Raw genomic sequence first — 922,746 nt, forward strand, 5'->3', positions numbered from 1 at the left:
GCGTGGTCTTCGGGCTGGCGTCCCTGCGAGCTGGGATCTTCCCGCGGTGGGCCTCGATCCTGCTGGCCCTGGGAGCCATCGTGCCGGTGCTGACCGCCTTCCTCCCACATGCGGTGAACCGGTTCGCCGCCCTTCCGGTGGGGATCGCGCTCATTGGACTGGGACTGTTCCTGTGGGCGCAGCGTGCGCCGGCGCCGGCCGAGTCCGAGCCGCGGCTAGGCTGATCGGACCGTCAGGAGGAGAGGTGCCATTGGCCACGCAGGAACGCACGCCGGTCAGCCGTAGCCGGGCGCTGCGCGCGGCCGTCGAACTCGCTGACGCCGAGGGAATCGACGCGGTCAGCATGCGCAACCTCGCCGGCCGGCTGGGTGTGGTGCCGATGGCTCTCTACAAGCACGTGGCCAATAAGGAGGATCTGCTCGACGGGATGGTCGATACGCTCGTCGCCGACCTGCCCCGCCCCGAACCGGGCCCCGGGTGGAAGCCTGCGGTGCGGGCCACGATCCTCGCCGCGCGGGAGATGATCGTGGCCCATCCGTGGCTGCGCCGGGTGATCGAGTCCCGCACCCGACGCACCCCGACGGTGCTGACCCACATGGACTCCCTCGCAGGGGCCTTCATCGCCGGCGGGCTCAGCGCCGACCTCACCCACCATGTGATGCACACGCTCGGCCACCGTATCTGGGGGTTCAGCCCCGAGGCGTTCGATGCACCCGAGGAGCCTGACGACGCCACACCGCCCACCGATCCGCAGGAGGTCGCGGCGATGGTCGAGCGCATGTCCGCCACCTACCCCGCCATCACGGCAGTCACCCTCGCCGCGATCGACGGCGATCTTGCCCGGCTCGGCGAGACGTGCGACGAACAGAGGGAGTTCGAATTCGCCCTCGACCTCCTCCTGGACGCCTTCGAACGCCTGCACACAGGGTCGCGTGGGTCACGGAATACCTGACCGCGACTGGTGTTGGCACTGGTAGGACATACCCGATCAAGGAGAAGTAGTGCCCACCATCGACATCACCACCGAGACCTTCGAGCAGACGGTCAGCGACAACGACATCGTGCTCGTGGACTTCTGGGCCGAGTGGTGCGGACCCTGTAAGCAGTTCGCCCCCATCTATGAGCAGGTCTCGGCCAAGCACCCCGACGTGACCTTCGCGAAGGTCGACACCGAGGCCGAGCAGGAGATCGCCAGCCAGGCGGGGATCCAGGCGATCCCTACGCTGATGGCCTTCCGGGACGGGATCCTGCTGTTCAACCAGGCTGGCGCCCTGCCTGCCAAGCAGCTCGAGCAGCTGATCACCCAGGTCAAGGACCTCGACATGGACGAGGTCAAGGCCAAGGTCGCCGAGCAGCAGGCCGCCGCTCAGGCCGAGTAACTCGGCTGGTGGGCGTACCGGGTCGGCACCCACTCGCCCGTGTAGACCGTCGTTTCGGGCTGCACGTGCGACTCCCGCGCCGGTGCTGACTCGATCACCGGGGCCGGCTCCCCTGCCGCTTCCATGCGGGCGATGAGCCGGTCCCGGAGTCCCTCAGCCACCTCAGCGAACGCCGGAACACCGGCGACGTTACGTAGCTCGTGCGGATCGTTGGCCAGATCGTACAGCTCGGCCTCCACGTAGCGGTCGGCGCTATGCTCGATCCACGGATCAGCGTCCGGGGCCACCACGTGGTACTTCCACCGGTCGGTGCGCAGCGTCCGGCCCAGTTCGGACTCGCTGACCTGCACAAACGCCTCCTGTGGGAAGTCGGCGCCCGGGTCACGGACGAGGGGCAGGATCGAATGCCCCTGCATCTGTTCCGGCACGTCGATCCCGGCGGCGTTCAACAGTGTCGGCGGAAGGTCGATCGTGCTGACCGGGCGGTCCACGCGGCCACCGCCCTCGAAGCCTGGGCCCCTCATCGCGAAGGGCACGCGGATCGAGCTGTCGTGGCAGGAACGTTTGTACTCGGAGTTTCGGGTGCGGAAGTGGTTGCCGTGGTCTGAGGTGAACGCGATGATCGTGTTCTCGAGCTGACCGGTGCTGCGCAGCGCGTCGATCAACCGGCCCAGCCCTTCATCGATCCGGCGGATCTGACCGAGGTAGCCGCCCATGTGCTCGGCCGCCGTGGAGCCGGTCGAGTCCGTCGCGGCCAGGTCCGGCGGCATCCACTGGCCCGTGTACCGCTCGGCGTATCCCACCGGTGCCGGGTAGGTATCCACCTCGTTCTGGTGGTGCGGCTCGATGAGGGAACAGAACAGGTAGAACGGCCGCTCCTGCTCGGCGGGCGCGGGCCCTACTGGTGGCGTGCTGTGGTCGGCCACGAACCTGATCGCAGCGTCAAAGATCGCGTCCGACCGGTAGCCGGGGAGCATGACCGGCTCGCCGTCGCCGTCGAACATCACAGTCCGGTACGCATCGGAGGTGAACTCCAGCAGGTTCGCCCCAAGCCAGGACTCATAGCCCCCACGCTGCTCGGGCGGCACCGGCTCGGTGTCGGCCAGGTGCCACTTGCCGATGTATCCGGTGGCATAGCCGGCGTCGGCGAAGTAGTGGGCGAGCGTGCGTGTCTGCCCGTGCGTGGTGCCGTTGCGGAAGCACCCCGACGACGTCCCGTACTGTCCCGTCTGGATGGCCGCCCGGGCGGGCGCACAGACCGGGTTCGCGGTAAACGCCTGCGCCATGTACGTCCCGGAGGCCGCGATGGCGTCGAACTCCGGGGTCAGGCCGAGCGGGTTGCCACCGGCTCCCGTGGTGTCCCAGCGCTGCTGGTCGGTGAAGACGACGATGACGTTCGGGCGGGTGGGCACAGGGGCTTCCTTCCGGGTGAGGGTCGACGAACTACTGCTTGACGGCACCGGCCACACCTTCGACGAAGTACCGCTGCAGGAACAGGAACGCAATGATGATCGGCATCAGACTGATCGTCGAGGCGGCGGCCATACCTACCCAGTCGGTGAAGTACTCCCCCTGGAAGTGGTAGATGCCCACCGCCAGGGTGCGCAGCTCAGGCTGATTCAACGTCAGCACGAGAGGCAACAGGAAGTCGTTCCAGGAATGCATGAACTGCAGCACGACCGCCGTGGCGGTCACCGGCTTGGCCAACGGTAGGTACACCTTCCAGAAGACCCGTAGGAACCCGGCTCCGTCGATCACTGCCGCCTCCTCGAGTTCTTTGGGCAACTGACTGAAGAACCCGGCGAACAACAGAATCGCGATCACATGGGCTCCGCCGGCCTCGGCGAGGGTGATACCCCACAGGGAGTCAGCGAGGCCGAGAGCGTGAATGAGATCGAAGATCGGGATGATCGTGTAGCCCTCGGGAAGGAAGACGGCGAACGCGAGCAGTGCCACGACGACGTACCGGCCAGGAAACCGGTACCGGCCCAGAACGTAGCCGATCATCGCCGTGGAGACCACGCTGATCACGATCGACCCCGCCGTGATGAGCACGGTGTTCACGAAGTAGCGCGCGATGTTGGCCTCACTCCACACCCTGATGTAGTTGCCCAGCTGAAGAGTCTCCGGTACCAGTCCGAGACCGGAGAATGCCTCCGCATTCGTCTTCAGGGAGGTCGAGATCATCCAGATGAACGGATAGATCCAGACGATGCAGATGGGAAGGAGGATGAGCGAGATGATCGTCGCTCGAAGCACGGCCTTCGACCGCCGCTGAGGCGGTGACGTCGGCTCACCGGGGCCCTGGGAACGTGCATCCTGCGCAGCGAACGAGCCGGCCGTCGACGTAGACGTGGTGATCTTGGTCATCGCTCGCTCCCCATCGCCGCGCGCATCGACTGTGCCTTCTTGGCCACCCAGATCTGCAGTAGGGCGACCACCATGACCGCTAGTCCGAAGAAGACACCGGCCGCCGAGGCATATCCGAGTTCGGGTAGGCCACCGTCACCGACGAAGGCCTCCCGGTAGATGTAGACCTCCATCACCTCGCTCGCGCGGGCCGGGCCACCTTGCGTCATGGCCTGGACGATCGCGAAGACGTGCAGGGTCTGGTTGGCGGTGAGCAGCGTGATGATCGCCGCGAACGGCGCCAGGATCGGGACTGTGATGTGCCGCAGTAAGTGCCACCGGCCCGCACCGTCGATCCGCGCAGCCTCGTAGTACGTGGCGGGGACGGTCTGCAGGGCCGCGAGCCAGTAGACCATCGTGATCCCCATGTTCTTCCATATCTCGACGCCCATCACGGTCCACAGAGCAGTGTCCTTGTCGCCCCTGAAGTCGATCGCCTGGTCAACGAGTCCGGTACCGGTGAGGACCTCGTTCACCGGTCCGTTGAAGGGGTCGAGGACGAACGTCATGATGATGCCGACGATCGCCGCCGTCGTGACCACAGGGAGGAAGAACATCGTGCGGAACACCGGGGAGAGTTTCATTGACTCGTTGTTCAGCAGGATGGCCAGCAGCAGGGACAGTGCCAACTTGATCGGCACAGCCACCAGCACGAAGAGGAACGAACGACCGAAAGCACCCCAGAAGGCTGCGTCGTGGATGAGGCGAGCGTAGTTGTCCAACCCCACCCACGTCCGCTCGCTCGTGTAGCCGCTCCACTCCAGGAATGAGAAGTACCAGGACATGAAGATCGGGTAGAAGGTGAACAGTGCCGACAGCACCAGGGTGGGCACCATGAAGACGTAGCACCATCGATGCTTCAGCACCTGGGCCCAGAGGCCGCGGTTATGACGAGTGCCAGGCGTACTCACTGCAGTCATGAGTTCGTGTATTGGCCCGCGGTGAAGTCGTCAGCGGGGTTCCAGTCAGGGAACACCCAATCTGCGCGCGAGACGTTCGCCCCGGCGTCCCGGGCGGCAATGATCGCGTCGTCGAGTGCCCGATTGCACTCATCTTCGAGTTGCTGCAGTGACTGCCGCAGTTCACCCTGCCCGCTGAAGATCGCTTGGCCCAGATCTGCGAACGTGGTGCTCGGTGGCCGGTGCCGCAGGATCACCTCGGAGTTGTCGGCGTTGCGCAGGCGCGGGTCCGGAGCCAGTCGCATGAGGTCTCCGGCTACGTTGACGGCGGCCACCGCGCGCGCGTCGAGGTCCGTGCTCTGGGCCGAGAGCTCATTGGCCGCCGGCATGACCGAGGACAGGTTGCCCTGCGAGGCCACGATGATGTTCGCCTGCCCGTTCACTGATCCGAGATAGTGGAACATGTCACCGACCACCTCCGGATAGCGCGCCCCGGCGAAGAGGTAGAGGTCGTTGGCTCCCTCCTCCCAGAACGGGTATGAGGCTGACGCTCCGCCGTCGGCACTCGGGGGTGCCCCGACGGCGAAGTCGAAGTCCGGGAAGTCCCGCTGATACGCCGGGATCGCCCACGGCCCGTCGAACAGGACTCCCGCCACGCCCTGGGGGAACCGAGACCGTGCTGTGGCGTCGTCGAGGCTGATGTAACCGGGGAAGATGCTGCCGTCGTCATCGATCGCTAGCAGCATCTCGAACGCTTCGACGACCTCCGGCGCGGTGAGGTCGTACTCACCGGTACGCAGGTCCAGTCCTCGATATGTGCCTGAGTTGATGACCGAGTGCCCGATCATCTGAGCGAACATGAGCGCTACCTGCGCGATCCTGGTGCCGTCGATCATCAATCCATACGCATCACCCGCGCCGTTGTCGGTGATCACCCGGCACGCCTCGCGCAGTTGTTCGAGGCTCAGGCGCGCGGTCGGATCGAATCCGGCGTCGGTCATCAGCGTGCTGTTCGTCAGCTGGAGGTACTCGAACCGCTTGCTGGAGTTCATCGGCCAGGTGTACGTGAGGCCATCGAAGACGTGCACACCGGGGATGAACGCGCCCTCGGGGAAACCCGCCCGCCACTCCTCGAAGTCCGGGATGACATCATCGAGCGGACTGATCCATCCCTCACTGATCGCCGACTGCGTCGGCATGCTCGCCGGTCGGGCGAAGACGTCAGGGGCGCTCTCATTCCGTACTGCGACCGGGATGGCCTCGTTGATCGTGTCCCATGAGCTCGGCTGATAGTCGACCGTGATGTGCTCGTGCTTGTCCATGTAGGAGGCGAAGAACGGCTCCAGGAACATCGCCTTCAGGTCGCCCGAGTCCATCCAGCCGATCGTGACGTCTTCGGTCGGCAACTCGGCTCCCGAGTCCGGGATCTCCTCGAAGCCGAATTCCGGGTCCTCGGTACCGGTTCCCGAGCCGGTGTCGGTGCTCACGTCGCACGCCGCCAGCGCGCCGAGGCCGAGCGCGCCAAGTCCCAGGGCGCTCCGTCGGGTGAATGGTGTGGTGCTGAGTTGTCGTTTCATGGCAATCACTCCTCGTTGATGTGATGGCATTCGTGTTCGTAGTGGCGCGTAATGCGCCCGGCTCAGGTCGAACCGCGTGCGGTGAAGGTCCACGGCCGACTGATTTCTCGCCAGTCACCGTGGCGCGGGTGCAGGATCCGGTCGAAGAGCATCTCGGCCGCATCGGAGAAGTCGGCACCGTCATCCGGACCCATCGTGCTGAGGGTGGGGCGGGTGACCTGAGCCTCAGGAATGGTGCCGGCACCCACGACTGCGACATCGCTGGGCACGGTCAGTCCCAGATCTCTCGCCGCCCAGATGGCGCTGACCGCAGCGCGCGAGGACGCCGAGATGATCGCGTCTGGAGGCTCAGGGAGGCCCAGCACGGCTGCGGCTGCACGGTAGCCCTCCGCTCGGCCATCGGCGCCGGGAACCACCAGATCGGGGCGGACAGGAAGCCCGTGCGATTCCAGCGCGTCGACGAAACCTGCGAACCGATCGCTGTCCACGGGACGACCCGCATGGAACTCTGCGACTTCTCGCTCGTGGCCGAGGTACGCGATGGAACGACGACCGGTTCTCACGAGGTGGTCGACGGCGTCCCGGACAGCGTCCGTCTCAGGCTCGCGGTAGACGTCGAAACCGTCGGCCGGTGCCGAGTTGCTCAGCACCATCATCGGAATGTCGGCGCTGACCAGATCGTCGAGGCCGGCAGCGCCCACGTGATGGAGTCCACCCGCGAGGACCACACCATCCGCCACTCGTTCGCGCAGCCGATCGATGCCCCGACGGGCCGAGGAAGGTGAGTTGACCACCATCGTGATCAGGCCGAACCCGTGCCGGTCCCCCACCTCGTGCAGGCTGGCGGCCATCTGATCCAGCACCGGCACACCGAAGCCGCCGATCACCAGGCACACCTGCTCGGTAGACCGGCGTCGCAACATCCTCGCCGATCGGTCCGGAACGTAGCCAAGCTTGTGCGCAGCCTCAAGGACCCGGTCGCGGGTGATGTCGGGGATTCGGCGGTCCGTCCGGCCGTTCATCACGTAGGAGACCGTCGCCACAGAGACGTCCGCTGCCGCGGCAACGTCACGAGAGGTCGGTCGCGTGGTTCGCACCGGAGCTTGCCTCCTCATCCAACTGATCTGCTTATTCGTTTAACCGGATGTCAGGCTTATACGATTAACTACCGGAGGTGCGGTTGTCAAGCGACAGTGCGCATCGCACGACGCCAAGGCAGGCCTACTCAGGGAACGCGCCCGATCCAGGCCGGATCAGAGAACTTGCCCACTGCGAGTTCCCCAGCCCGGGCGATCTCCTCTGAGTGCAGCTCGCCCTCGCTGGTGCGGTATCGGGCCCGGAAGTGGTCCTTCATGGAATCGATGATCGCCTCGCGTGCCATTCCGGTCTGACGACGCATGGGGTCCACGCGCTTGTTCGCGCTGGCAGTCCCCTTGTCGGAGAGCTTCTCCCGCCCGATGCGCAGTACCTGCAGCATCTTGTCCGCGTCGATGTCGTAGGACATCGTCACGTGGTGCAGCACCGTGCCGTTCGCGAGCCGCTTCTGGGCCGCTCCCCCGATCTTTCCCTCCGGGGAGGAGATGTCGTTGAGTGGCACGTAGGAGGCATCGATCCCCAGCTCGCGCAGCGCGCCGATCACCCAGTCATCGAGGAAGGCGTAGGACTGCTCGAAGCTCAGGCCCTCCACCAGAGATCCAGGGACGTACAGCGAGTAGGTGATCGCGTTCCCCGGCTCGACGAACATCGCCCCGCCGCCGGAGATTCGGCGGACCACCTGGACGCCCAGTTCCTCGGCGGCAACGCTGTCGATCTCGTTGCGCAAGGACTGGAACGAACCGAGGATCACGCAGCGCCCGGACCACTCCCAGATCCGCAACGTCGGGCCGCGCCGGCCGGCTCCGACCTCCTCCAGCAGCACCTGGTCCAGCGCCAGGTTCATCGTCGGCTCCGAGGGACCGGGGTGGACGATCTCGAAGGTGTGATCGTGCCAGCCGGTGGCCCGTCCGAGGGCACGCCGGACGGCGATCGCCACCGCTTGCGGGGTGAAACCGACCAGATGAGCATCCGCCGTCGCCCGCTTGACCAGTGTGGCCATCCGTTCGACGGTGACGTCCTTGGGCAGATCTGTCAGCGCCGCGTCGATCTTCTCCAGAGCGTCGTCCGGCTCGAGGAAGAAGTCACCACTGATGTGCACGCTCGCCAGGCGCTCGTCCACGACCTCCACCTCGGCCGCGACCAGCTTTCCCCCGGGAACCTTGTATTCGCCTCTGCTCACGCCCTCACCCTAGTGGCGCCACGTCGGCATGAAGGAGGCCGTAGACCAAGCCGTCCACGAGCGCCTCCCACGAGGCCTCGAGCAGGTTCGCCCCGACGCCCACGGTGCTCCAGGAGTGCTGGCCGTCGGTGAGTTCGATCAGCACCCGGGTGATCGCATCGGTGCCGTGTGCGGAGTCGAGCAGGCGAACCTTGTAGTCGATCAGCTCGATGTCCTCGATCTGCGGGTATGCCCTCGCGAGCGCCTGGCGCAGGGCGTGGTCGAGGGCGTTCACCGGACCGTTCCCCTCGCCGGTGGAGACCACCCGCTGGTTCCCGGCGTGGAGCTTCACCGTCGCTTCGGCCACGTCCCGCATCACCCCGTCGGGTCCGGCGGAGTGATCCACGATGGCTCGCCAGGATTCGGTGCGGAAGTACGCCGGGCGCTCACCGGTGATCTCTTCGCGCAGCAGCAGCTCGAAGGAGGCATCGGCGGCGTCGTAGGTGTACCCATTCGCCTCGGCGTCCTTGACGCGGGTGGTGACCCGCCCGAGCAGGTCCGACTGCCCCGTGAGGTCGAACCCGAGCTCGCGGCCCTTGAGCTCGATGCTGGCACGACCGGCCATGTCCGAGACCAGCATCCGCATGTCGTTGCCGACCTTGCGGGGGTCGATGTGCTGGTAGAGGTCGGGGTCGATGCGGATGGCGCTGGCGTGCAGTCCGGCCTTGTGGGCGAAGGCACTGGCGCCGATATAGGGCTGGCGGGCGAAGGGGGCGATGTTGGTGACCTCGCTGATCGCGTGCGCGATCCGGGTCACCTCCTCCAGTCCGCCCTCGGCGAGGGTACGCAGGCCGAGCTTGAGGTCGAGGTTGGCGACGACGGCCAGCAGGTCCGCGTTGCCGGTGCGCTCCCCGTAGCCGTTCACCGTGCCCTGCACGTGCCGGGCACCGGCGCTGACGGCGGCCATCGAGTTGGCCACGGCGCAGCCGGAGTCGTTGTGGGCGTGCATCCCCAGGATGTGGCGCGAAGGGTCGGTCCCAGCGCGCACCTCGGTGACGATCTCGTGCACCCATTCGGGCAGCATGCCGCCATTGGTGTCGCACAGCGCCACCACCTCGGCCCCGGCCTCGAACGCCGCGGTGACGGCCCGCATCGCATAACCGGGGTCGAAGCGGTAGCCGTCGAAGAAGTGCTCGGCGTCGAGTACCACCCGGCGGCCCTCGCCCACCAGGTAGGAGACGGTGTCTGCGATCATGGCGAGGTTCTCCTCGGCGGTCGTGCGCAGCGCACGCTCGACGTGCCGGATGTCGCTCTTGGCAACGAGCGTGATCGTGGGGGCCTCGGAGTCGAGCAGCGCACGCACCTGAGTGTCGCGGTGCGCCGTCGTGCCCGGCTTGCGCGTCGATCCGAACGCGGCGAGCTCGGCATTCGTCAGATCCAGGTCCTTGGTGGCGCGTGCGAAGAACTCGGTGTCCTTCGGGATCGCTCCCGGCCAGCCGCCCTCGATGAACGTCACCCCGAGTTCGTCCAGCATCGGTGCGATGGCGAGCTTGTCAGCGACAGTGAGGTTCATGCCCTCCTGCTGTGCGCCGTCGCGCAGCGTGGTGTCGTAGACGTGCACGACGTCGTGCTCGACAGTGGGCGTGGTTGGGGTGCTCATGGTCATGACTTCCTGCGGGTGGGTCCAGCAACAAAAAGACCCCCCGGGTGCGGGAGGTCTGCGCGTTCACCGGGTGTGGCGAACGCGCTAGGCGATAATCAGGGCGCTGGTGGGCGTCATGTGCTCATCATCGCACATCGCACCGGTGTCACCCCCTCACCGTAGGCTCGCACCCGTGGAGATCCTGGTGCACCCCGCGGGCGATGGCGCCACCGTGCACCTGGTCGAGCTGGGCACCGAGGCCCGCACGACGGCGCAGCGCACCTGTGCACGCGAAGAGCTGGCACAGGTGGTTGGTCACCGAGAGCGACAGGATGCACCCCGGTGGGTCTGGGCCGATACCGCGACGCTTGCACCGGACCTGATCGGTGCCGGCGTCCGCGTGAGCCGGTGCCTGGATCTACGGCTGTGCCGGGTGATCCTGCAGCACGCTCTCCCGGACCGGGACTGGCCGGAGCTGGGCTGGCGATCGACGCACCCGGCGGCTCCGGGCGAAGCCTCCCCACCCACCCTCTGGGACGAGGCGCTCACCGTGGCCCTGGGCCTGGACGACGTGCTCGCCGAACGCGCTCGTCAGCACGACGCGATCACGGCCTGCCCGCAGCCGGAGCGGATGCGACTGCTCCTGGCCGCCGAATCCGCCGGCGCGCTCATCGCAGCCGAGATCGCGGCCGACGGGCTCCCCTGGGACCGGACTGCCCATGAGCAGATCCTCAGCCGGATGCTCGGTCCCCGGCCCGCGACCGGGGCCCGCCCGGCACGGTTGGAGGCACTCGCCGCCCAGATACGGGCACACCTCGCCGCCCCAGCGCTGAACCCCGACTCCCAGCCTGACCTGCTGCGTGCGCTGCGACGTGCCGGACTCGATGTGTCCACGACCTCCAAGTGGGAGGTCGGCCGGCTCGATCACCCGGTCGTCGAGCCGCTGCTGGAGTACAAGAAGCTTGCCCGGCTGCTCAGCGCGAACGGCTGGGTGTGGCTCGACCAATGGATCCGCCCGGGCCCGAGCGAGCATCAGCAGCACCGCTTCCGGCCGGACTACGTCCCCGGCGGTGTGGTCACCGGACGGTGGGCGACCAGCGGCGGCGGCGCGCTGCAACTTCCCAAGTCGCTCCGGCGGGCTGTCCGGGCTGATGCTGGCTGGCGGTTAGTGGTCGCCGACGCTGCACAGATCGAGCCCCGCGTCTTGGCTGCAATAGCCGGCGATGACGCGCTCGCCCAGGCAGGCCGCGCGGGCGATCTGTATCAAGGACTGGTCGACCGGGGCATCATGGCCACCCGCGCCGACGCCAAGATCGCCATGCTCGGCGCCCTGTACGGGGCCACCACCGGCGAGGCAGGGCTGCTGATGCCGCGGCTGATGCGCGCCTACCCGCGCGCCACCGGCGTGGTGGAGCAGGCCGCCCGCACCGGCGAGGCGGGCGGAACCGTGCGCACCTGGCTCGGCCGCACTTCTCCCCCGCCCCCGGCGGCCTGGCACGAACGCCAGGCCGCCGCCAGCCAGCCCGACGCAACGGACGCCGTCGAGAGACGTGCGCGCCAGAGCGCGCGGGACTGGGGACGATTCACCCGCAACTTCGTCGTGCAAGGCACGGCTGCGGAGTGGGCGTTGTGCTGGATGGCCGAGATCCGCCGTCGACTGGCTGCCCTGGCACCCCTGCCCGGCCGTGCGCACCTGGTGTTCTTCCTGCACGACGAGGTGATCGTGCACGCACCAGCCGAGGCGGCCGAGGAAGTCGCCGATCAGATTCGCGCCAGCGCCACCGAGGCAGGGCGGCTGCTGTTCGGGCGCACCGCCGTGGCCTTCCCGCTCGACGTGGCGATCGTGGAGAACTACGGCGACGCCGAGTAGCTCAGGCCAGGCGGCGCATCCATCCGTACGGGTCCTCGACGCGCCCGTACTGCAGATCGGTCAGATGCTGGTACAGCCATTGCGTCACGGCACCTGCCACACCGTCGCCAACGGTCAGGTCGAAGCCGGTGCTCTTCAATGCCCCGACAGGGGTGACCACGGCAGCCGTGCCGCAGGCGAAGACCTCGGTGATGCGGCCCGAGGCGATCTGCTCGGTGATCTCCGCCAGACTGATCTGACGTTCGTTCACCCGGCGGCCGTCATCGGCCAGCAGCTGCAGGATCGAACGACGCGTGACACCCTCCAGGATCGTCCCGGTCAGAGCCGGCGTGTGCACCTCACCGTCATCGGTGACGATGAAGACGTTCATCCCCCCGAGCTCTTCGAGATAGGTGTTGGTGGCGGCGTCGAGGAAGCACACCTGAGCGCACCCGTTCTCGATCGCCTGCTGCTGCGGGAGCAAACTGGCGGCGTAGTTGCCGCCGCACTTGGCCGCACCCGTCCCGCCTGGCCCCGCCCGGTGGTAGTCCTCAGCCACCCAGATCGAGACCGGCTGGAAGCCGGAGGTGAAGTACGGACCCGACGGTGAGGCGATCAGCAGGTAGTCGACCTGCTTGGAGGGGCGCACCCCGAGGAACGGCTCGGATGCGAACATGAACGGTCGCAGATACAGACTCGACCCCGCCGAGCCAGGCACCCACTCCAGATCGGTGGCCACGAGCGCCTCGATGGACCCGAGGAACTGCGCTGCCGGCAACTCCGGGAGGGCCAGCCGGTGGGCACTGGCCGCGAACCGGGCCGCATTCGCCTCGGGCCGGAACGCCCACACCGAGCCGTCGGCGTGGCGGTAGGCCTTGAGACCCTCGAAGATCTCCTGCGCGTAGTGCAGCACCGCAGCGGCCGGGTCCAGGCTGATCGGCGCGTAGGCCTCCACCCGCTGGTCGTGCCAGCCGGCATCCGGGGTCCAGACGGCGTGGGCCATGTGGTCGGAGAACACGGTGCCGAACGCGAGGTGCTCCAACGCAGCCGTGCGCTCGGCCAAGGTGCGCGGGTGCGAGGACGGGTGCACCTCGAACATCGACATCGCCGAGTCGCTGGTGGTTTCGCTGCTCATGGTGTGGGTTCCTTCGCGTGCCTCACCCTGCTCGGCAGGGTCTGTGTCGTGTAGACGGTACCGCTCACTCGCTGGTGGCGCTGCGTGCTGGTGCAACCTCACGCCAGCCGGTGCAGCCACCGGTAGGTATCGTCGCACCTGCCGTACTGAATGCCGGTGAGCCGCTCGTGCAGCTCGGTGGTGACCGGACCCGGCGCGCCGTCGGCGACGGTCACGTCGAAGCCCTCGCCGGCGAGCCGGCCGATGGGTGTGATCACAGCCGCCGTCCCGCAGGCGAGCACCTCGGTCACCGTGCCGCGGCGCAGTCCGTCGAGCACCTCGGCCAGGGTGATCGTGCGCTCGACCACCTCACGCCCATCCTGGGCGAGCAGGTCCAGAACGGAGCGCCGTGTGACCCCGGCGAGGATCGTGCCCGTCAGTGCGGGCGTGTGGACACTGCCATCACCCATCACCAGCAGCACGTTCATACTGCCGATCTCCTCCAGGGCGGTGCTGGTGGCGGCATCCAGGAAGCACACTTGGTCGCATCCGTGCTCGCGGGCCTGCTGCTGCGGAAGCAGACTCGCGGCATAGTTGCCGCCGGTCTTGGCTGCACCGGTGCCGCCCGGGCCGGCCCGGTGCTGGTCGCGGGCCACCCAGATCGAGACCGGCGCGAACCCGGCGGTGAAGTAGCCACCGGCCGGGGAGGCGATGACCAGATAGTCCACACCGGCAGCCGGTCTCACCCCGAGGAAGGCTTCGGAGGCGAACATGAACGGCCGCAGGTACAGGCTCGCACCCGCGCCTGCGGGCACCCAGGCCCGATCCGTGCGCACGAGCGCCTCGAGCGAAGCGAGGAAGTCGGCTTCCGGCAGTTCCGGCAGCGCCAGCCTGCGAGCGCTGGCCGCGAACCGGGCGGCGTTGAGCTCGGGGCGGAAGGCCCAGACCGAGCCGTCGGCGTGGCGGTAGGCCTTGAGACCCTCGAAGATCTCCTGGCCGTAGTGGAGTACCGCGGCAGCGGGGTCCATCGCCAGCGGGGCGTAGGGCACGACGCGATGATCGGTCCACCCGGTCTGCGGCGACCAGTGGGCGCGAGCCATGTGGTCGGTGAAGCAGGTGCCGAAACGCGGTGCGAGGACTGCCTGCCGGCGTTCCTCGGCCGGGAACGGGGAGAGGTTCGGCTGCACCGGGAAGTGAGGTGCGCCGTCGGGAATCGTACTCATGTGGCCCTTCCACCTGGTCTGGATGTCGGCGGCCCCGGTCGGGGCAGGTGGGAGCGGGCGCTAGGGCTGGCGGAACTCGCTGGCCGGGCGCCCGCTCAGCCCGCTACTCGTGCGGCGAGTGCGTCGCCGATCTCGCTGGTCGAGCGCGCGCCGCTGCGCTCGGCAATATCAGCGCTGACGGCGTCCTCGATACGCCGGGCCTGCTCGGTGAGGCCGAGGTGGTCCAGCAGGAGCGCGACCGAGAGGATCGCCGCAGTCGGGTCGGCCTTCTGCTGGCCGGCGATGTCGGGAGCAGAGCCATGCACCGGCTCGAACATCGAGGGGAAGGCCTTGTCGGGGTTGACGTTGCCGGAGGCGGCCAGGCCGATCCCGCCGGTGATCGCGGCGGCGAGGTCAGTGATGATGTCACCGAAGAGGTTGTCGGTGACGATCACGTCGAACCGGGACGGGTCTGTGGTCATGAAGATGGTGGCCGCGTCCACGTGCAGGTAGTCCACTGTGACATCGCTGAACTCCGGTGCCACGGCCTCGACGGTCCGGCGCCACAGGTGACCGGCGTGAACGAGCACGTTGTGCTTGTGCACGAGCGTGAGCTTCTTGCGCGGGCGGGCCTGAGCGCGGGCGAAGGCGTCACGCACCACGCGTTCCACGCCGTGGGCGGTGTTGACGCTGACCTCGGTGGCGATCTCGTGCGGGGTTCCCACCCGCAGCGCTCCGCCGTTGCCCACGTAGGGGCCCTCGGTGCCCTCACGCACGACGACGAAGTCCACCTCGCCAGGATTCGCCAGCGGGGAGGGGACGCCCGGGAAGAGCTTGGAGGGGCGCAGATTGACGTAGTGGTCCAGGGCGAAGCGCAGCTTCAGCAGCAGGCCGCGCTCGAGCACACCGGAGGGCACGGTCGGGTCGCCGACGGCACCCAGCAGGATCGCGTCGTGGGTGCTGATCGCGGCGAGGTCCTCCTCGGTGAGGGTCTCACCGGTCGCGTGCCAGCGGGCGGCGCCGAGTTCGAAGTCGGTACGTTCGATGCTCACGTCGGTGCCGACGAGGACGGCGTCGAGCACCTTGAGGCCCTCGGCGGTCACCTCCGGACCGATTCCGTCGCCACCGACAACTGCGAGCTTGATCGTGCGTGCCATGCTCCGCATGCTAGACCGACGTATCAAGGACCGGACAATCCGTCTCAGATAGTGGCCGCCACGGGGGCGCTCTCCTGAGCGGGAAAGACCAGGACGATCCGCTCCAGCACCACGTCGTCGGCGTCCGTGGCGCCCATCAACTGGCGCTGGTGCTCACGCCAGGATGCGGCGTCCTGCACGCACTCACCACGCGCATGCCGGTCGTCCACCTCGCCGAAGGCCACCACGCGCACCTCGACCGTGCGGATCAGCGCCACCGGCTGCTCGTGCCCGTCCAGGACGATGGCGAGGTCCCCCACCTCAGGCACGGGGACGTCGTCGGGGATGTCCGATCGGAGCGTACTGACGGCGGTGCGTTCACCCGCGAGCACCTCCTCGGCCATCCGCTGGGCCAGGTACGGCTCCGGTGCGAACGCGAACGCCGGGGGCGGCAGCGTCCCAAGCCGGTGCTGACCCACGAACGGCTCCAGCCACGCCACCCGACCACGTAGCCGGGCACGCTTCCAGAATTGCTCGATCTCGTCGGAGTCCACACCAACATCCTCACACGGCCGCGATCAGAAGCCGCCGGTGAGCCGCAGCCCCAGCAGGATCAGGACAAGACCCCAGGAGACGATCGCCGTCCAGAACAAGGCCGTCGCGCGCAGCACCGTGGTGCCGATCATCGGCGGAACGAACCAGCGCGCACGGCTGAGATCCTCGATCCGGCCCGTCAGATAGTCCGGGATCGTCACCACCTGCCACAACGATCGCAGCCGGCGGAAGAAGCGGATACCGCCCTTCTCTGCGAGAGCCTTGAGCCGGTTCAGCATCTCGTCCCGCATCTCCAGCAGGTCCACCAGCTGCACGAACTCGCCCGTCAGGGCGTCCGGGTCATCCACGGCGGTGACGTAGCGGTGGATCCGGATCCACCACAGCACCATCACCGCAGCGCCCGCAGCGGCCAGCAGCACGAGCACAATCCGTTCCCACCAGCCGTCGCCAGTGACGGCGAGTGCGAAGATCCCCAGCACCGGCAGCACCGGGACCAAGCCGACGGCGTAGGCCGGGAACCGGAGGATCCGCACCGCCCGCCGCACGATCGGGGCCAGCGTGCCCACAGAGGCGCGCGTGCCGCGGGAAATGACCGTCTCGCGAGCCTCGCCGGACTCGGGGACGAGCTCGGCGGGCTGCTCCGTGGGATCGGTCATGACGCCGATCGTAGCCGCCGGTGGTCTGACACGACGTCGGCAGTCTGACCTCCCTGTGGAGGGAGGTCAGACTGCCGTGTGTGTCAGTCGAGGGTCAGCGTCCGGCGCTTCCCTCAGGACTCATTGTTCGGGAAGCACCTGCCGCTTCCTCCGGCACCCGCTCCTACGTCGCGAGTACCTCCGTCAGCGTCCGGCGCTTCCCTCGACATAGTCAGCGTCGGTCTCCTTCATCCAGGAGAACATCTTCCGCAGCTCGCGGCCGGTCGCCTCGATCGGGTGCTGCTCGCCCTTGGCGCGAAGCGCCTTGAACTCCGGCGCCCCGGCGTCCTGGTCGGCGATGAACCGCTCCGCGAATGCCCCGGACTGAATGTCGGCCAGCACCGCCTTCATGTTCTCCTTCACGTTCGGGTCGATCACCCGCGGACCGGAGACGTAGTCGCCATACTCGGCGGTGTCGGAGATGGACCAGCGCTGCTTGGCCAGGCCGCCCTCGACCATCAGGTCGACGATCAGCTTGAGCTCGTGCAGGACCTCGAAGTACGCGACCTCGGGCTGGTAGCCGGCCTCGGTCAGCGTCTCGAAGCCGTACTGCACCAGCTGCGACGCGCCACCGCAGAGCACGCTCTGCTCACCGAACAGGTCGGTCTCGGTCTCCTCGGTGAAGGTGGTCTTGATTCCGCCGGCGCGCAGGCCACCGATGCCCTTGGCGTAGGAGAGCGCCAGATCCCAGGCGGTGCCCGAGGGGTCCTGCTCGACGGCGACGATCACCGGGACGCCACGGCCGTCGGCGTACTCGCGGCGCACCAGGTGCCCGGGGCCCTTCGGGGCGACCATGATGACGTCCACGGTGTCCTTGGGCTGGATGTAGCCGAAGCGGATGTTGAAGCCGTGACCGAACACCAGCGTGGCGCCGTCGGCGAGGTTCGGGGCGATGTCGTCGGTGTAGATGTGGCGCTGGACCTGGTCCGGCGCGAGGATCACGACGACGTCCGCCTCCCGCACGGCGTCGGCGACGGGCAGCACGCGCAGCCCCTCATCCTCTGCCTTCTTCTGCGAGGCCGATCCCTCACGCAGACCGACGCGGACGTCGACACCGGAGTCGCGCAGGTTCAGGGCGTGCGCGTGACCCTGGCTGCCGTAGCCGATGACGGCGACCTTCTTGGCTGCGATCAGGGACAGGTCGGCGTCGTCGTCGTAGAACAGCTCAGCCACAGTTTTCTCCTTCTTGGTTTCTTGGCGAAGTTTCGTTCCCGCTCACGCGGGGCGGTTGATGCGCTCGAGGGCCCGGTCGGTCATGGACTTGGCGCCCCGTCCGATCGCGACGGCGCCGGACTGGACGATCTCACGGATACCGTACGGCTCCAGCGAGGCCAGCAGCGCCTGCAGCTTCTCCTCGCCGCCCGTGGCCTCGATGGTCACGGCTTCCGGGGTCACGTCCACGACGTGCGCCCGGAACAGCTCGACGACCTGCAGTACGGCCGTGCGGGAGGCGTCGTCGGCCTTGACCTTGACCAGGAGCAGCTCGCGCTGCACGGAGGCGTGCGGGGCCAGTTCGACGATCTTGAGCACGTTGACCAGCTTGTTGAGCTGCTTGGTGACCTGTTCCAGCGGGTTGGACTCCACGTCGACCACCACGGTGATCCGGGAGATCTCCGGGTGCTCGGTGGGCCCCACAGCCAGGGAGTGGATGTTGAACGCGCGCCGGGCGAAGAGCGCCGAGACGCGGGTGAGCACGCCGGGCTTGTTCTCGACCAGCACCGAGAGTGTGTGTCGGCTCATCATCTCTTCCTCACTCGTCCCGCTCGAAGTCCGGGCTGATACCGCGCGCGTACTGGATGTCATCGTTGCTGACGCCGGCGGCGACCATCGGCCACACCATGGCGTCGCGGCTGACGACGAAGTCCACGACCACGGGACGGTCGTTGATCTCTTCAGCCTGCTTGATCGTCGCGTCGACGTCGGCGACCTTGTCGCAACGCAGCCCCACGCAGCCGTAGGCCTCAGCCAGCTTGACGAAGTCCGGGATGCGCACCGTCTCGTGACCGGTGTTGAGATCGGTGTTGGAGTAACGCTCCTCATAGAACAGGGTCTGCCACTGGCGGACCATGCCCAGCGAGGAGTTGTTGATGATGGCAACCTTGATCGGGATGCCTTCGAGCGCGCAGGTGGCGAGCTCCTGGTTGGTCATCTGGAAGCAGCCGTCACCGTCGATCGCCCACACGGTGGCCTCGGGGCGGGCGACCTTCGCGCCCATCGCCGCCGGCACCGAGTAGCCCATGGTGCCCAGTCCACCGGAGTTCAGCCAGGTGCGCGGGTTCTGGTAGCGGATGAACTGCGCTGCCCACATCTGGTGCTGGCCGACGCCCGCGGCGAAGATCGTGTCCGGTCCGGAGATCTCGCCGAGCCGGGAGATGACGTGCTGCGGAGCGAGCAGCCCGTCCTCGGTGGGGGTCCACCCCAGCGGGTAGGTGTCGCGCAGGTTGTCGAGCATGTTCCACCACGCCACCAGGTTCGGCTGGCCGTGCTGGGTCTGCTCGCGCTCCAGTTCCGCCACCAGGTCGCCCAGCACCTCCTTCAGGTCACCGACGATCGGCACGTCGGCGAACCGGTTCTTGGAGATCTCGGCAGGGTCGATATCGGCGTGCACCACCGTGGCACCCGGGGCAAAACTGTCCAGCCTGCCGGTCACGCGGTCGTCGAAGCGTGCTCCGAGGGCGACCACCAGGTCCGCCTTCTGCAAACCGGCCACCGCAGCCACGGTCCCGTGCATGCCGGGCATACCCAGGTGCTGCGGGTGGGAGTCCGGCAGGGCCCCTCGTGCCATCAACGTGGTGACCACTGGCGCACCGGACAGGTTCGTCAGCTCCAGCAGTTGCTGAGAGGCGTCCGCACGGATGGCGCCGCCGCCGACGTACAGCACCGGGCGACGGGCCGTGGCCAGCAGTCGGGCTGCTTCCTTGATCTGCTTGATGTGCGGCTTGGTGATGGGCCGGTAGCCGGGGATGTCCAGATGCGCCGGCGGCCAGCTGAAGGTGGTCTCGGCCTGCATCGCGCTCTTGGCGATGTCCACCAGCACGGGGCCAGGGCGGCCGGTGCTGGCGATGTGGAAAGCCTCGGCGATCCGGGCGGGAATGTCCGCCGGATCGGTGATGAGGAAGGAGTGCTTGGTGATCGGCATCGTGATGCCGACGATGTCCGCTTCCTGGAAGCCGTCCGTGCCGATGAGCGCCTCGGCCACCTGGCCGGTGATGGCAACCATCGGCACCGAGTCCATGTGCGCATCCGCGAGTGCGGTGACCAGGTTCGTCGCACCCGGACCTGAGGTGGCCATGCACACACCGACCTTGCCGGTCGCGGCGGCGTACCCGGCGGCTGCGTGCCCCGCCCCCTGCTCGTGGCGCACGAGGATGTGCCGCATACTCGAGTCGAAGAGCGGGTCGTAGACAGGCAGGATCGCCCCGCCCGGGATGCCGAAGACGGTGTCTACGCCGACGGACTCGAGCGACCGGACGACCGACTTGGCACCGGTCATGGCCTCACCCGCGACCGCCCCGGCGTCGGCCGGCGCGAGGGCCGGCTTCGGGGGCTGCGGTCGCGGCGGCGTGGGATGTGGCACGTTGGCCATCTGATCCTCCTGCGTTCTGCGGGTCCGTCAGGGACTGATGTGGACAAAACAAAACCCCTCGCCCGAGGTGGGATCGAGGGGTGCGCGCTCAGCGGGTGTCGTCGTCGCTCAGACGGCCGCGCGAGCGCGCCCGGTAAGTACGACGACGAGGGAGTCCGTGAACATGTCTCGATCGTAGCCTGCTCTGCGGCGTCTCGTCACATCCCACGCCGACCGTCTCACATCTTGGTATCTGGGTTCACATCGTGACACTCAGGCGGGGCGCTCTCGTCCGAAGGAGGTGCACACGCACGCCTCGTTCCCCTCGGGATCGGCAAGCACCCAGAATGCTGGTGCGCGGGAGTCCGAGAGCAGCACACCACCCGCCTCGAGAGCGGCCTGGATCCGTGCTTCGGCGACGTCCTGAGGGACGCAGACGTCGATGTGAATGCGGTTGCGTTGCGGGCGCGGCGCATCCATCTGCTGGAACCACACCTCCGGATGGCGCCCGCCGGGATCGCCGAGCCGATCGGTGGCGTTCGGGTCGTTGCCGTAGCCGAGAACCGCCCGCCAGAACGGCAGCACGGCGTCGCGATCGAGTACGTCGATCGCGATCTCCAGCGCACTGCATACGCTCGGGTCCGCACTGACGCCTTCGCTACGGGCGAGTTCGCTGATGCGCCGGGCGAGGGTGATGTCCCGCTCGGTCAGCCCACCGACGTCGTGGGAGGTGGTGGTGACGAGCACGCTCGGATAGCGCACGGTGACGTCCGGGTGGTGGTTCAGCTCGTCTGCGATCTGAGAGATCCGTCCGACCAAACGTGCCCCGGCGGCGAACGATCCCGTCGCGTAGCTCGTCTGCAGGGTGGTCTTGACCACCCGCCAATCCTCGAGGCCGTCGTGAGCGGCCACTTGCTCTGCACTCAAGGTCCTCATGTGCTCATCGTGCTCCCCGGCACCGACATCGACAAGGGGGACGGGGAGCTTCATGCACTACCCGGGCTCACGACCGCCTGGTGGACTCTTCCTCGCTGATCGCACGAGCGGCGCGATTCCCGCGGATGCCACCTGTGACGACCGCGCCGAGCGCCAGGAGCATTCCGCGATGAGCACCGCCGTCAGCCACGCGGCCTCAGCACCCAGCCGAGCCCCGGTCATCGTGACCGCTCCGGTCGCCACGAAGATCCACCCACCGAGTGCGGTGAGCGACTCCCCCTCCCGATGCGCAGCCAGCCACGCCTCGTCCGAAGCCATCGTGGCCGCGGTACGGATCCCGGCGATCGGGTTGCGCCGGATCCGCCCCTGAGCGGCACGCCGCGCGACTACAACAAGGAGCAGGCCCGCCGCGACCACCAGCACCCCGGTCGCGGTCAGTGCCACCACGTCCGCCTCGGTCACCCCAGCACCGCACCCACCGACGCCGACTGCACGAGCTTGGAGTACTTGGCCAGCACACCTCGGGTGTAGCCGTGCGGAACCGGCGTCACCCCGTCATCCCGGCGCCGGGCGAGCTCGGAGTCCTCGACCAGCAGATCCAGGGTCTTGCCCGCGACATCCAGGCGGATCGGGTCACCGTCGCGGACGAAGGCGATCGGACCGCCGTCGACGGCCTCTGGTGCGAGGTGCCCGACGCACAAACCGGTGGTTCCCCCGGAGAACCGGCCGTCGGTCAACAGGAGCACCGACTTGCCGAGCCCAGCGCCCTTGATGGCGCCGGTGATGGCGAGCATCTCCCGCATCCCGGGCCCGCCCTTCGGACCTTCATAGCGGATCACGACGACGTCGCCGTCGGTGATGGTGCCGTCCTCCAGGGCCGCCAGGGCGGCCTGCTCCCGTTCGAATACCCGCGCGGTCCCCTCGAAAACGGACTCGTCGAACCCGGCGGACTTGACCACCGCCCCCTCGGGAGCGAGGGATCCGTGCAGGATGGTGATGCCCCCGGTGGGGTGGATCGGATTGTCCAGCGCCCGCAGGATCTTCCCGTCCGGGTCGGGCGGGGCGATGTCGGCGAGGTTCTCGGCCACGGTGCGACCGGTCACAGTCAAGCAGTCCCCGTGCAGCAGGCCGGCATCCAGCAGCGCCTTCATGATCACCGGCACGCCACCGATGCGGTCGACGTCGTTCATCACGTACCGGCCGAACGGCTTCAGATCACCCAGGTGCGGCACCGTGGAGGCGACGCGGTCGAAGTCCTCAAGGGTCAACTCCACCTCCGCCTCGTTCGCGATCGCAAGCAGGTGCAGGACGGCGTTGGTCGAGCCGCCGAAGGCCATCACCACGGCGATGGCGTTCTCGAACGCCTCCTTGGTCATGATGTCGCGCGCAGTGATCCCCCGCCGCAGCATTTCCACCACCGCCTCGCCGGAGCGGTGGGCGAAGTTGTCCCGTCGGCGGTCCGCCGAGGGCGGTGCCGCCGAGCCAGGCAGCGACATTCCCATCGCCTCGGCCACCGAGGCCATGGTGTTCGCGGTGTACATCCCGCCGCAGGCACCCTCACCCGGGCAGATGGCACGCTCGATCCGGTCGACATCCTCGACGGACATCCGCCCCCGCTGGCACGCCCCGACCGCCTCGAAGGCATCGATCAGGGTCACATCCTTCTCGGTGCCGTCGGAGAGCTTGACCCACCCGGGCATGATCGAACCGGCGTAGAGGAAGACGCTCGCCAGATCGAGCCGGGCGGCGGCCATCAGCATGCCGGGCAGGGACTTGTCACAGCCAGCGAGCAGCACCGACCCGTCGAGCCGCTCGGCCATCATCACCGTCTCCACACTGTCGGCGATCACCTCGCGGGAAACCAGCGAGAAGTGCATCCCCTCGTGCCCCATCGAGATGCCGTCGGAGACGGAGATGGTGCCGAACTCCAGCGGATACCCGCCGCCGGCATGCACGCCCTCCTTCGCGCCCTGCGCGAGCCGGTCCAGGGAGAGATTGCACGGGGTGATCTCGTTCCAGGAGCTGGCGATCCCGATCTGCGGCTTGACCCAATCCTCGTCGCCCATCCCCACGGCGCGCAGCATCCCGCGGGAGGCGGTGGCCGCCAACCCATCGGTGACTGCACGGGAGCGGGGCTTGATGTCCGGGCCGGGGGCTGTGGTGGGGTCGCTCATCCCCTCACTCTAGAACGCTGTGCCGACGTCAGACGCGACGGATCAGCGACAGGTCCCGCACGGCACCCCGGTCGGCCGAGGTGGCCATCGCAGCGTAGGCGCGCAGCGCCGGGGAGACGTACCGGTCCCGGTCTACGGGCTGCCACGGGTGCTCGGAGGCCTCCATCTTGGCGCGACGGTCGGCGAGCACCTGGTCGGGCACGTTCAGCCGGATCGAGCGGGAGTCGACGTCGATCTCGATCTCGTCACCGTCTTCGACCAACCCGATCAGCCCACCGGCTGCGGCCTCCGGGGAGATGTGCCCCACCGAGATCCCGCTGGACCCGCCACTGAACCGGCCGTCAGTGATCAGCGCGCACACCTTGCCCAGGCCCCGGCCCTTGATGAATGAGGTGGGGTAGAGCATCTCCTGCATTCCCGGTCCGCCGGCCGGCCCTTCGTAGCGCACCACCACGACGTGACCGGGCTGAACCTGCTTGGTGAGGATCTTCTCCACCGCATCATCCTGGGACTCGCACACGAGCGCCGTCCCGACGAAGTGGAAGACATCCGGATCCACGCCGGCCGTCTTGAACACGGCTCCGTCCTCGGCGAGGTTGCCGCGCAGCACCGCGAGACCGCCCTCCACCGTGTAGGCGTGCGCCAGGTCGCGGATGCACCCCTGCGCGGCGTCGGTGTCCAGCGACTCCCACCGGTTCGAGGTGGAGAACGCCTGGGTGGTGCGCACCCCGCCCGGGGCGGCATGAAAGAGCTCGATCGCCTCGTCGGTGGCAGAGCCGCCTCGGACGTCCCAGTCGGCGAGCCACTGCGTCAACGTGGGCGTATGCACGCTGGTCACGTCACGATCGAGCAGTCCTGCGCGGTTCAGTTCACCCAGCAGCGCGGGGATGCCGCCGGCCCGGTGGACGTCCTCCATGTGATAGTTCGGGTGGTTCGGCGCCACCTTCGACAGGCACGGCACGTTCCTGCTGATCTCTTCGATGTCGCTCAGGCCGAAGTCCACCTCGCCCTCCTGGGCGGCAGCGAGGATGTGCAGCACGGTGTTGGTGGACCCGCCCATCGCCACGTCGAGCGCCATCGCATTGCCGAACGCGGCCTTGGTGGCGATGTTGCGGGGGGCGGCCGAGTCGTCCTCGTCGTCGTAGTACCGCTTCGCCAGCTCGACGACGGTCCGCCCCGCCTCGAGGAACAGCTCCTTGCGCGCGGCGTGGGTGGCCAGGACCGAGCCGTTGCCCGGCAGGGAGAGCCCGAGTGCCTCGGTGAGGCAGTTCATCGAGTTCGCGGTGAACATCCCCGAGCAGGAGCCGCACGTGGGGCAGGCGTTCTCCTCCACCTGGGCCAGTGCCTCGTCGGAGACATTGTCGTCGGCGGAGTAGTTGATCGCATTGATCAGGTTCAGGTTGGTCTTGGCCACGCCGTCGGCCACGATCGCCTTGCCTGCCTCCATCGGGCCACCGGAGACGAACACCACCGGGATGTTCAGCCGCAGCGCGGCGTTGAGCATCCCTGGGGTGATCTTGTCGCAGTTGGAGATGCACACGAGCGCGTCGGCGCAGTGCGCGTTGACCATGTACTCGACCGAGTCGGCGATCAGGTCGCGGCTGGGCAGGGAGTAGAGCATGCCGCCGTGGCCCATGGCGATGCCGTCATCGACGGCGATGGTGTTGAACTCCTTGGCCACTCCCCCAGCCTCCTGCACGGCGGAAGCGACCAGGTCGCCCATGTCCTTGAGGTGGACGTGCCCGGGTACGAACTGGGTATAGGAGTTCGCGATGGCGATGATCGGTTTACCGAAGTCCTCGGCACCCATCCCAGTGGCGCGCCACAGTGCCCGGGCGCCGGCCATGTTGCGGCCATGGGTGGAGGTGCGCGAACGCAGCGGACGACTCATCGCAGGTCACTCCTTACACGAGCTGGCGGCGCAGAACTACGCCCGCGGTCACGATACGACGGCGTGGGACACCGATGGAGTCGTTGTCCGGAGGATGGTCGGGACCTTGTACCCATGCACCACCACCTCTGATGCGGAACGATAGAAGACGTCAGGGACAAAGGTCGAGTGTCGGGAGGACGCCATGACCACCACCACAGCCCGCAGCGCCGGCTTCATCAAGGTCGTCGGGATCGCGACATTCATCCTTGGGCTGGTGTTCGCCGTCGGCGGCATCGCCACGTGGATCACCGTCTCCAGCCAGCTGGCAGACGAGGAGATCACCGTCTCCGACGATGCGCGGTGGTTCGCAGGTGACCCCGTCCGCGGCCCGCTGACCGCCTATGCCGAGGCGGATGTGATCAACACCCACGCGATGGCCGCGACCGAGGGTCGCACGTACGCCGAGCTAGGTGCGGAAATGAGCCAGGTCGAGCCCGAGTCGGAGGAGCACGCTGAGCTGGCCGCCCAGCGCGAGACCGTGATGACCGCCTCGTTCCTGCGAGCCTCGCTCTTCACCTCGGTGGTGGCCTTCGGGGTGGCCGCACTGGTGACCGGTCTGGGCATCGTGCTCGCCCTTACCGGCATCGCGATCCGTCGCCTGGTGCACCTGACCAACCAGGACGCCAGCTCAACCGCATAGCCGATCGCCGGTGGCTACCCTGATCGGGTGAGCCAGCCGAACGACACAGTCGACATCGAGACGGCCCACGGGACCGCCCGGGTGCATCATCATCCGGCGCCGGACCCGTGGGCCGGTCTCGTGCTCGGGCACGGCGCAGGTGGCGGTGTCAGCGCACCGGATCTGCGGGCGGCAACCACAGCCGCGCTGGCCGCCGGAGTCAGCGTGGTACTCAGCGAGCAGCCCTACCGCGTGGCTGGTCGTCGCGCTCCGGCCCCGGCATCACAGCTGGACACGGCGTTCACGCAGATCGTCGGCGAGGTCCGCCACCGCTGGTGGCCGCAGCTGCCGGTGCTCACCGGTGGCCGCTCCTCCGGTGCCCGGGTTGCCTGCCGGACCGCCGACGACGTAGCAGCGGCCGGGGTGGTCTGCCTCGCCTTCCCGCTGCATCCCCCGGGCAAGGGCGATGACCCGTCGAAATCCCGGCTACCGGAGCTTGCCGCCGTCGGCGTCCCAGTGCTGGTGGTCCAGGGCGAGAGCGATCCGTTCGGGATGCCACCGCAGGCACCGGGCCGACGCCTGGTTCGCCTGCGCGGGAACCACACGCTGAAGAGTGACATGCCAGGCCTACGGGACGCCGTCGGGGAATGGTTGGCCGGGATCGCGACGAGTCTCAGGCGCGACGTACGGTGACGTTGCCGCTCACCGAGCGGAGCCGGAGCACGACGCCGTCGGCGTTGTCGGCCGGTGCGGAGCCCGGCTCGAGCTCGCTGCGCACCTTTCCGGAGACGGTGGAGCAATCCAGCAGCGCGGCCGACCCGTGCGCGACTCCGACCGAGATGTCACCCGAGGCTGATGTGGCGGACACCTCGCCACGGACGACGCGACGCACGACATGGTCACCGGAGCCGCTCTTCAACCTAGCGAACTCCCCGAGGTCACGCACGATGACGTCACCGGATCCGGAGGATGCCTCGATGGTGCGAACGGCTTCGGCGGTCATCGTGCCCGACCCGGTGCGCAGGCGCGCCTCGTCGGCCTCGGTGACCGCGATCCTGCCGGAGCCAGTGGTCGCTCGCACACTGCCGGCAGACTCCACGGCGACGTCGCCAGAGCCACAGGTGGCCTCCACCGACGTGCCGCGTGCCACCCGAATCGCGCCCGACCCGGTCTTGGTCTGGACGGCGGCGAGGTCACCCGAGGTGCGGATACCTCCCGAGCCGGTCTCCAGCTCGGCATCGGATCCTGCCGGGACCACCACCGAGACGCCCATCTTCGAGCCGCCGAACGAGGTGAAGAATCCGGTGCGAGCCAGGGGTGCCTCGACTTCCAGCCGGTCGCCGACGAGCTCCACCCGGACGCGGGCAGCCAGGTCGGGGTCACCGCTGAAGGTCACCGACGCGGTGTCGGTCTCGGTGGCCGTGACCATGATGTCGCTAGATCGCATCCGCACGAGCAGGCGGATCGGGCCATCGACGGGAAAGGTGCGGTCGTGGGAGGTCATCTCAGAGTCCTTCCGGGCGCGGGCGGCCGGCTGGGTTGTACGCGGTGGGCTCGTCTGCGCCGCGACGCCGGCCAGAGATGTGCCGGTGCGGGCGATCGAGCGGGCCACCGATACGGCGGGCGGCGATGGCGTCGTAAACGTCGTCGTGGAACATGGGGGCTCCGTTCAGCGGACCCAGCCGGTCATGCGCCGGCCGGAGGTGGTGGGGCGGGGTTCGGTGGCCGGGCCGGTGAGAGCATGCTGCGCGGCACGCACCAACCAGGAGTTGACGCTGACACCGTCGCGGGAGGCAGCATCGTCAACACGGGACTTGAGGGACTCGGGCAGCCGGAGCGTGATCCGGGTCTGGGACCCGTCGCCCTCGGGAACAGGAGCTTCAGGCGGTTCGGGCGGGGTCGGGGGCGCGAAGGCTTCGGTAGCGTCGGCGAGTTGGGTGGGCTGCTGCTCCACCACGAGTTCGGGGTTCCCGCCCCGGAGCCTGACATCAACGATGGCACCATCGAGACGCAGAGTGACATCAGCAGCGATGTCGGATGCGAGTTCCATGAGCGTCAGACGCAATGCCGGTTCGAGCGTCTGAGCCAGACGCTCCGACGCTTCCTGCACCTCAGGAGTGGATGTCCGCGCAGCGTTCGCGAGCGCCTGCTGCAGCGTGGAGAGGTAGCCGTTCAGATCCATGACACCATGGTGACATCATCATGACGCCATAGTCAAGGAGTACGACACCACATCCTCTCACGCGCCCACCGCACGACCCGCCCCCCGAACGCTAGGACGGAGGGACGGTGTCAGCGGGGCCGTCGGGGTCAGGCGAGGGCGTGGGCTGCTGCGAGCTCCACCAACTCCCCCGCCCGTGCGATACATCGGTCCACATCGGGTTCGAGGTCCAGCAACGCGTGGACGGCGTCGATCCCGTGCTCGCGCGCCGTCGCCTCATCCACTGCGCACCGGCCCACGACGGCCACCACGGGGACGCCAGCCGCGCGCGCGGCGGCAGCCACTCCGACCGGGGCCTTCCCGGCCAGAGACTGGGAGTCCATGCTCCCCTCCCCCGTGATCACCAGATCGGCACCTCGCACCTGCTCGGCGAAGCCGACCATCTCCAGCACCGCCTCGATGCCGGAGCGACGCGTGGCACCGAGCAGTGCCATCGCCCCGTACCCCAGGCCGCCCGCAGCTCCCGCTCCGGATGCGCCGGCGATCTCACGTGCCTGCGGGATGCCCGCCTCAGCAAGCGCCGCCACCCAGCGCGTCAGCCCGGCCTCCAGCTCGGCAACCAGGGCCGCATCGGCGCCCTTCTGCGGCCCGAACACCGCCGCCGCACCCTTCGCACCGAGCAGCGGCGAGGTCACATCGGCGGCCAGCACGACACGCAGCCCGCTCACACCCGGGTCCAGCCCGCTCAGGTCCACCCGTGCCAGGTCAGCCAGGGCTGCTCCCCCGGACGGGAGAGGGTGGCCGTCGCTGTCCCACAGCCCCACCCCCAGCGCTCTCGCCAGACCGGCTCCGCCGTCGGTCGTGGCACTGCCACCCAGACCGAGGAGAACCTCCGAGGCCCCGTGATCCAGAGCGTGCCGGATGATCTCGCCCACGCCTTCGGTTCCAGCCCGGCGGGCACTGTCGGCATCCGGTGGCACCTGGTCCAGGCCCGCCGCCGCGGCCATCTCCACGACGGCGCACCCTCCCTGGCGCGCATAGGTCGCCGTCACCGGGCTTCCCAGGGCGCCGGTGACCGTCACTTCGACGGGCGAGTACCCCGCAGCGATCGCCGCCGCGACGGTTCCCTCACCGCCGTCGGCAATCGGCACCTGCACCACCTCGGCGCCCGGATCCCCGCGACGGACACCGCGAGCGAGGTGCTCGGCTACAGCTGCCGCGCTCAGCGACCCTTTGAACGAGTCCGGTGCGAGGACGACCCTCACGCCCAGCTCGCCTTGGCAGCCGGGTACTCGTCTTCCAGCATCCCCATGACCAGCGAATCGGCGAACCGCTCCCCGTCCCCGAGCACCTCGCGACGCCGACCCTCGGGCACGAACCCCAGGCTCTGGTAGAGCGCGGCGGCACGGGGGTTGATGCTCAGCACCTCCAGGCCGACGCGATGCAGACCCAGGCCGGGATCGGTGCCGAATGCGAAGTCCAGCACCAGCATGATCGCCTCACGCCCATAACCGCGGCCCCGGTGTCCGGGAAGCGTGAGGGAGCGCAGGTTCGCGCTACGCGCCACCGGATCGACCCGTTCCAGGCTGATCCGCCCCAGGATCGCCTCACCGTCGACCGTGGTGGCCCAGTCGAACCGGCCTTCCCGCTCGGCCGCCGTGGCAGCCCACTGCGCCACCTGCTCCCGGGTGAACTCCTGCGTGAGGCCGGCCATCCGCCGTCCCTCGGGATCTCCCAGTCCATCCCACAGGGCGTCGGAGTCCTCAGCCCGAATCGGACGCAGTGTGATCATCTCGCCGGTCAGTACCGGCGGCACCCAGTTCACGTCCATCGCCTGCTCCTGCCCCGCACCGGAATCAGGAGAGCCGTTCCTGCACGAGTTCCCGCACCCGTCCGGCATCGGCCTGCCCGCGCGTGGCCTTCATCACGGCACCGATGATCACACCCATCGGGCCCAGGTTGCCGGAGCGGATCTTCTCCGCGATGTCGGGCTGCTCGGCCAGGGTGGCGTCGATGACCTCCAGCAACGGCCCGTCGTCGGAGACGACCTCCAGGCCGCGTGCGGTGACGACGTCCTCGGGTGCACCTTCACCCGCGAGCACACCTTCGAGGACCTGCCGAGCCAGCTTGTCGTTCACGCGCCCGGAGTCCACCAGCCCCTGGAGTTCGGCCACGTGCTGCGGGGTGACATCAAGGTCCGCCAGCTCGACACCGCTGGTCTTGGCAGTGCGGGAGAGCTCACCCATCCACCACTTCCGCGCGGCAGCGGGGGCCGCACCGGCAGCCACCGTGGCCTCGATGAGGTCGAGTGCGCCAGCGTTGACGACGTCACGCATCTCTTCTTCCGAGTACCCCCACTCGGTGACCAGCCGCCGACGGCGCAGGGCCGGCAGTTCCGGCAGGCTCGCCCGGATCTCCTCGACCCATTCGCGCGGGGGTGCCAGAGGCACCAGGTCCGGCTCGGGGAAGTACCGGTAGTCGTCCGCGTCCGACTTCACGCGGCCCGAGGAGGTGGAGCCGGTGTCCTCATGGAAATGGCGTGTCTCCTGCACCACGCTCTGACCGGCGTCGAGGACGGCGGCCTGCCGGGACACCTCGTACCGCACCGCCCGCTCGATGGAGCGGAAGGAGTTGACGTTCTTGGTCTCGGTGCGGGTCCCCAGGGGTGCGTCCGGGGTGGCGCGCAGAGAGAGGTTCACGTCGGCACGGACGTTGCCGCGCTCCATCCTCGCCTCCGACACCCCCAGCGTGCGGAAGATGTCCCGCAGCGCCGAGACATAGGCCCGGGCCACCTCGGGGGCGCGAGCGCCCACGCCGGTGATCGGCTTGGTGACGATCTCCACCAGCGGGATTCCGGCACGGTTGTAGTCCACGAGGGAGTACTCGGCTCCGTGAATGCGCCCAGAGCCACCCACATGGGTGTTCTTCCCGGCGTCCTCCTCCATGTGGGCGCGCTCGATCTCCACCCGGAAGACCTCGCCGTCCTCGAGCTCGACGTCCAGATAGCCCTCGAAGGCGATCGGCTCGTCGTACTGGGACGTCTGGAAGTTCTTCGGCACGTCCGGGTAGAAGTAGTTCTTCCTGGCGAACCGGCAGGTCTCGGCGATCTGGCAGTTCAGCGCCAGGCCGATGCGGATCGCATACTCCACCGCGGTGCCGTTGACCACGGGCAGTGCGCCGGGAAGACCCAACGAGACGGGTGTCACGGCGCTGTTCGGCTGGGCACCGAAATGCGCTGGCGCGTCGTCGAACATCTTCGTGGCGGTACCAAGTTCGACGTGCACCTCGATACCGAGGACGGGGTCGAAGCGGGCGATCGCGTCGTCATAGTCGACCAGCGTGGTCATCGGGCGGCCTCCGTCGTATCCGTCAAGGTCTCCAGCTCCGGTGCACCGGCGAGCACGCCGGCACCGCCGGCCGCGGCGAGCAGTCGCGTCTCGAGCGCAGCACCCACCCGGTACAGCCGCTCGTCGGCCCGGGCCGGTGCGAGCACCTGGAAGCCGACCGGCAGCCCATCATCGGACAGTCCGCTGGGCAGCGAAAGGCCGGGAATCCCAGCCAGGTTTGCCGGGATGGTGGCGACGTCGTTGAGGTACATCGCCATCGGATCGTCCACCTTCTCCCCGAACCGGAACGCCGTGGTGGGCGCCGTGGGCGAGACGAGCACGTCAGCGGCCTCGAAGGCGGCAGCGAAGTCGCGCTGGATGAGGGTACGCACCTTCTGCGCACTGCCGTAGTAGGCGTCGTAGTAACCGGCCGAGAGTGCGTAGGTACCGAGGATGATGCGGCGCTTGACCTCTGGTCCGAAGCCGGCCCCACGCGTGGCGGCCATGACGCGCTCGGCGGTCACCGGGCCCTCAGCCGGCTCCACCCGCAGGCCGAACCGCATCCCGTCGAACTTCGCCAGGTTGCTCGAAGCCTCCGACGGCAGGATCAGGTAGTAGGCAGCCAGTGCGGCCGAGAAGCTCGGGCAGGAGACCTCCACCACCTCGGCGCCGGCGGCGCGGAGGTGGTCCAGGCTCGCCTCGAAACTCGCGCGCACCCCGGGCTGGTAGCCCTCACCGCCGAGCTCACGCACCACGCCCACGCGCACCCCGGTCAGGTCGCCGGTGGCACCGGCACGGGCCGCGTCGGCGTAGCTGGGTGCAGGCTCGGGCAGCGAGGTGGAGTCACGCGGGTCATGCCCACCGATCACATCGTGCAGCAAGGCCGAGTCGAGCACCGTCCGCGAGCACGGACCGGCCTGGTCGAGACTGGAGGCGAGTGCGATCAGCCCGTAGCGCGAGACCGAGCCATAGGTGGGCTTGACGCCCACGGTGCCGGTGACGGCAGCGGGCTGGCGGATCGAGCCGCCGGTGTCGGTCCCGATCGCCAGGGGCGCCTCATAGGCGGCCACGGCGGCTGCGGAACCGCCGCCCGATCCACCAGGGATCCGATCGAGATCCCACGGGTTACGGGTGGGGCCGTACGCCGAGTGCTCCGTACTCGAGCCCATGGCGAACTCGTCCATGTTCGTCTTGCCCAGGATCGGCATCCCGGCCGCGCGCAGCTTCTCCACGAGGGTGGCGTCGTACGGAGGAATCCACCCGTCGAGGATCTTCGAACCGGCGGTGGTCACCTGGTCCTTGGTGACCACGACGTCCTTGACGGCGATCGGCACACCAGCGAGCTCGTGCAGGTCCTCGCCGGCCGCGCGGCGGGCATCCACATCAGCCGCGGTAGCGAGTGCCTCCTCAGAGTTGACGTGCAGGAACGCATGCACGGGGCCGTCGACGGCGGCGATGCGGTCCAGGTGCGCCTGGGTGACCTCGACGCTGGTCACCTCACCGGAGCGAAGGCGCCCGGCGAGATCGGCGGCGGTGAGGCGGGTGAGGTCTGTCACTGCTCCTCCCCCAGGATCTGCGGCACCGCGAACTGGCCGTCCTCGGCCTGCGGCGCCTGAGCGAGGATGTCCTCCAGCGGCAGGGTCTGGCCCACCACGTCGTCACGGAGCACGTTCGTCAGGGGGATCGGGTGGCTGGTGGCGGGCACGTCGTCTCCGGCGACCTCCGAGACGGTCGCCACGGACTGGACGATCACGTCCAGATCGCCGGCCAGTCGGTCGGTCTCCTCGGGCGTGAGGTCGATGCGGGCCAGGGCGGCCAGGCGCGCGACCTCGTCTGCGTTGATGGTGGACATGGCGGCGAGTCTACCGACGCGCCAGTACCGTGGATTCCATGCCGGAGACCAAGGACTGGACGTGGGTCCTGCACCGCCAATGCCCCGACTGCGGGGCACACGTGGGCGCGCTCACTCTGGAGCAGATCCCTGCCGCACTGCGCGCCCAGCTCGAAGTCTGGCCCGTGGTGCTGCGACGAACCGACGTGGCCGAACGCCCCGCCCCGCAGACTTGGTCCACACTCGAGTACGCGGCGCATGTGCGGGATGTGATCGAGGTCTTCGATGCCCGGCTGACCGCGATGCAGACCGAGGATGCCCCTACGTTCGAGGATTTCGACCCCGACCAGGCGGCACGGGAGGGCAGCTACCAGGAACTCGATCCCACCGACGTCGCGGCCGCAGTGATGACCACCGGCACGGCTCTGGCCGCCCGCATCGAGAGAACCGACCCTGAGCAGGCCGGGCGCTCGGGACGGCGCGGAGACGGCGCCGAGTTCACGATCACCACGCTCATGCAGTACCTGCTGCACGATCTGGTCCACCATGCGTGGGACGTCACCGACGGGCGGCCGTCCACGGGTGAGTTCGGAACCGGCGCCGAGGAACACGAGTCCGCCGAGGTGGCTGAGCCCCCGTTGCAGGCGTTCGCCCACCGGCACCGCCGCGTGCTGGGACTCATCGTCGCGGTCGTGGCGCTCGCACTCGCGGTCGCCTACGTGGTCATCGCTCCACCGCAGTCGGACGCCGGCCCGCTCCAGGCAGGAATCGTGCGCTGGAGCGTTCCGGGCTGCTGGGCGCTGATCGCCGCCGCCGGGGCCTGCTGGGCCTTCGACGTCGCGGAGAAGGTGAGGAACGCCTTCGCCTACGCGGCTCTGGCGTGCTGGATCGTCTACCTCGCCGCCCGGCTCCTGTGACCCTCAGGCTCCCTGCTGCACCGACCACACCCAGTTCTGGGCATCGGCGGGGTGCGTGCGCTGGTGTGCGATCCGCCCTTCCGTCACCGGCACACCCGCCGACTGGGCCGCCTGGGTGACCTTGGTCCGGATCTTGCGCCAGTCCCCGCCGCCGATCGGCTGGCCGTTGTGCTCGCGGAACTGGGTGACGTACAGCACCGGCTGGCTCGCCGTCGTATCGAGCCGCAGGTGAATGTCCTGTGGCTCGATGAACTCCAGCGTCCACTGGTCCTCACCGGCGGCTGTGATGCGCCGGTGCTTGCCGAACACCTGCTCCACCACGGCGCGAGCCCCGGCCGCGTCGGTCGCCAGCACCGCCGTACGGGAGTACAGATCGAGGTGCTCCGCTGCCTGCTTCTCTGCCACCGCTGCCCCGGCACGCTCCCCCGCCTCGCCGATCTTGCTGCGGAGCACTCGCCGCAGAGCCCAGAGCACCACCAGCACCACCAGAATGCCGAGCATGAGGAAGAAGTAGCTGTTGCCGGACATGGTTGTGCTCCCCTGACGTTGGTGATTGAAGACGGCACCAGATCCTACGAGGTTCAGTGCACCTGTTCCGCCCGGGAGGCCTTGCGAAAGCTCGACGGGCTCACCCCGCTCACGGCCCGGAACTGACGGGAGAAGTAGAACTCGTCGGCGTAACCGACCGACCGGGCGATCTCAGCGACGGTCTGCGACGTGGTGACCAGCATCACCCGGGCGCGGGCCATCCGGGTGCGGGTGAGGTAGTCGAGGACGCCACCACCGGTCGCCTGCCGGAACAGGGCCGCCAGGTGGGAGGTACTCAGTCCCACGTGCGCAGCGACGTCGGGCACCCGGACTGCCTCCTCGAGGTGCTCCAGGAGGTACTCGCGGGCCCGTTGGACCGGCCCGGCCTCATCTCGCGGCCCCGCGAGCTGATCAGCACCGAGCTGCGCGAACACGAACCACGCCGCACCCGCCGCCGCCATCAGAGAGGGAGCAGTCTCATCCCTTTCGAGCGCCTGGACCACCTGCTCCATCAGATGGACCACGCGCGCGGGATCGTGCAGGTCGACCACCCGTCGTGAGCTGCCCGCCATCGGAGCGAGCAGGTCTGGGAGATCTGAGCCCGTGGCATGAAGCCACCACAACGTCCAGGGATCGCCGACGTCAGCACGGTAGAGGTGCCCCGTGCCCGGCGGCAGGACCAGCGCCTGGCCCACGCGCACCGGCACCGTGCCGCCGTCCACATCGCACCAGCCGCGGCCATCGGTGCACACCAGCACCACCGCCTCCCGGGCGCCCTGTGGTCGGGAGCGGCCATGGTTGGCGGCGTGAGGGAAGTAGCCGGCGTCGGTCACCAACAGCCGGGACGTCAGACCGGACTGCGTCGCGCGGGTCACCAGTGGGCGCGGCAGCACGCGCATGCGCTGCCCGGGGAAGCCGTCCCGCGTGTACGTCACCATGGGTCCAGTCTGCACCACCGTCAGCACAGGAATCATCGAATCGTCCAGGAAGTCCGCACGATCGGACATTCCTGCTGCGCCTCACCTGCGCCTAGCGTCGAGGCATGCTCACAGAGGAGCCGACGCTCACCCTCCCGGCCCGGCCCGCCGACCAGGCCGATGCGCCCGTCGCTGTCTGGCGCGAACCGCTGCCGCTGCGTACCTACCACCCGGCGCCGCCCTCGGATCTGCCCGCCTATCTCGATGCCCGCGTCTATCAAGGCTCCTCGGGGCGGGTGTACCCGCTGCCATTCCACGACCGCATCGAACCCGAACCCACGACGCACCAGTGGGACGCGATCCACCTGGAGAACGCCTGGATCCGGTTGGTGATCCTGCCCGAGCTGGGCGGCCGGATCCACCTGGCGATCGACCGCCACTCGGGCGCCGAGATCTTCTACAACAACCCGGTGATCAAACCCGCCCTCGTCGGCCTCGCCGGGCCCTGGATCGCCGGCGGCATCGAGCTGAACTGGCCCCAGCACCACCGGCCCGCCACCTACCTGCCCACCGACACCCACATCACCCACGAAGACGACGGTTCGGTCACCGTCTGGTGCTCCGACCACGACCCCTTTGACCGGATGAAGGGGATGCACGGGATCCGCCTCCACCCGGACCGTTCCACCATCGAGCTGCGGGTGCGCCTATACAACCGCACTCCCCTGACGCAGACCTTTCTGTGGTGGGCGAACGTAGCCGCGCGCACCCACCGGGACTTCCAGTCCTTCTTCCCCGACGACGTGCGCATCGTGGCCGATCACGCCAAGCGCGCCATCACGGCGTTTCCCGCCGCGGACCGGCCCTACTACGACATCGACTATCCGAGCCGGGCACACCACTCTTTCACCGCAGCCGACGGCACCCTCGTCTCCGGTGACCGGATCGACTGGCCGGACAACATCCCGGTGCCCACCTCCTACATGGTCACCCACTCCGATCACGACTTCTTCGGCGGCTACGACCACGCCACCGGCCTGGGTTTCGTGCACGTGGCCGACCGGCGCATCGCCGTCGGGAAGAAGCAGTGGACGTGGGGCGAGTCGCGCTTCGGCCGCGCATGGAACCGCAACCTCGCCGATGACGACTCCGCCTATGTCGAACTCATGGCTGGAGTGTTCACCGACAACCAGCCCGATTTCGCCTTCCTCGCCCCCGGTGAGACGAAAGTGTTCTCCCAGGTCTGGTATCCGCTGCGGGATATCGGGCCCGTCACCGAGGCCACGGAGGAGGCGGCGCTGCGGGTCCGGCTGGCCGGCGACACGCTCGCCATCGGCGTGATCTCCACCTCGACTCGGCCGGGGGCGTTGCTGGAGGTGCTGGACCCTGACGGCACGGTGATCGCCGACCGGGTCGCCGATCTCGATCCGGCCACGCCGGTGCAGTGGGAGGTCGCCGCCGACGGCGCAGCACCGCTGATCGTACGCGTGCGCCATGGCGAGCAGGTGCTGGTGAGTCAACCGACGGCGCAGGCTCGCCAGGGCGAGCAGGGCGAGAGTGCCGAGGTGCTGGCAGCGACCGAACCTGCGCCTTCGGCGCAGGTGGACACCGTCGAAGAGCTGCTCGATATCGCCGGTCACCTGCAGCAGTACCGCCACGCCAGCCGCTCCCCCGAGCCGTACTGGGCGGAAGCGCTACGGCGGGAGCCGGGCCACGCGGGGGTGAGAACCGCCGTCGGGATCGCGCGCCTGCGGCAGGGGCGCCTCGGTGAGGCGGAGACACACCTACGCACCGCCGTCGGCAGGCTCACTGCCTACCATCCCACCCCCAGCGATGCGACGGCGCTGTATCACCTGGGCCTGGTGCTCGCCCTCGGCGAGCGCCCGCAAGAGGCGTACGGCCTGTTCGCTCGCGCCTCCTGGAACCGGCTGTGGCGGGCACCGGCCGGATACGAGATGGCGCGGCTCGACGCCGCCGCCCGGCGGGATACGACCGCGCTGCACCGGCTGGACGATGTGCTGCGCGTGGAGCCGGAACACCTGCAGGCGCGCACGCTGCGGGCACTGCTGCTGCGCACCGGGCGTACCGGGGATGCCGCGGCCGAACTGGCTGCGCTGGCTGGACTGGACCCGCTGCACTGGTGGTCGCGGGACCTCGCCGGCCAGGAGCTGCACGCCGACGCCCTCACCTGCCTGGACATCGCGAGCGAATACGCGAGCGTCGGCTGCCTCGACGAGGCGCTCCGGGTGCTGGAGACGGCCGTCGACCGTGATCGCGGACGCGCCCTGGGGCAACCCTCGGTCACCGCCCTGGCGCACCTGCACCGTGCCGATCTGCTGGAGCGGTCCGGGGACGAGGTCGCCGCCCAGCGCGCCCGTCAGGACGCTGCCGGGGCCGATCGCACCTGGTGCTTCCCGGGACGACTCGAGGACGCCGTCATGCTCACGCGGGCCGTCCAGAGTCACCAGGACGCGGTGGCCCAGGTGCTGCTCGGCCACTGGCTGTACGCCTCCGGACGTCAGCAGGAGGCCCTGACGGCGTGGGAGACCGGAGCCCGGGAGGCGGGGGACGCCGTCGTGCACCGCAACATCGGGCTCGCACTGGTGACAGTGGCGGGTGATCTGGACGGCGCCCGAGCCGCCTACGACCGAGCACTCGCCCTCGCTCCAGCTCACCCACGGATCCTGCGGGAGAGCGACCAGCTGGACCGGCGACGCGCCGTGCCGGTGGCCGCGCGGTTGCGAGCCATCAGCGACGCCCCGCAGGCGGTGGCCGAGCGCGACGATCTCGCCGCCGAACTGGCGCACCTGCTTGTCTGCTCCGGGGATGCGGTCGCGGCGCACCGGATCCTCAGCGGGCGGCAGTTCCAGCCGTGGGAAGGCGGCGAGGGTGAGGTGCTGCGGGTGTGGGAACGCACCTGCACCGCTCTCGCCCGCACCGCCGTGTCGGCAGGCAGGCTCGACGAGGCCGCGCAGTGGGTGGCCGACGCCCTCACACCGCCGGCCACCCTCGGGGAGGATCGGCACCCGCTCGCCACGACCGCTGGGCTGCAGTTGCTCACGGGCGATGTGGCGGCTGCGGCGGGCAGGACCGCCGACGCCGAACGGGCCTGGTCGATCGCTGCCGCTCAGGTGGGCGACTTCCGCACGATGAGCGCCAGCCGCCACAGCGAGGCGACCTACCACAGCGTGCTCGCCCTGCGGCGTCTGGGCCGCACCGACGAAGCCCGTGCCCTCGCCGCGGACCTCCGCGAGTTCACCGACGAGCTGGCCGCCTCCACGCCCGGTATCGACTATTTCGCCACCTCCCTGCCGGAGATGCTGCTCTTCCCGCCTGACCTGAGCGAACAGCGCGACGTGCGCGTGCAGTTCCTGCGAGCCCAGCTTGACCTGCTCGACGGCGATGTGCCGGCGGCACGAGCGCGGTTGACCGAGATCCTGACCACCGTGCCCGACCATCCCGAGGCCCACGACCTGCTCACCAGAATCGAGGACCACGAATGAGCTACTCCCCCGTACCGATCCCGGAGCACCTGCCAGACAGGTTGCCGCTGACCCTCTGGGACTTCTCCTCGTTCGCCGATCTCGACCGGGCCTTCGCCCAGGTGCCCAGGAGAACGTGATCTTCACCCGAGCCTGATCCACCTCACCACCACCCACGCGCCGGCATGGCGCACACTCCAGGAGGTTCGACGATGAACACCACCACCCGCACCAGCCCGGTCTCCCGGCGAGGATTTCTCCTCGGCGCGAGCGCTCTTGGTACCAGCGGTCTGCTGGCCGGCTGCCTCGGTTCCGAAGGAACGCCGGAGGAAACCGGCACCGAGCAGACCGGCACCGATGAGACGTCGAGCGAGCCGTCCGGCCCGGTCACGTTGCAGAATTCGCAGTCCGATCCGGCACCGCGGGAGGCGCTGGAGGCTCTGATCGGCGACTACCCCGGCGATGCCGAGATCAACACGGTCGCCATCGAGCAGTTCCGTGCTCAGCTGTCCACCTATCTCACTTCCGCCAATCCTCCGGATGTCCTCACCTGGTACGCCGGCTCGGTGGCCCGGGACTACGCGGCCGAAGGGCTGCTGCTGGACGTCTCGGATATGTGGGAGGGCGAGGGGGCGTGCGCGAACTTCTCCGACGCCCTGCGCGAGCTGTCCTCTGCCGAGGACGGCAGCCAGATCTTCGTGCCGACGAACTACTACTGGTGGTCGATCTTCTACAAGAAGTCCGCCTTCGAGGAGTGGGGCGTGAGCGCACCCGAGACCTGGGAGGACTTCCTCGCCCTGTGCGAAGACCTCAAGGGCAGGGGTGTGAGCCCGCTCGCGAACGGGATTGGCTCCACCCCGTGGATGGCCTCGGGCTGGTTCGACTACCTGAACCTGCGCATCAACGGGGCCCAGTACCACCGCGAGCTGCTCGCCGGTGAACACGCCTTCACCGACCCCGAGGTGGAGGCCGTGCTCGAGGAGTACACGAAGCTCATTCCGTACTTCGACCCGAATATGGCCTCCTACTCCTACCAGGAGGCGGTCACGCCGATGGTGCAGAACGAATCGGCCATGTACCTGATCGGAGCGTTCGTCACCCAGTTCTTCCCGGAGGACCAACGCGACGATCTGGACTTCTTCTCGGTGCCGCCGATCAACCCCGATGTCCCCAGTGCCGAGGAGGCACCCACCGACGGGTATTTCGCTGCCTCCGGCACGGACAACCCGGAGGGCACGAAGGAGTTGCTGGCCTACCTCGCCTCGGCGGAGTCGCAGCAGACGTTCATCGAGATCTCCGGCTCCTCGAACCTGCCCACGCATCCGGATGTGGACACCTCCAGCTTCTCCCCGCTGGTGCAGAAGGGCATCGAGCTGCTGAACAGCACCGAGGAGATCACCCAGTTCTTCAACCGGGACTCCTCCGATGCACTGCAGGCGACGGCGGATGACGCGTTGACCAGGTTTCTCGCCGATCCCTCCGATATCCCGGGCATCCTGGAGGGCTGGCAGGCTGCCGCTGAGCGGGTCTGGGACCAGTGACGGCACCAGCCACAGCCACGTCGACCGCGCCCAGAAGTGGTGGCGCGCGCTCGACCCGCCCGCGGTGGGTGACGGCCCTGCGGCGCGTGCCTCTGATCGTCTGGGTGTTCCTGCTCGTGCCGCTCGTCGTCGAGGCGTTCTGGGTGTTCTGGCCGGCGATGAACTCGTTCTCGCTGTCCTTCACCCGGTGGAACGGTATCGGTGCGGCCGAGCCGGTGGGACTGGGCAACTACCAGGACCTGATGTCCGACCCCACCTTCCAGACGGCTCTGCGCAACAACGTCATCTGGGTGATCGGCTTCGGCGGTCTCTCGGTGGTGATCGGTCTGGCACTGGCGGTCCTGCTGAACCGGCCCGGGCGGGGTATCGGGTTGTACCGGGCCGCGATCTACCTGCCGATGGTGTTCTCGCTCGCTGTGACGGGCCTGTTCTGGCGGGTGCTGTACTCCCCCGACGGCCTGGTGAACTTCTCGCTGGACTCACTCGGGCTCGGCGCATTGGAGCGGCAGTGGCTGGCCGACCCGGACGTAGCGCTCTACGCCGTGCTGGTGGCGGCGGTGTGGCGGCAGGTCGGCTACATCATGGTGCTCTACCTGGCCGGTCTCAAGGGTGTGGACCCATCGCTGGAGGAGGCCGCTGCGATGGACGGCGCGAACCGCTGGCAGCGGTTCACCCGCATCGTGATGCCACAGCTGCGCAGCGTGAACGGCGTGATCTTCGCGGTCACGGTGATCGACTCGCTGCGCACCTTCGACATCGTCTGGGCGATGACCCGCGGCGGTCCGTACAACTCCACCCACCTACTCAGCACGTACATGTTCGAGCAGGGCTTCACGTTGGTGAACCTCGGCTACGGGTCGGCGATCGCCGTGGTGATCTTCGCCCTGGCGATCGTGTTCATCATCAGCTACCTGGTGCGTTCGATCCGGCAGGAGGACTGATGTCTGCTCCCACACTCGCCCCCACGCGCCGGCACCGCCGTGCCATCGGCGAACGCTCACCGTGGTTCCACGTGCTGATGGTGCCGTTCACGCTGCTCTGGGTGGCCCCGATGGTGTTCGTGCTGGCCGTCTCGTTGCGTCCGTTCTCCGACATCGTCGCGCGCGGGCTCAGCGCGTTGCCGACCACGCTGAGCTGGGAGGGCTTCGAGACTGCGCTCACCACGGGCGGGATCGGCGGTGCGCTGCGCAACTCGGCGATCGTGACGGTCGTGGCCGTGGTGCTGTCGCTGTTCCTCGCCTCGCTCGCCGCGTACGCGCTGAGCCGGTTCCGGATCCCGGGCCGCACCGTGATCCTGCTGCTCATGCTGGCCGGGAACCTCCTACCACCGCAGATCTTGCTCATCCCGGTGGCGAAGATCACCGAGGCCTTGGGCATCTACGACTCGCTGTTCGCGCTCATCATCGTGCAGGTGGGCTTCGGTCTCGGGTTCTACACCTTCGTGCTGCACGGGTTCATGCGGGCCCTGCCGAACGAGGTGTTCGAGGCGGCTCGCATCGACGGTGCCGGGCCGGTTCGCATCTACGCGCTCATCGTGCTGCCGCTGGCTCGGCCTTCGCTCGCGGCACTCACGGCGTTGGCGACGACCTGGATCTTCAACGACCTGATCTGGGCGATGACCGTGTTGCGCACCGAGGACAATTTCCCGATCACCGCGGCGCTGCTGAACCTGCAGGGCGGGTTCGTGAGCCAGTGGAACGTGGTGGCCGCCGGTGCGGTGATCGCCGCGATCCCCACCGCCGTGGTGTTCTTCATCTTCCAGAAGCAGTTCGTCTCCGGGCTGCTGGTAGGAGCGAACAAATGAGCAGTCCTGATCTCCGACTGCCGACGGCGTCCGGCGCGCTGGTCTTCGACGTCACCGAGGCCGGGCTCATGCTGGCGCGGTGGGGACCGGACACGGGACCATCCGCCCACTCGCCTTGGTCCCCACCCGAGCACCTGCCGTTCCTCACCGCCGCCGACGCGACGCCGTCGGTGCTGACTGCGGCCGGGACCAGGCACGTGCATCGGGGCGAGCTGATTGTGCACCGTGGCGATGGGCACTCCGGGGTGCGCCTGGTGCCGGACGGTGCCCCCAAACTGACCGATGACGGCACGCGCACGCGACTGTCCGCCGTCTGGCAGGGAGAGGACCTGCAGGTCACGATGCACGTGGAAGCCAATACCCAGCACGACGCGGTGGCGCAATGGGCCGAGATCGACAGCACGGGTGCGGATCCGGTGTGGTTGATCCGGGCGTTCGGAGGTGCCTGGGACCTGCCGGTGGGCCCAGGCGCTCGCGTCGGGGCTCTGGTCGGAGCATGGAGCCGGGAGCTGACGCCGGTGACCGTGGACCTACCGGCGGGCACCTTCGCGATCGGCAGCCGGCAAGGTGTCACCGGGCACACCTACGCGCCGGTGGTGACCGTGCAGCCACGTGAGGGTGCCGGTGCCTACGCTGTGGCACTGGCGTGGAGCGGGTCGTGGTCGATGACCGTCGACGCTGTACCGTTCACGGACCAGGTGCGGGTGGGAGCCGGCACCGACGACGAGACCGGGGTGATCCTGCTCGAACCTGGCGCCACATTCACCACACCCCGCACCTATGCGATCTGGGCAGACGATGCGGCGGACCTGCCCATCGCGTGGCACCGATTTCAACGGACTGAACTACGCCGGGCCGGACCTGCAGGCGCGGAGCTCCCGCATCATCCGGTGGTCTACAACTCCTGGTACGCCACCGAGCTCGACGTTCGGGCAGACCACCAGCTCGCTCTCGCCGAGCGTGCTGCCGCGCTCGGTGCCGAAGTGTTCGTGATCGACGACGGGTGGTTCCGGGGGCGGACCTCGGACTCCGCAGGCCTGGGTGACTGGCACGTGGACCGGACCAAGTTCCCGGACGGGTTCACCCCGCTGATCGACGGCGTACGCAGCCACGGCCTGCGCTTTGGGATCTGGGTCGAGCCGGAGTGCGTGAATCCTGACAGCGATCTGTACCGGACACATCCGGACTGGGTGTACCGGGCCGGCGACCGGGTATTGGTGACCTCTCGGAACCAGTACGTGCTCGATCTGGGGAGGCCCGAGGTGGAGCAGTTCGTCGCGACGATGTTGCGGCGCCTGCTGAGCACCCATGCGATCAGTTACCTCAAGTGGGACATGAACCGGCCGGTCAGCGACGGGGGCCGGCCAGGTGACCCGCACGGGCGGGAGTGGTCGATCCAACACACCCGCGCCTACTACCGGCTGCTGGACCTGGTGCGCGCGGAGTTTCCGCACGTTACCTTCGAGGCCTGCGCCTCCGGTGGAGGTCGCACCGACCTGGAGGTGCTGCGCCGCAGTGATGTGGTGTGGGCCAGCGACGAGACCGGGCCGCGGGACCGGTTGGCGATCCAGCATGGCTTCCTCTCCGCCTACGCCGCGAGCTGGATGAGTGCGTGGGTGACCGATGAGCCGGACCGGCTCGATACCGCCGGTGAACCAGTCAGCCTGCCGTTCCGGTTCCTGGTGGCCATGTGCGGGGTGCTGGGCGTGGGCGGGGATCTGCTCGCGTGGCCGGAGCAGGACCGGAAGCTGGCGGCCTCGCTGGTGGTGACCTACCGGCAGATCCGGGAGGTGGTGCTCACCGGTGAGGCGCACCGGCACGGCGACCCAGCGGATCCGCAGTACGCCGTCGAGTACCGGACCTCCGAGCGGCGGGCGGTGATGGTCTTCACGCGTGGCGGACACCGGGCGCCGGTGCGCCTGACCGGCATCTCAGCTGGGGCTCAGCTGCAGACGCTCGGCCCGGACGGCGCACTTCACGACGCTGCAACGGTCACACCAGAGCAGGCGACCGATGGCCTGTGGGCGGCGCATCGAGCAGCGGGCGATGCAGACCTGCTAGTGGTTCAGGCCCCGCGCTCCAGCTGATCTCCGGTGTCTCGCTCCACCAGCCGTCCGGTGACGAACTTGTGCACCACGCTGGAGATCAACGTCTGATAGGGAATCCCTTCCTGGAGCGCACGGGTCTGGATGTCACTCAGTTCCGCAGACGACAAGCGGAGGTTCACCCGCCGGTCCTTGGTCCCCGTGGCACGCGCCACTTCCCGAAGCCGGTCCAGTTCCTCCGCCTGGGCTCAAGTAGTCCCGAGTGGCCTTCCTGCTCGGGATCACCGTCTCCAGGAAGAGATGGTCGTCATCTTCCACGTAGGGAACCAGGTACGCGTATCCGTCGCACGCCACCACCATGATGCGTTGGTTCGGATAGCGATCATCGGGCCAATGTGTGCCTTCTGTCATCACCACCCGCGATGGCGGAACCTGACCTGCTTCCCGGGGAGTACGTCGAGCAGGAACGGGTGTGCGGGCCGGATGATCGGCGTCCGCGGTCGGCATCGCATCCGTGGCCGCGCCCACGGCGAGTACGTCCAGGCCTTCGCTGGCAGTGGGCCGAGACCCGAGAGCACATCGTGACTGGCCGCTCTGAGCATGCGCGGCACATCCAGCCCGCCCCGCACGGCGAGGTAGCTACGCAGCCCCCACGGCGGTGGTGTACTTCATCTTCCAGAAGCAGCTCGCCTCCGGGCTGCTGGTCGGAGCCAGCAAGTGAGGGTCGCGACGGCACCCCGCCTGGGCAGATTCAAGGAACAACGATGTAGTACTCAAGGTCGCTCGGACATCCAGCCGGGATCGACGTGGAACCGCTCAAGCTCGCCACCTGTCCGCCCGCCAGTTCGATCTCGTCACCAATCGCATGCATCGAGCCGTCGGCGAGTAGAACACGCTCGCCGTCAGCATCCCACTCGGTCCCGTCGGGATATACAGGCACGAGTGTCTCGGAGTCTGTCTGGTAGACGACGCACCCGCCCTGCAATTGGAGGGCCCCTCGTGTGAGCGCGCCGAAGCCCTCTGAATTCGCTCCCGTATCGTAAATTGCGATCGGGGACATAGAAATATCAGTCGCGGTAGGCGAGCACCCCCCTGCGAACACAATCATCACCGCAATCCCAAGAGCTGCTCCGGCCATCCTCAGGGGCCAGCGCCGCGACTGGGACTGCCGCACTTGACCATTCATGGCGCCATCAAGAGTGACGCACCAGAAATCGCATTGAGGTAGTCGGGCGCCATCCAGAACATGTAGTTGCACCCTGAGGCCGTGGTACCACTCGAACTCTGGCCCTTATACCAGCCATACGCAGACCCTCCTGAGAAGACCGGCCCGCCGCTATCGCCTGGGTAGCACTCAAGGGAGGGACCTTGCGCTAGGACGAACATGGGGTTGCAAGACGTACCTCCGCATGCGCCGGAGTAGGTGGGGGTGTAGGACACTGTGGTGACGGTACCGCAGGAGTATCCCGTAGTCTTACCTCGATGACAGATGTAGTCACCTGCCTGGTTGACGCGCAGAGTCCGGCTCGTCACCTGCTGGGTCGAAGACGTGGACGAGCCGTGAAACGCCCAGCCGGGCGTCAGAGCTGTCGTGTGCCACTGAATGTCAGCAGTTTTTGTGAGTGCGCCGGACTGATACGTCGTGGATAGCCAGGTCGTCGAACTGAAGGTCCGATAACTCTGACTATTGCCACAGTGCGCTGATGTGGTCATTCCACGCTGTCCGTACACGACGATGTTGAAGCCTGCGGTACACGTGGACATTCTAAATCCACCACGGTACCCGTCAGCGCCCGGCGCAGCATGGTATTCGACCCGGACGCGAACCTCAACATCACCAACTTCTTCGACAACGAGCGATTGCGATACGTAGGTCGTGCGCTCACCCGACTCGTCAGGGGGCCACTGCGCTAACGAAGAACTCGTCGGCTGCGAGATCGTACCCAACCCCTTGAACCTCGCCGTGTACCGACGACTCAATGGCAGGGCGGTGTTCCATGAGCAACTCTTCGATCTGCGCCTCGGTGAGGGTTCGACTCGTGTCGATTCGAACAGGAGCAGCGTCGGCAAGGCCGGATCCTGCGATCAAATCCTCCACTGGTTGCAATTCACGATCCCCCACCAGGTAGACCGTCACGCCGAACTCGGGCTCGTGCGTAGTCAGAACTCCGAGGTAGGTCGAGGGCGCTGCTGCAGCGATCTCTTCCAAGGCAGCGTCGGAAGCGCGCTGGAACGAGAGTCGATCGTGTGCTTCCTGGAGCGAAACCCCGTAGTCCCGCGCATAGTGTTCAGCATCAGCAAGAACGGCTTCCTCAGGAGTAATCTCGGGCCCCGCATCGAACTGATCTGCGCCGGTCGTTGATACGCCACCCTCACCGTCTTCCGCCCATGAAGGGGCAATGAAAATGCTGTTGACCAGCAGTATGCCAACCCCCACCCAAGCGAGTCGCCGTACCTGATGGTCTACCCCCGCAACACTCGAGTGATTGGGCGAGCGACTTCTACCGTTTCTCGCCTCTGGACATCTCGCAGATCTCCGCATCGAACTTCCTCTCTGAAGTCGGGGCACACTCCATGTGCCCGCGCAGTTACTACTACATGTCCGGACCAACGGCACCGATTACACCTGTCTCACGATGTGATACACATGGAGGGCAGACTCGGGAGCGGATCCCTCACAGCATCCGGGTCAACAGCACGGCTGCGTCAGCCGTGACTTACACGTCTGCCCACCACGCTCACCCGGGCCGGTACACGTCAGCTCGATGCGCCACACGGATGACAAGCAACTCCGATGTCGCATCGTCGAGCGAGAAAATGACGCGGTAGTCGCCGCGACGAGCGGACCGGTACCCCTCCAGCTCACCGGCGAGCGGCTTGCTCATCCGTTCCGGGTTCGTCGGCAACGTGACCGTGATGAACTCCACGACGGCGCCGACAATCCTGGGCGGCAACCGGTCGAGCCCACGCACCGCACTGGGCGCGAACTGGACCTCCCAGGTCATCGGGGCGGCAGACCGTACCGCGTCCGGACGTCGTCGGCGCTCATCGTCGACGACTCCTCGACCGACCGCCGTGCTTCGGCGATGTCCTCCCGGATGCCGGGCTGGGAGAGCCAGAAGATCGTCTCGCGGAGCGAGTCGAGATCGTCCTGGCTGATGAGCACGGCAGAACCGCGCCCGTGCCGCGTGATGCGGACGATCTCGTGCTCCGTCTCGACCTCGTCGAGGTAGCCCGAGAGCTTGTCCTTCGCGTCGCTCAACGTCACCGTCTTCATCGACCCAGGATAACCCTATTCATAACCTTTGACTAGCCATATTTATGGCCAGTGATCGGCTAGTCGTTCACCAACCCCGGTGCCGGAACCTGACCTGCTGCCCGGGCCGCACCTGCGCGGAGGCATCGGCGGCGGCCTCGGTGAGCACCCCGATCACCGGGTAGCCGCCGGTCACCGGATGGTCGGGCCCGAAGATCAAGGGTTTCCCGTCCGGCGGCACCTGGACGCTCCCCCGCACCACACCTTCCGACGCAAGCTCACCGGACCGTGCCCGTTCCAGTACCGGGCCATCCAGGCGCACCCCCACCCGGTCACCGGTGTCGGTCACCGTGTACGGCTCGGACAGGAACGTCTCCACCGCCTCGGGTGTGAACCAGTCCCGCCGCGGCCCGGGCAGCACGTCGAGCAGGAACGGCGTGTGCGGTGCGCCGTGCGTCACGTCGGCGGTCGGCACCGGACCGGACGGTGTACCGACAGAGAGCACATCCCCTGCCTGCACCGGCGGCGGCCCGAGCCCGGAGAGCACGTCGTGACTGGCCGAGCCGAGCACGCGCGGTACATCGATTCCTCCCCGCACGGCGAGATAGCTGCGCAGCCCCCACGGCGGGGTGCGCAGCATCAGCTCGGCCCCGGCGGGGAGCATCACCACTGCCCCGGGCGGGTGCACCATGCCGTCGGCCCTCAGCGGCGCGGGCGCCCCGGCGAGAGTGACAAGCACCTCCTGCTCGGCGCGCAGATGCAGCTGGCCCAGCATCACCTCCAGGGCGGGTGCGCCGTCGGGGTTGCCGAGCCTGCGGTTGGCGGCCACGAGGGCGCCGCGGTCGGCGGCCCCTGAGGCACTCACCCCGGACGCTGCATGGCCGGCGCGGCCGAGGTCCTCGATCAACACAAGTCCGGCATCAAGCACCCGCAACATCAGCCCACCTCCCGGAACCGGACCCGGGTGCCCGCACGCAGCAGCGCGGGCGGGTCGGCCTCGGGGTCGAAGAGCACGGCGTCGGTGTGGCCCAGCAACCGCCAGCCACCCGGTGAGGATCGCGGGTAGACGGCCGCCCTATCTCCGGCGATCGCGACCGCACCGGCGGGAACCGACGTGCGCGGGGTGTCCAGGCGAGGCACGTGCAGGGCCGGGTCGAGCCCGGAGAGGTAGGCGAAACCGGGTGCGAACCCGAGGAAGTCGGCGGTATAGGTGGCACGAGTGTGCCGGGCGATCACCTCGACGGTGCTGAGACCGGTCATGCGGGCGACCTCGTCGAGGTCCTCCCCGTCATAGTGCACGTCGATCACCACCTCCTCCCCGGTGTCGGCGGCTGAGGCCCCCTCGGGGGTGAGGTCAGCGGCCAGGGAACGGACGCCGTCGAGGGCTTCCGGTGCGCAGGTGAGGAGCACCGTGCGGGCGGCAGGCACCACGTCGATCACGCCGGCGATCTGCGCGAGCGCACGGGCGAGGGCATGGACGGCCGTGGAGTCCTCCACCTCGATCAGCAGGGCGCGCTCACCACTGGGCAGGATCCTCATGTGAACGGCTCCGGGCTCAACCCGGCCGCGTCGAGAACCGCCCGCACCCGGCGGGCGATGGTCACGGCGTCGGGGGTGTCGCCGTGCACGCACAGGGTGCGCACGTCCAGCGCCACCCGGTTCCCGTCCACGCTGGGAAGCTCACCCGTGCGCACGAGTCCGGCCACGCGGTCAGCGATCAGCGCAGGGTCGTGCAGGACAGCGCCGGGCTCCCCACGGGGCACGAGAGCGCCGCCGGGGGTGTAGGCACGGTCGGCGAATCCTTCCGCCACGCAGATCAACCCGGCAGTGCGGGCGAGGTCGAGCAGCACGCTCCCCGGTGCCCCCACGACGGCGAGACCGGCGTCCGCGGCGGCCGTCACCACGGCACGGGCGTGCTCGCTGTCGCGGGTGGCCGCGTGGTACAGGGCTCCGTGTGGCTTCAGGTAGGTCACCTGACCCCCGACGGCGGAGGCCGCCTCGACCAGGTCTCGCACCTGAGCGCGCAGGTGGGTGGTGAGGGCCTGTTCGTCGATGGCGACCGGTCGCCGTCCGAAATTCTCCCGGTCGGGGTACGCGGGGTGCGCCCCGATCCGCACGCCGCGGGCGACGGCCGCGGCGCAGGTGGCGATCATGGTGTCGACGTCGCCGGCATGACCGCCGCAGGCGACGTTGGCGCTGGTCACGATCGCGAGCATGGCGGTGTCGTCGCCGACGTCTTCACCGAGGTCGGCATTGAGATCAAGGGCGTGTGTACTCATCGCTCCGGCGTCCAGCCGCAGTAGGAGACGAAGTCCGGATCCTGATCCTGGAGGTACGTCACGAAGTCCCAGCCGTCGACGGACTCGCTCATCCAGGAGCCGCCCGCCTCCTCGATCCCGGTCTCGACGATCACCGGCGGCACGTCGGGCGAGGCCGCTTCGAGCCCTGGTGCGACGTTGACCTCTCCCGGATCGTCACCGGGGCCGAGCATCGGCAGGCAGGCTCCGCCCCAGGAGTCGAATGGGTCAGTCTGCACCAGCCAGGGCTCGCCGGTCTCGTCATGGTCGATCTGCACGGTGCGGGTGACCTCGATGGTGGCGCCGTCGGCGCAGGCTGACTGCCATGCCATCTGCGCCTCGTCGACCACCACCCCCACACCGCCGGGTGCCGGGGTGATCTGGTGGACCTGGGTGGAACAGTCCCCGGCCGCGGCGAGCGGGAACGGGTACTGCGTGAGCTTCTCGCCGTCGTTGAGCCAGGCGAACCATGTGGTGCTCACCCACTCGTAGGTGCCCTCGCTCACGTCGGCTTCAAACGTCAGCGGGGCCACGACGTCCTCCAGGTCGTCCCCGTCGAGGTCGACGTACAGGGCATCCTCGAGCGCCGTGACGTAGCGACCCGGCGCTCCGCGCTCCCCGGCGGCCTCGCCGTCGACGAGTTCAAGGGTCTCGGGCTCGTACCAGAGGTCCCCAGCCTCCCATTCAGCGTTGGCGAGGTCGACGCTGCGGGGATCGAACGGCTCCGGGCTCGGGCTGGGAGACTTGGTTTCGGAAGGATCGGAGGGCTCGGGTGAGGGCGCGTCAGAGGTCGGTGCCGTCGTGGTCGGTTCCGGTGCCGGGTCCTCACCTGTGGAGCAGCCCGTCATCACGATGGCAGCAACCGCCAGCAGCGCTGCAAACCCACGTGTGCGCATTGCTCCCCTCCGGTCGTTCTGGCATGACTCAGCCTACGTCGTCGACGAACGCTGCCCGTCGTGCCGCCCGGCGTAGGGTCACCAACACCGCATGCCCCGCCACGGCGATCCCCAGCACCGTGGTGATCGCCCGGGTGAGATCCCAGGGCAACGACGTCACCACGCTGTAGGTGAGGAACCGGCCCAGATTCTCCGTCACTGTTGCCCCGGGTACGAAGGAGATCTCGGTGGCCCCGCCGAGCAGGAACGGCCAGAACGAGAGGTTCATCGCCACTCCGAACAACACCGAGGCGATCGCTCCGTAGAGCGCCAGCATCACGAGTTCGGTGATGCCGCGCAGCGGCATGCGTCCGATCCGCTGGGGCAGCAGCCCCGCGCCCAGCCCCACCCACGCCGCACCCAGCATCTGGTAGGGCAGCCACGGCCCCACCCCACCGGTGAGTAGCGCAGAGGCGAACAGGGTGGTGCCACCCAGCAGGAAACCGAACCCCGGCCCGAACACTCGGCCGCCAAGCACGAGCAGCACGAACACGGTCTCCACTCCCCCGGTTCCTGCCGCGATCGGCCGGATCAGCGCCCCCACCGCCGCCAGCAGGCCGAGCATCGCCACCGCACGGGTGTCCATGCCACCGTCGCTGACAGCAACCGCCACCACCAGCAGCGAGGCGGCCAGCACCACACCGAGCACGATCGGGGCAGCCGTCTCGTCGTCGAGTGCGGCACCGGCGTCCAGGAACAGCGGCCACGCGAAGGCGAGCACGCCCAGCACACTCACTGCGGCCAGTGCGAGCGCCAACCGTGGCGAGACCGGCACGGCCGGTGGGCGCCTCGTCATGGCGATGCCTCCATGCCGCTCGCCGCCAGTGCTGTGCGAATCTCGCCCACCGTCAGCCACGGCTGCGGGCTGAGCACCTTCGCCACCTGCGGGGCGAGCAGGGCCGAGTCGGCCAGCACGTCCCGCACCGGGCCATCGGCCACCACCAATCCATCCGCCAGCTGCACCACCCGATCGGCCACCTGCGCCACGAACTCCACATCATGGCTGGCCACCACCACCGCGTGACCCGCATCCGCGAGACCGTCCAGCACCACGACCAGGTGCTCCTTGGCGGCATAGTCGAGCCCGCGCGTGGGTTCGTCGAGCAGCAGCACCTGCGGACTGCGCGCCAGCTGGATCGCCACCGCGAGCGCCAGCCGCTGCCCCTCGGAGAGATCGCGCGGGTTGGCGTCATCGTCGATGCCGGGCACGAGTGCGTCCAGCAGCGCACGGGTGGTCCCGGGCTCGACACCCGCGTCGGCATCGGCGGTGCGGCACTCCGCGGCCACGGTGAGCAGGTAGAGCAGATCCTCAGGCGACTGCGGCACCAGCGCCGCCTGCTCGAACCCGCGCACACGCCCACTCTCGAGCCGCTTCGCCCCAGCGAGCGCCCACAGCAGCGAGGACTTCCCGGCACCGTTGCGCCCCATCACGGCGGTCACGTGCCCAGAGCAAACGTCGAGGTCGATGCCGTCCACCGCGATCATGCGGTCGTAGGCCACCCGCACCCGCTCGGCGGTCAGCACGACCTCCCCGGGTTCACGCGTGGGGAGCACAGGCGAACCGAGGTGCTCGCGCAGGGGTGCGCTGCGCCGTCGTGCATCCCGCACGGTGAGCGGCACGGGTTGCCAGCCGGCCAGGCGACCCAGCTGCACCACCGGCGGTGCCACGGGGGCGGTGGCGAACACCTCGGCAGGGTCACCGGCGTGGGCGCGGCCGCCGTCGAGGGAGATCACCATGTCCGCGAATCCGACGACACGTTCGAGCCGGTGCTCGGCGAGCAGCACTGTGACCCCGGCGTCGTGGACCAACCGGGCCAGGGCGGCAAGCACATCTTCTGCCGCTCCCGGGTCGAGCGCGGACGTCGGCTCGTCGAGCACCAGCACACGAGGCTGAGCGGTCAGGACAGCCCCGATCGCAACCCGCTGCTGCTCTCCGCCGGAGAGGGTGTGCAGCGCCCGGTCGCGCAGGTCGGCCAGTCCGAGCAGGTCCGCCACCTCCTCCACGCGGCGCCGCATCAACGCCGGTGCGATACCGAGCTGCTCCATGGTGAACGCGAGCTCGTCGGCGACGGTCTCGGTGACGAAGGTGGCCTGCGGGTCCTGCCCGACCACCCCGACCACGTCCGCCAAGTCCCGCGGCTGGTGGGTGCGGGTGTCACGCCCACCGACCCGCACGTTGCCGCCGACCTGCCCGCCGGTCAGGTGCGGCACCCGGCCGCTGACGGCGCCGAGCAGCGTGGACTTCCCTGATCCGGTGGGCCCGACCACCAGGCACAACTCGCCCTCTCCGACGGCGGCACTCACCTCGGTCAGCACGGGCTCGCCGGCGTAGGTGACGGTGAGGTTCTCGATCTCGATCATGTGGCCTCCGTCAGGGCGGGAACGGCGAGCGCCGCGGCGGCGACAATGCCGAGCAGCAGCGGATCGGTGCCGGCAGCATGCCCGGCCAGGGCGACCACAAGTGCGAGCCCGCCGACTCCGGCCACGATCCACGCCCGCACGCCCCACGGCAACGGCCGATAGCGGGTGCGCACCACCGCGCGGGAGGCGAGCACTGACGTTCCTGCTCCCACCGCAGCACCCCCGATCAGCAGCGCGAGCCCCAGGCCACGGGGGGCGCTGGCATCCAGCAGGGCGTAGGTTCCGGCGACGGCGGCGACCAGTGCGGTCATCACGAGCACCGTGACGCCGCGGCGGCCACCCCGGTGATCCGGGTGCACGCGGGCGTACCCGCGGGAGTCCATGGACGCAGCAAGGTCGAGCGCCTGGTCCAGCGCCCCGGCGAGCACGGGAACCAACCGGGCCGTGAAGGCCCGCAGCCCGCGCCTAGCCCCGCCGCGCAGCGACTGCGCCCGGCCGACGCGCGCGATCGCGGTGATCAACTGCGGGGTGACGGACACGGCGATCACCGCGGCGGTGCCGAGGTGGTGCAGCGACCCCGGCAGGCACCGCAGCGCCAAGCGCGGGTTCGCTATGGCGTTGACCGCGCCGAACGTGATCACCAGCGTGGCCAGGGACAACCCGGTCAGTGCTGCACTGGTGAGTCCGTCGGCGTGCACGGGTCCGAGGAGTGAGAGGTTGGTGAACCATCCGGGCAGGCCGATCTGCGGCCACGACCACAGCACCGGGCTGGAGTCCGGGAGCCCCACCACGAGATAGAAGCCCACCCGCACCGCCACGATGATCCCGCCGAGCATGATCGCGGCCGGGAACGCCTTCGCCCATGGCGAGTCCGCCCGGCACGCCACGCCCACCAGCAGCACGGCCAGCAGGATCAGCCCCGTCGCCGCTCCGGCAGGCAGGCGCACGACGGCGACCGTCACCCCAGCCGCCCAGGCCCACCAGGCCAGGGGGTGAGTGAGGGTCGCCGTCGTCATGGGTATGCCGGGTCGTGCTCAGTCAGTTGCGAGCGCGACGGCGCACGACGAGCACGATGGCCGCGACCAGCGCGAGCCCGAGCACAACGGCGAGGATCGGCAGCATCGGGGTGGAGGATTCCTCGGCGGGCTCGTCCGCATGGTCGGCATCCTCGGCAGACTCGTCGGTGGTCTCCTCCGGCTCGGCCACGGCAAGCACATCGACGGGTGCGATGCCCGGGCCTTCGGAGCCGTCGGAGTAGCGCCATCCCTCGATGGCGCCGGGCGCGGGGTCAGCCTCGTCGGCGCCGACCTCGTAGCTGGTCCACTCGCTGTCGGGCTCGGCGTTCCAGTAGGACCAGTAGTTGCCGTCGAACTCCTCAGGGCAGGGGTCGGGCTGGCCGTCGATCGTGCAGATGAGGCCGGGCTGGGAGTCCTCCGGAGCAAATCCCGCGGATTCGAGCGCCTCACGACCTGTGGTCGGGTCCCCATCGGCGCAGCCGACCTCGATGTCGCCGCCGACGTCAGTGAAGTCGACCACGACGGTCACGCCGGTCTCATCCGGGCAAGCGGTGCCGACCGGCGCGGGGGTCACGGCCTCAGCCCCGGCGGAGGGGGCGCCGAATGCGCCGGCGAGGGACGCCGTCGTGAGGGCCGCGGCAGCGGCGAGGGCCGGGAGGGAGCGGAGGGTCAGGTGCATCGGGTGCCTTTCTCAAGGGACCACGAGGGCGCCACGACCTGCGGCCGGGGGCACTACCCGCAGTCCACGACGGGTCGAGCTTCGACGTCCTGGCCAGGTGATCCGACTCTCACGGTTGCGGGACAGCGCCGGAATTGCACCGGCTTCCCCTGGGCCCAGGACTGAACATCTCAGTATGGCGCGTCTCTCCCGGGCCGGGCGAATGCTGAGCCATCCTGGTCGGATGAGGATCTACACACGCACCGGTGACGACGGCAGCACGGGCCGGCTCTATGGCGGACGGATCGCCAAGACGGACCCGGTGATGGAGACCGGTGGGGACGTTGACGAGGTGGTCGCGCTGCTGGGGGTGGCGCGGGCGGCGACCTCAGAACGAGCCTCGGACGATACACAGACCGCCGAGACCATCCTGCGCCTGCAGCGCGAGTTGTTCGTCCTCGGCGCCGATCTCGCCGCCAACCCGGATCACCGGGACCGGCTCGACCCTGGAGTGTCGCTGGTGACCGACGACATGGTCACCGGTCTGGAGGAGTTGATCGACGAGCTGGTCACGGCCCGGCCGCTGAAGCCGGTGTTCGTGATTCCCGGCGCCACTGCCCAGAGTGCCACGCTGGATCACGCCCGAGCTGTGGCCAGGCGCGCGGAAAGACACGCACTCGCCGCCAGGGAGGCGGGTGGTCAGGTGAGCGACGCCGTCGGGCGCTACCTGAACCGGCTCTCGGACCTGCTGTTCGTGCTCGCCCGGCACGCCGCCGGGGAGACCGAAGAGCCCACCACCCGCTGACCGACCACAAGCCCACCGACCACCCGCCCACCGACCACCAGCCCACCGGGGGTGAAGTTGACGTCGGTTATGGCCGAATAATCGACGTCAACTTCACCCCCGGTGCGGGTGGCGTCGGTGCGGGTGGCGTCGGTGCAGGTGGCGTCAGACCTCAGCGCGTGGAGAACGCCGCGTCGAAGGCGGCCTCCGACGGCTCGTACTTACTCACGTTGCGCACGAACTCCAGGGCCTCGGGGGCGCCGACGAGGCGGTCCATGCCGGCGTCCTCCCACTCCACCGAGAGCGGGCCGTCGTAGCCGATGTGGTTGAGAGCGCGGAACGCGTCCTCCCACGGCACGTCGCCGTGGCCGGTGGAGATGAAGTCCCACCCGCGGCGCGGGTCCGCCCACGGCAGGTGCGAGGACAAGCGCCCGTTGCGGCCGTTATTGATGCGCACCTTGGTGTCCTTGCAGTGCACGTGGAAGATCTTCTCGGGGAAGTCGAGCAGGAAGCCCACGGGGTCGAGCTGCTGCCAGACCATGTGGCTGGGGTCCCAGTTGATCCCGAAGGACTCCCGGTGGCCGATCGCCTCCAGCGTCTTCACGGTGGTCCAGTAGTCGTAGGCGATCTCGCTGGGGTGCACCTCGAGTGCGAACCGCACGCCCTGCTCGTCGAAGACGTCCAGGATCGGGTTCCAGCGGTCGGCGAAGTCCTGATACCCGGCCTCGACGAGCTCGTCCCGCACCGGCGGGAACATCGCGACGTACTTCCAGATCGACGAACCGGTGAACCCGGTGACGGTCTTGACCCCGAGGCGCTTCGCGGCGCGGGCGGTGTTCTTCATCTCCTCAGCGGCGCGCTGGCGCACACCTTCGGGGTCGCCGTCGCCCCAGACCGAGTCCGGCAGGATGTCGCGGTGCCGCTCGTCGATCGGGTCGTCGCAGACGGCCTGACCCTTGAGGTGGTTGGAGATCGTCCAGACCTTGAGGTTGTTCTTCTCGAGGATGGCGAGCTTCTCGGCCACGTAGTCGTCGTCGGTGGCGGCGCGGTTCGGGTCGAGGTGGTCGCCCCAGCAGGCGATCTCGAGGCCGTCATAGCCCCACTCGCCGGCCCGCCGGCACAGTTCCTCGAACGGCATATCGGCCCACTGGCCGGTGAACAGGGTGATCGGTCGTGCCATGGGTGTGCTCCTCTACTCAGGCGGGGACTTCTGTCCAGGTGCTGTTCTCGGCGGACGACCGCTCGACGGCGTCGAGCACGCGCTGCACCCGCAGCCCGTCGGCGAAGGACGGCTCGGGCTGGGTGCCCTCGGCGAGCGCGGTCACCAGGTCCACCACCTGGTGGGTGAACCCGTGCTCGTAGCCGAGGCCGTGGCCCGGAGGCCACCAGGCGGCGATGTAGGGGTGCTCGCCCTCGGTGACGAGGATGGTGCGGAACCCGTTGGTGCGGGTGCCTTCGCGGGCGTCGAAGTACTGCAGCTCGTTGAGACGCTCCAGGTCGAAGGCGACCGATCCCTGCGTACCGTTGATCTCGATGCGCAGCGCGTTCTTGCGCCCCCACGCGAACCGGGTCGCCTCGAAGGTGCTGATCGCCCCACCGGAGAGGCGTGCCAGCCAGATCGCGGCGTCGTCCACAGTGACGGGCCCGAGCTCATCTCCCCCGACGCCGGCGATCCCGACCCGCTCGGTCTCGACCGGGCGTTCCTTGACGAACGTCTCAGTCAGCCCGGCCACGCCGGTGATGTGCTCCCCGGTGATGAACTGCACGGCGTCGGCGATGTGGGCGCCAATGTCGCCCAGGGCCCCGGAGCCGGCAACATCCTTCTGGAGGCGCCATGAGAGCGGGGCCTGCGGATCGGCGAGCCAGTCCTGCAGGTATTGGGCACGGACCTGACGGATCTCGCCCAGCTCCCCCTCAGCCACGAGCTGCCTCGCGAGCTGAATGGCGGGCACACGCCGGTAGGTGAATCCGACCATCGCCTTCACACCATTCGCCGCAGCCTTCTCAGCGGCCGCCGCCATCTGCTCGGCCTCGGCCACGCTGTTCGCCAGGGGCTTCTCGCACAGCACGTGCTTGCCCGCCTCCAGCGCGGCGATCGCGATCTCGGCGTGCGTGTTCCCCGGGGTGCAGATGTCGACGAGGTCGACGTCGTCGCGTGCGATGGCCGTGCGCCAGTCGGTCTCGGTGTGGGCCCAGCCGAGGTTGGCCGCTGCGGCGGCGAGGTTCTCGGGGTTGCGCCCGCAGATGAGGTGCTGCACGGGGTTCAGGGGCAGGTCGAAGAACCGGGGGGCCACGCGCCACCCCTGGGAGTGGGCGGCGCCCATGAAGGCGTAGCCGATCATCGCCACGTTCAGCGGCGGGGACTGGGTGCTCATCGGTGAGATCTCCTCGGGCCGTGCGGTCTCGGACGGTTCGCCTCCACGGTATCGGCACTTTTGACGATAGTCGAGCAAAAGTCCGAGGTGGACGCTACGGTGAGTGCCGTGCCCACGACCACCGCCACGCCTGCACCCGACGGACGCTCCGCCGTCGGGGCCGGGCAGTTGCTGCAGGTGCTGCGCGACGGGGTACCCCGCACCCGGGCGGACCTGGTGGCCGAGACGGGGCTCGCGCGCTCCACGGTGACGCTGCGCCTGGACGCGCTGCTACGTACCGGGCTGCTGCGCTCGGAGACGGGTACCTCGACGGGTGGACGGCCTCCGATCTTCGTCCGCTTCGATCCCCGGGCCCGCACCGTGCTGGCGATCGACCTCGGGGCGGCCCACCTGGCCGTCGCGGTGACCGATCTCGACGGGAACGTGCTGGCCGAGCATCGGGAGGATCTGGACATCACCCTCGGTCCGGGCCCTGTGCTCGACATCGCTACCCGACGCGGCCAGGAGCTGCTGGCAGAGGTTGGCGGTACGAGCCCGCTCGCCGGAGTCGGCATCGGGCTCCCGGGTCCGGTGGAACAGGCCACCGGCAGGCCACGAACTCCGCCGATCATGCCCGGCTGGGACGGTGCGGACGTTGTCGGGGTGCTGGGGCAGAGCTTCAAGGCGCCGGTACTGGTGGACAACGACGTCGACCTGATGGCGCTCGGTGAGCACATCACCAGCTATCCCACGACGGCGCACCTGATGTTCGTGAAGATCGCCACCGGCGTGGGGGCCGGGATCGTGGCCGATCACCGGCTGGTGCGTGGCGCCGACGGCGCGGCCGGGGACCTGGGGCACGTCGCAGTACCGGGCGGGGCGCCGGTGCAGTGCGCCTGCGGCAACACCGGGTGCCTGGAGGCACTTACCAGCGGGACGGCGATCCTTCGCTCGGTGCGGGCGTTGGGCCACGACGCACGGCGGTTGGAGGAGGTGCAGGCACTGCTCGGCGATCCCGGGGTCGCCGAGGTCGTCCGCCTGGCCGGGCAGAACCTGGGTGCAGTGCTCGCCGGCTGCGTCAACCTCCTCAATCCATCGGTGATCGTGATCGGCGGGCCGCTCGCGCACGAGCCGAGCCCGCTCTTCGAGGGCATCGAGCAGATGGTGCGCGGGCGTTCGCTCCCGCTCGCCACGAGCAAGCTGCAGGTCGTGGCGAGCCGCACCGGGGGCCGGGCCGGGCTGCTGGGCGGGGCGCGCGTGGTGATCGACCGGGTGCTGGATCCTCGGACCGTGGACGCCATGGGATCGGCATAAGCGCCCGCGAGCACTGGGGCTCGCTACCGACCGCCATCTCCGATTGATGACGCATGACGCTCCCCCTCGGACACCACGTCCCGCGAAAGCGGCGACCCGAGCAGGTACAACCCCACGCCAACCACAAGGCTCGCCCCCAGAAAGGTAGCCATCGCAGCATCCTCCCAAGTACTCAGGGCCACGGGAGAAGCCAGCGCCAGGCCCGCAATCAGAGCCCACACCGTGTTCCGCCCTCTCCACGACACGTAGATCAGGCGTCCGATTGCCATTCCAACTATTCCCGCTCCGGCGATCTCCAGCACTGCCATCGCAGCATCTCCATCCGAGACGACGGCCCGCCATGGTGAGGCAGTGAAGCATCGGGAACCGCCGTCCTCACCTGGTACTGTCCACCACTCTGCAGACAATGACAAGCGTCTCGCGACGTGGACGGCTCGTCTCAGGCCGAGCAGGCCGCATCGCCCGCCGCGCAGCGCAACGATCCGGTGAACACGTGCCGGTTGGGTGAAGGCCCCGCCCTGGGTATCGCGGTCAGTGGGTGGCCTGGCGCACCAGCTGCAGCAGCGCGTGGGCGTAGGCGTCCTCCACGACGGCGGAGGTGAAGGTATGGCGTTCGCCGTCCGGGTCGCGGGTGGTCACCTCGTAGCCCTGCGCGCCACGCGTCAGGGCCTCGAACGTGCCACCGAGAAGGTCTCGGAGCTGATCCTCACGAGGAAGCCAAAGCGCCTCGTCGGCGGCGACGTTGTCGAGCGCCCATTCGGTGGTGCCGTTGAAGTTGAGCACCGTTCCGGTGTCGTAGGTGCGGGGCTCGATCACCATGTGGGAGAGGATGAACACCTCCTCGGACAGTGCCTCGGCCTCGATCCGGAACTGGTCGCCCGGGGCGGGGTCCCAGCGCAGGCCGGCGTCTCGGAGGTCGCGGGCGAGGGTGTCACTGATCATCGTTCCAGTATGGGTGCTCAGTCCGGACTCTCCGCCACGGCGTCCGGTCCTTCCTTGAGTAGCCGCTCGAACCCGGCCTCGTCGAGGATCGGCAACCCGAGATCCCGCGCCTTGGCCTCCTTCGATCCGGCGCCAGGGCCGACCACCACGTAGTCGGTCTTCTTCGACACGGACCCGGCGGCCTTTCCGCCGGCAGCGATGATGGCCTCCTTCGCGCCGTCCCGGGTGAAGTGCTCCATCGAGCCGGTCACCACGACGGTCAGGCCGGTCAGCGGCCCCTCCTGCCGGGCGGCACCCGGGCCTGGATGGTCGGGGACGGTGAAGCGGACCCCGGCAGCTCGCCACTGGGTCAGGATCTCCCGGTGCCACTCCACGGTGAGCCATTCGGTGACGGCCGCCGCAATCGTGGGCCCGACACCCTCGACCTGCGCAAGCTCGTCTTCACTCGCCGCCTCGATCGCGTCCAAGGATCCGAACCAGTCCGCGAGCGCCCGTGCCGCGACCGGTCCGACGTGGCGGATGTTGAGACTGACGAGCTGGCGCCACAGGTCCTTGGTCTTGGCCTTCTCCAGTTCGGCGACGAGCGTCTCGGCCTGGCTAGAAGGCACCACCTGCTCGACCTGTCGGATACCTGCCTTGCGGCGCTCGGCGGCGGTCAACCCGGCGGCCTCCGGCGGGTAGTCGCGCACCGTCTTCTGGAACGGTCGGCGGAGGGAAGGTTCGCCGTCATCGTCGGCCTTCGGCTCACCGGTCTCGGCGTCACGGACCACTACTTCGATCGGGACGAGTTCGTCGATGGTGAGGTCGAACAGTCGCGCCTCGGTCACGAGCGGAGGATTCCGGGGCACGCGAGGCTGGGTCAGCGCCGCCGCCGTCACTTCCCCGAGGGCTTCGATGTCCAGCCCGCCCCGGGAGCCGATGTGCTCGACCCGGCCGCGAACCTGCGCCGGGCAGGACTCCGCGTTCGGGCACCGCAGATCGATATCCTCCTCCTTCATCGGTCGCAACTCAGTGCCGCACTCGGGGCACTCGGCCGGCATCACGAACTCCGTCTCGCTGCCGTCCCGCAGCTCGACGACCGGGCCGAGGATCTCCGGGATCACGTCCCCGGCCTTGCGCAGCACCACGGTGTCCCCGATGAGCACGCCCTTGGCTCGCACGACGTCCTGGTTGTGCAACGTTGCCTGCCGGACCACGCTGCCGGCCACCAGCACCGGTTCCATCACGCCGTACGGTGTGGCACGACCGGTGCGCCCGACCCCGACGGCGATGTCGAGGAGCTTGGTGTGTACCTCCTCCGGTGGGTACTTGTAGGCGATCGCCCACCGGGGAGCACGACTGGTCGCCCCGAGCTCGTCATGCAGGGCGAGCTCGTCCACCTTCACCACCACGCCGTCGATCTCGTGCTCGACATCGTGCCGGTGCTCGCCGTGATACTCGACGAACGCGGCGACCTCCTCGATGGTGGTGCACACCTTCGAGTGCGGGCTCACCGGGAGTCCCCAGCCGGCCAGGAGATCGTAGATCTCACTCTGCGCGGCCACTGGTGGGCGCGGCCAGGCACCGATCCCGTGCACGTACAACCGCAGCGCCGCCACGCGCGCGTCACCGGCCTCCCGTTCCAGGCCGGTCTTCTTCTCCAGCTGCTGACGCAGCCCGCCGCTGGCCGCATTGCGCGGGTTCGCGAACGCCGGGAACCGTCGCGCTGCCGCAGCCGCCTCACGCTGCTCATCGAAAGTGCCCCGAGTCGCCTCTGAAGCGTTCTTGGCCCGCGACTCCCACCGCTCGCGAGCGGCGGCCACGGCTCGCTCCTGGAGTCGGGCCTGCAGGTCGTTCAGCTCAGCGAACGCCTGCGTCGGGATGAACACCTCCCCGCGCACCTCCACCAGATCGGGATGATCGGTGCCCGCGAGTCGCTCAGGGATACCCGCCACCCGCAGTGCGTTGATGGTCACGTCCTCCCCGGTGCGCCCATCCCCACGCGTGGCGGCACTGGTCAGGCGCCCGCGCTCATACCGCAACGAGATGGCCAGCCCATCGATCTTCAGCTCGCACAACCACGCCGGTGCCCGGCCCGCTGCGGCCGCAGTCTTCGCCGCCCACTCGGTCAGTTCCTCTACCGAGAACACGTTGTCCAGGCTCAGCATCGGCTCGGCGTGCTCGACTGGGTCGAACAACGCCGACCGGGCCGCTCCCACCACCTGCGTGGGCGAGTCCGGAGTGCGCAGCTGAGGGTGCTGCTGCTCGAGTTCCTCCAGTTCGCGGAACAGCTCGTCGAAGGCTGCGTCCGACATCAGCTGGGCATCACTGTCGTAGTAGGCCTCCCGGGCGTAGCGCACCTGGGCGGCGAGCTCGTCCCAGCGGGACCGGACGTCAGGATCGACGGTGGCGTCGTCGGTGGAGATCGATGCGTCGTTCACACGCCCATTGTCGCCCGAGCCACTGACATCGGCTCCCAGATCGTCCGATGCGCGCGCATGTGGTGAGATGAGCACAGTACGCCCACCCACGGCCTACGGAACGGAAGGTCATCTCCATGAGCGCACCTCCGCCGTCGGGGGCTAACTCCTACGGGTGGCAAACACAAGACCCGTACGGGCAGCCTCCCGGCCCACCACCGACCGGACAGCCCATCGGGCCACCGGATGGGCATAAAGCACCGCGCCTTGCCAACCCCAACGTCGGCGGGGTGGTCCTCCTGCTCGTGCTCAGCTCGATCGGGTACCTCGTCTGGCACGTGATCCAGTGGACTGAGCCGTTCGTGGAAGCGATGGACGCCTGCGCCCGCTCCGGTCAGGCCGAGCTGGTCTGCCTCACCGGGACCGATGCGCGGCGCTGGTTCTACCTGCCGCTCGCCGCCGTCGTCGCTGCCTGGTCGCTCGCCGCCGGTGCGCGAATGGAAGGCAAGCAGGGCCGCACCCGAGGCTTCCTGTACGCGATCGCCGGCTTCGCCATCCTGGGCCTGAGCGCCTGGCAGAGTGCCTCATGAGTGACCCGTTCGGAGGGCGATACCACGATCAGGGCATCGGCGGCATGGATCGACGCTACGTCTCCGGCATGCTCGTCTCGGTGGGCCACCTGCTCGGCTGGTCCGCCGTGCTGGTCCCGCTGCTGGTCTTCGGCCTGGTGGGTGCCGCCTTCATCTCTGTGGACTACGGCTGGGTCATGCCTACTGGCGCGCCGTCACTTCCCATGGCTGTGCTGGTGTGTGCGGGCATGTTCCTCGGCGGTGCGATCACGGCGGCGATCGGTCGATCCCGAGTGCGCAAGCTTCGGCCCTGGGCCGGGGTGATCTGGTACGTGGTGGCAGCGGGGATGTTGCTGGGCGGCTCCGCGTGGCTGATCGAGGCGTACGGCATCCCGGTATGAGGTAGCACTGGTGTGATGTGATGGAGGGGTGACGAGCCGAAGACCTCCCGAAGACTCCCGGTCTCGTCCCCCCGAACGTGTCGGCTTGCTGTTCACCATGGTGCTCGCCGGGCTGGCGATGATCGGCCCGTTCACGATCGACACAGTCTTCCCGGCGTTCGAGCAGATGGGCGGCGAGTTCCGCGCCGATACCGCCGCCATGCAGCAGGTGACGAGTTTGTACCTGCTGTCGTTCGCCGTCATGAGCATCTTTCATGGCCCGATCTCGGATGCGATGGGCCGCAAGCCGGTGATGATCATCGGGCTGCTCGGGTTCACGGCCGCGACGATCCTGTGTGCCCTCGCGCCGACACTGCCGGTGATGCTGGTGGGGCGGTTGCTGCAGGGAGGATTCGCCGGGGCCGCCACGATCGTCAGCCGGGTGGTGATCCGGGACCTATTCTCCGGGTCGGCGGCACAGCGGTTGATGTCGAACGTGATGATGATCTTCTCCGTCGCGCCGGCGATCGCGCCCGTGGTGGGCGGGTGGTTGCTGAGCGTGGGGCCGTGGCAGTCGATCTTCTGGGCCATCGCGTGCTACGGGGTGGTCATGGCCGTCACCGTGGGCGTGGTACTTCCCGAAACCCTCCCGACGGCGGAGCGTCGCCCCCTCAATGCAGCTTCCGTGGTGCGGGCGGTCATCCGGGTGGGCTCCCGGGGTGCCGTGGTGCGGCTGGCGCTGCTGACAGCCTTCACGTTCGGGGCCCAGTTCACCTATATCGCGGCGGCACCGATCATCGTGGTGGACCTGCTGGGCCTGGGTGAGCGCGACTTCTGGGTGCTGTTCGTGCCGCTGATCGGCGGGATCATGGCGGGTGCGTTCATCTCTGGGCGGACTGCGGACCGAGTGCCGCGCCGGCGGCTGATCGACGTGGCCATGACATTCGCGCTGGTAGCGATAGCTGTGAACGTTCTCATCGTGGCGTGGCAGCCCTCGCTGCCGTGGGTGATGCTCGCTCCCCCGCTTGCCGCGACCGCCGTGGGCACGATGTTCCCGGTGCTGAACCTGGAGATCCTCGACCAGGCCCCCGATGATCGCGGGGCCGCTGCCTCGCTCGGTGCGTTCGGGACGTTGTTCGGCAATGCCGTACTTGCCGGGGTCATCATTCCGGTGGTCTCGGGGTCGCTACTGCATCTGGCGTTGACGAGCCTGGTGTATGCCGTGCTTGCGATGGTGTTGTGGCGGTGGCATCGGTCGCGGCCATCCGACCCCGCCGCTACGCCCCTCCCGCACGAGCGAAGCTGAGACTCTGCTCGACCACGGAGAGCACCGCCTCCAACTCGGCCGTATTCCGCGGGCCGTAGACCATGAACTCGGTGTCGTAGTCGGCGTACTGGTGTGGCTCGGCCCAGCCGAGCCGTACGAGTGCGTCTCCTCGATCCGCCGGCAACACGAGATGGACGCTGGTGTCTTCGACACCGTGCAGATGTGCCGGCTCCAGGCGCCTGCCCGGCGCAAGAGAGGTTTCCGGAGAGCGCTCATCAGGCATGTCGCGGATGAAGACGGCCCGTGACGATGGCGGTGAGACCTGACTGATGCCCTCCACCACCCCGTCGAGCTGGAAGACTCTGGCGACGAGCTCGCCCCACAGGGCTGCTGGTGCACGCTGATCCAACTGGCGGTGTGGCCCCTGGTCGGAGGTCGTCGGACGCGCTCCGGGCCTCGGCTCGTTCAGCATCCCTGAACCGTAGCGACGCTCGTATCTCAGAGTCATGCCCTTTGCGGCAGGCGGCCATGGACGTACCTTGGCTGGCGCAAATGTTCGGACGACTGACCCATCGCGTCCACGCCCATCGGCTGGCTTCTAGCTGTCGAACTGGGCACCGCTGCAGACATCGATCCGTGGGTGACCACCGCGTGCGTGTCCCAGTCGGGGGTTCGGCCCGCTCACGGACTCACTCTCAGGCTCAATGTCGGTGGTGGGTGGGAGAGTGCTTTCATGACCTCGACAGCAGCTCACGACACCTTCTCGGTTTCGGCCGGGAAGGGATTGTTGGCTGCGGTGCGGGCTACTGGGGTGGCGGCTCGCGCGGTGGAGGTCGAGCGGGCTGAACTCGTCCTGGCGTGGGTGAGGGAGGGGGCGATCATCCCGGGCGAGGTCGACCCCGATGACGTGGTCGACGGCGGTGGGGTGTTCGACCCGGACGAACATGCCGGTCTTCCGGGCACGCAGGAACCGATGCGGTTGGCGGGTGCGGGTGCTCCGCGGGTGCCGGATCTGGGGTTTGTGTCGTTGGCGGCGGCGTTGGGGATGTCGAACGAGGCCGCGTTGGGGTATGTGGGTGCGGTGGTGGAGCTGGCGTACCGGTTGCCGGTGCTGTGGGGCCGGGTGCGGGCCGGGCAGGTCAGCATCACCCGGGCCCGGGCGGTGACCCGGTTGACGAAGCGACTCCCCGCCGATGGGGCAGCGTGGGTGGACTCCCAGGTGGCGTGGACGATCGGGTCGTGTTCGTTGGGCCAGATCGAGCGCACCGTCACCGCGGCGATGGAGTCCTTCGACCCCGAGCGGGCCGAGCGGGACCGGCTGGCCGAGCTGGAGCGGCGCCGGTTCGACATCCACCAGGACGAGGTGTCCACCGCCCGGGGGTGCGGTGGTGGAGGTCGAGGGCCGGCTCGAGCTCGCCGATGCGTTCAACCTGGAGGCCGCGGTGAGAGCGGGAGCCCGGGCACTGACCCCGATGATGCCCGGCACGAGCGAGGCTGTCCGCCGTTCCCTCGCCGTCGGCGACCTCGCCCGCGCCCAGACGCCCCTCCCCCTGCACGGCACCAGTGAGACCGCGCACGCGGCCTCATCGGAGGAGAACCTCCGGGGGAGCCGGACGAGCACCGCAAGGCCAGTGAATCACGGTGGTATCGCTGACCCGGAGCCCTCGTCGAGGGCGACCCGCCGATCCGTCATGCTCTATCTGCACCTGCACGCCGACGCCCTCGAGCGGCGGGGCGTCGACGCGGATCATCCGACGGCGGGGGTATCAGCGCGCCTAGAGCTGGGGCATGTCGGACGTCGCGCGGATAGGGCTGCCGTCGCGAGCGACGCAGCGAGTGCGACCAATACGAGCAATCGCGGGCTGGGAGATCCGGCGATCTCCCAGCCCGCGATTGACGATCTCGACTCAGATCCCGGCGCACTGCCCGGATGAGGATCCGCTGACGACACTCGCAGCGCCCTCGTTCTCAGGTTCTGAGGAATTCGACGAGCACGCGAGCGAGCCGCGAAGGTCGTTGCCTGCGAATACGAACGCTCCCGTTGTTGCCGTCACTGACACCGCTCCGCGGATCGAGCTGTCCCGAAGTTGCACGGTGGCCGCCTCCGACGAGGTCAGGCCACCCAGAACGGTCGACCCCTCGACGAGGAGCGACCCTCCGGGCTGTACGTTCACGCCGCCGGCGACTCGGGCGCCGTCCACGCACGCCATCTCACCCGCCGACACGACGAGGCCGTCACTCACCGGCTCCGTGACAGTTGCGGTGCACGCCAGCTCAGCCGTAGAGCCAGCCACGTTGTACCGGAACAGGTGGGCACCGGCACTGAGGTAGACGTCGCCGTTCCCATCAACGGCACCCCAACGGAGGCCGTTCGCGATCCTCGTGGTCTCTCCCGTCGACGGATCGTGCACGCTGAAGCGCCCTCCGGCGGAGACGTAGATGAGCCCGTCGGCATTCGACCTCATCACCGTTCCGTAGGCCCAGTACGTGGTGCCCGTACTGTAGCTACCTCCGACATTCCCCCGGACCTCGGACTGACCCGTCGCGGGATCGTAGGCGAACAACGACTCCTCCGCGACGCCCCAGACGAGACCGTCAGGATCGACCATGAGGCCGGTGATGCCCTCGCGCTCCGCTCCGGCCGGATCGATCCTGGCCACGACGGACCGGGTCGCAGGATCGAAGACGATCAGCTTTCCCGCGGTATTGCCGCTGGGGTCGGAGCCCAGGCCACCATCAACGGTGCTGCCGATGTAGACGAGACCGTCGGTCGGGTTGTAGGCGACAGAGACGATGTTCTCGTCGGCGCCGATCTCGGAGGTCAGCCATTCGTGCTCGCCGGTAGCACCGTCCCAGATCGCCAGTCCGCCCTGGGTCTGGCCGTAGGTCGCCACCGAACCCATGTAGATCTCGTCGCGATCGGGGTTGTAGGCCATCCCGAAGGGCCGGTCCTGACCTTCGTCCGCGCCGTTGAACAGCGTGGGCACGGTGTTCGGATCGGCCGGGTCGTAGGTCGCCGGATCGAGCACGTCGAAGCGGGCGTGTCCGTACCCCCCGAGGTACAGGTTTCCATCCCGCACGACGGCGGACTCGAACTGACCGCGCTGCATGGTCGGGCCGTGATCGGCACCGCTCGGGTCGACCTGCGACAGTCCGACCATGTACCCCGAGGCCCACACGGAACCGTCAGGGCCCTCGAGGAGCTTCTGAATCAACGTCGGCTGTGCGAAGTCGATCGCGTTCTCGGACACCATGGTCTCGCTCGCGAGGTCGGCAACGAACACCCCGGACGCGGACGTTCCGTACAGCAGCGGAGTGCCGCTCGAATCGTCGACCACGCCGTTGGAAAGATACCCACCGATCGTGATGTCCGTCTGCCGGAACGAGTTCGCGCCGATGCTGTACTCGACCAGGGCTCCACCCGATGTCGAGAAGATCGCCGTCTCGGAGTCGGCTCCCTGGATCAGGTGGTGGCCGAAGAAGTAGCGAGTCTGCTCCGGATCCCAGTGGATGACGTTCCCGTCCAGGTCCAGCACCAGCATCCGCAGACCGACCTGCGCGAAGATCCGGTCGCCCACGATGTCCATCCGGCCGACGAACTGGGTACCGTCGTTCAAACCCGGTGCCGTGGACTCATCGGCGATCAGTGTCTGCTCGCCACGACCGGCGTCCTCGACCTTCCAGATCTGCGGGACTTGCCCACCCGAGCCGACGTAGACCGTGTCGGTGGCCTCGTGATAGGCGATCGCGTGGATGTAGTCCGCATTCGGGTCGATCTCACGCAGCAGCTCGACCTCGTCGGTCTGCGCGTCCACCTGAAGCAGACGGCCATCGGGATACGCCCCGATGTACATCGAGTTATCGGGACCCGGCGACATCCCGAACGTCGAGTCCTTCTGGTCGCTCATCCGGCCCATATCCTCGCATTCGCCGGTAGCGGGGTCATAGCGCCACAACTTCGAGTCGTGGTAGGTGCCCCAGTACACGCGACCGTCGTCGGCGATGTTGAGATTCCGTGCGGCCTCGGCGCCCTCGACGACACAAGAACGGATCAGGTCACCCGTCTCCACGTCGGTCACCGCGAAGGTCGCGGGGTACCCCGACCCTGAATCTCCCTTGAACGCTTGATACGAGACGTGCCGTCCGTCCTCGATACCGTGTGCCGCCTGACTGGGAATCTGAGTCGTGACCGGAGTGCCCAGGTACTCGAGGTTGTCGTCCTGCGCGAGGATCGTCTCCACGCGGGATTCCTCGTCCGGCTCGTCCGGTTCGCCGACCGCCGGCGCGAAGTGTGCCCGGTCGATGAACGTGTCGAGCGTCGCCCCGGAGACGGCATAGAAGAGCAGGCGCGCCGAGACTGTGCCCTCGGGAGCTTCGAACCGGACCGCTGTGCGCTCCCAGGTATCTGTCGTGGAACGCACCATCTCGTACGGCTGGGTGATGACGTTTCCGTCGGCGTCGTCGAAGTAGAACGTGACGCTCAACGCTCCGCCCACGCGATACTGGTCGAAGCTGAACTCGTAGGTCTCCCCGGCATCCGCCGGCACCGGGTCCGATACGAGCCCGCCCGTGCGCATCCCGTCCTCCCGGACGATGTGCAGGCTTCGCACGCCGTCACTCGCACGCTCACTGCTGAACGAGACGAGTTCGTCCCTGCCCCACAGGACAGACCAGCCCGGAGCGCTCGTCACGTCAGCGCCCTCTTCGAAGCTCACGTTTGTCAGCAGATTCACCGATCCGAAGAACACGTTGTCGAGGTAGCTGTCGACCGTGACTCCCGAGGCGGCGTACAGGATCGGTCGAGCCGCCACAGCCTCTGCCGGCGCCTCGAAGTACGCCGTCCCGCGCTCCCAGGTGTCCGCAGTAGTGGTGACCATCTCGTACGTATTCGAGATCACCGTTCCCTCGGCGTCGAAAAAGTGCATCGTGGCACTGAGGCTGCCCCCGGCGAGGTACTGGTCGAAGCTGAACTCGTACCGTTCGCCACCTTCCACGGGCACCGGGTCGGAGATGAACCCACCGGACCGGCCGTCCTCGTCCCGGACCACGTGGAGGCTCCGCGCACCATCGCTCGCACGATCCGCGGTGAACGAGACGACCTCGGTCCGCCCCCACAGGACCGACCATCCCGGAGCGTCTGTGACGTCAGCGCCTTCCTCGAAGCTCGCATTCGCCAGGAGATTCGCCCGTCCGTCCTGCACCGCGTCCGCGTGAGCCGGCGCACTCCCTGGGGTCAGCAGTGCGCCCGCGAGCGCCACCACAGCTGCGCCCGCAAGCATTCCTCGCCATCGGTTCATCGATTCCTCTCCTCCGAGCACACCGCGCTCCTGTCATCTCGAGGCTCCGGCTTCACGTGTCAGCCCGCACTGCGTGCATCGGTTCCTCATTGAACTGCAATCGGTTGCACGCAACCTAGCGGACAATCGGACGGCGCACAAGAGGTGGTCCCGGGCGCGATCGGCCGATGCCGACGCAGTGCCTGCGACTCAGGCTCGGCTCAGCGCCGCCCCACGACCAGCCTTGACGATGTTCCCCTGTCCGAGCACCCGCGACCTCTGATAGACCACGATCGACTGTCCCGGCGCGATCCCCCGCAGCGGCGACCCAAGTTCGGTCAGCAACTCCCCATCCCGCAGCATCACCCGCGAGTCGACCGGCTCCCCATGCGCCCGCACCTGCACGCTCACCTCGGTCCACTCCTGTGCCGGCACGTCATCGGCCAACCAGACCACCTCACCGGCCGAGATCTCGGTCACCGAGAGCAACTCGCTGGGCCCCACGACCACTCGGTTCGCGGCAGGGTCCACCTCGAGCACGTACCGGGGCTTGCCATCGGCAGCCGGCCGGTTCAAGCCGAGCCCGCGCCGCTGCCCCACTGTGTACGCGTACGCCCCATCGTGCTCGCCGACCACCGCACCGTCGGCGTCCACCACCTCACCGGGAGCCGCACCCAACCGGTCACGCAGGAACCCCTGAGTGTCGCCGTCGGCCACGAAGCAGATGTCGTAGGAGTCCGGCTTCGCCGAGACACTCAGTCCCCGCTCGGCGGCTTCGGCCCGCACCTGATCCTTGCTGGCCACCTCCCCCAGCGGGAACATCGCCCGCGCCAACCGCTCCGCCCCCATCACGGCCAGCACGTACGACTGGTCCTTCTCCGGATCACCGGCACGGTGCAGCTCACGCCGCACTCCGCCGCCCTGAGGAACGTCCACGATCCGCGCATAATGCCCCGTGGCCACGGCATCGAACCCGAGCGCCAGCCCGCGATCGAGCAGCGCGTCGAACTTGATGTGCTGGTTGCACCGCACACACGGGTTCGGCGTGCGACCGGCCGCGTACTCGGAAAGGAAGTCCGCGACCACCGTGTCCTCGAACTCCTCCGAGAGATCCCACACGTAGTACGGGATACCCAGCACATCCGCGGCCCGACGGGCATCGGAGGCGTCCTCGATCGAGCAGCACCCGCGCGAGCCGTTGCGGTGCTGAGCCCGCGAGCGCGAGAGCGCCATGTGCACGCCCACTACGTCGTGCCCGGCATCGACCGCCCGGGCGGCCGCGACCGCCGAGTCCACTCCTCCGGAAAGTGCCGCCAGAACCCGCATCACACACCCACCTTCACATCACGCTTCTTCCGTGGCCGGTAGGCCGCCCGCGCCTGCTCGACCGCACGAGGCAGCACCGCCAGCAATGCCTCAACGTCCCGCTCACTCGAGGTCCACCCCAGAGTGAGGCGCAGACCGGAGCGGGCTGCGCCGTCGTCGGCCCCCATGGCAGCCAGCACGTGCGACGGCTGCTGCACCCCCGCCTGGCACGCAGACCCCGACGACGCGCACACCCCCGCCGCATCGAGTGCGAACAACAACGCGTCGGCATCAGCGCCATCCACCCGCACATGCAGGTTGCCCGGCAGTCGCCCCTCCCCTTCGGGCCCGCTCAGGTGCACGTCCGGGATCGCACGCACCCCCGCCAGCATCCGGTCGCGCAAACCGGCCAGGCGCACCGCCTCGCTCTCCCGGGCGGACACCGCCTCGCGCAGCGCGACAGCGAACGCTCTGATCGCCGGCACCGGGATCGTCCCGGACCGCACCGACCGCTCCTGCCCTCCCCCGTGCAGCACCGGCGTCAGGCCCAGCTCGCGGCGGGCGAGCAATGCTCCGATCCCGATCGGTGCACCAAGCTTGTGGCCCGAGACGGTCAACGCATCGACGCCGCTGCCCGCGAAGTCCACCGGCACCTGACCGACGGCCTGCACGGCATCGGTGTGCACCGGAACGCCCGCCGTGCGCGCCACCTCGACCACTTGCTCGATCGGCTGCAGCGTGCCCACCTCGTTATTGGCCCACATCACCGACACCACCGCGGTCTGCTCCGTCACTGCGGCCGCGAACGCGTCCAGGTCGAGCCGACCAGCCTCGTCCACGCCCACCTCGGTCAGGTCTGCCCGCTCGTGGGCGGCGAGCCACTGAACGCTCTCCTGAACCGCAGGATGCTCGACGCCGGAGGTCACCAACCCCCGTCGCGTATCCGTGGCGCGGGCACGCCAGATGCCCTGAACGGCGAGATTGTCAGCCTCCGTGCCGCCGGCGGTGAAAATCACCTCGGTGGGGTGGGCGCCCAGGTCGGCAGCGATCGACTCGCGCGACTCCTCCACGAGGCGCCGCGCGGCGCGGCCGGCGGCGTGTAGGGAGGAGGGGTTGCCCACCTGCTCCAGCGCCTCGGCGTACGCGGCCGCCGCCCCCGGTCGAGCCGGGGTCGTCGCCGCGTGGTCGAGGTAGGTCGTCACAACGATCCAGTCTACGTTCGCCCCATCAGGTGCCGACCGGCACTGGGGGTAGACCTGCTCACATCAACGAGCCTGATCGTGCGCTGCCTCGATGCGCACATCGTGACCATCACCACAGCGCGGACCGTCGAGTTCCCGGGTGGAGACGCAGATCCCGGTGGCCGAGTCCAGGCGCACTTCGAACCGTGTCGCGTATCCGCCCTCGCGGCGCGGCTCGTCCGGGCGGAGGTACTCCGCCGCAGCCACCGCGCAGTCCAGGAGCGGGCAGCAGGAGCAGCGGGGGTCGTAGTCCGCGGTCGGTCGCAGGACTGCCTCCCAGGCGGGGCGCCCGTGGTGGGTGACCTCCCGGACTGACTCGATCAGCGTGCCCGGTCGCCATGTGCCGTCCCGAGGACTATGCGAGTCCGCCAGCTCACGGGCGTCGAACATCGCCACCCAGTGATAGTTGACATACATCGGCACATCGTGGTCGTACTCGTCTCCGAACCGTTCGGCCACGAGCCCGTCGTCGGCGAACCGCGGCCTCGGAGCGCTCGGCACGGACGGCGTCATTGGCTGACGCATGTCCGGCGGCAGCGGCGACCAGCCGAACGTGGTGGTGAGCTGGGCACGCGGTCTGTCCGGCTGGCGCGTGGGAGGCTCCTCCTCCAGCAACTGCCCCTGCAGATCCTCCACCCGCATCCGCGCCGGCCGCTCGATCCACGCCCGCACCGGCTCCCCCGCATGCGGCCCACGCCACGAGGCCGTGAACGCCACGCGCTGCCACAGCCACGGGCTCGAGCGCGCGAGGCGGCGAAACCTCTCCTCGCTCACCCCACCCATCCAGGCAGTATGCCGGACGCCTGCCGGCCCGGATACGGTGACCATGTGCATGAGGAAGGCAACAGCAAGCCCCGTCGCCACCATCGTGCCCTCCTGACCGTCGGGGCCGCCGTCGCGCTGTTCCTCGTGATCGCGCTCGTCCTGGCACGGATGCTGATCACCGGAGCAAGCGACAGCGCAAGCGATGACGGGCCCGGCTCCACCACACCACCCCAGCTGGACACGGCATGGGTCATCACCCCGTCCGAGGCGGCCGGTACCGACGCCGTCGGTGAGTTCATCCTCGGCACTGACAACGCCTTCACCGGCCCGCCGTTCATCACCACCGACGAGGCCTGGGTGGCGCTCGCCGGCCCGGAAGACGCCCGGCAGGCGAGCGTCGTGCTCGGAATCGACCCGCAGACCGGCGCCACGATGTGGAAGCACGACGTGCCGTCGGGGCTCTGCGGGGCCGAAGCGGTCAACGGCGCCGTGGGGTGCGTGTACCGCTCCGACGACGGCTGGGCGGTCCTGGTGATCGATGCCGCCACCGGGGAGATCATCGCGGAAGGACCAGCGACGGCGCTCGCCTCCGTCCACACGGTCAGCTTCAGCGAGACGGGGCTACTCGTCGTCGGAGAGGGGCGGCGGATCGCGTTGACCATGGTCGCCTACGACGGGAGCCTCATCTGGCAGGAGAAGTTTGCCGACATCCCCGGCAGCGAGCGCATGTTCGACACCTTCCTGCAGGAGCAGATGAACGGCGAGGACAACGCCGAACCGGCGCTGGAGCGCCCCCGCTGGCGGACGCTCACCGGCCCGCACGTGCTGCTCTGGTCCACCCCGGGCGTGGCCGTCATCAACACCGAGACCGGCGACGTGATCGCGCACGAGTGCCGCCGGGCCACGGCCAGCGAGGACCACTACTACTGCGCGACAGACGACGGAATCGTGCGGCACGAACTGGACGGGACGCCGTCGTGGACCCTGCCCCACCTGGACCTGGTCAGCCCACCCGACACCACACCGGCCCGCCCGGTGGCCGTGGACGCGCAGAATCAGGTGGTGGCAGTCGACTGGGACTCACCGCAGGCCCAGGGACCGGTGATTGCACTCGAGCTTCGCGCCGACGACTTCCGCCTTCCACCGCTCGCAGGAGGGACACCCGAGCACTACACGGTCCAGGGTGAGAACACGCTCGTCGCGCTGGAGACCACCAGCGATGCCGTGCGGTGGCAGCTCGATATCTCCGACTACCTGGGCTCCGACGTGGTCGCCGTCGGAGACGTGCTGGTGATCGACTCCTCACCGATGCTGGGCATCGATGCCAACACCGGCGAGGTGCTGTGGGAGCGAACCACCTACATCGGCCTGTACCTGCACGTCATCGCCGACGAGACGCTCGCCACCCTGGGGTTCGACGAGCTCGCCCGGTTCGAGTTGCCCTAGGACTGGGCCCGATGCTCGCGGATCGCCTCGGCGGCATCGGTGAGCACGGAGGCCAGATCCCCCACGACGGCGAAGTCAGCCATCTCCACCAGCGGCGCCTCCGCGTCAATGTTCACCGCGACGATGGTCTGCGAGGCCGACATGCCGCCGATGTGGTGCGGCGCCCCGGAGATCCCGGCGCCGATGTACAGCCGCGGCGCCACCGTCACCCCTGTCTGCCCGACCTGCGCATCGTGCGGCAGCCACCCCTCGTCCACGCAGTCACGCGTGGTGCCCACGGCCGCCCCGAGCACGTCCGCCAGCTCGTGCACCGGATCGAAATCACCGAAGGTGCCGCGTCCTGCGGCCACCACGATGGCGGCCTCGGCCAATGCTGGGCGGGCCTCACCATCAGCGGTGTGCTCCTGCCGGCTGACCAGCTCCAGCCCTGCCGGCACCTGCGCGGTCACGGTCAGGTCCCCGGTCTCTACGTTCGCCGGGGCGTCGACTTCCTGGGAGGGGACCGCGTTCGGGCGCACCGTGGCCACACCCCGATCGGTGGTGACCGCGCAGGAGGTGTCCCACGTGCCACCGAAGGCGCGCTTGGAGCCCGCCAGGTGTCCCTCGTGCAGGCGCAGATCCCCCACGTCGACGAGCAGCCCTGCCCGCAGGTGGTGCGCGGTGTGCGCGGCGATCTCCTTGGTGCCGAATGTGGAGGTCAGCAGCACCGCCGTCGCGTCCAGCTGCGTGGCCGCATCTGCCAACGCCTGCCCGACGGCGGCCGGTGCCTCCAGTGCGACGCCACCGGTCTCCAGGTGGATCAGCCGGGTGACGCCATAGCGCCCCAAGGTCTGCACGGCCTCCTCGCCGAGGGCTTGGGCGTCCCGGGCACTGACGGCGACGACGTCGCCCACCTGCCGGGCGAGCGTCACCGCCTCGAGGGCACCCTCGCGAACCGGATCGCCGTCGAGGTAGACCACTGCCGTTGCCATCAGATCAACCCTTCGGAGATGAGGTAGTCGGCGAGCTTGCGCCCGCCCTGCCCGTCGTCGTCGGTCACGAGCTGCGGGCCAGCTCTGTCCGGCCGGCGGCTCGCCTCAAGCACCTGGGTGCGGGAGGCGACGTCGGCGGGCTCGAGTGAGAGGTCAGCGAGCGAGACGGTGGCGACCTCCTTGGAGCGGGCCGCGAGGATCTCCTTCATCTTCGGCAGCCGCGGGCTGTTCGCCACATCCGTCACCGAGATCACGGCCGGCAACGGGGCGCGCCACGTCTCGGTGGCGCCGGCCACATCGCGCTCGATCGTCACCACCCCATCAGCGGAGGAGACCTCATGGGCCACCGTGAGCTGCGGGAGGCCCAGTTCGGCGGCCAGCAGGGAGGGCACCACGGCACCGAGCCCGTCCAGCGCTGCCATCCCTGTCACGACGGCGTCCACCTCGCCGATCGAGCGCACCGCTGCTGCGAGCGCCGTGGTGGTGGCGGCGTAGTCGGCACCGGCGAGGGCATCGTCGATCACGTGCAGGCCGCGGTCTGCACCCATCTGCAGGGCGCGTCGGACCGCGTCGACGGCGCTGGCCGGCCCCACGGTCACGGCGATCACTTCAGCCTCGGAGGCTCCCTCGCCCAGGGTCAGCGCAGCCTCGACCGCGTTCTCGTCCACCTCGTTCAGCGTGCCGTCCTCGGTGGAACGTACAACGCGCCCCTCCGAGAAGGCCCGCGCGGACTCCAGCTCGGGTACATGCTTCACGCACACTACGATTCGCATACGCCCAGCCTGCCACTCCTGGCAGCCGGAGCCGCAATTTCCCCCGACCGTGGACCACATCGTGACCATCTCCCCCGCTCCTGTGCTCGAGACTGCCGCACGCGCGTCCGACACGGCCCGCCGGTGCGCCGTCGAGCCGGACCGGTTCGGAGTACATCTTCGAGCCGAGGGCGTCGAGGCGATGGTCCACGCACCCCGGGCCGTCTCCGTCGACCTGTGCCTGCTCGACCTGGGAGCTGACGGGACCTGGCAGGAGCGGCGGGTGCGGCTGCACCGGGCGCGGTGGGGGCGCTGGGCGGGTTTCATTCCCGGTGTGCGGGCGGGTCAGGTGTACGGATTGCGGGTGCACGGTCCGTGGGAACCCACTCACGGGCTCTGGCACAACCCTGACAAGCTGCTGCTGGACCCTTACGCCCGAGCTGTCACCGGAACGCTCGAGGTCGTTCCGGCCGTCTACGGGCACCAGGTCGACGCCTCGCTGAAAGGCCGTGGCACGATGCGGGACCGCCGCGACAACCTCGGCCACGTCCCGCTCGGTGTGGTGGTGGACGACACTTTCAACGGCGACCCGGCACAGCACCCTCGGATCCCATGGGAGACGACCGTGGTGTACGAGGCGCACGTGCGCGGTCTGACCCAGCGTCTGCCCGGTGTACCGGAACAGCTGCGCGGAACCTACGCGGGCCTGGCGCACCCCGAGACCGTGGCGTACCTGAAGGACCTGGGGGTCACCGCCGTCGAGCTGCTGCCGATCCACGCGAAAGTCAGCGAACCTGCCCTGACCACGCGTGGGGTCAGCAACTACTGGGGATACAACACGCTGGGCTTCTTCGCTCCCGAGCCCTCCTACGCGACGGCAGCGGCGCAGGAGGCCGGGCCGGCGGCCGTGCTGGATGAGGTCAAGGGCATGGTCTCGCTGCTGCACGAGGCCGGGCTCGAGGTGATCCTCGACGTCGTCTACAACCACACCTGTGAGGGTGGACTCGACGGGCCGTTGCTGTCCTGGCGCGGACTGGACGGCGCCGGCTACTACCTGCACGAGGGCATCACCCACACCGCTTACCTCGACGTGACCGGCTGCGGGAACTCCCTCGACTTCCGCAACCCGGTGGTAGTGCGGATGGCGCTGGATTCACTGCGGTACTGGTCGCAGGTGGTGGGCGTGGACGGCTTCCGATTCGACCTGGCCGTCACCCTGGGGCGGCGCGGAGAGCGGTTCAAGCCCGATCACCCCTTCCTTGTGGCGCTGGCCACCGACCCCGAGCTGTCACGACTGAAGCTGATCGCTGAACCGTGGGACGTCGGCCCCGACGGGTGGCGCACCGGGCAGTTCCCGGCCCCGCTGGCCGAGTGGAACGACCAGTTCAGGGACGCGATCCGTACATTCTGGATCGCCGACGCCGCCGCTGCCGTGCATGGGAACAGCGGGAACGACCTGCGCGACCTCGCCACCCGGCTGGCCGGATCGGCCGACCTGTTCGCTCACGACCCTCCGCCGGACGGTCGCGGGCCGGTCTCGGCGGTCAACTACGTCACCGCCCACGACGGGTTCACGCTCGCGGATCTGGTGGCCTACGACCACAAGCACAACGACGCCAACGGCGAGGACAACCAGGACGGCAGCGACCACAACATCTCCTGGAACCACGGGGAGGAAGGGCTGACCGAGGATCCGGAAATCCTCGCCCACCGGCGCCGCACCATGCGCAACGTGCTCGGAACCCTGCTGCTGGCCTCCGGGACGCCGATGCTCACCGCCGGGGACGAGCTGGGGCGCACCCAGCACGGCAACAACAACGCCTACTGCCTCGACGACGAGACCGTCTGGGTGGACTGGCACCTGGCGACCTGGCAGGAGGAGCTGCTCGCCACCACGCGGCACCTGCTGGCGCTGCGGCGTCAGCACCCGGCACTGCGCCCGGGCCGGTTCGAGGTTCCCGACCCGGTACGCCCGGCGCTGGCGTGGTACGACGAGCACGGGGCGTCGATGACGGTCGAACGCTGGCACGACGTGCACCGCCGGGTGCTGCAGATGTACCGGCGCCCGCAACAGCCCGCCGAGGGCTCGGACGCGCTGATGGTGATCAACGGCGCCGCCAACCCGGTGCGGGTGACCCTCACCAGCGCCGGGGCCGATCAGTTCCGGCTGGTGTGGGACTCGGCTCGGGACACCCCGCAGGGCCAGCCCGGATCGGACGCCTGCGCCGATGCCGGTACCACGGTGACGATGCCCGAGCTGAGCATGCGGGTGTATCTGAGCTGCTGAGCTAGTCCCGGGTACAGTGCGGGCATGACTGACACCGACGTCATCGTCGTCGGCGCTGGCCTCGCCGGGCTGGTCACCGCCACCGAGCTGACCAGGCGGGGCGAACGCGTGCTGCTCCTGGACGCAGAACCGGCACGCTCGATGGGAGGGCAGGCGCACTGGAGCTTCGGCGGACTGTTCCTGGTGAACTCCCCGGAGCAACGCCGCCTCGGCGTGCGCGACAGCGCCGAACTTGCCTTCGCCGACTGGTTGGGAGCCGCTGGCTTCGCACCCGGTGCCGAGCGCGGCGAGGGTCCGGATGCGACCGGCTACTCCTGGGCGCAGATGTATGTGGAGTTCGCCTCGGGCCCGATGCGATCGTGGCTGCACGAGATGGGGATGCGCTGGTTCCCGTTGGTGCAGTGGGCCGAGCGTGGTGAGAACTCCGTCCCGCGGTTCCACGTGACCTGGGGGACCGGGCCCGGTGTACTCGCGCCTTTCGTGGCGGAAGCACGTGAGGCGCGCGAGGAAGGGCTGCTGGAGGTTCGATTCCGCCACCGCGTCACCTCCCTCGTAGTCACCGACGGAACAGTGACCGGGGTGCGGGCCGACGTCCTGGCACCCTCCTCGGCAGGGAGGGGCGAGCCGAGCTCACGTGAGGTGGTCGAGACGGTCGAACTCACGGCTGGTGCCGTGGTGCTGGCCACCGGCGGCAACGGCGCCAACCACGACGCGGTCCGTACGACCTGGCCCGCCGACGCGGGCCGGCTACCCGAGGTGCTGCTCTCCGGGGTACCGGACGCGACCGACGGCAGCGGCCTGGACGTCGCCCGTACGGCCGGGGCGGCCACTGTGCACTCCCACCGGATGTGGCACTACCCCGAGGGCATCGAGATGCAAAACCCGGTATGGAGCCGGCACGGCGTCCGGATCCTGCCCGGCCCCAGCTCGTTGTGGCTGGACGCGAACGGCCGGCGGCTGCCGGCGCCCCTCTTCCCGGGGTTCGACGCCCTCGGCGCCCTGCAGCACCTGACCCGCCACGGCCACCAGCACAGCTGGTTCGTGCTCAACAAGGCCGTGATGGAGACGGAGTTCGCTCTTTCCGGTTCCGATCAGAATCCCGACCTGACGGGTAAGGACCTGCGCCTGCTGAGCCAGCGGGTGCTGCCCGGCTCAGTGGGACCGGTGGCCCATTTCGCCGAGCACTCCCCCGACTTCGTCTGGGGAGACAACGCTGGCGACCTCGCCGAGGGTATGAACGCCCTGACCGGGGACGACGCGATCAACGCGGTGGACCTGGCGCGGCTCATCGACGCCCGCGACGCCCAGATCACGACCGGCCTGGGCAAGGACCCCCAGGTGATGGCCATCCACCATGCCCGGCGCTACGTCGTCGACAAGCGGATGCGGGTGGCGACCCCGCGGCCACTGACGCACCCGAAAGACGGGCCGTTGCTCGCCGTCCGGCTGCGGGTGCTCACCCGTAAGAGCCTCGGCGGGGTGCACACCGACACCCAGACGAGAGTGCTGCGAGGTGACGGCAGCGTACTGCCGGGACTCTACGCCGTCGGGGAGGCAGCTGGCTTCGGCGGCGGAGGGGTGCACGGGCACCGGGCGCTGGAGGGAACCTTCCTCGGCGGGTGCCTGCTCACCGGGAAGGTGGCCGGCGGGGCGATCTGAGGCCTGGTGATCATAGGATGTGCGGGTGAGTTCCGACGTCTCCCCCGCCCCTGACACGCTGACCGAATCCGACGAGCTGAGCACGGAGGCGACTGCCGACAGGTCCCTGGCCACCGCCGTGGCGCGCAGCGCCGAGATCGAAGCACAGCTGACCACCGACCCCTCCGGGTTCCGGGTGCTGACCGGGGACAGGCCCACCGGCCGGCTCCACCTGGGCCACTACCTCGGCACGCTGCGCAACCGTGTGCGGCTGCAGAACCTCGGCGTGGAGACGATGCTGCTGGTCGCCGACTACCAGGTGATCACCGACCGCGACGATGCCGGCCCGATCGCCGAGCGGGTGCGGGATCTGGTGACCGACTACCTCGCGATCGGAATCGACCCGGCGCGGACGACGATCTTCGCGCACTCCGCAGTGCCGGCCCTGAACCAGCTGATGCTTCCGTTCCTCTCACTGGTCACGGACTCCGAGCTGCGCCGCAACCCAACCGTGAAGGCCGAGTTCGAGGCCAGCGGCGGGCGGCCGATGAGCGGGTTGCTGCTCACCTACCCGGTGCACCAGGCCGCCGACATCCTGTTCTGCAAGGGGAACCTGGTGCCGGTGGGTAAGGACCAGCTGCCGCACCTGGAGCTCACCCGCGTCATCGCGCGCCGTTTCAACGAGCGCTACGCAGGTGGGGAATCGATCTTCCCGTCTCCCGACGCGCTGCTGACACAGGCCACGAACGTGCTCGGCGTGGACGGGCAGAAGATGTCCAAGTCACGGCGCAACACCATTGAACTGGCCATGACCGAGGACGAGACGGCCAAGCAGCTCAAGCGCGCGGTCACCGACTCGGACCGGTTCATCACCTACGACCCGGACGGGCGCCCGGAGGTCTCGAACCTGCTGCTGATCGCAGGGGAGATGACCGGAAGGGACCCCGTGGAGATCGCCAGGGAGATCGGCGACGGCGGGGGCGGCGGGCTGAAGAAGTTGGTCACCGAGTCGGTCAACGAGCACCTGCGCCCGATCCGCGAGCGCCGACGCGAGCTGGAAGCCGACCCCAGTGCCGTGGACGAGGTGCTGCGCCAGGGCAACGAGCGGGCGAATCGGATCGCAGACGCCACACTCGACGAGGTGCGCCGGTCGATGCAGATGGTGTACTGACCGTCATCCTTCCTCACCGGGGGTGAAGTTGACGTCGATTATGCGCCGATAACCGACGTCAACTTCACCCCCGTCAGGAGGGGGCCGACCTCCTTCGGGACCAGCCCCTCCGAGACGTCTCGTGATGTGAAGCGCAGCACGGTGATCCGCGAATCCGCGACAAGATCGTTCTGCCGCTTCCGGTCGCGATAGAGGGCCTTCGGGGAGTCGTGTGCCTCCTTGCCGTCGATCTCGACCAAGATCCATTGCCCGTCGGGAAGCCTCCAGCCCAGGTCCGCGCGAGCGACCAGCTCACCCGAGGCGTTTCGGATCGTCACTTGAAGCGCTGTCGGCGGGATCCCGGCGTCATGGCACGACAACCGGGCCCACGTCTCCACTGGGGACTCCGATCGGCCGTCGACGAGCCCCCACCAGTCACGTGATCGCCTCGACCCCGGTCGTCCGGACACCAGGTCACGGACCTGCCGAAGCCCCAGTGCGGAAATCCTCCGCAGATGGATCGCCGAGTCGAGCACGGCGATGGCATGCAATCGATCCAGTTCGAGCACCGCCTGCGCGAGCGCGTTCGGCACGTCCGCGATCCGCCGTTCTTCGAGTTTCCGGGTAGGGAACGGGTCGCGCCATCGGCGCACCGTGATCCCCGGAGGACCTGGCCGGCTCGCGCCGGAGGGCAGCCACGCCGATGGTTGAATGATCTGCGGCAAGCCATGGATTCCATGAAGTGCAACCGCGCATGACGCCACGATGACGGCGTCCGGCCCCATGGCGAGTGCGCCGAGCCAGGCAGACCGTTGCCGCCGCAAATCCATCGGATGGCCCGGCGGAGTTCGTCCGGTATCGAGGACGCCTCGAACCACGTGCCGCCAGCCCCCGTGATCGACAGCGGTGCGGATGCCGCGTTCGGTCATCCCGCGCTCCAGGCACTGGTCGCGCGTGATCAGGCCGATCTGGCGCTCCGCGAGGACCAGAACTGACTGCGGTACGGTTCGACGCTTCATGGACCGAGCCAACGCCAGGTCGTGATAGCCGCGCCACCGGCAGTCGGTGACCTGTGGATAACTGAGAACCGACCCGCTACCCACCGGGGGTGAAGTTGACGTCGGTTATGGGCCGATAATCGACGTCACCTTCACCCCCGGTGATGGGGGCGCCGGTCTAGGTGTCGGTGAAGGGGTAGGGGCGTGGGCGTCTGGGTGTGGAAGGCGACGTACACCTGCCTCAGGACGCCGTTGTCACCAATCCCAGCTCGGTGTGCCCCGCCAGCCGCTCGTGCCGCGGCACGATCCGGACCGCGTACCCGAACGGGCCCGCCTGAGCGAGGGTGAAGACCCGCGAGAACTGGTACCGCCCGCCCTCGTAGGTGTCGGTCAGCGACAACTCAGCCGTTCCGAAGTCGTCGATTTCGTCGTCCTCGCCAACCCGGCCGTAGTTGACCTGCACCTCGACGTCCTCCGGGCGCAGGGCCCCGAGTGAGACGAACGCCTTGACGGTGACGTGGTCACCCACCTTGACGGCCTCGTGCAACCCCTCGGACTCCACGTGATCCACCCGCACTCCTGGCCAGGCCTCGTGCACCCGCGCCTTCCAGTCGGCGAGCTCGGCGGCCGCCTCCCGGTTCCCGGCGTTGAGCGCCCGGTAGAACTCGGCTGTGGGGGTGTACAGCTCGGTGATGTACTCGCGCACCATCCGGGTGGCCTGCACCTTCGGGCCCAGTGTCGCCAGGGTGTGGCGCACGTTCTCCAGCCAGTGCACCGGCAACCCGTCGGTGCGGTCATAGAACCGGGGAGCCACGGTGTGCTCGAGCAGGTCGTACAGGGCGGCCGCCTCCAGATCGTCCCGGTGCTCGTGGTCATCCACCCCGTCAGCGGTGGGGATCGCCCAGCCGTTCTCGCCGTCGTACATCTCGTCCCACCACCCGTCGAGGATCGACAGGTTCAATGAACCGTTCAGGGCCGCCTTCATCCCTGACGTCCCGCACGCCTCCAGGGGCCGCAGCGGGTTGTTCAGCCAGACATCGCAACCCGGATACAGCGTCTGCGCCATCTCGATGTCGTAGTTGGGCAGGAAGACGATGCGATGGCGCACGTCCTCGGCGTCGGCGAACTGCACCAGCTTCTGGATCAACCGGATGCCCTGCTCGTCGGCCGGGTGGGACTTACCCGCCACGACGATCTGCACCGGGCGATCGGGATCGGTGAGCAGCCGCTTCAACCGATCCATGTCCCGCAGCATCAACGTCAGGCGCTTGTAGGTCGGCACCCGCCGCGCGAAGCCGATGGTCAGCACGTCGGGGTCGAGCACGCTGTCCACCCAGCCGAGCTCGGCCGGGGAGGCACCGCGCTTGAGCCACGACTTGCGCACCCGTGCGCGCGCGTCCTCGACCAGCCGCGAACGCATCTGCCGGCGCAGCTGCCACAGGGTGGCGTTGTCGATGCCGCCCTCGGACCTGTACCAGCCCTCCCCCGTAGCAAGCTCGTCAGCAGTGAAGTACTCGGCCTGTGCTTGTGTGAATGCAGGATCGGTCCAGGTGTCGGCGTGCACACCGTTGGTCACCGATGTGATCGGCACCTCGCTGACGTCGAACCCCGGCCACAGCGAGGCGAACATGCCCCGGGAGACGCGCCCGTGCAGCTGCGCCACGCCATTCGCGCGTTTGGCGAGCCGCAACCCCATGACGGCCATGTTGAACACCCCGGGGTCACCGCCGGCGTAGGTCTCGCGCCCCAGGGCGAGCACGTCCTCCACCCCGATACCGGGCAGCTCGTTCCCACCACCGAAGTGTTCGCCGATCAGGTCGGCACCGAAGCGGTCGATGCCTGCCGGCACCGGTGTATGCGTGGTGAACACGGTGCCGGCCCGGACCGCCTCGGCCGCAGCCGGGAACGACATCCCAGCGCTCGCGATGAGTTCACGGATGCGTTCGATCCCGAGGAATCCGGCATGGCCCTCGTTGCAGTGGTAGACCTCCGGCTCCGGCGCCCCGGTGAGCCGGGAGTGCACCCGCAGCGCCTTCACGCCACCCATGCCGAGCAGCAGCTCCTGGTGCAGCCGGTGCTCGCTGGTGCCGCCGTACAGGCGGTCGGTCACGCGCCGGGCGAGGTCATCGTTCTCGGGCACGTTGGAGTCGAGCAGCAGCAGCGGCACGCGGCCCACATCGGCACGCCAGATCTGGGCGTACAGGGTGCGGCCGCCGGGGAGACCGAGGCTGATCTTCGACGGCGTCTCGTCCGCCTCGCGCACGAGCGAGAGCGGGAGATTGTCCGGGTCGAGCAGGGGGTAGGTCTCGTGCTGCCACCCGTCTCTGGTCAAGGATTGCCGGAAGTAACCTGCCCCGTACAACAGGCCCACGCCGACGATCGGCGCTCCCAGATCGGAGGCGCTCTTGAGGTGGTCACCGGCGAGGATGCCAAGACCGCCGGAGTACTGCGGCAGCGCTCCGGTGATCCCGAACTCTGCCGAGAAGTACGCGATGGACGCCGGAAGGGCGGCCTCGCCGGCTTCCTCGCGACGGTGCGCCTCCACCTGATACCACCGCTCCTCGTGGCGGTACTGGCGCAGGCTCTCGGCGAGCTCGGCGACCCGCGCCACGAACTCCGGATCCGCGGTGAGCTCGTCGAGACGCTCCGGGGAGAGACCGCCAAGCAGCTTCACCGGATCACCGTGAACGGCGGACCAGCGCTCGGGATCGATGCCGGCGAACAGGTGGCGGGTCGGTTCGTGCCAGGCCCAGCGGAGGTTCAGGGCGAGCTCGTCCAGAGCTGCCAGTGCGTCGGGGAGTACGGTGCGGACGGTGAATCGTCGGATCGCTCTCACGCGGGCAGCATAAGGCAGCAGGGCCGCAATGCTGCATGGTCGAGCACACATTGCACGGCGGCCCCACGACTGTCACAATCCGCGGCCGATCGACTGCTGTTCCGGGGTGTGCGGGGGCGCTGAGATCGGTAGGTTCGACCTGTGAGCACTCCAGCATCCGCACCCCTGCCGACACCCGAGTCCCCAATCGGTCGGATCCCGGTGATCGAGGTCGGTCCCACCGTGGAGAACGGTCGCTGGCCGACCAAAGCGGTCGTCGGCGAAGCGGTGCCGATTCGGGCCACGGTCTTCCGCGAGGGTCACGACGCGGTGGCCGCCACCGCCGTCCTCATCGACCCGGCCGGCCGGGATCACTCGTGGGCACCGATGCACGACATCTCCCCCGGGAACGACATCTACGAGGCGCACCTGATTCCCGACGCACCCGGGCGGTGGGCGTTCCGCGTAGAAGGCTGGTCCGACCCTTACGCGACCTGGCGCCACGACGCCACTGTGAAGGTGGATGCCGGGGTGGACACCGAGCTGATGCTGGCCGAGGGAGCACTCGTGCTCGAACGTGCCCTCGCCGAGGTGGCGCACACCCCCGACGGCGCACGCACCCTGCGCGACGCCGTCACCGCTCTCCGGGACGTCAGCCGCCCGGCGCACGCACGGTTGGCCGCAGGAGCCTCGGTGGAGGTTCAGGCCGTGCTCGCGGCCGCACCGTTGCGTGACTTCGTCTCTCCCTCGGCGACGTACCCGCTGATCGTGCACCGTGAACGGGCGCTGTTCGGATCCTGGTACGAGTTGTTTCCCCGATCCGAGGGCGCCTATCAGGATCCGGACACCGGCGCCTGGGTCTCGGGAACCCTGCGCACCGCGGCCGAGCGATTGCCCGCGATCGCCGAGATGGGCTTCGACGTGGTCTACCTGACGCCGATCCACCCGATCGGGACGACCAACCGCAAGGGACGAAACAACACCCTCGAGACGCAGCCGGGCGACCCGGGCTCGCCGTATGGCATCGGCGCTGCCGACGGCGGGCATGACGCCATCCACCCGGATCTGGGCGACTTCACCGATTTCGATGCCTTCGTCGCCCGGGCCCGCGACCTGGGGATGGAGGTGGCCCTGGATCTGGCGTTGCAGGCCTCCCCCGACCACCCGTGGGTGCGCGAGCACCCGGAGTGGTTCACCACTCGTGCCGACGGGTCCATCGCGTATGCGGAGAATCCGCCGAAGAAGTACCAGGACATCTATCCGCTGAACTTCGACAACGACCCCGAGGGCATCTACACCGCCGTCCGGGAGCTGGTGCAGGTGTGGATCGACCACGGGGTGACAGCTTTTCGGGTGGACAACCCGCACACCAAGCCGCTGCCGTTCTGGCAGTGGCTCCTGGCCGATGTCGCCCAGGACCACCCCGAGGTGCTCTTCCTCTCGGAGGCCTTCACTCGCCCGGCGATGATGCGCACCCTGGCCGCGATCGGGTTCCACCAGTCCTACACCTACTTCACCTGGCGCCACTCCAAGGAGGAGCTGACCGAGTACTTCACCGAGGTCAGCGGGGATGCGGCGGCCGTCATGCGCCCGAGCTTCTGGCCGACGACGCACGACATCCTCACCCCGTACATGCAGACCGGCGGGGCGTCGGCGTTCGCGATCCGGGCGGTCCTGGCGGCGACCGGCTCACCGACCTGGGGTATCTACTCCGGATACGAGCTGGCCGAGCATGTGGCCCTGCCGGGCGCACAGGAGCAGATCGACAACGAGAAATACGAGTACAAGCCACGCGACTGGGACGCTGCCGCCCGCCAGTTCGGGTTGACCGACCTGTTGCGCCAGCTCAATGCCACACGCCGGGCCCATCCCGCGCTGCAGCGCCTGCGCAATCTGAGTGTCCACCCGACCACGGACGAGGCGATCTTCTGCTTCTCCCGCCGCGAGCGCGCTGAGCACGCTCCCGATGGCCAGGAGGACACCGTCATCGTGGTGGTGACGCTCGACCCCTTCACCACCCGCGAGTCCCTGATCCACCTGGACATGGCTGCCCTCGGCCTGGCCGCTGACGCCGATTTCATCGTCCATGACCACCTCACCGGCGAGTCCTACTCCTGGGGCGCGACCCCCTTCGTGCGTCTCGATCCCTACGGCCGGTGCGCCCACGTTCTTCACCTGAAGTCCACATGAACGCCCATCGCCGCGGTCAGCTGACCCTGACCGACCAGACCCGGCCCGGTCTGAGCGAGGACCCCCAGTGGTACCGGACGGCCGTGTTCTACGAGGTGCTGCTGCGGGCCTTCTCCGACTCCGACGGCACTGGAACCGGTGATCTGCGTGGGCTGATCGACCGGCTCGACTACCTGCAATGGCTGGGCGTGGACTGCCTGTGGCTGCCACCTTTCTACCCCTCTCCACAGCGGGACGGGGGTTACGACGTCTCCGACTACACCGCCGTGGCCGAGCAGTACGGCACCATCGAGGACTTCGCCGAGCTGATCGAGGCAGCGCACGCCCGCGGTATGCGCGTGATCATCGACCTGGTGATGAACCACACCAGCGACCAGCACCCATGGTTCCAGTCCTCCCGGTCCAATCCCACCGGGCCGTACGGCGACTTCTACGTGTGGGGCGACGATCCGGACCGCTACGGTGAGGCGCGCATCATCTTCGTCGACACCGAGGTCTCGAACTGGACCTTCGACCCGGTGCGGCGGCAGTATTTCTGGCACCGGTTCTTCTCCCACCAGCCCGATCTGAACTTTGAGAATCCGCGGGTGCGGGAGGCGATGTTCGACATCGTCCGCTTCTGGTTGAGAACGGGCGTGGACGGATTCCGGCTCGATGCCGTGCCGTACCTGTTCGAGGAGGACGGGACCGACGGCGAGAACCTGCCCCGCACCCACGAGTTCCTGGCCGAGGTACGCGCACTGGTCGATGCCGAGTTCCCGGGCCGGCTGATGCTGGCTGAGGCCAATCAGTGGCCACACGACGTGGTGGAGTACTTCGGTTCCACTGAGGCGCCCGAGTGTCATATGTGCTTCCACTTCCCGGTAATGCCGCGCATCTTCTACGCACTGCGAGAGCAGTCGGCCCGCAGCATCATCCAGATCCTCGACGACACCCCTGCGATCCCGGCCGGGGCACAGTGGGGCACGTTCCTGCGCAATCACGACGAGCTCACCCTCGAGATGGTCTCGACCGAGGAGCGCGCCGCGATGTACGGCTGGTACGCCCCGGAGCCGCGCATGCGCGCCAACGTCGGCATCCGCCGCCGGCTGGCGCCGCTGCTGGACAACTCCCGCGCCGAGATCGAACTGGCGCACGCGCTGCTGCTCTCCCTGCCCGGAAGCCCCTGCCTGTACTACGGCGACGAGATCGGAATGGGTGACAACATCTGGCTGCCCGACCGGGATGCGGTGCGCACCCCGATGCAGTGGGATCCCGACCGCAACGCCGGGTTCTCCGCGGCCACCGATCCCGGGCGGTTGTACCTGCCGGTCGTGCAGAACCTCACCAACAGCTACCACCAGCTCAACGTCGAGTCCCAGCTCGCGATCCCCACCTCGCTGCTGCACTGGGTGCGGGGGATCCTGGAGGTACGCCGCCGCCACCCGGTCTTCGGCACGGGCGACTACGTGCCGCTGGAGACCGACAACGACGCAGTGCTGGCTTTCCTGCGCACCGGCGACAGCGAAACCATCGTGTGCGTGGCCAACCTCGCAGCCACCCCACGTTCGGCGCGCGTCCTGCTGCCCGGACTCGCCGGGTGCGCCCTGGTGGACGTCTTCGGCGGAGAGGAGTTCCCCACGGTGGGCGCCCACCCGGCGGCAGTCCCGAGCCACGGTTCGATCGAATCCGCCGACGACGTCCCTGACCTGGCGTTCGACAGTGCACCAGAACCAGCCGACGGGTCGGTCGTGCTGACGCTCGGTTCACGGGACTTCTTCTGGCTCCAGGTGGTGGACCCGTGACCGCCCAGAACTCACCACTCCTGCTCGAACTCATCTCTCCCTGGCTGCGGGAGGCTCGTTGGTTCCCCGCGAAGGACGACCCGGCAGCGACGCTGTCAGTACTCGAGGTGATCGACCTCCCCGATCCGCTCGAGGAGGCGGCGTGCACGGTGGTGCTCGTGGGTCTGGAGAGCAGTGCCACGGGTAGTACGGGTACCACGGTGTTGCAGGTCCCGCTCGTCGTGTTGCCCGCACCCGATGCCGGTCCGGGGCGCGCCCCGGTGCCGGGTGAGATCACCACACTCGGCGGCGACTCCCTGCTGGTGGACGGCCCGCACCATCCAGCGTTCCTGCGAGCCTGGCTGGCGGCGGCGCAGGGCATCAGTAAACCTGACAGTGCCGACCATGCCGACAGTGCCGATATGGCAGAGCTTGATCCCACCACAGGCCGGGTGCATACGGGCGAGCAGTCGAACACCTCCGTGCGTATCGATACCCGTGACGGCGCCCGGTCGGCAATCTTGAAGGTGTTCCGGGTGCTGGCTCCCGGCGCCAATCCGGAGATCGACATGACCAGCGCCCTCGCTGCCGCTGGGTGGCGACACGTACCAGCACCGTGGGGCTGGTTCACGTGCGCCTGGCCGGGCAGCGAGGACCAGACCACGGACCTGGGCGTCCTGACGGATTTCGTCGCCGGCGCCGAGGACGGTTTCGAGCTGGCCTGTGCCCATGCCCGCGACGATCGCGACTTCCGGGGGCCGGCCCTCGACCTCGGGCGCAGGACCGCCGAGATGCACACGGTGCTCGCGGAGGCGTTCGGCGTGACCAGTGGCGCCCATGCGGCGGCGGGCCTGCGTGAGCGCGCACAGTGGGCGTTGTCTGCGGTCGAGGAACTGACCCCGTGGCGGAAGGCCATCGAGGAGGCGACGGACGCCGTCGGGAATCTACCGGCGCCGCCGGCGCAGCGCATTCACGGCGACCTGCACCTGGGGCAGGTGCTACGTCGCGCCGAGGACTGGTTCATCCTGGACTTCGAGGGTGAGCCGCTGCGCCCCCTGGCGGAGCGTTCCACCCCGGACCAGCCGCTCCGGGATCTGGCCGGGTTGCTGCGATCGGTCGACTATGCGGCCGCGATCGGCGGGGCGCCACCGCACTGGACAGCGCAGGTCCGCGACAGCCTGGTGGAGGGATATCTCGCCGAACGCCCCGAGACCGACCTCCGCCTCGTCGGCGCGCTGGAACTGGACAAGGCGCTCTACGAGGCCGTGTACGAGAAGCAGAACCGTCCGGACTGGTTGCCCATCCCCCTGGAGGGCATCCGCCGACTCATCGAGGAGCAGGCCATGACCCAGAACACCCCGTCACCGGTTCCGGAGCAGGTGCTGCAGGCCGTCGCGGCCGGAGAGCACTACGCCCCGCACGACGTGCTGGGACCGCACCTGGCCGACGGCGTCGTCACGATCCGCACCGTACGGCACCTGGCTACGTCGGTGACGATCCGCACGGCCGACGCCGACTACCCGGCCGTGCACGAGTACGGAGGCATCTGGACAGCGACCCTGCTGGCGCAGGAGGTGCCCGACTACCGGGTCCACACCAGCTATGAGGACGCAGAAGCAGTCACCGACGACCCCTACCGCTTCCTGCCCACCGTGGGAGAGATGGACCGGCACCTGATCGCCGAGGGCCGGCACGAGCAGCTGTGGAGCGTGCTCGGCGCACGGGTGCGCCGCTACCCCTCCACCCTGGGTGAGGTCGCCGGCACCTCCTTCGCCGTGTGGGCCCCCAACGCCCGGGCGGTCCGGGTGGTGGGCGACTTCAACCGCTGGGACGGGCGTGGCGCGGCCATGCGGGTGCTCGGATCCTCGGGCGTGTGGGAACTGTTCCTCCCCGGCGTGGGCGCCGGGGACCGGTACAAGTTCGAGATCTGCCGCAGCGACGGCTCCTGGGAGATGAAGGCAGACCCGATGGCGCGAGCCACCGAGGTTCCGCCCGCGACGGCGTCGGTGGTGGAGGAGTCGACCTACAGCTGGGACGACCGGGACTGGATGCGCGCGCGGGCCGCGACCGATCCCCACACCGGGCCACTGAGCATCTACGAGGTGCACCTGGGATCCTGGCGGCAGGGACTCAGCTACCGCGACCTGGCCGAGCAGCTCGTGGAGTACGTGCAGTGGATGGGATTCACGCATGTGGAGCTGCTGCCCGTCGCCGAGCATCCGTTCGGCGGTTCCTGGGGCTATCAGGTCACGTCCTACTACGCCCCGACGTCGCGGTTCGGCAGCCCGGACGAGTTCCGGTACCTGGTCGACGCGCTCCACCAGGCTGGGATCGGCGTGATCGTGGACTGGGTTCCTGCACACTTCCCCAAGGACGCCTGGGCGCTGGCCCGGTTCGACGGGACCGCCCTGTATGAAGACCCGGATCCGCTGCGCGGTGAGCAGAAGGACTGGGGCACGTATGTGTTCAACTTCGGCCGCAACGAGGTGCGCAACTTCCTGGTGGCGAATGCGCTCTACTGGCTCACCGAGTTCCACGTGGATGGCCTCCGGGTGGATGCGGTGGCCTCGATGCTCTACCTCGACTACTCCCGCGAGGCCGGGCAGTGGCGGCCCAATGCCCGCGGCGGGCGGGAGAATCTGGAAGCCATTGCACTGCTGCAGGAGACCAATGCCACCGCCTACCGAGTGGCACCGGGGATCATGATGATCGCCGAGGAGTCCACCGCCTGGCCGGGGGTGACCACGCCGACCGAGTACGGCGGTCTCGGCTTCGGGCTGAAGTGGAACATGGGCTGGATGAACGACACCCTGCGCTATCTGGCGCAGGAGCCGATCAACCGCCGCTACCACCACGGCGAACTGACGTTCTCCCTCGTGTACGCATTCTCGGAGCAGTTCGTCCTGCCGCTCAGCCACGACGAGGTGGTGCACGGCAAGGGATCGTTGTGGGAGCGCATGCCGGGAGACCTGTGGGCCAAGCTCGCCGGCGTGCGCCTGCTGCTGGCCTACCAGTGGACCCACCCTGGTAAGAACTTGTTGTTCATGGGCGGGGAGTTCGCCCAGAACTGCGAATGGGCGGAGTCACGGTCGCTGGAGTGGGGGCTCAGCGACACCGCACCGCATGCCGGGGTGCGGGAGATGCTGCGCCGCCTGAACCACCTGTACACCGCGAGCCCGGCACTGTGGGCGGAGGACTTCTCCCATGAGGGCTTCGAGTGGATCGAGGCGAACGACGGCGATCACAATGTGCTCGCCTATCTGCGCAAGGGCCGCGGCGAGCAGCTCCTGGTGGTGGCGAACTTCGCCGGGACCACCCACGAGGATTACCGGGTCGCCGTGCCCTGCGGTGGGGAGTGGACCGAGGTGTTCACCACCGACCACAGCGACTTCGGCGGCAGCGGTGTCGTCAACGGCCAGGTCGTCGCCGAGGAGGTGCCGTGGCACGGCCGGGCGCAGTCGGTCCTGCTGCGAGTGCCGCCGATGGGCGTGACGGTGCTGCGCCCGGCTCAGTAGCGGGTGCGCTCAGTAGAGCGGTGCCGCTCAGTAGAGGGCGCGGGCAAGGTCCCGGCGGGCCTTGATCACCTCGGGCGAGTCCTCCGGGGCGAGCTGGAACAGTTCCACGAGGCGCTTCTGAACGGTCTGCCGATCCTCGCCCGCGGTCACCCTGATCACGCCGAGAAGTCGCGCGAATCCGTCGGCTAGGCGACCCGAGGCCACGTCGATGTCTGCGGCCGGCAGGTGGGCCGTGATGTCACCGGGGCCGGCCTGCTCGGCCGCGGCGAGCACGGCCTGCGGGTCCAGTCCGGTGATCCGGCGCAGCAGCTCCACCTGAGCCAGTCCGGCACTGGCCTCGGCATCACGTGGGTTCTGGTTCAGGGCGTCCTGAAACGCGGCGGCCGCGCCGTCCAGGTCGTCGCGCTCGATCGCGTCATAGGCGGCCTGGATGTGCGGCGGCAACGGCGGTTCCTCGGGTTCGCTCCCGTTCGCTGCCTCAGCGTCCTCACCAGCAGCGGCTTCGACCCGGCCGGTGACGCCGTTCTCGGCCGCGGCCTGCAGTACCTGGTCGAGGACTGCCCGGATCTGCTCCGCCGGATAGGAGCCCTGGAACAGCGGCAGGGGCTGCCCCTTGATGATGGCCACCACGGATGGGATCGATTGGACGCCGAAGACCTGCGCCACACGCGGGTTGGCGGCCACGTCGACGCGGGCGAGCAGGAACTTGCCTTGGTATTCGCCGGCGAGGGACTCCATGGTCGGGCCGAGCTCGAGACTGTTGCCCTCACCCACCTGCCACAGCATGACCACCACGGGAACAGTCATCGACTGCTGCACCACGTCGTTGAGCGTGGCCTCACTGACGTCCACGACCACACCGGCAGGGGTGTCTTCCGAGGGGGCGGGCGGCTTCGGGGCTGCGAGCGCCGACAGGTCGACGGCTCCGTGCAGATTGACCGGGGTGTCTGGCTGACTCATGCTCTCGATCCTAGTTCCGCTCGGCAGTGCCTGATCACTCGTCCTCGGTCTCGGACCGGGTGACCTCGGAGAGCACCTCTTCGGCCCCCAGCACTCGTACCTGCCCGTCCTCCCCCTCCGGAGGTACGTAGAGGGAGACCATCAGCTGGTAGTCGGCGTTGATGGACGTCCCGACGTCCGCGATCTCCCCGCCGTCGGCGTCGAGCATGCCGATCGTGCCTCCGACCGTGAGCTCAGAGCCCTCGACGGTCTTGGTGTAGGACTCGCGGGTGGTCAAAGCGCCCACCACGATGTATCCACCGTCGGCCGTGGCCAACGTGGAAATCTCCTGATCCGGGACGCTGGTGGAGTGCTCGAACTCGCCGGCTTCCTCGAACTCGGCTGCCTCCGTCGCTGCATCCTGTCGTTCGCCGACGAGTGTGCGGAAGACGTCGTCGGCGAAGTTCTCGGCGGCGTCGGCACCGGAGTTGCTCAGCACCTCCGCATAGGCGGCCATCGCACCCTCAGGCGAGTACAGATAGCCCTCGGCATCGTCGGCAACTGGCGCGCTGCCCTCTCCTGGGATCGCGGTCGCCGGCATCTCAACCGCCGGCAGCAGGCGTACCCAGCTGTGCATGACGTACTGACTACGGGGGCTCGCCTGCCGCAGCGTGAGCAGCAGCGGCCCGTTCGCTTCGTCCGGGATCTCGGTGATCACCATGACGGTCCGTGGCCAGGTATCGGTCAGGGCCACGATCTCGACGTCCGAGGCGACCGTCAGCGGCTGTGGTGTGTAGGGGTTCTCCGCGTCCGCGGTCTCAGCAGCCAGGGCGTACTCTGCGGCCCGCACGCTCAGGGCGGGGTCGTCCATCCGCGGCTCGAGTGACTCGGCGTCGCGGGCTTCGTCCGCCGCGGCGATCACGTCACCGAGATCGGTCAGCACACGCTCCAATCGAGGACCGTCCAGGACAGGAAGGGTCTCGGTCTGCTCAGGTGGGTCTGCTGGTTCAGGAACCTCGATGGCGCAGGCGCCGAGCAGGGTGCCGGCGGTGAGCAGGGCAGCGGCCCCGGTCAGCGCGCGGTTGGGTCGCCTCATGACCGCTCCTCCTCTGGGTCGGCCGGGTCTGCGTCGGCCTCGTCTGCCGGTTCCGGGGTGGTGGTCCCCAGACCCCAGGTCTGGCGCCACGACGCACCGGACGCCTGGGCATTCGTTTCGTCTGCGTGCATCTCGCCAGCAGGCTCAGCACGTTCCACCCGGTACTGCGAGCCCGCATGCTCCGAGGTGCCAGCAGCTCCGATGGTCGGCGCTCCCCAGGACGAGAGGTTGCGTAGCGAGTTCTCGCTCTCGTTCTCGTTCTCGGACTCGTTCTCGTTCTCGGTCACCTCCGGCACGTCTGAGCGTCGGCGGCGCCACCACTGACGGCGGATCGGGAGTTGACCCGTCTGCTCCTCTTCCGAGGTCGTCTCGGACAAGGCGTCGTCGGTGCCCTCAGGATGGTCGACATCATCGTCCGGAGCCTGCTCGCTCCCTCCCCCACGGACCCAGGCGTCGAGGTCTCCAGCACCATCGGCACCGGCAGCACGATCGGGTTCCTCAGATTCGGGTTCGTCGTCATGCTCAGCACCCGCGTCAGTATCGCCAGCAGCATCTCCACCACCGTGAGAACGCCGGGCTTCAGCACGCTCGGCTTCGCGCAACTGACGCCGCGTCAGCGTCGTGCCGTCCACCGCCGTCAGTGTGGTCGTGGTCGTCGACGTGGACTCCTCGTCATTGCTCTGGGCGCGTTCCCGGGCTCGCTTCTCCTCGCGTGCCATGAGCAGCAGGATCGTCAGCCACACCGCACCGATGAGGAAGAGCACCGAGCCGACGACGATGCCAGGGATCATCAGCGGGGTCGTGACCTCGCGGTCCCAGGTGAGAGACACGGCTGGAGCCGGTTCAGTACCGTCAGTGGCGACCAGCATCGTCCAGTCACCCTCAACCTGCGTCCACTCATAGGTCAGTTCACCGGTGCCGGTGAGTTCCTCGATCCACAGATCCGAGCCAGCCGGGTTGGGCACCGTGCTGGCTGCCTCCGCTTCCTCTTCTTCCTCGGTGGGCGACTCCGACTCCTCTGGGCTGGGCGACTCCGATTCCTCGGCATCCTCCGCATCATCGGTGGAGGGGCTCGTCGTCTCGTCCGTCGTCGATTCCTCGCTCGCGACATCGCCATCGGCATCGGCATCGGCATCGGCATCGGCAACACGCAACGTCTCCCAGCTCGTCAACCCCGTGATCTCCACGGCATCAGCATCATCGAGCCAGGCGTGGACCTCAGCGGTGCGGCCCATCACCAGCACCAGCGGGGTGTCCTCGTCGGGCCCGGTCACCGTGACTGTCACGTCGGGGTTGACGGTGGCCAGCACATGGGTCCGGGCGAGCACGACCGGCGCCTCGGGTTCCTGCGGAAGTGTGGCGGTCACCGTCTCGTCGGGCCGCCACACGGTACCCGAGGCGATCCCTGCTGCTGCCGTGCCCAGTCCGAGCACAATGAGCAGGATCGCGAAGATCCGTCCTAGCACGCGCGTTGTCGCCCTTCTGAAGGTGGAAGGCTGCCAGCCTCCCAGGGTACGTGACCCTTCTGTGATATTTCACGTCCTGGTGACCGGTCCCACATTCGACCGCTCTCACCAGCCGCTCGGCAGACGCAGTACGCTGGCCGGGAATCCATGCTCGAGCCTGGCAGGAGTATCCGTGGCAGACGACACCTCGTCCTTTCCCGTCGTGATGCGCGGGTACGACCGCGCTCAGGTCGACCAGCACATCCACTCCCTGGAGCGTAAGCTCAGCGATTCCGAGCGCAAGCTCACCGAGGCACGTGCCCAGGTGGAATCGCTCGACAGTTCCGTGATGCAGGTCTCGGGGGAGCTCGCCGACGCTCAGGCACAGCTGCGTGAGGCGGAGAAGCCGAGCTATGCGGGCCTGGGTGCCCGGATCGAGCAGTTACTGCGTTCTGCCGAGGAGCAGTCGAGCGATGTTGTCACGCAGGCGGACCAGCAGGCCAAGGAACTGCTCGAGCGCGCCCAGGCCAGCGCCGATCAGCTCACCGAGCAGGCCGAGAACGAGTCAGCTGAGCGACTCTCCATCGCGCGGCGCGATGCCGAGAGCGCGATCGAACGTGCGACCTCCAAGGCTGAGGGCATCCTGCTCTCCGCCCAGCGGAACGCCGAAGAGCTCGTCAGCTCCGCCGAGCGTGAGGCGGCCCGCATCGCGAGTGTGACAACCACCGAGCAGAGCGAGCGCAAGGCGAGCCTTGAACGTGAGCTGGGCACCCTGCGCGCCACGGTCGAACAGGAAGTCGCCGAGCTGAAGGTGAGTTCCGAACGGGCGGCTCGCGAGCTGCGCTCAACGAGCGAGACCGAGGCAACCGAGCTGCGCGAGAAGGCCAAGGCGGAAGCGCAGGCACTGCGCGAGGATGCCGAGCGCACTGCGTCCACGACGATCGCCTCAGCAGAAGAACAGGCGGGCGAGATCTTGCGGACGGCGAACGCCGATGCGGAGGAGATCCGCCGCTCTGTCGCCCAGATGCGCGAAGAGGCCGAACTGGAGGTCGCTGCCCGCCGCGCTGCCTCCGAGGAATCCGACGCCCAGATGCATGCCCAGGCCAAGGCGGACACCGATGCCATGGTTGCCGACGCGCAGGCACACGCCCAGGAGGCGGAGTCTCGTGTAGCCGAGGCACTCGCGAAGGCCGAGGAACTGCGTTCGGGAGCCGAGTCGCAGGCCGAGCAGATCCTCGACGACGCCCGCTCCAGCGCGGAGCGCCTCCTGCAGGGGGCGCGCGAGAACGCGGACCGGTTGCGCGCCGATACCACCGCTCAGACGGACCGCGAGCGCCGCAATGCTCAGCGCCACGTGGATGACCTGAACCGCCAGCGCGAGTCGATCACTGGGTATCTCGACGAGTTGCGAGCACTCCTCGGGTCAGGACAGGTCGCCCAGGCAGCGGAGCTGGCAGCAAGCGACGGCTCTGAGGACACCGAGGACACCGAGGACACCGAGGACACCGAGGACACCGAGGACGAAACCACCGAGCCTGCGGCGCACGATGGTGACGAGCCCGATGGTGCGCCCGAGCCCGCCGACGAAGACGAAGACGAGACGCAGGTCATCGATCCCGTACGGAACTAGGCGCGATCGCCCGAGAGGTCGCGCGATCTCAGCGCACCATCCGGATAATCGGGAGCGCACCCCAGGGTTCGACCTGCTGTTCGGCGCCGTCAGCCTCGAACCCGTGCTTGCGGTAGAAGGCGACCGCACGAGCGTTATCCCGGGCCACCCAGAGCATGCAGGGAGCATCGCCGACGGCGAGCTCGAGCAGGTGAGCACCGGTCCCTCGGCCGTACTCGCTCGCGAGAACGTAGAGCTCGCTCAGCTGCAACGAGCGCACCTGCTGCACTCCCGCAGCCTCCGCACGCGCCAACCCCACGGGCGTGCCGTCCCGGTGCGCGAGCCAGACGGTCATTCCACCCTCGTCGGTCAGGACCTGCTCCCACCGGGCCAGGCCGGTTCGCTCGCGCTCCTCGAGCACCTCCGGCGGCACCAGATCCGCATACACCTCGCGCCAGGTGGCACAGTGCAGCTGGTGCAGGGCAGCGGCATCGCCGGCGTGAGCGGCACGGATCCGAGCGGACGTCATCAGCACACTCTACGAGTCCCAGACCGCACGTTCGCGCCCATTAGGCTGGGTCGATGAGCACCGAGCAGGACTGGGCACGCCAGCGCAGGGAGGCGGCGGCCGAGCACGAGCGACGTCTGGTCGCCCGCCAGGCGTCCGAGAACGCGCGGGCCCAGCGGCTGCTCGATCAGTTCGTCCGTGCCGCGGAGCAGGCGGGCCTGCCCGCCCACCGGCTCGAGGTCCAGGGCTACGGTGGCCGCGGGAGCGCACGCACGCCGCGACGCGGCTGGTACCTGCGGGTGGACCGCACGGCCGCCGTCGGGACGGACGGTTCCTTCTACGTGCTTACCGCACCACTGAGCCTGTGGGACCGGCTGCGTGGAGTGGAGCCGGAGGCCAAGCCGCCCCCGCTGGTTCTCGGCGCCGGTGGCAAGGACGGCGACTCGATCGACCTGCGTGACGCCCTCGATCGGCTGCTACCCGGGTGGGCTAACGACCAGGACCAGCCCCACGAGAGCGCCCCTGGATCGTGAGGACCAGGCGGCTCGTCGTCCGTCCGGTCACGTAGACGCGCGGACCGGTCAGAGCATCAGTGCCCCCGAGGAAGGTGTATGCCTCCCCCGGATGGTAGGCAGGTGGACGATCCGCACCGGTTCCGTTACCCGGGCCGACCACGATCTCGTCGGCGCCGACCCGGTAGGTCGCCACACCCTCGACGAGCTCGACCACCCCACCTCCGAGATCGCGGCCCCCAGTGAGCTGCCCACCGGGGCGGAATGCCAGCTCCACGGCATAGGGCACGTCGGCACCGGTGAAGTCCACCTCGAGGCGCACACCGTCCGCCTCGGGCCGCACGCGCATCGTGGTCTGCAGACGCACCTGATCACTGGCCCGGCGGGAGAAGGCCATCGCCGCGGCGAACCGGCCCTCGAACTCGACCGGGTAGTCCCCGTCCGGGCGCCGCTCGGCTTCCGGCAGCGGCTGGTAGTACCCCGCCGAGAGGTCCTCCGTCAGTGTGATCACGCCGTCGGACTCCTGGGCCCGCTGTGCGCGGAAGGGACCGAGACCGAAGAAGTCACGGGAGAGACGCAGCGAGTCCAGCAGTACGCTCCCGTGCCGCAGCCGCAGCACGGTCGGATTGCAGGCCAGTCCGGAGGCCACCCGCCCCGCGTGGGGGACGTCGGAGCCGCCGTGGACGGTGAGCATGCGATCGGCGTTCCGCTGACGCCACAGTCCCAGGGCGAACCGCCGGTCCACCGGGGCCGTGACGCCGTCGGGAATGCCGGTGGCAAGCTCTGGCTCGAGCAGGGTCTGCGCTAGCGCATCCACCGGGTCATATCTCGCGGCGCTCTCGGCCTCACGTGCGGCCGCAGCACAGCGGGAACATCCCCCCACGGCAAACCGTCGCCACTGGGTGGCAAAGGGGCCGGTGACGAAGACCTCCCGCTGATCCTGGCGGCGCGAGTGCACGGTCTCCACCTCGCCCTCATCGGTGAGGTCGATGATCGCGTGCAGGTTGCGGTGGACGATGTCGCGCAGATCGGGCCGGTCCAGCTCGGCGGCGAGTGTCAGCAGGCTCGGGTTGGAGACGTACGCTGCATAGTTCGCCGACCGTTCCGAGTACACGCCGTCCTCGTCGACGTCCACACCCTCCGCGAGCCACTGCCTCGCCCGCTCCCGGGCACGCTCATCGCCGGTGATCCGGGCAAGTCCGGCCAGGGCGGAGGCGATCTCCCACCGGTGGTTGGGGGTGTGCACTCCCCCATCGACGACGGCGCCGGCAGCCTGGGCGGCAATCTCACCCAGGCCGTGACTCACCTCGGCCCACGCCGGCTGTGGTGCATGGTCGAGCAAGTCACGGGTGATCACCAGGTCGTTGAGTGTGAAGCTCGAGTCCGGCGGTGAGTCGACGTTGTCACCCGAGGTGAACAGCCCGCTGGCCGCCTGCAGGCCGCGTAGCTGGACCAGCCACTCGCTCGCTGCTCGGAGCGGGTCGGGGTGCCGGTGCCAACGCGAATGTGGCGCGTGCGCGCAGGCGGCGGCCGTCTTGATCCGGCGCATCACCTCCCGGTGGGCGGTCGCCGGCGGCGCATCGTCGAGGAGCGAGGCCAGTACCTCGTCGGCCGCCGAGGTGATCCGGGTCGCGTACTCCGCGGGCATCGATCAGTCCTTCAGACCGGAGTTCATGTCCGCGCTCATGATCTGGCGCTGGAAGATCAGGAACAGGATGATCATCGGCAGCAGTGAGATCACTGAGGCGGCCAGCAGCACCGACCAGTCGATGTTGTCCGCACCCACGATCGAGCGCAGCGCGATCTGCAGCGTGTACTGGTTCGGGTCGTTGAGCACCAGCAACGGCCAGATGTAGTCGTTCCACCGCCATTGGAAAGAGAAGATCGCCAACGTCACGGCCATCGGCTTGGCGAGCGGCAGCATGATGGAGAAGAAGGTCCGGATCTCCCCCACCCCGTCGATGCGCGCCGCCTCGAGCAACTCGTCCGGGACCGTCTTGAAGTACTGCCGGAACATGAACACACCGGTCGCGGTGACGATCGAGGGGATGATGATGCCCGGGAGCGAGTCATACAGGCCCAGGTCACGGATCACCACGAACGTCGAGGGCATGATGACCTCGGTCGGCAGCATCGTGGTAGCGAGGATGCACATGAAGAAGACGTTGAGCCACCACGCCTTGTACTTGGCGAGCGCATACCCGGTCATCGAGGAGACGAGAACGGTCAGTGCCGTCGTCACGACCGCCACGATGCCGGTGTTGGCGAAGTACCGGGCGAAGTTAAACCGGCTCCAGGCGCTCTCGTAGCCGGAGAGGGTCCAGGTCTCGGGCAGGATCGACAACGGCAGGCTGAACAGCTCGCTCCCCGGCTTGAAAGAGCTGAGGATGAACCACAGCAGGGGGAACGCGTACAGCGCTGCGAGCACCCACAGGATGATCGTTCCGGGCGTCGCTGAGGCCTTCTTGCCCCGCACGGGCACAGCAGTCGTCTGCGTCTGCGTCTGCGTCGAGCTCACTGGACGTCCTTCCGGTCGAAGCGCATCTGGATCAGCGCGATCACGATGAGAATCACCATGAGCACCATCGAGGCGGCACTGGCGTAGCCGATATCGCCTCGCTCGAACCCGGTGCGATAGATGTACTGCACCATCAGGACGTTCTCGGTGCCCGGGCCTCCGCCGTTGAGTGCCTGGATCATCGCGAACTCCTTCATACCGCCGATCGTGGTCAGCAGAACGACCAGGAAGGAGGTGGGCGCCAGCAGCGGCAGGGTGATCCTCCGGAACCGCTTCCAGCCCATGGCACCGTCGATCGCTGCTGCTTCCAGGTACGACTGCGGGATGTTCCGCAGCGCAGCAATGAACAACAGCATCGTGAACGCGGTGCCGCCCCAGGTGCCGGCGATCAGCACGACCACCAGTGCCAGCTCACCGTTGGTCTGCCACTGCACCGGGCCGATCCCGAAGATCGACAGGAAGTAGTTGAAGAAGCCGAAGTTCTCCCCGAACAGCCATCGCCAGATCACACCGTTGACGATCGGGGAGATCAACCAGGGGAGGAAGAACACCGCACGTGCCGCGGTCTGCCCGCGCGCGAGTTTCGTCGTCAGCAGCACCGCGAGACCGAGCGGGATGATGAAGTGCAGCGGCACCGAGAGCCCGACGAACAGGAACGTGCGCCCGAGTGCGCTGTAGAACTCGGGATCGCCGAAGAGCCGGGTGTAGTTGTCGAACCCGATGATGTCGGGGGTGCCGAACCCGCGGTAGTCCGAGAGCGAGTAGATGAAGCCGAAGACACCCGGCCAGACGAAGAACAGTGCGAACAGCACAACCGCCGCGGCGATGAAGATCAGCGGTGCGATCGTCTGACCACGGCGGATCGAGCTGCGCCGGCGTCGAGGATGCTGGGGGGCCGGTGCGGTCTGCTCGACCGGCTCGGCGGTGGACGCAGTCATGTGGCTCCTTCGAAGGATCGCAGGTGCGCCCGGCTGTCGGGCCGGGCGCACCCGGAGTATCAACGGATCGAGGTCAGCGCCTGAGTCAGCTGGTCCTTGATGTTCTGGATCGTGGCGTCGACGTCCTGCTCGTCGTTGAGGTACTTCACGACCTCATCACGCAGCGGGTCGCCCTCGAGCTGCAGGCCCTCGGCCTGGAAGATCAGCTCCTGCGCCTTCACCTCTCCGGCGATCGGGTCGCACGCGGCAATCTCGGCGTTGTACAGGTCGAAGAACTCCTGGTTGCTCTCGTAGGAGATCTCCAGTCCCTCCACAGCCGGCAGGAACCCAGAGGTCTCGCTCAGCTCGGTGTAGTTCTCCGGCTGGTACAGCCAGCTGATGAAGTCGTAGGCCGCATCGGACTGGTCGCCCTCGAAGACCACGATGTTGGCGGCGTTACCGAAGTTCGTGGCGCGTACCGGCTGCTTGGGCAGGTAGACCGAGACCCACTCGAAGTCAGCGATGTTCTCCGCGAAGTCGGCGATCTGCCACGAGCCGGAGAGGTAGGAGACCACGTCACCGCTCTTGAAAAGGGCGTTCGGGTCGCCGTCGGAGAGCCAGACCGAACGCGGCATGAAGGAGTCATCGTTCAGGCTGTAGAAGTACTCCAGCGCCGGCTTGGTGTTCTCGTTGGTCTGGTACTCATTGTTGTCGTCGGCCAGGAACGCATCGGATCCGAACTCGTACAGGAAGGCCTTGAGCCGGTGCGAGGTGCGGTCCATCACCATGCCGTAGCTGACGTCCGCCGCCTCCTGCACCCGCTTGACGGTCGCGACGTACTCGTCCCAGGTCCAGATCTCGTCCTCCGACTGCGGGTAGCTCTCACCCGCAGCGTCGAAGAGAGTCTTGTTCAAGAACAGCCCCACCGCGGTGACATCGCTTGGCAGGGAGAGCACCTTGCCCGACTCGTCGATCACGGAAAGGTCGGTCATCGCACCGGAAGCCTCGGCGATCTCGCTGAGGTCGCGGCAGGCGTCCTTCCACTGCGGGTCGAACCCGCCTGGCCGGGCGAGTGCGGGCAGGTCGTTCGCGAGGGCGGCGTTGCGCAGCCGGGTCTGCAGATCGTCGTTGGCGACATCGACGATCTCGATGCGGACGCCGGTCTCCTCTTCGTACTTGGTGGCCATGTGCTGGTAGCCACCACCCTGGTTGGCGTCACCGGAGAGGTAGAACTGCAGTGTGGTGCCTTCGGCGCTGCCATCGCTACCGCCATCGGAGCAGGCGGACAGTCCCACCGCGGCGGCACCACCGGCGAGGCCGCCGGCGATCAGCTGGCGGCGGCCGATGACTGGATTGAGTACGGGATTCATGAGTGCACCTCTCGTCCTTGAGTGCGTCTGGTGGCGTGGGGCCGGCACCGGGCGCAGGGAAGCGTTTACCAGGTCAGGTTAGGACAACACCTTTCGAATCTCAAGGGTTTGTTCGAACAAAGTGAGTCACAAATCGGACACATGTGACAATCATCTCATCGTGGCGCGGTAGCCCGGCCCGCCAGATCGGCCAGTGCACGGGCCACGGGAGCCGGAGCCTCCACCGCACTCAGGTGCCCGGCCGCGGGGAGTTCGACCACCGTGGCGCCCAGCGTGCGGGCCATCTGCTCGTGATCGTCGCCCGTGGCGACCCCATCCTCAGATCCGCGCAGGACCAGAGCCGGGACCTCCAGCCCGTCCAATACGGCGAGCCGGTCCGGACGCTCCGCCATCGCCCGTTGCGCCCAGGCGATCCCCGACGGCGGTGCTTGCGCCAGCCAGTCCTGCACCCGGGCGCGGGTCGCCTCGGGCGCCCCGGGAGCGAGCAGCACGTCGATCATCGGGGCCACCACCGTGGCACCATCGACGAGGGCTGCCTCGGCCATCTCGAGTCGCTTCCGGCGGGCGGGGTCGGGGTCGGCTGTGGCCTTGGTGTCGAGCAGGCCCAGGCCGGCGAGCAGTCGCGGGTGCCGTTCGGCCAGCGCAAGCGCCGTATAGCCACCCATCGAGAGACCGGCCACCACCGCCCGGTGGATGCCCTGGTTCGCCAGCGTCTCGGCAATGGCATCGGCATAGGCCTCCAGCCCGCCCTCGACGGGTGCCGATCCGCCGAACCCGGGCGCGTCCACAGTGAGGACTCCCACCTCGGGCATCGCCTCGAGCACGCCGGCCCACATCGCCGAGTCCAACGGGAAGGCGTGCAGCAGCACCAGTGGGAGATCGGCTGCTGGACCATGAGCGGTGACGGAGAGCATGAGAGTCCCTTCTTCGAACCTACGCTCCCCGAGGGTACTCAGCACCGAAACCGGTAGCGGAGCAGACCCAGCGGTGATGGGATGTGAAGACGCCGGACGGCGCAGACCGACCTGAGGAGCTCGCGATGGGCGAGGACATCACCACACCGTCGTTCTCACGGGAGCACCGCCAGCGCTACCGGGAGAAGGTGCGCCGGTGCCTGGACGTCTTCGAGGAGATGCTCAGCACACATCACTTCGAACATGCTCCGTCCCGCACCGGACTGGAGATCGAGCTCAACCTGGTCGACTCCGACCACCAGCCGACGATGAAGAACGCGGAAGTCCTCCGCGAGATCGCCGACCCCGCGTTCCAGACCGAGCTCGGCCGGTACAACATCGAGCTGAACGTCCCACCCGCCGAGCTGCCCGGCGATGCCGTGCTCGAACTGGAGGAGAAGCTGCGCCAGGACCTCAACCACGCTGAGGAGCGCGCCAGCAGGCACGGGGCCGCGATCGCGATGATCGGGATCTTGCCCACCCTGCGGCCCGAGCACCTCACGGGCGACTGGATGAGTCCCAACCCCCGGTACCGAGCACTCGAGGACGCCGTCTTCGCCGCGCGCCGGGAGGATCTTGACCTCGACATCTCCGGCGCCGAACCCCTGCGCATGACCACCGGAACGATCGCGCCGGAATCGGCGTGCACCTCGGTCCAGCTGCACCTGCAGGTCTCCCCCACCGACTTCGCCGCGCACTGGAATGCTGCCCAGCTGCTTGCCGGTCCGCAGCTGGCACTGGGTGCGAACTCGCCCTATCTCTTCGGTCACCAGCTATGGGCCGAGACCCGGACCGAACTGTTCCTGCAGGCCACCGACACGCGTTCCCCGGAGCTGCGCAACCAGGGAGTGCGCCCGCCGGTCTACTTCGGCGACGGCTGGATCACCTCGATCTTCGACCTCTTCGAGGAGAACGTGCAGTACTTCCCGGCACTGCTTCCTGAGTGCACCGACGAGGATCCCGAGGCCGAGCTCGCTGCCGGTCGCACCCCGCAACTGGGCGAACTGCGGCTGCACAACGGCACCGTGTACCGCTGGAACCGCCCGATCTACGACGTCGTGGACGGCGAACCACACCTGCGCGTGGAGAACCGGGTGCTCCCGGCCGGGCCGACAGTGGTGGACACACTCGCCAACGCCGCCTTCTACTACGGGGCACTGGAGATGCTCGCGCAGGACGAGCGCCCGGTCTGGACCCGGATCTCCTTCGCCGCGGCGCACAGCAACTTCACGGCCGGGGCACGCGACGGCGTCGAAGCGCAGTTCTACTGGCCCGGCTACGGGGATGTGCCATGGGACGAGCTGGTGCTGCGCCATCTGCTGCCACTGGCGGCCGAGGGCCTGGCGCGACGGGGGGTCGCTGCGTCCGTGGTGGACCGATATCTGCCGATCATCGAGGCGCGATGCAAGTGGCGCCGCAACGGCGCCTGGTGGCAGACCGAGACGGTGACGGCCTTGGAGCGCAGCGGCCTGGACCGCCCGGCTGCACTCGCCGAGATGCTCCGGTTGTACCTGACCGGCATGCACGCGAACGAACCGGTGCATACCTGGCAGATCCCCGACTGAGGGCTCACCTCATCCGTCAACGAGGACCGCGGCGCCCACGTGCCTGCCAGCATCCACGGTGCCAGTGACGGCGCTCGGCCAGCGCGGCCTCGGCACCGAACAGGTGGTCCTCACCCCAGGCGACTACATGCGCGGTACCGGGAGCGATCTCCTGCAGGCATCCCGGGCACCGGTAGATCTTCTCCGATCCCGCCACGTTACGGACGTTCCAGCGCCTTCCATCGCTGCCGGACTCCACCCGGGGCCGGCCGCGCAGCACGGCGTCGACGTCGAGCTCCGGGTGTGGCTCGGCGTAGCGACGCTTGCGGGACTGGCGGGCCATCGCTCCATCACATCACAGGAGCCGGGGTCTCGGCAGCGGGCAGCACCCCCGTGCGCACAAGCTCGGCGTACCAGCGGGCTGAGTCTTTCGGGGTGCGCTCCTGGGTGTCGTAGTCCACCCGGACGATCCCGAACCGGCGCTCGTAGCCGTAGGCCCACTCGAAGTTGTCGAACAGCGACCACACGAAGTACCCGCGCACGTCCGCACCCGCCGCCCGCGCCCGCCGGACGGCGTCGATGTGACCGTGCAGGTAGCCGATGCGGTCGGCGTCATGCACCACCCCGTCCCCGCCCACCTCGTCGTCGAAGGCGGCTCCGTTCTCGGTGACCATCAGCGGCACCCCGTACTCACGGTCCAACCGCAGCAACAGTTCCACGAGCCCATCTGGATCGATGTTCCAGCCCATCGCGGTGTGCGGCCCGGGCACCGGCGGAAGCTCCACATCGTCCGCACCGACCCACGGGCTGTGTGCGGAGTCGCCGTGCGTCGTGGAGGTCTCCCGCTCGCCGCCCGAGTCGGCAGCGTATGCCCGGGCGATACCCGTGCAGTAGTAGTTCACCCCGAGCACGTCGACCGGCTGGTGGATGAGGGCCGTGTCGCCCTCACGCACGAAGGAGAAGTCGGTGAGGTGGGCGACGTCTTCGATCAGGTCCTGCGGGTACGTCCCTCGCAGCATCGGGTCGAGGAAGATCCGATTCCCGACGGCGTCCACTCGCCTCACGGCGTCCACGTCACCCGGGTTACCGGGATCCGCCGGGCGGTTGACGTGGGTGTTGAGGGTGACCGCCACTTTCGCACCCGGACCCAGTTCGCCGCGGATGGCGCTGGTGGCCAGTCCGTGCGCCAGGTTCAGGTGGTGAGCGGCCTGTAGGGCAGCGACCGGGTCGGCGATCCCCGGGGCGTGCACCCCCGAGGCGTAGCCGAGGAAGGCGGTGCACCAGGGTTCGTTCAGCGTGGTCCACATCTCCACCCGGTCGCCCAGCTCACGGGCCATGAGGCGGGCGTACTCGGCGAAGGCGTAGGCGGTCTCGCGGTCGGTCCAGCCGCCGGTCTCCTGCAGCTCGGCCGGCAGGTCCCAGTGGTACAGCGTGACCACCGGTGTGATTCCGTACTCGCGGAGCGTGTCCACGAGATCGGAGTAGAACGCGACGCCGGTGGTGTTGAGGGGTCCGCGGCCACCGGGCTGGACGCGGGGCCAGGAGATCGAGAAGCGGTAGGCCCGCAGGCCGAGCTCGGCCATCAGGGCGACGTCCTCACGCATCCGGTGGTAGTGGTCGATCGCCACATCACCGGTGTCACCGTTGAGCGTCTTTCCCGGGGTGCGGGAGAAGACGTCCCAGATCGAGGGGCCTCGACCGCCCTCGGAAGCGGCGCCTTCCACCTGGTAGGCGGCCGTGGCCGAACCCCAGAGGAAATCGGGTCCGAAAGTGGTCATAGTTGCTCCTCCAACACAGGCATCAGTCGGTGATCGTGACGGTCACGGTGCTTCCGGAAGGCTCGTATCGGCGGCCTCGGTGAACCAGCACCCAGCCGGGCGCTTGGCCGCGCACCAACGTGGCCTCCAACCGGTCGCCGGAACGGCGCACGGACATCTCCGCAGCGCACGCGACGCCGTCGGGGGTGGGAACCTGCACGGCCACCTCGGCGCCGTCGGCCAGTTCGAAGGCATGCAACTCGACGCTCTCGGCGTAGGGATAGTCCGGGCGGTCGGTGACCGAGCCGAAAGCGATCACGCTGCCTGGCCGCGCCAGCAGGGGCACCGAATCGAAGCCGTGCCGCTCCCGCACCCATCGGCCACCGGCCACGCGCTCTCCGGTCAGCACCCGCGTCCACGTGCCCTCGGGCAGGTAGTACTCCACCTCGCTGGTGTCGAACACCGGAGCCACGAGCAGATCCCCGCCCAGCATGTACTGGGTGTCGGCGGCGGAAACGGACCGATCAGCCGGGAAATCCATCACCATCGGGCGCATCACCGGCACACCCTCGGCCGAGGCGATCTGCCCGGCGCGGGCGAGATAGGGCATCAGCCGGTGCTTGAGGTGGGTGAACATGCGGGTGACCTCCACCGACTCCTCGTCGAACGCCCACGGCACCCGATAGGAGCTCGAGCCGTGCAGGCGGCTGTGCGAGGAGAGCAGACCGAAGGCGACCCAGCGTTTGAAGACCGCCGGATCAGGGGTTCCCTCGAAGCCACCGATGTCATGACTCCAGAACCCGAATCCAGAGGCCGCCAGGGAGAGCCCGCCGCGCAGCGATTCGGCCATCGCGAGGAAGGTGGACTCGCAGTCCCCACCCCAGTGCACCGGGAACTGCTGCCCGCCTGCGGTGGCCGCGCGGGCGAAGACGACAGCCTCGCCCCGACCCCGCTCGTCCTCCAGCACCTCGAAGACGCACTGGTTGTACAGCTGGGCGTAGTAGTTGTGCATCCGTTGCGGATCCGAGCCGTCGTGCCAGCGGACGTCGGTGGGGATGCGCTCGCCGAAGTCGGTCTTGAACGCGTCGACCCCTTGACGCAGCAGTGCACGCAGATGCTCCTGGTACCACGCCCAGGCCTCGGGATTGGTGAAGTCCACCAGTGCCATCCCGGCCTGCCACATATCCCACTGCCAGGGGTCTCCCTCGGCCGTGGTCACCAGGTATCCCTTCTCGGCCCCCTCGGCGAACAGGCGCGAGCGCTGGGCGATATAGGGGTTGATCCACACGCACACCTTCAGGCCGCGCTCGTGCAGACGGCGCAGCATCCCGTCGGGGTCAGCGAAGGTGGCCGGGTCCCACACGAAGTCGGTCCAGTGGAACTGCCGCATCCAGAAGCAGTCGAAGTGGAACACCGACAGCGGCAGGTCACGCTCGGCCATCCCGTCGATGAAGGAGGTGACGGTGGCTTCGTCGTAGTCGGTGGTGAAGGAGGTGGACAGCCACAGTCCGTAGGACCACGTCGGTACCTGCGCCGGGCGGCCGGTCAGAGCGGTGTAACGGCGCAGCACGTCCTTCGGGTCCGGTCCGTCGATCACGTAGTACTGCAGGTGCTGGCCGGCCACCGAGAACTGGGTGCGGGAGGCCACCTCCGAGGCGATCTCGTAGGAGACCCGTTCGGGGTGGTCGACGAAGACGCCGTACCCGCGATCGGAGAGGTGGAAGGGCACGTTCTTGTACGCCTGCTCCGAGGACGTGCCACCGTCGGCGTTCCAGACGTCGATGCTCTGGCCGTTCTTGACCAGGGGGCCGAAGCGCTCCCCGAGCCCGTACAGATGCTCACCGATGGCCAGGTCGTGCTGCTCACGTACGAACGGCCCGTCCGGGGCATCGATGATCGCCGTTCCCTCAGCGGTCGCGGTGGTCAGGATCGATCCGTCGGCGCGGACCAGCTCCAGCCGCCAGGGGCCCTCGGTCGCCACCCGGGCCGTGAGAGCGCCCGTGGTCAGCGTGGCAGAGCCCTTCGAGCCGTTCGAGCCGTTCGAGCCGTTCGAGCCCTCGGTGGGGACGTTGGTGTGCACCGGCACGCTCTGGGCGGCGAGGGCAAACCGGGGGGTGCGTGGACGACGGCCCGCGAAGTGCTCGATCCGCACCCCGACCACGCCCTCGGCCGGGGAGTCGATCCGGATGGTGATCATCGGGCGGTTCAACGTGTCTCCACGATGACGCAACGGCGCCGTGGCCGCGTGCACGAGGAGGTGGTCGCCGCCGTCCTCGACGCTCTCGACCTCCCGGGGGCGCAGGATCTGCACTCCCTCGCGTGCCAGCCAGTAGCCGTCGGTGAACTTCATGCTCGTCTCCTCGCGGGCGATGCCCCGGACATGCTGCTCGGTGTGCGAGCAGCCAGGCTTCGGTGAAGCGGTGTCGACCAACGGCGTCATCGATTTGTCGAAGCGCTTCAACACGGTACCGTCGGCACTGTACGGGGCATCCAGGTCCCGGTGCAACGTGACGGAAGGATCTCCCCGTGGCCACGATCGACGATGTCGCTCGCCGCGCCGGCGTCGCGGCCTCGACCGTCTCCTACGTCCTCTCGGGGAAGCGATCCATCTCCCCCGCCACCCGCAGCCGGGTGGAAGCGGCGATCGCCGAGCTCGGCTATCACCCGCACGCCGGGGCGCGGGCACTGGCCTCTGCCCGCACCCAGGTGATCGCGTTGATGGTGCCACTACCGATGGCACCGGGCACCTCCACCCTGCGGCCGGACGTCGACGTCAACGTGCTGATGCAATTCGTTGCCGGTATCGCGCCGCGCGCCCGGTCCCAGGGGTACGACGTGCTGCTGGTGACCGATGACGACCCCGGCGCCGCGGAACGCGTATGGGCGGGCTCGACCGCCGACGCCATCATCGCGATGAGCGTCCAGGCCGAGGACCCCCGCACGGAGGCACTCGCCCGCGCGAAGATGCCGGCGATCCTGATCGGGCTGCCGGAGGACCCCCACGGCCTGAGCTGCGTCGACTTCGACTTCGAGAACGCCGGCCGCCTCGCGGTGCGCCATCTCGCGGGTCAGGGCCACCGGCACATCGTCATGGTCGGACCGCCGGCCACCACCTTCGAACGCCGGATGTCCTTTGCCGAGCGCATCGTGCGTGGGATGCGCGAGACAGCCGCCTCGGCCGGCGTCAAGTTCAGCGTCGTTCCCACCGCTGCCCGGCGGGACGCTGTTGCTGCGTCGCTCGCCCCGGTGCTCGACCGCGACGACCGCCCGACGGCGCTCGTCGTCCACCACGAGGCAGCACTGCCGAGCGTGCTCGACGTGCTGCGCGACCGCGACTGGCACATCCCCGGCGACATCTCGGTCGTGGCCGTCGCACCGCCAAGCATCGCCGAGCAGCAGGCGGCCCCGCTGAGCTCGATCGAGGTCCCGGCCCAGGCCATCGGCGCCACGGCCGTCGACATGGCCATGGCGGCGATACGGGGCGAGGGGACGTCGGAGACGCGGCTGGTGCGGGCGAGCCTCACCGATCGCGGGAGCACCGCCAAGCCGTCCGCCTGAGGCGCCGGTCGCCGTTCGGCGCCAACAAGCGCTTCGACAGCGTTGAGCATCATCACCGCCCGCACATCTCAGCGGCCATATGCGTGAGCTGGCCACAGATCACTCACGACGCCGATGATCACTACCCTTTGACAGACTCGCGAGGACCGGTCATCATCGAGACATTGTGTCGAAGCGCTTCAACTGGTGATGACGAGATCGCCCGCTTCGTTGACGTCGAAGGAGATGCGACAGATGCGTAGAAGATTCCTGGCCGTGGCCGCCCTCTCGGCAGCCGCCCTCACCTTGGCTGCCTGCTCTTCGGACGGGGCAGAGGGTTCCGACGGCGACCAGAGCACGCCGGACGGACCGATCACGCTCGACTACTGGGCGTGGGGCACGGCTCAGCAGCCGATGGTCGAGGCGTGGAACGAGGCGCACCCGGACATCCAGGTGGTGCACACCGACGCCGGCGGCGGCGGTGACTCCTCCGCCAAGCTCGTGACGGCGACGCGGGCCGAGAACGCTCCGGACGTGGCGATCGTGGAGTACAACACCCTCCCTGCGATGATCGTGGCCGGAGTGGCCGCCGACATCAGCGAGTACACCGGCGACCTGGAGAGCGAGTACGCACCGGGGGTGTGGAGCCAGGCCACTTTCGACGGCGCCAGCTACGGGGTTCCGCAGGATGCCGGGCCGATGGCCCTGACCTACAACCAGGCGCGATTCGACGAGCTCGGCATCGAGGTCCCCACCACGTGGGCGGAGTTCGCCGAGGCAGCCGAGGCCGTCCGCGAAGCCGACCCGGGTACGTACATCACCACCTTCGCCCCGGCCGAGTTCGGCGGGTTTGCCGGCCTGGCGCAGCAGGCGGGTGCCGAGTGGTGGACCGTCGACGGCGACACCTGGACCGTCGGCATCGACAGCGATGCTTCGCTCGAGGTCGCCGACTACTGGCAGGACCTCATCGACCGGGATCTCGTGCTCGCCGAGCCGCTGCTGACGCCGGAATGGAACGCTGCCCTGAACGACGGTGAGATCCTCTCCTGGCCCGCTGGCCTGTGGGCTGCCGGCGTGCTCAATGGCGTCGCCGGAGAGATGGCTGGGGACTGGGCGATGGCCCCGCTGCCTCAATGGGAGGAGGGCAACTCCTCGGTCGCCTTCCAAGGAGGTTCCGCCGTCGTGGTGACCACCTCGGCCGAGTATCCGGAGATCGCGGCCGAGTTCGCCGCGTGGATGGGCGCCTCCGACGAGGCGGCCGCGATCCAGATCGAACAGGGCCAGTACCCGGCCTCGCTGGCCGGTCAGGAGCTGACGCTGGAGTCCGATCCGCCGTTGCTGATGCCCCAGCAGGAGGACTACTGGGCCGTCGCCGCTGAGATCGCGGCCAACACGGTGCCCGAGATCAGCTGGGGACCGAATGTGAACGTCGCCTCCAGCGCCTTCCAGGACGCCATGTCGGCCGCTGTCCAGAACGGCACCCCGCTGCGGGAAGCCCTGGCCACGACACACGAGGCCGTGGTCGAGGACATGGAGACCGCCGGCTTCACCGTCGAGACCGACTGAGTCACCGACCGCGACGGTGCAGAGAATGAGCGCAGAGACGACAGCGGCCCCGCTGGAGCGCCGCACGCGCCGCCGGCAGCGGGCTCGATGGGTGGCCCCGTACACCTTCCTGCTGCCGGCTGGGATCCTGTTCATCGCCTTCCTGGCGATCCCGATGGTGTACGCCCTGTACCTGAGCTTCCGCGGGCTGAGGGTGACCGGCGACGGCCCGTTCGGGATCCAGGAAGAGACCTGGGTCGGGCTGTCGAACTACGTCGCGACCTTCACAGATCCGGAGTTCCTGGCCGGGTTCGGGCGGTTGGCGATCTACGGCGTCATCGCCGTGCCGGTCACCCTGGGGCTGGCACTGACCTTCGCGCTGCTGCTCGATCTTCCCCGGGTGCGCGGCGCGCGGTTCGCCCGCACCGCGATCTTCATCCCGTATGCGGTGCCTGGGGTCGTCGCCTCCCTGCTGTGGGGATTCCTCTACCTACCCTCGACGAGCCCGGCCAACTGGCTGCTGGGGCAACTCGGACTGCCCGAACTCGTCGTCCTCGAGGGCGGCATCCTGTTCGGCTCGGTGGCGAACATCGCGATCTGGAGCGGCGTCGGGTTCAACATGATCATCATCTACACCTCGCTGCGGGGCATCCCCGGCGATGTGTACGAGGCTGCGCGCATCGATGGCGCCTCGGAGTGGGACATCGCCTACCGCATCAAGATCCCGTTGGTGGGTCCGGCGCTGGTGCTGACGGGGCTCTTCGCCCTCATCGGAACGCTGCAGGTGTACGGCGAGCCGACCACCCTGCGGCCCATGACCAACGCCATCTCCCAGACCTGGGTGCCGTTGATGAAGATCTATCGCGACGCCTTCGTCCGCGATGATCTGTCCCTCGCGGCAGCCTCCTCCGTGGTGCTGGCGCTGGGCACCCTCGTGCTGTCGGTGCTGCTGCTGCGGATCACCCAGAAGCGAACCTTCGGAGAGTCCTGATGGCCACGACCACCGTCTCCCCCGCCACCCGCCCCCTCCCGACGGCGACCGGTCGCCCCGGCGCTCCCGCTCACCCACGGCGCATCGTGCCCACTCTGGTGCTGCTGATCGGCGCCCTGTACTGCCTGGTCCCGGTCGCCTGGGTGGTCATCGCCTCCACCAAGTCCAACTCCGAGCTGTTCACCACGTTCACCTTCGCCCCCGGGTCCGGGTTGTGGGACAACCTGCGGGACCTGTTCAGCTACGGCGGCGGGCAGTTCGCCCAGTGGGCGCTCAACAGCCTGATCTTCGCCGGCTTCGGCTCCGTGGCCTGCACGCTGATCTCCACGATGGCCGGGTTCGCCCTGGCCAAGTACACCTTCCCCGGGCGTCAGATCGTCTTCTACGCCATCCTCGGCGGTGTGCTGCTGCCCGGCATCACGCTGGCGATCCCGCAGTACCTGCTGATGTCCGAGATCGGCCTGGCCGGCACGTACTGGTCGGTGCTGCTGCCCTCGTTGATCTCCCCATTCGGCATCTACCTGGCGCGGGTCTATGCCGGCGCGGCCGTACCGAGCGAGACCATGGAAGCCGCCCGCATCGACGGCGCCGGTGACGCACGCGTGTTCACCGCGATCGCACTGCCGATGCTGGTTCCCGGGATGGTGACGATCTTCTTGCTGCAGTTCGTCAGCATCTGGAACAACTTCCTGCTGCCGTTCATCATGCTCTCCGACGAGCGCATGTACCCGCTGACCGTCGGGCTCTACACCCTGCTGTCGAAGGGATCCGGTACACCGTCGCTGTACAGCCTGGCGATCATCGGTGCGGCGGTGGCGATCATCCCGCTCGTGGTGATGATGCTGGTCCTGCAGCGCTACTGGCGGCTGGACCTGATCAGCGGCGGACTCAAGGGCTGACAAGACCTCAAGGAGCACCCATGACCGACATCCTCACCGGCGCCAGCGGCTTCCTGTTCGGCGGCGACTACAACCCCGAGCAGTGGCCGCGCGACGTCTGGGCGCAGGACCGTGAGCTGATGCGCCGCGCCGGGGTGAACACCGCCACGATCGGGGTGTTCTCCTGGGCGCTGCTCGAACCCCGCGAAGGAGAGTACGACACCGCCTGGCTGGACGAGGCGATCGACTCCCTCGATGTGGCCGAGGTCTCGTTCTTCCTCGCCACCCCGACGGCGTCCCCTCCCCCGTGGTTGACCCGCGCCCACCCGGACGCACTACCGGTGCGCCCCGACGGCACCCGGGTGCTGCACGGGTCTCGTGACACCTATGCCATCAGCTCCCCCGCCTACCGAGCGGCCTCCCGGCGGGTGGCGCGGATGCTCGCCGAGCGATACGGAGACCATCCCCGGCTGCGCGGCTGGCACGTGCACAACGAGTACGGCACGATCGACCACGGCCCGCACGCGGCAGCGGCCTTCCGGCGGTGGCTGCAGGCGCGGTACGGCACCCTGGAGGCCTTGAACGAGGCCTGGTACACGGCGTTCTGGTCCCAGCACTACGGCGACTGGGAGGACATCCTGCCGCCGATGCAGACCCAGTACTTGCACAACCCGGCCCAGGTAGTCGACTTCAAGCGGTTCTGCTCCGACGAGATGCTCGCCGCCTACGACGAGCAAGTGGCCGAGATCCGGGCGGCCGGATCGGCAGCTCCGGTGACGACCAACTTCATGCTGCCCACCTGGAACCACCTGGACCAGTGGGACTGGGCCACCCACCAGGATCTGGTCTCGATCGACCACTACCTCGATACCACAGGCTCCGACGGCGAGACGCACGTGGCCTACGCCGGTGACCTCACGAGGTCGTGGGCCGGCGGACCGTGGTTGCTGATGGAGCAGAATGCCGTCGGCATCCGCGTGGGCGATCGCACCTTCGTCAAGGATCCGGATCGGATGATCCGCCACTCCCTCGGCTACATCGCCCGCGGCTCGCAGGGCTCGCTGTTCTTCCAGTGGCGTGCCTCGGCCGCTGGCGCCGAGTCCTGGCACGGCGCACTGGTGCCGCATGTGGGGCCGGAGAGTCGAGGATTCGAGGCCACTGTGGCTCTCGGGGGCATGCTCGAGCGAATCTCCGAGGTGGCCGAGCCGCCTGCTCAGGGGCCACTGGTCGAAGCCGAGGTCGGCATCGTCTGGGATGCGGGCGGCTGGTGGTCGCTGGAGACCCCGCACCTGCCGAACGAGGCTCTCGACTACTCTGCCGAAGTACGCGCTACGCATCGCTCACTGTGGCGGGCCGGGATCGCCTCAGACTTCGTCCGGACGGGTGCCGACACCTCCCGCTACCGGGTGCTCGCCATCCCGAGCCTGTTCGCCATGGATGACGCGACCGTGACGTGGCTGCGCGGCTACGTCGAGGCAGGCGGTCACCTGGTGGTCGGCCCCTTCAGCGGGGTCGCCGACGAGAACCAGCGGGTCGCCCTGGGCGGCTACCCCGGGCGGATCCGTGACCTGCTCGGCGTGCGGGTGGAGGAGATCCGGCCACTCGATCCTGGCGAGACCGCCACGCTCTCGGACGGTTCCACCATCGAGCAGTGGACCGAGCGGATGGCACTGACCGGCGCCGAGGAGATCGCCTCCTACGCGAGCGGTGACCTGGCGGGCCTGCCTGCGATCGCGCGCCACGCCGTCGGGAGTGGCCGTGCCACCTACCTCTCGGCGCGGCTGCGACAGGAGGCACGGGATGACTTCTGGGCTCACCTGTGCGCGAGCGAAGGCATCGCGCCAGAGGTGCCGGACGCCGTCGGGACCGGCCTGGAGGTGGTGCGACGGCGGGGCGCGCACGCGGACTACCTGTTCTGCCTGCACCACGGCGACCGGGCACTGCGCGTGTCTGGCCCGGGTCATGACCTGCTCACCGATCGGCCCACGGACGGCGGTATCGTGCTGGAGTCGGGTGAGGTCGCCGTGGTCCGCACGCGGCCGGGCAGCACCTGGCACGTCACCGCTGCCTGATCACGAGGAGAGAGCCATGCCGTCCGCCAGCCAGGACCGACCGAACGTCCTGCTGATCCTCTCCGACGACCACGGCTACGGTGACCGCTCCGCCCTCGGGCACGACCCCGCGGTCCGGACCCCGGCGCTGGATAGGCTCGCTGCCGACGGCGTGACCTGCTCGGACGCCTACGTCGCCGCTCCGATCTGCAACCCCTCGCGCGGGGCGATCATCAGTGGCTCCTACCCGGCGCGGTGGGGCTCGACGTGGTTCTCCGACACCCGGTTCCCGTACGAGCGCACCACCCTGGCTGAGCGCTTCGGCGAGCTCGGGTACACGTGCGGCTACTTCGGGAAGGTGCATTACGGGCCCGAAGAGCCCGGCGACCGGGCTTGCCCGTCCGAGCACGGCTTCGACGAGTCCTACTACGGTCTTGCGGGCCAGCAGCAGGGGCGCCTGAACTACCTGATACACAGTGAGGAGGCGGTCGCCGAGTACGGCCCGGAGGCGCAGTGGCGGATGGCCGTCCAGCCGATGCTGCACAACGGCGAGCCGGAGGAGTTGGACGGATTCCTCACCGCCGAGATCGGACGGCGCGCCCGAGACTTCATGACGTCCGCCGAGGAGCCGTTCTTCACGATGGTCGCCTTCAACGCCGTGCACAACTTCTGCTGGCAGCTGCCGGCCGAGCAGCTCAAGCGCCGGGGGCTTCCCGCCAAGCCAGACTGGCACGACACCGACGACATCAGCTACCAGGACTGGTACGACGGCGCGATCGCGCCGAACCTCGAGCACGGGCGCGAGTACTACCTCGCCCAGTTGGAACTGATGGACGCCGAGATCGGCCTCTTCCTCGACACCCTGCACGACCGGGGACTGGACGAGAACACCATCGTGGTCTACCTGACCGACAACGGCGGTTCCACCTGCAACTACGGCGACAACACCCCGCTCAGTGGCACCAAGTACACCCTCGCCGAAGGCGGTGTGCGGGTGCCCTATCTCGTGCGCTGGCCCGGAGGCGGCTGGGACGGTGGACGCATCGAACGAGGGCTGGTCAGCTCGATGGACCTCTACCCCACGCTGCTGGCCGCCGCCGGCTACGAGGTCCTCGACAGCCTCGATGTCGATGGCACCGATCAGGGGACGTTGTGGCGCGGTGAGACGAAGGCCGGGCACGAGTCACTGCACTGGGAGACTGGCTTCCAGTCCGCTGTGCGGGTCGGCGACCTGAAACTGCGGATCACGCATGGCGACCACCAGGATGCCCGCGGCGTGCTGACGGTCGAACATGTCGAGGTCGGCGACGGGGTGCACCTGTTCGACCTGGCCGCCGACCTCGCCGAGGAGCGCGACCTGAGTGCAGAGCGACCCGAGGATGTCCATCGCCTCTGGCAGCGCCACGCCGCCTGGCTGCACACGGTGGGCCGGGCCGACCTGGCGGCCGTGCACGGCGAGCGGGTGGCCGCGGCCCTCGCCTGAGCTAGTCGGTGACGTCCTGGCCGTCGCGGATCACGCGCTGCACCTGCAGATCGGCATCGGTGACCACGACGTCGGCGCGATAGCCGGCCCGCAGCGCACCGTAGGGAGCGCCTTCCTCCTGGCCACGGGATCGCAGTACCTCAGCCGGGGTGAGCGAGGCCGAGCGGACGGCGTCCACCAGGGGCACGCCACCGGCGACGGTGGTCCGTACGACATCGATGAGGTGGGCGGTGCCCCCGGCGATCGACCCGCCGTTGACGAGCCGCGCGACGCCGTCGGAGACCTGCACATCGAGGCTGCCGAGCACATACTCACCGTCCGCCATCCCGGCCGCGGCCATGGCATCGGTGACCAGGGCGACATTCTCCGGGCCGACGGTGGCGATGATGTCACGCACGAGCTCGGGGTCGAGGTGGACGCCGTCACCAATCAGCTCCAGCACGATCTTGCCGCGGCGGGCGGCGGCGAGCACGACCGGGATGGGACCGGGCTCACGGTGATGCAGCGGGCGCATCCCGTTGAACAGATGGGTCACGGTCGCGCGCCGGCCACTGGTGGCAAGGCGCTCGACAAGACGCTCGACGGCGGCGCGGGTGTCCGGTGCCGAAGCATCGGTGTGGCCCACGGACGGCAGTGCGTCGGCGGTGAGCAGGGCGTCGATCGCCTCGTTCGCGCCCGTGACCTCGGGCGCGACGGTCATGGTCGCGAGGTGACCGCGGGCCGCCTCAGCCATCCGCTCCACGAGCGTGGGGTCGCCGTCGATGAGGTACGCGGGGTCCTGGGCGCCGCACCGGGACGCCGCGAGGAAGGGGCCCTCGGAGTGGATGCCCTCGATCTCCCCGGCGTCGGCGAGCTCGGCGAGCACCGCCACCCGGGCGAGCAGAACCTCCGGAGAGGCAGTGACCAGGGATGCGAGCATGCGGGTCGTACCGTAGCGACGGTGCTCGGTCACGGCTCGCATCGCCTCAGCCGTGTCGGTCACCGCCGGGATGCTTGCTCCACCGCCGCCATGGTTGTGGACGTCCACCAAGCCCGGCAGGACGTATCCCTGCGGACCCTCCGGAAGCTGCGCCAGCTCTTCGGCGATCTGGGTGGGCGCCTGGTCGGCTGCCCCCACCCAGCTGAGCCGGTCTCCCTCCCAGCAGACGATGCCATCAGGGATCTCCTGCTCGGGCGTGACGATACGCCCACGTACTGCCTGCACCATGGCTGGGTTTCCTCTCAGAACAGGCGGGAGTCGACATCGTCGATCCCGCGCATCGCGTCGTAGTCCAGCACCAGGCACCGGATGCCTCGGTCGGTCGCCAGCACCCGGGCCTGCGGTTTGATCTCCTGCGCCGCGAACACGCCTTCCACGGGTGCCAGCAACGGGTCCCGGTTCAACAGGTCCAGGTAGCGCGTCAGCTGCTCGACACCGTCGATGTCACCGCGGCGCTTGATCTCCACCGCGACATGGCCACCGTCCCCTCGGGCGAGGATGTCGACCGGCCCGATGGCCGTCGGGTACTCGCGGCGCACGAGGGCGTGACCGTCTCCGAGCAGACCGATCTGCTCGGCGAGCAGCTTCTGCAGGTGCGCCTCCACGCCGTCCTTCACCAACCCCGGATCGACCCCGAGCTCGAAGCTGTGGTCGGCCTGAATCTCGTGCAAGGAGATGATCAGGCGATCGTCGGACTTCGTGTTCTGGACCGTCCACACCTCACGCACGCCCTGCTCCCGCTGGTCGTCAGTGGGCTCGGACTCCGTCACAGCGCAGGGCGGCGTCATCCAGTTCAACGGCTTGTAGGACCCGCCGTCGGAGTGCACGAGCACCGAACCATCCGCCTTGCGCATCAGTACCCGCGGCGCCAGCGGCAGATGCGCCGTCAGCCTTCCCGAGTAGTCCACCGAGCATGCCGCGACCACGATCCTCACGCTTACACGATACGGGACGTACTGGGGTCCGGGGGTGCGGCCTCCAGCCAGGAGCGCAGGCCATCGAGTGCACCGTCTGCCGCGGTGAGCACGAACTCCTCACCTCGGTAGGAGCAGCGTGCCTCACTGATCGGTTCGGGGTGGTCCTGGAGGTGCCGACGCCGGCGCGCCAGAATGTCCAGCTCGCGGCGGCGCCATCGCCGCGAGGGCCGCAACGACAACGAGACCACCTCGTAGAAGTCGAGGTGGTCTCGTGTGTAGTCCGCGATCCCGGAGATCCAACGCGCACCCGCGTGCACGGAGCACTCGAAAGAGCCGACGCGACGGTTCAACGCGTGCAGGCGCCAGAAGAACAGGGCGGCGAGGACGAGGGCAGCGATCATCACCGTGACGACGGCGACGATCACCAACCTCATTCCCGCTCAGTTCTCGACGATGCCGGCAGCGTCCTCCGACGTGGTGGGGTCGACGACGATCGTCACGTCATCGGAATCCACCGAGAGGAAGCCGCCGCTGATGTCCATGGTGACCGGCTCGCCGCCGGACGGACGCACCCTCACCGTGCCGGGGCGCAGCACAGCCAGCACCGGCTGGTGCCCGGGCAGGATGCCCAGGTCACCATCAGCTGCGGGGGCGCCCACGCTCTGCGCCTCGCCCGACCACCAGGTGCGGTCGGCCGAGACCATCTCCACCTTCAGCGGCATCTCAGTCCTCGCTGCTGAGCTTGGCAGCGTTGCGCTCGAGGTCCTCGAGACCACCGATGTTGAAGAACGCCTGCTCGGGCACGTGATCGAACTCGCCACCGGCGATCTTGCTGAACGCCTCGATGGTCTCCGACAGCGGCACCGTCGACCCCTTCACACCCGTGAACTTCTCGGCCATGTAGGTGTTCTGCGACAGGAACTGCTCGATGCGACGGGCGCGGTTGACGGTGACCTTGTCCTCTTCGGACAGCTCGTCGATACCGAGGATGGCGATGATGTCCTGCAGCTCCTTGTTCTTCTGCAGGATGGCCTTGACCTGGTTCGCCACCCGGTAGTGCTCCTCGCCGACGTACTGCGGGTCAAGGATGCGCGAGGTGGAAGCCAGCGGGTCGATCGCCGGGTACAGACCACGGGAGGCGATCTCACGGGAGAGCTCCGTGGTCGCGTCCAAGTGGGCGAAGGTTGTCGCCGGCGCCGGGTCGGTGTAGTCATCGGCGGGCACGTAGATCGCCTGCAGCGACGTGATGGAGTGACCGCGGGTGGAGGTGATGCGCTCCTGCAGCAGACCCATCTCGTCAGCCAGCGTCGGCTGGTAACCCACGGCTGAGGGCATGCGGCCCAGCAGCGTGGATACTTCCTGACCCGCCTGAGTGAAGCGGAAGATGTTGTCGATGAACAGCAGCACGTCCTGCTTCTGCACGTCGCGGAAGTACTCCGCCATTGTCAGCGCGGACAGAGCGACCCGCAGACGCGTGCCCGGCGGCTCATCCATCTGGCCGAAGACGAGTGCGGTCTTGTCGAAGACTCCCGCCTCATCCATCTCGTCGATCAGGTCGCCACCCTCACGGGTGCGCTCACCGACACCGGCGAAGACGGACACACCACCGTGATCGGCGGCCACGCGGTAGATCATCTCCTGGATGAGCACCGTCTTACCGACACCTGCACCACCGAACAGACCGATCTTTCCACCCTGCACGTAGGGGGTGAGCAGGTCGATCGACTTGATGCCCGTCTCGAACATCTGAGTCTTGGACTCGAGCTGGTCGAAGGCCGGCGGCTGGCGGTGGATGGGCCAGCGCTCGGTCACCTCGAGGGTCTCGCCCTCGGCCAGGTTGAGCGCCTCACCGGTGACGTTGAAGACCTTGCCCTTGGTGACGTCACCAACCGGCACCGAGATCGGCGCACCGGTGTCCTTCACCTCACCGCCCCGGACGAGTCCGTCCGTGGGCTTGAGCGCGATGGCGCGCACCATGTTGTCACCCAGGTGCTGTGCGACCTCGAGCGTCATGTCATAGGCGTCCTGACCGGGCAGGTCTACCCGGGTGGTCAGGGCGTTGTACATCTCCGGGATGGCGTCCGGCGGGAACTCGATGTCGAGCACAGGGCCGATGACGCGGGCGATCCGGCCCACGCCCGGCTCGCCAGCGCCGCTGGCCGGTGCCTCGGATGCGGTAGCAGTCATTGCAGTGCGTTCCTTCGTGTGGGTGGGTGCTCAGCTGGCGGCCAGGGCGTCGGAACCCGAGACGATCTCGCTGATCTCCTGGGTGATCTCGGCCTGCCGCGCCTGGTTGGCAAGCCGGGTGTACTTACGGATGATGTCCTCGGCGTTCTTGGTCGCCGTGTTCATCGCGCGCTGCCGTGCAGCCAGCTCGGAGGCCGCCGCCTGCAGCAGCGCGTTGAAGAGCCGGCTGCGGATGTACCGCGGCAGCAGCGCATCCAGCACGGCTTCGGGCGAGGGTTCGAACTCGTACAGCGGCAACGGCTTCTCCCCGACCGGGGCAACGCCGTCCACGACTTCCAGCGGCAGCAGGCGAATCACCTGCGGCTCCTGGGACACCATCGACTTGAACTGCGTGAAGACCACGTGCAGCTCGGCGACGCCACCGTCCTCGGCCGGAGCCCGAAAGGCGTCAAGCAGGGTGTTGCCGATCTCCTGGGCTGTCTCCAGCGCCGGGCTGTCCGAGTTGCCGGTCCAGCTCTGCACGATCTCGCGGCGCCGGAACTGGTAGAAGCTCACGCCGCGGCGACCGGTCACGTAGAGTGCGACCTCCTTGCCCTCGTCCTCCAGCTGTAGTCGCAGCCGCTCGGCCTCACGAAGCACGGAGGCGGAGTAGGCACCGGCCTGTCCACGGTCGGCCGTCACGACGAGCACAGCGGCGCGCGTGGTGTCGGTCCGCTCCGTGGTGAGCGGGTGCTGAACGTCGGTGTGGGTGGCCACGGCCGAGACCGCTCGGGTGATGGCCCGCGCGTAGGGGCTCGCCTTGACGGCCCGGTCCCGGGCCTTGCCGATACGGGAGGCGGCAATGAGCTCCATGGCGCGGAACATCTTCTTGAGGGTCTGGGTGGACCTGATCCTCTGCTTGTAGATCCGCTGTTGGGCGCCCATGCTCAGCCCCGCTTCTGCCGGACGATCTGCTCCTGGTCGATGTCCACGTCCTCGGAGTCGTCCACCTCATCGCCCACCGGGGCGGAGGGTTCGGAACCGAGGAAGGTGTCGCGGAACTTCTCGACAGCGGAACGCAGCTCGTCGGCCGTCTCGTCCTCGAACTTGCCGGTACTGCGGATCGCGTCCAGCACGCCGGTGTGGCGCCGCACGTGGTCGAGCAGCTCGCCCTCGAACCGGCGGACGTCCTTGAGGTCGACGTCATCGAAGTAGCCGTTGGTTCCGGCCCAGATCGAGACCACCTGATCCTCGGCGTCCATCGGGGTGTACTGCGGCTGCTTGAGCAGCTCCATCAGCCGGGCACCGCGGGTGAGCTGGCGGCGTGACGCCGGGTCCAGGTCCGAGGCGAACATTGCGAACGCCTCGAGCGAGCGGTACTGCGCGAGGTCGATCTTCAGCGTTCCGGCCACCTTCTTCATGGCCTTGATCTGAGCGTCACCACCCACGCGCGAGACGGAGATACCCACGTCCACGGCCGGCCGCTGGCCGGAGTTGAACAGATCCGACTGGAGGAAGATCTGCCCGTCGGTGATGGAGATGACGTTCGTCGGGATGTATGCGGAGACGTCGTTCGCCTTCGTCTCGATGATCGGCAGACCCGTCATCGAGCCGGCACCGAGGGCGTCGGAGAGCTTCGCGCAGCGCTCCAGCAGACGGGAGTGCAGGTAGAAGACGTCGCCGGGGTAGGCCTCACGCCCCGGCGGGCGCCGCAGCAGCAGCGAGACCGCACGGTAGGCCTCAGCCTGCTTGGACAGATCGTCGAAGACGACCAGGACGTGCTTGCCCTGGTACATCCAGTGCTGACCGATGGCCGAGCCGGTGTAGGGGGCGATGTACTTGAAGCCCGCGGCGTCCGACGCCGGAGCGGCCACGATGGTGGTGTACTCCAGAGCGCCCGCATCTTCCAGGGCTCCGCGCACGGAGGCGATGGTCGAACCCTTCTGACCGACGGCGACGTAGATGCAGCGGACCTGCTTCTCCGGGTCGCCGCTCTCCCAGTTCGCCTTCTGGTTGATGATCGTGTCGAGGGCGATCGCGGTCTTACCCGTCTGACGGTCACCGATGATCAGCTGACGCTGTCCACGCCCGACCGGGATCATCGCGTCGATGCTCTTCAGACCGGTCTGGAGCGGCTCGTGCACGCTCTTGCGCTCCATCACGCCGGCGGCCTGGAGCTCGAGTGCGCGGCGCCCCTCGGTGGCAACCTCACCGAGGCCGTCGATCGGGTTGCCCAGCGGGTCAACCACACGGCCCAGGTAGCCGTCACCGACCGGGACCGAGAGCACCTCGCCGGTACGGCGCACGCTCTGGCCCTGCTCGATGCCGCTGAACTCACCCAGCACCACCACACCTATGGAGCGCACGTCGAGGTTCAGGGCCAGGCCCAGCGTGCCGTCCTCGAAGGTGAGCAGCTCGTTCGCCATCACGCCGGGCAGACCTTCGACCTCCGCGATACCGTCGGCCGCCAGGGTGACGGTGCCGACCTCCTCGGCCGCGCTCGCGGACGGCTCGTAGGAGTTCACGAAGCTGTCCAGCGCAGCCCGGATCTCCTCGGGCTTGATCGTCAGTTCAGCCATCTTGTGCGTCCTTCTCCTTAGACCGCCGGGCGGTGGCGATCGGTTCGTTCTTCAGCGATGGGGGGCGGGTCAGCCGACGAGTCGTCGGCGAGCCTCGTCGAGTCGGGTGAGCGTGGTCGCGTCCACGACCTCGTCGCCGATCTGGATCCGGACGCCGCCCACGACGTTCGGTTCCACGGCCACGTTCAGCTGGACGGCACGCCCGTAGGCGCGCTGGAGGATGCCACTCAGCTTCTCCCGCTGGGCGGCGGTGAGCGGGACGGCAGCGGTGACCGTGGCCACGAGCTGCTGTCGCCGAGCCGCGGCCGCTTCGTTGAGCCGGACCAGACCGGCCGTCAATGTCGTGGAGCGGCGGTTGCCGAGCGCCCGCGAGAGCAGCGTGGCTGTCTGCGGCTCGACCTTGTCCTGCACGAGCGTCTCCAGCAGCTGGATCCGCTCGGCGACCGTACGGCTCTTGTCCGAGAGTGCCAGCCGGAGGTCGCGGTTGCCGGCCAGCAGCCGGATCACGGAGAACAGCTGCGTCTCGACCTCGAGCAGCGCTCCGGCCGCCTCCGCACTCGCGAGGACGGCGTCGGTGCCGAGAGTCTCGACGGCGTCGGCGATGTCGACATCCGCCGACCATCGCCCACGTGCCAGACCGGCGAGCAGGTCCACGGCCTGCTCACTGACCTTGCCGCCGAAGACGGAGGTCATCACCGTGGCCTTGTCGGACCCCTCGCGCGAGGGGTCCGTGAGCGCCCGGCGGAGACCGGCTGAGGCATCCAGCACATCCACGACGGCGAACAGCTCACTGCCGTACTGGTCGGCGCCGGCACCGGCCGTACGCAGCACGGGCTCAAAACGCTCCCGTGCGGCGTCGGTCGTGGCCTGACTGTTCGCCCGCATCACGCCTCCGACTGCGACGATGCCGTCGAACTCGCCGAGGACTGGGCGCCAGCACCCACGGGGCTGTCGACCGTGCTGTCGAGCTCGGCCAGGAAACGGTCGATCACGCGTGATTGGCGAGCGTCGTCAGCGAGGGACTCACCGACGATGCGGGAGGCGAGCTCGGTGGCCAGCTCCCCCACCTCCGACCGCAGCGAGACGACCGCCGACTGACGCTCGGCCTCGATCTGACGCTGAGCACTCTCCGCGATGCGGGTCGCCTCGGCCTGGGCCTTGCGCTTGGCCTCGGCGACGATCTGCCCGCCGTCGGCCGTGGCCTCCTCACGGATGCCGGCCGCTTCCTTCCGGGCAGCGACGAGCTCACGCTCGACCTCGGCCTTGGACTCGGCCGCCTCGGCCTTGGCCTGCTCGGCCAGCTGCAGTCCACCCTCGATCTTCGCCGCACGCTCGTCCAAGATCGCGTTCAACTTCGGCAGCAGGTACCGGAAGAAGAAGAACGCGATGACGACCGTGACGACGAGCGACCAGATGATGTCGTAGCCGGCCGGCAGAAGCGGGTTCGGCGTCTCGCTTGCGGTGATCATGATGGCTCCCAACGCCAGGTGTCAGGGGTCGATCAGGAGAACATGAGCCCGGCGACGAGGCCGAGCAGACCGAGCACCTCAATGAGGGCTGCACCGATCATCATGTTGGTGAAGAGCCGTCCGGAGACTTCCGGCTGGCGGGCCGTGGCGGCCTGGGTCTGGCCGATCATGACACCGAGACCGATACCGGGGCCGATCGTGGCGAGACCGTAACCGATGGTTGCGAGGTTGCCTTCCACTGCATTTCCTTCCTGTGGCGCTCGGGTGAGCGTCGGGTGTGGGTGCTACGGGTGAGTACGTGGTCCGCGACCACGCCCACGACTGAGGATCAGTGTTCCTCTTCGAGGGCGAAGTTGACGTAGATCGCGGACAGCAGAGTGAAGATGTAGGCCTGCAGCAAGGCGATGAACACCTCGAACAGGGTGATGAACAGCCCGCCGGCGAAGGCCAGCAGACCGGTCAGCTTGATGAGCCCGCCGCCCTCGAGCAGCAGGAAGTGGGTGGCCGCGAAGCACAGCACCAGCATCAGGTGCCCGGCCATCATGTTCGCCACGAGCCGGATCGTCAGCGTGGCCGGCCGGAGCACGAACACCTGCAGTGCCTCGATCGGAGTGATGAGCACGTAGGCGGGCCACGGGACCCCCGGCGGGAAGAGCTGGGCCTTGAGGTACTTCCCGAGACCGTGCTTACGCACACCCGCCGAGAGGTAGACGATGAACACCCACAGGGCCAGCACCAGCGGCAGCCCGACCCGGGACGTGCCGGCGATGTTGAGGAAGGGCACGATCCCGGCGAGGTTCATCGCGAGCACCGTGAAGAAGATCGTGGTGAGCATCGCCAGGTAGGGGCGAGCGCGCTCCTTGCCCAGGATCTGCTCGGCGATCTGATTGCGCACGAAGCCGACGCCGAGCTCGACGATGCTCTGGCCACGGCTGGGAATCAGGGAGGCGCGTCGGGTGGCCAGCCACAACAGCAGGAGCAGGACCGCGACGACGACGAGACGGACCAGCATGATCCGGTCGAAGCCGAAGAAGGAGCCCAGCTCGGTGCTGCCGAAGATGGCGTCCGGGAAGAACTCTTCGATCCCGGGGGCGTGGAAGCCGCCATCGTCTTCGCCCTCGGCAAGAATTGGCACGGCGATCGCTGCGGTGGACAGGGTGAACTCCCCAGGAACATCGGGCTCGTATCCATGCCGAACTGCTCCGGGCAGCATCGCAGGGACCGAACTCAGGTGGGCTGGAAGTGACTGAGGTCAGCCTACCTGATCATGCACGTGGATTGTGACGCTCCTGTGAAGGCTCGTCCCTCGAATCCGGGCGCGGATCGACCGGCTCCGTTGCTGGTGCATCCGCCCGGTCATCAGCAGGACCCACATCGGCCTGCGAACCATCCTGCGAGGCCACCGCAGACTGCGGGGTGACATAGGGAACCTTCGATGACGCCACCGTGATCAACTCGACCAGCACGGCGGCGATCACGGCCACGAACAGTGTGCCGAGGAACACACCCCGGTGGTAGAAGTCCTGGTCCCGGAGCCAAAGCAGAGCCACGGCCAGCAGGGCCATCTTCACCAGCCAGCCGCCCAGGAGCACGATCTGCAGCAGCTCCGGGCCGCGTCCGGCTACCAGATAGAGGGCGAGCACCGTCGTCGCCGTGAACACGAGCGAGATCCCGGCGGCCAGGAGACCCGCCCACACTCCCGCCAGGCCGGCCACAAGCGCGCCCACCAGCACCGACACCGCAGCAATGGCTGCCGCGGCCAGCAGCAGCCGGCGCAACACGGTACGGATCAGGGCCAGCACCGCGTCGGTGCGGATGTACCGGTCGTTGAGGAAGGCAGGCTCGGGCACGGGTGCGTCCTTCAGATCAGGTCCTCAGCTCGGACGTTGGCCGGCGGTGCGCTGCTTGAGGAACGATGGTGTGGGGATGGGCACCACGGTAATCACGGTCGCCAGCACAGCACCAATCGCGGCACCCATGAGCACCTGCGGGACCGGGAAGATCACCAGCGCGGCGGCGCTGAAGGAGACCACCGTGGTCCACAGGTACATGATCGCCACGGCCCGCCGGTGAGAGTGACCGCGGTCGAGCAGCTTGTGATGCAGGTGTGTCCGGTCAGCATGAAACGGGGACTTCCCCTTCATCAACCGGCGAAGACTGGTGACGGCGACGTCCAGCAACGGCAGGAGCAGCACCGCGACCGGCAGGACGATCGGGACGAACGCGGGCAACGCCTGCCGGGACTCCAGCACCGCGGGGTCGATCTGACCGGTGACCACGATCGATGCCGCGGCGATCGTCATGCCCAGCGGCATCGCGCCGGAGTCGCCCATGAAGATCCTTGCCGGATGGAAGTTGTGCGGCAGAAAGCCCAGGCAGGCCCCCACGAGCGCTGCGATCACGACCGTGGCGAGATCGGAGTAGTCGGTCGGGTTGTTGTTGCGGGTCAGCAGGTAGGTGTAGACGAAGAACGCCGATCCGCCGATGGCGATCACCCCGGCCGCCAGTCCATCCAGTCCGTCCACCCAGTTAACGGCGTTGATCGCGATCACCACCACGAGCACCGTCGCGAACAGGATCAGCCGGTCCGAACCGATGGTCAGGCCGAAGATCGGCAGCGTGACCAACGCCACTCCTTGCCAGGCCAGCACGCCGGCTACCAGGATCTGGCCGATCAGTTTGGTCACCCAGTCCAGGTCCCAGATGTCGTCGGCCACACCGAGCAGGCAGAGTGCTGTGGCGCACACGAGGATCGCCCACGGCAGTGTGTCGTCGAAGACAGCACCCAGGAACTCCGTACGGGAGGCGAACAACAGCGCGCACCCGAGTCCGGCCACCATCGCCACTCCCCCGAGCCGCGGCGTCGGAACCGTGTGCACATCGCGCGCACGGACCGCCGTCACGGCTCCGACTCGCTGGGCCAGGCGACGCGCCAGCGGTGTGGTCAGGTAGGTGACAGCCGCCGCGACGGCTAGCACGAGCAGGTAGACCCTCACGGCTGGGTGGCACCACCGGTGGTGTCAGTCTCCTCGGTGTCAGTGTCCTCGGTGTCAGTGTCCTCGGTGTCAGTGTCCTCGGTGCCGGGCTCGTCGGTGCCGGGCTCGTCAGTGCTGGGCTGGTCAGCCTCGTGCTCGCCCGGGGTGCCTTGACCGTCACCGTCAGCCTCATCGCCAACAGCCTCGTCGCCCTCGTCGGGCCCGTCACCGACCTCGGCCGGCTGGTTCTCCGGCAGCAACTCCGGTGCTATCGAACCGAGCTCTTCGGCGGTAAGCGCACCTTCGCGCACGATGCGCATCTGCGCCCCGGTCGCGTCCACGATGGTGGACGGCACCGGACCAGGGGTCGCTCCGCCGTCGAGGTACACCTTCACGGCACGGCCCAGCTGCTCGGCGGCGTCGGCACACGTGGTAGCCGAATCCTGCCCCGTCTTGTTCGCACTGGAGACGGCCAGCGGCCCCGTGCGCCGCAGCAGCGCCAGCGCCACCTCGTCGTCGGGCATCCGCAGGGCGACCGTGCCGTGGGTCTCCCCCAGGTCCCAATGCAGGCTGGGTTGCGCGGTCAGGATGACCGTCAGCGGCCCCGGCCAGAACTCGGTCACCAGATCCCGCACCGCCTGCGGGATCTCCGTGGCGAGCCCGTCCAGCGTCCTCACGTCGCCGATCAGCACCGGCGGCGGCATCTGCCGGCCGCGTCCCTTGGCGCGAAGCAGCGCGGAGACTGCCTTCGGTGTGAAGGCGTCGGCTGCGATGCCGTAGACCGTGTCGGTCGGGAGCACGACGAGCTGCCCGCTCGCCAACGTCTTGACGGCTTCGTCCAGGTGGCCCGCTCGGGCCCCGGCGTCGGAACAGTCCCTCAGAAGTACCTCGCTCACGAGGTCTGAGTCTGTCACGTCTCGGCACCGATCGGTCCATCTGCCCGTGCTTCGGTCATCCCGACGGCGGAGCCCACCCTCGCAGGCGTGGCAGGCTGAGCCCGTGCCCGACTCCGCCACCACCCCACCGAGCGCCTCCCGCAGGCGCCCAGGGACGACTCCTTCCAGCACCTGGCTCGTCCGTCTAGCCTTCGCGGGATCGATCCTGGTCCAGCTGGTGGTGCTGTACCTGCCGGCAACGCCCGACGGTGCGCCCAGCACTCCCGGGGCCGACAAGGCGGTTCATGTGCTCGTCTTCGCCGTCGTGATGCTGACCGGGCGGCTGCTTCCTCTGCCCGGGGTACCGCTCGCAGCCGTGCTGCTCGTGCACGCCGGTGTCAGCGAACTGGTCCAGCATCTGCTGCTCCCCGGCCGCAGTGGCGACCTGGCAGACATCGTCGCCGACATCGCCGGCATCGCGCTGGGCTGGTACGTCGCCTCCATGATCACGCGGCACCGGCTGCGCCGCTGACCGCGGGGGTGCTGCGTACCTACCGCCGTCGCGCCAGCAGCATCCGGTCCCGGCCCGTGAGGTCGGCACCGGTCCTGATCGCCTGGAGCTCGCCCGTCTCGCGCGCGAGCTCACGCACGGCCGCGGCCTGGACCTCGGCATGCTCCATCACGAACGTCCCACCAGGGCGAAGCAGCGTGAGCGCGCGCCGCAACACCCCGCGTGGCACATCGAGCCCGTCGTGGCCGCCTCCGTACAGTGCCAGGTCCGGATCGTGGTCACGCACCTCCGGATCGACCGGTACGGCATCGGGCGGGATGTAGGGCGGATTCGTCACGACCACGTCGACCGCGCCGTCCAGATCCGCCAGCGTCTGCGGGGCGGTGGCGTCGGCGCGCAGCACACGCACCTCGAGGCCGAGTCGCCGGGCGTTCGCTGCGATCGCAGCGCAGGCTTCCTCACCCAGCTCCACGGCGACAACCCGCGCCGAGGGCACCTCGCGGGCCACGCTCAGTGCGATCGCACCGCTGCCGCTGCACAGGTCCACCACGACGGGAGCATCCCCTGCCGCGCGCTCGGCAGCGGCGTCGATCGCCACTCCCGCCACGATCTCGGTCTCCGGCCGGGGAACAAACACCCCCGGCCCCACCTGCAGCTCGAGATAGCGGAAGTGGGCGACTCCGGTGATGTGCTGCAACGGCACCCGTCGCCGCCGACGATCGACGACCGCGGCGTACCGCACCCCGAAGTCCGCCGGCAACTCCGGAGGGAGGGCAAGCACGAGGCGGTCCACGCCGAGGACGAACTCGGCCAGCGCCAGCGCGTCCTGCTGAGGTGAGGCAACTCCCGCCTGGGTGAGCACCGCCGTCGCCCCGCTGACCAGCTGCCGCAAGGACGGCGAGGACGTCGGCTCAGGCCTGCAGGCGTGCTCGTTCACGCGTCTGCGGCACCGGCGAGCCGCTCCGCCTCATCCATCTGGATCGCGGAACCGACCACAGGGCCCAGATCACCGGCAAGCACCTGGTCCAGGTTGTAGGCCTTGTACCCCGTGCGGTGGTCGGCGATCCGGTTCTCGGGAAAGTTGTACGTACGGATCCGCTCGGACCGGTCCACGGTCCGGATCTGAGAGCGGCGCATTTCGGCCGCCTCGGCATCGGCGGCCTCCTGGCGGGCCGCCAGCAGCCGTGCTCTCAGCACCCGCATCGCCTGCTCGCGGTTCTGCAGCTGCGACTTCTCGTTCTGCATCGAGACCACGATGCCGGTAGGCACGTGGGTGATGCGCACGGCCGAGTCGGTGGTGTTGACGCTCTGCCCTCCGGGACCGGATGAACGGAAGACGTCGATGCGCAGGTCGTTCGGGTCGATCTCCACCTCGCCCGCGTCCTCGACCTCCGGGAACACCAACACGCCGGCGGCGGAGGTATGGATCCGCCCTTGCGACTCTGTCACCGGCACCCGTTGCACCCGATGCACGCCACCTTCGTACTTCAGGAAGGCCCACACTCCCTCGGCCGGGTCGGTCGACCTCGACTTGATCGCCATCGAGACGTCCTTGTAGCCGCCGAGGTCGGAGTGGGTCTCATCGAGGATCTGTGTCGTCCACCCCTGGCGTTCGGCGAAACGCTGGTACATCCGCAGCAGGTCGGCGGCGAACAGTGCGGATTCCTCACCGCCCTCACCGGCCTTCACCTGCAGGATGACATCGCGTCCGTCGTCGGGGTCACGTGGGATCAGTACCCGCCGCAGCACCTCGGCAGCCTCGGCGGCCGCCGCCTGCAACGGCTCGACCTCCTCAGCGAAGGTGGGATCGTCGGCGGCCAGCTCGGCGGCGGCCTCGGCATCCTCACTCGCACCGCGCCAGGCACGGTAGGCCGCCACGACCCGGCCGAGCTCGGCATACCGCCGGCCGAGGGTGCGAGCGCGCGCCTGATCGGCGTGCACCTGCGGATCGGCCAGCGCGGCCTCGATCTCCGCGTACTCCGCCAGTAGCGGATCCACCGCGATGAACACCTCGCTCATCTGCACCCTTCCCTCGACGCCGGTTGCCTGTGCGCGACGTGCCCGGCTCCGCCCTCGTGGGTCAGAGCCGGGCACTCACGTGCTAATCGGAACCGTGCGCGGGGGTGGTCTTGTTCACGGTGAGGAGGAACTCCGCGTTGGAGGAGGTGCTGCGCATCTTGGACTGCACCAGCTCGATTGCCTGCTGCTGGTCCAGCGACCCCAGCAGACGCCGCAGCTTCCACACGATGGCGAGCTCCTCAGAAGAAACGAGCAGCTCTTCACGGCGGGTGCCGGAGACGTTGACGTCGACCGCCGGGAAGATCCGCTTGTCGGCCAGGTGACGGGACAAGCGCAGCTCCATGTTGCCGGTGCCCTTGAACTCCTCGAAGATCACCTCGTCCATCTTCGACCCGGTCTCGACCAGGGCTGAGGCGAGGATCGTCAACGACCCGCCGTGCTCGATGTTGCGTGCCGCACCGAAGAACTTCTTCGGCGGGTACAGCGCGGAGGCGTCCACGCCGCCGGAGAGAATCCGTCCCGAGGCCGGTGCCGCGAGGTTGTAGGCGCGCGAGAGGCGGGTGAGGGAGTCCAGCAGCACCACCACGTCCTGCCCGAGCTCGACCAGTCGCTTGGCGCGTTCGATCGCCAATTCCGCCACGATGGTGTGGTCGGAGGCCGGCCGGTCGAAGGTGGAGGCGATCACCTCACCGGAGACCGTGCGCTCCATGTCCGTGACCTCTTCCGGCCGTTCGTCCACGAGCACCACCATCAGGTGTACCTCGGGATCGTTGGCCGTGATCGCGTTGGCGATCTGCTGCATCACGATCGTCTTTCCCGCCTTGGGCGGGGCAACGATCAGGCCGCGCTGTCCCTTCCCGATCGGGGCCACGAGGTCCACGATCCGGGGCGTGAGGTCCTTGCCGCCACTCTCCAAGCGCAGCCGGTCCTGCGGGTACAGCGGGGTCAGCGTGGAGAACTCAGGGCGCGGACCAGCCTCGTCGACGGGCACGCCGTTGACCTGATCGAGGCGCACCAGCGCGTTGTACTTCTGCCGCTGGTTGTTCTCGCCCTCCCGTGGCTGACGGACAGCCCCGAGGATTGCATCGCCGCGGCGTAGACCGTACTTCTTGACCTGACCGAGCGAGACGTAGACGTCGTTCGGACCGGGCAGATAGCCACTCGTGCGCACGAAGGCGTAGTTGTCGAGGATGTCGAGGATCCCGCCGACCGGGAGGAGCACATCCTCCTCGGTGATCTCGATCTCTTCCTCGACCGGCTCCGGGCCGCGCCCACGGCGCTTGCGGTCACGGTAGCGGTCGCGTCCCCGCCGACGGCGCCCGGACCGTTCGTCCTCGGAGTCACCACGTTGCGGGCTCGAGTCACGGCCGGAGCCCTGCTTCTGCCCGCCGGATTCCTCTTCCTGCTGACCCTCCGGTCGGCGCCCTTCGGGGAGGCGGATGTCATCCAGCGACGGCTTGCGCGCAGCCTCGCTGTCTTCTTGCTTGCCGGAGCCGGGCAGGTCGAGCTGCGGCTGACGCCCGGTGGAGCGCGCACGGCGGTTGCGACGCGGCCCACCGTCCTGGTCCGGGCCGCTTCCGCCGGAGTCACGTGCACCGCGAGACTCCTCGGATGACCCTTGACGCTGCTGACCCTGATCGTGCTGGCCGCGCGCCTGCTGGTCCTTCTGGACCTGGTTCTGCTCGCCCTGGTCCTGCTGGGCTGGCTTCGTCCTGGCCCGCTGGCCACGGTCCTGGTTCCGGGTGCGCCCCTCGGCGGCAGCAGGCTCAGCCCGCCGAGCCTGTCCAGCACTGTCAGCCTGTCCAGCACTGTCAGGGGTCACACCGCCTGTGGCGGGCTTGTCGCGCTTCGCAGGCTTGTCGCGCTTCGCAGGCTTGTCGCTCTTCGCAGGCTTGTCCTGCTTCTCGGTCGCCGCCGGCGGAGCGGCCGGAGCCGAGCGCTCACCGTTGCTCGTGGCCCGGCCGGAGCCGCCACGCGCCTCACGGATCGCCGCGACGAGGTCGCTCTTGCGCATCCGGCCGGTGCCCTTGAGGCCCATCTCAGATGCGATGGCCTGAAGCTCGGCAAGGCGCAATGAGGACAGCGCCCCGCTGCGACCGGTGGCGGACGTGGAGGTGGATTCTGGCACGAGGTTCCTTCTCTCGACACGCACCCGATCAGATATGTCCGGTGCGGCAGATGTCATCGGCCACGACGGGCCGGAGTGGATGGGGCCACGCCCGCGGCATCGCCGCACGTGGACGGGCACGACCACCAGGGCCTGAGCCCCGAGATGGTATGCCCCACAAGCCTAGCACCGAGGGACGACGAGCGGGACGAGACCAGAGGACCGGCCCGGACTCCTAACGGGAGTTCTCGATGCCCGAACCTGCAGTGAGCGGCAGGACGCCGTCGGTGTCGATCCCTGGGCGTCGCACGCTCCACTCCGGCCCGAGGCCGGCCACGGTGGCACCGTCCAGCGCGGACAGCACGAGCACGGTCGGTCCCGCTCCCGAGATGACCGCGGGGTGCCCTTCCGAACGCAGCCGCCGCACCAGGGCGACACTGGCCATCATGGCATCGGCCCGCTGCGCCTGGTGCAATCGGTCCGCAGTGGCGGGCAGGAGCAAGTCCGGGCGCGAGGTCAGCGCCAGGGTGAGGAGACCGGCACGACCGGCGTTGAAAGCCGCATCGGCATGGGAGACCGTGGCCGGGAGCGCGGCACGCGCCCGGCTCGTCGGCAGTCGTTCGGTGGGAATGAGCACCGTGAGCTCGATCCGCGGATCGACCTCGAGACGAGCGGCGCGAGCCTGACGTCCGTCCATCCACGCCACGGTCGCACCACCCAGGAGGGCCGGGGCGGCATTGTCGGGATGGCCTTCGAACTCGGTCGCGAGCTGCAGCAGCACGTCGTCAGCCAGTGCCTCCGGTTCACTGATGAGCCCACGGGCCGCGACCAGCCCGGCGATCACGGCAGCAGCGCTGGAACCGAGACCGCGGCCATGCGGGATGGCGTTCTCACAGTCGAGGGAGAAGCCGGCCTGCGGGGCGCCGACGTGGTCCAGTCCCGCGCGCAGCGCACGCACGACCAGGTGATCGTCGCCGTCGGGCACCTCCCCAGCACCTTCGCCGAATACCCGCACCTCGGTACGTCCGGTCGTGGCCCGCACGCGCACGCGGTCGTGGATCGTGTGGGCCAGGCCGAAGGAATCGAAGCCCGGCCCCAAGTTGGCGCTGGTGGCGGGCACCTGCACCCGCACCTCGTCGTGAACCAGCCGCATGTCAGCCCAGGCCGAGGGCTCGCGCCGCGTCTGCGACGTCCGTCCCGATCACCTGCGGATCCACCGGACGTTCGCCGAGTGCGGTGGCTGTGTCCTTGAGCCCGTTGCCCGTCACCGTGCACACGACGGTGGCGCCCTCAGGCACGTCCCCCGCCTCGGCACGGGCGAGCAGCCCAGCCACGCTGGCCGCGGAAGCCGGCTCGACGAAGACCCCCACCTCGGAGGCGATCATCGCCTGTGCATCAAGGATCTGCGCGTCGCTGACGGCGTCGATCCGGCCGCCCGAGTCGTCCCGTGCCGCCACAGCGAGTTGCCAGGACGCCGGGTTACCGATCCGGATCGCGGTGGCGACGGTCTCCGGAAACTCCACCGGTTCCCCCTTGACCAGGGGGGCTGCGCCGTCGGCCTGGACACCCCACATCTGCGGAGTGCGGGAGGCGAGTCCATCGGCGGCGTACTCGCGGTAACCCATCCAATAGGCGGAGATGTTCCCGGCGTTCCCCACCGGCAGCACGTGAATGGCGGGCGCCTCCCCGAGAGCGTCCACCACCTCGAAGGCAGCGGTCTTCTGCCCCTGCAGCCGGTAGGGGTTCACTGAGTTCACCAGTGCCACCGGATAGGCCTCAGCCAGTTCGCGCACGATCCGCAGGCAGTCATCGAAGTTGCCGTCCACGGCCAGCAGCGTGGCACCGTGCACGATCGCCTGCGCGATCTTGCCGGCAGCGATCTTCCCGTGCGGCAGCACCACGGCGCACCCGAGCCCGGCCCGGACGGCGTAGGCCGCAGCGGAGGCAGAGGTGTTCCCGGTCGAGGCGCACACGACCACCTCGGTACCCGTCCCGGCCACCTTGCTCATCGCCATCGTCATGCCACGGTCCTTGAAGGAGCCGGTGGGGTTGGCGCCCTCCACCTTGAGATACACCTGCGCGCCGGTCGCCGCCGAGAGCGAAGGGGCCGGCACCAGCGGGGTACCGCCCTCTCCCAGCGTCACGACGGGGTCGCCGTCCTCGATCGGGAGTCGGTCGGCGTACTCGGCGATCACGCCGCGCCACGGCTTGGCCATCAGGTTCCTTCCACACGCAGGATCGAGGTGATCCGTTCGACCACCTCAAGAGTATCGAGATCGGCCACCGTGGCCGCCAGGGCCGATTCGCTGGCCGAGTGGGTCACGATGACCAGTGCCGCCCCCTCGTCGGGGTCGCGCATCCCCTGACGGACAGTCTCGATGGAGACACCGTGCGCGGCGACCACTGCGGCGATCTCGGCGAGCACGCCGGGCACGTCGAGCACGTCCAAGCGCATCTGGTACCGGGTGTGCACCGCCTGGGCGGGCATCGGCGGCAGGGCCGCGTGCGCGGACTCCGAAGGTGCCTTGCCTCCGTTCACGCGGTGCCTCGCCGCGGCGACGACGTCCCCCAGCACCGCGCTGGCGGTCGCCTCTCCCCCGGCTCCGGCACCGTAGAACATCAACGTGCCCGCCGCCTCGGCCTCAACGAAGACGGCGTTGAACGGACCCCTCACGCTCGCCAGCGGATGCTCGACCGGCACCAGGGCCGGGTGCACGCGCACGGCCAGGCCACCGACGCCGTCATAGGTGCCCTGCTCGGCGATAGCGAGCAGCTTGATCACATGCCCGGTCTGCGCGGCCGAGGCGATGTCCTCGGGACTGATCGAGGTGATGCCCTGCACGGGAACGTCATCGAGGGAGGTACGCGAGTGAAATGCGAGCGAGGCGAGGATGGCCGCCTTCGCGGCGGCGTCCAGGCCCTCGACGTCGGCCGTCGGGTCGGCCTCGGCGTAACCCAGCTCCTGTGCCTGGGCGAGCGCCTTCTCGAAGTCGAGACCACCCGAGGTCATCTCGTCGAGGATGTAGTTGGTGGTGCCGTTGACGATGCCGAGGACGCGGGTGATCTTGTCCCCCGCGAGAGACTCGCGCACACCACGGACCACGGGAACCGCGCCGGCGACCGCAGCCTCGTAGAACAGGTCGACCCGGGCAGCGTCCGCCGCCTCGTAGAGCTCCGGGCCATGCTGGGCGAGAAGGGCCTTGTTGGCCGTGATGACACTGGCACCAGCGGCCAGGGCGCCAGTCACCAACCCGCGGGCCGGTTCGATCCCGCCCATCAACTCGATCACGATATCGGCGCTGGTGGCCAACCCCCGCAGATCCTCGGTGAGCAGCTCTGTCGGCACGACGGGATCACGCGGCGTGGCCGTGGAGCGGACCCCGATCCCGACGAGTTCGAGGCGAGTACCGGTCCGTGCATGCAGCTCGGACGCGTTCGTCAGGAGGCGGCGGACCACCTCGGTCCCGACCACTCCGCATCCGAGCACTGCCACCCGGAGGGTGGCGGGGGCGCCGTCGTTCATGGTCTCCTTCGTAACGTCTTCTGGTGGAGCGCAGGTTCGTCGGACCTTCGCCCGCTCGCAGGCATCTCAACAATAGAGGTCTTGGTGCCTGTGCCTGTGCCGCGTCCCACGTCCCGGGCGTTCTGGTGCTCAGCCCAGGTCGAGCGCGAGCAGATCGTCCACCGTCTCCCGCCGCACGATCTCGCGCGGCGCGCCGTCCCCGAGTGCCACGACCGGCGGTCGCGGCACGAGGTTGTACTGGGAGGCCATCGAGCGTCCGTACGCCCCGGTGGCGGGTACGGCGAGCAGGTCACCGGCGGCGATATCCCCCGGCAGGCTGACGTCCCGGATCACGATGTCCCCGCTCTCACAGTGCTTGCCCACCACCCGAGCAGGGACCGGATCGGCGCTCGAGGTGCGCCCGGCGAGCTCGGCGTGATAGTCCGCCCCGTACAGGGCCGGGCGGATGTTGTCGCTCATTCCCCCGTCCACGGAGACGTACAAGCGGGAGCCGCCATCCTCGAGCTCGACCGGCTTGACGGTGCCGACGCGATAGAGCGTGACCATGCTCGGGCCCACGATCGCCCGCCCGGGTTCGAAGGAGTAGTCCGGCTGCGGCGTTCCGAGCCGCTCGCACTCCCGCCGGCACGCCTGCGCCAGGGATGCGGCGAGCGCTTCGATGTCGACCGCCTGCTCCTGCGGGGTGTAGGCGATGCCATAGCCACCCCCGAGGTCGAGCTCGGCGGCAAGGTGCCCCGTGCGCTCGGCGAGCGTGGCGCGCAGGCCAAGCAGGGCAGCGGCCGCGGCCGCGAACCCATCGGGGTCGAGGATCTGGGATCCGATGTGGGAGTGGAGGCCGAGCAGCTCCAGGTGCTCGTTGGCAACGATCTGCTCCAGCGCCTGCAGTGCCGCTCCGCTCGCGAGGGACAGACCGAACTTCTGGTCCTCGTGGGCGGTGGCGATGAAGTCATGCCCGCCGGCGTGAACCCCGGTGGTCACGCGAACCATGACGGGGGCGCGCTGGCCACGTGCCGCTGCACGTGCGGCCACCAGGTCGATTTCCGGGAGGGAGTCGATGACGAGGCGGCCGATCCCGTTCTCGAGCGCGAGATCGATCTCCTCGACGGATTTGTTGTTGCCGTGCAGACCGATCTCCGCACCGTCGATACCGGCCGCGAGGGCCGTGGCGAGCTCGCCCGCCGACGCCGTGTCGATCCGCAGTCCTTCATCGCGCACCCAGCGGGCGACGGCGCGGCTCAGGAAGGCCTTGCCGGCGTAGTAGACCGACACCTGTGCCGGGGCGAAAGCCTCCTCGAAGGCTCGCCGGTAGCGGGCGGCCCGGGAGCGTAGGCCAGGCACGTCGAGCAGGTAGGCGGGCGTACCGAAGCCAGCGGCGAGCTCGGTCACCGGGATCTCGTTCACGTGCAGGACACCGTCGTGGACGTCGGTGTTCTCCGGCCACAGGTGCGGGCTGGTCGGATGGGTCACAGGTGCTCCGGGGCGTCGAGGCCGACGGCGGTCAGCTCGGCGGCGAGCGCGAGCGCGACCGCGTCGTTGATGGCCAGGCGGGTGCGGTGGGTCGAGGTTATCTCCTCCAGACCGCGCGGAGATGTCCGGGTGGCCGCGAACCAGGCCTGGAAGGCGGACGAGAGCCCGCGGGCGTGCGCCTGGATCGTCCGGTCCCGTCCGCTGCGCAGGACTGCCGGTGCTCCAGCGAGGGTGGTCAGGAGCCGCCGGTCGGCGGCGGTCGCCTCGTCGAGGCTGCCCTCAGCCGTGTCGGGTCGGACGCCGTGTTCACGGGCCGAGCGCGAGACTGAACGCGCCCGGGCATGAGCGAAGCGCACCGGGTGCAGCCGCTGCACCAGTTCCGGTCCGGCGGCTCGCGGGGTCCCATCGGCGGGCGCAGGCAGACCACCGAGCAGGATCTCCGGCACCACCCGCACCAGACTCGCCACCGTCAGCCCGATGCTGACGGTGGGGCCATGCGCATCGCACTCGCGCACGTCGGGATGACGGCGCAGGGCAGCGGCGAGTTGTTCTGCGCTCGCTGCGGGGTCTCCCGGCAGTGTGCGGGCAACGTCGGTGTGCCAGTCGGCGCTGCCCCGGGTCGCCGCTCGCAGGGGAACCTTCGCGCCGCGCAGGTCCAGCGCGGCCACGATGGTCCGCGCGAGGTCCTCGGGCCAGACGATGTGAGCGGGCGTGTTCAGCTCAACACCTCAGAACGGCAGCGAACCATAGAAGTCCTCCACCGAACCCTCGGGTCCCGTGGCCTGGAAGACGATCGCAGCCTCGTCGTACCAGAAGATGTCGTAGTCCTCGGCGCCGGCGTAGTCGATCCGGGTACCGGAACCGTCCTCCCAGACCGAGCCCTCGTAGTCGGGGTCGCCGCGGTCGGCCCGAACGCCGGCCAGGTAGTCGGCCGCCGGGTCCTCGCCATCGAAGGAGAGCGCGGTCAGAGTCACGGTGCCCACCTCGGAGGTGAACGTGCCGGAGTACGCCTCCTGCGACTGATCGCTGAGCTCGGAAGCATCGACCCAGCCACCCTCGAGCAGCCAGGCGGTCCCGTCGCTGGCCACGATCACGTCCGCCTCGGCGGTCAACAACTCCAGCAGCTCGCCGCTACCGCTCGTCTCAGCAGTCGACGGGGTCGGGGTGGGTTCGGAGGCCTCAGACGAGGTCGGGGCGGTCGTGGGGATCGGGTCGTCGTCGGCGTCGATGAGCAGGATCGCTCCAACGATCAGGCCTGCGAGCACCACCACACCCCCGACGACGGCGAGGATCACCCCGAGCGCACCACGTCCCCCACGTTGGGGCGAGATTGGCGGGGGCGGCGCGTCCGACGGCTGTCGGCTGCTGGGATCGGTGGTCACGACGGATCCTCTCGATGGTGTGCTCACCATTGTTTCATCACAGGAAGCAGCACGTACCGGGTACCGGTGGGTGGGTGGTCGCGAGCGCTGCGAGACGAACCGGGCCGATTTCTTTCCTGGACCGGTGCCCTGGTAGTCTCCACTGCGGTGTCAGCCCCTGGTTTTCCAGTGGGCGTCCGCCCCTGTAGCTCAGTGGATAGAGCGTCTGCCTCCGGAGCAGAAGGTCGTGGGTTCGAATCCCGCCGGGGGCACCGAGGCGCTTGCGCCGTTGTGCTCCCGAGTGGATTCGCCGACGAGCGTAGCGACGGCTCCCGCCGGGATTCGCTGATTCCGGCCTCTCAGCCCCCTTGCTCAGGGAGTCCCGAGCAGGCCGCCCAGCAGGTCGTCGACGATGCCCACTAGATCGCCCACCAGGCCGCCGGACTCCTCCTCATCGGGCTCCGGTTCCGGCTCGGGTTCGGGCTCCGGATCCGGGCTGGGGGCAGGCGTCGTGGGTGCAGGGGTCGGGGTCGGGCTGGGAGCGGGTGTCGGACTCGGCTGCGTCGGTTCCGGCTCAGACGGCGCAGGCTGCGAAGGAGAGGGCTGCGACGGCTGACTGGGGGCCGGCTGCGAGGGCGACGGCTCACTGGGCGGCGTCGTCCCACCCGCCGACGGCGAGGACGACGGTTGGGAGCTCCCACCTGTCGTCGTGGTCCCGGATCCGGTGCTGCCCGTCGCCGACGGATCAGTCGAGCCCGGACCAGTGGTGCCAGGGTCACCCGCCGGAGCATCCTGCGACTCGGTCGGATCCTCGCTGGGTTCCTTCGTGGGCTCGGCGGTTCCACTCTCCGACTCGTTCAGCCCGCCCGCTTCGTGCGCGAGGCCACTGCCGCCCTCGCCGACCCGATCGGACGAACCGTCGCTCCCGGCACCAATCTGCTGACCGGCCTGTTGCGCGGGAGCCTCGAGCGGGCTCAAAGCCGACGGCAGTACGAGGACCAGCAGTCCGAGGAGCAGGAAGGCCACACCAACCGGGATCCGCCACGGCACCCCGCGCCGTCGCTCCTCAGGCTCGTCACCGCCATCCGCGAGGACCACCGCACCTGGAGCGAGGAACATGGTCGAGGCGAGCGGGTTGAGAAATGTGTCCGCCTGAGATGCGGCCGCGGCGATGGCGGCCGTCTGTGCCCGGCAGCCGCTGCACGTGCGGCCATGCCGTGAGGTCGGCAGCTCGTGGACGCTGACTGCCGCGGCGACCAGCCGCTTGCGATACCGATCGCACACCACGTTGTCGGCAGCGGCGATGGCGGGGGCGATGTAGGCGCGCCGGAACTGCCGGTCGGCATGGACAGCACGAGCCGCCACGGTGGTCACGTCCAGATCGAGCTCTGCCGCGACATCCTCGAGCGACTGACCCTCCTGGCACATCCGCGCGATGAGCTGATGGGACTGCCGGCCCAGCCCCGTCAGAGCGTCCTCGATGCGCTCGGCAGTCTCGCCGGACTGCGGCATGGCGCCCTCGAGCGGCGTGGTCGTGCGCATCGTTCCCCCGATGGTCAGCCGTTGATCGTCCGTCCAGTATGCCTGGTCCCAGCACCTCCGCGCGAGGGCCCATCATCCGGTCCTCGCGCCACGGGCAGAAGTGAGCGCAGTAGGGTGAGGCCGTGCAGCCCACTTCACCCACCGGACAGCAGTTTCAGATCACCAGCGGCGAGGCGGTCGCGACCGTGACCGAGGTAGGCGCTCACCTGCGCGAATTCCACGTCGGAGGACGCGACGTCGTCGTCCCGTTCTCGGCAGACGATCTGCCACCGGCCTCCCACGGAGCAGTGCTGGCGCCGTGGCCGAACAGGCTCCGGGACGGCCAGTACACGTGGGACGGTATCGACTACCAGGTACCGATCACCGAGCCCGCGCGGGGCACGGCCCTACACGGTTTGGCCAGCTGGCAGCGTTGGACCGTGGACGAGCACACCGCAGACGTCGTCCTCCTGAGGCTCGACCTCCCTCCGACGCCGGGATACCCCTTCGCGCTGACGCTCACCGTCCGCTATGCACTCGGAGCGGACGGCCTGCACATCACCACCACGGCAACGAACACCGGAACAGCCGATGCCCCCTACGGCGTGGGCTTCCATCCGTGGCTCTCTCCCGGCCCCGGATCGCTCGACGACGCCGAGCTGCAGCTCGATGCCACCCGGTGGATACCCACCGACGACCGCCTCCTCCCGACCGGAGTGGCGGACCTACCCGCCGAGCTGGACTTCCGTCAGCCACGCCGCCTGGCGCGGACCGAGCTCGACGACGCGTTCGTCGGTGCCACCTACGATGCAGACGGCCTGTCATGGCTACGTCTGCGCGGTTCAGACGGTCGCACCGCCGCGGTGTGGATGGACCGGTCGATGGGCTGCTGGCAGATGTGCACCGGGGACCACGTCGCCGCAGTCTCTGCCCAGCGCACCGGACTCGCAGCCGAACCCATGAGCTGCATCGCTGACGCGTTCCGCACCGGTAGTGACCTCGTGCGACTCGCTCCGGGTTCCAGCCACAGCGTGACGTGGGGGATGAACCTGTTGTAGGTCACGGCCCCCGCTGCCAGCACCGCACCAGCCCTGCTCGCCGGCGCTACGGGCTCAGTTCTCCGTGCACTGCAGGGTCTCGGAGGTCAGTGGCACCGCGTGCTCGGCGAGCCAGAGCTCCGGGTCGACCGTGGTGAGAGACTCATCCAGGTGCACTTCGAGGTGCAGGTGCGGTCCGGTCGAGTTGCCGTACGAACCGACCGCGCCGATCGTCTCGCCGACGGAGACCTGCTGGCCGGCCTGGACATAGACACCGTTGGGGTACATGTGCACGTACCAGGTCCAGAACTTCTCCCCGTCGACCTCATGCTCGATGATCACCAACATGCTCGACCGACCGTCGCGCCCGACCCCGGCGTAGGTGACGGTGCCATCGGCCACAGCGTGAATCGGCGTTCCGGCGGCCGCTGACATGTCCAGACCGGTGTGCTGACCGTAGGACCCCCAGATCGGGTGAACCCGGTTGCCATAGCGCGACGTGAGCTGGTAGTTGCCTTCGACCAGCGGTTGCACGATAGGTGGTGCAGTCGCTTCCACCTCGGAGGCGAGCACACCGTTGGCTTGCACGGGAGTCGTGACGCAGGAGCTGGGGATCCGCTCGGTCCCGCTCCGGCTCGCCGAGACGAGTGAGCGCAGCGAGGCCAACGGATCAGCCGCCAGCGCAGTGGATGCGCCAGAGAAGTCCGGGGTACCACCGGAGGTGAGGACGTCGTATGCGCTGTTCGCGGCCACCGGGTTGCCGGTCGCCATCTCCGTGGAGGTGGCGGGTGTGGCCGCACCGCTCAGCGGCACCACCGTGGTCAGCGCGCCGAGCGCGCCGAGGACAGCCAGGCGCGGTAGCCACCGGTAGGTCGTCCCGCCGCGCTGCGAAGCAGACCGCCGACGCGCAGCACGGCGCTGCTCGCGGTTGCTCGCGCTCTGACCGAGGACAACCTCACCGAAAGGATGGGCGGAGGTGGATGGCTTCTGCGCTGCAGCATCACCCGGCACATGCGCATCCATCGCAGCGTGCTCGCCTGCGACGTCGACGGGCACAACAGCCACCGCGTCACGATCCTGGACCTGGTCTTGGTTCTCGCCCAGCACGACCGGCCCTGTGGTGACCGCCTCCGCGCCGGACGCCATCTGCTCGTCCGAGATCGGCTGTGCACTCGTGCCCGGTGCGTCCGCGCGATCATCACGATCAGGCGCCACGTCCTCGCGCGCGCCATCGGCAGCACGCTCGGCGGCCGCAGCACGCTCCCGCGCCCGGATCTCCCGGCGGGTCAGCGGCCGCTCCCGTTGTGACCCAGCGGAGGCGGGGCCACCCTGCTCACGCTGCGCGGCGAGGCGCAGCTGTCGCCGAGTCGGGAGCGCGTCAGCGGAAGACACACGCTGAGGACTCACACGGCCTCCGGACGGGGGTCGGACGGGGATGGACAGTGGTTCGGGCGCACGTGGCACCCACGTTCATACGTCAGGGAAGGTGGCCAGTCTACGTCGAGTCCACCGGTGGTGAACAGCAAGCAAACCAGATCACGAAAGCATAACGGACAGCGCCGTCAAGAGTCCACACCCGCGCCGCGTGTGCGAGTCGTCTCACACCACACCTGTGCGAGAGTTTCACCATGACTGCCGCAGCCGCAGGGACTCTCGCGACCGTCGTGCTCGTCGTCGAGGACGAGCCGGAGATCGCGAACCAGATCGCTCGCCGCCTCGAGGCCGAGGGGTGGCGCCCGCATATCGCGGGAACCGGGCCCGACGGCGTCCGGGCCGCCGAGGAACTCGGACCCGACCTCATCGTGCTTGACGTGATGCTTCCGGGTATCGACGGCCTGGAGGTGTGCCGCCGGATCCAGGCCAGTCACGCCGGCGCCGGCACCACCGCTCCCCCGATCCTCATGCTCACCGCACGCGACGATGAGACCGACATGATCATCGGGCTGGGCGTGGGAGCCGACGACTACCTGACCAAGCCGTTCTCGATGCGCGAGCTACTCGCCCGACTGAAGGTCCTCCTCCGGCGGGTCGATCGCGCCCGTCAGGCGCCGCCGAACGGGGAGCACAGGGTGGCTGATGCCCCGCTCGCACTCGGCGACCTGGTCATCGACCGGGCCGCTCGACGAGTCATCCGCAACGGGAACGAAGCCCATCTGACCCCCACCGAGTTCGACCTGCTCGCCTGCCTCGCCCAGAGCCCGCGCACGGTGCTTTCCCGCGAACGACTGCTCGCCGAAGTCTGGGACTGGGTGGACGCCTCCGGCACGCGCACCGTGGACTCGCACGTGAAGGCGCTGCGCCGCAAGCTCGGTTCGGATCTGATCCGGACGGTGCACGGGGTCGGATACGCACTCGAACCGACCACATGAGACCGGCCCCATGAGTCGGGCGGGACGACTACGGCACGCACGGGGCGCCGTCAGTTGGCGTGACCGATTGGACGGCATCTACGGGGATCTGCGCCCGCTGGATCCGGTGCGCTCGATCAAGATGAAACTCATCGTGATCATCGGCGCCACCGTGGCCCTGTTCACGGTGGTGACCTGGATCGGGGACCGCTTCGAGTTCGGGGTGCTGCGGACGTTTCCGGTGGCCCTGGTGTGCTCGCTGGTGCTCACTCAGATCCTCGCACGCGGGATGACCCGGCCGCTGCGGGAGATGACCAGCGCGGCGGGCGCCATGGCACGCGGGGACTACAGCCAGCGGGTGCACACCGACAGCCAGGACGAGGTGGGTCAGCTCGCCGCTGCGTTCAACTCCATGGCTCAGGACCTGGACACTCTCGATACCCAGCGCCGGGAAATGGTGGCCAATGTCTCCCACGAGCTGCGCACCCCGGTGGCCGCGCTACGCGCCCAGCTGGAGAATCTTGCCGACGGCGTGGTGGCACCCGAGCCCGAGGCGCTCGAGTCCGCCCTGACTCAGGTGGAACGACTCTCCCGGCTGATCACCTACCTGCTCGACCTGTCCCGCCTGGAGGCCGGCGCCGCCGACCTCGATCTGAGCGATCTGGAGGTGTTGCCGTTCCTCGAGGACGCCGCCGCTCAGGCCCGCCCGGCAGCTGAGACCGGTCTGCACTGGCACGTCGGCGTCGAACCGGCGAGCCTTCGGCTACGCGCGGACGCCGAGCGCCTCCGGCAGGTCATCTTCAATCTGCTGCAGAACGCCTCACGGCACTCCCCGCCCGGCGGAACCATCTGGCTGTCCGCGCGCGCGGACAGGGCGAGGGCCGCCGTCGTGATCGAGGTGCTGGACGAAGGGCAAGGGATCCCGGTGGCGGACCGGCAGAAGGTGTTCGAACGGTTCGAACGCGGCAATGCACCCGGGCAGCGCGGCGGCCAGAGCACCGGCGGCACAGGGCTGGGGCTGGCCATCGCGCGCTGGGCGGTGACCTTGCACGGTGGGACGATCGCGGTCGTCGACCCGCCCCACGGGTCCGGGGCGATGATCCGGGTGACGCTGCCAGCAGCTGGGCCCTCCCGGTCGGCCGACAGTCCCGGAACTGGACATCGCCCAGCCAGCCCGTGACCGACTGTTGACGAACGGTTGGCACCACGACCCGGACGGGTGTCAGTATCCGGGACTGATCGCGCAAACGCGCCGGGAATGGGCGCCCCCACCACCGTCGTTCGCCTAGGCTGGTGGCCAACACATCCACATCGCGATTCCAGCGTGAAAGAGGGCGATCCCCGAGTGTCCCAGCAGGCACCCCACGACGACACGTCAGCATCTGCGGCCTTCGGCGGTAACGAGTGGCTCATCGAAGAGATGTATGCCCAGTACCGCGAGGACAAGTCGCAGGTGGATCCGGCCTGGTGGGACTTCTTCGAGTCCTATTCGCCCCGCGAGGTGAACCCGGCCTCCTATGGGGAGGGCGAAGGGTCCGGCCAGACCGAGGCGCACCGTAGCGCCCGGCCCGCAGACACTCCGACACCGCCGAAGGCGCCCGCCACCCCGGCGCCGAGCACCCCGGCGGTGGTCCCGGCCCACCCGGTCGAACCCGCTCCGGCCAGCACTGCGCAGGCGAACGACACCACGGCACCGACCTTGACCGTGCAGGGCGATGTCCCGCCCGAGCCGCCGCTGGCGACAGCAGAGGCGCCCACGGCGGCCTATACACGCTCGATGACCGGCGGCGGACCCCGCGATGCCGGAGGTGACGACGAGGTCTCCAGGCTGCGGGGGCCGGCAGCTCGCGTCGTCACCAACATGGAGTCCAGCCTCGCCGTCCCCACGGCCACCAGTGTGCGCACGGTGCCGGCCAAGCTCCTCGTGGACAACCGGATCGTCCTCAACAACCACCTGCGTCGTGGCCGTGGCGGGAAGGTGTCCTTCACCCACCTCATCGGCTTCGCGGTGGTCGAAGCGCTGGGCGACATGCCCGAGATGAACGCCGGCTACCGGACCGTCGATGGCAAGCCCGGGCAAGTGCGTCCCGCTCATGTCAACTTCGGTCTCGCGATCGACCTGGCCCGGCCGGACGGTACTCGCCAGCTGCTGGTCCCCTCGATCAAGGGTGCGGAGTCGATGGACTTCGCGGCGTTCTGGCGGGCCTACGAGGACGTGGTAGCCAAGGCACGCAACAACAACCTCACCGTCGAGGACTTCGCCGGAACCACCATCACCCTGACCAACCCCGGCACCATCGGCACGGTCCACTCGGTACCCCGCCTGATGGAGGGCCAGGGCACGATCGTCGGCGTCGGGGCAATGAACTACCCGGCCGAGTACCAGGGCGCGTCCCAGGAGACGATCGCCAAACTCGGCATCTCGAAGATCCTCACCATCACCTCCACCTACGATCACCGGATCATCCAGGGCGCCCAGTCCGGTGACTTCCTGCGGATCGTGCACAGCAAGCTGATCGGTGAGGACGGCTTCTACGACCGCGTGTTCGCGGCCCTGCGCGTGCCATATGAGCCCGTGCGGTGGACCACCGACGTCTCGGCTGACTCCCCCGATGACCTCGGCAAGCCCGCGCGGGTCGCCGAGCTCATCCACGCCTACCGCTCCCGCGGTCATCTGCTCGCCGACACCGATCCGCTGGCTTACCGCCAGCGCAAGCACCCCGACCTGGACGTGCAGAACCATCAGCTCACGCTGTGGGACCTTGACCGCACCTTCCCGACCGGCGGGTTCGGCGGGAAACCGCGGATGCTGTTGCGGGACATCCTCGGGCTGTTGCGCAACTCCTACTGCCGCACGATCGGCGCCGAGTACATGCACCTGCACGACGGTGCGCAGCGGCGATGGTTCCAGCAGCGACTCGAGTCCGGCTGGGCCAAGCCCGAGGTCGAGGAGCAGCGGCGCATCCTGCGCACCCTCAACGCCTCCGAGGCATTCGAGACCTTCCTGCAGACGAAGTTCGTCGGCCAGAAGCGCTTCAGCCTCGAAGGTGGGGAGTCACTGATCCCGCTGCTGGACCGGATACTGGAGCGCTCGGCCGAGGAGTCCCTGGACGAGGTCGGCATCGGGATGCCGCACCGTGGGCGGCTCAACGTCCTGGCGAACATCGCCGGGAAGTCCTACGCCCAGATCTTCGCGGAGTTCGAAGGCAACCAGGACCCGCGCACCGTGCAGGGCTCCGGAGACGTGAAGTACCACCTCGGCACCGAGGGGACGTTCACCGCCTCCTCCGGAGCGACCACGAAGGTCTACCTCGCCGCGAACCCCTCGCACCTGGAAGCCGTGAACGGCGTGCTCGAGGGCGTGGTCCGCGCCAAGCAGGACCGCATCGACCTCGGCGGCGCCGGGTTCTCGGTGCTGCCGATCCTCATCCATGGCGATGCCGCGTTCGCAGGGCAAGGCGTCGTCACCGAGACTCTGCAGCTGTCCCAGCTGCGCGGCTACCGCACCGGCGGCACGGTGCACATCCTCATCAACAACCAGGTGGGGTTCACCACCGGAGCCTCCGCCTCACGATCGACGCTCTACGCCACCGACGTCGCCAAGGGGCTGCAGATCCCCATCTTCCACGTGAACGGGGACGACCCCGAGGCAGTCGCGCACGTGGCCGAACTGGCATTCGACTACCGGCAGCAGTTCAACAAGGACGTCATCATCGACATGGTGTGCTACCGCCGCCGTGGGCACAACGAGGGCGACGACCCGTCGATGACGCAGCCGGTGATGACCTCCCTCATCGAGAAGAAGCGCAGCGTCCGCAAGCTGTACACCGAGGCGTTGGTCGGCCGCGGCGACATCACCGCCGACGAGGCCGAGGAGTTCCTCCAGCACTACAAGGGTGAGCTGGAGCGTGTCTTCACCGAGGCACGCGACGGCACTCAGCGTTCCACCAGCACCCAGGTCGCCGGCCTCGAGCCGCCGGAGTCTCAGCTCGAAGACGCCGGGGTGATGGTGGGCTGGCAGACGGCCGTTCCGGCGAAGGTGGTCGAGCACATCGGCTCCGCGCATACCCGGCCACCCGAGGGCTTCAACGTCCATCCCAAGCTGAACCAGCTGCTGGAAAAGCGTGCCACGATGTCGACACAAGGCGCCGTGGACTGGGCGTTCGGCGAGATCCTCGCCTTCGGCAGCCTCCTCATCGAGGGAACTCCGGTGCGGCTCGCCGGCCAGGACTCCCGTCGCGGCACCTTCGTGCAGCGGCATGCCGTCCTGCACGACCGTCTCAACGGCGCCGAGTGGACGCCGCTGATGTACCTGACACCCGATCAGGCGAAGTTCTGGACGTACGACTCCTCGCTGAGCGAATACGCCTGCCTCGCGTTCGAGTACGGCTACTCGGTGGAGCGCCCCGACGCGCTCGTCCTCTGGGAGGCCCAGTTCGGTGACTTCGTCAACGGCGCCCAGACCGTGATCGACGAGTTCATCTCCTCCGCTGAGCAGAAGTGGGGGCAGACGTCGTCGGTCGTGCTGCTCCTGCCGCACGGGTACGAGGGGCAAGGCCCGGACCACTCCTCGGCACGCAAGGAACGCTTCCTGCAGCTCTCCGCCGAGGACAACATGATCGTGGCGGAGCCCTCCACCCCGGCCAACCACTTCCACCTGCTGCGGCGGCAGGCATACCAGCGACCACGCCGCCCGCTGGTGGTGTTCACCCCGAAGCAGCTCCTGCGGCTCAAGGCGGCCACCTCCTCGCTGGAGGACTTCACCACCGGCACGTTCCAGCCGATTATCGGCGACACCGCCGTGGATCCGGGCAACGTCCGCCGGGTACTGCTGTGCAGTGGGCGCGTGTACTACGACCTGCTCGCCGAGCGCACCAAGCGGGAGGACGAATCCGTCGCCCTGGTACGGATCGAGCAGTTGTACCCGCTCGATGCCGGGGCCATCCAGGCCGAACTGGAGCGCTACCCGAACGCCGAGTTCGTGTGGGTGCAGGACGAGCCGCGCAACCAGGGCGCCTGGACCTACCTGATCACCCGGATGCCCGCCTACGCGCCGGTCGTGGCCGAGCGCGGCGTGCGGGTGATCTCCCGTCCGGCCTCGGCAGCACCGTCCGCGGGCACGGCGAGGAAGCACCAGGCTGAGCAGGCAACCCTGCTCGAGGAGGCGTTCGCCCAGTGAGCAGCCGCGCCCCGGAAGCGCGCGACCGGTGGCGGATCTGCGTGGTCGGCGACGAGCTCGTTGCCGGAATCGGTGATGCCCGCGGGATGGGGTGGACCGGTCGTGTCGCCGCCCGCACCCGCAGTGAGGACCCGATCGAACTCTTCTGCCTCCCCGTGCCGGACGAGTCCACGACGGCGCTCTCGGGTCGCTGGGAGAGTGAGTGCAACCGCCGCTTCGGCACCGGGGAGAACCGTCTGGTGGTGGCGCCGGGTTCGGCGGACCTTCGCCAGGGCGTGTCCTTGGCCCGTAGCCGGCTCAACCTCGCCAACGTGCTCGATGACGCCTCGAACCGGAACATCCGCGCCTTCGTCATGGGCCCACCACCGCGCAGCGACGTCGATCCCGGCCAGCTCGCTGAGCTCTCGACCGCGTTCGCTGATGTCTGCGCACGCCGCCGGGTGCCGTATGTGGAGACCTACCAGCCGCTGCACGACCACGAACAGTGGCTCGCAGACCTGGCCTCCACCGGCGGGCGGCACCCGGAGCAGGCCGGATACGGTCTGCTCGCCTGGCTCGTGCTGCACAACGGCTGGCACGAGTGGCTGGGCCTACCTCAGGACAGCTGACGACGTCACCACATGCGCGAACGCTGAGTGCTACGTCAGGTCGATGGCGGCGTGTCCGGCCTGCCGTCGTCGTCGATGTCATAGGCATCGACCTCCTCCGGATGGTGGCTCAGGTGCACGACTGCTGCCACCAGACCACCCCAGACGAGAACCAATGCGACGATCATCATGATCACGGCAGAGACGTCCATCATGCTTCCTTCCCGGGCGTTGGGGTGTTCCCCTGCCCTGCGTCATGAGCGGCCACCACGCCCTTGCGCCAGGGAATCACGGTCATGATCGCGGCGATCACCAGCAGGCCGATGGCCGAACCCCAGCCGTAGAGGGCGACGTAGCCGGAGGGCATCTCGCCATAACCGTCCTGGATCCTGCTGATCACCTGGGACACGAACATGAACCCGAGGATGAGCGGGGTGACCAGGCCCACCATCAGCTTCCAGAGCAGTCCCACCTTGAACGAGGACACCTCGTTGAGATGATCGCCCAGCATGCCGAGGCGCCGCAGCCCCCACGCCAGGGTGATCACCGAAGCGAGGCCGGCACCGACAATGCCGAAGTTATTGGCGAAAGCATCCAGCACGTCCAGCAGGTTCAGGCCCGTGGTGGTGGGGAACAACAGCAGCGAGACAATCGCCATCACTCCACCGACCCCGAAGACCGATGCGTTCCGGCTGAGACCGAACTTGTCCTCGATAGCCGTGAGCACCACCTCCACGATGCTGACCAATGAGGTGATCCCCGCCAGCACGAGGGCGGTGAAGAACAGCACGCCGAAGAAGGCGCCACCGGGCATCGTGGAGATGATCGTCGGGAAGGCGATGAACGCCAACCCGATCCCGGAATCCGCGACCTCGCTGACCCCCACACCGGCCGCCTGCGCCATGAATCCGAGCGTGGCGAACACACCGATCCCGGCAAGCAGCTCAAACCCGGAGTTGGAGAACGCGACCGTGAGTCCGGAGCCGGTGAGATTGGTCTTCTGCTTCAAGTGTGCCGCGTAGGTGATCATGATGCCGAAGCCGATGGAGAGGGAGAAGAAGATCTGGCCGTAGGCCGCCACCCACACGTCGGCATCGGTCAGGGCAGACCAGTCGGGTGTGAACAACGCGTCCAACCCGTCGATCGCACCGGGGAGAGTAAGCGCCCGGACAACCAGCACCAGGAAGATCGCCACCAGCAACGGAATGAAGATCATCGAGATCCTCGCGATCCCACCCTGGATTCCCCGCCAGTGTACGAGGAGGGCGAACACCCAGATCAACGCCAGCGGTATCGCCACCCCGGGCACCAGGGTCAGCCCCACGTCGAATCCGGCGTCTCCTTCTGCCTGCTGCAGGAACTGCCCGATCAGGAAGGCGCCAGGCTCCTCACCCCACGCTTCGGTCGCTGAGAAGCCGATGTAACGCACCGCCCACGCGATGATCACCGCGTAGTAGACCGCGATCACGAACGAGATCCCGACCTGCCACCAGCCGATCGACTCGGCACCACCACCGAGCCGGCGCCAGCTCAAGGGCGCCGATCCGCGGAACTTGTGCCCGATGGCGTAGTACATGAACAACAGCGGGATGCCCGCAGTCATCAGTGCCACCAGGTAGGGGACGATGAAGGCACCTCCCCCGCCTTCATAGGCGACGTACGGGAAGCGCCAGATATTGCCGAGCCCGACGGCGGACCCGATCGCGGCGAAGATGAAGGCTCGCCGCCCCTTGAATTGCTGTCGTTCGCTCATCTGAAGTCCTTCTTCGCACTGAGACGACGCGTTCACCCCACACACACCTGGCAACGCTTCAGGTGTGAGATCACGCACACGCTACCCCCGGCGCGCCGATCCGGCATCCGGAAGCGCCAGATCACCGCACGAGGACGACCTTTCCGAACGCCTCACCGGAGTCCAGCCGCCGGAATGCCCTGTGGATCTCGGCGTCATCGTCGAACCCGTACTGGCTGTCGATCACCGGCCGGATGCCACACGTGTCGATCATCGCCACGAGCTGCGCAAGTTCCGCTGCAGTGCCCATCGTGGAGCCGATCACCCGAAGGCTGCGGAAGAAGACCCGGTTCAGCTCGGCAGACGGTGCGGCGCCACTGGTCGCACCCGCGACTACCACCACCCCACCCGGGCGCAGCGATCGCAGCGAATGCTCCCACGTGGCCTGACCCACGGTCTCGATCACCACGTCCACCGGCGCCACCCGTGTGCTGGTGTGCACCGTCTCCTGTGCGCCGAAGGCCCTCGCCTGCTCCAGCTTCGCCTCGGACCGTGAGGTGACCACCACATGAGCGCCAGCCGCTCGAGCCAGCAGCAGGGCCGCCGTCGCCACCCCGCCCCCGGCGCCCTGGATCAGCACCCGCTGACCGGGACGCACACCCGCTGCCGTGGTGAGCATCCGGTAGGCGGTGAGATACGCCGTCGGCAGGCATGCTGCCTCGGCGAGCGTGAGCGATGCCGGCGCGGGCACCAGGTTGCGCGCCGGTACCCAGACCCGTTCGGCCAGGGTGCCCGGGAACTTCTCGGAGAGCAGGCTGCGGCGCGGGTCGAGCGTCTCGTCCCCCACCCAGTCCGGAGACGAGATCACGGCGTGCACGAGTACGGTTCGCCCGTCCGGGTCCAGGCCGACGGCGTCCGTCCCCAAGATCATCGGCAGTTGCTCGCTCCGCAACCCCACTCCGCGCAGACTCCACAGGTCGTGATGGTTGAGCGCTGCAGCCCGCACCTGGACCGGTACCCAGTCCGCAGGCACATCGGGCAGGTCTGACAAGTCCCCCGTCTCGAGCCCCGTCAGCGGGGAGCCGGGGTCCTGGCGGGCAGCGTAGACGGCTCGCATCCACCAACGTTACGCCTGCGTGCACCCACCAGGAAGGGGGGCAGCGTGCGGATGTGGGATCATGTCTCCTGGCCCTGACCCCCGAGACCCGAGGAGCTGCGATGAGCAAGCGCGGACGCAAGCGCAAGGCACGCCGTCACGGCGCCGCCAACCACGGCAAGCGCCCCAACTCCTGAATCCTTCAGGACGAGCAGAAGGCCCAGGCCCCGAGCGGGACCTGGGCCTTCTGCTGTACCGGGAGCGGGTCTGTCAGGAACGGCCCTGACGCAGCAACGTCAACTGGGTGCGCACGCGCATCCGGAGCTCGTCCGGAGCGACCTCGACGCAAGACTTGCGCAGGATCACCCGGACTTCCTGCTCCCGGCTGACGGCGTCCAGGCAGGTCTCGCACTCGGCGATGTGCGCCTTCAGCCGTTCCAGATCACCGTGGGACATCTCCCGGTCGATGTACTCATACAGGTGCTCGAGCGCTTCCTCGCAATGGCACGCACCGTTGTTCTCACTGGGCGACGTCACGATTTCTCTCCCACTTTCATGCCGAGGGACCGCGCATGGTCGGTGAGCATCTGCCGGAGCTGGGCTCGACCGCGGTGCAAACGGGACATCACCGTCCCGATCGGGGTGTCCATGATCTCGGCGATCTCCTTGTACGCGAAGCCTTCGACGTCGGCGAGATACACGGCCAGGCGGAAGTCCTCCGGCAGTGCTGCCAAGGCGTCCTTCACCTCGGAACTGCCGAGGGAGTCGAGGGCTTCGGTCTCGGCCGAGCGCAGCCCGGTCGAGGTGTGCGAAGCGGCACGGTGGATCTGCCAGTCCTCGATCTGATCGGCGTCCGACTGCTGCGGGGTGCGCTGCTTCTTGCGGTAGGTGTTGATGAAGGTGTTCGTCAGGATCCGGTACAGCCAGGCCTTGAGGTTGGTGCCCGGCTTGTACTGCGCGAAGGCGGCATAGGCCTTCGCGAATGTCTCCTGCACCAGATCCTCGGCGTCGGCCGGGTTGCGGGTCATCCGCAGGGCCGCACCGTAGAGCTGGTCGAGATAGGGCATCGCCTCAGACTCGAACCTGCGGTCTCTCTCGGCCGCAGTCTCGGTCTGGGGTGCCCGCTCGTTGTCCTCACTCATCACCCCTGAGCCTAGTCCGCGGATCGGCGTTCGGGAGACCGAGCGCTGACGCGGACGCCCCGAAACGGCTCCGCGAGCGCTCCCGGAGCGGCGGGCGCGCCGGGCGGCGTCGACGGTCACGGTTGCTGCAGTCACGTCCGGCACAACACCGGACGTGGCGTCAGCATTCCGGGCCCGCAGACCGGGCTCGCCGCAAGGTGAAGCTCGACATGCGCTCCGGACGGTTCGCACCTGGGCCGAATCTGCGGTAGCAATGACTCATGGATCCCGTGCGCGCTCTTGCCCGTCCCCTGCTCGCGTCCGTCTTCGTCGTGGACGGTATCGACGCCATCCGCCATGCTGACGAGCACGCCGCGCTGCTCGAGCCATGGGAGCCGCTGCTCGACAAGGTCTCGGAGAAGGTTCCGGCGATGCCGCAGAAGCGGACGACCCTGGTGCGGATCATGGGCGGCACCAGCGTGGCAGCCGGAGTCCTGCTTGCCTCGGGCAAGGCTCCCCGGCTCGCCGCAGGCGTGCTGGCCGTGATCGCGCTGAAGCAGACAGTCGTGCGGTACCCGTTCTGGAGCGCGAAGGGCGCTGACCGGAGGGAGAAGCTGACCGGGTTCATGCGCAATGCGGCACTCGTGGCCGGGCTGGTGTTCGCCGCCAACGACCGCCGCGGCAAGCCGTCGCTGGCGTGGCAGGTGGAGAATTGGCGCGAGCACCGCAGCGACCTGTCCGACGTCAAGTCCGACCTCGAGGATCAGTTGCGGATCGCCAAGGCCGAGATCAAGGCAGGTAAGGCTGAGCTGAAGTCGGGACTGCGCGGGGTGCAGGCAAAGATCTCCTGACGGCGGTGCGCGGCCACGGCTACCCGAACCGGCCTTCCGAGACCTCGAGATAGCAGCGCCCGCAGCGAGATTCGTAGGCCACCTGCTGACCGTCGATGGCGACCTGGGTTCCGTCGAGCACCACCTGTCCCCCGACGGTGCGTGTGGTCAGAACCGCCTTGCGCCCGCACCGGCAGATGGTCTTGAGCTCCTCCAGCGTGTGCGCAAGCTCCAGCAGCCGGGCCGAGCCCGCGAACGCACGGGTGCGGAAGTCGGTACGGATTCCGTAGGCAAGCACGGGCACATTGTCACTGACGGCGAGCCGGAACAGATCCTCCACCTGCTCACCGGTGAGGAACTGGGCTTCGTCCACCAGCAGACATGCCACCGGCGGTAGCTCCATCGCCGCGAGAGATCCCGGCTCCTGTCCCGTGGCGTGGGCTGCGAACAGGTCGCGCACGCTCTCGCCGGGGCCGATGAGGAAGTCAACGCGACGGGTCATGCCGAGCCGGGAGATGATGTCGGCATCACCCTTGGTGTCGACGGCAGGTTTGGCGAGCAGGACCCGCTGGCCGCGTTCTTCGTAGTTGAACGCCGCCTGCAGCAGTCCCGTGGACTTGCCGGAGTTCATTGCCCCGTACCGGAAGTAGAGCTTGGCCACGCACCTGTCCTTTCGCCGTCGGTACTCTACGCATCTCCCGACGACGCAGCTCACCCACCCCCTCACGCCCACCCCGTTTGGGCGCCAGTAGGCTGGAGGGGTGGTGAACACTCCTGACCTGTGGCCCGCTCCTGTCGCGACCGGACCGCTTGAGGCCGTCGTCGCTGTTCCTGGCTCGAAGTCACTGACCAACCGGGCGCTGCCGCTGGCGGCGCTGGCGAGCGCTCCGACCACGATCCGGGGTGCCCTGCACTCCCGGGATGCGGACCTGATGATCGGCGCGCTGCGCAGCCTCGGGGCGGGTGTGGAGGTCTCCGACAACGGCACGACCGTGCGCGTGGTGCCCCAGCCGTTGCGGGCAGGAGCACCCATCGACTGTGGACTGGCCGGCACCGTGATGCGGTTCGTCCCGCCGCTGGCTGCGCTGGCGGACGGCCCGGTGCTGCTCGACGGTGACCCGGGGGCACGCCTGCGGCCGATGGGACCGGTGCTGCGAGCGATCGCTGCACTCGGGGTGCCGGTGACCGGGCCCGACGATGCCGCCGACGGTTCCGGGGATGTTCCCGGATTCCTGCCGGTGGTCGTCCACGGTGCCGGGCGCGTGCGCGGCGGGGAGATCGAGGTGGACGCGTCGACCTCCTCCCAGTTCGTCTCCGGGCTGCTGCTGGCCGCACCGCGGTTCGAGGCGGGCCTGACGCTGCACCACGTGGGTGAGGTGCTGCCGAGCCAGCCGCACATCGATATGACGATCGCCGTGCTGCGCGACCGAGGTGTGGACGTCGACGACGTCGCTCCCGGCAAGTGGCGGGTGGAGCCGGGTGAGATCAGCGGTGGAGACGTGGTGATCGAGCCGGACCTGTCGAATGCGGGACCATTCCTCGCAGCGGCACTGGCGGCAGGCGGGCGGGTGAGTGTGCCGCACTGGCCCAGTTCGACCACGCAGCCGGGAGCACTGCTGCCGGAGTTCCTGACGCGGCTGGGCGGGTCGGTCACGCTGGCGGACGGCACGCTGACCGTGGCGGGATCGGGCGTGGTGCAGCCGGCAGACCTGGACCTGACCGCAGCCGGGGAATTGGCCCCGACCATTGCTGCCTTGCTGGCTCTGGCTCCCGGGGAGTCTCGGCTCACGGGGATCGCGCACCTGCGCGGGCACGAGACCGACCGGCTAGCGGCCCTGGTCACCGAGATCACCCGTCTGGGTGGTCACGCCGAGGAGCTTCCCGACGGCCTCCTGATCCGCGGGGGCGCCCTGCACGGCGCCGAGGTGGCGACCTATCACGACCATCGGATGGCGACCTTCGCCGCGATCGTGGGGCTCGCCGTCCCAGGGGTCGAGATCGAGAACGTGGGTACGACGGCGAAGACGCTCCCTGACTTCCCGTCGATGTGGCAGCGCATGCTCGGCGAGGACTGATGGCGAGGCGGCGCTCCTACACCGAGGCCGACGTACGGGTCCGCCCGAACCGGAAGGGCTCACGGCCGCGCAGCAAGCAACGTCCCGACCACGCCGATGCCGTACCCGGGCTGGTCACGGCAGTCGATCGCGGGCGCTATCAAGTGCTGACCGATGCCGGTGTGCCGGTGGTGGCGGTGAAGGCACGTGAGCTGGGCCGTGGCGCCGTGGTGGTCGGAGACCGGGTGGACCTGGTGGGCGACGTCTCCGGAGCCGAGGGCACGCTCGCACGGGTGGTGCGGGTGCAGGATCGGCGTACCCTGCTGCGCCGCAGTGCCGACGACACCGACCCCACCGAGCGTGGGATCGTCGCGAACGCCGACCAGCTGGTGATCGTGACCGCGCTGGCGGACCCGGAGCCGCGGCCGCGGATGGTGGACAGGTTCCTCGTGGCCGCCTTCGATGCCGGGATGGACGCCCTGCTGGTACTGACCAAGTCCGATCTGGTGAGCGAGGCGTTCGTGGCCGATTTCGTGAGCCGCTACGGTGCTCTCGATGTACAGGCCGTGGCCACCCGGCGCGACCACAGCAGTTCCGCCTGGGTCGATACGGTAGCCGAGCACCTGGACGGGCGCGTCTCCGTGCTCGTCGGTCACTCCGGCGTCGGGAAGTCAACGCTGGTGAACGCGCTGGTGCCGGACGCCGACCGTGCTACGGGCGACGTGAACGAGGTCACCGGCCGCGGCCGGCACACGAGCTCCTCTGCGGTGGCGCTACCGCTTCCAGCCGGCGGGTGGATCATCGATACCCCGGGCGTGCGGTCCTTCGGGCTCGCGCACGTCGATCCGGGTGACTTCGTGACCGCATTCGAGGATCTGGCCCAGGTGGCGGCCCAGTGCCCGCGTGGGTGCACGCACACCGAGGACGCACCCGACTGTGCCCTGGACCCCTGGGCCGAGTCCGGTACAGCCACCGACCGGGCCAGGCTCGACTCCTTCCGGCGCCTGCTCGCAAGCCGGCAGGGAGTCGAGGGGTAGCTGGGTCGGGCGTTGCCGGGAGCCGGGTATCACCGCGGCGGGGGATGTCCCCGCCCGTCGCCCGGCCACTCCAGGGGCCGAATAATCGACCCTTTCTCGGGTTTAACCCCAAAGATCGGGCCCCTTCCCGGCGCCGTAACTCGCGGACCCGCTTCCCGGGCCGAATAATCGACCCTTGAGCCGGTTCTACCCCGAGTTTCGGGCCCCTCAGCGCACCTGTGGATAGCCGCTGCACGCGACCGACGGTCTCGACAATTCTGGACCGCATGAGACGTACACCCCTACCGGCCGAACTCGAACAGCGCGCTTTCACGGTGAGTGAGGCGAAACAGCTGGGAGTTGGGCAGAGCAGACTCTACGACGACCACCTGAGCCGCCCCACCCACGGGGTCCGCACAACTAGTGAGCCGTCCACGGTCAGTGAGCTGGCAGAGGCAACAGCTACGGGCCTTCCCGACGACGTCGTGTTCTCCAGGCGCACTGCCGCGGAGATTCACAGGCTGAGACTTCCAGAGCGCCCCACGACCGACGACGATCTCGACGTGATGCGAGAGACGAACCGGGCCCGAATCCGCCGACGTGGATGCACACATCACAAGGGCCTCGAGCTCCGCGAGACCACCGAGGTGGACGGCATCAGAGTGACTGACCTCGTCGACACGTGGTGCGATCTCGCCGCCGAGATGAGTATCGAAGATCTCGTGGTCATGGGTGATTCGATCGCCAACCGGCTCGGATCGGTGGACCAGCTGCACGAGTCTCTGGCCCGGCGTAGAATCCGCGACGCTGACCGGCTACGACGAGCTGCCCGCTGGGTACGCCTGGGCTCGGCGTCCCACATGGAGTCACGGGTACGCCTGGCCATCGTGTGGGCAGGGCTCCCCGAACCCGAGCTCAACGTCACCCTCGACGACGAGATCGGCGGCTGGATCGGCGACGGCGACATGGTGTGGAGGAAGAAGCGGGTCGTTGTCGAGTACCAGGGCAAGGATCACTTCACGCCGGAACGCGGACCAGCCGACATCGACCGGCGCGACAACGCCGCTGCGAGCGGCTGGACCTACATCGAGATTGTCGCCGCTACGCACTACAAGAAGGCCAAGCGACACAAGTTCCTGGTCACACTCGCCGAAGCACTCGGCTGTGCCGTCGATGTCGACGCTTCCTGGCAGCAGCGATGACGCGCCACTGATGGGCCTGAAACTCGGGGTCAATCCCCTTCAGGGGTCGATTATTCGGCCCGGGAAGCGGGCCCGCGAGCGGCAGCGGCGTGCAAGGGCCCGAAACTCGGGGTGAAACCCGAGAAGGGGTCAATTATTCGGCCCGTGGAACGGGCCCGGCCCCTGAAGGGGCTGACCTCAACGACGGTGGGACAGGGCCCCGAGCACGTCGCGCTGCATCCGGGAGATCAGGTCGATCTGGATACCCTTCGGGCACGCGGCCGTGCACTCACCGATCTGGGTGCAGCCACCGAAGCCCTCTTCGTCGTGCTGGGCGAGCATGTCCAGGGCGCGGGAGTCGCGCTCGGGCTGACCCTGCGGAAGCAGACCCAGGTGGGTGATCTTCGCAGCGACGAACAGCGACGCCGACCCGTTCGGGCAGGCCGCCACGCAGGCGCCGCAGCCGATGCAGGTGGCAGCGTCGAAGGCAGCATCAGCGTCGGCCTTGGGCACCGGAGCCGCGTGGGCGTCCGGGGCGGTCCCGGTGGGAGCGCTGATGAACCCGCCGGCCTGGATGATCCGGTCGAAGGAGGACCGGTCGACCACGAGGTCCTTGATCACCGAGAACGGCTGCGCACGCCACGGCTCCACGTCGATCACGTCACCGTCGCTGAAGCTGCGCATGTGCAGCTGGCAGGTGGTGACGAGCTCGTTCGGACCGTGTGCGAGCCCGTTGATCACGAGACCGCACATCCCGCAGATCCCCTCACGGCAATCGCTGTCGAAGGCGATCGGGTCGTCCCCAGCCAGAGTGAGCTGTTCGTTGAGGACGTCCAGCATCTCCAGGAACGACATATCCGGTGACACGTCGGCCACCTGATAGGTCTGCATGGCACCGGGGGTATCGGCGTTCTGCTGACGCCAGACGCGCAGGGTGATGTTCACTTGTAGCTCCGCTGCTTCATCTCGATCTCGGTGTACACGAGGTCTTCCTTGTGCAGAATCGGCTGGCCACCATCTCCGCCGAATTCCCAGGCGGCGACGTAGGCGAAATTCTCGTCGTCGCGCAACGCCTCGCCGTCCTCGGTCTGGTGCTCGGCCCGGAAGTGGCCACCGCAGGACTCTTCGCGATGCAGGGCGTCGATGCACATGAGCTCGCCGAGCTCGATGAAGTCGGCCACCCGGCCGGCCTTCTCGAGGGTCTGGTTGAGCTCTTCATTGACGCCGGTGACCTTGACGTCGCGCCAGAACTCCTCACGCAACTCCCGGATGAGCCCGATCGCCTTCGTCAGCCCCTCCTTGGTGCGCTCCATACCGCAGTACTCCCACATGATGTGGCCGAGTTCGCGGTGGAAGGAGTCAACCGTGCGGGAACCGTTGATCGACAGCAGCGTGGCGACGCGCTCCTGCACCTGCTGTGAGACGGCGACCGCCTCGGGGTGGTTCTCGTCGGCCGCTTCGAAGGGTGCGTCAGCGAGATAGTTGCTGATCATCGGCGGGAGCACGAAGTAGCCATCGGCCAGGCCCTGCATGAGCGCCGAGGCCCCGAGCCGGTTGGCACCGTGGTCGGAGAAGTTCGCTTCTCCGACCACGAACAGCCCCGGGATGCTGGACTGCAGGTCGTAGTCGACCCAGAGGCCACCCATCGTGTAGTGCACGGCCGGGTAGATCCGCATCGGAACCTCGTACGGGTTCTCGCCGGTGATCTGGGCGTACATGTCGAACAGGTTGCCGTACTTGGCCTCTACGGCCTTGCGACCGAGCCTCTTGATCGCGTCAGCGAAGTCGAGGTAGACGCCGAATCCGCCGGGACCCACGCCACGACCCTCGTCGCACACCTGCTTCGCAGCGCGGGAGGCGACGTCACGAGGAACGAGGTTCCCGAACGCCGGGTAGCGGCGCTCCAGGTAGTAGTCGCGCTCGTCCTCGGGGATCTGACGCGGATCGCGCTTGTCGTCACCGTCCTTGGGCACCCAGATGCGGCCGTCGTTGCGCAGCGACTCACTCATCAGGGTCAGCTTGGACTGGTGGTCGCCGGAGACGGGAATGCAGGTGGGGTGGATCTGCGTGTAGCACGGGTTGCCGAAGTAGGCGCCCTTGCGGTGCGCCCGCCATGAGGCCGTGACGTTGCAGCCCATCGCGTTGGTCGAGAGGAAGAAGACGTTGCCGTACCCACCGGTTCCGAGCACGACGGCGTCGGCCATGTGGGTCTCGATCTCACCGGAGACCATGTCCCGTACGACGATGCCGCGGGCACGACCGTCGACGATGATCACGTCGAGCATCTCGTGGCGGGTGTACATCTCCACGGTACCGGCGGCAATCTGACGTTCAAGGGCCTGATAGGCGCCCAGCAGGAGCTGCTGACCGGTCTGGCCGCGGGCGTAGAAGGTACGCGAGACCTGGACGCCACCGAAAGAGCGGTTGTCGAGCAGGCCACCGTATTCACGGGCGAACGGCACACCTTGAGCGACGCACTGGTCGATGATCTCCACACTGGTCTGTGCGAGGCGGTAGACGTTGGTCTCGCGAGAGCGGTAGTCGCCGCCCTTGACCGTGTCGTAGAAGAGGCGGTGAATGCTGTCGCCGTCGTTGCGGTAGTTCTTCGCCGCGTTGATCCCGCCCTGCGCTGCGATGGAGTGCGCCCGGCGCGGGGAATCCTGGTAGCAGAAGTTCTTCACGTGGTAGCCGGCCTCGCCGAGCGTGGCGGCGGCGGCCCCACCAGCCAAGCCTGTGCCGACGATGATCACCGATCGCTTCCGCCGGTTCGCCGGGTTGACGAGCTTGGCGTCGAAGCGGCGCTGGTCCCACTTCTGGCTCAGGGGGACGTCGGGGGCCTTGGCGTCGGCGATCGGGTCGCCGTCGACGTAGAAGGACCCGGAGTTGTCTACGTGCTCGGGAGTGACGCTCACTTAGCCGACCAATCCGAAGAAGATGCCGAACGGCGGGAGCAGGAAGCCCACCATGATGACGAGGGCGACAAGGGTCGCCAAGATGTTGAGGTTGCGCCGACGACGCTGGCTGGTGTTCGCGCCGAGACTGGCCAGTGCGGCCCAGACGCCGTGCCGCAGGTGGAACCCGACAGCGAGCAGCGCAATCGTGTAACTGAGCACGACCCACCAGATCTCGAAGCCGTTCACCACGCGTTCGTAGGGGCTGTCGGAGGCACCACCGGGAGCGATCGTGTTCCACGTGAAGTGCATGAGGTGGTAGATCACGAACAGGATGATCACCACGCCGCCCCACCTCATCGTGAAGGAGGCATAGCTGCGCTGGCTACCGCGCGGCGCCTTCGAACTGGCGTAGCGCTGGCTGCCCTTGCCTCCGGTGGCCGCCCGGGAGCGTCGCCAGAGCGTGACGGCGGAGAAGATGTGCACCCCGATCGCCGCGAGCAGGACGATCCGGATCAGCCACAGTGCACCCTCGTAGGGGAGCAGGGGCTCACCGAGCTCGCGCAGATGATGTGCGTATTCGTCGAACGCCTCCTGACCTGCGAAGACCTTCAGGTTCCCGTACATGTGAGCGACCAGATAGCCCACGAGCACGAGTCCGCTGATCGCCATCGCGACCTTCAGGACGACGGTCGATCGCCACACCGGGGTTCGGGAGGACGAAGTCACCGTTCGCGTTGCCACGGCCCCTAACCTAACGCCTCTGGAGAGTACTTCGCGCACTCAGGCACCGTCACCGGCACACCGAGACAACACCGAGATATGAACGATTCTCATCACAAAAACCCCGTCACCCCGCGTCCAGAGCGCTGTCGATCACGCTCACGTGCCAGCGCCCGAGGTTGGAGGTGAACAGGTCCGCTCCCCGGAAAGCGACATTCGTCGGATGGCACAGCACGTGAGCGGTCTCGTCCGCCACCAGCGTGGTGACTGCCCCGCTCGCGGGATCCACGCGCAGCACCTGGCTGGGCTCGTAACACCCGACGTACAGCATTTGGTCGGGGCCGATCGTGACGCCGTCGGGAAGCACCCCGGGCATGACTGCCACGGTCTCGGCAGGGCCGGGGCCGCCGTCGGGATGGATCGGGATCCGCACCAGACGGGAGGCGAACGTCTCGACCACGTAGACGCAGCTCTCATCATCCGGGACGGCCAGGCCGTTGGCGATGTCGAGCGGACGGTCGTACCAGAGCCCACCGGTCCCGTCCCGATCGAACCGGTACACCCCTGGCCCTGGCTCACCCTGCACGTTCGAGTCGGTCACGTACACCGACCCTGACGGCGCCACGCGCACCATGTTGGGAGTGACGAAGGGCCGGGCTCCCCCACCCGTGAGCTGTTCCAGCCCACCGGCGAATCGGTACAGCGCCCGGTGGGCCAGATCACACAGGTACACATCACCTGTGGGGTCGATATCGACGCCCAGCACGAATCCGCCCGTACTGGCGACCTGCTCGCGCTGACCCCCATCCGGGGAGATCCGGTAGAGCTGCCCCCGCTCGCCGCCGCACCAGATGCTGCCGTCCGGGTGCACCGCCACGCCCTCCGGGTGGTCCAGCCGCGGCTCCGAGAGCGTGCCGTCGTGAAAGACCCTCGCGCTCGCCATGTCTCAGACCTGATCGACGGTGCCGCCGGGACCGACCAGCCGCACCCGGCCGTGGGGAACGAACGTGGTGGCCTCGATCCGTGTGGACCGGGCCTCTCCCCCGGCCAGCTGAACCAGGTTCGCACCCTGGGATCTCGCGTGGGCGATGCCGTGGCCGGGGATCGTCGACGCCGGCTCGATCGCCGTGACGTATACCTCGCCCCACCATGGCGCACCGCCGCTGGCCCGCAGCTCCTGCCAGTACCAGGCGTGCGGGAACAGCTCCGCATCCCACCTCAGCCCCACCCCGAGCTCGATCTCGGGGTTCACCATCGCGTACCAGCCGGCGCCAGCGAAGTCGCCCAGATAGGCGAGGGTGGCCCGCGGCGCACTGGGGATGCGGGAGAAGTCGGCCGGTTCCCGGCCCGCCGGTGGCACCGGATGCGGCCAGTCGCCTCTCGCCGAGGGCTGCAGATCGGCACCGGCGTCGGAGGCGTCGGCAGTGATTGTGGTGGCGCTGGTGTAGATCCGGGTGGACGGCCCGATCAACGGGGCGCCGAATGCTGGGTGGTGGGACCACATGATCTCGATCGGGTCGGGGCTCGTGTTCGTCACCGCCTCGTCGATACTGAGCACGGGCCCACTGACGGCGACCCTGCGCTCGATCTGCAAGGGAGCCCTGGTCAATCGGGTGCGCAGGCGGGCGTACGCTTCGCCGTCAGCAGCGCCGGAATCCACCAACTGCCAGGGGATCCGGGAGGCCTCCCCGTGCCAGCCCCAGGTCAGTCCGCCGGGAGCCTCGCTCGCGTCGCCACCGTTGGGGCACAGCAACTGCCAGCCACCGCAGTAGCGCTCCAGCCACTCGGCCTCGTCCTCGGCGTTCCAGCGTCCGGAACCGTAGGGGGGCATTGCCCACGGGGTCTTCCAGAGCACGTCCACGCCGGTGCGGCGGTCGATCAGGGCGTGCACGTCGCAGCCCTGCTGGGGCAGCAGCGTCACCTCGAGATCGTCACTCCTGAGGCGCAGCCCGGTCCATCCGTTGCCGAGGTCGGTCTCGGTCACCTGCGCGGTCATCAGGATTCCTTCCGGTCGTTGGTGTGCGCAACGGCCCGGCCGCCGACGATGTCGTAGCTCGTGCCGGCCACGTGCAGGCCGCGTAGTGCCGCGTGCGGATCGAGCTGGTCCACCCAGCCGTCGGTGGACACGCTCCCGTCCATGCCGACGTGCACGCCGAAGATCCCGCCGATCACCAGTTCTACGAACGACCCGGCCGAGGAGCATGACCAGTCGATCAGGTACGGGAACTGAGGCGGCGTCTTACGTGCTCCACCGTTGACCGGCGGCGCTGCCTCCTCCACGAAGTGCGCCTGCCCGGGCGGGCCCTGATTGGCGGTGCGAGCCAGGCCCGGCAGCCAGTCCGCCACCACCTCCGGGTGCCCGAGGGCGATCGCTGCCCGGGCTGAGTCCGGCGGCCAGGCGGGGTAGGCACCGTTCCACTGGTGGTCGGCTCGCAGCGAGTAGCCCGCGTCCGGGTCCGAGGGTGCGAGCGCCCGCATCCACGACGGTGTGCGCAGCTCCGTGTCGAAGAAGCGCACCATCTCCTCGCGCACCTGCTTGGGCAGATCTGCTGCGATGGTCGTGCCGACGGTGGCGAAGTCGTAACAGTGCTTGGTGGGCACCAGGGTGCCGTCCGGCTGCCGGGCGTGGAAGTGGCCCGCCCCGGGGATGTAGAGGTCGCGCACGAGTGCCACCAGGTCCTCGGCATCGGCCCGCAGCCGCGCGGCTTCGGCCGTCTCGCCGTCCAGATCGGCGATCTCGGCCGCCGTCCGCAGGCACCACACATTGGCGGCATTCAGGCTGGCTACCTCGTGCACGTAGGAGCTGACGCACTCAAGCAGGTTGTCGATCTCGCCGTAGTCGGCCAGGCCGCTGGCCGAGCGGAGGGTGTGCCAGTGGCGCGCCCAGGAACGCACATGGTCACGCAGGGGGCGAGTGACGCCGTCGGGGGTGGTGAGCTCTTCATCCAAGAAAGCCCGGTCGCCGGTGAAGGCGAGGTAGTCCCGCACCAGTCGGGTCATGGCGTAGTGGTTGACCGAGTACCAGTAGCCGACCGGGCCGCCGGTGAGCCACTCGGTGCCGAAGTGCTGCTCGATGTCCAAGCCCACCCAGTGCGCGATCTGACGGCGCATCACGGCCGGGTCGAGCTGGGCGTGAACGTGGGAGGAGAGGGAGTAGTCCCAGATGAACGTCGTGGTCTGCCAGTACCGGGGCATCAGGGTGTCGTAGGTGCGCCCGAGCACCGAGGCCGGGTTGTCCCGGCGGAACCAGAGCACCCCGACGGCGCCCCACCAGTAGAGCCGGCGCAGGTCCGCGTCGCTGGTGTCCAGGACCGGAAGTGCGCCGGAGAACTCAGGATTCGTCGGATCGAAGAGCGCCGCGAGCGAGGAGTTCCAGGACGTCTCGCTCTGCGCCACCGCCTGCGAGGCGCCGGCCACCATCGCATCGGCCGCGGCCCGGGCGTGTTCCTCCTGTGCCGAGATCGCATGCACGTAGTCCCAGGTAAGGCTCTGGCCGGCACCGACGTTCACCGTCGCCTCCACCACGCGCGCTCCCCCGGGGATCACCTCGGCACCCTGGGGAACCACCAGCTCCTGCACGGCCCAGGCACTGCCGTCGGTGCCGGTGACCCGGGTTCCCGTACGCTCCACCCGGTTGGGTGCGTGCGGTGGCTCGGCCCGGCTCCACGGCGCGGCCTGCGTGACGGCAGTGGCCAGCCACACGCCGAGGCGCAACTGCCGCTCCTGTGCGGCCGTGTTGGTGACCTCGAGCCGCACGTGCACTCCTGGTTGCCCGGCGGGGCACACGGTCGCGGTGCGCAGCTCCCAGCCCTCGATCGTGGTGCGCCGATCCACCCGGTCCGGGCGCCACCGGGTGTGGACCGGTTGCCCGTAGGAGCGGGCGAGCCTCCCCCCGAGGTAGAGCTGCCCGGTGATGGTGTCTCCCTGAGCCACGGGTGGCACGTTGAGGCTGCGGACGGCGAGGACGTCGTGGTCGACCTGGGCGGTGGCCCAGTGGTTGGTCAGCCCGGGCGGATTCACCATGTCGTCGAAGGCGTCGAGCACCTCTTCGGATGCGAGGTCGGCGCAGGTGGGGATGAGCGGGTTCATGGGTCTCGCAATCACGTGAGCAGGTCGGTGAGCCAGGCGGCCAGGTGCGCGTCGTCGTCGGCACCTCCCGCCTCGTGGCCGTTCCACGGCCACACCCGCAACTCGGGGGCGGTGGGCATGACGTTGATCGCCCCGAAGATCCCCGACGGCGGGCAGGTGGCATCCATCAGCCCCACCGAGACCCAGGCCGGGCAGGCGATCCGGGGCGCCAGGTGGGAGACGTCGATGTGTTCGAGTACGGCCAGCACCTGCTCAGCCGTGCCGCGGTGGACCGCCAGGTACCCGGAGAGCTCACCGTAGGGCGGCAGATCGGTGAGCGAGGCGGCACGGGCGATTCCGCACAGGAACGGCGCCCGGGCCGCAGTAGCAGCCACCAGCGGGTGCAGCGCGGCCGCGGCCAGGGCGAGCGCACCGCCTTGACTGTGCCCGACCGTCGCGATCCGGGCCGGGTCTGCTCCGGGCAGGTGCCGGACGGCGTCCACGGCACGGACCGCATCGGTGGCCAGCCGCCGGAAGTACAGGTGGTCGGGGTGGTCCACCCCGCGGGTGAGCATCCCAGGGGCAGCCGGGCCGGACCCGTGCGGGTCGGCTGTCGCACCGGCGTTCCAGGTACTGCCCTGCCCACGCGTGTCCATGACCAGCTGCGCGAACCCGTGGCTGACCCAGTGCAGCCGCTCATGCACGAGTCCGCGGCCGCCGCCGTAGCCGAGCATCTCGATCACGACCGGGCGCTGCCCCGGCACACCTCGCGGAAGCAGCCACCATGCCTTCACCGGCTCGCCCGCGAAGCCGGGGAAGGTGACGTCGTAAGCGTCAACGGTCATCAGACCCGAGGACGCAGGCAGGCACTCCACCTCTCCGCCGGCCGAGCGCGCCTCGTCAAGCGTGCGGTCCCAGAACTCCTCCAGGCCCGTTGGTGCCGGGCGCTGGTTCCGGTAGGTACGCAGCTGCTCGAGCGGCAGATCGAACAGTGTCATCAGCGCCTCGCGTACTCGGCCGCGAGCGCCTCCGGCAGGCGGTCCTCGCGGGGGTCGGCGAAGGAGGTGTTCGGAAGCAGCGGGTACCAGCCCGGGCGGCCGGGGTCGCGGTCATAGGGGTAGTCGCCGAGCTCGCGGTACAGCTCGGCGTACTCGGCCACCTTGTCCCGGTCGAGTTTCACCCCGAGCCCGGGTTCGGTGGGGACGGTCATCTTCCCGTTCACGTACGGGCGTTTGCCTCCCTGCACGACGTCGTCAAGCAGGTGGTGATAGTGGGCATCGGCCGCGTAGGTCAGGTTCGGCACGGCCGCACCCAGGTGCAGCATGGTGGCGAGCTGAATGCCCAGCTCGCCGGAGGAGTGGACGGCCACGCCGAGGGAGAACGCCTCGCAGATCGCGGCGGCCTTCAGGCAGGGCCGGATCCCGCCCCAGAAGGTGGTGTCGAGCAGGACGACGTCGACGGCCGGGTTGAGGATGGTGGTGGCCAGCTGCTCGGTGTTGACGACCACGGTGTTGGTGGCGAGCAGGATGTGGGTGTTCTCGCGTACCTGCCGCATCCCCGGCAGCGAGTAGACCGGATCCTCGAGGTAGTCGTTGGGCAGATCCTCGATCGCCTTCGCGAACCGGATCGACTCCCCCACGCTCAGGGCCCCGTTCGGGTCGTAGCGCAGCTTGTCCGCCGGTCCCATCGCCTCGGCGAGCGCCTGGTAACCCGCCAGTTCGTGGTCGGTGTCGAAGACGCCACCCTTGAGCTTGTGCACCCGGAATCCGTGATCCTCCCGCAGGCGCTGCGCCTCGGCGACGAGCTGCTCGTTCGTTCGTACCTCACCGGTGCCGTCCGGGCCCGGATAGCGGTAGAAGAGGTAGGAGGCGAACTCCACCTCCTCGCGCACCTTCCCGCCGAGCAAGGCGTGCACGGGCAGGCCCGCCTGCTGGCCCACGAGATCGAGGCAGGCGAACTCGATCGCGGCGAGCAGTTGGGTGCGGTTGTTGTACAGGCTCGCTGTCGGGTTGGCGATCATGAACCGCAAGGCCTCGGTATCGGCGGGATCGTGCCCCACCAGGTAGTCGGTCAAGCCGGTGACCGCAGCCTCAGCACTCTGTCCGCCGCCGCCGAGCTCACCGAGACCGATCAGGCCGTTGTCGGCCTCCACCTCCACGATGGTGCGCACGAAGCGGCCCCAGTGAGCACCGTTGGAGTGCCGCAACGGTGCCTCCAACGGGACCGTCACGGTTGTCGCCCGGATGGCGGCGATCTTCATGAGTCCTCCTTGCCGAGCGCGACGGCGTTGCCCGCCGTGAGCCCACCGTCCACCTTCACGTCCGCACCGGTCACGAACGACGACCTGTCGCTGAGCAGGTAGGCGACGACGTCACCGACCTCCTCGGGGCGTGCGACCCGGCCGAGGGGGTGCGCACGTCCCCAGTCGGCCACGATCGCGTCGACGGCTGAAGGATCTGCCGGACCCTCGCCCGCGACCTGCAATCCTGCCGCCCACCGCAGCATCGGTGTATCGACCGACCCTGGGCAGACGGCGTTCACACGGATCCCGTCGGCGGCATGGTCGATGGCCATCGCCCGGGTCAGGGAGAGCAGTGCACCCTTGGTGGCGGAATAGGCGGCGACCTGCTGCTGGGCGACGTAGGCCTGGACCGAGGACACCAGCACGACGGCTCCGCCGCCACCATCGCGGATCAGTGGCACGGCCAGATGCGCCGCCAGAAAGGCGCCACGGACGTTGACAGCCATCACCCGGTCGAAGGTGGCCATCGCGTCCTCGTCCGCGACCGTGCCATACGTCTGGATACCGGCCGCACAGACCAGGCCCTGGACGGGCTCGCCACGGTGAGCTGCGTCGTCGGCGATCGTGACGAATGCCTGGCGCATCGAAGTCGCCTCGGTGACGTCCGCCACCACGGGCACGACCTGCTCAGGTGTACTGGCGGAGAGCGCCGTCACACCGCCGGAGTCACGGTCGAGGGCGTAGACGCGGCGGCCATCGTCGGTGAGCCGGCCGACGACGCCTGCGCCGATCCCGGCACCTGCGCCGGTCACGATGACCGATCCGGTGTGGGTGTCTGTCACGAGAACCTCCTAGAACTGGCCGAGGGAGAGGCCGCGGGTGAACACACGCTGGGTCGCGAGGAAGAGCACCACGGTGGGCAATGAGACCAGCAGACCACCGGCCAGCACGGTCGACATCGCCGACCCGCCGTAGGTGGACTGCAGGGCCGAGAGCGCGGTGATGATGGGGCGCACCTCGGCCGATTGGGTGAGCGTGAGGCCGAGGAGCAGGTCGTTCCAGATGAACGTGGCCTGCAGGATGAACACGGCGATCAGCGCCGGTAGGGCCATCGGCAGGTAGATGGCGACGAAGATCCGCAGTGTGGAGGCACCGTCCACCACCGCGGCCTCGAAGACCTGGTGGGCGATCCCGGTGAAGAAGTTGCGCATCACGAACGCCGAGAACGGAACCGCGATCACCGTGTACACGAGGATCATCCCGACGCGGGTGTTGAACAGGCCCGTCTCGGCGTAGCCGACGAAGAGCGGCATCAGGATCATCTGCAGCGGGAAGATCGAGGATGCGAAGATCACCACGAACCAGGCGAATCCGTGCCGCAGCCGCAAAGCGACGATCGAGAATCCGGCCGCAGCGCCGACGATCACCGCGATCAGCGGGGAGACGATCGCGTAGGTGGCGGTGGAGAGCAGACCACCGGAGAGCTTGCCGCGCTCGAAAGCCTCCGCGAAATTGGCCCACAGCCCGCCGAGTGTTCCCGGTTCCCACAGCCCGTAGTCACCGAACTCGGCCGGCAGCTTGGAAGCATTGGCGAGCAGCAGGTAGACCGGTACGAGCCAGAGGATGCCGAGAATCCCGAGAATGAGTCGTCGCAATGCCATCTCATGCCCCCCGGGAGTCGGCGAGCTGACGGCGCAGGTACAGGATGGAGGCCAGCACCGTCACCACGGTCAGGAACAGGGCCACGGCGGCGCCGAGCCCGTAGGAGTTGTTCACGAACGTCTCCTTGAACATGGTCAGCGCGAGGGTCTCCGAGACCCGTCCCGGACCGCCCTTGGTCATGCCCCAGATGACGTCGAACGTCTTGAGGCTCCCGACGATCGCCAACCCCACCACGACCGTGGTCAGCGGGGCAAGCATCGGCCAGGTCATGGTGCGAAAGAGTGTGAATCCGCTGGCGCCGTCCACCCGGGCTGCCTCGATCGGCTCCTTCGGGATGGACTGCAGGCCGATTCCGAAGAGCAACGCGTTGACGCCGGCGCCCTGCCAGGTGGAGGCGCCGATCATCACGAAGGTGTTGAGCGGTCCGTCCAACAGCCATCGCAGCTCCGAACCCGGCAGGTGCAGGAACTCCAGAGCCTGGCTGAGCGCGCCGTTCGTCTGGAGCACGAAGGACCAGATCACTCCGACGGCGACCCCGGAGACGGCGTATGGGATCAGGAACGGCAGCCGGAACCAGGTGGCTTTGGGCATGCCGTGGCTGAGCGTGGCGATGAGCAGACCCAGGCCGACGGGGAGGGCGATCGTGCCGACCACCCAGAACAGCGTGTTGCGGATCGAGGTGAGGAACTCCGGATCGGCGAACATCTCCCGGTAGTTCTCGAGCCCGACCCAGGTTGGATCACCGAGACCGTTGTACTCGGTGAAGCTGATGTAGGTGGTCCAGATGAACGGCAGGTACAGGACGACGGCCACGAGCAGCACCGACGGCGCTACGAAGCCGATACTCGAGAGCCGGTAGGCGTTCTTCGGCCGGCTGGCAGCCTGCAGCTCGGCCTGCCGGGGGGTGGGCATGGTCACGGCGGGGTCTCCTCCTTGAGAGCGGCCGGGGCAGGGAGTGTCCGGATGCCGGGCCGGATGGTCCGGCCCGGCACCGCAGCGGTCACCTTGGCCGTCAGCCCTGGTCGGCCCAGTACGCGTCGGCCTCGGCCTGGATGGCTTCCAGGTGCCCCATCGGGTCGTCATTGTTGGTGACGAACGCGCCGAACTCCTCGGCCGCCACCGTGTAGATCGGCGTCGGGGTTGCTTCCAGGTAGCGGCGCAGCTGCTGATACCCGTCCCCGGTGACCTGCGCGGTGATCTCCGCGAGCGCCTCGTCGGTCACAGTCGCGTTCGGGTTGAACGAGACGTCACCGCGAGAGTCGCTCCAGGCGGACTGTGCGTCCGTTCCCATCCACCAGGCGCTGTAGTCGAGGGCAGCCTGTTCGTTCTCGCTGTCGGTGCCCACGCACAGCGGTCCAGTCTCGACGACGACGGGGGTGTCAGCCAGGCCGGGGTCGACGCTGGGCAGGACGAACATGCCGTAGTCCTCTCCGGAGACCATCCCGAGGTCGGTGAGCTGACCGGTGAAGAATGTGCCGAAGTAGGCCATCGCGGTCTCACCGGTCTGCAGCAGTGTCTGCGGGTCGGTGGTCACGCCCGGGTCGATGAAGTAGCCATCGGACTGCATCTGATGCCAGGTCTCCATGGCCTCGACCACTGTCGGGTCGGTGTAGGAGACCGACCCGTCGGACAGGCCGTCGTACGCCTCGGGGTCCATCCCGGCAAGGATCGCCTGGAACCAGACGAACTCGAAGATGATGTTCATCTGGTGCAGGGGAACCACCCCGGCGTCGACGAGCGTGTTAGCGACCGCGGTGAACTCCTCCCACGTGGTCGGCACGTCCAGTCCGTGCTCGTCGAAGACGTCCTGGTTGTAGTAGATGACCCAGTAGACGACGTTGAGGGGCACGCAGTACTGCTTGCCGTCGTAGGTGTAGTTCGCGGCCAGATCCTCGCTCACATAGCCGTCGGCGATCGCCTGGTCCCAGATGTCGGTGGTCTCAGCCACCAGGCCCTGCTCGACCAGTTCGCCGAGTCGATCCCCGGTGTGCCAGGTGAACAGATCGGGTCGCTCATCGGTGCGGAAGGACTGTTTGATGAACGCGTCGTAGGCGGTCGGGTCAGAGTAGCCGGTGAACGACAGCTGCGGGGCGAGGCCATCCGAGGCAGTGTTCATGTCCTCGAAGGAGGGTTCCCAGGCAGCCTTGTCGGTGAAGAAGTCGAGGGTGACCTCGGCGCTGCTGCCATCGTCACCGTTTCCGTCTCCGTTTCCGCCATCTCCCGGCTCGGGGACATCGCCGCCGGAGCATGCGGACAGGGCGAGGGCTGCCCCGGTGAGCAGGGCGAGGCCGGTCGTGGTTCTGCTTCTCATGTGTCTGACACCTCTTCGTGTGAGCGGACGTGGATGGGTTCGCTGGACTACCGCCGTGGCGTCCGGCCCCGGCAGTGGTGTGGATGTGGTGTGGTCGCGAGCTCAGCGACGCCGGGCTCGGATCACCTCGACGACGTGGTCGAGGTGGGAGTAGGCGGCGTCACGGGCCGCCTCGGGTTCGCCGCGCCGCACGCAGCCGGCGAGGTGGGCATGTTCGGCGTGGTCATCGTCGGCGTCGCCGTGCAGACGAAGGATCTCGCGCTGGTCCTCGGCGTGGATGAGCACGATGGAGTCCAGCACCTCCACGAGCACGCTGTTCCCGCCGGCTGCGGCCACGGCCCTGTGGAAGTCGAGGTTGGTCAGCCACAGGCGGTCGTCCCCGGAGGCGATCTGGGCCTGCGCCTGGGCGAGCGTCTCGTCCATGAGCGCAATCCCCGCGGGGTCGCGGACCTCGGCCGCGAGCATCGCCAGCGAGGGCTCGATCTGCCGGCGTGCCTCCAGCAACTCGACCAACTGATCGGCGTCGGGGCGCGACTGCAGCGGGTTGGCGAGGACCCGGCGTCCGGCGTTGGGTCCGACGTAAATACCGGACCCGTGCCGGAAGTCGACCATGCCGAGACCTTCCAGGCGGCGCAGGGCTTCTCGCATCGTCGGAACGGCGACGTCGAACCGGGCGGCGAGCGCCTTCACCGACTCCAGCGGATCGCCCGTGCGCAGTCCTTCGCTCTCCACGAGGGCGACGACCGCCTGCGCCAGGTCGCTGGAGAGCGTGCGCCGAAAGGAATGAACCGAAGTCATAAAGTCATCTAATCACTTGAGGACGAAGTTGGCAAGGTGCCACCGATCGTCACTCAGCCCGACTGTGAGCGACGATCGGTGACGCGCACTACTCGAGGTCGAGGGACAGCTCCACGAACCGCGGCCGGTAGATCGTGACGTCCTCGTACAGCTCGGAGGAATCGAAGCTGTTGACGTTGTACGTCAGCACCGTGGTGAAGGAATCGTCGTCGGCTGTCCGCAGCTCGGGGTGCTCGTGAGCGTTGTAGGCGAAGATGTTCGGGTTCCCGTAGCTGCCGCCTGCACCGACCTCCGGCATCTCGTAGACCGTGCCGATCGGCTCGAACGGGCCGGTCGGTGAGCATCCGACGTAGCCGACGATGTTCCGGCTGAAGATCTCGTGCGTGTCCTGGGTGAGGAGAAGGTACCCGTCCGCGAGGGCGGCCACGCTGAACTCGTTGGCCACGCCGTCCATCAGCCGGGTAGTGCGGGACTCATCCCAGCTCCACCGGTTACCGGCCCAGAACCGCCAGGGCTGGGTCAGGTCGGCCCCCCGCACCCGCGCCACGTGCAGGTACTTCTCCGCACCCAGGTCCTCGACGCCGTAGATGTAGGTGTACCGGCCCGCCGGCTCGATCCAGCTCGCCCACTGCACCCCGGACTCCGACGGCAGGTCGGTCAGATCCAGCAGTTCGAAGGTGTCCGGATCGAACCGGGCCAAGTGGTTGCTCTCCCAGCCGAAATCGAAGGCGCCGCCCCCGCCGTACCAGAACTGCAGAGCCGTGAGCTGGATCGTGCCGTCGTCGGCCTGCAGCCCGTCGCCGACCCAGTACCACCCGCCGTCCTCGGGCGGTTCGATCAGTGAGGCCGGGTTCTCGTCCGTGCCCCCGGTGACCGTGGTGAGACTCCCGCCATCGGACACGACGAAGCTGTTGTTCAGGAAGGGCGTCTCCAGCGGCCGCGTCCCACCCTCGTGGACCGGACCGAGGAAGGTGTCAGAGAAGACCCATACGGTGCGGCCGTCCGCGAGTGGGATGGAGTACGTGGAGTCCCCGCCGGTCCAGCCCACACCGGAATCGCCGTAGTCGGCGAAGTCAGCCTCCAGGTCAGCATGCACCGTCGCACTGGTGGCGATGTCAGCATCCACCAGATCGCAGCGGGCGGAGGGTCGATCATTGTCCGCGGACGCGGGTGCCGCGATGGCGGCAACCAGGGCGGTCGCGCCGACCGCCGCAGCACCGAGGGCTCGGGCATATCGCATGAAGATGGCTCCTTTGCCAGATGGAACACGAGAAATGACTAAGTCATCACATCACTTGATCACTCGCTTGACAAGTCCCCACCTGCGCTGACCCCCAAACCCCTTGCCCCAGGCGAACCAGGGTCGAACCGGCGCCGCGGTGGTGTCCGTGGCGGACAAGGGAGTTCGGCGGTGTCTGCACGCAGTGCCCGTGCGCCTGTCCGTCCCCCGCCTTCCCCCGCGATACGTTGCCGCCATGGCCTCCACGAATGACGCCCCCCGCTACGACGACGATCTCCGGCTGGCGCACGTGATCGCCGACCAGGTGGACGCTCAGACGATGTCCCGCTTCAAGGCGCTCGACCTGACCGTGGAGAGTAAGCCCGACACCACCCCGGTCACCGATGCGGACCGCTCCGGCGAGGAGATCGTGCGCTCACAGTTGGCACGCGCACGCCCGCGCGACGCCGTTCTGGGTGAGGAGTTCGGCAGCACCGGCCACGGACCCCGCCAGTGGGTGATCGACCCGATCGACGGCACGAAAAACTTCGTCCGCGGGGTTCCGGTCTGGGCCACGTTGATCTCGCTGATCGACGACGGCCAGCCGGTCCTGGGCGTCGTGAGCGCACCGGCTCTGAACCGCCGGTGGTGGGCTGCCCTCGGCTCCGGCGCCTGGACGGGCCGGTCACTGTCGAAGGCATCGCGTCTGCACGTCTCCGGGGTACGGGAGATCACCGATGCCTCGCTGTCCTACTCCAGCCTGGGCGGCTGGGAGCAGCTCAACCTGATGGACGAGTTCCTGATGCTGGAGGCCAGCTGCTGGCGCAGCCGCGCCTACGGCGACTTCTGGTCCTACATGCTCGTGGCCGAGGGCGCAGTGGACATCGCCTGCGAACCGGAGCTGGAGCTGTACGACATGGCTGCGCTGGTGCCGATCGTCACCGAGGCGGGCGGCCGGTTCACCTCACTCGAGGGAGTCGACGGCCCGTTCGGCGGCAACGCCCTGGCCACCAACGGGCTGCTGCACGAGGAAGCCCTCACGCAGCTCACCCGGCACTGACCTCACCGCTCGCCGAGCAGCGTCTCGCGTTCGGTCACGTCATACCAGAGCAGGTCTTCCTCCCCGACGGCGCTGATCGCCTGCGCCTCTCCGGCCACCGCGCGCTCGAGCAGGTCCCGCACGTGCGCTTCGCCGGAGTCGACGTGAAAGCTCACGACGTCGGTCCACGTGAGATCAGGCACGTGCACTCGGGCGAGCTCCTCACCCGGTGTGGCCGCGGTGTCGGGAACATCGGCTGCTGCCACGACCCGCCGCAACGGCGCCCCGTCAGCGAGCAGGCGGAGCGAGTCCTCGGCAGCGAGGACCAGGGCGGCATATTCGGCCATCTCCTCGTCGGCGTCGGTGCCGAGGGCCTGGCGGAGGGAGGTGGTCACCGCTCGGGCCGGACGTGCGATGAGCCCGTCAGAGCTGTCGAGGTCGTCGAGGGTGGCACCGAGGTAGACGCGCATGGGTTCAGTCTGCCCTACGGCGCCGCCAGAGCCGGCCACGGTTCTCCCGCCGCTCCCGACGGCGTCCCATCAGTGGCGCGGGTCGGCCCGCCTCGTCCGTGAGCCGGCGGGCGAGATCGCGCACCGCCAGCCGGGCCGGGGACATCGGCCCAGCACTGCGCCAGGTACTGGCCGTCAGCAACGCCCGGTCGGCCAGGGCCCGATCGTCCGGCACCAGCACAGGCTCGGCAACCCCGGCGAAGCGATGCAGCGCCTCGGCCACCGACAGCTCCGGATGCGGTCCGGCGGCGGACAGCCGCAACCGGTTGACCACGGTACGACGGTCAGGGAGGCCAGGGACGTCGTCGAGATCCAGTAGTGCCTGCACCAGCCGTTCCAGTCCGATCGGCTCGGCCGCACCAACCACCAGCAGGTCGTCCGCACCGGCGTACAAGGCGTGGGCCACCGCATTGCGACCGGGACCGAAGTCGAACCCCGCCTCGTCATCGGGCACGAGCACCGGCGCCTCCACCACGACCCAGTCGACGCGTGAGCGCAGCTCGGCCAGGACCACCTCCAGGCTCTCGGGCCCGATTTCGCGCCATCGTGCGGCCCGAGCCAGTCCGGTGAGCACGCGCAGCCGGTCACCGACCGGAACGAGCAGGCGCTCCAGAGCGGCCTGGTCGAGGCTGCCACGGTCGGCGGACCTGATCGCGGCAGACAAGCCAGCGGTGTCGGCGACCAATCCGAGGGTCTGGGCGATCGCCCCACCCCAGAGGTCGGCGTCGACGAGTACCACCTCGTGGCGGGCGGCGGCGAGCTCGTCGGCCAGGGCGACCGCGAGCGTGGTGCGCCCGGGAGATCCAGGGGCACCGGTCACGACCACCATCCGAGCGGGCTCACGCTCACCGTGCGGTATCGGTTCGCTGCCTTCCGCTGACGTCTCGGACTCAGGCTCCGGTTCACCGGGGCCGGGCAGATCGTCCACCATCGCGTCCGGCACCGTGCCCGGGGCGGCGGCGTCCGCGCCGGTTGCCGGGTCGGGCACCCGAGCCGGAACCCCGGCGGCGAGTGCCTCGATCGCCGGTAGCGGGTCCGCCCCGCGCACGACCGGCATCGCCCCGAGATCGGCGTAGGTGGTGCGCTCCCTCTCGTCACAGAGCACCACGGCGGAGGTGCCGGCCGATCGAAGCCGAGCCACGATCCGGCGGTCCACCGGATCGTCGGCATCGAGCACGGCCACGGCACCCAGTCCCGCCGCGGCGGCAGCCACGAGTTCGGTGAGGTCGGCGCAGCGGCGCACCACCGTCAGGTCGCTGCGCCGCTCGATGCGTCCGAGCAGATCCGCTTCAACGGTGCCGGAGAGTGCCAGCAGCACACCCGTGCTCACGCCGCGCCGCTCCCGGGCAGCGGCACCACCGCGATCGGCGCGTCGGCGCTGGTCGCGGCGAGCACGCCCGGCAGGTCCGCGACGTCGACCAGGAGGTGAGCCTGCATGGTTCCAGGTCCAGCGAACAAGGAGGTGTCCTCGGCGATGGCCGCCACCTCGACAGCCTCTACCAGCAGCTCAGGCTCTCCTTCCGCGGCAGCGCCAGCAGAGGCGTCGTCGGGCATGGTCACCCACAGATCGACCTGAGAGCCCGGTGCGATCGTCTCCGCCAGGGCCGCGGTGATCGGGACGGCCACTGTGCGTACGTCCACGCCGGCTGCCGGTCCGACCGCGGACATGGGAACCATCTCACCGGCGTGCACGGTGCGGGTGATGACGAGCTCCTCCTCGGGTAGCTGGCCGGGAAGGAGGTAGAGGTCCTGTGCGCCTGCGAGCCCAACCTGGATGACGGCCAGGTCCTCGACCTCCAGCGGCTCCCCCGGCGTCAGCACCTCGGGGGCGGCATACACCTCAACCGTCCGGTTCGCTTCGCCGACGATCCAGCTACCCAGTGCCACCGACCCGGCGACGAGCAGCACACCCAGACCCAGTCGTGGATCACGCCAGCTCGGTCGCCGCAGACCCGTGGTCGTCGTCGTGGTCATCGCTCCCCCTCACGTCGGTCAATGGCCACCCATGGTGCCAAAGAGCGACCCCTCCGTGTGGGCAACCCCCGAGTTGTCCACAGGAAGGAAGGATGGCGTCCCGCGCGACCTCGCTCAGATGGAACACTAGAGACCATGGACCAGCGGTTCCTCTCCCTCGCCGACGTCACCGAGATCCTGCAGATCACGATGTCGCAGGCGCGCGCTCTCGTGCGCAGCGGCGAGCTCCGCGCCATCCAGATCGGAGGCAAGGGAGTCTGGCGGGTCGAGAACTCCGAGTTGGAGGCCTACATCGAGCGCATGTACGCGCAGACCGCCGATCGGCTGCGCTCCGGGGACTCCGGCATCGACTGAGGCGTCAGGTCGACTCGACGCTGAGCAGCCCCGACCACGTCAAGGTCACCGTGGCATGCGCTGTCAGCATGTCCAGATGATCGGCCCCCACCCGGGTCAACCGACCGCGGTGGTCGCCGGCGAGACTGCGCACCATGACATCCGCTCCATCGGCGGCGAGCGCCCGTAGCGCGTGCCCGAGGCCGAGGCGCGCCTCGATCGGGCCCGGCTCAGGCGCTCGTGGCCCGAGCGGCCAGGCAGCCACGACGGCGTGGGCTGGGATCAGGCACCGTCGCTCACCCAGCGCGAGCCTCACCCAGGATCGGGTGGCCTCCAGCACTGTGCCGGATCTGTCAGACCCGTCGGCAAGGCGCACAGTCAACACCTCCCCGCGGCGAGCGCGGCACCGGTCGATCCACTCGATCCCTGCCACCTCGGCCTGAACCAGTTCGGCCAGCTCGGCGTCGGAGTCGGCTTGCAGTGCGGCGTCGAACTGCGCCTGCAGCTCGGCGAAAACGTCGTCCCAGCGCATCGGACCAGGGTACGGACTTGTCCACATCGCATCCGGTGAACTCGACATCCGCTCACAACCCATGTACATGTAGTTCCACGCATTGTCACGTACCGACACGAACTGACATGAAATGAGATGTACATGAAGATGGTGACCGGCACCCTGCGGCCCCTCGCCGTCGGCCTGCTGACAGCGACGCTCGCCACCGCCGCCGGGTTGGCACTCGCGCACCAGACGATGACCACGCTGCAGAAGAACGCACCCCTGGGCGTGGACGACCTCACCGCCGCGGTACTCACGTCCGCCGGGGCGCTGGTCGCGCTCTGGTACGCGATCAGTGCGGTGGCCGGGACCGTGTGTCTGCTGCTGCGCGGACTGGGCGGAGTCTGGAACGCCGGAGAGCAGGCGCTGCGGCGCCACGGCGCCCCTGGGGTCGCCCGGCTGCTGGGCGCCGGGACGGGGGCCGTGCTCACCGCAGCGCTCGTGGCAGGTCCGGCACACGCGACGGTCGATGAGGTGCCGGACGACCTCACCTGGGGAGCCTCGATCAGCGAGACCGCCGAGGAGGCGCCGCGCCCACTCCACGACGAGACCCCGCTGGCCGGCGCCGGAACCGCACCCGCGGGAGACGGGGGCGCGCCACGTGAAGCACCCGACAGGCATGCGGCTGCCGATCAGGAGGCGCCGGCTCCGGATCCGGCGCCGGCGAGCGAGACCATCTCCCCCGGTACATCACGGGAGAGCTACCAGGTCCAGCCGGGCGACTCGCTCTGGTCGATCGCCGCCGACGCGCTCGGACCCGAAGCCACGACCGCCGACATCGGAACGGCCTGGCCCGAGTGGTACACGGTCAACCGCGACCTCATCGGCCCCGATCCCGACCTCATCCACCCAGGCGACGAGCTGTACCTACCGACACAGGAGAACACCCGATGAGCATCGCCCCCGCACTCTCGCCCCTGCGCCCGGCGCGCGCACCCGACTCCACATCCACCGGGTGGGATCGCTTACGTTTCGACGCGGCCGCCGAGCCACGAAACTCAGAGCCGGACACCGTCGCGGGCACCGCTACCGATATCGGACCCGTCCCAGTCGCCCCGCCCCGTCTGGTCTGGTCACGAGGGCGCGCCCCTGAGCGCACGGATCCGCAGCAATGGGCAGGGGTCCTGGTCCGCGCGTGCGCCGAAGCTCTGATCGGCGTACGCCCGGCCGCTCAGCTCAACCGCTGGCTCGACCCGGCTGTCTGGAGCGCTCTGAGTCGGCGCAGTGCGTTGGCGATGGATCTGCGTGGCAGGCCGCGCCTCCCCCGGCCGATCACGGTACGCCGGGTGATCGGCGGCGCCGTCACCGAGGCCGTGTGGGAAGGTTCAGTGATCCTCGATGACGGCGCCCGCGTGCGTGGAGTCGCTGTACGGCTCGAGGATCATCGCGGCCGCTGGCGCGCGACCGCGCTGCGCATTGGGTGAGGATTCCTCAGCGGCGCTTCTTCGCCGCCTTCGCTGCCCGGCGGCGCTGCTCCCGGTTCCCGCTGCCGGCCGACTGCCCGCCGCCAGACGACTGCGAAGGCCGCTCGGAACCGCCCGGGCCGCGCACGACCGTACTACCGTCCTCGCTGGGAGCCGAGTACTGCAGGGCCTGCGCCCGCTCCGGCGCACCGAGACCGAGCGGGTCCTCGACAGTCGCCGTGGGCGCACTGGCAGCAGGGGCGGACTTGGGTCCGGCGCGCCGGCCGCTCGCCGCCGCAGCGCTCGAGGCACCGACGCCCGCCTGCGCGGCCGTCGCCGCGGCGCTGCTCGAGGTGACCACCTCGGCGCCGTCGGACTCGGACTCGGAGGCTGCGCCGTCACCCTCGGGCTCCTTGCGTTTGACCTCGAGGTTGAACAGGTAGCCAACCACCTCTTCCTTGATGGCCTCGTTCATGGCCTGGAAGAGCTGGTAGCCCTCGCGCTGGTACTCCACCAGCGGGTCGCGCTGGGCCATCGCGCGCAGGCCGATTCCCTCCTTGAGATAGTCCATCTCGTAGAGGTGCTCACGCCACTTGCGGTCCAGCACCGAGAGCACCACCCGTCGCTCCAGCTGGCGCATGATCTCGCTGCCGAGTTCCTCCTCGCGGGCGGCGTAGGCCACCTTGGCATCCGAGACCAGTTCAGCCACCAACTGCTCGGTGGTCAGCCGGGTGACCGTACCGGCCTCCTCGATCAGCTCCTCGGCCGTGATCGAGACCGGGTAGACGGTGCCCAGATCGGTCCACAACTGCTCGAGGTCCCACTGCTCCGGGTGCGGGTTCGTCGTGGCTTCGGTGACCACGCCGGTGATGACGTCCTCGATGAAGGAGGCCGTCTGCTCCTGCAGGTCTCCGCCCTCGAGGAGCTCGCGGCGCTTGCTGTAGACCGCCTCGCGCTGACGCGAGAGCACGTCGTCGTACTTGAGGACGTTCTTGCGGATCTCCTGGTTGCGCCGCTCCACCTGCCCCTGGGCGCTCTCGATGCCGCGGCTGACCATCTTCGACTCCAGCGGCACATCCTCCGGGAATGTCGAGCTCATGAACCGCTCGGCCAGCCCGGAGTTGAACAGCCGCATCAGGTCGTCTTCGAGGGAAAGGTAGAACCGGGACTCCCCCGGGTCACCCTGACGCCCCGACCGCCCGCGCAGCTGGTTGTCGATCCGGCGCGACTCGTGCCGCTCGGTGCCCAGCACGTACAGACCGCCCGCCTCGGAGACCTCGTCGTGCTCGGCAGCGACCGACTCCTGCGCCTCCTCCAGCGCCTGCGACCACGCCTCCTCGTACTCCTCGGGCGTGTCGTGCGGATTCAGTCCTCGCTCGGCGAGGGCATCGATCGCGATGTGCTCGGCGTTGCCGCCCAGCATGATGTCGGTACCACGACCGGCCATGTTCGTCGCGACCGTCACTGCGCCCTTGCGGCCGGCCATGGCCACGATGGACGCCTCACGCTCGTGCTGCTTGGCGTTGAGCACCTCGTGCGGCACGCGCTTCTTCTTGAGCATCTTCGACAGCAGCTCGGACTTCTCCACGCTGGTGGTGCCCACGAGCACCGGCTGCCCGGCGGCGTGACGTTCGACGATGTCCTCGACGACGGCCTCGAACTTGCCCAGCTCGGTCTTGTAGACCAGATCGGAGGCGTCGATGCGGGCCATCGGGCGGTTCGGCGGGATCGGCACGACACCGATCGAGTACGTGCCCTGGAACTCCCCCGCTTCCGTCATGGCCGTACCGGTCATCCCGGAGAGCTTGTCGTAACGGCGGAAGTAGTTCTGCAGGGTGATCGTGGCCAGGGTCTGGTTCTCGGCCTTGATCGTCACCCCTTCCTTCGCCTCCAGCGCCTGGTGCATACCCTCGTTGTAGCGGCGGCCCGGCAGGATGCGTCCGGTGTGCTGGTCAACGATGAGCAGCTCACCCTTCATCACCACGTAGTCCTTGTCGCGCGTGAACAGCTCCTTGGCCTTCACCGCGTTGTTCAGGAACCCGATCAGCGGGGTGTTGAGGGACTCGTAGAGGTTGTCGATGCCGAGATGGTCTTCGACCTTCTCGATGCCGGGCTCGAGGATGCCGACGGTGCGCTTCTTCTCGTCCACCTCGTAGTCCTCGTCGACCGTCATCGTACGGACGATCCGCGCGAACTCCGTGTACCACTTGTTCACGTCCCCGGAGGTGGGTCCGGAGATGATCAGCGGTGTGCGGGCCTCGTCGATGAGGATCGAGTCCACCTCATCGACGATGGCCATGTTGTGCCCGCGCTGGACCAGCTCGGCGGTCGACCACGCCATGTTGTCGCGCAGGAAATCGAAGCCGAACTCGTTGTTGGTGCCATAGGTGATGTCGGCGGCGTACATCTCGCGCCGCTCATCCGGCTTCTGCCCAGAGAGGATCACCCCGGTGGTCAAGCCGAGGAAACGGAACACGCGGCCCATCAACTCGCTCTGGTACTTGGCGAGGTAGTCGTTCACCGTGACGATGTGCACGCCCTTGCCCGAGAGGGCGTTCAGGTAGGCGGGCAGCGTGGCGACGAGGGTCTTGCCCTCACCGGTCTTCATCTCGGCGATGTTGCCGAGGTGCAGGGCGGCGCCACCCATGATCTGGACGTCGAAGTGCCGCTGGCCGAGGGTGCGCACCGCAGCCTCGCGCACCACCGCGAACGCCTCCGGGAGCAGAGCGTCCAGGGATTCGCCATCGGCGATGCGCTCCTTGAACGCGTCTGTCTCGGCGCGGAGCTCGTCGTCGGAGAGGTCGCTGGTCACCGCTTCGAGGGCGTTGACCTGAGCCGTCAGTCCCTGCAGCTGCTTGAGGATCTTGCCCTCACCCATGCGCAGGATCTTGTCGAGGATCGAAGGCACGCACACTCCCGGGTCGGTCCGATCGGCGCCAAGCGGCACCGACGCACCCTCCATCGTATGCGAGCCTGCTGCGGTCACCGCACCCGTGATCGCTGGCAGCGGAACGAGCCCCCGTCGGGCGAGGTGCCGTGCGGCCTGGGCACCCCCTGCCCAGGTCAGCGCTCGATGTCACCCAGAGGAACTCGTGCACCTGGCGTTGCGTACACGATCCGGTCCACGAGGTCGGCAGCGATCGCGGGCCAGTCGCCGACCTCGAGCGCATCGGGCAGCGTGAGCAGCTCAAGAATCAGCCCATTGATCGCGAGGTGGAGCAACCGCACCTCATGAGCAGTCCCCGGCAATCGTGACCGATGCAAGAACGCGACGTCGGCGCGAAAGCCCCCGCGCACGAGTTCGGTGAGCACCGGCATCAGCTCAGGTCGCCGGACGGCCTCGAGCCGAATCTCCCAGAGCGCGACGTGCAGTGCTGGCTGCGCGAGCGCGCGCTCGACCAGTTCGACCATCAGGCGCACCCACTGGTCGCGGGTGGGCTCGCGCGCAGCAGCCTCGACGAGTGCGGCGTCCTCAGGCGTGAGTCGTCGATAGAGACGTTCGGTGAGCGCCACGATCAGATCGCGGCGGGTCCGGAAGTAGTTCGATGTCGTGCCCGGCGGCACGCCGGCCCGGCGGTCGACGGCACGGTGGGTCAGGCCACGCATACCCTCCTCGGCGATCACCGCGAGCCCAGCATCAGCCAGCACCAGCCGCCGGCTCATCCGGCGCGATGACGCAGCGGCATTCACGCGAATTCCCATGGTGCTCCAGGTGACATGCCGCTACTGTATCGACATGTCACTACACCTGTAGTGGTTTGGCGCTGCACGGCTGGGGAATCCCTGCTCCGGTCAGCGCGCCCCGGGCTCACGATCAACTCACGATGGGACTTCGCACCATGGCCGACCTGGCGACCACTGCCCCCGCGTTCATCGAGATCGCTCACCGCATCGTCTGGGCGACGGCCGCGACTGTCGACCCCTCCGGCGGCCCGCGCACCCGGATCCTGCACCCGGTGTGGGAGTGGGACGGCGAGCGCCTCACCGGATGGGTCGCGACGTCTCCGCTGTCGCCGAAGGCGCGTCATCTGGAGCACGAAGCGCGCATGTCGATCACCTACTGGGATCCCAGTCATGACACCTGCACCACCGACTGCCGCGCCGTCTGGGAACTGGGTGAGGATGAGCGTGCAGCAGGATGGCAACGCTTCACCGATGCGCCGGAGCCCGTCGGCTACGACCCACGGATCATCCCGGGATGGACCGGTCCAGAGGCACCGAGTTTCGGCATTCTGCGACTGGAGCCGACTCGGATCCGCGTACAACCGGCCTCGCTGATGTTGGGGCAGGGTGGCGAGCTACACACCTGGCGGGCCGCCTGAGAAACAGCACCGGGAACAACGCCCGCCGTCAGGACAGGGCGGTGTGCCAGACTCACCGCCATGCCCCCAGCCCCCATCGCACTCCTCGGGCTGGCCACGAGCCACCCTTTCTCCGATGCCGCCACGCTGCTGGACCTGAGACCGGGTACGGTCTTCGACGTCTGGGAGCCCGAGGCCGGGCGGCGTGCGATGTTCAACGAGCGGTTTCCCGGCCACCGTCTCCACACCCGGGTCGAGGACGCGCTCGCCGGGGCAGCGGGAGCTGTTGTCACGGTCCGCCCGCACCAGGTGGCCGAGGTGGTTGCCCGGGTGATCCAGCGCGAGGTGCCGGCCTTCGTGAACAAGCCGGTCGCCGTCACCGGGGCTCAACGCGACGCACTGGAGCCGCTGTGGACTCCGGCAGCCACCCGGCTGTTCACCAGTTCGGTGCTGCGGTTCGCTGCCGAGGTGGAAACCCTCCGGGCCGAGTTCGACCACACGCGCGCGCTTTCCGCGCACGTCACGGTCCGCCACGACGTCGGCCGGTGGACGCGTGGCTCCACGCCCTGGCAGGACGATCCGGCCGTGGGCGGCGGGCTCATCGGAACGATGGGGCTACACGGTATCGAGCTGCTGGTCTCCTTGCTGGGCACGCGGGCATCCGTGGTCTCGAGCGAGGTATCCACCCGGTGGCACCACGGCCTGATCAGCGGTGATACCGGAGCAGTCACGATCCGCTGGGAGGCGGGGATCCTCGGGACGATCTCGATCGTCGGGGTCACCGAGCACGAGGGATACGAGATCGACGTGGAGACCGTCGACGGCCCCCGGCAGGTGCGCCTACCTGCCAGCGGTGACGACGCGCTCGGCTACCGGGCCACGACGCAACGATTGGTGGCGATGGTCGACGACGCCGCGCCGTCACCGGTGCCGTGGGAGCAGACCCGGGCGGTGGTGGATCTGCTGGCCGAGGCGATCGCGCTGAGCACCAGCCCCAGGATCTGAACCAGATCCCGCGGCATCAGCTGCGCTGACGAGGAGATCCTCGTCAGCGCGCCCGGCCCACTGCGTCCAGAGTTACGTTCCTGGCGAGCGGCGACCATCCCAGCAGCCGCTGAGCACTGTCGTCGTCAATGGTCCGCGGGTCGGCGGCCAGTGCGATGGCCGCATACTCTCCGTGCCGGGTCAGGGTTCGCTCGACCGCGTCGGTGAGGTCATCGGGGTGGAGCGCCGGATAGGAGGTGCCGTCCTCGAGCCGCAGCGCGCGGGCCCCCTCGGCATCAGGGTTGGACGGCGAGCGCCACCGGGGCCAGTCGCGCTCCTGTGCAGGAAAGGCCAGTCGCAGCGAGGTCACTGTGGTCGGTTCGGCGGCCAGCGCGGCGCAGGCATGTTCGGCCAGGCGCTTGGTGAGCCCGTACGGCGCCGTGGAGTCCGGCAGCGCACCGGCGCGGATCGGGTGACGGCCGAACTCGTGGAAGACCGACAACGAGCTGATGTGCACGAACGACCGCACGTGTTCCTGCACACTCATCGTCAGGGCCTGAACCACACTGCCCACGTTCAGACGCACCGCTGCATCAATCTGGCGAGCCATCTCAGCGCCGCGCGGGACGATCGCCGCGAGGTGGACGACCGCTTCGGCCTCCGGAACGTGCGCCTCAAGGTTCGCGTACTCGTTCGCGTCCGCGACGACGCTGCGCACCCCGGGAATGGAGACGGGCCGGACGTCGAGGATGGTCACCTGGTGGCGGGCCCGCATACGTGTAGCCAGGGCGGTCCCGACGACGCCGCCTCCTCCGATGAGCAGGATCCGCATCTGCCGTCCTTCCGTTACGTGATCGTCATCCGTGATGGATTGACAATAACGGTCCGGACCGTAAATATGAAACAACTGCCGACGACGCCCCAGCGGAGGAACTCCAGCGATGACGACCGAATCCGGTGCCCCCAGTGACGATGTGGCCTTGGAGCACCGACTCTCCTCCCCGTCCCCCGCGCTCGTCCAGGACGCCGCGCACATCGACGATGACCTGGTCATCCTCGGCGCGGGCGGCAAGATGGGGCCGACACTGGCGATGATGGCCCGCCGCGCCCTGGACGAGGCGGGACGCCGCGACGTAGCCGTCCACGCTGTCTCGCGGTGGAGCGACACCGAGGTGCGCGAGCGGCTCGAGTCCGCGGGAGTGTCCACCGTGGTCGCCGATCTCGCCTCGCCCGGAGTCGAGTCACAGCTTCCCGACGGCGGACACGTGGTCTTCATGGTCGGCGCCAAGTTCGGAGTCACCGGGCAGGAGTACCGGGCGTGGCTGACCAACGCCGCCCTCCCGCACACCGTGACGCAGCGCTACCCGCAGGCCCGGATCTCCGCCCTCTCGACCGGCAACGTCTACCCGTTGACCGATCTGCGCTCGCCCGCACCGGATGAGACCTCACCGACCGGGCCGGTGGGTGAGTATGCGATGAGCTGCCTGGGCCGGGAGCGCGTCTTCGAGGCCGCCGCGGCCACCCGCGGCACCCGCCTGGCCTTGGTGCGTCTCAACTACGCCGTCGAACCGCGCTATGGAGTCTTCGCCGACCTCGCGCGCACCATCCTCGACGGTCGGCCGGTGGACCTGACGACCGGCTTCGTGAACGTCGTCTGGCAGCGTTACGCCAACGAGGTGGTGCTGCGCTCGCTGCTGCACGCCAGCGCGCCGGAGCCGTTCCGGATCAACCTCACCGGCCCCGAGACGCTCTCGGTGCGCACCGCGGCCGAGACGCTCGCCGCAGCACTCGGCACCGAGGTGACATTCGAGGGCCAGGAATCCGACAGCGCCCTGCTGGCCGACGCCACCCGCTGCCACGAGCTGTTCGGCTACCCGGACGTACCCGCTCGCACGCTGATCGGCTGGCAGGCCGACTGGATCGAGAAGGGAGGCCAGCTGTGGGACAAGCCGACGAAGTTCCAGCGGCGCGACGGTCAGTTCTGACGATGGAGGCCACCACGCCGCGTCGCACCCGCGAGCAGATCACCGCGCGGCTGCGCGAAGGGCTGGTCATCCCTGCACTCCCCCTGGCACTACGGGAGGACAGCACATTCGACGAGAGGTACCAGGCCGCCGTCGTGCGCTACTACGCGGCAGCGGGTGCCGGTGGTGTGGCAGCGGCGGTGCACACGACGCAGTTCGAGATCCGCGACCCGGGCACCCGGCTGCTGGAGCCGGTGCTGGAGCTCACCGCCGAGGTGCTGGCCGAGACCGGTCTACTGAAGATCGCTGGTGTTGCCGGGGACGAGGAGACCGCGGTCGCCGAGGCCGAGCTCGCCGCCCGCCTCGGCTATGACGCCGTGTTGCTGATCCCGCCGCGCAGTGGCGCGACGGACGAGACGCAGATGCTCGCCCGGGCCCGTTCCGTGGCAGACGTGATCCCGGTGATCGGCTTCTACCTGCAGGAGGCGATCGGCGGGCCGCGGCTGTCGGCTGCGTTCTGGCGGGAGTTCGCCGAGATCGAGAACGTCGTGGCCGTGAAGATCGCTCCGTTCGACCGGTACCGGACCCTGGACGTGGTCTCGGCGGTGCTGAGCTCCTCCCGCGCGGACCAGATCGCTCTCTACACCGGCAACGACGACAACATCATCGGCGATCTGATCACGCCGTTCACCGGCGGCCGCTGGATCGACGGCGGCCTGCTGGGGCAGTGGGCAGTGGGCACCCACGCAGCTGCCGGCCTGATGACCAGGGTGCACGCGGCGCGTGCGGGCGAGGATGAGGCGGTACGAGAGCTGACCGCCCGCGCCCCAGAGCTCACGGAGCTGAACGCCGCCGTCTTCGACGCCGAGAACAATTTCCGCGGTTGCATCGCGGGAGTGAACGCCGTGCTCTGGTGGCAGGGACTGCTGCCGAGCATGCGTTGCCTGAATCCCGGCGAGGTGCTTTCGCCGGGACAGGAAGACCGGATCCGCGGAGCGCTCGCTCGTTACCCGTGGACCTCGGACAAGGACTTCATCGCGGATCGTCTCAGCGAGTGGCTGCGATGACCACCCGGATGCGAGGACGCATCATCCCACCCCCAGGAGGATTCATGAGAACCCGAACCACAGCCACGATCGCCGTCGGAGCGGCGGCAGCGCTCGCGCTGACTGCCTGCTCCTCGGGCGATAGCTCAGCCGACGGCGGATCCAGCGAGATCACGCTCTGGATGTACCCCGTGATCGCCGATGAGGACGCCAGCCGCGACTACTGGGAGTCCTTCGAGGCGGACTTCGAGACCGAGCACTCCGACATCGACCTCTCGATCGAGCTCCTCCCCTGGGCCGATCGCGAGGAGAAGATCGGCACGGCGATCGCTGCCGGTACCGGCCCCGACCTGGTGCTCCTGGTCCCTGACCTGGCGAGGAACTTCTACGACACCGGTGGCCTCAAGCCCATCGACGGCGCCATCGATGACCCGGGCGTCTACTTCGAGGGCGCCCTCGCCGGCGGCACGTTCGACGGTGAGATCTACGGCCTGCCGATCTACCAGACGGCGAACACCACCGCCTACAACACGGCACTGTTCGAGGAGGCCGGCATCACCGAGCTCCCGCAGACGTGGGACGAGATCCTGGACGCCGCGCCTGCCCTCGCCGAGAACGGCGTCTCCGTGCTCGACTACTCCGGCTCGGCCGAGACCACGCTCAACATCTCCTTCTACCCGCTGCTGTGGCAGGCGGGCGGCTCGGTGTTCACCGAGGACGGCAGCGACATCGCCTTCGACGGCCCCGAAGGCGTCGAGGCGCTGCAGTTCCTGCTCGACCTGCAGGAAGCAGGCGGGCTCCCGGCCGATGCTGCCACCAAGACGACCGCCGTGGAAGGTGGTCCGCTCGGCCTGGGAACAGCAGCGATGTCGTACGGGATGTCCGGCGCCACGATCGACCAGCTCGAGGCGGCCGTCGGCGAGGAGAACGTCACCGTCGGCGCTCCGCTCACTGGTGCGGTCCAGGCCTCCTTCGGCACACCGGGCATCATCGGCCTGACCACGATCAACGAGGATGAAGAAGCAGCTCTCGAAGTAGCCCGTGCCCTGGCGGCGCCGGAAGCGCAGTCCGCGATGTTCGAAGCGGCGGGCTGGTTCCCCTCCCGTGAGGATGCCGAGATCACGATCGAAGACGACGCCACCCAGGCGCTGTTCGACTCCCTGGCCGTCTCCAACCCGGGAGAGGCTGCACCTGGAGCGCGGCAGGTGATGTCCATCCTCGCCACGCACATCCAGTCCGCCCTGCAGGGTCAGGCGACCGCCGAAGAGGCCATCGCCGACGCCGCAGCAGAGGCGCGGGACGCCATCTCCCGCCTGTAACGGCTCCCGCTGTGGGGCGCACCACGGTGCGCCCCACAGCACTCGATCGCCTACCTCCTTCGAATCGACAGTGAGACCATGACTTCCACCACCCCCGTCTCAGCACTGGGCAGGCAGAAGCGACGCGGCTCGACCACCGCCGCACGCAGCGGCATGTGGGCGGGCATCCTGTTCGTGCTCCCCATGCTGGTGCTGTTCGTCATCTTCCGGTTCGTCCCCAGTCTCGGGGCGATCGGCATGAGCCTGACCGACTACAAGCTCAGCGGCGACTACTCCGTCGTCTGGTTCGACAACTACACGCGGATGATCGCCGACGATGTGTTCCTCGGCGCCCTGACCACGACCCTGGTCTACGCCGCGATCTACGTTCCGCTCGTCGTCGTGGTCTCCATGGTGACCGCCCTGGTGCTCAACCGGCTGGTGTGGGGCACCGGGTTCTTCCGCGGTGCACTGTTCCTTCCATACGTGACCTCGTTCGTGCTCGCGGCTGTCATCTGGCTGTGGATCTTCGCCAGCGACGGGCTGGTGAACGGGCTGCTCACCGAAGCGGGAGTCGATCCCTATCCCTTCCTGACGGGCAACCAGGCACAGGTGCTCACCTCGCTCGCCGTCGTCTCCGCATGGCGAGGGTTCGGGTACTCGATGCTGATCCTGCTCGCGGGGTTGAAGAACATCCCGGACGATCTACTCGAATCGGCCACCCTCGACGGCGCGAACGCGACTCAGCGGTTCTTCCGGATCGTGCTGCCATTGCTGCGACCGGTGGTGTTCTTCGTGCTGGTGATCGAGACGATCGCCGCGTTCCAGGTCTTCGACACCATCTACGTCATGACCGGCGGCGGGCCTTCCCGTGCGTCCTACTCGCTGGTGTACGCCCTCTATGACCAGGGATTCAAGTTCTTCGACTTCGGCTACGCCGCCGCGATCGGTGTCGCGATCTTCCTACTCGTCTTCGTCATCTCGCTGATCCAGCGTCGCTTCCTCGATCGGAGCAACACATGACCGCCACGCTCACGCGGCCCGGGACCGAGACCAATGGGACACCCGCTGCAGCGCGCCGCAGACGCCGCAACCGCATCAGGCCGGGAACGATCCTGGTGGCCTCGCTGCTCGCGTTCGGCACCATCGTGCCGTTCCTCGCGGTCTTCATCCTCGCCCTGAGTCCCGAGGGCGCCCGCACGATCCCGTTCCAGCTGCCGGACGAGTGGACGCTCGACAACCTGATCGCCGTCCTGACCGCACGCAACTTCCTGCGTTGGACGCTCAACACCACGATCTACTCGATCGTGTCGGTGGTGCTGGTGCTGATCACGGCAGCCATGGCCGGATACGCCTTCGCGAAGAAGCGCTTCCCGGGCCGGGAGATCATGTTCTGGTCGTTCCTGGCCACGTTGATGGTGCCCACCCAGGCCACCATCATCCCGCTGTTCGTGCTGGTCGCCAGACTGGAGGGCATCGACACGTTCTGGGGGCTGATCGTGCCGACCCTGGCGAACTCCCAGGCGGTGTTCCTGATGCGGCAGTTCATCATGGGTCTGCCGGACGAGCTCTTCGAAGCCGCGAAGATCGACGGCGCCCGGGAGTGGAGCATCTTCTGGCGGATCGTGCTCCCGCTGACGACGCCGATCCTGGCCACGCTCGGGATCTTCGTCTTCCTCTGGCACTGGAACGACTTCCTGTGGCCACTGATCATCGCCCAGACCGACGAGATGCGGACGCTGACCGTGGGTCTGGCCAGCTTGAACCAGGAGGCGGTCTCCCAGGCCCGGCTGATGGCGGCTGCGGCAATCACCGTGATCCCCTGCCTGGTGGTGTTCGCGGTGCTGCAGCGCTACATCGTCAACAGCGTGGCAGCGAGCGGGATCAAGGGATGACCACACGCGGTGGGAGCGTGGCGGAGCCGGACGCGACCACGGAGGGCACGGTGACGGAGGAGGGCATCGAGACGCTCTATCGCAACCCGCTCGCATGCGAGTCGGATCTCGCCGGCTTCCGCGCCGAAGGGCCGGTCACGCTCAGCTTCCCGCAACGCCGGATGCGGGTCGAGAGCACCGTGCTCAGCGACGACTCCACCCAGGGCAACTTCGTGCTGTGGTGCCCGGAGGAGTTCGGGCCGGACGTGGAGTACTCCTGGGACTTCTGGCCGATCCGGGAGCCCGGGCTGTGCATCGTGTTCTTCGCCGCACGAGGGCGAGGAGGTGTCGATTTGTTCGACGCCACGCTCACCCCGCGTGATGGCGACTATCCGCAGTACCACTCCGGAGACATCGACGCCTATCACCTCTCCTATTTCCGACGGCGGATCGATCCTCGACTGCATACGTGCAACCTGCGGAAGAGTCACGGTTTTCACCTGGTCGCCTCGGCGCCCGATCCGATCCCGCCCGTGGCCACGGCGGTGGCGCCGTACCGGATCCGGATCCGGCACGCCGGTGGGGATGTCGCGATGTTCGTCGACGATCTACCGGTGCTGACGTGGCACGACGACGGATCGACCGGTGGGCCCGCTCTGGGGCGAGGGCGGTTCGGGTTCCGGCAGATGTCCCCGATGATCGCCGAGTACGCGAATCTCGAGGTGCGGAGCCTGGCCGCGTAGTCGGCGGATAGCTCCTTCAGCGCAGGACGGCTTCGATGGTGTCCGCGGTCAGGATCCGGTCGGTCCAGGTCTCGAGCTGATCGATCGACGCCCCTTGAATGCGGGCCGTCTGCTCCGTGGTGAGCGGGCCGAATTTCTGGGTCAGCAGGCGGGCCAAGGTCGCGGCTTGCCCTTCCGCTCGGCCAAGGGCGATTCCCTGCTCCAGTGTGGTTGCCATGTATGCCTCCTGTGCATCGGGCCCGAGCTGACGAAAGAACTGCCGCAACGCCGCTGGTGGGGTCTCACTCACCCGGCCCACGTAGTCAATGATACGTCCAAAGGTCCCGTCCACGCGGTCTCGGCGCACCAGCACCTGCAGGTCAGCAGCGAACCGGGCGAGCACCCGGACGAGGTTGGTGTTTCCGGGTGCGAACGTGAGCATCGCCAACGTCACTCGGGCCTCCGGGGTCAACGGCGCGCCCCTGAGCGCCGCAGCGTCAACCTGCGTCAGATCCTGCAGCAGAAACTCATACCGCGGCAGAAACCGCTCCAACGCCTGCCCGATCTCAGCATCGACGTCATACAGGCCGTCGAGGCTCGTGGGCGCCGACCACCGTCGCGACGCGTGATGGTAGATCACCACCGGCAACACCGGAGGTAGTCGCGGCGGCCCCTCCAGCCCGGAGAGATGCTGGCGCCAGATTCGGGTGGTGTACTCCAGCATCCGCAGGGGCATCAACGCATCCGCGCTGGATTGGTGCTCGATGACGACGTACACGTATCCGTTGCGCCCGTCCACGTCGGCCGTGAATAGCAGATCACTGTGACACCACCGCAAATCGGGGTCCACGAAGCTTGCCGGCGAGGCCCGCAGACTTCCCAGGTCCAGACGATCGCTCACGCCCGCAGGAAGCACCGACGCCAGCACCGAGGCAGCATTCACCGGCACGCCCACCACTCCGCGGAAGAGCCCATCATGGGGGCTGGTCCCCTCATGTCGCTCGGTCATGTCGATACCGTAGGCGGCATCACTCATGGACGCTGCCGTTATCCGCAGGCGACGATCTGACAGTCCTCAAGCAACGCTCTTGGTACCGTTCGACAATGGTCACCAAGCGACTCCTGGAGGACGGGAAGACCCAGCTGGGAGCACTCCGCTCGGCCCTGATCAGCGGAGAGCAGAGCGGCGAGGCGGAGCCGTTCGACCTCGATGAGTTCGTGGCCGACAGGGTTAGACAGGGTGAGGAAATGACCACCGGCACCCAGCCGCCGAGTCAGACCCCGTGCCGGGCGAGGCGCTGGGCGTAGTGGGGTGAGACCAGTGGCGGGCCGTCCCCGCGCGGGATCATCCGTCCGTTCTCGGTCCAGCCGCAGTCGCGTGCTTCGAAGATCTCCACGAGCCTGCGGCGCCAATGCTCGAGTGCGTCCGTATGCGCCTGGTCTGCGGCGAGGTCCCTCTCCTCGTGCGGGTCATTGACCAGGTCGAACAGCCGCTCGGCGCCGTCCTGGGCAAACCAGATGTACTTCTGCTTGCCGTCGGTGAGGTACTGCATTTCCTGGCTGGCGTCGTAACAGGTGGAGTGCTCACCGTGGACCGCCTCCCGCCACGGGGCACCAGGATCAGCAAGCACCGGCAGCACGCTGCGGCCATCGACACTCTCGGGAACCTCGATCCCGCAGGCCTCGAGGATCGTCGGCATCACGTCCTGGAGGCAGACGGGCGCCTCGCTCCGCGTCCCGGGCTCGATACCGAACTGTTCCCGGATCGCCTGCGGCAGCACGACGAACAACGGAATGTGGGCCGACCCCTCATAGGCGTAGGTCTTGCGCCACAGATGGTGGTCGCCCTGCATGTCACCGTGGTCGGAGGTGAACACAATGATGGTGTTTTCCAGGAGTCCCTGGCGAGCGAGATTGAACCGGATTCGCCCGATCTGCTGGTCGATGTGGGTGATCGTGCCGTAGTAGCCGGCGCGGCTGCGGCGCACCTGCTCGGCGCTGCGCACTCCCCGCCACGCATCCGGTGCCCAGCTGGTCACGGCATGGGCTGCTGCCCAGTCCCCGATCCAGGGCTCGGGCAGATCAGCATCCAGGTACTGGTTCAGCAGCGGCTCCGGCGGGTCGTACGGTGAGTGCGGCCGGGCGAAAGACGTCATCAGGAAGAACGGCTTCGACGGGTCCCGCCGCCGCAGGAAATCGATCGACTCCGTCGCCGTCCAGTAGGTCGGATGCTGACGCTCGGCCAGGTGCCACGCCCGGCTGTGCAGCGAGTTCCAGCCGACGCCGTGTGAGTCCGCACTCGCATCGGGCACCTCACGCTGCAGCCAACGGTCGTAGTCCGACAGCGTGTCCGGGTGCTCGCGCCGCCCGCACTCGTCCAGCACGGTGTGATGGAAGCCGATGAGGTCGCGCTGCGGGTGCACATGCAGCTTGCCCACCGCCTGCGTGTGATAGCCGGCCCGTGCCAGCGACTCGGGCAACGTGTTCTCGAGGCACTGCGCCGGACCCTGCCCCTCCCCCATGCCGAGGATCCCCGTATGCCAGGGGTCCTGTCCGGTCATCAGGCTCGCTCGTGCCGGGATGCACGAGGGGGTCGCACTGTAGGCATGCTCGAACCAACTCCCTTCGGAGGCGAGCTGGTCGAGATTAGGAGTCTCGACGACGGTGTTACCGGCGTAGCCCATCGAGTCCCACCGCTGCTGGTCGGTCATCACGAACCAGACGTTGGGACGTTCGGTCACGGCGCTCCTTCCTTCGGCGTCGGTCATCGCAACGGGGCCAGCGCGGCCAGATCGTCAGCGATCGCTATGAGTGCGGCCGCCGGGAGCGTGCCTGAGGCAGCCAGGTCCATCAGTGTGGTGACCGGTGAGACCGTCAGCAGCTCGGTCTGTGCCAGGCCGGGCGCATGTGCGGCAAGCGTGTCGCGCGTGTGTGGCTCGGCCAGCATCTCCGCGACCGGGCGGTCCAGGTCGGCGCGAGCCGGATGCCCGTTCAGATCGGGCAGTGGTTGCGCGGTGGCGGCGGCGCGTTCGGCGTCGCGGCCGATCATGAGGTGCTCGGTTCCCACGGGCCCCTCGGCCGGCAACCCCAACCGGGCGAACTGACTCGCCGGCGCATCGTTCTCACGCATCAGCCGCACCAGCAGATCCAGCATGCGCAACTCCACCTCGTCGTCGAGGAGTGGCTCGCGCTGCTGCGGATCGCGCTCCACGTCGAAGAGCAACGTCCCGTGCGGCCACGGGTTCATCCACCGGGTCGGCGTCTCCATGCGCATCGTCCGCAGCCCCTGGGTGAACGCGAACGGCTCCGCGGGTTCCCACGCGGCCAGCTCGCTCGCGGGGAACCGTTCGTGCATGTGCGTGGGCATCAGGGTGAACTGCTCCAGCGGGGCGTTCGACGGCGTCGCAGCCGAGCGCATATACACGTACCTGCCGTCGGTGACGTTCACGTGTCCGCCGTGGATGCCGAACAGACCACCCTCGCGTTCGGCGAGGGTGCCGGCACCCGCGTCAGCGGCTCGAACGGCACCGCCATCCGCACCAGCCTCGCCCACTGCACCAGCCTCGCCCACTGCACTGGTCAGTCCCAGATCCTTGCCCTGCATGCTCTCCGGTGGCGTCAGCCCGAAGTAGCGCAGCAATGTGGGGGCGATGTCGATGGTCTGAGCCACCGCCGTCGGGGGCGGCGATCCCCCAGGTGAGCGCGGGTCCCATAGGAAGAACGGCAGGTGGACGAGCTCCTCGAACCAGGGCATCACGGTCTTGGCCCACCAGCCGTGCTCACCGAGCAGGAACCCGTGGTCGGTGTTGACGATGAGCATCGTGTCCTCCCAGAGGTCATACTCATCCATCGCATCGAGGACCCGGCCCAGCGAGCGGTCGCACATGGAGACCAAGGCGGCATACTCGCGGCGGACGTGCTCGAGCTGGTCCGCCGGCTCGGTGACCTTCCGGTACTCCGGCCAGTCGGTCCCCGCCTCCGGCGACGCCGAGCCGTCATGATCCGCTGGGTACAGGTCCTTGTACTGCTGGTGAGTGAAGAACGGTTCGTGCGGATCGAACAGTTCCAGCTGGAGCAGCCACTCGTCCGCTGCGTGATTCGCCTCGAGGAACTCCAGCCCCGCGTCGACCGTCCTCGTCTGCACATGTTCGGCCTCGGTGGGCATGTAGGTGCGGTTGATCCGGTCCTGCACCCTGGCCCGCTCATGCCCGCCAGCACCGCGCGGTCCGGACTGCACGACCGCCTTCCACGGGTCACCCTCCTGCCCGCGATGGAAGTCCCAGGTGGTGTAACGCGTGTGATAGGTCGCTCCGCCGTCCTCCCAGTAGTGGGGATGATCGGAGACGAGGTGGCTGTGCACGCCCGCGTCCCGGAGGATCTGCGGCATCGACTCGTCGAACGGCTCCAACGGCCCCCAGCTGCGATGCAGGAAGTTGTACCGGCCGGTGTGCAGCTCACGCCGAGCGGGGATACAGGGAAGCGATCCCGCGTAGAACTTCTCGAACCGGGTAGCACGCCGGGCCAGCCGCGCGAAGTTCGGCGCCTGTACCCACGTCTGCGGATCGTAGGGCGGCAGCATGTGCCGGTTCAGGCTGTCGAACATCAGCATGATGGCGCGCTTCATCGCATCTCCCTCATCGTCGATTCACCGGGCGCTTCCATGCACGCACCGGATCCATGGTCTCCGGAACTCGTGGACTACAGATGCAGCAGGTACTGCGTAAGCGGCCTCCCGCTGGACTCTCGTGCCTCGTTTCCCACCCGTTCGGCATACCCTCCGCGTTCCAGCCGCTGCAGCATCCGCCGTGCGGTCCGCAGCTGCACGTCGAGCGCCTCGGCAACCACTCGGGAGGTCAGCGGCTCGTCCGGATGGCTGTGAGCCAGCTCGCGCAGACGCGTCAAGGTCTGCAGCGCCACGCCCACCCGGGTCGCGATGGTGCCCAGTGCCGGAGCCTCCTGCTCCGCGGGCGCCTCACTGTTCTCGGAACCGGCACCAAGAGCGAGGTCCACATCGTTGCGGAACGAGACCACCGCCGTCGGACCCGGATGTGCTCGGGCGCGGTTGAGTGCCCGGCGCGCCAGCTGTTCGGCCTCCAGCGCCGTGCGTCCCACGCCGAACCCGGCGTTGGCACTGATGCCGGCCTCCGACAGCCGCCGTAGCAGCGGTGGCTGGGAGAATTGGTAGGAGGCGATCGCCAGGGCGCCACGTGTGGTGACCAGGAGCATCTCCCCCGTCTCAGCCATGGCCACCGTGCCCGCGAGTGCCGTGGCCTGTGCCCTGAGGAACGGAGCCGCCCGGGTCATGTCGTCAGCGGCCAGCAGCCCCACCGCCACTTGTGAGTCCTCGCTCACCTGGCTGTTGATCGTCAACGTCAACCGGCTGATCGCCGTCCGGATCGCGTTCTCCGACGGCACCAGCCGGATGATGGAGATCTCCTCACGGAGTGCCTCGTACACGCTGGAGACACAGGTGATGGCCGTCCAGGAGTCATCCGGGTTGGAGCGATGGAAATCGATCAACTGCGAGACCCGCTGGTCCACCCGGTGCGGGAGGGATCGCGGCCGGTCCGGGGGCAAGCCCACCGCATCCGCGATCTCCCGCAGCTCTGGAATGCCCACCGTATCGATGGAGGTACGGGCGATATCGCGCCCTTCCCGGGCCAGGCGCACCCACGATCGCAGCACCGTCTCCCGGGTGTAGTCGACGAACGCGGCCGGCCGGCTCGTCGATCCCTTGGCGAGTGTGTAGGGGACGATGCCGGTGAACAGCCAGGCATCGACCGACGAGGCGTTCTCGCGCACGATGTCGGACGTCTCGGACTCGTGGGCGTACGGGAGCGTGACGGCATCGAGTCCCGACATCTCACTGACCGACTCGGCCACGGCTGGTGCGAGATCGGCCGGGCCGACGACGCCCACGACCGGTGTCATGTGTCCCCCGTTCTGCGACTGTTGCAGGTGCCGTTCATCGTGCCATACGCGCCGCCGTCGCCCGCGGTACCCCGCCGACTGCGGGGCCGGACAGCAGCGCCCGGCAGGGCGACGAGTTCCGTCGCCCTGCCGGGCACCGCGAGCGCTGTCCTCACCAGAACGAGTGGTATCCCACCTCCGAGGAGTTCCACGCGTCGTCGATGGCCCGGTACTCCAGCTCCGCGCCGGGGACCACCACGATCGGATCCTCTCCGTCGTAGGACTGCCAGTCGCCGTTGTCGACTCGGTAGTCGATACGAGGCGCATCGTCCTGGTCGTCGGTCGCAGTGAGCCACACGGCCGCTCCACGCGCGTCGACCGTGACCTCGGGGGCTGTCACGTCCTCAGGCAGGTCGTAGCGGGCGAGGCGAGTGCCCTGGCTGATGACGTACAGATCGCCGTAGCGATCCTGAGCCAGCTCGTGTACCTGCGTGACGCCGTCGCTGCGGCCACTCTCGGCCCCATAGAGACTGGTGACCTCGCCGGTGACCTGGTCGAGAACGAACAGCCGGTCGGCCACCGATCCGAACAACCGGCCGTGATCGAAGAGCAGCCGGTCGTTGTCGCCGAAGCGGTCGATCGGGGCGTCGGAATCGATCGTGACCGTGCGCAGGAGCGACTGGGTCTGCAGATCGAACTCGAAGACGGTCCGGCTGTCCGCGACGCCCCAGAGGTGGCCGTCGGCGTCGATGGCGAAGCCAGCCAGCGTCTCAGCCCCCGGGATCGGCGTGGCGGTCCACATTGTCTCCGTGCTCACTGGGTCCCAGGCGAACACCACGGCCTCATCGGTGACCGGGTCGATGCCGTACCCGCCTTCGATAGAGGTACCGCCGATGAGGATTCCCTCGTGCTGGACGAAGCCGACCGGGGTCTGGTCGGGCACCACGTCCCGGTACACGGTGTGGGTGCCCGCGTAGGGCTGCCACAAGGTGATCGCCCCGCCGTGCTCCCCGGGCTTTGGCACGGAAGCCACGGCCACGGTGTCCGGGACGGCGGTCAGCTCGATGAGGGACTGCGGGCGACTCACTCCGTTGCCGAGCTCCAGCGGCGGAGTGTCGGGGTTGCTGCCGTAGTTCCAGGGCAGCTCCGGGTCGTACAGGTAGACCGAGCCCTGCGGGTAGCGGCCAAAGATGACGTTGCCGTCGAACGTGCCCCAGCCCTCGACCTGGCTGGTGCCGTTAAGCAGCGCGATGCCCTCGCCGTCGGGGTCGTACTTGCCCGATCCGGGCGGGCTGAGGAAGGCTCCGGCGTAGATGTTGCCCAGGGGCCCGGCGCCGAGGCTGATCAGTGGTGCACCTGCGCCTTCGACGTCGGGGACGAGGTAGAAGCCCGCCCCGGTGGCCAGGTTCCAGCCGTAGGTGCGGCCGTCACGCCAGTAAGTGAGCGTCAGGTAGGGACCGGTTCCGTCGACATCCATCCACCCCCAGGACTCAGGCGTGGCGTTCGGGAACTTGCCCGTTCCGGTGATCTCCCCGGTGGCGAGGTCGTAGCGCTTCACCTCGCGCCCCTGGCGCAGGTAGACGGCGTCCGGATCCGTCGGTGAGACCGGTGAGACCCGGGCATTGGCGTCGGTGATCTCATCGACCCACTCGCCGGTGACGAGGTTGCGCACGTACATGCTGGTGGTGCTGACGAACATCAGATCGCCCCGTACGTCGAGAGCGGTGATGTTGTTCCCGCTGTGCCCGGCAGGCATGGCGATCTCGGTGAACGTACCGGTAGTCCGGTCGAACTCGGCCAGCTTGGCGTTGGCGTTCGTGCCGACGTAGATAGTGTCACCGACCGGGGCGATCGAGTTGATGTACTGCTCACCCGCGATCGCCTGACCGTGGTTGGTGAGCACTCCCGAATCCGGATCGACGGAGTACAGGGCTCCGGTCGGGTACCCGCCGATCCACGGCACGCCGTCCTCATCGACCGCCAGCCCCCACGCCCGGACCCCGGTGGGCAGTTCGGCCAGGTGCTCGACATCATCAGCGCCCGGCACATAGCGGTAGACATGGCCGACGTCGGACGTGCCGAAGTAGACCGTGCCATCGACCGGAGACACGTCGAGAGCCCGCTGGCTGCTCGCACCATAGGGCAGGCGGGTGCGCATCACGGTTTCCTCCGTACGCAGATCGACGACGGCGAACTCCGCCGTGACGTTCTGGTTTCCGGAGACGACGTAGTAGCCGTAGGGGACGCCGTCGGGACCCATATCGGTGGCTGAGGCGAGCACCTGGGTCTTGCGGACGGCCTCCCCGAGGTGAGTGACCGGATCGCTGGCTGCGACCTCGGTGCTCACCGCAGGCGGTGGCCCGGAGTTCGCCGTTGCCGGCGCGGCGGCCCCGATCAGCATGGCGGCCGAGGCTGCCAACGCGATCGTGGTGGATGGGCGGATTCTCATACTGCACTCCTTCGTCGTCATCGACTGCGGTGCGACCGCATCACGCCGAGTCTGGGTTTAACGGTCCGGACCGAAATTAGCGGATCCTATGGAGCCGTGTCAACGACCGCTCGGTGTCAGCGCAGGGTCAGCGCAGGGTCAGACCCCGCGCACCGCACACGCGGCGACGTGCACCACCTGGTCCCGCTCGCTATCGCTGAGTTCATCCGGACGCGAAAGATCATGCGCGAACTCGGCCGGGATGCGGCCTTCGGCAGCAGCGATCCACGCCATGCGCTGGACATACCCGTCGAATGGGTCGCAGAAAGTCGCCTCGGCGAGCGCATCGAGTGCGCGGGAGGTGCCCACGAGCCCCTCCCCCGTGCGGAACGCCCGCAGTGCGCGCACGGTGACACTCGTCGCCGCAGCGCCCAGGCCGACGAGCGCGCCGGTAGCACCCCAGAGCAAGGACGGCACGAACATCCTGTCCTCACCGGTCAGCACCGGCACACCCTGTCGCTGCGCTGCGCGGATCCCGCTCTGGCAGGCGATCGCGTCGTGCATCCGCGCGGGTTTGAACGCACGCACAGCCGGGTGGGCCAGTACGGCCGCGCGCGTCGAATCGTCGTAGGGATGCAGGTAGAGGTCGAAGCCGATCAACGGCAACCCACTCGACTGCGCGATCTCGTCGAGCCGCCGCACCTCGTTCCCGGGGTCGAGCGTGTGCTCGGGCGCGATCAGGAGTGCGGTCGCCCCAGCGCGCGCAGCCTCATGGGGCCACGCCGGGTCGTCACCCGGCCACACCGCCGTGACCACCTGGCCGCTGACATCGCGAGCGCACGAGATGAGCTCCGAGCGTGCCTCGATGCCCAGGCGGTCGCCACGCCCGGTGTGCACAGCCACTGCCAGTCCATCGACCCCGTCCTCGACCACACTGGCGAAGTAATCCCGTGCCACCTCACGATCGATCGAACCGTCGGCCGCCGTCGGCGTCAGCACCGCGGCCAGACAGGCGGTCGGTGTCAGCGGAGCCGGTTCGATCACCTGCTCGAGTATTCCAGTTCGCCCGATCCTGGCAATGCGCCGACCGGGTCCCGTCCTCAAGGGCCGATCTTTCGACCCCTTCTCCGGTTTCGTCCTGATTCTCTGGCCCCTGGAGCACGGCTGACTCGTTGGGCCAGGACAGTGGGGTTTGCCGCAGCTGGCGCGCTGGATCCGGCCGCGGTGCGGGGCGGCGGCGTGATGACTGGTTGTTCACAGCCCCCGGGCACTCGATCAGCGGCCGGTCGGCCCGGGTACCTACGGTGAGCGAATGCCCGATGACCACCACCCTCACACCGAGCCACCACACGCCAACGAGCCGCATACCAACGAGCCGCGTACCGGCGGGCCGACCAGGCCAGAGAGCCCCCACGATGCGGTCTTCCGTGGTGTGGTCGGGCGACCTGAGCACGCGGCTTCGCTGCTGCGCACGGTCCTCCCCGAGGCGCTCAGTGCTCGGATCGACCTCGACCGGCTGACCCAGGTGTCGGGCAGTTTCGTCGATGCCCGGATGAAGTGGCGCCACGCCGACGTGCTGTTCACCGCCCCCGTCGACGAGCGTGAGGCTTACGTGTATGTGCTGATTGAGCACCAGTCCCGTCCAGATCCATTGATGGCGTTCCGGTTGCTGGAGTACACGGTCCGGATCTGGCGTCACCACCTCAACCGACACCGGAACGCCACCCGGCTGCCGGCCGTGCTTCCGGTCGTGGTTGCTCACAACCCGAACCATCCCGACCGGCCCTGGTCGGCACCAACCAGCTTGACTGACGTTCTCGACCTCGAACCAGGTACTGCGGAGGCGATGGCACCGCACCTGCCCCGGTTGGAGTTCCTCCTTGACGACCTCGCCACCGTCGACGTGGAGGCGTTGCGTGGGCAGCCGTTGACTCCGGAGGCGCGACTGACGTTGGTGGTCCTCAGGAACGCCAGCAGTGATCCTCATCTGAAGGATGACCTGCAGACCTTCATCGAGGACCTGGCTGCGATCGTCGGACGTTCTGGTGTGAATGATTCCGGCGAAGAAGGCCTGCTCGGACTTATCATGAGATACGTCCTCCTGGTCGGCCAAGCACCACCAGAAGACTACGAAGCGTTGTTCACCCGCATCGGACCGACCGCACGGGAGGCTTACATGACCAGCACCGCCGACCAGTACATCCAACGAGGCCTGGAAGAAGGTCGGGTCGAAGGTCGGGTCGAAGGCCGGGGCGAAACCCTTACCCGTCTGCTGACCCAGAAGTTCGGCCCCCTCCCCGAACACCATCAGGACCGGATCCAGCACGCCAGCCTCGACGAGCTCGACACCTGGACCGACCGAATCCTCACCGCCCCCACCCTCAACGACGTCTTCCGCTGAAGCCACGAGCTCGCCGGAACGTGGGCGGCATGAGCGTCGATATCCGCGCCCAGCACGGCATTCGGGCTGCAAGCGGGTCAGCGCCTGAGTGGAGGCAGCCGGTGCCGTCACCGAACCTTCACGCCGCCGCGAGCGCCCGCCCGACCGCCCCTGCAAGATCGCCCCGCAGGTCGGAATCCGGCAGCACCCGGTCCAGCCCGAGCCACCCGGCCATCTCCCGCAGTTCGGCCACGAGCTCCTCGACCGTCTCGCCCGGAGCCTCGGGCTCGGCGAACGCGGTTCGCACGAGCAGCGTGCCACGCTCGCGGTCGGCCTTTAGATCCACCCGGGACACGAGCCGGTCTCCCAGCAGGAACGGCAGCACGTAGTAGCCATGAGTGCGCTCCGCGGCCGGGGTGTAGATGCCGATGCGGTAGTGCATCCCGAACAACTCCAGCAGCCGGCGCCGTTCGAAGACGAGCGGGTCGAACGGGGCGAGCAGTGCCCGGCCGCGGGTGCGGCGCGGAACCCGGGCCTCACGGTGCAGCACAAGCGAGCGCTCCCATCCACGCACGCTCACCTCCTCCAGCACGCCGTCAGCCACGAGCTCGGCGATCGCCCGCTGCGCATCGGCCACGGGCACCCGGAAGTAGTCCGCCAGGCAGCGCGCGGTCCCGATCCCGTGCGCACGTGCCGCGATCTCCACCAGGGTGCGCACCGCCGTCGGGCGATCCGGAACAGGTGCGGCGAGCACAGCCGGCGGCAGTACCCGCTCGGGAAGGTCATAAGCCCGCTCGAACTGTGAGGTGCGGCGGGAAGCCATCACCCGGCCACGCGCGAAGTGTGCCTCCAGCGCCTCTTTCGCGATGGTCCAGTTCCAGCCCCAATGAACCTTGGGGCCGCTGCGGTGACCGAGGCGCTCGTGCACCTGCGCCGCCGTCAGCGGCCCGTCGGAACCGACGATGTCGAGCACTACCGTCATGGTCTCGGGATGTTCAGCCCACAGTCGGTCGTCCAATCGCCGCATCCGCGGGGAGTCCATCCGCCACCGCAGCGCCTGGTAGGTGTTCGGCGAGACGTAGGAGGCCTCGTGTGCCCAGTACTCCACGAGCCGCCGAGGTCGGGCGGGCGTCCCCCGCATCGCCCGGTCCAGCAGGGCGGGGTCGTAGTTGCCCAGACGCGCCTGTAGCGGCAGTAGATGGGCACGTGCCAGCACGTTCACCGAGTCGATCTGCAGCACTCCCAGCCGGTCGATGGTGCGCTGCAGGTGCGCCATCGTCGGCAGCGGCGGCCGCGGTGTGGATCGGTCGAGCAACTGCGCGGCCACGGCGATGCGGCGCGCCTGGCCGAGGGTGAGGGTGCGGGGCATGGGCGCCACAGTAGGAGATCGCACCGACACCAACCTCACCCGGGGTGAGTGCACCGTCGATGATCAGGCCAGGACCGACACCAACCTCACCCGGGGTGAGTGCACCGTCGATGATCAGGCCAGGACCGACACCAACCTCACCCGGGGTGAGTGCACCGTCGATGATCAGGCCAGGACCGACACCAACCTCACCCGGGGTGAGTGCACCGTCGATGATCAGGCCAGGACCGACACCAACCTCACCCGGGGTGAGTGCACCGTCGATGATCGGGCCAGGACCGACGTCATCCTCACCCCGGGCGAGGATGCTGCCGGTGACACGCAGCGGCGCCGGCCGACCCTCGCGGATCGACCGGCGCCGCCGGGCACGTCAGAGCCGAGCGTCAGGCTGTGGCCTCCACGTGCGCCAACTCGGTGGCCTCGTAGTTGAGCCGGATCACGCCATAGGTCCATCCACGGCGGTTGTAGACCACGCACGGCTGCATCGTCTCGGAATCGACGAACAGGTAGAACGGGTGCCCCACGAGCTCCATCTCCGCGAGCGCCTGGTCGACGGTCATCGGCGCGGTCTCGTGCACCTTCTGGCGGATCACCACAGGTGAGTCGCCCAGCTGGGCCTCGACCGCCACCCCGGGCTCCGTCGGAGCATGCGGGGTGAAGGCATCCTCGTCCTCAGGAACATGGTTGGTCGATTCCTGAGTCAGCGACTCCAGGTCCGTGAGCGCCTCCAGGTCCGGTGCAGGCATTGCTTCGGGGCGCCGTCCGTGGTGGGACTTGCGCCGGTCCCGAGCGCGTCGCAATCGCTCGAGAAGTTTCGCAGTGGCCAGATCGAGTGCGCCGTACCTATCCGACGCTGCCGCCTCCGCCCGCACCACCGGACCCTTGGCCCGGACGGTGAGCTCCACACGTTCGGCCCGCTCCGCCAGGCGCGGGTTGTTCTCGTGGGACACCTCGACGTCGACGCGCTGAGCGTAGGGAGACAGCTGCGGCACCTTGGCCAGCTTCTCCTCGACGTGGCGCCGGAAGCGTTCCGGCACCTCGGTGTGACGGCTGACCACAACGATCTCCATGACGAACCTCCACAGGTCTTTCTTGGCGTTCCCGCGGGCTGCTCACCCCGGGACGTGTGAATCGCCGCGTGCTGGTGACGCGGCGTCGTACTAGACGGCATCACCTCCCCTTCCCCGGCTCCGGCGGCGAGAAGTGCCGATCTCGGTAGCGGGGTGGAGCTCCATGACATGACGCTAGTCCACACCGGGCCGATCCGACAGTCGAAGCGCCGACGCATTCTCACCGGGCGCCGCAGTGGCCGCCAGCACCACCGCTCCGACCACGTTCGCACCCGCCCGCTGCAGGCTCACCCGGGCGGCGTCAAGGGTGGCACCGGTCGTGACGACGTCGTCCACCAGCAGGCACGCAGTGCCCGGCGGAAGCGGCCCCAGGCACCGCACGGCCGCTGCGGTCGTGCGCCGACGAGCACGTGCACCGAGCGCATGACCGGACCCGCCGCGGCGCCGCAACAGGTCAGCCACCCATACCGGCCGTGCGGACTCCTGCGCCAATGATGCTGCCACCGCCCGGGCAAGGGTCAGGGCCACCAGCCGTCGCCGCCACCGCCGCCGCCAGCCCGACGGCGCGGGCACCACCACCAACGCCGGATCACCGTGTTCGGGCACCGGATCGGCAAGCAGATCCGCAGCGAGACCGGCCGCTGCGCCGGCCATCAGTGCCGTCAGTGGCCGGTCCAGATCAGCTCGCCCGCCGGACTTCCAGGCAAGCACCACCCGCCGCACCGGTCCGGTGTAGTCGGCCAGAGTCCATACCGGAAGCCCGAGCGCCGGCAGCAGGTCATCGACTCCGAGGAACACCGTGCCCTCCTCGCACCGTCGCGGCGGCCCACTCAGCAGGCAAGTGCAGCGCTGGCACAGGGTGACGTCGGGTGCGTCACAGCCTGGGCAGTTGCGCGGCAGCACGAGCGCGAGCAGGTCGCGCACGGGGGCGAGGAGCCATGCCACGGTAGCGGTCGCCGTCATGGGGTCAGCGTGGCCCACGACGGCGCAGCTCGCCCTGGTCCACCCGCTCACTGTGGATACAGGTGCAGCAAGCAAGCCGGCGAGCGCCCCGGACGCGATCGACCGGTATGCGTCGGCCTGGGGCACCACACGCCCCGGGCCGACGTATCCCGGTCGATCCGGTCAGCCGGCGAAGGTGGGGTCGTGCGCCCCGGAGGCCACCTGCGCCCACCCGTTCCCCGACCGGCCGTAGAGCATCCCGTCCTCGGTGGTCAGGAACAGCTCGCGTTCACCGCTACCGGCGGCGATCCGGACCGTGCCCGCCACGCTGGGCAACCGAGTGAGGGGACCGCCGAGCGTCACCAGGTGCACCGTCTCGGTCTCACGGCTCGTGCCGAGCACCGCCACGGTGACCGGATCGACCCACACGACGTCGGTGATCTCCTCGATGCCGCGGGCGGGGGCCAGTGAGGCCCCGAGCCCCTCGGGGACGCCGTCGGCCGAGCGCACCACGGAGAACACCAGGAGCTGGCTTGCCCCCTCATCCTCGACCACGACGGCGAGCCGGGCGCCGTCACGACTGACGCGCAGTGCACGTACGTGCTGGTCCTCAAGCGTGGCAGCAGTCACCGTCAGGGATCCTCCCCCGGGCCGGACCACGACGAGCTCGCCCGGGTTGTCCTGCTCCCCGGTCCAGATCCATCCGCCGGGCCCGTAGGAGGGGGCGAGCAGCTCCCGTCCGGTGTAGAGCTGCTCCGCGCCCCGGTCGGCCGAGGGCACGGTGAGCAGGACCGAGCCGCTGGCCAACGCCACCACGGGCCCGTCGTCGTAGGGGACAGCCGGATCGGTCAGTGCCAGCTGCCCGAGGTCGACAGCGTCGGAAGCGGGCACCAGCTCTGAGCCGTTGAACGTGGCAAGCACGTCCTCGTCGGTGAGCACGAGGGGTGCTCGCCCGGCGGGCCGGTTCACCACGAGGTCGGTGCGCTCCTGGCCGTCCAACGGGACGCCGTCGACCGTCACAGTGGCCGACTGAACCTGCGGCAAGGCGGTGAGGGTCCGGCTGATCTGGGCCAGCAGCAGGCCGCGGTCATCGGTGCCGGCCGAACGCACCTCCGCGGTCAGCGGTACTGTCGCCACCCCGCCGGAGACGGTGACCGAATCGATGGAGAGCGCGGTACCGGCGGGAATCGCGGAGACGACGGCAGGGCTGAGCCATTCGGAGACGCCGGCGAGCAGGCTGCGCATCACATACGTGGCGGCGTTGCGCTGTGGGAACCAGCGCACGTCCGGCACCAGCGCCGTCTGGTCGGAGGAGACGAAGTAGAGCGCGGTCTGGCGGTAGAGCGTGCTGAAGTTGACCTCGGAGATGAGGATCCCGTCAGGCAGCGTGTCGATCCGCCACTCCCCGTCCTCGTCCTGTTCCAGCTCGTAGGTGAGCGTGCTGGTGGCGCCGGGGCTAGCCGGCGTGTACACCCCGACGGCGTCCACGGTGGCTGCCACTGTGGCGGTCACCTCGATCACGCCCTCCTCGGGCTCAGCGAACCTCAGCGGTGCGGAGCCGTCGTAGATGAGTACCTGCGCTGCCGGCGCCCAGGGCCCCTTCGCGGCATCGGTCAGGTACTCACGCGCCTGCACGTAGTCGTCGGAGCTGCCGGCCACGGCCGCCGAGTGGAAGCCGCGCACGATGCTGGCCGGTGGGTCGCCCGGGTTCGGGGCCTCACCGGCCACGTACCCGACCCCCTCGTCGATACCCGCCTCCACTCCTTCTTCGACAGGCCCGGAGGTGGGCACGCGTGCACATCCGGAGAGCACCAGCAGAGCCGCGATCGCCGCGGCAGCCACTGCACGAACCGGCCAGTACTCCCCCGTGCCACGCGCCTGCCTCATCGGTCCTCCTCCACTGCCTGCCCCGGCATCTCGCTGCCCTCCCACGGACCGAGCAACTCCCCTCGTGCCGGTGTCATCAGCGGTGGGAGCGCCGCTGGCCCTGCGGGATCTGTCTCTCGCACCGGTGGCTCCTCTGCGGGGTCGGGTCCCAGCGGCAGCGGCGGGGTGCCCACCTCCTGACCAGCGCGGCGTGGCACTGTGAGCCGGAACGCTGCACCGTCGCCGGGCCTGCCCCAGGCTTCCAGGGTGCCACCGTGCAGCCGTGCGTCTTCCAGGGCGATCGCCAGCCCGAGGCCGGTCCCGCCAAGGGTGCGCGTCCGAGCGGGGTCGGCCCGCCAGAAGCGGTCGAAGACGCGCTCGGCCTCGGGGACGGTCATCCCGATCCCATGGTCGCGCACGACCGCGGCGACGGCCGTGGCGTGCACACCCACGCGCACCTCGATCGGTTCGCCCTCACCATGCTCGACGGCATTGACGAGCAGGTTGCGCAGCACCCGCTCGACCCGCCGGGTGTCCATATCCGCCGTGCATGCCTCGTCGGGCATGTGCAGCACGATGTGCGACCCGCGTTCGGCGGCCAGCGGTTCGGTGATGCCGACCACCCGTTCGACCACGGTGCGCAGGTCAGCCTCCTCCACCTCCAGCACCGCAGCACCGGCGTCGAAGCGGGAGATCTCCAGCAGGTCCACCAGCAAGCTCTCGAACCGGTCCAGCTGTGTCTGTAGCAGCTCGGCGGAACGCGCCTGGATGGGCGGCAGATCAGCGCGAGCGCGATAGAGCACCTCGGCTGCCATGCGCACGGTGCTCAGCGGTGTGCGCAGCTCGTGGGAGACGTCGGAGACGAACCGCTGCTGCATGCGCGAGAGTGCCGCGAGTCGCTCGATCTGGTCCTGCAGGCTGGTCGCCATCTCGTTGAAGGAACGTCCCAGCCGCGCGAGCTCGTCGTGGCCGCGCACCTGCATACGTTCGGTGAGGTTGCCGTCGGCGAGCAGCTCCGCGGTCCGGGCGGCCTGCTGCACCGGGTCGAGAACGCGACGCGTGATGTACCACGTCATCACCACCAGCAGCAGGGCGAGGGTCACGGCACCCACGGCGAGCACACGCTGCAGCAGATCGAGCTGAGCCTGCTGGGCGGAGAGGGAGTAGACCATGAACAGCTGGTAGTTCCCTGCCACCGGGATCGTCACCGGCGATCCGACGACGATGCCGGGGACCTGCTCATCCGTGCTGCCCGGTAGCGCGATCGACTGCCACTGCTGGAAGTTCTGGTCGGCGATCTCGGCCTGCAGTTCCTCCTCGATCACGCTCCGCAGCGACTGGTCGGTGGCCGGGGGGAGGATGGCCGCCCCGGTCGTGGACCCCGGGGCGGGCAGGAGCAGCGCACCCTCGGAGTCGGCAGCCGTGGCCTGGATGGACTCCACCATGTCGTTGGCGAGCAGCTGGGCGTCCTGCGCGGTGCTCACCGTGGCACCGTCGAAGCGGCGTTGCGCCTGTTCGGCCCGGTTGGCAGCATCGACGAGCACCTGGTCCCGGCGTTGCTCGAACAGGCCGTCGCGCACCTGATCCGAGAGCACCGTGGCCAGCAGCGCGAGCGCCACGGTGCCCACCACCACGGTGAAGAAGGCCACGCGCAGGCGCAGTGACCTGCTCCAGGCCCGCCGGCCGAACCGGGTGTAGGCCATGGCCCGCGCACCGGCATGGCGCAACCGCCGTGCCACCGGGGCGCGTCCGTCACGGGCGACGGGTGGCGGACCGGTCACTGGACCGGGGTGCCCGCCCGGTACCCGACGCCTCGGACGGTCACAACCACGTGCGGGTTCTCCGGGTCGCGTTCGACCTTCGCCCGCAGCCGCTGCACGTGCACGTTCACCAGCCGGGTATCGGCCTGGTGCCGGTAGCCCCACACCTGCTCCAGCAGCACCTCCCGGGAGAAGACCTGCCAGGGTTTGCGTGCGAGGGCCACCAGCAGGTCGAACTCCAGCGGCGTCAGGCCGATGATCTCCTCACCGCGGCTGACCCGGTGGCCGGGCACGTCGACCACGAGGTCACCGATCAGCAACCGCTCGGCGCCGTCGGTCTCCCGGTTCCGCAGCCGCGCACGCACGCGAGCGACGAGCTCGGTGGGTTTGGCGGGTTTGGTGATGTAGTCATCGGCTCCCGCCTCGAGGCCCTCGACGACGTCGGTGGTCTCCCCCTTCGCCGTGAGCATGATGATCGGGACCCCGGACTCGATGCGGATCCGGCGGCAGATCTCGATGCCGTCCATCCCTGGGAGCATCAGATCGAGCAGGACAAGATCGGGTTGGACGGAGTGAAAGGCCTCCAATGCCTTGGAACCGTTCGAGCAGAACTCGGTCTCGAACCCCTCCGACTGCAGGACGATGCCGATCATCTCCGCGAGTGCGGCATCGTCGTCGACCACCAAGACGCGTGCGTTCATTCCCCTATCGTGACACTTCCTGTTCGCTGATGCCCGGACCGGCGCACGTGCGAAGATGGCAGTAGGGATCTGAAGCAGTGAGAGGAACGCGATGTCGTATCCGGGATCGCCGCCACCCCAGGGTGGCGGATGGGGCGCGCCGGACGCCGGTGCGGGCTGGGGAGCACCCAACCCGGGCGGGTATCAGCAGCAGCCGCCTCAGCATGGCCAGCAGCAGCCACCGCAGTACGGGCAGCAGCCCGGAGCGGGCCAGCCTCCCATGCCACCGGGAGGGCCGCCGTCGGGAGCCCCAGGTTCTGGGAATCCGGGTGGCTACGGGCAGTTCGGGCCCGCAGGTCAGGGAGGCTTCGATCCCCACAGCGGGTTCGCTCCGCAACCTGGGGTGATCCCGCTCCGGCCGCTCACGCTCGGTGAGCTCTACGACGGAGCCATCCGCTCCATCCGCGCCAATCCGGCCGTGATGTTCGCGCTCACGGCAGTGCTGGTCTCGATCTCCGTGGCGATCCAGGGGGTGGCCACCTGGGGGTTCTACGAGGATCTCAACTCGCTGATGCTCAACCCCGAAGACTCGGCACTGATGTCCGGCGACATGAGCAGCCTCTACTCCACCATGCAGAACGGTGTGCTCGGCTCACTCATCTCGTCGGCGGTCTCGTTCCTCGTCACCACGATCCTGACCGGACTGCTGATCCACTCGGTCAGCCAGTCGGTGATCGGCCGCAAGATGAGCCTGGGCGAGGTCTGGGCCGCCGTGCGCGGGCAGATCCTGCGACTGCTGGGCCTGAGCCTGCTGATCGGGCTGATGCTCACCGTAGTGCTCGGCGTGGCGATCGGCCTAGTGGCGTTGGCAGCGCTCACCCAGGAGGTCGCGCTGATCGTGATCGTGGGCCTGCTGTCGCTGCTGCTCGCCGTGGTCGGGGTGTTGGTGCTGCTGACATTCACCCTGCTCGCCACCCCGGCCCTGGTGCTGGAACGGGCGGGCATCCTGACGGCGCTGCGCCGATCCTTCACGCTGACGCGGCGGGCGTTCTGGCGCATCCTGGGGATCTACCTGCTCACTCAGGTGCTGGTGTTCGTGGTGGCCTCCGCAGTCAGTTATCCGATCGGGGCAGTCGGTGGCCTGTTCGGCAGCCTGACAGCGATCAACATCGCCAGTCTCATCGGAGCAGCTGTCACCCTCATCGTCACCACCCCGTTCGTGGCGGCGGTGACCGCGCTGCTGTACATCGACGTGCGGATCCGCACCGAGGCCCTGGACGTCGAGCTCGCCCGGGCCGCGCAGGGCGCCTGAGGCGATGCACCTTCCGACGGCATTGAGCACCCGTGAAATCCCGCTCACTCCCTCGGCGGACGAGGCGCGAGCGTGGGCCGAGGAGGAACTGCGCAAGGGCATCTACAACGATGACCCGACCCTGCTCGAACGGGTACTGGAATGGCTGCGGGGGCTGTGGGAGCAGATCACCGGGCTGGAAGGGACACTCGGTCCGGTGTTGGTGCCGGTGCTGGTCCTGGTGGCCGTCGGGGTGGTGGTGCTCGTGGCACTGCTGCTCGGTGGGCCGGTCCGCAGGCGGCGGTCCCGTACTTCCGGCGGTACCAGCGCAGCCGTACTGGATGGCGACGACCGCACGTCCGCCGACCTGCGTGACGCGGCCGAGGCGGCGCACGAGGCGGGCCGAGAGGCGCTCGCCGTGCTCGAGCGGTACCGCGCGATCGTGCGCTCGCTCGACGAACGCGCCATTCTCACCGACCGCGCCGGCCGTACCGCGCACGAGGCAGCCGTCGACGGCGGAGCTCGCCTGCCGTCAGTGGCCGACGACCTGATCGCGGCCTCCCACCTGTTCGACGACGTCGCCTACGGCGACGTCGAGCCCACGGGTGAGCAGTACCTGTGGCTGCGGTCGGTGGACGGGCAGGTCAGCCGCACCCGGCCGGAACGTCGAGCACGTGCCGGCGCGAAGGCGGTGGTCTCCTCGTGAGCACGATCACCGCCCGCGGCAGCCGTCTCGGCTCGAGGACCGATAGCGCCTCCGAGCGCAGATCGAACCGGCGTGGTCTGATCATCGTGGCCTGCGCAGTCGTCCTGCTGCTCGCCGGGACTATCGTGCTGAACCTGCTGGCTCCGCCGCAGAACAACGAACCGTACTCGTCCTCGAACCCGGAGCCTGACGGCGGCAGGGCCGCCGCACAGATCCTCGGCGAACACGGTGTGAGCGTGCAGGAGGTCACCACCACCCAGGCGGTGCTGGATGCCGCCGGGCCCGGCAGCACGCTGCTGGTCACCGATCCCGGGGCGCTGCGGGAAGCGCAGCAGGAGGCGCTGCGGGACGTACCGTCCGACATCGTGCTGACCAATCTCGACTTCGGATCACTTGAGGCCCTCACCGACCAGATCACCGCCACGGGCGGGGGCGCCGTGGGGACGTACACGGCCGAATGCACCGACGAGCACGCCGCAGCCGCGGGCGAGATCGTGACCTCGGGGCCTGGGGCGCTGGTGGGCGAGGACGCCGAGGGATGCTTCCCCATCGGCGACGACGACGCAGGCACCTCGTACGCCTTCGCCACGTGGACCGTCGGCAACCAGCGCTGGTATGCCATGCCCAACGCCTTCCCGCTCTCCAACGAGGGACTGCCGCAAGCTGGCAATGCTGCCCTGGTGCTGCGCATCCTCGGTCAGCACGATCGGCTCACCTGGTACGTGCCCGACCCAGCCGACCAGTTCGGTATCGACTCCGAGACAGGACCGCCCCCGGTGATTCCTCCGGCGGTGTGGTGGTTCGGAGCGCTGCTGACACTGGCCGTGGTGCTCTGGCGCGGCCGGCACCTGGGCCGGGTGGTGGTCGAGCCGTTGCCGGTCGTGGTGCGGGCGACCGAGACGATCCGGGGCCGCGGGCGGCTGTACCGGCGCGCCCGGGCGTTCGGACACGCCGGCGCCGCGCTCCGGGCCGGGACGGTGCGGAGACTCGCCCAGCGCACGGGCCTGCCTCGCACGGCTCAGCCCTACGAAGTGGTGGAGGCACTCGCCCGGGCGAGCGGCCGCCGTCCGGAGGAGATCGACTCGCTGCTGTACGGACCACCGCCCACCGACGATTCCACCCTGCTCTCGCTCACGCACGCCCTGGACACCCTGGAAGGTGAGGTTCACCGCTCATGACCGTTCCACCGGCAACACCGGACCACCCCGAGGCTCCCCGCCCGGAGTCTGCAGCTCAGCCACCACAGCATGAGCAGGCTGAACAGGAACAACTGCCACAGCAGCCGCAGCAGCTCCCGCAGCCGCAGGAGGCCTACCGCCCCGGGCAGGGCCAGCAGGGTGGCTACGGCCAGCAGGATGGGTATGGGCAGCAGAGTGCGTACGGGCAGCAGAGTGCATACGGCCAGCAGGGCGCCGGGCAGCCCGCCCCCGGGGAAGCACCGGGCTACGGGGCGCCCGTACCGGAGGGCCAGCCTGGATACGGGGCCCAGCCGGAACACGGGGCGCCGCAGGGATACGGCGGGCAGCCCTACGCGGCCTCCCCCGCCTACGGCACCCAGCCCGCTGGGTACCCCCACCAGGGCGTCGGGGAATCTCCCGCGGCGCCTGCCCCGCAACCCGAGCCCGAACCGGAGTCGGACGAACAACGTCGCATCCGCTCGGCGCTGGCCCAGGTGCGCACGGAGGTGGCGAAGGCCGTCGTGGGCCAGGATGCCGCCGTCACCGGACTGGTGATCGCGCTGCTGTGCCGCGGGCATGTTCTCCTCGAAGGCGTCCCGGGCGTCGCGAAGACGCTGCTCACACGCACGCTGGGGGCATCCCTCGACCTGGAGATGAAGCGGGTTCAGTTCACCCCGGATCTCATGCCCGGAGACGTGACCGGTTCCCTGGTCTATGACGCCCGCACCGCGGAGTTCTCCTTCCGGGAGGGTCCGGTGTTCACGAACCTGATGCTCGCCGACGAGATCAACCGCACTCCCCCGAAGACCCAGGCCTCGCTGCTGGAGGCGATGGAGGAACGGCAGGTGAGCGTCGATGGTGAGCCGCGACCGCTGCCGGCCCCGTTCATGGTGATCGCCACCCAGAACCCGGTGGAGTACGAGGGAACCTACCCCTTGCCGGAGGCGCAGCTGGACCGGTTCCTGCTCAAGCTGCTGCTGCCTCTGCCCGAGCGCACCGACGAGATCGAGGTGCTCAACCGGCACGCACACGCCTTCGACCCCCGGGACCTGGCCGGCGCCGGCGTCACCCGTGTGGCCGGAGCGGCCGATCTGGACGCGGCCCGGGCGGATGTCGCGCTTGTCGAGGTCGGCCCGCAGGTGCTCGCCTACATCGTCGACATCTGCCGCGCCACCCGCACCTCCCCGTCGCTCTCCCTCGGCGTCTCCCCGCGTGGCGCGACCGCACTGCTGGCCACGTCCCGCGCATGGGCGTGGATGTCCGGGCGCCGCTACGTGACCCCTGACGACGTGAAGGCGCTCGCGCATCCCACGCTGCGGCACCGCGTGCAACTACGTGCGGAGGCCGAGCTCGAGGGCATCACGGCCGAGTCCGTGCTGGACGGCATCCTCGGGTCGGTCCCGGTCCCCCGCTGATGGCGATCACCGGTCGGACCGTCCTGCTGGTGCTGCTCGGAGCGGTGCCGGTGCTGCTGGTGCCGCAGGTCACCACGGTCGCGGTGTGGGCGGCGGCTGTGGTCGTGCTGGTCGCCCTCGACACGCTGCTGGCTGCGGCCACGGGGGCACTGGAGGTGGAGCGCCGCACCGCCGGTGCGGTCCGCCGGGGCGAGCAGGTGGAATCGGTGCTCACCGTCACCAACCTCGGGCGGCGGACGCTACGAGGGCTGGTGCGCGATGCCTGGCAGCCAACGGCGGGCGCCACGGGCAACCGGCACCGGCTGCGGATCCGGCCTGAGGAGGCGCAGCGCGTGCGCACCCCGCTGCGGCCGACCCGCCGAGGGGACGTGCGCGCGGACCGGGTGACGGTGCGCAGCTACGGACCTCTGGGCCTCGCGGCCCGCCAGTCATCGCGAGAGGTGCCCGGGATCGTACGGGTACTGCCGGAGTTCGCCTCGCGGCGTCATCTGCCCTCCCGGCTGGCGCGGCTGCGGGAGATGGACGGGCGCACTGCGGTGAACGTGCGTGGGCAGGGCACCGAGTTCGACTCCCTGCGCGAGTACGTCGTCGGTGACGATGTGAGGGCCATCGACTGGCGGGCCACGGCTCGCCGCTCGGAGGTGGTGGTGCGTACGTGGCGCCCGGAGCGGGATCGCCGGGTGCTGATCGTGCTGGACTCCTCGCGGCTGTCCGCCGCCCGACTCGGGGACGCGCCGCGGCTGGACGCCTCGATCGAGGCGGCACTGCTGCTGACCGCCCTGGCGATCAAGGCCGGAGACCGGGTGGACCTGCTCGCCGTCGATTCCAGCGTGCAGGCACGAGTGCGCGGCACGCACGGGCCGGCGGTGATGGCCGCGATGGCCGATGCGCTCTCGCAGGTGACGCCGTCATTGGTGGAGCCGGACTGGGCGCGGATCACACAGGAAGTGCGCGACACCCTCTCCCAGCGGGCGCTGGTGGTGCTGCTGACCGGCGTGGAAGCGGGAGCGACCGAGACCGGAATGCTGCCCGCAGTGGCCACCATCGCACGGGATCACCAGGTGATCGTCGGCTCGGCGACCGACCCGGCTGCGGAGGAGCTACGCAGCGCGCGGGAGACCTCGGCGGACGTCTTCGACGCCGCAGCTGCCGAGCGGACCGACCTAGAGCGCGAGGCGCTCGCCACCCGGATGCAACGCGGTGGCAGCGAGGTGGTCGAGCGGGTACCGGAGGCGCTGCCGCCGGCGATCGCCGACACCTACCTGGCGTTGAAGGCGGCCGGGCGGCTCTGAGACCACCCAGATGCGGAGCCTGGGAGGCCTCACCCGGGTACCGTCCGTTGTCGCCTGGCACCGCAGTGACGACGAGGAGTGGCACCTGGTCCGAGCGCGGGCGAGGGGCCCAACCCACAGAGGCACGAACGTGCCGCCCACCACAGCGGTGGGCGGCACGTTCTGTGTACAGCCGGGGGGTAAATCACCCGGCTGGGAGTCACCGGCCTACTCGGCCTGGCGGCGGTAGCGCACCGCCAGCAGTGTGCCCGTGCCGAGCAGCAGCAACAGGATCGCCGCCATCGGCGCCCAGCCGAGTGACGCACCGGTGCCCGGCAACTCCGGCGGCTCCTCCGGCGGGATGCAGTCCTGCGCATCCTGCGAGTGGCCGTTGTGGTCGATACCGGCGACGTTGCGGAACCCGGCTGGCTCGCCGGATCCGGGCTCGCCGCAGCTGAACGTGGTGGCGTCGGTCTGTTCACCGATCGTGGCGGTGACCTGCACCTGGTAGGTGTGGGTCCCGTCGGCTTCCAGGACAACGTCGGTGGCGACGACGTTGGCCTCGGAACCTTCGCCTCCCTGCCCGGTCCACGACGAGGACGCGCTCACGCCCTCGGGCGTGGAGACGATGGTCGCGGAGGTGACATCGATCCCGGTACCGAAGCGCAACTGGTCGGTGAGGGTATAGGCACCCTCGACGGCCCCGTCGTTGGTTGCGGTGATCTCGTAGGTGACCGTCCACTCACCGTCCGCGTCCACGACCGGGTCGCCCGTGACCTGCTTGGCGATCTCGATCGACGGCAATGGTGCGCAGTCGGTATCGGTGGCCTCGTTACCGTTCTCATCGGTCAGGGTGGCTGCGTTGTTCAGGCCCTGCTCGAGGGGGTTCGAGCCTGCCGGTTCGGTGCAGGCCGGTGAACCGGTGCCATCGGCATCGGGTTCATCGAACTGCAACGGAACATCCGCGATCACCGTGACCGTGTACACGTGCGGTGCGTAGTCCTCGGAGTCGAGCCCCGCGAGCATCACATCGGTCGCGATCCGGGTATCGCTGGCGCCGTCGAAGCCCGCATTGAGCATCACACCCTCGGGCCCGGCCAGCTGCACACCATCGACGGTGACCTCAGCAGCGAAGAGGAACTCATCATCCAGGTCGTAGGTCGTGGCCTGACCACCGACGTTACCGACAGTGATGTCGTAGACGATCTCCCACTGCCCGCCACCGACAGGTGTAGCAGTGACCAGTTCCTTATCCACAGTCGGCTTACCGGGAAGGATGCACTCCTCGTCTTCCTCCTCGATACCGTTCCAGTCCACCGTGGCCTGGTTGTCCAACGCACCCGGAGCCGGGCCACCATCAGCCGTGGTACACATCCCATCCGTGGGAACCTCAACGTCGAACACATCAGCTGAGTACCGGACGGTGACCTGATAGGTGTGCTCGACCGGTCCTTCGACTGCGCCGGCGATGGCCTGATCGGTCACGATGACCGTGTCATCGATGCCATCGAATCCGTCGTTGATCACAGCACCCGGAGCGTCGGTGGTGACGTCCTGGACACCGATGACCTCGATACCCTCACCAGCCGCGAGCTCGTCGGTGAGGTCATAGGTGCCCTCACCTTCACCGGAGTTGGTCACCAGCAGCTCGTAGGTGACGTCATAGACACCGGCCTGATCCTCGACCGGCTCCACCGGTCCCTCGAGGGACTTGATGATGTCGATCAACGGCAACGGCGCACACACATCATCATCACGGTCCTCACCGTTGTGAGTGAGCTCGGTCGAGTTCGCCAGCCCGCCACTTTCACCCGATCCGGGCTCCGGGCACTCCAGTGCTTCCGGGGTGACGGTCTCGAGGTCGAGGGAAACCGTCACGTCCACCTGGTAGGTGTGCGCACTCTCCTCGGGCAGCGTGACGTCCGAGGAGATCACGTTCTCCGCCGCACCTTCGTCGCCGAGACCGGTCCAGCCCGGGTTGGTGTCGACGCCCTCAGGCGCGGTGGTAACACCAGCGGACTCGATGAGGATGCCCTCGCCGTACAGCAGCTGGTCGGTGAGGTCATAGTCACCTGCGGCACCACCAGTGTTCGTGGCGACCAGCTCGTAACTGATCGTCCACGTCCCGTCGCCGTTGGGCACCGGTCCCTCGCTGATCGTCTTGGCAATGTCGATCAACGGCAGCGAAGCACACACATCGTCCTCGTCCTCGATCCCGTTGTGGTCGAGCTCAGTCGAGTTCGCGAGCCCGCCACTCTCACCCGATCCGGGTTCCGGGCATTCGAGCACCGACGGGTCGATGGTGTCCTCGTCCAACTGGACGATCACCTCGATCTGGTAGGTGTGCACACCATCCATCTCGAGCATGATGGCTTCGGCTACGACGTTCTCCGCCGCGCCCTCGTCACCCAGGCCCGTCCAACCAGCGTTCGTACTCACGCCATCAGGTGCGGTGATGATCCCGGCACTGGTGATCTCGATGCCCTCGCCGTACAGCAGCCGGTCGGAGATGTCGTATTCCCCGGCTGCGCCGCCGATGTTCTCGGCCAGCAGGTCATAGGTGATCGTGAATGTCCCGTCGCCGTTCGGCACTGGACCACTCGAGATCGACTTATCGACCACGATCGCCGCTACGGACGTGCACTCCTCGTCGGCGTCAGTGAGGTCGTTGTGCTCGATCTCGGCCGTGTTGGCCAGGCCACCGCCGTCAGCACCGGGCTCGGCCGGGCACGCCCCGACGTCCGGGGGACCTTCGATGCCCTCAGCCATCCCGAGCACGACCTCCACCTGATAGGTGTGCACTCCACCGCCAGGCAGGGTGACGTCAGTGGCGATGACGTTCTCCGCAGCGCCTTCAGCACCCAGACCGGTCCAGTCCGCGTTCGGGGTCACACCCGCAGGCGTAGCCGTGATCGCCGAGGAGACGACGTCAAGGTCACCACCAGCAGTCATGCGATCAGAGATGTCATAGTCGCCCGCGGCGGCGCCGTCATTGGTGGCGACGACGTCGTAACTGACCGTCCAGGTACCGTCACCGTTGGGCACGGACCATCCGTGATGGACTTGGCGATATCGATCGAGGGCAGCTCCGCACACGCCTCGCCCACCTCGGTCTCACCCGTGGACTTCGTCAACTCGGACGTGTTCGTGAACGCCCGATCCTCAGGCACACCATCCTCAGCACCACAAGCGGTCGGATCACCAGCACCCGAACCCGCACCGTCGAGCTGGAGGGGAACATCGGCGACGACCGTCACCTCATACACGTGCGGCACATAGTCGGGGTTGTCGATGCCCTCGATGTCAGCGTGCTCGACCACTGTCAGGTTGTCCTGACCGTCCCACGCCGGATCAAACAGCACCACACCCGCGGGCGAATCGGTGATCTCAGCCGAGGTGATCGTTGCCTGGTCGGTGAAGTGCAGCTCATCAGCCAGGTCGTAGTACGCAGCTGGCGTCTGAAGACTCTCGACGGTGATCTCGTAGACGATCTCCCACTGCCCGCCACCAATCGGGTCGGCCGAGACCAGCTCCTTGATGTGCGTCGTGTCACCGACCGGAGTGAATCCGGCCGGGTCGCAATTGATCTCCGGCGGCAGCGGATCACCGTTCTCGTCGATCGAGTCCGATGGAGTGTCCGCCTCAGCGCACGCCGTGTTCACCACAGCGTCCTCACCGATCGGCTCCTCCAGCACGAACTCGTACTCGTGGGTGAACGACTCACCGGGTGCCAGGGAATCGATCGTGAACGCCCCCAGTTCCGGCTGCTGGTCATCAGAAGCCACGATGTTGGTCAGCGTGCCCTGACCGGTGTTGGTCACCACAACCCGGTAGCGGATCGTGTCGCCAATGTGGAACTCCGGATACGTCACGGGGTCGTTGGCGTCGTGCCACTCACCGTCCACGTCCTGTATGTACTTCTTCAGGCTCGCCGAGTAGTAGTTCGCGATCTGCGTCTGCGCTGAGGTGCGCATCACCAGCCGGGTGTTCTCCGCCCGGCCCTGCGCCCGGTTCACCAGGAGGTCCTCGCCCTCCATGCCGTCTGTGACGATCGGGATCGTGAAGTTGAACGCACCGCGCGGCTCCAGCTCATCAGTAATGACACGCACGGCCGTCGCATCCGCCGTGAACGTGGTGGACCAACCCACCGAGTTCCCGGCCGGGTCTCCTGCCGCGCCGTTCATCGGATCAGCCGGGTCGTCCGAGAGCGTCGCCGGAGGCGCGGTCGTGTAATACACCGTCGCGCCCATACTCACCGTGACCGGACCGGACAACTGGTAGGTACCGGTCATCGACGTGCCCCGCCCGTCACCGTTATACGGAAGGATGTCGATCGTATCGGTGAATGCCTGCGGCGACGGGTCCTCAGATACCACATCCACCGTCCACGAACCCTCACCCACACCATCGCCGTTCACATTCGGAATGAACGCCTGGTCCGCGGTCTTCACAATCGATGTTGCACCAGCGGTATTGATCGTCACCGCTGCCGACGCAGGCTCACTCAGGAGACCATCGACTTCACCGGTCACACTGTTCTCGAGGCGGTCGCCGCCGTCCACATCTTCAGCGATGTCCACCTGATAGGTCAGCGTCTGATCTTCATTCGTCGGCACACCATCAATCACCCACGTCAGGGTGTCGCCATTGATCCCCGGATCAGAACCTGTCGAGGACGAACCCGCAACATAGGTCATCCCCGCTGGCAACGTATCGACGATCTCGTAGCCATCGACCGACTCGGCAATGTCACCCGTGCCCTGAGCCGAGTATGTCACCGTGAACGTCGCTGAACCGCCCGGATCGACCACCGAGGGATCCACCGACTTCTCCACCACCGGCGACACCGTGGAGATCCGCAGCACATCACGGTGACCACCCGTGTAGGCGTAACGCGCATCATCCTGCGTCACCACACCATAATCGGGAGCATCATTGGGGTCGTTACTCCGGTGTGGATAGTCCCATTCAGCAGCAGCGAATGCGGACCGAACCCCGCTCCACATCCAGATGTCCTGCCCCGCCACAGCGTTCTCATCGACAATCTGCATGACTCGCAGCGTCGGACGGGAGTCCGTACCCACGTCAGCAACATCGAAATTGACCCGCACGGCCCGGACCGTCGACAAATCTGTCGGCTCCGACGACACCCAGTTCAGCGTCTCATTCCCGCACGGCTCCGCACCATTCGGATCAGACAGCGGGTTCGGCGTCACAAGGTACTCCACCGGGATTGGAATGTCCGACAAACCGTCGTTGCCGTCAACGAACTCATAGCCCGCATAGGTGACATAGTCCGTGTCGAGAATCTGGCACAAACCGCCCTCAGTGGCCGTCTGGTCAACGGCCGCATAGTTGATGTTCGTTCCAGCACGCACCTCAGTCCCCGGGCTCACCCGGTAGGTGTCATTCCAGAAACCAGCGCTCGATCCGGTGTGGCCGGGGTTCCAGGCACCGGAGTGGATGCCACTGACCCAGTTGTTCGACGTGGAGTTGTTCGACGGATCATCATCGATCGTCGCACCACCGGCGGACAAGTACGTCGGGGCACTCGAGGTCACACTCATCAGACCAGAGTTCGCGTCGGTCACAACCCGGAACTGCACCTCGCCAGAAGCAACGGCCACCCGCGTGGCAGGAAGCTCGTTGCCCGCCGAGTCGAAGGTCGGCACCTGAGTGTGGCTGTAGTCAATCCCGGACAACGTCAGCTGATACGTCGAGCCCGAGCCCGTGAGCGTACAGTCATCGACGAACGGCGCCGTCTGGTCCGTCGGATTGCCGCCACCAGACCACGGGTGACCAGTCGCCGATCCCGACGTGAACGTCGAGCAAGCCTCCGGGCCAATCTGCATCGGATCACCCACGGTGTTACTCAGATCCAACGTATACGTGACCGTGTCGGGCCCGTCCGCGCTGAACGCACCATGGAACAACGTCCAGTTGAACGACATGTCACGCGAGTCACCATTGTTGCTCTGCTGATTCGCGTTCTCGTCCCAGACGATGTCCATGAAGAACTCGTTCTGCACCGGGACCTCAGGCAACTCCGCCTGCTGATCAGCCACCGTGGCAGACATCGAGACGCTCTCGCCATCCTCAGCGGTGACGGTCACCGACGCGTTCAGACGCAGCGCCGTCCCCTCATCAAACGTCCCCCCGTTACACACCAGGGTCGCGCCATCATCGAGGATCTCCGACTCCGGATCAAGCGTCGGATCATCATCGTGAGTCAGACACGCAGGCGGGATCTCATCGAACTCGGCACCGACCACCGTCATCGTGATCGTGACGTTGTCGACCGGCTCATTCCCCGGAGCGGCAGCATCGTCATTGACGTTCGCCCACCACGTGGCGGCGATCGAGTCGCCAGTCTGGACCGTGTCGGGAGTGTCGTCGTCCCACTCACCCTCGAGCTCGTACACCGTCGCCGCTTGCGCCGGAGCAGCAACGACCATGCTGGCGATCAGGGTTCCCACCAGCGCCAGAGCGAGCGCGGCCACCCATCGGCCTACTCCAGTGGCGCGCAGCCACTGCCTCTCGCTCACGCGTGCCGGTCCTGCATAACGGATTGCACTCACGAGCAGCCCCTCCCTCTAGCGTGCTGCGCCATCGCCCGCTTGTCGGGCATAGCCGATCTTTGGGTTCAATATGGACTGGACACCGCACCAGCACCTCCCACCTCGTCAGCAGGATCCTGGTGCAGACCGCTCGGCGACGAGCGATAAGTCGACTGTATAACAGACCATCCCAAAATGCGATACCGGACACATTTACCGCAAGAGACGCATAAGCCAGCGACTACCCGACATCAAGCACCTGAACCGCGATAGCGAGCCGATAGGATCGCTCAAACCACCTGCTGGACACTGGGGAGACACGCGCGATGATCATCAATCGAACGCATCCTGCGCCGAGCGTCCGATCCGATCTCGTCAGGACGGGGATCCGGATATTCGGTCACGTTGGCTTCGGGATCGGACTGCGCGAGATCGCTGCCGAGGCGGGCGTGACCGCTGGCTCGGTGACCTATCACTTCGGCGGGAAGGCGGGCCTGCGCTCAGCCTGCGACCGCCAGGTCCTTGACGACACCCGCGTGCACCTGCCGATGGTGGTGTCCTCGGGCGAGCGCGAGGTGCGTCTTCGCGGCAACAGCCGGACCCACCTGCACAATCTCCGGTATCTGATGCGCAGCCTCGCCGAGTCGACCGCACTGGTGGAGCCGCTGATCGACCTCCTCCTGGAGAGCACCCGAACCGAGGTACTCGCGCACTACCAGACAGATCAGCCGGACCCGGATGAGGTTGATGCTGCGGCGACCCGGGTCATTCGCCGGGCTCTGGGCGTAGCGATGCTCGATCACGCCCTGGCTGCCCCCCACACCGCTGAGGATCTCCGGGTCCAACTCACTGCATGGCGAGACATCGCCAGGGGAATCCTCGAATCCGATCGGTCCGAGTGACGATCTCACGCGGCACGGACAACACCCCACGGCGCTCCCCCATCACGCTTAGTCGGGACTCGATGACACGTTCAGGGATCCTCGGTTCCTGCTACGGGTCGACCACCTGGAACGTCACGGAGTACCAGGCTCCCTCGGCGCCGGAGTCGAGGTCCACGTAGCGGATCTCGAGTGTGGACTGCCCGACGTACTGGGGACTGCTGATGAAGTTCGTCGGCGAGCCCGTTGCTTCGTGGACGGTGGTCGCCAACGCGCCGTTCCTGCGGAACTGGATGCCCCAGCCCGAATCGGCCACCGTGGTCACGATGATGTCGTCGATCTCGCCGTTGTTGTTGACGTCGGTGTTCTCCAGCGGCACCTCGTCGCCAGCGGAGATGCTGGTGATCTCCGGTGCCAGGAAGTCAACCGGTGCACTCGCACTGGTCGGCTCGGACTCCTGCTCGCCGTCGATCTGGCGAGCACTGAACGTCAGGCCATCACCAGCGGGCACCCCTGAAGGCAACGCCGACCAGGTCCCGTCCGGCCCCACTGTGGTGATCGCCACGACCGTCCCCAGAGCGTCGAGCACTTCGACAGTGGCCCCGGGAACGCCCGAACCTGTCAGTTCTGGGATCGTGTGATAGCTCGATGAGCTGAATGCCACCAGAGTTGGAGGTTCCAGCGGTTCCACCGTCTCCTCAGGCGCCGCCGGCTCTTCGGGACTGGGGGCCTCCTCAGGTGTCGGTGACGGCTGCGCAGGTGCGGGTGAATTCACCGGCGGCAACGCTGTCCGATCGGATGTAGGAGCACCGGTCGGCTCGTCCGCCGGCGTGGGATCCGGTTCATCCGGCTCCGCTGGGGTGGACGGTGTGGATGGATCCCCATCGGGGGTGGCGGCTGTGTCATCCGGACTCGGGGACGGGTCAGCTGTCACGACTGGCGACGGTGCCGTTCGGGCTGGCGGCGTGGAGTCGGTCACGACGGATGGCACCACGATCACAGCAGCTGCGGCGACAACGGCTGCACCTGCGATCCACCGCCCTCGCGACTTGCCGAGCGTGAGACCGCCCTTGGCAGGGTGTCCCAGATGCGGGACAGCACCGGCCATGGCCAGGAGGAGACCCACCTGATTGAGCCGAGCCGAGGCATGGGTCAGATCCAGCAGAATTCCTTGACAGTGGTGGCAGTCCGCGACGTGGTCCTCAACGTCGCGGGATCGGCGGGTACTGAGCTTTCCACGTTGCCACGCCGCGAGGTGCTTGACGACCTTGCTGCACTCCCGCGGGGCGCCCTCGCTGTTGACGTGCGCACCGAGCCACGCCGTGCGTAGGCGCTCTCGGGCGCGATAGGCAAGTGCCGCGGCACCACTCGCATTCAGACCGAAGCGTGAGCCGACGTCCTCGAGTGAGTGGCCCTCGACGTCGACCAGCCAGAGAACCTGACGCCACCGGTCAGGCAGCGTCCGGAAGGCCTTGGTCAGGAGCATCTGGTCGAGGACGGCACCCTCCCGGACCGATGCTCGATCGTCGAGCACGTCATAGGACTCCAGCGGCGCCTCGTGATCACGAGAGCCGATACGCAGGGCGGCACGGCGCACCGAGGTAGTGATGTAGGCGCGCACATGCTCATTCGGCCCACCTCCTGAGCGCACCGCCTGCAGCACCTGCATGAACCCGACCTGCACGGCGTCATCGGCAGTGGTTTCGTCCAGAACGCGGCGCGCCGCAGCTACAGCAGCCGGGCGGTGGCGCTTGTATATCTCCGCGAACGCTTCAAGATCGCCGCTTCGCACGCGGTCAAGAGCCTCGGCATCGTCGATAGACGCTACCTGCGCGACGTCGGGAGCCTCATCCACGATGCACTCCCTCTCACCCACCTAGGGGCGCATGCAGGCCGGAACTCATCCCTCGAATCTAACAGGATCGTTAGCCAACGTACGCACGGTAGTCCACCGGCGGGCGACGTGCATCGCGACCAGATCTGAACCAGCGTTCAATGGTCATGGCTCCGCGACCTCAATGTCACCGACGCCAAGAAGTGCGTTCGACAACGACTAGTGAGCAAAGGGCCGAACACCCATGCATCTGATTGCTCGCCCCAGATGCACCGCAGAGTCACCATGTACTCAAAAGCGCCCTACGTCGAAACCTCACGATCGTTCAACTAACACCACACGGCTTTTCCTCATTTCATTCATCAAATACGCATCTCGACATACACAGTCGTTCAATGGGTTTCTTCAGTAGCAGGCTCTCCGAGCAGATCCGGTTCTGCCAACACGCGTGCGATGAGCGGGACGAACTCCTCGTCCCACGCAACCCGGATGAACTCGCGCACTTCGTCGGGCCCTTGCGGCCGGCGAACGGAGAAGTCGAGCATGGTCGCGCCGAGCGCGAACCGGACGACCTGACGCGCGCGGTTCAAGGTGTCGGACCCGAGCTTCTCGGCCGGGCCGAGGAGACCAGCGACATGTGTGGCAAGACGCGAGACGACCTGCCGGGCCAGCGGGGCGCCCTCCCCGAGGCTGCGCAGAACGTAGTAGACGATCGGGCTAGGGTCGCCGTCCTCGGCTATCTGAACCATCCCGTCGGACCGGAAGTGGGCAGGAAGCGCTGCATCGACAGCCATGTAAACACGTTGGTCGCACGCCTCGCGAAGCCCCTCCTTCCCGCCGAAGTGATACTGAACAATGCCGGCGGCGGCGGTAGCGCGGGTCGTGATCGTTCGGATCCCGACGTCGAAACCCTCGCGCCCGAAGGCGTCGACGGCAACGGTGATGAGGCGTTCCTTGGTCGATGGGGAGATGCGTGGCTTGCTCACTGAGGATCGATCCGTCTCTCGTCGTCGTGCTGTGCACGGCCGGTAGGTCGTCGACGACCGAGACAGTCTCGGCGCGACTACCCATGAGAGGCGTTCGAACGGTCGCTCATGACGCGATCTTGCGAGGAAAGTTCCTCAGTCCGCCATCGCGACGGTGTCTTCGGCGTGCTCGGCACGGACATCACCGGTCTCGCCGTCCCGCACGGCGCGGCGGCCAAGCAGGATCGTGTAGAGCCAGTACGCAGCCAAGACCAAGGCTCCGATGGTGATCTTGACCCCGGTGGGCAGGCTTGACGGTGTCACAAATCCTTCAACGAGCCCGCTGACGCCGAGCACGACCACCAGTCCGATAGCCACGGTGAAGACGGACCGGCCCTCTTCCGCGAGAGCGCGTGATCGCGTGCGTGGTCCCGCGAATGCCCATGCGCCGAACAACCTCAGACCGGCGCCGGCGGCGATGAAGATCGCCGAGAGCTCCATCAGCCCGTGGGGAAGGATCAGCCCGAAGAACACATCGAGGTAGCCATGCTCAGCCATGACGGCGCCCGCCATCCCGACCCCGACCGCGTTCTGCACCAGGACGAACACCGGGAAGATCCCAGTGATACCGCCGGCAATGCACTGAGCGGCGATCCAGGCGTTGTTGGTCCACACCTGGGCGGCGAAGTCGGGAGCCGGGTAGTTGGAGTAGTAGGCCGCGAAAGCCTGTTCGGCATACTGCTCTCGCTGGCTGGGAGTTCCCATCTGCGCAAGCAATTCGGGGTCGGCTGCGGCCCGTACCCCGGCCACAACGGCGACCACGCAGAAAAACACCATGGCGGCCACCGTCAGCCATCGTGCCCGGTAGAACGCGGCCGGTAGGGAGATGACGACGAACCGGGTGATATCACTCCATGCAGGCTCGTGGGCTCCCGCGACGACGCCACGCGCACGGGCCAGCAGCCCGCTCAGGCGCGCGATGATCTCCGGATCCGGTGCGCTGGTGCGGACTTGGGAGAGGTGGGTGGCGGTGAGGCGGTAGAGCTGGATCAGTTCGTCTGCCTCAGCACCGGTGCGCCGGCGCGCGCGGGTCAGCTGGTCGAGCCGATCCCACCGCGCGGCATTGACCGCGACGAACGCATCCAGGTCCATACCGGCTAATCTGCCATAGATGAACCCTTCGGTGACGCCACCCGCACCGCCGGCGCCTGACGTGGCGGCTACGGCGGCCAACCCGTACGCCACGTCGGCCTCGCGAAGCTCGCCGCCGCGAACTTCCGCTGTCAGTTCCGGTGCTGCTGGCCCTGGCGCGCACAGGGCCGCGACTCGGGGCGGCTCTGTCCGCAGTGCTCACACTGCTGATGGCACCAACGCTCCCTCGGACCCGTTTCGTCCGGTGGGACTGCCGACGGACTTGATCGTCACCGGGGAGGCGGTGGCGCTCGAGGCACGTCCAGCGATGCTACTGAGCCGGGTCGGATCGGGGTTGATCGACCTGGCTGTGCAGGGACTCGCCGGCGTGCTGGTGCTCATCGTCGGGTTCTCGTTGGCTTCCAACGATGCCCAGTTCGCCGTCGCATGGATCCTCGCCCTCGTGACGGCCATGGTGGCCATTCCGACGGCGGTGGAGACCATCACGCGCGGACTGTCGGCCGGCAAGGTGGCCACCGGGATCAGGATCGTGCGCGACGACGGCGGTCCGGTGCGCTTCCGGCAAGCTTTCGTTCGGGCGCTGACCGGAGCGATCGAGATCTGGGTCTCGGTCGGGTCGCTGGCGATCATCACCTCGCTGGTGAACTCGCGTGGGAAGCGCCTCGGCGATCTCCTCGCCGGGACCTATGCCGTGCGCAGCCGCGCCGGCACCGGCATGCGCGCTCCGCTGCTCATGCCCCCGGATCTGGCCGCCTGGGCTGAGCGTGCTGACATCCGCCGCCTGCCACCAGGACCAGCCCTGCACGCCCGGATCTTCCTCTCCCGCACCAACGCGATGCGCCCACAGGCCCGGCAGCAGGCGGCACACGCACTGGCGGCCGCCATCGAGCCCTACGTGGCACCACCGCCCCCGTGGGGTACACACCCCGAGCGGTTCCTTGCGGCCGTCCTGGTGGCCCGACGCGACCGGGAGTACGCAACGGCCATACGCAGGCAGGCTGCCGAGCACGAGGCTGCCGAACGGATGCGGCACCTGCCGTTTGGAGTTGCTGACTAGGTCACCGACCGGAGGCGGCACGTGGAGCTGGGCTCACGACCTCATGGGGCAAGTTCGCGGTGGGTGCCATCAGATGACGGCGTGGTCGTCGGGTCCCCGCTTGTCGTGCGCAAAGTGTGGTACGAACTCCGTCTCCCATGCACTCTTCACAAACCGGACTGAGTCGTCCGAGCCCACCGGCTGACGCATGGCGAAGTCGAGCACCATCGCGCCCAGGCCGAACCGGACGACCTGGCTTGCCTGTTCACGGCGCTCGTGTCCGTCCTCAGTGCTCGCGCCCAGGAGGCCATACACGTGCGACGTCAGACGCGAGACCAACTGTCGTGCTAACGGCGTTCCCTCGGCCAGGCTACGCATGCAGTAGCACAGGACCCCCTCGAAGGCACCATCCTCGGCCGCTTGCTCGCGCACCACACCCTCAGGCAGGAAGGAGACCGGCAACGCCTTGTCGATGATCGTGAGCACGTGCCTGTCGCACGCATCTCGCAGACCGTCCTTGCCGCCGAAGTGGTACTGCACGGTGCCGGCAGCTGCCGTGGCTCGCGAGGCGATGGTCCGGATCCCGACTCCGAAGCCATCACGACCGAAGGCGTCTACGGCGACGCCAATGAGCCGCTGCTTGGTTGGCGCTGACGCACGTAGATCGTCCACTGCTCTGGTCCGTCTCTCGTCTTGGTGCCGGAACACGGTGGTCAGGTCCCGCCGGTGCGAGTGAGATGGACGGCCTGTCCTCCCCGCACCGGAAGAGTGCGGGGAGGACGGGCCGTCGGTCAGCCCTGGCTTGCCGCGGAGGCTATTCGCGGGCCCGCGCCCTGATCATCAGCGCAGCACCGATGAGCAGCAGCAACCCGGTCAGCGCCAAGGGCAACACCGGTGCAGCACCGGTGTTGGGCAGCGCGTCCCCATCGTCAGGCTCGGCCGGGACGCTCGGAGCGTCCGGCACCGTGACGTCCACACGCGCTTCGTCCTCGGCGGTGATGGCGGGCATATCGGGATCGACAGGGTGAGCGACCGTCGCGACTGCGACGTTCTCGTATCCTTCAGTCACGTTCTCCTGAGTGATGACACGAGTGTCGCTCTCACCGGCACCGAGGGCCTCGATCTCGTAGGTGAGGTCGAGAGCCTCATCGTTGACCTGTACTCCTGTGAGGTCGCTGTTGCCGGTGTTGGTGACGGTGATCTGCCAGTAGGCCGACTCTCCGGAGGGGCGGGTGACGTCCTCGGCCCAGGGACCGTCCTCGGTGGCCGACACCTGCTTGACCACGTCGAGACCGGGCTCGACGCCGTAGTACCACGAGGAGTCCGTGCTGGTCAGTTCCTCGCCGAGCGCGCTGGTCGCGGACGCCGTGACGGTGTTCTCGTACTGACCCGCCACGGCGGTACCGGTGGCGGTCAGCTCGACCGACTCACCCGGGGCGAGCACAGGGATCGTCTCGGTGAACACCTCGGCGCCCGAGCCGTCCACGTCGGAGACACTCACATCCGCCAGCTCGAACGAGTCGCTGGTGTTGGTCACCGTGTAGGTCCAGGTCACCTCGCTGCCCGGCACCACCTGGACACCGGGCGCCTGCTCGACGTCCTCGCCGTTGGTCGTCTTGACGACGGTCAGTCCGTTCTCACCGGCCAGGTACCAGGACGAATCACTGACCGGGTACCGGACGTCGTGAACGACCTGTCCCGATTCGTCGACGACCATCATCGTGGCCGTCACGCTGTTCTCGTACTGACCCGCCACTGCTGAATCAGTCGCTGTGAACATACGCGACTCACCTGGAGCCAGTGGTCCCGACTCGGTCGAGGACGGGGTCAAGGTGCCCTCGGTGCCGTCACCAGCGACGAAAGCGTCCTCGATCTCGTAGAAATCGAGATACGTGTTGCCTGTGTTCGTCACCTCGTACGTCCAGACGACGTCCGACCCAGTGGCCACGAGTGCACCCGGTGCGGCCTCGTACGCCATCCCGTTGGTCGTCTTCACCACCTCGGCGGCCGGTGCGCCACCGAAGTACCAGGAGGTATCGGTCGCGGTCAGGTTCTCACCACCGAGCGGATCGGTAGCCGTGGCCGTCACCGTGTTCTCGTACTGTCCCTCCACCGCGACACCGCTGGCCGTGAGCTCGACGGACTCGCCCGCAGCCAAGGTGGCGATCGTGTCGGAGTAGACCTCAGTACCGTCGGCGTCCACGTCGACCACGGACACGTCCGTCAGGTCGAGGGTCTCGCTGGTGTTGGTCACCGTGTACGTCCAGGTCACATCGTCGCCGGAGAGGGCGAAGACGCCCGGCGCTTCTTCGACGTCCTCACCATTCGTCGTCTTCACGACAGTGAGGCCCGTCTGGTCTGCCAGGTACCAGGAGTCGTCCGAGACCGGGTCCACTGCGGGGGCGTTCGCCAGCGGCTCGCCAGCTTCGTCCACGACGACTGGAGACACGGTGACGGTGTTCTGGTACTGACCCGCCACAGCGACATCAGCAGCCGTGAACGTGCGCGAATCGCCCGGAGCAAGCGGATCCGAATCAGCCGAGGTCGGGGTGAGCATGCCGGTGGAAGCATCACCAGCGGTGTAGGCATCGGCGATGTTCGACACATCGAGGTAGGTGTTCCCCGTGTTCGTCACCACGTATTCCCACGCCACGTCCGAGCCTGTCGCCACCAGCGCACCGGGGGCGGCGTCGTACTCGGCACCGTTGGTGGTCTTCACGACCTCCGCCGACGGGTCGGCTGAAGCGAACAAGGTGGCATCGTTCGACGTGCCCGTCACTGTGCTACCCGCGTAGCTGGCGCTGAACGTGGCGGCATTGACCCATTCGTCGAGCGCGACGGCCTCGCCGTCGAGCCGAACCGGCACCACGAGCTCCACCGAGTCACCGGAAGCGAGCTGATCGACTGACACACGCAACGCCGTCGCATCAGTGAAGTCGGTCGACCACGTGCCATCGGCAGCGCTGGTCGCGTCGGACGAGTACTCCGTGACCGACCCGGCCGGAGCCCCGGTCACGTCGCCGTCGAGCACCGCGGCGACGCCGTCGACCTCCGGGAGCAGGTCGAAGATGACCAGATCCGTCACCGTCTCCGGCAGGAAGTTCGTCATCGTCACCCGGTACGCACCCGTGCCGTCCTCGGCGAGCTCACTGCGCACACCAAAGACCTCGCCATCGGCACTGGCTTCCTTACCGGTCGCCAGTGCACCCGCCGTCACCGCAGCCGAGATGTCCTCAGCGAAGACGATCTCGTCCAGCGGGGAGAAATCGAACACATCGTCCGCGAGTCCCGCGTCCCCCATCGGGAGGTTCTCGTAGTCCGGGTGATCGACGTGACCCCAGGCCTCCACGTCCAAACCCTCACCGTAGGCGGCCAGGGTCACCTCGACAGGGATGTCGTAGCAGAAATGCTCGCGATCCGCGTCATAGATGTCCAGGGAGTCGAGCTGATCGAGGGTGATGGTGACCACCTCGCGCAGGTTCTCCCCGTCGGTCACTGTGGACGTCGTCACGGTCGCACCGTCGCCGATCGGCGTCGCCGTCGCGTTCGCCGCGCTCACGCCGGTGGCCGCGTCGTAGGTGACACCCACCGGGAGCACCACCTCCAGGGTCCCGTTGGGGTAGTCCCGCACCGAATCCAGGTTCCAGATGCACGCCTGGTAGGTCGCCGCGCCACCGATCGCCACTGAATCCGGCGCGTCCACCGAGACGTTGACCGGCACGGCCTCAAGGATCGTCTGGGTCGCGGTCGACTCGTCCGAGAGCGGCTCGCCGTCCTCGAACTCGGCACTCTGGATGGCCGTGTTCGTGAAGGTGAGCGGGCCATCACCCAGCTCACCGGTGTACGTCGGCACGCCACGCATCTGTACCCGCACGCTGCCGCTGCTGATCAGGTTCCCCGCATCCGGAGAGAGCTGCAACCGCCATCCGGTCACATACTCACCCTCGGCCACCGGGTTCGAGCTGGTGGTACTGAATTGGTAGTCGGCGGTGGCGCCCACGCTGCTGGTGTTCTGCTCGCCGGCGCCGGACTCGATCCACGTACCCGGGTCAGCGGATGTCGTGTACTCGAGTACGAATGGCACATCCTGGATCTGCATCGCGGTGTCGAAGGATACGCGGAGCCTGTAGATACGGTTGGCTTCGTACCAGGCCGCATTGTCACCCGTCGCGGACGAGTCCTCGATGGTCCAGAACTCCAACGGATCCGCCGACTCGAAGTTCGCGGACACGTTGTAGATGCCCTCGTTGTTCTCGATTTCGCCGTTGCTGACCGTCCGATCCGCGGGGCTTTTGGAGATCCCGAACGACGTGCCCGGCCCGAGGTCGGTGATCGGGTCACCGGCCGCGCTGGCGTCCGGGAAGTCGTCGTGGACCGTACCGTCGGCGTCGGCGACGGCGAGCTCGACCGTGTTGGTCGGCGGCGTCTCCGGCGGATCCTGCGCCGGGAACGCGGACTCGGGGTAGTACACGACCAGGTAGCCGGCGTTGGTGCCTCCGCGTCGGATGTTGCGGTCATCAGTCCAGGTGGCGATGATGCCGGTGGCTGAGTCGCCCGCGAACGTCCACGTTCCAACGCCCCCGTCGGAAGCGACGATCTCCGCTCCCACCGGAAGCTCATCGGTCAGCACCGGGTCCGATCCGACGAAGTTCGAGTCAGCACCCCGCACCTGGAAGCTGTACGTCACCTGACGGCCATTGGTCGCAGGCGTGGTGTCCGCATTCTTCGTGGGGTAATAGTCGAATGTTCCCGTCACCGACGTCTGCGCAGAGTCGGTCGGCGTGTCGCCAGAAGGCGTCGAACTACCCGTGACCGTCGCCTCGAGCACGGTGTCGGGGGTGTAGGTCGAGATGTCGTCCTGGGTGACCGCGACCGTGAACGACGTCACGGAATCCTCGATGTCCTTCATGACAAGCGAGACGATGCCTGTGGCGGCGTCGAAGGTGTACGACTCGACCGGCGAACCAGCACCTGTGGGAATGACGTCGACGCCGATGCCCTCGGGCAACTGGATCTCCATCGTGATCCCTGTGGCCGGCGCACCGGGGCTCGCCTCCGGCAGATTCATCGTCACGGCGTACTCGTACGGATCCGTGACCGCGACATCGGTGGGGGCGTCGATCGAGACGGTGTAGTCGCCGGGTGCCGCATACGCTGCTGGCACGCCGACGACACCCAGCACCAGAACGACAACCGATGCCACGATCGCTGCTGCCAACCTACTCAGAGACCGCCATGGCGGGCTCCACTCATCACGCCTGATTTGCATACTCACGTTTGCTTCTCCTTCGAACTGCCCTGTTGTTCGTGCTGTGTTGTGGTCTTCGGGTGCGCCTCTGCTGGCCCGGCGGCTTTGCCGGGGCGTGCGCCACACTCATCCCGTCGAGCGACGGCGAGATTACGGTTGCTCACCTTCACACCGTCGGATCGAGCGTGAAGATGTGCTCTGTCGGCCTGCTCGTGCGGAACTCACGGTTCGTCCTCGTCCTCCATCTCCCAGCGCAGTCCCAGTACGCCCGGACCGAAGTCTCGGCGCACCTGATGCACCGAGGACGAACCGGGACGCAGTTGCTTGTCGGTCAGCGACCTCCGGCCGTCGTGTTCCTCGTACTCACCGATCCATACGGGAAGAGATGCGGGGGTGAACCGGGTCCAGATCACCAGGTCCCGGACGGACCTGGTGAGGTGGTAGTCGACTGCTTGCCCGAGAGGGAAGCCACGAGGAATGTCTACGTCGAGCTCGACCATGGTGGTCTCCCCCGCGTTGAGCGGGCGCTCAAGCTCGATCACGACGCCGTAGACCATCCCGCTGGGGTGGAGGTACTGCCGCCCGAGGGATCCGCCGGCGACGATGTCGACCACCGGTGCCCGCGTCGCTGGTTCGACGGGCAGCAGAATCCCGGGCAGTCTCCGTACGGCTGGCGCGACCGCCTGGTACAGCCACCGAGATGAACGACGGACGACGCATCCATCGGCTCCGACATCGTTGACCACGTTCGCGGAGAGCTGTCGCGCATCCCCGAACCCGCCACCCAGCGTCGCCAAGGTCTCCTCGATCTGCGTACGCTCGTCCTGTTCCCACACGGGCACCCGGGCGGGCGACACAGTGCCGAGACGGGTGGGCGGCAACACCAATGATGTGAGCTGCCCCGCCCGGAGGCCGAGCAGATCCTCCATCTCTGTGACAGCCTCGACGGACCGCGGACCAGAGGGCTTGCGCGCTCCCGACCGCCACGAGCTCAGTGTCGCGAGAGCCATCGGGATCCCCCGCTCGCTCATGCTGGTGACCAGGGACGTGAGGGTGACACCGCTGTTGTCGATCGCGGCACCGAAGGCGCCGGCGAATGTACTCTCACTCCCTGTGCGATTCGTTGCCATATCCCTCCCTCCTTGGTCGTCTCTGCCCGGATGAGTTACCGTGGCCTTCTTCACCTGTTGTGAGCAGTGCTGGATGGCCCGCATCACGCAGGTAGCCGTGTGATATGTGACACACCGCCGTGGCGGGCTTCGGTTTCGCAGCACGACGCCCAAGGCTGAGGATGCGGCACCTCGCAGGGCTTGCCAGAAGGACGGAGCCCTTCACCCCGGGCATCGCAGGAGACAGGACCGGATGACCCCGATCGCCACATCTGCCTCGTCGCCCCGGCTCGCCTGGATCGATGTCGCGAAGGCGGTCGCGATCGTCCTGGTCGTGCTTTACCACGTGAGTGTGGCCGGTGCAGGTCAGCTACTCCCGGGGTCGGTCAGCCATGTCATCTCCTGGTGGAGCGATGTCAGCAGGGCCCTCATCCCGGTGCGGATGCCGCTGTTCTTCCTTGCCTCGGGACTCCTTGCGAGCAGTGCGATCGAACGCCCGTGGCGGCGGCTGTGGCGACCTCGGGTCGGGAATCTGCTGTGGCCGTTCCTGTTGTGGAGCGTGCTGTTCGCCGTCCTCTGCGCTCCGCGGTACGACCCGGAGGATCCGGGGCGCTACATGCGCTCGAGCCTGGAGGCGATCGGTTTCGGCGGTACTGCCTACTGGTTCCTCTCGGTGCTGGTCGTCTTCTTCGTCACGGCCCGGCTCCTGCGGCGGTTCCGCTACGTTCTGCTGCTGGCCGGTGTGGCTCTGGTGGCGATCGCGCCGCTGGTCTCCTCGTTCCTGGTCGACACACTGGACACCCCCCAAGCACTGGCGTCGAACATCTCGCGCGTGTGCTACTTCGCGGTCTGGTACTTCGTCGGGTGCTTCGGCCGACCGGCGGTCGAGCGGATCGCGTCCGGTGCCACCTGGCTGACCGCCGCCTCGGCGGGCGGGCTCTATGTCGGCTTCGCCTGGGCGATCTACGTCGCCGGTATCGCGGGCAGCATCACGCCGCTGCTGATCCTGGCGATGAACGTGCTCGGCCTGGTCACCGCGTGTCAGCTGGCGTTCCTCACCGCCAGATCGGGAGCCGTCCGGCGAGTGAGCCGCTACCTCGCGGGGCGCACGCTGGCGATCTACGTGCTCCACCCGATCCTGCTCAGTGGTCTGATCCTGTTGCTGCGCCGTGACGACGGTACGACCGTGCTTCCGCTGACCAGCCCGGTGGTCGATGCCCTGCTGTTCCCGGTGGTCACCGCGATGCTGGTCGTGGTCTCGACGGCCCTGTATGACCTGAGCCAGAAGGTCGGCGCTCGGTGGCTCTTCGCTCTACCCGGTGGCCGACGAGACTCGCAGCCTCTACCCGTCTCGTCCACCCCGGGGCAGTGACCCTCGCCTGACCGGTCGGCCTACCCCGCCGTGAGCGCCACCAACTGCCCGTCGATCTCGCGCACATCCACCGGCAGGTCGTAGACGGACTCCAGCACCGCCGGATCCATCACCTCGACCGCCGGCCCGTCACAGACCACGCGCCCGTCCCGCATCGCCACGATCCGGTCGCAGTACCGGGCGGCGACGTTGATGTCGTGCAGCACCACCACGATCCGCTTGCCGAGCTCGTCGGCCATGCGCCGCAACAGCCGCATGATCTCCACGGCATGTTTGAGGTCGAGGTTGTTCAGCGGCTCATCCAGCAGCACGTACTGGGTGTCCTGGGCGAGCACCATCGCCACGAAGGCACGCTGACGCTGCCCGCCGGAGAGCTGGTCCAGGTAGCGGGCACGGTAGGGCTGCAGATCCAGGTAGTCGAGCGCCCGCTCCACGTGGTCACGATCCTCGGTGGTCATCCGCCCGCGCGAGTGAGGGAACCGGCCGAACTCCACCAGGTCCGCCACCGTGAGCCGGGCGGCGATGTGGTTGTCCTGCCGCAGCACCGCCAGCCGGGTGGCCAGGGTGCGCGAGGGGGCCGAGGCGACGTCGAGGTCGTCCACGAGCACGCGCCCTTCCTCGGGTTGGATCAGCCGCCCGATCACTGAGAACAGCGTCGACTTGCCGGCACCGTTGGGGCCGATGAGCGCTGTCACACCCTCCCCACCGAAGCTCAACGAGACATGATCGAGCACGGTCGTGGAGCCATAGCGCTTGGTGGCGCCGTCGAGCACGATCATCGTGCCCCCTTTCGCAGCACGAGGTAGAGGAAGAACATGCCACCGGCGAACTCGATGATCATCGCCAGCGCACCCCCGAAGCCGAACACCCGCTCCAGCACGAGCTGCCCGCCCACGAGGCACACCATGCCCAGCCCGACGGCGGCCGGCAGCGTGTAGCGGTGCCGGAACGTGCCCACATAGGAGTAGGCGAGGTTGGAAACGATCAGCCCGAAGAAGAGGATCGGGCCGACCATGGACGTGGAGGCAGCCACCATCACCGAGACGATGGCGAACAGCCCCATCACCACGCGCCGATGGTCCACCCCCAACCCCACCGCCATCGACTCCCCCAGCGTCAGCACGTCCAGGATCCGCAGCAGCGGGATCAGCGCCACCACCCCGGCCGCCACAAGCCCGCCGGTGAGCATCAGCAGCGTCTCGTCGGGCCGGCTCAGCGAGGCGAACATCGCATCGGTGACGACTTGGAAGTCGAGCGGATCGAGCATCCGCTGCATCCACTCCGCGAGCGCCCGCAGGAACGTGCCGAGCACGATGCCCACCAGCAGCATCAGGTGCAGCGAGCGCCGTTTTCCGCCGAACAGCCACGTGAACAGCAGCACGCTGAACGCCACCATCACGACCAGTTGCACGAACCACAGCGTGAGCGTGTCGGCGTTCAGGAAGGCCGCGGAGCCCCCGAAGAACACCATCGCGGTGGCCACGAGGCCGTAGAACGCGTCGAATCCCATGATGGAGGGCGTCAGGATGCGGTTGGCCGTGATCGTGTGGAACACGACTGTCGAGATGCCCACCGCGATCGACACCACCAGCATGGCCAGTACGGTCATCCCCCGGATCTTCACGGCGAACGCGAGCGATCCGGGCACGTCAGTGAGCAGGTAGCAGGCCACGAGGATCACGACGGCGCAGCCCAGGACCGCGAGTCGGACGCCAGGGCTTTGCCACAGTCTGCGCAAGCCGCGTGCTTGTGCGGCGTCGTGGGCCTCGCCTTGCGCCGGTGACCCGGCGGCCGCAGGGGCAGGTGCAGGATCGCCGGCGACCCTGACGCCCGTACGGGCGGGGGTGTCCGTCGTCGTCGGATCAGTGAGCACGAGACCCCTTCCGCAGCAGCAGCCAGAGGAAGATGCCGGCGCCGACGATGCCCACGATCACCGAGAGGGGGATCTCGTAGGGGAATCGCACCACCCGGGCCAGGATGTCGCAGGCGAGGATGAACACAGCGCCCAGCCCAGCGACCCACGGGATCGCCCGGCGCACGTTGTCGCCGATGATCAGGCTGACGACGTTCGGCACAACCAGGCCCAGGAACGGCACGATCCCGGCAGTGGCCAGCACCGTGGCGGTGATGACCGCGATGATGACCATTCCGATCGCCATCACCCGGCGGTAGTTCAGCCCGAGGTTGGTGGCGAAGTCCTCACCGAGGCCGATCACGGAGAACCGGTCGGCGGCGATCCAGGCGAGGACCACCATGGCTCCGGCGAGCCAGAGCAGCTCGTAGCGTCCGGCCATCACCGAGGCGAAGCTGCCCTGGGACCACTGGCCCAGGGACTGCAGCAGATCCATCCGGTAGGCGGTGAAGGTGGTGAAGGCTCCGACCACTCCCCCGAGCATGATGCCCACGAGCGGCACCAGCACCAGCTGTCGTACGGGTACGGCCTTGATCACCTGGAGGAACACCCAGGTGCCGGCCAGCCCGAACACCGCGGCCACGGACGCTTTCCCCACCACCGGCAGGGCGGGGGCGAGCACGATGCAGCCGAGCATGCCGAGCGTGGCGAACTCGGTGACCCCAGTGGTACTGGGTTCGACGAACCGGTTGCGCACCATCATCTGCATGATCAGGCCGGCGATCCCGAGCGAGGCACCGACCAGCAGCACCGCCACCGTGCGCGGGATGCGGCTGACCAGGAGCAGGAATGCCGCATGGGAGTCAGCGTCCGCACGTACCAGCGAGGTGGGTGTGACATCGGAGACGCCGATGAACACGCTCGTCACCGTGAGCACCAGTAGCGCCATCCCGACGACGACGCCCACCCCGGTCCGCGAGGTGCGGGCCGGGGTGGGCGCATGGTTGGTCACGGCGGTCATCGCTGGCCCTGCCGAGACTGGTCCGGTGTCATCGGGGAACTACAGAGCGGCGGAGATGTCGTCGATCATCACCTGCGTGGTGTCCAGGCCGCCGTAGACGATGTACCAGGCCACGGGGTTGAGGTAGTGGATCTGCTCGTTCTGCGCGGCCACGGTCTCGTTGATGATGTCGTTGTCGAGCACTTCAGCGGCTGCCTGCGCGTCCTCGGTGCCGATGGCTTGGTCGCGATCGATCACGAACAGGTGGTCGGGGTTCTGCTCGAGCACGAACTCGAACGAAACCGGCTCACCGTGCGTGGCACCCTGGATGTCCTCGATCACCGGCTGCACGCCGAAGACGTCATACATGATCCCGCTGCGGTAGGTGAAGCCACCTTCGGTGCCACCACTGGCAGCGAGCGCGCTGAGACTACCCCCGGAAACCATCAGCCCCAGGCCGGTGCCGAGCTCGGCCGCCTGAGCGCGCACGTCCTCGATCTGGGAGTTGAGACTCTCGACGGCCTCAGCCGCGTCCTCTTCAGCACCGAGCACCTGGCCGAGGAACTCGGTGTTGCGCTCCAGGGTCTCGAGGTAGGTACCGGCCGGGCTCAGGTCGACAGTCGGGGCGATCTCGTTGAGGTCCTCCCACAGGGCGGAGGAGCGGCCGGAGACGAGGATGAGGTCGGGCTGCTGGGCCTCGATCTCGACGAGGTCGGCTTCGAACAGGGTGCCAGCGTTGAAGGCATCCTCGGCCAGGTAGCCGGTGAGGTAGTCGGGCACGTTGTCCAGCGGCGCGCCGGCGATCTCGCCGCCGAGAGCACCCACGGTGTCGAGGCTCGCGATGTCGAAGGCGACGATCGTCTCCGGGTTCACTGGCGCCTCGACGCTGGTCTCCTCGTACTGCGGATCCTCGTCCTCGCCGGCGGTGTTCCTATCCCAGGTGAAGGTGACGGTCTCGGCCGATTCCTCACCCTCGGATCCGGAGGCGGTATCGGGACCGCCGCACGCGGCCACGACGAGCGAGGTTGCCGCCGCGATCGAGACGAGGGCCACAGGGCGCTTCACAGACATGGTGATTCTCCTCAGCTGGGTTCGGACGCGCTCGTATCCGAGCGCTCGAGGCGTGGGCCGAGCGTCTGCCGCAGCGACGCGCCCCAAGGCCCATGAGGGCCGATCCCACCTCGTTGTTAGCCGAGCCTAACCTAGCAAAGGGAAGCCTTACCTCATTCGCGACGGAGAGTGACTGAGATCACGAACGTGCCGATCCGCCGACCGGCTTCGGCCGCGAGCCCATCCAGAAAACCCTCGTCGGTCTGGCGGGCCGCTTCATGGCGCCCACGCACCCAACGTCACGGTCGATTCGAACTCGCGCAACCCTCGCCAGCAGTGCCCCGGGGCACAACCTCTTACTCGGAGTTCTCGTCGCCGTCGGCGAAACCGTGACTCCCACGCAGCCGGTGCACCCGGCCCCGCCACGTGAGAATGGCGCAGCCCACGAGTGCCGCGAGGATCGAGGCCGAGAGCACCGCGAGCTTGGCGTGCTCGTCCCGCGGATGCCCGACGCCGAACGCCAGCTCGGCCACCAGCAGGGAGACAGTGAACCCGATCCCGGCCAGGGCACCGACGCCGAGCACGTCGGTCCACCCCAGCCCGGGGGCGAGGTTGGCGTGCCGGGTGCGCGAGATCAGCCAGGTGGCCGCGACAATCCCGACCGGTTTGCCGAGCACGAGCCCGAACGCCACCCCGGCGGCCACCGGATCGGCGATCGCTTCGCTCAGCACGCTCGGATCCACCGAGACCCCGGCAGTGAAGAGCGCGAAGACCGGTACCACCACGCCGGAGGAGATCGGGCGCCACAGGTGTTCGAAGTACTCGGCTACGGAGGCGTCGCGGGAGAGCTGACGCGGCAGCCGGTCGGCGGCCTTGCCACGCAGCGGCACGGCCGGGGCGACCATCCCGAGCGCGACGCCTGCGATCGTGGCGTGGATGCCGGAGGCGTGCATGGTCAGCCAGGCAAGGATCGCGAGCGGGATCAGCAGGTACCAGCAGGTGATTCCTCGCCGTACCAGCAGCGCGAACGCGGTCACGCAGGCTGCGGCGGCGAGCAACCAGGCGAGGGTAAGGCCGTCGCTGTAGGCGATGGCGATCACGATGATGGCCAGCAGGTCGTCCACCACGGCGAGAGTGAGCAGGAACGCTCGCAATGAGGCCGGCAACCACTTGCCCACCAGCGCCAGCACGGCCACGGCGAAGGCGATGTCGGTGGCCGTGGGAATCGCCCAGCCGTGCGGGGCGCCGTCGGCGGCCGGGAGGTTGATCGCCAGGTAGATCAGGGCGGGCACGGCCATCCCGCCCACGGCTGCTGCCACGGGGACGATCGCCGTCGAGAATCTGCGCAGCTCGCCGGTGACGATCTCCCGCTTGAGCTCCACCCCGACCACGAAGAAGAACACGGCCAGCAGGCCGTCCGCGGCCCACTCCCCCACGGTGAGATCCAGGTGGAGTGCCTCGATCGCGAGCGGGCTGTCGCGGATGGTGGTGTAGGAGTCCTGCCACGGTGAGTTGGCCCAGATCAGGGCGAGCACGGCCCCGACGACGAGGAGCACCCCTCCCATCGACTCACCCCGGAGGGTGTCGGCCATGTTCCGCAGGCCGCCAGCGGAGAGCCGGCCGAACAGCGGTTCAACCAGGGGTGAGTCGTGCTTGTCGTTCATTTCACCGTCCCCCGGGCTGCCTTCGCCGCTGTCAGTATCGGTAGTGCTCGGACTTGTAGGGGCCGGCGACGTCGACGTCGATGTACTCGGCCTGCTCCTTGGTCAGTTCGGTCAGCTCCACACCGAGGGCGTCCAGGTGGAGACGGGCGACCTTCTCATCAAGCACCTTCGGCAGGCGGTGGACGTCCAGATCGTACTCGGCGTTCGGATCGTGTAGCTCGATCTGGGCGATCACCTGGTTGGCGAAGGAGTTGCTCATCACGAAGGACGGGTGGCCGGTGGCGTTGCCGAGGTTGAGGAGCCGGCCCTCGGAGAGCACAATGATCGATTTCTCCTCCTGGCCCTCATCAGCCGGAATGACCCACTCGTGCACCTGCGGCTTGATCTCCTCACGCCGTACGCCGGGAACGCGGGAGAGCCCGGCGATGTCGATCTCGTTGTCGAAGTGACCGATGTTGCCCACCACGGCCTTGTTCTTCATCCCGACCAGGTGATCCGCGGTGATGACGTCGACGTTGCCGGTGGTGGTGATGAAGAAGTCACCGGAGTCGAGGACGGACTCCAGCCGTGCCACCTGGTAGCCGTCCATCGCGGCCTGCAGCGCGCAGATCGGGTCGACTTCGGTGACGATCACGCGGGCGCCCTGCCCGCGCAACGCCTCGGCCGCCCCCTTGCCGACGTCCCCGTACCCGCACACCACGGCGACCTTGCCGCCGATGAGGATGTCGGTGGCACGGTTGATGCCGTCGGGCAGGGAGTGGCGGATGCCGTAGCGGTTGTCGAACTTGGACTTGGTGACCGAGTCGTTGACGTTGATCGCCGGGAACAGCAGCTCCCCGGCGGCGGCGAGCTGGTAGAGCCGGTGCACGCCGGTGGTGGTCTCCTCACTGACGCCGCGGATTCCGGCGGCGATGCGGGTCCACCGCTGGGAGTCGGCGGCGAGGGAGCGGCGCAGGACGGTCCGGAAGACGAGCAGTTCGTCGGAGTATCCCTGCTCACCGGGTTCGGGGTCGGCGGGGATTGCCCCGGTCTGCTCGAACCGGCGCCCCTCGTGCACGAGCATGGTGGCGTCGCCGCCGTCGTCGAGGATGAGGTTGGGGCCCTCCTCGGGCCAGAGCAGGATCTGCTCGGTGCAGTCCCAGTACTCGGTGAGGCTCTCGCCCTTCCAGGCGAAGACGGGCACGCCCTGCGGATCCTCGGGGCTCCCGTGCGGGCCGACCGCCACGGCGGCGGCGGCCTCGTCCTGGGTGGAGAAGATGTTGCAGCTGGCCCAGCGCACCTGGGCGCCGAGAGCGGTGAGGGTTTCGATCAGGACGGCGGTCTGCACGGTCATGTGCAGCGAGCCGGCGATCCGGGCTCCCCGCAGCGGCTGGGACTCGCCGTACTCCTCCCGCAGTGCCATCAGACCGGGCATCTCGTGCTCGGCGAGACGGATCTGGTGGCGGCCGGCGGCGGCGAGGGAGAGGTCGCGCACCTTGTAGCGACCGGGGAGCTCGGAGAACGTCATGGAGCCAGGGTATCGGCCCCGGGACGGGCTCCTGCTACCCGCCCGGGCGCCCGGCGCCGGCCCATTCGGCGCCGGCCCATTCGAATCCCCCTTCGGCGTTCGAATCCCCATCCGGGGCGCCCGGATCGGGATTCCGACGCCCGAACGGGATTCGACCCCGAGCACCCGGCTTTTGATCCGTGGGAGCGCCGTCCCGCTGCTTCACGCGGGCCCGTCCATCTGCCTCATAGGCACTCGGCCACGTGCCCAGGAGGTTGCATCTATCCACCCGCGACGACGGCACATCGCCGCGCGATCGGGTCGAGCATCCGCTTCCGCAGTTCATCGACGCCCGACGTGCCAGCCCTCTCCTCAGCCGCGAACACCTCAGACATGGCGTCGGGAATTCTGGCAGCGAGATCGCGGACCCGCTCAACCACGCGCTCCTGCTCGAGCGCAGCTTCACGGGCGAATCGCTCCCACCGCCCCAGGTCGATCTGAGCAAACCTGCGGCGCCCCCCGATCGCCATGGCGGAGTCCCGCAACCCGGAGTCTTCTCCGGTGTCGTAGGGAGCGCCTGAAGCGACGTCGTACAGAGGAGCCAACCGGACCGTGTCTGCGACGAGCAGGACCGAGTAGTTCTTGGCGTGGGCATCTGGAGCCTGCAACAGCACGTTGAATGCCAAGGCCTCGACGAACGAGTCCACATTGCGCTGGCGGTCGCCACGTCTGCTGTACCGGCGCAGCAGATCGACGATCCGGACCGCGCACGGACCCCCGTCGGACTCGTACTTGTCGGTGGGGTAGGTACTCGTCGCCTGGCACAGGTCCTCTTGGTGTAGGCGCACGAGGCCGCCCTCCGCGTCACGACGGCGATCGTATCGCTCGACAACGAGAGCGGCCTCGTCATCAAAGTGCATCCACTGCGAACGAGCCGCAGAGAGGCCGACTCGCCGAGCCACTTGCAGGCTGATGTGCTCGTTCAGCGCCTGCAGGCGAATTCCGTCAACACCAGGCTTAACGATGTGGGTCGTGGGGGCAGCACCAGTCGCTGAGAACCATCGATTCCCCTCGCGTCGGATCGCGAACTTCGACTGGGCTCCGGCCAAGGACCAGTGCTCGCTCGGCGCGAGCCATGTGGCTCCAGGATCGCTGCGAAGCGCAGCGATCCGATTACTGATATCGCGGGTCGAGAGGGGTAGCAACTCGGCATGTCGACCGAGCACATCAGGAATCTTGTCTTCGGGGCAGAACTGCACCGCCCCGGCGCAGTCCAGTCCGATGTGGCTGAGCAACGCGAACGGGTTCCGTGCAGACACGCCGAACTCTCGCGCTATCGACTCGCGTACACCCTCTCGCTCCGGCAGCAGGCCTTCCAGCACGGGTTCGACCACCTGATGCTTGAACGGGCCGCCCCCGGGCGGCATAGTCAGCGACAAGGGTGTGGTCTCGGAAGTGTCGCGATAGCGCAACACATGCTGACCGCCGGCAGTCTGATCAAGATCGGCAACGTGCTGACCGTAGAGGATCACGGCCAGCCGCTGGCCCGTCATGTCCCGTCCAACAGGTCGAGGAGCCCATCGTGATTACCGCGCTGCTCGGCGACGATCGCCAGATCCAGGGAATCCAGGGTGTCGAGGACTTTCCCGAGCTCAGCACGCTGCCCGTCCCCGGCCTCCACGGCAATCAGCCACCGTCGGCTGACACCGGCACGTTCAGCAAGTTCAGCCTGGGTGATGCCGGCCCGGATCCGGGCGCCGCGTATCGCTGCCCCGACCTGAGTGGGCGTACTGAACGGAATGCCAGCCACAATGTCACCGTACCTTCACTTTGCGGCTATGTGCAAGAGCGGTAACATTGCCGCCGATGTGCAGGTATCGTGACATTTCGGATGCGCGACTCAACTCGTGCGCCGATTGTTCGGACCGAGTTTCCAGGCGTGGACTCATGCTCCCATCTCGGTCGGCGCCGGGAAATCGGGTCGACAGCGGGAAACTGTGTCCGCCGGGGGCCACGCCGCACTCGAACCCGTTAGGCCACAGCGGGCGCCTTCACCCGGCCCGCCCGCAGCGCCGCGACCAGCACCACCACGGCCGGCACCAGCAGCACCGCACCGGCGACATTCACCGCCGTGAACCCGCCCCAGGCCAGGATCGGCCCGGCGAGCGCGGCCGCGAGCGCTCCGGCACCGTTCATCCCGGCGTCAGTGGCGCCCTGCAGCGGCAGCCGCACGTGCCCTTCTGTCGCGGCGAGCAGCGCCGAGGCTCCGATCACGCACGCCGACCACCCCACCCCGAGCACTGTCAGGGCCACGGCGGTGAGCACTCCCCCGGCCGTTTCCTGCGCGGCCACGAGACCGAGCACGAGCGCCACCACCAGGCCCGCCATGCCCCCGGCGCCGGTGCGCACCCCGCCGAACCGGTCGGCGCACCATCCGAACACGGGGCTGAGCCCGAACATGCCGAGGATGTGCAGGCTGATCACCACGCCCACCACCGTCAGGGACATGCCGTGGTGAGCCAGGTGCACCGGGGTCATCACCATGACCATCACCATCACCGAGTGGGCGCAGGCGGTGAGCACGACGGCGTAGCGCGCCACGGCGTGGCGGCCTGCCCAGCGCAGGGAGGCCAGGGTGCCGACCGGTTCGCGTGAGGGTTCCGGTTCGCGTGAGGGTTCCGGCTCGCTGGTGAGGGAGGTGGGCTGCGCCGTCGGCAATCGTGGGTAGAACAGGGCGATCACGGTGCCGGCGAGCGCGAAGGTGACCAGGGAGAACAGGTACGGGCCGGCGAGGGAGGGCAGGCCGGCGGCGATCCCGGCGGCGTTGCCCGGGTCGGTGAGGTTCGGCCCGGCGACCGAGCCGATGGTGGTGGCCCAGATGACGATCGCCATGGTGCGCCCGCGGGTGGCGGCGGTGGCGTTCTCGCCGGCGGCGTAGCGGGACTGCAGGTTGACTGCCTGCGCCACCCCGAACAGGCCCAGGCCTGCCAGGAGCACGATCAACTGATTCACGACGGCGGCCGTCAGGATGGTCAGGGCCCCCGCCGTGGCGAGGGCGTACCCGAGGGCGAGGGACCGCCGCCTGCCGGCCCGGGCTGCCAGGCGCGCCAGCGGAACGGCGGCGATCGCCGCACCGAGGACGCTCGCGGCCTGGCCGAGGCCGGCCACCGACGTCCCGCCGAGGCGTTCGGCGAGCAGCCCGCCGACAGCCACCCCGGAGGCCACGCCGACGCCGCCCAGCAGATTGCTGGCGATGAGCACGCCGACGGCGCGGCGGGAGGTGGCGTGGTCGGCGGCTGTGGTCACGGGAGTGATTCTCGCACTAGCCGCGTCTCGCACCGAGGCGGCGAAACGTACCGAGTCAACTACCCGGCACGGTTCTGATGCCGCACACGCCCCTCACCCCACGGGTGCAATCACCGTCCATCTCGTCAACCGCTTGCTGCAGGGGGCCCGATCGGTTCACGCACTCGCGAAGCCAAACTGTTCGCCCAAGGACGTGACACCGTCTAGAATCGCTGCGCTACCAACAGGGGGACCGCACCTTGCCACGCCACTCGACCGGACGGTTCGCGCCACGCTCATCGCCAACTGCTACCTTCCGCCCTGAGATCGAGGGGCTACGCGCGGTCGCGGCCCTCTTGGTGGCCGTCTTCCACATCTGGGTCGGCCGCGTCTCAGGCGCGGTGGATGTCTTCTTCCTCGTGGCAGGTTTCCTGATCACCACCTCCTTGCTGCGACAGGTGGAGCAGAGCGGTCGGCTGCACGTGGGCAGCTACTTCTCACGCCTCGCCCGCAGACTTCTCCCGCTTGCGGCGGTGGTGCTCGTGTTCGTCACGCTGCTGGCGCCGATGCTCCTGCCAAGCACGCGCATGCGCGCCACACTGCGCGAGATCGCGGCCTCCGCTCTCTACGTGGAGAACTGGGCGCTGGCGGCCAAGTCGGTCGACTACCTTGCGCGAGAAGATGCGCCCAGCCCGGTCCAGCACTTCTGGGCAATGTCCGTCCAGGGCCAGTTCTATGTAGTCTGGCTCGCCGTCTTCGCTCTGGCGGCCGTTTGGGGAAGCCAACGGATCCGGCGGCGGTTGGTCGCGCTCATGAGCGCCCTGCTGGTCGGCTCGCTCGCCTGGTCAATCATGCTGACCGACGCCAACCAACCTCTCGCCTACTTCCACACTGGGACTCGTATGTGGGAGTTCGCTGCCGGGGGGCTGGTCGCACTGGCGGTGACGGCGGGCTATCGGATCATGGGCCGTGCCGGGCAGGTTGCCGGGTGGCTGGGCCTGGCCATGATCGTCACCACGGGCATCGTCCTTCCTGTCTCGACGTCGTTTCCTGGCTGGGTGGCTGCCTGGCCCGTGGGCGGCGCAGCCCTGATCCTGCTGGCTGATTCGACACCCGGGGGTGTCGCGAGCGCCCTCGGGTGTCGGCCCCTCGCGTGGCTCGGCCGCTACTCCTATGGCATCTACCTCTGGCACTGGCCTCTGCTGGCCTTCCTCCTCGCGCAGACCGGGCGGCCCACCGCCGATGCGTGGTCGGGCCTAGCGATCATCGCGCTTGCGGTGGCACTCAGTGTGGTGACGACCACGCTAGTCGAGACCCCCATCCGCACTCGCCTACACTTCGGCCCATGGCGCACAGTCGGCGCTGGGATTGTTGTGATGCTGCTCGTCGTCGCCATCACCGCTGGTGTCGGCCAGAACTACCGCGCGCCGGCGGTGGCAAGCGCTGCTAGCACGAGCGCCGAGCACCCCGGCGCCCTGGAACTCGCTGTTCCCGGCACTGCTTCCACAACGGAGGCTCCGATTCGCCCTAGCCCGCAGGACGCCACTGCGGACAAGGCATCTGTGTACACGGACGAGTGCCACCAGGGCACTGGCACAGCTGAGGCGCTCACCTGCGCCTACGGCGTTCTCGACACCGCGTTCACTGTGTACCTCGTGGGTGGAAGCCACTCGGCACACTGGTTCCCCGCGCTGGAGGAAGTGGCGACGATCAACGGCTGGCGGCTTGTGTCGATCACCAAAAGTAGTTGCCTATTCAGCACAGATCCTCCCGGGGAGGGCGACGAGGTCCAGTATTGCCGAGACTGGAACTCCAACGTTCTCCAGTTGATTGCGGCAGATTCGCCCGATCTTGTGGTGATGACCTCCACCTATGACGGCGGCTCTGGCGAGCACGTACCCGAGGGATATCTGGAACGCTGGGCGGAGCTCGATCAGCTCGGCGTCCCCGTCGTCGCGCTGCGCGACACTCCCCGGTGGGACACGAGCCGGCCGGACTGTGTCGCTCAGTACGGGGCAACCAGCAACCGTTGCGGAGAGCCTCGATCGAACTTCTTCGCCGATCACGACCCCACCGCCCAACTAGTGAACCCACCACCGAACGTTCACTTCGCCGACCTCAATGACTTTGTGTGCGGACCGATACGTTGCGAATCGGTAGTAGGCAACGTCCTTGTCTACTACGACTCTCACCACCTGACCGCGACCTACTCGCGCTCTCTCGCCCCGATGCTCCAGGATGCGCTCACTGACGCCGGATATGGGCCGTCAAGATAACACCTGCCTTGGGTTCAGCGCTTCGTACCCTGGAGGTGACATGTAGGTACTGCGAGAGGATGGGGCCCGTGAATGCCAACCTGACTCCGCCCTTGCACGAGCCGACCGCCGACCAGCTCCGCGCGGCGGGCAGCATGAAGTGGACATCCTTCCCGGGCAAGATCGGCGCCTGGGTGGCGGAGATGGACTTCGGCACCGCAGGGCCGATCACCCGGGCACTGCACGAGGCCGTGGACGCAGGCATCTTCGGGTACCTGCCGGCAGCCACCTCACTCCGGATGAGTGAGGCGTACACCGCGTGGGCGGCGCGGCACTACGGCTGGCAGGTGGATCCAGCGGACGTGCACCCGGTGGCAGACGTGCTGGCGGCGTTGGAGCTGACGATCGAATTCTTCACCGAGCCGGGATCGGCGGTGGTCCTCCCCACCCCGGCGTACATGCCGTTCCTCACCGTGCCGCTGCTGCATGGCCGGCGCATCATCCAGGTGCCGATGGCCCGCGAGGGTGAGCGCTACGTCTACGACCTGGACGCCCTGGATGCGGCGTTCGCCGATGGCGGCGGGCTGCTGGTGCTGTGCAATCCTCACAACCCAATCGGGCGGGTGCTCGAGCGCGCGGAGATGGTCGCCGTCAGCGAGGTGGTCGAGCGGCACGGCGCGCGGGTGTTCTCCGATGAGATTCACGCGCCACTGGTGTACGCGCCAGGGAGGCACGTGCCGTACGCGTCGGTGAGTGAGACGGCGGCCGGGCACACGATCACGGCGACGTCGGCGTCGAAAGCGTGGAACCTACCGGGGCTCAAGTGCGCGCAGGTGGTGGTCTCCAATGATGCCGACCGCGCCCGGTGGCGCGAGCATGGGAAGTCCTTCGAACACGGGGCCGCGAACCTCGGAGTGGTCGCGAACACGGCCGCGTACACCGAGGGCGGGCTGTGGCTGACCGAGGTGCTCACCTACCTTGACGGCAATCGCCGGCGCCTGGCCGAACTCGTGGCCGAGCACCTGCCTGGGGTGCGGTATACCCCACCGGAGGGCACCTACCTGGCCTGGCTGGACTTCCGGGAGGTCGAGCTGCCCGAGAGCGCCGCGAGCCCGACGGCGTTCCTCGCCTCCCGAGCCGACGTCGCCACCACCGATGGCGCCATGTGCGGGGACGCTGGCCAGGGATTCGTGCGCTACAACTTCGCCACGCCGCGGCCGATCATGGAGGAGACGATCGCGGCGATGGGGCGGGCGCTGCGTGGCGCCTAGCATGGCGCCGCGACGGTGCGAGGCATCGTAGGCTGCTGCTGTCAGACCTTCGGCCTCGAGGAGCCATGAAGTGAAGATCGCCGTTGTCGGAACTGGGTATGTGGGACTGTCCATCGGCGCGCTGCTGGCGCAGCATCACGAGGTGGTCGCGCTCGACATCGACCCTGCTCGGGTCGACCAGGTCAATGCAGGCGACTCCCCCATCGCAGATGCCGAACTCGAGAAGTACCTGGGCTCGGGCGACTTGAGCCTCCACGCCACACTCGACCGGGCTGAGGCCTATGAGGGTGCGGAGTTCGTGGTGGTGGCCACGCCGACGAACTACGACGAGGAGACCAACTCCTTCGACACCTCGACGGTGGAGTCGGTGATCGCGGACGTAGAGCAGGTGAACCCGGCGGCAGTTGTCGTGGTGAAGTCGACGATTCCGGTGGGCTACATCGAGCGGCTGCGCGAGGATCACCCACGTCTGCATGTGCTGTTCTCCCCCGAGTTCCTTCGTGAAGGTCGGGCACTGGCTGACAACCTGCACCCGACCCGGATCGTGGTGGGCGACCGGAGCGATGCCGGCCGGCGGTTCGCGGACCTGCTCTTGGAAGGATCGTTGGACAAGGACGTGCCCGTGCTGCTCACGGACCCGACCGAGGCAGAGGCGATCAAGCTGTTCGCCAACACCTTCCTCGCGTTGCGGGTGGCGTACTTCAACGAACTCGACACCTTCGCTTCGACTCACGGCCTGAACCCGGAACAGATCATCCATGGCGTTGGCCTCGACCCCCGGATCGGTACCCACTACAACAACCCCTCCTTCGGCTACGGCGGCTACTGCCTCCCGAAGGACACCAGGCAGCTACTGGCGAACTACCAGGACGTGCCGCAGAACCTCATCCGCGCGGTAGTCGACGCCAACACCACCCGCAAGGACTTCATCGCGGCGGACGTTCTTCGCCGCGATCCCGAGGTGGTGGGCATCTACCGGCTCGTGATGAAGTCCGGATCGGACAACTTCCGCACGTCGGCCGTCCAAGGGATCATGAAGCGGATCAAGGCCAAGGGCGTCGAGGTGATCGTGTACGAACCTAACCTTGACGAGGAGTACTTCTTCCGCTCTCCCGTGCTGCGCAACCTGGACGAGTTCAAGGCCCGGGCGGACGTGATCCTGTCCAACCGCGTGCACAAAGATCTCGACGACGTGCCGCACAAGATCTATACGAGAGATATTTTCGGCCGGGACTAGCCCTGCTTGAGTGGTGCCTACACCTCGTGGTCCAACGCTGACCTGCTAGGCGGGCTGCCGCCTTGTTCACTGCCTTCGACTTTGTCTTCCATGCCCTGCGGCGTAGGCCGTTCGAAGTTGGTCGGCCACCTGAGCTCTCCTATGCGATAGCCGCAGCCTCACACCCGGCTCGGCATTCTCCGTGGAGCCTCTACTTCTCAGCCGATCCCGCTACCGCCTCGTGCGCCAGTAACACCGGCACGCCCGCTCTGATCGGATACGCCAACGGCCGCTGTGACGCCTCATTCACGAGCACGGGTTCCCCGTGAGGCCCGACGTCCTCGCGCAGGGCCGACCCTGTCACCGGGCACCGCAGAATCGCCACCAGCTCGGCCGGAAGAACCTCACGTGACTCGTCACTCATCGTCATCCTCTTGCCCCTCCCGCACCACGGCGAGCACCCCATCAGTGATCTTCGCCAGAATGTCCTCGTCATGGGCCTCGACGTTCAACCGCAGCAACGGTTCAGTGTTGGAGGAGCGCAGGTTGAACCACCAGCGTGGCGCGGCGTCCCAGTGACTGAACGTGACGCCGTCGAACTCCTCAACGGCCACCACACCCGAGGCGATGTCGTCCGCGAAGGCGTCCCGGACACGCTGGAGCGCGGCGTCTGGATCGCTCACGCGGGAGTTGATCTCGCCCGAGGAGTAGTACGGGGTGTAGATCTCCGACAGCTCCGAGAGTGTCGCAGAGCTGGAGCCAAGCGCCTGCAGCACGTGCATCGCCGCCAGCATCCCGGTGTCGGCGAACCAGAAGTCGCGGAAGTAGTAGTGGGCGCTGTGCTCGCCCCCGAACACGGCCTGTTCCTCGGCCATCTGCGCCTTGATGAAGGAGTGCCCCACCCTGGTGCGGACGGCGCGCCCACCGGCTGCCTCGATCAGCTCCGGCACCGCTCGCGAAGTGATGAGATTGTGGATCACGGTGGCTTCGCGTCCGGCTGCCTTCTCCTTCTCGAGCTCACGCAGACCGACGAGAGCCGTCACCGCAGACGGGTTCACGGCCACGCCTCGTTCGTCGATCACGAAGCACCGGTCAGCATCACCGTCGAAGGCGAGGCCGATGTCGGCCTGTTCGGCGATCACGGCCGTCTGCAGATCGATGAGGTTGTCCGGATCGAGCGGGTTCGCCTCGTGGTTGGGGAAGGTCCCGTCGAGCTCGAAGTACATCGGCACGATCTCCAGGCCCAGATCGGGCAGCCCGGCCTCGGTGCCGAGTACTGCGCCGGCTGTCAGGCCCGCCATCCCATTGCCGGCATCGATGACCACCTTCAACGGGCGCTGCCCGTCCAACCCGACGAGAGATCGCAGATGCTGGGCGTAGTCGGCGAGAGTGTCCTCGGTGCGGATCTCACCGTGCCGCTCGGCGGCGGGGATTCCCTCGTCCAGGTACTGCTCGGCGAGATGCTGCACCTGCTCCAGGCCCGCCCCACGACCGACGGGCCGCGCACCCGGGTGACACATCTTGATGCCGTTGTACTGGGCGGGGTTGTGGCTGGCGGTGAACATCGCCCCCGCGATACCACGCGACCCGGAGACGTAGTAGAGCCCATCTGTCGAGCACAGACCGATCATCACCACGTCAACGCCGCGCCACGCAGCACCTTCGGCAAATGCCGCGGCCAACCCGGGCGAGGAGTCACGCATGTCGTGACCGACAGCGACCAAGGTGGCGCCATCGGGCGCTGCGGCCACGTCGGCGAACGCGGCACCCAGCGCTTGGGCGCACTCCTCGTCCAGCTCGTCGGGGACGACGCCACGCACGTCGTAGGCTTTGACGATCGCACTCAGGTCAGACACTCCAGGAGCCTATCGCCTGCACTGTCTGGGGCCGAATCGCGCGCCCGTCAGTCTTCCTCGCCCCGGATCACCCGCAGATGTCCTCGCCGCCCGGCATCGGGAGCCGGTCGTGACTGCGTCACTGGAGCCGGCACCACCGGCCCCCGCGCCGCCGGAACGCTGCTCGGCGGAGGTGTACGGGAGGCCTCGCGCACCGCATCGGCGAGCGCGAGCAGATCGTCCGAACTAGGCGGGGCGGGCTCGAACTCGGTGGCCAGGCGCACCACGTCCCATCCGCGGGGCACGGTGAGACGTTCGGCGTGATGGGCACACAGGTCGTAGGTGTGCGGTTCGGCGTGGGTGGCCAGCGGGCCGAGCACCGCGGTGGAGTCCGAGTACACGTAGGTGAGCGTGGCCACGGCTGGCTCCGTACACGCTGAACGGCTGCACCCTCGGGTCGGTCTCACAGGTGCCACGTTACCTTCCCGTAGGTGCCTGTCTGCAGCGGGCCACGCCGAGCGGGATCTGGCAGGCTGGGGTCGTGTCCTCCACCTTCCGCCCACTGGTTCCGCACGGGTCTGCCTACGCGAGCCCTCCCCGGCGGCGAGACCGGCACGGGCGCGGTATGCGGGGCCCGCTGATCCCGCCCGCACTGCCCGGCTGGCGCACCCGTTCGCAGCGCTTCGACGAGTCCGTGCTCATGACCCTCGAACATGTCGAACGCAATCTGGGCAACGAGCTGGACGGCCTGGAGGTTGGGGTCGAGGAGGTTCCCCCGAGTGCGCCCGCCCCCTGGGAGGTGGGGGCAGTGCCGCTCGGCCGGTACTTCCCGGCCGACTCTGCCGCGGGCCTCCCGCACCGGATCGTCGTCTACCGGCGTCCCGTGGTCGCCCGGGTGGAGGACGAGGTCGAGCTTGCCTCTCTGGTGCGGGATGTGTTGGTCGAGCAGATCGCCCACATGCTCAGCCGCAACCCGGAGGACGTCGACCCGGACTACCGGGCGTGAGGCCTCAGTTCGTGCCGACGTGGACCGTGACGCTCTGATCGGAGTGCGCATCGGGCGTCATCGGCAACACGCCCACCATGGTGCCCTGGTCTGTGGTGGCGCTCAACGTGGCCGTCGCGAGCACCTGAGTACCGGTGACCTCGACGGCGACCGCCCCGTTCACGTCCAGATCACCCAGACCCGAGGTACTGCTGGCTGGGATTCTGATCTCGACGGGGGCTGACCGTTGCCCGTCTGCGTCGACCGTGTGCACAGTGACCGTCTGATCCTCCGCGCCCGGGTTGGTCAGTGCGAGAGCCACCTCGTCGACGAGCGCGCCGTCGGCGGGGAGCGCGAGGAGCCCGTGATCTGCGGGGTCGGTGGCGGGTAGCCAGGCTCGCTCGGCCAGACTCTGATCGGGGTCCAGTTCGCTCGGACCGCCTTGCCTCACGATCAACGCACCCCCGGTGACCGGCTGGTCGCTGGTGATCCGCAGCGCGGCCGTTCCCTCGTCGATGCCGTCGAGTGCAATGTCGACCACAGTGCCGGGCTCGATCACCAGCGCGTCGGTTCCGGAGAGGGTGCTCGCCCCCTCGGTGAGTACGTCGATCGAAACCTCGGCCCGCTCCTCCCCCGGGTTCAGCAAGCGCAGCATCGCCGTCCCGGCGTCAGCGAGCACCGGGATCGGGCCCACATGCAACTCCGTACTCGGGTCCGCAGCCGCCGTGATCACGTCACTTCCCTGCGAGACCAGGCCATCGAGGACGGTCTCCTGGATCGAGGCGGTGAATCGCCCGCCCTCGCTGCTCACGTGCACTCCGAGGCGCGGTTCCAGCGTCACGGCCTCCAGCAGCACGCTGCTGACACCTCCGGGTTCGAGGGCCAGCGTCACCGGATCGACGGGACCGACACTCCCCCACGCCTGCACGGTCACGGTCGCGGCCGTCTCGCCCGGGTTGGTCAGCGTTAGCCGCGCGCTGGAACCGAGTTCGGTCTGCCCTCCCACCAGCCAGGCCGAGGACGTCGGCGCGGTGCATGGCGCCGCAGTCAGCCCGCGCAGGTCACCGGTGTCAGTCCGGGAGAGGGATGCACCAGCGGCAAAGGCGGTTTCTTGGCCAGATGGCTCGGCCTGCAGCTGTAGCGGCTCCGGGTCCTCGGTGTTCAGGAGGCGAAGCGAACCCACCACCGGGATGGCGTTGCCGTCGGTGCCGATGCTCCCGCCCGTCGCTGGTTCAGGTTCGGCGCCATCGCGGCCAAGTACCACCCCGAGGTCGGCGAGTGCGGTCTCGCCGGTGGTGTCGAACTGGTCGTCGTAGTCGAGGTCGCCGCCGTCACCGGTGGGGAGGACGGGGGCCGGCGGGCAGACGAGAGTCAGGGGTGCCGCACCCACATCGATCTGCGTGGGTTCGATGGCCCCCTGTGATGCCGGCGGCCGCCAGCTCGCAGCGAGGGCGAGGCCGGCGGCGAGCGCCAGGACGAAGACGGCGGTGATCAGCCGGCCGATACCGGAGAGGACGCGACGCAGGCGGGACACTGGTGAGCCGGTCATCCGTCCTCCCCTCGACGGCGACGGGTCGGCAGCGCGAGCAGGGCCGTGAGTCCGAAGACGGCGAGCGCCAGGATCTGCCACGGCAGATGCCAGGTGGGCTGGTAGGCGACCACCAGCTCCCCACGAGCCCCGTCCGGTATCGCGAATGCCTGCCGCCAGTCGGACTCGATGGAGCGCAACGGAGTTCCGCCGAGCCAGGCGCGCCAGGAGGGATCGGCGCGTTCGGCGAGGACCACTGCCCGGTCGGTGCCGTCGGCGCTGATCGGCCCACCGATCGACCCCCCCGTGGAGGGAACGTTCGCCACCAGAGCGCCGTCCCCGTCGAGGATCTGCGCACGGGCGATATCGGCGTCAGTGGCCTCCTGCGAGGCACGCACCCGCCAGATCACACCGGACGTGTTCTCCGTGACCCGGTCCAGCCCGGCCACGGAGTCCAGCAGGGGAATGAGCCGGCCCCGGGCAGCCGTGTCGAGTGGCGCACGGGTAACGTTGGACGTCGCCGGCACCACGATCACGGCGATCGCATGCTCGGCCAGCGTGCTGGCTGCTTCCGTGGCGGTGCCCTGCGTCAACTCAGCCACCACGGTCGCTACCTCGTGCGTGGCAGCGTCACTCTCGCCTTCGAGTGCGGCCTGCCACCGTCGCAGGTCTGTCACGGTCGAGCTCTCGGTGAGCTGGGGGCCGCTACTGCGCCAGATCTGGGCATCGACCCCGTCGGCGGTGGGTGTCAGCGCGAGGACGCGGGCCCGCTGCGCCGAGCCCTGCAGTTCCTGAGCGAGTGCTGGCACCGGTGCGGCTCCCCTGCCGTGCACGAGCATGGTCTGGTTCTCGACCTGGCCGTCCCGTTCGGCGATCACGCGTGCGCTGTGGGTCACGCCCGTGGTCACCAGAGCGAGAGTGATGGCGATGGTGCCGACGGCGGCGCTCACCTGCCGCCATCCAAAGCTGGCTCCCGAGAGGGCACCACGCAGGCCGTCCACACCGCACACCGCGGCGATCAGCAGCCCTGCCAAGGTTAGGGAGGTTCCCGGTCCGGCCCAGCCATGAACCTCGGCAATCTCACCCGAGGTGTTGCGTCCGAGCGCGACGGCGACTCGTACGGAGACCTCCGCGGTCACCAAGCCCACGCTCACCAGCAGCCATCCCAGGCGCACCGGGCGGGACCGGCCCGCACCTCGCAGCAGGGCTAGAAGGGCGACGACGGCCAGGACGCCCGTCGTCGCCATCGGCACGTAGGCAGCTACATCATTGGCCAGGAAGGGAGCCGACGCCGGCTCCTGGGGCCAGGCAAGCAGCCGGAGCCATGCTGGACCGGCGTCGCTGGCCAGGCCCGGACCGGGGTCGGCCAGCAACACGCGCCACGACTGCGCGTTCCCGAGGGCATGCACGCCGAGCGGCAGCATCAACGTCACCGCTGGGAGGAGAACCAGGACGAGCCGTCCCCGGCCCACAGGGAGCCGTCGGCGCCGCCCGAGCACCAGAGCGAGCACGATCGCCGCCAGCACGCCGGCACCGAGCAGAACGGGGGCACCGGCGACCACCACGGCGAAAGCCAGCCCGGCCGCGGCCGCGGCACCCAGAGATCCCGCCCGGGAGACGCGCGAGACGACAGTGGCGCTGGGCACCTCCTCCGAGGGCTCCGTGCGTGGGCGCGGCTCGGGCCGGCGCACGTCATCGGCGTCGGCCTCATCATCGCCGACCTCGGCCAGTGCCGCCAGACGTGCCCGCTTCGCCTCCCGGGCACTGACACCTCGGGCCGCCCGCGCACGCGGCAGCCGCTGCGCTCCCACCATGCCGGAGATGATGACGTCGCGCCGGTCGAGTCCGAGCGAGCGGACCACGGCCAGCAGCACCAGCGGGAGCATCACGTGTGCCAGCACGGCACCGACCCGGCCGGCACCGATGCCGAGCAGCAGCGCCGGTCCGAGTGCCCAGGTCAGCGCGACCCACGCCCTGATCAGCACTGAGCGGCTCGCGGCACCGGCCGCGAACCAGGCGGCGAGAGCAGCCAGCGGGATCGCGAGCGCGAGCACGATCGAGACGCCTGTGTGCAGCGGGACTCCCCAGGCACCACCGGTCAGCAGGGAGACGACCGTCAGCACCATCAGCAACGGGTCCGGTGGTCCGCTCTGCCCGTCACCGGAGGCGATCCAGGCCGAGGTGGCGGCCTGCCAGGTGCCCGCCAGATCGGCATCAGCGGGTAGCAGGGCCCCGCCGACGAGGGGTCCGGCCAAGGTCGCGGGAACGACGGTCACAGCCGCGAGGGCGCCGCTGACCAGCAGCACGAATCCCAGCGTGAGGCGCCGCCGTCGCGCAACAGCCGCCCGTTCGGCCATCTCCAGCTCGCTGGGTGTCCGGGCTGCACGGCGTGCGGCTGCACGCAGGAGCCGGCGATCTCGCCGCAGCCGCCAGACGTCCCGCCAGCTTGCTTGCAACGGACGCAGGCGTCGCCGCGGCAGTCGCCGGCTGTGCCGGGCACGGCGACGAGCCCGGGCGATCGCGGCGGGCCGAGCGAGCACGACCAGCGGCGCCGCGAGCTCGTGGACGGTGAGCGTCAGCTCCTTGGTGCTGACACGCCACAGCGCCCGCACCAGCCCCGCGAGCACGGCGACGATCGCGAGCACTGGGACGAGGATCGGCGGAGCGCTGCTCAGCCGGAGGTGCAGGGCTGCCACCCGGCGGGCACGAAAGGACCGGCGTGGGTCGGGCCGTCGATGACCATCCTCACGCAGGCCCCGATAGGACAAGCGGGCGTGCCGGACGACTGCGGCCGGGGCGACGACCACCCGATGTCCGGCGAGCCGGGCTCGCTGACAGAGATCTCGTCCGTCCTCGAACGGTCCGAGCGCCGGGTCCGGGCCGCCGAGGAGGTGCCACACCTCCGTGCGGATGAGCATGCCGGCCGTGCCGACGGCGAGCACGTCTTCCCTGCCATCGTGCTGGCCCTGGTCGATCTCGCGGTCCTCGATACCGGTGAACCTCAGCCCGCCAGGAGTGGCTCGCACGCCCACCGAGATGAGCCGGTCGGGCTGGTCCCAGTCGACCTGCTTGCAGCCGACCACCGAGATCGCGTTCGACGCCTCGATGGTGCGCAGGAGCTGTGCGGTCGCATCGGGAGCGGGGGCGGAGTCGTCGTGCAGCAGCCACAGCCAGGAAGGCAGCTCAGATTCCTCGGCCGGGCTGTCCTGTCCCCGATTCTCCTCGGCGGTCGCCTTCTCGGCGGCGCTCAGGGCACGACGCACCGCCGCTCCGAAGGTGAGGGCACCCGGGACCGGGACGACCCGGACTTTTCGCCGGTCGAGGCCTGCCTCCGAGACAAGGCCTTCCCACGTATCGGCGGCTGTGCCCGCTCCGGAGCCGAGCGCGGCGATCAGGACGTCGTCGGCGGGGCGTGTCTGGGCGGCGAGGGCCGCCAAGGTGTGCGGAAGATGACGAGAGGCCACGGATGCGACGACGACCGCGCGCAGGCGGGTCTCGCTCGTGGTCATGAAGGCATCGCTGGGCTCTGGTGTGTTCAGATGGCGCGGCGCTTCAGCTTGCGCCGCTCCCGCTCGGAGAGTCCACCCCAGATGCCGAACCGTTCGTCGTGGGCCAGGGCGTACTCCAAGCACTCGGCGCGCACCTCGCAGGACACGCACACACGCTTCGCCTCACGCGTCGATCCACCCTTCTCCGGGAAGAACGCCTCCGGGTCGGTCTGCGCGCACAAGGCACGCTCCTGCCACGAGAGCGCGCCTTCGTCATCGAAGACCTCGCCGAGTGTGAAGGGACGCTCAGGCCGTGGCGCGGGCTGCGGCACACCGGAGGTGAGCGGCCCCTCGCCTAGGATGTTCCACACAGCTGCCCCAATCGTCCGACCTACAGTGTGCGGTGCTGCTGATCCCGCACTGACTGCTTGCCCTAAATTACACGCGTGTCATCCGTGGAAAGTCAAGCCCAGAAGTGATATCGGGCAAGATCCGTCTCAGGCGCGTATCCTGCCCCGGTGCCAGGAATCGCAACGCTTCTCGACCGATGGACCAACGAACCGGGCCAGCCGCGGCTGACATGGTACGGACCGGGCGGGGAACGCGTGGAACTGACCGGGCGGGTTCTCGCGACCTGGGTGGCGAAGGCCGCCAACCTGCTCACTGAGGAGGCCGAGCTCGAGGCTGGCGCGAGCGTCACCCTCGACCTGCCCGCCCACTGGCGGACCGCCGTCTGGGCACTGGCTGCTTGGGCCTGCGGCGCCTGCGTCACGCAAGCCGGCTCGCTCAGCGCTGAGACCAATGGCACGGACGTGCTGGTGACTACGGGAACGCCGAGTGATCGTGCGGCCGACGTCACGATCGTGATCGCCCTGCCGGCGTTGGCGATGTCCGTCGAGGACGTCCCACCCGGCGCACTGGACGGCGCTGCCGAGCTGATGAGCCAGCCGGACGTGCTCATCCAGCCTGTTCCTCACACCGACGGGCCGGCTGCGGCCCTCCTGACCAGCGAGGGGACGCGAGATCTCCTGGTGCCCACCGGCGGCGGGCGCGTGATGCTCGATGTTCGCGGAGCCGACGTCGAGCAGATGCTCATCGGAGCGATGCACGCATGGAGTGGGGGCGGCTCGGTGGTCCTCGTCGGCGATCCGGACGGCGACCTCGAGCGGATCGCTCAGCAGGAAGCGACCGGCGGTACGGCACCGACCACCTGAGAGCCGGGCCCGGGGCCTACGGCACCCCGGCCTGCACGAGCCGGCCTGTGCCGGACAAGCGCACCGGCGTCTCGTCCGCACTGAGAAACAGCGCCTCTCCTTGAGCGAGCGCGTGCGCACCTGCCTGCGTCTCCACCGTGAGCGATCCCTCTAGGGCCAGCAGGATGCGGGGACCGCGGCCCCGGAGCGTGCGACCGCTCTCACGGTCAACGGCGGCGACCGAGAGCTCGAAGTCGTCGACCGGGGCGTAGAACACCCCCGTGCCGTCTCCGTCCGTCTCGGCGGCGATGCGGATGGGCGGGGCAGCCACACAGTCGACCGTCGCCAGGAGTTCGTCCACGTCCACACGCTTGGCGGTCAGACCCGCACGCAGCACGTTGTCCGAGTTCGCCATCAACTCCACACCGAAACCGTGGAGATAGGAATGCACGCAGCCGGCGGGGACGAACATCGCCTCTCCTGGCTGCAGAGTGACCGGATTGAGGAGCAGCGCCGCCACCGCGCCGGGATCGCCAGGGTGCTGCTCGTCGAGCAGCCCCACGAGGCGATCGGCGCGCGGCGACGGTGACCGGCCGGACTCCAGCCGCACCCGGCACTCGCGAGCCAGGGCGCTCACCTCATTGCCGCAGGTGTCGCTCAGCACCCGCGCGAAGACGGCGTGCACGCCCGGGGCTCCAGGCGTGGAACGCAACAGCGTGGCCAGCTCGCGCGCCAGCGACGCGTCGAGGCCGTCCAACAGCTCGGCCACCCGCCGAGGCGCACGGAACCCGCAGACGGCGTCGAACGTCGTCAGCGCGTAGACCAGCTCCGGCTTGTGGTTGGCGTCGGGGTAGTTGCGACGTTCGGCCGGAACCTCAAGGTCCTGCTCACGCTGGTAACCGGCCTGTGCCTGCTCCAGGTTGGGGTGCACCTGAAGGGAGAGCGGTCGCTGCGGGGCGATGAGCTTGAGCAGATACGGCAGGCGCGGCCCGAAGCGGGCGATGACATCGGCACCGAGGTGATGTTCGGGGTCGGAGGCCAGAAGCGTGGCCAGGTCTCCGCCGTCGGGAAGAGGGGTGGGAGCGCTCGGATGGGCACCGAACCAGAGCTCGGCGACCGGTTCGCTGGTGGGCGCGCTGCCGAGGAAGTCGGGGATCACGCGGGTCGAGCCCCACGGGTAGGCCCGGGGTGCGGGGGTGAGGGGATGCACGGTTAGCGTGACACCTCGGCCGGGGGAAGGTGCACCACCGGCGTGGCGTCGTGGCCCTCCCGCCGGTACCACTCGACCATCGCTTCGATACCTTCTGGAAGGCTCACCGACGGCACGAACCCCACCTCTCGGATGCGGTCGGCGGAGAAGGACGTCTCGGTGTCGGAGAGCTTGCGCACCCGGGCGGAGGTGATGGGCAGGTCCCTGCCCGTCACCCGGCCTACCACGTCAAACGGACGAGCAGCGAGGAGCACGGGAGCCAGCGGGAGCCGCAGCCGCGGTTCAGTGCGGTCGAGGGCCCGGTAGACCGCGGAGACGGTCTCCCGGGAGGTCATATCGGGTTTGTCGGCGTAGTTGTAGACCTCGTCGCTACCGGCCGGGAGCCGGGAGGGTGCGCTCCACAGGTAGGCGATCGCCTGCACCAGGTTGGCGACGAAGCACATGCTCTTGCGGTTGGTGCCGGGGCCGACGGGCAGGAATCGGCGGGTGTCGATCTGCCGGATGAGCTTGTAGAGGTTGGCGAAGTTGCGCGGGCCGAACACCACGGCCGGACGCACGATCAGAGCGCGGCGCTCCTGGCCTGCGGGTGCATTGGCCTCCCACTCGCGGTAGACCTCCTCCGCGGCGAGCTTGGTGCGGCCGTAGTCGTTCACCGGGGTGGGGCGGGTGGCTTCGTCGGGCGGCTGCGGGTGCTCACCGTAGACGGCGACCGAGGAGTAGAAGCACAGGTTGGTGATGCCGTGGTGCTCCATCGCCGCCCGCACCGCCCTGGCGCCGCCGACGTTGACGGACTCGAAGGTGGCGGTGGCGATGCCGAAGTCGTGATGGGCGGCTGCGAGATTGAGGACGGCGGTGCAGCCGGTCATCGCCCGGGTGAGGGCGTCCACATCGCGCACGTCCCCGCAGATGGTCTCGTACCGGCCGGCGGGATCTGGGTGCAGGTCGAATCGCACGAGCTCGGCACCGAGACCGGTGAAGGCGTCCTCCAGGTGGGAGCCGACGAAGCCAGAACTCCCGATGACCAGGATCCGTGACCCCGGCCCGATCGTGTTCCCCACCGCATCTCCTTCTGCCTGCCTGTGTTGCATGGTTCGCCGCTGGTGCCCGCCGGCGATCGTCGTCACGCTACCGTGGCACCAGGCCCGCGCCGGTGAGGGCGGGCCGAGTCCCTGTCGATCGAGGAACGAGGTCCGATGCCACTGGTCTCGGTGATCATGCCGGTCTACGACGCGATCGAAACCGTCGAGGCATCGATCCGGTCCGTACAAGACCAGTCTCACACCGACTGGGAGTTGCTGATCACCGACGATGCCTCCACCGATGGCAGCTGGGAGTTGGTGCAGCAGCTCGCGGCCGAGGACGCGCGGATCAAGCCGGCGCGGGCGGAGGTCTCCGGTGGCGCCGCACGGGCGCGGAACGCGGCGATCGACCGGGCGCAGGGCTCCTACGTGGCCTTCCTCGATGCCGACGACCAGTGGCTACCGGGCAAGCTGGACCGGCAGCTCGCCTTCGCAGCCGGCAGCGATGCGCCGCTCACGTTCACCGCCTACTACAAGGTGGCGGCGGACTTCGACGGCGCCGCCCGGGACTTCGACCCCACCGACCGGGTGGTGCACGCACCGGCGCAGGTGGACTACCGAACGATGCTGCAGCAGAACCACATCGGGTGCCTGACGGCGATGTACGACGTGCGGCAGCTCGGCCTACGGCGGATGCCGGATCTACGCAAGCGCCAGGACTACGGCCTGTGGCTGTCGATCCTGCGCGATGCTGGCCACGCCCGCGGGTTGGACGAGCCGCTCGCGCTCTACCGCGAGGCACACCCAGGCTCACTCTCTGGCGGGAACCGCCTGCGGCTGGTGCGCTACAACTGGCAGCTCTATCGCGAGGTGGAGGGCCTGTCGGTGCCTCGGTCGGTGTGGGCCCTCGGTCAGGTGACCGTGCGGTCGACGCTGAAGCGTCACGTGTGAACGCAGGAGTTGCGGAGACTGCGCCCGGACGAGGCTAGCCCCGGAAGCACTCGCCCCGCTCCACCACTCGGGGCCCGTCCTCTCCAGGCACGAGCACCGGGGTGCCGCCGATGATGACCTGCTCCACGCGCGAGTCGAGGTCGAGCGGGTCGCCTGACCAGAGCACGACGTCGCCGTCGCGGCCGGCCTCGAGCGCTCCGACTCGATCGTCGAGGCCGAGGATGGTGGCCGGGTTGCGGGTGAGCGCGGCCAGTGCGGTCTCCCGTGGGAGGCCCTCCTTCACAGCGAAGGTGGCCTGGTGCACCAGGAAGTTGATCGGGACCACGGGGTGGTCGGTGGTGATCGCCACCTGCACCCCGGCCCGGTCGAGGGCCACAAGGTTGGCGATGTCACGCTCGCGCACCTCCACCTTGACCCGGGAGGTGAACATCGGCCCGTAGATCACCGGGATCTGTTTCTCCGCGAGCACGTCGGCAATCTTGTGCCCTTCGGTTCCGTGGTTGATCACGAGCCGGTAGCCGAACTCCTCGGCGATGCGAATGGCGGTGGCGATGTCATCGTGCCGGTGACAGTGCTGGTCCCAGGCGAGCGTGCCCTCGAGCACATCGGCGAGGGTCTCCTTCGTCAGGTCCCGGGAGAACGGCTTTCCTTCCGCGGCTGCTGCGTCTCGATCGGCGGCGTAGTTGCGGGCAGCCACGAACGCCTCCCGCAGCACTGCGGCGACGCCGAGCCGGGTGGAGGGTGTGGTCTTCTTCTCTCCGTAGACCCGCTTGGGGTTCTCCCCGAGGGCTGACTTCACGGAAACGTCCGCGGCGAGCACCTGCTCGTCGACCGTGCGGCCGCCCCATGTCTTGATGGCGACCGTACGCCCGCCGATGGGATTTCCGGAGCCGGGCTTGACCACCGCAGTGGTCACTCCTCCGTGCAGGGCGTCCCGGAACCCGATCTCTTCGATGTCGATGCCGTCGATGGCGCGGAACCGCGCGCCGTTGGGGTCGGTCATCTCGTTGGTGTCGTTACCCGACCACCCCTCGCCGTCTTCGTGCACGCCAAGGTGGGCGTGTGCCTCGACGAATCCGGGCAGCACCCAGGAGCCGGTGGCGTCGATGACGCGCGCACCAGCGGGTACCGGCGTCTCGGACCCACCAACGGCGGAGATCACCCCGTCGGTGACGACGACAGTGCCGTTGTCGATGGCGGGGCCGGTCACCGGGACGACGTGGCCGCCGGTGATAGCGAGGACTGAGGGTGCGTTGCTCGTCATCAACCCAGGCTACGTCCGGCCCTGGACAGTGGAGGTCAGTTCGGTGCGCCGACTCCGACGGTGAGGTGCTGGACACCGGACCAGGTGTGACTGCTGGTGATGCGGCGTCCGTCCACGATCACCTGCAGACCAGGAAGGTCTTGCGGGCTCAGGTTGGCGTAGTCGCGGTGGTCTGCCTGCACGATCGCCGCATCAACGGACTCGCCCAGGTGGTAGGGCGTGAAACCGTACCCGGCCAACTCTTCGTCGGCGTACATCGGGTCGTGCACGAGCACCTCGGCACCCGCCTCACGCAAGGCCTCCACCGTGGGGAACACCCCGGAAAACGCGGTCTCCTTCACCCCACCCCGGTAAGACGCACCGAGCACGACGACCCGCTTCCCCTCGAGACCACCCAGGGCACCGGCGGCGAGACCGACCGTGTAGGAGGGCATCTGCATATTCGCCTGCCGTGCGGTGCGCACCACCGTGGCCTCGGGGTCGGTCCACAGGTACAAGCGCGGATAGACCGGGATGCAGTGACCGCCCACCGCGATGCCCGGCCGGTGGATATGGGAGTAGGGCTGGGAGTTCGAGGCATCGATCACCTGGTGCACATCGATCCCGTTCGCGGCGGCGAAACGGCCGAACTCGTTCGCCAAGGCGATATTGACGTCCCGGTAGGTGGTCTCGGCGAGCTTGGCCATTTCCGCGGCCTCGGCGCTTCCCAGATCCCAGACGCCGTTCGCACGGTCAAGGTCCGGCCGGTCGTCGAAAGTGAGCACGGCCTCGTAGAACTCCCGGGCCCGCTCAGCGCCCGCCTCGGAGAGACCACCGATCAGCTTGGGGTACTTGCGCAGATCCGCGAACACGCGACCAGTGAGCACGCGTTCCGGGGAGAACACCAGGTGGAAGTCATCCCCCTCTCGCAGTCCGGAGATCTCCTCGATCATCGGCTTCCAGCGGCTGCGGGTGGTCCCCACGGGCAGCGTGGTCTCGTAGGAGACCAGCGTGCCCGGGGTGAGATGCTCGGCGAGAGAGCGAGTCGCCGAATCCATCCAACCGAAGTCCGGTTCCCAGGTGGCGTCATCGACGAACAACGGAACCACCACCACCACGGCATCGCTACCGGGAACCGCATCGCCGTAATCGCTCGTGGCGCGAAGCCTGCCCGCCGGGACCAGTTCGGCCAGCCGCTCAGCGAGCTCCGCCTCACCCGGGAACGGTTCAGAGCCCGCGTTGACCGCGTCGACGATCTGCTGGTTGACGTCTACCCCGACGACGTCGTGACCCATGCTCGCGAACTGCACGGCCAGAGGGAGGCCAATCTTGCCGAGCGCCACCACTGTGATCTTCACGTAAGTCCTCATCATCCGATTGGCAGGATTGCCACTGTATAGGCTACCTGTGCTCGCCGTTCCCCAGCCGAAGGATCCCGCATGAAGGTCGTCAGTGTGGTCGGAGCCCGTCCGCAGTTCGTCAAACTCGCACCGATCGCGGAGGCCTTCGGCCAGGGCCCTGATGAGCACGTGATTGTCCACACTGGCCAGCACTATGACGCGCGCATGTCGGATGTGTTCTTCGCCGATCTTGAGATTCCCGCGCCGGACGTCCACCTGGGAGTGGGGTCGGGCAGTCACGGGCGTCAGACCGGGTCGATGCTCAGTGCGATGGACGAGGTCCTCGAGGAGCACCGTCCCGACTGGGTACTGGTGTACGGCGACACGAACTCGACCATCGCCGGAGCACTCTCGGCGGTCAAGCTTCACATTCCGGTGGCACACCTCGAAGCGGGGCTGCGGTCGTTCAACCGGGCCATGCCGGAGGAGCACAACCGCGTACTCACCGACCACGCCGCAGACCTGCTGCTCGCCCCCACAGAGGTGGCGATGGGGCATCTGCGGGACGAAGGACTGGCCACGCGAAGCGTGCTCGTCGGTGACGTCATGACCGACGTCTGCTACCGCGTCCGGGACGCAGTCAAGGACCAGTCGCCATACCTTCCGGATCCGCTTGTGCCGGGCGAGTACGTCGTCGCGACGGTTCACCGTGCGGAGAACACCGACGATCCTGCTCGTCTCGCCGCGATTGTCGAGGCACTGGCAGCAACGGCATCACCTGTGCTGCTGCTGGCCCATCCCCGATTACGTGCGCGATGCCAGGAGTACGGCATCCGCGTCGACGGACACCCAGGCCTGCATGTCACCCAACCCCTCCCCTACCCGGAGATGGTGCGGGCGATCATTCACAGCGCCGGCGTTGTCACCGACTCCGGAGGCCTGCAGAAGGAAGCGTTCCTGCTAGGCAAGCCGTGCACCACGCTGCGCACCGAGACTGAGTGGGTCGAAACCCTCACCAACGAGTGGAACGTACTGCTCCCCGGCCTGGACGGCCTCTCCAAGCTTGCCGACCGGCCCGCGCCAACCAGTGCGCAGGGAGCGCCTTACGGCAAGGGCGAGGCGGCGGCTGCGGTTCTAGAGGCGCTGGGTGCCAACCAGAGCTAGAAGCCGACAACAGCCACCTAGAGTCGCTGAGCGGACAACAGCCAGGGCCCGGTCAACGATGGGACCGGGCCCTGGCTGTCGTCGTCACTCGCCAGTCAGGCCGTGATGTCCACGGCGGAACCTGTGCGTGCGGACTCGATCGCGGCCTCGGCCACGGCCACGGTGGCATAGCCCTGCCGCATGGTCACGATGTCGCTCTCGCGTCCGAGGACCGCGTCCCGGAAGGCTTCGTGCTCGGTCTTGAGCGGTTCGGGCTTGTTAATTGCGAACCGGACCACGTCCCCCTCGGACACCCCCCGGAACTGGGCAACATCGTCCCACTGGGTCTGGATCAGGCCGTTGGCGTAGAACGTCAGATCAGCCAACAGGGTATCGGCGACGAAAGTGCCCTTCTCGCCGGTCACAACGGTGACGCGTTCCTTCATCGGTGAGAGCCAGTTCACCAGGTGATTGGTCACGGTGCCGCCCGACAACATCCCGGTAATGGCGACCAAATCCTCATGCTCACGGCCACTCTTGAATGCCGTCCGCGCAGCGACCGAAGTGTAGTGCTGCTGAGCCACCCAGGCTGTGAGATCGATGTCATGAGTACCGAGGTCCTTGACCACCCCGACATCAGCGATCCGTGCCGGGAACGGGCCCTGTCGACGCGTCGCGATCTGGTACACCTCACCCAGCTCGCCTTCCTCCAGGCGAACGCGCAGCGACTGCAACGCCGGGTTATACCGCTCGATATGCCCAACCGCGCCCACCAGACCATGACGCTCGAACGCCTCCGCCAGAGCACGAGCGCCCTCGACGTCCTTGGCCAGCGGCTTCTCGATCAGGGCATGCACACCGGCCTCCGCGAGTGCCAGCCCAACTTCGGTGTGGAACTGCGTGGGAGCAGCCACCATCACATAGTCGACGCCAGCCTCAATGAGTGCGTGGATGTCGGGAAGCACCTCAAGCCCACCTGCGGCACCGTGCGGATCGCCGCCCGGATCGGCCACCGCAACGAGGTCCACGCCCTCCAACTGGCGCAACACCCTGGCGTGGTGGCGCCCCATCATGCCAAGGCCGAGCAGGCCCGCACGCAAGTTAGCCATCAGGCACCTGCCTTCGCAACGGAGTTGACCGCAGAGACGATCCGCTCGAGGTCTGCCTGCGAGAGGCTGGGGTGCACAGGCAACGAGATCACTTCCTGAGCAGCCTTCTCCGTCGCTGGCAGGTCCAGATCCGGAGCGAAGTGCGCCAGAGACTCCAACCTGTGGTTGGGGATCGGGTAATACACACCACACCCGACGCCGTACTCCTCCCGCAAAGCGGTGGCGAACCTGTCCCGCTCGGAAGTGACGCGGATCGTGTACTGGTGGTAGACGTGGACCGCCCCGTCAACAACCGGAGGCGTCCTCACGCCTTCTAAATGTGCGTCCAGGAAGGCAGCGTTCTGCTGCCGGGTCTGAGTCCACCCCGCCAGCTTGGTCAGTTGGACACGGCCGATCGCCGCGTGAATGTCAGTCATCCGGGCGTTGAAGCCCACCAGCTCGTTCGCATACTGCCGCTCCATCCCCTGATTGCGCAGTAGCCGGAGGTTCCGCGCGATCTCCTCAGTCGCGCAAGCGACCATGCCTCCCTCACCCGAGGTCATGTTCTTCGTCGGGTAAAGCGAGAACATCGCGAAATCACCGAACGAACCCACAGGCGCACCATCCAACGTCGCGCCGTGCGCCTGCGCCGCGTCCTCGAACACGCGCAGGCCCCGCTCATCGGCGAGCGCCTGCAACTCACCCATGGGAGCCGGGTGACCATACAGGTGCACTGGCATGATCGCCTTCGTGCGTTCGGTCACCGAGGCTCGCACGCTGGCGGGATCGAGGTTGAACGTGGCGTCATCGATATCGGCGAAAACCGGGGTGGCACCCGTCAGCGCCACAGAGTTGCCCGTCGCCGCAAACGTGAACGACGGAACGATCACCTCATCGCCGGGCCCGATACCAGCAGCCAGTAGACCCAGGTGCAACCCAGCGGTGCCAGAGTTCACCGCCACGCACGTACGCCCCGCCACCAACTGATCACCGAACTCGGACTCGAAGGTCGCCACCTCCGGGCCCTGCGCGACCATGCCGCTAGCAAGAACACGATCAACAGCAGCGCGCTCATCATCACCGATGATCGGCTTCGCCGCCGGAATCATGGACTGGTTCACTTCGAATCCTCCATATCCTGACTGGTCGGCGTGAGCACGCCAGCCGACTCCTCATAGAGCTCACCCGAGACCGGGCACCGCCAGTGGTCACCATCCGTGCGCTCGAGCGGCACCCCTGCCCTGCCAACCCACTTGATTCGTCTCGCAGGCACCCCCGCCACGAGCGCGAAGTCTGGAACATCCTTCGTTACCACGGCGCCAGCAGCGACGGTAGCCCAACGACCGACCGTGACCGGAGCGACGCATACAGCACGCGCACCCACCGAGGCTCCCTCCCTCAGAGTGACGCCGACAGCCTGCCAGTCAGCACCGTTCTTGAGGGAGCCGTCCGGGTTCACCGAACGCGGGAACGTATCGTTGGTGAGCACCGCAGCGGGGCCTACGAACACCCCGTCGGCAAGCACGGCCGGCTCGTAGACCAGCGCATAGTTCTGCACCTTGCAGTTCATTCCCATCCGTACACCGGTGCCGATGTAGGCCCCCCTGCCGACGATGCAGTTCTCACCAAGAACAGCGTCTTCCCGCACCTGCGCCAGATGCCAGACAGACGAGCCGTTGCCGATCGACGCGCTGTCATCAACGTCGGCAGTATCCATGATGCGTACGGTCACGACGCAGGTCCTCCAGCAAGAGTCATCGGGCTTCAGAAGCGTAGCGTGGCACCACAAGCAGGCCGAACTTGTCACACACCGAACTTGTCACACACCGTGGGTCGCGTGCCACCGCACTCTGCAAGTGACCCTATCCTGGTCCTTGGCCAGCACTCCGACGCAATCGCGGCCACGACCGAGAGGGGTAGACCGCATGGCGAGTTCCGCCACCAGCTCGCCGAGCGATGAACTGCACGTCTACGAGCCGCACCGGGCTGGACTTCCCCCACTGCGGAGCTACATCAAAGCACTCTGGGGTCGACGCGAGTTCGCCGCAGAGTTCTCTCGAGCAGCGATACGCGCGGCAAACACCCAGACTGTGTTCGGACAGCTATGGCTCGTCCTGAACCCGACGCTGCTTGCTCTCGTGTACTTCATCTTGGTCAGTGTGCTCCGCCAGGACGGAGGCGGCCTCGAAACCTTGGCACACATTACTTGCGGATTGTTTCTCTTCTACTTCGTCTCCGGAAGCATCAGCCAAGGAGCGCAGTCAGTAACCGGCGGCGGAAAGCTCATCATGAATATGAACTTTACTCGCCTCCTGCTTCCATTTGCGGCCGTCAGGACCGCTTTCTTCCGGTTCCTGCCTACTGTTCCCGTCTACTTCATCGTCCACACCCTCGCGGGCGGCGTCTGGAGCCCACAGATGCTCCTAGCGACAGTGTTTCTATTCGTCACGGTCGTTTTTGGAATTGGTCTAGCCGCGATCTTCGCCACCACGCAAGTATACTTTCGAGACACATCCGCCTTCCTTCCATACATGGTAAGAATATGGCTCTACCTATCTCCAGTCCTCTGGTTCGCTGAAGACGCGCCAGCTCGCTTCGCCGATTTTATGGTCCTTAATCCCCTCTACTCAATGATCGGCGGATGGACCGACCTCCTGTTGCGCGGGATAATCCCGGAGCCCCGAATTTGGATAGCGGCAGGCGCGTGGGCCGTTGTCACGTTCGTTGGAGGATGCCTGTTGTTCATGTCTAGGGAGCGTGAGTTCACTGTCCGCCTCTAATCCGTCACCATCCACACCTGGTAGCGATTCAGACTCACCAGCAACGCCAGCAACCGAGTCGTCACCGCCGCCGGTAGTCAGCGTGCAGAATGTCTCGATCAACTACCGCACAACCTTCGAAGCCGCACCCACATTCAAAAGCACTATTGTGCGCCTGGGTCGAGGGGAGCGTCAGGTCAAGGTTGTCAACGCAATCCAGGACATGTCATTCGACATCAAGCCCGGAACTTCGGTCGGGATTATCGGGGCAAACGGCGCTGGAAAATCTACCCTGATGCGCGCCATGGCCGGCGTACTTCCTCCTAGCCAAGGTCGGATTGAGGTTCGCGGACGAATAAGCGCATTGCTCGCCCTCGGCGTCGGATTCAATCCCAATCTCACTGGTCGGGAGAACGTCACACTGGGCGGATTGGCTGCTGGTCTCACGCGCGCCGAAGTGAAGGAGCGCGCTGCCGAGGTTGCCGACTTCGCCGAGATTGGCGACTTTATGGATATGCCGATGCGGACCTACTCATCGGGCATGTATCAACGCCTAGCCTTCTCCGTCTCGGTACACATGAACCCCGACATCCTGCTCGTAGACGAGGCACTTTCAGCAGGTGACGCCCGGTTCAAGGTCAAGGCGACCGAGAAGATGAACGAACTCATGGAGAACGCTCGGGCGATGTTCTTGGTATCGCACTCGCTCGGCTCGATTCGCGAGCTGTGCAACGAGGTCCTTTGGATCCATAAGGGCAAGTTGATCATGCAGGGCTCGCCCCGCCGGGCGATTCGTGCGTACACCAATTTCCTCAAGGTGGGCGAGAACGCCTATACCTTCGAGGACCTCTGACGGGACCGTGCCCGCCATCGACGTGACGATCGTCACCTCCGCCCACGACGTCGCCGACGCACGGCTGCACCGTCAGGTTGCGGCGCTGCGTCGGGGCGGACTGAACGTCGAGGTACTCGGCGTCGGTCAGGCTCAGTATGGTCCCGCGAGCGCTGCGGTACGCACGTGGCGACGACGGGGCCCGTTCGGCCGCGCCCTGCTCGCGATCACCCTCCCCTGGCGAGCCCGCGGCACCGTACTGGTCGCCCTGGATCCGGATTCCGCGTTCGGCACCTGGGTACGTACGCGACTTTCTGGCCGTCGGTGCGTCATCGATGTGCACGAGGACTACCGTTCCGTCCTCGCTGACCGCTCCTGGGCAGTTGGTTGGCAGCGCTGGATGGGACGCCTCTGGGCACGGCTAGGCGTCCTAGCCGCCTCCCATGCTGACGCCGTGGTGGTGGCCGACGAGCATCTCCTCCCGGACTTGGAACGGCGGGTACTGCTCCGGAACCTGCCCGATCCCGCGATGCTCCCCGAGCCCGCCGGACCGACCAAGCCGCCGCGCGCACTCTACATCGGGGATATCCGGGCCAGCCGCGGCCTGTTCACCATGCTCGCCGCGATCTCCACCGCACCAGGGTGGCAGCTTGAACTGATCGGCGCCATCTCTGATGCCGACCGGGACCGCTTCGAGCAGCTGCTGGCCGCCGATCCGGCGCTGGCGGAGAGGGTCATCTGGTCGGACCGCCTTCCACCCGATCAGGCTTGGCGCTCGGCCGCAACAGCGAGCGTGGGCCTCGCGCTTTTGGACGACACTCCTGCCTTCCGGGACGCGATGCCCTCCAAGGTCTACGAGTACCTGGCCACAGGCCTTCCGGTGCTGACCACGAACCTGCCACGGCCGGCCGCGCTGGTCCGCAGCAGCGGCGCAGGGGCCGTCGTTGCCGACGCGGATGCAGCCAGCACGACGCTGCGCTCGTGGCTCGAACAGCCAGCCGAGCTTGACCGACTACGAGCGGCCGCTGGAGACTGGCGCACTTCTTGGCTCGGTCGCCCACCGCCCACCGAGGCATTCGTTGGCGCAGTGTCGACACTCGTCGCACGCGCGGAGTCAAGTACGCCCGAGCAGCGAGGAACGTACGAGTGAACGAACGCAAACCACGCCTCGTCGTCGTGGTACAGAGCAAGATTACTGGGGACTCGAGGGTGCAGAAGTCCGCCCTGTCGGCTGCTCGTGCCGGGTGGGAGGTCGCACTGGTCGGCTTCGATGGCGTCGGTGGCGAGCCGCGTACCTGGCTGGGACCCGTGCGGGTCATCCGGCGCGGCATCGGGCGAGAGCACCGGGACGCGCTACTGGCTCGGACAGTTCGGGTCCGCCCCCCCCGGTACCCCGGCGCATACCGACACTCCTCTGAGCGACGGCGGGCCAGCCGCCGGCTCAGCCGGCGGATCCGTCGCGAACGCGAAGCCCTATCCGGCGACCGCTCACCGATCGGGGTGCTCCGCCGGGTCCTCCTCGAGGTTCGGCTGCTAGGCGCTCGGTTGCTGCACAAGGTCCGTGCCCTGGGAGCGGGCAGCCACCGCAGCATCGTCCCACCAAAGGATCCTGCCGATGTCGCGTGGCGGGAGGACCTGCCTGCATTCCTCGACTGGCGGGACGCGTTCGCGCCAGCGCTGGTCGAACTCCAGCCCGACGTCATCCACTCCAACGACCCTGCGATGATCGGCGTCGCGTACGAGGCCGTGAGCATGTTGCGCGCGCAGGGTCGTCGGGTTGGCTGGATCCACGACATGCACGAGCATGTCTCCGCGGTGGACTGGGGCAGCCCGCTGCTCACTGCTGCGTACGTGGACCATGAGCGTGAATTCATCTCATCCCCGGACGCCCTGGTGACTGTCAGCCCTGAGATCTCCGAGATGCTCACGGAGGAGTACGGCTTGAACACCCCACCCCTCGTGGTCCGGAATGCTCCCATAGCCGGGGTGGACGCCAGCAGTGCACCCAGTCTGCGCGAGACGATCGAGCTTGAGGACGGCGTCCCCCTGATCGTCTCCAGCGGCTCAGTCGACCCTCGTCGCGGCATCCAGACGGTTATCGAAGCGCTGCCGACGTTGCCTGGCGTCCACATCGCTATCGTCACACGGGAGTCCCCACGCGTGCATGGGCCGCTGCGCGACCTATTCCGGCTGGCCCGTCGGCTCAACGTCCGAGACCGTCTGCACGTGGCCCCGTACGTCGACATGTTTCAGATCCCCGGGTACCTTGCCTCAGCCGACATCGGAGTCTTCGCCGGGATCCACTACCCCAACTACGAGGCATCGCTGCCCACCAAGCTCACCGAGTACCTGCACGCCGGACTCCCTCTGCTGGTCAGCGACCTGGCGACGCCGGCCGCCTTCGTTAACAAGCACGGTGTCGGAGAGTCCTTCGTGGCCGAAGACCCTGACGACCTGGCCCGAGCAGTCAGGACCCTGCTCGGCAGCCTCGAGCGGTACCAGCAGGCAATCACGGCACCACTGCTCGAGGAACTGTCCTGGCAGCATCAGGCCCGCCCACTGGTCGAGTTGTACACGACAGTGTCCGGGATCAGTCCTCCGGCACCGGTGCCGACCCCACCGTGGGAGGTCGTCGAACAGGATGAGGGCCCCGTCGACCCATGGCCTGCGCTGAAACCGGTACACGAGCACCGCGCCCCCACCTCAGAGCCGGTGCAGGAGCCGCAACCCAGCCTGGAGGCCCTCGACGAGTTGCGCTGAGCGGTTCCGTCTGCCGGCCCGCCAGGCGAGCGGAACGGACTCGGCATCGAGAGCAACGACCACCTGGGCATCAACGAGCAGACCGCGTACTCGCGCATCCCGCCACGCTGCTCGCGCGAATCGTGCGCTGACAGTTCGGCGTAAGAGCACGTCACGGACGTGGCCGGGTGCCTCGCGCCGACCGATCCGGCGCCGCGTCGGGACGGGCTCAGTGGACAGCTCAAGCCAGCAAACCATCCCCATCGGCTGCGCATCTCTCGTAGTGAATCGGCCGAAACATACGACCACGAACGCCGCAGCGGCGTTGCCGGCGAGTCTGTACGCCTCCTGGGCTGCTACCGCTCCCTCGACTGTCGCCGCGAGCATCACGGCCACGCTCCCGCGCGTCATGACGGACTTCTCGCGGCTAACGCCTCCCTCAAGGCACGGATCCGCGGCACGAGCTGGCGGTCACGCCGGTAGCGCATACCGAAGTCGCGAGCACGCGCGAGCTGTTTCGGTGTCGCCGACCGGGCAAATCGCCAGCCAACCCCCAGCGCCGAGGCGACGCTCGCGGCGTCGACTTCGTCCACCGGAGCCCAGAGCGGGTGCCCCGTCAGAACATCGGCGACTGCGTTCTGAGGGGCGTGCACGGACACGATCGGCCGACCGATCGCCAGGTACTCGAATACCTTACCGCTGGTCACATACGCCCCGGCGCCCAGCGCCAGCACCAGCACATCGACACCGTCATAGAACCTCGCGACGTCACGCTTGGGCACGGCACCGACGAACTCAACATCGGAGTCGGCGCCCCGAGCGATGACAGCGCGGAGGTCGGTGTCCCCGCCCGCGAAGTAGCCGAGATAGCCGGCCAAGCGCAGGCGCGCGTCCGAGGGCAGGTCACCGCGTTCCTTCGCTAGCGCCCATCCCTGGACCAGCACCTCCAGTGGCACTTTGCGTGTGATCGTGCCGAGGTAACCGAACGTCGGTGGAGCGCCAGACCTCGCCTCAGCGGCGTGCCCTGTCCCCCCCGCGACCAACCCGGGATCCCATCCATTGGCGACCACATGCATCCGCCCCGAGTGCTCGGGATACCTCGTCGCGTACCACTTGCGGATCGGTTCGTTGACGAACCAGACCTCGATGGCTCCCGCCACGGAGCGCCGCTCGACCCGGCCAATCCGGCTTCGTCGGCCGGCGACCGTACGGCCACTAAACACGTCGAGACTCCACGCATCGCGGAAGTCCAGCGCGTAGGGCACCCCACGTTCATGCAGCGCCGTGGCCGCGGCGAAGGTGACGTACGGATTGGCCGTAGCGACGACGAGGTCCACCGGGTCCCGTTCGTGGATCCGGTGCGCCGCCGCCACGAGGGGCCGTCGCCACGGCCCGTAGCCACGCTCAGGGAACGGCAACTGGTCCAGCAGCGACCGACACCTGCTCCACAACTGCGGCAGGTGCACACGCAGCCGTGAGTAGGACCGTATATCGGGCTCCTGCGCCGGCCAGACGAATGGGATCCGGACAACCTCGACCCGCGGGTCGATCTCCGCCTCCAGGGACTCGTCGGCACCGGTGTACAGCTCGAAGGTCTCCCGGTTCGCGGTCAGTACCGTAACCCGCCAGCCGGCACGGGCAAACTCGTTTGCTGTCGCCAGGGCCCGGTATACACCGCCGCCACGGCACGGAGGAAAGCCCCACGCGACGTAGAGCAGATGGCGCTGCATGAGGGTGAACGACCTCCGTGGACGGCTCATACGCTGCTGAGCGAGGACGCGGCTACAGTATCGTGTCCGGGCAGGCAGCAGACGAGACCACACGGGTCCGGCGGAAGGTGAGGTCGAGGTGACAGACGCACGCGCTCAGTCCGCCCTTCGGCGGCTCTGGCGGCGACTCCCTGCACCCGTCCGCAGGCGCGCGCGGACTCTTGCAGGCCGTCCGCCCACGCCAACGGCGCGTCCGGCTCCGGCGCCCGCACCCAAGCCGCTACCCGAACCGGTGACGCTCCCGGACGATCTCCCCGACCGGCCGCAACCACGCCCCGAGGCGTCCGTGCGTCTGTTCGTCGGACCAGCCAACCATGCCGGCCAGGGCTACCGCTGGGCGCGCGCAGTCGAGCGGGACCGGCCGCAGGTGTCGGCGGTCGCGTTCGCGCCGACCCGCCCGGGCGGGTTCTCCTTCGCAATCGATTACACCGTCCCGCTGCCGGTCTACTGGGACAACGAGCTCTGGGCTCGTGACCAACTCGCCTACCTTGAGTCCTTCACACACGTGCTGGTGGAGGCACAGCAGCCGCTGCTAGGCCTACACCTGGACGAGGACTTCACCCGCGAGGTGGCCCACCTCGCCGACCACGGGGTACGCGCGGCCGCCATGTGCCACGGTAGCGACATCCGGCTTCCCAGCAGGCACGTGCAGGACAACCCATGGTCCCCGTTCCTGGTGCCGGGCTACCGTAAGACCGTCGAGCTCGAAGCCCTTGCTACCCTCAACGCCCAGCGGCTGACGGACCTCGGGATCCCTGTGTTCGTCTCCACGCCTGACCTGCTGGACGATGTCCCGGCGGCGCGCTGGTGCCCGGTGGTGGTCGACACCGAACGCTGGCACACCGAACGCAACGTCCGGCGGCCGGTCCCCGTGGTCGCGCACGCACCGAGCCGGCCGGAGGTGAAGGGCTCCGACCTGGTCGAACCGACGTTGCACGCGCTACATGAGGCCGGTGTGATCGAGTACCGGCGTATCTCCCGCGTACCGGCCCGGCAAATGCCGGAGATCTACCGGGACTCCGACATCGTGCTGGACCAGTTCAGGATCGGCAGCTACGGGGTGGCCGCCTGCGAGGCGATGGCGGCTGGCTGCGTGGTGCTAGGGAACGTGCGTGAGCCAGTCCGCGAACGGGTCCGCGCCGCGACGGGGACCGACCTGCCGCTCGTCCAGGCAGACCCGGACACCCTCGAGGAGGTCCTGCGCGGCGTCGTCGCCGCGCCGGAGCGGGTCGCGCGGTTGGGCGAGGCGGGCGTAGCCTTCGCAAACCAGGTGCACGACGGCACCGTCTCGGCCAATGTGCTCCGGACGTTCCTGGACGGGCCCCGATGAGCCGCGTCGGCGGGTGGGCAACCCGGCTCGTCCGGGCAGCAGCTGATGCGAGACGGTACCTGCCAGAGCCCGTGCGACGGGCAGTGACCCGGGTCAAGGACCGGCTCCCCCGGGTGCTCGTGGAGCGTGCGATGGGCCGCGAGGTGCACGTCGGCACGCTGCAGGTGCACACGCTCCCCACGGTGCGCGACGCTCCCGTCCGGCTTTTCGTCGGGCCGGCGAACTTCGCCGGTCAGGGCTACCTGTGGGCGCGCGCGGTCGAGAGTGAGCTCGGCACGGTCGCAGCGGTCTCCTTCGCCCCGGAACGGCCCGGCACGTTCGACTTCCCTGTCGACCTGGCCGTCCCGGAGCTGACCTACCTCGACGACTTCGAGTGGCACGCGCGTGCCCTCGACTACGTCCGCTCACATTTCACCCACGTGCTGTTCGAAGCCGCCCGGCCCCTGTTCGGCCGCACGCACAATCTCAACTTCCTGACCGAGTCGAAGCTCCTCACTCGGGCCGGGCTCCGCGTCGCGGTGATCGCGCACGGCACCGACGTGCGGCTGCCCAGCCGGCACGCCAACGACCCCGACTCCCCCTTCCGCAATGGCATCATCCCGGAAACGCCGCTTCTCGAGGACCGCGCGGCACGCAACGTGGCACGGATCGCAGCGTTCTCGGGCCCGGTGTTCGTCTCCACCCCGGACCTCCTCCTGGACCTGCCGGACGCCACTTGGTGCCCGGTCGTGGTTGACGTCGAACGCTGGCGCACTACCCGCCCACCGATGCTGAGCGAGGTACCAGTGGTCGTGCACGCGCCGAGCAAGTCGGCCGTCAAGGGCAGCAACCTGGTGGAGGAAGCCCTGCGCGGCCTGGTCGCCGAGGGAGCCGTGGAGTACCGCAGGATCGAAGGTATGTCCGCGGCCGAGATGACCCAGATCTACACGGAGGCCGACATCGTGCTGGACCAGTTCCGGCTGGGCAGCTACGGCGTGGCCGCGTGCGAGGCGATGGCAGCGGGACGGGTTGTGGTCGGGCACGTCGACGACCAAGTCCGCGACCACGTGCGCGCAGCCGGGCACGGCGAGATCCCGATCGTGCAGGCGCGGGGCCGCCAGATCGAGGAGGTGGTACGCGCGATCATCGCCGACCCGGACGCCGCCCGCGCGAAGGCAGCCGACGGTGAACGCTTCGTCCGGGCAGTCCACGACGGCGCCGTCTCGGCCGCTACACTCCGAAGTTTTCTCCAGGAAGGGCCGCAGTGACCGACTCCGCACCCCCGCACGTCGTCTATATGCCGGGCAACGACGTCCTGGTGGACTCCCGTGTGCTCAAGTACATCGCGAGCGCCGACGCGCTCGGACTGCGGGTGACCGGCATCGGCGTGGTCCGCAAGGGCGTGCACCGCACCTACACGATGGGCGAGGCACGCATCATCGTCGAGCCGGTGCCCTACAACCTGGGCGAGGAGGCCGGGCCTGTACCGGCCCGGGTCCGCCCACTCGACCTGGTCATCCCCGACGAGCGCGCCTGGGAACGGCTGCAGGCGGCTCGCAAGGCCACCGCCCGTCGCCGTCGGGGCGCTCGGCGCGCCCTGTCCGAGCGCAAGCACGGTGCTCTGAGCCTGCCGGTCGCTCTGCTCCGCCAGGTACAGGTGCTGCTCGAACGGATCTACAACCGCGCCGTGGCCCTGCGTGTGCCACCGCCGCCGCCCGTCCCAGCAGGACCGGCCCAGGACGTAGAGTCCGCCCGAGATCGCGAGATCGCGCACTACCGCGAGTACCCCTCGCTGAGCCGCTGGCGTGAGGTACTGCCGCACGCACGGGCGGACGAGGTCGCGCTCGGGCGGCTGCTCGACGAGCTGCGACCGGACGTCATCCACGTGCACGACGTCTTCATGCTCGGCGTTGCGGCCAACGCCATCGATCGGGCTGCCGCGCAGGGGCGCACCGTGCGCCTCGTCTACGACGCCCACGAGTACATCGCCGGGGTCGCCGTCGTGCCAGCACGTACGATCGGCGCGTACTGCGACCTCGAGCGCGAGTTCGTCGGCCGCGCCGACCGCATCATCACCGTCTCACCGCCACTCGCACAGTGGCTGGCTCGCGACTACTCGCTGGAGCGGACTCCTGAGGTCGTGCTGAACGCCCCGCTGGTGGGTCACCCGCCGGAGGACTTCGACGACCTGCGCAAGGTGGTCGGGCTCGCTCCCGACGTGCCGTTGCTCGTGTACGGCGGCGGGGTGAACCGCGCGCGCGGCGTGCAAACCGCCGTGGCAGCGCTCGCGCACCTGCCGGGTGTGCACCTGGCCCTTGTGACCAACCGACCCAACGGCCCAGTCACCAAGGAGTTACTCACCCAGGCCCGGTCGCTCGGAGTGCTGGACCGGTTCCACGTCGCGCCGTTCGTGCCGGCAGAGCTGGTTACGCACTATTTCCGCAGCGCCACCATCGGGCTGAGCACTCTGCTGCACGCCCCGAATCACGACGTGGCGCTAACCAACAAGTTCTGTGAGTATCTGCTCGCTGGGCTGCCGATCATCACCAGCGACACTCCCGCGCAGGCTGAGATCGTCCGCGAGCGCAGCCTCGGGGATGTCTACGCCGCCGGGGACGTCGCCGACCTGGTGCGGGCGGTCACCGACCTGCTGCCCCGCGTGGGCGAGGTACGGGATCGAATCCTCGGCGACGCGGCGCTGCTGCACGAGTTCTCCTGGGCGGCGCAAGCCGAGACGATCCGGTCCGTCTACGACGAGCTACTCGGCGGGCTGCCCGAGCGAGCCTGGGCCGAGGGCGTGACCAATCTCGACTCCCTCCAGGTGACGGAGGTGGAGCGGCCATGACCGACGAGCACGTAGTGATGGTGGTGGCCAGCGGGATCGCGAACGATGCGCGGGTGCGCAAGTCCGCCCTGGCCGTGGCCAACCTCGGATACCGGGTGACGCTCCTGTATGGTGAAATCGACGCCTCTGGACCGGTGGAGGGCACGCTTGGGCCGGTCCGCACGGTCGGCCTGCCGGTGGCTTACGCACTGCGCGACGCACGCGTGCAACGCCGAACGGCGCAACGGGAGTGGCGGCCCTGGCCCGCCTACCGCGACGCGGAGCACGAAGAGCGCAGTCGCCGGTCCCTTGATGCCCACCGTGCCGAGCACGGCGATGGGCCGGTGACGCTTGCGCGCCGGGTGCTGCACAAGGTGCGCCGTACCTCACGCGGCTGGCAAGATGCTGTCGCGCGGACCGCCTGGGGCAAGGTGGACGGGCTGCGGGCCAGGGTTGCCGGCCGACGGTGGCGGGCCGAGTTGCCCAACATCGTCGACCTCGAACGTGCTTTCGTGCGGCGGATGGCCGCCGAACAGCCGGACATCCTGCACGTGCACGACGTGCATCTACTCAGCGCCGGCGTCGCGGTCAAGACGCGCGCGGCCCGCGCCGGCCGAACGGTGCCGCTGGTCTATGACGCCCACGAGTACATCCCGGGCACGCGGGCGCGCACGGTGATCGAGGAGCGGGCGCTACAAGGGATGGAGGCTGTCTGCATCCCGCACGCGGACGCCGTGATCACAGTGAGCGCACCCATCGCGGACGCTCTTCAGGAGCACTACGGGCTCGCCGCCACACCGGCCGTCGTTCTGAACAGCCCTTCCATGACGGCTCCCTCCCGCAGCGACAAGGATGTCCGCGGCGCGGCCGGGGTCGCCGACGGCGTGCCGCTGGTCGTGTACTCCGGGGTGCTCAACGAAAAGCGTGGGCTGCCAACCGTGGTACAGGCGCTCGCGCGGCTGCCCGAGGTGCACCTCGCCGTGGTGTGCGTGCCCGAGGCCACGCACTGGCGCGCGGCGCTGCTCGCCAAGGCCGCCCGCAAGGCGGGCGTCGAGGACAGGTTGCACCTCGTCGACCCGGTACCGCCGGACGAGATCCTCGCGTACCTGCGCACCGCCGACGTCGGTGTACATCCACTGATCGCAGGCCTGCCGAACCACGAGATGGCACTACCGAACAAGCTATTCGACTATCTGTTCGCGGGACTGCCGATCGTAGTCAGCGACTTGACAGTGATGGGCGCTTTCGTCCGCGAGAACGAGGTGGGCACAGCCTTCACTCCCGGCGACGCGAAGGACTGCGCCAGGGCCCTCCAGGAGGCACTCGACGGTGCCGAGCGATACGGTGGTTCGGCCCGGTCGGACCAGTTCACCGAGCGGTTCTCGTGGGAGACGCAGGTGCGGCACCTGGCCGCTACATACAGCAACCTCTAGCGGACCTGAAAAGGCGAGGAGATGACTGACTTGCCCCTCCCGCGACGGGTGCGTCGCGGCGTCGCGGCCCTACTCGCGGCGGCACTGCTGGTGATCGTGACTACGGTGAGCACCGCGCCGCCGGCGGCGGCCGAGGCAACGGTCACCCTGGACGGGCGCGGCTACGGGCACGGCATTGGGATGTCCCAGTGGGGTGCCCAGGGCCGCGCTGCCGCGGGCCACACGTACACCCAGATCCTCTCCGCCTACTACCCCGGGACGACCCAGGGCGTGCTTCCGGACTCCGGGGAAATCCGGGTGTGGATCCAGCGGGACCAGGACAACCTGGCAACGATCGTCGCCGAGCCGGGCACATCGGTCAGGCTCGACTCCGCCTCGTACGCTCTGCCCAGCACCTTGGGCGGCGCGACAGTGGACCGTTGGCGGGTTGGGCGCTCGGGCAGCACCCTGGTGGTGCAGGGCCGGGCAGCCGGGACCTGGCGGGACCACGGGCTGCCCGCGCTCACCGCGGCGCTGAGCGGCCGGACGAGCACCGATCTCGTCACTTCTGACGGCACCGTCCGGCTGGAAGCAAACGGCTACCAGGAGTACCAGGGCGCGATCCGTGCGGTCCTGGTCGGCTCCGCTCTGCGCACGGTCGTGGTGACCACCTATGCCGGCTACCTGCCTTCGGTGGTCACCGCGGAGATGCCGGCCGGGTGGAGCGTCCAGGCGCTGCGCGCCCAGGCCGTCGCGGCCCGCACCTACGCGCGATTCGACCAGGCGAGCGGCTCGTCCTGGTACGACACCTGCGACACCACCTCGTGCCAGGTCTTCCGCGGTATCGCCGAGTACTCCGAGGACGGCACGTTGCTGCGCTCGTTCACCCATCCGCGTACGCGGGCCGCCGTCACGGACACCAGCGGTGTTGTGGTGCTCGCCTCGGGCGCGCCGGCCTTCACTCAGTTCAGCGCCTCGAACGGCGGCTACTCCGTGCAAGGCAGCCGGCCGTACCTGCGTGCGGCGGCCGACCCCTACGATGGTCTCGGCGCGTGGCAGACCGTGCTCACTGGCAGTCAGATCACCGCCGCCTACCCGGCGATCGGCACGTTCCGGTCGATCCAGGTCACACGAGACGGACTCGGCCCCTACGGTGGCCGCGCTACGTCGGTGACGCTCACCGGGACGAGCGACAGCGTCACCGTCTCCGGCGCTCAGCTGCGCGCCAAGTTCTCCCTGCGCTCGACCCTGTTCGCGGCTACTCTCGACGGGGTGGCACTCGAGTCGCCGCAACGGGATTGGGACAGCAACGGCATGCCAGACCTGCTCGCGCGCGGCCCCGACGGCACCCTCTACTCCTACCTGGCCCGCGGACCGACCGCCTGGCACACCCGCACCACGATCGGGCACGGCTGGCAGACTATGGGCGCGATGACCCAGGTGCACGACTTCTCCGGCACCGGGCATCCAGAAGTGATCGCCATCCAGCCCTCCACCGCACAGCTACTGGTATACGCGGGAGATGGGCGCGGAGGCTGGGGCACGCCGCGGGTGATGGGACGTGGCTGGCGCAACTTCGACCAGTTCATCGGCGTGCAGGACTGGGACGGCGCGGGCAGCGTCGGCCTGATCGTGCGCCAGACGAGCACCGGCGACTTGCTCTACTACGGCGGCAACGGGCGCGGCGGCCTCTCGCCCGGCGTCCGCATCGGGCACGGCTGGCGCGGGATGGACCAGATTCTCGCCGCAGGCGACTGGGACGGGGACGGCAACCCGGACCTGTTCGCCCGGCAAGCGAGTACCGGCGCGCTGTACCTCTACCGCGGAGACGGCAACGGCGGCTTCCGCGACGGCGCACGGATCGGCAACGGCTGGCAGATCATGAATTCGATGCTCGGGGCCTCGGACTGGAACCACGACGGCACGGTCGACCTTCTCGCCCGCGAGGTAAGCGGCGGACGTCTCTGGCTCTACCCGTCGAACGGGGCCGGGACCTTCCTGCCCCGCGTGCAGGTCGGCAACGGGTGGACCGGTTTTGACCTGGTCCGCTGAGGGGGCGCGGGACGGCGGATCGCGCCGGCCGCACGTCTGCCTGATCGCGATGCATTTCCCGCCGTCCCGCGCGAGCGGGGTGTTCCGGCCCCTAGCAATGGCGAACCACCTCGTGGCCGCCGGCTGGGACGTCACCGTGATCACGGCGACCCGAGCGTTCTTCGAGGACGTGACCGGCTCTACCGACGACGCGCTGCTCGACCAGGTAGACACTCGTATCCGGGTCCGCCGCGTCCCGGTCCCTGCGGACCACCTGGTTACCGACGTCCGGCGGATGAGCTGGCAACGCGCGCACCTACCCAAGCCGGTAGGGGCCTGGCAGAGAGCCCGGCGCCGGTTCGCTTTCCCGGACCGCTACGAGCGCTGGATACCTGGGGTCGTGGCGTGCGCCGCGGAGTTCAATCGGACCCACCCGATCGACGTCGTGGTCGCGACCGGGAACCCGTGGAGCGCGTTCGAGGCAGGACGGCGGATCGCGACCTCCGGTGCCCGGCTTGTCCTGGACTACCGCGATTCCTGGACGCTGGACCAATTCCGCGAGCGGGATGCCTTCAGTCCGGGGGACCGCGCATGGGCGGCTGAGCGCCGGCTGGTCGACGCCGCCGACCTACTTGTCTTCGTGAACGAACCTATGCGTGCTTGGCACGCTCGGCGCTACCCCGATGCGAGCCGGCGGATGACAGTGGTAGAAAACGGCTACGACCCCGCGCTGCTCGGCGACATACCCTTCCGGACCCCCGAGCCCGGCCCGCTGCGGCTGGGCAGCATCGGCACCGTCACCGAGCACTGGCCGCACGAGACCTGGCTCGGCTGGGACGAGGCGCGCACCGCCCCCGAGCTGGCTGGTGCTCAGCTCCGGCTCTACGGCCACCTCGGTTTCTCCCCCGCTGCTGGGGCTACAATCGCCGCGATGCTCCCCGGTGCGGACCGCGGTGTGGTGTGGGCAGGACCGGTGCAGAAGTCCGGGGTCGGCGCGCTGTACCGGTCCTTCGACGTCCTAGTCATGATGATCCCGAGTTCGCGCTACGTCACCGCTGGCAAGACCTACGAATACATGGCCACCGGCAAGCCGATCGTCGCGATCCACGGACCCGAGTCTGCCGCGGCACTCCCGATGGCCGGGTACCCGCTGCTCTACGGGGGCACCGACCTGGACCCTCGCGCGGTGGCCGAGTCCTTCCGCGCGGCCGCCCGACGCGCGCGCACAGTCACGGCCCAGGACCACGCCAGGGCCCAGGACCACGCGCGGTCCTACCGGCGGGACCGGCTGCTAGCCCCGTTCGAGGCCAGGCTGCGGGAGTTACTCCGATGAGCACCACGCCGGAACTCGTGGTGGTGACCCCGTGGTACCCGACCCCCGAGGAGCCGCACCACGGCGTGTTCGTGCGGGACGCTGTGCGCGCGCTCGGGTTCGAGCCGGCCCAAGTCCGGGTGGTGCACCTGCGTCGCTGCGGACTAGGTACAACGGAATCGATGCACACTGCGCCGACGCCTGAGGGCGAGCTGGTCCGAATCGACGTGCCGGTCGCCGCCGGGACGAGCCGAGCCAAGGTGAGCGACCTACAGCGGAGCGCACTGCTCGAGCACCGTGTGCTGGCCGGTGCCCGTGTGGCGCACGCTCACGTCGGTCTGCCCACCGGGTGGGCGGTCGCTCACGCCGCAGAGCCGGGCACTAGGGTGGTGGTCACCGAACACGCGACGTACCTGCGCGAGGAGTTGCTGAGTCGTTCCGGCCGGGAACGCTACGGGCAGATGCTGCGCCGAACCGACGTGCTGGCCGCCGTCACCGAGGGCGAGGCGGGCGCCGTCCGGGCGCTCTACGCGGACCTGGCGCACCGGGTGATCGCCGTCGGGAACCCGGTCCGGGAGCCGGGTGCCGTCCACCCGTCGCCCGGCGCGCTGCGAGGGCCGCCGGACCGGTGGCTCTACATCGGCAACCTTGTGCCCCGCAAGCGGGTGGGCTTGCTGCTGGACTCCTTCGCGCAGTACCGCGGCGCACATCCGCAGGCTGCCCTAACCGTGGTCGGCACAGGACCGCAGGAGGAGGCGCTGCGCCGGCGGGCCGAGGCGCTCGGGCTCACCGGGTCGGTGCGCTTCGCAGGGCCGCGCGATCCCGACGACCTTCCCGGCTTTCTCGCCGCCGCGGACGTGCTCGTCCACGTGTCTGCTTACGAGACCTTCGGGCTCACCCCGGTCGAGGCCGTGCTGGCCGGGCTACCCGTGGTCGTCACCCGGTGCGGCGGGCCAGAAGAGGTCCTGCACGAAGCTGCTGCGGCCCGGCTGGCAACCTTCGTCCCGACCGACCCGACAGCCGCGCAGGTAGCTGGTGCGGTCGCTGGTCTCAGTGATTCACCGCCGGACAGCCGCGCAGGAGCGGTGCTCGACGACCTCCGGGCCACCGTGGGTCGCCGTGGTTGGGGTGCGCGGATGCGTGCCGTGCTGGCGGCTCAGCAGCCGGACGGTCCGCTCGGTCCACGCGGTGTCGTCGTACTTGCCATGTCACCCGAGGGCAACCGCCGCGTCACACTGATGGCGCCGACCGTGCTGCGGGCCGGTGTGCGAATGCTGGTGCTGACGAACAGTTCAAGGATCGCGAGCCAGCTGGACCCGCGCGTGCAGGTGATAGATGTCGAGGCAGCCACCAGGTGGTCTCCCGTGCACGTGCTCGAGACCGTGTTCACCGGCGCACCACAGATGGTGCTCGCCGGGTTCGAGCGCCTGATCGGGCTCGGCTGCTCGCTGCCCAGGTTGCCGGGCCGGGTGGCCCGAGCCGGGCAGCGTCGGGTCGGCGGGCTGCGGGACCGGATGCGTCGAGCAGCCGAGCTCCTGCACGAGAAGGTCATGCACCCGGCGTTGCACGCCGTCCTCGACCCGCTCCCGAACGCGGTGCACGTCGAGCGTCGCCGGCTCGCCGAGCTTGACTCGTTCACCCCGGACCACGTGCTCTGGGCCGACAGCGAGTCGCTGGCCACGGCATGGCGGATAGCTCGGGCACGTCCGGGCTGGCCGGTAGCCCGTCTCCCTGGGACACTGGACCTGCGCGACCTGCTCCGTGCTGGCTGAACGGTTCAGCTCACGACAGCGGAGGCGGGCACGGAGCCGACCTGGCGCCCCGGGAGGAAGCCTCCCCGGCCGTTGCCCGGGTACAGGTAGACCTCCCCTGTGTTCATCACCGCGATGACATCGGCATTCTGGTCCTCGGTCACGTCGTTGATCCCGACAATCGAGTGAAACGCGTGCCAGCGTTCCCCTGCGAGGACAGGCGGGTGGACAAGCCCAGCGCCGGTGCCGGCGTAGTAATAGAGGTCGGATCCGGGCGAGCGCCGGGCAAGGAGCCCGGGAGCGCCCGGACCGCCCCACTGCCCCACGTTCGCGAGCAGATCAATACCGCCGCTGGTGTAACCGAGCGGGACCCTGGGGAGGAACCCACCCGACCCGTCGCCGGTGTAGAGCCAGAGTTGTCCATCCTCCCCGTCGTAGCCGACGATTCCAGGGCGGCCGTCGCCGCGCCAGTCACCCGCCCCGACTATGACGTCGAAACTCGTCCAGCCCACACCGATACGGATACCAACCGGGTCGAACCGCCCCCCGTCCAGGCCACGGTGCAGTCGCAAGTCGCCATCCGCCGTGCGGACCACGAGGTCCTGCCGGCCGTCGCCGTCCCAGTCACCCACCGGAGTGACATCCAGATCGTCGCGGGACAGGTCGATGCCGGTGTCAGTGAACTCACCGTACCTGTCCGAGTTGGCACTGTAGACGGACCGGTATAGAACTCCTGAGGTGGCCAGCCGCAGAAACAGCCGACCAGACGGTACGGTGCCGACGTCCATGATCATGGTGGTGCCGGACCAGCCGGTAGCGAGCAGTTCAGGAGGCCGCACCGCTCCGGTACCAGTGCCCGGGTAAGCGAGCAACTCGCCGCGCGGAGAGATGGCCAGCAGGTCGACGGCACCATCTCCGGTCAGGTCGGACACGCCGGTCGTGGCTTCCATGCTGGACCAGCTCGAGCTGACCACGGTCGTCCCAGTGATGGTACCGACCCCGTTCGAGGAGTACGCGTACAGGTGGCCGTTCGAACCGTGCCTCCCGAGGATCGTGGGATGGCCGCCCACAAAGTCACCGGCCATCGAGATGGTCTCCATGCCGTTCCAGCCTCGGCCAACCTGGACGCCGCGGGCGAAACTCCCCTGGCCGTTCGAGGCGTACAGCCACAGCGTCCCGTCCATGCGGCGCCCAAGCATGTCGAGGTCGCCGTCTCCGTTCCAGTCGTCCCCACCAATGAGCAAATTAAAGTCGGACCAGCCCCACCCAACTCGGATGCCCGCGCTCAGCGTGCCGTCGGCACGGCCGCGGTACATCAGCAGGTCCCCCTCCGGTGTGCGGAGCATGATGTCGACGTAGCCGTCAGCATCCCAGTCGCCGGCGATGGTGGTGCGATCAGGGTCCCAGCCGTGCCCGATCCGGTCAGTCTGCCAACCCGGCGTCGGCGCGGTGGACAGCAACGAGACCTGGTCACCCTCGCGCACCACCAGGTCGGCAGCACCGTCACCGTCCAGATCCCGGTTCAGCTCACGCCCGGCGAACGAACCTTGGAAGCCGGCGATCCGGTCCTTCAACTCGTCAAGACGTGTGTACATGTACCGGCCCGGGCAGGTGGTGGCCTTCGCGTCCCGATGGCCGATTACTCGATCCCAGGTCGTCCCGTTAAACGACGTGGTGCCATGCGGAGTGGTGCCGTGGATGGTCATCTTCCAGGCGGCGACCCGGGCCACCATCTCAAACGCCACAGTCGGCACCTCGACTTGGTCGTAATTCCCGATCAGCGAGATGCCTGCCATGTTGGCGTTCAGCCCAGTGGCATGCGCACCGATGATCGCCTGGTCGATCCCTCCGTACCGGCCTTCCCAAGCCCGGCCGAACCGGTCGACGAGCACGTTGTAGCCGATGTCGCCCCAATCCCGTCCCCACTCCTGGGCGTGGTACGCGTAGATGCCGCGGATGATCGAGGGGACTTCGTCGGCCGAGTAGCCGTTCAGGCCTGCAGTGTGGTGGATATCGATACCCATCACCCGGCCGGTCTCAGGCACCCAGGTACGGAAGGACTCGTCAGCGCCCCACTGCGCACGCGAGTAGATCGTCGGACGTGCGTTGGTGGGTGCCGTCATGGTCGAGGCAGTCACCGGTGCGGTGTCTGCACTCGAGGTGCCCGGGTCGATGACTGAGAGCTGGGCCCCTTGCGGGGTGGGGGCAGCAGTTGTGAGGCGGACCTCGATTTCCTGGGCGTCGGCCACCGCGAGTGGTTCGGTACCCTGGCGGCTCGTGAGGGCCTCCTCCGCGAGTTCGTTGTCGATCTCGAGCTCTTCCCACTCGCTCCAGGAGCCGTCGGTAAGGGTGCGGAAGTCAACAGTGAGGTCCTCAGGCGTACTCACGTCCCACGAAACGCCGACCACGGCCAGTTCGGGAACAGGTGCCGATGCGACCACGCCTTGGTGATGCTCGGACTGTGGTGTCTCGCTCGGCTCACCGATCTCCGCACCGCCATGCGAAGGACCCGGTGCGGTCTGCGATTGCATCATGGACCTGGTGCCTTCATTGCCGAAGTCGACCAGTGTCACGCCTGGCTCCACCTCGTGGGCGTCATCGGACACGGGAGCGGTAACATCTTGGGCTGTCGGAGTATCGGCGCCAGAGTTCTCGTCAGTCTCCGCTGCTTCGGCTGTCGGCTGCGCATAGGCGATATCGGCCACTGCGCCCTGCACGATGAAAGCAACGGATGACAACAGGACGATCGGAGCGATCCGTCGACTCTTCGGTGAATGCATGGCTCGACCTCACAACTTGAGCGCTGGAACATTTGCGGCGACGGATGGCGTCGCATCGCCTGACTCCCCGACGCGCAAACCCTAGCCCACACTCCAATTGACGTTGCTGACGTGAGGATGGGTGCACAGCGTGTCGCAGTGGCCGACCTGGTCCGCTACAGCTAGCGCCCAATCAGCGATGCCCCCATCACCCGCACCGGCGCCTCCCGCGCCAGCACCTGCGCCAGGTCCCGGGTGAGCAACGTCCGGAGCCGACCGTGCTTGCGCCTGGCCACGGCCAGCGCCAGCATCCGGTCGGTTGCCGAGTCTGCGTCCAGGATGGCATCGAGCAGGTCCCTGTCGGCGAGTGAGAGCACCGACTCAGCTCCCGGTGCGGCCCGCAGCAACCGAGTCGCGGCCTTCGCGAGCGAGGCCCGCTCCTTCGCGGTCCAGAAGTCGGGATCCTGCCGGTTCCACACTGCTCCGAAGAGGTGGATGCGCAGGTATTTCACCACCGCGGAGCGCCGCTGCTCCAGGGTCAGCCGCTCGAACCAGCTCGCCTTGACGATCGTGCGCAGGAACCGCAGCTCGACGGCGATCGGTCGCGGCGCGTACGTCACCCGGTCCTGGGCGTCCTCGCCGATCACGTAGGCCGGTCCCGAACGGTCGTAGGCGATCGTGCCTTGGAACCACAGCCGGGTCACGAACCCCACGTCTCCCCCGACCGGGGCTCCCTCCTCGAGCCGCAACCCGAGGCGTTCGATCGCTTCCTTCGAGACGATCCCCAGTGGGGCGCTGCGGTAGCAGAGCCGGTCGGCCACGCCGTCGAGGTTCTTGCGCCGCAACGGTCTGGTGGGCGGTGTCGGCACGATCACCCGGTCGTCGCCGCGCTCCAGCCGGGTGATCACGGCATCGGCACCGGTGCATTTGGCGAGCCAGTACCAGGAGGAGACCGCCCCTGGGGAGAGGACGTCGTCGGAGCCCATGATCGAGACGAACTCACCGGTCGCGGCGGCGATACCAGCGTTGAACGGCCCGGACGCGCTGCGGTGAGCATCCTTGTGCTCGAGGAAGACCACCTGCTCCCGGTGCGCTTGGTCCAGCAGCGGGCGGATCTCGCTGGCGGCGATGTTGTGGCAGACGACCGTCAGCCGAGTCCCCTCCCCGTTGTGGTCGAGTACCGAGCGCACGGCGCGGGCGATGGGGCGCTGCGTGGAGTGGACCGCGATGACGACGTCCACGCCGGGTCTGATCGGATCCGGCGGCTCGTGTTGCGGCGGGGGTTCCTCAGCGGCGGGCACGCTGGTAGGCCTCGAGGTAGCCGTCGGTGACCTGGTCGGCGGAGAACCGATCGGCCACGGTGGCAGCCACGTCGCTGGCGTTCAGGTGCAGTGTCCGGTGCTCGACGTCGATCACGGCGTCAGCGTACGCGCCGGCGTCCTGCTCGTGCACGAGTGAGCCGACCCGCGCGTCGATGTACTCCCCCTGCCCGCCGGTGGCGCCGACCACGACGGGCCGGCCCTCGACCAGCGCCTCGGCCGCGGAGACGCAGAAGTTGTCCGCCCGGGTGGGCAGGAAGAACAGGTCGGCGTCGGCGAGGGCTGAACGGACGCCGTCGGCATCCTGGGACCCAGGCAACCGGACCAGGTGCTCGACGCCGCGCTTGCTCGCCCGGCGGGCCACCTTCTCGCGCAGCGGGCCGTCGCCGACCCAGGTCAGGCGGGCCGGGTGGCCGCGCCGCTGCAACTCGGCCACGGTGTCCACCGCGAGCAGCGGGTCCTTGCGCTCCACCAGGCCCCCGACGGCGACCAGCCGGGTGGGCGTGCGCGGCCGCATTGGCCTTGACTCAAGGTGGGCAGGCGAGGGCACGATGCAGGGCACCACCGTGGTGGACTTGGTGCCCCGGCGCGCCCGGATCGGGGTGGCGAGATAGTCGCAGACGGCCGTGACGACGTCGGGGCGCCGGATCAGCGGCCACAGCAGCGGCAGCGCAGCCCGCCACAGCAGTGGCAGCGTGCCCGGGGTGGTCAGGCCCGACCAGTGCTCGGTGTGCACCCACGGTGCCTTCGGGCGCCACCACGCCATCGGCAGCAGGGCCGGGAAGGCCATGGTGTGGACGACGTCTGCGCCCTTGACGGCCGAGCGCAGCTGCCGCCCTGCCTGCAGGACCGACAACGGCGAGCGGGGGTTCATGGGGATGCGGCGCACACGGACGCCCTCATGCTCGACGGAAGCTGCGCCGTCGTGCTGGGCCTCGGGTATGAGGTGCACCACCTCGACCCGGGTGACCTCCGGGCGGGCGGCCAGGGCAGCCACGTCCCGGGCGACGAACGTGCCCATGGTGGGGGCGCCGTCGGTGGGGAACCAGGGGGTGACGGCGAGAACCTTCATGCCTGCTCTCCCCTGCCGATCGCCACCTGTTGTCTGCGCACCTGTCGAGTATGGCGCAGCCCGTCGTTTCGGTTCGACCTGGCCGGGGTGACGGCGACCACACGGCTTCGCGTGCCAGACTCGCCATGTGCGCATCGTGAGTGTGGTCGGGGCCAGGCCCCAGTTCGTCAAGCTCGCCCCCGTGGCCGCTGCGTGCCGGGCGGCCGGCGTAGAGCACGTGATCGTGCACACGGGGCAGCACTACGACGCACTGCTCTCGGACGTGTTCTTCAGCGCGCTGCACATCCCGGAACCAGACGTGCAACTAGGCATCGGCTCCGGGAGCCACGGAGAGCAGACCGGGGCGATGCTCGCGGCGCTGGAGCCGGTGCTGCGGTCGCAGGATCCGGACTGGGTGCTGGTGTACGGGGACACGAACTCGACGCTCGCCGCGGCGCTGGCGGCGGTGAAGCTGCACCTGCCGGTGGCGCACCTAGAGGCTGGGCTGCGCTCGTTCAACCGCCGCATGCCCGAGGAGCACAACCGGGTGCTGACCGATCATGCCGCTGATCTGCTGCTGGCGCCGACGCAGGTGGCCGCCTCACATCTGGCGCGCGAGGGGTTGGCCGAGCGGACCGTGGTGGTCGGGGACGTGATGACCGATGTGGTGCATCAGGTGGCGGGAGCCGTCTCTGGTGCGGACGTGCTGGAGCGGCTCGGGGTGCAGGCGGGCGGCTTCAGCGTGGCGACGCTGCACCGGGCGGAGAACACCGACGACGCTGGGCGGTTGGCGGCCATCGTGGACGGGCTGACGGCGGTGGATCATCCGGTGCTGCTGCTGGCGCATCCGCGGTTGCGGGCGAAGGCTGATGAGCACGGGGTTGTGCTGGGATCTGGTGGTGTCCGGGTGCTTGATCCGCTCGGCTACCCGGACCTGGTGGCGCTCGTCTCGCAGGCGCGCGGGGTGATCACCGACTCCGGTGGGCTACAGAAGGAAGCCTTCGAGCTGCGGGTGCCGTGCACGACAGTGCGGACGGAGACCGAGTGGGTGGAGACCGTGGAGCTGGGGTGGAATGTGCTGGTCGGTCCCGGGGAGATCGCGGCGGCCGCGACGCGGGCGCGGCCGGAGGATACCGATGCGGCGCCGTATGGGGATGGGCATGCGGCTCAGAGGGTGGTGGAGGTGCTGGCCGAGAGGGCGGGTCGCAGGGGCTGACTGCGGTCGGTCATCAGTGCGGTGCCCGCCTCGATGTCCAGTTCCAGCGGACTACCGCGATGACCAGCCAGGCCAGCAGCAGCGCCGGGACCACCCACCATAAGCCCGGCCACATGACGTAGACAACGATGGACAGCAGCCCTGCGACGAGGAACGCCACCCATCGACGCCAACCGGCAGGTTCCTCGTCGTGCGAGTGCACGACGTCGGCATCGACTGGGCGAGGACGTGGGAGGTCTCGTTGCTCGCCGCGTACCCGTGTCCCGCTCATCCCTGATGACGCTACCGGGGGCCGTCAGTCTGTGCTAGGTAGCGAGCAAGTGGGTGGCGGCGCTAGCGGAAGATGCCCTCGAGTGTCGAGGCGGTGAGGATGCGGTCGGTCCAGGTGTCGAGCTCGTCGGTGGTGGCGTGCTGGATACGGTCCTGGTGGTGTTCGGGGAGGGGGCCGAACTTCTGGGTGAGGAGGCGGGTGAGGGTCGCGGCCTGCGATTGGCGCCGGCCTTGTTGCACCCCTTGTTGGAGGCCTTCGCCCCGGCCTCGTTGGATGTACTGCTCGGCGGTGCTGGTCATGTAGGCCTCCCGTGCGGTGGGTCCGATGCGGGTGAACAACGCTTCGTAGTTTTCTGGTGGTGCGTCCCGACCAGGAGGACGTATCTCATGATAAGTCCGAACAGGCTCTCCTCGCCGGAATCATGAGGATCGCTGCGGTTGATGACGGCGGCCAGGTCGTCCGCGAACGCATCCAGGTCCACGTCCGGGCGAAGGCTGCTGGTGACACTCTTGAGTACCACTAGCGTTAGCCGGGCCTCCGCTGTCAACGGTTGTGCCCGCAACTCGTTGATGTCAATCGCGGCGAGGTCTTCGAGGAGGAACTCCAACCGGGGCAGATACGGGGCCATCGCTGCGGCAGTGCCTGGTTCGAGGTCGAGGATGTCGGTCAAGCCGGTCGGTGCCGACCACGGCCGGTCAGGGCGGGCCGGGTTGTGATGAACCACCACCGGGAGAACTGTCGATAGCCGGGTCGCACCGGGGTGCTGGTCAAGGTGACGACGCCAAATCCGCACCGCGTACTCCAACAACCGGAACGGCATCAGCGGATCGGGGCTCGACTGGTGCGCGATCAGGGGCCCGTCGGCGCGAGGGTCTTCCGCGACTGGCTACTCAGGGTGGTCAGCGTGATCATTGGGCATCCACACGCCGGAGGAACCAGCACCCTTCAGCCGCTGAACGAGTACTGGGGGGGGTGCATCGACACAACCCGCGCGACGCGTACTTGCGCGAGAGCCGGGCCGGGCTGCTGATACGGGCATCCGCGCGGGTCTACGCGGTTGGCCACGGTCACCACTTGACCACCCGCAACCGCCTAACCCGGGCCCGGGTCGAAAGATCGGCCCCTGGAGGCGGGTTCGGTGCCCGGCGGGAGTGCGCAGGGACGGGCCGGTCCGTCCGCGCGGTCAGACTGGGCCAGTCCCCCGCTCCAGCGCCCGCACCGCCTCCACCCAGCCGCCCGACCTGCGCTCCGCGGCCACCTGCGGCGCTAGCGCGTGCGAAGCCGCCTTCCACTCGGCCACCCGCTGCGGATCGAGACCGTCCAGCGCCCGGGTGAGGGACGCCGTCGTGAAATCCTCGGTGACCTCCCCCAGCCCGTGCTCGCGCACCAGGGCAGCCATCTCCGGCGAGGGGCCCACGATGATGCCGAGCCGCGCCTGCACGAAGTCGAAGAACTTGTTCGGCAGCGTCCACCGGTAGTTGAACGTCAGCGGCGGCAGCACGAACACGCCGATGTCGTAGGCCGTCAGGGTCGGCACCAGGTCGGCATAGGGCACCGGATCCAGCACCCGTACACGCACCCCATCCGCCCTCTCCTTCAATTCCGCCAGATACGCCGGGTCGTTCGGCATCAGATACAGGTCCAGCGTCACGTCCGTGCTGGTGACGGCGACCGCGTCGATCATCAGCTCCAGCGTGCGATTGCGCCGCGCGTTGCCCGAGTGCACCAGCCGGATTGGCGCTCCCACCGGACCGGGCTCGGCCTCATGGAAGGCCGTGGCGTTCTCCACCACACCCACCTCGATACCGAACTCGCGCCGATACTCCGCCGCCAGCCCCTGCCCCACCGTGGTCACCGACGCCGCCCGCGCCACGAACCGGCGCACGATCCACCGGTAGTACGGCGCCACGAACAGCCGCCACCGCCACGACTCCTCGTTCTCCCGCGGGGCGTACTCATGCAGGTCCACATGCACGCCGCGCCGCGGCTGGAGCCCGAACGCCAGCGGCACGGTGTCGGCGTCATTGGCCACCACCACGTCCGCCTCCCCGACCGGCAGCGTGGCGCGCAGATGCGCGATGACGGCGTTCCTCGCCTGCACGCGGGAGTACCGGCGCAGGATGAGACTCAGGCGGTCCTTGTGCCAGGCCACCAGCTCCGCAGGGATCTCATAGTGGGCCACTGCCTCGGCCGGGGCCGGCCCGTAACCGACCGTGGTCACCTCGTGCTCGGCCGCCAGCACCCGCACCTGCTTGAGCACGCGCGCATCCTCGGTGATGGTCGAGAATGAGAGCACCCAGACCTTCACGTCCGGACTCCAGCGAGCACCCGCTCGTACTCGCCCAGCAGCACCCGTGCTTCACCCTCCCAGGTGAGCTCGCGCGCCGCCGCCTGCGCGGCCTCGCGGAACGGCTCCGGATCGGCCAGCACCCGCTCGATCGCTGCGGCCAGATCCTCGGCACCCCCGGTCACGCTGAACACCGCCCCCACCCCGTGCTCGGTCACCACCGTCTTGGTGTCGGGCAGGTCGGCGGCCACGATCGGCAGCCCCGCGTGAATCGACTCGAACAACTTGTTCGGCAGCGAGAACTCGTAGCTCAGGCAGGTGGGGCGCACGTACACCACCGACACGTCCGCATCCGCGAGCGCCGTGGCCACCTCGTGCGAGGCTACCGCTCCCACCAGGTGCACCCGGTCGCTCACGCCCGCTTCCGCTGCCCGACGGCGCACCACGGCCAGGTAGTCCTCCTCGCCATAGCCCAGCAGCACCAGGTGCACGTGGACCGGTAGGTGCGCCAGGGCGTCGATCGTCTCCTCGATGCCGCGGCTGGTGGTGATGCGCCCGCCGTAGGCGATCACCTGGTCGGTGGCGGCCAGGCCGGCACGTTCGCGCAGCACCCCGGTCGCCGGGTCGGGCACGGGGGCCGCGGGCGGGATGTTGCGGACCAACTGGGGGCGGCGCCGGAGGCGGTACGTGCGGTGCAGCCAGGTGGCGATGCTCGGGGAGACGGTGATCACCGCAGCGGCACGGCGGATGCCGAGGCGTTCGAGCAGGTGCTCCACATGCGGGGCCACCGGCCGGGGGCGCACGTTGCGCCTGCGCCACAGCTCGTGGGCGTCGTAGACGATCGCGGCGCCGGTGTGCCGGGCGATGCGCATGGCCGGGGCAAGGGTGTTGCCATCGTTGGCGTGGATGACATCCGGGTGGAAGGCGACGCCGTCCGAGATCGCGGCCCGCCAGTAGATCGCCAGGCTGACGGTGCGGTAGGTGCGCAGCCACACATCCAGCAGCGCGCCAACGGGTTTCGCGGCGACGGCCGGCGCCGGAGTCCCGGTCGGTTCCGTGGGAGGGGATGTGGGGTGCGTTGATGTCGTGGAGGTAGCCGGTTCCTCGGCCCCCGCGACCCGCCGTAGCCGGGCCAGCACCCATCGGTAGGCGTCAGCCAGCCACGGTGCCGAGCGCGCCAGCTGGAACTCCGGCAGTCGCACGATCTGCACCCCGTTCGGGAGCGTCTCACTGCCCTCGGGGTAGCCGGCCCGCTCCCTCGCGACCGCGAGGATGCGCACCTCGCACCCCGCTTCGCGCAGCGTGGCGGCGGTCTTCAGCACCCGGGTGTCGGCATGGGCGTCGTTGTAGACGAGGATCGCCACCCGCGGGATGTGCCCGTCCTTGGTCCGCAACTGTGCCTCTCGCAAGGCACCGCCGAGGGCGTCCTCGAGCTGGCCGGGGTCGGAGTCGCCGTCGGGGATCTGCTCGGGCGGGACGGTCTCGGGATCGGTCACGCTGGTCCGTTCTCGTTGCTGGACTCGTCGGCATAGGGCTGGTCAACACTGGGTTCATCGACGCCGGGCTCATCGACGCTCGGCTCGTCAACACCGGGCTCGTCGACATTGGGCTCCTCGACGAGCCCTGCCAGCGCCGCCTGCTGGGCGAAGTCCGGTTCAGCGGCCACCACCTGCTGGAAGGTCCCGTGCGCCACCAGTTCGCCATCGCGCATGAAGCACACCGTGTCGCTGTGACGGATCGTGGCCAATCGGTGCGCCACCACCACGATCGTCACCTCGCCGGCCAGATCGTTGATCGCGGTGGTCACGGCCGCCTCGGTGGAGGTGTCCAACGCGGAGGTGGCCTCATCCATCACCAGCACCAGCGGGTCGGTGTACAGCGCCCGGGCGATCCCCAGCCGCTGGCGCTGCCCACCCGAGAGCGCCAGGCCCCGCTCCCCCACCCGGGCATGAATACCGCCCTCACGGGCCTCGATCACATCCAGCAGCTGCGCCCGCTCCAGCGCGCGGCGCACCCGAGCCTCGTCCACCTGGCCGGCATCCCACGTCAGCGCCACGTTCTGCGCCACCGTGGAGTCGAACAAGGACACCTCCTGCGGCACGTAGCCCACCCGGGAGCGCCAGTCGGCGAGCACCTCGGTCATCGGTACGTCCCCCACCAGCAGGCGGCCCGACGTCGGCTGCAGCAGACCCAACAGCAGGTCCACCAGGGTCGACTTGCCCGAACCGGAGGCGCCCACCAGCGCGAGCGAACGCCCGAACGGCAGGTCGAAAGACACCTCGTGCACGGCGTCGACGTCACTGCTGGGATAGCGGAAGGAGACGTCCCGGACGGCGAGCGAGCGGGCGCCGTCGGGAATCTTCCGGCCATCGGCCGGCGGTGCGGCCTCGCGCCGGGTGGTAGCCGCCCGGATCTCGGTGAGCACCTGCTGGGCGAACGGCATCGAGGCGCCCGTCTGGGCCATGATCGACTGGAACCTCGTGAGGGAGGGCACGATCCGGAAGCCGGCGACGGCGAACAGCGCCACCGCGCTCAGGGCACCTTGCACGGCCGCGTCAGGTCCGCCGTCGGCGTTCTGCAGGTAGCCCACGCCGGCGCCCAGGGCGAGGCCACCGATGAGGCCCGCCTCGAGGACATAGCGGGGGACGACGCCGAGGAAGGACATGTTCGCGCGGGCGCGGGAGGAGATGAGGCGTTCGGCGCGCACCACCTCCGCCACCTCCGGGCCCTTGCCGCGCAGGGTGATCTCCTTCAGCGAGTGCACCATCTCACTGACCAGGCGCACCGAGCGGGTGGAGTGCTCCCGGTTGCGGCGTCCCGCGGCGACGGCCTTGCGCAACACCCACAGGTACAGCACCGCGCCGATGAGGCCGAAGTAGGCAATCGCCACCAGCGCCATCACCGGCTGGGCCACCAGCAGCACGCCGAGCACTGCGATGAACGTGACAAGCTCCCCGGAAAGCATCGCCGCCGGGATGAGCACCCCGGTCACGGTGGTGGCCACGCCGACGTCGGTGGCGCGCACGAGGTCGGTGGAGTTGCGGCCGAGGCGGTCGGTCCAGGGGGCGTCGAAGAAGGAGTCGAGCAGCTGGGCGCCGAGCTCCTGCTCGAACCGGGCGAAGCGGCGGGTGGCCAGCCACTGAAGGGTGATCGCCAGGACGCTCTTGGTCACGATCAGCACGCCAACCGCGCCGAGCAGCCACGGCAGCTGATCGTTGGCGAGGGTGAGGCCGACCACCGGGACGGTGATGTCGGTACCGGAGAGCAGCGGGGTGAGGGTGAGGGCGAGCAGACCGAGTGCCGCGACGTCCAGGATCGCCAGGGCCGAGGAGGCGATCGCGAAGGCGATGATGAAGCGGGTGCTGCCCGCGGGAAGCACAGCGAGCAGCTCGCGCACGGTGCGCCACAACACGCCCATCGGTGATCACCTCCCTCTCGCCGGACTGGACCCGAGCCTAATCGGCTGGGAGGTTCAGGGCGTGCAGGTACCGCATCCGCCGCCGGGCGAGCACCGGGCGGCGATCTCCGGTGCCCAGTGCTGGTGACGGCCCGCTCGCGGGCCGATCTTTCGACCCCTTCTCGGGTTTGACCCGGAGTTTCGGGCCCCTGGAGCACGGCTGTCTCGCGGCTCCTGGGAGCGCGGCCCGGCCAACGCTGGTGGTGCTCAAGACCATCACCAGCAGCCTTCACCCGGACGTGGACCTGGCCGCCTTCGCGGACGACCTGGCCGCCGCCATCAACCGCAGCGATCCCCATGATTCCGGCGAAGAGAGCCTGTTCGGACTTATCATGAGATACGTCCTCCTGGTCGGGGACGCACCACCAGAAGACTACGAAGCGTTGTTCACCCGCCTCGGACCCGCCGCACAGGAGGCCTACATGAGCACCACCTACGACCAGATCATCCAACGAGGCCGGGGCGAAGGCCTGCAACAAGGCCGGCGCCAATCGCAAGCCGAGACACTCGCGCGCCTCCTCACCCAGAAGTTCGGCCCCCTCCCCGAACACCACCAGGATCGTATCCAGCACGCCACCACCGACGAGCTCGACACCTGGACCGACCGCATCCTCACCGCCTCGACGCTCGAGGACGTCTTCCGCTAACCGGCGGCGAGCACATCCCGGCACGCTCCGGTTCCCCGTACGTCGCGGCGCCACGGCCTGTCTACGATGTGCTGACGGCCGGACGGAGGGTGGCATGGGACACGAGCAGGACAAGCAGCACATGCAGATCGGCGCGGTGGCTGAGCGCACCGGATTGTCCCTGCGCACCATCCGGTACTACGAAGAAGTAGGACTGGTCACGCCATCGGCCCGGACCAGCGGCGGCTTCCGGCTCTACACCGAGGCCGACGTGGCCCGGCTCCGGGTGGCGATGGGGATGAAGCCGCTCGGGTTCAGCCTCGAGGAGATGCGCGAACTGATGGAGGCCAGGGACGCCGTCGGGGATCAGGGCGTAGCCGACGGCGAGCGTGCGGCGGCCCGCGAACGACTCGCCTCCTTCCAGGCCGATGCGGAGCAGCGGTGCGCGACGATGCGACGGCGGCTGAACAATGCGGAGGCGTTCGCGCAGACGCTGCAGGCCGAGCTGGACGCAACCGGACCTGCCTGATCGCAGCGGGCCCGAGCACCGTCGGGCCCGAATCCGTCCGGAACCCGAGACGGATGTGCAACTCTCCCCCAACGTGAGGGTATGCTGCTGTGCGGCGCGATCGGATGTCCTCTGCCCGCCCATCCCCGCCCAGACCTAGTTTCGTGCGCAGCGTCGCGTGCACCGTACCTGTCCGAGGTACTGGCGCAGGCCGGTGCCACGGGGCCATGCCCCGCGACCCTCTGAAGGAATGCTGCGTGTCGAACGAAGCCCCAGCCCACATCCCTGATCCCGCGCCGAAACCGCAGCCCGTCGCGGGTCCACCGGAAGCGGACGAGTCCTACTCGGTCCTCGCCACCCTGAAATCGCCGCGGCGGTTGCGCGTCGAGGTGCTCGCCGGCCTCGTGGTGGCCCTGGCACTGATCCCCGAGGCGATCTCCTTCTCCATCCTCGCCGGAGTCGACCCGCGGCTGGGCCTGTTCGCCTCGTTCACGATGGCCGTCACGATCGCCTTCGTCGGTGGCCGCCCAGCCATGATCAGCGCCGCGACCGGCGCCGTCGCGCTCGTCATCGCGCCGGTCGTTCGTGATCATGGCATCGACTACTTCATCGCCACGGTCATCCTCGCTGGCGTCCTGCAGGTGATCTTCGGGGTGCTCGGCGTAGCCAAGCTGATGCGGTTCATCCCACGGATGGTGATGGTCGGCTTCGTCAACGCCCTCGCGATCCTGATCTTCATGGCCCAGCTGGAGCACCTCATCGGGGTGCCGTGGGCCGTGTACCCGCTGGTCGCCGTCGGGGTGGCGATCATCGTGCTACTGCCGCGCTGGACGAAGGTGGTGCCCGCGCCGCTGGTGGCGATCGTGCTGATCACCGCCGCCGTGGTGCTCGCCGCGATCAACGTGCCGACCGTGGGCGACCAGGGCGATCTGCCGGAGTCCCTGCCCGAGCTGTTCTTCCCCGACGTGCCGCTCACCCTGGAGACCCTGCAGATCATCGCTCCGTACGCCGTCGCCATGGCGCTCGTCGGCATCCTGGAGTCGCTGATGACCGCCAAGCTGGTCGACGACATCACCGACACCCACTCCAACAAGACCCGTGAGACCTGGGGTCAGGGTGTGGCGAACATCGTCACCGGCTTCTTCGGCGGCATGGGCGGTTGCGCGATGATCGGCCAGACGATGATCAACGTGAAGGCCTCCGGCGCCCGCACCCGCATCTCCACCTTCCTCGCCGGTGTGTTCCTGCTGATCCTGGTGGTGGCACTCGGCGACATCGTGGCGATCATCCCGATGGCGGCCCTGGTGGCCGTGATGATCATGGTCTCCGTGGGCACTTTCGACTGGCACTCCATCAAGCCGAACACCCTCAAGCGGCTGCCCAAGACCGAGATCACCGTGATGGTCGCCACCGTGATCGTGACGGTCTGGACCCACAACCTCGCCTACGGCGTGCTCGCCGGCGTAGTGATCGCGGTGATCCTCGTGGCTCATCGGGTGGCGCACTTCACCACCGTGACCCGCCTGGATGCCAGCGATGAGGACGATACTCGCGTCTACGCCGTGACCGGTGAACTCTTCTTCGCCTCCTCGAACGACCTGTACTACCAGTTCGACTACACCGGCGATCCGACGAACATCGTGATCGACATGTCCAATGCGCACATCTGGGACGCCTCCTCGGTGGCTGCTCTCGATGCGATCACCACGAAGTACGAGGCCCGCGGGAAGAACGTGCGGATCGTCGGGATGAACGAGGACAGCGCGCGCCGGCACGAGTTGCTCGCCGGGCACCTCGGTGGGGATCACTGAGCTGGGCTGAGTCGTTCCCGGTCACGCCGTTCCCCGCGGCGCGCTGACCCGGGCGACACAGATGCGTGGACCGCGGCAGCATCGTGCCGCGGTCCACGCATCTGTGTCGGCTCGGTCAGCCCCGCGAGGTCACGGCGCTCAACACCGCATCGGCCGCCCGCTCCCCCACTGCTGCCAGCGACCGGTGCTCCCGTACCCACGCCACGAGGCGGTCACCTTCGGACTCGGCTGCGGTCTCTGCGACCGACTCATCGGCGGCCCGCAGGGCAGCGATCATCGCCTCGGCCACCTCACCGGCGTCGTGATCGGTGACCCAGCCCAGGCACTCACTCTCCACCAGCCGCGCCGCAGGGCTCGTGACCGGTCCGGCGAAGATCACCGGAGTCCCGCACGCGAGCGCCGCGAACATCTTCGTCGGCATCGCGAAGTCGTACCCGATCCCCGGGCGCAGGCTCACCAGCGCCGCACTCGCCCGCCGCTGCCATACCGCTGACTCGGCGGCACTGACCGGGTCATGCAGCGTGATCGCCCCCTCGGGGAGCCCGGCGGCCAGCATGCTCAGCCGATCCCACGAGCTGCCCTGCCCGAGGAACACCACCTGCGCATCCGGGAACTCCTCCAGCACGCGGGGCATCGCCTCGGCGAACACCTCCGCCCCCTGCCACTCCGAGGCCGTCCCCGCGTACAGCAGGAACGGGCCATCGGGGATCTCGGATGCCCGTTGGAATCCCCTTTCGCCACGGGAATCCCGCTCCGGGTAGCCAGAGCGGGATTCGCATGACGCAACGGGATTCGAACGCGTGGGGCGGGCGGACGGGGTTGCGTCGGCGGAGGGGTTGGCACCGGTGGGCGAACTGGCATCGGTGGGGAGGGTGGCATCGGCAGGCGGACTGGCATCGGCAGGCGACGCCTCCCCCGGCGTGAACACGTCCGTATCCACCCCATTGCCCACCGTCACCACCTGCCGGGCGCCCAGCTCGCGCACCCGCTCGGTGACGCCCTCATTCACCGACAGCACCACCGCCGCCCCGCGCAGCACCCACGACTCCAGCGCCCGCACCAGACGCACCACCACTTTCGGCGCACCGGTCGAGGCGGACGCGTCGGACCACACATCCGCCGCGTAGTACACATACGAACGCCCCCGCAGCGCCGCGATCACCCGCACCACCGCCCCGGTGGTCGGCGGCGGCTCCACCACGTACACATCGGGCCGCGACCCGCGCAGCAGCCGCCACAGCAGCGGCACATCGAAGCTCAGGTACGGCAGGTATCCGCGCACATAGCCCGAGGGGTCGCGGAGAACCGGCGCCCGCCGTACCCGGGCCGGGATGGCCGGGGCGGCTCCGGTGCCACCGCGCGCATCCCACGCACCACTTTCCCCAGGCCGCGCACCACTCCCACCCGACGCACCATCCTCGGCCGGACGTACCAACCCGAGCGAGCCTGCGCCGTCGGGGGCCTCAGCGGTGACCACCTCCACCCGTGCACCCGCACCGGCCAGGGCGCGCACCAGGGCACCGAGGCGGAACGTGGCCGCAGAGGGCTCAGGGGCGAAGATCCGCGAGACCAGCATCACGCGGTGCCTGGTCGGCGCCGTCACCGCAGCGCCCTCACAGCTGCACCGTCTCCCCCGTCCGGGCGGAGGTGAGCACCGCCTCGGCCACGGCCACCGTGTTCAGCCCCTGTGCCATCGTCACCACGTCGGCGGGCTTGCCGAGCACCGCATCCCGGAACGCCTCGTGTTCGGTGCGCAACGGTTCCGGCTTGTCGATCGCATACCGGATCACATCCCCCTCGGAGACGCCCCGGAACTGCGCCACATCGTCCCAGCGGGTCTGGATGAGCCCGTTCGCGTGGAACGTGAGATCGGCGAGCAGTGTGTCCGCCACGAACGCCCCCTTCTCCCCCGTCACCACGGTCACGCGTTCCTTCATCGGGGAGAGCCAGTTCACCAAGTGGTTGGTCACCAGACCGCCGCTGAGCATGCCGGTCACGGCCACCAGATCCTCGTGCTCGCGCCCGGACTTGAACGCCGTGCGCGCGGACACGGACCGGTACTCCTGCTGCGCGACCCAGGCGGTGAGGTCGATGTCGTGCGTACCGAGGTCCTTGACCACACCGACGTCGGCGATCCGCGCGGGGAAGGGCCCCTGGCGGCGGGTGGCGATCTGGTAGACATCCCCCAGTTCGCCATTCTCCAACCGCGCGCGCAGCGACTGCAGCGCCGGGTTGTACCGCTCGATGTGCCCGACCGCGCCCACCAGCCCGGCGGACTCGAAGGCCTCCGCCAGCCGGCGCGCCCCGGCGGTGTCGGTGGCGAGCGGCTTCTCGATCAGCGCATGCACACCGGCCTCAGCCAGGGCCAGCCCGGTCTCGGTGTGGAAGCGGGTGGGCACGGCCACCATCGCGTAGTCGATACCCGCCTCGACCAGGGCGTGCACATCGGGCAGGACGGGCAGGTCACCGGCCACCCCATGCGGGTCGCCGCCCGGATCGGCCACGGCCACCAGGTCCACGCCGTCGAGCTGACGCAGCACCCGCGCGTGGTGGCGCCCCATCATGCCCAGGCCGATCAGGCCCGCTCGCAGGTTCGTCATGCCCCACCTCCGACGGCGCTGGTGACGCCGGCGATGATCCGCTCCAGATCCGCGTCGGTCAGGCTGGGATGCACCGGCAGCGAGATCACCTCGCGGGCCGCGCGTTCGGTGACCGGCAGGTCCAGATCCGGCGCGTAGGGGGCCAGCGAAGGCAGCCGGTGGTTCGGGATCGGGTAGTAGACCCCGCACCCCACACCCTGCTCCCGCAGGCGATTCACGACGGCGTCCCTCGCCTCGGCGGAGGCACCGTCCAGCCGGATCGTGTACTGGTGGTAGACGTGCGTGGCGCCGGGCTTGACGGTGGGCGTCACCACCCCGGGGATACCGGCGAGCCCCTCGGTCAGGGCGGCCGCGTTCGCCTGCCGGGTGGCGGTCCAGCCGGCGAGCTGGGCCAGCTGGACCCGACCGATGGCGGCGTGCACATCGGTCATGCGGGCGTTGAAGCCGACGAGCTCGTTCTCGTACGGGCGATCCATCCCCTGGGTGCGCAACAGCCGCAGGATGCGGGCGATCTCCTCGGTGGCCACTGAGACCATGCCGCCCTCACCGGAGGTCATGTTCTTGGTCGGGTAGAGCGAGAACATCGCGAAATCGCCGAAGGTACCCACCGGGTCCCCGTGCAGGGTGGCGCCGTGCGCCTGGGCAGCGTCCTCGAACACGCGCAGCCCGTGGGAGTCCGCGACCGCCTGCAGGCCGGCCATATCGGCCGCGTGACCGTACAGGTGCACCGGCATGATCGCCGTTGTGCGTTCGGTGACGGCGGCAGCGACCGAGGCGGGGTCGAGGCAGAAGGTGTCGAGCTCGATGTCGGCGAAGACGGGCGTGGCGCCGGCCAGGGCCACGGAGTTCCCGGTGGCGGCGAAGGTGAAGGACGGCACGATCACCTCATCGCCCGGGCCGATGCCGGCGGCGAGCAGCCCCAGGTGCAGGCCCGAGGTGCCGGAGTTCACGGCCACGCAGGTGCGGCCTCCGAGCAGGGCGTCGGAGAACTCCTGCTCGAAGGTGGCTACCTCTGGGCCCTGGGCGAGCATGCCCGACCGGAGCACCCGGTCGACGGCGGCGCGTTCAGCCTCACCGATGATCGGCTTGGCGGCGGGGATGGGCTCCGTCACTGAGAATCTCCTCGGCTGGCGGCATGGTCGTGGCTTGCTGGCGAGCGTCGTTCGCGAAGGCGAGCTGCGCCGTCGTGGGTGTACTCCTCATACTCTGCGCCGGTGCGCGGGCAGGTCCAGACGCCCGGGGCGGACTCCGTGAGCGGTACCCCGGCGCGGCCGACCCAGCGGATCCGGCGCGCCGGCACCCCGGCCACGAGGGCGAAGTCGGGGACGTCGGTGGTCACCACGGCACCGGCGGCCACGGTGGCCCAGCGGCCCACGGTCACGGGCGCGATGCACACGGCGCGAGCGCCGATCGAACAGCCCTCACGCAGGGTGACACCCACCGGCTCCCAGTCGGCCCCGGACTTGCGGGTGCCGTCGGGGTTGATCGCGCGGGGATACTCGTCATTGGTGAGCACGGCGGCGGGGCCGACGAAGACGCCGTCCTCCAGGTGCGCGGGCTCATACACGAGGGCGTAGTTCTGCACCTTGCAGTGCGCGCCGAGGCGCACACCGGTGCCGATGTAGGCGCCGCGGCCGATGATGCAGCCCGGTCCGAGTACTGCGTTCTCGCGCACCTGCGCGAGCTGCCAGATGCTCGTGCCCTCGCCGACCTCGGCGCTCGGATCCACCTCGGCGGTGTCGACGATCATGCCTCGCACACTACTTGGTGGAGGGCGCCTCGCCCACGCCCGGCGCCGTCGGATCACGTCCGGGCGCGTTGTGGTGTGGATCCGATTCACGCGGCACACCGGATCCACACCGCAACGGGGATTCAGGTGGCGGCTGCGAGCGAGGATGAACGAGCACGATGGCGGTACCTGCCAGAATGTCGCCATGCCCACCCACGACGACACCTGGCTCGTGGTGCCGCTGTACAACGAGGCCCGCGTGGTGGGTGAGGTGATCGCCGGGGCCCTGCCCACGTTCGGCCACATCGTCTGCGTCGACGACGGCTCCACCGACTCCTCCGCCGCGGTGGCCGAGGCCGCCGGTGCCACCGTGATCCGGCACGCCACGAACCTGGGGCAGGGTGCGGCCCTGCAGACGGGAATCGACTTCGTCCTCACCCAGACTGACGCGCGGTACCTGGTGACCTTCGACGCGGACGGGCAGCATCAGGTCTCCGACGCCGCCGACATGGTGCGCCGGGCGCGCGAGGAGGACCTCGCGGTGGTGTTCGGCTCCCGATTCCTCGACAACCGGACCAAGGCCGGGCTGCTGAAGCGGATCGTGCTCAAGACGGCCGTGTGGGTGACCAACCAGTCGACCGGGCTGCGGCTGACCGATGCGCACAACGGCCTGCGGGTGATCCGCCGGGACGCCGCCGCCGGCGTGCAGCTGCGCCAGGACCGGATGGCACATGCCTCCGAGATCGTGCTGCAGCTGGGCCGCACCCGGCTACCGTGGACCGAGCACCCGGTGCACGTGCTCTACACCGACTACTCCAAGGGCAAAGGCCAGTCCTTGTGGAACTCGGTGAACATCCTGGTGGAGCTGATGTTCAAGTGACGGACCAGATCTGGATCCAGCTGCTGCTGCTGATCGGCGTGGCAGTGGTGACGGTGCTGCTCACGCGCTCCACCGCCGACGCCCGACACCAGGCGATCCGCCGAGTGCTGCTCGCCGCATTCGTGGTGGTGACGGCGAGCGCGATCCTGTACCCGACGTGGTTGTCGCAGTTGGCGGCGCTCGTCGGAGTCGGCCGTGGCACAGACCTGCTGCTGTACGCACTGGTGATCGCATTCCTCTCCTTCATCGCCACCAGCTACCGGCGGATGAAGCAGCAGGACCGGCGCATCACTGAGCTCACCCGCACCATCGCGTTGACGCAGGTGCGTCAGGAGCAGGCCGGGTTGCCGACGGCGGCCTCCCCCGGCGAGGACATGTCCCACGATGACGGTCCCGTGGAGCCACCGGCCGCCGGCCTGGATGAGGGCCCGGACCGGCCCTCATGATCGTGCTGACGGTGCTGTGGTCACTGGCAGCATTCACCTTCGGCGCGCTGCTGCTGTACGTGCCCGGCACGCTGGCGTTGCGGCTGGTGGGGGTACGGGGGCTGTCGCTGTTCGCGGCCGCACCCGCCGTGACGTTCGCGATCTACGGGGTCGCGGCGATCGCGGCCGGCGCTCTCGGCCTGCGCTGGGGGTTACTCGCTGCCGCCGGAGGCACGATCGCCGCGATCGGGGCGGCGCTCGGCATGCGAGCACTGAATGCGATCCAGCCTCGCACCGATACGCCGCAACCCGGCCGGATCGGGGTGATGGTGTGGGCGGCGCTGCTCGCCGGGGTGCTGCTCACGCTGATCCCCGTGTGGGTGGGGGCCGGGGCGCCGCAGCACGTGCTGCAACGCTGGGACGCGGTCTTTCACCTGGGGGCACTGCGCCTGATCGACGAAACTGGGTCTGCCTCCTCCCTGACCCTCGGCGCCCTCTCCTACGGATCCGGCGAGGCCGCTGTCTACCCGGCCGCCTGGCACGCCTTCGCCGCGCTCATCCCCGCCTCCACCCCGACGGCGGTACTCACCCTCTGCGCCTCCCTCACCTCCGCGCTGCCGTGGGTGGTGGGCTTGGTCGCCCTGGTGCGCGAGCTCGCCCCGGGGAGCCGGCCCGCGATGGCGGGGGTCGCCGTCGCCGCTGGGCTGGTGACGGCCTCCCCCACCACGCTCTGGGTGGGGTGGGGGCATGTGCCGAACGCGGCCGCACTGGCGATGGTTCCCGGCGTGCTGGCTTTGGCCTTGCGATGGCTGGTGCGGGACCGTCCGCGCTCCACGAACGCGACCGCGGGCGCCGTGGTGGTGCTGCTCATCGCGGCCGCCGGACTGGGCCTGACCCATCCGAACGCAACGCTCGCCCTGGCGGCGCTGCTACTGCCCGCCGGGGTGTGGGCACTCGGGCGAGGCGTACGGCACTGGTGGGGTCAGGGACGACGAGGGGTCGCCGTCGGGGTTCCTGCGGGTGTAGCCGTGGTGACGGCCGGGGTGGTGGCGGGGCTGCGCCACTCCCCGCTCGCGGCGATGGTGACCGGCTATGAGGGGCTCGGGGCGGATCCGGCGGGTGTGGCGCTGGCCGAGGTGGTCACGGGGTGGTATGACCTGTGGGCGCACCCGGTCACGGCGGCGTTGATGATCGGCGCGCCCGTGGGTGCGTGGCTGCTGCGGCGGCGGCCGTGGGTGGCCGGGATGCTGCTGGTGGTGTGGGCGCTGTACCTGGACGCGGCGCTCGGCGGGCCGGTGGGGATCTCCGGGCTCTGGTACACGAGCACGGCACGGCTGAGCGTGGTGGCGGCGATGGTGACCGTGCCGCTCGGGGTGGTGGCGCTGCTCGCCGGGGCGGGGTTGGTGCGTCGGCTGGTCGACCGGCCCGGGCACCTTGCGCTGCGGCTCGCGGCCGCGGCGGTGGCTGTCGGGCTGGTGGGGACGATGGTGGTGACCTCCTCGGTGCACACGGCCGGGCGCACCGCCGATGTGTATGGGCTCGCGCCGGGTACCCACCCGCGGTTCGTGACCGCCGAGGAGGTGACGATGCAAGAGGAGGCGGGAGCCCGGCTCGGGGGCGGCGCGGTGCTGGGGAACCCGTTCTCGGGGGCGCCGCTGCTGTACTCGATGTACGGGGTGGACGTGGTGTTCCCGGTGGCAGGGCAGGTACTCACCGACGAGCAGGAGGCCGTGCTGGCCGGCTTCGCCGAGATCGCCGAGGGCGGGGCGTGGGACCCTACCGCAGACTCAGGCCTGTGCGACGCGCTGGACGGGCTCGGGGTGGCGTACCTGTACCAAGACAGCGAGCCGTACCAGGTCGATCACCGCTACGGGGTGCTCGACCAGGTGGAGGTGCCGGGTTCACAGGTGATCGCCGAAGGAGGGACGGCGCGGATCGTGGAGTTGCCGGAGTGCTGATCTGCGCGGGCTGCTAACCCGTCGCGGGCCGCCCGCGGGCCCACGCCGCCCCTCCCAGGGGCCGAATAATCGACCCTTGAACGGTTCAGGGGTCGATTATTCGGCCCGAGGAGCGGTGTGGTCGGTTCACACGTCTGCACACAACCTCCCCAGTTCGCTCGCTCTCCGTTCGCCCTTCTCGGACCGGGAGTGTTTACGATCGAGGGGATGTCGACTACTGAGACCCGAGCCGCCCGGGGGCCGCGGCACAGCAGACGGGCACCCGGCACGCACCGGGCACTGCGCGTCGTGCTGGTGGCGGCTCTGTTCATGGTGACGTTCACCGGCACCGGTGCCGCACTCGCCTACCAGTCGCTGCAGGGCGGGATCGAGCAGCACGACATCGACGACATCCTCGGCACCGACCGCCCGACAGTGGAGTCCACCGAACCGTCGAATCCCGACGATGCACTCGGCGGGCAGGCCATCAACATCCTCGTGATGGGCACGGACTCCCGCGTCGGGGAGGAGAACGCCGACCTCGGCGGCGGCGCGAACAGTGTCGAGGGCATGCGCTCCGACACCACGCTCCTGATGCACATCTCCGCCGACCGTTCCCGCGTAGACGTCGTCTCCATCCCCCGCGACCTGCTCGTGACGATCCCGAGCTGCCCACTGCCGGACGGCACCTCCACCTACGAGCAGTACGACGCGATGTTCAACGCCGCCTTCGCTCTCGGAGGCAGCACCGGTGACGTCGGATACGCGGCCGCCTGCACCATCCGCACGGTCGAGACGATGACCCAGATCCGCATCGACGATTTCGTGGTGGTCGACATGGCCGGGTTCAAGGACATGGTCGACGCCATCGGCGGGGTGGACATGTGCTTCGAGGAGGATATGTACTCCGAAGAGGCCAAGCTCGACATCACCGCCGGCTGCCACACCCTCGACGGCGAGACCGCCCTGGCCGTTGCACGAGCCCGCAAGGGTGTGGGACTCGGCGACGGCTCCGACATCGGCCGCATCGACCGGCAGCAGGAACTGCTGACGAACATGGTCGAGCAGGTGCTCGAGCGCAACATCATGACCGACTCCGGGGAGCTGTTCCAGTTCCTGCGAGCCGCCACATCCTCGCTGACCACGAGCGACCAGATCGGCGACCTCACCACCATGGCGGGCCTGGCGTACTCGCTGCGCGGGATCAAGATGGACGAGGTCAACTTCGCCACCATGCCCTTCGACTGGGCCGGCAACCGGGTGCGCCCCAACTACCTCTCCGAGGAGCTGTGGGCCTCCATCCGGGCCGACGAGCCCATGGCCCTGCCGCCCGACCCGGACGCCACCGGCGAGCCCGAGGGTGAGACCGGGACGGATCCCGGAACCGAAGACGCGACCGCCGACACCACAGGTGACACGGCCGGCGACGCAGCGACGGCCGGCACTGCCGGATAGAGCCCGAAGCCCTGATGCCCGCTGCCGCGCCGCGCTCTGAAGCACCACGCCACAGCCGACACGCTCCACGCCAGCACCGAGCCCTCCGCATCACCCTCGTGACGGCGCTGTTCCTCGTTGCGTTCACGGGCACCGGTGCCGGCTTCGTCTACCGGTCATTGCAGGGCGGGATCGAGCAGCACGAGCTCGACCCGATCCTGGGCACCGACCGCCCCACCGTCGAGGCCACGGACTCTCAAGGCCCCAATGATTCCCTCGACGGGCGCGCCGTCAACCTGCTCATCATGGGCACCGACTCCCGTGATGGGGAGGAGAACGCCGAGCTCGGCGGTGGCGATGCCCCTGGTATGCGCGCCGACACCACGCTGCTTGTGCACGTCGCCGCGAATCGCTCCCGCGTGGACGTCGTCTCTATCCCCCGCGACCTCGTCGTCGATATCCCGAGTTGCCGGCTCCCTGACGGACGCGAAACCCGTGCTCGCCTGACCGGCCAAGGCTGGCCGGAGCACCAGCGCATGTGGAACGTCCCGTTCTCCCTCGGCGGCTCGACCGGGCACATCGGATACGCAGCCGCCTGCACCTTGAAGACCTTCGAGTCGATGACCCAGATCCCGGTTGACGACTTCGTCGTGGTTGACATGGCAGGTTTTCGCGGCATGGTCGACGCCATCGGCGGGGTGGATATGTGCTTCGAACAAGACATGTCCTCCGTGCAGGCCAACCTCGACGTCACCGCCGGCTGCCACACCCTCGACGGCGAAGCCGCCCTGGCCGTCGCGCGGGCCAGGAAGGGCCCCGGCCTCGGGGATGGTTCGGACATCGGCCGCATCGACCGTCAGCAGCAGTTGCTGACGAATATGGTCGATCAGGTGCTCGAGCGAAACGTCATGACCGACTTCGGTGAACTGTTCCAGTTCCTGCGAGCCGCCACATCCTCGTTGATCACCGGCGACAAGATCGGCGATCTCACCACGATGGCCGGCCTCGCGTACTCGCTGCGCGAGATCGACCAGGGCGACGTGACCTTCGTGACCATGCCCTACGACTGGGCCGGCGCCCGCGTCCACCCCAACGACCTCTCAGAGGACCTCTGGGACTCGATCCGCGCCGACGAACCGATGGCCCTGCCACCCGAGCCCGAGCAGACCGAGAGTCCGCCCGAAACCACACCCGGCGCAGGCACGTGAGGGGCCAGGGCGATCAACGCCCGGGCACACCGCACCCAGCCCCACGGACGGGTGACTCTCCCACACAGCGAGGGGGCGCCGTCGTGGGCAGGATAGGAACCACCCGCGCGCCCTGGGCGCCATACCCAGACCAGCCCGCTACCCTCGTGCTGCCGCGGGACGGGAACGATCGAGGAGCTGAGCGAGCATGACGGACGACCCGTTCGCCGACGAACCACGGCGCGCGCCCGGGCGTCGCCCCCGCAGCGGCGGGAAGAGCCGGGCCCGGGAAGGCGGGTCGGCACGCCCAATCTCCGGGGATCCGGGCACATCATCCGAACCACCCCGCCAGGTCCCGCCACGCAAGCCCGCGGCCCCCGCCGGAGCCCCAGCGGCGGGGCAGGTGCGCCGCACCTCCGCACGTCCGCCGAGCTTCTCGCCCGGTGGCAAGCCCGCCGACGGCGCAGCCCGGCCGCCCGTCGACCGCACCCGGGCCATGCCCGTCAGTGAGGCACCGCCTGCCCGTCCGGTGCGTCATGCCCCGGCCGTCACGCCGGAACGGCACGCACCCCCACCCGGGGGGCCCCGTGGCCCTGGTGGCTCAAGTGGTCCCGGTGGGCCAAGCGGACCGTCCCGACGGCGTCGGGTGCGTCGCCGTCGCATCCTCACCGTCGTAGCGTTGCTGCTGGTGCTGGTGCTCGCATGGCCAATCGGGCTGCTGGTGTGGGCGAACTCCCAGATCAATCACGTGGCAGCCACGAACGACGACCTCAGCACCGACGGGACGACCTACCTGCTCGCCGGCTCGGACTCACGGGAGGATTCCGGCCTGACCGGTGACACCACCGGGGGCGAGCGCACCGACACGATCATCCTGCTCACCGCGCCACCGAGCGGCACAGCGTCGCTGATCTCCATCCCCCGCGACACCTTCGTGGACATCCCCGGATACGGCCCGAACAAGATCAACGCCGCCTACGCCTACGGCGGCCCCGGCCTGCTCGTGGACTCGGTGCAGACGCTGACCGGTATCGAGGTGGACCACTACGTCGAGATCGGCATGGGCGGGGTGGCCGACGTGGTCGACGCGGTCGGTGGTGTCGAGCTCTGCCTGGACTACGACGTCGACGACCCCGACTCCGACCTGGTCTGGGAGGCCGGCTGTCACATGGCCGACGGTGACACCGCGCTGGCGTTCGCGCGGATGCGCAAGGCCGACCCACTCGGCGACATCGGCCGCACCCAGCGCCAGCAGCAGGTGATCAGCGCCGTCTCCGACGCCGTGGTCGATCCCTCCCTGGCGTTCCGGCCCGGCGAGCAGGTGCGGCTCATCAGCGCCGGTCTCGGGGCGCTGCAGGTCTCGGAGGGCACCGGCATCATCGACCTGGGGCAGATGGCCCTCGCGTTCCGCAATGCCACCGGCCCCGACGGCGTTCGCGGCACTCCCCCGGTGGCGAACCTCGACTACCGGCCCGGTGGGGTGGGGTCCACGGTGCTGCTCGATCCGGACCTCGCGCCGGTGTTCTTCGAGGCGGTCGCCGATGGCACGGTCACTGAGGACGATCTGCAGGAATACTGAGTACCTGGGTCCGCGGCGGGAATCATCGGAGCCACCGCAGGTGTTCCCTGAGGCATGAGCACCCACACCAATGACCCGGCCACGATCGAACGGCTCCTACGTACGCCCGGCCGGTGGGCCGTCGTCGGGCTATCCGCCAACCGCAGGCGCACGGCATACGGCATCGCCTCCTACGTGCTGGGGCTGGGGCACGAGATCGTCCCCGTGCACCCGAAGGCGGAGACCGTGCACGACGCCACCGGCTACGCCACGCTGGCCGAGGTCCCGGGCGAGATCGACGTCGTCGACATCTTCGTCAACTCCGACCTGGCCGGCAGTGTGGTGGACGAGGCGATTGCCCGCGGCGCGAAGGCCGTCTGGCTGCAACTCGGCGTCATCGACGAGGAGGCAGCCGCCCGGGCGCGCGAGGCCGGGCTGGACGTCGTGATGGACACCTGCCCCGCGATCGAGGGCCCGCGTCTCGGCCTCACCTGACCCCCACCGGAATCGCTCGTCGATCTGGCTCCCCCAGCAGGAATCGCTCGTCGATCTGGCTCCCCCAGCAGGAATCGCTCGTCGATCTGGCTCCCCTCCCTGAAATCGCTCGTCGATCTGGTCGACCAGATCGACTGTGAGTGTGGTGTTCGCAGCCTGGTGGTGATGGGCTGTGGGTGGTGGCTTGGAGTGTGACTCGCTGATCGACTGGCCGTGTGTGCCTTTCGCACGACTTGTCCGCTCCGGGTCGCCGCCTCCGGCCCGGTCGGAGCGACTGGCCTGATCAGGAGCTTGACCGGCGGGCGTAGTAGCGCCCGTCGTGTCCCATCTACAGTCCTGCCGATTCTCCTACCGGACCGGAAAGCAACAACGTCCCGTCCCGTTCCGAAGTGGAGGAAACGTCATGACTAGTCTGAGTGATCTCGTCGAGGTTGTCATCGGGGTCGACACCCATGTCGATACCCATACCGCGGCGATCATCGATGCTGGCACCGGTGGGGTGCTCGGCCAGGTACAGGTCGCGGCCACCCCGGCGGGGTATGCCGAGCTGGTCGAGTTCGTCGATACCCACCCTACGCGGTGAGGATGAGGCTGATATCGAGACCGATCCGTGCGCCGCCACTGGTGGACGGGCGTGGGCGATCGAGGGCACCCGCTCCCACGGGGCGGGTCTGACCCGACATCTACAGGCTCGTGGTGAGCTGGTCATCGAGATCGACCGCCCGCAACGGGCCAAGCGCCGCCGTGGAGCCAAGTCCGACCCGATCGACGCAGTCCGCGCCGCACGGGAAGCGTTAACCCGCGAGCACCTAGCCACCCCACGCTCAGGCGGGAACCGGCACGCCCTCGCGATCCTGCTGAGCACCCGAGACTCCCTCGTGACCGAAGCAGGCCGCGCCGCACGGCAAGTGTTCCACCTCATCATCACCGCCCCCGAACCCCTGCGAGCGAAGTTCGCCGGCAAGAAACTGCCCGCGATGATCACCACCGCCGCCCGGCTACGCACCCGGCCCGGTCAAGACATCGAGACCACCACCACGATCACCATCCTGCGCGACCTGGCCCGCCGCGCCCAAGACCTGACCACACAAGCGGCCCAGTACAAGAAACAGATCCACCACATCGTGACCAGCATGCGCGCCGACCTGCTCGATCAGCCCGGCATCGGCCCCATCGTGGCCGCACGAATCCTGTGCGCCTGGTCCCACCCCGGACGCATCCACTCCGAAGCCGCATTCGCCATGCTCGCCGGCGTCGCCCCCATCCCAGCCACCAGCGGCAGAACCACCAACCGACACCGCCTCAACCGCCACGGCGACCGCCAACTCAACCGAGCACTCCACGTCATCGTCCTGACCCGACTACGCCACGACCCACACACCCGCGCCTACGCCCAACGCCGCACCACCCAAGGCCGCACCCACCGCGAAATCACCCGCTGCCTCAAACGCTACATAGCCCGCGACATCTACCGACAACTCGAACACCACAACCCCACAAACACCCCTTGACAGAACATAGGAGCGTCGAGCGATTTCGGGTGGGAGGTGTAAGGGACGACGGTCAGAAGCGGTTGTCCCCGCCCAGCAGGTTGCCGAAGCCGCCGAGCACGGAGCCCTCACCGCGGTCCCGGCCACCGGTCTGCGGTGCGGCGGCGAGCATCCGGCCCGCCATGCGGGAGAACGGCAGCGACTGCAGCCACACCTTGCCCGGACCGGTCAGCGTCGCCAGGAACACGCCCTCGCCGCCGAAGAACATCGACTTCACGCCACCGACCGGGCGCACGTCCATGTCCACAGTGTCGTGGTAGGCCATGACGCACCCGGTGTCGACGTCGATGCGCTCGCCCGCACCCAGCTCCCGCTCGACCATCGTGCCGCCACCGTGGACGAACACCCAGCCGTCACCCTCGAGCTTCTGCATGATGAAACCCTCGCCACCGAACAGGCCGGTCATCACCTTGCGCTGGAAATGGATGCCCACGGATACTCCGCGCGCACCGGCGAGGAAGCTGTCCTTCTGGCAGATGAGCCGGCCGCCGTGATCGGAGAGCTTGATCGGCAGCACCGTGCCTGGGAACGGGGCCGCGAACGAGACGTGGGCCTTCCCCTGACCCTCGTGCGTGAACATGGTGGTGAACAGCGACTCCCCGGTGACAACGCGCTTTCCGGCCGAGAGCACTTTGTCCATGAAGCCGCCGCCGGCGCCCTCGGCCGCGGACCCGTCGCCGAAGACGGTGTCCATCCGCACCGAGGCATCCTTCATCATGAGTGCACCGGCCTCGGCGATCGCCGTCTCGCCCGGGTCGAGCTCGATCTCGACGAACTGCATGTCCTCGCCGACGATGCGGAAGTCGATCTCGTCAGAGCGACGCAACCCGGGGGCAGAACTCGAGTTCGGGGCCGGCGGCGGTGGAGGCGTCGCGGCGGCACCCAGCTCCGGTACCGAGTGGATCGGCAACCACTCCGCGAACCCGTCACGCCACACATGGCCGTTCGAGTTGGAGGCCGCCTGCGCACGCGCCTGCTCATCCTCGAACGGCCCGGTGCGCTCCCCCTGGTAGCTGAAGTACCACTGACTCATCGATACCCTCCTGATCGGTCTGCGGCGCCCTGTCGAACGCTCCGCGCGCAGCCTATCGATACCGGCAACCACGTCACCCGGGGTGACCTTGCCGTCGACGCCTGGCCGATCATCGACGGCAAGGTCACCCCGGGTGATGCCGCCGCCGGTCTGAACGTGGCAGGGCCCGGCCAGGCGGCCCCAACCACTGCAACCTGAGCGGCCCCACCTTCACGCCCGCCGCGCCGGCCTCTCCCCCAGCAGCCGCAGCACCCCGCGCTTCATCCGCGGCCCCACCGGCCGCTCCACGAACCGGTGAACCAGCCATGCGAGCAGCAACGACAACGCCGTGGCTGCCACCACGCTGACCACCGGGCCCACCGTCTCCCGCAGACCCGCGATGGCCCACCACCCCCAGTACTGGTGCAGCAGGTACACCGGATAGGTCAGCACTCCGACCGTGGTCAGCCAGCGCCAGTCCACCCGTGCTGCCGCCGTCAGTGAGATCAGCCCGACCGCCAGGAAGCACCCCACCACCAGTGATCCCAGCACCCATGGATCCAGGGCGTAGGGCGTGTTCTGCTCCACCTGATCGCTGAGCCCCGGCACTGTGTGCCAGACCGCAAGCGCCACATTCCCCAGCAGCACCAGCCATCGCCACAGTGTGTGACCACGCGAGTAGAGCAGGTACAGCACCATCCCGCCGGCGAAGAACGGCGCATGCCGGTAGATCAGCCAGTCCCACAACCACGGCATCCCCGACTCGGCGAGCCCCCACGCGACGAGCGGCCACAGCGCCGCCAACCACATCACCCGCCGGGTCGTGACTCCCAGGGCCACAAGCAGCCCCATGATCAGGTAGAACTTCAACTCCACCCACAGTGTCCAATAGACCCCGTCCACGTGCGGCACCTCGAACGCGGCCTGCCACATGGTCAGGTTCACAGCCACCTGCCCCGGACTCGGCGCACGACCCGGGTTCCACATCAGGATCAGCAGCGCACTCGTGGCGAGCACCGCCGTCCAGTACGCCGGGTACAGGCGAGAGATGCGGGAGGCGACGAAGTAGCGCCAACCCCGGCCCTCCGCCGTCATGAGGATCACGAACCCACTGATCACGAAGAACAGGTACGGGGCGAGCGCCCCGTAGCCGAACCACACACCCACGCGAGCGGTGGCGGCCTCCACCGGCTCACCCCAAACAGGCCCCTCCACCTGGTCGAACGCGGCGTAGTGGTAGCCCAGCACAGCCACCGCCGCGAAGAAGCGCAGGCCATCGAGCAGGCGCAATCGTCCGCGCGGAACCGCCGCCATCCCCTGGTGCTCGCTCACGCGCGGCACCCTAGCCGGACCACCTGGGAACGCGACGTATCCTGAGCAGATGACGGCACGCATCCGACTCTTCCTCGTGGCTCTCGTTGCGCTGGCGCTCCCGATCTCGGGCTGCCAGTTCATTGAGGAGCAAGCCGGTGACGTTGTCGAGCATGCGATCGAAGAGGCCGTCGAGGGGCTCGATCTCACCGACGGCCTGCCGGAGACCTTCCCCGCGAGCGTGCCTGTGGTCGAGGGCCAGACCCGCGGAGCCACGCGCACCACCGCCAACGGGAGTGAGTGGGTGGCACTGGTAGCGGCCGAGGATCAGGGCAGCGCGGCGCAGGACGCGATCACGGAGGCAGGGTTCGAGGAGCAGCACGCCGTCTCCACTCAGTCCGGGGTGCTCGCCGAGTACTCCGACGACGACCATCACGTCACGCTGATCGCCTCCACCACGCAGGTGGTGTACGTGGTGCGGGAGGCCTGAGCACGTTCGGCAGGCCCGATTACCGGGCCGATCCAGCGCGCGGACCGCGCTGTCGCGTCGAGCCGGGGCGCACTGTCGCGTCGAGCCGGTCCAGAACTGACGGCGCTCAGCGGTGCCGTGCCAGTAATGGCACGGTTCTCTCCCCAGCCGTCAGTTGTGTCCTGCGACGGGCGACCTCAGCTGCCGAAACCGGTGCGGTGCGCGCGGGAAGCACGCAGTTTGGCGCCCTTCGCCTGCGCTGTCTCTCGCAACCCCTGCTGGAACTGCCCCATCTTCTCGCGGAGCTGGGCTGCGCCGTCATCGGCTCCGGCGCCGAGGATGCGGGCGGCCAGGAGGCCGGCATTGCGGGCCCCGCCCACCGAGACCGTGGCCACCGGCACTCCTGAGGGCATCTGCACGATCGAGAGCAGCGAGTCCATCCCATCCAGGTGCCGCAACGGCACCGGAACGCCGATCACCGGCAGTGGCGTGACCGCGGCCAGCATGCCCGGCAGATGCGCGGCGCCCCCGGCGCCGGCGATGATCACCCGCAGCCCGCGCCCGGCGGCCTGCTCACCGTAGGCGATCATCTCCTGCGGCATCCGATGCGCGGAGACGACATCCACCTCCACCTCGACGTCGAACTCGGCGAGCGCCTCCACGGCGTCAGACATCACCGGCCAGTCCGAGTCCGAGCCCATCACCACACCGACGATCGCGCTCATGTCAACGTCCTCCCAGCAGCGCTGCTGCCTCTCGAGCCCGACGGCGCACCGTGGGCAGGTCCGTCCCGGTCACCGTGACGTGGCCGAGTTTGCGTCCGGGGCGCACCGACTTGCCGTACAGGTGCACCTTGGCCTCGGGGTACTCGGCCATCAGGCGGGGGTAGGCGCTCGAGGGGTCCTCGAGATCGGAGCCGAGCAGGTTCACCATGACGGCTACTTCGGCAGTCATGGCGGTCTCCCCCAAAGGCAGGTCGAGCACCGCACGCAGATGCTGCTCGAACTGGCTCGTCACCGCGGCGTCGATGGTGAAGTGACCGCTGTTGTGGGGGCGCATCGCCAGCTCGTTGACGAGGATCACGCCATCGGAGGCTTCGAACATCTCCACCGCCAGCACGCCGGTGACGCCAAGCCCCTCGGCGATCTTCTCGGCGACGTCGATGGCGTCCTGGGCGACGTGGTCAGGGATGTCGGGCGCGGGAGCGACAACCTCCGCGCACACGCCACCGGTCTGGATCGTCTCGACCACCGGCCAAGAACGCATCTCACCGGTGGGGCGGCGGGCGACGAGCACGGCGAGCTCGCGGCGGAACTCCACGCGTTCCTCGAGCAGCACCTCACCGCGCGGGTGATCGAACCACGTGGCGACCCGTTCGGCATCGTCAGGTGAGTCGAGCACCTGCACACCCTTGCCGTCGTAGCCACCGACGGGGGTCTTGGCCACCAGGGGCCATCGCACGACGTCCTGCTCGCGCAGCTCGGCCGCCGAGGAGACGGCGGTCCATCGCGGGCACGGCACGCCCAGCTCGGTCATCCGGCGACGCATGATGATCTTGTCCTGGGCGTGGCGCAGAGCCTCGGGGCCGGGCTGGACGTTCACCCCACGGGAGATGAGGTCGGCCAGTACCGGCTGCGGGACGTGTTCGTGCTCGAACGTGAGCACATCGGCACCCTCGACGATCTGGGCCACTGCAGCAGCGTCGTCGGCGCGCCCGACCTGGGAGTACGGGACGACCTGCGCGGTGGCGCCATCATCAGCCTCGACCAGCGCCTGAAGCCGGATCTGCAGCGCCCCGGCGGGCTCGGCCATCATTCGGGCGAGCTGTCCGCCCCCTACCACGGCTACGACTGGTCCCATGGGGGCTCAGCCTACCGACTCGGGCGACTCACCCAGCGACGCAGAGCTGACGTGCGGCTCCCCACTGCACCAGCCCCTTGGCTGCAGAGGCGTTCAGGGTGGGCGCGGGCGCGGGCACCCTCGACCGGAGCGACATGGATGCGTCGATTGCGGCAGCATCGCACCGCAGAGTGCCGTAGCCGTGTCGTTCCGGTCATCGGTTCGGGGTGGACCGGGCAGTTATCCTGGCTGGATGGGCGCCATGAACTCACCCGATGGCGTCTCCGCTCGCGCCCGGACGGCCCAGAAGGCCCCCACGGCCGGGACCTGGCGCCGGCTGCGCACCTGGATCGGGGAACTGTTCCGATTCGGGACCGTCGGGCTCATCGCCTTCGTGGTCGACACCGGGCTGATGAACCTGCTGCGGTTCGGACCGGGCGAGCTCCTCGGCCACAAGCCGCTCACTGCCAAGGTGATCTCGGTCAGCGTGGCCGTGCTGGTCGCGTGGTTGGGCAACCGGTACTGGGCCTTTGCCGCCAAGCGCAGTGAGGAGACCCCGGCGGCACGCAGCAAGGAGCTCGTGCAGTTCGCGGTGGTCAACGTGATCGGGATGGCGATCGCCGTCGGCTGCCTGGCGGTCTCGCACTACCTGCTGGGCTTCACCTCGCCCCTCGCGGACAACATCTCGGCCAACGGGGTTGGCCTGGTGCTGGGCACCGCGTTCCGCTATGTCGCCTACCGGTACTGGGTGTTCACCGGGCCTGCCGAGGCAGGTCGGAGCTCGGAGCCGATCACGCCGGAGCCCGCCGGAAGCGAAGCCGTCGTAACGGAGTTCACCGCCGGCGAGACCGCGGCCCGTTCGAGTCCACATCCGTAACTCGACGCACCGGGAATTCAGCGATCACCGACGCCGCCGGCGGCGCCCCACGACCACCAGCGACCCCGGCGGCAGCACCTTGTCCGGGTCCAGTCGCTTCGGCACGGCGTTGAGGAAGATCGCGAACACCGGTGGGCGGCGCTGGGCCAGTTCGAGCCGGCCACCGTCGGCAGTGACCAGATCGCGCGCGAGCCCGAGCCCGAGCCCGGTGCCTTTGCCGGAGGTGACGTGCCGTTCGAAGATCCGCGGTGCGAGGTCGTCGGCCACGCCGGGCCCCTCGTCGGCAACCTCGATCACCACTCCGGTGTCGACACCTGACTTCGAGGGCCGCACCCGCACCGAGGTGGTGCCTTCGCCGTACTTGAGTGAGTTCTCCAGCAACGTCGCCAGCACCTGCGCCAGCGCACCCGGGGTCGCCAGCACCGAGGTGTCGCGGGCGTCTCCGAACTCGAGCGTGCGACCGACCCGGGTGTAGCTGGGCACCCATTCGTCACGCTGCTGGTCGAAGACCTCGTCCAGATGCAGCGCCTCGGTGGTGCCGCCGTCAGCCTTGCGGGAGGCTTTCAGCAGGTCGTCGACCACATGGACGAGCCGCTCCACTTGCTCCAGGGAGATGCGCGCTTCCTCCCTGACCTCCTCGTCCTCGCTGAGCAGCTGGATCTCCTCCAGTCGCATCGACAGCGCCGTCAACGGGGTGCGCAGCTGGTGGGAGACGTTCGCGGCGAACTGCCGTTCCGCGGCGATCCGGCCGGCGAGACGGTCGGAGGTCCGCGCCAGCTCGGCGGCAACGAGGTCGATCTCCTCCACTCCGGAGGGTTCCAGGCGCGGCCGGACCTGCCCGGATCCGATCTGCTCGGCACTGGCGGCCAGGTAGATCAGCGGTGCCGCCAGCCGCCGGGCCAGGCGCAACGCCACCATGGCTGCCCCCGCGAAGGCCAGCACACTCAGTCCGGTGACGAGGAACACGACCTGCGCTCCCCGCCAGAACAGCAACGACCCGCTGACCTCCAAGACCACCAGCGCGCCAGAGGGTGAGGTGCTGGAGGCGGCGAATGTCTCGTCCGATGGGCCCACGTCCGGCCCGGCGATCACCACTTCACCGTTGGGCATCTCGATCGTGATCCGGGCCGGTGTGCCCGAGTCCTCGTCCACCCACCGGTCCAGGTAGTCCTGGTCGACCGGCGCGTTCAGCCCGATGCGCCCCTCGACCGATCGCGTCACCGACTCGGTCCGCACCTGCAGGTTCTGACGGATGCTCTCCTGCTCCTTGAGCGCCCCGAAGATCCCCATCGGAAGTCCGAGGAAGATCACGGCGACGGTCACAGCCGCCATCGCGACCGTCAGGACGCGTCGGCGCAGGTCAGCTCACCCCGTCCTCGAACCGGAATCCCATGCCACGGATGGTGGAGATGTAGCGGGGCGCGTTCGCGTCATCGCCAAGCTTGCGGCGCAGCCACGAGACGTGCATGTCGAGGGTCTTGGTCGATCCGTTGGGATCGGACGCCCATACCTCCCGCATCAGCGTGTCCCGCGAGACGACCGAGCCGGCCTCACGCACCAGCACCCGCAGCAGCTCGAACTCCTTGGCCGTCAGCTGCAGCTCGCGCTCACCCTGGAACGCGCGGTGCGCGGCGGCATCCACCCGGACGTCCTGGGCGCCGATCTCCTCCGATTCCACCCCGTCCGCTCCTGCGCGCCGCAGCAACGCCCGCACCCGTGCGAGCAGCTCAGCCAGCCGGAACGGCTTGGTCACGTAGTCGTCGGCGCCGGCGTCGAGCCCGACCACCAGGTCGACCTCGTCCGCGCGCGCGGTCAGGACCAGGATCGGGGTGGTCATTCCCTGGTTCCGGATCCACCGGGCCACGTCGAGGCCGTCCATGTCGGGCAGGCCCAGATCGAGCACGAACAGGTCCGCGTGGCTGGCTTCATCGATCGCCCCACGGCCCGTGCCGTGCACCGACACGTCATACCCCTCACGCGTCAGCGCCCGGGCCAACGGCTCGGCAATGGCCGGGTCATCTTCTGCTAATAGAACTCGGGTCACACTGCCATGCTAATGCCATGGCCCACCTGTCGTGCCAGATCGACCCGGCCGACTTCTCCGTTCCGCCAGGTCAGAGCCCTCCCCGGGGAGGGCGGAGGGGGCTCACCCCTCGTTCATTTCCCGACGGCGTACGAGGACCGGGTGCACCTCTCCAAGTCCCGGAACGGCGCGGCCGGCCAAGGGTTCCAGCACCACGCCCTGGGCGGTGGAGTCGCCTTCGAGCAATGCCGCGGAGACGTCGTCCATCAGGACGCTGCCCGGATCGGCGATATCGGTCAGCCGGGAGGCGAGGTTCACCACCGGACCGAAGATGTCACCGGAGCGTGACAGGACGCGCCCCCACACCACCGACCCGCGCACCGGCAGGTCCCGTTCGGCCATCGCCCCCACCAGCCCCGTCGCGGTGCGCACACCGGTGAGCAGGTCATCAGCCACGAACAGCACTGCGTCACCGATGGTCTTGACCACCCGCCCACCGTGCTGGGCGACGACGTCACGCGCTACGGTCTCGAAATCCTGAACCAGTGTGGTCAACGCGGCCCGGTCCATATCGGCCGCACGCGTGGTGTAGGAGACGATGTCGATGAAACCGACGGCTCGTTCCAGCGGAAGCTGCCCCGGATCGGGCGCCTCGTTGCCGAGCAGGGCGACGTCCTTGTCGATCCGGCCGAGCAGCGCCACGAGCTGGCGCCGCCAGGCGTAGTCGAGCTGCTCACGCAGCATCGGACTCAGTTCGACCAGCCGATCCAGCACCACCAGCCGAGCACTGACGTCGTCCAGGGAGTAGCGCACGGTCGCGTCCTGCACGAGCGCCTCGACCTGCCACAGGACGAGCCGGTCCATGGAGTGCCCGAGCGCGCGCACCAGGTCCTGCGCTGTGGTCAGGCTCATCCCGCCCTCGGTGACGACGTCCACAAGGTCGCGCAATGCCGTCACATCGGCGTCGGTGAACGGGCGCGAGTCAGCAGGCACATCAGCGAACCCGAGGGCACGCCAGTAGTTACGCACGAGATGCTGCGGTACCTCGGCGGCTGCGGCGAACTCCTCCACAGTCATCGTTCCGGGCCCACCGAGCAAACGTTCCTCGTGACGGCGGAGGGTCGACGGCGCGGCCTCAGGGCTCGGGTCGGTCTCCTCGTTCACACCGCCGAGGGTAACCGGTCGGGCCGGGTTGCGGCTGGGACCTGAGTCCCGCAGCGCTCAGGAGCTGGCCAGCTTCTCCTGCAGGCGCTGCACGGCGTCGTCCAGGTGATGGCTGATGACGGCGTCCATCGCCTCGGGCGTTCCGGTGCGGATGGTCTCGCGCCAGTCCTCGTGCTCGCGGACCTGTTCGGCCAGATCCGGATAGGTGGTCTGCAGCTCGCCGAGGCAGATCCGGGTCTCGACCAGCAGGGTGCGCATCGCCCGGGCCAGCCTCGGGCTGTCCGCGGCGTCGACGAACACCTCGTGGAAGATCTGGTCGGCGTTGGACACGGCGGTGGCGTCCGCGCGATCAGCGGCACGGGTCATCGCCTGCAGTGGGCGACCCAGAGCCCGCCATGCCGCGTCCCGGTCACCGGCGAGGATCAACCGGCCGGCTCCGCGTTCGATCGCGGCCCTGGTGCGGTACACGTCCACCATGTCGGTCAGGGTCAGCTCGGGTACGAAGATCCCGCGATGGCGGACGCTGTGCGCGATCCCCTCGGAGACCAGTCGCTGCAACGCCTCTCGCACGGGTCCGCGGGAGACCTCGAAGCGGGTCGCGATCTCGGCCTCGCCCAGTTGCTCACCCGGGGCGAGGGTGCCGGTGAGAATCGCCGATCGCAGTTGTTCGGCGATCAACTCGGCAGTGGACATCCGGTGCGCAGGTGAGGGTTCAGGCAGCACGGTCGCCTCCGAACAGCACCCCGAGCGCCGGATGCTGAGCCCGCAGGCCCACCAGTCGCAATCCTTCCCACACCGTCACCTGGTTGGCGGTGAGCACCGGTTTGCCCAGCCGCTCCTCCAGCATCGGCATCTCACGCAGGGTGTGCATCGCGGTGTCCGGGATCAGCAACGCTTCGGCGTCGGGGTGATCGTTCGCCTCGGCGAGTGTGAGCACCTGCTCACCACTCAGGCGCCCCACCTCGGCGGCCGTGTCGATCCCAGCGCTGCTGGTGCTGACCACCTCAACCCCGGCGGAGGCGAGGAAATCCACGAACAGGGACGCGACGTCGTCGGGGTAGCTGGCTGCCACGGCCACCTTCCTCACGTCCAGGGCGCGGCAGGCGTGGGTGAAAGCGAAACTGGTGCTCGAGGCGGGCACGCCGGCTGCCTCGGCGAGCTGACGGACCTGGTGAGCTGCGCCGTCGGGGCGGTAGACGAAGCTGCCGGAGGTGCAGGCCCACACCACGGCCTGCGGGTGTTCGGCCGCGAGCTGGTGGGCGCCGGCGGTCAGCCGCTGCGGGCTGCCGAGGTCGAGCAGTTCAGGGACGGCGTGCAGGTCGGTGCCGTAGATGTGGGTCACGGCCAGGTGTACCCCGAGCAGCCCGGCGGCGTAGGGGTAGTCGTCCTCGGCGGCATGGTCGGGGTAGATGAACCCGATGGTGGTGGTCATGGGCGGGGTTCCTGTACGGGTGGTGCCAGGTGGTCGGGGCGAGGGACGTCCTCGGGTGAGAGGCCGTCGTCGGGGGCCGTGCCTTCTGGTGACGGCGCGAAGACGGAGCTGAGCCATTGCCCTGGCCCCATCATCGGCAGTCCCATCCGGGCCAGGCAGGCCCAGATCGTCAGCTGGTTCGCGGTGAGCACGGGCTTGCCGAGGCGCTGTTCCAGCGGGTCGATCACATCGTAGGTGGGCAGGTTCGTGCAGGAGACGAACACTGCCTGCGACTCGGGCGCATCGGCGGCCATGATCCGCTCGGCCACGGTGCGGTAGTTGACCTTCCAGATCCCACCGCCCAGACCCAGGTGGTTGGAGCGGACGACGTCCACGCCGAGCTCGGCGAGGTAAGCGTGCAGTCGCAGAGTGAGGGGCTCGTCGTAGGGGGTGATGACGCTGATGCTGCTCAGGTCCAGCGCCCGGATCGCCTCTGCGAGCGCACCGGAGGTGGTGAGCGCGGAAGGAGCACCCGCCTCCAGGATCGCCTCGACCAGGCCGCGCTCGTAGGCGAGGCCGTGGATGAAACTGCCGGAATTGCACAGGTAGGCCACGACTTCGGGCTCGGTGCCCAGCACGTCTTGGGTGGCGCGCCGTAGATGGGTGCGATCGGAGACCCGCTCGGCCATCTCCAGGCTCACCGGGACCGGCTCGAACGGGGTGCGCGCCAGATGCAGGCTCACCTCGAGCGGGCACCACCGCCACAGTTCCCGTTCCAGCGCCAGGTCGAACGGCGCGATGATTCCGATGCCACGTTGAGCCAGCGGTCCTTCGAACTCCGCGCCGTCCAGTTCCAATACCGGCCTCCCGAGAACACGAACCCACGCCGGATTCGGATTGTTGACAATAGTACGACCCGCTCATACGTTGTCAATGTGTCCAAGCCAGCCCGCGTCCTCGTCCTGCACGAGGGCCCCCAGCCCCGCTCCCCCGGCCTGGATACGGTCTCCGAGCTGGCCGACGTCACCTTCACCGATGAGGCCCATCTCGCCGGTGCCCTACCCGGGGCGGAGGTGCTGTACCTGCACCACTTCCTCAGTCACGCACTGCGCGAGGCCTGGCCGGCGGCCGATGCGCTGCGCTGGGTGCACGTGGCAGCCGCGGGTGTGGACCCGGTGCTCTTCGAGGACCTGATCGCCAGCGACGTGATGGTGACCAACTCACGCGGTGTGTTCGACGACGCAATCGCCGAGTACGTGCTCGGTCAGATCATCTCCGGCGCCAAGGGGTTCCGGGATTCGTGGGACGCCCAGCGTGAGCACCGGTGGCAGCATCGCGAGTCCGACCGGGTGGCCGGGCAGCGGGTGCTGGTGGTGGGCACCGGTGCGATCGGCCGCTCGATCGCGCGACTGTTGCGCGCGGTGGGGATCGAGGTGCGCGGGGCCGGGCGGCGCGTGATCACCGACGATCCGGACTTCGGACACGTCACTGACGATCTGCTCGGCACCCTGCCGGAGTTCGACTGGGTGGTGGCCGTGGCACCGCTGACCGAGAGCACCCGCGGGATGTTCGATGCGCAGGCGTTCGCCGCGATGGGCGAGCATGCGCGGCTGATCAACGTCGGCCGCGGGGAGCTGGTCCGCACCGGCGCCCTGGTGCGGGCGCTGGAGGATGGCGCCATCGCCGGGGCGGTCCTCGATGTGACCGATCCGGAGCCGCTGCCCGCCGACCATCCCCTGTGGACCCTGCCGGGCGTGAGCATCAGCGCCCACCAGTCCGGAGACGTGCGAGGCTGGCGGGACGAGCTCGACACGCTGTTCGCCGACAACCTCGGCAGATGGCAGCGGGGGGAAGAGCTGCGCAACGTCGTCGATACCGAGCTCGGTTACGTGCCCACCACGAGGAGCCAGACGTGAACCCGAACGAGATGACCGCCGTCGAGCTGGTCACTGCCTACGGCAGCGGTACCCTCAGCCCGGTGGAGGCCACCGAGGCCTGCCTCCAGGCGATCGACGCGCGCGATGACGAGCTCAACGCGTACTGCCTGGTCGATGCTGAGAGCGCCCTGGCGCAGGCACGTGAGTCTGAGCAGCGGTGGCACTCCGGGCACGTGCAGGGGCTGCTCGACGGCGTCCCGATCTCTATCAAGGACATCTTCCTCACGCGGGGGTGGCCCACGTTGCGCGGGTCGGCGGCCGTCTCACCGGACCAGCCGTGGGAGGTCGACTCCCCGGTGGCCGCGCGGTTGCGGGAGGACGGCATGGTCTTCCTCGGCAAGACCACCACGCCCGAGCTGGCGTGGAAGGCCACCACCGACTCCCCCGCATTCGGCATCACGCGCAACCCAGTGGATCCGGCTCTGACCGCGGGGGGCTCCTCGGGCGGCTCAGCCGCGGCCGTGGCGGCGGGCATGGGGCCGGTCTCCGTGGGTACTGACGGCGGAGGTTCCGTCCGCATCCCAGCATCGTTCTGCGGGATCGTCGCTCTCAAACCCACGCATGGGCGGATTCCGCTGTACCCGGCGAGTCCGTTCGGGCCGCTGGCGCACGCGGGACCGATGACCCGCACCGTGGACGACGCTGCACTCTTGATGGACATCCTGGTGCTTCCTGATCACCGCGACCCGACCGCACTCGCCCCGCCGCGGTCGACGTATCGCGGAGAAGTGAACCGGGACGTGGCTGGGCTCGGGGTGGCGTACTCGAAGGACCTCGGATTCGCGCAGGTGGATCCCGAGGTGGCGGCCGTGGTGGACCGGGCGGTGCACGCACTCGCCGGCGCAGGGTTGGTGGTGACTGAGGCCGACCCGGAGATCGAGGATCCGATCGAGGCCTTCGAGTTGCTGTGGGCGGCAGGCGCGGCGACGCTGCTGAACACCATGCCCGGAGCACGGAAGGGTATCGACCCGGGACTGGGGAAGGTCTGGGACACAGGGCTCGATGCCACGGCGGTGCAATTCCTGCAGGCGCGGGCAGTGGCCGCTGAGCTGGGGATCCGGATGGGCGCCTTCCACCGCACCCACAACGTGCTGATCACCCCCACGATGCCCATCGCCGCATTCGAAGCCGGGCACAACGTTCCCCCCGGCAGCGACCTGACGAGCTGGCCGCAATGGACGCCCTTCACGTACCCGTTCAACATGACCCAGCAACCGGCGATCTCCATCCCGTGCGGGACGACGTCGGCCGGGCTGCCGGTAGGACTACAGATCGTCGGGCCACGCCACTCCGATGATCTGGTTCTCGCAGTGGCGAGGTTCGCGGAGCGGGTGCTGGCGGGCTGAGACCAGAGCTACTGCGGCCAGCGCGCGTCGGTGGCATCGAAGTCACGCCAGCCGACGTGCCGTAGTTCGAGGATCCGCTTCCACTCCTGCCGGTCGACCCCCTCGACTTCGGACCAGTATCCCAATGGCAACTCATTGAGCCTGACCTGATCATCGTCGTCGATGTCCACCAGGCGACGCTGACGAAGGATCTGCAGCACCACGTCCCGGCCCCGACGCCAGCGGTCACGTATCCGCGAGCTGCGCGGGCCACGCCGGGGTGGCCGCCGCCTCCTCGGCCGACCCTCCGGGGTGGATACCAGACCGGCGATGAACACCAGAACGCCCGACACGATCGCAGTCAGGATGAACCCGAGCAGCAGCAACCCGGGCGGTGGACCGTCCGAGGCCAGCACCACGACAAGGGCCGCTCCCGAGCCGGCCGCGATCAGTGCGCTGGTGACCAGCTGAAGAGCGGCGCGGCGCCGGGATCTCCACCAATCCACGAAGAACCCCACACCCAGGGCCGCTGCGAGAAAGAAGAAGAAGCGCGCACCCGTGAACCACCCCTCGGCTTCGGCGGCCCCTTCCGCGGCGCTTCCGACGGCTACAAGCACCAGCCCGAGGACTGCCGAACCGAAGCTCGGAATCGCGAGAAGGGCGATACCGACCCACCCCACGATCCCGATTGCGGTCACCCAGGCCTTCTCCTCCGGCAGCCGTGGCAGGTCATGTTCGAGGATCGCCGCCTCGATCTCGCCCCATCGCAGCGGCTGCGAGAACTGCTCCGTCCTGGCCCACTCGCGCAGCTCCGGAGCCCACTGCTGCGCTTCCTGGCGTCGATCCATGCGCCTATCGTCCCGCCGGCGTCAACGCGTCGCATCGATCGCGCGGTCACCGCCGGTGAGGTTGTCGTCGATCACCGGCTCAGGATCGCCGACAACCTCACCGAAACTGCGGGTAGAGGAACTCACTCCCGGGCGAAGCTGAGCGTCTCCCCCTCGACCCCGCGCAGCCACAGGTCGTTGCAGGCGGCGGCAATCTCGTCCAGGCCGTCAGTGATGGTGGCGAAGACGTTGCCTGGCACCCACCCCATGTCGCCGTTGATGAGCAGGTTGTTGCGACCGTAGAAGATGGCCAGGTCGGTGGCCCCCTGCTCGGCGTGTGCGGCGGACCCGGTCTCGTACCCGTAGGCGGGGTTGCCGATCTCCCAGGGTTCGAAGTCGAACAGGCAGACGTCGCCAGGAATCGGGGTGACGGTCGGGTTCTCCCGGTGCGGGGCCGCCGTCAGACGAGGCACGAGCGTGTACACCTCGTTCCGGGCGTACTTGGCGTGCAGCGCGGCACCGGATTGCGGCAGTGCCTCCCACACGGCAGCGCACGAGCCGGGCGCTTCGTCCTCGAGGAGCCGCGCGCGGCAGGTGACCCCGCGGGAGTCGAGGGTGATGGTGATGTAGCGAGCCATGGTGATTCCTTCGCAGTCAGCCGGATCGGACGCTGGATGAAATCGACGGTCATACTGCCACGGCTTGGCCATCGGGCCCTCGTTGGCAGTGTGACCGTCGATTTCATCCGCGTGGAGCTACACAGCGGCGAGCACCTCTCGCCAGATCGCCAGCGCGTCCTCCACCTGCTCGGCGGTGACCACCAGCGGCGGGATCATCCGCACCACGTTCATGTGCGCCCCGCAGGTGAGCAGCAGCAGCCCCTTCTCGGCCGCGAGCTTCTGCGCCGCCGACGCTCGCGCGGTATCGGGCTTGCCGTCGGTGGTGAACTCCGAGCCCACCAGCAGGCCCAACCCACGCACATCCCCGACGGCGGAGGTCGCCGCAGCGCGTGCACCCTGCAGCAACTGGGTGCCCCGCTCGGCCGCATTGCCCACGAGGTTCTCGTTCTCGATCACTTCCAACGTGGCCACCGCGGCGGCACAGGCCACGGCATTACCACCGTAGGTGCCGCCCTGCGAGCCCGGCCACGCCTTGGCCATCAGTTCCCGCGACGCCGCGATCCCCGAGATCGGGAAGCCACTCGCCAGCCCCTTCGCCATCGTGATCACGTCCGGGACCACGTCGAAATGCTGGTGGCCGAAGTACTTGCCGGTACGTCCGAATCCGGTCTGGATCTCGTCCATCACCAGCAGGATGCCGTGCTCGTCTGCTCGCTCACGCAGCCCCGCGAAGAACCGGGTGTTGCCCGGGATGTAGCCGCCCTCGCCGAGTACCGGCTCCACGATGAACGCTGCCGTCTCGGCAGGGGAGGTGAGGGTGGCGAAGATGTAGTCGAGCTCGGCCAGGGCGAAGTCGGTGGCTTCCTCCTCGCTCCAGCCGTACCGGTAGGCGGTCGGGAAGGGAGCCACGTGCACACCACCCATGAGCGGGGAGAATCCGGCAGAGAACCGCGTGCCGGAGGTGGTCATCGTGGCTGCTGCGACGGTGCGGCCGTGGAACCCACCGTGGAAGACGATGACGTTCGGGCGGCCGGTGGCCTGACGTGCCAGCCGGAGCGAGGCTTCGATCGCCTCACTGCCGGAGTTGGAGTAGAAGATCGAGTCCAGACCCTCCGGCAGCACGCTGCCCAGCTTCTCAGTGAGGGCGAGCATCGGCTTGTGCATGACGGTCGTGTACTGCCCGTGGATGAGCGAGCCCACCTGCGCCTGAGCAGCGGCGACCACGTGTGGGTGGCAGTGACCGGTACTCGTGACGCCGATCCCGGCGGTGAAGTCGAGGAAGCGGCGACCGTCGGTGTCGTACAGATAGGAGCCCTCGCCGTGGTCGACGAGCACCGGGGTGGCCTGCTTGAGCAGGGGGGAAAGCTGGGTCAGGTGAGTCACAGGTCCTCCTCGGGGCGTTCGAGCACCCGATCGGCATTGTCGGATTGTCTACAATTGATAGCATCTGTGAGTCAGGATTCCTACCCCTCGGACCGAACGAGTCCGACGACGCCGATCGAGAGCCGCAGCGATGACACCCACCGAAGCGATCGCCTCCGTCCCCACTGACCTGTTCATCGCCGGCTCCTGGCGTACCGCCGGGCGCACCATGGCGGTGGAGAACCCCGCCACCGGGGAGGTGCTCACCCAGGTGGCCGACGCCGATCCAGACGAGGCGATGGCGGCGCTCGACGCCGCGGCCGCGGCCCAGGCGGACTGGGCCCGCACCCCAGCCCGTACCCGCAGCGAGATCCTCTACCGGGCATTCGAGCTGCTGCATGCCGAGGTCGACCGGCTCGCCCTGATCATGACGCTCGAGATGGGCAAGCCGCTGGCCGAGTCCAAGGGCGAGATCGCCTACGCTGCTGAGTTCTTCCGCTGGTTCGCCGAGGAGGCGGTGCGTATCGACGGCGGACACATGCGCGCCCCTGCTGGTGGCGCCCGCTTCCTCATCAGCAAGCAGCCGGTGGGGCCGTGTGTGCTGATCACTCCGTGGAACTTCCCGATGGCGATGGGCACGCGCAAGATCGGTCCGGCGATCGCGGCCGGCTGCACGAGCGTGATCAAACCGGCCGAGGCCACTCCCCTGAGCACGCTCGCGCTCGCCGAGATCCTGCAGCGCGCCGGCCTGCCCGACGGCGTGGTGAACGTGGTCACCACGTCCCGGGCCGACGATGCGATGAGCCCGCTGATCCTCGACCCGCGCTCGCGCAAGCTCTCCTTCACGGGATCCACCGGCGTGGGCAAGCATCTGCTGCAGCTGGCAGCGCAGACGGTGATGCGCACCTCCATGGAACTCGGCGGAAACGCTCCGCTGATCGTCTTCGACGACGCCGACATGGACACGGCCGTGGCGGGCACGATCGCGGCGAAGCTACGCAACATCGGTCAGGCGTGCACGGCCGCCAACCGGATCTTCGTACACGCCTCGGTGGCGGAGGAGTTCACCCGGCGCATCACCGAGGAGATGGCCTCGCGCCGGATGGGCTCCGGGCTGGAGGAAGGGGTCACGATCGGGCCCCTCATCGACGATAAGGCCGTCGAGAAGGTCAACGGTCTCGTACGATCAGCCGCCGACGGCGGAGCTCGGGTCCTGCTCGGGGGTGTCCCCGAGCCGGGGCCGGGTCACTTCTTCCCCGCGACCGTCGTCACGGACGTTCCGGAGGGGGCCGAGCTGGGCAGTACCGAGATCTTCGGACCGGTCGCCGCGATCAGCACCTTCACCGACGAGGATGACGTCATCGCGCGTGCGAACAACACCCCGCACGGGCTGGTCTCCTATGTGTTCACCGAATCGCTGCGGCGTGGGCTGCGAGTGAGCGATGCACTCGAGACCGGCATGGTCGGCCTCAACCAGGGCGTCGTCTCCAACCCGGCCGCACCGTTCGGCGGGATGAAGGAGTCCGGACTGGGCCGCGAGGGCGGACTCACCGGGATCGAGGAGTTCCTGGACACCAAATACATCGGGATCGCCGACTGACCTGTCGACTACCTCACCCGGGCGCCTGGCCAGCGGGCGCCCGGGGTACGGGTGTGTTTACGGTAGGGGTGCACCACTTCCGATGTGAAGAAGGAGCACCATGATGGCCGACGTGACCGGCAAGACCGTAGCCTTCCTGCTCACCGACGGATATGAGGACAGCGAGTTGACCAGCCCGTGGCAGGCGGTCACCCGCGCAGGGGCGAGTGCCGTCCTTGTCTCGCCCCGAGCTGGACGGGTCGGCGGGAAGAAGGGCCACTCGCAGACGGTGGACGTCCCCGTGGCCGAGGCGGACGCCTCCTCTTACGACGCACTCGTGTTGCCCGGCGGCACCGCCAACGCCGACGCTCTACGCATGAACGGTGACGCCGTGGCCTTCACACGGAGCTTCTTCACCGAGCACAAGCCGGTGGGCGTCATCTGCCACGGCGCCTGGATCCTGGCCGATGCCGACGTGCTCTCAGGCCGCACCCTCACCTCCTTCCCGAGCCTGCGCACCGACCTGAGCAACGCCGGCGCCACCTGGGTGGACGAGGAGGTCGTCGTCGACGAGGGCCTGGTCTCAAGCAGGACACCTGCAGACCTGCCAGCATTCAACGACAAGTTCGTTGAGGAGGTCATGGAGGGCAAGCACGGGGGTCAGACGGGCTGACGCTGCTGCCCAGATCCGGCACACTCCCCATCCCGTCTCACGTGCGGGAGCTCCGTGCCACTGGAGCGAGCCCCGGCTCACGTGCGGGAGCCGGCGACGAGACGAAGCGTCATGTCGCTCGCGCTCATGCGTCGCTCACGCTGGGCCTGGACATCGCTCACGCTGGGCGTACGTGAGCCACATCCCCGGCGTGCACTACACGCTCTTCACTCCCAGCACGCACGCGCAACGCACCGTCGGTGGCCAGATCGACAGCTTCACCCTCGATCACCTCATCCCCGGGCAGGGTGACCCGCACGTGGGTGCCGAGGGTGAGGCAGGCCGGCGCCACGATCGACGTCGGGTCCTCGCCTGCCTCCCACGCGGCGATCGGATCCGAGAGACGGCTGTGGATCGCCCGCGCCAGGCCCTCTGGTGTGGTCCGCACGCCGAGTTCGGCGACCGAACCTGCCCATGGCACGGGCAACTCGTCACCGTCCAGGTTGATCCCGATCCCGACCACCACCCCCGACCGATCCGGCAGGATCTCGGCGAGCAGACCGCCGACCTTGCGCAGGCACCCCCATTCGGGAAGCACCTCGGTACCGCCGAGGTGAACGACGTCGTTGGGCCACTTCAGACCGCAGGCCACCTCGTGCGGGGGAGCTGCGCCGTCGGGCTGGAACTCGTGCAAGGCCTGGACCACGGCGACCCCCGCCAGCAGCGGCAGCCAGCTCCAGCGGTCGGTCGGCACGGCCGGGCGAAGGAGGATGGAGAAGGTCAGCGCATGGTGGGCATCGGTCGTCCATGCGCGCCCTGCACGCCCGCGGCCGGACACCTGCCGGCGGGCGAGCAGAACCGACCGGTCGGGCCAAGCGTCCGGATCGGCAGCCGCGCGGACCAAGAGCTCGGTACTGGTCGAGCCGACTTCGTCGAGGATCTCCCATCGGGGCTGGACGTGCATGCACCCAGACTGCCACCAGCCCTGCTCAGCCGCTCGCCGGTCTCACGGCTGCACCAGGCCCCCAGGGGCCGATTATTCGACCCTCGGAGCGTTCAAGGGTCGAATAATCGGCCCCTCAGAGGGGTGCGCGGCAGATGGGCGGGGCACGACTCGCGAGCTCAGGCCGCGACGGACACGACCTTGCGCACCGCCGTCTGGTCCACCAGCAGATCGCAGAGCGCGACGGCAAGGTCGCTGCGCCGGATCGAGTAGCGCCACCGCACGTTGCCGTCGCGCCGCTGGTGATAGGACCCGCGCGCCGTACCGTCGCGCAACATCGGTGGCCGCACGATGGTCCAGTCGAGGCCGGCTCCCCGCACGAGCCGCTCGGTCTCAGCAAACGCCGCGTTCTCCTCCCGCAGTACCCGAGCGAGGATCGGCTTGGCGAGGTACCGGCCGAGCGGGTCGTCGCCGTCCACGAGCCATCCACTCGCTGACACCACCACACACCGGTCAACACCAGCGCCGGCGGCTGCGTGGAGCACCACCTCGGTGATCGCCGACTGCACCTGGACGTCCTCGCCCTTGACCGGGCCCACACAAGAGATGACAGCCTCCACATCGGCGAATGCGGCCGCGAGCGCCTCTGCGTCGCGCCCGTCCGCGACGGCCACCTGATCCGGTCGCAGATCACCGAGACGTTCGCGGTCACGCACGACGGCGGTCACATGATGCCCTCGTTCCTGCGCCTCACGCACCACTTCCGCTCCCGTGCGTCCACTCGCTCCGACCACGGCGACTTTCATTGTGCCCTCCCTGGGGTTAGTAAGTGTTCACTCACCCCTAGACTGGGGCAGCACGCAGCGAAAGTCAAGAGCGAGGAGCGGCACACATGAGCGCACGAGATCGGATCCTCGATGCAGCCGCGTCCGTGCTGCGCGAACAGGGCATCGCTCACGCCACCACCAAGGAAATCGCCCGCGCCGCGGGGTGCTCCGAGGCCCTGCTCTACAAGCACTTCGCCGGCAAGCACGAACTGTTCCTCGGGGTCCTGTCAGAGCGCTCGCCGCGACTGGCTCGGCCCGACGAGCTCGTCGGCACACGCACAGTGCCGGAGAACCTGGCGACGCTTGTGGCCAGGCTCATGGAGTTCTATGTCCGGTCCTTCCCGATGTCGGCATCGATCCTCGGCGCACCCGAGCTGCTCGCAGCACATCGCCAAGGCCTGCGTCGTCTCGGCGCAGGCCCCGCCGCCCCGGCCCATCAGGTGCAGACCTACCTCGACGCCGAGGCAGCACTGGGGCGCGTGGGTCCCGATGCCGACACCACCGCCATAGCGCGCACTCTCACCGGCGCTGCACTCTTCGAGGCCTTTCTCGCGGTGTACGAGGGCCGGGACGACGTGCAGGACACCACCGAGCGCGCCCGGGCGGCGGTGGCGTCCATCAGGCTCTGATGGATGCGGATTGTGCATCTCCTACAAATCTGACACGCCCTTGCGAGACCCTGGCGTCACCCACTTAGCGACGAGGCACAACTAGAGTGCTGGGGTGAGCACATCCGAGACTTCCGTCGACACGTCCACCACGGCCGGCAAACTCGCCGACCTGGACCGCCGCCGGGCCGAGGGCCCGCAGCGCCTGGCCGAGATCGCCGTCGAAAAGCAGGGCGCCCGCGGGAAGAAGTCCGCGCGCGACCGCATCGACGCCCTGCTGGACGAGGACAGCTTCACCGAGCTGGACGCATTCGCCACCCACCGCTCCACCAACTTCGGCCTCGAGGCGAAGAAGATCTCCGGTGATGGCGTGGTGGTCGGCTACGGCACGATCGACGGGCGACAGGTGTGCATCTACGCCCAGGACTTCACTGTCTTCGGTGGATCGCTCGGCGAGGTGCACGGGGAGAAGATCACCAAGGTGATGGACCTGGCGATGCGCACCGGCGTCCCCTTGATCGGCATCAGCGACGGTGGCGGGGCCCGCATCCAGGAAGGCGTGGCAGCACTAACGCAGTTCGCCGAGATCTTCCGCCGCAACGTGGCCGCCTCCGGGGTGATCCCGCAGATCTCCCTGATCCTCGGGCCCAGCGCCGGTGGCGCGGTGTACTCCCCCGCGCTCACCGACTTCATCATCATGGCCGACCAAACCTCCAACATGTTCATCACCGGCCCGGACGTGATCCGTGCCGTCACCGGCGAAGATGTCGGGTTCGAGGAACTCGGCGGCGGGCGCACCCACAACGAACGTTCCGGGGTGGCGCACTACCTGGCAGCAGACGAGGACGACGCCTTCGACTACGTCAAAGCACTCCTGCACTACCTGCCCACGAACAACCTCACCGACCCGGAAACCTTCGACGCACCGGCCGACCTCGAACCGACCGAGGAAGACGAGGCGCTCGACACGCTCGTCCCGGACTCGGACAACCAGCCCTATGACATGCACACTGTCATCGAGACCGTGCTCGACGACGGCGAGTTCCTCGAGGTCCAGGCGCTGTTCGCGAAGAACGTGGTGGTCGGTTTCGGGCACGTCGAAGGCCACCCGGTAGGCGTGGTGGCCAACCAGCCGCTCGCGATGGCAGGAACCCTGGACATCGCCGCCGCCGAGAAGGCGGCCCGGTTCGTGCGCACCTGCGACGCCTTCAACATCCCGGTGCTGACGTTCGTCGACGTGCCCGGATTCCTGCCCGGCACGGATCAGGAGTGGAATGGCATCATCCGCCGCGGCGCCAAGCTCATCTACGCCTACGCCGAGGCCACCGTGCCGCTCATCACCGTGATCACCCGCAAGGCCTACGGCGGTGCCTATATCGTGATGGCCTCCAAGCAGCTCGGCGCCGACCTGAACCTGGCATGGCCCACGGCACAGATCGCCGTCATGGGGGCCAGCGGCGCCGTGAACATCCTGCAGCGGCGCACGCTCAAGGAGGTCGCCGAGAACGGTGGCGACGTCGAGGCCGAACGCACCCGCCTGATCGACGAGTACACCGACGCCATCGTCAACCCGTGGGACGCCGCCCAGCGAGGGTACGTCGATGGCGTCATCCGCCCCTCGGAAACGCGTGCGCAGATCGTCAAGGGGCTGCGGGCGCTGCGCACGAAGCGGGCATCGCTGCCGGTGAAGAAGCACGGGAACATCCCGCTGTGACCGGGCAGAACGGTCGGAGCAACAGCAACGGCCACTACGCCGGTCTCGGGGAGATTCCCTCGGACCTGGTGCGGGTCGTCAAGGGCGATCCGGACGAGGCCGAGCTCGCGGCACTGGTCGCCGGGATCGTGGCAGCCCGGGCGGCTGCCGCCGCGCACGAGGAGATCGACGACGGCGCCCACACGTCGCTGTGGAGCGACCGGGCCCATCAGCTCGGCCGCCCTGCCCGCCCCGGGCGTGGCTCGTGGCGCTGGAGCGCCCTGCCTCGCTGAGAGCTGCGGCTCACCGAACCGACGACGCACATGCCGCACGTCCAGCTCACGCCGTCCGCCGAGTCTGCACGTTGCCACCACCTCACGCCATCCCCGCCCGACGCACCACGCGTTGCCGCAAACTGTCGTCTCCACCACCGCGCTGGCGACAGTTCGGGGCAACGCACAGGAGTGGAGGCCATCAGCGCCAGGACGCCCCTCAGAACATCTCGGCGAACCCGAGCTCGACGAGCCGCTCGCGGGACATGGTCAGCGATTCGAATGGGTCCCGGCCGTAGGTGGCGTCCTGCTCGATGAGCAGATGCGCCGCACCGGCATCGATGCCCGCCCGCACGATCGCCGCCCAGTCGAGCGTCCCCTGCCCGACCTCGGCGAACTGCACCGGCTGGGCGAAGTGTTCCTGGACAGCGGAACGGTCACCGTCTGCGAGCACCTCGAACGCCTCGGCTGGGGGAAGGCTCACCCGGAAGTCCTTCAGGTGTACCAAGTCAACCGACCCCGCGAACCGCTCCAGGGTGCGAACGGGGTCGTGCCCGCCGCGCTGCACCCAGTAGACGTCGACCTCGAGCCACAGGTTCGGTGCCTCGGTGCGGATGGTCTCCAGCACCTCCCGGTCACCGAGCCGAGCGAACTCGATGTGGTGGTTGTGGTAGGACAGCCGGATCCCGTCATCGGCGAGCCGGCGGGCCATCTCGTCGGCGTCACGGCAGAAGCTGAGGAGCGCCTGCTCATCACGGAGCGCAGAAAACGGCAGCATCCCGATCCGGATCCGTTCGCACCCGAGGCGCCGGGCAGCGGTCACGAGGTGGTCGTAGTCGCTCGGCAGTGACGGGTTGGCACCGCCGCCGGCCTCCATGGTGCCCGACAGCGCCGCATAGCTCAGGCCGAGCTTGTCACGACCGTGGGCGAAGCTGTCCAGGTTCTCGCTGGTGAGCGGCACCTGGGAGACCTCGATGTTCGGCAACCCGATCTCGCTGAGCCGCCGCAGCACCGCAGGCAAGCCGATCTCGTCCACCTCCCGCCGCACGGTCATGAGCTGAACGCCGATCCGGGCAGAGGTGTGTGCAGTCATACGCCTATCTCTACCGGTGGCGACCCGCCGGGGTGAAGCGGTTGCCCTCTGTTGCCGACCACCGGAATCCGTCGTCGTTCTGGTCGTTGAGCCCACCTGACTCAACGACCAGAACGACGTGCAATTTCCGAGGGTGCGCCAAATCCATCGTCGAAATGGCGGTGGCGACAACCGGGCCAGCAACCAGAACGACGAGCAATTTCGGTGGGAGGGTGGCTCGCTGGGGCGGTAACGTGCCGCCATGACCGGCACCCCCGCCCCCGAGTCCCACCCAGGCACCGCGGCCCGCCCGCGCACCGCGACCGACGATGTCGCCGACGCCTACGTCCGCACGCTCGCCGACCTCAGCCCGATGTTCGCCACCGAGGCCGGCCTCCCCGGCCGAGAGGACGCTCTCGACGACCACTCCCCCGAGGGTCTGGCCGCGTTCACCCAGGCTGCACGCGCGGCGCTCACTGCCCTGGACTCGGTCACCCCCACTGACGAGGTGGACCGGGTGACCCAGCACGCGATGCGGGAGCGGCTGGGGCTGGAGATCGAGCTGGCCGAAGCGGGTGAGGACCTCGCGGACCTGAACGTGATCGCCTCTCCGGTGCAGACGATCCGCGAGGTCTTCGACCTCATGCCCACCGACTCCGCTGAGGCGTGGGCAACGATCGCGGGCCGGATGCAGGCGGTGCCGGGTGCGATCGAGGGCTATGTGGAGTCCCTTCGCCGCGGCGCCTCCCAGGGCCGGGTGGCTGCGATCCGCCAGGTGGAGGCATGTATCACTGAGGCCGACGGGCTCGCCGGGGCGGAGGGGTTCTGGCAGCAGCTGGCCGACGGCGCACGCATCGATGGCCAGGCACCGCCCGACGGGGTCGTGGCCGCCCTGGCTCAAGGAGCCACGGCAGCTCGCGCAGGCTACGCCGCCCTGGCGGATGCCCTACGGGAGCTGGCGCCGGTAGCCCCGGTGAGGGACGCCGTCGGGAGGGAGCGGTACGAGCGGTTCTCCCGGACGTTCGTGGGCGCCGAGGTGGACCTCGATGAGACCTACGAATGGGGCCTGGCCGAGCTGAAGTCGATCGTCGCCGAGCAGCAGGTGCTCGCGGAGAAGATCAGCGGGCCGGGAGCGAGTATCGAACAGGCCATGGCCGAGCTGGACGCCGATCCCACGCGGCTCCTGCACGGCACCGACGCCCTGCAGGAGTGGATGCAGACCACCGCCGACGAGGCAGTGACCGCACTGGCCGGAACCCAGTTCGACATCCCGGACCCGGTGCGCACCATCGAATGCTGCATCGCGCCCACCGAGAGCGGCGGCATCTACTACACGCCGCCGAGCGGAGACTTCTCCCGCCCGGGGCGCATGTGGTGGGCGGTGCCGTCAGGAGTGACGGAGTTCGCCACCTGGCGGGAGAAGACGACGGTGTATCACGAGGGGGTACCCGGCCATCACCTGCAGGTCGGGCAGACCATCTATCGCGCGGAGACCCTCAACGACTGGCGGCGGATGGCCTGCTGGGTGAGCGGCCACGGCGAAGGATGGGCGCTCTACGCGGAACGGCTCATGCAGGACCTCGGCTTCCTGGACGATCCGGCCGATGCGATCGGGATGCTGGACGGTCAGCGGCTGCGCGCCGCCCGCGTGGTGATCGACATCGGCGTGCACCTGGGCAAGCCGTGCCCGCCGCAGTGGGGCGGCGGCACCTGGGACGCAGAGAAGGCGTGGCCGTTCCTGGACGCGAACGTGAACATGCCCGAGGGGTTCAAGCGGTTCGAGCTGAACCGTTACCTCGGTTGGCCCGGGCAAGCACCCTCGTACAAGGTGGGGCAGCGGCTGTGGGAGCAGCTGCGGGAGGAGACCCGAGCCCGGGAGGGAGCAGAGTTCGACCTGGCGCGCTTCCACCGGCGGGCCCTGGACGTGGGGTCCGTGGGCCTGGACACCTTGCGGATGGCGCTGCTCGACTGAGGGGCGGCAAGCAGCGTAGACGATGAGCCGGGGGCTGGTAGGGCCACACCATTCGTCATGAAGGCTCGGGCCGACCTCATGGTTGAGTTATTTCTCATAACTCGATCGGGCGTTCCATGTTATACGATTACTCCTTGACACAGGAATCACCCTCCCGTAAACATGGACGAAATCGCCGCGATCCTTGGCTTCAGATGTGAGGTTTTAACCTCTAATTCGACGATGGCGGCGACGAAATCCGCGACCTCATCCAGCCAATGAGAGTTACAGGAAGGACCTCCAGTCATGACGAAGCACCGAGGGTTTCATACGGCCTGCGCGAGCATTGCCGTCCTTACGGCCGGGTTAGTTGCAGCAACCCCAAGCGATGCTCACGCCGGTACGACAGCTATCCCACCTGGCACGACACTTGTTGTGCAGGACGAGACGACGACCTCCAGTGCCTCACTCGTGACGCTTGCCACGCATGTCGTCACCACCTCGTACACCGACGAGGTCAGGCGGATAGCAACATCTCTTCCCGTCAGTCATTCACGATCGGGTTCTATCAATACCCCCGATCGGTTCTACTTCTACACGCGCGTCGGATGCACGTCTCCAGTCACAGGATCATCCGCCATTCAGATCACCAACATCCTCGCAGATGAGTCGGCGACCCTCGCGCCGAACCTCCTGGTGACGTTTCCTGATCCAGGTACATACTCGTGCGCCCTGACGTACAAGATCGTGACCGGAGGAACGTACGACAATGGGACAGATGACATGGTCGTGGGCACTGGCGGCGCGGTCATCGCGGACACACCGGTGACATCCACGTGGGCCACCCAATGCAATTGGGCTGCGCCGTACTCAACCGATCCCACTGCGTGTACTTACACCTCGGCGAACGAGGAGGAAGCGATCGCGATCGAGTTCAGTCAGACGTCGCCCGCTCGAACGCCTGTGGAAACAACGATCCCTGCCGGGACCACAGCCTCTGTGCGTGCGGCCGCCTCATTGACTGGCTGCGGCGGATCGGGTGGCGGAAGCGACATGCTGCTGTGCGGCGACACACACGAGTCATGGCGGCCCTCTGGGGCTCGCAGCAACATTGAAGTGATCCCGGTTGACTCAACAGACCCGACGTGCGCACCGACATACTCGACCAACTCCCCCGAAGATGGGGTCGCCTACGCCAGTATTCCTCTCAAGGTCCACCACTCGCCGATCAACAATGCTCTGACTTTCACCACGAGTTCAACCGCAGGTTGCCCTACCGAGTACCGAATCGCACAGCACATCACGACAACGAGCGGTGAGACGATTGTGATGCACCAAAACGGGAGCCTACTCTACGTCTACTGAGCAAGCGTTGGCACGATCCGGATCCCGGAGTGGCACTGACCGCAAGCCAAGACTTCATACAGGCTGGCGCCACGGGGATCGTGACAACGGGGAAGTGCTACTCGCGTCGGCACCAGGCGCACCTTCGCAGTGCGACGCACCTACGGAGCCGCCCCATCTGAGTTCCAAATAGGGCAGCTCCGTCGCCGATCAGTTGGTGCAGGTGGCGTAGTCCGGGCTCACGGTGACGTCGACGCGACCACCGCCCGGTTCAAAGGCGATGCAGCGCGTTTCCTCCGCCGTTCCGTCAGGGCTAGTGCCGCGGTACTCCAACAACTGACGATCGGACCGCTTCAGGCTGAACGGCTCCGTGTACGAGAACCAGTCACCATCATCAAACCGGTACTCGAGCCCACCGATACCAGAACCACCATCCTCGGCAGACAAGGCCACCGTGACCCAGTTGTTCCCCACATAATGAGCAGTGGTCACCGGCGCCGCCTCCGGCTCCTCACCCCCGGCGCAGTCGGCACTGGCCTGACACGTCACCTCAACCTCGAAGAGCCGCACCCGCCCATCACTGCTCGCGATTCCATCAAGTCGCAGGGCTGTGGCAGAAACCGCACTGAACTCATGCACCGTCCTCGCCGCCACATTCCCCCGGATCTCGGCAACCGTGACCCAATCGCCATCAACCTGCGCAGAAATGTCATAGTCAGCCAGCTCATAATTCAGGTACTGGTACAGACTCACCGTGTCAACAACTGCCTCCTCCGCGAACACGATCTCCAACCACGGATCGACATCATCCGCAGCAGAAATCCACCTACTCGTCACACTCGTCGTGTCACCATCAATCACCTGACCCGGACCGTAAGCATTAAGCACGCTCGAGGCTTCCGCGGACGCCCCGTTCGCCTCCAACGCGTAGTTGAAATAATCTCCCGGTTCCGGTTGGTTCTCCTCGGTGGAGAACTCGTGGGACCACTCGGTCGTGGCGCCACCCGCGAGCGCGAAGCAGTCCTGGGCCACCGCGGTGACCGTCACAGTGCCCGTGCCCGGATGAATCCCTGGCGTCAGGACTGCATCATCCACGAGATAGTCAACACCCGTGACGTCGGGAACTGTGTAAGTGTCAGCGGCGGCACCATCCTGGTCGTCGAACGTGACAGCCGCGGGAGTCACGACCCCGGGCTCGCTCCCTCGTGACAGAGTTGCCTGGAGGACCTCCGACCCTCGGGCGAAATAGAGCCTGCCATCGGTGTGCGGCAGCACGTAGTTGCCGTGGGTGAGCACCTCGTACTCGCCACTCACAGGGTCCAGGGAGAAGATGACCCCGCCCCCAGTCGATCCGTACAACAGCCCGTCCGGGCCGAGGGAGAGCTTCGGGTAGCCGTGATTGCCACTACCTGCTCCCACGATCTCGACGCTCTGTTCCACCTCACGAGTCTCCGGGTCGAACCGGAATACCGTGCCGTCTCCAGTCAGTGCCCACAACTGCCCGTCGTCGCGCGCCACGAGGGACGAGATCGTCGACATCCCGGGAATCGGGGCGGCCTGCCACTCGATGGTGTCGGTGGTCAGATCCCAGGCGACGATGAGCGCCTCGTCTACGATCGGGTCGGCCCCAGGGGTGTTGTTCGAGGTGCCGATGTACAGCGTGTCGCCGACGACGGCCATTGAGATGAGTTGGTGGCCGTGGAGGATCTCACCGAAATCCTGTACCTCGCCGGTCGATGGCGTGTGGAACACCAGTCGGCCGCTGGGGTGGCCGCGCTTGCCGAGGCTCCCTGCGGCGATCCGCTCACCCGCCTCCGCCAGCGCGAAGAGCCGGTCCTGGTTGTGCTCGTTCAGGCTGAAGACGACGCGCGGGTTGCCGTTGTTGATCGGCAGGGCCGGGTCGTGCCTGCGCAGCACCGCTCCGGTGTAGGTGCCCATGTAGATCGCATCGTCCGTGGTCAGGTACTGGTGGACCTGTGCGGCGAGCGCTGCCGACTGAACCCTCATCTCATCAGCGTCAGGGTCATAGGTGACCAGATTGCCGCTGTTAAAACTCAGCCCGACGTACACCTCACCATCGAGCCCACTTCCGAAGGCCCGCACGGTGATCGGCGTCATGGGCAACTCCGCGGTGGAGTCCACGTTGCCCCGACCAGTTTCGGGGTTGAATCGCCATATCTCCCCCCGCCTCCCCATGCCGACGATCGACTCACCCGGGTAGCTCTCGTCGTCAAGATCGATCAGGCCCATGCCACCACCACCCAGGTAGTAGTTCACGGCCTGGTCCCAGCCGGCATCGGCGATCTCCCGGGTGGTGACGTCGAAGGAGTACAGCCGGTTCTCGACGTTGTTGGCGAAGTAGACCAACCCGTCCTCCGAGACCTCGGTCGGCATGCTGGGCGCACTCTTGGGTAGGTGGGCGACCCACTCCCCGACAGACGGATCGTAGACGTGCCACTCGAGCGAGCCGCCGAAGTAGGCGAAGATCAGACCGTCGCGCCAAGCCATCAGGCTGATGCGGTAGTCACCGGGCGCCATGGTGGGGGGCTGGGGGATCTCGGTCCTCGCGCCAGTCTCCAGATCGAGCTTGATGACCCGGGCGGTGCCTTCGGTACCGACGTAGAGGCTGCCTGCTTCGTCGTACGCGACGGCGCGGGCGTAGTACTCGTTCGGGTCGACTTGGCCGTAGTCGGTGAATTGCTCTGTCGTCGGGTCGTAACTGAAGGCGTGCCCGTTCGGGAACGTGCCCCCGTAGAGAGTGCCGTCCTCTGCCTCGATGATGCGGGTGATGTGCGACTCGCCCGCGACGGCGTGACCGAGGTTCGTCATCGTGTCGGTCGCAGGGTCGTAACGGAAGAGCAGAGCCTCGGGCCCCCAGCCAGGGATGTAGACAGTGCCGTCCTGCGCCGTGATCATCGACAGGGAGTCGTTGAGCTCCTCGATTGCGTGGTGGCGCAGCTGTTCACCGGTCATCGGGTCAATCGCGGCAAACTGCACCGAGTTGCCCGGGCTCCCGCCCTGGACATAGAGGACGGGGCTGCCGTCCGGCAGATATCCGGTCGCTGAGACGTTCATCTGCAGCTCGGTGACGGGCACACCCAGGCTCCTGACCGCCACCCCGGTAGTTGGCGGCTCGTCCTGGCATTGCGCGCTGTACGGCGCGGGTTCTGCCCGGTCCTCGGTCTGGGCCGCCGCGGGAACCACCGCGCCCATCACGGCGACCGTGGCAGCCAGAGCCGTCACGAGCCATCGTCGTCGTTGCCTCACAATTTCTGCCCTCCGTTTACCTCATTGCTGGACCGAATTCCGTACTGCCGGTCTGAGATTCGTCTGTCCACGATTCAGGCGCCGATCAGTTGGTGCAGGTGGCGTAGTCCGGGCTCACCGTGACGTCGACGCGACCACCGCCCGGTTCAAAGGCGATGCAGCGCGTTTCCTCCGCCGTTCCGTCAGGGCTAGTGCCGCGGTACTCCAACAACTGACGATCGGACCGCTTCAGGCTGAACGGCTCCGTGTACGAGAACCAGTCACCATCATCAAACCGGTACTCGAGCCCACCGATACCAGAACCACCATCCTCGGCAGACAAGGCCACCGTGACCCAGTTGTTCCCCACATAATGAGCAGTGGTCACCGGCGCCGCCTCCGGCTCCTCACCCCCGGCGCAGTCGGCACTGGCCTGACACGTCACCTCAACCTCGAAGAGCCGCACCCGCCCATCACTGCTCGCGATTCCATCAAGTCGCAGGGCTGTGGCAGAAACCGCACTGAACTCATGCACCGTCCTCGCCGCCACATTCCCCCGGATCTCGGCAACCGTGACCCAATCGCCATCAACCTGCGCAGAAATGTCATAGTCAGCCAGCTCATAATTCAGGTACTGGTACAGACTCACCGTGTCAACAACTGCCTCCTCCGCGAACACGATCTCCAACCACGGATCGACATCATCCGCAGCAGAAATCCACCTACTCGTCACACTCGTCGTGTCACCATCAATCACCTGACCCGGACCGTAAGCGCCATATGTGCTGGACGCCGCGGCAGATGCTCCGTTGTCCGCCAGGGCGTAGTTAGTGGTCGGGTCCGTCGGTTCGGGTTCCGGATCCGGGTCCGGTGCAATCCAGCCCTCGGGGGTCCCCCGGAACACAACCGTGTCGCGGACGAAGAAGAACCGGCCGTCACCGGTCGCGGTCGCCTCGTTCCCCTCGGTGACGATCTCGACTTCCTGCGTGGCGACATCGATCGTGTAGACGCTACCGGCGGCGTTCCCGAGGACCGTGTCCGGATCGAGCATGCTCAGACGGGATCCGGCCCACTGACCAGCTGAACGGGGCTCGCCGAAAATTGACGCGACCTCAGTCGTCCGGATCGAGTAGGAACCCGCACCATCTCGCTCGATGTCCAGTTCCAGGATGGTGGCGTCGTTGGCGAACGCCCAGATCCGTTCATCGGGCAATTCCAGGATCTGGCTGATGCTCGTCACGCCCGACCGAGGCATGGTGACGAAGTCCGTCGTGAGGGTCTCGAGGTCGAAGATGAAAAACCGGGCTTCCGGATCCGGGTGTTCCACACCCAACTGGTTGCTGGTCGTGCCACCCACAATGACCTCGCGACCGTCGATCTCCTCGTAATGCAGGGATGCGACGGCGTGGCCCGGCACGGGCTCAGCGCTGTACCGAATGCTCCCGGTCACGGGGTCGAGGATCGTCAAGTGCCCGCCCATGCTCCCCTTGGGCCCCAGGGTGGTGACGGCCAGATGCTCGCCAACACCGACCATCGCCAGCACCCGCTCCTGGTCATAGGAGTCCAGCCGGGCGAGGCGGATCGGGTTGTACGGGTAGCTCCATTCGGCCGTGTGGTCGTAGCGCCACACACCGGCGTCCGAGTACCCGCCGATGAACATGGCCGGCGCCCCGCCCTCGACGTCGACCGTACCGATGAACTGGGACTGCGACGGGCCCGCCAGAGCTTCGGACTCCAATGTCTCAACATCAATCCGCGCCATGACTCCAGGGGTCAAGTAGCCGGCAGCGTACAAGTTGTCGTCGGACCCCATGCCCAAGGCAGCGATCTTCAAGGCGCCAGCCGATGCCTGGGTCTGCACCCAGCGGAACTCCGCCGTGTCGATGTTGTAGTGCCACATGCGACCGGTCAGTCCCATCCCCGCAATGGTCGACCCCGGCCACTCGGGATCTTGGAGACGGAGCACTCCGAAGCCGCGAGCACTATTCAGGGAAATCTGGTTGAGGTCGGTGACCTGAGCCGTCTCACCGGAGGTGAGGTCATAGCTGAACACATCATTCGGGGTGCGGTTCACGTAGTAGACCGTGCCGTCCACGACGTCCGTGATGGGGCTGGCCTGAACATCGGTGAGCGAATCGCGCCACTCCCCCGCGACGGTGTCGTAAACGACGTACGCATACGCGGGACTGAGGAAGGCGAACAGCAGTCCGTCGCGGTAGTACATCTCATTGACGTAGGTCTGCTGGCCGGCATACTCGGCGGGCAGTGCGATCTCGGTTCTCGCGCCGGTAGTCACGTTGAGCTCAAACAGTCGAGCATTGGTACCGGTCCCGACGTAGAGAGTCCCCTCGCCGTCGAACGCGGTCGAACGTGCATACTGCTCACCCTCGGCGATGGGGCCGAAGTCTTGGAATCCGCGATCCGGGTGGTAGCTGAAGACATGCCCGCTCGGATACGTCCCGGAGTAGAGCGTCCCGTCGTCAGCGAATGAGGTGAGTCGAGAGATGTTGGACTCGCCCGAAACCGGGGCGCCAAGGTCGGTGACGTCGTCAGTCGCGGGGTCGTACCTGAACAGATTGGCCCCTGGAGTCTGCCCAGCAGCGTATGCAGAACCGTCCGGCGAAAGTCCGGTGTAGTTGGACGTCGTCTTGTCGCCGAGGTCGTGGACGGAGATCAGCTCGCCCGTCTCACCCTGGACCACGCTGAGACGCGCCGGTTCTCCATACGTCGGGGCATAGACCACGGGCGTGCCGTCGGGCATTGCCCCCATAGCCGCGGTTCGGATGTTCACCGCACTGATCGGTGCCCCAACTTCATCGATCGAGTAGGAGCCCTCCTCGCTGGCACCCACGGCAGGGACACCACCGGCTAGCAGCGCCAAACCCGCCATCAGTACCACCGGCGCAACTGTCCTGCTTCTCCTTGTACTCATGCTGACCCCTTCCTCTGTTCAAGAGACTGGTGACCGATGGGGGCGCAGGCAGATCTGTCGGTCCGATTCGTTCGTACGAACGAATCGGACCGAACACCCCTCGCTCGGGCGGCGTTGGGTGCGGTGCACCCGGTGTTCGCCACCCGCGCACGTGCTCGATCTATCCGATGTGGCCGCAATCTCAACCGGCCAGGTTGCCCGCCGGGCGCGCATCGTCGCATCTGTCTCAACTCCTATGTCGAGGGGGTTCGATACGGCGACCGTAGAGCGTTATACGACATAACGACAGAGTGGTTATGCGGATAATCATCTCGGTCGCCCCCGAACCGCTCGTTACCAAACCGTAACCTTACTGTTCGAGGGCGATCTGGCCTGCAGTGTTGCTCATAACTAGGGCAGAGATGAGCCCTCCTCGATCGATTCGGTCTTGACCGAAATCATCCGAGTGGCCACAGTGTCCACCATCAGGTCCGGTCAGAGTCCGCTAGTGCGCATAACCAACGGAGGTGGAAGAGTGATACAGCGAGCGACTCAGGCAGACGTCGCCCGCCTGGCCGGGGTCAGCCAGGCCACCGTCTCCCTCGTGGTCAACAGCACTCCGGAGACGAAGTTGCGCGTGGGTGACGAGACGAAGCAACGCGTCCTCTCAGCCATCCAGCGCACTGGATATACGGCAAACCCCTTCGCCCAGGGACTGGCCCGCGGGCGCAACCGCATCGTCGGCGTATTCACCTACGAATCGGTCTTTCCCAAAGCCAGCGCAGACTTCTTCTACCCCTTCCTCCAGGGCATCGAGGCGGGCGCAGAGCAACTCCGCCTCGACATCATGCTGTTCACGAGCGCTCCCGGCCGGAGTGCGGGACGGCGAACCCTGTCCGAGACCGGTTGGAACCGCGTCGCCATCACTGACGGCTGCATTCTGCTGGGGCGCCAGGACGACAAGTACGACACCGAGGCGATGCTGACCCAGCGATTCCCCTTCGTCTTCGTCGGACGACGGGAGTCGGGCAACGAACCTGTCCCCTTCGTCGGTGCGGACTACCGAGCCGCGACCCGCGAGGCGGTCGATCACCTGCTGAAGCTAGGGCACCGCCGAATCGCCTTCCTCGGCGATCTTGGCCAGTCCGAGTCAGCGATCGACCGAGTCGCCGGCTACCGGGACGCGATGACAGCGGCGGGTCTGCGCCCCATGCTCTTCAGCAGCGAAGCGTTCTCGGCAGACGAAGCGGTGAGCCTCATCATCGACAACGCAGCCACCGCCGCTGTGCTCGGAGCTGACTACCGGGCCGAGGAGATCCGCACGGTGGCAGCAGCTCGCGGCGTGGATGTCCCGAACGACCTGTCGCTCGCCATCCTCGGTCAACCGACCACTGCACTAACCGACGAGCACGTCTGGACCGGCTTTCGCATTCCCCGAGAGGAGATGGGCCTGAAGGCTCTCCTCCTGCTTGCGGGCCAGATTGAAGAGAAAGCGGACTTGGAGCTCCAACAACTCCTGCCGTGCAAATTTGTCGAAGGAGAGACGGTGGCTGCACTGTGAGTAAGGCTCTGATCACGGACATCCTGGTCGTCGGCGGCGGACTGGGTGGGGTCGCGGCGGCGCTCGCCGCGCTCGAGGCAGGTCGGGACGTCATCCTCGTCGAGCAGTACGACTGGCTGGGCGGACAGCTCACGTCTCAGGCTGTACCACTGGACGAGCATCCGTGGATCGAAGAGATGGGGGCGACGCGGCGCTACCGGCGCCTCCGCGACGGGATCCGCGACTACTACCGCGCGCACTTCCCGCTGACAGCAGCAGCACGTGAGCATCCGCATCTGAACCCGGGAGCGGGCACGGTATCGAAGCTCTGCTCGGAGCCGCGTGTGAGCGTCGAGGTCATCGATTCGATGCTGGCTCCATGGCTGTCGGCCGGTCACCTGCGACTCATCCAGCCGGCAGTCGCGATCGGGGCAGATGTCGACGGCGATCGCGTCCGAGCCATCCAGGTGCGGCGGTTGACCAACGACGAAGAGATCACGATCTCCGCACGCTACGTGCTCGACGCCACCGAAACGGGCGAACTCCTCCCGCTGACTGGCACGGAGTACGCCACCGGTTTCGAGTCGCGGCACGAGACGGGTGAGCCCAGCGCTCCCGAGGAGGCCCAACCGGACAACTGGCAGGCGCTCAGCGTGTGCTTCGCGGTGGACTACGTGGACGGCGACCACACCATCGACCGGCCTGAACAGTACGACAAATGGCGCGCCGTCGAACCGGACTTCTGGTGGGGACCACTGCTCGGTCTGGTGTCACCGCACCCGCGGACCCTCGAGGCGGCGCCACGCGCCTTCGTACCAAACACCGATGAGGACCCGCTGACGATCGAAGCGGACCAGAGCAAGGACCCGGGGGACCTCAACTTGTGGATCTACCGCCGGATCGCGGCCCGCAAGCTCTTCACCCCCGGCTTCTACGACAGTGACATCACACTGGTGAACTGGCCATCGATCGACTACTTCGAGGCCCCCGTATCGGACGTCCCCGCCGACGTCGCGGCCTCCCGCTTGCACGACGCGCGGCAGCTGAGCCTCTCGATGCTCTACTGGCTGCAAACCGAGGCCCCGCGACCTGACGGTGGCAAGGGCCTGCGGGGACTGCGACTCCGGCCTGACGTCATGGGAACCTCCGACGGACTGGCCCAGGCTCCATACATCCGCGAATCCCGCCGCATCAAGGCGCTCACCACGGTCACTGAGAACGACGTGTCGATGACAATCCGGGGAGACGCCGGCGCACGGCAATTCCTCGACTCGGTCGGCATCGGCATGTACCGGATCGACCTTCACCCGTCCACGGGCGGGGACAACTACATCGACGTTCCCTCCTGCCCTTTCCAGATCCCGCTCGGAGCACTGATCCCGCAACGGATGCGCAACCTGCTACCGGCAAACAAGAACATCGGTACCACCCACATCACGAATGGGTGCTACCGACTCCACCCCGTCGAATGGAACATCGGCGAGGCCGCTGGAGCCCTAGCGGCAATCTGCATCGAGGACGGCGTTGAGCCGGCGCAGGTCCACGAAGACCGCTCACGCCTCGAACAGTTCCAGAACGCGTTGGTTGACCAAGGAATCGAGCTCAGCTGGCCGGAGGGGGTCGTCGGCTACTGATCAGCGCACCACTCATTCCCTTCAAGGACGAAAGAGGAGACCCATGAGGAACAGGACAGTGATAGCCGCCAGCTTCGCGAGCGTGCTCGCGCTCGCAGCGTGCGGATCAGGTGACGACGGCGGCGGCGAGCCGTCGGGTTCAGGCAGTGACAACGGTGCCATCACCGGCGAGGTCACCATGTGGTACCCGCCCATCGCCGGCGAGGGCGAGCGGGAGTTCTGGGACACCAAGATCGCCGAGTTCAACGCGGAGTATCCGGAGGTCGACGTCACCGTCGAGATCGTGCCCTGGGACGGGCGTGCAGAACGGTTGCAGACCGGGATCGCCGGCAACACCACACCGGACGTCACGTACGTCCTGCCGGCAGACGTCTACTCTTACGGCAACGAGGGCATCTTCGCGGACGTCTCCGAGATCATCGCCGCGGAGCAGGACGACTTCCTCCCGAGCGCATTGGAGACGATGAGCCTCGACGGCACGCTCTACGCGGTACCCACACTCGTCGGGATGTCGACGACCATCTACGTCCGGGACGTGTGGGACGCCATCGGCGTAGCCGAGGAGGACTATCCCACCACCTTCGAAGAGGTCCGCGAGTACGCCCCGATCCTCAAGGAGGAGGGCTACTACATCACCCAGTATGACGCAGCCCCGACGATGACCCTGAACGGCAGTTTCTACCCGATGCTGTGGGCATCCGGGGGCCGGGTGATCGACGAGAACGGAGAGGTCACCGTCAATGGACCCGAGGGCGTCGAGGCCCTCGAGTTCCTCACATGGCTGGTCGAGAACGACTACACGCCGCAGGATGCACTCACCACGGATCTCCCGGTCGAGACGAGCCCCATCGCGCGCGGCGAGGTGGGCATGCTCTTCGCACGCTCGGTCGCCTCGCTGACCCAGTACGGCGTCACCGAGGATCAGCTGGTCGTCGGTCCACCCATCGCAAACACGGAGTCGACGAGCTACGGGAACGTCGGCGGCTACGCTCTCTTCGCGGACTCCGCCGACAACGCGGCCGCGCACGAGTGGATGCGGTACATCACCAGCCCGGAGTTCCTCGAGGAGTTCCTCCCCGAGCGCGATCAGCTGTCCCCGCGCGTGTCGGTGACCGACCTATACCCGGAGGGCTCGCCCAACGCCGAGCTGGAGCAGTATCTCGATCGCGGGATCGTCGACCCGAAAGCGCCCGGTGGCACCGAGATCATGAACACCCTCAAGCCCGCCATCCAGTCGGTGCTGCTGGGCCAGGCTGAACCTCAAGCCGCCCTGGATTCCGCGGCAGAAGAGATCGAAGGCATTCTCGCCCGCTCCGGCGGCTGATGACGGTGCGGCCGCCCACTGGCGGCCGCACCCTGACCCCGGACCTCGAGGAAGGAAGCCCATGGCAGTACAGGAAGTGCGCGGGGTGGGGCACCCGGCATCCATGACGGCGGCTGGTACCGACGTGCCGCGCCGCACCCCCCGACGAAGAGCCAGGCGCAAAGCCTCGGCCATCGCCATGATGTTCGTGCTGCCCTACCTTCTCATCTTCCTCGCTTTCCGGATCGTCCCCGCGTTCGGTGGCATGGGGCTGAGCGTTTCCGACTACTCCCTCAGCGGGGACCTCTCCTACGTCGGGGCCGAGAACTTCGCCCGGCTCTTCACTGACGACTTGTTCTGGAACGCACTGCGGGTCACCATCGTCTACTCGCTGATCGCCGTCCCGTTGGTCGTCATCGTGTCACTCTTCATGGCGCACCTGGCGTCCCGGTCGATCCGCGGCATCAAGGTGTACCGAGCCGCGTTCTTCCTTCCAGTCATTACCAGCCTGGTGACGACTGCGGTCATCTGGCAGTGGATCTACTCGTCTGAAGGGCCGCTCAACTGGTTCCTCGGCGTGTTCGGCATCGGCCCGGTGCCGTGGCTGGCCAGCAGTTTCGCGGTCTTGCCGTCACTGGCTGTGGTCGCCGTCTGGTCCCGTTTCGGTTACGACATGCTCATCCTCATGGCGGGCATGCTCGACATCCCGCAGGACTACTACGAGGCGGCCGGCCTCGACGGAGCCAACGCCTGGCAACGGTTCAGGTACATCACCCTGCCAGGGTTACGACGACCACTGTTCTTCGTCGTCATCTTGGAAATCGTGACCTCGTTCCAGGTCTTCGACCTCATCTACGTAATGACCGGCGGTGGTCCGGTCACCGCGAGTTATTCGTTGGTCTTCATGATCTACGACCAGGGTTTCGGGTACTTCAACTTCGGATACGCGAGCGCCGCTGGCGTGGTCCTGCTCGCGATCACGCTGGTCGTCTCTGCTGTCCAACGCCTCTACCTCAAGGACGAAGACTGATGACAACCGGCACCGTGACCTCTGCACAGAATCCGGCGAAGCGCCGTCCTCGACCGTGGCTGCGACGCAGTTCCGCACATCTGCCGCTCATCATCACCGCGGTGGTGACACTATTCCCATTCTTCGTCATGCTCGTGATCTCCGTCCAACCCGGCAGGGCCATCGACCTGCCTGGTTCGTTGTGGCCCGAGAGTTGGGACTTCAGCGAGTTCACCAGGCTGCTCTCCCGTGGTGAGATGACGACCTGGATCGTCAACACGGCGATCTATTCCGTGGTGTCGGTCGTCCTCGTGCTGGCACTGGCTTCCATGGCCGCCTACGCCTTCGCCAAGCTGAGCTTCCCCGGCCGGAGAGCGGTCTTCCTGTTGATGGTCGCGATGCTCATGGTCCCCTACCACCTCACGCTGATCCCGAAGTTCATCATGGTCTCCGAGATGGGTGGCCTCAACAGCCACTGGGGCCTGATCCTGCCTACGCTCGCCAATGTCCAGGCGCTGTTCCTCATGCGCCAGTTCATTGCCGGCATCCCCAATGAGCTGATGGAGGCCGCGCGGATCGACGGCGCAGGAGAATTCCGAATATTCTGGCAGATCATTCTGCCGCAGACCAAGCCGATTCTCGCGACGCTGGGGGTCTTCGTATTTCTATGGCACTGGAACGACTTCCTGTGGCCGTTGGTGGCGAACACCGAGTCAGCGATGTACACGCTCACGGTCGGCCTTTCGTCTCTCAACGAGGAGCAGACGTCGCTCGCAGTGACCATGGCCGGCGCCGTGATCACCTTTGTCCCGATCTTCGTCATCTTCCTGCTCCTGCAGCGGTACTTCGTCCGTGGCGTAGCAATGAGCGGGATCAAGTGACCCGGATCGATCTCTCCGCGACACCCGGGCTGCTCGAACTGCTCTTCACCGAGGGGCAACTCGAGGAGCTCCGGTCGCTCGGAGAGCTCCACCTGCATCTCGATCCCGCGCACCTCGCCACCGAGCTGGCGGGCAGCACGCTCGATGTGGTCGTCACCACGTGGGCGACGCCGCCCGTCCGAGAATGGACCGGCGGCAGGGCACCGAAGCTTCTCGCCCACACCGGCGGAACGGTGCGTCCGCTGTTCGGCGACGACGGCGTCCCAGCGGGTTGCTTCGTCGTGCAGGCATCGGCTGCCATGGCCGATGGCGTCGCTGAGCTCGCGCTGGCAATGTGCCTCGTTCTGCTGCGACGGCTGCACACTTTCGACCGTGCATTGCACGGCGCGGAAGGCTGGTCTGCAGTCGCCGACGTGCACGGCCGCGAGCTAGCCCACCAGCGGATCGGCATAGTCGGCGCGTCCCGCACCGGACGAGCGTTCATCCGGATGCTGGCGGGCGTAGGCGCCCTGAAAATTCGGGTGTACGACCCCTACCTCACCATGGCCGAGGCTGCTCGGCTCGGAGTGGGCAAGTCCGACCTAATCGAACTGCTTGAGTGGACCGACGTGCTCGTGCTCCACGCTCCCGTCACGCCGGAGACAACCGGGATGATCGGCCCTGATGAGTTCGCGCTACTGCGAGACGGTGCCGTCGTCGTGAACACGGCACGTGCGGCCCTTATGGACGAGGCCGCACTGGTGGCCGAGGCCAGATCCGGGCGACTGCACTTCGGGCTGGACGTATTCCACCACGAACCCCTTCCAGTGAACTCCCCGCTGCTGGCTCTGAACAATGTCTACATCGCACCACACCGTGGGGCAGCCACCGTCGAGGCACGGCACCAGCAGGGCCAGATCGTCCTCGACGAGATCGCCCGGTTCCAGAAGGGGCACCCGCTCCACCACCCCGTCACGCCGGAGCTGTACCACCAACTGTCCTGAGCAGATCCACGCAATCCCCGAGAGGAGCCCATCCATATGGCACGCCACGTCACAGTCAGCTCGGTCTCTGCCTACCCGTTCGTGGCCGACCCATCGACCAGCCACAAGGCGCTCCTCGACGCGCTGATCAGCTTCTGGCGCGACCGCATCGCCACCGTGTTGCCGGATCGCCCGGACCTGATCGTGCTTCCCGAGCACGGCGACCGGCCGTTGGCGCACTGGTACCCGCTCCAGCACTTCCCCATCGAGCAGATCGCTGATTTCACTGCTTACAAGGGCAACCTGCTCCGGGACGCACTCAGCGAGGTCGCCGCCGAGCACCGCACGCGCATCGCGTACTCGGGCTACCGCATCGACGATGGCGACCGGCTGCGGAACTCGACCCAACTGATCGGCACTGACGGCAGCGTCGTCGGCGCCTACAACAAGAACTACCTCACTATCCCTGAACACAGAGACCGCGGAGTGACGTACGGCGAGCAGATGCAGGTCATCGAGACGGACATCGGTCGGATTGCACCGGTGATCTGCTTCGACCTCAACTTTGAGCAAGGTCTGGCCGAGCTGGCACCTCTACGTCCGGAGATCATCCTCTTCTCCTCCGCCTACCACGGCGGCTTCATGCAGCAGTATTGGGCCTACACCTGCCGGTCCTACTTCGTCGGCTCGGTTCAGCCACCCAACCCCTCAGCGATCATTTCGCCGGTCGGGGATATCGTCGCATCGTCAACCAACTACTACCCGGATGTCACGACCCGGATCAACCTCGACTATGCCGTGATCCACATCGACGAGAACCACAGGCGTTTCGCCGACATCAAGCGCGCGTACGGCCCGAAAGTACGCATTCACGACCCGGGTCAGGTCGGGTTCGTGCTGCTCACCTCCGAGAGCGAGAACCTGTCCGTCGCAGAGGTCATGGCCGAGTTCGGGCTCGTGGACATCGACGACTACTTCGGGAGAAGCGAAGGTGCCCGTCGCCGCAGCCTCACCGCCGGGCCGGTGGTGAAGTCAGGATGATCTAGGTACCCCACCCGCCACTTTACGAAGGCGACCCCAGAGAATTGGCACGGCCACGGCGGCGACCCGGCACCGACGGCGTAAGGTCACCCATGTGAGCGCTCCCACCCTCATCCTCGCCTCTGCCTCCCCAGCACGGGCAGCCCTGCTGCGGACGGCCGGTATCGAGCCGGACATCCAGCCGGCGGACGTCGACGAGGAGGCACTCCTCGCTGACGCTGCCCACGAGTCGGGAGGACGCGCAGTGCCCGTCCGAGAGGCCGTTGCCCTGCTCGCCCGCGCAAAGGCGGAAGCGGTGGCCGGTCTGCTGGCAACCACCGGCCCCACGCCCGCTCCTGGCCCGGCACACCACACAGGCCCCGCCGGCGCGTCCGAGGAGGGTGACGCCGTCGTGATCGGTTGTGACTCGCTGCTCGAACTGGACGGTGAGGCCCTGGGCAAGCCGTACGAACCCGAGCGTGCACGCGCGCGCTGGCGCCAGATGCGTGGACGTTCGGGAACCCTGCACACCGGGCACCACCTGATCCGCGGTGGCGAGCGCGCCCACGCGGTTTCCAGCACCGTGGTGCACTTCGCCGAGCTGAGCGACGCCGAGATCGACGCCTACGTGGCCACCGGAGAACCACTCTCGGTGGCCGGGGCGTTCACACTCGACGGCTTCGGCGGCGCGTTCGTGACCGGCGTCGAGGGCGACCCGCACGGCGTGGTCGGGCTGAGCCTGCCGCTGGTGCGGGTGCTGCTGGCCGACCTGGGGTTGGCATGGACGGACTTCTGGAGAATCACCTGACCGGCACGGGCCCGCGCGGTTACGTTGAGATATGGCCTATCTGCGCGACCCCCATCTCCACGGCGATCTGCTCACCTTCGTCAGTGCCGACGACGTCTGGCTCGCCCCGCTCACCGGTGGACGAGCCTGGCGCCTGACTGCCGATGCCGCACCGGTGCGGCGCCCGCGCTTCTCTCCGGACGGCCGTCATATCGCGTTCGTCTCCACCCGAGACGGGCACCCGGAAGTGATGGTGGCCGACGTCGAATCAGGACAGGCACGACGACTGACATGGTGGGCCGGACCTGTCACGATCATGCTCGGGTGGCGCGATGCCGAGACGATCCTGGTGGCATCCAATGCGGGTGAAGCGATCATCCGACACACCGTGATCAAGGAAGTGCGCATCGACGGCTCGAGCGAGCGGCTCCAGATCGGCGCAGCATCTGGGCTAGCAATCCATCCGGACGGGTCGATGGCGCTGAGCACGTTCAATGCACGCGGGCCGGCGCACTGGAAACGCTACCGGGGTGGAACAGCCTCCCGCCTGTGGCTCAGGCGCGAGGGGACGTGGACGCGCCTCCTCCCGGACGAGCACGCCGCACTCGTGGATCCGCTCTGGCTCGGTGACTCACTGGTGTTCACCTCCGACCGGGCCATCTCCGAGCCTTCTGCGGAACAGGCCAACCTGTGGTTGTGGGACACGCCCGGCCACGGAGAGCCGAGGCGCCTCACGCGGCAGGGTCCAGATCAGGGATATGTGCGCGACGCTAGCACCGACGGCGCCCGGATCAGCTGGCACTCCCGTGGCCAGCTGTACGTGCTCGAGAACCCCGACGGCGACCCTCGCCCTGTGGAAGTCACGCTCCCAGGGAGCCGGCCGGCCACCGTCATGACACCGACCACGCGACTCGACGCCGTGGCTGCGGACCATACCGGTGATCACAGCGTGGTGATCTGGCGTGGCCGGGCAGCGTGGCTGGCGCATCGGGACGGACCCGCGCACGTGCTGGCGGCCGACTCCGGGATCCGCACCCGGGAACCGGTGGTGCTGGGACGTACCGGACGGGTGGCGTTGGTGACCGACGCCGACGGCGAGGATGCCCTGGAGATCCACGCAGTGGACGGCTCTGCGGCGCCGGAACGCACCCTGAGCGGGCGTCTGGGCCGGGTCCTGCATCTGGCGTCCGACCCGGCCGGGACCCGGTTGGCCTCGATCTCCCACGACGGCTGGTTACGACTGGTCACGCTCCGGACCGACCACGCGGACGTCCAGGTACGGGACGTCATCCGGTCCGCCTACGGCGAGTCGCTGACGCCGTCGTTCTCCCCGGACGGCCGGTATCTGCTGTGGTCCGAGCCGACCGAGCTGGAGTCGCAGCAGCACCGGGTGATGCTGCTGGACACCGCAGGGCAGCATGAACCGGTGGCTCTGACCACGGGGCAGTTCCACGACCGCGATCCGCAGGTCACCATGGACGGCCGGCACGTCGTGTTCCTCTCCGACCGGACGTTCGATCCCCAGTACGACACGCATGCCTTCGCGCTCTCGTTCGCTGGCTCGACCCGGCCGTGGCTCATCCCCCTCTCCGCCCGGGAGCCAGCACCGTTCGGACCGACGGTGACGGGCCGGCCGTTGAACACGAAGTCGGACAAGGACGACGGCGATGCACCCGGACATCCTCCTGCCTCCCCCGAGCTGGACCTGGCAGGTGTGGAGGAACGGATCACCCCGTTCCCGGTGCGCTCGGCCCGGTACCGGGATCTGCGGGTGGTCGACGATGGTGTGGTGTGGGTGATGCACAAAGACGAGACCGGCGAACTCGGTTCCCGCAGAGCTGGTGTGGACGGTGACGCGGATACCGATGAGATCCAGCGATGGTCCTTCACCGAGCGCACACTCACCACGATCGTGGACAAGGCCACCTCCTACTGCGTCTCCGGCGATGGCAAGCAGCTGGTCGTGGTGCATGACGGCGCCGTGACGGTGGCTCCGGCGACCCGCAAGCCCAACGACGAGGACCACAGCGTCGTCCAGGTGGACCTGTCGCGGCTGCGCGTGCCGCTGGAGCCGGCCGACGAATGGCGGCAGATGTTCGACGAATGCACGCGCCTCATGCGCCAGCAGTACTGGCGCGAGGACATGAACGGGATCGACTGGAGCGCCGTGACCGAACGGTGGCGACCGGTCGTGAACCAGGTGAGCAGCCACGACGAACTCGTCGACGTCCTCTGGGAGACCGTTGCGGAGCTGAACACCTCCCACGCCTACGTCATCCCAGCGGAGGGGGCCGAGGGCGAGACTCCTGGCCGCCGACTGGGCCTGCTGGGCGCCGATCTGAAGCCGGCAGCGGATGGCTGGCAGATCGTGCGCATCCTGCCCGGAGAGAGCAGTGAGCCGGCAGCTCGCTCGCCACTGCTGTCGGCTGGTGTGGACGCGCGGGTCGGCGACCTGCTGGTGGCCGTGGATGGTGTACCGATCGGGAGTGCGGGGCCGGGACCGTTACTCGTGGGAGCGGCCGAGAAGCCCGTGCAGCTGACGCTGCGCAGAGACGGCCGCGACCGGCAGGCGGTCGTGGTGCCACTGGCTGATGAGGAGGTGCTGCGCTATCAGGACTGGGTCCGGTCACGCCGAGAGTATGTCCATGACCGCAGCGACGGCCGGCTGGGCTACCTGCACGTACCGGACATGATGAGCAATGGCTGGGCACAACTGCACCGCGATCTGCGGCTCGCCGCCCGCGCCGAGGGGATCATCGCCGACGTCCGCTACAACCGCGGCGGGCACACCAGCCAGCTGGTGATCTCGAAGCTGGCGGCCCGCGTGGTTGCGTGGGCGACGGCCCGGCACGAGGATCATGCCGCGACCTACCCGGATGCAGCCCCGCGCGGTCCGGTGGTGCTGGTGGCGAACGAGTTCTCCGGTTCGGACGGTGACATCGTCAACGCTGCCGCCCAGGCTCTTGGCGTCGGCCCCGTCGTCGGTGTCCGCACCTGGGGTGGGGTGATCGGGATCGACGGCAGGTACGACCTCGTCGACGGCACCACGGTGACGCAGCCGAAGTACGCCTTCTGGGTCGACGGGAAGGAGTGGGGGGTGGAGAACCATGGCGTGGATCCCGACATCACAGTCGAGCACACGCCGGACCAGTTGTTCGCCGACGACGACCCGCAGCTGGACGGAGCGATCGCCGAGGCCCTGGGCCGGCTCGGGCGACGACCGGCGGCAACGCCACCACCACTGCCCCACCCCCGTCACAACTGAGCCGACGTGACCAACACATGACCGGCGACACACGTCGCCTTTGTGTCACCCGGACTACAGTTCCTCCCGGACACCCGGCGAAGCGCCGACACATTTGTCGGTAACCTACAAATTCGCGAGGACCCACTTGAGCGCGCGAACAGACTTCCGCCGCCCGGGCGCCGTGGTTGGGTAGGACGAACCTTCGAGTACTAGCGTGGGCTGACGCCCATCGCGTCGCTGGATCGTCGGTGCCCGCAACGCCCCGCCCAGCTGCCTGACCGATGAACACGAGGAGAATGCATGTCGACGAGCGCAGCGCCGGAAGCATCGAAGGCCCGATGCGGCAAAGTGCTCATCGCCAACCGCGGCGAGATCGCCGTCCGGGTTGCGCGCGCCTGCCGCGACGCGGGCCTCGCCTCCGTCGGTGTCTACGCCGACTCCGACCGCGACGCCCAGCATGTGCAGCTGGTCGACGAGGCGTTCGCGCTCCACGGTTCCCGGGCCGCCGAGACGTACCTGGACATCAGCAAGATCCTCGATGTCGCCCGGCGATCCGGCGCGGACTCCGTGCATCCCGGGTACGGATTCCTCTCCGAGAACGCCGATTTCGCCCGCGCGGTGATCAACGCCGGTCTCATCTGGATCGGACCGCCGCCGGCCGCCATCGACGCCCTCGGCGACAAGGTCAGCGCGCGGCACATCGCCCAACGCGCCGGCGCCCCGCTGGTCGCCGGAACCGCGGACCCGGTGTCCGATGCCGGCGAGGTGCACGCCTTCGCGGCCGAACACGGCCTGCCGATCGCGATCAAGGCAGCCTTCGGTGGTGGCGGCCGCGGCCTGAAGGTCGCGCGCACCGCCGAGGACATCGACGGCATGTTCGACTCCGCCGTCCGGGAGGCCACCGCCGCGTTCGGCCGGGGTGAGTGCTTCGTCGAGCGCTTCCTCGACCGTCCCCGCCACGTGGAGACCCAGTGCCTGGCGGACGCCTACGGCACCGTCGTCGTGGTCTCCACCCGCGACTGCACCCTCCAGCGCCGCCACCAGAAGCTGGTGGAGGAGGCGCCCGCACCGTTCCTCACTCCGGAGCAGGACGCCCAGTTGCGCGAGGCGTCGATCGCGATCCTGAAGGAGGCCGGTTACCGCGGCGCCGGCACCTGCGAGTTCCTCATCGGCACCGACGGCACGATCTCCTTCCTCGAGGTCAACACCCGCCTGCAGGTGGAGCACTGCGTCAGCGAGGAGATCGCGGGGATCGACCTCGTGCGTGAGCAGTTCCGCATCGCCGACGGCGAAGAGCTCGGCTACACCGAGGTCACCACCCGCGGGCACTCGCTGGAGTTCCGCATCAACGGTGAGGACCCGTTCGGCAACTTCCTCCCCTCCCCTGGCACGATCAGCTCCCTGCGCTGGCCGTCGGGCCCGGGTGTGCGCGTGGATTCGGGCATCGTCGCCGGTGACACCATCTCTGGTGCGTTCGACTCGATGCTGGCCAAGGTCATCGTCACCGGCGCCACCCGCACCGAGGCCCTGCAGCGGGCCCGTCGCGCCATCAGCGAGACTGAGGTCACCGGCATCCCCACCGTGCTGCCCTTCTTCCGTGCGGTGCTCGCCGACCTGGAGTTCGCGGCCGACCGGCTCGAGGACTTCTCCGTCTACACCACCTGGATCGAGAACGAGTTCGCTGCGCGGCTCGCCGCCCAGGCCGAGGGCGCCACACCCGTCCCCGCCGCGGCGCCGGCCGAAGCAGACAGTGACGTCGAGCGGGTTGTCGTGGAGGTCGGCGGCAAGCGCCTCGAGGTGGTCCTGCCCGCAGGCTTGAGCATCGGCGGCGCCGGTAAGGGACGTCAGGCCCGCCGCCCCGCGCGCCGCTCCAACGGCAAGTCCGCTGCCGCGGTCGCCGGGGGCAATGCTCTCGCCTCCCCCATGCAGGGCACCATCGTGAAGGTGGCTGTGGCCGACGGTGAGCTCGTTGCTGAGGGCGACCTGGTGGTCGTGCTGGAGGCGATGAAGATGGAGCAACCGCTGGTCGCACACCGGGCCGGGCGGGTGCACGGCCTCAGTGCCGCGGTCGGGCAGACCGTCAGCTCCGGCTCGGTGATCTGCCAGATCGACGAGATGCCCGAGTCCGGCGACTGACGTCACGCCCGGGACGAGCCGGGAGACGCAAGTACGCTGAAGACGTGCCCGACCAGCGCCCCCATCCCAGCCGCCCAACCGACTGGCGCCCCGAGGGTCCCTGGGAGGGCTGGGTGGAGTGCGGCTGCGGTGCGCGCCATTGGGGGCACAGCGGCGCCGCCGGCCTGCTGATCCTGGACGCAGGTGACGGGCGAGGGAACTGGACGGACGCCGTCGGACGGGTTCTCCTGCAGCACCGCGCCAGCTGGACACACTTCGGCGACACCTGGGGCATCCCGGGTGGCGCCCTGCGCCCGGGCGAGACGCCGTGGGCGGGCGCGGTGCGGGAGGCGGCCGAGGAGGCCGGAGTGGACCCCACCTCGCTGACACTGCTCGCCACCCGCACCCTCACCCACCCTGACTGGAGCTACACCACTGCCCTGGCGCTGGCTACGGGCCCGTTGACGGCGCACCCCACCGACGCCGAGAGCGCCGACATCCAGTGGGTCACCCAGGCGGAGGTGACCGGCAAGCCGCTGCTGCCCGCCTTCGCCGACGCCTGGCCGACGCTGCGCGAGATGCTCATGCGCCGGCCAGCGCTGGTGGTCGATGCGGCCAACGTGGTCGGCTCCCGGCCGGACGGCTGGTGGAAGGACCGCGCCGGCGCCACCGAGCGCCTGCTGGCGCGGTTGGAAACCCTGGCCCACGACGGCGTCCCTTCAGCCGTGCTGGATCTGCCCGGTGATCTGTGGTGGCCCGAGCTCGTCCTCGTCACCGAGGGGGCGGCGCGAGCGGCCGGGCCTGGGGATCGGGTGCGGGTGGTGGCGGCGCCCGGGGAGGGGGACGACGAGATCGTCGCTCAGGTGCAGGCGTTGCGCGAGGCCGGTGCCGATCCGGTGGTGGTGGCCACGGCGGACCGGGGGCTGATCGCCCGGGTGAGCGCACTCGGCGCCGGGCACACGGGCCCGCGCAGCGTGTAGACGCGCGCTGGCAGCGGTCGGCTGGGCAGACTGCGCTCGGTAGTCTGGACCCATGACACGCACCGCCTGGGGAATCGGACTCGCCACCATCACCACCGACGACCAGACGCTGGACGTCTGGTACCCGAACCCTGGGCTGGGGGACGAACCCGCGCAGAGCAGCGGGCCCTACGGTGTGCCCGCCGATCTGGCCTCGCTCGCGACGATCGACCGGGCGCGCGGCACCCGCCAGGTGGTCGAGCACCGCAGCATCGATCTGGACGCCGCACCGGCCGACACCGCGGACGCCTACCTGCGCCTGCACCTGCTCTCCCACCGGCTCGTGCAGCCGAACTCAATCAACCTGGACGGGCTGTTCGGGGTGCTGCCGAATGTGGTGTGGACCTCCGCCGGGCCGTGCGCGGTGGCCGACTTCGAGAAGACCCGGCTGGCGCTGCGCGTGGCGCGCAAGGGCGCGCCGATCACCGTCTACGGCGTGGACAAGTTCCCCCGGATGGTCGACTACGTCATGCCGACCGGGGTGCGGATCGCCGACGCGGACCGGGTCCGGCTGGGTGCCCACCTCGCCGAGGGCACCACCGTGATGCACGAAGGGTTCGTGAACTTCAACGCCGGCACACTCGGCGCCTCCATGGTCGAGGGTCGCATCTCCCAGGGGGTGGTGGTCGGCGACGGGTCGGACATCGGCGGCGGCGCCTCGATCATGGGCACACTCTCGGGTGGCGGCACCCACAAGATCGCCATCGGCCAGCGCTGCCTGCTCGGCGCGAACGCAGGGCTCGGGATCTCCCTCGGCGACGACTGCGTGGTGGAAGCGGGCCTGTACCTGACCGCCGGGTCGAAGGTGACGCTGACCGGCACGGGGGATGTCGTCGCAGCGCGGGACCTCTCCGGCACTCCCAACCTGCTGTTCCGCCGCAACTCCACCACCGGTGCGGTGGAGGCGATCGAACGCAGCGGGGCGGGGATCGAGCTGAACTCCGCGCTGCATGCCCAGTAGGCGCTCGCGTACCCGGCGGGTGGTGCGGCGCGCGGTCGTGCTGCTCGCCGCGCTGGGACTCGTGGTCGCTGGTGGTGTGATCGTACTGAACCACGTGAACGACGCCCCGCCGATCGTGCAGCGGTGCATCGCCTCCGACGACGACCGGTCCGCGGCGCTCGACCCGGAGCAGTCCGGCAATGCCGCGCTGATCGCGGCGATCACCCTCGAACGGGAGCTGCCCGCCCGAGCGCTGACGATCGCGTTGGCGACCGTGATGCAGGAGTCGCGGGCGCGCAACCTCGACTACGGCGACCGCGACTCACTGGGCATGTTCCAGCAGCGCCCCTCCCAGGGCTGGGGCAGCGAGGAGCAGGTGCAGGATCCGCACTACGCCACGCACGCCTTCTACGACGCGCTGGTGCGGGTGGACGGCTACCAGGACATGGAGATCACTGTCGCCGCGCAGGAGGTGCAGCGCTCGGGCTTCCCGGACGCCTACGCCCAGCACGAGACGCTGGCGCGGCTGTTCGCCTCGTCGTTGACCGGGTATACCTCGGGTGGGGTCATCTGCCGGCTGGCGCCGGCGAGCCCGGTGGAGCAGGCGGAACTCGTCGAGGCACTGCCGGCCCGGCTCGCGCTGGACCTGCCCTCGCTCACGGCCTCACAGGAGGACCACGACGGCGGCCCTCACCTCCTCATCGACGTCACCGCCCTCGCGGGCGAGCCGGAGCGGCTGGGCTGGGCGGTGGCGTCGTGGGCGGTGATGACGGCGCAGGTCACGGGTGCCTCGGAGGTGTCCGTGGCGGGGCAACGCTGGGTCCGCGACGACGGGGCGGATGCGGCGTGGGAGCCGGTGCCGGAGGGGCACCCGGCGGTGCGCGACCCGGTGGGGATCGTGCGCATCAGCTAGCGGGCGACCGCGTCCGAAGAGCATGTCCTTACCTCGCGCGGCAGTGCTGCACTACCGTTTGCGGCAGTTCTCCGCTACATCATGCGGCAGCACGCGCAGACGACGCTCTCCGATTCACCCAGGGGCCCGAAACTCAGGGTCGAGCCGCTTCATGGGTCGAAAGTTCGGCCCCTGGGAGTGCAATGCCTCTCCCCCGCCGCAACCGCGATGGCGGCCGCCTCGGGCCCCTATCGTTCCCCTGTTCCCGCACGTATCGCGCAGTGGTCAGTGGATACGCCGTCGGACCTCGCCGCCAACGTCGAGGAAGCGGCAGCCGCACTCAGCAGATTCGACCGCTACTCGGCGCAGGTCCTCGGACCGTCGGTCCCCGCGCTCGGCCCGATAGCGGCCATCCTCCTGCGTACCGAATCTGCGTCTTCCTCCCAGATCGAGAACCTCACGGTCGGCGCACGACAACTGGCGCTTGCTGAACTCGACCAGTCGCGGTCCACCAACGCCCGTGCCGTGGTTGCCAACGTCCGGACCATGGAGGCCGCGCTCCGACTCGCCGATCGATTCGACACTAACGCGATCCTCCAGATGCACCGGACATTGCTGATCGGTCAGGCAGGGGCCGAGATCCACGCCGGACAGTGGAGGGATCAGCTCGTATGGATCGGTACCTCCAGCGTCAGCCCACGTGGAGCAAGCCATGTGGCACCTCAGGCTCCGCTCGTGCCGGCCGCGATAGACGACCTGGTGCAGTTCACCCGTCGGAACGATCTCCCCATCCTCGTCCAGGTGGCGATCGCCCACGCACAGTTCGAGAACATCCATCCCTTCGTCGACGGCAATGGGCGGACTGGACGGGCCATGATCCATGCCCTACTCCGCGCCAAGGGGCTCGTCACGAGTACGACGGCGCCCGTGTCGGCCGGGCTCCCGCTGCGCACCGAACAGTACTTCGACGCCCTGGATGCCTGCCGCGCCGGCGACGCACGCCCGATCGTCGAACGGTTCGCCGACGCGGCCCGGTTCGCTGCGTCATCGGGCAGTCGTCTCGTCGACGACCTCGCGGCACAGATCGAGGCCCCAAGCGAGCAACTGTCCGGGCTGCGCCGTCATGCTCTCGCGTGGCGGGTCCTTCCCCATCTCATTGCTCATCCAGTGATCAATGCCCGCTTCCTCACCGAGACCCTCGGCATGGCAGATCAGAGTGCGCAGAACGCCCTGCGACAACTCGCCGACGCCGGTGTCCTCGCGGAGTGCACAGGTCTCCGCCGGAACCGCGTGTGGCAGCACATCGGCATCCTCACGATCCTCGACCAGTACGCACAGAGGTTGATCCGCCGCTGAAGCCGGCTCGGTGAGTGAGTGACGCTCAGCGCCGAGATTCTCAGCGTCCCGAACTACTGAGCGCCTCACTCTCCTCATCGGTCAGCAGCCGCGACCGGATCAGGAACCGTAGCCCCTCGGGTGCCTCGACGCTGAACCCCGCGCCTCTGCCCGGCACCACGTCGATCGTCAGATGGGTGTGCCGCCAGTACTCGAACTGCGTCCGGCTCATCCAGACCGGCACAGTGAACAGCGAGTCTGTGAACGTCGACTCAGACACTGCACCCGACCGACCCCCAGACTCCGCACCCGCCCCGGCCTGCACCACCAGATCACCCAGGTGCACATCCGCCTCGGAGGTGAGGAAGTCGCCCTGCGGGTAGCACATGGGCGACGACCCGTCACAGCACCCACCGGACTGGTGGAACATCAGCTCCCCATGCCACTCCCGCAACCGCACCAGCAGGTCGGCAGCGGCCTGGGTGAGATCCACCCGCTGGGCCTCGACCTGCGGGAGGTGACCTGCGCCGTCGTGATTCATCGCATGCCTCTCGTGGAAGCCGGTGCGCAGGCGAGGTTCATGCCCGGCCGCCTGCGCACCCGGCAGATCAGAAGAAGCCCAGCTTCTGCGGGGCGTAGGAGACCAGCAGGTTCTTCGTCTGCTGGTAGTGGTCGAGCATCATCTTGTGGTTCTCCCGGCCCACACCCGAACCCTTGTACCCACCGAACGCGGCGGCCGCGGGGTAGGCGTGGTAACAGTTCGTCCACACCCGCCCGGCCTGGATGGTGCGCCCCGCCCGGTAGGCCGTGCCCGCCTCGCGCGACCACACGCCGGCACCGAGACCATAGAGGGTGTCGTTAGCGATCTTCATGGCGTCGTCGAACTCGTCGAAGGAGGTGACCGAGACGACCGGGCCGAAGATCTCCTCCTGGAAGATCCGCATCGCGTTGTTGCCCTCGAAAATGGTCGGGGTCACGTAGTAACCGCCGGCGAGCTCACCGCCGAGGTCGGCACGCTCGCCGCCGGTGAGTACCCGCGCCCCCTCCTGCTTGCCGATGTCGATATAGGAGAGGATCTTCTCGAGCTGGTCGTTGGAGGCCTGGGCGCCGATCATGGTCTCGGTATCCAGCGGGTTGCCCTGCTTCACGGCCTTGGTCCGCTCCACGGCGTCACCGAGGAACTGGTCATAGATGTCGGCCTGGATCAGTGCCCGGGAGGGGCAGGTGCATACCTCGCCCTGGTTGAGGGCGAACATGGTGAAGCCCTCGAGCGCCTTGTCGTAGAAGTCGTCCTGTGCGGACGCCACGTCGGAGAAGAAGATGTTCGGGCTCTTCCCACCGAGCTCGAGGGTGACCGGGATGATGTTCTGGCTGGCGTACTGCATGATCAGCCGGCCCGTGGTGGTCTCCCCCGTGAACGCGATCTTCGCGATCCGCGGCGAGCTCGCGAGCGGCTTGCCCGCCTCCACCCCGAACCCGTTCACGACGTTCACCACCCCGGGTGGCAGCAGGTCACCGATGAGGTCCATCAGCAGCAGGATCGAGGCCGGTGTCTGCTCGGCCGGTTTGAGCACCACCGCGTTCCCGGCCGCGAGCGCCGGAGCGAGCTTCCACGTGGCCATCAGGATCGGGAAGTTCCACGGGATGATCTGCCCGACCACGCCGAGTGGCTCGTGGAAGTGGTAGGCGATGGTGTCACCGTCGATCTCGGAGATCGAGCCCTCCTGGGCGCGGATGGCGCCGGCGAAGTAGCGGAAGTGATCGATCGCCAGCGGGATGTCGGCAGCGAGGGTCTCGCGCACCGGCTTGCCGTTCTCCCACGCCTCGGCCACCGCGATCTTCTCGAGGTTCGCCTCCATCCGGTCGGCGATCTTGTTCAAGATGTTCGCCCGCTCGGTCACGCTGGTTCGGGCCCACGCAGGTGCGGCACCGTGGGCGGCATCGAGTGCAGCCTCGATGTCCTCGGCGGTGCCGCGGGCCACCTCGGTGAAGGTCTGACCTGTGACGGGGCTGGGGTTCTCGAAGTACTCGCCCTTTGCCGGCGGCAGGTACTCGCCGCCGATCCAGTGGTCATACCGAGAGCGGTACTCGACCACGGAGCCCTCCGTTCCCGGGGGTGCGTAGACAGTCATGGGGATGTGCCTCCTCGCAGTCCTCACGAGCGCGTCCTCGCGCCCGCGTGTGAGCACGGTAGGGCGGCGGGGGTTGCATCCACGTTGCAGTGACGCGACCGACACAGATGCGTGGAGCCGCACACACTGTTGCCGCGCCGGTACGCCGCCGTGTCGGTCCGGTCAGCGAAGGGTGGCGGCACGCCAGCGGCAGCACCGGCGAGGGCCCCCGAAGGGGCCTGCGCGATCAGGCGAGATCGGTCTCGAGAACGCTCAGATGAGCGAGAGCCCGGACGGCCTGCGGGCTTCCCGGGGCGGCCGCCGTCAGCAGAGCCCGCCAGGCCGGCAGGTCATCGCGCCCGTCGATCGCCTGCGTCCAGCGATCCAGTGCCTCCACCGATCCCGAGGTCACGACGGCGGAACGCACCTCTGCGGACAACTCTGCCCGGATCCGCTCCACCCCGGGCGCCACGGAGCGGGGCAGCACTGGCGCCCGATAGGCGCTCGCGGCCGCAGCCACGTCCCCTGCAGCGAGGTGGCTGCGCACTCGCTGAATGTCAGTGCACAGTGATCGGGTCAGCCGGTAAGGGCGAGATCCGGCCAGCAATCCCTCCGGCAACTGGCGGCCCACACGCCGCAGGCGCGAGATCTCCGCCCGGACTGTCACCTCCGACAGCTCCCGGCTGTCCAGCTGAACCGCCAGCTCCTCACCGGTGAGCCCGTCCGGATGCTCGGAAAGAAGAGTCAGGATCTCGGCGTGCCGAAGGGAGAGGTGAGGGTCGCCGTCGGGGGTGTGCAGGAGCGGATCGCCGAGCAGGCGCACCTCGGTGCGGTCGGGCTCGAAGACATGGGGAGAAGTGGCGGCGAGTTCGCGTTCGATCGTTCCCGCGGCAGCCCGGACGAGGGAGAGCATCATGCGTGAGCCGGCCGGTTCACCGCCAGTGATATCGAGTACCCCGAGCACGCGGCCGGTGGGATCGTGAATCGGAGCGGCCACGCAGTTGAGGGAGCGCACCGGACGCGCGAAGTGCTCGGCCCCGAGAACCTGCACGGCCCGGCGGGTGGCGAGCGCGGTGCCCGGGGCGTTGGTGCCCACCTGCTCCTCCCGCCAGAGCGCGCCCTCGACGAAGCCGACCCGGTCGACCGTGCTGCGGGTGCCATGGCTTCCCTCGACCCACAACAGCCGACCGACGTCGTCGGAGACGGCGACCACGAGACCGTCGCTGGCGGCAGCCCCGACCAGCAGCTCCCGCACCACGGGCATCACCCCCGCGAGCGGGTGCTGGCTGCGATAGGCATCGAGGTCATCGCCGGGCAGGCCGAGGATGGCAGTGGCCGACTCCGGGTCCAGGCCACTGCCACGTGAGCGCCGCCACGAGTCAGCCACCACGGGGTCCACGAAGGGCGGAAGCTCGCCGGAGCCGAGGAACGCGTCCATTGCGGCCTGGACCGACCTGGCGTCGTGGCGCACAGGCAGTATGTCCTGCACGCGGCTCCCGCGCGTGGGAACGGGCCTCGCCCTCGACGCCATGTCTCTGAGGGTAGATGACGGGTCCGGCACCTGCCAGCACTCAGCCCGGCGCAGGCTTCCGGAGGCTCCCCACGGCCCAGGGAACGGTCCGTGCCGACTCTGCACATGTCGAACGCTGACCTGTTCGGCATTCGTTTCGCCGGACGCCGAACAATCCAGCGTTCGACGACGGGTGGTACCTGTCAGGGGGTGGGCAGGAACGGGTGCCACCCGTTCAGCCAGGGGAACGGCACCGTGGCCAGTACCGAGGCGACCACACCTGCGATGAGGAAGGCCCACCCACCGGTGAGTCGCCGATCCTGGTCCTCGGGGTTCGGGACCGGCTCGCGCTCGGCCGAGGCGAGACGCGCGCTGTGCCACAGCGGGCGTGGTTCGAACAGCAGGAACGCCAACCAGAGCACCGGGATGGCGGCGCCGAGCCAGAACCAGGCCCATCGGGTGGCAAACCAGGGTTGGGGCCCGGTGGCAAGCACGATCAGGATGCCGGCACCGGCGAATAGGGCTGGGAGCGTGGACCAGCCGCCCATCAGATTGGCGAGCCAGCCGTCGTTGTCGATGAATCCGGCTGAGGGAGAGATGATCGTCACGGCGACGCCGTCGGCGTGTGCCCGCTCCACGAGCCCGGCTGCTTCGTCGACGTCCTCACGCCAGCTGTATTCATAGCGAGCGTAGGAGTCGAACGGGCCGGCATCCCACCGGACGGCGAACGTCCCCTCGGCCTGGTCGGCAGGACGTTCGATGGTCATCGCCGACACGTCACCCGTAGCGAGGTCGGCCTGCAATTCGTCGAGCGAGCTGGCATGCGGACGAGTGACTTCGTTGCTACCGGCCACGACGAGCAGCACCAGCAACAGGATCCGCACCACCACGCGCGTCATCGGCGAGGCGCCGGCCGGTGCCGTACGCGTCTCGTCAGACACTCTCCCGTTCGCCCTTACCCCTTGCGACTCCTGGACCTGGCCCCCATACATCCATCCACGGTACCGCCGCTGATCCGAGCCGGCGAGCGAACCGCGATGAACGCGCTCGTGGACCAGCGCACCACGGCCGAGTCGTAGCGCGCCCGGGCCACTCCTCGTTCATCGGGCACCCTCGCACACCCTGGCCGCCCCTCGTCCACCGGGCCCGAAGTTCAGGGACAACCCCGAGAAGGGGCCGAAAGTTCGGCCCGCGGAGGGGCTGAGCGTCCGACTGGCAGCAACCATCCGACCCGTCAGCGCTCCAAGGGCCCGAAGTTCGGGGTCAAACCCGAGAAAGGGTCAATAGTTCGGCACGTGGACGGGCCGCTGGGGCCGCTGAACAGGTGGGAGCGCCGGACGGCGGGATGGCCCCGATCAGCGCTCGGCGACGGGCACGTAGTCCCGGGCCGCGTAGCCCGTGTACACCTGGCGCGGGCGGCCGATCTTCGTGGTCGGGTCGTTCATCATCTCGCGCCACTGGGCGATCCAGCCCGGCGCCCGGCCGACGGCGAACAGCGGGGTGAACATGTTCGTGGGGAAGCCCATGGCCTTGTAGATCAGGCCGGTGTAGAAGTCCACGTTCGGGTAGAGCTTGCGCTGGATGAAGTAGTCGTCGGAGAGGGCGATCTCTTCCAGGCGCATGGCGATCTCGAGCTGTTCGTCGCTCTTGCCGAGCTTCTTAAGCACGGTGTCGGCCACGCTCTTGACGATCGCGGCGCGCGGGTCGTAGTTCTTGTACACCCGGTGGCCGAAGCCCATCAGGCGTACGCCCTTCTCCTTGTTCTTGACGCGGGTCATGAACGTGTCAACGTCGTCGTCGCTGGACTGGATGTCATTCAGCATCGCCAGCACGGCCTCGTTGGCCCCGCCGTGCAGCGGGCCGGAGAGTGCGCCGATACCCGCCGAGACGCTCGCGTACAGGTTCGCGTGCGCAGATCCGACGATCCGCACGGTGGAGGTGGAGCAGTTCTGCTCGTGATCGGCGTGCAGGATCAGCAGCAGGTTGAGGGCCTTCACGAGCTCCGGGTCGGTCTCGTACCCGCCACCATTGGCGAAGCTCATCCGCAGGAAGTCCTGGACGTAACCGAGGGAAGTGTCGGGGCCGATCATCTCCTCACCACGGGAGCGGCGGAAGGCGTAGGCGGCGATCGTGGGCAGCTTCGCCAGCAGCAGCACCGTGGCCAGCTCGACCGCCTCGGGGTCGAACGGGTCGACGCTCTCCGGGTAGTAGCCGGGCAGCGCGGACACGGCCGAGGAGAGCACCGCCATCGGGTGCGCGTCCTGCGGGAAGGCGCCGATCAGGGCCTTGAAGTTGTCGTGCAGGTGCGTGTGGCGCTCGATCCGCTCGGTGAACGCCGAGAGCTCGGACTCGGTGGGCAGTTCGCCCTTGATCAGCAGGTAGGCGACCTCGAGGAAGGAGGACTGCTCGGCCAGCTGCTCGATCGGGTATCCGCGGTAGCGGAGGATGCCGGCGTCACCGTCGATGTAGGTGATCTTCGACTCGCAGCTCGCGGTGTTCATGAACCCGGAGTCGAGGGTGACCAGGCCGGTCTCCTTGAGCAGGTTCGAGATATGGACGCCGTCGTTGCCCTCCACTGCCGGGACGCGCGCGAACTCCAGTTCGTGGTCGTCCACACGGAACGTGGCGGGGGTGAGAGTGGCGTCGGACATGGGCGTCCCTTCCTAGCGTCAAGAAGATCGTCTCTTCGGGCTCCCAGTCGAGTCCGATAGCAAAGATTCCCTACACAACGTACCTGCGGATCATGGCGATCGGGAAATCTTCGTAGGTATCCCTCATCACAGGCGTCATCACCGGGCCAAGCGGTCCACAGCCTGGTCGATCTGCGCGTCCGGCGCGGTCAGCGCCATCCGTACATGGTCATCGCTGACAGCCCCGTAGAACTCGCCCGGACCCACGAGGATCCCACGCTCGGCGAAGTCGCTGAGCATCGACCAGCAGTCCCCGCCGCCGTCAGCAGGTCGTACCCACAGGTACAGGCCGGCTTCGGAGTGGTCCACGGCGTAGCCCGCTCCGGTCAGGGCCTCCAGCAGAGCCTCCCGACGGCGCAGGTACCGCCCGCGCTGCTGCTGCACATGCATGTGGTCACCCAGGGCGGCGATCGTGGCGGCCTGCACCGGTGCCGGCACCATCATCCCCATGTGCCGGCGCAGCTGCAGAATGCCGTGCACCAGGGCCGCGTCACCGGCGGCGAAGGCAGCCCGGTAGCCGGCGAGGTTGGACTGCTTCGACAGCGAATACACCACCAGCAGACCGGTGTGGTCTGCCCCGCTGACATCCGGCTGCAGCAGGCACGGCACACCACTGGACGGTTCGGTCCAGGGCTGGACCCACGGCAGCTCGGCGTAGCACTCGTCCGAGGCGACCACTGCACCCAGCTCACGTGCCGCCGTCACCACCCCCCGCAGGTGCTCGGCGCCGAGCACTGCGCCGGTGGGGTTGGAGGGCGAGTTCACCCAAACCAGACGCACGGCCGGGTTACCCGCCCAGGCTGCGACGTCATCGGCCACCAGCACCTGCGCCCCGGCCAGGCGTGCCCCGACGGCGTAGGTCGGGTAGGCCACGGACGGCACCACGACGATGTCGTCGGGCCCCAGGCCGAGAAGCGAGGGAAGCGTGGCGACCAGTTCCTTCGACCCCACCGTCGGTAGCACACCCTCAGGATCGAGGTCTGGCACACCGCGCCGCTCACGGAACCACGAGGCCACGGCCTCGCGCAGGGCAGGGGTGCCGTGCGCCGTCGGATATCCGGGGGCATCGGCGGCGGCCGTCAGAGCATCCCGCACCACCTGCGGGGTCGGGTCCACCGGCGTCCCGATCGACAGGTCCACCAGACCGCCCGGATGCCGGCGGGCACGGTCCCGGAAGGGAACGACCGCATCCCAGGGGTAGGCGTCGGTGAGCTGGACGAAGCCCACGAGGACTACTCGCCCTGCGGCGGCAGCGCGCTGATGATCGGGTGGTCCTTGGGGATCAGGCCGAGCTTGGCGGCGCCGCCAGGTGAGCCGATGTCGTCGAAGAAGTCGACATTCGCCTTGTAGTACTCGGCCCACTGCTCGGGCACGTCGTCCTCGTAGTAGATCGCCTCGACGGGGCAGACCGGCTCGCAGGCACCACAATCCACGCACTCGTCGGGGTGGATGTACAGGGACCGTTCACCCTCATAGATGCAGTCGACCGGGCACTCGTCGATACAGGCCTTGTCCTTGACATCCACGCAGGGCTGCGCGATCACGTACGTCACGGGCGATTCCTTCCATCACGGGGGCACTGACCCGGTCAGAGCCAGGCCAGATGCGGTGAGCACCGCAGTGCACCGGCATGCTCTGTCTAGTATCCAGCATGAAGGCCCTGCCTTGCGATCTGAGCACCGATCCACTCCGAGGAATGAGACACATCGATGGTTGACCGCTCTGCCGAACCACCCCATTGGCGAACCTGGCGGGCCGGCGAACGCGTCGTGGTGCGGTTCCGGATACCCGAAGGCGGCCTGACCGATGCGCTCGGCGAGCTGCTGCGGGTTGACGATTCCGGTGTCGAGGTGGAGACCCGGCGGGGCGCGGTCACCGTACCCGCGGAGGCAATCGTGCTCGCGAAGCGGGTACCGCCGCCTCCACCGCGGCGCCGGTGACCGCGCTCAGGGCGAGGCGCTAGTCCTCGCTGGAATCCTCGCTGGGTTCCTCGGTCGGCTCTTCCCCGCAGATCACGCGGTTCCAGGGCGAGTAGGTGTGGCTGTAGGAGTCGTCCTCGACCACCTCACCATCGCGGGTGACCGTGCGGCTGACGGTCACGCTGAATCCCTGCTGGCCGCCGGGCTCGGCGTGACACTGCGGGTCGGGGTTGTAGAGCGTCTGCGGCTGGGTGAAGTTGTACCGGCCGCTGACGTCGATGTTCACGTCGAAGACGTCGGTGCCCCACATCGTGACCACCACGTGGGAGTCGGTGACATAGGCCTGGATCAGCACCCCGTAGCCGGTGTTGTTCTCGAACACCATGTCGATGCTGGGGTCGAAGACTGTCGCCTCGCGGCCCTCCGGGTAACGGGAGAACCAGCGCGAGTGCGGCTGGTGGGTGATGTCGGTCAGCCCGGACTCATACGCCGCGTTGAACGTGGTGGTGGACACCTGCGAGAGGCCGCCACCGATGGCGTCACTGTGGAAGCCGTTCACTACCACCCCCGAGACGGTGTAGCCGTTGGCGGTGCTGATCGGCCGCAGCGCCTCCAGCAGCGAGAACTGCTCGTCGGGTTTCAGCAGGGTGCCGTTGATGTGGGAGGTGCCGGCGATCAGGTTCTCGGTGCGAACGGGGTCGGAGGGGTAGGGCGTGCGGTAGGTACCGATCACCTCGGTCACCCCGAGCGCCTCCGCGTCCTCGGTGGAGAACTCCGGTTCCGTCTGCGCCAGCTCGACGGCGGCCGTGCGCTCCTCGGCATCGCTCGCCACCGCAGCGCTCGCCACCGCGTCAGCCAGCTCGGCCGGGTCCAGGCCGGTCCCGGTGACGGCCGGGATGATCGTGGGCTCACCGCCCTCGAGCACGATCTGAGCGTCCTGCGGGCTCTCGCCCACGGACGGCACGCGTTCGGTGATGAGGTTGGCGAGCGGTTCACCATCGAGCACCAGCGTCAGAGTGGATCCGTCTGCCTGCATGGCGGCGGCAGCTGCCACCTCGGCCGCGCTGAGTTCCGTCGTCTCGCCGTTGACCTCGACGGTCACCGGTCCGGAGAGCATCGGTTCGACCTGGGTCGTCATCGCGTCCTCGATGACGGCATCGTCGATGGTCGGCGTCAGAACGGTGGCGGGGAGTTCGACGGTGCCGTCGGCGGTGAGCCATTCCTCGGCCAGGACCTCGGCGGCGCCGTCGACGTCGAGGCCGGTCCCGTCGACGGGCTCCGTGATCACCGGCTCGCCGTCGGTGAAGTCGATCGCCCCCTCGACCGGGGGTTCGTCGAGGTTCTCAGCCAGTCCGCGCAGCGCGCCGGTGAGAGCCTCATCGTCGACGTCGAGAACCGGCGGCTGCTCACCCATCCCGAACAGGTGCCCGAAGACCCTCCGCGGGTCGAGGGTGAAGCCGGTGACGGAGTCGACGGTAGCGGCGGTGTCCAGCGCAAGGCCCGCACTGGTGGGATCGACCTCGGCGGTGATCTGACCGAAGGAGACGTCCACGGGTGCGGTGGTCTCCTCGGCGAGCCCTTCGGTGAGGACCCGTTCGGCCTCGTCGATCGGCAGGCCGGAGATGTTGACGCCGGCCACCGTCGTGTCGCCTGGTACCCGGTCGCCGAGGTACCAGGCGCCGGCCACGTACCCACCGCCGAGCAGCACGAGTGCACCGGCGGCGATGAGAACAGCGCGGCGCCCGCGGCGCCGCTTCTTCTTGGTGGGTGTCACGTCGGTCTCGTCCGGGGTGGGGTCGGGCTGAGCCGGGAGCACGATGGTCTCGGGTTCGTCGGCAGAGATGTCAGCGTCGCGGTCCGGCTGAGGTTCGGGTTCGGGGTCGGGCTCAGAATCCGGCGCGGGGGCGGGCTCGGGTTCAGGTTCCGAGGCAGGGTCGGTCTCTGGTTCCGAACCGATGTCAGAATCGAACTCTGGCTCCGGCTCACCCTCACCCTCCGGCTCCCCCTCAGGATCGAGCTCCGGTTCAGGCGCAGCCTCGACCTCAGGGTCCGGTTCGGTCCCGTCGGATTCGGGCTCGGGCTCGGGCTCGGATTCGGATTCGGGCTCGAACTCACCCTCCGGTTCAGACTGGTCGTCGGGCAGCGCCTCCGCAGGCTGGTCGGACGCGCCATCGCCCGGCTCCGCACCGGTCTGCGCCTGTTCCGGATCCGTCCCCTCGTCCGGCTCCGGCGTCTCCTCGTCCCGCACACTCACGCCCTTCTGTTCGCCCCCGTCGTCTACGGCCGCCCGGCGCAGTCTATCGACGCAATCACGCTACTAGCTGTGACCATGCCCACCCCAACGGTCACAGCATGGTCACAACGTCTCGCGGTGGCAGTCAGTCGATGGTCATCATCCGGCTCATCCGGTGCACCAGCGCCCCGGTACGGTCAGACTGCGTCCCTGACGCCAGAACCCTGCCCACAACCACGTCGTGCGAGCCGGCCTCCTGGATCCACTCCGTCTCGGCCTCCACCCAGGCGGCCGCGCTGTCGAGGATCGCCGCGCCGCTGTGCTCCCCACGGTGAAAGGCCACCTGGTCGAGCTGCCCGCGCGTAGGCCGGCCCGGGCTGGCCAGCCACTCCGCCTCCGACCGGCCGGATCTGCTCACCACGCTCACTGCCCAGCGGGTCACCGACTCCAGCGCCTCCCGCAACCTCGAATCCTGGTGCACGCAGAACAACACGGTCGGAGGTTCCAGCGAGACCGAGACGACGGAGGTCGCCGTGATCGCGATGTCGTGCCGGTCTTTGGCGGCCACCACGCAGACGCCGGAGGTCAGGCGGGCCATCGCCGTCCGGAACTTCTCAACGTCCGTCACGGAACCACCTCGCAGGAAGCAGTCCCGGAACTGCGGTCATCAGCACAGCCCCCAGCAACCAGATCGTGCCGATCGCCTCGTCCGTGACGACCACATCACCGCCGGGACGCACATACGCCAGGGCGATCACCGTGGCAGCTACCGCGACGGCGTGCACGATCACCCCGAGCCGGTCGGCAAAACTCCGGCTCAAGGTACCCGAGGCGACGATCGCCAGAAGAGCCAGCACCAGGCCAAACGGGGACTCCCATCGGTGGAACGCCGTCGTGGCAGCTGCCATCACCACCCCGAGGACGGCAGTGAAGGCGCGCATCAGCACCGCATACCAGGCCGGCACCTCCTCGTCGTGCTCGCCAGGGGCCATCACGGGCGAGGCCTCACCGTTCCCCTCCAGCGGCTCAGCCGCCGCGAGCGCACCGCGCAACGCGGTTGTACTGCCCCAACCCGGAGCCACGGTCAGGCCCACGTGGGCCGAGAACGGCTGCAGTACCTCGTTGCTCAGGGCGAACCACCCGAGCGCGCCACCCCGCTCGGAGTGCCCGTCGGCGGATTCGCCCTCGATCTCCGCGAGCAACTGGGCGTCCTGGACCTGACTGCGGTGTGCGCGCATCGCTGCCGCGACACGATCGGCTACACCAGCGGTGTCCACCACCAGGTCCACCTGCGCATCCGGGCGCACGATGGTCGCCATCTCAGCGTCCGGATCAGCGACCGTCAGCGCCCGGCCGAGGCTTGTCAGGCGAGGCCGGGACGGCGTCGTGGCCAGCCATGCGGCAGCAGCCCGCGCGGACGACTCCGGCCGCACCACCCAGGCAGCCACGGGCACACGCCACGGGTCAAGACCAACGCACGGGTCGTCGTCGGCGATCGGTTGGAGTTGTTCCTCGGCGGCCAGTTCGAGACTGTGCCGCATCAGCTCGTGCATCCGGATGTGATCGGGATGGCCGTAGCCCCCGCCCGGTTCGTCGGAGAGGACCAGGTGGGGTCGCAGCCGGCGGATGTGCGCAGCCAGCAGGCGAGCGGCCACCTCGGAATCCTGCGTGGTGAGAGCGTCGCGCCCGGCGGCGGGGTCGGGGATTGCGCGTATGCGGGAGTCGCCGTCCCACTGCATCCCGGAGTCGGTGTAACGCTCCCGACGGCGTCCGGCCACCCCCGGAAGAGCGTCCAGGAAGGTGTGGCCCGCCACACCCAACGCATCGAGCGCCCCGGCGAGCTCGGCCACGCGCACCTCGGCCAAGGCAGGGCCGTCACCCTCCAGGTGGGCGATGTCGCCAGGGATCACCTCACCGCGCTCACCCCGGTTGGCGGTGACCACATGCACCTCGGCCCCGCGAGCGAGCCAGGCGAGGATCCCGCCGCCGGTGAGGGTCTCATCATCGGGATGGGCGAAGCCGGCGAGCACGCGCAGCCGCTCCGGCTCCGGCGAGAAGGAAGTCACCACCCCATCTTCCCTCAGGACGGGCCGTGCTCCATCGCATGCACCTGACCGCAGCCCGTCCTGCGCTGACTGCACCGACCGGAGCGACACAGATGCGTCGAACCGCGCAGTGTGGTGCTGCACGAGGTCGCCGTTGTGTCGATGCTTTCACGAGCCGGCCTCAGGACTGCCGGCAGCGGGCGATCCCAGCTCTCCCCGCCTCCGCGGGCCTAATAATCGACCCCTGAGCGGTTCAGGGGTCGAATATTAGGCCCCTGAAGGGGGCTCGGCGCCCGCGGCTGCCGGTCAGCCCTTGCGCCGAGCGGCCTTGGTGCGCTCGTGCTGGTCGAGGATGACCTTGCGGATGCGCACCGACTCGGGCGTGACCTCCACGCACTCGTCGTCCCGGGCGAACTCGAGAGACTCCTCCAGGGTGAGCGTGCGCGGCGGGGTGAGGTTCTCGAACGACTCTGCCGTGGCGGAGCGGATGTTGTTGAGCTTCTTCTCCTTGGTGATGTTGACGTCCATGTCATCACCACGGGAGTTCTCACCGACGATCTGCCCCTCGTACACCTCGGAGGTGGGCTGGACGAAGAACGAGCCACGCTCCTGCAGGTTGAGCATCGCGAACGGCGTCGCCGCACCGGCGCGGTCAGCCACCAGCGACCCGGAGGTGCGGAACTCAATCGAACCAGCCCACGGCTCGTACCCCTCGGAGATCGAGTGCGCGATGCCGGTGCCGCGGGTGTCGGTGAGGAAGCGGGTCCGGAACCCGATCAGCCCACGCGCGGGCACCACGAACTCCATTCGGATCCAGCCGGTGCCGTGGTTGGTCATCGTCTCCATGCGGCCCTTGCGGGCAGCCAGCAGCTGGGTGACCGCGCCGAGGTACTCCTCCGGCACATCGATGGTCATCCGCTCCATCGGCTCGCAGAGCTTGCCGTCGATCTCGCGCGTGACCACCTGCGGCTTGCCGACGGTCAGCTCGAAACCCTCGCGGCGCATCTGCTCGACCAGGATCGCCAGGGCCAGCTCACCACGGCCCTGCACCTCCCAGGCGTCGGGACGCTCGGTCGGCAGCACCTTCAGCGAGACGTTACCGATGAGCTCGCGATCGAGCCGGTCCTTGACCTGTCGCGCGGTGACCTTCGCACCCTTGACCCGGCCGGCCAGCGGGGAGGTGTTGATCCCGATGGTCATCGAGATCGCCGGGTCGTCGACGGTGATCAGTGGCAGCGGGCGCGGGTCGTCCGGGTCCGTGAGGGTCTCACCGATGGTGATCTCCTCGATCCCGGCCACCGCGACGATGTCCCCGGCAGCGGCAGACTCGGCCGGTACCCGGTCGAGCGCCTGGGTGCGCAGCAGCTCGCTGATGCGCACGTTCTTCATGGTGCCGTCCTTGCGCGCCCAGGCGACGGTCTGGCCCTTCTTGATCGTCCCGCCGCGGATACGCAGCAATGCCAGCCGGCCCAGGAACGGGGACGCGTCCAGGTTGGTCACGTGCGCCTGCAGGGGCGCGTCGGCATCGTAGGTGGGCGCCGGGATCTTCTCCAGCACGGTCTGGAAGAGCGGCTCCAAATCCGGTGAGTCCGGCAGTTCGCCGTCACCCGGCTGGGTCAGGCTCGCCCGGCCGGCCTTCGCCGAGGCGTAGACGACCGGAACGTCCAGGACGGCGTCCAAGTCCAGGTCGGGGACGTCGTCGGACATATCGGAGGCGAGGGAGAGCAGCAGATCCTGGGTCTCCGAGACAACCTCCGAGATCCGTGCGTCCGGCCGGTCCACCTTGTTGACCACGAGGATCACCGGCAGGTGCGCCGCCAGCGCCTTACGCAGCACGAACCGCGTCTGCGGCAGCGGACCCTCGGAGGAATCCACGAGCAGCACCACACCGTCGACCATCGACAGTCCGCGCTCGACCTCGCCACCGAAGTCGGCGTGGCCGGGGGTGTCGATCACGTTGATGATGACCTGCGGATGGCCGGTGGAGGCGGCCGACGGCCCGGAGTAGGCGATCGCGGTGTTCTTGGCGAGGATCGTGATCCCCTTCTCCCGCTCCAGGTCGCCGGAGTCCATCGCTCGTTCGTCGACGTGGTCGTGATCGCCGAAGGCACCGGACTGCCAGAGCATGGCATCGACCAGGGTGGTCTTGCCGTGGTCGACGTGGGCCACGATGGCCACGTTGCGCAGGTCGGTGCGGGAAGCGAGGGTGGGCACACTCATTCAGGCGGTCGCTCTCAGGTGGGAAATGCGCCAAGATCACGGACCGGGCGCAGACGCGCGCCCGGCCGGGCGCTGGACCTCAGTGTACTGGTATGGGGCCGATCGCCCAGGCCCAGCGTGGGTAACCGCCATCACCACCCCACCGGCCCGGGCCGCTACAACTCCGTGCGCGGTCCCTTGCGGTGCTTCAGCTCGTACTGTTCCTCCGCCGCCAGCTCGGCGGCGGCTTCGGCGAGCAGCTGGTCACGGCGCTCGCGCCGCACCTTCTGCTCCGCGGGGTCGGGCACCGGTACGGCGGCAATGAGGCGCTGAGTGTAAGGATCCTGCGGGTGGTGCACGACCTGCGCGGTGGGCCCGATCTCAGCCAGCTTGCCATGGTGCATCACCGCGATCCGGTTGGAGAGCATCTCCACCACGGCCAGGTCGTGGCTGATGAACAGGCAGGCGAACCCGTGCTCGCGCTGCAGTTCGGAGAACAACTCCAGCACATTCGCCTGCACCGACACATCGAGTGCCGAGGTCGGCTCGTCAGCCACCAGGATCGTCGGCTCCAGGCTCAGGGCACGCGCGATGCCCACGCGCTGGCGCTGCCCTCCGGAGAGCTCGTGCGGGTAGCGGTTACGCATCGAGCGCGGCAGCTCCACCTGGTCGAGCAGCACATCGATCTTCTTGGTGAGTTCGGCGCCCTTGATCCCGGTGTGCAGGTACAGCGGCTCCCCGATCGACTCCCCGATCGGCAGCCGCGGGTTCAGCGAGGAACCCGGATCCTGGAAGACGATCCCGACCCGCTTGCGCAGGGCGCGCAGGTCCTTCGGCGAGATCCCGACCATGTCCCGGTCGTCGATCCGCAGGCTGCCACCCGTGACCGGCAGCAACCCGACGACGGCCCGCCCGATGGTGGTCTTACCCGATCCGGACTCCCCCACCAGTCCGACGACCTCCCCGGCACCGATGGTGAGGCTGACGCCGTCCACCGCCCGGAACGCCGGAGTACGTCCGCGCTTCGGGTACTCGATGATCATGTCCTCGGCGATCATCACCGGCTCACCGGTGACCGCTGCCGGCTGCTCGGGACGAGCCCCCGGAGCTCCTTCGCGCACCTCGGCAGCACTCACCCCGCCCAGGTGGGGCACGGCGCCCAGCAGCTCCTTGGTGTACTCGTGCTGCGGGCGGGAGAAAATCTCCTCGGCCGTGCCGCTCTCGACCACCTCACCGCGGCGCATCACGATGATCTTGTCCGCCATATCGGCCACGACACCCATATCGTGCGTGATCAGCACGATGCCGGAGTCGATGCGGTTGCGCAGGTCGCGCATCAGCTTGAGGATCTCGGCCTGCACGGTCACATCGAGCGCCGTGGTGGGCTCGTCGGCGATCAGTAGTTTCGGGTCGCATGCCAGCGACTGAGCGATCATCGCGCGCTGGCGCTGCCCACCGGAGAGCTGGTGCGGGTAGGAGTTGAACCGGGTGGCCGGGTCGGGCATCTCGACCAGGGTGAGGAGCTCGATCGCTCGTTCCTTCGCGGCGACCGGCCCCATGTCGAAGTGGGTGCGCAGCGTCTCCACGATCTGGAAGCCCACCGGGTAGACGGGGTTGAGCGCCGTCATCGGCTCCTGGAAAATGACGGCCATCTCGTTGCCGCGGATCCGCCGCATCGGTGCCCCGGTCAGGCCGATCAGCTCGGTCTCGCCGAGCTTCGCGCTGCCGGTGGCGCGTCCGTTCGCCGGGAGTAGGCCCAGCAGTGACATCGACGACTGCGATTTGCCGGATCCGGACTCACCGACGATCGCGAGCACCTCACCGGGGCGCACGTCGTAGGAGACACCGGTGGCCGCCGGGAACCACTCCCCCTCGACGAAGAAGTCGACGCTGAGGTCACGCACCGTCAGGATCGGAGCCGAGGTGGCGGTGGGCTGTTCCGGGGCGGTCTGCGTGCTCACGCGAGCAGCTCCTTCCTACGACGCCGGAGTCGGCCGGCGTGGCTAGCGGGTGAGACCATGTGGCGATGGGAGCCACTCTCACGTTCCGGTCCCCCGTCGGTCGCGCGCTCACCGTGGCGATCGGCGCGGCAGGGGTGCTGCTGGTCGGGTATGCGATGGTCCTGGACGGACCTCTCGCTCTGTGGCAGACGGGCCCGACGGCGTTGCTCGCCCTCGCCCTGGTGTGGGCCCTGTTCTGGGAACCCCAGGTGGAGGTCTCCGACGGCGGCATCACGGTGGTCAACATCCTGCGCACCGCGCATGTGCCGTGGCCGGAGTTCACAGCCGCGGAGACCCGTTGGTCGCTGGAGATCCGCGCCGGCGATCTGACGGTCACCGCCTGGGCGGTACCGGCCAGCAGTGGGACGGGAGCGCGCCTGGCCGCCCGTCGACGTGGACGTTCCGGCGACAGCGCCTCCGGATCGGGTGCCGAGGCTGCCGCGCTGGCCATCGCGGAGCGCCGTGCTGCACTGGCCGAGGCGGGGCATCTGCGTGGCGCCCGTCGTGGCGCTGTTCCCCCGCAGGTCACCTGGAATCTGGTGCCGGTCGTGATCCTGACCACGACGGCGGCCCTCGCCCTCGCGTCCTGGCTCACCACGGGCCTGCTCTGAGCAGGCGACACGCGGCTGCGCAGCCTGGGTGATCAGCCCGGGCTCAGGTCCTCTCACCGGCGCCGTCATGACGTCGCCACCGAGCTGCTCTGGTGCTCACGCCGGGCAGCCTTGGCCATGGCGCGGGCTGAGGGGAGGCGCTTCTGCCGTGGGTCGAAGGCATCCCGGAGGCCGTCACCGACGAAGTTGATGCACAGGGCGATGGTGATGATGAACAGACCAGGCCACCAGAACAGCCAGGGACGGGTGCTGAAGGAGCTCTGGTAGTCGCTGATCATCCGGCCCAGCGAGATCGACGGCTCCTGGATGCCGAACTCGAGGTAGCTCAGTGCCGTTTCGAGCAGGATGGCCGCACTCATGAGCAGCGTGACCGTCACGATGATCACACCCATCGCGTTGGGCAGAATGTGCTTGAAGATGATGCGCGAGTTGCTGGCTCCTGCCACGCGTGCAGCGTCGACGAACTCCCGCTCGCGGAGCGTCAGGAACTCCCCACGGACGAGGCGCGCCAGGGTCGTCCAGGTGATCAGTCCGAGCACCAGGGCGAGCGGAACGGCACTGGCGGAGCCCACCAGCTTGCCGAGCACGGCGCCGATCACCAGCAACGGCATGGTGATGAACAGGTCCGTGATCCGCATCAGGAGCGTGTCGGTGAACCCTCGGAAGAAACCGGAGAGGGCGCCGACGAGCACCCCGATCGCGGTGGCCACGGCGCCGACGACGACCATGATCACCAGGGAGGTCTGGATGCCCTTCATGGTGCGGGCGAAGATGTCCCGGCCGATGGTGTCCTGCCCGAACGGGTGGTTGCCGATCGCGAAACCCGCCTCGCTCCACGGCATCGTCATCGTCGGCGTACCACCGGCATTCTCGAGCGCCATCGTCTCGGCCGGGTTGTACTGCCACCAGCCACCGACGTACCACCCGAAGACGGGGAAGCCGATCGAGGTCAGCGCGAGCAGTGCAATCAGCACGAGTACCACGAGCGCGACGATCGCACCGCGGTGGTGGAAGAAGCGTTCGCGGACGATCTGGCCCTGCGACTTGCCCTCGACCGCCTTCAGCTCGATGGCGTTCTCGGCCTGCTCCGTGGGTTCAGGTTGGGAGGTCATGCGTTCACCCGGATCCGTGGGTCGAGGACGGCGTAGATCAGGTCGGCGACGATATTCGCCACGATGGCGAGGAACGCCACGATGATCAGATACGCCATCACCGGTTCGATGTCGTTGGTATTGAGGTGGCGGATGAACATCTGCCCCATGCCCGGTCGGTTGAAGATGTTCTCGGTGATGATCGCCCCGCCGATGAGCGTGATGATGTCGATCGGCACGATCGTGGCCATCGGGATGAGCGAGTTGCGGAACCCGTGCCGCATCACGACTGTGCGCTCGGTGAGTCCCTTCGCGCGGGCGGTACGGATGTAGTCCTGGTTCATCACCTCCAGCATGCTGCCGCGTGCGTACCGGGTGTATCCGGCGAAGGAGAGCAGCATCAGGGAGATGGTCGGCAGCAGCAGGTGGGTGTACTGATCGAGTGTCGTCACCCAGAAGTCACCCTCGAGGTTCGGTGTACGGTCACCGATGGTCGCGATCGGGCGGCCCCGGATGATGTTGGAGGCCATGTAGTCATCCCAGACCTGCATCACCCGGTCGATGAAGATGAGTGCCGCGACCGGTACAGCGGTCAGCGCACCGGTGCGGGCCGAGATGCGCCAGTCCGGCCCCCGGAACAGCAGACCGATACCGGCGCCGACGAGAGCCGCGAGCACGCCGAGCCCGAGCGCCGTCCCCCAGTTCATCAGGCCCCAGGCGCCCAGGTAGTAGAACCCGAACTGCATCGGGAAGTACAGCGCGACCCCCAGGACGGCGACCGTGAGTGAGGTGTAGAGCGCGCGGCGGTTGCGCAGCCCGCTGGAGAGGGTGGTCACCCCGAGCGCGAGGGCGAGCGCGCTGATCGTCAGCAGCAGCGGGCCGATGTTCGGCTGGCTCCACCAGTCGGTGAGCTGGATGTAGAGCAGGACGGCGAGCGTCACACCCGCAGCGCTACCGCCCACGGTCAGCCGTCTCTTGACGTCACCGCCGAAGGCCAGTGACCACAGCAGCCCCATGACCGCTGCGATCGCGGCCATCACCGGTATCGCGATGACCGGATCACGCAGGAAGTCGTTGTACCCGATGGCTCCCCACTGCTTGAGCAGCACCGCGATCCAGAAAGAGGGCAGCGAGTACAGCAGGAAGGAGAGGAAGGTGATCAGGTAGTCGAAGGTCGTGTATTGGCGCAGCGCCGAGACGATCCCGACGGCGATCCCAAGAAAGATCGCCAGGAATGTGGCAGCGGTGACCAGCTGGATGGTGGAGACGATCGCAGAGGCCAGGATGTCGGCGACGTCCCGACCGGTGGTCCACGCGGTACCGAGGTCGCCGGTGACGAAGGCACCCAGCCACCAGAGGTAGCGCAGCAGTACCGGGTCATTCAGGTTGAGCAGTTCGATGCGCTGCTCGATCTGCAGGTCTTTGCTCGGATCGGTGCTCAGCCTCAGATCTTCCAGCGGGTCGATCGTGAGATCGACCAGCAAGTACATGATCAGCGAGGACACGAACAGGATGCCGACGCCGATCAGCACGCGGCGCACGATGAAAGTCAGCATGGATGAAGGAACCTCGTCAGGCGGCTCGGTCGGCCGTAAGCCGGGGAGTCTACGCTGACTCTCTCCAGCGCGGGCGGCAATGGCCGAGCGGTTGCGGGCGGTGCGGGCAGCCCTGGGGGTGCCGGCCGCAGCCGGCACCCCCAGGTGTCACGTCAGGGACGCGATCAGGACTTAAGCGTCCTCACCATCCTCGTCGCCGGTCAGATCCGTCTCCCACTCCCAGAAGTTCCAGAAGATGGTCGGGGAGATGGAGATCGGGTCGATACCCTGCAGCCGGGCGTTGAAGCCGTGCACACCCGGGTGCTGGTAGAGGGTGACACCAAAGCCCTGCTCGACGAGGATCGTCTCGACCTCGGCGAGGATCTCGGCCTGGCGTGCCGCGTCGGTCGTGACGGCGAGCTCGTCGTACAGCTCGTCCACGCGCGGGTCGGCGAAGTCACCGAAGTTGTTCCCGCCGCCGTCCTCGAAGTTCGCCCGCGATTCGTTCACCGCGGTCGAGGTGGACTGCCAGCCGAACATCGAGGCGTCGTAGCCGCTCGCGTCGGCGAGCAGGGAGCCCCAGTCGCCGCTGGACTGGTCGATGATCTCGAACAGGCCGTCCTGCTGAACGGACTCGGTGATCAGTGCCAGCTGCTCCTGGCGCCGGACATTCTCCGCCGCGGTGAGCACGCGCACCTGCACCGGGGTCTCCACGCCGGCGTCTTCGAGGAGCTGGGCAGCACCCTCACGGTCGAGCTCGAGCGGGTAGAGCTCGTCCATCCCGTTCGCTTCGACGATCTGGTCGTAGTTCGGCGAACCGGGAATCGCTGTGTAGGACGACCGGACGTTGGCCTCCGGGTTGAGCGGGGTGACGATCCGGTCCACGATGTCCTGCCGCGGGATCAGCTTCAGGAACGCCTGACGCACGGCCAGGGCAGCGTCCTCGTCACCGTCGTAGGTGGCCGGGTCGAACGGGCCGCCGTTGGTGAACATCAGGTCGACGTGCTCGTAGACCGCGGCGTCATCGGTGATGACGTCGAAGTTCTCACCGAGGGCTTCCAGGGCCTGCAGCGTGTCGGCGCTGGCCTGCGGGGAGATGAGGTCCAGCTCGCCGTTCTCGAGGGCCTGGACCTGCGCCATCGGGTCTTCGCTGTAGCGGACCGTGATGGTCTCGATCTGCGGCTGGTGATCGCCGGTGTAGTTCTCGTTGGCCTCGAGCGTGACGTACTGGTCGCGCACGAAGTCGGTCATGATGTACGGACCGCTGGACAGGTACAGCGACTCGTCCTCTGGCAGGGTGTCGCCGAACGCGAAGCCGTTGTTCCAGAAGTCCGAGATCGGTGCGAGCGCCTCGGCGTCGTTGTTGACGACGGCGTCGACGAAGGCGTCCTTGGCCTCCTGCGGGTCCTCGATGTCGAGGGCGTGCATGGCGACCACGTGCGCCGGCACACCGACGTCCAGGTTGGACTCCCAGTCAGCGAACGGCTCGGAGTAGACGAAGGTGATCGTCTTGCCGTCCTCGGAGATCGTGGGGGTCTCCTCGATCAGGCTGATCGTGCCGGAGGTGAAGTTGAAGAAGACGTTGTTCTCGATCTCCTCCTGCGGCACCTCGTCACCGGCGTTCTCGGAGTCCTCCGGGTACAGCCAGACGACATTGCCCTCCTCGTCGAAGGACTGCACGAACGCGGCAGTGTTCAGGTGACCGCTGAGGGCCGCCCAGCTGAGCAGCATGTCAGAGGCGTCCACGGGGGTACCGTCCGACCAGGCGGCGTCATCGGCGAAGGTGTACTCGACCGTCAGCGGGTCCTCGCTGGTGACCTGGTACGAGGCGAAGGACTCGTTCGGGACGAGGTTGAGGTCGCCGTCGTAGTAGTTCACGTAGTCGTTCATCAAGTACCGGATGTTCGCGTTCGCGGTCGCGTTGCCGGTCGCGCTGTCCTCGTTGTACTCGTAGAACCCCTGGTTCCAGCCGACTGTCACGGCGGTGCCGGTGTCGAGTCCGGTACCTTCTCCGGACGTGTCGGGGGTATCGCACGCGCTCAGCACGAGCGCGCTGGCTGCCAACGTGGCAGCGACGGCGGTGATGCGCCTGATCTTCACAGTTCCTCCTTTGGATGGCGGGGGCTGCTCGCCCGGACTTGAGCCCGGATCGACCTGGTGGGTCGAACGAGCGGAGCGTTCGCCATGGACAACGGGAACTGTACACACGCCCCAGTGCGCGACGACCCACCCATGACAATCTTGTATCCGCATCGTTACCTAACGGACACCTGCCTGTCTATAGCCACCTATTGACCCCGCCATTGCACACGCAATCCCGCCCGCACGTTGCACGCTATTTCGTCACCCACATCCAACCCCGTCTCAACCCCTGGAATCCGCGGATGAGCGTCAGCCCTGGTCAGCCGCACAACAGCGTCGGTATCTCAAATATTGGATGTCGATTCTGAAAGGTGAGACAGCGGCCGGAATGCAGGCACCTTTTCGCGCCACGGTCAATTCTTGCCGGACGTCCGCTCACGACCGCCTCATCCGCAGATCCGGTGAACAGCGCACACCATTCCTCCTCCCCCGGAGAAAGCCAGCGGTCGCAGTTTGACCGACGCCGTCACGAACACTCGAGGCGCACAGGATCGAACCTTGCTGATCAGGTCGATGAGGCGTGGGCGGGCCCGGTGGGTCGCCGGGATCGGTCCCTCCCAGGAACCTGACGCGGCACCCTCTGCACCGATGACGAGCAGCAGGAGCCGTAGAGACGATATCTTGATGTCGAGCAATCAGCGCCACACCACGACGGGACTCACTGACGCATGTCGACCATCATCTACACCCACACCGACGAGGCACCGCTGCTGGCGACCTACTCGTTCAAGCCGATCATCGAGGCCTACGCCGCCACCGCCGGCGTGGAGGTGGAGACCCGGGACATCTCGCTCTCCGGCCGCATCATCGCCGCCTTCAACGACATCCTGCCCGCCGAGCAGCAGCAGGGCGACGCGCTCGCAGAACTCGGGGCACTCGCCAAGACGCCCGAAGCGAACATCATCAAGCTGCCCAATATCAGCGCCTCGGTCCCCCAGCTCAAGGCCGCGGTGGCCGAACTCCAGCAGCAGGGTTTCGACCTGCCCGACTATCCGGACGAGCCCAAGACCGAGCAGGAGAAGGACACCCGCGCGCGCTACGACAAGGTCAAGGGCAGTGCGGTCAACCCGGTCCTGCGTGAAGGAAACTCCGACCGTCGCGCCCCGATGGCCGTCAAGGAGTACGCGCGCAAGAACCCGCACCGTATGGGCGCCTGGAGCGCGGACTCGAAGACGAACGTCGCCACCATGGGCGCGGACGACTTCCGCGCGAACGAGCAGTCCGTCGTCATCGCCGCCGATGACACCCTCACCATCCGCCACACCGCAGCCGATGGCAGCGAGAGCATCCTGAAGCAGTCCGTCCCGGTGCTCGCCGGTGAGGTCGTCGACAGCACGGTGATGCGCGCCGAGGCGCTGGACGCCTTCCTCGCAGCACAGATCCAGCGCGCGAAGGATGAGGGCGTCCTGTTCTCCCTCCACCTGAAGGCCACCATGATGAAGGTCTCCGACCCGATCATCTTTGGTCACGCCGTCCGGGCCTTCCTGCCGGCGCTCTTCGCCGCCCACGGCGAGCAGCTCGAGGCCGCGGGCCTGAGCCCGAACGACGGCCTCGGCGCCATCCTTTCCGGGCTCGATGCGCTCGAGGCGAACGTCGCCGAGCAGGTGAGGGACGCCGTCGCGAAGGGCCTGGCCGAGGGGCCGTCCCTGGCGATGGTGAACTCCCACAAGGGCATCACGAACCTGCACGTGCCCAGCGATGTGATCGTGGACGCCTCCATGCCGGCCATGATCCGCACCTCCGGCCACATGTGGAACGCCGATGACGCCGAGCAGGACACCCTCGCGGTCATCCCCGACTCCTCCTACGCCGGCGTATACCAGGCCGTGATCGAGGACTGCCGCGCGAACGGCGCCTTCGACCCGACCACGATGGGCTCGGTGCCCAACGTCGGCCTGATGGCGCAGAAGGCCGAGGAGTACGGCAGCCACGACAAGACGTTCGAGATCGACACCGCCGGTCGCGTCGAGGTCGTGAACGCCGCCGGTGAGGTGCTGCTCAGCCACGAGGTCTCCCCCGGTGACATCTGGCGCGCCTGCCAGACCAAGGACGTGCCGATCCGCGACTGGGTCAAGCTCGCCGTCACCCGCGCCCGCGCGACCGGCGACCCGGCCGTGTTCTGGCTGGACGAGACCCGCGCGCACGACCGCAACCTCATCGCGAAGGTCAAGGAGTACCTCGGCGATCATGAAACCGACGGTCTCCGGATCGAGATCATGTCCCCCGTCGACGCCACCCAGTTCTCGCTGGAGCGGATCCGCCGCGGTGAGAACACCATCTCGGTGACCGGCAACGTGCTGCGTGACTACCTCACCGACCTGTTCCCGATCCTGGAGCTGGGAACCAGCGCCAAGATGCTCTCGGTGGTGCCGCTGATCAACGGTGGTGGCCTGTTCGAGACCGGCGCGGGCGGCTCAGCGCCGAAGCATGTGCAGCAGCTCGTGGAGGAGAACCACCTGCGCTGGGACAGCCTCGGTGAGTTCCTCGCGCTGGCGGAGAGCTTCGACCACCTCGGCACCACCACGAGCAACGCCCGCGCGAAGGCGCTGGCCGACACGCTCTCGCGCGCGACGGCCACATTCCTGGACGAGAACAAGTCCCCCAGCCGCAAGGCCGGTGAGATCGACAACCGTGGCAGCCACTTCTACCTCGCCCTGTACTGGGCGCAGGAGCTGGCCGGGCAGACCGAGGACGCCGAGTTGGCCGCCGGGTTCGCGGAGGTCGCCGCGGCACTGAAGGAGAACGAAGAGGCGATCACGGCCGAGCTGCTCGCCGTGCAGGGAGAGCCCGCGGACATCGGCGGCTACTACCGCCCCGACGACGCCAAGGCCTCCGCCGTCATGCGTCCGTCGGAGACGTTCAACCGGGTGATCGCCACGCTGACGGCGTGACCGACCTCGCTCCGCAGGCTCACGTAGCTGTGAGGCTGCGCCGAGCCCGCGCCGGCTGAGGCGACACACAACAGAAATCCCTCGTCGATCTGGTGACCAGATCGACGAGGGATTTCTTCGTGTGGGCGCCGGCACAGGGGCTCAGGTATTGGCGCCTACCCGATCAGCGACTCGCGAACATCACCCGGTGCTCGCCACCGCGGCGCACGCCGGCATCGACCGCGAGTACCAGCGGAGCCGTGGAGACCACCGTCACCGACTCATCCGCCTCAATGACGGCGTCGGGCACCTCGATCGGCAACTCGACCGTGAGCGTGCCGCCGGCCCTCGTGGGCTGCGCCACGACGACCTCGACCTGACGCTTGGCGCGTCGGCTGGCGTTGCTGTGCGGCGGCGGGGTCTGCCGGTGCCCGACCGCGCACGGCCCGCTGACGGTGTACCCGCCGTGCGTCCCTGCCTCGAAGAAGTGGCCCATGCGGGTCCCGTCGCCGGCCTCGATGAGGTGCGCGGCCGGCTCGGCGAGCACGACGGCGACCCCTGGCCGCTCCGCCTCGTCCGCCGTGGTCCGGGCGTCCGCGAGCGGGAGGATCTGATAGGCGTACCAGTCTGCGTCGCCTGTGTGTTCGCGTTCGATCCGCACGTAGTCGCGGCTGACCTCCTCGTCGGTCCCGCCGGTGTCGGAGCCGTCGTTGATGGTCTTCCAGGTACCGGTGCGACGTTCGGACCGCACCTGCCAGGTGGGCGCGGCACCGGCAGCGTTCTCAGAGTCCTCAGTGTCCTCAGGGGCGAGCGCGACGATGCCGGCGTGGCCGGCCACGTGCACGGCAGTGGTCGCCACCGGAGCGTCCGTGAGCGCCACCGTCTCGCCGTCGACCTGCACCTCCGGGATCTGCCCGGCAGGGAAGGACCGGTTCTCGGCGATCGTGCGGGAGCCGGTGCCGGAGGTGTCGGTGATGGCCGATCCCACGCAGACGACGCGATCGTCGAGGTAGAACCACGACTTGTTCGCAGTCAGCTTCCCGGAGAAGTTCCGCAGGTTCATCGCGGTGGTGCCCATCTCCCCAGCGACGGTGAGGCCACCGGCGTAGGAGTTCTGAGCGCGCGGGATACCGGTGCCGTCACCGAGGCCGGAGGTCCGCTCCTCCCCGGTCACGGTGATCCCCGGCAGGGCGTATGGGTCGACGGTGGGCCAGAAGTCAGCGGAGTACTGGGCCGAGTCCTCACGGTGGTACAGGAACATCATGCCGTCGCCCTGGTACCAGCCCAGGTTGTTCTCGCGGTTACCCCACTCGTAACGCCCGATCCGGGCCGAGGACGTGTTCACGACGGCGGCCCACTCGCCGCGGTGGTGGACGATGCGCTCCTGCTCGTAGGTGTTGGTGGTGCCCACACGAGGCTCCGCCGCCGTGATCGCCTCGTCCTCGACGACGGCGAGACTACGGGCCGTGGCCGCCAGGGTCTGGTTGTTGGTCGCCAGGGGCTGGTCCTCGGTCCGGTCCAGCCATCCCTTCACCATCGCCCGGTAACGCGCCGCGTCGGCTGCCGGAGCGGAGTCGGCGAGCACGAGGATCGCCGAGGCGATGGCGAAGCCGGAGTGGAAGTCCTGCCCCTGCTGGCGCGAGACCGCCCGACCGCGGGTGGTGTCCATGGTGCGCACGTCCCACTGGAAGGGCGCGAAGGTGAGGTCGATGGACTCGAAGAGGTTGTTCACCTGCGGGTCGCTCACCGCCCACTGGCTTCCGGCGAGGAGTGCAAGCACCTCGGCCACGCCGGTGATCGCGACTCCACCGTAGGTGCCGGAGTAGGGCAGGTACCCGTGCTGGATGAAGGAACCGTCGTCGTAGAAGCCGTCCCCGGAGGTGACACGTCCGAATACGCTGTTGCGACCGCCACCGGCGACGTCGGAGAGCGCATCGCGACCAAGGATGACGTCGGCTTCGTTCTCATCGATCAGGCCGCGCATGATGCACGAGAGTGCCTTGTCCACCCGGTTCGCACCGGTCTCCTTCAGCCAGGAGTAGTCGCGCCGGACGTTCGGATCGGGGGCGTGGAACCGGACCGCGGCGAGCAGCAGGTCGACCACCTCGTCCGGGGCGTTCTCGCCGAGCAGGATCAGAGTGTCGGCCACCCGGCGCGGGAGGCCGATCTCCCAGAACCACCAGTTACCGGGGCGGCTGCGGCCGGCACGGTACTGGCCCGAGAGGAACCAGAGAGCTCCTTGGAGGTCGGACAGGAGGTCAGGGTCCTGGTAATACTCGCTGCCACCGGAAGCCCAGGCGGTGGCGAGGGTGGTGATCCGGTTGGCCGTGACTCCCATGTTCCCGACCTCGGTGGTGTTCGAGGCCCCGTTGATCGGCAGGTCCGGCCACAGGTACCGCCGGCCCGAGGCGCGGTTGAAGGTCGCGATCAGGTCGCTGGCCTCCGCGTCGATCGTCTGCCGCTTCTGCGCGAGCTCGGGGTGGATCGCGGCGACATCGCCACCGGTCAGGAACTCGCGACGCCGATCGACCAGCCCATCGAACGGTTCGGCCGCACGGGCCGAGGTGCTGGTGCCGATCGTGCCAGCAGTGGCGAGTGCTGCCGCGGCCCCGACCAGGAAGGTCCGACGCGATGCTGTGAGATTCATTTTCATGGCTCCGTTACCTAGGTGAAAATTGCTCACCCGCACGGTAGTAGAAGGTCCGCCATCAAGCAAGCGCCTTCCAGGAGTCACTCCACGCGCTGAGCGAGGACGACGTACTCCCTGCCGGGACGGTCCGGGGCGTCGCGCACCTCGCGGACCAGGAAGCCGCAACGGGCGAGTGACGCCGTCACCTGCTCACGGCTACGGAATCGCAGCGTGGACTCGGCCGGGATCGTGACGCCGTCGGCGAATCGTGTGTGGCTGCGGAAGGTGACCGTCTCGGCGCGTACGTCGAGCAGTTCGTGCCAGGACTCGACCCGGCCGATCCCGGGCACGTCGGCGGAGGTGAAGGAGTCGCGGACATTCCATGACTCCCAGGCCCGGCGTTCGGGGATGCGCGTCTCGAACACCAGATATCCGCCGGGCCGTACGAGTGTCGCGATCGCATGGAGATTCTCCTCCCAGGCGTCATCGGTGACGAACACCTGAGCCACATTGGCGGTCATCGTGGCCAGATCGGCCTGCAGTCCGGCGAACTCGCGAGCCGCGGCGGCGGCGTCGCCGTGAAGCCACCTCACCCGGTCCGCGTGAGGCTTGCGGCGTGCCACGTCCAGCGAGGCGCCCGCGGGGTCCACCCCAACGACGTCGCAGCCCCGGCCGGCGAGCATGGTGGCAAGCGTGCCGGTGCCGCAGCCCACGTCGAGCACTGATCGCGCACCCAGCTCCTCTGCGATATCCACGTAGAGGTCCAGATCAGACCGGTCCGGGTCCAACGCGTCGTACACGGCAGCGAGTCGGGCGTCGTCGAACACACCATCTGAGGGCGGCGGCGCCTGAGGCAATACCGCCACGGCCTCGACCTCGACAACCTGGCCGGGGTAGCCGAGCACAGTCACCCCCATGAGTGTCGATGGCACGTCGTGGTCGCCGAACGCGGTCCGGACGACGTCCCACACCCGGACCAGGTCAGCCTGATTCGAGGAGGCCACCAGCACGCGGTGGGAGACGATATCCGTCAGGTCCGCGCCCAAATCCGCCAGAGCCTGGCGCAGGTTCACCACGACGGCGTGGGCCTGGGCTTCATAGTCCCCGGGCGCGATCGTGGTGCCTTCCGGGTCGAGCGGGCACGCGCCGGCCAGATGGACCAGGCGGGCCGTGGCGGGCACGGATGCGGCGTAGGCGTAGTCGGTGGCGGCGAGGGACGGCGAGCGATGCAGGCGTACGGTCATGGTGGCGACAGTAGGACCGTCAGGCACCACGCCACGAGGCAATATGCCGATATGACGTGCACACGATGTCGCGATTGGAGCGATCCGCGACCAGGCGGCGCTGTGATGCCGGGCCAGGTGAGTCGGACCAGGTGAGTCAGACCAGGTGACCGGGACCAGCGACGCCGGTTCGGTCAGGTCACCGGAGATGGGGCGAAGGACAACCCGCGTTCGGCCAGCGCGTCACCGAGGATCCGCACCGCCTTCGGCCCGACTCCGTGCATGGCGAGCAGCTCTGCCTCGGAGCGCGTGGCCACCTGGTCCAGCGTGGTGATCCCGGCGGCCGCGAGCGCCCGGGTGGCGGGCTTGCCGATGGCGGGCAGATCGACCGGGGCCGTCCCCGCGATGGCGGCGTCGTAGCGCTCGCCCAGGCCCGCCGGCGCACAGTGCCGCCAGGCGCGGGCAACCAGGGCATTCAGCTCCTGCCCGTTCACGGCGGCGAGCGGAACACGCACCCCGGTCACGAACGGGCCGCGCGTGATCGGGGTACTACCGGGCCGGATCCTGGCCACCTCCCGGACGACGTCGGCCGGGAGCCGGAGCTCGGCTTCGTCGCCGTGCGCACTCGCGAAGATCGTCCCGCGGACGCTGAACGCGGGCATCCCACCGCGTGCCTCCTCCTCGGCTCCGGGAAGATCCAGAGCCGCTCGGCGCAGCTGAGCCGTCGTCGTCATGCTCCGATCGTAGGCAGGCGCGCATCACGACGGAACGGGCACACCTCGATCACCGAGCCAGTGCAGGAAGGTCTCGGCATCGAGGACGGCCTTGCCGTACTCGCGTGCCTTCCGCGCTTTCCCGGACTGCGTGCCGGGTTCCGCAGTCACCAGCACATCCGTGCGCGTCTTGGTCACCGAGGGCACCGGCCGCAACCCTGCGGCCAGGGCCAGCGCCTCCATCTCACCCCGTGCGAGCGGGCGTCCTGACGGCGTCAGCACCTCTCCCGTGAAGCACACCCTGGCCTCGGGGTGCAGCACGTCAGCCACCTCGACGGCGTCCGGTGCGTTCGCCGAGACCGTTTCCGCGAGCCCGGGGCCGAGCAGGGGCTCGAGCCTGCGCAACCGGTCGAGCACGGCAGCGGTGGCCTCCACCCGGCCCGCGGCAGCCAGCACCTGGGCCCGGGCGACTGCCACGGTGGGGCCGGTGATCGCCACCCCTGGTCCGGCGGTAGCCGCCTCCCCAGGTCCGCCGGCAGCGAGCTCCTGATGCGACGCCACGCCCTCACCACCTCGCGTGTTGCCCCGTTCTGTCGCTCGATCCGACACCGGGGCGACAGTTTGCGGCAACGCGTGAGGGACACTGGTGCTCCAGGCAGGGTCTGGAGGAGCCGATTCCGGCAGCTGGCCACCGATCAGCGCTCGCGAGACCGGTCCGCTGACGGCGAGCAGGTCGGCCAGCCCGGGCAGGTGAGCCGGGCGCGGAGCCGGCACGTCCGGATCGCGGGTGAGCAGGTAGCCCACCCCAGCGGACTCCAGGTCGGAGCCGGTGGGATCGGTGAACGCATCGACGGCGTCCGCGGGAGCGGTGAGTGCGGCGAGCGCAGCACGCGCCCGGTCGAGGGCCGACGCTTTCCCTGGGGGAGCGCTCGCGCGTGGCTCATCGGTCGAGTGTGCGGATGTGCGCGCCGCCCCGGGAGCGCCTGCCGCACCAGACCCGCCCGTGGCCCCGGGCGCTTCCCCGTCCGCGGAGGCCGCAACACCCAGCGGTAGCGGCACCACCACCCCCAGACGCTTGAGCTCGAAGTCCAGCAGCGCCATCGTCTCGTCGATCCCGGGACCGACCGGCGTGCAGCCGTCGAGTACCGGCGCCAGGAGCGCCCAGGCTTCGGCGAGAGTTGGCGCGAGGGCGACGTCCGCCGTCGTGATCGCGAATCGGAGTCGCGCATCGGCCAGGTCGCGCTGCGGGTTGACCAGGGTACTCAGGGCGGTCCCGTCGGAGAAGGCGACGGCGATTTCCACGGGCCGGGGCCGTGACATCCTGCCTTCCTCCCCCACGGTGAGCATGCCGATCCCGCAGAACTGAGCCTGCGCCGTCGTGGGCCTGGCGGACCGGAGGAAACGGGTGATCCGGCGGTCGGTCTTGAGGTCCTTGGCGAACACGGGCCGGCGCAGGACCAGCCCGGCCATCGACGTGCAGCGGCTGAGTGCCACATACACCTGACCGTCGGAGAAGGTGCCACCGGTGAGGTCGACCACCACCCGGTCGAGCGTCTGGCCCTGGCTCTTGTGGATGGTGATCGCCCAGGCGAGGCGGAACGGCAGCTGAGTGAAGGTGCCGACCACCTCGTGCCGAAGGGTGCCGGATTCGACCACCGGGCGGGTGGCCTCCCAGGTGAACGGGCGAACCTCGGCGGCGGACCCGTCGGTGAAGACGACCGCCACGCTCAGATCACCGGGATCATCCGATTCGCCGCTCTCGACGTGTTCGATCCGGCCGATCGTGCCGTTCACCCACCGGTCGCCGGGGTCGTTGGTGAGCATCATCACCTGGGCCCCCTCCTTGAACCGGAGAGTGGCGTCGGCCGGCGGGTCGAGCGTGCTGAGGTCGCCGGTCTGGGTGGCGGTACTGATGCGCTCAGGGGTGTCGAGGTGGGCGAGGCGGGCGTTGTTGCGGGAGGTGGCGAGCCGGTTGGTGGGGGTGAGCGTGAGCCAGAACTCGTGCTCGGGCGGTTCGAACTCGCGATCGGTGCGGGCGTTGAGCTCATCCATCGCGTGCCCGAGCAGCACACCCTCGCGGATCGCATTCAGGATGGCGGTGAGCCGATCGTCGCCGAGCTGGCGGAAGACGGTGGTCAGTTCGACGGTTGGGAACTGGTCGTAGGAGTCGGCAGAGAAGAAGTACGGCGTGGCATACCGGGTGGCGAAGAAGTCCGCCTCACCCTCGGTGACCACGGGCGGGAGCTGGTGCAGGTCGCCTACGAGCACCAGTTGCACGCCTCCCAGGGGGGTGCCGGGCCGGGGTCCGAAGCGTTCCAGCGCAGCGGTGAGCATGTCGAACAAGTCCGCTCGCACCATCGATGCCTCGTCGATGATGAGCGTGTCGAGCGAGGCGAGCGCCTTGGCGAACCGGCCCGGGCGGTAGCGACCGGTGCGGACCTCGTCCACGGTGGTGGTGGCGGTCAGGCTGAGGAGCCGGTGGATCGTGTAGCCGCCCACGTTGAGTGCGGCGATCCCGGTGGGTGCGGCCACCACTACCCGACGCCTGGTGGTCGCCAGGAAATGCCGGATGAGGGTGGACTTGCCGGTTCCTGCCTTACCGGTCAGGAAGATGTTCTCGCCGCGTTCGAGCAGGTCGAGGGCGCGCTGGAATTCCGGAGTGAGGACGAGGTCGGGCCCACTCATCGGTCGTACCGCAGCGCGAGCCAGACAGCCACCACGTCCCCCTCACCGACGCCCTCGGCGCGCTGGACGGCCACCTTCACCGGGAGCAGATATCGCCCGCCCTTCGGGAACAGTGCGGTAGTGAAGCGGGTGCGCCCGATCGTGGCCTCCACGGCGACCTGCCCCCAGTACTCCAGGCCCTTGGCGGCGGACTTGATGTCATCGGACAGGCCGGGGTCGATGTCGACGAACAGGAACGGTGCCGGTCCACGCCACTCGATGATCTCGCCGTCGAAGTCCCACTCCACGGGTCCGAGTGTAGGTGGCGCAAACCCCTGAGACCGTCAGTGTGCTGGGACCGAGACACACACAAGCGTCGTCGCCTCCATCGCGTCGACCACACCTGGCGAGTCCCGCGGGACATAGACGTAGTCACCGGCGCCTGCTACCACCTCGAGGCCGTCGGAGCGGATCCGGAGCTGCCCGCTCACGACAACCCACACTTCCTCATACGACGCCGGGAGCTGGGCCGTCTCGCCGGCACCGAAGTGAGCAGAGTATGCGCTGAAAGGCAAGCCCTCCTCCACGCGCACGCCCGGGCTGATCTCAATCCGGCTTTCACCCATACCCACGCCATCGCGCCGATCGGAATGGAATATGCGGACCGTCGTTGCCATGCTGGTGTCCCCTTCCTAGCGGCCCGTGCCCGGAGCGCCGCACTCGAGGCGCTCCGGCTCACTGTCAGACTCGGGCTCATCGCTCGCATCCGGTTCCGGTTCGGTCACCCGCGCGTTCCGCAGGCCCCAGAACGCCACCCCGGCCAGTGCCGCGAACCCGACCATGGCGACCACGTAGGTGTCCCGGGTCGCAGCCGTCATCGCCGTCGTCGCCGCGTCGATGAGTTCCTGGGCCAGTCCGGGCGCCAGATCGCGGACACCGGCCAGGGCACCGCCGACGCTCTCGACGCTCTGCTGCGCCACGGTCGGGTCGAGCTCTGCGGGGAGCTGCTGGATGACCGACCGGCTGTAGCCGAGGTAGGCGACCATTCCACCGAGTGCGAGGCCGGCGGTGTTACCGAGACTCCCAGCCACGTCCTGCAGGCTCTGAGCGGAACCAGTCTGGTTCGCGGGAGAGTTTGTCAGCACGATGGTGGTTCCGATGGCGAACACCGGGGCGACCCCGACGGCGATCACACCGGCAGCGGCGACCAATGCGATCAGGGAGGCGTCGGATCCGGTCTGGAGGGTCGCGAGCATCGCAGCGGCCCCGCCGACGGCGAGCAGGGCACCAGCGCCGATCGCGAAGCCGGGTCGCATCCACCGCAGCAGTGTCGGAGCGGCCGCCGTGGCCAGCATCGACAGCAGCGCCGGAACCACCAGCAGCGCCCCGGCGGCCAGTGGACTACGGCCCATCACCATCTGCAGGTGCTGGGCGAACTGCAGGTCGGCGCCGGCGCTGGCGGTGATCACCAGCCAGATGCTGACCAGCGCGAAGGTGAACGGCACCGAGCGGAACAACGACAGGTCAAGCAGCGGCGTGGTGAGCACGCGTTGACGCAGGACGAAGACCGCGATCAGCAGCAGTCCAGCGAGCAGCACGGCCGCATGCCAGGGATTCCAGCCGTGCGCCGCAAGCTCTTGCCCCCCGAAGACCACGCCCGCGATCCCAGCCGCCGAGAGGGCGATGCTCCCCGCATCGACGTGCCCGATTCCGGAGCCCTCGACCTTCGGCAGCAGCCACCAGATGGCGGCCACACCGAGCGCGATAGGCACGTTGAACAGGAAGATCGCGCCCCACCAGAAGTGCTCCAGCAGGAGGCCACCGAGTGGCGGGCCCAGTGCCATACCACCGGAGAAGGCCGCCATGAACAGGGCGATCGCGAGTGAGAACTGCCGATTCAGCGGGAACAGGGCACGAATGAGCGCCGCACCCGCGGGCGCGACCGCGACCCCGGAGGCACCCAGCAGCATCCTAGCTCCGATCAGCACCTCGATCGTCGGGGCCAGTGCCGCGAGGGTGGAAGCGATGCCGTAGCCGAGCAGGCCGAGCACGAGCAGCCGCCGGGGCCCGAACCGGTCGACGAGCCGGCCCGCCGTGAGGACCATGCTCGCCCCCGCGATGTCGCCGATGTGGAGCACCCACAGCTGCTGGGTACCCGAGGGAAGCAGATCAGCGGCGATCGTAGGCATCGCCAGGAAGAGCACGGACATGTCCACGGCGGTCATAAAGATCGGCACCGAGAGCATGACCAGGCCGATCCACGCCCGTGGCCCTGCCCGTCTCCTCTCGTCCTGATGTGCGCTGCGGTGCTCGCTCACAATCTCTCCTCATTTGCGGTACGATACGTCCCGTATTTATTTTACTGGAGAGGATGGGCACGTGACCAGAGACCCCCTGGGGCGAGGACGCCCGCGCGACGAGCACATCGATACCGCCGTACTGCAGGCCACAGCGCACACCCTGGAGAAGTCCGGCTACCGGGCCGTGGCCATCGAGGACATCGCCCGGCGTGCCGGCGTGAGCAAGTCGGCGGTCTACCGACGGTGGCCGAACCGCCGCAGGCTGGTGCTCGCGGTACTAGCCGAGCGCCTAGGCCGCCTGGAGGCGCCCGATACCGGGTGCACCCTGTGCGACCTGCACGAGTGCCTCGTACTGGCCTCCGAGGCCCTCAGCCGGGTCGGGGCCGAAACGCTTGCGCAGCTGACGGCGGAGGGGGCCGGCGAGCCCGATCTGCACGAAGAACTGCTGGCAGTGGTGGTCGAGCCACCGCGGCGGGCGGTTCATCGCACCCTCTTCACGGCGCGCCAACGGGGAGATCTGGCAGACGGGGTCGATCTCCCGCTCGCCGTGGACCAGCTCTGCGCCCTGACGTTCTACCGCCAGCTGTTCGGGCAGGCACCCCTCGGGCCAGATGAGATCGAAGCCATGGTGACTGCCATGCTCCGCGGGATCGCCGCCGACTACTCGGCGCTGCTACGCGAGTACGCGGTGCATGAGTCGCACGACCCGGCCGCGCCAGCTTGACCTCGCGCGCTCCCAACAGGTTCAGCGATTCCGCTCAAACTGTGCGGCGCAGCACCAGGACCGAGTCGTCGATCTCGAACGTCGCCCCCTCGCGCACCACTGTGCGCGGCCGCTGCTCGGCCGCCACCACCTCGAATCCTTCCGGCACCCCGGGAAGCAGGTCGGCAGCGACGAACATCGCCCGTGCGTGCGCGTCCGTCTTCGGGGCATGCACCCCCGACGGCGCGTGCCCCACCACGAGCAGGTGGCCACCAGTTGCCACGGCCTCGGCGAGCAGCCCCACGACGGCGACCATTCCGCCGTCCGGTGGGTGCAGGTAGTGGGTGGTCACTAGATCGAATTGGCGACCGTTCGCGGCGAACGTGCGAGCATCCGTCTGCCAGAAGCCCACCCGCTCCGCCACACCTGCGTCTTCGGCGTGCCGGGCAGCGCGAGCCAGGCCATTGGCCGAGAAATCGGCGCCGGTGACCTGCCAGCCCTGCTGGGCCAGCCAGATCACGTCGCCACCCTCGCCGCAGCCGACATCCAGCGCGGTGCCGGGCGCGAGCAAGGAGGCCAAGGCGACCAGCTGCGGGTTGGCATTGCCGCTCCAGTGGGAGCCGTGGCCGGCGTAGCGCTCCTCCCAGGCGGGAGGCTCGAAGTAGGTAGCCATGTCGGACGCCTCCGGCGCGGCGTGGCCGTGGTGCGCGTGCGAAGCAGTTGTCATGCCATCATCCTGCAGCCCCTGGCGCCATGCAGCAACGATGCTTGCCAATTTGGCAAATATCGCCTCATGGAGTTGCCAGCCCAGCGCGAGCTCCTCAGCGCCCGTGCGAGGCCAATCTCCGCACCCCCGGGAGCCATCGAGGCACCCGGGCACAGTAGGCGACGTAGGCAGGACCGAAACGCTCGGCGAGAGCACTCTCCTCGGCAGGGACCTGCAGCCGGTCGATCACGGCCACGAACCCGGCGACGGGGAGGACCGCGAGCCAGGACCCACGGCGCCACGCATGCGCGGTCAGCAACCCTGCCATTCCCAAGTACATGGGGTTCCGGGTGAACGCATTCGGACCATCCGTGACCAAGGCACTGGCGGCAGATGGGTCGAGCGGACTGACCGTGGTGCGACGCGAGTGGAAGGTGAGGGCCGCCGTCGTGGGAAGGGCGAGGGAGACCAGAGCGAGCGCGGCCGAGGCGACCCGGCGCCAGCGCGGCGGAGGGCCGGCTCGGCGGGCGAGGAGTTGCTGCAGCACGGCAGCCGCCACGAGAAAGACAGGCGGCGGGATATGGCGGGAGCGGGTCGAACTCGGACGCACGGGAGAGGACATGTGCCGACTGTAGACACGATCGCGCGGCGAAGAGAGTGGACCACCCGCATCCCCCGAACGGCCGCTGCGGGAGACTGTCACGATGGACGTGCTGCGCGTAGCTCCGGGACCGGGCGCTCCGCACGGGCTGAGCGTGCCCGAAGCGGAACTGACCGAACAGTTCTCGCGCGCGTCGGGGCCTGGCGGCCAGGGGGTCAACACCACGGATTCACGCGTCCAGCTCAGCCTCGACATCGCGGCGACGACTGCCCTCGATGACGTGCAGCGCGAGCGGGTGCTCCACCGGCTCTCCGACCGCCTGACCGGGACGGTGCTGACCATCGACGCGTCCGAGTATCGTTCGCAGCGCCGCAACCGGGCGGCCGCCCGGGACCGACTCGCGACGCTCCTGCGCGAGGCGGTCATGCCCACGGTGGCCCGACGGCCAACGAAGCCCACGCGCGGATCGCAGCGGCGCCGGCTCGAACGGAAGCGTCAACGCGCCCAGACGAAACAGAACCGGCGACGCCCCGGGAACGAGTAGAGCGACATCGCACTCGACGCGAACGTCACGTACACTCCTATTCCATGGAAACATGGAATAGGAGTCGAGCGGACAAGCTGTCCATGTTCGAGGCCTTCGCCGAAGCGGTCAAAGCGATCGCGAACGGACGCAGACTGCAGCTCATGGAACTCATGGCTCAAGGCGAGCACTCCGTCGAGGAGCTCGCTCGCCTGTCAGACATGGCGATGACGACCGCCTCGGCCCACCTGCAGACGCTGAACCGCGCGGGCCTGGTGAGCAAGCGTCGCGAGCGGACCACCATCTACTACCGCCTCAGCGGTGACGATGTGGCCGAGCTGTACACGGCAGCCAAGCGTGTGGCGCTCCACCGGTACCCCCGGCTAGGAGAAGCTGTGGACGCGTACATGGGCCAGCCGCGCGCTCAGGGGCCCGTCATCGGTCCCTCCGCCCTCACGTCTGAGATGGTCATCATCGACGTCCGGCCCGCCGAGGAGTACGAGGCGGGTCACCTTCCTGGTGCCTTGTCCCTGCCCTTGGCCGACCTGGAAGACCGCCTCGACGAGATCCCCGCCGATGCACAGATCGTCGTGTACTGCCGAGGCGAGTTGTGCCGGATGGCGCGCGAGGCGGCAGTGCTGCTACGCGAGCGAGGCATGGATGCAAAGGCGATGGACGAAGGCGTCGTGGAGTGGCGCGCGAGCAAGGAGATCGATCTCAGTGTTGCCTGAGACCAGCACGGCAGAGACTCAGATCGTCAGCGAGCCGGAGCGGGCGCGGGTCCACAAGCGGACCCTGACGGTGGTCATCATGAGCCAGATCCTGGGCGGCGCCGGACTGGCTGCAGGCATCTCGGTGGGCGCGCTGCTGGCCCAGGACATGCTCAGCTCCGATGCGCTCTCAGGGCTACCGACCGGCCTGTTCACCCTCGGATCCGCCCTCGCGGCCTACCTGGTGGGCCGATCGACCCAGCGATTCGGCCGCCGCCTGGGCCTGGCCCACGGCTTCATCGCCGGTGGCGTCGGAGCGCTCGGTGTCGTCATTGCCGCCGTCGCCGGCAGCGTACCGTTGCTGTTCATCTCGCTGTTCGTCTATGGGTCGGGCACTGCCACCAATCTGCAGGCACGGTACGCAGGGACCGACCTCGCCCCGGCGAACAAACGCGGCTTCGGCACCAGCATGGCCATGGTTGCCACCACCATCGGAGCTGTCGCCGGACCGAACCTGATCGATCCGCTCGGCGCCTTCGCCGACGCCCTGGGCGTGCCCACACTTGCGGGGCCTTTCATCCTCGCCGCTGTTGCCTACGGCGCGGCAGGGCTCGTGCTGTTCATCTTCCTCCGGCCGGACCCGTACCTGTTCGCCCGTCAGATCGCCGTCGGGGCCACCCACGGATCGGACACCTCCTCGGCCAATGACACTCCCCCGGTCGGGATCGGCGCCTACGTGGGCGCGACGGTGATGGTCCTCACTCAGCTGGTGATGGTCGCCATCATGACGATGACTCCGATCCACATGCGCGCCCACGACCACGAGATGGCCGCCGTCGGCTTGGTGATCGGCCTGCATGTCGGGGCGATGTGGCTGCCCTCCCTCATCACCGGGCATTTGGTGGACAGGCTCGGCCGCACACCCATGGTCATCGCCTCCGGTGTCACCCTGCTGCTGGCCGGGGGCCTGGCCGCTACTGCCCCGGGCGATTCACTCAGCCTGCTGATCCTCGCGCTCATCCTTCTCGGCATCGGCTGGAACTTCGGCTTGGTCGCCGGCACCGCGCTGGTGGTCGATGCCACGGTCCCGCAGAACCGGCCCCGCACCCAGGGCGCGATCGATGTGCTGATCGCCCTGGCCGGAGCGACCGGCGGCACGATGTCGGCCGTGGTGATGGTGACGTCGAGCTTCCAGGCGCTATCACTCGGAGGGGGAATCCTCGCCCTCGCCCTGATCCCGGTCCTGTTGTGGGCGCGCTCGCGTCACGCCGTCAGCCCGTGAGGTCGGCGCGCGAAGGCTGACGCCGTCGGCGACCTCCGGTAGGCCGAATCGGGCGAAAAGCCTCAGATCAGGCAGTGATCACCCACCGGATCTGTGCCGGGGAAACGTCAATCACGACGGGCCCAACACCTGCACGTTCACCAGATCGGCACTGCTGGATAGTCCACGCAGGGCGTTCTCCCGAGCCAGGCCCATTCATGCACTGGTCTCGCCTGACCAGCCGCACAATGGTGCTATGCGCATCGCGGAGCTGCTCGCGGAACTAGAACAGATCAATCGCGACGACATCGAGGCGGCAGCGGAGTTCGGCCCGCTCGAACTGGGACCGCGCGGAATCGAGGTCCGCGAGTTGTTGTGTGTGGACAGACGCACGCGTTTCGCGCCGTCGCCACAGATCCGGGAGTTCTACGCCTACGCAGCGTGGTGGAGACACTGCTCGGTACAGCTGGAGTGGCGCGAGCCCTCTGCGACCGAGGTGTGGATCTCACGCGACCCTGTTCGGGACATGATCGCCGCAGACACCACCCCCGAGGCCCTGACGGCGGGCGGCCTGTCGCCGTCGTCCGTCGCATTGTTCGCTCTCGACGACCCGAACGCTCCGTTCGAGCGCGCATACTTCGTCTTCGGCGATCGCGAAGAACCGCGGGTGCTCTACGCGGGATCTGAGGTGAGCATCTTCGACGACCTCGCCGGATACCTGGAGTCGTGGATTGAGAGTCTGAGTTGATCCGAGGATTCCGCGTACGACGAACGCCTGGCTTTGCGGGCGACATTCCTACCGACGGGGGATTCCCGCGATCATGCCGCCGTCGACAACGAACTCTGCTCCCGTCGTGAACGACGACGCCTCGCTCGCGAGAAATGCGACCGTAGCCGCAACCTCCGTTGCCGTGCCACCTCGCCCCAGTGGGATGTCGAGTCGATCGGGGTCCATCCGCGACGTCATCCTCGTCGGCACGTACCCCGGGTGTACTGAATTCACCCTGATGCCATGCGGCCCGAGCTCGACGGCGAGCGACTTCGTGAGACCTCGCACGCCCCATTTCGAGGCTGTATAGGCGTGGACGCCAGGGCTCCCGCGCATTCCGTCCACCGACGAGATGTTGACGATCGACCCACTCCCCCGTTGCTTCATTCCCGGAACGACGGCGCGGCACCCGAGGAAGGCACCCGTGAGATTCACTGAAAGCACTGCGTTCCACTTGGCGATCGTGAAGTCCTCGACCGACGACATGTTCGCGACGCCAGCGTTGTTGACGAGGATGTCGACCGCGCCCAACGTGGATATGACGCCTCGAACCAGCTTCTTCCACGACGACTCGTCCGCAACGTCCAGGTGGTTGAAGACCGCGCCTGCACCGAGCTCGTCGGCGAGAGCCTGGCCCTTGCCCTCCAACACGTCGGCGATCACCACCCGCATGCCATCAGCGTGAAGAACCCGGGCGCATTCGGCTCCGATCCCTCGCGAACCACCAGTCACGACAGCGACAGGCACTTCGGACTCAACTCGCGACGGGCTCATGATGCGCTCCAAGTCTTGGGCAAACCCACGTCGATGAGAACCCATACTCTCCCAATGGGCGCAGTTCACCAATACGCCGCTCGGCACTGTCCGCCCCGGAGCACGAGAAGCGCGTCCACGCACTCGCGCGCCGTACCTGGTTGTATGGAATCACTTCAAGCCCACCTTCGTGGCTTCATCAGGCGCAGCACTGAGCAAGGAGCTCAGAAGCCCGGGAAAACGCGACTCCAGATCATCGGCTCTGAGGTGGACATAGCAGCGGGTGCCCTCATCGCGAGTGCGAGTGATGCCGGCGCTGCGGAGCGTCTTCATGTGATGACTCAGCGTCGACTTCGAGACCGGAGCATCGAGCTCACCCCATTGACGCTCCTGTCCGTCAGAGAGCAGGCAGGCGATCCCCAGACGCAGCGGGTCCGACAACGCGGCAAGCACGCGCGTGAGCGAGATGTCCTGGACGCTCGGGTGCTTGGTGTCTGCGTGATCGACGGAGGTCATGTAAGCAGACTAGCTTGTTCGTCAGTCGTCGAACATCTGCTACTTTGTTCGATGTTCGTTGAACATCAAACACACCCAGTCTTCAAGGAACCCCCCATGTCCCGCAGCCCTCTATGGCTCGCCGCCCTGTTCACAGCGACACTCTCACTTGGCACCGACGAGTTCGTCATCGCCGGCGTGCTGAACGACGTCGCCGCCGACCTCGCCGTAACGCCTGGGGCCGCAGGTCAGCTCGTGACCGGGTTCGCCTTGGCGTTCGCCCTCGGCGCTCCAGTGCTGGCAGTCTGGCTCGGTCGATACCCTCGCAGACTCGTACTGAGCGGCGGCCTCGCGATCTTCGTGCTGGCCAACATCGGATGTGCAGTCGCTTCCGACCTCACTATGCTGCTCGCGCTTCGGATCGTCGCTGGGCTGTCCGCGGCAGCGGTCTCGACCACAGCGTTCGCAGCGGCGGCCGAAGGAGCGCCCGAAGGCAGGCAAGGGGCTTACCTGTCCGTGGTGACCGCTGGGCTCACCGTCGCACTGTTTACCGGCGTCCCCGTAGGCAGCTGGATATCCGGAGTCTGGGGATGGCGCTCGACGTTCGCCCTCATCGCCGTCGTGGCTGCACTAGCAGCCATCGTCGTGCTGTGGACGCTGCCTCGCCTCGAAGGGGCCGCACCGTCCACACTCGACGAGAAACTGGCACCTCTGCGCCGCCCTGCAGTTCTGCGCATGGTGGCCGTGATCTTCCTGTGCGGGACGGGCGGGCTGATGTTCTACACCTATCTGGGCCCCATCGCGATGCACACTCTAGGCACGGACACCTCTCTACCCGTGCTGTTCCTGATCATCGGCCTCGTCGGGGTCGTCTCTGCCCTGCTGGGCGGCCGCCTGACGGACAGTCAAGGCCCCCGTCGCGCACGCCTGATCGTCCTGGCGGGCCATGCGATCGCCCTCGCGATCGTCGCGACACTGATCTTCACTGGTGCACCCGTCTGGCTCTTCGGCGCAGCAGTGGCCCTGTGGTCGGTGTTCGCCTGGGCACTCAATCCACCTATGCAGGCCAGCACGATCGCCGCTGCACCCGCGGCACCGATGACCGCAGTCTCGCTCAACATCTCTGGCCTTTACCTCGGCACCGCCGTCGCCGGAGCGGTCGGCGGATTTGCGCTCGACCATCTGGGAGCACCTGGGGTCGTCGTCATCGGCACCATCGCCCTGGCAGGGGCGTGGATGATCGCCGCACCAGCGATCGAGCTCCGTACCACCGACAGGAATGATCGACAGCCGATCACTCACTGAGAGCAACTGACCCGCAAGGCGACACCGGCTCCACGAGTCGATCAGCAACCTGACTCTTTGAGCGTTAGACCTATCGAGGTCCAGAGAGGCAGAAGGACATTCTGTCCACCTTGCATGAGCGGGAAACACCGGGTCCTCCCACCCAGGACGCAAACGACTCCGCATCAGACGCCGCCATGGGCCGTAGGTCAAGTTCCATCGAGCAGCCCTTGAGACATCTGGAGAAAGTCGTCAGATCGAGTTCGATCAGCCTGCCCCATCTCCCGATCGAATGAACGGCATGTGTGCTCGGCGTGCTGTCGAGGGACGCTGCGACACACACCGCCTTCTTCAGCCGTCGACGGACGACGGCAGAGAGAATGGAGACTTCAGAGTGCTCTCAGCAAGCGTCGAACCCGGAGATCAGATGACGGTCGTGAGCGAGCCCATACCCGCATTGGTCGATGCGATCGCCGAGGCCACGGACGAAGCGATCCGACGGCTTCGCTCCGAACATCGCGCGGACTTCTGCGTCTACGCGCTCGTCACGTCAGGCGAGGCGTATCGCCCCTACTTGACCGCGACCGTGCACGGCGAATCCCGATGGGACCTGGCCGACAGCCCGTACGCATTGGTCGCGGACGAGATCCTCGCCCGAACGGACGTGGCGTTCACCGCGAGGGGACAACTGCAGGACATGGACGCAGCCAAGGCGGAGGAGGAGTACTGGCGTCGGCTGACGTCTATGGAGGCGGCCTTGCGCAGGCTCGACGAGGCCGGAATCTTCGGCACAGGAATCGAGCGAGACCGCGTACTGCTGCTGGTGGCGACGATGCCGCCAGACGAGAACGACGCAGGATTCGCCCGAAGCCTGAACCCGGGTGGGCCGCTACTCGACGCTTGGCTGGCCGAAGCGGCCGAGGGTGCGTGACGTGGAAACGGTCAGGCACTGAACCGGAACTCCACCGAGTTCGTGACGTCAGGCCATCTCGCTCACGCGGTGGAGCCATACGGTGCCACAACCTGCGAAGCTCGATCGTGCAGCACAGTGCGCAGAATGCCGCGCGTAGCACCTCGGCGTCTGTATCGAACTAACGGCGTTCGGGCGCGCACCGCAGCTAGGCTGGGCGTCGTGAACACACGAGAGCTTGTGAGCCGATTCGGAGCCTGCACACCCCAGCCGGCTTCGGACTGGCAAGGCGACATCCCGCTTCCGGATGAGATCGCCCGCTTCTACCAAGAGGTCGGGCCACTGGGCGAGCACGGCCGCAAGGGATACCAGGGAGTCACCTTGCCGGGCGATGGCAACGACATATATCTCGTGCCGCTGGCCGGGCTCTGGAAGGAACAAGCCGGCTACCGCTGGGACGGACGGACGAGAGAGCCGATCGACGAGTGGCCGTCGCAGTGGATCGTCCTCGCCTGGGAGGGTGCAGACGCTTACATCTTCGACGCCGAGACGAAGTCGATGCTGTTCGCCCTGCCGGGCGCCTGGCCCGATGACGTCCACCCGATCGGCGGCGGACCGACCGAAGTCGTCGGGGCGTTGGCGCTCTACCGATTGCGGTGTGAAGAGGCTGGGGACGACGCGCTGACCGCCGACTTCGAACCTCGACCCGAATGGGTCGACTCGGTACGCAAGGAGTTGATCGAAGAGTTCGGTCCTGCCGGCGAAGGCGTCGTCAAGATCTTGACCGAGATCTGACCGCGAGCTGAACTACACGTTGAACCGGAACTCCACCGTATCGCCGCGGATAGAACATCTGGTTCAGGAGGAATTCGTTGCGCCAGGCGCGATCACGTTGAGCCCCGCAGACCGGGCCGCCTCACCAAGCCTGCGGTCGTACGTCAGGATGGCCGAGGCATCGAGTCGCATCGCCGCCTCGAGATGCAGGGCGTCGAAGGTGCGCAGGTACGGCATGGGCAAGAAGCCAGCGCTGCGGTAGACAGCTCTGTCAAGAGCCGCGAGTCCGACACCGTCGAGGACACGGCTCACGTCGGACTGGTCGAGACCCGCCCGGACTGCAACGCGGCGCAGCTCGGTCTCGAGCAGGTCGCTGGAGACGAGGGTGGCCGGAACCTGGTCGAACCAGTCCAGGAGCGCCTGGCTCTCGGGCTGGTCGATCAGCAGCGCACCGAGGGCAGACGTGTCGACGTAGATGACCGGATCGTCGGTCACAGGCGGTCCTCACGCAGGTCATCGAGGGTCGCGGCAAGACTTCGCGATGCGACCTTGCGTTCGATGGCCAGTGCCGCCCAACCACCCTGACGCCGCGCCGGGCGAGCAATGGGCAGCGCCGCGGCAGGTGCATCCAACGGCACAAGCCGACCCACGGGAACCCCACTGTTGGTCAGCACGAAGGAGCGACCTTCGCTCACCGCGCGGAGCACGCGGCCGGACTCATTGCGAAGCTCGCGTTGCGACAGGCTCTCGACCGGAGGTTCGCTGATGCTCATAGTCTGATCGTAGCACCCGTGCGACAAGGTCGGGAGGCGCCCTCATCCCGAGTGCCGACTCCGATCAGACATCACCGCGGTTCCGAGGCGCTCCCCCAGGTGGCCGCCCTCAACCTCGTCGGCAGTGAGACGCAGCGCCTCCGTACTCGATGCGCGCGTCCGCACGCGATCCCGGTTGACGACACCTATGGTGACGGCCTGAGGTCCGAAGCAGCGCCACGTACTCCCGGGGCAGCGAACCGCCGTACTCGCACTCTTCACGCTCGATGACGGGCACGATGCAGGAGGAAGAGAGTGAACTTCTCACTCAGCACTCTTCTCGACACCATCGTTCAACGAGTCCACACGACGAACGCATCTCGGGCGAGATAGTGCTGGAATGCGAGTAGGAGGTCGGCAGTCGTCGCTCCCGGCCTCTGCGCTCTTGCGTTGGCGACGATGCTCTGCACGTCGTCGATCCCGAGGACATACTCGTAGCCGAGCACGCTCGCCTGCGATGGAAGATCTGTGGCGCCGTCCGCGACGTCGTCCACGTCCCACACCAACACCGGCAAGGACTCGTCGTCGAACCGAGAGTCTGGGGGAGCAAACAGTGCATGAGTCCACGGCAGTTCGCCCGCAGTACACAACACCCTGCCGAGGAGCATCTCCATGGTCACAGTTTCGCTCACGCGGGGCCGACGGAGTGACCCACGAGTCAACCGCGACTCCCGATCACGCACGCGGACGCCTCGCCGCCAGCGGGTTACACGTTGACTCCAAACTCCGCCGAGCTCACACCCGCCGTGACGCCGTCGTCGATGGCGGCCTGTTTCACCCACATCCGCACGGACTCAACCCCGTATCCGAGCTGCGTCGCGACCCGCTGCACGGTCCCTTGCGTGACTCCGAGTTCGGCTCGCAGCGTTCTCACCATCCGCACCGCGGCGGCCTTCTCCTCGTCCGAGTAGCGACGCGTCGTCGGCTTCCCGTTCGCCAGTTCTTTCGGCATGACTCCATCCTCGTTTCCAAGGCCAGGAGCCTCCAACAAATCCAGGGCGCTTCAAACGAGTACGACACCGGGTTCATGGCGATCGACCTGCCGGATCAGACCGAGCGGCAGCGGAAACTGCGCGAACTGCGCACCGCACGCGCGCGACAGAAGTACGACTGCGCCTTCCTCCGTCCGGCGTTGAAAGCCGGCTGAAGGTTTACACAACGCGAGACATCAGGGCCTGAACCCGCCTAAGCTCCGGCTCCGGCTCCGGCTCCGGCTCCGGCTCCGGCTCCGGCTCCGAAATGCATCTCACCCACCGCAACGCTCAGTCAGGCAGGTGCCGAGCGTAAGAAGCTCATCGAGGGAACGGGCGCTGAGCTTCATGCTCTCTTCGTCCATGGCACCCATGTCCACCTCATAGATGCGGCGGTCACCGAGGTTCAGCAGGATCGCGTGCCCGCCGCTGTCGTCGCCGATCATGAAGTAGCCGGGCAAGTACACCTGTACCTCGTATTCGTTGTTTCGCTGCACGACCCCCTCAGCGCCGAGGATGTTCAAGTTGCCGCTGGTGTGCATCCCATTCGAAACCTGAAGCAGCTCCACGTACTCCCGAGGCAGCGGGCCGCCGTACTCGTTCTCTTCACGCTCGATGACGGCGCGCGATGCGGGAGGCCCCAGAATGAACATGTTGCTCAACGCGCTTCTCGACAGCATCTTTCAACGATCGCATATCAGGAGCGCCCTTCAGCGGCATCCGCCAACAGATCCAACGCACCGGCTTGCCTCCGCCCAGCTACTCGGCGCTCTATGCTCTGCGTCTGATCGGCGCGACTTGCGCGCACGGGCCACGTCGCGGCCCGGTCGTCATCGGCTTCGGTGCGACCAAGTGTTGAGCACCCACGGACGTCGCCATCCCTAGGATCGATACGGGCTCAGGTGAGCATGCTCTCACGCGAACACGCGACGGCCTGGGCTGGGTCAGACGTTGAACGTAAACTCCACCGAGTTCCGGCACGTAGGACCACCTGCAGTCAGCGGCTACCAAGCCCGTCCGCGCAGGTCGATGTCACCTTCCGGCCAAAGCTCGAGCGACGTGGTGATCGGCCGGATGAGGATCGGCTGACCTGGCTCGTCCACGACAGGTTCGCCATCGCGCCCGATCGACCTCTCACGGGCAACGATCCGAGTCCAACCACATGACAGGTAAACGGGACGACTTGCTCTCGACAGCCCAGGTAGCCGAACGAGACGCCGCCGTGATCGCGCATCGACCGCGCGGCCAGCTCCATGAGATCGACCCCGAGACGCTGCCCTCGTGCTTCATCGCAGACCAGGACACCGCCGACCCCCGCGATCGCGACGGTTTCTGTGCCGACAGCGATCTCGCGGCGTGTCCATCCCAGGTGGCCTACGACGCGATCATCGATCCGCGCCATGACGTGGGCATCATGCGGTGCGTAGCCGTAGAGCTGTTCCCGATCCCACTCTCCGAAATCCTCGAGATACTCGCTGTCGAAGAGCCGTCGAAGTTCACCCCAGATCGGTCTCAGTGATCTCCTTGTGGGCGATGACCTCGATCGAATGATGCTTCACGCGTCGACCTTCCACGGATCGACCAGCTCGACGCCGGTGTACACGAAGTCCTTCACGTTGCGCGTAGCGCAGGTCGCTCCGTGCGCCAGGCAGATCGCGGCGATCTGCGCGTCGGCTGTGCTGATCGGCGCGCCCGTGTTCTCTCGAGCCACGAGCACGTCTGCATAGCGGTCGGCCGCCACGTCATCGAACGGCAGCACAGCGCGACTGCCCCGGTACGGCTCGAGCGCTGCGTCGATGCGCCTGGTCAACTCACCCTTGCGCTGGCCATCCGGCAGCCGCCGCACGCCCGCTAACAGCTCCGCGAGCGTGACAGACGTGATCGCAACATCACCCGCCAACGACGCGAGCCAGTCCACGACGCGCGGCTCCGGCGACGGCCGGAAGATCTCCGAGATGACGTTCGTGTCGAGGACGATCACTCGAAGTCCGCCACCCGCGCGACGTCACCGCGCTCTGGGATCATCAACTCATCGACACCGCCGATGTCCTGCGCCGCGGCCAGCAGCGCCATCCCGATGTGTGGCCGCGTCGCGGCCTTCGTGAGGATCTCCCGGACTTCAGCCTCCATGGACCGGCCATGCTCCTTCGCCTGCGTGGCGAGCTGCTGTTTCACGGCGTCGTCGAGACCGCGAACGATGATGGATGACATCGGCGATCACCTCCTCTGCTATCAATCATGATAGCACTGCCGGATCGCACCACACCAGTGCCCGCGAGGCTCAGTCAGCACAAAGCCGCCCCGGCCATCTCGCCATGAGGCGACCGGGGCGGTGAGCGATGCTAGCTTCGTGCGCCTACTACACGTTGAAGCGGAACTCCACCACATCACCATCGGCCATCACGTAATCCTTGCCCTCGATGCGCACCCGCCCGCGCGCCTTCGCCTCGGCCATGGAGCCTGCGTCGACGAGGTCGTCGAAGGAGACGACCTCGGCCTTGATGAACCCGCGCTCGAAGTCGGTGTGGATCACGCCTGCCGCCTGCGGAGCGGTCCAGCCCTTCCCGATGGTCCAGGCGCGGGACTCCTTCGGGCCGGCCGTGAGGTACGTCTGCAGGCCGAGGGTGTCGAATCCGACCCGCGCGAGCTGGTCGAGGCCCGCCTCGTCCTGCCCGCTCTCGGCGAGCATCTCGGCGGCCTCGTCCGGTTCGAGCTCGATCAGCTCGGCCTCGAACTTGGCATCCAGGAAGATCGCCTGAGCCGGTGCGACCAGCTCACGCAGTTCGGCCTGCATCGCCTCGTCGGCCAGACCGTCGTCGTCGGTGTTGAAGACGTAGATGAACGGCTTGGCGGTCATCAGCCCGAACTGCTTGACGATGCTCGCGTCCAGACCCGCTCCCCCGGCTGAGATCGTCGTCCCGGCCTCCAGCAGCGCGATGGCTTCCTTGGCGGTGTCCAGCACGGCCTGCTCGGTCTTCTTGCCACGCACCTCCTTCTCCAGCCGCGGCAGTGCCTTCTCGAGCGTCTGCAGGTCGGCGAGGATCAGCTCGGTGTTGATGGTCTCGATGTCGTCCTTGGGCGAGATCTTGCCGTCCACGTGCACCACGTCCGGATCGGCGAAGGCGCGGGTCACCTGGCAAATCGCGTCCGCCTCGCGGATGTTGGCGAGGAACTGGTTGCCCAGCCCCTCCCCCTCGCTGGCGCCACGCACGATGCCGGCGATATCGACGAAGTTCACCGTGGCGGGCAGGATCTTCTCGCTCGAGAAGATCTCCGCGAGCGTGCCCAGTCGCTCGTCCGGAAGCGGCACCACACCGACGTTCGGCTCGATCGTCGCGAACGGGTAGTTCGCGGCGAGCACGGTCGCACGAGTGAGCGCGTTGAACAGGGTGGACTTGCCGACGTTGGGCAGGCCAGCGATACCGATAGTGAGAGCCACGGGAGACGAGTCTACGGGCGCGGACCAGCCCGGCGGCACAAGGGCCGGCCACGGGCTCGCCCGCGACCGGCCCTGCGCTCACTGCGCTCAGGCGACGCTCGCCTGCCAGCTGTGCGCCTGGCTCACCTGCACCACAGCGCCGGCATCATCCACACCGATACTCAAGCCACTGTGACGGGCGAACAACGCAATGCCGTCATCGGTGACCTCCACATCGAAGCGCTGGTTCGAGGTCCCCGTGCAGGCGTACTGCCCCACGAGCGCCCCCACATCGCCTGAGGAGTAGAAGACATCCATGCACTGGCCGCTGCCGGCGTTGCGTACCTCGTAGCTCCCGTCGCCCGGACTTCGGGTGAGGATCCACTTCTGCGATGCGGCCGCCGAGGGATCGGCGGTCAGCAGCTGCGCAGAGTCCGTACCCGGCGCCTGCAGGTTCAGCCCGGTTCCGGCGTCGGTCAGCGTGTACTGCCCATCCTCGATCGGCGCCTGAGCAAACTCGGTGGTGCCCACCGCCATCGCGAACACGTGCACGGTGCTGTTGCCCGGCAACGTCACCGCGGCAACCTCCCGGTCGGGATCGATCGGCGCGGCCACCGTGTACAAGCGATACTCCGTGGTCGGGTAGGCCGGCCCAGTCGGGGTGTTCTTGCCGAGGGTGGTCGCGGCGATCTGCGCACCGTAGGAGTCCACGTCGAGGCAGCACCAGTTCGGGAACCCGACCTCGACCTCCTCGCTCCCACCATCGGCGTAATGCACGACGGCGGTCCCACCGGCACTCCCGCTCGTTCCCGTTCCCAGGAGTGCCAGGGCATTGCCCTGACCGGAGAGCCGGATCGTCTGCTGATGCGCGGCCACATTGTCCGCAGTTCCCGGTTCGGAATCTGGCCAGGCGAAGGTGAAGTCGCCATAGGTCAACTCTGCGCCAGGCTGCACGCCCTGCTCCACCAGCCGTTCGGCCAGGAAGCTGGACCCACCGCCGTCGATGTCACCCGGTGCCGGATCCGCCTCGGCCGTCACGCCGACGTTGTTGAACGCCCCGGCCAGGTCGGCAAAGGCGAGCGTCGTGCTCGCCTTCGCCTCGAGGCGATAGGAGTTGCTGCGCACCTGGTAGGCCACCGCGGCAGTGAGCTCGTAACTGCCAGGCTCAGCTGCGCCGTCGGGAGTAAGACCTGCCTCGACCACCGCACTCTCGCCGTCAGCCAGCTCGATCGCCGAGACGTCCTCGACGTGCGCCTGCCAGCCCTCGGGGAGGTCGAGGCTCACCTCATCCAGGCGGAGGTCGGCACCGCTCTGATTGGTGATGCTCACCTGCGCGACGTCCGTCGCCTCCGGGCTGGAGATCGTCGGGACTGTCAGGCTGACGTCCACATCGCGCTCCTGCGCATGCGTCCCCCCGACGGCGCCCGCTCCGTTGATTCGGATGCTCACCTGATCGGAGGTGCTTAAGGCAGGCGTGCGGATGAGAACCACGCCGCGTGCGTCGTCATAGGTCCACCCGGGTTCGGTGAGGTTCTCAGGCCCATCGCTCTCGGACAGCCGCTGGTTCCCGAGCCGCACCGATCCGGGCTCGCGGTCGGTGTGGACCGTGAGCTGATAGGTGCGCTCATCCGGCATGCCGTCGTAGGAACCGTCCAGCGCGCCGAGGGTCACGGTGACGGGCCCGGCACCCTGCTCCGGCGCGTCCACGGTGAACTCCTGCGTCGCGGACTCGCCGTCGCGCCATGCCTGCGTCCGCCCGTCGTCCTCATAGCGGGTGAAGGCGGACTGCCCCTGTGGGTAGATGTCCAGGTCGAGCTGCCCGGAGGCAAGGCCTTCAGCCCAGTCCAACGTCCCTTCGGCGAACATCGGGATGATCGCTCCGGCGCGGACGAACATGGGCAGGCGCTCCAGCGGCGCTGGATAGCCGTCGATGGTCTGCGGCCCCTCGTAGATTCGGCCGGTCCAGTAGTCCACCCAGGTGCCTTCGGGCAGATAGATCCCGTCCCGGACGGTGGAGTCCTCGTAGACGGGAGCGACCAGCAGGTCGTCGCCGGAGAGGAACTCATACTGCACGGCCTCACCCCAGGTGGTGGGGTCGTCCGGGTAGTTGACGTAGAGCGGACGGGTGGCACCGAGACCGGTCATGCTGGCCTGGGCGGTGTGGGTGTAGAGATAGGGGAGCAGCCGTTCGTGCAGCTGCAGGTAATCGGCGTTGATCTCGGTGTGGCGCGGGCCGTACCGGTAGGGCTGCTTGTCGTCGGCAGCCCAGCCGCTCATCGAATAGGTGTTGGGCAGCAGCATCTTCCACTGCAGATCCCGGGTGTAGGTGTCGGCCGAACCGCCGAAGATGCCGTCGATGTCGCCGGTGGCCAGGTGCTGACCGGAGAGGGTGGCTCCCGCATAGGTCGGGATCTGCCAGCGGATGTACTCCCACGAGCCGGCCTGGTCGCCGCTCCACGTGGCACCGCAGCGCTGGGTTCCGGCCCAGCCTTCGACCGTCAGCACGAAGGCCCGGTCGTCGCTGTTGTCCTCGATACCGGCGCGTGAGTCCTCGCATGCGCTCAGCGCGAACCGGTAGCCGGGGCCCACCCACGCGACGTCCGTCTTGCGCACCCGGACCCCGTTGCTGACCTCGTACTCCTGATCTGTGAGGTCCGCCTCGGTCCACAGGCCCAGCTCGGCGCCACGATCCTGGAGCATCTCGGCAGTCTCGGGCAGATCCTCGTAGCCGCAGCCGTACCCGTCGTTGACGAGCATCCACCCCAGTGGCATGTCGTTCTCGACGTAGCCGTCGGCGACGGCTCGGGAATCCCGCAGCGTCTCGCGCTCACCGCGGTTGGCGTTGTGCAGATAGCAGTCCGCGTCGCCGACTTCGAGCGCGTACATCGGCACCATCAGCGGCCGGCCGGTGAGCTCGGTGTAGCCATCGACCACCTCCCGGGTATCGCCGACGAAGTACCAGGCGTCGAAGCGCTCCTCGGAGTGGGTGGTGCGCACCGGCGCGTGGAAGTCGTAGCTGCCGGGTGCAAACGTGTTGCGGAAGACGCCGTAGCCGTTGCTGGAAAGGTAGAAGGGTGCAGCGTTCGGGTTTCCGCCGTCGTTCCAGTTGAAGTCGCGGGAGATGGTGATAGCTGAATCCCGGTGGCTGAAGCGGCCGTTCTGCATCCCGCCGCCGAAGAACTGCTCCTGGTCGCCCTGTTCAAGAGTCTGTGTGGTGCCCCCGGAGTCCCAGCGCAGTGGCTCGGTCTCACGCCAGAGCACAGTGCCGCCGGCATCGGACATGGCAAGCGTGATCGGGTCCTTCGTGACCGTCAGCACCGAGGAGTCGGTGCTGATGAGGTACGCCTCGTCGGTCTCGGTCAGTTCCGAGCCGCCGCCGACATAGTCGTCCTTGACGATGATCGGCGCAGACGGTGCCTCCGGATCGTCGGGTGGATCGTTGGCCGGGTCGGTCAGCTCACCGTCGGGGGCCAGACGCACCCGCAGCAGGTCCTCGTCGGGGACCTCGATCTGCAGCACCGCCTCGCCGGAGGTAAAGGTGTAGACGTCACCGTCGACGACCACATCCTCGACGGCTCCCAACTGGCCCGTTGCAGCGTGCGCCGGATCCGCTGCCACGGGTACCAGTGCGGCGGCGACGAGGGCTGCAACAGCAATCGGGGCAGCGAGCCGGATCACAAAATGACTCTTCATGATCATTTCATCCTCATTCCAAGCAACATTGCTCAACGAGGATCACAGTAGAGTGACCCAGCACACACGTCAAGAACCTCCGGGTCGCGACGACGTGCTGCGCCCCGGAGGTTCATCGACGATCTGCGCGCGGGCACGGGTAGCGCGGGCGCGGGACTTTCGGGCCAGTCAGGCTTGCGCCATCACCTGCTGCATGATCTCGGGCGTGCGGCGGTCGAACCAGCGACCGCCGAATCGCACTCCGAGCACGCACACCGTGACCCCGCCGGCAATGCCGACCACAAGCGCGATCCACCCGAACACGGGACCCACCACCAGTGTCAGCACCGCCAGCACCAGGACGGGCAAGGAGATCGCGAACGAGGCGAGCATGCCGGCCATCTGCGCCACGAAAGTCGCCATGGCCGCACCCTGGGGCTGCTTGAGCGGGCTATCACCGGGTTTGGGTACGGGGTAGATCAACCTGGCGGAGGTCACACTGGAGACACCCAGCGTCACGCCCAGTGCCCCGTAGCTGACACCGAGCACCATCGGCGCCAAATCCCAGCGATCGGTGACGGCGCAGGTCGCGACCGCGAAGACACTCACCACCAGCGCACCAGGTACACCGATCGCCAGCGCTCGCCCGGCGCGGTCGGCGCGGCCGGACACACCGGTGGCCACGTGCAGCGCAAAGGCGCTGCTGTCATAGGCGATGTCAGCCGAGATGGCGAAGCCCAGGATCCAGGCGGTCAAGGGCGCGAGGATCAAGATGATCTCGTTGAGCCCCCCGCTACCGCCCGCCACCGCCAGAATCACCGGCAGCAGGGGCACCACCGCCAGTGACGCCGAGTACCTCGGGTCACGGATCCAGTACGTGAGTGCGCGAGCAGCCACGGCCCCCGTGGGTGTCGAGGGAAGCCGGTCGAACCACCCCAGCCCCTTGCCGCGTCCCCCGGCGCCGGCCGTCGGCGGCGTCACCAATGCCCGGGCGAGGCCACGATCCCACACGATCACCACCAGCATCAGGCTGAGGAGGCAGATCATCAGCCGGGCGCCCGCCAAGCCCCAGTCACCGGCGTCGACGGCCGGCGCGATCCCCCAGGGCGCACCGAACGGCGTCCACCCCGCCACGGCGGCGATGTCTGTCACCAGCGACCGCACCTGGTCCCCACTCGCGGCCCCGTCCGCCAGCCGCGTGGTGGACCAGCTGATCACCGGTCCGATCATGACGATCGGCACGAGTGCCGCGACGGCCAGCACCTCACGGGACCGGCGCGAGTCCAGCAACGGGGCCAGCGCCGTCGTCACGGCCCTGGACCCCATCACGCACAGCGCGACGGCGAGCACACCCCCCGCCAGGGCGACCGGAATCAGTGCCGGCGTACGCCACCAGGCAAAGGCGAGCCCGACCGAGACCAGCACCGTCGCGGCTGCGGGAATGGAGGTGAAACCCGCGGCCGTCAGGCCGGTCAGTAGCTGCCGTCGCGGGATGCCGAAGGAGACGAATCGCTGCGGATCGAGCGTGGCATCTGTGCCGAAGGCGAAGATCGGCACCACCCACCAGGCCACCATCGCCAGCGCGCCTGCCAGCAGGATGATCTGCCCGGTCAGCTGCGGGTCGACACCACCACCAGCAACCGCCCCCACCACAGCCATACCGATGACGAACAACGCGTAGAGGATGGCGAACAGGTAGCCGATCATCTGCCACACGCTCCGCCGGAACGTGTTGGCAAGGATCATCAGTCGGAGTCGGACGAAGTGCGCAACCACGCCAGTCCCTCCGTCTGATGCCGACCGCCGACGAGCTCGACGAACCTGTCCTCCAACGACCCACCAGCGCGGACGTCGTCCACAGTCCCGGTAGCGCGGATCTGCCCGTCGGCGATCACCGCCACATGGCTGCACATCCGCTGCACCAGATCCATCACGTGCGAGGAGACGATCACGGTGGCCCCTGAGCGCACGTAGTCGGCGAGCATGTCCCGGATGTTCGCCGCCGAGACCGGGTCGACCGCCTCGAACGGCTCGTCCAGTACGAGCACACGCGGAGCGTGGATGAGCGCGCAGCCCAGGGCGATCTTCTTCGTCATCCCGGCCGAGTAGTCCACGACGAAGGTGTCCTTGTCCTCGGTGAGATCCATCGCTCGCAGCAGATCGTCCGCGCGTTCGGCGACGACGTCACGATCCATCCCCCGCAGCAGCCCTGAGTAGGTGAGCAGCTGGGCGCCGGTGAGCCGGTCGAAGAGGCGCACCCCGTCGGGAAGTACGCCCATCTGCGCCTTCCCAGCGTCAGGCGCGCTCCAGAAGTCGGTGCCGTTGACCATCACGGTGCCCGCATCGGGTCGCAACAGGCCGGTCGCCATCGACAGCGTCGTGGTCTTACCCGCCCCGTTGGGGCCGACGAAACCGTAGAACGACCCGCGAGGGACGTCCAGGTCGATACCGGCCACGGCCGTCTTCTGGCCGAATCGCTTCCACAGACCGCGGATCGACAGGGCCGCAGCAGGGTCGGGTGGGCGAGCCGCGGGCGCGGCCACCGGGGTACCAGTGGTCTGCTCGGGCGCAGATGGATCACTCATGGCTCCACCGTAGATCGCCGCACCGACGGTGCGGATCCGTCCGATGTAGGAGATGGCCGACGGCGCAGCCTCACCCGCGAGGATGACTCGCCGTTCACCGTGGTCGAGGTGGCCGCCGACCGGTGCGTCTCGACCGCAGCGGCGCGCCCGTAGGGACGATGTCGGTGCCTCGTGGCACGGTGAAGGCATGGATCTCGCACAGCTCTTACTCGGACTGGCCGTGGGCCTCGTGCTCGGCGGCCTCGCCGGCGCATGGCTCATGCGTGCCGCGCGCGGCACGTCTGCCACCGGGGCGGGGGAAGCGAACGAGATCGCCCATCTCACCGATCGCCTGCACGCCGCCGAAGAGAGGGCGGCCCAGCTCCCGGTGCTGACCGAGCGGCTCGCTGCCGAGCGAGAATCTCACGAACGCGCACTCCACGCAGCAGAACGTGCAGCAGACGAGCGGGCCGACCTCGAACGGGCCGGTTTCGAGCGGACGATCGAGGCCGAGCGCGCACGGGCCGCCGAGCGCATCGCGCAGGCGCAGGAGCGCGTTGAGGAACTGCGCGCCGACAGCAAGCGGATGTCGGACGAGTTCGAGGCACTCTCAGCGAAGGTGCTCTCCCAGACGCAAGAATCGTTCCTCAAGCAGGCAGAAGAGCGCTTCGCACGTGCTCAGCAGCTCTCCGACGCCGAACTCGCCAAGCGGGAAGACGCCGTCAAGTCGCTCGTCGAACCGCTGAGCCGCACGCTCACCGAGGTGAAGTCCGGGATGGACCAGGCGGAGAAGGCGCGACTGCAGGCGCACTCGACGCTCGCCGAACAGGTCAAGCAGATGCGATCGGACTCCGAGCACCTGCGTCAGGAGACGAACCAGCTGGTGACGGCGCTGCGTGCGCCACAGGTCCGGGGCAGGTGGGGCGAGCTGCAGCTGCGCCGTGTGGTGGAAGCAGCCGGGATGATCGAGCACGTCGACTTCGTCGAGCAAGAGACCCTCAGCACCGACGACGGGGCCTTGCGTCCGGACCTGGTGGTCACCCTTCCTGGCGACAAGCGCGTCGTCGTGGACGCCAAGGTCGCGTTCAACGGCTACCTGGAGGCGATGGAGGCCCGGGAGGATTCTGTACGTACGTCTCGACTGCAGGCTCATGCCCGCCATGTGCGCGATCACGTGGACTCCCTCGGCGCGAAGGCCTACTGGGAGCATCTGGAGAACACTCCGGAGTTCGTGGTGATGTTCCTGCCTGCGGAGTCGTTCCTGCAGGCGGCACTCGAGCAGGATCCGACGATCATGGAACGCGCCTTCGAGAAGAACGTCGTGCTCGCAACCCCGGCCACACTCGTGGCACTGCTGCGCACCGTCGCCTACACCTGGCGCCAGGAGCTGCTCGCACACGAGGCGCAGCAGGTCTTCCAGGTCGGGCGGGAGCTGCACAAGCGGCTCGGCACCATGGGCAAGCACCTCACCACGCTCGGCAAGCGGCTCAACTCCTCGGTCGAGGCGTTCAACGCCTTCAACCGTTCCCTGGACTCCAACGTCATCACCCAGGCTCGCCGGTTCAGCAACCTCCAGGGTCTGGATCCGGCGCTGGAGTCGCACCCGCCGCTGGAGGTGCTCGCCACCCCCGCTCAGAAGCCCGACGTCTACGAGACAACACAGCGCACTAATGCCGGACCGGCCCAGCTGCCGGGCCGGAAGAACACAGCAGCGCTGCCGCTGGAGGGTCTCGCGCTGGAACCGGATCCAGAGATCGAGTCCCTCGTCGCAGACGCCACCCGGGACGCAGACAAGGTCAGCCACGGTTCGGCGGCACGCCGTACGAAGAAGGCCTGAGGCACGGCGCTCGCCCGGTAGAGCGGATCGACGGAACGCTATGCCTCACGGGGCTCGGCCGGGCCCCGTGAGGGACGCCGTCAGGTAGCGGAGACGTCCAGGGAGCGACGCGCACCCCGGGCGGGCCGGCCCACCGGCTGGCCTGCCTTCTTCAGATCGGCACGCAACTCCCGCGGGAGGGAGAACATCAAGTCCTCGGTGGCAGTGCGCACCTCCTCCACCTCACCGAATCCCCACTCGCCAAGCTGGGTGATCACGTCGCGCACGAGGATCTCCGGCACTGACGCGCCCGAGCTCAAGCCCACGCTGCGCGCACCCTCGAACCATGCCGGGTCGAGTCCATCGGCGGTGTCGACCCGGTAGGCGGAGCGTGCACCGGCCTCGAGCGCCACCTCCACCAAACGCACAGAGTTCGAGGAGTTGGCCGAGCCGACCACGATCATTACGTCTGCATCCGGAGCGATCTTCTTCACCGCCACCTGGCGGTTCTGCGTGGCGTAGCAGATGTCGTCACTGGGCGGATCCTGCAGCTGCGGGAACTTCTCCCGCAGCCGGCGCACCGTCTCCATCGTCTCGTCGACCGAGAGCGTCGTCTGCGACAGCCACACCACCTTCTCGGGATCGCGCACGCTCACACTGTCGACGGCGGCAGGACCGTCGACCAGTTGGATGTGGTCGGGCGCCTCGCCCGCGGTCCCCTCGACCTCCTCGTGGCCGTCGTGCCCGATGAGCAGGATGTCGTACTCGTCCTTGGCGAACCGGACGGCCTCCTTGTGCACCTTCGTCACCAGCGGGCACGTGGCATCGATCGTGTCGAGGTTGCGTTCAGCTGCCTGGGCATGCACGGCCGGCGAGACACCGTGGGCGGAGAAGATCACCCGTGCGCCCTCAGGCACCTCGTCCGTCTCGTGCACGAAAATCGCCCCGCGCTTGGAGAGGGTCTCCACCACGTACTTGTTGTGGACGATCTCCCTGCGCACGTAGATCGGCGCACCGTAGTGGTCCAGGGCCTGCTCGACGGCTTCGACAGCCCGATCGACCCCCGCACAGTAGCCGCGGGGTGCAGCGAGCAGGATGCGCTTGGTGGAAGTCGTCACGGATTCAGTCTACGTGCCAGGTCGAGGCCCATCCGGGGGGCTGACCTGTGGGATCAGCCACCCGTCCGGCTCACGACGGCGTCCCTCACCGATAGGCGAGGCGGCGCAGCAGCCCTTCGGCTGGCCCCCGCCAACCGCGGCGCTCGTAGAGGTAGGTCACCGCAGCCAGCACCGTCCACCCCGCGACCGCGATCGCAGCGACCCCTGCGCTGTTCAGGTCCGCCCCCAGTCCGATGCCCCAGGCACTCAGCAGCGGCGCGAAGATGACCGATTGGCCCAGGTAGTTCGACAGCGACCGCTTCCCCACGGCCTTGATCGCCACGACGGGCCCACTCATGGCACCTGCTCGCTGGAGCCTGTCGGCGAGGAGGGTGAAGACGGCGACGTAGCCGAGGCCGCCGAAGATCCCGGTCACCGACTGGGTCAGGGTAAAGATCCACGACTGGTGCGGGCCGAGCTCGAACACACCCACATGGGTGAGTGCATTGGGCAACCCGCCCACCACTCCGACGGCGACTCCGATTACCGCGGTGCGGCGCAACAGTCGTGCATGAGCCCGCGGATCTTCGAGAATCTGCCGGCGCGCCGCCCAGAACGCCAGCAGAATCATGGTCGGGACGACCAGTCCGATGATGCCCTGACCGATCGCGATCAGCGGCCAGGTCGCCAGCCGCAGGAGGACGGAGGCAAGGTAGTCCTCCTCACCACTGAGGGCGGCAGGGTCGACGAAGCCGCCGCCCTGCTCGAACGCTGGGTCGGCCGGGATGAAGGGCAGCGCGACCAGCCCCAGCAGGGTGATCACAGTCAGTATCCCGGTGAGCACGGCCGCCCACACGATGAGGGTCCGGTCCATACGCCGCAGGAAGATCGCCACCATGATCAGCCCGACCAGACCGTACGCACCGACGATGTCCCCGAACCACAGCAATGCAGCGTGGACCGCGCCGAACACGATCATCCACCAGTGCCGCCGCCGGAGGATCGCGCGCACCGCCTGCTCGGTTGCACCGGCCTCGATCTGGCGCCGGTACAGCTGCACGATCCCGTACCCGAACAAGAACGCGAAGAGCGGGTAGATGCGGGCGTCGACGGCCGTGATCAGCACGAACTGGACGATGCGGTCCACGACGGAACCGTCGATCGGATGGGCCGAGGTCATGCCGGAGGCCTGCCCGTACAGGTACCACGGCGTGTTCGCGAGCGCGATCAACAACAGCATGAATCCGCGCGCGAGATCGGGCGCCAGGGCCCGCTCAGTTGCGGTCGAGGGGCCTCGAACGAGAGCACTCGTGCTCGATGCGGTCAGGGCGTCTGCGGTATCTGCGATCCGGCCGGGCTCAGTCATAGCGCCACCGTGACACTGCGTGAGGCGCGACCACATCGTCCGTGCGGGGGATCTGCGCGGCCGCATCTCCCTATCGCGAGTGATCGTGCTCCGCCCCGAATCCCCATTCCGCCGGGCCCCCCAGGGGGAAGGTGGCTCGGCGGCGGAACGGGATTCGACGCGAGGCAGGTGGTGGCTGCAGGGCAGGCAGGGCGTGGGCAGGTCGCGGGTGCAGGGCAAGCACAGGATGGCGCGGGAATGTCGGCGGGATGCGGCAGGCTAGAGGTATGCAACCGCCCGAGCCAAGGCCCGGCGCCTCCACCGGTGCTGCGCCCACCGAGCTGCCCGCCCGGGCGCTGGACACCACGGCCGAGCACCCGTGGCCGGTTCGGCTCCTTTCGGCGAAGATCGCCGACTACGTCAACAAGATGGCCCCCGTCTGGGTCGAGGGTCAGCTGGTCCAGGTCAATGCTCACAATGCGTCCGCGAACGCCTACCTCACGCTGCGTGACACCGATGTGGACATGTCCCTGAACGTCACCATGCTCAAGCGCCTGCTCGCCGGTGCCGGCACCGCCGTCGAGGAGGGCGCGCACGTGGTGGTGCGCGGCAAACCGTCGTTCTGGGCCAAACGCGGGACGTTGAGCCTGCGAGCCACTGACATCCGCGCGATCGGCCTCGGCGAGTTGCTCGCCCGGATCGAGCACCTGAAACGGATCCTCGCCGCGGAGGGTCTGTTCGACGCCGACCGCAAGCGCGCGCTGCCGTTCCTGCCCACCCGGGTCGGGTTGATCTGCGGGCGGGACGCCAAGGCCAAGCACGACGTCATCGTCAACGCCTCCGCCCGGTGGCCGCAGGTGCAGTTCGAGGTGCGCGAGGTGGCCGTCCAGGGCACGAGCAGCGTCGGCGAGGTCAGCCGTGCGATCGCCGAGCTCGACGCTCATCGCGAGGTGGACGTCATCGTCGTGGCGCGCGGTGGCGGTTCGGTCGAGGACCTGCTGCCGTTCTCCAACGAGAGCATGGTCCGCGCGGCGGCTGCCTGCCGCACCCCGCTGGTGGCGGCCATCGGTCACGAGACCGACTGCCCGTTGCTGGACCTCGTGGCCGACTACCGCGCCTCCACCCCCACGGACGCCGCCAAGCGCATCGTGCCCGACATGGCCGCCGAGCTCAGTCGCATCGACCAGGCCCGGCACCGGATGGGAGCGGCACTGCATCGCAGGCTCGCGGTCGAATCCGACCGCCTGGCAGCACTGCGCTCGCGCCCGGTCCTTGCCCAGCCGCACGTGCTCGCCGACAGCAGAGCCGAGCAGATGGACCGGTGGCGCGACCAGGGCCGGGCGGCTTTCACCTCTCGCCTCGAGCGGGCGGCCGGTGAGGTGGCCAATCTCAGGACGGCGCTGCGCACCCTCTCCCCCGACGCCACCCTGCGACGGGGATACGCCGTGCTCCGCACCCCCACCGGAGCGGTCGTGCGCGACCCAGCCACCGTCAGCGTCGGGGACGATCTGCGTGCGCTGGTAGCCGGTGGCGAGCTCACCGTGTCGGTGCGTGGAACCGAACCCACCCGCAAGACCTCGACGTGATTGGATGACCTGCGTGAGCGCCAGTACCGACGTCCGTGACCTCAGCTACGAGCAGGCCCGTGATGAGCTCGTCGAGGTGGTGAACAAGCTCGAGAGCGGCGCCGCCTCGCTCGAGGAGTCTCTCGACCTGTGGGAACGCGGCGAGGCGCTCGCGGACCGCTGCCAGAGCTGGCTGGACGCGGCCCGCGCGAGGATCGACGCTACCCGCGGCGCATCCGCCGAGACGAGTACCGATCCCGACGACGAGAACAGCGGCGAGGACGAGGGCGAAGGCACGATGGCTGTCACGAACGAGCCAGTCGCGGCGAGCGACCCGGACGAGGAGAACTGAGATGACGCACGCCCTGGTGATCGGCGAGGCCCTCGTGGACGTGGTCCGCGCTGCCGACGGAACGGTGACCGAACACCCCGGGGGGTCACCGGCGAATGTGGCCCTCGGACTGGCACGGCTGGGACGCAACACCGAGCTCGCGACCTGGCTGGGTAAGGACGCTCGCGGTGAGCTGGTGAGCTCTCATCTCACTGCGAGCGGGGTTCGGCTGGTACCGGGCTCCGACCGGGCCGAGCGCACCCCGACCGCCGTGGCCACCTTGGCCGGGGACGGCAGTGCGACCTACGAGTTCGACCTCGCGTGGCGCGTGCCCGAGGTCGCCCTCGATGACACTGTCACGGTGCTGCACTCGGGCTCGATCGCCGGGACGCTCGCGCCCGGAGGAGCGGCCGTCGCCGAGATCGCTGCCGCAGCACGCGAGCACGCGACGATCAGCTACGACCCGAATGCCCGCCCGACCATCATGGGCAGTGCCGACGAGGCACGGCCGGTGATCGAGCATCTCGTCTCCCTCGCCGACGTCGTCAAGGTCTCGGACGAGGATGTCGCCTGGCTCTACCCGGGAGAAAGCGACATCGAGGTGATCCAGCGGTGGGTGCACGCCGGACCGTCAGTCGTCGTCCTCACTCGCGGTGGGACGGGCTCGGTCGGCGTTACTGTCACCGGAGGATCGGTCGAGGTCCCGGCTCCGCGCACCGAGGTGGTCGACACCGTCGGTGCAGGCGACTCCTACATGGCGGGCCTGCTGGACGGTCTCTGGAGTGCGAACCTGCTCGGCGCCAAGCGCCGCGACGCGCTCCGCCTGATCGAGGAGGACGCCCTGCGTGCGGCCATGACCCACGCCGCCCGGATCGCCGCGATCGTCGTCTCCCGGGCCGGCGCCAACCCACCGACCACTGCCGAGCTGACCCGTGAGGAGAACGCGTGAGCGAGCGACCCACCACACCCGCCGAAGCCTTCGCAGCCCTGACCGAGGGCAACCAGCGATTCGTCGCCGGCGAGATGGCCCACCCCAGTCAGGACGCTCAGCGACGAACTGAGCTCTCCTCCTCGCAGCACCCGTTCGCGGTCCTGTTCGGATGTTCGGATTCACGCCTGTCAGCCGAGATCATCTTCGACCGCGGCCTCGGTGACCTGTTCGTGGTCCGCACCGCCGGGCACGTCGTCGACACCACCGTGATCGGGTCGATCGAGTACGGCGTCGAGATGCTCGGCACACCGCTGGTCGTCGTACTGGGCCACGACAGCTGCGGTGCGATCGCCGCCGCTCACCAGGCACTGACAACCGGGGACCTGCCACGTAACTTCGTGCGCGCCGTCGTGGACAGGGTGATCCCGAGCCTGGTCACCGGGGCCGGCAGCGCCGACGGCGCCCGCGAGCAGTCCGAGGACCCACGCTCGGTCCGGCTTCCCGCCCCGGAGAACCTGCAGGCCGAGCACGTGCGCGCCACGGTGCGGATGCTGCACTCGTACTCGGCGACGCTCGCCGATGCAGTGGCCGAGGGTCGCTGCGCGATCGTCGGGATGGAGTACGCGCTCGGCGAGGGCACCGCACGGGTCGTCGAGGTGCTGGGCGAGATCTGAGGCAACCGCCACCGACTCGTGGCGACGGCGAGCGCGTCGGCGTGCCGTGCGCGGGCAGGGACCGCCTGCCCGCGCGGGCCAATCAGTCGCGGAACGTCTCGATCTGCGCACCCAGCTCGATCAGCCGCTCCTGCAACTGCTCGTAGCCGCGGGCGATGATGTCGACGTTGCGCAACACCGAGGTCCCCTTGGCTGCGAGCATCGCCAGCAGGATCACGACGGCGGGACGAAGCGCAGGCGGGCAGCTCACCTCGGCCCCGGACCAGCGAGTCGGACCGGTGACGTCCAGCCGGTGCGGGTCCAGCAACCGCACGTCCGCACCGAGACGGGTCAAGTCGGTCAGGTGAATCGCCCGGTTGTCGTAGACCCAGTCGTGGATGAGCGTGGTCCCCGAAGCCGTGGCCGCGATGACCGCGAAGAACGGCAGGTTGTCGATGTTCAACCCGGGGAAAGGCATCGGGTGGATCTTGTCGATCGGGGCTCGCAGCTGGCTGGGATGGACGGTCACATCGACCAGCCGGGTGCGCCCGTTGGCGGCCGCGTACTCCGGCGAGAGTGTGTAACTCAGGCCCATCTCGGCCAGCGTGGCGAGCTCGATCTCCATGAACTCGATCGGCACCCGGGCCACGGTGATCTCCGAGTCCGTCACGATCCCGGCGGTCAGCAGGCTCATCGCCTCGACCGGGTCCTCTCCCGGGGAGTACTCCACGTCGGTGTCGATATCGCGCACACCGTGGACCCGCAGGGTCGTGGTGCCGATGCCCTCGATCCGCACACCCAGCAGTTCGAGGTAGAAGCACAGGTCCTGCACCATGTAGTTCGGGCTGGCGTTGCGGATCGTGGTCACACCTGGGTGGCGGGCCGCGGCCATCAGGGCGTTCTCGGTGACGGTATCGCCGCGTTCGGTGAGGATGACGGTGGGACCGTCACCGCGGTCGGTGCTGATGCTACTGACGGTGGCCTCGTAGTTCCCGGCCGTGGCCACGACGTCCAGCCCGAATGGTCGCAGCGCGATCATGTGCGGTTCCACGGTGCGGGTGCCGAGGTCGCAGCCACCGGCATAGGGCAACTCGAACGACTGCTCCCTCCCCAGCAGCGGGCCGAGGAACATGATGATGCTACGGGTACGACGAGCCGCATCGGCGTCGATCGAGCTCAGGTCGAGCTCAGCCGGGGGCACGATCTCGAGATCCTTGCCGTCCGCCGACCAGGTGGCGCGGACACCGATCGAGCGCAGCACGTCGACGATCCGATCGACCTCGACGATCCGGGCCACTGATCGCAGCGTGGTGCGGCCACGGTTGAGCAGCGAGGCACACAGCAGCGCGACCGCCCCGTTCTTGGACGACTTCACCGTGATCGTGCCCGAGAGCCGTTGCCCGCCGGTCACGCGCAGATGAGAGGCACGCGGGGTGCCGATGGACAACAGATCAGCGTCAAGGGCGGCGTTGATCCGCGAGAGCAGCTCAACCGACAGGTTCTGGCTGCCCTGCTCGATGCGGGCAATGGCACTCTGGCTGGTGCCGAGACGTTCGGCGAGCTGAGTCTGGGTCAGCCCCCGATTCTGTCGCGCCCCCCGGATCAGCGTGCCGATCTCCGTGAGTGAGGTCTGGGTCTCGTCGATCACCGTCATACGGCCCACGTTATCTCGGATCTGAGATATCGTCAGGCGCTTGAGACCATAATCACGAAATCTTCACGATCACTCACCCAGCCAGAGCATAGTCCGGCCCACCTCAGCCATGAACTGAGGCGGGCCGGCGCAGGCGAGCAAGGGACGCCGTCGTGGGCTGGTCAGGCCCCTTCGAGCATCTCGGTGACGAGCGCGGCCACCGGCGAACGCTCCGACCGGGTGAGCGTGACGTGCGCGAACAGCGGGTGCCCCTTGAGCGATTCGATGACCGCCGCGACGCCATCGTGGCGCCCCACGCGCAGGTTGTCGCGCTGGGCGACGTCGTGGGTGAGGACCACCCGCGAACTCTGCCCGATCCGGGAGAGAACGGTCAGCAGCACGTTGCGCTCCAGCGACTGCGCCTCGTCCACGATCACGAAGGCGTCATGCAGCGAGCGCCCGCGAATGTGGGTCAGCGGCAGCACCTCGAGCATGCCGCGATCCATCACCTCATCCACCACGTCGGAGGAGACCACCGCGCCGAGCGTGTCGAAGACCGCCTGCGCCCACGGGTTCATCTTCTCGGACTCGTTCCCAGGCAGATAACCCAGATCCTGCCCGCCCACCGCGTAAAGCGGCCGGAAGACCATCACCTTGCGGTGCTCGCGCCGCTCCAGCACCGCCTCCAACCCGGCACTGAGGGCGAGCGCGGACTTCCCCGTTCCCGCTCGCCCACCAAGGGAGACGATGCCGATGTCGGAGTCGAGCAGCAGGTCGATAGCGATCCGCTGCTCGGCACTGCGACCGTGCATCCCGAACACATCGCGATCCCCGCGCACGAGGCGGATCTGCTTGTCCGGGGTGATCCGCCCCAGGGCGGACCCGCGTTGGGAGTGCAGCACCAGACCGGTGTGGCAGGGCAGGTCGCGCAACGGCTCCGACGCCACAACATCGGCCACCGCGAGCGTCTCCTCGGCGAAGAGGCGATTCATCTCCTCCTCCGAGAGCGACCCTTCAGCCATCCCTCGGAACCCGGAGTCGACGGCCAGCTGGGCCCGGTACTCCTCGGCACGCATCCCGACGGCAGACGCCTTGACCCGCATGGGCAGGTCCTTGGAGACCACCACCACCGAGACGCCCTCGGCACGCAGGTTCGCCGCGACGGAGAGGATGCGGGTGTCGTTGTCACCGAGCCGCATCCCGGACGGGAGGATCTCCGGGTCGGAGTGGTTGAGCTCGACCCGGATGGTCCCGCCCGCCTCACCGACCGGGACGGGCCGGTCGAGATAGCCGTGGGTCTGGCGCAGGTCGTCGAGGTGCCGCAGGGCACTGCGGGCGAAGTACCCGAGCTCGGGGTGGTGGCGCTTTCCTTCCAGTTCGGTGACCACGACGATCGGCAGGACCACGTCGTGCTCCGCGAAGCGGTAGATCGCCCGCGGATCCGACAGCAGCACGGACGTATCGAGCACATAGGTGATGCGCTCACCGTCCGGCGAGGGACCGGCAACCGGCAACGGTGCGGCCTGTCCCTCACCACCCTCCGGCACATCGGGGACCGGGGTGTCGAACGTGAGGGACTCTCGGCTCACGGCTAGCTCCTCCAGCAGGGCCTGCCCTGCCGCTCACGCGACCAGGACAGGATCGGGGTGAGAGCGGGAGGCGCCACATGAGCGCGGGCGGCCGGTGGCTCCACCTGCGGACTCGTCTGCGTCATGGGCTGGCCTTCCGGCGAACGACCGGGATGTCGTCCGGTAGCCCCAACCTACGACGGCGTTCGAGCGGTTTCGTCGATCGGCGCGCCGCGTTGGTACATCCGGGGCAAGAGTTCACGTGCCCGTTACCGCGCACTCATCCCGCCCCTCCCCACCTGCCACGACCGCTGAGTTGTTCGACGTCTGGCGCCGCGAACGCCGAGCACGTCAGCGTTCGCTGGAGTGACGAGGAGGGCTCACCGGCCCATCCGCCGCTCCCGGCCGGCATAGGCACGCAGCGCACGCAGGAAGTCGACCCGTCGGAAGTCCGGCCAGAACGCCTCGCAGAAGTAGAACTCGCTCTGCTCGCTCTGCCACAGCAGGAAGCCACCGAGGCGTTGCTCGCCGGAGGTGCGGATCACCAGATCCGGATCCGGCTGACCCTTGGTGTAGAGATGCCCCGCGATCGCCTCCGGAGTGATCACCTCGTCCAGGTCGTCCAACCCGCGACCGGAGTCCTGCAACTCGGTGATCAAGGAGCGCACGGCCCCCGCGATCTCGTCCCGCCCGCCATAGCCGACGGCGATGTTGACATGCAGCCCGGCCACATCGCTGGTCAGCGACTCGGCCGCCCGCAACCGCTGCGCGATCTCCTCGGGCAGCAGATCCAGCTCTCCGACGAGCTGCAGGCGCCACCTGCGCGCGGCCGCGAGCCCCGCCACCGTGCTCGCGATGATCTCGAGCAGATCGGTGACCTCACGAGTGTCGCGGTGCAGGTTCTTGGTGGAGAGCATCCACAGCGTGACGACCGGGATCTCGACGTCCTCGCACCACCGGAGCAGGTCGGCGATCCGGTCCGCCCCGGCCTGGTGGCCCTGCGCCGGCTCGAGTCCGGCCGAGCGTGCCCACCGGCGGTTGCCGTCGAGCATCACACCGACGTGGTGCGGCAACCGGGCGCCGTCGAGGGAGCGCGTGAGCCGCCGCTCGTACAGCCCGTACAGAAATGCGGGTGGACGCATCGTGTGGTGACCTCCTTCGCGTCACAGCATGGCGGGTCCATCCGCACCGGCCAACTCTCACGTGTGCGTCCACACCGTACCTTCACAGGATCGCTCGCATACCTACGCTTACGTAACCTACGATGGCGTAGGAAGCGCATCCGGTCCGGAGGCGACCCCTCACACCAGGAGCACCCATGGCACCTCACCGCACGGCTCCGGCCGAGGCCCCTGCCCAGGAGACAGCGGTCAGCAAACCTCGCCTGCGGGGGTGGATCCACGCGGTCATGACGCCCGTCGCCTTGATCGTCGGCCTCGTCCTGGTGATCGGCTCCGAGACCACGACGGCGGCCCTCACCACCGCCGTCTTCGCCCTGACCACGGTGGTGCTGTTCGGCACGAGCGCCGTCTACCACCGGGGCACGTGGTCGCCGGCGGTGCACGCCGTCCTGCGGCGGATGGATCACTCGAACATCTTCTTGGTGATCGCGGGCACGTATACGCCGCTGGCAGCACTGTTGCTGCCGGAGGCCACGGCGCGCATCCTGCTGATCGTGGTCTGGGCCGGTGCGCTGGCCGGGCTCCTCGCCCGCGTGTTCTGGATGAACGCCCCGCGCTGGTTCTACGTGCCCGTCTACATCGCCCTCGGCTGGGTGGCGATCTGGTTCCTGCCGCAGTTCTGGACCGGAGGCAGTCCCGCGATCGCCAGCCTGGTGATCGCAGGCGGCCTCGGCTACACCCTCGGAGCTCTCGCCTACGGTCTCAAGCGCCCCAACCCGAACCCCGAGTGGTTCGGCTTCCACGAGATCTTCCACGCCGGCACGGTGGTGGGGTACGGCTGCCACGCGGCGGCCATCGCGTTGGCCGTATTCGCGCTCTGACTCTGCCCGCATCGACACGGATGCGTGGAGCCGCGCATCATGGTGCACGCCTCCACGCATCCGTGTCAGGTGCGTCACAGGGTGGGCACCCGCGGCCCGCAGATCCGCGGGCCGCTAGGGTGGGGCCATTCGCGAACGAGAGGACCGCCATGGCTCACGACTTCGACGCACCCGTCGGTGACCTTCTCCGCGTGGATGAGGGCTTCGACCTGCGAACTTTCGACCGCCGGAGTACCCCGGGCTGGGAGCACGGGAAGAAGGCCGCCGAAGAAGCACTCGCCGAGCGCGGTGAGCGCTTGTCCGAGCTGCAGGAGCGGCTGTTCGCAGAAGGTCGAGGCGGCGGTACCCGGTCGGTGCTGCTCGTACTGCAGGGCCTGGACACGGCCGGCAAGGGCGGCATCGTCCGGCACGCGATCGGCATGGTCGACCCGCAGGGCGTGGATCTGGCCTCCTTCGGTGTGCCCACCGCGGAGGAGCAGAAGCACCACCATCTGTGGCGGGTGCGCCGCGCCCTGCCCCGCCCGGGTCAGATCGGCGTCTTCGATCGCTCGCACTACGAGCAGGTGCTCGTGGTGAAGGTGGAGGAGCTCGAACCGCTGGAGCTGCAGGACAAGCGGTACGAGGAGCTGGTGCGCTTCGACCGCAAGACGGTCGAGTCCGACACGATCGTCATCAAGGTTGCACTCATGGTCTCCCACGAGGAGCAGGGCGAACGTCTGATGGAGCGGCTCGACCGGCCGGACAAGCACTGGAAGTACAACGAAGCCGACCTGACGACGCGAGACAAGTGGTACGACTACCAGGCCGCGTACCAGGAGATGTTCGACCGCACCTCCATCGACGAGGCGCCCTGGCACATCGTCCCGGCCGACCGCAAGTGGTATGCGCGACTGGCGGTCACCGAACTACTGCTCGAGGCACTGGAATCGATGGACCTCACCTGGCCCGAGGCCGATTTCGACATCACGGCTCAGCGCGAACTGCTAGCCGAGACCATCCGCGCTGACGGCGAGGACACCGGCAAGGACAGCGAGAAGTCCGGGAAGAAGAAGGACTCGACGAAGTCCGGCAAGAAGAAGTCCGGCAAGAAGAAGTCGAAGAAGAAGTAGCCGCCGCTGGTCAGGCCGACCCGGGCATCCGGATCATGGGCGAGCGGACACCACGACCCGCCCGCACCGTTGGCTCACGCGCGAGGAACGACTGCGTACTTGCGGTGTGCGAGACTCGGTACCTGGTCGCGGACGCGGGCGAGGAGTTCGGGGTCGAGATCGGCGACGATCACGCCGTCGGGCGCGCTCTCGTCACCGGCCCGGGCGATCGGGCGGCCCACCGGGTCCACCACCTGGCTGTGGCCGCTGCGACCACGACCGTCCTGGCTCGCGAGGAGCACATAGGCCGTGTTCTCGATCGCACGGGCACGCACCAGCACCTCCAGCTGGTCCGCCTTGCCCGGGCCGTCCGCCCAGGCCGCCCCGACGGCGAACACCTGCGCTCCGGCGTCGGCGAGCAGTCGGAAGGACTCGGGGAACCGCAGGTCGTAGCAGGTGGCGATTCCGACGCTCATGCCATCGACCTCGACCACGGCAGCCTGGCCGGGAGCGCCAGGGTCGAGCACCTCGGACTCCCTCACGCCAAACGCATCGAAAAGGTGCACCTTCTCGTACCGGCCGGACACTGCGCCGTCGGGGCCGTACACGAGGGTGACGTTCACACACCGCCCCTCCTGCGACGAAGGTTCCAACGCGCCGACGATCACCGTCACGTGCCGCTCGGCCGCCACCTGCGAGATCGCCTCGTGGAACTCTCCTCCGGGGTCCTCGCCGAGATCTGCCCTCAGGCGCCGAGACCATCCGGAGGTGTACTCGGGCAGCACGATCAAGCGCGCCCCGGCCTCGGCCGCCGCCCGCACCCGCGCGAGCGCCGCCCGGGTGTTCTGGCCGCGATCGTCATCGGCGCTCAGCTGCACGACGGCAACCCTCATGGGGTTCCACCCTCCCGGGGAGGCTCATCCGGGGAGGAGGGGGCGCCGTCGATGGGCTCCTCTCCTTCTTGGGGATCTTCCTGCGCCTGCCGGTCGGCTTCGGCCTGCTCGGCGGCACGCGCCTGGATCCGCCGCATGTGCACGGTGAACGAGCGGGCGATCAGGATGATCACGAGGGCGAGGGCGAGCAGCGCCCAGAAGGCCCCGACGCCGGGGCTCACCAGGGTGGGATCGACCCCCTCGGCCAGCGGTACGCCGGTCATGGGCGCAACCCCGCGAAGAGGTCGTCCTCGGGCGTGGAGGTCGGCACCCGCGAGTGCACCAGCTCGTACTCTTCGATCGGCCACACCTCCCGCTCCAGATCACGGGGGACGGCGAAGAAGAACCCGTCCGGATCGATCTGGGTGGCGTGCGCGAGCAACGCACGGTCACGGCGATCGAAATAGTCGGCGCAGTGGATACGGGTGGTGACCTTCTCAGCACGATCGTCGCGGTCCCAGCGATCCATCCACTCGGCGAACGGCGACTCCAGGCCCTGCTCGACCATGGCCTCGTGCACCGCGTGAATCCTCGCCCGCGAGAAACCGTGGTCGTAGTACAGCTTGGAGACCTCCCACGGCTGGCCCGCCTGCGGGAACCTCTCCGGGTCGGCGGCAGCGTCGAAGGCTGCCATCGACACCCTGTGGGTCATGATGTGGTCCGGATGCGGGTAGCCGCCGTTCTCGTTGTACGTGGTCATCACGTGCGGGCGGAACTCGCGCACCACGCGCACGAGCGCCTCGGCCGCTTCGTCCACCGGCACCAGCGCGAAGGCATCCTCCGGGAGTGGGGGCAACGGATCGCCCTCCGGCAGCCCGGAGTCGACGAACCCGAGCCATAGCTGGCGGACGCCCAGCGCCTGCGCGGCTGCGGCCATCTCCCGGCGCCGGTAGCCGGTCATGTCCCGCTGCACCTCGGGGTCGTCCTGCAGGCGGGGGTTGAGGATGTCGCCCCGCTCGCCACCGGTGCAGGTGACCACGAGCACCTCGACGCCCTCGTGGGCATAGCGAGCCATCGTGGCGGCGCCCTTGCTCGACTCGTCGTCCGGATGAGCGTGGACGGCCATCAGCCGCAAGTTCTCGCCAGACACAGCTGGATCCTCCGGGGGAGAGATGATGGACAATGGTCACATCTCGCCGCGACGGCGAGACGTGATGACCTCTAGTCTAAGGACGAACGCGTGCCGCCAGCACCGCCCCGGCCCGAAGCCGATGCGCGCCCTGGTCACGACCGCGACCGATCTGCCGCGGCCGACACGGCGGACCTGATGGCCCAGCGATACGGGCAGCGTCCGGGCGATGCCGCACGCCGGCGTCGCTGGACCTGGGTGCTAGCCGCGATCTGCGCAGTCCTGGGCCTGGCCGCGTTGGCCATGGTGTCGGTCCAGTTCTTCGAACCGACTGTCACCTCACAGGACGTCGGATTCGAGGTCGTCGACGCCCAGACGGTCCGGGTGACCTTCGACGTCTCCCGCCCGGTCGGCCGCGAGGCCCAGTGCACGCTGGAGGCCCTGCACACCGGATTCGGGCAGGTGGGACTCCTCGAAGTTCCGGTACCGGCCAGCACCGAACACACGACCAGGATGAGCGCGGAGATCGCGACCACCGAGCTGGCGACCACAGGCATCGTGCGGGAGTGCCGGCTCCTCGACTGAGCCGCTTCGACGGTTCACACCCAGCAGCGACTCACCGCGCCCGGAATCGCACGTTCTGGCCCGAACGCGCTATCATTACTGTTTCCCGCCGCCCCGGTGCGGCCGCACATAGGCTAGCCAGCCCGGGGGCCGGAACTCCCGCACACCCACATCGCGGTGTGATGCGGTCGAGCACCGGCCAACGCAGATTGAAGGAGGAACCGTGTCCGAGACCACATGGCTGACCAAGGACGCATTCGAACGTCTTCAGGCGGAGTACGACCACCTCATCAGTGTCGGCCGGGCCGAGATCGCAGACCGCATCGAGGCCGCGCGCGACGAGGGGGACCTGAAGGAGAACGGGGGCTACCACGCCGCTCGCGAGGAGCAGGCCAAGCAGGAGGCGCGCATCCGTCAGCTCGACGACCTGCTGCGCAACGCCGAGGTCGGCGAGGCACCTGCCGATGATGGCGTGGTCGAACCCGGCATGGTGGTCACGGCGAAGGTTGCCGGCGACGAGATGGTCTTCCTGCTCGGTTCCCGCGAGGTAGCCGGGGACACCGATCTGGACGTGTACTCCTCCGGCTCCCCGCTCGGATCGGCGATCCTCGGCAAGAAGGTCGGGGAGAAGGCCTCCTACGAGGCACCCAACGGCAAGACCATCGCCGTGGAGATCGTGAAGGCGAAGCCCTTCTCCGGCTGACGCCCCCGACTCCCCTGGTGCCCGTCCGATCGCTGAGATCGGGCGGGCACTGTCGTTCCCGGTAGCGCCAGGACGGCGGAGCTCAGCCTCGCGGGAACTGCGCCATCGCAGCACCCACCTCAGCTATCCGGCGCGCTCTGCGTGCCGGGATCCTGGACCTCAGCGTTGCGGCGCGGCTTGCGGCGCCGCCGTGGTTCGAGCGGTGCCGGTTCGGGCCGCCCCGCGAGGAAGCTGACGACAGTGTTGCTGACCGCGATGACCGGAACGGCAAAGAGCGCACCGACCACTCCCCCGATGATGGTGCCGGTGGCCACCCCGAGCAGCACAGCAACGGGATGCAGCTTGAGGGCGCGGCTCATGAGGATCGGCTGCAGCAGGTGAGACTCTGCCTGCTGCACGAGCAGCACCACACCGAGCATCGCCAGCGCGATCCACGGCCCTTGGTCGACCATGGCCACCGCGACGGCGATCGATCCGGTCACGATCGCACCGACGATCGGGATGAATGACCCGACGAACACCAGCACCCCGAGCGGTAGCGCGAGCGGGACACCGAGGATCCACGCGCCGAGCCCGATACCGACGCCGTCGATGAAGGCGACCAGGAGCTGAGTGCGGGCGTAGACACTGAGGCTCACCCAGCCCCTCTGGCCCGCACCATCGACACGCTCCCGCGTGGAGCGCGGGAACAACAGCACCACCCAGTTCCAGACGAGGCGACCTTCCTTGAGGAAGAAGAAGAGGCAGAAGATCGCGATCAGAGCACCGGCCACGACGTGCCCGACCGAGGTGCCCACCGAGAGCGCACCGCTGAAGATCTGCTGAGCGTTCGCCTCGAGCTGGCCCTGGATCTGTGCGATGTAGCTGTCCAGTTCCTCGGTGGACAGCTGCAACGGACCGGTGTTCAGCCATCCCAAGAACTCCTGGATCCCCTCCCAGGCAGTGTCCGCGAGGTCCCGGATGCCGGAAGCGATCGAGGCACCCGCCAGAGTCAGCAGGCCACCGAGCACGAGGATCGTCGCCAGGAGGGTGCCGACCGTCGCAAGCGTGCGCGGGATCCCGCGTCGATCGAGCCAGTTGACCAGAGGCGAGAGCAGTGAGGAGACGAGGACGGCCACCAGCACCGGGACGACGACCGTCTTGATCTGCGCCAGGGCGATGACAGCCACCGCGATCGCGAGAACGATGATGACGAATCGCCAGGACCACGCCGCAGCTGCCCGGATTGGGCGAGTCACGGGGGACGTCGGGTCAGCGTCCGGATGGGCCTGGGGCTGAGGCTCGTGAGTGTGCGACATGTGCGCTGCTATCCCCTCCTCGGCGATGCCGTCAGGGTACCTCGCGCACTACGGGTCGCACGGGCAACCCGCGTGCCGATCCGGCACTCTCGCCATGGCGCTCCCCTGGCGGGGGGTCAGACGCGCCCAAGGGCGGTCGGGACGGGCCGCTCGACCACCCCCGGCCGGCCCGCCGCCGAGACAGCTCGATGAGCCATCTGCACCAGGCGGGATTGCGCCTGTTCGCGCATCCGGGCAGTCAGCTCCCGAGCCGGCCGGCCACCGTCGGCGACCAGTTCAGCCAGCCCGTCGGCGAGACGTTCGGCGGCGTCGTGGGCTTCGATCTCCACCACCCGTTCAGGCGCGCCGAGATCGCCGAACATCACGCCCTTGATCGTCTCCGTGGGCTGACGCAGGTACAACGAGGGGGTGCCAACCGCAGTCGCCAGGATCGGCGAGTGGCAGTCCATCGAGAGCACTGCGGCGGCCTGCCGGTACACGGCGGTCGCCGTCGGGAGGTCCCAGTACTCGGCCAGCACCCGCACCCGTGGCGCCACGTCACTGGGAAGGATCCGCGGGAAGTGTTCCGCGGCGAGCTGCACCGCATAGCTCATCTCGGGTCCGATGAGCACGTCCTGCCCGGTGCGGCGCACCCAGGAGGTGATCGCCGAGGCCAGTACGGCCATGTCCTGCTCGTCATGTGCAGCATTGACGGCGACCTTATAGTGATCCAGCTGCTCGGGCACGCGATTGTAGATGCGGTGGTAGGGCGCATACCGCGAGCGCGGTACCGCGACGAGGAATCCGGGGCGCACGTCGAGCTCGGCGATCAGCGCCGCCGCTGCACCATCGTCCGACAGGTCGTAGGCGAACGTCGCGTCGGGCCCCCACTCCAGGCATGGTGCGCCCGTGCCCTGACCGGCAAGGTAGTCACGACTGAGGGAATCGCGGCAGTACAGGAACGCCGCACCGGCGAACAGTTCACGGTCCCGCTCGTACATGTAGTCGCCGGGCAGCGCCTCGATCTGCGCACGCGCCTGCGCCAAGGTGCTCGGGGTGAGCAGGCCGAACGGGTCATAGGTGATGCCGAAGACTCCGTAGGGGCGCCCGGTGCGCTGCCACCGGTACATGTCCCGGCCCGCCACTAATCCGCTGCCGGAGCCGTGCACGAGCAGATCTGCCTCCTCCCACGCCCGGGCGAGCTCAGGCGTACTGGCCACGTCGTGCTCATCGAACCGTCCCTCGACGATCTCCAACCAGGGCTGACGCTCGGCGAACATCGCACGTTCACGATCGTTCAGGCGCATCGCCCACAGCGTGATCCTCGCCTCCGGGTCAGCCTCGTGCAGCACCGCCGCCGCCCCTGGCGAGTGCGCAACGTCACCGATGTTCACGGTCGCCCAGGATGAACGCAGCAGGATTCGGCGGGCAGGGGCAGCGGTGGTGGTCACGGAAGGTTCTCCAGGATTCGGGTCGTTGGGGCGGACGTCAGGACGAGGTGGGCACGTGCGTGGTCGAGACGCGCACGCCCCTGCTGCTGTGCAGCCGGGCGAGTACGACAGCTCCGGCATCTGGATCTTCGGTACGCACCCGACGGCGCACGCTCTCGCCCGGGGCGAGTAGCTGGTGCTGCGTGCCGCCAGGACCGGCGATGCGCAGATCCACGGCAGTCGGCTCGAGGTTCACGGCGTGCACGTCCACGTACCGCCCGCTCGGATCGTCGACGACGGTGCCGGTCGTGGCCACAGCAACGTCACCGGAGACGGTCGTCATGTCGACGGTGGTCAGCTCCAGCGTGATCGTGCCGGGATGATCGATCCAGCACCGGGTGACGTTGTGGGTGCCCGCGGGGAAGTACCACTTCGAGGTCGACTCCAACCGCACCGGCAACGACGTTCCCCAGGAGAACAGGAAGCGGTGCGTGCCGCGGGTCACCGCCATCCAGGTGGCGGTGGTGGAGATCGTGGCCTGACCAGCACTCCAGTGAGTGCCGTCGGAGAGCTCGACCTCATCCTCGGCCAACAGCAGCAACGGAATGCGTTCTTGAGCAGCACTGCTCGCGGTCACGCTCCGCTCGATGCCGTTCTGGTGGTGGACGACGTCGGTACTGACCATGCCGTCGGCGCTGACGGACCGTGCGGTGAAGGTGCCCGTGACGGCGGACAGGTCGCCTGCCGTCAGCGGTGCGCCGCTGGCATCAGGGCCGGCATAGTAGGTGACGGTGGAGTCCGTCAGAGCGCTGTCCAGATCCGCCCCCTGAGGCCCTGCTCCCGGGATGACGGTGGTCCACCAGGAGTCGAAGTATCCGTTCAAGGAGCAGACGATCGTTCCTGCCTCAGGATGCCAATAGAGGCCGGTGCCGGTCCGTGCACGCCCCTCGATCTCGCCTTCGACAGCAGCCGTGTAGTAGCCGGGACGGCGCACAAAGAGCAGGTCCTGGTCGAGCGTGCCTGCCCGATGCTCGGTGAAGGTGCTCTCGGCGAGTGGGCGCATGGCGGCGATCTGGGCGAGCCGGGACGTGCCGGAGACGTTCTCCGGCGCCTCGGGGACGTGCATCCACAGCCGTGGCGACGTCTTTCCCTTGGCGAGCGGGGCCACCGGATCGGGGTTGGATGCCCACTGGGTGCGCTTCTGATGCTTCTTACCCGAACTGACGTGCAGGGCCGCGAGCATGGGCACCTCCGGCACGAACACGCGCGAGAGTGCGGATCGATCATCGGCGTCCTCTGGAGTGTCGTCCCGTGAGACCCCGAAATTACGGGCAGAAGCGGCGGAGAGGGTAGCGAACGCAGTGGTACCGGGCTCTCGGAGGAGGACGTACTGGGCGAAGTCCATCCAGTCCTCGACCATCTGTACCAGCGTCGGGTTGCCGGTGATGAGGTACAGATCAGCGAGGTCAGGCAGCATCACGGTGGCGTTGTAGGCCAGGTCGAAGCCGACCGGATCATGGAAGTACCCGGCGGGCGCTCGGCCTTCGTCGGCGAGTAGCTCGATCCGGTCGTCCAGGTCAGCGGCGATAGCAGTGTCACCGAGAACCGCAGCCGTGTGCCCCACTCCTGCCAGGGCCGCCGCGATCTGGTTGGTGTACCGGATCGGCAGTTGCCAGTGGAAGGTCGTGGTGTCGAGCAGGTAGGCGCACGCGGCGCGCAGCGCAGACTCGATCTCGGGCAACCGCGCGGTCAGCACGCCTTCGCGATCGAGGTCAGCATAGGCACTGGCCAGAGCCACGGCACCGAACCCGGTGGCCGCCAGGCTGTTGGCCTGGTAGTCGACCGGGAAGGCGCCGTTCGCCCCCTGCAGACCGAGGTAGTAGCCGATCGCGGCATCCAAGCGTCCGGCCAGATTCGCATCGAGGTAGTACGGGTTCCAGGAGCGGTCGTTGGTCAGGAACCAGGCCAGGGTCGCGACATGCTCCATGATGCGGGAGTTGTTCTCGACATTCGGCGTGCGCCACCAGCCGTCTTCCATCCACCCGTACGTGGCCGGATCGTCGTCGACCACACTGTTCGCAAGCGGCGCGAGGATCATCAGATAGCCGGCGAAGACCTGCTCCTCGGGCGCAAAGAGTGAGCGGTCCGGCAGGCCCGCGGGAAGGGGCGCCACCAGTGGCAGCACCGTTCCCGCCGAGGTGGCATGAGCAGGGCCGGCCGCGATCGGTCCGGAGAGGATCGCCGTTGCGCTGAGCGCACCCACCCCGAGCATGGTCCGGCGGGTCAGGGGCGGCAGCGTGTGGTGCGGGCTCGTCTCAGTCATCGTGCAGTGCTCCTTCTGTGCGTAGGTGCGTCTTTGCTCCTGTGAGATGGAACGTTGCATCATGTGACGGCAGCCTGTCAAGCGGCAGGTGACCGGCAGGGGCGCCGCAGCGCGCATCAGAGCGCGCGCGTCAAGGTGCGAACGTCAGGGCGACGCGGCGGTCGATCCACGCACAATCACGCGGGGCGCCGGGTCATCGACCACCTCGTCCACCCGCGCGCCGCCATCGATCATCGCGGCCAGGGCGGACTGCCCGGCATAACCGAGCTCGTAGAAGGGCATCTTCAGCGTGGTCAGCGCCGGCCGGGTGAAGTCAGCCGCCTCGATATCGTGGTAGCCGATCACGGACAGCTCTTCGGGCACGCGGATGCCCGCATCGGCAGCGGCGCCGAGCACACCGGTGGCGGTCGTGGAGTTGGACACGAGCATGGCCGTCGGGCGCTGCGCACCCCCGAGGAGCGACAGCGCCGCTTCGTAGCCATCCTTCGGCGCGAAACCGACAGGACAGATCCACTCCTCGCGCACATCGTGGCCGGCGTTGGCCAGCGCCTCCCGGAACCCGACACGGCGCTCGTCGTCGGCGAAGTAGCCGGTGGTGCCGCCGACGAAGGCGATCCGTTCGTGACCCAGGCCAATCAGATAGTCCGTCGCCACACGAGCACCTCGACGGTGGTTGAGCTGCACGCCGCCGCGGTCCGCGGCAGTCGTCCCGTGGTCGAGCTGGACCACCGAGTACTGGCGCTTCGCGCTCTTCATGTCCACCTCGAACGTGTGCGGAGATCGGAGCAGCAGTCCGTCCACCCGCCCCTCCCCGACGAGCTTTCGCAGCAGGTTCGACTCAGGCAGGATCCGATTCGCCTCGGTCAGGATGAGCACATACCCAGTCGCCTCGGCGGCGTCCTGAATACCGCGGAGCATCTCGGCGTACACCGGGATCCCGAGCTGTGGAATCACACCCGCGACCAGACCGGACTTGGCCAACCGCAATGACCGTGCCGCATGATTGGGCACGTACTGCATCTCGTCCACGATCCGCAGCACCCGCTCACGGACGGCGGTGCTGGTGCGCACATGTTTGCTGCCGTTCAGCACCGCAGAGACCACCGAGACGGAGACACCGGCCCGCTCGGCCACATCGCGCAAGGTGGTCATGAGAGGGGATGCTAACACCCGGCCGGTTTCGTCATCTCCGCAGGTGAGGGCACGATGCAACCTTCAATCTCGCGACGACGCGAGCGACATTCAACCACCGGTCCAGGCGACCCGAGGGTCGGTCGGCCTTGACGAGCGCACCATTGCGGACTAACGTCCCGGAACAGCAATAGATGCATCGTTACATCAGACGGATCTTCCGCCCACGATCAGGTACGGCCCAAGGAAGGGTCGAAAGGAGCGCGGCATGGCAGTAACCACCGGAGGTCGAGGTGCACGCTCGCCCCGGCCCGAGGTGAGCGGATCGCCCGACGACGCACCGCCGTCAGGAGGCGCGACGAACACGAGCCGCTCCCCCGCACCGAACCGGAAGACGAACTGGTGGGCACGGCTCAAACGGGACAAGTTCCTGCTCCTGCTCGCCGTTCCCGGAGTCTTCCTGGTGCTGCTGTTCCAGTACGTCCCGCTGATCGGCAACATCATCGCGTTCAAGGACTACCAGCCCTACCTGAGCATCTGGGAATCGCCGTGGGTGGGCCTGGAGAACTTCGACATCATCTTCACTGGCGACCCGGCATTCATCAACGCCCTGATCAACACGCTGGTGATCTCCTTCGTGCAGATCGTGCTGGTCTTCCCCATCCCGATCGCGCTCGCACTGCTCCTCAACTCGCTGCTGAGCGAGAAGATCAAGCGGACCGTGCAATCCATCCTGTACCTGCCGCACTTCATGTCCTGGGTGATCGTGGTCGCGATCTTCCAGCACATGCTGGGCGATGCCGGGCTCTACAACACCTGGGCCCGCGAGCACAACATCTTCGAGATCAACCTCATCGGCGAACCGGAGCTCTTCATCACGCTCATCACGTCACAGGTGATCTGGAAGGACGCCGGCTGGGGAACGATCATCTTCCTCGCGGCGATCTCCCGGGTGAGTATCGAGCTCTACGAGGCTGTGGCCATCGACGGCGGCGGTCGGATGCGACAGCTGTGGCACGTCACCCTCCCGGCGATCCGCGGCGTGATCATCCTGCTGCTCATCCTCAAGCTCGGCGACGTGCTCACGGTCGGCTTCGAGCAGATCTACCTGCAACAGGCGCCTGTGGGTCGTGAAGCCTCAGAAGTGCTCGACACCTACGTCTACAACTACGGCGTCATCGGCGGGAACTGGGGCGCCTCGGCCGCCGTCGGGCTGGTCAAGGGTCTCGTGGGCGCACTGCTCGTGCTCGGCGCGAACAAGATCGCGCACCTGTTCGGTGAAAGAGGGGTGTACTCCAAGTGGTGACCGACGCAACAACGAAACGCCCCTCTCGTGGGCCGAGTGACCGTGCGGGACAGCTGCGGCTGATCAACGGCGCGAAACCACCGAACCCCCTGGTGCGCGGGTTCAAGGGCGTCATTCTGCTCGCCTGCTGCGCCCTGGTGGTCGTACCGTTCTGGTCGGTGATCGCCACCTCCCTGGCCGATCCGTCGCAGGTGCTGGCCGAAGGTGGCTACGTGATGTGGCCCAAGGAGCCGACGCTCGCCGCCTACGAGGCAATCTTCCGCGGCGGTGTGGTCACGCGAGCCACCTTGGTCTCGATCTTCGTGACCCTGGTGGGATCAGGCCTGTCCGTGACCGTCGTGGCGCTACTGGCGTACTCGCTCTCCCGGCCTGGAACCTTCGGCAGCAGCAAGATCCTGCTGCTGGTGCTGTTCACCATGCTCTTCAACGCCGGCATGATCCCGAACTACCTGCTCATCAAGGAACTCGGGCTGATCGACTCCTACTGGGCGCTGATCCTGCCCACGCTCACGAACGCGTTCCAGATCATCCTGATGCGCGGCTTCTTCCTCGAGGTACCGGGCGAGATCATCGACGCCGCTCGCATCGACGGTGCCGGTGAGCTGCGGATCCTCACCACCATCATGCTGCCGCTGTCGAAGGCTGTCGTCGCGGTGATCGCGCTGTTCAACGCGGTGACGTACTGGAACGCGTTCTTCAACGCGGTGCTCTACATCAATTCGACGGAGAAATGGCCGCTGCAGCTGGTACTGAGAACCTACGTCGTGGACGGCACTGCCGTTCAGGCCGACGTCTCCGGCGAGATGGTGCCGCCGCAGCTCTCGCTCCAGATGGCGATCCTCGTGGTCTCGCTGGTACCGATCTGCCTCGTCTACCCCTTCCTGCAGAAGCACTTCGCCCAGGGCGTGGTGATCGGTGCCGTCAAGGGCTGAGGCCCGGCGCGGGCCCTCACACCGCCCCGCCTCCCGAGGCTCCTCCCTGTCGAATCCCCTTTCCGCCGTCGAATCCCCTCTCCACCCTCCGGTGAGTGGTTCCGTGGCGGGAAGGGGATTCGGCGTGTCCGCACCGCCGTCCACAGGGCTCACCATGATGCACCCACGTCCACAACCCGAGCGCGCACGCCAGTGGGAGCAGCGCCATCAGTGCTCTGCTCAAGCGATGACACACGCCTGGAACCTCGGCAAGGACCTCATCACCTACGCTGCCGCCGCAGAGCTCGGGTTGGAGAAGCCGCTGCTGCGCGCACACCGGGACGGGCGAGTGGAGCGGGTGTCGCGAGGCGTCTACGTCCCACGCAGCGCCACGGCCCGGGGTTCGGCCGGCCAGCAGCGCGCCGCCGACTACCTCCGGCTCGTGCTGGCCGCCGCGCGACGGCTGCACTCGCCCGTGTTCACGAGCTGGTCTGCGGTCGCGCTGCTCGGGCTACCGATCGTGGGGCGCTGGCCGCAGGACATCTACGTGCTGTCACGGACCGCGCACGGCAAGCGGCGGCGTGGTCTGGTGAGCGTAGCCCGACGATCCGACGCCCCTGTGACGACGACGTGTGGCCTCGAGCTCACTGACGTAGAGTTCACGCTGATCCAGCTCGCCCGCCACGCTCCGCTCGTGAGCGCACTCGTGGCGGCGAACGCCGCATGCCTGACCCGCCAGGGCGACGACGGCCTGACCACACCGGCCCGACTATGGGCCGAGCACGAGCGGCTCCTCCCCTACCGCAGCCACCGCCGCGTGCAGGCGGTGCTCGACCGAGTCCGGGACAACGCGGAGTCCCCGCTGGAGACGCTCAGCGACCTCACCATCGACGAGCTGGGCTTCGCGGCCCCACGCCACCAGGTCCGCTTCAGCGTGTCGACCGGCTCGGCGTATCTGGACTTCTACTGGGAGGAAGCCGGTATCGGTGGCGAGGCCGACGGTGACACGAAGTACCTGATGCCGGGCTCCGATGCCGGGGCCACGGTGCTCGAGGAGAAGCACCGCGAGGACGAGCTGCGAGCGCAGCTGCATGGTCTGGTGCGGTGGAACTGGCGGGAGGCATGGCTACGGACCCCGCTGGAGGCGAAACTCGAGCGAGCGGGAGTTCCCCGCCCGCGCCTGCCTCGCCAACTCCGGTAGCGCCCGTGACAACAGCACTGAGCGCGCGGAATCCCCTTCCCGCCATCGAACCACGCTGCGGAGGGCGGCAACCTGGTTCGATGGCGGAAAGGGGATTCGGTGGCAGGGAGCGGCCGGGAAGAGGGCCGGCGAGAGGGAAAGGTGCGGGGGCGATCAGACCTGCTGGACGACCAGCTCGGGGCGCTCGACCTCTTCCTCCTCCGGCATCGACTCCTTGCTCCGCAGGCTTACGCGCAGCCCATCACCGATCGCCGGGTCCTGCCGGACGACCACCGCGAACGCACTCGTGCCGGCGGTCAGCGCATCATTGACCGCCGCGGTCACGTCCACCTCGATCCATCCGTAGGACGAGGTCACCGTCGCGGTCCCGAGCAGCGATCCGAGAGCCGGTCTACTTGCCCAGGTCACGGTCGCTTCGTCCCAGGTGGCCGGGATCTCGTGCATATCGAGGTCGATCTGGCTGCCGCCCGGGTCATCGACCTTGCCGTAGATCCGCACCGTGGCTGACGCCGCGGCGGCGGTGACGTCTGTGAGCGGGAAGCGGAGCATGGCCTCCCGCACATCATCGGCAGCGGTCGAGGCCATCACGATCATCGAGGCGATGCCACCGTAGTTCGCGGAGCTGTAAGCCCCGCCACGGACGGTCGTGTCCCCGTCGGTTTCCGCTACCACGGGTGGGTTCGGATCGAGCACGGTGACGGCGTCCCTCGCCCACACCTGCCAGCGATCTGTCGTACGCACCACCGCCGCGACGAACGCCGTTCCAGGAGCCACAGGCGTCACCTGCCCGTTGGCGTCCACGGTCAGCACTGCGGTGTCGGTGCTGTGATAAGTCACGGTGGCTCCGGAGAGGTCGGCCGCAGCGCCGTCCGTCATCCTGCCCGAGACCGACACCTGCGCCGACCCGGTCAGCTCGATCTCGGCGAGGTCCGCCGTCACTTCGACCGCCGCCAGCCGTGTGGTGATCGCAGTGGAATCCGGCCAGGCACCGCTCGACGTGAGCACTCGCGCCTCGGTCACGCTCATCCAGTCGTTGGAGCTGTTCCCGAACCCGACGATGCGCACGTAGCGCGCGGTGGTCGGCGTGAAGGTGTGGTCTTCCAGTGCCAGCGTGGTGCCCGAGCTCTGCGCGGCGAGCACGTTCGTCCAGGTCTGCGCGTCCGAAGAGACCTCCACCTCGAAGGTGAAGACCCGCTCGTCCCCGCGCGACCAGGCGATCGAGACGCCGTCCACGCTCTGGTCCGAGCCCAGGTCGAGTCGCAGCCACTGCCCGTCGCCCTTCGCAGACCAGAACGTCGCGTCCCAGCCGTCGATGGCGAACTCGGCAGGGTTGGTGCCGATGATGCTCCCGAGCACGGGAACCTGGGGCGGGTGCGCGAGCCGCACGTGATAGCGGGTGGTCGCCGAGCCGGGGCGCGAGGCTTCCACCACGGCCGTTCCGGGCAGCGCCGAGGCAGACGTGAGGCTCACCTGGGTGTGACCGGTAGCCCCGGTGGCGCTCACCTGCGGGACTGTGGTGACGCCGTCGGGAATCTCCACCTCGTAGGTGTACACCTCGGGATCGAAGCCTCCGACGCTGACGCCGTCCACGGTGAGCGTGGCCAGCGCCGCCGGCGGGTCGGGCTCGACCGCCCACTGCGAGATGGGGGTGACGACTGGAGCGGCCGGAGCACTCTCCCAGTCGCGCAACGGGGTGAGCAGCACCGCCAGAGTGCCGGAGGTGGCGGCGTCGACCTCCACGCCGAGCTTGATGGTGCCGAGGTTGCGGTCCTGGTTCCACGGATCGGGCGAGTCCCACGCGGGCCGGGCGTCCATCACCCAGAACCGGGCACCGGAGGAAGGGCTCAGGATGCGCGCCTCCACCCGCCCTTGGCCGAGGTGGCTGAGCACGGCGCTCTGCCCGTCCGGCGCCACGTCCACCCTGGCTCGCGTGTGCAGGTACCACCAGGCTTCGGTGGCACTGCTCGCGGTGTACTCATCCTGCACGAGCACCTGACGGCGGCCGCTCAGCAGCCGGATACCGCGCAGCCAGGACGTCACGCCCCGGTCCGTCGCGGCGGCGGAGAGGTCGGCCACCAGGAGTGCTTCCGTGGGCGCCGCCTCCACGCGGGTCACGCTGCCCGTGGCGGAAACCACCTGCTCCTCCGCCGGCCCGGAACCGAACACCACCGTGTTCTGGCCCTCCGTACGCTTGCGGTAGTAGTTCCAGCGGGCGCCACCGGGGCCGTCCTCCCAGTACCTGCCGACGTCATAGGCCTCCGCGCCCAGCTCGAGCGCCCACCGCCGCCCGAGCGCATCGAGCACGAAGGCGCCCATGTCCAGGTCACGGTGCCCGGCGTCCGGGGTGCCGCCCTTGACGGCGGTGAACACGGCTGCCGGATCCTGCCAGGCACTGCGCGTGGTCGCCACGAGCCCGCCGAAGTCCCGCTCGCGAGCCAGACCGAGCGTCGTCGGGGACTGCGCGGCACCGGGCTGGTACCAGAGCAGGTGGTAGGCGCTGAGGTTCTCCCGCGCCCCCTCCTCTCCCCACCAGGCGAAGACATCCTCGGAGTAGCGCTCGGCGAGCCAGTGCATGGCGTGTGGGGAGCGCGCGTCGTCCACGGCGTCGTAGAAGTTGAACCCAAGACCAGTTGGCCCGGTGAGATAGAGCGGGAAGTAGCCGGTCTCCGACAGCCCGGGTGAACTGGACAGACCTTCGTCGCTACCGACGGCGGTCACCAGACCGGCCAAGTACGGTGTCAGGCTGCGGATGGCGTACTCCCAGTACATGACACCCTCGAGGTAGCCGCCGTCGGCGTCGATGGCGGCCAGTCCGTTCGGGAGGGACGCAAGGGTCTCCTCCAGTAGCGCTTGGCACTGCGGGACCACCTCGTCGCCGATGGCCAGGCAGGCCATGCCGATGCCCGAGTTGCAGACCAAGTTCCAGTTGGAGAGGGACTCGTGCCAGGCACCCGGCGTGGCGTACTGGGTCTCGGCCTCGTCGAACCCGAGCGTGACCATCGCCGTACGCAGCATCGTACGCTGGGGGGCGGTGTAGTAGTCGTAGCCCCAGTCGTACCCGATGGCGAAGGCGTGCAGCAGCTCGGCCGTGGCTAGAAAGTTGCCGGGTTCCCAGCCGGGGAATCCCGCGGCGGCTTCGAGCTCTTCCCACATCCGCTGCGCGTAGGAGGCATCCTCGTCGATGAGGAAGAGAAGGCCGAGGGTGCGGACCCGGTCGAGTACCGTCCGGGCCACGGGCAGCAGGGAACGGCCGTCTTGCTGCTCGTGGACACTCACCGCCTCGGTGCAGATCTGGTCCGCATCGGCGCGTAGGCGGCTGCACCAGTCCTGGGCGATGGGGTCAGTCGTGACCAGACTCTGCAGCGGGGCGATATCTGCCTGGTGGAGCAGCAGACGGGGGTGGGCCGGGTGCAGATCCCCGGTCAAGGAGATGCTGCCGACGGTGCGTGGCGCCGGGCCCGGCCGCGGGCCGCCAGCAGCCTGTGCGGCGGCGGCGACTGCCTGACCGAAGGCGGCGACCGCGGAGGCTCCCGCGATGAAGCCGCGGCGGCCGATGGTAAGCGTGTCGTGTGTCATGTCAGACCTCTCTGTCTGGGAGCACGCGCATCGAATCCCCTTTCTCCGCCGAACCGCGGTGGGGAGGGGCGCGGGGGATTCGGCGGCGAAAGGGGATTCGATGGTTCGGTCGGCGCCGGGTGGGAGTGCTCCCCCACCCGGCGCCTCGGGCCTACACCAGCCGACTCAGCCGTTCGCCTCGGCGAAGGCAGCCTCGTACTCGGCGCGGATGTCGTCGCCGCCTGCCTCACGCCAGGAGGCCACCTCGGCATCCCACTCATCCAGCGAGCGACGCCCGGCGATGACGTCGATCTGGAAATCGCGCAACGCACCGTTGATGGTCTTCCCATCCGTCGCGTCCAGGTTGGAGAACAGCCCCACGGTCGGATCGGGGATGACATTCGGGATGACCGTGGACTGGTAGTCGTGCTGGGACCGGGTGGCGGCCTCGTTGCCAGGTGCGTACACGACGCCGTCGGAGTCGGCGAGGTACTTCACCGGCAGCACCGTCTCCACACTGCCCTGGTCGGTGAGGATCGGGTCGCTACCGTCCAGTTCGTGGTGCACCCCGCCCTCACCGAAGTGACGGAACAGGTACTCCGCGGTTCCGAACGGGGTGGCCAGGTAATCGGCGATCGCGAGCAGCTCCTCGATCCGACCGGCGTCGGCCTGCTTGAACGAGAGCATCCCAGTGGTGACCGAACCGGCAGTGTGACCGCCGGGACCGCCGTCGTAGCCTGGCATCGCCAGACCCATCGGCTCGTAGCCCGGCACGTCGGCACCCCAGTCGTAGAACTTGTTCCAGCCCGCGGCACCGGCGCGGTTCAGGCTGATGGTGCCGGCCGTGAACCAGTCGTTGCGCTGGTTGTTGTTGGCGCTGAGGGAGTCCGGGTGGAAGACGCCCGCCTCCCACATCTCGGTGACGTCGGCGAGGACCTGCTTGTACTCCTCGGTCTCCATCACGTGAGTGAAAGAGCCGCCGTCCTCCATCCAGGTGGCGGGCAGGTGGAGCATCTCCTTGACCGCCTGCAGACCGGCGCCGGGGTCAGCCATCGCCCACCGGTTCTCGCTGGCGTTGGACAACTCGCCGACGAGCTCGCGGAACTCGTCGTAGTCGGCCGGCTGCTCCGGCAGGCTCATGTCCTGCAGGATGTCGCGACGTGCGAAGAGCACGGTGCCCACCAGTGGCCGGGCGATCGGGATACCGAACAGCCGGCCCCCGAAGACGCACGCCTTCCAGCTGACCGTGGGCAGTGCGGCGAGGCCGCTGTACCGCTCCACGGCCGAGCCGCCGAGGTACTCGCTCAGGTCCTGGAACTGTGCGGCGAGCAAGTCAGGCAGATTCGGCTGCGGGGTGCGCACGACCGTCATGTCCGGGACGTCACCACCGGCGATAGTGGTGGCGAACTTGTTCGGGTAATCCCCACCGGGTGAGTAGGTGAGGTCGAGCTCGACTCCGAGCCTCTCGTTCAGGGTCTGCCAGTAGGCGTTCTGCCCGAGGCCCGGCGCGGCCGCGTCCCAGGTGAAGGTGAGCGCCGAGACTGTCCCACCCTTTCCGGGCGCCTCGCTGTGCACCTGGACCGGGTCGGCCGGGTAGCTCAGGAACCCCGCCTGTACGCCTGCCTCGGATCCGGGCAGGTCGGGCTCGACGAAGGAGCTCGCGACGAAATTCGGGATGACGTCGCTCGGAGCGCTCCCGGCCGACGGATCGGGCGCACCGGTTTCCTCGCCGGAGGACGAACCTCCGCATGCTGCCAGCGTTCCGGTGGTGCCGAGAAGTGCGGCACCACCGAAACCTTGAAGAATCCGACGCCTACTGATCGCGGTTCCACTCATGACCAACCTCCAGCTCTGTGGCTTCGCTGCGCTCTGGTGCACGGTCGCGGACGGGGGTTCCGCTCTCGTGCGGGTAAGGGATGGGTTGTGCTGCCGAGCGGCGGGCGATGCGACCAGCCACACAGTGCCACATCGAACCGTCACTCTGTGATGCATCGATGCATCAACGTGTAGCGTGACTCTAGCCACAGCGACAAGACATCGTCAAGGCCGACTCGAGGAGCCACCCACCCGATGAGTGACCACACCACCGGACTGATCGACGCTGAACCCGATTTCAACACCTGGGCGTTCTGGTCCACGGCGAGTGCGGAGCAGCAGCAGGCGCAACGTGCACGCCTGCACGCCCTCGCCGACGGCGGAGCTCACCTCGGCGAGAACTGCGTGGTCTCCGAGTGGGCCGCCTGCTATGCCGACTCGCTCACGCTCGGTGATCGCTCGTACCTGGCGGCCTTCAGCTACGTGACCGGAGATATCGAGATCGGGGCCAACTCGACCGTCAACGCCTACGCCGTCGTCCGCGGGACGATCCGGATCGGTGACGGCGTGCGGATCGGCGCCCACACGGCACTGCTGGGCTTCGACCACACCTTCGCCCCCGAGCGCCCCGTGCACGAGCAGCCGGTAACGAGCGCGGGCATCACCATCGGCAACGACGTCTATATCGGCTCCCACGTCAGCGTCGTCGACGGCGTCACGATCGGAGCGCACAGCGTCATCGGCGCTGGATCCGTCGTCACCAAGGACGTCCCGGAGTGGTCGATCGTCGTCGGCAACCCGGCCCGGCGCATCCGTGACCGCCGTGACAGCCGTGACAGCGACGGTTGGTCCAGCCCATCGAGAGCCCTCGCCCAGCTCGCCGAGCGGGCCCGCGAGGAAGCGTCAGCACTTCTCGCCCGCTGCTGGGACGAGACCACCAGGACCTTCTCGGACACCCCGGGGGCCGATCCCACAGTCCGGGCGCTGTGTGACGCCGTCGAACTGGCCGACCTTCTTGGCCTCGGTGTTCCCGAGCAGCTCGAGCGGGAGGAGATCGTCGAGACGCTGACACGCTCCCAGGATCCGGCCACTGGCCTGATCCCGCAGCTGCGCAGCACGATCGCGCAAGCCGCGATGGAACCGACCGCGGCAGATCTGGGCGGCGGACCGATCCGGTACCACCTGCTGTGCGCCGGATACGCGCTCGACCTGCTCGGAGCGCGGTTCACCCATCCGATCCGCGTGGTGGATGAGCTGCGCGGGGACGCGATGATCGCCGCGGTCGAGCAGCAGCCATGGTCCGAGCGCGCCTGGGGCGCAGGCGACTGGGTCGACTCGGTCGGCACCGCCCTGCTGTGGAACCGCGACTGGTTCGGCCGTACCGGACCGCTGGAGACACTGATCGGCTGGCTGCACCTGAACGTCGACCGGCACTCGGGCATGTGGGGCTCACCGCGACCCAGCGACGGGCTGCGGCAACCGGTGAACGGCTTCTACCGCCTCACCCGCGGCACATTCGCACAGTTCGGTCTGCCACTGCCACAGCCGGAGCGCGCGATCGACACCGTCCTCGCCCATGCCCGGGACGACCGCCGGTTCGCACCCGCTCGCGCCACTGCGTGCGACGTCCTCGATATCGCCCACCCGCTGTGGCTCGCCGGCCACCAGACGAACCACCGTCGCAGTGAGGTTCGCGCCTGGGCGGCCGCGCAGGTACCGCGACTGGCCGAGGCGTGGCACCCTGGCGCTGGGTTCGGCTTCGCACAACGCGCCGATGCGCGCGGCGATGCCACCCCGAGCCTGCAGGGCACCGAGATGTGGCTCGCGATCGCCTGGTACCTGGCCGATCTGCTCGGCGAGTCCGGAGCCCTGCGCTACGAGCCGCGCGGGGTGCACCGACCCTGGGCGCGCTGACCACAGTAGTCCCGGGCGCGCGAGGGCGCCCGGGCCAGGCTGGGGAAACAGGAGTCCAGCGGCACCGCTCAGGGGAGCTGCAGGGCCGGCACCGTGCCGGTGCGAGCCTGGGCGTACCACTGCGCGAACACCTCACCATCGGGTGTCAGATCCGCCCGGGCCGTAGCAGCCGGTACCGCGACCACCGACCGCTCGGTGCCTGAGGGGCTGGCCTGCACGGCGCGCAGATCCTCCACCATGGCCGCCAGCTCCCAGCCGATCGGCTTGACCGCGCCATCGGCGTCGAACAGGCCAAGGGAGTACTCCAGCTCGGGGAAGTCCGGCATCGCGCGCGTGACGTCGTGGCTGCACCACCAGGTCACCGCTTCCAGGCCAGGAGCCCCGGCGGCCAGTTCCAGTGTCCGCCGCAGGAAGTCGGGCGCATAGCGGGAGGGCACATGCGAGATCGGGGCGCCCACTTCCTGCAGCCAGACGGGTCTGCCGGGGCCCGAGTGCGCCGCAGCCAGCTCAAGCAGGTAGCGCGCGAAGTACGGCAGTGCCTGCTCCACCTCGTTCTCGTAGCGGTCCCAGTTCTTACCGAACACCCACGAGTGCACCGTGGTCATCGCCCCGTGGCGCACGGCGTGCGCGGGCCCGAAGGGGTGGGAGTCGACGAACCACAGGTCGTCGTCGAAGCTGTGCGAGTGCCGCCCGTGCGGCCATGCGACCTCCGCCGCCCCGATCAGCTCGGCCAGCCAGCCGTGCACCTGGTCCGAACGCACCACGTGCCGATCCGGGTGGCGCGGAGCGGCGAACTGGGAGAACTCATTGCCCAGCCCGATCCCACGAGCACCGGGAAGATCCTTGACGGCGCCTGCGAGCGCCGTCACCAGCGCCACCTGGCCGGAGCGCACGTCGGGATCGGTGAACAGGTTCCGGCGGTGCCAGCTCGTCACCCAGGCCGGTAGATAGTCGAAGCTGGACAGGTGCCCGTTCAGGGCGTCCACCCACACGTCCAGTCCGCGCTCGCCCGCCGCACTCACGACGGCGGCCACGTCGGCGAGCGCCTCAGCCCTGATGACAGCACGGTCCGGCTGCAGGATGGGCCAGACGGGGAAGATGCGTACGTGATCCAGGCCCAGCCCCGCGATCGCGTCCAGGTCGCGACGCACCTCGTCGAGGTCCACGGAGTACCAGGAGTGGAACCACCCGCGCCGTGGCGTGTAGTTGACGCCGACCTTCATCGGACCACCTCCAGCCGGATCGTGGCCACCTGGAACGGGCGCAGCCGCACCGCAATCGGCCCGTGGGCCCCGGCGCCGCCGGCCAGCACGCTCGGTTGCACTGTGGTCTCCTCCGTGAGCGGTCGTTCGTGCAGGTCTGTCTCCACCACACCCATCGTGGCGAACGACGGCGTCAGGTGCACCTGAGTACGCCGGCCGTACGGCTCGTAGAGGCGCACCACCACATCCCCGCTGCCGTCCTCGGCGAGCTTCACGGCCTCGACCACCGCGCCCTCGCTCACCGTGAACAGCGGCTCGAACTCCCCACCGGGCACTCTGCGCAGCGGCAGGTTGGCCGCGTAGCCTGCGGCCACAGTGGCTGGGATGTCCGCTCCCGGCAGCAGCCGGAACGCGAAGTGGTGGCTGCCGTGGTCGGTGCGCGGGTCCGGGTAGGCCGGTCCGCGCAGCAGGCTGGCGCGCACCAGGTGGTAGGTGCCGCCGCCGGGGCGGGAGTGCCTGGTGAGGTCATAGCCGTAGGTGGCCTCGTTCGCCAGACCGACGCCGTACCCGGGCTCACCCACGTGCAGCCACCGGTGCGCGTAGACCTCGAACCGGTAGAAGTCCCAACTGGTGTTGGTGTGGGTGGGTCGACTCAGGTGCCCCATCTGCACTTCGAAGCGGGCGTGGTCGGTGTGCACGTCTACCGGCCAAGCCACCTTGAGGAACTTGTCCTTGGCTGCCCAGTCCACATCCACGCCGAGGTGCAGACCCGGCTCCCCGGCGCGCAGGCTGAGCGTCTGCACGATCGGGCGGCCCTCGAAGCGGCGGTGCACCGTGACGGTCGCGGAGCCCGCGTCGGTCGAGGCCTCGATCCGTTCCACCTCGGTGAGGTCGACCACCGTGTTCCGGTAGAACGGATCCACATCCCAGGCGTCCCACATATTCGGGAAGTCCTGGTGCACCTGGAGCAGGTTGCCCCGCTCCCCCGGCGGGATCACCTCGCGGCCGCACGTGCTGTCCACGAGGGACGTGATCAGGCCGTCGGAGTCGATACGCACCCGTAGGTGCGCGTCCTCGAGAACGTAGGCTCCGCCGTCGGCATACACCCGGACATCTCCGGAGGCCGGCGGCACCACGGCAGCCCCGAGGGCCGGCACACCTCCCCGGGCGTACGGCCCGGCGTTGACCGTGACCTCACCGGACTGCTCCGCGGCGAGAGCGGCGAGGCTGCGCTCGATCACCTCGGTGAGCCGCTCGGCGGCGGCGGCGAGATCAGTGAGCACGTCCTGGTACACCCAGGAGATCGAGGTGCCGGGCAGGATGTCGTGGAACTGGCCGAGCAAGGTCGTGCGCCAGCACTCCTCGAACAGGGCGCGGGGGTAGTCGAGCAGCCCGCGGACCGCGGCCGTGGTGGCCCACAGCTCGGCTTCGCGGAGCAGATGCTCGGCCTCGCGGTTGGCCCGCTTGATCCGCGCCTGCGTCGTGTAGGTGGCGCGGTGCAGCTCCAGGTACAGCTCACCAGACCACACCGGCGGATCCGCGTATTCGGCCTCGGCCTGGGTGAAGAACTCCCGCGGACTGCCGAGGCGCACCTGCGGGGAGCCGTCCAGGTCGGCTGCACGGGTGGCCTGGGCGAGCATCTCCCGGGTGGGACCGCCCCCACCGTCGCCATATCCGAATGGCACCAGCGAGGTGCGGGCGGCACCCTTGTCGCGGAAGTTCGCCGCAGCGTGGTGCAGCTCCTTGGCGGACAGGTCCGACCCGTAGGTGTCGGCGGGCGGGAAGTGGGTGAACACCCGGCTGCCGTCGATGCCCTCCCACCAGAAGGTGTGGTGCGGGAAGTCGTCCACCTGGTTCCAGGAGATCTTCTGGGTGAGGAACCACCGTGCCCCGGCGAGCCGGGCCAGCTGCGGGAGCGCGCCCGAGTAGCCGAAGCTGTCCGGCAGCCACACCTCCTCGCACCGGTGGCCGAAGACGCGCTCGAAGAAGGCACCGCCGAGCACGAATTGACGTGCCATGGCCTCACCACCGGGCAGGTTGGCGTCGGCCTCCACCCACATGCCCCCCACCGGCACGATGCGCCCTTCGGCCACCGCACGCTGCACCCGGGTAAACAGCTCGGGTTGGTCCTCTTCGAGCCAAGCGGCGTGCTGGGCGGCAGGGAAGGCGAACACGACGTCGTGCCCGTCGGCCTGCAGGCGCAGCACGTTCGCGATGGTGCGCGCCACCTTGCGGCGGGTCTCGCGCAGCGGCCACAACCAGGCGGAGTCGATGTGCGCATGCCCGACGGCCACTAATTGGTGCGCGCTCGGCGCCGCCGGTGCGGCGAGTGCTCCGGCGATCCGGTTCCGGGCTTCCTGAGCCGTGCCGGGTATATCCGTCAGGTCGAGGGCGTCCAGGGCGCGGTCCAGGCTGACCCGCAGTTCGGCGCGGCGGCCGGAGTCAGCCGGCAGCTCCTGAGTGAGCCCTTCCAGTGCGGTCAGGTCCGCCACCAGTTCGCGCACCTGCGGGTGGACGCGGACGATCTCGGCGCGCGTGAGCCGGTAGAGGGGGGCGTGGTCCATGGTGTGCCGGTCCCCCCGCTCAGTCGGTACGAACGGTGGCACGTCGAGCAGGATCGGGTTGGCTGCCGCCTCCACGATCACCTCGAACCGGCCGTCGGGGCCGAGCTCCACCGGGATCCAGCTGTTCCGCGGATGGAGCCCCTTGATCACCGTGCCGTCTGGGCGGTACACGGTGCCTTCGGACTGAAAGCCGGGCGAGTGGTCCTGCCAGCCGAGTTCGACGACGGCTTCCAGCAGCCCGCCGCGTGCTTCCGGTGGCACCACGGCGCTGAGGTGGAACCAGGTCGTGCCCCAGGCCGGCCCCCATGCCTCACCGACGGCGACCGGCCGGTAATCGAGGTCGCCTGCGGCGGTGAATCCGATCGGCTCCCCCTGACCCGGCACGCCGGCGGCAGGTCCGTCAGCCGCGGTCACCTGCGCGGCCCGCACCTCCAGGGCGACCACCGGCTCCGTCTGCGCAGGCGCCACTCGTTCGGCGAGGTGCCTGCGCACCCGTCCCGCGTCTATGCCCTCGTGCCGGTGCATCGGCATCCTCCTGCTTCCTTGTACGTCACATCCTAGATTTCCGTGGACCACTGTACTAAAGCGGTTCAGTCACTTGCTCCGCCGCCGCGGTCACGACACACTGACGCCCGTGAAGCGCCCCACGATCCGCGACATCGCCCACGCTGCCGGTGTCTCACCGGGTGCTGTCTCGTTCGCGTTGAACGACCAGCCCGGGGTCTCTGAGGCGACCCGCGCGCGGGTGCGGAAGGTCGCCGACGAGATCGGCTGGCAGCCCAGCGCCGCCGCCCGCGCACTGTCGAACAACCGGGCCCAGGCGGTCGGCCTGGTGATCACCCGACCTACCGACACGATCTCGAACGAGGGCTTCTACCTGCGCTTCATCGCCGGGGTGGAGCACGTGCTCACCCGGCAGCACCAGTCGTTGCTGCTCCAGATGGTGCAGACCGAGGAGGAGGAGCGGCTCGCTCACGCGCGCTGGTGGTCCGGCAAACACGTGGACGGGGTGATCCTGACCGACCCGCGGGAGCAGGACGATCGCCCGGCCGCCCTGGCCCACCTCGGGCTGCCGTGCACCGTGGTAGGAGTCTCCACAGCGTGCTCCGGGCTCGCAGGCGTCGGGTCGGTGGTCACCGACGACGCGAAGGCGATGCGGCGAGTGGTGGAGCACCTGCACGAGACCGGCCGGCACCGGGTGGCGCATGTGGCAGGACTCAGCGGTCTGGTACACGTGGAGACCAGGCGCCGAGCGTTCCGGGACGTGGCTGCCGAAGAAGGACTTGACGTCGTGGCCTCGTGGACCACTGACTTCACCGAGGACGCCGGGCGCCATGCCACCGCTGAGGTGCTGCGCGACGCGGGAGAGGAGCACGTGGACGCGATCGTCTTCGACAACGAGCTGCTCGCCCTGGGCGGACTGGTCGCAGTCCACGACGCCGGCCTGCGCGTGCCCGAAGACGTCGCCCTGGTCTCATTCGAGGATTCCCCCGTGTGCCGGGTGGTCTCTCCCCCGCTGACCGCGTTGTACCGGGACCCGGCCGATCTGGGCCGGATGGCGGCCGAGGCGCTGCTGGCCACCATCGAGACCGGTGTCGCCCAGCACCTGACCGCACCGGCACCGTCCATCGTGCCGCGCGGGTCCACCTCCGGCTGACTCACCGCCGCCGCATCTCGCCGAACACCTCGACCTGCCGCACGTGGGCATCGTCGAGGGCGCGCAGCCGCAGGGCCCGCAGCCGGGGCGCCGGCAGCAGCCCGGGCACCGTCTGGTTCGACCACGCCGGGTGCAAGTCCAGCGGTGCCACCGACCGCCACCGCTCGCCGGTACGGATCTCGACGGCGAAGCGCGCCGGGGCGTCCAACGTCACCGTCAGATGGTCCGCATCGACCAGACCAGGCCAGGTGAGCGTGAGCGCCACCCCCGCTGGCCAATGGACGACGCCACTGCCGTCGTCATCGACGAGCGCCGCCATCGTGGCCGGCCGGACGGTCGCGCGCGGCGTGGCATCGACCAGCCAGCCGGCCTCGGGCACGTCCACGGCCGCACCGGCGGGACGAGATGCCGCACCCCAGGACGTCGGGGCTGTGCTCAGCTCGACCTCCACGAGGCAGTCACCCCGTAAGGTCTCGACGGCGATGCTCACCCGCTCCCACACCTGGCCGTTCACGCGGACGGAGGCGATGTAGCGCGCCTCCCGCAGAGTCGTCCCGTCCGGCCGGGTGGTGCGTACCTGAAGGACGGTGCCGTCCGCGCGCGTCCAGCGCATCTGTTCCAGCAGAGGGGCGGTCAGCACGAGCTCGCCGCTGCCCGGGTGCAGCGGGTAGAGCCCGAGAGCGGTGAACAGCCACCAGGCAGACATCTCCCCGTTGTCCTCGTCGCCCGGGTAGCCCTGCCCGATCTCAGCCCCGGTGAAGAGCCGTTCCAGCGCGTCGCGGGTGAGCTCCTGGGTGCGCCACGGGCGGCCTGCGTGCAGCTCCATGAAGGGGATGTGGTGCGCCGGCTGGTTCGACAGGGCGCACATCCCGGTGCGCAACGATCGCGCCTCGGTCATCTCGTGGATCACGCCGGGGTAGGTACCGCACCAGGCCTCAGCGGCAGTCTCCGGCTCCGCGTGCAGCCGGTCCAGGTGCGCGGCCAGCCCTCCTCCGTGCCGTTGGTACAGCGCCGCCATTCCGGGGCCGTCGTGCACGGTCGAGACGCTCATCCCCCACGCGTTCGTCTCGGCGAAGTCACCACCCCAGCGGGCCGGGTCGAAGTCCCCGACGGCGGAGCTCGGCCTGTCCTGGACGTCGCGCCCTCGGAAGAAGCAGGTGCCCGGGTCGAACAGTCCCCGGACGGCCAGGGCACGGTGGCCGAGGTAGCGGGCGTCGGCTCGCCATTGCGCGGCGCGCTCGGGGTACCCGAGGGCATCGGCGCGTCGGGCGAGGTCATCCGCCCAGCGGGACATGGCGTCGTCGCACAGGGCACTCTCCACAGACCAGCTGAACCCCTCCGGGACATCGTCGGTGACCCAGCCGCGGAAGCGGGAGCGAGCCAGGTCACGGCGCCCGACGGCGGGCTCGTCGGCCGGCACTGTGGCGTCACGCAGGGCGCTGTCGTAGGCGGTCACCTCGTCCCAGCCGGGGATGCGATAGGTGGCGGCATCGGCGAAGACCACGTCGGAGGAGGTGCCCACCATGCAGTCGGCGTAGCCGGGGGCAGCCCAGCGGGCCATCCAGCCGCCGTCACGGAACTGCGCGAGGATCCCCTCGAGCAGCCCGGCGGCATGGTCGGGAGTGAGCAAGGCGTAGGCGGGCCAGCAGGTGCGGTACGTGTCCCAGTACCCGTTGTTGACGTAGAGCGGTCCGTCGACGGCGGGAACCTGGTCGACCTGGCCGGGCACGGTGCCGTCGGTGCGGCCATAGAGGTCGGCGTGCACCCACCGGACGTGATCGATGGTGCCGGCGTTCTCATGGGCGAGGCTGGGCCACAGGTACAGCCGAGCCAGCGCCGTCCGCGCGGTGCGGGTCTGTGCGTCGGTGGCCCCCAGCAGTTCCAGGCGTTCCAGCAGGGTGTGCCACTGCTCGCCGGTGCGGCGGCTGAGCTCGGCGAACGAGTGCGGGCGGTTCTCCTGCTCCAGGGTGCGCAGCGCCTGTTCGTGGGAGAGATAGGAGAAGGCGAACCGGAGCTCGAGCACGTCCGTCGGCGCGACCATCAGCACGTCACCGGTGGCGCCCGACGCCCGCACCACCACGGCGCCAACGGTCTCGACCACCACGTGCCCGACCACGGGGCGGCGCTCAGGCTCACCCACGCGCACGGACCGCACGCGCACCCGGACGCGGCCGCCGTCCAGGTGCTCGACGCACATCTGCCCGTCCGGGGCGCGCAGGGCAAGGGCCGGAACGCCCGTGACGAGGACCGCTCCGGTGCGTTCGGTCGCGGTCAGCTGCACCGAGCCATCACCGGGGCCATCGCCGGCGCCGCCACCGGGCAACGGATGGCGGTAGCGATGCGGCCGGTCTGCCTCGGCGTCGTGGTCCAGCGGCACCGGGATGTACCCGCCGTCCACATCACACGGCAGCACCTGCAGCCAGGCCGGGCCACCCAGCCACGGGCTGGGCCGGGTGGTCACCGCGACTCCCACCAGGTTGGTGCTGTGCCAGCGGTAGTGCCAGCTGGCGTCATCGGCGTCAGTGATCGGCCCCAGGTGGATCATGCCGTGCGGGGCCGCGACCACAGGCGCCGTGTTCCCGCGGGAGTGGGCGAACCCGGAGTGCGAGCCACGGATGGTGGACACCTGGTCCAGCACGTCCTCCGGCAGCCGTTCGGCCCTGACCTGACGGGCCTGCACCCACCCGGTCACGCCGCCGCCGTGCACGCTGATGTGCCGCGCCCCCGCCGGTGCAGTGAGCAGGTTCCACTGCTCGGCCAGCAGGGCGCCAGGGCTGCTGCCGTCCACCGGGTTCCCGGCCTCGTCGGCCAGCCATGACTGGCCGTCCGGGCCGTGCGAGCGGACCTCCACGGTGACGTCGGACTCGTCCCCGACAGGATTGGTGCGGGCCGGGTAGATGGCTACCTGGAGCACCTGTCCAGAGTTGCCCACCTGCCCGGCCGCACCGGTCACGGCCAGGCGAGGGACGCCGTCGTGGGCCTGTGCAGGCGGGCCGTACCGGGCGACGGGCAGATCCGTCCACAGCCCAGCGTGCGGGCGGGAGCTGGGCGGAGCCGGCGGTCCGGAATCGGGCACGAGGGTCAGTGGCGTGGGCACACGGTCGATCATCCCTTCACGGCCCCGCTGTCCACACCCCGGAAGAAGTGCCGCTGCATGACAGCGAAGAGGATGATGATCGGCACCAGGGCAATGATCGTTCCGGCAGCGATCTCCCGCGGGTTCGCACCGAGCGCGGAGTTCAGGTACGCCATCCCGACCGTCAGTGTGTACTTGGCCGGATCGGAGAGCACGATCAACGGCCACAGGTAGTCGTCCCAGGCGCCGATGAACGCGAACACACCGACCACCGAGGCCATCCCGCGTACGTTCGGCCAGACCACATGCCGGATCCGTTGCACGGTGCTGGCGCCATCCAGGATCGCCGCGTCCAGCACGCTGGTCGGGATGGCGCGACAGGCGGTCATCATCAGCAGCACGTTGACTGCCCCGATGGCCCCAGGGATGTACACGCCAGCGAGCGAGTTCGCCAGCCCCATCCCGTTCACGAGGAGGAACTGGCTGGTGAGAGTGACCTCACCCGGCAGGAGCAGGGTGGACAGGAACAGCCCGAGGACGATCTTGCGACCGCGGAAACGCAGGCACCCGAGCACGTATCCGGCCACCGTGGCGAGCACCACGTTGGAGACCACGGTCGCGATCGCCACCATCGCCGAGTGCATCGCGTAGCTGTACACGGGCACGAGGTTGTTCACGGTCTCGTAGGCGGCGAGTGTGGGATCGTCCGGGATGAACGATGGCGGAAATGCGGAGATGTCCTCGTTCACGCTCTTCAGCGAGGTCGACAACTGCCACAGGAATGGCCCCACGGACAGCAGCACCAGCGCCAGGAGCAGGACGTACCGGCCGATGAGACCGGCCAAGGTGGGCCGGGTCATATCGAAGGCCTCCCGGCGGCGCCACGGCCTGCGCTGCGCGCGCTGGATCGCCTCCAGCGAGAGACGTTTGTCGGTCACCTCACTCATCGGGCGCCCTCCTTGTTCCGGTTGTTCATCCAGGCGATCGTCAGCAGCGGGATCAGGGTCAGGAAGAACAGCACCACACTGATCGCGGAGGCGTAGCCGGTCTGCCCGTTCAGGCCGGACCCGACCTGGCGAACCAGCATCACGATGGTGATGCTCTCCCCACCGGGCCCGCCGGTCCCGCCGGTCAGGATGTCCATCTCGGAGAAGATGCGCATCGCCGCCACCGCGATGAGCGCGCTCACCAGCATCATCGCTCCACGGACACCCGGGATCGTGACGTGCAGGAACCGCTTCCACGTACTGGCCCCATCCAGCGCGGCCGCTTCGTGGAGCTCCGGGCTAACCGAGGTCAGGGCGGCCAGATAGACCACCATGTAGTAGCCGAGCCCCTTCCACACGGTCAGCAGGATGGCGCAGAAGACCACCAGCCACCTGTCCACCAGAAAGGGCACCGAGTCCTGGATCAGGCCGACGAACTTCATCGCCTCGTTCACGATGCCCCGGGAGCTGAACATCCAGGTCCAGATCAGCGCGACCACCACCACCGAGGCAATGACCGGGAAGTACGCCACCGTGCGGAAGAAGGAGATCCCGGGCACCCTCTTCTCGACCAGCAACGCCACACCGAGCGGGATGAACGTGAGCAGCGGCACGGAGACGATCACGTACACGAACGTCGTGGCGATCGCATTCCAGAACAGCCGGTCGTCAAAGAGACGAACGTAGTTCTCCAGCCCGATGAACGCACCGCCGCTGAGCGGACGGGAGTCGGTGAAGCTCAGCACGATGGTGTTCAGGAACGGAAAGATCGAGAACACCAGCACCCAGATCACGGCGGGGCCGATCAGCAACCAGGGGGTATACCAACGCTCTGAACGCATGCAGAGCTCCTTTCGTGGACGCGGGGGTGACGCTGCAAGATCGTCAGGGCCGCTCGCCGGCCGACTCCCGGACGTGCCCGTAGGTCAGCGGGCGACGGGTCACCGGGCCGGCAGCGCCTCGGCGTGCTGCCGGCCTCACCTCTCGGCGATCGGATGCCGGCACGGGACCGGCCATTGGGCACCCTGATCAGCCCATGGTGGTGGTGGCGTTCTCCACTGCGCGGTCAAGTGCCTCCTCAGGCGTGATGTCGCCGCGAAGTGCCAGCGAGATCTGCTGCTGCGCGAAGGTGTTCATCGCGTCGGTCCACTCCACCGGCTGCAGCTGCTGCGCATCCGGCAGCGCCGTGGCGGCGATGTCCACCGCATCTGCCACGAGCGGGTCCTCGATCACCCCGGTGAAGGACTCGGGGTTCTCATTCGCTTCGAGCGTGCCGGGAAGGAAGCCCTGAGCGAGCTTGACGAATTCCACCTGGTTCTCGTTGTTGGTCACGTACTGCGCGAACGCGAGCGCCAACTCGGGGTTCTCCGAGCCGGAGGCCACGGAGATGCCCTGCACGAACAGCGGCGCGGTACCGATCCGAGGGGACGTCTCGGTGATCTCCACCAGGCTGGGCGCGTTGTTCTGAAGCTCGGTGGCAAAGCTCGCGGTTCCGGTGGTCCACGCCACCTGACCCTGCTGATAGAGCGTGGCGTTGCCGGCGTAGTCGTTCGACAACGTCTCGGCCGGCATGGCACCCGCCTGGTAGAGGTCTGCGTACTGCTGGATGATCTGGGCCGCCTCCGGGGTGTTGAAGACCCACTCGCCGTCCTGCAGGATCTGCACCCCCTCGGCCGCGAGCTCGCCGATACCGGGCGTCGTCGAGAAGAGTGGTAAGGCGCCGTTCTCGCTCATCGTCAGCGCCGCGTCGACCATCTCCTCGAAGGTTGTGGGCACCTCGTCCACACCTCCCGCGGCCATCTCCTCGGTGTTCCACCAGTTCAGGTCAGTGCCCAGGTACCACGGGTAGCCATACGCCCCCTGCGCACCGTCGAAGCGGTAGGCGTCGACGCCACCTGTGGTGTACACCCCGAGCGTCTCGGCGTCGGCCGCTTCGAGGTCCACCAGCGCACCCACCTCATTGAGCTGGTAGGCGAAGTTCGGAGGGATGTTCACCACGTCCGGAAGCTCTCCCGTCTGCACCTGCTGGAGCAGCTTCTCCTCGTACCCCTCGCCGGGCTGATCCATCCAATTGATGGTCGTGCCTGGGTGCTCGGCCTCGAAGGCAGCCACCAGGCCCTCGAAGTACGGGGTGAACTTCTCGTTGCGAAGGGACCAGGTCTGGAAGTCGATCGATCCGGAGAGCTCTCCGGAGGTATCGATCGACTCCGAGTCCGCACCACCCCCGTCCTGCGGGCTCATTCCACACGCGGCGAGCATGGCCACCAGGGCGGCCGCGCCGAAGCCGACGACGCCGTTGCGCTTCTTCATCACATCTCTCCTTCGAGCATGTGACCCGGACCTGCGGTGGCCGGGTCGGTGTGTGCCGGGAACGAAGGTGGACGAGGACCATGGGCTCCGTCGCCACTCCAGCACTCGAACTATACCGCTTTAGTTGCAGTGCGCCAACACCGGTTGCGGAATCGCGAGCAGCTGCTGACGGGCCCGATCACCCGGCCAGGCACACGAGAACCCCGGCGCCACAAGGCGCCGGGGTTCTGGCGTTCGTTCGTCTGGAGGTGGCGGCTCAGGAGGCGCCGAGAATGTCCACCACGAAGACCAGGGTGTCGTCGCCGCCGATACCCGCCTGCGGCACACCGTTCGGCCCGTATCCCTCGTGCGGCGGGATGGAGACCAGCACACGCGAGCCGATCGGCTGGCCGACCAGACTGTTGTCCCACCCGGCGATCACGGTACCGACGCCGATCGGGAACTGGATCGAGGAGCCGCGGTCGTAGGAGTTGTCGAACATCGACCCGCCCCAGACCTGGCCGTAGTAGTTGACGTCGATGGTCTGGCCGGCCTCGACGAGCGGCCCCTCCCCGGCGCTGAGGACCTCCACGGCGAGCTCGGCGGGGGCCGGATTGTCGGGGAACGTCAGCACCGGCTTGTCGCCGAAGGTACCGGTGGCGGTGGGCAGTGCAGTCATGGGTTCATCCAATCGGTGAGGGGAGTCGGACATGGCGAACGGCACGTCGTGCGGGTCCTCAACAACTCAGGAACCGCTCAACGTGCCGTTCAGCCACAGCAGGTGTGAATCAGTCACCGCCACGCAGGATGGCGATCAGGCGGAGGAACTCGATGTAGAGCCAGATCAGCGTGACGGTGATGCCGAAGGCGGCCGACCAGGCGAACTTGCGGGGGGCGCCGTTGCGGATGCCCTTGGCGATCATGTCGAAGTCCATGATGAGGCTCATCGCCGCGAGCACCACAGCAACGAGCCCGATCACGGCACCGATCGGGATGCCGAAGATCTCCATGCTCCGCACGCCGAACGCGCCGCCCACATTCGTGAAGAGCATCAGGCCGATGTTGACGAGGGAGAAGATGCCGTAGCTGATCAGCCCGATCATCAGGAAACGGGTGAACTTCGGTGTCACCCGCACCTTGCCGGACTTGTAGAGCGCCAGCGTGACAGCAAACGTGATGAACGTGGCGAGTACTGCCTGGACCACGATTCCCGGCCACATCGTCTCGAAGAACCCCGAGATGAGACCGAGGAAGACACCCTCGAGCACGCCGTAGGCAATGATCAACGCAGGGCTCGGCTCCTTCTTGAAGGAGTTGACCAGCCCCAGGATCAAGCCGCCGACCGCTCCGACGATCATGGCCGGCAGTTGGAGCGAAGCCGGGACGAGGAACCAGGACGCTGCCGCGACGGCTACGACGACCGCGAGAAGACCACCGGTCTTCATGATCACGTCGTCGTAGGTCAGCCGGCCAGTCTGCGCAGGTCCGGCATCCGGCCCGTAGTAGGACTGCTCGACTCCGGCGAACTGCTGGTCATAACTGGGGCTGGTGGCCGTGGTGGCATACCCGCTGGACTGAGCGCCCTGTGGGACGCCGCCGTACGGGTTCACCGCCCCGGGCTTGCTCTTGCCGAACAGCGAGCTGTTCGACAGGTACGGGTTGCTCATCTCGCCTCCTGGTTGTGGGCGCTGGACGTCAGGCCGCACGCGCGGCCTTGCCTCGTCTCATCCTACGCAGAATCCACGCCGTCTTGACGGCGCGATCACACGCAGGACTCACGGTGGGCTCTCGATCTGTTCAACGCAGGCCCAGCGCCCGGTGTTCCCGGCCGCAGCGACCCACCCGCCACCGTCAGGGTCCTCCCTGACCAGCAACCATCCGCGGGCTCCACCAGAAGGATGAGGTCTCCACCTGCCGGACGAACTCCCGCGCCGCGAAGATCAACCCTGGGCGGGTGCCGCGGCGGTAGTACCGCGCAATACGGTGGCATCGTTACCCACACGAGAGCGAGGCAGAGCCCATCATGATCGAGGCACGAGGCCTGACCAAGAGGTACGGCGCCAAGACCGCCGTCGATGACATCTCGTTCACTGTCGAGCCCGGCCAGGTCACCGGATTCCTCGGACCGAACGGCGCGGGAAAGTCCACCACGATGCGGATGATCGTGGGCCTGGACCGACCGACCGACGGCGAGGTCACGGTGAACGGCAAGCACTACGCCGAGCACAAGGCACCACTGCGCGAGGTCGGCGCCCTGCTCGAGGCCAAGGCGGTGCACACCGGTCGCAGCGCCACCAACCACCTGCGCGCCCTGGCCGCCACCCACGGAATCGGCCGCAAACGCGTGGACGAGGTCATCGAGATGACCGGGCTGGCCGCCGTGGCACGCAAGCGTGCCGGGGGCTTCTCCCTGGGCATGGGCCAGCGGCTCGGCATCGCCTCGGCCATGCTCGGCGACCCTCGCACCCTGATCCTGGACGAACCGGTCAACGGCCTGGACCCGGACGGTGTGCGCTGGGTGCGCACGATGGTCCGCTATCTCGCCGACGAAGGCCGCACCGTCTTCCTCTCCTCACACCTGATGAGCGAGATGGCCATCACAGCCGACCGGCTCATCGTGATCGGTCGCGGGAAGATCGTCGCCACCGGCGACGTGCAGGACGTGATCGACTCCGCCACCAAGTCGACGGTGCGGGTGCGCACCCCGCAGGCCACCGACCTCGCCGCACGGCTCCAGTCCGATGGCGTCACCGTCACCAGTGTGGAGCCGTCCCTGCTGGACGTGGACGGCCTCACCGCACCCCAGGTCGGCGAGGCTGCCCTGGCGGGCGGAATCGTGCTGCACGAGCTCACGCCGCAGCGCGCTTCGCTTGAGGACGCGTTCATGACGCTGACGGCCGGCGATGTGGAGTACCACTCCCAGGCCGTCCCTGAGCACAGCGAAGGACCAGCGGCCGGCCAGCAGCCCGACGCCAGCACCCTCGAAGGAGCGAACCGATGACCACCGTCGCCCCCGCCCAGTCCCGGCGGGCTCAGCAGACCGGGCCACTGGCCCACGCCCACGTGTCCTTCCCGCGCGTGCTGCGCTCGGAGTGGATCAAGTTCACGACCCTGCGTTCCACCCCGTGGACCATCGGGGTCACGATCGCCGTGATGGTCCTGATCAGCCTGGCGATGGCCTGGGGAATGAGCCAGACGGCGGAGATGGCCGCATCCGGCGACCTGCCCCCGGAGGCGCAGGAAGGGATGACCGACCCGACCGCCGGAGCGTTCGCCGCCAGCTTCGGATATGCCTTCGGTCAGATCGTGGTGGTCGTGCTCGGGGTGCTGCTGATCAGTGGCGAGTACGCCACCGGTCAGATCAAGTCCTCGATCGCCGCCGTCCCGTCCAGGTGGCCGGTTCTTGCCGCCAAGGGAGTCCTGGCTGCAGCCGTCGCCTTCGTGACGGGCGTGATCGGTGTCGCGGTCGCCTATGTGGTGACGCTGCCGATGCTGGACCAGCACGACATGGCCGCCGATCTCGGGAACAGCGAGCACCTACGCGTCCTGCTCGGCGCACCGCTGTATCTGATGGCGATCGCCCTGCTGTCACTGGGGATCGCTGCCATGCTCCGGCACTCGGCTGCCGCGATCTCAGCGGTGCTTGGGGTCATTCTCGTACTGCCCATCTTGACGCAGTTCATCACTCTCGACTGGCTGCAGGACATGGCACCCTACTTCCCCTCGACCGCCGGTGAGCGGATCATGGGGACCGATACCGGCCAGGAGGTGCTGACCCCCTGGGAGGGTCTCGGCGTCCTGGGCGTTTACGTCGCCGTGGTCTGGATCGCGGCGATCGTGCTCCTGCGTCGGAGGGACGCCTGAGCACTGCTGGAGGGCCGACGCCGGCGGGTCACCACCCGCCGGCGTCTGGCATGTCCGGACAACCGCATCCGGGCTCAGCCGGTGCGCCGGTGATCCTCGACGATCACATCAGGCGCGGACCCATCCGCCGCTTCTTCGTGGCCCATCCGATCGCGATGGATGTGCTGCTGGTCGTGATCTTCCTGGTGCCGCACGTGGTGCTGCGGGCCGTGATCGACCCCCGTCCAGCCCCGTACGTGACGCTGCTGGCAGCCGCAGCCGCGCTCTTCTGGCGCCGCCACCGGCCACGCACGGTCCTGCTGACGCTCTGCGCACTGATCGCCATTCATGTGCTCGTCGCCGGGGACACCGGTGGCATCGAGCTCGCTCTCGCCTTCTCGCTGTACACGGTCGTCACTACCTACGGTTCTCGCGCAGGATGGCTCGGCCTCGCCGTCGCCACCGTCGTCTCCTCCGTCGCGGTCCTGCTGTGGGGTGACCAGAGCTCGGCCGCGGAGTTCACTGTCGACGGCGAACCGGCCTTGCTGGACCGTGCCGCCTATGTGGCCGGGAATGTCGTCGGCATCCTCGCCACGTTGCTGGTCGCTCTCGCCATCGGGGTCAGCGTCCGCAGTCGCCGCGAGCAGTTGCAGCGGCTCGTCGACCATGCCAACCAGTTCCGCCTGGAACGCGATCAACGCGAGCAGATCGCCACTGCCAACGAACGCGCCCGCATCGCCAGGGAGATGCACGACGTGGTGGCACACAGCCTCTCGGTGATGGTCGCCCTGGCCGACGGTGCCCGGGCAAGCGTGGTCAAGGCTCCCGAACGCAGCGCAGACGCCCTCACCGAGCTCTCCCGGACCGGCCGGTCCGCACTCGGTGATATGCGCCGCATCCTGGGTGTGCTCCGGGAAGAGGACGCACGGGCGACGATGGAGCCCCAACCGGATGCACCGGCACTGGAGGATCTGGTGGCGCAGTTCCGCGCCGCGGGCCTCGAGGTCGCCTTCAGCCACAGCGGCCCCGCCATCCCCGACGACGCCGCCCTGCAGCTGACCGTCTACCGGATCGTGCAGGAGGGTCTGACGAACGTGCTCCGCTACGCCCCCCGTGCACGCAGGATCACCGTCATCGTGGCTCGGCGACCGCACGAGGTCACGGTCACCGTTCACAACAGCCGTTCGGACGCGCCGGCCGAACGGCGCCCGGGCAGCGGGCAAGGACTGATCGGGATGCGCGAACGTGCCGCCACCTACGGCGGTACCGTCAAGGCAGGACCGGATGACGCCGGGGGCTGGCGAACCCACGCCACCCTGGTGCTGGAAGGTGCTCTCGCAGCCGAGCCTGACATCGGGACGACTTCCGGACCGGACGAGAAGGAGAGACACGGGTGATCTCGGTACTACTGGTGGACGACCAGTCACTGCTGCGGATGGGATTCTCGATGGTGCTGGACGCCGAGGAGGACCTGACGGTGGTGGGCGAGGCGGCCGACGGTGCCGTGGGAGCACGCATGGCGCGTGAGCTCAAACCCGATGTGGTGCTGATGGACGTGCGGATGCCGGGCACCAACGGCATCGATGCCACCAAGCAGATCGTCGCTGAACGCCCGGACACCAGGGTGATCATCCTCACCACCTTCGATCTCGACGAGTACGCCTTCGCCGGCCTGCGTGCCGGTGCGAGCGGCTTCCTTCTCAAGGACACCGATCCCGACGAACTCGTGGCCGCGATCCGCACCGTCTATGCCGGCGATGCCGTCGTCTCCCCCAGGATCACGCGGCGGATGCTGGAGATGTTCGCTCCTTCGCTGCCCACCGAACAGGCTCCTCCGGCCGCCGCCGACGCGATCGCAGACCGGACCTGCGGGCTCACCGAGCGCGAGCACGAGGTGCTCCTAGCCATTGCCGAAGGGCTCTCCAACAGCGAGATCGCCACGCGGCTGTACGTCTCCGAGGCGACAGTGAAGACTCATGTGGGTAAAGTGCTTGCGAAACTCGGGTTGCGGGACCGTGTGCAGGCTGTCGTCTACGCCTATGAGAACGGTCTGATCCGCCCCGCATGAAACAGCGCGTGCAGGAAAGGGCATTGATGGGTGAGCAGGTCCGCCAGGGACCGGTCGGCGTCCGTGAGGCAGGTCCGGAGGATGCCGAGTTCCTCGTTGACATGCTTCTCGCCGCCATTAACTGGACCGGAGAGGATCGCTACACACGTAAGCAGATCCTCAAGGACAAGTCGACGTCTCTCTATGTAGCTGGGTGGCAGCGGGAGGGTGACCTCGGCGTGATCGCCGTGGACCTCGCCGGACCCAACGGGTTGCAGATTCCGATCGGGGCCGCCTGGGTGCGCCGCTTCCCGGCTCGCAACCCCGGGTTCGGCTTCATCTCCGAGGATGTGCCGGAACTGTCGATGGCGGTGATCAGCCACCACCGCGGGCGCGGGATCGGTTCCGGTCTGCTGCGTGCGCTCGCCACTCGACTTCAGGCGGCCGGGATCACCCGGATCAGCCTCAGCGTCGAGCACGGCAACCCGGCCAAGAGCCTGTATGAGCGGCTCGGGTTCACCACGCACTCCGAGCAGGAGACCGCCACGACCATGGTTGCGGATGTCGCGACGCTGGCTCAGTCGGTCCGCTCGTAGACCACCTCACGCTCGTCCACGCTGACCGCGAACCTCCCCACCACCTGGTGAGTCCCTGCCACGGCATAGACCGTGTGCGGCGCCTGTGCCTCGCCGCCGGTATCCTCAGCGGGCGGCGGTGGGATGATCTCCACGATCTCGATCCGGGCGGCGTCCTCCACCACCGAGCGCAGCACCTCCAACTCGGTGCGGTCGGTGTTCTGGGCGTCGGATAGCTCGGCGATCGCGGCCCAGTTGCCACGGTCGAGCAGTTGCAGGAACCGCCGGGCCGCACCGGTCGCAGAGTTCAGGCCCGTCCCCGAATCCACGACGGGACGACCACGCTCGTCCTGGGCGGGAACAAGCAGCGTCAGCTCCCCGCCGTCCCAAGCGGCCAGATACGCGATCGTGGTGACCCTGCTCGGTTCCCCGGCTCGGTTGACCTCCAGGTCCACCTGCAGGCGCGCCACCGGATCGCCCCGATAGGCACCCACCACCTCCGCGGTCAACACCTCGACGTTCACCTGCCGGGCCCCACCGCTCGCAGACCAGGCGTGCGCAAGTGCCGCAGCCACGGCGGTGGGTTGATCGCCCAGCTCAAGTGCGTCGGCGAGCTCGCTGGCGGCAATCGCCGGCCCCGCTCCCGCCGAGACGATGTCCGTCGCTGCTGCCTCGGTCCCGAATGCCCGCGCCACCTCGGTCAGCAACGCCTGCACGTCCGCGCTGACCGTGCCTGTACCCGGCGCGGGTTCCGGCGCAGGGTCAAGGACGTGAACCGGGGCAGGGGCGCAGGCAGCGGCGAGGCCGAGCGACGCCGTCAGGCTCATCGCGGCACCGAGGCGCCGCCAGGACGGGGTGGATCGTGGCATCGAAGTGCTCCAAGTCTCGCGGTGGTCAGCACCAACGTATCCAACGCCCGCCCTGCGTAGGATCGCTACCGCAAGAGTGCACGACCACGAGCCGGGAAGGAAGGGCCATGACCGACCTCGACGCCCCGACCATCCCGGGTTTCCAGCTGCTCCGCCCACTCGGGCACGGCGGGTTCTCCGATGTCTACCTGTACCAGCAGCAGATGCCGCGGCGGGACGTCGCGATCAAGGTGCTGCGCACCGATTCCCTGACTCGGGACGCACGCGCCAGATTCGCGGCCGAGGCCCACCTGATGGCGCGACTGTCCGGGCACACCGGGATCGCTGACGTGCTCGCCGCCGATGTGGACGCCGACGGTGAGCCCTACCTGGTGATGGAGTACTGCCCCGGTGGCAGCCTGGGTGAGGTCTACCGCACACAGTCGATGAATGTGCCGGAGGTGCTGCGGCTCGGGGTACGGCTGGCGTGCGCCCTGGAGTCGGCGCATCAGCAGGGCATCGTGCACCGGGATGTGAAGCCGGCCAATATCCTGCTCACCGAGTACGGGATGGCCGTGCTCGCCGACTTCGGCATCTCCACGATCGACGACGCCTTCCCCGAGGCCCGCACGACCCGGCTCGAGCTGGACATGCACGACCACACCAGCTCCGCCGTCGGGATGAGCTTGCCGTGGGCGGCACCGGAGGCGCTCGCCTCACCTCCGGTCTCGGATGCCCGCTCCGACCAGTACGGGCTGACGGCGACGCTGTACTCGCTCCTGGAGGGACGTTCCCCGCACGAGATCCCGGACGGCCCGAACGGGTCGGCGCATCTGACCGGCCGGATCCGCAGCGGATTTGTCGCCGCCATGGCACGTACTGATGTGCCGCCGTCGCTGGAGGACGTCCTGCGCACCGGGATGGCCCACGCCCCCTCGGACCGGTTCGACTCGTGCCTGGACCTCGCACTGGCGCTGCAAGAGGTCCAGCGCGAACTCGGCGCGGGCGTCACGGCGCTCGAGGTCCCCCGCGGCGTCGGACAGGACCTGCTCCGCCTCGCCGCGGCCGATCCGGCACCCACGCAGATTCCCGACGGCGTCCCCTCCCCCGCCGCGCCCGTCACCGAGACTGAGGGCGCCCCGGGCACACGACTGCCGGTCGCCGCACCTGGTGAGTCCACCTGGCTGCCAGGGGAGGATGCTGCCGCCGCGGGCACACCGGGCAGCGCAGCACGAGACAACCCAGCACAGGGCATCTCAGCACCGGGTGAAGGCGAGGAACTCCGGGAGGAGGCACCGCCGTCGGGGGCCCTCTCCTCCGGCCGCTGGCGGGCCGGACCGGCGACCCTGACGCCGATGGTGCCCACCGACCTGCCCACCGATGACAGCCCGGCGGCTCGTACGGCGGGCCGAGTGGCGCTCATCGCTGGGGTGGCCTTCGTGGTGCTGGCCCTGGTCGCGGGCGCCAGCATCCTCGTGGACTGGTTCTCCGTCCCGCACTTCAGCGGCCGCACGGTGGACAATCTTGAGGTGAGGCTCACCTCGGCGGGCGCCTATGACGTGACCGTGCCGGAGGGGTTGGCCCCGCCCGATGAGGTGCAGTCCCGGGTCGTGGCCGCGGTCCCTGGCCCGGCCCTGGATGAGGGTGACACGGTGCTGCTCTCCCTCGATGCCGAGGTGTGGGCCCAGGGCGGCACGGTCGTGCTCAACCCCCACGAGGGCGAGGCGACCGGGACGCTGATCGAGGTCGAGGCCGGTGCGCTGCGGGATGGGCTGGATCTGGCCGAACCGGTCACGCCAGGGCTGGTGGTGCTGGCCGCAGCCCCAGAGGCGTACTTCGTGAACGTCGCCCCGGAGCTGGGGATCGCAGCGAGCGAGTCCACGCTGGTCCTGGTCCATGTCATCGAGGAGTGAGCGCTCCATCGACAGGTTCGTGCCCCCACAGGGACTCGAACCCTGACTGGACCGATTTTAAGTCGGCTGCCTCTGCCGATTGGGCTATGGGGGCGGCCGTTCGATCTTACGGGCCGACCGTCGCGCTACTTGCGTGCCCCGGCGCTGGCCTTCTGAGCGCCTGGCTTCTTGCTCGTGGCGGCCGTGATGAACGCCTCCCTCGGGCTCTGCAGCGATCCGAGGGCCACCATCTCGCGGTTGAACAGCAGCGCGGTGGTCCAGTCGAGGAGGATGCGCGCCTTGCGGTTGAAGCTCGGCATCGCCCACATGTGGTAGGTCCGGTGCATGAACCACGCGATCGGACCGCGCAGCTTGATGCCCTGGATCTGCGCGACGCCCTTGTAGAGCCCGAGCGAGGCGACCGTGCCGACGTTCCGGTGCGAGTACTCCTCGACCGGTTCGCCGCCGAGGAAGCGCACGATGTTGTCGCCGAGGTGGCGAGCCTGGCGCACGGCGTGCTGCGCGGTCGGGGCGCAGTACACGCCCTCCTCGCTCGTGGAGATGTCCGGGACGGCGGCGCAGTCGCCGGCCACCCAGGCGCCGTCGATGATCTCCCCGTCCTCGTCGGCCACCTGCAGCGTGGGCAGGGCGCGCACGCGCCCCATCTGGTCCAGCGGCAGGTCGGTCTCGGCGAGCACCGGGTTGGCCTTCACACCGGCCGTCCACACGAGCGTGTCGGAGTAGAACTCCTCACCGTCGGAGCAGACGATCTTGCCGTCCTCCGCGGAGCTGAGGAAGGTGTTCAGCTTGATCTCGATGCCACGAGCGCGCAGCTGCTCAAGTGCGTAGCCGCCAAGCTCGTCACCGAGTTCGGGCAGGATGCGGTGGGCTCCTTCGATGAGGACGAACCGCAGGTCCTCCTGGCGGATCGAGTCGAAGTCCTTACAGGCGTGCCTGGCCATGTCCTCGACTTCGGCGATGGCCTCGATACCGGCGAATCCGCCGCCGACGAAGGTGAAGGTGAGCATCCGCCGCCGCAGCTCGAGGTCCCAGGTGGATGCCGCCACATCCATCTTGTTGAGAACCTGGTTGCGCAGGGCGATGGCCTCTTCGATCTGCTTGAAGCCGATGCCGTTCTCGGCCAGGCCCGGAATGGGCAGCACGCGTGCCACGGCCCCCAGCGCCACCACCACGTGGTCGTAGGAGACCTGGTAGGGGTCGCCCTCGATCGGGGCGATGCTGGCCTTGCGCGTGGCGTGGTCCAGACCGGTTACGCGACCGGAGATGACGGTGCAGCCACGCAGCAGACGCCGGTGCGGGGCCACCACGTGGCGCGGCTCGATCGAGCCAGCCGCTGCCTCGGGCAGGAACGGCTGGTAGGTCATGTACGAGCGCGGGTCCACCACGACGATCGCGACCTCACGGCGCCCCATGCGCTTGCGGATCTGCAGCGCGGTATAGAGACCGACGTACCCGCCACCCAGGATGAGGATGCGCGGGACCTTCCGGGCCTTGGAGACAGCGTGCGTGGTGGCGGCCAATTCGCTCATCCCTTCAGTCTAGGACCGCAGGCGCGTGCGGACGTTGTGTGCTTGCACACCACCGCCTTCGCCGGCGCACCATCGCCGGCACCCTCGATGCGCCCGATGTGCCCTCGGACAGCTACGCCGTTCCGGGGCGGCATCGCAGCAACACCTCGTCGAGCATGGCCTCGGTCAGCCGCCCGGTGAAGGTGTTCTGCTGGGACACGTGATAGCTGCCGATGACGGCGACCCCTCGCCCGCCCGGGCTCCTCACCAGTGCCTCGGCGCCGTGCCCGAAACGAGGCAGCGGCCGCGGCACGTGCCAGCCGAGCCGGCGCAGGGAGGCGAAGGATGCCTGCCACCCGATAGCACCAAGAGTGAGAATCGCCGTCAGGTGGGGTGAGAGTAGTTCCACCTCGCGGTCCAGCCACGGGGCGCATGCACGCTTCTCCTGAGGCGTGGGGGCATTGTCAGGGGGTGCGCACCGGACGGCGGCCGCGATACGCGCACCGGTGAGCCGCAGACCGTCAGCCGCATCGAGGCTCTCCGGCTGGCTGGCGAAGCCGGCACGGTGGAGAGCTGCGAAGATCCAGTCCCCCGAGCGGTCCCCGGTGAACACCCGGCCGGTGCGGTTGGCTCCATGGGCTGCGGGCGCGAGGCCGACGATCAGCAGCTGGGCACGCTCATCGCCGAACCCCGGGGCCGGCCGGCCCCAGTAGGGCTCATTCTCGAATGCCCGACGGCGCGTGGTCGCCACCTGCTCACGCCACGACACCAGCCGTGGGCAGGCACGGCAGACACTGGACCGGGCATCGAGCATAGGCAGGTCGCGCGCGGAGGCGGCCAGGCGGGCGACATCCTCAGGAGTGCGGGCGCGGGTGGTGCGTGGACGAGCAGGGTCGCCGGGCCAGCCAGTGCCGGGCGGGACCGGGGAGTCGAAGCGGTCTCCGGTGCGTGGGTGCGGCCGTGAGGTCATGGTCAGTGAGTCGTCGGCGCCGGTTCAGGGGCATGGCTCATACATCCGTCACGTCCGCGATGGTGGCCTGCAGGTGAGCGATGAGTGCCCCGCCGTCGAGCGTGACCCCGACTCCGTGGGCCCCGCCGCCGATGGAGACCCGCCCGGTGATGCGTTCGTCGGCGATGACCGGCCACGCACGGGTCGCCCCGAACGGGGTGATCGTGCCGCGTTCGTACCCGGTGACCTCCTTGGCGGTGGCCGCATCCGGCATGGACAGGCGGTTCACGCCCAGCAGTGTGCGCAACTTCGGCCAGGAGATGGAGCGGCTGCCGGGAACCAGCACGAACAGGTAATCGCCCTCACCTCGACGCACAACCATCGTCTTGATGAGCCGGTCTGGTTCCAGCCCGCGTGCGGCGGCGGCCTCCTCGAGCGAGCCGACCGGCCCGTGGCGCGTGACCTCGTGGGCGATCCCGGAGCTTGCGAGGGCCTCGAGCGCGGGAGTGGAGGGAGTGTCGACCATGACCCGATCATCTCACTCCTGACCTGCACGAACGCTGACTTGCTCGGCCTTCGCGGGTGGTGGGTGAGGGTGAGGGTGGGTGGAGCGGGGGGTGAGCGCGGGTCAGGGCTCCGGCCGGGCGAGCGCGCGATCGATCGCTGCCCGCACCGCGGCCGAGTCGGCACCGAGCTCCCGGGCACGCTGAACGAGTTCCTCGGCCAGTGTGAGCACTGCTGGCGGCACCTGTGGGGCCACGGCCCCCTCGGCTACCCGGGTCCCGCCGCCTCTCCGGGAGACCAGCCACCCCGCGTCCTCCAGCTCCCGGTAGGCGCGGGCGACCGTCCCGGCAGCGACCCCGAGATCGGCGGCGAGCTGGCGGATCGGAGGCAGCCGGGCTCCTGCGGGAAGCCCACCGGCGTGCACCAGGGCGAGCAGCTGGCGGCGGAGCTGTTCGTACGGAGGTGTGGGGTCGCCGTCATCGATGCGTACTTGCACGACTCACGCCTCCCGCGAGGTGCGGGCCGGTCGCGGGGAGAACGCAGTCACGGCCAGGGCCGTGGCACTCACCGCCGCGAGCACCAGGGAGGCGAGGGTTGTGGCCATCGCTACCCGCACGGATGCCGGTGTATCGGGCGCGAACGCCGGCGAGAGCAGGCTGAACATCACCAGTCCTGCCGCCGTGGCCCCGACTGCCAGCGCGACCACGAGAAGTGTGGCGGCCACCGCGCTGGTGCGTGTGGCGTCATCGGCCGCTTGGTCGGGCGCGTCGAGCTGCCCGCGTGGGCGGGAGACGACGAGCCGGACATTGACCGCCACCAGCACGAGCAGCACCACGAACGCCACGGCCAACGGTCCGGTGTAGAAGGCCCCAGCCCAGGGTGACCTGGTTCCGTGGCAGTTCGGCCCGCAGGTGTAGCTCAGGGAGCGACCGTCCGGATCGGCCGCGAGCGTCGTGATCACCGCCGCAGCCACCAGCAGCACGATGCCGAGACCCAGCAGCACCGCACCACGCCGGGGGAGATAACGCCGCAGACTGCGCACCTCCAACGCGGCTCCCCCGTCCCGCAAGGCCGAACGCGTCACCATCTCCGCAGCGATCCCGCCGATCACCCACACGATCGCGGCCACGAACGGGGTGAGCGCGAGACCCTGGCCGTGCGCCCCCAGGGCCGAGACGTCCATGACCACCCGCACCGCCAGGACAACGGCGACGACCCGTGCGAGCGTGATCACCTGCCGGACCCGACGGACACCGTCGTGACCCGAACGCGGTGCCGGCCCTCGGGTGAGCGCCACGAGCACCACCACGATCGCCACAGCGGCGATGAGTACGAGCGCGAGGAAGACCCAGACGATCCCGGTCATCACACCCTCCTTCTTGTATCGTCTACTTGACACAAAGATGCACCAGCCCGACAGTTTGTGTCAAATACTCGATACAAGAGGAGTCCGATGACTCGCGGCACCCTGCACCACCTGGAGATCTGGCTACCGAGTGAGGAAGCAACGCGCAGCTGGACGTGGCTGCTGACCGAGCTCGGCTACACCTGTACCTCCCGCTGGCCCGAAGGATCGTCCTGGTCGCTCGGACCCACCTACCTGGTGCTCGAGCACGGGCCGGACGTCACCGGAGATCGCGCGCTGCGCCGTCAGCCGGGAATGAACCACCTCGCCTTCGACGGCGGAACCCGGGCTCAGGTGGACGCCCTCACCGTGGCGGCGGGGCACCACGGGTGGACCCTGATGTTCGCCGACCGGCATCCGTGGGCAGGAGGAGACGATCACTACGCCGCCTACCTCGAGGACGGGCACGGATTCGAGGTCGAGATCGTCGCACCCTGACGCCACGCCGTCGGAGCACGGCGAAACGCCGGTGTGCTCACCACCAGTGTCAGCACCCTGTGGTTGGCTGAAGGTGCACGGAAGGTGAGGCGCAGATGACCACGTGGCTGGACGGACCACTGCTCGGGTTCGACACCGAGACCACCGGCGTCAACCCGTTCCGCGACCGGATCGTCAGCGCGGCCCTGATCGGCCGTGGTCCCCGCGGCAGTGCCCAGCGGGTCTGGCTGCTGAACCCTGGCGTCCCCATCCCGGAGGAAGCCGCCGCCATCCACCAGATCACGACGGCGCACGCCACCGAGCACGGAATGGCACCTCGCGAAGCGCTCGCCCAGATCTCCGCCGAGCTGCTGGCCGCCTTCCGCCGCGGCACACCGGTGGTGGCCTACAACGCCGCCTTCGACCTGACGATTCTCGAACGTGAGCTGGAGCGCCACGGGCTCCCCACACTCGGCGAAGAGCTCGGCGGCCCGCTCGCCCCGGTGCTCGACCCCCTGCTGCTCGATCGGGGGCTGGCCGCCGACCGGAATGGCCGGCGCACCCTGCTGGACCTGTGCGGATACTACGGCGTGCAGGAGAACGGGCGCCTGCACACGGCGGACGTGGATGTCGCCGCCACGTTGGACATTCTCGCCGCGCAGGTCCGCGACCATCCCGAGCTGACCCGCCAGTCTCCGGCCACCCTCCACCACTGGCAGGCACACCAGCACAGCCGGTGGGCCCGTGCCGAGGTGGAGCGCCGCCGGCGCTCCAGCCGCGCCGCGCCCGCTCCTGGCTGGCCCTTGCACACCAGTGACCCCACTGCGCCGGGCGCCCGCGGCCCGGGAGCGCGTTCCGCCTGAGACGGCACGGATGCTGGACCGGGAGGAATCTCCCGCGCCGGCGCGCGTTGCACCTGGTGGTTCCCTGCCCGCACCAGCTCGAGGAGATCCATGTCCGCGCTCGCGCGCATCCTGCGGTTCACGCGTTCCCTGACGCCTTACTACGTGGGCATCATGCTCGCGGCGATGGTGGTAACCGGCGCAGGACTGGCCATTCCCTTCATCACCGGGCGGGCCACCGACGTGATCGTCGATGCCATCGAGCAGTCCGGCGCCGGGAACGATGTTCTCGCGGCGACGATCCGCACCGTACTGCTGCTGGCCCTCGCACTGCTGCTCGCCGAACTGGTCGACACCGTGATGAGTAACGTCGGCGGCTACTGGGGTGACGTGATGAGCGCCCGGATGCGCACGATCCTGTCCACCCGCTACTTCGAGAAGCTGCTCTCGCTGCCCCAGCGCTACTTCGACAACGAGCTCACGGGAACGATCGTGGCGCGGCTGAACCGGTCGATCGCCGAGATCACCAACTTCATGAAGTCGCTGGCGAACATGTTCGTCACGCTGATCATGACGACGATCGCCGTGCTGATCATCAGCGCCTGGCACTACTGGCCGCTCGCCGCGCTGCTGCTGATCGCCTACCCGCTGTACCTGTGGCTGACGGCCCTCACCTCAACCCGCTGGCAGCACCTGGAGGGACGCAAGAACGAGCACGTCGACGTCGCCTCCGGCCGGTTCGCCGAGGTGGTCGGGCAGATCCGCGTGGTGAAGTCCTTCGGCCGCGAGCGCAGCGAGCAGGATCAGTTCGCCCAGCACTTCGACACCACCGTCGAGCTCACCGGGGAGCAGTCGCGCCACTGGCACCGGATGGACGTGATCCGCCGCGCCGCCCTGAACCTGATCTTCTTCGGGCTCTACGCGATCATCTTCGTGCGCACCGTGCAGGGCCACTTCTCTCCCGGCGAGATGGTGATGCTGGTGCAGCTGATGGCGATGGCCCGCCAGCCGGTGACGAGCCTGAGCTATGTGGTGGACACCGCCCAGCGGGCGATCGCGGGGTCACGGTCCTACTTCGAGGTGATGAGCCTGGAGCCCTCGCAGATCGAACCCACCGGCAGTCATCCGCACCAGCCGGCGACGTCGGACCCGGATGGTCCGGTCGTCCGGTTCCGCGACGTCCGTTTCGGCTACGACAACGACGCCGACGTGCTCGACGGCATCACCTTCGAGATCGCCCGGGGTGAGCGCGTGGCGCTAGTAGGCGAATCCGGTGGCGGCAAAAGCACCCTGATCAATCTGCTGATGGGCCTGTACGCCATGCGGGACGGCCAGATCGAGGTCGTCGGCGCCGGGTCCGACCTGGAGTCGCTGCGGACGAACATCGGCGTCGTCTTCCAGGACGCATCACTGTTCTCCGGCACGATCGCCGAGAACATCGCCTACGGCCGGCCGGAGGCGACGCGGGCGGAGATCGAGGCAGTGGCCCGTCGCGCCGCCGTCGAGGAGTTCGTCCGCAAGCTCCCCCGCGGGTACGACACGATGATCGGCGAGCGCGGGATGAAACTCTCCGGCGGTCAGAAGCAGCGCATCGCGGTGGCCCGGGCCATGCTCAAGGACGCCCCGATCCTGGTGCTCGACGAGGCGACCTCCGCACTGGACACCAAGTCCGAGCGTCTCGTCCAAGCCGGGCTGGAGAACCTGATGGCCGATCGGACCTCGCTGATCATCGCCCACCGGCTCTCCACGATCTCCGAGGTCGACCGGATCATCACGCTGCGGGACGGACGCATCGACGAGATCGGCCCACCCGCGCAGCTCGCCGCCTCCGGAGGCATCTACGCCGAGCTGCTGGCACTGCAGAACGCCTCGACCGCGTCCGCCCGGAAGCGGATGAAGAGCTACGACGTGGTCGGCTAGTCACACTGCCGCAGGTATGTCAGACGCGCGGGCACCGCACGGTGCGCCTGCGTGGGATCACGCTCAGCGGCCCCCGTAGTTCGGCGCCTCGGCCACCATCTGCACATCGTGCGGGTGGGACTCCTTCAGCCCGGCGGAGGTGATGCGCACGAACTTCCCACGCGCCTGCAACTCGGGCACGGTCCGGGCACCGACGTAGAACATCGACTGACCGAGCCCGCCGGTGAGCTGGTGCGCCACCTGTGCGAGGGGGCCGCGGTAGGGCACCTGCCCCTCGATTCCCTCGGTGATGATGTCGTCATCGGAGACGTCACCCTGGAAGTACCGGTCCTTGGAGTAGGAACGACGGTCCCCGCGCGACTGCATGGCCCCGAGCGAGGCCATACCCCGATAGCGCTTGTACTGCTTGCCGTTGACGTAGACCAGGTCCCCCGGAGACTCGTCGCACCCGGCGAGCAAACCGCCGAGCATCACCGAGCTGGCCCCGGCTACCAGTGCCTTGGCGATGTCACCGGAGTACTGCAGTCCCCCGTCACCGATCACGGGCACACCGGCCGGCTTGCATGCAAGCGAGGCCTGATAGATCGCCGTCACCTGCGGCACACCGACCCCGGCGACCACGCGGGTGGTGCAGATCGACCCCGGTCCGACGCCCACCTTGACGGCGTCCACGCCGGCATCCACGAGTGCCTGAGCACCCTCACGGGTGGCGACGTTCCCGCCGATCACCTGGACGTGCGACGTCGCCGGATCGCTCTTCAGGCGGCGCACCATGTCCAGCATGAGCCGGGCGTGACCGTTCGCGGTGTCCACCACGAGCACGTCCACCCCGGCCTCCACGAGTGCGGTCGCCCGCTCCCAGGCGTCACCGAAGAACCCGACGGCGGCCCCCACCCGCAACCGCCCCTCGGCGTCCTTCGTCGCGAGCGGATACTGCTCGGACTTGACGAAGTCCTTGACGGTGATCAGGCCCTGCAGCCGGCCGGCGTCATCCACCAGCGGGAGCTTCTCGATCTTGTGCTTGCCCAGCAGGGCGGCCGCGTCATCGGTCGAGATGCCCACATGGCCGGTCACCAACGGCATCGGCGTCATGATCTCGCGCACGAGGGTCGTCTCGAAGGCACCGAGAGCGACGAACCGGATGTCCCGGTTGGTGATGATGCCCAGCAACACACCAGCCTCGTCCACCACCGGCATCCCGGAGACCCGGTACTTGGCGCACAGCCGGTCCATCTCCGCCAGCGTCGCGTCGGGGCCGATCGTCAACGGATTGGTCACCATGCCGGACTCGGACCGCTTGACGAGGTCGACCTGCCCGGCCTGGTCGGCGATCGGGAGGTTGCGGTGCAGGATGCCGATCCCGCCCTGGCGGGCCATGGCGATCGCCATCCTCGCCTCGGTGACGGTGTCCATCGCGGCCGAGACCAACGGGATGGCGAGCTCGATATCGCGGGTCAGGTGGGTAGCAGTGTCAGCCTCGCTGGGGATGACGTCGGTCTCCCCCGGAAGCAGGAGGACGTCGTCGTAGGTGAGCCCCACGAAACCGAAGGGGTCGGATGGCGCGGCAGAGGAGGCGGGCGTGGTGGGCATGGCGGGCGGCTCAGTCACGTGGCGATCATAACCGCGAGGTCACCTCCATCGATCAACCGAGCGCTCCCGCCGGGCGGACCGCGGCAGGGTCGGCGAGCAGGCTCGCGATCTCGTGCACCGCACCAGCAAGGGTCCTGGCACGGGGCAGGTCCGCATACTCCGATGCGACGCCCGTGAGTGAGATCACGAACGCGATTCGATCCGAGGCCCGCATCGCGTCGACCACGGCCGCGCCGTCGTGCGGCTGACCGAGCAGGACGGCGATCTGGATATGGGGCGCTGCGGCTACCGCGGCGGAATCAGCCGCCCGCTTACGTCGGGCCGGGCGCAGCACCCGTGCACCGATCCGATGACCGGCCAGTTCCGCAGCGAGTACGTGCGCATCGAGGTGGTGGTCGAGATCGGCGTGGATCATCACGGGCGCCTCGGCACCGGGGTCGGGTGCGATTGCGCGCAGCGCCGCCAGCAGAGCAGCACCGAGCGCCGAGACCGGATCCCGGCCGGGCTGATCACCGTGGTCGCGGGCCTCCAGCAGGTCCAGGGCCGGGCGCACCAGGTTCTGCCAGGTGCTCAGCCCGTCGCTCTGGCGAACGGCGCGGTGGACCATCCGGTGCAGCCGGCGCTCATCCGCCTCGACTGCGGCGGCCGCCATCGAGAGCGGGTCGAGGATGTCGTCCGGGTGATCGGACGCATGGTCAGCGACAGTCTCGTCAGCGGCGTCCAGCCCGCGCGCAACCCGTGCCGCATCGGCCGGGGCGACGCCTTCGCGGGTCAGGCGACGCATCGTCTCCAGCCGCGTGACGTCGTCGGAGTTGTACCGGCGATGCCGACCCGCGGTGCGCGTCGAGGGGCCCAGGCCGTAGCGCCGATCCCAGGTGCGCAACGTGGATGCCGCCACACCCAGACGCCCTGCGACGGCAGCGACGGTCAGGCGCACCCGGGCGCGCTCGCCCTCGTCAGGTCCGGACCGTGCTGCGGGCACGCCCGTCTCCTCTCGTCCCACTCGTCGCCAACCGCCATCGAGCCTACGGCGCGGCCCGGTATCGAACAACTTGAGACCGTCCAACGCACCGATCTCGCATCGATCTTGAACAAGTCTCTTGAACAACTTCTGCATCACTTGTAGGTTGGCGGTACGCCGCACCGAGGCCCGAGGGGATGGGCCTCAGCGGCAGGAAGGTCCGGTGCCGCATCGTCCGATACGGCACCTCAGGGCGAAACGGAAGGGTGAGACCATGGCGGAACTCTCGAGGCTTCCGGGGCCGATCATGGACGTGTGGGAGTGGCAGTACCAAGGCGCCTGCCGCGAGACCGGGGACGAGCAGTTCTTCCACCCCGACGGCGAGCGCGGCGCCTCGCGGCGACGACGCGACGCGAACGCCAAGGCCGTGTGTGCTCGATGCCCGGTCATCGAGCAGTGCCGCGAGCACGCACTCCGCGTACGGGAGCCCTACGGAGTGTGGGGCGGACTGTCGGAGGACGAACGGGCCGCGATTCTCGCCCGGCAGACTCCGGCGGCGAGCTGAGCACAGCGCCACCACCCAGACACGACCACGTGGGTACAACGAAGGCCCCGATCCATCCGGACCGGGGCCTTCGCTACGTCGTCAGGTCGTCAGTGAATCACTTCGACACGACGGCGAGCACGTCGCGCGCCGAGAGGATCAGGTACTCCTCGCCGGCGTACTTGACCTCGGTGCCGCCGTACTTGCTGTAGATGACAACGTCGCCCACGGCCACGTCGAGCGGGACGCGGTTGCCGTTGTCGTCGACGCGACCCGGGCCGATGGCCAGGACCTCGCCCTCCTGCGGCTTCTCCTTGGCGGTGTCCGGGATAACCAACCCGGACGCAGTGGTCTGCTCGGCCTCGAGCGTCTTGACGACGATCCGGTCCTCGAGCGGCTTGATGGAGACCGACACTGCGGACCTCCCCTTCGCATGAGTGGTGAACAATGACAAGGGTCTCCCCCGGCCTCGGTGCCGTCCGCCGTCGCGGGGGTCGGGCATGCACCACAGCACGTGGGTGACGCCTCCTCCCGAGGGAAGAGGCCTCAAGGAACAATCTAGGCACCGATTAGCACTCGGTCAAGGCGAGTGCTAAACGAGTTCCCGCGAACGACCTTCTCCATCGCCGTCGTCGCGCCCCTGGTCCGCCCACCACTGACGCAGATCCGCCGGAGCGGTCAGCACCCGCGGGTCGGTCAGCACCAGCCTGAAGTAGTCGCGTAGCACCTCGGCAGCATCGACGACATCCGGTTCGTAGAGCGCCTGCAGCTGCACGCCGTCCCACAGCGCCACCAACGTCACGGCCGCGACCTGGGGATCGACCCCGGGGCGCAGCAGTCCGGCCGCCGCGAGCGCCCCGAGTTCGTCGGCGTACTGACGGCGCAACACCGCGAACCGTCCGCCGAAATAGTCCCGTGCGGGGTGCTCGGCCGTCGCCGACTCCGCCATGAGCACCCCGTACAGGCGCACCAGGTGCGGGACGTCCTCGTTGGCGATCGCCTGGCCGACCACGCGGTCCGGGAAGGAGTGCCCGGGACCACCGGCGAAACGCACCGAGTCGCGATGGGTCATCGTCGCCCACAACAGCTCGGTCTTGGAGGCGTAGAAGTGCAGCAGGCTGGACGGGCTCAGGTCCGCCTCCGCAGCGATCTGGCGGATGGTCGCCCCGCGGTAGCCACGCTCGGAGAATACGCTGACCGCTGCGTCGACGATCCGCCGGCGCCGCTCGGCGGACTTGCGGTACTCACCGCGCGGTCCCCGGGCACCGGGATGCGCCATCTCCCCCGCGGCGCCCGAGCCGACTGAGCCGGCCGGCTCGGAGACTCCGGGGACCTCGCGCGGATCGCTGCTGGTCATGGCCCGCCAGCGTACCCGAACCAATCTCGAACGACTGATCGAGTTTGTGTTACGGTGCGGATTCCGGACGTCGACGCCCGGACCGGGCCGCGGGTCCCAGACGCCCGCGGCTTCACCCGACACTCGGAGAAGCACGTGACGACCTTCCCCCTGCACACGTCCTACGACCCGGTCGCCGGCGCCCTGGCCCCGGCCCGATCCTGGCTAACCAGCGACGCGCCGCGGATCGACCTCGCCGGAGACTGGCAGTTCCGCCTGTCCCCGGCCGTCCCCGGGACTCCGGGTGGTCACGGGGTGCTGGGCGAGGAGTCCCCGACGGCGTTCGCCGGGCCCGACTACGACGCCACCGGCTGGGACACCCTCGCCGTCCCATCCCACTGGGTGCTCGCCGAGGACTTCCGCCACGGCAAGCCCATCTACACCAATGTCCAGTACCCCTTCCCTGTCGATCCGCCGTTCGTCCCGGACGAGAACCCCACCGGTGACTACCGCCGCAGCGTCGACGTGCCCGCCGCGTGGCTCGAGTCCGGCCAGGTGCTGCTGCGCTTCGACGGCGTCGAGTCCCACGCGCGCGTCTGGGTCAACGGCACCGAGGTCGCCATGTTCACCGGCAGCCGGCTCGCGCACGAGGTGGACGTCACCGAGCAGCTGCAGGCCGGCGTCAACACCCTCGCCGTGAGGGTCGTGCAGTGGTCGGCCGCCAGCTACCTGGAGGACCAGGACCAGTGGTGGCTGCCGGGCATCTTCCGAGACGTGACGCTCCTGCACCGCCCCGAGGGCGGGATCGAGGACGTGTGGCTGACTGCCGACTACGACCCGGCCACGGGAGTGGGCACGATTCTGCCGGAGGTGAGGGCCGCCGTCGAGGCGTTCCCGGTGCACCTGCGCCTGCCGGAGCTCGAGGTGGACGTGACATGGGACTCCCCGCAGGACGTGGCACCGGTGGAGGTCGGGCAGGTGTCCGCGTGGTCTCCGGAGGAGCCCACGCTGTACGAGGCGACCGTGTCCGGCACCGCCGAGACGATCACCCTGCGCACCGGGTTCCGGCGCGTGCAGATCGACGGCGACCGCTTCCTCGTCAACGGCCGGCAGGTGACGTTCTCCGGGATGAACCGCCACGAGGTCCATCCTGACCGCGGGCGCGTCTTCGACGAGGAGTTCGCGCGCGAGGACCTCGCGCTGATGAAGCGGCACAACGTCAACGCCATCCGCACCAGCCACTACCCGCCGCACCCGCGGCTGCTGGACCTGGCCGATGAGCTGGGATTCTGGGTGATCCTCGAGTGCGATCTGGAGACGCACGGGTTCGAGGCCGGCGGCTGGGTAGACAATCCCAGTGACGATCTGCGCTGGCGCGAGGCCTACCTCGACCGGATGCAGCGCACCCTCGAGCGGGACAAGAACCACCCCTCGATCGTCATGTGGTCACTGGGGAACGAGTCCGGCACGGGGACCAACCTCGCCGCCATGGCGCAGTGGACCCATGGCCGCGACGCCACCCGCCCGGTGCACTACGAGGGCGACTACGCCGGCGAGTACACCGACGTCTACTCCCGGATGTACGCCTCGGTCCCCGAGACAGAGTCGATCGCCCGGGATGATGACACGAGCGTGCTCGGGCGTGACATCACCGCCGGTGACAGCGCCCGCCAGCGCTCCAAGCCGTTCCTGCAGTGCGAGTACGCGCACGCGATGGGCAACGGTCCCGGTGCGCTGGACGCCTACCGCGAGCTCGTCGACCGCTACCCGCGCCTGCATGGCGGATTCATCTGGGAGTGGCGCGACCACGGACTGCGCACGAGGACTGCCACCGGGACCGAGTACTTCGGCTACGGCGGCGACTTCGGCGAGGTGGTGCACGACGGCAACTTCGTGATGGACGGGATGGTGCTCTCCGACTCCACCCCCTCCCCCGGGTTGCTGGAGTTCGCAGCCGTCGAGCAGCCGATCCTGCTCACTCCCATCGGCGATGGCTCCGCCGTCGTGCGCAACCGGCGGTTCATCGCCGACACCTCCGATCTGCGGGTGCGCTGGAGTATCGAGCACGACGGGCGCGTGGTGACCGAGGGCGAGACGGCGCTGGTGGATGAGTCCGGCGCCCCGATCCCAGCCGGCGGCACCGGCAGCCTGCACCTGTTCTCCGAGCTCCCGACGGCGCGGCCCGGCACCGAGGTCACGGTCACCCTGGCCGTGGAGCTGGCCGAGCAGACCCCGTGGGCTCCGGCGGGCCACGTGGTCGCCCGGGCACAGTGGCAGGTGGGCGCACCCGGCACCTTCGGCGGGGCGAACTTGCCGGTCGCGGGCCGGGCACGCACCACCGTCGTCGGCCTGGGCGACTCCCCCGCGGTGCTCGAGGGTCCGGTACTGACCACGCTGGCAGGGGCCGCCGTGCGCGGTCCGCACGTGGAGCTGTGGCGGGCGCCCACCGACAACGACCGCGGCACGAACTCCACCAACTACGACTACGCCGATCCGGCTGATCGCACCGGTGGCGTGATGACGCCCTCTCTGGCCGACCTGTGGACGCAGGCAGGCCTGGACCGGCTGGTGCGGCGGGTGGTGTCGGTGACCGCCGACCCGGCCTCCCACACCGTCATCCGGCGAGTCTCGGCCGCGCAGAGCAGAGCTGCTGTGGACGTCACCGAGCGGTGGTCGGCGCAGCGGGACGCGGACGGAACGGTCGAGGCGGTGCTCGAGGTGACGATGACCCCGAACACCCTCTGGCGCGACGTCTGGCCCCGGCTCGGCCTGCATCTGGAACTGCCCACCGATGTCGACGGCGCCGCATGGTTCGGGACTGGCCCGCACGACTCCTACCCGGACACCGCCACCTCGGTGCGGCTGGGCCGGTTCAGCGCTGGCATCGATGATCTCACCGTGCCGTACGCGCGCCCGCAGGAGTCCGGGCACCGCTCCGGCCTCCGCGAACTGGTGCTGCAGCGCGGCGGGCAGGACTGGCTGCAGGTGAGCGCCGATGCCGACCCGCAGGGCCGCCGTCCGGGATTCACGCTCAGCAGGCACAGTGCGCACGAGCTGGCCAGCGCCGCACACCCGCACGAGCTGCCCAGCCCGACGGCGCACCACCTGTACATCGATGCCGCCCAGCACGGCCTGGGCTCACGTGCGTGTGGTCCGGACGTGTGGCCGACGGCGATGCTGCGCCCGCAGGCGCGGACGTTGCGGCTGCGCTTCCGGGCTCTGTGACCTCGGCCCTCACCCCCGGCGAGCACCCTCACCGGGGGTGAACTTGACGTCGGTTATGGCCCGATCTTCGACGTCACCCTCACCGGGGGTGAACCTGACGTCGGTAACGGCCCGATCTTCGACGCCACCCTCACCGGGGGTGAACTTGGCGTCGGTGGTCGGGTGCCGGGGCTGGAGTCTGGCGCCCCTCCCCAGAAATCCCTCGTCGATCTGGTCGCCGTCAGCGACCAGATCGACGAGGGACTTCGTGTTCGGAGGCGCTCAGAAGCGCTCGCGCAACCACTCCACCTGGCGGTGCCACTGCCAGAACGCGCCGCCTTCGTGACCGTTGAAGCCGTAGACCTCGATCTCCTTGTCCGCAGCGGGCACGGCATTGAACGCCGCAAAGACCGTGGAGGGCAGGACCACCTCGTCCATGAGCGCCACCGAGAACAGCACGGGCACCTGGATCCGGCGGGCGAGGATCGCGCCGTCGAGGTAGGACAGGGTGGTCAGCACCGCATCCACCTCGTCCCGGTGGACCGAGAGATACCGGGTGATCTCGGTGAACGGCGGCTGCGGGGTCTGCGTGATCGCCCGCGGGAAGTCGCACAGGAACGGCACATCGGGCATCACCGCCCGCACCTGAGGCGAGAGTGCTCCGGCCGCGATCGCGATCCCGCCCCCTTGGCTGCCGCCCGTCACGGCGATCCGCTCCCGGTCCACGAACGGCATCTCGGCCACGTGGTCGACGAGACGCACGGCGTCGGTGTACACGCGGCGGTAGTAGTGCTCGGCTGCCGAGGTGATGCCACGGGTCATGTAACCCGGCGTGGCCGGGCCGGATCCGTGCGGGTCGGGGGTGTCGCCACCGGTGCCCCAGCCGCTGCCCTGGCCACGGGTATCCATCAGCACGTGGACATATCCAGCCGCCGCCCAGGCGAGCTTCTCCCCGGCCAGGCCACGACCACCGCCATAGCCGACGTACTCCACGACGGCGGGGCGCGGGCCCTCGCCCTTGGGCCGGGTGATCCACGCGCGGACGGGGTCGCCGGCGAACCCGGGAAAGGTGAGGTCCTCGACGATCAGCTCTTGGATCGGGCCGCTCACCTGCTCCAGCTGCGCGGACGAACCAGCGGCACGCGCCTCGGCCAGCGTACGTGACCAGAAGTCGTCGAGATCCGGCGGTTCGGGCAGATCCGGTGCGTACTGACGCAGATCGTTCAGGGGCATATCGGTGCGACTGAGAGCCATGGCTTCATCCTTCCATCGCCGCGAGGGCGTTCACGCCGCGCCGGGAACCAGGCCAACCATCCACCCGGACTATTCATCGGATGTCTGCGGCTGAATCGTCTTGACTTTTTGTTCCTGCATGACACAAAATGACGGCGCCGAGCGTAGCACTGCCCATCGCAGTCACCTCGGAGACCCGGGTGCCGACAAGGAGGCCGCCGGGAGACCGACAGAGCTGTCCGGAAGGGAACCCCATGAGTGCACATCACCGTCCAGCACGGCGAGGAATACGAACCGCGGCAACGATGCTCGCAGGCGCCGTCGCCGTCGCCGGGATCGCCGCCTGTTCACCCGAAGAAGGGGCTGGCACCAGCGGCGAACCGGTCGAGATCGAGTTCTGGGGCTGGGTTCCCGGGCTCGAGGACCTCGTCGCCCAGTGGAACGAGGAGAACCCGGACGTCCAGGTCGCCTTTCATCGGATGACTGGTGACGACGGACAGAAGGTCGAAGCTGCCGTCGACGCGGGCGCCGGCCCCGATCTGGTCCAGCTGAGCACCCACAACCTGCCTGACTATGTCATCGCCGAGCGGGTGCAGGACATCACCGACTACGTCGCCGACGACGAGAGCAACTACACACCCGCCTCCTGGGCGTCGGTTAGTTTCGACGGACGCGTCTTCGGCGTCCCGCAGGGCATCGGCCCCGCCGCGACCATGTACCGCCACGACATCTTCGCCGAGCACGGCATCGAGTTCCCCACCACCTGGACCGAGTACCTGGACGCAGCCCGCGCCCTGCAGGAGGCGGACGAGGATCTCTACATCGCCAACCTCTCCCCGAGCGAGATGGGCCAGTGGCTCCAGGAGATCCAGCAGGCCGAGGGCAGCTGGTACGGCATCGCCGACGACGCCTGGACGGTCGGGGTCGACGACGAGGGCAGCCAACTGGTCGCCGAGCGGTGGCAGACCCTGCTCGACGAGGGCCTGGTGACCACTGAACCCATGTGGACACCCGAGTACTGGTCCCTGGTCAACAACGGTTCGATCGCCTCGATCACCTACGCCGCCTGGTTCCCCAGCATCCTGGCCGAGAACGCCTCCGGGCTGGCTGGGCAGTGGTCGATCGCCCCGATGCCCACGAACGAGGGGTCCACCAACGGCGGCGACTCCGGTGGCGCGGCCGTCGTGGTCCTCGCGAACGCCGAGCAGCCGGCCGCGGCGGCCGAGTTCGCCAGCTGGCTCAACGGCTCGGACGACACCCAGGAGGCACTGATCACCGTCGGTGGACTGTTCCCGTCCACTCAGAACGGCCTGGCCTCCCCCGCGCTGCTGCAGGAGAACGAGTTCTACGGCGGGCAGGTCATCAACGAGGTCTTCATCGAAGCCGCCGAGAACACACCCGCCACCTGGGTCGAGGGCCCGAACTTCGGGTTCATCCAGACCACGATCCTGGACGAGTTCGCCCGGGTGGTCAACGGTGATCAGACCTTCGCCGAGGCGCTCGACGTCACTCAGGAAGCCGCTGTCGCAGACCTGGAGAACCGCGGGCTCGAGGTCGCCGCTCCATGAGCACCAGCACCGCCACGGGCTCACGGCGCCGTCGTCACGGCGCCGTGAGCCCCTGGGCTCCCTACCTGTTCGTGGCACCGTTCGTGGTGCTCTTCCTACTCTTCCTGGTCGCCCCCATCGTCGTCGCGTTCGTCAACAGCCTCTTCTCCCGGCAGTCCAGCGGGCTCGGTTTCGGCGGCTCCAGCATCGAGTTCGTCGGCCTCGCCAACTTCGTGCGCGCCTTCGCCGACCGGGACTTCCTCGTCGGCTTCCCCCGCGTGCTCCTCTACGGAGCCGTGCAGGTGCCGGTGATGATGACCATCGCCGCGTTCTTCGCGCTGCTCTTCGACACCGCGCTGGTGAAGGCACGCCGGTTCTTCCAGTTCACCGTCTTCCTGCCCTATGCGGTACCCAGTGTGATCGCCGCCCTGTTGTGGGGATTTCTCTACCAGCCCTCGGTCAGCCCGGTGCTGCAGTTCTTCGAGTCGATCGGCATCACCCTCAGTCCGCTCGCCTCCACCGTGGTGCTGTGGTCGATCGCGAACGTAGCCCTGTGGTCGCTGGTCGGGATCAACATGATCATCCTGTTCTCGGCGCTGCAGTCGGTGCCGCGGGAGATGTACGAGGCCGCACGGATCGACGGTGCCGGGGAGGTACGCACGGCACTGCAGATCAAGTTGCCGATGATCGCGCCCGCGGTCCTGCTGACCACCCTGTCCTCGATCATCGGCACCCTGCAGCTGTTCAACGAACCGCAGGTGCTGCAGACCATCACCTCCAACATCCCCAGCGACTACACGCCGAACATGGCGATCTACGCCACGTCCACCCTCGGCAAGGACCCGCACCTGGCGTCGGCGATGGCCGTCATCCTCGGACTGGCCACCCTCGTCGTCTCGTTGCTGGTGCTCGCCGCGAACAAGCGCACGACGAATCGAGCCGGCCATGGCCTCTGACGTTGCCCTTCCCCCCGTCCGCGACTCCGCACCGGTGCCCGACGGGCGCCGCCGCACCACCTTCGTCAGCGGCGAGCGCGTCTCCCGCACCTGGATGGTCATCGCTACCGCGGTGATGGCCCTGGCCTCGATCTACTTCCTCGTACCGGTGGTCTGGCTCGTGATCGCGGCGACCAAGTCGACCGGAGACCTCTTCTCCACGCCCGGGTTCGCCTTCGCCGATTTCAACCTGCTGGAGAACCTGCGCGCACTGAGCACCTACCAGGGCGGGATCTTCTGGCGGTGGGGTCTGAACTCGATCATCTACTCCGTCCTCGGATCCGCGCTGACCACGCTGGTCTGCGCGATCACGGGGTATGCCCTGGCCGTGTATCGCTTCCGCGGTCGCACCGCACTGATCTCGGTGGTCCTGGCCAGCCTGCTCGTGCCAGGAACCGTGATCGCACAGCCCACCTACGTGCTGCTGGTCACGCTCGGCCTGGACAACTCCTACGCCGGCCTGCTGCTGCCGGCACTCGTCTACCCCTTCGGAGTGCTGCTGTGCTTCATCTTCGCCCAGTCTTCCGTCCCGCTGGAGCTCGTGGAAGCTGCCCGGCTCGACGGCGCAGGTGAGTTGCGCATCTTCGTCGCCATCGGTCTGCGCCTGTTGGCATCCGGCCTGGTGACCGTGCTGCTGTTCGCCTTCCTCGGTAGCTGGAACAGCTACATCCTCCCGCTACTGGTGCTCACCGACGCTGAGTTGATGCCCCTGACGGTCGGGCTCACCGGCTGGAATCAGGCCTCGATCACCATTCCCGGACTGCAGATCCTGACGGTCGTGGGCTCACTCGTCTCGATCATCCCGATCGCGATCGTCTTCCTCTCCCTGCAACGGTTCTGGAAGGCCGGGCTGACCGCCGGCAGCGTGCGAGGCTGACGCCCATGACGATGTCCATGACCACGCTTCGCTATCGCACACCCGCCTCCCGCTGGCTGGAATGTCTACCGCTGGGCAACGGCACCCTCGGTGCCATGCTCGACGGCGCACCCTCCGTCACCCGGATCCGGCTGAACGACGAGACCGCATGGTCCGGATCACCGGAGAGCGAGCACGCCGGGGGTGTCCTCGACGCCGCGAGCGCCGCCACCTGCCTCCGGCAGGCGAGGGACGCCGTCGCGGCCGGGGACCCCATGGCAGCCGCTCAGGCGCTCATGCCCACCCAGGTGCGTTACTCCCAGGCCTTTCTGCCGTTCGCGACGGCGGAGCTCACCCGGGAGGTCCCGGTCACCGGATACGAACGCGAGCTCGACCTACGCACCGCCACGCACCGCACGAGCGGGGCAGGCACGGTCGTCGAGAGGACCTTTGTCTCGGCACCGCACGGGGTGCTGGTGCACCGGATCGACGGCACCGCGCTCACCGGCGTGGAACTGCACACCCCGCACCAGGTGCTGGCGAGCAGCACATCCGCGGACGAGGCCGAACTCCTGCTACGACTGCCGGCCGACGTCGCCCCCGGGCATGAACCCGATGCGACGCCGGTGACGTGGGCGCAGGGTCCGGGCCAGTCCCTGGAGGGTGCCGTCGTGGCGGGGATACGCCGCGAGGGCGGTGCCACGGTGCTGGTGCTCGCCACCGAGACCACCTACGCAGGTCTGGGAAGGGCACCGCACGGATCGGCACAGGATGCTGCAGCCGTTGCCCGGCGACGGGTCGAGGACGCGCTCCGCCTCGGCTGGGACGCCCTGGCGGAAGCGCATGCACGCGACTACGAGCCGCGGTTCACCCGGTCCCGGATCGAGCTCGGGACGCCCGAGCAGCACGCCGCCGTGGCCGACCTCAGCCCCGATGAACGCGTACGCAGGGCCCAGCATGCTGACGCTCCCCTCGCCGCCGACCCGGGCCTACTGTCGTTGCTGTTCGATTTGGGACGCTACCTGCTGCTCTCCTCCTCCCGGCCCGGCTCGCTGCCGCCGACGCTGCAGGGCATCTGGAACGAGGAGATGCAGCCACCCTGGAGCTCGAACTACACCCTGAACATCAACGCCGAGATGAACATGTGGGCGGCCCACACCACCCGACTGCCCGAGTGCGCAGAACCCCTCCACGACTTCGTCGCGGCGCTCGCCCAGGCGGGTGAGCCGACCGCCGAGCGGCTGTACGGCAGCCGTGGCTGGGTGGCCCATCACAACTCCGACGCCTGGCTGCTGACCTCCCCCGTCGGAGGCGGGCATGGGGACGTGCGCTGGTCGGCCTGGCCGATGGCCGCACCGTGGCTCGTACGGCACGTGCTGGACGCCGTCGAATTCGGCGCGATCGACGAGACGGCCCTGCGCCGGATGTGGCCGGCGGTGCGCGGTGCCGTCGCGTTCACGCTCGACCACGTCCGTCAGGAGGGCGGCCGCTGGACCAGCGCTCCGGCATCCTCCCCGGAGAATGCCTACTGGACAGCAGACGGCGAGGAAGCAGCGCTCGATGTGACGAGTGCGATGGACCTGAGCCTGGCCTACGAGGCCTGTCGTACCGCCGTCCGGGTGGCCGAGCTGCTCGACGTGGACGATGAGGTGGTGGCCGAGGCGCGCGAGCGCCTGACCACCTTGCCGGCCGAACCCGAGGTGGCCACCGACGGGACGCTGGTGGAGTGGGCGAGCGAGCGTGCCGCCACCGACCCCCACCACCGGCACGTGAGCCATCTGGTCAGTCTCTACCCCGGGCACGGATGCTGGTCGGAGCGGGCACGCGAAGCAGCGGCCCGGACGCTGGCGGAACGAGGGGATGAGTCCTCGGGCTGGTCGCTGGTATGGAAGGGCCTGCTCTGGGCACGGCTGGGCCGTGGAGAACGGGTCGAGTCGCACCTGCAGCTCCTGGTGCGTGATGCAGAGGGCCTCTCGGGCCCGTTCGCCGGCGGGCTGTACCCGAACCTGTTCGCCGCCCACCCGCCGTTCCAGATCGATGCGAACCTGGGGCTCCCGGCGCTGCTCGCCGAGGCGGTGCTGCAGAGCCACGACGGCCTGCACTTGCTGCCTGCGCTGCCGCCGTCACTGCAGGAGGGACGCGCCGAGGGTCTACTGGCCCGACCGGGCGTCATCGTCGACCTCGCCTGGTCGGGGGGAGCACTGGTCAGCGCGCGGCTCCGGTCGGGCGCCGGGGCGGTCCCCGTGCGGGTTCAGTGGGCGGGCCATCACCTGGACCGGGTCGTGACGAGCGAGCCACTCGAGCTCGTAGCCGCCGACTTCACGAGGCCCGGGCGAGCCTAGGCTGTGGCCGTGCACACTATGACACCGTCGTCGCGCTGGCCGGCGGTCCCGGACACCGAGCGCCGAGTCCTGCTGGAGCTGCTCGTCCATGGCGCACTGCCCCGGGTGCGGATTGCCGAACGCCTCAGCCTCTCGCGCACCAGCCTGTCTCGGATCGCCCGCGGACTCATCGAGGCCGGCCTGATCGCAGAAGGCGAATCGGTCCCCTTGGGCGGCCGGGGCAGACCTGCCGAGTCCTTGCACCTACGCCACGACGCAGCGCACTTCGCCGGAGTCAAGCTGACCGCCGAGACGATGTACCTGGAGGTGACGGATCTGCGTGCCCAACCTGTTGCCGAGGTCGCAGTCCCGTTGCGTTCGCGTGAGGTCCCTGACGTGGTGACCCTCATTGCCGACTCAATCCGGCAGACCGGGGTGAGTGACGTCGTCGGCATCGGGATCGCCGTGGCCGGCGACGTCCGCTCAACCGCCGAGGGCACAGTGCTCCGGCATTCCAACTTCCTGGGGTGGGATGCCGTGCCGCTCAGCGGGTTGGTGAGCGAGGCGACAGGGATGCCTGCGACAGTCGTCAACGACGTGCACGCCCTGGCCGGAGCCCACCACTGGTTCGGCACTGACGGCAGCCACCGATCGATGGTCGTCTTTGGCGTCGGCGCCGGGATCGGTTCCGGTGTGGTGATCGATGGCATGCTGCATCCCGGGGCGCACGGCCGCGCCGGGCGGGTGGGGCACACGCGCATCGGTGGCCAGGGGCGCCGCTGCGAGAACGGTCACCTCGACTGTGTGCACAGCTTCGTGACGATCCCGGCCACCGAGCACAACGCGGGCGTCGGGCGGGGGGAGTACGCCCTCGCCCTCGAACGCGCACGAGCCGGCGAGGAGACGGCGGTGCGCGCCTTCCAGGATGCCGCGCGTGCGCTCGGGGCCGTCGTGGCCGACGCCGTCAACGCCTTCGACCCGGAGGCTGTCGCGGTGATGGGCGAGGGAGTGGACATGCTCGACCTGGCTCCCGGGCACGTGCACCAGGCGATGGCGGAGTTCCTCGAGCAGGGCGATGTCGAGGACGTCCTCGTGCAGCGCCCACTCTTCACATTCGGCCTGTACGCCCGCGGTGCGGCGGTAGCGGCGATGCGGGAGCTGCTCAGCAGCTAGGACCCGCGTGCGGTGTTCCGCACTCCTGGCCTCACACCCCCAGCGCCGTCTTGAACTGGGCGCGGGTCCGTCCGATGGTCTCCAGCAACGCCATCTCGTCCTGCCGGGCACGGATCCCTGTGTGCCCGGTGTACAGATCTTGACGGGCGTAGGCCAGATCGACCGCCGCCTTCTGGAACGACTTCATCGCGGCCGCCGCCTGCGGCCCACCCCGGGCAGCCCATGCCTTGGCGTTGCGTCGCCCCTGCATCGACGTCAGCATCGCGACCTCCTGTGGCACCAGCCATCCGGAGGGCACGTAGTCGCTCAACCGCTCAGCCAGCAGCTGGGTCTCCTTCTTGCGCAACCAGACCAGGATGATCGCCCAGATCACCAGCGGCAGCCAGTTGAGGAAGACCAACATGGCCGCGAGCCCGCCCAGGCCACCGGCGAATGACGCGGCACCGTTCCAGGCACCGTGCAGCAACACCGCGCCCAGGTAGCCGATCGGCATCATCCACAGCCAGGCCAGCTTGCTCTTGTGGCGGGAGGCGAGACCGAGTGCGACTCCGATGCACGCGGTGTAGATCAGGTGCCCGAACGGGGAGGCGAGACCACGCAGGATGAAGGTGAACGCCATCTGGTCACCGGCACTGCTCAGGTACTGGATGTTCTCGACGAAAGCGAAGGCTGCGGCGATCACCGAGGCATAGACGATCCCGTCGACCGGGCCGTTGAAGTGACGGCGCCGGATGAGGAAGATCAACAGCACGCCGAGCCCCTTCCAGAACTCCTCCACGACCGGAGCCCCGAAGACCGCCGGCAACGCCTCGGGAGGCATCGACGGCGCCAGGCTGCTGCCGAGAGCGGTCCCGAAGGGTTCGTTCATGAGGCTCGACAACCACACGGCCACACCGCCTCCCCACACGAAGGCTGCTGCGAGCAAGAGACGCGGCTCGGGTTCCCACCGATCCACCCAGAGCACCGCAAACCCGACGATGGCCAGCGGGATGAGCGAGAAGAACGTGGCGACCACACTGTTGCCGACGCCGAAGAGGAGCGCCGTCACCGCGACGAAAGACAGGACACCCAGGGTGCCCAGGGCCAGCAGCAGGATCTCGAAGACCACCCGGCGGCGGGGGTGCCGACGAGCGGGCGCAGCGACCCACCCGTGCTGCGCCGACGGGGCGTACTGCTCCGATGGCGGCGCCACCGAGACAGGGGCAGGCGCCTGCGCATAGCGCAGGTGGCTGCCGTAGGCCGACCGTTGCTGCGGGTGAGCGGGCCCGCCATAGGAGGCTTGATAGGGCTGGTGCGGTGCACCCTGGGGCGCCTGCTGCACCGGGTAGCCCTGCGGCGGCTGCTGGCCGTGTCCGTCTGGCTCTCGCGCAGGAGGCGGTTGGTTCGGGTGTTGATAGCTCACAGCCGAACGCTAGTGGGTTCGACTGTGGTGGGCGAACATCCGAGTGGGTTGATCTGCCCATCCACGTGGCAGGATCGGGGAGTGGATCGCCGGACTCTCTCTCAGTTGCTCTCCCCCGAGGGGTGGGCGCTGCTTGCCCAACTCCCGCCCTACGACGAGGAGCAGGCGCTGCGGCTGTCCGAAGGGCTGCGGGCTCGGGGGCTCGATCCCGACCTCGTCGCCGGTGCTCTCACGCAGAGCCGCCTCCGCAACCGCGCACGAAGCAAATTCGGCGAGTTCGCCGGCGAGATGCTCTTCACCGAGAGCGGGCTCGAACAGGCCACGCGATTGGCAGTCGCCGCCCGGCACGCACGCCGCTATGCCGACGCCGGGGTCCAGCACGTCGCCGACCTGGGATGCGGGCTAGGCGGCGACGCGATGGCGATGGCCGCACTCGGACTTCGGGTGCTGGCCGTCGAACTCGACGAGGAGACCGCCACTCTCGCGACAGTGAACCTGCGCGCGTTCGAGCACGCGCAGGTGCGCCTCGCCGATGCGACCGAGGTGGATCTGGCCGCCGACGGTATCGACGCAGTCTTCGCCGACCCAGCCCGCCGCACCCGGTCCGGGGCTCGCGTCTTCGACCCCCGTGCGTACTCCCCCGATCTCGACACTCTGCTCGGGCTGCGTCACCAGGTGCCGAATCTCGGGCTCAAGGTCGGCCCCGGAATCCCGTACACGGCTCTCCCGTCCCAGACTCACGCCCAGTGGATCAGCGTGGACGGCAACGTCGTCGAGGCAGGGCTGTGGTTCGGGGACCTGGCGACCGAGGGTGCAGGACGGAGTGCGCTGCTACTCTCCGGCGAGAGCGCCCACGTCATCTCGGCACCCGGCGACGCCGACGCACGGCCCGTGCAGGCGCCCGCGGCCGATCTGGGCGCCTACCTGTACGAGCCCGACGGTGCCGTCATCCGGGCCGGCCTGGTGGCCCAGCTCGCAGAGCGGATCGAGGGACACCTGCTGGACGAGTCCATCGCCTACGTGAGTACCGCGAGCGCGCACGAGACGCCCTTCGCCGTCGGGTATCGGGTCCTTGACTCCTTCGACTTCGGCCTCAAACGGCTGCGGGCGTACCTGCGCACGCGGGAGGTCGGGCGAGTCACGATCAAGAAGCGAGGCACCGCCGTCGTGCCCGACCAGCTACGCCAGCAACTGGGGTTGCGGGGGCCGAACGAGGCCACGATCGTGCTCACCCGGCTGCGCGGCAAGCAGAGCGTGATCGTGGTCGAACCGCTGACGCGGGGCTGAGCGGCACATGCGACGGGCGTGGGTGGAAGGATGACCACGTGACGATTGAGTTCTCGCCCTCGGCGCGTTCCACTCTCGGGATCGAGTGGGAGCTGGCGCTCGTGGACACCGATACCGGCGATCTTCGCCAGGTGGCCCAGACGGTCCTCGATGCCGTCGCGCCTGCGGACGGTTCCCAGCACCCGACCATCCGGCAGGAACTCCTGCTGAACACGGTGGAGATCGTCTCCGGGGTGTGCCGGTCGGTGCCGGAGGCCATGGCAGATCTGGAGCGCTCCACGGCGCTCGTACGGGAGGTCACGGACCCGTTGCGGGTGGAGTTGATGTGCGCGGGCACGCACCCCTTCGGCCACTGGGGCAACCAGCGCGTGACCGACAAGGAGCGCTACGCCACCCTGATCGACCGGACCCAGTGGTGGGGGCGGCAGATGCTGATCTACGGCGTACACGTGCACGTCGGGATCGAGCGCCGGGACAAAGTGCTGCCGATCCTGGGCGCGCTGCTGACGTACTACCCGCACCTGCTCTCACTCTCGGCGTCGTCACCGTTCTGGGACGGGCGTGACACCGGCTACGCCTCCAACCGTGCGCTCCTCTTCCAGCAGCTCCCGACGGCGGGGCTTCCGTTCACGTCGATCGCCACGTGGGCGGACCTGGAACGGTATGTCGACGACATGCTGCTCACCGGGGTGATCGACGAGTTCGATGAAGTGCGGTGGGACCTGCGGCCCTCACCGAAGTTCGGAACGTTGGAGATGCGGATCTGCGACGGAATCTCCAACGGACTCGAGCTCGCGGCAGTCGCGGCCATGACGCACTGCCTGGTGGAGAAGTTCTCCCGGATGATCGACGCCGGCCAGGAGCTGCCGCGGATCTCACCGTGGTTCCTGGCGGAGAACAAGTGGCGTTCTGCTCGCTACGGGATGGAGGCGATCATCATCCTGGACGAGGCGGGCAACGAGCAGATCGTGACCGATTCGCTGGAGGCGGTGCTTGCTGATCTGGCGCCGATCGCGGCAGAGCTGGGGTGTGCAGAGGAGCTGGAGGGCGTGCGTGAGATCATCCGCACCGGTGGGTCCGCGGCACGGCAGCGCACGATCGCGGCGGCGTCGGCACCCGGGGATCTGGCACCGGTGGTGGCGCACCTGGTGGCCGAGTTCCACGCGGGGCGTCCGCTCGATCCGTGCTGAGGGTGGTGAAGCGTCAGAACCGGATTCCAACGCACGATGTGGATTCCAATAAGTGGAGCGTCGAGCTCAGTCTGGCCGATTCCACCCCGTGGCGCGGCGGATGCCCACCACCAGCACGTACGCGGTGATCGCCAGGGAGGCGATCGCACTGGCGGGGACGATCACAGCCCAGGCGTTCAGGCCCTGGTCAGGCCCGCCGGCGCTCGTCTGCACCACTACGAGGGAGGCGATCAGGATCGGGATGAGTCCGGCCGGGATCCCGATCGCGCCGAGCGCCTTCTGCCCGGGCGACCACAGCGGCGAGACGCACAGCAGCACGATTCCCGCGACGAGGATGACAACCGGCAGGATGAACGGCGCCGTCAGTGAGCCGAGGACGATCGCAGCCAGTGCGACCGGCGGCACCCAGGCGCGACTCAGGGCCGGTCGCTGCTCCGGTGCTGGAGCCGTGGGCGATGCACTCCGGTTGGTCCAGTCGGCAAGGGCCGCCTCGGCCACCTGACCAGGTGTCCCGAGACTGGTGAGGATGCGGTCGATATCGGCATCGGTCGGCTCCTCGTCCAGCTCGGCGATCATCGAGTCGAGGTGTTCCCGGACGGTATCGAGCACCTCGGCACGTTCGAGCGGATCCAGCGGGTCGAGCAGCCGGGCGAGATCGTCCAGGTAGCGGGCGGTGCGGCCGGTGTGGTCGGTGTAGTCAGTGGTCATGGTCATGACACTCCTCCTGAAGCAGGGGCTGCGTGATGGGTACGGGCGTACTGGGCGGCGCGCCGGGAGCCACGGATGACGAGAACGATGGCGATGGTCACTGAGGCTGCGGCAAAGAGATAGAAGCCAACGGTGAACAGGCTGATACCACCGACTGAGGCGCGCAGGAACAACAGCGACCCGGGGAAGATCATGAAGCTGCACAGCGGCAACCCGATGGCACCCCACACTCGCTCCGCTCCGGTCCACAGCGGAGCGATCGCGATCGCCAGGATTCCCGCACCCAGCAGAATGGCTGGGAAGCCCCAGAAGACGAACGCCCCACCGACCATCACAGCCACCAGGGCCACGGGCGGCACCCATCGGCCCACCAGCTTCGACCGAAGCAGGTCGATCGTGGTGACGACGCCAGTTGCGCCCGGCGTGTAAGGCCCCGTCGCCGGCCGCTCAGCCAGCGCCGCCTCGGCCACCTGCCCTGGCGAGCCAAGCTCGGCCAGGATCCGGTTCACGTCCGCCTCGGACGCCTCCCCCGGCACCTCGGCGAGCGCGGCCTCGATGTGCTCGCGCACGCCGTCCAGCACCTCGGCCCGCTCCGCGGGCTCCAATGCCGCGAGCAGCCGTGCCAGATCGTCCTGATAGCGGGCCAGCCGCTGAACTGTCTCCGTCATTGTTCTCCCTCCCCCAAACTGGAGTCGACTGCGGACCGGAACGGCGACCAGACGCGGATGAACACCTCAAGCGCCCGCTCTCCCTCGCCGGTGAGCGCGTAGTACCTCCGCGGCGGACCGGACGCCGACTCCTGCCAGTGCGTCTCCACCAGCCCTGACTTCCGCAGCCTCGCGAGCAGCGGGTACAGCGTTCCCTCACCGCTCATCAGCACACCATCGGTACTGAGCTGCCGGGCGATGTCCCGGCCGTAGGAGGCCCCGCCTCGCAGGGACGCGAGCACACAGTACTCGAGCGCGCCCCGGCGCAGATTGGTGAGGATCCCCTCCTCGCTAGGTACCATGCCTCACAAGGTACCTAGCAACGCACAGTCCCGCAACCTCCGGGAACCTGCTCCTCAGCGAGCCACGCCGAGAAGCAAGGACACGATCAGCGCGATGATCACCGTGTTGAACACGAATGCCAGGCCGGTCTGCACCATCACGGTTCGGCGCATGGCTGCCGTCGTCACCACCACATCGGACGTGGCGAACGTCGCCTGGATCGTCAACGCCAGGTACGCATAGTCGCTGAAGACCCGCGGATCCGATCCCGCGAACTCCAGCCCCGCCAAGCGTAGGTCAAGGCGCGCATAGTGCACCGCGTACATCACCACAACGTTGGCCCAGGAGCCGGCCACCATGGCCAGGGCGCACATCAGCAAGGGCTGCGACTCCCGCAGCGCCGGCACCGCGATGATCATCGCGACCACCACCAGCGCCAGCACCGAGACCTGCACCGACCAGGAGGGTGCGTCAGTTCGCCACCATCGGTCCCACAGCTGGTGACGCAGCCGCAGCCACCGGCTGTCCTGCCCAGCACGATCGTCCCGGACCAGGGCCACCCGCAGATCGGCTTCGGCCAGGCGCCCGTACGCGACCCTGGTCAGCACGAGATGAACGAACGTGAAGATCGTCCACGCCACGACCGCCGCAACCGCGGCCGCGTGTTCCTGCAGGCCCGGATCCCGGATCAGCCAGAGTGACCCAATGATGGCCGTCGCGAGAACCGCGACGACCGTGCTGACAACCGAGCGGCGCGCCTCGGGCAGCACCCATTGCCGCCACCGCTGCCCCGTGCGTGAACCCATCCTTCAGCAGGCCGTGGCAGCGAGCCCGCGCACGTCGATCGGCAGGCTCCCCGGTGCCGGCGCCTCCCCCGCGAGCACGGCGGCAACCGCGTCCATCGCCCCGGTCGTCCGGCCGAACGCCGCCACCCGCACCGGCGCATCCGTCCCGGTGAGTAACCACGGCGCGTCGAGGCTCACCGCCACGTCGCCCGTCCCCGACGGCGTCGCCCCCGTGATCAACCGCACGTCAGTGTCCGCGGGCTGCTCAAGCGGCACCACCTGCAATCCGGCCCGTTCGGCCGCGGCCACGAAGGCATCCCAGTCGTCTGCGGATCCGCCCCGCACGTGAATCCGTGGCCCGGCGAGCGCGCCCGAGCACTCGCCCTGCACGATCGTCACGGCCGCCTCGCTCAGCGCGGCCGAGGCCTGCGCCCCTGAGTCCGACTCGGCCAGATCCACCGGCCCGGCGTCCTGCGCTGACTGCTCTTGCCACTGCATGAGCGCGATCACGCGCCCGGCAGCCTCGTCGACGCGGTCACGTTCCAACGTCCCGTCCTCGAGTGCGCTGACGATCCCGTGATGCGCCTCGGCCACGTCCACGGGCCCGAGCAACAGATCGGCCCCGGCCGCGAGCGCCTCCACCGCGATCTCAGCTGAGGTCCGGGTCTGCGTCAGTGCGCCCATGTCGAGTCCGTCGGTGATCGCTACTCCGGTGAAGCCCAGTTCCTCCCGAAGCACCCGGTACGCCTCCGGGGAGAGCGACGCCGGCACTCCCGGGTCCCAGGCCTCGACTGAGATGTGCCCCATCATCACCGTGGGCGCACCCGCCTCGATCCCGGCTCGGAAGGGGGTGAGATCTCGTTCGGCGAGCTCGTCCGCAGATGCCGATTGCACCGGCAGGTCCTCGTGTGAGTCCACGGTGAGCGCCCCGTGACCGGGGAAGTGTTTGAGGCTGGAGAGCAGGCCACCGTCGGCGAAACCCTGCACTGCAGCCTCCACCGCCCGCGCGGCCCGGTCGGGATCACCGGAAGGCGACCGGTCCCGGATCACCGGGTCGGCCGAGCCGATCGTCACGTCCGCCACGGGTGCGAAGTCGTAGTTGATTCCCGTCGCCCGCAGTTCGATCGCCATCGCCTCGGCCGCGTCCGAGACGACCGCCGCATCGTCGGCGGCGCCTGCCGCCATGAACGGCGGGAACGACGTCCAGTCGCCAGTCGCGGCGGAGAGACGCTGCACCAGCCCGCCTTCGTTGTCCACCGCCATGATCGCCGGCCAGTCCCTACCGAGGTCGGCCTGCGCCTCCTGTACGGCGGCCGCCGTCTGCGCGACCTGCTCGGTAGAGTCCACGTTAGCTCCGAAGACGACGAGTCCGCCGAGGTGGTACTGCGTGAGCTCGGCGGCAGCAGCATCGGGATCCGTGCCCGGATAGCGAGCGAGGATTACCTGCCCGGCCGCCTCGTCCGGGCTCATCCTGGCAGCGAGTGCGGTGGCCGCCGCCACCTCACCCTCGGTAGGCCCCCAGGCCAGGGTTTCGCCGGCCGGCGAGGCGGAGGACGTGGGCTCTTCGCTCGGCTCGGGCGATGCGCTCGGTGACGTCGAGGGTGAGGGCGAGCCTGCGCCGTCGCCGGTGGGTGAGGTGCACCCTGCCAGGGCGAGCAGCCCGACGGCGGCCAGCACCGTCACCGCCCGACCTCGCCGGCGCCTTGTGGCGGCCGTCATGCCGTCGCCAGTACCTGCGTCAGCGGCATCTGGGAGTCGATGGTGATGTCGAACTCCGAGGCCGGCAACCCAGCGGCCACCACGGCCGAGCCGAGGGCGGCAATCATCGCCCCGTTGTCCGTGCAATACCGGATCGGCGGGATGCGCACCTCGATCCCCGCCTTCCCGAACCGCTCCACAGCCAGTTCGCGCAACCTGCTGTTGGCGGAGAACCCTCCCCCGATCACCACGCACCCGACGTCGTGGCGCTCGCATGCGGCCAGCGTCTTGGTGACCAGCACGTCGGCGACGGCCTCGGAGAAGGAGGCTGCGACGTCGGCAGCGGGCACCTCCTCACCTCGGTCGGTGAAGCCTTCCACCACCCGGGCGACGGCGGTCTTGAGGCCGGAGAAGGAGAAGTCGTAGGCGTGGGCGGCCATGTCCTTAGGGCGGGAGAGCCCGCGCGGGAACGCGAACGCCGCTGGGTCACCCTGCTGGGCGAGCTTGTCCACGTGCGGTCCGCCCGGATAGGGCAGCCCGAGCAGCCGGCCCACCTTGTCGAAGGCCTCGCCGGCGGCGTCGTCGAGGGTCTGGCCCAGCTCCACGACGTCGGTGGCGATGTCGCGTACATGCAGCAGACTCGAGTGCCCGCCCGAGACCACGAGACCGAGGAACTCCTCCGGGAATGGGCCGTCCACCAGGACGTCCACGGCCACGTGGCCGAGGATGTGGTTGACCCCGTACAGCGGTACGCCGAGCGCCAGGGCGAGGGACTTCGCCGCCGCCACCCCGACGGTGAGCGACCCGACCAGCCCGGGCCCGGAGGTCACCGCGACCGCGTCGATATCACCCAGGCTCACTCCGGCGCGCTCGACGGCGGCGCTGAGGGTGGGACCGAAGGCCTCCAGGTGCGCACGACTGGCCACCTCCGGGACGATCCCCCCGAAACGGGAGTGCTCATCCATCGAGGAGGCGGTCACGTCGGTGAGCAACTCCTGCCCACGGACCAGGGCGATCCCGGTCTCGTCGCAGGAAGTCTCGATCCCGAGGACGAGGGGCGGGTGATCATGCACTGCTGCCATGACCACCAAGCCTACGCCTGCCCGGTGGCCACCGGACGCGCCTCGTCGGCCGACCACTGCGACCACGACCCCGGATACAGGCGGGCCGGGACGCCGACGGCCGCGAGCGCCGCGACCTCGTGCGCCGCGGTCACTCCGGAACCGCAGTAGACCACCACGTCTTCGGCATCGCCGGCACCCACGGCGGTGAAGCGCCGCCGCAGATCCTCGCTGGGCCGGAACCGTTGCCCGGGGTCGAGGTTCTCTGCCGTCGGGGCGCTGACCGCCCCCGGAATGTGTCCGGCCCGCGGGTCCACCGGTTCGACCTCACCGGTGTAGCGCTCGGTGGCCCGGGCGTCCAGCAGCACCCCGTGGGAGGGGACGGCCGCCGTCTCTTCGGCGTCGGCCACCGGCATGTGACCGGCGGAGAGGGTGATGGTGCCGGGCACCACCTGCACGTCCCCGTCCTCCAGGATCCCCCCGCTCTCGCTCCAGGCACGCAGACCACCGTCGAGGATGCGCACATCGGCGATACCCGCCCACCGCAGCAGCCACCAGGCGCGGGCCGCGGAGGTGCCGCCGGTGTCGTCGTAGACCACCACCGGGTCCCCGTCATCGATCCCCCAGCGGCGCGCGGCAGCCTGGAGTGTCTCCAGATCGGGCAACGGGTGCCGGCCCTCCTCCCGGCTGGCGGGTGCGGCAAGATCGTGATCGAGATCCACGTACTGGGCACCGGGCACGTGACCGGCGAGGTAGAAGCGCCGGCCGTCCGGTTCGGCGAGGGACCAGCGCACATCCAGCAGCACCGGGCGCCGGGCGTGATCCGATTCCGAGACCAGTTCGGCCAGTTCCTCGGCCGTGACCAGCACGGCCCGCCGCATCGTGTCCGCGCTGCCCATCGTCTTCGCCTCCTCGACTGCCTCCGCCCCCACCGGTCCGGGGCTCGGGTCCGGCCTCAACCGTAGCCGCATCACCAGTGCGTCGGCCCCCTCCGGTTGGTAGTACCCGCGCCGGATACCGAGCGCCTCGAAACCGAACGAGGCGTACAAAGCCTGTGCTCCGCCGTCGGCGGCCCGTACCTCGAGGAAGACGCTCTCCGACCCGGCCGCACGTGCCCGTGCGATCAGCTCCGCCAGCATCCGGGCGGCATGCCCCCGGCGGCGGAAGGCCGGGTCCACTCCGATCGTCATCACCGAGGCATCGATTCCGTGGGCCAGTCCGGCGTAGCCCACCAGCCGCGAACCCTCGACGGCAGCCACATAGCAACGATCCGGTAGCGCCAGCTCGTCCTGGTAGACCGCCCGGCTCCACTGCCCAGCCCCGAACAGCACCGGCTCGAGGCGCATCACCTCCGGCAGATCCGAGGCGCGCAGGGGGCGCAGCCCGGGGGGTAGGAAAGTCACCTGCCCGTAGCCTGCCCCGGCACGTGGACGTCGGGGCGGCGCAGGTACAGCGCCTCGGTCGGTTGTGTCACCCCGGCCTGGGCCCGCACCAGGGCGAGGTGGCCCAGTCGCGACGCATCCACGACGGCGTCCGCTGCTCTCTCCTCCTCGCTCACCCCGCCCGCGAGGTCTGCGGGGTAGAGCGCAAGCCCCCGGCCGATCACCTGCCCTGCCTCGACGAGGTCGGCGTGGTCGGTCGCGACCTGGGCGGCGGTGTCGACACCCGGTCCGGCCACGGCGCGAACGACGTTCGCCTCGTCGCGGCGGTAGCGACCCCAGTAGACCTCACGACGCCGGGCATCGGTCACCACGAGCACCTCCTCGATGTCCTGCTCGGCCAGCGCATCCGCGGCGATCGCGTCGAGGGAGCTGACACCGTGGATCGGCAACCCGCGCGCCTGCGCGAAGGTGCGGGCGGTCACCAGGCCGACTCGCAATCCGGTGAACGGTGCGGGTCCGGTTCCCACGGCGATCGCGGTGAGGTCGGAGGCGGTGATGCCTGCGGTGTCCAGACAGCCCACGATCAGGGGGGCCAGGTACTCGACGTGCCGGCGCGGGTCATCGCTGCGGGCCGCGGCGAGCGTCTGACCGTTGTGCAGCACGGCCACAGCCGCCCCGTCGGAGGTGTCCAGGCACAGCAGAGTGGAGGTCGTGGTCACGCACCTACTCTACGAGCGGAACGGCTCGGAGGCCGACCGCTCGCTCTCACACCGGCAGGTCGACGCCCGCCCAGCGCTCCCCGACGCCTCGCAGGATCACACGCCGCGGCTGGTCGGCCGCGGCGGCCTCAGCCACATCGGTGCCGGGGCCCTCGCCCACCCCGCGCGGACGTTCCAGGTCGATCTCGAGCCGGTCCTGCGCCAGGCCCTCCACCAGACCGGCACCCCACTCGACCACGGTCACCGATTCGGCCATCGAGGAGTCCAGATCGAGCGCGTCCACCTCGGCGATCGAACCCAGGCGGTAGGCGTCCACGTGGATGAGCCCTGGCCCGGATCCAGTAGCGGCGTGCTCGCGGGCGATGATGAACGTCGGCGAGGCGACCCGGCCGCGCACCCCGAGGCCCTCCCCGATCCCCTGCGTCAAGGTGGTCTTGCCGGCGCCCAGGTCCCCCGTGAGGATCACCAGATCCCCGGCTCGCAGCACCTGCGCGAGGCGGCGCCCCAGCTCCTGGGTGGCGGAGGCGTCCGCCAGGGTGGACTCCACTCCACCCTGGCTCCCCGTCGTGATCCCGCTGTGCGCCGTCATACTGCTCCTTGCCCGGTGTAGACCCGCGGCACCCGCGGGCCGATCTGCGTCACGATCTCGTAGCTGATACCCCCGACGGCGTCCGCCCAGTCCTGCGCGGTCGGCTCACCCTGGGAGCCGCTGCCGAACAGGACAGCGGTGTCGCCCGCGGCCACGGGAAGCTCACGCACGTCCAGCACGAACTGGTCCATGCACACCCTCCCGGCGATGCGCACCTGCTGACCGGCCACCTGCACGGGCGCGGCGTTGCTCGCCCGCCGCGGAATGCCGTCGGCATACCCCAGCGGCACCGTCGCCAGGGTGGTCGGGTAGGAGGTGGTATAGGTGTGCCCGTAGGAGACGCCCTGCCCGGGGGCCGCGCTCTTGACCACATGCAGGTCGGCTTCCAGCCGCATCGCCGGGGTGAGTCCTACCTGCGGTGACGGGTGCGTCACCGGCATCGGGGAGAGTCCGTAGACGGCGATCCCGGGGCGTACCAGGTCATAGTGCACCTCGGGGAGGCTGATGGTGGCCGCCGAGTTCGCCAGGTGCCGCACCTCCAGTGTGGCGCCGGCGTTCTCTGCGCGGTGGACGGCCTCGGTGAAGACGGCGAGCTGCTCCCGCACGCTGGGGTGGTCGACCTCGTCGGCGCGCGCCAGGTGCGACCAGACACCCACCAGCCGCACCAGTCCCTCCGCCTGCAGGCGCATCGCCTCCCCGAGCATCTCGGTCCAGGTGTCGAGGAAGGACCCGCCGCGTCCGAGACCGGTGTCGACCTTGACGTGGAGCCGGGCCGTGCGCCCGGTGGTCCGTGCGGCGTCGGCGATCTCCGCCAGCGCCCACGGTGCGGGGGCGGAGATATCGATGTCGCTGCGCAGGACCTCGGTCAGCGGTGCACCCGGGCCGTACAACCAGGTGAGCACGGGGGCAGTGATCCCGGCCGCCCGTAGGGCGAGGGCTTCGGGCACCTGTGCAGCCCCCAGCCACGTGGCACCCCCGCGTAGCGCGGCCCGGGCCGCGGGTACCAGGCCATGGCCGTAGGCATCCCCCTTGACGACGGCCATGACCTGCGCGGTCGGGGCGCACTCGCGCAGCCAGCCGACGTTCGCGGCGATGGCGTCCAGGTCGACGACCGCGCGTCCCGGGTAGTAGGTCACGCCCTCAGTCTGCCACCGGGTGGTGACCGGTCGAGGTCAGCGACAACTCCGCGCGTTGCCCTGTTCTGTCGCCCGTGCCGCGCCGTGGACGACAGAACGGGGCAACGCTCGAGGGCAGACTGTGCTTGTCGGTGTCGGTTATCGGAGCGTGAGAACCTGCGCGAGGGTCCCCGGGAGGGCACGGACAAAGTCGGACGGCGTGACCGGGCCACCCGGATTCGCCCAGTGCGCGGCGCGACCGTGCACGAGCGCCGCCATCGCAGCCAGGAGCGGCACCGGTGCCTCGCTGGTGGCCAGCAGTGCCCCGAGAATCCCGGCGAGCACGTCTCCGGAGCCTGCCGTTGCCAGCCAGGGCGACCCGTCCGCCTGGCTGAGGAGCCCGACCTCGCCCGTTCGAATCCCCTTCCCGCCGTCGAATGCCTGCGAAGGTCCGGCGATCAACGTCACCGCCCCCTTGAGCAGCACCGTCGCCCCCGTGACCTCGACGGCGATCCGCACCCAGCGAGCCGGGTCGGCCTCCACTCGGGCCCGGTCGACCGGTGTTCCGCGAGCGCTGAGCAGCTCGGCCAGCTCACCCGCGTGCGGGGTGAGAACCGCGCGTCGTCTCCGATTGACCTGCGGGTCCTGTGGGAGCACGGACAACGCACCGGCGTCATAGACGAGCGCCGGCGGCGGCGTACCTGCCGCATCGGCCAGCTCGTCCACCTCGGCCAGGCGCTCCCGGACACGATCCTGGTCACGCTCATCCGACAGACCTGGTCCCAGGACCAGTGCTTGGACCCGGCCTGGGGTGGTCACGGTCTCGGGGTAATGGTCGAGCACTCGATCGGCCACCGCCCCGTCCTTCGAGAGGTAGCGGACCATGCCGCAGCCCGTGCGCAGGGCGGCCCCAACGGTCAGCACGGCCGCACCCGGATAGGTCCCCGAGCCGGCGACCACGCCGAGCACGCCGCGGGTGTACTTGTGGTCCCCTGGTCCCGGGACTGGCCACAGCCGCGCCACATCCGCCGCCTCCAGCCGTTCGACAAGCGCCGCCTGTGCGGCGAACTCTGGCTCGAGGCCGAGCTCGAGCACCTCAACCCGACCGGCCAGACCCGCCGCCGGCGGCAGCAGCAGGCCCGCCTTCATCGCCCCCATGGTCACGGTCCGGTCGGCGCGTAGCACCGGTCCGGACACGACGCCCCCGTCGGCGCTGAGCCCGCTCGGGGTGTCGACGGCGATGACCCGCCGAGCCGGGCGAACCTGCCCCTGTCGCAGCCGGTCCAGCACTCCCACGACGGCGGCGCTCGCCCCGCGGAGTCCACCCCGGACTCCGATTCCCGCCATCGCATCCACCCACACCTGAGCGAGACTTGCCTCGCGAACCCACGCGACGCCGTCGGGAATCGGAGAGTGAGCCTCGCCTGCAGAATCCTCCTCGCGAAGGGCAGGTGCGCCGTCGGGGGCGTGGACCAGAATGCGCACGCCGTGGCGCCGAGCGAAGGCGAGCCCATCCGCATGGACCTGCTCGCGCACGAGCAGCGCCGAGACGACCACACCGCGCTCGGCGAGGAGTCCAGCCGCGAAGAGGCCGTCACCGCCGTTGTTCCCCCCTCCCACGAGCACCAGCACACGCGCCTTGCTCCGCGGGACTCCGAGGCCATCCAGCTCCCCTCGGACGGCCGCGGCGACACCGCCGGCGGCCCAGCGCATCAACGGCCGGCCGGCGCTGAGTGCCGGTCCCTCAGCCGCCTGGACCGCCTGCCTGCCGTAGCCGCGGATCATCGGCCCTCCGCAACTGCGACCGCCGAGGCGATACCGGCGTCGTGGGAGATCGACAGGTGCCAGGAACTCACCCCGCGTGCCTCAGCGGCCGCGAGCACGGTGCCGCTGAGGTCGACCACGGGCGCGCCACCGACCACGCGGTGCACGGTGGCGTCTTGCCAGCTCATCCCGCCTGGGGCGCCGAGCGCTTTCGCGATCGCCTCCTTGGCCGCGAACCGGGCGGCAAGCGAGGAGGGCGGGAGCTCACGCTCGGCCGGGGTGAACAGCCTCTCCTTCAGCCCGGGGGCACGGTCGAGCGTGGCGAGGAAACGTTCGACGTCCACCACGTCTATCCCGACACCCACGATCATGAGATCACGCGCCTATCCGACTGTCCACTTACTCGACGGTGACCGACTTGGCGAGGTTGCGTGGCTGGTCGACATCGAGCCCCTTCGCCGTGGCCAGGGCAGCGGCGAAGATCTGCAGCGGAACCACGGTCACCAACGGCGCCAGGAGGGTCGGGGTCTGAGGGACCCGGAAGACGACGTCCGCGAACGGTTCAACGGCGTCGTCACCTTCCTCGGCGATCACCAGGGTGCGGGCGCCACGGGCACGGATCTCCTGGATGTTCGAGATCACCTTGGCGTGAAGGGCATCGCGCCCGCGCGGGGACGGGGCGATGACGAAGACCGGCTGCCCGGGCTCGACCAGTGCGATCGGACCGTGCTTGAGCTCACCGGCGGCAAACCCCTCGGCGTGAATGTAGGCGAGTTCCTTGAGCTTGAGCGCCCCTTCCAGGGCGACCGGGAATCCCACGTGCCGGCCCAGGAACAGCACGGTGCGCTCCTCGGCGAGCTCGCGAGCGACGGCCTGCACGTGGCCCTCGGTGTCGACCACCTGCTGGATGCGTTCGGGCATCAGCCGCAGTTCCTCGAGGTCCTCGGCGATCTCGTCGGGGAACTTGTTACCGCGCAGCTGAGCGAGGTAGAGGCCGAGGAGGTAGCAGGCAGTGATCTGGGCGAGGAACGCCTTCGTGGAGGCGACAGCTACCTCAGGGCCCGCATGGGTGTAGAGCACGGCGTCCGACTCGCGCGCGATGGTGGAGCCGTGGGTGTTGACGATGGCCAGCACCTTGGCCCCCTGCTCGCGTGCGTGCCGGACGGCCATGATGGTGTCCATCGTCTCCCCGGACTGGGAGATCGCGACGACGAGCGTCTTCTCGCTGACCACCGGGTCGCGGTAGCGAAACTCGTGCGCCAGCTCAACCTCCACCGGGATACGGCACCAGTGCTCGATGGCGTACTTGGCGACATGCCCGGCGTAGGCGGCAGTCCCGCAGGCGATGACCACGATCTTGTCGACCGAGCGCATCACAGTCTCGGAGATGCGCATCTCGTCCAGGATCAGCTCGCCCTTCTCTCCGACCCTTCCCAAGAGAGTGTCGGCCACGGCCTGCGGTTGGTCGTGAATCTCCTTGTTCATGAAGGTCTCGAAGCCACCCTTGACAGCGGCGTCGGCGGACCAGTCGACGGTGAACCGGCGCGGCTGAACGACGGTGCCGGCGGCGTCGGTCACCACGACGTCTGCGCCGGTGATGGTGACGACCTGGTCCTGCCCCATCTCCATGGCCTCGCGGGTGAAGGCGATGAATGCGGAGACGTCGCTGCCGAGGAAGTTCTCGCCTTCGCCCAGGCCGATCACCAGCGGCGAATTGCGCCGGGCACCCACGACGGTATCGGGCTGGTCAGCATGCACGGCGAGCAGGGTGAAGGCGCCCTCGAGGCGACGCACGACCTGGCGCATCGCCTCCGTCAGGTCACCGGTCTCGTCGTAAGCGCCCGCGAGCAGGTGGGCGACCACCTCGGTGTCGGTCTCGGAGTGGAACTGCGTCCCGTCGGCGACCAGCGCGCTCTTCAGGGCGTGGAAGTTCTCGATGATCCCGTTATGGATGACGGCGAGGCGACCGTCGCCGCTGAGGTGCGGGTGAGCGTTGACGTCCGTAGGTGCACCGTGGGTGGCCCACCGGGTATGACCGATCGCGGCCGTCCCCTCGGCGAGCGGGCGCTCGTCGAGCTCCCGGGTGAGATTGGTCAGCTTGCCCGCTTTCTTGGCCGATACCAGGCCGTCGGGCGTAGCGATCGCAATCCCAGCCGAGTCGTACCCTCGGTACTCGAGCCGGCCGAGCCCCTCCATGACCACGTCGAGCGGGCGGCTGCTGGCAGCCGCGGGGCCGACGTATCCGACGATTCCGCACATGCGCACAGCGTAACCGCGTGTACGCGCGCGAGGCGCAAGAGTGGAAGAGTAGGCGCGTGACTGCTTCCGACCTCACTCGTGCCGACACTCCGGTGAGTCCGTACGTGGAGTTCGACCGGACGGCCTGGAGCCGTCTGTCCGCCTCCACACCGCTCCCGCTGACCGCCGATGACGTTGAGCACCTGCGCGGTCTGGGCGATCCGATCGACCTGGCCGAGGTGGACACTGCCTACCGGCCACTCTCGCGGCTGCTGACACTGTACGTGGCCGCTTCGCAGCGGCTACGGGCCACGACATCGACCTTTCTTGGTGAACGCACGCACCGCACACCGTTCGTGATCGGAATAGCCGGCTCGGTCGCGGTGGGGAAATCGACTGCGGCACGGGTGCTACGCGAACTGCTGCGACGGTGGCCGGAGACACCGCGGGTGGAACTGGTCACCACGGATGGATTCCTGCACCCCAATGCCGAGCTTCAGCGCCGAGGGCTGATGGACCGCAAGGGTTTCCCCGAGTCCTACGACCGGCGGGCCCTGCTCGACTTCCTCACTCAGGTCAAGGCCGGAGCCGATCGCGTGAGCGCACCGGTGTACTCCCACCTCACCTACGACATCGTGCCGGACCGGACGGTCGAGGTGCGGGCTCCCGAGGTGCTCATCGTGGAAGGCCTGAACGTGCTGGCGCCGGCGCGCGTGACAGCGCAGGGAGAGGCGTCGCTCGCTGTCAGCGACTTCTTCGACTTCTCGATCTACATCGACGCTGCGACCGAAGATATCCGGCGCTGGTACGTCGACAGGTTCCTCGACCTGCGGCAGACGGCATTCGCCGACGAGCGCTCGTACTTCCACCGGTACGCCGCCCTCGACGATGCGCAGGCACGCGCCCGGGCGCTGCAGATCTGGGAGTCGATCAATGAACCCAACCTGGTGGAGAACGTGCTGCCGACGCGTGGCCGGGCGACGCTGGTGCTGACCAAGGATTCCGACCACCGGCTCAGTCGCTTCGGCTTGCGGAAGATCTGAGCCGTGGCTGCTGGAACGCAGGACACCGTGCTCGTGGCCACCCGGGCCGGCACCGTACGCGGGGTGGCGCGGCCCGGGTCGTTGGCCTTCCGCGGAATCCCGTACGCAGCGGCACCCGTGGGCGAGCTGCGGTTCGCTGCGCCGGCGCCGCACCCGGGCTGGGACGGCGTCCGAGACGCGATGGAGAACGGGCCGACACCGTCGCTGGGGCCGGTCGGGGACGCGTACTCGATCCCCGAACCTGTGGTCAGCGGGAGCGAGGTGCTCAATCTCAACGTGTTCACCCCGGACACGGCGGCCCGGCTGCCGGTCTACGTCTGGGTGCACGGCGGAAGCTACGTGGGTGGCTCACCCGGGGGCCCGTGGTTCGACGGCGCCACATTCAACGCCTCCGGAGTGGTCGTGGTCACGATCACCTACCGGCTCGGGTTCGAAGGTTATGGCGACGTGCCCGGCGCGCCGTCGAACCGTGCGCTGCGGGACATGATCGCTGCGCTGGAGTGGGTGCAGGAGAACATCGGGGACTTCGGCGGCGACCCCGGCCGAGTCACCCTGGGCGGACAGAGCGCCGGCGCAGGAGCCGTGCTGGCCCTGCTCGCCGCGCCACGTGCCACGGGTTTGTTCCACCGTGCCGTCTCCCACTCCGCTCCACTTCCGGATATCGACGTCGCCACGGCGCAGCGGGTCGGTCGAGACCTTGCCTCAGCGTGCGGGGTGGAACACACGCTGGACGGCTGGCGCGGCGTTCCTCGCACGGACGTCGTGGCTGCCGAGCGGGCCACCGGATCGGCCGATCTGTTCGCCGCCCTCGCGAACCTGTACCGCATGCTTTCAGGGGAGGAACCGGTCACGACGTTCGGTCCGGTACTGGACGGCGACCTGCTTCCCGAGGACTCACAGGATCTGCTGCAGGGCAATCCCGGTATCCCCTTGATGCTCGGTGCCACCAGCCACGAGTTCAATCGGGTCACGGCGCCGATCGAGCGTTATCTCGCTCGAGGAGTGGGCGCTGCGGTGCTCATGGGCCTCGGTGTGCCTCCAGCCTTGGCACGTGCCTACCCCCGTGCGTTCCCGGACTGGAACCCTGCCGAGTTGCTCGGCCAGGCGGTCACAGACCGCGTCTTCCGCATCCCGGCGGTCAAGGTGTCGACCGCGCGCGCCGCATCACCCGCGAGTCACACATGGTTGTGGGACTTCCGGTGGCGCTCCCCCGTCTCCGGTCGGGCCGTGCATTGCGTCGATCTGCCCTTCGCGTGGGGTCGGTTGAACGCCGAGCGGGTGCAGCGGATCGCGGGAGCGAGTCCACCCGAGACCTTGCAGCGCGAGGTGCATTCGGCGATCGCGCGATTCGTCAACGGAGGCCACCCAGGCTGGCAGCCATTTGGGCCCGAACAGCCGACGGCGCGGGTCTGGGACACACCAGCGTGGACAGGGCGCGATCCATTCCGATTCGAGCGGATCGCCCTCGAGGTACTCTCAGGATCGTGACTCGATGGGCCCGGTGTCGGCTGCTTCCTTGCGTACCTCCGCCTGCCTGATCTCCGCGACCGGATCGACACCACGACGTCTCAGGATCAGCCGGACCACACCATCCACCAGGAATCCCATTGCTACGCCGAGAACGACGCCCACCACCACGCCGAGCAGTGGATTGGCGTGCAGCGCAGCTCCAGCGCCCGCTCCCAGCGCAATCGAGTACACCGCCCACATCACCGCCGCTACCGCGGCGATCGGCACAAAGCGTCGATACGGGTACCCCACCGCACCAGCAGTCATATTGACCGCGACGCGCCCGATCGGGATGTAGCGGGCGGCGAGGATGAACACCGCCCCGCGCCGCGCCAACGCACTCTCTGCCCATGCGAGGGTCTTCGCACCCCGCCTGCTGCGGAAGATGCGGAAGCGGTGGATCGGCAATCGCGTGCCGATCAGATAGGCGATGTTGTCACCGATGAACGCACCGGCTGCCGCGACGATCCCGATCCACCAGAGACTCGGAGCCTCGTGGGAGATCGACAGGCTCGTGAGCGCGATCACGACTGATTCGCTCGGGATCGGTGGAAAGAAACCATCGATGATGCAGCAGGCAAGAAGGACCAGCAGTACCCACGGCGAAGCCGCCAACTCCAGGATGGGGCCCTCAACGGCGTCTAGCACCTGCGCTCCTCGCGTTCTGATCGGAAAGTCCCACCGTACGCAAGCCCATGCCTGACGTCATCGGGGTCTTCCCTGAATCATCCCTGACGGCAGGTCACTACGTCATCCCTCCCCGGGTGGGCAGGCACGCACGAGAGGTACACCTGCGGTAGCAGACCGTGGTCACGCTGGGCTCCCATGGCGCGCAGCCAGACTCGAGGACAGCCAATCCGGTCACTGCCATCACGACCGCAGGCGCCGTCGGGCTGGTGTCCCAGGGCTTGCGCAGGTCATCCGCACGACCGGGTGAACGCACTACCGGGGTTAACGCAACAAGGGCCACCCCGTGGTGGGGTGGCCCTTGTTGGAATGGGTGTCCGGCGGTGTCCTACTCTCCCACGACCTCGCGGTCGCAGTACCATCGGCGCTGAGGGGCTTAGCTTCCGGGTTCGGAATGGGACCGGGCGTTTCCCGCCTCGCTATGGCCGCCGTAACTCTATGGAGATGACTACTGCACACTCTGCCCCTGTTCCTACCCCGGGCTTGTTGAACAGACCCTGGGCGGGGTGGGTGGTGGTGGCGGTCTCTCGGGAACCGCACAGTGGACGCGTACACGCAATGATTGTGTGTTGTGGTAAGTCATCGGCATATTAGTACCGGTCAGCTTCACACCTTTCGGTGCTTCCACATCCGGCCTATCAACCCAGTGGTCTAGCTGGGAGCCTCTCACACCTCGAGGGTGTATGGAAATCTCATCTTGAAGCAGGCTTCCCACTTAGATGCTTTCAGCGGTTATCCCTTCCCAACGTAGCTAACCAGCCGTGCTCCTGGCGGAACAACTGGCACACCAGAGGTTAGTCCGTCCCGGTCCTCTCGTACTAGGGACAGCCCTTCTCAAATTTCCAACGCGCGCAGCGGATAGGGACCGAACTGTCTCACGACGTTCTGAACCCAGCTCGCGTACCGCTTTAATGGGCGAACAGCCCAACCCTTGGGACCTACTCCAGCCCCAGGATGCGACGAGCCGACATCGAGGTGCCAAACCATGCCGTCGATATGGACTCTTGGGCAGGATCAGCCTGTTATCCCCGGGGTACCTTTTATCCGTTGAGCGACGGCGCTTCCACGAGCCACCGTCGGGTCACTAGTTCCGACTTTCGTCCCTGCTCGACATGTACGTCTCACAGTCAAGCTCCCTTGTGTACTTACACTCGCCACCTGATTGCCAACCAGGCTGAGGGAACCTTTGAGCGCCTCCGTTACTTTTTAGGAGGCAACCGCCCCAGTTAAACTACCCACCAGGCACTGTCCCTGATCCGGATCACGGACCGAGGTTAGATGTCCAGAACGACCAGAGTGGTATTTCAACGTTGACTCCACACCCGCTGGCGCGGGCGCTTCACAGTCTCCCACCTATCCTACACAAGCCGTACCGAACACCAATACCAAGCTATAGTAAAGGTCCCGGGGTCTTTCCGTCCTGCTGCGCGTAACGAGCATCTTTACTCGTAGTGCAATTTCGCCGAGTTCGCGGTTGAGACAGCGGAGAAGTCGTTACGCCATTCGTGCAGGTCGGAACTTACCCGACAAGGAATTTCGCTACCTTAGGATGGTTATAGTTACCACCGCCGTTTACTGGGGCTTAAATTCTGAGCTTCGCCACCAAAGGTGACTAACCCGTCCTCTTAACCTTCCAGCACTGGGCAGGCGTCAGTCCGTATACATCGTCTTGCGACTTCGCACGGACCTGTGTTTTTGATAAACAGTCGCTTCTCCCTGGTCTCTGCGGCCTTCAACGCTCACCACCGCAATGGGCAGGTCACGCGTCCGGCCCCCCTTCTCCCGAAGTTACGGGGGCATTTTGCCGAGTTCCTTAACCACGATTCACTCGATCGCCTTAGTATTCTCTACCTGACCACCTGAGTCGGTTTAGGGTACGGGCGGCTAGAACCTCGCGCCGAGGTTTTTCTAGGCAGCATAGGATCACCCAATCATCCAGCATACGCTGTCACCATCAGCTCTCAGGCACATGAGGCACGGATTTACCTATACCTCGCCCTACAGCCTTGGACGTGCCAAGCCATAAGACACGCTGGGCTACCTTCCTGCGTCACCCCTGTTACTACGCTTACCTACTACCGGTTCGGGTCACGCGCTCGGACTGCACGTCCCCCGAAGGGGATCTAGCAGACGTTGGGCGTTTAGCATCACCGGATTCGGTATGGGCGGTTCTTCGCCGGTAGCAGAATATCAACTGCTTGTCCATCGACTACGCCTGTCGGCCTCGCCTTAGGTCCCGACTTACCCAGGGCGGATTAACCTGGCCCTGGAACCCTTGGTCATTCGGCGGACGGGTTTCTCACCCGTCTTTCGCTACTCATGCCTGCATTCTCACTCGTGTGGCGTCCACGGCTGGATCACTCCGCCGCTTCACTCCCCACACGACGCTCCCCTACCCATCCACACACCTGGACCCACCCCCGAAGAGGTAAGCCAAGTAAATGCGTGAATGCCACAGCTTCGGCGGTATGCTTGAGCCCCGCTACATTGTCGGCGCAGAATCACTTGACCAGTGAGCTATTACGCACTCTTTCAAGGGTGGCTGCTTCTAAGCCAACCTCCTGGTTGTCTGTGCAACTCCACATCCTTTCCCACTTAGCATACGCTTAGGGGCCTTAGCTGGTGGTCTGGGCTGTTTCCCTCTCGACTACGAAGCTTATCCCCCGCAGTCTCACTGCCACGCTCTCACTTACCGGCATTCGGAGTTTGGTTGACGTCAGTAACCTGGTGAGGCCCATCAGCCATCCAGTAGCTCTACCTCCGGTAAGAAACACGTGACGCTGCACCTAAATGCATTTCGGGGAGAACCAGCTATCACGAAGTTTGATTGGCCTTTCACCCCTATCCACAGCTCATCCCCCCAGTTTTCAACCTAGGTGGGTTCGGTCCTCCACGCGGTCTTACCCGCGCTTCAACCTGGCCATGGATAGATCACTTCGCTTCGGGTCTAGAGCACGCGACTACGGTCGCCCTATTCGGACTCGCTTTCGCTACGGCTTCCCCACACGGGTTAACCTCGCCACGTACCACTAACTCGCAGGCTCATTCTTCAAAAGGCACGCTGTCACCCCTGCTAAGGAGGCTCCAACGGATTGTAAGCATTCGGTTTCAGGTACTATTTCACTCCCCTCCCGGGGTACTTTTCACCTTTCCCTCACGGTACTTGTCCGCTATCGGTCACCAGGTAGTATTTAGGCTTACCAAGTGGTCTTGGCAGATTCACACGGGATTTCTCGGGCCCCGTGCTACTTGGGATACTCATCAAGAGGCCACGCAATTTCGTCTACGGGAGTAACACCCTCTATGCTGGGCCTTTCAATGCCCTTCGACTATCACGCGACTTGATCACTCTTCGCCAACCCGGCAGGATCAGCCAACGAGTCCCACAACCCCACAAGTGCAACGCCTGCCGGCTATCACACACCCATGGTTTGGCCTCATCCGATTTCGCTCGCCACTACTCTCGGAATATCTTTTCCTGTGGGTACTGAGATGTTTCACTTCCCCACGTTCCCTCCACACACCCTATGTGTTCAGGTGCAGGTAACCGGGCATGACCCCGGCTGGGTTTCCCCATTCGGAAATCCTCGGATCAAAGTTCGTTTGCCAACTCCCCGAGGCTTATCGCAAGCTACTACGTCCTTCTTCGGCTCCTGGTGCCAAGGCATCCACCGAATGCTCTTAAAAACTTGCCACAAAAATCAAAGATGCTCGCGTCCACTGTGCAGTTCTCAAGCTACCGACACTCACCCAACCCGCATACCAGCAACAGCCAGCACCAGACCAGACGGTGTACAACCAACCAACAACCCCACCAAAGCGGGCTCATTGCCTGGGACACCCAACAGTGTGTCCGCCCCAACACCCACCCCCACACAGGAAGGCAAGCACCAGAGACCGTGATTAATGTTCCACCCAATAGAAGCACCACCCCCAGAACACTCGCCCAGGGCATGGCACACCACCACCACATGACACCCACAACAGGCACCACAACAGCAGCAGCGAGCTTCACAACGTGAAACTCCTTAGAAAGGAGGTGATCCAGCCGCACCTTCCGGTACGGCTACCTTGTTACGACTTCGTCCCAATCGCCAATCCCACCTTCGACAGCTCCCCCCACAAGGGTTGGGCCACCGGCTTCGGGTGTTACCGACTTTCATGACGTGACGGGCGGTGTGTACAAGGCCCGAGAACGTATTCACCGCAGCGTTGCTGATCTGCGATTACTAGCGACTCCGACTTCATGGGGTCGAGTTGCAGACCCCAATCCGAACTGAGACCGGCTTTCTGGGATTCGCTCCACCTCGCGGTATCGCAGCCCTTTGTACCGGCCATTGTAGCATGCGTGAAGCCCAAGACATAAGGGGCATGATGATTTGACGTCATCCCCACCTTCCTCCGAGTTGACCCCGGCAGTCTCCTATGAGTCCCCACCATTACGTGCTGGCAACATAGGACGAGGGTTGCGCTCGTTGCGGGACTTAACCCAACATCTCACGACACGAGCTGACGACAACCATGCACCACCTGTACACCAGTGTCCAAAGAGACCCACATCTCTGCAGGCTTCCGGTGTATGTCAAGCCTTGGTAAGGTTCTTCGCGTTGCATCGAATTAATCCGCATGCTCCGCCGCTTGTGCGGGCCCCCGTCAATTCCTTTGAGTTTTAGCCTTGCGGCCGTACTCCCCAGGCGGGGCACTTAATGCGTTAGCTGCGGCACAGAATCCGTGGAATGGATCCCACACCTAGTGCCCAACGTTTACGGCATGGACTACCAGGGTATCTAATCCTGTTCGCTCCCCATGCTTTCGCTCCTCAGCGTCAGTAGTGGCCCAGAGACCTGCCTTCGCCATCGGTGTTCCTCCTGATATCTGCGCATTCCACCGCTACACCAGGAATTCCAGTCTCCCCTACCACACTCTAGTCTGCCCGTACCCACTGCAGGCGCGGAGTTGAGCCCCGCGTTTTCACAGCAGACGCGACAAACCGCCTACGAGCTCTTTACGCCCAATAATTCCGGACAACGCTTGCGCCCTACGTATTACCGCGGCTGCTGGCACGTAGTTAGCCGGCGCTTCTTCTGCAGGTACCGTCAGCCGAAGCCTTCTTCCCTACTGAAAGAGGTTTACAACCCGAAGGCCGTCATCCCTCACGCGGCGTCGCTGCATCAGGCTTTCGCCCATTGTGCAATATTCCCCACTGCTGCCTCCCGTAGGAGTCTGGGCCGTGTCTCAGTCCCAGTGTGGCCGGTCACCCTCTCAGGCCGGCTACCCGTCACCGCCTTGGTAGGCCATCACCCCACCAACAAGCTGATAGGCCGCGAGCCCATCCCTCACCAAAAAATCTTTCCAAACACACCCATGCGAGCATGCCTGAATATCCAGTATTAGACGCCGTTTCCAGCGCTTATCCCAGAGAAAGGGGCAGGTTACTCACGTGTTACTCACCCGTTCGCCACTAATCCACGGTGCAAGCACCGCTTCATCGTTCGACTTGCATGTGTTAAGCACGCCGCCAGCGTTCGTCCTGAGCCAGGATCAAACTCTCCGTAAAAGAATCTATCAACACCCCACACCCCAAAAGAGCACAAGGCGCCAACAAACCATACGAAACAAACAATCCCAGCAGATGCACACCCAAAAAGAGCGCACACCAACCATAAAAAACTGGCATCAATCACTACAAACACACTGTTGAGTTCTCAAACAACGAACGCGCACCTTCAGACCGTGCTCTATGCACGTCCCGATCGGGGCTTGTCGCTGACCTCGTAAACCGTACCAGGCGCTGCGACTCTCCGTCGCACCTCCTCGTCCGGCGATCTCATCGGCACATGGCTGACTCTGATCGATCCGAGGGCCGCTCCGGCGGGATCGGCCACCTTGTCGGTGTCCGTTTCTCCCTTGCTCCGGGGCAACGAGTAGATACATTACGCACCTTCCCCGGCCGGGTCAAATCCAGTGGCTACGGATCCGTTGCCGTGACCGGCGACCGGTCATGTCGCCTTGCGACACGCCGTGAACCGCAGGATTCCGCCGTTCCTTCACACTGTCGGCCCCTGTGATTGGCCTCAGGATCGGCCGCTAAGGAGCGTTACACGGGGCAGTCGGCGCAACATGTGGTTCACGACACACGCACCGCTTCCTTCTTGAGCGTGCACTCTCACGACAGTCTGCGAACTGCGGATCGTCCTCCGCATGTGCTGATGCCCGGTGCCGACGCAGGTGAGATACGTCGGCACCGGGCATCTGCGGCACCGGGTTTCCAGTACGGGTCCATCTCGGGTTATCCCAGCGGGCCCAACCCGCCGGTCCCTGCTGTCACCCCATGCTCAGTTGCGTGCGCACAACTTCGCTGAGGAGCGAGGCTTCACGCTCGGCCTGCTCATGCGTGGCCGCTTCCACCATCACCCGCACCAGCGGCTCCGTACCCGAGGATCGCAACAGCACGCGCCCACTATCGCCGAGCCTGCGCTCAGTCTCCGCGATCGCCTCGGCCAGGACCGGATCCTGACCCACCCGGTTCTTGTCCACTCCGCGTACGTTCTCAAGTACCTGCGGCAGCCGCGTCATGACCGCCGCCAGGTCCGCGAGCGTGCGCTTGGTCTGTGCCACCCGCGCTGCGAGGTGCAGAGACGTCAGAACACCGTCTCCGGTCGTGGCATGCCTGGCAAGGATGATGTGCCCAGACTGCTCACCACCCAAGTCATAGCCGCCGGCTCGCATTCTCTCGAGCACGTATCGATCCCCCACTCCGGTCTGCTCGATCCGGATCCCCGCCTCACGCATCGCCAAGGTGAGACCCAGGTTGCTCATCACAGTCACGACCAGCGTGCTGTCGGTGAGCCGGCCCGACTCGTTCATGGCGACGGCGAGGATTCCCATGATCTGATCGCCGTCGATCAGGGCGCCGTTGTGATCCACCGCCAGGCATCGGTCGGCATCACCGTCGAAGGCGACACCGAAGTCCGCCTCAGACGCCACAGTCACCGCCTGCAGCTGTTCCGGGTGAGTCGAACCACACTTCTCGTTGATGTTGCGCCCGTCAGGAGAGGCGTTGATGACCACCACGTCCGCGCCGGCCGCACGCAGCGCCGCGGGTCCCACCTCACTTGCCGCACCGTTAGCGCAGTCCACCGCGATTCGAAGCCCGGTGAGATCTGTGTCGATACTCCCGAGGAGATGCTCGACATAGGCGTCCCCCGCCGCGCCCCGGTTCATGGTCACGTGTCCCACGTCTGCGCCGGTCGGCAGGTCCCACGCCTCCGAAAGCCTCGCCTCGATCGCGTCCTCGATGTCGTCTGCGAGTTTGAGACCACCGCGCGCGAAGAACTTGATGCCGTTGTCGGGCATCGCATTGTGCGATGCCGAGATCATGACAGCCAGGTCGACCTTCTCAGCGCTGGTCAGGTGGGCCACCGCCGGTGTCGGCAGAACACCGAGATCCTCGACGTCGACGCCGGCGCTGGCAAGACCGGCGATCACAGCGGCGGAGAGGAACTGGCCCGACACCCGCGGATCGCGTCCCACGATCGCCCGCGGGCGATGCCCCTCCGTTCGTTCGGCGACCACGTGCGCGGCTGCAGTCCCCAGCTGCAACGCAAGCGACGCCGTCACCTCGCGGTTGGCAAGTCCTCGAACACCATCCGTCCCGAAAAGTCGAGCCATCCGTTCGTCCTTTCCCTGAAGTCCGGTCCGGTCGGACCGGGTGATACACGACAAGGCCCCGGACGACCAGGAACGGTCGGCCGGGGCCCCATGCCATCAGCGCGTCAGCGCTTGGAGTACTGCGGCGCCTTACGGGCCTTCTTCAGACCAGCCTTCTTGCGCTCGGTCACGCGGGCGTCCCGGGTGAGGAAGCCTGCACGCTTGAGCGCCGGACGGTTGGACTCGCCATCGATCTCGTTGAGCGCACGGGCGATCGCCAGACGCAATGCGCCCGCCTGACCGGACGGGCCACCGCCGTCGATCCGGGCGACCACGTCGAAGCGGCCCTCAAGGTCGAGCAGAGTGAACGGCGAGTTCACGAGCTGCTGGTGCAACTTGTTCGGGAAGTAGTCCTCGAGCGTACGCCCGTTGACCTTCCAGGTTCCGGTGCCCGGCACCAGGCGTGCACGGGCGACAGCCTCCTTGCGGCGACCGAGGGCTTGGCCCGGTGCGGTCAGCGAGCTTCCACCTCCGGTGGTCGGGGCGCTGCTCTCAGAGGTGTATGAGCTCGGGGCCTCGCCCTCGAGCTCCTGGGTCTCGGCGGTGGTCTGGGACACGGGGTTCTCCTCGTTCAGTGCGTCAGTCTCGCGGGCGTCGCGTTACTGCGCGACCTGGGTGATCTCAAAGGTCTCCGGCTGCTGCGCACCGTGCGGGTGCTCGGCTCCGCGGTAGACCTTGAGCTTGCGCAGCTGGGCCCGGCCCAGTCGCGTCTTGGGGATCATGCCCCGGATCGCCTTCTCCACGGCCCGCTCAGGGTTCTTCTCGAGGAGCTCGGCGTAGTTCGTCGCCTTCAGACCGCCCGGGTATCCGGAGTGGCGGTAGGCGATCTTCTTGTCCCGCTTCGCGCCGGTGAGCGCGACCTTGTCGGCGTTGACGACGATGACGAAGTCACCGCCGTCCACATGCGGCGCGAAGGTGGGCTTGTGCTTGCCACGCAACAGTGCGGCAGCGTGGCTCGCCAGTCGCCCGAGCACCACATCGGTAGCGTCAATGACGTACCAGGAGTGCTCGGTGTCGCCGGGCTTGGGGGTGTACGTACGCACGGTCGTAGCCTTCGTTTCTCTGCTGGTCTGCGGGGATCACTCACCGCGGCGCGGTGCGCTCGCAGTGGAAGCGGATCCCTCTGGTCACTTCTACGGCGGTGAGCGTCCAGAAGGTCCCGGACCGGTGAGTGGGAGGCACCGACCAGCGTGCATGGACGCACAACGACTCATAAGAGTACTGCGCGGCGCCGGGAACGGTCAAAGCGCCGACGAGGGATCTTCGTCACGTGCCGCTACGCTGGCATCTTCCCTGGTAAGGGTCCGCACGGCGCGGGCCGTGCGTGCTCGTTCTGCCAGCTCCGATGGCGGCGGGTAGCCGACCTCTTCGAGCACGAGCCCGCGCGCCGGCGCGACACCCACGGCGGGATCGCGATTCCCCGCCCGTAGCACCTCAGCGGGCCAGTCCACGGGCCGGCGTCCCTCACCGACGGCGATGCTGGCGCCCACGAGTGCGCGCACCATCGAATGACAGAAGGCATCCGCGCGCACGTGCGCCACGGCGATCCCGGCTTCGTCCCGCTCCCATCTGATCTCCTGCAGCGTGCGGATCGTGGTCGCCCCGGGTCGTGGCTTGCAGTACGCGGCAAAGTCGTGTTCGCCCACGAGCAGACGAGCGGCGAGATCCATCGCCCCCACATCCAGGGTGCGACGGTGCCACGTCACCCACGCACGCGAGAGGGGATCATGCAGACTGTCGCGGTCGGCAATGCGGTACGCGTAGCGTCGCCACACGGCCGAGAACCTGGCATCGAACCCGGGAGGTGCCACCTGAGCGGACCGGACGCGCACGTCCTCGGGCAGCACGGCCGCGAGTCGATGCACGAGGGCTTGACCCGGCGTCCGGTCGCTCCTACCAGGGGTCGCCCGCCAGGCCGGTGCCGGAATGTCGAGGTGCACGACCTGCCCACGCGCATGTACCCCGGCGTCGGTACGGCCCGCCACCGTCACCCGTACCTCATCCAGTCGCAGTACGCGCACGAGGGCCGAGGTCAGCTCGCCCTCGACCGTGCGCAGCCTCGGCTGGGCAGCCCAGCCCGAGAACGTCGTGCCGTCGTAGGCCAGATCCAGGCGCACCCTGAGCAGTTCTGTCGACTGGTCGAGCGAGATGGTGGAGGACGACACAGGATCAGTCCATCACAGATGGCGCGCCGTCGGGCACGCGCGTTCGCACCGTCTCCCCCGATCGCAGCCGACTCGCCGCACGGCGTCGGTGCCGTACAGTGCGATCCGTGCACGACTCTCCAGCCACGCTTGCCGTCGACTGCGGCGGGGGCGGCATCAAGGCGTCCGTCCTCGACGCTGCAGGCACCATGCACGCACAGCCCGTCCGGGCCTCCACTCCGTACCCACTTCCGCCGGAGCGCCTGCTCCAGGTCATCGCCGACCTGGCCGACCAGCTGCCCCCGGCCGGCCGGGTGACTGTGGGCATGCCCGGAATGGTCCGACACGGCGTCGTGGTATCGACACCGCACTACATCACCCGAGCAGGTCCGCGGACGCGTCCCGTCCCTGAACTGGTGCAGGCGTGGTCGGGTTTCGATATGCGAGCGGCCGTCTCCCGACGCCTGGACATGCCGGCGATCGTCCTCAACGATGCGGAGGTGCACGGAGCCGGCGTGATAGCCGGGGCCGGCCTGGAGCTGATGCTCACCTTCGGCACGGGCCTGGGGAACGCCCTCTTCGACGGCGGAGTCCTTGCCCCGCACCAGGAGCTGTCCCAAGGGCCAGTGCGCTGGGGGCTCACCTACGACGAGTACGTGGGCGAGCACGAACGCCTACGGCTGGGCGACGCGATGTGGTCGCGGCGGATCCGGCGGGTCGTCGATGCACTGCGGCCGGTCTACCTGTGGGACCGGCTCTACATCGGGGGTGGAAACTCACGCCGGCTCGTGCCCGGGGTGCTCGACAAACTGGATGACGACGTCGTCATCGTCCCCAACAGCGCAGGAATCATCGGCGGGGTCCGCGTCTGGTCCCTGACCACCTGAGCCCACCCGGCCACGTCCACTCGGCCAGGACGTCCTGCTCGGTCATGCCACGCTCCGCACCAGCGTCCGCACCAGCCGTGCCAACTCGTGCGGACGATCTGCCGTCAGGACGTGCCCGGCTCCGCGTATCCGGATCCGCCGTGAGCAGTACGCGGCGCGAGCGAACCGGGACTCTTCGAGCCGGAAGTGGTCCCACGCCCCGTTCACCAGCCAGACCGGAACTTCGAGCCGGGCCAGGTCGGCGATGGGGTCGACCTCACCCATGGCTTGCAGAGTCGGAACCATCGCATCGAGAGCCACGCCTCCCGCGGAGACCTCACGGGCAGCGACACCGCCCAGAATCGCATAGGTCGTGAGATCGTGCAGTCCCCTGCCGCGGTCGGGAAGTCGATGGATCAGTCCGGCGATCGCCACATAGGCAGCCAGCGGGAGACCGCGCGGACGCACCGCACACGACGCGGCCAGCACGCCTGCGACGCGCGCATCGGTCCGTGCGGCCCACCTGAGGGTGAGGTAGCCACCGAGGGACAGGCCGACCGCCACGACTGACGCCGGCGCCTGGGCTGCAGCTCGTTCGAGAGTCTCATCAGCGGCCGCGAGGGTGAACTCCTCGTCCATCCGCCTCCCATGGCCGGGGAGATCGACAGCGATGCTCGGCATACCGGCAGCATCCAGATCCGCCTGGACCCGCGTCCACATCGAACTCGACGTACGGATGCCATGCACGAGCAGCACGGTGGTGGAACTCACGAATGGCACCCTAGTCCGCGACCGGTCCACCGGGCGCAACGAAGGGCCCGCCACCCGGGAGGTCATCCCGGTGCGGGCCCTTCGCCGAGGCATCGGCCGGTCCGGCCGTCATCGCCTCGATTCCCCACGAGGAGGAAGTTCTACTTGCTGGCCTCGGCCTCGTCGGCACCCTCGTTGGCGTCGGTCTCCTCGACGGCGTCCGTGGTCTCAGCCTCGTCGCCGGCCTGAGCCTGCTCCTCCGCTACGACCTCGGCGGCCGGTTCCTCGACGGCGGCGTCCGTCGCCTCGGCTGCTGCCTCCTCCTTGACGGCGCGCTTGGCGGCAGCCTCGGCCTCCTTCACCGTGGCCTGCTTCGGGCTCACCGGCTCCATCACGAGCTCGATGACCGCCATGGGCGCGTTGTCGCCCTTGCGCGGAGCCACCTTCGTGATCCGGGTGTAGCCACCCTGCCGCTCGGCCATCGCCGGAGCGATCTCAGCGAACAACTCGTGCACGATGTCCTTGCGAGAGAGGACGGCATGCACCTGACGGCGCGCGTGCAGGTCGCCACGCTTGGCCTTGGTGATCAACCGCTCTGCCAAGGGGCGCAGCCGCTTCGCACGGGCTTCCGTGGTGCGGATGCTCTGGTGCTCGAACAGGGACTGGGCCATGTTCGCCAGGATGAGCCGCTCGTGCGCCGGTCCGCCACCGAGGCGAGGACCCTTCGTGGGCTTGGGCATGATGTTTCCTCAGTTCTTCTTGATGGGGCCGGCTGCTCAGTTGTAGGCGTCGAAGTCGTCGCCGTCGTCGTAGGCGCTGGCCACGAGCGTCGGGTCGAAGTCGGCCGGGCTGTCCTTCAGGGACAGACCGAGTCCGACCAGCTTCTCCTTCACCTCGGTGATCGACTTGGCGCCGAAGTTGCGGATGTCGAGCAGATCCGCCTCACTGCGTGCAACGAGCTCACCGACGGTGTGGATACCTTCGCGCTTGAGGCAGTTGTACGAACGGATCGTCAGGTCCAGCTGCTCAATCGGCAGCGCGAGGTCCTCGGCCAGCGCGGAGTCGGTCGGCGACGGGCCGATCTCGATTCCTTCCGCCTCGACGTTCAGCTCACGAGCGAGACCGAACAGCTCCACCAAGGTCTTTCCAGCCGAGGCGAGTGCGTCACGCGGCGCCATGGAACGCTTGGTCTCGACATCGACGATCAGTCGGTCGAAGTCCGTACGCTGCTCGACACGGGTGGCCTCGACCTTGTACGTCACCTTGAGCACCGGCGAGTAGATCGAGTCCACGGGGACTCGGCCGATCTCGGCATCGAACGGCTTGTTCTGCGCGGCCGAGACGTAACCGCGGCCACGCTCGACAGTGAGCTCGATCTCCACCTTGCCCTTGGCGTTGATGGTGGCGATGTGCAGCTCCGGATTGTGCACCTCGACTCCGGCCGGCGGGGTGATGTCGGCAGCAGTGACCGTGCCTGGGCCCTGCTTGCGTAGGTACATCACCACCGGCTCGTCGTTCTCCGACGAGACCACGATGTTCTTGATGTTGAGGATGATCTCGGTGACATCCTCCTTCACACCAGGGATCGTGGAGAACTCGTGGAGCACGCCGTCGATCCGGATGCTGGTGACCGCTGCACCAGGGATGGAGGAGAGGAGGGTCCGGCGCAAGGAGTTACCGAGCGTGTATCCGAAACCAGGCTCGAGCGGCTCGATGACGAAGCGCGAGCGATACTCGTCAACGATGTCCTCGGTCAGGGTGGGGCGCTGTGCAATGAGCACGGTGAGTGTCCTTTCGGCAGGCGTCCGCTATATGACGCCATGCGTCTCCCCTGCCCATCTGTCCAGGCGAGGGGGTCCTGCAGTGCTGGTGGTCCTGGGCGCGTAGCCCTCAGGACGAGAATCAGACGCGACGACGCTTCGGCGGGCGGCAGCCGTTGTGCGCCTGCGGCGTCACGTCCTGGATCGAACCGACCTCAAGGCCAGTCGCCTGCAGCGAGCGGATCGCTGTCTCACGGCCCGAACCCGGGCCCTTGACGAACACGTCGACCTTCTTCATCCCGTGCTCCTGAGCCTTGCGAGCAGCGGCCTCCGCAGCGAGCTGGGCCGCGAACGGGGTCGACTTGCGCGAACCCTTGAACCCGACCTGGCCGGAGGAAGCCCAGGAGATCACCGCACCGGACGGGTCGGTGATGGAGACGATCGTGTTGTTGAAGGTGGACTTGATGTAGGCGTTGCCCTGGGAGACGTTCTTCTTCTCCTTGCGGCGCGGCTTGCGCGTGGCAGTCGCCTGGCGAGTCTTGGGAGGCATCTGTGCGTTCTCTTTCTTCGGTGAGGTCGTCGGTCCGGACGGGCCGGCGGTGTCGGGCCGGCCGTCGTCGGACTACTAGCGACCGGCCTTCTTCTTGCCGGCGACGGTCCGCTTGGGACCCTTGCGGGTACGGGCGTTGGTTTTGGTGCGCTGCCCGTGCACGGGCAACCCGCGACGGTGACGCAGGCCCTGGTAGCACCCGATCTCGACCTTGCGACGGATATCCGCAGCGATCTCACGCCGCAGGTCACCCTCCAGCTGGTAGGTCGCCTCGAGGTAGTCACGCAGGGCGACGACGTCGTTGTCGCCCAGGTCCTTGACGCGCAGGTCCGGGCTCAGCCCGGTCGCCTTCAGGGTCTCAGCCGCACGGGTGCGTCCGACACCGAAGATATAGGTGAGTGCCACCTCGAGCCGCTTGTCGCGGGGGAGGTCGACACCGACGAGTCGTGCCATTCGTTCTCACTCCTGTGAGTCGCGGAGGTCTTCCGCACCATCACCCCGGGTAATCCGGGCCCCGGCCTCCGACCGGGGGTGGGCCGTCGCGGACGACGGACGATGATGCGCTGTGGTGCGTCACCAGGTGACGCGACGTGCATCGGGGCTGTCAGCCCTGACGCTGCTTGTGCCGCAGGTTCGTGCAGATCACGCGCACGGTCCCGCTACGACGGATGACCTTGCAGTTGTCGCAGATCTTCTTGACGCTCGGCTTGACCTTCATGGTGGATTCCCTTTGCCGGGCGCGACACACACCGGGCCCGCTGGGCCCCTGGCGCCGAGACCGGCGTGCTCGGAGGGTGGATTACTTGTAGCGGTAGACGATACGGCCGCGGGACAGGTCGTACGGGCTCAACTCGACCACCACCCTGTCCTCGGGGAGGATCCGGATGTAGTGCTGTCGCATCTTGCCTGAGATGTGAGCGAGAACCTTGTGACCGTTGCTGAGCTCCACGCGAAACATCGCGTTCGGCAGAGCCTCGACCACGCTGCCCTCGATCTCTATGACACCGTCCTTCTTACCCATATCCTCCGCTAACTGCAGTGCTGTTCTGACACCGACGTCTCTGTGCACCACCTGCCATCGTTCGCGCACTCCACGGCACGGCCGAGGGGCCAGCCAGGGAGTGGTCGGACGATGTGTGCAGGTGGCAGAGCACGCCCAACGGTCTATGTTACGGCATGGGTCCCCTCGTGGGAAGTTCGCAGCGGTCACAAGGGCTGCGGTCTGCCTCACATCCGTGTACGGCGGCGGTACCTCCCGATCACGACTCTGGCGGTAGCAGCCCGAGCTCACGACCTCGGCGCACCGCGTCCGCCCGCGTGTGCACGCCGAGCTTGGAGTAGATGGCACGGACCTGGGTGCGCACGGTGTTGACGGTGACGTAACTCCGGTGTGCCAGGACCGTAAGAGACCACGGGCCCTGAAGATCGCGCAGAACGGCGAACTCCCGGTCGGTGAGATGGACCGGGGCCCCCGGAGGTGGGTAGCCGGGTCCGGTGCGATCGAAGGGAATCCGGTCGAGGAATGCTCGCAGGTCTTGCTGCTCACCCGCAATGGCAAGCAGATCCTGCCGCGGCACCATTAAGAACGCACTGACGAGCCAGTGCATCTGGGCGACTGTCACGGCGAATCGCAGCGTGTCCTTCGCCTCCGTGTGGAGCCCCAGGCGATGCTGCGCACAGGCTCGTACGAGTGCGAGTCCCACCGCGCGGCGGGGATGAGCCGCTGCCCACTGATCGAAACCTCCGGTCCGCCGCAGCGCGCCCACGTTGTCTCCGGTGTAGAGGTCCACCCGGGCAGCGAGGGTCTCGGCGACTCGCAGCCCGCCGCTGGTCCGGGCCAGTAGTGATCGGCAGCGGTCGAGCTCGCCGGCCAGCAGGAACACGTCGACCTGCAGCGAGAGCGCTACCGACACGATCAACGGAGACGTCTCATCGGCGTCTACCCGATCGCTCGCGAACTCGACACGCATCAGATCATGTGAGGCCGGATCGCGCACAGCGAACGCAGCCTCAATGACCTCCGCCAGTTCGACCAACTCGGGTACTGGGCAGCCGCTGGTCTCGATGGAGGCGGGACTGCCCGGTTCTGCCCCGTCGAAGTGCAGCACCCACCGTGCCAGGCCCGCCAGGCACGCCCCGATGTCGTGGAGAGCACGGGCCTCGGTCACAGACTCGGCCAGCTCGTACCACGCGAGACCGCGGCGGCGCTGACCGAGCAGGGCCGACGCCAGCGCATGCCCCGCGGCAGCCGTCCGCCTCTGTCGTGGCTTCCCCGGCACCTCGACGCTGCGATAGAGCTCAGCGAATGTGTGCTGAGCGCGCGCCAGATCGACCGCCAGCAACCGCCTCAGTGCGAGCCGCTCGAGGAGCTCAGGTACACGCGCGAGCGCAGGCGACTGACCGAACTCGTCCGTCACGGGGCGCCTCGCTCTGAGCTCGCCACCTGACCGCAGGAGCAGCAGCTCCGCTCGCTGGGCCACCAGACGATCCGGCAGTTGTGCCAGAGCGCGTGAGGCAACATCCGGATGATCGAGGAGCGACATCCACGAGCTGGTGGCAAGTTCTTCGATCAGCCGATGGTCCTCGGCCGCAACTGCCTGTTCCAATGCCCGCACGGCGTCACCGGCACCACGCCATCGGTCCGCGAGGCGCTGGCGCACGCGCCGTGCCAGAGGCGGATCGGTCTCAGCGAGCAGCGCGGCCGCTGCCTGTCGGATCCGCTCCGGGATCTGGCCCCCGACCAGCAATCCGGACTCCGCGAGCACGCGACGTACCGATTCCGGCGTCGCGTCCTCGCCACACAGGTCCGCGAGCGTTGGTCCATCCAGATGTTCTGAAGCGGAGAGGACCATCAATGGCTGGGCAAATTCCGCTGCATCCGGTTCTCGTAGCGTTGCGGCGAGGAACCGCTCCAACCCGCCGCGAGGCGCCCGGCTCTGGCGATCCCGGAGCAGTAGGCGAACCAGCGCCGGCCAACCACCGACGTCGGCACACAGCGCCGCCGCTTCCTCGCGATCTATCGGCCGGCCAGACAGTTCCGCGTTCTGCGCCACCTCGTCCGCTCCGAGTGCGAGGTCGGGTGCGCGGACGAGCGTCGCGCCAGGTTCTGCCAACAGCAGGTGCTCGATCGGCTGTTCCCGCCGCGTCAGCACCACTGTACGGATCAGGCCTCCTCGACGAACGAGACCGACGACCCCGCGATCGATGCGCGGGTCCGTCACGTGGTGATAGCCATCGAGAACAAGCACGACATGACGGGCCCGGCGTGCCGCTTGCGCACCGAGCACCGCAGCGAACGCGGCACTGTCTGCACGAGAATCCTCAATCGCTGCGCTCACGCCAGCCGCGTGCCGCATTCGGTGCCAGAACCCCCGCTCATCGAGGCCCGGTGTGAGGCGCACCCAGACGGGCAGCACCTCCTCTGTGGACCGTGTCACCATCCATCGCACCCAGGAGGCCTTGCCCCAGCCACGGGGGGCCCGGACCACGGTCACGGCCGGCAGGGCCGTCGTGGTGGCGGCCAGTTCCGACGGCGGCACGTACGACGTGGATAGCCGGGGCAACCCAGGCGACACGTCAACCATGCCGGTTCTCACCCTTGCCGCCGTGCGGCGGCCAGGGCCTCCGCACGGTTGGACACGTCGAGCTTTCGGTAGACGGACCGCAGCTGAGTCTTCACCGTGTTGGCCGACAGACCGAGGGCTTGGGCGATCCCCACCGGGCCCGGGTGATCCGCGAGCGCTTCGAGGATCTCCAGTTCGCGGGATGTGAGCGCACTGAAGCCGCGCGACTCGGTCGCCGGTGGCTCGGCCCTGTGGGGACCGGGCCAGAGTCTCAGGACATCACCGTCGCTGGCCGCAAGGGCCACGAATGCATGCCTGCCCATCAGTACGAACGGCCGTCGCTGACCAGTCTGCTGAGCGAGCGAGACGGCTGTGTCAAAGGCCTCCGCGGCGCGACCTGCTTGCCGCGTGGCGTGAAAAGCAGCAGCAAGCAGGACCCGGCACTCCATGGAATACCGCTGCGTCAGTGCACGTGAGTCCAGCACCCTGGAGGCATGTCGCACGACCTCGTCGTAAGCGTGCTCATGCAACGCCAGCTTCGCCTGGCTGACACGGACCAGCTGGTGGGGTTCGACGCGAGCGACCACCTGGTGTGCGACGTCCGCCATTCCCGCAGCCAGCAGCGCTTCCACCAGGGTCTCGGTCAAGAGCGCCTCGGCGCGTGAACCTCGCCTGAGGTAGCGCACAGCTGCCCGCAGTTCGTTAGTGACAGCGACGATGTCATCGCGGCTTCCGGCGAGCACGGCGTGATGTGCCCGGACGAAGACCGCCAGCGCCCACAGTTCGTCCCGATGATGACGTTCTGGTAGGGCTGCAACGGTCTCGTTCGCGTCCTCGCCAGCAGCATCGACACTGGCGAGTGCACGGGCCACGGATGCGCTGGCGCCGAGGATCCCATTGTTCTGGCCTGGCTCTAGCTCGAGCTCGGCAAGCCAACGCAGGGCGGTGCGCGGTTCCCCCTGGATGGCATGCACCAGCGCGAGCCCTGTCGTTCCGAATACGGCAGTCTGCTTGCCTGCGCCGTCCAGGAGCGCGACCGCACGCGCCTGCGAGAACGCGTACAGCGCGATATCCAGCTCGCCGTGCAGTGCGCTGGCGACACCCCACTGGAGCAGGACCATCTGCACGTCCTGTCCGTCGTGGCCCGACGGCGTCGTCCTATCCCGTAGATCCGCGTGTTGGCGGAGTACTTCCGCGTAGAGGGCAGGAGAGTCCGGGCCGCGCCGACGGTGCCGTCCATCACGAGGAACCACATCGCCGTCCAGATAGTCGACTGCCACCCGCAGCCGGGCGTTCTCGGCAACCAACGGCGCTGGGAACATACGCGCAACTTCGCCCAGCAACAGCGGCTCTTCCACCAGCAACCGGTCCCAGTCGTGGTCGAGTACGTCCAGCGCGCGCTCCCACTCGCCTGCTCGCGCGGCATGCGAGAGCACCTGCGCGGGTAGCTGCCGCCGCTCCGCGTACCGCATGAGCGCATGGTGCACCTCGATCTCGAGCTCTGGGTGCCGTTCTCGGACCATGCGTACGAGGGCCGACCTGATCGCCGGGGCGTAGGAGTAGCGCGGTCCAGCAACGGTTTCGCGTTCGTAGATCAGGCCAGCCATCAGCACGTTGCGCAAGAGCCGAGCGGTGTTTCCCTCGGGAACGATCTCGCGCGCGATCTCAAGATCGAACTCCTCTGGGATCGCCGTGCGCAACAAGAAGGCCCGGACCTTCTCGAACCGCAGATCGCGCACCATTGCAGCCACGTAGTGTTCAACGACGTCGCGATCGATCGTCGCAGGAGCACCATCACCACTCGACCGGACCAGGCCGGCGCGGATGGCTGACGGCCATCCGCCAAGGTCCACTGCAACCTGCTGAGCCTCGTCCTTCGTCAGTTCCGCTCCGAGGCGACGCGCAAGGCGAAACACGCCATCCCCGGTGAGGCGGAGGTCGTCCGGATCGATGACCGCGGCGTCAACGGACAACGTCCCGGTCGTTTCGATCGGACGGAGCGTTCGCCCTGCGACCACCACGTACAGCTGGTCGTTGTGCTTGACGAGGTCGACCAGCTCGTCATCGATCGCTCCAGGATCCTCGTGCAGTCCAGCCTCGTGCATGTCGTCGATGACCAGGAGCAGCGGCATGGGATGGGTGCGCAGGAACTCAGTGACTGCGGTGCGCGCATCGTCACCACCGTCAGGCAGCCCGGCGACGGTGAGCGCCACCGCGACCTCCGACCAAAACCCGTCGCCGAAGTTGCTCTCCATGGTCAGCGCCGCGTACACGGTCTGAGGCCGGTCGGGACTGATGTCGAACCACTGCAGGAGGGCGCTGGTCTTGCCATAGCCGCGGGGACCCCTGATAACCGTCAGCGGATAGTGGGACGACAATGTAGCCAGCACCGCGTCCGGAATCTCGGCATCGCGCGGAAGGCGTGGCACACCCTGAGGACGCGGCGGCTGTGGACGCGCCATAGTGCCTCACCTCCCGGGCTGAGTGAGGCCGACGCTAGCATCCAGGGCTCGCCACAGCAGCCTCCCATCCACAGGCAACTCGTCGACGACGAGCGAGCAAGACTGCGGTTGATCCCGGTCCCTGAGACCGTGGTCCGGGTCGTGGCCAGACGGGGTCCCGTGTCAGTCGAGCGGCACCGGGGTCACACCGAACGCTGCCAGGGCTCCGGCGCCACCGTCTCGGGCCGTCAGCACCCAGATTCCGTCCTCATGCACAGCGACAGTGTGCTCAGCGTGCGCTGCCCTGGAGCCATCAGTGGTGACGACAGTCCACTCGTCCTCGAGCACTGAGGTCTCCTCTGTCCCACGCGTGATCATCGGCTCGATCGCTACGCACAGACCCGCCTTGATCTTGGGACCCCGGTGCGTGGAACGGTAGTTCAGCACGTCGGGTGGCTGATGCATCGCCGTGCCGATTCCGTGACCGACGTAGTCGCGGATGATCCCGTATCTGGTCTCCCTCGACTCGAGGGAGTCCTCGATCGCGTCACCGACCACCCCTAGCCGCCCGCCACCTGCAAGCGCTGCGATCCCGTCCCAGAGCGCTACCTCCGCCGCGTCCACCATCGCCCGGTCGCTAGGGTCACTCTCACCGACGATGGCGGTGAAGGCCGCATCACCGTGCCAACCCTCGATGATCGCGCCGGCGTCGACCGAAACCACGTCACCCTCGCGCAGGACGCGATCACCGGGAATGCCGTGCACGACCTCGTCGTTGACGGAAACGCACAGAACACCGGGGAAGCCGTGGTAGCCGAGGAAGTTCGATCGCGCTCCCGCCGAATCGAGCACGTCTGCTGCAACAGCATCCAGGTCCCTTGTGCGCACACCGTGTGTCATCGCGTCCCTGACAGCGTCATGTACATCCGCAACCACCAGGCCCGCCCTGCGCATGAGGCGAATCTCGTCGGGAGACTTCAGCTCGATCGACGACCGTCCGAACATCGTCAGGCGAGAACGGCCGTCAGCCGCTCGGTGACCTCGTCCATCTCGCCCATTCCGTCGACCTGGATGAGCAGACCGCGCTCGGAGTAGACGTCGACGAGCGGAGCCGTCTGCTCGGCATAGACCTCGAGCCGTCGCCGGATCACCGATTCGGTGTCGTCGGCGCGCCCCTGCTCCTGAGCACGCTTGAGCAGTCGCTGGACGACCTCGTCGGTGTCGGCAGTCAGCTCGATCACGTGGGTGAGCCCGCCCCTGCCAGCGAGCATCTGATCGAGTTCGTTCACCTGAGATGCGGTCCGGGGGTATCCGTCAAGCAGGAACCCATCTGCCGCATCCGGTTCGGAGAGCCGCCCGGCAACCATCTGGTTCGTCACTTCGTCGGGCACATACTCACCAGCATTCATGTACTTCTGGGCGAGCTGTCCGAGTTCGGTACCCTCGGCCACGTTGCTGCGGAATATATCGCCGGTGGAGATCGCCGGGACGCCCAGGTGATCAGCCAGGCGGGCGGCCTGCGTACCCTTTCCTGCGCCGGGCGGACCGAGCAGGACCAGTCGCGCATTCGTCATCGCAAGAACCCTTCGTAGTGCCGTTGCTGCAGTTGGGAATCGATCTGCTTGACCGTCTCCAGCCCCACGCTCACCAGGATCAACAGCGAGGTGCCGCCGAACGGGATCGTGGTGCTGATTCCCATCAGTTTGAAGGCGATCGTCGGGATCAGTGCGACAATCGCGAGATAGATCGCGCCCGCTGTGGTGATGCGGGTGATCACATACTGCAGGTACTCCGCCGTCGGGCGGCCGGCCCGGATGCCCGGGATGAAGCCTCCGTAGCGCTTCATGTTGTCAGCGACGTCGTCGGGGTTGAACGTGATCGACGTGTAGAAGAAGGCGAAGAACAGGATCAGCACCACGTAGACCGCGATGTAGATGTTCTGCCCGGGATCGGCGAGGTTGCTCGCCACCCACTGCACCCACGGTGTGGTCTGGTCATCGACGAACTGCGCGGCCAGCACAGGCAGAGCCATCAGTGAGGACGCGAAGATCACCGGGATCACGCCGGACATGTTGATCTTGATCGGGATGTACGTGCTGGACCCGCCATACATACGCCGCCCGACCATGCGCTTGGCGTACTGAACCGGGATACGACGTTGTGACTGCTCGACGAACACGATCAGACCGATCACCAGCAGCGAGATGACGACGAAGATCGCCAGCTTGATCAGTCCGTCCTCAGCCAGCTGGATCTGCCGGAATGCTGAGGGGAAGCTTGAGGCGATCGAGGTGAAGATCAGCAGCGACATCCCGTTGCCGACTCCGCGCTCGGTGATGAGCTCTCCCAGCCACATGATCAGACCCGTCCCGGCTGTCATGGTCAGGATCATCAGCAGGATCGTCATCACCGACTCGTCGACGAGGATGTCCAGGTTGCAGTCCGGGTACAGGTTGCCGGTACGCGCCACGGTGATGATCGTCGTGGCCTGGAGGATAGCCAGGCCGATCGTCAGATAGCGGGTGTACTGGGTCAGCACCGCCGTACCGGACTGCCCCTCCTTGTGGAGAGCTTCGAATCGGGGGATTACGACCCGCAGCAACTGCACGATGATGCTGGCGGTGATGTAGGGCATGACCCCGAGTGCGAACACTGACAGCTGCAGCAGCGCCCCACCACTGAACAGGTTCACCAGGCCGAGGACGCTCCCGTCCGTGCCGGGCGCGGTGCACACCCGCACGTTGGTGTAGTCGATCCCCGGTGTCGGAACGAACGACCCGAACCGGAAGATGGCCATGATCCCGAGCGTGAAGAGCAGCTTCCGCCTCAGATCCGGCGTACGGAACGCGCGGACGAATGCGCTGAGCAATGGTCCTCCTGGGAGGGATCAGTGGGTTCTCGAGGCCGACAGCACCAGCCCCGTCGAACGAATGACAGGTACCGACTGCCTACGGTACGGCATCAGCGCCGTGACCTCGTCCGGCAGACAGAACACCGCGGAGTGTCGCAACCACGGTTGGATACGAAGACGGCGACGCGGGAGCACTCCCACGCCGCCGTCCCCAGAGTTCATGCAGACCTCAGGCGAGCTCGACGCTGCCTCCAGCAGCGACGATCTTGTCCTTGGCAGAGGCCGACACGGCGCTCACGCCGGTGACCTCGAGCTTGACGCTCACCTCGCCGGTGCCGAGCACCTTGACAGGCTTCCCGCCGCGGACCGCGCCCTTGGCGACGAGGTCCTCCACCGTCACCGCACCGCCCTCCGGGAAGAGGGCACTGAGCTTGTCCAGGTTCACTACCTGGTACTCGGTACGGAATGGGTTCTTGAACCCTCGCAGCTTTGGCAGACGCATATGCAGCGGCGTCTGACCACCCTCAAACCCGGCGGGCACCTGGTAACGAGCCTTGGTGCCCTTGGTGCCCCGACCTGCGGTCTTCCCCTTCGATGCTTCACCGCGACCGACGCGAGTCTTCGCGGTGCGTGCCCCGGGCGCGGGACGCAGGTGGTGCACCTTCAGAGGTGCGGGCCCGGCGCTCTTGCCTGCAGCCCCGCTCTTCTTCTCGGCCATGTCAGTCAACCTCCTCGACGGTGACGAGATGCGCCACCGTGGTGACCATGCCGCGGACCTCGGGACGGTCTTCCTTCACGACGGAATCGCCGATTCGCTTGAGACCGAGCGAGCGCAGCGTGTCACGCTGGTTCTGCTTCCCGCCGATGGCGGACTTCTTCTGGGTGACCTTCAGCTGACTCATGACGCCACCTCGGCGCTCTCCTTGTCGACGCTGGCGTCCGCGCGCCCCGCGGCCTGAGCCCGCAGCATCGCGTGCGGTGCGACCTCGTCGAGAGGCAGGCCACGCCGGGCCGCCACAGCCTCGGGCTGCTCAAGCGCCTTCAGACCCGCCACCGTGGCATGCACGATGTTGATCGCGTTGGACGACCCGAGCGACTTGCTCAGGATGTCATGGATGCCGGCACAGTCCAGCACGGCGCGCACCGGACCACCGGCGATAACACCGGTACCCGGAGAAGCCGGGCGAAGAAGCACCACACCGGCGGCGTCCTCACCCTGCACCGTGTGCGGGATGGTCTTCTGGATCATCGGGACCTTGAAGAAGTTCTTCTTCGCCTCCTCGACGCCCTTGGCAATCGCCGCCGGCACCTCCTTGGCCTTGCCGTAGCCCACGCCGACGGTGCCTTCACCGTCGCCGACCACCACGAGAGCCGTGAAGGAGAAGCGACGACCACCCTTGACGACCTTGGCGACGCGATTGATCGTCACGACCCGCTCGACGTAGGTGTTGCGGTCGTCGCCTCGACGGTTGTCGCCGCCGCGACGATCACGACGGTCGTTGGTGCGCTCGCCGCCGGCGCCGGCGGACGAACCGGTCCTGCTGCGCTGGGGAGCAGCCATCATGCGATCCTTTGCTCGTTGGTGTGCTGAGGAACGGTCACAGGGACAGCCCTCCCTCGCGGGCGCCGTCGGCCACTGCCGCGACACGTCCGTGGTACTTGTTGCCGCCTCGGTCAAACACGGCGAGGCCGACGCCTTGGGCCTTGGCCCGCTTGGCGACCAGCTCACCGACCTGACGCGCCTTGGCAGTCTTGTCGCCGGAGTCCGCACGAAGGTCGGCTTCGAGCGAGGAGGCCGACGCGAGTGTGACGCCCGCGGTGTCGTCCACCAGCTGCGCCACGATGTGGCGCGCAGAGCGGTTGACCACGAGACGCGGACGCTCGGTGGTACCGGTGATCCGCTTGCGGACCCGCAGGTGACGACGCGCTCGTGCCGTCCGCTTGCCCTTGCCCTTGATGGACACAGCCATGGCTACTTACCAGCCTTTCCGACCTTGCGGCGGACCTGCTCGCCCGCGTACCGCACACCCTTGCCCTTGTACGGCTCGGGCTTACGGATCTTCCTGATGTTCGCCGCAACCTCACCGACGACCTGCTTGTCGATGCCGACAACCGAGAACTTGGTCGGCGACTCGACGTTGAACGTGATGCCCTCCGGTGCCGTCACTGTGACCGGGTGCGAGAAGCCCAGCGCAAACTCCAGATCGGAGCCCTTCGCCTGCACACGGAAACCCGTGCCGACGATCTCGAGGTTCTTCTCGTAGCCCTGCGTCACACCCTGCACGCAGTTGGCGATCAGAGTGCGGGTCAGTCCGTGCAACGAGCGCGACTCGCGCTCCTCGTCCGGCCGACTGACCACGATCGCGCCATCGGAATCACGAGTGACCGTGATCGGGGCGGGAACATTGTGCGACAGCGTGCCCTTGGGACCCTTGACCGTCACGGCCTGGCCGTCGATGGACACGTCCACCCCACTGGGCACGGCGACGGGGATCTTGCCGATGCGAGACATACTTGTGGCTCCTCCCTCAATCACCAGACGTAGGCGAGGACTTCCCCACCTACGCCCTTCTTGGCTGCCTGCTTGTCCGTCAGCAGACCAGAGGAGGTGGACAGAATCGCCACTCCGAGTCCGCCGAGCACCCTGGGCAGGTTGGTCGACTTCGCGTACACACGCAGCCCTGGCTTCGAAACCCGGCGCACACCGGCGAGCGAACGCTCACGGTTGGGCCCGAACTTCAGCTGCAGGCTGAGAGTCTTGCCCACCTCGGCGTCCTCGACGGTCCAGCCACTGATGTAGCCCTCCGCCTGCAGGATCTCCGCGATGTGGGACTTGAGCTTGGAGTACGGCATGGAAACCGTCTCGTGGAACGCCGAGTTCGCATTGCGCAAGCGCGTCAACATGTCGGCGATGGGGTCAGTCATTGTCATCGGGCTGATGCCCTTCCTCGTCGCGGTTTCCTAGTCGGACCTGCGACGTAGTCGTTTTACCAGCTGCTCTTGGTGACGCCGGGGAGCTGGCCGGCGAGCGCCATCTCACGCAGGCACACGCGGCACAGGCCGAACTTGCGGTAGACGGAGTGCGGACGTCCACACTTCGCGCACCGGGTGTAGGAACGCACCGCGAACTTTGGCTTACGGTTGGCCTTCTGGATCAGAGCGGTCTTCGCCACGTCAGTCCTCCTTGAACGGGAAGCCGAGGCGCCGCAGCAGCGAACGGCCCTCGTCGTCGGTGGTCGCCGTGGTCACGACCGTGATGTCCATACCGCGCACGCGGTCGATCTTGTCCTGGTCGATCTCGTGGAACATCGACTGCTCCGTCAGACCGAACGTGTAGTTGCCGTTGCCGTCGAAGTGCTTCGAGGACAGACCACGGAAGTCGCGGATCCGGGGCAGTGCCAGGGTCAACAGCCGATCCAAGAACTCCCACATCCGGTCACCACGCAGTGTGACGTGCGTGCCGATCGGCTGCCCTTCGCGCAACTTGAACTGCGCGATCGACTTGCGGGCCTTAGTGACGCTCGGCTTCTGGCCGGTGATCAAGGTGAGATCCCGCACGGCGCCCTCGATCAGCTTCGAGTCCCGCGCCGCGTCTCCCACACCCATGTTGACAACGATCTTCGTCAGACCGGCCACCTGGTGCACGTTCGCGTGGTCGAACTCCTCGCGCAACGCCGGGAGGATCTCCTCGCGGTACTTGGACTTCAGCCTGGGCAGCTGCGCAGTCACGTTGTCAGAGCTTGCGGTCACGGTGCTCATGAGATGTCCTTACCGGAGCGCTTGGCCACCCGGACCCGCTGGGTACGCGTCCGACCGTCACGCTCGACGTCCTCGGTGCGGTAGCCGACACGGCTGCCCTTCTTGGTCTCCGGGTCGACCACCATCACGTTGCTGATGTGGATCGGCGCCTCGATCGTCTCGATGCCGCCAGTCTTCGATCCGCGCTGGCTCTGCGAGACCTTGGTGTGACGCTGCACCCGCTGAACGCCCTCGACGACCACGCGGTCGTTCTCCGGCTGCACCTCGAGCACACGGCCCTGCTGTCCCTTGTCGCGGCCAGCGATGACGACCACCAGGTCGCCCTTCTTGATCTTTGCCATGGTCTACAGCACCTCCGGGGCCAGCGAGACGATGCGCATGAACCGCTTGTCACGCAGCTCGCGCCCAACCGGGCCGAAGATGCGCGTACCACGCGGCTCGCCGTCGTTCTTCAGAATCACCGCGGCGTTCTCGTCGAAGCGGATGTACGAACCGTCCGGACGACGGCGCTGCTTGCGCGTGCGCACGACGACCGCCTTGACGACGTCACCCTTCTTCACGTTGCCGCCGGGGATCGCGTCCTTGACGGTGGCGACGATGGTGTCGCCGATGCCGGCGTAGCGACGTCCAGAGCCGCCGAGCACACGGATGCACAGAATCTCCTTGGCACCCGTGTTGTCGGCGACCTTGAGTCGCGACTCCTGCTGGATCATTCGATCTACTCCTGTCGTCGTGCCGGTTCTCGCCGATAGCGAGCCTGGCCGAACGGATGATGGTCGTCATCCGGACCCGTCACTCGGACGGTTCCGGTGGTGGTCACTTGGCCTTTTCGAGGATCTCCACGACCCGCCACCGCTTGGTGGCGGACAGCGGCCGGGTCTCCATGATCTCGACGAGATCTCCGATTCCGACGACGTTCTCCTCGTCGTGTGCCTTGACCTTGTTGGTGCGCTTGAGGACCTTGCCGTACAGCGCGTGCTTGACGCGGTCCTCGACCTCGACCACAACGGTCTTGTCCATCTTGTCGCTGACCACATAGCCCCGACGGGTCTTGCGGTAGTTGCGCTGCGGCGCCTCGGTGATGTTCTCGCTGCTCATCGTCTTCGCCTCGTTCACTTCGCGTCCGCGGTCGGAGCGGTACGGATACCGAGCTCACGCTCCCGCAGGATCGTGTAGATGCGGGCGATGTCGCGCCGCACGGTCTTCAGTCGTCCATGATCCTCCAGCTGGCCGGTGGCCGAGGAGAACCGCAGGTTGAACAACTCCTGCTTGGCCTTCTTCAGCTCCGCGGACAGCCGCTCGGTGTCCATGCCGTCCAGGTCGGCCGGCGTCAGATCCTTCGACCCGATAGCCATCAGACGTCACCACCCTCGCGACGCACGAAACGCGTCTTCATCGGGAGCTTGTGCTGCGCGCGACGCAAGGCCTCGCGAGCGAGCTCTTCGTTAACTCCGGCCAGTTCGAACATGATCCGACCGGGCTTGACGTTGGCCACCCACCACTCGGGCGAGCCCTTACCGGAACCCATACGGGTCTCAGCCGGCTTCTTGGTCAGCGGACGGTCTGGGAAGATGTTGATCCAGACCTTGCCGCCACGCTTGATGTGCCGGGTCATCGCGATACGAGCGGCCTCGATCTGCCGGTTGGTGACGTAGGCCGGCTCGAGAGCCTGGATCCCGTAGTCACCGAAGGCAATCGTCGTGCCGCCCTTGGCGACGCCGGAACGCTTGGGGTGGTGCTGCTTACGGTGCTTGGTGCGCCGGGGGATGAGCATGGCTCAGGCCTCCGTCTCGGAACCGGCACCGCTGGGAGCAGGGCCGGAAGTGGTTGCGGGAGTGTCGGTCGCAGGAGCGGATGCACCCGGGGCCTGGGCAGCCTGGCCACCACGCGCATCGGGACGACGTCCGCGGCCGCCGCGCTCGCCGCGTCCACGTGCGTTGCGCGGAGCGGCGGAAGCCTGCTCACGCGCGAAGTCGCGCTCGGTCTGGTCGCCCTTGTAGATCCACACCTTCACGCCGATCCGGCCGAAGGTGGTACGCGCCTCGAAGAAGCCGTAGTCCACATACGCACGCAGAGTGTGCAGCGGAACACGACCCTCGCGGTAGAACTCGCTCCGGCTCATCTCAGCACCGCCCAGGCGGCCCGAGCACTGCACACGGATCCCCTTCGCACCCGCACGCTGCGCGGACTGCATGCCCTTGCGCATCGCGCGACGGAAGGAGACGCGCGAGGCAAGCTGCTCGGCGATTCCCTGCGCGACCAGCTGAGCGTCGATCTCGGGGTTCTTCACCTCAAGGATGTTCAGCTGAACCTGCTTGCCGGTCAGCTTCTCCAGCTCACCACGCAGCCGGTCGGCCTCGGCTCCACGGCGGCCGATGACGATGCCCGGCCGTGCGGTGTGCAGGTCGACGCGCACACGGTCGCGTGTGCGCTCGATCTCGACCTTCGCGATACCGGCGCGCTCAAGGCCGGTGGCCATCAGCTTGCGGATCTGGACGTCCTCGCGGACGTAGTCGCGGTACCGCTGCCCCTTCTTGGTGGAGTCAGCGAACCAGCGGGAACGGTGATCGGTGGTGATGCCGAGTCGGAACCCGGTGGGGTTGACCTTCTGGCCCATCAGCGAGCCCCTCCCTTGGTCTGTCGTTCCGCCACGATCACAGTGATGTGGCTGGTGCGCTTGAGGATCCGGTTGGCCCGGCCCTGTGCGCGGGGCCGGAACCGCTTGAGCGTGGGACCTTCGTCCACGTACGCCTCGGCGATCACCAGATCGCCGCTGTTGAACGCGACGGAGTCCTGGTCCGCCTTCACACGGGCGTTGGCCACCGCGCTCTCGACTACCTTGCGAACGGTCTCTGCCGCCGCCTGCGGGGCATAGGTGAGCACCGCCACGGCCTCATCAGCCTGCTTGCCGCGGATGATGTCCACGACTCGCCTGGCCTTCTGGGGCGTGACGCGCACAAATCGCGCCTGCGCCTTGGCTTCCATCGATGTCCTGCCTTCTCAGACTCAGAGTTTCTCGGTGACCCGCGTATCAGCGACGACGCGCTTTGCGGTCGTCCTTCTCGTGCCCGCGGAACGTACGGGTCGGGGCGAACTCCCCGAGCTTGTGGCCGACCATCGACTCGGTGACGAACACCGGGACGTGCTTGCGACCGTCATGCACCGCGAAGGTGTGGCCCAGGAAGTCCGGCGTGATGACGGACCGACGTGACCATGTCTTGATGACGTTCTTGGTGCCCTGCTCGTTCTGGCCATCCACCTTCTTCTGCAGGTGGCCGTCTACGAAGGGGCCCTTCTTCAGACTGCGAGGCATCTCGTCGTCTTCTCCCTATCAGCGCTTCTTGCCGGTGCGGCGGCGGCGCACGATCAGCTTGTCGCTCGGCTTGTTCGGACGGCGGGTACGACCCTCGGTCTGGCCCCACGGGCTCACCGGGTGACGGCCACCAGAGGTCTTACCCTCACCACCACCGTGCGGGTGGTCGACCGGGTTCATCGCGACACCGCGCACGTGAGGGCGCTTGCCCTTCCAGCGCATCCGGCCGGCCTTGCCCCAGTTGATGTTGGACTGTTCGGCGTTGCCGACCTCGCCGACCGACGCACGGCACCGAAGGTCCACGTTCCGGATCTCACCGGAAGGCATCCGCAGCTGGGCGTAGGGCCCATCCTTGGCAACCAGCTGCACGGAGGCGCCGGCCGAGCGTGCGATCTTCGCACCCCCACCGGGCTTGAGCTCGACAGCGTGGATCACCGTACCGACCGGGATGTTGCGCATCGGCAGATTGTTGCCGGGCTTGATGTCAGCACCCGGGCCGTTCTCGATGCGGTCGCCCTGCTTGAGCTTCACCGGGGCCAGGATGTACCGCTTCTCGCCGTCGGCGTAGTGAAGCAGCGCGATGCGCGCAGTCCGGTTCGGGTCGTACTCGATGTGAGCGACCTTCGCAGGAACGCCGTCCTTGTCGTGGCGACGGAAGTCGATCACCCGATAGGCGCGCTTGTGGCCACCACCGATGTGACGAGCAGTGATCCGGCCAGAACTGTTGCGGCCACCACTCTTCGAAAGCGGACGGACCAACGACTTCTCCGGCGTGGTGCGGGTGACCTCGACGAAGTCGGCGACGGACGAGCCACGGCGGCCCGGCGTCGTCGGCTTGTACTTACGGATTCCCATGAGTTTCGATCCTCAATCTGTGCTACGCGGGGCCGGCTCAGCCGACCTGCCCGCCGAAGATGTCGATGGTGCCCTCGCGGAGGGTGACGATGGCGCGCTTGGTGTCCTTGCGCTTGCCGAGACCGAACCGGGTCCGACGCGTCTTGCCCTTGCGATTGATCGTGTTGACCGAGTCAACCTTGACGTCGAAGATCTGCTCGATCGCGATCTTGATCTCGGTCTTGTTCGAGCGCGGATCCACCACGAACGTGTACTTGCCCTCATCGAGCAGGTTGTAGCTCTTTTCAGAGACCACCGGCGCGATCACGATGTCGCGCGGGTCCTTCGTGAGTGCGGTCACTTCTGCTCCTCCTCGGACTCGCGAGCGCCGCCCGGCGTCAGGAACGCCTCGAGCGCTGCGGACGTGAACACCACGTCGTCACTGACCAGCACGTCGTACGTGTTGAGCTGATCGGGGTGGATCAGGTGCGCCGTCGGCACGTTGCGCAGGCTCAGCCAGCTGAGCTCGTCCGCACGGTCGAGAACGACCAGGACGTGACGCGCAAGAGCCGCCTTGGCCAGCACCGAGGTTGCCGTCGCCGTCGAGGGAGTCTCGCCCGAGACGAACGACTCAACCACGTGGACGCGGCCGGCGCGAGCACGGTCAGAAAGCGCTCCCCGCAGAGCAGCCGCCTTCATCTTCTTGGGCGTGCGCTGGCTGTAGTCACGCGGGACCGGCCCGTGCACGGTGCCACCACCGGCGAACTGCGGAGCCCGGATCGAGCCCTGACGAGCCCGGCCGGTGCCCTTCTGCTTGTATGGCTTCTTGCCACCACCGCGAACCTCACCGCGAGTCTTCGCCTTGTGGGTGCCCTGACGGGCAGCAGCCAACTGAGCGACGACCACCTGGTGGATGAGCGGCACGTTCGTCTGCACACCGAAGATCTCGGCTGGCAGATCCACGGTGCCGGTCTTCTTACCGGCGGCGTCGAGCACGTCGACGGACGTGGTCTGCGCGTTGTCAACCACAGTACTCATGGGTTCAGGCCCCCTTCGCGGCGGTTCGAACCACGACCAGGCCGCCCTTGGGGCCCGGCACGGCACCGGAGACGAGCAGCAAGCCCTTCTCCGCGTCGACCGCGTGGATGGTCAGGTTCTGGGTGGTCTGTCGGTCGTGACCCATGCGGCCAGCCATACGCAGTCCCTTGAACACACGCGACGGCGTCGCTGCGCCACCGATCGAGCCGGGCTTGCGGTGGTTACGGTGCGCACCGTGAGAGGCGCTCACACCGGCAAAGCCGTGACGCTTCATGACGCCGGCGGTGCCCTTGCCCTTGGTGGTTCCGACAACGTCGACGCTGGCGCCGACCTCGAAGGTCTCCGCGGTCAGTTCCTGACCGAGCTGGTAGTCGCTGGCATCCGCGGTACGGATCTCGGCCACGTGACGTCGCGGCGTCACACCGGCCTTGGCGAAGTGGCCCTTGAGCGGCTGAGTGACCTTGCGCGGGTCGATCTGGCCGAAGCCGAGCTGGACGGCCGAATAGCCGTCCGCCTCGACGGTGCGGATCTGGGTCACGACGTTGGTGCCCACCTGGACCACGGAGACCGGCACGAGCCGGCCTTCGTCGTCCCACACCTGGGTCATGCCGAGCTTGGTCCCAAGCACGGCCTTGACGACCCGCTCGGACTGCTGGGGAAGTGAAGTCATGACGGGAGTCCTCAGAGCTTGATCTCGATGTTGACGTCCGCCGGGAGATCGAGTCGCATCAGCGAGTCGACTGCCTTCGGCGTCGGGTCCACGATGTCGATCAGCCGCTTGTGCGTCCGCATCTCGAAATGCTCACGGCTGTCCTTGTACTTGTGCGGAGAACGGATGACGCAGAACACGTTCTTCTCGGTTGGCAGCGGCACCGGGCCCACGACCGTTGCACCAGCGCGAGTCACCGTGTCGACGATCTTGCGCGCCGAGTTGTCGATGACCTCGTGGTCGTAGGACTTGAGCCGGATGCGGATCTTCTGTCCCGCCATGGCGTCGTCTGACTCTCTCTCTTCGTACCGCAACTGACCGACCCCCGCGCTCGGGCGTGTCGCAAACTCCGACACATCCCTCCCGCGAGCACCCTCATCGGGCGCCGGTCGGAAGATGACTTGTGTGGTTCTCCGCCTGGCCGCGAGGGCCAGTCGGGAGCGAACCGAACAGGATGGTTGCTCATCCGTGCGAACCTGGGGCCGCAGATGGACCGACCGAAGTCGACACACATGCGCCCACACCTCTGCACGAGGCAACCTGACTAGTCTGCCACACCCGACGCTGATTACCCAAGTTGCGGGCTGGTGGCCTAAGCCACACCGCCCAGGACACAGTCGTCCGTAGCAGAAGGAAGGCCCGCCGGCCGTGCCGACGGGCCTTCCCCGGTGCCGGGATCACTCCCGGCAGATGATCACTTGAGGATCTTCGTCACACGACCGGAGCCGACAGTCCGTCCACCCTCGCGGACAGCGAAGCCCAGACCCTCCTCCATGGCGATCGGCTGGATCAACTCAACCGTCATCTCGGTGTTGTCCCCCGGCATGACCATCTCAGTGCCCTCGGGCAGCTCGATGACGCCGGTGACGTCGGTGGTGCGGAAGTAGAACTGCGGACGGTAGTTCGAGTAGAACGGGTTGTGACGACCGCCCTCGTCCTTGGCCAGGATGTAGACCTGGGCCTCGAAGTTGGTGTGCGGGGTGATCGAACCCGGCTTCACAACGACCTGACCGCGCTCGACGTCCTCGCGCTTGGTACCGCGCAGCAGCAGACCGACGTTCTCACCCGCGTCCGCGGTGTCGAGCAGCTTGCGGAACATCTCGATACCGGTCACGGTCGTCTTCTGCGACTCACGGATTCCGACGATCTCGACCTCGTCGTTGACCTTCAGCTGACCGCGCTCGACACGACCGGTGACCACGGTACCGCGGCCAGTGATCGTGAAGACATCCTCGATCGGCATCAGGAACGGCTTCTCGATGTCACGCACCGGGTCCGGCACGCTCTCGTCGACGGCGTCCATCAGCTCCTCGATGGCCTTGACCCACTCCGGGTCGCCCTCGAGTGCCTTCAGCGCGGAGACGCGCACGACCGGCAGGTCATCGCCGGGGAACTCCTGGCTGGAGAGGAGCTCTCGCACCTCCATCTCGACGAGCTCGAGGATCTCCTCGTCGTCGACCATGTCGGACTTGTTCAGCGCCACCAGCAGGTACGGCACGCCGACCTGGCGGGCGAGCAGCACGTGCTCACGGGTCTGCGCCATCGGGCCGTCGGTGGCTGCGACCACGAGGATCGCGCCATCCATCTGTGCAGCACCGGTGATCATGTTCTTGATGTAGTCAGCGTGTCCCGGAGCGTCGACGTGCGCGTAGTGGCGCTTCTCCGTCTGGTACTCCTGGTGGGAGACGTTGATCGTGATACCGCGCTGCTTCTCTTCCGGCGCGTTGTCGATCATGTCGAACGCCGCCGCCGTGTTGAGGTCCGGGTACTTGTCTGCCAGCACCTTCGAAATGGCCGCGGTCAGCGTCGTCTTTCCGTGGTCGACGTGACCGATCGTGCCGATGTTGACGTGCGGCTTGGTCCGCTCGAACTTGGCCTTCGCCACTGGTGTTCCTCCTGGAACTCGGGTAGTTGTACGCAGCGTGGGGGTTCCCAGAGCTGGTGCGTCCTACGGGTCGGGTTGTGATGGGTGTTGCGGGTCGACCTGTGGGACTTACTCGCCCCGGGTCTTCTTGATGATCTCCTCGGAGACGTTCCGAGGAACTTCGGCGTAGTTGCTGAACTGCATCGAGTACACCGCACGACCCTGGGTCCGGGACCGCAGGTCGCCGATGTATCCGAACATCTCGGACAACGGCACCAAGGCGCGAACCACCTTAACGCCACTGGCGTCCTCCATCGACTGAATATGTCCACGTCGGGAGTTCAGATCGCCGATCACGTCGCCCATGTACTCCTCGGGCGTACGCACCTCGACGTCCATCACCGGCTCGAGCAGCACCGGGTCGGCGCGCTTGACGCCTTCCTTGAATGCCATCGAACCAGCGATCTTGAATGCCATTTCCGAAGAGTCGACGTCGTGGTAGGCACCGTCAAGCAGGATGGCCTTGACGCCCACCACCGGGTAGCCGGCGAGAATACCGGTTCCCATCGCATCCTGCACGCCGTGATCGACGCTGGGGATGTATTCGCGCGGGATGCGTCCACCGGTGACCTTGTTCTCGAACTCGTACATCTCGCCTTCGGCGGAGTCGAGCGGCTCGAACGTGATCTGCACCTTGGCGAACTGACCGGACCCACCAGTCTGCTTCTTGTGGGTGTAGTCGAACTTCTCGACGCTGCGACGGATCGTCTCGCGGTAGGCGACCTGCGGCTTCCCGACGTTCGCCTCGACCTTGAACTCACGCTTCATCCGGTCGACGAGGATGTCGAGGTGCAGCTCACCCATTCCGCCGATCTCGGTCTGGCCGGTCTCCTCGTTGAGGTTGACCGTGAAGGTCGGGTCCTCGGCGGAGAGCTTCTGGATCGCCGTGGAGAGCTTGTCCTGGTCGCCCTTGGTCTTCGGCTCGATCGCCACGAAGATCACCGGCTCCGGGAAGGACATCGACTCCAGGATCACCGGCGCGTCCTGCGCTGTGAGCGTGTCGCCGGTGGTGGTGTCCTTGAGGCCGATGACCGCGTAGATGTGCCCGGCGTGGAGCTCCTCGACCGGGTTCTCCTTGTTGGCGTGCATCTGGAAGAGCTTCCCGATGCGTTCCTTCTTCCCCTTAGTGGAGTTCAGGACCTGCGTACCGGGGGTGCATGTGCCGGAGTACACGCGGATGAAGGTGAGCTGCCCGAAGAACGGGTGTGCGGCAACCTTGAACGCCAGTGCGGAGAACGGCTCGTCCTCCGCAGGCCGGCGCACGATCTCGGTCTCCTCGTCGTTCGGCGGGTGACCGATCATGTCCGGCACATCGAGCGGGGAGGGAAGGTAGGAGATAACGGCGTCCAGCATCGGCTGCACGCCACGGTTCTTGAACGCCGAACCGCAGAAGACCGGGTATGCCTCAGAGTTGATCGTCATCTCGCGGATGCCCGCGACGAGCTCGGAGTTGGTGATCTCTTCACCCTCGAGGTACTTCTCCATGAGCGCCTCGGAGGACTCGGCCACCTGCTCGACCAGCTTGGTGCGGTACTCCTCGGCCTTCTCCTTGAGATCGTCCGGGATCTCCTGGGTCTCGTAGGCGGCGCCCATCGTCACGTCACCCTTGGCGTCACCGGGCCACACCAGTGCCTTCATCCAGATCAGGTCCACAACACCGACGAAGTCGCTTTCGGAGCCGATCGGCAGCTGCATGACCAGCGGGGTCGCTCCGAGACGGCTCACGATGGTGTCGACCGTGTAGTAGAAGTCGGCGCCGAGCTTGTCCATCTTGTTGACGAAGCAGATGCGCGGGACGTTGTACTTGTCAGCCTGACGCCACACCGTTTCCGACTGCGGCTCCACACCCTCCTTGCCGTCGAAGACGGCGACGGCACCGTCGAGGACGCGCAGCGAGCGCTCCACCTCGACCGTGAAGTCCACGTGACCCGGGGTGTCGATGATGTTGATCTGGTTGTCGTTCCAGAAGCAAGTCACCGCGGCCGATGTAATCGTGATGCCGCGTTCCTTCTCCTGGTCCATCCAGTCGGTCGTCGACGCCCCGTCGTGGGTCTCACCGATCTTGTAGTTGACCCCGGTGTAGAACAGGATCCGCTCGGTGGTGGTGGTCTTGCCGGCATCGATGTGCGCCATGATGCCGATGTTGCGGACCTTCTTCAGGTCGGTCAGCACGTCCTGTGCCACAGTTGCTCTCTTCTCGTCGGTGCGAGCGTGGTCAGTAGGTCAGTCTCAGGCGGCGTACGGCCCGTGCCGTACGCCGCGAGACTCACCAGCGGTAGTGCGCGAATGCCTTGTTGGACTCGGCCATCTTGTGCGTGTCCTCACGGCGCTTCACAGCGGCGCCGAGACCGTTGGACGCGTCCAGGATCTCGTTCATGAGGCGCTCGGTCATCGTCTTCTCGCGGCGAGCGCGCGCGTAGTCGACGAGCCAGCGAAGCGCGAGAGTGGTCTGCCGGGAGGTGCGCACCTCGACCGGAACCTGGTAGGTAGCACCACCCACGCGACGGGAGCGCACCTCGAGGGTGGGACGGATGTTGTCGAGCGCGCGCTTGAGCACCACGGTGGGCTCGGTCTGCGTCTTCTCGCGCACGCCCTCGAGCGCGCCGTAGACGATGCGTTCCGCAGTGGACTTCTTGCCGTCCAGCAGGACGCGGTTGACGAGCTGAGTCACGGTGGACGACCCGTAGACCGGGTCGACGACGAGCGGCCGCTTCGGGGCCGGGCCCTTACGAGGCATTACTTCTTCTCCTTCTTCGCGCCGTAGCGGCTCCGGGCCTGCTGGCGACCACGCACACCCTGGGTATCGAGGGCACCGCGGACGATCTTGTACCGAACGCCGGGCAGGTCCTTCACACGACCGCCGCGAACCAGCACGATGGAGTGCTCCTGCAGGTTGTGGCCCACGCCGGGGATGTAGGCGGTGACCTCGATCCCGCTGGAGAGCTTCACACGCGCCACCTTGCGCAGCGCCGAGTTCGGCTTCTTCGGGGTGGTGGTGTACACGCGGGTGCACACACCACGACGCTGCGGGCTTCCCTTGAGCGCCGGCGTGGCGTTCTTGCCAGCCTTTGCGCTGCGGCCCTTGCGGACCAGCTGCTGAATGGTGGGCACTACATCTCCGTCTCGAACGTTTGCTGACTGCTCTGGTGATCGCCGGTGCGATCCTGGCCGGCCGGGGCCGGATGAACCACCCCGGGAGGACCCCCGCGTTCGGGCGTGTCGCTCCCTTCCGGTTCACAGCACGACCCGACGCATGACGTTGAGGATCGTGCTCGCGCCCACGGAAGGTGGTCCACCGCGCTGTCGACGTCCGGCAGCACCCTCTCGGGTTCTGCGGGTCCGCCAAAGCGCGCACGCGAGGGCCCGCCAGAGCGGGCACTGCCGACCAGACTACTCCGAGCCCGGCAACAGCGTCAAAGCCTCAGGGGTGTGATGTGGTACGGAACACTACCCAGGGGGCCGCTGTTCCGCCATCGGCACCCGACGACGGCGTCGGATCTCCTCCAGGCGGCGCCCCGGAGTCACCACCAGTTCGACTGCGGTGGGCATCACCCGAAGTCGCACCGGTACGTCTGACCTCCAGGCAGGCAGGAGTCCGGTCGCCGGCCTTGACCCTGACCGCGTGCGCCGATATGTTCTTGCGCTTGTGCGCGCTCTCCCCCGGTATATGGCGCTCGGCTTCCGCCGCTGGTCGGCCTACCGGATGGCAGCAGCCGCCGGAGCGGTGACGAACTCGGTGTTCGGGCTGATCAAGGCGGCCATCGTGATGGGCGCCGTCGGGGCGGCAGGCGGCAGCCTCGCGGGCTACGGCCCGCTTGCCGGCGCAACCTATGCGTGGCTGGCTCAAGCATTTCTCGCACCTGTCAACGTCTTCACATGGACCGAACTGGCCGAGCGGATCCGCTCGGGCGATGTGGCGATCGACCTCGCCCGCCCAGTGGACCCGCAGCTCGCCTATCTCGCCACCGACCTCGGCCGGGCCGCGTTTCAGCTCCTTCCTCGAGGTGGCCCTCCGCTTCTCGTCGGCGCGCTCACGACCGGATTGGCCCTCCCGGCCGATGCCCGGCCGTACCTGCTGGGACTAGCGAGTCTCGTTCTGGCCGTTGTGGTGTCCTTCGCCTGCCGGTGGTTGCTCAATGTGACGGCGTTCTGGCTCCTCGACCTGCGCGGCACCAGCACGCTGTACCTTGTCGCATCGAACGTCCTGTGCGGATTGATCGTGCCCGTGCACTGGTTCCCCGACTGGCTCGCCACGGTGGCCTCGTGGACGCCGTTCCCGGCGATGCTCCAGCACCCCATCGACATCGTGATGGGCCGGGCGAGTGACGTCGACGCGGTCGCGCTACTCGGTCAGCAAGCGCTCTGGGCCGGTGGGCTCCTGCTTGTCGGACGCCTGGCTTTTGCGGCTGGCGCACGCCGGGTGGTGATCCAGGGTGGCTGACTTCTCCCCCTACCGGGCACTACTCGGGTCCCGGCTGCGCGCCCAACTCACCTACCGCCGCTCGTTCGCGCTGGACGTGTTGGGATCGGTCGCGATCGGGGTCCTGGAGTTCGCTGAGGTGTACGTGATCTTCTCTTCGATCACGGTTCTCGGTGAGCTCGACTTCGTCGGTGCCGCTGTGCTGTTCGCATTCGCGAATATCGCGTTCTCGCTGGCCGACATGGTGGTGGGCCATCTCGACACCCTGCCGCGCTACATCCGCACCGGCACTCTCGATGCCTTTCTGCTCCGCCCACTACCCGTGCTGGCTCAGCTGATCACGAGCGACATCCAGCTGCGGCGACTCGGCCGGACGTGTTTCGCCATCGTGATCCTTGCACTCGCCCTGGTAGCGGCACCCATCGACTGGACGTTTGCGCTGCTCGCTCTGGCCGTACTGACTCCGATCACCGGGGCCCTCATCTTCGCCGCTCTCTTCGTGTGCGCCGCCGCACTGCAGTTCTGGTTGGTGGAAGGGGGCGAGTTCGCGAACGCTTTCACCTACGGCGGTTCTTACGCCGCCTCGTATCCCACCTCGATCTTCACGCTGCCGATGCGAGTGTTGTTCACTTTCGTTGTGCCAGCGGCGTTTACTGCCTACCTTCCGACGCTCGTATTGCTCGACCTCGCCGGCCCCGCGCTGACACCTTCGGCCCTCGGGTTGTTCGCCCCGCTGGCCGCGGCCGTGATCTGGGTGGTTGCCCTGCTCGGCTGGCGTGCCGGCCTGCGTCACTACACCGGGACAGGATCATGACCGACACGATCATCACCTGCGAGGGCCTCAGCCGCGACTTCGTCCTGCGTCACGGGCGTGGACTGCGCCGACGGTCCACCCTGACCCATGCCGTGACCGATATGACCTTCGAGATCGAGCGAGGCGCCGCCGTCGGTTACATCGGTGCCAACGGAGCCGGGAAGTCGACGACGATCAAGATGCTGACAGGAATCCTCCTGCCCAGCCGGGGTCAGGTGCGCACCTGCGGCCTGGATCCGGTCGCCCGACGACGTCAGCTCGCCAGCCGTATCGGAGTCGTGTTCGGGCAGCGCTCGGCTTTGTGGTGGGATCTGCCACTGCACGAGTCGTTCACCGCTCTGGGGGCGATCCACCGGATCGCCGGCAACCAGCTGAACCGCCGCCGCACCGAACTGGTTGACCAACTCGACCTCGGCCCATTCCTCACCACTCCCGTACGTCAGCTCAGCCTCGGACAACGCATCCGCGGCGAGCTGGCCGCCGCCCTGCTGCACTCCCCCGAACTCCTGATCCTGGACGAGCCCACCATCGGGCTGGACGTGCTCAGCAAGGAGCGGCTGCGGCAGTTCCTCGTCGCCGAACGGGCCGTACGCGGAACCACGCTGCTACTGACCACCCACGATATGGACGACGTCGACCGTCTCACCGACCGGGTGCTCGTGGTGGACTCCGGCAGGCTCGTCTTCGACGGTACCCTGCCGGGCTTGGTCAGCCGGGTCGGCGCACAGCGCGAACTCCAGCTCGATCTGGTCGCTCCTACGCCTGCGCTGACGGGGATCGCGCACACCACACTGGTGCGCACTGAGGCCGACGGGCTGCGGCAACGGTTGAGCTTCTCGGCGCAGACGACCGCCGCCACAGTGCTCGCTGCGGTCTCCGAACGAGCCGAGGTCCGGGATCTGGCGATCAGCGAACCCGACATCGAGGAAGTCGTCCGTAGGCTCTACACCGGGATCTGACACTCCCTCGGACAGGCCGATGGCCCGGCACCCTGACGGGTACCGGGCCATCGGTTCAGGCAGTGGCGCTCGAGCGTCTCAGCGGAAGTCCGCCTCGAAGCCACGCCCGAGGTCGAGTTCCTCCAACGCGATCGCCTCGCCGCCGTCGGAGACGGGGCCGTAGTCGATCTCGTCGTAGCCGAAGCTCGGGTAGATCTCCGCCTTCGCCTCCTCGGTGGGCTCCACCCGGATGTTGCGGTAGCGGGGAAGGCCCGTACCGGCCGGGATGAGCTTACCGAGGATGACGTTCTCCTTCAGGCCAAGCAGGGAGTCGGAACGACCGCTCATCGCGGCCTCCGTGAGCACCTTGGTGGTCTCCTGGAACGACGCCGCGGACAGCCACGACTCGGTGGCCAAGGAGGCTTTGGTGATTCCCATGAGCTCCGGACGTCCCGAGGCCGGCTGACCGCCCTCGGAGACCACGCGACGGTTCTCGTCCTCGAACCGGCCACGCTCGGAGAGCTCACCCGGAAGCAGGTGGGAGTCACCGGAGTCCAGCACGGTCACGCGGCGCAGCATCTGCCGCACGATGACCTCGATGTGCTTGTCGTGGATGTCCACACCCTGGCTGCGGTAGGTCTCCTGCACCTCGTCCACCAGGTGCTTCTGCACAGCCCGAGGGCCGAGAATACGCAGCACCTTCTTCGGGTCCACCGCACCAGCGACGAGCTGCTGGCCCACACTCACCCGGTCGCCGTCGTGCGCCAACAGACGGGCGCGCTTGGTGACCTGGTAGGTAAAGTCCTCGCTGCCGTCGTCGGGGGTGACGACGATCTTGCGCGAACGCTCGGTGTCCTCGATGGCCACGCGGCCCGCGACCTCGGAGATCGGAGCCTCACCCTTGGGGGTGCGGGCCTCGAACAGCTCGGCCACACGAGGCAGACCCTGGGTGATGTCCTCGGCACTGGCCACACCACCGGTGTGGAAGGTCCGCATCGTCAGCTGGGTTCCCGGCTCACCGATGGACTGTGCCGCGATGATGCCGACTGCCTCTCCGATGTCCACGAGCTTGCCCGTGGCCAGGGAGCGGCCGTAGCACTTGGCGCAGGTACCCACGCGGGATTCGCAGGTGAGCACCGAGCGCACCTTGAGCTGCTCGACACCCGCGTTCAGCAGGGTCTCGATCAGGACGTCGCCGACATCCTCACCGCCTTGGCCGAGCACCGTGCCATCCGGTCCCTCGACCGGTCCGGCCAAGGTGCGTCCGTAGACACTCGTCTCCACCGTGTCCGCTCGCTGCACGTTCCCCGCCGGGTTCTTCTCGGCGATCGGGAGCGTGAGACCACGCTCTGTGCCGCAGTCCTCCTCACGGATGATGACGTCCTGGGAGACGTCGACCAGACGTCGCGTGAGGTAGCCGGAGTCGGCGGTACGCAAAGCCGTGTCCGCCAGACCCTTACGGGCACCGTGGGAGGCGATGAAGTACTCCAGTACCGACAAGCCCTCACGGTAGTTGGACTTGATCGGACGCGGGATGATCTCACCCTTGGGGTTCGCCACCAGACCACGCATACCCGCAATCTGACGCACCTGCATCCAGTTACCACGGGCACCGGAGGTCACCATGCGGTTCACCGTGTTCGAGGCAGAGAAGTTCTCCCGCATCGCTGTGGCAACCTCGTCGGTGGCCTGGTTCCAGATCTCGACGAGCTCCTGACGACGTTCGTCATCGGTGAGCAGACCACGGTCGAACTGCCCCTGAACCTTGGCAGCCTTCTCCTCGTGCCGGGCGAGGATCTCAGCCTTGGCCTCCGGAGCCTCGACGTCAGAGATCGCGATCGTCAGCCCGGACCGCGTGGCCCAGTAGTACCCGGCGTCCTTCAGGGCGTCGAGGCTCGCAGCAACGACGGACTTCGGGTAGCGCTCGGCGAGGTCGTTCACGATCGCCGAGATCGACTTCTTGTCAGCCACCTCGTTGAAGAACGGGTAGTCGACCGGCAGCGCCTCGTTGAACAGCACCCGGCCCAGCGTCGTGCTCAGGAGTGCGGTCTGACCCTGCTCCCATCCCTCCGGGGCTTCCCAGCCGGGCGGCGGGACGACATCCTCCAGGCGGATCGTGATCTCCGCGTTCAGATCGAGGTCACCCGCGTCGAAGGCCATCATCGCTTCGGCCACCGTGGTGAACGCCCTACCGGTTCCGACCGGTTCCCCCTCCTTGTCGGAGGTCAGGTGGAACAGACCGATGATCATGTCCTGGGAGGGCATGGTCACCGGACGCCCGTCAGAGGGCTTGAGGATGTTGTTCGAGGAGAGCATCAGGATGCGCGCCTCGGCCTGGGCCTCTGCCGACAGCGGCAGGTGCACGGCCATCTGGTCACCGTCGAAGTCGGCGTTGAACGCGCCACACACGAGCGGGTGCAGGTGGACGGCCTTACCTTCGACCAACTGGGGTTCGAAGGCCTGGATGCCCAGGCGGTGCAGGGTAGGCGCGCGGTTGAGCAGCACCGGGTGCTCGGTGATGACCTCTTCGAGGACGTCCCACACCACGGAACGAGCTCGCTCGACCATCCGCTTCGCCGACTTGATGTTCTGCGCGTGGTTGAGATCCACGAGGCGCTTCATCACGAACGGCTTGAACAGCTCGAGAGCCATCTGCTTCGGCAGACCGCACTGGTGCAGCTTGAGCTGCGGTCCGACGACGATGACGCTACGGCCGGAGTAGTCGACGCGCTTACCGAGCAGGTTCTGCCGGAACCGGCCCTGCTTACCCTTGAGCATGTCGGAGATCGACTTCAGCGGCCGGTTTCCCGGACCAGTCACCGGACGGCCACGGCGGCCGTTGTCGAACAGGGAGTCGACGGCCTCCTGCAGCATCCGCTTCTCGTTGCTGACGATGATCTCGGGTGCACCCAGATCGAGCAGCCGCTTGAGGCGGTTGTTACGGTTGATGACCCGTCGGTAGAGATCGTTGAGGTCACTGGTCGCGAACCGGCCACCGTCCAGCTGAACCATCGGGCGCAGGTCGGGCGGGATCACCGGGATGCAGTCGAGCACCATGCCCTGCGGGGAGTTCTTCGTGGTGAGGAAGGCGTTGACGACCTTCAACCGCTTGAGGGCACGAGTCTTGCGCTGGCCCTTCCCGGAACGGATGGTCTCACGCAGCGAATCGGCCTCAGCCTGAAGATCGAAAGACTCGAGGCGCTTCTGAATCGCGCCGGCACCCATCGAACCCTCGAAGTAGTTGCCATAGCGGTCCTGGAGCTGGCGGTAGAGCATCTCGTCACCCTCGAGGTCGGAGACCTTGAGGTTCTTGAAGCGATCCCACACCTGCTCGAGACGGTCCAGCTCAGCGTCAGCACGCTTGCGCAGCTGCGCCATCTCCCGCTCGGCGGAGTCCTTCACCTTGCGACGGGCATCCGCCTTGGCCCCTTCGGCCTCGAGCTCGGCCAGATCGGCCTCGAGGCGCTCGGCCCGCTGCGCGATGTCCAGATCGCGCTTCTTGGTGATCTCATCCTTCTCGAGATCGATCTCGTTCTGCAGACTCGGAAGGTCCTCGTGCCGACCCTCCTGGTCCACCCACGTGATCATGTGTGCGGCGAAGTAGATCACCTTCTCGAGGTCCTTCGGCGCCAGGTCGAGCAGGTAACCGAGCCGGGACGGCACACCCTTGAAGTACCAGATGTGTGTGACCGGAGCGGCCAGCTCGATGTGCCCCATCCGCTCACGACGGACCTTGGAACGGGTCACCTCCACGCCGCAGCGCTCGCAGATGATGCCCTTGAAGCGGACACGCTTGTACTTCCCGCAGTAGCACTCCCAGTCCCGGGTGGGGCCGAAGATCTTCTCGCAGAAGAGGCCGTCCTTCTCGGGCTTGAGGGTGCGGTAGTTGATGGTCTCTGGCTTCTTCACCTCGCCGTGCGACCATGCGCGGACCTCGTCCGCGGTCGCGAGACCGATTCGCAGCTCGTCGAAGACGTTGACGTCGAGCAATTTTCCTACTTCCTTCGGTGGATCACCGTGTGGAACCAATCAAGTCGAGGTCGCGTCCGGTGCGCTGGGCATGGCCCTCACACACCGGACGCGGCGCTCAGATCTCTTCGACGCTGCTCGCGTCGGGGCGACGGGAGAGGTCGATGCCGAGTTCTTCAGCAGCCCGGTAGACCTCCTCGTCGGTGTCGCGCATCTCGATGGACGTACCGTCGGAGTTGAGCACCTCCACGTTCAGGCACAAGGACTGCATCTCCTTGATGAGCACCTTGAACGACTCGGGGATGCCCGGCTCGGGGATGTTCTCGCCCTTGACGATCGCCTCGTACACCTTGACGCGGCCGGGGACGTCGTCTGACTTGATGGTGAGCAGCTCCTGGAGGGCGTACGCCGCTCCGTAGGCTTCGAGCGCCCACACCTCCATCTCGCCGAAACGCTGACCACCGAACTGTGCCTTACCACCGAGCGGCTGCTGGGTGATCATCGAGTACGGTCCGGTCGAGCGAGCGTGGATCTTGTCGTCGACGAGGTGGTGCAGCTTCAGGATGTACATGTAGCCGACGGCGATCGCCGACGGGAACGGCTCGCCGGAGCGGCCATCGAACAGGCGCGCCTTCCCGGTCGAATCGATCAGGCGGTCACCGTCACGAGTCTCACGGGTGCTCTCGAGCAGCCCCTGGAGCTCCTCTTCGTGCAGACCATCGAAGACCGGGGACGCGACCGGCGTGCCGGGCTCGCCCACCAGCGCCTCCGGGCGAAGGTGGCTCGCCCAGTCGGGCAGCTGCCCGTTCTTCGCCTGCTCGATGCCGACGTCCCAGCCCTGCTTGGCCACCCATCCGAGGTGCGTCTCGAGCACCTGGCCGACGTTCATGCGGCCCGGTACGCCGAGCGGGTTCAGAATGATGTCGACCGGGGTTCCGTCCTCGAGGAACGGCATGTCCTCGACGGGCAGGATCTTCGAGATGACACCCTTGTTGCCGTGACGTCCGGCGAGCTTGTCACCGTCGGTGATCTTGCGACGCTGGGCGATGTAGACACGGACCAGCTGGTTCACGCCAGGGGGCAGCTCGTCGCCGTCCTCACGGTTGAACTCGCGCACGGCGATCACCGTCCCGGACTCACCGTGGGGCACCTTCAGCGAGGTGTCGCGGACCTCACGCGCCTTCTCACCGAAGATCGCACGCAGGAGACGCTCCTCCGGGGTCAGCTCGGTCTCACCCTTCGGAGTGACCTTGCCGACCAGCACGTCGCCGGCGCCAACCTCAGCACCGATCCGGATGATGCCGCGCTCGTCCAGGTCGGCGAGCACGTCGTCGGAGACGTTCGGGATGTCCCGCGTGATCTCCTCCGGGCCCAGCTTGGTGTCACGGGCGTCGACCTCGTGCTCCTCGATGTGGATCGAGGAGAGGACGTCGTCCTGCACCAGACGCTGGGAGAGGATGATCGCGTCCTCGAAGTTGTGCCCTTCCCAGGACATGAACGCGACCAGCAGGTTGCGGCCGAGCGCGAGCTCGCCTTCATCGGTGGCCGGGCCGTCCGCGAGCACAGAACCCGCAGAGATCTTCGCGCCTTCTTCCACGAGAACCCGCTGGTTGTAGCAGGTGCCCTGGTTGGAGCGGCGGAACTTCGCGACGCGATAGGTCATCGTCGTGCCGTCGTCGTTGGCCACGACCACCGCGTCGGCGGAGACCTCGGTCACGACACCGGGCTTGGACGCCACGATCACGTCACCGGCGTCCACTGCGGCACGGCGCTCCATACCGGTTCCGACCAGCGGTGCCTCGGAGCGCACCAGCGGCACGGCCTGGCGCTGCATGTTCGCTCCCATGAGGGCACGGTTGGCGTCGTCGTGCTCGAGGAACGGGATCATGGCGGTCGCCACCGACACCATCTGGCGCGCCGAGACGTCCATGTAGTCGATGTCATCGACCGGCATGTCGATCGCCTCGCCACCACGAAGCCGCACCAGGGCGGTCTCCTCAGCGAAGCGCCCGCTCTCGGCGATCGGCGCGTTGGCCTGTGCGATGACGTAGCGGTCCTCGTCGTCAGCGGTGAGGTAGTCGACCTGATCGGTCACTGTGCCCTTGACAACCTTGCGGTACGGCGTCTCGACGAAACCGAACGGGTTGATGCGCGCGTACGTGGCGAGCGATCCGATGAGGCCAATGTTCGGCCCTTCCGGCGTCTCGATCGGGCACATCCGACCGTAGTGGGACGGGTGAACGTCCCGGACCTCCATGCCGGCGCGGTCACGGGAGAGACCACCCGGACCGAGCGCGGACAGACGGCGCTTGTGCGTCAGTCCCGCCAGCGGGTTGTTCTGATCCATGAACTGCGAGAGCTGGCTGGTGCCGAAGAACTCCTTGATGGAGGCCACGACGGGGCGGATGTTGATCAGGGTCTGCGGCGTGATGGCCTCGACGTCCTGAGTGGTCATCCGCTCGCGCACCACGCGCTCCATCCGGGAGAGCCCGGTGCGCACCTGGTTCTGGATCAGTTCACCCACCGCACGGATGCGCCGATTGCCGAAGTGGTCGATGTCGTCGGTCTCGACCCGGAGCTCGATCGGCTCGCCGTGGCGCACGCCTGGAAGCTCAGTCTCGCCCTTGTGCAGCGCCGCCAGGTACTTGATCGTGGCGGTCACGTCGGTAAGCGAGAGCACCGAGTTCTCCAGCGGGGCGTCCACGCCGAGCTTCTTGTCGAGCTTGTAGCGCCCCACCTTGGCGAGGTCGTACCGCTTGGAGTTGAAGTAGAAGTTGTCGAGCAGCGCGGTCCCGGCCTCGACGGTCGGCGGCTCACCCGGACGGATCTTGCGGTAGATGTCCAGCAGCGCCTCGTCCTGGGTGTGCACCGAGTCCTTCTCGAGCGTCTCCAGCACGGTCGGGTAGTCGGCGAACTCCTCGCGGATCTCGGACTCGGTCATCCCCAGAGCCTTGAGGAAGACTGTCACCGACTGCTTGCGCTTGCGATCCACGCGCACGCCGACGGCGTCACGCTTGTCGATCTCGAACTCGAGCCATGCACCACGGGACGGGATCACCTTCGCGGTGAAGATGTCCTTGTCGGAGGTCTTGTCCGGGGTCTGCTCGAAGTAGACACCTGGGGAACGCACGAGCTGGGACACGACAACGCGCTCGGTGCCGTTGATGATGAAGGTTCCGCGATCGGTCATGAGCGGGAACTCGCCCATGAATACCGTCTGCGACTTGATCTCACCCGTGGTGTAGTTCACGAACTCGGCCGTGACGAACAGCGGTGCGGAGTAGGTGAAGTCCTTCTCCTTGCACTCCTCGGCCGTGTACTTCGGCGGCTCGAAACGGTGGTCGCGGAACGAGAGCGACATCGTGGATCCGAAGTCCTCGATCGGGGAGATCTCGGTGAAGATCTCCTCAAGACCTGACGTCGTGGTGACGTCGTTGTTCCCGGAGGTGACCGCAGCCTCGACCCGTGCCTGCCACTTCTCGTTCCCTAGCAGCCAATCGAAGCTGTCGGTCTGCAGACCGAGCAGATCGGGTGCTTGGAGCGGCTCGTGAATCCTGGCGAAGGAGACACGGCGAGAGGCAGTACGTTGGGCGATGGCGTCAGCGGTCGGAGCAGAAGGGGTGCGCGAGGCAGCCAAGAGGGGTCCTTCCCTACGAATTGTGTGCACACACGCTCACGCCCGCCCGCGCACACCGCTTTCAAACCCCTCGTTCGTTGCCTCACCGGTAGTCCGGCACGGCAAAGCAGAGGTGCTGCAAGAGGTAGGCTGGGGCAGACGACAGCGCAAAGCGACAGCATACCCGCAGAACGGGTCGCTGTCCAGTATCGAGCGATGGGGCGGAGCCCCGAGCCGGATCGCGCGTGATCGCGCGATCCGTGGGCGAACTGCGACCGACGCACCTGGACCTGTTCGAGCCCAGACGACGAAGAGACCCGCACCGACGAGCGGTGCGGGCCTCCTCGCCTGTGGCTAGTCAGCCGCGTTCTCCGGCGAGCGCTCCGGCCAGAGCCGGCCGCCCGCGCGGATCACTTGAGGGTGACGGTGGCGCCGGCGCCCTCGAGGGCCTCCTTGGCCTTGTCAGCGGCCTCCTTGTCGACACCCTCGAGCACGGGCTTCGGGGCGCCGTCGACGAGGTCCTTGGCCTCCTTCAGCCCAAGGCTGGTGAGACCGCGCACCTCCTTGATGACCTGGATCTTCTTGTCGCCGACGCTCTCGAGGATGACGTCGAACTCGGTCTTCTCCTCCTCGGCGGCGGCCTCGCCACCACCGGCGGGGGCGCCACCGGCAACGGCGACGGCGGCCGGGGCCGCAGCGGTGACCTCGAAGGTCTCCTCGAACTGCTTCACGAACTCGGAGAGCTCGATGAGGGTCAGTTCCTTGAAAGCGTCAATGAGCTCGTCGGTGCTGAGCTTCGCCATGATCGGCGTTCCTTCCTGTTGTGCCTGCTTGCGCGAGACGCGAGAAGCAGCTGGGGGTGGGTGGTGAGACGAGGTGCAACCGGTCAGGCAGCGGCCTCGTTCGCCTGCTTCTCACGCAGGGCTTCGATGGTGCGAACCGCCTTGGAGGCAGGAGCGTTGAAGACGTAGGCCGCCTGGTGCAGCTTGGCCTTCATCGCACCCGCGGCCTTGGCCAGGAGCACCTCGCGGGACTCGAGGTCCGCGAGCTTGGTGACGTCCTCGGCGCTGAGTGCGCGCCCGTCGAGCACACCACCCTTGACGACGAGGTTCGGATTCGCCTTGGCGAAGTCACGCAGCCCCTTCGCCGCCTCGACCGGATCGCCCTCGACGAAGGCGATGGCCGTGGGTCCGGAGAACTGGCCGTCGAACGCGTCGACGCCGGCCTCCTTGGCAGCGATGTTGGTGAGCGTGTTCTTCACCACGGCATAGCTGGTGGTCGTGCCGAGCGTCGTGCGCAGCTCCTGGAGCTGGGCAACGGTGAGCCCGCGGTACTCGGTGAGCACTGCCGCCGAGGACTGGCGGAACTTCTCCGTCAGCTCAGCGACCGCTGCCGCCTTGTCAGGCCGTGCCATGAGCCCTCCCTTCCGTGATGGTCCGCTGTCGTCCGCCGCACATGACGAAGGCCCCGCGCAGGAGCACGGGGCCTGAGCTCACACCACGCACGAGGACGCGGATCGATCTGCAGAACACGTTCACCTGCGCTGGCTCCGCTACTGCGGAATTATCCCCGTCTGGTGACGGGCGACCGGCGGTCTGAGGCAGAGTCCAGGATAGCCCGTTCTCTGGCCAGTATCCAAATCTCCTAGGACGTGACGTCCACCACGCTCCGGCGCGGAGCACGCCTGCGTGCCGGAGCGCCGGACGTACGACGGCCCGGTCTGCCATGGCAGACCGGGCCGTTCGTGACGAGGCTGACGATGCCTCACGAGAGTCGAAGACTCAGACCGAGGCCTCGGTGAGGTTACGGGTCTTGGTGGCGTCGAGCGGGATGCCCGGGCCCATCGTGGTGCTCAGCACTGCCTTGGAGATGTAGCGCCCCTTCGAGGAGGACGGCTTGAGTCGCAGCACCTCGTCCAGCACCGCCGCATAGTTCTCGACGAGCTGGGTCTCGCTGAAGGAAGCCTTACCCACGATGAACTGCAGGTTGGCGTGCTTGTCGACCCGGAAGTCCACCTTGCCGCCCTTGATGTCGGTGACGGCCTTGGTCACATCCATCGTCACAGTGCCGGTCTTCGGGTTCGGCATCAGTCCCCGCGGACCGAGCACGCGGCCGAGGCGGCCGACCTTACCCATGAGGTCCGGGGTCGCGACCGCTGCGTCGAAGTCGGTGTACCCACCGGCCACCTTCTCGATCAGCTCGTCGCCGCCGACCTCGTCGGCGCCGGCAGCGATCGCCTGCTCGGCACGCTCACCGGTGGCGAAGACGATCACCCGGGCGGTCTTACCGGTTCCGTGCGGCAGGTTGACCGTGCCGCGGACCATCTGGTCCGCCTTGCGGGGGTCGACACCGAGGCGGAAGACCACCTCAACCGTCTCGTCGAACTTCGAACTCGCGGTCTTCTTGGCGAGCTGCACCGCCTCCAGGGGCGGGTACACCTCGGCGCGGTCGATCAGCTCGGCCGCCTTACGGTAGTTCTTGCTGCGCGTGGTCATCTGCTTCTCCTAGTTTTCGAGCAGTCGTGGTGCGGGCCCGCGCGGACCCTTCCACTGCGTTCCGAGGACGATCGTCCCCGGTGGTTGAGGCGATGGGCGAGGGTCAGTCCGAGACCGTGATGCCCATCGAACGAGCGGTACCGGCGATGATCTTCGACGCGGCGTCGATGTCGCGGGCGTTGAGGTCGGCCATCTTCGTCTCGGCGATCTCGCGGACCTGAGCCGGCGTCAGCGCACCCACCTTGGCGGTGTGCGGAGTCGAGGAACCCTTGGCGACCCCGGCAGCCTTCTTGATCAGCTCGGCGGCCGGCGGCGTCTTGGTGATAAACGTGAAGGAACGGTCCTCATAGACCGTGATCTCCACCGGGATCACGTTCCCGCGCTGGGATTCGGTGGCCGCGTTGTAGGCCTTGCAGAACTCCATGATGTTCACGCCGTGCTGACCGAGCGCGGGGCCGATCGGCGGAGCGGGGTTGGCCGCACCGGCCTGGATCTGGAGCTTGATGAGGCCGGCGACCTTCTTCTTGGGGGGCATGCGATTTCTCTTTCCGGTGATGGGCCGACGCCGCGGGCGATGACCCGGTTGCAAACCCGAAACTTGCTTCGGGTTCCGAGGGCGAAGCCCTCGGAAGTCTGTGAGCCTTGCTTCTTTCTGGGGGGGAACACGGGGGGCGAAGCCCCCTGTGCGTGGGGGCACACGGGGGGCGAAGCCCGAGTGCGCGTGTGTTCTCTTGGGGGTACACGGGGGCGAAGCCCCCGTGCGTTTCAGATCTTGGCGACCTGGTTGAACGACAGCTCGACCGGAGTCTCGCGGCCGAAGATCGAGACGAGCACCTTAAGCTTCTGGCTCTCGGCGTTGATCTCGGAGATCGTGGCGGGCAGCGTGTCGAACGGTCCGTCGGTGACCGTGACGGACTCGCCGACCGTGAAGTCCACCTGCACAGCCGGTGAGGCGGACTTCCCACCAGCCGGCTGGGCCGCTGGGGTCTTCGCCTCGATGGTGCTCGCGAGCATGGACATGACCTCGTCCAAGGTCAGCGGAACCGGGGAGTGGGTGTGACCGACGAATCCGGTGACACCGGGGGTGTGGCGGACGGCGCCCCAGGACTCGTCCGTGAGATCCATGCGGACGAGGACGTAGCTGGGGACCCGGACGCGGCGCACAACCTTGCGCACCGAGTTCTTGATCTCAACGACCTCTTCCATCGGTACCTCGACCTGGAAGATGTAGTCCTCCATGTTGAGGGACTGGATCCGGGACTCCAGGTTCGCCTTCACACGGTTCTCATAGCCGGCGTAGGAGTGGATGACATACCAGTCGCCCGGCAGCGAGCGCAGCTCGGAGCGGAACGCGGCAACCGGGTCTTCGACCGCCTCGGCGGTCTCCCCCGCGGTGTCGGTGGTCGCATCCTCGGCTCCCCCGTCACCGGTCGCGGCGTCGTCGCCGTCGGTGAGATCGACCGAGGTCTCCTCGGTCACGTCACCGGTGGGTTGAGTCTCTTCAGACACGTCCTGACCTGCTTCCATGGTTCGTTGATCGTTCACCGCTGTCTCGGGCCCGCGCCGGGCCTGGCGACCCTCAGCCGCCGAATGCCCAGAGAACCAGCCGGCCGAAGCCGAAGTCCAGCACCCCCACGTAGATCATCATCACCACGAGGAAGACGATGACGACACCGATGTAGGTGAACAACTCGTTCCGGGTCGGGGTGACGACCTTGCGCAGCTCCTGGACGACCTGGCGGACGAATCGAGCAATCCTGGCAAAGATGTTGGGCTCGACCTGCCGAGCAGCCTCGGCCTCCTTGCGGGACGCTGTCGGACGTCCCTTGGCCTGCCCCTGCGCTCGCACGGAGCGAGCGGCTGCGGCCGGTCGCGCGACGGCACTCGCGGCCTTGGACTCGCTCGTCGTGTCGGTCTCACCGTCGCCGGATTCATCGCCGGCTTCCGCGTCAGCGGCGCCCTCAGAGTCGTCGACGGCGCCTGGCTCAGTCTCGGGCGCGTCGAACTCGTCCCGAGGGTCGTCGCCACGACCGACGTCGTCGGGCTCGCCCGAATCGGCGTTGGGAGGAGTGCTCACGAGGATGTCCTTGGATCGACCGGTCGTTCAGGTGCCCGGGACGGGCGAGGAAGCAGGGCAGGAGGGACTCGAACCCACAACCGCCGGTTTTGGAGACCGGTGCGCTACCAATTGCGCCACTGCCCTTCGCAGATCGGCCCACCCTACTAGTACCCGCCGAGGCGCGAACCAGCGTGGCGGACGTCAACCACCGAAGCGAGTGTACCCGGCCGAGGGCACCGGGTCGAACCGCCCTCACCATGATCCCCGACACTCGCTGGCGCGCAGAACGCGTGACTTCCTGCCAGGTACGACCTCGCTGGATTCGGGGTGCACGGCGATGACGCAGCTATGAGCGGCAGACGGCGAGCATGGATACTAGCCGCGTGCCCCGTCGACGCCCCCGCTTCCGGATGAGTGTGCGCACACGAGTGCTCGCGGCACTCACGCTCCTCTCGGCGATGGCGTTGGCTGCGGCCGGGATCAGTGCCTACTCACTGGAGCGCGACCGAAGCGTGCTCCGCCTGGACGACTCCCTCGCCCGATCGGGCGCTGAGATCGAGACACTGGCCGAGATCGGAGTCGACCCCCAGACCGGGGAGCCGTTCGCCTCGGTCTCCTCGGTACTGCGCACCGTGCTCAGCCGGGTGGCACCCGCGACGCACGAAGCGCTCGCAGGCTTCGTCGACGGTGAGATCACGCATGTGCCGGAGGTCGCCACGTCATTCCGGATCGAGGCGGACCCGGAACTGGTGGCTGCCCTGGCACCCGCAAGCGGATGGGAAGAGCCCGACCTCCTCACGATCGAGACCTCGCAGCGCACGTACCGGGTGCTCGCCCTCCCGATCCGCACCGACCCGCCCAGCGAACAAGGCGCCATGGTTCTCGCCTTCGACCTCGACGCCGAGTACGAGAATCTCAACGAAACGTTCCGGACCTACGCGCTGGTGGCCGTCGCCTCGCTCGCCTGGATCACGCTCATCGCCTGGTTCGTCGTCGGTCAGCTCCTCGCACCGATCAAGGTGCTGCGCGCCACAGCGGACGAAGTGAGTTCCTCGGACGACCTCAGCCGCCGCATACCCGTGGCCGGCAATGATGACCTCGCACTGCTGACAGAGACGTTCAACCGGATGTTCGCCCGGCTCGAGCAGGCCTTCGCCTCCCAGCGGCAACTGCTCGACGACGCCGGGCACGAGCTCCGGACGCCGCTGACGATCGTGCGCGGCCACCTGGAGCTGATGGACCCCGCAGACACCACCGAGGTCGCGAGCACGCGGACACTGGCCCTCGATGAGCTCGACCGGATGAACATGCTGGTGGACGACCTCATGACGCTCGCCCGGTCTCGTCGTCCCGACTTCGTGACCCGCACTGACGTCGACCTCGCGCTGCTCACCGACGACGTGCTCGTGAAGGCCACGTCGCTGGGCGACCGGCGCTGGATACTGGACGAGCTCGCTGACGTGCAGATCCACGCAGATCCCCGGCGACTGACGCAGGCGCTGCTCCAGCTGGCCTCAAATGCGGTGAAGTTCTCCGGCGAGGGTTCGACCGTCGCGATCGGATCGGCTGCCGATGCCGGCGAGATCCGCCTCTGGGTCCGAGACGTTGGCGCCGGGATCGGCGAGGCAGATCAGCAGCGCATCTTCGACAGATTCGAGCGACTTGACCCGACGGTGGACGGCAGCGGGCTCGGCCTGCCCATCGTCGCCTCGATCGCCCAGGCCCACGGCGGCCGGGTGAGCGTCACCTCGACGCCGGGTCACGGTTCCACGTTCACCATCCACATCCCACACCAGGCCGCCGAGGTCGAGGAAGGCAGGTAGAGCACACGTGAGCCAGATCCTGATCGCCGAGGACGAGGAACGGATCGCCTCGTTCGTCGCCAAAGGCCTGCGCTCGGCCGGCTATGTCCCGACGACGGTCGCCACCGGTGAGCAGGCGATCGACCTGGCGAGCACGGGCGAGTTCGACCTGCTGGTGCTCGACCTCGGCCTTCCCGATCGCGACGGCTTCGATGTCCTGAGCACGGTGCGCTCCCTGGGCGTGGCTATCCCCGTCATCATCCTCACCGCCCGGTCCTCGGTCACCGACACGGTCGCCGGTCTTGAAGGAGGTGCCGATGACTACATGGCCAAGCCGTTCCGTTTCGAAGAACTGCTGGCTCGGGTCCGGCTGCGGCTACGGTCCGAGAACGGCGGCTCCGAATCGACCGTTCTCAACCACGCTGGTCTCTCGTTGGACCTACGCACCCGAAAGGCTCATACCGACGGCCGGGACGTGGAACTCTCCGCGCGGGAGTTCACCCTGGCCGAGACCTTCCTGCGCAGCCCGGGACAGGTCCTGAGCCGGGAGCAACTGCTCTCGCGGGTCTGGGGCTATGACTTCGATCCAGGGTCGAATGTCGTCGACGTCTACGTGCGATACCTGCGTAAGAAGCTCGGGGCTGAACGGTTCGAGACGGTGCGTGGGATGGGGTACCGCCTGGTCTGAGACGGCACCAGCCATCTCGGACGGCGTAGCCGACAGCGATGTGCCGAGTCCCGCCAGATCGTGCGGAACTCGGCACATCGCTGTGGTCCGGTCAGACTTCCCGGCGGTCAGTCACCGGAGTCGGCGGAGGGTGCGCTCTGAGCCGACTCTGCCGACTCAGCGCTCGCGGGCGAGGCCGGGCTCGCGGGCGAGGGCGGGGACACCGGGCTGGCCGGCGACGGAGCCGACGCCGGGCTCGGTGCAGAGGCCGGGCTCGGTGCAGAGGCCGGGCTGGCCGGGGACTGCGCACTCACCGGACTCGGTGCGGAGACCGGACTTGCGGGCGATGGCGCACTCGCAGGGCTGGCCGGGGACTGCGCACTCACCGGGCTCGCGGGCGTCTGAGCGCTCGCGGCAGTTGGTGCCGATGCCGCCGTCACGGACGTGATGGCGCTCGAGGATGTCACCACCGCCGGATCCACGGTCACGTCCTGACCCACCACGCGGGGCAGCGAGGCAGCCTGGACACCGTCGACCTCGATGGCCGAGCCCTCGTAGTCATCTCCGGGATCGGCCATCGCACTCACGGCGCCGCCGGCGACCGCCACCACACCAAGCGCTCCCGTCACGATCCAAGCATTGCGCGTCTTCATCGATGTCTCCTTCTGGTCAGGTCCCCGTCGCGGGGACTCTCGTCCTGATATGCCTGAGACTTCCGTATCCCCATGAGAGGCGTGGGAGGGGGCGATGAGAGCCTTCTCATCAGTCGTCACCGCTGTCAGCCGAGGGCGGACTGTCCGGAGAGTCAGGGCTCACAGGTGATGCGAGCGGGACGCGCTCGGGGGAGGATGAGCCCGAGGAGCCTGCGCTGACCGAGCTGGACCCGCTCGAGTTTGACGTTGCGGCCGAACTCGACGAGCCCGAACTCGACGAGCCCGAGCCCGACGCCTCAGGCGCCTGCACCGGCTCCTCGGGCGTGACCGCTGTCACCGCGGTCACCGGCGTTGTCGGCTCAGCGGTCGCCGGGTCCGGGAGCTTCTCCGGCGGAGTCGCCGAGCCCTCGCTCGGGACCGCGATGATGACCGCGCCACTCGGATGCTCGACCGGCGGGGCCGGGCTCGCTGCCGAGACCGCGGCGACCACGCCGAGGGCTCCGAGTGCTCCTGTCACCATCCAGGGACCGCTACGGCTCATCGTGTTCTCCCCATCTCCTCGTGTACGCCCATCTCCAGGTGTGCGCGCCGCAGCCACCAGCACGCCTGGACCAGACGCGCCTCCCGCTGGCCCGGCGATGCCCCGGCGATCAGAGAGACCACCACCGCGGCGGCACGAGCCGCGAGCCCTGCGGGATCAACGCGCCCGGCGAAGGAGTGGAACCACTCCTCGGTCAGCTCCGGGACGTGCCCGTACAGTGCTGGCGCGAGGGAAGGGAGCACGCTGAGATGGCCGAGCATCGTGGCCAGGTCGTCCTCCCGGGCGCCCGGGCCGAGGGAGTCGAGGTCGATGGCACCGCGCACGCGGCCGTCGGCGACGAACACATTCGCCTCGTAGAAGTCCCCGTGTGTGGGAACGACCGGCCCTGAGGGGCTCGCAGCGAGCACGTCGCCGATACCGTCCTCGAGCGTCGAGATCGCCTCCGCACTGCTCGGTAGGGCCGCGCGCGCGGCCGTGGCGTGGAAGTCGATGCGGTCGACCCACGAGGGGCGCCTCGGCAGATCGACTACCTCCGGGGGCAACGTCTCCAGCCACGCGATCACCTGCTCCGGTGCAGGCACGGCCTCTGGCCGGCGCGGGGCGTCGGCAATCACCGTTGCCAAGGGAACCCCGGACATCGCCGAGAGGGCGACGATCCCGGACTTCGTGGTGCCCAGCACACGCGGTGCCTCCACGGCAGCGCGGGTGAGCATCTCGTGCCTGGCCACGAGCCGATGAGCCCGGTGGGCGGGGAGCACCTTGAGGTAGGCGACGTCGTCACCGCATCGCACGCGCAGCACTGCTCGCCTGGTCGGCCGGTAGCCGAGCACGTTCACGTGCGCCCGCCCGCCGTCGCCGAGGTCGGCCAGGTCATGCAGCCACGCCCCCATCGCGACGGCGTCAGTCGCCGTCCGTAGGCCCGGCAAAGCCGGATCGTCGTTGCGCCGCCAGACGCGCACGTGGCGCTCGCCGTCCTGCAACGTCGCGACGCCCTCGGCATGAGGAACCTCGGCGGTGCTCGCCACCATGTGTTCGCAGACCGTGGCACCCGCGTGCCGATATCCCACGCGGTAGACCGCACTCACCCCGAAACCAGGGCGATGGTGCACCGCCTCCACCTCGACCGCCAGTTCCTCGACCCCGGCGGGCCCCAGCGCTGCGCGCACGAGGTCGTGGGAGTCCGGCCCTGACAGCAGGGCCAGGTCCTCGGGCACACAGATGGTCATGATCGACGATCCCACCGCGCCCGGATAAGGCGAACGTGAGATCACGATGAGAAAGTTCTCATAGAGTGACGGCGTGGCTCGTGATCTGCGCAGGTTGCCGAAGACGCACCTGCACCTGCACTTCACCGGGTCGATGCGCCCGGGAACGCTGGTCGAGCTGGCCGACGAGGCCGGAATGCGGATCCCGGAGACGCTTCGGGAGACTGTCGCAGCCCCCGATGCGCTGCGTCTGCCCGCCAATGAGCGCGGCTGGTTCCGCTTCCAGCGCATGTATGACGCTGCGCGCGCGGTCGTTCGGTCGGAGGCGGCGATGCGCCGGCTCATCCACGAGGCGGTCGAGGACGATGCAGCGGAAGGCTCCCGTCGCCTGGAGATCCAGGTCGACCCGACCTCCTACGCACCGCACGTGGGAGGCATCACGCCGGCGCTGGAGATCGTCATGGACGCCGCACGTGAGGCGAGCGCGGCAGCCGGGGTGGAGGTCGCCGTCATCGTGGCCGCCTCCCGGACCCGGCACCCGCTGGACGCTCGCACGCTGGCGCGCCTCGCCGTGCGCCATGCCGGGGACGGACCGGGTGAGGTGATCGGGTTCGGCCTGAGCAACGACGAGCGCCGAGGCGCCACCACCGACTTCGGTGCGGCGTTCCAGATTGCCTCCCGTGCGGGGCTGCTGCTGGCGCCGCACGGCGGCGAGCTGCTCGGACCGGACCACATCTCAGAAGTGGTCGCGCACCTGCGCCCCGACCGGCTGGGGCACGGGATCCGGGCGGCAGAGGATCCAGCGCTGCTGGAGCGGATCGTGGCCGACGGGATCGCGCTCGAGATCTGCCCCGCCTCGAACGTCTCCCTCGGCGTCTTCGCTCATGCGGGGCAGGTGCCGCTGCGCACACTGCTGGCCGCAGGAGCCGATATCGCCCTCGGCGCGGACGACCCGCTCCTCTTCGGCTCCCGGTTGCTGGACCAGTACGAGACCGCCCGGCAGGTACACGGACTCAGCGATGCCGAGATCGCCGAGCTCGCACGCGGCTCGATCCGCGCCAGCCGAGCTTCGGCGAGATCGCGTGCCACGATGCTCGCCGAGGTCGACACCTGGCTGAGGACCCCGGACCCCGAGACGCACCCGTGACCCGGGCGCGCGGTACCCGACGGCGGATGTCACGGCGGGTGATGCGCTACCAGGACGCGCGCATCCGGGTCCGCGAACTCACCGGCACCGGCGGGCCGACGTTCGTGCTCGTGCACGGTATCGGGGTCTCCTCACGCTACTTCGAGCCGCTGGCATTCGCGTTGCACCATGCGGGGGACGTCCTGCTGGTCGACCTGCCCGGCTTCGGGGGTCTGCCACATCCCCGCAGGCCGCTGAGCATCGCTGGCTTCGCCGAGACAGTGCGGGCAGCACTGGCCGCCGAGGAGATCACAGACGCTGTTCTCATCGGTCACTCGATGGGGGCGCAGGTTGTGGTCGAGATGCTCAGCCGCGAGGCCAGTTACCGGTCGGCCGTGCTCATCGGCCCACCCGTGAACCCAGCGGAACCGGCACTGTGGCAGCAGGCCGGACGGCTGCTTCAGTCGGCCTCGCACGAGTCTCGCCGGATGCGGATGGTGGCGTCCAGCTCCTACCTGCGCTGCGGTCCCGCCTGGTTCACCCAGGTGCTTCCGTCCATGATGCGCTACCCGATCGCCACGCGGCTGCCGCTCATCCGCACCAGGACGTTGCTGCTGCACGGAGAGCACGACACGGTCGTCCCACCCACGTGGGTCGAGACGATGGCCACCCTCCTCCCCCATGCCTGCCACGTCCAACTGTCCGGTGCTGCACACGGGGTCGTCTACGAGCACTCGGATCAGGTCGCGAAGCTGACCCTGCAGCACCTCGCTCGCACCTGAGTTCCTGGCGGATCCGCTTAGAGGTGGTCCCCGAACAGCACCGGCTCGGGCACCAGGTCGATGCCGAAGTCGGCTCGGACACCGTCTCGCACCTCGCGAGCGAGCGCCAGCAGGTCCGCAGCACGCGCCCCACCCCGGTTGGTCAGGGCGAGCACGTGCTTGGTGGACAGGGCCGCCGGGCCGGGCAGACCGTGGCCCTTGGCGAAGCCCGAGCGAGCGATCAACCAAGCGGCACTGGTCTTCACTCGGTCACCCTCCGGGAACCGGGGCGCACCGGCAGGAAGCCGGTCCGCCTGCTCAGCCGACAGGATCGGGTTGGTGAAGAACGATCCGGCGCTCCACGTATCGTGATCAGCCGGGTCGAGCACCATGCCCTTGCTGCGGCGCAGCTCCAGGACGGCGTCACGCACCTCGGCCGATGCCGCCCGCTCCCCCAGTGCCACACCAAGCGTCGCGGCGAGCTCCGGGTAGGCGATCGGAGCGCTGGTGTCAGCCAGCACGAACTGGAAATGCACCTCGAGCACCACGTACCGGGGGCTCGGGAGCCAAGCGCGTCCGGCACCGTCGTCGGTGAAGGTGTCCTTGAGCAGCGAGGAGCGGTACCCGAAACCGAGCTCCGAGCGCGCCAGTGTGCGGATCCGGCCGGTCGCCCGGTCCCAGGTACGCACCGAGGCGACCACCTCTGACACCTCCTGACCGTAGGCACCGACGTTCTGCACCGGTGTGGCACCCGTGGAGCCGGGGATGCCGGCGAGCGCCTCGATCCCACGCCACCCCTCGGTCACCGCCCTCAGCACGACGTCCTCCCACGGCTGCCCGGCCGGCACACGGATGGCGGCACCACCGCACGCGTCCTGGCTCTCGACCGCGATCCCCCGGCGCCCGTCACGGACGACCACACCGGGGAAACCGTCGTCGGCGGCGAGCACGTTCGAACCCCCACCGAGTACCAGGACCGGTTCGCCGGCGGCGTCGGCATCAGCGACCGTCGCCACGATCTCGTCCTCGGTGCTCGCCTCCACGAACCGGTGCACCGGCCCACCCACGCGGAACGTGGTCAGGTCCGCGAGCCGAACGGTGCTCGGAGCGGACAGGTCGGTCATGGGCGACCACTCTACGGCGCTGCCCGCTCCCAGGTCAGATGAACGGCTCATGACTGTGCCTCCTGACCGGCTCCGGAGCCCCCGACCGGCGACCCTACCTGCTCTCCGGAAGCCCTGAGCTCGCGCGCCGCGGGAATCGCGAACAGCCCCGCGACGAGCGGGACCATGATCACCAGCAACGCGTGCCGGGTGCCGACCGCCTCACCGAGCAGACCGAGAACGCCCGGACCGACCAGGAACGCCGAGTACCCGATGGTGGAGACCACCGCCAGCCGGGCGGCCGCCTTCGCTGGTTCGTCGGAGGCGGCACTCATCCCTACCGGGAAGCCCAGCGCCGCGCCCATCCCCCACAGCGCTCCCCCGGCCATCGCCACCGGCAGCACCGGCACCAACGCGAAGATCGCCAACCCGGCGATCGCCATCGCGGTGCACAGCCGGAGCACGGGCACTCGGCCGAACCGGTTCAGCAGGAAGGTGCCCAGGAACCGCATCACGGTCATGCCCACGAGGAAGATCGTCAGACCGATCGCTCCCACCTCGTTCGGGGCACCGAACCCGTCCACGACGGCGAGCGCGAGCCAGTCGTTGGCGGCCCCTTCGGTGAGGGCAGCCGCGAGCACGACGAGGCCCACGAGCAGGGTGCGGCGCTCGAACCACACGCGCAGGAAGGAGGTGCCAGGACCACGGTGAGGGACGCCGTCGTGGGACTGGGGCTCTGGTTCGGCAGGGAGGAACCCGCGCGTGCACAGCACCACCAGGGCGAAGACCACGGCGACCACCGTGAGCACGTGCAACGGAACACCGATGCCGGCGCGGATGACGAGCGCCCCAGCGCCGGCCCCCAGCACAGTCCCGATCGAGAAGCCGCCGTGGAACCACGGCATGATCGCCCGGTCCAGTGCCTGTTCGGCGACCGTCCCGGCATAGTTCATCGCGACGTCCCAGCCACCGACGCCGATCATCGCCAGGAACAATCCGGCGATCAGCAGCCACACGGCCCCGGTACCCACCCCGGCGGCGACGACGCCCAACCCCGCCGAGGCGAATGTCGCCGCGAGAACGACGGTGGTGCGGGCACCGAATCGGTGGATCATCCGCCCCGTGACGGGCATCGAGAACAGCGACCCGAGTGAGCCGATGAGGATGATCATCCCGAGCTGCCCCTCGCTCAACCGCAGCTCGTCGCGGACCGTAGGGATCCTGGAGAGCCAGTTCGCCAGCGTGAAGCCGTTGAGCGTGAAAGTCGCCATGACCAGGGCTGCGCCTCGGCGTGCACGCTCGGGAGAGACAGTAGGTGACATCGAGATCTTTCGGCAGTGGACTCCGCGGAACGGTGAGCTGGGCAGTGTCCACCGGGAGGTCGGCGGGTGCGGCGCGCCTAGGCTATGGTGCGGCCGACCGTGAGCGTCGGTCAAACCTCGAGGAGCACAGAACCAGCAGATGAGCAGACGCGCCACCCTCACCGATGTCGCCCGCACGGCGGGCGTCTCCCTCTCGACGGCGTCCCTCGCCTTCTCCGGTGCCGGCCCGATCGCGGAGGCCACCAAGCAGCGGGTGCTGCGGGCCGCCTCCGAGCTCGGCTACGCCGGGCCCAATCCGGTGGCCGCATCGCTGCGCCGCGGACGCAGCAGGGTGGTGGGGGTGCTCGTGGGACGTGACGTGCGGACCAACTTCCGCGATCCCGTCGCCGTGCAGACTCTCGGTGGCGTGGCCAGCGCTCTCGGCGATGCCGCCCGCGGCATGCTGCTGATCCCCGCCGGGGAAGACGATCCCGCCGGCCAGCACCTGATCCGGCACGGGTCGATGGACTCCGTCGTCGTCCTGCACGCCCTCGGGCGCGACGCCGGCCGGGTGCTGCGCGAGCGAGAGGTGCCGATGGTGTGGGTGGACCGTACGGGCCCCGGCGCGGTCTCGGTCCGGGTGCAGGACCGGGCCGGGATGGCAGCCCTGGGTGAGCACCTCGTCGGACTCGGCCACCGCCGGGTGGCGTTGGCGACGATGCCGTGGACGAGCGAGCGGGTGGCGGGACCTGTCGACGTCATCGGGACGCGACCGCAGGGGCGCTATATCGCGGATCGGGTAGCGGGACTGCTCGACGCCGGTATCGAGCCGGTCGCCGCGGAATCGACCCGGAGGTCGCTGGTGGAGGAGGGCATCCGTGCGGGGCACGCGCTGCTGGACCTCTCGCCCCGACCCACGGCGCTGGTGGGTTTCAGCGATCTCATCGCCGCAGGACTGCTGCTGGCTGCGACCGAGCGGGGGCTGCGAGTCCCCGAGGACGTCTCCGTGGCTGGTTTCGACGGGGTCGACCTGCCCTGGTTGGGTGAGCACCAGCTCACCTCGGTGGTCCAACCTGCGCAGGAGAAGGGTGAGAGCGCCGCACGCGCCGCCATCATGCTTGCCGACGGGCAACGTCCCGAGCCGGTGTCGCTGGCATGCCAGCTCCGGGTGGGCACGACCACCGGGCCGGTCCCTGACTGATCCGGCGCACCCGTCGAACGCTGAGGTGTTGGGCGAATCTGCCCGAAGCGCCGAACAAGTCAGCGTTCGGCAAAGGCTGGGGGCCCGGTCAGTGCAGGCGCACCTGGGCCTGGCTCTTACCCAGCACGCTCGTACCCTCGAGCGTGACTGCCAGGTCGATCCTCGCCGTACCCGCCTCCGGGTCCACAGCCCCGACGACGGCACGCACCTCGAGCGCCACCTCGCCCGGATCCGGTACCGGGACGGGCCGGGTGAAGCGGACCCCGTAGGAGAGCAGATCGGCTGGATCGTCCAGCCAGTCGGTGAGCGTGGCGCAGGCCAGGCCCATGGTGAGCATCCCGTGGGCGATCACACCCGGCAGACCGACCTCGGTGGCGAAGCGGTCGTTGTAGTGGATCGGGTTGAAATCCCCGCTGGCGCCGGCGTAGCGGACCAGCCGATCACGGGTCACGGTCCTGCTCACGCGGTAGAGCTCGGTGCCCTTCTCGACTGCGGTGCTGAGCGTCGTCATGAGTCCTCCCCACGCACGGCCAGCGTCGAGGTGACTTCGCAGACCGGCTCGCCTGCGGCGTCGGAGATCACGCTGCGTGTGGTGACCATGGCGATCCCGGCGCGCACGGTGATCGAGTCCACGTGCACGGCTGTGTGCAACTCGTCCCCCGCCACGATCGGACGGTGGTGGGTGAACACCTCGTTCGCGTGCACCACGCGGGAGAAGTCGATGGAGGCGGCCGGGTCCTGCACGTACTCAGCCTCAGCGCGCTGGGCGATCACGACGGCGAAGGTCCCGGGAGCGATCACATCGGCATATCCGAGCGCCTGTGCTGCAGCCGGATCCACGTGCACGGCCGCCTCGGCACCGACCGCTGTCGCGAACTCGGCGATCTTGGCCCGGGACGCGACGTAGGGCGGGGTTCCGGTGAACACCCGCCCTACGAAGTCAGCGTTGACTGCACTCATCGATCGTTGCGTCAGCGCGTCTCGCGGTGGTTGGTCTTGGCGTTGCAGCGCGGGCAGTACTTCGCCAGCTCGAGCCGGTCGGGGTTGTTCCGCCGGTTCTTCTTGGTGATGTAGTTGCGCTCCTTGCACGACTCGCAGGCAAGGGTGATCTTCGGGCGGACATCCGCGGACTTGGTAGCCATTGCTCTTCCTCACGATACTGCTAGCCCGGGCCCGGGCAGCTTGCGGCGCTTACTGTGTAGCGGGAGCGGGGATCGAACCCGCGACCTCACGATTATGAGTCGTGCGCTCTGACCGTCTGAGCTACCCCGCCGCGTCCTGCCGGCTCCCGCGACATAGGGTCGCGGGACCGGACACGACCAGAGCCCCGAAAGGGAATCGAACCCTTGACCTTCTCCTTACCATGGAGATGCTCTGCCGACTGAGCTATCGGGGCAGCGGGAACGAGAGTACATGCTCTGGAGCCTCCGGGGGAAATCCGGGGCCGAGATGTGGCGGGCACCACGTCAGGCACCCCCTGCCCGTCGCTCGAACCGGCCGGCTGGCCCGGGTGATCCCTGGCATCTGCTGGGCGCGCGGCGCACGCGTGATCAGCTCAGAAACCTCCCGTTCCACCCATGGTGCGGCCCCGCTGAGTCTGGGCAGGGTGCATGCGCTCGTGGTTGCGGTCCACCTGGTCGCTCACGGAGGAGTCGGACAGCCAGGCGGCGGCGTGACGTATCGCCGCCCAGACTCGGGCCAGGACTCCTCGTCGGCGGTCAGCCATGTGCGATCACCCCTCGTCTCGCCTGCCGCACCCGCGCGGTGTGGCGTCCCGCACAGTATGACAAAGGCCTCGGCTCGGCGCAGGGCAGGGCAGGGCAGGGCAGGATCGAAGCACACCAGCGGGCCTACCGACGACGAAGGGCGTCTCCGTGTTGGAGACGCCCTGTCGATGGTGGCGGGTGCAGGATTCGAACCTGCGAAGCATTCCGCGGCTGATTTACAGTCAGCTCCCTTTGGCCGCTCGGGCAACCCGCCGTATGGTCGGTGGACCGGGTGAAACAATACCAACTCCGGCAGCATCTCGTGACCATCGGCCACCCAGGGTGGCAAGTCCCACACGTAAGGAGCAACAGTGGCGAGCGACTCCTCGTTCGACGTCGTGAGCAAGGTCGACCGGCAGGAGGTGGACAACGCCCTCAATCAGGCCGCGAAGGAGATCTCTCAGCGGTACGACTTCAAGAACGTCGGTGCGTCGATCGCCTGGAGCGGTGAGGCGATCGTGATGACCGCCAACACCTCTGAGCGGGTGCTGGCGATCCTTGACGTCTTCCAGTCCAAGCTCATCCGCCGGGGCGTCTCCCTCAAGGCCATCGACACCGGTGAGGATGAGCCGCAGCCTTCGGGCAAGGAGTACCGGCTCGCGGGCACCCTCAAGGAGGGGCTGTCCAGCGAGAACGCGAAGAAGATCACCAAGTTGATCCGCGACGAGGGCCCCAAGGGTGTGAAGACGCAGATCAGCGGTGACGAGGTGCGCGTGAGTTCGAAGAAGCGGGACGACCTGCAGCAGGTCATCGCGATGCTCAAGGACGCCGACATCGACGCCGCGCTGCAGTTCGTGAACTACCGCTGAGCCTGTCTCAGCGCTCCCAGCCGCCGCGAGCCATCTCCTCCAACCGGGAGATGCGCTCCGCCATCGGCGGGTGAGTGGCGAAGAGCTTCGAGACAGCCCCGGCCTTGAACGGGTTGGCGATCATCAGGTGCGAGACGTCGGCCAGGTCACCGTCGGGGCGCAGCGGTCGCGCCGCCGTCCCCGTCTCCAGCTTCCGCAGCGCGGAGGCCAGGGCGAGCGGATCACCGGAGAGGTTCGCACCCTCGGCGTCCGCATCGAACTCCCGGGTGCGGGAGATGGCCAGCTGGATCAGCATCGCGGCGAACGGCGCCAGCAGCGCCATCGCGAGCATGCCGATCATCCCCAACGGCCCCGAGTCCCGCTCGCGGCCTCCCCCACCGAAGAACAGCAGGAACTGGGCAACCGAGGTGATCACACCGGCCATCGCCGCAGCCACGGAGGATGTGAGGATGTCCCGGTTGTAGACGTGGGAGAGCTCGTGGGCGAGGACTCCACGTAGCTCCCGCTCGTCCAGCAGCCGCAGGATGCCGATGGTGCAGCACACGGCGGCGTTTCGCGGATTACGGCCGGTCGCGAAGGCGTTCGGCGCCTCGGTCGGGGAGATGTACAGCCGCGGCATCGGCTGGCGTGCCTGCGTGGCCAGCTCGCGCACGATGGCATACATCGCCGGTGCCTCCGCCTCGCTCACCGGGCGTGCGCGCATCGCACGGATGGCGATGGTGTCCGATCGCCAGTAGGAGACGAAGGTGGACACCACGCCCACACCGGCGAATACCCAGATCCAGATCGAGTTGCCGGTCCCGTTCGTGACGAGCGCCCCGAGGCCAAGAACCACGGCCCAGAGGACACCGAACAGTGCCGCCGTCTTCAGGCCGTTCGCCCAGCTGCGCGTCACTGTCGATCCCTTCTGCTCGGATGCAGAGCAGGAGGGCGATCACGCGATCACGCGCGAGCGGTGACTCCGCGTGAGATCTCGGTCATCTCTTCGCGCGGGACCACCTTGACGCGTTCCCGTCCTTGCTCTTCACCGAGGGAACGCTCGTAGGCGTCCAGGAGTTCCCAACCCTGCCACGTGGTGTACGGCACACCTTGGTTCTCGAGACGTTCGATGATCGCGTTCGGGTCGCGTTCGGGCGCCGGGGTGAGCGTGCCGTCCTCGAACCCGCTGGTGACGTCCTCGACGAGATGACGGATCGTCTCAGCTGCGTCGGACTTCGTATGGCCGATCAGACCGACCGGCCCGCGCTTGATCCACCCGGTGGTGTACAGGCCCGGGATGTGCTCCCCATCAGCACCGAGCACGCGGCCGCCGTCGTTCGGGATGACTCCGGCTCCGTCGTCGAAGGGGACGTCCGGAAGCGGGGAGCCGAAGTAACCCACGGCCCGGTAGACGGCCTGGATCTCGAAGTCCTCGAACTGATCGGTGCCGCGGACGTTCCCGTCACCGGTGAGCTCTGTCCGTTCGGTGCGCAGCCCGACGACTTTGCCGTCGGCACCCAGCACCTCGTGCGGCTTGTGCAGGAAGTGCAAGTGGATCCGGCGCGATGCGGTGAGTTCGCTCGGGTCCCGTAGCGTCCAGTCGGTGAGCGTCTTGACGACCTGCTTGGTCTGGTTGGAGGACCGGATCGCCTCCTCCGATCCCTCGTCGAAGTCGAAGTCCTCCGGATAGACGACGATGTCGACGTCGGGGACGTGCCCGAGCTCACGCAGCTCCAGCGGAGTGAACTTCACCTGCGCCGGCCCGCGCCGACCGAACACGTGCACGTCGGTGACCGGGCTCTTCGCCAGCCCCTCGGCGACATTCGCCGGAATCTCGGTGGGCATCAGATCCTCGACATGCTTGGCCAGGATGCGGGCGACATCCAGGGCCACGTTCCCCACCCCCAGGACGGCGACGTGCTGGGCTTCCAGCGGCCAGGTGCGCGGGACGTCAGGGTGACCGTCGAACCAGGAGACGAAATCGGCCGCCCCATAGCTGCCGTCCAGGTCGATCCCGGGGATGTTCAGGTCCGCATCGCGGATAGCACCGGTGGAGAAGATGACGGCGTCGTAGTACTGACGCATGTCCTCCAACGTGAGGTCGGTGCCGAAGTCGACGTTGCCGATGAGCCGGATGTCGCCCCGCTGCAGCACCTTGTACAGGGCGGTGATGATCCCCTTGATCCGCGGATGGTCCGGGGCGACGCCGTACCGCACCAGCCCATAAGGCGCCGGCAGCCGCTCGAACAGGTCGACCTCGACTTCGAGATCGGACTTCGACAGGATGTCGGCAGCGTAGATGCCGGCGGGGCCGGCCCCAACGATGGCAACGCGGATCTGGGTGGTAGGCACGGGGTCGGATGCCTCTTTCGAATCGGTCGGAGGGCACCGGAGTGCCGCGGTCAGAAGGCGATCTGGCCCCCAGTCTAAGGGTTGCCTCACCGATACGACCTGGACGGCCATTCGTCTCACTCTGCGATCAGAGTTGTCCCGACTGGAGAACCAGCGGACCGATGGCGAGTACGACGTCGCTGGATCCGTAGGCCGCGCGGGCGGGTACGTTGAGCCAGTGCCGATACCAGAGCGACCCCTGCAGCCCCGGCTCGATCCGCGCGGGCTGGCTGCCGGGATCGGCGGGTACGCGTGGTGGGGTCTGCTCCCGCTGTACTTTCCGCTCCTGGCGCCCGCCGGCCCACTGGAGATCACCGCTCACCGCATCGTCTGGTCACTGCTGGCGTGCGTCGGCCTGCTGGCCGTCCTGGGCCGCCTGCGCCAGCTGACAGGTCTGCTGCGGGACCGGCAGGTGACGGCACGACTGGCCCTGGCAGCAACCCTGCTGTGTGCCAACTGGGTCGTGTTCGTGCTGGCCGTCGTCTCCGGCCATGTGGTCGACGGCGCCCTGGGGTACTACATCAACCCGCTGATCACGGTGGTCCTGGCTGTTGTCGTGCTGGGTGAGAGGTTGCGACGAGCGCAGTGGATCGCTGTCGCCTTCGGAGCTGCTGGTGTACTCGTGATCGCCATCGGATATGGCGCGTTCCCGTGGATCTCGTTGGTGCTCGCCCTGAGTTTCGGTGGCTACGGCCTGGTGAAGAAGCAGGTGGGCGCCCGGGTGCCGGCGCTGCCAGGACTCGCGGTGGAGACCATGGTGCTCGCACCCGCTGCCGTGATCTTCCTGGTGGTGCTCGCCGTCACCGGCCAAGGATCGTTCGGCCAGCCGGGTACTGCCGGCATGCCCGCCACCGGACTGGCACTCCTGCTGATGGCTGCTGGCGTCGTCACCTCAGTCCCGCTGGTGCTGTTTGCCTCGGCAGCCCGGCGCCTGCCGTTGGCGATGGTGGGACTGCTGCAATACCTCACCCCGACGATGCAGTTCCTCACGGGCGTGCTGATCCGCGAGCAGATGGACGCCGGCCGCTGGGCTGGCTTCGCGCTGGTCTGGATGGCCCTGGTAGCGCTGACCTGGGACGGGCTGCGCATGGGTCATCGGCGGCGCCGCGGGTGACCCTTCATCGTCGCCTGCTCCCTCCCTCGGACCCTAGACTCAACCACTGGACCTTCACCCGAGCAGGAGATGCCATGCCCAGTGTGTTGTTCGTCTGTGTGAAGAACGGCGGCAAGTCACAGATGGCTGCAGCCCTGATGCGGGCCCGCGCCGGTGAGCGCATCACCGTGCACTCCGCTGGCACGAGACCCGGGACGAGCCTCAACGGCGAGTCCGTCGCCTCACTCACCGAGGTGGGCGCCTCGGTCGAGGGTGAGCACCCCAAGCCCGTCGATCCACGGCTGCTGGACGAGGTGGACCGAGTGGTACTCCTCGGCTCGGAGGTCGAGCTGGAGCCGGGGTCTGCCCCGGTGGAGAGGTGGGAGACCGACGAACCCTCCGAACGTGGCATCACCGGGATGGAGCGGATGCGACTCGTCCGGGACGACATCGCAGCCCGGGTGGACCGCCTCGTCTCGGAGCTCGGCGCCGGCTGAGCATGGGCTGCGCGACGGCGGCCTGAGTGTCGATTCTTCGCGCAGGAACGACACTCACGCCACCCTCGTGGGGCCGACCCAACGAGACTGAGTCCTCCTCAGGCCATCCGGTCCACGAGCAGCCCGGCGAACACCTCGAGCGCTTCCCGCTCCGCCGACTCCGGCAGTGCCGCCAGCTCGGCTGTTGCCTCCCCGGACCACTGACGCGCCATCTGCCGCGCCTCCTCGAGCACGTCGTGCTCTCGCAGCCGTTGCAGCACATCGGCGAGGGTGTCATCAGCGCCCAGGTCGGAGTCCAGGTCGGCCAGGAGCTGCTGCCCCGCGGCGTCCAGCGTCCCGGCGCCGGCCCTGGCACGCAGGAGGAGCACAGGCATCGTGGCCACTCCTTCCCGTAGATCCGTCCCTGGTGTCTTACCGGTCGTGTCGGAGTCCGAGGTCAGGTCGATCACATCGTCGGCCAGCTGGAACGCCACACCGACCTTCTCCCCATAGCGGACCAGCGCGTCCTGGATCGAGGGGTCGGCACCCGAGAGCATCGTCCCGTAACAGGCCGCGGCCGCGATGAGCGAACCGGTCTTGTCCGCCAGTACCTGCAGGTAGTGCTCGATCGGATCCTCATCCTCGGATGGGCCGAGCGTTTCGTGCAGCTGCCCCATCACGAGCCGTTCGAAGGCGTCGGCCTGCACCCGCACCGCCCGCGGTCCCAGTTCCGAGACCAATTGCGAGGCACGCGCGAACAGCAGGTCTCCGGTGAGGATCGCCACCGAATTGCCCCACACCTCGTGCGCACTGGGTGCGCCACGCCGCAGCGGGGCCGAATCCATGACGTCGTCGTGATAGAGAGTCGCCAGATGAGTCAGTTCGGTAGCGACCGCGGCCTGACGGACCTGCTCGTTCACGCCGTCCCCGAACTGGCTCGTGAGCAACACCAGGACCGGCCGGATCCGCTTCCCGCCGGCAGCGAGCAGGTGCCGGGACGTTTCATCCACGATGCGCTCGGCGTGACTGGCCGCCGCGCGCAGGCGTCGCTCGATCTCGTCTAGCTCATGGCCCATGCGCGACTCCAGCTCGGAGTCGCCCATGGCGGGTACGGATGTGGTCACAGCATGAACTTAGTCGCTTCGGAGGCGAGGGACAGAATCGGCGTCGGAACCACGCCCAGCACGACCGTTGCGACGGCGCACACAGCGACCGCGATCGCCGTGGTGCCCTCGGTGCGCACCACGGTCGAACCAGCATCCTGGTCAGGATCGGTGAAGAACATCAGCACGATCATGCGCACGTAGAAGAATGCGGCGGCCCCACTGGCCAGCACCGCAACCACCACCAACGGCCATGCACCGCCCTCGACTGCCGCGGCGAACACCGTGAACTTGCCGACGAAGCCGGCCGTCAGGGGGATCCCGGCGAAGGAGAGCAGGAACAGTGTGAAGCACGCGGCGAGCACCGGGTGCCGCCGGCCGAGCCCGGCCCACTGCTCCACCCGGGTGGCCTCGCCGGTGACATTGCCCTCGGCGTCACGTTCACGCACGAGCGTCACCAGGCCGAACGCCCCGACCGTGGCCACCCCGTAGACGAGCAGGTAGAACATCACCGAGCTGATCCCGGAGGTGGTCAGAGCGATCACGCCGAGCAGGACGAAACCGGCGTGGGCGACCGAGGAGTAGGCGAGCATCCGCTTGATGTCGGTCTGGACGATCGCCAGCACTGTCCCGACGATCATCGTCAGGATCGCGATCGTCCACAGCAACGGGCTCAGGTCCCACGTCAGGCCAGGCACGACCGCGTAGAGGAAGCGCACCAGGGCCGCGAAGGCCGCGATCTTGGTACAGGCAGCCATGAAGCCGGTGATCGAGGTGGGCGATCCCTGATAGACGTCCGGGACCCACGAGTGGAACGGCACGGCCCCGACCTTGAACAGCAGCCCCACCAGCACCAGGACGACACCGGCGAGCAGCACGACGTCCATCCCCACCATCGCCGGGACGGCAACAGCGAGGTCGGCGAAACGCACCGAACCGGAGTAGCCGTACAGCAGTGCCAGGCCCATGAGGAAGAAGGCCGAGGAGAACGCCCCGAGCAGGAAGTACTTCAGCGAAGCCTCCTGGGAGAGGAGGCGCCGCCGTCGGGCAAGGCCCGCGAGCAGGTACAGCGGCAGCGAGAGCACCTCGAGGGCGATGAAGAGCGTCAGCAGGTCGGAGGCGGCCGGGAACACCAGCATGCCACCCACCGAGAACAGCACCAGCGGGTACACCTCGGTCTGGACGAGCCCCAGACGCCTGGCCTGTGCCTCATAGGCGGAACCGGGAGCGCCCGCGGCTGCGGGGGTGAACCCGTCCTCACCGCCGACACGGTCGGCGATCACCAGCATGCCCAGGAACGCGCACAGCAGCACGACGCCTTGAGCCAGCAGCGCAGGCGCATCCTCGACGATCGCCCCGCCGACCAGCTCGGCCGGCCCCTGCGCCTGCACCACGGTCCAGCGCCACGCGACGGTGACGAGAGCGGCGCCGAGCGCGACCACGGCGAGGATCACCTGCACCATCCGGCGCACGGCGTCCTTCACGAAAGCCTCGATCAGCACGCCGATCACGGCGGCGCCGAGCACGATGACGATCGGGGCCAGCGCGGCCCAGTCGATCGACGGCGGGACGAAGGTCATGAGGCGCTCCCGAGGATCGCGGCGAACTGGTCAGCGGCTGGCGTGAGCACGTCGAGCACCGGTGCGGGGAAGAACCCGAGCACCAGCATCGCGAGAACGAGCGGCACCATGGTCCACCGTTCCCGCCCTCCGAGGTCCGGGAGGTCCGACCGGTCCGGATCGACCGGACCAGTGAACACTCGCTGGTAGGCGAGGAGGATGTACAGGGCGGAGAGCACCACCCCGATGACGGCGAAGACACCCGCAGCCGGCGAGGCTTCGAAGCTCCCGAGCAGCACGAGGTACTCCGGGACGAAGCCGCTCAGCCCAGGCAGCGCGAGTGTCGCGAGGCCGGAGATCAGGAAGACCCCCGCCAGTACCGGGACCACGCGTTGCATTCCGGAGTAGGAGGACATCTGTGCCGAGCCGCCGCGCTGGGTGAGGAATCCGGCGACGAGGAACAGTGCTGCGGTCGAGACGCCGTGGGCGACCATGTAGATCATCGAGCCGACCATCGCCGTCTGCGTGCCGATGAAGATGCCGAGCACGATCAGGCCGAAGTGCGAGACCGAGGTGAACGCGATCAGCCGCATCACATCCTTCTGCCCGATGGCCAGTATCCCGCCGTAGATGATGGAGATGATCGCCAGCACCACGAGGTACGGCGCGACATTCGCGACCGCCTCCGGGAACAGCGGCAGGCAGATCGCGATCATCCCGAAGGTGCCGACCTTGTCCAGCACTCCGACGAGGAGTGCCGACGTCCCTGGCGGCGCCTCGGCGGCGGCGTCCGGGAGCCACGTGTGCACCGGGACCATCGGGGCCTTGATGGCGAATGCGATCAGGAAGCTGAGGAAGACCCACAGCTGCGCGGTGTAGTTGCCCTCGAGCGCACCTGCCAGATTGTCGAGGAGCAGCGCCTGCTCGCCACCACCGGTCTGCACGAGGAGGTAGATCACACCCGAGAGCATGACCAGTCCCCCGGCGAGGGAGTAGAGCAGGAACTTCAGTGCCGCCGGGCGCCGGTTCGGTCCGCCGAACACTCCGATCATGAAGTAGACCGGGATGAGCATCGCCTCGAAGACCACATAGAACGAGAACAGATCGCGGACGGCGAAGATGGCGACCATCATGGCCTCCAGCGCCAGCACCAGGGCCACATAGCCCGCCCGACGGCGGTCGAGGGCCTTCGCGTCCGGCTCGCCACTGCCCGTCTCACCCGGGCGTGCCCCGTCCGGTAGGCGCACCTCATGCCAGGCGGCGGCGATCACGATCGGGACCAGCGCGACGGCCAGGAGGATCATGACCAGTCCCAGGCCGTTGATCCCCACCGCCCATGAGGCTCCGATCGCCGGGATCCAGGAGTAGGTCTCGGAGAACTGATAACCGCCGCCGGCGTCGAAGCCCGGAACCATGGCGATGGCTCCCGCGAGAACCAGCAGGCTCACCGCCAGACCCAGCGGGCGCGCGACCTTCTGCACCCCCGGCACCAGCCAGATCACCGCGGCGGCCACCAACGGCACCGCCACGAGCAGAGAGAGCCAGGGCAGATCAACAAGGATGGAAGTCATGGATCCTCCGACTCAGACTCGCGTGGCGAGGACGACGACAACGGCCAGCACGACCCCGACCACCATGATCGAGGCGTAGCTGCGGACGAATCCCGTCTGCAACCTGCCCCACCATGTGCCCAGACCGACGGCACCGGACCCCAGACCGCGGGCTGCGCCGTCGACGACCGTGGTGTCGGCCTCGGTGAGCACCTCGGTGACCCGGGCGCCGGGCGTGGCGAACACGGCTTCGTTCACCGCGTCCTGGTACAGGTCCACGCGGGCGGCGCGGGTGAGCACGGAGCCCTCGGGCGGCGTGACCGGCACGGCACTCACCGCGTACTGGCGCCAGGCGATGAACGCTCCGGCCAGGACGATCGCGATCGTCGCAGCGATCAGGACCGGGATCGCGATCACCGGGTCGTGATGCTCCACGTGCCCGGTCACCGGCTCCAGCCAGTGGGTGAAGGTGTCCCCGATCGCAAGCAGGCCACCCAGAGCAACCGATCCAACGGCGAGGATGATCATCGGCACGGTCATCAGCGCCGGGCTCTCGTGCGGGTGCTTCACGGGAAGATCGCTGTCGTCGCCGTTCGCTGAGTCGCCATCGTTCCAGCGAGCCTTGCCGTGGAAGGTCATGAAGAACAGGCGTGACATGTAGAAAGCGGTGATGCCGGCGCCGAGCAGGGCGATCGGTCCGAAGACCCAGGGCTGCCAGCCCTCGCCGACGAACGCCGCTTCGATGATCTTGTCTTTGGACCAGAACCCGGAGAACGGCGGGATACCGAGGATGGCGAGCCATCCGGCTCCGAAGGTGATCCAGGTGATCTGCATTGAACGGCGCAGCGCGCCGAACCGGCGCATGTTCACCTCATCGCCCATGCCATGCATCACCGATCCCGCACCGAGGAACATCCCAGCCTTGAAGAACCCGTGCGTGACCAGGTGGAAGATGGCGAAGGCGTAACCGATCGGGCCCAGACCAGCGGCGAGCACCATGTATCCGATCTGGCTCATGGTCGACGCCGCCAGGGTCTTCTTGATGTCGTCCTTCGCACACCCGACGATCGCACCGAACAGCAGCGTGATCGCACCGATGATCGCAGCGACGAGCTGCGCCGTCGGGGCCCCCTCGAAGACCGGCGCCGAGCGGACGATCAGGTACACACCGGCGGTGACCATGGTGGCGGCGTGGATCAGGGCCGAGACCGGGGTGGGGCCCGCCATCGCGTCCCCGAGCCAGGCCTGCAGCGGGAACTGAGCCGACTTACCGCAGGCTGCGAGCACCAGCATCAGACCGGTCGCGGTGAGGATGCCCTCGTTCGTCCCCTCCGCCGCAGCGAAGACGGTCTCGAAGTCCACCGCCCCGATGGAAGCGAACATCAGCATCATCGCGATGAGCATGCCCATATCACCCACGCGGTTCATCACGAAGGCCTTCTTCGCGGCCACGGCGTACTCGGTGCGCTGGTTCCAGAACCCGATCAGCAGGTAGGAAGCCAGGCCCACGCCTTCCCAGCCGACGAACAGCAGGGCATAGGAGTCGGCCAACACGAGCACCAGCATCGCTGCCACGAACAGGTTCAGGTAGGCGAAGAACCGGCGGCGATTCTCGTCGTGCTCCATGTACGCCACGGAGTAGACGTGGATCAGGGCACCGACGAAGGTGATGAGCAGCACGAACGTCATCGAGAGCGGATCGACCAGCAGCCCGGCGTCCACGCTCAGGTCTCCGGCAGGGATCCAGGAGAAGAGATGAATGTCGTGGATGCGCTCAGTCTCGGGAAGGCCGAGCATCTCGATGAGGATCCCGATCCCCAGCAACGCAGCGGCCGCAGCAGCCACCACGCCGAGCCAGTGCCCCCAGGCATTCGTGCGCCTGCCACCGACGAGGAGCACGGCAGCACTGGCCAGCGGGATGGCGATCAGCAGCCAGGCAAGGTTCGTCAAGGGTGTGTCCTGCATGACCCCTCAGTTCTTCAGCAGGTTGGCGTCATCGAGCGACGCGGACCCGCGAGTTCGGTGAATGGAGACGATGATCGCCAGGCCGATCACGACTTCCGCCGCGGCAACCACCATCACGAAGAAGGCGATCACCTGCCCGTGCAGATCACCGTGCATCCGGGCGAAGGTGACCAGCATCAGGTTCGCAGCGTTCAGCATGAGCTCTACGCCCATGAAGGCCACCAGGGCGTTGCGCCGGACCAGCACGGTCACGGCGCCGATCGAGAACAGGATCCCGGACAGCACCAGGTAGTGCACCAGCGTCATCGCTCATCCCCCTCGTCGGTCTCCGGCAACAACGTGCCGGCCTCGTCCTGGTCTGCGTGGCCACGCTCGGCGGGTTCAGTCCCAGTGGCTCCCTCGGACTCAGTGGCCGTTCCATCGGTCTCGGGAGTCTCGGCCTCGAGCTGGGCCTCGTCGGTGGTGTCGAGCATCGGCAGACCTGATGCGATCATTGCCACCCGGCCCGTCTGCGCTGCAGCCTCCTCGTCCCGCAGCACTTGCCCGCGAACCCGCAGCACCGTGGTCACGGATGCGTCGAGCGTCTCACCTGTGGCCGCCAGCGCCGGCATGTCCGCCGAGTTCGTGCGTGCGTAGACGCCGGGCCCGGGTGCCGAGACCACCGCAGTCGCCGAGCCACTCTCGGCGAAGGTGGCGAGCTTCTTCTCCACGGTCTCGCGCTGGCCACGCTTGGGGCCGAGCCGGCGGCGGTGGCTGAGCACGAGTGCGCCTAGCGCAGCCGTGATGAGTAAAGCGGCGGTGAGCTCGAACGGGAAGACATAGTCGCCGAAGATCAGCCGGGCCACACCCACCGGGTTCGTATCCGCGTTCGCGGCCTCCAGACCAACGGGGCTGCCGAACGTCGCCCGGGTGACGATGGCGATCATCAACGCCACCAGTCCGAGGCCGCCAACGACCGCGATCCATCGCTGCCCAGCGAGTGTCTCGGTGAGGGACTCCGTGGAATCGACACCCACGAGCATGATGACGAACAGGAACAGCATCATGACCGCGCCGGTGTAGACCACGACCTGCGCCACGCCCAGGAACGGGGCCTCGAGCGCGATGTAGAGGACGGCGAGAGCGACCATGACGCCGGCGATACTGACGGCGATGTGCACGGGACGCCGCGCGAACAGCAGAGCGAGGGCACCCAGCACCATCAGCGGAGCAAGCACCCAGAACAGGACTGCCTCACCCGTGGAGAGCACGAGCTGCTCGGTCATCGCTTTCCTCCCTGCGCCCGGCCCGGATCGGCCGCGGACTCGAGGCTCGGATCCTCCGGCCGGTGCTCGCGGACCCAGTCGACCTGCTCGGGCGTGGGGCCGGTGACCGCACCGCGGTAGTAGTCGCCGTCGGTGGTCCCCTCGACCATCGGGTGGGGAGCCGAGAGCATGCCCGACCGTAGCGGCGCGAGCAGCTGATCCTTCTCGAAGATCATCTTCTCGCGGGTGGTGTCGGCCAACTCGTAGTCGTTGGTCATCGTCAGTGCGCGGGTGGGGCAGGCCTCGATGCAGAGCCCGCAGAAGATACAGCGCAGATAGTTGATCTGGTAGACCTTGCCGTACCGCTCGCCCGGGGCGTACTGGGCTTCCGGGGTGTTATTGCCCGCCTCGACGTAGATCGCGTCTGCCGGGCATGCCCAAGCGCACAGCTCGCACCCGATGCACTTCTCCAGTCCGTCCGGGTGACGGTTGAGCTGGTGCCGGCCGTGGTACCGCGGCGCCGTGGGCTTCTTCTCGAACGGGTACTGCTCGGTGACCACCGGCCGGAAAAGGGAGGCCATCGTGACGCCGAAACCGGCGACCGGAGCGAAGAACTCCTCGAGCGCGTTCTTGTCCTCGTCGCTGTCGACATCGAAGTTCTGGACGTCGTGGGTTGCTCCCATCGCCGTCTTCGTGGTGCGCGGCTCGGGACTACGCCCGCGCCCCTTGCCCGTGGAGTCAGCCATCGGTGTTCTCCTTGTCGGTGGCGGGTCCGGCGTCGGCCGGCGCGGTCACCTTCGCCCGGCGGGGCGAGGGAGGAAGGCTCTGGCCCGGTAGCGGCGGGACCGGGTAGCCGCCGGCGAATGCGTCGAACGCCTCCGCCTCCGCCGTCGCGGACTTCCGCGACCCCGGGGTTCCGGATCCGCCGGCCGTCGCAGCGGACGCACCGGCTGCTGGTTTCTTTTCCGGAATCAGCAGCAGGACGACCGCGAAGAGCACCAGAGCGCCGGCTAGTGCGAAGAGCAACGTCTGGAGGCTGATGTCGGTGAACTGACGCACGCCCTGGATCACTGCGACGCCGACCACCCAGGCGAGCGCGACGGGGATCAGCACCTTCCAGCCCAGGTTCATGAACTGGTCGTAGCGGAACCGCAGCAGGGTTGCGCGCAGCCACACGAAGAAGAACATGAAGCCCCAGAGCTTGATGAGGAACCACAGCAGTGGCCACCAGCCCTCATTGAACATGCCGTCGTTGATCGCCGAGAGCGGCCACGGAGCGCGCCACCCGCCCATGAACAGCGTGGTCGCGATCGCCGAGACATTCAGCATGTTGATGTACTCGGCCAGGAAGAACCAGGCGAACTTCATCGACGAGTACTCGGTCGTGTACCCGGCAACCAGCTCCCCCTCTGCCTCGGGCAGGTCGAACGGGAGCCGGTTCACCTCACCGGTCATCGAGATCAGATAGATGACGAAGGCCGGCGCGAGCGCGACCGACCACCACAACTGGGTCTGCGAGTTCACGATCTCGGAGGTGGACATCGACCCGGCGACGATCAGCACGCTGACCAGGGACAGGCTCATCGCCAGCTCGTAGGAGATGACCTGCGCCGTGGAGCGCACGGAACCGAGCAGCGGGTACGTGGAGCCCGAGGACCAGCCACCGAGCACGATGCCGTACACGCCGAGTCCGGCGATACCGAGGAAGTACAGCACGGACACCGGCAGGTCCGTCAGCTGCAGCGGGGTGATGATGTCGGTGAACGGGATCTGCACGGCGGGGCCGAACGGGATGATCGCGAAGATCATGAACGCGCAGAACACCGAGATCATCGGGGCGATCCGGTAGATCACCTTGTCCGCGCCCTTGACGGTGATGTCCTCCTTGAGCAGGAGCTTCAAGGCGTCCGGGATCGACTGCACGAGGCCGAACGGGCCGCGCACGTTCGGTCCGAGCCGCTGCTGGAAACGGCCGATGATACGGCGTTCGAACCACAGCGCGAACAGCACCGAGAGCAGCAGGAACACCAGGATGGCCGCGGCCTTGATGAACACCAGGCCGATGGTGTCGGCCGAGAAGTCCGCACCCGCCGAGGCGAGGACGGGAACGGTCGGCGGGGTCATCGCTGCACCTCCGAGGTGGGGACGGACAGGTCCACGACGCCTGGCGCACCCGTACCGAGCATGCGGTGCACCGAGGATCCTGGTGAGTGCTGCGGCAGCCAGACCACACGGTCGGGCATCGCCACGATCGAGGCCGGCAGGTCGATCGAGCCGGCTGGTCCGGCGACCCGCAGGAGCTGCCCCTCGGCCACACCGATCTCGGCGGCCGTCGCGGCGGACAGGTGCGCCACGGGCCGGCGTTGGGTGCCGGCCAGGTGTGGTTCGCCGTCCTGACCGCGGCCGGAGTCGAGCTGCAGACGCCACGTCGCGAGTACTGCCGTCCCCGGAGCCATGCTCCCAGGCTGATGACCCGGTCCGGGCGACACCTGGGGCGCACCGGCACGCTCACCGTCCCAGCCGCTGAACTCCGCGAGCTCGGCATAGAGGTCGTCGAGGCTCCGGGCGCCGAGATCGACGCCGGCGGCCCGGGCGACCATATCCAGCACGCGCGCATCGCTGAGGGAGTGGTCCTCGAAGACCGCGGCGAACGCCCGCGGCCGGCCCTCCCAGGTCAGGAAGGTGCCCGCCTTGTGCGTGGGTGGCGCCACCGGTAGCACCACGTCGGCATGCTCGGTGACGGCGGAGCGTCGCACCTCGAGCTGGACCACCGTGCCGACGGCGGCCAGGGCCGCCTCCGCCAGGGCCGGGTCCGGGAGGTCCTCGACGTGGACGCCACCGACGAGCAGAGCGCCGAGGTCACCATCGCGTGCAGCCTCAAGGATCGCCGTCAGATCGCGGCCAGGGGTGCTCGGCAACGATTCGACGCCCCACGCGGCTGCGACATCCACGCGTGCCTGCGCATCGGAGACAGGGCGGGCGCCTGGAAGCAGCCCGGGCAGCAGTCCGACCTCGACCGCGCCCCGGTCACCGGCGCGCCGCGGCACCCACGCCACCCGAGCGCCGGAGGCCTCGGCCAGTCGTTGCAGGGCGGTGAAGCCACCCGGCACGGTCGCGAGCCGCTCTCCGGCGAGGATGACTCCTCCTCGCAGGCGCTCGGCGAGGTCACCCAGCTCGACGCCGTCCGCCTCGGTGGCGCCTTCGGCCAAGCCCGTCAGCACGGCTGCTTCGGAGCCGGGAACGGTGTGGAACACGTCCGCCCGCAGCTTCGACGCCCCGCGTGTGGTCAGCGGTGCGATGGAGCTGACGTGCACTCCCCCGGCCAGCACGCCCTTGCGCAGTCGCAGGAAGATCGTGCCCGCTTCTTCCTCCGGCTCGAGTCCGACGAGCAACACCTCGCCCGCGCGCTCCAGGTCGCCGAAGGTGACCTCCATCGTCGAACCGGCCACGCGGTGGGCGAGGAAGTCGGCCTCTTCGGCCGAGTGCGCCCGGGCACGGAAGTCGAGGTCGTTGGTGCCCAGCACCACGCGGGCGAACTTCGACCACGCGTAGGCATCCTCGACCGTGAGCCGCCCACCAGGTAGCACGCCGACCCGCCCGTGGGCGCTCGTCAGTGCCTGTGCCGCCAGGTGCACCGCCTCGGACCAGCTCGTGGGAACCAGCTCGCCCGACTCCTCGTCCCGGACCAGTGGGCTGGTGAGACGGTCCGGCGCGCTCTGCCACGGGTGCGCGAAGCGGTCCTTGTCGGTGATCCACTCCTCGTTCACGGCCGGGTCGTCGCCGGCCAGACGGCGCAGCACCACACCGCGCCGGTGGTCGATACGGATCGCGCTTCCGCACGCATCGTGCTCGGCGATCGAGGGTGAGGAGACCAGGTCGAACGGACGGGAACGGAACCGGTAGGCCGCCGACGTCAGTGCTCCGACCGGGCAGATCTGGATCGTGTTGCCGGAGAAGTAGGAGGCGAAGGGACGCCCGGAGGCATCCAGTGCCGCTTCCCCGAGGGTCGGGGTGCTCTCACCGGTCCCGGCTGCCAGGGAGGGCTGACCACCCGGACCCACGGTGTCGCCGTCAGGGGCCTGCTCACCGCCGGCGAAGCCGAGGATCGCTTCATCGAACCGGCCGATCTGCTGGGCCGGAAGCCCGTGCTCGTCACTGCCTGGCGTGCCACCACCGCGACCCTGCAGATCGATGAACGGGTCCCCGGCGATCTCATCGGAGAATCGGGTGCACCGCTGGCACAGGATGCACCGGTCACGGTCGAGGAGGACCTGGGTGGAGATCTTGATCGGCTTCGGGAACGTGCGCTTGATCCCGGTGAACCGGGAGCTTCCGCTGCCGTTGGACAACGCCTGGTTCTGCAGCGGGCACTCACCGCCCTTGTCGCAGACGGGGCAGTCGAGCGGGTGGTTGATCAGGAGGAACTCGATCTGTCCACGCTGCGCCTTCTCTGCCACCTCCGAGGAGTGCTGGGTGCTCACCTGCATCCCCGGCATCACCTCCAGGGTGCAGGAGGCCTGGGGCTTGGGCATCGGGCGGACGTTGCCCTCCCGGTCCGGTGCGGCCACCTCCACCAGGCACTGCCGGCAGGCGCCGGCAGGCTTGAGCAGCGGGTGGTCGCAGAACCGCGGGATCTGGACCCCGATCTGCTCGGCCGCACGGATCACCAGCGTGCCCTTGGGCACAGACACCTCGACACCGTCGATGGTGAGGGTGACCTCCTCCGGCTTGGTGACCGCGGAGGTGGCAGTACTGGTCGTGGCGGTCATGAGGAGACTCCCGTGAACGCGGCGTTGGCTTCGTAGGGGAAGAGCTCCCAGGCCGGGGTATGCAACCCCTGCTCGAACTCGTCCCGGAAGTGCTTGATGGCACTCTTGACAGGCGTGGCCGCAGCATCGCCCAGCGCGCAGAACGAACGGCCTTCGATGTTGCCCGCGACGTCCAGCAGCAGGTCGATATCGGACTCGGTGCCCTCACCTGCTTCGAGCCGCTGCAGGATCTGCTTCAGCCAGAAGGTGCCCTCCCGGCAGGGGGTGCACTTGCCGCAGGACTCGTGCTGGTAGAAGTCGATCCACCGGCTCACGCAGCGCACCACCGAGGTGGTCTCGTCGAAGACCTGCAGTGCGCGGGTGGCGAGCATGGAACCGGCTGCTCCGACCGATTCATAGTCGAGAACGACGTCGAGGTGCTCGGCCGTGAGGATCGGCGTGGACGAGCCACCCGGCGTCCAGAACTTCAGCTCGTGTCCGTCCCGGATTCCCCCGGCCATGTCCAGCAGCTCACGGAAGGTGATCCCCAGCGGCGCCTCGTACTGGCCCGGCCGGGCCACGTGCCCGGAGAGGGAGAACAGCCCGTGCCCCTTGGACTTCTCGGTGCCCATCGAGGCGAACCAGTCGGCGCCGCGGCGCACGATCCCGGGGACCGAGGCGATGCTCTCGACGTTGTTCACCACCGTGGGGCGGGCGTAGAGCCCGGCGACCGCGGGGAACGGGGGCTTGAGGCGCGGTTGCCCGCGCCGGCCTTCGAGGGAGTCCAGCAGCGCCGTCTCCTCGCCACAGATGTAGGCGCCGGCGCCCGCGTGCACCGTGACCTCCAGGTCGTAGCCCGTGCCGAGGACGTCGGAGCCCAGGTAGCCGGCTTCCTTCGCCTCCCGTACGGCCGCGAGCAGGCGCCGGTAGACGTGCACGACCTCACCGCGCAGGTAGATGAAGGCGTGGTGGCACCCGATCGCCACCGAGGTGATCGCCACCCCTTCGATCAGCGCGTGCGGGTTGGCCATCATCAGCGGGATGTCCTTGCAGGTTCCCGGCTCGGACTCGTCGGCGTTGACCACCAGGTAGCGCGGTCCGCCGTCCGGCTTGGGCAGGAACGACCACTTCAGGCCGGTCGGGAAGCCGGCGCCGCCTCGTCCGCGCAGACCGGAGTCCTTGACCATCGTGATCAGCTCCGCCGGATCGGTCTCCATGGCCTTGCGCAGACCGTCATAGCCGTTCCGGGAGACGTAGGTGTCCAGCTTCCACGACTGCGGGGCGTCCCACAGGTCGCTCAGGACGGGTGCCAGGGTGCTCACGAGTCCGTACCCTCCTCGTCGGTGCTCTTCACCGGGTCAGCGTCGGCATCTCCAGGGGTGCGCGGCTCCCGCTCGGCACTGGAGCCCTCGTCACCGACCGGGTCCGTGCCGCTGGCAGCGGCCTGCGCTGCCACCTGCGGACCCGCGGCCTCCCCGGCCTCCTCCTCGCCGGGAACTCGCCAGCCGTTCTTGCGGGCCAGTTCGAGCCCGACGAGACTGGCGTGGCCGGCTCCCGGGCCCTCGTCGGCGTGACCGTCCTCGAACCCGGCCAGCACCCGGGAGACCTCCTTGAAGGTCGCGACCCGGTCGGCTCCACGTGAGGGTGCCACCGGCTCACCGGCGAGGAGCTTGTCCACAGTCTCCGCTGCCGTCGTGGGCGTCTGGTTGTCGAAGAACTCCCAGTTGATCACCATCACCGGCGCGTAGTCGCACGCCGCGTTGCACTCCACCCGCTCGAGCGTGATGGTGCCATCCTCGGTGGTCTCGTCGTGCCCGATCCCCAGCTTCGCCGCGAGGTGGTCGAAGATGGCGTCACCCCCCATGACGGCACACAGCGTGTTCGTGCACACGCCCACGGTGTAGGTGCCATTGGGGTGGCGCTTGTACTGGCTGTAGAAGGTGGCCACCGCGGAGACGGAGGCCCGGGAGAGATCCAGCACGTCGGCGCAGAACCCGATCCCGGCCGGGCTGACGTAGCCGTCCTCCGACTGGACCAGATGAAGCAGCGGCAGCAGCGCCGACCGTGGCTCCGGGTAGCGCGCGAGGATCTGCTGCGCGTCCTGCGCCAGGCGCTCGGCGACGTCGTCGGGATAGCTGGTCATGGATGTGGCCATCAGCGGTCCACCCCTCCCATCACCGGGTCGATCGAGGCGACGGCGACGACCACGTCGGCGATCGTGCCGCCCTCGCACATCATCCCGAGGGTCTGCAGGTTGTTGAACGACGGGTCACGGAAATGCGCGCGGTAGGGGCGAGTTCCGCCGTCGGAGACGAGGTGTACCCCGAGCACGCCCTTGGGGTGCTCGATCTGCTGGTAGACCTGCCCGGCCGGGACGCGGAAGCCCTCGGTCACCAGCTTGAAGTGGTGGATGAGCGCCTCCATCGAGGACCCCATGATCTGCCGGATGTGGTCCAGTGAGTTGCCCTGACCGTCACTGCCCACCGAGAGCTGGGCGGGCCAGGCGATGCGCTTGTCGGCGACCATCACCGGATGTTTGCCCTTGCGGTCCTGCGCCTCCAGCCGGCTGAGGACCTGCTGGACGATCTTCAACGACTCCCGCATCTCCTTGAAGCGGAGCACGACGCGGGCGTAGGAATCGGCGTCGGTGTGAGTGGGAACGTCGAAGTCGTAGGTCTCGTAGCCGCAGTATGGCTGCGACTTGCGCAGGTCGAAGGGCAGTCCGGCCGAGCGCAGGATCGGTCCGGCGGCGCCGAGCGCCATGGCACCGGCGAGAGGCAGGTATCCCACACCCTGAAGCCGTCCGAGGAAGATCGGGTTCTTCAGCGCGAGCTTCTCCAGCTGGCCGATTCGGTCGCGGATCTGCGGGATGTACTCGCGCACCATCTGGGTGGCACCGGGCGGCAGATCGACCGCCACGCCGCCGGGGCGGATGTAGGCGTGATTCATCCGCAGCCCGGTGATCGACTCGAAGATCTTCAGGATGTCCTCACGCGCGGTGAACGCGATCGTCATCATGGTGGTGGCGCCGAGCTCGTTCCCGCCGGTCCCGAGGGCGATCAGGTGGGAGGCCACCCGGTTGAGCTCCATCATCATCACCCGGATGAGCGTGGCTCGCTCCGGGACGTCGTCGGTGATGTCGAGCAGCTTCTCCACGGCCAGGCAGTACCCGACCTCCTGGAACAGCGGGGCCACGTAGTCCATGCGAGTGCAGTACGTCACCCCCTGGGTCCAGGTGCGGTACTCCATGTTCTTCTCGATGCCGGTGTGCAGGAAGCCGATCCCGCCGCGCGCCTCGGTGACCGTCTCGCCCTCGATCTCGAGAACGAGCCGCAGCACCCCGTGCGTGGACGGGTGCTGAGGACCCATGTTGACGACGATGCGCTCATCCGGGTTCGCCATCGCATCGGCGCTGATCTCGTCCCAGTCGCCACCGGTCGCGGTGTACTCACGTGCGCCGCCGGTATCACCGGCAGGACCGGTGGCGGTGGGCCGGGACGTGGAGGATGGAGTGGACATCAGTTGTACGACCTCCGGTTGTCCGGGGAGGGCACCGTGGCGCCCTTGTACTCGACCGGGATCCCGCCCAGCGGGTAGTCCTTACGCTGTGGGTGACCGGGCCAGTCGTCGGGCATCTGGATACGCGCCAGCGACGGGTGGCCGTCGAAAATGACGCCGAAGAAGTCCCACACCTCGCGCTCGTGCCAGTCGTTGGCTGGGTAGGTGTCGATGATCGACGGAATGTGCGGGTCCGCGTCGGGCACAGCGACCTCGAGACGGATCGCGCGGTTGTGCGTCACCGAGAACAGCGGGTACACCGCATGCAGCTCACGCCCCTCGTCCTCCGGGTAGTGCACGCCGGAGACGCCCAGGCACAGCTCGAACCGGAGGTCCTGGTCATCGCGCAGCGATCGCGCGACCAGCGGAAGATGCTCGCGGCGCACGAACAACGTGCACTCGTCCCGGAACACCACCACCTTCTCGACGGCGTCGTCGTAGTCCACGCCGGCCTCACCGAGCACCTCGGCGAGGACGTCAACCACCTCGTCGAAGTAGCTGCCATAGGGTCGCTGACTCGGTCCGGGAAGCGCCACGACCCGGCGCAAGCCGCCGAAGCCGGACGTGTCACCACTTCCACGGACGCCGAACATGCCCTCACGGACCTCGACGACGTCCAGCGGTGCCCGACCGGTCGACTCCGACACCTGCTCCAGGTGCTGCGAGCCCGCCTCCTGCGCCTCCTGCGAAGGGCTGGTGACCTGCTTGTCCTCGTCGTTCACGCGGCGTCCTCCTCGCATGAGAGCTGCGGTGCCTCGCTCCGGTGCAACCCGTTCCTCGCCGCCCCTTCGCGGGGGCTCCTCGCCCTCACGCCAACAACCCCTTCATCTGGTGCGTCGGTGTCGCCTCGAGCGCCGCGGCCTCGACCTTGGCACGTACCTCAGCGCGGTTGGGGCCCAGCGGCTCCTGCTTCACCACCTGCTCGTGCAGCTCCAGGATGGCGTTGATCAGCATCTCCGGCCGCGGCGGGCAGCCCGGCAGGTAGACGTCCACCGGGAGCACGTGGTCGACCCCCTGCACGATCGCGTAGTTGTTGAACATCCCGCCCGAGGAGGCACACACCCCCATCGAGATCACCCATTTCGGGTCCGACATCTGGTCGTAGACCGAGCGGATCACCGGTGCCATCTTGTGGCTGAGACGTCCCGAGACGATCATCAGGTCGGCCTGGCGCGGCGAGGCACGAAAGACCTCCATCCCGAACCGGGAGATGTCGAAGCGCGATGTCCCCGTCGCCATCATCTCGATAGCGCAGCACGCCAGGCCCATCGTGACAGGCCACATGGACGATGACCGGACCCACCCGACCAGGTCCTCGACCTTGCCGAGCATGAATCCTGCCGGAAGCTTGTCTTCAAGTCCCATTGCTCCTCCTTCCTCAGTCCCAGTCCAGCCCGCCACGGCGCCACTCGTACACGAATGGCACCGTGATGAGGAGGAGGAACGCGATCATCGCGATCAGCCCGAAGGTGGCCAGCTCGGTGAACGCCACCGCCCACGGGTAGAGGAACACCACCTCGATGTCGAAGATGATGAACGTCATCGCCACGATGTAGTACTTCACCGGGAACCGGCCCGAGGCGGCATGCGGTGACGGCTGGATACCGCACTCATACGCATCCACCTTGATCTTGTTGTACCGCTTGGGGCCGATGACAGCGCTCGAGAGCAGACCGGCCAGGCCCATCACGAACGCGAGCAGGCCCATGACCAGCAGCGGAACGTACGGATTCGTCATGCGTCCATCCTTCTGGTGTCCGGCGTCGTTCGACGGACGTGGTCCTTCGGGCGATCTACCTGCGGCAGGATCAGACCGAGGCTCATGCTCTGCTCGTCTGTGCATGAACGCTGCGGTGCCTCGCTCCGGTGCGCCTCGTTCCTCGCCGCCCCTACGCGGGGGCTCCTCACGCTCATGCTCTCGGCACCGCCTTCGTCAGTGCCGTGATCACACGGTCGGTCACGTCCCCACCCTTGGTGTCGTAGCAGTCCGAGAGCAACTTGAGCACGATCTTCATCAGCGTTGGCCGCGGCAGTCCGTATCGCGTGCACACCCGCATCACCTGCGGGTTCTCGATCAACTTCACGAACGCCCGGCCCAGGGTGAAGTACCCGCCGAGATCGGCGCGCATCCGGTCAGGGTAGGTCGCCAACGTGCGCTCTCGCGCTGCGTCACTGGTCCGCGCTCGCGCCTGCGCGATCACGTCTGCCGCGATCCGCCCCGCCTGCAACCCGTAGGCGATGCCCTCACCGTTGAAGGGCGAGACCATCCCGCCGGAGTCACCCACGAGCATCAGTCCCCGTGTGTAGAGCGGTTGCCGGTTGAACGCCATTGGCAGTGCGGCGCCCCGGACCGGTCCTTCCTGATTCTCCGCGGTGAACTCCCACTCCGGCGGCGCATTGCGCATCCAGGCGGCGAACAGGGACTTGTAGTCGAGCTGCGTCGCCTTGGCCGTCGAGCTGACCGAACCGAGTCCGACATTCGCGAGTCCGTTTCCGAGCGCGAAGATCCACCCGTACCCAGGCAGCAGCTGCGATTTCCCCGGCTCACCGTCCCACAGCTCGAGGTGAGACTCCATCCACTCGTCGTCGTGACGGGGAGTGCGGAAGTACGTGCGCACCGCCACACCCATGGGCCGCTCGTCCTTCTTGGCCAGCCCCAGCGCTGTGGCCATGCGAGCGGACACACCGTCGGCTCCGATCACCACCGGTGCCCGGAACGTCAGCGGCTCGGCATCGACTCGACGGCCGTTCTCGTCGACCTTGCGCGCCTTCACCCCGATGACGCGACCAGTGCGATCGTCGAGGATCGGGCCGCTGACGTTCACACCCTCCATGAGCTTGGCACCGCTGCTACGGGCATGGAATGCCAGCGTGGAGTCGAGGTCAGTGCGTGCCTTGGCCAGACCGTAGCTGGGATAGCGCTCGATCTCGGGCCACGGCAGGTGGATCGTGTGACCGCCGCCGATCACGCGCAGCCCGCGGTTGCGGATCCAGCCATCCTCGGCGCGCATGGGCACACCCATCCGGACCAGCTCGGCGACCGCGCGCGGAGTCAGACCGTCGCCACAGATCTTGTCTCGCGGGAACGTGGCCTTCTCGAGCAGGAGGACTTCGAGTCCAGCGGCCGCCAGGTAGTGCGCACTGGCGGCCCCGGCGGGTCCGGCGCCCACGACGATGACGTCGGCGTCGTCGGCTGCGCTCCTCACGGTCTCCCACCCTGTGTCGTCGTTGAATCGAAGTACCACCGAGCCTGCACGCGGCCACGGCTGAGCCCCGAACCTGCATCGGCGGGTCGGTTCTCGGTGCCTAGGCTACCCCGACCGGGACGTGTGCGAGACCACGGCAGCACCCGGTTTGGCCCGAGTTTCCGCCGATTTTTTGTTACAACCAAGTGCCGTAATTCGGGTCCTGATGGATCCGGGCGTTCTGGGCGGGAATCCCTCACCCGACCCCGGGCATCATCGCCGATGCGGGGCGTGCTCAGTCACCAGATCATGAGCGATGCCGGCGTCTCGTACTCGCGGGAGTCAGCGGCGGCTCAGACCGGACGCGTCGCCCGGTGCAGCGCGACGATACCGCCCGTCAGGTTGCGGTAGGCGACGCGGCGCCACCCGGCCCCGTGCAGCAACGCGGCTAGCGCGCGCTGGTCCGGCCAGTCCGCGATCGACTCGGAGAGATACGAATAGGCGTCGGTGTTGGAGCTCACCATGGACGCCACCCGGGGTAACACACGATCGCGATAGAAGCCGTACATCTCGCGCCACGCGGCGTTCGGCGGGGTGGAGAACTCGCAGATCACCAGCCGGCCACCCGGTCTGGTGACCCGGAACATCTCGGTGAGGGCCGCCGTCGTGTCCACGACGTTGCGCAACCCGAAGGAAATGGTGACCGCATCGAAGACCTTATCCGCGAACGGCAGCGCCGTGGCGTCCCCGACGACGAAGTCGAGGTCCGGGCGCCGCCGCTTGCCCACTGCAACCATCCCGGCGGAGAAGTCGCAGGGCACGACGTCGACTCCGGCGTCGGCGTAGGGCTCGCTGGAGGTGCCCGTCCCCGCAGCAAGGTCGAGCACCCGCTGGCCGGGCTCGGCAGCGACAGCCTCACGGGTGCGGCGCCGCCACAGCCGGTCCAACCCCATCGACAGCACGTCGTTGGTGAGGTCGTACGCGGGGGCGACGCCGTCGAACATGCCCGCGACCTCGCGCGGATCCTTGGCCAGGCTGGCTCGTGACATACCCCCATCATCGCGCACCCGACCGCGTGACCAGCATCACCAGCCCTGGCGACGCTCTCGCTGCCGGTGCGGAATAGGCTGACAAACGATGACAGACGCCGCTGTGGACCCGTGGCCACCGACCCTGCTCGCGCGCACGATCTCCGTACCCGCGCAGGCGATCGGCGACCTGTTCGACCTCCTCCCCTCCGCTGGCCCCGCCGATGCTCTCGCCTGGGTGCGCAAGGGTGAAGGGGTCGTGGGATGGGGTGAGGCGCTCCGGATCGAGACCTCCGGGCCGGACCGCTTCGCCGAAGCAGACCGCCGATGGCGAGAGCTCGCCTCACACATGGTCGTTCGCGACGAGATCCGTCAGCCCGGGACCGGCCCGATCGCTTTTGGGTCTTTCGCCTTCGCCGCTGACTCCGCCGCCGGCGGCGCACTCGTGGTTCCACGGGTGGTGGCGGGGCGGCGCGGCTGCGATGCCTGGTTGACCACGATCACCTCGGCCTCGGAGCTGCAGCCGCCACCCAATCCGACGGCGTTGCGCACCGCCCGGCAGGAGCGCCTCCCCCGGCCCGGGGTCACTTACTCCGATGGCGCACTCGGCGCCAGCCGCTGGGGCGAGGCCGTCGGGGAGGTCGTCAGCCTGATCCGCTCCGGTGATGTCTCGAAGGTCGTCATGGCGCGTGACGTGACGGCGCAGCTCGACGGACCGTTGGACGTGCGCGAGCTGCTGGCCACGCTCGCGGACGACTATCCGATGTGCTGGACGTTCGCCGTCGACTCGCTCGTGGGGGCGACCCCGGAACTGCTGGTGCGCCGTGAACGGGGACTGCTCTCCTCGCGGGTGCTGGCCGGGACGATCCAGCGCACCGGTGACGACGAGGCGGACCTCGCGCGGGCGGCATCCCTGGCACGCTCCTCGAAGGACCTGGAAGAACACGAGTTCGCCGTCGACTCGCTGACTCGCTCGCTGGAGCCGTACGCCGCGTCGACCAACGCCCCGGATGCGCCGTTCGTCCTGCACCTGCCGAACGTCATGCACCTGGCCACCGACGTCACGGCCGTGCTGGACGACGAGCACAGCGACATGTCCTCCCTCCAGGTCGCGGCGGCACTGCATCCAACGGCAGCCGTGTGCGGTACACCCACCGACACAGCGGCCGACGTGATCGGGCGGCACGAGCGAATGGACCGGGCGCGTTACGCCGGGCCCGTGGGTTGGATCGGGGCTGACGGCGACGGCGAGTGGGGGATCGCGCTGCGCTCGGCAGAGGTTGCCCCCGACGGCCGATCGCTGCGGCTGTTCGCCGGATGCGGCATCGTGGCGGCCTCTGACCCGGAAGCGGAGATCGCCGAGTCGGAGGCCAAGCTGGAACCGATGCGGACGGCTCTCGGCGACTGAGAGGCGTACCGAACTGACGGCCCTGGGCGATCCCGTGCCACATGCGGCACGGGATCCCCGTGAGCCGTCAGTCGTGCACAGGGCGCGAGTCAGGCTGCGGCGTCCTCACGCGCTGCCAAGGTCACGTCGACCGTCTCCGTCTGGCCGTCGCGAACCACGGTCAGCGTCACCGAGTCGCCCGAGCCGTAGGTGCGCACGTACCCGGTGAGGGAGCTGGCCCCGCCGACGGCGTCGTCGTCGATCTGGACGATGACGTCACCTTGCTGCAGCCCGGCCTGTGCGGCCGGCGTCCCCTCGACCACCTGTTCGATCGCGGCTCCGGTGCGGGTGACTCCGCCGGAGGAGACTGTCTCGTCCGAGAGCGTCACGCCGAGGTAGGCGTGCTCGGCTGAACCGTCGGTGACCAGCTGATCGGCGATACCGGCGGCAAGATCGACCGGGATCGCGAATCCGAGGCCGATACTCCCGCTGGAGGCACCGTCGGTGGCAATCGAGGAAGTGATGCCAATGACGTGCCCAGCCGAGTCGAACAGCGGCCCCCCGGAGTTGCCGGGATTGATAGCAGCGTCGATCTGAATCGCGTTGGTGACCACCATCTGGCGAGAGCTCTGGTCGGTGGTGCTCACCGGTCGGTCGAGCGCCGAGATGATGCCGGTGGTCACGGTGGAGTCCAGGCCGAGCGGGTTGCCGACGGCCATCACATCCTGACCGACGGCCAGCTCACCGGACGTTCCCAGCGTCGCCTCGACGAGGTCGTCCGGAGCATCCTGCAGCTGCAGCACCGCCAGATCGGTGGCAGCGTCGGTACCGACGATCTCGGCGGCGTACATCCTGCCGTCACTGAGGGTCACGGCAAGCTGCTGAGCTCCCTCGACCACATGGTTGTTCGTCAGCACGTATCCGGAACCGGCGTCGATGATCACGCCGGAACCCGCACCTTGCCCCGCCTGCGAACGTGCCGAGATGGCGACCACGCTGGGCCGGACGGTCTCGGCGACGGCCTGCCAGTCGGCACGACCGTCCGAGGCCGGGGCAACCGTCGTTCCCGACGACGTCACCTGCGTCAGGCCCGAATCGCCCTGGGTGTTCTGCAGGACGGCTGCTGTGCCACCGCTGGCCAGCACCGCAGCGAGGGTCGCCGCGGTGCCGACCATCAACCACGGGCGCTGCCGCTTGCCTCGCGGTGCCTCATTCCGTGCAGTCTCACCAGGCGGGGTTCCTCCACCCTCACCCGCACCCAGCGGTGCCGGGCGACTGGTGTCGGCAGTGTGAGTTGGGTGCTGCCAGGTGTAGGGGTTGGGGCTGGCGAAGTGGGGTTCGTGCGAGCGCCACGGATGCTGCGCAGGCTGCCCGGGAATCTGCGGCTGCTGCTGCGGCATGGCTGGATGTTGAGCGGCCGGGATCTGGGCCGCTGGCTGCGAATAGGGGTCGGGCTGCGGGGTGTGGCCAGGCTGGTCACGGTCGTACTCGTTCATGGTTCCTCCCTTGCGGTGATGACTCCATGACACGACGCGGACCTGTCGCCGCGCTGGGGGGAACCTGGGAACTTGCTGAGTACCGTGCTGGATGAGCTGCTGGATGAACTGCTGAATGAAAGTGACGGGAATACTGCCATGTCGTGCCGTCAGCGACCTACGTGGCAGTACTCCCGTCGCTTTCGTCCGCAGCGGCAGCCATCGCAGCTCGGATGCTGTCGCTCAACCGCTGGTTGCGCTCCCGGGCAGTGGCTCCGTCGAGACGCACCTCCACCACGCTGCGACCACTGAGCGGCGAGGCGAGAACTCCGGCGAGGCGCTCGGCGTCGACGACCTCGGTGTAGCGGGCGCCGAAACCGGTCGCCAATGACGCGAGGTCGAGTCCCTGCGGCGTCCGGAAGATGCGCTCGAAGGTCTCGGCACGTTCCCCGTGCTCCAGCGTGGCGAAGATGGACCCGCCGTCGTCGTTGAGGACGATCACCTGCAGGTCCACCTCGGTCTCGAGCGGACCTCGGGCGAGTCCTCCCAGATCGTGCTGGAAGGTCAGGTCACCGACCAGCACTCGCACCGGCCGGCCGGTGGCCAGCGCGAGGCCGGCACCGGTGGAGAGAGTTCCGTCAATGCCCGCCAGGCCACGGTTGGCGACGATCTGGGTGCCCCGGGCCGCATCGGCGCAGACCAGATCGGCATCACGAACGGCCATCGAAGCACCGAGCAGCACCGTGCCCCCCGCGTGCAGCATCGCAGCGGCCACAGCCGGCCCGTCCAGCTCCCGTGGCTGGTCGAGCACTCGGGCGGCGGCCGCAGATGCCCGCAGCCACCGGGTCACCCATGCCTGCTCCGCCGCACCCGCAGGCCCGGTCGGCGAGATCCCGTCGACCACCTGCTGCGCGGTCCCGGTCACATCGGCCCAGTCTGCTGATCCACTGGCCACCAGCACCTCGATATCGGTGCGCGCGAGCAGCCGGCCCACCGGGCGGCTCAGCGTCGGTTTGCCCAGCACCACCACCCGCTCGACCTGAGCCCCCAGCACCTCCACGGCGATACGGCCGGCGAGCACCGCCGTCGGGACGTGGCACAAGCCGGAGGACGGTTCGGCGATCACGGGCCACCCCCACCCGGCCACAATCCCAGGATCGGCCACCCGCGCGGCCCCGTCACCGGCGACGACCACGGTGCGCGGCCCGCGCGGCAGCTCGACCGGCGCCCCTCCCGACGAGGCGACCACCTGGAGCGGTCCGGGCACGGGACCGGGCGACCACTCGCCGTCGGGGACCAATGGATCACGGAAGGCGACGTTCAGATGCGCCGGCCCCGGAGCGCGGGTCCGGGTGCCGGTGGCGGCCAGCACCGCGCGGGTGGTGACGGCGTCGATCCCACGCCCCGGGGCATCGTCATCGGCGGGCAGCTCGGCGAAGTACCGGACGGCGCTACCGAAGAGCTTGACCTGGTCGGTGGTCTGGTTCGCACCGACCCCGCGCAGCTCGTGCGGCCGGTCGGCAGTGATCGCCAGCAGCGGCAGTCCACTGTGAGCAGCCTCGAGCACCGCCGGATACAGGTTTGCGACCGCCGTCCCGGAGGTCGTCACCACCGCCGCAGGACGATGCCGGGCGATCCCGAGCGCCACGAAGGCGGCCGAGCGTTCGTCGATGCGCACGTGCAGCTCGAGCCAGCCGGCGCGCTCGGCGGCATGCAGGGCATAGGCCAGCGGGGCGCTGCGGGAGCCGGGCGCGAGCACGACGTCACGCACACCACTGGCCACGAGGGCGGTCACGAGGGCTCGTGCCCGGGTGGCGGAGGGACTCATGACGGCGATCCTGTCACGTCCGCCAACCGCCTCTCCCACCGTTGGACCAGCTCCGCGGGAGCCGCGAGCGCGGCGAGACGATCCGGTGACGGCGCCACACGGCGCACGTCCAGCTCGCCCGCCGTGGGTAGCAGGGGGACGTCGGCGACGTCGTCATGGAACAGGTGCACTGTGGCGAGGCCGCACGCATGGGAGAGCTCGGGCAGAGCGGCGGCCAGAGCTACCCCGGCAGCGATTCCGACCGACGTCTCCAGCGCGGACGAGACCACGACCGGCAGCCCGATCTGCTCGGCAATGCGCAGCGCGGCACGCACCCCGCCGAGCGGCTGCACCTTGAGCACTACGACGTCGGCGGCCTCCCGGCGGGCTACCTCGTAGGGATCCTCGGCACGGCGGATCGACTCGTCGGCGGCGATCGGAACGTCCCCGCGGCGTCGCAAGGTTGCAAGATCGTCGACGGCAGCGCAGGGCTGCTCGGCGTATTCGAGGCCGTGTGCGGCCCGGTCCAGGAGCGGCAGACGGCGGATCGCCTCGTCCAGATCCCACCCGCCGTTGGCGTCGATCCGGATCTTCCCGTGGGGGCCGAGCGCGTCGCGGACCGCTTCAAGGCGCGCCTGCTCCGCGGCGAGATCCTGACCGGGCTCAGCCACCTTGACCTTCGCGGTCCGGCATCCGCCGCTGCCGATGACGATCGCGTGGGCGCGCTCGGGGGTGGTGGCCGGGACTGTCACGTTCACCGGGATGCTGGATCGGACCGGGTCGGGAAATGGTAGGTCTGCCGCTTCGCGTGCCGCCGCCCACCAAGCGCGCGATTCGACGGCGTCGTACTCCCAGAACGGGGAGAACTCGCCCCATCCAGCCTCACCTTCGATGAGCATCCCGTCACGCTGACACAGGCCACGGAACCGGGTCCGGAGCCCGATCGAGTACGTCGCTCGCCTCACCGGACCAGCCTATGCGGACTCCCGCGGCCGGCACACCGCCGCGAGCAGGTCACGAGCCAGCGCGGCGGGATCGCAGCCCTCACTGAGGGCGCTGACGGCCGCTCCGTCGACGATCGCCACGGCGATCGGCGGATCCAGTCCAAGCGGTTCGACGATCCGGGCGATCGCGGCGTCCACCCGGGAGCGCCCATCAGCGTAGGCAGCCGCGACCGCGGTGCTCCGGCCGGCTCCCGCGAGGTGCTCGTAGTGGCCACGGACCCGCTCGGCGGCCGGCAGCAGCGCTTCCACCGCGGCGGCGATGCGTTCCTGCCGGCCGGCGTGCTCATCCATGCTGGCTGCGACAGCCTCGGCCTGGTCCGCCCACCGGCCCACAACCTCGGTACCGGCCGCGGTTGCCAGATCGGTCAGCGAGGCGAAGTAGTAGGTGGTGGCCGAGAGTGAGCATCCTGCCCTGGTGGCGACGGCCCGATGCGTCAGAGCACCGGGCCCCTGATCCAGCAACAGGCCGGCGGCAGCCTGCACCAGCTGACCATGACGCTGGCGTCCCTTGGCGTGCATTTCATTGCCTCTCGCTCTCAGTGCCGTTCGCTCTCAGCGCTCTCGACGACAGCCTGCGCGTCCGCTGGAGCGTTCTCCTGCCCGCCCGCGTGCCCACCGCCGGCCAGGTTGAGCCCGATCACGCCGGCGACGATCAGCACGAGCGAGACGATCTTGACCACGCTCACCCCCTCCGCGAGCCAGACCATCCCGATGATCGCCGTCAGGCTGGCTCCGATCCCCACCCAGACGGCGTAGGCCGTGCCGACCGGGAGGGTCCGCAGGGCGTAGGCGAGGCCTGCCATGCTCGCGGCGAGCGTGACCGCGAAGATCACCGTTGGCCATAGGCGCGTGAACCCCTCCGACGCCTTCAGGCTCGTCGCCCACGCCGTCTCCAACATCCCCGAGACGATCAACACGACCCATGCCATGACATCCTCCGATAAATAGTACGTTCGTACCAGTTTCTCACAGGTCGAGCGCTGAGTAGTTCGGCGCATGGGAGAGCGTGGCCGAACCTCGCTACAGTCGAATCGTGAGCGAGAACCCCCCAGTACCCGCCCCGGTCTCGGACCTGTTCGATCCGCACCGCTGGCGCGACATCGACGGCTTCGACTTCACCGACATCACCTACCACCGCGGGGTGCGACGTTCCGAGGACGCAGCCACCGACCTTCCGGTGGTACGAATCGCCTTCGACCGGCCCGAGGTGCGCAACGCGTTCCGCCCGCACACCGTGGACGAGCTGTTCCGGGCACTCGATCACGCCCGGATGAGCTCCGACGTGGCCGCAGTGCTGCTCACGGGCAACGGCCCGAGCCCGAAGGACGGCGGCTGGGCGTTCTGCTCCGGTGGCGACCAGCGCATCCGCGGCCGGGACGGTTACCGCTACGAGGGTGAGACGGCCGGGGAGGTGGACCCGGCGCGGGCGGGCCGCCTGCACATCCTCGAGGTGCAGCGACTGATGCGCACCATGCCCAAGCCGGTGATCGCCGTCGTACCGGGGTGGGCCGCCGGAGGCGGGCACAGCCTGCACGTGGTGGCCGATCTCACCATCGCCTCGACCGAGCACGCGAAGTTCATGCAGACTGATGCGAACGTGGGCTCCTTCGATGCAGGCTACGGGTCCGCGCTGCTGGCCCGGCAGGTCGGGGACAAGCGAGCGCGGGAGATCTTCTTCCTGGCCCGGGAGTACTCGGCGGAGCAGGCCGAGCGGTGGGGGGCGATCAACGAGGCAGTGCCGCACGCGCAACTGGAAGAGCGGGCGCTGGAGTACGCGCGGATCATCGCCACCAAGTCACCGCAGGCGATCCGGATGCTGAAGTTCGCGTTCAACCTCGCCGATGACGGGATGGCCGGGCAGCAGGTGTTCGCCGGGGAGGCCACCCGGATGGGCTACATGACCGACGAGGCTGTGGAGGGGCGCGATGCGTTCCTGGCCAAGCGGGACCCGGACTGGTCGGGGTTCCCGTATTACTACTGATCTGGCACGCTGCCGCACGTCAAGGAACCTTGCCTCCAGATCTGGGAGAGATGAGGCACAGAACTGGCGGGCTCGCATCACTTCCCGCGCTGCCGAGGTCGACGTACTCGCCGACGTGGAAGCTGCCGTGTTTAGGGGCAACGACTTCGTCGCGCGAGTCGCGGCTTCCTGAGGGCCGGGTGACCTTGGCATCGTGACAATGAGCGAGATGGCGTTCCTTCGGCTCGCGTTCGAGTGGCCACGGCACCGGACAGGCGCCGGCCCCCTTCCCGCCGGACGTACCTGACCGCGGCCAGACAGGATCAGCCGATCACATACCCCGCCACCACCCGCACGACCATCCCCAGCCCGACGGCCGCGCCGGTGAGCAGCGCGAGAACTGCGACGAGCGAGAGTGTGGCGGGAAGCAGGGAGTCGCGGACGGGGCGTGGCTGTGGGGTATCGGTGGCGTAGGCGCCCTCAGGGCCGCTGATGGTGTCGGTGTGAACGTCGATCGTGGTCATGTCTCGATCGTCGCTGCCACTCGGGCCTCACCACATCGGCCCCGGGGATCGTGTGCGAGTCCCCTCCTCCACCTGACGGCGCACCGGACCTCATCCCGGGGGTGGACCCCCGGACGACATCCCGCTCAGCCTCGTGAGTCCCGCCAGGCGACGGCGGCCCGCACCTCGTCCAGGTCGTAGTCCGGTCCGGTGGTGCCGATGGTGAACAGACTCGCCCCGGCATTGACGAAGGCATCAGCCTGGTCCGCCCCGGGCCAGGCGGTCGACCGGGGGATCTGGGAGGCGTCGCGCCCCACATCGGCGCAGTGCCGCTCGAGTACACCGCTCTTGTGGGTGAACGTCTCCAGGTCGCCGAAGGCGTGCCACATATCGGCGTACTCGGCCACCAACCGCAGCGTCTTGCGCTCTCCCCCACCGCCGATGAGCAACGGCAGCTCTCCGACGGGGGCAGGGGTCAGCCGCTGCAGGCGACCCACGAGCCGCGGCAGGTACTCCTTGAAGAGTGCGAGCCGGGTGCCCGGCGTGCCGAACTCGTAGCCGTACTCGGCGTAGTCGCGCTCGTTCCAGCCGGCGCCGACCCCAAGGATCAGCCGGCCATCGCTGATGTGATCGACGGTCCGGGCCATGTCGGCGAGCAGGTCAGGGTTGCGGTACCCACCGCCGGTGACGAGCGCCCCGATCTGCACCCGTTCGGTCTGCTCGGCCCAGGCACCGAGCATCGTCCAGCACTCGTAGTGGTACCCGTCCGGGTCACCCGTGAGCGGGAAGAAGTGGTCCCAGTTGAAGACGATGTCCACGCCCGCGTCCTCGGCGCGGAGCACCGCATCCCGGACGAGCCGGTACTCCCCCGCGTGCTGGGGCTGGAGCTGAACACCGATGCGCACGTCAGTCATGGGTCCTCCTCAGGACACGTCCACGCTGGACCCGGACGTGGGCACCAGCTCGATCCAGGTATTGCCGGGCGCGAGGAGCACCTCGTCCCCGTCAGCGGTGGACAGCACGACCGGATCGGCCACGCCGTCCTTGGACCAGGTAGCCTCGATCGACTGGCCTCCGCTGGCCACGATCGCCTCACCACCACCGGTCATGATGGTCTCCGGAACGTTCGCCCCCGACGGGTCCACGTAGGAGGTGGTGGTCACCTGCACCCGCAGCACCACCACGTTCACCGCGCTGAGGCGCCCCGTGTCCTCCGTCGTGGCCGGCGCACCGCCCTCGCTGCGCAGCCAGGCCTCACCATCCCAGGTCCACGACGGCGTCGCTCGCGGAAACGAGATCGTCACCTGCTCCGCAGGACTTCCGTCCGTGACGGCGGTCGCGCCGGTGCCCTGGCGAGCGAAAACCAGCTGCTCCGGAGGCGGATCCGAGTGGTCGCCGTCGGCCTGGTCCAGGAACAGGGACGGCGTGCCGTAGAGGTTGTGGGGTGCGGCACGGGCACTGCTGCGGGTGAAGCCGCTGTGCCCGAGATCGTGGGTGAGGATCTGCGAGCCGGCACTGCGGGCGGCGTTGATGAAGGGCACCTGACCCCCGGAGGCGATGAGCAGCCCCTGATACGGCGCGGACATCGCAGCATCCATCGGCCGCACCGAGCGCACCGGACCCACCTGGCCGGGCAGCTCGGAGTGGTATACGGCGTTGAAACGGGTGATCCCGCCCTCGACCATCTCCTCCCAGACCACGTCTGCCGCCTGCAGCCCCGTCTGCGGTCGCGCCTGATCGGAATTCTCGATCTTGATCGACATCGCCGGATGGTCACCCGCGTCCTCCCCGAGCAGTTCCCCGGTCAGCGGCCAAGTCGCCAGCACCTCAGGCTCAGGCGGATGCTGCTTGTCCGCAATCGTGGGGGTGCGGGTGGGGTCTGCCGAGGGGGTGGGCGAGGGGGCAGGATCGCTGGGGCTCGTACAGGCTGCCACCATCAGCACCAATGCTGCCGCCGCTGCCTGCCCGATCCGTCGACGGGATGAGGGTCGGATGGTGGCGAGCGCGTGAAGCACGAACCCCACTCTAGACGCTCTCCCGTGACGGGCCTCCCTGGCCAAGGAGCACCGCTCGTGATGTGCAGCGATCGTAGGCTGGCTTCGTGTCCACCCTCGCGAGCACCCTGCTACCCCGCCTTGCCGACGCTCTGGACGGCGCAGAGCCGGTACTGCTCGGACCTGCAGCGCACTCGGTGGCCGATCAGGTGGGCACACTGCCCGGCACGGCATTGGTACTCGGCACCTCCGGGTCGACCGGGACCGCACGTGCCGTCGCCCTGAGCGCCGCCGCACTGCGCGCTAGCACTGACGCCACCCACGCCCGTCTGGCCGGGCCGGGTCAGTGGCTGCTGACCCTGCCTGCCGATCACGTGGCCGGGGTGCAGGTGCTGGTGCGCTCGATCCTCGCCAGCACCTCACCAGTGCTGATGGAACCGGGCCCGTTCCGCCCTGCCGCCCTGGCCGCAGCCGTGGCTCGGATGCGCACCGACGTGCCGCGGTACCTCTCCCTCGTGCCCACCCAGCTCCTGCGCATCCTGGAGGCTCCCGACGGCGCAGCGTGCGTCGCCGCGCTGCGCACCTGTGCCGCCGTGCTGGTAGGCGGAGCCGCCACCCCGCCGGCGCTGCTGGAACGCGCCCGGAAGGCCGGGATCGCCGTGGTCACCACCTACGGCATGACCGAGACCTGCGGTGGCTGCGTCTACGACGGCGTCCCGCTGGACGGTGTGCAGGTGCGCACGGCAGGCTCGCACGGACGGATCGAGATCGCCGGTCCGGTGCTCGCGACGGCGTACCTCGACCTGGGCGAGGAGCCGGCAGCACAGAGCGCCCTGCGTTCGGAGCTCGTGGAGCGAGACGGCGCCCGCTGGCTGCGCACCACGGACTCGGGCCAGTTCGAGGCCGGCCGCCTGCAGGTGCTGGGCCGGCTCGACGATGTCATCATCACCGGCGGGGTGAACGTCCATCCGGCGCACGTGGAGCGACGACTCGCGGCCGCCGGATTCGTGGAGTGCCTCGTCGTCGGGGTTCCGGACGAACAATGGGGGCAGCGCGTGACGGCCGTGGTCGCAGCGCCTGAAGGTGCGGCAGAAGCGGCAGGGGTGGTCACGCTCGCGCAGGTGCGTGACGCCGTCGGCGGCGGACCCCTGGCGCCCCAGGCGCTGGTGCACCTGCCGGAACTGCCGCGCCGAGGACCAGGTAAGCCGGACCGGCGGGCGGCAGCCGCTCTGGCGGCGCTCGCCGTGGCGGAGGGGCGGGCGGAGCTACACCGGCCGGGGGGCTGACCGCCCGTCCTCCGCTCTGGACCCGGTGCGGAGTTGGACCCGAGCGGCACCGGAAAGCGAGCCCGCAGCGACTATCCTGCATCGAGCCGCCTAGCCGATCGGAGCCTGCATGCCCACCCTGCGTGACTGGGTGGGCGGCGCACGTCCACGTACGCTGCCCGCCGCCCTCGCCCCCGTGCTCGCCGGCACCGGAGCCGCCGCCTACGACGACTCGGCCTCGCTGGTGCGGGCGCTGCTGGCAGCCGGGGTGGCACTGGCGCTCCAGGTCGCCGTGAACTTCGCCAACGACTATTCCGACGGCGTCCGGGGCACCGACGATGTCCGCGTCGGCCCCGTGCGGCTCACTGCCTCCGGCACTGTCCCCGCCGCAACGGTCAAGCGAGCAGCGTATGCCGCCTTCGGGGTGGCAGGGGTGCTGGGAGTCGTGCTGTGCGCGGTGGCCGGGACCTGGTGGCTGATCGGCGTCGGGGCCCTGTGCGTGCTCGCCGGCTGGTACTACACCGGCGGCAAGAACCCCTACGGCTACCAGGGGTTCGGCGAGGTCGCGGTGTTCGTCTTCTTCGGGCTCGTGGCCACGCTGGGAACGACCTACACACAGGCGGGCCGGATCAGCGTTCCGGCGGTCCTCGCAGCCTGCGCGATCGGCGCCCTGGCCTGCGCCCTGCTGATGGTCAACAACGTCCGCGACATCCCCACCGACACCATGGCCGGAAAACGCACGCTCGCGGTGCGCCTGGGCGATCGCAAGGCGCGTATCGCCTACGCCGGGTTGCTCGTGGCCGGTGTGGTCTGCGCCGTAGCCATCGGTGCCTGGGCGCCGTGGGCGCTCCTGCTGACCGGGCTGGCGCTACCCGTGCTGCACCTGTCGAGCCAGGTGGTTGGCGGTGCCGCCGGGCGGGAACTGATCACGGTCCTGGGCCGTACCGGGATGCTGGAGCTAGCGCTCGGTGTCGGTCTGGCCGTGGTGCTGACGATCTGAGTCCACTTGGGATGCCGGTCCAGGTTCTGGGGACTGCTCCTCCACCGCGTGATCCGCCCCTGGCGAGCCGCTCCCGTGCTGGTCCAGGACGTCGTCCTCGGCGTCGGCATCCTCGCGCAGCGATCGGGAGAATCTCCCCTCCCGCCCGGCCGACCGTTGCTGCAGCCACAGCGCCGAGGCCTGCCGGAATCGGTCCAGCAGCACGTAGGAGAGCGCGGCGCCGATCAGCACCGCCGCTGCCACGAGCAGCCCCCCTCGCATCCCGGCAAGGTACAAGCCCGCTCCGGCCAAGCCGATGAGGAGCAGGCGGAGGGCGCTGTAGACGATGACGGGCACAGACACAGCGTAGGCTGTCTGTGATGAGGATCGTGATCGGCCTGGGCCTGCTGGCGCTCGCTGTGTACTGCGTGATCGACTGCGTCGGCGGTGAGGAACGGCGGCGCCTGGGGGTCCCGACGTGGCTGTGGGTGTTGCTGATCATCGCGCTCCCTGGGCTGGGCCCGCTGATCTGGCTCTTGATGTCGCGCACGTATGGAAACGGTGGCGCCACGACGCCGAGACGTCCCACCCGACCTGTCGCTCCAGACGACGACCCGGCGTTCCTCGCCGACCTCGACCGGCATCCCCGTACCGAGCACCACGATGACGAGAGCACCGGCGAGGACCGCCCCGAGAACGAAGGGCATGGACCTGAGGAGCGGGGCGACGGCCGGTCCGGCTGATCAGGAACCGAACCCTCCACGATCTGCGCGGTTGCTCGCAGCAACCACACGACTACCCACAACCGCGCAGCCCGGTATCAGGCGCCCGAGGTCAGCGCCCGTGCTTCACAGGCCCGAGTAGGAGTGGCGGCCGTTGAAGAAGATATTGACGATGTAGAAGTTCGCCAGCAGTGCCATGAATCCGACCAGGGCGAAGTGCGCGAACTTGTTGGCGGCCCAGCCGGTGGTGACCCGGGCGTGCAGATACGCGGCGTAGATCACCCAGATCACGAACGTCCAGGTCTCCTTCGGGTCCCAGCCCCACGGCCGGCCCCACGCGTGCTCGGCCCAGATGGCCCCGGCCACGAGGGTGAAGGTCCAGGCGACGAAGCCGACGGCGTTGAGCCGGTAGGCGATCCGCTCCAGCCCATCCGAGGCCGGCAGGGCCTCCAGCACGCGGCTGAACCGCGTGACCGTGGTTGCCGTGGTTGCTGTGGCCACGCCGCCTCCCTCCCCCGGAACCGGGGACCCGCCGTCGGACTCCTGCGCGGCAGTGGAGGTGGCGGCGCTGCCGCCATCACCACGACCCTTGACCAGCTGCAGGATCGAGACCAGCGCGCTCACCCCGAACAGTCCGGTGGCGAGTGTGGCGACGGAGACGTGGATGACCAGCCAGTAGCTGTCCAGGGCCGGCTGCACCCCGTCGGCCGCCACGAACAGCACGGCCACTGCCAGGAAGAGGGCGAGGAAGGAGAGCAGGGCGATACCCACGCCCACGTAGCGGATGTCCCGGCGTTGCTGCACCGCGAGGAAGATCGCCGTGAGGAAGAACGTGAACATGAGGGTGAACTCGTACATGTTCGCCCACGGCACCCGGCCGGCGGCGAACGCCCGCAGCAGGATCGCCACCAGCAGCACCGCGACAGCGAGCCAGGTGGTGGCCATCCCGATCCCGGCGGCCCGGCGGCGCCGGTCCTTGCTCGCCCCGGTGCCCAGCGCCGAGACGTCCACGGCGAAGGCGACCATGGCGACGACGTAGCACGCCATCGCGCCGTAGACGAGCAGCGTGCTCACGGTGCCGAGGTCGGTGTTCACGAGTTCTCCTTCGTCATCTGGCCGAGCGGACTCAGAACCCGGTCCAGCTCACGGCGCAGGCCCGGGTCGTCCCCGCGCGCCAGGGCAGCCGCCGTCACCACTGTAGTCCCGCCCGGGCCGGGGGCGATGCGCGCCCAGACGCGCCGCCGCGGCAGGAAGAGAGAGGCCATCAGGCTCACGAACGCCAACCCCGCGAACACGCCCATCCAGGGGATCGAGGGGTCGTATCGCACGTCCAGAGCCGCGAAGCGGGGCAGCCCGTCGAACGTGATCGTGCCCAGCCCGTCCGGCAGCTCGACCGTCTCCCCCGGGCGCAGCACCAGCTGCACCGGGGTCTGGCTACCGTCTGGCCCGGTCGCTGCCACGGGTTCCATATTCGTGGTGTCCAAGGTGTACAGGTTCTGCGGCAGCCCGTCGTCCAGGCCGAGATCACCGGTGTAGAGGTTGAGCACCATGACCGGGTCGAGCGCTTCCGGGTAGACCGAGCCCACCGGGTCGCCCTCCGGGGATTCGAGCACGGTCGGCAACAGCACCCCGCTGAAGCCGTACTGCAACTCACCGCCGTTCGCATCCGGGGCCATGATCACACCGTTCGAGGTATAGAACAGGTCGCCCGAGGGCAGGAACATCGTCGAACCGGCGAACGCCACCTCTCCCTCGGCGTCGGTGATCGTCACCTCGGGGGCATACCCATTGCCGGAGAGGTACACGCGGGTCGAATCGGTCTCCAGCGGGTGGTTCAGCCGGATGTCCTGCTCACGCTCGGCGCCGTCGGGGGTCAGCAGCGTGACCGAGGCGGTGAAGTCGCGCGGCTGGGCGTCGTCGGTGAAGACCGAGGAGAAATCATCCAGGCGAAGACGGAACGGCTCGACCGACTCCCCGGCGAACCAGGCACCGGTATCGAACGAGTCGTAGTCCAGCGGAGCATTGACGAAGGTGCGCCCCTCGACCACCACGATCTGACCGCGGTAGTGCACCAGCTGGCCCCACGCCGTCACGACCAGCAGTCCCACCAGGGCAAGGTGGAAGAGGACGTTCCCCGTCTCCCGACCCCTCCCCCGTTCGGCGGAGATGGTGCGCACCTGCACCTGGCTGCCGGACGCCGTCGTGCGATCCTCGACGCCGGTACGGCGAACGTAGCGCCGCCCGAGCGCAGCCATGAGTGTCCGCTCGGTCTCGGCAGGGCTGAGCCCGGTCCGCAGCTCGGAGCGGACGTCGAAGCGGGAGAACCGCCTCGGAACCCGCGTGGGCTCGGCGCGCAGGTTGCGGGCGTGGGCGATGGTACGCGGCACGATGCAGCCGATGAGCGAGGCGAACAGCAACAGGTAGACCGCGGAGAACCACGGCGAGGAGTAGACGTCGAACAGGTGCAGGGCGTCGAGCACCTCCGCGGTCTCAGGGTGGTCGCGGTAGTACTGGATCACCCCGTTCGGGTCCACCGGGCGCTGCGGGAAGAACGCCCCCGGGAGCGCGACAGCGGCCAGCAGCAACAACAGCATGAGGGCCACCCGCATGCTGGTCAATTGCCGCCACATCCACCGCAGCCAGCCTCGCAGACCCAGCCGCGGGCCCACCGGAGCGTTCGACGGCGGCTGCTCGCCCTGGTCGGGAGCGGTCTTCAGACCCTCGGGGCGGTAGGCACTCACACCAATACCTCGAAGTCCGCGACATACCCCTGCAGCCACGACGCCAGCTGACTCCACAGTCCCGTCACCATCGCCAGCCCGAGCAGCACCAGGAGACCACCGCCGATCCGCATCATCGCGAGCCGGTGCCGGCGCAGGAAGGCCATCATCCGCTCCGAGGAGCGCAGGCCGAGCGCCACGAGCACGAACGGCAACCCGAGGCCCAGGCAGTACAGCAGCACCAGCACGAGCGCGCGAGCCGGATCGGCACCACCGATCGCCAGACTCTGCACCGCGGCAAGCGTCGGACCGATACAGGGCGCCCAGCCGATGCCGAAGACCACGCCGAGCAGCGGCGCACCCCATACCCCGGCGCGTGGGGAGAAGTGCAGTCGGCGCTCCCGCTGCAAGAACGGCAGCGTGCCGAGGAAGGCCAGCCCCATGACGATCACCACCACGCCGAGGCCGCGCAACAGCTCGTCCTGCCAGCGGATCAGCGCCACGCCGATCCCGGCAAGCGCCATCGTGGTGGCGGTGAACACCGCCGTAAAACCAGCGATGAAGCCGAGCACGCCGAGGACGAGCCGCGTGCGGGCACGGCGGGTGAATGTCGCTCCGCGGCCGCGCCCTGCCCGGCCGGTACCGACGCTCACGCTAGCGCCACCTCCGGCCGCCCCACCGGCATCGGCTCCCACCATTCCCCCGACGTAACCGAGGTACCCCGGAACCAGCGGCAGCACGCACGGCGACGCGAACGAGATGAACCCGGCCAGCAGTGCCACCGGGGCTGCCGCCAGCAGCGGCCCCGAGAAGACGGTCTCGGCGAAGGTGCGGCCGAGCTGCTCCCACCAGGTCACGGCGCCTCGGCCAGTACGTCGTCGATCAGTGCGCTCAGCGTGCTCGCCTCCACCCGGCCCACGACCCGGGCGGCCACGCGGCCGTCCTGATCGATCACCACCGTGCTAGGCATCGCCTGCAACGGCACCACCCCCTGCAACGCCGCCACCCCGGCGGCGTCGGAGTCGTACAGGCTCGGATACGGCACCTCGAAGCGCCGCTCGAACGCGAGTGCCGTCGCCGGCTCGTTGGTGTGGTTCACGCCGAGCAGATGCACGCCCTCGTCGGAGTACTCCTCGTGCACCTGGGCCAGATCGGGAGCCTCCGCCCGGCAGGGCGGGCACTCGGCGTACCAGAAGTTCAGCACGGTGATATCGCCGCGCCAGTCGGCCAGATCGACCGTCTCGTCCTCGAACGTGACCCCCGCGAGCTCGACGACGTCGCCACGCTCGCCGCGCGGCCAGGTCTGCACACTGCCATCTCCGGAGACGTAGCCGGTGTCGACGTCAGCGTCGGCGGTGGTGGTGGCGTCCGCACTGCACGCCGCCACGGTCAGCCCGGCGACTACGGCCAGCGCCCCGGTGACCACACGGCGCCGCGAGGGACCGGTCATGGAAGGACCGCCGTCGAGGAGTCCGGCAGCAGGTCGCGGCACGGTTCGGCGTAGTCGACAGTGATGAGCGTGCCGTCATCGAAGGTGAGCGAGGTGATCGAGGCGAGCGTGGTGTTGCGCTTGCGCGGGTCGTGCACCATGCTCCGGCCCTCGAGATGGCGGCGCATGGTCCAGATGGGCAACTGATGGGAGACCAGCACGGCCTCGTGGCCGACTGCCCGGGCGCGTGCATCGCGGATCGCGGCGGTCATCCGCTCGATCACCTCGACGTAGGGCTCCCCCCAGGAAGGCTTCCACGGGTTGATCAGCTTGACCATCCGCGCCGGTCGCAGCAGGTGGGTAGGGTCCTTCGCCACAGAAGTCCCCTCGAAGTGGTTACCGGCCTCGATCACCCGCTCATCGGTGCCGAGATCGAGCCCGAACCCCTCGGCGATCGGGGTGGCGGTCTGCTGAGCGCGCAGCAGTGGCGAGGCCGTCACGTCCACGATGTCGGCACCCTGCTCCTGCAGGGTGGAGGCCACTCGCTCGGCCATCTCGCGCCCACGGGCCGACAAGGGATACCCCTCGAGACGGCCGTAGAGCACCCGGTCGGGGTTATAGACCTCGCCGTGCCGGATCAGATGGACCGTCGTGTAGACCATGGCACCAGTGTCGCAAACCCCGACGACGTCCCTCACCCTCGTGCGCGGCAACCGGCGTGAAGCCGGTCACCTCACGTCTCAGCGATCGCGTCGGTCGATCTCCCGGATGATCTCGGTGAACGCCTCCCCCACGGTCGCCAGTTGCTCCGGGGTGAGGACGTCGACGAGACGACGACGCACCGACTCCACATGGGCTGGGGCCGCCGCTTTCAGTTGTTCGAACCCGACGTCGGTGAGCACGCAGTCCACGCCACGCCCGTCGTCGGCGGCACTGCGGCGCTGGACCAGTCCGGCCGCCTCCATCCGCCGCACCGTGTGCGTCAAGCGCGACCGTGAGGAGACGACATCGTGAGCCAGGCGCGACATGCGCATCGTCCGATCCTCGCACTCACTGAGCCGCACCATCACCTCGTACTCGTTCATCGACAGACCAGCCGCCTCTTCGAGGTCCCGGCCGAGCGCGTCGAACAGCGACCACGTCCCTTCGAGCAACGCACGCCAGTGCCGCTGCTGATCAGCGTCCAGCCATCGTGGTTCTGCCATGTCGTCCCTCTCACGTGATCAATCTCGACCGACCTCTTGACAGCAAGGGTAGTTGTCCCGCACAGTAATTACTACAAGATTCAACTATATCCTTCGACCCGAGGAGATCCATCGTGAGCACCATCCCCGCCGGCATCTACACCATTGACCCCGTCCACAGCGAGGTCGGCTTCGTCGTCCGTCACTCGGGCATCTCCAAGGTGCGTGGCCGGTTCACCGAGTTCGCCGGCTCCTTCACCATCGCCGACGACTTCGCCGACTCCTCCGCCCAGGTGACGATTCAGTCGGCATCGGTGCACACCGGAAACGAGCAGCGCGACGGCCACCTGACGAGCCCTGACTTCTGGGACGCCGCCTCCAATCCCGAGTGGACCTTCACCTCGACCTCCGTCGAGGGCAGCGGCGAGGAGTTCACCGTGCACGGGGACCTCACCATCAACGGCGTCACCAAGCAGGTGTCACTCGAGGTTGAGTTCGAGGGTGCACTCGCCAGCGGCGAGGGCGAGGAGAAGGTCGGCTTCTCCGCCCAGACCACCATCTCCCGCAAGGACTACGGCCTGACCTGGAACGTCGCCCTCGAGGGTGGCGGCCTCCTCGTCGGCGACAAGGTCACCATCTCCATCGAGGTCCAGGCCGCGAAGCAGGCCGTCGCCAGCCAGGCCTGACCCTCCCCCGGTTCAGCCGGTTCAGCACTGCCCGGTTCCGCGCCGTACGAAATGACGGCCCTCAGCGACTCCACGCCAAATGGGCGGTGTCAAGTGGTGAGTGCACTGGTGATGAGTTGGTCGAGTTTCTCTGCCGGTGTCATCCCGTCGAGGGTCGCGCGGGGTCGGATGTTGAGGAGGTCCTGGGCGGTGTGGATGTCGGCGTCAAAGACGGTGCGGAAGTTGATGCCTTTGGGGAAGAACTCCCGGATCAGGCCGTTCGTGTTCTCGTTGGTGCCACGCTGCCATGGTGAGTGCGGGTCGCAGAAGTAGACCGCCATGTTGGTGGCTATCGTGAAGTCGCGGTGTCGAGCGAGTTCATCGCCTTGGTCCCAGGTCAGGCTCTTACGCAGGGCTTGCGGTAGTGAGCTCATCATCGCGACGAGTTCTGCGGTGACGGTTCCGGTGAGGTGATCGGCAGGAAGACGCCGGATCAAGGTGAAGCGTGAAGCACGTTCGACCAGGGTGATGATCGCGGACTGGTTCTTGGCCCCGAGCACGAGATCACCCTCCCAATGCCCGGGAACGGCCCGGTCGGCCGCCTCAGCGGGTCGGGTCGAGATATGACAGCCCTCCACCCAACTGCGGGTGCGGCCCGTGGTGAGCCGTGATCGCGGGATCCGCGTCGTCCGGCCGGTTCGTAGGGCCTTCTCGCGCCGGATCTCCTCGCGCAGACTGCCGCGCCCCTGCACATACAGTGCTTGATAGATCGTCTCGTGTGACACTCGCATGTCCTCACGGTCGAGGTAGTGGCGCCGCAGGTGCAAAACTACCTGTCCCGGGGAGAAGTGCTTATTCAAGCACTCCACCACGACCCGGCGCAGGTGGGTGTTCTGCTCCAGCTTCGCCATCTTGGGGCGCCGCTTGAGCCGATCCGCCCCCACCTGGGCGCGGCGGGCGAAATAGTGCCCGCCAGCGGTTCGATGCTTGTTGATCTCGCGAGTGATCGTCGAGGCCGAGCAGCCCACCAGCCCAGCGATCTGGGCATGAGTCTTGCCCTGGGCCCGATACACCTCGATCAGCGTTCGATGGTAGATATCCAACCGGCGTCCATGACCTGTGTGCACCACCGGCCGAGTCTGCCAGCCATCAGCGAACTCGACCCGAGGGCGAGCCCCGCCCCCTGACGGCCCGAGCGGAACCGGTACCCATACTCGGCCACCCAATCCCTGAGAGTTTCCTTGTTGAACCCCATCCGTCGTGCCACCGACGCCAACGACTCACCATCCTCGACCCTGGACAGCGCCTCAACCCTGAACTCCCACGACAACACCCGAACCACAGCAACCCCATCCACACGACCAGCACAGTGCACTCATCGTCTGACACCGCCAATGTGGCACGAAGTCGCTGAGGGCCGTCACTTGCATACTGAGCCCATCAGCCCAGCGCAGCCTCCAGCCGCGCCGGGTCGATCCGGTAGTACCCGACCTGCTCGCCGTCGACCACGACGACCGGGACCAACTCCCCGAACCGAGCAGTGAGGTCAGCGTCGGAATCGACGTCCACCTCGGCCCACGTCGCTCCTCGACGCTCACTGATCACCCGGACCACACGCCTGGCGGCATCGCACAGGTGGCAGCCGTCCCGGGAGTAGAGAATCACGCGCGCATCCACAATCCCAGGGTACGGGTAGCGAGCCAGGAGCCGAGCGTCAGTTCTGGCCCGAGCCGAGCGTCTGAGGGCACGCGAAAGGGCCGGACCGGCTCCACTGGGGAGCAGCGGTCCGGCCCAGCGCAGGTGAGCGTCGCGTCGAGGTGCCGCTAGTAGGGCGATGCGGGCTGCGCGGCCCTTACTAGCGGAACCTCTCACTTCTTGTTGCGGCGCTGGTGACGCGTCCTGCGGAGCAGCTTGCGGTGCTTCTTCTTCGCCATCCGCTTACGACGCTTCTTGATGACCGAACCCACGGGACCTCACTACGACTCAGGCGATCACGCGAACGCTCCGGGGAATCCCCGGCGCTCGCGTCGGACAGAACATCGAGCTATCTTACCTGCCCGGGAGGGCAGCACCCGCCGGGGCGGGTCAGCGACCGGAAGCGGCTCGCGGATCGCCCCAGTCACCCAGGCCGCCCGAGAGCATCTCCTCCACTGCGGCCTGCGGTACCCGGTAGGACTTCCCCACCCGGATCGCCGGCAGCTCACCGGAGTGAACCATCCGGTACACCGTCATCCGGGAGACACGGGCCATCTCGGCCACCTCGGCAACCGTGAGGAAGCGCGGTGCACCGTCGTCGGCCATCCTCGTCTCTCCCTCTGTCGGTCGTCGCACCTGGTAGCCCGGCGAACGTGCGCCTCGTCGGACATGGACAAAGCCCCAGACGAGCATCTTAGGGGTAAAACGCCGGCGACGGGAACCGCCGGAGGCAGATCAGTCCGCCGTGAGTGGGTCAAGTCCGCGCCAAGGAAAGGCCGCGCGTCGTGTCGCGGCGATCGACTGGTCCACCGGATCTGCGGGATCGTAACCGTCGACCCAGCACCTGAAATCCGTGTCACCACCGTCAGACATGGTGGTCGGGCCGTCTCCGTCGACCAGGTCACGCACCCGCTCCAACCACCCGGCGGGCAGGTCGGTCTGTACCGCGAGTGGCACCCCGGCACTCACCGCAACCAGATGCGCCCAGGAACGTGGGACGGTCCAGATGACGTCGTACCCCCCACCACCGGTGGCCAGCCATCGCCCACCGGCGTGCTCCGACGCCCACCGGCCCACCATCTCCGCCGCAGCGCGCTGGGCGTCGATCGTGATGTCCAGCCCTGTCAGCGGGTCTCGCCGGTGCGTGTCGCATCCGTGCTGGCTGACGATGACCTGTGGTGCGAACTCACGGACCACAGGCCCGGCGACCGCTTCGATGCCCCGCAACCAGGCGACATCGCCTGTACCTTCCGGAAGTGCGAGGTTGATCGCCGATCCCCGCGCGTCCGGGCCCCCCACATCCTGGGCGAAGCCCGTTCCCGGGAACAGTGTCTGCCCGCTCTGGTGCACCGAGATCGTCACCACCCGCGGATCGTCCCAGAACGCCCGCTCCACCCCGTCGCCGTGGTGGGCGTCGATGTCCAGGTACAGCACACGCTCACAGCCGGCCGCCAGCAGCCAGGAGATCGCCACCGCGGCATCGTTGTAGATGCAGAACCCGCCGGCGCGGCCGGGCATCGCATGATGCATGCCTCCGGCGATGCTCACCGCACGGGCCGGACCCTCCTGCCACACCGCCTGCGCTCCTGCCAGCGTCGCTCCCACGATCCGGGCCGAGGCTTCATGCATCCCGGCGAAGATGGGGTCGTCGATGGTGCCGAGCCCACGGGAGCGATCCGGGACGCCCTCGGAGGCAGCCTGGACCGCCGCAATGTAGGCCCGCTCGTGCACGCGAGCGAGTTCGTCGTCAGACGCCGGCTCGGCGTCGACCACCCGCACCCCCGGAGCGGACAGCAACCCGAGCGCGGACAGCAACTCGACCGTCAGGCGCAACCGGACCGGTGCCATGGGGTGCCCGGCGCCGAAGTCGTACGCCAGAAGCTGCTCGTTCCAGGGCAGCGTGACGGGGCAGGGCATACCTCACGGTAGCGCGAACGACCCCGCCTCGATGCCTCCTGCGGCCGGATCCGCCATCAAGCTGACCGACCCGCCCGTGACCGCCTGCTCCGGCATGGATCGACGTGGCACAGTAGGCACGTCCCGACCGCAGGCTGTCAGGAGAGACGTGGCACGCGAGCAGACCCCTCGCCCCGGCGACGATGTCGGGGTGCTCACCCGCCTGCGTGAAGCCGTCGATGACGTCGCCCGGCACTCCCCAGCACGGATGACCCTGGTGGTGTTCGCCTCGGTCGTCGGGATCGTGACAGCGCTGCTCTCGTTGCCGATCGCCACCAGCACCGGTCAGCGCGCTCCCTTCGCCGACGCCCTGTTCACCGCCACCTCCGCTGTGTGCGTGACGGGACTGGTCACGGTCGATACCGCTACCTACTGGTCCCCGTTCGGCCAGGTGGTGATCCTCGTCGGGATCCAGATCGGCGGGCTCGGGGTGATGACCCTCGCCTCGATCCTGGGTCTCGCCGTCTCTCGTCGGATCGGGCTGACGCAGAAGCTGCTAGCTGCGGCCGAGACGAAGACCACCCGGCTCGGCGAGGTCGGGTCACTCCTGCGCGCCGTCCTGGCGACCATCGCCGTGATCGAGGGGGCACTGTGGATCGTCCTGTTCCCGAAGTACCTCCTCATCGGCTACCCGCTCGGAGAAGCGCTCTGGCACAGCCTGTTCCAGGCGATCTCGATCTTCAACAACGCGGGCTTCATCATCGAAGAAGGTGGTCTGGGCCAGTACGCCGGCGACTGGTGGATGGTGATGCCCATCATCATCGGGGCATTCATCGGTGCGCTGGGATTCCCCGCCATCCTCTCGATCAGCCGGAACTGGCGCCGCCCCCGGCAGTGGTCGCTGCACGCGAAGCTCACCGTGGCCACGAGCACGATCCTCTGGGTCGTCGGGACCCTCGCCATCGGCTTGCTGGAATGGGCCAACCCTCGTTCATTCGGGACCCTCCCGGCTGCCGACCGGATCCTCAACGCGATGCTCGCCGGAATGACCCCACGATCGTCCGGGTTCTCGACTGTGGACATCGCGACGATGACCGAGAGCACCTGGTTCATCCAGGACGCGTTGATGTTCGTCGGTGGCGGCAGCGCCTCCACCGGAGGCGGGATCAAGGTGACCACCTTCGCCGTCATGGTGCTCGCGATCCTTGCCGAGGCACGAGGCGACCCGGACATCGAAGCGTTCGGACGGCGGATCGCGCCCACCGTGCTCCGGCTCGCCGTGGCGGTAGCTTTCGTGGGCGCCACCCTCGTGGGCGCCGGAACGCTCGCCCTGCTCGTCCTGACCGACCTGCACCTGGACGTGGTCCTGTTCGAGGTGATCTCCGCCTTCGCCACCTGCGGACTCAGCACCGGGATCACCGCCAACCTGCCCGATTCCGCCAAGTACGTCCTGAGCGCCCTGATGTTCACCGGGCGGCTCGGCACGATGACGATGGCCGCGGCCCTCGCCCTGCGGGACCGCCGCCGTGTGATCCGACTTCCCGAAGAGAGGCCGACCATTGGATAAGAAGTTTCCGCGCGGGAGCACCCCGGATCTCGATCAAGGCGCCGATGCGAGTGTTCTGGTGATCGGACTGGGCCGATTCGGTGGAGCGCTGGCAGCGACCCTGGACGAGCTGGGGCGCGACGTCCTCGCCGTCGAGCGGGATCCTGACCTGATCCGCGACTGGACGGGCCGCATCCCGCTGGTGGAGGCCGATGCCTCCAACCCTGTCGCCCTCGAGCAACTCGGGGTCAAGGACTTCCCGATCGCCGTCGTCGGGGTGGGAACCTCACTGGAGGCAAGCGTGCTGATCACTGGGAACCTGGTGGACCTCGGCACCCCATTGATCTGGGCGAAGGCGATCTCCGCCGAGCACGGGCGCATCCTCCAGCGCATCGGCGCCCACCACGTCGTCTACCCCGAGCATGACGCCGGGGCGCGGGTGGCACACCTGGTCTCGGGCCGGATGCTCGACTTCATCGAGCTCGAGGACGGTTTCACGATCGTGAAGATGCGTCCGCCGAAGGAGACGCACGGGTTCACCGTCGGCGAGGCGGAGATCAAGAGCAAGTACGGGGTGACCGTGATCGGCGTGAAGCAGCCGGGGCAGCCGTTCGAGTACGCCACCGCCGAAACCCGGATCGACGCCGGCGACACGCTCATCCTCTCCGGTGACACGGCGCTGCTGGAGAAGTTCGCCGCCCGGCCATGAGGCGCTACTTCACGTCGTAGGCATCGACCGCCGTCGCCTTCTTGCCCGGCTTCGGGTTGATCACCACGACGGCCTGCCGGTCGCGCTTGCGGATGCTCAGCACGGGGCCCTCCGGCGTTCCCGGGACGTACCGCGCCAAGGGGAAGGGCCGGCCCGTAGACCGCGCCTTGCTCATGGTGGTCTCCCACTCGACGACCTGCGGCCCACCGGCAGCCACCTGCTGGCGCACGTACTGGAGCAGGCTCTCGTTGTCCTGCTCGGACAGGGAGGGGTGGGTGAGCAGGTCGACGCTGAGCACCTCGCCCTTCTTCCCCGTGGAGACCCGCAAACCGGTCTCGCGAGCGAGGGCCAGGTAGCCGCGCTCGAGATAGGCCTGGTGCAGGCGCCGGTAGAGCGCATTCTGGGAGATCATCGCGTAGGCGAAGAGCAGGGCCGCGAGCACCAGCAGGATCGGCGGGCCGTAGACGACGAAGTTCAGCCACACCGAGGTGACCTGGTCCTCGCCGAGCGTGGACCAGAACACCCGCCAGAAGCGGGAGGAACCGATCGCGGAGAAGTCGTTGTCGAGCGTGCGTATCGTGGAACGGAGATTCCACAGCAGCCCGACGACGGCGAACATCAGCACGAGACCTGCGAACGCCATCGCTGGTCGTTCGATGCGCAACGACTTGCCGAAACGATGTGGGTCGGTGAACTGGCTCTGCAGTTGGGTGATCGACACGAGCAGCACTGTAGCGGGACTGGCGGAACCGTCAACCGCCACTGGGGGATCTGTCACCCGCGTGATAACTCGCCCGCGGCTCGTGCAGGTCAGTCCGCGAGCTCGCGCCCCATCTCGATCGACCGCAGCCGCACCGTCTCGGCGGCGGCGATCACCGCAGCCCGCACTCCCCGCTCGTCCAGCTCCCGGATCGCCGCAACAGTCGTCCCGGCCGGGGAGCTGACGCGTTCACGCAGGACCACCGGGTGCTCACCGGTCTGCTGAGCCATCGCCCCGGCGCCGGCGACTGTCTGCACGGCCAGATCGCGAGCGAGTTCACGGCTGAGACCGCCGAGCACCCCGGCCTCGGCGAGGGCGTCGATGAGGTAGAAGACATACGCGGGACCGGATCCGGAGATGGCGGTGACGGCATCCTGATAGGACTCCTCGACCCGGTGGACGGCGCCTGTCCCGGCCAGCAACGAGGCCACCTGGTCGAGATGGTCACCGGTGGCGTGCTCCCCAGCGCTGAGCACGCTCACCCCGGCACCGATCGTGGCGGGGGTGTTGGGCATGACACGCACCACGGGGGTGCCTGCGGGCAGGCGGGAGGCGAGGTACGCCGTCGAGATCCCAGCCGCCACGCTCACCACGATGGCGCCCGGTGCGAGCGCCGGAGCGATCTCGGTGGCGACTCCACCGATGTCCTTCGGCTTGACGGCGAGGATCACCACGTCAGCACCGGTGACCGCCTCGGTGTTGCTGTCGGCTGCCTGCACACCGAGGGCCGCAGCGCGGGTGCGGGCGTGCTCCGGGCGCCCGTCCGCCACACGCACGCCTCCAGCATCCACAGTCGGCAGCATCGAAGTGAGGATGGCCTCCCCCATCACTCCGACGCCGATCAGGGAAATACGTTCTGCCATGGCGGACTCCAGTCAGTCGTGCTTGGTCATGCGGCCAGTATTCACATCACAGGGGGTAGGCACGGTAGAAGGTCGTGACGGTCTCGACGTCCGGCCCCTCGGCGAGCAGCATGACAGTGGCGTTGGTCCATGCCACCCGGGCACCGTCGTCGGTCTCCCACACCACGTAGCGTCCAGCGACCTCACCGTCGACGTCCACCTCACCGGTCTCAACCGGGTCCGTGCCCTCGGTCAGGGTCGAGAGTGTCTCGTCCGCCTCGCCGGCTTCCTTCCATTGCGCGATGCGGAGGGTGACGGCGTCGCTCGGCCCGGTGTAGGTCAGGTGCCAGCTCTCCAGGGCGTTCGGGTCGAGGGGCTCGGGGTCAGCGTCCTGGGCGGTGACAGCGTAGGGGGCCGTGGCTTCCACAGTGTCCGGCAGAGCGGCGAGCAGGGGGGTGGAGGTCTCGCGTTCGATCGGGTCCGGGGCAGCCGTCGTGGCGTGCTCGGAGGCCGTGGACGACGGGCTCGCGCCAGGCTCGGCTTCGTCTCCCAGCCGAGGGACCAGCAGGACCACCAGCACGATGAGCAGGCCCACGACGAGGGCGATCAAAGTGGGCAGCAGCCAGCGTGGGCGGCGGCCCTTCGACTCACCTCGGCCGAGTCCGTCGGAGCCAGGCCCGTGACCGGGCCCGCCTGCATCTGTCTGGCTCGTCATCTCGCCTTCTCAACTCCCGCCGTCGGCCCACATCGATGGACCTGCCTGCCCTGCCTGGGCCTGTGCTCTGCTGCCCCGCACTGTACGCGGCGCCCGGGCGAGGCGCGGCTGACGTCTGGTTTCCGAACACGCCTGCGGGCGCCGTCCACAGCTGGCGGGCCCACCCAGGGGCCAGATGTCGGCGCAGGCGGCTACCGTGGCGCCATGGCGACGACGGGGCAGGGCCGACAGGGCCGACAGGGCCGACGAGGGCAGGATCGATGAGGGCACGGGCGACGTTCGCATGCACGGGCTGTGGTGCCGAGTATGCGAAGTGGTACGGACGTTGCCAGCAGTGCGGGGCCTACGCCACGATCGAGGAGCAGGCGGCAGCGCCCGCGAATGCCGGTCTGAAGTCGACGCGCACCACCCGAGCTCCGGCCCGTCCTGCGCGCCGCGTGCGCGAGATCGAGGTCGATTCGCGGCAGGCGCGCACCTCGACCGGCCTGCGGGAACTGGACCGGGTCCTCGGCGGGGGCCTGGTGCCTGGGCAGGTCGTCCTGCTCGCCGGGGAGCCGGGGGCAGGTAAGTCCACGCTGCTGCTCTCGGCCGCCGATGCGGTCGCCGAGTCCACCGGACGGCCGGTGCTGTACGTCTCCGGTGAGGAGTCGGTCCACCAACTCGCCGCGCGCGCCCGCAGGATCGAGGCCACCAGCGAGCACCTGCTCCTCGCGGACAGCAATGAGCTCGGGGAGGCGCTCGGGCATCTCGAGGCCGTCGAGGGTGAACCGGCTCTGCTGATCGTCGACTCGGTGCAGGCGATCGCCTCGGCCGAGGTCGAGGGCCGCGCCGGCGGTGTGGCTCAGGTGATGGAGGTCGCCTCCACCCTGACCCGGCTGGCGAAGTCCCGGAACCTGCCGATGTTCCTGGTCGGTCAGGTCACGAAGGAGTCCACGCTCGCCGGTCCGCGAGCGCTGGAGCACATCGCCGACACCACGCTGGCGATGGAGGGCGAGAAGCAGACGCCACTGCGGATGCTGCGCACCATCAAGAACCGCTTCGGCCCGGCCGACGAGGTCGCCTGCTTCGAGCAGACCGACACCGGGGTCGTCGAGGTGCCAGACCCGAGCAGTCTGTTCCGCAGCCTGCGCGCCTCACCGGTCCCCGGGACGTGCCTGACCGTGACGGTCGAGGGCCGCCGGCCGATGATCGCCGAGATGCAGGCGCTCGTCTCGCCCAGCACCACCCCGAACCCGCGGCGTGGGGTCAGCGGTCTCGATACCTCCAGGGTGTCGATGCTGGTCGCGATCACGGAACGCCTGGGAGGCGTGCGCCTGCATGACAAGGACGTCTTCGCCGCGACAGTGGGCGGGATGCGCTCCAGCGATCCGGCGACGGATCTGGCGGTGTGCCTGGCGATCGCCTCCGCCTCCCAGGACCTGCTGGTCCCCCTCGATGTCGCCGCCATCGGCGAGGTCTCGCTCTCCGGGGACATCCGCCGGGTGGGCATGATGACGCAGCGGCTGGCTGAGGCCAGGCGCCTGGGGTACCGCCGGGTGATGGTCCCCCTCGGAACCGGCAGCTCGCTCGGGCACCAGTCCGACGGTGTGGAGCTGCTGGAGGTCGCGACGATCCACAATGCCTTCTTCACGCTGACGCAGTTGCAGCCCAGTGCCCGCGAGTCCACGGGGGCGCCGTCTACGATGGATCGCGAGCGAGGTCGGCTCACCTCGATCAGACCGGTCGATTCGTGACCACGACCACCGCCCTGCAGAAAGGTTCCCGGGTGCCCGCCTCCACTCTCCCACCACTCCTGCGTGAGACGTTGCGCGCCGTCGCACCCGGTACCGAACTGCGGGACGGGCTGGAACGGATCCTGCGTGGCCGCACCGGTGCGCTGATCGTGCTCGGCTACGACGAGACGGTCGCTCAGATCTGCTCGGGCGGCTTCGAACTCGACGTTCCGTTCTCCTCCACGCGGTTGCGCGAGCTGGCCAAGATGGACGGGGCAATCGTGGTCGACAACCGTGCCGGCCGGATCTTGCGGGCTGCCGTGCAGATGCTGCCGGACGCTTCGATCGAGACGACCGAATCCGGCACGCGACACCGCACCGCCGAACGGACGGCGAAGCAGACCGGGTTCCCGGTGATCTCGGTGAGCCAGTCGATGCGCATCGTGGCTCTGTACGTCGGCGGCCAGCGGTACGTGCTCGAAGACTCCGACACGATCCTCTCGCGCGCGAATCAGGCCCTCGCGACCCTGGAGCGCTACAAGTCCCGGTTGGATGAGGTCACCGGCACGCTGTCTGCCCTGGAGATCGAGGATCTCGTCACGGTGCGGGATGTGGCCGCGGTGGTGCAGCGGCTGGAGATGGTGCGACGGATCTCGGCGGAGATCTCCGACTACGTGGTCGAGCTCGGGACGAACGGCCGGCTCCTGTCACTGCAGTTCGACGAGCTCATCGGCGGCGTGGGACCGGATCTGGAACTCGTGGTCCGGGACTATCTCGACCCGCGCAGCGCCCGATCCCTGGACGATGTGCTCGACGCGCTGGGTGGCCTCGACTCGACTCAGCTGATCGACCTGACCCAGCTGGCCCGCATCCTCGGCGTAGGCGGCCGGCAGGGCGATTCGCTGGATTCGGCTCTCTCGCCGCGTGGATACCGCATGCTGACGCGGATCCCGCGGTTGCCGATGACTGTGGTGAACGATCTGGTGGAGCACTTCGGGTCGCTGCAGAAGATGCTCGCCGCCACCACCGACGATCTCGAGGTGGTCCACAGCGTCGGTGGCCAGCGTGCCCGGACGGTGCGCGAGGGGCTCTCCCGGCAGGCGGAGTCCTCACTGCTGGAGCGTTTCGCCTGAGGCTTCCTCGCGAACTCCGGAGTAGGCGGCACGCGTAGCACCGCAGCGGTGCAACGCACCGGTCAGCGCAGCGTGAGCGCCTGTTCTGTCGCGACGCGGCTCTCTCCCACTGTGAGCGCTACCTCCAGCACATACGTCCCGGCCTCGGCCATCGCCGTGTCGCCCGGACAGCCCTCGGCGCTCCGGCGCCCGCTCCAGGTGAGGGTGCGCTGCTCCTCGGCGCCGATGTCCAGCAGAATCGGAATCTCCGATGATCCCGCCGGGCACTCAACGCTCGTCCACACCTGATCCTCGCCGGAGGTGACGGTCATCTGCAGGGCGGCGTGGCCGACGTCCAGGAGGCATGGCACCTGCCCGCGGTTGGTGACCGTGACCGATGCGGGCACGTCGGAGCCTGCACTCACCTGGGTCGAGTCGAGCGCCGTGACGACGTCGATCGCCTGCGGCACGCATCCCACCGGATTGGCGAGCGCCTCCTCGTCCGGCGTGGCCTCGGGAGCCGGGGTGGTGGCCGCATCGGTGGCAGGCTCGGTCGCGGTCGGTCCCTCGCCTGGTCCGAATCGCTCCAGCAGGGCCCGCACGCCGAGGGTCCCGGCGAGCGCGACGAGGGCCACGAGCACCAACGCGAGAAGACCGACCACGAGGCGACGACGGCGGTAGGAGGCCTTGCTCGGACGGGAGGTCGCGTTCGCACGCCCCCGTGAGGCACCGGTCCCCCGGTTCACGGCCCTGTCGGTACCGCTGCGCCTTGAACGCGTGCGGTGCCCAGCATCACGAGGGGTTCGGTTCGGCACGGTACAGACGGTATCCCGCGCCCCCGGGGCACGCGCGGAGCCACGTCGAGGACGCGCGCACACCAGGTCTCGTGATGACCGTCAGGAGTGCGGGCGCGGGCGGTTGCCGGACTCGGCCCGCGCCCGACGCTCGGCCTCATTCTCCCGTCGGCGCTGATCCTGCTGCCGCGTGTCCTCCTGGACCGCGCGCTCGGCAGTCAGCCAGTCCGGCGGGTCGTCTCGCAGTTCATTGATCTCGGCGGTCGTGAGCGCTCCCTCGATACCGGCCCGGGTCAGACCGGAGATCGAGATGCCCAATCGGCCGGCCACCACCGGCCGCGGGTGCGGGCCGTTGCGACGCAGGTCGGTCAGCCAGTCCGGTGGGTGTCGTTCGAGCTCCTCCACCTCTTGCCGGCTGAGCTGGGCCGCCTGGAACTCCTGCGGCGCAGCCGGAAGGTAGATACCGAGCTTCTTCGCGGCTGTGATCGCCTTCATTCGTTGCTGGTCGGCTCCCATGGGAGCAGTATGCCCGCTCGCTAGGCTGGGCGCGTGACCACGCCACCGTTCAGACTCGGCTACGTCCCCGGCGTGACCCCCGCGAAGTGGGCAGGGATCTGGCGGGAGCGTCACCGCACCGAGCTCGAACTGGTACCTCTCGCCGTCGGGGACGCCGAACGCGCAGTGCGCGAGGGTGAGGTCGCGGCCGCGCTGCTGCGGCCCCCGGTGGACCGGGAGATGCTCAGCGCGATTGTGCTCTACGAGGAGGCGTGCGTCGTGGTGACGCCGATCGATCACGTGATCGCGGCCCTCGATCGGGATGAGCCGGTCACCTCAGAGGACTTGGCGGACGAGGTCATGCTGTACCCGGCCGACGACGTCCTGGGCAGACCTCCGGGCCAGCTGGCCGGCTATCGTCCGCCGACGACCGCCGAGGCGATCACTCTCGTCGCGGCCGGTACCGGACTGCTGATCGTCCCGCAGTCCTTGGCGCGCCTGCACCACCGGCGCGACCTGACCTACCGGTTCCTCGACGGCGGGCCGGCAGCACCTGTGGCGCTGTGCTGGCAGACCGATCGCACCACCGACGAGGTGGAGGATCTGATCGGCGTGGTGCGGGGCCGGACCGTGAACTCTTCTCGGGGGCGGCCGACTCCACCGTCGACGAAGCCGGTCCGGCCAGAGCAAGGCGCGCGCAGCTCCTCAGCAGGACGCGGCTCCGGTGGACGCAGTTCCTCGGCTGGACGCCGATCCGCCCGCCGCGGCCCGAACCAGCGGGGCAACCGCCGCGGGCGGCCCTGATCGCGGCGCAGCACAGGCGGATCCTGCGCGACCTCTACGCTGGAGCAGCGATGACCACTGCCCCCGACTGCCCGTGCACCGGCTGCGCCTCGACCCTGCACGAGGCGATCCTGACCTGGTACGACGATCATGCCCGCGACCTGCCGTGGCGTGCACCGGAGACGAACGGGTGGGCGGTGCTGGTCAGCGAGATCATGCTGCAGCAGACACCAGTGGTGCGGGTGGAACCCGCGTGGCAGGCGTGGATGCACCGCTGGCCCACCCCCGCGGATCTGGCGGCAGCGAGCCCGGCGGAGGTGTTGCGCGCGTGGGACCGGCTCGGCTACCCGCGGCGTGCGCTGCGACTGCGCGAGGCGGCTCGCACGATCGTGGCCGACCATGGCGGCGCGGTGCCCGCCGACGAAGCGGCCCTGCGTGCGCTTCCGGGGATCGGGGCCTACACGGCAGCGGCAGTTGCTGCTTTCGCCTACGGACGGCGCACGGTCGTCCTGGACACGAACGTGCGCCGGGTGCTGGGTCGCCTGGTATCGGGGATGGCGCTGCCACCGCCCTCGCAGCGTCGTGCGGAGAACGAGACGGCGGCGGCGATGCTGCCCGAGGAGCCGGAGCGATCCGCGCGCTGGAACGTGGCGATGATGGAGCTCGGCGCACTCGTGTGCACGGCCCGCTCACCGCAGTGCGGTCAATGCCCGGTGGCGACCCACTGCCGGTGGCGGGCTGCTGAGTATCCGGCGGACGAGTTCGCCACCGCTCGTCGCACCCAGGCCTGGCACGGTACCGACCGTCAGGCGCGGGGCCGGGTCCTCGCTGCGCTGCGCCGTCAGGACGAGCTGCGGCCGGACGAGGCCGGTGACCTGTGGCCGGACCCCGCCCAGCTGCAGCGGGTGCTGGCAAGCCTGTGCACCGACCGGTTGATCGTGGCCGAGACCGACTCCGACGGTGTGGTGACCGGGTACCGGTTGCCACAGCAGTGAGCATGCACTTCGGCGATTCGCCGCCGGGACGTGCATGAGGTATCGCCCGCAGCGGCGTCTCAGCCGCTGCGGGCGATACCTCCGGAGTGACCTGTCGTCACTGCCGCCTCCGCCGGACTTCGGGATCAGTGCGTGGTGAAACCACTGGCCTTGTCCTCGAGCGGGATCGGGTTGATGCTCATCGTGTACTCGGCATCTAGCGGTGCCGGATGTCCCGAACCATCACCGATGGTGAGGCCATCCTGACCCGCCACGTACGGCTCGATGAAGGCGTACCTGGCCGTCTGGGTGTTCGGCCCCGGCCGCGCCTGGAACATGAACCAGTCGGTGCCCTCGTGATCGGTGAAGGTGGGGCCCGTACCGGTCCCGACAACCTCATCGTTCTTGCTCATCACAGGGGTCGGGTTCTTCGCCCAGTTCGAGGCGTCCATCGGGTCTCCCCCCGTGTAGCGCAGGTATCCGATCGCGTAGTGGATGGTCCAGTAGCCGCTGGCGGAGTAGGCCATGTACACCTCGCCGTCGTGACCGTAGACGGCGGTCGCGCCCTCCACGACCTTCGGCCACCACATGTTGGGGTCGCTCGAGGACTGGGCGTACCCGTGCTCCTCCCACTCATACTCCGGCACGGCGATGATGCTCGGCTCCCCGGTCAGCGTCCACGGATTGACCATGTGACTGAGGTTGAGCCTCTGATGGAACTCCGAGGTACCTCGATACGCTTCGGTCACGTACGAGATGTAGGTCTCGCCACCGATCCGGAACACAGACGTTCCGGCGACGAACTCATCGGTGTTGAACTCGGGATCATCCTCGTTCGTAATGCGTTCCGGGACGTTCGCCGCACCGGTGACGGGGTTGCCCCACGTGCCCAGCAGATCATCGCCGTCGAGAGCCTTGAGCACGTACTGGCGCTGCCCCTCAGCTGCAGGATCACTCGGGTCCGTCGCGGACAGGAACAGGTACCACCCCGCGTTCTCCTCACCGACGTCCTCTGCGGTCAGGTGGTGGATCTCCGGTGACCACAGGTTCCGCATCTCGTCGGGGGCGAAGATCACCGACCCCACCGACTCGCTCATGTCCGAGGGGTTCGCGACCTTGTGCAGGGACAGTGTGGAGCCGCCGGTGGCGATGAAGTAGTACTGCCCCTCGTGGGTGAACATGTACGGATCGGCGGCACGGACCAGTGGGTTCGTGAACGTCAGGTCCCCCTCCGGCGCTGCCTGGGCGATCGCGGGGTCGACGTGGAGGGCACTGACCATGTCCCCTGCGAACCCCTCGCTCCCCAGGAGATCGGTGAGGTGCCCGAAGTCGCCGCCTTCGACGGTGAGGTCATAGGTGCCCGAGAGGACCGTGCTGCGGGACTTCGCCGGGGCGATCGTCGCCCAGAACTCACCGCCGTTGACGGTGATGTCCGCGTCATAGTCGACGGCGTAGTCACTGCCATCCTCCTCGTAGACCGCGTAGACGCCGCGCATGAACGTGCCTGCGTTGATGGTCGCGGACGCTGATCCCGAGCTCTCACCACGATGCGAGAGGACGACCGGCCCGTAGAAGGTGCCCCCATCGACCTGGACGGAGATGTCTGCGCCGGCGGTCACCGCTCCGGTGTGGTCGGAACCGCCACGCAGGCCGGCCCACTGGCCGCCCTCGACCGTCACCGAGGTGGACGGCGCGGGCACCGTGTCGTTGCTTCCGCCGATGATGGTCAGGTAGGTCTCGCCACGACGGGTGAACTCGGTGTCGACGCCGGTGCCGATGGTCAGCTGTTGCCCCATGGCGTAGATGGCGCCGTCGACGGTCGGGGACTGCAGCAGCAGGTTCTCGAACGTGGTCGGGCCGCCCAGTCGCATGGCACCCTCGATCTGCAGTGCCGCTCCGTCGGCGGCGAAGTCGAGGTCGCCGTCGTCGGAGGTGAGCACGACGCGGGAGGTGTACTCGCCGAGGTCGTAGCCCTCCTCGACCGTGTAGGGGCCGGTCACCACCACGCGTCCGTCGCCGCTGAGCTCGGCGATCGCTGTACTCAGGTCGCCGCTGGCGTGGGTCGGGCTGCTGCCGTCACCGTCGCCGCCGGGAGCCAGGTAGACGACGTCATCGTCGATGACGGTGGACACCTGGTCCGCGAGCTGGTCGACGAGGTCGTCCTCGGCTCCGGGCAGGCGCACGAGCACGCGTTCGGATCCGTCGGCAGCCTCCCAGCCCGAGATGCTGAGGTCCTTGATCTCCACGCTGCCGATCCGAAGGCGGGCGTCGGTCTCGACGCGCTCGAGCGCCGCGGTTGCGATCTCGCCGTCGATCAGCCGTGCGGTGAGCGAACCGAGCCCGGCTGCGGATGCGTGCAGGGTCTCGATCTCACCTCCGTCGATCGTCACCATCGCGTTCTCGACGTCGTAGGGCTGGTCGGTTCCGGCCCACACCTCTTCGATCTCGCCGCCGGCGATTGTGACATCCGTGCTGCCGGCGAAGGCGCTGTTCAGCCCGGAGATGCCCACGACCCGGGCGATCTCGCCACTCTCGATCGTGATCTGGCTGTCATCGGCGATCGCGACCACGCTGACCTGACGGCCCTCCTCCATTGTCACCCCTGCGCCCAGCGCGAGGTGTGCGCCATCGGCTTGGAGCTCAAGGCTGCCAGCGTTCGCGAGCCGTACCCCTTCGAAGGTGACGTCCCGTGCCAGCGGTACCTCTGCGTCGTCGGGAAAGGCGATCGAAGCATCGCCGGCACCGGTAAACGTGATCTGCCCCGCTCCCGCGGCAAGCGTGCCGGGATCGACATCCCAGGAGACGTCGCCATGGACCGTGATGGCACCGCCGTCGGCGGCCAGTAGGCCCAGCGCGGCCTCGAGACTGCTGCACGGGTTCTCAGCGCTGCACTCGGCGCCGCCACCATCGGCGCTGACGTGGACGTCCGCGGTGTTGATCAGGACGTCGAAGATCTCCTTGAGCGCGGCCACCTGATCGGCCGTGTAGTACTGCCCCGCGAAGACCACCGTCCGGACCGCCGCAAATTCGAGGATCTGCTGGTGGCGACCTTCACCGCCCCAGGCGTTCTGAGCTTGAATGGCCTCGTAGTCCACCCCGTCGAGCGTCAGGTTGACGTCTTCGACGACGTTGTTGATGTCGATCGTGTTGATGTGCCCGCCGGTGAGTTCGACGTCTGCGCTGCCCACGATGTAGCGGGTCACATCGCCAGCAGTGTGCAGGGCACCCACGCGACCGCCGGTCATCGTGATCTCAGTGCTGCCTGAGTAATGGTTCTCGAGCGATGCCCCGAAAACCTCCTGGATGACGCCGCCGTTGATGGTGATGTGCGAGGTCCCGGTGTAGGTCTGCGTCCCGACGCCCTTGCCTCGTGTGAAACCGGAGACCTTGTAGAAGGTGCCCGAGTTGATCGTGATGTAGGAGTCGGCATCACGCACGGTGTCCTCATCGGAGGGCCCGTGATAGCCGCCGACGACGAACACTTGCCGTTTGCCCGGTGTGGGCACGCTCTCCATCGTGACCCCCTCACCGAAGGTGATCGGGTTCCAGTTCGCGGCGAAGACCGACCACTGTGAATGAACAACACCGAGATCTGCAAAGGTCGTGGGTCCGGCGAGGTTGTACTCGATGAAGGGCGTGTCCCCGAAGACCAGCCGGCCCGGATAGGTGTTCTCGCCGTCGGTACTCGTGACGAGAATCGGTTCGGTGTGGTCCGGCTCGACGAGCGTGGCATCGAGCGGGTAGTCACCCATGAGGACGACCCGGCCGCCGTCACCAGCCACAAGCGTCAGCGCTGCTTCGAGCGTCTGGACGGGCTCGGCCGGGTCGGTGCCGGGAGCGGCATCGTCGCCGGCGACGGCGTCGACGTAGGCGACCATCTGGCCGTCGGCGACTGCTGGTGGTGCTGCAGACAGTCCGCACAGAACCATGACAAGTGCGGTGAGGACCGCGGTGAACGACGTGGACACGCGAGTCATGAAGGGCTCCCAAGGAGTGAGTTCTCGGCTCGGGCTACGCATCCACAACGTCGGTGGTGGGATGTTGGCGTAGCACGATATTTGTAAGAACAACTAACTGTTGTGTTTGTTCGAATGTCACCGTAGCGGGATGATGTGCCCAGGTCAACGGTTCAACTCCGACCACCCGACCACCAAGCGACTGGGCGACCCGGCGAACTGGGTCATCCTGAGATCTCACCTGCGTCGTCTCGAGCATGGGCGGCTACGCCGACCCAGGAAGTCTGGTCACTAAAATGTCCATACATTTAGTCACTCGTTCGTGCGCGACGACACGAAGTGCCATCACCCAGGGGGCCGCGTGCACAAGATCCACGGCCGACGCCCGGCATCTGGCTACTGAGCCAGCTCGACGACTCACAGCATCCATCTGTAGAAATGTAAGTAACACCGGACATTGACACAACCTGTCAGGCAGGGCTAGCCTGCGTGAAGCACCGTTTGGGAGAGCGCCACCAGTGGCTCTCACTCATAAAACAAGGAGGTTGTCACGGTGATCACTAGCAATCAGAGGCTCAGCCGACGCGGTCTGCTGGGTGGCGCACTCGGTCTTACGGCAGGGGTGGGCGCGCTCTCGGCGTGCGGTCCGGGCGATGGCGGCGGAAGCGGCGACGAGCCGCCCGAGGACATGGGCTCGGCAGAAGAAGGTCGGCTCGTCGTGTGGGGCGGTCTGCCCCCGGAGATGGGCCCGCAGGCGCTCGTGGACGCGTTCACGGCGAAGTACCCAGACATCGAGGTCGAGTACGTTCGCTTCGTCAACAACGCCGAGGGCATCCTGAAGCTCGACACAGCGCTGCAAGGCGGAGTTCCGATCGACGTCTTCTTCTCTTACGGCACGGTCGATGTCGTCCGTCGCGCGCAGGCCGGGCTCGCTCTGGACCTCACTGATCTGGCCCGAGAGGACGATCTCGCTCAGGTCTTCGTGCAGGATGAGCCGATCAGCACGCTGATCGACGGAAAGCTCTACTCGATCCCGACGACCCACTGGCCACAGTTCGTCGTGCTCAACCAGGACGCGATGGAATCGGCGGGCATCGAGATCCCGTTCGACTGGACGGTGGAGGATTACCACCGGGTGGCACGGGAGTTCAAGAGCGCCGGATTCGACGTGGGTGCCTACCACCCGCCCCGCATGGCTTCCACGTCCTTGGGTGGTGACTACATCTACAAGAACGGCGGCCAGGAGTCCAACCTCGACGATCCCTTGTTCAAGCAGGAACTGGAGCTCATCCTGGCGATGGAAGACGACGGATCGATCTTCACCCAGGAGCGGATCACCGCCGAACAGCTCGGCGGCTACGTGCAGAACTACTTTGTCGACGGCACGTTCCCGATGTACATCGACGGCACGACCGCGCTACGGTTCCTCAAGAACCTCGACGAGTACCCGCACGACTTCCGCACCACGTTCAGGCCCTACCCAGCGCCGACTGCCGGTGCGGACTACTTCAATCCGGGCGTTCGAGGCGACGATGTCCAGATCTCCTCGAAGTCTCAGTACCCGTCGGCGGCCTGGACGTTCGTGAAGTTCTGGATCGACGAGGGCGCGAACCACATGTCACCGGCAGGCAAGGTGTCGCCGTACCAGTTCGACAACCCGACCGACGAGATGATGGATGCGCTGTTCGGGCCGGAACGGGACCGGCTGTTCAATGTGGACGATTTCCACGAGACGTTCTTCGTTCCCGAGCCTCCGTTGTCGGTCCGAAGCATCACGACCGCCTACACCGAGATCGCCAGCCTCAAGTCGCAGATCGAAGACGAGATCCGGCTTCGGACGAAGTCGGTCGACGACGGTATCGCCGAGATGAAGCAAGAGGCAGACGCGGCTATCGCGGACTGGCTCGGCTGAGGAGAGTTCTGCGTGACTCCCCTGATCGAAGACACTGCGAAGCCGGGCCGCGCGGGAACCGACTCCCACGACGGCTCGGCTCCGCCATCGGCTACCACGAAACGCTCATCCCGCCTGGTGAATGGTTACAAGTGGTGGATTCCGTGGGTGTTCCTGCTACCAACCATAGTCGCGGTTCTTGCGTTCCTGATCGTCCCACTCACCGCGGGTCTGTTCATCGCCTTCACCGAGTGGAACGTCGTCTCCGGGATCGGAGGCATCAGATGGGTGGGGTTCGGCAACTTCCAGGAGCTGTTCCAGGACGACATGTTCTGGTCCTCGGCCGTGCGGACCCTGTTCTACGCAGGAGTTGGGACGCCACTCGCCGTCACTTGCGGGATGTTTCTTGGGCTCGCGCTGAATCGGCCAATGCCTGCCAGAGGCGTCATTCGGGCGATCTTCTTCCTGCCGTCGCTGGTCAACGTCATCGCGGCCGGAACGGTCTGGCTGACACTCCTCAACCCCAGATCCGGGATGGTCAATCAGTTCCTGCGCGCAGTCGGCCTCGACAATCCGCCGGGCTGGTTCACGTCGCAGCAGTGGGCCCTACCGGCGATCGTGCTGATGTCAGTCTGGGTCAGTGCCGGCTATGTGGCGATCCTCATCATCGCCGCCCTCCAGGACCTTCCTACGGAGTTGTACGAGTCCGCGAAGCTGGACGGTGCCGGCACTATCCGGCAGTTCACCACCATCACGTTCCCGGGTCTGGTTCCCGTCCTGACATTCCTGCTGATCACATCCTTCATCGGCAGATCGCAGGGCTTTGGCCTGATTCAGTTCATGACCAGCGGAGGACCCGGCGATGCGACGACGGTCCTCTCCTACTACATGTATGAGGTGGGATTCCATTGGTACCGCTTCGGGTATGCCGCATCCATCGGTGTGATGAGCATGCTGGCCGTCCTGGCGTTGTCGATCGCGCTGTTCAAGCTGCAACGGGGACGAGGGCTGTACACATGAGGAGCATGCGATGAGCACTACCACCGCACTGGCAGCTCACCACGCACCGCGCCCCGGCCTCATCCGACGTCAGCGCAAGGAGCGGATGGCCTGGATCGTTCGCGGCGTCCTGATGTCACTACTTGCCCTGCTGTTCCTGGTCCCGTTCGCGTGGATGGTTTCGTCCTCGCTGAAGCAGAACCTCGACATCTTCGAGATCCCGCTCCGATGGATCCCGAACCCCCTCGTGTGGGACAACTACGCCGACGTCTGGACCGGCGAGCGGTCGATGCTGCGCTACTTCAGCAATTCCACGGTCGTGGTTGTTGCGACGATCGTGGGCGAGTTGGCCGTGGTGTCGCTCGCTGGCTACGCGTTCGGGCAACTACGTTTCAAGGGCCAGAACGCACTGTTCCTCGCGTTTCTGGCTACCTCGATGGTTCCTGCTCAGCTCCTGCTGGTCCCACGGTTCATGTTCTTCCGCCAGATCGGGCTCTACGACACGCTGTGGGCGCTGATCCTGCCCGGCCTCGCATCGGTGTTCGCGACGTTCCTGCTGCGGCAGCATTTCGCCTCGGCACCGCGTGAGCTCGGGGAGGCAGCCCGGATCGATGGTGCCGGTGAGGGCCGGATCTTCTGGTCGATCTATCTCCCGATGGCGAGGCCAGCTCTCGCGGCCTTGGCCATCCTGATCTTCGACTCGACTTGGAACGACTACGAGAGCGCACTCATCATGATCACGGATGAGGCGAAATACACGGTGCCGCTGGGATTGACCCGGTTCATGTCCGAGGACGGCACGGTCTCGATGGGCCCGGCGATGGCCGGCTCGGTCTCCTCGCTCATCCCGGTTCTGGTGATCTTCCTGATCTTCCAGCGGCACTTCCTGCGTTCGATGGCCCGCGTGGGCCTCCGGTGAGTCGATGAGAGCCGTCGAGCACCAGGAAACCGCCGTCTCGGGCTGGCCCGCACTCGGACTGTCGAACGAGCGGGTCGAACTGACCGTCGTGCCGGGCAAGGGCGCGGACATCACGTCGATGATCGACCGCTCCACGGGGACCGAGCTGATGTGGTCCACCCGGTGGGGGCTTCGCCCACCGACGGCACTCGCGCCTCCCGGCAACCCGGAGGCGGAGGCTCTCGACCGGTCCGGCGGCGGCTGGCACACACTCTTCCCGAACGCCGGTCGGGCCTGCGTGGAGCAGGGGGTCGAGTGGGGTTTTCACGGCGAGGCCTGGCTCGCCCCGTACGAGTGCGCACCGACCGCTGCAGGGCTCCGACTGCACACCACATTGGCGCGCAGCCCGTTCGCTGTGGTCAAGGACATCACCCTCGACGGCGATCGCGTGCGAGTGACCGAGACCGTCACCCATATCGGGGCGCACCCGGTCGATGTGATGTGGTGGCAGCACCCGACCTTCGGCGCGCCACTCATCGGCCCGGACACCACCATCAGCATCACCGGCTGTTCCGTTCACCCGGACATGCCGGACGACATACCCGGCACCGCGCCGCCGCCCCGTTGGCCCGAACACCACCCACCGGGCGCCGAACCGGTGGATCTGTCGCGGTTGACCGCAGCACGCGTGGGCGGCAGCCGGCTGGCGTTCCTCGGCGAGTTCGACAGCGAGCAGGTCTGCGCGCAGGTCCGCAACCCCACCCTCGGCCTCGGTGTCGACGTGGAGTGGTTGGCCAGTGACTTCCCCTACGCGTGCTACTGGTACGAGGCGGGCGGGCGACTCGGCTACCCCTGGTACGGGGCCGCGCACGGGTTCTCCATCGAGCCGGCGACCGGCTACCCGAGCGGCCTGGCGCGAGCGCGGGCACTCACCGGCACAGAGCTGTCCATCGGCCCGGAGGAGACAGTGAGCAAGTCCGTCACCGTACGCGTGCGCTCCTCGCGCTAGTCCAGCCAAGCCGAACTCTGAGAGGTAGCAATTCCATGCACGTCCTGACCAATGCCGACGGGTCCTTCGGCCTGAGCGTGACCGCACCTGGCGGAGCGTCCGCAGCACAGACGGCGCCGCTGCGGGCCACGGTCTGGCCCGGGCAGGCGGATGCCGAGCCGGTCACCGTCTCCGGCGGTTACGAGTCGCTGCGCGGCACCGGCGGCGAGTGGCTCGGGACGGGCCGCCTTGAGGCCACGAGCGGCGCAGAGCTGGAGTTCGCCGATCGCTGGACACTCGAGGAGGAGACAATGCGCTTGCGTCGCGAGGTGCGGGTGCACGGCGATGCTTCGGGCGGTTTCACCAGCGTCGCCGCGCTGCGCGTCGTGGACGCCCGGCCGTGGCCGCAGATGGAGTGGTTCGCGCCCGGAATGATCTACGGCAACTTCGACCACATGCGCGACAACTCTTTCGGTGCCGGCAACTACTACGAGCCCGGCAACTACACCGTATGGATCCGTGAGGACCGGATGCCCGCGCCGCTGCTGGCGACCCGGCTTCCCAATGGCGCGACGCTCGCGGTCCTGAACTCGTCACCGGACTCGCGGACGACGGCAGCCGAGAGCCAGAGTTTCTCCCGAGAGCCGATGGTCGGTGCGGAGTTCCGCTTCGGCGCCATTCTCGCCGAGGAGCGGCCGGATGGCACCACGCTCGGCTATGCGGTCCCCGGCTCGGAGGGCACGCTGAGCTACGGACTGAAGGGGGGCGGCGAGACGGGCGCGACGGCGGAGCAACAGTGGCGGCACCGGTTCAACCCGCTCACGGATGGATTCACGCAACGTTACGAGGTGACGTTCCGGTTCGACCGCGCAGCCGGCACCAACGAGCTGATCACCCGCTCGTGGCGGTGGGCCTGGAGTGTGCTCGACCCGCGTCCGAACCCGCAGGACATCCACACCATGCGCACGACCATGGTCGATGTGCTTGCCGAGAACTTCATCCAGGTGAACGACCGCGCCGGTGTGCGGTTCGTGACGCCGGCCCGGCCCCTCGGCGGCCGGGAGCACCCGGACTCGAAGGTCGTCCTCGGCTTTACCGGCTACGCGCTGGGTTGCGCCGAGATGATGCTGGTCGAGGCGGCACGGGATCCGGAGTCGCAACGCAGCCAGGTGCTCGTGCGGAACGCTGAAAGGGCGATCGATTCCTTCCTGCGCAGGCCGGTCGCGCCGCCGCTCGACGAGGGGTTCATGCTGGGCTCTGGCGAGCCTGTCGCGTCTACGTGGCCGACAGGTCGCATGCTGACCAGCGAGCAGTCGATCTACCTCCGCAGCTTCACCGACGACATGAAGTCACTCCTGCGTGCGTACGAGCGCGAACAGGCAGCGGGCCGGGAGCGCACGGCCTGGCTCGACTGGGTCCGTACCTTCGCGGATTGGCTGCTCACCCAGGAGCAGCCCGGGGGCGGCTTCCCCCGCTCGTGGCATGCATTGACGGGTGAGCTGTTCTCGGCCTCGACCACCGGCACCTACAACGCCGTGCCGCTGTACGCGCAGCTGTACCGGATCACCGGCCACGAGCCCTACCGGAGCGCCGCCGTGCGTGCTGGTGAGTTCGCATGGGCATCCGACGACCACGCACACAGCCACGGCCGGTTCACCGGTGGCACAATCGACAATCCGGATGTGGTCGACAAGGAGGCCGCCACCATCGCCCTGGAGGCGTACCTCGCGCTTCACACGCTCACCGGAGACGAGGTCTGGCTGGATCGGGCACGCATTGCTGCGGACGTGGCCGAGACCTGGATGTACATCTGGAACGTGCCGATGCCCGAGGACGCCGACGCCGAGGACCTCGACTGGAAGCACGGTGCACCGACGGTCGGCATCCAGCTGATCGCCACCGGCCACTCGTTGAACGACGCGTACATGGCCTGGGACGTCGAGAGCTACGCGCGGCTGGCGGGTGCGACGGGCGACTCCCACTATCTGGACGTGGCACGCATCCTCCTGCACAACACCAAGGCCATGGTGGGCACGCCGGAGGATCATCGCGGCACGCGGGGCCCCGGATGGCAGCAGGAGCACTATTCCTTCACCCTCCCTCGTGGGTTCGGCCGTCACCGCGAGTGGCTGCCGTGGGTCACGGTCAGCCATCTGCGCGGGATCAACGACCTGATCGACTACGACGCCGAGCTGTACGACGAGCTCGCGACAGGCTGACGGCCACCCTGACTGAGAACTGTGACCAGGCGTGAGCGCACGCATCGACGCGTGCGCCTCGATCGATATGGAGTTGCGATGACGAAGAAGTCGTTCAGTCCCCGGGTGCTGGCCCTTGTGGCCGCGTTGATGTTGCTGTTCGCGGGCCTACCGAGTGCGCCCGCGACCGCGACGCATGACGTGCTCTATGTCAATGCCAGCAGCGGTAGCGACTCGGCCACCGGCCAGTCCCCCTCGTCACCCTTGAGGACGATCAAGGAGTCCGTCCGGCGGATGGCGGACGATGGCGGCACGATCGTCGTGATGACGACGCATCCGATCCCGCTCAACATGACCGAGCCTGCGCACAGCGGTCAGATCACGATCACCAACACGATCGGTTCCACGACCTATCCGGGCGCCCTGGAGTTCCAAGGTGCGTTCCGTGAGTACAACCTCTCGGGCCCCACCACGTTCACGAACATCGAGGTACGGGCATCGGAGTGGGCCATCTTCGCGGCCAACTTCCATCCGATCACCTTCAATCAAGGCGTCGTCACCGTGAATCCGGTCTCGCCGTCCGTGCGACGGGTGTTCGTCCTCGGTGGACACCACGCACCCACATCGGGTGACACGCTCCTGAGCGCGGACTCCCACATCACGATCCGATCCGGGACCTTCTACAAGGTCGTCGGCTTCACGCGTGCGATGGGCAACGGGACACGGACGTACACGGGTACGTCCCACATCGACATCTCGGGGGGCGACATCGCTCACGTCTTCGGAGCGTCAATCGAGAACCACTACTCCGGCAGTACCGATATCAGCGTCACCGGGGGCGTCGTCGGCGCCCTGCATACCGCCGGTGACGGCTCTCGGTACCTGCTCGGTTCAGCGGCGCTGTCGCTGACCGGCGGGACGGTTGGCACCATCGACGTGAACAACGTGGTCGAGGATGTCGATCTCACATTAGCGGGAACGGCCTTCACGACCATCCAGGCCAGCAACGCCAGCTCCAAGTGGACCGTCAACGAGGCGATCCGCGAAGCGGCCGGCGTCCGGACGGTGGAGTACGCGGCGCAGTACTACACGGCTGCCCAGGTCGCCGCTGTGCGTTCGATCTTCGACGAGGCCGCCAACATCGGGCGGGTCTACGTCTCCGCCGGTGGCAGCGGATCCGCATGCACGCAGGCGGCGCCGTGCGCGAGCCTGTCCGCTGCGGTAGCCCAGCTCGCCTCGGACGGCGGCACGGTAGAGGTCAGCGGTTCGGTGCCGTGGAACGTCTCTGCGGCCACGCTCGACGCCGGCCTTGGGCGTGTCGTCCTCTCCGGCGTCTCCTCGGCTCAGCTCACCTTCGCATCGAGCACGACTCTGCACACGAGCAGAGACCTGACGTTCGAGAACCTGACGCTGGCGAATGCCGGCGACCTCGTCCTGCAGGCAGATGGTTCGAGCCTGGAGATCGGCAGCGGTGTGACGACGTCGAACCCGTCGGCTACCCAGCTGATGGGCGTCAGCGACGGGGCGGAGGTCGTCGTCGGCTCAGGCCAGTTCCAGAAAGTCACCGGGATCAGCGGGCTGTCGGCCGACTTCACCGGCTCCACGTCCGTCACGGTCAGTGGTGGCACCGTGACCGAGCTGTGGGCCGGAACCGACCAGTCCGCCTACGACGTCGCCACGAGCCTGCTCACCGTGTCCGGGGGCACCGTGACCACCCTGCACGCCTCGGCGGCACGCACGACGGAGTCGCTCACCGCGCGGTTCCTGGGCGGCACCGTCACCACGCTCCATCTCGACGACGTCGATGCCGACGCGCACGTACGCCTCGGTACCACCTCCGTGGGAAGTGTCACGACCGCGGGATGGGCGCCGTCATCGAGTGCGACCCGCAGCCTGATCGAGCTCCCGGGAGCCGATGCCGGCACCATCGCCGCGATCGAGACCGCCTTCACCGAGATCACCCAGGACCGCTACCTGTACTTCGCCCGGGGCGGAACCGGAGACGGCCTCAGCCCGCAGAACCCACTCGGAACCCTCAGCGCGGCCGGCAGCGCTCTCGGCGGCCCCGGTCACGTGGTCCTGGTCGGCAACTACACCATCCGCAACGACTCGACCATGGCCGCCCACGCCTACCCGATCGAGCTGACCTCGCACGACGGCGACATCGACTTCCGCACCAACGGCGCGAACATGTCGATCGAGGCAGCCTTCCGGCTCGGCGGTGAACTCGCCATCGATCGGATCACGTTGCGTTCGCCGACGATCTCCGGTGCCGTGTACGGGATGGGTTTGCCGTTGACGATCGGCGCGGACGTCCAGACCGAACTGTCCCGGCGGGGAGACACCTATCTCAGCCTGGTCGGCGGACGGCACGACACGCTCGCCGCACCGGCGATCACGCTCTCGGTGGCATCGGGGCACTGGAACGGCCTGCGCGGCGGCTCCGATGCCACCGGCGCCGTCACGACCGCGATCCAGACCGACGTGGAGATCACCGACGGCGTGTTCGACGGCCCCGTGGCGCTGGCACACCGGGGTGAGGGATCCGGCTCGATCGTCGCGGACGTCTCGGGCGGCGTCTTCCGTGCCGGTCTGTACGCCGTACTGGAAGAGGACGGCTCAGCCTACGCGGCCGACTACGACGTGGACCTGACGATCACCGGGGGTGACTTCTGGGGCATGATCGCACCGGCCCGCTCTCGTACCACCGACCTCAGCGGCAGCTTCGATGTCGAGGTCACCGGAGGCACCTTCGGGCATCTCACCGATCTCAGCGGTAGCGACGACTACGCCGGAGACATGACAAGCTCGCTGACCGTCGGCCCGGCAGTGGACCTGAATGCCCAGCCCACCGGCAACGTCACCTTCACCAATACGCTGCGAGAAGCAGCCGACCCGTACATGTTCACCCATGACGGCCAGTACTACTTCCTCTCCACCGCGGGAAGCACGATGCGGCTGCACAAGGTCGCGAACCCGTCCGACCTGCCGTACTCGATCGGTTCGGTGATCTTCGCTCCCAGCAACCTGGAGAACCTCTGGTCTCCGGAGATCCACTTCCTCAGCGCCGCCGACGTCGGCGCGGCCAACGAGGGCTGGTACCTGTACCTATCGGCCAGCGATCCGAACGACCCGGCTGCGGCCGGCCAACGGCAGTACGTGCTGAAGGCACTCGACGGCGATGACCTGCTCGGCCGCTGGGGCAACCCCGTCACCGGACAGGTGAATGTCCCGGAGCGGATCGTCAACGCCGACAATCCGGACTTCAACGTCGATGAGTTCGTCGCCGGCATCTCCATCATGCGCGTGGCCGGCGATACCTACATCACCTACGTCGCAGAGGAGGGCCGTGGAACCTCGGCCTTCCACCAGACGATCAATCTCAGCGCCATGGACAACCCGTGGACACTCTCCGGGACCCCGAGCGTGATCACCCAGTCCGAGTACGCATGGGAGGAGGTCGGCTACGGGCAGTCCATCAACAACCCGGATCTCTGGTGGCCGAAGGTGGTCGAGGGGGCGACCGCCGTCTACGGCGACAACGGCGAGGTCTTCATGGCCTATTCCGCCAGCGGGTACTGGACGACGGCCTACGCGATCGGCTACCTGCGTTACACCGGGGGCGACCCGTTCGACCCCGCCAACTGGGTCAAGAACCCGACGCCGATCATGTCCAAGAACGAGTACGTCATCTCCACCGGCACCGGGCCCACGTTCACCGACCACGACGGCAACGACTGGTTCACGTACCAGGCCCGTCCCGGCACCAACCGCGGCGCCGCCCGGGAGGCCTTCATCGAGCCCTACGTAGCGAGCGGCACCACGTTGAGCATCGGCAACGGTACGGGGCATCCCGCCCCGCTTTCGACCGAGTACACGATGACCATCAACCCGATCGCACTGGCCGACAAGATCAGCGCCTTCGTGCCCTGACCATGAATGGAGGGCACCGTCGCGACCCTGGCCGATCTGTCGTGGCGCGTGCGTCGCGAGCAGTTGGTGCTCAGTGTCGATCTGGGTCTTCACACCGTCAACCATGCGAGGGAGATCGTAATCGAGTGCGCTAGGAGCCAAGGCGCCTGCCAATCGGGCGCCCGGGCGCCAAGCAGGACGTTGTCCGCGATCGTGTCGCCCAGGACGTGTGGCGTCTGAGGTGTCAGCGACATGAGCGGTGGAGTCATCGCGATGCCAGGAGGGAGCTCTCGCCCGCGGACCCTCACGCTGCCGGCGGAACGCGCAGGGTTCCCTGGATCGCACGGAGCAGCGTCGTCGGGCCGGCGCCGACTCCTCCGGTGATCACGATCAGTTCCCCCGCACGTGCCGTCAGGTCGATTCCGCGCACGCCGGTGTGCGCCCGGGTGGTCATGGCTCAGGCCACGGACCTCCAGAACGGGAGGATCGCCGTCGGGGCCAGCGCCGTTGGCCTTGAGGGTCTCGATCCTGGCGAAACACTCACGGAGCAGGGCAGACACATCGCCCGCGGTCTGGCGGGTGCGCTGCTGCAGGGCGCCAGGACGAGCACTCCGTCGATGAACTCCCGCACCACGAATGGGCTGGCCAGCGCCGCTGCCGTCGCTCCCAGAAGCGCGCCGCCGAGGGCCGCGAGTCGTCGCCACTCACGACGAAAGTAGTGCCACAGGGACAGCCAGCTCCCGTCGCCGCCAGGCCTCACTGGCTCGCGGCCGCTTACTCAGTACGCGTCGTCCAGCATGGCATCGATCGAACCATCGATCGACTGACCGCCGTCGACCGTGATCGTCTGACCCACGATGAACCGACTCTTGCTCTTGTCTGCCAGGAAGATCGCAAGCTCGGCGATGTCGGCAGGTTCTCCACCACCACCGAACGGGATCTTGCGGTTGAAGCCGTTGAGGTCGCGCTCGGAGTAGCGATCGAGCGCCTTGGTATGGATCAGCCCCGGAGCGATGCAGTTGACGTTGATGCCGTGCGCGATCAGCTCGACTCCGAGGGACTTGGTCAACATGTTCAGGCCCGCCTTGGCGGCCGAGTACGGCAGCGCCTTGCGGCGCACCCAGGTGACGTCACCGTGGATCGAGGAGATGTTGATGATCGCTCCCGCCACGTTCTGGGCGATCATCGCCCGCGCCGCGGCCTGGGAGCCGTAGGTGGCGGCGCTCAGGTTCAACGCGATCTGGCTGTCCCAGTAGTCGGTCGGCATGTCGACGAAGCCGCCCGGCGGCATCCGCAACGCTCCCCCCGCATTGTTGACGAGCACGTCGATCCGGCCGAAGCGTTCGACGAAGCGCTCGACCATGCCGCGGGCCTGGTCGGCGTCGGCCACATCGGCGGCGAAGACGTCCGCCTCGACACCCAGCTCACGGCAATGCTGCGCGATCCGTTCGGCGTCCTCACCTGAGGACCGGTGATTGATCCCCACGGCGTATCCCTCGCGGGCGAACGCGAGCGCGCAACCGGCGCCGATTCCGCGTGAAGCCCCTGTGATGAGCGCAGCGCTCATATCCGTCATCTCCTGTCTGCCTCCTGGAAGGCGGCGACCGTGTGCATCGGTAGGAACAACTTGGCAGGCTCCACACCACCGACGGCGGCGACCAGCGCCCGCGCCACGGTGTGGGGGTCGGTGACGCCTGCCGCCGCCATACCGGCGACGAATCCGCGGTCGTGCTCGTAGCAGCCGAGGCAGGCGGCGAGGAACTGGCGGGCTGCGACATCACCGACGGCGACCTCACCGAGCGGCAGGTACGGATGCCCGCAGATAATGTTCTGCACCGGCATGGCCAGCAGCCGCAGCAGCGATGCCCGGTACCGTGCGGGATCGAACAGGAGCGAGCACCCCTGCGAGGTCGTGCCGTTCAGCTGGAGCGAGTCGCCGGTGATCAGCGTGCCGGAGCGCACGTCGAAGAAGCAGCAGGCGTCGGTGTCGTGGCCGGGCGTGTGGATGGTCTGGAGCGGTCCGACCATGTCGCCGTCGTCGAGCAACCGGTCGGGTACGACACCGTCGAGCACCGGCGGTGGCGCCGCGCTGTGCTCGGGGAACTTCGCCCGGATCTCGCGACTGTAGGCGAGCGGATCACGCATACGCGCATCCGATTCACGGAGCACACCTACCTGGATCGACGGCGCCAGCTCACGCATCCGGGCGATGCCGCCGACATGGTCGCCGTGGATATGGGTGGCGAGCACCCAGCCGATGTCCGCGAGCGTGATGTCCAGCTCAGCCAGTGCCGGCACGATGGTCGAATCGACCGTCTCGGCGAACCCGCCGCTGTCGACCAGGATCGGCGCCCCCTCCCCCAGGACCAGCGTGACGCCGGTCCAGACCCCGGTGAAGGGGACCTTCAACAAGTAGACGTTCTCGGTGATGCGGGTGAAGGACTCCATGTCCTCAGACCTCGCAACCGATGGCCTGGTTGATACTCGCCTGGTAGCCACCGATCGAACCGTCCAGAACGGCGTCGACGGCGACGATCGTGCCGCCGGCGGCCCCGGACTCCATCATCGCGTAGCAGACGGCGATGGCGCGCATCCCCTCGTCGAAGCCGACCTCGGGTTCGCTGCGCGAGGCGATGCAGGAGCCGAACTCGGCGTACTCGACAGCCAGCAAGAGTCGGTCGACGGTCTCGAAGTCGAGCCCGTACGCGGTGGCCTGGTCACCACCGAACAGCGCGGCGGTCACCTCGTCGAGCCGGAAGTCCGGGACGAGGGGGAGGATCTCCGCTCCGGTGTAGGTGTTCTTCCGATCCAGGGTCAGGACCAGCGGCTGACCGCTGCGGTCCTTGGGGATCTCGACGGCGCCCGCGGAGCCGTGCACGCTTCGCGCCCAGGCGTCGCGTCCGTGCTCGGCCCGGTTCTCCGCGTACTGACCGATCGCCCCGGAGGCGAAGTTGACCATCGCGTACAGGGCGTCCTCGGCCGTCGCCTCGAACTGCGCGGGCATCGCTGCCTGGGACTTACCGTACACGCCGCCCGGGTTGGAGGCCGGGGCGCCGCCGGTGGCTGCCGGGTTATACCGGATCGTCTCGAACAGCCGCATCTGGGCGTAGACGCTGGTGACCGGGCCGAGGTAGTACTCCATCATGTCGGTGTAGTGCGTGCCGGCGTCGAACAGGATGCCACTCTCGTCCTTCATGTGACGCCACTTCGAGATCGCCATCAAGTTGCCGCCACCACCTGAGCTCTGGTGGAAGTACCGGGGCTCTCCGAGGATGCCACCGTCGATCAGGGTCTTCACGAGCCGGTTAGTCGGGTCGCGTCGGAAGTTCTCCGCCACGCTGAGGATCCGGTCCGAGCCAGCGATCTTCTCCCGCAGCTCTCGCGCTGCGGCAATCGTGAGCCCGACGGGCTTTTCCACCATCACATCCAGGCCGAGCCCAATTGCCTCAGCGGCGAGGCTGTGGTGGGCCTGGGGGACCGTGGTGATATCGATGGCCACCGCACCGGCCCGCTGCGCCGCTTCGAGGTCCGCGCACGGCGTTGGGCGACGACCGAGCAGCGTCTGCGCCTGAGTGGCCACATCGTCAGCTCGGGCGGAGTCCACGTCGCAGACAGCCACCAGATCGAACGGGTTCAGGCCCGCCCCCTCGAGTTCTGCCAGGCCAAACAGGTGCCGCGTGCCCATGCCACCACAGCCGACGATCGCGATGGGAATCCGGTCCATGCCGATGCACCTCTCACACGCTTGATATGACTCCAGCTGAGCGTCCGGCCTCGTACGGCCGAACGGCGTCGCACAGCCCAGCAGGGCACGACAGCGATCGCGGCGAAGCGTCACTGCTCGTCGACACACCCCGAGCCTAGATGGTCATACGTTAATATGTCAACACATATTCGCAGCAAGAGATGAGTCTGCCAGTCATGGCACGCAGGGAGTCAGTTCTCCTCGAGCACGAGGTCGATCGTGTACCCATCAGATCGGTACACATGCTCGGCATGCTCAACAGGAGCACCGGTCGGCTCGAACGCCGTCCGCGAGACCGCGATCACCGGGAGTCGACTCGAGATCTTGAGCACCCCGCGCTCCTCCACCGTGGGCAGGCGCGCAGCGACAGACTGGTGGGCCACCACCGAACCGACTCCATGATCCCGGAGCAACGAATACAGACCTCGGGCTTCGAGCTGCTCCCGCGTGATGGAGCTGTGGCGAGGCGGGAGCCAGTTCCGCATGATCGCCAGCGGCTCGCCGTCAGCAAGGCGCAGCCGCTTGACGGCGAGCAGCTGCGTATCAGCATCGAGGTCCAGCGAGCCCGCCGCCTTCGGCTCATTCTCGATTCCGTATTCCAGTACGTGCGTACTGGGCTTACGCCCCTGACTCGAGAGGTCGTCGTAAAGACTGCCCCTGCTCGCTCGACGATGAACACGGCGGCTGGCGACGAAGGTACCGAGTCCCCGCTGGCGCACGAGCAAGCCTTGATCGACGAGGTGGTGGATGGCTCGGCGCACGGTCGGGCGGGACAACCCGAGTCGCTCGCTCATGGCAACTTCATTCTCGAAAGAATCGCCCGCCTGAGCCTTGCCGTCGGTGATCGCCGCGGTGAGCTGCTCGGCAAGCTGGAAGTAGAGCGGGACAGGGGAAGCTCGATCGAGCGCCACCTGTACCACCGCTTCATCAGCCACCGCTACCACCCTTCGCGTACATACAACTTGTCATATCAATGTGACAATACCGGCGCGATGCAGGTGAGACAAGCGGAGATCACGTCAGGAACAATGGACGTCTCCCCCCTGGCCGCAGCCCTGACGGTCAGCATCCGCGACGAGCTCTGCCACCTCGGCGGCTGTGGGCATCGCCACGGAACAGCCACGACGCGAGGCCACGATCGAGCCGGCCGCGGCCGCATGGCGCAGCATGTCGGCCAGCGACCATCCGGCGATCATTCCCTTGACGATATAGCCGCCGAACGCATCACCTGCACCCAGCCCGTTGACAACCTCGGCCGGATACGCCGCTTGCTCCGTCACGCCATCAACCGTGGCGGCCAGGGCCCCTTCGGCGCCGAGCTTGACGATCGCGAGCCGAGGACCGGTGCGCAGCAAGCCGAGCGCAAGCTCGCGCGGACTCCCTGGCACACCGAGGGCAATCTCGGCCTCTTCAACGTTGCCGATCACCGTGTCGACATGCGGCAGCACCGAACGCAGTCGCTCATGCAGATCACGCTTGTCGCGCCAGAAGTCACGCCGGTAGTCGAGGTCGAGCACCAAGCGCTCCGGGACACCCAGCACCGCGTCGTGAGCTCGAGCCGACCGCGGCGTCGCGAAACCGGACGCCGTGAGCCACAGGACGCGCGCCACACTCGCGGCAGCGATGAGCCCCTCGCCCTCGAGAGCATCTTCGGGAGGTTGTGCGTGGCGGAAGAAGTCCAGACCGGGCACGGACGGCTCCTCGAGATCGCACACCGCGAGCGTTGTACGGGACCCGGAGACCGAACGCACCCATCGTGTGTCGACACCGAATCGCTCCAGCTGGTCGACGACGAAATCATGGAAGAGGTCGTCACCGGTGCGCGTCACCACGGCTGCCCTGAGGCCGGCTCGAGCCGCCGCGACGGCGACGTTGGTGGGAGATCCGCCCAGGTACTGACGGTAGGACTCCACACTCTTCGGCGCACGCGCATCCTCGCCCGGATACAGGTCGACGACCGCTCGCCCGACGGTGACGACATCAAATTCCTTGGTCATCTGTGTTGACATAGATACATACTAACAATGTGCTAACATGCGGTCATGTTCACAAGTCAGGGGAAGCCGGTAGAGGGCAACGACCCCATGCAGCCGTGGGCCGTGCTGGCGTTCGACCATCGCGAACGCGCGTTCGCAGCGGTTCGCGCCACGGGGATGACCCACGATGAGATCCGCCTGTCCAAGCAACTCATCCTCGAGGCGTACACACTCGCTGTCGACCGTGGACTCGGGCAGGTGCAGCCGGGACTGCTCGTCGACGAAGAGTTCGGCGCGCCCATCGCCCGTGAGGCTGCCGCACGCGGCCACGTCGTGTCGATGCCGGTCGAACGGGCATCGGAAGCGGTCTTCACCTTCGAATATGGCAGCGACTACCAGCAGCATCTGCTGGAGTTCCGGCCCACCTTCGCCAAGGCGCTCGTGCACTACCGCACGACGGACACTGACCAGACCAAGCAGACCCAGCTCACCAGGCTGCGCGAACTTTCAGACTTCCTGGCCGAACAGTCGATCGCCTTCATGCTCGAGCTGATCGTCGGGCAGACCAGCGGCACCAGCGGACCCGACGGAGCGGTCCCCACTGTCGACGTCGACGAGCTCTGTAGATCGATGGCAGAGATACAGCACGCAGGCGTACAGGTGGACCTGTGGAAGGTCGAGGGCGTCTCCTCGCAGGAGAACGCGGCTCGGGTTGCCGCCCAAGCGATGCTGACCGACCCGCTGGCCACGTGCGTGGTTCTGGGAGCAGGTGCGCCCAGCGACATCGTCGGCCACTGGCTCGACGTCGCCGCCGCCACCCCCGGGTTCAGCGGATTCGCCATCGGGCGGAGCATCTGGGGCGAGCCGGTCGCCGCCTGGTTGGATGGCAGACTGTCACGCGAGGATGCGATCGAACAGATCGCCTCCACCTACAGATCCTGCGCGATGCGCTACACAGGAGTACGGGTCGGCTGATGCAAGCACTGCCTCTGATGCAAGCACTGCGCAAGACCGGACCCGGCCCCGGTGACCTCGAACTGCAGGACGTCCCCCGTCCCACCGCTGGCGCAGGTCAGGTCGTGATCGATGTCGCGGCGGCAGGTCTGTGCGGGACCGATCTGCACATCCTGGACGGCAGCTACGGCTCCCGGCCACCGGTGACGCTGGGCCATGAAGTCAGCGGCACGATCACCGCCGTCGGAACGGGCGTCGACAGCGCGCGCATGGGCCAGCGAGTCGCCCTGGAGACATTTTTCTCGACCTGTGGCGAATGCCGCGACTGCCGCACCGGCTCACCGAACCGCTGCCAGTCCCGGGTCTCGATAGGTTCCGGCGCCGACGGTGGATTCGCTGAGCAGATGGTCCCGCCCGCCCGCAACGCACGCGTGTTGCCAGCGCATGTCTCGCTCGCCGCCGGGGCACTCAGTGAGCCCCTGGCATGCGTGTGCCGATCCCTGTTCCAGCCGACACCGGCTGTGTGCCCGGGTGATCGTGTGCTCGTGATCGGACCCGGAGCGATCGGGCTTCTCGCGGCGCAGGTTGCCCGGGTCTCGGGTGGGCATCCGACCGTTCTCGGTACCCCAGCGGATTCCGAGCGCCTCGAGATCGCGCGCACCCTGGGGCTGCCCGGGACCACCGACCCTGGGCAAGTGCCAGACGACGTCGACGTCGTGCTGGAGTGCTCCGGTTCGGGCCCGGGAATGGCGCTGGGGATCGAACGAGTCCGCCGCGGCGGCCGCTACGTCCAGATCGGCCAGCGCGGGGACGCAGTGCCGATCAACCTGGCACTGGCCTCCTTCCACGAACTCATCATCACCGGCGGGTTCGCCAGCACACCCGAATCATGGGACCGCGCCATGCGCCTCCTGGACAGCAGGCTCATCGATCTCGAGCCGCTGGTCAGCCGGAGATACTCCCTGCGCGACTGGCAGGAAGCGCTCGACGCCGTGCGCGGGAGCGCCGGCGTCAAGCAACTGCTGTGCCCGGACGGAGCGCTGTGAAGCTCGGGTACAACACCTGGTCGACGCCGTCGCTGCCGTTCGACGAGGCGGCCCGCACCCTCGCGCGGATCGGGTACGACAGTATCGAGGTCACTGTCTGCGACGGGTGGCCCACCGATGCGCTCACCTCGACCAACGACGATGTCGAGAGTTGGAGGGCAACCGCTGCTGAGAACGGGCTCGAGATCTCCAGCGTCACCGCGAACGCACCGTTGGTGTGCGACGAGGACATCTGGTCCCGCAGCCGGCACCGGCTGATCCGGTCATTCGAGATCGCCGCCCTGCTCGGCGCAGGCACGCCCCTGCCAGTCAGCCTCGGAGCGCACCGGCCCAAGCCCCCACTGTTGGGCGGCAGTCCGCCGCCGATCGTGGCTCAGACCACCTGGGACGCCGACCGGCACCTGATCGAGGACCGCTTCGGCGACCTGGCAGAACTCGCCACAGCCGCCGGCTGCGGGCTCGCACTGGAGCCGCACTCCGGTGCCGTCGTCTCCACGCCCGAACAAGCGCTCGCGGTTCTCGCGGCCGTCGACTCCCCCACGCTGGGGATCAACCTCGACATCTCACATTTCGCGGTGCGTGACTTCGTCCTCGAGGATGTGGTCGCCCAGCTCCTGCCCCACACACTCGTCGTCGAGGTGAAGGACCACGTCCGCACCGACACCGGCTTCGACTTCCTTGTACCCGGTGAGGGCGAGTTCGCCTACGTGCCGTTCCTGTCACAGTTGCAGCAGCTGGGCTATGACGGGACGGTCTCGGTCGAGATCAGTGTCCGGCGGCAGGCCAAGCCCGGGTTCGACGAGATCGAGGCAGCGGAGTTGTCCTACCGGACTTTGGTTCAGGCCTGCGCCGATGCAGGAGTTCACAGAATGCAGAAGATCGAGGAGGATCACGATGCCTAGGGACCTGCGAGTAGCCGTGATCGGCTGCGGCAAGATCGGTGCCACCCACGCTGAGGCCGCCTCGGCCCTGCCAGGGGTTGAGCTCGTCGCCGTGTGTGACCGCACCGTCGAACGGGCACGGGAGTTGGCCGGTCGGTTCCCGAACGTGGTGTTCTATGACGCCGTCGAGGCCATGCTCGCCGAGGCCGAACTCGATGCCGTGCTGGTGGCGACCGCGCACAAGCACCATTTCGAGCCCGCGATGCAGGCGATCCGCAGTGGCGTCGCGGTACTCGTCGAGAAGCCCCTGACCACTTCGCTCGCGGAGGCCAGCGAGTTGGTGCAGGCGGCCGAGGACGCTGGCGTGACGCTCGGGACGGTGTTTCAACGCCGGTTCTTCCCGGCCGCGCAGCGCATGCACGACGCCATCCAGAGTGGACGGCTGGGGTCGGTAGTCGCAGCCGAGTGCCTCGCGCACCTGGGCCGTGACCGCACCTACTTCGAGCGCGACGACTGGCGCGGCTCCTGGGTGGGCGAAGGGGGCGGAGCCCTGCTCACCATGGCCATCCACTACATCGACATGATGAACTGGATGCTTGGCACCCCCACCTCCGTGTACGGGCGGTGGGCAACGCTCAAGCATGCCGACTACATCGACGTCGAGGACGTCGCCGGCGCTGTCGTCACCTATGACAGTGGCGCTATCGCCACCATCCAGGCGATGACCACCTTCGAGAACGGCTTCGCCTCCGAACCCAGTCCAACGGTCCGCTACCAGGCCCCCGGCTTCCGGCTCGCCATGCACGGATCCATGGGCCACAGCGTCGGCCTGCAGGAGAGTCCGGAACTCGCCCAGGCCACGACGGACCTGTGGACCTTCGACGGCGAGGCGGAGCAGGCTGCACAGTGGCGTGAGCAGGAAGCGGGCCGGCCCAGCCTGCCGGAGTTCCATCGACTACAGATCGCCGAGTTCGTCGAGGCGGTGCGGGCCGGTCGCCCACCGGCCATCACCGGGCGGGATGGACTCCTCGCGCTCGAAGTTGTCAAGGGGGTCTACCTCTCCCAAGCCCGGAACGCTCCGGTTTCACTGCCGATGTCCGACGCCGACCGCCTCGCCGCCGACGAACTGACCGAGAGTGCCCGTGAGGCGGTCCGGTGAGCACCGATGGCCGGGTCGCACTCGTCACCGGTGGAGCCACTGGGATCGGCCGCGCAACATGTCTGGAGTTGGCCCGTCGCGGCATCGAGGAGATCCACATCGGACACTCACGATCGGCCGAGGCGGCCGAGGAACTCGTCACCGAGTTGCAGGCCCTCGGTGCCACGGCCCACCCGCTGCACATCGAGGTCTCCGACCGTGACGCCGTCAATCGGGCGACGTCCCAGCTGCTGCAGACCAGCGGTGGCCTCGACGTACTGGTCAACAGCGCCGGAACCACCCAGAAGATCGAGTTCGCCGACCTCGACGCGATCACACCCCAACTCTGGGACGACCTGCTCGGTGTGAACCTGCTCGGCGCATTCTGGGTCTGCCAGGCCTTCGCGGAATCGTTGAAGGAACGCGGCGGCACGATCGTCAACGTCACTTCGATCTCAGGCACACGCGTCGTCGGGAGCTCGTTGCCGTACGGCGTCAGCAAGGCAGCACTGGCACAGATGACGCGGGCACTCGCCCTCGCTCTCGCCCCCACGGTGCGGGTCAACGCCATCGCCCCCGGGACCGTCATCTCGGGCTGGCACGAGCGCCTCGTCGGCGCCGACGCCGCCCAGAGCAACTTCGAAGCCGAGGCAGACCTCGTTCCGCTTCAGCGCCTTGCTGGTGCCGTGGACATCGGCAGGGCCATCGTCACCGTTGCACTCGACCTCACTTTCGTCACGGGGCAGGAAATCATTGCCGACGGCGGTAAGGCCCTGCGTTACTGAGGTCACCTGCAGCAACCCTTCAGTCCCGCCACCTCAGCCCGTCACTGCGCACCCCCAAGGGAGCTATGCCATGCCCGAGCACCACGACCTGCAGCATTGGATCAACGGGAGACCGCACGCCGGCAGTTCCGGCCGCTCCCTGCCCGTCCTCGATCCCGCGAGTGGAGCCGAGGTGACCATCGCCCCACTCGCCTCGGCCCAGGAGGTCGACGAGGCCGTTGCCGCTGCCGCGAGCGCCGCCCGAACCTGGCGCGCCACGTCCCTCGCACGACGAGCGGAGGTGCTGTACGCCTTCCGGAACGTCCTGCGAGAGCGGGCCGACGAACTCGCGCGCGTCATCTCGCGCGAGAACGGCAAGACCCACGGCGATGCCCTCGGCGAGGTCGCCCGTGGTGCCGAGAACGCTGACTTCGCAACCGGCATCCCGGAGCTGCTGAAGGGCTCGTTCTCCGAGCAGGTCTCGACGGGTGTCGACGTCCACTCCATCCGGCAGCCGCTCGGAGTCGTCGCAGGTATCACCCCGTTCAACTTCCCGGCGATGGTGCCGCTGTGGATGTGCACCACGGCGATCGCGTGCGGCAACGCCTTCATCCTCAAACCCAGCGAGAAGGTGCCCACGTCCGCCATCCTGCTGGCACAGATGTGGCGCGATGCGGGCTTGCCCAACGGGGTGTTCTCCGTCCTACACGGGGACAGGGAGACCGTCGACGCACTGATCGCGCACCCCAAGATCGCGGCGATCAGCTTCGTGGGATCCACACCCGTTGCCCGCCACATCTATACCTCGGGCACCGCGGCCGGCAAGCGCGTTCAGGCGCTCGGCGGCGCGAAGAACCACATGGTGGTGCTGCCGGACGCCGACATCGACGCGGCCGCTGATGCCGCGGTCAGTGCTGCGTTCGGGTCGGCGGGCGAACGCTGCATGGCAATCTCCGTCGTCGTGCCGGTCGGTGACATCGCCGAGCCGCTTCTGGCAGCGATCAAGGACCGCATCTCCGCACTGCGGGTGGGGCCCGCCTCGGACCCGGACGCTGACATCGGGCCACTCATCTCGGCGGAGCACCGCGATCGCGTCCTCAGCTACGTCGCGGCGGGGATGGCCGAGGGCGCCGACCTCGTGGTCGACGGTCGCACCGGCGATCATCCCGGCGATGGCTACTTCATGGGGCCGTGCGTGCTGGACCGTGTGACACCCACAATGAGTGTCTACACCGACGAGATCTTCGGCCCCGTGCTGGCCGTGTCCCGAGTCAACACATATGACGAGGCTCTCGCGCTTGTGAACGAGCACGAGTTCGGCAACGGCGCCGCGATCTTCACCCGCAGCGGCGGCGCTGCCCGGCAGTTCTCGTTCGACGTCGAGGCGGGCATGGTGGGCATCAACGTGCCGGTGCCAGTTCCTGTTGCCCACTTCTCGTTCGGCGGTTGGAAGGCGTCCCTATTCGGCGACGCGCGAATCTACGGCCCCGACGGCGTCCGGTTCTACACCCGCGAGAAGGTCGTCACGAGCCGGTGGCAGACAGAGGACACGTCGAGGATGAGTTTGCACTTTCCGAGCACATGACCTCTTCCGAGATGATGCGGCGTGCGTGGCGATCACTCAGGTCGGTTGATCGCTACGGACTCATCTAGGCTCGGCCTGTGCCCTCCGGAACTCTCCCGCCCGATGTGGTGATCGCGCGCACCCTGCGCGCTCACACACGCACCTTGGTCGCGATGTGCACGATGGTGGTGGTGTTGATGCTCATCGGCGCGGGGGCCCTGAGCATGGCCGGCGGGAATGCCGGCGACCCGCGGGTGGTGGCCGGCCTGACGATGCTGGGGGCGGGACAGGTGCTGGCGCTCGCCGCGGCTGCATTCGCGGGTGCCGGATGGCTGCACATCGTGCGCGCTGTCGGAACGCCGGGGAGTACGCAGAGCGCCCGGGCGGTCGCCGACGGTATCCCGGTCGAGCAGGTTCAGGTGACTGGCCGCCGTCTGGCCCTGCTACTGCGCGTGACGCTCGGCGTCGCGGTGCTGGGCGTGACGGCCTGGGCGGTGATCGCGGTCGAGGGCGTGATCGGCGCGGCCGTCGGCGCGGTGCTGGTGGCACAGGTCGCCGTGGTGATCACGCTGGTGCGCACGCACCTGCTGCTGCATCCACGACGTCCTTGAGCTCCGGGCTGCAGAGTCGGCTTCGCGTCAGCAGGAGAGACGCTGACCTCGCGCACGGACGCCGGTAATCGAATCATCATGGCCACGTTGGCCGCCTCCGGTGCGCCGCGCAGTTGTCGCCTGGTCCAAGACAATGTCAGACACGCCCTGGGCGTCTTTTCATCCAAGCGTGGATGATGAGCGCGGCGACCGCTGGTACAGACGCACCGAGAAGCGCACCGAACGCGACGTCGTGCAGGTAGTGGACGCCTTGCAAGATGCGACCCGTCCCGACAAGGATCGCAGTGGTCAACGCCGCCCAGGTCACCCATGCATGGCGTGTGGCGAGAGCGATGACGATCACAGCGCCGAATGCCAACGTCGCGTGATTCGATGGGAGCGACCAGTCGCCCGGCGGCGGGCATTCGCCCGGTAGGGCCCATCGAGTGCACGGCCGCTCCTGCGCGAACAACAACTTTGCGGTTTCGCTGAGCCCATAGGCACACACGACCCCGGCCGACGCTGCGAAGAGAAGCGCACGGCGTTCCTTGCTACGACGCCACGCGAGGATCCCGGTTGCTGCTGTCGCGAGAGCGAGCGCGAGCAACGTCACCTCCGAGAGCAACTCGATCCCGTTCATCTCAGCCCACGTTGAAGCGAGGGAGCGAGTGACGACGACACTCAAGCTGCCCGGGAAAGGAACGACGAGAAGCGCCGCTGCCAGCACAAAGCCGGCAATGAGAGGGACACGCTGCTCGCGTGTGATCAAGGATCTCATTCCATTCAAGGTACGGGCGGTGGACAGTGGTTGCGTCCTCCCGCGGGTGGATGCGGGCGTCATGCTCCGAGAGCATGTTCAGGGCGCGCACCGTCACTTTGTCCGTAGCGATGAAGTCCTGCAGTGCACGCGATGGCCGAGCGTCTGGCGGCCAAGGGCGGCGATGAGGGCCACCGCTGCGGCCGGGTGGTCCCCAAGCGGCCGGCCGGGTTGAACCTAGCGATCACCTTGGAGGAGGCCCAAGACAGTACGGCGGCTTCAGGTGCCTGCGGCGGCACGGATCTGTGCCGCACTGAAGGCCCCCGGACCGAATCCCTCGCGCGCCGCCCGGTGCGCTAGGCCGACCAGCGCAGCGTTGACCGGGGTCTGCACCTGATGGGCCCGGCCGAGCGCGACGATCTCCCCGTTGAGATAGTCCACCTCGATCGATCCGGTACCGCGCTGGAGCGACTGCCAGCTCGAGCCGCCGCCGCGCTGGTGACCGGGAACCTCACCCAGCCGGGCACGTTCCTGCGCCTGCTCTTCCTCCAGTGAGGCGAAGGAGATTCCGGCGGCGGTGAGTGCTTCCGCTGCCTCGGCGCGCGCCTGCCGGGCGAGCTCCTGAGCCTCATCACCAGCAAGCGAGCCGACGAGCGCCTCGACCGCGTTCGCGAGGTTGCTGAGCAGCTTGGCGTACTTCCACCGCATGACGTCCTCGCGCACCGGAGCCAGGAACTCGCTGGCCTCCAGGTCCGCGGCGACCACGAGGTCAGTGTCGTCGGTTCCCTCGGGATAGCGCCCTAAATGCAGCACTCCCCGGTGCGGGACGCCTTCTGCCACCACGACGCCCGCCCGCAGATGGGTGGCCGGAAGCCACACGCACACCCCGTGCACACGCGAGAAGACCCGGGCTGCAGCCGGTTCGTTCGCGACGCCGTTCTGGGCGCACAGCAACGGCAGCCGTTGAGCTGCAGTCCCGCCGGAGGCCACCGGGACGTCCGCCCAGACCTGCAAGGCCGCGGCCGTGTCCTGCCCTTTGACGGCAAGCACGAGTACATCGTTCTCGGTCAGTCCCCCATCGTCACGGATCAACTCCTCTGGTCCGTTCACCACCCGGGGGTGCAATGTGCTCGTGCCGTCCGGCGTCAGCAACGTCAACCCGTCCGACGCCATGACCCGCCCGTGCTCGCCGCGAGCCACCAGGACGACGTCGTGCCCGTCTGCGTGCAACTGCCCGCCGATGGTGCCACCCACGGCACCGGCTCCGATCACCACATAACGCATGTACCCAGCATCCCACCGGTGCGGTCCGTGTGCGGTGTTGCCCTCAGCCGGAGAAGCGTAAGTAGAGGACCACGATGACGGCGATGACCGCCACCAGCCACCACCACGAGCCCGACGCGGTGCCCCTGCTGCTGGAGCCGTGGTAGCGGTCGGACGACCATGACCTGCGACCAGACCTGCGATGGGTCGAACGACGCGCGCTTCGACCGAAGGACGAGGAAGAACCTCGCGAACGGCGTGAGGATCCGAAGGACCGGCCGCCGGATCGGCGGCCGAATGAGCGGCCGCCCGAACGGCGGCCGATACTGCCCATGCGTTTGCCCATGCGGAGACGGTAGTGGGCGCCCGGACGCCCTGCACTGGGCAGAACTCCCCTGACCCGCGATCTGCGATCTGCGATCTGCGATCTGCGATCTGCGATCTGGTCGTGCCAGGTTGGTGCGTACCAGTCCGGTCAGCGCTCAGGGGCCTCAGACCAGTCGGCGCAGCATCCGAGTGTTTCCCAGTGTGTTCGGTTTGACCCGGGCCAGATCAAGAAACTCGGCGATCCCGTCATCGCGGGAGAGGAGCATCTCCTGGTAGACCTCAGGATCCACGACATCCCCCTCGATCTCGGAGAAGCCGTGCCGGGCGAAGAAGTCCACCTCGAAGGTCAGGCAGAACAGGCGGATCAGGCCGAAGTCGCGGGCGCGGTCCACCAATGCCTCCAGCAGCGCGTGCCCGACACCCTGGCCGAGCATGTCGCTGCGCACAGCCAGCGTGCGTACCTCAGCCAGGTCTTCCCACATCACATGCAACGCACCACAGCCGACGACGGATCCGTCTCTGGTTGCGACGAGGAACTCCTGCACGGACTCGTAGTAGCCCACCATGTCCTTGGCCAGCAGGATGCGCTCGTCCGCATACGGTTCGACCAGCCCTCGGATCGCGCCGACGTCTGCGGGCCGGGCCGGGCGGATCTCGATCGAAGCGTCAGTCATGGATCCCATCATCCCTGACTATGGCCGGACCGAACCCCGCAGCCGGTCGAGCAGCGACCGAGCGGTCGTCTCGTCGATGATGAGATCGGTCGCCACCCGCGCTCGCAACGCACCGAGCAATGCCGGCACCTTCGCCTCCCCGACCGCCACGCACACCCGCCTAGCGAGCTGGCGCAGATCACCGGGCGAAGGACCAGTCGCGCGTGCGTTGATCGCGATGTCGCGATAGCTGCCGTCCTCGCGCAGGAAGACGGTGCACACGTCACCGACCACCCGGTCTGCGGTGAGCCGGGCCATCTCCGCATCGTCCAGGTATCCGGCGTTGTAGACGTGAGAGGGCACATCAGCGGCCACCGCACCGACACCGAACAGCGCCAGATCGACGTGCCGCTGGACATCCAGCACGCGCCGGACACTGCGCTCACGCCACATCGCCGCCTTCGTCTCGGCGAAGTCGAAGAAGGCAGGAACTGGGAAGAGGTACGGGGTGGAGTCGAAGGCGCGTGCGAACGACGCGATGAGGTCGCCGGCGTAGGTGACACCACCTGCCGCGGTGCTTGCGGCCCCGTTCAGCTGCACCACCGAACTGCCGCGCACGGGGGTGGGTGTCAGGTGGCGTGCGATCGCCGTGACGGTCGTCCCCCAGGCGATGCCGAGCACCATCTGAGGCGTGGCCCACTCGGTCAGCAATCGCGCAGCCACCATCGCCACCTGCTCCAGCCTGTAGACCTCCGTGGCGTGCTCGCGCACCGGGACCACGTGCGTCTTGATACCGAAGGTCGCCGACAGCCGATGGCCGACGTCGGTGCCGCTGCCGCTGGGCTGACGCACCGAGATCCGCACGACGCCCTCCTCGCGTGCCGACTTGATCAGCCGGGAGACCGTGGACCGGGAGACGCCCAGCGTTTTGGCGATGACCTCCATCGTCTGATCCTGCAGGTAGTACATCGTCGCTGCGCGGTAGGCATCGTCCTCACGCACTCTCACTCTCCTGTCGCCGTAGTGCACATCTGTGCATGATGGTTGCGCACTCGTGCGCTGAGGGCAAGCATGGGCGGCCAGAGGGGTCCGCCACATTCGGTCGGCCACCTCGATCACACGGCTCGAAGGGGAGAGGTGACGTGCCTACGCACATCGGGCTCCGACGTCGGAGACCACAACCAGGCACCAACCACGCCCAGAGACGTGCGAGCGGCGCTTCGACCCAACGCGCCGCGTCCTACTCCTAATGAGAAAGAGAGTGTGATCGTGAACTTTTCCGCGATCTTCATCCCCGAACTGTTCGGAACCATGATGCTGACACTGCTCGGTTGCGGTGTGGTGGCCAACGTGGCACTACCTCGCACCAAGGGCAATGGCGGCGGCTTCCTGATGGTCAACTTCGGATGGGGTCTGGCCGTCTTCGCCGGTGTGTTCGTCGCGATCTCCAGCGGAGCCCACATCAACCCGGCGGTCACGATCGGGCTCATCGCCAACGGCGCGGAGAACTTCGCCGACGGCATCCCGGTCAACGCCGCCAACACGCTGATCTACATCCTGGCTCAGCTGGCGGGTGCATTCCTCGGTGCGGTGTTCTGCTGGCTCGCCTACAAGACCCACTTCGACGCCGACAGCGACGGACCCACCAAGCTCGGCGTGTTCTCTACTGGCCCGGCGATGCGCTCCTACGGTTGGAACGTCGTGACCGAGGTGATCGGCACCTTCGTGCTGGTGTTCGTCGTGATCTCCTTCGGCTGGGCCGGCGAGAACGCCAGCACCGCCGCTGGACAGCTCGGCCCGCTGGCCGTCGCCCTCCTGGTGGTCGGCATCGGCGCCAGCCTCGGTGGCCCGACCGGCTACGCCATCAACCCTGCACGTGACCTCGGTCCTCGCATTGCGCACGCACTGCTGCCGATCAAGGGCAAGGGCGGCAGCGACTGGAGCTACGCCTGGGTCCCGGTGGTCGGTCCGATCATCGGCGGCGTGCTCGGTGGCCTCGTGGCTGCCGCGGTCTTCGTCTGAGCACACCCACCACCGGTGCGGCGACGAACGCCGCACCGCTCATGAACAGTCCGCGACCTGCGGACACCCCACCACCGAAGGAGCATCATGGCGGACTACGTCCTCGCCATCGACCAGGGCACCACAAGCACCCGGGCGATCATCTTCAACCACGCCGGCGAGATCGTCGACAGCGGTCAGCTCGAGCACGAGCAGATCTTCCCGAAGGCGGGATGGGTCGAGCACGACCCGATGGAGATCTGGCGCAACACCCGCGAGGTGGTGGGCCTGGCCCTCACCCGCGCGAACATCACCTCCACCGATCTTGCCGCCGTCGGCATCACCAACCAGCGTGAGACCACCGTCGTGTGGGACAAGAACACCGGTGAGCCGGTCTACAACGCGATCGTCTGGCAGGACACCCGCACCCAGAAGATCGCCGATGAACTGGCCGGCGACGAAGGCGCTGAGAAGTACAAGGCGATTTGCGGCCTTCCGCTGGCCACCTACTTCTCCGGCCCGAAGGTGAAGTGGATCCTCGACAACGTCGAGGGTGCACGCGCCAAGGCCGAAGCTGGTGACCTGCTGTTCGGCAACACCGACTGCTGGCTGCTCTGGAACATGACCGGCGGTGTCGAAGGAGGCGTGCACGTCACCGACGTCACCAACGCCTCCCGCACCATGCTGATGAACCTCGACTCGCTCAGCTGGAATGCCGATATTGCCGCTGACATGGGCATTCCGCTGTCGATGCTGCCCGAGATCAAGTCCTCTTCCGAGGTGTACGGGGACGGCCGCCCGAAGGGGATGCTGCCCGGTGTGCCGATCGCCGGGATCCTCGGGGACCAGCAGGCCGCGACCTTCGGGCAGGCGTGCTTCGAGGTCGGGATGGCCAAGAACACCTACGGCACGGGCAACTTCATGCTCATCAACACCGGTGAGGAGATCGTCCCCTCGGAGAACGGCCTGCTCACCACGGTTGCGTACAAGATCGGTGACCGCAAGCCGATCTACGCACTCGAGGGTTCGATCGCCGTCACCGGTTCACTGATCCAGTGGCTGCGGGACAACCTGGGACTGATCTCCTCCGCGCCCGAGGTCGAGGACCTCGCCAAGACGGTCGAGGACAACGGCGGCGCCTACTTCGTACCCGCATTCTCCGGCCTGTTCGCTCCGTACTGGCGCGGTGACGCCCGCGGTGTGCTGGTAGGGCTGACCCGGTTCGTGAACAAGGGCCACATCGCCCGGGCCGCACTGGAGGCGACGGCGTTCCAGACCCGCGAGGTGCTGGACGCGATGAACGCCGACTCCGGGGTGGACCTGACCGAGCTGAAGGTCGACGGCGGCATGATCGCCAACGAGACCCTCATGCAGTTCCAGGCTGACATCCTCGGCGTGCCGGTAGTGCGCCCGAAGATCGCCGAGACCACTGCCCTCGGAGCCGCCTACGCAGCCGGGATCGCCGTCGGGTTCTGGTCGGGTGAGCAGGATGTCATCGACAACTGGGCCGAGGACAAGCGCTGGGAGCCTGCCATGGACGCCGACGAGCGCGAGCGCACCTACCGGCTCTGGAAGAAGGCCGTCACCAAGTCCTTCGACTGGGTGGATGCCGACAACGACTAGGTTCGCGCAGTCGCGGCCGACGGGCGGGTATGGGTGACTCCCCCCGTCCGTCGGCCGCCTGTTGCCGCGTTCTGTCGCCCGACCTCTCGCGCACCCGACGATTCGGGGCAACGCGCCAGCGCCGACGTGGGCACCGACCACGCAGGAACCGGTTTCTGCCTAGGATGGTCGGAGATCGACAGACCACACACCCCGGGCAGGCACAGTGAGCAGCGACGGCGTCACCACCATCGCCGAGGTGGCGCGTCAAGCCGGGGTCTCCCGGGCAACCGTCTCCCGGGTGATGAACGACCGCGCCACTGTCGACCCGCAGCTCGCCGCCCGGGTACGTGAGGTGGCCGCCCGGCTGAACTACTCACCCAGCCGCGTCGCACGCAGCCTCTCGCTCGGCCGCACCCAGACCGTGGGGCTGCTCGTGCCTGATCTCGGGAACCCCATGTTCCAGCAGGTGCTGCGCGGGGCGAACCAGGCCGCGCGCCGGTCCGGGTACCGGATCCTGGTCGCCGACAGCATCGAGGAGCCGCAGCGAGAGGCCGAGCTCGCGATCGAAGCCCGGCGCCGCTGCGACGCTCTCATCCTGTGCTCACCGCGGATGCCGGAAGCCGAGCTGGTGCAGGTACTCAACGCCACCCGGCCGGTGGTCCTTGTCAACCGCGAGCTGACCGGCTCGGACGTGCCCACCCTCACCGTCGACTACGTGCACGGAATCCGGGCCGTCGCCCAGCATCTGCTCGAGCTGGGCCACCACCGCATCGTCTATCTCGCCGGGCCCACCGAAAGCGCCTCCAACGCGGCCCGACTGGCCGGGTTACGCGAGTGGCAGGCCGAGCACCCCGAGGTGACGATCGAGCCGGTGCCCTGCGGTTCGATGATCGAGGACGGCTACCGCGCCATCGACACCGTGCTCGGCTCCGGCGCCACCGCCGTGATCGCGTTCAACGACCTGGTGGCCTTCGGGTTGCTCGGCAAGCTGGACGAGGCCGGGGTGGACGTACCAGGTGCGCTCTCCGTGGCCGGTTTCGACGACATCGACTTCGCCCGCTACGCGCGCCCCTCACTGACGACGATGTCGGTCCCCCAGGCCGAGCTCGGGCAGCAGGCCTGGGACCATCTGCGCGAGCTACTGGAAGAACCCGGGCAGGCCACACCCCGCACGCAGTACTTCCGGCCTCAGCTGATCGTCCGGGCAAGCACCGGAAGCCGCTCGTGAGCGCTGTCCTCTCCGCACTCGCCACCATGGCGGTCATCGCCTTCGCCGGCTGGGTGCTGGCCACCTTCCGGGTGCTCGGGGAGGGCGCCCAGCAGGTGCTCGCACGCCTGGTGTTCGCCCTCGCCACACCGTCTCTCCTGATCACCACCATCGGCGAAGCAGACCTGGCCCTGCTCCTCACCCGTACGGCCGCCACCACCTGGGTGAGCACACTGACCGTGGCGACGGCCGCCGTCGTGATCTTCGGCGTGCTGCTACGACGTGGCCGGGGGCAGACCACGGTGGCCAGCCTCGCCGCCAGCTACGTCAACGCCGGCAACATCGGCATCCCGGTGGCGATCTATGTGCTCGCCGACGCGCTCGCCGTGGTGCCCACGATGCTCATGCAGCTGCTCGTGCTGGCCCCGGTCGCCTACGCGGTGCTGGACACGGCCGGGGCGAGCCGGCGCGAGCTGCTGTTACGCCCGCTCCGCAGTCCGCTGACGATCGGGGCGCTCATCGGCCTGACGCTGGCGGTGGTGCCGTGGACCCCGCCCGATGCGGTGCTGCAGCCGTTGCGACTGGTGGGGACGACGGCCGCTCCGCTGGCACTGCTGACGCTCGGGATGTCCTTTGCGCCGAAACGACGCGGCGAGACACCCAGTTCCGAGCCAGCCACATCTGCCGATGCCAGGCCGCCCGGCCACTGGGTCGACGTGTCGATCGTGGCCGCGCTGCGCGCCGTGGTGCATCCCGCACTGACCTTTGCCGTGGCGCACGGTCTGGGAGTGGACGAGGAACACATGCTGGGCGTGGTGCTGATGGCCGCCCTCCCGACGGCGCAGAACGTGCTGGTCTACGCGCTGCAGTTCGACCGGGGGTTGCGGATCGCCCGCGACGCGCAGGTGATCACCACGGCACTGTCGGTGCCGCTGCTGGTGGGCGTGGTGGCGTTGTTGCACTGACGGCCGCGACGTCCAGCAGGCAACTGCTCAGGCGCCGAAGGTCATCTCCCGTGCCTGTGCGTACCGGTCGGTAAGGGAGGCGTCCCGCTCGGCGGGCACGTCGTACTCCTTCGCGCCGGCCAGGCCCCACTCTGGCGGCTGATCGGCGCCGGAGAGCGCCCATGCGGCCTGGCGAGCGGCGCCGTCGGCGACGTACTCCCCCGGCTGCGGCACCGTCACCGGCACCCCGAGCACCGCGGGGGCGATCTGTCGCACCGCCGCCGACTGCGCGGCACCACCGATGAGAAGCACCCGTTCGACCGGCACGCCCTGCGCCTGCAGCGCACCCAGCCCGTCGGCCAGGGAGCACAACACCCCCTCGACGGCGGCCCTCGCCACGTGCGCGGGGGTCGTGTTCCCGAGCCGCACCCCGTGCAGGGCGCCGCTGGCATCGGGCTTGTTCGGGGTGCGCTCACCTTCGAGGTAGGGCACGAACGTGAGTCCATCGGCGCCTGCGGGGGCAGAGAGAGCGAGTGCGGCGAACTCCTGGTGGTCCACGCTGAGGAGGCGGCCGACGGCGTCGAAGACGCGGCTGCCGTTGAGAGTGCAGGCCAGGGGCAGGTAGCGGCCGGTGGCGTCGGCGAAGCCTGCCACCAGACCTTCCGGGTCAGACACCGATGCGTCGCTGACTGCGCTCACCACGCCCGAGGTGCCGATCGAGATCGCGACGTCACCGGCCCCCATGCCGAGCCCGAGTGCGGCACCGGCGTTGTCCCCTGCCCCGGCCCCGAGTACGAAGGTGTCGGTGGTCCGTGCGACGGCGCCGGGAGCCACCACCTGGGGCACACCGATCCGGCGACCGAAGGCACGCTCGAGCAGGTCGAACCGGTACTCGCCGCTGGCCGCGTCGAAGTAGCCGGTGCCGGAGGCGTCGGAGCGGTCAGTGGTCAGACGCTCCAGTCCGTCCGCGCCGCTGCCGGGGCCGTCCCCGGCGAGCCGCCACGTGAGCCAGTCGTGAGGAAGTGCCACGGCGGCGACCTTGGCGGCGTTCTCGGGTTCGTGCTGGGCCAACCAGCGCAGCTTGGTGATGGTGAACGAGGCCACTGGCACGACGCCCACCTGCTCGGCCCAGGCACGCGCTCCCGCCTCGGCATCGCCCTCGCCGAGCTCGTCGATCAGGTCGAGGGCAGCCCCGGCGCTGCGGGTGTCGTTCCACAACAGCGCCGAGCGGACCACGTTCCCGTCGGCATCCAGGGCGACCATGCCGTGCTGCTGACCGCCCACGGCGACGGCAGCGACGTCGTCGAGACCACCGGCGGCGGAGACCGCCACCTGGAGGGCGTCCCACCACGCCCCGGGGTCCACCTCGGTGCCGTCCGGGTGCGGCGCGGAGCCGAAGCGCTTCAGCGCCCCGGTCTCCGCGTCCCGGATGACCACCTTGCAGGACTGGGTCGAGGAGTCGATCCCTGCGACGAGCTGCCCCGCGAGAGAGCGAGGGGAGGATTGCGGTGTCGACGACGTCATCGGGCTAGTTCACCCGATCAGGTGGCGGATGGCCAACTGGTTGAGCCGGACGAAGCCGGCGTTGCGCTCACCGGAGGCGTCGGCGTCGAAGTCCTCGAAGGCGGAGCGGTCGGCCAGCAGGTCGGCCAGGCTCTCCCCCTCAGCCAGCGTCGGCTGGGAGAGCTCGAAGACGCCGGAGGCCTCCAGCGCTGCCTGCACCTCGGGGTCGGCACGGTAAGCCCTGGCCTTCTCCGCCAGCAGCAGGTAGGTCTCCATGTTGGCCCGGGCTGAATCCCAGACTCCCTCGAAGCCCTCAGTGCGGGAGGGCTTGTAGTCGAAGTGGCGCGGACCGTCGTAGGTGGGGCCACCGCCGGGGAAGCCGTTCTCGATGAGGTCCACCGTGAAGAAGGCCGAGAGCAGGTCGCCGTGGCCGAAGACGAGGTCCTGGTCGTACTTGATGGAGCGCTGGCCGTTGAGGTCGATGTGGAAGAGCTTGCCGGCCCACAGCGCCTGGGCGATACCGTGCGTGTAGTTCAGCCCGGCCATCTGCTCGTGCCCGGTTTCGGGGTTGAGGCCAACGATGTCGCCGTGCTCGAGTTCGGCGATGAAGCCCAGTGCGTGGCCGACGGTCGGCAGCAGGATGTCCCCGCGGGGCTCATTCGGCTTCGGCTCGAGCGCGATCTTGAGGTCGTAGCCCTGGGACTTGATGTAGGCGGCGACGGTGTCCACACCCTCGCGGTAGCGGTCGAGGGCGGCGTTGACGTCCTTCGCGCCGTCGTACTCGCTTCCCTCACGGCCACCCCACATCACGAACGTGGTGGCGCCGAGCGAGGCGGCGAGGTCGACGTTGCGGATCACCTTGCGCAGGCCGAAGCGGCGTACAGAGCGGTCGTTCGCAGTGAAGCCGCCGTCCTTGAACACCGGGTGAGAGAACAGATTGGTCGTCACCATCTCGATGGTCAGACCGGCGGCGTCAGCGGCCTTCTTGAAGTCGGCAAAGCCCTTCTCCCGGGTGGCGTCGTCAGCGCCGAAGGGCACGACGTCGTCGTCGTGGAACGTGACTCCCCAGGCACCGGCCTCGGCGAGATGGGGCAGGTATTCAGTGGGGTCCAGTGCCGGGCGGGTGGCCTGACCGAACTGGTCCTGGGCGGCCCAGCCGACGGTCCACAGACCGAAGGAGAACTTGTCGTCAGGGGTTGGCGTGCGCGCCATGGCGGGCTCCTCGTCGCAGCAGGAAGGTGATGGCCTGTCGTTGTTTGTTGCGCTGCACAACTTATCGGCTTGTTTCGGCTAAGGTCAACAGTCATGGACGGATATCCCGACCGGCCGCGGCGCGCAGCGCGCCAGGAGAGCCTGCGAGAACACAACCTCGCGCTGGTGGCGCGGACCGTCCTGCTCGCCCCGGGACCGCCCTCGCGCGCCGATGTGGCGGCACGCACCGGGCTCAACCGCGCCACCGTCTCCCGGCTCGTGGCGGAACTGGTTGCCGGTGGCCTGCTCAGTGAGGACGATCCGGTCGCCGCCGGCGCGGGGCGACCCGCCACTCCCCTGCGCCCGGCCGCTGGAACGGTCGCCGGCCTCGGGCTGGAGATCAACATCGACTTCGTGGGTGCGCGGCTGATCGATCTCGCCGGAGGGGTGGTCGCCGAACGAATCACCCCCGGCCACTTCCGCGACACCGATCCGGACGAGATCCTGGGCCTCGCTGCTCACCTGGGCCAGCAGACCCTCGACTCCGCACCGGACGTACCGACCGCAGGCACGGCGCTGGCCCTGCCCGGACTGGTACGTGAGAACCGGTTGCTGACCGCGCCCAACCTCGACTGGCACGACCTCGACCCGGCGGATGTGCTCACCCGGGCCGCGCCGGGACTGGGGCCGGTCACGCTGGACAACGAAGCGCGGTTGGCCGCGCTCGCCGAGCTCGCGGCCGATCCGGCCGCCTCGTTCCTGTACGTCTCGGGAGAGGTGGGGATCGGTGCGGCGATCGTCCGCGATGGCGAGATCGTCACGGGGGTGCACGGTTTCGGGGCAGAGCTCGGCCACCTCATGGTCGATCCGGGCGGGCACCGATGCCGCTGCGGCGCCACCGGATGCCTGGAGACAGTGGCCGGTACGGATGCGCTTCTCGCAGCAGCCGGGCTACCGGGCGCGAGCATGGCAGAGCTCGCCGAACGGCTGGTGACCGGCGAGGCTCAGGCGAGGGCCGCCGTCGAGCGTGCCGCGATAGCCCTGGGGCAAGCTCTGGCGGCGTTCGTGAACCTCGTGGACGTGCCCACGATCGTGCTCGGAAACACTCTCGCCCAGCTCACCGAGGCCCTCCGACCCGGGATCGAGAACGAACTCAGGGCTCGGGTACTGGCGGCGCGATGGGCCCCACCGCAGCTACGGAGGGCGGCACCCTTGACTCACCCGGCCCTGACCGGTGCCGCCCGGGCGGCGCTCGCGCCGGTGGTCGAGGACCCAAGTGCGTGGCTCTCGCGGGCAAGTGGATTCCAGCACGCCGAGTCGACAGACTGACACCATGGCACGCACCGACTCACGTTCCGACCGCGCCTGGTGCGACGAGGCGATCCGCAAGGTGCAGGCGGACGCGCAGCGATCGGCCGACACCCACCTGCACCAGCTCCAACTCCCGCAGGACTGGGGCATCGACGTCTACCTCAAGGACGAGTCGGTCCATCCCACCGGCAGCCTGAAGCACCGGCTCGCCCGGTCGCTGTTCCTCTATGCGCTCGCGAACGGCTGGCTGAGCGAGCACACCACGGTGATCGAGGCGACGAGCGGGAACACGGCCGTCTCCGAGGCCTACTTCGCGCGCATGCTCGGCCTCGACTACATCGCGGTGATGCCACGCTCCACCTCCCAGACCAAGATCGAGCGGATCGAGGCCTACGGCGGCCGGTGCCACTTCGTCGACGCTGCACCCGACATCTACGCCGAGGCCGAACGACTCGCCGAAGAGAGCGGCGGGTGCTACCTGGACCAGTTCACCTACGCCGAGCGCGCCACCGACTGGCGCGGCAACAACAACATCGCCGAGTCGATCTTCGAACAGATGAGCGCCGAACGGCACCCGGTGCCCACCTGGGTGGTGGCGGCCGCGGGAACAGGTGGGACGTCGTCAACGATCGGGCGCTACCTGCGCTACCGCCGCTTTCCCACCCGGCTGGCTGTCGTGGACCCAGAGAACTCCGCCTACTACCCGGGATGGTGCGACCGAGTCTCGGACTACACCACTGGGATGCCGTCCCGGATCGAGGGCATCGGCCGGCCCCGGATTGAAGCCAGCTTCGTCCCGTCGGTGATCGACCACATGATCCCCGTGCCGGATGGTGCCAGCGTGGCCGCCATGCACCACCTGGACGAGGCGTTCCGGCGCCGCGCGGGCGCCTCCACCGGCACCTGCCTGTGGGGCGTGTGGACCCTGGTGGAGCAGATGCGCGACTCCGGAGAGACGGGCAGCATCGTCAGCCTCATCTGCGACTCCGGTGACCTGTACGGCTCCACCTACTACGACGACGCCTGGCTCGCCGGTCAAGGAATCGACCCCGCCCCCTACCGCGAGCGCCTGGAACGCTTCTTCGCCGGGGGAGCGCTGGGCTGAGGCCGCGTAGCACGTCCCTCAGGTGAGGGCAGGAGTACGTGCGGCGACGGCGCCTCACCGATGCGAGCGCGCGATGAACCGAGACGACGGCAGAGGGCACGACCGTGCCACATCTGGCACAGAGGCGCTGTGGGCCGTCGGTTGTGTACAGCCCTGACAGCGTGAGAGCGCTTACCATGTGCCCATGGCCTCCGTGACCCTCAGCGATGTGGCCCGCGAGGCGGGCGTCTCCTTGGCGACGGCGTCACGCGCCATCAACGGCAGCGCCAACCGGACCGTGCGCCCCGACCTGCAGCAACGCGTGCTCGCCGCGGCAGCCCGGCTCGGGTACTCCCCCGATGCCAACGCCCAGGCGATGGCGCGCGGTCGCACGTCCACCTTGGGCTTGATCGTCCACGACATCGCCGACCCGTACTTCTCCTCCATCGCCGCGGGGGTCACGACGGCGACGGAGGCCGCTGGGCTGATGGTCACGCTCGCCAGCACCGGGCATCGTCCGGAGAAGGAGCTGGCGTTCATCGACTTGCTGCAGAGCCAGCGGGCGCGCGCCATCGTCATCGCCGGTGGCCGCCAGGACGCCGAGGAGGCCAATGAGCGCCTACGAGCCGCCCTCGCCACCTACCGCTCTCGCGGCGGCACCGTGGCCGTGATCGGTCAGCCGATCCTGGACGTGCACACGGTCGCGATCGACAACGTCGGTGGGGCGGCCGAGCTGGCACGCGCGCTGCACGGGCGCGGCTACCGGCAGTTCGCGGTCCTCACCGGGCCCGCACCGCACCTGACTGCCCGCGAGCGCACCGAAGGATTCACGACGGCGTTGGCCGGCCTCGGCGTGGAGGTACCCGCCGATCGCGTGGTCGCCTCCGAATTCACCCGCGACGGCGGCTATGAGGCCATGACCGAGCTGATCTCTCGGCAGGCCGATCATCGGCGCCGGGACGGTCTCGGCTCTCTTGCCGTCTTCGCTGTCAACGACGTGATGGCGATGGGAGCGATGGCCGCCACCCGGGATGCCGGCATGCGGGTGGGTGAGGACGTCGGGATCGCCGGCTTCGACGACATCGTCACTCTGCGGGACGTCACGCCCGGGCTGAGCACGGTGGCGGTCCCGCTCGTGGATGCGGGCGTGCGTGCCACCCGGATGGCGCTGGACTCTGACGGTGACGCTGTCGTGGAGCAGTTGGACACCGTAGTGGTGCTGCGGGACTCGACCCCAGGGCCCTGACTGACCGCAGCACCACCACGGAAGAGACGTGCTCAGGGTCAGCCGATGAACTGGCTCAGCCAGGCCAGATCGTCCGGCTGGTCGATCCGGTAGGAGCCGCCGATACCGGTGCAGGTGGAGTTCACCCCGTAGGAAGTCACTCCGGCGACGACGTTGGAGTCCTCGATGAAGGTGGGCCCGCCGGAATCACCGGAGCAGGTGCCGCCGGTGTTGGCGTTGTTGGTGAGCGTCACGGAGTTGCCCGCGCCCTGCTCGCCGAACATCCGGTCATCCCGGATGAGGTCCACGGTGGCCTGCAGCTTGATCCATTCGGCCTCGGTGAGCTGGGCAGTTCCGTTGTCCGGGAGGCTGCGCTGAAGGCCGTAGCCGACCACGTCGAAGGAGTCACGGTCCTTCTTCTTGGTGGCGAGCTGGTCGTCCCAGTACCCCTGCTCGGGCAGTTGACCGTAGGAGTCGAAGGCGACCGGTTCGTCGAGTTCGACCACGCCGACGTCGTGCAGGTAGAACGCGGCGTCGTCGTACTCCGGGTGGGAGTAGGGGGTGCCGGTGGCGTCGGCCGCGTCGAGGTCGAAGATGTCCGGTCGTTCGTCCCCCTGGAGGTCGTCGGCGAACCAGATCGCTACGGCATCGGCGCCGAAGGTGCAGTGGCCGGCGGTGAGGTAGGTGTCGGGGTCCATCATCGTGCCGGAACAGCGCCAGGATGGCTGCAGGACTCCTGACTCATCCTCCACGTAGGCAATCATGAGACCGACGTTGGGGTGCTCACCGGCGTCGTCCTCGCCGTAGCGGATGGCGCTGGCCGGTGCCGCGGTGGCGGCGATGACTGCCAGGCCGATCGCGCCGGCGGCGAGTGTGCGGATGCGCGTCATTGCGTGATTCCTCTCGTATGGGCAAAGCGGTGTGGGAACAGTACGACACGGCGGGCCCGTCGGCTCGACGAACGGAGAAGCTCCTTCACCACAGTGACCACTTCTCGGCACCGATGAGTCGGGAGCACGCGCCGGACTCCTGCGCCTGCTGCGTGAACGCCTTGGCGAGGCAACACACCAGGAGGTCACGGTTTGATAACACCCACGACGCGGCACCCGCCACCGACCAGATGCGTGATAGGAATGAACTACCAAAGTCTCCCGTAGACAGAGGGGGGGGGCGATGACATTGGAGGGGGAATTCTTGATGAGTTCTCGAATTGCACGCGCAGCAGGTTCAGTCCCCATCGCTGGTGGCCTTATCGTCGGCATGGCTGCCGCGCCGGCTGCTGCTGGAACAGGATGCGCAAGCGGATACGTCTGCTACTTCGACGACCACTTCAACTCCACGCTTCGCGAACAAGCGGATGGCGGCGACAACTGGAGTTTCGAGGGCGAGAACTGGCGTCGCTACAACTCCGATGGCACGTGGTACGGACTCCCTGGAACGAACGTCGACAACTCGATCGAGGCCGCCAACATCCAGTGGAACATCGACGATGCCTACTTCTTTACCGCAAACGGCTACGCTGGCTCTGTCGTCGAACGCTACCTGGTTGGCGACAGAGGTTTCCGGAACTGGTATGGCAACGATCGGAACGTTGCCTCCTCCCTCGAGGCCAGGTGACCTCAGCGAAGAGTAGCGCACGATCAGGGCTGGCTCCACGGCAGCGAGCGCGCTCGTTCGCGCTCGCTGCCGGATTGATCCTCGGAGTCGTCGCATGCTCAGACCCGGTGGAACCTCTCGACGAGTCGGACCTGGACGAGTCGAGCAACTTCGCCGGCGCGTACGCCACGCCGCTTGAGCCCGTCACCAACCCGGATCCGGTTCGCTACGACGCGATGCAGCAATCCATCGTCACCGCCGTCAATGCCTGTATGGCCGAGCAGGGCTTTCCCGAGTACCGGCACGAGGCGCGGGAGGCTGCGGAGATGCGGATTTATGGGGTTACTGACCCAACGGTGGCGCAGGTATGGGGGTATCAACACGAGGGCGGGATCTCCGATGAGGCGCTCGACGATGACGAACCTCCACCCCCGCAAAATTCCGCACCTATCGAGGACGAGATTGTCGCATTGATTGGCACGGAGCAATCATCGACTGAGGAAGTGCGCTCGGACGATGGCACGGTCACCTTCCGCTACGACCCAGATTCTTGTTTGTATCCGTCTACCTTGGACGTCTTTCCTGATTTCTTCACCATGCACAATCTGCAAGAACAGGCATTCGAGATTCAAGGGCGGGCATCGATCGAGGTTCTCGAAAGTGACGAGTTCGCTGACGCATTCGCCGAATGGGACCAGTGCGTCGTGGATGCTGGCGGGACGGCTGCAGCTTCGCCTAGTGACGCCATATCGCGCGAAGGCGCAACCGCCGAGTTGTCTGAGGAACAAATCGAATCGGCCGTTCGTGACGCCACCTGTAAGCAAGAGACAGGGTTTCTGCGAGAGTGGTCCTTCCTCCAGGCCCAGGAGGAGCACGAGCGCCTCGCGGAGCACCCGGGCCTCGTGACCGAGTACCTGGAGCTGCTGGATGCGGCCGCCAGCACGTAGGAGATGGCGCATCGCCACCGTCGTCACAGCAGCACTGGGGATCACATGCGCCGGAGGATGCACATCAGAGGAGCCAGCCCATCCACCGCCAGCGTCGGAGTCCGTAGCGATCGAATCAGCCTGGAGCCTGCCGCTGGACCCGCTGCTATGGCCCGACCACGAATCTGAGACCGCGTTGTTCGATGCGGTGCAGCTGGCGATCGGCCGTTGTATGGAGGCACGCGGCGTGGACTATCAGCCCGGATCGTACGAGCCGGGATCGTATCCAGCCTTCTACGGCATCGTCTCGCGCGAGCGGGCTGCCGCCTCGGGCTACCGGCCGGCGCGCGCAGGTGGTGACCAAGAACCCGAGTCCGCGCCTGCCGAAGAACTCAATCGGGCATCAGTTGAGGCGCTGATCGGCACTGGGACGAGCACGGTGGATATTCGCGCCGACGACGGTGAGTTGCTCGGAACCTACGATCCTGACTCCTGCCTCAGTTCTGGGACTGCCGAGGTCCGGCCGGAGTGGGTAGAACTGGTCCAGCTCGAAGCACAGTTGCGATCGGTGATCAATCCGTCCATCGAGGCGTCGAACGATGATCCGGCCGTGCTCGACGCATGGTCTGAATGGTCGGAGTGCATGGCGGCTCGCGGCCACACGTTCGAGACACCGTGGGCGCCGTACTACTCCGTCTGGCCCGGCGATGAGCCGGGCGAGGAGGAGATCGCGACGGCCATCGCCGACGCGGAGTGCAAGGAAGTGACGCAGCTCATCCCGCTGTGGTCGTCGGTTCTCGCCGACATCCAGGGCGAGATGCTCGCCGAACTCATGCCGGGCGTCCTTGATCGATGGAGTGAGCTACGGGCTGCCGATGTCGAGCGGGTACAGACATGAGCGGCGACCTCGGCAAGACCGCCCCCGACGGAACGGACATCTGGTGAAGCGCCTCGCAAGGATCGTCGTCGCCCTGATCGTGGTGGCAGGCCTCGTGGTCGCAGGATGGGCCGCCCGCGGGGTGATCCAGACGCCCGCCGAGGCCTCACTTCCCGAACCCACACCGATCGCCGTCTTCACCGACGTCACGTCCGGCCCCATCTCCACCAGGCTGACCGGCTCCGGAACCATCCAGACCAGCGAGAGCACCTCGGTAGTGGCCAGCACCAGTGCCGGGCGCGCGGTGATCTCGGACACGCCGGTCGAGGTGGGTGAGGCTCTCCCCCTCTGCTCGGCGGCCATCGAGATCTCCGGGCGGCCCATCATCGCGCTTGAGGGAGTGGTGGTCTCCTATCGCGACCTAGGTCCGGGAATGACGGGCGATGACGTCGAACAACTCCAAGTCGCCCTCGAAGCCTGTGGATATCCCCTCGTGACCGACGGGGTGTTCGGAGCCCAGACTGCCTCCGCAGTGCGCGAACTGTACGAATCCGCAGGCTACGACCCCCCGACGCGACCAGCCACACCGGAGAACACAGGCCCGGGGGACGACCCAGAAGCTGCCGACAACTCCGCGGAAGAGCCCGACGCCGGAGACAGCGCGCCGCAGGCGCCCCAACGCGAGGTGTACGTCCCGTTCAACGAGATCGCCTACCTGGACTCCAGCGGAGTCGTGTCACAGGTCGCAGGCGTCAACAGCGTCGTCGGGGCCGATCCTGTCCTCACCGTTGACCATGGTGCGCTCACCTTCAGAGCCGAACTCACTGGCGCGGCGCGTGTGGCGATCACCACCGATGCCACGATGAGGATCGACATCGGCTCAGGTGTCGAGGTCGCCGTCCCAGACCTTCCCACAGCTCCCACGACAAACGGTGCGGGAGAGCCTGTCTTCCCTCTTGTGGTCCCTCTCGCCGACGACACGGACGCAACCCTGGCCGGCACGACGGCGTCCTATACGATCACCGTGAGCGATGGCGTCACGTATGAAACAGTCGTTCCCATCACCGCCCTGTACGACAGTGCCGCTGGGGAGACCTTCGTGCGGCTCAGGGATCCAGACGGCGGCTCCACTCCCGTACCGGTCACAGTCACCGCATCCGCCGGCGGCCTGGCTGCGATCGACGGAGACATCGCTTCCGGGGATTCCGTCCAGGTCGGCTGGCAGTGAAGCGCGATAGGACCGGCCCGCCACCGCTGCGGCTGCAAGGCATCGAACGTATCTTCGGAGCGCAAGCACGCATCCGAGCCCTCGACGGCGTCGATCTCGAGATCGATCCCGGAGATTACCTCGCGATCACCGGTCGCTCCGGCGCAGGCAAGTCGACGCTGCTCAACGTCCTCGGACTGCTCGAGCAGCCGACCGCTGGTAGATACACCGTCGGAGACACCGAGGTCCGGGCCCTACGCGCTCGCCAGGTCGACCGTCTGCGCGGTGAGATCTTCGGCCTGGTGTTCCAGTCCTTCCACCTGCTCGACCATCTTTCTGTCGCCCAGAACGTCGAGGTCGGCCTCACCTATGCAGGACTGCGGCGACAAGAGGCCCTCCAAAGGGTCGAGGCTGTCGTCGAGAAGGTCGGGCTCTCTCACCGACTACGTGAGCGGGCTGCCACGCTGAGCGGCGGAGAAAGACAGCGCGTCGCGATCGCACGCACGTTGGCCCGATCGCCGGCCATCCTGCTGGCCGATGAACCCACCGGAAACCTCGACGAAAGTAACGCTGAAGCAGTGCTTGGGCTGCTGGACGACGTCCACGCCCAGGGTGTGACGGTCATCGTGGTCACACACGACGAGATGACAGCAGAACACGCCCAGCGGCGCATCGTCGTCCGCGATGGACGGATCGAGCGACTATGAGGCTTCGACGCCCTCCCGGACACGCTGCCCGGGTGTTCGCTGCGACCGTGCGCCAGGCCGCCGGGTCTGTTCTCGCGAGACCCTCGCGGAGTATCCTCACGGCCATCGGAGTGGCAATCGGTGTCGCAGCGTTCGTCGCCAGTATGGGGCTGGCAGCCACGCTGGACGCCGAGGTCAACGCCACCTTCGACGATCTCCGGGCGACCCGCCTCACGGTCCAAGACACGCGATCCATCCCCGTGGATCCCCTCTTCGATGTCCGTACTCTCGACAACACCGTCGCGGAATTGCCCGGTGTCGTAGCCGGCGGCACCATGACGGATCTGGCCTCGGCACAGGTGAGCGCCAGCACCACCGGGTCACCGGTTGACGTCGGCGTCGTTGTTGCCTCACGCGGCGCACTTGACGCTGCGCTCGTGACCATCGCGGACGGCCGGCTCTACGACTCGGCCACCGACAGGGCAGGAACGCCCGTCGCACTGGTCGGCGCAGGCGCGGCCGAGCTTCTCGGCCTTGTGGACGCTGAACCCGGCCAGATGCTCACCATCGACGAGCGGTCCGTGGCGCTAGCCGGCGTGCTCGACAGCCCAGGATCGGAATCCCAGCTCAGCCACTCGATCATGTTGAGTCCAGCATCTGCGTCGATGCTCGATTACCAGCTTCCACAGGAGCTCAGCGCGCTCGTCCGGACTGAATCGGGGGCTGCCGCAAGCGTGGCGTCAGCCCTACCACTCGCGATACGCCCGGCGGAGCCGACTGCCGTCGGCGTCTCCCGCCCTCCTGAGCCTGAGAGCCTCCGGTCTGGAGTCCAAGGTTCCCTGGACATCATGGGTCTGGGTCTCGCGGCCCTGTCCCTCCTCGTGGGAGGCCTCGGGATCATGAACGCGATGGTGACCGCCGTCAGTCAACGCAGAGGCGAGATCGGGCTGCGTCGCGCCCTGGGCGCACGCCCTGGGCACATCGTCACGCTCATTGTCGCGGAGGGTTCCATCATCGGCCTGCTGGGCGCGGTCATCGGCACCGCGACAGGGTTGAGCGCCATGATCGTCGTTGGGCTCGTCAGCCCCTGGGCGCCGGTCCTAGCACAGTGGGTGTGGCTGGCTGCTCCGGGCATCGGGCTGGCCCTCGGGGCTCTCGCGGGCATCTACCCCGCCCGAACCTCTGCACGTCTCAGCCCTGCGGAGGCGCTCCGGCAATAGTGCGCTCCGCAGCATGCGTCACCGCAACTGCGCCCGCGGGACCCAGCCCTCGATCGCACCCTCAACCGATTCCTTCGAGGCCAGATCAACTCCAACGACCGGGCCGGTGTCGCCTGAGAACACCGGGAGGGACGCTGGAGGGCACTGCTGCTCCGTCTCGACCAGGACCCGGTGCAGCGACTCGTCGATGTTCATCCTGATTCGCACACAACTACGGTACCGAGCGTGCGCATCGCCTGCATCACTCCCTTCACGCCCCTTCCGCCCCTCGAGGCATCCCACAGCCTTGACCAGCCCAACCGGCGCACCGTATGCTGCGGAAAGCGCATTCCGCTCGTGGCCTGGCCCTAGCGAGACCGCAGCCACGCACCCCCGATCCTTCAGGAGCACCTATGAGCACCCGCACCCTGCGCATCGCGATGAACGGCATCACCGGCCGGATGGGCTATCGCCAGCACCTGCTCCGGTCGATCCTGCCGATCCGCGACCAGGGCGGGATCACGCTCGCCGACGGCACCAAGGTGCAGGTGGAGCCGATCCTCGTGGGCCGCCGCGAGAACGCCCTCGCCGAGATCGCCGCCGAGCACAACATCGCTGAGTACACCACCGACCTGGACGCCATCGTCACCGACGAGCGCACCGACATCGTCTTCGACGCCTCGATGACCAGCCTACGCCCGGCCACCCTGACCAAGGCGATGAAGGCCGGCAAGCACATCTTCACCGAGAAGCCCACCGCCGAGACCCTGGACGAGGCCATCGAGCTGGCCCGCCTGCGCGCCGAGACCGGAGTCACCGCCGGAGTCGTCCACGACAAGCTGTACCTGCCTGGCCTGGTCAAGCTCCGCCGTCTGGTGGACGAGGGCTTCTTCGGCCGCATTCTCTCCCTGCGTGGGGAGTTCGGCTACTGGGTGTTCGAGGGCGAGCACCAGGCCGCCCAGCGCCCGAGCTGGAACTATCGCTCCGAGGACGGCGGCGGCATGACCACCGACATGTTCTGCCACTGGAACTACGTGCTCGAGGGCATCCTCGGCTCGGTCAAGTCGGTGACCGCGAAGACCATCACCCACATCCCCACCCGCTGGGACGAGAAGGGCGCCGAGTACGCCGCCACCGCCGACGACGCCGCCTACGGCATCTTCGAGGTCGCCGGCCCGGGCGGGGAGGACATCGTCGCCCAGATCAACTCCTCCTGGGCGGTACGCGTCTACCGTGACGAGCTCGTCGAGTTCCAGGTGGACGGCACCCATGGTTCTGCGGTGGCCGGCCTGAACAAGTGCGTCGCTCAGCAGCGCGCCCACACCCCGAAGCCCGTCTGGAACCCCGACCTGCCGGTCACCGAGTCCTTCCGCGACCAGTGGATGGAGGTGCCCGCCAACGGCGACCTCGACAACGGCTTCAAGGCCCAGTGGGAGGAATTCCTGCGCGACGTGCTCGCCGGCCGCGAGCACCGCTACGACCTCCTCTCCGCCGCGCGTGGCGTGCAGCTGGCCGAGGCCGGGCTTGCCTCGTCCGCGGAGGGCAAGCGCGTCGAGCTGAAGCAGATCTCCCTGTGATGACCAGCACCGCAACGATTCCCGACGGCGCAACGTCCGTGACTGACCTGTCTCGCCTCTCCCTCAACACGGCCACCACGAAGGCCCTGACCCTCGCTGAGGCGGTCGAGGTGGCCGCCGAGGCCGGGCTGGGCGCCGTGGGGCTGTGGCGGGACCGGGTAGCCGAGGCCGGCGTCGAGAACGCGGCGAAGATCGTGGCAGACGCGGGCCTGCGGGTCTCCTCGCTGTGCCGCGGCGGGTTCCTCACCGCGGCGGATGAGTCCGGTCAGTCCGAGGCACTCGGTGACAACCGTGCGGCGATCGTCGAGGCCGCCACACTCGGTACGTCCGAGCTGATCATGGTGGTCGGCGGGCTGCCTGCGGCCAGCACTCCCGGCGGCCCGGCCCAGCTCGATGGTGACAAGGACATCGTCGCGGCCCGCACCCGGGTGGCGAACCGCATCGCCGAGCTCGCGCCGTTCGCGGCCGAGCATGGCGTGCGGCTGGTGCTGGAACCGTTGCACCCGATCTTCGCCGCCGACCGGGCCGTGCTGTCCACACTGGGGCAGTGCCTCGACCTGGCGACGGAGTTCCCACCCGAGCAGGTGGGCGTGGTGGTCGACACCTATCACGTGTGGTGGGACCCGGCCCTGCGCGACCAGATCGCGCGGGCGGGCCGGGAGAACCGGATCGCCTCCTACCAGGTGTGCGACTGGATCCTGCCGCTGGCAGCCGACCCGCTGCTCTCACGCGGGTTCATGGGCGACGGGTACATCGACTTCCCCACGATCACCCGGTGGGTGAGCGAAGCCGGGTACACCGGGGACGTGGAGGTGGAGATCTTCAACCAGGAGATCTGGAATGCACCCGGTGCACAGACTGTTGCCACCATGGCCGAGCGGTACAGCCGACTCGTTCACCCCTACCTCTGAGGCGCCGAGTTCGCCCCAATTCTGGCCTGCGCGGTCAGGTGCGCCCCATCCACGATCGTGGGTGGGGCGCCTTGTTGTCCGGACGCGCGAATCAGGAATGTGGACCGTCTGCGGCAGCCGAGTGGCGAGTGCCGCGATCCTGCTTAGGATGGGACTCAGGGGAGTTGCTAGGGGAATGTGGTCCAGCACAGTTCGCACACCGACGAGGAGGCGACGATGACGGACGCAACTGGTAGCACCGAGCCCATCGCTGAGGTTCGCGAAGGGATGACGGTCTTCGACTCCAGCGGAGAGAAGGTCGGCACAGTGAGGGACGTCCAGATGGGCGATCCGCAGGCCGTCACGGCACAGGGCCAGGGCGGCGGTGGTGAGAACGGCAATGTCGTGACCTACCTTGCTGAGGCGTTCCGCCCCGGGAGCCTCGACGACACTGTCAGGGAGCGGCTCGCTCGCCTCGGCTTCGTCCGGATCGACTCGAGCGGACTGTTCCACCGGGACCGCTACACCACCAGCGACGAGATCGCCGCCGTGGAGGATGACGCCGTGCACCTCTCGGTCCCGGGCGACCAGCTCATCCATTGATGCCATCACAGTAGCCCGCGTTCGCTGAGCACCACGGCGCACGCGTCATGATGGTGTGATGGGGAGAAGGGACGAGGACGAGTTCACGCTCGGGGGCGAGGTATCCGGGAGCCCACCACGCAACGATCCCCGACGGCGCAGGGCCCGTAGTTCGGTCGGCTCACCATGGCTGTGGGGCACCACGGCCGTCGCCTTGATCGCGGCCGGGATCGCCACCTCCCCTGGCGGGGAACGTCCCGAACCTCGACCACCGGCAACAGCGTGGACCGTTCAGATCACCGAGGGCCGCGCACCCCAGGTGTGGGCGATCGAGAATCAGGCTCTGGTCACCACCGTCACCGGCGTCACCGCCTTCGATGCCGCCACCGGTGATGAGGTGTGGTCCGTGCCGCTGGCGGACCCTGCCTGCACCGAGGCCGATGGCGAACTCACCTGCGTGCACGGCGAAGGCGAGGACGCCACCATCGCGACCATCACCGCGGCCGGTGAGGTGACAGAGCAGGCATTCCCGTTCGCTGCGGTGGCCGTGTCGGTCGGTGACGCTCTGCTCGTGGCCGGTGGGACGCCGTCGGGAGAACCGTGGGTGGAACGCTACGACGCAGGCGAGACCGAGCGCACGTGGCGGGCGGGATACGACCACCCCGTGGGTGAGGACCGGTGGGCGCGAGCAATCCTCAGTCAGGGCGTTGCCACCTTCTACACTCCGATGACCGATCCGGAGACGTTCGTTCCGATGATGGCGGTGGATGCCTCCACAGGTGAACTCAGGCCGGTGGTCATCCCGACACCGCGAGGCTACCTAGTCGGTATGAATGCCGACGTGGAGCGGAACCTTGACCAGCTTGTCCCGGCTGCGGGTCCGGGACTCGACCTCCCGGACCATCCCGACGCCGTGCTCACGACCGAGGGAGTCCTCACCAGCCCGGAAGGTGACACGGTGTATGCGAGCGGCGGAAGCACCGTGGTCGCCGTGCTCCGGACAGACCTGCTGGAGTGGGCGTTCATCCCACCCGAGGAACCGTGGGAACCGTCGACACTGCCTGAGGAGTTGCCCGGCGTGGTCCGTCGCGTGGACATCACCACCGGGGAGACCAGCTGGAGCACCCCGACCGAGTCACTCGTCGGCTGCCCGTGCACCATCAACAACACGACGGCGGTGTTGGTCAGCAGCAACTGGAGCCAAGGAGAGGGCCAGTTCGGCGTCGAATCGATCCACGGTTTCGACCTCGACACCGGCAACGCGGAGTGGTCGATCCCGTTGGCGGTGGCCCCGGAGGCGATCGCGTCAGATGACCGTCACATCTACGTACTCAGCGACGGCACCGTGACCGCGTATGCGGATTGACGTGGCAGTGGCCGGACCCGGTCTCGACGCGCCGGTGTCCCCGTCGACGAGGCAGTGTCGGCGGGGTCCGGGGCGGGGTGGTCAGAACGGCGGCGGGTCGGTGCCGCCGGTCCCGGCAATTCTGCCCGTGCTGGTGTACGCGGTGGTCTGGTGGGTCCTACTCGCGGGGGCGTGCTCTCCAGTGAATGGCCGCACCTGATGGCGGCGGTTGGGCATGCCCTGGGCGGTCGCCCGCATCGAGGCCAAGGCACGCTGCCGGGCCCGGACCACCGGCCCGCCCCGTGTGCCGGGCAGCAGGAAGGTGGTGGCCGGGGTGACCAGGTACTGGGTCCCGTGCGGGTCACACCAGTAGTAGGTACCCGGGTTGAGCATCACATAGGACCACCCGTCATGGGTTTTGCATCGGTGGTGGCGGCGACACAGACTTCCGAGATTGGCCGACCTGGTCGGCCCGCCCTGCTCGTGCGGGGTGATGTGATCCCGGTCCGCTGACCGGGCCAACCGGTTGCAGAACGGGAACGCACAGGTGCGATCGCGCAGGATCGCCTGCTCACGAAGCTTCGGGCTGGCCTCATAGGTAGTAGCCGAGTAGTCCTCGGCCAGATCGATCACCGGGCGCACGATCACACTCCCCCGCGGCCCCGCACCAGGACCGCACCTGCTCGGTCGTGACCGGCGAGCGCGTGTTCTCACACCGACCCACTCGAGGATCGAACCCGCTGTCAGCAGGGTCGGTGACGTCGGCTGGATTGGTGGGATCGGCAATTTCAGTGGGGTTGGCGGCGAGGTGAAGGTAGAGCATCACCGTGCGCCCGTTCACCCCGGGGTCTGGGACCGGGCCGGAACCGCCCGCCGCGCCGGGGGTACTGGGGGTACTGCTGACGCGGCTGCACGTGCCGATGCTGGTGCTGCCTGCGCTGATATCGCCGACGTTGGGTGCCTCCGCACTGGCCGCCTCCCCACTATCCGTCTCCGCGTCGGCGTTGCCAGCCGGCAGGGATACCTTCCCGCGGGCGAGGTCACCTAACGCCATCGAGCGGCGTACGTCCTCACTCGCGTCGGGCATGAAGGCTCTCAGTGCTGCCGCGCGGGCTGCCACGGCTGCTTCCAGGTCCAGCGCGTCTGCCAGGTCCAGTCCGCCCTCGAAGTTCACGACCGCGGTCGAACCGGGCACGTGAGGGTCACCAGCATCCCCGAGGTGGATCTCGACCCGGCGCGCTTCCAGCGCGGCCTGCGCTTCAGCACGCGCCTGCTCAGGGTCGTAGTGGTCCATCGCGGCCGCCACCGCCCGCTCGATCTGCGCCCTGCTACAGGACCCGATCGACCAGGCGACCTGCCGATCCACCCACCCCGCACCCTCGAACGGAAGCTTCTTCGTCAACCGGGCCACCGCCCGCGCCCGGTGGAAACTGACCTGCCCGGCCCGAACCCTCGACCACAGGGCCGGGAGCCGGTACGCCAACTCGACCACGGCCCCGACATAGGACAGCGCGGCCTCGTTCGACTGCCCCAACGTGGCCGCCAACCGGGCAAACCCCAAATCCGAGACCCACGGGGCACCCTGCCCCGCAAGACGCATCGGTTCTTCCGTGCCCGGAACCGTCGACCCCGGCAGATCGATGTCCACCTCAGGGTCGTACACGCCAACAGCACCCGCACCGTCCTCGCTGGGCTCGACCGCTCGCTCAGCGACCCAGGAGACCACCAACTCGGCACACTCGATCTCCACCGCGCGGGCCGCAGCCCGGTTCTCCCGCACAGCCGCCAGCACATCACGCTCAGCCGAAGCCGAGAACGCGGAACCAGTAGCTGTCGAGGTCATGACATCACCCTCCCACCCACCACCGACATCCGGCCGTTTACCCAGGTCAGAAGGCCAGACTCGGCCCATACAGCCGTGACGACAGTTCCTGCGAAGGGAGTCGTGCAGACGCACCCGCCACGACGCAGATCGCTAGGGACCGAGGGCTAGGTCATGATGGACGGATGGGGACGAGGGACGTCGAGGAGTTCGCGCTCGACTCGGGCAGCGATGACGCTACTCTCCCGCGCCCCGGCAGCAGGGGCGACCACTCAGCACCGCATCGGCTGTGGCCGGGACTGCCGTGGGTCGCAGCGGCGCTGACGCTGATCCTCGCCGGCGTCGTGGCTGCCCCTGCGCCGGGTGCGGTCGTGAGCCCCTGGGGGTACGTGCCCGGCCTGGGCGAGGAACCCGAGCTCGCATGGGAGCTGGAGACCACCGAGATCACGGGTATGTGGGCATTTCGTGGGGTGCTGGCGATCGCAGAGCTGGAGCAAGTGCGCGGGATCGACGCCGCGAGCGGAGCCGAGCGGTGGCGCGTCGAGAGCAAAGCAGCCCAATGCGGCTCGGACGGGTCCCGTCTGACCTGCACCTCGATCGACGACGAGATCATCATGATCGACCCTGTTTCTGGCAACGTGGACGACTCGGTATCCGTGCCAGGAGCCTACGCAGCCACGGCTCACGACGACGACATCATCGTGGCCACCTCGAGCGCGATTCAGCGCATCCGCGCCGATGGCACCGTCGTATGGTCCACGCCGCTGCCGGAGGGGACCCCGGTCTACGCCGGTCCGGCGGTGATTGACGGCCACGTCCTGGTCGGCACCGACGCTGCTCGAGGAGGCCAGCCTCCACCGCTGGACGTCGAGACCGGCGAACCAGGCGACCCGGCGGAGGTCGGCCAGACCGTGTACCGAATCCGGGACGGTGCCTGGGTGACGAGCCACCCAGGCTCTCTCTGGCTGTTCTTGCGCGGCGAGACCGTCCGCTCGATGCCGGCCACAGCACCGGCGATGATTGTGACGACCGACCCGAGCCTGCTGGACTCTGAACTGCCCGCGACGGACGACGAGTGGCACCCGCTCGCCATCCTCCCCGACGTCGCGATCGGAAACATCAACGACGACACCCTCGGTTCGACGCTCATGGCGATCGATACCAGCACAGGCGAGGAACTGTGGCGATCCGAGGCCCTGATGCACTGGTTCAGCACGCCGATCGTCGACCGTGACACCCTGGCCGCCCCGGTGCTCAATCCCGAACTTGGGAGAATCTCGACGGTCATCGCCCTGAACGTCGACACCGGCGAGGAACGCTGGCGGATCGATCGAGCGACCGAGCTGTACGGGATCACCGCCGGAGGCGGCTACCTGTTCCTCCAGGATGCCCTGGGCATCTCAGCCTGGGAACTGACCGGCTGATGCGTTCCACCGACGAGTTCGAACCGGCACCCACGTCGCCCACCAGCCCAGAGGCAGCCCGACGGCGACCCCAAGTCTGGTCACGCCCGTGGCCCTGGGCGGTGCTCGCCGTCCTGCTCGTGGTGGCGGCGGTCCTCACCGTCCCGCGACCTGGTCCGGTGGTCAACCCATGGGGGTACCTGCCCAACCTCGACGACGAGCCGGAGCAGGCCTGGGAGACCAACCTCACGGCAGATGCGTTCTGGCTGTTCTCGGGTGTGGTGGTCGCGCGTGGCCCCGACGGCGTCACCGGCCTCGACTCGGCGAGTGGCGAGGAGATCTGGAGCGTCCAGGCCGAGGAACCCGCCTGCACCTCCGACGGCGTCGACCTCACCTGCACCACCGGCCCCGACACGGTGGAGGTCATCGACCCACGATCGGGCCGGGCACGGCAGTATGACGTCCCCGGAGTCGCTGCTGCCGCGAGCGTGGACCGCGATATCGTCGCGGTCACCACCCACGACATTCGTCGTGTGAACGGGAGCGGCCGGGTCATCTGGCGGAGCGAAATCGTCTTCGGCCGCGCGATGAACGCGCCGCCGGAACTGATCCATAGCACGGTAGCGGTCAGATCCATCAGGTCAGGAAGCACCCTCCTCGACGCCGAGACTGGGGAGGAGGTCTCCGTACCCGACGCCAGCCGTTCTCCACACTCTGTCCGTGATGGGCTGTGGCGGTCGACTGACCTGAGCGCCACCTGGCTGTATGTACGAAACGACCCGCCGCTGGCGTTCAGCGGTTGGATCTCCTCGGGGATCGCGACGCCGGACCCCACCCTGATCCGGGCCATCGACGAGAAAGAGCTGAACCGCTGGCGCCCAGTCGCCTTCCTCCCGGAGGTGACTCTGGGGCTCCTCACCATGCGTGAACACGGTCCCGGCGTGCTCATCGCCGAGGCTCCCGACACAGGCGAGGAACTGTGGCGCACCGGGCCGGATGTGTCGATGTGGGACCCACCATTGATCGGGCCCGAGACGTTCCTCTACTCCGACTCCACCGAGTTGATCGCACTCGATATCTCCACCGGCGACACGCGCTGGACGATCGCACCACAGGACGTCATCCTCGATTTCTCCAGTGACGGCGAGCGCCTCTACATCCTGGACGAGACGGGCGTCAGCGGGTGGGATCTGTCGTGAAGGAACGCGAGGAGTTCGAGCTCGGAGACAGCCTCGACGCACCTCATACCGACAGTCCCCGACGGCGACCCCAGACCTGGTCGGGCCCGTGGCCCTGGGCGATGGTCGCCGTCGTGCTCCTCGTGACCGCAGTGGTGATCTCTCCGCAGGGCGAACGCCCGATCCCGACGGCGGAAGTCGCCTGGGTAGTGGACGTTGCGCCCGGAACGCACCCCACGGTCTGGGCCGTCGACGACCACATCGTGACAGTCGAGGCCGACGCGGTCGTGGCGCGTTCCGCCGCCGATGGAGAGCGGCAATGGCATGTTCCGCTTCAGGACCCGGTGTGCTCCTCGGACGGGGTGCGGCTCGCGTGTGTGAGCACGGCCGGTCCGGACGGCGAGGTCACGCTGATCGCAGCCGACGGCAGCACCCAGACACGGCATGTTCCGGGAGCCCAGGTGGCCACCCCGCTGGGATCGGACGTCATCCTGGTTGGCGGCGACATGGAGGCGCCGTGGGCAGCGCGCCTCGATCAGTCCGGAGCGACAGTATGGCGCTCTAACCTCGAGCTGCGTTTTGTCGACACCGACCGCACATCATTCGGCTACCTCCACGCGACGCAGCAGCGCGTCCTCTGGCGACTGAAATCTCGGGACAACTACTGGCCGGCCGTCGAGGCCATCGACCCGTCGGACGGCTCCATGCTGCGCATCACATCACCACTCAGTTCCTTCACCGAGCCCGAAGAAAACGAGGACCTAGTCGTGCTGGAGTCTGATGAACGTTCGTCAGAGACAGCCCAGTTCGCCCTCCGCAGCGACGGTGTGGCTGAGCATGCCGCTGGTCCCCTGCTGTGGCGGTGGGACGACGGCGAGACCCCGCTGGCCATCGACGCAGCCGCGCTCTACACGGCGATGCGAAACGAGAGTCTGCACCCGGCCAACGGTGAGCCACCACAGCTGGATGGCACGCTCGAGCCGGTGAACGTGCGCCTGCGCGATCTCACCTCGGGCGCGATACTGGCCGAGGCTGAATCTCCCTATCCCGACCTCACCTGCCCCTGCACTGCCGCAGCGAGCGGGGTGGTGGCTCGAGCCCTCACGACCACCGACGGCCGCACATTGTCCGAAGGAGAGGCCCACTTCGACCTGGCGTTCGTCAGTCGAGAAACCGCCACGCCCGCCTGGCGCTACCCGCTTGAGGCCGAGTTCCGCAACTCGCCCGCCCGACTCGCAAGTCACGGCGACACCGTCGTCGTATGGGTCGGTGGGGAGGTCGTGGCGCTGACTGCTCCGTGAGCGATCGACCCCGAGTTGGCATGATGGGACGATGGGGAGAAGGGACGCCGAAGAGTTTGCGCTGAGCTCGTCCAACGTAGCGGACACGGCGGAAGCGGCCGGCGGACCTCGTGGGCGAGGGCGTGTGCGGGTCGCATCCTCACCGTGGCTGTGGGTGCTACTGGCCGTGGTGCTTCTGGTGGCTGGCGCCATCACCTCCCCGCGCCTGCTGTCGCCCGAGCCTGAGGCCGCCTGGCAGGTGGAGTTGGACCCGGGGTCGGCACCGAGGGTGTGGGTACTGCCGCGGGTCGTGCTCGCGACCACAGCAACCGGGCTCGTCGCCTTCGACGCCGACGGTCAGCGGCTCTGGGGCCTCGACCTCGACGACCCGACCTGCACGACCGCCCAGGAGGAGCTGATCTGCGTTCACGGTGAGGCCGGCGAGGCGACGGTGAGCGTGGTAGCTGCTGATGGCGCATGGAGCGACCTGTCGATGCCCGGCGCCGACGTCGCGGCCAGGACCCCCACAGGCGACCTGGTCGTGGCCGGCAGCAATGCAGCGACCTCCTGGCTCGGGCGCTACTCCCCCGACGGCGAGGAACAGTGGGTGCAGGAGCAGGCCGGTGGCGTCTCGTGGGCGGACCTGACCGTCCAGCAGGACGTAGTGACCGCCATGGCTGGTCCGTCGCCTGACCTGTCCGGGCTGATCTGGACGGCGTACGTAGCCGACGGCGCCCCCGCGAGCATGTCATTCGCGCAGATCGGCAGCGTCACGACCACCGCAGTGGACGATCCCCGGTTCGAATCGGACACCCACCGGCCGCTATGGCTGGCCTCACGCGACCTGACCGAGCACCCGGATGCAGCGATCACCGTCGACCTCCAGAACTCCACCGGCATCGCCCGGTTCGAGGACCCTGGCGGCGCCGTCATCAGCTGGGCCTCAGAAGTTCCGCTCGCGGCGCTCGGCACGACCGTCTACACCTCCTCGAACGATCTCCATGACGCTGCGCTGAGCGCCGTCGAGGCCCCCGACGGGAGGCATCGATGGTCCGTGACCCTGCCCGGGTCCGTCCAACCGGTCTGCCCGTGCGCAGCAACCGAGGGCACGTTCACGGTCGCCGGCGTCGACGGAGGAGTGGCTCGCCCCGGCTCCGGCGAGGTCGAGTTGCTCTTCCTCGATCAGCGTGAAGGCCGGGTCCGTGCTCGCCTCCCGATCGGATCCGGCCCGTGGTCGCTCGCCTCGGACGGGCACGCGACCTATCTGTTCGCCGACGGCGTCCTGTCGGCATTCCTTGACCCCCGGGCATGATGGGACAGATGGCTCACGACGAGTTCACGATCGCCGGTGAGGATCCGGCGGCCGCCCACGCAACCCCACCTCCCCGACGGCGACCCCAGACCTGGTCGGGCCCGTGGCCCTGGGCGATGGTCGCCGTCGTGCTCCTCGTGGCGGGTGTGGTGACCTCTCCGCAGGGCGAACGCCCCGTGCCGACGGCGGACGTGGCCTGGTCGGTTCCGCTCAGCGGGGCAGCACATCCCGGGGTGTGGGTGATCGATGACATCGTGGCCGTGAGCGAAGGAGACGGGATCGTCGGACGCGCCGTCGCCGACGGCGACGAACGCTGGCGGGTGGGCGTGCGGGAGCCGCGCTGTGCATCCGATGGAGTGCGGCTCGCATGCGTCCCGTCCGGTCCTCCGTCGCGAGCCACCGGCGGAGTGATCACGGTGATCGATGCCGATGGTGGAACGATGGTGGCCGAGGTCGAGGGCGCGCAGCTGGCGAGCCCTCTCGGCGAGGACCTGGTGGTGGCCGGCGGAACCGGCGACGACGAGCGCTGGCTCGCCCGGATCGGCCCCGGCGACGCGCAACTGTGGCGCACCGTGGTGACCCCCGAATCGCCGAGCCGCTCGGTGCAGCTGTCCTTCGATGAGCTCACGGTGAACGGGCGCTACGTGACCTGGTGGTTCGCCGAGGACGACGTGCGCTGGCCCGAGCCTGGCATGCTCGATCCAGCCACCGGCGAGCGCCTGCCGACCCTGACCGCCGCACCGTACACCTCAAGTCTCCCGCTGGAGTTCGAACGGACGCTGACCTACCTGGAAGCCGACTCGCGCTCCTCGGACCACCCGGTGGCTGTCATGACGGGTGGCGTGGCCGAGAGCGTCGAGGGCGCATGGCTCTGGCGGTGGGACGCCGACGAGCAGCCGATCGCGGTCTCATCTGCAGAGGTCGCAACGACCGTATTGCCCGACTTCACCAGCGCGCTCGAAGGAACCGAGCCACTGGGCTACGCCACGCTCCGGACCCGTGCCCTGATCGAGGGCGATGCCGAGGGGACGGTGAGTGACTACCGCGTGTTCAGATGCCCCTGCGCGTGGGTGGGAAACACTGTGGTCGCCCAGGGCTACTGGGTTGAGGACATCGAGGCGCTCCGGCAAAGACAGCACCGGATCGATCTGGTGATGATCCAGGGGACCGAGGTGATCGAGCGGTTCGAGGTGCAACAACTGACCGCGGAGAACCCGCGCGCACAGGAGTGGGAGATCGCCACCGATGACACGACGATCTACGTGCGTCAGGGTGGGCGCTTGCTCGCTCTGGAAGGAGTCCTCGATCTCTAGGCGCGATCCCGTCTTCAAGCTCTCAAGCCGAAACCGCAAGCTCAGCCTGGGCGACCGCGTGCCGTAGCGGCAGACCGCCTACCAGCCGTTCGACCTCGTCGACGGCGCTGCGGCCCAGCCGGCGCAGCTCGTTGCCGGCCGAGCCTGCGACATGCGGTGTCAGGAGAACTGCCGGGTGCGAGAGGAGCGGATCAGAGGGCGGAAGCGGTTCCGGATCCGTCACGTCCAGGACGGCATAGAGCGGTCGCCTCTGGATCTCGTGCCGCAGGGCCTCATGATCCAGCAGGGAGCCGCGAGCGGTGTTGATGAGAACCGCGCCCTCACACATCGCCGCCAGCACTGGCGCATCGATCATGTGCCGCGTCTCGGGCAGGGCAGGCGCATGGACGGACAGCACGTCCGAACGTTCGGCCAGCTCGATCAGGGAACCGACGAGCTCGGCGCGCCCGGCGAGCTCACGCTCGCCGACCCATGGGTCGTAGACCAGCACATCCACATCCAGCGCTGCGAGCATCTCGATCACGCGTCGACCGGTCCGCGAGGCGCCCACGATCCCGACCGTCGTCCCATAGTTTCCGACCTGCTGCAGCGGATTCCACCCACCCCGGGGGTCATGACTCGCCGGCCACAACACACGCTTCCCAGCCAGGATGATCATCGCGAGGGTGTACTCGGCCACCGGCTGCGCGTTGGCCGTCGCAGCGCTGGAGACCAGGACTCCACGTTGCCACGCGACCGGATCGACCCACCACTTCACCGAGCCCGCGCTGTGCACCACGGCACGCAACCGCGGAGCACGGTCGAGCAGCTCTGCAGTGATGCGCGGCGTCCCCCAGCTGGTGATGAGGATCTCGGTCCGGGCAAGCGCGCGGGCAGCATCCTCGGAGTCCAGTGGCGATAGCAGCCTGTCGTCCAGATCCACCAGGCCCCGGAGTCGATCCATCGTCTCCGGACCGAACAGCCCGTCCCGTAACTCGATCGACTCCATCGCCATCGTCGTGCGCGGCTTGTGCACCGGTTCCACCCATCCTCGGTCATTGGATCCGGGCACATCATGGCGGAGAACTCTACGAATCTCGTCAGATATAGACAAAAGTGATCTTTGTCCGTCACGATGCCGACATCACCTGGTCACCTGCTGGAGAACTGATGCTGCCGCACGCACGCCACGAGTATCTGATCCGCCAGCTCGAGCTGCACGGCAGTATCCGCGCCAGTGAGATCGCGGAAGCGCTCGACGTCTCGCCCGTCACGATCCGCCGCGACATCGATCAGCTCGCCGACAAGGGATTGATGGAACGAGTGCACGGTGGCGCCCTCTCCCTGGCCCGGCAGACCTCCCGGCCGGATCCCGCTCGCACGCTCATCGGTGCTGTGGTCCCGTTGCGCAACTTCTACTACCCCGAGGTCGTGCACGGTATGGAACTCGTGGCCTCGCGCATGCGGGCCCGGCTGATTCTCGGCGTGGCTGGATACCAGCCTGAAACCGAGCGCAGTCGGGTGGAACGACTGCTCTCGCTCGGTGTGCAGGGGCTGATCCTGACACCGAGCCACCTCCAGAACGCTGACGACGTGGCGTCCTGGCTCACCGCGATCCCTGTGCCGGTGGTGTTGCTCGAACGACACGTGAACGCGACAAGTCAGGTCCGGCAGATCGACAGCGTGCGCACCGACCACACCTACGGAGCCGAACTCGCCGTCGAGCACCTCCGCGACCTGGGTCACGAACGGATCGGCCTGGCGGTGGACACATGGACTCCGACGGCTCCGTGGATCCAGCAAGGCTATCTCCAGGTGGCCGCGCGACTCGCGATGGAACCCGTGCCTGTCGTCGAACTGCCCTCGGACCCGAATGATATCGAGGCGATCACCAACGCGGCCAACCAGTTGATCGACGAGTATCTGCGGACCGGAGTCACGGGCCTGCTGGTGCACTCCGACCATCATGCGATTCAGATCGCCGAGGTGTGCCAGCTTCGAGGGCTCAGAGTCCCGGAGGACATGGCGATCGTCTCCTATGACGACGTCCTGGCCGCGCACGCAGCCGTACCGCTGACAGCAGTGACACCGCCGCGGGTCGAGCTCGGCCGGGAGGCACTGCGGATGGTGATGACACGAGTCGAGCGGCCGGATGAGGCCGCCGCACCGCATCACCTCCAACTGCTGCCGCGGCTGACGGTGCGTCAATCCACGGCACCAGCCCCGGCGTCGGCCTGAGAGGCCGTGGCAGCGGGTTCGACACTGCTGCTCGGCTTCCTGCACCAACCGGATGATCTGTTTTGTCGCTTTTCGTCGTTCCGAACCTCACGCTGATTAGCCTGACGACCACAACCGGGCACACCCCGCCGCAACTGGCCCAGTGCTATCAGTGACGAAGGCACCAGGCCACGTGGCATCGCCACGGCGATGCCACGGCGACGCCAAGCGCCTGAAGCCAGACCCTCGTGCTGAACATCGACCGTTCGGCCGGGACTCAGAGTCGAGGAGGACTACACATGAAGCGCTCGAGCAGGAACACGGCGACAGAGATCAGCCGGCGCCACCTGTTGCAGGTGGGCGGAGGTGCCGCTGCCCTTGCGACGTTGTCGCTCACGGCTTGCGACCCCGCCGAGGGCACCGGGGAGACAGACGGGGGGCAGGGGGCGCCGGACCCGAACCGTCCACTCGAATCCCCTGAGCTCACCGAACGGGTCGATGCCGGTGACCTTCCACCGCTCGACGAACGTCTCCCGGTCGAATCCGATCGCCTCGTCGCAGCGACGGCCGCACTCGGGGTGTACGGCGGCGTCTATCACGGTGCCGTCGCCGACCAGGGTGACTCTCCCTGGCTGGAGCGCATGCTCGCCTACGAGCCCCTACTGCGATACGACCCCAACCTGGACGAGTTCGCCCAGCCAGGCACGCTGCGCGAGATCACCGTCAACGACGACGCCACGGTGTTCACCCTCCACCTCCGGGAAGGGATGAAGTGGTCCGACGGCGAGCCGGTCACCGCCGACGACATCATGTTCGCCGTCAACGATGTCTTCTACAACACCGATATCCACGCCACACCTCCCGGACTGCTCACGACAGCTGGTGAACCGTGCGAGGCCGAGAAGGTGGATGACCACACGGTCACATTGACGTTCGCCCAGTCCAAGGGAGACTTCATCGAGGAGGCCTCCCGCGCAGCGAACGCCGTCTCGCCCAATCTGCTCTTCTACCCCAAGCACTACCTGGAGCAGTTCCTGCCCGCTCTGAACCCCGACGCCGAATCGGTCGCCGAGGAAGCGGGCTTCGGCGACTGGACCGCGTACTGGCAAGACCGGATCGAGTGGTGGAACAACCCCGACCGGCCGGTTCTCTATCCATGGGTCATCACCGACCCACTGAATGAGGGAAACGTCGTCCACGCCGAGCGCAACCCGTACTACTGGAAGGTCGACTCCGGAGGTGCGCAGCTGCCCTACATCGACCGCCTGGAGTTCGAGATCATCCAAGAGGAGGAGGTCATGCTTCTCAAGGCCGTCAACGGTGAGCTCGACTTCCACTCGAGGCACTTCAACTCCGACGCGAACAAGCCGGTCCTCGCAGAGGGCCGCGAGAGCGGCGGGTACCACTTCGTTCCTGTGCAGCCGACCTCGATGAACCGGCTCGTGATCGCGCTGAACCTGAACCACCGGGACGAAGAGCTGCGCGGCATCTTCCAGAACAAGGACTTCCGCGTCGGCCTCTCGCATGCCATCGACCGGCAGGACATCATCGACACCGCGTACCAACGCCAGGGCGAGCCCTGGCAGGCGGCACCGCACCCGGACTCGGAGTTCTTCGACGAGGAGTTCGCCAAGCAGTACACGGAGTTCGATCTCGACCTCGCCAACAGCCACCTCGATGCTGCTGGACTGACCGAGAAGGACTCCGAGGGGTTCCGGCTGCGCCCCAACGGGGAACGGCTTCGTTTCAGCATCGACATCACCAACCTCTTCCCCGAATGGGCTCCAGCAGCCGATCTGATCACCCAGACCTGGGCCGAGGTCGGTGTGGACGCCCAGGTCAACCCGATCGAGCGCAGCCTGTTCTACGAACGCAAGGAGGCCGCTGCCAACGAGCACGACGCCAACATCTGGGCGGGCGACGGTGGCCTGAAGATCGAGATGCTCGAACAGCGGTGGTGGTTCCCCAACGGCGGCGAATCGAACTACGCCACACAGTGGGCGGAGTACTACGTGAGCCGAGGCGAGGGGGAGAACGCCGTCGAGCCGCCGGAGCCGACATTGCGGCAGATGGAGCTGGCTCGGCAGATCCCGCTCGAGCCCGATGTCGAGACGCAGAAGGAGATCTTCCGCGAGATCCTGCAAATCGCGAAGGAGCAGTTCTACGTGATCGGTATCGCGCTGCCGACCGCAGGCTACGCCATCGCTAAAGACAACCTCGAGAACATCGTCGAGTCCTTCCCCGACTCCTGGCTGCACATGACCCCGGGCCACATCAACCCACCGACCTGGTTCTTCACGCCGTGACCAGCTCGGGCCCCAGCCCGCGCCCCAGGAGGAGGTGACCATTGCTCCGCTACATCACTCGCCGGCTGCTTATTCTCATCCCGACGCTCGCCGCGATCTCGGTGGTCACGTTCATCGTGATCCAGCTGCCCCCCGGGGACTATCTCACCACCCGGATCGCCCAGCTGTCGGCACAGGGCGACGGCTCGCTCAGTGCCCAGGAGCTGGAGCGACTCACGCAGCGATACGGCTTGGACCAGCCGGTGTACGTGCAGTACTGGACCTGGATCTCGAACATCCTGTTCCACGGCGACTTCGGCGACTCCTTCGTCTACGGCCGTCCGGTCGGTGCGCTGCTCGCCGAACGGCTGCCGCTGACGATCTTGCTGTCGGTGCTGACGTTGCTGTTCATCTGGGCCGTCTCGTTCCCGATCGGGGTGTACTCGGCGATGCGTCAGTACTCGGTGGGTGACTACACGTTCACCTTCTTCGGGTACCTCGGGCTGGCGGTGCCGAACTTCCTGATCGCGCTCGTGCTGATGTGGGTGAGCCTGCAGTACTTCGGCACGAGTGTCGGCGGGTTGTTCTCCCCGGAGTACCGGGACGCTCCATGGAGCATGGCCAAGTTCGGCGACCTGCTCGCGCACCTGTGGATCCCTGTGGTGATCTGGGGAACTGCCGGAACCGCTGCCAACATCCGGGTGCTCCGGGCGAATTTGCTCGATGAGCTGCGCAAACCGTACGTCACTGCAGCCCGAGCCCGTGGAATGAAGCGGGGGCTACTGACGATCAAGTACCCCGTGCGGGTAGCAATGAATCCGTTCTTCTCCACCATCGGGTGGATCCTGCCCGGGCTGATCGCCGCAGACGCGATCACCTCACAGGTGCTGAACCTCAACACCACCGGCCCCCTCCTGCTCGATGCGCTGCTCGCCCAGGACATGTACCTGGCCGGATCAGTTCTTCTGATCAGCGCGCTGCTGGTGGTCATCGGCACCCTGATCTCCGACCTCGCCCTCGCATGGCTGGACCCCCGCGTCCGGCTCCGGTACTGAGAAGGAGCGTCGCCCATGACGAACGCACCAACCCCTGACGCCGGTGGCGCTCTGGCCAAACCCGATCTCGGCCCAGGCCCGGAACCGACAGAGTCGACAGGTCAGGACCGGCTTGCTCTCGCCTCGCAGTCCCAGCTCGTCTGGTGGAGCTTCAAGAAGCATCGCCTGGCTCTGGTCTGCGGCGTGATCACGATCGCGATCTACGCGATCGCGATCCTGGCCCCCTTCCTCGCCCCCTACCCCTCGGGCCATCACAACAACGAGTACACGTACGCACCTCCACAGTCGGTCCACCTCTTCCACGAGGGAACCTTCCGTCCGCACGTCAACGGCTACTCCTTCGAGCAGGACCCGGACACGCTCGCGCTGACGTTCGAGGTCGATCCCGACATCGTGATCCCGATCGGGCTGTTCGTCGAGGGACCCGAGTACGAGATCCTGGGGTTCATCCCCTGGGACCGGCACCTGATCGGTCCCACCGACTACGACGCCGGCCCCATGTACCTGCTCGGCGCCGACGCCAATGGCCGAGACCTGCTCTCACGGATCATGCACGGGACGACGATCTCGATGTCCGTCGGCCTGGTCGGGGTGCTGCTCTCCCTCTTCCTCGGCGTGGTCCTCGGCGGGCTCTCCGGCTACCTCGGCGGGAAGGTCGACACAGCGATCCAGCGGCTCATCGAGTTCATCATCGCGATCCCGACGATCCCGCTCTGGATGGCCCTGTTCGCCGCCGTACCCGCCAGCTGGAGCCCGGTGCAGCGCTACCTCGCGCTGACCGTGGTGATCTCTCTCGTCGGCTGGGTCGGGATGGCCCGCGAGGTACGCGGGAAGTTCTTCGCCGTCCGCAACGAAGAGTACGTCTCGGCGGCCATCGCCGACGGTGCGAGCCAGAGCAGGGTGATGTTCCGTCACATGCTGCCCTCATTCACCAGCCACATCATCGCCAACCTCTCGTTGTCGATCCCCACGATCATCCTCGCTGAGACCGCGCTGTCCTTCATCGGGCTCGGCCTGCAGTCCCCGACCGTGAGTTGGGGTGTGCTGCTGCAGGAGGCGCAGAACATCCGCGCCGTTTCCACCGCACCGTGGATCCTGCTGCCCGGTGTCGCCGTCGTTATCACCGTGCTCGCGATGAACTTCTTCGGCGACGGCCTACGGGACGCGGCCGATCCGTACAAGAACTAACGCCGCCACCACACCCCGACCAGTTCCTCAGATTCCCGGGAGCCCCCATGCAGCATTCACTCACCGCCACAGACGAGCGGCCCACAGAACCGCCCGCTGCCGCCGCGCCGCTGCTTGAGATCGACTCGCTCCACACCCGCTTCGACACCGCCGACGGTGAAGTACGCGCCGTGGACGGCGTGAGCTTGACCGTCCGCGCCGGTCGCACATTGTGCGTGGTCGGCGAGTCCGGGTGCGGGAAGTCGATCATGGCCCGATCCGTTCTCCAGCTCGTCGAGCCACCGGGCAAGATCGTGAGCGGCTCGATCCGCTGGAACCACGGCGAGTCCGGTCCGGTCGACACCACGGCCCTGGAACCGGACGGTGAGCAGATACGTCAGATCCGTGGCAACGAGATCGGGATGGTCTTCCAGGAACCGATGGCCTCACTCTCCCCCATGTACACCATCGGGGCGCAGCTCACCGAGGCGATCCTCCTGCACCGTGACGTCACCCCCGACGAGGCACGTCGGATCGGGATCGATCTCCTCACCCAGGTCGGCATCCCCCAGCCGGAAGGACGCTTCGACGCCTACCCGTTCCAGCTCTCCGGCGGGATGTGCCAGCGAGTGATGATCGCGATCGCCCTCAGCTGCGATCCAGCCCTGCTCATCGCCGACGAACCCACCACGGCCCTGGACGTCACGACGCAAGCCCGCATCCTCGACCTGCTCAAGGACCTGCAGCGTCACAACGGCATGGCGATGATGTTCATCACCCACGACCTCGGAGTCGTGGCCGAGATCGCCGACGACGTCACCGTGATGTACCTGGGCCAGGCCGTCGAGCATGGCACCGTCGAACAGATCTTCACCACACCGAAACACCCGTACACCCAGGCCCTGCTGGGCTCACTGCCCACCCTCGAGGACACCACGCATCGACGGCCACTGACCGCGATCCGCGGCATGGTCCCGCACCCCCAGAACCGACCCACCGGCTGCCCGTTCTGGACCAGGTGCGATGCTGCGATCGGTGGTGTGTGCGACGTCGAGGAACCGCCCGAGTCGACCTTCGACGACGGCCACCGTGCCGCCTGTCATCGGTACAGCCACCCCGACGGCGGAGGCAGCGTGCCGCTCCCGGCGCCGGCCGTGCGCGGGCACGCCACCGACCGCAGCGGACGCGGCCAGGCCGAGGGCGCCCCGGTCCTGGAAGTGCGGAACCTGACCAAGCAGTACACCGTCTCCGGCGGAATGTTCCGCCGCAACAAGGGCACCGTGCACGCCGTCAGCGATGTGAGTCTGACGATCAGACCGGGGGAAACTCTGGGGCTCGTGGGCGAGTCCGGATGCGGAAAGACCACCCTCGGTCGCAGTATCGCCCGGCTCGTGGACGCCTCCTCCGGGGAGGTGCTGTTCCGGGATCGCGACGGCACTCAGGTCGACCTTGCAGCGTTGCGCGGGGCGGCTCTACGCCGCTACCGCACCCGGGTGCGGGTGATATTCCAGGACCCGTTCTCGTCGCTGAACCCACGGATGACTGTCGAGCAGATCGTCGGTGAACCGCTGCGGGCGAACGGCATGGCCAGAGGAAGCACCCTCACCGATCAGGTAGCCGAGATGCTGCGCAAGGTCGGGATCCAACCGGAGTACATGTCGCGGTACCCGCATGCCTTCTCGGGCGGGCAGCGGCAGCGGCTCAACATCGCCCGGGCCTTGATCACCGAACCCGAGTTGGTGATCGCTGACGAACCGGTCTCGGCGTTGGACGTCTCCGTGCGTGCGCAGATCCTGAATCTGCTCAACGACCTGCAGGACGAGTTGGGCCTGACCTACCTGTTCATCTCGCACGACCTGTCGGTCGTCGAACATGTGAGTGACCGTGTCGCCGTCATGTACATGGGCCGGATTATCGAGGAGGGGCCGGCCGACGCCCTGTTCGGGGCGCCACAGCACCCGTACACCCAGGCGCTCCTGGACGCGGTGCCGATCCCCGATCCGTTCGCCCGGCCCGAACGCTCCAGCACCGTGCCCGACGAGCTCCCGGACCCCATGAACCCACCAGCTGGGTGCTCCTTCCACACACGGTGCACCTTCGCCGATTCCAATCACGGGTGCTCAACGACGCTGCCGGCATTGACCCGCGTCGACGAGAATCACGACGCCGCATGCCACCGGTCCAGCGAACTCGCGCTGCAGGGGATCACGCGCACCCGTGAGACACCGGAGGCGTCGGAAACGGCACCATCCCAAGCGGCTGTCTCGTCCAGGTAACTCGCCCACTCATCCGGAGGCGTCCGCCGAATCTGGTCACGCAAACGCTCGAACCGACGCGATCGGTCGTCGAGATCTGCGAGCGCAGCCAGGTGCTGGCCGAACGTTGTTCCATGGTCCGCCGCCTGCGCCTTGAGTCGGTCTCTCAGGTCGGTATCGACCTTGATCGTCGTCACAGTCATACCGAGAGTATGACCGCGCTCAGTAGGAGCTGTCAGTGAATATTGCCGTCCTCCCGGTAGGCCTTCCACACGTTCTCGAAGAAGTCGTCATCGGCGGGCAGGGGGCGCACCGGCCGCCACCGGAACACGGGACGCCCGGCCCGGTCCCCCTCCTCCCGGGTGACGATCTCGGAGAACTCAGGCTCCGCCGTCGGGATCTCGGACGGGGCGCAGGCGCCGCGGGCTTCCAAAGGGGCGACCCATGCGGTCTCCTGTACCTCGTGAGCCAGGGCTCCGCCGTCGAGGGTAAAGCGGAACAGCTCCGGCAGGTCGAGCTCTGCCTCGGCGTTCTCCCCGTACCCGACCAGCGGAAGCTGGCCTTCCGGGTCCGTGTAGAGCACCGAGCCGCGGGACTTGCCGCCGTGGCCGACGTAGTCCGCCATCGCGGACAGGTAGATGTAGGCGGTGGTGAGGATGTCGCGCACGAGAAAGGTGCGGTTCATCGAACGGCGAGAGGTCTGGTCGGCGCTGATGAGCTCGTCGTAGCTGCTCAGCCACTCGTGCACCTGCAGCAGCGCTTCCTGGATCGATTCCGGCGAGCGCACCGGCCCGGCCTTGGCGCTCATCAACTCCTGCACCTGGGTCAGCAGATCGCCGGTGTTGTCCGGGGTGCCACCGGCCCGGCGGGCGGCAGCGGCTTCTGCCAGTGCGAGCGCTCCGGTGACCACAGGCCCGGCGGCCGCGGTGAAGTCCTCGACGGCGAGCGGGGCATCAGTACGGCGGGCGGCGATGAACTGCGCCGCCCGGGTGGCCCCGACCTGGCCACTGTTCAGCGCGGCGCCACCGGGGCGGTACACCCCGTGCGCACCGCCGGCCTCCCCCACCGGGAAGAAGCCCGCCACGTTCGACTGCCACCACGCGTCCACCAGCAAGCCACCATTGTTGTGCTGGGCGCACACGTCCACCTCGAGCATCTCCTGCTCGAGATCCACGTACGGGTTCTTGTCCAGGTAGAACTGGTAGGCGGGCTCGTTCATGTGCCGCAGCCGCTCGATCGGGGTGCCGAAGAGCACACCCGCCTTCTCCAGGTACTCCAGCGCCTCCGGCTCCAGCTCAGCGTGGTCGAAGGTCTCCCGCACCGGGTTGGAGCGGAAGTCCAGGAACACCCGGCGCCCGCGCAGCACCGTCTCCCGGTAGACCAGCAGGTCGATGAGGCTGGAGCCGTCGCGGGCCTTACGGATGTCGAACGGCCACTGGTAACCCTTGAGGAAGACCAGGGTGAGCATCCGGCCGTAATCGGGAATCGCCTCGGTGAGGAATTCGCGCTCGTCGTTGCCGTCGGCATCGGTGGAGACGAACCGCGGGATCACCTGCATATACGTGCCCGAGACGTTCCAGCGCGGCTTGATCGAGGCCAGGCCGAACTGCCACTCGGTGAGGTTCTTGCCGTGCACCCCGGCACGGTAGGCGGCTCCGGATGCCCCCCACTGCCCGTTCGGGAACACCCGGGTGGCGTAGATGCCGGCCGGACCGCCGGTGGCGTAGACGACGTTCGTGCAGCGCACCAGCAGGTAGGGCGAGCGTTCGCCGTCGTGCGGGACGTCAGTGCGCAGCAACAGGATGCCCGCAATCTCTCCCTCGCGGACGATGAGGTCGACCACGCGGCACTCGTCGAAGACGGGAGTACCGTTGCGGGCGACCTTCTTCTCCAGCTGCTCCACCATCGAGCGGGAGGTGTAGGGGCCCACGCTGGTGCCGCGGCGGCGCGGGTCGTGGTCGGTCTTGTACCCGACGAACTCCCCGTAGCGGCTCTGCGGGAAGGGAACGCCCAGGTCGCACAGACGCAGGAACCCACGAGCGGAGAGCGCGGCCTCGGCGAGCGCGTTGTCGCCGTCCATCGCGCCGCCGGAGAACAGCGTCTGGGCCATCTCGTTGACCGAGTCGCCCTCGGCGCCGGAGAGGCTCAGCTTGTAGTAGGTCTGCTTGTCGGAGCCGGCGTTGCGGCTGGCCCCGGCGCCCACCTTGTCGGTGACCATGACGATGTCATCCTGGCCGAACTCCCACAGACGGTCGGCCGCGCAGAATCCGGCTGAGCCGGTGCCGACCACCACTGTGTTCGCGGTGACGACGGGGATGTCGGTGCCGGCGATCGTGTGCAGCTCGGCTCCGGGTACGTCGGTGGTGGCGGTGCTCATGTGCTCGTCCTCAAAATCCGTCGTCGATCTGGTTGCTTATCGAGTGCCTCCCGCGACATCACACGTCGATGTGGTGGCTTGTGAACGACCACATCGACGTGCGATTTCGGTTAGAGGCGCGGGATGTGCATCCCGCCGTCGACATTGATGATCTCGCCGGTGGAGTACGGCATCTTCCCAGCGGAGAGCTGCACGACGGCGCCCGCGACGTCGGGCGGAGTGCCCCACCGCGGCATCGGGGCCAGGCCGTCCGCGAACTGCGCGTCGTACTTCTCCTTGACGCCGGCGGTCATGTCCGTGGCGATCACGCCGGGCCGGACCTCATAGACCACGATGCCCTCCGGGGCCAGACGCGCAGCGAACAACTGCGTGGCCATCCCGACGCCGGCCTTGGAGATGCAGTACTCGCCGCGGTTGGTGGAGACGAACGTCGCGGAGACGGAGGAGACGTTGATGATCGTGCCGACCACGCCACCGTCAGGGGTATCCCCGCGCTCGTCGCGCTGGTCCCGCACAGCAAGCATGGCGTTCGCCACCCGCTGGGTGAGGAAGTACGGACCGCGCAGGTTGATCCCGAGCACCCGGTCGAAGCTCTCGGGCTCGGCCTCGAGGATGTCGGCGCGCACCGAGGGCGCCACGCCGGCGTTGTTGACGAGGAGGTCGATCCGGCCCCAGCGCTCGAGGGCTGCGTTGACGTAGCGCTCGTGCGACTCGGTCTCGGCCACCGACCCCTGGACGTAGAGCACCTCGCCACGCTCGCGCAGCTCGGCCATCAGGTCCTCAGGCTCCGGGCGTGTGGCCAGGATGGCGACGGCGTACCCCTCGTCGAGCAGGGCATGGGTGATGCCGAGGCCGATACCTCGGTTTCCTCCGGTGACGAGAGCAACCTGGGGCACGAAGAACTCCTACGGATCGGGGGCGCTTCCCTTCATCATGCCTGACAAGCACCCCAGACGGCAAGCGCTTTCCACGCCTCGCTGGGCCACCGCTGGGCCCAGAGTCGCGGCACCTGCAAGAGTCGACGGGCTGTGGCGTATCCGTGCCATATGTGGCACGGATACGCCACAGCCCGTCAGTTCTGTTCCGGCCCCGTCGGCAGACCCGCCGCCGCCAGCTGATCCTCCAGGCTGAAGATCTCCGGCAGCAGCTCGAACCCTTCGTCCGGGTTGCCCGGATTGACGAAAAACCTCTCCATGTTCGACTGCCAGCGTTCGTTCACTGCCGTGCGACCCATCGCGGCCTGTGCGGCCTCGTAGTCGTCGGCCTCGAAGTGCCCGACCAGCAACCCGTCCGGGGCCAGATACAGCTGGTAGTTGCGCCAGCCCGAGTCGCGCAGTGCCTCCAGCATCTCCGGCCAGACGGCGGCGTGCGCCTCGGTGTACTCGTCCAGCCGGTCGGGCCGGACCCGATTGATGAAGCAGTAGCGGGGCATGGCGCTCCTAGAGCGTCGTCGCGGTCAGATCCACACCGAGTGCGAGCTCGTCGACCGTGACCGCACGCCCCTCGGCCAGTGACACGTTACCGGCGATCCCGGTACTCACCGCCCGCACCCCGTCGAGCACCCCGGATGCACGGCCGAGCGGGTCATCCTGGGTGCCGGGTTCGAAGATGTCCCGCAGCAGGATCGCGTCACCGCCGCCGTGACCACCGATGCCCTCGGGGATCGGAACCTCCCGCGCGGCCTCCCAGTGGCGCTGCACCACCAGCTTCTCCCCTTGCGGCCGCACGCGATCCTCCTCGACGCCCTCGGGCGTGGCCGAGGGATCCACCACCGAGGCCTTGGCCACGAATCCGCGCTCGATCACCTCGAGCTCGGCCCGCCCCTCGGACCCATTCACCGTGACCCGGTACCCCTCCCACGGGGCGTGCGCGTTCAAGGAGTAGGTCAGGAACGCACCAGAGGTGTAGTCCACGGTCAGGCCGAGGTTGTCCTCGATCGTGATCCCCGGGGCGAAGACGTCCTGGTCACGTACGTAGCCGTCGTGTATCTCAGCATCGAGGTACATCACCTTCAGCTTCGGGTCGGCGGCGAGGTCGATCGCCCACGGATCCCCCGCGACGGCGTCCCTCCCCTTCGCAGGCCGCGCACCTGCACCTGCCGCACCTGCGCCGTCGGGACCGTAGAACTTCAGCCCACCGGTGGCGTACACCCGCGCGGGCGCTGCACCGACCCACCAGTTGACGAGGTCGAAGTGGTGCGAGGACTTGTGCACCAGGAGGCCACCGGAGTTGGCCTTGTCGCGGTGCCAGCGGCGGAAGTAGTCGGCACCATGCACGGTGTCGAGCGCCCACTCGAAGTGCACGGAGAGTACCTGGCCGATCTCACCGTCGGCGATCACGCGGCGCAGCTCGGAGTTGCGTGGCGAGTAGCGGTAGTTGAAGGTCATCACCAGATCGCGCCCGGTCTCGCGCATCGCCTCGGTGATGGTGCGCACCCCGTCGGCGGTGGTGGTCAGCGGCTTCTCCACCACGACGTCGGCTCCGGCGCGCATGGCGCGGGCCACCACATCGGCGTGGGAATGGTCGGGGCTGGTCACGACCACGCGATCGACGCGCTGCTCGGTGATCATTCGCTCCAGGTCGGCCGGCTCGTAGCGCGGGACGTCGAGGCTGAGACCAGTGCCGTAGTAGTCGGCCCGGGCGGGGTTCGGTTCGCACAGCGCCACCACCTCACCGACGTGCGCGTAGTCCTGGGTGAGGGCGTTGAGATACATGCCGGCTCGGGAGCCAGTGCCGGCGACGGCGTAGCGACGGCGGGTGGTCATCGTGGACTTCTCCAGGGGTCGTAGGTCGCGGGCGGCGGCGCACCGCTGCGTCACAGGATAGCCGAGAGACCGGTTTCTCAGTGCAGAGGAAGTCGATGCTCAGCACGAGTGGGGACGTCGCGGTGACCGAACCGACCGGTACTGACACATGCGGGGCAGCATGTCCCCGCACCACTCCACGCATCTGTGTCAGCTCGGTCAACCGTGCCCGAACCACCCGGGCCCCAGCGCCCGGGAGTCAGAAGTCGGGGCGACCGCGCCGGGAGGCGACGCCGACGATCGCGAAGGTGAGCAACCCAGGGGCGAGGATCACCAGCAGCGTGTACATCCACACGATGGTCACGCACAGCCCGACGGCGGTCAGTAGTAGCACCGACCCGATCGGGTCGGCCGCAACCAGCCTCGCACCGTCGGAGATGGCCGTGCGCCAGCTGCCCGCCGGCTCGAACCCGCGCACCTCGATCGTGCGCAGCAGCACCAGCACCACCGCGACGAGCCCGGCGATCGAGACGACACGGATCACCTCAGCCCCGGGGAGGGCGGTGAAGCGGGCGATATCCAGATTCAGCACCAGTACTGCAGCCAGCAGCAGCGATCCCGCGGCAATCAGCCACGAACCGCGCAGATGCCCTACGAAATCCGCCAGCAGTTCGCGCACCCGATCCGAACGTCCGTCGAGGTGACGCCGCAGATGGGTGACGCCCGCCGCCAGAGCAGCAGGCGCCGTCAGTACCGGAATGCACAGCACCAGCACCACCACGGCGGTGGACATGACCTCGGCGAACAGCGGCAGGGCAGGCGGGCGCGGCGCCGGATCGTTTCCGCCGCCCCGCTCCGCACGTGCCGCTGCCAGAATGCTCATCCCTTCAGACCTTGTGTGGCCACACCGTCGATGAGGTAGCGCTGGAACACGAAGAAGAAGATCATGACCGGGATCAGCGCCAGCACGGCCATCGCCACCTGTGCACCGTAGTCGGAGGTGGTGGTCTGGTCCACAAACAACCGCAAAGCCACCGGCAGGGTGTACAGATCGGGCCGCTTGAGGTAGAGCAAGGGGCCCAGGAAGTCATTCCAGGAGGCGATGAAGGTGAAGATCGCTGCAGTGATCATCGCCGGCCGTAGCAGCGGCAGGATGATCGAGGAGAACACCCGCACATGCCCGGCACCGTCGATCCGGGCCGCCTCGTCCAGCTCACGCGGGATACCGCGCAAGAACTGGATCATCAGGAAGACGAAGAAGGCCTCCGTGGCGAGGAACTTCGGGATCAGCAAGGAACCGAAGTTGTTGATGAGCCCCAGGTTCTGGAACAGGATGTACTGCGGGATGATCGTCACGTGGAAGGGCAGCAGCATCGTGGCCACCATCAGCGCGAACCACACCTTCTTCCCGCGATACTCGATCCGGGCGAAGGCGTAGGCCGCCACCGCGGAGGAGACCACCACGCCGACCACCGAGAACACGGCGATGATCAGCGAGTTGAGGAAGAACGTCCAGAACGAGATCCCGGCGATCCCCGACAATGCGGTCGCGAAGTTGTCCAGGGATCCGTTCTCCGGGATCAAGTTCACATTTCCGATGATCTCGCTCGAGGGTTTGAGCGAGCTCATGAACATCCATGCGGCCGGGTAGAGCACGATGGCGCAGACCACGATCATCCCGAGGTGGTAGGCAGCGCTTCCCAACCGGCTACGTCGTTGTGCATCGCGCCGCAGGCGGTGACTGTCGTTGCGGGTGGGCATCGCCGCCTGCAGCGGTGCACCCTCGGCGCTGGACCCGCCGCTCACGTGGGTGATGGTCATCGTGCGTCTCCCTGGTAGTGCACCCACGACTTGGAGCTGCGGAACAGCAGGATGGTGACGAGCCCGACGGCGATCACCAGCAACCAGGCCATGGCCGAGGCGTAGCCCATCCGGAAGTCACCGAAGCCACGGATGTACAGGTACAGCGTGTAGAAGAGGGTCGAGCCTGCCGGGCCACCGGTCCCGCCGGAGATGATGAAGGCCGAGTTGAACACCTGGAATGACCCGATGGTCTCCATCAGCAGGTTGAAGAAGATGACCGGGCTGAGCATCGGCAGGGTGATGTTGCGGAACTTGCGGATCCGCCCGGCCCCGTCCACGTCCGCGGCCTCGTACAACTCGGCGGGCACCTGCTTCAGACCGGCCAGGAAGATCACCATCGGACCACCGAAGGCCCAGACGGCCAGCAGGATGAACATCGGCATGGTCATGTTCTGGTTGCCGACCCAGCCGCCGAGCTCGATCCCGAAGATCCGCAGGCTGCGGTCGACCACGCCATCGTCGATGAACATGGCCTTCCACACGATCGCGATCGAGACCGACGCGGCGACGAGCGAGGGGGCGTAGAAGGCGGAGCGATAGAAGCCCAGGCCCTTGCGCTTGGCGTTGAGCAGCATCGCCACACCGAGCGCCGCGGCCAGCTTGATCGGGGTTCCGAGCAACACATAGGTCGCGGTGACCTTCACCGACTGGAGGAACTGCGGGTCTGCGAATATCCGTGTGTAGTTCTCTGCACCGATGAACTCAGGGGCGCCGAAGAGGTCATAGTCGGTGAATGACAGGTACAGCGAGGCGATCATCGGGCCGACGGTCAGCGCGAAGAAGCCGGCCAGCCATGGCGCCATGAAGGCATAGCCGGAAAGCGACTCCCGCAGCCGCGCCCGCCGGAGCGAGGGCCGCTCCTCCACGGCATCTGCCGGGCGGTTCGTCGTAGTGGTCACGTCATTCCTCTCAAGGGATCGCGCAGATGGACGGGCCTGCGGCCGCATCAGACGGGACCGGCTCCGCACCGCCGCTGTGCCCTCCCCGCCCAGGGGACGGAGCGGGCACAGCAGGCGGGCCGGTGGATCAGGGTGAGTCAGCTCACCGTGCGCCGTCGCGGCCGGAACAGGTCAGCCCAGGGCGATCTCGGCCTCGGCGAACCACTGGGAGGCGAAGTCCTCGACGGTGATGTTGCCGTAACCGAGCTCCTCCGCCAGTCGCAGCCACTCGGCCTCGATCGAGCCGAAGCCCTCAGGTAGCACCGGCGTGGACTCGGTGATCTCGCCGGCCCACTCCTCCTCGTAGCCGATCACCTGGGCGTCCACACCCTCGGCCTCGAGCTGCGAACGAGCGGTCTCGGTCGCGGGCACACCACGGGAGGTGCCGAAGATCGCACCGACCTCGGCGTCGTTGGTGATGAAGTCGATGAACGCAGCAGCGGCTTCCGGGTTCTGGGTGTTCGCACCCGCCGAGAGCAGCATCGACGGCTTGAAGAACATCCCGCGCTCACCGCTGGATCCGACCGGCAGGGGCAGCATCTCGATGGACTCCGCACCGGAGTCAGCCAGGTAGCCGGCGAGGAAGTTGTCCCACGAGAACTCGGTGGCGACTTCGTTCGCGGTGAACCCGCCGAGCGGGTCCAGCTGGGTGGTGCGCTCGGCCGGGAACAACTGACCGTTCTCGCGCAGTGGGGCGGCCAGGTTGAGCCAGTCGATGACGTCCTGTTCGGTGAACGCGATGTCGCCCTCGTCGGTGAAGACGTCCTGGCCCTCCTGGACCAGGTGCTGGACGAACAGCCACAGCACACCGGTGAAGTCGCCGGTGCCGTACAGGGCCGGGTCTTCGCCTGCTCCCGCGTCGGCGGCTTCAGCGGCCCACTGCACGTACTCTTCCCAGGTCTGGTCCGCGCTCGGCGGCTCAAGACCGAGCTCTTCGACGATGGCCGGGTGATAGAAGAGCGCCAGCGTATTGGTGCTCTGCGGGATGCCCAACTGTTCGCCGCCGAGCTGACCGGAGGCCAGGAGGGAGTCAGACATCTCACTCATGTCGAGCTCGCCGCCGATGTAGGGGGTGAGGTCGAGCAGCTGCCCACGCGAACCGAACTCGCTGATGTAAGACAGATCCATCTGAAACACGTCCGGGAGCGACTGGCCCGCCGCCTCGGTCGCACGTGCGGTCCAGTAGTCGGGCCAGGCCTGGAAGGCCGGCTGCACGGTGATGTTCGGATACTCCTCCTCGAACAGGTCGATCGCCGCCTCGTAGCGTTCGGCCCGGTCGTCGTTGCCCCACCAGGTCACGGTGAGTGTGATCTCCTGCTCGGGGTCGACCGTCCCGCCACTGCCGGGCTCGCCGCCGGCCGTGTCGGAACCGCCGGAGCACGCGGCGAGGACGAGAGATCCGGTCGCGGCCACGGCGGCCACGCCGGACAGTCGCTTCGCGAAACGATTCCTTGGTGAGTTCATGAGGGAGCCTCTCTGCTCGGAGTCTGGGCTGCGCCGTCCGTGGCGGCCCGTCGTGAATCGTTACAAAGAATGACATGGCACCCGACCCAGCGCAACCCCTTCGGAAAGCGCAGTCCGCCTGTAATCATCACGATCTGATCACAACGACTGGGCGTCGAATCGTTGTGCAATGAAACTATTCACTCGACCAGGTCGGCCGCGCGAACATGACGACCCCGGGGATCCGTGAGACGTCAACGAGTTCGTGTATCGATCCACCAGTGGAGGCAGAGAAGAGGGTGCCGGCGGAGGTGAACTCCACCGGCACCCTCGATGCCGATCACGGCATCGGCATCTGCGCCACGATCTCGCCCGTGGGTTGATCCGAACCCCCGGCCGGCTCGACAGAGACCGCCATGGCGTCGGTGCTGAGCGCGGCCGCATCCATGATCATGGTGGCCGCACCGTCAGCGGCAGCCATCACGCCGGCACTGGTCGGCACGCCGTCCACGAGCGTCCACGCCTGGAAGTCCTGATCCTGGCCGATCGCGGGCAGGCCCCGGAAGGTCACGGCAGCCGCACCGTTCTCACGCGAGACGAACAGCGCCGCCTCCGGCCCCTCAGCACCGCCCGCCGTCACCACCTCAAGGTCACTGGCGTGAAGGATCTGCAGCAGCCGGGCATCATCGGAGCTCGTCTCGATGGGCGCCACCTGCCTCGGGAACTCCTGGTCCGGCCGTGCTCCCACTCCCCAACCCACGGCGACCACGGCCACGAGGCACGCGACAGCGGCCACAAGCCGCCAGGCACGCGCGGCACCGTTGCGATCCCTGCGACGGCGGCGAAACGCGAGCTCGTCGGTCCCCTCAGGCGAGGACTCGCTGATGCGTGGGATGTCAGGGTCGGCTTCCGGAGGCTGTGCAACCTCAGCCGCGATCGGGGGGAGGGGACGGATCCGTTCGATCCCGGCGAGGATCTGCTCACGCAACTCGGGGGGCGGATCGACGGCACTGATGTGCGCCAACCGCTCAGTCGCGCCGCGCAACGAGGCGACCTCGTCACGGCACACCGCACAGTCGGCCAGGTGCTCCTCGAAGGCAGCTCGTTCGGTCTCGTCCAGCGCATCAAGCACATAGGCGCCTGTCAATGCGTGGATGGAGGCGTCGTCCGTCATCGTTCCTCCCCTCCGAAGAAGTCTCGTAGTCGTATCAACCCGTCTCGCAGCCGCGTCTTGGCCGTCCCGAGCGGGATGTTCAGGATTCCAGCCACCTCGACGTGGGTGTAGCCGCCGAAGTACGCGAACTCGATCGCCTCACGCTGGGTCGCGGTCAGCGTGCGCAACGCCCGGCGCACCCGGTCTGCCTCGAATCTGTTGACCACCACCTCCGAGACATCATCACTGTGACGTGCCTGCCGCGCCTCGTACAGGACGTGCCGGTCTTGTGCCGCCTGGGCCGAGCGCACCCGGTCCACGGCACGTCGGTGAGCGATCGTCGTCATCCACGCCTGCACCGACCCCTTGGACGGGTCGTACCGAGCGGCTTGCTCCCAGTACTGCAGGTAGCAGTCCTGGGTCACCTCGGCGGCTTGGGATGGGTCTCGGACCACGCGCACCACCACGCCGTACACACGCGCCGACGTCGCATCATAGAGCTGGGCAAAGGCTTCCGAATCGCCGCGGGAACTGCGCTGGAGAAGGTCCGCGAGCCCAGCGCCGTCGAGTCCGGCAGTGCCGGAGGGGTTCTTCCCCTCCGGCACCCGGTCGTTAGCTCTCATCATGATCGCGCTATCCGAACGTCAGGTCGGACTCACTCCGACGGCGGGAGCAGCACGCCGTCGATGATGTAGACGGTCGCGTTGGCCGTCTGCACGTTACCGCAGACCACCGCGGCGCCCTCGGCACCGACCGTGAAGTCCTCACCGGAGCCCTCGACCGTCAGCTCTGCTCCGTTCAGGGTCTCGAACGTTCCAGCCAGGTCCTCCGGGGTGAGCGTCTGCGGCACCACGTGGTACGTCAGCACCTCGGTGAGCAACCCGCTCGGGTCATCCTGAACTGCCTGGACCGTCTCAGCCGGCAATGCCTCGAACGCCGCATTGGCAGGGGCGAACACCGTGATGTCCTCAGCACCGTTCAGGGTGTCACCAAGTTCGGCCAGACCGACGAGGTCGACCAGGGTCGACAAGGCCGGGTTGTTGCTGGCGGCGGTCGCTACCGGATCCTGAGCCATGCCGTCGAAACTGCCGGGGCCGTCGTCGGGGATATCGGCACAGACGGGGCCGAACTGAGCGCCCATCTCATCCATCGGTTCCTCGGTCATCTCCTCCGAGGTGGTGGGGTCCGAGGTCTCGGGCGCATCAGCGGTCTCGTCAGCCTCACCGCCGGAGCAGGAGGCCAGGGTGAGCGCGGCAGCCAGCGTGAGCGCCGGTGCGTAGGTGCGGATCTTCATGGTCGTACTCCTTGTATCAGGCGACTGGCCGAACCAGTCGTGAGGTGCAGTGCGGACATCTCTGATTCGATGCGGTCGGCTGGATGGATTGGTCGCACCGTCTACTCCACGACGAAGGCGATCGAGTGCCACCCACGGGCGCCGTCGGGGAAGGGGGTGGTGCGTTCCTGTGGTTGTGCCTCTCCCCTGCCGTCGGTCGCCCGGACCTGCACGTCGTGACGGCCGGAGCCGTTGCTGGTCCAGTCGAAGCGCCACTGACGCCATAGATCCGCACCGCCATCGGCCGCGAGCTCGGCCTGCTGCCAGTCGCCGTCATCGATCCGTACCTCGACCGAACGGATTCCACGGTGCTGCGCCCAGGCGATGCCGGCCATCGTCACGGTGCCGGCAGGCACTCGCTGCAACGGACCCGGCACGTCGATGCGGCTCTGAGTCAGCACCGGCGCGTCTGTCGCCCAATCGCGCTCGGTCCAGTAGGCGATGTCACGGTCGTAGGTGGACAGGTCCATACGGGTGATCCACTTCGCGGCCGAGACGAAGCCGAACAGGCCGGGAACGATCAGCCGGGCCGGGAAACCTCGTTCGACCGGGAGCTGCTCACCGTTGAGCCCCACCACGAGCATCGCGTCACGACCGTCGGTTGCGGCGTCCAGTGGGATGCTCATGGTGAGACCGTCGGCGCTCTCGGTGAAGATCTGATCGGCTCCAGGCTGGACGCCGACCTGCTCGAAGAGATCGAGCAGCGGAACCCCGAGCCACCGGCCCGTGCTCACATAGGGACCGCCGACCGGGTTGGAGACGCAGGTCAGGGTGATCCAGCGTTCCACCAGCGCCATGTCCAGGATGTCCTCGTATCGCAAGGTGATCGGCTCGTCGACGAGACCGCCGATCGGCAGCGACCAGGTGTCGACATCGATCCGGGGTGTACTCAGGGCGATGTCCACGCGGTAGAAGTCGGGCGAAGGAGTCCGGAAGGGGGTGATTCCCGGCAGTTCCAGCTGGACATCCTCGGGGAGCGGCGGGGCAGGGTCGCTCGGTTCCGGCAGCGCCTGGTCACGCCCGATCGCACCGTCATCGCGACGTCGTCCCAGCAGCGTGCCACCTGCGGCGCCCGCCACCGCGAGCGCGGCGGGGCCGCCGATGAGTACCCCGCGGCGCGTCGGCACGAACTGGCCGCTGCGCACGCGAGGACCATCCAGCGCAGACTCACGTGCCGGCGCCGCATCCCGCTCCGCTGCCGGCCTCTCGCCCGCGCGGGTTACGCCCGCGCCAGGCCCGGGCACTGTGCCCGTCGCTGTGCCTGTCGCTGTGCCCGTCGCTGTGCTGCTCTGAGTGCCGGTACTCCCTAGTACGCCGGCCCGTACCCACAGCAGGCCGGCCACGGCGATCACTCCGGTGACGAGGGCGGGCACGACGGCGGTCGGGTCGGGGGTCCTGGTCAACGCGGCGGCCCCGGCGATCGCGGCGAGCGCCACCAGCCCTGCCACGGCGATCCATCGGCGCCGGTAGGCCAGCAGGCCCAGGCCGGCCGTGATCAACACCAGCACCACCGCCATCCCCGCGAGTAGGACGGGCTTGTCGGCGTTGCCGAAGGTCTGGACGGCGAACTCCTTGACCGGGGTCGGTGCGGCGTCGATCGCGACGCTTCCCACCGCCAGCAGGGGCGAACTTGCGGGCGAGGTCACTGCCGCGACGGTGTGACCGACACCTAGTCCCGCCGCTGCCGCCACGACCCCGGAGAGCGCGTGGAGCCATCGGGGCGGACGGGCGGCGCGGTGGGAACCAGGCATGCCTGGTATTCGGAGTGGGCTTCGATCCGGATTGCCGCACCGCCGCGCCAACCCATGCCTTGTCTCACGCCGAGCGCTGTGGAAAGAGTCACTCAGCCGACGGCGGCCCACCCCTCGCGCTCGGAGGCATCCGGTTCGTAGCGGCGCAGCTCGAGCCCGCCGGCTCCGACGGCGCGCAGGGCGGTGAGGTCGCCGGCGAGCACTCCGGCAGCACGCGCCTGCACCAGCACGTTCCCGAGTGCCGTGCCCTCCTCAGGGCCGGCGATCACCGGCAGACCGGTCGCATCCGCTGTGGCCTGGCACAGCAGTTCGTTCTTCGACCCACCACCGACCACGTGGATCACCGACACACGCTGCCCGGAGAGGCGTTGAGCGTCCTCGATGGCCTTCCGGTAGGCCACCGCGAGGGAATCGACGACGCATCGCGCCACCTGTGCGGGTGTCTCGGGCACGGGCTGCCCGGTCGCAGTGGCGTGCTCGGCCAGCCGCGCAGGCATGTCACCGGGCGGCAGGAAGTCCGGGTGGTCGACGTCGATGATCGTACGGCGCGGCGCTTCCTCGGCTGCCGCCTGCAGCAGCGGCCCAATCGGGATACCTTCCCCACGCTCGTCCCAGACCCGCTGAGATTCGGACAGCACCCACAAACCCATCACGTTGCGCAGGTACCGGACCGTGCCGTCGACGCCGCGCTCGTTGGTGAAGTTGGCCTCACGGCTGGCCTCGGTGAGTACCGGCGCGTCGAGCTCGACGCCGACGAGCGACCAGGTGCCGGAGGAGATGTAGGCGAAATCGCTGCCCGTCGCCGGGACGGAGGCCACCGCTGAGGCGGTGTCATGCGATCCGACCGCGTACACCGGCACCGGTCCCAGGCCGGTGCGGCGCTGGATCTCCTCACTCAGCACCCCGATCTGCTCTCCCGGCTGGACGACCGGAGGGAACAGGCCCGCCGGGATCGCGAGCCGATCCATCAACTCACCCGACCACTGCCCGGTGCGCTGGTCCAGCAGCGCTGTGCTGGAGGCGTTCGTGTACTCGCTCACCCGCGCGCCGGTGAGCCAGTAGGCGAGGAGATCCGGGAGCAACAGCGCCTGCTCGGCACGGCCCCACCACGGACCCCGCTGCTCGGCGGCCAGCTGGTAGATCGTGTTGAAGGGCAGGTGCTGCATCCCCGAGATGACGTACAGGTCCGACGGCGGAACCCTCGCGTGGACGTCATCGATCACGGCCTCGGTGCGCGAGTCGCGGTAGGCGACCGGCTCTGCGAGGAGCTGACCGTCGGCGTCCAGCAGACCGTAGTCGACCGCCCACGTGTCGATCCCGATGCCATCGAGCGGCCCTGCCCCACCGGCCGCCCGAAGTCCCTCGAGCACCTCCTCAAAGAGGGCGGTGAGGTGCCAACGCAACGTTCCGCCGTCATCCGCCGTGGCTGCGTTGGGAAACCTCGCTACCTCACGCAACACCACGCCGTCGGAGGTCCCGGCCACCCCAGGGGCCGAACTTTCGGCCCCGGAAGCGCTTCGGGGCCGATTATTGGGCCCGGGAAGGACCTCGGCGGCGCCGGCCGCCACCTCCGCGCGGATGACCCGCCCGGAGGTGGCGCCCAGGTCGACGGCGGCGAAGGCTGCGACCTGCCCCGCCATCAGCGCAGGAACGCGGCCGCCACCCCGGAATCGACCGGGATGTGCAGACCGGTGGTCTGGCTGAGGTCGCCGCCGGTGAGGGCGAAGACCGCGGCGGCGACGTGCTCGGGGAGCACCTCACGCTTGAGCAGCGTGCGCTGGGCGTAGTACTGGCCCAGTTCCTCTTCCTTGACGCCGTAGACGGCCGCTCGCTTGGCGCCCCACCCGCCGGCGAAAATCCCGGAGCCACGGACCACGCCGTCTGGGTTGATGCCGTTCACGCGCACACCGTGCTCACCGAGCTCGGCCGCGAGCAGGCGCACCTGGTGGGCCTGGTCGGCCTTGGTGGCCGAGTAGGCGATGTTGTTCGGGCCGGCGAACAGGGAGTTCTTGGAGGCGATGTAGACGATGTCGCCACCGAGCTTCTGGGCGATCAGCGCCCGGGCTGCCTCGCGGGCCACCAGGAAGGAGCCGCGCGCCATCACATCGTGCTGGAGGTCCCAGTCCTTGACGGAGGTTTCCAGTAGCGGCTTGGAGATGGACAGACCGGCGTTGTTGACCACGAGGTCCACACCACCGAATGCCAGCGCCGCAGCGTCGATGAGCGCGCTGACCTGCCCCTCGTCGGTCACGTCGCACGCGACAGCCGCAGCGACGTCGGGGCCACCGAGCTCGTCGGCCACCTCCTGGGCCGCTTCCAGGTTGAGGTCGGCGATGACGACGCACGCACCCTCTGCAGCCAGTCGCGTGGCGATGGCCTTACCGATCCCGGAAGCCGCACCGGTCACCAGAGCGACGCGGGTGGCCAGGGCCTTCGGCTTGGGCATCCGCTGGAGCTTGGCCTCCTCGAGTGCCCAGTACTCGATCCGGAACTTCTCCGACTCCTCGATCGGGGCGTAGGTGGAGAGGGCCTCGGCGCCGCGCATCACGTTGATGGCGTTGACGTAGAACTCCCCCGCCACCCGCGCGGTCTGCTTGTTCTTGCCGAAGGAGAACATCCCGACGCCGGGGACGAGCACGATGGCCGGGTCCGCACCGCGCATGGCGGGTGAGTCCGCAGTAGCGTGGCGGTCGTAATACGAGGCGTAGTCGGCGCGGTACGCCTCGTGCAGCTCTTCGAGCCTGGCCACCACGTCCTCGACCGGGGCGTCCGCGGGCAGGTCCACCACGAGCGGCTTGACCTTGGTGCGCAGGAAGTGGTCCGGGCACGACGTGCCGAGCTCGGCCAGCGGGGCGAGCTTCTCACTGGCGAGGAAGTCCAGCACGACGCCTGCGTCAGTGAAGTGACCGATCTGCGGGGCGTCGGTGCTCGCGATACCCCGGATGGTCGGGGCGAGCGCGGCAGCCTTCGCGCGGCGCTCGGCCTCGGGGAGCGCCTCGTAGCCGGGACGGACCGCGCCGAACGGGTCAGCCTTGCCGTTCTCTGCGATGTAGGCCTCGGCGGTCCGGATGATCTCCAGCGAGTTGGCCTCGGCCTCCTCGGACGTGTCACCCCAGGCGGTGATGCCGTGGCCACCGAGGACGCAGCCGATGGCCTGAGGGTTCTCCGCCTTGATGGCGGCAATGTCGAGACCCAGCTGGAAGCCGGGGCGGCGCCACGGCACCCAGACCACCCGGTCACCGAAGATGGTCGAGGTGAGGGCCTCACCGTCGGCTGCGGTTGCGATCGCGATGCCGGAGTCGGGGTGCAGGTGATCGACGTGCGGGGCGTCCACCAGGGCGTGCATGGCGGTGTCGATACTCGGCGCTGCGCCGCCCTTGCCGTGCAGGCAGTAGTCGAAGGCAGCGACCATCTCGTCCTCGCGGTCCAGGCCGGGATAGACGTCGACGAGCGAGCGCAGCCGGTCCAGGCGGAGCACGGCCAGGCCCGACTCCTTCAGGGTGCCGAGGTCCCCGCCGGACCCCTTCACCCAGCACAGTTCGATCTGCTCGCCGGTCACGGGGTCGGTCTCGGAGCCCTTGGCGGAGGTGTTGCCGCCGGCGTAGTTGGTGTTTCTCGGGTCGGCGCCGAGTCGGTTGGATCGGGTGATGAGGTCGGTCACTGCCGGGTTCGTCATGACGATGGCTTTCCTGTCAGAGGTGTGCTGTCTGTGTGCAAGAGGGGCGGCCTGGAATTGCACGTCGATGTGGCTGCCAGAAGCAGCCAGATCGACGTGCAATTCCCGACTTGGCAGCCAGATCGACGTGCAATTCCGTCAGGCGCCCCAGCCGGCCTGCTGACCGCCCACGCGCTCGGCGGCGATCTGGTCGAGGTATCCGGAGGCGTTGAACGCGGCGTAGGGGTCCTCGGCCAGCCCCTTCTCGGCGCGGACCTCGGCGAGCAGTGGGCGCACGTCGGTGTTGTAGGCGTCCATCAGCACGGCGTTGGCACCGAGCACGTCACCGGAGATCTGCGCCTCGCGCAGGGCTTCGCGGTCGACGATCAGTGCCTTGGCCGTGGCTTCCTGCACGTTCATCACCGAGCGGATCTGGCCAGGGATCTTCGGCTCGATGTTGTGGCACTGGTCGAGCATGAAGTTCACGCCCGCCTCCTCCTTCAGCGCGTCGTTGGTCACGATCTCGTTCATGATCCGGAACAACTGGAAGGGGTCCGCGGCGCCGACGATCAGATCGTCATCGGCGTAGTTGCGGGAGTTGAAGTCGAACGCGCCGAGCTTCCCGAGCCGCACCAGCTGGGCGACGATGAACTCGATGTTCGTCCCCGGCGCGTGGTGACCGGTGTCGAGCACGACGGCGGCCTGGTCACCCAGGGCGAGACAGTGCACCAGGGAGGTGCCCCAGTCAGGGATGTCCATCGTGTAGAAGTACGGCTCGAAGAACTTGTACTCGATGAGCAGCCGGTGGTTCGGGTCGAGCGCGGCGTAGATCTCCTGCAGGGATTCGGCGAGCCGATCCTGCCGGCCCCGGATGTCGTCCTGGCCGGCGTAGTTGGTGCCGTCGGGGAGCCAGAGCTTGAGGTCGGTGGACCCGGTGGCGCGCATGACGTCGATGCACTGCTTGTGGTGGTCGATCGCCTTCTTGCGGATGGCCGGGTCCGGATGGGTCAGCGAGCCGAGCTTGTAATCGTCCTCCTGGAACAGGTTGGAGTTGATCGCCCCGATCTGCACGCCGAGATCGCTCGCGTGCGCAGCGAGCGCCTCGTAGTCGTCGACCAGATCCCACGGGATGTGGAGGGAGACCCGCGGCGCAGCGCCAGTGTAGCGATGCACCTGCGCGACGTCGGCGATCTTCTCGAACGGGTCCCGCGGTACACCGGGGGTGGAGAACACCTTGAACCGGGTGCCGGAGTTTCCGAAGGCCCATGAGGGGAGCTCGATGGTCTGGGCGGCGAGGGCTTCGCGCACCTGCGGGGCGGCGGTGGCCGAGGTGGTCATGGGAGTGCACTCCAAGTCCGGTGGTGACGACGATCGACATCAACTCTGAAACGATTCAGCCTTCAGATTAGAAGATTCGAGCCGCTGCCGTCAAGATGTCGAGCCATCGAGCAACGCGCCTCGCGACCCGGCCCCACAGCGGCGCGCGAGGTCCGGCATAGGCCAGACTGTTCCCGTGCCCGCCGCCAGCTTGCTGCCCTCGCTGCTCGCCTCCGACCGCGCCACCCCCGCCCGCACCCTCATCGACATCTTCACGGAGTCGGTGAACGCCCACCCCGAGGCCCCTGCCCTCGAGAGCGGCCTCACCCAGCTCTCCTACCGCGAGCTCGCCGAAGCCGCTGCGGAACTGGCCGATCGGCTCACCGCGCTCGGTGTGCGCCGCGGCGATCGGGTGGGGGTACGAGTCAGCTCCGGAACCACGGAGCTGTACATCGCCATCCTGGGCACCCTGATGGCCGGCGCCGCCTACGTACCGGTCGATGCGGATGACCCACCGGAGCGGGCGCGCACCGTCTTCACCGAGGCGGCCGTGATCGCCATCATCGGCAACAGTCTCGAGATCACGGCCACCGCTCCCACCGTGCAGTACACCACCCCCGACGGCGACCCTCCCCCTGCCGCGCACAGCGCACCTTCCACTGTGATCACCGGCGCAGGTGCATCCGCAGACGCCCCCGAGCGCACCCCACGCCCGACCGATGACGCGTGGATCATCTTCACCTCGGGTTCGACCGGAACACCGAAAGGCGTCGCCGTCTCCCACCGCAGTGCCGCCGCCTTCGTCGATGCCGAGTCCCGCCTCTTCCTCACCGCCGAGCCGATCGGGCCGGGAGATCGGGTGATGGCCGGGCTCTCGGTCGGTTTCGACGCCAGCTGTGAGGAGATGTGGCTCGCCTGGGCGCACGCCGCCTGCCTGGTGCCCGCACCACGCTCGCTGGTGCGCTCCGGTGTGGACGTCGGGCCATGGCTGACGGCCAACGACATCACCATCGTCTCCACCGTGCCCACCCTGGTGGCGTTGTGGCCACCAGCGTCGCTCGATCGTGTCCGGCTGGTGATCCTCGGCGGCGAGGCGGCACCGGCCGAGCTCGCTGCCCGGCTGCAGGGGCCCGGCCGCGAGGTGTGGAACACCTACGGCCCCACCGAGGCGACCGTGGTGGCCTGCGCAGCGCCCCTGGACGGGTTCGAGCCGGTCCGGATCGGACTGCCGCTGGACGGGTGGGACCTCGCCGTCGTCGATCACGACGGAGTCCCGGTAGCCGAGGGTGAGACCGGTGAGTTGATCATCGGCGGAGTGGGGCTGGCTCGCTATCTCGATCCGGACAAGGACGCCGAGAAGTACGCACCGGTACCGAGCCTGGGCTGGGCGCGCGGGTACCGCTCCGGCGATCTGGTCAGGAACGACCCGGCCGGTCTGGTCTTCGCCGGGCGGGCCGACGATCAGATCAAGCTCGGCGGCCGGCGGATCGAGCTCGGCGAGATCGACGGTCAGCTGCTGCGACTTGCCGGCGTGGCCGGCGCCGCCGCCGCCGTGCGCACAACCTCCGCCGGCAACCAGGTGCTGGTCGGCTACCTCACCGTCGAGGAGACCTTCGATCAGAGCGCCGCCCTCGCTCTGCTGCGCGAGCGCATGCCGGCGGCCCTGGTTCCGCGCCTCGCCGTGGTCGACACCCTTCCCACCCGCACCTCCGGCAAGGTGGATCGGGACGCTCTGCCGTGGCCGCTGCCCAGCGCGCCGAGCACGACCGCACAGTGGTCCCCTACCCAGGAGTGGCTGGTGGGCATCTGGCGCGATGTGCTTGCCGCGGATCCGGCCGATGCCGGAGCGGACTTCTTCGACCTCGGCGGCGGTTCGCTCACCGCGGCACAGACCGTCGGGCGGATCCGGGCACGCCATCCGGAGGTCGCCGTCGGGGACATCTACGCCTACCCGACCCTGGGCGCACTGTCGGCCTATCTGGACAGCCTCGTCCAGTCCAGCACGACCACCACACGCACGAACCGCGCGGTCTCCCCCATCCGCACGAGGACCAAGGTGGGGCAGATCCTCGCCTTCTACCCGCTGCGCGCACTGGCGACGCTGCGGTGGCTCGCCTGGCTGCTGCTCGCCGGCGCGCTGCTGCACCCGGCACTCGGCTGGTGGCCGGCGCCCCCGGTCTGGCTGGTGGCCCTCAGCACTGCACTGTTCCTCCTCCCGCAGGGCCGGATGCTCGTCGCGGCCGGGCTGATCCGGGTGGTGCTGCGTGGCATCCAGCCGGGCACTTACCCCCGCGGCGGGAAGGTCCATCTGCGGTACTGGCTGGCCGGCCGGATCCAGGATGAACTGGCTGCGACGGGTCTCGCCGGTGCCGCATCGATCACCTGGTACGCCCGCCTGCTCGGCGCCAAGATCGCCTCGAACGTGGATCTGCACTCCCTGCCACCGGTCACCGGGTTCCTCCGGATCGGCAAACGCGCCTGCGTCGAACCCGAGGTCGATCTGACCGGTGCCTGGATCGATGGTGACCGGGTGCATCTGGGCCGGATCGCGATCGCCGCCCGGGCGCGGATCGGTGCCCGGAGCACACTCGGCCCAGGCGCCACAGTGGGCCGGGGCGCCGAAGTGGCTGCGGGATCGTTCGTCGCCGGCAGGGTGAGGGCCGAGCGGCTGGTCTCCGGATCGCCCGCTGAGGTCACCGGCTCCGCCCGGGGACCCTGGTCGAAGCGAGCCCCGGCCGGTGGCCGTGCCTGGGTGGCGGGCTACGCCGTCATCGGCATGCTCCTGGCCGCCCTGCCCTGGTGCGCCGCCGCGGTCGGAGCGTTGGTGCTATGGCCGGCGCTGCGTCCCTCGACGGACCTGAGCCACGCGTGGGCGAGGGTATGGCCGTGGTTGCCGCTGGCCGCACTGGCCGGATACGCGACCCTGATGATCCTGGTTATCGCCGTCGTGCGGATCCTCGCCCCGGCCGTCCGCAGCGGCCCGGTACCCGTACGCTCCGGGCGGGGGCTGGCGGTGTGGGCCACGGTACGGCTCATGGACGAAGCCCGCGACTGGCTCTTTCCGTTGTACGCCGGAGCACTCACGCCGTGGTGGCTGCGAGCCCTCGGCGCCCGTGTGGGCCGCGGCGTCGAGGCCTCCACGGTGGTGTTGATCCCGAAGTTGACGCAGATCGGCGACCAGTCCTTCCTCGCGGACGACACCCTCGTGGGCGGCTACGAGCTCACCGGTGGGTGGCTGCGAGCCGAACGCGTGAAGATCGGCAAGCGCGCCTTCCTCGGCAACTCCGGGATGGCCGCACCCGGGCGGAAGATCCCGAAGGCCTCTCTCGTGGCCGTCCTCTCCGCGGCACCCAAGCGCGGCACTGCCCGGGCGGGGACGTCGTGGATCGGCAGTCCGCCCACCCAGCTGCGCCGCGAGGGCGGGCCGGCCGACGCGACGCGCACCTATGAACCAAGCGCCCGTCTACGAGTACTGCGTGGACTGGTCGAGACCGGCCGGGTGATCCCCCTGTTCGGCTCCGTGTGCCTCATGCTCATCGTGGGCACCACACTGCTGGCGCTCCTCGGCGGTTCGGCCGGTGACACCTGGTCCTGGACGGGCCTCGTCGCCGCAGTGCTGCTCGGCCCGCTGGTCCTGCTGCTCGCCGGTCTGATCGCCGCGGGAATCACCGTGGCCGCGAAGTGGCTCCTGGTGGGTGCGCACCAGGTCAGCGAGCACCCGCTCTGGAGCGCAGCGGTGTGGCGCGGCGAGCTGGCCGACACCTTCACCGAAGTTCTCGCCGCGCGTTGGTTCTGCTCCCTGGCGCAGGGCACCGTCGCCCTGAACGTATGGTTCCGCGCCCTCGGGGCCAAGATCGGCGACGGCGTCTGGTGCGATACGTACTGGCTTCCCGAACCGGATCTGGTGGAGTTGGGCGCAGGATCATGCATCAATGCCGGATGCGTGGTGCAGACCCATCTGTTCCACGACCGTGTGCTCGCCATGGACCGCGTGGTCATCGGCGCCGGAGCCACTCTCGGGCCGAACAGTGTGATCCTGCCTGCTGCGCATCTCGACCGCGATGCGACAGTAGGGCCGGCATCGCTGGTGATGCGCGGTGAATCCGTACCGAGCCGCACCCGGTGGCTCGGCAACCCGATCGGCCCCTGGGAGGAGGGAGCGTGACCCGAACACAGACCCCGGTGACACCCGGCACGACCGATACGTACATGCCCGGACATGGCGACTCGGGCTACGCCGTCGACCACTACCAGCTGGACCTGACCTATCAGCCCCGCAGCAACCTGCTCGACGGCGTGGCTGAGGTGCGGCTACACACCCTCACCGAGACCTCCGCACTGCGCTTCGACCTGCACGAGCTGCGCGTGACGAAGGTGTCCGTGACGGGCGCCACGCTCGGCAAGTACACCCGCAAGCCGACGCGGCTCACCGTCGCCCTCAAGAAGCCCGCACCCGCCGGATCGGAGCTCGTCGTCCGCATCGAGTACGGGGGCAACCCCAGGCCGGTGCGCTCGGCCACCTTGGGCGAGGCAGGCTGGGAGGAACTCACAGACGGGGTGATCGTGGCTTCACAGCCGCACGGGTCGCCGTCGTGGTTCCCGTGCAACGACCAGGCACGCGACAAAGCCCGCTACGACGTGAACCTCACCGTGCCCGCCGACTACACCGTGGCCTTCAGCGGTGAGACGCGGGAGGTCAGACGCCGTGGCTCACGCCGGACATGGACGTTCCAGCAGCGCCACCCGATGGCTCCGTACCTGGCCTCGGTGCAGATCGGGAAGTACCGCGAGCAGTCGCTGGACGGACCCGGCGCAGCGATCCGGATCCTCCGGCCGGAGGGACTGCCCGCGGACGCCTTCGCTGCGTCCTTCGGCCGGCAACGCGAGATGCTGACGTGCTTCGAGGACGCGTTCGGGCCCTACCCCTTCGACTCCTACACCTGCGTGATCACTGACGACCCGTTGGAGATCCCGCTCGAGTCACAGGCCCTGTCGACTTTCGGACGCAACCACTGCTCAGCGGACTGGGACGCCGTCCGGCTCATCGCACACGAACTGTCCCACCAGTGGTTCGGCAACGCCGTCACGGCGAGCTCCTGGCGCGACATCTGGCTGCACGAAGGGTTCGCCTGCTTCAGCGAATGGGTGTGGTCCGAGCACTCCGGTGGGCCAGGGATCGCCGAGCATGCGGCCCGCCAGCACGAGCGGCTCAGCACACTGCCCCAGGACCTGCGGCTCAGCGATCCGGGTGCGGCGGACATGTTCGACGACCGCGTCTACAAGCGCGGGGCACTGACGCTGGCGGCCCTGCGGGACCTGATCGGCGCCGAGGACTTCGGGCGGCTGCTGCACCGCTGGGTCGCGCAGCACCGCGGGGGGGTCGTCTGCACCGAGGACTTCATCTCACTGGCACAGGAGATCAGCGGACGGTCGCTGCGCGACTTCTTCGACACCTGGCTCCACCAGGTCACACTGCCTGCGTGGCGGTGAGTTCACGCACACTCGCGCAAGAAGGCCCGCGGGTGCAGGCAGATCGTGCACCGAGAAATCGGCCACCCGGATCGAAGGCATCGGCACGCTGAGCCCCACCCCGAGCATCTTCAGGATCGCCTCCTTCGCCACCCACACCTGCAGGACGTCCTGACCGGACTCGTCCCGGTGCAGGACGAGCGTGGGGTCGATGGGTGCCGCGTCGGCGCGTTCGATATCGACCCCGATCCGGGGAACGGGCGGGAGGCCAGCGGCGGTCACCAGGTATCCCCCGGCACGCGCGGCGGAGACGGCGATGGTGCGCTCGCCGGCACGCGCCCACGGGCGGCCGTGGTCCGAGCCTCCGCATCGCGGGCATAGGTGGCCGATCCGCAGATCCGCTCCCGGCAGAGGCGTCAGGTCGTCGGCGAGGTGGCGGCGCAGTGCCTCGTCGGTGCCGAGGGCGGCGCGATGCCAGTGCACACTGACGGGTATGCCGGTCGGCACGGGAGCGGCCATCGCCGACATTCTCGCAGATGCGCGCCCACGAATCGGTGAAACGATACACTCACGCGATCGGTGCAGACCCGGTACAGACGAGGAGCAATATGCCCAGGCGGAACGGCGGCCCGAGGCGCCCGAGCGTCACCGATGTGGCGAAGGAAGCAGGCGTCTCGGTCGGCACGGTCTCCAACGTGCTCAACCGGCCCGACTCCGTCTCTCCCGCCACCCGGGCCAGGGTGGAGGAGGCCATCGAGGAGCTCCGCTTCGTCCGGAACGCCTCCGCCCGCCAGCTTCGCAGCGGCGAGATCACCACCGTCGGTGCCGTGGTGCTCGATATCGCGAACCCGTTCTTCACCGAGATGGCGCGCGGGATCGAGGACAGACTCGCCCAGGACGACCACACGCTCATGCTGTGCAGTTCCGACGAGGATCCCGAGCGTGAGGCCAGATTCCTGCGCCTGTTCGAGGAGCGCGGGGTGCGGGGCGTCATCGCCACCCCCTCCCACGGCAGCCTGAACGGGCTCCTGGCGCTGCGTGAACGCGGCACGGACGTGGTGCTGCTCGACCATACGTCCCCGGTTCCGGACATCGGATCCGTGGCCGTCGATGACGTCGGCGGAGCGTCGCTGGCGATGAACCACCTGCTCGATCTGGGGCACACGACGTTCGTGTTCCTCAACGGCCCGCTCACCCTCCGCCAGTGTGTGGACCGGCGTGACGGCGTCATCGCCACCCTGACCTCCCGCGGGTTCGACCCGGCCGAGGCCCTGGTCGAGGTGAACCTCGACGCCCTCAACGCCGACGCCGCCGACGCCGCCGTCCACCGGTGGCTGGCCGAGACGACCGAACGCCCGACGGCCATGTTCTGCGCGAACGACTTCACCGCCCTGGGCGCCTTGCGAGCCCTCCGCGACTGCGGCGTCTCCATCCCGGGGGACATGGCCGTCGTCGGCTATGACGACGTCATCTTCGCCTCGATGCTCACCACGCCGTTGACCTCGGTCCGCCAGCCGATGCACACCCTCGGCTGGACCGCCGCCGACATGCTGCTGCGCGAGAGCGAGCCCGGGCGCTCACGGCAGGTGGAGTTCGAACCGGAGCTGGTCGTGCGCGCCTCCAGCGGCTCGGCTATCTGATCCGGCTCACGCGACCGGCGGGCCCGCCAATCGGTCGAGCAGTACCGGTCCGACCTGCAGGTCGGTCTCGAGCACAACCTGGCACCGTGCCCCCGGTACGTCCACCGGGCCGCGCCGCTGCCCACGCATATCGGCGATCGTCTGGCCCCGGCCCGGCCCGTCGCTGTGGTCAACCACCACCGGAACCCGGGGCGCGCGCGTGGGCTGTACCGTTCCCACCAGCAGCGCGGCGGCGAGCGGGTCGTGCAGGGCGCAGGCGCGGTAACCGTAGACCTGCAGGTAGCGGTCGAGGTAGGCCTCCAGCGATTCACCGACCGCACGTGAGATCGCCTCCGGCGCCTCCAGCAGCCGACGACGGCCGAGCTCGTCGAGCGTGTGCTCCATGGTGACGTCGAGCGGCACGAGCATGACGTCCCAGTCGGCACTCAGCACCGCCGCAGCCGCCTCGGGGTCGTTGGCAATGTTCGCCTCCGCCACGGCGCTCACGTTCCCCGGGGCCAGGACTGCACCGCCCATCACGACGACGTCCCGCACCAGTGCCGGCAGCTCCGGCTCACGTTCGATCGCCTGGGCGAGGTTGGTCAGCGGGCCGATGGCCAGGATCCGCAGTTCGCCGGGGTACTGGCGGGCCAGGTCGATGAGGAGGTCGACGGCGTCCCGCGGGTCCGGCCGGGCCGTCGCCGGCTCGAGGCTCACACCACCGAGACCGTTCTGGCCGTGGACGTCCGGTGATCCACCGGCAAAGGTCCCGCGCAACGGGTCGGTGGATCCGACAGCCACCGGGATCTCCTCGCGGCCCGCCAGGGCCAGCAGGGCCTGCGTGTTCTCGGCGGCCACGGCAGCCGAGACATTCCCGCTGACCGTGCCGATCCCGGCCACGTGCACTTCCGGGGAGGCGAGGAGGTAGGCGAGAGCGAGCGCGTCGTCGATTCCGGTGTCACAGTCGAGGTAGAGCGGGGTAGCACCAGTCATGAGCCCAGTCTGCCAGTCGTGTGCGCGAAGAAGTTCCGCCCGTCCTGTCGGCAGGAATCGACAGCCTCCGTACGATGTGGCGGACGACAAGGAGGAGACATGGCGCGGATCGTGGATGTGGCCCGTGAGGCCGGCGTGTCCACGGCCACCGTCTCACGGGTGCTCAACGGCAAGGACGTCAACCCGGAACTGGCGACGAAGGTGCGTTCCGCCGTCGAGGCACTCGGGTACATCCCGGACCGCACGGCTCGGTCGCTGCGACGAGGAGCGAGTGACGTGGTGGCCCTGGTGCTCCCGGACATCGAGAACCCGTTCTTCACGGCCGTGGCCCGCGGGGTGGAGGACGTGCTGCACGGCGCGGGCTACTCGGTGGTGCTGTGCAACACCGACGATGATCCCGGCAAGGAGGGCCGGTACCTCGGAGTGGCCGAGCACGAGAACATGGCAGGGGTACTCATTGCTCCGGCGAGCGGGCAACCCCAGCTGGACGCCCTCCTGGACCGTGGCCGGGCGGTGGTGGTGCTGGACCGGCAGGTCGAACGCCCGGTGGATCAGGTGGCATTCGACAACCTGGCTCTGGGTGAGGGCTGCGCCCGCGAACTACTCGCGAGCGGGTTCCGCCGGGTCGCATGCATCACCGGGCCCGTCGGCACCCGGACGGCGATCGAACGGGCCTCCGGGTGGTCACGCGCACTCGAGGCAGCCGGTCTAGACGCACCGGAGGAACTGCTGGTCCACGCCAACTTCCGTGTGGACGGCGGATATGAGGCATTGGCTCATCTGCTCGACCTGCCCGAGCCTCCCGATGCCGTGCTGGCAACGAACAACCTGGTGGGGGTCGGGGTGCTGCGCGCGCTGGCGGACGGGCATGTGGCTCTCGCCACCCACGGTCGGGGGGACTCTGCTGGCGCACCCGTTCCCGGCGGCGCGATCGGCGTGGGGATCATCGGCGACCTGCCGTTCGCCACGTCCCGCACCACAGATGTGCACCTGGTGCCGCTGAATCCACGCGCCCTGGGGACGACGGCGGCGCAACTGTTGCTGGACCGCCTCACCGATCCAGGTGCGCCGGTGCGTTCGATCGTGCAGACCATCACTCCTGCGGGCGCCCGGCACTAGGCACTGGGCACTGGGCGCACCCCTGGCTCACCCAGCCCCCGGCCTGACCAAGTCGACACGTATGCGTCGGGCTACGCATGATCGTGCAGCGTTCGACGCATGCCGGTCACTTAGGTCGCACACGACCTCGACACCTGGCGATGTAATCGATTACCTGGCACCATGGGTCCATGACCGCATCGCCCTACACCCTTCCCGCCCTCATCGAACCCGCAGCCGCACCGGAGAAGACCGCCTACCTGGTGGCCTCGGGTGACCTGCGCGAGTCGGCCAACAGCGCCGGCTGGCCCACCCAGGTCGAGCTCGAGCACATCATCACCGACGCCCTGGCCGTGCACGGGTGGCAGGTGATCCGCGCCAATGACGTGGACCCCGCCACCGGGCACGGCTTCATCTCCAGCCAGCGGATGGGCCTGGAGGTGTTCGCCACGATCCCCCCGGACGCCCCGCTCATCGTGGCCGAAGCGGTCTGGCAATACAGCCACCACATCCTCGCGGGGTTGCGCACCCACCGCGGACCGATTCTCACTGCCGCGAACTTCGCCGGTGAATGGCCGGGCCTGGTGGGGCTGCTCGGGATCAACGCCGGCATGACCAAGATGGGCAGGGCCTACTCCACCGTGTGGACCGTGGACGGTACCGACCAGTGGTTCCACGATGCGATCTCCTCCTGGGTCCAGACCGGCACGATCACCCACGACGCCTCGCACGTGCACCCGCTTCCCACGCTGCCTGACAGCGCCGAGACCGAGCTGGGCACGGCGCTCGCCGCACAGTTGCAGCGCGAGAAGGCGATCATCGGCGTCTTCGACGAAGGCTGCATGGGCATGTACAACGCCATCTTCGACGACGAACTCTTGAACGGGCTCGGCATCTACAAGGAGCGACTCTCCCAGTCCGCACTCTGGGCAGAGATGCAGCGGGTCAGCGATGACGAGGCGGACGAGGTGCAGGCCTGGCTCGAGGAGGCCGGGATGACCTTCCGGCTCGGCACCGACGACGCCACCGAGCTCACGATGGAGCAGTTGCGCTGGCAGCACAAGATGTACATCGCGGCACTGCGGATCGCCGATGACTTCGGACTGGACGCCGTGGGTATCCAGTACCAGCAGGGTCTGAAGGACCTCTCCCCCGCCTCCGACCTTCCCGAGGGCCTGCTGAACAACGTCTCCCGCCCGCCGGTGCGCTCCCGCGACGGTGAGCGCGTGCTCTGGGAGGGCAAAGCGCTACCGCACTTCAACGAGGCGGACGAGGGCGTAGCCGTCGACGCACTGGTGACGAACCGGATCTGGACCGCGATGGGCCTGGACCCGGCCACCACGTTGCACGACGTGCGCTGGGGGGAGGAGTACGACGGCCAGTTCGTCTGGGTCTTCGAGATCTCCGGGTCAGTGCCGCCGTCGCACTTCGAGAACGGCTACGCCGACGCCGAGGGCTGGCGGCAGGGGCCGGTGTTCTTCCCGGCGGGCGGCTCCACGATCAACGGGATCTCCAAGCCGGGCGAGATCGTCTGGTCGCGGGTCTACATCGCCGAGGGCAAGCTCCAGGTGGACATGGGCCGGGCCTCGGTGGTCGCGCTGCCCGAGGAGGAGACCCGACGCCGCAAGGAGGCCACCAACCCGGAGTGGCCGATCATGCACGCGGTGCTGCACGGCGTCAGCCGGGACCAGTTCATGGCGCGGCACAAGGCCAACCACCTGAACGTCGTCTACGCACCCGACGCCGAGACAGCCGACCGTGGGCTGCTCGCCAAAGCCGCGCTCTTCGACGCCCTGGGCGTGCCGGTGCACCTGTGCGGGGACACCTCACTCACCCGCTGACGGCGGACGAATCAGCGGGTGCGGGCGGGAACCCCCTGCTCCACCGGCAGCAGCCGGCGCAGCTGCGTCACGTGCGCGGGCTCCAGCTCGGCCACGGAAGAGACACCGAGGAGTTTCATCGTGCGCTCGACCTCGGAGCCGAGGATCTCGATCATCCGGTCCACACCCTCGCGGCCCCCAGCCATCAGGCCGTAGAGGTAGGCGCGGCCGACCAGGGTGAAGTCGGCACCGAGAGCGAGCGATGCGACGATATCGGCGCCGCTCATGATGCCGGTGTCGAGGATGATCTCGAGCTGGTCGCCGAGCTCGGCGGCCACCTCCGGCAGCAGGTGGAACGGGATCGGGGCGCGGTCGAGCTGGCGGCCACCGTGGTTGGAGAGCACGATGCCGTCGACGCCGAGGTCGGCCACGCGGCGCGCGTCATCGAGGGTCTGGATGCCCTTGACCACGACCTTGCCGGGCCACTGCTTGCTGATCCAGGCGAGGTCGTCGAAGTCCACCGTCGGGTCGAACATCGTGTCCAACAGCTCCGCCACGGTGCCGGACCAGCGGTCCAGGGAGGCGAAGGCCAGCGGTTCGGTGGTGAGGAAGTCGATCCACCATGCGGGCCGCGGGATCGCGTTGATCACGGTCTTCAGGCTGAGCGAGGGAGGGATCGTCATCCCGTTGCGCTTGTCGCGCAGGCGGGCGCCGGCCACCGGCACGTCGACCGTGACCAGCAGGGTGTCGAAGCCCGCTGCGGCGGCACGGTTCACCAGCGCCATCGAGCGGTCCCGGTCCTTCCACATGTACAGCTGGAACCAGTTGCGCCCCGAGGGGTTGGCGGCGGCGACGTCCTCGATGGAGGAGGTGCCCATGGTCGAGAGGGAGAAGGGGATGCCGGCTGCGGCGGCGGCACCGGCACCGGCAATCTCGCCCTCGGTCTGCATCATGCGGGTGAACCCCGTGGGCGCGATCCCGAACGGCAGCTCGCAGTGCCCACCGAGGATGTCCACGCCGGTATCCACGCGGGAGACGTCGCGCAGGATCGCGGGGTGGAACTCGATGTCCTCGAACGCCTGGCGGGCACGGGCCAGTGAGAGTTCCTGCTCGGCGGCACCCTCGGTGTAGTCGAATGCGGCCTTGGGTGTGCGCCGCTGCGCGATGTGGCGCAGATCGGCCACAGTCAGGGCCGCATCGAGGCGGCGCTTGCGCCCATCGAGCTCGGGACGCTTGAACTGCAGAAGAGGCGCGAGATCGCGCACCTTGGGTACTCGACGCTGAACCATGCCTCAATACTCCCGTACTCCGGACGTGGCGAGCGCCGCCGCCCATGAAGTGGAATGGAACGATTCAGTGGAGTCTTCCGAGGCAGCCCGAGCGTGTCAAGCCAGGTCGGATCCCCGACGACGCCGGTTGCGTTGAGATGTCCGTCACCCCCGCGCTCCAGCTCACGGTGGCGTACGGGCGATAATCGCCTGGTGCCGCCCGCAGACTCCGCTCTCTTCCCCGTTCCCGACGGCGCCCGCCGGTACCCACGCCAGGTGGTCCTGCTCACGGGGCCGTCCGGGTCGGGCAAGAGCTCGTTGAGCCGGCGCCTGGGCCTGCCGGTGGTGGCGCTCGACGACTTCTATCACGACATCGAGACCCCCGGCTTGCCGCAACGGTTCGGGAGCGTGGACTGGGACGCGCCGCAGAGCTGGAACGCCGCCGCGGCGACGGCTGCACTGGTAGCCCTCTGCCGCGACGGTGAGGCGCAGGTGCCGATCTACGACATCCCCACCTCCCGCCGGACCGGAACCACCACGGTGGTGGCCGACGACGCACCGATCGTGCTCGCCGAGGGGATCTTCGCCAGTGAGCTGGTGGCGAGCCTGCGGTCCGAAGGGGTGCTCGCCGATGCGATCTGCCTCGTCCGGCCCCGGTTGCAGACCTTCTGGTTCCGGTTGCTGCGCGATCTGGCCGAGTCCCGCAAGCCTCCGGTGACGCTGATCCGCCGCGGTCTGGCGCACTACCGGGCCGAACCGGCGAAGGTACGAGCCTGGACGGCGCAGGGGTGCCGGGCCGCGAGCGTCGCCGCCGCCGAGGCTGATCTGCGCACCCTCCTCACCCCCTCCTGAAATCCAACGACGCTCCTATGTTCTGTCAAGGGGTGTTTGTGGGGTTGTGGTGTTCGAGTTGTCGGTAGATGTCGCGGGCTATGTAGCGTTTGAGGCAGCGGGTGATTTCGCGGTGGGTGCGGCCTTGGGTGGTGCGGCGTTGGGCGTAGGCGCGGGTGTGTGGGTCGTGGCGTAGTCGGGTCAGGACGATGACGTGGAGTGCTCGGTTGAGTTGGCGGTCGCCGTGGCGGTTGAGGCGGTGTCGGTTGGTGGTTCTGCCGCTGGTGGCTGGGATGGGGGCGACGCCGGCGAGCATGGCGAATGCGGCTTCGGAGTGGATGCGTCCGGGGTGGGACCAGGCGCACAGGATTCGTGCGGCCACGATGGGGCCGATGCCGGGCTGATCGAGCAGGTCGGCGCGCATGCTGGTCACGATGTGGTGGATCTGTTTCTTGTACTGGGCCGCTTGTGTGGTCAGGTCTTGGGCGCGGCGGGCCAGGTCGCGCAGGATGGTGATCGTGGTGGTGGTCTCGATGTCTTGACCGGGCCGGGTGCGTAGCCGGGCGGCGGTGGTGATCATCGCGGGCAGTTTCTTGCCGGCGAACTTCGCTCGCAGGGGTTCGGGGGCGGTGATGATGAGGTGGAACACTTGCCGTGCGGCGCGGCCTGCTTCGGTCACGAGGGAGTCTCGGGTGCTCAGCAGGATCGCGAGGGCGTGCCGGTTCCCGCCTGAGCGTGGGGTGGCTAGGTGCTCGCGGGTTAACGCTTCCCGTGCGGCGCGGACTGCGTCGATCGGGTCGGACTTGGCTCCACGGCGGCGCTTGGCCCGTTGCGGGCGGTCGATCTCGATGACCAGCTCACCACGAGCCTGTAGATGTCGGGTCAGACCCGCCCCGTGGGAGCGGGTGCCCTCGATCGCCCACGCCCGTCCACCAGTGGCGGCGCACGGATCGGTCTCGATATCAGCCTCATCCTCACCGCGTAGGTGGGTATCGACGAACTCGACCAGCTCGGCATACCCCGCCGGGGTGGCCGCGACCTGTACCTGGCCGAGCACCCCACCGGTGCCAGCATCGATGATCGCCGCGGTATGGGTATCGACATGGGTGTCGACCCCGATGACAACCTCGACGAGATCACTCAGACTAGTCATGACGTTTCCTCCACTTCGGAACGGGACGGGACGTTGTTGCTTTCCGGTCCGGTAGGAGAATCGGCAGGACTGTAGATGGGACACGACGGGCGCTACTACGCCCGCCGGTCAAGCTCCTGATCAGGCCAGTCGCTCCGACCGGGCCGGAGGCGGCGACCCGGAGCGGACAAGTCGTGCGAAAGGCACACACGGCCAGTCGATTAGCGAGTCACACTCCAAGCCACCACCCACAGCCCATCACCACCAGGCTGCGAACACCACACTCACAGTCGATTTGGCGGCTGAGTCGGGTCGACTCAGCCGCCAAATCGACGTTGGATTTCACGAGGGTGATCCGGCAAGGACTTGCTCAGGAAGGCGCCACGGCCCGATCGGCGGCAGCATGGCGGGCAAACGCATCGGCCACGGGGTTACGACGGCGCAACAAGCCCTGCTCGGATTCGACCAGGTCCCACAGCCCCATGGTGAGCAGCGAGGCCTCCCGCGGCGTGTCCGCGTGACGGTAGGTCCACTCGTACATGTCGAACAGCGGCCACCACGTGTAGCCGACGATCGGCACGCCCTCCTCCCGCATCCGGTGCACGAGCGCGACCGAGTCGTCCAGCCACGCCACTCGCTCCCCGACGGAGGCGGTCACACAGGTCTCGGTCAGCGCTACCGGCACGCCGTAGCGATCGGCGTAGGTACGCAGCACGTCCTCCAGGCCGAGCATCCCCTCGTCGATCTGCGGGGCCGGGTCCACGAACCCGCCCGCGTGCCAGACCCCGTCCTGCACCAGGGTGGTCGAGTGGCGCGGGTAGTAGTTCACACCCATCACGTCCGGCAGCACGGGCGCGCCGGCGAGCCGGTCGAGCAGATCGGGCGAGAACCCGTGGGCGAGCAGGTGCTCGAGCATCGGATGCCCGTCGCGCACACGCCCCGTGACGAGATCCTCGACGACGTAGCTCTGCTCGCGTAGGAACCGCACCTTGTCCGCGTGCTCGCCGTCCACATCACCGGAGAACCGGGAGGTCGCGTCCACGTGCACGAAGGTTGCGCGATCACCGAGCACTTCGGCGATCCCGTGCTGAGTGCGCGCGAATCCGTCTGCGAGCGCCGCGACCATCCTGGTGAGGCCCTCCTCGCCGGAGAGATAGGGCGGCCAGTAGGCCAGCTCACCGCAGAACCGGGCGTGGATCATCGGCTCGTTCACCGGGGTGTAGTCGGTGACTGTATCCGCATACCGCTCGGCCACAGCGACCGAGTACTCGGCGACGCGCTTGGGGTAGTCCGGGTGGGCGAACTCCCCCTCGAGCCACTGCGGAGTGCCGTAGTGCAACAGGTCCACCATGGGCCTGATCCCCAGCTCGGCGAACCGCGCCATCACCGGATCCAGCCAGGACCAGTCCCACTGCCCCGGCGCCGGGTTGATCCGGTACCACGGGATCCCCCAGCGCATGAACTCCGCGCCTGCCTCGGAGGCAAGGCCGAGGTCGGCGTGCCACTGGTCGTAATGCTCGGTGAGCTCGTATTCGTCCAGGGCGCGTTCGCCCGGACGGGTCTGCGGGACGAAGGTGTCTTCGACGCCGACGCCGAAGTGCAGTCGGCCGTCCTGGTACCAGGTCATGGAGTCCTCACTAGGTCTGTGCTGGGTCGCGCACGCTGGGCGCGGTGGTGGTCGTCACCGCCAGATCGACGTGCGATTTCGTGGCGGCGGGTGAGTGGAGGGCGGCGGCGTCACCCCTTCATGCCGGTCATGGCCACGCCTTCGATGAAGCGCCGCTGCACGAGCAGGTAGAGCACCACCAGCGGCACGATGGCCACGAGCGAGCCGGCCATCATCACCCCGTAGGGGGCCACACCCGTGGCGGAGCCGGTCAGCAGGGCGAGCCCCGCCGTCAATGGCCTCACGCTCGAATCGCTGGTCATGATCAGCGGCCACAGCAGGTCGTTCCAGTTGTTGACGAAGTGGAACAGGGCCATGGTCAGCAGTGCGGGTTTGGCATTCGGCAGGATGATCGACCAGAACACCCGCAGCTCGCTGGCGCCGTCGATGCGGGCCGCCGAGTCCAGATCCCGCGGGAGGGTGATGAAGAACTGCCGCAGCAGGAAGATCCCGGCCACATCCGCGGCGCGCGGGATGACCAGCCCGGCGTAGGTGTTGACCCAGCCGATATCGGAGATCAGTTCGTACAGCGGCACCAGCAGCGCCTGGAAGGGCACCATCATGATCGCGATCAGCACGGTGAAGATCGCATACCGGCCCTTGAAGTCGATCCGTGCCAGCGCGTAGGCCGCCAGCGAGTTGAACACCAGGGACAGCCCGGTCACGGCGGCCGCGAACACGAAGGAGTTCCACGACTGCGCAAATACCGGGATGCGGGCGGTGAGCCCGTCGAAGTTCTCGAGTGTGAAGCGGGACGGGATGAAGTTCGGCGGCCAGGAGAGCACCTCCGATTCCGGGGAGAAGGCGGAGAGCACCACCACGACCACCGGGAAGGAGGTGAGGGCCGCGAACACGAGCAGGCCGGCCACCACACCCGACTGCGTGAGCAGTCGGGCGGTGCTTGCGCTGCCCCTACGGCGGGCGGGCGGACGCGCGGGGGCGAGGGACGCCGTCGTGGTCTGATTCATGGCACTCACTCCAGGTCCTTCTCACGCTTGGCCCCGATCCGGAGCTGGATCAGCCCCAGGGCGAGGGTGATCACCAGCAGTACGTAGGACAGGGCCGAGGCGAAGCCCATCCGGAAGTCGCGGAACCCGTCGGTGTAGATGCGGTAGACGATCGTCTCCGTGGCCCGGTCCGGTCCGCCCTGGGTCATGATGTAGATCTGGTCGAAAGCCTGGAACGCGCCGATGATCGCGAACACGATCACGAACGTCATCGTGGCGCGCAGCCCGGGCATGGTGACCGCCCGGAACTGACGCCAGGCGCCGGCGCCGTCGAGTATCGCGGCCTCGTACAGGTAGCGCGGGATGCCCTGCAGGCCGGCGAGGAAGATGACCATGAAGTAGCCGAAGTTCTTCCAGATCGCGACGGCGGTCACCGCCGGTAGTGCCCAGGTGGTCGACGCGAAGATGTCACCCATCTGGATGCCGACCTTGCCGAGCCAGTACGGGATCAGGCCGAGGTTCGGGTCGAGCAGGAACGCCCAGGCCAGGGACGCCACCGCCATCGAGATGACGAACGGCAGGAAGATGATCGTGCGGAAGAAGCTGCGCAGTGGCACGTCCTTGCGATTGAGCAGCAGCGCCGCCCCGAGTCCGACTGCGATCACGATCGGCCCGTACATGACGGCGTAGCCCACGGTGTTCCAGATCGCCCGCAACGTCGCCGGGTCGGTGAAGACGGTGGCGTAGTTCTCCAGGCCGATCCAGGACTCCTCGCCGAAGCCGGAGGCGTCGGTGAAGGAGAGCCGTAGCGCCGAGAGCGCCGGCAGGAACACGAACGCGAGGATCACCGCTACCGCCGGGGCGAGGAACGCCGCGGCGCGCAACGCCCGGCCGCGTTCGTGGCGCGCGATCTGACGCGATCGGTCCGGCGGCATTCTGCTGCCGCCGAGGCGCCTGGGGGCCCGGTAGGCCGGTTGCACACTGGTCATGAGGTCTCCAAGGGCTCCGGTGGTGCCGGGGAATCCCCGGCACCACCGTCGATGTGGGAGTCGATCACTCGAACCGGGAGAGGATGTCGGCGATCGAGCCGGCAGTCTCGGTGGTTACAGCAGCGAGATCGCCGCCCTGGGTGACCGTGGTGTTCAGCGTCGACAGCTCGGCGTTGACGTCGGTCAGCCCGCCCGGGATCCCGTACATCCGGATGTAGGAGTTCTCGGTGTGGTCGATCATGGTGCCCACGAACGGGGTGTCGCCGATCTGATCGGCCGTGATGTCGGTGCGGTTCGGCGGGTAGTAGGACTGCTGCGCCCACAACACCTGCGAGTCATGAGCGTTGTAGTAGCGCAGGAACGCCTCGGCGCCGGCCGCTGTCTGTTCGTCGGCCTGGGATGTCAGCCACCAGTAGTTGGCCGCGGCCTGGGTGACCACGCCCTCCGGGCCGGCCGGCATCTCGAAGACGTCGATGTCCAGGCCCACGCTCTCGGCACCGGTGATGATCCATGGTCCGATCACGGTCATCGCGGCCTTACCTGCCTTGAACAGGTCCACCGCCTCCGGCAGCGTCACATTCGTCGGGCCCCAGCCGCCCTCGTAGGCGTCCTGCCACCACTGCAGGGTCTCGACGTTCTGCGGGGTGTCCAGCGTGACTTCGCCGTCGGTGTACACGGAGCCGCCGCCGGCCTGGATGAAGCTCGGAAGGAATGTGCCGTCGGCATCGGGCAACGCGAGGCCGTAGATCTCCGGCTCACCGTCACCGTTGTCGTCCACGGTGAGCTCTTCGGCGAGGGCGACCCATTCCTCCCAGGTGGCAGGGACGTCGCTCTCGGTGATGCCCGCCTCGGCGAACATCTCGGTGTTGTACCAGACCGAGAACGGGCCGTAGGCCATCGGGACGGCGTAGTGGGTGCCGTCGAATGTGGCGTAGTCGACCACGTGCGGGTAGTAACTGTCCGTCTCGTTCTCGGGGTTCTCGTAGAAGGAGTCCATCGGAACGAAGACACCCTGGTTGACATAGCCCTCACCGGCATCGGCAGGCTGAACCACGAGATCCGGACCGTTGCCGGCGGAGACGGCGGGCAGGAGCTTGTCGGTGATGACATTCCAGGGGTTGACCTCCACGGAGATCTCGTACTCATCCTGGGAGGCGTTGAACTCGTCAGCAAGCTGGTTGACCACGTCACCATCGGCCTCGGTGAAACCGTGCCAGACGCTGACGGTGGTGGTACCGCCGTCGCCGCCACCGGAGTCACCGGTGTCGGTACCTGAGGAGCAGGCAGCAAGGGTCAGAGCAGCCGCAGTGCCCGCGGCGAGCAGCACGCCGCGTCGGCGACGTGCCGGCCGGCGCAGTAGGGGTGTTGAAGGGGACATCTTTGTTCTCCTTATCGGTAGTACATCGGTGTATGAGGGTGGCCGATGCGGGGGAAGGGGGCCATGAAGATCAGGGGTTGATATACGGGATGCCGACAGCGTCAACCGCACCGTCGCCGGTGACTTGCTCGCGGGGAATGACGCCCACGCGCCTGGACCATTGCTCGTACGCGGCAGCGAGAGCTGCGACAAGTTCCGGACGATCGGCCGCACGATCGCGAGTCTCGGTGCGATCGGCGAGCAGATCGTAGAGCTCCCACGGGCCGGGGTACTTACGCGCAAGCTTCCAACGGCCCAAGCGAACGGCGGCGTTGCCCTCGTGTTCCCAGTACAGAGGCCGCACCGAACCGCCCGAGCGGTCGCCGCCCTGCAACACCGGAAGCAGGCTCGCTCCCTCCATCGACGGCACGGCCGCGCCGTTGCGCTCGGCAGGATAGGCGGCGCCGGCGGCCTCGAGGATGGTCGGGAGCAGGTCCACGAGCTGGCCCGGGGTGCGGCACAGGTCACCCGGTTGACCAAGGCCGGCGGGCCAGTGCGCGATCAGTGGTGTGGCGATGCCGCCCTCGTGCACCCAATGCTTGTACTCGCGGAACGGGGTGTTGGAGACGTTGGCCCACTCGGGGCCATAACTGGCGTAGGTGTCCTCAGGGCCAGGGAAAATGTGCGGCTTGTTGCCGTAGCGCATCGGCTCTACAGCGCGGGTGGCGTGCGGGATCATCTGCAGGTCCCAGAATCCGTCATGACCACCGGGAGGGAGGTCCTCAGCGCAGCCGCCGTTATCGGAGAGGAAGAGGATGAGCGTGTTGTCCAGCCGGCCTGCCGCGTCGAGCGCATCCACGACGGCGCCGATCGCCCGGTCCATGGCGCTCACCTGGGCGGCGTAGACCTCCATCCGCCGGACCTGCCACTCCTTGTCCGCCACGTCATCCCAGGCCGGGACGTCGGGGTCGCGCTCGCTGAGCGACCACGACTCGTCCAGGATGCCCTCGGAGATCATTCGCTGGCGGCGCTGCTCGCGCAAGTCGTCCCAGCCGGCGTCGAAGCGGCCACGGTAGCGTGCGATCTCCTCCTCACGCGCATGGAGCGGCCAGTGGGGCGCAGTGAACGGCAGGTACAGGAACATCGGGTCCTCGGCCCGGTCACGGACGTGTTCGGCGACGAACTGAGCCCCTGCCGCACCGATCGCGTCGGTGTAGTAGAAGTCCTCAGCCTGCGCCTCGTCCACGGGAGATCCGTCCCGGTGCAGGCTCACTGGGTCGAAGAACGAGCCGGCGCCCTCGATGGTGCCGAAGGTGCGCTCGAACCCGCGAGAGTTCGGCCAGGACGGCTTCGGGTCGACCATGTCGTCCGAGAGATGCCACTTGCCGGAGAGGTAGGTGCCGTATCCCGCGTCGCGGAGAAGTTCGGCGATCGTGTGGCACTCCTCGGCCAGGTCGCCGCGGTAGCCGCGGGGGCGCTCGTCACCGGTGAGGATTCCGATGCCGACCTGGTGCGGATGCAGTCCGGTGAGCAGGCTGGCGCGGGTGGGTGAGCAACGCGGGGAGTTGTAGAACTGAGTGAAGCGCGTGCCGCGGCGCGCGAGCCCGTCGAGCACGGGCGTCTCGATCTCGCCGCCGTAGCAGCCGATATCGGAGAAGCCCATGTCATCGGCGAGGATCACGAGCACATCTGGCCGCGTCATTGCGCGTTCACCCTTCATCAGGTCCGTAGTACAACGGTGTACTACAGAAGATTACGGACGTTTTCCAAGACAGTCAACCCTGGTCAGATCACCGATCGGTCACGATCGGGATTCCTGCCGTGTGGAGTCACGCAGCACCAGGCTGGCGGGCACCTCGATCGCCCATCGCTCCGGCGCCGCACCCTCAGCATCGTGCTCGGACCGGTTCTCCGCCTCGTAGAGGCTGCGCAACCGCCGCACGATCATGTCGACCGCCAGCTCGGCGAGCTGGGCCCGATCGACGGCCACCGTGCTCAACGCCGGCACGCTGTACTGGGCATCGTCGATGTTGTCGAAACCCATCACCTGCACGTCCTCCGGAACGCGCCTGCCACTGCGGAGCACCTCGGTGAGAGCACCAAGGGCGAGTGTGTCGTTGAAGCCGAACACGGCGTCGAACGACACCCCTCGTGTCGTCAGGTCGCGGATGGCCGCGACACCGACCGCCTTGCTCCAGCCATCGGTGGTGAGGATGAGCTGGTCGTCGACCTCGATGCCGTGCCGCTCAAGCGATTCCAGGTAACCGCGGGTGCGCTCCCCCTCCGCTCCCACCTCGGCTCCGAGGTCAGCGCCGAGCGCCACGATGCGGCGGGCGCCCCTGGAGATGAGATGCTCCATCACGAGTTCCGCCCCTCGCGCGTTCGCCATGTACACCTGATCGACGTCGTCGGTGATGCGGTGGTCACCCAGCACCACCACCGGAAACCCGGGCGGTGCCGACTCCGAAACCACGTCTCCGTGTCCGACCGGAGCCACGATCGCACCATCCACCAGGTGGGTGTGGGAACCCACCAGAGTCTCCACCGCCACATGCTCGGAAGGTTCGACCTGCTCGATGATGACCTTCAGCCCAGCCTTCGCTGCCTCGCGGATCACATCGTCGGCGAGCTCGGCGAAGTACTGGTGCCGCAGTTCAGGAAGCGCCAAGCCAATCAGTCCGGTCCGGTTCGTCCGCAACTTGCGCGCCGTCACGTTCAGCCGGTACCCCAGCTCGGCCATGGCAGCCTCGACCTGCGCCCGGGTCTCGGGCCGTATGTAGGGGTAAGTGTTGTTGACGACGTTCGAGACGGTCTTGACCGAGACCCCGGCCAGCTTCGCGACGTCACGCATGGTGGCGGGCATGGTGCTCCCTTCGCGCCTGAGTCGATCGTAGATCCTCTCAGGCCGTGCGCCCGCCACGCCCACCGCCACTACGACCACCGGGGGTGAAGTTGACGTCGGTTATGGCCAGATAATCGACGTCAACTTCACCCCCGGTGAACGGGCCGCCGGTCTCAGGCCCCCGCGGTCATGCGGTAGTACATCTGGTTCCACCGCAGCTCGCGCTGGAAGGCGCGCACCGTCGTCGAGGAATCGATCAGCGCCAGCTCGGTGCGGGAGATCTCGGCGAAGTCCTCGAACACCTCGGTGCCCACCTGCGTGGTCAGCACAGTGTGGTGAGCTCCCCCGGCAGTCAGCCAGGCCCGCGCGGAGGTGGTGAAGTCCGGGCGCGGCACCCAGACCGCACGCGCCACCGGCAGGTTCGGCAGCTCGGCGTCCGGCCCGACGATGTCCACCTCGTTGGCCACCAGCCGGAACCGCTCCCGCATGTCGGACAGCGCCACAACGAGACCCTCGCCGGTGTCGGTGTCGAACACCAGCCGCACCGGGTCCTCCCGGTCGCCGATGCCGAGCGGGTGGATCTCCAGGCGCGGCTTGCTCGTGGTCAGGCTCGGGCAGATCTCCAGCATGTGCGAGCCGAGGATCTTCTCTTTGCCCGGGGTGAGCTCGTAGGTGTAGTCCTCCATCAGCGAGGCGCCGCCGGGCAGGCCGTAGCCCATCACCTTCGCCAGGCGAACCAGGATGGCAGTCTTCCAGTCACCCTCGGCGCCGAAGCCGTAGCCGTCGGCCATCAGCCGCTGCACGGCCAGGCCCGGCAGCTGCCGGAGCCCGCCGAGATCCTCGAAGTTCGTGGTGAAGGCCGTGAAGCCCCCGGACTCCAGGAAGGACCGCATCCCCGCCTCCTGGCGGGCGCCATAGCGCAGCGATTCGTGCCGATCTCCCCCAGGCTGCAGCTCGGGAACCACCTCATAGGCGTCCAGATACTCCTGGACCAGCCCATCGATGGCGGCCTCGTCCACCGCATCCACGGCCGCCACCAGATCGTTCACGCCCCAGGTGTTCACCGAGACGCCGAAGCGCAGCTCGGCCTCGGTCTTGTCACCCTCGGTCACGGCCACATTGCGCATGTTGTCGCCGAAGCGGGCGAGCTTCATCCCGCTCAGGCTGGCCCACCCGACGGCGGCCCTCGCCCAGGTGCCGACCTGCGCCTGCACATGGGGCGTGCTGGCATGCCCGACGACGATCTTGCGCGCCACCCCCAGGCGGGTGGCGATGTACCCGAACTCCCGGTCGCCGTGGGCGGCCTGGTTCAGGTTCATGAAGTCCATGTCGATGTCGGCCCACGGCAGCTCCATGCCGGCCTGCGTGTGCAGGTGCAGCATCGGGGTGCGCAGCGCGTCCAGGCCGGTGATCCACATCTTCGCCGGAGAGAAGGTGTGCATCCAGGTGATCACGCCGACGCAGGCGTCGTCGGCGTTGGCCTCCAGCGCCGCGCGGCGGATAGAGGCGGTGTCCTTGAGCACGGGCTTCCAGACGATGCGCACCGGCACCTCGGCGGATTCCTCCAGGTGGCGGGCCACCTCCTGGGACTGCTCGGCCACCTGCTGCAAGGTCTCCTCGCCGTAGAGGTCCTGGCTGCCGGTGAGGAACCAGATCTCGCGGCCTGCGAAGGGGTTGTCCATGGTTTCAGTCCTTACCGTCCTCGGCGTGCTGGCCGTAGACATTCTGATAGCGGTCGAAGAGGGAGTCGATGTGCTCGGGGGCGATCGGGACGACACCGCCGAGCTGCTGGGCGATGTGTACCGTGCGGGCCACGTCCTCGCACATCACGGCCGCCTTGACGGCGTCCTTGGCGTCGGAGCCGATGGTGAACGGCCCGTGGTTGGCCATCAGCACCGCCCGGGAGCGACTTCCCCGCAGGGTCTCCACGATGCCCTGGCCGATGGAGTCGTCGCCGATCAGCGCGAACGGGCCGATCGGGATCTCACCGCCGAACTCGTCGCCCATCATGGTGATCACGCACGGGATGGGTTCGTTCCGGGCGGCCCACGCGGTGGCGTAGGTGGAGTGGGTGTGCACCACGCCGCCCACCTCGGCCATGTGCCGGTACACGTAGGCGTGCGCGGCGGTGTCGGAGCTCGGAGTCAACCGGTCCGGGGTGCCGTCGTCGATCTTGGTGCCGTCGAGGGTGCACACCACCATCGACTCCGGGGCCAGCTCGTCATAGGAGACACCGGAGGGCTTGATCACGAACAGCTCGGGGGCGTCGGTGCCGGACTCGATCCGCACCCGCTCGGAGACATTGCCGGCGGTCCAGATCACCAGTTCGTAGCGGACGAGCTCGGCGTGCAGCCGGGCTACGCGTTCGCGGGTGGCGGCCACCTCGGCTTGAACGGCCGCGGGCATCTGGGCAAGGACGGGTCTGCTGGTGCCGCTCATGAGAGATCCTCGGGGACGGTCAGGGCGGGAGCGGCCTCGGCCTCGACGGCGTTGCTCGCCTCCCAGGCTTCGCGGCGGATGGTCTTGAGCCGCTTCATCACGTCGTTCTCCCCGCGGCCGAAGTAGTCGTGCAGCCGGGTGTACTCGGCGAACAGCCGGTCGTAGGCCGCCGTCGCTGCAGCGTTCGGCTGGTACGCGCCCACCACACGGTGCCCCATGGCTGCTGCGGCGGCGCGCACGTCCGGGTACACCCCGGCGGCCACAGCGGCATGGATCGCCGACCCGACAGCCGGGCCCTGGGTCGAGGTGATCGTGCTCAAAGGCAACCCGGTCACATCGGCGTACATCTGCATCAGGAACGCGTTCTTCAGCAGGCCACCCGCCACCACCAGCTCGGTGATCGGTACCCCGGAGGAGGTGAACGCCTCGATGATGGTGCGAGTGCCGAAGGCCGTGGATTCCAGCAGCGCCCGGTAGATGTCCTCGGGTCGCGTGGCCAAGGTCTGCCCGAGGATCACCCCGGAGAGCTCGGTGTCCACGAGCACCGATCTGTTGCCGTTGTGCCAGTCCAGTGCGACCAATCCGTGGCCGCCGATCGGCTGCCTCTCGGCGAGCTCGGTGAGATAGGCATGCGTGGAGATGCCCCGGCGCTCGGCCTCGGCGGTGTATTCGGCGGGCACCCCGGTGGAGACGAACCACCCGAAAATGTCCCCGACGCCACTCTGCCCGGCCTCGTAACCGTAGGTACCGGCGATCACGCCACCATCGACCACACCGCACATGCCAGGAACCTCGTGCAGCTGGTCACTGGTGACCACGTGGCAGGTGGAGGTGCCCATGATCAGGGTCATCTGCCCGTTCCCGACGGCGTTCGCGGCCGGCAGGGTGACGTGCGCGTCCACGTTTCCCGCGGCCACGGCAATGCCTTCCGGCAGGCCGGTCCAGGCGGCCGCCTCGGCCGTGAGATGTCCGACGGCGTCCCCCAGCTGAGCGATCGGAGCGTCCAGCTTGTCGCGGACGAACCCTCCGAAATCGGGGTTGAGGGCCGTGAGGAAGTCCTCATCCGGATGGGCGCCGTCCTGGTGGATGCCCTTGTAGCCAACGGTGCAGGCGTTGCGGGCGTAGGATCCGCCGAGCTGCCAGACGATCCAGTCGGCCGCCTCCACCCAGCGGTCCATCGCGTCGTAGATCTCGCGGTCCTCCTCAAAGAGCTGCAGCCCCTTGGCGAACTGCCACTCGGAGGAGATGAGTCCGCCGTAGCGCGGTAGCCACGCCTCGCCGCGCTCGCGGGCGATCTCGTTGATGCGGTCAGCGTGGGGCTGAGCGGCGTGGTGCTTCCACAGCTTGACGTAGGCGTGCGGACGGTCGGCGAACTGCTCCAGCTCACACAGCGGCGTCCCGTCGGTAGTCACCGGGATCATGGTGCAGGCGGTGAAGTCGGTGGCGATGCCGACCACCTGTGCCGGGTCGATACCGGCGGCCTCCACGGCGCGGGGCACGGCGGTGCGCAGTACCTCAACGTAGTCGCCCGGCACTTGCAGCGCCCACTCCGGGGGGAGCTCGGTGCGGGCGGGTGAGGCGGTGAGGTTCCGGTCCATCACAGCGTGGGCATAGGGATGCTCGGCGCTTCCGAGTTCGGCACCGTCACGGGTCCGGACGACGACCGCCCGGCCGGAGAGGGTCCCGAAGTCCACACCGATGGTGTAGGTGTCCTGGTCAGTCATGGCATTCCTTGGGTCGGCGTCATTGCGCGGGTGCGTTCTGGGCAGCGTGCTGGTCCGGGCGATGCGGATGGGACTGGCGTGGACCTCGGGTCCAGGGTCCCACGTCGCAATGTTAGCGTTCACAACACGACGGCGCCACCCTCATCGATGGGCGGGCCGCGCTCTCTCCGCGGGGGGCCCGGTGCTGGAACGCACGAGCAGCTCCGGCGGCACGGGTGCCGGACGGGCAGGCTCTCCCTGCACCGCGCTGATGAGTACCTCCATCGCCTGCCGGCCCAGCGCGCCGAAGTCCTGGCGCACGGTCGTCAGCGGCGGGATGAAGTGGTCGGATCCCTCGACGTCGTCGTATCCGACCACCGAGACGTCCTCGGGTACCCGCACTCCGGCGTCGGCAAAGGCATGGAGGACGCCGAGAGCGGTCTGGTCGTTGGCGGCGAAGACGGCGTCGGGCAGGTTCCCGAGCAATCCCTGAGCTGCCTGATATCCGGTGGCAGCGGTCCAGTCACCCGGGATGTCCGCGCGAGGCACCACGGATGCGGCCGCGAGTTCAGCGTGCCAGGCATCGCGACGGGAGATGGCATCGAACCAGTCGGCAGGGCCGGTGATGTGAACAAGATCGCGATGCCCCAGCCCGATCAGGTGACGGGCCAGCAGGCGGGCACCGCCGGCCTGATCCACCGAGAGGATCGGCGGGTCTCCCGGTGCGCTGGTCATCGCGGCCAGCAACAGCACCGGCACGTGCGCCGAGGCAGCTCGGGCGGCCGCCGCCACGCGTTCGTCCGGGGCGATCACCACGATGCCTTCCACCGACTGATCCATGAATGAGCCGAAGATGTCGGTCATGGCCTCCGGCGTCGGGTCAGTCGCCGTGGCAACACTGACGAAGTAGCCGGCCGAGCGGGCGGACTGCTCGAGCACGGCGAGGGTGGTGGCCGGACCGAAGTGCAACGAGCCGCTCGTCACGATGCCGACGATCGCCGACCGCTGGGTGACCAAGGCGCGGGCGGCGCTGTTTCGGCGGTAGCCGAGCTCGGAGATCGCATCGAGCACTTTCTCCCGGGTCTCCGGGCGCACATGGGGATGATCGTTCAGCACCCGCGACACTGTCTGGTGCGAGACCCCGGCCACCCGGGCGACATCGCTCATCCCCGGGCGCTGCGTCCGCGTACTACCCGCCACCTGTCCTCCTCGCTCGCCGTGTGGGGAGAGCCTAGTGGCGCATCGCCACCTGCCCGTCCTCCGGAGCGACGTCGCAGCACTCGAGCGCGACAGTGACGCAGTGACGCAGTGCTCGCCGCGCCCTGAGACCCAACTGTGCCCTCAGGCCGCGGACACCAGGTGACTACGGACCAGCCCAGCGTCCGGGTTGGTGTGCGCACGCCCCTCGATCACGACCGTGGGCACCGTCTCGTTGCCGTCGTTGACGCTGCGCACATAGGCCGCGGCCTCCGGGTCAGTCCAGATGTTGACCCACAGGGCATCGTCCCTGGCCGATCCAAGGCGGCGCCGCAACGCCGAGCAGTAGGTGCAACCGGGGCGCCAGTAGATGATCACCCGGCTGCGGGAGTCCGCCTCGGCGAGCTGGGTGGCCACGGCATGGGTGGTACCGCCACCACGGCCAGGAAAGCTCCACCAGCCGTACATGGCGACCAGCACGCCGACGGGGATCATCAACCACCACGAGATGTCGGCGACGATCAGAGCCGCCATCGTGGCGATCAGGATGAGCAGGCCGAGCCACAGGAGTCGTGAGCGCATCGCCCCAGCCTCCCTGCCGGCGGCACGGTTCGTCATCCCCCGCACGATGGATCCTCGGGTGCATTTGATCGCGCCAACGGCAGGGATGTGTCAGGTGGAGCACTCCGTGGCCCACCTGGCACATCCCTGTCGAGTGCGGCGCCGATGCGGTGATCAGGCCGCAGCGAGGAAGTCGTCGATCTGATTGATGGCAAGAGTGGCGCCTTCTTCCATCCCCATGTCAAGCACCTGCTGGAGCGCCTCAGCGGTGGCGTAGGTGCTGGTGTAGACCGCTCGCGTGCCGCCGTCGATGGATTCGAAGCGGTAGACGTTCTCCGAGACTGGAGCGGTGTCCACAGGGTTGAGGTCGGCGTCGGCGAAGCCGTCCCGGAAGCGGAGGGAGTGCGGCTCGTCGACCTCGGCAATCTCCCACCAGCCCCCGTGCTTCTCGCCCTCGGGGCTCGTCATGTAGTACGTGACGCGAGCTCCCGGGGCGAGTGAGTGCTCGACGAAGGTCGCCGGGTAGGTCGGCGGCCCCCAGACCTGCTCGAGCTTGCGCGGGTCGGCGTAGATCCCCCACACCTGCTCCACAGGCGCGGCAAACTCGGCGGTGATGGTAAGGGTGCGGGTGTCGATGTCCTTCTGGACTCCGGTAACAGGCATGATCAATGCTCCTTCGTGGTCTTGATCGGGCTAGGTGAAGACGAGCCGGATTCGGATGGGGAAGCGAGGAGGTCGTCCATCCTCGCGATGCGTCCGCGCCAGACCTGCTCGATCTCGGTGAGCATGGAGCCGACGGAGCGGACGGCGTCGATATCGCCGGTCGCGAGCGCCTCGCGACCGACGCGGCGTTTGGTGATCAGACCGGCTCTCTCGAGCACGGCGACGTGCTTCTGCACCGCGGCGAAGCTCATGTCGTAGTGCTGAGCCAGCGCCGAGACGGAGTGCTCCCCGGCCAGGACGCGGCGCATGATGTCACGCCGGGTCCGGTCGGCGAGCGCGTGGAACAGGGCGTCTGCCCGGTCCTCGCTCGTGCCCTCGGTCATGAGCCCAACCTACAACCATTCGGTTGTAGGTTGCAAGAGTCAGATCCAGAAAGCACAAAATCCGTCGTCGATCTGGTCGCTGTGAGCGACCAGATCGACGACGGATTTCTGGAGAAGGCTGGCGTGAGGAACGCCGGAGGGTCAGCGGGGCGTGCCGCCACTGGTGGCACGCCGGGGGGCACGACGTCGAGACGGCCGCCCTCCCCCGTCACGCCCCGCAGAGGTGTCACGAGCAGGGCGCGCCCCGCTCTCTGACACGTAGACGGCGCGACCGCCGCCTTCGGCCGTCCGCGCAAGGCGAGCTCCGCCGTCGGCAGTGGGCCTGGAACCACGGGCGCCATTCCTTGTGCGCGCACCGCCGTCGTCGCGACGCCGGGACTGCTGCCCACCATCCTGAGCCGAGGCTGACGCTCCTTGACCACTCCGCGGGCGGCGCCCCCGGCTGGAACGACCCTGACCCGACCCGGCGCGGCCAGATCCGCCCTGCCCCCGAGCGGGCTGCGCGGCAGGCTTGCGGGCCGCAGCTTCCGGCGCCTCGGTCGGTGCCACGCGCGGCGCCGTCTCCCCGACCAGGCCGGCGACGAGCGCCGCCTCCGGTGCGGTGGGCTGGGCCCCGATCTTGGCGGCCCGCAGCAGCTGGCGAACGTCCTTGCGCTGCTCGGGGAGCATGATCGTGACGACCGTTCCGCCCGAACCGGCGCGCGCGGTGCGGCCGGAGCGGTGCAGGTAGGCCTTGTGCTCGGCCGGCGGGTCGACGTGCGCGACGAGGTCGATGTCGTCGACGTGGATCCCGCGCGCCGCGATGTCCGTGGCCACGAGTACCTTCACCGCGCCCGTCGAGAACGCGTCGAGGTTCCGCTCGCGAGCATTCTGGGAGAGGTTGCCGTGCAGGTCGACGGCGGGGATTCCGCTGGCCGTGAGCTGCCGCGCCAGCTTGCGCGCCTGGTGCTTGGTCCGGGTGAAGAACAGCCGGCGGGTACGACCCGAGGCGAGCTGCTCGACCAGGTCGCGCTTCGCGCCCACGTCGGCCACCTCCAGGATGTGGTGAGTCATCGCGGCCACCGGCGAGGAGGAGGGATCCACAGAGTGAGTGAGGGGGTTCGTGAGGTATCGCTTGACGAGGATGTCCACACCGTTGTCGAGGGTGGCGGAGAACAGCATCCGCTGCCCACCGCGCGGCGTGGCGTCGAGGATGCGCTTGACGGCCGGCAGGAATCCCAGGTCCGCCATGTGGTCCGCCTCGTCGAGCACGGAGATCTCGACGGCGTCCAGGCGCAGGTGGCCCTGCCCCTTGAGGTCTTCGAGGCGTCCGGGGCAGGCAACGAGGATGTCCACGCCGCGACGCAGCGCCTCGACCTGCTTGCCCTGGCCGACGCCACCGAAGATCACGGTGTGGGTCAGTCCCGCGGCGGCAGCCAGCGGGGCGATGGTCTCGGCGATCTGCGAGGCCAGCTCGCGTGTGGGGGCCAGCACGAGTCCGCGCGGGGCGCCGGACCTGCCCGGCCGGGAGTCGGACAGGCGCGCCACCAGCGGCAGCGAGAAGGCGAGAGTCTTACCGGAACCGGTACGACCACGGCCGAGCACGTCGCGGCCGGCGAGGGTGTCGCGCAGCGTGGCCGTCTGGATCGGGAAAGGCTCGGTGATGCCACGCCCTTCGAGGGAACGCACCAGCGCAGCGGGTACGCCGAGGGCGCGGAAGGACAGGGGGGAATCAGACATGAAGAGAACAGCTCTCTGAGGTAGGGATTCACCGCAGAGACCGTCACTGGTGCTGCTCGGCGTCCAGGTGAGCGCACACGAAACCGCGATGCCGGGCGCGAGTCGACAACGCCCTGCCCTCAGTCTCCCCTATTGGGCCTCGAAACCACGACTTGCGTGGTGAGTGTCACATCGGCGGGTTGGCTCACTCACGAACACACTGCCTCCGACGGCGGAGCCTGCCGGGGAGGGTGGGCGCCGGTGTGTTCTCCGGTCACCGAGGCGCTAGGGACGTAGATGCGATGCCCGCGCCCTCCTGGCCGATCGTGCTCGCCCGGACCACCAGCGCCGGTTCACAGGTGACCATCCGGTGCTGGTGCGACTCGGTCCCCGTCTCCAGTTCCTCGAGCAGTAGCCGCACCGCCTCGAGCCCGATCTCCTCGCCGGGCTGGCGGACGGTGGACAGCGGTACAGCCGAGTCCCAGGCGGCGCGGTTATCGTCATAGCCGATGAGAGCGAGATCCTCGGGCACGCGCAGGCTCGAGGAGAGCAGGACCGACTGCAGCACCCCCAGGGCCAGCAGATCGGCCGCAGCGATCACGCCGTCGGGGCGCTCGGCGGTGCGGCGCAGCGCGACGTCGTCACCGACACGGCGCCCGTCCTCGACCTGCACATCGCGAGTCTGCTCGACCTCGAGCACCACCCCGGGGTTCTCCGCCACGGCTCGTTCAACGCCGGTGAGCCGGTCGCGCACGGGCACCAGCGCCGTCGCACCGGCGAAGAGGAGGTGACGGCGCCCGTGTTCGATGAGGTGCATCGCAGCGAGATAGCCGCCGTGGATGTTGTCGGGGACGACCGAACACACGTCGGTGTGGTCACCAGGTGCGTCGACCATGACCACCGGGACACCACGGGCGGACTTGTGCAACCGCTGGTCCGAACCGTGGTTGGCAGCGATGAGGATCCCCGCCACCCGCTCCTCCACGAACAAGTCGACGTAGGTGCGCTGCTTACTCTCGGACAGATCCGAGTTCGCCAGCAGCAGGTTCAAGCCTGTCTTCCCTGCTTCGCGTTCGGCTCCCCGGGCAATGTCGAGGAAGTACGAGTTCGACAGGTCGATGATCACGAAGCCGAGTGTGGAGCTGCGGCCCGCGGCGAGTGACCATGCCGAAGCGTTGCGCACGAATCCAAGCCGGCCGATCGCCATCTCCACCTTCGCGCGGGTGGCCTCGGTGACGCGGGCGGTGCCGTTGAGCACGTTCGAGACCGTGCCGATCGAGACGCCGGCTTCCCGTGCCACATCGGAGATGCTGGGCGATCGTCGCCGGTGGGCCATCGCTGCCTCGTACTCCTCTGCGGTCCTAGCGACAGCGTACCCGGCAGATGTGCGGTCAGTCCGCCCGCTCGGTCGCCATGTGCACCGTCGTGCGCAGCACGGTCTCACGTACCAGCACGATCGCCAGCAAGGTGACGATCGAAGCGGCGCCGGCAATCTCGAACAGCAGCCCGAAGGAGTCCCCATAGGCGTGGTGGAAGAGATCCTGCAGCGCCGCTGGCAGGCTCGCCACGTCCAGGCTGCCCTGGCTCGCCCCCACCTGGGAGGCGTCCATGCCCAGGGCCTGGACGCCGTCGGTGATGCGCGAGGTGACCTGGTTGGCCAGCACCGCCCCGAGGACGGAGACTCCGATCGTTCCCCCGACCGACCGGAAGAACGCGATGGTGGCCGAGGACGCACCGACGTCCTTGACGTCCACGGTGTTCTGCACGGCGAGCACGATGTTCTGGATCAGTCCTCCGACGCCCATCCCGGAAACGGCCATGAACACCGCGACGATCCAGTAGGGCGTGGTGTGGTCGAGCACCAGCCCCAGTCCTCCGAGCCCGACGACGAGCAGCACCGCCGCCACCAACATCACCGGCCTCCACCGGCCGGTGCGGGTGACGATCTGACCGCTGGCGATACCGGCGACCATCTGGGAGACGATCAGCGGGATGGTCATCAGCCCGGCCGTGGTGGGCGAGTGCCCGCCGGCGAGCTGGAAGTACTGCGTGGCGAACACCCCGGTGCCGAACATCGCGACTCCGACGGCGATACTCGCGACGATCATCAGCCCGGTGGTGCGGTTGCGCAGCACGCGCAGCGGGATGATCGGCTGCGAGGCACGCAGTTCCACGCGCATCAGGATCACCGCAGCGAGCAGCGCACCGCCGAGGAAGGCTGCCGTCTGCCAGGAGAGCCAGGCGAAGTCGTTGCCGGCGAAGGTGACCCACAGCATCGGCAGGGCAGCGGCGATGGCGACCAGCACCGCCCCAGCGACGTCGATACGCAGCCTGGCACGGGGCGCGGCGGGAAGGGTCAGGGTGGCCTGCAGCACTGCGATGGCGATCACGGCCAGCGGCACGCACACGAAGAAGCACCAGCGCCAGTGCAGGTGGTCGGTGATCACGCCACCCAGCAGCGGACCGGAGACCGTGGCGACGGCCATCACCGCCCCCATGTAGCCGAAGTACCGGCCGCGCTCCCGAGGCGGGATGATCGTGCCGAGCACCGCTTGCACGAGCGCGGTCAGACCACCCATCGCCAGCCCCTGCACGGCACGGAAGGCCATCATCGCGGGGATCGCCTGCGCGGCTCCTGCCCCGACGGAACCGATCACGAACAGCACGATGGCCGTCTGGACGAGGATCTTCTTGTCGAACAGATCGGCGAGCTTTCCCCAGATGGGGGTGGTGATGGCCATCGCCAGCAGGGCCGCGGTGATCACCCAGGTGTACTGCCGCTGCGTGCCGCCCAGGTCGGCCATGATCGTCGGCAGGGCCGTGGAGACGATCGTGGTGGAGATCATCGCGGTGAACAGCGCCGCCAGCAGGCCGGTCAGGACCTTGAGGATCTCCCTATGGGTGTACTCGCGGGTCTCGATTTGCTCGGCAATGGTGTCGGTCACGACCTGGCTCACCTCTCATTCGATGCCAGCAGGCACTCGGAGATGGGCAGCCATCGCCGCGACCTGCGGAGCCAGAGTAGCAACTAGTTGCGTAACACAACTATCGTGGAGGGGTGTGAGGCTCCTCACCAGCCGCCCCATCCGGGCGCAGGTCCTGGTTGAGGCGGCCCAGGAGGCGCGCCATGTCACTCAAGTCCTCCGGCGACCATTGCGCGAGCCTGGCCGAGAACACCGCCCGACGGCGCCGCCTCGCCTCCCGCAGCGATTCCGCCCCGTAGGGGGTCAGCTGCAACAACCTGGCCCGGGCGTCGCCGGGGTCGACGGTGCGCTCCAGCAAGCCCAGCCCCTCCAGATCGGCGATCACCCGGGACAGAGTGGACTTGTGCAGGTCCAGGCGCTCGGCGAGCTCCTGGGCGCGCACCCCCGCCCCGACCCCCTCACCCGGGGGCTGTAGATCGTCGATGGCGGCAAGCACGGTGTAGCCGGAGGGTTCGAGCCGGGGATGCACCTGGGTCGCGAGATTGCGCGAGGTGTAGCGAGCACGGCGCCAGAAGGCGGTGATCTGCGCTTCAGCCGCGGCGAGCTCGGCGCCGCGGGCTCCCTGGTCAGCTGTGGGTTCACGCTCGGACGAGGACATGCCAGGCACACTATCCGCCGCTCCACGCGGCATCGGTGGACGCACCGTTCATGTCCCGACTCCCATCGGTAGGCTCACCGTTCGTGACCATTCTTCTGACGGGTGACTCGATCACCGACTGCGGCCGTGACCGAACCGATCTGACCAGCCTCGGCGAGGGATACGCCTCGCTCGTGGCGGCTGATGTGCCGGAGAAGCGGGTGATCAATACCGGGATCGGCGGCCACCGCGTGGTGGACCTGCAAGCCCGGTGGGACGCGGATGTCCTCGCCCACTCCCCCGAGGTGCTCTCGATCATGATTGGCATCAACGACACCTGGCGCCGCTACGACTCCGGCGACCCCACCTCGGCCGAGGCGTACGAATCCGGTTACCGCGACCTGCTCACCCGCTCCCGAGCTGCCGGGGTGAAGCGGATCATCCTGGTCGAGCCGTTCCTGCTGCCAGTCAACGCCGACCAGTGGGCCTGGCGGGAGGATCTCGACCCGAAGATCCAGGTGGTGCGCCGCCTGGCCGCTGAGTTCGACGCCGAGTATCTGGCCACCGACGGCCCCCTCACCCAGACGGCGTCACGCACGTCACCGGAATTCCTCGCCCACGACGGCGTGCACCCCACCCCGACCGGGCACCGCTTCATCGCCGACCTCTGGCTGGACAACTACCGCCGCTGAGTAGCCGGCCCGGGCGTTCCACTGATGATCTCCTACAGTGGGCCTATGCTTCGCCACTGTCATCGCCTCGCCCCTGCGGCGATGCTCTGCTCCACCGACGCCACCGGCCGCCGGGCACCGTGATGGACGTCCTTGTCCAGCTTGAGCAGCGGCTCGATGCGCTCGCCCCGGCCGAGCGGAAGCTCGCGCGGGCGGTCCTCGCCGACCCCGAGATCGTCCTCGCCTCCACGATCACCGAGCTCGCGCAGCGCTGCGCCACCTCGCAGGCCACGGTCGTCCGTTTCTGCCGCGCAGCAGGGTTCGAGGGGTACAAGGCCTTCCGTCTGGCCGTGGCATCCGCCCGTAGCCGCGAGGCTCAGGCGCTCAGCTACCTGCGCGTCTCCGACGCCGAGATCGCAGCCGATGACGACGTCCCCTCCCTGGTCGCCAAGGTCGCCTATCAGCAGATGCGTGCGATTGAGGAGACAGCCCAGCAACTCGACGCAGCGGCGCTCGACCATGTCGCACACGCCCTGGGCGCCGCCGAACGGGTGGACATCTACGGCGGTGGATCCAGCGCCCTGGCTGCGGCGGACCTGCACCAGAAGCTCACCCGCCTCGACATCGCGTCCAGCTGCTTCATGGATCCGCACCTGGCACTGACAGCAGCGGGCCTGGCGAACAAGGCACGCGTCGCCGTGGCGTTCTCCCACAGTGGCAGAACGCAGGAGACTGTCGCGTTCCTCGCCGCGGCCCGTCAGCACGGCGGCATCACGGTGGCAGTGACCAACGCGCCTTCCTCTCCTGTCGCCCGGGCAGCACAGATCCTGCTGCCCACCCACGCCCGTGAGCCCGAGAGACGCTCTGGTGCGATCGCCAGCCGGATGGCTCAGCTCGCAATCGTCGACTACCTGGTGGTCAGGATGCTCCAGGCGGATGTCGAGCACCTGGCCGAGCCACTTCAGCGCACCCGCGAGGCGGTCCAGGCGCTTCGCCTCGATGAAGAGTTCCGCCAGTAGGCCGATGACTCCAGCGCGGCCCACCTCCGGATGATCAGAAACAAATCTTCCGTTTGTCTCGCTTGATTGGTACTTTCTGATCAGGCCGGGTGCCGGTTCCGACTCGGTCGATCTCAGACATCGCTGTCATCTGTCGAGCCCGGGAGGCCCTATGACCCGCCCAATCCGATCCGTCGCACTCACGCTGGTGGGAGCGCTCGGACTGGCCACACTCGGTGCAGGAGCCGCTTCCGCAGGTCCCCCGGCAACCCTGGTCGTGCACTACGCCGGGCCTGGTGAGCCAGCCATCGAAGGCGTAGCGCTTGAGGGGAGCGCGTCTGTCACCGGCACCGGATCCGACGAGTTCGGGCAGTGGACGCAGCTCACCTTCCCGAGCGCTGCCGACGACAGTGCACTCGGGTTCCGCGTGGCTGGGGACTCCGCTTTCGCCGAGGACGTCCGCTACGTCTGGGCCGACGGCGATCAGGCGGAGACCTGGGTCATCGACGGGGATCCGCGGGCCTACGCCGAACCGCAGCGCGTCCCCGAGGAACAGCTACGCATCGAGAACCGGCGCGGCTATGTCGACGTCGATGTCCTCTCCGACCTACTCGGCGTCGGCGTCAGCACCGGCCGCAACGGCTACCAGTTCGATGGATACGCCACCGGCAGCCTCGATATCCTCACCCTCACCCGTGGCCGTGACTACCACGAGATCGCGATGGACATCGATCGGTTCGCATCGAACGCCACCGGCCGGATGCTCAGCAACTACACGAACCTGGTGTTCCAGGACATCGACGGCATCCGCGTCGGCGAGGACTACTTCCTCTCCCTCGCCTCCGTCGAGCGGCTCCTCCAGATCGGCACCCACATCGACCACTCCGGCACCTACCTGCTGGACACCCTGCCCGTGGCGCACGACAGCCTCGGGACGGCCGATCCCGAGCAACTCGGATTCAGTGCGGACGGGCTCGCCGATCTTGAGCGTTTCGCGCAGCAGCAGGTCGATGCGGGCTGGCCGGGGCTGGCGGTCGTGGTGACCAAGGACGGCCAGACCGTCCTGGAACAGGCATGGGGTGACGCCCTGGTGTCCTCGACCGGTGTCGACTCAGACGGCACCATCACCGAGGCGGCTCCTCTCCCCGAGGCGGACCGGGTCCCGGCCACCACCGACACCGTCTGGGACCTGGCATCGAACACCAAGATGTACGCCACGAACTACGCGATCCAGCGTCTGGTCAGCGAGGGACTGCTCGACCTAGACGCCACGATCGCCTCCTTCCCCGGCTGGGAGAACTTCACCGACGCGAACTCCGAGTACACCGGCAAGTGGACCGTCGGCGGCGAGGGCGGCATCGAAGCCGTATACACCGGCAAGGAGACCATCCGCGTGCGTGATCTGCTCAACCACCGGGCCGGCCTCATCCCCGATCCCGAGTACCCGAACCTCACCTCCGCCGGGGATCTCTGGTACCAGACCGACGATCCGGACGACCGCACCGGGATCATCGACGCCGTCAGCCGCACCCCGCTGATGTACGCCCCTCGCACCACGTTCGCCTACTCGGACGTCGACTACATGATCCTCGGACTGCTCGTGGAACAGGTCAGCGGCCAGCGACTCGACGCCTACCTGGAGGAGAACTTCTACGGCCCGCTCGGCCTGACGGACACCATGTTCAACCCGCTGCAGCACGGCATCGACGCTTCCCAGGTGGCGGCGACCGAGCTCAACGGCAACACCCGCGACGGGAACGTCTCCTTCGGTGAGTTCGAGGGCGGCGACCCGGTTCCGATGCGCGAGTACACCCTCCAGGGCGAGGTCCACGACGAGAAGGCCTGGTACTCCATGGCCGGTGTGGCCGGCCACGCAGGCCTGTTCTCCACCACCTCGGATATGGCCGTTCTCACCCAGCTGATGCTGAACCAGGGCCTGTACGGCGGGCAGGAGTACTTCAGCGCCGACGTCGTCGAGGAGTTCCTCGCACCGACACCCGGCAACGGCAGCTACGGCCTGGGATGGCGGCTGCACACCAACGGCGGTCAGGGCTACTACTACTTCAACTGGGGCCCGAGTCGGTACACCTACGGTCACCAAGGCTGGACCGGCACTCTGACGGTGATCGATCCCGTGCACCAGATGACGATCACGATCCTGACGAACATGCGCCACGCACCCGTCGTCAGCCCACCCAACGGGTTCGAGGCCGGCAGCATGCCGCTGGCCAACCTCGTCCCTGTCTCGGCCTACGTCTACCGCGCATTGACAGGGATCGGCGACGACTACACCGTCGCGACCGCTCTCGAGGACGTGACCGGGATCGAGGTGCCCTTCGGCACCGCCGAGGCTGATGCGCTCGCGGGCCTTGCGCCGTCCACCACTCTCACAGACTCCGACGGCGGCACGCACGAGGTGCCCGTGACGTGGACTCTCGAGGGATACAGCCCGCAGACTCCCGGCACGGTCGCCGCCTCCGGCATCGTCGAACTGCCGGCCACCGTACTGCAGGACAGCGACGATCCGATCACGCTGGAGCTCACGAGCACCGTGACCGTACTCGCCGAGGAACCGGTCGATCCCGATCCGACTGACCCGGGCACCCCCACCAACCCGACCGAGCCGGGTGACCCGACCGGTCCGGCCACGGATGACACCGATCCGACCGATCCTGGTGAGCCCACCGGCGGACACTCCGCCGGCGGTGACCTTCCACAGACCGGCGCATCGGGCACCGGCGCGCTGATCGGTGCCGCCGCCGTGGCACTGCTCGCCGGAGCGGTTCTACTGATCCTGCGGAGGCTTCGCCACCAGCGCTGACGTGCGCGATTGGGTGAGGTTGTCGTCGATATCGCGCCCATCATCGACGACAACCTCACCCCCGGCGAGCCGAACGTCGGTGGCTCGGCAAGCGGAGCGTCGGTGCGGGGCAGGCGAGCAGGGCTCGTCGCGCCACCCTCACCCATGACGAAGGCCGGCCACCCGCTCGGGTGACCGGCCTTCGGATGGTGGATTCCGCCGTCGGGAATCAGATCCCGACGGCGGAGCCCAGCGTGACTATTCTCCGCTGGCTGCCGCCGGGAGCTCGGGTGAGGCACCCGCTCCCACGGCCAGCGGCTCCTTCTCGGTCTCCCTGTCCACCCCGGTGAAGGTGAACTCCCCGAGGAGACCTTCGCCGGTGGCGTCGACGACAACCTTCTGGCCAGCGTGCAACTCGCCGTAGAGGATCCGCTCGGAGAGCTGGTCCTCGATCTCGCGCTGGATCGCGCGGCGCAACGGCCGTGCGCCGAGCACCGGGTCGTAGCCGCGCTCGGAGAGGAGGTCCTTGGCAGCCATGGTGAGCTCGAGATCCATGTCCTTGTCGGCCAGGCGACTCGCGAGCTGGGCCACCATGAGATCGACGATCTGGTAGATCTCCTCCTGGGAGAGCTGCGGGAACACGATGGTGTCGTCCACGCGGTTGAGGAACTCGGGGCGGAAGTGCTGCTTGAGCTCCTCGTTCACCTTGGTCTTCATCCGGTCGTAGCTCGTCGAGAGGTCGCCGCCGGCCTGGAAACCGGTGATCAGCCCCTTGGCGATGTCCCGCGTACCGAGGTTGGTGGTCATGATGATGACGGTGTTCTTGAAGTCGACCACCCGGCCCTGCGAGTCGGTCAGGCGACCGTCCTCGAGGATCTGCAGCAGCGAGTTGAAGATGTCCGCGTGGGCCTTCTCCACCTCGTCGAAAAGCACCACGGAGAACGGACGGCGACGCACCTTCTCGGTGAGCTGGCCACCCTCTTCGTAGCCCACGTAGCCGGGAGGCGAACCGAACATCCGGGAGACGGTGTGCTTCTCCGAGAACTCACTCATGTCCAGCTGGATGAGCGCGTCCTCGTCACCGAACAGGAACTCCGCGAGCGCCTTGGCAAGCTCGGTCTTCCCGACGCCGGTGGGTCCGGCGAAGATGAACGACCCACCCGGGCGCTTGGGGTCCTTCAGACCGGCGCGGGTGCGGCGGATCGCCTGGGAGAGCGCCTTGACGGCCGCGTCCTGGCCGACGATCCGCTTGTGCAGCTCGTCCTCCATGCGCAGCAGCCGCGAGGACTCCTCCTCGGTGAGCTTGAACACCGGGATCCCGGTGGAGGCGGCCAGCACCTCCGCGATCAGCTCCTCATCCACCTCGGCGACGTTGTCCATGTCGCCGGCCTTCCAGGCCTTCTCCTTGTCCAGTCGCGTGCTGGAGAGGTGCTTCTCCTCGTCCCGCAGGCGCGCTGCCTTCTCGAAGTCCTGGTCATCGATCGCGGATTCCTTGGCGCGGCGGGTCTCGGCGATCTGCTCGTCGAGTTCACGCAGCTCCGGCGGCGCGGTCATGCGGCGGATGCGCAGGCGGGCACCGGCCTCATCGATCAGGTCGATCGCCTTGTCCGGCAGGAACCTGTCGTTGACGTACCGGTCGGCCAAGTTCGCAGCCGCCACCAGTGCGGCGTCGGTGATGGTCACCCGGTGGTGAGCCTCGTACCGGTCGCGCAGGCCCTTGAGGATCTCGATCGCGTGAGCCAGTGTCGGCTCGGCCACCTGAATCGGCTGGAAACGACGCTCGAGCGCCGCATCCTTCTCGATGTGCTTGCGGTACTCATCCAGCGTGGTGGCACCGATGGTCTGCAGCTCACCGCGCGCGAGCATCGGCTTGAGGATGCTCGCAGCGTCGATCGCGCCCTCGGCAGCACCCGCACCGACGAGCGTGTGGATCTCGTCGATGAACAGGATGATGTCACCGCGAGTGCGGATCTCCTTGAGCACCTTCTTCAGCCGCTCCTCGAAGTCACCGCGGTAGCGGGAACCGGCCACGAGGGCGCCGAGGTCGAGGGTGTAGAGCTGCTTGTCCTTGAGGGTCTCGGGCACGTCACCGCGCACGATGTCCTGTGCGAGGCCCTCCACCACAGCCGTCTTACCGACGCCGGGCTCACCGATCAGCACCGGGTTGTTCTTGGTACGCCGGGAGAGCACCTGCATCACGCGCTCGACCTCGAGCTTGCGCCCGATCACCGGGTCGAGCTTGGACTCGCGTGCCGCCTGGGTGAGGTTGCGCCCGAACTGGTCCAGCACGGCAGAGCCGGAGGGCGTGCCCTCGGCCGGACCGCCGGCGGACACGGTCTCCTTGCCCTGGTAACCGTTGAGGAGCTGAATCACCTGCTGGCGCACCCGGTTCAGGTCGGCGCCGAGCTTGGTGAGCACCTGGGCGGCCACACCCTCACCCTCGCGGATGAGACCGAGCAGGATGTGCTCGGTGCCGATGTAGTTGTGGCCGAGCTGGAGCGCCTCCCGCAGGGAGAGCTCGAGCACCTTCTTGGCGCGCGGCGTGAACGGGATGTGCCCGCTCGGCGCCTGCTGGCCTTCCCCGATGATCTCCTGCACCTGTTGGCGCACGGCCTCCAGGGAGATGTCCAGGGATTCGAGGGCCTTGGCAGCGACCCCCTCGCCCTCGTGAATGAGACCGAGCAGAATGTGCTCGGTGCCGATGTAGTTGTGGTTGAGCATCCGTGCCTCTTCTTGGGCAAGGACGACAACCCGACGGGCTCGGTCGGTAAATCTCTCGAACATCTCGGTGCTCCTCACTGGCCTCGGACCGCAGGTGGCAGTCGTGGCGGTGTGTCATCCAGGCTAACCGGGGCAGGTGCGCCCCTATGCCCCTGTTCGCCAGCGGCAGAGAGCACGGTTGGGTCACGAACCTCCGACGCCCCACCCGCGTCACAATGGAGCGATGTCCCCTCTCACCCTGCGCGGCGGCCCGGGCACCCACGTGGAGGCCGAGATCGAGGAGAAGCGATCGCGCTTCCTGTGCCGTCTCGTGCGGGTGACGCAGGAGGACGAGGCGAGGGCCGCCGTCGAGAGCGCTCGCAAGGAGCACCACAGTGCCCGCCACCACTGCTCGGCGTTCGTGCTGGGGGCCGGGCAGGACCAGATCCGCCGTTCCCACGACGACGGTGAGCCCTCCGGGACTGCCGGCGCTCCGATGCTCGAGGTGCTCACCGGGCACGGACTGGTCGACTGCGTCGCCGTCGTCACCCGGTACTTCGGGGGCGTTCTCCTCGGCGCGGGCGGGCTGGTGCGCGCCTATTCCGGTGCCGTCACGGCGGCCGTAGACCAGGCGAGCGGCCGGGGCGGGCTCGTGCAGCGGATCCGTCGCGAGCTGGCATCGGTGGACCTCCCCCACGCCGACGCCGGCCGGGTCGAAGCCGACCTGCGCGGCCACGGGGTTCTCGTGCTGGGCACCGAATACGGCACGCTGGCACGGCTGCAGCTGGCGTGCGCCCCCGACGGCGTAGGTCACCTACGCGACCGTCTCGCCACTGCCACGGGAGGCAGCGCCGAGCTGATCCTGCATGGGCAGGAGTGGGTGGACGCCGAACTCGGGGCCGGGTGAGCGGCGGCACGGGTGAGGCGCTGGATACGCCGTAGACTGAGATCGCCCGCGGCTCCCAATGTCGGTAGCACTCCCCTTCTCCGCTGGAGCCCCCGATGACCACCCCGTGTGCCGCTTCCCCACGTCCTCCCACCGACGGCGCACCCTCCGGGCCATCACCGGAATCCTCCCGTAGCCGGCCGGGCCGGACTGTGGCGAACTCACCTGCGCTCACCGGGCGCCGCCTCACCCTCGCACTCGGCGCGATGGCGTTGGGCGGGTTCACGATCGGGACCACCGAGTTCGCGAGTATGGGCCTGCTGCCGCAGATCGCCACCGGGCTGAGTGTCACGGTGCCGGAGGCCGGCCGGCTGATCTCCGCCTATGCGCTCGGGGTCGTCATCGGTGCACCGCTGATCGTGGTAGCCGCAGCCCGGATGGAACGCACGAGGCTGCTGGTGCTGCTGGCTGCGAGCATCGCTGTCACGAACGCGCTGTCGGCGGTGGCACCGACCTATCCGGCGATGCTCGCGGCACGGTTCCTCGCCGGAGTGCCGCACGGGGCGTACTTCGGGGTGGCGGCCTTGATCGCCGCTGCACTGGCGGGTCCGGCGCGCCGGGCCCGCGCCGTCTCCATGGTGATGCTGGGACTGACCATCGCCACGATGGTCGGAGTCCCGCTCGCCACTGCGCTGGGCCAGGCGGTGGGCTGGCGCTCGACCTACGGGCTGGTGGTCCTGACCGCGCTGGCCACGGTCGTGGCCGTCTGGCGGTTCGTGCCACCGCTCCCCCGCCCGGCAGCGCCGGCATCTGCGCGCAGCGAGTTGCGCGCGTTCCGCTACCCGCAGGTGTGGTTCGCGCTCGGTATCGGGGCGATCGGCTTCGGCGGCATGTTCGCCGTCTACAGCTATATCGGCGAGATCGTCCCGGAGGTGTTCTCGCTGACCTCGGCGGCGGTGCCGGTCGCACTGCTGGTGTTCGGGATCGGGATGGCCCTGGGGAATCTGGTGGCCGGAAGGCTGGCGGACCGCTCGGTGATGGGCACGGTGGTGGCCGGACTGGTCGGGATGGCGGTGCTGTTGGTGGGGTTCGCGCTCACGGGGCCGGTGCTGACCGCGGGCCTGCCGATCCTCGGGATGACCGGCTTGTTCCTGATCGCCACGATCTCCCAGTTCCTCGGCCCGTCCCTACAGACGCGCCTCCTGGACGCCTCCCCGGACGCACCCTCCCTGGCAGCGGCGCTGCACCACTCCGCCCTGAACATCGGGAACGCGACCGGTGCCTGGATCGGCGGTGCTGTGATCGCGGCCGGTCTGGGGTATCTGGCACCGGCGTGGGCTGGAGCGATCCTCGCGGTCGCCGGGCTCGCCGTGGCGGGAGCCTCGATCCTGGTGGAGCAGCGCGATACCGAGCGCGCCCTGATCTGAGCGGCGATCCATCCGCACCAGCAGGCAGATGGATCGCCGCGAGAACTCAGTCGGCGTCCAGTCGAGCGACGTAGGGGGTGGACCCCGTGGACGTGCCTGCCACGATCCAGAAGCCACTCCCGCGGCCAGGGGACGGTAGGGCGATCTGCACCGTGGCGTCTCCTGAGTCATCCGCCGTGACCTCGTTGAGGAAGACGATGTCCTGAGCTGAGGGTCGGCGCGCGTCCGCAGGGCTCGCGACGATGAAGAGGCCAACCTGCTCGCCGGCGGCGTCGGCGCCCGCGTGCAGGGTCACCGTCGTCACTCCGTCCTGCCCGCTGACAGCCTCGTGGTCAATGTATCGCCCGGGCCCGCCCGGGCGATCCCGGTCAGTGACGACTGGTCCCACGGACCGGGCGCTCGTGACCGGCGGTCCAGCGATCGGAGCGGTGTCGACCGGCACACCGACGACCTGGGCCGTTTCCGGCGCGGCACCGCCGAGCACCGGGCGCTGGACGCTCTCGTCCCAGGCCCAGACTGTCTCGAGGTCCCACCCCAGTGCGGTGGACCAGGTCGATGCGGATTCCACCTCTGCCGCCGTCAGGGTCTGCCCGTTCAGCGTCGTCGGCCCTTCGTCCGGGTTGCTCTGGGTCGCGGCGACCAGGGATTCCACGGCGTGGTTGCCGTCGAGCGTTGCGGACTGACCCGACGCGGAACGGGCGACGACGCGCTGTGCGTACGCTTCCGCCGTCACCGTGGGGTTCAACGCGACGCTCGAGCGTACGACGGTCTCGCTGTCCCGCGCATACCCGGTGATGCCCCCGGCTGTCGTGCCGACCGCTTCGACCGCCCCGGTCGCGAGCACCCGTTCGGTCAGACTCGGGCTGTCCGCGACGCCGATGATCCCGCCCGCGTAGTTGGTCACCGTCGCGGTCACGTCTGCCGTCGAGTACGAGTCTCGGATCGTCCCGAACGATGTTCCGACGATCCCGCCCACCCGGGACGGGCCTGCCACGGATCCGTCGGTGTGCACCCGCTCGAGCGTCCCTCGGTGGACGTTCACCAGGATGCCGGCGTCAGTGGACGCGCTCGTGACGGTCCCGGTGATGCCGATGTCGTGGATGATTCCCTCGGCGCCGATCGACCGGAACAGGCCCCCGGAGTCCGAGGTGAAGCCCGTCAGCACGTACCCCGCACCGTCTAGCTCACCGGTGAACGGTGCGATCACGCCCAACTGTGGGACGTCGATGCCGGTCACGTCGAGGTCCGCGGTCAGCCGGTAGCGCTCCGTCGGCCAGTCCGCGACTTCCTCGAGGTCCGCGGCGTCACCGAGCAGGTAGAACCCGCCGGAGTCCTGTTCCAGCGCCGGACCCTCGGGTTCGGTCGGGTCAGAGGTGACATCCTCCACTGCCGAACGCAGGATGGGCCGCTGCCCGACCGTGCTCCACTGCCACACAGCGTCGAAGTCCCAGCCGAGACCGTCGTCCCAGGTGGCCTGGCTCTGGGCATCCTCAACCGTCCGTGTCTCGCCGTTCAGCGTCGCCGGTCCGGTCGCCGGGTTGCTCTGTACCGCCGGGACCAGGGTCTCCACTGCGTAGTTGTTCACCAGCGTGGGCGTCTCGCCCGAGCGGGTGCGAGCAACCACGCGCTGCGCATAGGCAGACGCCGAGACCGACGTATTGAGGGCGAAGCTCTCCCGTACCACCGTGCCGGCGTAGGAGTAGCCGGTGATACCGCCGGCGGACTGGTCACCGACCGTGTGGACAGCCCCCATCGCATAGGTGCGCTCGATGCTGCTGCCGGCGCGCGGGACGGCCGCGATGCCGCCGGAGTATCGGCCACCGGACGCCGTGACGTCGGCGAGGGAGTAACTGTCGGCGATCAGCCCACTGTGACTGCCGACCATCCCGGCCACATAACTCGCCCCCTGCACAGAACCGGAGGTGAAGACGCGTTCGATCCGGCTCTCCGCCGTCGACTCGTTGGCGACGATGCCGACCATCCGCTCCTCGCTCACGATGGCGGCATCGACGATCGCGAGATCATGCACGGAACCGGCCAGGACACCGAAGAGTCCACCGGTGGAGGAACTCAGCCCGCTGATCGTGTGCCCGGCGCCATCAAAAGTCCCGGTGAAGGCAGCCGTCCCCGCGCTCGGGGGTGTGGAGCCGGTGAGGTCGAGATCGGCAGCGAGCACGTAGTCGTACTCCGGGAAAGGTCCGATCTGATCCAGGTCCGCCACTTCGTCGACGATGTACGCGCCGTCGGCGTCCTGCGGCAGGTCCGGGAGCGGAACGGGTGGCACATCCTCCGGGGATGCACGCAGGATCGGCCGTTGACCATCGGCGCTCCAGCCCCACACGGTGGCGAAGTCCCAACCGAGGCCCTCGAAGAACGCCTGGGTGCGAACCCGAGGAACACTCACGACGGCGCCCTTCCAGTTGTCCGCGGCAGGTGGCTCGCTCAGACTCTCCCCGCTCACCGGGACGGCTGCGCTCACGTGGTTGTCCGCCAGCAGGGCCATATGCCCGCTGCCGACCCTGCCGATCACTGCGTGCGCATAGCTCGGCGCGGACACCAGCGAGTTCAGCGAGACGACATGCTGGACTGCTGTCTCCTCGTAGCCGTAGCTCACCACCCCTCCCGCGTTTCGGGTGTCGGCAACCACGGCGCCAGTAGCCAACACGTTCGCCGTGACCGACCCGCTTCGGGCGATGCCGACGGTGCCGCCCGCATACAGGCCGGTGGCCCGGACGTCTGCCGTGGAGTAGCTGTCCACGAGGGTGCCGTGATGGTCACCGACGATCCCGCCGACGCGCGAGGAAGCGGTCAAGGTCCCCGCCGTACGGACCTGTTCGATCGTGCCGTGGTTGACATCGGCGAGGAGACCGGCATTCGTCACCTCGGCGGTCACCTCACCGTGGACGACCAGGCGGCGGATCGTGCCGTGATTGTCGGCGAACAGGCCCACGCCCTCCCCCGGTGGCGCGGTGTAGCCACTGATCGTGTGCCCCCCACCGTCGAACACCCCGGTGAACGTCACCAGGCGACCGAGCTGGGACATGGCCACGTCGGTGAGGTCGATGTCGGTGACGAGGAGGTACTCGCCGGCGGGGTCGTGGGCGATCTTCGGCAGATCGGCGGCGCTCTGGAGGAGGTACGGGTCCTCTGCCGTCCCACCGCCGTCCAAGCCTTCACGCACGGTCATCGCCGGGACCAACGGCGCTGCGGAGGCAAGACTGTCCCAGACGAACAGGCGTACCGTCTCGCTGGGTTCGACCGGGAGCGGGCTGTCGAAGGTGACGAACTGCTCGCGGCCCCGGTGGTCCAGGGCGACGTCGACCGTGCGCAGATCCACCATCTGCTCTTGATCGCGGTCATAGGTCGCAGCGGCGACAGTGAGATCGTCCGGGCTGCCGGCGTAGCTGAGGAGCCCCACCCCCTCCATCTGGCGATCGACGATGTCGGTCGAGGTGACCTGCCAGTGGTCCGTCGGCTTGGTCACGGTGAAGGTGTCCACGGTGCGGCCGTCGAGGGTGTAGGCGGTCATCTGCAGGCCCTCGTCAGTGACCTCGAGAACGCTGCCCATCTGCGTGTCCTCGTCGAACACCACGTCGTCCCACCACTGCTCCACGTTGTCGCGGAACTTGGGACCGGCCGACCCCATGGTCACCACCGTGGTCCCGAGGGCTTCCTCCTCGGGCGTCTCGGCGAGTCGGTCGTCGAAGATGGTGGACCGCTTGTAGACGTGGTCGTGCGCCCCGATGTAGAGGTCGACCCCCAGCGTCTCGAGCGCAGCGGTGATCTTGGGGCGGTCCGCTGCGAGCGCTGCGTCCTCGGCGTGGTACCCGCCGTAGTAGGAGTAGTGGCCGACGACCACGTTCCAGTCCCGCGTGGACGAACGGATGTCCTCGGTCAGCCACGCCAGCTGGGCATCGATACCGGCGGTCGAGTTGAGCACGGCGAAGTGGATGTCTCCGCGGTCGAACGAGTAGTTGCTCTCCCCGATCGCCCCACCCTCCGGTAGGTCGTACATGTTCGAGAAGATCGCCGTCCGCTCGGCGGTCTGGGAGTTGTAGTCGAGGTCGCCGTAGGTCTCATGGTTGCCGGCGACGGGCGCCACCTGGAGATCGAGCCCGTCATAGACGTGCTCGAAGACCTCGTCCCAGTACTGTCCACGACCGCCGTTGTCCACCAGGTCGCCGGTCTGCAGCACGGTGCCGCCGCCGGGCGCCTCGGTCTGCAGGCGGTCGAGCACATCACGCAGCAGTCCGAGCTCGTCGGTGTCATGAGAATTGACCTGCAGGTCGCCGACGACGTAGACGGGTTCGTTCTGACCGCCCGCGGCGACGAACTCTCCTTGAACCTCGGTCCAGGCGGACTCGTGGCTCGCCTCGGGAGCGGCGCCGTCCACTGCGACACCGAACCGGTAGACATAACGCTCGCCGTGCTCCAGCCCGGTCACGCCGAACTCGTGGCTGCGCAGCGTCTGCCCGGTGATGGAGTGCTGGTACACCGGCTCCTCGTTGCCGATCGTGTTCACCTCGTACGGGCGGTCGTTCGTCGAGGTCAGCACCTCGGCGCCGCTCCAGTCGTCCTGACCCGCGGGCCGGACCTGGGCATAGACCGTCTCGATACTCCGGTCGGTCGAGACCGCGATCCCCGTTCCACCTGGCTGGTCGGAGACTGCTGCGGTGCTCCCGAAGTACTGGAACACCCCGTCCGGATCGAGCACGTGCGTATCGATCGTGATCCGCAGCAGCTCGGCGTTGATGTTCCCGGTCGCGTCTTCCGCCTTCACCACCACGAAGTGGTCGTCGTAGCTGCGCACCTGGAACGAGCCGTCGGTCACAGGGACCTCACCGGCTGCGTCGTACACCTCGAAGCTGACCGTGGGTGTCTCACCCGAGTCGTCGGTCGCGGTGACAGCAGGCAGCGCGATCTCCTGGCCGTACACGGCATGGTCCGCGACGTCCCCGGCGATGGTGATCACTGGGGCGTAGTTGGCCCCGCGGGTTGTCTCGCCCACCCAGATCGGTGCCGAGACCACGAAGTCGCCGTCAGCCTGGTCGGCACGGACATAGTAGAAGTCACCATCGGCGAGCGCGAGGTCGACGGACAACTCGAGGGTGTTCCCGCTGACGTCGTCGAAACTATGGGCGACCTCGCCCCCGTTGGTGAGCAGCTGGACCGAGGTGAAGGCCTCACCGGTGTCGGGCTCCGTGAGCCGGACGTCGAAAGTCGTCGAAGTCGTCCCCGCCGGGAGGACGGAGCCCATGATGGCGTCTCCGGCCCCGAAAGCGAGGACGGTGTTGACGTCCTGCGTGGAGTAGACGCTGCGGTCCTGCATGGCGGCGTACAGCCCGTCCAGAGAATGTTCCCTCGCCCAGATGCCGGTGATCGACTCGCTCGAGGTCACCCAGTTGGCGGAGTGCTCGTCCCCGTTCCACACCGGTCCGAGGTGCCAGCCGACGTCCAGCGCGTTCTGGAACTCGGCGAACTGCGCCTCGTCCCGGACCTCGATGAGCTCGATGCGTTCATCGACGACAGGGTCCAGGCCGTTGAAGTCGAAAAAGTTCCCCTTGCCCGTGGACCGGGGGTGGTTGAACTGCGCGATCGCATCCGGGTCCAGCTTGAGGCGGGCGAAGAAGGTGTACATGTCGTACTTCAGGTCACCGGTACCGAAGCTGTTGGCGAAGCCGTCGCTGTTACCCTGCTGCGTCGCACGAGCCGTGGCGTGCCAGTCGGTGTTGAACACGTTGATGTGCCCGGTGCCGTCGTACCAGGTGTTCTCGATCGACGGTACGGCGACCAGGTCGTCCTGGCTGGCGTTGTACGCCTCGGCCTGCTCGTGCACCCACCGCCATTCCTCGGAGTCAGCGTCCCGCCAGTCGTCGATGAAGTCGTCGCCGTTGCGGATGTCCCACATCACGTCGTGCTCGCTCACGGCAAAGAAGTCCGCCTCGGTTTCCGCGGCGACATGGTCGAATGCATCCGGGGGCAGGTGCACACCGTCGCTCACCGACGTGTGGGAGTGGAACTCGCCGGTGAAGAGCTCGCGTTCCAGGTAGGCAGGACGGTCGGGCTCCTCCGCCGCAGCGGGTTGAGCGAGCGGCTGGAGACCAGCCATCCCGATCAGGCACCCAAGTGCAATCGCGGACGTCATTCGTCGACCCATCGGGACCTCCTGGAGGCCCGGCTTTGGGCCATGGAACTTATTTACCTTCGCCCGACCCTATTGGTTCTTTCTTTACGAGACAAGGGGTCCGGGCAAGGGCGCCCGTCCTTTCATCCAGCGTTCAACCGGCAATACCTCATCCGTTAACCCGCTGTCCACGTGTCGATCGACAACCGCCTTCGCGTCGCTGCTGAACAGGACGAACCGCACCAATTCCACCGACCCAGCCTGGAATCCGGACACGGCCTGGACGGTTATCCGGGCGACATCGCTCATCGCCTACCCGTAGACCCCGCCGCTCACCGCCGGGAACGCCACCGATGCCGCGCTGAGTTCCTCAGCCACCCGCAGACTCTCGATGAAGCAGGCTGGAGTTCGCCGCATTCACGACGGCGTCCACCGCTTGGGTGGTGATGTCACCGACGATGGCCTCGAGTCGCACGGTGCCACTGTGGCAGAGCCGTCTCGCCGTGGCCACCGGCGCGTCACTCCTATGCAGTTCCACCAGCCGAAGGAGGAATTACATGGCAAGCAATCTGATCATGCCTCCACCACCAGCGTCACCGGCCCGTCATTGACCATCTCCACGGCCATATCGGCACCGAACACCCCCGTCGCCACCGTGACGCCTCGCTCCCGCAAGGCGTCCACCACCGCCCCCACCAACGGTTCGGCCACCGGACCGGGGGCGGCCGCTGTCCACGAGGGGCGACGCCCCTTCTTCGTGGATCCGTACAGCGTGAACTGACTGACCACGAGCACCTCGGCGCCAGAATCTGCCACCGACTGCTCATCCCGCAGGATCCGCAGCTCGGCGATCTTGCGGGCCACCGTGTTCGCCTGGGCGGCAGTGTCCTCGTGCGTCACACCCACCAGCGCACAGATACCCGGGCCGATCTGCCCGACCATCTCCCCGTCCACCGTCACCGACGCGCGGGTGACGCGTTGCAGTACCGCCCTCACGCCACACCACCGAACGCCAGGGCGCCCGCACCGAACCCCGGAGAGACCCGGCCCACCGGTTCCCCGTGACCGAGCACCGGCACCCGCTCCCAGGCCCAGTCCTCCACGGGCTCGACCCCCAGCTCCCGCAGCACCGCCCCCAGCACCACCGGCCGGGGGCGGGCAGCACCGTCCGAGACCTTGAAGGCCAGCGCGCGCCCGTCCGGCAAGGCCCCGGCGTGCACCCCGTCGGCCCCACCCTTGAGGATCAGCCCCGGCACTGCGCGCATCGCCTCGGTGTCCTCCCGCCCGGTACCGGCCACCAGGAACGGGTGGGCTCGGATCGCCTCCGCCACCCGGTGCTCGGCCGTCCCCTCCTCGGCGGCAGCGATGCGCGCGAAGGCGCCGGCCAGGCCACGCACCGTCGTCGACGGTTGCGGCGCCCCGCACCCGTCCACGGCCACATGGGCCTGCTCCACCTGGGTCAGCTCGGCGATCACCGCCAGCAGATGCCGCTGCAGCGGATGCTCCGGATCCAGATACCCGGCCACCGGCCATCCCGCCGCCACGCAGGTGGCCACCATCGCCGCATGCTTGCCGGAACAGTTCTGCGTGATCGGCTCAGGTCCGCGACCTCCTCGCTGCCACGCCCACGCGGCGGCGTGGTCGAGCGGCAGGTCAGGTGTGTTCGCGAGCGCCGTCGCGTCCAGCCCCACCGACTCCAGGATGCCGAGCGCGACCTCCCGGTGCCGGTCCTCACCATTGTGGGAGGCACATGCCAGCGCCAGCTGCTCGACCGTGAGGGACACCCCGGCGCGGAGCATCCCCACCGCCTGCAGCGGCTTCAGGCACGAGCGGGGGTAGATCTGCTGCTCCGGCTCCCCCAGCCGCAGCGCATCCCGCCCCGACGCGTCCAGAGCCACCAGGTGCCCGGTATGCACCGACTCGACCATCCGCCCGCGCACCACCCACGCCAGCACCTGCCCGGGTGCGGGAAGGCTCACCACGGACTGGAACCGCCACGCGATCCGTAGTCACGGACCGCCGGGCGCACGTCGGCAAGGTACACCCCGGCCATCACACCGGCGATCAGGCTGAACAGCAGTCCGGAGAAGGCCCCGACCACCGCCAGCCACGCGAGCAGCGCCGCACCCCCGGACATCGCCAGCCAGAACACCTTCGTCCGCTTGTCCGCACTGACGAATGCCTGAGACGGCCGGATCGCGGCGTCGATGAGCGCCCACAGCGCGAGCGCCATCGCCGAGAAGCCGAGGAGCTGGAAGACGTAGAACTGGATGAGCGCGATCACGGATCTGAGCCTACGCGAGCGCAGCCAGTCGCCGCGTGAACGCATCCACGTCCTCGCGAGGGGTGTCCCAGGAGCACATCCACCGCACCTCCACCCGCTCCGGATCCTCGCCGGGCCCCCAGTCGTAGAAGGTGAACTCCTCCCGGAGTGCGGCCGCCAGCGTGCGCGGCACGGTCGCGAACACCACGTTCGCCTCCGTCGGCTGGGTCACGAGCACTCCGGCGACGGCGGAGCTCGCCTCCCGCAGCCGTCTCGCCATCGCGTTGGCGTGGGTGGCGTTACGTCGCCACAGCGGGTCGGGTCCACTCAGCAGGGCGAGCAGCTGGGCGGCCACGTAGCGCTGCTTCGAGGCCAGCTGCATACTCGCCTTGCGCACCATCTCCACCCCGGAGACCGCGTCCGGATTCAGCACGAGGACCGCCTCGGCGAGTGCGGCGCCGTTCTTGGTACCGCCGAAGGAGACCACGTCCACACCGCAGTCGGCGGTGATCTCCCGCAGGCTCAGCCCGAGCGAGGCGGCCGCGTTCGCGAGCCGGGAACCGTCCATGTGCACCGCCATCCCGACGGCGTGAGCCGCCTCGGCGACGGCACGCACCTCCTCCGGGGTGTAGACGGTCCCCAGCTCGGTGACTTGCGTGAGGGAGACGGCCAATGGCTGGGCGCGGTGCACGTCCCCCAAGTCGGCGGCGTAGCGTTCGATGGCCGCCGGTGTGAGCCGGGCATCGGCTGCGGGGACCGGGAGCACCTTGATGCCACCGACCCGTTCGGGTGCACCGTTCTCATCGGTGTGCAGGTGAGCGTGCTCGGTGGCGATCACCGCGCCCCATCGGGGGAGCATCGAGGTCAGGGCGACGACGTTCGCGCCGGTGCCGGTGAGCACCGGATACACCTGGGCACGCTCGCCGAAGGTGAGGCGGACGACGTCGGCGAGGGACGCCGTCAGCGGGTCCGCCCCGTACGCCGGGGCCGGCTCGCTACCCACGGCTGCGAGCGCCTCGAGCACCTCCGGGTGCAGGGGTGCGTAGTTGTCGGAAGCGAGCTGGATCATCCGGTCAGCCTAGGAGGCCGATCGTCCTCGACGTCCGGGCCGATCTCGGCGAGCGCGCGGCGGGCCTGCTCGGCGGACATCCCGGTCATCTCCAGCAGGTCCACCACGAGGGAGCGCATCAGCACCACCAAGGTCTGGGCGCGCCAGCCGGTGAACGTCGGCGGGTCGAGCTCGGCCGCGACGGCGAGCAGCTGGTGCCGCAGTCCGGAGGGCTCGGACCCGGAGCCGAGCGCGAACGCCAGGTCGGCGGCGGACTGGGAGAGGGTGGCGAGCAGGCGTGCGAGCCGCTCCTGCTCGGTCATCTCCTGCGCGGCGGTCCAGGCGCGGCGGGTGATGACGCGGGTGTTGCGCATGGCCCGGTCGCAGAGGGTGGCGGCGCGCTGCAGCCGCAGCAGGTCGGCATCGTGCCGCAGCCGGCTGGGGGTGAACCGGGTGGCGGCGAGGGCATCGCGCACGAGGGTGCTCCACTCGTCGATCACGCCTTGGGAGCCGCGGGCGCGGGTGAGGGCGTCGTCGACCCTCTCCTCGTCACCGGTGCGGATACCTCGGGCGACGTCGGCAAGGGTGAGGGAGACCTCGGTGAGGCCGGAAGAGGCGAGGTTGCGGGCACGGCGGCGGACGTCGATCGGCAGCAGCGAGGCGACCAGCAAGGCGAGCGCGCCACCGATGAGCGCGTCCAGCCAGCGGCCGATGCCGTCCCCGCCGAGGGTGGGCGGCAGCGCGATGACCACGACGGACTGCACCCCAGCCTGCATGGCCAGCATCGCCGCACCGTCGATGAGGCGAGCGACGGCGACCGCGGCGGCGAGGACCACGAAGATCTGCACCGGGCCGGAGCCGATGACTGCGCCGACGACCTCCCCGGCGGCCACGCCGACGGTGACGCCTAGAGCTAGCTCGGCCACCTTGCGGGGACGGCGATCGGCGCTGAAGCCGAGCGAGACCCAGGCGGCAATGGCCGCGAAGATGGGGATCTCGTGACCGACCACCCAGTGGGCGATGCCGTAGGCGGCCCCGGCCGCGAGTGCCCCGGTGACGATCGGCCAGGCGTCACCGCGCAAACGTCGCCACCCGCGCCGCAACCGGCCCGAGAGCGCTGCGCGTGCGGCCCTGAGCCGCCCACGTGACCGGACCGGTGGCCTGGGGCCGTTGTGGCTGTCGGGGCTCGACGGGCCGGCCGGCATCGGCTCAGAGGGTCCGGCGGCGCAGACCCGTGGCGGGAGCCTGTTCAGGCCTGCCGGTGCCCTGACCCTCAGGACTGACGATGACCTCCTGGGCGGCGGCGATCGGTCCTGCGGTCAGCTCGACGGTGGGGTCGACAGAGCGCTTGATCACCGCGAGCGCGACCGGCCCGAGCTCGTGGTGGCGCACCACGGAAGTCACCCTGCCCACGGCACGCTCCCCCAGGCTGACAGCGTCACCCACCTCGGGCAGGACGTGCTCGCTGCCGTCGAGGTGCAGCATCACCAGGCGCCGGGGTGGACGCCCCAGGTTGAACACACGGGCGATCGTCTCCTGCCCGCGGTAGCAGCCCTTGTTCAGGTGGACGGCGGTGCGCAGCCAGTCGAGCTCGTGCGGGATCGTGCGCTCGTCGACCTCGCGCGCTAGGCGAGGGCGCCATGCGGCCACACGCAGCGCCTCCCACGCCCAGGCTCCGGCCAGGCGGGCACCGGCGCCCTCGGCCGAGGCGACGATCTGCTCGACCTGGTCGCGGCCGACCAGGTGCAGGCGAGGGTGCCACTGGCTACCGGGGTGCTCCTCCTCGGCCGGTCCGTACCGGGTGGAGCCGGGGGACGTGGCAGGCCACGGGTCGCTCCAGGTCAGCGCAGACCCGTCGTGGGTCAGGGGCGTCTCGGCGAGGGAGCTGAGGTCGGGTCCGTCCGTGGTGGTGCCGAGTACCGCGGCATCCTCCCGGACTGCGACCTCGACCCGGAGCATGAACCGCATCGAGTCCAGGAAGTCCGCCAGAGCCTGGGCGTGCCCGGTCTCGGTGACCAGCCAGGCCGTCTGACCGTCGTCGGTGACAGCGGCTGCGTGCTGGATGCGGCCGTTCGGGTCGAGCAGCAGCAGTTCGGTCCCGGCACCGGGAGCGAGGTCGATCACCTGCGAGGAGAGCGTGTTCAGCCAGGTGAGCCGGTCCGGGCCGGTCACGGTGACCACGCCCAGGTGGGAGAGGTCGACCACCCCGATCCCGCGTTCGAGGGCGCGCTGCTCGGTCACGGGGTTGCCGTAGTGCGCGGCCACGCCGGTGTCGGGACCGGCGGCGGCGACCGCTCCAGGTCGGTTCAGCAGGCTCATGTTCTCCTCAATGCAGGTGGCGGAGTCGGCATTCCCGGACACAACTGACGGCTGTGGGGAACTCTGTGCCAGATGTGGCACGCACATGCCCTGGACCGTCAGTTCTGTCCGCCCCTCATCCCTGCCGCTGCAGGCGCCCGGAGGAGTAGGACTGCATCTCGTGGCCGAATGCGGCGAGATCGGTGGCCCACATCAGCTCGGAGTTGACCAGTCCGTACATCCGGCGTGCGGCCGTGATCTCGGCGGCGGAGGCGGTGCGGGCGATCAGGTCGGTGGCCAGCGAGACCCGCGGCCCCTGGGCCACGCCGAGGTAGACGCTGGCGTGACCGGTGGGCTCGGTGAGCAGGACCTCCAGGTCGATGCGCGGCGGGTCACCGTCGGCAGCGGAGCTCTCCTGCGGGGGAACGCGCCAGTGACCCGACTCGGTGGCCCACACCTGGCCCGCCTGCATCGCTGGGACGTCGATCTCGCCCTCCAGGGAGGCGGGCGGGTTCTCCAGCAACCAGGTGGTGGCGGTGTACGCGAGGTAAGGGCCGCCGTCGGAGGAGAAGGTGGCCTCCACCAGGATCGGCCGCTCGTCGATGCCCGGGTAGGCGAGGAAACCGGGGCCGCGCCAGGTGCCGACCAGCCAGGCGATCGGGTAGGTCTCCGGGGCGAGGCCTTCGGGGATGGCGAAACTCATGCAAGCGATGCTACTCGCGCAGGCTGACCCGCCGGCTCACCGCTCAGCCCAGCAGCACCCGCCCGAGCACGTAGACCGGAACCCCAGCCACGGCCACCGGCAGCATCGCGGCGGCGAGCGCGGCCGTCGGACGCCCCGACGCCGGGAACTGGCCGAAGAGTGCGTGCACCGCAGCGATGAGCACTCCCGACGACAGGCCGATCAGCCCGCCCGCCAGCAGGCCGAGATCGGACAGCAGGGATCCCACGAGCAGGCCCGCGGCGGCGGCGATGACGATCGTGGTGGCCGATCCGAGCCAGCCGGGGATGGGCAACGCCGTACAGGCCGAGCCCGCGGTGATCGTCACCGCGCCCACCAGCAGTAGCGCGGTGGCCACCTCTCCCGTGCCCACGGCCAGCCATCCGGCTGCCGAGGAGACCACGACGGCGCCCGTCACCACACCTGAGACAGATTCCACCAGCCGAGGGCGTCCGTCCCGGCGGGTCAGCTCGTGCAGGAACGCGCCGACGACGCCCAGCCCGGTCGCAACGGCGACGTAGAGCAAGTCCTCCCAGATGAGGAGTGCGGTGAAGGCGGCTGCCGCGGTGGCCAGCAGCACCACGGTCGCGCCGCGGGGGGCGGGGAGGCCGAGCAGCCGGGGCCATCCGATCGCGAACACGGCCACGATCCCGGCGACGGTGCCCACGAAGAGGCCGCGCTCGCCGAAGGCGGTGATGCCGATGCCTGCTGCCGCCGTGGCCGTGACGACCGCACGGAACGTCCCGCTGATCATGCCTGGATCCACCTCACGGATGTGATCGTGTCACATCCTGCCGAGCGTCGTTGCCGGCCGTGGGGAGCGCGGCACAGCTCGGGGCCGTACCTGCAATAGAGTGAGCCGGAGTGATTCGGGAGGAGGAGCAGTGGTCGACCTTCTTCTGCTGACCCAGGAAGCCGGAGGGTCCGCGCGGGTGCTGCCGGCGCTGACGCTGCTGAGCCACCGGGTGCGGGTGGTGCCGAACGAGCCAGCGGCTCTGCTGGAGGCACCCGAGTCCGAAGTGGTACTGATCGACGCCAGGCACGATCTGGCTCGGGCCCGCGCGACCTGCCAGCTGATGCGCTCGACCGGGATGGAGGTCCCGGTGGTCCTCGTGCTCGGCGAGGGCGGGTTGTCGGTGGTACGGCCAGACTGGGGGGCGCACGACATCGTGCTCGCCGCCGCTGGTCCGGCCGAGGTGGACGCCCGCCTGCGACTGGTGGTGGGGCGCAGCCAGCTCGCTGCCGGCGACGACGACCCCGAGCAGATCGAGGCCGGCGACCTGACGATCGACGCGAGTGGGTACACCGCGCGGCTGCGCGGGGATGCTCTGGACCTGACGTTCAAGGAGTTCGAGCTGCTGAAGTACCTCAGCCAGCATCCGGGCCGGGTGTTCACCCGCGCTCAGCTGCTGCAGGAGGTGTGGGGCTACGACTACTACGGCGGCACCCGCACCGTGGACGTCCACGTGCGCCGTCTGCGCGCCAAGTTGGGTCCCGAGCACGATCAGATGATCGGAACCGTGCGCAACGTGGGATACCGGTTCGATCTGCCCCGCCATGCCCCCGGTGCCGAGGTTCCATCGGCTGATGAGGCCTGACGTCCACGTCCCGTTCACGCAGGCACCCCGCGCAGGCATCGGTGTGTGCGCCCTGTCCGGAGCATGTGTGCGAAACTGGATAGCGACGCCGGGTCGCACTAGCCCCGGGCTCCAACATCTGCCGCTACGAGCGGCCTTCGCGCCGTCAGGCGCTGGGCGGCCCGGCGTCCTCGAACAACTGGAGCACCGTTCCCTCCGGTGAACCTGGTGCGCCGCCCGATCTGGCGACCGGTGCGCATGCTCTAACCTGTGTCGCGTTGTCCGTCCCGATTCACACGTGGTTCTACCCCTGGGAGCCGTGGTGCGCTTTCGCCTGACCCCACGCGACGATGCGTTCTTCGACCTGCTAGCCGTGCTGGCCGGACATCTCGCACCCGGGGCGGACCTGCTCGCCCAGCTCATCGGCGATGACGGCCCCGACCGGGAGCGTTTCGGCCGGCGTCTGCGCGAGGCCGAGCACGAGGCCGACGACGCCGCCCATGAGGTGCTACGCCGGCTGAACCAGACCTTCGTCACCCCGTTCGACCGGGACGACATCTACCAGCTCACCTCCGCGCTGGACGACTGCATGGACGCGATGGAGGCCGCCGGAGATCTGGTGGTGCTCTACCAGCTCCACGACCTACCCCCCGGGGTCTCGACCCAGGTCACGGTGCTCCACCGGGCCGCGGAGCTGACGGCCGCCGTCATGCCGAAGCTGCGCACCATGGGTGAGGATGTGCGCTCGTACTGGATCGAGATCAACCGGCTCGAGAACGAGGCCGACCGCGCCTACCGGGAGCTGCTGGCACTGCTGTTCCAGAGCCCGCGGTACCAAGAGAGCCCGGCGGCGGTGATCGAGCTCATCAAGCTCAAGGGCGTGATCGATACCCTCGAACAGGCCGCGGATGCCTTCGAGCGGGTCGCCCATCTGGTCGAGGCGCTGTACCTGAAGGAATCCTGAGTGGAGCTCGCTCTCGTCCTGCTTGTGGTGGTGATCGCCCTCACCTTCGACTACACCAACGGGTTCCACGACGCGGCCAACGCGATCGCCACCTCCGTCTCCACCCGCGCCCTGACGCCACGGGTAGCCGTGGTGCTGGCCGCCGTCATGAACTTCGTCGGGGCGCTCCTGGGCACCGGGGTCGCCGAGACGATCGGCAGCGGGATCATCGACACCCCGCTCGGCAACTACGGGCTGGTGGTGGTGCTCTCGGCCCTCGTGGGCGCGATCGCGTGGAACCTGCTGACCTGGTGGCTGGGGCTGCCCTCCTCGTCCTCGCACGCGCTGATCGGCGGCCTGACCGGGGCCGGGGTGGCCTCGGCTGCCACCGTGCACTGGAACGTCATCTGGGAGCGCGTGGTGCTGCCGATGTTTGCTTCCCCGCTGGTGGGTTTCGTACTCGCCTATTTCCTCGTGGTGGCCGTGCTGTGGGTGGTGCGCAACGCCGCACCGGGGCGCACCACGCGCCGGTTCCGGCTGCTGCAGACCATCTCGGCGGCGGCGATGGCACTCGGTCACGGGTTGCAAGACGCGCAGAAGACGATGGGGGTGATCGTGCTCGCACTCGTGGCCGGTGGACTGCAGACGGGTTCGGAGATCCCCCTCTGGGTCAAGCTCGCGGCAGCGGCAGCCATCTCGCTCGGGACCTACGCCGGTGGGTGGCGGATCATGAAGACGCTCGGCCGCCGGGTGATCGAGCTCGACCCGGCCCGCGGGTTCGTCGCTGAGTCGGTCGCGGCGAGTGTGCTCTACACCACGGCGTTCGTGCTGCACGCACCCATCTCCACCACGCACACCATCACGGCTGCCATCACCGGCGTGGGGGCGACACGACGGCTCTCGGCGGTGCGGTGGGGCGTGGCCCGGCGGATCGTGACGGCCTGGGTACTGACGATCCCCGGGGCGGCCCTGGTGGCCGCCGGGATGTACCTGGTGCTGTCGCTGTTCATCTGAGCCACGGCCCGGCGTGCATGGGGAGTTCGACCCGTCACGAGGTCAGCACGCGACCTTCCGGATCCCATAAGGTAAGTCCGAGACCACGGGGCCACCCCCGATCTGTCACGACTTGGGAGAGTCTATGAACACCCGTACCCTGACCCGCTCCGCGCTCGCCGTCGTCGGCGTGGCCGGTCTGACCGCCTCGATGAGCGCCTGCAGCCTGCTGGGTGGGTCAGTCGCCTCGGCCGAGGTGGGCGCATGCGTCGACACCACGAGCATGGGCACGGAAGAGATCACTGAGATCCCGACCGTGGACTGCTCCGAGGAGCACGACGCGCAGGTCTTCCACAAGTTCGACATGCCGGACGGTGATTACCCCGGCACGGAAGGCATCCAGACCGCGGCTCAGGAAGGCTGCATCGCCGAGTTCGACGCCTTCGTCGGCGCCGCCTACGAAGACTCTGCGCTGGACATCAACTACATCGGTCCGAGCGCGGAAAGCTGGGACCAGGCTGACGACCGCGAGATCCTGTGCTTCCTCTACGCCATGGACGGCTCCACCGCCACCGAGTCCTGGGAGGGCTCGGGCATCTGAGCCACCCACCACGAAGGGCCGCACGCGATCGCGTGCGGCCCTTCGTCATTCCCGTCCCCGGTGAACTCCTCATCCCACCGCCGAAGCCCCCTCCAGGATCCGGCGATGGGAGGAGCAGTCCACCCAGGGCACTGCGTCAGCCCGGGCAGCCCGGGCAGCTCGGCGGCTCAGCCGAACCGGCCGGAGATGTAGTCCTCGGTGGCCTTCTGCGAGGGCGAGGAGAACATCGTGGTGGTGTCATCCATCTCGATGAGGTGCCCCGGTTTGCCGGTGCCTTCGATGTTGAAGAAGCCGGTGCGGTCCGAGACTCGCGCCGCCTGCTGCATGTTGTGGGTGACGATCACGATCGTGTAGTCGTTCTTCAGCTCGTGGATGAGGTCCTCGATCGCGAGCGTGGAGATCGGGTCCAGCGCCGAGCACGGCTCGTCCATGAGCAGCACCTCCGGCTGCACGGCGATCGCGCGGGCGATGCACAGGCGCTGCTGCTGGCCACCGGAGAGGGAGGATCCGGGCTTGTCGAGCCGGTCCTTGACCTCGTTCCACAGGTTCGCTCCGGTGAGCGACCGCTCCACCAGATCGGCGGCGTCGGAGCGGGAGATACGGCGGTTGTTGAGCTTGACGCCGGCGAGCACATTGTCTGCGATTGACATCGTCGGGAACGGGTTCGGCCGTTGGAACACCATGCCGATCTGGCGCCGCACCTCCACCGGGTCCACGTGCGGGGCGTAGAGGTCCTTGCCGTCCATGACGGCCTTGCCCTTGACGTAGGCCCCGGGGATCACCTCGTGCATCCGGTTCAGGGTGCGCAGGAAGGTGGATTTGCCACAGCCGGAGGGCCCGATCAGCGCTGTGACGGAGCGGGCTTCGATGGTCATGTTGACGCCCTCGACGGCGAGGAAGTCGCCGTAGTAGACGTTCAGGTCGCTGACGTCGATTCGCTTAGACACGGGCAGTCCTTCCGGGGGTCGCCGCGGAGGTCACGCGGCGGGAGCAGCAGGGCGAGGGGGCAGGGCAGGCAACGTGGTCAGATCGGCCAGGGTTCATCGTGTTCATCGTCCACCCTTGGGGGAGAAGAACTTGCTCACCAGGCGACCGATGAGGTTGAGCAGCATGACGATCAGCAGCAGCGTGAGTGCAGCCGCCCAGGCGCGGTCGGCGGCCGGTCCACCCTGGGCATACTGACGGAATACGTACACCGGCAGGGTCTCGATGCGCCCGTCGAAGGGGTTCCAGTTCATGGCCTGGATGGTGCCGACCGTGACCAGCAGCGGCGCCGTCTCACCGATCACACGGGCGGTGGCGATCATGACACCGGAGGTGATGCCGGCGACGGCGGTGCGCAGCACCACCTTGACGATGGTCAGCCATTTCGGCACCCCGAGGGCGAAGGAAGCCTCCCGCAACTCGTTGGGCACCAGCTTCAGCATCTCCTCCACGCTGCGAATCACGTAGGGAGTCATCAGCACCGCCAGCGCGATACCACCGATGAGAGCCGACTTGTACGCCGGCCCGAAGATCACCAGGAACATCGTGTAGGCGAACAGACCTGCCACGATCGAGGGGATACCGGTCATCACGTCGACCAGCAGTGTGATGCCCCGCTTGACCGGGCCGCTGCCGTACTCCACGAGGTAGATGGCAGTGAAGATGCCCAGTGGTACAGAAATGAGACCCGCGATCCCGGTGACGTAGACGGTGCCGACGATCGCATGTGCCACACCGCCTTCGACCATGGAGCCGAAGATGCCCACCATGTCGGTCGTCAGGAATGTCGGACCGAACCGTTCGACGCCGTCACCGATCACGATCCACAACAGGGAGATGAGCGGGATGACGGCGAGCAGGAAGGCGAAGGTCACCAAGGTGGTGGCGAGCCGGTCGGTGGCCCAGCGGCGCCCCTCGACCACGGTCGAGGTCACGGTGATGGCGACGGCATAGACGATCGCGCTCACGAAGAACATCGAGGCGATCGTGAGCGCACCGAGGGAGGTGAGCACGCCGGCGGTGACCGCCAGCGATACCACCAGGACGGCGTAGGGAGCCCAGGCGGGCAGCCGCCGGTAGGTGCGGGTGGGCACGGGAGGAGCAGCGACGGACATCAGTTGGCTCCCGAGAACTCGGCGCGACGGTTGATGATCCAGCGGGCGATCATGTTCACGCCGAAGGTCACCGCGAACAGAATGAGCCCGGAAGCGATCAGGGCATCGACGGCGATACCGCTGGACTCCGGGAAATGCAGGGCGATGTTCGCCGCGATCGTGTTGTGCTGACCCGCCTGGAGCAGATTGAAGTTGATCGAGTACCCCGGCGAGAGGATGAGCAGGATCGCCATGGTCTCACCGAGCGCCCGGCCGAGGCCGAGCATGGCGGCCGAGATCATCCCGGACCGGCCGAACGGCAGGACGGCCTGGCGGATCATCTCCCAGCGGGTGGATCCGAGCGCGAGCGAGGCCTCTTCGTGCAGCCGCGGGGTCTGCAGGAAGACCTCACGGATCGTGGCGGTGATGATCGGCACGATCATGATCGCCAGCACCAGCCCACCGGTGGTGATGTTCCGGGCCGGTGGCGTGTAGTCGGCGAACAGCGGGATGAAGCCGAGGTTCGAGCTCAGCCAGGCGAAGAGCGGATCCACCAGCGGCATCAGCCAGCTGGCTCCCCAGAGGCCGACGATCACCGAGGGGATCGCGGCAAGCAGATCGATGATGTAGCCGAGCAGTTGCGCGAGCCTTCGGGGGGCATAGTGCGAGATGAAGAGCGCGATCCCGATGCTCAGCGGCATCGCCACCGCGAGGGCGATGATCGAGGCGAGCACGGTACCGAAGAGCAACGGAGCCACCCAGACCCACAGGTTGCCCTCGATGAAGTTGACGTCGGCGAACTCCTCGGCATTGGCCACCAGCGCCGGCCAGGCACGGTAGAGCAGGAAGATCGCCACGGCGGCCAGCGTCACCAGGATCATCACACCACTCGTGGTGGAGATGCCCTTGAAGATGACGTTCCCGAGCCGCCCCGGTGCGCGGTCACCTGTGCCGCGTCGGCTCTGATCCTGCGGGGGCGTGGTGGTTGCCACAGTTCCTCCGTCGTCTACGTAGGGGAGCGTGCCTCAGGCGGATCGGCGGTCACGATCTCGGACCGCCGACCCGCCTGATGCAGGGTACTGCTGGATCAGCCGGCGGAGATGGTCTCGAGCGCGGCGTTCACGCGCTCACGCATTCCGTCGGAGATCGGGGCGGAACCGGCGACGTCCGGCTGGGCGGCGCGGTTCTGACCCTCTTCGCTGGCCACGTAGGTCAGGTAGCCCTGAACGAGGGAGGCGTGCTCCTCGTTGTCGTAGCTGCCGCAGGCGAGGGAGTAGGAGATCAGCACGATCGGGTACGCGCCCGACTCCTGCGTGTCGCGGGCCAGGTCGATCGTCAGGATCGTGTCGGTCGCGTCCGCACCCGGCTCCGAGACGTCCACCACGTGGGCGGCAGCCTCCGGGGAGAACGGCACGAACTCCTCGCCCACACCGACGGCCACACTGCCCAGCTCACCGACACGGGAGGCGTCGACGTAGGCGATGGTGCCCTCGGCTGCTTCGACCACACCGAGCACACCGGAGGTCTGCGCACCGGACTGGGTACCCTCGATCGGCCAGAGGCCGGACGGCTCGTGGGTCCAGACCTCGGGCGCGGCAGCAGCGAGGTACTCGGTGAAGTTCTCGGTGGTGCCGGAGTCGTCCGAGCGGTTGACCGGCACGATCTCCAGGTCGGGCAGCTCGATGTCGGGGTTGGCCTCGACGATCGCCGGGTCGTTCCAGTTGGTGATCTCGCCTGCGAAGATGTTGGCGATGGTGTCCGGGCCGAGGTTGATGTTGGTGTCGTTGAGGTCCGGGATGTTGTACACCACGGCAATCGGGCTGATGTACAGCGGGGCCTCGATCACGGTGCCACCGCAACGCTCCTGCGCGGCGGCGAGCTCCTCACCGTCCAGGGCGGCGTCGGAACCGGCGAACTGCACGGTGCCGTTGATGAACTGCTCCCGGCCGGTACCCGAACCGGTGGGGTCGTAGGTGACCGTGGCACCCGGGTTGGCCTCCATGAAGCCGGCCAGCCAGCCCTGCACCGCGTTCTCCTGGGAGCTGGCGCCCGAGCCGGCGATGGTGCCGGACAGCTCGGCACCCATGTCCTCGCCGCCGGTCTCTTCGCTGCTGCCGGTGTCGCCGCTGTCGGTGGTGTCGTCAGCGGAAGAGTCGCTGCCGCAGGCAGCGAGCGTGAGCGCGAGTGCGCTGATCGCGGTGATGCCGGCCATCCGGCGGCCAGTTGCAAGCTTCACGTTGAATCCCGTTCTAGTCGAGGTCTGAGGGATGCGGCCGGAACACAGACCGGCGCAACCAGACCCGACGCTAGGGACACCGAGTGACGGCACGTTCGGGATCAGGTGAACATCAGGTGAACGACCGCCGACAGTGTCGTAATCCCGGCCACAGTGCGGTCGGTCAGCTGGGCGGGCGGTACGTCTCGACGGCCACGACCCGGGCGCGGCGCTGCTCCCGGCGGGCCATGTGCACCACCAGCATCTCGCCGGTGCGCAGGTACGGGTTCACCTGCGGCAGCCGCTTGCTCACCCGGTGCGGACTGCGCGCCCGGACGGCTTCCAGCACGAACGGCAGCACCGGGCGGTGGGTGCACACCACCGTGGCCTCCCGCGGGCTGCCGAGCAGGTCGCTGACGAGGGACCGCGCACCGGCGGGCCGGTCCTTGACGGCCGCCTCGGTCAGCTGCGGAGCGGACATCACGGCCGTGTCGCAGGCGTCGGAGTAGGGGGTCATGGTGGCCCGGCACCGCAGCCACGGTGAGGAGATCACCTCGTGCACCCCGTACGCGGCCAGCACCGGCACGAGCGCCCTCGCCTGCACCTGCCCCACCGGAGTCAGCGGGCGGGTCTCCTCGCCGCCCGGCCAGGCCGAGCGCTTCCGGGCGCGTCCGTGGCGCACCACGATCAGGGTCCAGGTGCGCAGCAGCCCGTCGTCCCACAGGTCGATCAGCGCACCGAGCGGCTCGACGTCGTCGGCCCGGGTGAGCATCTTGCGCGCCTTGCGGGCCTCCACCCATCGAGCCTCGTCCACCTCATGTTTGGGCGCGGGCTTGATCTTCTCGCGAGCATTGAGCGCCGGCACGTCCACGCCGTCGACATCGGCCGGGGTCGCGGCCCAGTAGTGGCACACCTTCTGCTGACCGCTCGCGAGCCGGTAGTTGACGGTCGGCAGCGGTAGACCCAGTACCACCGGGATCCCGGTCTCCTCCTGCACCTCCCGTACGGCGCACATCGGAAGGCTCTCCATCGCGGAGTCGAGCTTGCCCTTCGGCCAGGACCAGTCGTCGTAGCGGGGGCGGTGGATCAGCAGCACTTCGAGACGCCGGCCCACCACCCGCCAGACCAGCGCCCCGGCCGCGTGCACGCGGTCAGAACCCACGAGTCAGCTGTCCGCGCTGCGCCGGCGATGGACGGACATGAGGTGTTCCTGCAGGTCCGTCAGGGGGCGGCCGTCCTCACCGAGGTGGTGCCTGGTCCAGATCGGTTCACCGTCCTCGGCCGTGCTCAGGTGCCAGGAGGTCGTCGTATCGGCCACCGAGGTGTCGATCAGGCCGACCAGGTCGGCGATCTGATCGTGGTCGGTCACCCGCACGAGCACCTCCACCCGGCGGTCGAGGTTGCGGTGCATCAGGTCGGCCGATCCGAAGAACACCTCCGGCTCACCGCCGTTCGCGAAGGCGTACACGCGGGAATGCTCGAGGAACCGGCCGAGGATGGAACGAACCCGGATGTTCTCGCTCAAACCCGGCACGCCCGCCTTGATCGCGCAGATCCCACGCACCACCACATCGACCGGCACTCCGGCCTGGGAGGCCCGGTACAGGGCGTCGATGGTCTGCTCGTCGACCACCGAGTTGACCTTGAACTTCACCCAGGCGGGCTTACCCGCCCGCGCGTTCGCGATCTCCTTCTCCACCCGCTCGACCAGGCCGCGCCGGATCCCCCGCGGTGCCACCAGCAACCGGTGGAACCGGCTCTTCGGCGCATAGCCGGAGAGCTGGTTGAACAACCGCGTCAAGTCCTGGCCCACTTCCGGGTTGCAGGTGAGCAACCCGTGGTCCTCGTACAGGCGCGCGGTCTTGGGGTGGTAGTTGCCGGTACCGACGTGGCAGTAGCGACGCAGGCCATCGGCCTCCTGACGCACGACGAGGGAGAGCTTGCAGTGGGTCTTCAGCCCGACGATCCCGTAGACCACGTGGACACCCGCCTGCTCCAGCTTGCGGGCCCAGGAGATGTTCGCCTCCTCGTCGAAGCGAGCCTTGATCTCCACGATCGCGAGCACCTGCTTGCCCGCCTCCGCGGCATCGATGAGGGAGTCCACGATCGGGGAGTCGCCGGAGGTGCGGTAGAGGGTCTGCTTGATCGCCAGCACCTTCGGGTCGGCCGCAGCCTGGGCGACGAACTGCTGCACACTCGTGGAGAACGAGTCGTAGGGGTGGTGGAGCAGGATGTCCCGGCCCCGGATCGCCTGGAAGATGTCGGTGGGTGTGGCGCTCTCCACCTCGGCCAGCCCGCGTGGGGTGATGGCCACGTGCTTGGGATAGTGCAGCTCGGGTCGGTCCAGGTCGGCCACCAGGTTGAGCCCGGTGAGATCCAGCGGCATCGGCAGCTCGTACACGTCCGGCTCGGAGATATCGAGCTCGCGGATCAGCATCTCGCGCAGCCGCGGGGTGAACCCGGTCGCCAGCTCGAGCCGCACGGGCGGACCGAACCGCCGCCGCAGCAGCTCCTTCTCCAGAGCCTGCAGGAGATTCTCGGCGTCGTCCTCCTCCACCTCCAGGTCCTCGTTGCGGGTCACCCGGAACACATGGTGCTCGACCACCTCCATCCCCGGGAACAGGTAGTAGAGGAAGGAGGAGATGATGTCCTCGATCGGGACGAACGACCGGTACCCGTCGTCGTCGGGAGCATCCTCGGGGCGGTGCGGACGGCCACGAGCGTCGACGGCGATGAACCGCGGCAACAGCGGCGGCACCTTCACCCGAGCGAAGTTCTCCTTACCGGTGGTGGGATTGCGCACCACGACGGCGAGGTTGAGCGAGAGGCCGGAGATGTAGGGGAACGGGTGCGCCGGGTCCACCGCGAGCGGGGTGAGCACCGGGAAGATCATCTTCCGGAAGTACTTGTGCAGCCGGTCCCGCTCGCTCTCGTGCAGGTGGTCGAAGTGCACGAGCGTGATGCCCTCGGCCGCGAGGGCCGGTTGCACCTTCTCGGAGAACACGGCCGCGTGCCGGGCGGTGAGCTCGTGCGTCTTTGCCGAGATCAGGTCCAGCACCTGCCGGGGCAGCAGCCCGGATGCGGCCTGGACGGCCATCCCGGTGGCGATACGACGCTTGAGGCCGGCCACCCGCACCATGAAGAACTCGTCCAGATTGGAGGCGAAGATCGCCAGGAACCGCACGCGCTCGAGCAGCGGGAGGCGAGTGTCCTCGGCGAGCTCGAGCACTCGCTCGTTGAACTGCAGCCAGCTCAGCTCCCGGTCGGCGAAGCGGTCAGCCGGCAGCTCCACGGGTTCGTCCTCGCGCTGCTCGACGGGCTCGTTGACCGGTGCTTGCACCACCGTGTTTCCCTCCTGCCGCGGCGCGGTCGCGCCATCGACCGCACGCGCGATCACCGACGGCGATAGCGAGGACATCCGGTGAGCGTTCACGCCCTGGGGCGACCTGAAGAAGGACTGCCCCGCGGGCCGAGTCCCACTCGCTCCGTCCACCGATCCGGCATGCTCGCTCATGGGCCATATCGTGTCACCTGGAGCGCCTGGCTGGAAACTCCCGCCATCGGCGCACACACGGACGCAGTCACGGCCGCGCGTACTGCACGTCGGCGCGAGCGCGGGTGAATCCCGCTCGGCGATAGGTCCGGATCGCAGGCGTGTTCTCACCCTCGACGTACAGCTCGATCCGCGCGAGATCCCGCGCTGCGAAGGCAGCCATCGCGTGCGCAGTCAACAGGGTCCCGACGCCGCGGCCCTGCGCCTGGGGGTGCACGCCGAGGGCGTAGATTTCCCCGACGGCGTGCCCGGAATTTCCCTCGATCTTCACCCACAGGCTGCCGAGAAGTTCCCCAGTGTTCACGTCCTCAGCGAGGAAGAAGACTTCCGGGTCGAACCACGGTTGTCCCTCGCGCTGCTCCAGATCGGCACGGGTGAGGCGGCCCTGCTCGGGGTGGTGGGCGAACGCCAGGGCATTGAGCTCGACCCAGGCATCCTCGTCCCGGCCCACGGTGAACGTCCGCACGCGCAGCCCCTCGCTCGCCGCGGGTTCGTCCGGGTCGGTGGGCGGCTCGGCTGTCATCACCCACAGGTCACGCACCCGGCGCAGTTCGCGCGAGCGGGCCAGCGCCTGCGCGGCCGGGAGGTCACCGTGGGCCCACACCTGCCTGCCCTCGGTGAGAGCCGCGTCCAGCAGCGCCCCGCCGATGCCGCGCTGGCGCCGCTGCGGCGCGACCACCAGCTCGACCGAGCCCCCGTCCACCTGGGCGTAGGCATCCATCCCCGACGGCGACTCCACCAGCAGGTGCTTCACTCCCCTGCCGCCGGGCTGCTCGGGCAGGTCGAGGTTGAGCAGTGTCTGCTCCGAGAGCGCCTCGATCCCGTCGGCCTGCTCGGCCGCCTGGGCGAGCACGCGGACAGCCTGCTGCTGCGCGGGGGTGAGGGACGCCGTCGTGATCGGCTGGATCGGTTGATGTGGCACGGCGTCAGTCCAACTTCCCGGCGCGCCACAGCGACGCAGCCTGCTCGAGGTCTTCGGCCGTCTCCAGCAGGGAGCCAGCGCGGCGTGTCAGCTCGGTGGCGCGTGCGTCGTCGGAGAGCTCAACCCAGTCCGCATCCATCGCCGATCCGGCGGCGAGCACCCGCAGGAAGGCCCCGGCGCGGTCGAGAGCGACGGCCAGGTCACCGCGGAATACCCCGTGCAGCACTGCATCGGCGACCGACTGGATCTCCTCCGGCCCCGTGGGTCCGGCGACCCCGGCGACCACGCCGGCGACCTCTGCCTGGTGCAGTCCCAGGTGGTACCGGTCGGCGATGGTGCGCGGATCGCGCCTGGTCCACTCCCGCAGCAGGTACAGCCGCCACAACGCCCCGGGCAACGTGTCGGCCGGGCTGCGCGACCACAGCTGCACCAGCAGGTCCAGCCCCTCGGTGTCGACCAGCTCCACGAGCCGGCGCACCATGGCCGCGTCCGCTTCCGGACTCGCGGCCGGCTCGGTGGCGCGGGCCCCATGCACCAGGGCCAGGGCCGTGGTGTGCGCCAATTCGTTGCGTTCGGCCGGGTCCGGTTCACCGAGGATGGTCTCGGCCGCCTCCGGCGAGAGCATCGCGGGACGGCGGAAGGTGGGTCTGGTCAACACCTCTCCTTGGTCTGGGGTCGGCTCTCGGCGCCTCTCGTCAGCCGAAGTTCTGACCCTCACCACGATACGTCGGCACCGTCTCAATCACACGGTCGGCCCGCACCAGGTGGATGTGGTCGAACCGCTCCATCAGCTCGCCGGCCTTCGCGTGACGCATCCACACGCGGGCCCCGACCGCCGGGCCGGTGCGCCGCGGCGGGTAGCGAAGCGGGGTCTGCACCTCCCCCGCTCCTTCGGAGGCGAGCAGGCGCGAACCGTCCACCGGCCGTGGGAGCCGGTCAGTGCCGGGAGGGCCGGAGGCGATGTATCCGCCGCCGAAGACGGTGGCCAGGCGCGGGGTGGGGCGGCGCACCACATCCAGGCCGAAGAAGGCGGCCGGGCGGGAGGTGAAGGCGTCGTAGCGGTCGAACAGCGTCGGGCACAGCAGCCCTGACCCCGCGGTCAACTCGGTGATGGTGGGGTCCGTGGCAGTCTGCTGCAGCGATCCTGTGCCGCCGCCGTTGACGAGGACATCCCGCCCGAGGTGCTCTTCGAGTGCGGCCACCACGGCTGGCCGGCGGCGGGAGAGATCACGCAGCGACAGGCCCTTCATCAGCTGCACCAGTGGGCTGCGTGCCCCGCGCGGGCCCGCGTCGGGGACCCCGGCGACCTGTGCCTCGTAGAACATCACGCCCCGCACCCGCAGCCGCCCGGTGCGTTCGGTGGCACGTGCGAGCCGCACCACCTCCTCCGGGTGCCGAAGGCCAGAGCGGCGTACGCCCAGGTGCGCACTGAGCGCTCCCACGCCCAGACGCAGGGAGGCGTCGACGTCGATGCACACCTGGATCGGTGGGCCTCCCGCCACGCCGGAGCGCATGAAGGCCCGTTCGAGCAGCGCCACGTGCGAGACGTCATCGATCATCACCGTGATGGCCCGGCGCGCGTCGGGATCGGCGGCCAGGCGGGCCAGAGCGGGCCGATCCACCGTGGGGTAGCCGACCAGGACGTCTTCGACGCCGTGCTCGGCCAGCCACAGCGCCTCCGCCAGCGAGTAGGCCATGACGGAACGGAAGCCCGCCACGAGTGCGCGATCGAGGAGCGCGCGCACACGCACCGACTTCGAGGCGAGCCGCAGCGGCAGGCCACCGGCCCGTGCGAGCAGGTCGGCGGCATTGGCCTCGAACGCGTCCAGATCGACCACGGCCAGCGGTCCGGCCAGTCCCCGCACGGCGCGTCCCCACGGCGCCGACCGCCTACCGGCGCGCCCCTGCGCGACCGGTGACACCCTCTGGTACCCCGCCTCGGGCACCCCCTGCGACGTTCTCACCTGGCCATTGTCGCTCATCCTCCTCCGGGTCCACGATGCGGACGTTCCGGGGTCGCTCTCCTGAGAGCAAGCACGCCGAACTACCGTCGACACCATGTTCCGGCACCTGGCGTCCCCGCACTCCACCGTCGTGGTGAGCGGGTCACGAATGCCCGGCTGCCGGTGTCGGTGCCACTGACGCCCCGCACCTGCCGCCTATCGGCGCTGCACCGCCCCAGACCGAACCAGACCGGCCCGATTCACACCGGCCCGCCGAGGAGCACTCATGACCGGCCAGACCACCGAAGCCGCCCCGGCCGACCCCGCGACCAGCACGACCAGCACGGGTTCCGCCGCGAGCACGCGCACCGCCCGTCCAGCCCGGCCGAAGCGACCCAACGGCCAGTGGAAAGTCGACGGCACCGAGCCGCTCAACCACAACGAGGCGTTCAAGCAGGAGGACAACGGCCTCAATGTCCGCGAGCGCATTGAGCAGGTGTACGCCAAGGAGGGATTCGACTCGATCCCCGGCGATGACCTGCACGGACGGTTCCGCTGGTGGGGGCTGTATACCCAGCGCAAGCCCGGTATCGACGGCGGCCGCACCGCCACCCTCGAACCGCACGAGCTCGAGGACAAGTACTTCATGCTGCGGGTGCGCATCGACGGTGGCGCCCTCACCACCGAGCAGCTGCGCGTGATCGCCGGGATCTCCACCGAGCTGGCACGCGACTCCGCCGACATCACCGATCGGCAGAACATCCAGTTGCACTGGGTGCAGGTGGAGGACGTGCCGGAGATCTGGCGCCGTCTGGAAGCCGTGGGGCTGGGTACGACCGAGGCGTGCGGCGACGTGCCGCGCGTGGTTCTCGGCAGCCCGGTCGCAGGCATCGCGGCGGACGAGATCCTCGACCCGAGTCCCGCGATCGAGGAGATCAACCGGCGCTATCTCGGAGTGCCCGAGCTGGCCAACCTCCCCCGCAAGTTCAAGACGGCCGTCACCGGTCACCCCGGTCAGGACGTGGTGCACGAGATCAATGACGTCGCCTTCGTCGGCCTCGAGCACCCCGAGCTGGGCGCCGGCTTCGACGTCTGGGTCGGCGGCGGCTTGTCCGCCAACCCGCGCCTGGGAGAGCGGCTCGGTGCCTTCGCCACCGAGGAGCAGGTGCCGGACGTGTGGCACGGGGTGGCGCAGATCTTCCGCGACTACGGCTACCGGCGGCTGCGCAACAAAGCCCGCCTGAAGTTCCTGCTTGCCGACTGGGGCCCGGAGAAGTTCCGCCAGGTGCTGCAGGAGGAGTACCTGGGCTACGAGCTGCCCGACGGTCCGCCCGCTCCGCAACCACGTGTACCCGGCGACCACGTCGGGGTGCACGCGCAGAAGGACGGCAGGTACTACGTCGGGGCCGCTCCGTACGTGGGCCGGGTCAGCGGTCAGGTGCTGAACGCCGTCGCCGAACTCGCCGAGTCGGTGGGCTCGCAGCGGATCCGGCTGACCCCGCACCAGAAGCTCTTGGTGCTGGACGTGCCCGAGGCCGCCGTCGAGCAGGTGACCGAGGGCCTGCGGGCGCTGGGCCTGGAGGCCGACCCGAGCCCGTTCCGGCGCAGCACCATCGCCTGCACCGGCATCGAGTACTGCAAGCTCGCGATCGTCGAGACCAAGCAGACTGCCACCGACACGATCGACGAGCTGGAGCGGCGGCTCGCCGACGTCCCGGATCTGCGGCCGCTGACGCTGCACCTGAACGGATGCCCGAACTCCTGCGCCCGGATCCAGACCGCCGATATCGGCCTCAAGGGCCAGCTGGTGATGAACGACGACGGCGAACAGGTGCCGGGTTTCCAGGTGCACCTGGGCGGGGGGCTGGCCTCCGAGACCCGGGATGAGGCAGGGCTGGGACGCACGGTCCGCGGGCTGAAGGTCACCGCCGACGATCTGCCCGAGTATGTGGAACGGGTCACCCGGCGCTATCTGGACGAGACCGATGGAGCCGACAAGGCGGGCCCTGCGCGTGAGTCGTTCGCGTCCTGGGCGCACCGGGCCGATGAGGAGGCGCTGAAGTGAGTATCGGCGAAGCGAGCCCCCTGGCCACGCTGCGGCGTGCTGCCCAGGAGCGTCAGCAGGTGCGCGCCACGGCGCGTGCCGCCCATCAGGAACGACGAGCTGCCGCCCGGCCGAAGCGGTCGGCGGCCGAGTTGCAGGAGGTGGCTGCCCGTGGTCAGGCACTACTGGGTGGTAGCGGGATCGGTGCCGCCGACGAGGCGAGCCCAGCGCAGGTGGCAGCCTGGGCTGCGCAGGAGTTCGGCGTGCACCTGGCGGTGGCATGCTCGATGGCCGACGCGGCGCTGCCACATCTGATCTCCCAGCACGCCCCCTGGGTGGATGTGCTCTTCCTCGACACCGGGTACCACTTCGCCGAGACCCTCGGCACCCGGAACCGGGTGGAGCTGGAGATGGACGTGACCGTGGTGGACGTCCGGCCCGAACTGACCGTGGCCGAGCAGGACGCGGCCCACGGCAAGGACCTGTTCGCCCGCGACGCCGCCGCATGCTGCGCGATGCGCAAAGTCGAGCCGCTGCACCGCACGCTCGGCACCTACGAGGCGTGGGTGACCGGGGTGCGCCGCGAGGAGGCACCGACCCGCGCGAACACCCCGTTGGTGACCTGGGACGAGAAGAACGGCCTGGTGAAGATCAACCCGGTGGCCGCCTGGACCGACGCCGACCTCACGGGCTACGCCGAGGAGCACGGCGTGATCGTCAATCCCCTGCTGAATGACGGGTATCCCTCGATCGGGTGCGCCCCGTGCACAGCACGCGTCGCTCCCGGAGCCGACCCCCGATCCGGCCGTTGGGCCGGGCTGGACAAGACCGAATGCGGACTGCACACATGAGCATTGACGTGACGACTCCCCCGACCACCGATACGACCCCGGCTGGCCTCACCGACGCCCCGCACCAGTACCGGCTCACCCGCGCCGAGGCGCTGGAGAGCGAGAGCATCCACCTGATCCGGGAGGTCGTGGCCGAGTTCGAGCGCCCGGTGCTGCTGTTCTCCGGCGGCAAGGACTCGGTGGTGATGCTGCACCTGGCGGCCAAGGCGTTCTGGCCCGCGAAGGTGCCCTTCGGCGTGCTGCACGTGGACACCGGGCACAACTTCCCGGAGGTGCTGAACTATCGGGACCGAACCGTCGAACAACTAGGTGTGCACCTGCACGTGGCACGCGTGCAGGACTACATCGACGACGGCCGCCTCCGCGAACGCCCGGACGGCACCCGCAACCCGCTGCAGACCCTCCCGCTGCTGGATGCGATCACCGGGAACAAGTTCGACGCCGTCTTCGGGGGCGGACGCCGGGACGAGGAGAAGGCACGCGCCAAGGAGCGGGTGATCTCGCTGCGGGACGAGTTCGGGCAGTGGGATCCACGCAACCAGCGGCCCGAGCTGTGGAATCTGTACAACGGCCGGCACCGCCCGGGCGAGCACGTGCGTGCCTTCCCCCTGTCCAATTGGACCGAGTTGGACGTGTGGAGCTACATCGCGGCTGAGGGCATCGAACTGCCGCACCTGTACTACGCGCACGAGCGGGAGGTCTTCGACCGGGACGGGATGCTGCTCGCCGTCGGTGAGCACGCTCGCCCCCGCACCGACGCCGAGCTGGCGAGTGTGCGGACCGAGCAGGTGCGCTATCGCACCATCGGCGACATGAGTTGCACCGGGGCTGTGCTCTCCGATGCGAGCGATCCGGCCGCCGTCGTGGACGAAGTGGCCGCCACGCGCATCACCGAACGAGGCGCCACTCGCGCCGACGACAGGCTCTCCGAGGCCGCCATGGAGGACCGCAAGAAGGAGGGCTACTTCTGATGGGCACGCTCACTCACGCCACGGCCGATCCCACGGCGGTCGACCCGACGATCGCCGACCCCAGCGCCGTCGACCCGACGGCACCGGGCACGCTGCTGCGGCTTGCCACGGCAGGCTCCGTCGACGACGGCAAGTCCACGCTCGTGGGCCGGCTGCTGTACGACTCCAAATCGGTCCTGGCCGACCAGTGGGACGCGATCGAGCGCGTCTCCGCCGGTCGCGGGCAAGAGTCGGCGGACCTGGCGCTGCTCACCGACGGCCTGCGCGCCGAGCGGGAGCAGGGCATCACCATCGATGTGGCCTACCGCTATTTCGCCACTCAGACCCGCTCGTTCATCCTGGCCGACTGCCCCGGGCACGTGCAGTACACCCGCAACACCGTCACCGGCGCCTCCACCGCGGACGCGGTGGTGCTGCTGGTGGACGCCCGCAAGGGGCTGCTGGAACAGACCAGGCGGCACCTCGCCGTCGTGGGCCTGCTGCGGGTGCCGCATGTGGTGGTCGCGGTGAACAAGATCGACCTCGTGGACTACTCGCGCGACCGCTTCACCGAGCTCGCCGAGGAGATCCGCGCCGCGGCCGTCTCGCTCGGAGTGCCGCACGTGCACCCGATCCCGGTCTCGGCGCTGGTGGGCGACAACGTCGTCACCCGGGCCGAGCAGACGATGCCCTGGTATGAGGGGCCGAGCCTGCTGGAGCTGCTGGAGTCTCTCCCGGTGGCCGACGATCCGGCCGGCGAGGCGTTCCGGATGCCGGTGCAGTCGGTGCTGCGCCCGCAGGGTGCGGCAGTGTCAGCCGAGTACGCCGAGTACCGCGGCTACGCCGGGCAGGTCGCGGCCGGGGTGGTGCGCGTCGGGGATCCGGTGGTCATCCTCCCCAGCGGCCTGCGCACCACCGTCGAGGGCATCGACACCCCCGACGGGGAGCTGGTGGAGGCATTCGCCCCGCAGTCGGTGGTCGTGCGCCTCAGCGATGACATCGACGTGGCCCGCGGGGACTTGATCGCCGCGGCGACCGACGCCCCGGTGCCGGTGAAGGACCTCACCGGCACCGTCAGCTGGCTCAGCGACCAGCCACTGCGCCCCGGCGCCCGGGTGCTGCTCAAGCACACCACCCGCACGGTGCGGGCGATCGTGGCCGAGGTGACTGGGCGGCTCGATCTGGACAGCGGCCAGACCAGCCCGGCCGACCTGCTCGAGCTCAACGACATCGGCACGGTCCGGGTGCGCCTGGCCGAGCCGATCGTGGCCGAGGACTACGCCACCTCCCGCCGCACCGGCGCGTTCCTGCTGATCGACGCCCACGACGGCAACACCCTCGCGGCGGGGATGACCGGCACTCCCTGAACACAACTGACGGCCCTCAGCGCACCTGTGCCAGATATGGCACGGATCCGCTGAGGGCCGTCGTCTGTTCGCGGCACAATGAGCCGATGACGGCGCACACCTGGCGGAACTGGTCCGGCACGGCCACCGCCCACCCCAGCCGCATCGCCCGGCCTCGCGACGAGGGCGAGGTGGTGGACCTGGTGCGGGCCGCTGTCGCGGCTGGCAGCACGATCCGGGCGGTCGGTGCCGGGCACTCCTTCACCCCGGCCGCCGCGACCGAGGGCACGCTGGTCCACCTCGACGCGCTCGACCGCCTCGAGCACGTCGGGCCACCGGCGGCGGACGGTTCCCGCCTGGTGACGGTCGGCGCCGGAATCCGGCTGCACGCCCTCTGCCGGGTACTCGCCGACCATGGCCTCGCGCTGGAGAACATGGGCGATATCGACCGCCAGTCCCTTGCCGGCGCCATCTCCACCGGAACCCACGGCACCGGCGCGCGGCTGGGCGGGCTGGCCACCCAGGTGCACGGGATGCGGGTGGTCACCGCCGACGCCCGCGTCCATGACGTCGGACCAGATTCCCCCGACGGCGGAGCCGACCTGTTCGAGCTGGCCCGCCTCAGTTTGGGCACGGCCGGAATCCTGACCGCGATCACCCTGCGCTGCGTGCCCGCGTTCACGCTCACCGCCGCCGAGGCGCCCCTACCCCTGCCCCACGTCCTGGAATCGCTCGTCGATCTGGCTGTCGCCGACCACTTCGAGTTCTACTGGTTCCCGGGCACCGATGTGGCGCTGACGAAGACGAACACCCGCGACGGCGCCGCTCCCCCACTTCCTCCGCTGCGCCGCTTCCTGCACGACGAGGCCCTGGCCAACGGTGTCTTCGAGGTGACCAACCGGATCGCCACCGCCGTGCCCGGCCTGACCCCGCACCTGAACCGCCTCGCCGCCCGCGCGCTCGGCGCCCGCACCTACACCGCCGCCTCCCACGAAGTGTTCACCTCCCCGCGCCGGGTGCGTTTCGCCGAGATGGAGTACGCCCTGCCCGCCGAGGCGCTCGTCGACGCACTCGGCGAAGTCGACACCTGGTTGCGCCGCAGCCGGGAGAACGTCCCGTTCCCGATCGAGGTGCGCTTCGCCGCAGCCGACCGCGTGTGGCTCTCGACGGCGTACGGCCGGCCCACCGCGTACGTGGCCGTGCACCAGTACCACCGCCTGCCCTACGCCCGGTATTTCCGTGCGGTGGAGGCCATCATGCGCGGCTACGACGGGCGACCGCACTGGGGAAAGTTGCACCGCCGTCGGGCTGCTGACCTGGCACCCGCCTACCCACGATTCGCCGATGCTGCCGCGGCGCGGGGCAGGGTCGACCCGAGCGGTGTGTTCGCGAACTCCTACGTCGACCAGGTGCTGGGCGCCCACACCGAGCCGACGCCGGCCAGGTAACATCGCGGCGTCGGACGACACCACGTCGATGGGAGCCCGGATGCGACGCACCGTGTCCGCGGAGCTGCACGTCACCGCCGGGATCGGCACCACCGAGGTCGCCCTGCAGGTGGCGCTGGCGCGTGTGCCCGGGCTGCGGGTGAGCGAGTCGCTGGAGATCCGCCAGGACGGACGGCTCCTCGAGCCGGCCGAGGAACCCACCGCACACGGCGGCCGGATGCACCTGGTCACACTCGACCGGGCCGCCGAGCAGCCAGGCGAGGTGAGCGTGCGCTACGACGCGAGTGTGGAGGATGAGGCGGCCGGCGCCGTCGCGGAGGTACCGACCACCACAGCGGACCTGATGGCCTACCGGCGCCCCAGCCGCTATGCCCAGTCGGATGAGCTGTTCGTGACGGCGCGGCGTGAGCTCGGCGGGCGGCAGGGTTTGGCACTGGTGCACGCGGTCGGGGACTGGGTGGCCTCCCGGGTTCGGTACGTTCCCGGGTCGAGTCGCGTGACCGACGGGGCGGTGGCGACCCTGCTTCAGGGGCAGGGCGTGTGCCGCGACTACGCGCACCTGGTGGTGGCGCTGCTGCGGGCGCTCGACGTGCCCGCGCGACTGGCCGCGGTCTACGCGCCAGGGCTGCGTCCGATGGATTTCCACGCCGTCGCCGAGGCGTGGGTGCAGGGTCAGTGGTATGCGGTCGACGCCACCCGGATGGCGCCGCGCAGCGCCATGGCGCGGATCAGCACCGGCCGTGATGCGGCCGATACTGCGTTCCTTTCTGCCTATGGTGCCGGGATCCAGATGGGGCCGCAGACGGTGACTGCGACGGTCGACGGCAATCTCCCGGTGGAGAGTGCCGACACGGCGGTGCAGATGCCGTGACCGACCCGGCTCTCCCGGAGACGTCGCAGGAGAAGTGGGCCCGCCGCTTCACCGTGCCCGTGCTGGTCGCGGCGCTGGCCGCCGTTCCTGCGTTGTTCCTGACATTGCTTCCGGACCCGTGGCTCACGGCCGGGCTGGTGGTGAACGTGCTCTCAGGGGCTGTGCTCACCGCCGAGACGCTGGTGCTGTTCGCCGTATCGGCGGACAAACGGGCCTGGCTACGACGGCAGTGGTGGCTGGTGCTGCTCACCGTACTCATCCTGATCAGCGTGGTGCTGGCGCTGGGGCCGGTGCAGATCCTGCGGCTGGTGCGGGTGGTGGCGGCGCTGCGCGTGCTGGGGGTGCGGCGGATCCTGCGCTCGGGTCAGGTGCTGGTGAACCGGGTGGATCGGATCCGTCCGATCCTGCCGCGCGGGATCGCAGCGGGACTGGTGCTCGTGTTCTCGACCGTGGTGCTCGTCGATCCGAACTCCCCCAGCCGGCAGTTGCTGGCCGACCTGCTCCCCGCTGGCTCCGGGGCGACGATCGCGGTGATCGGCGGGCTGGGCCTCGCGGTGGCCACGTGGATCGTGCTGCGAGGGAGCCGCGGGGACGGGGAGCCGGGGGTAGACGAGACGAGCGAGGACGCACCCGGCGCCGAGGATCGCGCGGGCAGCTGACACACCTCCCGCAGTCTGACCTACGTTCTGCGGGGGCGCACGGTATGTCGGACTGCCGAACCTGTGTCAGACGGACCGGCAGGCCAGGGCGCCGGAGCGCCGCGGCGCCCCATGCTCGGCAGCGCACCATGCTGGCGTAGGCTAGACGCCGCCGCTCCTCGCGGCATGGGCCTCTAGCTCAATTGGCAGAGCTGCGGACTTTTAATCCGTAGGTTCCGGGTTCGAGCCCCGGGGGGCCCACTGCCCATCACTGGCCGGTCAGCGCGCGCCGCCTCCGGCGTGCCACCCGCAGCCCGACGATCGAGCCCAGCACCGCAACCGCTTCGGCGACCGCACTGAGCGTCTTCTCCGGGTACCAGAACGGGTCGTACATCGAGGGCACCGGGCCGATCGCCGGCACGTTCACCAGGCTGTACAGCAGCACCGCGCCGAACGCCGAGAGCGCCACCAGCCCGGCGAGCACATAGGCGAGACGGGAGCCCCTGACCAGCAGGAACAGCCCGGCGAGCACGGCCGCCGTGGCCTGTACCCGGAAAAGGGTGTCGCCGCCGATCCCACCCGGGGCTGCGATCCCCATCTGCTCCGCCAGCCGGTAGTGCACGACGGCGTCCACCGTGAGACCGGCCACGACCAGCACCCGGACCACCAGCTCCGGCGCCCGGGACATCAGGGCTCCACCGTCAGTGTGGCCGTCATGTTCGGGTGCGGGGTGCAGTGGAACGGGTACTCCCCCGCGTCGGGCATGGTGAAGGAGACCTCGTCACCCGGACCGACGGACACGTCGAAGATGCCCTCCTCGTCGGAGGTGACCGTGTGCCCGACCGAATCCTCGTTGCGGACCGTGATCGTCTCACCGGCGCTGAGGCCTTCCGGTACCTGGAAGGTGAAATCGGAGATCACCAGGGTGGTGCCGTCCGGCTCGGGCTCAGGGTCCGCAGCTGACTCGCCCGGGTCCGCACCGGAGCTGCATCCGACGAGCAGGAGCAGCACTCCCACTACGAGCGCCAGGGCACGAGGGCGATCCACGGTGATGTCCATACCTGGTGGTACGCACGAGAGGCGCGCTGGGATTGCCTCGATCCGTACGAATCTCACCCGGCCGCTCAGAAGTGGGCACTGGACCACACGTACCCGGACTCACCCACCAGCTCGACCGCCATGACGCCGTCATCGGCCACGATCCACCGATTCGGTCCGTCGGCCTGCACCGACCACTGCCCTATCTCAGCGGTGCTGCCGTCGGCATACTCGACCATGCACGTGTAGACCATCCCCGGCGGGCCCTGCGCCACCTCGATCACCAGCATCGGGCCCTCAGAGCTGTCGCTACGCGCGACCTGCCCGATCCGGTCGCCGTCGGAGGTCATCAGCGGAGCGCTCGCGGCAGCCACAGCCGGCGACGCCTCCTGGTCCAGGAGCTGCACCACGGCGCCCCCGAGCACCAGACCCAGCAACCATGCCGCTGCCACGGCCAGCAGCGCCCGACGGCGTCCCCACCCTCGAGCGATGCGGTCACCATCAGCAGTGGTCACCTCCCCTGGCTCCGGCTCGGTCACTGCCGGCTCGTCGCGCAACCGTGCCAGGACGCGCGCCTCGAAGTCCGGGGAGGCCGAGTGCCGGGGCACGGCGGGCAGGAGCTGTTCGATCACGTCCGCATGTTCGTCGTACTCGCGACGACACACGCCACAGTGCGGCAGGTGAGCGCTGACCCGGGCACGGAGGTCGGAGTCGGCGTGGTCGAGCGCCACCTCGAGCAGCTGGTCCTCGTCGGGGTGCCAGTCGCCGGGCGCGTGGCTATCGGAGGGTCCGCCGCCGGAGGATCCGCCAGCCGAAGGCCGGTTCCCGGACGGGTGGCCACCCGTGTGCCCAGGGCGCCCGGGGAGCTCACGGTCACCAGGGCCGTCCGAGGCCCCCGGGTCTGGGTGACGATCGTCCTCAGGGCGAGGGCCGCCGTCGGGGTTCATGCTCGACCTCCTTCCTGGACCTCGCGACGCAGTCGGCGCAAACCGTCGCGGATGCGCGTCTTGGCGGTGCCGAGCGGGATGTTCTCGACCTGGCTGACCTCGGCCGCCGTGCAACCGGCAAGCACGGCCAGCACGACCGCGCGCGCCTGCTCCGGAGAGAGATGGTGCAATCGGCGCACCGCACGATCGGCCTCGATCCGGTGCATCGCGGTCTCCTCCAGGTCGGGTGCGGTGCTGGTGGTCTCGTGCAGCAACTGGTGCAGGATGCCGTCGTCGGTGGGGGTGCTGCGGCGGGCGCGAACCGCATCGATGGCCGCATTGCGGGCGATCGTGAGGATCCAGGTGAGCACCGAGGCGCGTCGTGGGTCGTAGCCGCCGGCCGCGCCCCAGGCACGCAGGAAGACCTCCTGGCTCACGTCCTCCGCGAGCGCAGGATCCCTGGTGATGCTCACCGCCATGCCGTACACCGCCCGCTGGAACCGTCGCACGAACGCCGCCGAGACGCTCGGATCGTCCAGCGCCAGCCCGGCCAGGAGGGCGGCGTCGTCCGCCCGATCGGCTCGGGAGATGGCGTCCATACCTCACCATACGGCTGGCCGGGCGGGAGGGATTGGGTGCATCCCGGGCAATCTCTGTGCGCGGGGCACACGTAGTACTTGATATCCGGCACTGCCGCCGGCAGGTGACGACGAGCGGAGACGATGATGCGACGGACACGACTGGCCCTGACGGCGACCCTGATGGGCGCGGGTCTACTTCTGGCGGGGTGCGCCGATGACGGCGGAACCGATGCGGCCGAGGATGAGACCACGGCCGAGGACATGACTGACGAGGACATGACTGACGAGGACATGACCGAGGACGACATGACCGATGAGGAGACCGACGACATGTCCGATGAGGACATGGACGACGGCGACATGATGGCAGCGACCGTTGCCACCGCCGAGACTGACCTCGGCACGATCCTGGTCGACGGCGAGGGCATGACGCTCTACCTGTTCACCAACGACGAGCCGGGTGTGAGCAACTGCGAGGGCGAGTGCATCGCGAACTGGCCGGCGCTGGAAGGTGAGCCGGAGGCGGGCGACGGCGTGGACGCTGCCCTGCTCGGCAGCATCGAACGCTCCGACGGCACGGTGCAGGCCACCTACAACGACTGGCCGCTGTACTACTGGGTGCAGGACTCCGCCCCCGGCGACACCACCGGTCAGGGCGTCAATGACGTCTGGTTCGTCGTCTCCCCGGAGGGCGAGATGATCGAGGGAATGGACGACATGGGCTGAGACCGCCCGCCGCCCTGCAGTGGCGAATCCGTCGATTCCCAGGCTTCGGTGCGAGAGTAGGAGCGCCACATGAGGTGATGGGAGGTCCTGATGCGGATGCGTGTGCTGCTGCTGGTGTGGGGTGGGTTGGTGCTCGTGTGGGCGGGTGCCGCCGTCTTCGGGTGGGGGAACGTGGAGTCGGGCTCCGCTGACCCGTTGGTGCAGATCCGCAGCGTCAGTGATCTGGTTCCCCAGGACCTGCAGGCGCAGGTGAGCGCGGAGTACTACCTGGGCGAGGGGCACCTGCTCGTGCTGATCGCCGTGACCGCGTTGAGCGTGCTGCTGCCGCTGCGGGCCAAGCTGCTCCGGGTGGTGGCGGGACTCGCCTATCTCGCCGCGGGTGGATACCTCGGGTACAGCGCGTGGTCGGGCAACCCGCCTGCGGAAGTCGGCATGGTAGCCGGATACGCGGTGGCCGGCGCCCTGGTACTCGCCGGCCTGTTCTTCTTCGCCGACCGCCGCAGCGCGGTCGGCGTGGTCGCCGGCGTCGCAGCGCTGGCCGGCGCGGTGTGGAACACACACGCCGTGGTCGAGGTAGCACTGCCCGACCGCCCCGGTCTGGGCGCCATCTGCCTGACGATCGGCTACCTCGTGGTGGCCGCTGGCGCCTTCTCCACCCTGGGCGAGCGCCGGGGCGGACGAAGTCGACGGTAATACTGCCAACGAGGTCGATATAGCCAACACGTGGCAGTATTCCCGTCGATTTCATCCGGCTCAACCGGCCACTGGCAGCCGGCGGTGCGCCCCGGTAGCCAGGCGACTGGCGAGGGACGCCGTCGTTTGCTCCCACAACACCCAGATCTGCACAAAGCTCAGCCGGGTGGTGACGTACCCGAGGCGATCAGCCATCAGGTCCCTGGCCCGGTCATTCTCGTAGTCACGGCGGGATGTGTGGTGCGCGGCACTGTCGGCCTCGATGATCCACCGTTCGCCCACCAGCATGTCCACCCAGCCGACCCCGGGAATCTGCACCTGTTGCTGCACGCGGACTCCCCGCGAGCGAAACCAGCGCGCCAGTCTCGTCTCCGACCCCGACTGCGAACGCCGTGAGATCACCCCGAGGTCGCGGCGTGTCCGGCCCGGCAAGCCGCACAGGATTTCCCGCACCGCGGCCGGCGTTAGCGCTTCTTTCGCGAGTGCTGACTCGACCAGCACAGCCGTGTATTCCGAGCTCAGGCAGCGAGCCGCATGGGTGAGGGCGAGCGGCAACGTGGCCACCGGGTCGGGCTCTGGCCAGGCGTCGATGTACGGTCCATGAGGAACCATGCTGCGCAGCTCGTGCCCACGTCGCGCGTACGCATGAGTCTCGCGCACATCCGGTACCCACAACCCGCGCACACGGGCCGCCGAGACGCAGGTCAGCCGCCCACCCTTCGCCAGGGCTGCCACTGCGGCTGCGTCGGCATCGGCTGTCGCGTACCAACCGCGGGCTATCTGGCGTAGCCGCCCGGACGTGCACCGACGTCGGATCTCCTTATCGGTGAGTCCGCGTGCGATCAGATCGGCACGGGAGTAGATGCCCAGTTCAGGCTCGCGCATGCCACCAACCGTGGCCCCGGGCCCTGCCACCGGCGTCCTGCCTCGGCGGGGGTTGTGGATAAGGCGACACCGACCCACCACTCGGCCAAACCACCGCGGCTCCAGGGGCCTAGTGTTCGGCCCCTGAGCAGTTCGGGGGCCGAACACTAGGCCCCTGGGGTGGTGGGTCCCCGAGACGGGCGGTCAGGAGTTGGGGTCCCGGTACTTCGACATCGGGTCCGAGTCGCCGAGAGTGTTGATCCCGGAGCGATCGGAGTCGCTGACATCGGACTGATGGCCGGTGAGGTGGGCGCCCTGGCCGACGATTCCCGGACGAACCCGCGCCGCCCGGTTGCGTTGCTCGCGGGCCAGGCTCATCAGCCGGAACGACAGCACGACTCCACCGATCAGCACCACGGCCACCATCGCCATGACCATCTGGTCGTTCGTGATGACCTCGAACACCATGGCGAGCAGAATAGCCACGAGGATCGCGCCTTCGATCATGGCGAACCCGAGGAAGAAGCGCGTCATGGCCCGACCAGCACCCGCTTGACCCAACTGGTTACTCATACCGCCATTCTCCCACGCACGCCGGTCGCGCGCGAGGCTACGCTCGGGTCCATGGCGACCGCCCGGTTGAGTTCCGCACCCCCAGCAGTGCGCCTGCGGCACGTGCTGAACTGGATCAATGTCTCCACACCGCTCGGTCTGGCCGTGGCACGCGCCGGAGGAGCCCGACGACGCCCCGGGCCGATGCTCCTGACCCTCGCCGAGGGCTATCGGTGGCCGTTCCCCACCGGCGGCGCGTTCACCGTCGGCGACGTCGTCATCACTCGCTCCACCATTCGTCGCCTGCGACAGCGCCACCCACGCGTGCTGCGGCACGAAGAGATCCACAGCCGCCAGTGGGCCTACTGCCTCGGCCTGCCATTCCTGCCGCTGTACGGACTCGCCATGACGTGGTCGTGGGTCCGCACCGGGGACCGCGCGGCACGGTGCTTCTTCGAACGCCAGGCCGGTTTGGCCGACGGCGGGTACCGGGACGTCCCGCCCCGATCGTGGGGCAGTCAGGCACCGCGCGCCGTTCGCCCGTGAGCGGCCACGCACAAGTCCGGCGACCCTGACCGCAGGTTCGGGCCTGCCATCAGGGTCGCCGGACATTCCCCAGTCCCCCGGTCTGAGAGGTTTCACCCGGAGGTAGGCGGAACCTCGAGGAGCGCGGCACGGGCGCAACTCACCCTGTACCCAACTCGGACATCCTCACGACCTATCCCAAGGCCGCCCAGGTCGCGGGCCCGACCACGCCGTCCGCGGTCAGCCCGTTGCTGCTCTGGAAGCTGCGGACCGCCGATTGGGTACGCGGTCCGAACTGCCCGTCCGCCGTCATGTTCTGACCCCACGCGATGAGCCGCTCCTGCAGGTAGACCACATGCTCACCCTTGTCTCCGTAGCGGAGCGTGGGTCGTGATTGCGGCTGCCCGCCACCGGGCTGGGACGGCTGACCCGGCCCGCCGGGTTGAACAGGTTGCGAGGGCCCACCAGGCTGAACTGGCCCACTGGGCTGGGATGGCTGACCCTCCAGTGCCGCCCACGTCGCCGGACCGACCACACCGTCCGCGGTCAGGCCCTGGGCCTGCTGGAACTCGCGCACCGCGTTCTGGGTGCCGTAGCCGAAGATCCCGTCCACGGCGACCGCGTAGCCGAGCGCATCCAGCCGCTGCTGCAGGTAGGTCACGTCGTCGCCGCGGGACCACAGCCGCACGGTCGGCCGCGTGGACGTTCCCCCGCCTCCACCGCCAGCGCTTCCCCCACCGCCACCGCCGCCCCCACTGACGGGCGCCGTCACGGTGAACGGCTCCTGAGCCTGATAGCCGGCCGAGGCCCCGAGCAGGAAGTAGTTCGGTGTCTGGTCCGGAGGCATGAGGTCGACGATCCGGCGGTGGAACGTTGGGTAGTCCCCGCTGAAGCCACCATCGGCGTAGACCTGCAGCAGCTTCTCGGTGAACAGCCCGTTCACGTCCCCGTCGGCGGAGACCTGGTTGTCCTGACACCCGCTGATGAGGATGAGCTCGGCCGCCATGGACCGGCTCTCGCTGGGACCGGAGAGGTTCTTCACGAACTCATAGGTCCCACGCCGTGCCTCGTAGTCGCGCATCTGCACGTCTATCGGCATCCGCCGGGTCTTGGCGCGAGGCTGCCACTGCTCCACCAGCCGCAGCTGCCGGGACTGCTCGGGAGCGGCCATCATCCGCGCGACGGTGCCGGAATGGCAGGAGTCGCTGATCACGAGCACCCGCACCCCCGGGCTGAACTGGGAGTACATCTGGTGCAGTTCGTCGTCGACGATCTGCCGGTCCCACGCCACCCAGGTCTCGTCCTGGCCGTCGTCCTCGTCGCCGGTCGTGTCGGGCATCTGTGCACCATGGCCGGCGTAGGTGACCAGGCACATATCGCCCGGCTGCGCGGTGCGGGCCAGCCGCCCCAGTTCGCCGATGATCGCCTGGCTGGTGGCCTGGGAGTCGATCAACGAGGAGGTCTGGTAGCCGTGGGAGAGCGCGATCTGTTCCATCGCGGTCGCGTCGTTGATGCACCCGGCGAGCTCGCCGTCCCAGCCGCCGTAGGCGTTCGGGTCGACGTAGTTGAGGCCGATGTGCACGGAGTATCCGGACATGGTGGTTCCCTTCTCTAGTTGTGCTGTGCCGGGTCGACCGGGACGAGGGCGCCCTGAGTGCGCACCTTCCAGGTCTGCGTGGGTCCGGTCATGCGGCCCTCGTCGGTGATGCGGTGGATCTCGAAGCTGATCTCGGGGTCCGCGACGTAGCTGGTCAACGGCAGGTGCAGGCGCACCTCCGCCTGCCGGGCGGAGTCGGTGAGGGTGACCGGTGCCAGCTCACGCCCGTCGAAGCGGGAGGTGATCTCGAGGCCGGTGAGCTCCGCCGTCGAGGGTTTGGCCGTGGCCACGAAGACCAGGCCGAGCTCGAGGTCCTCGATGTAGGCACGTACCTCTTCGATCGGCTGCCCCGCGGAAGAGAGGGAGTAGACAGGGAGTAGGCCAGGGTCGGAGTCCTCGCTCGCCACGGTCAGTTCCTGGCCCGGATCCACGACGGCGTCCACTGCAGTCACGGGGGTGCCGTCCCGTTCCAGCCCGGTCACCGCGACCGGAACGGCCACGGCATTGGTGATGTGCTGGGAGCCGCGGTCCGGTCTCACGTTCACGGGCCCTGCCTCGTAGGGGCCGGCGATGGTCGCCGTCGAGACGATCACGTCCGCGCGGGCGCGCACGTTCCCGGGCAGCGGCCAGGTGGCGTTGCCGCGCAGGCCGTCGCGGTCCAGCAGTGCCTTGAGGGCCATCAGCCCGGCGATATCGGTTTCGCAGACGATGTCGAAGCCGGTGGAGGTAGCAGCCCAGTCGACGCTCACGCTGCCGGGAGCGACGAGGGTCAGGTCGGGTGCGTGGTGGGTGTCCTCGGGGCGTTCCAGCCGGGGTGCCGGGTGTAGATCTCGCAGCTCGGCGAGGATCCGGGCCCGGACGTAGCGCGGGACGTCGCCCTGGAGGCCGATCGCGACGATGCATCGCATCTGGGTGGGGTTGTCGATGTCGATCGTGGACTGCACAAGCAGCTGTGGGGTGTAGGGGCGGGGTGCGTCCGGTTCGCTCCAGCCGACGGTGTAGCGGTCCGGGACGATCAGGAACGTGCCGGGTGTGCGCAGCGAACGCAGCACCTGAGCCCACCCCTCGGCGGCGGCGACCTCGACCGGTTCGTAGGTCTTGTACTCGATCTGCCCGAGCTGCATCGCCGGCTGGCACCCGATGGCGGTGGACTCCCCGTCCACGGCCGAGCGGTACACGTCACCGTAGGTGGCGCAGGGAACGACGAGGTCGAGCCGGTCGATCGTGACCAGCTTCTCCCACACCTCGCGCACCGGCAGGATCGTCATGTCCTCGCGTAGCTGCAGCGGGGGCCGCAGGGTCGCTCCGGCGAGGGTGTGCAGAGTAGGAAGAGCAGCGGGCAGGTTTCGACTTCTCGCGCGAGCCGAGCGCTTCTTCGCCAGACTGGCGATCTTCGGCAGCCCGGCAAGAGCGGCCGCTGTCAGCGTCACCTGCGGGGTGCGACGCCAGCCTCCGAATGTGGTGGTGGCCACGATCTGCGGCGGGTCGGCCTGAAAGCCGGGGGTGCTCAGGGCGCCGTAGGCCAGGCGTGCCCACATGTCCCGCAGCCTGAACGTCAGCCGCACGCCCTCGGGGATCGCCGATGCCGAGTCCGCGGTGAACAACTCCTGTCGTGCGCGGCCCTCCTCGTCCAGGAAGGGCACCGAGAGCCGGTAGGTGGTCTCGGCCTCGGGCACCAGCGTGAGTTCGTCGGTGGTCTCGGATGCCTCCGCGGACGGTCCGCGCTCGAGCTCGACGGTGACCGTGGCGGCGATCGCGGGCCGGCCGTCGAGCCCGTGCCCGGGTTCGGAGGTGATCTCGAACCGGAACGGGCTCTGGGCCGGGTCGGCGACCACTGCCGGCATCGCGAGTCGGTGCCGGGGCGCATACCAGCGCTTGCCGAGGTCCCACCGGTCCTTCCACCAATCCCCGTGCTCGACGGACTGCCCACTGCCGACGTCGGGTCCCGGGCGGCGAGTGGGCGTCACCTCGGCCAGACCGAGCGGGGCGAGAGTCAGTTCGGGGCGCACAGCCACGGCCGAGATCGCCGACACCGACGGGCGAGCGGCGGCGGTCGGACGCAGCGCGGCGGTGATGCTCTGCGCGCTCACCTGGTCGTCGCCCTGCGAGAACGCAGCGATCTTCATCGTGGCCGCGAGCCCGGGGCCGAGGGTGCCGCGAGTGCCGCGGGTGCCGCGAGTGCGGCGTACCGGGGCCAACGGGCGCAACTGCCCGCGCTCCATCACCACGACATGCGCGACGGCGTCCGGCCCGCCGGCCTCGGCGACCAGCTCGGTCAGGGGTCGAGTGAGCACCTGGATCGCAGATGCGCTCCTGAGCGGGGTGCCTGCACGCGAGGCGGGCAACGCCTTGGTGACCGTCATCTCCGGTGGTCTGGTCGCGGCGAGCCGCCACCCGCCATCATCGGTCAGTTCGAGCACCCAGCGTGCGGCGAGCAGCAGGGTCTCGACCACCAACCAGTCCTCACCACCGCCACCGCTGATCGCCTCCGCCGCCCGAAGTGCCGGCACGGAGGCCAGCAGGTCGTCGTAGCGGAACTCCGCCAGACCCTGCCCGCTGAGGGTGTCCCACACCAGGGCGAGGTGCGCCGTCAGGGGCGGGACGGGCGGTGCCGGGTCGACAGAATTGGCTTCGACGCGTGCTCGCAGGCGCAGGGTTGGCGCGCCTGCGAGCACGGACTCCATCGCCGCCACCGCGTCAGCCCCGGTGAGGGTGACGCTGAGGGCGACCAGTCCGAATGGATCGGTGGTGCGCTGCTCGGCGAGGATCTCTTCGCCGTCGCCGAGCAGCTCAAGCCGGACGGACCTGACGGTCTGCCCCGCGTGCCCGGCCGCATCCGGGGCGGATCCCGCCTGTGCTGTCAGGGCCAGGGTGGCCGAGGTGACCAGGTTGGTCAGGCGGTCGGCCGGCGCCGGGGTACGGCTCAGGACGAAGGTCGCGGACAGATCCGGCGAACCGGGCGGGTGCTCGTGCACGGTGAGCGTGGCCATGACTGCCTCAGAGGCTGTAGTCGAGGTACCGGGCGGGCGGGCCGGTTCGGACCCCGGTCCGCGCGCCTGCCGCACCGTCGGATCCACCTGCACCGGCGGAACTCTCGGGACCAGCGCTCTCAGGACCAGCGGAACCTGCGCCGTCGGGAATCATCCCCCGCAGCCGCGCGATGCGCTCCTCCGGGACGTAACGGACGCCGCGCTCGGGATCGGGCTGGGGCACGTTCACCACGAGCGGGCCGTTGCCGCTGCTGTACTCCCAGTCGCCGGACCACGAGCGCCCGGGCTCGAACAGGGTGCCCTTGACGGTCACGTGCACGCGGTAGCGGTAGAACGGGCGGAACTCGGGGTCGGAGGTGAACACGGTCCAGAACCGATCGGTGTCCAGATCGTCCTCACCCCAGGAGAAGCGCACCGAGGGGCGGCCGAGGGGTTCACGGGTGTCGGGATCGACGGGCTCGAACTCGGCCTCCACCTTCTGGGTGTTGTCGGTGAGGACCACGCCCAACTCAACCGGCCCGACGGCGAGGCGCCCGGCCGTATCGGCCCGCACCTCGAGCGTGGTGTCGTTGAGCAGCTGCCCGTTGGGTTCGGGATCGAGATCGATGACGTTGTTATCGATCTGTACGCGGCGGTACGGGTCGGAGGCCTCGCTGGGTGGTTCGGCCAGGTGCACCTTACGCTTGACGAAGGTCTTGTCCGGGGACCAGTCCTCGGGGGCATTGGCGACGTCGGCGGCGACCTTCTGTGCCGTCTGGTACTTCCAGGATCCGTCCTCACCCTCCAGTCCGGCGAAGCTGTGCCCCTCCCACTGGATCTCACCGCTGGTGTTGGGGTAGCCGACCTGCACGCTGAGGAACTCGACGTTTCCGTCCTCCCAGGCGGCCACCGGGCGCACCACGCGGGCGAGCTTGCGGGGCCAGTCGTCGAGATAGACGGTGAGGAAGTACTTGCGCTCAGCCTCCGGGTCGTCCTTGATCTCGTCGAACATGCCGGCCATGGAGCTGGAGATGGTGTGGTCCTGCAGGTAGGCGAACTGCTGCGTCTCGTGATATTCGAGGTTCAGTCGGGTGGTGTCGCGGCGGTACTTCAGGGCGACGCCCACACCCCACGGTGTGAACGAGCCGGAATCAGCCTCGGCGGCCTCGACCTCTGGCGGTGGCGGGTCGAAGATCATGCCCTTGGCCTGCTCCATGAACTTCTCGTAGACGAGGTTGGACTTCTCGTCCAGGCGGCGGGCGATCTCCTCGGAGCCGGGCAGGGTGGTGTCGACCTTGAGGTCCACGGTGATGGTGCCGTTGGTGCGCATGTTGTTGAACTCGGTCTGGATGTCCGCCGAGGCCCAGAACGCGCGGCCGGAGGCGGCGGCCGAGAAGTGCTCGAACACCCGGTCCCAGTTGCCGACGATGTCGAGGGTGACCACCGGGGACCACACCTTGAGCTTGTAGTTCTGGATGACGATCAACGGGGAGGCAGTGCCGTGGAAGGCCTCCCAGCAGATCGCAGCCGGGTAGGCACCGATGAGGCCGCTGAAGGCGTGTGTGCCGGTGGGCACGATCGAGCCCTTGCCGTTGCCGTGCATCTGCCAGTACCAGGGGTCGAGGTTGGAGCCGCTACCTCCGGTCAGCACCGGGCTGCCGTCTTCGGCGACGGGCGGCGGGCCGGATTCGTCGCGGGTGCGGGTCAACCGGGGCCGACCGGCGGTGCCGCGATAGGCGAACCGGGACCCACCGGCACTCGGCAGGGTCGGCAGACCGCGGGAGGTGGGCGAGACGTTGGAGACCGAGGTGATGTTCTCGGTGATGATCGCCGGGCGGAAGGTGGGCTCCTTACGGCGGCCCTTCAGCCCCCAGAACACGTCCTCGCTCTCGGCGTACTTGGCGGTGATCTGCGACTCCGACTGCCGGCGCACGTGCTCGGGGATGGCGCCGGTGACCGAGAACGTCAGCACACCGCCGGCCACCTCGCCGGGCGATCCGATCACGGCCTCCCCGCCGGTACCGGCGAAGCGGACCAGGTTGAACAGGTAGTCGCCCGAATCCGGCCCGTCCTTGCGGGCCATCCGCACCAGGTTCGGGATGTAGTAGAAGACCGGCGACTCACCCTGGCGGATCAGTTCACGGTTGTTGACGTCGGGCAGATACAGCACGTCGTACCCACCGCTGACGATGGGTTCGGTGCCTCCGGCGTAGGTGGGCCCCATGGCTTGCACGGACATGACGTTCCCCAATCTCGGTGAGAGGTGCTCGTACCTCTCCATGAGGGGATGGGGGGCGGCGTGATACGCCTGATCAGGAGTCGCGCCGGATGGCCCACGCGGCGCTCGCCGGCCGGCAGCCTGGCAGGCCGAGACTCAGGACGTCACCGACGCTCGACGCGAAGCGCGACCGATCCACTGGCACGGCGCCCCAGTCGCAGCTCCAGCCGCGTGAGCGCCGTTCCCCAGACGCCGGTGAGCATCGGATCCTCCAGGCGTCGCTCGGTCAGGTTCACACCCTCGACGTCCCCGGTCCAGGCGATCCGGACCGGCGCACCACCCGCGAGCGGCACCACGTCGATGCTCCCGTCCCCCACGCGGGTGACCTCACCGGCGATCATCCACTGCAGGCAAGAGTCCGCGCGCACCGGCTCGGTGAACCCCCAGTCGTCCTCGACGATGCATGACCCGTCCGCCCGGTTTAGCGAGAGAATTCGCGCCCAGTGGTCGAGCCCGGTGACGGGGTAGGCCGCGGCGAGGTCGAGGCTCATCGTCACCGTGTCGCCGTCCAGAGCATGAGAGAAGCCACGGGCCCGGCGGGCACGCCCGGGTGTCTGCTCGTGCCCGGCAACCACGGGCACGTTGTGCCACCGGCTCTGCATGGCCCAGAACTCATACCGCTCCGGTCCGAACATCCCGGCGCTGTACGTCAGGCGACCGGGATCGACGAGGACGGGGACGCCGTCGGAGGCCACGATGACCGACCCGACATCGTTGTGGTTGTGGCTCTCGGCATTGTGCCCGCCCTTGAGCACGGCCACCAGGCCCTCGGCGCGCCCCGGGTGTTCACGTACGAGCCCGATCTGCACATCCGGAAGCCACACCTGCCCCACCAACGGCGGATCGGCCGAGCCGGCCACACCGCTACCGAGCGCCTCCAGACCGCCGACCACCCGGGCGAGGTTCATCGGCCACTCGGCCGACAACTCCGACGGCGTCCACTGACTGAGCGCATACCGCCTGGCATCGGCGTCGCCGATCCGGTGTGCCCATCGCAGCAGCACGTCCCAGGGCACATTGGCCTGCGGCTGGGCCGAGGCATCGGCGACGTTCACGTGCCACGGGCCGCCGAGATGCATCCGGTGCGGGAAGGCGATGGATGCCCGGATCGCCGGTATCTCCGCCGCGCTCAACCGACCTCCGGTCACGCGCTCGAGCACATCGAGCGCTTCCAGGGCGCGACCCACACCCTCCCACCAGTACCCGTAGCCCTCGTCGACCGAGCCGTCCTCGGGGATGGTCACCAGGTACCGGTCCAGTCCGCCGATCGCCCTGGCCACCGTGGCGGTGCGGCGCGGTCCAGGCGGGAGGAGCTGGATCGCGGCGGCGAGCACATTGCCGCAGATCCACGGGCACCAGTTGTTCACGTCACTGGTCAGCCAGTGCCAGTCCCGGTCCAGGAACGGCTCGAGCACACGCCGGCTGCTCTCCGCCTGCACCCGCTCCCGTAGCCCCGGGAACGCATCATCCAGATCGTCACCGAGTATCCTGTCCACCCAGGCGAGTTGGGCGGCGATCTCCCCGGCGCCCAGATCCAGCCACGGCTCGACCGGCGGGACCACGCTGCCACTGCGCTCAGGGCCAGGGTCGTGCGCAACCCAGCACCAGGACGTCTGCTCGCACAGCAGCAGGACGCCGTCCGCGACCTCGTCCAGCAGTGGCAACCGGTCGCCGTCGATGGCTGCGGTGGCCCGCACGACGGCGCGGGTGAGGCGAGCCTGCCGCGCCCGCACCAGGTCTTCGTGGGCGGTCCGGACGCCGTCACGGTGGAAGCGGGCGTAGTGGGAGGCCTGCGGCGAGGGCCACGGCGTGCCGCTCTCACGCGCGGCCTGGTCGGCGAGCGCAGCGAAAGCGGGACCGGTCCAGCCGGCCATGGGGCCCGGTAACGCCGGCGCGAGTATCCCTGCGAGCGCGTCAGGGTCGAGGAGCGGCCGCCAGGCGGTCACGAGCGGGCCAGATGAGGTCACGGCTCAAGGCAATCGCCTCCGGGCAGGGGCGTCAACTCGCCCCGCGCCGCTCAGCCGGCGCCGTCCACGAACGCGCGCGCATGCGCCTCGTTCCAGCCACTGATCGCCAGCTCCCCCGTGGGGATACGCTCCGCTACCACGGGCGCGGAGACGACCTCACCAGCGACGACCATCGCCAGTCTCTCCTGATCATCGGCAGCCACCAGCGCCTCGGTGAGATCTGTGAACGCGGCCGCATCTTCTGGCAGCAGGGCGATGGTCACCACGGTCTCGTCGGTTGCCTGACCCTCATCGTTGGCCCTGCTCCCGAGCTCGATGCTCTGCACGGCACTCACCTCGAAGCCCTCGGCCAGCGCGAAGCACTCGGAGTGGTTCAGATCGGGCACGTACCCCTCGTCGCAATCAGGCCCGGCCGCATCCTCCACCGGCGCGAACGTCAGCGGCTCGGCCAACGTGACCTCGGCATCGCCCGCACAGCCGCCGAGCAACAGCCCGCTTCCCACGACAGCCGCGCCGAGGCGCCACCGACCTCGATCCATCCCCATCGCCCCCGTCGTTGCCATGCGTCCACGGTATCCAGCCAGCGCAGACCCGCAACCGTCAGTCGCTGACGAAGTCCGCACTCACCTCGGCCGTGACATCCACATCGCCTGCCTTCAGGTCCGGTGCCTGCGAGGCGGGCGCTCCCGCACGGGACGCGAATGCCTGTGGCGCCGCACCGCCCGACGCATGGGGTCGCAGGCCGGGTTCGTACACGGCCTCCAGGCGGGGCTCGGCCAGTCCGAGCGCGGCAGCGAAGTCGCTCGCCCGCACGACGGCGTCCCGCACCGCGTCCTGACGCGTCGCCTTCTCCGCGGCACGGCGGGTGGCCTGCGTCAGCTCCCAGCTGATGCCCGCCACCGAGACCCCCTCGACCGCTCCGATCTCGGTGACCCAGGCCGAGAGTGCGTCAAAGTCCTGAAACCGCACCGTCACCGAAGCCACGCTGCGAAACTTGGTGATCGTCGTATCGGAGTCCTTGCGGTACTCCTTGAACGCAGACGCCTGGACGCGGTCGGCGCCCCACCAGGTGGCGGCACCGGACTCCTGATGACGCCGCGCCTGCTCTGTCACCTGACGGTGCACCTGGATCGTGCGCGACAGTACGGAGCCGCGGTCCCGGCCCTCGAACGTGACGTGGAGGCGCAGTTGCGCCCGCTCCGGAGGAAGAGACCGGGTGGCCGTCCCGTACACGCTGAACGTCGTCATGTGCGGAATCATCCCACAACCCGGGCCGGAACAGCGCTGTCGCCGCAAAAACGAGGGGTCGTCATCGACGGCATCAGCGACGTATCCGATAACGCGAGTGGATGTGATCTAAGCTCGCAAGATCAACTCAACATATCCATAATTAATACCAGCACTCTTTCAGCCAGCGATCACAAGAATCCGCTATCAACGCACACCAAATATTTGCGCGTTGAAGATTCCGATGGTCGACCCCGGGCCGACCACGTCGGCCGGGCCCAGCATCGAGCCCGGCCGACGCGCCCCAAGCATGAGCGCACCGCAGGAGGTGGTGCGCTCCGTTACTTACCTCAGAGGCCCAGGCCGCCCAGCAGGCCGAGGACGATGGAGAGGACGGGCTCGAGGAGTCCGAGAATGGTGTCAAGCATGAAGAGTCTCCTTCTCTCAATTTTCGGACGACATAAGAAGATTATGCCGTTCGCCCGTTGGCGATGGCACTACTCTGCCCGTTCCCTATACGACCGGTCAAGACCAGAATTCGTGAACATCGCGTAACGGCTGATCTACAGACCCTGCCACGCGGGCTTGGTCTCGTAGGTCTCGCGATAGTAGTCCGCCAGCTGGAGCCGTGCGGCGGCCGCTGGGTCGACGAGGACCGAGACATGCGGGTGGTGCTGCAGCACCGACGCCGGCCACATCGCCGAGACGGGCCCTTCGACCATCTGGTGGATCGCCTCAGCCTTGTGCCGCCCGGTGGCCACGAGCACCAGGTGACGCGCGGCCTGGATGGTCGCCAGCCCTTGGGTGAGACAGTGGGTGGGAACCTTGTCGATGTCATCGTCGAAGAAGCGGGCATTGTCCACCCGGGTCTGCCGCGTGAGGGTCTTGATCCGGGTGCGTGAGGCCAACGACGACCCCGGCTCGTTGAACGCGATGTGCCCGTCGGTACCGATCCCGAGAATCTGCAGGTCCACACCACCGGCTGCGGCGATCGCCTCCTCGTAGGCCGCGCAGGCCGCCGGGATGTCCTGCGCCAGACCATCTGGTCCCTGCACGGCACCATCGGCGAAGTCGACGCGCCCCACCAGCTCGGTCTCGATCACGTTCCGATACCGCTGCGGATGATCGGCCGGCAGCCCCACGTACTCGTCCAGCAGGAAGGCCCGAGCCCTGGCGAAACTCACCTCACCCTGCTCGTGACGACGGACGAGCTCGTCGTACACAGCGAGCGGTGAGGATCCGGTGGCCAGTCCTAGTACGGCGTCCGGCTTCCGCTTGAGCAACGCCACGATGGCATCGGCGACGATCCGCGCACTCTCGGCAGGTCCAGGCTGAATGATCAGTTCCATGGGCCCAGTCTCACAGAACACCGACCTTCAGACATAGCAGGGCCCCGTGGTGGACATTGCCGCCACGGGGCCCTGCTGATGAGGACAGGCTCTAGGACTTCTTCCTCCCGGCCACGCTCACGAACACTCCGAGCAAGACGATCGCCGCCACCACCGAGATGGCCAGGCGGATCCAGTCGATGCCCGACGTGTTGTCCACGCCGAGCCAGCCTGCGACGAGATACCCGATCAACGCGCCGGCGATCCCGACGAGGATCGTCCAGAGCACCCCGATCTTCTGCTCGCCCGGTTTGAAGAGTCGCGCCAGCACACCGACGATGGCGCCGAAGACGATGAGGCCGATGACTTCACCCATGTGCGTCCGTCCGTTCTTCTCAGCCGCCCAGGGGCGGCACGCGAGCGCTCGCCGCGCGCGTTCAGCGTGCCACAGCGCGCCGCATCTCGCCGGTCGAACGGGCCCGCGGGTCAGCACTGCCAAGAGCACCTCTGACGGCGCTTGACCTTCACACGGTGATAACCCCTGGGATGGGGGCAGGAGGTACACACCATGACCGCACCACAGCCCGACGCCACCACCCGGATCCACCGCGCTCTCGCCGCACCAGACCCGTCGATCCGGCAGCGCGCCGCCATGCTGGCCGGGACCTACCCGGCACCCGAGCACGTCGATCCCCTCATTGCACGGTGCGCCGTGGAGCCGGACTTCTTCGTGCGCGACATGCTCACCTGGGCCCTGACCCGGCATCCTGAGCACATGACCGTGCCGCGGCTGCTGGCGGAGCTGGCAGCACCACAACCGCAGGCGCGCAGCCAGGCGCTACACACACTGTCCAAGATCGGTGCCGCGCGCACCTGGCCGGGCGTGCGTGGTCTCCTGAAGGACCACGACGACGAGGTGGCCCGCAGCGCCTGGCGAGCGGCCGCCGTCGTGGCCCCGGCGCATGCCCGGGCCGAGACGATCGAGACTCTGGCCACTCAGCTCGGCCGTGGTGACACGGACATGCAGCTGAGCCTGAGCCGGGCGCTGATCGCGCTCGCCGGGTCTGCCGAAGACACCCTGAGTGCAGTGCTACGCACAGCCGCCAGCCACCCAGCCATGAGCGACCACGCGGCCGCCACGGAGCTCCTGTGGGCCGATCCAGACGCCGGATTCGCCATCGATCACGCGCGGAAGGTCCGCGCCCTGGCAGGATCACCGCATGCTGATCGGTGAGGTCTCCCGCCGCTCGGGGGTGAGCGCCCGGATGCTCCGGCACTACGACACCCTCGGCCTGGTGCGCCCCACGGGGCGCACCAGCGGTGGGTACCGGGAGTATTCCGCCGAGGACTTCGAGCGCATCCTGCACGTGGAGGGACTGCGATCCCTGGGCCTGTCCCTGCGCCAGATCGAACGTGCCCTGCAGGATCCCGGCGCCACGCCGTCAGCACTGGTCGGCGAGCTGATCGAGCAGGCCGAGCGACGACTGGTCCGGGAACAAGAACTGCTGGACCGGCTCCGTGCCGTACAGCAACGGGACTCACCCGCGTGGGAGGACGCGTTGCAGATCGTCGCGCTTCTGGGTGCCCTGACCTCCCGCAACCCGACCAAGCGGCAGCGGGCCGCCCTCGCCGATGGCGGCACTCCCGCCACGCTCGCGGCCGCCGTGCTCACCGAGGGCGAGCTGAACACGGCCGGTGCGTTGCGCTGGGCGCTCGCCCGCAGCGGCCCGGAGGCGGTTGCTCACCTGGCCTCCGGTCTCGACTCCCCCGATGTCGAGGTGCGTCGGCGAGCGGTCCGGGCGTTGGCGGCACTGCCCGACGATCGCGCCGCCGCGCTGCTGGTACGGGCGCTGGCCGATCCGGATGCCGACGTGCGCCAGCACGCCGCCCTGACCGTAGGCGCGCGTGGGGTCCCGGCCGCGACAGACACGCTGATCGCGATGGTGCTGGACGGTCCGAACGACGTCGAAGCCGCCGAGGCGCTCGGCGTGCTGGCGCGCGAGGGCACCGACGGGATCGCCGCTCGCCTGTCCACCGCCGTGCCGGACGCCGGTTCCAGCGGGCGCCGCCGGATCGCGCAGGCGCTGGCGGAACTACCACCGCAGCAGGCGATCCCCGTGTTGACCGAACTCAGCCACGATCGGGACCCGTCGGTTGCCCTGACGGCGACCTCGGTGATCCGGACCCTCGCTGACGGACGAAACTGACGGCCCTCAGCGATTCCATGCCGTATGTGGCACGGCATCGCTCAGGGCCGTCACTTCTGTCCCGGTCGCTTCTTCGGCGCCGAGATCCAGACGGCGGCACTCACCGCGAGTGTGCCCACCACCTCACCCCAGGTGGGGACCTGCCGCAGCACGACGACCCCGATCACCGTGGCAGAGACCGGCAGCAGCGCGTTCAGCAGGGCAAAGGTGGCCGTACCGAGCCGCTTCAGCGTCACCTGGTCGAGCGAATACGGGATCACCGTCGAGAGCAACCCCACACCGAGGAGCAGGAGTCCGATCGGCCAGGTCAGCTCGGCGAGCGTGCCGCCGGCGAGGAAGGGGGCGTAGAGGACGGAGGCGACCGTGAGGCCGAGCGCGAGGGAGGCGCTGCCGCTGCGACGGCTCACGATCCGGCCACCGATCACCATGTAGCCCGCCCAGAGCACCCCCGCCCCGAGGGCAGCGGCCAGCCCCAGGGCAAGTTCCGCCGTCGCGGGATGCCCGGCCCAGTCGAGCCCGACGAGTGAGATCGCGAGCACCCCGAGAGCTGCCAGCACCACGGCGAGCCGGTGCCGGGTGCCGCGCCCGCCCGCTGCGGCAACGACCACCGGTCCGGCGAACTCGAGCGCCACCGCAGCCCCGAGCGGCAGGTGATCGATGGCGATGTAGAACAGGATGTTCATGCCGAGCAGAACCAACCCGAACAGGGCAGTCTGCCCGACCGTGCGGCGGGTCCACGGCCACCGCCACGGGCGCACCACGAGCAGCAACACGAGTGCCCCGACGGCGCCCCTCGCCCAGGCCACGGAGGGTGCCGGGATCGTGGCGTACAACCCGACGGCGAGCGCCGCACCGAGGTACTGGCTGAAGCCGGCGGTCAGGAACAGCGCGGGGGCCGGGACGCGGTCCAGGCGCGAGGTCACCACGTCAGGGTCACCGCCAGGGCTCGGTGGTCGGAGATGCGCAGGCGCCGGGCGTTGACCTGGGCGACCTGGGCGCCGCGAACGAGGACATGGTCGAGCTGACGGCGAGGAGCGGCGGCGGGGAAGGTGAGCGCCCGGGGCAGGCGGTAGTGGCGAGCGAGTGGTGCCACGGCCCAGGGATCGAGGTTCAGGTCACCGCAGATCAGCCCCGGCCCATCGGGGACGAGCCCGTCCATCGCGCGGATCAGCCGCGAGAGCTGGGCGGCCGCCATCGGGGCGAACAGCGAGAGGTGGGTGGAGCACACCGCTACCGGCCCAGCGGGGGTGCCGAGCACGGCGGCGAGCGCAGCACGGGGCTCGTCCTCCCAGCGAGCGATCGTCCCGGAACGCCAGGAGGGCAACGGCACGGGGATACGTGGATGGCGCAGCACGGACCAGGTGAGGATCGGGTGGCGCGAGAGCAGCGCCAGGCCGTAGGCGGGGCCAGGGTGGTCGCCGGAGCGGGCCGGACTGCGCCTCGTTCGGGAGCGCACATCGCCGGTGAGGGTGGCGGCGTAGTGGCGGTACGGCAGGTTCAGAGCATCGGCAACGATCCCCGCCTGGTCCTGCCTGCCGCTACGAGGCTGCCCGCGGTCGACCTCCTGCAGTGCGACCACGTCCGCCTCGATCCCGGCCACTGCGGAGGTGAGCATGGCGGCGTCGGTGGGCTGCGCCGTCGAGGCATCCAGACCGCGCTGGAGGTTGAGGGTGAGGGCCTGAAACCTCACGCCTGGTCGGTCTCGCCCGCTGTGTCGAACGTCAGGGAGACCGAGTTCATGCAGTACCGGTCGCCGGTGGGGGTCTGCGGGGCGTCCTCGAACACGTGACCGAGGTGGGAGCCGCACCGGGCGCACCGCACCTCGGTGCGCACCATGCCGTGGCTACGGTCCTCGATCAGCTCGACGGCGTCGGAGTCCTGTGGGGCGTAGAAGCTGGGCCAGCCGCAATGGGAGTCGAACTTGGTGGTGGAGCGGAAGAGCTCATTCCCGCATGCGCGGCAGCGGTAAACGCCCTCTCGGTTCTCGTGCAGCAGTTCCCCGGTACCGGCCCGCTCGGTGCCCGCCTGGCGCAGCACCGTGAACTCCATCGGGTTCAGCTCGGCGCGCCATTCGTCCTCGGACTTGCTTACCTCGTACATGGTCTCCATCCTCCCACCGGCTGCTGGAGTCTGCCGTGCTTGCGGCCCTCCGCGGGCCCACCCGAAATCGCTCGTCGATCTGGCGGTGGGCCCATGACGGTCAACCGCCAGATCGACGAGGAATTCCCGGTGGCGGCGGGGAACGAGGTCCGTGAAGGGGGCAGAATAGTTCCGGCAGCCGGTCTACCCCTTGGAGAGTGCCTCACCCATGCGTGTGCTCATCACGAACGACGACGGAATCGACTCCCCAGGGCTGACGATCCTGGCGCACGTGGCCGCCGACGCCGGGCACGAAGTGCTCGTCGCGGCCCCGAACAAGGAGTACTCGGGCTTCTCCGCCGGACTCCAGGGGGAACAGGAGGAGTCAGGCAACCTGCGCCAGAGCCCCGGGCGCCCACCCGGGCTGCGGCAGGGGATCGAGGCGATCGGGGTCCACGGCAGCCCCGCGCTCATCTCCGTTGTGGCTGGGATGGGCGGGCTCGGCCCGCGCCCCGACCTGGTGCTCTCAGGGATCAACCTCGGTCCCAACGTGGGCCCCGCGATCTTGCACTCCGGCACGGTCGGCGCGGCACTTGCAGCGGCCGCCCAGGGCATCGCGGCCGTGGCGTTCTCGATCACCGGACGCGAGATCGCCCATTCCGAGACGGCGACCGCGGTGGTCTCCACGGCGTTCGAGTGGGTCACCAGTCACCCGCAGGACGGGCGTGTACTCAACATCAACATCCCGGACGTACCGCAGGGTGATCTGCGTGGGCTGCGCACAGCGCAGCCGGCCCGATTCACTCTGGAGGACGGCGAACGGGAACGTCAGGTGACGAGCATGCTGTTCCGCCCCTTCTCCAGCGACGACGTCACCTTCGATGCGGACTCCGACGCCGGCCTACTGGCGCAGGGCTGGGCCACCGCGACCCTGCTGCGCTCCCACGTCCACGACGAGAGCGCCGCGACGATGCCCGGATTCAACACACAGGAGGTCATGCGATGACATGGTTGGTGACCGGCGGCGCCGGCTACATCGGGGCGCACGTGGTGCGCGCGTTCACCCAGGCCGGGATCGACGTCGCGGTGGTGGACAACCTCGCCAGCGGGATCGAGTCCTTCGTGCCCGAGGGGGTCCCGTTCGAGCAGATCTCCATCCTGGACACCGAGCGGCTCACCCAGGTGCTGCGTGAGCACGACTGCCAGGGCGTCGTGCACGTGGCCGGCTTCAAGTACGCGGGCGTCAGCGTGCAGCGGCCCCTGCACACCTACAGCCAGAACGTCACGGGCACCATCAGCGTGCTCGAAGCGATGGCCGCGGCCGGGGCGGGTTCGATCGTGTTCTCCAGCTCGGCCGCCACCTACGGCACGCCGAGCGTGGACCTGGTCACGGAGGAGACCGCCACCACACCGGAGTCGCCTTACGGGGAGTCCAAGCTGATCGGCGAATGGCTGCTCGCCGACCAAGCCCGGGCCACTGGGCTGTTGCACACGTCGCTGCGGTACTTCAACGTGGTCGGCTCCGGTTCGCCGGAGTTGCGGGATGCCTCACCACACAACCTGTTCCCGCTGGTGATGGATGCGCTGGCCGAAGGCCGCACCCCGAAGATCATGGGCACCGACTACGACACCCCGGACGGCACGTGCGTGCGGGACTACATCCACGTCAGCGATCTCGCCGAGGCCCACGTGAACGCCGCCAAGGCGCTGGCTCAGGGTCAGCAGCTGCAGCCGGTGTACAACCTCGGCAGCGGCGACGGGGTGTCGGTGCGGCAGATCATGGACACGATCGCCGCGGTGACCGGGATCGACTTCGAACCTGAGCTGGCGGACCGCCGTCCTGGCGACCCGGCGCGGATCGTCGCCTCCGGTGAGGCCGCGGCACGTGACCTGGGGTGGCGGATGACGCACACGCTGGAGGAGATGGTCGCCAGCGCATGGGCGGCGAGGAAGGCCACCGGCGCCTGAGGTCCACACCGTATGACAGAGGTTCGGCAGTCTGACCTACAGCCGGCTCCTGCCGAAGGTGGGTCAGACTGCCGGTGGTGTGTCATACGTGGTGCTTAGCCCCAGCCGAGTTCGTGCAGACGCTGGTCGTCGATGCCGAAGTGGTGGGCGATCTCGTGAATCACGGTGACGGCCACCTCTTCGGCGACCTCGTCGACCGATTCGCAGAACCGCAGCGTGGGGTTGCGGTAGATGGTGATGCGGTCGGGCAGCGATCCTGCAGCCCACCACTCCCCCCGTTCAGTCAGCGGGGTGCCCTCGTACAACCCGAGCAGGCCCGGATCCTCGGCCTCAGGCGGGGGCTCGTCCTCGACCAGCACCACCACGTTGTCGATGTGCTGGGCGAGCTCCGGCGGCACGAGGTCCAGGCCCTCGCCGACTGCCTCCTCGAAGTCTTCCCGGGACATCTCGATCACATCGGCCAGTCTCTCATCAGGGGCGTCGGTGACGTGCCCTGAGTGTCGGTAGCGTCCCCCGAGTAACGTCGGGTGGGGCCCCTCGCCACCATCGCCTCGCCTGGAAAGCTCACCCCCACCCAGCGGCCTCCACTGGTCGGACGCAACACGGCAGCCACGTCCGACACAGGAGAGGTATGAGCAGACGTCTCACCACCATCACGACGCTACTGTGCACCGCGATGGCGGTGTCCGGTTGCGGCGGCATCGTCTCCGGCGACCAACCATCCGCCACCGCGCCCCACGGCGAACCAGCCGCCTCTGAACTCGTCGGGCTCTGGCAGGTCGAGGCTGACGGCCTGGAGACTGACACCTGGGTGCAGATCGGTTCCTCGTTCTCGCCGATGAGCCTGACGGTGTGGAGTCAGGACTGCACGCAGTCCGGGATGTGGCGTGCTCGTGCCGGCACGCTGCTCACGCAGGTCGACTCCTGGTCCGGGACGTGCGACGGCCCGGAGACTCCCTGGCTCGAGAATGCGACCCGATTCACGACGTCCGGCCAGAACGTCATCCTGACGGACGCTGCTGGCCAAGAGACGGCCCGGCTGACGATCGACGGAGCCCCGCCACCGAATCCGGACATCGCCGATGAGTTCCGGCAGCAGCCCGAGTTGACCGAGGAGCAGCGCGCCGAGATCGACACTCCTGTGGAGCCCCTGCCCGGCGGCGTGGAACCTGCCACGGTCGAGGACGTGCTCGGGCGGTGGGTCCCGATGGAGGAGTACTCGACCGAGCCGTATCTGGAGGTGTCCGAGGACGGCGCATGGTCCGGATCCGACGGCTGCAACCATGTCGGCGGCCGCTGGGCGTTGGCGACCGACGGCAGCCTCCTGACCGTTTCCGGTGCGCAGACGCTCATCGGCTGCGAGGGGCACGACTTCGGCGCCCCGATGGCGCAGGCGGCCTGGCTGGTCGTGGAGGGTGAGCGCCTGAGGTTCTACGGCGACGAGGGCCAGGTTCTCGACGAAGCGACCCGTGCCTGAGGTCAGGTCCGTACCCGTGCCGGGCTCCGCCGTCGCGAGGCTACGGCAGGCCTCACGAGGGCCCACGACGGCGTCCCTCACCAGCGTGCTCCACGTCACTCTGACCCGTTTTGCCCCGGCGCACTCGGGTGTCGTATGATTTCCGAGGTTCTGGGGCGTCGGACGGCGTCACGGGCAACCGGGCCCCCATCGTCTAGCGGCCTAGGACCCCGCCCTTTCACGGCGGTAGCACGGGTTCGAATCCCGTTGGGGGTACGGAACAATTTCATAGCAAGACACGCGAGGCCCCGTAGCTCAGTTGGTTAGAGCGCCGCCCTGTCACGGCGGAGGCCGCCGGTTCAAGTCCGGTCGGGGTCGCGGTTCAATCGCCCGGTCACCACCATGACCGGGCGATTGTGTCAAGGCTCTGTAGCTCAGTTGGTAGAGCGTTCGACTGAAAATCGAAAGGTCACCGGATCGACGCCGGTCGGAGCCACAGCAAAGGAGCGTCACCTCTCACGGGTGGCGCTCTTGCTGTGTCTGGCCACGGGAACGCAAACGCTCATTAACGAGCCACTTCCTCCAGCCTCGACGTTGAGCACCGGCGTGGGATTCGAACGGACACCGCTGGTCAACGTACGGTCACCGCTGCTGGGCCCGGACACCGCTCCAGGGCTGGCCGCCACATTCGCCACCCTGGAGTCATGGGCCGCCGAGCCCGGCACGGCCAGTGACATCGGCACGGAGTTCATGCAGGCCTCGCGTACCTACGTGACAACAGCCCGACCAGTTGGTGCTTGGCAGAGCTAGGTACTCAGTCGAACCCTCCGGTGTCCGCATGACATACCTTGGCCGACGTCAACCTCCTGCTCGACGCCGGCCAAGGCGGTGATCACTCCTGCGCGGGCGGACTCAGCGCTCACCAACCCGGCGCCGAACGATCAGGCCCCCGCTCACGAGCAGCGTCGCCACGAGCATAGCCAGGGCTATCGAAGCGCCGGAGTCGGCTAGCGCACCCGGAGAGGAGTCGCCCTCGCGCGTCGCTGGTAGGCCCGCTTGGGTAGGGCCAGCGCCCGGCCGGTCGGCCCCGGATGCGTCACCGTCGCGGTCCGCCGGCTCAGGGTCGATCGGCTCAGGGTCGATCGGCTCAGGGTCGATCGGCTCAGGGTCGATCGGCTCAGGGTCGATCGGCGCACCCGGGCTGCATCCGTCCTGGGGCAGGCTGCCAGTGCCCGGTTCCCCGTGGTCCTTACGCACGTTCCACGCGACACAGTGGGGGTCCCCATCGTCTCCGGAGACCTCAAACGCCTGCGCATTGCCGACGTTCGCGATGACCAAGGCTTGCGCGACGTCAGGGCCGAGCCGGACCTGAGGTGCGTCGTCGTGCAGGTAGGAAGCACTCAGATGCAGGGATCCGCCGGTCACGTCGAATGCGCCCTCGGAAGAGATCCACTGGCTGACAGTGACCTCGCCGCTGCCGTGCAGATTGCTGCCGCCCCTGGCCGCCCAGGCGAGGGTTTGGTGGAGTTGCAGGCTGCCAGTGAAGTCCTCCGACACGTCGAGGTAGCGCTTGTCCCCCGGGTCGTCCGAGAGATCGATCGCCACCAGCTCGGAGTTGACCAGCACCAGGCCGGACCCGCTACCGGTGGCGACGATGGCCCGTTCGGAGTTGTCAACGCCATGGCCGAGCACAAGTAGGTCGGAACTGGTACCGGCGAGCACGAGCCCATCGGCCATGCCGAAACTGAAGTTGTTGACCAAGGTCACTGCAGTCGCCCCGTCCATCCGTAGCCCGGTGGCCTGGCTTGGTGGTGTTTGCATCCACCAGTCCGACGGCGGCGAGTTGTACTCTCGCTCCCCGTCCTGCCAGTCTCCGACGGAGTTCAGTACGTTCGCGACGTAGCCGCCGGTGCCGGAGTGAGTGATGAAAGTATCGAGTCCCATCCCGGAGGCATAGTCCACCACGACATCGTGCCCGGTGACCTCGATGCCCTGCCGCGAGTTCGGCAGAGTCACGTCCACGACCCACGAACCATCACCCCGCGCACTGATAGTGACCGGATAGTCGATCGGGTCGGCATGATCCTGGAACGGGTAGAAGACGCTCAACCCGCGTACGCCCGCGCCGTCGGCGAGGTCGAGGAGGGCGGGACTGGATTGCCCTTCGCCGGCGTAGGCCACCAGAACGGTCCCACGTGGTGCGTTGCCGTAATGATGCGGACCCTCCCAACTTCCTCGCAGCTCGACGCCGTCAGGCACCTGGAGCGGTTGGGTGATGCGGTAGCGACCCGCCGGTGCGTAGACGGTGCCACCCCCGGCCGAGCCAGCGTCCTGTAGAGCTGCCTGGAAGGCCGCGGTGTCGTCGTGCGCTCCGTTGCCGCGGGCGCCGTGGTCGGTCACCAGCACCACGGTGTCGCTGCCCGGATCCGGATAGCGATCCGCCGGAGGCGCGGCATCGGTCAGGTCGGGGATGCTTGGCAGATCCGCCGGTGCCCAGGTGCCGGTGTCGATCTGCACATCCGCGGTGTCACCTGTCTCGTCTGTCACGGCATCCACGTCAGTTGCGAACTCGTTGCCGAGGATCGCCGCAGAGCTCACCTCGTTGGAGAGCAGGACGGCGGGACTGGCGGCAGTGAATGCGTTCCCGGTGAGCTGGACAGTACCGGCCATGGCGGTCACCGCGTGCTCATCCCACGAAACAAACTCCGACTCGGTGACAACCACGGACCCGTCACCCTCAAGCAGGACCGGCTGGCCCTGAGGAGCCTCGAACGTAGTCTGCGCCAGGGAGATCGTCTGTGGATCGCTCAGGCCGCTGCTGGCGTGCACCCCAATACCGCCGGGCGTGTGGATGGTGGCGTCTGTCACCACGACACCGATCGGACTAGCCTCGACCAAGTCGAGGCCGACCGCGCCGTTGGTGATGGTCAGGTCCCACACCTGCCCATTGGCCAGACCGTGTTCACTGCGTGCGGTACGCAGTGCGGCGGCGTAGCTGTCGAAGGAGAGCGTAGAAAAGTAGAACCAGTCGTACTTGTAGGCCGTGATGCCGACGGCGTTCGCTCGCAGGTGTGCAGCGACGTCCTCGGAGGCGGGACCTCCAGGCCACTCCGCCCAGTAGCGCGGTCCCATATGTACGTGCTGGACCTGACCGATGTCGTAGATCCCATCGAAGGCCATCCCCTCGTCCAGGAATGTGCCGTGGACGTTCCGCACGAAGTGCCGGGCAGCCACGGCAACGTTGACGCCTCGGTAGGAGTTGACGAACGTGAGGTTGGTCAGGTTCGGCCCGTAGTATCCGTTGTCGTTGCGCCCGTCAGCGTTCTGAATGGTCCATGGGTAGGCGACGACGTTCGTGGGGTCATCCTGTTCCGGGTACCAGATGCTCAAGTCGCGGATGGTCGAGCCGCTGCGGGTGGTGAGGAAGGCGGTTCCGTCGACCTGGCCACGACCAGCATAGGCTGCGAGCACGGTGCCCTCGCCAATGCCGCCCTCGTCTGGGCCGGCCCAGTCTCCGCGCAACGTCACGGCCGCAGGAACGTCCAAGGTGCCGTGGATGTCGAACTGACCGGCCGGCGCGAACACTGTGCCTCCCCCGTTCGCATGCGCGGCATTCATGGCGGACTGGAGCGCGTGCGTGTCGTCGACGCCGTCGTCGGGATGTGCACCGAAGTCACGCACGTCATACTCGGCGATGGGTACGTCATGACTACCGAGGCTCACCGGCATGAGCCGGGCCTCTGGCTCCGGTTGCTGCCGCAGACGCAGGTCGTCGATGCGCACGCTGACAGGGTCCGGGGAAAAGTTGAAGAGCCGGAAGAAGTTGATCGCGCTGAGGTCCGGTTCGCCAGCAACGCCAGCATTGGCCAGGTTGAGGCTGACCAGGTTCCACCCGTCATTGAGGTTGGGGATCAGGTCGATCATGCGCCACTCATACTGGTCAGAGTCGGGGCCACCGGAGCTGGTGAGTTCGACTCGTCCCTCACCGTCACCGAGTGCGGAGACATCCTCGACCCAGTACCAGAACTCCAACACTGCCTCATCGCGGCTGAGGCCCGTGTCCACGGGGTCCAGGTTGAGCATGAACTGCACCTCGTTGCCACCGTCAGTCAGTTCGATACTGGCCGAGCCCTCCTGATACTCGTCGGTATTCAGGCTCAGCGCGTTCCCCCATCCGGTCTCCCAATCCTCCAGGGAGTCAGCGCTGCTCAGCGTGACCCCCGGGTCGCTCACGCCAGGCACTGCGCTTGCCGGCAGGCTCATACCGTGCATGACCCCAAGCACCAGCAGCCCAGTGGCCACTATCGATACGACATGACGCCAGGGATCGCGCCATGAGGAACGAGCGCATCGGGGCAGGTGCTCCAATGCGTTCGAGGTGATGTGCTGCAGACGCATCCTTGCGCTCCCTCCGACCCATAGGGCCGTGTGTACTGATCAGAAGATCATGAACATTGCTGAACGTTCATGATGCGGTTGTACAGTGGAGTGTGATGCTGGGCAGTAGGCGGTGTCAAGGTCCGAGCCCAGGACGACGGGAGCCGACGCGGCCTCAGAACAAGCGGCCCGGCGACGACTCCTGCTGCGCACCTCGTAGCGGACGCGGAGTTTCGCGGCCCGGGCGAGCCGCGTGCCCGTCGCGTCGACCGACGGCGCACGGCACGCGCGGTAGCCTGCGTTCAAGAGTTCATGAAACGGACGGGATGAGTGGGGCCCATGGTGGAGACCGTGACGATGCGCGATGTGGCGCAACGGGCAGGGGTGTCGGCTGGCACTGTTTCGCGAGTGCTGAACGGGCACGAGAACGTCGCAGGCCCCCTGCGCGATCGCGTGCTGGCCGCAGTCCGGGAGACTGGATACGCCACCGACCGGGCGGGCCGGGTACGGAGCCAGCGAAGCGGCGAGCGCGTGCATGAGATTGGGTTCCTTCTTTCCCTCCCCTACCTGGCTCACCAGGACGGCGGACTCATGTCGCCGTTCTGGGCGCACATCTTGCAGGGCGCCCAAGCCGAAGCCCACCGTTCTGGGGCCAGCGTGACCTACGAGGCTTTGCCCGGGGACGCACGAGTACTCCCCCAGCGAGAAGAGGGCCCGCGACGCTTCGGCAGCGCTTTGCTGACCGGCTCTGCACCACCCGACCTGGTTCGCTCCATGCTCGCTTCCGGGCTACCACTCGTGCTGGTGGACAACTACCTGCCGTCACTGGAGGTGGATTCGATCCTCGCCAACTACGCCTACGGCAGCGAGCTCGCGGTGACCGTCCTGCTCGAGTACGGGCACCGGGATATCGCCTTCGTCGGAGGCCCGCTACAGCAGGAGGGTGGCATCCGGCACGCGGTCTCTACCGTGGAGTTGCGGGCAGTCGGCTACCGGAACGCTCTCGCGCAGTTCGGCGTCCCCTTTCGGCCGCAGATCACCGAGACGTGTGACCTCACCCCAGACGGTGGCTACCAGGCCATGCGACGCCTGCTGCAGGCGGACCAGCACTTCAGCGCAGTGTTCTGCGCGAATGACCCGACGGCCTCAGGTGTACTGCGCGCCCTGGCCGAGGCCGGCCTGGAGGTTCCACGCGACGTCTCGGTGGTGGGATGCGACGACGAACTCGGAGCGGTCATGGCACCTCCGTTGACCACTGTACGCCTGGACAAGCAGGCGATGGGCGCGGAAGCAGTGCGGCGACTGCAGTATCGGCGCGACAACCCGACGGCAGCGCCGGTCACCATCATGACCCCGGTCGAACTCGTCAACAGGGCTTCCGTAGCCACACCGCCAGCCTGACAGTGTCGCCGCGCGCCTGAACGGTGCGATGAGTTCGGTTGCGATCAGCGCAACCTCTGTTCATGAACAGCTCCGGAGCGTCTTGGTCTCACGCAGGCCTGACGCTGCCCGCGGAATGCTGGTCTCGCATACTCGCTGCCCGCGTATGAGGCGCGATCCCGCAAGGCCAAACCAACTCGGTTGACACCGCGATAAACGCCGACCACACTATGAACGATCGCCGTGAACAATCATGAACATGGTGAACAAGCCCGTCGCCGCTGGTGGTGACGGCATGATCACGCCGTCGATGGCGGCAGGAGATCCCCCGCGGGGTCAGAAATGCGAGGAAGAGATGTTCATCGGACGACGACGAAGCCGGACGACCACGCTCTTGGTCACCGGCATAGCGGCTGCAACACTGGCGGCCTGCGGCAGCGGGGATAGCGGCGAGAGCAGCAGTGACGCTGAACTGGTGATCCTGGTCCACAGCAACGCCCCCACCGATGCCGTGCTGGAGCAGATCAGCAGGGACTTCGAGGCAGAGAACCCCGGCGTGACCGTGCGCCTGGACACGGTACCGACGGACCAATACACGACAACTCTGAACTCGCGGATGGCGGCGGGTGCGGCCGACATCGTCGAGGGCGACACCGTCCAGCCACTGCCCGGCTACATCGAGGGGGTGCCGGAGCACTCCTTCGTGGAAGGCGTCCAGGCCGGGAACTACGTAGACCTGACGGACCAGGAATGGCTGGACCGGTTCTTCCCCGACACGATCGAGGACATGCAGATTGAGGACAGCACATGGGCTGTCCCCACCGGCTCCACCGTGGTCAACGGGATCTACTACAACATCGACCTGTTCGACGAGCACGGTATCGACGTCCCCAGGACCTGGAGCGAGTTCGTCGCCGCAGGTGAGACGTTCCAGGAAGCCGGCGTGACGCCGCTGCTGCTGGGCGGCAGCGAGCGCTGGCCGGTGGGGCTGCCCAACCTCGGGCTGATCCACAGCACCTACCCGGACCTGGCCGAGTTGGACGAGGCCCTCTGGACCAACCCTGAGGTACTCCTGGAGGACGAAGCGATCTCAGTGCTGGAGAAGCTGCGTACGCTCTACAGTCTCGCGCAGGACAACTTCGCCGGTGTCTCCTACGAGACCTTGCCCGCCGAGTTCGCAGCCGGCAACGCGGCCATGCTCCCGGACGGTTCCTGGTCTGCACCGGTCATCGAGGATGCCGGGCCCGACTTCGAGTTCGGCTACTTCCCGTTGCCAGGCAGCGAGAACCCGGCTCAGAACGTCTTCGGGTACAAGCCGGAGTTCGTCTTCTCAGTGCCCTCGAACGCCGAGAACACCGAGTTGGCCACCCAGTGGTTGGAGTTCTACAGCCGACCCGACAACTATTCTGCCTTCATCGAGGCCAGCGGCTTCCTGCCGTTGCAGCCAGACGTCGAGTCGACGGCGTTCGTGGCTGGTCTGGGTGATGAGCTGGAGCGGATGACACCTCAGTGGGAGACCTTCCACCACGGCAACGAGCTGGCCGGGGAGTACACGCCCTTCTACTTTGAGGGTCTGGCGCCCATGGGCCGGTTCGACGACCCGGATGAGCTCGCGCAACGCATCTACGACGACTGGACCGCAGGGCTAGAAGCGGCCGAGGTCAGCTGAGCAGATGTCGAACCCGTCCACTCCGGCGGGGCTGGCTCCGGGGAACATCCCGGACCAGCCCCCTCGAGCACCTACGAAGCAGCGGAAACCGTCAGTCGTAAGATCCCCACTCGGCGCGGGCCGGGCAGGCAAGGTGATGCCGTGGGTCGGCTTCGTGCCGGGTATCGGCATCTTCACGGTTTTCGTCCTAGGACCGGCGATCGCCATCGCAGTGGTCAGCCTCACCAACCTGTCGGGGACGCCGAACGTCCCCTGGGAGTGGGTCGGGCTCGACAACTACCGCCGCTTCTTCCTCGGGCAGTGGGACGACAACGCCCGGGTATTGATGCGGACGCTGCAGTTCGTGCTGGTGCTGTCCGTCGTCCAGTCCGCGATCGCTCTGGGGATCGCGGTGCTACTGAACGGCAGACTCCGCGGCCGTACGATCGTCCGGTCCCTGGTGTTCCTGCCAACGGTGCTGGGCGTCGTGGTCATCGCACTGACGTTCTCGCTGTTCTTCCAGCCCAACCGCGGGCCCGCGGCGTCGATTGTCGAGCTATTCGGCGTCAGCACCGCGTTCTTCGGCGATCCGAACATCAGTTTCGCCTTGGTCATCGGTGTGCAGATGTGGACCGGCATGGGCTACGCGATGATGATCCTGCTCGCCGGGTTGCAGACCATCCCGGGCGAGCTCTACGAGGCCGCGCGTTGTGATGGCGCCGGTGCCTGGACCCGCTTTCGACACGTGACCTGGCCCATGATCGCCCCGGCCATTACGGTCAACACGCTCATCGCCATCATCGGCTCGATGCAGACGTATCAACTGATCTATGTGCTGACTGGCGGTCGCTTCGAAACCTCGGTGCTAGCGCTTGAGGTGTTCACCGAGGCCTTCGGTGGGGACGGATCCGGAGGAGGAAGCACCCGACAGGGCTATGCGGCCGCACTGTCGATGCTGCAGTTCTTCCTGGTGCTCATCGTGTCCATGGTCGCGCTGCGTTTCCTGCGTCGACGGGAGGTGCAACTGTGACCATGATTCAACCCCGCGCTCGAGCCAATCGGCGGCGCACCGGCTCCCGCCTGGGCCGCACTGGCGCCTATCTGGTGCTGTTACTGACCGCCCTGGTCTGGCTGGTGCCGCTCCTCTATCTGGTCAACACCGCCTTCAAGTCACAGGACGAGTTCCTCGCTGACCCGACGGGGCTGGCCAGTACGGTCTCTCTCGACAGCTTCGTGCAAGCGTGGCAGACGGGTGGGTTCAGTACCTATGTCCTGAACAGCATCGGCTACGTGCTGCTCTCGGCCACCGTCATGGTCGTGCTGTCCCTGCTGATTGCGTTCCCGATCGCGCGCCGATACATCCGTTGGAGCGACGCCTGGTATCGGCTGTTCGTCATCTCGATGTTCCTGCCGAACGCTCTGGTCACCCAGTTCCAGCTCATCCTCTGGCTGGGCCTGTATGACACCCGGATCGCATACGTGCTGCTCATGACGGCCGGGTTCGGACTGGGCCCGTTCCTCATCACCGGCTATCTGCGATCTGTCCCCACAGACCTCGACGAGGCCGCCGGCATGGACGGCTGCGGGTACTTCCGGTACTTGTTCACCATCATCGCGCCGCTGGCCAAACCTGTCCTGGTCACCGTCTTCATCTTCCAGGCGATCAACGTCTGGAACGACATCATCATCGCGACCGTAGTGCTGGCTGACCCTGCGAAGTTCCCGATCAGCCGTGGCCTGTTCGCGTTCTTCGGCACGTACGGCAACCAATCTGCGCAATTGGCCGCAGCGACGCTGATGGTGGCAGCGCCGCTCGTGCTGCTGTATGCAGCGCTTCAGAAGCACATCGTGGCCGGGGCGATCGGAGGTGCGCTCAAGTGAGGCTGAGGTCGACAGACACGGAGACGGAATCATGCGAGTCGTAGTCACCGGGGCGGCGGGCAACGTCGGCCTGCACGTCACCCAAGAACTTCTGCGTCAGGGGATGCGGGTACGTGCCGTGGACCGCCAAGCGTGCCCCGAGGAACTCCACGGCCTCCCACGCCTGCAATGGCATCAAGGAAGCGCCGACGATGAGCGCCTACTGGAGCAGGTGATGGACGGAAGCGACGCCGTCGCGCACCTAGCCGCGGTGCCGCACCCGCAGGACGAGGATCCACTGAACATGGTAGCCACGAACGTGCTCTCCACCTTCGCTACCCTGCACGCGGCCGCTGAGGCAGGAATCACACGAGTAGCCGTATCGTCGAGCATGTCGATCTACGGCATGGCCTGGACACCACACAGGTTCTCGCCAGAGTACCTGCCATTGGACGAAGGGCACCCACAGCGCCCGCACGACCCCTACGCGGTCACCAAGCAGACCGATGAGTCCATGGCCGCGATGATGCATCGACGCCACGGCATGGACCTCGTGTGCCTGCGCATGCCGTTCACCAACTCGGGGGAGATCCTGCGTCAGCGCATCCAGCTCGACCAGGCCGAGCCCGGTGGCGTGGGCGCGAAGGAACTTTGGGGTTGGCTCGACGCGCGGGATGCAGCGCGCGCCTTCCACCGTGCCCTGACCGTGCCGGTGCATGGCTACCACGCGCTGAACGTCGCTGCACCGACCACCACAGTCGAGACGGACACGAACGAACTGTTGGCCCGGTTCCACCCGGACACGCAGATCAGGACGGCGGTGTCCGGACCCCAGGGGCTCATCGACACTCGAAGGGCCGAACGCGTCCTCGGGTTCGTACCCGAGCACGACTGGCGCGACATGTGGCCAGATCTCGCAGAAGCCGCATCGGCCGTGGCGCCGAGATGAGTACGTCAACCGAAGGAGAACGGAACATGTCCGAGGCAGCACCGGTCCTGGCGAAGGCCCCGTGGCCAAGTCGACGTGGCACGCACATCACCGCCGTGCGCACGTTCCTGACCGCGCCGGAGAACGGCATCCCCTACTGCGTCGTCCGGATCGAAACCAACCAGCCGGGCCTGTACGGGCTCGGATGCGTCTCGGACCCCCAGCGAACCCACGCAGTGCGCACGGTGCTGGACGACTACCTCGGTCCCCTGCTGATCGGGCGGGACCCTGCGGACATCACGGACATCCAGCAATTGCTGCAGCTCAGTGGCTACTGGCGCAACGGGTCGGTGACCAACCACGCCGTCGGTGCCGTGGATATCGCCCTGTGGGACATCAAGGGTAAGGACGCCGGCTTGCCGCTATATGAGCTCTTCGGCGGTCGCGTGCGCACGGGCGCGGCGCTCTATGGACATGCGCACGGTAGCGAGATCGACGAGGTCATCGAACAGGTGCGTGCATACCAGGCCGAGGGCTTCGAGCACGTACGGGCCCAGGTTGCCGCACCCGGGGTCGACACCTACGGCAGCAAGACCGGATCGGAGCAAGCGCGACTGCGTCAGCGCACCCGGGACCTGCCGTGGGATGAAACGGGATATCTCCAGATCGTGCCCGAGATGTTCGCGAGGCTGCGAGCGGCCGTGGGACCGGAGGTCAAGCTGCTGCACGACGCCCATGAGCGGCTCACCCCGGTACAGGCGATCCGTTTCGCGCGGGAGCTCGAGCCCTACGACCTGTTCTTCCTCGAGGACGTGCTGGCCCCCGAGGACCTGGAGTGGTTCGCGGAGCTGCGGCAGGCCACCGTGGTGCCGCTTGCCGTGGGGGAGCTCATCAACGACCCGGCCAAGTTCGTCGCGCTCGCCCAGCGCCGGCTGATCGACTTCGCTCGCATCAGAATCGGCTGCGTGGGTGGCATCACGGTCGCTCGCAAGCTCATCGGGCTGTGCGAGTTCTACGGCGTCCGCACCGCGCTGCACGGCCCCGGTGACGTCGGGCCGCTCGCCCACGCGGCCAACGTCGCGATCGATGTCACTGCACCAAACTTCGGGGTGCAGGAGTACACCCAGTTCAGCGAGGCTACCCGGGAGGTGTTCCCCGGGACGTTGGTGGCCACAGACGGCATGCTTGTGCCGTCGGACCAACCGGGCCTAGGTATCGACTTCGATGAGGCTGCGGCGGCTCGGCACCCTTCACCCAAGCCGCTCGAGCACGACCGGTGGGCGCTCCTCAGGCGACGGGACGGATCAGTCACGCGCCCCTGAGGTCGAGCCGCCCCGGCCAGATCGTGTCGACTCTCAGGCACGGACCGCGTGATGTACCCCCCTCGTACCGCGCCCGGCCCCCAGCACCCCGGTTCATCCGTAGACTGCGTGTTGCCGATGCGCGACCGGCACGGTTGGGTAGAGGTGTGAGCGCATAAGCGCGGTCGCGTGCAGGCAGCAGGCAAGCGAGAGGTGAGACACGGTGAATGAGAGCAGGACGACCTCAGGGGCGGCCGGAGAGCCGTCCATCGGTTCCCTCGTCGGGAAGCTCTCGGAGACCTTCTCCAGGCTGATCCGCGACGAGTTGCAGTTGGTACAGGCCCAGATTGCAGAGAAGGGCAAGTCCGTGGGTGCCGGGGCGGGCCTGTTCGCCGGGGCGGCCGTGTTCGGCCTGTTTGGCTTCGGATGGCTGCTCTTCACCGCCTACTTCGCTCTCGCGGGCACCGCGCTGCCTGAGTGGGCGGCGGCGCTGATCGTGGCGGGCGCTCTGCTGGTGATAGCGGCGATCCTCGCACTGGTGGGCAAGACGCTGATCGCGAAGGGCCCCACCCCACAGCCCAAGGAGAGCGTGATGAAGGACGTCGAGGCGATCAAGCAGGGAGTGGGCAAGTGAGCGGCGAGAGCGAGCAGAAGCGCAAGCGCACCGCAGCGGAGATCGAAGCGGACCTGGCTGCCACCCGCGAGGAACTGACCCACACCGTCGACCAGCTCTCGCAACGGGTCGACCCGCGTCGCCAGGCGCAAGAGGCCAAGGAGAAGGCCCAGGCCGGAGTGACGTCCTTCGTCGAGGGGCTCAAGAGCGGCGACCCCAAGGCCATCGGCATCGCCGGTGCAGCAGCGGCGGCGGCCCTTGCGATCGTTGGCCTCTCGTTGAGTCGCCGCAAGAAGTGATTCATCCCACTGCGTGAGATGAATCTCCTCGCAGTACGGCGCGGATGGGCTCTGCCAGTTGGCCGACGGGCACATCCGCGCGATACGGTTGTTACACGACACATGACCATATCCCGGAGTCACTACGTCTCTTGACGGTGTGGTTCCGGCACTTACCGGTGGAGGGGGTCACGCCATGGGGCGCGGCCGTCAGAAGGCAAAGCAGACGAAGGTCGCTCGGAAGCTGAAGTACTACAGCCCCGAGACTGACTACCAGGCGCTCGAGCGCGAGCTGTCCTCGTCGTCGACTCAGACGGACCTCGCAGATCGGTACGACGTACCGCCTGCCGAGGACGTCGACGACGAATGGCAGGCTCCCCCGCACCGCCCTTGATGGGCTGACCTGCACCGTCGCTGCACGACCTCACCGGACGAACTCACTCGTCGGGTGAGGTCGTCGCGCGTATGCAGTCAGGGCGACCTGCCGCTCCCCGGCCCGGGTCGCCGAGCGGCAGCGCGCAGAACCGCACGCCGTCGCCCTGAGCGGCTGGTAGCGCCCGTCCGCAGCCACTCAGCGTGCCATATAGCACGCGTGTAGCCGTGGCAACGCAGGGGAACCGTCCTGGGACGAGAGCGGTCGCTGGGCATCGCTTCCCGCAGCATTCAGGACGTGCGGTACTCCCCCAACAGCCGTACGCCGCCACCCTGCACACCCTTGGTGCCACTGATGACGTCGGAGCCGTCAGAGTCCTCAGCCGAGCGCACGTGCCCGAGCACCCAGGCGGGCATGCCGCGTTCGGCGCACATCCGTATCGCGGCGTCCACACCTGCCTGCGGCAGCACGGCCACCATCCCGATACCGAGGTTGAGGGTGTTCTGCAGGTCCGACCACGGCACCGACCCCAGGCCTCGCACCACGTCGAAGACTGGCGGTACGACCCAGGACGACCGGTCCACGTCCGCCACCAGACCAGCGGGCAGCACCCGGGCAAGGTTCGCCGCGAGCCCCCCGCCGGTGACGTGGGTGAAGGCGTGTACCCCGATCCGCTCGTCCCGCGCGAGAGCGAGACAGTCGGCGGCGTACACCCGGGTCGGTTCCAGCAGTTCCGCACCGAGGGACCGGCCGAACTCGGGTACCTCACGGTCGAGCTCCCAGCCGGCTACCGAGATCACCCGGCGCACCAGCGAGTAGCCGTTCGAGTGCAGTCCACTCGAGCCCATGGCGAGGAGAACATCCCCCGGCTGTACCCGCTCCGGGCCCAGGACGGCGTCGGCCTCGACCACACCCGTCGCGGCACCGGCCACGTCGTACTCGTCCGGGTCCAGCAGCCCGGGGTGCTCCGCGGTCTCCCCGCCCACAAGTGCCGTACCTGCGGCCGAGCAGGCCGAGGCGATCCCGCGCACGATGTCGGCGATCCGCTCCGGAACCACCGATCCGCACGCGATGTAGTCGGTCATGAACAGGGGCTCAGCGCCCACCACGACGATGTCGTCGACGACCATGCCGACCAGATCGAACCCGATCGTGTCGTGCACGTCCATCGCCTGGGCGAGCGCGACCTTCGTCCCGACGCCGTCGGTGGAGGTGGCCAGCAGCGGCTTCCGATAGCGGGTCAGGGCTGTTGCATCGTAGAGGCCGGCGAATCCGCCCACGCCTCCCAGCACCTGCGGGCCGTGCGTGGCGCGGACCGCATCCTTCATCAGTTCGACTGCTTTGTCTCCCGCCTCGGTGTCCACTCCGGCCGAGGCGTAGGTGATGGGCTCGCTCACGGGTGGACCAGCGCTCCCGACCCGCCGGCGGAGACGCTCAGCGAGCGCAGTCCATCTTCAGGCTGACCGAGCGGGAGCTCGTCCTGATCGCCGAGTTGCTCGGCAGCCTCTCGCCCGTCGATCATCACGGGGTACTCGCCCGTGAAGCAGGCCGCGCACAACTCACTTGCCGGTCGCTCGGTCGCCGCGATCATGCCCTCGGTGGAGATGTAGCCGAGCGAATCCGCCCCGAGCCCCTGACCGATCTCCTCCGGGCTGAGACCGTTAGCGATCAGTTCGGCGCGGGTGGCGAAATCGATGCCGTAGAAGCAGGGCCACTTCACCGGCGGCGAGGAGATCCGCACGTGCACCTCAGCAGCACCAGCCTCACGGAGCATCCGGATCAGCGCCCGCTGGGTGTTCCCGCGCACGATGGAGTCGTCCACCACCACGAGCCGCTTGCCTCGGATCACCTCACGCAACGGGTTCAGTTTGAGGCGGATGCCGAGCTGACGGATGGTCTGGCTGGGCTGGATGAACGTGCGGCCCACGTAGGCGTTCTTCGTCAGTCCCTGCGCGAACGGGATCCCCGACTCGGTTGCGTACCCGATCGCCGCCGGTGTGCCGGACTCCGGCACCGGGATCACCAGATCCGCCTCGGCCGGGTGCTCACGCGCCAGCGTACGGCCCATCTCCACCCGCGCGGCGTTGACCGACCGTCCGCTGATCGTCGTATCAGGGCGGGCGAGGTAGACGTACTCGAAGACGCACCCCTTCGGCTGAGCATCGGCGAACCGGCGGGTCCGCAACCCGTCGGCGTCGATCGTGATCAGCTCACCAGGTTCGACCTCACGCACGAACGCAGCGCCCACGATGTCCAGCGCTGCGGTCTCGGAGGCGACCACCCAGCCACGCTCGAGCCGTCCCAGGACCAGCGGGCGGATGCCCTGGGGGTCACGGGCTGCATACAGGGTGGTCTCGCTCATGAACGCCAGTGAGAAAGCCCCACGCACCCGCGGGAGCACTTCGACGGCGGTCTCTTCGAGCGTGTGGTCAGGATCCCCGGATAGCAGCGCCGTCAGCACGGTGGTGTCGGAGGCGCATTCGTCGAGGGCACGGTCACGCACGGTGCTCCCGTAGCGCTCGCGCACCAGGTCGATGAGCTCGCCGGTGTTGGTGAGGTTGCCGTTGTGGCCGAGCGCAATGGTGCCCGACGACGTGGGGCCCAGCGTGGGCTGCGCGTTCTCCCAGGTGCTCGCGCCCGTGGTGGAGTAGCGCGTGTGCCCCAGGGCGATGTGCCCGGTCAGGGAGCGCAACGCCATATCGTCGAAGACCTGGGAGACCAGGCCCATGTCCTTGTAGACGAGAATCTGCTCACCATTGCTGGTGGCGATCCCCGCCGACTCCTGACCCCGGTGCTGCAGCGCGTACAGCCCGAAGTAGGTGAGCTTCGCCACCTCCTCGCCGGGGGCCCAGACGCCGAAGACACCGCAGGCATCCTGCGGGCCCTTCTCGCCGGGGAGGAGTTCATGGGTGAGACGACCATCTCCGCGTGCCACAACACCATGGTCCCACACCGGGCACCGGCTGCCCAATCACCACGGCACCGTGATCGCCTAGCGGCGCCACCATCACCGGGGGTGAGGTTGACGTCGGTTATGAGCCCATAACCGACGTCAACTTCACCCCCGGTGATGATCGAGTCAGTGTGACGGCGATAGGGCGCCACTAGGCGAGTGCGAATCTCACCGCGCGTTCGTCGACGTCCACGTGCGCCACCCGGACCTGCACCCGCTCCCCCAAGGGTAGTCCTGGGCCGGTGATCTCCGCCCGCACGGCGGGTTCAGCCAGGACCACGGTGCCCCGCTGTTCCCCGGTCCGGGGTAGAACGTCCTGCCCGGCGGAAGGGCCGCCGTCGTGAGTGTCCACCTCCACGATGACGCCCTCGAAGCGTTGCCCGATCCGGCCCTGCAGCAGCACAGCCTCGACGGCGTCGACGCAGGCGCGCTCATAGGCGGCCGAACGCTGACCGGCCCGGCCCATGATGCCCGGCAGGTCGTCGAGCGCCTCTCGTACCCAACCGGGGACCTCGGTGCCCGCAGTCGCGGCCAGGCAGATCTCCAGCCCATACCGGTCGACCAGCCGCCGCAAGGGTGCGGTGACGTGCGCATACTCGGAGGCGATCGCCGCGTGAGGAGAGTGGGCCGGCAGCTCACCGTCGAACGTGAGATAACCAGCACCGCGGAACAGGCTCGTAGCCTCCTGCAGGAACGCAGCGTGCGCCGGATCGGCGGAGTCCAGGCCCGAGAGCACCTCACCGTAGGGCCGGCCCTGCGGCCAGTCGATCCCGAGCCCGTGCGCAGCCCGGCGCACCCGGTCCACATCGCGCGGGTCGGCCGGTGGCAGGGTCCGCAACACCCCCACCCGGGCCTGACGCATCAGATCGGCCGCCACCATCCCGGTGAGCAGAGAGATCTGGGCGTTCCAGTCCTCCACGTCGAGCTGTGCCCGCTGGACGAGGCGGTAGCCGCCGTCATCGGCCACCACCTCCTGCTCCCGAATCGCCAGCGACGCCCCACCTCGGGCTCGCTCCTGCGCGGTGCGCAGCTGCCCGACTTCGCGCAGCAGGACCAGCACCTGGTCGAGTTCACCGGCCGGTTCGTCCCCGGCGTTCTCGATCCGCCGGGCGGCGTCGGCGTAGTCGAGCTGGGCGCGGCTGCGTACCTGCGCGCGCTGGACGCCCGCCTCCAGCACCGCCCCCTCACCATCGAGCCGGATCTGCCAGACGCATGCCGGCCGGGTCTGGCCCTCGAGCAGGCTGGCAGCAGCCTCGGAGATCACCTCCGGGTGGAGGGTGATCGAGCCGTCCGGCCCGTAGAAGGTGACGCCACGCTCGGCGAGCTCGGTATCGAGAGCGCCTCCGGCTTGCACGAACGAGGCAGGGTCGGCGATGGCGTACTGCACCACGTAACCTGCGCCGTCACGGGCGATATGCATGGCCTGATCGAGATCGCGCGCACCCGGCGGGTCGATCGTCAGGAACGGCACATCGGTCAGGTCGAGGCCGCCGGTGACCTGTTCCTCAGCAGCAGTCTCGGCTTCGGCGAGGGCCTCATCGGAGAACGGCCCAGGGACTCCCTGCTCGGTGCGGATTCGTTCCAGCAACGGGTGCACGGCGTGCTCGGCTGCGGGTGAGAGCCGGACGCGCCGACGCTGGGGGGACATGGTCATCGCGACCTCCGGTCGAGCAGCAGGGCGAGCAAGCAGGCCAGCAGGATCCCGACGGGGGCCAGGGTCAGTGCCACCACCAGGAAGAGTCCACCGTGGCCGAGGAACTCGGTCTCGTCGGCGAACGGGGTCGCGATCGCGGCGATCAGTACCCCCAGCAGACCGCCGAGCACAGCGAAGTTCCGGTACCGCGGTGCGCGGCGCACCTGGCTGCGGTCGACGGCATCGGCGATGCGGCGCTCCTCGCCGGGTTCGCCGCCGGCGGCTTGCAGGGGATCGGACGATGCACGAGCACCGGGCTCACCCTCGACGGCGGCGCCTGCGTTCGCGGATCCGCCCGCCGTGGCCTGATCATCCTGCCCGACGGCGGCACCCGCCCCGGCCGCCCCGGCCGCGACCTCCGGCACGCTCACCCCGGTCTCCTCTGGCTGATCGGAGGCCTCACGGCCTGGACCAGCGACGCCGTCGCGATCGGTCGGGTCATCGGTGCTCACCGGTCCACTGTAGTAGCGGGGAGTTCGCAGTTCTGCGCGTACACCTCGGGCCGAGAGTCCGCCTCGGGCTGGGAGTCCCTGGCGGCCACAGCTGCGGCCCGGCACTGCGCGGCCGACGACAGGCTCAGCCGACCGGAGGACCCCACAGCGGCAGCAGCGAGCCGAGGTCGGCGCGCTGACCAGAGGCCGCCACCGCTCCCGAGGCGACAGCCTCGTCCCACATCAGGCGCCCGGTGGCGAGCGCGAGGAAGGTCTCGGCGTCGGTCTCGATCACGTTGGGCGGCGTGCCGCGGGTGTGCCGCGGCCCTTCGATCACCTGCGTCACGCCGGCTGGTGGTACGCGCACCTCGACCGAATGACCGGGGGCACGGTCGGTGAGAGTCTGCAGGGCGTAGCGGACGGCGGTGGCCACCGATCGCCGGTCCGCCTCCCCTGCCAGCCACGCACCCACGGCAGACTCACCTTCGCTGGGGTCGATACGTCGTCGGGCCACGGCAGGAGAGCCTACCGAGCCCACAGCCACCCGAGGCCGCGCGCGTCCGAACTGACACAGATGCGTGGACCGCGGCGCCATGACGCACGGCCCTACGCATCCGTGTCGACTCGGGCAACGACCCGGCGCTGTGCCCACGCGGAGCCGGCCGAGAGACACGTGAAATCGATGAGTCACACCCCACACCCCACAAACCGGCCGTTGTGCGGTAGGGTTGAACCTGGTTGCAGTGAATCGCACGTCGGACGCCCCAGCCTTGAAAGGCTCGGGGCGTTTTTTCTTCACCAGGAAGAGCTGACGCCGGCACCGTGGCTGATTCGGACCCGACAGTCGGGCCCGAATTCTGAATGATGGAGAAACGCATGACCGTAGGCACCGTGAAGTGGTTCAACTCTGAGAAGGGGTTCGGCTTCATCGCCCCCGAGGACGGCACCGCCGATGTGTTCGCGCACTACTCGGCCATCCAGGCTGACGGCTACCGCTCCCTCGAGGACAACCAGCGCGTCGAGTTCGAGGTGACCCAGGGCCCGAAGGGCCCGCAGGCGTCGAACATCCGCCCGCTCTGACACTGACGCAGGCTGCTCCAGCATGGAGCGAACTGGCTTGCTCGACCGGCCGCCGTTGGTACGCCCGACGGCGGCCGGTTCCTTTTCTCGACCGGTCTGCTCACGCAGCATCGGCAACACCACCGAACCAGGGTGCCCGCGCGCCCAACCTTCACGCGAGAGAGGTGCGCGATGACCGCCACCGCCGAACGCCCACGAGATGCCTACATCAGCCAGTTCAGTGCACTGACACGGCAGGTTCGTGACAGCGGGCTGCTGCAGCGCCGCTATGACTACTACTGGCCACGCCTGATCGGCGCTGCCATCGCACTCGGGGCGATCATCGCCGCGATCGTGCTCATCGGCAGCAGCTGGTGGCTGATGGCCCTCGCCGTCGTCATGGGTGCAGTGATGACGCAGATCGCCTTCCTCGGCCATGACGCCGCGCACAAGCAGATCTTCAACTCACCGAAGTGGAACGACTGGACGGCGCTGGTGCTGGCCAACCTCTTCGTCGGGCTGAGCCACGGCTGGTGGCAGAGCAAGCACTCCCGCCACCACGCCAACCCGAACAAGCGCGGCTCGGACCCGGACATCGACCTGCCCTACGTGACCTTCACACCCGAGCAGGCCGACGAACGCCGCCGCCACCCGGCGATCGACTGGTTCCTGAAGCGCCAGGGTTGGTTCTTCTTCCCGATGCTGCTGCTCGAGGGTCTCGACCTGCACGTGACGAGCACCAAACGGGTCTTCGGCCGGGCGCCCCTGAAGCGGCGCACGATCGAGATCGTCTTCCTGGCGATCCGGCTGGTCGCCTTCCCGGCGTTCCTGTTCCTCGTGCTCTCACCGGGAATCGCCGGAGCGTTCCTCGGTGTTCAGCTGGCCGTCTTCGGTGTGTACATGGGCGCCTCCTTCGCCCCGAACCACGTGGGCATGCCGATTGTTCCCAAGGACATGCGCCTGGACTTCCTCCGCCGACAAACCCTGATGAGCCGCAACATCTCCGGTGGTCGCTGGGTCGACACCGCCATGGGCGGCCTGAACTTCCAGGTGGAACACCACCTCTTCCCCAACATGCCGCGCCCGCACCTTCGCCGGGTGGCACCGTTGGTCCGCCAGTTCTGCGCCGACCACAAAGTCACCTACACGCAGACCACCCTGTGGCGCTCCTACGGGATCGTCGTGCGGCACCTCAACGTGGTCGGCCTGGGCGCCAGGGACACCTTCACCTGCCCGCTGGTGGCTCAGTACCGCTGACCCGCCGGCCGAACCCCGGCCACAACAGCCGCTGGCCTGAACGGCAGATGCCCCGGACCCCGTGCAAGGGGTCCGGGGCATCTGCTTGATGCGAGGGTCAGGACCTGCCGGATGCCTTGCGCCGGATGATCATGACCACGCCACCGGCGAGCGCCAGGCCGAGAGCGATGAACACGAGCGTCCAGACGTTGCTCGCGCCGGTCTCCGGGAGGTGGCCGCCGGAGCCGTCGCCAGCGCCGTCGCTCCCGCCATCGGAGCCAGCTGATCCGATCTGCACCTCGAGCACCAGTTCGGTGCCGTTCACCGGGTCCGTCACCACGAGGTCCACCACGCCGACGGCGGAGCCTCCGGTGGCTTGGCGCTCACCCTGGCCGCCGGTCACCCCGAAGACCTCGGGCACCGTGACGCGCACCTCGGCCCGACCGATCTGGTCGGTGCCGTCGACTGCTGTCGCGTCCAGCGCGGCCGGCTCGGTGACCACACCACCGAGAGAGGTCTCGAGCTGGTCCGGCACCGGTTCCCCGGTGGAGAAGACGAACGAGAAGACGTCCACGGCGATCTGGTCGCCCGGGGCGTAGATCGCCGTCGGGTCGGACACCCAGGTGAGGCCAACCGAACGCTGGACGTAGTCGGGTGAGACGACCTTGAGCTCGGCGATGTAGCCAGCCACAGCATCGGGCAGGAGCGCGCCGGTCGACTCGCTTGTTCCCTCCGCGAGTGCAGAGAACCCGTCGCCGCCTGCCGCGAGCGCGGCCGACGTCACGATCGAGTAGGTCTCGCCCTCGGCGATCGGCTCACCGTCCAGCGTCATGGCCACGATTCGCTCACCGATCGGGGCGGAGGGGTCGAAGAGGTAGGTGAAGCCATCCGAGACACTGAGCTGCTGGCGCTCCCCGCCGGCGCTCCACTGCTGCTCAAGGACGCTTCGCAGCTGCGCCCCGGTGATCTCGACGACCACCACCTCCTCCAAAGGGATCGCGGCAAGCACATCGTCGGCGTATACGTCGCCGTTGGCCAGGTCCGCAGTGAGCACGCTCGTGCTGACAAGGCCGATCTGCGGCTCGTGCCCGAGCAGCTGCCCGACCCAGACCTGAGCGTCGGCGACGGTGTTACCCAGCGTCGACTCCCCACCAAGGTTGGTACCCGGCACCCGCGTACTGTCCGCGGCACGGTTGAGATCGTCGGTGAGTGAACCCAACGGCTCTGGCGCGACATCCGGTACGTCGATACCGACCAGGATCGGGTCGTGGTCAGATGCGCGGTACTGGGTACCGGGCTGGAAGTGCTCGCTCGCGAAGTAGTTGTAACGGGAGTACTCGGCGAGGACGGACTCGGCGGAGTTGATGCTCCAGATGTCCACACCGGTGACCCGTTCCGCGGCGGCTCCGTTGGCGTAGACGTGGTCGAGGGACCCGACCTTGCCGTCGAAGACGTACGTGGTCTCACCATTGTTGAGGTTGCTGTATCCGGCATCCTCAATGGCCAGGGCAGGGAGCTCGGCACTGTAGGAGTTGAAGTCACCGAGCAGGAAGATGTCGTCCACCTCGGCGGCTGCGGCCACGTCCTCGGCGAAGGTGGTCAGCGACTCCGCCTGGTCCACCCGGTCGGACTCGAAGCAGCCCTGCGGGAGATCGCCACAGTCTCCGCCCTTGGACTTGAAGTGGTTGGTCACCGCGAGGAAGGAGTAGTCCGTCCCGGCTGCGGTGAACACCTGCGCGAGCGGCTCGCGAGCGTTGTCGAAGGCCGGGTCACCGGTGAGGACCACCGAATCGCCCGCCACCTCGACCGTGGCCGGCGTGTAGATGAAGGCGTTGCGGATGACGTCCTGGTCGGCCAGGGCCGGCAGCTCGGACGGTGAGGCGGCGTAGGCCCAGAGGTCGTCACCGGCGTCCGCGTTCAGTGCCTCCACCAGCGCCGCGAGGGAGGCGTCCCGGTCGTCACCGAACTTCACCGAGTTCTCGATCTCCTCCAGGGAGACCACATCGGCGCCGAGCCCATTGATCGCGGCGACGATCTTCGCTTGCTGCCGCTCGAAGTTCGTCTCGTCCCAGGCGCCTCGTGGGTCACAGCCCCGGCGGACGGTGAGCGGGTTGTCCTCACGGTCGGTGTAGGCCTCGCACCCGGGGACGTCCTCACCGAAGGTGGTGAAGTAGTTGAGTACGTTGAAGGTCGCGAGTACCAGGTCGCCACCGACCTCGGCCGGTGTGGCGTTGGCTGCCTGCGTGTTGCCGCCGGCGAAGGAGACGAGATCATCGGCGTTACCAGTGACCGGCGCGGTGGGCTGGAAGTTCCACTGGTACCGGTAGTCCACGATCACCGGCTCGTTGAACTCCACGCTGACGCCGGTGCGCAGGTCTGGCGTGCCGGTCAGGTAGGGAACCTCGGCACTGGTGGAGGTTGCAGCAGACTGGCCGTCATCCAGGGTGACCGCGCGCGCCTCGTTGTCGGCGACCGCGGCGTCGTACTCGGCGGAACCGAGCGGCGCAACGTCGGTCTCCTGCAGCAACGGGCCGTCCAGTCCGAGACCGACGGTGCCGTATGCGGCCGAGCCCCAGCCGCCCAGGGCGTAGGTGTCGGAGACGACGTAGTCGCTGACCGGTGTCACGAGCATGCCTTCCACCAGCTCACGCTCGGCGTCGGTGACGCCGAGGGTGAAGTCGGCGATCGGCTCGACCGGCTCGGCGTCGACGTCCAGGATGCTCATGTGGCCGGCGTCGACGGTGATCTCGGTGAGGCCGAAGTACTCGGTCACCTCACCGGTGACCCGCACGTAATCACCGATCGCGACATCGCCCACGGTGGCTGAGGAGTAGACGAACAGGCCGTGCGAGGCGGTCAGCTCGGCCGGGTCGATCGCACCCCCGGTGCCAGGGGTCTGGATGTAATAGCCGTTGAAGCCGCCAGTCGGGTAGGCGGCGGTGACGACGCCGGAGGTGGTGACCGTCTGCCCCTCGACCGGGCTTACGTCACCCGGGCCCTGGATCTGGGCGATGGTGTGAGTGTCCTCGGCGGGCGGGTCCGGGTCTGGGTCCGGGTCACCGCCACCATCGGCGGTGTTCACAGCACCGAAGCTGTTCTCGGCCGGCCCGGTCCACACACCGTCGATGCGTTGCAGTGAGTGGCCGATCGGGGTGCTGCCGGGCTCGGAAACCCCGATGTCGGTGCTGTCGATCCCGTCCGCCGGCCCGCCCACGCCGGTGAAGGTCCCTTCGTAGGAGAGGAACTCCACGGCCATGCCACTCGAGTCGACGAGCGCCACGCCGTCAGGGCCGCCGTTCTGGATACCAGCGTGCTCAACGACGAGTACACCAAGGTCGGCGTCCCCGGCGGCTACCGTGCCGGTCAGCGGCAACGTGGCATAGGAGCTACCGCCATTGCCGTTGTAGAGCACCAGGCTCCACCCGGTGAGGTCAGTGCCAGCAGGCGCCTGCACCTCGATCGCCTCGCCGGCGTCGGCACCGTCGTTGTCATAGTGGATCTCGCTGATGAGGATGTCGCCGGTGCTGACCAGTCGCGGAGCCGGTCCAGGCACGGCACTGACGGCCGCAGCCGGCGCGATGACACCAAGGCCGAGTACAGCCGCAGAGGTCAGCGCTGCCAGCGGGCGAGCGAGGTGACGGGATAAGGGCATGGGGGTTCCTTCGAGTCTCGGGGGTGCTGGCAACCTATCCCCGATCACCGACATTTCGAGCGCGAATGGGGCGCCCGCCCGGAAATTTCCCCTGCTCGTTACCTGTTGGTCATCCGCACCAGTTGAGTCCTGGCCATCCGCACCAGTCGAGTCCGACGAGTGATCAACTGCGCGTGACCGACGATCGGGATTCGCTGTCGGCCTCCGCCGCGGTCTGCACAGCCGAGGCGACCGCACCGTGCAGCTGCGGATGGAACACGCTCGGCACGATGTAGGTCGCGTTCAGCTCTTCGGGCGTGACCACGTCCGCGAGCGCCGTGGCAGCGGCGAGCAGCATCTCGTCGGTGATCCGCGTCGAGCGCCCGTCCAGCAGCCCGCGGAACACTCCGGGGAAGGCGAGCACGTTGTTGATCTGGTTGGCGAAGTCGCTGCGCCCGGTGGCCACCACCGCCGCATGACGAGTCGCGATCGCCGGATCGATCTCAGGCAGCGGGTTCGCCATCGCGAAGACGATGGAGTCCGGCGCCATCGCGGCCACATCGGCCTCGGTGAGCAGATTCGGAGCGGAGACGCCGATGAACACGTCGGCCCCCGCGATCGCGTCCCGCAACGTCCCCGGGTATTCATCCCCCTCGGTCGCCGCGGCCATCCACTCCAGCGACGGCGCGAGGCCCGGCCGTCCCGGCCGGATGACGCCGTCGATATCGGAGACGACCACGTGCTTCGCGCCCGCCGCCAGCATCAGGCGCAGGATCGCCGAGCCGGCCGCACCGGCCCCGGACTGCACGATCCGCACGTCCTCGATCCGCTTACCCACGACCTTGAGCGCATTGCGCAATGCCGCCACCGCCACGATCGCGGTGCCGTGCTGGTCGTCGTGGAAGACGGGGATGTCGAGTTCCTCCCGCAGCCGCGCCTCGATCTCGAAGCACCGCGGCGCCGAGATGTCCTCGAGGTTGATGCCGGCGAAGACGGGGGCGATGATCTTGACGGTTCGCACGATCTCGTCGACGTCCTGGGTGTCGAGGCAGATCGGGAACGCGTCGATGCCGGAGAACCTTTTGAACAGTGCGGCCTTGCCCTCCATGACCGGAAGGGCCGCCGTCGGGCCGATGTTGCCGAGGCCGAGAACGGCAGAACCATCGGAGACCACGGCGACCGTGTTGCGCTTAATGGTCAGTCGTACGGCGTCCTCCGGGTGGGCGGCCAGCTGCTGGCTCACGCGACCCACGCCCGGGGTGTAGATCAGCGAGAGGTCGTCACGGTGGCGGATCTGCATCTTCGGCTGGACCTCGATCTTCCCCCCGAGGTGCGCCAGGAAGGTCCGGTCGGACACCCTGCCGATGCTCACGCCCGCGATGTCACCAAGGGCATCGACGATCCGCTTCGCGTCGTCCTCCCCGCCGGTGGCGCAGGTGACGTCCACCTGCAACCGGTCCACCCCCGAGGCTGAGACGTCCACCGCTGTCACGACGCCACCGGCCCGCTCGACGGTCGTGGTGATGGTGCTCACCGCTGCGGGCTGCGCCGGCATCTCCAGCCGGACCGTGATCGAGTAGCTGACGCTGGGTGAAGTCATTGCTGCCTGGAACCTTCCGTCGATCGGTACGCGCCGTCGCGCACCAGATGTCCGCACTCCGCGGTCTCATGGCATTCTGCCGCACGAACGCGCGCCGCAGGCGCTCTCACACGCGTGATAGACCTGATGCCGTGCCGCCCGAGCCCCCCACACCGCCAGAGGACGAATCCTCCCGCCAGCGCTGGTCCGCATTCGCGGTGTGTCTCGCCGCCGGCTTCCTGACCCTGCTCGACGTCTCCATCGTGAACGTCGCACTGCCCTCGATCGACCGTGCCCTGAGCGCCGACCCTGCGCAGGTGCAGTGGATCGTTGCCGGTTACACACTCGCCTTCGGTCTGGTGCTGGTGCCGGCCGGCCGTCTCGGCGATCTGTTCGGCCGCCGTCGGATGTTCCTGATCGGGGTCACGCTGTTCGCGCTCACCTCCGCGTTCTGCGGTGCGGCCCAGAGTGCCGAGATGCTGGCTCTGGCGCGGGTGCTGCAGGGCGTCGCGGCCGGAACGTTGAACCCGCAGGTCATCGCGCTCATCCAGGAGCTGTTCCGCGGCCCGGAACGAGCCCGGGCGTTCGGGATGTTCGGAGCGACCGTCGGGATCTCCACCGCGATCGGACCACTGCTGGGGGGCGCGCTCATCGCCCTTTTCGGTGCTGAGGAGGGCTGGCGCGCCGTCTTCTGGGTGAACGTTCCGGTGGGAGCCGTGGTGCTGATCCTGGCGTGGCGGCTGTTGCCCCGGCTCCAGCCCACCGGGCGCAAGGTCGGCATCGATGTGGCCGGGCTGGTGTTGCTGGGGATCACGGTACTCGCGTTCATGCTCCCGTTCGTGGAGTCCTCCGAGGGCGGTGGTGCAGCCGGGGCGCCGTGGTGGCTGCTCGCGGTGAGCGCGATCGCTGGTACCGCGTTCCTCTGGTGGGAGCGACGCTACGAGAAGGCCGGCGGCCATCCCGTGATCACCCGCGACCTGTTGCGCACACCCTCCTACACCCGCGGTGCCACGGTGGGCATGCTCTACTTCGCCGGCTTCACCGGCATCTTCCTGCTCGCCACGCTGTACCTGCAGTCCGGGCTCGGGCTTGCGCCCTGGCAGGCCGGGCTGGTGCTGACGCCGTTCGCGCTCGCGGGAGCGGTCTCGTCCTGGTGGAGCGGCCGATGGGTGGCGCGCGCCGGGCGCCGCCTGGTGATCGCCGGGGCCGCCTTGATGATCACCGGCGTGGTCATCGCCGATGTGCTCGTCTCAGTGGTCGACGGACCGGCGGCCGCCTGGTGGCTGGCGGGTGTGCTGGTGATCTCCGGCTTCGGCAACGGGATCGTCATCTCGCCGAACCAGGCGCTCACCCTGGCCGACGTGCCGGTGCACCGAGCCGGGGTGGCCGGGGGCGCCTTGCAGACCGGGCAGCGGGTGGGGACCTCGGTCGGCGTGGCAGCGTCGGCGTCGATGTTCTTCGCCACGCTCGCGACCACTGGCGACTACGGACATGCGATGAGCGTCGGCCTGCGGGTGGTGCTGGGCGTGCTGCTGCTGGCGCTGATCGTCGCGGTGGTGGATCAGCGGGCGCGCGGCAAGGCTGCTGGAGCCTGAACGTCCGGACGCCGACACCCACCGACGACGCGCTGCGATCAGGAGACGGTGATGCCCCACACTCCGGTGAACTCCTCGCCGGCAGCGAGTTCGATCAACCCGTCGCCGGAGTTGAACGCGTCGACCGCGCAGGTCATCGGCTCGATCGCGAGCGAGGCACGCTTACCCTCGGCGTCGCTGACACCGTCGGCGGTGTAGAGCAGCACGAACGGCCACGCCTCGTCCTGCCACAGGTCGATGCGCAGCCCGTCCGGACGGGTCAGCACAGTATGAGCGATCCCGCCCGAGTCCCGGGTCAGATCGGTGTAGAGGCCGAGCTGGCTGGTTCCGATCGGCCGCCCCGTCCGGTAATCGTCCTCAGTCCCGACGGCGGAGCGTTCCGTCATGAGGCCACCCTCGCCCGTGAGGAGGGTCGCCCCGGGCACGGTGACCGCGCAGGTATCGACGGTGGCTGCACCATCGGTGGTGAGATACGGGTGAGCCCCGGCGCCGAACGGAACCGTCACGTCGGCGAGGTTGCACACACTCAACCGGGTCCGCAGGCCGGTCTCGGTCAGTTCCCAGCGCACGATCATCGCCAGCGTCCAGGGGTAGCCGGGCCGGGCGGGCAGCACCGCACCCAGATCGACCCGCGATTCGGTCCGCTCGAGCAGCTCGAACTGCATCCACCGGGCGAAGCCGTGGATCGCGTTGCGCGGGTCTGCTTCTTTGATGGGCAGCTGTTGTGGGGTGCCGGCGTAGGTGTACTTGCCGTCGCGGATGCGGTTCGGCCAGGGCACCAGCCATTGGCCACGAGCACTCGGGCAGAGTTCGTCGGCGGCGTAGCCCGCCACCACCGGCACACCAGCCACGGTGTACTCCCGCAACCCAGCCCCGGCCCGGGTGATCACCGCCTGCTGGTCACCGAGGGTGAGCGTGTGCTCGCCAAGCCCACCGAGCCGGTGCAGAGTGTCATCAGTGATCGTCATGGGCTCGTACTCCTCATCAGAATCAATCGTCGAATTGGCTGCCTCACCCAGAAATCACACGTCGAATCGGCGGTCCAGTCTGGCAACTGAACCACCAATTCGACGTGCGATTCGCCATGGGCGGTCAGGCGAAGCGTGCCGGCAGGACGCCCTCGTGCGCTTCGCGCAGCTCGGCCACGGTGAAGGTGAGGCCGCTGCCTAGGGCGAGGTCTCCGTCGGAGGTGGTGCCCAGCCGCAACACCGGGACGCCGTGACTTTCGGCCAGGGCCACCAGATCGTTCCCGCGGTCGGGGTTCGCCGCCACCAGGGCGCGCGCCCCCGACTCGGCGAACAGGGCCGTCGCGAGGTCGATGCCGTCCCGCTCGAGCAGACCCGTCAGGTCCAGGTCCGCACCGAGGCCGTGCCGGAGTACCGCATCGGTCAGGCTCTGCAGCAACCCACCGGCGGAGAGATCGTGCGCGGCATGAGCCACCCCGCTCGAGGCGGCGTCGATGAGCACCCGGGCCAGACTCCGCTCCGCGTCCAGGTCCACTCGCGGCGGGCGGCCGCCCAAGTGATCGTGGATGACGCCGGCCCACACCGATCCGGAGAGTTCGGTGCGAGTGGTCCCGAGCAGGAACACCTCACGCCCGGATTCGGACCACCCCGACGGCGTCGCGTGGGTCACGTCATCCAGCACACCCAGGACGCCCACCACCGGAGTGGGGTTGATCGAGGCGTCAATGTGCCCCTTGCCGACCTCACCGGCGAGCGTGGAGTTGTAGAGCGAGACGTTGCCGCCGGTGACCGGGACCCCGAGTTCGGCACAGGCATCGGCCAGGCCGGTGATCGCCTGGACGAGCTGCCACATCGCGTCCGGGTCCTCCGGAGAACCGAAGTTCAGGCAGTCGGTCACGGCCAACGGCCGCGCGCCGACGGTGGCGACGTTGCGGTAGGCCTCCGCGAGCGCCTGTTGGGCCCCGGTGTAGGGGTCGAGCTTGGTGAAGCGCCCGTTGGCGTCGGTGGCGATGGCCACGCCGAGCCCGCTGGTCTCGTCCACGCGGATCACCCCGGCGTCATCGGGCTGGGACATGGCCGTGTTGCCCTGCACGTACCGGTCGTACTGATCGGTGATCCAGGACTTCGAGGCCAGGTTCGGCGAGGCGAGCACGGTCATTGCCTGGGTTCGCACGTCCTCCGGCGAGGCCGGCCGTGGAAGGTGAGCTGCGTCGTCGGCGTTGAGGGCGTCCTGCCAGGCGGGCTTGGCGTACGGACGGTCGTAGACGGGACCCTCATGCGCGACTGTGGCCGGGTCGACGTCCACGATCCGCTGCCCATGGTGGTCGATCGTCAGCCGTCCGGTGCCGGTGACCTCACCGATCACCGAGGTCTCCACATCCCACCGCCGGGTGATCGCGAGGAACTCCTCGAGCTTGTCCGGCGCGACGACCGCCATCATGCGTTCCTGGGACTCGCTCATCAGGATCTCACCGGCCGTCAGGGTCGGGTCGCGCAGGAGGACGTTCTCCAGGTCCACGTGCATGCCACCGTCGCCGTTGGAGGCGAGCTCGCTGGTGGCGCAGGAGATGCCGGCGGCGCCGAGGTCCTGGATGCCTTCCACCACCCGGGCTGCGAACAGCTCCAGGCAGCACTCGATGAGCACCTTCTCCATGAACGGGTCCCCCACCTGCACACTGGGGCGCTTGGAGGGCTTGTCCTCGTCGAAGGTCTCGCTGGCGAGGATGGAGGCGCCGCCGATGCCGTCACCACCGGTGCGGGCGCCGAACAGGACCACCTTGTTGCCCGCGCCTTCAGCATTGGCGAGGTGGATGTCTTCGTGCCGCAGCACCCCCACGCACAGGGCGTTCACGAGCGGGTTGCGCTGGTACGAGGAGTCGAACTCGGTCTCCCCGCCAATGTTCGGCAGTCCGAGTGAGTTGCCGTAGCCGCCGACGCCGGAGACCACACCGTGCACCACGCGTGGGGTGTCCGGGTGGTCGATGGCGCCGAAGCGCAGCTGGTCCATCACGGCCACCGGGCGCGCGCCCATGGAGATGATGTCGCGGACGATCCCGCCCACACCGGTGGCGGCACCCTGGTAGGGCTCGACATAGCTGGGGTGATTGTGCGACTCCACCTTGAAGGTGACCGCCCACCCGTCGCCGATGTCGACGACTCCGGCGTTCTGCCCGATCCCGACCAGCAGGTGCTCGCGCATCGCCTCGGTCGTCTTGTCCCCGAACTGACCGAGGTGACGCTTGGAGGACTTGTAGGAGCAGTGCTCGGACCACATCACCGAGTACATCGCGAGTTCGGCGGCGGTGGGGCGCCGGCCGAGGATGTCCACGATCCGCGCGTACTCGTCGTCCTTGAGCCCGAGCTCGGCGTAGGGAAGCTCGGCGCCGGGGGTGGCGGCGGCGTTCTCGACCGTGTCGGGGGTACCGGCTGGAGCGGTGGTCATCTCGATCCTCACGCGATGCGGGCGGCGCCGGCGGGCAGGCTCGCGCGGCGCTCAGGAAGCGGTCCAACTCTACTGGTCTGGCTCACCCTGCCGTGCCCCCGCCCAGGACCGCTCCCGACGGCGTAACGTGCTCTTCCACAGCAGCATCCGGTTCCGGGGAGGTCACCATGAGCACCACGCACGCCCGTCCGTGGCATGGCGAACCCGCCTCCCGGCCAGTCGTCGTCGGCATCGAGCCCGGTCAAGACCTACGCGTGGTGCGGCATGCGGCAGCCACGGCGCAGGTCTACGGCACGGGGCTGGTGGTGGTCTGGGTGGATCCCACGCATGTGCTCGTGCCTGGCGATGCCGCCGGGGTGATGACCATGGTGCCGGTCGACCCGGACGACCCGGGCGACACCCCCAGCCGCACCGAGCAGGAACTGCACGAGCTGGTTGAGGGCGAGCTGACGCCGTCGGCCGTGGCGTGGCGCTTCGTCCACAGCGCCGGTGAGGTGGCGCGGGGACTGGCCGAGGTGGCAGCCGAGTACGAGGCGCCAATGATCGTGGTGGGAGCGCGCAAGCCCGGCTTCTCGGGCTGGATGAACGAGGTGATCGGTGGCTCGGTGGCCGGCCACCTCGTGCACGCCCACGAGATCCCGGTGCTGGTGGTGCCGCTGCCGGAGCGGCGGTGAGGTTCCGGCTCGGCTTGCTGGTCGCACTGGGTGGAGCCATCGGCACCCTCGCCCGGTTCGGGCTCGCCGAATCACTGCCCGCCCCCGACGGCGTCCCATGGGCCACGTTGACGGCGAACCTGCTCGGGTCCTTCCTGCTGGGGGTCCTACTGGAGGCGCTGGCGCGCGCCGGAGAGGAGAACCAGACGCGTCGGAGGCTCCGGCTCAGCCTGGGGACGGGGCTGCTGGGCGGGTTCACGACCTTCTCCAGCCTGGCGCTGGAGACCGAGCGGCTGCTGGCCGGTGGCGATGGAGCACTCGCGGGCACGTACATGCTGGTGAGCCTGGTGCTGGGGTTGCTGGCAGCACTGGCGGGGATCGCGGTGGCGAGCCGGCCGAGCGGGAGGGGTGACGGCCGGCCACGTGGGCCGCACGGGCTGGTCGGACCGCATCGGCCGCACGATGGCGGCTCTCCAGAGGAGCCCTCCCGGGGTGAAGGTCGATGACGGTGCTGCTGATCGCCGTCGGGGGCGGCCTGGGGGCGGCCCTACGGTTCTGGACGGACGGGGCCATCCGGTCCCGATGGCAGCCGGCGCTGCCGGTGGCGACGATCGCGATCAACACGGCCGGGTCACTGCTGATCGGTGTGCTCGCAGGCCTGCTCGCGGCCGGAGCCCTCGCGCCCGGACCCGAGACAGTACTGAGCGTGGGACTGTGCGGAGGGTTCACCACGTTCTCGACCGCCATGGTGGAGTCGGCCCGGCTGTGGCGAGTTGGAGATCGGCGGCGCTGCGTGCTGAACCTCGTGCTGACGATGGTGGCGACCCTGGCTGCAGCGGCGGTGGGATGGACCGTGTCGACGTCGATCGCGGCCTGACCGGAGCACGGTTTGCCACGATTCAATGCAGCCGGGTAGCGTCAACGGCGCGGCCCAGCAGGCACGACGGGTGTGCACGGCGCCGCAGTGCGAGGAGGATCGTCGTGGCCAGTGTCACGATTCAAGACGTCGCCCGGAAGGCAGGCGTCTCCGTAACGACGGTCTCGAACTACTTCAACTGGCCGGACCGGCTCTCGGACCGGATGCGCAACTACGTGCGCACGGCCGTGGACGAACTCGGCTACGTCCCGAACATGCCGGCCCGGCAGCTGCGCTTGTCTCGCAGCAGCACCATCGGGATCTCGGTGATCAACGCCTCGAACCCGTTCTTCGCCGACATCGTGGTGGCGGTAGAGAGGGCGGCCGCGGCGCGCGGCCTGAACGTGATGGTGGGGAGCACGCACGAGTCGTCGCGGCAGCAGGACTCCTACCTGCAGATGTTCGAGCAGTTCCGGTTCGACGGGATCCTGCTGAGCCCCTTCGACGGCGGACTCGAGCGTGCCCACCAGATCGCCGCCCGTGGCACCCCGGTGGTGATCGTGGACCAACAGGACACCTCCGGGCTGCTCTCCTCCGCGGCCACCGACCACGTGATGGGCGGGCAACTCGCGGCCGAGCACCTGCTGGAGGTCGGCTGCCGCCGGATCGTGTTCACCTCCGGTCCGCCCGGTGTGCGGCAAGTCGCCGACCGGTTGCACGGAGCGCGCGAGGTGATCGCGGCGCACCCGCAGGCACAGCTCACTGTGCTCGACGGCCCTGACCTGGATCTCGACCTCGGGCGGGCGGCCGGACGGCGGATCGCGGCAATGGCCCCGGCGACGCGCCCCGACGGGGTGTTCGCGGGGAACGACGTGGAGGCGATCGGTGTTGTCCAGGGCTTGATCGGCGCCGGGGTGGATGTGCCCGGCGAGGTGGCGGTGATCGGCTACGACGACATCTCGTTCGCCGAGACTGCCGCAGTGCCGCTGACGACGGTGCGTCAGCTCAGCCGGGACATCGGGTCCGCCGCCGCGAGCCTGCTGCTGAACGAACTGGACGATCCGGACCGGCCGAAGGAGCAGCTGGTGTTCCGGCCTGAACTGATCGCCAGGGCGAGTACCGCCCGAGCCTGAGAGCGGGTGCTGGGCTGCGGTGACGGTGCGGTGTGTGTCGGTGCTGAGTGCCGGTGCTCGCGTGGCTAGCGACACTTACACCACCCTTGAGGTCGTGCACAGCGTCAGTGCACCAACCAGAGACGACAGCCCGTGGGGGCATGATGGGTGGTACGCCTATCCGAGGAGGACTCCATGAGCCGCACCACCGGTGACCCGAACCTGCCGATCGAGACCCTGCGCGAGGCACTGACCGTGCGCCGCGTGTTCGGGGAGGCCTACACCGTGGGCGAGACGACCGTGATCCCGGTGGCCCGGGTGATGGGTGGTTCCGGTATGGGGTACGGGATGGGTAGTGGGCGCGACCCGCAGGCCGCGTCCGAGGGCCCGAATGCCGAGGGCTCCGGGGGCGGCGGGGGCGTGGGGCTGTGCGCCTGGCCCGCCGGCGCCTACGTGATCCGCGACGGCGAGGTGACCTGGAAGCCCGCATTCGATCTGAACCTCGCCGTCATCGGCGGGCAGGTGCTCGGCGCCGTCGTGGCCACGTCGGTCGCGTGCGCGCTGCGGGCGAAGTTCCGCCGTCGGATGTTCTGAGGGTCTTCGCTGACTCCCGCGCCGCCGGTCGCGTACGCCATCGACGGTCCACAGGAATACCGTGCCCCATGTGGCACAGCGTCGCTGTGGGCCGTCGATGACGTACGCCAGGCCCGAGGTGTTCGCGCGCTCAGGCGAGGTCGCCGAGAGCCGCGGTGAGCCGCTCCCCCATGAGCCGGTACCCTTCCGGCCCCGGGTGCAGACGATCGTGCAGCAGGTCCGCCTCGTCGAGCCCGAGGATGCTGAGCCCGTCGATCAGCGTGATCTCGGCAGCGTGCGCATTCAGCGCTGCGACCACCTCGCCGATCGCCTCACGCATCTGCACCAGCGTCAACCCGCCCGTGCTCGGGCTCTCTTCCCGGTCCGGGCTGCCGATCGGGGTCATCACCGCGAGCCGTGCCTGCGGGTGGGCCTCCCGCACCCGCTCCACGAAACCGGAAATCTGCGGCGCGAACGACCGCGCCGTGAACGAACCCTGCCCGTGGATGTTGATCCCCAGGCACAGCGAGATCACGTCCGCAGGGGTCTGGGCGATGGCGTGCTCGGCGATGGGGTCCAGGTGACACTGCCCGCCGAATCCGAGGCAGGTCAGGTCCCACCCGAGCCGGTCGGCCACGATGGCTGGCCAGGTCTCGCTCGGACCCGCCGCAGCACTGCACTGCGTGATGGAGCTGCCGTAGGTGGTCCACCGCGGCTTCATGCCCATCGGCTCGGCCGCGCTCGCCCCCTCCAGGCACACTCCCCCGACGGCGGAGCGTCCCTTCTGCGGGAGCCACACCACGACGTCGTGCTCACCGTCGGGCAGGCCCACCTCGAGCACCTGCTCGCCCAGGGCCACCTCGATGCGCTGGTGAAGGTCGCCGTCGACAGTGACATCCAGCGGCCAGGCGGAATCGCTCTCGTCGTAGGCGATCGGCAAGCGCAGTGACGATGCGTCAGTGCGCACCTGGGCACGAACCCCTGCCGCCATCTGCGCCGGGAACAGCAGCGCGTCGGCGTGGGCACGGTCGGCACGCTCGGGAGGCAGCCGCCAGGGGCGCCACCAGGCACCGTCGGGCACCCAGCCGATGGCACCGCGCCAGTACGCGGATGAGACAGATGGTTCCAGGATCCGGGCTTCGTCGCTCACGGGCGACAAGCGTATCGCCGGGGCTCCTCACCAGCGAGCCACGCGCGGGCGAGTGACGTCGACCACGAGCGCCGACGCCGGCCCACAAGGGTGGCCTGGGTGTCGCAGAACGTGCCGAGAATCGACACCTGGGCCACCCTCGTCGCTCAGCTGATGAACGAGCGGATCCGGGCGACCGCCTCCACTACGGCGTCATGCCCGGCCGCGAACGAGAGCCGCACATAGCGCCCGCCGTGGGAAGGATCGAAGTCGATCCCGGGCACCACGGCCACACCTTCCTCCTCCAGCAGCGCTTGCGCCCAGGCGGTGGCATCAGCGAAGTGACCCAAGGTGGAGGCGAGATCGGCGTAGAGGTAGAAGGCGCCGTCCGCGGGGGCGATCGGGCCCCACCCGAGCGAGGGAACGGCGCCGAGAAGGGTGGCGCGGGTGCGGGCGAAGTCCGCGACACGGGCGTCCGCGGCGGCGTAGGAGGCTCCGGTGAACGCCTCAACGGCTGCGTAGGCGGCGGGAGCCGGCGGGCACAGGGCCACGTTGCCGGCGAGGGCATCGACGGCGGAGCGCAGGTCCGCGGGGACGATCGCCCAGCCGATGCGCCAGCCGGTCATGCCCCAGTACTTGGAGAAGGAGGAGACCACCACCCCGGTGCGGGAGGTCTCCCAGGCGCTGACGCCGCGCGGGTCGGCGGCGCCCGGGGCCGGGTAGGTGATGCCGTGGTAGATCTCGTCGCTGATGAGGCGCACGTCGTGGGCATCGCACCACGTGGTCAGGGCGGCCAGTTCGGTGCGGGTGAGCATCGTGCCGGTCGGGTTGGCCGGGGAGGCGACCACGAGGCCGTGCAGCGGGCCGTCAGCGGCGGCTTCGTCCAGGAGTTCGGGAGTGGGCTGGAAGCGCTGCTCGGGCCCACACGGGATGTCGACCACCTCGCAGCCGAGCGCGGTGAGGATGTTGCGATAGGCGGGGTAGCCCGGGCTCGCGAGCGCTACCCGGTCGCCCGGGTCGAAGGCGGCGAGGAACGCGAGCACGAACGCGCCCGAGGACCCGGTGGTGACCGCGACGTCGTCGGCGACCAGATCGAGGCCGTACCAACGGCGGTAGTGGGAGGCGATGGCGTCGCGCAGCGGGCGCGGCCCGAGGGCCGAGGTGTAGCCCAGGTCGTTATCCTCGTGCAGTGCAGCCGCGCGGGCGGCGACGTCCGGCGGCGCTCCGCCGGCGGGTTCACCCGCGCACAGGGAGATGACGTCCCGACCGGCCGCGCGGAACTGGGCAACCCGGTCGAGGATGGACATCACCTCAAAGGGCGGAACTCCTGCGCGGCGGGCGACCTTCATGGTGGGCAGGGTATCGGGCGCATCAGTCGGATCGGTCTACCCACGAGACCGGCCGTGATCGAGTATCCAGGGTCGGGCGGGATCGGAACAGCGTGCCACATTTCGCTGCACGACTGGCCAACCTGCGATCTACTGGTCTCGTGACGCCGATGTCAGTACCTCCTGGTGCGATAGACGACATGACAGACCAGAGCCTCCTCGACGCCACCTCGCGCGCGTGGGCAAAGTCCGCGCCCTACGGCGGCGAGATCGAGAGGTGGATGCCGCGCGTGCGGGGATGGGCCCGGGATCGGCTCCATCGGCACGCGCCCGAGGCGGTCACTTCCCCGCGTGCGGGGATGAGCCATCGGCGGCGGCACGAATGGCGGCACACGCGTCACCGCGCCCGCAACGCGGCTCCAGATGGACAGCGACCCCGGAAGCTCACGGACTAGTCACGCTCAGCACCAGGAGCCACCGCCGCACGTCGGCCCCCGAGCACCATCAGTACCACCCCAGCAACCGCCCACGCGCTGAGCACCAGCACCGGCACGCCCACCCCGGCCTCCGGGAAGTACGACACGTCCCGCACCAGCGTCGCAGCCGCCCCCGGCGGGAACCACTGCCCCACCAGACCCCACGGCTCGGGCAGGAACTCCATCGGCATGTTCGCTGAGGAGATGGGGTTGGCGACCAGCACGAACAGCACCGCCCCCACCCCGGCACCCGCCGGCCCGAGCAAGGCCACGAGCCCGGACAAGGTCGCAGCGATCGCCGCAATCGTCAGGGCGAATACCCCGACGGCGGCCCAGTAGTCTCCCGGCACGATCCCCAACCAGGTGCCCAGCACGGCAGGTAGGGCCAGCCCGGCCCCCACGCTGTAGACCGCCAGGGCCATCATCCGGCGGCCCGTACCCGCGACCTTGAGCCCGATGACGATGCCGCCGATCATGCCGGCGATCAGCAACGGCAAGGTCATCAACGCCAGCCCGGCTCCGCGGGGATCTGTCTCGGCCAGAGGAACCAGATCTGTCACCGTGACCTCGACTCGCGGTACCTCGCCCTCAGCAGCTTGCGCCTCGACTGCCTGTTGAAGCTGTGCCTGCAGCATCGGCGCCAGGTCTGCCAGTGCCGTCGCGACCGCGCTGGCCCCGGCCGACGCGATCAGCACCTCAGGCTGCTGCCCGAGCACGATCGCGCCATAGACCTCTCGCTCCTCGATGCGCTCGACCGCAGTCTCCCGGTCCTCCAACCTCACCGGCTCGAAAGCTCCACCGCCATGCTCGGCGAGCGCGCCCTCCACCGCCGCAACAGCAGGTTCGGGCCCGACGATCCCGATGGGCACGTCCTGCGGCTGTGCCGCCCGAACCGGCCACACCAACGCCAGTACCACCACACAGGCAACGGCGACCAGCGCCAACGCGATCACCACTGGCCGCGAACTCTGACCACTCTGCGACACATGATTCGCACCCATGACGTCCTCCTTTGTCTCCCCTCACGAGAGAACTCAACACTCGTTGAAGTCAACGCGCGTAGATATTCGCTAGGATCGACTCATGACAGACCAGCGATCGGCACGAACCGGGCGGCCAGCTCGCAGCGGCCGACGCCCCGGCGCCAACGACACCCGTGAGCAGATCCTGCGATCTGCGCTCACCCTGTTCTCCGAGCACGGCTACGGGGGCACGACCATCCGGGCCGTGGCTTCCGACGCTGCGGTCGACCCCGCACTCGTCATGCACTTCTTCGGCTCAAAAGATCAGCTCTTCGCGGCCGTGCTAGCCCAGGTCGACGATCTTCCCGCGCGGATCGGCCAATCTCTGCAGTGCGAGCCCGAACACCTCGCTCACCGTCTCGCCACCTTCTATCTCACCGGCTGGGAGTCCGAGGAGATCGGTCCCGTCCTGCGGGCCGTCCTGCGGTCAGCCAGCGCGAGCGAGGAGGCGGCGCACCGTCTACGCGAGGCGATCGAGGGCCACTTCCTCCGGGATGCCACCGCCGGCATGGATCCAGCCCTCGCCGAGCGTCTGCCGTTCGCGATGGCGCACCTGTTCGGGATCGCGACGGCACGCTACGTCCTCCAGGTCGGCCCCGTGGCGAACCTCCCCCTCGAGGAGCTGATCGAGATCGTCACCCCCGGCCTGGACGCCGTCCTGCGCCCCTGACCCACGGCGGATCGGGCCTATGACCCTGACGTCCCCTCCCGGGCGAGGGTGACGTCGTCGACGATCACGAGCAGGTGCCGCACACTGGTCAGCAACGCCCCGTAGACCGGCCACAGGTCCCCCGCCGGCACCCCATCCGGCCCAGAGAACCTCCGCGCGAGGGTATCGATCCGCTCCCCGATGCCATCGCTCTCGCTCTCGCCCTCGCCGTCGCCGTCGCCGTCGCCGTCGCCGTCGCCCTGAAGCCTGCGCCCGAGGTCACGCACGATCGGCACCCATTCGTGCCGGAACTCCTCGTCCCACGGCGCCTCAGCGTAGGTGGACTCCCGCAGGATCCGAGCCAGGTGACGCAGATGCGAAACACCCTCATCGAGGCGCCCCAGGATCCCCTCGTACTCCACCTCGCCCGCCGCGCGGTCCCGGACGCGAGCCGAGCGCAGCGACGTCGGCACATACCGGCGCGGATTGACCTTCCTGCTCTCGCGTGCGAACCGCATGGTCTGCCAGCCCTGCGCGACCTCCTCATCGATCGACTCGGTCTCGGCCACCCACGCCTCGGCCCGGTCGCTGTTCCACGAACCGGCCAGCTCATCGGCCATCTCGATGAGCACCTCACCGATCCGGTGGTTGAGACTGCCCACGTAGCGCTCCGCCTGCCGATCCCGCAACGGCGGCACGAACAGCACATTGACGGCGACCCCCACCCCGACCCCGACGCTCACCTCGATCAACCGGTCAGCAAGAAGCGGCGCCTGTTCGCCGAACCCACTGCCGAGAACGAACACAGCCGTGGTCGCGATGGCGATCCCCTCGCTGCGCAGCCCGGTGATCCGTGAGCCCGCGAGCCCGACCAGCACGGCCAGCGCGAAGGTCCACACGCTCACCCCGATCAGGCCCCCGACCAGGAACGACAGCCCGACGCCGATCGTCGTGGCCACGGTCGTCTGCACCCCGCGCGTGAGTGACCGGTACACCGTCGCATGCACCGCCAGCAGCGCCGTCCACGGAGCCAGGAACGGCAGCTGGGACTCGAGCACGTTCACCGAGAGCCACCAAGCCACCGTCGCCGCGATCACGCACTTGGCGATCTGCAGCACGTCCGTGACGAACTCGGGTGTACGCACGCGCTCCAGCAGACCGGCCAGCATCACACCCCCTGACGTCGACAACCATCGCGCAGCCCTCACCAGGCACCCCAGCCACAGTAGAACTGGCTGAGCATCAACGACACTCGAGCGGGCTACGGAGCTGGCCGGTCGCCGTCGTAAGCCAGGAACCTGCGCTGCGCCAGGGCGAGCACGGTGATGGCCACCAGGCACAGCACCCCGCCGATCACAGCGGCGAGCCCTTCGCCGAACCACGACGCTTCGGCACCGACCACGAGGTCGCCGAGCCGTGGCCCACCGGCTACGACCACCACGAACACGCCCTGCAGCCGCCCACGCATCGCATCGGGGGTGGCCGCCTGCAGGATCGTCTGACGGAAGATCGAGGAGACCGAGTCCGCCGCACCGGCGACCGCGAGCAGCACGCACGCCGCCACCAGCGCCCACACGATCACCCCCTCCGGTGAGGTCCGCCCGACCAGCAGCAGCACCACACCGAACCCGATCACCGCGAGCGCGAACACAGCGATCGCGGCCACGATCGCCTTCCCTTGCGCTCGCACACCCGTCAGGCCACCGGAGAGCATGCTCGCCAGCACAGCTCCGACGGCGATCGCTGCCGTGAGCACGCCGGTGGTGGTCTCCCCTCCTCCGATGAGGACCACCCCGACGGCGGGGAACAGCACCCGAGGCATGGCCAGGATCATGGCGCTCAAGTCGAGCAGGAACGTCATCCGCAGGTTCGGGCGCGTACCCAGGTAGCGCAGGCCGTCCATCACCGACCGCCATCCGGCCACGCGCGGGCGAACACCCTCCTGGCCGTCGTGCTCGGGCGGGATGTCCGGCAGCCGCCACAGCGCGTAGAGCGACGCGGTGAACAGCAGTAGGTCGAGGGTGTAGGCCACCCCGAATCCCTGCCACGCCACGAGCACCGCGCCGAGCAGCGGCCCGAGTGTGAGCGCCACATTCCATGCCAGTGTCTGCAGCGCATTCGCGGCGGCGAGCTGGCTGATCGGTATCAGTCGCGGGATGATCGCCGACCGTGCCGGATTGTTGACGGCACTGGCGGCCGACTGCAGCGCCACCAGCACGTAGAGCAGCCAGACCGAATCCAGCGATAACCAGGCTTGCAGCGCGAGCATCGCTGTCACCACGAACAGCACGGTGGAGGCGGTCAGCGCGACTCGTCGGCGGTCGAACTGGTCCACGAGCGCCCCGCCGTACAACCCGAGCACCACCAGCGGCACCAGGGCGAAGATCCCGAGGATGCCCACCGCGAGTGTGGACGCGGTGATCGCGTACACCTGCAGGCCCACAGCCACGGTTGTCAGCTGGGTGCCGAGGTTGGATATCCCGAGCCCCCACCACAGCCGGCGGAACGCGCCGACGCGCAGCGGCGCGGTGTCGGCGAGCAGTCGGGGCACGATGCCCGAGCCTACGCCCGTCGGTCAGGGGCTACGTCGCCTGCCGGCAGATCGATTCCCCGGACCCTGTTCACTCAACCCGCCAGCACCCCTCGATGTGATCGTCGACCATCCCCGCCGACTGCATCAGCGCGTACATCGTGGTCGGACCGACGAACCGGAATCCCCGCTTACGCAGCGTCTTGCTCATGGCAGTTGACTCTGCCGTGACGGCCGGGACGTCATCGAACGTCTGCGGTCGCGCAGCTGGCGCCGGGGCGAAGGACCACATCAGTGCATCCAGTTCGCCCTCGGCCATCTCCTGCACGAGCCGCGCGTTCTCGATGGTGGCCACGATCTTCGCCCGGTTGCGGATGATGCCGGCATCGCCCATCAGGCGTTCGATGTCATCGTCGCCGAACTGCGCCACCTCCGCGGGCACGAATCCGGCGAACACCTCACGGAAGCGGGGCCGTTTGCGCAGGATGGTGATCCAGGAGAGACCAGCCTGGAAGCCCTCCAGAGCCATCTTCTCGAAGAGGGCCCGGTCGCCCCGCAGCGGGAAGCCCCACTCCTGGTCGTGGTAGCGCTCGTAGTCGGCGTCCGAGCCGACCCAGCCGCAGCGGGTGCGCCCGTCGGTTCCGGTGATGAGGGAGTCCATAGTTCTCAGCGTAGAGAGAGGCACCGACATCGGCGCACGCCCACTCAGAACAGCGACGCCTGCACCGGGCGAGGATCGACCTGTGCCGCCGCCGGTAGCTCCGGATCCCCGACGGCGTCCGGATCCGTCCGTAGTGTCCACCTCGCCCCACGCTCGGCCTCGTCTCGCACGAAACCGTGCCGACGGCGCAGCCTGCGCACCCTGTCCGCGAGCCAGTCACGGTACTCACCCGTGGTGTAGGAGCCGCGTCCGAAGAGCGCCCGGTACTTGGGCACGAGCGCCGGGTACTCACGGGCCAGCCAGGCCATGAACCACTCCCGCGCACCGGGCCGCAGGTGCAGCGGCCCGGCGGTCACCCAGGCACCGCCGGCCTCACGGATCGCGCCGAACAGCTCGTTCATATGCTGCTCGGAGTCGGTGAGCCAGGGCAGGATCGGCATCGCCATCACCGTCGGGCGCAGACCAGCATCAGCAACGGCTCGGATCAGGCCCAATCGCGCCTGCGGGGTGGGCGTGCCCGGTTCCACGCGTTGCTGCAGTTCGGGGTCGGTGAAGGCCAGGGAGATGCCCACACCGACGTCCACTCGTTCGGCCGCCCGCTGCAGCAGTGGCAGGTCACGGCGCAACAGCGGACCCTTGGTGAGGATGGAGAACGGGGTGCGTGACGCCGTCAGGGCCTCGATGATGCCCGGCATCAGCCGGTAGCGGCCCTCGGCTCGCATGTACGGGTCCGAGTTGGTGCCGAGCGCCACGTGCTCACGCTTCCAGGACGGCTTCGCGAGTTCGGCGCGCAGCACCTCGGCTACGTTGGCCTTGACCACGATCTGGGTGTCGAAGTCGGCACCGGAGTCGAGGTCGAGATACTCGTGAGTCTTGCGCGCAAAGCAGTTGTGGCTGATGACCCCGTTGGCGATGAAGTCCCCGGTCCCGGTCGTGATGTCAACCATCCGGCGCTCTGCACCGAGGTCCTCGACGCTCGCGACGCCGAGGTCTGCTGAGGTCTTCACCACCTCGCCGACAATGGCCAACTTGCGGGTGATGGCGGGTCCGCCTCGAGGGCCAAGACCGTTCCCACTGCCGGAACCGAGACCGAGCCCCATCAGCGAATCGTTAATCGTCAAGTAGGCACGCTGACCCTGGCCGGGAGCACGCGGGGCGACATGCGTCCAGCCACGGGCCGTCAGGAATCGGTGGTCACCGCTCGCTACGATCTCGGTGCCATCGCGAAGGGTTGTCCGGTAAGCGCGCTTTCGCGTCCGCCAGGTTGCGAGCACCGGCGTCTCGACGTATCGCCGGCGCTTTCCCTCCAGCTGCGTCCCCACAATGCGGTCACCGACGTCAAGCTCGCCGATCGGCTTCTGACGCCCGTCGGCCATCAGCACGAGCGTGTCCGGGCTCAGGCAGTACACGCACTGGTGAAGACATCCACGCGTGGGGTTGACCGTCCACGCGAACGGCATCCTCGACCCACCCGGTACGCGGTTCAGAGCGCTCTTGCAGAGCACCTCATGGAACGTCACTCCCGCGAACTCCGGCGTCGTCACACTGCGGATCAGTCCGCGCAGCGGCAGCAGCGCTCCGGCGTCCGTGGCTTGCTGGGCTTCCCATCGCCTACCACCAGTCGAACATACATTCGATGCCAGTGGGCGACTTCGACACACCCGGTCCCAGCCGACCAGATCACGCCAACAGTTGCATCACCGCCCGTACATCACCGGGCGCGAACGCTGACGTGCTCGGCATCTGCGGCGCGAACGCCGAGCACGTCAGCGCTCGGCTGCTCGATCGGACCGGCCACGCCGCTCAGGGGTCTGAAACTCAGGGTGAAACTCGAGAAGGGGCCGAAAGTTCGGCCCCTGGAGGGGCAGCACCCTCCTCGGGAGGCTCACGCCAACCGCGCCCTACGCCGAGCGGCGCGCCTCCTCGGCTTCCATCTGCGCCACCCACTGGCGCTTCATGGTGCGCCACTGGTCGTCGTTGGTGCCGCGCTTCCAGTATCCGGAGGCGGACAGGTCCTCCTTCGGCACATCCCACTCGAACCGCAGCAGCGAACGCAGCTGCTTGACCACGTCGGCGTCGCCGTGGACGAACGCGTGCACGCGCCCTGCCGGACGCTCCAGCTCGCGCACGGCCGCCACGAGCGCCTCGCCCGGCTCGGCCTCCACGCTCGAGGCAGACCGGTGGATCCACTGCACCTCGGCCCCGGCAACGGTGAGCAGCGGTTGCTCCTCGGCCGGATCGGCCACCTCGATGATCGCCCGCACCACCGCCTCCTCCGGCATGGCCTCCAGCGTGGCGGCGATCGCGGGCAACGCACTTTCGTCACCGGCGAGCAGGTGCCAGTCCGCCTCGGGGTTCGGCGCGTACCCGCGCCCCGGCCCGAACAGCTGCACCTGGTCACCGGGCCGGGCCGCAGCCGCCCAGGGCCCGGCGATCCCCTCGTCGCCATGCACCACGAAGTCGATGGTGGCGTGCCCGGACTCAGGGTCCCACGCACGGATGGTGTACGTGCGCATCACCGGCCAGTCCTCGGCGGGAATCCGCTCCTTGACCTCCTCGAGGTCGAACGGCTCGCTCACGCCGGTACCGGGCCGCGGGAGCAGCACCTTGACGTAGGTGTCGGTATAGCCGGCCGGGTCAACGTCCAGCGGCCCACCGCCCGGCGCGGAGAACACCAACCGAACCATGTGCGGGGTGATCCGCTCGCTGCTGACGACCTCGGCGCGCTGCGCCACTCCCTTGGGCACAAGGCCCTCCTCACCACATCGACGGGGCAGCACACAAATGCCACCATCTCTAAGGTAAGCCTAACCATCCTCGCTGGATACCCCAACCGGCGTGGCCGATGCCACACTCGTGCCGTGGACATCACCGACGGCGTCCTGGTGCTCACCTCCCGCACCATGCACACCACCACCACGGTCCTGCACGAGGGGAGCTGCGCCGTCGTAGTGGATCCGGCCTGGCAGGCCGACGAGTTGGCCGGCCTGGCGGACCTGCTCACCTCCCGCGGCCTGATACCGGTGCTCGGCTGGGCCACCCACGCCCACCACGACCATGTGCTCTGGCACCCCGGCCTCGGCACTCCACCGCGGCTGGCGAGCCCTGCCGCCGCCCAGGACGCGGCCGCGCACCTGGATCAGCTGCGTGCGGCGCTGAACCTACCGCCCGAGTTGCTCGGCCTGGCAGGTGAGATCGAGGCCCACGACGGCGACCGGTTGCCCTGGCAGGGTCCCGTCGCCCAGATCCTCACCCACCACGCCCATGCCCCGGGGCACACCGCCCTATGGTTGCCCGGCCCCCGGGTGCTGATCGCCGGCGACATGCTCTCGGACGTAGAGATCCCGCTGCTGGAGGGCAGCACGCTCGCGCAGTACCGCGCGGGGATCGAGCTGCTCGCCCCGTACGTCGAGCAGGCGAAGTTCCTCATCCCGGGGCATGGCACCGTCGCCCGAGCGGGCGTGGCCGACTCCCCCACCCGCCAACTCGCCCACGACCGCCGCTACCTGGACCGGCCTGATCTCCCCGATCCGCGTCTCCTCCAGGCCGAACCATGGCTACTGGAGGCCCACCAGGAGAACCTCAGCCGGATGCGCTGACCGGCTCAGCTCTTCTTCTGACTCTTCTCACTCACCGGCTCGTTCCCCGAGGCCCGGCGGCGCCGGTAGTAGTCGCGCGCCTCCCGCTGGCGCTGCCCCTCCACCCCGGTGCCGATCACAGCACCGACGTGCTTATCGGAGTACCCGAACGCCTCCACCAGATCCTGCGCGTGGTGGCGCAGGCGCGGCAGCAGCCGGTTGATGTAGGACGTGACCGTGCGCGCCCGCTGGGCGGAGATCCGGCCGTTGATGAGATACCAGGAGAGGTTCTTCTCGATCGTGACCAGCCCGAACAGATCCCGCAGCCACGTCATCACCTTGCGGGTGTCATCGTCACGGATACTGGCGACCGCCTCGGTGAAGGCCTCCCACTGAAGCAGCTCTCCGTGCGCACGCGCAGCTTCGATGAGGTCGTGCTGGTGGGAGTTAAACAGCGCCTGTGCCACATCCGCTGGTGCGCCCTTGGCGGCGCGGAGTGCGAGGGCGATCTCCTCCACCATGGACTCCACCCGGTCCTCGAGCAGCTCGCGCTGTGCGTCGGGATCGCGGATCTCCCCGGCCGAACGTGCCAGCGATCCGCCATCCTGGATGGACTGTGCCGCGCGCCGCAGCGGCGTGCGGTGCAAGGTCATGTCGACGGCGCGATCAGCCACCCAGCGCACCGCACCGGCCACATCCATCTTCGCCATCTCGCGCCCGTAGTCGGTGAGCAGTCGCTTGCCCACCAGCTGCAGAAGGACGTGGTTGTCACCCTCGAAGGTGGCGTAGACGTCCATGTCCTGGTGCCAGGTGACGAACTTGTTCTCAGCCAAGTACCCGGCCCCGCCGCACGCCTCCCGGCAGGTCTGGATCGTCTCCAGCGCGAGCCAGGTGCTCAACGGCTTCGATGCTGCGGCGAGGGTCTCCAGGTCCTGCCGGTCGCCGTCGGTGTCATGCTCACCGGAGAAGACCTCGTGGAAACGCTGCCCGAGCTGGTTGTGCATGAACTGGGCGGCATAGGTGCGCGCGAGCAGCGGCAGCAGCCGGCGCTGGTGCTGCTGGTAGTCCATCAGCACGGTCTCGACGTCCTCGTCGGCTCCGGTGAACTGGCGCCGTTCGTTGGCGTACCGGATCGCGGTCGCGAGCGCCATCTTGGAGACGACGACGGCGGATCCGCCGAGGGAGACCCGGCCCTGCACCAGCGTGCCGAGCATGGTGAAGAAGCGTCGCCCGGGGCTGTCGATCGGTGAACTGTAGGTGCCGTCCGGGGCGACGTCGCCGTACCGGTTGAGGAGGTTCTCCCGCGGGATGCGCACGCGGTCGAAGTGCAAGCGTCCGTTGTCGACGCCGTTCAGGCCACCCTTGGGCCCGTCATCCTCACCGCCGACCCCTGGCAGGAAGTCGCCGGCGGCCCCATCCGGCGCGGTCTCGCGGATGGGCACGTAGAAGGCGTGCACGCCGTGGTTCACCCCGGCGGTGATCAGCTGGGCGAACACGACGGCGGCGGTCCCGTGGTCGGCGGCGTTGCCGATGTAGTCCTTCCAGGCCCCTCGGAAGGGAGTGTGGATCTCGAACTCCTCGGCCGCCGGGTCATAGGTGGCCGTGGTGCCGATGGCCGCCACGTCGGAGCCGTGCCCGGTCTCGGTCATCGCGAAGCAGCCGGGAACGGTCAGGTCCATCGCGCCCGGCAGGAGCCGGTCGTGGTGGATCTCGGTGCCCAGGTGGAGGATGGCCGCGCCGAACAGGCCCCACTGCACACCACCCTTGATCTGCAATGACGGATCGGCGACGGCGAGCTCTTCGAAGCCTGCGATATTGCCGCCCGGGTCGTCATACCCGCCGAGCCGTTCCGGGAAGGCCCGGTTCACGACCTCGAGCTCGACCAGGTAGCGCGACTGCTCGAGCACGCGCGCACGATGCTCGGCGACCGTCAGGTTGTCTGCGCGGCGCAGGCGTTCGTCGAGCATGAGATCGCGCACCCGACGGCGATGCTCACCCCATCGTCCGTCGACCAGGTCGGCCACGGCGCGGGTGTTGAGGGTCAGGTCGGACGCAGCTGTGCGATCCGCAGTTGTGGTCATCGGTGCTCCCGTGAGGATGAGGTCGGGGTATGGAAGGCTCCGGCGCCACGCCAGAGCCAGTCGGTCATGAGGTCGGCCATGGTGTCGGCCGGCGGATGATCGTCGGAGGTGTCGCTGAGCCACAGGTCACCGACGCCGCGCACGAAGCCGACAACGCCGGCAGCCCAGGCGGCAGCCAGGCGCGGGTCGGATCCGGAGGCGGCAAGCCGATCCCGCAGCGGGATCTCCACCGAGGCGGAGATGGTGGCCTGGAATCGTGAGAGGGAGGCACCCTCGTCGCCATCGCCCGAGCGGGTGATGAAGCGGTAGACGTGCGGGGACTTGTCGATCATGGTCGCGTACACACCGACCATGGCACGCAGCCGGTCGCGGGGGTCGGAGTCGGCGTGTGCGGCAGCGTCGAAGGCCTCGGCCATCTCCTCCAGCACGAGATTGCCGACGGCGCTCTGCAGTCCGGCCTTGTCTGCGAAGTAGCGGTAGACGATCGACTTCGAGGTCTCCATCGCAACGGCGAGCTCGTCCATGGAGAGGTCCGGCCCGCCGTGGTGAACTGCACGGCGCGCGGCCCGGGCCAGGGCGCGACGCCGTTCGGCACGGTGGGCATCCCACCGGCGGGAACGGCCGTCCGTTCCACCTTCGGCCGGGTCGGGGCCTTCGTCTGGGTCCGACTCGGGCACCGACCTCGCTGTGACGCTGTTCACGTACTCAGAGTATCAGGTACTATCAGTTCTAGACATCCATCTCCTGCTCCGGCCGCGGAGATGAGGAAGGATCGAGGCAGGAACCTCACTGCTCGGCACCTCTTCAGGCATCCACATACGACTGCGAGGACCACCCATGGCATCGACGCCCGAGAACACCACCCCGGCGGTACCGGAACAAGCCAGCCCACGGGCCGCCGTCATCGGCTCCAACCGGATTCCCTTCGGCAAGGCGGGCGGCGCCTACCGCTCCGCCTCGAACCTGGACATGCTCACCGCCGCACTCAGCGGCCTGGTGGCCCGGTTCGGGCTCCAGGACGAACGCCTCGGCGACGTCTCCGCGGGGGCCGTCCTCAAGCACTCCCGCGACTTCAACCTCACCCGCGAGGCAGTGCTCGGCTCCGGACTGGACCCCCACACTCCCGCCTTCGACGTGCAACGCGCCTGCGGGACGAGCGTGGAGACGGTGTGGGCGATCGCCAACAAGATCACCCTCGGGCAGATCTCCTCCGGCATCGCCGGCGGTGTGGACACCACCTCCGACGCCCCGATCGTGGTCAGCGACCGGCTGCGCAAGACCCTCCTACGCCTGAGCCGCGCCAAGACGATCCAGCAGCGCCTCGCGCTTCTCACCGCCCTGCGGCCCGGCGATCTGGCCCCAGTGGCACCGAACGTCAACGAGCCACGCACCGGACTGTCGATGGGCGAGCACCAGGCGATCACCACCCGCCATTGGGGCATCACCCGCGAGGCGCAGGACGAGATCGCGCTCGCCTCCCACCGCAACCTCGCAGCGGCGTACGACGACGGCCTCTTCGACGACCTGATCACCCCCTACCGAGGGCTGCTGCGGGACGAGTCGCTACGCGCCGACACCACAGCCGAGAAGCTGGCCAAGCTCACGCCCGTGTTCGGGAAGCAGGCTCCCGACGCATCGATCACAGCAGGCAACGCCACCCCCCTCTCCGACGGTGCCGCGACCGTCCTGCTCGGCACCGACACCTGGGCCGAGGAGCGCGGACTGCCGGTGCTGGCCCACGTGGTCGACGCCGAATCGGCGGCCGTGGACTTCGCCCGCGGCGAAGAAGGGCTCCTGATGGCCGGCGCCTACGCCGTGCCGCGGTTGCTGGCACGACAGGGGCTCGGACTGGCGGACTTCGACTTCATCGAGATCCACGAGGCATTCGCCTCCACCGTGCTCACCACGATGGCCGCCTGGGCGGACGAGGAGTTCATGTCCTCGAAGGTCGGCCTGCCGGCCCTGGGCGAGGTCGACAGATCCCGCCTGAACGTCGCCGGCTCCTCGCTGGCCGCGGGCCACCCGTTTGCCGCGACCGGCGCCCGGATCGTGGGAACCCTCGCAGCACTGCTGCACCAGAAGAAGCTGAACGACGGCGCGGCACCATCGACCCCCGTGCGCGGGCTGATCTCCGTGTGCGCTGCCGGCGGACAGGCCGTCGCGATGATCCTGGAGGCGTGATGAGCGACACCTACCTCGACCTCGTCAATTCCGGTGCCACCAAACAGGTGGCGAAGACGCTCGGCCTGCCCCGGCCCGCCCGGCTGCGACGCACCCACGCCGACGCCGTGGACCAGCCGCTCCTACCCGGACCGGTCTTGCTCCTGGGCGCCGGGGCACAAGCAGACGCCGCCGCCGAGGCGCTGCTCAGCTGGGACCTGGACGTGCACCGCACGCTCCCGCAGGGCCAGGTCGGTGCGATCGTGCTGGTGCTCACCGAGCTCGAGCACCCGGAGCAGATGAGCGACTTCGCGCTCGCTCTCGGCGGCGCGCTGCGTTCACTGGCTCCCAGCGGCCGCGTGGTCACCATCTCCCGGCCCGCCGAGGGCGCCGAGCCGCAGGTCGCGGCTGCCCGCCACGGCGTTGATGGATTCCTGCGGTCGGTGGCCAAGGAGCTGCGGGCCGGTGGCACCGGCAACGGGATCGTGATCCACGACGGCGTCGCTGCCGACTCCCCGGGCGTCACCGGGGCGCTGCGCTTCCTGCTCTCGGCCCGGTCGGCCTTTGTCTCGGGTCAGTTCATCCACGTGACCACGCCCGACGGCGCAACCCCAGCGGACTGGACGCGTCCGCTGGAGGGGAGGGTCGCCGTCGTGACAGGTGCCGCCCGCGGCATTGGTGCGGCGATCGCACAGGTGCTCTCGCGGGACGGCGCGCACGTGATCGGCGTGGACATGCCCGCCTCGGGTGAGCAGCTCGCCGAGGTGATGAACACGGTGCACGGGACAGCGTTGCAGCTCGACATCACATCCGAAGACGCAGGTCAGCGGATACTCGAGCTGGCGCGTTCCAGGCACGGGCGACTGGACGCCGTCGTGCACAACGCCGGGATTCTGCGCGACAAGCTGCTCGCGAATATGACCCCCGAGAAGTGGGATGCGGTCGTGGCGGTGAATATCGCCGCGCAGCTGCGGATCAACGAGCAGCTGCTGGCGGCAGACGACCTCGGACCGGAGGGACTGCGGCTGGTCTCGCTCGCCTCGACGTCGGGCATCGCCGGCAACCGCGGGCAGACGAACTACGGGTACACGAAGGCGGCGGTGATCGGGATGACCCGGTCGCTGGCACCCCGGCTGGCCGAGCAGGGTGGGACCGCGAACGCGGTGGCGCCCGGATTCATCGAGACCGAGATGACGGCGAAGATCCCGCCGGTGCCGCGCCAGATCGCGCGGCGCGCCAACTCGCTGCAGCAGGGCGGGCTGCCCGTGGACGTGGCCGAGACGATCGCGTTCCTGCTCTCCCCCCAAGCGGGTGGCATCAACGGCGAGGTGCTGCGGGTGTGCGGGCAGAACCTGGTGGGCCAGTGATCCCCGGTCTCCGCGCAGTCGAGGACGCGAGCCGACGCGGCTCGCCCCGCTCCATGGCCTGGAGGACAGCATGAGCGCACCCGCCACCGAGAAGATGCTCGCCGCGGTCCCTGGACTCGGCGGCCTGTACGCGAGCGCCCTGGCGAAGTCCGCCAGGCTGATGGTGCGCGCGCCCGGGCGCGGTCCGACCACGACGCCGCAGGTCACCTACCGCGTAGACGGCGTGCGACCGGATGCTGAACAACTGACCGCCTACCAGCATCTGCTCGGCGAACCCGCCAGTGATGTGCTGCCCGCCGGCTTCGTGCACGTGACCGGGTTCGGGCTGGCGATGGCGGTGATGGCCCGGGATGACTTCCCGCTGCCGCTGCTGGGGATGGTGCACGTGGCGAATTCGGTGCGTCAGCGGGAGCCGGTGCGGATAGGCGACGAGCTGACCGTCCGGGCGTGGGCGGAGCGACTGCGGGCGCACCGCTCCGGCACGCAGGTGGATCTGGTGGTGGAGGTCACCCGCTCCGAGGACGTCGACCCGGCGTGGTCCGGGCGCTCGACCTATCTCGCCAAGGGGCAGACGCTGCCGGGCCTGGCGCTGCTGGAGACGGACTCGGCGACGTCGAGCGACCCGTGGCCGGAGGGCTACGGTGAGCCCGCCGTCCGGTGGCGCCTGGCGCGGGATACCGGCCGCCGCTACGCGCAGGTCTCAGGGGACCGGAACCCGATCCACCTGAGCGCGTTGACGGCGAAGGCGTTCGGCTTCCCGCGGGCGATAGCGCACGGGATGTACACGGCAGCACGGGCGCTGACCGCAGTCGATGCGGCACGTGTGAGCCCGTCGGAGGCGTTCACGTGGGACGTCAGCTTCGGCAAACCAGTGCTCCTGCCCTCGACCGTCGCCCTGTCGCTGCGGCGTGAGGGCGGGGCGATGCAGTACGCGGGGTGGAACGAGCGATCCGGAAAGCGTCACTTCCATGGTGCGGTCGCGCCGCTAACCTGAGCCGCACTCCGGACGCGGCACTGTGCGGTTACGAGCAGTCGCTACGTGACTGCCCGCAACCGCGTAGACAGTCTCCCGACGCCCCAGGACACGACGTCTGTCTCGGGGGCGCTCAGGTGGAACCTCTGAGCCGGAGCATGCGTCGCCCTCACGCAGAGCGCGCCCCGAGGTAAGGCTCGAGCGGGTCGGCCCGCTCGAGCCACGGCAGCAAACCGGCCGCCTCCTCCTCGGAGGTGAGGACGGCGCGCTCGAAGGCGGCGAGCACCTCGTCCCGGCCCGGTCCCGCACCCACGACCAACCATCGGGTGCTGCACTCCTGGTTGCCCCAGGCATCGGCGATGCCGACCGAGATCTGCCGCCCGCCGCCGTAGAGCCCGCACACGGAATCGGGCCTGTTCGGCACCCAGAACCGACCCCAGATCACCCGGGGCCCGTTCGCGACGGCGTCGATCTGCTGCAGCAGCCGGCCCGGATGCAGCGCCACCGGGGTGTGCAGGTCGAGAGTCCACACGTCCGAGGTCTCGCTCACCCATCCGTGGTCGTCCACCCGCGCGTTCCCGGCCCCGACACCAGGGCTGGCGCTGGTGGCATGCAGGTGCGCCTCGGCGTGCGCCAGATCGTGGCGCAGGCTCAGCGCGGTGGTGAGCCAGTCCGCGTGCATGTCGGTGACGATGTCGCTGCCGTGGCGGCGCAGCGCATCGGCAAGGTCGCGGCCCTGACCCTGGGCGCCGCCGTCAAGAAGGACCAGATCGGCCGGCGGCAGCTGGCCGAGCACCACCTCAGCCACCGCACGGTCGTCGTCGGGGGCGATCGCGATCTGGCGGTCCGCGACCTCCTCCTCACCGAGCAGCGCGGCAGGAAGCACGTCGGCTGCGACACAGCAGATGCCGGCGGCTACCACGCCCGGTGCATCGGCCCCAGCAAGGGAGGCCATCAATCCAGCGGTGGCGGGGAGCAGTTCCGCCCCTGGCGGTAGCGCGAGCAGAACGCCGGCGACACCGTCGGTGCGCACGAGCCGGGCAACGGTTGGTCCGGCGTCCTCGCGAACCGCGCAGGAGGGGCAGACGTGCTCCAGCTCGACCCACTCGTCCTCGATGACGTCCTGACCGCGCAGCACCCGGCGACGCAGCCGGGCCGTGTCACCGGCGATCTCGATGTCGTGGACGATCGCCGGCACGTCGGGGCGGTCAGCGAGCGCACTGAGTAGGGCGACCTCTCGGTCGACCGGGTCGATCGTGGCGAGCACGGCCACGGGGCGTACCGACACTGACATGGGACTCCTTGCTGAGAACGGGAGATGGACAAGAATGAGAATGATTCCTATTATGGTCTCATGTCTGCACACTGCCAACTCACCGGAGCGGTGCCGAGATTCGGCAACACGATCTCCCACTCCCACCGGCGCACCTCACGCCGATTCAACCCGAACATCCAGAAGCGCACCTACTGGGTGCCGAGCCTGCGCCGGAAGGTCACACTGCGCCTGAGCACCCGCGCGATCAAGACCATCGACACGATCGGTATCGAGTCCGCCATCGCCCGCATTCAGGCCCGAGGGGAACGCATCTGATGGCCAAGAAGTCCAACGATGTGCGACCCAAGGTCATCATCGAATCCACCGCCGGCACCGGCGTGCGATACATCACCGCGAAGAACCGCCGCAACGATCCCGATCGGCTCGTGCTCAAGAAGTACGACCCGAAGATCCGCCGCCACGTCGAGTTCAAGGAGACCCGCTGATGGCCAAGTCTTCAAAGGTCGCCAAGAACGATCAGCGCAAGGAGACGGTGGCAAGGTTCGCCGCCGTGCGCGCGGAGCTCAAGAAGGCCTCGGTGGATCCCCACCGCAGCGCCGACGAGCGCGAAGCCGCGATGCGTGCCCTCCACAAGCTCCCGCGCGACGCCAGCCCCACCCGCGTGCGCAACCGCGACGTGGCCGACGGCCGCCCGCGCGGGCACCTACGCAAGTTCGGCCTCTCACGCGTGCGGCTGCGCGAGATGGCACTGCGCGGCGAGCTGCCCGGGATCACCAAGTCCAGCTGGTAAACGTCATCGAAGGAGAACTCATGAAGGTTCGTGCGTCACTGCGCTCGTTGAAGAACCAGCCCGGATCGATCGTGGTCCGCCGCCGCGGCAAGACCTACGTGATCAACAAGAAGAACCCGCGGCTCAAGGCCCGGCAGGGCTGAGGCCCCTTTGACCAGCCGCCTGTGCGGTGGATCCCCGTCACCTCTCATGACCGCGATCCACCGCACAGGCGTTCCGCGCCCTGCACGCGTCTGCCGGGTTACGCCGACCGTGTCGCCTCAGCGCCCCGCGTCGTCAACCGCCTCACCAACCGCCCGGCCAGCACCGCAGCCAGCAGCGCCACGACGATCCCGTTCACCGGCGGGATGCCCCAGCCGAGCTCACCGCTCCCCCAGGCCACTACCGACCCGAGCGCGTACGCCGCCACGTTCTCCCATCGCACGGCTCCGACCCGCATGGCAGATTCGGGCACCCCGCCGCGCCACCGGCTCCACCACTCCCCGATCAGCACGCCACCGACCGGCGGGATGAGGATCCCGAGCCAGCCCAGGAACGCGGGCAATGAGTCATAGATACCGGTCACGGCGAGCAGGGTCCCGAGCACCACACCGCCGATCACGAACGGCTTCTTCGAGCGCGAGTTCGCGATCTCCGCACCCGCGACGCCGAAGTTGTAGGCGGTGTTGTCGTTGGTGGTCCACAGGTTCCCGACCAGGAACACCACACCCCAGGCCACGAGCCCCAGATCGAACAGCACCAGCACGAAGTCGGCCTGCCCGAACGCGAGGGCACCGATCGCGCCGAAGAACAGCATCAGCATGTTCCCGATCAGGAACGCCACCGCCGAAGCCCCAAATCCCTGCCGCGGCGTGCGTGCGAACCGGGTCCAGTTCGGCGCCTGGGTGCCGCCGGAGACGAAGGTTCCCACGATGATGGTGACGGCTGCGGCCACCCCCATGGACGCCGTCGGGCGCTGCGCCAGCATCCCCTCGAGCCCGTCAGTCTCGGCGAACGAACGGATCGTCACCCACACGGCCAGCACCAGCAGCAGCGGCACCGACACCACAGACAAGGCGTACATGCCGCGGTAACCGAAGTACGCCGTCGCCCCCATCGCCAGGCCACCGGCGACCATCAGCAGCCGGACCACGAGGTCCGACTCCCACCCGGCCGCCTGAGCGATCAGCTGAGCGAGGGTGGCCACCGTGACGCCATACCAGCCCACTTGTGTGCCGCCCAGCAGCAGCGACGTCAGGATCGAACCGCGGCGGCCGAACGCGTACCGGCACATCATCACCGTGGTCAGCCCGGTGGACGCGCCGATCCCCCCGATCACGGCCACGTACACACCCAGCACCACCGACCCGAGCAGCAGCACCCCCATCAGTGGCCAGAACTCGAATGCGGCGCCCACCTGCGCCCCGGCAAGCATCGTCGGGGTGAAGAACGTGAAGCCGAGGAGCACGATCGAGAGGCTGAACAGCGACTTGCGGGCGCCGGGTGGTACCGGCTCCACCGGGTAGTCGGGATCCACGACGGCGGGGCTCACCTCAGCCGGTCCGGTCGCCTCTCCCGATGCACGTGTGGGCTCGCTCATTCGCCGATGTCCTCGTTCCAGATGTCGGGGTGATCGGCGATGAACTCACGCATCATCGCGATGCACGCTGCGTCCTCGAGCACGATCACCTCGACGCCGAGCGCCTCGAGGTCGCCATGCCCGCCGGTGAAGGTGGTGGACTCGCCCACCACCACCCGGGAGATCCCGAACTGGCGGATCAGGCCGGTGCAGTACCAGCAGGGCGAGAGCGTGGTGACCATCGTGGTGCCGCGATAGGTGCGCTGCCGGCCGGCATTGCGGAAGGCATCGGTCTCACCGTGCGCGGAGGGATCACCGTCCTGCACGCGACGGTTGTGGCCGCGGCCGAGTACCTCACCGTCGGCGGAGATCAGCGCGGCGCCGATCGGCACGCCACCCTCGGCCATTCCGGTGCGGGCCTCCTCGACAGCGATCGCGAGCCACGCGCGTAGCGTGGCCTCATCCGGGGGACCGGGCTGGCGGGTCATGGGAACTCCGTGGATCGAACGGCGGGGCGGCGCACATGATCCGCTCCTCGGTCGAGCGGGACGATACCGCGTGCATGTCACGGGTTCATTTCTGCTGGTCCGCACCGACGGCACTACACAAGTCCGCAGCGACGACGACGGGGCTGGCGCCATCCTTCGATGGCCCCAGCCCCTACCCCTCGGAGGCGTCAGCGGCCGAACGTCACTCGCACACCAGGCCATTCTTGAGCGCATCGAGGTTGGCCTGCATGGTGCTCAGGTAGTCACCGTCATCCGGGGGACTCTCCAACGGGTCGAGCACGGCCGTCTCGACACCGGCCTCCTCAGCCAGTGCCACGGTGACATCGGGTGCGGTGATGGTCTCGAAGTACAGCGTCTGCACCCCATACTCCTCCACGAGCGCCGCCACCTCGCGCATGCGCGACGGCGAGGCCTCGACCTCCGGGTCGACCCCGGCGATGCCTTCCTGCCGCAGGTCGTAGCGATCGGCGAGGTACCCGAAGGCTTCGTGGGCGGTGACGAGCATCGCGCCTCCGCAGCCGTCGAGGCCGTCGGCGAAGGAGGCGTCGAGACCCTCGAGTTCGGTGGTCAGCTCCTCGGCCCGCGCGATGTACTCCTCGGCGTGGTCGGGGTCGGCTGCTCCCAGTTCCTCCGCCACAGCCTCCCCGACCGGCGCCAGCAGCGTCGGGTCGAGCCAGAAGTGGGGATCCTCGGTGAGCAGATCGGCCTCGATCCCAGCCGCCTGCCAAGCGTCGATCACCCGCTGCGGCGGCTGACTGTCGATCGCATCATCCACGGCGGCCTGCAGGCCCGAGGTGTAGAGCACCACGTCGGCTTCCCCGAGCTCGACCACCTGGGAGGGCGCCAGCTCGAGGCTGTGCGGATCGGCGCCGGGCGGAGTGAGACTGGTGACCTCAACCTGCTCGCCGCCCACTCGCTCGGCGACGAACTGCAGCGGGTAGAAGGCAGTCAGCACGCTCACCTCGTCGGACTGTTCCGGCGCCGCGCACGCCGCGAGGGCGAGAGGAAGCACCACGAGGCCGGCGACGGCGGCCCGCACCCTGCGAACCGACCGTCGCCCTCCGGAGAACTCAGGCAACGTCACTCGTTCTCGTGATCGTGATCGTGATCGTGCCCGTCGCCCTCGGCGTCGTGACCCTCGGCTTCCTCCTCGTGGTCATGGCCGTCTGCCTCGTCCTCATCACCGTGGTCGTGACCCTCGTGAGCACCTTCCTCATCGTGGGTGGTCGGTACGTCACCCGAGACGAGGGTGATCTCGTTCGGCGTGACCTCGAGCGTGGCGCTGTTCCAGACCTCGCCGGTCTCGATGTCGACCGCGTGGATCTCGTTGGTGGCCGGGTCACTCACGTAGGCGGTGCCCTCGAGCACCCGGATCGCGGGCCGGGGCTGCTGCCAGTCCAGCGGCTCCTCCCACGCGTCCATGATCTCGATGGAGCGCTCGAGCTCGCCGCTCTCGGGATCGATCACGTGCAGCGAGCCGTCGGTGCCAAGCACCAGTGCCTCGCCGTCATCGCCGCGGGCGATGGAGCGGAAGGTGTAGGACGAGGGCAGGTCGACGAGCTGCAGTTCGCCGGTCTCGGTGTTGATGAGGGAGATCCGGGTCGGGCGCTCCAGTTCAGCGTCGGGGTCGCTCTTGTAGTCACCGAGCACGATCGCGGACTCCTCGGAGCCAGCCTGGTTGCCGATGCGGCCGTAGTCGTCGGGGCTGTCGATCTTGGTCAGCTCTCCATCGGCGTAGAGCACCACACCGTCTTCGCAGCCGATCACCACGTGCTCGTCCGCCGCGGTGGCCTCGCCGTGGACGCCGGGGCAGTCGTCGGTGGCGGCGATCTCCTCACCGTCCGCGTCGAGCACGCGGACTCCGGAGCGCTCCTCCTCGGTGCCGTCGGTCACCAGCAGGGTGCCATCGGAGAGCTCGACCGCCACCCCGTGGTGCGCCGCAGGCAGGGTGAGCTCACGGGCGTGGTCCGTAACGCCGTCGGCAATCTCGGCGGAGTCGACGATCACGATCTCACCGGTGCCGTCGTCGAACAGCGCAGTGCGCCCAGCGTGGACCACCGCATGGCCAGGCTTCTCGGCCTCGTAGACGAGGTCGGTGAGCGCCGGGTCGGACGTGTAGTAGTGGCCGTGGTCGCCGTGCGGTTCGCCCCAGGTCCCGGCGTCGAGCACCTGGAACCCACCCGTGGTCGAGACCAGCACGTGGCGGTTGTCACCGGCCGGGTTGATGCGGTTGAAGCCGTCGAGCGGGATGTCGGAGACCACCTCGAGGGAGGTGGCGTCAAGGACTTGGAGACCGCCGTCGTAGGTGATGACGATGCGGGGCGTGACGGTCGCCTGCTCCGTGGGTGCCGTTTCCTCGGCAGATTCGGAGGCCGAGGTGGACGGCGTGGAGTCGGCCGGGTCGCCGCTGGAGGAACATGCGGCGAGAGCCAGTGGGAGAACACCGAGAAGCGCCAGGTATCGGACGCGGGGACGAGAGGTGAGGGTCATGCGAGATCGGGCCGCGTCAGGGATGCGGCCCACTCCTTTCCGGTCGGGCGGTGGGACGAGTCGGGCAAACGGTCGAAACCGTACCAGTAATCAGAACCATTCTCATCATAGCGCGCTGCGTCCCCGTGCCGTCCCCATGCCGAGGGTGTGCGGAGTCCCGCACGCATCCGCACCCCACGCCACCTCGCTAAGAGATCGCACGGATAGGCGAAGCCTGCTACGCGTCGCCCCAGCACGCACCTCGCTGCGTTGTCCTCGGTCGACGTGGCTCCGCCACGCCTCCCTCCTCCGCCTTGCGATGCACGCACTGGCTGCGTCGCTCGCGACGGCAGCCCTATCCGCGCGACCTCTATGGAATCCCGTCGCCCCGTTCGAATCCCGTTGGAGGCACCCGCATCGGGATTCGAACGCCGTAGCGGGATTCGAGTGTGACGGGGGCTACGCCGTGATCGCGACCTGCTGCAGCACGCCCGACCGGATCAGTTCCCGCACACTCCGCGCGGGCAGCTCGACGTGGAAGCGCAGTCCCCCACCGGGCTGCCCGAACCACGCCGGGGCGATCTCCGCCTGGACCTCCACCGGCCGGACGGCGACGAACGTCTCCACCTGCGCGCCCGGTCCACGCGCCGACGGCGGCAGCGAACGCTGCTCCCAGGAGGTACCGCCGACGAAGAAGTACAGACCGTCCACGGCGCCGATCCGGTCATAGGGCACACCCGTGGCGAGGTTGGTGACGATACCTCCCGGCCCGGCTGCCCTCACGCGGCGGTGCAGCTCGACCATGCTCGGCTGTGCGTGCTGCACCCGCGCGGCCAGCTCAGCTTGACCGATCGGCACCGGAGCCGGCATCGGTGCGGTCAGATACGCCCACGCCGCGTCGCACGCCGCGCGTTCGCTGTAGTACTCGCCCAGCAGCGCATGCTGGCCATAGTCGGCAATCTGCAGTCCGTAGTGCCGGGCACCATAACGCACCACCTCGACGGTCCCCTCGAAGGGCAGATGGGCCTCACCGGACTCATCCACACCGCGTACGTCGTCGGGCTCGCCGGGGAGGACGACGGCCGCCCGTGGGATGCCCCGTGCATCGAGCCCGCGCCGAAGCTGGCCGACTGCTTCACCAGCGATCTCGTCGGGGGTCAGCCACGCCGGCACGTGCTCGCGGTCCCGAGGGAAACGGCGCAGGTCCGCCGCCCATCTACGGTCATCAGGCACGGGTATGCCCGCCGGGGCATCCAGCATCGAAGCGGCCGTCGAGTTCCAGTACGGGCGCCGGTCGTAGTTCGCCTCCACCTCGGCCAGCCCGCCCGGGCGTGCCACGATCACCACCGACAACCAGGCACCAGACCCCGCCTCCGCGGTTGCGGCGCGCAGCTCTCGCAGCGCAGCCCCCACCTCGGCTGGGACCTCGACCCAACGTGAGCGATCGCCCGTCAGCGCATAGGCGCGGCCGGAGTGCTGGGTCCCCGCCTGCGACCACTCCAGGTGAACCGCCGTGGCACCCGCACCGGCGGCATCGAGCAGCGCCGCGGCGACCTGCGCGACGATCGGGTGCGTGGCGAGATCGTCCATCCGGGCTGATTATGCCGGGTCCGACCCGGCGTGCGTACCGAACCGACGGCTGACAGCAACGCCGCGCCACTATTGGCACGGCATCGCTGTCAGCCGTCGATTGTGTCCGCGCACGCGTCGCGCCTGCCGTGGAACACTAATCCCGTGAGCGACCACAGCACTCAGCCACCGACCCTGCCCGGCTGGACGCACGTCTATTCGGGCAAGGTGCGCGACCTGTACGAGCCCAGTGACAGCTCGGCCGGCGATCGCGTCCTCGTCGTGGCCAGCGACCGGATCAGCGCCTACGACCACGTGCTGCCTACCCCCATCCCGGACAAGGGCGCCGTTCTCACGGCACTGAGCATGTGGTGGTTCGAGAAGCTCGAGCCACTGGTGGCCAATCACGTCGTCTCCCTCGACGTGCCCGACGCCGTCCGCGGCCGGGCCATGATCTGCCGCCGCCTGCAGATGTACCCGGTGGAGTGCGTCGCCCGCGGCTACCTCACCGGTTCCGGCCTCTCCGAGTACCGAGCCGGAGGTGCCGTGTGCGGGGTCCCCTTGCCCGAGGGACTGACCGACGGATCGCGTCTGCCGGAACCGATCTTCACTCCCGCCACCAAGGCGGAGGTCGGCGAGCACGACGAGAACGTCAGTTTCGCCGAGGTCGCCGCCCGGATCGGGGCCGACGCCGCCACCCGCCTGCGCGAGGTCACCCTGGAGATCTACTCCTTCGCCGAGCGCACCGCCGCCGAGCGCGGCGTGATCCTGGCCGACACCAAGCTTGAGTTCGGTACCACGCCCGACGGCGCCCTCGTGCTCGGCGACGAGGTCCTCACCCCCGATTCCTCCCGCTACTGGCCGGCGGACCAGTGGCAGCCCGGCCGCGCCCAGCCCAGCTTCGACAAGCAGTTCGTCCGCGACTGGCTCACCTCCCCCGGCTCTGGCTGGGACCGTGCCTCGGACACTCCCCCGCCGCCGCTGCCGGACGACGTCGTCACCCGCACCCGGGACCGGTACGTGGAGGCCTACGAACGCCTCACCGGCCGGACGTTCCACGCCTGATCGACCATGCGGGCGGTGGTGCTGGTCGAGGGTCGTAGCGACCAGGCTGCCCTGCACGCGCTCGCCGAGCTCCTCGACGTCGACCTGCATGCCGCCTCGGTCCAGATCCGCCCCATCGGCGGCGCCACCAACATCCGCCGCGCCCTCGCCGACCTGGTCGGCCCGCCCCGCACGCCGGGTGAGGCACGTACGGACGGGGCGCTCCGCCGTCGGGAGGGACCGTACGTGGGGGGTATGTGCGACGTGGGTGAGGAGCGCTACTACAGCCGTGCCGTGGCAGCCTACGACGGCGCAGCGCACCTGAGCAGGCAGGAGCTGGAGGCCGCGGGGTTCTTCGTGTGCGAGCAGGACCTCGAGGACGAGCTGCTGAGCGCCCTGGGCACCACCGGGATGATGGAGGTGCTCGAGCGCACCGGGGACCTGCAGGCATTCCACACCTTCACCCGCCAGCCGGCCCAACGGGACCGGGACGTGACCGCACAGCTGCACCGATTCCTCGGCACCCAGGGCGGACGGAAGATCGCCTACGCCGCCGAGCTCGTGCGCGCCCTCGGCCCCGATCGCACGCCACGCCCGTTACGCCTCGCGCTGGCGGCGGCACTGACCCCGGGGGCGACCAGCGCATCGGCATTCGGCCGGTAGGATCGCCGTGTTCATCCCCCTGCAGAGGAGTTGCGCACTGATGGCACGCATCGTCGTGGAGGTCATGCCGAAGCCGGAGATCCTCGACCCCCAGGGCAAGGCCGTCGCCGGTGCCCTTCCCCGGCTCGGATTCACCGAGTTCGCCGCCGTCCGTCAGGGCAAGCGCTTCGAGCTCGAGGTCGAGGGCGAAGCGAACGAGGAGGTGCTGGACCAGGCGCGCAAGGCTGCCAGCGAGGTGCTCTCCAACCCTGTGATCGAGGACGTCGTCTCCGTGCACTGGGCCCGGGAGTCCTGATGGCCCGCATCGGTGTCGTGACCTTCCCCGGCAGCCTCGATGACAGGGACGCGGCGCGCGCGGTGCGTCTCGCCGGTGCCGAACCGGTCCGGCTCTGGCACGCCGATGACTCCCTCGCCGGGGTGGACGCGGTGGTGCTGCCGGGTGGCTTCTCCTACGGCGACTACCTGCGCGCCGGGGCGATCTCCCGCTTCGCCCCGATCATGGGCAGTGTGGTGGACGCCGCGAACGCGGGGGTGCCGGTGCTGGGGATCTGCAACGGCTTCCAGATCCTGTGTGAGTCGCACCTGCTCGCCGGTGCGATGGTGAAGAACACCCAACTGACCTTCGTCTGCACGGACCAGGTGCTGCGGGTCGAGAACGCGCAGACGGCGTGGTCGAACCAGTTCGCGCAGGGGCAGGAGATCCTGATCCCGCTGAAGAACCAGGACGGGCAGTTCATCGCCGACGAGCCCACCCTGGACGAGCTCGAAGGCGAGGGGCGGGTGGTGTTCCGCTATGTGGGGAACCCGAACGGCTCCCGCCGCGACATCGCCGGTATCACCAACGCCCGCGGCAACGTGGTCGGCCTGATGCCTCACCCGGAGCACGCCGTCGAGAACGGTTTCGGCCCGGGCACGGACGGGCTGGGCTTCTTCCAGTCCGCCCTGACGGCGTTGCTCGCCTCCGCCTGATGCCCTCTGAGACCGAGGCTCCCCTTCCGCACGAGCCGACCCCCCGCGATCCCTCCGACCGCCCCGTCGTCCAGATGTGGACCGACGGCGCCTGCAAGGGTAATCCCGGACCAGGCGGATGGGGAGCGTGGATGCTCTCCGGCCCGCACGAGCGCGAGCTCTACGGTGGTGAGGAGTCCACCACCAACAACCGGATGGAGCTGACCGCGGTGATCGAGGGTCTGAAGGCCCTGACCACCTCCTGCGAGGTCACCCTGCACGTGGACTCCTCGTATGTGATGAACGGGATGAAGTCCTGGTTGCCCGGCTGGAAGCGGAACGGCTGGAAGACGGCGGCGAAGAAGCCGGTCAAGAACGAGGATCTGTGGCGCGCCCTCGACGAGCAGGTCGCCCGGCATTCGGTGCAGTGGGTGTGGGTCAAGGGGCACTCCGGTGACCCGGGGAATGAACGCGCCGACGAGCTTGCCAACCGGGGAGTCCCCGGGAACAGGTAAGAATGAGGGGGTGAGCACCCTGGGTGAGCCGAGCGCAACGAGATTCCGCCCGTCATTGGCGAGCGCCGCCGTCGTGATCGGCGGCCTGACCGTGGGGGCGGTGGGCCTGTACTTCACGGCCTCGATCGTGGCGCCGGCATTCTTCGCATTCACACTGTTCGTCTCGGCGCGGCCGTTGCAGCGGCTGCTGGAGCGGGCCGGGGCGCCGAAGATCGTGGCCGCAGTGCTGGTACTGCTGGGGTTGTACGTGGTGCTGACCGCACTCGTGATCGCCACCATCGCTTCCCTCACGCAGGCTGCTCTGGAGCTGCCCCGCTACACCCGTGACCTGCAGGCGATCTATCTGGACACCCTTGCCTGGCTGGAGCAGTTCGGCGTGGACGATGCCGCCCTGGCCCAGTACGCGAGCTCGATCGACCTCAACCGTGTGGCCGATCTGCTCGGTGCCGTGGTGCAGGGCACCACCTCAGCAGGCGGCCAGGCACTGGTGATCCTGGTGGTGATGTTCTTCCTGGCGATCGACTCCACGTCGGTGCGCTCGCGCTGGCAGCTGCTCACAGCGAGCCGCCCGGAACTGGCCACCTCACTGCGGGCGTTCTTCGCGGGAGTACGCAAGTACTGGGTCGTGTGCACCGTCTTCGGTCTCATCGTGGCCGCGCTGGACGTGATCGCGTTGTGGATCATCGGCGTGCCGCTGGCTCTGGTGTGGGGGGTGCTGGCGTTCGTGACCAACTACATCCCGAACGTCGGGTTCGTGATCGGTCTGATCCCGCCGGCGCTGATCGCTCTGCTGGAGGGCGGCGTCACCGATATGGTCGCCGTGATCGTGACGTACTCGGTGCTGAACTTCACCATCCAGACCATCATCCAGCCGAAGGTCGTCGGAGATGCCGTGGGGCTGAGCCCCGCGGTCTCCTTCCTGTCGCTGACGTTCTGGACGGTGGTGGTGGGCCCGTTGGGTGCGATCCTCGCGGTGCCATTGACGTTGGCCGCGAAGGCCGGACTCGTCGACGCCCACCCGGAGGCGCGGTGGATCAATGCCTTCCTGGTGACCGATACGCAGGCGAAACGGGCGTTGAGCTCGAACGGCACCACGGCCCCGACGGCCACAAGGACCACCAAGGCGAACCCCGAGCAGCCTGCAGCCGAGGAGACAAATTCCGCTTGAGGCAAGCGGCGCCGTCGGAGATGGTGGAACCTCACGAGGAGAAGGGCACACGATGACGCTGCGATGGGGAACGCTCGACCAGGAGTCGGTGACAGCCTGGTCCGTATTGACGAACCTGCTCGCCCAGGTGGACGGTACCGAGGAGTTCTACGACGCCGAGGACCTCGCCGAGGAGCTGACCGAACACGGATTCACCCCGGAGCAGGACTCGATCGCAGTCTGGGACGGGGAAACGCTGGTTGCCTATGCCCAGCTGCGGGTGCCACACGCGCTCACGCACGCCGAAGGGTGGGCCCGGGTATCGATCGGCGGCGGCGTCCACCCGGACTACCGGGGCCGTGGCATCGCCACCGAGATGTTCGACCGGATGGAGCCGCGTGGCGTCGCCCTCGCCAGGGAGCGGCACCCGGGGGCACCGATCCAACTGCGCTCCGGTGGCGGTCTGGAGACCGACCCGGTGCGGCCGCTGCTGACCGAGCGCGGGTACAAGCCGGTGCGCTACTTCACGGCGATGAAGCGTGCCCTGCCGGGTGCCGATCTCGCAGAGGTGGACCCACGGGTGGTGCCCTTCGCGGCCGAGCTGAGCGAGCCCACCCGCTTGGCGCACAACGACGCCTTCACCAGCCACTGGGGTAGCGGTCCGACCACTGCCGAGCACTGGCAGGAATTCGTGCAGGGGCGCCCCTTCCGGCCGGCGTTCTCGCGGGTGGCGATGGCAGGCGGTGAGGTGCAGGCGTACGCGATGACCCAGCAGTGGGTGGACCGCGAGCTCTACATCGGCTTGGTGGGCACGCGGGAGGCCGCCCGTGGGCAGGGCCTGGCCCGGGCCGTTCTCAATGCCACGCTGGCCGCAGCGGTCGAGTCCGGCGAATTCGACGTGGTCGAGTTGGACGTGGACTCCGCCAACCCGCAGGGCGCCGGGGCTCTCTACGCCTCGGTCGGATTCGAGCCGGCGCGCACCACGGCCGTGTTCGCCAAGATGGCCTGAGGATCCCGGGCCAGCGGCCCGGTCAGACCTGAGCGGCGATATCCGTCCGGAACTGGCCGCCGTCGAGGCTGATCTGCTCGACACCGGCATAGGCGGCGCTGCGTGCGGCCGCGATGTCCTCTCCCAGCCCGACCACGGACAGGACGCGACCTCCGGCGGCCACCAGTGCTCCGCCGTCGCCGGTGGCCGTACCGGCGTGCAAGACGTGCACGCCCGGCAGATCCTCGGCGGCCGCCACCCCGGTGATCACGTCGCCCTGGCGCACCTGCCCGGGATACCCGGACGCGGCCAGCACCACGGTGACGGCGGCATCGGAGGTCCAGCGCAGGTCCGGCAGCTGGTCGAGGGTTCCGGTCGCGGCAGCGTGCAGGGCGGCGGCGAGGGAGGACTCCAGCCGGGCGAGCACCACCTGCGTCTCCGGGTCGCCGAAGCGCGCGTTGAACTCCACCACTCGCAGCCCGCGCGAGGTCAGTGCCAGGCCGCAGTAGAGCAGGCCAACGAAGGGAGTGCCGCGCCGCGCCAGCTCCTGCACAGTCGGCAGCGCCACCCGCTCGACCACGTCGTCGACGAGCCCCTCAGGCGCCCACGGCAGCGGCGAGTAGGCACCCATGCCGCCGGTGTTCGGTCCCGCATCGCCATCAGCGAGGCGTTTGAAGTCCTGCGCCGGCGCGAGCGGGACCACGCGTTCACCGTCGGCGAGGCAAAAGAGCGAGATCTCCGGGCCGTCCAGGTACTCCTCGATGACCACGCTCGAGCGCCGGTCACGGTTCACGCATGCGGCAGCATGATCGAGGGCTGCCTGCCGGTCCTCGGTCACCACCACGCCCTTACCGGCGGCGAGGCCATCGTCCTTGACGACGTAGGGCGGGCCGAAGGCATCCAGCGCCTCGGCCACCTCGTCCATCGTGCGGCACACGTGCGCCATCGCGGTGGGCACGTTCGCCGCGGCCATCACGTCCTTCGCGAACGCCTTCGACCCCTCGAGTGTGGCGGCGTCCCCGTTCGGCCCGAAGACGGGAATGCCCGCGGCTCGGACGGCGTCCGCCACCCCTGCCACCAGAGGCGCCTCGGGGCCGACGATCACCAGGTCGGACTGCAACTGCTGCGCCAGCGCCGCGACGGCGTCCGGGGAGTTCGCATCGACGTCAACATTCGTCGCGATCTGCGCCGTGCCGGGGTTGCCGGGGGCTACGACCAGTGACGTCGTCACCGGGTCGGCCGCGAGCGAGCGGGCGAGAGCGTGTTCACGGGCACCGGAGCCGATGAGAAGGATCTTCACGGTGCCCGAGCCTACCGTGGCGTCCCCACACGAGGACGCACCCGGGGGCGGGCTCGGTGCCCGCACCCGGGTGCGTTCGTGTGGCCTGGGTGTGAGTCAGGTCAGACCTGCAGCGAGTCCGACTGGGACGCCGCCTCCTGCTGCTGCTTCTTCTTGCGGTTGAACAGCTTCCGCTTCACGGCGGGCGGCGGGTCGAGCAACCCGTCCTCGATGAACGAGGTCGAGACGTGATCGGTCAGCTCATCCCGCGCGATGCGGCGCTGAGCCCGCAGCATCCGAGCCCGCTGGGAACGGAACTGCTTGATCAGCGCCACGCACATGAAGATCATGATGATGCTGAACGGAAGCGCGATGGAGATCGCCACACTCTGAAGTGCGCTGAGTACCGCGCTTCCACCAGCGAGCAGCAGCGCGGACGCCACAGCACCCTCGAGGATCGCCCACAGCACGCGACTCCACTTCGGGGGTTCCGGGTCGCCGCCGGAGGCCAGCATGTCAACCACGAGCGAGCCGGAGTCAGACGATGTGACGAAGAAGATGACGACCAGCAGCACCGCCAAGCCGACGAGCACCTTCCCGACCCCGCTCCCGGGTTCCCCGACGAGACCGTCGAGCATGGTGAACAACGATCCGGTGCCATCGACTGTCAGGCCCTCGGGTCCGACAGTGTCGTCAGGTCCGCCCTCGGTGACCAGCCCGCCCTCACCGAAGAGCTGGCGGTGGAGCGCGGTGCCGCCGAAGACGGTGAACCAGAGGAACGAGAAGGCCGTCGGGAGCACGAGCACACCGACCACGAACTCACGCACGGTGCGGCCGCGCGAGATGCGGGCGATGAAGACGCCGACGAAGGGCGCCCAGGAGACCCACCAGCCCCAGTAGAACGCGGTCCACCAACCCTGCCAGGTGGTGCCATCTTCACCGGCGAACGCGGTGGTGCGGAAGGCGTTGTTGAGGAACTCCTGGAAGTACAGGCCGGTGGCCTCAACGTACTCGCGCAGCAGGAACATCGTCGGGCCGGCGATCAGCACGAAGATCATCAGGCCGATGGCCAGGATCATGTTCCCGTTGGAGAGGTACTTGATGCCCTTCTTCACCCCGGTGACCACCGAGACCAGGGCGATCAGCGTGATGATCCCGATGAGGAACACCATGATGAGATTGGTGGGCTCTCCGATGATCTCCAGGAAGCTCAGCCCCGACGCAACCTGCGAGACACCGAGCCCCAGCGACGTGGCCACACCGAAGACGGTGCCGACCACGGCGATCACGTCGATGACGTTCCCGATCCAGCTGTCAGTGCGCTTGCCGAGGATTGCCTCGAGGGACCAGCGGATGGAGATCGGCCGCTTGCGCACGTGCACGGCGTAGGCGATGGCCAGACCCACGACGACGTAGATCGCCCAGGGGTGCAGACCCCAGTGCAGGAAGGTGGTCACCAAGGACTCTTCCGCCCCGGCCGCGTCCATCTCCGCGATGCCGGTGGCACGGTTCGGGATGCCGGCGAAGTGGTGCAGCGGCTCCGCCACACCCCAGAACATCAGACCGATCCCCATACCGGCAGCGAACAACATCGCCAGCCACGGCCCCATCTTGAACTCGGCCGGCTCGTCCTCGTCTCCCAGGACGATGTCGCCGTAGTGACTCACGCCCACCCAGACCGCGAAGCCGACGAAGGCCGTCACGAGCACGATGTAGTACCACCCGAAGGCGGTGACAATGCCACCGCTGACCACACCGATCGCATCCCCGAACGCTGACCCACCAGCGATGGCCGCGATCACGAAGGCGGCAATGACCACCATCGATGGCCAGAACACGCCTGGGCGGACCGAGGAGTACCACGGTCCGGATCGATCGGGATCCTCTGGCGGCGGTGGTGTCTTGTCCTTCACCTCGGCTGTCATCGTCTCCCTCTCCTCGGTTCATTTGCCATGCCGGATCGGGTAGAACCCTCCGACAAACACTCCACCGTAGCGAAGAGAGCAAATTCCGCCAGGCGGCCCGGTTCTCACGGGCGCCAGAAAACGTGCGTACTGGTGCGGGGATCAGTCCAGCAGGTCGTGACGAACGATCGTCGCGGCCCGGTCCGGCCCCACTCCGATCGAGGAGATCCGGGTACCGGACATCTCCTCCAGCGCGAGCACGTAGCGCTGGGCGTTCACGGGGAGGTCCTCGAAGGTCCGGCAGCCGGAGATATCCTCCCACCACCCATCGAGGTGCTCGTAGATCGGGGTGGCGTGGTGGAAGGCGGTCTGGTCCACCGGCATCTCGTCGTGACGGACGCCGTCGACGTCGTAGGCCACGCACACCGGGACCTTCTCCCAACCCGTGAGCACGTCCAGTTTCGTCAGCACAAGGTCGGTGAGTCCGTTCACGCGGCCGGCGTAGCGGGCCACGACAGCGTCGTACCAACCGCAGCGACGTGGCCGCCCGGTGGTGACACCGAACTCGCCACCGGCCTTGCGCAACGACTCACCGTCGTCGTCGTTGAGCTCGGTGGGGAACGGACCTTCGCCCACACGCGTGGTGTACGCCTTGATCACGCCGACCACGCGATCGATCCGCGTGGGCCCGATGCCGGACCCGGTCGCCGCACCGCCGGCCGTGGCAGAGGAAGAGGTGACGAACGGATAGGTTCCATGGTCGACATCGAGCATGGTGGCCTGGCCTGCTTCGTACACGACAGTCTTGCCGGCATCGAGAGCCTGGTTCAGCACCAGGGACGTGTCGGCGACCATCGGGCGGACCCGGTCGGCATAGGAGAGCAGCTCGTCGGTCACGGCATCGATGTCGGCCGCGCGCCGGTTATAGATCTTGACGAGGATCTGGTTCTTCTGCTCCAGCGCCCCCTCGACCTTCTCCCGCAGGATGCCCTCGTCGAACAGATCCGAGATGCGGATGCCCACGCGGCTCATCTTGTCCGCGTAGGTGGGGCCGATCCCGCGGCCGGTGGTGCCGATCTGCCGCTTGCCGAGGAAACGCTCGGTGACCTTGTCCAGCGTCCGGTTGTAGCTGGGGATGACGTGAGCACTGGAGGAGATGAGCAGCTTGGAGACGTCCACACCACGCTCGGTGAGGCCGTCCAGCTCCTCGAAGAGCACCTCGAGATCGACCACCACGCCGTTGCCGATCACGGGCGTGCATCCCTCGGACAGGATTCCGGAGGGCAGCAGGTGGAGCGCGTACTTCTCGTCCCCGACCACCACGGTGTGCCCAGCGTTGTTACCGCCGTTGAACTTCACCACATAGTCGACGCGAGAACCGAGCTGGTCGGTCGCCTTCCCCTTGCCTTCGTCGCCCCACTGGGCACCGAGGACCACCACGGCTGGCATGCGTTTCCTTCCGGTCTGCGAGACCTGTTCAGGCCCAGTGCAGCCTACCGGTGATCACAGCGAGCGTGCCGCCGGGTCCGAATCGTCGGCGAAGGACCGGCACCGCTCGGCTTCTTCCGCTTCACCGATCGCCTCGGCGGCGTCCGCAAGCGCGAGCAGGGCGATGAGGAACCCCTGGTTGGGGACGTGCTCGGCCGGGATCGGGCCAGCGCCGCGCCAGCCGGCGCGGCGCAGGGCGTCCAGGCCACGGTGATAGCCGGTGCGGGCGAAGGCGTAGGCGGCCACCGGGTCCGCGGCCGCGAGACTCTCCCGTGCCAGCATCGCCCAGGCGTAGCTCGCCGCCGGGTAACGGGCGGCGACATCGCGCAGCGACGTCCCCTCGCCGATCGCGGCGCGCGCCGCCATGTCCGGGTGGTCTTCGGGCAGCCGGGTCGGTTCCGGGCCAAGCAGGTTCGCATGCATGACCCCAGTCTCGCATCCGGGATGCTCCGCTCAGGAAGCCACCATGATGGTTGCGGTGGCGCGCGCCCGTCCCGTGACACGCGCTGAACCGCTACCTGTTCCCTGCACGAATCGTCTACCGTGTCAGTACTGAAGGGCTCGCCAGATGCGCGCTCCGGCCCGTCCCCCACAGGAGGCTCCGTGCCCGACGCACCCAGCGATGCCGTGCCACCCCGCAACCAGGGCAGCGGCGACGGCAGCACCGGGATCGTGCAAACCCTGCTCGAAGACGACTGCACCAGGCTGGTGCTCTCCGGCGAGATCGACGTAGCTATGTCCGACGAACTGACCGAAGCGGTCGCCGAAGCGGAGAAGGCTGGCCTGCCCGTCAAAGTGGACGTACGGCACGTGGAGTTCATGGACTCGGCCGGCATCGCACTGCTGGCCCGGCTCGCCAGCCATACGCCCGGACGGCCGCTGCTGATCCGCCCGCCGGACGTCGTCCGGTTCCTGCTGGAGGCGACGCACATCGGGGACCTGGTGGACGTCGTCGAGCACGACCCGGCGAACTGAGCGCCCGGGCGAGGCGTCAGGCAGGGGCGAGGGACGCCGTCCGGCGACGTGCCCGCCACCAGGCCGGGAGTCGTTCCCACGGGACGAAGGCCGACCAGCAGACCACCGTGGGCAGGAAGTGGATGCCCAGCAGCACGAAGGTGGCCAGGTGGAAGGACATGAAGGCCCCGATCGCCAGCGCCAGCCACCGACCTCGCAGCGCAAACACCACCGGTGAGGCGATCTCCAGCAGCAGTGCCCCCCACTGGGCCGCTCGCAGCAGCAGCGCGTGCTGCACCAACAGCTGGTTCACGTCGTTCGGCCTGCGGATGAAAGCCCACGCGAGCGTGCCGGAGGTGGCCCAGCGCAGCAGCGAGCCGCCGCTGAAGACGTACTTCGCCAGCACCGACCCCAGGTAGGTGAGGACAGTGAAGAGCTGGATCATCCGCAACGGCCACCCTGCCACGGAGTCCGCCGTCGGTCCCCCGCCGTAGCGCGACGTCCCCGCGGTGGGCAGCACTAGCATGCCGATCACGATCGCCATGTGGTCGTGGGAGACGTAGCCGTAGCTCATCGCCCACAGCACCCAGAGCAGATACGACACGCCCAGCACCAGTCCACCGGCGTGCTGCACGGCGGCAGGCACACGAGCGAACCCGCCGAGCACCATGGCAACGGCTCCCACGTGCACGCCGACGAACAGCATCTGCGCTACCCCGTCGGTGACCGGCGGCAGGTGCAGCCACTCGGCCACGAGCACCGGGGCGAACAACTCCGGGGTCCCGCCCCGCTCCCCGGTGGAGTTCAGGAAGTAGCGCACGTCCAGCACCGCCATGACCGCCAGGGCCGTACGCACCCACGCCACCCGCGCCCGGGGCAGCGCGGGCACGAGCCAGGCCAGCACGCGGCGCGCCAGGGCGAGGGCCGCCGTCACGGGACCTCCCAGATGAGCACGACTGTGTCGTACGGCTCGGATGCCAGGGCACCCCCGGACATCGGCGAGATGTTCTCGTACACCGTGACCGAGGTGAGCACGTGCGGGGGGTGACTGTCCTGCCAGGCCTCGACGATGTCACCCAGCAGGTCCGGGTCGGCCTGGAACTCAGGGAGCTGGACCTCGAACTCGACGCGCGAGATGCCGGCCGAGCCGGGCGTCAGGCCCACGCGCACCTCCTCGCCCGTGGTCGTGACGCCCATGACGTAGGTGTTGATCACGTCGCCGTTCGGGTCGCGCGGGTAGGCGTACTGCCCCAGGCTCCCCAGCGGGAACCAGTGGTCGGCACGCAGGAACTGGGCTGCCACCAGCACTCCGACGAGCAGCACCATCACACCGACCCGCCAGAGCGCCCCCATGCCCGCATGATGGCAGATGCGTTCCTGCATGTAGCCTTCAACACTCGCGGCAGGTGGAAAAGACCATGACCGATGTCAGTGGTCGTTCCTACAGTTGACACGCTATGACAACGACCGCCCCGCGGGCTCCGGCAGAGAGCCACACCGCAACGCCACGCCCGACCGTGCCGGAAGATCCGGCCCGCCGGGTCGACTGGCGGCGCCTGCGCCGCCCCGCGACAGTGCTCGCACTGGTGATCAGCATGGTCTCCGCGGTCTCGCAGACATTCGGAACTGTGATCGCGGGCCGGCTCGCCGAGAACCCGGTGGCAACCGGAGTCATGCTGCTGGCCCTGTGCGTGCTGGGAGCAGCTCTGCTGGACACCGCCGGCCGGGTGATCTGGTCGACCGTCGCGGACCGGGCCGAAGGGCGGCTGCGCGGCGACCTGCTGACGGCGGCCCTGCACCAGCCGCTGGCCACCCTCTCCGAGCAGGCCGTGGGCGAGATCCTCGACCGGGTCGACGACGACACCCACGACGTCGGGACCCTGGTCCGCATGCAGGGGTGGGGCATCCTGCGCACCGTTTTCCTGGTGGTGCCGATGTGGTTGGTTGCCGGGTGGACGTGGTGGCCGGCATTCGCGCTGTTCCCGGTGCTCGCGGTGATCACGGGCCTGGTGGTGCGGCCGTTGCTCGCCCCGATCGCCGAGCGCAAGGTGATCGAGGAGATGGCCTGGACGGACCATGCCGCTGTGCTCGAGGAAGGGATCGCTGGTCGCGACGACCTGCGCACCAGTCTCGGGCAGGCCTACGTGGTGCGACGCCTGGCTCACCTCTCGGCTGCTGTGCACGAGAAGTTCGCCCGCGTGATCGTGCTGGAGTCACGCCTCATCCGACGCGCGGGCATGCTGCTGCACAGCTTGCTCGCCGCCGTCGCGATCACCGGGGTGGCGCTGGCGATCGGCGGCGATCTCTCCGTGGCCCGGCTGGTGACACTGTTCCTGGTGACGGCCCAGTTTGTCGGCCTGGTTTCGCACATGGCCGAGCAGCTGCCCGATCTGCAGGCGGGCCTGGGGGCGCTGGTGCGCATCCGGCAGATGTTCGCCTCCCCGCCCGAGCCCGACGGCGGAGCTTCCGTTCGGCAGGGACGTCTCGGGGTGGAGGTGCGCAACCTGCACTTCGCCTACCCGGAAGGCTCCTTCGCCCTCAGCGGTATCTCCCTGCACGTGCCAGCCGGGGAGACGATCGCGCTGGTCGGGCGGACCGGCTCGGGCAAGTCGACCCTGGCGGCGCTGCTCTCCCGGGCGGTCGAACCCGAACCGGGTTCGGTCTTCCTGGGTGGCATGGACGTGACCGAGCTCGACCTGCAGGAGTTGCGTGCCGCCGTCGGGGTGGTGAGCCAGCGCACCGACATCCTGGCAGGGACGTTGGCACAGAACATCACGCTGTTCTCCGACGTACCGCGCGCGCGGGTGGAGGCAGCGGTCACTGAGCTGGGCCTGACCGACTGGGTGGCCGGGCTCTCCGACGGGCTCGACACCCTGCTGGGGGCGAGCGGGACGACCCTCTCCGCTGGTGAGGAGCAACTCGTCGCCTTCGCGCGACTGCTGGTGCGGGATGTGCAGGTCGTCATCCTGGACGAGGCAACGGCACGGATGGACCCATTGACCGAGCGTCGTGTGGTGGCCGCCTCGGACCGGCTGCTGCGCGGACGCACGGGAATCCTCATCGCCCACCGGCTGAGCACGACCGCCCGGGCGGAGTCGGTGGCGGTGCTCGACCACGGCCAGGTGGTCCAACATGGCCCGCGGGCTATCCTCGCCGCCGAAGCGGGCCCGTTCCGGGACTTGCTGGCCGCAGGTGACTCCGGCAGCGGTGATGAGCACAGCGAACATGACGGCAGCGACGGTGACCACAGCGATGGCCCGGCGACGACGCCACCGGAGCGGGGCGCCGGAACATCGGCGGCACAGCTCGGGCACCGGCGCCGCACGGGCCTACCGCCGGAACGCGAGGATGTGGGAACGGGACCGAGCCTGGCGCGAGGAGTGCTCAGTGCGCTCATGGCCCGCAAGGCGTGGGGTGTCGGGGGTGCGATCGGCTTCCTGGTCTCGGCGCTGCTCGGCGCCCACGGGGCGCTGACGGGGTTCTGGTGGGGACGTCTGGTGGAAGCGGTGCAGAGCGGTTCCTCGGTGGGATGGTTGCTCGGCGCACTGGTGCTCGGACTACTTGCGTTCCCGCTGGTCTTCGGTGACGCGATCTGGCGGTACCCACGCTGGTGGGTGGAGGTACTGCTGCGCACACGGATGTCCGTGCTGCGTGGCCAGACGATGCAGCGCCGCCTTCCCCGTACGCCGCCCGGGGAGGTCGTGGCACGCAGTATGGACGCCGACCGGTACGCCCGGTATGCCGACCGCTGGGTCGACTTCATCAACGGCCTGGTGATCGCAGCCGTGACGGCGGTCTTGGCCGGCACATGGCTGGCCGGCGCCGTACTCCTCGCGGTGATGGTGTTCTCTGCGCTGGCCTCGAGCATCGGTCGCCCCATCGCCGGGCGCTCAGCCGCGGCGGCATCGCAGGCGCGGGCCTGGTTCGGCCGGTCACTGGTCTCGGTGCTGGAGTCGGCCCGGACGGTCAAGCTCGCCGGCGCCACACCGGACGTGCATGCGCACTTGAGCACGGTCGACGACGAACGAGTCGGCAAGGCTGTGCGCGAGCACCGGGTACAGGCCGTCCTCGATGGCGTACCCGTGGTGCTCGTGCAAGCAGGAGTGGTCACCGCGTGGGCCGGGGTGTTGTGGAACTGGTGGGGGCTCGCGACCGCGCTGCTCGTCGCCAACGCCGTGGGCGGCTTCGACTGGTTCGGCCGGGTGGCCGGTGCCGTAGTCACGGAAGCACCGGGCACCCGCGCCTGGCAGAAGGCCACGGCCTCGTTCGCCGGGGGTGTGGACCTGATGCACCTACCCGACGGTGTGGACCTGCTTACCGGCGCTGCTCCGCCAGCAGATCCACCCACGCGGCAACGGTTGGAACGGCTGCGGCTCGAGAACGTCACGGCCGTGCACGATGACGGCACGATCGGCATCTCAGATGTCGATCTGGAGGTCCGGGCCGGGGAACTGGTACTGCTCGTCGGCCAGGTCGGCTCCGGCAAGTCCAGTCTGCTGAGTGCCCTGGCCGGTCTGGTCTCACACGAGGGGACCATCCGGTGGAACGGCGAGGAGATCGAGGACGCGGAGACCTTCCTGCGACCGGGGCAGGTGGCGCACGTGGCACAGGTTCCACGGGTGCTCTCGGGCACCTTCGCCGACAACATCCGCCTCGGTCACGAGCGCGACCTCGACCGCCCGGTGGCCGATGCCCGCCTCGGCCAGGACGTGCGGGAGGCCGGTGGGGTGGAGGCCCTGGTCGGGCACCGCGGGGTGCGACTCTCCGGCGGTCAGGTGCAGCGCCTGGCACTGGCCCGGGCGTTGGCCACGGATACGGACCTGCTGCTCGCCGACGACGTCTCCAGCGCACTGGACGCCAGCACCGAGCTGGAGCTGTGGGCAGCCCTGCGTGATCGCAGCACCACCGTGATCGGTGCGACGTCCAAGCGCGCCGCCCTGGCCCTGGCCGACCGAGTGGTCGTCCTGCGCGAGGGTGAGGTGGCCGCCGTCGGGCCGTGGCGGGAGCTGCGTCAGGACTGGGGGCACCTGGCGGGCTGACGCTCCGATACAGAATCCCTCGTCGATCTGGTGACCAGATCGACGAGGGATTCCGGGTGCGGGCTGTTCCCGCGAGGTCCTGCGTGAGGCGTTGACCAGGTCAGCCCATCTTCTGGCCCGCGGAGCGCAGCCACTGGCAGGCCTCCGCGATCCGCTGAGCCATACCGGCCTCGGCCGACTTGCCCCAGGCGCGCGGGTCGTAGGCCTTCTTGTTACCGACCTCGCCGTCGACCTTCAGCACACCGTCGTAGTTGCGGAAGATGTGGTCCACCACGGGGCGAGTGAAGGCGTACTGGGTGTCGGTGTCGATGTTCATCTTGATGACACCGTTGTCCACCGCGAGGGCGACCTCGTCGGCAGTGGAACCGGAGCCTCCGTGGAAGACCAGGTCGAACGGCTTGTCCTTGCCGACCTCGGCGCCGACGGCCTGCTGGATCTCACCGAGGATCTCCGGGCGGAGCTTGACCGCACCCGGCTTGTACACGCCGTGCACGTTGCCGAAGGTCAGAGCCGTGAGGTAGCGGCCCTTCTCGCCGGTGCCCAGCGCACGCACAGTGGCCAGGCCGTCCTCGACGGTGGTGTACAACTTGTCGTTGATCTCGTGGGAGACGCCGTCCTCTTCGCCACCGACCACGCCGACCTCGATCTCGAGAATGGTCTTGGCGGCCTGGGAGAGCTCGAGCAACTCCTCAGCGATCTGGAGGTTCTCCTCCAGCGGCACGGCCGAGCCGTCCCACATGTGCGACTGGAAGGACGGCAGCCCGCCGTTCTTCACCTGCTCGGCCTCGTGCGCCAGCAGCGGGCGAACCCAGCTGTCCAGGTTCTCCTTCGCGCAGTGGTCGGTGTGCAGGGCGATGGTCACGGGGTAGTTCTTGGCCACCTCGGCGGCGTATGCGGCCAGACCCAGCGATCCGGCGACACGGTCCTTGATGGTGGAGCCGGAGGCGTACTCGGAGCCGCCGACGGAGACCTGGATGATCCCGTCGCTCTCGGCCTCGGCGAAGCCGCGTAGTGCGGCTGTGAGGGTCTGGGAGGAGGTGACGTTGACTGCCGGGTAAGCGAATGCATGCTCCTTCGCCCGGTCGATCATCTCCTGGTAAACCTCAGGGGTAGCAATACCCATGAATCTCTCCTGTGCCTGGGATGAGTGATGTCGGGGCCCAGTGTCCCATGAGTCCCGGGTCAGTGTCCCTGACTTTCAGTTCTCGGCAGTCAGCAGCTGCTCGGTCGCCAGATCGCGATAGAGGCCGTCGGCACGCAGGAGCTCGGCGTGGGTACCGACCGCGCGCACCCGGCCCGCATCGAGTACCACGATCTGGTCGGCGCTGGTGACAGTGGAGAGACGATGCGCCACCACGATCACGTTGGTGCGCTCAGCCGCCTCCAGCATCACCTGCCGCAGCGCGGCCTCGTTCGCCGCATCGAGCTGGGACGTCGCCTCGTCGAGGAGCAACAGACGCGGCCGCCGCAGCAGCGCACGGGCGATCGCCACCCGTTGCCGCTCCCCTCCCGAGAGGGTCACACCCCGGGGCCCGACGGCGGAGTCCAGCCCGTCCGGCAACCTCGCCACCATCTCGCTCAGGCGGGCCTGCGCGACGACCGCGGCGACGTCCTCATCCGTGGCGTGCGGGGCTGCGAGGGTGAGATTGTCACGAAGGCTCCCGCTGAGCACCGGGGCATCCTGCTCCACATATCCGATCATGGAACGCAGCTCACGCAGCGACCAGTCCTGGACGGCCACCCCCTCGACGCGCACCTCACCCGCGGTGGCCGGGTAGAACCCTTCGATGAGGGAGAAGATCGTGGTCTTGCCCGCTCCGGACGGGCCCACGAGTGCGGTCAGGCCGGTGCCACTGGCGGTGAATGTGACCCCACGGTGCACAGGAGCGAGGTCATCCTCGTAGCGGAACTCGACGCGGTCGAACTCCACCTGAGCGGCAGGCAGCGGCCCTGCGGAGGTGAGGGACGCCGTCGGGGAGGCCGTGCCCACGCTGAGGTCCTCGGACTCCAGGTGGTCCACCTGCTCCACCCGTGCCACGGCAGCCAGGCCGGTCTGCAGCTGGGAGAGCGCCTGCACGAGCGAGCCGATCGGACCCATGAGGTAGAAGAGCATCAGCAGGAACCCGATGAGCGATCCGATCGTCATGGCGCCGTCAGCCACCCGGGCACCACCGAGGCCGAGCACCACCAAGAACGCGATGTTCACCGGCAGGAACGCCAGCACACCGGCGAGCGCCTCCCAGACGGCGACTGTCACACCCTTGTCACGGGCTTCGACGGCCGCCTGGTCCAGCGAGGCGATCTCCCGGTCCTCAGCACCGGAGGCCTTGACGGTGCGGAATGCGCCGAGCGCCCGCTCGAGGATGGCGCCCATGTCACCGAGGGCGGTCTGCGACTCCCGCGTGGCCGCACCGATCCGCGGCATCACCACCAGCATCACCACGGTGACCACCGCTGCCATCGCGAGCGTGACCCCGAAGAGCACGATGTCGATCCACGCCATCACAGCGAGGCCGCCGATGAGCATGAAGATCGCCGTGAATCCACCGATCACCGTGGTGGAGGCGACCGTGCGCAGCAGGTTGGTGTCGGAGGTCAGACGCGAGACGAGGTCACCGGACTTGAGCCGGTCGACCTCGGCGACCGTGAGATGGACGAGCTGGCTGACCAGGCGGCGGCGCACCGTGAGGATGATGTTCTGCCCGGTGCGCTGCATCAGGTAGGGCCCGAATGCCTCCAGGGCAGCCCCGACCAGGACGGCACCACTGAGGATCCACAACAGGTCACCGAGCGGGTCGCCGGCACCGAGCGCCTCGATAATCGACATCGCGATCAACGGCTGGACCAGGCCGACGATGCCCCCGAGGAAAGTCAGGACCCCACCGACGAGAAGGATCCGCAGATGGCTGCGGGCGTAGAACCACAGGCGACGGATGGAGGCAGGGCGCTCGGCGGGGTCGCTCGGGGCCTGCTCTGGTGGGGCAGTCGTGGACACCACGGGAACCTCTCGGGAGATGGGTGCGGTTCGGCGACATTAGCCTGCGACCGGCTGCTGGCACATCGGCCGCAGGGCGGATCAGGGCCCACTGCCGCTCCGCCGAAGGGATGGTGCGCGGCCGAGGCGGCGGGCGCCGTCGATAGGGTTCGGGGTGAGCGGGCACCAGCGAGCCCGGCCGGACCGGCCATGGCTCGGGTCCGGCCCCCCACGCAGGCGAGGAAACGATCACGCACGGCAACGATGAGGTAGGCGGATGAGGATCTCGGCGAAGGCGGAGTACGCCGTCAGGGCAGCGGCCGAGCTCGCCACGGGGGGCGAGACCCCGATGCCAGCCGAGGCGTTGGCGCGTGCGGCCGGCGTGCCGCACCGGTTCCTCGAAGGAATCCTCACAGATCTGCGGCGCGAAGGGCTGGTGCTCAGTCGTCGGGGTGCAGGTGGAGGCCACCTGCTGGCCCGGCCGGCGGAGCGGGTGACGATCGCCGACGTGATCCGCGCGGTCGAGGGACCGCTGGTGTTCGTCCGGGACGAGCGGCCGGGCGAGATCGCGTATCAGGGTGCGGCTGCGATCTTGCCGCAGGTGTGGGTGGCGTTGCGGGCGAACGTGCGTGCTGTGCTTGAGCAGGTGACGCTCGCCGATCTGGCCGCCGGTCATGTGCCCGGTGTGGTGGCCGATCTGACTTCCGATGAGGACGCCTGGCGCAACCCCTGAACTGGGTGAACGCCCGGCCCTCAGCCGGAATCAAACGTCGATATGGCTACTCGGCAACCACCACAATGACGTGCGATTCCTGCGGAGGGCTCCCAGCGAGCCGCCAGATCAACGTTCGATTCCGCGGGATACCACGATGTGGACTCCTCGCATTTCCCCCTAATCCGACTGGATCACTCGGATATCGTCGCAGGCGTCCAGCCACCCATCCGAGGAGCCTCGTGATCACGCTCGTGCTGCTCGCCCTCGTCGGGCTCGGAGCCCAGCTCGTGGACGGCAGCCTCGGGATGGGGCACGGGATCACCTCCACCACCCTGCTGCTCGCGATCGGCCTGCAGCCGGCGTCGGCCTCGGCCACGGTGCACCTGGCACAGATCGGCACCACGTTGGCCTCTGGACTGGCTCATCGACGCTTCGGGAATGTCGACTGGACGGTGGTGCGCCGGCTGGCGTTCCCGGGCGCACTCGGCGCGTTCCTCGGCGCCACCGCACTCTCTCGCCTTCCCGTGACGATCGCGGCCCCGGTGATGGCCGTCCTGCTGCTGGCGCTGGGTTGCTACGTACTTGTGCGCTTCTCGGTACGTGGGATGCGGGTCGACCGGATCGGCACCCCGCTACGACGCCGCTTCCTCACTCCACTGGGATTCTCGGCCGGGATGGTCAGCGCCATCGGTGGGGGCGGCTGGGGTCCGGTTGGCACACCGGCACTGCTGGCCAGCGGCAGACTCGAGCCGCGCCAGGTCGTCGGCTCGATCTCCGCAAGCGAGTTCTTCGTGGCGGTCGCTGCCAGCGCCGGCTTCCTGCTCGGCATCGGCACCGCCGGCATCAACCCGACCTGGGCGCTCGCCCTGCTCGCGGGCGGAGTGGTGGCCGCTCCCCTGGCTGCCTGGCTCGTGCGCCTGATCCCGGCGCGTGTGCTCGGCACCGCGGCAGGCGGGCTGATCGTGCTCACGAACGTGCACTCGCTCGCAGGTGCGATCACGATTCCCGACGGCGTCCGTTGGCTGACGTACGCCATAGCCGCCGGGGTGTGCGTGGCAGCCGGCGTCCGGACGGCTCTCGCCCACCAGCGCGAGCAGCCGACCCGCGTGCAGGTCCCGGAGCGAACGACCGCCTGACACGGCCCCGGCAGGTGCCGCGAGATGTCGGTTCCCGGGAGTTGGAGCGACACCCAGCGGCGCCTCCTGTGCATCGGGCCGGCTGTCGGTGCCGCCGCTCGTCGGGACCGCACCACCTGGGCGAGGAGGACTGGCAGCGACAGCCCTGGGCTCAGGTCACACCCGCGGCCGCGTATCCGGGATGGACGCATGCTGGACCACCCAGGCATGCATGGCGATCGCCGCCGCGGCACCGGCGTTGATGGAGCGGGTTGAGCCGAACTGGCTGATGTGCAGGATCGCCGCGCTCGCCTGCCGGGCGTCGGCGGTCAGCCCCTGGGACTCCTCACCGAACAGCATCGCGCACTCGGCCGGAAGCGCCCGACCCTCGATCGGCACCGACCCGGGCACGTTGTCCACACCGAGCAACGGCAGCCCCGCTTCGGCGCACCAGTCGGAGAAGGCGGCGACGTCGTCCCAGTGCTCGACGTGCAGGTAGCGGTCGGTGACCATGGCACCGCGACGGTTCCACCGCCGTCGGCCGATGATGTGCACCCGGGCGACGTTGAAGGCGTTGGCCGTGCGCACCACCGAACCGATGTTGAAGTCGCGGCCCCAGTTCTCGATCGCCACATGCAGCGGGTGCCGACGTACATCGAGGTCGGCCACGATCGCCTCCAGCCGCCAGTACCGGTACTGGTCGGCAACGT

At 68.2% G+C, this 922,746-nt stretch carries 809 protein-coding genes, 10 tRNA genes, 3 rRNA genes, 2 pseudogenes and 1 riboswitch (2 of these 825 only partly in view); of the genes and pseudogenes, 306 read left to right on the forward strand and 518 right to left on the reverse strand.

The features are described from left to right. The 3 genes in view from IM660_RS12820 to trxA are tightly spaced (at most 49 nt apart) and all read left to right on the forward strand, a layout consistent with a single transcriptional unit that may run on beyond the window. A protein-coding gene (locus IM660_RS12820; RefSeq protein ID WP_193496023.1) for a hypothetical protein crosses the window boundary here: on the forward strand, nucleotides 1–224 show its final stretch. Its footprint begins 436 nt before the window's first position; 224 of the gene's 660 nt are visible here — the last part of the coding sequence; its start codon lies off the left edge, out of view; the stop codon is at nucleotides 222–224. A gap of 20 nt (nucleotides 225–244) precedes the next feature. After that, the gene (locus IM660_RS12825; protein ID WP_343071990.1) at nucleotides 245–952 is read left to right on the forward strand and encodes a TetR/AcrR family transcriptional regulator; all 708 of its coding nucleotides are present in this window, start codon (nucleotides 245–247) and stop codon (nucleotides 950–952) included. Between the two features lie 49 nt (nucleotides 953–1,001). Then, nucleotides 1,002–1,379, forward strand: a complete 378-nt coding sequence (gene trxA / locus IM660_RS12830) for a thioredoxin (protein ID WP_159623605.1) — start codon at nucleotides 1,002–1,004, stop codon at nucleotides 1,377–1,379. Here trxA and IM660_RS12835 read toward each other — a convergent pair. The 7 genes from IM660_RS12835 to cimA all read right to left on the reverse strand — a co-directional run bounded on the left by IM660_RS12835 (nucleotide 1,367) and on the right by cimA (nucleotide 10,178). Continuing rightward, nucleotides 1,367–2,791 (reverse strand): sulfatase family protein, encoded by a 1,425-nt coding sequence (locus tag IM660_RS12835; RefSeq protein ID WP_193496025.1) that lies wholly within the window; start codon nucleotides 2,789–2,791, stop codon nucleotides 1,367–1,369. The two genes, trxA and IM660_RS12835, sit on opposite strands and share 13 nt — an antisense overlap. A 31-nt stretch (nucleotides 2,792–2,822) precedes the next feature. Further along, the gene (locus IM660_RS12840) at nucleotides 2,823–3,749 is read right to left on the reverse strand and encodes a carbohydrate ABC transporter permease (protein ID WP_193496026.1); all 927 of its coding nucleotides are present in this window, start codon (nucleotides 3,747–3,749) and stop codon (nucleotides 2,823–2,825) included. Continuing rightward, nucleotides 3,746–4,708, reverse strand: coding sequence for a carbohydrate ABC transporter permease (locus IM660_RS12845; RefSeq protein WP_193496028.1), 963 nt, complete (start codon nucleotides 4,706–4,708; stop codon nucleotides 3,746–3,748). Before IM660_RS12845 ends, IM660_RS12840 begins: the two co-directional genes overlap by 4 nt. After that, nucleotides 4,705–6,264 (reverse strand): ABC transporter substrate-binding protein, encoded by a 1,560-nt coding sequence (locus tag IM660_RS12850; RefSeq protein WP_193496030.1) that lies wholly within the window; start codon nucleotides 6,262–6,264, stop codon nucleotides 4,705–4,707. The genes IM660_RS12845 and IM660_RS12850 overlap by 4 nt, the downstream gene beginning before the upstream one ends. 62 nt (nucleotides 6,265–6,326) lie before the next feature. Then, the gene (locus IM660_RS12855) at nucleotides 6,327–7,361 is read right to left on the reverse strand and encodes a LacI family DNA-binding transcriptional regulator (RefSeq protein WP_210768978.1); all 1,035 of its coding nucleotides are present in this window, start codon (nucleotides 7,359–7,361) and stop codon (nucleotides 6,327–6,329) included. A gap of 128 nt (nucleotides 7,362–7,489) precedes the next feature. Further along, the gene (lplAB, locus tag IM660_RS12860; RefSeq protein WP_193496033.1) at nucleotides 7,490–8,539 is read right to left on the reverse strand and encodes a lipoate-protein ligase LplAB; all 1,050 of its coding nucleotides are present in this window, start codon (nucleotides 8,537–8,539) and stop codon (nucleotides 7,490–7,492) included. Between the two features lie 4 nt (nucleotides 8,540–8,543). Further along, nucleotides 8,544–10,178 carry a citramalate synthase gene (gene cimA, locus IM660_RS12865; RefSeq protein WP_193496035.1) on the reverse strand — a complete coding sequence of 545 codons (1,635 nt, stop codon included), beginning with the start codon at nucleotides 10,176–10,178 and terminating at the stop codon, nucleotides 8,544–8,546. Nucleotides 10,179–10,296: 118 nt separating this feature from the next. On the opposite strand from cimA, the gene IM660_RS12870 reads away from it, so the two are divergent. After that, complete coding sequence (locus IM660_RS12870) at nucleotides 10,297–12,030, forward strand: bifunctional 3'-5' exonuclease/DNA polymerase (protein WP_193496037.1); 1,734 nt, start codon at nucleotides 10,297–10,299, stop codon at nucleotides 12,028–12,030. Between the two features lies 1 nt (nucleotide 12,031). Here the strand turns inward: IM660_RS12870 and IM660_RS12875 are convergent, their stop codons facing one another. The 12 genes from IM660_RS12875 to ilvD (IM660_RS12930) form a co-directional block, all read right to left on the reverse strand. Next, on the reverse strand, nucleotides 12,032–13,144 hold the full coding sequence (locus IM660_RS12875; RefSeq protein WP_193496038.1) for a branched-chain amino acid aminotransferase: 1,113 nt from the start codon (nucleotides 13,142–13,144) through the stop codon (nucleotides 12,032–12,034). A 98-nt stretch (nucleotides 13,145–13,242) separates the two neighbouring features. Continuing rightward, a complete protein-coding gene (locus tag IM660_RS12880) occupies nucleotides 13,243–14,346 on the reverse strand; it encodes a branched-chain amino acid aminotransferase (RefSeq protein WP_193496040.1) in 1,104 nt (367 codons plus the stop codon). A 95-nt stretch (nucleotides 14,347–14,441) separates the two neighbouring features. Beyond that, complete coding sequence (locus IM660_RS12885; RefSeq protein ID WP_193496042.1) at nucleotides 14,442–15,482, reverse strand: 3-isopropylmalate dehydrogenase; 1,041 nt, start codon at nucleotides 15,480–15,482, stop codon at nucleotides 14,442–14,444. A 44-nt stretch (nucleotides 15,483–15,526) separates the two neighbouring features. Then, nucleotides 15,527–16,015 carry an ASCH domain-containing protein gene (locus IM660_RS12890; RefSeq protein ID WP_193496044.1) on the reverse strand — a complete coding sequence of 163 codons (489 nt, stop codon included), beginning with the start codon at nucleotides 16,013–16,015 and terminating at the stop codon, nucleotides 15,527–15,529. A 24-nt stretch (nucleotides 16,016–16,039) separates the two neighbouring features. After that, entirely contained in the window at nucleotides 16,040–16,672 is a 633-nt protein-coding gene (locus IM660_RS12895; protein WP_193496046.1) for a hypothetical protein, read from the reverse strand. A gap of 183 nt (nucleotides 16,673–16,855) precedes the next feature. Beyond that, on the reverse strand, nucleotides 16,856–17,884 hold the full coding sequence (ilvC, locus tag IM660_RS12900; protein WP_193496047.1) for a ketol-acid reductoisomerase: 1,029 nt from the start codon (nucleotides 17,882–17,884) through the stop codon (nucleotides 16,856–16,858). Nucleotides 17,885–17,926: 42 nt separating this feature from the next. After that, complete coding sequence (gene ilvN, locus IM660_RS12905; protein WP_193496049.1) at nucleotides 17,927–18,451, reverse strand: acetolactate synthase small subunit; 525 nt, start codon at nucleotides 18,449–18,451, stop codon at nucleotides 17,927–17,929. A 10-nt stretch (nucleotides 18,452–18,461) separates the two neighbouring features. Then, nucleotides 18,462–20,297 carry an acetolactate synthase large subunit gene (locus tag IM660_RS12910; RefSeq protein ID WP_193496051.1) on the reverse strand — a complete coding sequence of 612 codons (1,836 nt, stop codon included), beginning with the start codon at nucleotides 20,295–20,297 and terminating at the stop codon, nucleotides 18,462–18,464. A gap of 252 nt (nucleotides 20,298–20,549) precedes the next feature. After that, nucleotides 20,550–21,212, reverse strand: coding sequence for a 4a-hydroxytetrahydrobiopterin dehydratase (locus IM660_RS12915; protein WP_193496053.1), 663 nt, complete (start codon nucleotides 21,210–21,212; stop codon nucleotides 20,550–20,552). 57 nt (nucleotides 21,213–21,269) lie between these two features. Beyond that, nucleotides 21,270–21,674 (reverse strand): SdpI family protein, encoded by a 405-nt coding sequence (locus tag IM660_RS12920; protein ID WP_193496055.1) that lies wholly within the window; start codon nucleotides 21,672–21,674, stop codon nucleotides 21,270–21,272. Continuing rightward, nucleotides 21,671–23,386 (reverse strand): dihydroxy-acid dehydratase, encoded by a 1,716-nt coding sequence (ilvD, locus tag IM660_RS12925; RefSeq protein WP_193496057.1) that lies wholly within the window; start codon nucleotides 23,384–23,386, stop codon nucleotides 21,671–21,673. Before ilvD (IM660_RS12925) ends, IM660_RS12920 begins: the two co-directional genes overlap by 4 nt. 28 nt (nucleotides 23,387–23,414) lie before the next feature. Continuing rightward, a complete protein-coding gene (gene ilvD / locus IM660_RS12930; protein ID WP_193496059.1) occupies nucleotides 23,415–25,277 on the reverse strand; it encodes a dihydroxy-acid dehydratase in 1,863 nt (620 codons plus the stop codon). Between the two features lie 184 nt (nucleotides 25,278–25,461). On the opposite strand from ilvD (IM660_RS12930), the gene IM660_RS12935 reads away from it, so the two are divergent. Both IM660_RS12935 and IM660_RS12940 read left to right on the forward strand, forming a co-directional pair. Next, nucleotides 25,462–25,959, forward strand: coding sequence for an aromatic ring-opening dioxygenase LigA (locus IM660_RS12935; protein WP_193496061.1), 498 nt, complete (start codon nucleotides 25,462–25,464; stop codon nucleotides 25,957–25,959). A gap of 27 nt (nucleotides 25,960–25,986) precedes the next feature. Next, nucleotides 25,987–26,631 carry an alpha/beta hydrolase family protein gene (locus IM660_RS12940; protein WP_193496063.1) on the forward strand — a complete coding sequence of 215 codons (645 nt, stop codon included), beginning with the start codon at nucleotides 25,987–25,989 and terminating at the stop codon, nucleotides 26,629–26,631. On the opposite strand, the gene IM660_RS12945 is transcribed toward IM660_RS12940, so the two are convergent. From IM660_RS12945 to gatC, 8 genes are all read right to left on the reverse strand, one after another. Further along, nucleotides 26,612–27,442: a DUF4097 family beta strand repeat-containing protein gene (locus IM660_RS12945; protein WP_193496064.1), complete on the reverse strand. Its 831-nt coding sequence runs from the start codon at nucleotides 27,440–27,442 to the stop codon at nucleotides 26,612–26,614. The two genes, IM660_RS12940 and IM660_RS12945, sit on opposite strands and share 20 nt — an antisense overlap. Before the next feature lies 1 nt (nucleotide 27,443). Then, nucleotides 27,444–27,596 carry a hypothetical protein gene (locus IM660_RS12950; protein WP_193496066.1) on the reverse strand — a complete coding sequence of 51 codons (153 nt, stop codon included), beginning with the start codon at nucleotides 27,594–27,596 and terminating at the stop codon, nucleotides 27,444–27,446. An 11-nt stretch (nucleotides 27,597–27,607) separates the two neighbouring features. Further along, on the reverse strand, nucleotides 27,608–28,120 hold the full coding sequence (locus IM660_RS12955) for a hypothetical protein (protein WP_193496067.1): 513 nt from the start codon (nucleotides 28,118–28,120) through the stop codon (nucleotides 27,608–27,610). A gap of 128 nt (nucleotides 28,121–28,248) precedes the next feature. Further along, nucleotides 28,249–29,364, reverse strand: a complete 1,116-nt coding sequence (locus tag IM660_RS12960) for a glycerate kinase (protein ID WP_210768979.1) — start codon at nucleotides 29,362–29,364, stop codon at nucleotides 28,249–28,251. After that, nucleotides 29,361–29,930, reverse strand: a complete 570-nt coding sequence (locus IM660_RS12965; RefSeq protein ID WP_193496069.1) for a GNAT family N-acetyltransferase — start codon at nucleotides 29,928–29,930, stop codon at nucleotides 29,361–29,363. The genes IM660_RS12960 and IM660_RS12965 overlap by 4 nt, the downstream gene beginning before the upstream one ends. Nucleotides 29,931–29,955: 25 nt before the next feature. Next, on the reverse strand, nucleotides 29,956–31,446 hold the full coding sequence (gene gatB / locus IM660_RS12970) for an Asp-tRNA(Asn)/Glu-tRNA(Gln) amidotransferase subunit GatB (protein ID WP_193496071.1): 1,491 nt from the start codon (nucleotides 31,444–31,446) through the stop codon (nucleotides 29,956–29,958). Continuing rightward, nucleotides 31,443–32,981 carry an Asp-tRNA(Asn)/Glu-tRNA(Gln) amidotransferase subunit GatA gene (gatA, locus tag IM660_RS12975; protein WP_193496073.1) on the reverse strand — a complete coding sequence of 513 codons (1,539 nt, stop codon included), beginning with the start codon at nucleotides 32,979–32,981 and terminating at the stop codon, nucleotides 31,443–31,445. Before gatA ends, gatB begins: the two co-directional genes overlap by 4 nt. Continuing rightward, the gene (gene gatC / locus IM660_RS12980) at nucleotides 32,978–33,277 is read right to left on the reverse strand and encodes an Asp-tRNA(Asn)/Glu-tRNA(Gln) amidotransferase subunit GatC (RefSeq protein ID WP_159623523.1); all 300 of its coding nucleotides are present in this window, start codon (nucleotides 33,275–33,277) and stop codon (nucleotides 32,978–32,980) included. Before gatC ends, gatA begins: the two co-directional genes overlap by 4 nt. 38 nt (nucleotides 33,278–33,315) lie before the next feature. Here gatC and IM660_RS12985 point away from each other — a divergent pair, with 38 nt between their 5' ends. Next, nucleotides 33,316–34,173 (forward strand): DinB family protein, encoded by an 858-nt coding sequence (locus IM660_RS12985; protein ID WP_193496074.1) that lies wholly within the window; start codon nucleotides 33,316–33,318, stop codon nucleotides 34,171–34,173. A gap of 3 nt (nucleotides 34,174–34,176) precedes the next feature. Here the strand turns inward: IM660_RS12985 and IM660_RS12990 are convergent, their stop codons facing one another. Both IM660_RS12990 and IM660_RS12995 read right to left on the reverse strand, forming a co-directional pair. Further along, nucleotides 34,177–34,701, reverse strand: a complete 525-nt coding sequence (locus IM660_RS12990) for a hypothetical protein (RefSeq protein WP_193496076.1) — start codon at nucleotides 34,699–34,701, stop codon at nucleotides 34,177–34,179. A gap of 53 nt (nucleotides 34,702–34,754) precedes the next feature. Beyond that, nucleotides 34,755–35,639, reverse strand: a complete 885-nt coding sequence (locus IM660_RS12995) for an AraC family transcriptional regulator (RefSeq protein ID WP_193496078.1) — start codon at nucleotides 35,637–35,639, stop codon at nucleotides 34,755–34,757. A 104-nt stretch (nucleotides 35,640–35,743) separates the two neighbouring features. On the opposite strand from IM660_RS12995, the gene IM660_RS13000 reads away from it, so the two are divergent. From IM660_RS13000 to IM660_RS13020, 6 genes are all read left to right on the forward strand, one after another. Then, nucleotides 35,744–39,121: a DUF5107 domain-containing protein gene (locus IM660_RS13000; RefSeq protein ID WP_193496080.1), complete on the forward strand. Its 3,378-nt coding sequence runs from the start codon at nucleotides 35,744–35,746 to the stop codon at nucleotides 39,119–39,121. Continuing rightward, nucleotides 39,118–39,240 carry a hypothetical protein gene (locus IM660_RS19945; RefSeq protein WP_281389246.1) on the forward strand — a complete coding sequence of 41 codons (123 nt, stop codon included), beginning with the start codon at nucleotides 39,118–39,120 and terminating at the stop codon, nucleotides 39,238–39,240. Before IM660_RS13000 ends, IM660_RS19945 begins: the two co-directional genes overlap by 4 nt. Nucleotides 39,241–39,312: 72 nt before the next feature. Then, the gene (locus IM660_RS13005) at nucleotides 39,313–40,641 is read left to right on the forward strand and encodes an ABC transporter substrate-binding protein (RefSeq protein WP_193496082.1); all 1,329 of its coding nucleotides are present in this window, start codon (nucleotides 39,313–39,315) and stop codon (nucleotides 40,639–40,641) included. 86 nt (nucleotides 40,642–40,727) lie between these two features. After that, nucleotides 40,728–41,582 carry a carbohydrate ABC transporter permease gene (locus IM660_RS13010; protein WP_246464942.1) on the forward strand — a complete coding sequence of 285 codons (855 nt, stop codon included), beginning with the start codon at nucleotides 40,728–40,730 and terminating at the stop codon, nucleotides 41,580–41,582. Next, nucleotides 41,582–42,445 carry a carbohydrate ABC transporter permease gene (locus tag IM660_RS13015; protein WP_193496083.1) on the forward strand — a complete coding sequence of 288 codons (864 nt, stop codon included), beginning with the start codon at nucleotides 41,582–41,584 and terminating at the stop codon, nucleotides 42,443–42,445. The genes IM660_RS13010 and IM660_RS13015 overlap by 1 nt, the downstream gene beginning before the upstream one ends. Then, nucleotides 42,442–44,532: an alpha-galactosidase gene (locus IM660_RS13020; RefSeq protein ID WP_193496085.1), complete on the forward strand. Its 2,091-nt coding sequence runs from the start codon at nucleotides 42,442–42,444 to the stop codon at nucleotides 44,530–44,532. The genes IM660_RS13015 and IM660_RS13020 overlap by 4 nt, the downstream gene beginning before the upstream one ends. On the opposite strand, the gene IM660_RS13025 is transcribed toward IM660_RS13020, so the two are convergent. The 14 genes from IM660_RS13025 to IM660_RS13090 all read right to left on the reverse strand — a co-directional run bounded on the left by IM660_RS13025 (nucleotide 44,511) and on the right by IM660_RS13090 (nucleotide 55,034). Further along, a complete protein-coding gene (locus IM660_RS13025; RefSeq protein ID WP_210768980.1) occupies nucleotides 44,511–44,672 on the reverse strand; it encodes a hypothetical protein in 162 nt (53 codons plus the stop codon). The genes IM660_RS13020 and IM660_RS13025 overlap by 22 nt on opposite strands. A gap of 228 nt (nucleotides 44,673–44,900) precedes the next feature. Further along, a complete protein-coding gene (locus tag IM660_RS20020) occupies nucleotides 44,901–45,119 on the reverse strand; it encodes a 5-oxoprolinase subunit C family protein (protein WP_425503833.1) in 219 nt (72 codons plus the stop codon). Nucleotides 45,120–45,241: 122 nt separating this feature from the next. After that, entirely contained in the window at nucleotides 45,242–45,550 is a 309-nt protein-coding gene (locus IM660_RS13035) for a hypothetical protein (RefSeq protein WP_193496087.1), read from the reverse strand. An 834-nt stretch (nucleotides 45,551–46,384) separates the two neighbouring features. After that, complete coding sequence (locus tag IM660_RS13040; protein ID WP_193496089.1) at nucleotides 46,385–46,927, reverse strand: hypothetical protein; 543 nt, start codon at nucleotides 46,925–46,927, stop codon at nucleotides 46,385–46,387. A 301-nt stretch (nucleotides 46,928–47,228) separates the two neighbouring features. Next, entirely contained in the window at nucleotides 47,229–47,495 is a 267-nt protein-coding gene (locus IM660_RS13045; RefSeq protein WP_193496091.1) for a type II toxin-antitoxin system RelE family toxin, read from the reverse strand. After that, entirely contained in the window at nucleotides 47,492–47,767 is a 276-nt protein-coding gene (locus tag IM660_RS13050) for a type II toxin-antitoxin system Phd/YefM family antitoxin (RefSeq protein ID WP_193496093.1), read from the reverse strand. Before IM660_RS13050 ends, IM660_RS13045 begins: the two co-directional genes overlap by 4 nt. 67 nt (nucleotides 47,768–47,834) lie before the next feature. After that, complete coding sequence (locus tag IM660_RS13055; protein ID WP_193496095.1) at nucleotides 47,835–48,683, reverse strand: 5-oxoprolinase subunit C family protein; 849 nt, start codon at nucleotides 48,681–48,683, stop codon at nucleotides 47,835–47,837. Next, nucleotides 48,683–49,285 carry a 5-oxoprolinase subunit PxpB gene (pxpB, locus tag IM660_RS13060; RefSeq protein WP_193496097.1) on the reverse strand — a complete coding sequence of 201 codons (603 nt, stop codon included), beginning with the start codon at nucleotides 49,283–49,285 and terminating at the stop codon, nucleotides 48,683–48,685. Before pxpB ends, IM660_RS13055 begins: the two co-directional genes overlap by 1 nt. Continuing rightward, nucleotides 49,282–50,025: a LamB/YcsF family protein gene (locus IM660_RS13065; RefSeq protein ID WP_193496099.1), complete on the reverse strand. Its 744-nt coding sequence runs from the start codon at nucleotides 50,023–50,025 to the stop codon at nucleotides 49,282–49,284. The genes pxpB and IM660_RS13065 overlap by 4 nt, the downstream gene beginning before the upstream one ends. Continuing rightward, nucleotides 50,022–50,939 (reverse strand): hypothetical protein, encoded by a 918-nt coding sequence (locus IM660_RS13070; protein ID WP_193496101.1) that lies wholly within the window; start codon nucleotides 50,937–50,939, stop codon nucleotides 50,022–50,024. Before IM660_RS13070 ends, IM660_RS13065 begins: the two co-directional genes overlap by 4 nt. 28 nt (nucleotides 50,940–50,967) lie before the next feature. After that, nucleotides 50,968–51,774, reverse strand: coding sequence for an ECF transporter S component (locus IM660_RS13075; RefSeq protein ID WP_193496102.1), 807 nt, complete (start codon nucleotides 51,772–51,774; stop codon nucleotides 50,968–50,970). Next, complete coding sequence (locus IM660_RS13080; RefSeq protein WP_193496104.1) at nucleotides 51,771–53,339, reverse strand: ABC transporter ATP-binding protein; 1,569 nt, start codon at nucleotides 53,337–53,339, stop codon at nucleotides 51,771–51,773. Before IM660_RS13080 ends, IM660_RS13075 begins: the two co-directional genes overlap by 4 nt. Beyond that, nucleotides 53,336–54,355, reverse strand: a complete 1,020-nt coding sequence (locus IM660_RS13085) for an energy-coupling factor transporter transmembrane component T (protein ID WP_193496106.1) — start codon at nucleotides 54,353–54,355, stop codon at nucleotides 53,336–53,338. The genes IM660_RS13080 and IM660_RS13085 overlap by 4 nt, the downstream gene beginning before the upstream one ends. Nucleotides 54,356–54,377: 22 nt before the next feature. Next, on the reverse strand, nucleotides 54,378–55,034 hold the full coding sequence (locus IM660_RS13090; protein WP_193496108.1) for a hypothetical protein: 657 nt from the start codon (nucleotides 55,032–55,034) through the stop codon (nucleotides 54,378–54,380). Between the two features lie 87 nt (nucleotides 55,035–55,121). Next, a riboswitch (adenosylcobalamin-variant (AdoCbl-variant) riboswitch) is annotated at nucleotides 55,122–55,195 on the reverse strand. A gap of 62 nt (nucleotides 55,196–55,257) precedes the next feature. Here IM660_RS13090 and IM660_RS13095 point away from each other — a divergent pair. Next, entirely contained in the window at nucleotides 55,258–55,818 is a 561-nt protein-coding gene (locus IM660_RS13095; RefSeq protein ID WP_193496110.1) for a cob(I)yrinic acid a,c-diamide adenosyltransferase, read from the forward strand. A gap of 151 nt (nucleotides 55,819–55,969) precedes the next feature. On the opposite strand, the gene IM660_RS13100 is transcribed toward IM660_RS13095, so the two are convergent. Next, nucleotides 55,970–56,977: a sugar phosphate isomerase/epimerase family protein gene (locus tag IM660_RS13100; RefSeq protein ID WP_193496112.1), complete on the reverse strand. Its 1,008-nt coding sequence runs from the start codon at nucleotides 56,975–56,977 to the stop codon at nucleotides 55,970–55,972. Nucleotides 56,978–56,993: 16 nt separating this feature from the next. Next, complete coding sequence (locus IM660_RS13105; protein ID WP_193496114.1) at nucleotides 56,994–58,172, reverse strand: Gfo/Idh/MocA family protein; 1,179 nt, start codon at nucleotides 58,170–58,172, stop codon at nucleotides 56,994–56,996. 108 nt (nucleotides 58,173–58,280) lie between these two features. On the opposite strand from IM660_RS13105, the gene IM660_RS13110 reads away from it, so the two are divergent. Next, nucleotides 58,281–59,465, forward strand: a complete 1,185-nt coding sequence (locus IM660_RS13110; protein WP_246464943.1) for an ROK family transcriptional regulator — start codon at nucleotides 58,281–58,283, stop codon at nucleotides 59,463–59,465. 531 nt (nucleotides 59,466–59,996) lie between these two features. Here the strand turns inward: IM660_RS13110 and IM660_RS13115 are convergent. Then, complete coding sequence (locus IM660_RS13115; RefSeq protein ID WP_159623480.1) at nucleotides 59,997–60,407, reverse strand: hypothetical protein; 411 nt, start codon at nucleotides 60,405–60,407, stop codon at nucleotides 59,997–59,999. Nucleotides 60,408–60,424: 17 nt separating this feature from the next. Continuing rightward, the gene (gene ligA / locus IM660_RS13120) at nucleotides 60,425–62,827 is read right to left on the reverse strand and encodes an NAD-dependent DNA ligase LigA (protein ID WP_193496118.1); all 2,403 of its coding nucleotides are present in this window, start codon (nucleotides 62,825–62,827) and stop codon (nucleotides 60,425–60,427) included. 269 nt (nucleotides 62,828–63,096) lie between these two features. On the opposite strand from ligA, the gene IM660_RS13125 reads away from it, so the two are divergent. The 3 genes from IM660_RS13125 (at nucleotide 63,097) to IM660_RS13135 (ending at nucleotide 65,061) form a co-directional block, all read left to right on the forward strand. Continuing rightward, nucleotides 63,097–63,396, forward strand: coding sequence for a hypothetical protein (locus IM660_RS13125; protein WP_193496120.1), 300 nt, complete (start codon nucleotides 63,097–63,099; stop codon nucleotides 63,394–63,396). Continuing rightward, nucleotides 63,393–63,776: a hypothetical protein gene (locus tag IM660_RS13130; protein ID WP_193496122.1), complete on the forward strand. Its 384-nt coding sequence runs from the start codon at nucleotides 63,393–63,395 to the stop codon at nucleotides 63,774–63,776. Before IM660_RS13125 ends, IM660_RS13130 begins: the two co-directional genes overlap by 4 nt. An 85-nt stretch (nucleotides 63,777–63,861) precedes the next feature. Continuing rightward, nucleotides 63,862–65,061, forward strand: coding sequence for a multidrug effflux MFS transporter (locus IM660_RS13135; RefSeq protein WP_246464944.1), 1,200 nt, complete (start codon nucleotides 63,862–63,864; stop codon nucleotides 65,059–65,061). Here IM660_RS13135 and IM660_RS13140 read toward each other — a convergent pair. Next, nucleotides 65,033–65,494, reverse strand: coding sequence for a luciferase domain-containing protein (locus IM660_RS13140; RefSeq protein ID WP_246464945.1), 462 nt, complete (start codon nucleotides 65,492–65,494; stop codon nucleotides 65,033–65,035). The two genes, IM660_RS13135 and IM660_RS13140, sit on opposite strands and share 29 nt — an antisense overlap. 261 nt (nucleotides 65,495–65,755) lie before the next feature. Between IM660_RS13140 and IM660_RS13145 the strand changes: the two genes are divergently transcribed. Continuing rightward, nucleotides 65,756–66,589 carry a DUF222 domain-containing protein gene (locus IM660_RS13145; RefSeq protein ID WP_193496124.1) on the forward strand — a complete coding sequence of 278 codons (834 nt, stop codon included), beginning with the start codon at nucleotides 65,756–65,758 and terminating at the stop codon, nucleotides 66,587–66,589. A gap of 340 nt (nucleotides 66,590–66,929) precedes the next feature. Here IM660_RS13145 and IM660_RS13150 read toward each other — a convergent pair whose 3' ends face one another. From IM660_RS13150 to IM660_RS13165, 4 genes are all read right to left on the reverse strand, one after another. After that, a complete protein-coding gene (locus IM660_RS13150; RefSeq protein WP_193496125.1) occupies nucleotides 66,930–70,319 on the reverse strand; it encodes a carbohydrate binding domain-containing protein in 3,390 nt (1,129 codons plus the stop codon). Nucleotides 70,320–70,508: 189 nt separating this feature from the next. Beyond that, entirely contained in the window at nucleotides 70,509–71,624 is a 1,116-nt protein-coding gene (gene mnmA, locus IM660_RS13155; RefSeq protein WP_193499403.1) for a tRNA 2-thiouridine(34) synthase MnmA, read from the reverse strand. Continuing rightward, nucleotides 71,624–72,805: a cysteine desulfurase family protein gene (locus tag IM660_RS13160; RefSeq protein WP_210768981.1), complete on the reverse strand. Its 1,182-nt coding sequence runs from the start codon at nucleotides 72,803–72,805 to the stop codon at nucleotides 71,624–71,626. Before IM660_RS13160 ends, mnmA begins: the two co-directional genes overlap by 1 nt. Nucleotides 72,806–72,868: 63 nt before the next feature. Continuing rightward, nucleotides 72,869–73,627 (reverse strand): hypothetical protein, encoded by a 759-nt coding sequence (locus IM660_RS13165; protein WP_193496126.1) that lies wholly within the window; start codon nucleotides 73,625–73,627, stop codon nucleotides 72,869–72,871. A 9-nt stretch (nucleotides 73,628–73,636) separates the two neighbouring features. Here IM660_RS13165 and IM660_RS13170 point away from each other — a divergent pair, with 9 nt between their 5' ends. Further along, nucleotides 73,637–75,055 (forward strand): outer membrane protein assembly factor BamB family protein, encoded by a 1,419-nt coding sequence (locus IM660_RS13170; RefSeq protein ID WP_193496127.1) that lies wholly within the window; start codon nucleotides 73,637–73,639, stop codon nucleotides 75,053–75,055. Here the strand turns inward: IM660_RS13170 and IM660_RS13175 are convergent. Next, nucleotides 75,052–76,026 carry an electron transfer flavoprotein subunit alpha/FixB family protein gene (locus IM660_RS13175; protein WP_193496128.1) on the reverse strand — a complete coding sequence of 325 codons (975 nt, stop codon included), beginning with the start codon at nucleotides 76,024–76,026 and terminating at the stop codon, nucleotides 75,052–75,054. The two genes, IM660_RS13170 and IM660_RS13175, sit on opposite strands and share 4 nt — an antisense overlap. Then, the gene (locus tag IM660_RS13180) at nucleotides 76,026–76,781 is read right to left on the reverse strand and encodes an electron transfer flavoprotein subunit beta/FixA family protein (protein WP_343071996.1); all 756 of its coding nucleotides are present in this window, start codon (nucleotides 76,779–76,781) and stop codon (nucleotides 76,026–76,028) included. The genes IM660_RS13175 and IM660_RS13180 overlap by 1 nt, the downstream gene beginning before the upstream one ends. A 79-nt stretch (nucleotides 76,782–76,860) precedes the next feature. Here IM660_RS13180 and glgX point away from each other — a divergent pair, with 79 nt between their 5' ends. Genes glgX through trpS form a run of 3 tightly spaced genes read left to right on the forward strand, consistent with a single transcriptional unit; the run spans nucleotide 76,861 to nucleotide 81,874 of the window. Continuing rightward, complete coding sequence (glgX, locus tag IM660_RS13185; protein WP_281389247.1) at nucleotides 76,861–79,065, forward strand: glycogen debranching protein GlgX; 2,205 nt, start codon at nucleotides 76,861–76,863, stop codon at nucleotides 79,063–79,065. Between the two features lie 24 nt (nucleotides 79,066–79,089). After that, complete coding sequence (locus IM660_RS13190) at nucleotides 79,090–80,724, forward strand: FAD-binding dehydrogenase (protein ID WP_193496130.1); 1,635 nt, start codon at nucleotides 79,090–79,092, stop codon at nucleotides 80,722–80,724. Between the two features lie 58 nt (nucleotides 80,725–80,782). After that, entirely contained in the window at nucleotides 80,783–81,874 is a 1,092-nt protein-coding gene (trpS, locus tag IM660_RS13195; RefSeq protein WP_193499406.1) for a tryptophan--tRNA ligase, read from the forward strand. A gap of 38 nt (nucleotides 81,875–81,912) precedes the next feature. On the opposite strand, the gene IM660_RS13200 is transcribed toward trpS, so the two are convergent. Both IM660_RS13200 and glgP read right to left on the reverse strand, forming a co-directional pair. Beyond that, complete coding sequence (locus tag IM660_RS13200) at nucleotides 81,913–82,872, reverse strand: PDDEXK family nuclease (protein WP_193496131.1); 960 nt, start codon at nucleotides 82,870–82,872, stop codon at nucleotides 81,913–81,915. A gap of 220 nt (nucleotides 82,873–83,092) precedes the next feature. Then, complete coding sequence (glgP, locus tag IM660_RS13205) at nucleotides 83,093–85,687, reverse strand: alpha-glucan family phosphorylase (RefSeq protein ID WP_193496132.1); 2,595 nt, start codon at nucleotides 85,685–85,687, stop codon at nucleotides 83,093–83,095. Between the two features lie 141 nt (nucleotides 85,688–85,828). Between glgP and IM660_RS13210 the strand changes: the two genes are divergently transcribed. The 3 genes from IM660_RS13210 to glgB are packed head-to-tail and all read left to right on the forward strand — an operon-like array spanning nucleotide 85,829 to nucleotide 93,134. After that, complete coding sequence (locus tag IM660_RS13210; RefSeq protein ID WP_246464946.1) at nucleotides 85,829–87,856, forward strand: alpha-1,4-glucan--maltose-1-phosphate maltosyltransferase; 2,028 nt, start codon at nucleotides 85,829–85,831, stop codon at nucleotides 87,854–87,856. Continuing rightward, entirely contained in the window at nucleotides 87,853–89,640 is a 1,788-nt protein-coding gene (gene treS / locus IM660_RS13215; protein WP_193496133.1) for a maltose alpha-D-glucosyltransferase, read from the forward strand. The genes IM660_RS13210 and treS overlap by 4 nt, the downstream gene beginning before the upstream one ends. Continuing rightward, the gene (gene glgB, locus IM660_RS13220) at nucleotides 89,637–93,134 is read left to right on the forward strand and encodes a 1,4-alpha-glucan branching protein GlgB (protein WP_193496135.1); all 3,498 of its coding nucleotides are present in this window, start codon (nucleotides 89,637–89,639) and stop codon (nucleotides 93,132–93,134) included. Before treS ends, glgB begins: the two co-directional genes overlap by 4 nt. Nucleotides 93,135–93,161: 27 nt before the next feature. Here glgB and IM660_RS13225 read toward each other — a convergent pair whose 3' ends face one another. Genes IM660_RS13225 through IM660_RS13235 form a run of 3 tightly spaced genes read right to left on the reverse strand, consistent with a single transcriptional unit; the run spans nucleotide 93,162 to nucleotide 96,635 of the window. Continuing rightward, nucleotides 93,162–94,094, reverse strand: a complete 933-nt coding sequence (locus IM660_RS13225) for a tetratricopeptide repeat protein (protein WP_193496136.1) — start codon at nucleotides 94,092–94,094, stop codon at nucleotides 93,162–93,164. A 34-nt stretch (nucleotides 94,095–94,128) separates the two neighbouring features. Then, nucleotides 94,129–95,169, reverse strand: coding sequence for a DUF8094 domain-containing protein (locus IM660_RS13230; protein ID WP_193496138.1), 1,041 nt, complete (start codon nucleotides 95,167–95,169; stop codon nucleotides 94,129–94,131). After that, complete coding sequence (locus tag IM660_RS13235) at nucleotides 95,166–96,635, reverse strand: hypothetical protein (protein WP_193496140.1); 1,470 nt, start codon at nucleotides 96,633–96,635, stop codon at nucleotides 95,166–95,168. The genes IM660_RS13230 and IM660_RS13235 overlap by 4 nt, the downstream gene beginning before the upstream one ends. Before the next feature lie 172 nt (nucleotides 96,636–96,807). Between IM660_RS13235 and IM660_RS13240 the strand changes: the two genes are divergently transcribed. After that, nucleotides 96,808–98,244: a coiled-coil domain-containing protein gene (locus tag IM660_RS13240; RefSeq protein ID WP_193496141.1), complete on the forward strand. Its 1,437-nt coding sequence runs from the start codon at nucleotides 96,808–96,810 to the stop codon at nucleotides 98,242–98,244. A gap of 28 nt (nucleotides 98,245–98,272) precedes the next feature. Here IM660_RS13240 and IM660_RS13245 read toward each other — a convergent pair whose 3' ends face one another. Beyond that, nucleotides 98,273–98,752, reverse strand: a complete 480-nt coding sequence (locus tag IM660_RS13245) for a GNAT family N-acetyltransferase (protein ID WP_193496143.1) — start codon at nucleotides 98,750–98,752, stop codon at nucleotides 98,273–98,275. A gap of 53 nt (nucleotides 98,753–98,805) precedes the next feature. Between IM660_RS13245 and IM660_RS13250 the strand changes: the two genes are divergently transcribed. Continuing rightward, nucleotides 98,806–99,264: a hypothetical protein gene (locus IM660_RS13250; RefSeq protein ID WP_193496144.1), complete on the forward strand. Its 459-nt coding sequence runs from the start codon at nucleotides 98,806–98,808 to the stop codon at nucleotides 99,262–99,264. On the opposite strand, the gene IM660_RS13255 is transcribed toward IM660_RS13250, so the two are convergent. From IM660_RS13255 to IM660_RS13275, 5 genes are all read right to left on the reverse strand, one after another. Beyond that, nucleotides 99,221–100,891: a hypothetical protein gene (locus IM660_RS13255; RefSeq protein ID WP_193496146.1), complete on the reverse strand. Its 1,671-nt coding sequence runs from the start codon at nucleotides 100,889–100,891 to the stop codon at nucleotides 99,221–99,223. The genes IM660_RS13250 and IM660_RS13255 overlap by 44 nt on opposite strands. A 3-nt stretch (nucleotides 100,892–100,894) precedes the next feature. Further along, on the reverse strand, nucleotides 100,895–101,761 hold the full coding sequence (locus tag IM660_RS13260) for a carbohydrate ABC transporter permease (protein ID WP_193496148.1): 867 nt from the start codon (nucleotides 101,759–101,761) through the stop codon (nucleotides 100,895–100,897). Further along, entirely contained in the window at nucleotides 101,758–102,699 is a 942-nt protein-coding gene (locus IM660_RS13265; RefSeq protein ID WP_193496150.1) for a carbohydrate ABC transporter permease, read from the reverse strand. Before IM660_RS13265 ends, IM660_RS13260 begins: the two co-directional genes overlap by 4 nt. A 59-nt stretch (nucleotides 102,700–102,758) precedes the next feature. Then, entirely contained in the window at nucleotides 102,759–104,048 is a 1,290-nt protein-coding gene (locus IM660_RS13270) for an ABC transporter substrate-binding protein (RefSeq protein ID WP_193496152.1), read from the reverse strand. 155 nt (nucleotides 104,049–104,203) lie between these two features. Further along, nucleotides 104,204–104,962 carry an alpha/beta fold hydrolase gene (locus IM660_RS13275; RefSeq protein ID WP_193496154.1) on the reverse strand — a complete coding sequence of 253 codons (759 nt, stop codon included), beginning with the start codon at nucleotides 104,960–104,962 and terminating at the stop codon, nucleotides 104,204–104,206. Between the two features lie 125 nt (nucleotides 104,963–105,087). Between IM660_RS13275 and IM660_RS13280 the strand changes: the two genes are divergently transcribed. After that, the gene (locus tag IM660_RS13280) at nucleotides 105,088–106,566 is read left to right on the forward strand and encodes a glutamate-cysteine ligase family protein (RefSeq protein ID WP_193496156.1); all 1,479 of its coding nucleotides are present in this window, start codon (nucleotides 105,088–105,090) and stop codon (nucleotides 106,564–106,566) included. A gap of 16 nt (nucleotides 106,567–106,582) precedes the next feature. Here the strand turns inward: IM660_RS13280 and IM660_RS13285 are convergent, their stop codons facing one another. The 3 genes from IM660_RS13285 to yicI are packed head-to-tail and all read right to left on the reverse strand — an operon-like array spanning nucleotide 106,583 to nucleotide 110,652. Next, nucleotides 106,583–106,888 carry a hypothetical protein gene (locus IM660_RS13285; protein ID WP_193496158.1) on the reverse strand — a complete coding sequence of 102 codons (306 nt, stop codon included), beginning with the start codon at nucleotides 106,886–106,888 and terminating at the stop codon, nucleotides 106,583–106,585. 7 nt (nucleotides 106,889–106,895) lie between these two features. Then, a complete protein-coding gene (locus IM660_RS13290) occupies nucleotides 106,896–108,323 on the reverse strand; it encodes a GH1 family beta-glucosidase (protein WP_193496159.1) in 1,428 nt (475 codons plus the stop codon). Between the two features lie 22 nt (nucleotides 108,324–108,345). After that, nucleotides 108,346–110,652, reverse strand: a complete 2,307-nt coding sequence (gene yicI, locus IM660_RS13295; RefSeq protein WP_193496161.1) for an alpha-xylosidase — start codon at nucleotides 110,650–110,652, stop codon at nucleotides 108,346–108,348. A 176-nt stretch (nucleotides 110,653–110,828) separates the two neighbouring features. Between yicI and IM660_RS13300 the strand changes: the two genes are divergently transcribed. The 6 genes from IM660_RS13300 (at nucleotide 110,829) to IM660_RS13325 (ending at nucleotide 118,787) form a co-directional block, all read left to right on the forward strand. Then, on the forward strand, nucleotides 110,829–111,860 hold the full coding sequence (locus IM660_RS13300; RefSeq protein ID WP_193496163.1) for a LacI family DNA-binding transcriptional regulator: 1,032 nt from the start codon (nucleotides 110,829–110,831) through the stop codon (nucleotides 111,858–111,860). 234 nt (nucleotides 111,861–112,094) lie between these two features. Then, the gene (locus IM660_RS13305) at nucleotides 112,095–113,405 is read left to right on the forward strand and encodes an ABC transporter substrate-binding protein (RefSeq protein ID WP_246464947.1); all 1,311 of its coding nucleotides are present in this window, start codon (nucleotides 112,095–112,097) and stop codon (nucleotides 113,403–113,405) included. Nucleotides 113,406–113,430: 25 nt separating this feature from the next. Then, on the forward strand, nucleotides 113,431–114,375 hold the full coding sequence (locus tag IM660_RS13310; protein WP_193496167.1) for a carbohydrate ABC transporter permease: 945 nt from the start codon (nucleotides 113,431–113,433) through the stop codon (nucleotides 114,373–114,375). Beyond that, nucleotides 114,375–115,274 carry a carbohydrate ABC transporter permease gene (locus IM660_RS13315; RefSeq protein ID WP_193496169.1) on the forward strand — a complete coding sequence of 300 codons (900 nt, stop codon included), beginning with the start codon at nucleotides 114,375–114,377 and terminating at the stop codon, nucleotides 115,272–115,274. Before IM660_RS13310 ends, IM660_RS13315 begins: the two co-directional genes overlap by 1 nt. Nucleotides 115,275–115,294: 20 nt before the next feature. Next, complete coding sequence (locus IM660_RS13320) at nucleotides 115,295–117,325, forward strand: beta-galactosidase (protein ID WP_193496171.1); 2,031 nt, start codon at nucleotides 115,295–115,297, stop codon at nucleotides 117,323–117,325. A gap of 16 nt (nucleotides 117,326–117,341) precedes the next feature. After that, a complete protein-coding gene (locus IM660_RS13325) occupies nucleotides 117,342–118,787 on the forward strand; it encodes a sulfatase family protein (RefSeq protein WP_193496172.1) in 1,446 nt (481 codons plus the stop codon). A gap of 1 nt (nucleotide 118,788) precedes the next feature. Here the strand turns inward: IM660_RS13325 and IM660_RS13330 are convergent, their stop codons facing one another. The 14 genes from IM660_RS13330 to IM660_RS13395 form a co-directional block, all read right to left on the reverse strand. After that, entirely contained in the window at nucleotides 118,789–119,994 is a 1,206-nt protein-coding gene (locus IM660_RS13330; RefSeq protein ID WP_193496174.1) for an N-acetylglucosamine-6-phosphate deacetylase, read from the reverse strand. A 14-nt stretch (nucleotides 119,995–120,008) separates the two neighbouring features. Continuing rightward, a complete protein-coding gene (gene nucS / locus IM660_RS13335) occupies nucleotides 120,009–120,701 on the reverse strand; it encodes an endonuclease NucS (protein ID WP_193496176.1) in 693 nt (230 codons plus the stop codon). Between the two features lie 2 nt (nucleotides 120,702–120,703). Further along, on the reverse strand, nucleotides 120,704–121,117 hold the full coding sequence (locus tag IM660_RS13340) for a DUF2550 family protein (protein ID WP_193496178.1): 414 nt from the start codon (nucleotides 121,115–121,117) through the stop codon (nucleotides 120,704–120,706). Nucleotides 121,118–121,123: 6 nt separating this feature from the next. Then, entirely contained in the window at nucleotides 121,124–121,405 is a 282-nt protein-coding gene (locus IM660_RS13345) for a F0F1 ATP synthase subunit epsilon (RefSeq protein ID WP_193496180.1), read from the reverse strand. 1 nt (nucleotide 121,406) lies between these two features. Beyond that, on the reverse strand, nucleotides 121,407–122,870 hold the full coding sequence (gene atpD / locus IM660_RS13350; protein ID WP_193496182.1) for a F0F1 ATP synthase subunit beta: 1,464 nt from the start codon (nucleotides 122,868–122,870) through the stop codon (nucleotides 121,407–121,409). 30 nt (nucleotides 122,871–122,900) lie between these two features. After that, entirely contained in the window at nucleotides 122,901–123,794 is an 894-nt protein-coding gene (locus IM660_RS13355) for a F0F1 ATP synthase subunit gamma (protein ID WP_193496184.1), read from the reverse strand. Nucleotides 123,795–123,796: 2 nt separating this feature from the next. Continuing rightward, the gene (gene atpA / locus IM660_RS13360) at nucleotides 123,797–125,428 is read right to left on the reverse strand and encodes a F0F1 ATP synthase subunit alpha (RefSeq protein WP_193496186.1); all 1,632 of its coding nucleotides are present in this window, start codon (nucleotides 125,426–125,428) and stop codon (nucleotides 123,797–123,799) included. Nucleotides 125,429–125,497: 69 nt separating this feature from the next. Further along, on the reverse strand, nucleotides 125,498–126,313 hold the full coding sequence (locus IM660_RS13365; protein WP_193496187.1) for a F0F1 ATP synthase subunit delta: 816 nt from the start codon (nucleotides 126,311–126,313) through the stop codon (nucleotides 125,498–125,500). After that, a complete protein-coding gene (locus IM660_RS13370) occupies nucleotides 126,313–126,897 on the reverse strand; it encodes a F0F1 ATP synthase subunit B (protein ID WP_193496189.1) in 585 nt (194 codons plus the stop codon). Before IM660_RS13370 ends, IM660_RS13365 begins: the two co-directional genes overlap by 1 nt. 32 nt (nucleotides 126,898–126,929) lie before the next feature. Beyond that, complete coding sequence (atpE, locus tag IM660_RS13375; RefSeq protein ID WP_159619543.1) at nucleotides 126,930–127,136, reverse strand: ATP synthase F0 subunit C; 207 nt, start codon at nucleotides 127,134–127,136, stop codon at nucleotides 126,930–126,932. Nucleotides 127,137–127,225: 89 nt separating this feature from the next. After that, entirely contained in the window at nucleotides 127,226–128,110 is an 885-nt protein-coding gene (atpB, locus tag IM660_RS13380) for a F0F1 ATP synthase subunit A (RefSeq protein ID WP_193496191.1), read from the reverse strand. 52 nt (nucleotides 128,111–128,162) lie between these two features. Further along, nucleotides 128,163–128,747 carry a Cg1360 family ATP-synthase-associated protein gene (locus IM660_RS13385; RefSeq protein WP_193496193.1) on the reverse strand — a complete coding sequence of 195 codons (585 nt, stop codon included), beginning with the start codon at nucleotides 128,745–128,747 and terminating at the stop codon, nucleotides 128,163–128,165. Nucleotides 128,748–128,771: 24 nt separating this feature from the next. Then, nucleotides 128,772–129,893 carry a glycosyltransferase family 4 protein gene (locus IM660_RS13390; protein WP_193496195.1) on the reverse strand — a complete coding sequence of 374 codons (1,122 nt, stop codon included), beginning with the start codon at nucleotides 129,891–129,893 and terminating at the stop codon, nucleotides 128,772–128,774. Beyond that, complete coding sequence (locus IM660_RS13395) at nucleotides 129,890–130,768, reverse strand: L-threonylcarbamoyladenylate synthase (RefSeq protein ID WP_425503834.1); 879 nt, start codon at nucleotides 130,766–130,768, stop codon at nucleotides 129,890–129,892. Before IM660_RS13395 ends, IM660_RS13390 begins: the two co-directional genes overlap by 4 nt. Before the next feature lie 103 nt (nucleotides 130,769–130,871). Between IM660_RS13395 and IM660_RS13400 the strand changes: the two genes are divergently transcribed. After that, the gene (locus tag IM660_RS13400) at nucleotides 130,872–131,279 is read left to right on the forward strand and encodes a VanZ family protein (protein ID WP_193496197.1); all 408 of its coding nucleotides are present in this window, start codon (nucleotides 130,872–130,874) and stop codon (nucleotides 131,277–131,279) included. Between the two features lie 19 nt (nucleotides 131,280–131,298). Here IM660_RS13400 and prmC read toward each other — a convergent pair whose 3' ends face one another. From prmC to IM660_RS13445, 9 genes are all read right to left on the reverse strand, one after another. After that, nucleotides 131,299–132,195 (reverse strand): peptide chain release factor N(5)-glutamine methyltransferase, encoded by an 897-nt coding sequence (prmC, locus tag IM660_RS13405; RefSeq protein WP_246464948.1) that lies wholly within the window; start codon nucleotides 132,193–132,195, stop codon nucleotides 131,299–131,301. After that, a complete protein-coding gene (gene prfA / locus IM660_RS13410) occupies nucleotides 132,192–133,277 on the reverse strand; it encodes a peptide chain release factor 1 (RefSeq protein ID WP_193496199.1) in 1,086 nt (361 codons plus the stop codon). Before prfA ends, prmC begins: the two co-directional genes overlap by 4 nt. 82 nt (nucleotides 133,278–133,359) lie before the next feature. Continuing rightward, nucleotides 133,360–135,405: a transcription termination factor Rho gene (rho, locus tag IM660_RS13415; RefSeq protein ID WP_246464949.1), complete on the reverse strand. Its 2,046-nt coding sequence runs from the start codon at nucleotides 135,403–135,405 to the stop codon at nucleotides 133,360–133,362. A 214-nt stretch (nucleotides 135,406–135,619) separates the two neighbouring features. Further along, nucleotides 135,620–136,537 carry a homoserine kinase gene (gene thrB / locus IM660_RS13420; protein ID WP_193496203.1) on the reverse strand — a complete coding sequence of 306 codons (918 nt, stop codon included), beginning with the start codon at nucleotides 136,535–136,537 and terminating at the stop codon, nucleotides 135,620–135,622. Nucleotide 136,538: 1 nt separating this feature from the next. Then, entirely contained in the window at nucleotides 136,539–137,600 is a 1,062-nt protein-coding gene (gene thrC / locus IM660_RS13425) for a threonine synthase (protein WP_193496204.1), read from the reverse strand. Continuing rightward, complete coding sequence (locus IM660_RS13430; protein ID WP_193496206.1) at nucleotides 137,600–138,907, reverse strand: homoserine dehydrogenase; 1,308 nt, start codon at nucleotides 138,905–138,907, stop codon at nucleotides 137,600–137,602. The genes thrC and IM660_RS13430 overlap by 1 nt, the downstream gene beginning before the upstream one ends. Nucleotides 138,908–139,036: 129 nt before the next feature. Further along, nucleotides 139,037–140,374: a diaminopimelate decarboxylase gene (lysA, locus tag IM660_RS13435; RefSeq protein WP_193496208.1), complete on the reverse strand. Its 1,338-nt coding sequence runs from the start codon at nucleotides 140,372–140,374 to the stop codon at nucleotides 139,037–139,039. Next, a complete protein-coding gene (locus IM660_RS13440) occupies nucleotides 140,371–141,042 on the reverse strand; it encodes a DALR anticodon-binding domain-containing protein (RefSeq protein ID WP_193496210.1) in 672 nt (223 codons plus the stop codon). Before IM660_RS13440 ends, lysA begins: the two co-directional genes overlap by 4 nt. Before the next feature lie 60 nt (nucleotides 141,043–141,102). Further along, nucleotides 141,103–141,756 (reverse strand): hypothetical protein, encoded by a 654-nt coding sequence (locus IM660_RS13445; protein WP_193496212.1) that lies wholly within the window; start codon nucleotides 141,754–141,756, stop codon nucleotides 141,103–141,105. Between the two features lie 178 nt (nucleotides 141,757–141,934). On the opposite strand from IM660_RS13445, the gene IM660_RS13450 reads away from it, so the two are divergent. Continuing rightward, nucleotides 141,935–142,007, forward strand: a tRNA-Arg gene (locus IM660_RS13450). 100 nt (nucleotides 142,008–142,107) lie between these two features. On the opposite strand, the gene IM660_RS13455 is transcribed toward IM660_RS13450, so the two are convergent. After that, nucleotides 142,108–143,277, reverse strand: a complete 1,170-nt coding sequence (locus IM660_RS13455; protein WP_193496214.1) for a hypothetical protein — start codon at nucleotides 143,275–143,277, stop codon at nucleotides 142,108–142,110. A 122-nt stretch (nucleotides 143,278–143,399) separates the two neighbouring features. Here IM660_RS13455 and IM660_RS13460 point away from each other — a divergent pair, with 122 nt between their 5' ends. Then, nucleotides 143,400–144,314 (forward strand): aldose 1-epimerase family protein, encoded by a 915-nt coding sequence (locus IM660_RS13460; protein WP_193496216.1) that lies wholly within the window; start codon nucleotides 143,400–143,402, stop codon nucleotides 144,312–144,314. A 54-nt stretch (nucleotides 144,315–144,368) separates the two neighbouring features. Here IM660_RS13460 and IM660_RS13465 read toward each other — a convergent pair whose 3' ends face one another. Continuing rightward, on the reverse strand, nucleotides 144,369–145,685 hold the full coding sequence (locus tag IM660_RS13465; RefSeq protein WP_193496218.1) for a M23 family metallopeptidase: 1,317 nt from the start codon (nucleotides 145,683–145,685) through the stop codon (nucleotides 144,369–144,371). A gap of 236 nt (nucleotides 145,686–145,921) precedes the next feature. On the opposite strand from IM660_RS13465, the gene IM660_RS13470 reads away from it, so the two are divergent. The 4 genes from IM660_RS13470 to IM660_RS13485 all read left to right on the forward strand — a co-directional run bounded on the left by IM660_RS13470 (nucleotide 145,922) and on the right by IM660_RS13485 (nucleotide 152,428). Further along, nucleotides 145,922–146,662, forward strand: coding sequence for a response regulator transcription factor (locus IM660_RS13470; protein WP_193496220.1), 741 nt, complete (start codon nucleotides 145,922–145,924; stop codon nucleotides 146,660–146,662). Nucleotides 146,663–146,672: 10 nt separating this feature from the next. After that, nucleotides 146,673–147,821 (forward strand): sensor histidine kinase, encoded by a 1,149-nt coding sequence (locus IM660_RS13475; protein WP_193496222.1) that lies wholly within the window; start codon nucleotides 146,673–146,675, stop codon nucleotides 147,819–147,821. Between the two features lie 165 nt (nucleotides 147,822–147,986). After that, nucleotides 147,987–151,820: a multifunctional oxoglutarate decarboxylase/oxoglutarate dehydrogenase thiamine pyrophosphate-binding subunit/dihydrolipoyllysine-residue succinyltransferase subunit gene (locus tag IM660_RS13480; RefSeq protein WP_281389248.1), complete on the forward strand. Its 3,834-nt coding sequence runs from the start codon at nucleotides 147,987–147,989 to the stop codon at nucleotides 151,818–151,820. Further along, nucleotides 151,817–152,428, forward strand: a complete 612-nt coding sequence (locus IM660_RS13485; RefSeq protein ID WP_281389249.1) for a GDSL-type esterase/lipase family protein — start codon at nucleotides 151,817–151,819, stop codon at nucleotides 152,426–152,428. Before IM660_RS13480 ends, IM660_RS13485 begins: the two co-directional genes overlap by 4 nt. A gap of 35 nt (nucleotides 152,429–152,463) precedes the next feature. Here the strand turns inward: IM660_RS13485 and IM660_RS13490 are convergent, their stop codons facing one another. The 3 genes from IM660_RS13490 to IM660_RS13500 form a co-directional block, all read right to left on the reverse strand. Beyond that, nucleotides 152,464–152,619 carry a methionine/alanine import family NSS transporter small subunit gene (locus IM660_RS13490; protein WP_193496225.1) on the reverse strand — a complete coding sequence of 52 codons (156 nt, stop codon included), beginning with the start codon at nucleotides 152,617–152,619 and terminating at the stop codon, nucleotides 152,464–152,466. Next, nucleotides 152,619–154,160 (reverse strand): sodium-dependent transporter, encoded by a 1,542-nt coding sequence (locus tag IM660_RS13495; RefSeq protein ID WP_193496227.1) that lies wholly within the window; start codon nucleotides 154,158–154,160, stop codon nucleotides 152,619–152,621. The genes IM660_RS13490 and IM660_RS13495 overlap by 1 nt, the downstream gene beginning before the upstream one ends. Nucleotides 154,161–154,281: 121 nt before the next feature. Further along, nucleotides 154,282–155,256: a zinc-binding dehydrogenase gene (locus IM660_RS13500; RefSeq protein ID WP_193496229.1), complete on the reverse strand. Its 975-nt coding sequence runs from the start codon at nucleotides 155,254–155,256 to the stop codon at nucleotides 154,282–154,284. Between the two features lie 101 nt (nucleotides 155,257–155,357). Here IM660_RS13500 and IM660_RS20025 point away from each other — a divergent pair, with 101 nt between their 5' ends. Further along, nucleotides 155,358–155,432 carry a 50S ribosomal protein bL37 gene (locus tag IM660_RS20025; RefSeq protein WP_420853348.1) on the forward strand — a complete coding sequence of 25 codons (75 nt, stop codon included), beginning with the start codon at nucleotides 155,358–155,360 and terminating at the stop codon, nucleotides 155,430–155,432. 73 nt (nucleotides 155,433–155,505) lie between these two features. On the opposite strand, the gene rsrA is transcribed toward IM660_RS20025, so the two are convergent. Both rsrA and IM660_RS13510 read right to left on the reverse strand, forming a co-directional pair. Further along, nucleotides 155,506–155,772, reverse strand: a complete 267-nt coding sequence (rsrA, locus tag IM660_RS13505) for a mycothiol system anti-sigma-R factor (RefSeq protein ID WP_193496231.1) — start codon at nucleotides 155,770–155,772, stop codon at nucleotides 155,506–155,508. Further along, entirely contained in the window at nucleotides 155,769–156,521 is a 753-nt protein-coding gene (locus tag IM660_RS13510) for a sigma-70 family RNA polymerase sigma factor (RefSeq protein WP_425503835.1), read from the reverse strand. Before IM660_RS13510 ends, rsrA begins: the two co-directional genes overlap by 4 nt. Nucleotides 156,522–156,637: 116 nt before the next feature. On the opposite strand from IM660_RS13510, the gene IM660_RS13515 reads away from it, so the two are divergent. Then, a complete protein-coding gene (locus IM660_RS13515; protein ID WP_193496234.1) occupies nucleotides 156,638–157,207 on the forward strand; it encodes a DoxX family protein in 570 nt (189 codons plus the stop codon). A 19-nt stretch (nucleotides 157,208–157,226) separates the two neighbouring features. Here IM660_RS13515 and IM660_RS13520 read toward each other — a convergent pair whose 3' ends face one another. After that, nucleotides 157,227–157,847, reverse strand: coding sequence for a thymidine kinase (locus tag IM660_RS13520; protein ID WP_193496235.1), 621 nt, complete (start codon nucleotides 157,845–157,847; stop codon nucleotides 157,227–157,229). Nucleotides 157,848–157,950: 103 nt separating this feature from the next. Here IM660_RS13520 and aroA point away from each other — a divergent pair, with 103 nt between their 5' ends. The 3 genes from aroA to IM660_RS13535 all read left to right on the forward strand — a co-directional run bounded on the left by aroA (nucleotide 157,951) and on the right by IM660_RS13535 (nucleotide 161,458). Continuing rightward, a complete protein-coding gene (gene aroA / locus IM660_RS13525; protein WP_193499411.1) occupies nucleotides 157,951–159,261 on the forward strand; it encodes a 3-phosphoshikimate 1-carboxyvinyltransferase in 1,311 nt (436 codons plus the stop codon). After that, on the forward strand, nucleotides 159,261–160,277 hold the full coding sequence (gene rsgA / locus IM660_RS13530; protein WP_193496237.1) for a ribosome small subunit-dependent GTPase A: 1,017 nt from the start codon (nucleotides 159,261–159,263) through the stop codon (nucleotides 160,275–160,277). Before aroA ends, rsgA begins: the two co-directional genes overlap by 1 nt. A gap of 266 nt (nucleotides 160,278–160,543) precedes the next feature. Beyond that, nucleotides 160,544–161,458 (forward strand): hypothetical protein, encoded by a 915-nt coding sequence (locus tag IM660_RS13535; RefSeq protein ID WP_193496239.1) that lies wholly within the window; start codon nucleotides 160,544–160,546, stop codon nucleotides 161,456–161,458. Nucleotides 161,459–161,635: 177 nt separating this feature from the next. Here the strand turns inward: IM660_RS13535 and IM660_RS13540 are convergent, their stop codons facing one another. From IM660_RS13540 to IM660_RS13605, 14 genes are all read right to left on the reverse strand, one after another. Next, the gene (locus tag IM660_RS13540) at nucleotides 161,636–162,382 is read right to left on the reverse strand and encodes a succinate dehydrogenase/fumarate reductase iron-sulfur subunit (RefSeq protein ID WP_193496241.1); all 747 of its coding nucleotides are present in this window, start codon (nucleotides 162,380–162,382) and stop codon (nucleotides 161,636–161,638) included. Then, nucleotides 162,379–164,349, reverse strand: coding sequence for a fumarate reductase/succinate dehydrogenase flavoprotein subunit (locus IM660_RS13545; protein WP_193496243.1), 1,971 nt, complete (start codon nucleotides 164,347–164,349; stop codon nucleotides 162,379–162,381). The genes IM660_RS13540 and IM660_RS13545 overlap by 4 nt, the downstream gene beginning before the upstream one ends. Further along, nucleotides 164,350–165,072 (reverse strand): succinate dehydrogenase cytochrome b subunit, encoded by a 723-nt coding sequence (locus IM660_RS13550; RefSeq protein ID WP_193496245.1) that lies wholly within the window; start codon nucleotides 165,070–165,072, stop codon nucleotides 164,350–164,352. Between the two features lie 106 nt (nucleotides 165,073–165,178). Continuing rightward, nucleotides 165,179–165,994, reverse strand: coding sequence for an SMP-30/gluconolactonase/LRE family protein (locus IM660_RS13555; RefSeq protein ID WP_193496247.1), 816 nt, complete (start codon nucleotides 165,992–165,994; stop codon nucleotides 165,179–165,181). A gap of 3 nt (nucleotides 165,995–165,997) precedes the next feature. Next, the gene (locus tag IM660_RS13560; RefSeq protein ID WP_193496249.1) at nucleotides 165,998–167,047 is read right to left on the reverse strand and encodes an aldose 1-epimerase; all 1,050 of its coding nucleotides are present in this window, start codon (nucleotides 167,045–167,047) and stop codon (nucleotides 165,998–166,000) included. Further along, nucleotides 167,047–169,140 carry a glucosidase family protein gene (locus tag IM660_RS13565; protein WP_193496251.1) on the reverse strand — a complete coding sequence of 698 codons (2,094 nt, stop codon included), beginning with the start codon at nucleotides 169,138–169,140 and terminating at the stop codon, nucleotides 167,047–167,049. The genes IM660_RS13560 and IM660_RS13565 overlap by 1 nt, the downstream gene beginning before the upstream one ends. A gap of 11 nt (nucleotides 169,141–169,151) precedes the next feature. Next, entirely contained in the window at nucleotides 169,152–170,117 is a 966-nt protein-coding gene (locus tag IM660_RS13570; protein WP_193496253.1) for an acetylxylan esterase, read from the reverse strand. Continuing rightward, nucleotides 170,117–171,379: an enolase C-terminal domain-like protein gene (locus tag IM660_RS13575; RefSeq protein ID WP_159619613.1), complete on the reverse strand. Its 1,263-nt coding sequence runs from the start codon at nucleotides 171,377–171,379 to the stop codon at nucleotides 170,117–170,119. Before IM660_RS13575 ends, IM660_RS13570 begins: the two co-directional genes overlap by 1 nt. Next, on the reverse strand, nucleotides 171,376–172,203 hold the full coding sequence (locus IM660_RS13580; protein WP_193496255.1) for an SDR family oxidoreductase: 828 nt from the start codon (nucleotides 172,201–172,203) through the stop codon (nucleotides 171,376–171,378). Before IM660_RS13580 ends, IM660_RS13575 begins: the two co-directional genes overlap by 4 nt. Nucleotides 172,204–172,212: 9 nt before the next feature. After that, on the reverse strand, nucleotides 172,213–173,022 hold the full coding sequence (locus IM660_RS13585; RefSeq protein ID WP_193496257.1) for a carbohydrate ABC transporter permease: 810 nt from the start codon (nucleotides 173,020–173,022) through the stop codon (nucleotides 172,213–172,215). Between the two features lies 1 nt (nucleotide 173,023). Next, a complete protein-coding gene (locus IM660_RS13590) occupies nucleotides 173,024–173,935 on the reverse strand; it encodes a carbohydrate ABC transporter permease (protein WP_193499412.1) in 912 nt (303 codons plus the stop codon). A gap of 100 nt (nucleotides 173,936–174,035) precedes the next feature. Beyond that, on the reverse strand, nucleotides 174,036–175,334 hold the full coding sequence (locus IM660_RS13595; protein ID WP_193496258.1) for an ABC transporter substrate-binding protein: 1,299 nt from the start codon (nucleotides 175,332–175,334) through the stop codon (nucleotides 174,036–174,038). 102 nt (nucleotides 175,335–175,436) lie between these two features. Further along, entirely contained in the window at nucleotides 175,437–176,132 is a 696-nt protein-coding gene (locus IM660_RS13600; RefSeq protein WP_193496260.1) for a FadR/GntR family transcriptional regulator, read from the reverse strand. An 88-nt stretch (nucleotides 176,133–176,220) separates the two neighbouring features. Beyond that, nucleotides 176,221–177,372, reverse strand: coding sequence for a glycoside hydrolase family 183 protein (locus IM660_RS13605; protein ID WP_193496262.1), 1,152 nt, complete (start codon nucleotides 177,370–177,372; stop codon nucleotides 176,221–176,223). A gap of 235 nt (nucleotides 177,373–177,607) precedes the next feature. Here IM660_RS13605 and hisN point away from each other — a divergent pair, with 235 nt between their 5' ends. Further along, entirely contained in the window at nucleotides 177,608–178,411 is an 804-nt protein-coding gene (gene hisN / locus IM660_RS13610) for a histidinol-phosphatase (RefSeq protein WP_193496264.1), read from the forward strand. 2 nt (nucleotides 178,412–178,413) lie between these two features. Here the strand turns inward: hisN and IM660_RS13615 are convergent, their stop codons facing one another. The 3 genes from IM660_RS13615 to IM660_RS13625 are packed head-to-tail and all read right to left on the reverse strand — an operon-like array spanning nucleotide 178,414 to nucleotide 180,873. After that, nucleotides 178,414–178,860: a DUF6912 family protein gene (locus IM660_RS13615; protein WP_193496265.1), complete on the reverse strand. Its 447-nt coding sequence runs from the start codon at nucleotides 178,858–178,860 to the stop codon at nucleotides 178,414–178,416. 4 nt (nucleotides 178,861–178,864) lie between these two features. Continuing rightward, nucleotides 178,865–180,229: a CpaE/TadZ family protein gene (locus tag IM660_RS13620; RefSeq protein ID WP_193496267.1), complete on the reverse strand. Its 1,365-nt coding sequence runs from the start codon at nucleotides 180,227–180,229 to the stop codon at nucleotides 178,865–178,867. After that, the gene (locus IM660_RS13625) at nucleotides 180,226–180,873 is read right to left on the reverse strand and encodes a hypothetical protein (RefSeq protein WP_193496268.1); all 648 of its coding nucleotides are present in this window, start codon (nucleotides 180,871–180,873) and stop codon (nucleotides 180,226–180,228) included. Before IM660_RS13625 ends, IM660_RS13620 begins: the two co-directional genes overlap by 4 nt. A gap of 135 nt (nucleotides 180,874–181,008) precedes the next feature. Between IM660_RS13625 and IM660_RS13630 the strand changes: the two genes are divergently transcribed. After that, complete coding sequence (locus IM660_RS13630; protein ID WP_193496270.1) at nucleotides 181,009–181,227, forward strand: helix-turn-helix domain-containing protein; 219 nt, start codon at nucleotides 181,009–181,011, stop codon at nucleotides 181,225–181,227. Nucleotides 181,228–181,231: 4 nt separating this feature from the next. Here IM660_RS13630 and IM660_RS13635 read toward each other — a convergent pair whose 3' ends face one another. Next, nucleotides 181,232–181,738 carry a hypothetical protein gene (locus IM660_RS13635; protein WP_193496272.1) on the reverse strand — a complete coding sequence of 169 codons (507 nt, stop codon included), beginning with the start codon at nucleotides 181,736–181,738 and terminating at the stop codon, nucleotides 181,232–181,234. Between the two features lie 123 nt (nucleotides 181,739–181,861). On the opposite strand from IM660_RS13635, the gene IM660_RS13640 reads away from it, so the two are divergent. Together IM660_RS13640 and IM660_RS13645 are read left to right on the forward strand one after the other, a co-directional pair. Further along, entirely contained in the window at nucleotides 181,862–182,656 is a 795-nt protein-coding gene (locus IM660_RS13640; RefSeq protein WP_210768982.1) for a LysM peptidoglycan-binding domain-containing protein, read from the forward strand. Then, nucleotides 182,653–183,186 carry an Rv3235 family protein gene (locus tag IM660_RS13645; protein ID WP_193496275.1) on the forward strand — a complete coding sequence of 178 codons (534 nt, stop codon included), beginning with the start codon at nucleotides 182,653–182,655 and terminating at the stop codon, nucleotides 183,184–183,186. Before IM660_RS13640 ends, IM660_RS13645 begins: the two co-directional genes overlap by 4 nt. Before the next feature lie 7 nt (nucleotides 183,187–183,193). Here IM660_RS13645 and secA read toward each other — a convergent pair whose 3' ends face one another. Next, complete coding sequence (secA, locus tag IM660_RS13650) at nucleotides 183,194–186,073, reverse strand: preprotein translocase subunit SecA (protein ID WP_193496277.1); 2,880 nt, start codon at nucleotides 186,071–186,073, stop codon at nucleotides 183,194–183,196. 155 nt (nucleotides 186,074–186,228) lie between these two features. Then, nucleotides 186,229–186,867: a TetR/AcrR family transcriptional regulator gene (locus tag IM660_RS13655; RefSeq protein WP_210768983.1), complete on the reverse strand. Its 639-nt coding sequence runs from the start codon at nucleotides 186,865–186,867 to the stop codon at nucleotides 186,229–186,231. 122 nt (nucleotides 186,868–186,989) lie between these two features. On the opposite strand from IM660_RS13655, the gene IM660_RS13660 reads away from it, so the two are divergent. Next, the gene (locus IM660_RS13660) at nucleotides 186,990–187,487 is read left to right on the forward strand and encodes a pyridoxamine 5'-phosphate oxidase family protein (RefSeq protein ID WP_210768984.1); all 498 of its coding nucleotides are present in this window, start codon (nucleotides 186,990–186,992) and stop codon (nucleotides 187,485–187,487) included. Between the two features lie 60 nt (nucleotides 187,488–187,547). Next, nucleotides 187,548–188,471, forward strand: coding sequence for a Gfo/Idh/MocA family protein (locus IM660_RS13665; RefSeq protein WP_193496279.1), 924 nt, complete (start codon nucleotides 187,548–187,550; stop codon nucleotides 188,469–188,471). 43 nt (nucleotides 188,472–188,514) lie between these two features. On the opposite strand, the gene IM660_RS13670 is transcribed toward IM660_RS13665, so the two are convergent. After that, complete coding sequence (locus tag IM660_RS13670) at nucleotides 188,515–189,282, reverse strand: NAD-dependent epimerase/dehydratase family protein (RefSeq protein WP_193496281.1); 768 nt, start codon at nucleotides 189,280–189,282, stop codon at nucleotides 188,515–188,517. A 109-nt stretch (nucleotides 189,283–189,391) separates the two neighbouring features. Here IM660_RS13670 and IM660_RS13675 point away from each other — a divergent pair, with 109 nt between their 5' ends. The 6 genes from IM660_RS13675 to IM660_RS13700 all read left to right on the forward strand — a co-directional run bounded on the left by IM660_RS13675 (nucleotide 189,392) and on the right by IM660_RS13700 (nucleotide 195,375). Beyond that, nucleotides 189,392–190,435 carry an NAD-dependent epimerase/dehydratase family protein gene (locus IM660_RS13675; RefSeq protein ID WP_193496283.1) on the forward strand — a complete coding sequence of 348 codons (1,044 nt, stop codon included), beginning with the start codon at nucleotides 189,392–189,394 and terminating at the stop codon, nucleotides 190,433–190,435. 2 nt (nucleotides 190,436–190,437) lie between these two features. Continuing rightward, nucleotides 190,438–191,481: a dihydrodipicolinate synthase family protein gene (locus IM660_RS13680; RefSeq protein ID WP_193496285.1), complete on the forward strand. Its 1,044-nt coding sequence runs from the start codon at nucleotides 190,438–190,440 to the stop codon at nucleotides 191,479–191,481. Between the two features lie 44 nt (nucleotides 191,482–191,525). Then, nucleotides 191,526–192,779: an ABC transporter substrate-binding protein gene (locus tag IM660_RS13685; RefSeq protein WP_193496286.1), complete on the forward strand. Its 1,254-nt coding sequence runs from the start codon at nucleotides 191,526–191,528 to the stop codon at nucleotides 192,777–192,779. Between the two features lie 78 nt (nucleotides 192,780–192,857). Continuing rightward, a complete protein-coding gene (locus IM660_RS13690; RefSeq protein WP_193496288.1) occupies nucleotides 192,858–193,781 on the forward strand; it encodes a carbohydrate ABC transporter permease in 924 nt (307 codons plus the stop codon). Continuing rightward, the gene (locus IM660_RS13695; RefSeq protein ID WP_193496290.1) at nucleotides 193,778–194,653 is read left to right on the forward strand and encodes a carbohydrate ABC transporter permease; all 876 of its coding nucleotides are present in this window, start codon (nucleotides 193,778–193,780) and stop codon (nucleotides 194,651–194,653) included. The genes IM660_RS13690 and IM660_RS13695 overlap by 4 nt, the downstream gene beginning before the upstream one ends. Beyond that, on the forward strand, nucleotides 194,650–195,375 hold the full coding sequence (locus IM660_RS13700) for a DUF1961 family protein (protein WP_193496292.1): 726 nt from the start codon (nucleotides 194,650–194,652) through the stop codon (nucleotides 195,373–195,375). Before IM660_RS13695 ends, IM660_RS13700 begins: the two co-directional genes overlap by 4 nt. A 16-nt stretch (nucleotides 195,376–195,391) precedes the next feature. Here IM660_RS13700 and IM660_RS13705 read toward each other — a convergent pair whose 3' ends face one another. Then, nucleotides 195,392–196,363: an Rpn family recombination-promoting nuclease/putative transposase gene (locus tag IM660_RS13705; protein ID WP_193496293.1), complete on the reverse strand. Its 972-nt coding sequence runs from the start codon at nucleotides 196,361–196,363 to the stop codon at nucleotides 195,392–195,394. Between the two features lie 95 nt (nucleotides 196,364–196,458). Between IM660_RS13705 and IM660_RS13710 the strand changes: the two genes are divergently transcribed. Further along, complete coding sequence (locus IM660_RS13710; RefSeq protein WP_193496295.1) at nucleotides 196,459–196,662, forward strand: type II toxin-antitoxin system ParD family antitoxin; 204 nt, start codon at nucleotides 196,459–196,461, stop codon at nucleotides 196,660–196,662. Here the strand turns inward: IM660_RS13710 and IM660_RS13715 are convergent. The 5 genes from IM660_RS13715 to IM660_RS13735 form a co-directional block, all read right to left on the reverse strand. After that, nucleotides 196,629–198,095: an arylsulfatase gene (locus IM660_RS13715; protein ID WP_210768985.1), complete on the reverse strand. Its 1,467-nt coding sequence runs from the start codon at nucleotides 198,093–198,095 to the stop codon at nucleotides 196,629–196,631. The two genes, IM660_RS13710 and IM660_RS13715, sit on opposite strands and share 34 nt — an antisense overlap. A gap of 23 nt (nucleotides 198,096–198,118) precedes the next feature. After that, on the reverse strand, nucleotides 198,119–199,978 hold the full coding sequence (locus IM660_RS13720; RefSeq protein WP_193496299.1) for a sulfatase: 1,860 nt from the start codon (nucleotides 199,976–199,978) through the stop codon (nucleotides 198,119–198,121). Between the two features lie 74 nt (nucleotides 199,979–200,052). After that, the gene (locus tag IM660_RS13725) at nucleotides 200,053–201,285 is read right to left on the reverse strand and encodes a hypothetical protein (RefSeq protein ID WP_193496301.1); all 1,233 of its coding nucleotides are present in this window, start codon (nucleotides 201,283–201,285) and stop codon (nucleotides 200,053–200,055) included. A gap of 151 nt (nucleotides 201,286–201,436) precedes the next feature. Then, nucleotides 201,437–203,713: a PQQ-like beta-propeller repeat protein gene (locus tag IM660_RS13730; RefSeq protein WP_193496303.1), complete on the reverse strand. Its 2,277-nt coding sequence runs from the start codon at nucleotides 203,711–203,713 to the stop codon at nucleotides 201,437–201,439. A 138-nt stretch (nucleotides 203,714–203,851) separates the two neighbouring features. Then, nucleotides 203,852–204,736 (reverse strand): dihydrodipicolinate synthase family protein, encoded by an 885-nt coding sequence (locus IM660_RS13735; protein WP_193496304.1) that lies wholly within the window; start codon nucleotides 204,734–204,736, stop codon nucleotides 203,852–203,854. Between the two features lie 268 nt (nucleotides 204,737–205,004). Between IM660_RS13735 and IM660_RS13740 the strand changes: the two genes are divergently transcribed. Beyond that, the gene (locus IM660_RS13740) at nucleotides 205,005–206,093 is read left to right on the forward strand and encodes an Rpn family recombination-promoting nuclease/putative transposase (RefSeq protein WP_193496306.1); all 1,089 of its coding nucleotides are present in this window, start codon (nucleotides 205,005–205,007) and stop codon (nucleotides 206,091–206,093) included. A gap of 118 nt (nucleotides 206,094–206,211) precedes the next feature. Here IM660_RS13740 and IM660_RS13745 read toward each other — a convergent pair whose 3' ends face one another. The 6 genes from IM660_RS13745 to mtrA form a co-directional block, all read right to left on the reverse strand. Continuing rightward, nucleotides 206,212–207,441, reverse strand: a complete 1,230-nt coding sequence (locus IM660_RS13745) for a winged helix-turn-helix domain-containing protein (protein WP_193496308.1) — start codon at nucleotides 207,439–207,441, stop codon at nucleotides 206,212–206,214. Nucleotides 207,442–207,824: 383 nt separating this feature from the next. Then, a complete protein-coding gene (hpf, locus tag IM660_RS13750; protein WP_193496310.1) occupies nucleotides 207,825–208,511 on the reverse strand; it encodes a ribosome hibernation-promoting factor, HPF/YfiA family in 687 nt (228 codons plus the stop codon). Nucleotides 208,512–208,685: 174 nt separating this feature from the next. Then, nucleotides 208,686–209,474 carry a ComF family protein gene (locus IM660_RS13755; protein ID WP_193496312.1) on the reverse strand — a complete coding sequence of 263 codons (789 nt, stop codon included), beginning with the start codon at nucleotides 209,472–209,474 and terminating at the stop codon, nucleotides 208,686–208,688. Between the two features lie 162 nt (nucleotides 209,475–209,636). Next, complete coding sequence (locus IM660_RS13760) at nucleotides 209,637–211,340, reverse strand: LpqB family beta-propeller domain-containing protein (RefSeq protein WP_193496314.1); 1,704 nt, start codon at nucleotides 211,338–211,340, stop codon at nucleotides 209,637–209,639. Further along, complete coding sequence (gene mtrB, locus IM660_RS13765) at nucleotides 211,337–213,100, reverse strand: MtrAB system histidine kinase MtrB (protein ID WP_246464950.1); 1,764 nt, start codon at nucleotides 213,098–213,100, stop codon at nucleotides 211,337–211,339. The genes IM660_RS13760 and mtrB overlap by 4 nt, the downstream gene beginning before the upstream one ends. Next, nucleotides 213,097–213,780: an MtrAB system response regulator MtrA gene (mtrA, locus tag IM660_RS13770; RefSeq protein ID WP_193496316.1), complete on the reverse strand. Its 684-nt coding sequence runs from the start codon at nucleotides 213,778–213,780 to the stop codon at nucleotides 213,097–213,099. Before mtrA ends, mtrB begins: the two co-directional genes overlap by 4 nt. A gap of 91 nt (nucleotides 213,781–213,871) precedes the next feature. Here mtrA and IM660_RS13775 point away from each other — a divergent pair, with 91 nt between their 5' ends. From IM660_RS13775 to IM660_RS13795, 5 genes and pseudogenes are all read left to right on the forward strand, one after another. Further along, nucleotides 213,872–215,071 carry a DUF7847 domain-containing protein gene (locus IM660_RS13775; protein ID WP_193496318.1) on the forward strand — a complete coding sequence of 400 codons (1,200 nt, stop codon included), beginning with the start codon at nucleotides 213,872–213,874 and terminating at the stop codon, nucleotides 215,069–215,071. Nucleotides 215,072–215,075: 4 nt separating this feature from the next. After that, the gene (locus IM660_RS13780) at nucleotides 215,076–215,756 is read left to right on the forward strand and encodes a DUF4129 domain-containing protein (RefSeq protein ID WP_193496320.1); all 681 of its coding nucleotides are present in this window, start codon (nucleotides 215,076–215,078) and stop codon (nucleotides 215,754–215,756) included. Further along, the gene (locus IM660_RS13785; RefSeq protein ID WP_193496321.1) at nucleotides 215,753–216,934 is read left to right on the forward strand and encodes a DUF4350 domain-containing protein; all 1,182 of its coding nucleotides are present in this window, start codon (nucleotides 215,753–215,755) and stop codon (nucleotides 216,932–216,934) included. Before IM660_RS13780 ends, IM660_RS13785 begins: the two co-directional genes overlap by 4 nt. 473 nt (nucleotides 216,935–217,407) lie before the next feature. Beyond that, nucleotides 217,408–218,349, forward strand: a pseudogene (locus IM660_RS13790) (AAA family ATPase); the annotation flags it as partial. Then, the gene (locus tag IM660_RS13795) at nucleotides 218,349–219,641 is read left to right on the forward strand and encodes a DUF58 domain-containing protein (RefSeq protein WP_193496323.1); all 1,293 of its coding nucleotides are present in this window, start codon (nucleotides 218,349–218,351) and stop codon (nucleotides 219,639–219,641) included. The pseudogene IM660_RS13790 and the gene IM660_RS13795, both read left to right, overlap by 1 nt. A gap of 207 nt (nucleotides 219,642–219,848) precedes the next feature. Here IM660_RS13795 and IM660_RS13800 read toward each other — a convergent pair whose 3' ends face one another. Continuing rightward, the gene (locus IM660_RS13800) at nucleotides 219,849–222,665 is read right to left on the reverse strand and encodes a hypothetical protein (RefSeq protein WP_193496325.1); all 2,817 of its coding nucleotides are present in this window, start codon (nucleotides 222,663–222,665) and stop codon (nucleotides 219,849–219,851) included. Then, a complete protein-coding gene (locus IM660_RS13805; RefSeq protein WP_193496327.1) occupies nucleotides 222,569–226,165 on the reverse strand; it encodes a DUF7507 domain-containing protein in 3,597 nt (1,198 codons plus the stop codon). Before IM660_RS13805 ends, IM660_RS13800 begins: the two co-directional genes overlap by 97 nt. Nucleotides 226,166–226,503: 338 nt before the next feature. Between IM660_RS13805 and IM660_RS13810 the strand changes: the two genes are divergently transcribed. Continuing rightward, the gene (locus IM660_RS13810) at nucleotides 226,504–227,079 is read left to right on the forward strand and encodes a TetR/AcrR family transcriptional regulator (protein ID WP_193496328.1); all 576 of its coding nucleotides are present in this window, start codon (nucleotides 226,504–226,506) and stop codon (nucleotides 227,077–227,079) included. A gap of 91 nt (nucleotides 227,080–227,170) precedes the next feature. Here IM660_RS13810 and IM660_RS13815 read toward each other — a convergent pair whose 3' ends face one another. The 3 genes from IM660_RS13815 to IM660_RS13825 all read right to left on the reverse strand — a co-directional run bounded on the left by IM660_RS13815 (nucleotide 227,171) and on the right by IM660_RS13825 (nucleotide 231,102). Continuing rightward, complete coding sequence (locus tag IM660_RS13815) at nucleotides 227,171–228,913, reverse strand: sigma-70 family RNA polymerase sigma factor (RefSeq protein ID WP_193496330.1); 1,743 nt, start codon at nucleotides 228,911–228,913, stop codon at nucleotides 227,171–227,173. Between the two features lie 371 nt (nucleotides 228,914–229,284). Next, nucleotides 229,285–229,878 carry a TetR family transcriptional regulator gene (locus tag IM660_RS13820; protein ID WP_193496332.1) on the reverse strand — a complete coding sequence of 198 codons (594 nt, stop codon included), beginning with the start codon at nucleotides 229,876–229,878 and terminating at the stop codon, nucleotides 229,285–229,287. A 135-nt stretch (nucleotides 229,879–230,013) separates the two neighbouring features. Next, the gene (locus tag IM660_RS13825) at nucleotides 230,014–231,102 is read right to left on the reverse strand and encodes a stage II sporulation protein M (protein ID WP_343072001.1); all 1,089 of its coding nucleotides are present in this window, start codon (nucleotides 231,100–231,102) and stop codon (nucleotides 230,014–230,016) included. Between the two features lie 151 nt (nucleotides 231,103–231,253). Here IM660_RS13825 and IM660_RS13830 point away from each other — a divergent pair, with 151 nt between their 5' ends. After that, the gene (locus IM660_RS13830) at nucleotides 231,254–232,066 is read left to right on the forward strand and encodes an RDD family protein (RefSeq protein WP_246464952.1); all 813 of its coding nucleotides are present in this window, start codon (nucleotides 231,254–231,256) and stop codon (nucleotides 232,064–232,066) included. Between the two features lie 69 nt (nucleotides 232,067–232,135). On the opposite strand, the gene IM660_RS13835 is transcribed toward IM660_RS13830, so the two are convergent. The 3 genes from IM660_RS13835 to IM660_RS13845 all read right to left on the reverse strand — a co-directional run bounded on the left by IM660_RS13835 (nucleotide 232,136) and on the right by IM660_RS13845 (nucleotide 238,423). Further along, nucleotides 232,136–232,717 carry a TetR/AcrR family transcriptional regulator gene (locus IM660_RS13835; protein WP_246464953.1) on the reverse strand — a complete coding sequence of 194 codons (582 nt, stop codon included), beginning with the start codon at nucleotides 232,715–232,717 and terminating at the stop codon, nucleotides 232,136–232,138. Nucleotides 232,718–232,859: 142 nt separating this feature from the next. Then, nucleotides 232,860–237,248, reverse strand: a complete 4,389-nt coding sequence (locus IM660_RS13840; RefSeq protein WP_193496335.1) for a DUF7507 domain-containing protein — start codon at nucleotides 237,246–237,248, stop codon at nucleotides 232,860–232,862. A gap of 266 nt (nucleotides 237,249–237,514) precedes the next feature. Then, nucleotides 237,515–238,423: a hypothetical protein gene (locus IM660_RS13845; protein ID WP_193496337.1), complete on the reverse strand. Its 909-nt coding sequence runs from the start codon at nucleotides 238,421–238,423 to the stop codon at nucleotides 237,515–237,517. A gap of 232 nt (nucleotides 238,424–238,655) precedes the next feature. Between IM660_RS13845 and IM660_RS13850 the strand changes: the two genes are divergently transcribed. Further along, a complete protein-coding gene (locus IM660_RS13850; RefSeq protein ID WP_193496339.1) occupies nucleotides 238,656–239,774 on the forward strand; it encodes an acyltransferase family protein in 1,119 nt (372 codons plus the stop codon). A 20-nt stretch (nucleotides 239,775–239,794) separates the two neighbouring features. Here the strand turns inward: IM660_RS13850 and IM660_RS13855 are convergent, their stop codons facing one another. The 9 genes from IM660_RS13855 to IM660_RS13895 form a co-directional block, all read right to left on the reverse strand. Then, a complete protein-coding gene (locus IM660_RS13855) occupies nucleotides 239,795–240,553 on the reverse strand; it encodes an iron ABC transporter ATP-binding protein (RefSeq protein ID WP_193496340.1) in 759 nt (252 codons plus the stop codon). Beyond that, on the reverse strand, nucleotides 240,550–241,647 hold the full coding sequence (locus IM660_RS13860) for an iron chelate uptake ABC transporter family permease subunit (protein ID WP_246464954.1): 1,098 nt from the start codon (nucleotides 241,645–241,647) through the stop codon (nucleotides 240,550–240,552). The genes IM660_RS13855 and IM660_RS13860 overlap by 4 nt, the downstream gene beginning before the upstream one ends. Then, a complete protein-coding gene (locus IM660_RS13865) occupies nucleotides 241,637–242,647 on the reverse strand; it encodes an ABC transporter permease (protein ID WP_193496342.1) in 1,011 nt (336 codons plus the stop codon). The genes IM660_RS13860 and IM660_RS13865 overlap by 11 nt, the downstream gene beginning before the upstream one ends. 39 nt (nucleotides 242,648–242,686) lie before the next feature. Then, nucleotides 242,687–243,697 carry a siderophore ABC transporter substrate-binding protein gene (locus tag IM660_RS13870; protein ID WP_193496344.1) on the reverse strand — a complete coding sequence of 337 codons (1,011 nt, stop codon included), beginning with the start codon at nucleotides 243,695–243,697 and terminating at the stop codon, nucleotides 242,687–242,689. 335 nt (nucleotides 243,698–244,032) lie between these two features. Then, entirely contained in the window at nucleotides 244,033–245,340 is a 1,308-nt protein-coding gene (gene nhaA, locus IM660_RS13875) for a Na+/H+ antiporter NhaA (protein WP_193496346.1), read from the reverse strand. 31 nt (nucleotides 245,341–245,371) lie between these two features. Next, on the reverse strand, nucleotides 245,372–246,847 hold the full coding sequence (gene ahcY, locus IM660_RS13880; protein WP_193496347.1) for an adenosylhomocysteinase: 1,476 nt from the start codon (nucleotides 246,845–246,847) through the stop codon (nucleotides 245,372–245,374). A 260-nt stretch (nucleotides 246,848–247,107) separates the two neighbouring features. Continuing rightward, on the reverse strand, nucleotides 247,108–248,379 hold the full coding sequence (locus tag IM660_RS13885; protein ID WP_193496349.1) for a type II toxin-antitoxin system HipA family toxin: 1,272 nt from the start codon (nucleotides 248,377–248,379) through the stop codon (nucleotides 247,108–247,110). Further along, nucleotides 248,376–248,636 carry a helix-turn-helix domain-containing protein gene (locus tag IM660_RS13890; RefSeq protein WP_246464955.1) on the reverse strand — a complete coding sequence of 87 codons (261 nt, stop codon included), beginning with the start codon at nucleotides 248,634–248,636 and terminating at the stop codon, nucleotides 248,376–248,378. The genes IM660_RS13885 and IM660_RS13890 overlap by 4 nt, the downstream gene beginning before the upstream one ends. A 221-nt stretch (nucleotides 248,637–248,857) precedes the next feature. Further along, complete coding sequence (locus tag IM660_RS13895) at nucleotides 248,858–250,132, reverse strand: MFS transporter (protein ID WP_193496351.1); 1,275 nt, start codon at nucleotides 250,130–250,132, stop codon at nucleotides 248,858–248,860. 239 nt (nucleotides 250,133–250,371) lie between these two features. Here IM660_RS13895 and IM660_RS13900 point away from each other — a divergent pair, with 239 nt between their 5' ends. The 3 genes from IM660_RS13900 to IM660_RS13910 all read left to right on the forward strand — a co-directional run bounded on the left by IM660_RS13900 (nucleotide 250,372) and on the right by IM660_RS13910 (nucleotide 254,874). Beyond that, complete coding sequence (locus IM660_RS13900) at nucleotides 250,372–252,387, forward strand: acyltransferase family protein (RefSeq protein ID WP_193496352.1); 2,016 nt, start codon at nucleotides 250,372–250,374, stop codon at nucleotides 252,385–252,387. Nucleotides 252,388–252,455: 68 nt separating this feature from the next. Continuing rightward, a complete protein-coding gene (locus IM660_RS13905) occupies nucleotides 252,456–253,637 on the forward strand; it encodes a MalY/PatB family protein (protein ID WP_246464956.1) in 1,182 nt (393 codons plus the stop codon). Nucleotides 253,638–253,707: 70 nt separating this feature from the next. Beyond that, entirely contained in the window at nucleotides 253,708–254,874 is a 1,167-nt protein-coding gene (locus tag IM660_RS13910; RefSeq protein WP_193496356.1) for a nucleotide sugar dehydrogenase, read from the forward strand. A gap of 190 nt (nucleotides 254,875–255,064) precedes the next feature. On the opposite strand, the gene IM660_RS13915 is transcribed toward IM660_RS13910, so the two are convergent. Genes IM660_RS13915 through IM660_RS13925 form a run of 3 tightly spaced genes read right to left on the reverse strand, consistent with a single transcriptional unit; the run spans nucleotide 255,065 to nucleotide 257,155 of the window. Continuing rightward, nucleotides 255,065–255,277 (reverse strand): Trm112 family protein, encoded by a 213-nt coding sequence (locus IM660_RS13915; protein WP_193496357.1) that lies wholly within the window; start codon nucleotides 255,275–255,277, stop codon nucleotides 255,065–255,067. After that, complete coding sequence (locus tag IM660_RS13920) at nucleotides 255,270–256,709, reverse strand: phosphomannomutase/phosphoglucomutase (RefSeq protein WP_193496359.1); 1,440 nt, start codon at nucleotides 256,707–256,709, stop codon at nucleotides 255,270–255,272. Before IM660_RS13920 ends, IM660_RS13915 begins: the two co-directional genes overlap by 8 nt. 47 nt (nucleotides 256,710–256,756) lie before the next feature. Further along, the gene (locus IM660_RS13925) at nucleotides 256,757–257,155 is read right to left on the reverse strand and encodes a DUF3499 domain-containing protein (RefSeq protein WP_193496361.1); all 399 of its coding nucleotides are present in this window, start codon (nucleotides 257,153–257,155) and stop codon (nucleotides 256,757–256,759) included. A gap of 74 nt (nucleotides 257,156–257,229) precedes the next feature. On the opposite strand from IM660_RS13925, the gene IM660_RS13930 reads away from it, so the two are divergent. Then, nucleotides 257,230–257,694, forward strand: a complete 465-nt coding sequence (locus IM660_RS13930) for a metallopeptidase family protein (protein WP_343072003.1) — start codon at nucleotides 257,230–257,232, stop codon at nucleotides 257,692–257,694. Nucleotides 257,695–257,698: 4 nt separating this feature from the next. Here the strand turns inward: IM660_RS13930 and IM660_RS13935 are convergent, their stop codons facing one another. The 3 genes from IM660_RS13935 to IM660_RS13945 are packed head-to-tail and all read right to left on the reverse strand — an operon-like array spanning nucleotide 257,699 to nucleotide 263,021. Beyond that, entirely contained in the window at nucleotides 257,699–259,222 is a 1,524-nt protein-coding gene (locus IM660_RS13935) for a DUF5719 family protein (protein ID WP_193496363.1), read from the reverse strand. Beyond that, nucleotides 259,219–262,710, reverse strand: coding sequence for a glycosyltransferase (locus IM660_RS13940; RefSeq protein ID WP_193496365.1), 3,492 nt, complete (start codon nucleotides 262,708–262,710; stop codon nucleotides 259,219–259,221). Before IM660_RS13940 ends, IM660_RS13935 begins: the two co-directional genes overlap by 4 nt. 26 nt (nucleotides 262,711–262,736) lie before the next feature. Next, nucleotides 262,737–263,021 carry a WhiB family transcriptional regulator gene (locus IM660_RS13945; protein WP_193499422.1) on the reverse strand — a complete coding sequence of 95 codons (285 nt, stop codon included), beginning with the start codon at nucleotides 263,019–263,021 and terminating at the stop codon, nucleotides 262,737–262,739. 186 nt (nucleotides 263,022–263,207) lie between these two features. On the opposite strand from IM660_RS13945, the gene IM660_RS13950 reads away from it, so the two are divergent. After that, on the forward strand, nucleotides 263,208–263,903 hold the full coding sequence (locus IM660_RS13950) for a TIGR03089 family protein (protein ID WP_193496367.1): 696 nt from the start codon (nucleotides 263,208–263,210) through the stop codon (nucleotides 263,901–263,903). 16 nt (nucleotides 263,904–263,919) lie between these two features. Here the strand turns inward: IM660_RS13950 and manA are convergent, their stop codons facing one another. Then, nucleotides 263,920–265,092, reverse strand: a complete 1,173-nt coding sequence (gene manA, locus IM660_RS13955; RefSeq protein WP_193496368.1) for a mannose-6-phosphate isomerase, class I — start codon at nucleotides 265,090–265,092, stop codon at nucleotides 263,920–263,922. A 2-nt stretch (nucleotides 265,093–265,094) separates the two neighbouring features. Beyond that, the gene (locus IM660_RS13960) at nucleotides 265,095–266,150 is read right to left on the reverse strand and encodes an NAD-dependent epimerase/dehydratase family protein (protein ID WP_193496370.1); all 1,056 of its coding nucleotides are present in this window, start codon (nucleotides 266,148–266,150) and stop codon (nucleotides 265,095–265,097) included. A 135-nt stretch (nucleotides 266,151–266,285) separates the two neighbouring features. On the opposite strand from IM660_RS13960, the gene IM660_RS13965 reads away from it, so the two are divergent. Further along, nucleotides 266,286–267,062, forward strand: coding sequence for a glycosyltransferase family 2 protein (locus IM660_RS13965; protein WP_193496371.1), 777 nt, complete (start codon nucleotides 266,286–266,288; stop codon nucleotides 267,060–267,062). A gap of 34 nt (nucleotides 267,063–267,096) precedes the next feature. On the opposite strand, the gene IM660_RS13970 is transcribed toward IM660_RS13965, so the two are convergent. Together IM660_RS13970 and IM660_RS13975 are read right to left on the reverse strand one after the other, a co-directional pair. Further along, the gene (locus IM660_RS13970; RefSeq protein ID WP_193496373.1) at nucleotides 267,097–268,326 is read right to left on the reverse strand and encodes an amidohydrolase; all 1,230 of its coding nucleotides are present in this window, start codon (nucleotides 268,324–268,326) and stop codon (nucleotides 267,097–267,099) included. 35 nt (nucleotides 268,327–268,361) lie between these two features. Then, nucleotides 268,362–269,663, reverse strand: a complete 1,302-nt coding sequence (locus IM660_RS13975; RefSeq protein WP_193496375.1) for a nucleotide sugar dehydrogenase — start codon at nucleotides 269,661–269,663, stop codon at nucleotides 268,362–268,364. Nucleotides 269,664–269,744: 81 nt separating this feature from the next. Between IM660_RS13975 and wecB (IM660_RS13980) the strand changes: the two genes are divergently transcribed. After that, entirely contained in the window at nucleotides 269,745–270,809 is a 1,065-nt protein-coding gene (gene wecB, locus IM660_RS13980) for a non-hydrolyzing UDP-N-acetylglucosamine 2-epimerase (RefSeq protein WP_193496377.1), read from the forward strand. A gap of 95 nt (nucleotides 270,810–270,904) precedes the next feature. Here wecB (IM660_RS13980) and IM660_RS13985 read toward each other — a convergent pair whose 3' ends face one another. From IM660_RS13985 to IM660_RS13995, 3 genes are read right to left on the reverse strand one after another with little or no spacing between them, the layout of a single operon-like run. Continuing rightward, nucleotides 270,905–271,897 (reverse strand): Gfo/Idh/MocA family protein, encoded by a 993-nt coding sequence (locus tag IM660_RS13985; protein ID WP_193496379.1) that lies wholly within the window; start codon nucleotides 271,895–271,897, stop codon nucleotides 270,905–270,907. Next, nucleotides 271,897–272,997 (reverse strand): DegT/DnrJ/EryC1/StrS family aminotransferase, encoded by a 1,101-nt coding sequence (locus IM660_RS13990; RefSeq protein WP_193496381.1) that lies wholly within the window; start codon nucleotides 272,995–272,997, stop codon nucleotides 271,897–271,899. The genes IM660_RS13985 and IM660_RS13990 overlap by 1 nt, the downstream gene beginning before the upstream one ends. Further along, nucleotides 272,994–273,608, reverse strand: a complete 615-nt coding sequence (locus IM660_RS13995; RefSeq protein WP_193496383.1) for an acyltransferase — start codon at nucleotides 273,606–273,608, stop codon at nucleotides 272,994–272,996. The genes IM660_RS13990 and IM660_RS13995 overlap by 4 nt, the downstream gene beginning before the upstream one ends. Nucleotides 273,609–273,801: 193 nt before the next feature. On the opposite strand from IM660_RS13995, the gene IM660_RS14000 reads away from it, so the two are divergent. From IM660_RS14000 to IM660_RS14015, 4 genes are all read left to right on the forward strand, one after another. Then, entirely contained in the window at nucleotides 273,802–274,656 is an 855-nt protein-coding gene (locus tag IM660_RS14000; RefSeq protein WP_193496385.1) for an ABC transporter permease, read from the forward strand. 82 nt (nucleotides 274,657–274,738) lie between these two features. After that, nucleotides 274,739–275,488, forward strand: a complete 750-nt coding sequence (locus tag IM660_RS14005) for an ABC transporter ATP-binding protein (RefSeq protein WP_246464957.1) — start codon at nucleotides 274,739–274,741, stop codon at nucleotides 275,486–275,488. Between the two features lie 7 nt (nucleotides 275,489–275,495). Then, nucleotides 275,496–276,617, forward strand: coding sequence for a glycosyltransferase (locus tag IM660_RS14010; RefSeq protein WP_193496389.1), 1,122 nt, complete (start codon nucleotides 275,496–275,498; stop codon nucleotides 276,615–276,617). Between the two features lie 59 nt (nucleotides 276,618–276,676). After that, nucleotides 276,677–278,227 carry a glycosyltransferase family 4 protein gene (locus IM660_RS14015; RefSeq protein ID WP_193496391.1) on the forward strand — a complete coding sequence of 517 codons (1,551 nt, stop codon included), beginning with the start codon at nucleotides 276,677–276,679 and terminating at the stop codon, nucleotides 278,225–278,227. Here IM660_RS14015 and IM660_RS14020 read toward each other — a convergent pair. Both IM660_RS14020 and IM660_RS14025 read right to left on the reverse strand, forming a co-directional pair. Further along, nucleotides 278,171–278,617, reverse strand: coding sequence for a hypothetical protein (locus IM660_RS14020; protein WP_193496393.1), 447 nt, complete (start codon nucleotides 278,615–278,617; stop codon nucleotides 278,171–278,173). The two genes, IM660_RS14015 and IM660_RS14020, sit on opposite strands and share 57 nt — an antisense overlap. Beyond that, nucleotides 278,614–279,936: a glycosyltransferase gene (locus IM660_RS14025; RefSeq protein ID WP_193496395.1), complete on the reverse strand. Its 1,323-nt coding sequence runs from the start codon at nucleotides 279,934–279,936 to the stop codon at nucleotides 278,614–278,616. The genes IM660_RS14020 and IM660_RS14025 overlap by 4 nt, the downstream gene beginning before the upstream one ends. A gap of 118 nt (nucleotides 279,937–280,054) precedes the next feature. Between IM660_RS14025 and IM660_RS14030 the strand changes: the two genes are divergently transcribed. Genes IM660_RS14030 through IM660_RS14060 form a run of 7 tightly spaced genes read left to right on the forward strand, consistent with a single transcriptional unit; the run spans nucleotide 280,055 to nucleotide 290,635 of the window. Further along, nucleotides 280,055–281,305 carry a glycosyltransferase family protein gene (locus IM660_RS14030; RefSeq protein ID WP_193496396.1) on the forward strand — a complete coding sequence of 417 codons (1,251 nt, stop codon included), beginning with the start codon at nucleotides 280,055–280,057 and terminating at the stop codon, nucleotides 281,303–281,305. Continuing rightward, nucleotides 281,302–282,552 carry a glycosyltransferase gene (locus IM660_RS14035; RefSeq protein WP_193496398.1) on the forward strand — a complete coding sequence of 417 codons (1,251 nt, stop codon included), beginning with the start codon at nucleotides 281,302–281,304 and terminating at the stop codon, nucleotides 282,550–282,552. The genes IM660_RS14030 and IM660_RS14035 overlap by 4 nt, the downstream gene beginning before the upstream one ends. Then, the gene (locus IM660_RS14040; protein ID WP_193496400.1) at nucleotides 282,549–284,129 is read left to right on the forward strand and encodes a glycosyltransferase family 4 protein; all 1,581 of its coding nucleotides are present in this window, start codon (nucleotides 282,549–282,551) and stop codon (nucleotides 284,127–284,129) included. Before IM660_RS14035 ends, IM660_RS14040 begins: the two co-directional genes overlap by 4 nt. Next, nucleotides 284,126–285,541: a glycosyltransferase gene (locus tag IM660_RS14045; protein WP_193496401.1), complete on the forward strand. Its 1,416-nt coding sequence runs from the start codon at nucleotides 284,126–284,128 to the stop codon at nucleotides 285,539–285,541. The genes IM660_RS14040 and IM660_RS14045 overlap by 4 nt, the downstream gene beginning before the upstream one ends. Nucleotides 285,542–285,562: 21 nt before the next feature. Continuing rightward, nucleotides 285,563–287,572 carry a SpoIID/LytB domain-containing protein gene (locus IM660_RS14050; protein WP_193496403.1) on the forward strand — a complete coding sequence of 670 codons (2,010 nt, stop codon included), beginning with the start codon at nucleotides 285,563–285,565 and terminating at the stop codon, nucleotides 287,570–287,572. Then, a complete protein-coding gene (locus tag IM660_RS14055) occupies nucleotides 287,556–288,884 on the forward strand; it encodes a glycosyltransferase (RefSeq protein WP_193496405.1) in 1,329 nt (442 codons plus the stop codon). Before IM660_RS14050 ends, IM660_RS14055 begins: the two co-directional genes overlap by 17 nt. Further along, nucleotides 288,881–290,635 carry a glycosyltransferase gene (locus tag IM660_RS14060; RefSeq protein ID WP_193496407.1) on the forward strand — a complete coding sequence of 585 codons (1,755 nt, stop codon included), beginning with the start codon at nucleotides 288,881–288,883 and terminating at the stop codon, nucleotides 290,633–290,635. The genes IM660_RS14055 and IM660_RS14060 overlap by 4 nt, the downstream gene beginning before the upstream one ends. Before the next feature lie 5 nt (nucleotides 290,636–290,640). Here IM660_RS14060 and IM660_RS14065 read toward each other — a convergent pair whose 3' ends face one another. The 3 genes from IM660_RS14065 to IM660_RS14075 all read right to left on the reverse strand — a co-directional run bounded on the left by IM660_RS14065 (nucleotide 290,641) and on the right by IM660_RS14075 (nucleotide 295,764). Further along, nucleotides 290,641–293,394 (reverse strand): FG-GAP-like repeat-containing protein, encoded by a 2,754-nt coding sequence (locus tag IM660_RS14065; RefSeq protein WP_193496408.1) that lies wholly within the window; start codon nucleotides 293,392–293,394, stop codon nucleotides 290,641–290,643. Nucleotides 293,395–293,555: 161 nt separating this feature from the next. After that, nucleotides 293,556–294,614 (reverse strand): glycosyltransferase, encoded by a 1,059-nt coding sequence (locus IM660_RS14070; RefSeq protein ID WP_193496410.1) that lies wholly within the window; start codon nucleotides 294,612–294,614, stop codon nucleotides 293,556–293,558. A gap of 46 nt (nucleotides 294,615–294,660) precedes the next feature. Continuing rightward, entirely contained in the window at nucleotides 294,661–295,764 is a 1,104-nt protein-coding gene (locus IM660_RS14075; protein WP_193496412.1) for a glycosyltransferase, read from the reverse strand. Between the two features lie 127 nt (nucleotides 295,765–295,891). On the opposite strand from IM660_RS14075, the gene wecB (IM660_RS14080) reads away from it, so the two are divergent. After that, complete coding sequence (gene wecB, locus IM660_RS14080; protein ID WP_193496414.1) at nucleotides 295,892–296,959, forward strand: non-hydrolyzing UDP-N-acetylglucosamine 2-epimerase; 1,068 nt, start codon at nucleotides 295,892–295,894, stop codon at nucleotides 296,957–296,959. Nucleotides 296,960–297,292: 333 nt separating this feature from the next. Here wecB (IM660_RS14080) and IM660_RS14085 read toward each other — a convergent pair whose 3' ends face one another. From IM660_RS14085 to IM660_RS14105, 5 genes are all read right to left on the reverse strand, one after another. Further along, on the reverse strand, nucleotides 297,293–297,529 hold the full coding sequence (locus IM660_RS14085; RefSeq protein WP_193496416.1) for a DUF4351 domain-containing protein: 237 nt from the start codon (nucleotides 297,527–297,529) through the stop codon (nucleotides 297,293–297,295). After that, the gene (locus tag IM660_RS14090) at nucleotides 297,526–298,083 is read right to left on the reverse strand and encodes an Rpn family recombination-promoting nuclease/putative transposase (protein ID WP_343072104.1); all 558 of its coding nucleotides are present in this window, start codon (nucleotides 298,081–298,083) and stop codon (nucleotides 297,526–297,528) included. The genes IM660_RS14085 and IM660_RS14090 overlap by 4 nt, the downstream gene beginning before the upstream one ends. A 330-nt stretch (nucleotides 298,084–298,413) precedes the next feature. Then, a complete protein-coding gene (locus IM660_RS14095) occupies nucleotides 298,414–299,538 on the reverse strand; it encodes a glycosyltransferase (protein ID WP_193496420.1) in 1,125 nt (374 codons plus the stop codon). Next, nucleotides 299,535–301,013 (reverse strand): glycosyltransferase, encoded by a 1,479-nt coding sequence (locus IM660_RS14100; RefSeq protein WP_193496422.1) that lies wholly within the window; start codon nucleotides 301,011–301,013, stop codon nucleotides 299,535–299,537. The genes IM660_RS14095 and IM660_RS14100 overlap by 4 nt, the downstream gene beginning before the upstream one ends. Further along, on the reverse strand, nucleotides 301,010–302,935 hold the full coding sequence (locus IM660_RS14105; RefSeq protein ID WP_193496424.1) for an ABC transporter ATP-binding protein: 1,926 nt from the start codon (nucleotides 302,933–302,935) through the stop codon (nucleotides 301,010–301,012). Before IM660_RS14105 ends, IM660_RS14100 begins: the two co-directional genes overlap by 4 nt. A gap of 110 nt (nucleotides 302,936–303,045) precedes the next feature. Here IM660_RS14105 and IM660_RS14110 point away from each other — a divergent pair, with 110 nt between their 5' ends. The 3 genes from IM660_RS14110 to IM660_RS14120 all read left to right on the forward strand — a co-directional run bounded on the left by IM660_RS14110 (nucleotide 303,046) and on the right by IM660_RS14120 (nucleotide 305,919). After that, entirely contained in the window at nucleotides 303,046–303,621 is a 576-nt protein-coding gene (locus tag IM660_RS14110) for a DUF4351 domain-containing protein (protein ID WP_193496426.1), read from the forward strand. A 94-nt stretch (nucleotides 303,622–303,715) separates the two neighbouring features. Further along, nucleotides 303,716–304,129 carry a MerR family transcriptional regulator gene (locus IM660_RS14115; protein WP_193496427.1) on the forward strand — a complete coding sequence of 138 codons (414 nt, stop codon included), beginning with the start codon at nucleotides 303,716–303,718 and terminating at the stop codon, nucleotides 304,127–304,129. Nucleotides 304,130–304,335: 206 nt separating this feature from the next. After that, nucleotides 304,336–305,919 (forward strand): SulP family inorganic anion transporter, encoded by a 1,584-nt coding sequence (locus IM660_RS14120; protein ID WP_193496429.1) that lies wholly within the window; start codon nucleotides 304,336–304,338, stop codon nucleotides 305,917–305,919. 115 nt (nucleotides 305,920–306,034) lie between these two features. Here the strand turns inward: IM660_RS14120 and IM660_RS14125 are convergent, their stop codons facing one another. The 4 genes from IM660_RS14125 to IM660_RS14140 are packed head-to-tail and all read right to left on the reverse strand — an operon-like array spanning nucleotide 306,035 to nucleotide 310,269. Then, nucleotides 306,035–307,522, reverse strand: coding sequence for a glycosyltransferase (locus IM660_RS14125; protein WP_246464959.1), 1,488 nt, complete (start codon nucleotides 307,520–307,522; stop codon nucleotides 306,035–306,037). A 10-nt stretch (nucleotides 307,523–307,532) separates the two neighbouring features. After that, nucleotides 307,533–308,519: a Gfo/Idh/MocA family protein gene (locus IM660_RS14130; RefSeq protein ID WP_193496431.1), complete on the reverse strand. Its 987-nt coding sequence runs from the start codon at nucleotides 308,517–308,519 to the stop codon at nucleotides 307,533–307,535. Further along, nucleotides 308,516–309,631: a DegT/DnrJ/EryC1/StrS family aminotransferase gene (locus IM660_RS14135; protein WP_193496433.1), complete on the reverse strand. Its 1,116-nt coding sequence runs from the start codon at nucleotides 309,629–309,631 to the stop codon at nucleotides 308,516–308,518. The genes IM660_RS14130 and IM660_RS14135 overlap by 4 nt, the downstream gene beginning before the upstream one ends. Next, a complete protein-coding gene (locus IM660_RS14140; RefSeq protein ID WP_193496435.1) occupies nucleotides 309,628–310,269 on the reverse strand; it encodes an acyltransferase in 642 nt (213 codons plus the stop codon). Before IM660_RS14140 ends, IM660_RS14135 begins: the two co-directional genes overlap by 4 nt. 184 nt (nucleotides 310,270–310,453) lie before the next feature. Between IM660_RS14140 and IM660_RS14145 the strand changes: the two genes are divergently transcribed. The 9 genes from IM660_RS14145 (at nucleotide 310,454) to IM660_RS14180 (ending at nucleotide 319,675) form a co-directional block, all read left to right on the forward strand. Further along, the gene (locus IM660_RS14145) at nucleotides 310,454–311,128 is read left to right on the forward strand and encodes a glycosyltransferase family 2 protein (protein WP_210768986.1); all 675 of its coding nucleotides are present in this window, start codon (nucleotides 310,454–310,456) and stop codon (nucleotides 311,126–311,128) included. Beyond that, nucleotides 311,125–311,574 (forward strand): DUF2304 domain-containing protein, encoded by a 450-nt coding sequence (locus tag IM660_RS14150; protein ID WP_246464960.1) that lies wholly within the window; start codon nucleotides 311,125–311,127, stop codon nucleotides 311,572–311,574. Before IM660_RS14145 ends, IM660_RS14150 begins: the two co-directional genes overlap by 4 nt. Further along, entirely contained in the window at nucleotides 311,571–313,511 is a 1,941-nt protein-coding gene (locus tag IM660_RS14155; RefSeq protein ID WP_193496438.1) for a DUF6541 family protein, read from the forward strand. The genes IM660_RS14150 and IM660_RS14155 overlap by 4 nt, the downstream gene beginning before the upstream one ends. Nucleotides 313,512–313,718: 207 nt before the next feature. Then, nucleotides 313,719–314,945 (forward strand): LCP family protein, encoded by a 1,227-nt coding sequence (locus tag IM660_RS14160; RefSeq protein ID WP_193496440.1) that lies wholly within the window; start codon nucleotides 313,719–313,721, stop codon nucleotides 314,943–314,945. 98 nt (nucleotides 314,946–315,043) lie between these two features. Next, on the forward strand, nucleotides 315,044–316,132 hold the full coding sequence (locus IM660_RS14165) for an LCP family protein (RefSeq protein WP_193496442.1): 1,089 nt from the start codon (nucleotides 315,044–315,046) through the stop codon (nucleotides 316,130–316,132). A 187-nt stretch (nucleotides 316,133–316,319) separates the two neighbouring features. After that, entirely contained in the window at nucleotides 316,320–317,690 is a 1,371-nt protein-coding gene (locus IM660_RS14170) for an LCP family protein (RefSeq protein WP_193496444.1), read from the forward strand. A gap of 54 nt (nucleotides 317,691–317,744) precedes the next feature. Next, nucleotides 317,745–318,164 carry a CoA-binding protein gene (locus IM660_RS14175; RefSeq protein WP_193496446.1) on the forward strand — a complete coding sequence of 140 codons (420 nt, stop codon included), beginning with the start codon at nucleotides 317,745–317,747 and terminating at the stop codon, nucleotides 318,162–318,164. 403 nt (nucleotides 318,165–318,567) lie between these two features. Beyond that, nucleotides 318,568–318,747: a hypothetical protein gene (locus IM660_RS19755; RefSeq protein WP_210768987.1), complete on the forward strand. Its 180-nt coding sequence runs from the start codon at nucleotides 318,568–318,570 to the stop codon at nucleotides 318,745–318,747. Further along, nucleotides 318,704–319,675, forward strand: coding sequence for a transposase (locus IM660_RS14180; protein WP_210768988.1), 972 nt, complete (start codon nucleotides 318,704–318,706; stop codon nucleotides 319,673–319,675). Before IM660_RS19755 ends, IM660_RS14180 begins: the two co-directional genes overlap by 44 nt. Nucleotides 319,676–319,727: 52 nt before the next feature. Here IM660_RS14180 and IM660_RS14185 read toward each other — a convergent pair whose 3' ends face one another. Then, the gene (locus IM660_RS14185) at nucleotides 319,728–320,747 is read right to left on the reverse strand and encodes a TIGR00266 family protein (RefSeq protein ID WP_193496448.1); all 1,020 of its coding nucleotides are present in this window, start codon (nucleotides 320,745–320,747) and stop codon (nucleotides 319,728–319,730) included. Between the two features lie 210 nt (nucleotides 320,748–320,957). Continuing rightward, the gene (locus IM660_RS14190; RefSeq protein WP_193496450.1) at nucleotides 320,958–322,058 is read right to left on the reverse strand and encodes an acyltransferase family protein; all 1,101 of its coding nucleotides are present in this window, start codon (nucleotides 322,056–322,058) and stop codon (nucleotides 320,958–320,960) included. 49 nt (nucleotides 322,059–322,107) lie between these two features. Here IM660_RS14190 and IM660_RS14195 point away from each other — a divergent pair, with 49 nt between their 5' ends. After that, nucleotides 322,108–322,527: a hypothetical protein gene (locus IM660_RS14195; protein ID WP_193496452.1), complete on the forward strand. Its 420-nt coding sequence runs from the start codon at nucleotides 322,108–322,110 to the stop codon at nucleotides 322,525–322,527. Between the two features lie 176 nt (nucleotides 322,528–322,703). Here IM660_RS14195 and purE read toward each other — a convergent pair whose 3' ends face one another. Both purE and IM660_RS14205 read right to left on the reverse strand, forming a co-directional pair. Beyond that, the gene (gene purE, locus IM660_RS14200; RefSeq protein ID WP_193496454.1) at nucleotides 322,704–323,231 is read right to left on the reverse strand and encodes a 5-(carboxyamino)imidazole ribonucleotide mutase; all 528 of its coding nucleotides are present in this window, start codon (nucleotides 323,229–323,231) and stop codon (nucleotides 322,704–322,706) included. 1 nt (nucleotide 323,232) lies between these two features. After that, the gene (locus IM660_RS14205) at nucleotides 323,233–324,366 is read right to left on the reverse strand and encodes a 5-(carboxyamino)imidazole ribonucleotide synthase (protein ID WP_193496456.1); all 1,134 of its coding nucleotides are present in this window, start codon (nucleotides 324,364–324,366) and stop codon (nucleotides 323,233–323,235) included. Between the two features lie 232 nt (nucleotides 324,367–324,598). Here IM660_RS14205 and IM660_RS14210 point away from each other — a divergent pair, with 232 nt between their 5' ends. Next, nucleotides 324,599–325,222, forward strand: coding sequence for a GtrA family protein (locus IM660_RS14210; RefSeq protein WP_246464961.1), 624 nt, complete (start codon nucleotides 324,599–324,601; stop codon nucleotides 325,220–325,222). A gap of 24 nt (nucleotides 325,223–325,246) precedes the next feature. On the opposite strand, the gene IM660_RS14215 is transcribed toward IM660_RS14210, so the two are convergent. The 6 genes from IM660_RS14215 to IM660_RS14240 form a co-directional block, all read right to left on the reverse strand. Further along, complete coding sequence (locus IM660_RS14215; RefSeq protein WP_343072007.1) at nucleotides 325,247–326,554, reverse strand: ATP-binding protein; 1,308 nt, start codon at nucleotides 326,552–326,554, stop codon at nucleotides 325,247–325,249. 28 nt (nucleotides 326,555–326,582) lie between these two features. Beyond that, nucleotides 326,583–327,266, reverse strand: coding sequence for a response regulator transcription factor (locus tag IM660_RS14220; RefSeq protein WP_159619898.1), 684 nt, complete (start codon nucleotides 327,264–327,266; stop codon nucleotides 326,583–326,585). A 102-nt stretch (nucleotides 327,267–327,368) separates the two neighbouring features. Beyond that, nucleotides 327,369–328,409, reverse strand: a complete 1,041-nt coding sequence (locus tag IM660_RS14225; protein ID WP_193496458.1) for an adenylate/guanylate cyclase domain-containing protein — start codon at nucleotides 328,407–328,409, stop codon at nucleotides 327,369–327,371. 57 nt (nucleotides 328,410–328,466) lie between these two features. Beyond that, nucleotides 328,467–329,102: a GntR family transcriptional regulator gene (locus IM660_RS14230; RefSeq protein WP_193496460.1), complete on the reverse strand. Its 636-nt coding sequence runs from the start codon at nucleotides 329,100–329,102 to the stop codon at nucleotides 328,467–328,469. A 19-nt stretch (nucleotides 329,103–329,121) separates the two neighbouring features. Continuing rightward, the gene (locus IM660_RS14235) at nucleotides 329,122–329,841 is read right to left on the reverse strand and encodes a maleate cis-trans isomerase family protein (RefSeq protein WP_193496462.1); all 720 of its coding nucleotides are present in this window, start codon (nucleotides 329,839–329,841) and stop codon (nucleotides 329,122–329,124) included. Then, nucleotides 329,838–330,677 carry a maleate cis-trans isomerase family protein gene (locus IM660_RS14240; protein WP_193496464.1) on the reverse strand — a complete coding sequence of 280 codons (840 nt, stop codon included), beginning with the start codon at nucleotides 330,675–330,677 and terminating at the stop codon, nucleotides 329,838–329,840. Before IM660_RS14240 ends, IM660_RS14235 begins: the two co-directional genes overlap by 4 nt. Before the next feature lie 78 nt (nucleotides 330,678–330,755). Here IM660_RS14240 and IM660_RS14245 point away from each other — a divergent pair, with 78 nt between their 5' ends. After that, a complete protein-coding gene (locus tag IM660_RS14245; protein WP_210768989.1) occupies nucleotides 330,756–331,736 on the forward strand; it encodes a D-2-hydroxyacid dehydrogenase in 981 nt (326 codons plus the stop codon). Next, nucleotides 331,733–333,103 carry an amidase gene (locus IM660_RS14250; RefSeq protein ID WP_246464962.1) on the forward strand — a complete coding sequence of 457 codons (1,371 nt, stop codon included), beginning with the start codon at nucleotides 331,733–331,735 and terminating at the stop codon, nucleotides 333,101–333,103. Before IM660_RS14245 ends, IM660_RS14250 begins: the two co-directional genes overlap by 4 nt. An 8-nt stretch (nucleotides 333,104–333,111) precedes the next feature. On the opposite strand, the gene IM660_RS14255 is transcribed toward IM660_RS14250, so the two are convergent. The 3 genes from IM660_RS14255 to IM660_RS14265 all read right to left on the reverse strand — a co-directional run bounded on the left by IM660_RS14255 (nucleotide 333,112) and on the right by IM660_RS14265 (nucleotide 335,903). After that, entirely contained in the window at nucleotides 333,112–333,930 is an 819-nt protein-coding gene (locus IM660_RS14255; RefSeq protein WP_193496466.1) for a hypothetical protein, read from the reverse strand. A gap of 122 nt (nucleotides 333,931–334,052) precedes the next feature. Beyond that, on the reverse strand, nucleotides 334,053–334,547 hold the full coding sequence (locus IM660_RS14260) for a DUF3830 family protein (RefSeq protein WP_193496468.1): 495 nt from the start codon (nucleotides 334,545–334,547) through the stop codon (nucleotides 334,053–334,055). A 117-nt stretch (nucleotides 334,548–334,664) separates the two neighbouring features. After that, nucleotides 334,665–335,903 carry an aspartate aminotransferase family protein gene (locus IM660_RS14265; RefSeq protein ID WP_193499429.1) on the reverse strand — a complete coding sequence of 413 codons (1,239 nt, stop codon included), beginning with the start codon at nucleotides 335,901–335,903 and terminating at the stop codon, nucleotides 334,665–334,667. Nucleotides 335,904–336,042: 139 nt separating this feature from the next. Here IM660_RS14265 and IM660_RS14270 point away from each other — a divergent pair, with 139 nt between their 5' ends. Both IM660_RS14270 and IM660_RS14275 read left to right on the forward strand, forming a co-directional pair. Next, a complete protein-coding gene (locus IM660_RS14270) occupies nucleotides 336,043–337,491 on the forward strand; it encodes an NAD-dependent succinate-semialdehyde dehydrogenase (protein WP_193496469.1) in 1,449 nt (482 codons plus the stop codon). A 103-nt stretch (nucleotides 337,492–337,594) separates the two neighbouring features. Beyond that, nucleotides 337,595–338,143, forward strand: coding sequence for a type 1 glutamine amidotransferase domain-containing protein (locus IM660_RS14275; protein ID WP_193496471.1), 549 nt, complete (start codon nucleotides 337,595–337,597; stop codon nucleotides 338,141–338,143). 157 nt (nucleotides 338,144–338,300) lie between these two features. Here IM660_RS14275 and IM660_RS14280 read toward each other — a convergent pair whose 3' ends face one another. Both IM660_RS14280 and IM660_RS14285 read right to left on the reverse strand, forming a co-directional pair. Continuing rightward, on the reverse strand, nucleotides 338,301–339,086 hold the full coding sequence (locus IM660_RS14280; protein ID WP_193496473.1) for a biotin--[acetyl-CoA-carboxylase] ligase: 786 nt from the start codon (nucleotides 339,084–339,086) through the stop codon (nucleotides 338,301–338,303). A 158-nt stretch (nucleotides 339,087–339,244) separates the two neighbouring features. Beyond that, complete coding sequence (locus tag IM660_RS14285; protein ID WP_193496475.1) at nucleotides 339,245–339,871, reverse strand: NAD(P)-dependent oxidoreductase; 627 nt, start codon at nucleotides 339,869–339,871, stop codon at nucleotides 339,245–339,247. 86 nt (nucleotides 339,872–339,957) lie between these two features. On the opposite strand from IM660_RS14285, the gene IM660_RS14290 reads away from it, so the two are divergent. The 3 genes from IM660_RS14290 to IM660_RS14300 all read left to right on the forward strand — a co-directional run bounded on the left by IM660_RS14290 (nucleotide 339,958) and on the right by IM660_RS14300 (nucleotide 342,486). Then, entirely contained in the window at nucleotides 339,958–340,521 is a 564-nt protein-coding gene (locus IM660_RS14290) for a TetR/AcrR family transcriptional regulator (protein WP_193496477.1), read from the forward strand. 94 nt (nucleotides 340,522–340,615) lie between these two features. Next, nucleotides 340,616–342,214, forward strand: coding sequence for an acyl-CoA carboxylase subunit beta (locus IM660_RS14295; protein ID WP_193496478.1), 1,599 nt, complete (start codon nucleotides 340,616–340,618; stop codon nucleotides 342,212–342,214). Further along, nucleotides 342,211–342,486: an acyl-CoA carboxylase subunit epsilon gene (locus tag IM660_RS14300; protein ID WP_246464963.1), complete on the forward strand. Its 276-nt coding sequence runs from the start codon at nucleotides 342,211–342,213 to the stop codon at nucleotides 342,484–342,486. Before IM660_RS14295 ends, IM660_RS14300 begins: the two co-directional genes overlap by 4 nt. Before the next feature lie 199 nt (nucleotides 342,487–342,685). Here IM660_RS14300 and IM660_RS14305 read toward each other — a convergent pair whose 3' ends face one another. Then, a complete protein-coding gene (locus IM660_RS14305; protein ID WP_193496480.1) occupies nucleotides 342,686–343,558 on the reverse strand; it encodes a sugar phosphate isomerase/epimerase family protein in 873 nt (290 codons plus the stop codon). Between the two features lie 241 nt (nucleotides 343,559–343,799). Here IM660_RS14305 and IM660_RS14310 point away from each other — a divergent pair, with 241 nt between their 5' ends. Further along, nucleotides 343,800–345,509, forward strand: a complete 1,710-nt coding sequence (locus tag IM660_RS14310) for a DUF885 domain-containing protein (protein WP_193496482.1) — start codon at nucleotides 343,800–343,802, stop codon at nucleotides 345,507–345,509. Between the two features lie 285 nt (nucleotides 345,510–345,794). Next, the gene (locus IM660_RS14315) at nucleotides 345,795–346,853 is read left to right on the forward strand and encodes a hypothetical protein (protein WP_193496484.1); all 1,059 of its coding nucleotides are present in this window, start codon (nucleotides 345,795–345,797) and stop codon (nucleotides 346,851–346,853) included. A gap of 189 nt (nucleotides 346,854–347,042) precedes the next feature. Here IM660_RS14315 and IM660_RS14320 read toward each other — a convergent pair whose 3' ends face one another. Both IM660_RS14320 and IM660_RS14325 read right to left on the reverse strand, forming a co-directional pair. Then, nucleotides 347,043–350,075, reverse strand: coding sequence for a discoidin domain-containing protein (locus tag IM660_RS14320; protein ID WP_193496485.1), 3,033 nt, complete (start codon nucleotides 350,073–350,075; stop codon nucleotides 347,043–347,045). A 109-nt stretch (nucleotides 350,076–350,184) separates the two neighbouring features. Continuing rightward, on the reverse strand, nucleotides 350,185–353,010 hold the full coding sequence (locus tag IM660_RS14325; protein ID WP_193496487.1) for a discoidin domain-containing protein: 2,826 nt from the start codon (nucleotides 353,008–353,010) through the stop codon (nucleotides 350,185–350,187). A gap of 514 nt (nucleotides 353,011–353,524) precedes the next feature. Here IM660_RS14325 and IM660_RS14330 point away from each other — a divergent pair. The 14 genes from IM660_RS14330 to IM660_RS14395 all read left to right on the forward strand — a co-directional run bounded on the left by IM660_RS14330 (nucleotide 353,525) and on the right by IM660_RS14395 (nucleotide 371,694). After that, entirely contained in the window at nucleotides 353,525–354,550 is a 1,026-nt protein-coding gene (locus IM660_RS14330) for a LacI family DNA-binding transcriptional regulator (RefSeq protein ID WP_193496489.1), read from the forward strand. Then, on the forward strand, nucleotides 354,547–356,163 hold the full coding sequence (locus tag IM660_RS14335; protein ID WP_210768991.1) for an FAD-dependent oxidoreductase: 1,617 nt from the start codon (nucleotides 354,547–354,549) through the stop codon (nucleotides 356,161–356,163). The genes IM660_RS14330 and IM660_RS14335 overlap by 4 nt, the downstream gene beginning before the upstream one ends. Before the next feature lie 43 nt (nucleotides 356,164–356,206). Further along, nucleotides 356,207–357,487, forward strand: a complete 1,281-nt coding sequence (locus tag IM660_RS14340; protein ID WP_193496491.1) for an ABC transporter substrate-binding protein — start codon at nucleotides 356,207–356,209, stop codon at nucleotides 357,485–357,487. Nucleotides 357,488–357,548: 61 nt separating this feature from the next. Continuing rightward, complete coding sequence (locus tag IM660_RS14345) at nucleotides 357,549–358,496, forward strand: carbohydrate ABC transporter permease (RefSeq protein WP_246464964.1); 948 nt, start codon at nucleotides 357,549–357,551, stop codon at nucleotides 358,494–358,496. Further along, on the forward strand, nucleotides 358,496–359,356 hold the full coding sequence (locus tag IM660_RS14350; RefSeq protein ID WP_193496493.1) for a carbohydrate ABC transporter permease: 861 nt from the start codon (nucleotides 358,496–358,498) through the stop codon (nucleotides 359,354–359,356). The genes IM660_RS14345 and IM660_RS14350 overlap by 1 nt, the downstream gene beginning before the upstream one ends. Beyond that, nucleotides 359,353–360,339 carry a hydroxyacid dehydrogenase gene (locus IM660_RS14355; protein WP_193496495.1) on the forward strand — a complete coding sequence of 329 codons (987 nt, stop codon included), beginning with the start codon at nucleotides 359,353–359,355 and terminating at the stop codon, nucleotides 360,337–360,339. Before IM660_RS14350 ends, IM660_RS14355 begins: the two co-directional genes overlap by 4 nt. 36 nt (nucleotides 360,340–360,375) lie before the next feature. Continuing rightward, nucleotides 360,376–361,359, forward strand: coding sequence for a carbon-nitrogen hydrolase family protein (locus IM660_RS14360; RefSeq protein WP_193496496.1), 984 nt, complete (start codon nucleotides 360,376–360,378; stop codon nucleotides 361,357–361,359). A 94-nt stretch (nucleotides 361,360–361,453) separates the two neighbouring features. Further along, the gene (locus IM660_RS14365; RefSeq protein WP_193496498.1) at nucleotides 361,454–362,146 is read left to right on the forward strand and encodes a Maf family protein; all 693 of its coding nucleotides are present in this window, start codon (nucleotides 361,454–361,456) and stop codon (nucleotides 362,144–362,146) included. 31 nt (nucleotides 362,147–362,177) lie between these two features. Continuing rightward, nucleotides 362,178–365,390, forward strand: coding sequence for a S41 family peptidase (locus IM660_RS14370; protein ID WP_193496500.1), 3,213 nt, complete (start codon nucleotides 362,178–362,180; stop codon nucleotides 365,388–365,390). A 282-nt stretch (nucleotides 365,391–365,672) separates the two neighbouring features. Further along, on the forward strand, nucleotides 365,673–367,508 hold the full coding sequence (locus tag IM660_RS14375) for an acetyl/propionyl/methylcrotonyl-CoA carboxylase subunit alpha (protein ID WP_193496502.1): 1,836 nt from the start codon (nucleotides 365,673–365,675) through the stop codon (nucleotides 367,506–367,508). Between the two features lie 44 nt (nucleotides 367,509–367,552). Then, nucleotides 367,553–368,467, forward strand: a complete 915-nt coding sequence (locus IM660_RS14380) for an NUDIX hydrolase (RefSeq protein WP_193496504.1) — start codon at nucleotides 367,553–367,555, stop codon at nucleotides 368,465–368,467. A gap of 52 nt (nucleotides 368,468–368,519) precedes the next feature. Continuing rightward, nucleotides 368,520–369,467 carry a 2,3,4,5-tetrahydropyridine-2,6-dicarboxylate N-succinyltransferase gene (gene dapD / locus IM660_RS14385; protein ID WP_193496506.1) on the forward strand — a complete coding sequence of 316 codons (948 nt, stop codon included), beginning with the start codon at nucleotides 368,520–368,522 and terminating at the stop codon, nucleotides 369,465–369,467. Then, complete coding sequence (locus IM660_RS14390; protein ID WP_193496507.1) at nucleotides 369,457–370,359, forward strand: hypothetical protein; 903 nt, start codon at nucleotides 369,457–369,459, stop codon at nucleotides 370,357–370,359. The genes dapD and IM660_RS14390 overlap by 11 nt, the downstream gene beginning before the upstream one ends. Nucleotides 370,360–370,626: 267 nt before the next feature. Beyond that, nucleotides 370,627–371,694 (forward strand): Fic family protein, encoded by a 1,068-nt coding sequence (locus tag IM660_RS14395; RefSeq protein ID WP_246464965.1) that lies wholly within the window; start codon nucleotides 370,627–370,629, stop codon nucleotides 371,692–371,694. A 40-nt stretch (nucleotides 371,695–371,734) separates the two neighbouring features. On the opposite strand, the gene IM660_RS14400 is transcribed toward IM660_RS14395, so the two are convergent. From IM660_RS14400 to fdxA, 7 genes are all read right to left on the reverse strand, one after another. Then, the gene (locus tag IM660_RS14400; protein WP_193496511.1) at nucleotides 371,735–372,214 is read right to left on the reverse strand and encodes a DUF779 domain-containing protein; all 480 of its coding nucleotides are present in this window, start codon (nucleotides 372,212–372,214) and stop codon (nucleotides 371,735–371,737) included. A gap of 67 nt (nucleotides 372,215–372,281) precedes the next feature. Next, the gene (gene adh, locus IM660_RS14405) at nucleotides 372,282–373,805 is read right to left on the reverse strand and encodes an aldehyde dehydrogenase (RefSeq protein WP_193496513.1); all 1,524 of its coding nucleotides are present in this window, start codon (nucleotides 373,803–373,805) and stop codon (nucleotides 372,282–372,284) included. 226 nt (nucleotides 373,806–374,031) lie between these two features. Then, nucleotides 374,032–375,222, reverse strand: coding sequence for a GAF domain-containing protein (locus tag IM660_RS14410; RefSeq protein WP_246464966.1), 1,191 nt, complete (start codon nucleotides 375,220–375,222; stop codon nucleotides 374,032–374,034). A gap of 275 nt (nucleotides 375,223–375,497) precedes the next feature. Further along, nucleotides 375,498–376,235 carry a hypothetical protein gene (locus IM660_RS14415; protein WP_193496517.1) on the reverse strand — a complete coding sequence of 246 codons (738 nt, stop codon included), beginning with the start codon at nucleotides 376,233–376,235 and terminating at the stop codon, nucleotides 375,498–375,500. Between the two features lie 414 nt (nucleotides 376,236–376,649). Next, entirely contained in the window at nucleotides 376,650–377,945 is a 1,296-nt protein-coding gene (locus IM660_RS14420; protein WP_193496519.1) for a citrate synthase, read from the reverse strand. A gap of 138 nt (nucleotides 377,946–378,083) precedes the next feature. Next, entirely contained in the window at nucleotides 378,084–379,211 is a 1,128-nt protein-coding gene (gene dapC / locus IM660_RS14425; protein ID WP_193496521.1) for a succinyldiaminopimelate transaminase, read from the reverse strand. Between the two features lie 5 nt (nucleotides 379,212–379,216). Then, nucleotides 379,217–379,537 carry a ferredoxin gene (gene fdxA, locus IM660_RS14430; RefSeq protein WP_193496523.1) on the reverse strand — a complete coding sequence of 107 codons (321 nt, stop codon included), beginning with the start codon at nucleotides 379,535–379,537 and terminating at the stop codon, nucleotides 379,217–379,219. Nucleotides 379,538–379,693: 156 nt separating this feature from the next. Here fdxA and IM660_RS14435 point away from each other — a divergent pair, with 156 nt between their 5' ends. Next, a complete protein-coding gene (locus tag IM660_RS14435; RefSeq protein WP_193496525.1) occupies nucleotides 379,694–379,924 on the forward strand; it encodes a putative acetyltransferase in 231 nt (76 codons plus the stop codon). A gap of 19 nt (nucleotides 379,925–379,943) precedes the next feature. Here IM660_RS14435 and IM660_RS14440 read toward each other — a convergent pair whose 3' ends face one another. The 5 genes from IM660_RS14440 to IM660_RS14460 all read right to left on the reverse strand — a co-directional run bounded on the left by IM660_RS14440 (nucleotide 379,944) and on the right by IM660_RS14460 (nucleotide 388,341). Further along, nucleotides 379,944–382,157 carry a VanW family protein gene (locus tag IM660_RS14440; RefSeq protein WP_193496527.1) on the reverse strand — a complete coding sequence of 738 codons (2,214 nt, stop codon included), beginning with the start codon at nucleotides 382,155–382,157 and terminating at the stop codon, nucleotides 379,944–379,946. A 124-nt stretch (nucleotides 382,158–382,281) separates the two neighbouring features. Further along, nucleotides 382,282–382,764, reverse strand: a complete 483-nt coding sequence (locus tag IM660_RS14445) for a flavin reductase family protein (protein ID WP_193496529.1) — start codon at nucleotides 382,762–382,764, stop codon at nucleotides 382,282–382,284. Further along, nucleotides 382,751–384,202 (reverse strand): PIG-L family deacetylase, encoded by a 1,452-nt coding sequence (locus IM660_RS14450; RefSeq protein ID WP_193496530.1) that lies wholly within the window; start codon nucleotides 384,200–384,202, stop codon nucleotides 382,751–382,753. The genes IM660_RS14445 and IM660_RS14450 overlap by 14 nt, the downstream gene beginning before the upstream one ends. Nucleotides 384,203–384,487: 285 nt before the next feature. Further along, on the reverse strand, nucleotides 384,488–386,401 hold the full coding sequence (gene typA, locus IM660_RS14455; RefSeq protein ID WP_193496532.1) for a translational GTPase TypA: 1,914 nt from the start codon (nucleotides 386,399–386,401) through the stop codon (nucleotides 384,488–384,490). A 155-nt stretch (nucleotides 386,402–386,556) separates the two neighbouring features. Beyond that, nucleotides 386,557–388,341 (reverse strand): ABC transporter ATP-binding protein, encoded by a 1,785-nt coding sequence (locus IM660_RS14460; protein WP_193496534.1) that lies wholly within the window; start codon nucleotides 388,339–388,341, stop codon nucleotides 386,557–386,559. 65 nt (nucleotides 388,342–388,406) lie between these two features. Here IM660_RS14460 and IM660_RS14465 point away from each other — a divergent pair, with 65 nt between their 5' ends. Beyond that, the gene (locus IM660_RS14465; protein ID WP_193496536.1) at nucleotides 388,407–388,991 is read left to right on the forward strand and encodes a PH domain-containing protein; all 585 of its coding nucleotides are present in this window, start codon (nucleotides 388,407–388,409) and stop codon (nucleotides 388,989–388,991) included. Between the two features lie 65 nt (nucleotides 388,992–389,056). Here the strand turns inward: IM660_RS14465 and IM660_RS14470 are convergent, their stop codons facing one another. From IM660_RS14470 to IM660_RS14480, 3 genes are all read right to left on the reverse strand, one after another. Beyond that, on the reverse strand, nucleotides 389,057–390,103 hold the full coding sequence (locus IM660_RS14470) for an ABC transporter permease (RefSeq protein ID WP_193496537.1): 1,047 nt from the start codon (nucleotides 390,101–390,103) through the stop codon (nucleotides 389,057–389,059). After that, complete coding sequence (locus IM660_RS14475; RefSeq protein ID WP_193496539.1) at nucleotides 390,100–391,638, reverse strand: ABC transporter permease; 1,539 nt, start codon at nucleotides 391,636–391,638, stop codon at nucleotides 390,100–390,102. The genes IM660_RS14470 and IM660_RS14475 overlap by 4 nt, the downstream gene beginning before the upstream one ends. Before the next feature lie 171 nt (nucleotides 391,639–391,809). Further along, on the reverse strand, nucleotides 391,810–393,717 hold the full coding sequence (locus IM660_RS14480) for an ABC transporter family substrate-binding protein (RefSeq protein ID WP_193496541.1): 1,908 nt from the start codon (nucleotides 393,715–393,717) through the stop codon (nucleotides 391,810–391,812). Nucleotides 393,718–394,427: 710 nt separating this feature from the next. Here IM660_RS14480 and IM660_RS14485 point away from each other — a divergent pair. Beyond that, entirely contained in the window at nucleotides 394,428–396,650 is a 2,223-nt protein-coding gene (locus tag IM660_RS14485; RefSeq protein ID WP_193496543.1) for an NADP-dependent isocitrate dehydrogenase, read from the forward strand. Between the two features lie 163 nt (nucleotides 396,651–396,813). Here the strand turns inward: IM660_RS14485 and IM660_RS14490 are convergent, their stop codons facing one another. The 7 genes from IM660_RS14490 to IM660_RS14520 form a co-directional block, all read right to left on the reverse strand. Then, entirely contained in the window at nucleotides 396,814–399,276 is a 2,463-nt protein-coding gene (locus tag IM660_RS14490) for a polysaccharide lyase 8 family protein (protein ID WP_193496545.1), read from the reverse strand. 83 nt (nucleotides 399,277–399,359) lie between these two features. Next, nucleotides 399,360–400,502, reverse strand: a complete 1,143-nt coding sequence (locus IM660_RS14495) for a methyltransferase domain-containing protein (protein ID WP_343072012.1) — start codon at nucleotides 400,500–400,502, stop codon at nucleotides 399,360–399,362. Nucleotides 400,503–400,675: 173 nt separating this feature from the next. Next, on the reverse strand, nucleotides 400,676–401,215 hold the full coding sequence (locus IM660_RS14500; protein ID WP_193496547.1) for a helix-hairpin-helix domain-containing protein: 540 nt from the start codon (nucleotides 401,213–401,215) through the stop codon (nucleotides 400,676–400,678). Between the two features lie 24 nt (nucleotides 401,216–401,239). Then, nucleotides 401,240–403,879, reverse strand: a complete 2,640-nt coding sequence (locus IM660_RS14505; RefSeq protein WP_210768992.1) for an AAA family ATPase — start codon at nucleotides 403,877–403,879, stop codon at nucleotides 401,240–401,242. After that, nucleotides 403,876–404,166 (reverse strand): DUF1905 domain-containing protein, encoded by a 291-nt coding sequence (locus IM660_RS14510; RefSeq protein ID WP_193496548.1) that lies wholly within the window; start codon nucleotides 404,164–404,166, stop codon nucleotides 403,876–403,878. Before IM660_RS14510 ends, IM660_RS14505 begins: the two co-directional genes overlap by 4 nt. A gap of 36 nt (nucleotides 404,167–404,202) precedes the next feature. After that, a complete protein-coding gene (locus IM660_RS14515) occupies nucleotides 404,203–404,535 on the reverse strand; it encodes a cupin domain-containing protein (RefSeq protein WP_193496550.1) in 333 nt (110 codons plus the stop codon). Nucleotides 404,536–404,550: 15 nt separating this feature from the next. Then, nucleotides 404,551–406,176, reverse strand: coding sequence for an MFS transporter (locus IM660_RS14520; RefSeq protein ID WP_193496552.1), 1,626 nt, complete (start codon nucleotides 406,174–406,176; stop codon nucleotides 404,551–404,553). A 61-nt stretch (nucleotides 406,177–406,237) separates the two neighbouring features. On the opposite strand from IM660_RS14520, the gene IM660_RS14525 reads away from it, so the two are divergent. After that, nucleotides 406,238–406,882 carry a TetR/AcrR family transcriptional regulator gene (locus IM660_RS14525; protein WP_193496554.1) on the forward strand — a complete coding sequence of 215 codons (645 nt, stop codon included), beginning with the start codon at nucleotides 406,238–406,240 and terminating at the stop codon, nucleotides 406,880–406,882. A gap of 34 nt (nucleotides 406,883–406,916) precedes the next feature. Here IM660_RS14525 and IM660_RS14530 read toward each other — a convergent pair whose 3' ends face one another. Together IM660_RS14530 and IM660_RS14535 are read right to left on the reverse strand one after the other, a co-directional pair. Next, nucleotides 406,917–407,588 carry a class I SAM-dependent methyltransferase gene (locus IM660_RS14530; RefSeq protein WP_210768993.1) on the reverse strand — a complete coding sequence of 224 codons (672 nt, stop codon included), beginning with the start codon at nucleotides 407,586–407,588 and terminating at the stop codon, nucleotides 406,917–406,919. A 94-nt stretch (nucleotides 407,589–407,682) separates the two neighbouring features. Beyond that, nucleotides 407,683–408,189, reverse strand: coding sequence for a methyltransferase family protein (locus IM660_RS14535; protein ID WP_193496556.1), 507 nt, complete (start codon nucleotides 408,187–408,189; stop codon nucleotides 407,683–407,685). A gap of 82 nt (nucleotides 408,190–408,271) precedes the next feature. Between IM660_RS14535 and arfB the strand changes: the two genes are divergently transcribed. The 4 genes from arfB (at nucleotide 408,272) to IM660_RS14555 (ending at nucleotide 411,410) form a co-directional block, all read left to right on the forward strand. Next, nucleotides 408,272–408,712, forward strand: coding sequence for an alternative ribosome rescue aminoacyl-tRNA hydrolase ArfB (gene arfB, locus IM660_RS14540; protein WP_193496558.1), 441 nt, complete (start codon nucleotides 408,272–408,274; stop codon nucleotides 408,710–408,712). 44 nt (nucleotides 408,713–408,756) lie between these two features. After that, complete coding sequence (locus IM660_RS14545; RefSeq protein WP_210768994.1) at nucleotides 408,757–409,422, forward strand: metalloregulator ArsR/SmtB family transcription factor; 666 nt, start codon at nucleotides 408,757–408,759, stop codon at nucleotides 409,420–409,422. Next, nucleotides 409,415–410,683 (forward strand): MFS transporter, encoded by a 1,269-nt coding sequence (locus IM660_RS14550; protein ID WP_246464967.1) that lies wholly within the window; start codon nucleotides 409,415–409,417, stop codon nucleotides 410,681–410,683. The genes IM660_RS14545 and IM660_RS14550 overlap by 8 nt, the downstream gene beginning before the upstream one ends. Before the next feature lie 235 nt (nucleotides 410,684–410,918). Then, complete coding sequence (locus IM660_RS14555; RefSeq protein ID WP_193496562.1) at nucleotides 410,919–411,410, forward strand: hypothetical protein; 492 nt, start codon at nucleotides 410,919–410,921, stop codon at nucleotides 411,408–411,410. Between the two features lie 48 nt (nucleotides 411,411–411,458). On the opposite strand, the gene IM660_RS14560 is transcribed toward IM660_RS14555, so the two are convergent. Together IM660_RS14560 and IM660_RS14565 are read right to left on the reverse strand one after the other, a co-directional pair. Beyond that, nucleotides 411,459–412,250: an SDR family NAD(P)-dependent oxidoreductase gene (locus IM660_RS14560; protein ID WP_343072015.1), complete on the reverse strand. Its 792-nt coding sequence runs from the start codon at nucleotides 412,248–412,250 to the stop codon at nucleotides 411,459–411,461. 105 nt (nucleotides 412,251–412,355) lie between these two features. Next, on the reverse strand, nucleotides 412,356–412,700 hold the full coding sequence (locus IM660_RS14565; protein ID WP_193496566.1) for an ArsR/SmtB family transcription factor: 345 nt from the start codon (nucleotides 412,698–412,700) through the stop codon (nucleotides 412,356–412,358). A 96-nt stretch (nucleotides 412,701–412,796) separates the two neighbouring features. Here IM660_RS14565 and IM660_RS14570 point away from each other — a divergent pair, with 96 nt between their 5' ends. The 3 genes from IM660_RS14570 (at nucleotide 412,797) to IM660_RS14580 (ending at nucleotide 415,668) form a co-directional block, all read left to right on the forward strand. Continuing rightward, a complete protein-coding gene (locus IM660_RS14570; RefSeq protein WP_193496568.1) occupies nucleotides 412,797–413,984 on the forward strand; it encodes an MFS transporter in 1,188 nt (395 codons plus the stop codon). Between the two features lie 406 nt (nucleotides 413,985–414,390). Then, nucleotides 414,391–414,894, forward strand: a complete 504-nt coding sequence (locus IM660_RS14575; RefSeq protein WP_193496570.1) for a DUF4303 domain-containing protein — start codon at nucleotides 414,391–414,393, stop codon at nucleotides 414,892–414,894. Nucleotides 414,895–415,095: 201 nt separating this feature from the next. Beyond that, nucleotides 415,096–415,668: a hypothetical protein gene (locus IM660_RS14580; RefSeq protein ID WP_193496572.1), complete on the forward strand. Its 573-nt coding sequence runs from the start codon at nucleotides 415,096–415,098 to the stop codon at nucleotides 415,666–415,668. A gap of 63 nt (nucleotides 415,669–415,731) precedes the next feature. On the opposite strand, the gene IM660_RS14585 is transcribed toward IM660_RS14580, so the two are convergent. From IM660_RS14585 to IM660_RS14640, 12 genes and pseudogenes are all read right to left on the reverse strand, one after another. Beyond that, nucleotides 415,732–416,142, reverse strand: a complete 411-nt coding sequence (locus tag IM660_RS14585; RefSeq protein ID WP_193496574.1) for a type II toxin-antitoxin system VapC family toxin — start codon at nucleotides 416,140–416,142, stop codon at nucleotides 415,732–415,734. Then, nucleotides 416,139–416,420 carry a type II toxin-antitoxin system Phd/YefM family antitoxin gene (locus tag IM660_RS14590; RefSeq protein WP_193496576.1) on the reverse strand — a complete coding sequence of 94 codons (282 nt, stop codon included), beginning with the start codon at nucleotides 416,418–416,420 and terminating at the stop codon, nucleotides 416,139–416,141. The genes IM660_RS14585 and IM660_RS14590 overlap by 4 nt, the downstream gene beginning before the upstream one ends. Before the next feature lie 332 nt (nucleotides 416,421–416,752). Continuing rightward, nucleotides 416,753–417,073, reverse strand: coding sequence for a DUF7716 domain-containing protein (locus IM660_RS14595; RefSeq protein WP_193499546.1), 321 nt, complete (start codon nucleotides 417,071–417,073; stop codon nucleotides 416,753–416,755). Nucleotides 417,074–417,183: 110 nt separating this feature from the next. Next, a pseudogene (locus IM660_RS14600) lies at nucleotides 417,184–417,411 on the reverse strand (transposase); the annotation flags it as partial. 294 nt (nucleotides 417,412–417,705) lie between these two features. Then, entirely contained in the window at nucleotides 417,706–418,083 is a 378-nt protein-coding gene (locus IM660_RS14605; protein ID WP_246465321.1) for an SMI1/KNR4 family protein, read from the reverse strand. Between the two features lie 344 nt (nucleotides 418,084–418,427). Continuing rightward, entirely contained in the window at nucleotides 418,428–418,982 is a 555-nt protein-coding gene (locus IM660_RS14610) for a GNAT family N-acetyltransferase (protein WP_343072105.1), read from the reverse strand. A 3-nt stretch (nucleotides 418,983–418,985) separates the two neighbouring features. Continuing rightward, nucleotides 418,986–419,411 (reverse strand): type II toxin-antitoxin system VapC family toxin, encoded by a 426-nt coding sequence (locus IM660_RS14615; protein ID WP_193496580.1) that lies wholly within the window; start codon nucleotides 419,409–419,411, stop codon nucleotides 418,986–418,988. Beyond that, entirely contained in the window at nucleotides 419,408–419,641 is a 234-nt protein-coding gene (locus tag IM660_RS14620; protein ID WP_193496582.1) for a FitA-like ribbon-helix-helix domain-containing protein, read from the reverse strand. The genes IM660_RS14615 and IM660_RS14620 overlap by 4 nt, the downstream gene beginning before the upstream one ends. A 148-nt stretch (nucleotides 419,642–419,789) precedes the next feature. Then, nucleotides 419,790–420,869, reverse strand: coding sequence for a redox-regulated ATPase YchF (gene ychF, locus IM660_RS14625; protein WP_193496583.1), 1,080 nt, complete (start codon nucleotides 420,867–420,869; stop codon nucleotides 419,790–419,792). A gap of 87 nt (nucleotides 420,870–420,956) precedes the next feature. Further along, entirely contained in the window at nucleotides 420,957–424,541 is a 3,585-nt protein-coding gene (locus IM660_RS14630) for a TIM-barrel domain-containing protein (RefSeq protein ID WP_193496585.1), read from the reverse strand. Nucleotides 424,542–424,709: 168 nt separating this feature from the next. Beyond that, nucleotides 424,710–426,266, reverse strand: coding sequence for a hypothetical protein (locus IM660_RS14635; RefSeq protein WP_246464968.1), 1,557 nt, complete (start codon nucleotides 426,264–426,266; stop codon nucleotides 424,710–424,712). Then, complete coding sequence (locus IM660_RS14640) at nucleotides 426,266–427,105, reverse strand: ABC transporter ATP-binding protein (protein ID WP_193496587.1); 840 nt, start codon at nucleotides 427,103–427,105, stop codon at nucleotides 426,266–426,268. The genes IM660_RS14635 and IM660_RS14640 overlap by 1 nt, the downstream gene beginning before the upstream one ends. A 187-nt stretch (nucleotides 427,106–427,292) precedes the next feature. On the opposite strand from IM660_RS14640, the gene IM660_RS14645 reads away from it, so the two are divergent. Then, nucleotides 427,293–428,921 (forward strand): DNA recombination protein RmuC, encoded by a 1,629-nt coding sequence (locus tag IM660_RS14645; RefSeq protein ID WP_193496588.1) that lies wholly within the window; start codon nucleotides 427,293–427,295, stop codon nucleotides 428,919–428,921. Nucleotides 428,922–429,001: 80 nt separating this feature from the next. Here the strand turns inward: IM660_RS14645 and IM660_RS14650 are convergent, their stop codons facing one another. Together IM660_RS14650 and IM660_RS14655 are read right to left on the reverse strand one after the other, a co-directional pair. Then, complete coding sequence (locus IM660_RS14650) at nucleotides 429,002–430,018, reverse strand: 4-hydroxy-3-methylbut-2-enyl diphosphate reductase (protein WP_193496589.1); 1,017 nt, start codon at nucleotides 430,016–430,018, stop codon at nucleotides 429,002–429,004. An 85-nt stretch (nucleotides 430,019–430,103) separates the two neighbouring features. Continuing rightward, nucleotides 430,104–431,363: a DUF418 domain-containing protein gene (locus IM660_RS14655; RefSeq protein WP_210768996.1), complete on the reverse strand. Its 1,260-nt coding sequence runs from the start codon at nucleotides 431,361–431,363 to the stop codon at nucleotides 430,104–430,106. A gap of 266 nt (nucleotides 431,364–431,629) precedes the next feature. On the opposite strand from IM660_RS14655, the gene xseA reads away from it, so the two are divergent. From xseA to IM660_RS14675, 4 genes are read left to right on the forward strand one after another with little or no spacing between them, the layout of a single operon-like run. Beyond that, the gene (gene xseA / locus IM660_RS14660) at nucleotides 431,630–432,928 is read left to right on the forward strand and encodes an exodeoxyribonuclease VII large subunit (RefSeq protein WP_210768997.1); all 1,299 of its coding nucleotides are present in this window, start codon (nucleotides 431,630–431,632) and stop codon (nucleotides 432,926–432,928) included. A gap of 4 nt (nucleotides 432,929–432,932) precedes the next feature. Beyond that, entirely contained in the window at nucleotides 432,933–433,259 is a 327-nt protein-coding gene (locus tag IM660_RS14665) for an exodeoxyribonuclease VII small subunit (RefSeq protein WP_193496591.1), read from the forward strand. Nucleotide 433,260: 1 nt separating this feature from the next. Further along, a complete protein-coding gene (locus tag IM660_RS14670) occupies nucleotides 433,261–434,187 on the forward strand; it encodes a carbohydrate kinase family protein (protein WP_193496592.1) in 927 nt (308 codons plus the stop codon). Then, nucleotides 434,184–434,843, forward strand: coding sequence for a carbonic anhydrase (locus IM660_RS14675; RefSeq protein ID WP_246464969.1), 660 nt, complete (start codon nucleotides 434,184–434,186; stop codon nucleotides 434,841–434,843). The genes IM660_RS14670 and IM660_RS14675 overlap by 4 nt, the downstream gene beginning before the upstream one ends. Nucleotides 434,844–434,925: 82 nt before the next feature. Here the strand turns inward: IM660_RS14675 and IM660_RS14680 are convergent, their stop codons facing one another. From IM660_RS14680 to IM660_RS14690, 3 genes are all read right to left on the reverse strand, one after another. After that, on the reverse strand, nucleotides 434,926–436,476 hold the full coding sequence (locus tag IM660_RS14680) for a UDP-N-acetylglucosamine 1-carboxyvinyltransferase (RefSeq protein ID WP_193496593.1): 1,551 nt from the start codon (nucleotides 436,474–436,476) through the stop codon (nucleotides 434,926–434,928). A 161-nt stretch (nucleotides 436,477–436,637) separates the two neighbouring features. Next, on the reverse strand, nucleotides 436,638–437,969 hold the full coding sequence (gene phoH2 / locus IM660_RS14685; RefSeq protein ID WP_246465324.1) for an RNA 5'-3' helicase PhoH2: 1,332 nt from the start codon (nucleotides 437,967–437,969) through the stop codon (nucleotides 436,638–436,640). A 434-nt stretch (nucleotides 437,970–438,403) separates the two neighbouring features. Then, nucleotides 438,404–439,165: an isoprenyl transferase gene (locus IM660_RS14690; RefSeq protein WP_193496594.1), complete on the reverse strand. Its 762-nt coding sequence runs from the start codon at nucleotides 439,163–439,165 to the stop codon at nucleotides 438,404–438,406. Nucleotides 439,166–439,341: 176 nt separating this feature from the next. Here IM660_RS14690 and trhA point away from each other — a divergent pair, with 176 nt between their 5' ends. Beyond that, nucleotides 439,342–440,025, forward strand: a complete 684-nt coding sequence (trhA, locus tag IM660_RS14695; protein WP_193496595.1) for a PAQR family membrane homeostasis protein TrhA — start codon at nucleotides 439,342–439,344, stop codon at nucleotides 440,023–440,025. Between the two features lie 149 nt (nucleotides 440,026–440,174). Beyond that, nucleotides 440,175–441,134, forward strand: a complete 960-nt coding sequence (locus tag IM660_RS14700) for a PPK2 family polyphosphate kinase (RefSeq protein WP_193496596.1) — start codon at nucleotides 440,175–440,177, stop codon at nucleotides 441,132–441,134. Between the two features lie 74 nt (nucleotides 441,135–441,208). Here IM660_RS14700 and IM660_RS14705 read toward each other — a convergent pair whose 3' ends face one another. From IM660_RS14705 to mca, 3 genes are read right to left on the reverse strand one after another with little or no spacing between them, the layout of a single operon-like run. After that, nucleotides 441,209–442,006: a nitrilase-related carbon-nitrogen hydrolase gene (locus IM660_RS14705; protein WP_193496597.1), complete on the reverse strand. Its 798-nt coding sequence runs from the start codon at nucleotides 442,004–442,006 to the stop codon at nucleotides 441,209–441,211. Next, nucleotides 442,003–442,269 carry a hypothetical protein gene (locus IM660_RS14710; RefSeq protein ID WP_193496598.1) on the reverse strand — a complete coding sequence of 89 codons (267 nt, stop codon included), beginning with the start codon at nucleotides 442,267–442,269 and terminating at the stop codon, nucleotides 442,003–442,005. The genes IM660_RS14705 and IM660_RS14710 overlap by 4 nt, the downstream gene beginning before the upstream one ends. Further along, entirely contained in the window at nucleotides 442,266–443,111 is an 846-nt protein-coding gene (gene mca / locus IM660_RS14715; RefSeq protein ID WP_193499439.1) for a mycothiol conjugate amidase Mca, read from the reverse strand. Before mca ends, IM660_RS14710 begins: the two co-directional genes overlap by 4 nt. 114 nt (nucleotides 443,112–443,225) lie before the next feature. Between mca and IM660_RS14720 the strand changes: the two genes are divergently transcribed. After that, nucleotides 443,226–443,699: a DUF4307 domain-containing protein gene (locus IM660_RS14720; protein ID WP_193496599.1), complete on the forward strand. Its 474-nt coding sequence runs from the start codon at nucleotides 443,226–443,228 to the stop codon at nucleotides 443,697–443,699. A 202-nt stretch (nucleotides 443,700–443,901) separates the two neighbouring features. After that, a complete protein-coding gene (greA, locus tag IM660_RS14725; RefSeq protein WP_193496600.1) occupies nucleotides 443,902–444,381 on the forward strand; it encodes a transcription elongation factor GreA in 480 nt (159 codons plus the stop codon). Nucleotides 444,382–444,500: 119 nt separating this feature from the next. On the opposite strand, the gene IM660_RS14730 is transcribed toward greA, so the two are convergent. The 4 genes from IM660_RS14730 to IM660_RS14745 all read right to left on the reverse strand — a co-directional run bounded on the left by IM660_RS14730 (nucleotide 444,501) and on the right by IM660_RS14745 (nucleotide 450,563). Then, nucleotides 444,501–445,619, reverse strand: a complete 1,119-nt coding sequence (locus IM660_RS14730; protein ID WP_193496601.1) for an AI-2E family transporter — start codon at nucleotides 445,617–445,619, stop codon at nucleotides 444,501–444,503. A 176-nt stretch (nucleotides 445,620–445,795) separates the two neighbouring features. Continuing rightward, nucleotides 445,796–447,109, reverse strand: coding sequence for a polysaccharide pyruvyl transferase family protein (locus tag IM660_RS14735; protein WP_193496602.1), 1,314 nt, complete (start codon nucleotides 447,107–447,109; stop codon nucleotides 445,796–445,798). A gap of 37 nt (nucleotides 447,110–447,146) precedes the next feature. Beyond that, nucleotides 447,147–449,411 (reverse strand): hypothetical protein, encoded by a 2,265-nt coding sequence (locus IM660_RS14740; protein WP_193496603.1) that lies wholly within the window; start codon nucleotides 449,409–449,411, stop codon nucleotides 447,147–447,149. A gap of 144 nt (nucleotides 449,412–449,555) precedes the next feature. After that, the gene (locus IM660_RS14745; RefSeq protein WP_193496604.1) at nucleotides 449,556–450,563 is read right to left on the reverse strand and encodes a LacI family DNA-binding transcriptional regulator; all 1,008 of its coding nucleotides are present in this window, start codon (nucleotides 450,561–450,563) and stop codon (nucleotides 449,556–449,558) included. A 247-nt stretch (nucleotides 450,564–450,810) separates the two neighbouring features. On the opposite strand from IM660_RS14745, the gene IM660_RS14750 reads away from it, so the two are divergent. The 3 genes from IM660_RS14750 (at nucleotide 450,811) to IM660_RS14760 (ending at nucleotide 453,960) form a co-directional block, all read left to right on the forward strand. Further along, the gene (locus IM660_RS14750) at nucleotides 450,811–451,848 is read left to right on the forward strand and encodes an ABC transporter permease (RefSeq protein ID WP_193496605.1); all 1,038 of its coding nucleotides are present in this window, start codon (nucleotides 450,811–450,813) and stop codon (nucleotides 451,846–451,848) included. Continuing rightward, entirely contained in the window at nucleotides 451,845–452,780 is a 936-nt protein-coding gene (locus tag IM660_RS14755) for a carbohydrate ABC transporter permease (protein WP_246464970.1), read from the forward strand. The genes IM660_RS14750 and IM660_RS14755 overlap by 4 nt, the downstream gene beginning before the upstream one ends. Nucleotides 452,781–453,006: 226 nt before the next feature. Next, nucleotides 453,007–453,960 carry a type IV toxin-antitoxin system AbiEi family antitoxin domain-containing protein gene (locus IM660_RS14760; RefSeq protein WP_193496607.1) on the forward strand — a complete coding sequence of 318 codons (954 nt, stop codon included), beginning with the start codon at nucleotides 453,007–453,009 and terminating at the stop codon, nucleotides 453,958–453,960. Nucleotides 453,961–454,113: 153 nt separating this feature from the next. Here IM660_RS14760 and IM660_RS14765 read toward each other — a convergent pair whose 3' ends face one another. Both IM660_RS14765 and IM660_RS14770 read right to left on the reverse strand, forming a co-directional pair. Next, entirely contained in the window at nucleotides 454,114–457,536 is a 3,423-nt protein-coding gene (locus IM660_RS14765; protein ID WP_193496608.1) for a CBM96 family carbohydrate-binding protein, read from the reverse strand. A 165-nt stretch (nucleotides 457,537–457,701) separates the two neighbouring features. Further along, the gene (locus IM660_RS14770; RefSeq protein ID WP_193496609.1) at nucleotides 457,702–459,351 is read right to left on the reverse strand and encodes an extracellular solute-binding protein; all 1,650 of its coding nucleotides are present in this window, start codon (nucleotides 459,349–459,351) and stop codon (nucleotides 457,702–457,704) included. A gap of 234 nt (nucleotides 459,352–459,585) precedes the next feature. On the opposite strand from IM660_RS14770, the gene IM660_RS19960 reads away from it, so the two are divergent. After that, the gene (locus tag IM660_RS19960; protein ID WP_193496610.1) at nucleotides 459,586–461,244 is read left to right on the forward strand and encodes an acyltransferase; all 1,659 of its coding nucleotides are present in this window, start codon (nucleotides 459,586–459,588) and stop codon (nucleotides 461,242–461,244) included. Between the two features lie 68 nt (nucleotides 461,245–461,312). Here the strand turns inward: IM660_RS19960 and IM660_RS14780 are convergent, their stop codons facing one another. Together IM660_RS14780 and IM660_RS14785 are read right to left on the reverse strand one after the other, a co-directional pair. Next, nucleotides 461,313–462,467: a glycoside hydrolase 5 family protein gene (locus IM660_RS14780; RefSeq protein ID WP_193496611.1), complete on the reverse strand. Its 1,155-nt coding sequence runs from the start codon at nucleotides 462,465–462,467 to the stop codon at nucleotides 461,313–461,315. Further along, nucleotides 462,464–465,535: an alpha-mannosidase gene (locus IM660_RS14785; protein WP_193496612.1), complete on the reverse strand. Its 3,072-nt coding sequence runs from the start codon at nucleotides 465,533–465,535 to the stop codon at nucleotides 462,464–462,466. The genes IM660_RS14780 and IM660_RS14785 overlap by 4 nt, the downstream gene beginning before the upstream one ends. A gap of 109 nt (nucleotides 465,536–465,644) precedes the next feature. On the opposite strand from IM660_RS14785, the gene IM660_RS14790 reads away from it, so the two are divergent. Continuing rightward, nucleotides 465,645–466,667, forward strand: coding sequence for a LacI family DNA-binding transcriptional regulator (locus IM660_RS14790; protein ID WP_193496613.1), 1,023 nt, complete (start codon nucleotides 465,645–465,647; stop codon nucleotides 466,665–466,667). 1 nt (nucleotide 466,668) lies between these two features. Here IM660_RS14790 and IM660_RS14795 read toward each other — a convergent pair whose 3' ends face one another. The 6 genes from IM660_RS14795 to IM660_RS14820 form a co-directional block, all read right to left on the reverse strand. Beyond that, nucleotides 466,669–469,764 carry a glycoside hydrolase domain-containing protein gene (locus IM660_RS14795; protein WP_193496614.1) on the reverse strand — a complete coding sequence of 1,032 codons (3,096 nt, stop codon included), beginning with the start codon at nucleotides 469,762–469,764 and terminating at the stop codon, nucleotides 466,669–466,671. A gap of 8 nt (nucleotides 469,765–469,772) precedes the next feature. After that, complete coding sequence (locus tag IM660_RS14800; protein WP_193496615.1) at nucleotides 469,773–470,690, reverse strand: carbohydrate ABC transporter permease; 918 nt, start codon at nucleotides 470,688–470,690, stop codon at nucleotides 469,773–469,775. Next, entirely contained in the window at nucleotides 470,687–471,571 is an 885-nt protein-coding gene (locus tag IM660_RS14805; protein ID WP_193496616.1) for a carbohydrate ABC transporter permease, read from the reverse strand. The genes IM660_RS14800 and IM660_RS14805 overlap by 4 nt, the downstream gene beginning before the upstream one ends. A 187-nt stretch (nucleotides 471,572–471,758) precedes the next feature. Beyond that, nucleotides 471,759–473,039, reverse strand: a complete 1,281-nt coding sequence (locus IM660_RS14810) for an extracellular solute-binding protein (RefSeq protein ID WP_193496617.1) — start codon at nucleotides 473,037–473,039, stop codon at nucleotides 471,759–471,761. A gap of 256 nt (nucleotides 473,040–473,295) precedes the next feature. Continuing rightward, entirely contained in the window at nucleotides 473,296–473,697 is a 402-nt protein-coding gene (locus IM660_RS14815) for an FKBP-type peptidyl-prolyl cis-trans isomerase (protein WP_193496618.1), read from the reverse strand. Between the two features lie 109 nt (nucleotides 473,698–473,806). After that, nucleotides 473,807–474,685 carry a Bax inhibitor-1/YccA family protein gene (locus IM660_RS14820; protein ID WP_193496619.1) on the reverse strand — a complete coding sequence of 293 codons (879 nt, stop codon included), beginning with the start codon at nucleotides 474,683–474,685 and terminating at the stop codon, nucleotides 473,807–473,809. A 356-nt stretch (nucleotides 474,686–475,041) separates the two neighbouring features. Here IM660_RS14820 and IM660_RS14825 point away from each other — a divergent pair, with 356 nt between their 5' ends. From IM660_RS14825 to IM660_RS14845, 5 genes are read left to right on the forward strand one after another with little or no spacing between them, the layout of a single operon-like run. Further along, nucleotides 475,042–476,019 carry an ABC transporter ATP-binding protein gene (locus IM660_RS14825; RefSeq protein ID WP_193496620.1) on the forward strand — a complete coding sequence of 326 codons (978 nt, stop codon included), beginning with the start codon at nucleotides 475,042–475,044 and terminating at the stop codon, nucleotides 476,017–476,019. Further along, complete coding sequence (locus tag IM660_RS14830; protein WP_193496621.1) at nucleotides 476,016–476,882, forward strand: ABC transporter permease subunit; 867 nt, start codon at nucleotides 476,016–476,018, stop codon at nucleotides 476,880–476,882. The genes IM660_RS14825 and IM660_RS14830 overlap by 4 nt, the downstream gene beginning before the upstream one ends. Nucleotides 476,883–476,932: 50 nt before the next feature. Next, complete coding sequence (locus IM660_RS14835) at nucleotides 476,933–478,258, forward strand: sensor histidine kinase (RefSeq protein WP_193496622.1); 1,326 nt, start codon at nucleotides 476,933–476,935, stop codon at nucleotides 478,256–478,258. After that, nucleotides 478,255–478,929: a response regulator gene (locus tag IM660_RS14840; RefSeq protein WP_193496623.1), complete on the forward strand. Its 675-nt coding sequence runs from the start codon at nucleotides 478,255–478,257 to the stop codon at nucleotides 478,927–478,929. Before IM660_RS14835 ends, IM660_RS14840 begins: the two co-directional genes overlap by 4 nt. Then, nucleotides 478,926–479,504: a GNAT family N-acetyltransferase gene (locus tag IM660_RS14845; protein WP_246464971.1), complete on the forward strand. Its 579-nt coding sequence runs from the start codon at nucleotides 478,926–478,928 to the stop codon at nucleotides 479,502–479,504. The genes IM660_RS14840 and IM660_RS14845 overlap by 4 nt, the downstream gene beginning before the upstream one ends. On the opposite strand, the gene IM660_RS14850 is transcribed toward IM660_RS14845, so the two are convergent. Further along, nucleotides 479,486–480,352: a hypothetical protein gene (locus IM660_RS14850; protein ID WP_193496624.1), complete on the reverse strand. Its 867-nt coding sequence runs from the start codon at nucleotides 480,350–480,352 to the stop codon at nucleotides 479,486–479,488. The two genes, IM660_RS14845 and IM660_RS14850, sit on opposite strands and share 19 nt — an antisense overlap. Nucleotides 480,353–480,459: 107 nt before the next feature. Between IM660_RS14850 and IM660_RS14855 the strand changes: the two genes are divergently transcribed. Further along, the gene (locus IM660_RS14855) at nucleotides 480,460–482,244 is read left to right on the forward strand and encodes a serine/threonine-protein kinase (RefSeq protein ID WP_193496625.1); all 1,785 of its coding nucleotides are present in this window, start codon (nucleotides 480,460–480,462) and stop codon (nucleotides 482,242–482,244) included. A gap of 20 nt (nucleotides 482,245–482,264) precedes the next feature. On the opposite strand, the gene IM660_RS14860 is transcribed toward IM660_RS14855, so the two are convergent. From IM660_RS14860 to IM660_RS14885, 6 genes are all read right to left on the reverse strand, one after another. After that, nucleotides 482,265–482,338 (reverse strand) — tRNA-Leu (locus tag IM660_RS14860). Nucleotides 482,339–482,369: 31 nt separating this feature from the next. Further along, nucleotides 482,370–483,773: an NAD(P)/FAD-dependent oxidoreductase gene (locus IM660_RS14865; protein WP_193496626.1), complete on the reverse strand. Its 1,404-nt coding sequence runs from the start codon at nucleotides 483,771–483,773 to the stop codon at nucleotides 482,370–482,372. A 112-nt stretch (nucleotides 483,774–483,885) separates the two neighbouring features. Then, nucleotides 483,886–484,722, reverse strand: coding sequence for a uracil-DNA glycosylase (locus IM660_RS14870; RefSeq protein ID WP_193496627.1), 837 nt, complete (start codon nucleotides 484,720–484,722; stop codon nucleotides 483,886–483,888). Between the two features lie 37 nt (nucleotides 484,723–484,759). Next, entirely contained in the window at nucleotides 484,760–485,227 is a 468-nt protein-coding gene (locus tag IM660_RS14875) for an aminoacyl-tRNA deacylase (protein WP_193496628.1), read from the reverse strand. A gap of 102 nt (nucleotides 485,228–485,329) precedes the next feature. Beyond that, nucleotides 485,330–485,701, reverse strand: coding sequence for a GntR family transcriptional regulator (locus IM660_RS14880; RefSeq protein ID WP_193496629.1), 372 nt, complete (start codon nucleotides 485,699–485,701; stop codon nucleotides 485,330–485,332). A gap of 3 nt (nucleotides 485,702–485,704) precedes the next feature. Further along, entirely contained in the window at nucleotides 485,705–486,571 is an 867-nt protein-coding gene (locus IM660_RS14885) for a hypothetical protein (RefSeq protein ID WP_193496630.1), read from the reverse strand. Between the two features lie 87 nt (nucleotides 486,572–486,658). Here IM660_RS14885 and IM660_RS14890 point away from each other — a divergent pair, with 87 nt between their 5' ends. The 3 genes from IM660_RS14890 (at nucleotide 486,659) to IM660_RS14900 (ending at nucleotide 489,789) form a co-directional block, all read left to right on the forward strand. Then, nucleotides 486,659–487,048 carry a VOC family protein gene (locus tag IM660_RS14890; RefSeq protein WP_193496631.1) on the forward strand — a complete coding sequence of 130 codons (390 nt, stop codon included), beginning with the start codon at nucleotides 486,659–486,661 and terminating at the stop codon, nucleotides 487,046–487,048. A 95-nt stretch (nucleotides 487,049–487,143) separates the two neighbouring features. Then, nucleotides 487,144–487,890 carry an exonuclease domain-containing protein gene (locus tag IM660_RS14895; protein WP_193496632.1) on the forward strand — a complete coding sequence of 249 codons (747 nt, stop codon included), beginning with the start codon at nucleotides 487,144–487,146 and terminating at the stop codon, nucleotides 487,888–487,890. 90 nt (nucleotides 487,891–487,980) lie between these two features. Next, nucleotides 487,981–489,789 carry an ABC transporter ATP-binding protein gene (locus tag IM660_RS14900; RefSeq protein WP_193496633.1) on the forward strand — a complete coding sequence of 603 codons (1,809 nt, stop codon included), beginning with the start codon at nucleotides 487,981–487,983 and terminating at the stop codon, nucleotides 489,787–489,789. Nucleotides 489,790–489,852: 63 nt separating this feature from the next. Here the strand turns inward: IM660_RS14900 and guaB are convergent, their stop codons facing one another. Continuing rightward, a complete protein-coding gene (gene guaB, locus IM660_RS14905) occupies nucleotides 489,853–491,379 on the reverse strand; it encodes an IMP dehydrogenase (protein ID WP_193499441.1) in 1,527 nt (508 codons plus the stop codon). Nucleotides 491,380–491,431: 52 nt separating this feature from the next. Then, nucleotides 491,432–492,361 (reverse strand): MerR family transcriptional regulator, encoded by a 930-nt coding sequence (locus IM660_RS14910; protein WP_246464972.1) that lies wholly within the window; start codon nucleotides 492,359–492,361, stop codon nucleotides 491,432–491,434. Between the two features lie 253 nt (nucleotides 492,362–492,614). On the opposite strand from IM660_RS14910, the gene IM660_RS14915 reads away from it, so the two are divergent. Further along, nucleotides 492,615–492,905, forward strand: coding sequence for a WhiB family transcriptional regulator (locus IM660_RS14915; protein WP_159620134.1), 291 nt, complete (start codon nucleotides 492,615–492,617; stop codon nucleotides 492,903–492,905). Nucleotides 492,906–493,002: 97 nt separating this feature from the next. Here the strand turns inward: IM660_RS14915 and groES are convergent, their stop codons facing one another. Together groES and IM660_RS14925 are read right to left on the reverse strand one after the other, a co-directional pair. Beyond that, nucleotides 493,003–493,299, reverse strand: a complete 297-nt coding sequence (gene groES / locus IM660_RS14920) for a co-chaperone GroES (RefSeq protein WP_159620136.1) — start codon at nucleotides 493,297–493,299, stop codon at nucleotides 493,003–493,005. Nucleotides 493,300–493,476: 177 nt separating this feature from the next. Next, on the reverse strand, nucleotides 493,477–494,241 hold the full coding sequence (locus IM660_RS14925; protein WP_246464973.1) for a TetR/AcrR family transcriptional regulator: 765 nt from the start codon (nucleotides 494,239–494,241) through the stop codon (nucleotides 493,477–493,479). Nucleotides 494,242–494,376: 135 nt separating this feature from the next. Between IM660_RS14925 and IM660_RS14930 the strand changes: the two genes are divergently transcribed. Further along, the gene (locus IM660_RS14930) at nucleotides 494,377–497,445 is read left to right on the forward strand and encodes a glycoside hydrolase family 2 TIM barrel-domain containing protein (protein WP_193496635.1); all 3,069 of its coding nucleotides are present in this window, start codon (nucleotides 494,377–494,379) and stop codon (nucleotides 497,443–497,445) included. Between the two features lie 261 nt (nucleotides 497,446–497,706). Here the strand turns inward: IM660_RS14930 and IM660_RS14935 are convergent, their stop codons facing one another. Then, nucleotides 497,707–498,678, reverse strand: a complete 972-nt coding sequence (locus tag IM660_RS14935) for an acetylxylan esterase (protein ID WP_193496636.1) — start codon at nucleotides 498,676–498,678, stop codon at nucleotides 497,707–497,709. 284 nt (nucleotides 498,679–498,962) lie between these two features. Here IM660_RS14935 and IM660_RS14940 point away from each other — a divergent pair, with 284 nt between their 5' ends. Genes IM660_RS14940 through IM660_RS14960 form a run of 5 tightly spaced genes read left to right on the forward strand, consistent with a single transcriptional unit; the run spans nucleotide 498,963 to nucleotide 505,549 of the window. Beyond that, complete coding sequence (locus IM660_RS14940; RefSeq protein ID WP_193496637.1) at nucleotides 498,963–500,225, forward strand: ABC transporter substrate-binding protein; 1,263 nt, start codon at nucleotides 498,963–498,965, stop codon at nucleotides 500,223–500,225. Then, on the forward strand, nucleotides 500,222–501,160 hold the full coding sequence (locus tag IM660_RS14945; RefSeq protein ID WP_193496638.1) for a carbohydrate ABC transporter permease: 939 nt from the start codon (nucleotides 500,222–500,224) through the stop codon (nucleotides 501,158–501,160). Before IM660_RS14940 ends, IM660_RS14945 begins: the two co-directional genes overlap by 4 nt. Beyond that, nucleotides 501,150–502,076: a carbohydrate ABC transporter permease gene (locus IM660_RS14950; RefSeq protein WP_193496639.1), complete on the forward strand. Its 927-nt coding sequence runs from the start codon at nucleotides 501,150–501,152 to the stop codon at nucleotides 502,074–502,076. The genes IM660_RS14945 and IM660_RS14950 overlap by 11 nt, the downstream gene beginning before the upstream one ends. A 5-nt stretch (nucleotides 502,077–502,081) precedes the next feature. Continuing rightward, the gene (locus tag IM660_RS14955) at nucleotides 502,082–504,397 is read left to right on the forward strand and encodes a glycosyl hydrolase family 95 catalytic domain-containing protein (RefSeq protein WP_193496640.1); all 2,316 of its coding nucleotides are present in this window, start codon (nucleotides 502,082–502,084) and stop codon (nucleotides 504,395–504,397) included. Between the two features lie 18 nt (nucleotides 504,398–504,415). Continuing rightward, nucleotides 504,416–505,549 (forward strand): ROK family transcriptional regulator, encoded by a 1,134-nt coding sequence (locus IM660_RS14960; RefSeq protein ID WP_246465328.1) that lies wholly within the window; start codon nucleotides 504,416–504,418, stop codon nucleotides 505,547–505,549. A 31-nt stretch (nucleotides 505,550–505,580) separates the two neighbouring features. Here IM660_RS14960 and IM660_RS14965 read toward each other — a convergent pair whose 3' ends face one another. Then, nucleotides 505,581–506,951, reverse strand: coding sequence for a PrsW family intramembrane metalloprotease (locus IM660_RS14965; protein ID WP_193496642.1), 1,371 nt, complete (start codon nucleotides 506,949–506,951; stop codon nucleotides 505,581–505,583). A gap of 81 nt (nucleotides 506,952–507,032) precedes the next feature. Between IM660_RS14965 and IM660_RS14970 the strand changes: the two genes are divergently transcribed. Together IM660_RS14970 and IM660_RS14975 are read left to right on the forward strand one after the other, a co-directional pair. Beyond that, nucleotides 507,033–508,238, forward strand: a complete 1,206-nt coding sequence (locus tag IM660_RS14970) for a THUMP-like domain-containing protein (protein ID WP_193496643.1) — start codon at nucleotides 507,033–507,035, stop codon at nucleotides 508,236–508,238. Nucleotides 508,239–508,276: 38 nt separating this feature from the next. Continuing rightward, entirely contained in the window at nucleotides 508,277–509,428 is a 1,152-nt protein-coding gene (locus IM660_RS14975) for a glutamate--cysteine ligase (protein ID WP_193496644.1), read from the forward strand. A gap of 66 nt (nucleotides 509,429–509,494) precedes the next feature. Here the strand turns inward: IM660_RS14975 and IM660_RS14980 are convergent, their stop codons facing one another. The 13 genes from IM660_RS14980 to glmS form a co-directional block, all read right to left on the reverse strand. Continuing rightward, nucleotides 509,495–510,142 carry a DUF1700 domain-containing protein gene (locus tag IM660_RS14980; RefSeq protein WP_193496645.1) on the reverse strand — a complete coding sequence of 216 codons (648 nt, stop codon included), beginning with the start codon at nucleotides 510,140–510,142 and terminating at the stop codon, nucleotides 509,495–509,497. Continuing rightward, nucleotides 510,139–510,804 (reverse strand): HAAS signaling domain-containing protein, encoded by a 666-nt coding sequence (locus IM660_RS14985; RefSeq protein WP_193496646.1) that lies wholly within the window; start codon nucleotides 510,802–510,804, stop codon nucleotides 510,139–510,141. The genes IM660_RS14980 and IM660_RS14985 overlap by 4 nt, the downstream gene beginning before the upstream one ends. Continuing rightward, nucleotides 510,801–511,145, reverse strand: a complete 345-nt coding sequence (locus tag IM660_RS14990) for a PadR family transcriptional regulator (protein ID WP_193496647.1) — start codon at nucleotides 511,143–511,145, stop codon at nucleotides 510,801–510,803. Before IM660_RS14990 ends, IM660_RS14985 begins: the two co-directional genes overlap by 4 nt. Nucleotides 511,146–511,199: 54 nt before the next feature. Then, nucleotides 511,200–511,931: a DUF1345 domain-containing protein gene (locus IM660_RS14995; protein WP_193496648.1), complete on the reverse strand. Its 732-nt coding sequence runs from the start codon at nucleotides 511,929–511,931 to the stop codon at nucleotides 511,200–511,202. Nucleotides 511,932–511,934: 3 nt separating this feature from the next. Beyond that, nucleotides 511,935–513,593, reverse strand: a complete 1,659-nt coding sequence (locus IM660_RS15000) for a glycoside hydrolase family 3 N-terminal domain-containing protein (RefSeq protein ID WP_246464974.1) — start codon at nucleotides 513,591–513,593, stop codon at nucleotides 511,935–511,937. Between the two features lie 32 nt (nucleotides 513,594–513,625). Continuing rightward, nucleotides 513,626–514,690, reverse strand: coding sequence for a tRNA (adenosine(37)-N6)-threonylcarbamoyltransferase complex transferase subunit TsaD (gene tsaD, locus IM660_RS15005; RefSeq protein ID WP_193496649.1), 1,065 nt, complete (start codon nucleotides 514,688–514,690; stop codon nucleotides 513,626–513,628). Nucleotides 514,691–514,701: 11 nt separating this feature from the next. After that, nucleotides 514,702–516,072, reverse strand: a complete 1,371-nt coding sequence (rimI, locus tag IM660_RS19995) for a ribosomal protein S18-alanine N-acetyltransferase (protein ID WP_193496650.1) — start codon at nucleotides 516,070–516,072, stop codon at nucleotides 514,702–514,704. Beyond that, on the reverse strand, nucleotides 516,069–516,770 hold the full coding sequence (gene tsaB / locus IM660_RS15015) for a tRNA (adenosine(37)-N6)-threonylcarbamoyltransferase complex dimerization subunit type 1 TsaB (protein ID WP_246464975.1): 702 nt from the start codon (nucleotides 516,768–516,770) through the stop codon (nucleotides 516,069–516,071). Before tsaB ends, rimI begins: the two co-directional genes overlap by 4 nt. Nucleotides 516,771–516,816: 46 nt before the next feature. Next, a complete protein-coding gene (gene tsaE / locus IM660_RS15020; protein ID WP_193496651.1) occupies nucleotides 516,817–517,359 on the reverse strand; it encodes a tRNA (adenosine(37)-N6)-threonylcarbamoyltransferase complex ATPase subunit type 1 TsaE in 543 nt (180 codons plus the stop codon). Then, nucleotides 517,356–518,495, reverse strand: a complete 1,140-nt coding sequence (gene alr / locus IM660_RS15025) for an alanine racemase (protein ID WP_193496652.1) — start codon at nucleotides 518,493–518,495, stop codon at nucleotides 517,356–517,358. Before alr ends, tsaE begins: the two co-directional genes overlap by 4 nt. A gap of 138 nt (nucleotides 518,496–518,633) precedes the next feature. Further along, nucleotides 518,634–520,259 carry a bifunctional ADP-dependent NAD(P)H-hydrate dehydratase/NAD(P)H-hydrate epimerase gene (locus tag IM660_RS15030; RefSeq protein WP_193496653.1) on the reverse strand — a complete coding sequence of 542 codons (1,626 nt, stop codon included), beginning with the start codon at nucleotides 520,257–520,259 and terminating at the stop codon, nucleotides 518,634–518,636. Further along, the gene (locus IM660_RS15035) at nucleotides 520,256–520,609 is read right to left on the reverse strand and encodes a holo-ACP synthase (RefSeq protein ID WP_193496654.1); all 354 of its coding nucleotides are present in this window, start codon (nucleotides 520,607–520,609) and stop codon (nucleotides 520,256–520,258) included. The genes IM660_RS15030 and IM660_RS15035 overlap by 4 nt, the downstream gene beginning before the upstream one ends. A gap of 28 nt (nucleotides 520,610–520,637) precedes the next feature. Continuing rightward, a complete protein-coding gene (gene glmS, locus IM660_RS15040) occupies nucleotides 520,638–522,497 on the reverse strand; it encodes a glutamine--fructose-6-phosphate transaminase (isomerizing) (RefSeq protein ID WP_193496655.1) in 1,860 nt (619 codons plus the stop codon). 56 nt (nucleotides 522,498–522,553) lie between these two features. Between glmS and coaA the strand changes: the two genes are divergently transcribed. After that, complete coding sequence (coaA, locus tag IM660_RS15045; protein WP_193496656.1) at nucleotides 522,554–523,519, forward strand: type I pantothenate kinase; 966 nt, start codon at nucleotides 522,554–522,556, stop codon at nucleotides 523,517–523,519. A 3-nt stretch (nucleotides 523,520–523,522) separates the two neighbouring features. Further along, entirely contained in the window at nucleotides 523,523–525,007 is a 1,485-nt protein-coding gene (locus IM660_RS15050; protein WP_193496657.1) for a carboxylesterase/lipase family protein, read from the forward strand. Here the strand turns inward: IM660_RS15050 and IM660_RS15055 are convergent. From IM660_RS15055 to truA, 8 genes are all read right to left on the reverse strand, one after another. Then, nucleotides 524,996–525,676 (reverse strand): DedA family protein, encoded by a 681-nt coding sequence (locus IM660_RS15055; protein WP_246464976.1) that lies wholly within the window; start codon nucleotides 525,674–525,676, stop codon nucleotides 524,996–524,998. The two genes, IM660_RS15050 and IM660_RS15055, sit on opposite strands and share 12 nt — an antisense overlap. Nucleotides 525,677–526,030: 354 nt before the next feature. Further along, nucleotides 526,031–526,148: ribosomal RNA gene (rrf, locus tag IM660_RS15060) — 5S ribosomal RNA — on the reverse strand. A gap of 137 nt (nucleotides 526,149–526,285) precedes the next feature. Then, nucleotides 526,286–529,410 (reverse strand): 23S ribosomal RNA (locus tag IM660_RS15065). 337 nt (nucleotides 529,411–529,747) lie between these two features. Further along, nucleotides 529,748–531,272: ribosomal RNA gene (locus IM660_RS15070) — 16S ribosomal RNA — on the reverse strand. The 16S, 23S and 5S rRNA genes sit together here, the layout of an rRNA operon. A gap of 767 nt (nucleotides 531,273–532,039) precedes the next feature. Beyond that, nucleotides 532,040–533,386 carry a phosphoglucosamine mutase gene (glmM, locus tag IM660_RS15075; RefSeq protein ID WP_193496658.1) on the reverse strand — a complete coding sequence of 449 codons (1,347 nt, stop codon included), beginning with the start codon at nucleotides 533,384–533,386 and terminating at the stop codon, nucleotides 532,040–532,042. Between the two features lie 104 nt (nucleotides 533,387–533,490). Next, the gene (rpsI, locus tag IM660_RS15080; protein ID WP_193496659.1) at nucleotides 533,491–533,982 is read right to left on the reverse strand and encodes a 30S ribosomal protein S9; all 492 of its coding nucleotides are present in this window, start codon (nucleotides 533,980–533,982) and stop codon (nucleotides 533,491–533,493) included. A 42-nt stretch (nucleotides 533,983–534,024) separates the two neighbouring features. Beyond that, on the reverse strand, nucleotides 534,025–534,468 hold the full coding sequence (gene rplM, locus IM660_RS15085) for a 50S ribosomal protein L13 (protein WP_193496660.1): 444 nt from the start codon (nucleotides 534,466–534,468) through the stop codon (nucleotides 534,025–534,027). Between the two features lie 198 nt (nucleotides 534,469–534,666). Further along, nucleotides 534,667–535,590 carry a tRNA pseudouridine(38-40) synthase TruA gene (gene truA / locus IM660_RS15090; RefSeq protein ID WP_246464977.1) on the reverse strand — a complete coding sequence of 308 codons (924 nt, stop codon included), beginning with the start codon at nucleotides 535,588–535,590 and terminating at the stop codon, nucleotides 534,667–534,669. Between the two features lie 107 nt (nucleotides 535,591–535,697). Between truA and IM660_RS15095 the strand changes: the two genes are divergently transcribed. Next, nucleotides 535,698–536,456, forward strand: coding sequence for an ROK family protein (locus tag IM660_RS15095; RefSeq protein WP_193496661.1), 759 nt, complete (start codon nucleotides 535,698–535,700; stop codon nucleotides 536,454–536,456). Between the two features lie 42 nt (nucleotides 536,457–536,498). On the opposite strand, the gene IM660_RS15100 is transcribed toward IM660_RS15095, so the two are convergent. The 37 genes from IM660_RS15100 to rpsL all read right to left on the reverse strand — a co-directional run bounded on the left by IM660_RS15100 (nucleotide 536,499) and on the right by rpsL (nucleotide 563,038). Then, complete coding sequence (locus IM660_RS15100) at nucleotides 536,499–537,206, reverse strand: alpha/beta fold hydrolase (protein WP_193496662.1); 708 nt, start codon at nucleotides 537,204–537,206, stop codon at nucleotides 536,499–536,501. A gap of 140 nt (nucleotides 537,207–537,346) precedes the next feature. Next, nucleotides 537,347–537,925 carry a 50S ribosomal protein L17 gene (rplQ, locus tag IM660_RS15105; protein ID WP_193496663.1) on the reverse strand — a complete coding sequence of 193 codons (579 nt, stop codon included), beginning with the start codon at nucleotides 537,923–537,925 and terminating at the stop codon, nucleotides 537,347–537,349. Nucleotides 537,926–537,961: 36 nt separating this feature from the next. After that, nucleotides 537,962–538,966, reverse strand: a complete 1,005-nt coding sequence (locus IM660_RS15110) for a DNA-directed RNA polymerase subunit alpha (RefSeq protein ID WP_193496664.1) — start codon at nucleotides 538,964–538,966, stop codon at nucleotides 537,962–537,964. 121 nt (nucleotides 538,967–539,087) lie between these two features. Next, entirely contained in the window at nucleotides 539,088–539,495 is a 408-nt protein-coding gene (gene rpsK, locus IM660_RS15115; RefSeq protein ID WP_159622950.1) for a 30S ribosomal protein S11, read from the reverse strand. A 75-nt stretch (nucleotides 539,496–539,570) separates the two neighbouring features. Next, nucleotides 539,571–539,948 (reverse strand): 30S ribosomal protein S13, encoded by a 378-nt coding sequence (gene rpsM / locus IM660_RS15120; protein WP_159622947.1) that lies wholly within the window; start codon nucleotides 539,946–539,948, stop codon nucleotides 539,571–539,573. 151 nt (nucleotides 539,949–540,099) lie between these two features. Next, nucleotides 540,100–540,213 carry a 50S ribosomal protein L36 gene (gene rpmJ, locus IM660_RS15125; RefSeq protein ID WP_159622945.1) on the reverse strand — a complete coding sequence of 38 codons (114 nt, stop codon included), beginning with the start codon at nucleotides 540,211–540,213 and terminating at the stop codon, nucleotides 540,100–540,102. An 81-nt stretch (nucleotides 540,214–540,294) separates the two neighbouring features. Then, nucleotides 540,295–540,516, reverse strand: a complete 222-nt coding sequence (gene infA, locus IM660_RS15130) for a translation initiation factor IF-1 (protein WP_159622943.1) — start codon at nucleotides 540,514–540,516, stop codon at nucleotides 540,295–540,297. A 238-nt stretch (nucleotides 540,517–540,754) separates the two neighbouring features. Beyond that, on the reverse strand, nucleotides 540,755–543,079 hold the full coding sequence (locus tag IM660_RS19880) for a MalT transcriptional regulator family protein (protein WP_193496665.1): 2,325 nt from the start codon (nucleotides 543,077–543,079) through the stop codon (nucleotides 540,755–540,757). Between the two features lie 8 nt (nucleotides 543,080–543,087). Further along, the gene (locus IM660_RS15140) at nucleotides 543,088–545,520 is read right to left on the reverse strand and encodes a LuxR C-terminal-related transcriptional regulator (RefSeq protein ID WP_193496666.1); all 2,433 of its coding nucleotides are present in this window, start codon (nucleotides 545,518–545,520) and stop codon (nucleotides 543,088–543,090) included. Between the two features lie 162 nt (nucleotides 545,521–545,682). Continuing rightward, nucleotides 545,683–546,504, reverse strand: a complete 822-nt coding sequence (gene map, locus IM660_RS15145) for a type I methionyl aminopeptidase (protein ID WP_193496667.1) — start codon at nucleotides 546,502–546,504, stop codon at nucleotides 545,683–545,685. A 2-nt stretch (nucleotides 546,505–546,506) separates the two neighbouring features. Further along, entirely contained in the window at nucleotides 546,507–547,073 is a 567-nt protein-coding gene (locus IM660_RS15150; RefSeq protein WP_193496668.1) for an adenylate kinase, read from the reverse strand. Continuing rightward, the gene (gene secY, locus IM660_RS15155; protein WP_193496669.1) at nucleotides 547,070–548,368 is read right to left on the reverse strand and encodes a preprotein translocase subunit SecY; all 1,299 of its coding nucleotides are present in this window, start codon (nucleotides 548,366–548,368) and stop codon (nucleotides 547,070–547,072) included. Before secY ends, IM660_RS15150 begins: the two co-directional genes overlap by 4 nt. 211 nt (nucleotides 548,369–548,579) lie before the next feature. Next, nucleotides 548,580–549,068, reverse strand: a complete 489-nt coding sequence (gene rplO / locus IM660_RS15160) for a 50S ribosomal protein L15 (RefSeq protein ID WP_210768998.1) — start codon at nucleotides 549,066–549,068, stop codon at nucleotides 548,580–548,582. A 1-nt stretch (nucleotide 549,069) separates the two neighbouring features. Further along, the gene (rpmD, locus tag IM660_RS15165) at nucleotides 549,070–549,252 is read right to left on the reverse strand and encodes a 50S ribosomal protein L30 (protein ID WP_159622930.1); all 183 of its coding nucleotides are present in this window, start codon (nucleotides 549,250–549,252) and stop codon (nucleotides 549,070–549,072) included. Then, nucleotides 549,249–549,911: a 30S ribosomal protein S5 gene (rpsE, locus tag IM660_RS15170; protein ID WP_193496670.1), complete on the reverse strand. Its 663-nt coding sequence runs from the start codon at nucleotides 549,909–549,911 to the stop codon at nucleotides 549,249–549,251. Before rpsE ends, rpmD begins: the two co-directional genes overlap by 4 nt. 37 nt (nucleotides 549,912–549,948) lie before the next feature. Continuing rightward, complete coding sequence (rplR, locus tag IM660_RS15175) at nucleotides 549,949–550,320, reverse strand: 50S ribosomal protein L18 (RefSeq protein ID WP_193496671.1); 372 nt, start codon at nucleotides 550,318–550,320, stop codon at nucleotides 549,949–549,951. Between the two features lie 2 nt (nucleotides 550,321–550,322). Continuing rightward, a complete protein-coding gene (rplF, locus tag IM660_RS15180; protein WP_193496672.1) occupies nucleotides 550,323–550,862 on the reverse strand; it encodes a 50S ribosomal protein L6 in 540 nt (179 codons plus the stop codon). Nucleotides 550,863–550,882: 20 nt separating this feature from the next. Next, on the reverse strand, nucleotides 550,883–551,281 hold the full coding sequence (gene rpsH, locus IM660_RS15185; protein ID WP_159622926.1) for a 30S ribosomal protein S8: 399 nt from the start codon (nucleotides 551,279–551,281) through the stop codon (nucleotides 550,883–550,885). A 56-nt stretch (nucleotides 551,282–551,337) separates the two neighbouring features. Then, the gene (locus IM660_RS15190) at nucleotides 551,338–551,523 is read right to left on the reverse strand and encodes a type Z 30S ribosomal protein S14 (protein ID WP_159622925.1); all 186 of its coding nucleotides are present in this window, start codon (nucleotides 551,521–551,523) and stop codon (nucleotides 551,338–551,340) included. A gap of 1 nt (nucleotide 551,524) precedes the next feature. Then, nucleotides 551,525–552,109, reverse strand: coding sequence for a 50S ribosomal protein L5 (gene rplE, locus IM660_RS15195; protein ID WP_193496673.1), 585 nt, complete (start codon nucleotides 552,107–552,109; stop codon nucleotides 551,525–551,527). Continuing rightward, a complete protein-coding gene (gene rplX, locus IM660_RS15200; protein ID WP_193496674.1) occupies nucleotides 552,106–552,450 on the reverse strand; it encodes a 50S ribosomal protein L24 in 345 nt (114 codons plus the stop codon). The genes rplE and rplX overlap by 4 nt, the downstream gene beginning before the upstream one ends. A 3-nt stretch (nucleotides 552,451–552,453) precedes the next feature. Further along, nucleotides 552,454–552,822 carry a 50S ribosomal protein L14 gene (gene rplN, locus IM660_RS15205; protein WP_159622922.1) on the reverse strand — a complete coding sequence of 123 codons (369 nt, stop codon included), beginning with the start codon at nucleotides 552,820–552,822 and terminating at the stop codon, nucleotides 552,454–552,456. A 103-nt stretch (nucleotides 552,823–552,925) separates the two neighbouring features. Further along, nucleotides 552,926–553,207 carry a 30S ribosomal protein S17 gene (gene rpsQ / locus IM660_RS15210; RefSeq protein ID WP_193496675.1) on the reverse strand — a complete coding sequence of 94 codons (282 nt, stop codon included), beginning with the start codon at nucleotides 553,205–553,207 and terminating at the stop codon, nucleotides 552,926–552,928. A gap of 14 nt (nucleotides 553,208–553,221) precedes the next feature. Next, nucleotides 553,222–553,464 carry a 50S ribosomal protein L29 gene (gene rpmC, locus IM660_RS15215; protein ID WP_159622920.1) on the reverse strand — a complete coding sequence of 81 codons (243 nt, stop codon included), beginning with the start codon at nucleotides 553,462–553,464 and terminating at the stop codon, nucleotides 553,222–553,224. Continuing rightward, complete coding sequence (gene rplP / locus IM660_RS15220) at nucleotides 553,464–553,883, reverse strand: 50S ribosomal protein L16 (RefSeq protein WP_159622919.1); 420 nt, start codon at nucleotides 553,881–553,883, stop codon at nucleotides 553,464–553,466. The genes rpmC and rplP overlap by 1 nt, the downstream gene beginning before the upstream one ends. A gap of 3 nt (nucleotides 553,884–553,886) precedes the next feature. Further along, nucleotides 553,887–554,726, reverse strand: a complete 840-nt coding sequence (gene rpsC / locus IM660_RS15225; protein WP_193496676.1) for a 30S ribosomal protein S3 — start codon at nucleotides 554,724–554,726, stop codon at nucleotides 553,887–553,889. Further along, nucleotides 554,726–555,094, reverse strand: a complete 369-nt coding sequence (rplV, locus tag IM660_RS15230; RefSeq protein WP_159622917.1) for a 50S ribosomal protein L22 — start codon at nucleotides 555,092–555,094, stop codon at nucleotides 554,726–554,728. The genes rpsC and rplV overlap by 1 nt, the downstream gene beginning before the upstream one ends. Nucleotides 555,095–555,140: 46 nt before the next feature. Continuing rightward, nucleotides 555,141–555,422 carry a 30S ribosomal protein S19 gene (rpsS, locus tag IM660_RS15235; RefSeq protein ID WP_193496677.1) on the reverse strand — a complete coding sequence of 94 codons (282 nt, stop codon included), beginning with the start codon at nucleotides 555,420–555,422 and terminating at the stop codon, nucleotides 555,141–555,143. Nucleotides 555,423–555,440: 18 nt separating this feature from the next. After that, nucleotides 555,441–556,277 (reverse strand): 50S ribosomal protein L2, encoded by an 837-nt coding sequence (gene rplB, locus IM660_RS15240; RefSeq protein ID WP_193496678.1) that lies wholly within the window; start codon nucleotides 556,275–556,277, stop codon nucleotides 555,441–555,443. Between the two features lie 37 nt (nucleotides 556,278–556,314). Next, complete coding sequence (rplW, locus tag IM660_RS15245) at nucleotides 556,315–556,617, reverse strand: 50S ribosomal protein L23 (RefSeq protein WP_193496679.1); 303 nt, start codon at nucleotides 556,615–556,617, stop codon at nucleotides 556,315–556,317. Then, nucleotides 556,614–557,294, reverse strand: a complete 681-nt coding sequence (rplD, locus tag IM660_RS15250) for a 50S ribosomal protein L4 (RefSeq protein ID WP_193496680.1) — start codon at nucleotides 557,292–557,294, stop codon at nucleotides 556,614–556,616. The genes rplW and rplD overlap by 4 nt, the downstream gene beginning before the upstream one ends. A 4-nt stretch (nucleotides 557,295–557,298) precedes the next feature. Next, nucleotides 557,299–557,964, reverse strand: a complete 666-nt coding sequence (rplC, locus tag IM660_RS15255) for a 50S ribosomal protein L3 (protein WP_193496681.1) — start codon at nucleotides 557,962–557,964, stop codon at nucleotides 557,299–557,301. Nucleotides 557,965–557,975: 11 nt separating this feature from the next. Next, a complete protein-coding gene (gene rpsJ, locus IM660_RS15260; RefSeq protein WP_068249654.1) occupies nucleotides 557,976–558,284 on the reverse strand; it encodes a 30S ribosomal protein S10 in 309 nt (102 codons plus the stop codon). A gap of 413 nt (nucleotides 558,285–558,697) precedes the next feature. Beyond that, nucleotides 558,698–559,888 (reverse strand): elongation factor Tu, encoded by a 1,191-nt coding sequence (tuf, locus tag IM660_RS15265; RefSeq protein WP_193496682.1) that lies wholly within the window; start codon nucleotides 559,886–559,888, stop codon nucleotides 558,698–558,700. A gap of 108 nt (nucleotides 559,889–559,996) precedes the next feature. Beyond that, a complete protein-coding gene (gene fusA / locus IM660_RS15270) occupies nucleotides 559,997–562,111 on the reverse strand; it encodes an elongation factor G (RefSeq protein WP_193496683.1) in 2,115 nt (704 codons plus the stop codon). 82 nt (nucleotides 562,112–562,193) lie between these two features. Beyond that, complete coding sequence (gene rpsG, locus IM660_RS15275; protein WP_193496684.1) at nucleotides 562,194–562,664, reverse strand: 30S ribosomal protein S7; 471 nt, start codon at nucleotides 562,662–562,664, stop codon at nucleotides 562,194–562,196. Beyond that, nucleotides 562,664–563,038 carry a 30S ribosomal protein S12 gene (gene rpsL, locus IM660_RS15280; protein WP_159622908.1) on the reverse strand — a complete coding sequence of 125 codons (375 nt, stop codon included), beginning with the start codon at nucleotides 563,036–563,038 and terminating at the stop codon, nucleotides 562,664–562,666. Before rpsL ends, rpsG begins: the two co-directional genes overlap by 1 nt. A 511-nt stretch (nucleotides 563,039–563,549) precedes the next feature. On the opposite strand from rpsL, the gene IM660_RS15285 reads away from it, so the two are divergent. The 3 genes from IM660_RS15285 to IM660_RS15295 are packed head-to-tail and all read left to right on the forward strand — an operon-like array spanning nucleotide 563,550 to nucleotide 566,120. Next, on the forward strand, nucleotides 563,550–564,368 hold the full coding sequence (locus IM660_RS15285; RefSeq protein ID WP_246464978.1) for an ABC transporter permease: 819 nt from the start codon (nucleotides 563,550–563,552) through the stop codon (nucleotides 564,366–564,368). After that, complete coding sequence (locus IM660_RS15290) at nucleotides 564,361–565,161, forward strand: ABC transporter permease (protein ID WP_193496685.1); 801 nt, start codon at nucleotides 564,361–564,363, stop codon at nucleotides 565,159–565,161. Before IM660_RS15285 ends, IM660_RS15290 begins: the two co-directional genes overlap by 8 nt. After that, complete coding sequence (locus tag IM660_RS15295; RefSeq protein ID WP_193496686.1) at nucleotides 565,158–566,120, forward strand: ABC transporter ATP-binding protein; 963 nt, start codon at nucleotides 565,158–565,160, stop codon at nucleotides 566,118–566,120. The genes IM660_RS15290 and IM660_RS15295 overlap by 4 nt, the downstream gene beginning before the upstream one ends. Before the next feature lie 78 nt (nucleotides 566,121–566,198). On the opposite strand, the gene IM660_RS15300 is transcribed toward IM660_RS15295, so the two are convergent. The 9 genes from IM660_RS15300 to IM660_RS15340 form a co-directional block, all read right to left on the reverse strand. Then, complete coding sequence (locus IM660_RS15300; RefSeq protein ID WP_193496687.1) at nucleotides 566,199–570,089, reverse strand: DNA-directed RNA polymerase subunit beta'; 3,891 nt, start codon at nucleotides 570,087–570,089, stop codon at nucleotides 566,199–566,201. 97 nt (nucleotides 570,090–570,186) lie between these two features. Beyond that, the gene (rpoB, locus tag IM660_RS15305; RefSeq protein WP_193496688.1) at nucleotides 570,187–573,705 is read right to left on the reverse strand and encodes a DNA-directed RNA polymerase subunit beta; all 3,519 of its coding nucleotides are present in this window, start codon (nucleotides 573,703–573,705) and stop codon (nucleotides 570,187–570,189) included. 389 nt (nucleotides 573,706–574,094) lie between these two features. Beyond that, complete coding sequence (gene rplL, locus IM660_RS15310; RefSeq protein WP_193496689.1) at nucleotides 574,095–574,487, reverse strand: 50S ribosomal protein L7/L12; 393 nt, start codon at nucleotides 574,485–574,487, stop codon at nucleotides 574,095–574,097. Nucleotides 574,488–574,570: 83 nt separating this feature from the next. Beyond that, nucleotides 574,571–575,098, reverse strand: coding sequence for a 50S ribosomal protein L10 (gene rplJ, locus IM660_RS15315; protein WP_193496690.1), 528 nt, complete (start codon nucleotides 575,096–575,098; stop codon nucleotides 574,571–574,573). Between the two features lie 367 nt (nucleotides 575,099–575,465). Next, nucleotides 575,466–576,179 carry a 50S ribosomal protein L1 gene (gene rplA / locus IM660_RS15320; protein WP_193496691.1) on the reverse strand — a complete coding sequence of 238 codons (714 nt, stop codon included), beginning with the start codon at nucleotides 576,177–576,179 and terminating at the stop codon, nucleotides 575,466–575,468. Nucleotides 576,180–576,282: 103 nt separating this feature from the next. Further along, on the reverse strand, nucleotides 576,283–576,714 hold the full coding sequence (rplK, locus tag IM660_RS15325; RefSeq protein ID WP_193496692.1) for a 50S ribosomal protein L11: 432 nt from the start codon (nucleotides 576,712–576,714) through the stop codon (nucleotides 576,283–576,285). 230 nt (nucleotides 576,715–576,944) lie between these two features. Continuing rightward, nucleotides 576,945–577,706 (reverse strand): transcription termination/antitermination protein NusG, encoded by a 762-nt coding sequence (gene nusG / locus IM660_RS15330; RefSeq protein WP_193499449.1) that lies wholly within the window; start codon nucleotides 577,704–577,706, stop codon nucleotides 576,945–576,947. A gap of 52 nt (nucleotides 577,707–577,758) precedes the next feature. Next, nucleotides 577,759–578,256, reverse strand: coding sequence for a preprotein translocase subunit SecE (gene secE / locus IM660_RS20000; RefSeq protein ID WP_343072021.1), 498 nt, complete (start codon nucleotides 578,254–578,256; stop codon nucleotides 577,759–577,761). 53 nt (nucleotides 578,257–578,309) lie between these two features. Further along, a tRNA-Trp gene (locus tag IM660_RS15340) sits at nucleotides 578,310–578,382 on the reverse strand. A 239-nt stretch (nucleotides 578,383–578,621) separates the two neighbouring features. Between IM660_RS15340 and IM660_RS15345 the strand changes: the two genes are divergently transcribed. Continuing rightward, nucleotides 578,622–580,061 carry a sensor histidine kinase gene (locus tag IM660_RS15345; protein WP_246464980.1) on the forward strand — a complete coding sequence of 480 codons (1,440 nt, stop codon included), beginning with the start codon at nucleotides 578,622–578,624 and terminating at the stop codon, nucleotides 580,059–580,061. A gap of 7 nt (nucleotides 580,062–580,068) precedes the next feature. Then, nucleotides 580,069–580,728 carry a response regulator transcription factor gene (locus tag IM660_RS15350; RefSeq protein ID WP_193496693.1) on the forward strand — a complete coding sequence of 220 codons (660 nt, stop codon included), beginning with the start codon at nucleotides 580,069–580,071 and terminating at the stop codon, nucleotides 580,726–580,728. A gap of 107 nt (nucleotides 580,729–580,835) precedes the next feature. On the opposite strand, the gene IM660_RS15355 is transcribed toward IM660_RS15350, so the two are convergent. The 3 genes from IM660_RS15355 to IM660_RS15365 all read right to left on the reverse strand — a co-directional run bounded on the left by IM660_RS15355 (nucleotide 580,836) and on the right by IM660_RS15365 (nucleotide 583,127). After that, nucleotides 580,836–581,360 carry a hypothetical protein gene (locus IM660_RS15355; protein ID WP_193496694.1) on the reverse strand — a complete coding sequence of 175 codons (525 nt, stop codon included), beginning with the start codon at nucleotides 581,358–581,360 and terminating at the stop codon, nucleotides 580,836–580,838. A 109-nt stretch (nucleotides 581,361–581,469) separates the two neighbouring features. Next, entirely contained in the window at nucleotides 581,470–581,901 is a 432-nt protein-coding gene (locus tag IM660_RS15360; RefSeq protein WP_193496695.1) for a hypothetical protein, read from the reverse strand. Continuing rightward, on the reverse strand, nucleotides 581,898–583,127 hold the full coding sequence (locus IM660_RS15365) for a phosphotransferase (protein WP_193496696.1): 1,230 nt from the start codon (nucleotides 583,125–583,127) through the stop codon (nucleotides 581,898–581,900). Before IM660_RS15365 ends, IM660_RS15360 begins: the two co-directional genes overlap by 4 nt. A 133-nt stretch (nucleotides 583,128–583,260) precedes the next feature. Here IM660_RS15365 and IM660_RS15370 point away from each other — a divergent pair, with 133 nt between their 5' ends. Both IM660_RS15370 and IM660_RS15375 read left to right on the forward strand, forming a co-directional pair. Continuing rightward, nucleotides 583,261–584,253 (forward strand): adenosine deaminase, encoded by a 993-nt coding sequence (locus IM660_RS15370; protein WP_246465334.1) that lies wholly within the window; start codon nucleotides 583,261–583,263, stop codon nucleotides 584,251–584,253. A 26-nt stretch (nucleotides 584,254–584,279) separates the two neighbouring features. Next, nucleotides 584,280–585,014 (forward strand): alpha/beta fold hydrolase, encoded by a 735-nt coding sequence (locus IM660_RS15375; protein ID WP_193496698.1) that lies wholly within the window; start codon nucleotides 584,280–584,282, stop codon nucleotides 585,012–585,014. A 17-nt stretch (nucleotides 585,015–585,031) separates the two neighbouring features. On the opposite strand, the gene IM660_RS15380 is transcribed toward IM660_RS15375, so the two are convergent. Next, nucleotides 585,032–586,117: a UDP-N-acetylmuramate dehydrogenase gene (locus tag IM660_RS15380; RefSeq protein WP_193496699.1), complete on the reverse strand. Its 1,086-nt coding sequence runs from the start codon at nucleotides 586,115–586,117 to the stop codon at nucleotides 585,032–585,034. 47 nt (nucleotides 586,118–586,164) lie between these two features. Beyond that, complete coding sequence (locus IM660_RS15385; RefSeq protein WP_210768999.1) at nucleotides 586,165–587,367, reverse strand: MFS transporter; 1,203 nt, start codon at nucleotides 587,365–587,367, stop codon at nucleotides 586,165–586,167. Nucleotides 587,368–587,557: 190 nt separating this feature from the next. Between IM660_RS15385 and IM660_RS15390 the strand changes: the two genes are divergently transcribed. After that, nucleotides 587,558–588,598, forward strand: a complete 1,041-nt coding sequence (locus IM660_RS15390; protein WP_193496701.1) for a LacI family DNA-binding transcriptional regulator — start codon at nucleotides 587,558–587,560, stop codon at nucleotides 588,596–588,598. Nucleotides 588,599–588,686: 88 nt separating this feature from the next. Here the strand turns inward: IM660_RS15390 and IM660_RS15395 are convergent, their stop codons facing one another. The 7 genes from IM660_RS15395 to IM660_RS15425 all read right to left on the reverse strand — a co-directional run bounded on the left by IM660_RS15395 (nucleotide 588,687) and on the right by IM660_RS15425 (nucleotide 590,578). Further along, a complete protein-coding gene (locus IM660_RS15395) occupies nucleotides 588,687–589,109 on the reverse strand; it encodes a MaoC/PaaZ C-terminal domain-containing protein (RefSeq protein WP_193496702.1) in 423 nt (140 codons plus the stop codon). After that, entirely contained in the window at nucleotides 589,106–589,558 is a 453-nt protein-coding gene (locus IM660_RS15400) for an FAS1-like dehydratase domain-containing protein (protein WP_193496703.1), read from the reverse strand. Before IM660_RS15400 ends, IM660_RS15395 begins: the two co-directional genes overlap by 4 nt. A gap of 11 nt (nucleotides 589,559–589,569) precedes the next feature. Then, complete coding sequence (rpmG, locus tag IM660_RS15405) at nucleotides 589,570–589,740, reverse strand: 50S ribosomal protein L33 (RefSeq protein WP_193496704.1); 171 nt, start codon at nucleotides 589,738–589,740, stop codon at nucleotides 589,570–589,572. A gap of 57 nt (nucleotides 589,741–589,797) precedes the next feature. Next, nucleotides 589,798–589,871: transfer RNA gene (locus IM660_RS15410), tRNA-Met, on the reverse strand. Nucleotides 589,872–589,921: 50 nt separating this feature from the next. Continuing rightward, nucleotides 589,922–589,994: transfer RNA gene (locus tag IM660_RS15415), tRNA-Thr, on the reverse strand. A gap of 159 nt (nucleotides 589,995–590,153) precedes the next feature. After that, nucleotides 590,154–590,324: a hypothetical protein gene (locus IM660_RS15420; RefSeq protein WP_193496705.1), complete on the reverse strand. Its 171-nt coding sequence runs from the start codon at nucleotides 590,322–590,324 to the stop codon at nucleotides 590,154–590,156. Between the two features lie 169 nt (nucleotides 590,325–590,493). Further along, a tRNA-Tyr gene (locus tag IM660_RS15425) sits at nucleotides 590,494–590,578 on the reverse strand. Between the two features lie 97 nt (nucleotides 590,579–590,675). Here IM660_RS15425 and IM660_RS15430 point away from each other — a divergent pair. Further along, the gene (locus tag IM660_RS15430; protein ID WP_193496706.1) at nucleotides 590,676–591,173 is read left to right on the forward strand and encodes a YajQ family cyclic di-GMP-binding protein; all 498 of its coding nucleotides are present in this window, start codon (nucleotides 590,676–590,678) and stop codon (nucleotides 591,171–591,173) included. A gap of 7 nt (nucleotides 591,174–591,180) precedes the next feature. Here IM660_RS15430 and htpX read toward each other — a convergent pair whose 3' ends face one another. Then, complete coding sequence (gene htpX, locus IM660_RS15435) at nucleotides 591,181–592,068, reverse strand: zinc metalloprotease HtpX (RefSeq protein ID WP_193496707.1); 888 nt, start codon at nucleotides 592,066–592,068, stop codon at nucleotides 591,181–591,183. A 47-nt stretch (nucleotides 592,069–592,115) separates the two neighbouring features. Continuing rightward, nucleotides 592,116–593,504 carry an FAD-dependent oxidoreductase gene (locus IM660_RS15440; protein WP_193499547.1) on the reverse strand — a complete coding sequence of 463 codons (1,389 nt, stop codon included), beginning with the start codon at nucleotides 593,502–593,504 and terminating at the stop codon, nucleotides 592,116–592,118. A 217-nt stretch (nucleotides 593,505–593,721) separates the two neighbouring features. On the opposite strand from IM660_RS15440, the gene rarD reads away from it, so the two are divergent. Continuing rightward, entirely contained in the window at nucleotides 593,722–594,657 is a 936-nt protein-coding gene (gene rarD, locus IM660_RS15445; RefSeq protein WP_246464981.1) for an EamA family transporter RarD, read from the forward strand. Nucleotides 594,658–594,731: 74 nt separating this feature from the next. Beyond that, the gene (locus tag IM660_RS15450; protein ID WP_193496709.1) at nucleotides 594,732–595,133 is read left to right on the forward strand and encodes an arsenate-mycothiol transferase ArsC; all 402 of its coding nucleotides are present in this window, start codon (nucleotides 594,732–594,734) and stop codon (nucleotides 595,131–595,133) included. A 98-nt stretch (nucleotides 595,134–595,231) separates the two neighbouring features. On the opposite strand, the gene IM660_RS15455 is transcribed toward IM660_RS15450, so the two are convergent. From IM660_RS15455 to IM660_RS15535, 17 genes are all read right to left on the reverse strand, one after another. Further along, entirely contained in the window at nucleotides 595,232–596,236 is a 1,005-nt protein-coding gene (locus tag IM660_RS15455) for a polyprenyl synthetase family protein (RefSeq protein WP_425503842.1), read from the reverse strand. Next, the gene (gene nuoN / locus IM660_RS15460) at nucleotides 596,233–597,795 is read right to left on the reverse strand and encodes an NADH-quinone oxidoreductase subunit NuoN (protein ID WP_193496710.1); all 1,563 of its coding nucleotides are present in this window, start codon (nucleotides 597,793–597,795) and stop codon (nucleotides 596,233–596,235) included. Before nuoN ends, IM660_RS15455 begins: the two co-directional genes overlap by 4 nt. Beyond that, nucleotides 597,792–599,345, reverse strand: a complete 1,554-nt coding sequence (locus IM660_RS15465) for an NADH-quinone oxidoreductase subunit M (RefSeq protein ID WP_193496711.1) — start codon at nucleotides 599,343–599,345, stop codon at nucleotides 597,792–597,794. The genes nuoN and IM660_RS15465 overlap by 4 nt, the downstream gene beginning before the upstream one ends. Before the next feature lie 12 nt (nucleotides 599,346–599,357). Next, nucleotides 599,358–601,289, reverse strand: coding sequence for an NADH-quinone oxidoreductase subunit L (gene nuoL, locus IM660_RS15470; protein ID WP_193496712.1), 1,932 nt, complete (start codon nucleotides 601,287–601,289; stop codon nucleotides 599,358–599,360). A 6-nt stretch (nucleotides 601,290–601,295) separates the two neighbouring features. Continuing rightward, nucleotides 601,296–601,595 carry an NADH-quinone oxidoreductase subunit NuoK gene (gene nuoK / locus IM660_RS15475; RefSeq protein WP_159622880.1) on the reverse strand — a complete coding sequence of 100 codons (300 nt, stop codon included), beginning with the start codon at nucleotides 601,593–601,595 and terminating at the stop codon, nucleotides 601,296–601,298. After that, complete coding sequence (locus tag IM660_RS15480; protein ID WP_193496713.1) at nucleotides 601,592–602,554, reverse strand: NADH-quinone oxidoreductase subunit J; 963 nt, start codon at nucleotides 602,552–602,554, stop codon at nucleotides 601,592–601,594. Before IM660_RS15480 ends, nuoK begins: the two co-directional genes overlap by 4 nt. Then, nucleotides 602,551–603,279 carry an NADH-quinone oxidoreductase subunit NuoI gene (nuoI, locus tag IM660_RS15485; RefSeq protein WP_193496714.1) on the reverse strand — a complete coding sequence of 243 codons (729 nt, stop codon included), beginning with the start codon at nucleotides 603,277–603,279 and terminating at the stop codon, nucleotides 602,551–602,553. Before nuoI ends, IM660_RS15480 begins: the two co-directional genes overlap by 4 nt. Beyond that, entirely contained in the window at nucleotides 603,272–604,657 is a 1,386-nt protein-coding gene (nuoH, locus tag IM660_RS15490; protein WP_193496715.1) for an NADH-quinone oxidoreductase subunit NuoH, read from the reverse strand. Before nuoH ends, nuoI begins: the two co-directional genes overlap by 8 nt. Next, nucleotides 604,654–607,302 carry an NADH-quinone oxidoreductase subunit G gene (locus IM660_RS15495; RefSeq protein ID WP_193496716.1) on the reverse strand — a complete coding sequence of 883 codons (2,649 nt, stop codon included), beginning with the start codon at nucleotides 607,300–607,302 and terminating at the stop codon, nucleotides 604,654–604,656. The genes nuoH and IM660_RS15495 overlap by 4 nt, the downstream gene beginning before the upstream one ends. Further along, the gene (gene nuoF, locus IM660_RS15500) at nucleotides 607,299–608,603 is read right to left on the reverse strand and encodes an NADH-quinone oxidoreductase subunit NuoF (protein WP_193496717.1); all 1,305 of its coding nucleotides are present in this window, start codon (nucleotides 608,601–608,603) and stop codon (nucleotides 607,299–607,301) included. The genes IM660_RS15495 and nuoF overlap by 4 nt, the downstream gene beginning before the upstream one ends. Beyond that, entirely contained in the window at nucleotides 608,600–609,436 is an 837-nt protein-coding gene (nuoE, locus tag IM660_RS15505) for an NADH-quinone oxidoreductase subunit NuoE (RefSeq protein ID WP_193496718.1), read from the reverse strand. The genes nuoF and nuoE overlap by 4 nt, the downstream gene beginning before the upstream one ends. Continuing rightward, nucleotides 609,436–610,800 carry an NADH-quinone oxidoreductase subunit D gene (locus IM660_RS15510; protein ID WP_193496719.1) on the reverse strand — a complete coding sequence of 455 codons (1,365 nt, stop codon included), beginning with the start codon at nucleotides 610,798–610,800 and terminating at the stop codon, nucleotides 609,436–609,438. The genes nuoE and IM660_RS15510 overlap by 1 nt, the downstream gene beginning before the upstream one ends. After that, nucleotides 610,800–611,495: an NADH-quinone oxidoreductase subunit C gene (locus IM660_RS15515; RefSeq protein WP_246465336.1), complete on the reverse strand. Its 696-nt coding sequence runs from the start codon at nucleotides 611,493–611,495 to the stop codon at nucleotides 610,800–610,802. Before IM660_RS15515 ends, IM660_RS15510 begins: the two co-directional genes overlap by 1 nt. A 151-nt stretch (nucleotides 611,496–611,646) precedes the next feature. Continuing rightward, on the reverse strand, nucleotides 611,647–612,204 hold the full coding sequence (locus IM660_RS15520) for a NuoB/complex I 20 kDa subunit family protein (RefSeq protein WP_193496721.1): 558 nt from the start codon (nucleotides 612,202–612,204) through the stop codon (nucleotides 611,647–611,649). 13 nt (nucleotides 612,205–612,217) lie between these two features. After that, the gene (locus IM660_RS15525) at nucleotides 612,218–612,577 is read right to left on the reverse strand and encodes an NADH-quinone oxidoreductase subunit A (RefSeq protein WP_159622870.1); all 360 of its coding nucleotides are present in this window, start codon (nucleotides 612,575–612,577) and stop codon (nucleotides 612,218–612,220) included. A 172-nt stretch (nucleotides 612,578–612,749) separates the two neighbouring features. Then, nucleotides 612,750–614,045, reverse strand: a complete 1,296-nt coding sequence (locus tag IM660_RS15530) for a geranylgeranyl reductase family protein (protein ID WP_193496722.1) — start codon at nucleotides 614,043–614,045, stop codon at nucleotides 612,750–612,752. 332 nt (nucleotides 614,046–614,377) lie between these two features. Further along, a complete protein-coding gene (locus IM660_RS15535; RefSeq protein ID WP_193496723.1) occupies nucleotides 614,378–615,073 on the reverse strand; it encodes a demethylmenaquinone methyltransferase in 696 nt (231 codons plus the stop codon). A gap of 88 nt (nucleotides 615,074–615,161) precedes the next feature. Here IM660_RS15535 and IM660_RS15540 point away from each other — a divergent pair, with 88 nt between their 5' ends. Beyond that, on the forward strand, nucleotides 615,162–616,460 hold the full coding sequence (locus tag IM660_RS15540; protein WP_193496724.1) for an isochorismate synthase: 1,299 nt from the start codon (nucleotides 615,162–615,164) through the stop codon (nucleotides 616,458–616,460). Nucleotides 616,461–616,549: 89 nt separating this feature from the next. Here IM660_RS15540 and IM660_RS15545 read toward each other — a convergent pair whose 3' ends face one another. The 5 genes from IM660_RS15545 to IM660_RS15565 all read right to left on the reverse strand — a co-directional run bounded on the left by IM660_RS15545 (nucleotide 616,550) and on the right by IM660_RS15565 (nucleotide 621,654). Next, nucleotides 616,550–617,935 (reverse strand): S1C family serine protease, encoded by a 1,386-nt coding sequence (locus IM660_RS15545; RefSeq protein ID WP_193496725.1) that lies wholly within the window; start codon nucleotides 617,933–617,935, stop codon nucleotides 616,550–616,552. Between the two features lie 157 nt (nucleotides 617,936–618,092). Beyond that, on the reverse strand, nucleotides 618,093–619,742 hold the full coding sequence (gene menD, locus IM660_RS15550) for a 2-succinyl-5-enolpyruvyl-6-hydroxy-3-cyclohexene-1-carboxylic-acid synthase (RefSeq protein WP_193496726.1): 1,650 nt from the start codon (nucleotides 619,740–619,742) through the stop codon (nucleotides 618,093–618,095). Then, nucleotides 619,739–620,686: an o-succinylbenzoate synthase gene (locus IM660_RS15555; protein WP_193496727.1), complete on the reverse strand. Its 948-nt coding sequence runs from the start codon at nucleotides 620,684–620,686 to the stop codon at nucleotides 619,739–619,741. Before IM660_RS15555 ends, menD begins: the two co-directional genes overlap by 4 nt. Before the next feature lie 9 nt (nucleotides 620,687–620,695). Beyond that, nucleotides 620,696–621,244, reverse strand: coding sequence for a TetR/AcrR family transcriptional regulator (locus IM660_RS15560; RefSeq protein WP_193496728.1), 549 nt, complete (start codon nucleotides 621,242–621,244; stop codon nucleotides 620,696–620,698). 17 nt (nucleotides 621,245–621,261) lie between these two features. Further along, on the reverse strand, nucleotides 621,262–621,654 hold the full coding sequence (locus IM660_RS15565) for a DMT family transporter (protein WP_193496729.1): 393 nt from the start codon (nucleotides 621,652–621,654) through the stop codon (nucleotides 621,262–621,264). A 104-nt stretch (nucleotides 621,655–621,758) separates the two neighbouring features. On the opposite strand from IM660_RS15565, the gene IM660_RS15570 reads away from it, so the two are divergent. Next, nucleotides 621,759–622,706 carry a 1,4-dihydroxy-2-naphthoyl-CoA synthase gene (locus IM660_RS15570; protein ID WP_193496730.1) on the forward strand — a complete coding sequence of 316 codons (948 nt, stop codon included), beginning with the start codon at nucleotides 621,759–621,761 and terminating at the stop codon, nucleotides 622,704–622,706. Between the two features lie 302 nt (nucleotides 622,707–623,008). Here the strand turns inward: IM660_RS15570 and IM660_RS15575 are convergent, their stop codons facing one another. From IM660_RS15575 to IM660_RS15585, 3 genes are all read right to left on the reverse strand, one after another. After that, nucleotides 623,009–623,209, reverse strand: a complete 201-nt coding sequence (locus tag IM660_RS15575; protein ID WP_193496731.1) for a hypothetical protein — start codon at nucleotides 623,207–623,209, stop codon at nucleotides 623,009–623,011. Between the two features lie 125 nt (nucleotides 623,210–623,334). Next, nucleotides 623,335–624,102, reverse strand: a complete 768-nt coding sequence (locus tag IM660_RS15580; RefSeq protein WP_193496732.1) for an LLM class F420-dependent oxidoreductase — start codon at nucleotides 624,100–624,102, stop codon at nucleotides 623,335–623,337. Nucleotides 624,103–624,111: 9 nt separating this feature from the next. Further along, the gene (locus tag IM660_RS15585; RefSeq protein WP_246464982.1) at nucleotides 624,112–625,203 is read right to left on the reverse strand and encodes a DUF3048 domain-containing protein; all 1,092 of its coding nucleotides are present in this window, start codon (nucleotides 625,201–625,203) and stop codon (nucleotides 624,112–624,114) included. A gap of 86 nt (nucleotides 625,204–625,289) precedes the next feature. On the opposite strand from IM660_RS15585, the gene IM660_RS15590 reads away from it, so the two are divergent. Then, entirely contained in the window at nucleotides 625,290–626,468 is a 1,179-nt protein-coding gene (locus tag IM660_RS15590; RefSeq protein ID WP_193496733.1) for an AMP-binding protein, read from the forward strand. Between the two features lie 109 nt (nucleotides 626,469–626,577). After that, nucleotides 626,578–627,447: a 1,4-dihydroxy-2-naphthoate polyprenyltransferase gene (locus IM660_RS15595; protein ID WP_193496734.1), complete on the forward strand. Its 870-nt coding sequence runs from the start codon at nucleotides 626,578–626,580 to the stop codon at nucleotides 627,445–627,447. Here IM660_RS15595 and IM660_RS15600 read toward each other — a convergent pair. Further along, the gene (locus tag IM660_RS15600) at nucleotides 627,406–627,783 is read right to left on the reverse strand and encodes a DUF4229 domain-containing protein (RefSeq protein ID WP_193496735.1); all 378 of its coding nucleotides are present in this window, start codon (nucleotides 627,781–627,783) and stop codon (nucleotides 627,406–627,408) included. The genes IM660_RS15595 and IM660_RS15600 overlap by 42 nt on opposite strands. A gap of 23 nt (nucleotides 627,784–627,806) precedes the next feature. Here IM660_RS15600 and IM660_RS15605 point away from each other — a divergent pair, with 23 nt between their 5' ends. Beyond that, nucleotides 627,807–628,169: a PLD nuclease N-terminal domain-containing protein gene (locus IM660_RS15605; protein ID WP_193496736.1), complete on the forward strand. Its 363-nt coding sequence runs from the start codon at nucleotides 627,807–627,809 to the stop codon at nucleotides 628,167–628,169. Between the two features lie 105 nt (nucleotides 628,170–628,274). On the opposite strand, the gene ccsB is transcribed toward IM660_RS15605, so the two are convergent. From ccsB to IM660_RS15635, 6 genes are all read right to left on the reverse strand, one after another. After that, nucleotides 628,275–629,243: a c-type cytochrome biogenesis protein CcsB gene (gene ccsB / locus IM660_RS15610; protein ID WP_246464983.1), complete on the reverse strand. Its 969-nt coding sequence runs from the start codon at nucleotides 629,241–629,243 to the stop codon at nucleotides 628,275–628,277. Beyond that, nucleotides 629,240–630,889 carry a cytochrome c biogenesis protein ResB gene (gene resB / locus IM660_RS15615; protein ID WP_193496737.1) on the reverse strand — a complete coding sequence of 550 codons (1,650 nt, stop codon included), beginning with the start codon at nucleotides 630,887–630,889 and terminating at the stop codon, nucleotides 629,240–629,242. Before resB ends, ccsB begins: the two co-directional genes overlap by 4 nt. Further along, nucleotides 630,886–631,725 carry a cytochrome c biogenesis CcdA family protein gene (locus IM660_RS15620; RefSeq protein ID WP_193496738.1) on the reverse strand — a complete coding sequence of 280 codons (840 nt, stop codon included), beginning with the start codon at nucleotides 631,723–631,725 and terminating at the stop codon, nucleotides 630,886–630,888. Before IM660_RS15620 ends, resB begins: the two co-directional genes overlap by 4 nt. After that, nucleotides 631,722–632,318 (reverse strand): TlpA family protein disulfide reductase, encoded by a 597-nt coding sequence (locus tag IM660_RS15625; RefSeq protein WP_193496739.1) that lies wholly within the window; start codon nucleotides 632,316–632,318, stop codon nucleotides 631,722–631,724. The genes IM660_RS15620 and IM660_RS15625 overlap by 4 nt, the downstream gene beginning before the upstream one ends. Beyond that, nucleotides 632,315–632,959 (reverse strand): histidine phosphatase family protein, encoded by a 645-nt coding sequence (locus IM660_RS15630; RefSeq protein ID WP_193496740.1) that lies wholly within the window; start codon nucleotides 632,957–632,959, stop codon nucleotides 632,315–632,317. The genes IM660_RS15625 and IM660_RS15630 overlap by 4 nt, the downstream gene beginning before the upstream one ends. A gap of 78 nt (nucleotides 632,960–633,037) precedes the next feature. Continuing rightward, the gene (locus tag IM660_RS15635; protein ID WP_193496741.1) at nucleotides 633,038–633,502 is read right to left on the reverse strand and encodes a MarR family winged helix-turn-helix transcriptional regulator; all 465 of its coding nucleotides are present in this window, start codon (nucleotides 633,500–633,502) and stop codon (nucleotides 633,038–633,040) included. A 113-nt stretch (nucleotides 633,503–633,615) separates the two neighbouring features. Here IM660_RS15635 and IM660_RS15640 point away from each other — a divergent pair, with 113 nt between their 5' ends. Then, a complete protein-coding gene (locus IM660_RS15640) occupies nucleotides 633,616–634,167 on the forward strand; it encodes a YceI family protein (RefSeq protein ID WP_193496742.1) in 552 nt (183 codons plus the stop codon). Between the two features lie 89 nt (nucleotides 634,168–634,256). Here IM660_RS15640 and IM660_RS15645 read toward each other — a convergent pair whose 3' ends face one another. The 6 genes from IM660_RS15645 to IM660_RS15670 all read right to left on the reverse strand — a co-directional run bounded on the left by IM660_RS15645 (nucleotide 634,257) and on the right by IM660_RS15670 (nucleotide 637,758). Beyond that, a complete protein-coding gene (locus IM660_RS15645; protein ID WP_193496743.1) occupies nucleotides 634,257–635,249 on the reverse strand; it encodes an IS30 family transposase in 993 nt (330 codons plus the stop codon). Continuing rightward, nucleotides 635,225–635,521, reverse strand: coding sequence for a transposase (locus IM660_RS20030; RefSeq protein ID WP_425503843.1), 297 nt, complete (start codon nucleotides 635,519–635,521; stop codon nucleotides 635,225–635,227). Before IM660_RS20030 ends, IM660_RS15645 begins: the two co-directional genes overlap by 25 nt. 65 nt (nucleotides 635,522–635,586) lie before the next feature. Beyond that, the gene (locus IM660_RS15655) at nucleotides 635,587–635,823 is read right to left on the reverse strand and encodes a glutaredoxin family protein (protein WP_210769000.1); all 237 of its coding nucleotides are present in this window, start codon (nucleotides 635,821–635,823) and stop codon (nucleotides 635,587–635,589) included. Nucleotides 635,824–636,014: 191 nt separating this feature from the next. Beyond that, on the reverse strand, nucleotides 636,015–636,113 hold the full coding sequence (locus tag IM660_RS15660; protein ID WP_012085056.1) for a 30S ribosomal protein bS22: 99 nt from the start codon (nucleotides 636,111–636,113) through the stop codon (nucleotides 636,015–636,017). Nucleotides 636,114–636,231: 118 nt separating this feature from the next. Further along, complete coding sequence (locus tag IM660_RS15665; RefSeq protein ID WP_159623311.1) at nucleotides 636,232–636,447, reverse strand: helix-turn-helix domain-containing protein; 216 nt, start codon at nucleotides 636,445–636,447, stop codon at nucleotides 636,232–636,234. A 129-nt stretch (nucleotides 636,448–636,576) separates the two neighbouring features. Continuing rightward, nucleotides 636,577–637,758 carry an acetoin utilization protein AcuC gene (locus IM660_RS15670; protein WP_193496745.1) on the reverse strand — a complete coding sequence of 394 codons (1,182 nt, stop codon included), beginning with the start codon at nucleotides 637,756–637,758 and terminating at the stop codon, nucleotides 636,577–636,579. Between the two features lie 247 nt (nucleotides 637,759–638,005). On the opposite strand from IM660_RS15670, the gene IM660_RS15675 reads away from it, so the two are divergent. Together IM660_RS15675 and IM660_RS15680 are read left to right on the forward strand one after the other, a co-directional pair. Then, nucleotides 638,006–639,304 carry a TrkH family potassium uptake protein gene (locus IM660_RS15675; RefSeq protein WP_425503887.1) on the forward strand — a complete coding sequence of 433 codons (1,299 nt, stop codon included), beginning with the start codon at nucleotides 638,006–638,008 and terminating at the stop codon, nucleotides 639,302–639,304. After that, the gene (locus tag IM660_RS15680; protein ID WP_193496746.1) at nucleotides 639,297–639,992 is read left to right on the forward strand and encodes a potassium channel family protein; all 696 of its coding nucleotides are present in this window, start codon (nucleotides 639,297–639,299) and stop codon (nucleotides 639,990–639,992) included. The genes IM660_RS15675 and IM660_RS15680 overlap by 8 nt, the downstream gene beginning before the upstream one ends. Nucleotides 639,993–639,996: 4 nt before the next feature. On the opposite strand, the gene IM660_RS15685 is transcribed toward IM660_RS15680, so the two are convergent. The 3 genes from IM660_RS15685 to IM660_RS15695 form a co-directional block, all read right to left on the reverse strand. Next, entirely contained in the window at nucleotides 639,997–640,713 is a 717-nt protein-coding gene (locus tag IM660_RS15685; RefSeq protein WP_193496747.1) for a hypothetical protein, read from the reverse strand. A gap of 89 nt (nucleotides 640,714–640,802) precedes the next feature. After that, nucleotides 640,803–641,615 (reverse strand): pyrroline-5-carboxylate reductase, encoded by an 813-nt coding sequence (gene proC / locus IM660_RS15690; RefSeq protein WP_193496748.1) that lies wholly within the window; start codon nucleotides 641,613–641,615, stop codon nucleotides 640,803–640,805. A 46-nt stretch (nucleotides 641,616–641,661) separates the two neighbouring features. Next, nucleotides 641,662–642,309, reverse strand: a complete 648-nt coding sequence (locus IM660_RS15695) for a hypothetical protein (protein ID WP_193496749.1) — start codon at nucleotides 642,307–642,309, stop codon at nucleotides 641,662–641,664. A gap of 260 nt (nucleotides 642,310–642,569) precedes the next feature. On the opposite strand from IM660_RS15695, the gene radA reads away from it, so the two are divergent. Both radA and disA read left to right on the forward strand, forming a co-directional pair. Continuing rightward, nucleotides 642,570–644,042, forward strand: a complete 1,473-nt coding sequence (gene radA, locus IM660_RS15700; RefSeq protein ID WP_193496750.1) for a DNA repair protein RadA — start codon at nucleotides 642,570–642,572, stop codon at nucleotides 644,040–644,042. Further along, the gene (gene disA / locus IM660_RS15705; protein WP_246464985.1) at nucleotides 644,039–645,154 is read left to right on the forward strand and encodes a DNA integrity scanning diadenylate cyclase DisA; all 1,116 of its coding nucleotides are present in this window, start codon (nucleotides 644,039–644,041) and stop codon (nucleotides 645,152–645,154) included. The genes radA and disA overlap by 4 nt, the downstream gene beginning before the upstream one ends. A gap of 62 nt (nucleotides 645,155–645,216) precedes the next feature. Here disA and IM660_RS15710 read toward each other — a convergent pair whose 3' ends face one another. Both IM660_RS15710 and IM660_RS15715 read right to left on the reverse strand, forming a co-directional pair. Then, on the reverse strand, nucleotides 645,217–645,879 hold the full coding sequence (locus tag IM660_RS15710) for a hypothetical protein (RefSeq protein WP_193496751.1): 663 nt from the start codon (nucleotides 645,877–645,879) through the stop codon (nucleotides 645,217–645,219). Between the two features lie 150 nt (nucleotides 645,880–646,029). After that, nucleotides 646,030–646,443: a DUF5997 family protein gene (locus IM660_RS15715; RefSeq protein WP_193496752.1), complete on the reverse strand. Its 414-nt coding sequence runs from the start codon at nucleotides 646,441–646,443 to the stop codon at nucleotides 646,030–646,032. 33 nt (nucleotides 646,444–646,476) lie between these two features. On the opposite strand from IM660_RS15715, the gene IM660_RS15720 reads away from it, so the two are divergent. Together IM660_RS15720 and IM660_RS15725 are read left to right on the forward strand one after the other, a co-directional pair. After that, the gene (locus IM660_RS15720) at nucleotides 646,477–647,226 is read left to right on the forward strand and encodes a LysR substrate-binding domain-containing protein (protein WP_193496753.1); all 750 of its coding nucleotides are present in this window, start codon (nucleotides 646,477–646,479) and stop codon (nucleotides 647,224–647,226) included. 50 nt (nucleotides 647,227–647,276) lie between these two features. Then, the gene (locus tag IM660_RS15725) at nucleotides 647,277–648,200 is read left to right on the forward strand and encodes an HhH-GPD family protein (RefSeq protein WP_193496754.1); all 924 of its coding nucleotides are present in this window, start codon (nucleotides 647,277–647,279) and stop codon (nucleotides 648,198–648,200) included. Nucleotides 648,201–648,325: 125 nt separating this feature from the next. Here IM660_RS15725 and IM660_RS15730 read toward each other — a convergent pair whose 3' ends face one another. Further along, entirely contained in the window at nucleotides 648,326–652,156 is a 3,831-nt protein-coding gene (locus IM660_RS15730; RefSeq protein WP_193496755.1) for a family 43 glycosylhydrolase, read from the reverse strand. A 532-nt stretch (nucleotides 652,157–652,688) separates the two neighbouring features. Here IM660_RS15730 and IM660_RS15735 point away from each other — a divergent pair. From IM660_RS15735 to IM660_RS15760, 6 genes are all read left to right on the forward strand, one after another. Then, nucleotides 652,689–654,047 carry an ABC transporter substrate-binding protein gene (locus tag IM660_RS15735; protein ID WP_193496756.1) on the forward strand — a complete coding sequence of 453 codons (1,359 nt, stop codon included), beginning with the start codon at nucleotides 652,689–652,691 and terminating at the stop codon, nucleotides 654,045–654,047. 12 nt (nucleotides 654,048–654,059) lie between these two features. Next, a complete protein-coding gene (locus tag IM660_RS15740; protein WP_246464986.1) occupies nucleotides 654,060–655,046 on the forward strand; it encodes a carbohydrate ABC transporter permease in 987 nt (328 codons plus the stop codon). Nucleotides 655,047–655,056: 10 nt separating this feature from the next. Next, complete coding sequence (locus IM660_RS15745; RefSeq protein WP_193496757.1) at nucleotides 655,057–655,944, forward strand: carbohydrate ABC transporter permease; 888 nt, start codon at nucleotides 655,057–655,059, stop codon at nucleotides 655,942–655,944. 4 nt (nucleotides 655,945–655,948) lie between these two features. Continuing rightward, the gene (locus tag IM660_RS15750; protein WP_193496758.1) at nucleotides 655,949–656,932 is read left to right on the forward strand and encodes an aldose 1-epimerase; all 984 of its coding nucleotides are present in this window, start codon (nucleotides 655,949–655,951) and stop codon (nucleotides 656,930–656,932) included. Between the two features lie 35 nt (nucleotides 656,933–656,967). Next, nucleotides 656,968–659,130: a YyaL domain-containing protein gene (locus tag IM660_RS15755; protein WP_193496759.1), complete on the forward strand. Its 2,163-nt coding sequence runs from the start codon at nucleotides 656,968–656,970 to the stop codon at nucleotides 659,128–659,130. Between the two features lie 78 nt (nucleotides 659,131–659,208). Further along, nucleotides 659,209–663,042 carry a family 43 glycosylhydrolase gene (locus IM660_RS15760; RefSeq protein ID WP_193496760.1) on the forward strand — a complete coding sequence of 1,278 codons (3,834 nt, stop codon included), beginning with the start codon at nucleotides 659,209–659,211 and terminating at the stop codon, nucleotides 663,040–663,042. Nucleotides 663,043–663,325: 283 nt separating this feature from the next. Here the strand turns inward: IM660_RS15760 and IM660_RS15765 are convergent, their stop codons facing one another. The 6 genes from IM660_RS15765 to IM660_RS15790 form a co-directional block, all read right to left on the reverse strand. After that, on the reverse strand, nucleotides 663,326–663,475 hold the full coding sequence (locus IM660_RS15765) for an ATP-binding cassette domain-containing protein (RefSeq protein ID WP_193496761.1): 150 nt from the start codon (nucleotides 663,473–663,475) through the stop codon (nucleotides 663,326–663,328). Between the two features lie 324 nt (nucleotides 663,476–663,799). Then, on the reverse strand, nucleotides 663,800–664,588 hold the full coding sequence (locus IM660_RS15770) for an SDR family NAD(P)-dependent oxidoreductase (RefSeq protein ID WP_193496762.1): 789 nt from the start codon (nucleotides 664,586–664,588) through the stop codon (nucleotides 663,800–663,802). A 5-nt stretch (nucleotides 664,589–664,593) separates the two neighbouring features. Next, the gene (locus IM660_RS15775) at nucleotides 664,594–665,469 is read right to left on the reverse strand and encodes an MBL fold metallo-hydrolase (protein ID WP_193496763.1); all 876 of its coding nucleotides are present in this window, start codon (nucleotides 665,467–665,469) and stop codon (nucleotides 664,594–664,596) included. 4 nt (nucleotides 665,470–665,473) lie between these two features. Continuing rightward, the gene (locus IM660_RS15780; protein WP_193496764.1) at nucleotides 665,474–666,745 is read right to left on the reverse strand and encodes a Gfo/Idh/MocA family protein; all 1,272 of its coding nucleotides are present in this window, start codon (nucleotides 666,743–666,745) and stop codon (nucleotides 665,474–665,476) included. A 212-nt stretch (nucleotides 666,746–666,957) separates the two neighbouring features. Continuing rightward, entirely contained in the window at nucleotides 666,958–667,701 is a 744-nt protein-coding gene (locus IM660_RS15785; RefSeq protein ID WP_193496765.1) for a GntR family transcriptional regulator, read from the reverse strand. Between the two features lie 84 nt (nucleotides 667,702–667,785). Further along, nucleotides 667,786–668,775 (reverse strand): PfkB family carbohydrate kinase, encoded by a 990-nt coding sequence (locus IM660_RS15790; protein WP_193496766.1) that lies wholly within the window; start codon nucleotides 668,773–668,775, stop codon nucleotides 667,786–667,788. Between the two features lie 33 nt (nucleotides 668,776–668,808). Here IM660_RS15790 and IM660_RS15795 point away from each other — a divergent pair, with 33 nt between their 5' ends. From IM660_RS15795 to IM660_RS15825, 7 genes are all read left to right on the forward strand, one after another. Continuing rightward, entirely contained in the window at nucleotides 668,809–669,717 is a 909-nt protein-coding gene (locus IM660_RS15795; RefSeq protein ID WP_193496767.1) for a 2-deoxy-5-keto-D-gluconate 6-phosphate aldolase domain-containing protein, read from the forward strand. Further along, a complete protein-coding gene (locus tag IM660_RS15800) occupies nucleotides 669,717–670,742 on the forward strand; it encodes a zinc-binding dehydrogenase (protein WP_210769001.1) in 1,026 nt (341 codons plus the stop codon). Before IM660_RS15795 ends, IM660_RS15800 begins: the two co-directional genes overlap by 1 nt. Next, nucleotides 670,721–671,644 (forward strand): sugar phosphate isomerase/epimerase family protein, encoded by a 924-nt coding sequence (locus IM660_RS15805; RefSeq protein ID WP_193496768.1) that lies wholly within the window; start codon nucleotides 670,721–670,723, stop codon nucleotides 671,642–671,644. Before IM660_RS15800 ends, IM660_RS15805 begins: the two co-directional genes overlap by 22 nt. Then, nucleotides 671,637–672,782, forward strand: a complete 1,146-nt coding sequence (locus IM660_RS15810; RefSeq protein WP_193496769.1) for a Gfo/Idh/MocA family protein — start codon at nucleotides 671,637–671,639, stop codon at nucleotides 672,780–672,782. Before IM660_RS15805 ends, IM660_RS15810 begins: the two co-directional genes overlap by 8 nt. Beyond that, a complete protein-coding gene (locus IM660_RS15815; RefSeq protein WP_193496770.1) occupies nucleotides 672,779–673,546 on the forward strand; it encodes an SDR family NAD(P)-dependent oxidoreductase in 768 nt (255 codons plus the stop codon). Before IM660_RS15810 ends, IM660_RS15815 begins: the two co-directional genes overlap by 4 nt. A gap of 70 nt (nucleotides 673,547–673,616) precedes the next feature. Then, nucleotides 673,617–675,110: a CoA-acylating methylmalonate-semialdehyde dehydrogenase gene (locus IM660_RS15820; protein WP_193496771.1), complete on the forward strand. Its 1,494-nt coding sequence runs from the start codon at nucleotides 673,617–673,619 to the stop codon at nucleotides 675,108–675,110. Between the two features lie 77 nt (nucleotides 675,111–675,187). Continuing rightward, on the forward strand, nucleotides 675,188–675,700 hold the full coding sequence (locus IM660_RS15825) for a hypothetical protein (protein ID WP_193496772.1): 513 nt from the start codon (nucleotides 675,188–675,190) through the stop codon (nucleotides 675,698–675,700). Nucleotides 675,701–675,836: 136 nt separating this feature from the next. Here the strand turns inward: IM660_RS15825 and IM660_RS15830 are convergent, their stop codons facing one another. From IM660_RS15830 to IM660_RS15845, 4 genes are all read right to left on the reverse strand, one after another. Then, on the reverse strand, nucleotides 675,837–676,319 hold the full coding sequence (locus tag IM660_RS15830) for a phosphatase PAP2 family protein (protein ID WP_193496773.1): 483 nt from the start codon (nucleotides 676,317–676,319) through the stop codon (nucleotides 675,837–675,839). A 396-nt stretch (nucleotides 676,320–676,715) separates the two neighbouring features. Then, nucleotides 676,716–677,720 (reverse strand): ketopantoate reductase family protein, encoded by a 1,005-nt coding sequence (locus IM660_RS15835; protein WP_193496774.1) that lies wholly within the window; start codon nucleotides 677,718–677,720, stop codon nucleotides 676,716–676,718. A 470-nt stretch (nucleotides 677,721–678,190) separates the two neighbouring features. Beyond that, the gene (locus IM660_RS15840) at nucleotides 678,191–678,700 is read right to left on the reverse strand and encodes an amino-acid N-acetyltransferase (RefSeq protein ID WP_193496775.1); all 510 of its coding nucleotides are present in this window, start codon (nucleotides 678,698–678,700) and stop codon (nucleotides 678,191–678,193) included. Nucleotides 678,701–678,718: 18 nt separating this feature from the next. After that, nucleotides 678,719–679,681, reverse strand: a complete 963-nt coding sequence (locus IM660_RS15845) for a sugar-binding transcriptional regulator (RefSeq protein WP_343072023.1) — start codon at nucleotides 679,679–679,681, stop codon at nucleotides 678,719–678,721. A gap of 267 nt (nucleotides 679,682–679,948) precedes the next feature. On the opposite strand from IM660_RS15845, the gene IM660_RS15850 reads away from it, so the two are divergent. The 4 genes from IM660_RS15850 to IM660_RS15865 all read left to right on the forward strand — a co-directional run bounded on the left by IM660_RS15850 (nucleotide 679,949) and on the right by IM660_RS15865 (nucleotide 684,457). Then, nucleotides 679,949–680,701 (forward strand): MIP/aquaporin family protein, encoded by a 753-nt coding sequence (locus tag IM660_RS15850; RefSeq protein ID WP_193496777.1) that lies wholly within the window; start codon nucleotides 679,949–679,951, stop codon nucleotides 680,699–680,701. Nucleotides 680,702–680,788: 87 nt separating this feature from the next. Continuing rightward, nucleotides 680,789–682,303 (forward strand): glycerol kinase GlpK, encoded by a 1,515-nt coding sequence (gene glpK / locus IM660_RS15855; protein WP_193496778.1) that lies wholly within the window; start codon nucleotides 680,789–680,791, stop codon nucleotides 682,301–682,303. Nucleotides 682,304–682,508: 205 nt separating this feature from the next. Further along, nucleotides 682,509–683,513, forward strand: a complete 1,005-nt coding sequence (locus IM660_RS15860; protein WP_246464988.1) for a LacI family DNA-binding transcriptional regulator — start codon at nucleotides 682,509–682,511, stop codon at nucleotides 683,511–683,513. Next, nucleotides 683,510–684,457, forward strand: coding sequence for an AEC family transporter (locus IM660_RS15865; protein ID WP_193496779.1), 948 nt, complete (start codon nucleotides 683,510–683,512; stop codon nucleotides 684,455–684,457). The genes IM660_RS15860 and IM660_RS15865 overlap by 4 nt, the downstream gene beginning before the upstream one ends. A 27-nt stretch (nucleotides 684,458–684,484) precedes the next feature. Here IM660_RS15865 and IM660_RS15870 read toward each other — a convergent pair whose 3' ends face one another. Further along, complete coding sequence (locus IM660_RS15870; protein WP_193496780.1) at nucleotides 684,485–685,960, reverse strand: xylulokinase; 1,476 nt, start codon at nucleotides 685,958–685,960, stop codon at nucleotides 684,485–684,487. Nucleotides 685,961–685,969: 9 nt separating this feature from the next. Continuing rightward, the gene (gene xylA, locus IM660_RS15875) at nucleotides 685,970–687,151 is read right to left on the reverse strand and encodes a xylose isomerase (RefSeq protein WP_193496781.1); all 1,182 of its coding nucleotides are present in this window, start codon (nucleotides 687,149–687,151) and stop codon (nucleotides 685,970–685,972) included. 93 nt (nucleotides 687,152–687,244) lie between these two features. Between xylA and IM660_RS15880 the strand changes: the two genes are divergently transcribed. From IM660_RS15880 to IM660_RS15890, 3 genes are all read left to right on the forward strand, one after another. Further along, the gene (locus IM660_RS15880; protein WP_193496782.1) at nucleotides 687,245–688,459 is read left to right on the forward strand and encodes an ROK family transcriptional regulator; all 1,215 of its coding nucleotides are present in this window, start codon (nucleotides 687,245–687,247) and stop codon (nucleotides 688,457–688,459) included. 4 nt (nucleotides 688,460–688,463) lie between these two features. After that, entirely contained in the window at nucleotides 688,464–689,546 is a 1,083-nt protein-coding gene (locus IM660_RS15885) for a PLP-dependent cysteine synthase family protein (protein WP_193496783.1), read from the forward strand. A 184-nt stretch (nucleotides 689,547–689,730) separates the two neighbouring features. After that, nucleotides 689,731–690,771 (forward strand): LacI family DNA-binding transcriptional regulator, encoded by a 1,041-nt coding sequence (locus IM660_RS15890; protein WP_193496784.1) that lies wholly within the window; start codon nucleotides 689,731–689,733, stop codon nucleotides 690,769–690,771. 38 nt (nucleotides 690,772–690,809) lie between these two features. Here IM660_RS15890 and IM660_RS15895 read toward each other — a convergent pair whose 3' ends face one another. Continuing rightward, on the reverse strand, nucleotides 690,810–691,640 hold the full coding sequence (locus IM660_RS15895; RefSeq protein WP_193496785.1) for a trypsin-like serine protease: 831 nt from the start codon (nucleotides 691,638–691,640) through the stop codon (nucleotides 690,810–690,812). Nucleotides 691,641–692,010: 370 nt separating this feature from the next. On the opposite strand from IM660_RS15895, the gene IM660_RS15900 reads away from it, so the two are divergent. From IM660_RS15900 to IM660_RS15925, 6 genes are all read left to right on the forward strand, one after another. Then, nucleotides 692,011–692,367: a hypothetical protein gene (locus IM660_RS15900; protein ID WP_193496786.1), complete on the forward strand. Its 357-nt coding sequence runs from the start codon at nucleotides 692,011–692,013 to the stop codon at nucleotides 692,365–692,367. 107 nt (nucleotides 692,368–692,474) lie between these two features. After that, entirely contained in the window at nucleotides 692,475–693,293 is an 819-nt protein-coding gene (locus IM660_RS15905) for a hypothetical protein (protein WP_193496787.1), read from the forward strand. Nucleotides 693,294–693,468: 175 nt separating this feature from the next. Beyond that, a complete protein-coding gene (locus IM660_RS15910; protein ID WP_193496788.1) occupies nucleotides 693,469–694,170 on the forward strand; it encodes a hypothetical protein in 702 nt (233 codons plus the stop codon). A gap of 43 nt (nucleotides 694,171–694,213) precedes the next feature. Next, the gene (locus IM660_RS15915; RefSeq protein ID WP_193496789.1) at nucleotides 694,214–695,377 is read left to right on the forward strand and encodes a peptidoglycan-binding domain-containing protein; all 1,164 of its coding nucleotides are present in this window, start codon (nucleotides 694,214–694,216) and stop codon (nucleotides 695,375–695,377) included. Continuing rightward, the gene (locus tag IM660_RS15920) at nucleotides 695,374–696,063 is read left to right on the forward strand and encodes an ABC transporter ATP-binding protein (RefSeq protein WP_246464989.1); all 690 of its coding nucleotides are present in this window, start codon (nucleotides 695,374–695,376) and stop codon (nucleotides 696,061–696,063) included. The genes IM660_RS15915 and IM660_RS15920 overlap by 4 nt, the downstream gene beginning before the upstream one ends. Next, entirely contained in the window at nucleotides 696,060–697,262 is a 1,203-nt protein-coding gene (locus IM660_RS15925) for an ABC transporter permease (protein ID WP_281389253.1), read from the forward strand. The genes IM660_RS15920 and IM660_RS15925 overlap by 4 nt, the downstream gene beginning before the upstream one ends. An 18-nt stretch (nucleotides 697,263–697,280) precedes the next feature. On the opposite strand, the gene IM660_RS15930 is transcribed toward IM660_RS15925, so the two are convergent. Next, on the reverse strand, nucleotides 697,281–697,469 hold the full coding sequence (locus IM660_RS15930; protein WP_193496791.1) for a hypothetical protein: 189 nt from the start codon (nucleotides 697,467–697,469) through the stop codon (nucleotides 697,281–697,283). Between the two features lie 185 nt (nucleotides 697,470–697,654). On the opposite strand from IM660_RS15930, the gene IM660_RS15935 reads away from it, so the two are divergent. The 4 genes from IM660_RS15935 (at nucleotide 697,655) to IM660_RS15950 (ending at nucleotide 701,656) form a co-directional block, all read left to right on the forward strand. Beyond that, entirely contained in the window at nucleotides 697,655–698,818 is a 1,164-nt protein-coding gene (locus IM660_RS15935) for a Gfo/Idh/MocA family protein (protein ID WP_193496792.1), read from the forward strand. After that, nucleotides 698,818–699,729 (forward strand): sugar phosphate isomerase/epimerase family protein, encoded by a 912-nt coding sequence (locus tag IM660_RS15940; protein WP_193496793.1) that lies wholly within the window; start codon nucleotides 698,818–698,820, stop codon nucleotides 699,727–699,729. Before IM660_RS15935 ends, IM660_RS15940 begins: the two co-directional genes overlap by 1 nt. Nucleotides 699,730–699,945: 216 nt before the next feature. Further along, a complete protein-coding gene (locus IM660_RS15945; protein ID WP_159623241.1) occupies nucleotides 699,946–700,311 on the forward strand; it encodes a PRC-barrel domain-containing protein in 366 nt (121 codons plus the stop codon). A gap of 58 nt (nucleotides 700,312–700,369) precedes the next feature. Continuing rightward, nucleotides 700,370–701,656 carry a hypothetical protein gene (locus IM660_RS15950; protein WP_193496794.1) on the forward strand — a complete coding sequence of 429 codons (1,287 nt, stop codon included), beginning with the start codon at nucleotides 700,370–700,372 and terminating at the stop codon, nucleotides 701,654–701,656. A gap of 81 nt (nucleotides 701,657–701,737) precedes the next feature. Here the strand turns inward: IM660_RS15950 and IM660_RS15955 are convergent, their stop codons facing one another. Together IM660_RS15955 and IM660_RS15960 are read right to left on the reverse strand one after the other, a co-directional pair. Beyond that, nucleotides 701,738–702,277 carry an HNH endonuclease signature motif containing protein gene (locus IM660_RS15955; protein WP_193496795.1) on the reverse strand — a complete coding sequence of 180 codons (540 nt, stop codon included), beginning with the start codon at nucleotides 702,275–702,277 and terminating at the stop codon, nucleotides 701,738–701,740. Then, nucleotides 702,228–703,478 carry a hypothetical protein gene (locus IM660_RS15960; RefSeq protein ID WP_193496796.1) on the reverse strand — a complete coding sequence of 417 codons (1,251 nt, stop codon included), beginning with the start codon at nucleotides 703,476–703,478 and terminating at the stop codon, nucleotides 702,228–702,230. The genes IM660_RS15955 and IM660_RS15960 overlap by 50 nt, the downstream gene beginning before the upstream one ends. A gap of 164 nt (nucleotides 703,479–703,642) precedes the next feature. On the opposite strand from IM660_RS15960, the gene IM660_RS15965 reads away from it, so the two are divergent. The 5 genes from IM660_RS15965 to IM660_RS15985 are packed head-to-tail and all read left to right on the forward strand — an operon-like array spanning nucleotide 703,643 to nucleotide 709,943. Next, on the forward strand, nucleotides 703,643–704,881 hold the full coding sequence (locus IM660_RS15965; protein WP_193496797.1) for an outer membrane protein assembly factor BamB family protein: 1,239 nt from the start codon (nucleotides 703,643–703,645) through the stop codon (nucleotides 704,879–704,881). Continuing rightward, entirely contained in the window at nucleotides 704,881–706,059 is a 1,179-nt protein-coding gene (locus IM660_RS15970; RefSeq protein ID WP_193496798.1) for an outer membrane protein assembly factor BamB family protein, read from the forward strand. Before IM660_RS15965 ends, IM660_RS15970 begins: the two co-directional genes overlap by 1 nt. Next, nucleotides 706,056–707,339 carry a hypothetical protein gene (locus IM660_RS15975; RefSeq protein ID WP_193496799.1) on the forward strand — a complete coding sequence of 428 codons (1,284 nt, stop codon included), beginning with the start codon at nucleotides 706,056–706,058 and terminating at the stop codon, nucleotides 707,337–707,339. The genes IM660_RS15970 and IM660_RS15975 overlap by 4 nt, the downstream gene beginning before the upstream one ends. A gap of 31 nt (nucleotides 707,340–707,370) precedes the next feature. Beyond that, the gene (locus tag IM660_RS15980; RefSeq protein ID WP_193496800.1) at nucleotides 707,371–708,630 is read left to right on the forward strand and encodes a hypothetical protein; all 1,260 of its coding nucleotides are present in this window, start codon (nucleotides 707,371–707,373) and stop codon (nucleotides 708,628–708,630) included. 8 nt (nucleotides 708,631–708,638) lie between these two features. Continuing rightward, complete coding sequence (locus IM660_RS15985) at nucleotides 708,639–709,943, forward strand: hypothetical protein (protein ID WP_193496801.1); 1,305 nt, start codon at nucleotides 708,639–708,641, stop codon at nucleotides 709,941–709,943. 22 nt (nucleotides 709,944–709,965) lie between these two features. Here the strand turns inward: IM660_RS15985 and IM660_RS15990 are convergent, their stop codons facing one another. Further along, nucleotides 709,966–710,994 (reverse strand): hydroxyacid dehydrogenase, encoded by a 1,029-nt coding sequence (locus IM660_RS15990; RefSeq protein WP_246464990.1) that lies wholly within the window; start codon nucleotides 710,992–710,994, stop codon nucleotides 709,966–709,968. 98 nt (nucleotides 710,995–711,092) lie between these two features. On the opposite strand from IM660_RS15990, the gene IM660_RS15995 reads away from it, so the two are divergent. From IM660_RS15995 to IM660_RS16015, 5 genes are all read left to right on the forward strand, one after another. Further along, nucleotides 711,093–712,160, forward strand: a complete 1,068-nt coding sequence (locus IM660_RS15995) for a substrate-binding domain-containing protein (RefSeq protein WP_193496802.1) — start codon at nucleotides 711,093–711,095, stop codon at nucleotides 712,158–712,160. Nucleotides 712,161–712,438: 278 nt separating this feature from the next. Then, a complete protein-coding gene (locus tag IM660_RS16000; RefSeq protein WP_193496803.1) occupies nucleotides 712,439–714,445 on the forward strand; it encodes an ABC transporter substrate-binding protein in 2,007 nt (668 codons plus the stop codon). A 41-nt stretch (nucleotides 714,446–714,486) separates the two neighbouring features. Beyond that, a complete protein-coding gene (locus IM660_RS16005; protein ID WP_193496804.1) occupies nucleotides 714,487–715,479 on the forward strand; it encodes an ABC transporter permease in 993 nt (330 codons plus the stop codon). Between the two features lie 15 nt (nucleotides 715,480–715,494). Then, nucleotides 715,495–716,667 carry an ABC transporter permease gene (locus IM660_RS16010; RefSeq protein WP_193496805.1) on the forward strand — a complete coding sequence of 391 codons (1,173 nt, stop codon included), beginning with the start codon at nucleotides 715,495–715,497 and terminating at the stop codon, nucleotides 716,665–716,667. Between the two features lie 47 nt (nucleotides 716,668–716,714). Next, nucleotides 716,715–718,922 (forward strand): ABC transporter ATP-binding protein, encoded by a 2,208-nt coding sequence (locus IM660_RS16015; RefSeq protein ID WP_193496806.1) that lies wholly within the window; start codon nucleotides 716,715–716,717, stop codon nucleotides 718,920–718,922. Here the strand turns inward: IM660_RS16015 and IM660_RS20035 are convergent. The 16 genes from IM660_RS20035 to rhaI all read right to left on the reverse strand — a co-directional run bounded on the left by IM660_RS20035 (nucleotide 718,805) and on the right by rhaI (nucleotide 737,496). Continuing rightward, nucleotides 718,805–719,104, reverse strand: a complete 300-nt coding sequence (locus IM660_RS20035; RefSeq protein ID WP_425503844.1) for a ribbon-helix-helix protein — start codon at nucleotides 719,102–719,104, stop codon at nucleotides 718,805–718,807. The two genes, IM660_RS16015 and IM660_RS20035, sit on opposite strands and share 118 nt — an antisense overlap. 32 nt (nucleotides 719,105–719,136) lie before the next feature. Beyond that, complete coding sequence (locus tag IM660_RS16020) at nucleotides 719,137–721,278, reverse strand: FAD-dependent oxidoreductase (protein ID WP_193496807.1); 2,142 nt, start codon at nucleotides 721,276–721,278, stop codon at nucleotides 719,137–719,139. Between the two features lie 110 nt (nucleotides 721,279–721,388). Next, a complete protein-coding gene (locus tag IM660_RS16025) occupies nucleotides 721,389–722,174 on the reverse strand; it encodes a 3-ketoacyl-ACP reductase (protein WP_193496808.1) in 786 nt (261 codons plus the stop codon). A 176-nt stretch (nucleotides 722,175–722,350) separates the two neighbouring features. Further along, nucleotides 722,351–722,710 (reverse strand): L-rhamnose mutarotase, encoded by a 360-nt coding sequence (locus IM660_RS16030; RefSeq protein ID WP_193496809.1) that lies wholly within the window; start codon nucleotides 722,708–722,710, stop codon nucleotides 722,351–722,353. Between the two features lie 7 nt (nucleotides 722,711–722,717). Continuing rightward, nucleotides 722,718–724,043 (reverse strand): Gfo/Idh/MocA family protein, encoded by a 1,326-nt coding sequence (locus IM660_RS16035; protein ID WP_193496810.1) that lies wholly within the window; start codon nucleotides 724,041–724,043, stop codon nucleotides 722,718–722,720. 238 nt (nucleotides 724,044–724,281) lie between these two features. Next, nucleotides 724,282–724,905, reverse strand: a complete 624-nt coding sequence (locus IM660_RS16040) for a hypothetical protein (RefSeq protein ID WP_193496811.1) — start codon at nucleotides 724,903–724,905, stop codon at nucleotides 724,282–724,284. Continuing rightward, nucleotides 724,902–725,843, reverse strand: coding sequence for a carbohydrate ABC transporter permease (locus IM660_RS16045; protein WP_425503845.1), 942 nt, complete (start codon nucleotides 725,841–725,843; stop codon nucleotides 724,902–724,904). The genes IM660_RS16040 and IM660_RS16045 overlap by 4 nt, the downstream gene beginning before the upstream one ends. After that, nucleotides 725,840–726,688, reverse strand: coding sequence for a carbohydrate ABC transporter permease (locus tag IM660_RS16050; protein ID WP_246465338.1), 849 nt, complete (start codon nucleotides 726,686–726,688; stop codon nucleotides 725,840–725,842). Before IM660_RS16050 ends, IM660_RS16045 begins: the two co-directional genes overlap by 4 nt. Before the next feature lie 267 nt (nucleotides 726,689–726,955). Beyond that, entirely contained in the window at nucleotides 726,956–728,287 is a 1,332-nt protein-coding gene (locus IM660_RS16055; RefSeq protein ID WP_193496813.1) for an ABC transporter substrate-binding protein, read from the reverse strand. Nucleotides 728,288–728,606: 319 nt separating this feature from the next. After that, nucleotides 728,607–729,440 (reverse strand): anti-sigma factor, encoded by an 834-nt coding sequence (locus IM660_RS16060; protein WP_193499463.1) that lies wholly within the window; start codon nucleotides 729,438–729,440, stop codon nucleotides 728,607–728,609. Further along, nucleotides 729,437–730,042, reverse strand: coding sequence for an ECF RNA polymerase sigma factor SigK (sigK, locus tag IM660_RS16065; protein ID WP_193496814.1), 606 nt, complete (start codon nucleotides 730,040–730,042; stop codon nucleotides 729,437–729,439). The genes IM660_RS16060 and sigK overlap by 4 nt, the downstream gene beginning before the upstream one ends. 32 nt (nucleotides 730,043–730,074) lie before the next feature. Next, complete coding sequence (locus tag IM660_RS16070; RefSeq protein WP_193496815.1) at nucleotides 730,075–730,713, reverse strand: fasciclin domain-containing protein; 639 nt, start codon at nucleotides 730,711–730,713, stop codon at nucleotides 730,075–730,077. Between the two features lie 101 nt (nucleotides 730,714–730,814). After that, entirely contained in the window at nucleotides 730,815–732,398 is a 1,584-nt protein-coding gene (locus IM660_RS16075) for a molybdopterin-dependent oxidoreductase (protein WP_246464991.1), read from the reverse strand. A gap of 197 nt (nucleotides 732,399–732,595) precedes the next feature. Continuing rightward, on the reverse strand, nucleotides 732,596–734,143 hold the full coding sequence (locus tag IM660_RS16080; RefSeq protein ID WP_193496817.1) for a rhamnulokinase: 1,548 nt from the start codon (nucleotides 734,141–734,143) through the stop codon (nucleotides 732,596–732,598). Continuing rightward, nucleotides 734,143–736,179 carry a bifunctional aldolase/short-chain dehydrogenase gene (locus IM660_RS16085; RefSeq protein ID WP_193496818.1) on the reverse strand — a complete coding sequence of 679 codons (2,037 nt, stop codon included), beginning with the start codon at nucleotides 736,177–736,179 and terminating at the stop codon, nucleotides 734,143–734,145. Before IM660_RS16085 ends, IM660_RS16080 begins: the two co-directional genes overlap by 1 nt. A gap of 138 nt (nucleotides 736,180–736,317) precedes the next feature. Then, nucleotides 736,318–737,496 carry an L-rhamnose isomerase gene (gene rhaI / locus IM660_RS16090; RefSeq protein ID WP_193496819.1) on the reverse strand — a complete coding sequence of 393 codons (1,179 nt, stop codon included), beginning with the start codon at nucleotides 737,494–737,496 and terminating at the stop codon, nucleotides 736,318–736,320. 175 nt (nucleotides 737,497–737,671) lie between these two features. Here rhaI and IM660_RS16095 point away from each other — a divergent pair, with 175 nt between their 5' ends. Further along, a complete protein-coding gene (locus IM660_RS16095; RefSeq protein WP_193496820.1) occupies nucleotides 737,672–741,640 on the forward strand; it encodes a Pls/PosA family non-ribosomal peptide synthetase in 3,969 nt (1,322 codons plus the stop codon). Continuing rightward, nucleotides 741,637–742,965, forward strand: coding sequence for a M1 family metallopeptidase (locus IM660_RS16100; RefSeq protein ID WP_246464992.1), 1,329 nt, complete (start codon nucleotides 741,637–741,639; stop codon nucleotides 742,963–742,965). Before IM660_RS16095 ends, IM660_RS16100 begins: the two co-directional genes overlap by 4 nt. Here IM660_RS16100 and IM660_RS16105 read toward each other — a convergent pair. Continuing rightward, nucleotides 742,879–743,463: a 4'-phosphopantetheinyl transferase superfamily protein gene (locus IM660_RS16105; protein ID WP_193496821.1), complete on the reverse strand. Its 585-nt coding sequence runs from the start codon at nucleotides 743,461–743,463 to the stop codon at nucleotides 742,879–742,881. The two genes, IM660_RS16100 and IM660_RS16105, sit on opposite strands and share 87 nt — an antisense overlap. An 89-nt stretch (nucleotides 743,464–743,552) precedes the next feature. Here IM660_RS16105 and IM660_RS16110 point away from each other — a divergent pair, with 89 nt between their 5' ends. Next, on the forward strand, nucleotides 743,553–744,584 hold the full coding sequence (locus IM660_RS16110; protein WP_193496822.1) for a LacI family DNA-binding transcriptional regulator: 1,032 nt from the start codon (nucleotides 743,553–743,555) through the stop codon (nucleotides 744,582–744,584). Nucleotides 744,585–744,590: 6 nt separating this feature from the next. Here IM660_RS16110 and IM660_RS16115 read toward each other — a convergent pair whose 3' ends face one another. Continuing rightward, the gene (locus tag IM660_RS16115) at nucleotides 744,591–745,556 is read right to left on the reverse strand and encodes a nucleoside hydrolase (RefSeq protein WP_193496823.1); all 966 of its coding nucleotides are present in this window, start codon (nucleotides 745,554–745,556) and stop codon (nucleotides 744,591–744,593) included. 99 nt (nucleotides 745,557–745,655) lie between these two features. Between IM660_RS16115 and IM660_RS16120 the strand changes: the two genes are divergently transcribed. After that, nucleotides 745,656–746,675: a LacI family DNA-binding transcriptional regulator gene (locus IM660_RS16120; RefSeq protein ID WP_193496824.1), complete on the forward strand. Its 1,020-nt coding sequence runs from the start codon at nucleotides 745,656–745,658 to the stop codon at nucleotides 746,673–746,675. A 170-nt stretch (nucleotides 746,676–746,845) separates the two neighbouring features. After that, complete coding sequence (locus tag IM660_RS16125) at nucleotides 746,846–748,495, forward strand: fucose isomerase (RefSeq protein WP_193496825.1); 1,650 nt, start codon at nucleotides 746,846–746,848, stop codon at nucleotides 748,493–748,495. An 11-nt stretch (nucleotides 748,496–748,506) separates the two neighbouring features. Here IM660_RS16125 and IM660_RS16130 read toward each other — a convergent pair whose 3' ends face one another. Further along, complete coding sequence (locus tag IM660_RS16130) at nucleotides 748,507–749,763, reverse strand: alpha-hydroxy acid oxidase (RefSeq protein ID WP_193496826.1); 1,257 nt, start codon at nucleotides 749,761–749,763, stop codon at nucleotides 748,507–748,509. 192 nt (nucleotides 749,764–749,955) lie between these two features. On the opposite strand from IM660_RS16130, the gene IM660_RS16135 reads away from it, so the two are divergent. Next, a complete protein-coding gene (locus IM660_RS16135) occupies nucleotides 749,956–750,594 on the forward strand; it encodes a uridine kinase family protein (RefSeq protein WP_193496827.1) in 639 nt (212 codons plus the stop codon). 25 nt (nucleotides 750,595–750,619) lie between these two features. Here the strand turns inward: IM660_RS16135 and IM660_RS16140 are convergent, their stop codons facing one another. The 18 genes from IM660_RS16140 to IM660_RS16225 form a co-directional block, all read right to left on the reverse strand. After that, entirely contained in the window at nucleotides 750,620–751,726 is a 1,107-nt protein-coding gene (locus IM660_RS16140; protein WP_193496828.1) for an IS110 family RNA-guided transposase, read from the reverse strand. Between the two features lie 349 nt (nucleotides 751,727–752,075). Further along, entirely contained in the window at nucleotides 752,076–753,332 is a 1,257-nt protein-coding gene (locus IM660_RS16145) for a family 1 glycosylhydrolase (RefSeq protein WP_193496829.1), read from the reverse strand. A gap of 110 nt (nucleotides 753,333–753,442) precedes the next feature. Then, on the reverse strand, nucleotides 753,443–754,339 hold the full coding sequence (locus IM660_RS16150) for a carbohydrate ABC transporter permease (RefSeq protein ID WP_193499465.1): 897 nt from the start codon (nucleotides 754,337–754,339) through the stop codon (nucleotides 753,443–753,445). A 5-nt stretch (nucleotides 754,340–754,344) separates the two neighbouring features. Further along, on the reverse strand, nucleotides 754,345–755,307 hold the full coding sequence (locus tag IM660_RS16155; RefSeq protein ID WP_193496830.1) for a carbohydrate ABC transporter permease: 963 nt from the start codon (nucleotides 755,305–755,307) through the stop codon (nucleotides 754,345–754,347). 64 nt (nucleotides 755,308–755,371) lie between these two features. After that, nucleotides 755,372–756,685 carry an ABC transporter substrate-binding protein gene (locus IM660_RS16160; protein ID WP_193496831.1) on the reverse strand — a complete coding sequence of 438 codons (1,314 nt, stop codon included), beginning with the start codon at nucleotides 756,683–756,685 and terminating at the stop codon, nucleotides 755,372–755,374. A gap of 70 nt (nucleotides 756,686–756,755) precedes the next feature. Further along, nucleotides 756,756–758,366 (reverse strand): arylsulfatase, encoded by a 1,611-nt coding sequence (locus IM660_RS16165; protein WP_246464993.1) that lies wholly within the window; start codon nucleotides 758,364–758,366, stop codon nucleotides 756,756–756,758. 99 nt (nucleotides 758,367–758,465) lie between these two features. Continuing rightward, on the reverse strand, nucleotides 758,466–759,527 hold the full coding sequence (locus IM660_RS16170) for a LacI family DNA-binding transcriptional regulator (RefSeq protein WP_193496833.1): 1,062 nt from the start codon (nucleotides 759,525–759,527) through the stop codon (nucleotides 758,466–758,468). 152 nt (nucleotides 759,528–759,679) lie between these two features. Then, complete coding sequence (gene araA, locus IM660_RS16175; protein WP_193496834.1) at nucleotides 759,680–761,188, reverse strand: L-arabinose isomerase; 1,509 nt, start codon at nucleotides 761,186–761,188, stop codon at nucleotides 759,680–759,682. A gap of 4 nt (nucleotides 761,189–761,192) precedes the next feature. After that, nucleotides 761,193–761,945, reverse strand: coding sequence for an L-ribulose-5-phosphate 4-epimerase (locus IM660_RS16180; RefSeq protein WP_193496835.1), 753 nt, complete (start codon nucleotides 761,943–761,945; stop codon nucleotides 761,193–761,195). Next, a complete protein-coding gene (gene araB, locus IM660_RS16185; protein WP_193496836.1) occupies nucleotides 761,942–763,669 on the reverse strand; it encodes a ribulokinase in 1,728 nt (575 codons plus the stop codon). The genes IM660_RS16180 and araB overlap by 4 nt, the downstream gene beginning before the upstream one ends. Before the next feature lie 141 nt (nucleotides 763,670–763,810). Beyond that, nucleotides 763,811–764,848: a LacI family DNA-binding transcriptional regulator gene (locus IM660_RS16190; protein ID WP_246464994.1), complete on the reverse strand. Its 1,038-nt coding sequence runs from the start codon at nucleotides 764,846–764,848 to the stop codon at nucleotides 763,811–763,813. A gap of 141 nt (nucleotides 764,849–764,989) precedes the next feature. Next, entirely contained in the window at nucleotides 764,990–765,463 is a 474-nt protein-coding gene (locus IM660_RS20005) for a glutaredoxin domain-containing protein (protein WP_343072028.1), read from the reverse strand. A gap of 117 nt (nucleotides 765,464–765,580) precedes the next feature. Then, complete coding sequence (locus IM660_RS16200) at nucleotides 765,581–766,069, reverse strand: SRPBCC family protein (protein ID WP_193496837.1); 489 nt, start codon at nucleotides 766,067–766,069, stop codon at nucleotides 765,581–765,583. 2 nt (nucleotides 766,070–766,071) lie between these two features. Beyond that, on the reverse strand, nucleotides 766,072–766,452 hold the full coding sequence (locus tag IM660_RS16205; protein WP_193496838.1) for an ArsR/SmtB family transcription factor: 381 nt from the start codon (nucleotides 766,450–766,452) through the stop codon (nucleotides 766,072–766,074). Nucleotides 766,453–766,593: 141 nt separating this feature from the next. Beyond that, nucleotides 766,594–768,171: a DEAD/DEAH box helicase gene (locus IM660_RS16210; protein ID WP_193496839.1), complete on the reverse strand. Its 1,578-nt coding sequence runs from the start codon at nucleotides 768,169–768,171 to the stop codon at nucleotides 766,594–766,596. A gap of 253 nt (nucleotides 768,172–768,424) precedes the next feature. After that, nucleotides 768,425–769,450, reverse strand: a complete 1,026-nt coding sequence (locus IM660_RS16215; RefSeq protein ID WP_193496840.1) for a LacI family DNA-binding transcriptional regulator — start codon at nucleotides 769,448–769,450, stop codon at nucleotides 768,425–768,427. Nucleotides 769,451–769,541: 91 nt separating this feature from the next. Continuing rightward, nucleotides 769,542–771,095 carry an MFS transporter gene (locus tag IM660_RS16220; RefSeq protein WP_246464995.1) on the reverse strand — a complete coding sequence of 518 codons (1,554 nt, stop codon included), beginning with the start codon at nucleotides 771,093–771,095 and terminating at the stop codon, nucleotides 769,542–769,544. 100 nt (nucleotides 771,096–771,195) lie between these two features. Then, nucleotides 771,196–771,732 carry a MarR family winged helix-turn-helix transcriptional regulator gene (locus IM660_RS16225; RefSeq protein ID WP_193496841.1) on the reverse strand — a complete coding sequence of 179 codons (537 nt, stop codon included), beginning with the start codon at nucleotides 771,730–771,732 and terminating at the stop codon, nucleotides 771,196–771,198. A gap of 83 nt (nucleotides 771,733–771,815) precedes the next feature. Here IM660_RS16225 and IM660_RS16230 point away from each other — a divergent pair, with 83 nt between their 5' ends. The 3 genes from IM660_RS16230 (at nucleotide 771,816) to pbp4b (ending at nucleotide 776,201) form a co-directional block, all read left to right on the forward strand. Next, nucleotides 771,816–772,403: an SGNH/GDSL hydrolase family protein gene (locus IM660_RS16230; RefSeq protein WP_246464996.1), complete on the forward strand. Its 588-nt coding sequence runs from the start codon at nucleotides 771,816–771,818 to the stop codon at nucleotides 772,401–772,403. 122 nt (nucleotides 772,404–772,525) lie between these two features. Further along, nucleotides 772,526–773,401, forward strand: coding sequence for a MurR/RpiR family transcriptional regulator (locus IM660_RS16235; protein ID WP_193496843.1), 876 nt, complete (start codon nucleotides 772,526–772,528; stop codon nucleotides 773,399–773,401). Between the two features lie 151 nt (nucleotides 773,402–773,552). Beyond that, on the forward strand, nucleotides 773,553–776,201 hold the full coding sequence (gene pbp4b / locus IM660_RS16240) for a penicillin binding protein PBP4B (protein ID WP_193499469.1): 2,649 nt from the start codon (nucleotides 773,553–773,555) through the stop codon (nucleotides 776,199–776,201). 237 nt (nucleotides 776,202–776,438) lie between these two features. Here the strand turns inward: pbp4b and IM660_RS16245 are convergent, their stop codons facing one another. Further along, nucleotides 776,439–778,964, reverse strand: a complete 2,526-nt coding sequence (locus IM660_RS16245) for an ATP-dependent Clp protease ATP-binding subunit (protein ID WP_193496844.1) — start codon at nucleotides 778,962–778,964, stop codon at nucleotides 776,439–776,441. A 160-nt stretch (nucleotides 778,965–779,124) separates the two neighbouring features. On the opposite strand from IM660_RS16245, the gene IM660_RS16250 reads away from it, so the two are divergent. Beyond that, on the forward strand, nucleotides 779,125–779,787 hold the full coding sequence (locus IM660_RS16250) for an IMPACT family protein (protein ID WP_193496845.1): 663 nt from the start codon (nucleotides 779,125–779,127) through the stop codon (nucleotides 779,785–779,787). Nucleotides 779,788–779,882: 95 nt separating this feature from the next. Then, nucleotides 779,883–781,193, forward strand: a complete 1,311-nt coding sequence (locus IM660_RS16255) for an MFS transporter (RefSeq protein WP_193496846.1) — start codon at nucleotides 779,883–779,885, stop codon at nucleotides 781,191–781,193. 46 nt (nucleotides 781,194–781,239) lie between these two features. Here IM660_RS16255 and IM660_RS16260 read toward each other — a convergent pair whose 3' ends face one another. From IM660_RS16260 to IM660_RS16305, 9 genes are all read right to left on the reverse strand, one after another. Continuing rightward, nucleotides 781,240–787,338 (reverse strand): metallophosphoesterase, encoded by a 6,099-nt coding sequence (locus IM660_RS16260; RefSeq protein ID WP_193496847.1) that lies wholly within the window; start codon nucleotides 787,336–787,338, stop codon nucleotides 781,240–781,242. A gap of 552 nt (nucleotides 787,339–787,890) precedes the next feature. Beyond that, nucleotides 787,891–788,313 (reverse strand): D-aminoacyl-tRNA deacylase, encoded by a 423-nt coding sequence (gene dtd, locus IM660_RS16270; RefSeq protein ID WP_193496848.1) that lies wholly within the window; start codon nucleotides 788,311–788,313, stop codon nucleotides 787,891–787,893. Continuing rightward, on the reverse strand, nucleotides 788,310–789,296 hold the full coding sequence (locus IM660_RS16275) for an asparaginase (RefSeq protein ID WP_246464997.1): 987 nt from the start codon (nucleotides 789,294–789,296) through the stop codon (nucleotides 788,310–788,312). Before IM660_RS16275 ends, dtd begins: the two co-directional genes overlap by 4 nt. Beyond that, nucleotides 789,293–789,601, reverse strand: a complete 309-nt coding sequence (locus IM660_RS16280; RefSeq protein WP_246464998.1) for a DUF2516 family protein — start codon at nucleotides 789,599–789,601, stop codon at nucleotides 789,293–789,295. Before IM660_RS16280 ends, IM660_RS16275 begins: the two co-directional genes overlap by 4 nt. 10 nt (nucleotides 789,602–789,611) lie before the next feature. After that, nucleotides 789,612–790,649 (reverse strand): threonine aldolase family protein, encoded by a 1,038-nt coding sequence (locus tag IM660_RS16285; RefSeq protein ID WP_193496850.1) that lies wholly within the window; start codon nucleotides 790,647–790,649, stop codon nucleotides 789,612–789,614. Further along, nucleotides 790,646–791,833 (reverse strand): FUSC family protein, encoded by a 1,188-nt coding sequence (locus tag IM660_RS16290; RefSeq protein WP_193496851.1) that lies wholly within the window; start codon nucleotides 791,831–791,833, stop codon nucleotides 790,646–790,648. Before IM660_RS16290 ends, IM660_RS16285 begins: the two co-directional genes overlap by 4 nt. Before the next feature lie 4 nt (nucleotides 791,834–791,837). After that, nucleotides 791,838–792,947, reverse strand: coding sequence for a CAF17-like 4Fe-4S cluster assembly/insertion protein YgfZ (ygfZ, locus tag IM660_RS16295; RefSeq protein ID WP_193496852.1), 1,110 nt, complete (start codon nucleotides 792,945–792,947; stop codon nucleotides 791,838–791,840). Between the two features lie 115 nt (nucleotides 792,948–793,062). Further along, nucleotides 793,063–793,629: a heme-binding beta-barrel domain-containing protein gene (locus tag IM660_RS16300; RefSeq protein ID WP_193496853.1), complete on the reverse strand. Its 567-nt coding sequence runs from the start codon at nucleotides 793,627–793,629 to the stop codon at nucleotides 793,063–793,065. Between the two features lie 43 nt (nucleotides 793,630–793,672). Then, on the reverse strand, nucleotides 793,673–794,401 hold the full coding sequence (locus tag IM660_RS16305; protein WP_193496854.1) for a hypothetical protein: 729 nt from the start codon (nucleotides 794,399–794,401) through the stop codon (nucleotides 793,673–793,675). Between the two features lie 130 nt (nucleotides 794,402–794,531). Between IM660_RS16305 and IM660_RS16310 the strand changes: the two genes are divergently transcribed. The 4 genes from IM660_RS16310 to IM660_RS16325 all read left to right on the forward strand — a co-directional run bounded on the left by IM660_RS16310 (nucleotide 794,532) and on the right by IM660_RS16325 (nucleotide 797,761). Continuing rightward, on the forward strand, nucleotides 794,532–795,245 hold the full coding sequence (locus IM660_RS16310; RefSeq protein WP_193496855.1) for a winged helix-turn-helix transcriptional regulator: 714 nt from the start codon (nucleotides 794,532–794,534) through the stop codon (nucleotides 795,243–795,245). Between the two features lie 301 nt (nucleotides 795,246–795,546). Further along, a complete protein-coding gene (locus IM660_RS16315; protein WP_193499471.1) occupies nucleotides 795,547–796,188 on the forward strand; it encodes a DUF47 domain-containing protein in 642 nt (213 codons plus the stop codon). After that, nucleotides 796,189–797,181, forward strand: a complete 993-nt coding sequence (locus IM660_RS16320) for an inorganic phosphate transporter (protein WP_193496856.1) — start codon at nucleotides 796,189–796,191, stop codon at nucleotides 797,179–797,181. A gap of 124 nt (nucleotides 797,182–797,305) precedes the next feature. Further along, a complete protein-coding gene (locus IM660_RS16325) occupies nucleotides 797,306–797,761 on the forward strand; it encodes a septum formation family protein (protein ID WP_193496857.1) in 456 nt (151 codons plus the stop codon). A gap of 167 nt (nucleotides 797,762–797,928) precedes the next feature. On the opposite strand, the gene pstB is transcribed toward IM660_RS16325, so the two are convergent. The 9 genes from pstB to IM660_RS16370 form a co-directional block, all read right to left on the reverse strand. Continuing rightward, entirely contained in the window at nucleotides 797,929–798,708 is a 780-nt protein-coding gene (gene pstB, locus IM660_RS16330) for a phosphate ABC transporter ATP-binding protein PstB (RefSeq protein ID WP_193496858.1), read from the reverse strand. A gap of 102 nt (nucleotides 798,709–798,810) precedes the next feature. Continuing rightward, complete coding sequence (gene pstA, locus IM660_RS16335; protein ID WP_193496859.1) at nucleotides 798,811–799,860, reverse strand: phosphate ABC transporter permease PstA; 1,050 nt, start codon at nucleotides 799,858–799,860, stop codon at nucleotides 798,811–798,813. Continuing rightward, nucleotides 799,860–800,831, reverse strand: a complete 972-nt coding sequence (gene pstC / locus IM660_RS16340) for a phosphate ABC transporter permease subunit PstC (RefSeq protein ID WP_246464999.1) — start codon at nucleotides 800,829–800,831, stop codon at nucleotides 799,860–799,862. The genes pstA and pstC overlap by 1 nt, the downstream gene beginning before the upstream one ends. A gap of 95 nt (nucleotides 800,832–800,926) precedes the next feature. After that, complete coding sequence (pstS, locus tag IM660_RS16345; RefSeq protein ID WP_246465000.1) at nucleotides 800,927–802,075, reverse strand: phosphate ABC transporter substrate-binding protein PstS; 1,149 nt, start codon at nucleotides 802,073–802,075, stop codon at nucleotides 800,927–800,929. A gap of 163 nt (nucleotides 802,076–802,238) precedes the next feature. Then, nucleotides 802,239–803,216: an NUDIX hydrolase gene (locus IM660_RS16350; RefSeq protein ID WP_210769002.1), complete on the reverse strand. Its 978-nt coding sequence runs from the start codon at nucleotides 803,214–803,216 to the stop codon at nucleotides 802,239–802,241. Nucleotides 803,217–803,219: 3 nt separating this feature from the next. Next, entirely contained in the window at nucleotides 803,220–805,472 is a 2,253-nt protein-coding gene (locus tag IM660_RS16355) for an RNA degradosome polyphosphate kinase (protein ID WP_193499475.1), read from the reverse strand. A 163-nt stretch (nucleotides 805,473–805,635) separates the two neighbouring features. After that, complete coding sequence (mshD, locus tag IM660_RS16360; RefSeq protein ID WP_246465002.1) at nucleotides 805,636–806,529, reverse strand: mycothiol synthase; 894 nt, start codon at nucleotides 806,527–806,529, stop codon at nucleotides 805,636–805,638. Nucleotides 806,530–806,533: 4 nt separating this feature from the next. Then, on the reverse strand, nucleotides 806,534–807,187 hold the full coding sequence (locus IM660_RS16365) for a hypothetical protein (RefSeq protein WP_343072029.1): 654 nt from the start codon (nucleotides 807,185–807,187) through the stop codon (nucleotides 806,534–806,536). 37 nt (nucleotides 807,188–807,224) lie between these two features. Continuing rightward, on the reverse strand, nucleotides 807,225–808,493 hold the full coding sequence (locus tag IM660_RS16370; protein WP_343072030.1) for an alanine racemase: 1,269 nt from the start codon (nucleotides 808,491–808,493) through the stop codon (nucleotides 807,225–807,227). Nucleotides 808,494–808,758: 265 nt separating this feature from the next. Between IM660_RS16370 and IM660_RS16375 the strand changes: the two genes are divergently transcribed. The 8 genes from IM660_RS16375 (at nucleotide 808,759) to IM660_RS16410 (ending at nucleotide 816,881) form a co-directional block, all read left to right on the forward strand. After that, nucleotides 808,759–810,537 carry a nitrite/sulfite reductase gene (locus IM660_RS16375; RefSeq protein ID WP_193496861.1) on the forward strand — a complete coding sequence of 593 codons (1,779 nt, stop codon included), beginning with the start codon at nucleotides 808,759–808,761 and terminating at the stop codon, nucleotides 810,535–810,537. Nucleotides 810,538–810,596: 59 nt separating this feature from the next. Further along, on the forward strand, nucleotides 810,597–811,367 hold the full coding sequence (locus tag IM660_RS16380; RefSeq protein ID WP_159621754.1) for a phosphoadenylyl-sulfate reductase: 771 nt from the start codon (nucleotides 810,597–810,599) through the stop codon (nucleotides 811,365–811,367). After that, nucleotides 811,364–812,338 (forward strand): sulfate adenylyltransferase subunit CysD, encoded by a 975-nt coding sequence (gene cysD / locus IM660_RS16385; protein ID WP_193496862.1) that lies wholly within the window; start codon nucleotides 811,364–811,366, stop codon nucleotides 812,336–812,338. The genes IM660_RS16380 and cysD overlap by 4 nt, the downstream gene beginning before the upstream one ends. Next, nucleotides 812,338–813,684, forward strand: a complete 1,347-nt coding sequence (locus IM660_RS16390; RefSeq protein WP_193496863.1) for a sulfate adenylyltransferase subunit 1 — start codon at nucleotides 812,338–812,340, stop codon at nucleotides 813,682–813,684. The genes cysD and IM660_RS16390 overlap by 1 nt, the downstream gene beginning before the upstream one ends. A gap of 86 nt (nucleotides 813,685–813,770) precedes the next feature. After that, the gene (locus IM660_RS16395) at nucleotides 813,771–815,111 is read left to right on the forward strand and encodes a D-arabinono-1,4-lactone oxidase (protein WP_193496864.1); all 1,341 of its coding nucleotides are present in this window, start codon (nucleotides 813,771–813,773) and stop codon (nucleotides 815,109–815,111) included. 40 nt (nucleotides 815,112–815,151) lie between these two features. Then, entirely contained in the window at nucleotides 815,152–815,982 is an 831-nt protein-coding gene (locus IM660_RS16400) for a transglutaminase-like domain-containing protein (RefSeq protein ID WP_193496865.1), read from the forward strand. Next, nucleotides 815,979–816,641: a hypothetical protein gene (locus tag IM660_RS16405; RefSeq protein ID WP_193496866.1), complete on the forward strand. Its 663-nt coding sequence runs from the start codon at nucleotides 815,979–815,981 to the stop codon at nucleotides 816,639–816,641. Before IM660_RS16400 ends, IM660_RS16405 begins: the two co-directional genes overlap by 4 nt. Nucleotides 816,642–816,808: 167 nt before the next feature. Continuing rightward, nucleotides 816,809–816,881, forward strand: a tRNA-Lys gene (locus tag IM660_RS16410). A gap of 7 nt (nucleotides 816,882–816,888) precedes the next feature. Here IM660_RS16410 and IM660_RS16415 read toward each other — a convergent pair. The 4 genes from IM660_RS16415 to IM660_RS16430 all read right to left on the reverse strand — a co-directional run bounded on the left by IM660_RS16415 (nucleotide 816,889) and on the right by IM660_RS16430 (nucleotide 819,183). Next, nucleotides 816,889–817,308: a hypothetical protein gene (locus IM660_RS16415; protein ID WP_193496867.1), complete on the reverse strand. Its 420-nt coding sequence runs from the start codon at nucleotides 817,306–817,308 to the stop codon at nucleotides 816,889–816,891. Continuing rightward, nucleotides 817,308–817,667, reverse strand: coding sequence for a plastocyanin/azurin family copper-binding protein (locus IM660_RS16420; RefSeq protein ID WP_193496868.1), 360 nt, complete (start codon nucleotides 817,665–817,667; stop codon nucleotides 817,308–817,310). The genes IM660_RS16415 and IM660_RS16420 overlap by 1 nt, the downstream gene beginning before the upstream one ends. Nucleotides 817,668–817,744: 77 nt before the next feature. Then, a complete protein-coding gene (locus IM660_RS16425; protein ID WP_193496869.1) occupies nucleotides 817,745–818,605 on the reverse strand; it encodes an anti-sigma factor in 861 nt (286 codons plus the stop codon). Next, nucleotides 818,602–819,183: an RNA polymerase sigma factor gene (locus tag IM660_RS16430; protein WP_159621670.1), complete on the reverse strand. Its 582-nt coding sequence runs from the start codon at nucleotides 819,181–819,183 to the stop codon at nucleotides 818,602–818,604. Before IM660_RS16430 ends, IM660_RS16425 begins: the two co-directional genes overlap by 4 nt. A gap of 126 nt (nucleotides 819,184–819,309) precedes the next feature. Between IM660_RS16430 and IM660_RS16435 the strand changes: the two genes are divergently transcribed. Further along, entirely contained in the window at nucleotides 819,310–819,891 is a 582-nt protein-coding gene (locus tag IM660_RS16435) for a COG4315 family predicted lipoprotein (protein ID WP_193496870.1), read from the forward strand. Between the two features lie 90 nt (nucleotides 819,892–819,981). After that, entirely contained in the window at nucleotides 819,982–820,584 is a 603-nt protein-coding gene (locus IM660_RS16440) for a hypothetical protein (RefSeq protein ID WP_193496871.1), read from the forward strand. A 60-nt stretch (nucleotides 820,585–820,644) separates the two neighbouring features. On the opposite strand, the gene IM660_RS16445 is transcribed toward IM660_RS16440, so the two are convergent. Continuing rightward, the gene (locus tag IM660_RS16445; protein ID WP_193496872.1) at nucleotides 820,645–821,469 is read right to left on the reverse strand and encodes a type IV toxin-antitoxin system AbiEi family antitoxin domain-containing protein; all 825 of its coding nucleotides are present in this window, start codon (nucleotides 821,467–821,469) and stop codon (nucleotides 820,645–820,647) included. A gap of 183 nt (nucleotides 821,470–821,652) precedes the next feature. Then, entirely contained in the window at nucleotides 821,653–822,021 is a 369-nt protein-coding gene (locus IM660_RS16450) for a hypothetical protein (RefSeq protein ID WP_193496873.1), read from the reverse strand. 51 nt (nucleotides 822,022–822,072) lie between these two features. Here IM660_RS16450 and IM660_RS16455 point away from each other — a divergent pair, with 51 nt between their 5' ends. Further along, nucleotides 822,073–822,546, forward strand: coding sequence for a hypothetical protein (locus IM660_RS16455; protein ID WP_193496874.1), 474 nt, complete (start codon nucleotides 822,073–822,075; stop codon nucleotides 822,544–822,546). A 172-nt stretch (nucleotides 822,547–822,718) separates the two neighbouring features. Here the strand turns inward: IM660_RS16455 and IM660_RS19885 are convergent, their stop codons facing one another. The 8 genes from IM660_RS19885 to IM660_RS16495 all read right to left on the reverse strand — a co-directional run bounded on the left by IM660_RS19885 (nucleotide 822,719) and on the right by IM660_RS16495 (nucleotide 834,267). Further along, complete coding sequence (locus tag IM660_RS19885) at nucleotides 822,719–824,122, reverse strand: peptidoglycan-binding protein (protein ID WP_193496875.1); 1,404 nt, start codon at nucleotides 824,120–824,122, stop codon at nucleotides 822,719–822,721. Nucleotides 824,123–824,136: 14 nt separating this feature from the next. Further along, nucleotides 824,137–827,112: a hypothetical protein gene (locus IM660_RS16465; RefSeq protein WP_193496876.1), complete on the reverse strand. Its 2,976-nt coding sequence runs from the start codon at nucleotides 827,110–827,112 to the stop codon at nucleotides 824,137–824,139. A gap of 7 nt (nucleotides 827,113–827,119) precedes the next feature. Further along, a complete protein-coding gene (locus IM660_RS16470) occupies nucleotides 827,120–829,330 on the reverse strand; it encodes a hypothetical protein (protein ID WP_193496877.1) in 2,211 nt (736 codons plus the stop codon). Between the two features lie 143 nt (nucleotides 829,331–829,473). Next, entirely contained in the window at nucleotides 829,474–831,336 is a 1,863-nt protein-coding gene (locus IM660_RS16475; protein ID WP_193496878.1) for a heparinase II/III domain-containing protein, read from the reverse strand. Nucleotides 831,337–831,386: 50 nt separating this feature from the next. Further along, nucleotides 831,387–831,899 carry a SecDF P1 head subdomain-containing protein gene (locus tag IM660_RS16480; RefSeq protein WP_193496879.1) on the reverse strand — a complete coding sequence of 171 codons (513 nt, stop codon included), beginning with the start codon at nucleotides 831,897–831,899 and terminating at the stop codon, nucleotides 831,387–831,389. 37 nt (nucleotides 831,900–831,936) lie between these two features. Further along, complete coding sequence (locus IM660_RS16485; RefSeq protein ID WP_193496880.1) at nucleotides 831,937–832,584, reverse strand: SIMPL domain-containing protein; 648 nt, start codon at nucleotides 832,582–832,584, stop codon at nucleotides 831,937–831,939. Between the two features lie 542 nt (nucleotides 832,585–833,126). Further along, on the reverse strand, nucleotides 833,127–833,912 hold the full coding sequence (gene nagB, locus IM660_RS16490) for a glucosamine-6-phosphate deaminase (protein WP_193496881.1): 786 nt from the start codon (nucleotides 833,910–833,912) through the stop codon (nucleotides 833,127–833,129). A 91-nt stretch (nucleotides 833,913–834,003) separates the two neighbouring features. Then, complete coding sequence (locus IM660_RS16495) at nucleotides 834,004–834,267, reverse strand: GlsB/YeaQ/YmgE family stress response membrane protein (RefSeq protein ID WP_193496882.1); 264 nt, start codon at nucleotides 834,265–834,267, stop codon at nucleotides 834,004–834,006. Nucleotides 834,268–834,459: 192 nt separating this feature from the next. Between IM660_RS16495 and IM660_RS16500 the strand changes: the two genes are divergently transcribed. Both IM660_RS16500 and IM660_RS16505 read left to right on the forward strand, forming a co-directional pair. Continuing rightward, nucleotides 834,460–835,125, forward strand: coding sequence for a HEAT repeat domain-containing protein (locus IM660_RS16500; protein WP_193496883.1), 666 nt, complete (start codon nucleotides 834,460–834,462; stop codon nucleotides 835,123–835,125). Continuing rightward, the gene (locus IM660_RS16505; RefSeq protein ID WP_193496884.1) at nucleotides 835,112–836,098 is read left to right on the forward strand and encodes a HEAT repeat domain-containing protein; all 987 of its coding nucleotides are present in this window, start codon (nucleotides 835,112–835,114) and stop codon (nucleotides 836,096–836,098) included. Before IM660_RS16500 ends, IM660_RS16505 begins: the two co-directional genes overlap by 14 nt. A 50-nt stretch (nucleotides 836,099–836,148) precedes the next feature. Here IM660_RS16505 and IM660_RS16510 read toward each other — a convergent pair whose 3' ends face one another. From IM660_RS16510 to msrB, 3 genes are read right to left on the reverse strand one after another with little or no spacing between them, the layout of a single operon-like run. Next, nucleotides 836,149–837,021, reverse strand: coding sequence for an EamA family transporter (locus IM660_RS16510; RefSeq protein WP_246465003.1), 873 nt, complete (start codon nucleotides 837,019–837,021; stop codon nucleotides 836,149–836,151). After that, nucleotides 837,018–837,788, reverse strand: coding sequence for an endonuclease/exonuclease/phosphatase family protein (locus IM660_RS16515; RefSeq protein ID WP_193496886.1), 771 nt, complete (start codon nucleotides 837,786–837,788; stop codon nucleotides 837,018–837,020). Before IM660_RS16515 ends, IM660_RS16510 begins: the two co-directional genes overlap by 4 nt. Further along, nucleotides 837,785–838,198, reverse strand: a complete 414-nt coding sequence (msrB, locus tag IM660_RS16520; protein ID WP_193496887.1) for a peptide-methionine (R)-S-oxide reductase MsrB — start codon at nucleotides 838,196–838,198, stop codon at nucleotides 837,785–837,787. The genes IM660_RS16515 and msrB overlap by 4 nt, the downstream gene beginning before the upstream one ends. A gap of 208 nt (nucleotides 838,199–838,406) precedes the next feature. On the opposite strand from msrB, the gene surE reads away from it, so the two are divergent. Together surE and galE are read left to right on the forward strand one after the other, a co-directional pair. Further along, nucleotides 838,407–839,183, forward strand: a complete 777-nt coding sequence (surE, locus tag IM660_RS16525) for a 5'/3'-nucleotidase SurE (protein WP_193496888.1) — start codon at nucleotides 838,407–838,409, stop codon at nucleotides 839,181–839,183. Then, nucleotides 839,180–840,145, forward strand: coding sequence for a UDP-glucose 4-epimerase GalE (galE, locus tag IM660_RS16530; protein WP_193496889.1), 966 nt, complete (start codon nucleotides 839,180–839,182; stop codon nucleotides 840,143–840,145). The genes surE and galE overlap by 4 nt, the downstream gene beginning before the upstream one ends. A gap of 95 nt (nucleotides 840,146–840,240) precedes the next feature. Here galE and IM660_RS16535 read toward each other — a convergent pair whose 3' ends face one another. Next, nucleotides 840,241–840,591 (reverse strand): metallopeptidase family protein, encoded by a 351-nt coding sequence (locus IM660_RS16535; RefSeq protein WP_200837633.1) that lies wholly within the window; start codon nucleotides 840,589–840,591, stop codon nucleotides 840,241–840,243. A 185-nt stretch (nucleotides 840,592–840,776) separates the two neighbouring features. Here IM660_RS16535 and IM660_RS16540 point away from each other — a divergent pair, with 185 nt between their 5' ends. The 5 genes from IM660_RS16540 to IM660_RS16560 all read left to right on the forward strand — a co-directional run bounded on the left by IM660_RS16540 (nucleotide 840,777) and on the right by IM660_RS16560 (nucleotide 842,411). Next, nucleotides 840,777–841,622: an META domain-containing protein gene (locus IM660_RS16540; RefSeq protein WP_193496890.1), complete on the forward strand. Its 846-nt coding sequence runs from the start codon at nucleotides 840,777–840,779 to the stop codon at nucleotides 841,620–841,622. A gap of 182 nt (nucleotides 841,623–841,804) precedes the next feature. Continuing rightward, nucleotides 841,805–841,877 (forward strand) — tRNA-Glu (locus tag IM660_RS16545). A gap of 28 nt (nucleotides 841,878–841,905) precedes the next feature. Next, nucleotides 841,906–841,979, forward strand: a tRNA-Asp gene (locus IM660_RS16550). A gap of 45 nt (nucleotides 841,980–842,024) precedes the next feature. Further along, nucleotides 842,025–842,097: transfer RNA gene (locus IM660_RS16555), tRNA-Phe, on the forward strand. A 98-nt stretch (nucleotides 842,098–842,195) separates the two neighbouring features. After that, nucleotides 842,196–842,411 (forward strand): hypothetical protein, encoded by a 216-nt coding sequence (locus tag IM660_RS16560; RefSeq protein WP_193496891.1) that lies wholly within the window; start codon nucleotides 842,196–842,198, stop codon nucleotides 842,409–842,411. A 102-nt stretch (nucleotides 842,412–842,513) separates the two neighbouring features. Here the strand turns inward: IM660_RS16560 and IM660_RS16565 are convergent, their stop codons facing one another. After that, nucleotides 842,514–845,834: a glycosyl hydrolase family 28-related protein gene (locus tag IM660_RS16565; RefSeq protein ID WP_193496892.1), complete on the reverse strand. Its 3,321-nt coding sequence runs from the start codon at nucleotides 845,832–845,834 to the stop codon at nucleotides 842,514–842,516. Nucleotides 845,835–846,335: 501 nt separating this feature from the next. On the opposite strand from IM660_RS16565, the gene IM660_RS16570 reads away from it, so the two are divergent. From IM660_RS16570 to IM660_RS16610, 9 genes are all read left to right on the forward strand, one after another. After that, nucleotides 846,336–847,379, forward strand: a complete 1,044-nt coding sequence (locus tag IM660_RS16570) for a LacI family DNA-binding transcriptional regulator (protein ID WP_246465344.1) — start codon at nucleotides 846,336–846,338, stop codon at nucleotides 847,377–847,379. A gap of 238 nt (nucleotides 847,380–847,617) precedes the next feature. After that, a complete protein-coding gene (locus IM660_RS16575; protein ID WP_193496894.1) occupies nucleotides 847,618–849,027 on the forward strand; it encodes an ABC transporter substrate-binding protein in 1,410 nt (469 codons plus the stop codon). Nucleotides 849,028–849,163: 136 nt separating this feature from the next. Further along, the gene (locus IM660_RS16580; RefSeq protein WP_193496895.1) at nucleotides 849,164–850,036 is read left to right on the forward strand and encodes a carbohydrate ABC transporter permease; all 873 of its coding nucleotides are present in this window, start codon (nucleotides 849,164–849,166) and stop codon (nucleotides 850,034–850,036) included. Nucleotides 850,037–850,038: 2 nt separating this feature from the next. Further along, nucleotides 850,039–850,887 (forward strand): carbohydrate ABC transporter permease, encoded by an 849-nt coding sequence (locus tag IM660_RS16585; RefSeq protein WP_246465347.1) that lies wholly within the window; start codon nucleotides 850,039–850,041, stop codon nucleotides 850,885–850,887. Between the two features lie 31 nt (nucleotides 850,888–850,918). After that, nucleotides 850,919–851,815 carry an NAD-dependent epimerase/dehydratase family protein gene (locus tag IM660_RS16590; RefSeq protein ID WP_193496897.1) on the forward strand — a complete coding sequence of 299 codons (897 nt, stop codon included), beginning with the start codon at nucleotides 850,919–850,921 and terminating at the stop codon, nucleotides 851,813–851,815. A 26-nt stretch (nucleotides 851,816–851,841) separates the two neighbouring features. Next, nucleotides 851,842–853,116, forward strand: a complete 1,275-nt coding sequence (locus IM660_RS16595; protein WP_210769003.1) for an enolase C-terminal domain-like protein — start codon at nucleotides 851,842–851,844, stop codon at nucleotides 853,114–853,116. A 202-nt stretch (nucleotides 853,117–853,318) separates the two neighbouring features. Further along, complete coding sequence (locus IM660_RS16600) at nucleotides 853,319–853,729, forward strand: phage holin family protein (protein WP_193496899.1); 411 nt, start codon at nucleotides 853,319–853,321, stop codon at nucleotides 853,727–853,729. After that, a complete protein-coding gene (locus IM660_RS16605; RefSeq protein WP_193496900.1) occupies nucleotides 853,726–854,007 on the forward strand; it encodes a DUF3618 domain-containing protein in 282 nt (93 codons plus the stop codon). The genes IM660_RS16600 and IM660_RS16605 overlap by 4 nt, the downstream gene beginning before the upstream one ends. Before the next feature lie 175 nt (nucleotides 854,008–854,182). Then, complete coding sequence (locus tag IM660_RS16610) at nucleotides 854,183–854,380, forward strand: DUF3073 domain-containing protein (RefSeq protein ID WP_159621637.1); 198 nt, start codon at nucleotides 854,183–854,185, stop codon at nucleotides 854,378–854,380. A gap of 269 nt (nucleotides 854,381–854,649) precedes the next feature. On the opposite strand, the gene purM is transcribed toward IM660_RS16610, so the two are convergent. The 5 genes from purM to IM660_RS16635 all read right to left on the reverse strand — a co-directional run bounded on the left by purM (nucleotide 854,650) and on the right by IM660_RS16635 (nucleotide 859,950). Further along, nucleotides 854,650–855,756 (reverse strand): phosphoribosylformylglycinamidine cyclo-ligase, encoded by a 1,107-nt coding sequence (gene purM / locus IM660_RS16615; RefSeq protein ID WP_193496901.1) that lies wholly within the window; start codon nucleotides 855,754–855,756, stop codon nucleotides 854,650–854,652. Further along, nucleotides 855,753–857,294, reverse strand: a complete 1,542-nt coding sequence (gene purF, locus IM660_RS16620; RefSeq protein ID WP_193496902.1) for an amidophosphoribosyltransferase — start codon at nucleotides 857,292–857,294, stop codon at nucleotides 855,753–855,755. Before purF ends, purM begins: the two co-directional genes overlap by 4 nt. Before the next feature lie 169 nt (nucleotides 857,295–857,463). Continuing rightward, complete coding sequence (locus IM660_RS16625; protein ID WP_246465004.1) at nucleotides 857,464–858,966, reverse strand: RNB domain-containing ribonuclease; 1,503 nt, start codon at nucleotides 858,964–858,966, stop codon at nucleotides 857,464–857,466. Beyond that, nucleotides 858,963–859,457: a hypothetical protein gene (locus tag IM660_RS16630; protein ID WP_193496903.1), complete on the reverse strand. Its 495-nt coding sequence runs from the start codon at nucleotides 859,455–859,457 to the stop codon at nucleotides 858,963–858,965. The genes IM660_RS16625 and IM660_RS16630 overlap by 4 nt, the downstream gene beginning before the upstream one ends. Before the next feature lie 124 nt (nucleotides 859,458–859,581). Continuing rightward, entirely contained in the window at nucleotides 859,582–859,950 is a 369-nt protein-coding gene (locus IM660_RS16635; protein ID WP_246465005.1) for a sterol carrier family protein, read from the reverse strand. Nucleotides 859,951–860,312: 362 nt separating this feature from the next. On the opposite strand from IM660_RS16635, the gene IM660_RS16640 reads away from it, so the two are divergent. Next, nucleotides 860,313–860,516 carry a cold-shock protein gene (locus tag IM660_RS16640; RefSeq protein WP_159621632.1) on the forward strand — a complete coding sequence of 68 codons (204 nt, stop codon included), beginning with the start codon at nucleotides 860,313–860,315 and terminating at the stop codon, nucleotides 860,514–860,516. A gap of 171 nt (nucleotides 860,517–860,687) precedes the next feature. Then, nucleotides 860,688–861,752, forward strand: a complete 1,065-nt coding sequence (locus IM660_RS16645; protein ID WP_193496905.1) for a fatty acid desaturase family protein — start codon at nucleotides 860,688–860,690, stop codon at nucleotides 861,750–861,752. A gap of 97 nt (nucleotides 861,753–861,849) precedes the next feature. On the opposite strand, the gene IM660_RS16650 is transcribed toward IM660_RS16645, so the two are convergent. Together IM660_RS16650 and IM660_RS16655 are read right to left on the reverse strand one after the other, a co-directional pair. Then, on the reverse strand, nucleotides 861,850–865,383 hold the full coding sequence (locus IM660_RS16650) for an ExeM/NucH family extracellular endonuclease (RefSeq protein WP_193496906.1): 3,534 nt from the start codon (nucleotides 865,381–865,383) through the stop codon (nucleotides 861,850–861,852). A gap of 163 nt (nucleotides 865,384–865,546) precedes the next feature. Beyond that, complete coding sequence (locus IM660_RS16655) at nucleotides 865,547–866,962, reverse strand: NAD-dependent malic enzyme (protein WP_193496907.1); 1,416 nt, start codon at nucleotides 866,960–866,962, stop codon at nucleotides 865,547–865,549. A 131-nt stretch (nucleotides 866,963–867,093) separates the two neighbouring features. Here IM660_RS16655 and IM660_RS16660 point away from each other — a divergent pair, with 131 nt between their 5' ends. Continuing rightward, nucleotides 867,094–868,536: an MFS transporter gene (locus IM660_RS16660; RefSeq protein ID WP_246465006.1), complete on the forward strand. Its 1,443-nt coding sequence runs from the start codon at nucleotides 867,094–867,096 to the stop codon at nucleotides 868,534–868,536. A gap of 38 nt (nucleotides 868,537–868,574) precedes the next feature. Here the strand turns inward: IM660_RS16660 and IM660_RS16665 are convergent, their stop codons facing one another. Together IM660_RS16665 and purL are read right to left on the reverse strand one after the other, a co-directional pair. Further along, the gene (locus tag IM660_RS16665) at nucleotides 868,575–869,504 is read right to left on the reverse strand and encodes an aldose 1-epimerase family protein (protein WP_193496909.1); all 930 of its coding nucleotides are present in this window, start codon (nucleotides 869,502–869,504) and stop codon (nucleotides 868,575–868,577) included. A gap of 124 nt (nucleotides 869,505–869,628) precedes the next feature. Next, nucleotides 869,629–871,944, reverse strand: a complete 2,316-nt coding sequence (purL, locus tag IM660_RS16670; RefSeq protein WP_193496910.1) for a phosphoribosylformylglycinamidine synthase subunit PurL — start codon at nucleotides 871,942–871,944, stop codon at nucleotides 869,629–869,631. A gap of 167 nt (nucleotides 871,945–872,111) precedes the next feature. On the opposite strand from purL, the gene IM660_RS16675 reads away from it, so the two are divergent. From IM660_RS16675 to IM660_RS16695, 5 genes are all read left to right on the forward strand, one after another. Further along, nucleotides 872,112–872,618 carry a universal stress protein gene (locus IM660_RS16675; protein ID WP_193496911.1) on the forward strand — a complete coding sequence of 169 codons (507 nt, stop codon included), beginning with the start codon at nucleotides 872,112–872,114 and terminating at the stop codon, nucleotides 872,616–872,618. After that, nucleotides 872,615–873,103, forward strand: coding sequence for a fluoride efflux transporter FluC (locus tag IM660_RS16680; protein WP_193496912.1), 489 nt, complete (start codon nucleotides 872,615–872,617; stop codon nucleotides 873,101–873,103). The genes IM660_RS16675 and IM660_RS16680 overlap by 4 nt, the downstream gene beginning before the upstream one ends. Continuing rightward, nucleotides 873,100–873,474 carry a fluoride efflux transporter CrcB gene (gene crcB, locus IM660_RS16685; protein ID WP_193496913.1) on the forward strand — a complete coding sequence of 125 codons (375 nt, stop codon included), beginning with the start codon at nucleotides 873,100–873,102 and terminating at the stop codon, nucleotides 873,472–873,474. The genes IM660_RS16680 and crcB overlap by 4 nt, the downstream gene beginning before the upstream one ends. 104 nt (nucleotides 873,475–873,578) lie before the next feature. Next, nucleotides 873,579–874,586: a LacI family DNA-binding transcriptional regulator gene (locus IM660_RS16690; protein WP_193496914.1), complete on the forward strand. Its 1,008-nt coding sequence runs from the start codon at nucleotides 873,579–873,581 to the stop codon at nucleotides 874,584–874,586. A 174-nt stretch (nucleotides 874,587–874,760) separates the two neighbouring features. Further along, a complete protein-coding gene (locus IM660_RS16695) occupies nucleotides 874,761–875,159 on the forward strand; it encodes a spore germination protein GerW family protein (RefSeq protein WP_193496915.1) in 399 nt (132 codons plus the stop codon). A gap of 130 nt (nucleotides 875,160–875,289) precedes the next feature. Here the strand turns inward: IM660_RS16695 and IM660_RS16700 are convergent, their stop codons facing one another. From IM660_RS16700 to IM660_RS16710, 3 genes are all read right to left on the reverse strand, one after another. Continuing rightward, a complete protein-coding gene (locus IM660_RS16700) occupies nucleotides 875,290–876,288 on the reverse strand; it encodes a GDSL-type esterase/lipase family protein (protein ID WP_193496916.1) in 999 nt (332 codons plus the stop codon). A 146-nt stretch (nucleotides 876,289–876,434) separates the two neighbouring features. Beyond that, nucleotides 876,435–877,616, reverse strand: a complete 1,182-nt coding sequence (locus tag IM660_RS16705) for an aminotransferase class I/II-fold pyridoxal phosphate-dependent enzyme (RefSeq protein WP_193496917.1) — start codon at nucleotides 877,614–877,616, stop codon at nucleotides 876,435–876,437. Between the two features lie 430 nt (nucleotides 877,617–878,046). Beyond that, nucleotides 878,047–879,072 (reverse strand): ABC transporter permease, encoded by a 1,026-nt coding sequence (locus IM660_RS16710; RefSeq protein WP_193496918.1) that lies wholly within the window; start codon nucleotides 879,070–879,072, stop codon nucleotides 878,047–878,049. An 82-nt stretch (nucleotides 879,073–879,154) separates the two neighbouring features. Here IM660_RS16710 and IM660_RS16715 point away from each other — a divergent pair, with 82 nt between their 5' ends. Further along, nucleotides 879,155–879,763, forward strand: coding sequence for a TetR/AcrR family transcriptional regulator (locus IM660_RS16715; protein WP_193496919.1), 609 nt, complete (start codon nucleotides 879,155–879,157; stop codon nucleotides 879,761–879,763). 17 nt (nucleotides 879,764–879,780) lie between these two features. On the opposite strand, the gene IM660_RS16720 is transcribed toward IM660_RS16715, so the two are convergent. The 5 genes from IM660_RS16720 to IM660_RS16740 all read right to left on the reverse strand — a co-directional run bounded on the left by IM660_RS16720 (nucleotide 879,781) and on the right by IM660_RS16740 (nucleotide 885,680). Beyond that, nucleotides 879,781–880,950, reverse strand: coding sequence for an FUSC family protein (locus IM660_RS16720; RefSeq protein ID WP_246465007.1), 1,170 nt, complete (start codon nucleotides 880,948–880,950; stop codon nucleotides 879,781–879,783). A gap of 53 nt (nucleotides 880,951–881,003) precedes the next feature. After that, nucleotides 881,004–882,293 (reverse strand): MFS transporter, encoded by a 1,290-nt coding sequence (locus tag IM660_RS16725; RefSeq protein WP_193496920.1) that lies wholly within the window; start codon nucleotides 882,291–882,293, stop codon nucleotides 881,004–881,006. A 70-nt stretch (nucleotides 882,294–882,363) separates the two neighbouring features. Continuing rightward, complete coding sequence (locus IM660_RS16730) at nucleotides 882,364–882,933, reverse strand: DNA-3-methyladenine glycosylase I (protein WP_193496921.1); 570 nt, start codon at nucleotides 882,931–882,933, stop codon at nucleotides 882,364–882,366. A gap of 44 nt (nucleotides 882,934–882,977) precedes the next feature. Beyond that, a complete protein-coding gene (locus tag IM660_RS16735; RefSeq protein WP_246465348.1) occupies nucleotides 882,978–884,507 on the reverse strand; it encodes an Rv2578c family radical SAM protein in 1,530 nt (509 codons plus the stop codon). Nucleotides 884,508–884,834: 327 nt separating this feature from the next. Continuing rightward, complete coding sequence (locus IM660_RS16740) at nucleotides 884,835–885,680, reverse strand: siderophore-interacting protein (protein WP_246465008.1); 846 nt, start codon at nucleotides 885,678–885,680, stop codon at nucleotides 884,835–884,837. Between the two features lie 114 nt (nucleotides 885,681–885,794). On the opposite strand from IM660_RS16740, the gene IM660_RS16745 reads away from it, so the two are divergent. Continuing rightward, on the forward strand, nucleotides 885,795–886,532 hold the full coding sequence (locus IM660_RS16745; RefSeq protein ID WP_193496922.1) for an MBL fold metallo-hydrolase: 738 nt from the start codon (nucleotides 885,795–885,797) through the stop codon (nucleotides 886,530–886,532). A gap of 5 nt (nucleotides 886,533–886,537) precedes the next feature. Here the strand turns inward: IM660_RS16745 and IM660_RS16750 are convergent, their stop codons facing one another. After that, the gene (locus IM660_RS16750) at nucleotides 886,538–888,592 is read right to left on the reverse strand and encodes an acyl-CoA dehydrogenase family protein (RefSeq protein ID WP_193496923.1); all 2,055 of its coding nucleotides are present in this window, start codon (nucleotides 888,590–888,592) and stop codon (nucleotides 886,538–886,540) included. After that, complete coding sequence (locus IM660_RS16755; protein WP_246465009.1) at nucleotides 888,589–889,293, reverse strand: TetR/AcrR family transcriptional regulator; 705 nt, start codon at nucleotides 889,291–889,293, stop codon at nucleotides 888,589–888,591. The genes IM660_RS16750 and IM660_RS16755 overlap by 4 nt, the downstream gene beginning before the upstream one ends. A 136-nt stretch (nucleotides 889,294–889,429) precedes the next feature. On the opposite strand from IM660_RS16755, the gene IM660_RS16760 reads away from it, so the two are divergent. The 3 genes from IM660_RS16760 to IM660_RS16770 all read left to right on the forward strand — a co-directional run bounded on the left by IM660_RS16760 (nucleotide 889,430) and on the right by IM660_RS16770 (nucleotide 893,113). Next, on the forward strand, nucleotides 889,430–890,773 hold the full coding sequence (locus IM660_RS16760; RefSeq protein ID WP_193496924.1) for an acetyl-CoA C-acetyltransferase: 1,344 nt from the start codon (nucleotides 889,430–889,432) through the stop codon (nucleotides 890,771–890,773). Continuing rightward, nucleotides 890,773–892,119 (forward strand): 3-oxoacyl-ACP reductase, encoded by a 1,347-nt coding sequence (locus IM660_RS16765; RefSeq protein WP_193496925.1) that lies wholly within the window; start codon nucleotides 890,773–890,775, stop codon nucleotides 892,117–892,119. Before IM660_RS16760 ends, IM660_RS16765 begins: the two co-directional genes overlap by 1 nt. 70 nt (nucleotides 892,120–892,189) lie before the next feature. Further along, nucleotides 892,190–893,113, forward strand: a complete 924-nt coding sequence (locus IM660_RS16770) for a MaoC/PaaZ C-terminal domain-containing protein (protein ID WP_193496926.1) — start codon at nucleotides 892,190–892,192, stop codon at nucleotides 893,111–893,113. A 148-nt stretch (nucleotides 893,114–893,261) separates the two neighbouring features. Here the strand turns inward: IM660_RS16770 and IM660_RS16775 are convergent, their stop codons facing one another. Further along, nucleotides 893,262–894,386 (reverse strand): CobW family GTP-binding protein, encoded by a 1,125-nt coding sequence (locus IM660_RS16775; RefSeq protein ID WP_193496927.1) that lies wholly within the window; start codon nucleotides 894,384–894,386, stop codon nucleotides 893,262–893,264. A gap of 60 nt (nucleotides 894,387–894,446) precedes the next feature. Here IM660_RS16775 and rpmB point away from each other — a divergent pair, with 60 nt between their 5' ends. From rpmB to ykgO, 4 genes are read left to right on the forward strand one after another with little or no spacing between them, the layout of a single operon-like run. Further along, on the forward strand, nucleotides 894,447–894,683 hold the full coding sequence (gene rpmB / locus IM660_RS16780; RefSeq protein ID WP_193496928.1) for a 50S ribosomal protein L28: 237 nt from the start codon (nucleotides 894,447–894,449) through the stop codon (nucleotides 894,681–894,683). Further along, nucleotides 894,683–894,853 (forward strand): 50S ribosomal protein L33, encoded by a 171-nt coding sequence (rpmG, locus tag IM660_RS16785; protein WP_193496929.1) that lies wholly within the window; start codon nucleotides 894,683–894,685, stop codon nucleotides 894,851–894,853. Before rpmB ends, rpmG (IM660_RS16785) begins: the two co-directional genes overlap by 1 nt. Further along, the gene (gene rpsN / locus IM660_RS16790) at nucleotides 894,853–895,158 is read left to right on the forward strand and encodes a 30S ribosomal protein S14 (protein ID WP_193496930.1); all 306 of its coding nucleotides are present in this window, start codon (nucleotides 894,853–894,855) and stop codon (nucleotides 895,156–895,158) included. The genes rpmG (IM660_RS16785) and rpsN overlap by 1 nt, the downstream gene beginning before the upstream one ends. Nucleotides 895,159–895,178: 20 nt before the next feature. Continuing rightward, complete coding sequence (gene ykgO / locus IM660_RS16795) at nucleotides 895,179–895,301, forward strand: type B 50S ribosomal protein L36 (protein WP_089773214.1); 123 nt, start codon at nucleotides 895,179–895,181, stop codon at nucleotides 895,299–895,301. A gap of 98 nt (nucleotides 895,302–895,399) precedes the next feature. Here ykgO and codB read toward each other — a convergent pair whose 3' ends face one another. The 5 genes from codB to IM660_RS16820 all read right to left on the reverse strand — a co-directional run bounded on the left by codB (nucleotide 895,400) and on the right by IM660_RS16820 (nucleotide 901,284). Then, entirely contained in the window at nucleotides 895,400–896,737 is a 1,338-nt protein-coding gene (gene codB, locus IM660_RS16800; RefSeq protein ID WP_193496931.1) for a cytosine permease, read from the reverse strand. After that, a complete protein-coding gene (locus IM660_RS16805; protein ID WP_193496932.1) occupies nucleotides 896,734–897,204 on the reverse strand; it encodes a nucleoside deaminase in 471 nt (156 codons plus the stop codon). Before IM660_RS16805 ends, codB begins: the two co-directional genes overlap by 4 nt. A 202-nt stretch (nucleotides 897,205–897,406) precedes the next feature. Beyond that, nucleotides 897,407–898,303 (reverse strand): metal ABC transporter substrate-binding protein, encoded by an 897-nt coding sequence (locus IM660_RS16810; RefSeq protein WP_210769004.1) that lies wholly within the window; start codon nucleotides 898,301–898,303, stop codon nucleotides 897,407–897,409. 2 nt (nucleotides 898,304–898,305) lie between these two features. Beyond that, nucleotides 898,306–899,715, reverse strand: coding sequence for a zinc metallochaperone AztD (gene aztD, locus IM660_RS16815; RefSeq protein ID WP_193496933.1), 1,410 nt, complete (start codon nucleotides 899,713–899,715; stop codon nucleotides 898,306–898,308). 438 nt (nucleotides 899,716–900,153) lie between these two features. After that, the gene (locus IM660_RS16820) at nucleotides 900,154–901,284 is read right to left on the reverse strand and encodes a TNT domain-containing protein (RefSeq protein ID WP_193496934.1); all 1,131 of its coding nucleotides are present in this window, start codon (nucleotides 901,282–901,284) and stop codon (nucleotides 900,154–900,156) included. A 144-nt stretch (nucleotides 901,285–901,428) separates the two neighbouring features. On the opposite strand from IM660_RS16820, the gene IM660_RS16825 reads away from it, so the two are divergent. Genes IM660_RS16825 through IM660_RS16855 form a run of 7 tightly spaced genes read left to right on the forward strand, consistent with a single transcriptional unit; the run spans nucleotide 901,429 to nucleotide 906,589 of the window. Beyond that, nucleotides 901,429–902,328, forward strand: a complete 900-nt coding sequence (locus tag IM660_RS16825; protein WP_210769005.1) for a phosphoribosylaminoimidazolesuccinocarboxamide synthase — start codon at nucleotides 901,429–901,431, stop codon at nucleotides 902,326–902,328. Between the two features lie 15 nt (nucleotides 902,329–902,343). Further along, nucleotides 902,344–902,970: a TOPRIM nucleotidyl transferase/hydrolase domain-containing protein gene (locus IM660_RS16830; protein ID WP_210769006.1), complete on the forward strand. Its 627-nt coding sequence runs from the start codon at nucleotides 902,344–902,346 to the stop codon at nucleotides 902,968–902,970. 40 nt (nucleotides 902,971–903,010) lie between these two features. Then, nucleotides 903,011–903,265, forward strand: a complete 255-nt coding sequence (gene purS, locus IM660_RS16835) for a phosphoribosylformylglycinamidine synthase subunit PurS (RefSeq protein WP_193496936.1) — start codon at nucleotides 903,011–903,013, stop codon at nucleotides 903,263–903,265. Next, nucleotides 903,265–903,939, forward strand: a complete 675-nt coding sequence (gene purQ, locus IM660_RS16840) for a phosphoribosylformylglycinamidine synthase subunit PurQ (protein ID WP_193496937.1) — start codon at nucleotides 903,265–903,267, stop codon at nucleotides 903,937–903,939. Before purS ends, purQ begins: the two co-directional genes overlap by 1 nt. Next, nucleotides 903,939–904,433 (forward strand): ribonuclease HI, encoded by a 495-nt coding sequence (gene rnhA, locus IM660_RS16845; RefSeq protein ID WP_425503846.1) that lies wholly within the window; start codon nucleotides 903,939–903,941, stop codon nucleotides 904,431–904,433. The genes purQ and rnhA overlap by 1 nt, the downstream gene beginning before the upstream one ends. Before the next feature lie 10 nt (nucleotides 904,434–904,443). After that, on the forward strand, nucleotides 904,444–905,601 hold the full coding sequence (locus IM660_RS16850; protein WP_193496938.1) for an AI-2E family transporter: 1,158 nt from the start codon (nucleotides 904,444–904,446) through the stop codon (nucleotides 905,599–905,601). Between the two features lie 52 nt (nucleotides 905,602–905,653). Then, the gene (locus IM660_RS16855) at nucleotides 905,654–906,589 is read left to right on the forward strand and encodes a GNAT family N-acetyltransferase (protein ID WP_193496939.1); all 936 of its coding nucleotides are present in this window, start codon (nucleotides 905,654–905,656) and stop codon (nucleotides 906,587–906,589) included. A gap of 22 nt (nucleotides 906,590–906,611) precedes the next feature. Here IM660_RS16855 and purD read toward each other — a convergent pair whose 3' ends face one another. From purD to IM660_RS16875, 4 genes are all read right to left on the reverse strand, one after another. After that, nucleotides 906,612–907,868, reverse strand: coding sequence for a phosphoribosylamine--glycine ligase (gene purD / locus IM660_RS16860; RefSeq protein ID WP_193496940.1), 1,257 nt, complete (start codon nucleotides 907,866–907,868; stop codon nucleotides 906,612–906,614). Nucleotides 907,869–907,969: 101 nt separating this feature from the next. After that, on the reverse strand, nucleotides 907,970–909,772 hold the full coding sequence (locus tag IM660_RS16865; RefSeq protein WP_193496941.1) for a BCCT family transporter: 1,803 nt from the start codon (nucleotides 909,770–909,772) through the stop codon (nucleotides 907,970–907,972). A gap of 141 nt (nucleotides 909,773–909,913) precedes the next feature. Further along, complete coding sequence (locus tag IM660_RS16870) at nucleotides 909,914–911,200, reverse strand: adenylosuccinate synthase (protein WP_193496942.1); 1,287 nt, start codon at nucleotides 911,198–911,200, stop codon at nucleotides 909,914–909,916. 54 nt (nucleotides 911,201–911,254) lie between these two features. After that, nucleotides 911,255–911,662, reverse strand: coding sequence for a DUF3151 family protein (locus tag IM660_RS16875; RefSeq protein ID WP_193496943.1), 408 nt, complete (start codon nucleotides 911,660–911,662; stop codon nucleotides 911,255–911,257). Nucleotides 911,663–911,842: 180 nt separating this feature from the next. On the opposite strand from IM660_RS16875, the gene IM660_RS16880 reads away from it, so the two are divergent. Next, nucleotides 911,843–912,214, forward strand: a complete 372-nt coding sequence (locus IM660_RS16880; RefSeq protein WP_246465010.1) for an STAS domain-containing protein — start codon at nucleotides 911,843–911,845, stop codon at nucleotides 912,212–912,214. 16 nt (nucleotides 912,215–912,230) lie between these two features. Here IM660_RS16880 and IM660_RS16885 read toward each other — a convergent pair whose 3' ends face one another. Both IM660_RS16885 and IM660_RS16890 read right to left on the reverse strand, forming a co-directional pair. Continuing rightward, complete coding sequence (locus tag IM660_RS16885) at nucleotides 912,231–913,127, reverse strand: hypothetical protein (RefSeq protein ID WP_193496944.1); 897 nt, start codon at nucleotides 913,125–913,127, stop codon at nucleotides 912,231–912,233. Then, on the reverse strand, nucleotides 913,124–913,546 hold the full coding sequence (locus IM660_RS16890) for a hypothetical protein (RefSeq protein ID WP_193496945.1): 423 nt from the start codon (nucleotides 913,544–913,546) through the stop codon (nucleotides 913,124–913,126). The genes IM660_RS16885 and IM660_RS16890 overlap by 4 nt, the downstream gene beginning before the upstream one ends. A 104-nt stretch (nucleotides 913,547–913,650) precedes the next feature. Between IM660_RS16890 and IM660_RS16895 the strand changes: the two genes are divergently transcribed. Then, nucleotides 913,651–917,232 carry an ATP-binding cassette domain-containing protein gene (locus IM660_RS16895; protein WP_193496946.1) on the forward strand — a complete coding sequence of 1,194 codons (3,582 nt, stop codon included), beginning with the start codon at nucleotides 913,651–913,653 and terminating at the stop codon, nucleotides 917,230–917,232. 100 nt (nucleotides 917,233–917,332) lie between these two features. On the opposite strand, the gene fbaA is transcribed toward IM660_RS16895, so the two are convergent. Together fbaA and IM660_RS16905 are read right to left on the reverse strand one after the other, a co-directional pair. Then, nucleotides 917,333–918,355: a class II fructose-bisphosphate aldolase gene (gene fbaA / locus IM660_RS16900; protein WP_193496947.1), complete on the reverse strand. Its 1,023-nt coding sequence runs from the start codon at nucleotides 918,353–918,355 to the stop codon at nucleotides 917,333–917,335. 75 nt (nucleotides 918,356–918,430) lie between these two features. Further along, the gene (locus IM660_RS16905) at nucleotides 918,431–920,227 is read right to left on the reverse strand and encodes an ABC transporter ATP-binding protein (RefSeq protein WP_210769007.1); all 1,797 of its coding nucleotides are present in this window, start codon (nucleotides 920,225–920,227) and stop codon (nucleotides 918,431–918,433) included. Nucleotides 920,228–920,483: 256 nt separating this feature from the next. On the opposite strand from IM660_RS16905, the gene IM660_RS16910 reads away from it, so the two are divergent. Together IM660_RS16910 and IM660_RS16915 are read left to right on the forward strand one after the other, a co-directional pair. Next, complete coding sequence (locus IM660_RS16910) at nucleotides 920,484–920,939, forward strand: RrF2 family transcriptional regulator (protein WP_193496948.1); 456 nt, start codon at nucleotides 920,484–920,486, stop codon at nucleotides 920,937–920,939. A 221-nt stretch (nucleotides 920,940–921,160) separates the two neighbouring features. Then, entirely contained in the window at nucleotides 921,161–922,057 is an 897-nt protein-coding gene (locus tag IM660_RS16915) for a sulfite exporter TauE/SafE family protein (protein WP_193496949.1), read from the forward strand. 156 nt (nucleotides 922,058–922,213) lie between these two features. Here IM660_RS16915 and IM660_RS16920 read toward each other — a convergent pair whose 3' ends face one another. After that, on the reverse strand, nucleotides 922,214–922,746 hold the 3' portion of the coding sequence (locus IM660_RS16920; protein WP_193496950.1) for a TrmH family RNA methyltransferase. Its footprint extends 139 nt past the window's final position; the window shows 533 of its 672 coding nt (coding positions 140–672); its start codon lies off the right edge, out of view — the gene reads right to left on this strand; it ends in the stop codon at nucleotides 922,214–922,216.

This window comes from Ruania alkalisoli (genome assembly GCF_014960965.1).
Classification (GTDB): domain Bacteria; phylum Actinomycetota; class Actinomycetes; order Actinomycetales; family Beutenbergiaceae; genus Ruania; species Ruania alkalisoli.

Bases quoted from the DNA above. Each gene is read 5' to 3' on its own strand.
- IM660_RS12840 (WP_193496026.1), bottom strand. From the start codon at position 3,749: ATGACCAAGATCACCACGTCTACGTCGACGGCCGGCTCGTTCGCTGCG.
- IM660_RS12845 (WP_193496028.1), bottom strand. From the start codon at position 4,708: ATGACTGCAGTGAGTACGCCTGGCACTCGTCATAACCGCGGCCTCTGG.
- IM660_RS12850 (WP_193496030.1), bottom strand. From the start codon at position 6,264: ATGAAACGACAACTCAGCACCACACCATTCACCCGACGGAGCGCCCTG.
- cimA (WP_193496035.1), bottom strand. From the start codon at position 10,178: ATGAGCACCCCAACCACGCCCACTGTCGAGCACGACGTCGTGCACGTC.
- IM660_RS12870 (WP_193496037.1), top strand. From the start codon at position 10,297: ATGTGCTCATCATCGCACATCGCACCGGTGTCACCCCCTCACCGTAGG.
- IM660_RS12875 (WP_193496038.1), bottom strand. From the start codon at position 13,144: ATGAGCAGCGAAACCACCAGCGACTCGGCGATGTCGATGTTCGAGGTG.
- IM660_RS12880 (WP_193496040.1), bottom strand. From the start codon at position 14,346: ATGAGTACGATTCCCGACGGCGCACCTCACTTCCCGGTGCAGCCGAAC.
- IM660_RS12885 (WP_193496042.1), bottom strand. From the start codon at position 15,482: ATGGCACGCACGATCAAGCTCGCAGTTGTCGGTGGCGACGGAATCGGT.
- IM660_RS12895 (WP_193496046.1), bottom strand. From the start codon at position 16,672: ATGACCGATCCCACGGAGCAGCCCGCCGAGCTCGTCCCCGAGTCCGGC.
- ilvN (WP_193496049.1), bottom strand. From the start codon at position 18,451: ATGAGCCGACACACACTCTCGGTGCTGGTCGAGAACAAGCCCGGCGTG.
- IM660_RS12910 (WP_193496051.1), bottom strand. From the start codon at position 20,297: ATGGCCAACGTGCCACATCCCACGCCGCCGCGACCGCAGCCCCCGAAG.
- IM660_RS12915 (WP_193496053.1), bottom strand. From the start codon at position 21,212: ATGAGGACCTTGAGTGCAGAGCAAGTGGCCGCTCACGACGGCCTCGAG.
- ilvD (WP_193496057.1), bottom strand. From the start codon at position 23,386: ATGAGCGACCCCACCACAGCCCCCGGCCCGGACATCAAGCCCCGCTCC.
- ilvD (WP_193496059.1), bottom strand. From the start codon at position 25,277: ATGAGTCGTCCGCTGCGTTCGCGCACCTCCACCCATGGCCGCAACATG.
- IM660_RS12935 (WP_193496061.1), top strand. From the start codon at position 25,462: ATGACCACCACCACAGCCCGCAGCGCCGGCTTCATCAAGGTCGTCGGG.
- IM660_RS12945 (WP_193496064.1), bottom strand. From the start codon at position 27,442: ATGACCTCCCACGACCGCACCTTTCCCGTCGATGGCCCGATCCGCCTG.
- IM660_RS12950 (WP_193496066.1), bottom strand. From the start codon at position 27,596: ATGTTCCACGACGACGTTTACGACGCCATCGCCGCCCGCCGTATCGGT.
- IM660_RS12955 (WP_193496067.1), bottom strand. From the start codon at position 28,120: ATGGATCTGAACGGCTACCTCTCCACGCTGCAGCAGGCGCTCGCGAAC.
- IM660_RS12965 (WP_193496069.1), bottom strand. From the start codon at position 29,930: ATGGACGTGAACTGGGTGCCGCCGGTACTGACCGGCGAGATGATCACA.
- gatB (WP_193496071.1), bottom strand. From the start codon at position 31,446: ATGACCACGCTGGTCGACTATGACGACGCGATCGCCCGCTTCGACCCC.
- gatC (WP_159623523.1), bottom strand. From the start codon at position 33,277: ATGTCCACCATCAACGCAGACGAGGTCGCGCGCCTGGCCGCCCTGGCC.
- IM660_RS12985 (WP_193496074.1), top strand. From the start codon at position 33,316: ATGCCGGAGACCAAGGACTGGACGTGGGTCCTGCACCGCCAATGCCCC.
- IM660_RS12990 (WP_193496076.1), bottom strand. From the start codon at position 34,701: ATGTCCGGCAACAGCTACTTCTTCCTCATGCTCGGCATTCTGGTGGTG.
- IM660_RS12995 (WP_193496078.1), bottom strand. From the start codon at position 35,639: ATGGTGACGTACACGCGGGACGGCTTCCCCGGGCAGCGCATGCGCGTG.
- IM660_RS13000 (WP_193496080.1), top strand. From the start codon at position 35,744: ATGCTCACAGAGGAGCCGACGCTCACCCTCCCGGCCCGGCCCGCCGAC.
- IM660_RS19945 (WP_281389246.1), top strand. From the start codon at position 39,118: ATGAGCTACTCCCCCGTACCGATCCCGGAGCACCTGCCAGACAGGTTG.
- IM660_RS13005 (WP_193496082.1), top strand. From the start codon at position 39,313: ATGAACACCACCACCCGCACCAGCCCGGTCTCCCGGCGAGGATTTCTC.
- IM660_RS13015 (WP_193496083.1), top strand. From the start codon at position 41,582: ATGTCTGCTCCCACACTCGCCCCCACGCGCCGGCACCGCCGTGCCATC.
- IM660_RS13020 (WP_193496085.1), top strand. From the start codon at position 42,442: ATGAGCAGTCCTGATCTCCGACTGCCGACGGCGTCCGGCGCGCTGGTC.
- IM660_RS13035 (WP_193496087.1), bottom strand. From the start codon at position 45,550: ATGTCCCCGATCGCAATTTACGATACGGGAGCGAATTCAGAGGGCTTC.
- IM660_RS13045 (WP_193496091.1), bottom strand. From the start codon at position 47,495: ATGACCTGGGAGGTCCAGTTCGCGCCCAGTGCGGTGCGTGGGCTCGAC.
- IM660_RS13050 (WP_193496093.1), bottom strand. From the start codon at position 47,767: ATGAAGACGGTGACGTTGAGCGACGCGAAGGACAAGCTCTCGGGCTAC.
- IM660_RS13055 (WP_193496095.1), bottom strand. From the start codon at position 48,683: ATGTTGCGGGTGCTTGATGCCGGACTTGTGTTGATCGAGGACCTCGGC.
- pxpB (WP_193496097.1), bottom strand. From the start codon at position 49,285: ATGAGGATCCTGCCCAGTGGTGAGCGCGCCCTGCTGATCGAGGTGGAG.
- IM660_RS13065 (WP_193496099.1), bottom strand. From the start codon at position 50,025: ATGAGTACACACGCCCTTGATCTCAATGCCGACCTCGGTGAAGACGTC.
- IM660_RS13070 (WP_193496101.1), bottom strand. From the start codon at position 50,939: ATGCGCACACGTGGGTTTGCAGCGCTGCTGGCGGTTGCTGCCATCGTG.
- IM660_RS13075 (WP_193496102.1), bottom strand. From the start codon at position 51,774: ATGACGAGGCGCCCACCGGCCGTGCCGGTCTCGCCACGGTTGGCGCTC.
- IM660_RS13080 (WP_193496104.1), bottom strand. From the start codon at position 53,339: ATGATCGAGATCGAGAACCTCACCGTCACCTACGCCGGCGAGCCCGTG.
- IM660_RS13085 (WP_193496106.1), bottom strand. From the start codon at position 54,355: ATGACGACGGCGACCCTCACTCACCCCCTGGCCTGGTGGGCCTGGGCG.
- IM660_RS13090 (WP_193496108.1), bottom strand. From the start codon at position 55,034: ATGCACCTGACCCTCCGCTCCCTCCCGGCCCTCGCCGCTGCCGCGGCC.
- IM660_RS13095 (WP_193496110.1), top strand. From the start codon at position 55,258: ATGAGGATCTACACACGCACCGGTGACGACGGCAGCACGGGCCGGCTC.
- IM660_RS13100 (WP_193496112.1), bottom strand. From the start codon at position 56,977: ATGGCACGACCGATCACCCTGTTCACCGGCCAGTGGGCCGATATGCCG.
- IM660_RS13105 (WP_193496114.1), bottom strand. From the start codon at position 58,172: ATGAGCACCCAGTCCCCGCCGCTGAACGTGGCGATGATCGGCTACGCC.
- IM660_RS13115 (WP_159623480.1), bottom strand. From the start codon at position 60,407: ATGATCAGTGACACCCTCGCCCGCGACCTCCGAGACGCCGGCCTGCGC.
- IM660_RS13130 (WP_193496122.1), top strand. From the start codon at position 63,393: ATGAGTGACCCGTTCGGAGGGCGATACCACGATCAGGGCATCGGCGGC.
- IM660_RS13140 (WP_246464945.1), bottom strand. From the start codon at position 65,494: ATGCTGAACGAGCCGAGGCCCGGAGCGCGTCCGACGACCTCCGACCAG.
- IM660_RS13145 (WP_193496124.1), top strand. From the start codon at position 65,756: ATGACCTCGACAGCAGCTCACGACACCTTCTCGGTTTCGGCCGGGAAG.
- IM660_RS13150 (WP_193496125.1), bottom strand. From the start codon at position 70,319: ATGAACCGATGGCGAGGAATGCTTGCGGGCGCAGCTGTGGTGGCGCTC.
- mnmA (WP_193499403.1), bottom strand. From the start codon at position 71,624: ATGCGGGTTCTGGCGGCACTTTCCGGAGGAGTGGACTCGGCGGTCGCG.
- IM660_RS13165 (WP_193496126.1), bottom strand. From the start codon at position 73,627: ATGGGTGGGGTGAGCGAGGAGAGGTTTCGCCGCCTCGCGCGCTCGAGC.
- IM660_RS13170 (WP_193496127.1), top strand. From the start codon at position 73,637: ATGCCGGACGCCTGCCGGCCCGGATACGGTGACCATGTGCATGAGGAA.
- IM660_RS13175 (WP_193496128.1), bottom strand. From the start codon at position 76,026: ATGGCAACGGCAGTGGTCTACCTCGACGGCGATCCGGTTCGCGAGGGT.
- IM660_RS13190 (WP_193496130.1), top strand. From the start codon at position 79,090: ATGACTGACACCGACGTCATCGTCGTCGGCGCTGGCCTCGCCGGGCTG.
- IM660_RS13200 (WP_193496131.1), bottom strand. From the start codon at position 82,872: ATGAAGCGTCGAACCGTACCGCAGTCAGTTCTGGTCCTCGCGGAGCGC.
- treS (WP_193496133.1), top strand. From the start codon at position 87,853: ATGAACGCCCATCGCCGCGGTCAGCTGACCCTGACCGACCAGACCCGG.
- IM660_RS13225 (WP_193496136.1), bottom strand. From the start codon at position 94,094: ATGAGTCAGCCAGACACCCCGGTCAATCTGCACGGAGCCGTCGACCTG.
- IM660_RS13230 (WP_193496138.1), bottom strand. From the start codon at position 95,169: ATGAGGCGACCCAACCGCGCGCTGACCGGGGCCGCTGCCCTGCTCACC.
- IM660_RS13245 (WP_193496143.1), bottom strand. From the start codon at position 98,752: ATGACGTCCGCTCGGATCCGTGCCGCTCACGCCGGCGATGCCGCTGCC.
- IM660_RS13250 (WP_193496144.1), top strand. From the start codon at position 98,806: ATGAGCACCGAGCAGGACTGGGCACGCCAGCGCAGGGAGGCGGCGGCC.
- IM660_RS13255 (WP_193496146.1), bottom strand. From the start codon at position 100,891: ATGCCCGCGGAGTACGCGACCCGGATCACCTCGGCGGCCGACGAGGTA.
- IM660_RS13265 (WP_193496150.1), bottom strand. From the start codon at position 102,699: ATGACTGCGTCCACCGCCGAGCCGGTCGAGCAGACCGCACCGGCCCCC.
- IM660_RS13270 (WP_193496152.1), bottom strand. From the start codon at position 104,048: ATGAATCCCGTACTCAATCCAGTCATCGGCCGCCGCCAGCTGATCGCC.
- IM660_RS13275 (WP_193496154.1), bottom strand. From the start codon at position 104,962: ATGCTCTCCGTCACCGCTCATGGTCCAGCAGCCGATCTCCCACTGGTG.
- IM660_RS13280 (WP_193496156.1), top strand. From the start codon at position 105,088: ATGGGCGAGGACATCACCACACCGTCGTTCTCACGGGAGCACCGCCAG.
- IM660_RS13285 (WP_193496158.1), bottom strand. From the start codon at position 106,888: ATGGCCCGCCAGTCCCGCAAGCGTCGCTACGCCGAGCCACACCCGGAG.
- IM660_RS13290 (WP_193496159.1), bottom strand. From the start codon at position 108,323: ATGACCACTTTCGGACCCGATTTCCTCTGGGGTTCGGCCACGGCCGCC.
- yicI (WP_193496161.1), bottom strand. From the start codon at position 110,652: ATGAAGTTCACCGACGGCTACTGGCTGGCACGCGAGGGAGTGCAGATC.
- IM660_RS13305 (WP_246464947.1), top strand. From the start codon at position 112,095: ATGCGTAGAAGATTCCTGGCCGTGGCCGCCCTCTCGGCAGCCGCCCTC.
- IM660_RS13310 (WP_193496167.1), top strand. From the start codon at position 113,431: ATGAGCGCAGAGACGACAGCGGCCCCGCTGGAGCGCCGCACGCGCCGC.
- IM660_RS13315 (WP_193496169.1), top strand. From the start codon at position 114,375: ATGGCCACGACCACCGTCTCCCCCGCCACCCGCCCCCTCCCGACGGCG.
- IM660_RS13320 (WP_193496171.1), top strand. From the start codon at position 115,295: ATGACCGACATCCTCACCGGCGCCAGCGGCTTCCTGTTCGGCGGCGAC.
- IM660_RS13325 (WP_193496172.1), top strand. From the start codon at position 117,342: ATGCCGTCCGCCAGCCAGGACCGACCGAACGTCCTGCTGATCCTCTCC.
- IM660_RS13330 (WP_193496174.1), bottom strand. From the start codon at position 119,994: ATGGTGCAGGCAGTACGTGGGCGTATCGTCACGCCCGAGCAGGAGATC.
- IM660_RS13340 (WP_193496178.1), bottom strand. From the start codon at position 121,117: ATGAGGTTGGTGATCGTCGCCGTCGTCACGGTGATGATCGCTGCCCTC.
- IM660_RS13345 (WP_193496180.1), bottom strand. From the start codon at position 121,405: ATGCCGCTGAAGGTGGAGATGGTCTCGGCCGACCGCACCTGGTGGTCG.
- atpD (WP_193496182.1), bottom strand. From the start codon at position 122,870: ATGACTGCTACCGCATCCGAGGCACCGGCCAGCGGCGCTGGCGAGCCG.
- IM660_RS13355 (WP_193496184.1), bottom strand. From the start codon at position 123,794: ATGGGCGCCCAACAGCGGATCTACAAGCAGAGGATCAGGTCCACCCAG.
- atpA (WP_193496186.1), bottom strand. From the start codon at position 125,428: ATGGCTGAACTGACGATCAAGCCCGAGGAGATCCGGGCTGCGCTGGAC.
- IM660_RS13365 (WP_193496187.1), bottom strand. From the start codon at position 126,313: ATGCGGGCGAACAGTCAGGCCACGACCGACGCCGCACGGGAGCGTTTT.
- IM660_RS13370 (WP_193496189.1), bottom strand. From the start codon at position 126,897: ATGATCACCGCAAGCGAGACGCCGAACCCGCTTCTGCCGGCCGGCTAC.
- atpB (WP_193496191.1), bottom strand. From the start codon at position 128,110: ATGCTGCCCGGAGCAGTTCGGCATGGATACGAGCCCGATGTTCCTGGG.
- prfA (WP_193496199.1), bottom strand. From the start codon at position 133,277: ATGAGCGAGGTGTTCATCGCGGTGGATCCGCTACTGGCGGAGTACGCG.
- thrB (WP_193496203.1), bottom strand. From the start codon at position 136,537: ATGCGGCTGGTTCACGACGAGGTGCGGGTGCAGGTGCCCGCCACCAGC.
- thrC (WP_193496204.1), bottom strand. From the start codon at position 137,600: ATGGCCAAGCCGTGGCGCGGCGTGATCGCCGAGTACGCCGACCGACTC.
- IM660_RS13430 (WP_193496206.1), bottom strand. From the start codon at position 138,907: ATGAACGACGGCGCCCCCGCCACCCTCCGGGTGGCAGTGCTCGGATGC.
- IM660_RS13455 (WP_193496214.1), bottom strand. From the start codon at position 143,277: ATGCGCACGACCACGCCGCTCGAGGGCGCCATGCCGCAGTCCGGCGAG.
- IM660_RS13470 (WP_193496220.1), top strand. From the start codon at position 145,922: ATGACTGCCGCAGCCGCAGGGACTCTCGCGACCGTCGTGCTCGTCGTC.
- IM660_RS13475 (WP_193496222.1), top strand. From the start codon at position 146,673: ATGAGTCGGGCGGGACGACTACGGCACGCACGGGGCGCCGTCAGTTGG.
- IM660_RS13490 (WP_193496225.1), bottom strand. From the start codon at position 152,619: ATGGACGTCTCTGCCGTGATCATGATGATCGTCGCATTGGTTCTCGTC.
- IM660_RS13495 (WP_193496227.1), bottom strand. From the start codon at position 154,160: ATGAGCGAACGACAGCAATTCAAGGGGCGGCGAGCCTTCATCTTCGCC.
- IM660_RS13500 (WP_193496229.1), bottom strand. From the start codon at position 155,256: ATGCGAGCCGTCTACGCTGCCCGCCAGGACCCCGGCTCCCCGCTGACG.
- IM660_RS13515 (WP_193496234.1), top strand. From the start codon at position 156,638: ATGGATCCCGTGCGCGCTCTTGCCCGTCCCCTGCTCGCGTCCGTCTTC.
- rsgA (WP_193496237.1), top strand. From the start codon at position 159,261: ATGGCGAGGCGGCGCTCCTACACCGAGGCCGACGTACGGGTCCGCCCG.
- IM660_RS13535 (WP_193496239.1), top strand. From the start codon at position 160,544: ATGAGACGTACACCCCTACCGGCCGAACTCGAACAGCGCGCTTTCACG.
- IM660_RS13555 (WP_193496247.1), bottom strand. From the start codon at position 165,994: ATGGCGAGCGCGAGGGTCTTTCACGACGGCACGCTCTCGGAGCCGCGG.
- IM660_RS13560 (WP_193496249.1), bottom strand. From the start codon at position 167,047: ATGACCGCGCAGGTGACCGAGACCGACCTCGGCAACGGATGGACCGGG.
- IM660_RS13565 (WP_193496251.1), bottom strand. From the start codon at position 169,140: ATGAACCCGCTCATCCCCACCTGCGCCGACCTCGCATCCGAAGAGGTG.
- IM660_RS13570 (WP_193496253.1), bottom strand. From the start codon at position 170,117: ATGACACTGTTCGATCTGCCGCTCGAGCAGCTGCGTACCTACCGGAAC.
- IM660_RS13575 (WP_159619613.1), bottom strand. From the start codon at position 171,379: ATGAAGATCGCCGCCATCCGGGCGACAACCGTGACGGTCCCGTTGGAG.
- IM660_RS13585 (WP_193496257.1), bottom strand. From the start codon at position 173,022: ATGGCATTGCGACGACTCATTCTCGGGATTCTCGGCATCCTCTGGCTC.
- IM660_RS13590 (WP_193499412.1), bottom strand. From the start codon at position 173,935: ATGCCCACCCCCCGGCAGGCCGAGCTGCAGGCTGCCAGCCGGCCGAAG.
- IM660_RS13595 (WP_193496258.1), bottom strand. From the start codon at position 175,334: ATGAGAAGCAGAACCACGACCGGCCTCGCCCTGCTCACCGGGGCAGCC.
- IM660_RS13600 (WP_193496260.1), bottom strand. From the start codon at position 176,132: ATGACTTCGGTTCATTCCTTTCGGCGCACGCTCTCCAGCGACCTGGCG.
- IM660_RS13605 (WP_193496262.1), bottom strand. From the start codon at position 177,372: ATGCGATATGCCCGAGCCCTCGGTGCTGCGGCGGTCGGCGCGACCGCC.
- hisN (WP_193496264.1), top strand. From the start codon at position 177,608: ATGGCCTCCACGAATGACGCCCCCCGCTACGACGACGATCTCCGGCTG.
- IM660_RS13615 (WP_193496265.1), bottom strand. From the start codon at position 178,860: ATGCGCGTCTACCTCGGTGCCACCCTCGACGACCTCGACAGCTCTGAC.
- IM660_RS13625 (WP_193496268.1), bottom strand. From the start codon at position 180,873: ATGACCACGACGACGACCACGGGTCTGCGGCGACCGAGCTGGCGTGAT.
- IM660_RS13630 (WP_193496270.1), top strand. From the start codon at position 181,009: ATGGACCAGCGGTTCCTCTCCCTCGCCGACGTCACCGAGATCCTGCAG.
- IM660_RS13635 (WP_193496272.1), bottom strand. From the start codon at position 181,738: ATGCGCTGGGACGACGTTTTCGCCGAGCTGCAGGCGCAGTTCGACGCC.
- IM660_RS13640 (WP_210768982.1), top strand. From the start codon at position 181,862: ATGAAGATGGTGACCGGCACCCTGCGGCCCCTCGCCGTCGGCCTGCTG.
- IM660_RS13645 (WP_193496275.1), top strand. From the start codon at position 182,653: ATGAGCATCGCCCCCGCACTCTCGCCCCTGCGCCCGGCGCGCGCACCC.
- IM660_RS13655 (WP_210768983.1), bottom strand. From the start codon at position 186,867: ATGGGAATTCGCGTGAATGCCGCTGCGTCATCGCGCCGGATGAGCCGG.
- IM660_RS13660 (WP_210768984.1), top strand. From the start codon at position 186,990: ATGGGACTTCGCACCATGGCCGACCTGGCGACCACTGCCCCCGCGTTC.
- IM660_RS13665 (WP_193496279.1), top strand. From the start codon at position 187,548: ATGCCCCCAGCCCCCATCGCACTCCTCGGGCTGGCCACGAGCCACCCT.
- IM660_RS13670 (WP_193496281.1), bottom strand. From the start codon at position 189,282: ATGCGGATCCTGCTCATCGGAGGAGGCGGCGTCGTCGGGACCGCCCTG.
- IM660_RS13675 (WP_193496283.1), top strand. From the start codon at position 189,392: ATGACGACCGAATCCGGTGCCCCCAGTGACGATGTGGCCTTGGAGCAC.
- IM660_RS13680 (WP_193496285.1), top strand. From the start codon at position 190,438: ATGGAGGCCACCACGCCGCGTCGCACCCGCGAGCAGATCACCGCGCGG.
- IM660_RS13685 (WP_193496286.1), top strand. From the start codon at position 191,526: ATGAGAACCCGAACCACAGCCACGATCGCCGTCGGAGCGGCGGCAGCG.
- IM660_RS13690 (WP_193496288.1), top strand. From the start codon at position 192,858: ATGACTTCCACCACCCCCGTCTCAGCACTGGGCAGGCAGAAGCGACGC.
- IM660_RS13695 (WP_193496290.1), top strand. From the start codon at position 193,778: ATGACCGCCACGCTCACGCGGCCCGGGACCGAGACCAATGGGACACCC.
- IM660_RS13700 (WP_193496292.1), top strand. From the start codon at position 194,650: ATGACCACACGCGGTGGGAGCGTGGCGGAGCCGGACGCGACCACGGAG.
- IM660_RS13705 (WP_193496293.1), bottom strand. From the start codon at position 196,363: ATGACCGAGCGACATGAGGGGACCAGCCCCCATGATGGGCTCTTCCGC.
- IM660_RS13710 (WP_193496295.1), top strand. From the start codon at position 196,459: ATGGTCACCAAGCGACTCCTGGAGGACGGGAAGACCCAGCTGGGAGCA.
- IM660_RS13720 (WP_193496299.1), bottom strand. From the start codon at position 199,978: ATGAAGCGCGCCATCATGCTGATGTTCGACAGCCTGAACCGGCACATG.
- IM660_RS13725 (WP_193496301.1), bottom strand. From the start codon at position 201,285: ATGACACCGGTCGTGGGCGTCGTCGGCCCGGCCGATCTCGCACCAGCC.
- IM660_RS13730 (WP_193496303.1), bottom strand. From the start codon at position 203,713: ATGAGAATCCGCCCATCCACCACGATCGCGTTGGCAGCCTCGGCCGCC.
- IM660_RS13740 (WP_193496306.1), top strand. From the start codon at position 205,005: ATGCCCGATGACCACCACCCTCACACCGAGCCACCACACGCCAACGAG.
- IM660_RS13745 (WP_193496308.1), bottom strand. From the start codon at position 207,441: ATGCCCCGCACCCTCACCCTCGGCCAGGCGCGCCGCATCGCCGTGGCC.
- hpf (WP_193496310.1), bottom strand. From the start codon at position 208,511: ATGGAGATCGTTGTGGTCAGCCGTCACACCGAGGTGCCGGAACGCTTC.
- IM660_RS13755 (WP_193496312.1), bottom strand. From the start codon at position 209,474: ATGACGGCGACCGCTACCGTGGCATGGCTCCTCGCCCCCGTGCGCGAC.
- IM660_RS13760 (WP_193496314.1), bottom strand. From the start codon at position 211,340: ATGAGGCAGGCGCGTGGCACGGGGGAGTACTGGCCGGTTCGTGCAGTG.
- mtrA (WP_193496316.1), bottom strand. From the start codon at position 213,780: ATGAACGCACGCGTCTTGGTGGTCGACGACGATGCCGCACTCGCGGAG.
- IM660_RS13775 (WP_193496318.1), top strand. From the start codon at position 213,872: ATGTCGTATCCGGGATCGCCGCCACCCCAGGGTGGCGGATGGGGCGCG.
- IM660_RS13780 (WP_193496320.1), top strand. From the start codon at position 215,076: ATGCACCTTCCGACGGCATTGAGCACCCGTGAAATCCCGCTCACTCCC.
- IM660_RS13795 (WP_193496323.1), top strand. From the start codon at position 218,349: ATGGCGATCACCGGTCGGACCGTCCTGCTGGTGCTGCTCGGAGCGGTG.
- IM660_RS13810 (WP_193496328.1), top strand. From the start codon at position 226,504: ATGATCATCAATCGAACGCATCCTGCGCCGAGCGTCCGATCCGATCTC.
- IM660_RS13845 (WP_193496337.1), bottom strand. From the start codon at position 238,423: ATGGCAACGAATCGCACAGGGAGTGAGAGTACATTCGCCGGCGCCTTC.
- IM660_RS13850 (WP_193496339.1), top strand. From the start codon at position 238,656: ATGACCCCGATCGCCACATCTGCCTCGTCGCCCCGGCTCGCCTGGATC.
- IM660_RS13855 (WP_193496340.1), bottom strand. From the start codon at position 240,553: ATGATCGTGCTCGACGGCGCCACCAAGCGCTATGGCTCCACGACCGTG.
- IM660_RS13865 (WP_193496342.1), bottom strand. From the start codon at position 242,647: ATGACCGCCGTGACCAACCATGCGCCCACCCCGGCCCGCACCTCGCGG.
- IM660_RS13870 (WP_193496344.1), bottom strand. From the start codon at position 243,697: ATGTCTGTGAAGCGCCCTGTGGCCCTCGTCTCGATCGCGGCGGCAACC.
- nhaA (WP_193496346.1), bottom strand. From the start codon at position 245,340: ATGAACGACAAGCACGACTCACCCCTGGTTGAACCGCTGTTCGGCCGG.
- ahcY (WP_193496347.1), bottom strand. From the start codon at position 246,847: ATGACGTTCTCCGAGCTCCCCGGTCGCTACAAGGTGCGCGACCTCTCC.
- IM660_RS13885 (WP_193496349.1), bottom strand. From the start codon at position 248,379: ATGACGGGCCAGCGGCTGGCCGTGATCCTCTACGGTCAGCACGTTGCC.
- IM660_RS13915 (WP_193496357.1), bottom strand. From the start codon at position 255,277: ATGAGTGACGAGTCACGTGAGGTTCTTCCGGCCGAGCTGGTGGCGATT.
- IM660_RS13935 (WP_193496363.1), bottom strand. From the start codon at position 259,222: ATGACCGGCTCACCAGTGTCCCGCCTGCGTCGCGTCCTCTCCGGTATC.
- IM660_RS13940 (WP_193496365.1), bottom strand. From the start codon at position 262,710: ATGACCACGAGCGAGACCCGCCTGCGCGCGGTCGTCGTCGCATCCGTG.
- IM660_RS13965 (WP_193496371.1), top strand. From the start codon at position 266,286: ATGCCACTGGTCTCGGTGATCATGCCGGTCTACGACGCGATCGAAACC.
- IM660_RS13970 (WP_193496373.1), bottom strand. From the start codon at position 268,326: ATGACGAGCAACGCACCCTCAGTCCTCGCTATCACCGGCGGCCACGTC.
- wecB (WP_193496377.1), top strand. From the start codon at position 269,745: ATGAAGGTCGTCAGTGTGGTCGGAGCCCGTCCGCAGTTCGTCAAACTC.
- IM660_RS13985 (WP_193496379.1), bottom strand. From the start codon at position 271,897: ATGGCTAACTTGCGTGCGGGCCTGCTCGGCCTTGGCATGATGGGGCGC.
- IM660_RS14000 (WP_193496385.1), top strand. From the start codon at position 273,802: ATGGCGAGTTCCGCCACCAGCTCGCCGAGCGATGAACTGCACGTCTAC.
- IM660_RS14020 (WP_193496393.1), bottom strand. From the start codon at position 278,617: ATGACGCGCGGGAGCGTGGCCGTGATGCTCGCGGCGACAGTCGAGGGA.
- IM660_RS14025 (WP_193496395.1), bottom strand. From the start codon at position 279,936: ATGCAGCGCCATCTGCTCTACGTCGCGTGGGGCTTTCCTCCGTGCCGT.
- IM660_RS14035 (WP_193496398.1), top strand. From the start codon at position 281,302: ATGAGCCGCGTCGGCGGGTGGGCAACCCGGCTCGTCCGGGCAGCAGCT.
- IM660_RS14045 (WP_193496401.1), top strand. From the start codon at position 284,126: ATGACCGACGAGCACGTAGTGATGGTGGTGGCCAGCGGGATCGCGAAC.
- IM660_RS14050 (WP_193496403.1), top strand. From the start codon at position 285,563: ATGACTGACTTGCCCCTCCCGCGACGGGTGCGTCGCGGCGTCGCGGCC.
- IM660_RS14060 (WP_193496407.1), top strand. From the start codon at position 288,881: ATGAGCACCACGCCGGAACTCGTGGTGGTGACCCCGTGGTACCCGACC.
- IM660_RS14065 (WP_193496408.1), bottom strand. From the start codon at position 293,394: ATGCATTCACCGAAGAGTCGACGGATCGCTCCGATCGTCCTGTTGTCA.
- IM660_RS14075 (WP_193496412.1), bottom strand. From the start codon at position 295,764: ATGAAGGTTCTCGCCGTCACCCCCTGGTTCCCCACCGACGGCGCCCCC.
- IM660_RS14085 (WP_193496416.1), bottom strand. From the start codon at position 297,529: ATGACCAGCACCGCCGAGCAGTACATCCAACGAGGCCGGGGCGAAGGC.
- IM660_RS14105 (WP_193496424.1), bottom strand. From the start codon at position 302,935: ATGGGCGTGTTGTGGCGCACCGTGCGCGAGCTGCTCGCTGTGCTTCCC.
- IM660_RS14115 (WP_193496427.1), top strand. From the start codon at position 303,716: ATGGGACACGAGCAGGACAAGCAGCACATGCAGATCGGCGCGGTGGCT.
- IM660_RS14120 (WP_193496429.1), top strand. From the start codon at position 304,336: ATGCCCCGCGACCCTCTGAAGGAATGCTGCGTGTCGAACGAAGCCCCA.
- IM660_RS14130 (WP_193496431.1), bottom strand. From the start codon at position 308,519: ATGACGAACCTGCGAGCGGGCCTGATCGGCCTGGGCATGATGGGGCGC.
- IM660_RS14140 (WP_193496435.1), bottom strand. From the start codon at position 310,269: ATGATCGTCGACACCGCCGAGGTGGATCCGAGCGCCGAGGTCGGCGAG.
- IM660_RS14145 (WP_210768986.1), top strand. From the start codon at position 310,454: ATGCCCACCCACGACGACACCTGGCTCGTGGTGCCGCTGTACAACGAG.
- IM660_RS14155 (WP_193496438.1), top strand. From the start codon at position 311,571: ATGATCGTGCTGACGGTGCTGTGGTCACTGGCAGCATTCACCTTCGGC.
- IM660_RS14160 (WP_193496440.1), top strand. From the start codon at position 313,719: ATGTCGACTACTGAGACCCGAGCCGCCCGGGGGCCGCGGCACAGCAGA.
- IM660_RS14170 (WP_193496444.1), top strand. From the start codon at position 316,320: ATGACGGACGACCCGTTCGCCGACGAACCACGGCGCGCGCCCGGGCGT.
- IM660_RS14175 (WP_193496446.1), top strand. From the start codon at position 317,745: ATGAGCACCCACACCAATGACCCGGCCACGATCGAACGGCTCCTACGT.
- IM660_RS19755 (WP_210768987.1), top strand. From the start codon at position 318,568: ATGACTAGTCTGAGTGATCTCGTCGAGGTTGTCATCGGGGTCGACACC.
- IM660_RS14180 (WP_210768988.1), top strand. From the start codon at position 318,704: ATGCCGAGCTGGTCGAGTTCGTCGATACCCACCCTACGCGGTGAGGAT.
- IM660_RS14185 (WP_193496448.1), bottom strand. From the start codon at position 320,747: ATGAGTCAGTGGTACTTCAGCTACCAGGGGGAGCGCACCGGGCCGTTC.
- IM660_RS14195 (WP_193496452.1), top strand. From the start codon at position 322,108: ATGACGGCACGCATCCGACTCTTCCTCGTGGCTCTCGTTGCGCTGGCG.
- purE (WP_193496454.1), bottom strand. From the start codon at position 323,231: ATGAGCGCGATCGTCGGTGTGGTGATGGGCTCGGACTCGGACTGGCCG.
- IM660_RS14205 (WP_193496456.1), bottom strand. From the start codon at position 324,366: ATGGGACCAGTCGTAGCCGTGGTAGGGGGCGGACAGCTCGCCCGAATG.
- IM660_RS14210 (WP_246464961.1), top strand. From the start codon at position 324,599: ATGGGCGCCATGAACTCACCCGATGGCGTCTCCGCTCGCGCCCGGACG.
- IM660_RS14215 (WP_343072007.1), bottom strand. From the start codon at position 326,554: ATGGCGGCTGTGACCGTCGCCGTGATCTTCCTCGGACTTCCGATGGGG.
- IM660_RS14230 (WP_193496460.1), bottom strand. From the start codon at position 329,102: ATGTCCACTGCCGAGTTGATCGCCGAACAACTGCGATCGGCGATTCTC.
- IM660_RS14235 (WP_193496462.1), bottom strand. From the start codon at position 329,841: ATGACCACCACCATCGGGTTCATCTACCCCGACCATGCCGCCGAGGAC.
- IM660_RS14255 (WP_193496466.1), bottom strand. From the start codon at position 333,930: ATGGATCGACGCCAGGAAGCGCAGCAGTGGGCTCCGGAGCTGCGCGAG.
- IM660_RS14260 (WP_193496468.1), bottom strand. From the start codon at position 334,547: ATGGCTCGCTACATCACCATCACCCTCGACTCCCGCGGGGTCACCTGC.
- IM660_RS14270 (WP_193496469.1), top strand. From the start codon at position 336,043: ATGACACCCACCGAAGCGATCGCCTCCGTCCCCACTGACCTGTTCATC.
- IM660_RS14275 (WP_193496471.1), top strand. From the start codon at position 337,595: ATGGCCGACGTGACCGGCAAGACCGTAGCCTTCCTGCTCACCGACGGA.
- IM660_RS14280 (WP_193496473.1), bottom strand. From the start codon at position 339,086: ATGCACGTCCAGCCCCGATGGGAGATCCTCGACGAAGTCGGCTCGACC.
- IM660_RS14285 (WP_193496475.1), bottom strand. From the start codon at position 339,871: ATGAAAGTCGCCGTGGTCGGAGCGAGTGGACGCACGGGAGCGGAAGTG.
- IM660_RS14290 (WP_193496477.1), top strand. From the start codon at position 339,958: ATGAGCGCACGAGATCGGATCCTCGATGCAGCCGCGTCCGTGCTGCGC.
- IM660_RS14305 (WP_193496480.1), bottom strand. From the start codon at position 343,558: ATGACTGCACACACCTCTGCCCGGATCGGCGTTCAGCTCATGACCGTG.
- IM660_RS14310 (WP_193496482.1), top strand. From the start codon at position 343,800: ATGACCGGCACCCCCGCCCCCGAGTCCCACCCAGGCACCGCGGCCCGC.
- IM660_RS14315 (WP_193496484.1), top strand. From the start codon at position 345,795: ATGACGAAGCACCGAGGGTTTCATACGGCCTGCGCGAGCATTGCCGTC.
- IM660_RS14325 (WP_193496487.1), bottom strand. From the start codon at position 353,010: ATGAGTACAAGGAGAAGCAGGACAGTTGCGCCGGTGGTACTGATGGCG.
- IM660_RS14340 (WP_193496491.1), top strand. From the start codon at position 356,207: ATGAGGAACAGGACAGTGATAGCCGCCAGCTTCGCGAGCGTGCTCGCG.
- IM660_RS14345 (WP_246464964.1), top strand. From the start codon at position 357,549: ATGGCAGTACAGGAAGTGCGCGGGGTGGGGCACCCGGCATCCATGACG.
- IM660_RS14350 (WP_193496493.1), top strand. From the start codon at position 358,496: ATGACAACCGGCACCGTGACCTCTGCACAGAATCCGGCGAAGCGCCGT.
- IM660_RS14360 (WP_193496496.1), top strand. From the start codon at position 360,376: ATGGCACGCCACGTCACAGTCAGCTCGGTCTCTGCCTACCCGTTCGTG.
- IM660_RS14370 (WP_193496500.1), top strand. From the start codon at position 362,178: ATGGCCTATCTGCGCGACCCCCATCTCCACGGCGATCTGCTCACCTTC.
- IM660_RS14375 (WP_193496502.1), top strand. From the start codon at position 365,673: ATGTCGACGAGCGCAGCGCCGGAAGCATCGAAGGCCCGATGCGGCAAA.
- dapD (WP_193496506.1), top strand. From the start codon at position 368,520: ATGACACGCACCGCCTGGGGAATCGGACTCGCCACCATCACCACCGAC.
- IM660_RS14390 (WP_193496507.1), top strand. From the start codon at position 369,457: ATGCCCAGTAGGCGCTCGCGTACCCGGCGGGTGGTGCGGCGCGCGGTC.
- IM660_RS14400 (WP_193496511.1), bottom strand. From the start codon at position 372,214: ATGAATCACGACGGCGCAGGTCACCTCCCGCAGGTCGAGGCCCAGCGG.
- adh (WP_193496513.1), bottom strand. From the start codon at position 373,805: ATGACTGTCTACGCACCCCCGGGAACGGAGGGCTCCGTGGTCGAGTAC.
- IM660_RS14410 (WP_246464966.1), bottom strand. From the start codon at position 375,222: ATGGACGCGTTCCTCGGCTCCGGCGAGCTTCCGCCCTTCGTGGACCCC.
- IM660_RS14420 (WP_193496519.1), bottom strand. From the start codon at position 377,945: ATGTCCGACGCCACTCTCACCCCCGCCACGTTCCGTGTGGACGACCAC.
- IM660_RS14435 (WP_193496525.1), top strand. From the start codon at position 379,694: ATGGTTGACCGCTCTGCCGAACCACCCCATTGGCGAACCTGGCGGGCC.
- typA (WP_193496532.1), bottom strand. From the start codon at position 386,401: ATGAGTGTGCCCACCCTCGCTTCCCGCACCGACCTGCGCAACGTGGCC.
- IM660_RS14465 (WP_193496536.1), top strand. From the start codon at position 388,407: ATGGGAGCCACTCTCACGTTCCGGTCCCCCGTCGGTCGCGCGCTCACC.
- IM660_RS14470 (WP_193496537.1), bottom strand. From the start codon at position 390,103: ATGACCTCCCAACCTGAACCCACGGAGCAGGCCGAGAACGCCATCGAG.
- IM660_RS14475 (WP_193496539.1), bottom strand. From the start codon at position 391,638: ATGCTGACTTTCATCGTGCGCCGCGTGCTGATCGGCGTCGGCATCCTG.
- IM660_RS14485 (WP_193496543.1), top strand. From the start codon at position 394,428: ATGTCGACCATCATCTACACCCACACCGACGAGGCACCGCTGCTGGCG.
- IM660_RS14490 (WP_193496545.1), bottom strand. From the start codon at position 399,276: ATGAATCTCACAGCATCGCGTCGGACCTTCCTGGTCGGGGCCGCGGCA.
- IM660_RS14495 (WP_343072012.1), bottom strand. From the start codon at position 400,502: ATGACCGTACGCCTGCATCGCTCGCCGTCCCTCGCCGCCACCGACTAC.
- IM660_RS14500 (WP_193496547.1), bottom strand. From the start codon at position 401,215: ATGACGACGACGGCTCAGCTGCGCCGAGCGGCTCTGGATCTTCCCGGA.
- IM660_RS14505 (WP_210768992.1), bottom strand. From the start codon at position 403,879: ATGAGTGGGCCCGACCTCGTCCTCACTCCGGAATTCCAGCGCGCCCTC.
- IM660_RS14515 (WP_193496550.1), bottom strand. From the start codon at position 404,535: ATGGCAACGACGGTCCGCATATTCCATTCCGATCGGCGCGATGGCGTG.
- IM660_RS14530 (WP_210768993.1), bottom strand. From the start codon at position 407,588: ATGACAACTGCTTCGCACGCGCACCACGGCCACGCCGCGCCGGAGGCG.
- IM660_RS14535 (WP_193496556.1), bottom strand. From the start codon at position 408,189: ATGTCCTCTCCCGTGCGTCCGAGTTCGACCCGCTCCCGCCATATCCCG.
- arfB (WP_193496558.1), top strand. From the start codon at position 408,272: ATGGACGTGCTGCGCGTAGCTCCGGGACCGGGCGCTCCGCACGGGCTG.
- IM660_RS14545 (WP_210768994.1), top strand. From the start codon at position 408,757: ATGGAAACATGGAATAGGAGTCGAGCGGACAAGCTGTCCATGTTCGAG.
- IM660_RS14555 (WP_193496562.1), top strand. From the start codon at position 410,919: ATGCGCATCGCGGAGCTGCTCGCGGAACTAGAACAGATCAATCGCGAC.
- IM660_RS14560 (WP_343072015.1), bottom strand. From the start codon at position 412,250: ATGGGTTCTCATCGACGTGGGTTTGCCCAAGACTTGGAGCGCATCATG.
- IM660_RS14565 (WP_193496566.1), bottom strand. From the start codon at position 412,700: ATGACCTCCGTCGATCACGCAGACACCAAGCACCCGAGCGTCCAGGAC.
- IM660_RS14570 (WP_193496568.1), top strand. From the start codon at position 412,797: ATGTCCCGCAGCCCTCTATGGCTCGCCGCCCTGTTCACAGCGACACTC.
- IM660_RS14575 (WP_193496570.1), top strand. From the start codon at position 414,391: ATGACGGTCGTGAGCGAGCCCATACCCGCATTGGTCGATGCGATCGCC.
- IM660_RS14590 (WP_193496576.1), bottom strand. From the start codon at position 416,420: ATGAGCATCAGCGAACCTCCGGTCGAGAGCCTGTCGCAACGCGAGCTT.
- IM660_RS14595 (WP_193499546.1), bottom strand. From the start codon at position 417,073: ATGGAGATGCTCCTCGGCAGGGTGTTGTGTACTGCGGGCGAACTGCCG.
- IM660_RS14605 (WP_246465321.1), bottom strand. From the start codon at position 418,083: ATGTTCATTCTGGGGCCTCCCGCATCGCGCGCCGTCATCGAGCGTGAA.
- IM660_RS14620 (WP_193496582.1), bottom strand. From the start codon at position 419,641: ATGTCATCCATCATCGTTCGCGGTCTCGACGACGCCGTGAAACAGCAG.
- IM660_RS14630 (WP_193496585.1), bottom strand. From the start codon at position 424,541: ATGAAGAGTCATTTTGTGATCCGGCTCGCTGCCCCGATTGCTGTTGCA.
- IM660_RS14635 (WP_246464968.1), bottom strand. From the start codon at position 426,266: ATGATCCTTGCCAACACGTTCCGGCGGAGCGTGTGGCAGATGATCGGC.
- IM660_RS14640 (WP_193496587.1), bottom strand. From the start codon at position 427,105: ATGAGTGATCCATCTGCGCCCGAGCAGACCACTGGTACCCCGGTGGCC.
- IM660_RS14645 (WP_193496588.1), top strand. From the start codon at position 427,293: ATGGATCTCGCACAGCTCTTACTCGGACTGGCCGTGGGCCTCGTGCTC.
- IM660_RS14655 (WP_210768996.1), bottom strand. From the start codon at position 431,363: ATGACTGAGCCCGGCCGGATCGCAGATACCGCAGACGCCCTGACCGCA.
- xseA (WP_210768997.1), top strand. From the start codon at position 431,630: ATGCAACCGCCCGAGCCAAGGCCCGGCGCCTCCACCGGTGCTGCGCCC.
- IM660_RS14665 (WP_193496591.1), top strand. From the start codon at position 432,933: ATGACCTGCGTGAGCGCCAGTACCGACGTCCGTGACCTCAGCTACGAG.
- IM660_RS14670 (WP_193496592.1), top strand. From the start codon at position 433,261: ATGACGCACGCCCTGGTGATCGGCGAGGCCCTCGTGGACGTGGTCCGC.
- IM660_RS14680 (WP_193496593.1), bottom strand. From the start codon at position 436,476: ATGACGGTGATCGACGAGACCCAGACCTCACTCACGGAGATCGGCACG.
- IM660_RS14690 (WP_193496594.1), bottom strand. From the start codon at position 439,165: ATGCGTCCACCCGCATTTCTGTACGGGCTGTACGAGCGGCGGCTCACG.
- trhA (WP_193496595.1), top strand. From the start codon at position 439,342: ATGGCACCTCACCGCACGGCTCCGGCCGAGGCCCCTGCCCAGGAGACA.
- IM660_RS14700 (WP_193496596.1), top strand. From the start codon at position 440,175: ATGGCTCACGACTTCGACGCACCCGTCGGTGACCTTCTCCGCGTGGAT.
- IM660_RS14705 (WP_193496597.1), bottom strand. From the start codon at position 442,006: ATGAGGGTTGCCGTCGTGCAGCTGAGCGCCGATGACGATCGCGGCCAG.
- IM660_RS14710 (WP_193496598.1), bottom strand. From the start codon at position 442,269: ATGACCGGCGTACCGCTGGCCGAGGGGGTCGATCCCACCCTGGTGAGC.
- mca (WP_193499439.1), bottom strand. From the start codon at position 443,111: ATGGCCGTCCACGCTCATCCGGACGACGAGTCGAGCAAGGGCGCCGCC.
- IM660_RS14740 (WP_193496603.1), bottom strand. From the start codon at position 449,411: ATGACTGAGACGAGCCCGCACCACACGCTGCCGCCCCTGACCCGCCGG.
- IM660_RS14745 (WP_193496604.1), bottom strand. From the start codon at position 450,563: ATGACCACCTTGCGCGATGTGGCCGAGCGGGCCGGTGTCTCCGTCTCG.
- IM660_RS14750 (WP_193496605.1), top strand. From the start codon at position 450,811: ATGGCAGTAACCACCGGAGGTCGAGGTGCACGCTCGCCCCGGCCCGAG.
- IM660_RS14760 (WP_193496607.1), top strand. From the start codon at position 453,007: ATGACACACGCCTGGAACCTCGGCAAGGACCTCATCACCTACGCTGCC.
- IM660_RS14765 (WP_193496608.1), bottom strand. From the start codon at position 457,536: ATGACACACGACACGCTTACCATCGGCCGCCGCGGCTTCATCGCGGGA.
- IM660_RS14770 (WP_193496609.1), bottom strand. From the start codon at position 459,351: ATGAGTGGAACCGCGATCAGTAGGCGTCGGATTCTTCAAGGTTTCGGT.
- IM660_RS19960 (WP_193496610.1), top strand. From the start codon at position 459,586: ATGAGTGACCACACCACCGGACTGATCGACGCTGAACCCGATTTCAAC.
- IM660_RS14780 (WP_193496611.1), bottom strand. From the start codon at position 462,467: ATGAAGGTCGGCGTCAACTACACGCCACGGCGCGGGTGGTTCCACTCC.
- IM660_RS14785 (WP_193496612.1), bottom strand. From the start codon at position 465,535: ATGCACCGGCACGAGGGCATAGACGCGGGACGGGTGCGCAGGCACCTC.
- IM660_RS14800 (WP_193496615.1), bottom strand. From the start codon at position 470,690: ATGAGTGAGGTGACCGACAAACGTCTCTCGCTGGAGGCGATCCAGCGC.
- IM660_RS14805 (WP_193496616.1), bottom strand. From the start codon at position 471,571: ATGCGTTCAGAGCGTTGGTATACCCCCTGGTTGCTGATCGGCCCCGCC.
- IM660_RS14810 (WP_193496617.1), bottom strand. From the start codon at position 473,039: ATGAAGAAGCGCAACGGCGTCGTCGGCTTCGGCGCGGCCGCCCTGGTG.
- IM660_RS14815 (WP_193496618.1), bottom strand. From the start codon at position 473,697: ATGACTGCACTGCCCACCGCCACCGGTACCTTCGGCGACAAGCCGGTG.
- IM660_RS14820 (WP_193496619.1), bottom strand. From the start codon at position 474,685: ATGAGCAACCCGTACCTGTCGAACAGCTCGCTGTTCGGCAAGAGCAAG.
- IM660_RS14825 (WP_193496620.1), top strand. From the start codon at position 475,042: ATGATCGAGGCACGAGGCCTGACCAAGAGGTACGGCGCCAAGACCGCC.
- IM660_RS14830 (WP_193496621.1), top strand. From the start codon at position 476,016: ATGACCACCGTCGCCCCCGCCCAGTCCCGGCGGGCTCAGCAGACCGGG.
- IM660_RS14835 (WP_193496622.1), top strand. From the start codon at position 476,933: ATGTCCGGACAACCGCATCCGGGCTCAGCCGGTGCGCCGGTGATCCTC.
- IM660_RS14845 (WP_246464971.1), top strand. From the start codon at position 478,926: ATGAAACAGCGCGTGCAGGAAAGGGCATTGATGGGTGAGCAGGTCCGC.
- IM660_RS14850 (WP_193496624.1), bottom strand. From the start codon at position 480,352: ATGCCACGATCCACCCCGTCCTGGCGGCGCCTCGGTGCCGCGATGAGC.
- IM660_RS14855 (WP_193496625.1), top strand. From the start codon at position 480,460: ATGACCGACCTCGACGCCCCGACCATCCCGGGTTTCCAGCTGCTCCGC.
- IM660_RS14865 (WP_193496626.1), bottom strand. From the start codon at position 483,773: ATGAGCGAATTGGCCGCCACCACGCACGCTGTCTCCAAGGCCCGGAAG.
- IM660_RS14870 (WP_193496627.1), bottom strand. From the start codon at position 484,722: ATGACCTCACGGCCGCACCCACGCACCGGAGACCGCTTCGACTCCCCG.
- IM660_RS14875 (WP_193496628.1), bottom strand. From the start codon at position 485,227: ATGGTCGACACTCCCTCCACTCCCGCGCTCGAGGCCCTCGCAAGCTCC.
- IM660_RS14885 (WP_193496630.1), bottom strand. From the start codon at position 486,571: ATGACCGGGATCGTCTGGGTCTTCCTCGCGCTCGTACTCATCGCCGCT.
- IM660_RS14890 (WP_193496631.1), top strand. From the start codon at position 486,659: ATGACTCGCGGCACCCTGCACCACCTGGAGATCTGGCTACCGAGTGAG.
- IM660_RS14895 (WP_193496632.1), top strand. From the start codon at position 487,144: ATGACCACGTGGCTGGACGGACCACTGCTCGGGTTCGACACCGAGACC.
- IM660_RS14900 (WP_193496633.1), top strand. From the start codon at position 487,981: ATGTCCGCGCTCGCGCGCATCCTGCGGTTCACGCGTTCCCTGACGCCT.
- guaB (WP_193499441.1), bottom strand. From the start codon at position 491,379: ATGCCCACCACGCCCGCCTCCTCTGCCGCGCCATCCGACCCCTTCGGT.
- IM660_RS14915 (WP_159620134.1), top strand. From the start codon at position 492,615: ATGGCGGAACTCTCGAGGCTTCCGGGGCCGATCATGGACGTGTGGGAG.
- IM660_RS14925 (WP_246464973.1), bottom strand. From the start codon at position 494,241: ATGACCAGCAGCGATCCGCGCGAGGTCCCCGGAGTCTCCGAGCCGGCC.
- IM660_RS14935 (WP_193496636.1), bottom strand. From the start codon at position 498,678: ATGGCTCTCAGTCGCACCGATATGCCCCTGAACGATCTGCGTCAGTAC.
- IM660_RS14940 (WP_193496637.1), top strand. From the start codon at position 498,963: ATGCTCGCAGGCGCCGTCGCCGTCGCCGGGATCGCCGCCTGTTCACCC.
- IM660_RS14945 (WP_193496638.1), top strand. From the start codon at position 500,222: ATGAGCACCAGCACCGCCACGGGCTCACGGCGCCGTCGTCACGGCGCC.
- IM660_RS14950 (WP_193496639.1), top strand. From the start codon at position 501,150: ATGGCCTCTGACGTTGCCCTTCCCCCCGTCCGCGACTCCGCACCGGTG.
- IM660_RS14955 (WP_193496640.1), top strand. From the start codon at position 502,082: ATGACGATGTCCATGACCACGCTTCGCTATCGCACACCCGCCTCCCGC.
- IM660_RS14960 (WP_246465328.1), top strand. From the start codon at position 504,416: ATGACACCGTCGTCGCGCTGGCCGGCGGTCCCGGACACCGAGCGCCGA.
- IM660_RS14980 (WP_193496645.1), bottom strand. From the start codon at position 510,142: ATGACCATGACCACTGACTACACCGACCACACCGGCCGCACCGCCCGC.
- IM660_RS14985 (WP_193496646.1), bottom strand. From the start codon at position 510,804: ATGACGGAGACAGTTCAGCGGCTGGCCCGCTATCAGGACGATCTGGCA.
- IM660_RS14990 (WP_193496647.1), bottom strand. From the start codon at position 511,145: ATGGTACCTAGCGAGGAGGGGATCCTCACCAATCTGCGCCGGGGCGCG.
- IM660_RS14995 (WP_193496648.1), bottom strand. From the start codon at position 511,931: ATGGGTTCACGCACGGGGCAGCGGTGGCGGCAATGGGTGCTGCCCGAG.
- tsaD (WP_193496649.1), bottom strand. From the start codon at position 514,690: ATGGCAGCAGTGCATGATCACCCGCCCCTCGTCCTCGGGATCGAGACT.
- tsaE (WP_193496651.1), bottom strand. From the start codon at position 517,359: ATGACGGCGCACAGCGGGATCACGACGGGGAGCCAGGGTGGAGTGGAG.
- IM660_RS15030 (WP_193496653.1), bottom strand. From the start codon at position 520,259: ATGATCCGCGGCTACGGCAGGCAGGCGGTCCAGGCGGCTGAGGGACCG.
- IM660_RS15035 (WP_193496654.1), bottom strand. From the start codon at position 520,609: ATGATCGTGGGTGTCGGGATAGACGTGGTGGACGTCGAACGTTTCCTC.
- glmS (WP_193496655.1), bottom strand. From the start codon at position 522,497: ATGTGCGGAATCGTCGGATACGTCGGCCCCGCGGCTGCCAGCAGCCGC.
- glmM (WP_193496658.1), bottom strand. From the start codon at position 533,386: ATGGCTCGACTTTTCGGGACGGATGGTGTTCGAGGACTTGCCAACCGC.
- rplQ (WP_193496663.1), bottom strand. From the start codon at position 537,925: ATGCCCAAGCCCACGAAGGGTCCTCGCCTCGGTGGCGGACCGGCGCAC.
- rpsK (WP_159622950.1), bottom strand. From the start codon at position 539,495: ATGCCTCCCAAGACTCGCCAGGCGACTGCCACGCGCAAGCCGCGCCGC.
- rpsM (WP_159622947.1), bottom strand. From the start codon at position 539,948: ATGGCACGACTCGTCGGTGTCGACCTCCCCCGCGACAAGCGGCTCGAG.
- rpmJ (WP_159622945.1), bottom strand. From the start codon at position 540,213: ATGAAGGTCAAGCCGAGCGTCAAGAAGATCTGCGACAACTGCAAGGTC.
- infA (WP_159622943.1), bottom strand. From the start codon at position 540,516: ATGGGTAAGAAGGACGGTGTCATAGAGATCGAGGGCAGCGTGGTCGAG.
- IM660_RS19880 (WP_193496665.1), bottom strand. From the start codon at position 543,079: ATGGTTGACGTGTCGCCTGGGTTGCCCCGGCTATCCACGTCGTACGTG.
- IM660_RS15140 (WP_193496666.1), bottom strand. From the start codon at position 545,520: ATGGCGCGTCCACAGCCGCCGCGTCCTCAGGGTGTGCCACGCCTTCCG.
- map (WP_193496667.1), bottom strand. From the start codon at position 546,504: ATGTTCGGACGGTCGTCGATCGAGCTGAAGTCTCCCGACGAGATTCGC.
- IM660_RS15150 (WP_193496668.1), bottom strand. From the start codon at position 547,073: ATGACGAATGCGCGACTGGTCCTGCTCGGTCCGCCCGGCGCAGGAAAG.
- rplO (WP_210768998.1), bottom strand. From the start codon at position 549,068: ATGGCCGAGAAGAAGAGCGGGGCTGCAGGCAAGAGCGCCGGGCCCGCA.
- rpmD (WP_159622930.1), bottom strand. From the start codon at position 549,252: ATGAGTCAGCTGAAGGTCACCCAGAAGAAGTCCGCCATCGGCGGGAAG.
- rpsE (WP_193496670.1), bottom strand. From the start codon at position 549,911: ATGGCTGCTCCCCAGCGCAGCAGGACCGGTTCGTCCGCCGGCGCCGGC.
- rplR (WP_193496671.1), bottom strand. From the start codon at position 550,320: ATGGCTGTGTCCATCAAGGGCAAGGGCAAGCGGACGGCACGAGCGCGT.
- rplF (WP_193496672.1), bottom strand. From the start codon at position 550,862: ATGTCTCGCATCGGCAAGATCCCCGTCGCCGTGCCCAGTGGGGTGGAC.
- rpsH (WP_159622926.1), bottom strand. From the start codon at position 551,281: ATGACAATGACTGACCCCATCGCCGACATGTTGACGCGCTTGCGCAAT.
- rplE (WP_193496673.1), bottom strand. From the start codon at position 552,109: ATGAGCACCGTGACCGCAAGCTCTGACAACGTGACTGCGCAGCTGCCC.
- rplX (WP_193496674.1), bottom strand. From the start codon at position 552,450: ATGGCAAAGATCAAGAAGGGCGACCTGGTGGTCGTCATCGCTGGCCGC.
- rplN (WP_159622922.1), bottom strand. From the start codon at position 552,822: ATGATCCAGCAGGAGTCGCGACTCAAGGTCGCCGACAACACGGGTGCC.
- rpsQ (WP_193496675.1), bottom strand. From the start codon at position 553,207: ATGAGCAGCGAGAACATCACCGAGGCGCCGCAGCGCAACTACCGCAAG.
- rpmC (WP_159622920.1), bottom strand. From the start codon at position 553,464: ATGGCTATCGGGTCGAAGGATCTGACGCCGGCCGACCTGGACGGCATG.
- rplP (WP_159622919.1), bottom strand. From the start codon at position 553,883: ATGCTCATCCCCCGGCGCACCAAGCACCGTAAGCAGCACCACCCCAAG.
- rpsC (WP_193496676.1), bottom strand. From the start codon at position 554,726: ATGGGCCAGAAGGTCAACCCCACCGGGTTCCGACTCGGCATCACCACC.
- rplV (WP_159622917.1), bottom strand. From the start codon at position 555,094: ATGGAAGCCAAGGCGCAGGCGCGATTTGTGCGCGTCACGCCCCAGAAG.
- rpsS (WP_193496677.1), bottom strand. From the start codon at position 555,422: ATGCCTCGCAGTCTGAAGAAGGGCCCCTTCGTAGACGGCCACCTGCAG.
- rplB (WP_193496678.1), bottom strand. From the start codon at position 556,277: ATGGGAATCCGTAAGTACAAGCCGACGACGCCGGGCCGCCGTGGCTCG.
- rplD (WP_193496680.1), bottom strand. From the start codon at position 557,294: ATGAGTACTGTGGTTGACAACGCGCAGACCACGTCCGTCGACGTGCTC.
- rplC (WP_193496681.1), bottom strand. From the start codon at position 557,964: ATGACTTCACTTCCCCAGCAGTCCGAGCGGGTCGTCAAGGCCGTGCTT.
- rpsJ (WP_068249654.1), bottom strand. From the start codon at position 558,284: ATGGCGGGACAGAAGATCCGCATCCGGCTCAAGTCCTACGACCACGAG.
- rpsG (WP_193496684.1), bottom strand. From the start codon at position 562,664: ATGCCTCGTAAGGGCCCGGCCCCGAAGCGGCCGCTCGTCGTCGACCCG.
- IM660_RS15295 (WP_193496686.1), top strand. From the start codon at position 565,158: ATGACCGACACGATCATCACCTGCGAGGGCCTCAGCCGCGACTTCGTC.
- rplL (WP_193496689.1), bottom strand. From the start codon at position 574,487: ATGGCGAAGCTCAGCACCGACGAGCTCATTGACGCTTTCAAGGAACTG.
- rplJ (WP_193496690.1), bottom strand. From the start codon at position 575,098: ATGGCACGGCCTGACAAGGCGGCAGCGGTCGCTGAGCTGACGGAGAAG.
- rplA (WP_193496691.1), bottom strand. From the start codon at position 576,179: ATGACCACGCGCAGCAAGAACTACCGTAAGGCGGCCGAGCTGATCGAC.
- rplK (WP_193496692.1), bottom strand. From the start codon at position 576,714: ATGCCCCCCAAGAAGAAGGTCGCCGGCCTCATCAAGCTCCAGATCCAG.
- nusG (WP_193499449.1), bottom strand. From the start codon at position 577,706: ATGGAAGCAGGTCAGGACGTGTCTGAAGAGACTCAACCCACCGGTGAC.
- IM660_RS15355 (WP_193496694.1), bottom strand. From the start codon at position 581,360: ATGAAGACGCGCAATGCTTGGATCGTGACGGGAGCGCTTGGTGTGGTG.
- IM660_RS15360 (WP_193496695.1), bottom strand. From the start codon at position 581,901: ATGAGCCGTAGCGGTCCCTGGATGGTGACAGGAGCACTCGGAGCCCTC.
- IM660_RS15365 (WP_193496696.1), bottom strand. From the start codon at position 583,127: ATGACCATCTGTGTGCCCGAGGACCTGGCCCTGCTGTCAGGGCCGGAC.
- IM660_RS15370 (WP_246465334.1), top strand. From the start codon at position 583,261: ATGCGCCCGGGAACGCTGGTCGAGCTGGCCGACGAGGCCGGAATGCGG.
- IM660_RS15375 (WP_193496698.1), top strand. From the start codon at position 584,280: ATGTCACGGCGGGTGATGCGCTACCAGGACGCGCGCATCCGGGTCCGC.
- IM660_RS15380 (WP_193496699.1), bottom strand. From the start codon at position 586,117: ATGACCGACCTGTCCGCTCCGAGCACCGTTCGGCTCGCGGACCTGACC.
- IM660_RS15385 (WP_210768999.1), bottom strand. From the start codon at position 587,367: ATGGCGACTTTCACGCTCAACGGCTTCACGCTGGCGAACTGGCTCTCC.
- IM660_RS15390 (WP_193496701.1), top strand. From the start codon at position 587,558: ATGAGCAGACGCGCCACCCTCACCGATGTCGCCCGCACGGCGGGCGTC.
- IM660_RS15395 (WP_193496702.1), bottom strand. From the start codon at position 589,109: ATGACGACGCTCAGCACCGCAGTCGAGAAGGGCACCGAGCTCTACCGC.
- IM660_RS15400 (WP_193496703.1), bottom strand. From the start codon at position 589,558: ATGAGTGCAGTCAACGCTGACTTCGTAGGGCGGGTGTTCACCGGAACC.
- rpmG (WP_193496704.1), bottom strand. From the start codon at position 589,740: ATGGCTACCAAGTCCGCGGATGTCCGCCCGAAGATCACCCTTGCCTGC.
- IM660_RS15420 (WP_193496705.1), bottom strand. From the start codon at position 590,324: ATGGCTGACCGCCGACGAGGAGTCCTGGCCCGAGTCTGGGCGGCGATA.
- IM660_RS15450 (WP_193496709.1), top strand. From the start codon at position 594,732: ATGCCCAGTGTGTTGTTCGTCTGTGTGAAGAACGGCGGCAAGTCACAG.
- nuoN (WP_193496710.1), bottom strand. From the start codon at position 597,795: ATGACCTTCGTCCCGCCGTCGATCGACTGGGCCGCGCTGGCCCCGATC.
- IM660_RS15465 (WP_193496711.1), bottom strand. From the start codon at position 599,345: ATGACTTCCATCCTTGTTGATCTGCCCTGGCTCTCTCTGCTCGTGGCG.
- nuoL (WP_193496712.1), bottom strand. From the start codon at position 601,289: ATGCAGGACACACCCTTGACGAACCTTGCCTGGCTGCTGATCGCCATC.
- nuoK (WP_159622880.1), bottom strand. From the start codon at position 601,595: ATGACGCTGGTGCACTACCTGGTGCTGTCCGGGATCCTGTTCTCGATC.
- IM660_RS15480 (WP_193496713.1), bottom strand. From the start codon at position 602,554: ATGACCGAGCAGCTCGTGCTCTCCACGGGTGAGGCAGTCCTGTTCTGG.
- nuoI (WP_193496714.1), bottom strand. From the start codon at position 603,279: ATGGCTGACTCCACGGGCAAGGGGCGCGGGCGTAGTCCCGAGCCGCGC.
- nuoH (WP_193496715.1), bottom strand. From the start codon at position 604,657: ATGACCCCGCCGACCGTTCCCGTCCTCGCCTCGGCGGGTGCGGACTTC.
- IM660_RS15495 (WP_193496716.1), bottom strand. From the start codon at position 607,302: ATGACCGCCACGACCAGTACTGCCACCTCCGCGGTCACCAAGCCGGAG.
- nuoE (WP_193496718.1), bottom strand. From the start codon at position 609,436: ATGGCCACATCCATGACCAGCTATCCCGACGACGTCGCCGAGCGCCTG.
- IM660_RS15510 (WP_193496719.1), bottom strand. From the start codon at position 610,800: ATGTCCACTCCATCCTCCACGTCCCGGCCCACCGCCACCGGTCCTGCC.
- IM660_RS15520 (WP_193496721.1), bottom strand. From the start codon at position 612,204: ATGGGACTTGAAGACAAGCTTCCGGCAGGATTCATGCTCGGCAAGGTC.
- IM660_RS15525 (WP_159622870.1), bottom strand. From the start codon at position 612,577: ATGACGAATCCGTACGTTCCGCTGCTGGTCATGGGCCTGCTCGCGTTC.
- IM660_RS15535 (WP_193496723.1), bottom strand. From the start codon at position 615,073: ATGTCACGAGCCAGCCTGGCCAAGGATCCGCGCGAGGTCGCGGGCATG.
- IM660_RS15540 (WP_193496724.1), top strand. From the start codon at position 615,162: ATGACAGACGCCGCTGTGGACCCGTGGCCACCGACCCTGCTCGCGCGC.
- IM660_RS15545 (WP_193496725.1), bottom strand. From the start codon at position 617,935: ATGAACGAGTACGACCGTGACCAGCCTGGCCACACCCCGCAGCCCGAC.
- menD (WP_193496726.1), bottom strand. From the start codon at position 619,742: ATGAGTCCCTCCGCCACCCGGGCACGAGCCCTCGTGACCGCCCTCGTG.
- IM660_RS15560 (WP_193496728.1), bottom strand. From the start codon at position 621,244: ATGCACGCCAAGGGACGCCAGCGTCATGGTCAGCTGGTGCAGGCTGCC.
- IM660_RS15565 (WP_193496729.1), bottom strand. From the start codon at position 621,654: ATGGCATGGGTCGTGTTGATCGTCTCGGGGATGTTGGAGACGGCGTGG.
- IM660_RS15575 (WP_193496731.1), bottom strand. From the start codon at position 623,209: ATGACCACGATCGACGTTCACACCGACACCATCAGCGGCCCTGAGGGC.
- IM660_RS15580 (WP_193496732.1), bottom strand. From the start codon at position 624,102: ATGACTGACGTGCGCATCGGTGTTCAGCTCCAGCCCCAGCACGCGGGG.
- IM660_RS15595 (WP_193496734.1), top strand. From the start codon at position 626,578: ATGCCCACCCTGCGTGACTGGGTGGGCGGCGCACGTCCACGTACGCTG.
- IM660_RS15605 (WP_193496736.1), top strand. From the start codon at position 627,807: ATGAGGATCGTGATCGGCCTGGGCCTGCTGGCGCTCGCTGTGTACTGC.
- IM660_RS15625 (WP_193496739.1), bottom strand. From the start codon at position 632,318: ATGACCGGTCCCTCGCGGCGCCGTGTGGTCACCGGGGCGCTGGCCGTA.
- IM660_RS15630 (WP_193496740.1), bottom strand. From the start codon at position 632,959: ATGGTCTACACGACGGTCCATCTGATCCGGCACGGCGAGGTCTATAAC.
- IM660_RS15635 (WP_193496741.1), bottom strand. From the start codon at position 633,502: ATGGCAGAACCACGATGGCTGGACGCTGATCAGCAGCGGCACTGGCGT.
- IM660_RS15665 (WP_159623311.1), bottom strand. From the start codon at position 636,447: ATGGCCGACGACGGTGCACCGCGCTTCCTCACGGTTGCCGAGGTGGCC.
- IM660_RS15670 (WP_193496745.1), bottom strand. From the start codon at position 637,758: ATGCCCTGCCCCGTCACGCTGCCCTGGAACGAGCAGCTTCTGGCGTAC.
- IM660_RS15675 (WP_425503887.1), top strand. From the start codon at position 638,006: ATGACCCTGGTGGTGTTCGCCTCGGTCGTCGGGATCGTGACAGCGCTG.
- proC (WP_193496748.1), bottom strand. From the start codon at position 641,615: ATGGCAGAACGTATTTCCCTGATCGGCGTCGGAGTGATGGGGGAGGCC.
- IM660_RS15695 (WP_193496749.1), bottom strand. From the start codon at position 642,309: ATGACGAGCCAGACAGATGCAGGCGGGCCCGGTCACGGGCCTGGCTCC.
- radA (WP_193496750.1), top strand. From the start codon at position 642,570: ATGAGGGCACGGGCGACGTTCGCATGCACGGGCTGTGGTGCCGAGTAT.
- IM660_RS15715 (WP_193496752.1), bottom strand. From the start codon at position 646,443: ATGGGAGCCGACCAGCAACGAATGAAGGCGATCACAGCCGCGAAGAAG.
- IM660_RS15725 (WP_193496754.1), top strand. From the start codon at position 647,277: ATGACCACTGCCCCCGACTGCCCGTGCACCGGCTGCGCCTCGACCCTG.
- IM660_RS15730 (WP_193496755.1), bottom strand. From the start codon at position 652,156: ATGACTCGCGTGTCCACGTCGTTCACCGCGGTCCTCACCGCACTTGTC.
- IM660_RS15745 (WP_193496757.1), top strand. From the start codon at position 655,057: ATGAGCACTACCACCGCACTGGCAGCTCACCACGCACCGCGCCCCGGC.
- IM660_RS15750 (WP_193496758.1), top strand. From the start codon at position 655,949: ATGAGAGCCGTCGAGCACCAGGAAACCGCCGTCTCGGGCTGGCCCGCA.
- IM660_RS15755 (WP_193496759.1), top strand. From the start codon at position 656,968: ATGCACGTCCTGACCAATGCCGACGGGTCCTTCGGCCTGAGCGTGACC.
- IM660_RS15760 (WP_193496760.1), top strand. From the start codon at position 659,209: ATGACGAAGAAGTCGTTCAGTCCCCGGGTGCTGGCCCTTGTGGCCGCG.
- IM660_RS15765 (WP_193496761.1), bottom strand. From the start codon at position 663,475: ATGACCACCCGGGCGCACACCGGCGTGCGCGGAATCGACCTGACGGCA.
- IM660_RS15770 (WP_193496762.1), bottom strand. From the start codon at position 664,588: ATGAGCGCTGCGCTCATCACAGGGGCTTCACGCGGAATCGGCGCCGGT.
- IM660_RS15775 (WP_193496763.1), bottom strand. From the start codon at position 665,469: ATGGAGTCCTTCACCCGCATCACCGAGAACGTCTACTTGTTGAAGGTC.
- IM660_RS15780 (WP_193496764.1), bottom strand. From the start codon at position 666,745: ATGGACCGGATTCCCATCGCGATCGTCGGCTGTGGTGGCATGGGCACG.
- IM660_RS15790 (WP_193496766.1), bottom strand. From the start codon at position 668,775: ATGTCAACACAGATGACCAAGGAATTTGATGTCGTCACCGTCGGGCGA.
- IM660_RS15795 (WP_193496767.1), top strand. From the start codon at position 668,809: ATGTTCACAAGTCAGGGGAAGCCGGTAGAGGGCAACGACCCCATGCAG.
- IM660_RS15800 (WP_210769001.1), top strand. From the start codon at position 669,717: ATGCAAGCACTGCCTCTGATGCAAGCACTGCGCAAGACCGGACCCGGC.
- IM660_RS15810 (WP_193496769.1), top strand. From the start codon at position 671,637: ATGCCTAGGGACCTGCGAGTAGCCGTGATCGGCTGCGGCAAGATCGGT.
- IM660_RS15820 (WP_193496771.1), top strand. From the start codon at position 673,617: ATGCCCGAGCACCACGACCTGCAGCATTGGATCAACGGGAGACCGCAC.
- IM660_RS15830 (WP_193496773.1), bottom strand. From the start codon at position 676,319: ATGAACGGGATCGAGTTGCTCTCGGAGGTGACGTTGCTCGCGCTCGCT.
- IM660_RS15835 (WP_193496774.1), bottom strand. From the start codon at position 677,720: ATGCGTTATGTGGTGATCGGAGCCGGTGCCGTGGGTGGCACCATCGGC.
- IM660_RS15840 (WP_193496775.1), bottom strand. From the start codon at position 678,700: ATGACTGACGCTTCGATCGAGATCCGCCCGGCCCGGCCCGCAGACGTC.
- glpK (WP_193496778.1), top strand. From the start codon at position 680,789: ATGGCGGACTACGTCCTCGCCATCGACCAGGGCACCACAAGCACCCGG.
- IM660_RS15870 (WP_193496780.1), bottom strand. From the start codon at position 685,960: ATGACGTCGTCGACACCGCAATCCTCCCCTCGCTCTCTCGCGGGGCAG.
- xylA (WP_193496781.1), bottom strand. From the start codon at position 687,151: ATGGCGCGCACGCCAACCCCTGACGACAAGTTCTCCTTCGGTCTGTGG.
- IM660_RS15880 (WP_193496782.1), top strand. From the start codon at position 687,245: ATGGACGGATATCCCGACCGGCCGCGGCGCGCAGCGCGCCAGGAGAGC.
- IM660_RS15885 (WP_193496783.1), top strand. From the start codon at position 688,464: ATGGCACGCACCGACTCACGTTCCGACCGCGCCTGGTGCGACGAGGCG.
- IM660_RS15890 (WP_193496784.1), top strand. From the start codon at position 689,731: ATGGCCTCCGTGACCCTCAGCGATGTGGCCCGCGAGGCGGGCGTCTCC.
- IM660_RS15895 (WP_193496785.1), bottom strand. From the start codon at position 691,640: ATGACGCGCATCCGCACACTCGCCGCCGGCGCGATCGGCCTGGCAGTC.
- IM660_RS15900 (WP_193496786.1), top strand. From the start codon at position 692,011: ATGGCTGCCGCGCCGGCTGCTGCTGGAACAGGATGCGCAAGCGGATAC.
- IM660_RS15925 (WP_281389253.1), top strand. From the start codon at position 696,060: ATGAGGCTTCGACGCCCTCCCGGACACGCTGCCCGGGTGTTCGCTGCG.
- IM660_RS15935 (WP_193496792.1), top strand. From the start codon at position 697,655: ATGAGCACCCGCACCCTGCGCATCGCGATGAACGGCATCACCGGCCGG.
- IM660_RS15940 (WP_193496793.1), top strand. From the start codon at position 698,818: ATGACCAGCACCGCAACGATTCCCGACGGCGCAACGTCCGTGACTGAC.
- IM660_RS15945 (WP_159623241.1), top strand. From the start codon at position 699,946: ATGACGGACGCAACTGGTAGCACCGAGCCCATCGCTGAGGTTCGCGAA.
- IM660_RS15950 (WP_193496794.1), top strand. From the start codon at position 700,370: ATGGGGAGAAGGGACGAGGACGAGTTCACGCTCGGGGGCGAGGTATCC.
- IM660_RS15960 (WP_193496796.1), bottom strand. From the start codon at position 703,478: ATGACCTCGACAGCTACTGGTTCCGCGTTCTCGGCTTCGGCTGAGCGT.
- IM660_RS15965 (WP_193496797.1), top strand. From the start codon at position 703,643: ATGGGGACGAGGGACGTCGAGGAGTTCGCGCTCGACTCGGGCAGCGAT.
- IM660_RS15970 (WP_193496798.1), top strand. From the start codon at position 704,881: ATGCGTTCCACCGACGAGTTCGAACCGGCACCCACGTCGCCCACCAGC.
- IM660_RS15980 (WP_193496800.1), top strand. From the start codon at position 707,371: ATGGGGAGAAGGGACGCCGAAGAGTTTGCGCTGAGCTCGTCCAACGTA.
- IM660_RS15985 (WP_193496801.1), top strand. From the start codon at position 708,639: ATGGCTCACGACGAGTTCACGATCGCCGGTGAGGATCCGGCGGCCGCC.
- IM660_RS15995 (WP_193496802.1), top strand. From the start codon at position 711,093: ATGCTGCCGCACGCACGCCACGAGTATCTGATCCGCCAGCTCGAGCTG.
- IM660_RS16000 (WP_193496803.1), top strand. From the start codon at position 712,439: ATGAAGCGCTCGAGCAGGAACACGGCGACAGAGATCAGCCGGCGCCAC.
- IM660_RS16010 (WP_193496805.1), top strand. From the start codon at position 715,495: ATGACGAACGCACCAACCCCTGACGCCGGTGGCGCTCTGGCCAAACCC.
- IM660_RS16015 (WP_193496806.1), top strand. From the start codon at position 716,715: ATGCAGCATTCACTCACCGCCACAGACGAGCGGCCCACAGAACCGCCC.
- IM660_RS20035 (WP_425503844.1), bottom strand. From the start codon at position 719,104: ATGACTGTGACGACGATCAAGGTCGATACCGACCTGAGAGACCGACTC.
- IM660_RS16020 (WP_193496807.1), bottom strand. From the start codon at position 721,278: ATGAGCACCGCCACCACCGACGTACCCGGAGCCGAGCTGCACACGATC.
- IM660_RS16030 (WP_193496809.1), bottom strand. From the start codon at position 722,710: ATGCCCCGCTACTGCTTCATCAATCGGGTCCGGCCCGACCGGCTGGAC.
- IM660_RS16035 (WP_193496810.1), bottom strand. From the start codon at position 724,043: ATGACCACCCGCCGTCGCTACGCCGTCGCCGGCACTGGCTCCCGAGCC.
- IM660_RS16040 (WP_193496811.1), bottom strand. From the start codon at position 724,905: ATGAGCATTCTGGCAGCGGCACGTGCGGAGCGGGGCGGCGGAAACGAT.
- IM660_RS16045 (WP_425503845.1), bottom strand. From the start codon at position 725,843: ATGACCATCACCCACGTGAGCGGCGGGTCCAGCGCCGAGGGTGCACCG.
- IM660_RS16050 (WP_246465338.1), bottom strand. From the start codon at position 726,688: ATGGCGCCATGGCTGGCCGGCTTCTTCGCGCTGACCGTCGGCCCGATG.
- IM660_RS16055 (WP_193496813.1), bottom strand. From the start codon at position 728,287: ATGAACTCACCAAGGAATCGTTTCGCGAAGCGACTGTCCGGCGTGGCC.
- IM660_RS16060 (WP_193499463.1), bottom strand. From the start codon at position 729,440: ATGACGGACGACGCCTCCATCCACGCATTGACAGGCGCCTATGTGCTT.
- sigK (WP_193496814.1), bottom strand. From the start codon at position 730,042: ATGAGAGCTAACGACCGGGTGCCGGAGGGGAAGAACCCCTCCGGCACT.
- IM660_RS16070 (WP_193496815.1), bottom strand. From the start codon at position 730,713: ATGAAGATCCGCACCTACGCACCGGCGCTCACGCTGGCTGCCGCGCTC.
- IM660_RS16080 (WP_193496817.1), bottom strand. From the start codon at position 734,143: ATGGCGGGGCAGGTCGCAGCCTTCGCCGCCGTCGACCTGGGCGCCACC.
- IM660_RS16085 (WP_193496818.1), bottom strand. From the start codon at position 736,179: ATGACGAACCCGGCAGTGACCGACCTCATCACCCGATCCAACCGACTC.
- rhaI (WP_193496819.1), bottom strand. From the start codon at position 737,496: ATGACCACCTCGGCCACCGCCGCCCCGCAGGTGCGCGAAGCCCTCGCC.
- IM660_RS16105 (WP_193496821.1), bottom strand. From the start codon at position 743,463: ATGGCCGCTCCCGTGCCGACCGGCATACCCGTCAGTGTGCACTGGCAT.
- IM660_RS16110 (WP_193496822.1), top strand. From the start codon at position 743,553: ATGCCCAGGCGGAACGGCGGCCCGAGGCGCCCGAGCGTCACCGATGTG.
- IM660_RS16115 (WP_193496823.1), bottom strand. From the start codon at position 745,556: ATGACTGGTGCTACCCCGCTCTACCTCGACTGTGACACCGGAATCGAC.
- IM660_RS16120 (WP_193496824.1), top strand. From the start codon at position 745,656: ATGGCGCGGATCGTGGATGTGGCCCGTGAGGCCGGCGTGTCCACGGCC.
- IM660_RS16125 (WP_193496825.1), top strand. From the start codon at position 746,846: ATGACCGCATCGCCCTACACCCTTCCCGCCCTCATCGAACCCGCAGCC.
- IM660_RS16130 (WP_193496826.1), bottom strand. From the start codon at position 749,763: ATGGTTCAGCGTCGAGTACCCAAGGTGCGCGATCTCGCGCCTCTTCTG.
- IM660_RS16140 (WP_193496828.1), bottom strand. From the start codon at position 751,726: ATGACTAGTCTGAGTGATCTCGTCGAGGTTGTCATCGGGGTCGACACC.
- IM660_RS16145 (WP_193496829.1), bottom strand. From the start codon at position 753,332: ATGACCTGGTACCAGGACGGCCGACTGCACTTCGGCGTCGGCGTCGAA.
- IM660_RS16150 (WP_193499465.1), bottom strand. From the start codon at position 754,339: ATGAATCAGACCACGACGGCGTCCCTCGCCCCCGCGCGTCCGCCCGCC.
- IM660_RS16155 (WP_193496830.1), bottom strand. From the start codon at position 755,307: ATGACCAGTGTGCAACCGGCCTACCGGGCCCCCAGGCGCCTCGGCGGC.
- IM660_RS16160 (WP_193496831.1), bottom strand. From the start codon at position 756,685: ATGTCCCCTTCAACACCCCTACTGCGCCGGCCGGCACGTCGCCGACGC.
- IM660_RS16165 (WP_246464993.1), bottom strand. From the start codon at position 758,366: ATGACGCGGCCAGATGTGCTCGTGATCCTCGCCGATGACATGGGCTTC.
- IM660_RS16170 (WP_193496833.1), bottom strand. From the start codon at position 759,527: ATGCCCGCCACCATGCGTGACGTCGCGAAGCTGGCCGGGGTCTCGGTC.
- araA (WP_193496834.1), bottom strand. From the start codon at position 761,188: ATGGACAACCCCTTCGCAGGCCGCGAGATCTGGTTCCTCACCGGCAGC.
- IM660_RS16180 (WP_193496835.1), bottom strand. From the start codon at position 761,945: ATGAGCGGCACCAGCAGACCCGTCCTTGCCCAGATGCCCGCGGCCGTT.
- araB (WP_193496836.1), bottom strand. From the start codon at position 763,669: ATGACTGACCAGGACACCTACACCATCGGTGTGGACTTCGGGACCCTC.
- IM660_RS20005 (WP_343072028.1), bottom strand. From the start codon at position 765,463: ATGACGAACCGTGCCGCCGGCAGGGAGGCTGGGGCGATGCGCTCACGA.
- IM660_RS16200 (WP_193496837.1), bottom strand. From the start codon at position 766,069: ATGCCTGTTACCGGAGTCCAGAAGGACATCGACACCCGCACCCTTACC.
- IM660_RS16205 (WP_193496838.1), bottom strand. From the start codon at position 766,452: ATGACCGAGGGCACGAGCGAGGACCGGGCAGACGCCCTGTTCCACGCG.
- IM660_RS16210 (WP_193496839.1), bottom strand. From the start codon at position 768,171: ATGTCTGATTCCCCCCTGTCCTTCCGCGCCCTCGGCGTACCCGCTGCG.
- IM660_RS16225 (WP_193496841.1), bottom strand. From the start codon at position 771,732: ATGTCCTCGTCCGAGCGTGAACCCACAGCTGACCAGGGAGCCCGCGGC.
- IM660_RS16235 (WP_193496843.1), top strand. From the start codon at position 772,526: ATGGACGTCCTTGTCCAGCTTGAGCAGCGGCTCGATGCGCTCGCCCCG.
- pbp4b (WP_193499469.1), top strand. From the start codon at position 773,553: ATGACCCGCCCAATCCGATCCGTCGCACTCACGCTGGTGGGAGCGCTC.
- IM660_RS16245 (WP_193496844.1), bottom strand. From the start codon at position 778,964: ATGTTCGAGAGATTTACCGACCGAGCCCGTCGGGTTGTCGTCCTTGCC.
- IM660_RS16250 (WP_193496845.1), top strand. From the start codon at position 779,125: ATGTCCCCTCTCACCCTGCGCGGCGGCCCGGGCACCCACGTGGAGGCC.
- IM660_RS16255 (WP_193496846.1), top strand. From the start codon at position 779,883: ATGACCACCCCGTGTGCCGCTTCCCCACGTCCTCCCACCGACGGCGCA.
- IM660_RS16260 (WP_193496847.1), bottom strand. From the start codon at position 787,338: ATGACGTCCGCGATTGCACTTGGGTGCCTGATCGGGATGGCTGGTCTC.
- IM660_RS16285 (WP_193496850.1), bottom strand. From the start codon at position 790,649: ATGATCCAGCTCGCTTCCGACAACTACGCACCCCTGCACCCGGAGGTG.
- IM660_RS16290 (WP_193496851.1), bottom strand. From the start codon at position 791,833: ATGCCGGCCGGCCCGTCGAGCCCCGACAGCCACAACGGCCCCAGGCCA.
- ygfZ (WP_193496852.1), bottom strand. From the start codon at position 792,947: ATGAGCCTGCTGAACCGACCTGGAGCGGTCGCCGCCGCCGGTCCCGAC.
- IM660_RS16300 (WP_193496853.1), bottom strand. From the start codon at position 793,629: ATGAGTTTCGCCATCCCCGAAGGCCTCGCCCCGGAGACCTACCCGATC.
- IM660_RS16305 (WP_193496854.1), bottom strand. From the start codon at position 794,401: ATGATCAGCGGGACGTTCCGTGCGGTCGTCACGGCCACGGCGGCAGCA.
- IM660_RS16325 (WP_193496857.1), top strand. From the start codon at position 797,306: ATGAACACCCGTACCCTGACCCGCTCCGCGCTCGCCGTCGTCGGCGTG.
- pstA (WP_193496859.1), bottom strand. From the start codon at position 799,860: ATGTCCGTCGCTGCTCCTCCCGTGCCCACCCGCACCTACCGGCGGCTG.
- IM660_RS16355 (WP_193499475.1), bottom strand. From the start codon at position 805,472: ATGTCCTCGCTATCGCCGTCGGTGATCGCGCGTGCGGTCGATGGCGCG.
- IM660_RS16375 (WP_193496861.1), top strand. From the start codon at position 808,759: ATGACCGGCCAGACCACCGAAGCCGCCCCGGCCGACCCCGCGACCAGC.
- cysD (WP_193496862.1), top strand. From the start codon at position 811,364: ATGAGCATTGACGTGACGACTCCCCCGACCACCGATACGACCCCGGCT.
- IM660_RS16390 (WP_193496863.1), top strand. From the start codon at position 812,338: ATGGGCACGCTCACTCACGCCACGGCCGATCCCACGGCGGTCGACCCG.
- IM660_RS16395 (WP_193496864.1), top strand. From the start codon at position 813,771: ATGACGGCGCACACCTGGCGGAACTGGTCCGGCACGGCCACCGCCCAC.
- IM660_RS16400 (WP_193496865.1), top strand. From the start codon at position 815,152: ATGCGACGCACCGTGTCCGCGGAGCTGCACGTCACCGCCGGGATCGGC.
- IM660_RS16415 (WP_193496867.1), bottom strand. From the start codon at position 817,308: ATGTCCCGGGCGCCGGAGCTGGTGGTCCGGGTGCTGGTCGTGGCCGGT.
- IM660_RS16425 (WP_193496869.1), bottom strand. From the start codon at position 818,605: ATGAACCCCGACGGCGGCCCTCGCCCTGAGGACGATCGTCACCCAGAC.
- IM660_RS16430 (WP_159621670.1), bottom strand. From the start codon at position 819,183: ATGGACGCCATCTCCCGAGCCGATCGGGCGGACGACGCCGCCCTCCTG.
- IM660_RS16435 (WP_193496870.1), top strand. From the start codon at position 819,310: ATGCGACGGACACGACTGGCCCTGACGGCGACCCTGATGGGCGCGGGT.
- IM660_RS16440 (WP_193496871.1), top strand. From the start codon at position 819,982: ATGCGGATGCGTGTGCTGCTGCTGGTGTGGGGTGGGTTGGTGCTCGTG.
- IM660_RS16445 (WP_193496872.1), bottom strand. From the start codon at position 821,469: ATGCGCGAGCCTGAACTGGGCATCTACTCCCGTGCCGATCTGATCGCA.
- IM660_RS16450 (WP_193496873.1), bottom strand. From the start codon at position 822,021: ATGAGTAACCAGTTGGGTCAAGCGGGTGCTGGTCGGGCCATGACGCGC.
- IM660_RS16455 (WP_193496874.1), top strand. From the start codon at position 822,073: ATGGCGACCGCCCGGTTGAGTTCCGCACCCCCAGCAGTGCGCCTGCGG.
- IM660_RS19885 (WP_193496875.1), bottom strand. From the start codon at position 824,122: ATGTCCGGATACTCCGTGCACATCGGCCTCAACTACGTCGACCCGAAC.
- IM660_RS16465 (WP_193496876.1), bottom strand. From the start codon at position 827,112: ATGGCCACGCTCACCGTGCACGAGCACCCGCCCGGTTCGCCGGATCTG.
- IM660_RS16470 (WP_193496877.1), bottom strand. From the start codon at position 829,330: ATGTCCGTGCAAGCCATGGGGCCCACCTACGCCGGAGGCACCGAACCC.
- IM660_RS16480 (WP_193496879.1), bottom strand. From the start codon at position 831,899: ATGGCAACGACGGGGGCGATGGGGATGGATCGAGGTCGGTGGCGCCTC.
- IM660_RS16485 (WP_193496880.1), bottom strand. From the start codon at position 832,584: ATGACGACGTTCAGCGTGTACGGGACGGCCACCCGGTCTCTTCCTCCG.
- nagB (WP_193496881.1), bottom strand. From the start codon at position 833,912: ATGGAACTGATCATTCAGCCTGGACCTGCCGAGAGTGCGCGGATCGTC.
- IM660_RS16495 (WP_193496882.1), bottom strand. From the start codon at position 834,267: ATGGGTGAAGTCATCGGCCTCATCGTCTTCGGCGCCATCGTCGGTGTG.
- IM660_RS16500 (WP_193496883.1), top strand. From the start codon at position 834,460: ATGACCGCACCACAGCCCGACGCCACCACCCGGATCCACCGCGCTCTC.
- IM660_RS16505 (WP_193496884.1), top strand. From the start codon at position 835,112: ATGCTGATCGGTGAGGTCTCCCGCCGCTCGGGGGTGAGCGCCCGGATG.
- msrB (WP_193496887.1), bottom strand. From the start codon at position 838,198: ATGTACGAGGTAAGCAAGTCCGAGGACGAATGGCGCGCCGAGCTGAAC.
- surE (WP_193496888.1), top strand. From the start codon at position 838,407: ATGCGTGTGCTCATCACGAACGACGACGGAATCGACTCCCCAGGGCTG.
- galE (WP_193496889.1), top strand. From the start codon at position 839,180: ATGACATGGTTGGTGACCGGCGGCGCCGGCTACATCGGGGCGCACGTG.
- IM660_RS16535 (WP_200837633.1), bottom strand. From the start codon at position 840,591: ATGTCCCGGGAAGACTTCGAGGAGGCAGTCGGCGAGGGCCTGGACCTC.
- IM660_RS16540 (WP_193496890.1), top strand. From the start codon at position 840,777: ATGAGCAGACGTCTCACCACCATCACGACGCTACTGTGCACCGCGATG.
- IM660_RS16570 (WP_246465344.1), top strand. From the start codon at position 846,336: ATGCGCGATGTGGCGCAACGGGCAGGGGTGTCGGCTGGCACTGTTTCG.
- IM660_RS16575 (WP_193496894.1), top strand. From the start codon at position 847,618: ATGGTGAACAAGCCCGTCGCCGCTGGTGGTGACGGCATGATCACGCCG.
- IM660_RS16580 (WP_193496895.1), top strand. From the start codon at position 849,164: ATGCCGTGGGTCGGCTTCGTGCCGGGTATCGGCATCTTCACGGTTTTC.
- IM660_RS16585 (WP_246465347.1), top strand. From the start codon at position 850,039: ATGATTCAACCCCGCGCTCGAGCCAATCGGCGGCGCACCGGCTCCCGC.
- IM660_RS16590 (WP_193496897.1), top strand. From the start codon at position 850,919: ATGCGAGTCGTAGTCACCGGGGCGGCGGGCAACGTCGGCCTGCACGTC.
- IM660_RS16595 (WP_210769003.1), top strand. From the start codon at position 851,842: ATGTCCGAGGCAGCACCGGTCCTGGCGAAGGCCCCGTGGCCAAGTCGA.
- IM660_RS16610 (WP_159621637.1), top strand. From the start codon at position 854,183: ATGGGGCGCGGCCGTCAGAAGGCAAAGCAGACGAAGGTCGCTCGGAAG.
- IM660_RS16625 (WP_246465004.1), bottom strand. From the start codon at position 858,966: ATGACCATGTCCCCCCAGCGTCGGCGCGTCCGGCTCTCACCCGCAGCC.
- IM660_RS16640 (WP_159621632.1), top strand. From the start codon at position 860,313: ATGACCGTAGGCACCGTGAAGTGGTTCAACTCTGAGAAGGGGTTCGGC.
- IM660_RS16645 (WP_193496905.1), top strand. From the start codon at position 860,688: ATGACCGCCACCGCCGAACGCCCACGAGATGCCTACATCAGCCAGTTC.
- IM660_RS16650 (WP_193496906.1), bottom strand. From the start codon at position 865,383: ATGCCCTTATCCCGTCACCTCGCTCGCCCGCTGGCAGCGCTGACCTCT.
- IM660_RS16655 (WP_193496907.1), bottom strand. From the start codon at position 866,962: ATGACTTCACCCAGCGTCAGCTACTCGATCACGGTCCGGCTGGAGATG.
- IM660_RS16665 (WP_193496909.1), bottom strand. From the start codon at position 869,504: ATGACGATCACTGATGACACTCTGCACCGGCTCGGTGGGCTTGGCGAG.
- purL (WP_193496910.1), bottom strand. From the start codon at position 871,944: ATGACCACCGCTCCAGCCGGTACCCCCGACACGGTCGAGAACGCCGCC.
- IM660_RS16675 (WP_193496911.1), top strand. From the start codon at position 872,112: ATGAGCACCACGCACGCCCGTCCGTGGCATGGCGAACCCGCCTCCCGG.
- crcB (WP_193496913.1), top strand. From the start codon at position 873,100: ATGACGGTGCTGCTGATCGCCGTCGGGGGCGGCCTGGGGGCGGCCCTA.
- IM660_RS16695 (WP_193496915.1), top strand. From the start codon at position 874,761: ATGAGCCGCACCACCGGTGACCCGAACCTGCCGATCGAGACCCTGCGC.
- IM660_RS16705 (WP_193496917.1), bottom strand. From the start codon at position 877,616: ATGAAGGTCGCCCGCCGCGCAGGAGTTCCGCCCTTTGAGGTGATGTCC.
- IM660_RS16710 (WP_193496918.1), bottom strand. From the start codon at position 879,072: ATGGGTGCGAATCATGTGTCGCAGAGTGGTCAGAGTTCGCGGCCAGTG.
- IM660_RS16715 (WP_193496919.1), top strand. From the start codon at position 879,155: ATGACAGACCAGCGATCGGCACGAACCGGGCGGCCAGCTCGCAGCGGC.
- IM660_RS16730 (WP_193496921.1), bottom strand. From the start codon at position 882,933: ATGGACTCCCTCATCACCGGAACCGACGGGCGCACCCGCTGCGGCTGG.
- IM660_RS16750 (WP_193496923.1), bottom strand. From the start codon at position 888,592: ATGACCACAACTGCGGATCGCACAGCTGCGTCCGACCTGACCCTCAAC.
- IM660_RS16760 (WP_193496924.1), top strand. From the start codon at position 889,430: ATGGCATCGACGCCCGAGAACACCACCCCGGCGGTACCGGAACAAGCC.
- IM660_RS16765 (WP_193496925.1), top strand. From the start codon at position 890,773: ATGAGCGACACCTACCTCGACCTCGTCAATTCCGGTGCCACCAAACAG.
- IM660_RS16770 (WP_193496926.1), top strand. From the start codon at position 892,190: ATGAGCGCACCCGCCACCGAGAAGATGCTCGCCGCGGTCCCTGGACTC.
- IM660_RS16775 (WP_193496927.1), bottom strand. From the start codon at position 894,386: ATGTCAGTGTCGGTACGCCCCGTGGCCGTGCTCGCCACGATCGACCCG.
- rpmB (WP_193496928.1), top strand. From the start codon at position 894,447: ATGTCTGCACACTGCCAACTCACCGGAGCGGTGCCGAGATTCGGCAAC.
- rpmG (WP_193496929.1), top strand. From the start codon at position 894,683: ATGGCCAAGAAGTCCAACGATGTGCGACCCAAGGTCATCATCGAATCC.
- rpsN (WP_193496930.1), top strand. From the start codon at position 894,853: ATGGCCAAGTCTTCAAAGGTCGCCAAGAACGATCAGCGCAAGGAGACG.
- ykgO (WP_089773214.1), top strand. From the start codon at position 895,179: ATGAAGGTTCGTGCGTCACTGCGCTCGTTGAAGAACCAGCCCGGATCG.
- codB (WP_193496931.1), bottom strand. From the start codon at position 896,737: ATGAGCGAGCCCACACGTGCATCGGGAGAGGCGACCGGACCGGCTGAG.
- IM660_RS16805 (WP_193496932.1), bottom strand. From the start codon at position 897,204: ATGACCCGCCAGCCCGGTCCCCCGGATGAGGCCACGCTACGCGCGTGG.
- aztD (WP_193496933.1), bottom strand. From the start codon at position 899,715: ATGACCCTCACCTCTCGTCCCCGCGTCCGATACCTGGCGCTTCTCGGT.
- IM660_RS16820 (WP_193496934.1), bottom strand. From the start codon at position 901,284: ATGGACGATCTCGCCACGCACCCGATCGTCGCGCAGGTCGCCGCGGCG.
- purS (WP_193496936.1), top strand. From the start codon at position 903,011: ATGGCACGCATCGTCGTGGAGGTCATGCCGAAGCCGGAGATCCTCGAC.
- purQ (WP_193496937.1), top strand. From the start codon at position 903,265: ATGGCCCGCATCGGTGTCGTGACCTTCCCCGGCAGCCTCGATGACAGG.
- rnhA (WP_425503846.1), top strand. From the start codon at position 903,939: ATGCCCTCTGAGACCGAGGCTCCCCTTCCGCACGAGCCGACCCCCCGC.
- IM660_RS16855 (WP_193496939.1), top strand. From the start codon at position 905,654: ATGACGCTGCGATGGGGAACGCTCGACCAGGAGTCGGTGACAGCCTGG.
- IM660_RS16865 (WP_193496941.1), bottom strand. From the start codon at position 909,772: ATGACAGCCGAGGTGAAGGACAAGACACCACCGCCGCCAGAGGATCCC.
- IM660_RS16870 (WP_193496942.1), bottom strand. From the start codon at position 911,200: ATGCCAGCCGTGGTGGTCCTCGGTGCCCAGTGGGGCGACGAAGGCAAG.
- IM660_RS16875 (WP_193496943.1), bottom strand. From the start codon at position 911,662: ATGCATGCGAACCTGCTTGGCCCGGAACCGACCCGGCTGCCCGAAGAC.
- IM660_RS16890 (WP_193496945.1), bottom strand. From the start codon at position 913,546: ATGGGGGCGCTCTGGCGGGTCGGTGTGATGGTGCTGCTCGTCGGAGTG.
- IM660_RS16895 (WP_193496946.1), top strand. From the start codon at position 913,651: ATGACAACGACCGCCCCGCGGGCTCCGGCAGAGAGCCACACCGCAACG.
- fbaA (WP_193496947.1), bottom strand. From the start codon at position 918,355: ATGGGTATTGCTACCCCTGAGGTTTACCAGGAGATGATCGACCGGGCG.
- IM660_RS16910 (WP_193496948.1), top strand. From the start codon at position 920,484: ATGAGGATCTCGGCGAAGGCGGAGTACGCCGTCAGGGCAGCGGCCGAG.